Here is a 908,269-nt window from a genome sequence, read left to right as displayed (position 1 = left end):
ACCTTGGATTCGTTCAGTTCAAAAGTTTTCATGCGTGCTCCTTGAGCTCTTCTTCTAGATGGGAAACGGTGAACGGGCCGGCGCGGTAGAGCACCTCGTCCTCGTGCTGGCCGCCGAAGTGCGCGGCGCGGGAGAACAGGGTGCGCGTGGTGCACTCGGCACCCAGCCGGTCGAATGCCCGCTTGAACAGCGCCTGGGACGCCGCGTTGTCCGGAGAGATGGTGGTTTCCATGAAGCGCACGCCGTGCTCGCCAGCCACACGGGCGGTGAGTGCCAGCAGCATGCGCAGGGCCAGCCCCTGACCGCGCATCGAACTGTCGACGGCGACCTGCCAGACGAACAGTGTGTCCGGGCGGGAAGGGGGGCGGTAACCCGAGATGAAACCAACCAGTTCGCCTTGAGCGTTCTCTGCGGCGATGGCGGTGTCGGCAAAATCAGAGCACTGCAGCAGGTTGCAGTAAACCGAATTGGTATCGAGGGGCTGGCAGCGCGCCACCAGCTGATGCAGGTTGTAACCGTCGCCGTCGGTTGGGCGACGGAGCACTACGGTAGGGAAACTCAAAACAATGCCTTTGGGGTTGTTGATTGAATTCCTTATTAGGGTAGGCATATCCGCCAGGGTTTCTCAACCCGAACTTCCAATTATGCGAAGTGCAGAGTCGTACATATATCGCTGGATCGCCCGCGATAGCTGCGATTGCGGGGAGGATGTTTCAGTCTGTTTCTTTTCGACGCAGGGAAGTTGTTCGGCTAGTTACTGCTTAAGATGTGAGCGAACCCAAGAAGTCTGACGCCGATTAGTTGTGCAAGTTCGACGATGATCGGTGAGTAGGCTCTGCAAGCCTCATGACCGCTGGCTCTCAGCCTGTTTCAGGTGCGCGGGAAGGCCGTCTCGTGCCGGCGGCTGACGGTGCGTTCTGATAGGGAAGTGTAGCGGGGCGTATCGGGCGAAGAGCCTGCGTGCAGCTGCTGCAAATATGCATGGCAGGCGGCCAGTTATATTTAGCTGAAATGACGCGCATATGACGGTGGATGACGGCCGAGGCAGAGCTAGTTATTCATGCTAGTTGCCAAGGCCGTATTCGGCTATATCAGGAAGTCTCTCGATCCGCTCTATCGCGCGTAATACGCGGCCTGCGGGGAAGTTCGAATTAGTTGCCGGTTAGGTATGTCATTGCCACCAGCGATGCCCCTGGCGCTCGATGAATTGATGGGCCTGCTCGGGTCCATCTTCGCCGGCGGGGTAGGGCCGCGGTTTGCGGTAGTAGCTGCCCCAGCCGCGCAGGATCGGATCGACCCAATTCCAGGCTGCTTCCACCTCGTCGCGGCGCATGAACAGCGTCGAGTCGCCCTCGATCACGTCCAGCAGCAGCCGCTCGTAGGCCTCCCAGCGTCGCGTGCTGCTGAAGGCATGCGCCAGATTGAGGTCCAGCTCCACCGGCTCGAGTTGCATGCCCTTGCCGGGCGCCTTGGCCATCAACTGCAGGCTGATGCTTTCTTCGGGCTGCAGGCTGATCACCAGGCGATTCACCTCGCCCTTGCTGAACAGCAAATGCGGCACCTGCTTGAAGGTGATGATGATTTCCGAGCGCTTGCGCGCCATGCGTTTGCCGGTGCGCAGGTAGAACGGCACGCCGGCCCAGCGCCAGTTGTCGATCTCGGCCTTCACCGCGACGAAGGTTTCGGTGTCGCTGTCGTTGTCGATGTTGGGCTCGAAGTAGTAGGCCTGCACGTCGTGGCCGCCGATGCGACCGGCGCCGTATTGGCCGCGCACGGTCTTGTCCAGCACGTTGTTGCCGGTGATCGGCTTGAGCGCCTCGAGCACTTTCACCTTTTCGCCGCGGATGTGCTTGGCGTCGAAACGCACCGGCGCTTCCATCGCCACCAGGCAGAGCAGCTGCAAGAGGTGGTTCTGCAGCATGTCGCGCATCGCGCCGGCATTGTCGTAGTAGCCGCCACGGTTCTCCACGCCGAGGGTCTCGGCTACCGTGATCTGCACATGGTCGATGTGCCCGGCGCGCCAGATCGGCTCGAACAGCGCATTGGCGAAGCGCAAGGCCATGAGGTTCTGCACCGTCTCCTTGCCCAGGTAATGGTCGATCCGATAGATGCGTGATTCGGGAAACACCGCACCGATCGCTTCGTTGATCTCCAGCGCCGAATCCAGCGAGTGGCCGATGGGCTTCTCCAGCACGATGCGCGCATCGTCGCCGGCTAGGCCGGCGCTCTGGAGATTGACGGCGATTGGCTCGAACAGGTCCGGCGCGGTCGCCAGGTAATACACCCGGACCCGGCCTTCGGCCTGGCCGAGATACTGGGCGAGGCGCACGTAGTCGCCGCGCTGTGAGGCGTCCATGGCGAAATAATCGAGGCGCTGGGCAAAGGCTTGCCAGGTGTCGGGACTGAAGTCGGCGCGAGCGATCTGGGCGCGGCAGTGGCGTTCGGCCAGGGCCAGGTAGCCGTCGCGATCGAGCTTCTTGCGCGCCAAGGCGAGAATCCGCACATCGGCATGCAGGCGCCCGTCGCGGTGCAGGTGATAGAGCGCCGGAAGCAGCTTGTGCAGCGTCAGGTCACCGGTTCCGCCGAACACGAGCATGTCACAGGATATCGACATCGAATCTCTCCCAGGGGCAAAAAATGGGCGTCATGTCGAGGCTTGTAGTATAACTACCGCCCCACTACAACCCGCTGACGGCTGAGCGGCGCTGATTGCGCCAGGCAAAGCCGTCAAACGTGATCATAGCGAGTCCGGAACGTGAATCTGCTGCAGCACATCGCCCAATCCAGAAGCCTGCTACGGAAGTCTGAGCTGAAAGTGGCCGACCATGTCCTGCTCGATCCGGCCTCGGTGATGCACAGTTCCATGGCTGACCTGGCTCATGTGGTCGGGGTCAGCGAGCCGACCATCGTGCGTTTCTGTCGTGCCATCGGCTGTCTGGGCTTCCAGGATCTGAAGCTCAAATTGGCGCAAAGCCTGGCCGCGGGCGCCAGCTTCGGCCAGTTCGCCATCAGCGAGAACGATTCGGTCGCGGATTTCGCACTGAAAATCTTCGACACCACGCTGCACACCCTGATGGAAGTCCGCGAACGGCTCGATCCCGAGGCGCTGCAGCGCGCTATCGCTGCCATGGCCAAGGCCGAGCGCGTGGAGTTCTACGGTTTCGGCGCATCCGGCGCGGTGGCCACCGATGCCCAGCACAAATTCTTCCGTCTGCTGCTGTCAGCCGCGGCCTATTCCGATCCGCACATGCAGGCCATGTCTGCGGTGACACTCAAGCCCACCGACGTGGCGATCTGCATCTCGCAGTCCGGTCGCTCGAAGGATCTGCTGATCACCGCCAACGTGGTGCGTGAATCCGGCGCGACGCTGATCACCCTGTGCCCGAGCCAGACGCCGTTGGCCGAGCTGGCCACCATCAACCTGGCCATCGATGTGCAGGAAGACACCGAGATCTATACCCCGCTGACCTCGCGTATCGCCCATCTGGTGGTGATCGACGTGCTGGCGATGGGGGTCGCGATGGCGCGCGGGCCGAGCCTGGTCAACCACCTCAAGAGCGTGAAGCGCAGCTTGCGCAGCCTTCGCCTGTCGCCGCAGAAGATCAAGCCGCACGACGATTGAGGCGCCGTTGCGTCTTCACTGTTACGTAATCACGCTGACTTCAGGTTGTCATCCGCTGCGTCGATGCTGGTCTCTCCTTACCTGTTCTGGGAGATCGCCTCATGCTCCGGCACACCGACGACAGCAGCCAGCTCGACAGCAAGACCCGTCGCAAACAGCAGGATGAGCGCCGCATGCGCTTTCGCCGCGCCATCGAAAGCTATACCGAGCAGCGCCAACTTCACGCCGAACTGAACGACTACGCCGATGCGCTGGTGCTCAGCTCGTTGCAGGGCGTGTCGGCGAGCCGGCGAAGCGCTCCGTCAGCGCACTGATCTGCGCGCGCTCTTCACGGAGAAAGGTGAAAAACGCCTGAGCCACCGGGCTCAGGCGCTTGCCGCGCGGATGTACCACGCACCAGCTGCGATACAGCGGCAGCTCCTCGACGGGCAGTTCACGCAGCAGCCCGCTAGCCAGTTCCAGGTGCACCGCATGCCGCGGCAGCAGCGCCAGGCCGAGCCCGGCCACCACGCACTCGCGCAACGCATCCAGCGATGCGACCTGGATGGTCTGGGCGAAATGTGCACGTTTCTGCCGCAGGTAGTCTTCCCCCGCCCGCCGCGTGCCCGAACCCGGCTCGCGCACCAGCAGCGGGTAGCCGGTAAGGTCCTGCAGCGACAGGGTGGCGGCGTGGCACAAAGGATGGTCCGGTGGCGCTACGGCAATGATTGGGTTGTTCAGGAAAGGCATGAACTCCAGGTCCATGTCCGTGGGCACTTGAGACATGATCAGCAGGTCGTCACGGCTGACCGACAGGCGCTTGACCGCCTGGGCATGGTTGACCACCACCAGTTGCAGGCTGACCTCTGGGTGCAGGCGTTTGAATGCGGCGAAAAGGTGCGGCGTGACGTACTTGGCGCTGGACTCCACGGCCAGGTTGAGTTGGCCCTGCAGCGAGCCCTGGATATCCGACAATTGCATGTCGAGGCTGTCCAGCCTGCCGAAGATATCCGTGCTGGCGCGTTGCAGTGCTTCGGCGGCATCGGTGAGATAGAGCTTCTTGCCGACGTACTCGAACAACGGCTGCCCGACCAATTCTTCCAGTTGGCGAATCTGCAGACTCACGGCCGGTTGGGTCAGCGACATTTCTTCGGCGGCGCGGCTGTAGGAGTGCGTTTCGCATACGGCGCGAAAGACCTGAAGCTGGCGCAATGTCATGCGCATAAGCGATTTTCGCATCACGTTCTCCGAAATAGTCTGGAATGGCTGCGAGATTCGGTTCGCCAGGCAGGGTTGACCGTTCGGCCAGTTTTAGAGCCGTTTCCCGGCATGTATAAGTAATTACTTATCATCAATCAAACAATTATTCATTTTCAGTAATCACCCCTGCGGGCGTAGGGTGAAACGGCTCGTTGCGAATGCGAGTGATCATGACCCGCACGCGGGTCGCCTGCTCAACGATCCGAGGAAAGACAGCGTGATCAAGAAGCTGCTGATCGCCAACCGCGGGGAAATCGCGGTGCGCATTGTCCGCGCCTGTGCCGAAATGGATGTCCGCTCGGTGGCGGTTTTCTCCGAAGCCGACCGCCATGCGCTACACGTCAAGCGCGCCGACGAAGCGCATTTCATTGGTGAAGACCCGCTGGCCGGCTACCTGAACCCCCGCAAGCTGGTGAACCTGGCCGTGGAAACCGGCTGCGATGCGCTGCATCCAGGCTATGGCTTTCTCTCCGAGAATGCTGAACTGGCGGAAATCTGCGCCGAGCGTGGTATTCGCTTTGTCGGCCCCAGCGCCGAAGTCATCCGCCGCATGGGCGACAAAACCGAAGCGCGGCGCAGCATGATCAAGGCCGGCGTGCCGGTTACGCCAGGCACCGAAGGCAACGTCGCCGACCTGGCCGAAGCGTTGCGCGAAGCCGAGCGCATCGGCTATCCGGTGATGCTCAAGGCCACCTCCGGTGGTGGCGGGCGCGGCATTCGTCGCTGCAACTCGCAGGCTGAGCTGGAGTCGGCTTACCCGCGGGTGATTTCCGAGGCGACCAAGGCCTTCGGCAGCGCCGAAGTATTCCTGGAAAAATGCATCGTCGAGCCCAAGCATATCGAGGCGCAGATTCTCGCCGATTCCTTCGGCAACACCGTGCACCTGTTCGAGCGTGACTGCTCGATCCAGCGGCGCAACCAGAAGCTCATCGAGATCGCGCCGAGCCCGCAGCTGACCCCGGAACAGCGCGCCTATATCGGCGACCTCGCCGTGCGCGCCGCCAAGGCGGTGGGTTACGAGAACGCCGGCACCGTGGAGTTCCTGCTCGCCGATGGCGAGGTGTACTTCATGGAGATGAACACCCGGGTGCAGGTGGAACACACCATCACCGAGGAAATCACCGGCATCGATATCGTCCGTGAGCAGATCCGCATCGCCTCCGGTCAGCCGCTCTCGGTCAAGCAGGAAGACATCCAGTATCGCGGCTTCGCCCTGCAGTTCCGCATCAACGCCGAAGAGCCGCGCAACGACTTCCTGCCCTGCTTCGGCAAGATCACCCGCTATTACGCGCCCGGCGGCCCCGGCGTACGCACCGATACGGCGATCTACACCGGCTACACCATTCCGCCGTATTACGACTCCATGTGCCTGAAGCTGATCGTCTGGGCACTGACCTGGGAAGAGGCGCTGGCCCGCGGCTCGCGTGCGCTGGACGACATGCGCGTGCAGGGCGTGAAAACCACCGCCACCTATTACCAGCAGATTCTCGCCAGTCCGGATTTCCGCAGCGGTCAGTTCAATACCAGCTTCGTCGAAAATCACCCGGAGTTGCTGAACTACTCGATCAAACGCAAGCCGGGCGAGCTGGCCCTGGCCATCGCTGCCGCCATCGCCGCCCACGCAGGACTGTGAGGAACGAACCATGACTGCTCAGAAGAAAATCACCGTTACCGACACCATCCTGCGCGATGCCCACCAGTCACTCATTGCTACACGCATGCGCACCGAAGACATGCTGCCGATCTGCGAAAAGCTCGATCGCGTCGGCTACTGGTCGCTGGAAGTCTGGGGTGGCGCGACCTTCGACGCCTGCGTGCGCTTTTTGAAAGAAGACCCATGGGAGCGCCTGCGCCAGCTCAAGGCAGCGCTGCCCAACACGCGTCTGCAGATGCTGCTGCGCGGACAGAACCTGCTCGGTTACCGTCACTACGCCGATGACGTGGTCGAGGCCTTTTGTGCCAAGGCGGCGGACAGCGGCATCGACGTGTTCCGCATCTTCGATGCGATGAACGACGTGCGAAATCTGGAAACCGCCATCCGCGCGGTGAAGAAGACCGGCAAGCATGCCCAGGGCACCATCGCCTACACCACCAGCCCGGTTCACACCGTCGAGCTGTTCGTCGAGCAGGGCCGGGCGATGCGCGACATGGGCGTCGATTCCATCGCCATCAAGGATATGGCCGGCCTGCTGACGCCGTTCGCTACCGGCGATCTGGTCCGTGCACTGAAGGCCGAAATCGACCTGCCGGTGTTCATCCATTCCCATGACACCGCTGGTGTCGCCAGCATGTGCCAGCTCAAGGCCATCGAGAACGGTGCCGACCACATCGACACGGCGATTTCCTCCATGGCCTGGGGCACCAGCCATCCGGGCACCGAGTCGATGGTCGCCGCCCTGCGTGGCACGCCGTACGACACCGGCCTTGATCTGGAGCTGTTGCAGGAGATCGGCCTGTACTTCTATGCGGTGCGCAAGAAGTACCACCAGTTCGAAAGCGAATTCACCGGCGTCGATACCCGGGTACAGGTCAATCAGGTGCCGGGCGGGATGATTTCCAACCTGGCCAACCAGCTCAAGGAGCAGGGTGCGCTCAACCGTATGGATGAAGTGCTGGCCGAGATTCCGCGCGTACGCAAGGACCTCGGTTACCCGCCGCTGGTGACGCCGACCTCGCAGATCGTCGGCACCCAGGCGTTCTTCAACGTGCTCGCCGGCGAGCGTTACAAGACCATCACCAATGAAGTGAAGCTCTATTTGCAGGGCCGTTACGGCAAGGCGCCCGGCACCATCGACGCCAAGCTGCAACGCCAGGCCATCGGCGGTGAGGAAATCATCGACGTGCGTCCGGCAGACTTGATCAAGCCGGAACTGGACAAGCTGCGGCTGGAAATCGGTGCGCTGGCCAAGTCCGAAAAGGACGTGCTGACCTACGCCATGTTCCCCGACATCGGGCGCAAGTTCCTTGAGGAGCGTGAGGCTGGCACCCTGCAGCCCGAAGTATTGCTGCCGATTCCCGACGGCAGTGCCGTCAGCGCTGCGGGCGGGCAGGGCGTGCCGACCGAGTTCGTCATCGACGTTCACGGCGAGACCTACCGCGTGGACATCACCGGCGTCGGCGTCAAGGGTGAGGGCAAGCGACACTTCTTCCTCTCCATCGACGGCATGCCGGAGGAGGTGGTGTTCGAGCCGCTGAACAATTTCGTCGGCGGTAGCGGTGGCAGCCAGCGCAAACAGGCCAGCGGGCCGGGCGACGTCAGCACCAGCATGCCGGGCAATGTGGTCGATGTGCTGGTCAAGGAAGGCGACGTGGTCAAGGCCGGCCAGGCCGTGTTGATCAGCGAGGCGATGAAGATGGAGACCGAGATCCAGGCGCCCATGGGTGGAACGGTCAAAGCGGTTCACGTCGCCAAAGGTGACCGGGTGAACCCGGGCGATGTCTTGATAGAGATCGAGGCCTGAACGATGGGCAGTGTGGCGTCCTGGCACGCCACATTGGCGCCGCTGCAATGCGGGCCGGCTACGCTGCGCAAAGCGACGTTGGCTAGCCCGGCGGTGGCGCGCTGGTAGCATGTCCCCTTTGGAGCCCGCGTGGCTCCTTTTTTAGGCCCGTGTCCGCCAGGGAGTGGTTCACCTTCCATGCTGTGGAGAATGTAGATGGGTATCGACCCAGTAGTGCTGTTCTTCGTTTTCGGCCTGTTCGCCGGGTTGGTGAAGAGCGAGTTGAAGCTGCCACCGGCACTCTATGAAACGCTGTCCATCGTGCTCCTGCTGGCCATCGGGCTGCATGGCGGCGTGGAGCTGGCCGAGCAGGCCAGTGCCGCATTGCTGGGCCAGTCGCTGCTGGTGCTGGCGCTGGGTGTGTTGCTGCCGATCCTGGCGTTCGTCCTGCTGCGCGGCCTGCGCTTCGACCGGGTGAACGCGGCGGCCGTGGCGGCGCACTACGGTTCGGTGAGTGCCGGTACGTTCGCCGTAGTGGTGGCTTATCTGGCAGCGCGGGAAATCTTCTTCGAAAGCTACATGCCGCTGTTCGTGGCAATCCTTGAGGTCCCGGCGATTCTGGTGGGCATCCTGCTGGCCAAGGGCGTGTCGCGCGATACCGACTGGAAGGAGCTGGGCCGCGAGATATTCCTCGGCAAGAGCATCATGCTGCTGCTGGGTGGCCTGCTGATCGGTGCGATTGCCGGGAAGGAAGCGATCAAGCCGCTCGAACCCCTGTACACCAGCATGTTCAAACCGGTGCTGGCGTTCTTCCTGCTGGAGATGGGGCTGATCGCCTCCGGCCAGCTGGGCTCGCTCAAGCGCTACGGCGTCAAGCTTGCCGCCTTCGCCCTGATCATGCCGCTGATTGGTGCGCTGATCGGCGCTGCGCTGGCGCGCTTCATGGGTCTGTCGCTGGGCGGCACGGCGATGCTTGCCACGCTGGCGGCGAGTGCGTCCTATATCGCGGTGCCTGCGGCGATGCGTCTGGCAGTGCCGGAGGCCAATCCGTCACTGTCGCTGACCGCCTCGCTGGGCATTACCTTTCCGTTCAACATCCTGATCGGCATTCCGCTCTATCTGGCGCTGGCCGAGCGGCTGATCGCCTGGGGGTTCTGAGATGAACGCGCACAATCGAACATTGCTGACCGTGATCTGTGAGGCCGCACTGGAACACAAACTGGTCGCCGACCTGAAAACCCTGGGCGCGCCTGGCTGGACGCTGTCGGACGCCCGCGGCAGCGGCAGCCGCGGCGTACGCAGTGCCGGCTGGGACACCGACGGCAACATCCGGCTGGAGGTGATCTGCAGTCGCGAGGTCGCCGAGCGTATCGCCGAGCACCTGCAGGCCCGTTACTACGAGCATTTCGCGATGGTCTGCTACCTGGCCGAAGTCGAAGTGCTGCGGCCCGAGAAGTTTTAAGCCGATCAGATGGATTGCTCGGCTGCTCGGGCAGCGTCCTCGGTTCAACCGCCGCCCTGGCGCAGGTCAGGCCGGGCGGCTTGCGAGAAACCTAGCGATCGAGCCGATGCTGGCTACGCAACTGCTTGAGGTCACCCTGGGTGCAGGTGAGGGGCGCTGCGCCGGTCAGGTCGTAGCAGCGCTGACCGAAGCCCATGGGCCAGTAGATGATGCCGCCTGGTGGCCAGAAGATGGAGGCAACACGGAAGCGTGCACGTAGCTTGCCCTGCTGCAACAGTTCGCCGTTGTCGCTGCTCAGCTTGTAGGGGATGCCGCCAGCGGCTGTCCAAAAGAACGGACGGGTTTTGACAAACCCCTGTGAATATTGCTGGGGCCGCTCGTAGACGGCGACTTTGCTGTTCTCGGGCAGCTTGAAGTAGGTCGCGGTGGAGCAGCCGGTGGCTGCCAGCGCGAGCGCCAGCACACCTGCGGCACGTTTGATCATCATCGGTTCTTTCCTTGTGGTGACGCCCAGGACACAGGCCGTGCCCCGTAAAGCGGGCGGCACTATACCTGAGCCGATTGCGATGCCGAATATGGCGCCGCGCCGCAGGTGGGCGCTCGTCACACTTCCCGAAGCGCGTGGCGGTACTGAATTGCTGGATAAAGCGGCCGCGGTTGGCGTCGAACCAAGTGCCGTTAGCGACTTGCCCGAGTCTCGGACGACCGGCCCGCGCGGAACGGGTGGCGGGCTCTGTCGGGTCGACGAAGCACAGATCGGACACGCCTGGAAATCTGCGCCAGGCGCGACGTCGACTGTGATGGGTGTGGTCCGAATGGCGTCTAGTAGCCTACGGCGCGGCGCGCGAGAAATCTTCCATGGGAGTGGCATGCAAAACCTGTTGAGCGAAATCCTCGATGAGGTCCGTCCGTTGCTTGGGCGGGGCAAGGTTGCGGATTACATCCCCGCGCTGGCAGACGTGCCGGCCGATCAGCTGGGCATCGCGGTCTGCAGTGCTGATGGTGAGCTTTACCAAGCGGGTGACGCCACAACGCCGTTTTCGATCCAGAGCATGTCCAAGGTGTTCAGTCTGGTCCAGGCAATCCAGCATGGTGGCGAATCACTGTGGGAGCGACTCGGTCATGAGCCGTCCGGGCAACCGTTCAATTCGCTGGTACAGCTGGAGTTCGAACGCGGTCGGCCGCGCAATCCGTTCATCAACGCCGGTGCGTTGGTGATTTGCGATATCAACCAGTCGCGCTTCGCGGTACCGGCGCTGTCGATGCGCGATTTCGTTCGGCATCTGGCGGGCAATCCGCTGATCGTCTCCGACAGCCGGGTCGCAGAGTCGGAATATCAGCACCGGGCACGCAACGCAGCGATGGCCTATTTGATGCAGTCCTTCGGCAACTTCCACAACGATGTGGAGGCCGTGCTGCGCAGCTATTTTCATCACTGTGCGCTGCGCATGAATTGCGTCGACCTGGCCCGCGCCTTCGCTTTCCTTGCCCGTGATGGTGCCTGCCCGCAGAGCGGCGAGAGGGTGCTGGCGCCGCGTCAGGCCAAGCAGGTCAACGCCATCATGGCTACCAGCGGCCTGTACGACGAGGCCGGCAACTTTGCCTATCGGGTCGGTTTGCCCGGCAAGAGCGGCGTCGGTGGCGGCATCGTCGCGGTGGTGCCGGGACGCTTCACCGTTTGCGTGTGGTCGCCGGAACTGAATGCCGCCGGCAATTCGCTGATCGGCATGGCAGCCCTCGAGGCGCTGTCGCAGCGTATTGGTTGGTCCATCTTCTGACGCGTGTGCCAATGGCCACTCAACCTATTTTGGAGAGAATCGAACATGAGCGATGACAAGATGAGCGAAACCGCCCAGGAGGCGCTCGATCACATCGTTTCCGGCGTCAAGCGCTTCCGCGAAGAGGTATTCCCACAGCAGCGTGAGCTGTTCGAGAAGCTCGCCTACGAACAAAAACCCAGAGCCATGTTCATCACGTGTGCGGACTCGCGGATCATCCCCGAGCTGATAACCCAGAGCTCGCCCGGCGACCTGTTCGTCACCCGCAACGTCGGCAACGTGGTGCCGCCTTACGGGCAGATGAACGGTGGCGTCTCGACGGCCATCGAATTCGCGGTGATGGCGCTCGGTGTGCAGCACATCATCGTCTGCGGCCATTCCGACTGCGGTGCGATGAAGGCGGTGCTCAATCCGGCTCAGTTGGAGCGCATGCCGACGGTCAAAGGCTGGCTGCGCCATGCCGAAGTGGCGAAGATCGTCGTCGAGCAGAATTGTGGCTGCGCCGACCACAACACCCTGGGCATCCTTACCGAGGAGAACGTGGTGGCTCAGCTCGATCATCTGCGCACCCACCCGTCGGTGGCGGCGCGTCTGGCCAGCGGTCAGCTGTTCATTCACGGTTGGATCTACAACATCGGCACCAGCGAGATTCGCGCCTACGACGCGGAGAAAGGCCAGTTCCGCCTGGTCGGTGACGGCCCGTTGCCGATGGCCACGCCGCGGGCACGTTATCAGGTAGGGTAAGGAGCACACGCTACCGCTCCTGGCCCCTGAGCGTGCGGCGAGACGTACCGCTGGCCGGGCTGCGGCTCAGCGATTGCCGGCGAGCGTCTTGCTTCGGTTCTGGATCAGGTAGCAAAGGTCCGGCGTCTTGCTGCAGCCGGCGTAGCCCTCGGCAATCACCTCGTCGAGAGCCTTCTGCAACCGGCTGACTACCGCGTCCGGCGTCTCGGGGCTGAGCGCGAGATACATGGGCTCGCTGCGATAGCTCAACACCACCTGCAATTGGCTTTCGTCGACGCCCTGCTGCCGGGCGTAATAGCGCCATACGGGGTCGGCCACCGCCCAAAGGTCGATGCGCCCGGTCAGCAGTTTGCGCAGATTCTCCGCGTCGTTGAGGCTGTTGCTGGTGGTGATGCCTTGGCTTTCCAGAAACAGGCTTACGCTGCCATTGGTATGACCGCCGATCTGGTAGCCCTGAGCCTGTGCCAGGCTGTCGAATTTCAGACCCTTGCCGGCAGGCGCCAGCAGCACGCTGTCATGGTGGGCCAGCGGTCCAACCCATTTGAAGTGTCCGGCATTCTGCGGTGTTCGCGCCACCGAGAACAGGCCGTGGGCGGATTGCTGGCGGGTCTGTTCGTAGAGCCGGCTCCACGGGCCACGCAGGGTCAAGTTGTAGGCGATGCCGGCGCGGCGAAAGATGTCGCGCACCGTATCGGCGTCGATCCCCTGCACGTCGTCGCCACGGGCGAAGCTTTTGCTGTTGGGACCCATGTTGAAGGGTGGGAAGGTGTCGGTCTGCAGGGTGATGGCGTAGTTGACGGGCAGTTCGGCCTGGGCGGCGCATGCAGCGCTGATGAGCAGGGCGAACAGCGCCCCGGCAGTTCGAGATCTGGCCATGGCATCGGCTCCTTGACGCTTTTTTATTAGTTGTTGGCGTAAGCAAGGTTAGCGGTGCCGAGCGGCTACCGCCAGCCGGCAGCACCCGCGCTGCGGGACAGCGCGCATTCTGCTGGGGCAGTGGCCTTCAGTCGGCCATTTCGCCGCACAGGTCGCGGCAGAACCAGTGCTCGACCTGGGCTTGGTCGAGCCCGGCGGAGAGGAGGGCGAACAGCTTGCCCAGAGCGGCTTCTCGGGTCATGCCGCCGCCGGAGATCAAACCTGCATCGCGCAGGCCGCTGCCGGTGGCATAGATACCGAAATCGACATGACCGCCGGGGCATTGGCTGATCGCCGCCAGCACCACACCTTGCCCATGCGCGCTGCGCAACGCGTCGACGAAGTCGAGGTCGCCTGCCGGGCCGGTGCCGCTGCCGTAGCATTCGAGCAATAGCGCTTGGGCGCCGCTGGCTACCAGCGCCCGGATCTGCGCGGCGCCGACGCCGGGATACAGCGGCAGCACCACGACATGGGCCGGGTGTTGTGGCAGCAGAACGGGCGGGCGTTCGGACGTCGCTGCTGCCAGCCGCTGTCGAGGCGCTTCGGCAAACGCGTCGAAGGCATCGCTGCGCAGTTTGCTGACCCGCGCGCCATGTAGCAGCACGTCATTGAAGAACAGGCGCACGCCTTGCACCCGACCAGCCTGCAACGCGCGCAGGGCGCCGAACAGGTTGGGCCAGGCATCGCTGCCTTCGCTTCCTGCCGGCAGCATGGCGCCCGTGAGCAGCACCGGTTCAGGCAGGTCGAGGAGCAGGAATGACAGGGCAGCGGCGCTGTAGGCCAGGGTGTCGGTACCGTGTAGCAGCAGGACCGCATCGCAGCGACCCTGCGCTACGGCGTCGCGGATGGTTGTCGCCATCTGCAACCAATGCACGGGCTGCATGTCGGCGCTGTCCAGCAGCGGCTGCAGTTCCTGGAAAGACCATTCCGGCAGCGGGCCCGGCTCGCACGCTTGCTGTGCGCGCATGCGGGCTTCGAACCCGGATGCCGGCATCAGCCCGGCGGCGCTTTGTTGCATGCCGATGGTGCCGCCGGTGTAGAGCACCAGCAGGCGTTCGATTGGTGGGTTCACGCGCACTCCTCGCTCGGTCGGCGCAGGCCATCAGGAATCAGGCGGAAGGGGCCAGCCCCGCGGTGCGGAGCTTGGGGGCTGGCCTGTCGCGTCGCGGCGTTAGCGGCGCTCGGCGGTGCTTTGTGCGGCCGGCATGTTCGCCTGCCACACCGCTGGGTCGAGATCCAGGTCGGCGAAGTCCTTCGGATCGAGCACTGGCTGCTCGATGCCCGCGCGGATCTGGCGGTCATAGTCGCGCATCAGACGCAGGCCGACCTTGAACAGCAGGGTCACGGCGATGAGGTTGGCGATCGCCAGCAGGCCCATGGTCACGTCGGCGAAGGCGAACACGGTGCCCAGATCCTGCACCGAACCCCAGAGCACGAGGATCACCACCAGGATGCGGTAGATCACTACCGGCATGCGCTTCTCGGTAAAGAAGCCCAGCGCGTTTTCGCCCAGGTAGTAGTTGTAGATCAGCGTAGTGAACACGAACAGCAGCAGCGCGATGCTGACGAACACCCGGCCCCATTCGCCAACCACGGCAGCCACGGCGGTCTGGGTCAGCACCACGCCGGCCTGGTCCATGCCTGGCTCGTAGACGCCGGAGAGCAGGATGATCAGCGCTGTGCAGCTGCACAGGATGATGGTGTCGATGAACACCGACAGCGACTGCACAATGCCCTGCGCTACCGGGTGCTTCACTTCTGCAACTGCCGCGACGTTGGGCGCACTGCCCAGGCCCGCTTCGTTGGAGAACAGGCCGCGCTTGACGCCCATCAGGATCGCCGCGCCGATGCCGCCAGCGAACGCCTGCTCCAGGCCGAAGGCGCTACGGAAGATCAGGCCGAAGGTCTCCGGAATCGCGCTGAAGTTGCTGCCGATGACGAACAGCGCCATGGCCAGGTAGGAGAACGCCATGACCGGTACCAGCACGTCCGCCCACTTGGCGATGCGGCGAATGCCGCCGAAGATGATGCCGGCGATCACCAGGGTCAACGCGATGCCACTGGCAACGGTCGGCACGCCGAAGGTGTCGTGCAGCGAGCTGGCCACGGTGAACGACTGCACGGCGTTGAAGCCGAAGCCGAAGGTCATCAGCAGCAGGATCGAGACGACGATGCCGAGCCAGCGCTGGCCCAGGCCGTGCTGGATGTAGAAAGCCGGGCCGCCGCGGTAGGTGCCATCCGGTTCGCGACGCTTGTACAGCTGCGCCAGCGAGCATTCGAAGTAGCTGGTCGCCATGCCCACCAGTGCCACCACCCACATCCAGAAGATCGCGCCAGGGCCGCCGAGCATGATCGCCACGGAAACACCGGCGATGTTGCCTGCGCCGACCCGGCCGGCGACCGAGAGCATCAAGGCCTGGAAGGAGGAGAGCTGACCCGGTTGACGCTCGAAGGCGTGACCGAAAATCGTGAACATGTTGCCGAAATAGCGGAACTGGACGAAGCCGGAGCGGATGGTGAAGAGCAGACCGAGGCCGATCAGCATGACGATCAGCAGCTTGCTCCAAATGAGGTCGTTTAGAAGGTCGAGCATGGCAATGTTCACCTTGTTGTCGTTGTTAGAAGCATCCGGCGCGCGCCGCTGCGCCGTGCAAGCGGAGGATGTTTCAACAGTGCGGCGCGCAGGGCAATTTCGCGGCTGGCCGCGAAGTGGCGCGAGCTGATGCTAGAATGGCGCAACTCGCGCCAACTCCTTAGGCAGTCCTGTGACTTCCCACCTCGCCGAAAACCTCAAGTTGCTCTGCAGCCACTACCGCTCGATTGCTGAGGTGTGCCGCAAGCTGGCCATCAATCGGGCGCAGTTCAACAAGTACCTCGGGGCGCAGAGCCGGCCGACGCCGTTCAATCTCAAGCGCATCGGCGACTTCTTCGGCGTCGAGAGCTATGAGCTGGAGATGCCGCCCGAACAGTTCGCTCGGCTGGTCGGCGCCCGGCATCCGGAGGCCCAGGCGGTGCCGCGTACCGATCCGCTGCTCGCGCTGCTGCAACCGCTGCGCGAGCACGCCGCGAGCCTGTCGCGCTATTGCGGCTACTACTTCGAATACGCCAACTGCATGTCGGTGCCGGGCAGCATCCTGATGTCGCTGGTACACCTGCGCGAGGAGAACGGCCTGTACCTGTTCGAGCGCCAGGAGCGGCAGGAGCGCGCCAGTCCGACGCTTGGCGACGCCGAGGATTGGGTGCGCTGCCGTTACCTCGGCGCCGCCTTCTGCCTGCAGGATCGGTTGTTCCTGATCGATTATGAATCGCTGACGCTCAACGAGATGAGCCAGACCATCCTCATTCCCAGCTTCAAGAGCCGCATCACCCGCCTTAATGGCATGAAGACCGGCGTTTCCTCGGGCGACCGCCGCACGCCGGCGTGCACCTCGGTGGTCTGGGAATACCTGGGCCGCGAGATCAACCGGGTCAGTGCCTATCGCCAGGTGATGCTCTACAGCCCGGACGACCCGCGCATCGACCCTGAGATCCGCGAGCGCCTGGCGACGCCGCATGTGCAGAACGGGCTGTTCGGGATCGAGTGAGGCGCCATCGCGCGCAGCAGGAAAAACTGCGATCCGGCCGATGCAGTTGCGCTTGCTCAGAGCAGCTGGCGGTACTGGATAAAACCAGTGCGGTCGGCAATGCGGTCATAGAGCATGCGGCCCTGGTAGTTGGTTTCCTGAGTCAGCCAGTGCACGCGGCTGGCCCCGGCAGCACGCGCTTGGCGCTGAACGTGTTCGATCAGTGCGCGGCCGAAACCGCCGCCGCGTGCGCCTTCGGCTACGTAGAGGTCCTGCAGGTAGCAGTAGTCGCCTGCCGTCCAGCAACTGCGGTGAAAGATCCAGTGCACCAGGCCGACGGCGTTCTCGCCGTGCCAGGCGAGGGCGGCGTGCATCGGCTCGCTCGGGTCGAGAAAGCGTTGCCAGGTGAGGGTGCTGGTTTCTTCCGGTATCTGCGCCTCGTAGAAGAGCTGATAGCCGTGCCAGAGTGCGAGCCAGGCCGCGTGGTCGTCAGGGGTAACCGGGCGGATTTTGATCACGGGTGCCGTCCTCTTCAGTCGATGATCGTCATGTGTGCAGCGAGGGCCTGGTCGCTTGGCTCAGACGAAGCAGACAGGCCTCGGCGGATGCCCAGCTGATCAGCGGCGGAGCGGTTCTGCCCGAGCTTCCATTTACCTTCCAAGCGTCGAATCGGCAGAGCGAAGCCGACGATGGCGCGCAACATGGCGTTCAGGTAGTCGGGCGGAGCGTCACCCACCGCCCAGGGTTGCGGGCGCCCGGCTTCATGGCGGTCGCTGAGGCGGCTGACGATCTGCAGCAGCCGTTCGCGGTCGTCGATCAGTTGCACCGGGCCGCGGGCATGTACGGCGATGTAGTTCCAGGTCGGCACGACCTTGCCGTGCTCCGCCTTGGCGGCGTACCAGCTGGGGCTGATGTACGCGTCCGGACCACTGAATACCGCCAGTGCCTCGATTCCGCCCTGCAGGTCGTGCCAGTGCGGATTGGCCTTGGCGAAGTGTCCATAGAGCGTGCCGAATTCGCCTTCGCCGGGTTCCAGCAGCAGCGGCAGATGGCTGGCTTGCACGCCGTCCGCGCTTGCGCTGGTCAGCAGCGCAAAGGGTGTCGCTCGGATCTGGCGGTGCAGCTCGGCAAGGTCGTCCTGGCGGAATGAGGCAGGCAAGTACATGGCATATCTCCAGATGCAGTGCTGTCATGCTAGGCAGGATATTGGTCCGCTGTAAGATCCATTCTCTGCGATTTCGATGGAGCCAATGAACCATGCCCACCCCGCCGCCGCTACCCGTCGATCTGTCCGGTATTACTCTGGATCGCACTCAGGGCCTGGCGCGGCAGCTCTACCAGGCGCTACGTGAACGCATTCTCGATGGTCGTCTGGCTGGGCGTACTCGGCTGCCGGCCAGCCGCGATCTCGCGACATTGCTGGGGCTATCGCGCAATACCGTCACCCGTGCATTCGATCAGCTCTATGCCGAGGGGTACGTTGAAGGCCGTGTAGGCGATGGCACCTATGTGGTGGAGTTCGCCAGCCAGCGCCCGGTGACGCCGCCAATCTCCGGGCCTGCGCCCACCGATGCGCTGCTGCGCCTGCAGCGCCATCACCTGCCGCCACCGGTGAGCGGTGCGCCGAGAGCCTTTCGCATTGGCGTACCGGCCTTCGATCTGTTCCCCTTCGATACCTGGGCGCGGCTCACGGCGCGCTTCTGGCGCAAGCCGTCAGCGGCACGCCTGGGTTATGGCGACCCGGCTGGCGATCCTGCATTGCGCGAGCTGGTGGCGGCTTACCTACGTAGCAGCCGCGGGCTCAACTGCGATCCGTCTCAGGTGGTGATTACCTGTGGCGCCCAGGAAGGCATCAGCCTGTGCGCCCAGCTGCTGGTGCAGCCTGGCGATCGTGTGGCGGTGGAAAACCCCGGCTATCGTGCTGCCGGCCATGCGTTTGCTCTAGCTGGAGCCGAGCTGTGCGGTGTTGCGGTGGATAGTGCGGGGCTGGACACCGCCGCCCTGGCCCAGATCGAAGGCTGCCGCCTGGCTTACGTTACGCCTTCGCACCAGTATCCGACCGGTGTGACCCTGTCGCTGGCGCGGCGCCTGGAATTGCTCGCCTGGGCCGAGCGCAACGAGGGCTGGATCGTCGAGGATGACTACGACGGTGAGTACCGTTACAGCGGTACGCCGCTGACCCCTCTGGCGGCGCTGGATCGGCAGGGCCGGGTGCTCTACGTCGGGACCTTCTGCAAGATCGCTTTTCCCGCGCTGCGCCTCGGCTACCTGGTGTTGCCTGCCGGCCTGGCCGAGGCCTTCGCCCGTCGTCGTGCATTGGACATGCGCCACTCCGATATTGGCAGCCAGGCGGTGATGGCCGAGTTCATCGCCGCCGGGCATTTCCAGCGTCATGTCAGACGCATGCGCCAGGCCGCTCGAACTCGCCGCGACACCTTGTTGCAGCACTGGCCTGAGGCAATTCCCGGCTGCGCTGCGTTGCCGGCGGTGGAGGCCGGGCTGCACCTGTGCGTGCCTGTACTGAACCAGGGCCGCGAGAACGAACTGATCGCTGCGGCGCGAGCGGCCGGTGTGGAAATGAACGGACTAGGGGATTACTGGCTGGACGGTCAGGCACCACCGGACGCACCGGGCGGGCTGGTGCTGGGGTTCGCGGCGGTTCCGGAAGCGCAGATCGTCGCAGCACTGCAACGCCTGCGCAGCGCCTGGGGCCTGCCGCCGGCATAGCAGCAGGCCAGGAGCGAGTAACAGCGGTTGCTGAGCGGGCGGATATCCGCCCGCTCAGATGCCGTCACTCCTTGTTGCTGCTGTCATAGATCGCGCGATCAAGTTCCTGCTCGCTACGGCCGACCAGGGTGGTCGTCATCAGATCGCCGGCGACGTTGACCGTGGTGCGTGCCATGTCGAGGATGCGGTCGATCCCGGCGATCAGCGCCACGCCTTCCAGCGGCAGGCCGGCGGCGCTGAGCACCAGGCTGAGCATGATCAATCCGGCGCCGGGGATGCCGGCGGTGCCGATGGAGGCCAGCGTCGCGGTGAGGATGATCATCGCGTACTGCCCGGCGTTGAGGTCGATGCCGAAAGCCTGGGCGATAAACAGCGCCAGCACGCCCTGATAGATCGCCGTGCCGTCCATGTTGATGGTCGCGCCCACTGGCAACACGAAGCCGGCGACGCCTTCGGACACCCCGAGATTCTTGCGTGCGCATTCGATGGAAACCGGCAGCGTGCCGGAGCTGCTCGACGTGCTGAACGCCACCGCCAATGCCGGGGCGATGCCCTGGAAGAAACGCAGCGGGTTGAGTCGCGCCAACAGGCCGAGCAGGCCACCGTAGACCAGCAGCACGTGGGCGATGCTGGCCAGGTAGATCACGCCGATCACGCCGGCCAGCGGCAGCAGTACCTCGGCGCCATGGCTGCCAACCACGCCGGCGGTCAGGGCGAACACGCCGATCGGTGCAACGCGCATCACCAGGTCGGTGAGCTTGTAGAAGGTTTCGGCCAGCGCATCGAACAGGCGCACGGCCGGCGCGCCGCGCTCGCCGATCAGGTTGATGCTCACACCCAACGCGATGGCGAAGACGATGATCTGCAGGATGTTGCCTTCGGCAAACGCGGTGACCGGGTTGGCTGGCACCAGCCCGACCAGGATCGACACCAGCGATGGCGCCTGCTTGGCCTGTTCGCTGCCGCTGGCGACCATGTTCATGCCTTCGCCCGGCGTGAACAACGCGCCGAACAGCAGGCCGATGCTCACGGCGAATGCGGTGGTTACCAGGTATATGGCAATCGTCTTCAGGCTGATGCGGCCGAGCTTGGCGCTGTCCTGCATCGAGGTGATGCCGGCCACCAGTGAAACGAACACCAGCGGCACGATGAGCATCTTGATCGCATTGAGAAACAGCGTGCCGATCGGCGCCAGCAGTTGCGCGTCGGTACCGAACGCGATGCCGGTGGCTACACCAAGCGCCAGGCCGATGAGGATCTGCTGCCAGAGCGGCAGACGAACGAGCAGGCGCAGGGGGGCGGAGAGGGTCGTACTCTGAGTCATGGGTTTTCCTGTTGTTTTTATTGTGCGAACGAGCCGCCATGGCGGCCCGTACAGCAAGCGCCCCGGCTATGTGCCGGGCGCAGGGGTGATCAGACCGCCAGCGGTGCCAGGCGTGGCGCGATCATGTTTTCCGGGCGCAGGATCTCGGCGAGCATGGCGTCGTCGAGCAGCCGCTCCTCGCGCACCAGTTCCAGCACGCTGCGGCCGCCGAGCAGTGCCTCACGGGCCAGGCGGGTGCTGTTGTCGTAGCCGATATAGGGGTTCAGCGCGGTGATCAGGCCGATGGAGCTCTCCATCAGCTCGCGGCAACGCGCTTCGTTGGCGGTGATGCCTTCGATGCAGTGCTCACGCAGCATGTCCATGGCGCGCTGCAGCAGGCGGATCGAGTCGAACAGCTTGTAGGCGATCAGCGGCTCCATCACGTTGAGCTGCAGCTGGCCGCCCTCGGCTGCCATGGTCAGCGCGAGGTCGTTGCCGATCACTTCGAAGGCGACCTGGTTGACCGCTTCGGGAATCACCGGATTGACCTTGCCCGGCATGATCGAACTGCCCGGCTGGCGCGGCGGCAGGTTGATCTCGTTAAAGCCGGTGCGCGGGCCGCTGGAGAGCAGGCGCAGGTCGTTGCAGATCTTCGACAGTTTTACCGCCAGGCGCTTGAGCATGCCGGAGAACAGCACGAACGAGCCCATGTCCGAGGTCGCTTCGATCAAGTCGGCCGCCTGGCGCAGCGGCTGGCCGCTGATCTGGGCCAGGCGCTGCACGGCGATCGACTGGTAGCGTGGGTCGGCGTTGATGCCAGTGCCGATCGCGGTGCCGCCGAGGTTCACTTCCAGCAGCAGTTCCGGCGCGAAGCCGCGTAGATGGTGCAGATCCTCGCCAAGGGTAGTGGCGAAGGCGTGGAATTCCTGACCCAGGGTCATCGGTACGGCGTCCTGCAGCTGGGTACGGCCCATCTTCAGCACGTGGGCGAAGGCATGACCCTTGCCAGTCAGCGATTGGCAGAGGCTATCCAGGCTGGCCAGCAGGGTGTCGTGGCCGAGCAGCAGGCCGAGGCGAATGGCGGTGGGGTAGGCGTCGTTGGTGGACTGCGCCATGTTCACGTCGTTGTTCGGGTGCAGGTACTGGTATTCACCCTTGGCGTGACCCATCGACTCGAGACCGAGGTTGGCGATCACCTCATTGGCATTCATGTTGGTCGAAGTGCCGGCGCCGCCCTGAATCATGTCCACCACGAACTGCTCGTGGTACTCACCGCGGATCAACCGGGCGCAGCCCTGGCTGATCGCCACGTGCTTGGTCTCGGGCAGGTAGCCCAGCTCGCGGTTGGCGTCCGCCGCCGCCTGCTTGACCATCGCCAGGGCGACGATCAGTTTGGGGTAATGCGCCAGCGGCACGCCGGAGAGGCGGAAGTTGTGCAGCGCGCGCAGGGTCTGGATGCCGTAATAGGCTTCGGAAGGGACGGGAAGGGTGCCAAGCAGGTCTTTTTCGACTCGCGATGATGCAACTTCGGACATGATGGTAATGTGGCTTCGGTAGGCGCAGGCAGTGCTGCAGTGCGCATAAAATAAGGCCTGCGGGTGTTTTGCCGCCAATGCCGTTGCCGGCTGGCCTATGCCGAAACGGCATAATGCAGGTGTGACTTCGCGCCGGTCGGAATCGTATCGAGGGATGTTCAGGTGAATCTGGAAACCAAGTGGCTGGAAGACTTCATTGCGCTGGCAGCGACCCGCAGCTTCTCCCAGGCGGCACAACGTCGCTTCGTCACGCAGCCCGCGTTCAGCCGGCGGATACGCTCACTGGAGGAGGCGCTTGGTCTGCAGCTGATCAACCGTTCGCGCACGCCGATCGAGCTGACCGAGGCCGGTCAGCTGTTCCTTGTCAGTGCGCGCAACATGGTCGAGCAGCTCGGTGAGGTGGTGCGCCATCTGCATCATGTGGAAGGCCAGCAGGGCGAGGTGTTGCAGATTTCCGCGGCGCACTCGCTGGCGCTGGGCTTCTTCCCGGCGTGGATCGGCGGCCTGCGCAACGACGGGCTGAACATCGCCACCCGGCTGATCGCTACCAACGTCGGCGAGGCCGTGCATGTGCTGCGCGAAGGCGGCTGCGACCTGATCCTCGCCTACTACGACCCGGACGCCGCGCTGCAGCTCGACCCGGAGCTGTTCCCCTCGCTGCACCTGGGGCGCACTGAAATGCTGCCGATCTGCGCGGCGGGTGCCGATGGCGTTCCGCTGTACGACGTCGACAGCGGGCAGACCGTGCCGCTGCTGGCCTACAGCGCCGGCGCCTTTCTCGGGCGATCGGTGAACCTGCTGTTGCGCCAGCGCGCGTTGCGCTCGACCACCGTCTACGAGACGGCCATGGCCGACAGCCTGAAAAGCATGGCGCTGCAGGGGCTCGGCATCGCCTGGGTGCCACGCCTGAGCGTCGAGCCGGAACTGCAGCGCGGCGAGTTGGCGATCTGTGGCAGCGAGCAGTGGCGCGTACCGCTGGAAATTCGCCTATACCGCTGTTCGCTGATGCGCAAGGGGGCGGTGCGGCTGCTTTGGCGGAGGCTGGAGGGCCGCGCTGCTGTGTCGGATTGAGCAACGCCAAGGCAGCGGCTTGTTGTCCTAGCGCTTTGCGCGTTGGGCCGTTGTCGTGGCGGCGATGTTATGATCGTCGCCCAGCCGCGCCTATTGCTGACATTCGCCTTGCGCGGCCGCTGGAGCCCATTCGTGCCCACCCCAAAGCCAATCGGCCTGCGTCAATGGATATGGCGGGCCTTCGTTCGCAGCGCGCTGATTCCGCTAATGCTGGTGGAGACCGCGCTGATCGCGATCTATCTGCTGACCAATAACGCCATCCGTGACGCGCAGATCGATCATCTGCGCGAGACCGCCCTCAACGATCTGCAGGCCGCAGTCAGCCTCGAATCGCGTCTGGTCAGCGAGCAGCTCAGCCAGGTCGGCTCGCTCACGCAGCTGTACCGCAACCTCACTGCGCAGGCTCTGCACGACGGCAAGCCCGGACGACTGCCTCCCTTGGCCCTGAGTGCCGATGGCGTGCGCTATAGCCCTGACGACGATGGCGGGGCCGCGGTGTTCTACTCCGGCGCGACGCCGGCCGAGCAGCACGACCTGCAAAAGATCGCCAGGTTGCGCCAGTTGGAACCGCTGATGAAGGAGATCGAGGCGCGCAATCCGCTGGTTGCCAGCCTGTATTTCAACAGTTGGGACAGTTTCAACCATATCTATCCGTGGTTCTTCACCCTCGATCAGTACCCGGCGGACATGGATATCCCCCGGTACAACTTCTATTACCTGGCGGATGCCGAGCACAACCCGTCGCGTGGCGTGGTGTGGACCGATGTCTACCTCGACCCGGCTGGCCACGGCTGGATGATGTCGGCGACCGCTCCGGTGTATAGCGGCGATTTCCTCGAGGGGGTGGTCGGCATCGACATCACCGTCAGCGGCATCCTCGAGCAGATCGGCCAGTTGCAGGTGCCCTGGGGCGGCTACGCCATGCTGGTCAGCAGCGACCTGACGATCATGGCCCTCCCGGAGCCCGGCGAAGAGGATTTCGGCCTGGCCGAGCTGACCGATCACCCGTACCTGGACGCGATTCGCAGCGAGATGTTCAAGCCTGAAGACTTCCGGCTCGATCGCCGCCCCGAAACGGCCGACCTGGCCGCCGCCATTTCAGGTGCCAGCAGTGGCGTGCAGCAGGTGATGCTCGGCGGTCGTCCGCAACTGGTGGCCTGGACCACCGTGGCGCAGACCGGCTGGCATCTGCTGGCGGTGATCGACGAGGTTGCGGTTTTCCGCCAGACCAACGCCCTGGCCAGCCGCTATCAACAGATTGGCTATCTGCTGATCGCCGGGCTGGTGTTGTTCTACATCGGCTTCTTCGCCCTCATGTGGCTGCGCGCACGCCAGCTCAGCCAGGCGCTGCTGACGCCGATCGCCGGCATTTCGCGGATGCTCGGTGACATCGGCTTGGGGCGCTGGCGGCCTGAGCCGGTGCATGCGCAAATCCTCGAACTCGATGAGATGTCCCGTCATACCCAGGACATCGGCAGCCGCCTGGCTTATAGCGAGTCCGAACGTTGGGAGGCGCAGCGGCGCCTGGAGCTGGTGCTGGAAAGCGCCACCGAGAGCCTCTGGGAATACGACATGCCCAACCACACGTTGCGCATGCGCGGCAGCATGGTGACGCGCTTCGGCCTGCCCTCTGGGCAACTCAGCGACGCCGAGTTCCGCCGCCGAATCCATCCGGACGACTTGCCGCAGGCATTGGCCCAGCTCGAGCGGGTAGGCCTGGGCTTGCAGCAACGCTACGAGGCCAAGTACCGCTTCGCCGACACGCAGGGGCAGTATTGCTGGTTGCTCAGCCGTGGCCGTGTGCTCGAGCATGACCCGGATACCGGTGTGGCCAAGGTGCTGGCCGGCACGCACGTGGATATCGATGCGCTCAAACGGGTCGAGGAGGAGCTGCGCACGGCGACCGTGCAGGCGCAGGCCGCCAGCGAGGCGAAGGGGCGACTGCTCTCGGGCATCAGCCACGAACTGCGCACGCCGCTCAATGCAATCCTCGGCTTCGCCCAGTTGATGCGCATGGACTGTGACGACGAGAGCCAATCCGAGGCGGCGGAGTATCTGGATGAGATCCTGCTTGCCAGCCGCCATCTCAACCAGCTGCTGGGGGAGATCCTCGAGTGGTCGAGCTTGCAGAACGAGCCTGCGCAGCTCGAGCTGCAACCGGTCAATGTCTGTGGCCTGATGCGCGAATGCGCCGAACTGATCTCGCTCGATATCCAGCAGCGCGGGCTGCATCTGGAAGTGGTGCCGGTGGATGAGCATCTGCTGGTGCTCGCCGAGCCGCGGCGTTTGCGCCAGGTGCTGCTGAATCTGCTTTCCAACGCCATGAAGTACAACATCCCTGATGGCCATATCAGCCTGCGTGCCGAAACCAGCCCGGGGCACGTGCGCCTCCTGGTCGAGGACACCGGCCTGGGTATCGATCCTGCACAGCAGGCGCAGGTATTCGAGCCGTTCCAGAGGCTCGGTCGGGAAAACAGCATGATCCAGGGCACCGGTATCGGCCTGTCGCTGTGCCTGGAGTTCGCCCGCCTGATGAGCGGCCAGCTGGGCCTGCACAGCGAGCCGGGCGTGGGCAGCCGCTTCTGGATCGAACTGCCGCGGGTGGTGCCGGCGCAGCTGCAGTAGTGCCCGACCGCGCGGGGTACTGGGCGGTCACGCCTTGCGCTATACTGCGCGGCTTTCGCGCGAGCGGCCGATGCCGTTTGCCGACCATCCAGGCCACGCTCTTTTGCGTGGTTTGTTGTTATTGACGCGCCCGCGGGCGCCCGATGAGAGGCACGACGATGAGCGCACTGGTAGGCGTGATCATGGGCTCCAAGTCCGACTGGTCCACCCTGAGCCACACCGCCGACATGCTGGAGAAGCTGGGCATCCCCCACGAAGTGACGGTGGTTTCCGCCCACCGCACCCCGGACCTGCTCTTCCAGTACGCCGAACAGGCCGAAGCCCGCGGCCTGCGCGTGATCATCGCTGGCGCTGGCGGCGCTGCCCACCTGCCGGGCATGTGTGCCGCCAAGACGCACCTGCCGGTACTTGGCGTGCCGGTGCAGTCGTCGATGCTTTCCGGTGTCGATTCGCTGCTATCGATCGTGCAGATGCCGGCCGGCGTGCCGGTCGCCACGCTGGCCATCGGCAAAGCCGGCGCGATCAACGCCGCGCTGTTGTCGGCGAGCATCATCGGCCATGAATTCCCCGAGTATCACCAGGCGCTGAAGAAATTCCGCGATGAGCAGACCCAGAACGTCCTGGATTGCCCGGACCCGCGCGGCTGAGCCGTCTGTGTCGGCTGCCCTCGCCAGACGCGGCGGGGCCCGGCCGGCGGGTATAAACTTGCTTTCCTGCGCCGCGCGACGCGTGCGCTTGATCTGCCGCCTACTGAAGGGCCGTTGATATGAAAATTGGTGTGATCGGTGGCGGCCAGCTGGGCCGTATGCTGGCGTTGGCGGGTACCCCGCTGGGCATGAACTTCGCCTTCCTCGACCCGGCACCAGACGCCTGCTCCCAGGCACTGGGCGAGCACATCCGTGCCGACTACGACGACAAGGATCACCTGCGCCGGCTGGCCGACGAAGTGGACCTGGTGACTTTCGAGTTCGAGAGCGTGCCAGCCGAAACAGTGGCCTTCCTTTCGCAGTTCGTGCCGGTCTACCCGAGCGCCGAATCGCTGCGTATCGCCCGTGATCGCTGGTTCGAGAAATCAATGTTCAAGGACCTCGGCATTCCGACCCCGGAATTCGCCGATGTCCAATCGCAGGCCGATCTCGACGCCGCCGTGGCCAGCATCGGTCTGCCGGCCGTGCTCAAGACCCGCACCCTGGGCTACGACGGCAAGGGTCAGAAGCTGCTGCGCAAGCCTGCGGACGTCAGCAATGCCTTCGCCGAGCTGGGTAGCGTGCCTTGCATCCTAGAAGGCTTCGTGCCATTCACCGGTGAAGTTTCGCTGATCGCCGTACGTGGCCGTGACGGCGAAACCTGTTTCTATCCGCTGGTGCACAACAGCCACGAGAGCGGCATCCTGCGGCTGTCGGTGGCCAGCAGTAATCACCCGTTGCAGGCACTGGCCGAGGATTACGTCGGTCGCGTGCTCACGCATCTCGACTACGTCGGCGTGCTGGCTTTCGAGTTCTTCGAAGTCGATGGCGGCCTGAAGGCCAACGAGATCGCGCCGCGTGTGCACAACTCCGGGCACTGGACCATCGAAGGCGCCGAGTGCAGCCAGTTCGAGAACCACCTGCGCGCCGTCGCCGGCCTGCCGCTGGGTTCGACCGACAAGCTGGGTGAGAGCGCCATGCTCAACTTCATTGGCGAAGTGCCGCCGGTGGAAAAGGTGATCGCCATCCAAGACTGCCATTTGCACCACTATGGCAAGGCCTTCAAGGCCGGCCGCAAGGTGGGTCACGCGACCTTGCGCTGCCCGGATCGCGCCACGCTGGACCGGCAGATCACTGCTGTGGAAACACTGATTCCCCATTCCTGAAGCCCGGCCGTCCGGCGACGGCGAACGGTGGCAGAGCTCTCGGGTCGGATGGGTTACCTACCTTTCGGACCTGAGGAGATTCATCCATGGGCATCATCGGCACCATCATCATCGGCCTGATCGTCGGCCTCATCGCACGCTTCCTGAAACCCGGCGACGACAGCATGGGCTGGATCATGACCATCCTGCTGGGTATCGGCGGCTCGTTGCTGGCGACCTACGGTGGCCAGGCGCTCGGCCTCTACCAGGCGGGCGAAGGCGCGGGCTTTATCGGCGCCGTGGTCGGTGCGATCATCCTGCTGGTCATCTACGGCATGGTTACCAGCCGCAAGCATTGATCCGCCACGGGGCCGCGCCCTGCGGCCCCGTTCCCTTCTGATGTAGTTGCCTTATGCGCAAATCCCTTCTTTCGCTGCTTTGCTGTCTCGCATTCGCTTCCCACGCCCAGGCCGCTCCGTCGGAACTCGATTGGCTCGAGCTGATGCCGCCCGAGGATCGTCAGGCTCTGGAGGAAATGCCCGAGATCGACCACGCGACGCCTGAAGACCTGGGTTTCAGTGATCAGGGCGGGTTGAAGCAGGAGGCCGGTCTGCCGGCAGTGATGTACTCGGCCAAGACCGTCGCCGAACTGAACGGCCGCGAGATCCGTCTCGGCGGCTATCCGGTGCCGCTGGAAAGCGACGAACGCGGGCGCAGCACCGAGTTCTTCCTGGTGCCCTATCCGGGCGCCTGCATCCACGTGCCGCCACCGCCGCCGAACCAGATCGTGCTGGTGCGTTATCCGAAAGGCATCACCCTGGAGGATATCTACTCGCCGCTGTGGGTCGATGGCCGCCTGCAGATCGAGCCGGTCAGCAACGACCTGGCCGACGCCGCCTATGCGCTGGACGCGGCGGCAGTCGAACTGGTCGACGAAAACGACTTCTGAGCTGCACGCGATGACCCTGCCAACCGAGATACGCCAGGCATTACGGGAATGCGCCGCCGTGACGGAAGGCATCGACCTGGAGGTTTACCAGGCTTTTGGCCGCGATCCTCTGGAGCCGATCATCGGTCTTGGCGACGCCGACGCACCGATCTGCTTTTTCGGTCGTGACCCAGGCCGCGAGGAGGTTCGCCATGGCGAGCCCTTCATCGGCTCTGGCGGGCAGATCGTCCGGCGTGTGCTTTATCGGCACCTGCACGGTGAGCAGATGCCGGATTTCGAAGCCGGGCGGGCGCTGGGGCGGCGCTACTTCTGGATCAACACCGTGCCGTACAAGCCGGTCGGCAACAAGGCCTGGTCGATGGCGGTCAAGCGCCGTTTCCACCCGCTGATGCGTCAGCTGCTGGTGGATAGCTGGCGGGGCCGGCATATCGTCACGCTCGGCCGCGAGGCGTTTCTCTGGTTCGGCATCGACCAGCCGCGCGGGGAGCGCCAACGCCTGGAGGCCTTTTGGCAGCGCGAAGAGCGCTTCAGCGCCAGCTTCGATGTCGAGCTGCAGGACGCGCAAGGCCTCGGGCGGGCCTTCACCCTGCACCCGCTGCCGCATCCCTCGCCGTTGAACCAGACCTGGTTCAAGCGCTTTCCTGATCTGCTCGAAGCCCGGCTGCGCCAGCTGGATCGTTAATCGCTGACCTGATTGCTGTTCTGCCCGGCCTGCCACGCGGCGACATTGTTCAGCGTGGTGCCGGCGATGGCGGCCAGCGCCTCATCGGTGAGAAACGCCTGGTGCGCGGTGACGATGACATTGGGGAACGACAGCAGCCGGGCCAGCACGTCGTCCTGCAGCGGCAGCCCGGAGTGGTCCTCGAAGAACAGCCCGGCCTCTTCCTCGTAGACGTCCAGGCCCAGGTAGCCGAGCTGGCCACTCTTCAGCGCGCCGATCAGCGCCGGCGTGTCGATCAGCGCACCACGGCCGGTGTTGATCAGCATGGCCCGCGGCTTCATGGTTGCCAGGCTTTGCTGGTTGATCAGGTGGTGGGTCTGCGCGGTGAGTGGGCAGTGCAGGCTGACGATATCGCTGCTGGCGAGCAACTCATCGAGCGGAACGTAGCGCATGCCGAGGCGTTCCAGCTCCGGGTTCGGATAGGGGTCGTACAGCTGCACTTCGCAGCCGAAGCCGAGCATGATCCGCGCAAACACGGCGCCGATCTGCCCACTGCCGACCACGCCAACGCGCTTGCCGACCAGATCGAAGCCGGTCAGCCCCTGCAGCGAGAAATTGCCTTCGCGGGTGCGGTTGATGGCGCGCGGCAGGCGCCGGTTGAGCGCGAGAATCAGCGCTACGGTGTGTTCGGCCACCGCATGCGGCGAGTACGCCGGCACCCGCACTACAGGCAGACCGAGGCGTTTGGCACACGGCAGGTCGACGTGGTTGTAACCGGCCGAACGCAGGGCGATCAGGCGCGTGCCGCCAGCGGCGAGCCTCTCCAGCACCGGCGCTGACAGCACGTCATTGACGAACGGACAAACCACTTCGGCCCCAGCCGCCAGCGCGGCGGTATCCGGGTCGAGGCGGGCTTCGAGAAAGTGCAGCTCGAAGCCATGGGTCTGATTGGCGGTCTGGAAGCTGTCGCGATCGTAGGGCTTGCTGCTGAACAGGGTGATGCGCATCGGGAGGCCTCGCTGAGAAGGACGACTGCCGACAGGGTGCGGCAGTTGTCCATCGAGGCCAAGTGACTTCCGTCGCTCGGCGTTATTTCAGCGTGTAACGCGGCGCATCAGCCGGCCTGAAGTACCGACGCGGGCTTTATCGGCTGGCCCTTGGGCTGGAAATACAGTGTCGCGCCGCGCTGCACACCGACCAGGCTGGCGTGGTCGTTGCCGACTTCCGCCTCGATCGGCTCGGCCTGGCCGGCCACCCTTAGCGTGACCCGAGTCAGCGCACCGAGCGGGCGGATATCACGCACTTCGCCGGCCAGGTGCTCGGCGACCGCTTCGCGACTCAGGGAAATTTCGTGCGGGCGGAACAGCACACTGCGTTCATCGTCCAGCTGCAGACGATTGGCGTCGCCGAGGAAGTGATAGACGAACTCGCTGGCCGGGTTGGCGTAGACCTCCACCGGCGTGCCGATCTGCTCGATCACGCCCTTGTTCATCACCACGATGCGGTCGGCGACTTCCATCGCTTCTTCCTGGTCGTGGGTGACGAACACCGACGTCAGGTGGACGTCTTCATGCAAGCGGGCCAGCCAGCGACGCAGCTCCTTGCGCACCTTGGCGTCCAGCGCGCCGAAGGGCTCGTCGAGCAGCAGCACCTTGGGCTCCACCGCCAGCGCGCGGGCCAGGGCGATGCGCTGGCGCTGGCCGCCGGAGAGCTGTTCCGGGTAACGGTCGGCGAGCCAGTCGAGCTGCACCAGGCCGAGCAGCTCGTGCACCTTCTCGGCGATTACCGCGTCGCTCGGGCGCTGCTTCTTCGGCTTCATGCGCAGACCGAAGGCGACATTGTCGAATACGGTCATGTGGCGGAACAGCGCGTAGTGCTGGAAGACGAAGCCGACGTTGCGGTCGCGCACGTCACGGCTGGAGACGTCTTCACCATGGAACACGATGCTGCCGCTGTCCGGCGTTTCCAGGCCGGCAATGATCCGCAGCAGGCTGGTCTTGCCGCAGCCGGACGGGCCGAGCAGGGCGACCAGCTCGCCGCTCTGGATGTGCAGATTGATCGCGTTCAATGCCTGGAACTGGCCGAAGCGCTTGTTGATATTGCTGATTTCGATCGACATGGTCATTCCTCGGCATTGGCATGCAGGCGGGCGATACGCGACTCGCTCCACTGCTTGAGCAGCAAGATCACCAGCGCCAGGGCCAGCAGCAGGCTGGCCACGCTGAACGCGGCGACATGGTTGTATTCGTTGTAGAGAATCTCGACGTGCAGCGGCAGCGTGTTGGTCAGCCCGCGAATGTGGCCGGACACCACCGATACCGCGCCGAACTCACCCATTGCCCGCGCGGTACAGAGCACCACGCCGTAGATCAGGCCCCATTTGATGTTCGGCAGGGTGATGTGCCAGAACATCTGCCAACCGCTGGCGCCGAGAAGCCGCGCGGCTTCTTCTTCGGTGCTGCCCTGTTCCTGCATCAGCGGGATCAGCTCGCGGGCGACGAAGGGCACGGTGACGAACAGCGTTGCCAGCACAATGCCCGGCACGGCAAAGATGATCTGGATGTCGCGATCATTCAGCCATTCGCCGAAATAGCCCTGGGCGCCGAACAGCAACACGTAGATCAGACCGGCGATCACCGGCGAGACCGAAAACGGCAGGTCGATCAGCGTGACCAGCAGGCTCTTGCCGCGGAACTCGTACTTGCTCACGCACCAGGCGGCGGCGACGCCGAACACCACATTCAGCGGCACCGAGATGCCCACGGCGAGCAACGTCAGCTTGAGCGCGGCGAGGGCGTCGGGTTCGAAGATTGCGCTGAAGAAGGTGCCGAAGCCCTGCTTCAACGCCTCGCTGACGACGATCAGCAGCGGCAGCAACAGAAACAGCGCGAAGACCAGCCAGGCAGCGACGATCAATAGCCGACGGCCGAGCGCGTTGCCGCGGCGCGTGGCATTGGCGGTGGTGTTTGCGGTCACCGATAGGGAAGCGGAAGTCATGTCGGTGGCCTCTTCAAGAATGCGCAATGCGGCGCTGCAACAGGTTGATGAGCAGCAGCAGGACGAACGACACCACCAGCATCAGCACGCCGATTGCCGTAGCACCGGCGTAGTCGTACTGGTCCAGCTTGACCATGATCAGCAGCGGCAGGATCTCGGTCTTCATCGGCATGTTGCCGGCGATGAAGATCACCGAGCCGTATTCGCCGACGCCGCGGGCAAAGGCCAGGGCGAAGCCGGTGAGCCAGGCGGGAAGCAACGCCGGTAGCAGCACGTGACGAACCACCTGTAGCGGACGCGCGCCGAGGCAGGCTGCGGCTTCCTCGACTTCACGCGGGATGTCGGCCAGCACCGGCTGGATGGTGCGCACCACGAAGGGCAGGGTGACGAAGGTCAGCGCCAGGGTGATGCCCAGCGGGGTGTAGGCAATCTTGAAGCCCAGGTCGGTAGCGAACTGACCGATCGGCCCGTTCGGTGCGTACAGCGCGGTCAGCGCAATGCCGGCCACCGCGGTGGGCAGGGCGAAGGGCAGATCGATCATCGCCTCGATGATCTTGCGGCCAGGAAAGCGATAGCGCACCAGCACCCAGGCCAGCAGCGTGCCGATGATGCCGTTGAGTACCGCGGCGACGAAGGCGGTGCCGAAGCTGAGTTTCAGTGCCGCCAGTACACGCGGCGCACTGACGATGGCGATGAACTGCGCCCAGGAGAGTTCGGTGGTCTTGAGAAACAGCGCACCCAGGGGAATCAGCACCAACAGGCTGAGGTACACCAGGGTGTAGCCCAGCGTCAGCCCGAAGCCGGGTATGACGGAGGTAGATCGGGACATGGAAGTTGCCTTTTATTCGAGCGACTGGCGGAAGCGTCACGAGGGCGTGCAGGGTGGAAGTCGCCTTTTACATCCACCATCGCCCTCCGAGCGGGAGCGATGGTGGATCGATGAAGCGTGATCCACCCTACGTACGCGATGTTTCGGCTGAAGCGTCACGAGCGCAGCGTGTAGGGTGGAAGTCGCTTTTTACTTCCACCGGCGGCCCTCTCCGGTGGGCGATAGTGGATCGATGAAGCGCGATCCACCCTACGAAGCCACGGCTTACTGCGTCTGGTAGATCTGGTCGAAGATGCCGCCATCATTGAAGAATTTCGGCTGCGCGGTCTTCCAGCCGCCGAAATCCCCGTCGATGGTGACCAGCTTCAGCGCCGGGAACTGCTCCTTGAACTCGGCGGCCACGGCCTCGTTGCGCGGCCGGTAGAAGTTCTTCGCCGCGATGCGCTGCCCTTCCTCGCTGTACAGGTAGTTCAGGTAGGCCTCGGCGACCGCCCGCGTGCCCTTGCGCTCGACGTTCTTGTCGACCACCGCGACCGGCGGCTCGGCGAGGATCGACAGCGAGGGCGCGATGATCTCGAAGTTCTCGCCACCTTGTTCTTTCAGCGCCAGGAAGGCCTCGTTCTCCCAGGCCAGCAGCACGTCGCCGATACCGTTGTTGCCGAAGGTGACGGTCGAACCGCGGGCGCCGGTGTCCAGCACGGGCACGTTTTTGTACAGCGTCCCGACGAATTCCTGCGCCTGCCCCTCGGTGCCGTACTTCTGCTGCGCGTAGGCCCAGGCGGCAAGAAAGTTCCAGCGCGCACCGCCGGAGGTTTTCGGGTTCGGCGTGATCACCTCGACGTCCGGCTTGATCAGATCGTCCCAATCCACGATGCCCTTCGGGTTGCCCTTGCGCACCAGGAACACGATGGTCGAGGTGTAGGGCGTGCTGGCGTCCGGCAAACGGGTTTGCCAGTCCAAGGGAATCAGCTTGCCGAGGCGATGCAGTTCGTCGATATCCCCAGCCAGGGCCAGTGTCACCACATCGGCGCGCAGACCATCGATGACGGCACGGGCCTGCTTGCCGGAGCCGCCATGGGACTGCTGGACCTTGATTGGCTCGTGGCCCTGGGCCTGCCAGTGCTTGTTGAAGGCTTCGTTGAATTCCACGTAGAGCTCGCGTGTCGGGTCGTAGGACACGTTGAGCAGGGTATCGGCGGCCAGCGCGTGGCCACCGATCAGCGCGCTCGCCAGAGCGGCGAGAGCGAAACGGCGAATGGACATGGTGCAGCTCCTGAAAACAGATCGATTTGGTGTTGGCTATTACTGAATTCGGTGTCGGGGCTTTCAGTTCCGCATTCGCGGACGACAGCTGCAGTACCGGTGCGTGTTCATGCTTATGGCTCTTCTCATGTTCACGCCCTCCGGTGGTCCAGTCGGGCTGGTGAATCGGGTTATGAAGGGATCAGGTGTTCTTGTTTGTCGGCTGCAGACGGAATTTTTCCTTGCGCTCGATCTGCACCACCTGGCCGTTATGCACGGTGATCTCAACCGAGCCGAACTTGAGGCCGTGCAGGGCGTTGTGGATCTCGCGCAGGATGCTGGCTTCGTCCTGACCTTCGAGGTTGCGAACAGTCGCGGTCATTTTTCTCTCTCCGTGAAAGCCTTCGTGACGGCCACACAGCCGTAGCCAGTAAGGCGTGGGGCAGATACTAGGCGCACCTGAAATATTCTTAAAAATATTGTTTAAGAACATTTATAGATCATTTAGGAATAAAGCACCGAAGAGCTACACTGAGATCGCATATGCATAAATAGAATAATCAAATAATTTCTTATTCTTTTTAAGTGGGTCCGGCATCTGCCTAGACTGGCTGCCATGACTTGCAGGAGGCGCCGAACATGCGCAGCGAATCCATCCATTATCTGATCGTGCCGGGCTGGTATGGCTCGCCCGACGAGCACTGGCAGACCCATTGGCAACGCACGTTACCCAACAGCGCCCGGGTCGAGCAGCGCGACTGGATAGCGCCGCGACGGGAAGACTGGGTCGCCGAGCTGGAGCGCAGCGTTGCCGCCAGTACCGAGCCGGTCATCCTGGTGGCGCACAGCCTGGGCTGCATCACCGTTGCGCACTGGGCGGCGCACGCCCCGCTGGAGCTGCTGGACCGGGTTCGCGGTGCGCTGCTGGTTGCGCCCGCCGATGTCGAGCGCAGCGGCTGCCCGCAACCCCTGCGAAGTTTCGCGCCGATCTCACGCCAGCCATTGCCGTTCGCCAGCCAACTGGTCGGCTCGGATAACGACAACGCTTCCAGCGCCGCGCGAGCCGCCGCAATGGGCGGCGACTGGGGCAGCGAGACCACGATCCTGTCTGGCGCCGGGCATATCAATGTCACCTCGGGACATCATCGTTGGGAGCAGGGCTTCGCTTTTCTGTACCGCCTGCAAAACCGTATCGAGCAGCAGGCCCGTCGGAGCGCTTGAGCGCCGGCTGGCACCACTGGCAAACGCAGCAACTCACGCAAAGGAGAAGACAAGATGAGTATCCGCCTCGGCGATATCGCCCCCGATTTCGAACAGGACTCCAGCGAAGGCCGCATTCGTTTCCACGAATGGCTCGGCGATAGCTGGGGCGTACTGTTCTCCCATCCCGCCGACTTCACGCCGGTGTGCACCACCGAGCTCGGTTTCACCGCCAAGCTCAAGGACGAATTCGCCCAGCGCAACGTTAAAGCCATTGCCCTGTCGGTGGACCCGGTGGATTCCCACATCAAGTGGATCGACGACATCAACGAGACGCAGAACACCCGGGTCAACTTCCCGATCCTGGCTGATGCCGACCGAAAGGTCTCCGAGCTGTATGACCTGATCCACCCGAACGCCAACGACACGCTGACGGTTCGTTCGCTGTTCGTCATCGATCCAAACAAGAAGGTGCGTCTGACCATCACCTACCCGGCGAGCACCGGGCGCAATTTCCACGAGATCCTGCGGGTAATCGATTCGCTGCAGCTGACCGACAACCACAAGGTCGCCACCCCGGCCAACTGGCAGGACGGCGACGAGGTAGTGATCGTGCCTTCGCTCAAGGACGAGGAAGAAATCAAGCAGCGCTTCCCGAAAGGCTATCGCGCCGTGAAGCCGTACCTGCGACTGACCCCGCAGCCCAATCGCTGATCCAGAAGGACGCCAGTATGTTGGTCGTTTCTCTTGCTGGTAGCCCCAGCCAGCGCTCGCGTTCCGGCGTGCTGCTGGATGTTGCCGGGAGCTGGCTGCGCGAACGCGGCATTGAGGTCGTTAGCTACGGCATACGCGACTTCGATGCGGCCGATCTGCTACATGCGCGCTTCGACAGCCCGCTGGTGCTGCGTTTCATCGAACATGTCGAAGCGGCCGACGGCTTGCTGATCGCCACTCCGGTGTACAAGGCCTCGTTTTCCGGCGCACTGAAAACGCTGTTGGACTTGCTGCCTGAGCGCGCGCTGGCACACAAGGTCGTGTTGCCGCTGGCTTCCGGCGGCAGCGTGGCGCACATGCTGGCAGTGGACTACGCGCTCAAGCCGGTGCTGTCCGCACTCAAGGCGCAAGAATTGCTCCACGGTGTATATGCCGTCGACGCGCAGATCCGCTATGCCGAGGGTGAGTGCCCGGCCAGCCTGGCGCCCGAGCTGCAGGAGCGTCTGGACGAGTCACTGCAGCAACTGTACGCCGCGCTGGCCCGCCGGCCGCAGCCGCTCGATCCGAAGTTGTTGCAGGCCAGCCTGACCGACACGCGCTGGAGTATCTAGCCACGCTGCAGGTTTCAAACCGTAAGTAAGCAAAGCTGAACCCGGCGGCACCTTGCCGCTACCCGCCTTACTCGCCCGCCAACGGGCAAGCAGGTCGTAAATCCAAACTCAAGACTGTCAAGGAGAGTGCCATGCGCACCAATACCTTGCGTCGAGGACTGGTCGCCCTGTTTGCCGCGACCATTTCCTTCGGCGCGATTACCCAGACTCAGGCCAAACCGAAGCAGGAGAATGTCCTGCGCATCGGTTATCAGAAGTACGGCACGCTGGTGCTGCTCAAGGCGCGCGGTACGCTGGAAAAACAGCTGGCCGAGCAAGGCTTCGAGGTCCGCTGGACCGAGTTTCCGGGCGGCCCGCAACTGCTTGAAGGGCTCAATGTCGGCTCCATCGACTTCGGGGTGACCGGCGAGACGCCACCGGTATTCGCTCAGGCCGCCGGTGCCGATCTGCTCTACGTGGCACACGAGCCCCCAGCACCCTCCGGCGAAGCCATCCTGGTGCCGAAGGATTCGCCGATTCGTTCGCTGAGTGACCTCAAGGGCAAGAAGATCGCGCTGAACAAGGGCTCCAACGTGCACTACCTGCTGGTGCGCGCCCTGGAGTCGGCGAAGGTCAAATACAGTGATATCCAGCCGGTCTACCTGCCGCCAGCGGATGCTCGCGCAGCGTTCGAGCGCGGCAGTGTCGATGCCTGGGTGATCTGGGACCCGTTCCAGGCGGCCGCCGAGGCGCAATTGCAGGCGCGCACCTTGCGCGACGGCCAGGGACTGGTCAGTAACCACCAGTTCTATCTGGCGGCACGCCCATTTGCTGAGAACCATCCCAAAGTGGTCACCACGCTGATTGAGGAAATCCGCGATATCGGCCATTGGGTGGAAGCGAACCCTGACGAAGCCACCGCCCAGGTGGCGCCGTTGCTCGGTCTGTCCAGCGCGATTACCCGCAAGGCGGTGATCCGCCAGGGCTACGGCGCTAAGCCGATCAGTTCATCGGTTGTGCGTGCGCAGCAGCATATCGCCGACACCTTCACCGATCTCAGGCTCATTCCGAGAAAGCTCGTCATTCAGGACGTGATCTGGACACCGCCAAAGAGCATCGCGCAGCACGCGGAATAACCCCTATCCATACCCGGTTCGCTGCGGCGGGCCATGGCAACACGGAGCCATATTCATGAGCCTGAACATCTTCTGGTTTCTGCCCACTCACGGTGACGGCAAGTACCTCGGGACCGCCGAAGGCGCCCGCGCGGTCGATCACGGTTATCTCACCCAGATCGCCCAGGCCGCCGACCGCCTTGGCTACGGCGGCGTACTGATCCCGACCGGACGCTCTTGCGAGGATTCCTGGCTGGTGGCTGCATCGCTGATTCCGCTGACGCAACGCCTCAAGTTTCTCGTCGCCTTACGCCCGGGAATCATATCGCCGACCGTGGCGGCGCGGCAGGCGGCGACTCTGGACCGGCTCTCCAACGGCCGGGCGCTGTTCAACCTGGTCACCGGCGGCGACCCGGATGAGCTGGCCGGCGATGGGCTCAATCTCAGCCATGCCGAACGCTATGAAGCCTCGGTGGAATTCACCCGCATCTGGCGGCGCGTGCTGGAGGGTGAAACCGTCGACTACGAGGGCAAGCATCTGCAGGTGAAGGGCGCCAAGCTGCTCTATCCGCCGATCCAGCAACCGCGCCCGCCGCTGTACTTCGGTGGTTCGTCCGAGGCGGCCCATGAGTTGGCAGCTGAACAGGTAGACCTGTACCTAACCTGGGGTGAGCCGCTGGAGGCGGTGGCCGAAAAGATTGCCGACGTACGCGCCCGTGCCGCCCGGCATGGCCGCACGGTGCGCTTCGGCATCCGCCTGCATGTGATCGTGCGTGAAACCAACGAAGAAGCCTGGGCCGCTGCCGACCGGCTGATCAGCCATCTGGACGACGACACCGTAGCCAGGGCTCAGGCTTCGCTGGCGCGCTTCGACTCGGTGGGTCAGCAACGGATGGCCGCGTTGCATGGTGGACGGCGCGACCAGCTGGTCGTCGCGCCCAACCTCTGGGCCGGTGTCGGCCTGGTGCGTGGCGGTGCTGGAACCGCCCTGGTCGGTGACGGCCCGACGGTCGCTGCGCGAGTGAAGGAGTACGCCGACCTGGGCATCGATACCTTCATTTTCTCCGGCTATCCGCATCTGGAAGAGAGCTATCGCGTCGCCGAACTGCTGTTCCCGCACCTGGATCTCGCCGAGGCGCAACGGCCGGAAAGTCGAGGCTATGTCAGCCCGTTCGGCGAAATGATCTCAAGCGACATCCTGCCAAAGGCTGCCGCGGCAAGCTGACGTTCATGAGCACGGTGGGGGGGGATTTTGGTTCGCCTCTGCGGTGACCGATCCATTGGTGGGCTGAAGCCCACCCTACGAAGCGAAGGCCTCGCCTGCTGTCAGGGGCCACGGTGGAATATCGCTACTCGTTGGTGACACCGACTGAGCGCAAAACATTTACGTCATCGAAATTTGGAGTACGGAGCAAACCATGACCTTTAATTCTCTTGGGCAACGCCTGGCACCCTGGGCGTTGCCGGTCGCGCTTCTTGCGGCTTGGCAAGGCGCCGTGGTCTTCGGGTTGCTGTCCACGCGCATCTTGCCGGCGCCCAGTGCAGTACTCAGTGCTGGCTGGGAGCTGCTGCGCAGCGGCGAAATCTGGACACACCTGGCCATCAGTAGCTGGCGCGCCGGCGTCGGCTTTGCCATCGGCGGTGCCATCGGGCTGCTGCTTGGCTTCATCACCGGGCTATCGAAATGGGGCGAGCGCCTGCTCGACAGTTCGGTGCAGATGATCCGCAACATTCCGCACCTGGCGTTGATACCGCTGGTGATCCTCTGGTTTGGTATCGACGAGAGCGCAAAGATATTCCTCGTTGCCCTCGGCACGCTGTTTCCGATCTACCTGAACACCTATCACGGCATCCGCAACGTCGATCCGGCATTGGTGGAAATGGCTCGCAGCTATGGACTGTCCGGTTTCGCGCTGTTTCGCCAGGTAATCCTGCCCGGCGCGCTGCCATCGATCTTGGTTGGTGTGCGCTTCGCGCTGGGTTTTATGTGGTTGACGCTGATCGTTGCCGAAACCATCTCGGCCAGTGCCGGCATTGGCTACCTGGCGATGAATGCCCGTGAGTTCTTGCAGACTGACGTGGTGGTGCTGGCGATCCTGCTTTATGCAGTGTTGGGCAAGCTGGCCGACATCGCCGCACGAGGACTGGAACGCGCTTGGCTGCGCTGGCACCCGGCCTATCAGGCCAAGGCAGGTGTGCAATGACCGCACTGCGCAGCATTCATCGAGGCATTCCTTTGGCCATCGACGGCATTGGCAAAGCCTTCGGCCAGCGTGATGTCCTGCAAGGCATCGATCTGCAAATACCTGCTGGGCAGTTCGTCGCTGTGGTCGGGCGCAGTGGCTGCGGCAAGAGCACTCTTTTACGTCTGCTGGCCGGGCTGGATCAGCCAAGTCGCGGCGAGATCGTCTCTGCCGGTGTAGCTCTGGCAGACCACCGAGACGAAGTACGACTGATGTTCCAAGATGCGCGCCTGCTGCCCTGGAAGCGCGTGATCGAAAATGTCGGGCTGGGGCTCACCGGTAATTGGCTACCAAGAGCGGCCGCCGCGCTGGAAGCGGTCGGGCTGGCCGAACGTGCCAATGACTGGCCGGCGACCTTGTCTGGTGGGCAGAAGCAGCGCGTGGCGCTGGCTCGCGCGCTGATTCATCAACCTCGGCTGCTGTTGCTCGACGAACCGCTCGGCGCACTGGATGCACTGACACGCATCGAGATGCAACGGCTGATCGAGCGTCTGTGGCAGCAGCACGGCTTCACCGTAGTGCTGGTGACCCACGATGTCAGCGAGGCAGTGGCCGTCGCCGACCGGGTGATTCTCATCGAGGATGGCGCGATTGGCCTGGACCTCGATGTCGACCTGCCACGCCCGCGCGACCACGGTGCGGCTGTCCTCGCGACGCTCGAGGCCCAGGTGCTCAACCGTGTGCTTGCTCTGCCGGAGCTACCGCCCCAGGCGCAAAGCCTTTCGCCATTGCCAACCCAGTTGCGCTGGGCGCTCTGAACTCAAACCCGATCATTCAGCAGGAGCAAATCCATGACCATCAAAGCCATCAACGTACGCAACCAGTTCAGGGGCACGATTCGCGAAATCGTTCACGGCGATGTTCTATCCGAAATAGATGTACAAACTGCGGCCGGCATCGTCACCTCGGTCATCACGACGCGCTCGGTGAAGGAGCTTGAGCTCGGTGTTGGCAGCGAGGTGATCGCCTTCGTCAAATCAACCGAGGTGTCGATTGCCAAGCTCTAATTGACTGAACTGCTGCGGGGCAGGGGCATCGCGTCATCAGGCTGGATGCCGAACGGCAAAATGACGCGATGCGATTATCTTGGCAGTCCGGCTGTGATGGCCCCCTGCTACTGGCGCCTCAGCCCTCGCTGCGGCGAGGGTCGGCGCTGCGCGGATAGGTGCGCTCTTCCTGGATGCTGCCGTCCTTCTTGTGAACCTTCACCGACGCTGTCCTGCCCTCGAGAAATGCCGCCGTCACATGCAGCATTTCATCTTTGGTGGCAGCGCTTTTCGAGGCACGGGTCGCCCCTTGCTTGCGCAGTTCCCAGCCCGATTCAGTGGCACTGATGTGATAGTTGTTCATGTGCGTCTCCTCTGCTGTGGTGAGAATGTAGAGCGCAGGGGGGGGAGGCCGTTCGATGCGGCGCAAGCAGGGGGGGCGCTTTTTTTTGCCGCTAACGCGTTCTTTTCGATATCTGGCAGCAGTTAGCAGTGAGCTCGGTCCCGATTGTTGAAAACGATCCCATCAATGCGTGAACAAAGAGGATCGGGGGCTCGCAGGTGCGCTCCTGTTCCGGTGCGGCAGGGGCAACCGATGTTGGCTTTTATCGACTGCCGCGGCATTTTTCCCAATGCCCTTGGGCTATCAATCTACAGCGGAGTCATAACGGCTCGAGGAACCCTGCATTTACGGCCGCAACGCCTTCATCTTCCGAGTTGTTCAAGCGTGCCCGCAGATGCTCCAGAAAATAGCGTGTTGTCTGGGTAGTGCTGCGGTAGGAGGGCGTTAAGGCGTAGAGCGTTACGGGCATCGGCTGGTCTTCAGGGCACGCCACTATCAGCGCTCCGGATGCCAGTTCGTAGCGGCAGGCGTAGACCGGAAGGCATGCCAGGCCTAGGCCGGCCTTGGCTGCATCACGTAGCGTGCTCCAATGGTCCGCGCACATGGCCGGGTTGTTGATGGCTCTCTGACGCCCCTCAAAATGCCACGCATGGGGAGCCGCGGCGGAACCGGTAGTCAGCAGCACCTCATCCCGGAGGTTCTCGGTACTAGGTGGGGTTCCGAGGTGCTGCACAAGTACAGGGCTGCCTACGATGGCGTTTTGCAGATGCGCCATTGGCCTGGCCACGATGTCGCTGCTGTCCTGGGGGGCGCTCCCCAGGCTTAGAGACAGGTCAAGGCGTTGCGCTCGGAGCTCGACCTGCCCGTCGGCCAGCATCAGGGTGTAGTTGACCTGGGGTACTGGGCTTTGAAGTCGCGCAGGCACTCGCACAACCAATCGGAAAGTATCCCCGGGGCTGCCAGGCGAAGCGTGCCGCTTGGACTGCCCAGCGTCTTCTGTGCGCTGTGCGCGGCGGCTTCTGCAGCGGCCAGCATATCCAGCGCGTGGCGATAGACCTGCTCACCAACCGAGGTCAAGGAGAACGCCCGGCTCGACCTGTTTACCAGTTGGACGCCCAGCTCTTGTTCGAGCTGTGCCAGCCTTCGACTCAGGCTGGACTTTGCGGTGCCGGTTTTACTTGCAGCGGCAGAAAAACTACCTGCTTCGATTACGCAGGTGAACCAGTACAAGTCGCTCAGCATATGGGCCTGCAACATATTCGCACCGTAGATGGGAAGCTGGGTTGTCATTGCTGCAACGGTCGTACATGTCTCACCGTCTTGTCTTGCGCTATCTTACTTCCCCTTTTCGAGCGGTACGTTTGATTAAGCGGAAACTGGCTTTGCGTGAGCGGAGCTGGCGCCAGAACGCTTAGGGAATCTTCTGCACAGGGCTGTAGTGGAAATGACGCTTGATACGACCCTCCGTGACCGTACGCCGCATATCCTGGTCATCGATGATTCGCCGGACGAAATTCGTACGCTCCTGAATGCGCTCAGAGCAGAGCCGTGGCGGCTGACGATTGCTCATGATGCGCGTCAGGGGTACCAGCGAGCACTGGCTCTGCGGCCGGATCTCATCATGCTCGACGTTCGCATGCCGGACATGGATGGCTTCACGCTTTGTCGGTTGCTGCGCGAGGCATCAGCCACACGGCAGGTGCCGGTCATCTTTCTCACCTCGGCGGGTGCGCTCCAGGAGAGAGTGGAGGGGTTGAGTCTGGGGGGCGTGGATTACGTTCTCAAACCATTCGCGGCGGAGGAAGTGCTGGCACGGATTCGCATCCATCTGCAGCTGGCTTGGCGAGAGGAAAGCTCTGCATCGGTCGAGCAGGCTGTCCCGGCGCAGGATGCCGATCAGGTCGTTCTGCGAGCCGCCATGCGTTTCATTGCGCAGAATCTGGCCGAGCTGCCGTCGCTGGAGCAGATCGCCCGGCGGGTCGGTACGCACGACAAGCGCCTCTCGACCATCTTCCGTGAAAACCTGGGGCTTACCGTCTTCGCTTATGCGCGAGAGGCGCGTCTGCGTAAGGCTCAGGAATTGCTCGCCGACAGTATGCTCAGCATCCAGGACATCGCGGATCTTGTCGGCTTCCGCAGTGCCTGTAACTTCACCACGGCGTTTCGTGAGCGACAGGGCCTGACGCCCAGTCAGTACCGCCAGCAGGCTAAAGGCGACATCGACTGATGCCGCGGTATTTGTCGCGGCTGCTTGCGCTTCTGCTCTTGGCGGTCGTCGGCTTCACCCAGGCTGAGCCGATCTGCCAGGAGCTTGGTCAAGACGCTCTTAGTCAGGCTCAGCTGCTGGAAGATCCGGGCGGCAAATTGACAGCCGATCAGGTGCTCGCACTATCGGAGCGCGCGTTCCTTCCGGCCACTCGGCAGAATCTACCCCGTCATTACAGCGATTCAGCCTTCTGGCTGCGCTTTCAACTGCAGGGTAGCGCGCTGGAGTGCCAGCGCTGGCTGACTGTGGGTGATCCACGTCTGGCCGACGTTCAGGTTCATATCAGCCGAAGCGACGGCTGGGATGTCATGCGGGCGGGGAGTCGATACCCCGTCGAACAGTGGCCGGTCCGCGCTCGGCAGCCCACGTTTCCGCTCAGAATGGACTCTGCAGAGGACGCGACGGTTCTGGTGCGCGTCGCCAGTAGCTCGACGGTAATCATCGAGCCACGGTTATGGTCGGAACTTGGACTCATCGATCATCGGCAACATGGTTACCTCTTCGACGGTCTGACGCTTGGCATGACATTGCTGGTGGTGCCGTTCAGCTTCGTGGTCGGCTGGATCCTGCGCTCGCAGCTGTTGGCGGTTCATGCACTGTCAGTGCTGGGCTACGCCGCGCTGGTCAGCATGGTCAACGGCTACCTCGTCTATCTACCATCGCTGCTCCCATGGTCTTACGGACTCATGTGGCTGCTTGGCCTGGTGCAGTACTGCCTGTTCCTCGCCTACCTGCGCGTCTTGCTCGATGTGCGCCAGCTGCCCCAAGCCTGGGGCATGGCTTACACAGCTTTCATGCTGCTAATAGGCGGCTGCTATCTGTGGGTTCTGATAGACCATATTCAGGGACGGGCATTGATCGAGCATGTTCGTCAAGTGACCTATCTCCTGGTCCCTGCAACCCTGTTGGCAGGCTGGCGCCGCGGTTTCTCCTTCAGCTGGCTGGTCTATCTGGTCTGCGGGCTGCTCATGTTGCAAGGCCTGATCCGCCTACTGGCTGTCGCGCTGCTGCCCTGGCAGTCGGTGGATGACAGGCTAAGCGTACCCTCGACCCTGCCGGGTCTGTTTCTCCTGGCTTGCACGCTGGTGCTGGAGGTTGGCCGCAGCCGTGAGCGGGAGCGGCGCGCCCTGGTCGACCTGGACAACCAGCAGAAGGCCGAATACGAACGGCTCGAAAGCACGGTGGCGACCCGTACCGGGCAATTGCGTGAGTCGCTCAAGGCACGCAGCCTGCTGATGGCACGGATCAGCCATGATCTGCGCTCGCCATTGGTCAGTATCGTCAACTACGCACGGCTGATTCCATGTGAGTCGGCGCAGGACGTACCACGCAAGATCGAGCGCAATGCTCGTCAGCAGTTGGAAATGATCGATGAGTTGCTGGAGTTTTCCCGCACCGAACTCCACCAGCTCGAGATCATTCTGGCGCCAGGCTACCTGTATGGGTTCCTGCGGGAGATCGAGGAAGAGGCTGGTTTTCTCGCTGCGCAGCAGAGCAACTCGTTCGAATGCCGCCTGGACGCGCACTTGCCCGCTTTGGTGCAAGCCGACTTCCGGCGCCTGCGTCAGGTGTTGATCAACCTTTTGGCGAACGCTGCCAAATTCACTCGCGATGGGCAGGTGTGTCTCGATGTGCAATGCATCCGAGCAAGCGAGGAATTTGTGTGCCTACGCTTCAGCATCAGCGATACCGGTATTGGCATAGCGCCGGGCGAGCACAAGCAGATTTTGCAGCCGTTCAGCCGCGGGCATGGCGTTGAACGTTACACCGGTAGCGGGCTGGGCCTGTCGATCGTCAGCGAGCTTTTGCAGCAGATGGGCAGTTCTCTGTCGTCGGATGAGTCTCGCGTATGCGGAAGCTGTTTCAGCTTCGAGGTGGTGTTCGCGGTGGCTCGCGAGGAGGATCTCGATATGAGTTTCGGTGAATACGAGATCGCCAGAGTAGACGGCACAGGGCGGAGCATTCTGCTCGTAGATGATGTGGAGCAGAACCGAGAATGGCTCAGCGACTTGCTCGGCGGGTATGGCTTCGACGTGAGCGCCGTTGCCGATCCGCAGCAAGCGCTGCTGCATTTGCACTGTTCGGACTGTGATCTGCTCATCAGCGATCAGGCAATGCCGGGTTCGGATGGCTGGGCTTTGCTCGCCGCCGTACGAGGGCAGTGGCCATCTTTGCCGGTCGTGCTCTACTCTTCCGCGCCGCCACATCGGCCTCTGGATTACCCCGACCACCTGAGCTTCGACGCCGTGCTGCTCAAGCCATCGGACGCTTCCCAGATACTCGCGCTGATCGAACAGCTGACTTGCTCTCACATGGGTGAGGCGAATTACGGCCCATCGGCAGAGGTGTGATGTGTCGACCAAAAACACTCATAACCGATCTTCTCACCCGCTTTGCTGGTTGTTCGTGCTCTGGGCAGGATCTGCTGGTGCGGAACATCTCGATAAGCCCGATGGCGATGCCGTGCTGGTGCTGGACGAGGTCATGGTGAGCGCGCGGCACCGGGAGGAGTCTGCCCAGAAGGTGCCCATCGCGATCAGCGTGGTCAGCGGCGAGCAAATGGGCGAAGCCGGCCTCTTCCGTACGGAGGAGCTTCAGCAGCGAGTTCCAAGTCTCTTGGTGTCGGTGCCGAATTCCCGCTACACCAGTTATGGAATCCGCGGTTTGGGCTCCAGCTCTTTCAACGACGGGATCGATGGCAGCGTCGGAGTTTTTCTCGATGGTGTGTATCTCGGGCGGCAGGGGATGTCGCTCGCCGATCTGGTCGATATCGATAGAGTGGAGGTGCTGCGAGGGCCGCAGGGCACCCTGTACGGCAAAAACACCACGGCGGGAGCCATCAACATTACCAGCCGCGCGCCGACGTTCGAGGCGGAGGGCGCCGCCGAGGCCTCGCTAGGCGAGAACGGCCTGCGCCAGTATCGCGGGACCGTATCCGGTCCGCTCATCGACGGTGTGCTGGCAGGCCGCCTGACCGGTTACGACGTCAAGCGTGACGGCGTGATCGACAACCTCCATGGTGGCGCTGACCTGCGCGACCAGAATCGGCAGGGGTTGCGCGGGCAGTTGCTATGGGAACCCAACGAGGTATTCACAGCCCGTCTGATTGGCGATTACGCCTGGCAGGATGAGCAGGGCAACGTCTTCACCGCGAGTAACTACAGCCAATCGAGCCGCAAGCGAGCTGCTTTTGTTGGCCACCGCCAGCTGCCCATCGATCCTTATGCACGCCGCGTGCAACAGGACGAGCCGAACGCCATCAAGACACTGCAGACAGGCGTCACGCTGGAGCTCAATCGACTACTGGATAGCGGGGCCATGTTGACCAGCATCAGCAGCTACCGGGACTGGACCTACGATGCCGACCAGGACGGCGACGGGACGCCTCTCTCCATCGCCAAAAACGTCGCAGTGCAACTCAACCACCATCAGCTCAGCCAGGAGCTGCGGTTGGCCGACTCGCCGAACGAGCAGTTCGACTACGTAGTGGGGCTGTATTACTTGCGTCAGAAGCTGAACCGCGAGGTGGGTGTCCGTTTCGGCGAAGACGCCGCCGCCTACTTCCTCGGCGACCGGCCGGAAATTGATCTGCTTGGAATTACCCCGGCAATGATTCCCGCGTCGCTGCTCGAAGGGGCGCAGCAAGCGTTCGACGGAGAGCAGCGCACCGACAGTCGCGCGATATTTGGCCAGGTCACTTGGCACGCCACCGAGCGTCTATCGATAACACCAGGGCTGCGATACACCCGTGAACGCAAACAGGGCTGGCTGTCGCGCAGTGTTTCCGGTTTGGCGCCGCTTGGCCCCGACCTGGTTTCGCAAATCGGCGGCACCCTGCTGCGCGATACGACGCTGGGAGGCGAGTACTACCGGCGCGATACGATTGCCGAAAGCAATGTGTCGGGACAATTGGCCGTCGGTTATCAGTTGCGTGAAAACCTGTTTGGCTATGCCAGCTGGTCTCGTGGCTACAAGGCCGGTGGCATAAACCTCGACGTGGTGGGTCCGAATGTCGAGCCCACCTTCGATGCGGAGAGAGTGACCTCGTTCGAGATCGGTCTGAAGAGCGATTTTTTCAACCAACGCATGATGCTCGATATGGCGGTATACCAGGCTGAAGCGGAGGATTATCAGGCACTGACCAACCGGGCCCCGGTGAACGAATATGCCCCGCCGATCCGCGACAACCTGATCAACGTAGGCAAGGTTCGGTTGCGTGGGGTTGAGCTGAACGGACTGCTGCGAGCAAGCGAAAGGGTCGACCTTAGGCTGGGTATCGCTTGGAGCGATGCGCGCTATCGCGACTTCCGCAACGCACCATGCTCGCCGACCAGCGCGCAATGGTCCTGCGACTTGACGGGTAAACGCCTGTTCAATGCACCGGAATGGAGCGCTACGGCCGGCGTCGACTATCGCTATCCGCTGGAACAAGGGCTAGAGCTGTTCAGCGGCGTTGATTACAGCCTGCGCACTGGCTACTACGGCACGCTCGAGGGCGGTCCCGGCAGTTATCAGCCGACCTATGCGTTGGCCAACCTCCGGCTGGGCCTCCGCCGTAGTGATAGGCGCTGGGAGACCGAGTTGTGGGCTCGAAACATGTTTGACCGCGAGTACATTACTGCCGTGTACGCGCAACTTGGCGCCGGTGACTATGGCGTGTTGACTGGCGATCCAAGGAGTGTCGGCGTGACCCTTCGTACACGCTGGTAGTTTCCTGCCATTCGTCGGGACCATGCTCTGGCACGCCGCGCGGCCAGCCAGGCGCATCCGCTCCAGCAAAGGTCGGGTCGTTTGCGATTCCTCTCGGTAGGCCACATGGGGCGGGGCTCTGCGCAAGAGCGTCGTTGCACTCCAGCCTGTTACGGCTTTTCTCCAGCGCAGGACTACGCATCTTTTTGCAACCCTGGTTCCCGCCTGCCCGTCTTGTCGCTATTTCGTTACATCCGCACTCTGCCGCCCTTTCTTTGACGTCAGTAGGTCTGTCGTCCAGGCACGGATCGCCGCAGAAGGCATGTGCATGGGCAACGCTGCTGGTGACGCGGACCTGCTGACCAGCAGGTAGAGCGAGCCAGCAGGGTGCGACAGGCTTACTGCAACCGCAGGAGGCGTTGTGGTGCCAGGTAACGTTCGCAGGAAGCGCCTGTTACAGGTGTTGATGGGGAGCCTCTGGGCAGGTCTGAGTTTGCTGCCGCTGGCGGCGCATGCAGACCTGGGGGTGAGCAAGACGCGTGCTGCGGGGTTTGCCGATCCGAAGTTCATCGGTGATACCGACGGCTTTCTGATTCACCTCACCAACAGCTTCGCCAGCGGCGACATCACCAATGTCACGTTTACCGACACCATGCCGGCGGGCTTTCAGGTTGCCGGTAACGGTCTGGTATTCGCCGAGTGTCGCGACGGCACTGGCACCGTGACGGGCTCGCTGAGCAACGGCAACTTCCCCGGCACCATCAATGCCTCGCTGGGCGGCAACACCATCGCCCTCAGTGGCGGGGTGATCCCGCCCATGAACGGCGGATCCGAGGCAGGCTTCTGCGACATCGTCGTGCAGGTCACCAGCCTGAGCGGCAACGGCACCAACCTTATCCCCGCAGGTTCGGTTTCCGGCATGCATTTGGGAAATCCGGTAAGCAACGCCGATCCGGCGCAGCAGTCGCTAAACTTCAACAGCTTGCCGGCGCCGAGCATCAGCAAAAGCTTCTCGCCCAACAGCATCGTCAAGGACGATCAGCCGACCCGGCTGAGCATGACCATCACCAACAACTCATCGCAGCCGCTGCCGCTCAATGGTGCCGGCGATACTCCGCCGTTCGGCATCCGTGACCGCCTCGGCGACTTCGGCCTGCGGGTGGCGCCGACGCCGGGTGTGCAAATCAGCTGCGGTGCCATGCCGCCCAGCTTCGCGCCGGCGCCAGGCGATATCGAGATTCGCGCCGTGGGCGGAACCGTTCCCGCCAACAGCGGCTGTACCCTGAGCGTGCTGGTGGTGGCCGACGGCTCCGACAGCGCCTATTCGACCACGGTCAACAACCTCATCAGCCGCACCACCGATTTCGCCAACCAGCGCGGCCTGGTGCCGCCGGCAAACGCCACGGCCAACCTGACCGTCACCGCGCCCCTGCGCGTAGCCAAAGCGTTCATTCCCGGCACAGTCGCCAAGGGCCAGGAAGCGACGCTGCGCATCACCCTGACCAACGCCAGCCCGCTGAGCACCATGGTGCTGGGCACCTTCAGTGATGTCATCGACAACGGCGCCGGTCTGCTGACCATCACCTCTGCGCCTAGCGCCAACTGTACCGGCGGCTCCAGCCTTGCCGGTCTGGGCGGCGTCGGCAGCTCGACTTTGCAGATGACCGGCGGAACGCTGGCCCCCAATACCAATTGCGTGATCACCGTGCCCTATACCGCGGATCTGGCGGTGGCCGGTGTGCCGCAATCCTTTACCAACACCATCGCGACGGGTGACGTGAACGTCATCAGCCCGGCAGACGTGGTCAGCCAGGGGGTGAGCGCCTCGGTCAACGTGGTCGACCAGTTCCTGGTGGAGAAGACCAGTCGCCCGGCCATCGCTGCGCCCGGCAACCCGGTGCAGTTTGTCGTAACCACGCGCAACTATTCGACCAGCCCGCAGAGTGGCGTTTCGCTTACCGACAACCTGCCCAACGGCATGCTTCTGCTCGCTCAGCCAGCGCCCGCATTGATCGGTCCCGGTTGCAGCGCGCTGAGCGTTGGCGGCAGCGCCAGCACGCCGGTATTCACCTTCGACATGCCGGCCGGCAGCAATGGCGGCTCGGCGAACTGCAGCGTGACCTTCTGGGCCATGGTGCCGACCAGCGCGCCCGCCGGTGCGATCATCAACCAGATCCCGGCCGGTGGCGTCTGCACTCCCGGAAACATCTGCAACCACGTCTCCACCGACGCTTCGTTCAGCGTCAGCAGCAGCGTGCTGACGGTAGAGAAAAGCTTCGACGCCAGCTCCAAGCCCGAGGGAACGGCAGCGACCATGACCATTGAACTGGTCAACCTGTCCGCCCAGCCGCTCACCAGCGTCAGCCTTACCGACAGCCTGCCGCTGGGCAGCAACGGCACGCCGATGCTGGTGGCCTCGCCGAACAACGCGTCCAGCACCTGCGGCGGCACCATCACTGCGGTGCCCGGCAGCAATCAGGTGATCCTCAGCGGCGCCAGCGTACCGGCGCGTGCTGGCGGTGGTCTGGATGCTGCGGGACGCTGCCGTCTGCGAGTAAACGTTACCGGTGCTGCTGGCCAATACGACAACCGTGTGGCCGCCAGCGCCACCCAGACCTTCGCCGACAACAGCACCGACACGCTGACCAGTCCTGAGGTGGTGGCCACCATCAATTTCCTTTCGGCGCTGAGCGGCAGCAAGTCGTTCACCCCGAACCGCATCCAGCCCGGCGGCCGCTCGACCGTCACCCTGACCCTGAGCAACAGCCAGGCGGGCGTGCTGAACGGTGTAGCGATCAGCGACAACCTGCCGGCCGGCATGACTGTGGCCAGCCCGGCCAACGCCTATTCGACCTGCGCCGGCTCGCCGGTGATTGCCGCCGCGCCTGGCGCTGCGCTGGTCAGCCTGACTGGCGCGCAGCTTGCCGGCAACAGCAGCTGTGCGCTGCTGTTCGATGTCACCGCCACCGGCGGCGGTAACTGGGTCAACAGCATTGCGCCGGGCCAATTGACGGCCGCAGGCGGCGTGCAGAATGTCACCCCCTTCGGTGCGACCCTGCAGAACGGCAGCGGCGGTGCCGTTACGGTCGGCGTCAACCACGCCAGCGCCAGCGTGGCGGCACCAGGGGCGGTGACCCAGCTGACCCTGACGCTGTTCAACGGCGGTGGTCTGGACCTGACCAACCTCAGCCTGGGCAACTTCTTTACCGACACCGGCCTGGCGGGCGGCACCCTCACCGGTGAGCGCATCGCCAGCGTGCCCAATGCGGTGACCAACTGCAGTGGCGGAGTGGCCAGCGCCGCGCCGAATTCCAGCTCGTTCAGCCTGAGCGGAGTCAATCTAGCGGTCGGTGAGACCTGCTCGGTGACGGTCGACGTGACCATGGTCACCACCGGTACCGTGACCGATACCGTACCGGTCGGCGCGATCAGCACCGACCAAGGCGTCAGCAACACCTCGCCTGCATCGAGCAGCCTGCAGACCAGCACCGGCCTCGGCGTGACCAAGCAGTTCACCCCGGGTGTGGTGGCGCCAAACGAGCGCTCGCGCCTGCGCATCACCTTCTACAACCCGACCTCGCAGCCGATCAGCGATCTGACCCTGACCGACAGCTATCCGGCAGGCCTGGTCAGTGCCAGTCCGGCTAACGCCCTGACCACCTGCCAAGGCACTGTCAGCAGCGCTGCGGGCCAGGTCAGCATCAGCGGCGGCAACATCGCCGCCGGCAGCAGCAACGCGCCGGCCAGCTGCTATGTGGAAGTCGACGTGCTCTCGGCGACCCAGGGCGATTACCTCAACGTCATTCCGGCCGGCAGCATCAGCGCCACCACCGGTGGCAGCCCGATCAGCAACAACGAACCGACCAGCGACACCTTGCGCGTCAAGGCGCCGATCATCGTGCACAAGGCGATTGCCACCCGCACGCTGGATGTCGGCAATCCGGTCGGTTTCACCACCGGCACCGCCACTGGCAATGCCGGCACGGCCTATACCCTGAGCATCCGCCTGGACAACCCGAACAACGCGCCGCTCACAGGTCTTGGCTATCTCGACAGCCTGCCCAGCGGCCTGGTGGTGGCGCCGGTCCCGGCGATCGCCAACAGCTGTGGCGGCAGTGTCACTGCCACGCCGTCGGCGACCTCGGTGCGCCTGGCTGGCGGCACCCTGGCGGCCAACGGCAACTGCGTGGTCAGCGTGGCGGTGCTGAGCAATATTGCCGGCAGCTACACCAACACCATCCCCGCAGGCGGCGTGACCAGCTTTGAAGGCGTCAGCAATAGCGAACCGACCCGCGCCCGACTGGTGATCTCCAGCCCGCCGACGGTCAGCAAGCAGTTCGCTCCCGCAGTAATCGCGCAGAACGGCATCTCGCGGCTGACCATCTACATCAACAATCCGAATCCCGCCGCCATGACGCTGACCGCGGCGCTTACCGACAATCTGCCGGATGCGCCGGGCCAGGTCCGCGTCGCGGCGGTGCCGAACCTGGGCGGCAGCTGCCCGGCCGCCAACGTCACCGCCAACGCTGCGGCGACCTTCGTGCGCCTGGCTAGCGGCACCGCGGTGCCGGCAGGTGGCTGCACCATCGAAGTGGATGTCACCGCGAATACTGCCGGTGAGCACACCAACGTGATCCCGGCCGGCGCGCTGCGCACCGACCTGGGCGACAACCCGGAGCCGGCCTACGCGCCGCTGACGGTCAGCACCCAGGGTTACATCTCCGGGCGCGTGTACCTGGACAACAACCAGGACGGCGTCTTCCAACCCGGTTCCGACATGCCGCTGAGTGGGGTGCCTATCGAGCTGCGCAGTGGCACCAGCTGCGCCAGTGGCACGCCGGTCAGCGGCATCAACGGCCTGCTCAATCCGATCAACACCGACGCGGCGGGCAACTACCTGTTCGCCGGCCTGCCGGCGGGCACCTATTCGGTGTGCCAGGCCAGCCAGCCTGCAGGCACGCTCAACGCACCACCGGTAGCTGGCAGCATCACGCCGGCCAACGGCAGCAGCGGCACGCCGGGTTCCGCCGGCAATGCCAGCGAGACCAGCAGCCAGATCGAGGCCATCGTGCTCAATGGCGACGGCGCGGGTGGTGAAGTCAGCGGGTCGCAGCGCAACGACTTCCCCGAGGTGGCACCTGCCAGCCTCAGCGGCGCGGTGTTCATCGACCAGAACAACGACGGTATCCGCCAGGGCGCTGACCGCGGTCTGGCCGGCGTGGTGATCAACCTCAGCGGCACCGACTGGCAGAATCGCCCGGTCAACGCGACCACCACCACCGACGCCAGCGGCAACTACCGCTTCAGCGGCTTGCAGCCTGGTACGTATACGGTCACCGAGCCGACCCAGCCGGCGGGGACCGCCAACGGCCTGACCGTGGCCGGTAACAGCGCCGGTGCAGCGCCGGGTGTGACCGCGCCAGGCATCGTGCCCAGCGCGATCAGCGGCATCACGCTGGCCTCGGGCTATGCGTCGGAAGAAAACAACTTCGCCGAGATCGTCACAGGCCGCAGCATCTACGGGCGGATCTTCCATGACCGCGACACCAACGGCATCCCAGGTACCGGTGACAGCGGCCTGGGCGGCGAAACGGTGCTGCTCAGCGGCCAGGACATCAACGGCAACCCGGTCAATCTGAGCACCGTGACCGGGAGCGACGGCAGCTTCAGCTTCATCGGTCTGCCGCCTGGCATCTATGACCTGCTGCAGCCCAATCAACCCAGCGGGCTGCTCAACGGCTCGACCACTGCAGGCAGCGCCAGTGGCGTGGTCAGTGAAGGGCCTAGCCGCATCAGCAGCATCGACCTGACCAGCACCATGCTCTCGGTCGACAACTGGTTTGCCGAGGTCAGCATCCCCGGCCTGTCGGGCACGGTCTGGTTCGATACCAACCACGACCGCGTGCTCGACCCGGGCGAGACTCGTCTGGCCGGTTGGAACGTTGAACTGGTGCAGGGCGGCGCAATCGTCGCCACCACTCAGTCGGATGCCAACGGCGCCTACGCCTTCAGCAACCTGACACCGGGCAGCGGCTACGAAGTACGCTTCCGTCATCCGGAGACCGGCACGCTGTTCGGCCGGCCGGTACCCAACGAGCAGGGTCTGGCGCACACGCCGGGCACTGCCGGACCGGGCAACCCGGCGGGTGCCGACAACCGTGACGGCACCCTGAGCAACATCACCATCACCGCGGGCCGCAACGTCGTCGAGCAGAGCCTGCCGATCGATCCGGCTGGGGTGGTCTATGACGCCATCAGCCGGCAGCCAGTGCGCGGTGCCGTGGTCAGTATCAGCGGGCCGGCCGGCTTCACGGCGGCTCAGGTGCTGGGCGGTTCGTTGCAGCAGATCACTGCTGCCGACGGCCTGTATCAGTTCCTGCTGTTGTCCAGCGCGCCTGCCGGTACCTACACCCTGACGGTCACCGCTCCCAGCGGTTACCTGCAAGGGCCGTCGACGCTGATTCCGGCGTGCAGCAATACTCTGCAGGTCACGGCCATTCCTGATCCTGCGCTGGTGCAGACCAGCAACCAGGCGCCAGCGGAAGCGGTGACCCTGCACGACGCCGCCGCCTGCCCGGCCAGTTCCGCAGGGCTTGGCGCTAACAACGGCACCACTCAGTACTACTTCAGCTTCGTTCTTGGTGCAGGCTCGGCAGACGTGGTGAACAACCACATCCCGCTCGACCCTATCCTTGGCGGCGCCATCGTGATGACCAAGAACACCGCCAAGGTCAACGTGACCCGCGGCGAGCTGGTGCCTTATGTACTGACCGCGCGCAACACGCTGTCCACCACGCTGACGGGCATCGTCATCGAGGACCAGATGCCGCCGGGCTTCAAGTACATCAAGAAATCGGCTCAGATCGACGGCGTGCCGGTCGAGCCGCTGGTCGAGGGTCGGCGTCTGCGCTGGCCTGAACGCACCCTCAATGGCGGCCAGTCGGTAAGGATCAAGCTGCTGCTGGTGGTGGGCTCTGGCGTTGGCTTCAACGAATACATCAACCAGACCTGGGCGCTGAATCTGGCTGCCGCTGCGCGGGTGTCGAACGTCGCCACCGCCAGCGTGCGGGTAGTCGCCGATCCGACCTTCGACTGCTCGGACCTGATCGGCAAAGTCTTCGATGACAAGAACCGCAACGGCTACCAGGACGAAGGCGAGCCTGGTATCCCTGGCGTGCGCGTGGCCACGCCAAAGGGCTGGCTGGTGACGACGGATGAATACGGTCGCTATCACATCGCCTGTGCCGATGTGCCAAGCGAGCTGCGTGGCAGCAACTTCATCGTCAAGGTTGACGAGCGCAGCCTGCCAAGCGGCTATCGGATCATTACCGAGAACCCGCGCGTCGTTCGCATGACCCAGGGCCGCCTGGTCAAGGCCAACTTCGGTGCGAGCATCCATCGGGTGGTGCGTCTGGACCTGAGCAGCGATGCCTTTGGGACTGGCAACCAGCTGAACGCGCATTACCAATCACGCTTGGAAGAAGTCCTGAAGCTGCTCTATGCCGAGCCGTCGATTCTGCGCATCGCTTACCGCATGCCGGTGGACGGCAAGATCAGAGATGCCCGCGCCCGGGTTGCGTATGTGAAGGACTGGATAAAGGAGCATTGGGAGCCCCACGACTGCTGCTACGACCTGCAACTGGAGGAAGAAATCGTACCGGCGACTGACAGCGTGGAGGTGATCCGATGAGCATGCGTAATTTGATGGTTTGTGGCGTCGCCGCACTGGCGCTGAACCCGTTGGCCGTCGCTGTGACGCACGCCGCGGAGCAATGTGAAGTGGGCAAGGGTTGTGGTCTGCAAGGGCCACGCGGGGCGATGGAAGACGAGTCGCTGCTGCAGCGCCGTCCCTTTACCCCGGGTGGCTTGCCGGCATTGCCGGCCAATGCCGAACGTGAACTGCCGCGTGAGCGGCTGATTCTCTGGCAGCTCGACGGCGCCCTGGGCGTGCGCGAGCGGCTTGTCGAAATGGGTGATGAGCAGATCAGCTCGGTAATTCTTAAAGACGGGCTTCCGGTGGTGCGTTTCGCCTCGGGACGTTCGGCGGTGCCGATGCAGGATAGCGACGCGCTGGCCAAACTGGTCGAGCGCCTGGCCGGTAAGCGCAACCTGCGCCTGCGCCTGATCGGGCACACCGATCCGCAGCGCCTGTCGGCGCGTACCCAACCCATCTATGGCGACAACCAGGGCCTGGGTCTGGAGCGCGCCCGTGAAGTCGGTGAGATCTTCCGCCAGCGCCTGCATCTGGCGCCGGAACAGATCATGTTGGACAGCCGTGGGCCGAGCGAGCCACTGATGCAGGGCGACAGCGCCCAGGCATGGGCGCTCAATCGTCGGGTAGAAGTGGAAATCTGGTATGACGAGTCCGTTGTAAGCACGCCGGTAAAACCGCAGGACTGCGCGGCGGGAAGCATCGCTGGAGAGAGCGTGTCGCCGTTCCGTATCAGCGTCGATGGTCAGCCGCAGGGCGCCGATGGCGTTGCCGGCAGCGCTGACAACCAGCGCTGCGTCGACGTCGCGCTGGCCCAGGACCTGCTGCAGGTACGTTTCGACAACCTATCGGCGCAGCCGCGCCTGAACCTGGTCTCGGGGGCACGGGTAGCGCGCATCGGCGAGCCGCAGACCTTCAGCGGTTACAGCAACTACCTGCACTGGATCAAGCGCGCCGAAGTGCGCATTCTCGGCAAGCGTCGCCTGTTCGGCGAACCTCGCCTGCTGCAGACCATTGAACTCGACGAGCAGCTCAACGGCAGCTGGACGCCGCCGGCCGACACGCCCGAGCGTATCTACTACCAGCTGCGCGTGTATGACGAGCAAGGCCGCTTCGACGAGACCAGCGTGCAGCTGCTCAATGTTGCCCGTGGTGAACTACCGGCAGAGTCGCCGGAAGATGTCGCCGCCGACCTGCTCGCCGGCTACGGCGGCAATCGCCTACAGCGGCACAACATTCCGGTGGCGGGCGGTACCGTGACCATCAATGGCAAGCAGGTGAAGGACGACCAGCACGTGTTCGTCATGGGCCGGCCGGTGCCGGTCGATGGCAGCGGCACATTCGCCAGCGCGCAGATCATTCCGCGGGGCCTGCATACCGTGGAAGTGGCAGTGCTCGACGATGAGGGTAAGGGCCGCATCTATCGACGCGACCTGCGCCTGCCGCAAAACGACTGGTTTACCGTGGCCATCGCCGACTTCACCGTTGGCCAACAGAACACCAGCGGCCCGGCCCGCCTGGTTACCCAGGAAGATCGCTACTACGACGACAAACTCTACGCTGACGGCCGCCTGGCCTTCTACAGCAAGGGCAAGATCGACGACAAGTACACCGTCACCGCCAGCGTTGATACCGGTGAAGAACCGGCCGAGAGCCTCTTCAGCAACTTCAACGACAAAGATCCGCGCGAGTTCCTCAGGCGCATGAGCGACTCCGACAAGGGCTGGGCGACCTTCGGTGATGACTCGACCCTGGTCGAGGACGCACCAACGCGCGGCAAGTTCTACGCCAAGGTCGAGGACGAAAAGTCCCATGTCATGTGGGGTAACTTCCGTTCGCAGATCCGCGAGACCGAGCTGACCCAGATCGACCGCAGTCTCTATGGTGCCCAGGCACGCTACCGTGACGACGCGTTCACCGCGTTTGGCGAGCGCCGCCTGCAGGTCGAAGGCTTCGCCGCCGAGCCGGGCACCGCTTCGGCGCGCGAGGACTTCCGCGGTACCGGTGGTTCGCTCTATTACCTTCGCCATCAGGACATCAGCGAAGGCAGTGAGCGGGTGCGTATCGAGGTCCGCGACAAGGACTCGGGACTGGTACTGCACAGTCAGGACCTGGTCGCCGGTATCGACTACGAGATCAACTCGCTGCAGGGCCGGGTGATCCTCACCCAGCCACTGTCGGCCAGCGCTGATGGCAGCACGCTGATCCGATCCGGTGGCAGCCTGTCGGGCAACCCGGCCTATCTTGTCGTCGGCTATGAATACTCGCCGGGGCTGGAGCGCCTCGACGATCTCGCCTACGGCGGCCGCGCGGCCTATTGGGTCAACGACAAGGTGCGTGTTGGTGTTACCGGCAGCATGCAGGAGCAGACCGGTCGCCAGGACCAGACCCTGGGCGGCGGTGACTTGCTGCTGCGCCACAGCGACGGCACCTGGCTGAAGCTTGAGTCGGCGCAGAGCGAGGGCGACAGCCTCAATCAGCGTTTCTCTTTCGACGGTGGCTTCGGCTTCGGCGAGGAGATGGCTGGCACCGATAGCCGCGCCAGAGCCAATCGTATCGAGACGGCGTTTGACCTCAAGGACCTGGTTGAGGACTCCGAGGGTCGCGGCACCTTCTACTACGAGAGCCGCGACGCCGGCTTCTCCGCGCCGGGTCGCCTGTCGGAGCTTGCCAGCGATCAGGTCGGCGGCAGCTATACGGCTCCTCTGGGCGAAAACACCGAGGCCATCTTCAAGGCCGACCAGACCGAGGAAGACGGCGGTCGCTCGCGGCGCGCCGTGGAAGGCGGCATCGCCCATGACCTGAGCGACGCCTGGCGCCTGTCCGCCGGCCTGCGCAACGACCGGCAGACCTATGGCAGCGCCTACCGCAATCTCTACACCGGCACCTATGCCGGCTACGACAACGGTAACTACGACGAGGGAGAGCGCACCGACGCGCTGTTCCAGGCGCTCTATCACGCCGAGAAGGACTGGTCGGTGTATGGCTTCGGCCAAGGCACGGTCAATCGTGATGGCAGCCGTCAGGCCAACAATCGCCTGGGCGTCGGCGGTGACTATCGCCTCAATGAGCGCACCTCGCTGAACGGCGAGCTCTCTGGCGGCAACCTCGGCCTCGGCGCGAAGGCCGGAGTGGGCTACGACGCCTCCGACCGCACCAATGTCTACCTCAGCTACGAGCTGGACTCGGATCGCAGCGACGACGGCTTCGGCAGCCGCAGCGGGCTGGGAGGTGGCGGCCGAACTGGCCAGTTCGTATCTGGCGCCAGGTCGCGTTGGACCGACAGCACCAGCGTCTATGCCGAGCAACGTCTGCAGCATGGCGATCAGGCTGGCCTGATTCAGGGCTACGGCCTGGACTTCGCACCGGATGATCATTGGAGCTACGGTGTAACCGCGGAATTCGGCACCTTCAATGAGGAAACCGATTACGCGCTCAAGCGCCGCGCCATCGGTGGCAAGGTCGGCTACAGCAATAGCGAGCTGCGCTATGCCAGCCGCCTGGAATATCGCGAGGACAGCAGCGCGGTACAGGATTTGAGCGTGTGGCTGATGCGCAACAACATCAGTTACAAGGTCAACCCGGACTGGCGCTTCATCGGCAAGCTGGACTTCTCCGTGGGCGATTCCGACCGGGGCGACTACTTCGATGGCAACTTCGTTGAAGCCTCGCTCGGCTATGCCTACCGGCCTGTGCTCAACGACAAGCTCAACCTGCTAACCAAATATACCTACCTGGCAGACCTCCCTCCGCCGGATCAGGTATCTACGGCCACCGGTAGAAACGTCGACTACGCGCAGCGCAGCCATGTGTTCGCCGTTGACGGCATCTACGACTTGAGCGAGCGCTGGAGCGTCGGCGGCAAGTACGCCTATCGCTTGAGCGAGCTGCGCATGAGCCGCGACACCTCGGCTGACTGGTTCGACAGCCGCGGCCAGCTGATGGCAGCACGGGTGGACTGGCACGTAGTGAAGAAGTGGGACCTGATGGCCGAAGTCCGGCGCCGTGACGAGTTCGCGGCGAAGGACAGTCGCACTGGCATGCTGGTCGGTGCCTACCGGCACTTCGGTAACCACTTCAAGGCGGGGGTCGGCTACAACTTCAGCGACTTCAGCGATGACCTGACCGACATGTCCTTCCGCAGCCAGGGTTGGTTCTTCAACGCAATCGGAAAGTACTGAGCAACTGAAGTACACCAAGCCCGCGATGTTGCGGGCTTGGTATCCGAGCCAGTAAGTAACAGAAACGAAAAAGGCCCGCATTTCTGCGGGCCTTTCTGTGTATGGTGCCGGCACCAGGAGTCGAACCCGGGACCTACTGATTACAAGTCAGTTGCTCTACCAGCTGAGCTATACCGGCAATTTAGGGTCGCCATTATATCCATTGCGCGCGGCGAGTAAACCGTTTGGTTACGGTGACTTGCAGTTGCTTATTCAGGCGGCTTCACATTCTGCATGGGTGAGTCGCGCTCGGCGAGCAATAGCAGGTTGCGCGGGGTCAGTTCGCTGGGGCAGAAGGTGCCCAGGCGAACGTGGTAGCCCTGTTCTTGCAGCAGTAATGCACGGTCGAGCAACAGCCAGAGTTCCAGCGGTCGGCGGAACAGGCCGCGCAGCAGCTCCAGGTTGCGGACCTCGGCCAGGCGCTGCCAGCCAGTGCGTTCCAGTGTTGCCCAATCCTCGTTGCCCGGCTCAGGCAGTTGCTTGAGCGCGGCCAGGTCGCGGCAAAAGTCAGCGAAGTTCTTCTTCAACCAGGCGCTGGGCAGCGAGGGTGTCGGCAGGTAGTCGTCCTGCTGGCGCAGGCGCCGCTGCAGAACGTCGAAAGCTAGCCTCCAGGCCATGGACTGATCGCGGTTGCGCCGCTCGCGGGCGCCGGCGGTGACGGTTTCGCTCAGCGGCAGGCCGAGATCGTCGCGGCTGAGGGCTAGTGTCGACGCCTTCGCTGTCTGCGAGAGCGGGGTATAGCGCTCATCGGTGATGCGGTTGTAGCAGCAGGGCGCCACGGCGAGCTGACGGCATTGCTTGGTGATGGCCAGTTGCAGTAGTCGGATATGCAGATCGCCACAGGCATGTAGCGCGACTGGCGTATGGGCGGCTTGCAGCTGATCGGTAGCGCTGGCAGCCAACACGTCCTGGCAATGGTGAGTCGCCGCAATGCCCAGCCGCTGGCTGAGCTGCGTGCCCGCTTCGACCAGGGTTTCGTCCCATTCCAAACAAGTCAGGGCGGCTCCGTCGCGGGCCAGATGGCGTCCGAGGTGGCCTTTGCCGGCGCACCAATCCAACCAGTGGCTGGGCGTTTCGCGAAATTGCAGGCGTGCGCCGAATGCCTGAATTTGTAGCGACTTGCGCCCCGGTACATCGACGCTCTGCCGATGGTCGGCGGGGTGGCAATCGTTGGCGGGCAACTCGTCGATCTGGCTCAGCTGCCTGGCGATGGCAGCCAGTTGTGGGAAAGGGCCGGGGGCGGCGAGCGCAGCTGGCTGGTTATGTGCAGCTTCGGCATCGGCCAGCGAGCGAGCGCGGAGCCAGGCGGCGAGTTCGGGAAAGTCGACTTCCCAAGGCAGTGTCCGACAGACGAACGGGCGCGGCCGCCATAGCGACTGGTGCTCTGTGAGGAAACGGTCCAGCGCAAGGAAGCGCTCGTGGAGGGTAGGGGAAGCTGGCATCGACGGGCCGGGCGTGCAGGCGGGTGCCGATTGTAGCGGGATGAGGGCGCAGGAAGCGCAACGCCCGTCGAGACGGGCGTCGCGGGATCAGTTACTTGCCGTAGACCTGCTCCGGCAGCCAGGTGACGATGCCCGGCCACATGTAGGCCACTACCAGCATGCCGATCTGAATCGCGATGAAAGGCAGCACACCCTTGTACATCACGCTGGTCGGTACGCTGCGTGGCGTGACACCACGCAAGTAGAACAGCGAGAAACCGAACGGCGGGGTGAGGAACGACGTCTGCAGGTTGATGGCGAACATCACGCCGAGCCAGACCGGGTCCAGACCCATGGCCAGCAGGATCGGGCCGACGATAGGCACCACCACGAAGATGATCTCGATGAAGTCGAGGATGAAGCCCAGCAGGAAGATGACCAGCATCACCACCAGGAACGCGCCTAGCACGCCCCCAGGCAGCGAATGCAGAGCGTCTTCGATGAGCACTTCACCGCCAAAGCCGCGGAACACCAGCGAGAACAGCGATGCGCCAATGAGGATCAGGAACACCATCGAGGTGATCTCGGTGGTGCCGAACGCCACTTGCTTGAGCTGGGTGAAGTTCAGCTGTCCCTTGGCGATCGAGAGCAGCGTCGCGCCGAGCGCACCGATCGCGGCAGCCTCGGTGGGCGTGGCATACCCGGCCAGAATCGAGCCGAGCACGGCGGTGATCAGCAGCAGCGGCGGCAGCAGCGAGCCGATCAGCTTGCCCCACTCGATCGGTCCCAGTTCTTCCTGCGGCAGTGCGGGCAACTTCTTGGGTTGGAAGATCGCCACGGCGATCAGGTAGAGGATGTACATGCCGACCAGCAACAGACCCGGAATCAGCGCGCCGACGAACAGGTCACCGACCGAAACCGTTTTGGGCGAAAAGATGCCCATCTTCAGCTGTGCCTGCTGGAAGGCGCTGGACATCACGTCGCCGAGCAGAACCAGGATGATCGAAGGCGGGATGATCTGCCCGAGCGTGCCGGTGGCGGCGAGGGTGCCAGTGGCAATGGCCGGGTCGTAGCCGCGGCGTAGCATGGTCGGCAGTGCCAGCAGACCCATGGTGACCACGGTGGCGCCGACGATACCGGTACTGGCAGCGAGCAGCGCACCGACCACGCAGACCGAGATGGCCAGCCCGCCGCGCATGGTGCCGAACAGTCGCGACATCGATTCCAGCAAGTCTTCGGCAACGCGGGATTTCTCCAGCATCACGCCCATGAAGACGAACAGAGGTACCGCCAGCATCGTCTGGTTGTTCATGATGCCGAAGATGCGATTCGGCAGCGCGTGCAGGTAACCCACGTCGAAGGAGCCGGTGACCACGCCGATGCCGGCGAACAGCAGCGCCATGCCGCCAAGGGTGAAGGCGACCGGGTAACCCGACATCAGGGCGAAGCAGATGCTGATGAACAGCAGGATGGCCATGATCTCACCCATGCTTCACCTCCTGCTCTGCTTCAGGCAGGCGTCCGGTGATGCGATAGCCCGCCTTGATCAGGTCGGAAACCGCCTGCAGCGCGAGGCTGCCGACCAGCAGCAGGATGATGCTCTTCTGCAGGTAGACGAACTTCAGTCCGCCGGATTCATTCGAGCCCTCGAGCGTCGACCAGGAATTGCTGACGTAATCCCAGCTGTTCCAGCCGAGAAACAGGCACACGGGCAACAGGAACAGCAGGTGGCCCACGCCGTCGACTGTCGCCTGCCGGCGGCCGCTGAATTTCTGATAGAAGATGTCGACGCGGACATGACCGTTGCGCTGCAAGGTCCAGGCGGCTGCGCCCATGAACACCAGCGCATGGCCGTACATCACGGCTTCCTGCAGGGCGATTGCGCCAATGCCAAAACCGTAGCGCAGTATCACCACGATGGTAGTACCGATGACGAGAAACAGGGTGATCCAGGCACATAACTGGCCGAGGCGCATGTTGCACGCATCGATTAGGCCAGCCACGCGCAGCAGGGGCGAGGGGCTGTGGGACATTTGTAGTCCTTCTTAGTAGACGCAAGGTTGGCGGAAGCGGCGATTCTTGCAGCACTGGGGCTTCGCAGCAATCGGCCTACGACTTTTAGCTTATACGCTAGGCTTGAGGCGCCGGACGCTCTAATGTTAGTCGAGCCCGGAACGGCGTCTGTGTATCCGGCGCAGGTTTCGCCGCATGCGCCCTCAGTCAGCGTGGCGTTGGGCGTACACGGAACGAAAAGCGCGGCGGTCCGGCAAAGAGAGCGTGGTCTTGCCGTTGCGCAATAAGAACAAATAACAAGGAGTAACAACATGAAACGTCGTGACATTCTCACCGCCGCTGGCGTTGGCCTGGCGGCCACCGCTCTGGCTGGCTGCAATGACAAGAGCGACAAGCCGGTAGCTGGCGAAAGCAAGCAGGCCAGCGAACAGCAGACATTCAACTGGAAGATGGTCACCTCCTGGCCGAAGAACTTCCCAGGCGTTGGCGTAGGTGCCGAGCGCTTCGCCAATCTGGTCAACGAAATGAGCGGTGGCCGGCTGAAGATCAAGGTCTATGCCGCTGGCGAGCTGGTCCCGGCGCTCGAAGTATTCGACGCGGTATCGCGTGGCACCGCTGAAATGGGCCATGGCGCACCTTACTACTGGAAGGGCAAGGTGCCGGCTGCGCAGTTCTTCTGCGCTCTTCCGTTCGGCCCGAATGCCCAGGAAATGAACGCCTGGCTGCATCGTGGCGGCGGTATGCAGTTGTGGGAAGAGGTCTACAAGCCCTACGGCGTGCTGCCGATGGCCTGTGGCGCGACCGGCGTGCAGACCGCTGGCTGGTTCAACAAGGAAATTAACTCGGTTGACGACTTCAAGGGCCTGAAAATGCGTACGCCCGGCCTGGGCGGCGAAGTGCTGACCAAGATGGGCGGCACCGTGGTGAACATGCCGGCCGGTGAAATCTTCACTGCCCTGCAGACCGGCGCGATCGACGCCACCGAGTGGATCGGCCCATACAACGACCTGGCGCTGGGTCTGCACAAGGCCTCCAAGTACTACTACACGCCGGGCTGGCAGGAGCCGAACGTCACCTTCGAGCTGGACGTGAACCTGAAGGCCTGGGATACGCTTCCGGATGATCTGAAAGCCATCGTTCGTGCCGCCGCACGTGATGTAAACGGCGACATGCTCGACGATTACAACGCCAAGAACATGGAAGCGATGGAGCAGCTGCGCGAGCAGGGCGTGGAAGTACGCCGTCTGCCGGACGAAGTGCTGGCGCGCCTGAAGCAGGTAGCGGCTGAAGTGGTGGATGCCTCCGCCAAGGCCGATCCGGTCGCTTCCAAGGTGTGGGAGCAGCAGAGTGCCTATCTCAATCGGTTGTATGAATACGCCGAGCTGAACGAGAAGGACATCTACAACATCCGCGGCTGATTTCGGCCGGATGCAAAAACGCCACTCCGGCAACGGGGTGGCGTTTTTTTTTGCGTCAGCTGAACCGGTTATTGCGTCTGCCCAGGCGGATCAGCCTTCCAGTGTGGCATTCAGGCTGATGCGTGCGTTGAGCACTTTCGATACGGGGCAACCTTCCTTCGCCTGGTTGGCGATTTGCTGGAACTGCGCCTCGTCCGCGCCCGGGATCCGTGCCTTGAGGGTAAGGTCGATCGCGGTGATGCTGAACCCTTCACCATCCTTGTCGAGCGTGACCTCGGCGCGGGTGTCGATACGTTCTGCTGTAAGCCCGGCTTGGCCGAGCATCATGGACAGCGCCATGGAAAAGCAACCGGCATGAGCAGCACCGATCAGCTCTTCGGGATTGGTACCGGAAGCGTCCTCAAAGCGAGTGTTGAACCCGTAGGGATTGTCTTTCAACGCGCCGCTTTCGGTAGTGATTGTGCCTTTGCCGTCTTTCAGGCCGCCTTGCCAGACGGCGGAAGCGCTCTTCTTCATGAACTGTCCTCGCGTAGATGGTGAATGGTTCGGCACGCGCCGTTCAGCGAGACTGCTCGGCCGCCAGAATGGCGCTTGCCAGCTCCATGTCGGTTGCCTGCAGCTGCGGCTGATCGCTGCGCAATTGCTTGAGCATGGCTTCCAGGTACGGACCGCGGATTTCACCGTTGCTGGCGACGAAGCTGCCTGCCTCTTCGCGAGCGGGGATCACCAGCTTGTTGTCCTTGAAGGTCATGTAGGTCGAGGCGGTGGTCGCACCAGACGACAGGATGTCACGTACCAGACCGTCTGCCATGGTGCTGCCGATAGGGGCCAGGGACAGGGTAAACGCCACCAAAAGTGTCTTGCGCATGAGCGGAACCTCCGTGCTGTCGTACTTCTGTGAGTGCGATGCGCGGACGAGAGTTCCGGTTGCCGCTCAGCTTGTACTGTCGATGAGTTTGCGAATACGCGCAGCCAGGATGTCGATGCTGAATGGCTTGGCCAGGATGTCCATGCCCGGGCCGAGGAAGTCGTTACGCATCTCTTCATCTGGTACATAGCCGGTGATGAACAGGACTTTTAGCTCAGGTCGATGCTGCCGCGCGCCTTCCACCAGCTGCCGTCCGTTGATGCCGGGCAGGCCGAAATCGGTGACCAGCAGGTCGAGACGCTGTTCGCTGTGCAGGTAAGGCTGGGCGCTGCTGGCATCGCAGGCTTCCAGCACCTGATAGCCGAGTTCGTTCAGCACCTCGACCACGAGCATGCGCACCGCGGCTTCATCCTCCACGACCAGCACGATCTCGCCTTGCTGGGCGCTGGGTACGTCCGTCTGCTGCTCCGGCGCGCCCTGCACGTCGTTTTCGGTCTGGTTGCGCGGTAAGTAGAGGATCACCCGCGTGCCCTGTCCCAGCGTGCTGTCTATACGCACGTGGCCACCGGTCTGCTTGGCGAACCCATAAACCATCGACAACCCAAGGCCTGTGCCCTGGCCGATAGGCTTGGTGGTGAAGAACGGGTCGAATGCCTTGGCAATGGTCTGCGCCGACATGCCGGAACCATTGTCGGTAACACTGAGTGCTACGTAATCCCCGGGCTCCGGTGCGTCCGGCTGGTGTTCTTGGATGCGCACATTGCATGTGTGCACGCCGAGCCGTCCGCCATCGGGCATGGCGTCTCTGGCATTGATCACCAGGTTGAGCAGCGCGTTTTCCAGCTGATGGCCGTCGGTATAGGCGACCCAGGCATCGGTCTGTAGCTCGACTTCGAGCTGGATGTGCTCGCCCATGGTGCGGCGCAGCATATCCTCCATCGATACCACCAACAGGTTGACGTCGACAGGCTTGGGATCCAGTGATTGGCGACGCGCAAATGCCAGCAGGCGATGTGTCAGCGCGGCAGCTCGGTTGGCCGATGTGGTGGCCGCATCGATGTAGCGATCCAGATCACCCGTGGCGCCATTGGCGACGCGCCGCTGGATCAGATCGAGGGCGCCGAGCACGCCGGTCAGCATGTTGTTGAAGTCGTGCGCGAGGCCGCCGGTGAGTTGACCGATGGCTTCCATCTTCTGTGCGTGGCGCAAAGCATCCTCGGCCCGCTCGCGCTCCGCCATCTCGATGTGCAGCCGGCTATTGATCGCGGCCAGTTCGCGGGTACGCTCCGCTACGCGTCGCTCGAGGTTGTCATTGAGTTCGCGCAGGGCCTCTTCGGCGGCGACTTGGGCGGTAACGTCGGTATTAGTGCCGAACCAGTGGGTAACCTGGCCGAAATCGTCGCGAATCGGCAGGGCGCGCGAAAGAAACCAGCGGTATTTGCCGTCCTTGCCACGCAGCGGGAAGGTTTCCTCCCAGATCGAGCCAATGGCGAAGGCCCGCTTCATCGATGCGCTGACCCGTTCGTGATGATCGGGATGGTTCACTGCGCGCCAGCCCAGGGCCCGCATGGCCTCGCCGGTGGTGCCGGTGTAGTCGTACCAGCGCTTGTTGTACCAGTAGATGCGCCCGGCAGGATCGGCCATCCAGGCGAACTGGCTCATGTTGTCGGCTAGCGTGCGGAACTGTTCTTCGCTCTCGCGCAAGGCGCGTTCGGCGCGCATGCGTTCGTCAGCGGACCAGGCGCGGTCGGCGATTTCGCGGATGAAAGAAATGTCATCGTCGAACCAGTTGCGCGGTTGTTCTTCCAGCAGCATGAGTACAGCGGAGATGCGGCCCTGCTCGAACAGCGGCACGCAGACGATGCTGCGGATCTGGCTTTCGGCGAAATTCTCGGCGTGGCTCGCGGTGCGCGCGTCGTGCAGCACATCCTCGATCACCACCAGTTCGTTCTCTTGCAGGTCGTAGAAGAAATCACCGTAGTCGGCAAAATGCACCACTTCACTGCTGCTGTCGGAACTGCCATCACTCCAGTAGCGCTCGATGGTGGCGCTTTGGCTGGATATGTCGACGCTGGCGAACAGCACGCGTGAAATACCAATCGTACGACCGATCACGCTCACCGCCGCATGGGCGATGGTCTGGCTGTCGTGCTGCTCGCGCAACAGGTCACCCAGCTCGATCAGTGCCGTTTGCCGCTGTTCGGCCTGCTGGCGGTCCTTGATCTGCTCTTCGAGCATCTCGTTCATGCGCAGCATGCGCTCGGCCGCATTGCGTTCGGCGGTGATGTTGCGTGCGGTGCCTAGAATGCGCACCTCACCGCTGGGGTCGAGTAGTCGGCGGCCACGATTGGCCAGCCAGACGAACTCGCTGATGCGGGTATCGAAAATCCGGTAGTCGAGCTGGAACTCTCCATCACCATTGCCAGCCAGCGTGTCTCCCAGCGCTCTGATCAATCCGCTGCGGTCATCGGGATGCACTCGCGCGAGGATTTCATGCACGCCCAGGCCGGGCTGGTCTGGCGGTATCCCGGCCATGGCCTTGAGCTGGGTATCCCAGTGCAATGTGTGGTGGCTGTCGCGATATTCCCAGACGCCGATCGAGGCGATCTCGTTGGCCAGGCTGATGCGCTGTTCAGCTTCGCGCAGCGCCTTGTTCGCCTGCGTGCGCTGGGCCGCGCCGCGGATGCGTTCCAGTACTTCGCGGACGAGGCCGAGGTCGTCCACGCTCCAGGGCAGCATTTCGCTACGAACGTACAGGAGCGCGGCTGATTGTGCGCCGGACTCGACGCCCGGCAGTTCGGTCATTAGCAGCGTGGCGCTTGCCAGGCTTCGGCACAGCGAGTCGCTTTGCGGGCTGTACGCATCGAGCGGGACTACGTTCTCCTGCGCCAGGCGTTCGACGAGACCCGCGCCGCCCCCAGGCAGGTCATGACGACCGCCGCGACTTGGCGCACCCGGCGCCAGCCACTCCTGTTGCACAACCAGCGCACCGTCTTCCACGGTTGCCCAGGCGATACAGTCGCAGTGGGTCAGCCGCGCCAGGCGCTCGTCGAGCACGCAGCAGACGTCGACCTGATCGGTATCGGTCTGCAGGCAGTCGCTCAGCTCCAGCAGGAAGGCCTGCAGCGCCTGGTGCTGGGTACGCTCGCTGATGTCGCTGAATGTGCAGATGGCGCCATGCAGTTCGCCGTCTCGGTAGATCGGCGCTACACGGTATTCGACAGGCAGGCTGCTGCCGTCGACGCGGAAGAACAGCTCATGCTCGACATGCCGTGGTTCACCGGTAATGGCCGTGTGCTGGATCGGACATTCCTGTGCCGGGTATGGCGTACCGTCCGGGTGGCTATGGTGAATCACCTGGTGCAATTGGCGGCCTAGCACTTCCTCGCGGCTATTGAAGCCGAGCAGGTTGAGGAACGCGTCGTTGCACAGGGTGACCGCACCGTTGCGGTCGATGGAGTAGAAACCCTCGTTGGCCGAGTCCAGTAGCAAACGCGTGAATGCTTCGCTTTCCAGCCGCTGCATCTCCGAGCGACGACGGCTATCGATATCCTGCGCTACGCAGACCCAGCGTAGTAGTTGGCCGTCGGCGTCGTAGAGCGGAGCGCTGCTGGCCTGAAACCAGCGCGGACTGCCATCGACATCGCGCAATGGCAATTCGAGCTTGAACGGCAGTTTCTTCTGCAGTGCGGCCTGCCACTGTTCGGCAATGCGCGGACGATCGCTCGTGGCGACCGCTGCCAGCCAGCCTTCGCCCTGCGAATGCTGTTCGTCTAGACCGGTGAATTCGCACCAGTAACTGTTGCAAAACCTCAGGTTGCCATGGGCATCGCACTGCCAGATCACCTGCGGGCTGAGGTCGACCAGCGTGCGATAGTGCTCTTCCATTTCACGGGTGGCTGCCTGCTGCAGACGTGATTCGGTCAAGTCGCGCAGAATCTTGACGAAGCCTTGCGTCTGGCCATGATGGTCCAGTGGTGTGAGAACCCCGCTGGCCCAGAACTGTGTGCCATCCTTGCGTTGGTGCCAGCGCTCGTCGATTGCACTGCCATCTCTGAGCGCCGTGCGCATTTCCTGCGCTGGCGCCTGTTGCGCGCGATCCTCGTCGGTGAAGATGCAGTCTATTTGCTGGCCCAGCGCCTCTGCGGCGGACCACCCGAGGACCTGTTGCGCACCGCTGTTCCAGCTGGTTATTTGGCCCTGCAGGTCAGTGGCAAGAATGGCGTAATCCTTGGCGCTGTCGATGATCTGGCGGCTGCGCTCCTCTTCGGCACGCAACCGCTGCAACTCCAGTAGTGCCATTACCTGCCGCGCCATCGCCTGTAGATGCTCGTACTGGCGCGGCGTCAGCTCGCGAGGCTGATGGTCGCAGACGCACAGGGTGCCCAACGGCAATCCATCGTCGGTGCGCAATATGGCGGCGGCGTAGAAGCTGGCGGGTCGGCCGTCGGCAAGTCGCGGCATCTCCAACGGAGCAGCGAGGCGATCGGCGAGCTGGACGACCACCGGCCCGGCCTGGCGGATTGCCCAAGCGCAAAGCGAGCGATCGAGCGCAACGGGCTGGCTGTCCAGCGCTAATGCAGCTGTGCAGTGCTGGTATCGGTCATCGATGAAGTGAACCGCGGCCGCCGGGCAGGCGCAGAGGTCTGCGGCCATGCTGGCAAGCTCGTCGAGATCCGCGTCGCGCGGGGTGTCGAGCGCGGTGAAGCGAGCCAATGCGATCAGCCGTTCAGCTTCATTCCAAGTCGCTGTGGGAGCGCTGTTTTCGGCGTTCAAAATGTCCTGCTCGGCTATCCATGGCACTGAGTAATTCAGACGGTTTTATTAGTTAACCACTCAGGCGCCCAAGGCCAATGTCGAGTGGTGAGCAAAAGACTACGCTGAGGCCGTGAGGTTCAGGCGCCAGGCGACGAAACTCCCGACGAACGGGGGGTTGTGGAGTGGGCCGCGCAAGGCTCGGCGCCCGGTCTAGTGCGCCGCATTGAGCGCCTCGAGCAGTGCGGCGTCACGTCGGTAAATGTCCGGACGGTAGCGTGGCGCGCCGGTGTCATCGGTATCGGCCGTCCAGTAGGCCATCAGGATCGGCGTGTGATGGGCCAGGCGGTACTCATGAGTTTCACCCGTCTGCAAGAGCTTGGCGACGGTGTCGCGCTCTGCTTCGCCCACTAGCAGGTCCGCCAGTTGCAGCGCGCCCTCGACACGTACGCAGCCGGAGCTGACTGCACGTGCGGCGCGGCCGAACAGTGGCTTGCTCGGCGTGTCGTGCAGGTACACCGAGAACGGGTTGGCGAAGCGAATCGCCACCTGCCCGAGCGGGTTGGTCGGGCCGGCATCCTGTCGCAGCATGATGCCGCGCGGATTGTTCCAGTCCACGGCGTAGGGATCCAGGCTGTTGCCCTGGGCATCGAGCACGCGCATTTGGTGGCGTTCCAGATAGCCGCGATCCTGGCGAATCAGCGGTAGCTTGTCCTGCTGCAGGATGGTGGGTGGCACGGTCCATGTGGGATTGAGTGTCAGGCGAGTGATCTGCGACTTAAGCGGGGGAGTCTGGCGGGCCTCGCGGCCAACTTGGGTGCGTGTCTGCCAGAACGGGCAACTGTCGCGAAAATAGATCAGTCGCGCACCGGCGATATCCACCAGCAGCGATTGCGGCTCAAGATCGCGGCTGACCCAGCGCAGGCGCTCAAGATTGATGCGCAACTGGTCGAGGCGTTCAGCTGGGCTGACATTGAGCGCGGCCAAGGTTCCGCTACCGATGATGCCGTCGTCGTCGAGACCGTGCTGATGTTGGAAGCCTTTTACCGCCTCGACCAGCTCGTCGCCGTAGCGCAGGTCCATCAGCGGGGTGCTGCCGGTACCGGCAAGCAGCAATTCACGCAGCAGCGGGACCCGCGCATCGCTCATCCCAGGTCGCAGCGTCGGGCCGGCTGGAAGAGGCCGCCACGCAGGTGCAGGGGCCACGCGCAACGCGGCATAAGCGGCACGCAGGTCGCGATAGAGCGCATGAGCCGGCCGTGCATGATCGAACGCAGCAGGCAAGTCTGTAAGGCCTTGCACAGCTATCTGCAGCAGCCGCTGGGCATCATCAGGTTCCGGTGTGGCCGGGCTGCGCCATATGGGTTCGACGTCCGCCTGCCGCAGCCGACCGTGCGAAAGATGGTGCAGCGCTTCGAGATAGGCGTAACTGGCAAGGATGTCGCTGCATTCACGCTGCAGCGCAGTGGTCGAGGTTTGGTAAAGCTGCTCGCGGATGCGCTCTGGCTGATAGTGCGCGGGGTCCAGGCCATCATCGGCCAGTTGAGCCAACTGCTGTAAGAGGCTGTCCAGCATGGCGTAAGCGTTCCACACCGGCTGGTGATGAACAGCCCGGTAGAAGGCCGCAAGCCGTTGCAGGGCATCCGGGGCCAGGCGGTCAGGCATCGTCGGGCAACTCTGCGGCAGCGCGCTAAGCACTGTTTCGAGCGGCGTGGGTTGCGCAATCGGCAGTTCAGCCAGTGCTGAGGCGGGCACCAGGCAGAGCCAGACGGCAAGACGGAATGCACATTTTTTGAACAACGTTTCGCTCCAGAGCATTGCTGTGACTGCTAGACTGCGCGCCTGTAGGCCGCCGTTCTGGCATCTCTCGAGATGCTTTCGGGGGCCATAAAAACACATCCTGCCGAGCATTTGGCGTGCATTCGCCCCGCTCGGTTCAGTTGCGTCGCTGCGGTGATCGGCGGCGAGTATAAGGTGCCGGCCAAGGCAAAACGTCTTCAGACCGAGCCCGACGAGGTTGCTTGCTCATGATGTCCATGCTTCGAGGTGCCTGCCTGGCGGTAGGTTTTTTCGTCCTCGCCTCGCCTGCGCTGGCGGCCAACGCAACGTATCAACCCATGGTCGACAGCCTGGCCCGGCTGGCGCCGAAGCTTGATCGTCAGGTGCTGACCCACGCGGTCGCCGCCATGCAGTGCGCAGTGAATAACGGCGCTGGTGCGGCGCAGCGCCTTGCGGTGATCGACTTCTCGCTGCCCTCCAGCGAGCGCCGGCTGTGGATATTCGATCTGGAACAGGAGCAATTGCTGCTTGAGGATCTGGTCGCCCATGGCCAGAAGTCCGGCGACAACCACGCCACCCAGTTCTCCAATATGGTCGGCAGTCATCAGTCCAGCATCGGCCTGTTCCGTACTGCCGAAAGCTACAGCGGCAAGCACGGCTATTCGCTGCGCATGGATGGCTTGGAGCCAGGTATCAATGACCGCGCCCGCGAGCGGGCCATCGTCATCCATCCGGCTGACTATGTGAATCCATCCTGGATCGCCACACAGGGCCGGATCGGTCGCAGCCAGGGCTGCCCGGCGGTCCGGCCGGAGGTGGCGCGTATGGTGGTCGATAGCCTCAAGGGCGGCCAGTTCATGTTCTCCTGGTATCCCGATCAGCAATGGCTGCAGTCTTCTGCCTACCTCAACTGCAAGCCCAATCAAGTGGCGACCATTCTCGCGGCACGCTCGGGCGGCTGATTCAGCGCTCAGCCCGTCGCCAGGGCCGGCGTTATCCGCGCAAATGCGGGGCTGGCGCGGCGCGAGCTGGCATAGGGTGGATCACGCTTCATCGATCCACCGGACGGAGTTGTGGTGGGTGTAAAAATCGACATCCCTCGTACAAACGCGTCGAGCCTCCGACTATTTCTGCTCGCTCTGCGGCGTGACCCGCAGGACTTCTTCCACGGTGGTCAGGCCAGCGGCAATCTTTTGCGCGCCGGACAGGCGCAGGCTGCGCATGCCGTCCTTGAAGGCCTGGCGGCGCAGGGCGACGATGTCGGTGTCGGCGGTGATCAAGGGCTTGATCGCATCGTTGAGCAGCATGATCTCGTAAACCCCGGCCCGACCGCGGAAACCGGTGTCGCGACACTCCAGGCAGCCCACCGCCTGCTGCGCGGTGGTCGGTAGCGGGGCGTTCCAGGGCCGGGTCAGCGCCGTCCAGTCATCGGCATCCAGTTGCATTGGCGCCTTGCAGTGCGGACACAGCGTGCGCACCAGGCGCTGGGCCATGACACCCAGCAGCGTCGCCTTGAGCAGGTAATGCGGTACGCCGAGCTCCAGCAGGCGGGTGATGGCGCTGGGGGCGTCGTTGGTGTGCAGGGTGGAGAGCACAAGGTGACCGGTCAGCGCCGCCTGGATGGCCATCTCGGCGGTTTCCAGATCGCGGATCTCGCCGATCATGATGATGTCCGGGTCCTGGCGCATCAGTGCGCGCACGCCGCTGGCGAAGGTCAGCTCGATATTGTGTTGCACCTGCATCTGGTTAAAGGCGCCCTCGATCATCTCGATCGGGTCCTCGATGGTGCAGACGTTCACTTCCGGCGTCGCCAGCTGCTTGAGTGTGGTGTAAAGCGTGGTGGTCTTGCCCGAACCGGTCGGCCCGGTGACCAGGATGATGCCGTTGGGTTGGCTGGTCATGCTCTGCCAGCGACGCAGGTCGTCGGCGGAGAAGCCCAGCTGGTCGAAGCCTTTGAGCAGCACCTCGGGGTCGAAGATGCGCATCACCATCTTCTCGCCGAACGCGGTGGGCAGCGTCGACAGGCGCAGCTCGACTTCCCCGCCATCCGGCGTCTTGGTCTTGACGCGGCCATCCTGCGGTTTGCGCTTCTCGGCGACGTTCATCCGGCCGAGGGACTTTAGTCGGCTGACCACCGCCATCGTTACCTGCGGCGGGAACTGATAGACGTTGTGCAGCACGCCATCGATGCGAAAACGCACAGTGCCCTGCTCGCGCCGGGGTTCGATGTGGATATCGCTGGCGCGCTGCTGGAAGGCGTACTGGAACAGCCAGTCGACGATGTTGACGATGTGCGAGTCGTTGGCGTCCGGCTCCTGATCGCTGGCGCCGAGGTTGAGCAGTTGCTCGAAGTTGCCGACGCCGCTGATCTTCTGGTCGGTGCCGCTGGCGCCACTGACCGACTTGGCTAGGCGATAGAACTCGACGGTAAAGCGTTGGATGTCCGCCGGGTTGGCCACCACGCGCTTGATCGGGCGCTTCAGCACATGCGTCAGGTTGGCTTCCCAGCCGTGCACGAAGGGTTGGCCGCTGGCGATGGTGACGGCGCTGCTGTCCACCGCCACGGCGAGGATGCTGTGGCGCTGGGCGAAGGCGTAGGACATCAGCGGGGTGATCGCGGCCACGTCGATCTTCAACGGATCGATGCGCAGATACGGCTGGCCGGCCCGCTCAGCCAGCCAGACGGTCAGTGTTTCCAGGTCGAGCTTCTTGCCGGGGCGCTGCAGATCATCGAGCTGCTGTGCGGCGAGAAATTCCAACGGATGCTGCTGATTGGCCACCGCGCTGCGGCGTACCGTCAGGCATTGTTCGGCGCTGTCCTGAGCGACCCGCCCCTGAGCGACCAGCTCGCGCAACAGATCGTTGAGATCGAGAGGGCGGTCCTTTGGGGGCGAATTCAGCACGGACATGGGATTCCTTGAGTGCGGCAACGGAAAAGCCAAGCTTGCCGCCAAACCCCCGGCGCTGTCTGCCGCCGGGGTTCAACTTTGAGCAGCCTGCGCCGGCTTTCGAGCTTATTTCTCCAGCTGCTTCCAGGCCTTGAGTGTCCAGACCAGGTGCGCCTGCTGGACGCGTAGTTCCAGCGCCTGCTCGTCGATGGGCTGGCGGGCCAGTTCATACAACTTGGCCAGCTCGCCATATAGACGATCGACTTCCGGCAGGTCCAGCACGCTACGCGCAAGGTGCAACCACACCAGCAGCCGCTCCATGCGCGGGCTCTGCTCGGTGAGGTCCTCGGGTTGCTGCTGATAACGCGGCAACTGCAACGCCTTGGCCTCTTCTGTCAACAGATGCACCAGCCACTTGCCGAGCTCGGCGGCGCCCTGGCGATCGCCACGGGCGTTGCGGCCTTCGGTCCAGCTACGTCGCAGCAGCCACAGCGAAGCTTTCAGCGACAGCAGTCCCCAACGGGTCTGGCCGAGCTCCTCGGTGAATTGTGCTGGTGCGGCCTTGCGTACGGCTTCATCGTTCTGTCCTGCCTCGACACGTGGGCGCCAGTCCTGGATCAGTGCATCGAGCAGCTCGCGCAGGTCATGACTGCTGGCGCGCGGTGCGGCCTGGCCGAGGCTGCCAAGCAGGGCGCGCAGTTCGATCAGTTGCTGCAGCCACTCGCCGAGCAGTTTCCAGCGACCATTGAAACGGTACTGTTCGGCCAGTCGCTGGCTGTTGCCGAGCAACTGCCAGCCAAGCGCGACCACTGCGTCATCCAGCGGCATAACAACATCGAGTTCCGGCGCCGGCAGCTGCAGGTTGTAGCCATCGGCGTCGTGCAGGCGATAACCGCGCTCGGCCTTGCTGATATCGCACGGCATCAGCGGCAGGTCGGCGGCCAGCTCGGCAGCCAGTTCAAGCAGCGCTTCGGGATCGCCCTGGCGCAGTTCGAGCTCCAGCTCGCAGATTTCCTCGGACTGCTTGCCGGCCTTGACCTGGCCCAGATCCAGCGCGGCCTCGATGACCACTTTGGTCTTGCCGCGACCCCAGGCGATCTCAGCCTTTTCGCGGACAAAGTCGGTGGTGAAGATCGGTTTCAGGGTCTTCTTGTCCAGATCGGCGAGGCTGGCTGGCCAGCAGTCGTCACCCAGCTTCTTGGTATCCAGTTTGGGTTTGTCCAGATACCAATCCCATTCGTTGCGCTCGGACAGGCCTGCGACACTTTGTCCACGGCTCTTCAGGGTCTGGATGACCTGCTCGCCATCGCGGCGCAGGCGCAGGGCGACGCGGGCCTGGGCCAGCGCGCGCTCGACCGTGTCGTAATACTGGTTGAACAGCTCATGCCGCGACCAGCCGCTCTTGTTGCGCTTCTTCAGCAACGGATGTTCGCGCAGGGCGAGCAGGGTTTCGCGGCTGGCGCGTAGCTTGATTTCGGTTTCTTTCTGCATGATGCCGACTGGGTGCCTATGATGTGTTGGTGTTGCCGCCTGATGACACACGGTAGCAGGCGTGATGGCCTGTCCGTATACTTGCCGCCTCTTTCAAGCCGGGGCCTTACCCTATGCCAGTCAATCCTTTCGTCAGCTTGTTCGGACGTTCGCCAATCGGCCCGATGCAGCAGCATATGGCCAAGTCGCATGAATGTGCGGCGAACCTGGTACCGCTGTTTCAGGCGGTCATGTCCGAAGACTGGGAAAAGGTCGAGCAGATCCAGCAGCAGATGGCGCAGCTGGAAAACGAGGCCGACAAGCTGAAGAAGAGTGTCCGCCAGCACCTGCCGAAAAGCTTGTTCCTGCCGGTGCCACGCTCCGATCTGCTTGATCTGTTGAGTGTACAGGACAAGATCGCCAACCGTGCCAAGGACATCGCCGGCCTGATGCTGGGCCGCTGCATGACTATCCCCCAGCCGCTGCAACCGCAGATGCTGTCCTACGTGCAACGCACCGTCGACGCCAGCGCTCAGGCGCTCAAGGCGCTTAAAGAGCTGGATTCGCTGCTGGAAACCGGTTTCAGCGGCCGCGAAGCCACTCTCGTCGAAAAAATGGTCGAGGAGCTCGAGGAAATCGAGCGCGAGACCGACCGCATGCAGATCACGGTTCGCCGTGCTCTGTTCAATCTGGAAAAGGATTTGCCAGCAGTCGACGTGATCTTTCTCTACAAGATCATCGAATGGATCGGTGATGTAGCCGACCGCGCCGAGCGCGTCGGCAACCGTCTGGAACAATTGCTGGCGCGCTAAGGCGCCAGCGTCCTTTCTGGGTTCAACAGGTAATTCTTATGTCCTTTATCGCGGATTACGGCTTCGTACTCCTGGTGCTCGCCTGCATGTTCGGCTTTTTCATGGCCTGGGGCGTGGGCGCCAACGACGTGGCTAACGCCATGGGCACCTCGGTAGGCTCCCGCGCGCTGACCATCAAGCAGGCAATCGTCGTAGCAATGGTCTTCGAGTTTTGTGGTGCTTACCTGGCCGGTGGCCAGGTCACCGAAACGATCAAGAGCGGCATCGTCGATGCGTCCGCCATTCCGCCAGAGCTGATGGTGCTGGGCATGATGTCGGCACTGCTGGCGGCCGGGACCTGGCTGCTGATCGCCTCGATCAAGGGCTGGCCGGTATCGACCACGCACTCGATCGTCGGCGCGGTGATCGGCTTCGCCGCCGTGGGTATTTCCGTGGATGCGGTGCACTGGAGCGGTGTCGGCCCCATCGTCGCCAGCTGGGTGGTTTCGCCCATGCTGTCGGGCACCGTCGCCTTCGGCCTGTTCATCAGCGTGCAGCGCCTGATCATCGATACCGATGAGCCCTTCCAGAACGCCAAGCGCTTCGTCCCGCTGTACATGTTTCTCACCGGTTTCATGGTCGCGCTGATGACCCTGTCCAAGGGCCTCAAGCACATCGGGCTGGACCTCAGTGGCGGGCAGAGTTTCATGCTGGCAGTGGGCGTCGGTGCATTGGTGATGCTGATCGGTATCGCCTTGCTGACGCGGATCAAGGTCGACGTCGAGGCGGACAAGGCCTTCCATTTCTCCAGCGTGGAGAAGGTGTTCGCCGTACTGATGATTTTCACCGCCTGCTCCATGGCCTTCGCTCATGGCTCCAATGACGTGGCCAACGCGGTTGGCCCGCTGGCCGCTGTGGTTGGCGTACTGCAGTCCGAAGGCGCCGCCGTCATCGGCGCCAAGGCGGCAGTACCGGGTTGGGTGCTGCTGTTGGGCGCCGTCGGTATCGTCATCGGTCTGGCGACTTATGGCTACAAGGTGATCGCCACCATCGGCAAGCAGATCACCGAACTGACGCCGAGCCGCGGTTTCGCTGCCGAACTGGCCACCGCGACCACCGTAGTCGGCGCCTCGGCCATTGGCCTGCCGGTATCCACCACCCATACGCTGGTCGGTGCGGTGCTCGGCGTGGGTATCGCCCGTGGTATCGGTGCGTTGAATCTGGGCGTGGTCGGCAAGATCTTCATGTCCTGGCTGGTCACCCTGCCGGTGGGTGCGGGTCTGGCCATCGTGTTCTTCCTGATCCTGCGCGCCATCTTCACCTGATCCTTCACGTAGCCTGCGGTTGTCGAAACGCCCCGTCGATCTGACGGGGCGTTTTCGTTTGCGGGTCCCGCCGTGGCGTGTTTCATGCTTCACTGCAGGCTCGTTTCGATTGCATCACGGAGGTAAGCGGTGCCTATTCCCTCGTTCAAGGAGCAGTTCGCGCAGCTTCTCGCGGCACCTTCGGTCAGCTGTACGCAGCCCGGCTGGGACCAGAGCAACCGCCCGGTGATCGAACTGCTGGCCGCTTGGCTCGGTGAGCTCGGGTTCGCCTGCGAGACACCGGAAGTCGCTCCGGGAAAATTCAACCTGCTGGCCAGCTACGGCAGCGGTCCCGGCGGGCTGGTGCTGGCCGGCCACAGCGATACCGTGCCGTTCGACGCCGGTCTGTGGACGTCCGACCCGCTGAAGCTGCGCGAGGCCGACGGCCGCTGGTACGGGCTGGGCAGTTGCGATATGAAGGGTTTCTTCGCGCTGATCATTGAGGCGGTTCGGCCACTGCTGGAGCAGCCGTTTCGCCGGCCATTGCTGATTCTCGCCACCTGCGACGAGGAAAGCTCGATGTCCGGCGCTCGGGCCCTGGCCGAAGCCGGCCAGCCGCTTGGACGTGCGGCGGTGATCGGCGAGCCCACCGGCCTGCGCCCGGTGCGCCTGCACAAAGGCATCATGATGGAACGCATCGACATTCTTGGGCAGAGCGGCCACTCGTCGAACCCGGCATACGGCCATAGCGCCCTGGAAGCCATGCACGGTGTTATCGGCGAGATGATGACGCTGCGCCGGCAGTGGCAGACCGAGTACGACAACCCGCTGTTCGACGTGCCCAAGCCGACGCTCAACTTCGGCTGCATCCACGGCGGTGACAACCCCAACCGCATCTGCGGCCAGTGTGCGCTGGAGTTCGACCTGCGCCCGCTACCGGGCATGGACCCGCAGCAGCTGCGCGGGATCATCCGTCAGCGCCTGCAGCCGCTAGCCGAGCAGCATCAGGTGAAGATCGACTTGGCGCCGCTGTTCCCCGCGGTGCCAGCCTTCGAGCAGGCGGCGGAAAGCGAGCTGGTGCGTCTGGCCGAGCGTCTAACCGGCCACCGCGCCGAGGCGGTAGCGTTTGCCACCGAAGCACCTTATCTTCAGCAGCTTGGCTGTGAAACGCTGGTGCTGGGCCCCGGTGACATCGCCTGCGCACACCAGCCCGACGAGTACCTGCAACTCGACCGCATCGAACCGACCCTGCAGCTGCTGCGGCGAATGATCGAGCACTACTGCCTGCAACCGCAGACCGACCCGAACTGACCACCCTCAGACGAACAAGACCGCCACGAAGGCTTTTCCATGCACGACTACGTCACCTGGCTCCGCGATTCCTCGCCCTACATCAACTCGCACCGTGACCGCACGTTTGTCGTCATGCTGCCGGGCGATGGCCTGGAGCACGCCAACTTCGCCAATATCGTCCACGACCTGGTGCTGCTGCACAGCCTCGGTGTGCGCCTGGTGCTGGTGTTCGGTTCGCGTCCGCAGATCGAGGCGCGTCTGGCCTCCCGAGGTATCGAACCGCGATTCCACCGCGACCTGCGCGTCACCGATACGCCAACCATGGAGTGCGTGATCGACGCAGTCGGGCATATGCGCATCGCCCTTGAGGCGCGCCTGTCGATGGACATGGCGGCATCGCCCATGCAGGGCGCGCGACTGCGCGTTGCTGGTGGCAACTTCGTCACCGCGCGGCCAATCGGCGTGCTCGATGGCGTCGACCTGCACCACACCGGCGAGGTGCGCCGCATTGATCGCAAGGGCATTGGCCGGCTGCTGGACGAGCGCACCATCGTGCTGCTCTCGCCGCTGGGTTATTCGCCTACCGGTGAGATCTTCAACCTCGCCTGCGAAGACGTAGCGACCCGTGCGGCCATCGACCTGCAGGCCGACAAGCTGGTGCTCTACGGTGCCGAGCCGGGCTTGCTCGACGAAAGCGGCAAGCTGGTGCGCGAACTGCGACCGCAGCAGATTCCGGCCTATGTCGAGCGGCTCGGCAGCCAGTACCAGGCCGAGTTGCTGGACGCCGCTGCGCAGGCCTGCCGCGGCGGTGTGCGGCGCAGCCATGTGGTCAGCTATGCCGACGACGGCGCATTGCTCAACGAGCTGTTCACCCGCGATGGTGGCGGCACGTTGGTGACGCAGGAGCAGTTCGAGCAGTTGCGCGAGGCGACCATCGAGGATGTTGGCGGCCTCATCGATCTGATCACGCCACTGGAGGAGCAGGGCATTCTGGTACGGCGCTCGCGCGAAGTGCTGGAGCGGGAGGTCGAGCAGTTCAGCATCGTCGAGCGCGACGGTCTGATCATCGCCTGCGCGGCGCTTTATCCGATTGCCGATTCGGATGCCGGCGAGCTGGCCTGTCTGGCGGTCAATCCGGAATACCGCCACGGTGGTCGCGGCGACGAGTTGCTCGAACGCATTGAGGAACGCGCTCGCAAGCTGGGGCTGAAAAAGCTAATCGTGCTTACCACGCGCACCGCTCACTGGTTCCGCGAGCGTGGTTTCGAACCGATTGATGTGGACCGCCTGCCGGCCGCACGTGCCTCGCTGTACAACTTCCAGCGCAATTCGAAGATCTTCGAAAAATCACTCTGAGACGGCATCCTGGCGGGCGTTGCGCCCGCCAGTGTCCAGTCAGAGACTCAGGCTGCGCTGGTATTCGACGACGAAACTGTCGAAATCAAGCTCGTCCGCCGCTTCCATCGCAGCCTGTCGCTCCAGTGACTGCTGCGCTGCGGCTTCGAACTGTTCCAGCTCGGCGACACTAAGCGTCCGGCTGCGGAAGTAATCGGCATGGGCCTGGGTCTGGCGCATGGCGAATTGGCTGAAGCTCTCACCGCTACGGCGTAGCTCGTCGAGCACTCGCGCCGAGGGAGTTAGACTGCTGTCGGCCACCTTGGCGCGTTGCTCGGCAAGCGCCGCGACATGTCGAGTGTCGCCATGGCTGCGGTCGAGGAGCGTGGCGACTTGGGCGATCTGGTCAAGCAACTGCTCGGCCCAGGCAGTCAACTGGACGTTTTCGCCACAGCGTTGCAGTTCGAGCTCCGGCCGGCGACCTTCCTTGACCACCTTGAGGAAGTTGTCCGTGGCCGCGACACATTCGCTATCGGCCAGGCACGGGCTATCGCTCAGGGCACAGAACAGCAGGAAGGCATCGAGGAAGTGCGCTTCGCTGGCGTCGATGCCCAGCGGCAGGAACGGATTGATGTCCAGGCAGCGCACTTCAATGTACTGAATGCCGCGCGCGCGCAGCGCCTGCAACGGTCGTTCGCCGGTGGCGGTGACGCGTTTCGGGCGGATGTTGGAGTAGTACTCGTTTTCGATCTGCAGCACGTTGGTGTTGAGCTGCTGCCAGTGGCCGGCGGCGTCTTTGGTGCCCAGTGCCTCGTAGGGAGCGTAGGGCGTGGAGACGGCACGGAAGAGGCTCTCGGTATAGCTGTCCAGGTTGTCATAGCAAGGCGTCAGGCCGGCCTGGGCGTTGTTCTGGTAGCCCAGATCGCTCATGCGCAGGCTGGTGGCGTACGGCAGGTACAGCGTGTTGGCGTCGAGCTTGTCGAGCTGGTGTGGGCGGCCACGCAGGAAGCCGGCATCCAGCGCCGGTGAGGCGCCAAACAGATACATCAGCAGCCAGCTGTAACGGCGGAAATTGCGGATCACGGCGATATAGCGCGTCGAGCGGTAATCCTGCACCGCGCGGGTATCGCCGTCATCGGCCTGCAGCACCGGCCACAACGTCTCGGGCAATGAGAAGTTGTAGTGGATGCCGGCGATGCACTGCATGGTCTTGCCATAGCGCAGCGCCAGGCCTTGGCGGTAGACGTGCTTGAGCCGGCCGATGTTGGAGCTGCCGTATTCGGCGATTGGGATGTCCGCCTCGCTCGGTAGCGGGCAGGGCATCGACGGGCTCCAGAGGAACTCCTCGTCGAGCTTGGCATAGGAGAAGCGGTGGATCGCTTCGAGCTCGGCAAGGGTGTTGTTCGGGTCGCTGTCGGTGCCGGTGATGAATTCCAGCAGCGCCTCCGAATAGTCGGTGGTGATCTGCGGGTGAGTCAGCGCCGAACCCAGTGCAGCAGGGTGAGACGTCATCGCCAGCTGGCCGTGAGCGTCGACGCGCAGGCACTCGCGTTCGATCCCGTGCAGGCATTGGCTGAGCAGTGGCAGGTGGGTGGGCTCGGCCAGCAATGCCAGGCGGTGGGAGAGAAGTGCGCTCAACTTGTGGATTCCTTCACGCGACAGTCGGCCCAATATGGGGATGGAAAAGCCGCTTCACAAGAGGCGACGTTGCTTCGACCGCCGTCGACGCGTGGCGGCTCCGTGGGCGACTACAGGCAGGCGAATGTCGCCTGGGCCTTGGCGACCAGTTTTTCGCCCTGATGAACTTCGGCTTCGAGCACCTGGGTGCGCCGGCCGCCATGCACCACCCAGGCGCGGCAGCGCAGCTCGCCGTCGCTCACCGGGCGGATGTAGTTGACCTTGCACTCCAGCGTCACGCTATTCGGCGCGCCGTCGCCGAGGCTGTGGCTGGCCTGGCCCATGGCGGTGTCGATCAGCGAGAACAGCGCGCCACCGTGCAGCTTGCCGTGCAGGTTGCGCAATCCGTCGTGCATGGTCAGGCCGAGCACCGCCTCGCCATTGCCGACCTGGTGGATCTCCAGGCCGAGCAGGCGGCCGAAGGCGCTGGAGTTGCCCACCGCCTCGACTTCAGTACTCATGGCTCATTTCCTCAATTGCTTGGCATTGGCGAACAGCGCTGCCATGGCGGCATTGGCCGGTGCCGGCTTGTCTTCCTTGGCATGACGCTCGCTGCGCGGTGCGTTGCCGCGAGGCTGTCCGCCAGCCCCACGGGATTGCCCGCCACGCGGGCCATCGGTCTTGGCGCCGGGCGTGTCGCTCATGCGCATGGACAAGCCGACGCGCTGGCGCGGGATGTCCACTTCCATGACCTTGACCTTGACGATGTCACCGGCTTTGACCACTTCGTACGGATCCTTGACGAACTTCTCGGACAGCGCGCTGATGTGCACCAGGCCATCCTGATGCACGCCGATATCGACGAAGGCACCGAAGTTGGTCACGTTGGTCACCACGCCTTCGAGCACCATGCCCGGCTCCAGATCGCTGAGCTTCTCGACGCCATCCTGGAACTCGGCAGTCTTGAACTCGGGGCGCGGGTCGCGGCCAGGCTTTTCCAGTTCCTGGAGAATGTCGCTGACGGTGACCAGACCGAAGCTTTCATCAGTGAACTGCTTGGGGTCCAGGCGCTTGAGGAACGCCGAGTCGCCGATCAGCGAGCGGATATCGCGGCCGGTGTCCTGGGCGATGCGCTTGACCAGCGGATAGGTTTCCGGGTGCACCGCCGAGGCGTCCAGCGGGTTGTCGCCATTCATCACGCGGAGGAATCCGGCGGCCTGCTCGAAGGTCTTGTCGCCCAGACGCGGTACCTTTTTCAGCTCGCTGCGGGCTTTGAACGCACCGTTAGCGTCGCGGTAGGCGACGATGTTCTGCGCCAGGGTGGTGTTGAGGCCAGAGATACGCGCCAGCAGCGCCACGGAGGCGGTGTTGACGTCGACGCCGACGGCGTTCACGCAGTCTTCGACGACCGCGTCCAGCGAGCGTGCCAGCTTGAGCTGGGAAACATCGTGCTGGTACTGGCCAACGCCGATGGCTTTTGGTTCGATCTTCACCAGCTCGGCCAGCGGGTCCTGCAGGCGGCGCGCGATGGATACCGCGCCACGGATCGAGACATCCAGATCCGGAAATTCCTTCGCCGCCAGCTCAGAGGCTGAGTACACCGAGGCGCCGGCCTCGGAGACCATCACCTTGGTCAGCTTCAGGCCCGGCACTTGTTTGATCAGATCGGCCGCCAGCCTGTCGCTTTCGCGACTGGCGGTGCCGTTGCCGATAGCGATCAGGTCGACGCCGTGCTTGGCGCACAGCTTGGCCAGCACCGCCAGGGTGCCGTCCCAGTCGTTGCGCGGCGCGTGAGGGTAAACGGTAGCGGTATCCAGCAGCTTGCCGGTGGCATCGACCACCGCGACTTTGCAACCCGTACGCAGGCCCGGGTCGAGGCCGAGGGTGGCACGCGGTCCGGCCGGCGCGGATAACAGAAGATCGTGCATGTTGCGCGCAAAGACACCGATGGCGTCGTCCTCGGCCTTGTCGCGCAGCTCGCCGAGCAGGTCGGTTTCCAAGTGAGTGTAGAGCTTGACCTTCCAGGTCCAGCGCACCACCTCACCGAGCCACTTGTCCGCCGCGCGGCCACGGTTGGCGATGCCGAAGCGCTCGCCAATCATGCCCTCGCCTGGGTGCATGCTACCCGGCGTCTCATCCCCGACCTTGAGGCTTACGCTGAGGATGCCTTCGTTGCGTCCGCGGAAGATCGCCAGCGCGCGGTGCGACGGAGTGTTCTTCAGCACTTCGTCATGCTCGAAGTAGTCGCTGAACTTGGCGCCTTCATTCTCCTTGCCTGGCACCACGCGGGCACTGAGCGTGGCGTTGTGCTTGAGGAAGTCGCGCAGCTTGGCCAGCAGGTCGGCGTCTTCGGCGAAGCGCTCCATGAGGATGTACTTGGCGCCTTCGAGCAACGCTTTCACATCGGCAAAGCCCTTTTCGGCGTCGATGAAACGTTCGGCTTCCTGCTCAGGCGTGAGCTCCGGGTTGCCGAACAGCGCATCGGCCAGCTCGCCGAGACCTGCTTCCAGGGCAATTTGGCCCTTGGTGCGGCGCTTCTGTTTATAGGGCAGGTAAAGATCTTCGAGGCGGGTCTTGGTGTCGGCAAGGTCGATCTCGCGCTTGAGCTCGGGCGTCAGCTTGCCCTGTTCCTCGATGCTGGCGAGGATGGATGCACGGCGATCATCCAGCTCGCGCAGGTAGCGCAGGCGCTCTTCCAGGTTGCGCAGCTGGGTATCGTCGAGGCTGCCGGTGACTTCCTTGCGGTAGCGGGCGATGAAGGGCACGGTGGAGCCTTCGTCGAGCAGCGCCACGGCGGCGGCGACCTGTTGCGGGCGTACGCCCAGCTCGTTGGCGATACGGGAATTGATGCTGTCCATGTGTTGTCCTGCGGGCGGAATGACGGCCGGCCGGCCAGAAAAGCGGGCAAGTATAACTGCCGCTGCCCGGCTTCGGGCGTTCGTGACGGCAAACCCACCTGGCACGCTGGCCAGCCGTCGCGCCAGTAGGCGTGGCGCTTGTGTTTTAGCCGCCGTCCCGCCAACATCCAGTGTTCGAGTGGCACTGCGCCATCAGCTGCGGCTGCTTCCCATCCCGTCCGCCGTTCAAGAGTTGTAGTCATGTTTGGCCAGACGCGGCTTGTCCCTATCCGCTACGTCATCGCTTTGCTGGGTGCGCTGGGTCTTGCCCAGCTTGTCTGGGCGGTGGCCGACGACTGGGATTTCACGCGCATCCTGAGTCAGGCCGAGAAACGCTACGGCCCTCTCGGTGAAGGGCGTGAGCGTCTGTTGGCCTGGGAGGCGCTGTTGAACGAACAGGTGTCGGCTACGGAACATGAAAAGCTGCGTGCGGTGAACAACTTCTTCAATCACCAGCTGCGCTTCGAGGACGACCTCAAGCTCTGGCGGCAAACCGATTACTGGGCGACCCCCGTCGAAGCCTTGCGCATCGGTGGGGGTGATTGCGAAGACTATGCGATCGCCAAGTACGTGAGCCTGCGGCGTCTCGGTATCTCGGCCGATAAATTGCGTATCACCTACGTCAAGGCAGTCAGGCTCAACCAGGCGCACATGGTGCTGACCTATTACGAGCAGCCCGGTGCGATACCGCTGGTGCTGGACAATCTGGTCGGTGGCATCTTGCCGGCGACCCAGCGCAACGATCTGGTGCCGGTCTACGCATTCAATGGCGAAGGGCTGTGGCTGCCGGGGCGTAGCGGCGACAAGCAAGTGAGCGACAGCAAGAAGCTGTCGCGCTGGCAGGATTTGCTGAAAAAGATGCACGCGGAAGGTTTTCCGGCCGGGTCCGGATCGTAGGAGTTTCACATGTCCCTGTTCAAACAGCTGTTGCTAGCGATCTGCCTGTTTCTGCTCGCCGCGTTCACCGGCAGCTTCGTGGTCAGCCTGGAGAGTTCGCGCGATCAGTACGCCAACCAGCTGCGTTCCCATGCACAGGACGCGGCCACGGCGCTGGGTTTGTCCCTGACCGCCAATATCGACGATCCAGCAATGGTCGAGCTGGTGGTCAGCTCACTGTTCGATAGCGGTTATTACCAGTCGATCCGGGTGATCGAGCTGGAAACCGAGCAGGCCATGATCGAGCGGCAAGCCGAGCCGGATGCCGGCAGTGCGCCGCGGTGGTTCGTCAGCCTGATCAATCTGCAGCCGGAAGGCGGTGAGGCGATCGTCAGTCGCGGCTGGCAACAGGCCGCCCGCGTCGAGGTAGTCAGCCACCCGATGTTCGCCGTATCGCGCCTGTGGCAGAGCACCCTCGGCATGTTCGGTTGGCTGGTGCTCTGCGGCGTGGTCAGCGCGCTGCTAGGCGCAGCGTTGTTGCGGCGCCAGTTGCGCCCGCTCGACGATATGGTCGAGCAGTCCCAGGCAATCACTCGCCGTGAATTCCTTAGCGTGCCGCAGCTGCCGGAAACCCCGGAGCTGCGCCGCGTGGTGCTGGCCATGAACCTCATGGTGGAGAAGCTCAAGGCGCTGTTCGACGAAGAGGCGCGCCGCAGCGAGCGCTTGCGTGACGAGGCGTATCACGATGGCCTGACCGGCCTGAGCAACCGTCGACACTTCGACATGCAGCTGCAGGCTCGCTTGAGTGGCGAAGACCTGGCGGGTAGCGGTTACATGTTCCTGCTCAGGATCAATGATCTGACCGGCCTCAATCAGAGGCTCGGCGGCGCGCGTACGGATGAGCTGTTGCGTGCGGTCGCCGAACAATTGCGCCAGGTCACCGCTGATCGCTTCCTGATCGGACGCACACGCGGTGGTGAGTTCGCCATGCTCGCGGTGGGCCTTGATCTGCTCGAAGCCACACGTCTGGCCGAACAGGTAGAGCATGCATTGGCGTCGCTGCAGCAGACCGGACTTACCGATCTACTGCCGGTAGCTCACATCGGCCTGACGGCGTTTTCTCAGGAAAATTCGGCTGCATCACTCTATGGCTCGCTGGATCAGGCCCTCGCGCAGGCGGCCAGCCAGCAGCGTTCGGCCTGGGCATGCTACGAGCCTAGCGCAGTCGCAGCGGTCGCCGAGCAGCACCAGGATTGGTATCAGCTTCTCGATGGTGCACTTGAGAACGGCCTGCTGCAGTTGTATTTCCAGCCAGTGATGAGCGCCATGGAGCCGCAGCAGCAAATCCACAGCAAGGTGCTGGCGCGTCTGGTGGACAGCCAGGGCGAAGTGGCGCCGGCGGCGCGCTTCCTGCCGTGGCTAGAGCGCTTCGGCTGGACGGCGCGGCTGGACCTGGCCATGTTGCGCCAGACGCTGGCGGCCTTGGAAATTCATCACTCACCGTTGGCCATCAGCCTTTGCGGCGCCACGTTGAGCGATCCTTCCTCCAACGAGGAGGTGTTCGAATTGCTGGCACGGCATGGCGATGTGGCAGGTCTGCTGACGATCGAGCTGGACGAGTCTCAGCTACCGGACCAGGCAAGCCTCGAGCAGCTGGCACGGCGTCTGCGGCAGCTGGGTTTCGGGCTTGGCATTCAGCACTTTGGCGGCCGTTTCAGCATGATCGGCAACCTCGCGCGTCTTGGCCTCGGCTATCTCAAGGTTGATGGCAGCTATCTGCGCGGTGTCGATACCGAGGATGACAAACATCTTTTCATCCAGGCGATGCAGCGTGCCGCCCACAGCATCGACCTGCCGCTGATCGCTGAGCAGGTAGAAACGGAAGGGGAGTGGATGACCCTTCGCGCGTTGGGTTTCGAAGGTGGACAGGGCCGGTTGCTGGGCAATCCGGCGCCTTGGCAAACCGGCGAAAGCTGGTCAGATCAGGCCGGTGTCGTCATCGTCGACCAGTAAGCGTGTCGAGCCGAGCGCATTGCGCGCCCGGCTCCGCCCTGCCAGTTTGGCCTGGGCCGAATCCGGTAGGTCGGTAATACGCAGCACGCCCTTGTCGATCAGGGCGTGAATCAAATCCTCCAGTACCCGCACCATCTCCAGATCGCTCTGGCGCAGATGGGCAAGGCTGTCCTGGGCGGCGAGCCAGGCGCGAACCTCGCTGTCGTCGTCCGGTAGCTCACCGGTCATGTCGTCGAAGGGCACCGGCTCAATTTTGAGCAGACGCCCGTTTCCATCACGCTTGATATACGGCATGGGTTTATCCGATCGGAAGATGTGCGCCCTGCGCACCATTGGTGCGCAGGGCATGTCCTCAAGTGTGGTCGATCTTGATCAGGTCGTGCTGACCGACCAGCGCATTGATGATATCCGCCGAGGTCGAACCGTAGGACGAGAGGTTCACAGCGCTGCCGCTGTTTTCCAGCTTGATGGTCACGTCAGCGTTGCTGCCGCTGTCATTCAGGACTCCGGTGGTGCTGATCTGTAGCGTTGACGTGGCGGTGTCGATCCGCAGGTAATTGAGGATGTTGCCATCGTTCTCGCCCTGAAGCAGGTCGCGCAGATCGATCCGGTCACCTTCGCTCGCATTGAAGTCCTTGATGACATCGTTGCCAATGTCGCCTGCTTTCCAAACGAAGGTATCCGCGCCGGTTCCGCCGTAGAGGATGTCGTTGCCCTCTCCGCCGATGAGAATGTCGTTGCCACCCTGGCCGTACAGAATGTCATTACCCGCGCCGCCATTGAGAATATCGTTGCCGCCGCGAGTGTCGTCTGCGACGTTGAATTGCTCATGGTGGGCGCGAATGTAACCGTACAGATCCGCGTCGGTAGGCTCGACGCCATTCTTCATATCGAGGAACTTCTCAAGCGCCGCAACCCCCGAACCGTTGGGCAAGTTATCCGGCTTTATCAGATTGTTTTCAGCCCATGGCAGCTTATCGGTATTGATAACATCACCGAAGATGATGTCGTGACCCGCTCCGCCGTTCACTGTGTCATTGCCTATCGACACAAGGCTGTTACTGCTCGATCCGCCGTTCAAGGCAGCCTGTAGGTCGGCGGCGCTATTGACGATGTCGACGCTACCGACCGGAGCGGTGTAGCTGATGGGCACCGTCGCTGTGAGAGCAATATCATCGATAAGCGCCGTGGCGGTTGAACCGTTGGATGAGTTGTCCTTGACGGTATAAACAAGCCGGTAAGTACCGCTGCTTAGCGACGATGAAGTTATATTTCCCGTTGACGAACCAGTACTTACGCTCGTCCAACTGATCGCCCCATTTGCGTCGATTGCTTGTTTCTGCACTGCCCACGAGAAGGAATCGCGGCTGCTTTGCGAGCCGTTGCTCACCCAGTTCGTAGTAGCGACGCTAAAGCGAAGCGTTGCACCGTCTGCGGTAATAGCGAACTCGCTGCTTGTAGCTGTTGTTCCGGCGCTGGATCCGGTGACCCTTAGTGTTCCGCCCGTGATCGTGCCGCCGGTCCAATTATTGGAAGAGCCCAGCACGCCCGTATCACCGGAACTAAATGTGGCCAAGCTGGTGGTTTCTGTGGTGTTGCCGAAGCTCACTGCACCGGAGGCCAGCCCCGTTCCACTGGTGTTGTCGAAGAACTTCAGATAGGTTTGGTTGATGTCACTGCCGATCCCGATGGCATGAACCTGGCTTATCGCGCTTAACGGGGCGAAGCCTTCCAAGGAGTTTTCGAAAACGGTGGCAGTAGTCGAGCTGGCGGTTCTATTGGCACCGCTTGCATCGACGTAAGCGGTTGGGTCTCCATCCGTGAGAAAGTAAGTAAGGTTCTGGTAACCGACTGATGGCTGCCCTTGGAGCCATGTGGTTGCGCTATTGAATGCGGCTTCATAGTTGGTGTTGCCGCTTGCGTTCAAACCGTTGATTGCTGCGTGCAGCTGTGAAACCTCAGCAGCCGAATCGAAGTCACTAATCGCCAACACCTGAGTTGCGCCAGTAGCGAAGCTGATCAAGGTGATGTTTACCTTGCCGTCATGCTCGGCCAATTGACTAGTAAACGCACGCAGTGCCTCTTTCATCAGCGTCATTCGTGCCGTGGACATGCTTCCGGATACATCCACTAGCAACGCTACGTTGTAGTTCGTTGCTGGCTGGATGGTAGTCAACGTACCCCCAGTATCGCCCAGTAACACATCGTTGCCGTTGCCGCCGTTGATAATGTTGTCAGCGTTGCTGTTTCCGTCTGCGCCAATCTGGAGCGTGTTGGTTGGATGCACAGTAATTGGCAAGGTGAGCGCGGTGCTGGCCGCATCGCCATTGCTTTTCTCGGTAGCGGTCGCGTTGATTGTCAGCTCGAATTTGCCTGAATAGCCGGTTGGCGGGGTAACGGTCAATGTCCCGAGGTTCCACTGGCTGATATCGACCTTACTTACGTCACCGTTTGCCGTGAACGTGTGCGTGCCATCACTCAAACGCACCCCGGCCGGAATGTCCGAGACCTCGAGCGACAGGCTCTCTGACCCGTCGCGGTCGACCAGTTCGGCCGTCAGACGTGATAGGAGAATGGTGCTGCCCTGAGCGCCCTCGTTGTAGTCATAGGACTGGTAGTAGGCGCTGCCAGAGGCGTCGTAGGACAATTCCGATAGACGCAAGCCGTTGGCCAGCAGGTCAGTGGAGTTCTGGTAGAGCTCCACATTCGCTGTTGACAGATCCTCGACCGGGCCTCCATTGACCCGGAGATTGACGTCTAGATTGCCTGCCCCGGACTGGTTGTGCTGATAGATCGCCAGCGTGTAGTACCCGGAGCTTGCAGGCGTAAAGTTTCCGCTGAAGCTACCGCTGGACCCACCCCAAGTCGCGTTGGCGACATTGGTGCCGCCGATCACTACGGCGACGCTGTCATCACCCACACCGCTAAATGTGTAAGTTTTTCCAGCTTCTAGGTAGATCAGACCGGACAGCTTGTTCGCAACCCCGGCGGCCACGCTGCCTACGTTGGCATCGGTTAGTGTCGATGAACTAGCTGGGGATCCCGCTGCGTCGATAGTCGCTTTCAGCGTTGATGGATTGGCGCCACTGCCTGTGCCGCTCAAGCCAGAAAGTTGATTCCAGGTCTGTAGCAGTAACCCGGTTGGCTGAGGAGCGGAGGTTGGTGCTGTAGTTAGTACGGGGGCATCGGCAACAGCACCGATCGAAAGGATAGCGGTGGCGGTTGCAGTGCCGCCGTTACCGTCGCTGACCGTATATTCGAAGGATGCTGGGCCGCTGTAGTTTGCCGTTGGAGTGAATACTACGTTTCCGTTGGCCAGCTCGACGGTGCCGTTAACCGCATTCTGTACATTTACCAACGACAACGCATCGCCGTCCGGGTCGCCGTCGTTGCCTAGCAAATCTGCTGAGTCGAGGCTGAGCGGCGTGTCTTCGGCGGTCTGGAAGCTATCGTCTTGGGCGATAGGCGCGTCGTTGGTGCCGGTGATGGTGACGGTCACGGTGGCCGGCGTGCCATCAATGCTGGTGACCTCGAAGCTTTCCTGAACCTGCTGGCCGACATTCAGCTCATTGAAAGCGCTGCTGGCGACGAAGGTCCACTGACCATTGGCGGCCAGGGTGAAGGTGCCGTTGTCACGCACGATGGTTGCTGCAGTGAAGCTGTTGTCGGCGTTATCGACGTCGGTGCTGGTCAGCGTGCCGTTGAGGGTCAGCGGTGCGTTGGTTTCAGCGGCTGTTTGAGCGACATCACCGGCGATCACGGCGGCATCGTTGGTGCCGGTGATGGTGACGGTCACGGTGGCTGGCGTGCCATCGATGCTGGTGACGCTGAAGCTTTCCTGAACCTGCTGGCCGACATTCAGCTCATTGAAAGCGCTGCTGGCGACGAAGGTCCACTGACCATTGGCGGCCAGGGTGAAGGTGCCGTTGTCACGCACGATGGTTGCTGCGGTGAAGCTGTTGTCGGTGTTATCGACGTCGGTGCTGGTCAGCGTGCCGTTGAGGGTCAGCGGTGCGTTGGTTTCAGCAGCTGTTTGAGCGACATCACCGGCGATCACGGCGGCATCGTTGGTGCCGGTGATGGTGACGGTCACGGTGGCTGGCGTGCCATCGATGCTGGTGACCTCGAAGCTTTCCTGAACCTGCTGGCCGACATTCAGCTCATTGAAAGCGCTGCTGGCGACGAAGGTCCACTGACCGTCTGCGGCCAGGGTGAAGGTGCCGTTGTCACGCACGATGGTTGCTGCGGTGAAGCTGTTGTCGGTGTTATCGACGTCGGTGCTGGTCAGCGTGCCGTTGAGGGTCAGCGGTGCGTTGGTTTCAGCAGCTGTTTGAGCGACATCACCGGCGATCACGGCGGCATCGTTGGTGCCGGTGATGGTGACGGTCACGGTGGCCGGCGTGCCATCAATGCTGGTGACCTCGAAGCTTTCCTGAACCTGCTGGCCGACATTCAGCTCATTGAAAGCGCTGCTGGCGACGAAGGTCCACTGACCATTGGCGGCCAGGGTGAAGGTGCCGTTGTCACGCACGATGGTTGCTGCAGTGAAGCTGTTGTCGGCGTTATCGACGTCAGTGCTGGTCAACGTGCCGTTAAGGGTCAGCGGTGCATTGGTTTCAGCGGCTGTTTGAGCGACATCACCGGCGATCACGGCGGCATCGTTGGTGCCGGTGATGGTGACGGTCACGGTGGCCGGCGTGCCATCAATGCTGGTGACCTCGAAGCTTTCCTGAACCTGCTGGCCGACATTCAGCTCATTGAAAGCGCTGCTGGCGACGAAGGTCCACTGACCGTCTGCGGCCAGGGTGAAGGTGCCGTTGTCACGCACGATGGTTGCTGCGGTGAAGCTGTTGTCGGTGTTATCGACGTCGGTGCTGGTCAGCGTGCCGTTGAGGGTCAGCGGTGCGTTGGTTTCAGCAGCTGTTTGAGCGACATCACCGGCGATCACGGCAGCATCGTTGGTGCCGGTGATGGTGACGGTCAGGCTGCTGTTGCCGCTAGCCCCATGCTCATCCGTCACGCGATAAGGCACTGTAAGGGTTAGTGATTCGCCCTGGCCCAGAGACTGGTATGCCTGGTCGGCCGCGTCGAAGGTCCAGGCTCCGTTGCTGTTGAGGCTGAAGCCAGCGGGCAGAGAGTCTGTGGCAGCGAAGCTCAGAACCGCACCATTGTCCACGTCGTTAGCCGATAGCTGTCCGCTGAGCAAGTCGTCTTCGTCGATGCTGACGGTTCCGGGCTGAGCGATGGGGGCGTCGTTCGTACCCGTAATGGTCAGGGTCAGCGTGCTTTGGCCGACGGCACCGTGCTGGTCTGTCACCTCATAGGCAATGACCAATGTTTGTATCTCGCCAGCGGCCAGTGAGTCGTAGGCGCTGTCGGTAGCATCGAAGGTCCAGCGGCCATCACTGCCCAGCGTAAAGCCGGCCGGTGCGTCGCCGGGCAGGCCGAAACTCAGGGTTGCGCCTTGATCAACATCGCTGGCGAGCAGCTGGCCGCTTAGCGTGCCAAGTTGTATGAGGCTGGACAGATCAGCGTTGGTCGCACCGTTGGTGGTAAGCGTCCAGCCTGCGCTGGCTGGGATCACGTCCCCAACGCTCGCGTCTGCGGTTGCGTTCGTGGACAGGTTGCTCAGCGAAAGCGTCGAATTGACGCCGCTATCGTTCACGTCGGCAATGCCGATCACGAGCGTGTAGGTTCCTGGCACGTCGAACCGATGGCTGAAGCCTTGCACGCCAGAGTTGCCACGGTCGCCGACCGTGGCGACGTCGCTCAATACCTGCACGGGCTGGCCGTTGACCTGCACGAAGGCGAAGTCGTTATAGGGCAAGTAGTCCGAAGTAGCGAATTGCCAGTCAAAGCTTACCGTCTCGCCGGCGGCGCTGGTGATGACGGTCAGGGTTATTGCCGAGCCCTCGGTGGCTGCGCTCACTGCACCAACGGTGGTAGTTGCGCCTTCAATGGCGCTGGCCGAGGCTGGCTGAGCGATGGGCAGGTCATTGGTGCCGGTGATGACGAGGGTGAGGCTTTCGCTACTGCTTGCACCGGCTGCATCGGTGACCGTGAAGGGCACCTGCAGCGTTAGCGTTTGGCCTTGAGCGAGGTGCTGATAGGCCGCATCGCTGGTATCCAGCGCCCAGCTGCCATTCGCGGCAAGGGTGAAACCGGCAGGTGCAGCATCGTTCAGGCTGAAGCTCAGAGAGTCGCCTACGTCGACATCGGATGCGGAAAGCTGGCCGGTAACCAACCCCGTATCCTCGCTGGCTTCGGCCTGAGTGGCCTGGGCGACCGGTGCATCGTTCACCGCTGCGACGTTAACGGTCACTGTGGCGGTATTAGATGTGAAGGTGCCGTCCGTGACGGTGTAGCTGAAGTTGGCCGCGCCATTGAAGTTGGCATCGGGGGTGAAGGTGACGGTGCCATCGGTATTGAGTACTGCAGTTCCGCCACTGCCGCTGGTGACACTGGCGATGCTCAGGTTGGCGCTGTCCACGTCGCTATCATTGCCCAGCAGGTCGGCCGCCGAGTAGGTGATGACGGTGTCTTCGGTGGCAACTAGGCTGTCGTCCATGGCGACCGGCGCGTTGTCATTCAGGTTGGCTTCGATCAGCGTGATGGCGGCCACTGAGACATTGCCTGCGGCGTCGAGGGCTTCTATCGCGTAGCTGTGTTGGTTCGGCGCCTGCTCAAAATCATTGACCCCGGATTGAGCGCCCGCCTGGGTCAGCGTAATGCGTCCTTGCGTGTCGATCTGGAAATAGCCATCGGCACTGGTATCGCTACCGGTGGCGGCGAACCGGAAGGCGGTCACGCCAACAGTATCCTGGGCGCTAACGCTGCCGATCAGGGCTCCGCTAGGCTGGTTTTCGCTGTAAGTGAACTCTTGTCCGGTAGTAATTGATGGGGCTTCGATATCCACTGTGTACTGGTTGGATGTCTGTGCTGTCCCCACATTACCGGCGGCATCGGTGTGGCTGACGACCGCGCTGATCTGCGTGTTATCTGCCAACTCCCCAGTGCCCACGTTGATGCTAAAGCCAAGCTCTCCACTGGGTAGCTCAATGACCGCGCCCGAATAGCTGCTGCCGCCCAGCGTCAGTGTCACGGTGTCGCCTACCGCAACTTCGCCTGTGACTTTGCCCGTGACGGTCACGATGTCGCCGCCATGTTCACTGGCATTGAGGACGTTGTCTTCTGTGATCGGGTCGATCGTAATGGTCAGTACCGGGGCCTGCGTATCGAGCACGAAGCTGATAGTCGTGGCGCTCGATGTATTCCCGGCCGCGTCGGTCTGGCGCACGGAAACGGTGTTACTGCCTTCTGCCGGCGTAAAGGACGAGGTCCAGGTCTGCCCGCCATCGGTGCTGTATTCCACAGTAGCGCCGGTTTCGATGTCGCCGATGTTCAGCGTGCCGTTGTTGGTGATGCGGTCGGTCGGATTGGCACTGTCGAACTGCAGAGAAACCGTCGGAGCGTCCGGTGCGGTGGTATCGAGGAAGGTATTGACCGGCGCGCCGCTGTCTTCTTCGTTGGCAAGGGCTGCCGAGGACAGACCATCTGTGCTGAAGCCGATAGTGGCTTGTACTTGCTCACCGGTTTCATCCAGAACGATGGCGGTGTGACCGCCACCGGAGCCGCCGGCACCACCGCCCGCGCCAGGACCGGCAGCGGTTGCTTCAAGGTCGGTAGTCGGGTCGAAACCGTCGGCGATGGCTTGTTCCAGGTCCGAGATCGGCTCGGATTCACCTGCGCTGGCCAGCTCGCCAGCCTGCCAGGATGCCGACTCGCCTAAGCTCACCATTTCACCATTCGGTAGCTCCAGCGTAACGGCGCTGCCGGGTTCGGTCAGCACCTGCTCGCCGCTAAACAGCCGGTCACCTTCAAACAGAGCGCGACGGACTCCTTCCGCCGAGATGGCAAACGCTTGGCCGATAACGCTTTTCACGACGACGTAGTTAGAGCTCATGCTCTTTGCTCCGAATGGTAGATGTGGTCCGGTCTGGCGGCTGATAGGGTGCCGCTGACTGCACTGAAAGTATCTAGTGTTTTTTTGACGCTTGAAAAAAGTCGACGAGTGGAGGGTCAATCTATTGACCCTTGATAGTGTGATGTTAAACAATGCGCCCGCTGATGTCACTGTGATATCAGGCACGTATTTTTATTAAGGTGCAGACGCTTAGTCAGTAGTGGCATTACGTACCAATCCGGCCCGTTATGCGCTCTGCCACCGCCTTGGCCTTGCCACTCGCTCAACTCTTTCGGAATACGCCTCATGAAGCCTTTCGCCTTGGTGCTTCCCCTGTTCCTCGCTGTTTCGGCCGCCGCTCACGCGCAGTCCTTGCAAGAAGCGATGCGCAGCGCGCTCGACACTCACCCTGAAATCAGCGCAGGTGTTCACGCCCGTATGGCGGCCGAGGAGCAGCTGCGATCCGCTAAAGGTGGCTACCTGCCGCGCGTGGATGTGGTGGCCGGTTATGGTCGTGAGGGCACCGATAGCGTCAGCACTCGGCAGGGCGACGAGCACGGCTACCGGACGTTGAGCCGTGGCGAGGCGAGCCTGACCGCCCAACAGATGCTCTTCGACGGTTTCGCTACGTCCAGCGAAGTCAAGCGTCAGCGTTCTACGGTCAACGCGCGCGCCTATGAATTGATGGGCAGTGCGGAGCGCACTGCGCTGGAAGTGACCCAGGTATACCTGGACGTACTCCGTCGCGAGGCTCTGGTGCGTCTGGCAGAAGAAAACCTGCGCAGCCATGAGCGCATTTTCGACCAGATCAGCATGCGCAGCCGCCAGGGTGTTGGCCGTATGGCCGATCTCGATCAGGCAGAGGCCCGCCTGGCTCAGGCGCGCAACAATCTGATTACAGAACAGACCAATCTTGCCGATAGCCAGGTCAACTACTTCGCTCTGGTTGGCCAGATGCCCCGTGATCTGAGCAGGCCCTCGCTGGCCACGGTAGAGCTTTCGCCGAGCCTGGAGCAGGCTCGCGAGAAGATGCTGGTGGAAAATCCACAGCTGCGTTCGGCGCAGTCGGACGTCAACGCCGCTGAGGCGCAGATGCAGGCTGCGAAGTCCGATTTTTACCCGCGCTTCGCGCTTGAGCTGGCCAGTGGCGCGAACAACAACATTGATGGCGTACGTGGGCACGAGAACGAATGGCAGGCGATGGTGCGCATGCGCTACAACCTGTTCGCCGGTGGTAGCAACAGCGCCGATCTGCGCGCTCGCGCCAACCAGGTCGGGCAAGCCATGGACATCCGTAACAACGCCTTGCGCCTGCTCAGCGAGGAAATGGGGCTGGCGTGGAACGCGCTGAATAATGCCCGGCTGCAGCTGCCGATCGCGCAGGATTACGTAGACCGTAGCAGCCGCGTACGTGATTCCTATCAGCAGCAGTTCACCCTAGGTGAGCGCACCCTGTTGGATTTGCTGGACAGCGAGAACGAGTTGTTCACCGCTGCGCGCCGTCTCGAAGACGTGCGCTTTAGTGAGGCATTGAGTCACTACCGCATTCAGGCGGTCAGCGGTTCTTTGCTGCGCAACCAGGGGGTCGTGGCCCCCCTGGCCGCCGTGCCGATGGATGACGTGCGCGCTCAGGTCCAATTGCCCGGGATGAATTGAGAGGTCGGCCCGCAGGGGTCTTATGATTCAACCTCAGGATGCTGTAACACCCGAGCCGGCCTTGCGCCTCGACCCGCGTGCAAATCATGACGATCCACTGCTGGATGGCCTGCTGTCACTCTGCGCCTTCCATCAGAAGCCGGCCAGCCGGGCTACGCTCAGCGCCGGCTTGCCGCTCGCTGATCATCGACTGACGCCCGAGTTGCTGCCGCGTGCTGCGGCGCGGGCTGGTCTGCGTGGTCGCTGGCTGCGTCGTCAGCTGTCTCAGATTCCCGCCCTGGCATTGCCTGCTCTGCTGCTGTTGCGTGACGGTCGTTGCGCGCTGTTGCTGGGCTGGCAGCCTGACGGCCGGGCACGGGTCATGCCCAGCGAATCAGAAGGCGGAGAGCTGGATGTCACCCGTGAAATTATCGAGGAGGACTACACGGGGCAGGCTTTCTTCGCTCAGCCTCAGCACCGCTTCGATCTCGATCGCGGCGAGCTGATCCCGCGTACCACTCACTGGTTTCGCGACACGCTGAAGCGTTCGCGCTGGCTGTATGTCGATGCAATCGCGGCCAGTTTCGTGATCAGTCTCATTGGGCTGGTCACGCCGTTGTTCGTGATGAATGTCTACGACCGCGTAGTGCCGAACCAGGCTGAGGCCACGCTCTGGGTGCTGGCTATCGGCATCAGCGGCGCCTTCGTGTTCGATCTGCTGCTCAAGACCTTGCGCGGGCTGTGTCTGGACCTTGCCGGCAAAAAAACTGACCTGATCATCTCCGCCACGCTTTTTGAGCGAGTGGCGGGCATGCTGATGCGGCATCGCCCGGCACGCGTCGGTACCTTTGCCCAGCACATTCATGAATTTCAGTCGTTGCGTGAGTTTCTCGCTTCGCTGACGCTGGCAAGCCTGATTGATCTTCCGTTTACCTTACTGATCATCGGAGTCATTGCGCTGATCGGTGGGCATCTGGCGTGGGTTCCGCTGTTGGCGTTTCCCTTGGTGGCGGCCCTGAGCTTTGCTTTGCAACGGCCCCTGGCCGATACGCTGGAGCGCACCATGGCGCTCTCTGCCGAGCGCCAATCGAGCCTGATCGAGACGCTGGCCGGCCTGGATGCGGTGAAAACCAGCAATGCCGAGAGCGAGCGCCAACACCTCTGGGAGCAGACCATTGGCAGTCTCAGCCGGTTGGAGCTGCGGGCGCGCCTGCTGTCGAGCCTGGCGCTCAATTCGACCATGGCGCTGCAACAGTTCGCCGGCGTCGTGATGATCGTGCTCGGCGTGTATCAAATCATCGATGGCCAGCTGAGTATGGGCGGCCTGATCGCCTGCTACATGCTCAGCGGCCGAGCGCTGGCCCCGCTCGGGCAGGTCGCGGGTCTGCTTACGCGGTATCAGCAGGCCAAAGTTACCGTGCGTTCGGTGAACGACATGATGGCCCTGCCGCAGGAGCGCGCGAGCGGTGAACGGCCGCTCAAGCGTGAGAGCCTGCAGGGTGCGATCGAATTCCGTGGCGTGGATTTCAACTATCCGGAGCAACAGGATGCCGCGCTGCGGCAGGTCAATCTGGTCATTCGGCCCGGCGAAAAGATCGGCATCATCGGCCGCAGCGGCTCAGGCAAGAGCTCGTTGGCCAAGCTGATCGTCGGTCTGCACCAGCCTGATGCCGGCAGCCTGCTGATCGACGGTATCGATCTACGGCAGCTGGATGTCAGCGATGTGCGCAACAACATTGGCTACGTGGCGCAGGACATTCAGCTGTTCTCCGGCACCCTGCGCGACAATCTGCTGATGGGTGCGCGCTACGTCGAGGATGACCGTGTGCTGAAAGTGGCGGAGCTGGCAGGCGTGCATGAGTTTGCCCGTCTGCACTCCAAGGGCTACGAACTGCAGGTCGGTGAGCGTGGCCAGAACCTGTCCGGTGGTCAGCGGCAATGCGTGGCGCTGGCTCGTGCGTTGCTGCTCGACCCGCCGATTCTGTTGCTCGATGAGCCGACGAGTTCGCTGGACAACACCAGTGAAGAACGTTTGAAGCAGCAACTGGCAGCAGCCGCTGCCGACAAGACACTTCTATTGGTTACCCACCGGACCTCGATGCTGAGCCTGGTTGATCGGTTGGTGATCGTCGATCGCGGCCAGATCGTCGCTGATGGTCCAAAGGCGACCATTCTCGATGCATTGAAGAAGGGGCAGATCCGTGTCAGTTAAGCACCCGATCGCTCCAATCCAGGCCCGCAGTGGCCTTGGTTCGCTGTTCAGCTCCGGTAGCGAGCCGTTGCCGGAAGTACGCAAGGCGCTGATCGAGGACGCCCCCCGTCTGGTGCGCCTGACGATCTGGGTGCTGGTCGGTTTCGTCCTGTTCCTCGTGCTCTGGGCGCACTTCGCCATTGTTGACGAGGTCACGCGCGGCGAAGGCAAGGCAATCCCCTCGTCGCGTTTGCAGAAGATCCAGAACCTGGAAGGCGGGATCGTCGCCGAACTCTTCGTTCGCGAGGGTCAGATCGTCGAGGCCGGCGATCCGTTGTTGCGTCTGGACGATACGCGCTTCGCCTCCAACGTTGGCGAAACCGAAGCGGACCGCCTGGCGTTGTCGGTACGCGTGGAGCGCCTGTCGGCAGAGGTCGAGGGGCGTGATCTGATGATGTCCGAAAGCGTACTGCGCGATGCGGCCAACCTGGCGAACAGCGAGCGCGCACTGTTCGAAAGTCGGCGCGACCAGCTGCGTGACGAAATCGGCGGACTGGAAGAGCAGCTTGCCCAGCGTCGGCAGGAAGTGCGCGAGATGAGCTCCAAGCAGGAGCAGTTCCGTAGCAGCCTGGCCCTGTTGCGCAAGGAAATCCAGATGTCCGAGCCGCTCGTGGCCAGCGGGGCCATCTCGCCGGTGGAAGTGCTGCGGCTCAAGCGCGCTGAGGTCGAGAGCCGCGGCCAGCTCGATGCCACTACCCTGGCACTGCCCCGTGCCAGTGCGGCTATCAAGGAAATCGAAAGCAAGATCAGCGAGACTCGTGGGCGCTTTCGCAGCGACGCTCTGACTCAGCTCAACGAGGCGCGTACCGAGCTTTCCAAGCTGCAATCCACTGGCAAGGCGCTGGAAGATCGCGTGCGTCGTACCCTGGTCACCTCCCCGGTGCGCGGTGTGGTCAAGCAGATGCTGGTCAGCACCATCGGCGGAGTCATCCAGCCGGGGAGCGACATGGTGGAGATCGTTCCGCTGAACGATACGCTCCTGATAGAAGCGAAGGTACGTCCGCAGGACATCGCCTTCCTGCATCCGGGCCAGGAGGCCATGGTCAAGTTCAGCGCTTACGACTTCACCGTCTACGGTGGCTTGAAGGCCGAGTTGGAGTACATCAGCGCCGACAGCATCACGGATGAGGAGGGCAACAGTTTCTTCCTCATTCATCTGCGCACCGACAAGAGCCACTTGGGCACCGAAGAGAAACCGCTGCTGATCATCCCTGGCATGGTTGCGACGGTGGATATCATTACCGGCCACAAAAGCGTGCTGAGCTATCTGCTCAAACCGATCATCCGCGCGCGAGCAGAGGCACTTCGAGAACGCTAAGTGGGTGGCGCAGGAAAAATCTGCTAACAATGGCTTCAGTAGGGCCGATCAACACTGCGCAATAATGCGCCGTCGACCATCTGGGAGTTTCCATGAGCAGCACTGCGCAAGCCAACGAAGGCGAAAAGATCCTCATCGTCGATGACGATGCCCGTTTGCGGCGTCTGCTCGAGCGCTTTCTCGACGAGCAGGGTTACCGCGTCCGTACCGTGGAAAACACCGAGCAGATGGACCGCCTGCTCAGCCGCGAGCTGTTCCAGCTGGTGGTGCTCGACCTGATGATGCCGGGTGAGGATGGTTTGTCTGCGTGCCGCCGGCTGCGCGAGGGCAACAATCAGATTCCGATCATCATGCTCACCGCCAAGGGCGACGAGGCCAGCCGTATCCAGGGCCTGGAGCAGGGCGCCGATGACTACCTGGCCAAGCCCTTCAATCCCCGTGAATTGCTCGCGCGCATCCGTGCGGTGCTGCGTCGGCAGGCGCCGCAGGTACCTGGCGCGCCGGCCAGCGAAGACGAAACCGTTACCTTTGGCGAGTACGAATTGTCGCTGGCGACCCGTGAGCTGAAGAAGGGCAACGAGGTGCACATGCTCACCACCGGTGAGTTCGCTGTGCTCAAGGCGCTCGTACAGCACGCTCGTGAGCCGCTGACCCGCGACAAGCTGATGAACCTTGCCCGCGGCCGCGAGTGGGATGCGCTGGAGCGTTCCATCGACGTGCAGATTTCCCGCCTGCGCCGGCTGATCGAGCCGGACCCGTCCAAACCGCGCTATATCCAGACCGTCTGGGGTGTCGGCTACGTATTCGTGCCGGACGGCAACAAGTGAGTCGACCACGGCCGGTCTCAGGTCGCGAGCGCGTCCAGCTCGCGGCTTGTAGTCTGAGGCGTGCCGCCGCGTTTTCATGAAAACTCCGCTCTGGTTCCCGCAAAGTTTCTTCGCCCGCACCCTGTGGATGGTGCTGATCGTGGTGCTGTTCTCCAAGGTCCTGACGCTGGTCTACCTGATGACCAACGAGGACGTGCTGGTGGACCGCCAGTACAGCCATGGTGCGGCGCTGACGCTGCGTGCCTATTGGGCCGCCGATATCGAGGATCGTGATCGTATCGGCCGTGCCGCCGGCCTGCAGCTGGTGGCCGAGCAGAACGTTCCCCGTAGCGAATATCACTGGCCCTACACCGAAATCTTCCAGCGGCAGATGCGCGACGAGCTGGGCGACGACACCGAGGTGCGCGTGCGCATCCAGCCATCCACGGCGATCTGGGTGCGTGCACCGAACCTGGGGCCGGACTGGGTGCAGGTACCGCTGTATGCCTACCCGTTGCGCGGTCAACGCATCTGGAGCGTGCTCGGCTGGTTCCTCGGCATCGGCCTGCTGTCGACCGGCGCAGCCTGGATATTCGTCAGCCAGCTCAACCTGCCGCTCAAGCGGCTGGTCTTCGCCGCACGGCAGATCGGCAAGGGCCGGCGCGTGCGGCTGCCGATCAGCGATACGCCGAGCGAGATGACCGAGGTCTATCGGGCTTTCAACCAGATGGCCGAGGACGTCGAACAGGCCGGTCGCGAGCGCGAGCTGATGCTGGCCGGTGTGTCCCATGACCTGCGCACGCCGCTGACGCGCCTGCGCCTGTCGCTGGAACTGATGGCCAGCGACGACGAGCTGACCGAGGACATGATTCGCGACGTCGAGGACATGAATGCGATCCTCGACCAGTTCCTCGCCTTCGTCCGTGACGGCAGCGACGAGCCGGTGGAAACCACCGATCTCGGTGAGCTGATTCGCGAAGTGGTGGCGCCCTACAACCAGCAGCAGGAAACCGTGCGCCTGTGCGTCGAGCCGATGCCGCCATTCGCCCTGCGCCGGGTGTCGATCAAGCGGCTGCTGGTCAACCTCATCGAGAATGCGCTGCGCTATGCCGGCGGCGGGGTGGAAGTCGCGGCCTATGTATCGGGCGATCAGCACGCGCCCTATGTGGTGCTCAGCGTGCTCGATCGCGGGCCGGGCGTGGACCCGGCTGAGCTGGAAGGCATCTTCAATCCGTTCATTCGCGGCGATCGTGCCCGCGGTGGGCAGGGCGCCGGGCTGGGGTTGGCGATCGTCAAGCGCATCGCCTCGCAGCACGGCGGCATCGTCGAGCTGCGCAACCGCGAGGGCGGCGGTCTGGAGGCCAGGGTCAGTCTGCCGCTGGGCTTGCTGTTGCCGCGCGATGCGGTGCAGGGCAAGCCGGCGGAATAGCCGGCTCGCAGGGCTGGTCGGTCAGCCCTTGCCCTTGGTGCGGGTCAGGTGCGGCCCGCCGTTCTTTTCCAGGTACTGGATGATCAGCCCGGCAACATCCTTGCCGGTGGTCTCTTCGATACCGGCCAGGCCTGGCGAGGAGTTGACCTCCATCACCAGCGGGCCGTGATTGGAGCGCAGAATGTCGACGCCTGCTACGTTCAGGCCCATCACCTTGGCCGCGCGGATGGCGGTCATGCGCTCTTCCGGGGTGATCTTGATCAGGCTGGCAGAGCCACCGCGGTGCAGGTTGGAGCGGAACTCACCGGGCTTGGCCTGGCGCTTCATGGCTGCGATGACCTTGTCGCCAACAACGAAACAGCGGATGTCAGCGCCGCCGGCTTCCTTGATGTACTCCTGCACCATGATGTCCTGCTTGAGCCCCATGAAGGCCTCGATCACCGATTCAGCCGCTTTCTCGGTTTCGCAGAGCACCACGCCGATGCCCTGGGTGCCCTCCAGCACCTTGATCACCAATGGCGCGCCGTTGACCATCTGGATCAGGTCGGGGATGTCATCGGGCGAGTGGGCGAAACCGGTCACCGGCAGGCCGACGCCGCGGCGCGACAGCAGTTGCAGCGCGCGCAGCTTGTCGCGCGAGCGGGCGATCGCCACCGACTCGTTGAGCGGAAACACACCCTGCATCTCGAACTGGCGCAGCACCGCGCAGCCATAGAATGTCACCGAGGCGCCGATGCGCGGGATCACCGCATCGAAGCCTTCCAGCGGCTTGCCGCGGTAGTGGATCTGCGGCTTGTGGCTGGCAATGTTCATGTACGCGCGCAGCGTATCGATCACCACCACCTCATGGCCCCGTTGCTGACCGGCTTCGACCAGGCGTCGGGTGGAATACAGGCGCGGATTGCGCGACAGCACGGCGATTTTCATTGAGCACCGGAGGAAGTGAGGATCTGGGGTTTGTCCTGGATATAGGTTCGCGACGGATCGATCAGCCATTGCCCGTCGACCAGCGCCTTGGAGCCGAGCAGCAGTCGGTAGCGCATGGTCTTGCGGCAGGTGAGAGTGAACTCGACCGGCCACACGTGGCTACCGAGCGCCAGCAACGTGCGTACCACGTAACGCGTTTGCACCTGACCGTTGGAGCTCTTGATCAGCTTGCGGGTAACCAGTGGCGCTTCGCAGCGATGGCGGCGCTGCACCAGAGTGCCCAGGTGCGCGGTGAAGCGAACCCAGCGCTGGCCGTCGCGTTCGAATTCGCTGATCTCGGTGGCATGCAGCGCCGAGGTGCTGGCTCCGGTATCGACCTTCGCGCGCAGGCCCACCACGCCGAGATCCGGCAGGGCGATCCATTCACGCAGACCAATTACGGTGTGTGGGTCGAGTCTCTTCAATGGGGGCGTCCGAAGATTTTGCGGGCATTCTAGTCGGCGCGCATGACAACTGCATCCGTCTATAACACCCTAGAACGACATGTAGGAGCTAGAGCTGGACAATGGCTGAAAAAGACGACGACAAGGTGCGCCTGGACAAATGGTTATGGGCCGCGCGCTTCTTCAAGACCCGCGCGCTGGCCAAGGCGGCTATCGAGGGCGGCAAGGTGCACTGCCGCGGCGAGCGCTGCAAGCCCAGCAAGGAGCCCAAGGTAGGCGACGAGCTGGTGATCCGCATTGGTTTCGACGAGCGAAGGGTGCTCATTCGCGCGTTATCTGCAGTGCGCCGTGGTGCGCCCGAGGCGCAGACACTCTATGAAGAGACGCCGCAAAGCCTGGCCGCACGCGAGGAGGCGGCAGCGCAGCGCAAGGCGGGCGCGTTAGGCATGCAGACGGACGGGCGGCCGAGCAAGAAGCAGCGTCGGCAGATTCAATATCTGCGCGACTTCAAACCCGACTAGTCGCGCAATATCGCCATCTGTCGCAGTAACGGTAGTTTGCCTGCCAGCTGCATCGGCGGGCGGGCGATCCACTGCAGCAGTGTCGCGATATGCGCGGCGACCGGTGTGCAGTAACCCCAGCCGAGCGCCAGCGCTGCGATCAATAGGCCGCCGACGAAGTCGTCGCTGAACCAGTGCGCGCCGGCAACCAGGCGTGGCAAAATGAACAGCACGGTGACGCCCAGCACCACAGCGAGGCGCCCGCCACGGGCGAACAGCGCCATGAACAACCCCCAGATCAACAGCACCGAGGCGTGGTCGCCAGGGAAACTACGGCTGGAGCGATCTTTGACTTCGAATATCCGCTCGAGCAGTGGAAAGTGATCGCTCAGGTGATACGCGCCGACGATCTCCATCGACGGGCTTGCATGCTGCCAGCCGAAGTGGCCGGCCAGCTTGGTCACCATCACGCGGATCACCAGCAATACCAGCAACAAACCGATGAAGGTGAATAGCGCAGGGCGCAATTGGATCTGGGCGAACAGCCAATCGCGGCGAATCAGCAAGGTCAGCAGGAGCGCGCCGACCAGTATGTCGAATACCCGAATACTGCTCAGCGCCCACAACCAATCCCACCATTCGACGACGCCCAGTGAGCCGTTGAGCAGGTGAAACACTGCGTGGTCGGCGGCATCCCACAGCGCTCGGGTGGTCGGCCATAGCCAGCTGAGCAACAACAGGCCGGCGAACAGATTGCAGATAAGCAGTGGCAACGGACGCCAGCGGGCCTGGGGGGTGTGCATGGACATGGGCAATTTCGACCGCGGATTTGATGGCGCGCGATGGTAGTGGGCGCCATTGCCGCTGTCCTGGCCACATGCAAGTCGTTCAGTCGGGGTTCAGCTTTCCTTTACTTACCTTGCCCGTCCAGCCGTCGCCCTTGGTCCATGCGAGGCTTTGCGCCTAAAATCGGCGGATTCCTCTGCTGTTTCCTGCGAGCCCGGTATGTCCGACCAAACCCAGCGTTTTATCTTCGATGATTCCGATGTTCGCGGCGAAATCGCCACGCTTGATCAAAGCTTCCAGCATGTCCTGGCCAAGCATACCTACCCCGAGCCCGTCGCCCAGCTGCTCGGCGAGCTGCTGGCCGCCGCTGCTTTGCTGGTCGGCACGCTCAAGTTCGAAGGGCTGTTGATTCTCCAGGCGCGCTCCAGCGGCGCCGTGCCGTTGCTGATGGTCGAGTGTTCCAGCGCGCGTGATGTGCGCGGTATCGCCCGCTACCATGCCGAGCAGATCGAGGCGGGCGCATCCCTGGCCGAGCTGATGCCCGAGGGCATGCTGGCGATCACCGTCGACCCGGCAAATGGTCAGCGCTACCAGGGTATCGTTGGCCTGGATGGGGTCAATCTGGCCGAATGCCTGGCCAACTATTTCGCCGCGTCCGAACAGTTGCCGACGCGCTTCTGGCTGAACGCCGACAGCCGCCGTGCCTGTGGGCTGCTGTTGCAGCAGCTGCCGGCCGACCGCATCAAGGATGCCGACGAGCGCGACGCCAGCTGGCAGCATCTGCGTACCCTGGCCGATACCCTTACCGCGGAAGAGCTGCTCGGGCTGGATGGCGCGACCGTATTGCACCGCCTCTATCACGAAGAGCAACTGCGCCTGTTCGATGCCCTGCCGATCCGCTTTCGTTGCAGCTGCTCGCGTGAGCGTTCCGCTCGTGCGCTGATCAGTTTGGGCGAGCAGGACGCCCAGCAGCTGGTGGCCGAGCAGGGTGGCTCGGTGAGCATCGACTGTCAGTTCTGCAACGAGAAGTACACCTACGACGCAGCTGACATTTCCCAGCTGTTTGCTGGTGGCGGCAGCGATGCGCCGTCGGACACTCGCCATTGATGCGGCAAACATGGGTGCCCGCGCTCAGCCAAGCCGGCGCAGCGGCGAGCGCGGAAGGCATGGACCTGCTCGCAGGTAGTGAACTATTTGGCCATCACGGCCTCATACCCAGCGCGGCGCATTATCTGGCATAATCGCGCGCACTTTTTTCGATGTAGTTCGCTCTACCGCGAACTACAACAGCATGGAGGAATCGGCCCACAGGCCGACGGGGACACTCATGACGCAAGCCACCAACGCCGTGTATACCGACATCAGCACCGCTCAACTGATTGAAGAAGCCGTCAAGCGCGCTGAGGGCGAACTGTCCGCCAATGGCTCTCTGGTGGTTAAGACCGGGCACCGCACGGGTCGTTCTCCGGCTGACCGCTTCATCGTCGAAGAGCCAAGCACCCAGCACAAGATTGCGTGGGGCCCGATCAATCGTCCATTCCCGGCTGGCAACTTCGAAGCGCTGTGGAATCGCGTCGAAGCCTATATTGCCGAGCGCGACAGCTTTGTTTCTCACGTTCATGTCGGCGCCGACCCTGAGCACTACCTGCCGGTCAAGATGACCACCGAGACTGCCTGGCACAACCTGTTCGGCCGCTGCCTGTTCATCACCCCCGAGCAATTCAACCAGGCCAGCCTGAGCGAGTGGCGCATCCTCAACGCACCGTTCTTCCAGTGTGTACCCGAGCGTGACGGCACCAATTCCGATGGCTGCGTGATCATCAACTTCGCCGAGAAGAAAGTGCTTATCGCTGGCATGCAGTACGCCGGTGAAATGAAGAAAGCCATGTTCTCGGTGCAGAACTTCCTGCTGCCGGACGTCGACGTACTGCCAATGCACTGCGCGGCCAACATCGGCGAAGACGGCGATACAACCCTGTTCTTCGGTCTGTCCGGCACTGGCAAGACCACCCTGTCGGCCGACGAAAGCCGCTATCTGATCGGCGATGACGAACATGGCTGGGGCGTTGGTCGCGTGTTCAACATCGAGGGCGGCTGCTACGCCAAGTGCATCGACCTGTCCGAGAAGAACGAGCCGGTGATCTGGAAAGCCATCAAGTTTGGCGCTGTGCTGGAAAACGTCGTGCTCGACGAGCGCACCCGCCTGCCGGACTACGCCGATGCCAGCCTGACCCAGAACAGCCGCGCCGCCTATCCGTTGCAGCACGTCGAGAAGCGTTCCGAGAAGAACCTTGGCGGCGAGCCGAATGCGGTCATCTTCCTGACCTGTGACCTGACCGGCGTACTGCCGCCCGTGTCGATCCTCAATAACGAGCAGGCCGCCTACCACTTCCTGTCCGGTTACACCGCGCTGGTCGGTTCTACCGAAATGGGTTCGGGCAGCGGCATCAAATCGACCTTCTCCACCTGCTTCGGCGCGCCGTTTTTCCCGCGTCCGGCTGGCGAGTACGCTGAGCTGCTGATCAAGCGCATCAATGGCTTCGGCTCCAAGGTCTACCTGGTCAACACCGGCTGGACCGGCGGTGGCTACGGCGTTGGCAAACGCTTCAACATCCCGACTACCCGTGCGGTGATTGCTGCGATCCAGAGCGGTGCGTTGATTGGTGCCGAGACCGAGCACCTGCCGATCATCAACCTGGACGTGCCGAGGGCCGTCGCCGGGGTCGACACCCAGCTGCTGAACCCGCGCAACACCTGGACTGACAAGAGCGCCTACGACCAGTCCGCGAAGGAACTGGCAGCCAAGTTTGTCGAGAACTTCAAGAAGTTCGACGTCTCCGACGCCATCCGCAACGCCGGCCCACAGCTCTAAGCTGCGCGCCGCGTCATCGAAAAAGCCGCCTTCGGGCGGCTTTTTGTTGGTGCCGTGGTCGTTTGCATCGAGGTTGTCGATGGTTGTTATCGGTGACGCCACATGGATTCGCTCGGTCGGCGCCCTTAGCATGGCGCCACTGTTTTTTACGAGGAGCCGCCATGAATACAGAAGAAGCCATCCGCACCCGCCGCGCCGTCAAGGTCTATGACCCGAGCTTCCAGCTGAGTCGTGAAGAGAAGGACGAGCTGCTGCAGCTGGCATTGTTGGCGCCGTCCGCCTTCAACCTGCAACACGTGCGACTGGTCGAAGTCAGCGACCCGGCATTGCGCGCGCAGGTCCGCGAGGTGGGCTGGAACCAGGCGCAGATGACCGATGCCTCGATGCTGGTGGTGGTCTGCGCCCAGGTCGACAGCTGGGAAAAGAATGTCCGCCGTGTCTGGGACGGTGCGCCAAGCGAGGTGCAGGATTTCATGGCCGGCGCCATCGACGCCTACTACCGTGACAAGCCACAGGTCCAGCGCGACGAAACCATGCGCAGCTGCGGGCTTATGGCGCAAACGCTGATGCTTGCCGCGCGCGCCAAGGGCCTGGATTCCTGTCCCATGGATGGTTTCGACTTCGACGCGGTCGGCAAGCTGATCAACCTGCCGGACAACCATGTGATCGCCATGATGGTCGCGGTGGGCAAGCGTGCAGCCGAGCCAAAGCCGCGCATCGGCAAGCTGCCATTTGATGAAGTGGCCATCCGCGATCGCTTCTGACGCTCCGCTGAGCGCGACCCGCGCCGGCGTTGAGCCCGGCGCCTCAGTCGCGCTCGAGGCCGCTTCGTTTTAGCCTGGCTCTGCTAGTGCTCAGTTCTGATATTTGCAGGCTTCGGACAGCGTCCGGTAAGCCAGCTTGCGCTCGGCTCCGGTCGAATCGCGATAAGTCATCACCGCGTCGGTTACTTCGCAGTTCGGCGTCGGCTTGATCTTCAGCGAAAGGACCGCGGCGACATCCAGCTGGGTGCCGTAGCTATAGGGCTCGACGTTGGCATCATGGGCTTGGGCGAGAGAAGAAAACAGCAGGGCAGTGGCAATAAGGGTTGCACGCATGGCAGGGCATCCTGTTCTAGTTCATAGGTCCGTCCTGTTTGCGTGCCGGGTCACCTGACCCGGCGGCGCTTGTGTTTGTTCTCAGGAGCCCGGCTATCCTAGAGGTAGATAGCTGGCTAACAGTAATTGCCGATTCCAATCCCCCCGATTGACTGAAATGGCTGGCCGCTTCGCTTGTTGCCTGTCGTGCTCGTGCTTGCATCTCGATCTCGGCATTTCCGGATGGCCGGCCACACCTGCCGGCCGCTTTGCAGTACCGTCTCCCTCCTTTTGCTACCCTCCGGCCTCCAGTCAAAGGAGTGACTCAGCATGATCGAACAGACTCTTGCCCAGACGTTCGGCTACGACGGTTTCCGTCCTGGCCAGGAACAGGCCATTCGCGCCGTGGTGGCCGGCCGCTCGGCGGCGGCGATCTTCCCGACCGGCTCGGGCAAATCCCTGTGCTACCAACTGCCCGCGTTGCTATTGCCGCACCTGACGCTGGTGGTTTCGCCGCTGCTGGCGCTGATGCAGGATCAGCTGGCCTTTCTGCACCGCCATGGCATCGCCGCCGGCAGTATCGACTCGGCGCAGAGTCGTGAGCAGGCCAGCCAGACCATGGCGCGCGCCAAAGCCGGTGAGCTGAAAATCCTGATGATCTCGGTGGAGCGGCTGAAGAACGAGCGCTTCCGCAACTTCATCAGCCAGGTGCCAATCTCCCTGCTGGTGGTGGACGAGGCGCACTGTATTTCCGAATGGGGCCACAACTTCCGCCCGGACTACCTCAAGCTTCCCGACTATCAGCGCCAGTTCAATATTCCCCAAACGCTGCTGCTGACGGCCACGGCGACGCCGCCGGTGATCGCCGACATGCAGGCCAAGTTCGCCATCGACGCGGACGATGTGGTTACCACCGGCTTCTATCGGCCCAACCTCAACCTACTGGTCGAGCCGGTCGCCGGCTTCAGCAAGCAGCGCCGGCTGGTGGAATGGCTGGCAGACAAGACCGGCCAGCCCACCATCGTCTACGTCACCCAGCAGAAGACTGCCGAGCAGGTCGCCGAGCACCTGGAGCAGCGGGGATTCCCGGCCAGCGCCTATCACGCCGGGATGAACCATGAGCTGCGCGAGGCGATCCAGCGCCGTTTCATGGCCGGCGAGTTGAACTGCATCGTTGCCACCATCGCCTTCGGCATGGGCATCGACAAGTCGGATATTCGCAACGTGGTGCACTATGACCTGCCCAAGTCCGTGGAGAATTACAGCCAGGAAATCGGCCGCGCCGGACGTGATGGGCAGCCGTCCGATTGCCTGGTGTTGGCCAATCGCGACAGCCTCAACGTGCTGCAGAACTTCGTCTACGGCGACACGCCGGAACGTGAGGGCATCCGCTGCGTGCTCGACGAGGTTTTGCAGGCAGGCACAGGCGGGCAGTGGGAGCTGATGCTCAATCAGCTGTCCGACCAGAGCAACATCCGCCAGTTGCCGCTGAAGACACTGTTGGTGCAGCTCGAGCTGCGCGGCATCATTGCCCCGCGTTTCGCTTATTTCGCCGAATATCGCTTCAAGTACCTGCTCGAGCCCGAAACGCTGACCGCCAAGTTCGAAGGCGAGCGCCGCCAGTTCGTCGAAGCCATCGTGCACACCTCGGCGCGGGCACGAACCTGGTGCACCCTGGATTTCGACGCGCTCTATCAGCAACATGGCGCTGACCGCGCACGGGTGGTCAAGGCGCTGGAGTACTTCCAGGAAAAGGGTTGGATCGAACTGGAGAGCAAGCAGATGACGGAAGTCTATGCGTTGCTCGATGGGGGCTTTGATGCAGAGGCGCTGAGCACCGAGCTGCACGCCTACTTCAAGCAGCACGAAGGGAGCGAGATCACCCGCATCGACAACATGCTGGCGTTATTCGAGTCAGGCGAATGCCTCAGCCAGCGACTAGCCGTGTACTTCGGTGATCGCCAGGCGCCGGCGCAGTGCGGCCACTGCTCGGTCTGCCGGGGGCAGGTCGCGCAACTGCCTGAGCCGCCTGCGTTGGCGCCACTCACCGGGATCGACCTGGAGGCCCGTTGCGCCGACTTCAGCCAGCGCTACCGGCAACTCAAGGGCGACGCACCGAGCGGCGAATGCCTGACACGCTTTCTCTGCGGCATCAGCGTGCCGGTGTTCACCAAGCTCAAGGCGCGGCAGATCCCCGGTTTCGCTTCGCTGGAGGCCTATCCCTACGCCGCTATTCGCGAACGACTGGCAGGATAGCGCCTGGTTCATTCATCGATCCGCAGACCGTGTCAGCGTGCCGTCAGGCCAATCAGCATGTCGGCGACGCCCTTGGTCTGGCGCGATGTGCCGGCGGTGAGGTTGCTGGAGTTTTCCAGTGCATCGAGCAGTCCGGTCAGCGAACCGACGCCGGCCGATTGCGTCTCGATGTGTTGCGCCACTGCGCGAATCTCGCTGGCCAGCCGGTCGATATCGGTGCCGATCTCCTCGGCATTCTTGCCGGTGATCTCCGCCAGCTTGCGCACCTCGTCGGCGACCACCGCAAAGCCCCGGCCCATCTCGCCGGCGCGCGCGGCTTCGATTGCAGCGTTGAGCGCCAACAGATTGGTTTGCCCGGCGATCTGCTGGATGGTCTGCACTACAGATTGAATGCGCTGGCTCGACTGCGCGAGCTCACGCGCGCTGCCGACCACTTCGTCAGCCTGTTTGACCATCTGCTTGACCGAGCTGCCGGCCTGTTCGATTACCGCGCCCTGTTGGTTGATGTTCACGGTCAGGTCGTCCATGGAACCATGCAGTTCGGTGGCGCACTGGCTTACCTGGTCGGAAATGGACCGGCGCTGCTCGTCGGCCTGGGACAGGACCTGGCCCAGATCAGCCAGCCCGCGAAACACCGGGCGAATGTGCTCGTCCAGCCCGCCGACGTCCACGGCGCTGCTGTAGTCCTGGCGTTTGAACTGCTCGATCTGCTTGACCACCACCTGGCTAAGGCCGGTGAGCTTCTTGATCTGCCGGCGCAGGAAGAAGGCCTTGAACTCACCGTGGTAGGCGATGAAGTTGTCGGTGTACTCGTCGTGGAAATCGTCCTTGCCGTTGGTACGGAAGAAGAACACCGCGGTCAGTGTCTGGTTCAGGTTAAGCCCGAGGATCTCGCCGAAGGTCGAGTAACCGGCTACAGGCACGTCATCGAACACCGGGTCCATGCCGCCCAGGGCCTGTTCGTTATTCAACCGGCGCAGGATGCAGTCGTTGAGGATGCCCACCAGCGGCTTGCCGGGCTTGTTACGCATGAACTGCTGATAGTCGCGGCGGGTAGCCTCGGCCAGCGGTGTGCGCTTGACCATGATCAGCTCCTCTCCGGGCGCCACATCGCAGAACAGGTGTACGCGCTCGTTGGCGAAGTCGATCTGCGAGATCGAGCGGACGAACACTTCCTCGCCGACGCGGATGGCGAACGAATAGTCGGCGAGTCGTTGTTCGAGTTCCTGCGGTGCGCACTTGAGCGCTTCGCAGAGGGCCTGCACCATCGTGCGGATATTGCCGCGCGAGTCGACTACCTGGCTGATGTAACGGTCTTCCAGCGAGGCGCTAAGCACATTCAGGCTGAGCGGCGTCGGTTCGAAATTCTGGCTCTTGAAAACGCCGAAGCGCACATCCCGCGCGCACTTGAGGAAGACGATCAGCGCATGGTTCTGATAGCTGCGCTTGCCGTCGTGCAGCTGGGTCTTCTGGAAATCCAGCTTGCCGCCGGCCGAACCGCCGACGAACAGGCAGGGGAAGCGTCCGGATTCATACAGCGCCTCCATGAAGAACGACTCAGAAGCGGAAAGGCCATCGAAAAAGATGTTGGCCAGGGTGTCGCGGTAGTCGATCTTCATCGACACCTGTACACGTTTGATCGAGGAGGTGAGGCGCGCGATGCGTTCACCCATGGATAGCCGTTGGCCTTGCCCGCGAATGTCCTCGCACTCCAGCGGCACGCGGACGATCTCAGCGGCGGCGATGACGCTGGCATCGAACAACTGCAATACCACCCGATCCCACTGCGCTCCAGTGGCGCAATACAGTCGCTGGCCCTCGCTGGATAGCTCGCCTGCGGTGGTGCAGAGGCTGATCGTGGCTGCTGGAAAGCGCTGCGAAACCTGCCTGGCGACATCATCCAGATCGACATGCGGCGAGACGAATCCGGCGATGTAGGTCGGGTTGATGCGAAGCGTCGCCAGTTGCTGCGCTAGCTGCTGCGCTGAACAGAGCAGGCTTGCGGTGCCGCTGGACTGGGTGTGACCAGGCTTGAATCGGGAGAGCGAAATCATGGGCAGTACTCGCGCTTTGAGGGTACGAAGCGGGAAAACCGGCCGCTCCCGCACTAGCCGTCGCAGGCTGTTCATTGTTATCGGCGCCGAAGCTGCGGTCTGCAGGCCGTTCGGCGGCATGGCTTTCGCTCACCTTATCGGCTGATGAGTGAAAGATCGCCATGCCACCATGGTATTCATCCCAAAGTACTGAGGTGCGGAGCCCGGTTGATATGGCTCAACGGTCCCCGGCAGTGCTTGTGCATTTGTCGACCAGCGACCTGTTGCCGCGGCAAGCGCGGCCGATAGCCAGGATAAGCCGCCAAGGAGCGAAATCATGTCCCGCTTTTTCACCGATCTCGGATTCCGCTGGAAAATCACCCTGCCCATCGTGGCACTGGCCCTGTTGCTGGTGTTGATGGGTATATTCGGGATGCGCGGAATAGAGCGCGTCACAGATTCCAGTGCGGTCCTGGCTGAACGTCATCTACCCGCCATCGCCCTGTTACTCAATGCCGATCGTGACCTGTATCAGGCCTTCGTCGCGGAGCGCAGCCTGCTCGACAGCGATGCGGATGCCCATGTCCAGGCGCTCAAGGCAACTCACGCGGAGAACCTCAAGCAGGCCTACGATCGGGTGCAGAAGTACGCGGCCATGCAGCCGGGTGCCGAGGCGTTGGCGCTGGTTGAACAGTTCAAACGCGGCTTTGAGCAGTGGTCGGCGGTATCCCGCCGCGTCATCGAGCAGGTCGACATGAACCCTCAGGCTGCCAGCGCGCTGAGCTTCGGCGATGGTGAGGCTCGCTTCGACGCCATGCGCGACGCGATCGACAAGCTGGGCGAACTCGAGGAGGCCGCGGCCGAGACCGTAGGCAAGGAGGCCATTGCCGAAGGCGCAGCCACGGCTCGACAGCAGGGCACGGTATTGGCCATCGGCCTGCTGGGCTGCGTGCTGTTGATACTGGGTTTGCCGATGGTGGTGTTGCATCCGATGCGTCGTCTGCTCGACCGCCTGCAGCAAATTGCCGACGGCGACGGTGATCTGCGCGCTCGCCTGGAAGTGCGCTCGGCCGACGAGCTGGGCCAGCTCGGCAATGCCTTCAACCGTTTTCTCGACAGACTGCAACCGATGATTGCCGAAGTCGGTCGGGTTACCGCAGAGGTCGAGAGCGCTGCGCGGGGTATGGCCAGCATGGCCGAGACCAACGACCAGCTGATCAGCAGCGAGCACGCTGCGGTCGATCAGGTCACCACGGCGGCGACTGAAATGAGTGCTGCGGTGCATGAAGTCGCACTCAATGCACAGAATGCGTCGGACGCGGCTCGTGCTGCGGAATCCCAGTCGCGCCAGGGTGCTGCAGTGGTTAGTAGCACCATTCGATCGATCCGTCAGCTCGCCCAGGAGGTTGAAGGCGCTTCGCAGACCATCGCTGCGCTTGAAGAGGAAACTGCCAGCATCGGCGCGGTGCTGGAGGTAATTCGCGGTATTGCCGAGCAAACCAATCTGCTGGCGCTCAACGCCGCCATCGAAGCCGCCCGTGCAGGTGAGCAGGGGCGCGGCTTTGCCGTGGTGGCCGATGAGGTGCGGGCACTGGCCGCGCGCACTCAGGATTCGACCAAGGACATCCAGGCGCGCATCGAACGCCTGCAGAGCGGTGTCGGCAAGGCCGTGCATGCCATGCGGGCCGGCAGCGATAAAGCGCGGGACAGCGTCGAGCGGGCGGCGGGTGTCGATCAGGTGCTCGGGGAAACGTCCGTGTCGGTGCAGCGCATCAACGATATGGCCGCGCAGATCGCCACGGCATGTGAGGAACAGAGCAGCGTGACCGAGGAGATCGCTCGCAACATCACCGATATCCGTGATCTGTCCAACGAGGCGGCAACGTACTCATCACAGAGCATGCTTGCCAGCCAGCAGTTGTCCGGCCTGGCGAAGACACTGGCAGAGCTGGTTGGACGCTTTCGCACCTGAGCGCTGTTTTACAGAGCGCTCCACAACAGCCTGCCCAGACCACTGTCACGCGGGAGCAGGAGCAGGCTGAGAATGAACACCAGCAGCAGCCCGGCGGCATAACCGAGGCTGGTCAGGCCGCGCCGGCGCAGCGAGCGTGGCGTACGGGGCGCGACGGGTTTTGCATTGCGCGGCGGGCGACGAAAGTTCGGCATGCATGTCTCGGCTGTTGCGTTGAGCGTCGTACTGCGGCGGTTCTGGGCGCGGGGGGCAGTAAACGCGAAGTGCCGGCATATTGCCAGCATTTGTAGCCTGCTCCGACGAAAAGGCCGCTGACTGTCTGACTCTGATCCTGCTGAAACATCGCGAAAAGCTCCATTCGTCGGTACGGAAAATCGATGGCTTCGCTCGACCATACTCAGGAGTCGATGCCATTGCTCTCCGAAGGACCCGCCCATGCCGACGCGCCGCCAGCTTATTCAACGTTCCGCCATTGCCGCCGCGATTCTGGCGCTCGGGCCTCTGTTGCCGTCGCTGTTGCGAGCAGCTGAAGCGCTGCGCACGCGGCCAATTCCAGCGACGGGCGAAGCGCTTCCGGTGATCGGGCTCGGTACCTCGATCACGCACAACATGAGCCTGGACGACCCAAAAATGCAGCGCCTGCTCGAGGTGTTGCGCGTGCTGGTCGAGGGAGGCGCCTCGCTGATCGATACCGCGCCGAGCTATGGCAATGCTGAGCGTGTCGTCGGGGAACTGGCCAAGCGTCTTGGCCAGCGCGACAAGGTCTTCCTCGCAACTAAGGTTTCCTCCACCGGCCGTGAGCGGGGCATGGCTCAGATCGAGGCAAGTTTCCAGGCGCTGCAGACAGACACCATCGACCTGATCCAGGTGCACAACCTGCAGGACACCGCCACCCAGCTCGGCCTGCTGCGCGAACTCAAGCAGGACGGACGGGTGCGCTACATCGGCGTGACCCACTATCTGGAGTCTGCCCATGACCGGCTGCTGGAGACACTCAAGCAGGAGAAGGTCGATTTCGTGCAGTTCAACTACTCGGTCAGCGAGCGCAACGCGGAGAAGCAACTGCTGCCGTACTGCGCCGACAATGGCATCGCTACGCTGATCAACCGGCCGTTCACGCGCGGCAATCTGCTTTCGCGCGTCAAGGACAAGCCGCTGCCGGCTTGGGCCGCCGATATCGATGCCAGCTCCTGGGCGCAGCTGCTGCTCAAGTTCATCCTCGCCGAGCCGGCGGTGACGGCGGTCATCCCGGCGACCTCGAATCCGCGCTACATGGCGGACAATCTGCTCGCCGGGCAGGGTCGGCTGCCGGACGCGCGGCAGCGGCAAATGATCGTCGAGGCCTTCCGCTGATCGCTGCGGCACCTGTTCGCCATCTACCGGAGGCCGGATGTCCACTTCGCTAGCCACGCGCGGTGCAGCCCTGATCAATGCCCGTCCCGGCGAGCTGCGCGCGGCGCTTGGTGGGTTCGGGCTGTTCTTCTGCCTGTTTGCCGGCTACTTCATGCTGCGGCCGATTCGCGAGTCGATGGGCATTCAGGGCGGCGTCGAAAACCTGCAGTGGCTGTTCACCGCCACTTTTTTCGCCATGCTGGTGGCGGTGCCGCTGTTCGCCTGGCTCAACTCGCGCGTGGCGCGCATTCATTACATCGACTGGGTGTACGGCTTCTTCTGCGTCAACCTGCTGCTGTTCGCCGGATTGTTCTTCCTGTTGCAGGACAACATCTGGCTGGCGCGGGTGTTCTACGTGTGGATATCGGTCTACAACCTGTTCGTGGTGTCGGTGGCCTGGAGCTTGATGGCCGACGTGTTCGACGCCCCCCAGGCACGCCGGTTATTCGCCTTCATTGCTGCCGGTGCGAGCGTTGGCGGGCTGGTTGGCCCGGCGCTGAGTGCACTGCTGGTAGGTGTGCTCGGGCAGTTTGGCCTGATGCTGCTGGCGGCGCTGCTGCTGGCCGCTGCGGTGGCCATCAAGCACTACCTGATGGCCTGGCGCGAGGTTCGGGGCGCCGGTCGCCCCGGTGCCGAGCATGCCGAAAGCCCGAAGCGTCCGGTTGCTGGCAACCCATTCAGTGGCCTGACGCGAGTGCTGGGCTCGAGCTACCTGCTGGGCGTCGCGGTGTTCGTGCTGCTGCTGACCACGGCCAGCACCTTTCTCTACTTCGAGCAGGCACGGCTGGTCGCTGAGCTGTTCCCGGACCGCGCCGAGCAGGTGCGGGTTTTCGGCGCGATCGACTTCGTGGTGCAGGCCGGCGCGTTGCTGTCGCAACTGTTCATTACTGGACGGATTGCGCAGCGGCTTGGCGTGCGCGTGTTGCTCGCCGCTGTTCCGGCTCTGGTCTGCCTGGGCTTCATCGGGCTGGCACTGGCACCGACCTTTGCCGTACTGGCCGCCGTGATGATTGTCCGCCGCATCGGCGAGTACGCTTTCGTCCGCCCGGGTCGGGAAATGCTCTTCGCGCCGCTGGATGCCGAAAGCAAGTACAAGGCGAAGAACTTCATCGATACCGTGGTCTATCGAGGCGGTGATGCCATGAGCGGCTGGGCCAAGAGCCTGCTCGACAGCCTCGGCCATGGCGCCTGGCTGGTTGCCCTGGTCGGTGCCGTATGCGCGGCAGTGTGGGGTGCGGTGGGCTGGTTCCTCGGCGGGCGAGCGGACCTGGCCAGCAAGCGAGCCGACACGACTCGCCACGCGGCTTGATGGCACAATGCCGTCCCTTTTGTTTCCAGACAGGACGTCAACATGCGCGCCGCGCCGCTGCCCATACTTTTCGCCATGCTTTTCATGACCGGCTGCAGTATCAAGCAGACCGTCACTCCCGCCAATCTATCGGCTGAGCTCGCGCCCGAGATCTGCACGATACCGGCTGCCGGGCTCCGTGCGGGCTTCAATACTACCTATCAACAACTGCTTCGGGACAAGGGCTTCAAGACCCGACAGCTTGCTGCGGGCAGCAGCCCGACTCGTTGCCCGTTGAGTACGACCTATACCGGTACGTGGCGCTGGGACCTGCTGTTGTATATGAGCTACGCCGACATTCGTGTCTATGAGAATGGCCGCCAGGTCGGTCAGGCCGAGTATGACGCTCGATGGGGCGGCGGCCGACCAGACAAGTTCATCAGCGCCGAGGACAAGATCGCGGAACTGACCCATCAACTGTTTCCCAGCGGAGCCCAGAGCCTCGGTGTCGTCGCCGAGAAGTCCGCCGATGCGCCGCTGAGCAAAGATGCCTACCTTCAGCACCAACTCAAGCAGCTGATGAGCGAGAACCTTCCATACGATCAATACCAGCAGCGCTATCGTGCGCTGATGCAGGAATGAACGACTCATAGAAAATACATTCCTGGCGAACCAGCCAGCCGACTCGCCAAGATCGGCAACCGGACGAAGCAGCTGAACCTCGGAGCCGCGTATGCCTCGAACCCTAGTAGGTACGTCATCTATCAGGAGTAGTCGTATGCATGTTCAGGTCAATAGCAACCACATTCCCGGCAGTGTCGAGCTGCACGAGTGGGTCGGTACGACCGTTGAGGATCGGCTAGAGCGCTTCGATGATTTCATCACTCGAGTCGAGGTCCATATCAGCGACGAAAATGCGCAGAAGGCTGGCGCCGATGACAAGCGTTGCCAGATCGAGGCGCGACCCAAGGGGCATCAGGCGGTGTCGGTGACGCACAAGGCGGAGTCATTGCAGCTTGCGGTCGACGGTGCCGCGGACAAGATGCAGCACGCGCTGGAGCATCTGATGGGCAAGCTGGATACCCGCGTGCTGTCGAGCGGCGAGCTGAATGACCCGCTGCTCGACGAGCAGCCGCAGGCCGTCAAGGATGCAATGCTCGAAGAAGAATTCCTCGAAAAGCAGGACGAGCTGGACAAGTGACAGCCATCGCCCCGGCAGTTGTGCCGGGGCGATTCGTTCAAGATTTCCGCCGATATCCCCTCTAAGCCGCAGCGGATGCAAGCCCGCGAGGCCTGTTCGATCCCGACCTCGGTTGACACTCATGCAAATCATCCTCGTGCGGCACGGCAGACCCGACCATGGCGCGGCGCGCTGGAGCACCCCTAAAGGCATGAAGACCTGGGTCGAGCGCTATAACGTTGCCGAGGTTGTCGCCGCCGAGCGTCCGGACAGTCTGGTGCAGCTGGCCGGCTCCGTTGGCATCGTCGTCTGCAGCTCCCTGCAGCGTTGCATAGAGTCGCGGTCGCACTTGGAATGCGATTGCTGCGAGGTGCCCGATCCGGTGTTCGCAGAACCACATCTGCCCTATCCGAACTGGGGCCTGCCGCTCTTACCCTCACGGCTCTGGCGCCTGGCGTTTCGTTCGGCCTGGTTCCTTGGCTTCGCCAGCCATACCGAGGCTATTGGCCAGGCTAACGAGCGAGCCAGCGCCGCAGCAGATCGACTGATCCAGCTGGCCGAGGCCAACGACAGCGTATTGCTGATGGGTCACAAGATTATGAATGCGCTGATCGCCCGCCAGCTTCGTCAGCGTGGCTGGAGTGGCCCGGCGCTGCCGCTGCTTACCGGCTATTGGCAGCCGAGTCGTTACACCAAGGCATAAAGCCTGCCCCGGAATTCCTGTTTCGCAGCTGTTATCGATCACCTTTGGTCATCGTGAAACCGCTTTGCCTTGCCAGATGAAACGTTTCAGCTACCTTTGCGGAAGGTCATAACAACAAAGGGAACATCCATGACGCGCTTGCAGCTTCTCTTCAGCCTGGGCATCTGCCTGGCCACTCCGGCGATGGCCTGGGAGCAGGTCCTGATCGATCACGACAAACCTGCGAAAAACTGGCGTATCACCAGCGAAGAACTCGGTATCGATTCGGCGACGCCGTTCTCGGTTAGCGTGCGTACGTTGCACGGCGGGCGACAGGAGGGGGTCAGCCTGATCGAGATTGATAACGGCACGATGCGAATGACGGTGGTCCCCACACGCGGCATGAACGTGCTGGAGGCGGTGGCCGGGGACGTGCGCCTGGGGTGGGACTCGCCGGTCGATGAGGTGGTCAATCCGGCTTTCATTGAGCTAAACGGGCGTGGCGGCTTGGGTTGGCTCGAAGGTTTCAATGAGCTGGTCACCCGTTGTGGCTTCGAATGGGTCGGCCACCCTGGCGAGGACAACGGTGAACTGCTCACGCTGCATGGCCGTGCGGCGAACATTCCAGCCTCAAGAGTGGTGCTGCAGATCGATGAAAAGCCGCCGTACGCCATTCGCTTGCGCGGCGAACTGCAGGAGAAGGCATTCAAGAAACTGGACTTCGCGATTCTCACCGAGCTCAGCACCGAGCCGGGCCGCGCTGGTTTTTCACTGCACGACACGCTGACCAACCAAGGCGACTATGCCAAGGAATACCAGGCGCTGTATCACACCAATTTTGGTAAGCCGCTGTTGGAGGAGGGCGCGCAATTCGTTGCGCCGGTCAAGCAGGTATCGCCGTTCAACCCCCGCGCGGCGCAGGAGCTGAGTGACTGGCAGCGCTATCGCGGGCCGACCAAGGACTATGACGAGACGGTGTTCAACGTTGTGCCTTACGCGGACGAGCAAGGCGAGACCCTGACCATGCTGCACAACCGGGCTGGCAATCTTGGCGTCAGTGTCGGCTTCAATACCGGCGAGCTGCCGGTGTTCTCGCTATGGAAGAACACCGATACCGAGAAGCAGGGCTATGTGACAGGGCTTGAGCCGGGTACCAGCTATTCCTATAACCGTCGCTATCAACGGCCGCTTGGGTTGGTGCCGAAGGTCGAGCCGGGTGAACAAAAGCATTTTCGGGTGCGTTACGAATTGCTGGCCGATAGCGCTGCGGTGGACGGTGTGCGTAAACGGATCGAAGCGCTGCAGGCCGGGCGCGATACCGAGGTACGCAGCGAGCCCCTGGTCGACTTGGACAAGGACTGATATGGCTGCTCGCCGGTTGCTATGTGTCGTGGCGGCGTAAGCGGTGACCGGATTGATCCAGAGGCGCCGTTCCGGAGGCTCTACGGCGATATCTACAGGGATTTTGCGAGGTCATGCATGGGGCATGAAAGTTCCCAGATCTACGCCGGTATAGCGAAAGGCTTACAAGCGGCGGCGACGTTCGCCCCTTCTGCCAGCCGCTGCATGTAATTAATCTACACCCACTCTGAAGCGCAGGACGCGCTCAGGATCAGGATGATCGACCATCGCCAGGAAGGCACTCGAAAGGGAGTTCGGAAAGGTCAGAAAAAACCCGCTTCGGCGGGTTTTTGCTTTTCTGGCGAATCAGGTTTTGCTGCCGCACGCCTTGCCTCACGGTTGCGCCTCGCGGGTAGCAACAAATAATTACCGGTTATCAATTTTTTATTGAGCGGCAAACTTTCGTCGTTAAATATCATGGACGAAAAAAAGCCCCGCCGAAGCGGGGCTTTTTTGTATCAGGCGTCTTAGGAGACTTGAACCTGATCGGCCTGCATCCCTTTCTGGCCTTTAGTGGCCATGAAAGAGACCGCTTGGCCTTCGCTCAGGCTTTTGAAGCCTGTGCTTTCGATTGAACGATAATGAACGAAAAGATCTTCGCTACCGTCGGTCGGCGTAATAAAGCCGAAACCTTTTTCATCGTTGAACCATTTAACTGTGCCATTTTGACGAGTAGACATGAGTATCTCCCAGGTGTTTTAAGGCTACAGCACTGAAGCATTCAGCGCCGAGACTGAGAAGCGAGAATCAAAACGAACCGAGGAGATGAAAACTGAGAAACATCATGCCGGGTGTCGAAGTGTTAATTGCGAAGCAGTGGGGGCGAATATACGCACATTTAAATATATGTACAGCTTTCTTTATAATTATGAGTGCGAATTTAATTCGCAAATTAAATTTTCCAGGCCCAACTGGCTGTTAATCATCGATATTGTGTAAGCGAAGCGGCAGGGAATATATTTTTTAAATGTCGTTTCGCAATAGTTATCAGCCATTCGATTTTGGAGCATTCCCGCACGGCGCTCACGGAAACAGACTGTAGTGGCACCTGCACCCTTTGCACCTCGCTCGCATGGCGCAATGGCAAGGATTTATCTGGGGCAGACGGCAGCCGCGAAACCATGGGTTCGTTTCGGCTATAGCGAAAGGCTTACAAGGATCGCAGCTTTTGGCTCTTTAGCGTCTGCATCCATATGATTAATCTATGCCCATCTCTGAAGCGCAGGACGCGCTCAGGATCATGGATGATCGACCACAGCCAGGAAGGCAAGCCGAATGGATTCGGAATGGTCAGAAGAAACCCGCTTCGGCGGGTTTTTTGCTTTCTGCTGCCAGCGCTTTTTGCGTGGCTTGGCGTTACGGGCTAGCAAGGCTGGGTGTATCTATCCTTGCGCGCCGTCCAGCAGGCCGCGAATCTTGGTCAACAGGTCCGCGGCTTCGAACGGCTTGAGCACCAGGTCCATGCGCTCGTCGATGAACCCTTCGCGGCTGGAGGCATTTTCTGCATAACCGGTGATCAGGATCACCGGCAGCCCCGGTCTTGACTGTCGAGCCCATTGCGCAAGCTGCCGCCCCGAAAGGCGAGGCAGCCCGACGTCGGTGAGCAGCAGTTCGATCGACGTGTCGGCTTCCAGCAGCGCTTGGGCCGTTTCCACATCGCCGGCCTGGCTGCAGCGATAACCTGCATCGATCAGCGTTTCCGCGATGAGCATGCGGACGCTGGGCATGTCTTCCACGACCAGCACATGCTCGTGGCCTGCAAGGCGGATCGAGGCGTCGGGTGCTGCCGCCGCCGCCGCTATTGGCTCACCGCTGGCGGCCGGCAGCAGCAAGGTGACTTCGGTGCCGGCCCCGAGTGTGCTGCGGATGCTCGCATCGCCCCCTGACTGCAAGGCGAAGCCATAGATGCTCGACAGCCCCAGCCCGGTGCCGCGCCCCTGTGGCTTGGTGGTGAAGAAGGGGTCGAAGACCTTGTCCAGTACGCCAGGATCAATACCCGTCCCGTCATCGCTCACGCACAGACCGATATAGCGACCTGCCGCCAGCTCCGGCTTCTGGCTGCCATCAGATAGAAACGTACTGATTCGGATATGACCGCCATCAGGCAGCGCGTCACGGGCGTTGATCACCAGATTGAGCAGCGCGCTTTCGAACTGACTGATGTCTACGCGGGCCACGGCGGGCTCGTTGGTGAAGTCGAACGTCAGCGTGATGCGCTCGCCGATCGTGCGACGTAACAGATCTGCCAGCGAACGGATGCGCTCATTGATATTCAGCGCGCGGGCATCCAGTGGCTGTTTGCGGGCGAACGCGAGCAGGCGATTGGTCAGCGATGCTGCGCTGCGCGCCGAGCTGAGCGATGCATCGGCGAAGCGCAGCACGCTGTCGGCGCGGCCTTCGATGATGCGCTGCTTCATCAATTCGATGCCGGTAATGATGCCGGTAAGCAGGTTGTTGAAGTCGTGGGCGATACCGCCGGTGAGCTTGCCCAGGGCGTCCATCTTCTGCGCCTGCAAGAGCTGCTCTTCGGTGCGCGCTCGCTCGGCCACTTCGTGGGCGAGCTGGCTTGTGGTGTTTGCGATCTCCTGACGCTGGGCCCGCTCGCGGTGGCGTTGCTCGGTCACGTCCTCGACGAATACCAGGCCGAGGCCCGGCGTACGGTACGGGGAAATCTGCCATTCGGTTTCACGCGTTTCGCCATGGACCCGCATCTGCAATAGCGTGCGCCAGCGCTCACCGGCTTGCAGGCGTGTGCGCAATTCGGCAACCAGGGCCTCCTGGCCCGCGGCGAAAATGTCGGTCAGTAGTGTGGCAGGGCTGGCCGAGCCGATCAGAAGCTCGAAAGCGTGGTTGCATTCGTGCAGTTGCAGCTCCGCGTCGAGCACGGCGATGGGGGCGGCAACATGGATGAAGATTTCCCGGAAGCGCGCTTCACTGTCGCGCAAGGCATGTTCGGTATCACGTACCCGCAGCAAGGTGCGCAGGGTGGCCAACAGCACATCGGGATCGACCGGGTGGATCAGGTAGGCGTCGCCGCCCGCGTCGAGGCCGGTAATGATGTCATTGGTTTCGATAGACGCGGCGGAGACGTGGATAAGCGGCAGCAGGGCGGTGCCCGGGTCGGTACGCAACTGGCGGGCAATGTCGAAGCCGCTCATGTCCGGCAGGTTGACGTCGAGAATCAGTGCATCGGGCGCAGCACTGGCGACCAGCGCAAGTCCTTCGCCGCCGGTGCCTGCTTCCAATACCTGATAGCCATGACGTTCCAGCACCCGGCGCATGGCGTAGCGCGTCGTTGCGTTGTCGTCGACGATCAGCAAGCGGCTGTCACGACCCATCGGTACCCTCCGCCTGGATGGCAAACGGGATGATCACGTAGAACTCGGAGCCCTTTCCCGGTTCGCTTTCCAGCCCAACCCGACCGCCCAGCAATTCGGCAAAGCGTTTGCACAACGCAAGGCCCAGGCCGGTACCGCGCAGACGCTTCTGCAGCGGAGAGTCGACCTGGGCGAAATCCTCGAACAGGCGGTCGTGCAGCTCGGCAGCGATGCCGATGCCGGTGTCGCTGACGGCGAAACGGACCTGCTGTGGGTTTTCCATTCGCGCCGAAACACGAACCTCGCCCTGTGGGGTGAATTTCAGCGCATTGGAAATGAAGTTCCGCAGGATCTGCGCGAGCTTCTTGTCGTCGGTATAGAAGCGCGGAAGGCCTACCGGCTCCTCGAAGATGAGGTCAACGGGCGAGCCTTCGACGATTGGACGAAACATCCCGCGCAATGCCGAAAACAGGTCGAGCATGTCGAACCAGGCCGGTGAAATGCTGACGCGCCCCGCCTCGATCTTCGCCAGATCGAGCAGGTCGTCCACCATCTCGCTCAGCTCGCTGGCGGCAGAGCTGACGAAGCGCACCTGTTTGTGCTGCTCAGCGCTCAGTGGGCCGTCCAGCTCATCGCTGAGCAGGCGGGTGATGCTGAGTATCGAACCCAGTGGCGTGCGGAACTCGTGGCTCATGTACGACAGGAAGCGGCTTTTCAGTTCCGATGCCTGGCGCAGCTGTTCAGCCTGCGTATCCAGCTCCGCGTAGAGCGCCAGCACGCCCTGATTGGTCTCTTCGAGTTCGGAGCGCAGCGATTCGTTTTCACGACGCAACAGTTCGATCCGGCCTGCTTCGCCGGGCTCCGGGAGGGTAGGGTCAGCCACAGGTATCCTCCAGATTGAGCGCCAGTACGGTTACGTCGTCGCGGCCGCGACAGAAGTCACGCTGCAACAGCGCGGCGATAATCGCCGGATGACGGTGGACCAGGCCGGGGTAGTCGCGCAGGTTCCAGCGCGACTGCAGGCCGTCGCTATACAGTACCAGCAGCCGTGCATCGCCCCGCGGGTAATCGAAAACATGGGCCTTGCGAAAGCGCACGCCAACGATGCCGGGGTGCGAGGCCAGGCCGCGTGAGCCGTCGCTGCCGATCAGGCTGGCGCCGATATTGCCGATGCCGGCGAAGCTGAGTGCCTGGCGCTGACGGTCGAACTGGGCGACAGCCACAGCGCCGCCACGGCCGCCATTCATGGCCCGGTGCATATCGTCGAACAGAGCGGAAGGTGAAACGAACGGGTTCTCGCCGAATGCGGCGGAGCCGGCATGCGCCGCCTGCTGTGCAAGTTCGCCGTGACCGATGCCGTCGATCATCAGAACACTGCAGCGTTGCTCGTCGAGGGCCAGGTGCCAGTCGTCACCGCATGCGATTTCGCCTGGAAAAGGCTGCTGACTGACGCCGTAGCGCCACCGCGGTGGCTTTACCCCTCGCGGGAATAGCTGCGCGAGCACAACGGAGCCGCGGGCATCGGAGAAAGCATCGAACACCTGCGCCTGCCGCGCCAGGGCGCCAAGGCCAATGCCCTGGGTGCCGCTGCTGGAATAGCCGTCAGTCAGGCACTGGTTAAGATCAAAGCCAGGCCCGCGATCAACCGCGATGATCTCGACACCGGCACCATCTTGCCCCTGGACTGCACGCAGGTGCAGCTCACCGCTGCCGGCATGCTTGAGCACGTTGCTGGCCAACTCGGTAGCCAGCAGGGCAACCCGTCCGGCATCGGTTACGTCGAAGTTGTGTTGTTCGGCCAAGCGTTGGGCAACGCGGCGTGCATGACCGATCTGGCTGGCATCTTCGATCGGTAAAACCTGGGTGACGCTTCCCTGAACGTTCATGTCCACCGCGTGATGGTGATACGCGTCCCCATGCCAGGCGTGCTATCGAGCTCGAATTCGTCTACCAGGCGCTTGGCCCCGGTGAGGCCGAGCCCGAGTCCACTGCCGGAAGTCCAGCCGTCGGTCATCGCCAGTTTGATGTCGGCGATTCCCGGACCTTCGTCGCGGAAGGTCAGCCGCACGGCGATACGCGCGCCATCCTCGATGATCTGCCAGTCCATGTCGCCGCCGCCGCCATAGACGACGGTATTACGCGCCAGTTCGCTGACAGCGGTGACCAGTTTGGTCTGGTCGATCAGCCGCATGGCGCATTCCTGGGTCAGCTTGCGCACGGTCTGTCGTGCCAGTACTACATCCTGCTCGAGGCGCACCGGCTGGCTGCCGCTGCTGCGCACGATCATTGCGCGGCCACGCGGGCACGCAACAGCTGCATGCCGCGCTCGACGTTCAGCGCCGTGCTGACGCCTGGAAGCTCAAGACCTAGCTCGACCAGGGTGATTGCCACGGCGGGCTGCATGCCGACCACGACGGTTTCGGCGTCCATGATCCGCGACAGGCCGGAGATGGTGCCGATCATGCGGCCGATGAAGGAGTCGACCATGTCCAGCGCGGAGATATCGATCAGCACGGCCTTCGCCGAGGTTGCACTGATGCGCTCGGCCAGGTCGTCCTGCAGGGTCATTGCCAGTTGGTCGTGCATGTCGACCTGGATGGTGACGAGCAGAAACTCGCCCATCCGCAGAATGGGTATGCGATCCATTAGACGGCCTTGGTCACGGTGAGACCCGAACGGCGCAGGGCCAGGGCGAGGGCGTCGGCCAGGCTGGCCTTGGTGACGATGCCTTGCAGGTCGAGCCCCAAGTGCACGATGGTCTGTGCGATCTGCGGGCGTACGCCACTGATGATGCAGTCGGCACCCATCAGGCGGATCGCAGTAACGGTCTTGAGCAGGTGCTGGGCCACCAAGGTGTCGACTGTCGGCACGCCGGTGATATCGATGATGGCGATTTCCGAACCGGTATCGACGATGCGCTGCAGCAACGACTCCATCACCACCTGGGTACGCTGCGAGTCGAGGGTGCCGATCATCGGCAGGGCCAGTACGCCATCCCACAGTTTCACCACCGGCGTCGACAGCTCCAGCAATTCTTCCTGCTGGCGCTTGATCACTTCTTCGCGGGATCGCTGGAAGGCCCGGACGGTATGCAGGCCCAGATTGTCGATCAGGTCGGATACCGCCCACAGCTGTTCGGCGAACACGGCAGGCTCGTTGGCGTACTCGCTTTGCAACAGGCTCATCAGTGGGCGTTTGGCGGCGAAGATGAAGCCTGCCGTCTGCTGCGAGTCGAGACCGAGCACGGCGCGGCTACGCGACAACGTTTCCAGGTACAGGCGCATGCCATCCCAGGCCGAAGCGGTGATGTCGGCCGAGTTGCCGCCGCTAAGGCTGCCACTGAGCAGGCGAATGAAGTCAGTGGATTGCTGAGCGAGCTCCTCGGGCCTGACGTTGTGGTAGCCGCCGAGGCTTTGCAGGTCGCTTTTCCAGCTGTTGAGAAGTTCGGACTGATTCCGGGCAATGGCATCGATAGTGCGTTGCAGCAGGGCCGCCATAGAGTGTTCGCTCCTGAATTTGCTTGGATCGTCCATGTTCCCATGGCGAGGTATCAAGGATAGATGCCAGCCTGGCTGCGATGTTCCGCTAGCGCTGCTGAGATACGGAAGAGATCGTCTGGTTCCCTGCTCACCGAAGCGAGCGAAGCCCGATAGTAGCAAATGAATATCATCTGCGAGGCGCGGATTCGCGCCGCGTCAGGCGGGTGCCACTGCGTCGATCTGCGCGATCAGCCACTGCAACGCCGAGTCGTTCTGCCGCTGCGCGACGCTGACGATATCCAGCGCGAAGGTACCGAGATCGAACGGCAGATCGAAGGTTTGCAGGGGCAGCAAGGTGGCGAAGTAGCGCGCCAGCTGGGTCGGCAATACCGCAGCGAGGTCGCTGCTGGCGACGATATGGGCTGCCTGCAGGTAGTTTGGAGTGGTGTAGACAACCTCTCGTTCGCGGCCTTTGGCCTCTAGCCACTGGTCGACCATCCCGCGCGTCTGGCCACCATGTACCCACAGGTGGCGCAGACGCAGAAATGCCTCCAGGTCCAGGTCGCCTGCGAGTAACGGGTGGTCGCGGCGCACCGCGACCTGCAGCGTCTCGCTGGCCCAGCGCCGGACGTGGAAGCGCGACGGCACCTCCAGAAAACGGCCAAGCACGAGGTCGACCTCGCCGTTGTCCAAGGCTTCGACCGGCAATGTCGGCGTCAGGTGCTGGATCGCCAGCTGGATGCCCGGCGCGTGCTCCGCCAGCCGCCGCATCAACGCGGGCATGCAGATCAGTTCGACATAGTCGGTTACGGCGATGCGAAAACGCTGATGGCTGCGCGCCGGGTCGAAGGCCTCGCCGGCAATCAGGCTGTGCTCGATCTGCTGCAATGCATGGCGGATGGGCGCCTCGAGTGCAAGTGCCCGCGGGGTCGGCTGCATCGCGCGGCCGGCACGCACCAGCAGCGGGTCATCGAGCAGTTCGCGCAGGCGATTGAGCGCGTTGCTGACCGCCGGTTGGCTGAGCGACAGCCGCTCGGCGGCCCGCGAGACGTTGCGCTCGCGCAGCAAGGCGTCTAGCACGCGGAGCAGGTTGAGGTCGAAGTTGTAGGTATTCATTTGGTGAATTCGAAACATCACAAGACTAAATTTCAAAAATAGTAGCGTCTTCGTCTATGGTTGGTCTCCAGTTTTTCCAGCCTTGCAACGAGGACAGCTGCAATGAGCCAAACCCGCTTCGATATCCAGACCGCCGCCGTGATCGGCGCGGGCACCATGGGCCGCGGTATCGTCATGAGCCTGGCCAACGCCGGCGTGCAGGTGCGCTGGCTGGACAACAATCCCGAGATGCTCGAGCAGGCGCTGGGCGCGGTAGCCGATACCTATGCGCACAATGTCCGCCAGGGTCGCATCGACGAAACCCAGGCCGAGGCGCGCCGCGCCTGTATCAGCAAGGCCGCCGATTACCAGGCGCTGGCCGATGTCGATCTGGTGATCGAAGCGGTCTACGAGAACCTCGAGCTGAAGCAGAACATTTTCCGTGAGCTGGACCGCATCGTTAAACCCACCGGCATCCTCGCCAGCAACACCTCAGCGCTGGACATCGATGCGATCGCCGCTGTGACCGGGCGTCCGGAGCAGGTCGTCGGCCTGCACTTCTTCAGCCCGGCGCACATCATGAAACTGCTGGAGATCGTCCGCGGCGCGAAGACCTCGAAGGCCGTGCTCGACGCTTCTACCGAGCTGGGCAAGCGCATGGGCAAGGTCAGCGTGATCGCTGGCAACTGCCAGGGTTTCATCGGCAACCGCATGCTCGCCACCTACGTCCGCGAGGCGCGGATGATGCTGCTTGAAGGTGCCTATCCGCATCAGGTCGACGCCGCATTGCAGGGCTTCGGTTTCGCCATGGGCCCGTTCCGCATGTACGACGTGGTCGGCATCGACCTGGAGTGGCGCGCCCGCGAGCTGGCCGGCAAGGGTCAGGATGAACCCGAGGTGCAGATCGACAATCGCCTCTGCGAGCTGGGCCGCTTCGGGCAGAAATCGCGCATGGGCTACTACCGCTATGCCGAGGGCAGCCGCCAGGCCGAGCATGATCCGGAAGTGGATGCGCTGGTGCAGCGTGAGTCCGAGCGGCTCGGCTTTCAGCGTCGCGAGATCGGCAGTGAAGAAATCCTCGAGCGCTGCCTGCTGGCGCTGGTCAACGAGGGTGCGAAGATTCTCGAGGAAGGCATGGCCGAGTCCAGCGCCGATATCGACACCGTCTATCTCAATGGCTACGGCTTCCCGGCTGAAGTCGGCGGCCCGATGACCTGGGCTGATCGCCAGGGTCTGCCGGCCATCCGCGAGCGCTTGAACGCTTTGGCCGAGCGTCACGGTGAGCATTGGCAACCGGCCGAACTGATCGACAGCCTGGCCACGCTCGGCGGTCGTTTCGCCGACTACAAGAAGGAAGTCTGAGCATGGAATACAAGGCCCCGCTGCGCGATATGCGCTTCGTGCTGCACGAACTGTTCGATGCCACGGCCCATTGCGAGCTACTCGGTAACGGTCTGGATCACGAGCTGATCGACGGCGTGCTCGAAGAAGCCGCACGCTACACCGGCGGCGAGATCGCGCCGCTCAATCGCAACAGCGACGAAGAGGGCGTGACCCTCGAGAACGGCGAAGTGCGAACGCCGCATGGTTTCGTCGAGGCCTACAAGCAGTACGTCGAAAACGGTTGGGCGAGCATGACCGGGCCGACCGAGTACGGTGGCCAGGGCTTTCCGCAATTGGTCGCCTGCAATTTCCACGAAATGCTGATGGGTGCCTCGCTGTCGTTTCGCATCTACTCGGGGCTGACCGAAGGCGCGGTGCTGGCGCTGTACAAGCACGGCAGCGACGAACTGAAAAACGCCTATCTGGAAAAGCTGGTCAGCGGCAGCTGGAGCGGCACCATGTGCCTCACCGAACCGCAGGCCGGAACCGACCTCGCGCTGCTGCGTACCAAGGCCGAACCGCAGGCGGACGGCAGCTACCGGGTCAGCGGCAGCAAGATCTTCATCTCCGGCGGCGAGCACGACATGAGCGAGAACATCGTGCATCTGGTGCTGGCGCGCCTGCCGGATGCGCCGGCCGGGGTGAAAGGCATCAGCCTGCTGCTGGTGCCCAAGTTCATCGCCAACGCTGACGGTACGCCGGGTGAGCGCAACGCGCTGAGCTGTGGCGCCATTGAGCACAAGATGGGCATCAAGGGCGCGGCCACCTGCGTGATGAATTTCGATGGCGCCACCGGCTGGGTCATCGGCGAGCCCAACCAGGGCCTGGCCTGCATGTTCACCATGATGAATGACGCCCGCTTCCAGGTCGGTTTGCAGGGACTGGGCATCGCTGAGCAGGCCTATCAGGGCTCTCTGGCCTACGCCCGTGAGCGCCTGCAATCACGTGGCTTGGCCGGTGCGCAGCATCCCGACAAGGTCGCCGACCCGATCATCGTCCACCCGGACGTGCGCCGCATGCTGCTGACGCAGAAAACCCTGGTCGAAGGCAGCCGCATGCTGGCCGCTTACTGCGCCCGGCAGCTGGACCTCGAACACGGCCATCCCGAACCGAGCTACCGCAAGGCGGCGAGCAAGCGCGCGGCGTTGCTGATCCCCATCGTCAAAGCCTTCTTCACCGACATGGGCCAGGAGGTGGCGAGCCTCGGTGTGCAGGTCTATGGCGGTCATGGCTACATTCGCGAGTGGGGCATGGAGCAGCTGATGCGCGACAGCCGCATTACCCAACTCTACGAGGGCACCAACGGCATCCAGGCGCTGGATTACATCCGCCGCAAACTGCTTGGCGATGGTGGTGCGGAGCTATCAGCGTTGCAGGCGGAATTCAGCGAGGTCTGTGATCGGCAGATCGACCGGCCAGCGCTGCACGAGATGGCCAGCAAGGTGCAGGCGCGCATCGGCGAATGGCGTGAGCTGAGCGCTGAGATCATTGCCGCGACCGGGCGCGACCCGCAGGAGATCGGTGCGGCGTCGGTCGATTTCCTGCAGTACTCGGCCTATGTCTTGTTGGCCGGGCTCTGGCTGCAAGCGGCGGGCCGGGCGCAGGATGCGCTGGAGCAGGGCAGCGGTGAAGAGGCGTTCTACCAGGCCAAGCTGGCCAGTGCGGATTTCTACCTGCGCCGCGTACTGCCGCGTGCTAGTGCGCATCGTGAGGCGATCCAGGGCGGTGCGGACTGTCTGATGGCATTGCCGGAAGCGGATTTCGCGTTTTAGGTAGTGATAAATGAGCGAGCGGACCGCCTGCCGCTGACCCCAGCCCTCTCCTAAAGGGACAGGGCTGGGCGCCCGGCTTAGGGGGCGAGGGCGCGTTTGATTTTTTGACCGCCTTTGCCGAAGTGAATAAAAAACCATCAGGAGGCAGCATGCATCCGTTCAGCTTTGCCACAACCGCGCAATTGATCTGTGAGCCCGGCTCTTCCCGCCGGCTGGCCAGCCTCTGCAAGGAGCGTGGCGCGCGCTCCGTTCTGGTCGTGACTGATCCCGGCATTACCCGTTTCGGCCTGCTCAATGAGGTATTGCCGGGCTTCGAAACTGATGGGCTGCAGGTTGCCGTCTACGATCAGGTCGTCGCCGATCCGCCAGAGCACATCGTCACGGCTGCGGTGGAGCAGGCCAAATCGCTCAAAGCTGATCTCATCATCGGCTTCGGTGGCGGCAGCTCCATGGATGTCGCCAAGCTGGTTGCCCTGCTGGCGCACCCGGCCAACACTCAATCACTGCAAGACATCTACGGTGTCGGCAACGCCAAGGGCCAGCGTCTGCCGCTGATCCAGGTGCCGACCACCGCGGGCACCGGCTCCGAGGTCACGCAGATCGCCATCATCACCACGGGTGAAACCACCAAGATGGGCGTGGTCTCGCCGCTGCTGTTGCCGGACCTGGCGCTGCTGGATGCCGACCTCACCCTCGGCTTGCCGCCAGCGGTTACCGCCGCCACCGGTATCGACGCCATGGTGCATGCCATTGAGGCCTACACCAGCGCGCTGAAGAAGAACCCGATGTCCGACTTGCTGGCCCGCGAGGCGCTGCGCCTGCTGGCCGCCAACCTCGACGAGGCGGTGCACAACGGGCAAAACCGCGAGGCGCGCCAGGCCATGCTGCTCGGCGCCTGCCTGGCTGGGCAGGCGTTCGCCAATGCGCCGGTGGCAGCGGTGCATGCGCTGGCCTATCCGTTGGGTGGCAATTTCCACATTCCGCACGGGTTGTCGAACGCGCTGGTGCTGCCGCAGGTGCTGCGCTTTAACGTCAGCGCGGCGACCACTCATTACGGCGAGCTGGCGCCGATCATCCTGGGTGATCGGCTGCGCACGGACGATCCGTCGACTTATGCCGAGCAGCTGATCGAGGAGTTCGAGCAGATGAGCGCTCGTGTCGGCCTGCCCACCCGCCTGCGCGATGCCGGCGTGCCGGAAAACATGCTGCCGCAACTGGCGAAGGAGGCAATGCTCCAGCAGCGCCTGTTGGTCAACAACCCGCGCGAGGTCACCGAAGCCGATGCGCTGGCGATCTACCAGGCCGCCTATTGAGCGTCCTCTCCACCAACAATCTATGCACCGCGGAGAACTGTCATGCCTGAACAACCCAAACACCTGCGCAGCGATTACAAGCACTTCGAGCCGATCACCACGCGCTGGCATGACAACGACATCTACGGCCACGTAAACAACGTCGTTTACTACGGCTTCTTCGATACTGCGGTGAACAACTATCTGATCCATCAGGGCGGGCTGGATATTCAGGGCGGTGAGATCGTCGGCTTCGTCGTGAGTTCGGCCTGCGACTACTTCGCGTCGATCGCCTATCCGGACCTTATCGAGGTTGGCGTGCGCGTTGCGAAGCTGGGCAACTCCTCGGTGCAGTACGAGCTGGCGATATTTCGCGAGGGCGAGCAGGAAGCCTGCGCAGCGGGCAGGTTCGTACACGTATTTGTCGAGCGGGCGAGTAATCGACCGACGTCGATTCCGACGCGGCTACGCGGGGCGCTGGAGGTCTTGGCTTAGTTCGAAAATGCCTGGCGTGGCATAAAGGAATTGCCCGGAGCAGCGAAGGCCGGTTCCGGGCGATGGCAAATACAGGTGGGAGGCGGGCGCCTGCCCGCCGCTATCAATGATGCTTGTGTTTGTGCTTGTAGTGACCCTTGGCTTTGCCTGGATGGCCGTAGTAACGGCGATCATCCCGATAGCGACGGTCGCTGCGATCATCGTCGCCGTAGGCATTGCCAATCGCGCCGCCCGCACCGCCGCCAACGGCTGCGCCAATCAATCCGCCGGTACTGCCGCCGACGCGCTGCCCGATCACATTGCCGCCAGCCGCGCCGAGGCCGCCACCGATGGCAGCTTCCGTGCGGCTACGCTTGTCCGCGCCAACCATGCCGCCGGCTGCACCGCCGACACCTGCACCGATGGTTGCGCCGGTCGAGCCTCCCAGGTGCTCTCCAACCACCGAACCCAACGCGCCGCCGAGGGCACCGCCGACCGCGGCTTCGGTATTGCTGCCGGCGACGGCTGCACCGCTGAGCAGACTGATAGAAATGAGGAACATCGAGGCGTACTTCATGGTGTCATCCCGTATGAGGAACTGCGGCGTGATCCTCACGTGCCGCTTCGCTTCGGGCAAGAGCTTCCCGATGAAATGCGTGATGCGGTTCGCGTTTGCTAACTCTTTGATTTGGCGGCGGAACTACAGTCAGCTGGGGCTGTCGGTCCGCTTGTGGCCGAGCCAGGTTGGCATTCCGGAAAGTCGCCGAGCCCACAGAATACTTCAGTCCTGCAGTTCGCTCGGCGCTAGTGCCGCTGGGCTGTATACCCGCGGCTGGCTGTGATGCGGCAGGTGGATGAGGTTCAGGTTGTGCCGCTGTGCCCACTGCGCTGCAAGCCCGGTGGGCGCGGACAGGCTCACCAGGGTCGGAATGCCAGCCCGCTGAATCTTGTGCACCAATTCCAGGCTGCAGCGACTGGTGACGATAGCCAGGCCGCCATCAGCAACGCAGCCGCTGCGTGCCATGGCCCCGATCAGCTTGTCCAGCGCGTTATGCCTGCCGATATCCTCGCGGCCCAGGCGGATCTGGCCGCTGCTATCCATGAACAGCGCAGCGTGCACCGCACCGCAATCTCGCCCCAGCGGCTGAAATTCACCGATGCGTTCGCGTAGGCCCAGCAGCCAGTGCGACGGCGGCAACGGCGAGGTCGGCATCACTGGCATTTCCGGCAGTGCCTGCTCCAGCGCCTCGACACCGCAGAGCCCGCAGCTGCTGTTGCCGGGCAGCTGGCGACGCTGCTGTTTGAGGCGCCAGAACGTGCGGCTGGATATTTCGAGTTCGGCGCGTCGCGCATTGCCGCGGCCATGCAGGCGGATGTCGTAGATGTCGTTCAGGCTGTCGACGAAGCCGTTGGCCAGGCTGAAGCCGACGACGAAATCTTCCAGGTTGGCCGGGGAGATCATCATCACCGCCTGACTCATTCCGTTGTAGGCGATTGCCAGGGCGCACTCCTCGGCTAGGTCGACCGTGCACTGTTCGGCTTCATCGATGGGCTGGTAGCAGTAGCGCTGGCTGGCGCCGGAGGGTGGCTGAGCGGCACCGGCGAAGCCAGCGGTCAGGCGAGACGGGGCGTTCATCGGCGAATTCGATCCTGGAAAAACCTAACGATGCCGGTGCCCTGAATGGCAGGCGTTGGCGCAATCGACATGCGGTTGTGCGCGGCCGGCGGATAGAGCTATGACCCTTTCCGGCCGCGGACGATTCACCGTTTGTCGGTCTCGGCCAGCATATCGCGGACGCGCTTGGCGAGCGCATCCAGGTTGAATGGTTTGCTGATCATGTCCATGCCCGGTTCGAGGAAGTCCGAGCTGGCGGCCTGTTTGGCGTAGCCGGTCATGAACAGCACTGGCAGGCGGGGATGATGCTGGCGCGCAACGTCGGCTAGCTGTCGACCGTTCATGCCCGGCAGCCCGACATCGGTGACCAGCATGTCGATGGCGTCGGTGCTTTCGAGCAGGCGGATCGCTGCGTTGCCGTCCGCCGCCTCGAGCGCCTGGTAGCCAAGCATTTCCAGTACGTCGATCACCAGCAGGCGCACCGCTGGATCATCTTCGACCACCAGCACGGTCTCGCCCTGCTGGGCCCGTAACGGCCCATCGACTTCGCTGGTTGGTGCAGCTACGACTCCCTGGTCCACGAATACCGGCAGGTACAGGCTCACCTGCGTGCCACTGCCGGGTTCGCTGACGATCTGTATATGGCCACCGGCCTGGCGGGTAAAGCCGTACACCATGGAAAGGCCGAGACCGGTTCCTTGGCCGATCGGTTTGGTCGTGAAGAACGGCTCGAATACGCTGGCCAGGACCTTGGCGCTCATGCCGCAGCCACTGTCGGTCAGGCACAGGATGACGTAGCGCCCAGCAGCCAGATCGCCAACTTCGCCCTGTCTGTAGAGCTCGATATTGCGGGTTTCGAGCAGCAGGGTGCCGCCGTCGGCCATGGCATCGCGGGCATTGATGACCAGGTTGAGCAGGGCGCTCTCCAACTGGTTCTCATCGCTCGAAACGGGCCAGAGATCGCTCTGTAGCCGATTGCCGATCTGAATATGGTTGCCGAGGGTGCGGCTGAGCAGGTCATGCATCGACTCGATCAGGTGGTTCAGTTCGACACGCTTGAGGTTCAGCGGCTGACGTCGGGCGAAGGCGAGCAGACGGTGTGTCAACGCTGCGGCACGGTTGGCCGAGGTCACGGCGGCGTCAATGAAGCGCTGGGTCTCGCCATGACGGCCGGACTGGATGTAACGCTGGATCAGGTCCAGGCCGCCGATGATGCCAGTCAGCATGTTGTTGAAGTCGTGGGCGATGCCGCCGGTCAGCTGGCCCACCGCCTCCATCTTCTGCGCCTGACGCAATGCTTCCTGAGCCTGCTCGCGGCTGGCCATTTCCTTGAGCAGGCGCTCGTAGACTTCTGCCAGCGCCTGCGTGCGTTCCTGGATGCGGCTCTCCAGTGTTTCGTTGAGCTCACGCAGGGCCTGCTCAGCGCGCCAGCGTTCGGTAACGTCTAACGCCATGACGAAAAAGCCGAGTACGGCGCCGTTGCAGTCGCGACGGGGCAGATAATGCACCAGCATCCGCCGGGGTTCGCCGTCGCGGTGCGGGCTGTAGGCCTCGAATGTCACTTCCTGGCCCGCAAGAGCGGCCCGGATACTCGCCTGCCGTTCGGCATAGCCTCGTTCGCCGAGTACCTCGTGCGCGGTTTTGCCCAGCAGCCAGTCGGTCGAGTGACCGAACCATTCGGTGTAATAGCGATTGTTGAAGCGGAAGCGCTCCTCGGCGTCGATGTAGCCGATCAGCACCGGCAGCGCATCGGTGACCGTTTTGAGCTCGGCCTCGCTCTGACGCAGCGCGTCCTCACTGGCCTGCTGACCGGTAATGTTCATCACCGCGCCAGGGAAGCGCAGTGGTCGGCCCTGCTCGTCGCAGTGACAGCGGCCGCGGGCCAGCGCCCAGCGCGTGTCACCATCGTCGCTGCGCAGCCTGTAGCGTTCGTCGAGGGTACCGCGTTCGGCGATGCAGCGTTGCAGTGCGGCGCGCAGGCGCGGGGCATCATCGGCGTGAACGTGGTCGAAGAAGGCTTCGCAGCTCAGTCCATTCGGGCCGGATTGCTCGACCGGAAGAATACGCGAAAGCTCTACGCCGGCCGGGATCTCGTTGGCCTGGATGGCCCAGTCCCAGAACCCGACCAGGTCGCTGGCCTCGAGTGCCAGCTGCAGGCGTTGTTCGCTGGCCCGATGGACTTCGGCGCTGAGCTTGTAATGCAGGGCGGTTTGCGACAAGCGGGTCTCGGTGCGCACGCGCTCGCTGGTTTCGCTGAGGCACAGCAGCAGGCCACCAATGTGGTGCGGCTCGTCGCGGATCGGACTCAACGCCAGGTCGAACCAGGCTTCCACCAGTTCGCCCTGGCGCTCGATGGCCAGCTGCTGATTACGCAACACCCGCGGCTCGCCACGGCGGGCAGTGTCGCAGGCCGGGTCGAGCAACTCCCACGTTGCCCCCCAGCGGTGGCAGGCAGGCTGGCCGAGTTCGCCCGGGTGGCGATCACCGATCAGTGCGGCATGTGCGTCGTTGTAAAGCTGCAGGGCCTGATCACCCCAGAGAATGCACATCGGCAGAGGGGCTTCAAGAATGGTGTCCAGCAGCAGACGCAGCGCAGCCGGCCAGGTGTCGGGTGCGTCTAGCGCAGTCGCTCCCCAGTCGTACCGGCGGATACGCTCGCTCATCTCGCTGTGACTGTGGGGCCAAAGTTCGGCGCCTACTGCTGCCATGTTGCTTCCTATCGATCATCCGTGGCTGAACTACGAGCGTTAGGGCAGGTACTGCGCTCCGCTTCGCTGTTTCGATGTTGCCTGCCTGGGCTCGTCCTGAGCCGGCTCCTGCCGACGGCAACTGTTGCGTAGTGTAAAGCTTCCGGATGCCGGACGGCAGCGCCAACCGTCATGCTTGATTGCCGCGCAGGTCACTGATCAGGTCGAGGTAGTCGCCGACCGCGGCGAATTCCTCGGTGTCCTTCGGAGCGCGTCGGCTATCGGGCTCACGCACGGCGAGCAAATGGGCAATGCCGAAGGCCCGCGCGCTGCGAAGGATCGGCAGGCTGTCGTCGATGAACAGCGCCTTTGCCGGGTCGAATTGCAGTTCCTGACGCAGTGCGTACCAGAATTGCGGTTCTTCCTTGGGGTAACCATAGTCGTGGGAGCTGATCAGTCGATCGAACCAGGGGGCCAGCTCGATCTTTTCGAGCTTGAGCGACAGCGAGTCGCGGTGAGCATTGGTAATCAGCACCACACGTTTGCCGGCTTGGCGCAACGCCGCAAGGAACTCGTCGGCAGAGGGACGCAGCGCGATCAGTTCGGCGATCTCTCGCTTCATCTCGCGAATCGGCAGGTTCAGCTCGCGGGTCCAGTAATCCAGGCAATACCAGGTCAGCTTGCCGACGTGTTCGTTGAACAGCGGCGCGAGTTCCAGTTCGGCCATGGCGCGGCTGATGCCGTGCAATTCGGCGTAGCGTTGCGGTAGCAGCTCGAGCCAGAAGTGGTTGTCGAAGTGTAGGTCCAGCAGCGTGCCGTCCATGTCGAGCAGGACGGTATCGATGTCGGTCCAGGGCAGGTTGGCAGTCATTGGCGGGCTCGGGTCGACGGTAGATGAGGAGGAGGCTGCAGTCAGCTGGTCGCAAAGCACTCGCGGCCAGCGCAATAAGCCGGGTTATGATAGCCGCTCGCGTTTCCAGGAGTTTCCCATGCGCCAGAAACCCACTGTGCTAGCCCGTGAGATCGTCGCCAGCAGCCGGCTGTTCCGTGTCGAGGAGCTGCAGCTGCGCTTTTCCAATGGGGTCGAGCGCACCTACGAACGCCTGGTCGGCAAGGGCAGCGGCTATGGCGCAGTGATGATCGTAGCGCTTGCCGACGCGGAGAACGCGTTGTTGGTCGAAGAGTATTGCGGTGGCACCGACAGTTACGAGCTGTCCCTGCCCAAGGGGCTGATCGAGCCTGGCGAGGACGTGCTCGAGGCCGCCAATCGCGAACTCAAGGAGGAGGCTGGCTTCGGCGCGCGCCGTCTGGAGCTGCTTACCGAACTGTCATTGTCGCCGGGCTACATGAGCCAGAAGATCCAGGTCGTGCTGGCCCGAGATCTGTATCCCGAGCAGCTGCCTGGCGACGAGCCCGAGCCGATGCGCGTGGAGCAGGTGAGCCTGCATGAGCTGTCGAGCCTGATTCAGCACCCGCAATTCAGCGAGGGTCGCGCGCTGGCCGCGCTTTATCTGGCCAAGGATCTGTTGACTCAGCGTGGAGAGTTCGGCCGATGAGTCATCCCTACCTTCCCGCGGTGATCGATCTGGTGCGTCAAGCCGGTACGGCGATCCTGCCGCACTGGCGCAGCGAGCTGGTGGTGCAGACCAAGACCGATGAATCGCCGGTGACGGTTGCCGACATGGCGGCCCACCACGTATTGCTGGACGGGCTTAAAGCGTTAGATGCCAGCATTCCGGTGCTCTCGGAAGAGGATTGCGATTTATCACTTGCCGAGCGGGCCAGCTGGACCCGCTGGTGGCTGGTCGATCCGCTGGATGGCACCAAGGAGTTCATCGCTGGTAGCGAGGAGTTCACCGTCAACGTCGCGCTGATCGAAGAGGGCAAGGTGCTTTTCGGCGTGGTCGGCATCCCGGCATCCGGGCGCTGCTACTACGGTGGTGAGGACTTCGGCGCCTGGCGCAGCGAGGCGTCGGGTACCGCGCAGCCTTTGCGTGTGCGCCAGCACCCCGATGACACCTTCACCGTGGTCGCCAGCCGGCGCCACAGCAGCTCGGCACAGGAACAGTTGCTGAGCCGTCTGGGCGAGCGATTCGGCGATCTTGCATTGGTCAACGTGGGCAGCTCGCTGAAGCTGTGTCTGCTGGCCGAAGGCGCTGCGGATTGCTATCCCCGCCTGGCACCGACTTCGCAGTGGGATACCGCGGCGGCGCAAGGTGTTCTGGAGGGAGCCGGTGGTGAGGTGCTGGACATCAGCGGTGCTGCGCTGCGCTACGAGGCGCGCGAGACGTACTTGAATCCATCATTCCTGGCGCTGCCCAAAGGCGTCGAGTGGCGCGAATGGTTGATTGAGCTGGCCAGTCGCGGATGAGCCCGGCGGGGCTGCCCCGCATCGGGCCTTCCGCCCAGAACGATTCGCCGCAGCTGCGGCGGTGTGTCTTGTCTATTTGTGCAGTACGAATTGGCCGGTGAAGCGCACCGCATCACGACCGTCGGCTGCCAGGATGCGGCTCTTCAGCTCCAGACGTGAGCGTCCGCGGCGGCGATAGATGGATTCGAAGCGCTCCCAGGCCTCGGCACTCGGCGCCGAGCAGATGGCCATCGCATCGTCTACCACCGGCAGCGGATATTCGATCTGCCCCTCGTGAATAACGATATGGCCGTCTTCAATGCCCGCCTCGCGCAGCCGCAGGTGCAACCAGCCCCAGCCTGCCAGCACTGACGCGCAATACAGACTGCCGCCGAACATGCTGCTCTTGTGATTGATGTTCGGCTGCAGGGGTACCTGCAGGCGCAACTCGTGGTTTTCCCACTGCTCAACGCGCAGCCCTAGCGAGCGGGTCAGCGGGATGTCGTGGTGGAGGATGGCTTCCAGGTAGCGGCTATCGCGGCTCATGCCGGGTAGGTTCCTAAACGTTGCGAAGATACAAACAGACGCCAAGCATGACTCTTGAGTCACGGTTTGGCCAGTCCGTTCACAGTATCTGTCACGGCACGAAGATCAGGCTTGTTGCGCGCTTGCTGGCGCTGTTCCGCATCGGTGCTGGCGCGTCTCGCGGCGATGTCGGATGGTGCGTCGCTTCAGCCGGCGGCCTTGCTGCGATAAGCGCAATATCCAGGGCGCGGCCCGATGTGCGGGTGGTTGCGGCAGGTATCCGGACGCTTGGCATAGACCGTGCAGAGCCTGGTCTTGCGGTCCAGATAAAGGCAGTCGCCATTGGTCAGCCGCGTCAGCGTGAAGATCCCGTGCTTGTGATTGAAGTGCTCGACGATGCCCGCCTTGCTCAGGCGCTTGGCGACGTTCTTCGCCGGCTCGTCGCGCTCGAAGGCGTCGACCACTTCCAGGCGGATCAGGTCGTCGATGCGCACCTCCACTGGCAGGGTGCAGCACGTCGCGTGGCAGTCGCGGCACAGGCCGGCGCTGTAGCGCGCCCAGGTTTCCAGGCGTTCCGGGTCGGCGGAGGCAATCAGTCTTGTCTTCACGAGCAGTCTTCAGTGCGTTCGGGCGGGCGGATCATAGCGAGTCGCTCGCGGAATGCCAGTGCCTTGCGCGGCAGCGACCGGACGGGCGGTAGCGCAGATGTAAAGGAAACCTGCAAACCTTTTCAGGAACGTTGAACAGAGATGAACGGGCGCGGCTGCCGCGAGTCCTCTCTTGTGTGTCTTCGCTAATCGAGGTCTGTCCATGACGCAGGAAACAGCCATTGCCACCGCCGAAGAAGTTGCCGCTTTCCGTGAGCGGGTGTTGCGCAAGCTCACCTATTCGGTGGGCAAGGACCCGGAAAACGCCTCCGATTACGACTGGTTCCATGCGGTAGCCCTGGCCACCCGTGATAGCACCATCGACCGCTGGATGGATTGCACGCGCGAGGCCTATACCGGCGGACAGAAGCGGGTCTACTACCTCTCGCTGGAATTTCTCATCGGCCGACTTCTGGTCGACAGCCTGAGCAACCTGGGCTTGTTCGATGTTGCCCGCGAAGCGCTGGCCGGGCTCGATGTGGATATCGATCGCATTCGCCTGCTGGAGCCTGACGCGGCACTGGGTAACGGCGGCCTCGGGCGGCTCGCCGCCTGCTTCATGGAGAGCATGGCCACCCTTGGCGTGGTCTCGCATGGCTACGGCATTCGCTACGATCACGGCTTGTTCCGCCAGGCCATCGTCGACGGCTGGCAGCACGAGCAGACCGAAACCTGGCTGGATTTCGGCAACCCCTGGGAGTTCGAGCGCTCAGAGGTCAAGTACCTGATCGGCTTCGGTGGCAGCGTCACGGCGGAGACCAACGAAAAGGGTGAGACCCAGCATTTCTGGCACTGGGCCGAAGGCGTGCGGGCGATCGCCTACGACACCCCCATCGTCGGTTGGCGTGGTGCCGGCGTGAACACCCTGCGTCTTTGGCGTGCACGCCCCGAGGCGGATTTCCACCTGGCGCGCTTCAATGCTGGCGACCACATCGGTGCTGCGGCGGAAGAAGCGCGCGCCGAGAGCATTTCACGCGTGCTTTATCCGGCCGACAGTACCGAGGCCGGCCAGGAGCTGCGCCTGCGGCAGGAATACTTCTTTGTTGCTGCCTCTTTGCAGGACCTGCTGCGGCGCCATATCAAGCAGCGCGGTTCGCTGGACAGCCTGCCTGATTACACGGCGATCCAGCTCAACGACACCCATCCGGCCATTGCGGTGGCCGAGTTGATGCGGTTGCTGGTCGACGTGCACAGCTACGAATGGCAGCACGCCTGGCGGCTGACCACGGCGACGCTGTCGTACACCAACCACACGCTGTTGCCCGAGGCGCTGGAAACCTGGCCGGTGGGGCTGATGGAGCGTTTGCTGCCGCGCCACATGCAAATCATCTACCTGATCAATGCCCATCACCTCGACTGCCTGCGCGAACGCGGCATTTACGATGCCGAGCTGCTGCGCTCGGTATCGCTGATCGAGGAGGGCCACGGCAGACGGGTGCGCATGGGCAACCTGGCGTTCCTCGGTTCGCACAGCACCAATGGTGTTTCCGGGTTGCACACCCAGCTGATGCGTAAAACGGTGTTCACCGATCTGCACGGTCTGTATCCGCAGCGGATCAACAGCAAGACCAATGGCATCACCTTCCGCCGCTGGCTCTATCAGGCCAACCCGCAGCTCACCCAGCTACTGGTAGAGCATCTCGGCGAAGAGGTGCTCGACGAGCCGGAAACCCGCTTGCGCGAGCTGGAACCCTATGCCGATCAGGCGCAGTTCCGCCAGCGCTTCACCGAGCAGCGGCTGGCCAGCAAGCGCCACCTGGCCAACGTGATCCAGGATCGGCTGGGCATCAGCGTCGACCCGACGGCGCTGTTCGATGTGCACGTCAAACGCATCCACGAGTACAAGCGCCAGCTGCTCAATCTGCTGCACACCGTTGCGTTGTATCAGGCTATTCGCTCCGACCCGGGCGGCAACTGGGTACCGCGGGTGAAGATCTTCGCCGGTAAGGCAGCGGCGAGCTATCACCAGGCCAAGCTGATCATCAAACTGACCAATGACATCGCCAATACCATCAATGCCGACCCCACCGTGCGCGGCTTGCTCAAGGTGGTGTTCCTTCCCAACTACAACGTCAGCCTGGCCGAGGACATCATTCCGGCGGCCGATCTATCCGAGCAGATTTCCACCGCAGGGTTGGAAGCTTCCGGTACCAGCAACATGAAGTTCGCCCTCAACGGCGCGCTGACGATCGGCACCCTGGATGGCGCCAACGTTGAGATGAGTGAGCAGATTGGCCTGGATCATATGTTCATCTTCGGTCTTACCGCGCAGCAGGTGAACGCGAAGAAGCAGGCCAATGAATACAACGCCGAGGCGATCATCGGCGCCTCGCCACGACTCGCTGAAGTGCTTTCGGCAATTCGCGGTGGTGCGTTTTGCTCAGGCGATCCGGGCCGGTATGTCGGGCTGGTAGATGGCATCAGCTGGCACGACACCTTCATGGTCTGCGCCGATTTCGAGGCGTACTGGCAGGCGCAGCTGGACGTTGAGGAGTGCTGGCGCGACCCCGACCGCTGGTGGCGCTCTTCGGTGCTGAACACGGCCCGTACTGGCTGGTTCTCCTCGGACCGTACCATTCGCGAATACGCGCGCGAAATCTGGAAAGTGATGTGACAGCAAGCGCGCCGGGGGCAGGCCCCTGGCGTGCGGCCACACTGCAAGCATTGCCGCGGTACTGGCAATATGGCCGTCGCTTCGCTGAACTCTGCGGGGGGCGGGCCTGTCTGAGGGGAGTTAGTTTTCCTACGGCCTGCTAAACTGCGCGGGTTTATCCTTCCTCTGGAGTCATTTCCATGTCACGCGTAACCCTCAGTCGCTACCTCATCGAGCAGACTCGCAGCAATAACACCCCGGCTGATCTGCGTTTTCTCATCGAGGTCGTGGCACGAGCGTGCAAGGAAATCAGCCATGCGGTCTCCAAGGGCGCCCTCGGCGGCGTACTCGGCAGTGCCGACAGCGAGAACATCCAGGGCGAAGTGCAGAAGAAGCTCGACGTGCTGTCCAACGAAATTCTGCTGGAGGCCAACGAGTGGGGCGGCCACCTGGCCGGCATGGCCTCCGAGGAAATGGACAACGCCTACCAGATTCCCGGCAAATACCCGAAGGGTGCCTACCTGCTGGTTTTCGACCCACTGGACGGCTCCAGCAACATCGACGTCAACGTCTCGGTCGGCACCATCTTCTCGGTGCTGCGCTGCCCGGACGCAAGTTTCAGCCAGAACGACGCGCTCGGCGAGGAAGCCTTCCTGCAGCCAGGCTCCAAGCAGGTCGCTGCCGGTTACGCCATCTACGGCCCGCAGACCATGCTGATTCTGACCCTCGGTCATGGCGTGATGGGCTTCACCCTGGACCGCGAGCTGGGCAGCTTCGTGCTCACCCACGAGAACCTCAGCGTTCCGCAGACCACTGCCGAATTCGCCATCAACATGTCCAACCAGCGCCACTGGGAAGATCCGGTGCAGCGCTATGTCGGCGAGCTGCTGGCCGGCAAGGACGGCCCGCTGGGCAAGAACTACAACATGCGCTGGATCGCCTCCATGGTTGCCGATGTGCACCGCATCCTGACCCGTGGCGGAATGTTCATGTACCCGCGCGACAACCGTGATCCTTCGATGGCCGGCAAGCTGCGCCTGATGTACGAAGCCAATCCGATGGCGATGATCGTCGAGCAGGCCGGCGGCGCCGCTACCAACGGCACGCAGCGCATCCTGGAGATCCAGCCCGAGTCGCTGCACCAGCGAGTGCCGGTGTTCCTTGGCTCGAAGGAAGAAGTCGAACGCGTCACCGGTTACCACCAGGGCTGATCGATGCAAGCGCCCTGGCAGGAGTTGCTTGGTTGGTGGTTCGGCCAGGGCGCCAGTGCGACCGAGATCGCTGCCGAAAAGCAGCGACTCTGGTTCGGTTACCGTGCAGAGCAGGACGATGAGGCGCGCGAACGCTTCGGCGAGCTGGTCGAACAGGCGCTCAACGGTGAGCTTCAGGACTGGGCGGAGCTGCCCGAGGGTTGGCTGGCGCTGATACTGTTGCTCGATCAGCTACCACGCATGATCCATCGGCATACGCCACGAGCATATGCCGGCGACGAGCGCGCGCAACAGCTGGCTCGCGACGGCCTGGCGCACGGCGGCGACATGCTGCTGGCGCCGATTCAGCGGGTGTTCATCTACCTGGTGCTGGAGCACGCGGAAAACCTGGCGGTGCAGGACCTGGCCGTCGCGCACTTCAGTGCGCTGCGTGATATCGCCGATGAGCAGGAACAGCCTCTGTTCATCGACTTCCTCGACTATGCCGAACGCCATCGCGAGGTGATCTCGCGCTTTGGCCGCTTCCCGCATCGCAACGTGATTCTCGGTCGTGAATCCAGCGACACCGAGCAGTTATTTCTGGAACAGCCGGGCTCGTCCTTCTGAGTGCGGCTGCTATTCGGGCAACGCCCTGCGGCACCTTCCCGCTGGGCATTGAACCTTAGAACAAGCAAGGAGCTCGATATGCCATTGCGTACCCCATTGTTGATTGCCTGCGCCTTATTGCTGGCTGCCTGCAGCCCCGTCACCCAGGAGAACTTCGCCAAGCTCAAGCCCGGCATGGAGCGGGTGGAAGTCGAAAAGCTACTCGGCAAGCCCTCCGAATGCGCGGGTGCGCTGGGAATGTCCAGTTGTACCTGGGGTGAGAAGAACCGCTTCATCAGCGTCCAGTTCGCCGGAGACCAGGTAATGATGTTTTCCGGCAAGGGCCTGAAGTAGCCACTAAACGTAGCTCTGGAGAGTCCCATGCGTGCAAGTGTTGCCCTGCTGTGCCTGATGCTGTTGAGCGGATGCGTAGGTGGTGGCCGCGAGCAGCCTCCCGAAACGGTGGGCGAAGTGGATCTTCAGCGTTATCAGGGGACCTGGTACGAGCTGGCGCGCTTGCCGATGTTCTTTCAGCGCGACTGCGCACGCTCCGAAGCGCACTACCAGCTGCAGCCTGACGGCAGCGTGGCGGTGACTAACCGCTGCGAAACGGAAGACGGTGAATGGCAGGAAGCCAAAGGCAAAGCGGTGCCGCAGGAAGCCGGAAGTAGCGATCGGCTCTGGGTGCGTTTCGATAACTGGTTCAGCCGCCTCTTTCCCGATCTGACCAAGGGCCACTACTGGGTGCTATATCTGGATGAGGGCTATAGCACGGCGCTGGTCGGCAGCCCCGATCGCAAGTATCTCTGGCTGCTGGCGCGCGATACCGAAGTCGATCAGGCGACCCGCGCGCGGCTGCTTACCGAGGCCGAGCGGCGTGGTTACGACACCAGCGAACTGCTCTGGCGGCAGTGATCGTCCGGCCTGTCAGTTTCATTTTGGTCAGTCCCATTCCAGGCGTGCCAGCCGCCATTCGCCTTTGTCCTGGCGCCACTCAAGCTTGACCTGATAGTGCCCCGCCTGCTGCGGCAGCAGCGCCTCGGCGCCAGTCAGCGCCACCTGTGCCTCGGTATGACCGCGATCCGGATAGGTTGGGTCGACCCAGCTTCGCTGACTAAGGGCAATTACCCGGACATTGCGATGGCGCAGGAACATCAGTGTTGCGGTGCGTCTGGCCCACTCGCGATCAAATTGGCGTTGAGCCTGGAAGTCGGGATGTAAAAGCTCCATCAACTCCCTTGCCTGCTTGTTCTCCAGGCTCGCCTGCAAACGCTCCGCTGCTTGCTGCAATGCGGCTTCCGGGCTGTCTCGACCGCAACCGGCTAGCGCCAGCAGTATCGCCAGCGCCGCTATTTTCCATGCTGACATGCTCAACTCCGTTAACCTCGTTATGATGCCGCTAACGTCATGGGGGCCGGCCGGCCCGCCGCAGATCAGGAGTGTGCCATGCAGACCTTGTATCCGGAGATCAAACCCTACGCCCGGCATGAGCTGGCGGTGGAAAAACCGCACGTGCTCTACGTCGACGAGAGTGGATCGCCGGACGGACTGCCCGTGTTGTTCGTTCACGGCGGCCCTGGTGGTGGCTGTGATGCCATGAGCCGGCGTTTCTTCGATCCGAGCCTTTACCGCATCATCACGTTCGATCAGCGCGGCTGTGGCCGCTCGACACCGCATGCCAGCCTGGAGAACAACACCACGGCGCATCTGATCGCCGACATGCAGCGTATCCGTGAGCATCTGGGCATCGACAAATGGGTGCTGTTCGGCGGCTCCTGGGGCTCTACGCTGTCCCTAGCCTACGCCCAGGCTTATCCCGAACACGTGCACGCATTGATCCTGCGCGGGATCTTTCTCTGCCGCCCGCAAGACCTTGCCTGGTTCTACCAGGAAGGCGCCAGCCGACTCTTTCCCGACTACTGGCAGGACTTTCTCGCGCCGATTCCACCGGAAGAACGTGACGATCTGATGCAGGCCTTCTACCGGCGCCTCACCGGAACCGACCAGATCGCCCAGATGCATGCCGCCAAGGCCTGGTCCTGCTGGGAAGGGCGTACCGCGACGCTGCGGCCCAATAGTCACGTAGTCGAACGTTTTTCCGATACCCACCGGGCGCTATCGATGGCCCGCATCGAATGCCATTACTTCGTCAACCAGGCGTTTCTCGAGCCGGATCAGCTGTTGCGCGACATGCCGAAGATCGCCCATCTGCCGGGCATCATCGTGCATGGCCGTTATGATGCGATCTGTCCGCTGGACAACGCTTGGGCGCTGCATCAGGCGTGGCCGAACAGTGAGTTGCAGATCATCCGCGATGCTGGGCATTCCGCAGCTGAACAGGGCATTACCGATGCCCTGGTGCGTGCGGCCGGCGAGATTGCCCACCGCCTGCTGGATTTGCCGCCAGCGGATGCCGAATGAAGGGTTTGATCCAGCGCGTGCGTCAGGCACGCGTCGAGGTCGCGGGCGAGGTGGTCAGCGCCATCGATCAGGGGCTGCTGGTGCTCGTGGGTGTCGAGCGCGACGACGACCATGCGCGGGCTGACAAGCTGCTGCACAAGTTGCTCAATTACCGTGTCTTCAGCGACGACCAGAGCAAGATGAATCGCTCGCTGAAAGATATCGGCGGCGGTCTGTTACTGGTGTCGCAGTTCACCCTGGCGGCCGATACCCGCAGCGGCCTGCGGCCGAGTTTCTCGAGTGCGGCGCCGCCCGCGCAGGGCGAAGCGCTCTACGACTACCTGCTGAAACAGGCGCGAGAGCAGCACCACCAGGTCGCATGCGGGCGTTTTGGTGCCGACATGCAGGTGCATCTGATCAACGACGGTCCGGTGACCTTTCTTCTTGAGAGCTGAGTTGCACGTCAGTGGCGCACCGGCTCCAGGTCGTTATCGCGCAACCATGTGATCGCATATTCGCGCAGCTGCACGGTCTGGTAGCCCAGCCAGGCCTCCCTGACTTCGGGGAAGTCCTCCAGCTTGAAGTCGAATGTTCGCAGCGGCTTGCGGCCTTTGAGTGCATTGCTCAGCACAGCGTGGGCGATGGGGTCGTGCTGGGTGAACAGGAAGGCTTCACGCATGGTGATCGATTGCGCTAGTTCCAGCGGCTCGATGTGCAGATAGCGATCCTGCTGTACGTCGTATTTCTCCATGACGCCGGGGGCTGGCTCGCTTGGAAACACGGCACGGATCTCGCCGTTTTCCAGATCCAGGTAGTATTCGGCGCTGTCGCGTCCATCCAGAGCGTACTCAAGACGGTGCATGTCGATGGTCAATGGTCGCATGGCAAGAACGGCTCTTTATTGGATTAGGGCATATGTCGGGTTGCCGTGCGGTCGCACGGAAACATGAGCAGTCTTAGCCTCTGACTCCCTTGCACCGGGTGGGTGCGTTACGTTCATCGGGGCGCGACCGGCAGGCCGGCGAATGGACCGCAGTCGCTGCGTTGGCTGCGGGCCTCAGAACAGCCTGGCCAGCAGGGCGCTGACCGCGGTCTCGACGCGCAGGATGCGCTCGCCCAGCTGCACCGGCTGCAGGCCCGTGGCGGCGAGCTTGTCCACCTCGTACGGAATCCAGCCACCCTCCGGCCCGATCGCCAGGGTAACTGGCTCGGTGACCGCACGGGGGCAGTCGGGATAGGCACCTGGATGACCGACCAGCCCGAGGGTGCCAGTGGCGAGTTGCGGCAGGCGATCCTCGACGAAGGGCTTGAAGCGCTTCTCGATGACGACGTCTGGCAGCACGGTGTCGCGGGCCTGTTCCAGCCCCAGAATCAGCTGTTCACGGATGGCGGCAGGTTCGAGGAAGGGCGTCTGCCAGAAGCTCTTCTCCACCCGATAGCTGTTCAGCAGCACCAGCCGCGGCACGCCCATGGTCGCGACGGTCTGCAGCACGCGGCGCAGCATTTTCGGTCGTGGTAGCGCCAACAGCAGAGTCACTGGCAGCTTGGTGGGTGGCGGTTGGTCGAAGCTGACCTGCAATTCCGCCTCGCCGGCATCCAGGCGTAGCAGTCGGCCGTTGCCCATGTCGCCACCGACCAGGCCGACCCTGAGGCTTTCGCCGACCTCGGCGCGATGCACCTGTTGCAGGTGCGTCAGGCGGCGATCACGCAACAGGACGCGGTCGTCGGCGACAAAGTCCGCCCGTTCGAGCAGCAGCAGGTTCACGGGCGTGGGGCGCGGGGCTGATCACCGGTTTCCGGCGCTTCGTCCTCGGCATCGCCGCGGAAGTGCTGGTCGCGTTTCTTGACCAGGCTGCCGCAGATCACGCCGGCCTCGAACAGCAGCCACATTGGCACTGCCAGCAGCGCCTGGGAAAAGACGTCCGGCGGGGTCAGCACCATGCCGACGGCGAAGCAGCCGACGATCACGTATGGGCGGCTCTTGCGCAGGGTGGCGACATCGACAATGCCGACCCAGATCAGCAGGAACGTTGCCACCGGGATCTCGAACGCCACGCCGAAGGCGAAGAACAGCGTGAGTACGAAGTCCAGGTACTGGCCGATGTCGGTCATCATCGCCACGCCTTCCGGTGTGACGCTGGCGAAGAAGCCGAACATGATCGGGAACACCACGAAGTAGGCGAAGGCCATGCCGGCATAGAACAGGAAGATGCTCGATATCAGCAGCGGTACGGCGATGCGCTTTTCGTGCTTGTACAGGCCGGGCGCGATAAAGCCCCAGATCTGGTGCAGGATGACTGGCATCGACAGGAACAGCGCAACCATCAACGTCAGCTTGAACGGCGTCAGGAACGGCGAGGCCACGCCGGTGGCGATCATCGTCGCGCCTTCAGGCAGGTAGGCGCGTAGCGGTGCAGCGACCAGTGCGTAAATCTGCTGCGAGAAGTAGAACAGTCCGCCGAACAGCAGGGCGATGGCCACGACACAACGCAGCAGGCGTTTGCGCAGCTCGGTCAGATGCGCGACCAGCGGCATTTCCTGGTCGTCGATGGAAGGCTGGCTCATGGTTCGGGTGATCTGTCCGGGCGAGGAGTGGGGGCGGGTTCTGCGGCAGAGGCAGGCGGTTGCGCAGCCGGCGCTTCCGGGCTGCTCGTGTCGGGCGCGCTGCTGCCAGCGCTGGCGTCGGCGACCTCTGCTGCGTTGCCGGTAACTGGTGGCGGTGTGGCGGTGGTCGAGTGGCTGGACGCTGCCGGCGGCATGATGCTCTGCTTCATCTCTCGCTCGAGGTCGAGGATGCGCTCGTTATGCAGTTGCCGGCGGATCTCGTCCGCGCCGATCTCGCGCTCCACCTCGGCCTTGATATTGTTGAAGCTGCGTTTCAGCCTGCCGACCCACAAGCCGGCGGTCCGCACTGCGCCCGGCAAGCGTTCAGGGCCGAGCACCATCAGCGCCACCAGGCCGACCAGTAGCAGTTCGGTGAAACCGATATCGAACATCAGGACGTGCTCACATCAATAGAGAGAGCGGCCGCGCAGAACTGCACGGCCACATCGAACCGGGGACTAGTCTTTCTTGGTCGGTTCTTCGACCTTGCGCGCCTGCGCATCGATGGTGTGGTTCTGCTTGTCCTCGACGCCGGGCTTTTCCTCGTCGGTGCCCATGGACTTGCGGAAGCCCTTGATCGCATCACCGAGATCGGAGCCCAGGCCCTTGAGGCGCTTGGTGCCGAACAACATGACGACGATGAGCAGGATGATCAGGAGTTGCCAGATGCTAATGCCGCCAAAACCCATGGTGATATCTCCGATGTGAATCAGGTTTGCGGACGCGCGGCTTTTTCCGCGTGTCCGGAGAGGCCGAAGCGCCGATCCAGTTCATCCAGCACGGCCTGCGGGTGCTGGCCGAGGGCGGCGAGCATGACCATGCTGTGGAACCATAGATCAGCGGTTTCGTAGATCAGGTCGCTGGCGTCGCCACTTGTGGCTGCGTCCTTGGCGGCGAGGATGGTTTCCACCGATTCCTCACCGAGCTTCTCGAGAATCTTGTTCAGGCCCTTGTGGTACAGGCTGGCGACGTAGGAGCTGTCCGGCGCCGCACCCTTGCGGGCCTCCAGCACTTCGGCCAGGCGGGTAAGGGTGTCACTCATGCTTGTGCTCCGCATAGATGGCGTGCGGGTCCTTGAGAACCGGCTCGACGACTTTCCAGCTGCCATTCTCGAAGACACGGTAGAAGCAGCTTTCCCGGCCAGTATGGCAGGCGATGCCGCCGATCTGTTCGACCATCAGGATGATCACGTCGGCATCGCAGTCCAGGCGCAGCTCATGCAGCTTCTGCACATGGCCGGACTCCTCGCCCTTGCGCCACAGCTTGCCACGTGAACGTGACCAATAGATGGCGCGCCCTTCCTGCGTGGTCAGCGCCAGCGCTTCGCGATTCATCCAGGCCATCATCAGCACCCGACCGGTTTTGTGATCCTGGGCAATCGCCGGGACCATGCCGTCGGCATTCCAGTTGATTTCGTCCAGCCAGTTCATCAGGTTCTCCGCTCAATGGGCCAAGTGTGCCAGCCCGCACCAGCGATGGCTATCGGCGCACCACGATGAAGATACCGGCTACCAGCATGACCCAGGCCGGCCAGGCGGCGATTGCCGCAAGACTCTCGGCACTGGCCGCCAGCGTAGCGCCGCTGCCCAGCAGCACCGCGCCGACCAGGCGCAGCGGCCAACCTTGATGGCGCTCGCGCCACGGCGGTGGCGGGTTGTTCGCATGGGGGTGCGACATGCGCTCGAGCAGTTCGCGAGTCATGTGTGCCAGGTGCGGCAGTTGCTCGATCTGCGCGTGCACGTTCTTGATCAGCTGCTTGGGACTCATGCGCTCGCGCATCCAGCGCTCGAGATAGGGCTGGCCGGTGCTCCAGAGGTCGAGATCGGGGTACAGCTCGCGGCCGAGGCCTTCGATGTTGAGCAGGGTCTTCTGCAGCAGCACCAGTTGCGGTTGCACTTCCATGTTGAAGCGCCGTGCGACCTGGAACAGGCGAACCAGCAGCTGGCCGAAGGAAATGTCCTTCAGCGGTTTTTCGAAGATCGGTTCACAAACGGTACGGATCGCCGCCTCGAATTCATTGACCTTGGTTTCCGCCGGCACCCAGCCCGAATCGATGTGCAGCTGCGCGACCTTGCGGTAGTCGCGCTTGAAGAAGGCCATCAGGTTGCGCGCCAGGTAATCCTGGTCCTCGGGTGTCAGGCTGCCGACGATGCCGAAGTCGACCGCGATGTATTGCGGGCTCCAGGGCTGATGGGTGCTGACGAAGATGTTGCCGGGGTGCATGTCGGCATGGAAGAAGCTGTCGCGAAACACCTGGGTAAAGAAGATTTCCACGCCGCGCTCGGCCAGCTGACGCATGTCGGTATTCTGCCGCGCCAGCCCGGCCATGTCGGTCACGGGGACGCCATAGATGCGCTCCATCACCAGTACTTGCGGACGGCAGTAGTCCCAGTAGACCTGCGGCACGTAAAGCAGCGCCGAGCCTTCGAAGTTGCGCTTGAGCTGACTGGCGTTGGCGGCCTCGCGCAGCAGGTCGAGTTCGTCGTAGATGGTCTTGGCGTAATCGTCGACCACTTCCACCAGGTGCAACCGACGGGCATCGATGGAGATGCGCTCGGCGGTATTGGCGAGCATGAACAGCCATGCCAGGTCCTGGCCGATGATCGGCCGGAGATTCGGGCGGACCACCTTGACCACCACTTCCTCACCGGAGCGCAGCTTGGCCGCGTGCACCTGCGCCACCGAAGCGGAGGCCAGCGGCTTGCTGTCGAAGCGGGCGAAGATCTCGCCGACCGGTGCGCCCAGCTGGCGCTCTATCAGCGCCGTGGCGACGGCTGAATCGAAAGGCGGCACACGGTCCTGCAGCATCGCCAGCTCTTCGGCGATATCCGGTGGCAACAGGTCACGACGGGTGGAGAGGATCTGGCCGAACTTGATGAAGATCGGGCCCAGGCCCTCCATTGCCAGGCGCAGCCGTGCGCCTCGGGATAGCTCGCTATGGCGCCGCGGAATCCAGCGCCAGGGCAGCACATAGCTGGTCGCGCGCAGCCACCAGGGCATCGGCAGGTCGAGGATGATGTCATCGAGGCGGTAGCGGATCACCACCAGCAGGATGCGAAACAGGCGGCGTGCGGCGGCGAACAGCTTCATTCGGGGCGATCTGGATTCAGGTTGAGGGCGAGGCGCTCGATGCGGGCTTCGAGTCGGTCGAGCGTAAGTTTCATATCATCCAGCTCGTCGAAGCGGGCCTGGGCTTCGGCCTGACCGACCAGTGCGCGGGATTCTTCGCTGAGGTAGTCGGCCAGGTCCTGGCGCAGTGAGTCGGCACTTTCGCGTACCCATTCAACGGGATTGCGCAGACTGGAGCCGAGCAGTTGTGCGCCGACGGGGCCGAGCCAGCGGGAGACTTCGTACTCCCAGTCCAACTCCAGGTCCTGCAGCACTTCGGCCAGGTTCATCAGCAGGCCGCTGTCGCCGTCGATCTCGACCGCTGGGCCATGCAGCACGGCGGTCTTGTTGCGGCTCACGGCCAGGCGCAGCAGGCTGCTCGCTGGCGCGCGCAGTCGGCAGTCGGCATCCGCGCCCCAGTTGCTGGCCAGGCGCAGGCCCTCGTCGTCGGCGAGGATGAACAGGCGCCAGGCCGGCGCCGTGCAGTCGATCTCGATGATCCGGCCGCTCAGGCGTGCCAGCCGCGGCAGGGCCGTGGGGTCCAGGCGCAGGACGCGATTGATGCCACGCTCGGCACCGGCCAGCAGGGCAGCGCGCAGCATCAGGGCTTGATACCGCGGTGCAGGGCGACGATACCGCCGGTCATGTTGTGATAGCTGACGCGCTCGAAGCCGGCGGTTTCCATCATCCCCTTGAGCGTTTCCTGATCCGGATGCATGCGGATGGACTCGGCCAGGTAGCGATAGCTCTCGGCGTCGTTGGTGATCAGCTTGCCCATCATTGGTAACAGGCTGAACGAATAGGCGTCGTAGGCCTTGGAGAACAGCTGGTTGGTTGGCTTGGAGAACTCCAGCACCAGCAGGCGGCCGCCCGGCTTGAGCACGCGCAGCATGGAGGCGATGGCCTCTTCCTTGTGGGTGACGTTGCGCAGGCCAAAGGCAATGGTGACGACATCGAAGTGATTGTCCGGGAAGGGCAGCTTCTCGGCATCGGCCTGGACGAACTTGACGTTGCCGGCCACGCCCTTGTCCAGCAGCTTGTCGCGGCCGACCTTGAGCATCGATGCGTTGATATCGGCCAGTACCACCTCGCCGGTGGGGCCGACGATGCGCGAGAACTGGCGCGTCAAGTCACCGGTGCCGCCAGCGATATCCAGCACGCGATTACCATGGCGGGCGCCGGACAACTCGATGGTGAAGCGCTTCCACAGCCGATGCACGCCGCCGGACATCAGGTCGTTCATCAGGTCGTACTTGGCGGCCACGGAGTGGAACACCTCGGCCACCTTCTCCGCCTTCTGGCTTTCCGGCACGTTCTTGTAGCCGAAATGGGTGGTCGGTTCTGCGTCATGCGCTTTGCGAGGGTCGGTCATGTCACTTTCGCCGAGAAGAATGTGCCCGGCATTCTAAACCTAAATAGCCGGCTGATAAGCGTCGAGCTGGCGGCGGCCGGCAAAACGTCTAGCGGCGACATGTCGCAGGCAGCGAGCGGCAGGCTGCCAGGCAGAGAACTGCGGTGCACTGCCGTGCTGTTGCGGGCACGGCCAGGCGCCGCGTCCGCCGTTCGTCGTCGCTTTGCTATAGTGCGCGCCTTTTCGGGCGCAGCCAGGAGTCGTAATGGCCCAGATCATCGTCGAACGTTCCCACAATCTCGGCCGCGAAGCCGCTCGCGAGAAAGCCGACGAGCTGGCCGCGCGGCTGGCGCGCGAGTTCGGCGTAAGCTGCCGTTGGCAGGGCGATGTGCTGGCGGTCAAACGCAGCGGCGCGGACGGGCGGATCGAGGTATACGAGGACAGCGTCAAGGTCCTGCTCAACCTCGGCTTGCTGCTCTCGGCCATGGGCAGCAGCATTCAAAGTCAGATCGAACGGGCGCTGGACAAGGCGCTGGCCTGAGCCGGCCGCACTCTGTCATCAACGTATCGCCCGCACCAAAGTGGGGGCGGGGTAGGGTGGATGTCGCTTTTTACATCCACCGTGACTTTGCCCGGTGGGCCGCCACCCGGTGGATCGCCACCCGGTGGATCGGTGAAGCGTGATCCACCCTACGGTTTGCCTTTCAGAGCATCAGCTTGACGACCGATTCATTCGGGTCGCGCGACTTGCCGGCGTCCGCAAGTGCCGCAAGATAGTCGTCCCACAACGCCTGCTGATTCAGCGCCAGGCGCTCCAGATACTCCCAGGTGAACAGACCGCTGTCGTGACCGTCGCTGAAGGTCAGCTTCAGCGCGTACTGGCCGGCCGGTTCGATCTGGTCCAGGCCGACGTTCAGCTTGCCGGTCTGCAGCACCGGATTGCCGTGGCCTTGCACTTCGGCCGAGGGCGAGTGCACGCGTAGAAATTCAGCGCTGAGCACATAGCGCTCGTCGCCTGCGTATTCCAACTCGAGGGTCTTCGAAGCCTTGTGCAGCTTGATTGCGGTGGGGATGCGCATGCAACGCTCCGGGTAGGCTGGCCGCGGGAGCCCGAGGATACGGGGCCGCGGCCGCAACTGCGATTTAGAGGATGTAGCGCGACAGGTCTTCGTCCTGCGCCAGCTCGCCGAGGTGTTCGTTGACGTAGGCGGCATCGATGCGGATCGCTTCGCCATCCTGCTTGGCCGCGATATCACCGGCGCTGAAGGAAACCTCCTCCAGCAGGCGTTCGAGCAGCGTGTGCAGACGACGAGCGCCGATGTTCTCGGTCTTCTCGTTGACCTGCCAGGCGATTTCGGCGATGCGCTTGATGCCGTCTTCGAGGAATTCGATGTGCAGCCCCTCGGTTTTCAGCAGTTCGCGGTACTGCTCGGTAAGCGCGGCGTGCGGCTCGGTGAGGATGCGTTCGAAGTCATGCGGCGACAGCGGCTTGAGCTCCACGCGAATCGGCAGGCGACCCTGCAGCTCCGGTACCAGGTCGCTGGGTTTGGACAGGTGGAAGGCGCCGGACGCGATGAACAGGATGTGATCGGTCTTGACCATGCCGAGCTTGGTATTGACCGTGCTGCCTTCGATCAGCGGGAGCAGGTCGCGCTGCACGCCTTCGCGGGAGACGTCGGCGCCGCTGGTGTTGCCGCGCTTGGCGACCTTGTCGATCTCGTCGATAAAGACGATACCGTTCTGCTCCACCGCTTCCAGTGCACGGGCCTTGAGGTCTTCTTCGTTGACCAGGCGCGCGGCTTCTTCGTCGCGGATCAGCTTGAAGGCTTCCTTGATCTTCAGCTTGCGGCTCTTCTTCTTGCCTTTACCCATATTGGCGAAGAGGTTCTGCAGCTGATTGGTCATCTCCTCCATGCCGGGCGGGGCCATGATCTCCACGCCGGCCGGGCTCTCGGCCACTTCGATGTCGATCTCCTTGTCGTCCAGCTGGCCTTCGCGCAGGCGCTTGCGGAACAGCTGGCGGGTGTTGGAATCGCTCGCCTGCATTGGTTCTTCGGAGAAGCCCACCGGGCGTGCCGGCGGCAGCAGGGCGTCGAGAATACGTTCCTCGGCGGCGTCTTCGGCGCGGTGGCGCATCTTGTGCACCTCCTGCTCGCGCAGCATCTTCAGCGCGGCGTCGGCCAGGTCACGGATGATCGACTCGACGTCGCGCCCGACATAGCCGACCTCGGTGAACTTGGTCGCTTCGACCTTGAGGAAAGGCGCATTGGCCAGCTTGGCCAGGCGGCGGGCGATCTCGGTCTTGCCGACGCCGGTAGGGCCAATCATCAGGATGTTCTTCGGGGTGACTTCCTGGCGCAGTTCGGCCGGCAGCTGCATGCGCCGCCAGCGATTGCGCAGGGCGATGGCGACGGCACGCTTGGCGTCGTCCTGGCCGATGATATGGCGGTTGAGTTCGTGGACGATTTCGCGGGGCGTCATGGACATTGTTTCGTTACTCCGGAAGGCTGGACGGGGTACAAACAGGCAGCTTGAAAAACCTAGGCGAGGCAACGCAGCTGGTTTTCCATCGGCCTGTCAGATCGCGCTGTCCAGCTCCTCTATGGTCAGATTCTGGTTGGTGAACACGCAGATGCTGCCGGCGATGTTCAGCGCCGTCTCGGCGATTTCCTGGGCCGACATATCGGCGCCGGCCTTGAGCAGCAGGGCCTTGGCCGCGGCCTGGGCGAAGCCGCCGCCGGAGCCCATGGCGATCAGGTCGTCCTCGGGCTGCACCACATCGCCGTTACCGGTGATGATCAGCGACGCGTCCTTGTTGGCAACCGCCAGCATGGCTTCCAGGCGACTCAGCGAACGGTCGGTACGCCAGTCCTTGGCCAGCTCGACGGCGGCGCGGACCAGATGCCCCTGATGCTTCTCCAGCTGCCCTTCGAAGCGCTCGAAGAGGGTGAAGGCATCAGCGGTGGCGCCGGCGAAACCGGCCAGAACCTGGCCGTGATAGAGGCGGCGCACTTTCTTGGCATTGCCCTTCATGACGGTATTGCCCAGGGAAACCTGGCCGTCGCCGCCCATGACGACTTTGCCGTTGCGGCGTACTGAAACGATGGTGGTCAAAGGAAAATCTCCACACTGCGGGGCGATGAATGCCCGAATGCGGTTGATATGGGGGACCGCTGCCGGCTTTTCAACGGCTGTCGATAAGGTTCATCGACAGCCGTTCGGCAGCGGCCCCCCAATAGATGGTCGCTCAGGCCGGGCCTGGCTCCCCACTGCGTTTCGGGCGGCTGGGCTGGCGCGGCACATCGCCGGCTGCCGCGGCGGCAATCAGCTTGCGCAGCCTGATGGGGATGGATTTCGCCGCCGGAACCTTGCTGCGTTCGGCGTGGTGCCAGACCGGCAGTAGTGCATTGCACTCGGGGTAGTAGCCGGCGCAGCAGCCCTCGGGAATGTCATAGGGCGTCACTCGCAGCGGGCCGACCGCCCGGTGTACACCGTCGTCAACCACGGTGATTGCCTCGATCCGGTCACCTTCGGCCAGGCCCAGGCGGACGATGTCGTTGCGGTTCATAAAGATCACTGCGCGGGTGCCGTGAATGCCGCGGAAGCGGTCATCGTAGCCATAGACCGTGGTGTTGAACTGGTCATTGCTGCGCAGCGTCATCATCTGCAGCACGTCGTGCCGCTCGTGCCCACCTTCTTCGGTATCCGGGTCGGCGGACAACGACGGCGGGTTGATGAAGTTGGCCTTGCCCGACTCGGTATCCCAGCGCCGCTCACTGGTGCCGAGCGGGCGGTGGAAGCCGCCGGGCTCCATCATCCGTACATTGAAGTCGTGGAAGATCTCCGGGTAGCTCTCGGCAATGGCTTCGCGTATCAGGCTGTAATCCGCGACCCAGGCGTCCCAGTCGAGTCGCGGGTTGGCTGCCACGGTGACCTTGGCCAGACGCGCGATGATCGCCGGCTCCGACAGCAGCAGGTCGCCCGCCGGTTCAGCAGCGCCACGCCAGGCGCGGATGCAGCCGGTGCTGTCCTCCGTGGTGTGGCGCTGCTCGCCGCTGGCCTGGCGGTCAATCTCGGTGCGGCCCAGGCACGGTAGGATGTAAGACACCTCGCCCGTGACCAGGTGGTTGCGGTTGAGCTTGGTCGAGACCTGCACCGACAGCCGCAGCTTGCGCCAGGCCGGCTCCATCTGCAGCGTGTCGGGAATGGCGCGGACAAAGTTGCCGCCCAGGCCGATAAAGCCACGAATGCTGCCGTCGAGAATGCCTTCGCAGGCCTCGACGGTATTCACCCCGTCCTCGCTCGGCGGCTCGAAGCCGAACTGCCGGCGCAGGTTGTCCGCCGGCACCTTCGCGGCCTTTTCGGTGATGCCCACGGTACGCTGTCCCTGCACATTGGAGTGGCCGCGCACCGGCAGGATGCCCGCGCCTTCCTTGCCGATATTGCCGCGCAACAGCAGCAGATTGACCAGCATCTGGATGGTCTGCACGCCGTAGCGGTGCTGGGTCAGGCCCATGCCGTAAGGCGCGATCACCCGTTCACAGCTGGCGTAGACGGTCGCGGCAGCCTCGATAGCGGTGCGGCTCAAGCCCGAGCGGCGTTCCAGATGCGCCCAGCTGTAACTGCGGATGCGCTGTTCGAAAGCTTCGAAACCATGGGTGTGCTGCTCGATGAACGCCATGTCGAGAACGCGCTTGCGGCCTTCTGCAACGGCCTGATCGTCCATGGCGAACAACGCCTTGCACATCCCGGCGATGGCTGCCATGTCGCCGCCGATGGCCAGCTGGTGATACTGGGTGCTGACTATGGTGCTGTCCGGCGTGAGCATTTCCCGCGGCGACTGCGGATTGACGAAGCGTTCCAACCCTCGCTCGCGCAGCGGGTTGAAGGTGACGATCTGCGCGCCGCGCTCGCGGGCTTCCTGCAGCTGATGCAGCATTCGCGGGCTGGAGGTGCCGGTGTTCTGGCCAAAGAAGAACAGTCCGTCGGTGTGCTTGAAGTCATTCAGGGTGACGGTGGCGACGGGCACGCCAATGCTTTCCGGCAGTGCCACCGACGTGCTTTCGTGGCACATGTTGGAACTGTCCGGCAGGTTGTTGGTGCCGTACATCCGCGCCAGCACGGCATACATGTAGGCCGTTTCCAGCGCGGCGCGGCCGGACATGTAGAACACCACCTGGTTGGGGTCGGCCATGGCCTTGAGCTCGGCGCCGATCTCGGCGAAGGCTTCGTCCCAGCTGATCGGCTTGTAGTGATCGCTGGCCGCGTCATAGCGCAGCGGATGGGTCAGCCGGCCCTGTTGCTCAAGGTCGAAATCGCTCCAGTTGAGCAATTCGCTGACGCTGTGTTTGGCGAAAAACTCCGGTCCGCAGCGCAGCGACGTATTTTCCCAGGCCGTGGCCTTGGCGCCGTTCTCACAGAAGGACAGTGGCTTCGACGGATGCGGTTTGGCCCAGGCACAACTGACGCAGGCGAAGCCCTCGATGGGCTTGTTTTGCTTGAGCAGCAGCGCGATGCCGGCGGGTGAGACCCGCTCACGCAGAAGAATGTTGGCTACGGAATAGGCCGAACCCCAGCCGCCGGCTGGCGCGTGGTACGGCCTGAACTTGGTCTGGGACACGTCGTTTCTCCTGCTGCCGAGGGAGCTTGTCTGTTTACGACGGGGACCAAACCGGATTGTTCCGGGCGCTTTGTCACAAGGTTGTGCGGCTCACTCCATGGCGAAGCTGTGCTGGCGCCAGGCCTCATACACGGCGATAGCGACCGTGTTGGACAGGTTCAGACTGCGGCTATCGGGCCGCATCGGCAGGCGCAGGCGTTGCTCGTTGGGCAGGTCGTCGCGAATCTCCGGCGGCAGTCCACGGCTCTCCGGGCCGAACAGCAGTGCATCGCCGCGGCGATAGCGTACTTCGTGAAAGGGCTGCGAGCCTTTGGTGGTAAAGGCGAACAGTCGCGGGCCTTCGGGGTTCGCGGCGTCGATACCGATCCGCTCCAGGCAGCTGGGCAGGTCGGCGTGGCGCTCCAGCGTGGCGTACTCGTGGTAGTCGAGGCCGGCGCGGCGCAGGCGCTTGTCGTCCAGCTCGTAGCCGAGCGGCTCGATCAGATGCAGGTGACAGCCGGTATTGGCGCAGAGCCTGATAATGTTGCCGGTATTGGGCGGAATTTCCGGTTGGAACAGGATCACGTGAAACATGCGCAGCACCGAGGTTGAAGACCGGCGGCATTCTACCGGGGAGCAGGACCCGATGCCGCACATACGCAGACGGTTTTTCGGTTCGCTGGTGCTGATCGGGCTGCTGGTCGGACTGATGATCGGACGTCTAACCGCGCCGGGGCCGGTCCAGCTCGAAGCGGTGGAGGCGCAGCCGCAGGGACTTTCGTTGCAGTTCGATCGCGAGCCCGAGGTGTATGACGAGCACCTCGTGGGCGCCTTCGCGCTGCTGTTTCAGGCGCAGGGTACGGCGCAGTCAGGCCAGCTGCGAGTGGAAGGGATGCCGGTAGCCTGGCGCGTGCAGCAGACCGAGAAGGGCCTGCTTCTGCATCTGGTTGCGGCGCGGCCGCTGCAAGGGCAATGGCATGGTGAACGTCGCGACGGTGGCTGGCATATCCAGGTACAGGTGGCGGCGGCCAAGCGTCCGTGACCTGAACGGCGCGCTGCGCCGGAAACGACGAACCCCGCCAGCTGCGGGGTTCGTCGTTACTCTTTTTTGATTTCAGCCGTAGTCGTCAGCCGTCGTCGCCTTCGTCGTCGTCAGCGCCATCGACGCGCATGCCCAGCTCCTTGATCTTGCGCGTCAGCGTATTGCGACCCCAGCCGAGCAGCAGTGCGGCGTCGCGGCGGCGGCCGGCGGTGTGCTTGAGCGCGGTCTCGATCATGATGCGCTCGAAGGCCGGCACCGCCTCGTCGAGCAGGTTGCTCTGGCCGCGCGCCAAGGCTTGATCGGACCAGTTGCGCAGCGCCTGTTCCCAGTTGTGCGCCGGCTGTGCCTCGGCCTGCTGGTTGAGCAGCTCCGGCGGCAGGTCGCCGATGTGCACTTCGCGCCCGGAGGCCATCACGGTGATCCAGCGGCAGGTGTTCTCCAGCTGGCGCACGTTGCCCGGCCATGGCAGATGCTGCAGATATTCCTTGGTTTCCGGCTTGAGCACCTTGGTTTCCACCGAGAGCTCCTGCGCTGCGCTGGCGAGGAAGTGTTCGGCGAGCGCCGGAATGTCCTCGCGGCGATCGGACAGCCTGGGAATATGAATGCGGATGACGTTCAGGCGATGGAACAGGTCCTCGCGGAACTTGCCGGCCTGCACCAGGGTTTCCAGGTCCTGGTGCGTCGCGGCGATGATGCGCACATCGACCCGCACCGGTGTGTGGCCGCCGACCCGGTAGAACTCGCCATCGGCCAGCACGCGGAGCAGGCGCGTCTGCGTGTCAGCCGGCATGTCGCCGATCTCGTCGAGAAACAGGGTGCCGCCGTCGGCCTGTTCAAACCGTCCGCGACGCAGGTTGGCCGCGCCGGTAAAGGCGCCTTTTTCGTGGCCGAACAGCTCCGACTCCATCAGATCCTTGGGAATCGCCGCCATGTTCAGCGCGATGAACGGTGAAGCCGAACGCGGACTGTGGCGGTGCAGCGCATGGGCCACCAGCTCCTTGCCGGTGCCCGACTCACCGTTGATCAGTACGGTGATGTTGGAATGGCTGAGGCGGCCGATGGCGCGGAACACCTCCTGCATCGCCGGCGCTTCGCCGATGATTTCCGGCGTGTGGTGGCGGTTGGCCGGCTCCTGCTGGCTCTGCTGCTCCTGCGCATGCTGATTGGCGCGCTTGACCAGCGACACCGCGTCATCGACGTCGAACGGCTTGGGCAGATACTCGAAAGCACCACCCTGATAGGACGCCACCGCGCTGTCCAGGTCCGAGTGCGCAGTCATGATGATCACCGGCAGGCGCGGGTACTGCTCGCGGATCTGCGAGAGCATGTCCAGGCCGCTGAGACCGGGCATGCGAATGTCGGAGATGATCACATCCGGCTGCTGACGCGCGAGGCGGGCCAGTACGCCGTCGGCGCTGTCGAAGCTCTGCGTGGCCATGCCTTCCTGTTGCAGGGCTTTTTCCAGGACCCAGCGGATGGAGCGGTCGTCGTCGACGATCCAGACGTTTTCGCTTCGGCTCATGCTGATGTGGCTCCTTGTTCCAGCGGTAGGAAGATCGAGAAGACGGTATGGCCAGGGTGGCTCTCGCACTCGATCAGCCCCTGGTGCTGACTGATGATGTTCTGAGTGATGGCGAGGCCCAGCCCGGTTCCGTCCGGGCGACCGCTGACCATCGGGTAGAAGAGCGTGTTCTGCAGCTCGGCGGGAATGCCGGGGCCGTTGTCGATGATCTCGATGCGCGTCACCAGGCGATGACGGATATGGCCGATGGTGAACTGGCGCAGCGTGCGGGTGCGCAGGGTGAGGCGGCCGAGGCCGAGATCGTTCTGCCCGGCGAGCGCCTGCATGGCGTTGCGCATGATATTGAGCACGGCCTGGATCATCTGTTCACGGTCCATCAGGACCTCGGGAATGCTCGGGTCGTAGTCGCGCACCAAAATGATGCTGCCCTGGCATTCCGCTTCGATCAGGCTGGCGACGTGTTCGAGCACTTCATGGATGTTGGTCATCGCCAGCGACGGCAGCTTGTTCGAGCCGAGCATGCGGTCGACCAGATTGCGCAGGCGGTCGGCCTCTTCAATGATGACTTCGGTGTAGTCCTTCAGGTGCTCCTCGGGCAGCTCGCGGGCCAGCAGCTGCGCGGCGCCACGGATGCCACCCAGTGGATTCTTGATCTCGTGGGCCAGGCCGCGCACCAGCATCTTGGTGGTTTCCTGCTTGGACAGCTGCGCCTCTTCCTTGGTGATACGCAGCAGTCGGTCGCGCGGCAACACCTCCAGCAAGAGCATGGTTTCCTGGCGGGTCAGTACCGGGGTCACGGCGTAATCCACGGTCAGCGTCTGGCCGGTGGCCGAAGTCAAAGTCGCTTCGCGCTTGGTGAACGGGTGAGCTTCTTCAACCGCCTGGCGCAGTGCGGCCAGGGCTTCCGACGACTCGGTGAACAGTTCGCTGATGAACTGGCCGTGGCTGCGCTGGCCGCTGACGGCGAGCAGCATTTCGGCCGCCGGGTTCATGTATTCCAGGCGCAAGCGCGAATTGAGCAACAGCGTCGCGGTGGTCAGATTCTCGATCAGCAGGCGTTGCAGGGCTTCGTTGATCATGACTGGTCTGCGTCCGGAAGTTCTGGCAGGAAATGCAAGAACCAAACCAAGCGCGCCATTGCGGCGCGGATCGGCGTGATGCTGCAGCCCTACGGGCTGTCCGGTGACCCAATTTGGTGAACAGAGGCAGGTTCACTTGCTGGGTGCACCAAACAGGTGCATCCAGTGATCATAGAAAGGGCACGAAGGGAATGTCGCGTTTTTCTACTGGCTTGTCCTTGAGCGGGCATTCCGGCCGCACGCCGTAATCGGCTTTCTTGCACGGGTTGACCATGCGCCGCTGAGCCAGCGAGGTGCGAATCAGGTGGAAGGGCTGGTTCTCGGTGCGTTGCAGGACTCGTTCGTCTTCATCTACCACCGCGACCGCCAGTTGATGGGTGCCGCGATCGACGTTGCTCAGTTCGAAGGTCGTCTGCTCACCCGGTGCGCCGAACGGCTGCCCGTCGAGCAGCACCTGATAGGCGTGGCCCGGTTGCAATGCAGGCTCCGCCTGCACAGCCACGCTGACCGAGCCGGCATTGTTGCGGATCGCCGCATCGGCTGCAGGGACGAGGATGCGCAGCTGATAGCTGACAACCGCCGCCTTGGGCGTCACGGGCTGAGCGGCACGCTGAGCAGGCGCCGCTGGTGGGGGCATGCTGTTGGACGATTTCAGGCGTATCTCTTCGACCGTCTGGCCGGCCGGGCGATCGGTGAAGATCCGATTGCCGTCGGCGTCGGTATAGCTGTAGACGGCAGCGGATACGGGTACGGCGGCTGCCAGCAGGAGGGCAGCGAGCGCTTGTCGGAGCATGCTCAAGGCGCCGGCTTGGGCTTGGGTGGCGGCGGACGCAGCGCGGGGCTGGACGTATTCACCCGCTGCACGGTGAAAGGCACAGCCTCGCTGCGCTGGATCACTCGTTCACCGCTGAGCACCTCGACCTGCAGGCGATGGTCGCCGCGCTCGATGTTGTTCAGTTGCAGTGACGTCGCCTGGCTGGGCGCGGCTTGGGGGATGCCGTCGAGCAAAAAACGCAGGGTATGTCCTCGTTGCAGCGACGGTTCCAGTACGGCGCTGACGACGAAGGTGCCGTTGTTGGCGCGCAGGGCCTCGGCATCCGGAATGCCGCTCAGCATCAGGGACTGGTAGGGCGCTTGCTGCGCCTGTTGGCGGTCCGGCAGCGGCGGTGGCGGCTCGGGGGTGCGGATATTCACGGTGTTGGCCGGCGGCAGGTCTACGGTATCGGCCTGCACGCCTTCCGGCGGCTGATTGGTGAATACCGTATTGCCTTGCGCATCGGTGTATTTGTAGATCTCGGCGAAGGCCGGAAGGCTGAGGATCAATAGCAGGCTGAGCAGTGCGCTACGCATGGGAGACTCCGCGGAGTTGGACTGCCGAAGCCTTGCACTGCATCGGCGTGCAGGCAAGTCCGATCGGCGGGATTTGCGAGGCGTGACAAGCTGCGCGAATCAGTATCGGCTCGCAGAAACGAAGAAGGCCACCCGAGGGTGGCCTTCCTGTCACGTGAGCTGGATCAGACGCTGTAGTACAGGTCGTATTCCAGTGGGTGCACGAAGGTGCGCACCTTGATCTCTTCTTCCGCTTTCAGCTCGAGGTAGGCATCGATGAAGTCATCGGAGAACACGCCGCCCTTGGTCAGGAACGCACGGCCCTTGTCCAGCTCTTCCAGGGCTTCCTTCAGGCTGCCGCAAACCTGCGGGATCAGCTTGCCTTCTTCCGGCGGCAGATCGTACAGGTTCTTGTCAGCGGCATCGCCAGGGTGAATCTTGTTCTGGATGCCGTCCAGGCCAGCCATCAGCAGTGCGGCGAAGCACAGGTACGGGTTGGCAGCCGGGTCCGGGAAGCGCGCTTCGATACGACGGGCTTTCGGGCTGGAAACGTACGGAATGCGGATCGAGGCGGAGCGGTTGCGGGCCGAGTAGGCCAGCATGACCGGTGCTTCGAAGCCTGGAACCAGACGCTTGTAGGAGTTGGTAGCCGGGTTGGTGAAGCCGTTCAGTGCCTTGCCGTGCTTGATGATGCCGCCAATGAAGTACAGGGCGGTTTCGGACAGGCCGGCATAGCCTTCGCCAGCGAAGGTGTTCTTGCCATCTTTGGAGATGGACATGTGTACGTGCATACCTGAACCGTTGTCGCCATACAGCGGCTTCGGCATGAAGGTCGCGGTCTTGCCATAGGCGTCGGCCACGTTGTGTACGCAGTACTTCAGGGTTTGAACTTCGTCAGCCTTGTTGACCAGGGTGTTGAACTTCACACCGATTTCGTTCTGGCCGGCAGTAGCGACTTCGTGGTGGTGTACTTCGACGACCAAGCCCATATCTTCCATGGCGTTGCACATGGCCGTACGGATTTCGTGGTCGTGGTCGCACGGCGGAACCGGGAAGTAGCCACCCTTGACGGCCGGGCGGTGGCCCTTGTTGCCGCCTTCGACGTCCTGGTCGGTCATCCAGGAGCCCTGCTCGGAGTAGATCTTGAACATCGAGCCGGAGATGTCGGACTTGAACTTGACCTGGTCGAAGATGAAGAACTCAGGCTCCGGGCCAACGAATACGGTGTCGCCGATGCCGGTAGTCTTGAGGAACTCTTCGGCACGCTTGGCGATGGAGCGCGGGTCGCGGTCGTAGCCCTGCATGGTGCTCGGCTCGACGATGTCACAGACCAGGATCAGGGTCGGCTCTTCGGTGAACGGGTCCAGCACTGCGGTTTCGTCGACCGGCATCAGGATCATGTCGGAGGCTTCGATACCCTTCCAGCCATGGATGGACGAACCGTCGAACATCTTGCCGTGCTCGAAGAAGTCTTCATCCTGCGCATCACGAGCCGGAACGGTGACGTGGTGCTGCTTGCCTTTGGTATCGGTGAAGCGCAGATCAATCCACTTCACATCGTAATCTTTGATCAGTTGAAGCGACTTCGACATGGTGTTCTCCAAGTGGTGGAAGCGAGATAGTGAGCTTCCGAATCAGGGTGAAGCCGGGCGGCGATGTTCCGCCAAGGCGACCTGCCTCACAAGGGAGCAAATTGCATGCCAGTGCTCCGTATTGGTACCGCAGGCCTGCAGCGGTGGCGCCGCAGCGGTTGCGCGGGCTAAAGCGTAGCTCGCTCGTCAAAATGCTGCTCTGTATTGGTGCGAATGGTTGGTGCGCCGCATTATTTTGGTGCATTCCGCTGCATTTGAAGAAAGCGATTAAATGTTGAGCAGTTTCGGCTATACTCCGCGCCCCTCTTTTCCTGCCACGTCGGCCCCCGCGCTGTTTCCATGAAGCTGATCGTCAAGGTTTTCCCCGAAATCACCATCAAGAGTCCGCCGGTGCGCAAGGGCTTCATTCGTCAGTTGGCGAAGAATATCCGCACCGTGCTGCGCGAGCTCGATCCCGACCTGCGGGTCGAGGGCGTGTGGGACAACATCGAGGTGGAAACCGCGCTCGGCGAGCCGAAGCTGCTGCGCGAGATGATCGAGCGTCTGCGCTGCACACCCGGCATCGCCCACTGCCTGGAGGTACACGAGTACCCGCTGGGCGATCTCGACGATATCGTCGCCAAGTGCAAGGCGCACTACGCCGAACGCTTGCCGGGCAAGATCTTCGCCGTACGCTGCAAGCGTGCTGGCAAGCATCCGTTCAGTTCCATGGACGTCGAACGGCATGTCGGCAGTCAGCTGCGTCAGCAGTGCGGCGCCGCCGGTATCTCGCTGAAGGCACCGGAAGTCGAAGTGCGCATGGAGATCCGCGACCAGCGCCTGTTCGTCGTGCATCAGCAGCATGACGGCATCGGCGGCTACCCGCTGGGCGCGCTGGAGCAGACCCTGGTGCTGATGTCCGGTGGTTTCGATTCCACCGTCGCCGCGTACCAGATGATGCGTCGCGGGCTGATGACGCATTTCTGCTTCTTCAACCTCGGTGGCCGTGCCCATGAACTGGGCGTGATGGAAGTCGCTCATTACTTGTGGAAGAAATACGGCAGTTCGCACCGTGTGCTGTTCATCAGCGTGCCGTTCGAAGAGGTGGTCGGCGAGATTCTGCAGAACGTCGACAACAGCCAGATGGGCGTGGTCCTCAAGCGGATGATGCTGCGCGTCTCGACGCAGATCGCCGAGCGCCTGCATATCGATGCCCTGGTAACCGGCGAGGCCATCTCTCAGGTATCCAGCCAGACCCTGCCGAACCTCTCGGTAATCGACTCGGCCACCGACATGCTGGTGCTGCGCCCGCTGATCGCTAGCCACAAGCAGGACATCATCGACACCGCCTTCGAGATCGGCACGGCCGAGTTTGCCAAGAACATGCCCGAGTACTGCGGCGTGATCTCGGTGAACCCGACGACCAAGGCCAAGCGCTATCGCATCGAGCACGAAGAAAAGCAGTTCGACATGGCCATCCTCGAACGCGCGCTGGCCAATTCCCGCCAGGTCGCCATCGACCGCGTGATCGACGAGCTGGGCCAGGATTTGCAAGTGGAGGAGGTCGCCGAGCCGAGTGCCGGTCAGGTCATCCTCGACATTCGTCACCCCGATAGCACCGAGGACGAACCGCTCGAGCTGTCCGGCATCGAAGTACAGACGCTACCCTTCTACGCGCTGAACAACCGCTTCAAGGATCTGGATGAAAACCGCCAGTACCTGCTTTATTGCGACAAAGGTGTCATGAGCCGCCTGCATGCTCACCATCTGCTGAGCGAGGGGCATGTCAATGTACGCGTCTATCGTCCGGCCTGACTCATCGGTGAAACAGCCGGGGCTGCTTGGCGGCAGCATCCGCCACCGCCCTCCCGACCGGCACTGATCGCAAGGCCAGGCCGTTACAATGTCGGACAGGCTGAAGTCGTCCGGACTACTTCCAGCTTCCAGCCTCAGCTTGAAGCTATCTACAGAGAAAAGAATCAGTGATCGAGAATCTACGCAACATCGCCATCATCGCCCACGTCGACCATGGCAAGACCACCCTCGTCGACAAGCTCCTGCGCCTGTCCGGCACCCTGGACCGCAAGGAGCTGGAAAACGAGCGCGTGATGGACTCCAACGACCAGGAAAAGGAACGCGGCATCACCATCCTGGCCAAGAACACCGCGCTGAAGTGGGGCGACTACAGCATCAACATCGTCGACACCCCCGGCCACGCCGACTTCGGCGGTGAAGTCGAGCGCGTGATGAGCATGGTCGACTCCGTGCTGCTGGTGGTCGACGCCCAGGACGGCCCCATGCCGCAGACTCGCTTCGTGACCCAGAAGGCCTTCAAAGCCGGCCTGCGTCCGATCGTCGTGGTCAACAAGATCGACCGTCCGGGTGCGCGTCCTGACTGGGTTATCGACCAGATCTTCGACCTGTTCGACAACCTCGGCGCCACCGACGAGCAGCTGGACTTCCCGATCGTCTACGCCAGTGCCCTGAACGGCATCGCCGGCATGGACCACGAGAAGATGGACGACAACATGGATGCCCTGTTCCAGGCCATCGTCGACCACGTCCCGGCGCCGGTCGTCGACGCCAGCGGCCCGTTCCAGATGCAAATCTCGCAGCTGGACTACAACAGCTTCCTCGGCGTGATCGGCATCGGTCGTATCGCCCGCGGCACCATCAAGGCCAACACGCCGGTCACCGCCGTCGGCGCCGATGGCAAGAAGCGCAATGGTCGTATCCTCAAGATCATGGGCCACTCCGGCCTGCAGCGCGTTGAAGTGCAGGACGCCGAAGCCGGCGACATCGTCTGCGTATCCGGTATGGACGAGCTGTACATCTCCGACACCCTGTGCGACCAGAACAACGTCGAAGCGCTGCCGCCGCTGACCGTCGACCAGCCGACCGTGAGCATGACTTTCCAGGTCAATGACTCGCCGTTCGCCGGCCGTGAAGGCAAGTTCGTCACCAGCCGCAACATCAAGGATCGTCTGGAGAAAGAACTGCTGCACAACGTCGCTCTGCGCGTCGAGCCGGGCGACAGCCCTGAGAAATTCAAGGTTTCCGGTCGTGGCGAGCTGCACCTGTCGGTACTGATCGAAACCATGCGCCGTGAAGGCTTCGAGCTGGCCGTGGGCCGCCCGGAAGTGGTGATCATCGAGAACGAGGCCGGCGATAAGCAGGAACCGTACGAGAACGTCACCATCGACATCGAGGAGCAGCATCAGGGTCCGGTGATGGAGCAGATGGGCCTGCGTAAGGGCGATCTGAGCAACATGGTTCCGGATGGCAAGGGTCGTGTACGTCTGGAATACACCATCCCGGCGCGTGGCCTGATTGGCTTCCGCAACAACTTCCTGACCATGACTTCGGGTAGCGGCATCCTGACCTCGACCTTCAGCCACTACGGCCCGATCAAGGCCGGTGAAGTGACCAACCGCCAGAACGGCGTGCTGGTTTCTATGGCCACCGGTACCGCGCTGACCTACTCGCTGGAAACCCTGCAGGCGCGCGGCAAGCTGTTCCTCGGCCCAGGCGACGAGATTTACGAAGGCCAGCTGTGCGGCATCAACAGCCGTGACAACGACCTGGTGCTCAACCCCACCAAAGGCAAGAAGCTCGACAACATGCGCGCTTCCGGCAAGGACGAAGTCATCGCCCTGGTTCCGCCGATCAGGTTCACCCTCGAGCAGGCGCTGGAATTCATCGCCGACGACGAGCTGGTCGAAGTGACGCCGAAGTCGATCCGTCTGCGTAAGAAGTACCTCAACGAGAACGACCGCAAGCGCTTCGAGCGCAGCAAGGTCTAAAACCCGTTGCGAGACAACAGAAAGGCGCCTTCGGGCGCCTTTCTGCTTTCTTGGGATCTGCCTCGTTGCCTTTGCTTCTGCCTACGCGTCACGAACTGCAGCGACGGCTTTGGGCTCATCGGCTTTTGAAGTGGGGGCTGCCGCAGGACGTTGCATTCCAGCGCTTACAATCGGCCACTGCCACTGCCACTGCCACTGCCACTGCCACTGGCGACTGGCGACTGACTGCCGGCGTGGCGCCAGTTAGTGAAGCCTTGCACAGCTGTAACATCCTGCTGCTCTTCACCATCTACATCGAAAGTCATTTTCCTAAAAAGCTGTACAAAACACCTGGGAGGCTCGTTCTTGAGCCCGCTCTCTAGCTTCATTCAGCTCGCACATCCCGACATCTGGGGTTTTGCCAAGACCTGTTGGTCGTAAATACTTGTACAAGTAGTGTCATGGTGACACTATGTTGTACAGGTTTTGACTCGGCTGCACATGCCGCCCGGGTAATCAACGACTGGTCGCACTCACCGCCACGCAGTCTGGTTAGGGAGAAAGCTCGATGAACAAGCAGATGTCGGTATCCAGGCGCCTCGGCCTGGGGTTCTTCGTGATTCTGGCGTTGATGGTCGCAGTGGCGGTTGTCAGTGCGCTGAATGTCGATGTCATCGACCGCAGCATGAGTCAGATCAGCGCCCAGGCCGGCTTGAAGCAGCGTTATGCAATCAACTTCCGAGGCAGCGTGCACGACCGTGCGATCGCCGTCCGGGACGCTGTCAGCGCCGCCGAGCCCGCCTTCGCCCGAGCTCAAGTCGCGGAGATAGAGCGACTGGCACAGCTGTATGCCGAGTCTGCCGTGCCGATGAAAGCGATGCTCGCGCAGCCCTCTGCCGATGCCATCGAGCGGCAGCTGCTTGGACAGATCGAAACCATCGAGGCGAAAACCAACGCGTTGACGCGCCAGGTAGTCGAGCTGCGCTTCAACGAGGGCTCGGATCGCGCCTACGAATTTCTGCTGGAAAACGTCGCCGGGGCCTATTCTGAATGGCTGCGGCTGATCAACGCGTTCATCGATCATCAGGAGCTGAGCATCAGTGAAGACGTGGCGATCGTCCGCGATACCGCCAGCGGCTTTCTTGCATTGATCGTTGCGGTGACGGGGGTGGCGGTGCTGCTCGGCGTGGCGATTGCCGTGGTGATCATTCGCAAGCTGCGCTCGACTCTCGGAGCCGAGCCCGATGAGGTGGCGCGCGTGATCGGCAACCTTGCCAATGGCGATCTCGGTCAGCTAATCGTTACGCCATACCCCGATAGCGTCATGGGTGCGACTGCGAAGATGGCCAGTCGGCTGACCTCGATCATCGCCGAGGTGCGCACCGCAGCCGACGGCGTCGGCACTGCATCGAGCGAATTGTTGACCTCCTCGGCGAACAGCAACCAGCAGATCCAGCGCCAGTCGGCTGAGGCCGAGCAGGTCGCCACGGCGATCAACCAGATGGCAGCGACCGTAAGTGAGGTCGCCAGTTACGCAGCCAACGCCGCGACTGCGGCAAGAAGCGCAGACGAACAGGTCGAGACCGGCACCCGCATCGTCGGCGAGACGACCATTTCCATCCATAACCTGGCCAAAGTGCTGGAGGGCGCCACCGACACCGTCAATCAGGTCTCGGCGCAAAGCGCTGGCATCGAGAAGATCCTGCAGGTGATCAGCGCCATCGCTGAACAGACCAACCTGTTGGCACTCAATGCCGCCATCGAGGCGGCACGCGCTGGCGAACATGGCCGAGGCTTCGCCGTGGTGGCGGACGAGGTGCGCTCGCTGGCCAATCGCACGCAGCACTCATCCAGCGAGATCAGCGAGATGATCGCCTCGCTGCAGGCGGGTGCCGGCAGGGCGGTCGAGGTGATGCAGGCGAGCAAGCAACTGGCGCAGCAGACCGTGGAACAGACCCTGCAGGCCGAAAACGCCCTGACCAAGATTCGTCAGGAAGTAGGGGCGATCAACGAGATGAACGCGCAGATCGCCACCGCTTCCGAGGAGCAGAGCGCGGTGGCTGAAGAGGTGAACCAGAGCGTGACCCGCATCCACGACTCGACGGTTGCCAGTTCGGCGGCATCGAACCAGGTCGCAGCGTCCAGCCAGGACCTGACGACGCTGGCGCAGGAGCTGAATCGGCGGGTCAATTACTTCCGCGGCTGATATTGCTTCAGCCAAACGGGCAAGCTGCAAGCTCTCACGGCCCTGAGCGAACCGTAAGCGGCTTCTGGTGGGTCGCTGTGGTAGCCGCTTATGCGGCATAGGCACCGGCCCTCTATAGTAATGGGTGCCTATGCGATCTCGGATGCCGGCGGCTTTCCTCCCGATTTCAGGTCCTGACACTCGCAATAATGTTCGCCTTGGCGACTACGGCTAGGCCGATTGCGGCGAGGATGTTCTTGAGCATTGCAGGCGCTCCTTGGTGACGGATTGATGAGTTTCACTGATGCAACGGGTGCAGAAAATTGGCCAGCCGCTTCTTCATGATTTCGGCCTGGGTTGCCGGCCGGGTTGCCAGTTCGCTGTGCTGGCACTCGGGGCAGTTACAAAACCAGTCGCGGCCTTCCACAAGGCAATCGCTGAGCGGAAGAGTAGTGCGCTTCCAGCCACACGCGTGGCAGGTGAATGTACGGGGACATGGTGGCATTGGCATTGCGGGCTCCAGCATCGGGTTGCTGCAGACTGTGCCTCAAGCGCACGACAGAGTTTGTCGCCGCTGCTCAGAAGGATATTTGCAGATGAGTTTCATCGTTGTGCTCTGCTATGGCTCTGCCATCATTCCACGAAAAGGCAGTATGCAATTCCAGGCTTAAAACAGTTTCACCAACAGGAACGTGAAAACCCGCATTCTAATTTGCGCCTGCGTGTCCACCGCGCGTTGAGCTGGCTTGGCCGGGCCGAACGGGTGGAAGATATCGAGGGACATCATCTTTCTTTGGATCGCCTTCAGCGCCCCCTACGCCACTGAAATCGATGAGCAGCAGCGACTATCCGAACAGCAAACATTCAGTCTATCTGGAAAAGCTTTGCGCGCTGGACAAGGAAAGACGCCTCGATGCACTGGTTTGGCAGGAATTCTCCGGCAGCATCCGCATGCTGCTGAACAACCCCTACGTGTTCCAGACCTATGGGATCACCAGAGCGGTAAAATCGACGAGGCTGCTGGAAAAGCCGTTTCTCCGCAGGCAAGCGGGCTACTCAGCAAGCCTTGGCCAGCGGTGATATGCCGATATTGGTAGGCGTGCTATCCAACCGCCTCTATACGCTGCGCAACCAACTAATCCACGGCGGGGCCATCTGGGACGGTTCGGTCAATCGCCAGCAATTGCGCGACTGTGTGGGTTTGCTGGGCAAGCTGGTACCGGTGATCAACGAGCTGATGATAGATAATCCGGGTACGTTGTGGGGGGATGCTTGTTATCCGGTGGTGGGGTGAGGTGTAAGTTGAAGCGCCCGCAAAATCCCGGCTGCGAGCGCGCTAGCGAATTTATTCTAGCCTTCTGAATTCCGCATCAATAGCCTCCGCCTCGGTGCGCCATGCCTCGAAGCGCTGCTGCCGCTCAGCGCTTTCCTGTAGGTTGCCTTGCAGTTCTTGCTGTTGCTCCTTGAGCAGTAAATAGCTGGGAAAGAAATCTTGCTGGAAGCGTTCGGAGTTGATGAGATCGAGAAAATCGTGCCGTTGTTTCTCGAAATTCTCGACGATGTCCGTGACCGCTTTTTTAAAGGCTGCTTCGCGCTTGTACTGGTCCCAGCTATCCCAGGCCTCAATGGCTACGCCCAAAAACGCTAGCGCACCGTTGGCGCCCTTGGCTAATTTCACCGCGCCCCAGGGTTTGAACTTCAGGTACTTGCCAATATCCATACCCACCGTCTTTGCAGCAGCGGCGATGCCGTCGCGAGCGGCGATTACCGTGGTGTTATTGATCAGGTTGCCTTTAAGCACATGATTGATGCCCTGCTTTCCCAGCGCCTTGACGGTGGTGTTGAAGTGGTTGACCTCGCTATCGAAGCCAACTCGCATTTTTTCCACTTCGAACGTGATTGATTGGGTCTGGCGACTGAATTCGTTTTGCAGACGACTGGACACGATGATGCCTTCGGCACCAACTTCGCGCTCGAAGAAGTCACAGAAAGTATCCATGCTGCAGCCTTTGGCCTGCAGGATCAGGTCGGAAAAATAACGCATGGCGAACTCGCGCAGGCTGATGCGCGCATCTTCAATTTGTCGGCCTGTCGCACCCAGCTGGTTTGTCAGGCGGGCGTTGAGTTCACCGAGCTTGGCGACCTCTTGGGAGACCTTCTGATCGTTTTCGATAGCAACGGGCAGTTGTTTGTCGAGCACATCACGGATCACGCTGGTGCGCATCTCGTTCGCCAGGGCGGCACTCCCACCGTTCTGCTGGATCTTCTCGGTGGTGGCCATTTGCAGATTAGAGATATGCGATAGCGACTTGAACTGTTCGATGTGGTTCAGCCAGTGCTCCACGCCCAGATCGAATGGATTGGCAGCCACGGCCACGATGGACAGCTCGGCAACCTCCTGATCGTTCAATCCGACCAGCTCGCGCAGGCGACCCGTTACATTGTCACGTTTGACTTGCAAGTTAATTCGGTAGTCCTGATCGTCCTCCACATCAGCCACCTCATCGAAGCGGCTGAGTACGAAAACGGTACGAGGTAATAGATCAAGAGTGCGGAACAGCCAAGTCAGATCGTCCTTGTGGCTTTCCTTGATGGGGTTCGTCGAATTCATTACATAGAGCACCAAGTGAGCCTCGCTCACATATTTTTTGGTGGTTTCTTTGTATTTCTCGATGGCGTGGGTTTCGGCGTTCTTCTGCTCCTTGAAGCCGAACAGCCCTGGGGTGTCTATCAACACGATGTCGTTGCCAACTTCGTAAACCTTTACCTCGTTGGAAGACTCCTGGTGGCTGATCTTCATCGTCGATTTGTCCAGCTTCTCCATCCAGGCTGCGGCGATCGATGTTTTGCCTTCAGAAAAGCCGCCGATCAGGGCTACCTTGAGTTTTTCGCCAGATACGCTGGTGATGGCGTTCAATAACTTGCTATTTACAGCTGGATCGATGGGCACGCCTGCCTCTGCGCCCTGGCCGAGGAAGCGTTGCAGTTTGCCGAGCAGTCCCAGTGCGTGCTCCTGCTGGACCTTGAAGGTGCCGAGGGTATTTTCCATTACCTTTTTCCTGCGTTGTGGATTTGATGGGAGAGGGCTTGTAGCTGGTTGCCCGACTGGGCAAGTGCCTGCACTTGCGTGGCAGCCTGCTTGGCTGGGGCTTCGATGGCTTGTTCGATCTGGCTGATGATCTGCTGCATCTTGGGCAAAGCATCGTCTAGTCCATCACGGAGTGAATCGCGCAATTGTTCGGTGACGTTGCGCAAGTTTTCGTCTGTCGACTTGCGCTGTTGAGACTTTTTGTAATCCGTGCTGAAAGCGCCCCATAGAGCCTTAGCGAAAGAAACAAGTACGGTAAGAGCTGAAGCACCCACTAACCACAAGCTCGCGCCACCTGTGAAAGGAGCCATCGCCAAGCCGATAAGCCCGCCCACCAAACCTGCAACCTTTATTCCGTTGTCGATTTTTATCTTGAAGTCGAACTTATCGTTGAGCTTGGTATTGCCCAGTTTGCTGTAAATGGCCGTCAGTTCTTTTGCCTGGCTTTCGAAGCGTTTAATTATGTCTTCAGCGTCTTTCTGAAAACGCTCGACCTCTTTGCCTAGGACTTTTGGCAGCTGTCCGCTCAGATGGGTTTGTTCGGCGTCGATCTTGCTCCTGAGTGAATCCTTGAAGTAGTCGCTGCTGATATCGTCTTCGATAAGTGCATACACCTTGTTGCGCACATTACTGGCGAAGTTGTCGATCAAAGTTTCGCCTTCGGTCGCCATGCGCTGTTTCAGGGCCAGGAAGCTGCTGTTTAGCTGGCTCTTGGCGCTATCTCCGTCTTGGTCGAGCCGTTCCGATAGCTCGGCAAGTTTGCGCTGCTCGCCATTCAGTATTCGACTAGTCTGATCGAGTGCCTCCTTGGCCTTGTTGAAGTTGGCACGGGTTATCTTGGCCTTGGCATCCGTAAGCAATTTGCTCCCAAGCAGCTGCACGAAGCTCTGCAAACGGGACTTCTCCAGCAAATCCGGGGCGCTGAAGTCCGCTAGCATCTTGTCACGGCGCTTGGTGTGCTGTGAGTCCGGCGAAAAGTGGTCGGTCGAGGCCAGAAAGGCGGGCAGCGCGGTGAGTGGGAATACTTCCCGGTAGTGCGCGCCAAGCTGCTCGCGCATCTTCTCGTCCAATCCGGCCAGGCTGGCGTTCTCGTCGTTGGATGTGAGTGGGCGGTCGGTCAGCGAATGCTTGGGGTTGGTAATCTTCTTATTGAAGATCGTCCACACCTCGGTTTGCGAACCTAGGTGTTCCTTGATCTTCTCCAGCGTGCCTTTGCGCTGTTCCTCGCCCTCGCCAGTTTGGGGTGGTGCAGCCTGGTTGGTGACGTAGAACACCGCGTGGGCGGTCTGAACGGCGCGTTCTATCTCGCTGAGCACCAGCCCCTCCTTGCCCTCGATGCCTGGCACGTCCAGTAGGGTGAAAGGCTGGCCTGCCAATTCAAAGTTGTAGTGCTGGGTTTGTCGGGTGAAATCGGCCCGGCCATCGCCAATGATTTCACCATCGGCATGTTTCTGGAGATCTTCCAGCAATTGCGTTCGTTGCTTTTCAGCTTCTTGGAGCTGCTGGCTGAGAATGTGCTGGTTGTGTTCGGCCTCGGCCTGTTGTTCGATCAATAGCGCGCTGGCGTTGTCGCGCTGTGTGGCAATTTCTGTCAATTGTCGTTGCAGGCCAAATCGCTCTTGTTCGGCCTGTTGCTGTTCGGCGAGCAGGCTAGCGGCGGTGTTGTTGCGAGCTGTAACGGCCTCCGAGAGCATCACTGTGGCTTGGGCCAGCTCCATTTCTTCTGGCATTTTTCTGAAAAGGTTCAGTATTTTCTGCCAGAGGGAGGCGGTTTTTTTGCGCTCGGTAATCAGAGCCTGAAGCTTTGCGACGGTGCCGAGGGTGTCGTTGTGCGATTGTTCATGCTGACGAAGTGCGGCACTGAGCTGCTGCTTCTGCTTACTGAAGTGGATATCGGCCTGCTCGATGGCGGCCAGTGCTTCTCGCTGTGGTTGTTCGTAGCGTCGCAGTGTGGCGCTAAGTTGCTGCGCCAACTCGCTGAGGTGGGCATCGGCCTGTACTATGGTTTGTTGCAGTCGTTGCAGGTTCTCTTCGCTCAGGTCGTATTGGCTTTTCAGTTCGCGGAATTTCTGCTGGCTAGCGACTTTGCTGGGCTCCTGCAAAAGAATACGCAGGGTTTCAATGAGGGTAGATTTTCCCGCACCCGTCTCGCCATAGAAGGCAATGGTGAACCTTTCCCACTCGGCATTCTTTTCCAGTTCCGCAAGTTGCTTCTGCAGTTGCTCCTGGTACTGGGTTAAGAACGTATGAGCTTCCTTTTGCGCCTCGTTCAAGGTGTTATCATCCGATGCCGTGCTCAGAGTGTCGATAATGCGGGCAAGCTCGTCGTTGATTCGCTGGTAAATATCGTTTGGGGTGCTCAGTTCGAAAGTCATGCTGTGCTCGTTTGCGATCTGCCCGGAAGGCATGGTCTGAATAGCCGTGCCGCCATCGATTTCTGGGGCGTGCTCCGGCTGGCTGGGAGTGACTGTCTTGAAGCGTGTTTGAGCAAAGACTTCCGATAGGCGCTCCCAGTAATGGGTGTGGCCGAAGTTGCTCATCCTGAAATTCTCGAAATACTCGATCTCGTTACGTCCGATGCAGCTTTCATCCAGTTGCATCAGTAACGTCCAGTCATCCGTTGAGTAGGCGTTGATCAGCCGGCCTCTAATCTGGTCCCGCATACGTCGTGCTTCGTCCGGCCTGACCTCAATTGCGGCGGCTAACAGCAACACGTCGTTGACCTCCAGATGCTTCCTCTTGGTGAGGCTTTTCAGACAGTTGACAACTACGCGACCGCCGAGTGAATGACCGATCAGGTTGACGGTTTTGATCGCTGGGTAATGGCGGCGCAGATATTCGCTCAGTTGCTTTAGCAATACTGTGCCCATCTCCTCGGCCCGTAGGCGGATGCGCCAGAAGTGTGTCGCCCTGTCGCTGAAAATGAACGCGGGAGTAGCACTCCAATGCAGGCGAGACGAGGCGCTGATCATCTTGAGCGACCGCTTGTCGAAGTGGCAGTAATGGCTTGAATCCCAAAAGGCAAAAATATTGGCGTAGTGGCCTATAGATTCAGGAATCTTGGCTAGCAGGCTCTGTCGGTCTTCGAAGCTATGCCCTGCGCTGTAGCCGTGGATGAAGATATTGGCCTCTGTCGCACCTTGGCCGATGCCAGAGGACAAGGTCTGAAAGTTGAATGATCTGTACATCGGATGTCCTTATCCAAGGCTTATAGCCATCGCCTCACGATTACAACAATCAGGTGCACACATAGACCCGCACAAGCGAAGACGGCAACGATCTTGGCGGTGACAAAAAAGAAGCTCTGGAGGTCATGGAACAGGAAGCTAACAACCACACCCAGGCAGGCGATTAGTGCCGCTATCAGTAAGAGCCCAATATAAGGGCGCAATAGTTGCGATGCCGCGCCACGCTCGATAAGGCTGGAAAGGACTCCAAGCGCAATGAGAAAGACGACGATGCCAACGATAATACCCATGGGTTTCCTACTGATTTCGTGGTTCTGCTTGCTGCGGCCCAACAGCTCCCGGCAGGATCGCCCTGTCGGTTTTCAGTCCGCATACAGGGCCGTCAGCCTGGCTGTTTTTTCCCTGATGGTTTGCGCCCAGCTTTTCGGCTCATGCACCCGCACGTTTTCCGCCAAGCCAAACACCCACCACAGCGTTTCCTGATCATCGGGCACCTTTGCGCGCAGCCTTTGCCAGTCACTGCCGGCCAACGGCTCCAAGTTCTGCTCGTGACTCAGCGGAGTTTCTCTAAGCAGCCAGGCAATCTGCTGGGAAACATCAGCGACCAGTTCCACTTCTTCCACTGGTGAGGAAGAGTTGAAGCCGCCGAAGCGGATGTAATGGTCGAGATCGAGGGATTCGGTTTGTTGGGCTGCGGCATCCAGGCACTCGGCATTTTGGATGCGGTGCAGCGCGAACTGACGCAGATCGTCGTAGCCATTGACGTTGGCGATCAGGTAGCTGATGGAGTGGCGCGAGATCAGCCCGGCAGGATGGAGCAGCAGTTCCTTGCGCTTGGCCGTGCTGCGGCTCAGGTAGTCGACCTTGAGCTGCCTGCGTTCCAGCAGCGCGCTGGAAACTGCTTGCCAGACGCCGGTCTCGATATGAGCAGGCAGCAGGGCCTTTCCGTTGGGGTGCGCTCGTACACGACGAGCCCAGTGGGCGAGGTCGTTCTGATTTAGGTTGTCGAGGTAATTTCGGGCCCTTTTGAACTGCGGTCCCAGCAAGTCCAACATGCTCTGCGGCAGCAAGCTTTTCAGGTGGCTTTCGGCGAGATGGAGCGCTAGGGCTGTGGCAGGGTCCATGTCGCGAAGATCAAGCGGGGCGCCTTCCGCATGGCTCCATTCATTGCGCCCAGATATGTTCTGACTGATCAGAGAAAAGGGTATCGATAGCCGGTTCAGGTCTCGTTGTACGGTGCGCAGGTCGACCTTGAAGCCGCGCTCGTGGAGCTTGTCGCGCAACGTTTGTGAAGAGGTGTAACGAGGGTATTCGGGTATCAGACGGAGCAAGCTGAGTTGCCTGTGGAGCGTATCCTTCGCTTCTGCCATGTTACTGCCTTGTGAACTTGCTCGCGTCGGGACTCAGGCGCCAGACATCCGTGGTAAATGTACGTCGGAAAATGGCATTTGGCCATCTTTCCGTTAGCGATGGCACTGCCGTGACGGCCTGAATGATGGCAAAGCTAGGCGACAGAACTTGTCGTGAGAATGCTTCGATAGCGCTAAAGGCTGCGCATTCCGGGGTGTTTCGGCCACGTCGATTAGTTGAAAGCCCCGACGGGCGGGGCTTTATGGGAGCGGACGCTAGGCGGTCAGGTAAAGAAAAGCGGCACCACGACGCTTGAGATCAGCAGAATCAGGGCACCGCCCAGGCGCGAGGAGATCTGCGCGAATGGCATCAGCGACATGCGGCGCGCGGCAGACAGCACCGCGACGTCACCGGTACCGCCCATGTTGGCCATGCACAGCCCGGCGGTGATTGCCGATTCGATGGGGTAGAAGCCCACCAGTCGGCCAACCAGGCCTGCGCCAAACGCCGCGCCAGCCACGACGGCAAAGACGATCAGCACGTAAGTCAGCGAGATGGCATCGATCACCTGGCCCATGTCGGTGAAGGCTACGCCGATGCCGAACAGCAAGGCGAACGTCCAGTTGCGTGCAACGAAACGGAACCACTGCGCGGCGGCGTCGTTGATCGATTCCGGCACCAGGTTGCTCACCTTGAGCAGCGCCACCAGCACGATCATCAATGCATAAGGGTGCAGCGGCACGAACTTACCGAAGATCTGCCCGGCAACGAAGAAGCTCAGTGCTACAACCAGGCCGATACCCAAGGCCGGCAGAGTGATCGGGCCTTCCTTGTCGCTGACATCCACGCCCGGCATCATCTGGCCGTTGCCGGTCAGTGACGGGTAACGATTGCCCAGGCCGTTGAGCAGTCCGGCGATGATGATCGCGAAGACGTTACCCAGCGCCAGCGCCGGCACCAGAATCGAGATGTAGTAGCTGGCCGGCTGGCCGAGCAGCTGCTCGTAGATCTGGCTCATCGGCACTGCGCCGGCACCCATGCCGCCGCCCATGATGGGCATGGCGATGACCACAACTGCGTCCTGCGGCGAGAAGCCGAGCAGCGCGCCGACGGCCATCGCGAACAGCGCGGCGAACAGTACCGAGCACAACAGAGGCAACGCGTAGCGCGAGCCGACCTTGACCAGTACCTTGGCATCCATGCCGAGGATGCTGCCGGTGATCAGCGCGGCGATATAGAAGTCGAGAAAGCCACCGCCCTTCATGAAACTGGCGACATCATCAGTCACTGCGGCGGGCAACCAGCCGAAATAGACCATGGACGCGGCACCGAATAGCGCCATGATCGCGCCGCCGCCGAGGTAGGTCTTGATGATGGGCAGGCGGTCGCCGGCGAAACCGAGCAACTCGCCAAGCAGCATCATCACCAGCAGTGCGCCGATCATGCCGGTAGGCAGGGTGTCGGTGGCGATGGCGGCGGCCATGACAATCAGGGCGATGGCGAACAGCGGCAGTGGCAGATTGAAGATGCGCTGGGAAAGCAGCGGAACGTTCGGAGTGCCTTCAGGCACGGCAGGGCTCAGCGTGGTCCGATTCATTGTTGTACTCCTTCGAACGTGGCAGCCAGGCGGCGCACGTACGGGTGATGTTTGCGAATGCGCGGTCGGACAACCGTGCGCGGCTACCTTAAGCAGAGATGCTTCGCCGCCAATGTTTGGCGAAGTTAAAAAACCATTACGAAACTAAAAAAAGTGGAGCCGAGCTTGACCCCCGATCACAGGGCTGGCTCGATCCGGCCCTCTAGCGCGGCGCATTGAGCGTCCGCCACATGAACTGGAGTGATGGCTTTGCGCTTGCGCCTGAACACGCTGATCTCGCTGCTGGTCGCCGTCATGGTGGTGCTGGCGTTGGCGCTTGCCCTCTGGCTGTTCAACGTCCAGCTGCAGGACACCCTTGAAGAAGGGCAGGCCTCGCGGGTAACCAACCTGGCGCAGAGCGTTGCAGCGCGTGCCGATGTGCAGCTGGCCCTCACCGGTCCTGCCGATTTCAGTGCCGATAACCCGCTGCAGCGCGATATCGATGGCTTGCGTCAGCGTCTGGGTGTGGACTTCATCGTGGTGATGAACCCGCGCGCCCTGCGCCTGACGCATCCGGAGCCGGCCCTCGTCGGGCAGGCTTTTCGCGGCGATGACGAAGGCCGCGCACTGGCTGGTGAGACCTATGCCTCGCGTGCCGATGGCAGTCTGGGCAGCAGCATCCGCGGGTTTGCCTCGGTATTGAATGACGAAGGCGAGGTGGTCGGTGCCGTCTCGGTCGGGGTCACCCTGGCCTCGCTTGGCGAGCTATTGAAAGCGCATCAACGCGGCGTGCTCCTCGGCGTCTTGGCGCTGATGCTGATCACCGCCCTCGCTGCGCATCTGCTGGCGCGCTATATCAAGCGCGTACTGCTGGGGCTGGAGCCCTACGAGATCACTTGGCTGGTGGAAGAACGCCAGGCGATGCTGGCCTCGGTGCGCGAGGGCGTATTGGCGGTCGACGAGCAGGCGCGCATCACCCTGGTCAATCCGGCAGCGGAACGGTTGCTGGTCAGCACCGGGCTGGGCAAGCCACCGCTGGGCCGGCCGATTGCCGAATATCTGCCCACCAGCGGTTTACCCGAGGTATTGGCCAGCGCGACCGAGCAGCTGGATCGGGAGTTCAGCCTGAACGGCCGGGCAATCCTCGCCAATCGCGCGCCGATTCGTCATCAGGGCCGCGTGATCGGCGCCATCGCCACCTTCCGCGACAAGAGCGAGGTCAATGCGCTGGCCGAGCAGCTGACCGGCGTCAGCCGCTACGCCGAAGCACTGCGGGCGGCAACGCACGAATTCAAGAACAAGCTGCACGTGCTGCTCGGCCTGGCACAGATGGGCGACCTGGATGCCCTGCGAGCCTACCTGCGCGACCTCGCCGATCACCAGCTGGCGCCGGCGACGGTGCTGGTCGAGGGAATTGGCGAGCCGGTGCTGGCGGGTTTTCTGCTGGGCAAGCAGAGCGAGGCTCGGGAACGTGGCATCCTCTTTCAGGTGGACGTCGAACACCCGGTGCCAGCCGCGGCGCCGGAGCAGACTCACGGCCTGGTCACCATCCTTGGCAACCTGCTGGAAAACGCCTTCGAAGCGGTGGCCGAGCAGGACGAGCGACGGGTCAACCTGACGCTGAATTACGACGAAGCGCTGCTCTCGCTGCACGTGCAGGACAGCGGTGCCGGTATCGAGGCCGCCGTGCGCGAGCAGATCTTCGAGCGTGGCGTGTCGACCAAGGGCGAGCGGCGCGGCATAGGGCTGGCCGCTGTGCAGGAACAGGTCGAGGCCTGGGGTGGCAGTCTGGCGGTCTATTCCGAAGCGGGCCGCGGCAGCCTGTTCGAGGTCGAATTGCCCTATCGGACCGCCGCGGAGCAGGAGTCGTCATGAAAAACATCATGCGTGTACTGATCGTCGAGGACGATCCGATGGTCATGCGCCTGAACGTCGACTATCTGGCTCGTCTTGACGGTATCGAGCTGGTCGGCCAATGCGAAAGCGTGCCGGCTGCGCTCGAGACGCTGGAACGCGAGGCGGTGGACCTGCTGCTGCTCGATGTCTACCTGCGCAATCGCTCCGGGCTCGACGTGCTGCGCCACCTGCGCGCGCAAGACCGCAACACCGATGCGGTGCTGATCACCGCTGCGTCGGAGATCGAGACGGTACGTGCAGCCCAGCGTCTCGGTGCGCGTGATTATCTGGTCAAACCGTTCAGCTTCGAGCGCTTTCGCGATGCCATCGAGGCGTGTCGCCGCGCCCGTGAGTCGCTGGCTCGCCTGCCCGATCAGCTCGGTCAGGGCGATATCGATCGGCTGTTCAGTCAGCCTGCCACGGTCGATTTTCGCCGTCCGGGCGATCTGCCCAAGGGCCTGACGCCAGCGTCACTGGCACAGGTGGCGCAGGCGATCCTGGCGCTGGAAAACGATAGTTTCACCAGCGAAACCCTGCTGCCCGCGACCGGCATGTCGCGCGTCTCGGTGCGCAAATACCTCAAGCACCTGAACGACATGCAGCTATTGGAAGAATCCTTTCATTACGGGCAAATCGGCCGACCGTCGTTCCGCTATCGCTGCCTGGACCGCGCCGCTCTGCTGCGCCTGGCGCAAGGCTGAGACCTTGTCGGCCGGGCTCAAGCCTGTCATCAGGTACGGAAGCGCCCGACCAAACCGTGTAGCTCGCCGGAAAGCTCAGACAGCCGCTGCGAATCGGTTTGTGCCGATCCCGCCAGTTGCTCGACCAGCAACGCGTCTTCATGAATCTGTGTGATGTGCCGATTGATGTCTTCAGCTACGTGGTGCTGTTCTTCCGCCGCGGTTGCAATCTGTGCGTTCTGGTCGCGGATGTGATCCACCGAGCCACGGATGTGTTCGAAGCTGTCGCGTGCCTTCTGGATGCGCTCGACACTCGCCTTCGACATTTCCAGGCTGCTTTGCATTTGCTTGGTGACATCCTGTGTGCGCTTGGCAAGGCCGCCGAGCAGACCATCGATTTCGCCGGTTGAGTCCGCCGTGCGCTTGGCCAGCGCGCGGACTTCGTCGGCCACTACGGCGAAACCGCGGCCTTGTTCGCCGGCGCGAGCCGCCTCGATGGCGGCGTTCAGGGCCAGCAGGTTGGTCTGCTCGGCGATGGAGCGAATGGTGTCCAGGATGGTGTTGATGTTGCGGCTGTCCTGCTCGAGTTCCTGCATCGAGTGAGTCGAGCGCAGCAGGTTCTCGCTCAACAGAGAGACGCTACCGGTTGCTTCGTCGATCTGAAATTGACCGTCGTGCACCTGGCGCTGACCTGCATCAGCCGAGGTGGCTGCTGCGCTGCACGAGCGTGCGACTTCGTTGGCGGTAGCCACCATCTCATTGAATGCGGTCGACACCAGTTCGACTGCTCCGCGCTGGCGCTCTGCAGCATCATTCATGTCGGTGGCCACCCGTGTCGCACTGTCGGATGCGCCACTCAGCGCAGTGGACGCGCTACTGATGTGCTGCACCAGATCGCGGATGGCACCAAGGAACTGATTGAACCAGCGCGCAAGCATCGCTGTTTCATCTTTGCCTCGTACTTCCAGGCTGCGAGTGAGATCGCCTTCGCCCTGAGCGATGCCTTCCAGGCCGGCAGCCACGCTGCGGATCGGGCGTACGATCAGGCCGGCGAAAGCGGCGCCGATCATCGCGAATACGATTGCCAGCACGCCAGCAACGATAGCGATCTGCAGGGTCAGGCTGTTGGCGCGGGACATGACCTCGTCACGCTCGATAAGCCCGATGAACTGCCAGCCAAGCGCTTCGGATGACCATACGTTGGCCATGTAGGTGGTGCCGTTGATCTCCACCTCAAGCAGGCCTTTGGCATTGGCCAGTTCGGCATAGGCACCACCCAGTTCTGAAAGCGACTTGAAGTTGTGCTCAGGGTTGCTGGGGTCGGCCAGGACGTTGCCGCCTTTTTCGACCAGCATGAGGTAGCCGCTCTCGCCCAGTTTGATCTGCTTGACCAGATCGGTCAGCTGATTGAGTGACACGTCGAGACCAAACACACCGACGATCTGGCCTTGAGCGTTGGTGACGGTGTGGCCGCTATTGATCAGGACGACATCATCAACCGCCCAGTAATAGACGCTGCTCTGAACGATCTTTCCAGGTTGCGCCATCGCCTCTTTGTACCAGGGACGTACACGCGGATCGTAATTGCTCATCCGCGGGTCTTCCGGCCAGCCGGCGTAGGAGCCATCAGCGTGCCCAAGGGATAGATAAGCGGTCGAAGGATGGGTCTTGGCGAAATGGTCGAACAGTCTGAGTAGGGTGCGATTGCTCTCAGGCAAAGGCGTAGAGGCTGCATCCGCCGGGCCGAAGTTCTTCAGATCGCGGGCTTCGACGATCTCGGGCAGGGTCGCAAGGTAGGCAACGTTCTGCTCGATCCCCTCGAAAAACAGGTTCATGGCGTTTTCGACCTGTCGGATTTCGCGACTGCTGCTGTCGATGAACTGCCTCTGTGCATCGCTCCTCACGTTGAGGATGACGACGATCGCGACGGCTATGACCGGCACCGATGCGATGCTCAGAAATGCCCATGTCAATTTTTGCTTGATGTTCATGGACGCGACCCGCTTCAAGAGGCGACTAAGGCCAGGGCTTGAGACGCTGGCAATCCCACTGCGCTTGCAATGGATTACCTGGTTATCGACTCTCCATGTGGCAACTTGAGCAGGGCGGCCTGGGCGGAGGGTCCGTTCGTCGGCAGTAGCGCTTTGTGGTCAGGGCCTGGGATATTCGCCCTGCCGACGTGATAGCGAAGGCCCGTGGGGTTAGCTGCCCAAGGTGGCGACCTACGCTTCGGCGGGCTGCGTGTTGCTTCGAACCGCACCAATAATCTCGCCGAGCAGCCGATGCAGCGCGTCGCGGTGACCCTGGGCGCCGCTCGAGGGTTGCTGGGTGTGGGACGTCATCACCACGGTCATCTCGAGCCCGGGCACCACGTAGACCATCTGCCCGCCGTAACCCCAGCCGTAGCGCACCGGTTCGCCGCCCAGTTCGGTGATGAACCAGCCATAGCCATAGCCGTGACCGGTGTAGCGCGAGCGCGTGCGTGGTGTCCAGGAGGCTTCGATCCAGTCGGCCGAGAGTAAGCGCTCGCCGGATGCGCTAAGCCCGCCGCGACGGTAAAGCTCGCCGAATGCCAGCAGCGAGCGCGGCGTCATCGCCATCTCGTTGCCGCCCAGGTAGATGCCCTGCGGATCGCGCGTCCAGGCGCTGATGGCGAACCCCTCGAGTGGTGCCAGCCATTGCCGTGCCAGCTGCAGCGTGGACTCGCCGCTGCGCCGCGAGAGAATTGCCGAGAGCAGATGGCTGGAGCCGGTGGAGTAAATCATCGCCTCGCCGGGATCCGCCTCGAACGGTCGCGCCAGGGCCGCACGTACCCAGTTGCGGCTCGCCACCCAGGCGCCGTAGTTGCGCCCGGAGGTCGAGCCCAGTCCGGCCTGCATGCTGAGCAGGTTGCCCACCGTTACCTGCTGCAGGCGCGGGTCGGGGTTGGCAGGCAAGTCTGTTTTCAGTAGCTCAGCGATGGGCTGTTCGACGTCTTCGATAATGCCCTTGGCAATTGCGATCCCGACCAATGCGGAGATGATCAACTTGGATGCCGACTTGATGTTGGTCGGCGCGGTGGTGCGGTGGCCACGGTATCCGTGCTCGGCGATCACCTCCCCATGCTGGGCGATGATCAGGGTTTCCAGCGGCGCGAGTCGTTCAGCCTGGCCGAGCGCCGCCTGGAGTCTGACGTCGGCACTGGCCATTGGGCTGAGCAGTAGCAGCCACGTCGCGTAGAGCAGGTGGCGAACGCAAAGAGATGGGCGCTGCCGCGAGCGCTGGGGAGTCGAGGCCATAGTGATTCGACCCTGACGCCGCGGCACCGTGCCGTCGCCGTCGCAGCTGCCCGGGCTTCGCCGCGCGATGAGCTTACTGACGAATCCAGGTCTGGGTGCGGCCCAGCGCCTCGATGCCGATGTAGCCACGCACTTCCAGCTTGTCGCCGCCATCCAGCAGCTTCGCTTTGGCGCGGTAGGTCTTGCCCTTCGCCGGGTCGAGAATGGTGCCGTTGCTCCAGGCCTGCTCGCCGTCTGGTTTGAGGTCCCAGAGGATGGTCATGCCGGTGATGGGCTGGTCCTTGCGGTCCCCCTCGCATTCACTGCACAGCGGGTTGGCCCCGTGATCCGACTTGAGTATTTGCGCAACCTGGCCGCTCAGCGTGCCGTCACCGGCTTGCTGGATCTCGACGATGGACTTGGGTTTGCCGGTTTCGTCGTCAATGGTCTGCCAGCGGCCGGCAGGCGATTCGGCAGCCAGGGCCAGCGAAGACAGCGAAAGGGGCAGGGCCAGCAGCATGGCGTTGAACAGTGAGCGCATGTGTTCTCCGGTGATCAAAGAGGCAGCGCCGACTCTACCACCGGCAATTTCGCGATGCTGGCTCTGGGTGCCTGACCGGTTGGTTCTGCTCGCCAGCGCGGCTCGGTGAGCCAACGCGGCTTGCCGCGCTGCGGTACGAAATCGGCGCCACGGCCGTAACGGTCGATGCCATGTTCCAGGCCGGCTTGCAGCGGCCGGCGACATCGGCGCGGCGCACCACTCGTCGGTAATAGGCCTGCGGGAAACACGGCTTGGCTCCGGGGGTTGAAGTTTCAGGGCCGAACGCCGAAAAAGAGGGACTTGCCCGACGGCAAGGGGTGGCGTCGCCGATGCCGCGCTTTGATTCGCTGCCCGGTGCCATGCGCCGTTGGGGATTGCCTCATGAAAACGACGCCGGTTCGCCTTGTCAGGTTGCTGCCCGCCCTGGTGCTGTGCTGGGTATCGGGTGCGCTGGCGGGGCATACCATCACCGCCGTCACCGAGGAATTGCCGCCCTACAACATGACCGTCGATGGCAAGTTGACCGGCATGGGCACCGAGGTTGTGCAGGCCGTGCTCGAAGAGGCGGGCGAAGAGGCGCGCATCCAGTCGATGCCTTGGGCGCGGGCTTACGACATCGCGCTCAACAGCGAGAACGTGCTGATCTACTCCATCGCACGTACCCCCCAGCGCGAAGCGCTGTTCAAATGGATCGGCGTCATAGCGCCGACGCGCTGGTACCTGTTTTCCCTGCCGGGCACCCTGTTCGACCTGAAAAGCCTCGATGACGCCCGGCGTTACCAAATCGCCACGGTGAAAGCGGATGTCGGCGAGCAGTATCTGGTCGACAAGGGTTTCGTCATCGGACGCAACCTGCAATCGAGCAACAAATACGAGCACAACTACGAAAAGCTCAAGGCGGGCCGGGTGGACCTTTGGATATCCAACGAGCTCAACGCCCATTACCTGGTGCGGCAGGCCAGCGGGAATCCTGACGAAACCGCAGTGGCGCAACTGAACCTCGACGACCTCGGCGGTGCTGAAGGCTTGTGCATGGCCTTCAGCCGCAAGACTCCGGACGAGGTGGTCGAGCGCTTTCGTCTGGCCCTAGAGCGTGTGCGCGCCGACGGTCGCTACGATGCGATTGCTGCGAAATGGTTGAAATGAACGACGGCTCTTCGGCCCCGGCAGCTAGCGAGCCCGCACCGCGCCCGGTCGGTTCGCTCGGCCGCCGGCTGGTATTGGCCACCCTGGGCTTCTGCCTTTTGTTCACGCTGGCCACCGTGGGGCTGCGTACCTGGACGGCCTGGCAGGGCAATCTGGCCGAGATGAACGATGAACTGGCGCTGATCGATCAGGTGTTTCGCAGCACCCTGGCCAAGGCGATCTGGGAAATGGACAGCGATGCCCTGCAAACCCAGCTAGACAGCGTCGTGACGGCCGCGCCCATCGGGCGAGTCGAACTGCAGATCATCCGTGCCGGGCGCGAGCCGGAAATCATCCGGCGTGAGCGTCCCGAACAGCCGAGCGAACACCACGCGCCGCGGCTGAGGCATCTGCTGAGTTACGAGCCATACGCCGGCGTCAGTGAAACGGTCGGGGAGCTGACGCTGGAAGGCAACGAAGAGCTGCTCTGGGAGCGAATGCTGGCCGAAGTGGCCGATATCATCATTACGCAGGTTATCCAGTCGCTTTTGCTGGCCGGGTTGATCATGTGGATGTTCAACCGCACCGTCACCCTGCACGTGCGGCGCATCGCTCGGCATCTGACCCGCCTGACACCGGACAACCTCGATCACAGCCTGCGTCTCGATCGCTCGCCGAAGCGGCACGACGAACTCAGCATGCTCGAGGGCGGCGTCAATGGGCTGCAGGCAAAACTCTCGGCCTATCTCGAGCGGCAGCATCAGGACGAGGTGGCCCTGGCAGCGCATCGTGATCGGCTAGCCGAACTGGTAGAGGAGCGCACCGCCGAATTGCGTGCCGCCAACGTGCAGCTCGAAGAGCTCTCTCGTAGTGATCCGCTTACCGGCCTGGCCAACCGTCGCCAGTTCGACGAGATCAAGGAGGTCGAATTCCGCCGCGCCTTGCGGCAGGACCAGCCCTTGACGGTGCTGATGTGCGACGTCGACTTCTTCAAACGCTACAACGACCGCTATGGACACGCCCAGGGTGACCTGTGCCTGCGCATGGTCGCCGACACCCTGAAGTCAGTCTTCGCCCGTGCCGGTGAAGTGGTCGCGCGGCTCGGTGGCGAGGAGTTCGTCGTGCTGTTGCCTGGCGTCGATGCCGAAACGGCGTGGCGCGCGGCGGTGCGCTTGCAGCAGCGCCTGGCCGAGCGAGAACTGCTCCACGAGGACTCGGCCGTTTCGCCCTATCTGACGCTGAGCATCGGCCTGGCCGCACTCGAGCCGGACACCATGGACCAATTCGATCAACTGCTGCGCCGTGCGGACGAGGCCCTCTACCGGGCCAAGACCCATGGCCGCAATTGCATATCCGCCTGATTGCCTGAGGAACTGCATGATGCACTCGTTCGCCTGGATCGCCTTACTCATCGCATTCCTGGGTTTCACCGCGCAGGCCGAGCCGTTGCGGGTGGTGACCGAGGAAACTGCCTACAGTTATCTGCTCGAAGGCCAGGTGGCCGGCACCGCAAGCAGGGTGGTCGAGGCAACGTTGCAGCGCGCGGGCCTGAACGACTACCAGGTCAGCCTCTACCCCTGGGCACGGGCGTATGACATGGCGCTGCGTGAGCCCGGTGTGCTGATCTACCTGATCGCGCGCACGTCCGAACGCGAAGAACTGTTTCGCTGGGTGGGCGAGGTCATGCGAATCGAATACCACTTCTACAGGCTGCATGAGCGGGACGACATCGAAGTGCCCGATCTCGATGCGGCAAAGGCCTACCGGATCGGCGTGCTGCGCGAAGATGTACGCCACCAGTTCCTGCAAGCCAATGGGTTTACCAAAATCGTCGTGACCGCACACAACAGCGACAACTTCAAACGCCTGCTCAACGGTCAGGTCGATCTTTTGCCGATGCCCGAGCAGGACATGCTCACCCTTTGCAACGAAGCCGGCGTGGACCCTTCCCGCGTCGAGAAAGCCTTCAGCCCCCACACCTCCACACAGCTCTACATGGCCTACAGCCGCCAGACCGACGACGACATCGTGCTGCGCACCCAGGCCGCTTTCGAGCACCTGCATGCCGAAGGCGAAGTGGCGCGGATCATGGCCGGGCAGCCTTGACGGCAGGCGACGACAGCGTCGAGCCACTCCGCATGAAAAAGCCCCGCAGGCGTCAGCGCTGCGGGGCTTTTTTTCACTCTGCGCGAGCCGCCTCAGGCAGCGCCGCGCGGTGTCGGTGATGTAATCACTGCTGCATCATCGCGATCACGCGGTTGCGCAGTTCCGGGTCGGTCTGCACGGCTTCGTTGATGGCGTTGTACTCGTCGATGCTGATGTCTTTTTCCTCGATCACACCAAGCATCTTCTCGTTGGCTTGCTGCTGAAGCTCGCGGGCCTTGTCGGCGTCTTCGGTCTTTTGCAGCTTGCCGGTGAATTCCTCGCGGATCTCCATGATCTCGCCAAGTGATTCGGCGAAGTTCTCCAGTTTCTTTTCACTGAACTGCTGCGCCTGTGCGCCGGCTGCCGGCTGGGCAGTGGGTGCGGGGCTGGCTGATTGCGCCGATGCAAGGGGGGCGGCCAGGCCGAGGAACAGCGAGAAGATTCCGGCGAAGGCGAGACGAGCGTTGTGCTGGGTCATGTTCATTCCTGCTTCGGTTAAAGACGCATTCGTTGGTGCAGCAGCCGTGCCAGTTTTGCCTGATCATGCTAACTAATTGTTATTGAAGCATTTGTTCGTTTCGTCGGAGCAGGGTGGACCGATAAAAAACGTCTCTGTAGTGTGCCTATATGACACATGTATCAATCTGGCAACGCCCCTCCAGCCTGCGCGGCGCGCTCCTGCTCAAGGTCGTCGTGCCGCTAATGGCGATCATGTTCGGCTTCAGTTCGGTGGTGCTCTGGACCGTCGAGCGCAACAGCGAGCGGCGCCTGCAGGCCGAGGTCGAACTGGTGGCGCGGGCGGTACGTCTGCCGCTGAGTGCCAGTCTGGAGAAGAATCACGAGCGCACGCTGCAGCAGGTGCTGGAATCCGTGCTTGGCGTCGGTCGTGTGTATGGCGCCTATGTCTACGATCGCGACGGCAAGCTCGCAGCCTATGCCGGCGCGGTGGAGCCGGATCAGGACGAGTCGGCGATCCAGCAGCTCACCGCCGGTGGCGAGCTGACCGGCACCTATCAGCGCATCAATGGCCGCCCGGTTTATTCCTATTTCGTCCCGCTGGAAGAGAGCGGTGGGCAGATCAACGGCCTGCTGCAGGTCACCCGACGCTGGGGCGATTTCGAGCAGGACATTCGCCGTCTACGCCTGATCGCCGCGGGCCTGGGCGGCTTGCTGGCCGGGGTGGCGCTGGTGGTGATCCTGCTTGGCCACCGCTCTGCCGTGGGCAAGCATCTCCAGCAGCTGGCGCGCAGCATGGAGCGCGTCGCGGCCGGCGAGCGCGAGCATCGTGCACCGCGTAGCGGGCCGCAGGAAATCGTCGTGCTGTCCGGCGCGTTGAATCAGATGCTCGACAGCATCGCCGCCGCCGAACGGCAAGTGGCCGAGCAGCAGGCCCGCGAGGAGCAGCTGCAGGCACGCCTGCGCCAGAGTCAGCAACTGGCGGCGGTGGGGCGGTTGGCGGCCGGCGTGGCGCATGAGCTGGGCAGCCCGCTCAGCGTGATTGATGGCAAGGCGCAGCGGGTGTTGCGCGACGACGACCTGGCCGAAGCCCATCGCCGCGCGCTGTTGCAGATTCGCCAGCAAGTGGCGCGGCTGAGCGCCATTGTCCGTCAGCTGCTGGATTTCGGCCGCGCCGCCGGTTCGCCTCCGCGCAAGGTTCCCGCCGAGGTGCTGGTGCATTCGGCGGCTGCGGCGGTGGCTGACGAACTCGCCGCGCTGCAGGTTTGCCTGGAGCTGTTGGCGCCGGGGCAAACGCTTTATTGCCGTGTCGACCCGCCGCGTTTCGAGCAGGCGCTGACCAATCTGCTGCGCAATGCCGCCCAGGCCAGCCCGGGCGGGCTGGTGCGGCTGCGCTGGTGGCGCGACGGCGATGAGCTGATGTTGCAGGTTGAGGACGATGGCCCCGGCGTTGTCGAGGCGAATCGCGCGGCGCTGTTCGAGCCGTTTTTCACCACCAAGCCGGTGGGCGAGGGCAGTGGGCTGGGGCTGGCAGTGGCCCATGGCGTGGTGGGCGAGTGTGGTGGACGTATCGAGCTGGTCGACGGCAGCCTGCCGGGCGCGGCCTTCCGTATCGCACTGCCGTTGATTGACGAGGAGGTCGAGCATGACTGAGGTGACGCAGGAGCGAGTCCTGCTGGTCGAGGACGATGACAGCCTGCGGCAGTTGCTGGTCGAGGAGCTGGAAGACCGCGGCTTGCAGGTGCGAGCGTTGGCCAGCGCAGAGGAGGCGGTTGGCTCGCTGGAGAGCTGGGAGCCGGCGCTGGTGGTCAGCGACCTGCGCCTGCCCGGCGCCGATGGCATGGCGCTGCTGCGGCGGGTCAAGACCATGCAGGCGGCGCCGGCGTTTCTGGTGATCACCGCGTTCGGCAGCATCCAGCAGGCGGTGGCGGCGCTCAAGGAGGGCGCCGACGAGTTCCTTACCAAGCCGCTGGACCTCGAACATTTTGGCCTGGCGGTGGCCCGCGCGCTGGAGACGCGACGCCTGCGCGACGAGGTGCGGCGCTTCCAGCAGCTGCTCAGCGACGATCGCTTTCACGGCATGCTTGGCCGCAGCCGGGTGATGCGCGGGTTGTTCGATCAGATCCGCCAGCTCGCCCGTGCCGAAGGGCCGGTACTGGTGATCGGCGAGAGTGGCACCGGCAAGGAACTGGTCGCCCGTGCCGTACACGCGGAAAGTGAACGTGCGAACCGGCCGTTTCTGGCGATCAATTGCGCGGGGTTGCCGGCCGAGTTGCTCGAAAGCGAATTCTTTGGCCATGTCGCCGGCGCTTTCACCGGTGCCAACCGTGCGCACAAGGGGCTGTTCCAGCAGGCCGACGGTGGCACGCTGTTTCTCGACGAGATCGGCGAGATGCCGCTGCCGCTGCAGGCCAAACTCCTCCGTGTGCTACAGGAAGGCACGATCCGCCCGGTGGGTGCCGAGCGTGAGCTTACGGTGGATGTGCGCATCATCGCCGCCAGCAACCGCCCGCTGGAAACCGAGGCGGGGCGCGAAGCCTTTCGCGAAGACCTGTTCTTCCGCCTGGAGACCTTCATCCTGCAGGTGCCGCCGCTGCGTGATCGCGAGGAGGACCTCGAGCTGCTGGCTGCCGGTTTCGTCGCCCATTTCGCCGCGCGCAGCGGGCGTCCGGTTCGTGGCCTGGCACCGGCGGTGCTGGCGCAACTGCGGCGCTACCCGTTCCCCGGCAATGTGCGCGAGCTGCAGAATGCCATCGAACGCGCGGTGACCTTTTGTCACGGGCGCAGCATCGAGCTGGAACACCTGCCCACTCGCATCGCCGACTATCGCGATGACAACGCTCACAGCGCTGGCGCCGAGCTGCTCGCCCAGCTCAGCGACGGCCCGCTGCTGCCGACGCTCGAGGAGCTGGAGCAGCGCTATATCGAGCACGTACTGAAACTGGTGGATGGCAACAAGCGCCGCGCTGCGGCCTTGCTCGGCATCGGACGGCGCACGCTTTACCGGCGATTGGGTGAGCGCGAAGACGGTTGATCGGACTCGCCGTCCGACGCCCAAGAGCGCACACTGCCGGCCTTCATTCTTAGAGGAGCGAACATGCTCAACAACGACGTCCTGCGCAGCCTGCGCTACACCCTCAAGGTCAGCGATGCACAGATGGCCGAAATCGCCGCGCTGGGCGGCTGTACGGTAGACGAGGCGCAAGTTCGTGCCTGGCTCGCCCGCGAGGACGAGGACGGCTATCAGGAGTGCCCGGACGAAGCGATGGCGCGTTTTCTCGACGGGCTGATCTATTTCAAGCGCGGCAAGGACGAAAGCCGCCCGGCGCCGCCGCTGGAGCTGCCGGTCAGCAACAACCAGATCCTGAAAAAGCTGCGGGTAGCCTTCGAGCTGCGCGACGAAGACCTGCAGGCGATCCTGCATGCCGCCGATCTGCAGCTGTCGAAATCCGAACTCGGCGCGCTGTTCCGCAAGCCCGGCCACAGCAACTACCGCGCCTGCGGCGATCAGTTGCTGCGCAATTTCCTCAAGGGTCTTTCGCTGCGCCAGGGCTGAGCGGCAAGGGCGACCGTGCATCCTTCGCGCAGGTCGCCCGACTAGCGCCCGATCAGCGGCTGGCCAACCGGCTCGGGTGTTGCGGCGAGCGGGGGCCGCTGAGGATGCCGTTGGGTATGCCGGCGGTGAGCAAACGGCGGCTGGTGATGCCGGCGATCTCATGGCCGCGGTCGCTGAGCGTGTTGACGATCTGGTTGACGGCAGCGGTGATGAGCATGCCCACCAGGCCTCCGCTGTTCTGGTTCTGGTTTTCTGCCGTACTGGCCAGCGCCTTCCCTTCCCAGAGCAGTTCGCCGCTGCGCAGGTCGACGAGCTTGCCGTGAGCTTCCACCGCGACCTCGCTGGTCAGCACCTTGTAGCTGCTGCCGTAACGGGTGACTTCGATATACAGGGCTGCGTCCGCGCCGAAAATCTCGCGAAGCTTGGCCGGCGGGGCCATGTGCATCTCGTCGGCATTCATCAGGCCGTTCTGCTTGAAGGTCTCATCGACCACGGCTACCGGCAGCACGTAATAGCCGGCTTCGGCGAGCGGGTAGCTGACCTGCGAGAGAACGCTGTAGCTGGCTTTGATATCCGGCGAACGGTTGACCGGGGGCAGCACCAGAATCGATGCCGGATTGTTCCGCTCGAATGCACTGTAGTCGTAGGGAGTCGGTGTCGCGCAGCCGCCGAGCATGCTCAGGGCGGCAAGCACCAGCAGGGTTTTCAGACCGATGTTTGGCATCATGACCTCTTATTTCTCGAAGTTGCGCATCAGAAAGTCCATGTAGGGCGCGGACTCTGGGAACAGGGTTTTTTCGGTTTCGAACTGCTGGCGAACCTGATCGCCCTTGCCGACTTCGGCGTAAAGCATGCCGAGGTGGGCGTGAAAGCCCGGTGCGGGGGTCACATCCCGCGCGCGGGCCTGTTGCAGGCTGGCTTCCAGCGCGGCGATCTGTTCCTGCGGGCTCTTATCGTGCTTGAAGTGCTCATAGACCTGCTCTTCGTAGCCGGTCCAGTGGTAGAGGGTTTTCGGCTGGCTGGCGCAGCCAGTCAACGCGGCAAGCGACAGCAGGGCGACGGCGAGCGCGCCGGTTCTCAGATGGGTGTTCATGCTTACTCGTCCTTGAGGTTTATTGCACAGGGCGCCAAGCGCCGCTGTCGACGCCGGTCACCAGGTTGTTCACGGCTTCGCGGATGGCCAGGTCCAGGACCTTGCCATTGAGGGTCGAGTCATAGCTGGCGGTGCCGCCAAAGCCGATGACTTCACGGTTCGATAGGCTGTACTCGCCAGCGCCCTGAGCGGAATAAACCACCTCGGAGGTGCTGACATTGACGATGTTCAGGTTGACCTTGGCGTAGGCGATCTGCGATTTGCCGCGGCCCAGGATGCCGAACAGCTGATGGTCGCCGACTTCCTTGCGGCCGAATTCGGTAACGTCACCGGTGACCACGAAATCCGCACTGCGCAGGTTTGCGCGTTTGGCCGCGATGGCACTTTCCTGAGCGATTTCCGACATGTTGTCGCGGTCGAGGACGTTGAAGCGGTTCGACTGCTGCAAGTGAGTGATCAGAATGGTCTTGGCCTGGCCGCCGAGACGATCGACGCCATCGGAAAACAGGCCGCGCATGTAGCTCGAACGGTTGTCGAACTTGCCGACTGCGATGGGGCTGCGCTGGCCATGGTAGACACTCTGCGCCGAAGTCACCTTGGCGACCTCCAGCGTACGTGACTGCTCTGTAGCGCAGCCGCTAAACAGGATGCTCAGGCCAATCAATGGCGCGGCCATCAGGTGCTTCTTCATATCGGGTTCTCGTTCAATGGCGCCGCGCCACAGGTTTCTGCGCGCGGGCTTCTGGGGATGTGTTTGCTGTTGCTCCAGCAGTCGGCTGCAGGCGATACAGCCGGGTGCCGGCGGGGCGGGGTAGGTATGCGGACGTTTCCATGTCTGTCGAATCCTGTGGATGCTTGGCCCAGGATCGTGCCTGGCCCATTGCCCGGTCACGTTGCCGTTCCTTGCTGGCGTGCCGAGAGGGGGCGAGTCTACAAATCTGCTTGGCGATGTGCCAGCACTGGTGCCGCGACAAGGTGCGAGACGTCACAGTCATTCGTCGGAACGCTGCCGGCGGGCTTGCAAACGTTTGCCTGGATGCTCGCCTGAACGTTTGCCCCTCGGCGTCGGCCTAATCTCTGACTAATTCAGAGAGTAGGCCCATGACCTTTTCCATCGTTGCCCGCTGCCCGCGCACCGGCCAGTTCGGGGTGGCCGCTGCCACCGCCATGCCCGCCGTAGGGAAGTTGCTGACCCATGCGGCGGCCAACGTCGGGGCAGTGGCGACCCAGGCGCAGATCAACCCCTATCTGGGCATCGATGGGCTGCGTTTTCTGCGAGAGTTCAGCCCGGCTGCGGAGGTGCTCGAGCGGTTGCGGCGTACCGACCCATGCATGAGCCAGCGCCAGTGCGCGGTGGTCGATGCAAAGGGGCGTACGGCCTGCTGGACCGGCGAGCAGTGCCTGCCCTGGTCGGGATCGATTGCCGGTGAGCAGTTCTGCGTGCAGGGCAATCGACTCAAGGGCCGCGAGGTGCTGGAAGCGGCGTGCGAGGCTTTCCGGAGCAGCGAGCATCTGCCGCTGGTGGAGCGGCTGATGGAGGCGATCGCGGCCGGTGACGAGCTGGGCGGTGACCGCCACGGCGAGTCCTCGGCGACGGTCTACGTCGTCGACCGCGAGGAGTACCCGCTCTGGGACATCCGTGTCGACCACCATCTCGATCCGGTGGCCGAGCTGCGCCGCCTGCATGATGTGTTCGCGCGCGAGGTGGTGCCGGAGATCCTCGCCATGCCAACGCGGGCCAATCCTGCCGGTGCGTCCGAGGAGGACTCGATCTAGCGCGGGCTGCGTCTGCCTAGCAGGGCAGTGAAACCGCTCGCGGCGGCAGCTGCTCCAGGCGCAGCGTGCCCTGCGCACGGTTACGTACGGCCATCCAGTCTTCCAGCGCGGCGAGCGAGCGTGGCGGTGAAATCAGGTAGCCCTGGAACAGATCACAGCCGGCCTGCAGCAGCGCCGACTGCTTGTCCATGTTGTCCACTCCCTCGGCGTTCACCCGCTTGCCCTGCGCGTGGCAGAACGCAACGAGGGCGGTCAGGCTCTGTTGCATGTCCGGGCGTGTCAGTCGGGTGATGATGGCCATATCCAGCTTGATGGTGTCGGCCGGGTATTCGAGCAATTGCTGGATCGAGGTATAGCCGACCCCGAAGTCATCGATGGCGACGCGGAAGCCCGCATTACGGATCGCCTGGACCACATCCATGGTGCCCTTGCAGAGCTCGGCGGCATAGGTTTCGGTCAACTCGATCTCGATCCTGCCCGGCTCGATGCCATGGTGGGCGGCGCGCTCGACCAGATAACGGCAGATGCGGTCGTCGGTCAGTTGGGCCGAGGACACGTTGATCGCCAGAATCACCTGTTCGCCGAACAGTTGTGCAAGCTTCGGATACTCCGCCAGCGCATGATCGATGACCCAGCTGTCGATCTTCGGAAACAGCCCGGCACGTTCGGCGATCGGGATGAATTCGGCAGGCGAGACCATTCCCAGTGTCGGGGAGTGCCAGCGCAGCAGCACCTCGCAGCTGACCACGGTGCCTTCGCGATCCAGCGCTGGCATGTAGACCAGTCGTAGCTCGTCGTCACCGTCGAGTATGCGCAGGTGCTCCTCGATCAGGCGGATGCGCTCGTTGCGCTGTTCCAGCTCACCGGTAAAGGCCACGGCAGTGTTCTTGCCTACCGCCTTGGCCTGGTACATGGCGGTGTCGGCGCGCGTGAGCAGCTGAGTGATCGAGTCCGCATCGTCGGGATAGCGGGCGGTGCCAATGCTGATGCTGACGGGATAGAGCCGGTCTTCGAGGCGGAAGCCGCCGCGACACAGGCCAAGCAGACCGTCGCACAGCTCGCTGATGCCCTCGTCGGCATCGGTCATCAGCAGGATGGCGAATTCGTCACCGGACAGGCGTGCAAATGCGGCTTCCGTTTGCGGGTAGTCGGTCTGATGGCGTCTCAGCAGGCCCTGCACGCGCTGGGCGAAAATTCGCAGCAGGTTGTCGCCGGTGTCGTGGCCGTGCTGGTCGTTGACCAGCTTGAAGTTGTCGAGGTCGAGAAACAGCAAGGCCAGTCGCTTGCGCTGGTGTGCGCACTGTTCATACATGGCATTGGCCAGCAGGCCGAAGTGCGCACGGTTGCTGATCTGCGTCAGGCTGTCGGTCCAGGAAATGATCTGGATGCGTTCCAGCGCCTCGGTGTTGCGGTCGTGCAGGGTCTTCATGTTGACCGTCAAGCGGCCGATCTCGCCGCCGTCGGTGGGTTCATCAAGTGCCGCGCGCTTGCACAGCAGCAGGTCGGTGAGCTGGTTATCCAGCTCGCTGATGGGCGCGGTGATATAACGGCGGATCAGCCACAGCAGCAGGCCGATGGACACCAGGCAGATCAGCGAGCCACCGGCGACGAATGCCAGACCCAAAGTCTGCAAGCGTTTGGCGGTGTATTTCGGCGCTGGGGTCAGCCGTGCATGCAGTGATCGCGACAGTGAAAGCTCGGCCGATAGCCCCGATTCGGCCGGCATCGGCTGTACGTCGATCTCCACTGGTGCGCCGTATTCGCTTTCCAGGCTGCGCTTGAGCTTGATGAAGCGCTCCGGGCGTACCGCCAGCTGCACGGCGAAGGCCTCGCCGCGCTGGCTTGGCAGAGGGCGGCTGCTGGAGGCCGGCAGGATGAAATCGGTGTCGAGCAGCAGTGGCCCGCCTTCGGCCTGCTCGACATAGATCGTCTTGCTGGACGTTGGCGACAGCTTGGCGTCCCGCACGATTTGCTGCTGGGTCGCGTTCATGGAAGCGAATGGCGCCAGGCTGCTCTCGAAGTAGTAGGCCGGCTCGCCGTCCGGCTGGACGACGGCGAAGGAGACGAATGAAATCTCGGTGTTCGATAGCAGGCGAATGCTCTGCTGGATGCGCAAGCCCAGCGTGTCGTTGCGAAAGGCGGTATCGGATTCGCGCAGGAACAGCAGCAGCGCCTCGCTATCGATGAGCGAGTAAAGGACGCTGCGGTTGAAGGCTTCGTAGTCCAGGTACGCCGATTTCAGCGCCAGCAACTGCTGGTCCAGGCGTGCCTGCTCCAGCCCGAGCAGCGAGGCGCGCTGGGTCAGGTAGGCGGTGGTCGAGGCAACCAGCTGGATGATCAGAATGACCGGGAAGATCACCAGCAGCGCGCGTTTACCTAGCGTCATGGGCGTTGATCAGTGCGCTGATGATGCGTCGGCGTGTCTGCGTGGCTTCCATTGGCCGGTTCTCATAGACCTGGCTCCTGGTCAGCAGTTCTTCGGGCGGGTAGATGGTCGAGTCCTGGCGGACGTCTTCGGGCAGCAGTGCCCGGGCCGCGCCGTTCGGTGTTGCGACCCCCAGGTCGGCGGCGTTGAGCGCGGCGATATCCGGCTGGTTGAGAAAGTCCAGGAAGCGATAGGCCAACGCCTTGTTCTTGCTCGAGGTCGCCACGGACAGGCAATCGACCCACAGCAACGTGCCTTCCTCGGGTACCACGTAGCGCCAGGGCTCGCCATCGACCCCTTCGACCTGGTTCAGCACCTGCTGATCACCGCTGTAGGCCAGGGCCATGTCGGCCTTGTCGAGATAGCGCTGGCTGCGCAGCGAGGTAATCACGTACTCGTAGGTCAGTACCGCCTCGGACTGGGCCACGAGCAGCTCGAACGCGGCTTTTAGCTCGTCATTGTTCGAGGTGTTGATCGAGTGCTGCAGGAGGATCAAGGGGCTGGCGAGAATGTCCTCGTGGTCCTCCATCATGATGATATGTGGCTGGTCGGCTCTGACCGGCTTCAGCAGGTCGGCCCAGGAGCTAGGGGGGCTGTCGAGGCGGTCGCTGCGATAGGCAATGCCCAGCGTTCCCCAGAGGTACGGCACGCTGTGGGGGCCGCAGCTTTCGCGCCAGCGCTCCGATACGTGGCGCAGGCCCGGTAGCACGGCCTGGTCCAGCGGCTCCAGGAGTCCACGGGCGCCGAAGCGCGCTGAGCTGATCCGCTCGGTGAGCGCGATATCGATCTGGTGATCGGGTTTGGCGAGGATTTCGTCGCGTCTGTCGCCGCTATCGAAATAGATCTGTTTGATTTCGACGCCGGTTTTTGCCTGCCAACGTTCGATCACCGCTTCGCTGAGATACTCCTCCCAGGTCAGCAACGTCAGCGTCTGGGCTGCATGCAGGGAGGTAGACGGAAACAGCAGGCTGATCGCCATCAGAACGAAGCTGCGAATATGCGAAGGAGCCGACGGGTTTTTCTTGTTGGTCATAGTTATTCCATCCGCTTGGATCGTCTGCCGTGGCTACTCTGCGGCGGCTCTAACCGGCGCCAATCTATGGCCTTCAGGCCAGAGCTTTCGGGGCGTTACGCGTTAAAGAGGCTATCGGCACACAGTGATGGCACTTTAATGGCGCCAAGGGCGTGACGGCAACGCTTTTATGAGCCCGTCAGGGCGTTCCGATCAGCGGAGACGCCTTGGGCCTTGGTTCCGGCTATGTTGTTTGTCCGACCAACATCCGTTTCTTGAGCCAGACTCCAGCTATAGCGTCGAACCAAGGAGCCTGCCATGACCCTGACGATCCCTTTCCCTGATCGAGCGCAGGCAGGCGCGGCGCTTGCCGAGCGGCTGGCGCAGGAAGTCGACTGGACGGATGCACTGGTACTGGCGCTGCCCCGTGGCGGTGTTCCGGTGGCGTTCGAAGTGGCGCAGCGTCTGCGGCTGGCGCTGGACATACTGGTGGTGCGTAAGCTCGGCGTGCCAGGCAATCGCGAACTGGCCATGGGCGCTATTGCCAGCGGCGGCGTACGCGTGATGAACGAGGATATCTTGCAATACATTCAAATCTCCAAGGCCGAGATCGACGGCACCCTCGCCCAGGAAACCCACGAATTGCAGCGTCGCGAGTTGGCTTATCGAGGCGAGCGTCCGTGGCCGCTGATCGATGGGCGCAAGGTGATTCTGGTGGATGACGGGCTCGCCACTGGCGCGACCATGCGTGCTGCGGTGCAGGCCGTGCATCAGCTGGGGGCCGGGGCTGTTACCGTCGCGGTGCCAGTGGCGGCGCCGGATAGCATCGCGCAGCTGGAACGTCTGGCTGACCGCGTCGTCTGTCTGCATGTGCCTCACGACTTGTATGCCATTGGTCGCTGGTACGAGAATTTCGACCAGACGGCGGACCGGCAGGTGGTCGCGCTGTTGCAGCGCGCCTGGAGCGAAGGAGTACCGCCGGCATGAGCCTTGCGACGACAGATGTGCGTTTCACCCTTGGCAAGGCGCGTTTGCATGGCGAGCTGTACGTGCCGGTCGGCGCCACTGGCCTGGTGGTATTCGTTCACGGCAGCGGCAGCACTCGGCACAGCCCGCGCAACCAGAGCGTGGCGCGCTGTTTCAACGAGATGGGCCTGGCGACCTTGCTGTTCGATCTGCTCACCAGGCACGAGCAGCCCATCGATGAAATTACCCGTCAGGTGCGCTTCGACATCCCGTTGCTGAGTCAGCGGCTGAGCGGTGTGGTCGATCAGCTGAGTGCCGACGAACGCCTCCGCGATCTGCGTATCGGCCTGTTCGGCGGTAGCACTGGCGCGGCAGCGGCATTGACTACCGCGGCCTCGCGTCCGGCGGATATCGCCGCGGTGGTGTCGCGTGGCGGGCGAGTCGACCTCGCAGATCTCTCGCTGGCGCGGGTCAAGGCGGCGTCACTGCTGCTCGTCGGCAGCCGCGACCTGGAGGTGCTGGAACTCAACCGTGCGGCGGCTTCGCGTTTGCAGTGCGTGCACCAATTGGTGGTCGTGCCGGGCGCCAGCCACCTGTTCGAAGAACACGGCACGCTGGAAGAGGTTGCGCGACTGGCTGGCGACTGGTTCCTGCGTCACCTGGCCTAGTCGCGCGGTGGAGGCCGCGATACCGGGCGCGATACCTGTTTATGCCATGCAGCTTCTTATGCCATGCAGCCTCTGCCGCGCTGGCTAGCGTCGGCGCAGCAGGCTGAACACTGTCAGCGCGCCCAGCGCCAGGGCCGCGGTAGTGGCGACCGGGTGCTGTGAGGCGCGGGTGTACAGGCTGTGCTGCAGCACCATCCCCGGATAAGCGCCATGGGCATGCCCGGCGCCGCCCTGGCTGCTATCGGCTTCGTGCAGCTGGCCCTGGCGGTTATCGTCCGGCTGGCCGCTGATGATCGTCGGGGCGATGAAGCGGCGGCGCAGCCAGTCGGCCAGGCGCGGCACGTTCTGTTCGATACGGCTGAGCAGCTTGCCGTTGCCGATGTAGACGTCGCGCTGCGGGTGCTCGGCGGCGTGCAGAATGGCCTGCGCCACGACCTCCGGTGCATACACCGGCGGCGGGAAATTTGGCGCACTCTCCAGTTCGTTTTTCGAGTGATCCATGAACGGTGTATCGGTGGCCACTGGGCGCACCAGGGTCACCGAAACTGGGAGGCCATCGCGTTCCAGTTCCAGGCGCAGCACGTCGGTCAGCGCCTTCACGGCGTGCTTGCTGGCGCTGTAGCTGGCGTGGAACGGCAAGGCGACCACGGATTCCAGGCTGCCGAGATTGATGATCGAGCCGCCGCGTTCGCGCAGATGCGCCGCCGCGATACTAGAGCCGTAGAAGGTGCCCCAGAAGTTGGTCTGCATGACTCGCTGATGATCTTCATCGCTGACCTCGCTGAGCCGTCCCCAGACTGAGGCGCCGGCATTGTTGATCCAGGTGTCGAAGCCGCCGAAGCGCTCGATTATCTGGTCGGCGGCCTGCTGCAGCTGGTCGCGCTCACCGACATCGGCGGTCACGTGCATGACTCGCTCGCCGGCGCCGAGCTGTTGCTCGATCTCGCTCAGTGCCTCTTCGTTTCGTGATACCAGCGCCACACGGGCGCCGGCGGCGACCGCCATGCGCGCGGTGGCCAGGCCAATGCCGCTGGAGGCGCCGGTGATGACGATGACTTGTTCGTTCAGGGGTTTGAGGCGAAGTCTCATGGAGCCCTCCTTTCGCAACGCTGCAGTTGATATGGCGTATAGAAGAGGGCAGCGCCGAACCCGTTCACTCGATGTGACGGGCGGTCCCGGAGCGGTCTGTCAGGTGGCGGGCAAACGCGTGCAGCGCGGCTTCCCCGACCACATCGCTCGGCAGCAAGGGCAGCTCCAATAACGGCAGATCAGTGAGCGCCTCGCGCAGCGTGGCCAGGTGCAGTGCTTCCTGAGCGTGCCGCTCGGCGAGAAAGGCTCCGGCATCCGCGGGCGAGCGCTTGTTGACCACCAGTGCGCCGACCGGCGTGCCGGCGCGCTGCAGTTGCGCATGTAGCTCGATGGTTTCCAGCACTGGCAGACGTTCGGCGGCGAGAACGATGACGAAGGCGCACCGATCGGCGTCGCCGAGCACTTCGCGCAGACGATTGAAGCGTTCGCGGCGGCGGTCGAGGATGTTGCGAATGCGGTTGTCGCGGTCCTGCTCTTTGGCTTCCCCGCCGTGACCGAGGATGGATTCGCCGAAACCGCGATCATCCTGGCCAAGGTTTTTCAGCACCTGGGCAAAGCGCGACCCGCGCTCCTGGCGGCGCAGCAGGCCTTCGGTCCAGGCCGCCATCATTTCCGGCAGGGCCATCAGCCGTGCGGTATGCCCGGACGGCGCGGTGTCGAATATCAGCAGATCGTACTCGGCCAGGCCCTGATCAACCGTCTCGGCGATGCGTTCGAGCAGCGCAGCTTCGTGCATGCCCGGCGCATCGCGCGACAGCGCCATGTGTTTGTCGACCTCGCCGGCCAGGTGCGCTGGCATCAGCTTGCGCAAGGCGGCGCCGACCTCGTCGAGGTGCTGGCGCACCGTCAGCTCGGGGTCGAGTTCCATGCCGTCGAGTCCTGCTGCCAGCCGCACCTTCTGCGGACCGACCGGGCGATCCCATAGATGACCCAGGTTGTGCGCCGGATCAGTGGAAATCAGCAGTACCCGCCGGCCTGCCCGCGCCTGGGCCAGCGCAGTCGCAGCGGCAACGGTGGTCTTGCCGACACCGCCCTTGCCGCCGAAGAACAACACGCGGCGCTGTTCGGCCAGCGCTAGCAACATGGCGTCAGCAGCATCCGATGTGCTCCAGCGGCGAGCGCTCCATGCCCATGCGCCGGTGCCAATCGTGGAAACGTTCGTAGAGCGCTGGCATCAGCTCCAGGGTGTACCAGGCGGCCGGGTTGGGCACGCCCAGGGTTTCGGAGAACACCAGCAGCATGAACAGGTCGTCCTCGTCGCGCTGGGCGCGAGCGAAGGTCCGGCGATAGGGCGCAACGTAGAACTCGCGCAGCCCCGCCGAGACCTTGCCGAGGATGCTCAGCGGCTCGCTCACGGCTGCGTCTCGAAGGCCTGCTCGGCCGGGTCGCGACCTTTACGCATGGCGATTACCGCCTCCAGTGTCACCCACAGCGCGGCGATCAGGATGATCACGTCCATGCCCAGCAGCAGCCAGTTTTCGGCGCGGTAGAACTGGCCCATCTGCACCAGCAGCGCGTAGATCGACATCGCCAGCAGGAACACCAGTGGCACCAGCGTGTACAGCGGCGAGCGGCCGAGCTTGATCAGGATGACGGTGATCACCGCCAGGGTCAGGCCGGCCAGCAGCTGGTTGGTGGTGCCGAACAGCGGCCAGATGACCATGCCGCCGGTGCCGTCCGAGCCCGCGCCGAAAGCCAGCGCCATGCAAACGCCGACGGCGAGCAGTGTGCCGATCAGGGTGTTGACCTTCATTCCGGCCAGCTCGCCGGCTTCCTGGATGACGAAGCGTTGCAGGCGCAGGCCGGTGTCCATGGTGGTGCCGGCGAAGAGAATCGCCATCACCGCGAGGATGGTCCCGCCCAGCTCGGCCGGCAGGCCCAGGCCGTTGGCCAGCAGCGTACCGCCGCCCTGCACGAAGGCAGTGACACCGCCCGTGCCGAAGGCGGTGTACACCTGTTGCCAGTCGGTCAGGGTGGCGAAGCCGGCGGTGCAGCAGATGATCGCCGCCAGCGACAGCATGCCTTCGCCCATCGCACCGAAATAGCCGACGAAGCGGGCGTCGGTCTCCTTGTCCAGCTGCTTGGACGTGGTGCCGGAGGCGACCAGGCCGTGGAAGCCGGAGATCGCGCCACAGGCGATGGTGACGAACAGCAGCGGCACGATGCTCGGGGTGTCGGCTGGCAGTTCCTGGTTGAACGCCGGCGCCACCAGATCCGGCGCGCCGAACAGCACCGCCATGTAGAGCAGGCCGAGGCCGACGAACAGCTGCAAACCATTGATGTAATCGCGCGGCTGCAGCAGTACCCACACCGGTAGCAGCGAGGCGATGGCGGCGTAAACGAACAGCAGCAGGATCCACATCGACTTGGCCGACAGGCCCATGATCTCGTCTGGCAGCGCGACCGGGTACTGATTGCCCAGCAGGATCAGCGCGTAGAGCACGATTACCCCGCCGAGCGATGGCCACAGCAGTTTTACGTTGTAGCGGTAGATCATCTGGCCGATCACCAGTGCCACGATGATCGCGCCCCACACCGGAATCACTGACGTCGGTGTGGATACCAGCAGGTTGGAGATCACCGCGGCAAAGGCGCCGTTGACCATCAGCAGCACGAGGAAGATCACCACCAGGAACAGGCTGCGGCCGCGTGCACCGATCAGCCGGCCACTGAGCATGCCGACCGATTGGCCGCGGCTGCGGGCGCTGGCCCAGAGCGCGCCCAGATCGTGTACCCCGGCAAAGAAGATGGTGCCGAAGACGACCCAGGCGAAGGCTGGCCCCCAGCCCCAGATCACCGCGATGGCCGGGCCGACGATGGGCGCTGCGCCAGCCACGGAGGTGAAGTGGTGACCCCAGAGCACGAACTTGTTGGTGGGCACGTAATCCACGCCGTCGCGCATGGTGTGCGCCGGTGTGCGGTAGTTGGGATCGAGACGGTAGATCCGTTCGGCGATGAACTTGGAGTAGAAGACGTAACCCAGGCCCATGGCGCCCAGGCCTACCAGCAACAACGCAATTGCACTCATCTCGGTTTCCTCGGCGTGTCGCTCGCCGGAGCGCAGCCCTGTTTTGCCCTCATGGGGTGATTGTTATGACCGGGCGTCCACGCCGCGGCCTCAGGGAGGAAAGACCAGCAGGCGACGCGGACGTTCCGCCATCCTGACCGAGCGCATGTCGAGCCAAGCCGAGCGGCAATCTGCTGATACAAGGCATTTCGCCGCGGTTGGTGGACAGCGGCGAACTCTTGGCCTCGACTTGTTACAAAGACCGGTATGCCAAGGAGAACGAGATGACTCAGGCCGCATGGTGTCGCGGAGCTACCGACGCGCTTTTCTGGTCGCTGATCTATGCCGCGCTTTGGGCCGTATTCGCCGCTGGCCAAGGCTGGTTGCTGGGCGTGCCGACGGTTGCGCTGGCCGTCGCCCTGAGCCTGTCGCTTGGCTTGCGCCCGCTGGCCATGCGCCTGGGTGCGCTGCCGGCGTTCCTCGGTTTTTTTCTCAAGCACATGCTGCTCGGCGGCTGGGATGTCGCGCGACGTGCCCTGCAACCGCATTGCCCGCTGCAGCCGGCGTGGCATCCGTATCCACTCGCCAGCCAGTCGCCGCGGGTGCGTCTGCTGCTGTCGGCTTTGGTCGGCCTGCTGCCTGGCACGCTGGCTTCGCGCATCGAAGGGGATGAGATGCGCGTACACGTGCTGGATGAGCGGCTGCCCTGGCAGGCGACTGTCGCCGATCTCGAACGGCACCTGGAGCGTCTGCTCGGCACCGGGGCTTCGCGCTGATGGCACTGTTCTCGGCGCTGTTGTTGCTGACCCTGATCATCGGTCTGTGGCGCGTGCTGCGTGGGCCGGGCAGGGTTGATCGGCTGCTCGCCGTGCAGCTGTTCGGCACCACCGGTGCTGCACTGCTGCTGGTCATGGCGCAGTGGCAGGACGCGCCGGGCTTGCGCGATGCGGCGCTGGTATTGGCGCTGCTGGCGGCGATGATCAGCGCCGCCCTGGTCCAGCTGTTGCGGCGCAGTCGCCATGAATGAGCTGCTGAACATCTTCAGCTGGCTACTGCTGGCTGGCGGCCTGCTGTTCTTCGCCGCCGGCAGCATCGGCCTGCTGCGTTTTCCCGACACCCTCAGCCGCTTGCACGCGCTGACCAAGGCCGACACCCTCGGCCTCGGCCTGGTGGTCGCCGGGCTTTCGCTGCGCGCCGGCAGCCTGTTGGAAGTGGCACAGATGCTGTTGATCTGGCTGCTGGTACTGGCTTCCGGCGCCACCGCCTGCCAGCTGCTGGCACGGCAGTCCGAAGAGGAGGGCGGCGATGAGTGAGTGGCTGCTCGATGGCGTGCTCGGCCTGTTGCTGCTCGGCTTGGCTGGCGGTGCGCTGCACGTGCGCCAGCTGTATGCCGGCGTGCTGCTGTTCATTGCCTTCGGCCTGGTGTTGGCGCTGGTCTGGGCGCGGTTGGGGGCTGCCGACCTGGCACTGGCCGAGGCGGCCATCGGGGCCGGCCTGACCGGCGTGTTGCTGTTCGCCGCGCTGGCGCGGCAACCGCAGGCCGGCAGCGAACCGCGGCTTTCGCGGCGACGCCGACTGGCCGCGGTGCTGGTGGTGTTGCCGTTGCTGATGTTGCTGTTGCCGCAACTGGCTCCGCTGGCCGAGCTGCAACCGACGGTGCCGGCGCAGATCGACGCCGCTCTGGCGCAAAGCGGCGTCGAGCACCCGGTAACGGCGGTGCTGCTCAATTTCCGCGCCTGGGACACGCTGCTGGAACTGGCGGTGCTGCTGCTGGCGCTGCTCGGCGCCCGTCAGCTCGGGCCGTTGCAGCCACAGCTGAGCGAGCCCTGGCCGCTGTTGCGTGCCTGGGGCCGCACGCTGGCGCCGCTGCTGGTACTGGCCGGCGGCTATGTGCTCTGGCGTGGCGCCGCCTCACCGGGCGGCGCCTTTCAGGCCGGCGCATTGCTGGCAGCAGGCATCGTTCTGCTGCGCCTGGCGGGTGCGCTACCGGCCTTGCACTGGAGCTTCTGGCCGCTGCGCCTGCTGGTGCTGATCGGCCTGCTGCTGTTCCTCGGCGTGGCCGCTGCCTGTGCCTGGTTCGGTGATGGCTGGCTGCAGTATCCGGCCGGCTGGGCCAAGCCGCTGATCCTGCTCATCGAGGCGGCGGCCACGCTGTCCATCGCCGCCAGCCTGAGTCTGCTGGTGATTGGCGACGAAGCGGAGGCGCAATCATGAGTGCCACGCTGTTCTGGATCGGCATGGGGCTCGCCCTCTGGCTGCTCGGCCTGCACGGGCTGCTGACACTGCGGCATGCGCTGCGGCGCATCATTGCCATCAACCTGATGGGCAGCGGCGTGTTCCTGGTGATGATCGCCCTGGCGGCGCGCCACGACCCGAGCGATCCGCTGCTGGTGGCGCTGGTGGTCACCGGTCTGGTGGTGGCGGTGAGTGCGACCGCCCTGGCATTGCGCCTGAGCAGCGCACTGGCTTCATCGATGGAGCAAAAGCGATGAACGCCGCGCTGTTCAGTCTGCTTTTGCCCCTGGCCGGCGCCTTGCTGTTGATCCTGCTGCGCCCGGCGCGCAGCGGCCGCTGGGTGATCGCGCTGAGCCTGGGCGCGCTGGTGGCGGCGATCATGGCGCTGCAGGTGGTGCTCGACCATGGTGAGCGCAACCTGCTTATCGGAGGCTGGGAGACGGGGTTGGCGATCCGCTTCCGGCTGACGCCGCTGGCCGCGCTGTTGCTGGTGTTCACCGCCGGGCTGCACCTGCTGGTGGCGCTATACGCGGCGCGCATCCCTCATGCTGCCGGCAAGGAAGATTACTGGCCGCTGTCCTGCCTGCTGCATGCGGCCCTGGCTGCGTTGTGGCTGTCGGCGGACCTGTTCAACCTCTACGTCACGCTGGAGTTGCTCAGCCTGGTCGCGGTGGCGCTGGTGTCGCTGGCCGGACGCAAGGCCTGGAAGCCGGCGCTGAATTATCTGCTGCTGTCGTTGGCCGGCTCGCTGGCCTATCTGCTGGGCGTGGCTTTGATCTACGGACGCTATGGCGTGCTCGATCTGGCCATGCTGGCGCAACTGACCGAAGCCGATGGCGTGACCCATCTGGCGCTGCTGTTGATGACCCTCGGGTTGATGCTCAAGGCCGCGCTGTGGCCGCTGCACCTGTGGCTGCCGCCGGCCCACGCCGCCGCGCCGACTGCGGTCAGCGCGCTGCTTTCGGCGCTGGTGGTCAAGGGGCCGCTGTACATCCTCTGGCTGATCTGGAGCGAGATCGCGCCGGAGGCCTTCGGTCGCGATGCCGGCCTGCTGTTCGGCGCCGCCGGTGTACTGGCGCTGCTCGCTGGCGGCTGGTCGGCGCTGCGTGCGCCGCGGCTGAAGACGCTGGTGGCCTATTCCACCGTGGCTCAACTCGGTTACGCGCTGCTGGCGCTGGGGCTGCTGCTGCACCTGAATGAACCACGCCTGCACGCGGCCTTGTGGCTGTTCGTGCTGGCCCACGGGCTGGCCAAGGTCTCGATGTTTCTCGCAGCGGGTGAGCTGCAAAGCATTCTTGGCAGCAAGCGCGTGACCGGCATGCGCGGTGCCAGTCAGAACGTGCCGATCGCCCTGGCGGCATTCGCCGTGGCCGGTGGCAGCCTGGTCGGCCTGCCACCCAGCGGTGGTTTCCTGGCCAAGTGGCTGCTGTTGCAGCCGTTGTTCGAGCAGCCGCAGCACTGGCCCTGGGCCGTGGGCGTTCTGCTCGGCACGCTGATGTCTGCTGCCTATGTGTTCCGCGTCGTCGCGCACGGTTTCGACCGGGCGCGACCGAACCCGCCGAGCATTCATCCCGACCGCCTGGCGCAATGGCTGGCCCTGCTGCCGGCGCTGCTGGTCTGGGGCTTGGCGTTGATCAGCGAACCGCTGCTGCTCTGGCTGGGAGGGCTCGGACGATGAACTGGCACGGCCTTTTGCCGCTCGGCATCGTGCTCAGCTCGCTGCTGCCGGGCCTGGTGATCTTCGCCCTGCGCGAGGACCAGCAGCGTTTGCGCGTGACCCTCAACCTGCTCGGCGTGACGCTCAAGCTGGCCCTGGTCGGCAGCATGCTCTACGGCGTCAGCCAGGGCAGCGAGTACCGTTTCAGCGTGCCGCTGCTGCCAGGCGCGCCGTTGGTGCTGCAGGCCGATGCCCTGGCGCTGTTGTTCGTTGCGCTGTCGTCGCTGCTGTGGGCGCTGACGACGATTTACGCCATCGGCTATCTGGAAGACTCGCCGCTGCGCTCGCGCTTCTTCGGTTACTTCAGTCTGTGCGTCAGCGCCACGGTGGGCCTGGCGCTGGCGGGCAACCTGGTCAGCTTTCTGCTGTTCTACGAGCTGCTGACCCTGGCCACCTTTCCGCTGGTGGTGCATCGCGGCACGCCCGAGTCGTTGCGTGCCGGGCGTGTCTACCTGGCCTATACCGTGGGTGGTGGCACCCTGGTGCTGATGGGCGTGGCGCTGCTGCACAGCTTGGCTGGCACACCGGATTTCCAGGCGGCTGGCTATCTGCTGGAGCAGGTCGACGAGCATGACATCGCGCTGCGGGTAGCCTTCGCGCTGCTGATCCTCGGCCTAGGCGTGAAGGCCGCGCTGATTCCGTTACACGGCTGGCTGCCGCAGGCGATGGTCGCGCCGGCGCCGGTCAGTGCGTTGCTGCATGCGGTGGCGGTGGTCAAGGCCGGGGCATTCGGCATTGTGCGGGTAGTCTATGACGTGTTCGGCGCCGAAGCGCTGACGCGGCTGGATCTCACCAAGCCGCTGCTCTGGCTGGCAGCCGGAACCATACTCTACGGCTCGCTGCGCGCTCTGCAGCAACAGGAACTGAAGAAACGCCTGGCGTATTCGACGATCAGCCAGGTGTCCTACGTGACCCTGGGCGTTGCGTTGCTCGGGCCGATTGCCGCAGTGGGCGGGCTGGTGCACCTGGTCCATCAGGGCCTGATGAAGGTCACGCTGTTCTACTGTGCGGGTAATTTCGCCGAAACCCTGGGGATTCATCGCATCCGCGAAATGGATGGCGTCGGCCGGCGCATGCCGTGGACCATGACGGCATTCTCCATCGGTGCGCTGGGCATGATCGGTATTCCGCCGATCGCCGGCTTCATCAGCAAATGGACGCTCGGCCTTGGCGCGCTGGAAGTCGGCCAGGACTGGGTGTTGCTGGTGCTGCTCGGTTCGGCATTGCTCAATGCGGCCTATTTCCTGCCGTTGCTCTGGCGTGGCTGGTTTGCCGAGCCGGCCGACTGGCACGAGAATCGCTGGGCCGATGAGCGTTTCGAAACCCACTGGATGTTGCTGCTGCCGCCGGTGATCACCGCGCTGCTGTCGCTACTGGTCGGGCTGCTGGCGGCGACAGCGCTGAGCCCGCTGGGCTGGAGCCAGCTGATCGTCGAGCGGGAGTTCGCCATATGACTGCCTGGCTGTGGTTGCTGGTGCCCTTCGCACCGTTGCTTGGCGGCGCGCTGCTGCTGTGCCTGCGTGAGCGTTGTTTGCCATGGCTGTGGCTGGCGTGTGTGCCGGCCCTGCTCGCGGCGTTGCAACCACAGCCGGCACTGGAGCTGCCTTGGCTCTGGGAGGGCGTGCGCTGGGGCGCCGATGACACGCTGACCCGGGCCTGGCTGGGCTTTTCCGCCGTGCTCTGGGGCTGCGCAGCCGTCTTCGCCAACAGCAGCCTGGCCGGCGATTCGCGCCGGTTGCGCTTCTGGGCCTTCTGGCAACTGGCGCTGGCCGGCAACCTGCTGCTGATCATCGCCACCGACGCGTTGAGCTTCTATCTGGGTTTCAGTGCCATGAGCCTGTCGGCCTACGGGCTGATCGTGCACCGCGGCGGCCCGGGGCCTCGGCGAGCGGGGCGCTTGTATCTGCAGTTGGCGATCTGCGGCGAGATGCTGTTGCTCGCCGCTTTGCTGCTGCGCACCCATGCAGCTGGACAGGCATTCGATTTCGCCAGCTGGCAGGCGCAGCCGATCGACAATCTGACCCTGGCGCTGTTGCTGCTCGGTCTCGGTTTGAAGGCCGGCTTCTGGCCGCTGCACGTCTGGCTGCCACTGGCCCATCCCGAGGCGCCGGCACCGGCCAGCGCCGTGCTCTCCGGGGCGATGCTCAAGGCTGGCATCCTCGGCATCTGGCGATGCGTGCCCGAGGCCGATCCAACGCTGGCAGCCTGGAGCACGCCGCTGCTTGCCGCCGGGATATTCGGCGCGCTCTATGCGGCTGCGTTGGGGCTGTGTGCTGGCAAGTCGAAGGCGGTGCTGGCCTATTCTTCGGTGAGCCAGATGGGTTGGATGCTGATGATCCTGGCGTTGGCCTGGAGCCTGGAGGAGCCATCCGCCGCGCTGCTCGCGGTGCTACTGCTGTTCGGCGTGCATCACGGCCTGGCCAAGGGCGCGTTGTTCCTCGCGGCGGGAATGGTCCATGAAGGGCGCCTGCCGCGGCTGGCCTGGGTGCTTTTGCTACTGCCAGCGCTGGCAATCATGGGCGCGCCGCTTTTCAGCGGTGCGGCGGTGAAGTACCTGCTCAAGGGCGCCTGGCATGACAGCGCCTTCGCCGCCTGGGCACCCTGGCTGACGCTGGCCAGCTTCGCCACCGCGCTGCTGCTGTTGCGCGCCCTCTGGCTGATGTGGCGCGATCAGCAGCATGCCAGCGCGCGCCCGCCCGTTGGTCAATGGTTGCCGTGGGCGGCGCTCAGTCTGGCGTCGCTGCTGTTGCCCTGGCTCTGGCCTGCGCTGCGCGAGCCGCTGCTGGACGGCCTCTATCCGGGTGGCTTATGGGCAGCGCTCTGGCCGCTACTGGCTGCCTTGGCGCTGAGTGGCTGGGCGCTGCGCCGCGCCTGGCGAGTGCCGCCACGCCTGGCCCAGCTGCCCAATCCTGCGCTGTGGACATCGCTGTACCTTACCCGCCTGCTGCGCCAGCCGCCCCTGCCTGTACCGGCGGTTCACCTCGAGCGGAACCGCTGGCGCCGGCGTGAGCGACGCTGGAATCGGCAGTGGGAACGCGGCGCTCTGACGCTCAGTGCCTGGCTGCTGGTGGCGCTGCTCTGGCTCGGCTGGCTGTGGTAAAGCGCTGGCTCAGGGCAGGGCTTTTTCGGCGTAGGGTCGCGTATCCAACCCCAACTGGGCACGGAAGCTCTCCATGTCGAACATCGTGCAGATCTCCTGCACCTGTTGCGTTGGTGTGATGCTCCAGAAGGCCATGGCCGAAATGCTCAGTACCTTGTCGCTCGGGGGGTAGCCGAACGCGGTGTGTTCGATGCTGCCGATCAGCGTGCTCCAGGTGACCACGCGGTTGCCTTCGGCGATGCATTCCTCGACAACCACTTCCAGCTCCGGCATGGCGTGGCGAATCTGCCGAACCATGTCGAGAAACTCGCCGCTGTGGAGCGGCCGTCCGATGAACGAGCTTTTGTAGAGAAAATCCTTGCTGTGCAGGTGCTCGGCCAGCGCCAGGTGCCCGCGATTCCAGGTCAGGTCGATATGCTGGCGGACGAGTTTCTTGCGGTCATCCAGTGACATTGGTGCTCCGGTTCGATGCAGGGGTCGGTGAACTCTAGCAGCGCTTGGTCTGCTGCGAGCTACCGTTCGTTCAGTCGGCGCGCAGGCGGATCTGAAACGCCGCGCCGCCTAGCGCCGACTCGCCGAGGCTGAGCTCGCCGCCGTAGCTATCGAGGATGTCCTTGACCACCGCCAGGCCGATGCCCTGGCCAGGGTGCTGGCCGTCGAGACGTTCGCCGCGGCGGATGATCCGTGCGCGCTGGTCGATCGGCACGCCTGGGCCGTCGTCCTCGACGCCGAGCAGCAGGTCGCCTTCACTGTTGCGGGCACTGATGCGAACCTGCTGCAGGCAAAGGCGATAGGCGTTTTCCAGCAGGTTGCCGAGCAGTTCCATCAACGCACCCTGTTCCATCGGCACCAGACAGGGTTCGGCGAGCTGCATGTCGACCTGCACCTGCTTGTCGCGATAGACCTTGTCCAGCGTGCTGCAGAGGCTGACCAGCAGTGGCCGGAGTTCGACCCGGTGACGCACCAGGCCGCTTTTGCCCAGGCTGGCGCGTTGCAGCTGATAGCCGATCTGCTGGCTCATACGTTCGATCTGCGCCTGCATTACCTGAGCCTGCTCGCGGCTCTGTGCCTGCGCCGCGAGTGTCTCGCCGACACCCTGCAGCACGCTGAGCGGGGTTTTCAGGCTGTGCGCCAGATCGCCCAACGAATTGCGGTACTGCTCGCGCTGCCGCCGTTCGCTGTCCAGCAGGCGGTTCAGCGAGCGGGTCAGACGCAGCAGTTCACGCGGGTGGTCGTCGCTCAGCCGCTCGCGCTGTCCGATTTCGACCTGATCGAGCTCGGCGCTGACTCGCTTGAGCGTGCGAAAGCCCCAGGTCAGGCCGAGCCAGAGCAGCACCAGCAATACCAGCAGGCCAGTGCCCAGCCACAGGTACAGTTGGCGCCGAAACTCCTCGAACAGGCTCAGGTACTCGCTGGTCGGCTGCATGGTGACGAAGCTGAAGGCATTGTCGCGGCTGCCAGCCAGAAGCAGCTCGACGTCATAGGCGAAGTATTCCACCCCGTTGGCATCGCGCACGCGGAGGAATTCGGTGCTGCCACCCTCGTAACGCGGGCGATAGTCGATGCGCTCATCGGCGGCCGAGCGCGAGCGCCAGACCAGCTCGCCGCGGCGGTCGTAGATGAAGCCGAGCAGCTGCGCATCCGGCAGGTCGAATTCCTCGTCCGGCAGACGTTCGGGCATCTGCAATTGCCCGTCCTCGACCTGAGCGGCGGTAATCAGCGTGCTGGCATCGGCGGCCAGGCGTTGTTCGATGACTTTTTCGAAGGTCAGGCTGAAGGCGCCCTGCAAAGCAGGCAGCAGCGCCAGCATGAACAGCGCGGCAAGGCTCGCCGCGCCGAACATCAGGCGCAGGCGCAGCGACATGGCACCGGTCAGTCGATTGCGAACGCGCGCCTGCAGGCGGCGCCAGCGTCGACTCATCGGCAGCGCTCGGTAAACAGGTAGCCGAGGCCGCGCACGGTTTCGATGGGCTTCATTGCGCACTGGGCCTCGAGCTTGCGCCGCAAGCGGCCGACCAGCACTTCGATCACGTTCGGGTCGCGCTCCTCGTCGCCGCTATAGAGCTGTTCCATCAGCCGCTCCTTGGCCACCACCTGCTGCTGGTGGCGCATCAGGTATTCCAGGATGCGGTATTCATAGGCCGTGAGGGCCAGCGGCTCGCCATTGGCCGTGGCCTGCTTGCGATTGAGGTCGAGCACCAGCGGGCCGGCCTCGATGGTGGCCTGAGTGAAGCCGCTGGAGCGGCGCAGCAGCGCATTCAGGCGGGCTTCCAGTTCCTCGAACTGGAACGGCTTGACCACGTAGTCATCGGCACCGGAGGCCAGGCCTTCGACCTTGTCCTGCCAGTTGCCACGGGCGGTGAGGATGAGAATGGGGAAGACCTTGCCGCGGCTGCGAAGCTGGCGGATCAGGTCCAGCCCGCTGATACCCGGCAGGCCGAGATCGATGACGGCAAGGTCGTGATTGAATTCGTGGGTTTGATACAGCGCTTCTTCGGCGTTGGGCACGGCATCGACGATATGCCCGCTTTCACCGAGCCGCGTCTGCAAGTGGTGGCGCAGCAGCGCCTCGTCTTCCACCACCAGCACTTTCATTTTTCTGCTCCCTGGACAAACGGCCGGGCAATGCCCGGCCGTTGTTCAACGTTCTGTCAGCGTAACGCCATCAGAAGTGATAGTTCAGACCCAAATAGGCCTGCTTGCTGCTGTGCACGTCGATCGAGCCCAGCTTGCCGACGCCACGCTCGGACACTTCGGTACCGGCGTTGCTGCGCAGGTAGCGGTAGCCGGCTTCCACCGAGGTGTTGTCGCCGAGCTTCTGCAGGATACCGGCCTGCAGGCCGACCAGGTAGCCGATGTCGCTGTCACGGGTGTAGCCCTTGGACTCGTTTTCCAGCTTGGTCAGACCGGCGCTGGCACCGCCGAACAGGCGGGTGGTGTCGCCCAGCGGGACGAACATGTCGTAGCTGCCGATCAGGTTCTGCTGACGCAGCTTGAGGCTGCTGCCGTAGTCGTCGGAGACGTTTTCGTAGGTCATGTAGTAGCGAGCCTCGTCGGTCATCTGACCGGCGCGCACGCCCCACGTGCCACTGTTTTTGATGGTGTCGTCGAAGCGGTTCTTGCCGTCCATATTCTGCTTCAGCGAGCTGGAGCGATCAGTGTTGACGGTGCTTTTGCCCCAGGTGAAACCAGCAAAGTTCTCAGCGGCGTGAGCGCCGAAGCTGAAGGCGCCGAGGGTAGTGGCGAGGGCCAGAGTGCTAAGTTTTTTCATCGGTGACTCCTTTTCAGGCAGCGGGATACTGACGGCCCCTAGACTGAACGGTTGTCACTGAACCCTTCCTGAACCCCGCCTGAACCTGCGCTGAACGACTGGCCCGTACGGTGCCATTGGTCCGGCTTGGTGCTTTTAGGCTATTTGCTGCGGCTCGTTCTGTTCCTCATCGTCTCCATGCTCGGCGTTGGGGTAGCTGCGCAGGATCGGTGGTTGCTCGGCATCGTCTATCCACCAGTGCAGCTCGGCCTCGACACGGCTGTCTTCAGTGATGCCGAGCCGGTTGCTCAATGGGCATTGCTGCGTAGCGGTGGCCGTGAGCGTGCCGCCCTGGGTGGTCTGGGCATTGCCAGCCTTGCCGCTGGAGCGGACCTTGAGGCGGAAGCGGACCTGCTGGCCGCTGCCCTTGAAGCACAGGGCGAGGGACAGCCGATGGTCCTCGACAGGTTGCAATTCGAGGCTGGCGTGCACCGGAGCGTCAGCTGGCGCGGGGGTGGCTGCGAGCAGCCAGGCGGCGAGGGTCATGGTCAGCATCCGTTCTGTTTCCGTTAAGCCGGTCCGTGGCTGGAGGTGGCTGTGCTATTGCTGGACGATGGTGGCGCTGTTGCCGCTGCCGCTCTGGTGGATCGTCGCGGCACCTGGCAAACGGGTGATCGCCTCCATTGGGAAGCCCTGGCGGATGAACGCTTCGTTGGCGCTGCCCTGCTGGGTGATGGTGGCCTGATGGCCGAAATTGCCCTGTTCGATGCTCGCCAGATTGTCGTTGCCGCTCTGCATCACCGTGGCCTGGTTGGACATATAGCTCTGGGCAATATCGACGCTATTGCCACTGCCGGTCGACGAGCCGGAGATACGGCCACCGAAGCCATTCTGATCGACCGTCAGCCGGTTGCTGTCGCCGCTCTGGGTGAAGCCCAGTTCGTTGTGGTAATCGCTCTGCTGGATGTCCGCTACGTTGTAAGTGCCGGCCTGGGCAAGCGTCATGCGGTTGCCGTCGCCCTGGAAGATGTCGGCCATATTGCCCAGACCGTCCTGGGACACATTCATCCGCGAGCCTTCGTAATAGCCCTGCTGGTCGAAGGTCAGCACGTTGCCATCGCCGCGCTGCTCGACCTGTGCGGTGACGAAGGCGGTCTGGCTGCCAGTGATCTGGTTGCCATTGCCGATGCTGCTGGCGTTCAGCATGCTGGTGCGTCCGGTCTGTTCGATGGTGGCGACGTTGGCGTTACCGATCTGCTGCAGGTTGGCGACCTTGAAGTAGGCCTCGCCAATCTGAGTGATGCTGGCCTCGTTGAGATTACCGACCTGGCTGACGTCGATCGCGCTGGATTCGACGAGGCCGGTCTGTTGCAGTTCGGCCATGTTCTCCGCGCCGCGTTGCTCCAGTTCGATGCTGTTCTCGGCAAAGGCTTGAGTGGTGCCGAGAGCAAGCAGACTAGCCATCACTACGGGCTTGAACATGTGTTTCTCCTTGGTTCTTGGTGGTTAACGACCCTGCACGATGTTGATTTTCTGACCGACGCCGAATTGGGTGACGTCGCTGCGCAGGCCGTTGCCGGTTTGTTCGATGCGTGCGTCGTTATAGGCACCGTATTGGCTGATGCTGGCCTGGTTGTCGCTGCCGGTCTGGAGGATTTCGGCAAAGTTGCCCTGGCCGACCTGTTCGACGATTGCCAAAAGGTTGTCGCCGTGCTGAAGAATGAAAGCTTCCTGATCCGTGCCTTGCTGCAATATCTGCGCGTTCAGGGCTTGGCCGTTCTGGCGCAGTTCGGCCAGGTTGCCGTAACCCGTCTGTTGCAGGTAGGCCGCCTTTGAAGCGGACAGCTGGATCGACGGCTGAGAACCGGAAGCTGCCCCCGGAATGCCGCCTGGTGAAAGGTCGCCGTTATCCATCAGGTCGGCGGCGTGCAGTGGCGAGCCGGCAAACAGGGCAAAGACAAGCGTGAGGCGGGATAGGGCAGAGCGGGTCATTGGTATGTACCGGATGACAGTGGACGCGATTCTTGAACGTGGCGTGCGGCTTTGGGTATCCATCTAGCGGTGTAAAAAGAACAGTGATTTCCGGTTTCTAGGGATTAATGCCAGGCCGGTTGCACGCTTGCTGCGGCGTCCAATGGCGCATCCGGCAGTTCCGCGCTTGCGCGCGGACCGCGGGTTACATCCTCACACGCTGCAGGTCTTGTCCCAGTCGAGATGGCTACGCAGCAGGTAGGCCGCCTCGGCCCGGTTGGATGCGCCGATCTTGCGCAGCAGGTTGTGGATATGACTCTTGATCGTGTGGGGGCTCAGGCACAGCTGCTCGGCGATTTCCGCGTTCGACAGCCCCTTGCCGGCCAGGCTGAGGATCTCCCGCTCGCGTAGCGTCAGGCTGGATTTGGTTTCCGCGAGCTGGCGCATCCGCCGCCATTGGCCCAGCAGGCGCTCGGTCAGCACACGCGGCAGCCAGTCGCCGCCCTGAAGCAGTACCCGGATGCCTTCGAGCAGGTGCTCGCGGGTGGCGTGGCTGTAAAACACCCCGCGAATCACCGGGTGCTTTTCCACCAGCTGCTCGGCCTGCTCGGGGACGATGTTCACCAGCGCCACCGGCGTGTGTTCTTCCAGCTGATCGATCAGGCTGGAAATCTGCTCGGCCTCGGTGTGGCCAGCATCGACCAGAAACAGGTCGGCACCACGATGCTCTGCCGATTCCAGTCCGGCCAGCGAAACCTCGACTTGCGCCTGCTCGCCGAGAAAATGGCGAAAAAACAACCCAAGCAGTTCATTGCCGGTTAATAGCGTGACAGTTGGGGAGGAAGTATCCCGTGTAAGCTCCGCGTCCATGTTCGGTACCTAGTCAGTCGGGCGTGATTGATTAAAAAGTTACTAAACGACCAGCACCTTGCAGCGAAGTTCAGCCTAGCGATGGCTAACGGGCATTATCCGGCCAGCACGTGCGCAACTCTGCCAAGGGGCGAGCGAGCCGCTCGGAAGGACGCGCGTTTTTGCACCGGGCTGGCTGCTAAGGTAATCGAATGATCGCGACCAACTCTGCCGTCTCGCCCCGAGAACTCACTGCGCGTGCTCTGCTTACCGGGCTGCTGCTCGGTGCACTATTAGCGCCGTCCAACGTGTACTCCGGCCTCAAGATCGGCTGGTCGTTCAATATGTCGATCATTGCGCTGTTGATCGGCTTCGCCTTCTGGCAGAGCGTTTCCGTCGCGTTCGGCCGCCCGCGCTGGTCATTGCTGGAAAGCAACATCAACCAGACCACTGCCTCGTCCTGTGCCTCGATCATCTCCGGCGGGCTGGTGGCGCCGATTCCTGCCTATACGCTGCTCACTGGCCAGCAGCTGGACAGCCTGCCGCTGATGGCCTGGGTGTTTTCGGTGAGCTTTCTCGGCATCTGGGTCGCCTGGTACCTGCGTCCCTCGTTGATCGTCGAGTCAGGGCTGCGCTTTCCGGAAGGCATGGCGACCCTGGCGACCTTGCAGCAGATCTACAGCCATGGCGCTGAAGCCGGGCGACGGCTCTGGGTGCTGGGCAGCGCTGCGCTGCTGGCGGCCGCTGCCAAGCTGGTCGACACCTTCGTCTGGGCCTTGCCGCGCTGGGCGCCTTCGTTGCAGCTGGAGCGACTGACCTTCAGCTTCGAACCTTCGCTGTTGCTGCTCGGCTTCGGCGGCATCATCGGGCTGCGTGTCGGTTTGTCGCTATTGCTCGGTGCCGCGCTGGCCTGGGGTGTGCTCGCGCCCTGGCTGCTGGCCGAAGGCTTGGTGCGCTTGCCGGCCGGTGCGCAGGGGCCGCAGTTCGCCGCATTGATCGAGTGGCTGCTGTGGCCCGGCGTGAGCCTGATGGTCTGCGCCACGCTGACCTCGCTGGGCCTGCGCCTGCTGCGTTCGCGCTCGCCATCGGCGCGCCGCCGGCTAAGACTGCGGCGTCCGGATGGCTGGCCGGCGATGGGTTTCGTACTGGCGGTGATCATGGTGCTGGTGCTGCAGGTAAGCCTGTTCGGCATTGATCCCTGGCTGGCATTGTTGTCGATTCCATTGGCGCTGCTGCTGGCGATGGTTGCCGCGCGGGTGGTCGGTGCCACCGGGATTCCGCCAATCGGTGCCATCGGCCAGTTGTCGCAGTTGAGCTTCGGTGTGTTCGCGCCGGGCCAGGTGCCGGTGAACTTGATGAGCGCTAATACCGCCGGCGGTGCAGCGGGACAGTGCACGGATCTGCTCAACGACTTCAAGGTCGGCCACGCCATCGGCGCGGCGCCGGGGCGGCAGGCGGTGGCGCAGTGCTGCGGCATTCTGTTGGGCAGCGTGGTCGGTGTACTGGCCTATCAGCTGTTGATCCCCGACCCGCAGAGCATGCTGATCACGCCCGAGTGGCCGGCACCGGCAGTCGCGACCTGGAAGGCGGTCGCCGAAGCATTGACCGGTGGCCTCGGGGCGCTGGCACCTGATGTGCGTTGGGCGATGCTCGCTGGTGCGCTCAGTGGTGTGCTGCTCGGAACGCTCGAAGGGTTGCTGCCGGAACGTCGCCTGCGCTGGCTGCCGAGCTCCGCGGCGCTCGGGCTGGCGTTCATCATTCCGGCGTCGATCTCGCTGATGATGACTTTCGGTGCGGTGCTCGCCTGGGCCTTCGCGTCACGCTGGCGCAGCCTCGGCGAGCGGTTCGTGATCGTCGCGGCCGCCGGACTGGTCGCCGGTGAAAGCATGGCCGGCGTCGGCGCATCGCTCTGGCAACTGCTGCGCTGATTGGCGCAACGCCTGAATTAAAGCGCCGCGTGGCCTGTCGTAACCCTTGTACTCATGAGGGGGAGAGCCATGTCCATGCCAACGCCGCAGAACGATGCGAAGAAAGTCGCCAATCGCGCCATCGTGCAGGCGGCAGTGCTTGCCGCGGTGGTGCTGCTGAGCATCGTCGCCTGGCTGGCCTTCGATTTCCTGTTGCTGCTGTTCGCCTCGATCCTGTTTGGTGTGTTGATCCATGGTGTAAGCCAGTGGATCAGCGACCACACCTCCATGCCCTACAAGGCGGCCATGCCGCTGTTCTTCGTGGTGATGCTGCTCGCTCTTGGAGGCGGTGGCTGGTTGGTCGCGCCAAACATTGCCGAGCAGGCCGATGCCCTGTCCGATTCTCTACCACAGGCTGTCGAGCAGCTGCGCGAACGTGCCGAGCAGTTGCCTTGGGCCAATGAGTTGCTGCAACAGCGCGAACGCCTTGAGGACTCGTTGCCCGATGGCTCCAGTGCCTTCAGCGTGGTGACCAAGGTGATGGGGTCGGTGGTGGGGGCTCTGAGCAGCTTCGTTATCGCGTTTGCGATCGGTATCTGTCTGGCCATCAACCCGCAGGTCTATGTGAGCGGGCTGTTGAAGCTGATCCCGCTGGGCTACCGACCGCGTGCCGCCGAAGTGCTCGACGAATCCGGCGCAACGTTGCGCGCCTGGTTGCTGGCCAAATTGATGGAAATGCTGCTGATCGGCGTACTGACAACCCTCGGTCTGTGGTTGCTGGGTATCGAACTGGCGCTGGTGCTCGGGCTGATTGCCGGGCTGCTGTCGTTCATTCCCAATATCGGCCCGGTGCTGGCGGTGATCCCGGCCTTGCTGCTGGCGTCGCTGGAGGGTGGACGCACGGTGCTCTATGTCGCCGGCCTCTACCTGTTCGTCCAGGCACTGGAGAGCTATGTGTTCACGCCCTTGATGCAGCAGCGCATCGTTTCGATCCCGCCGGCGCTGACGATTGCCGTTCAGCTGCTGTTCGGGCTTCTCGCCGGCACGCTCGGGCTGCTGCTGGCGACGCCGCTGGCAGCGGTCGGCATGGTGCTGGTGCGCATGCTTTATGTAGAGGATCTGCTCGGTGATCGTTCCGACGCGACCGGCGGTGCGTCTTAGCAGCCGCTCTGGAATGGGCTTCGTAGGGCCTGTCACGTTTTGTAAAGGCTGCCGAGGAAACCCCTGCTGCGTCCTGCTGCCGGAATCTGTGAACCCCCTGAAAATATGCAGGAGAACATCATGACCATGCACAAGATTGCGGCATTTACCCTGGCCGGGCTGATTTCTGGCGCAGCGTTCGCAGCGGGCAATACCGGCACGGGCGCCGATACTGGCAACCGTGACTCGATGGGGCACAGCACCGAGCAGCCGGGGGCCATGGGTGGCACAGGCACGGGTACCGGAACCGGCACTGGCACCGGAATGGACGCGACTTCCGATACTGGCAAGATGCCGGATGAGACAAACCGCCCGGCGACCACTACCGGTAGCGATCGCGGCACTGGCGTCGATGCCGGTGGCGATGGCGCAACCGGTGAGCAGGGCACTACCGGCACCGGCGGCGAAGGCGGTGCGCGCGGCGCCTACTAATCGGCACGGCGACCAGCAACGGCCCGGCAGGCAGCGCTTGTCGGGCCGTTCTGCGTTTTTGCCGACAACCGCTCGGCTGCTCGTTGCACGGCAGCGGAAACCTTTGTCGGCACGCGCGTGCCGAAAGCGGACCAACCCTGATCGGAGGTGCACGATGAGCATGCTGCGCTTGAGCATTTTGCTGGCTTCGCTGGCTGGCGCCTCGGTCGCCATGGCAGACGGCACCGGGCCTACCCAACCGGACAAGCCCCGCCAGCATCCGCTGGACAATAGCGAGCCGCGCGGCGAGTCGGGCGAGCGGCCGCAGGATGGGGATCGGATCGAGGCACCGGTGCTGCAGCCGCGTCAGGCGCCGATCGAGACCGATGTGCCGCCAACGCCCGAACCGAGTGATGAGCAGCCGGGTGCTGATGTCGATGCGGCGGGTAACCGCGCATTGCGCAGCTAGCGGAAGGCGCTTGGTCGGGACAGCCGCGCCAACGAAAAAGGGAGGCCGAAGCCTCCCTTTTTCAGTACTGCCGGGTCAACGCATCAGAACAGCACGCGGCTGCGGATGGTGCCGTTGACGTGCTGCAGCTTCTCCAGCGCCAGGTCGGAGTATTCCTTGTCGACGTCGATCACCACATAGCCGACCTTGTCGTTGGTCTGCAGGAACTGGCCGCAGATGTTGATGCCGTTGTCGGCGAACACCTTGTTGATCTCGCTCATCACGCCCGGGATGTTGCGGTGGATGTGCAGCAGACGGTGCTTGCCCGGGTGCGATGGCAGCGCGACTTCCGGGAAGTTGACCGAGGACACCGAGGTGCCGTTGTCGCTGTACTTGACCAGCTTCTCGGCGACTTCCAGGCCGATGTTGGCCTGCGCTTCGGCAGTCGAGCCACCGATGTGCGGGGTCAGAATCACGCGATCCAGGCCACGCAGCGGGCTTTCGAATTCCTCGTCGTTGGACTTCGGCTCGACCGGGAACACGTCGATGGCAGCGCCAATCAGGTGCTCGTCCTTGATCGCCTCGGCCAGGTGGTCCAGCTCGACCACGGTACCGCGCGCGGCGTTGATCAGGATGGCGCCTTTCTTCATGGCGCGGATTTCTTTCTCGCCAATCATCCACTGGGTGGACGGCAGCTCAGGTACGTGCAGGGAAACGATGTCGCACATGCCGAGCAGCTCGTACAGCGAGCCGATCTGGTTGGCGTTGCCCAGCGGCAGCTTGGTCACTACGTCGTAGAAATAGACCTGCATGCCCAGCGCTTCGGCCAGCACGGAGAGCTGGGTGCCGATGGAGCCGTAGCCGATGATGCCGAGCTTCTTGCCGCGGATTTCGAACGAGTTGGCCGCCGACTTGATCCAGCCGCCGCGGTGGCAGGAGGCGTTCTTCTCCGGAATGCCGCGTAGCAGCAGAATGGCTTCGGCCAGCACCAATTCAGCCACCGAACGGGTGTTGGAGTAGGGCGCGTTGAACACCGCGATGCCGCGTTCGCGGGCAGCGTTCAGGTCGACCTGGTTGGTACCGATGCAGAAACAGCCGACGGCGATCAGCTTCTTGGCGGCCTCGAAGACTTCCTCGGTGAGCTGGGTGCGCGAGCGGATGCCGATGAAATGGGCGTCGGCGATCTTCTCCTTCAGCTCCTCGGTGGACAGCGCGCCCTTGAGGTACTCGATGTTGGTGTAGCCGGCCGCCTTGAGGGTGTCGACGGCGTTCTGGTGCACGCCTTCGAGAAGAAGAAACTTGATCTTGCTCTTGTCGAGAGAGGTCTGGCTCATCTGCATTAAAACCTTAAGGCCGAAGGATAGGACTGAAGTGTCCAGCGAAGGCTGGCCGACCCGTCATTAGCGGTGTCGGGAGTCTGCCGAGGCACGTGTCAAAGGGGTGCGTATGCTAGCATACGAGCCCCGCGAAACACCCCCACCCCTGTGCTGAAGCGTGCTCAGGGTGACCATGAATCGTATGAGAGTTCCCGTGATGACCGACCCCGCCCTGATCGATGAGCTGAAAACCCTGGTCGAGCCCGGCAAAGTGCTGACCGACGCCGATTCGCTGAATGCCTACGGCAAGGATTGGACCAAGCATTTCGCTCCGGCACCCTCGGCCATTGTCTTTCCCAAAAGCATCGAGCAGGTGCAGGCTATCGTGCGCTGGGCCAACGAGCGCAAGGTTGCGCTAGTGCCCTCGGGCGGTCGCACCGGGCTCTCCGCCGCCGCGGTGGCCGCCAATGGCGAGGTGGTGGTGTCGTTCGACTACATGAACCAGATTCTCCAATTCAACGAGATGGATCGCACCGCCGTCTGCCAGCCGGGCGTGGTCACCGCGCAGCTGCAGCAGTTCGCCGAGGACAAGGGTCTGTACTACCCGGTGGACTTCGCCTCGGCTGGCTCCAGCCAGATCGGCGGCAACATCGGCACCAACGCTGGCGGCATCAAGGTGATCCGCTACGGCATGACCCGCAACTGGGTGGCGGGCCTGAAGGTGGTGACCGGCAAGGGCGACCTGCTCGAGCTGAACAAGGACCTGATCAAGAACGCCACCGGCTATGACCTGCGCCAGCTGTTCATCGGCGCCGAAGGCACGCTGGGCTTCGTCGTCGAGGCGACCATGCGCCTGGAGAGGCAGCCGACCAACCTCACCGCGCTGGTGCTGGGTACACCGGATTTCGACTCGATCATGCCGGTGCTGCACGCCTTCCAGGACAAGCTGGATCTGACTGCCTTCGAGTTCTTCTCGGACAAGGCACTGGCCAAGGTCCTGGGCCGCGGTGACGTGCCGGCACCGTTCGAAACCGACTGCCCGTTCTATGCGCTGCTCGAATTCGAAGCGACTACCGATGAGCGCGCCGACCAGGCGCTGGCCACCTTCGAGCATTGCGTCGAACAGGGCTGGGTGCTCGATGGCGTCATGAGTCAGAGCGAGCAGCAGCTGCAGAATCTGTGGAAGCTGCGCGAGTACATCTCCGAGACCATCAGCCACTGGACGCCGTACAAGAACGACATCTCCGTCACCGTCGCCAAGGTGCCGGCGTTCCTCAAGGAAATCGACGCCATCGTCGGCGAGCACTACCCGGACTTCGAGATCGTCTGGTTCGGTCACATCGGTGACGGCAACCTGCACCTGAACATCCTCAAGCCCGATGCGATGGACAAGGACGAGTTCTTCGGCAAGTGCGCCACGGTCAACAAGTGGGTGTTCGAAACCGTGCAGAAGTACAACGGCTCGATCTCCGCCGAGCATGGCGTCGGCATGACCAAGCGCGACTACCTCGAATACAGCCGTTCGCCAGCGGAAATCGAGTACATGAAGGCAGTCAAAGCGGTGTTCGATCCCAACGGGATCATGAACCCCGGCAAGATTTTCGCGGCCTGACGGCCCACGGATTACCAGGAGTCTTCGATGAGTTACCAGCACCACTACACCGATGGCACGCCGATCCACTACCCGCTGGGCAAGGTGGTGTGCATCGGCCGTAACTATGCCGAGCACGCCAAGGAGCTGAACAACCCGGTGCCGACCGAGCCGCTGTTGTTCATCAAGGCCGGCAGCTGCAGCGTGCCGCTGGATGATGGCTTCAGCATCCCGGCCGATCGCGGCGCCGTACACTACGAAGCGGAAATCGCCGTGCTGATTGGCAAGCCGCTGTCGCGCAAGCCGAACGAGGAAGAGGTACGCGACGCGATCTCCGGCTTCGCTCCCGCGCTGGACCTGACCCTGCGCGACGTGCAGGCCAGGCTCAAGGAAAAGGGCCATCCTTGGGAAATCGCCAAGAGCTTCGACGGTGCCTGCGTGCTTGCGCCGTTCGTGCCGGGTGATGCGGTTGAGGATCTCGGCGACATCGGCATTCGCCTGTCAATCAACGGTGAAGTCCGCCAGGACGGCAACAGCAGCCAGATGCTCAATGCCATCCTGCCGCTGCTACAGCACATCGCCGGGCACTTCAGCCTGCAGCCGGGCGATGTGGTGCTGACCGGCACCCCGGCCGGCGTTGGCCCGCTCAATCAGGGCGACCAGTTGGTGCTGGAGCTGGTCGGTCTGTCGCGTTTCGAAAGCCGCGTGCTCTGACCTTGGCGCGGCGGGACAAGCCCGCCGCGTTTGCCGCTTTTTTGCAATCCGCTCTCGTGATGTAATCCGGCACCTTCCGCTGGAACACCTTCTTCATGCCCGTCCGTTATTCCCGTTGGCGCCTGATTGCCGCCGCCGTCCTGTTGCTGCTGTTCGTAGCCCTGCTCGTCACCGGGCGCCTGCTGCATTGGGACGATCAGCTGCGGCTTTATTGGGGCGAACGTTCGGTCAGCGCCGAACAGCGCACCGCCGGCATCTGGCTGCCGGATTACGAACTGGTCCTTGAAACGACGTTGGCCGGTCTGGAGAACGATGAAACCTCGGGGCTGACCTGGAACCCGCTGACCGGCACGCTGTTCACCGTGACCGGCAAGCATCCGCAACTGGTTGAGTTCACCCCCGCCGGCGTCGTTCTGCGGCGTGTCACGCTCACCGGCTTTTCCGATCCGGAAGCGGTGGAAGCGCTTGGCGACGGCCGCCTGGCAATCGTCGATGAGCGTCGTCATCTGGTTGCGGTGTTCTTCCTCGAGCCGGGCGTCGAGAGGCTCGATCTGGACGACCTGTCCAGTTACGACCTGGGCTTTTCCGATGCCGGCAACAAGGGCTTCGAGGGCCTGGCCTGGAACCCGCATACGCAACGCCTGCTGCTGGCCAAGGAACGCGATCCGCAGGGTCTTTTCGAGCTGCCATTTCCCGGTGAAGACGGCGCCGTTGGCACGCTCCAAGCGCTGCCCAACCAGCCCTTGCTGGTACGTGATCTGTCCTCGGTAACGATCGATCCACGCAGTGGTCATACGCTGCTGCTGTCGGACGAGTCGCGTTTGCTGGTGGAGCTGGACCTGCAGGGCCAGCCGCGCAGTTTCATCGCGCTGTTTGGCGGTTTGCACGGCCTGGTGCAGGGCATCGAGCAGGCCGAGGGCGTCGCGATGGATGGCGAGGGCAACATCTATGTGGTCGGTGAACCCAACCGTTTCTATGTCTTCAGCCGCAAGCGCTGAGGTTCGACGCGTCGTTAAGCTTGATGTAAGCCGAGCCGAGCACAATCGCGTTTTCCAATTAGAAGAAAGTGGGCGTTATGCGTGCGTTGAAATTCATCCTGGCGGCGCTGGTCGGCGTGGCGTTGCTGCTGGCAATTGCCGCCGGCGTTCATTACCGCCTGTTCGAGCGTGGCTGGTTCCATCTTAATCAGTGGCATCAGGGTGAACTGGGCAGGGACGCCTCGTTGTGGCTGCCCGATTACCAGGTGACGATTCAGGGCAAGGTGGTCAGCGGGGTAGATGACGATCTCTCGGCACTGACCTTCGATCCGGACCGCAACAGCCTGATCGCCGTCACCAATGGCAAGCCGCACTGGCTGGAGCTCAGTCTGGAAGGCGAGCTGCTGCGCGCGATCCCGTTGCTGGGTTTCGGTGACCCGGAGGCCATCGAATACATTTCAGAAGGCGTCTACGTGATCAGCGACGAGCGCCGACAGCGCCTGCTGCGCGTCGAGGTCAATGAGCAAACTACGGTCATCGACTCGGCGCAGGCCCAGCAGCTGTCGCTGGGCATCGACCTCAATGGCAACAAGGGCTTCGAAGGGCTGGCCTACGATACGGCAGGCAAGCGCCTGTTCGTTGCCAAGGAGCGCGACCCGGTGCGCATCTACGAAATCTCCGGATTTCCCTTCGCCGAGCCGACGCCGTCGGTGCATATCAATGAACACGATGCCCGCCTATTCGTGCGCGACCTCTCCAGCCTGCAGTTCGACGAGCAGACCGGGCATCTGCTGGCGCTGTCCGACGAGTCGCGGTTGGTGGTGGAACTGGATAACAAGGGGCAACCGCTGAGCAGCCTGTCGCTGAGTGCCGGCAGGCATGGATTGCACAGCAATGTGCCGCAGGCGGAAGGGATGGCGATGGGGCCGGACGGCACGCTCTATCTGGTCAGCGAGCCGAACCTCTTCTACGTATTCCGCAAGCAGGCCAGGTGATCGGGTACCGCTGCGACCACCCGGCTGGGTAGCCGCTCAGGCAACCGGTGCGGCACTTTCATCTTGCAGGGCGGCATTCGGAGCGTGACGGCGAACCGAATCGCAACCCTGTTCGGCGCTGTGCAGGCTGGCATACATCTGGCTCTGGCCGATGACCTGAGCGTTACTCGCTTTGAGCACGAAGTAGAACTTGCCGTTGCTGGATTCCTTGACCTCGAAGGCATGCTCGCGCACGGCATTCTTGCGTACCGAGTCGATGCCGTTGAGCGCTGAGGCGTGGGCCTTGTACTGCTCGCTGGACAGCACGACCTGGCCGTTGCTGGCCAGCAGATTGAAATGGAACTGACCATTGCTGGCGCGCTTCAACTGGAACTTGCCGGACATGGCAACACCTCCTGTGATGAGCTGCGCCGGATCGACACAGCTCATCACAGCGTAGTCGCCAACTGGGCGATGCGCCGTTGCGCTTCGCCCTGGCGTATCAGCGCTTGAGCGTCTGTACCCCGTCCGTTGTGCCGAGCAGCAGCAGGTCGGCCGGGCGCATGGCGAACAGGCCGTTGGTGACCACGCCAACGATATCGTTGATCTTGCCTTCCAGCTCCGGGGCGAAGCCGATCATCAGGTTGTGCACGTCGAGGATGACGTTGCCGTTGTCGGTCACCACGCCGTCACGGTAGACCGGATCGCCGCCGAGCTTGACCAGTTCGCGCGCGACATGACTGCGCGCCATCGGAATCACTTCCACCGGCAGCGGGAAGGCGCCCAGCTGTTCGACCAGCTTGCTGCCATCGGCAATGCAGATGAAGGTTTTGGCCACTGCGGCGACGATCTTCTCGCGGGTCAGCGCTGCGCCACCGCCCTTGATCAGCTCGAGGTGCTTGTTGGCTTCGTCGGCGCCGTCGACATAGAACTCCAGTTCGCTGACCGAGTTCAGGTCGTAGACCGGAATGCCATGTTGCTTCAGGCGCTCGGCGGTGGCTTCGGAGCTGGCCACGGCGCCATCGAAGAAGCCCTTGTGCTTGGCCAGCAGGTCGATGAAGAAGTTGGCAGTGGAGCCGGTGCCCACGCCGACGATGCTGCGATCGCTGAGGTGCGGGACGATGTGGTCGACGGCGGCCTGAGCGACGGCCTGCTTGAGCTGATCCTGGGTCATGGGGAAATCCGGGCGGGAAAGACGAGGCGCGGATTATAGCCTTCAGCCGGCGGCGGGTCTTGTGCGCTGCCGTCGCCGAGGGCGTCGCGGATTGCCGGTGGTCGCCGGGGGCGGTGCAGGGGTAGACTCGTCGTTCCCCCGCACTGCCCGCCAAGACAGCCAGAATGCTCGAACATTACGTCAAGAAGATCCTCACCTCCCGCGTCTACGACGTCGCCATCGAAACTCCGCTGCAGCCTGCTCGCCAGCTTTCCGAGCGCATTGGCAACCAGATTCTGCTCAAGCGCGAGGATCTGCAGCCGGTGTTCTCCTTCAAGGTTCGCGGTGCCTACAACAAGCTGGCGCAGCTCTCGCCCGAGGAACTGGCGTGCGGTGTGGTCACGGCATCGGCTGGCAATCATGCCCAGGGCGTTGCGCTGGCGGCCAAGCAGCTGGGCATCAAGGCGACCATCGTCATGCCGCGCACCACACCCGAATTGAAGGTGCAGGGCGTGCGCGCTCGCGGCGGCAAGGTTGTGCTGCACGGCGACGCTTTTCCCGAAGCGCTGGCCTATTCGCTGAAGCTGGTGGAAGAGAAGGGCTACGTCTATATCCATCCCTATGACGACCCCGATGTGATCGCCGGTCAGGGCACCGTGGCGATGGAGATCCTCCGTCAGCACCAGGGGCCGATCGACGCGATCTTCGTCCCGGTGGGCGGCGGCGGCCTGGCGGCCGGAATCGCCGCCTACGTGAAATACCTCTACCCGCAGACCAAGGTGATTGGCGTCGAGCCGGATGACTCCAACTGCCTGCAGGCCGCCATGGCCGCGGGCGAGCGCGTGGTGCTGCCGCAGGTCGGGCTGTTTGCCGACGGGGTGGCAGTGGCGCAGATCGGTCAGCACACCTTCGAGATCTGCCGGCACTATGTCGATGAGGTCATCACCGTCAGCACTGACGAGATCTGCGCGGCGATCAAGGACATCTACGACGACACCCGCTCGATCACCGAACCGGCCGGTGCGTTGTCCGTCGCGGGAATCAAGAAGTACGTCGAGCGCGAAGGCATCAGCGGCCAGGTGCTGGTCGGTATCGACTCGGGCGCCAACGTCAACTTCGACCGCTTGCGCCACGTCGCCGAGCGCGCCGAGCTGGGCGAGAAACGTGAGGCGATCATCGCCGTCACCATCCCTGAGCAGCCGGGCAGCTTCAAGGCCTTCTGCGAGGCGATCGGCAAACGCCAGATCACCGAATTCAACTATCGCTACAACACCGACCGCGAGGCGCACATCTTCGTCGGCGTGCAAACGCATCCGGAAAACGACCCGCGCGCCGCGCTGGTACAAGGGCTGCGCGACAAGGGCTTCCCGGTACTCGACCTGACCGACAACGAATTGGCCAAGCTGCACACGCGGCACATGGTCGGTGGCCATGCGGCCGGGGTCAGCAACGAGATGGTGCTGCGCTTCGAGTTTCCCGAGCGGCCCGGTGCGTTGTTCAACTTCCTCAACAAGCTTGGCGGGCGCTGGAACATCTCGATGTTCCACTACCGCAACCACGGCGCCGCCGATGGCCGGGTGGTCGTGGGCCTGCAGGTGCCGGCGGACGAGCGCCATCTGGTACCGGCGGCGCTGGACAATATCGGCTACCGCTACTGGGACGAAAGCGAGAATCCGGCCTACAAGCTGTTTCTCGGCTGAACAGACATAAAGGACTGCGAATGGAACATTATCTGAGCCTACGAATCGTGCATGGCGCCACTGCAGTGCTGTTGCTGCTGGGCGTAATCGTGCACCTGATCATGCTGTGGAAAGCCGGACGCGGCGGCGATGAGGCCGTGCTGCAACGCAAACTGCAGCGCACCCGGCGGCTGTCGCTGCCGCTGCTCGCCGTGATCGGTCTGTCGCTGCCGGTGACCGGTTGGTGGCTGACGCATCTGGCCGGCTGGCCGCTGGGCCAACTCTGGCTGCTGGCCAGTTCCGTACTGTTCCTCGTGCTGATTCCACTGGTGCTTCTGCTGGCTGGCCGTCTCAGTGCCTGGCAGGCGCCGGGCAATGCCACCGCTGCGCGTAATGCCGGTATCTACGCTGTACTGGTGCTGGTCGTACTGATCGCAATCACTGCCCTGATGGGCGCCAAGCCGGCCTGATGCGCGTCCTGCTAGCAGGCGCCAGCGGTTTTATCGGCCGCCACCTGCTGCGCAGCCTGCTTGCCGACGGCCACGAGGTCGTCGCCACTTCCCGTTCGGGTATCGGGCCACAGTTGCCCGGCGTTCGCTGGCTCGCGCTCGATCTGGAGCGCCTGGCCCTGGAGTCGGACAGCTTCGTCTGGCCTGCCGACATCGATCTGCTGATCAACGCCACCGGTCTGCTCGACAGCGATGCCGGGCGGCTGGCCAGGGCGCAAGACCTGGGCGCGCGGCGCCTGTTCGACCTGGCCGCTGCCGGCAATGCCCGCATCCTGCAATTTTCCGCGCTCGGAGCTGGCGAGCAAGCCGATGTGCCTTTCCTTGCCAGCAAGGCCGCTGCCGATGAGTACCTGCTCGGTCTCGGTGTCTCCGCCGTCGTCCTGCGTCCCTCGCTGGTCCTGGGGGCGGGAGGAGCCAGCAGCGCCTGGCTGATGCGGCTTTCGCCCTGGCCGCTGATTCCGTTGCTCGATACCCGTGCGCGGGCGCAGCCGCTGCATATCGATGACCTGGTCGCCGCGGTACTCGCATTGCTGCGCCGATGGCCGACCCATCCCACCGTGCTGCCGCTGGTGGGGCCGGAGGCGATGAGTGTGCCGCAGCTGCTCGACCTGCTGCGCCAGGCACAGGGCTGGAGTCCGGCACGCTACCTGGCGCTGCCGCGAATGCTGCTGCGACCCTTGGCTGGTCTGGGCGACCGCCTGGGTTGGCGCGCATTGAACAGGCAGACCGTGCAGCTGGCGGCACGCGACAATCTCGCGGCCGCCGAACCGCTTGCGGCCGCTTGTGGCTACCGCGCAGCGCCGTTGCATAGTCGACTCGACGGCTGGCCCCGGCGCGCCGACAGCGTGGCGGCGACGATGCGTACACTGATGCTGCTGGCGCTGACGATCATCTGGTTGGGAACGGCCGTGGTCTGTCTGGGTCCAGGTCGCGACTGGGGGCTGGAGATCATGGCGCAGCTGGGCGTGCACGGCGCCATGGCCTCGGCCTCGATCGTCGGCGGGGCGCTGCTCGATGCGCTGCTCGGGCTCGGCCTGCTGTGGCGCCGCTGGCGGCGCATAGCCCTGCTTGCGCAAATTGGTCTGATGCTCGGCTATATGGTCATCATCAGCCTGTGGTTACCGCACTACTGGTTCGACCCGTTCGCTGCGGTGGGCAAGAATCTGGTACTGCTGGTCGCCACGCTCTGGCTCTGGCTGACCGAACCCTCACTGGACAAAGGCGCGCGATGAGTCTGTACCTGCTGCTCAAGACACTGCATATCCTCTCGGCAACCATCCTGTTCGGCACCGGGCTGGGCTCGGCCTACTACAGCTGGCGTGCCTGGCGCAGCGGCCGGGTAGAGGTCATCGCGGTGACGTTCCGCCATCTGGTGTTCGCCGACTGGGCATTCACTGCCACCACCGCCGTACTCCAGCCGTTGACCGGCCTGGCTTTGGTGCATCTGGCCGGCTTCGAACTCAGCCAGCCCTGGCTGCTGTGGAGCATCGGCCTCTACGTGCTGGCGGGCGCCTGCTGGCTGCCAGTGGTGTGGCTGCAGATCCGCGTGCACAAGCTGGCCGAGCAGGCACTGCGCGACGGCACGCCACTGCCGCCGGAGACCTTCCGCTACATGCGTTGGTGGTTCGCCCTGGGCTGGCCGGCGTTCATCGCGTTCGTGGCGATCTTCTACCTGATGGTCAGCAAGGGCGCCTAGTCGGCGCCGCTGCCGAGTTGCCGCTTCAGCGCAGCGAGATGATCTGCCAGCCACGTTCCGTGGCGATCTGGCGCAGCACCGGATCGGGGTCCACTGCCACCGGATGGGTCACGCGTTGCAGCAGCGGCAGGTCGTTACGCGAATCGCTATAGAAGTAGCTGCCTTCGAGGGACTGCTCGGTTTCGGCGAGCCAGCGCTCTATGCGCTGGACCTTGCCTTCCTGGAAGCAGGGGATATCGGTCAGGCGGCCGGTATAGCGTCCATCGCGCATCTCGCATTCGGTCGCCAGCAGCGTATCGACGCCCAGGCGCGCGGCGATCGGCCCGGTGATGAAGCGGTTGGTGGCGGTGATGATCACCACCTTGTCACCGGCTTCCAGATGCTGGCGCAGCAGCCCCTCACCCTTGCTCAACACGATGGGTTCGATGTGCTCGCGCATGAATTCGTCATGCCATTCCTGCAGTTGCGACATTTCGCTGCGCCCGAGCAGTTCCTGGCAGAAATTCTGATAGGCATGCACGTCGAGCTTGCCGGCCAGGTAGTCCTGGTAAAAGGCATCATTGCGCGCCCTGTAGTGGGTCGCGTCGACGATGCCGCGCTGGCAGAGGTATTCGCCCCAGGCATGGTCGCTGTCTCCGGCCAGCAGAGTGTTGTCGAGATCGAATAGAGCCAGGCGCACGGTTGATTTCCTCAGGTTGGTCAGGACAGCGCCAAGCATAACGGCTAGGGCGGCCTTGGCGCAGCCTCCACGGCCTTTCGCCGCGCAGGCAGGCACGTGCCGAATGGCGGCTTGCCGCGCTTTCGGCTTATTGCGGTTTTGTGGAACAATGCCGCGACATGCGTCTGCGAGGTTGTATGCCGTGATCGATTCCGATGGTTTTCGCCCGAATGTCGGCATCATCCTGACCAACGATGTCGGTCAGGTGCTGTGGGCCAGGCGGATCAATCAGGACGCCTGGCAGTTCCCGCAAGGTGGGATCAATGCTCGTGAGACCCCGGAAGAGGCGCTTTTCCGCGAACTTAACGAAGAAGTCGGGTTGGAAGAGCAGGATGTGAAGATCCTCGCCTGCACTCGAGGCTGGTTGCGCTATCGTCTGCCGCAGCGTCTGGTGCGTACCCACAGCCAGCCGCTGTGCATCGGACAGAAACAGAAGTGGTTCCTGCTGCGCCTGACCAGCGCCGAAGAGCGTGTGCGCATGGACCTGACCGGCAAGCCGGAGTTCGACGGCTGGCGCTGGGTCAGCTATTGGTATCCGCTGGGGCAGGTGGTCACCTTCAAGCGCGAGGTCTATCGTCGCGCACTTAAAGAGCTCGCACCGCGTCTACCGGTGCGGGACTGAGATTCGGGGAGAAAGCCTCTGAGCATGCTCGGTACGCTGCGCAAGATTGTCCAGGAAGTGAATGCCGCCAGGGACCTCAAGGCGGCATTGGGCATCATCGTGCTGAGAGTCAGGGAGGCCATGGGTAGCCAGGTCTGCTCGGTCTATTTGCTCGATCCGGAGACCGAACGCTTCGTCCTGATGGCCACCGAAGGTCTCAACAAGCGCGCCATCGGCAAGGTCAGCATGGCGCCCAACGAAGGCCTGGTCGGCCTGGTCGGCACCCGCGAAGAGCCGCTCAACCTCGAACACGCCTCGGAACACCCACGCTACCGCTATTTCGCCGAAACCGGCGAGGAACGCTACGCCTCCTTTCTCGGTGCGCCGATCATTCACCATCGACGGGTGATGGGTGTACTGGTCATCCAGCAGAAGGAACGCCGTCAGTTCGACGAGGGCGAAGAAGCCTTCCTGGTGACCATGAGCGCCCAGCTCGCCGGGGTCATTGCCCATGCCGAGGCGACCGGCTCGATCCGCGGCCTCGGCCGGCAGGGAAAAGGCATTCAGGAAACCCGCTTCATCGGCATTCCCGGCGCGCCCGGGGCTGGTGTCGGGACCGCGCTGGTGGTGCTGCCGCCGGCCGATCTGGATGTAGTACCAGACAAGCATATCGACAATATCGACGCCGAGCTGACGCTGTTCGAGGCCGCGTTGGAAGCCGTGCGCGCGGACATGCGCAACCTCTCGGAAAAGCTCGCCACCCAGATGCGCAAGGAAGAGCGCGCGCTGTTCGATGTGTATCTGATGATGCTCGACGACTCGGCCCTGGGCGGTGAAGTGACCAAGGTGATCCGCACCGGGCAATGGGCGCAGGGCGCGCTGCGGCAAGTGGTCAGCGAGCACGTGCGGCGTTTCGAGATGATGGACGACGCCTACCTGCGTGAGCGTGCCTCGGATGTAAAGGATATCGGCCGGCGCCTGCTTGCCTATCTGCAGGAAGCTCGCCAGCAGACCCTGACCTACCCCGACAAGACCATCCTGGTGAGCGAGGAGCTGTCGCCGGCGATGCTCGGCGAAGTGCCCGAAGGCAAGCTGGTGGGCATGGTTTCGGTACTCGGTTCGAGCAACTCGCACGTCGCCATTCTCGCGCGCGCGATGGGCATTCCCACGGTGATGGGTGCGGTGGACCTGCCGTATTCCAAGGTCGACGGCATCGAGCTGATCGTCGACGGTTACCGCGGTGAGATCATCACCAACCCGGGCAAGGTGCTGCGCGAGCAGTACGAGGTGCTCGCTGAGCAGGAGCGCCAGCTCTCCGAGGGCCTTGATGTTCTGCGCGAACTGCCTTGCGAGACCATCGACGGCCATCGCATCCCACTGTGGGTGAATACCGGTCTGCTCGCCGACGTGGTGCGCGCGCAGGAGCGCGGTGCCGAGGGTGTTGGCCTGTATCGCACCGAAGTGCCGTTCATGATCAAGGAGCGCTTCCCCAGCGAGAAGGAGCAGATGGCGATCTACCGCGAGCAGCTGGAAGCTTTCCATCCGCTGCCGGTGACCATGCGCAGCCTCGATATCGGCGGCGACAAATGCCTGCCGTACTTCCCGATCAAGGAAGAGAATCCGTTCCTCGGCTGGCGCGGTATCCGCGTTACCCTCGACCACCCCGAGATATTCCTGCTGCAGACCCGCGCCATGCTCAAGGCCAGCGCCGGGTTGGATAACCTGCGCATTCTGCTGCCGATGATTTCCGGCATCGGCGAGCTGGAAGAGGCGCTGCACCTGATCCATCGCGCCTGGTGCGAAGTGCGCGACGAAGGTCTGGATGTGGTTATGCCTCCGGTGGGCGTGATGATCGAGGTGCCGGCGGCGGTATATCTCACCCGCGAGCTGGCACGCCAGGTCGACTTCATCTCGGTCGGCTCCAACGACCTGACCCAGTATCTGCTGGCGGTCGATCGCAACAACCCACGCGTCGCTGATCTCTACGATTATCTGCACCCCGCCGTGCTTGAAGCGCTGCAACGGGTGGTCAAGGAAGCGCACAGCGAAGGCAAACCGGTGAGTATCTGCGGCGAGATGGCGGGCGACCCGGCCGCGGCCGTGCTGTTGCTGGCGATGGGCTTCGACAGCCTGTCGATGAACGCCACCAACCTGCCCAAGGTGAAATGGCTGCTGCGCCAGATCAGCTTGGATACCGCCCAGCAGCTGCTCGCGCGGGTCATGCTTCTCGATAGCCCGCAGGTGATCCACAGTACGGTTCAGCTGACCTTGCGCAACCTGGGACTGGACAAGCTGATCAACCCGTCCGCCGCCGTCTGAGCACGTTCAGCCGCGCGGCGGATGGCGGTAGCGCACCTCGCCTGACGGCCCGTACGGACCAAAACTACGCTCCAGAACATCCAGCGCGCCGTCGGCATGGCGGATCAGCGCTGTGCTGGCGCGCGTGCCGTATTCGGGGCTGACGATGAAGATGCTCGACAACCGCCGCTCCCACTCCAGCGGAACGCCTGTCTGCGGTAGTTCATGCTCGGCGGCCGGCTGCGGGTCGGCGAGCAGGGCGAGCAGGCGCGAGGTGTCTGGCTGGTCGAGCGCGGCTGCCAGCGCGGCGCGGGCCTTCTTGAGCTTCGGCCACGGCGTGTCCAGGCCAGCGTTGGACAATCCATACACGCCAGCTTCAAGGGCGGTCGCCATGCCGCTATGCGAATTGAAATGCCACAGCGATTGATGATCGCCGACCAGCAGATTGAAACCGGCATAGTCGCCATGACGCTCGGCCACTTTGGCAATGTATTCCGGTGGCGGCAGTTCTGCGCGTAGAAAACGTTCCGGCAGCTCGCCGCGCGAACGCAGGGCGGTCGGCTGGCCCGGCGCTCGGATGTTGGTCAGCGCGGCGAAGCGTCCACCGGTGGTGATGCCCATCCAGGTGCCGCCGGCCTGCAGGTCGCGCCCGGCGATGACCCAGGGCGCGTCCTCCCAATGTCCCAGGGGCTGGCTGGGTCGAGCGTGGAATTCATCACGGTTGGCCGCGACCACCAGTGGCTGGGTGTGGTCCGGGCGCCAGGCGAAGACGATCAGGCACATGGAAATCTACTCTCTTGGCCAGACCCACAAGAGTACAGGCGTAGCACTTACCTGAGCCACCGCCGGGCGGGCTGTGCGTCTGCCGGTGCGCGTATCCGGGCGAGCCTCCCGCGCGGGTTTTCCGCTAACATGCCGCTTTGTTTCGCCGGGACGGGGCACATGGAGTTTCTGCTGTATCTGCTGCTGGGCGGCTTTGCCGGAGTGCTGGCCGGGCTGTTTGGTGTGGGTGGAGGGCTGATCATCGTGCCAGTGCTGGTATTCAGTTTCAGCGCCCAGGGGTTTTCCCAGGAGATTCTTACTCACCTGGCCGTCGGGACGTCGCTGGCCACGATTGTCTTCACCTCGGTCAATTCGATTCTCACCCACCACCGCAAGGGAGCGGTGCGCTGGCCGATGGTGCTGTGGATGACCTTCGGTATTCTGCTTGGCGCAGCCCTCGGCAGCCTGACCGCGGCGGCGATCCAGGGCCCGATGCTGCAGAAGATCATCGGTGTGTTTGCCCTGGCGATGGCGGTGCAGATGGGGTTCGATTTGCGACCCAAGGCCACCGGCCAAGCGCCTGGACGACCAGAGCTATCACTGGTTGGCGTGGTGATCGGCTGGGCATCGGCCATTTTCGGCATCGGCGGCGGATCGCTGTCGGTGCCCTATCTGACCTGGCGCAGCGTGCAGATGCAGCAGGCCGTGGCGACATCAGCGGCGTGCGGCCTGCCGATTGCCATCGCCGGGGCGTTGAGTTTCATGGTGGTTGGTTGGGATGAGCCGCAGCTGCCGGACTGGAGCCTGGGCTTCGTCTATCTGCCGGCCATGCTCGGTATCGCCGCGACAAGCATGTTTTCCGCCCGGCTGGGTGCAAAGCTGGCGCATCGCCTGTCGGCAAAGGTTCTGAAACGGCTGTTCGCTCTGCTGCTGCTGAGCGTCGGCATCAATTTTCTGGTTTGAGGAGTAACGGATGCTGCCCTATCCGCAGATCGATCCGGTGGCCATCGCCATCGGTCCCTTGCAGATTCACTGGTACGGCCTGATGTACCTGATCGGCATCGGCGGCGCCTGGTGGTTGGCCTCGCTGCGGGTGCAACGCTTCGCCCCCGAGTGGCCCAAGGACAAACTGTCCGATCTGGTGTTCTGGGTGGCCATGGGCGTGATCGTCGGCGGGCGCCTGGGTTACGTGCTGTTCTATGACCTGGCGGCCTACATCAATCAGCCGAGCCTGATCCTGCAGGTGTGGAAGGGCGGCATGTCGTTCCACGGCGGGCTGATCGGCGTGCTGCTGTGCAGCTGGATCTTCGCCCGGCGCAACGGCAAGAGCTTCTTCGAGCTGATGGATTTCATCGCGCCATTCGTGCCGATCGGCTTGGGTGCCGGGCGCATCGGCAATTTCATCAATGCCGAACTGTGGGGCAAGGCCACCGATGTGCCTTGGGCGATGGTTTTTCCGACCGATCCGCAGCAGCTGGCGCGGCACCCGTCGCAGCTCTATCAGTTCGCCCTGGAAGGTGTCGCGCTGTTCGTCATCCTCTGGCTCTATTCGCGCAAGCCACGGCCGACCATGGCGGTGTCCGGGCTGTTCGCGGTGTGCTACGGCATCTTCCGCTTCATCGTTGAGTTCGTCCGCGTACCGGATGCGCAGCTGGGGTATCTGGCGTTCGGCTGGCTGACCATGGGGCAGGTGCTTTGCGTGCCGATGGTGCTGCTCGGCGCGGGAATGATCGCCTGGGGTTATCGCCGCGACGCCAGTCGGGCTCCGGCCTGAGTCCGAAGGCCTGCCTGTCGCCGCAATGGCGACAAGTGGGCCCAGGGCTTTTACTATTCGCGCAGCCTTTTTTCACCGCGCTTCGGCGCCTGCTTCGAGCCAATCGATGAAACAGTATCTCGACCTGATGCGCCACGTGCGCGACCACGGCACCTTCAAGACCGACCGCACCGGCACCGGCACCTACAGCGTGTTCGGCCATCAGATGCGCTTCGACCTTGCCGACGGCTTCCCGCTGATCACCACCAAGAAGTGCCATCTCAAATCCATCATCCACGAGCTGCTGTGGTTCCTTCAGGGCGACACCAACATCAAGTACCTGAAGGAAAACGGCGTGCGCATCTGGGATGAGTGGGCCGACGAGAACGGCGAGCTGGGCCCGGTGTACGGCTATCAGTGGCGCTCCTGGCCAGCGCCGAATGGTGAATCCATCGACCAGATTTCGAACCTGCTGGCGATGATCAAGAAGAATCCGGACTCGCGTCGCCTGATCGTCTCGGCCTGGAACCCGGCTCTGGTCGAACAGATGGCATTGCCGCCGTGCCACGCGTTGTTCCAGTTCTACGTTGCCGACGGCAAGCTCAGCTGCCAGCTGTACCAGCGCTCGGCCGACATTTTCCTTGGTGTGCCTTTCAACATCGCCAGTTACGCGCTGCTGACGCTGATGGTGGCGCAGGTCTGCGATCTGCAACCGGGCGAGTTCATCTGGAGTGGCGGCGACTGCCATCTCTATGCCAACCACCTCGAACAGGCCGACCTGCAGCTGACGCGCGAGCCGCTGCCGTTGCCGACCATGAAGCTCAATCCCGAGGTGAAGGACCTGTTTGCCTTCCGCTTCGAGGACTTCGAACTGGTCGGTTACGAAGCGCATCCGCACATCAAGGCACCCGTTGCCGTCTGACTTTGGTCGGGTTTGCCGCTGCGCTTAACCTGGCCGTCACATTTGCCGTATAGACTCGACCGCTCAGGGTTTTCGAGGATCGAGTCATGCGCAGGGTCGTGTTCAATCAGAAGGGCGGTGTCGGCAAGTCGAGCATCGCCTGCAACCTGGCAGCGGTCAGTGCATCGCAGGGCTACCGCACGCTGCTGGTGGATCTGGACGCCCAGGCCAATTCCACGCACTACCTGACAGGGCTGACCGGCGACGCGATCCCCACCGGCATTGCCGACTTCTTCAAGCAGATCCTCGCTGGCGGCACGGCTGGCAAGAAGGCGCGCCCGCCAATCCTTGAAACGGCCTTCGATCACTTGCATCTGATCAGTGCCACGGCGGAGTTGGCCGACCTGCAGCCCAAGTTGGAGGCCAAGCACAAGATCAACAAGCTGCGCAAATTGCTCGACGGCCTTGCTGAAGACTACGACCGCATCTACCTCGACACCCCGCCAGCGTTGAATTTCTACACCGTTTCAGCGCTGATAGCGGCGGACCGCTGCCTGATCCCCTTCGACTGCGACAGTTTCTCCCGTCAGGCGCTGTACAGCCTGCTGGACGAGATCGAGGAGATGAAGGACGACCACAACGAGACGCTCGAGGTCGAGGGCATCGTGGTCAATCAGTTCCAGCCACGGGCTGCGCTGCCTCAGCAGATGATCGATGAATTGCTGAGCGAAGGGCTGCCAGTGCTGCCGGTCTACCTGATGAGCTCGGTGAAGATGCGCGAGTCGCACCAGGCCTGTACGCCGCTGGTCTACCTGGACCCGCGGCACAAGCTGAGCCAGCAGTTCGTCGAGCTGCATGATCTGCTCGAAGCGCACGGCTGAACCTGACCGGAGTTGCGCCTGGCAGCCTCAGTCGTCAGTGCGCCGCTCCAGCTTCTTGCCCAGTCTTGACGCATAGAATTCACCGATCATCCCGCGGCGGAACACCAGCACGCAGACCATGAAGATGATGCCGGTGACCAGCGTCACCGGTAACTCCGAGGTGGCGAAGTAGTTGCCCAGCGTGGTCACCAGCGCTGCGCCGAATACCGGCCCGACCAGCGTGCCGATACCGCCGAGCAGGGTCATCAGTACCACCTCGCCGGACATCTGCCAGCTGACGTCGGTCAGCGTGGCGAACTGGAACACCAGCGCCTTCAAACCGCCGGCCAGCCCCGCCAGGGCGGCGGACATGACGAAGGCGCCGAGTTTGTAGCGCGACACCGAATAGCCCAGCGAGATGGCGCGGTTCTCGTTCTCGCGAATCGAGCGCAGGATCATGCCGTACGGCGAGTGAATCACGCGCCAGATCAGCAGCATGCCGGCGAGGAACACCGAGAGTACGAAGAAGTACATGTACAGCGGTTCTTCCAGGTCGATGAAGCCGAACAGGTGGCCGCGCGGGATGTTCTGGATGCCATCTTCGCCATGGGTGAACGAGGCCTGCAGGCAGAAGAAAAAGAACATCTGCGACAGCGCCAAGGTGATCATCGTGGAATAGATGCCCTGCCGGCGGATCGCCAGAAAGCCGATGATCAGCCCGAGAAACGCCGCGCCGGCAACACCGACCAGAATGCCCAGCTCCGGCGGCAGCCCCCATTCCTTGACCGCATGGGCGGTGAAATAGGCGGCGCCGCCGAAGAACGCCGCATGGCCGAAGGAGAGAATGCCGGTGTAGCCGAGTAGCAGGTTGAAGGCGCAGGCGAAGAGAGCGAAGCACAGCACCTTCATCAGGAAAATCGGATAGAAGTAGAACGGCGCCAAGGCCAGCGCGAGCACACCGACGAGGATCAGCACGGTTTCCAGGCGCAGCAGCGGGCGTTTGGTGGTCGGCGTGACGTTTATCTGGCTGTTCATCAGGCGTCCCTCCCCATCAGCCCGGCCGGGCGCACCAGCAGCACGATCGCCATGATCACGAAGATCACGATGTTGGAGGCCTCCGGATAGAACACCTTGGTCAGCCCTTCGAGAATGCCCAGCATGTAGCCGGTGATTATGGCGCCGAGGATAGAGCCCATGCCACCAACCACCACCACGGCGAACACCACGATGATCAGGTTCGAGCCCATCAGCGGACTGACCTGGTAGATCGGCGCGGCGAGCATGCCGGCCAGGCCGGCCAGCGCCGCGCCCATGCCGTAGGTGAAGGTCAGCAGCAGCGGTACGTTGATGCCGAAGGTGCGCACCAGCGTCGGGTTTTCCGTGGCGGCACGCAGGTAGGCGCCGAGCTTGGTCTTTTCGATCAGCAGCCAGCTGGCGATGCAGATCACCAGCGAGGCCAGCACCACCCAGGCGCGGTATTTGGGCAGGAACATGAAGCCCAGGTTGTAGCCGCCGGCGAGCTCTTTCGGCACCGCGTAGGGCTGCCCGGAGGAGCCATAGAAGTAGCGGAACGCGCCTTCCAGGGCGAGCGCCAGGCCGAAGGTGAAGAGCAGGCTGTAGAGGTGGTCGAGGTTGTACAGCCGCGACAGCGCCAGGCGCTCGATCACCGCGCTGCACAGGCCGACGATGATTGGCGCAAGGATCAGCGCCGGCCAGTAGCCGATGCCGAGGGTGGCCAGCAGCAGGTAGCCGGCGAAGGCGCCGATCATGTACTGCGCGCCGTGGGCAAAGTTGATGATCTTCAGCATGCCGAAGATGATCGCCAGGCCCAGGCTGAGCATGGCGTAGAACGAGCCGTTGATCAGGCCGATCAGCAGCTGGCCGAGAAAGGCCTGGATCGGCACATCGAAAATCGTCGTCATCAGACCCCCAGGGCTTCGTTGAGCATGGTCATGCGGCCGGGCAGATCGCTGACGTCGAAGGTGTCGATGACCTTGCCGTGGTCGACCACATAGAAACGGTCGGCGACCTTGCTGGCGAAGCGAAAATTCTGCTCCACCAGCAGAATGGTCATGCCGCGTTGCTTGAGCGTCTGCAGGACCTCGCCGATGCGCTGGATGATCACCGGCGCCAGGCCTTCGGTGGGTTCGTCGAGCAGCAGCAGCTTGGCGCCCGTGCGCAGGATGCGCGCCATCGCCAGCATCTGCTGTTCACCACCGGAGAGCTTTGTGCCGGAACTCTTGCGCCGCTCTTCGAGGTTGGGGAACAACTGATAGATCTCCGCCAGGGTCATGCCGCCTTTGGCGACCACCGGTGGCAGGGTGAGGTTCTCCTCGACGGTGAGGGTGGAAAAGATGCCGCGTTCCTCCGGCACGTAGCCGATGCCGTGGCGGGCGGTGCGGTGCAGCGGTACGCGCAGCATGTCCTTGCCGTCGAAGCGGATGCTGCCGCTCCGCTTGCGGATGATGCCGACGATCGAACGCAGCGCAGTGGTCTTGCCCACACCGTTGCGGCCGAGCAGGGTTACCGTTTCGCCCTGGTGCACGTCGAGGTCGATGCCGTGCAGGGCATGGCTTTCGCCGTACCAGGCGTTGAGGTCGCGCACGCTGAGCAGTGGTTCAGTCATCGTCGGTCCCCATGTAGGCCACGCGTACGCGCTCGTCCTGGCTGACCGTGCGGTAGTCGCCGGAGGTCAGGATTTCGCCGCGCTGCAGCACCGTGACCTGATGGCAAAGGTCGGCGACGACCTTGAGGTTGTGCTCGACCATCAGCACTGCGCGTTGGGTGGCGACCTCGCGGATGATCTCGGCCACCACGTGCACGTCTTCGTGGCCCATGCCGGCCATGGGTTCGTCCAGCAGCAGCACCTTGGGCTCCAGCGCCAGGGTGGTGGCGATTTCCAGCACGCGCTTGCGCCCGTAGGAGAGATCGGCCGCCAACTCGTTGCGCTTGTCGGCCAAGCCGACCGACTCGATCAGCTGCATGGCGCGCTCGTTGAGCCGATTGAGCGAGCGCATCGGCAGCCAGAATTGCGTGGCCAGGCCGCCCGGGCGTTGCAGGGCGACGCGCACGTTGTCCAGTACCGACAGATGTGGGAACACCGCCGATATCTGGAACGAGCGCACCAGGCCCATGCGCGCCACCTTGGCCGGGTCGGTGCGGGTGATGTCATGGTCGAGCAGGCGGATGGTTCCGCTGGTGGGCTGTAGGAACTTGGTCAGCAGGTTGAACACCGTGGTCTTGCCCGCGCCGTTGGGGCCGATCAGGGCGTGCACCCGTGCGTGGCGCACGTCCAGATCGACATCGTTGACCGCGACGAAGCCGCCGAACTCCTTGCGCAGGCCACGCGCCGAGAGCATGACCGGTGTGTCCCCGTCGGCGCCCGGCCCGCTGCCGATGATGCCTTGGGCAGCCGCCATGCTCACTGTCCGACCAGATCGCAGCCGCTGTCGGCTGGCTTGATATAGGCCTCATCGCCCGGCACGGTGGCCAGCACCTTGTAGTAGTCCCAGGCGCGTTTGCTTTCCTCGGGCTTCTTCACTTCCATTAGGTAGACATCGCTGATCAGCCGGCCATTGGCGCCGACCTTGGCGTTGCGCGCGAAGACGTCGTCCACTGGCATCTCGTGCATCGCCTTGGCCACTGGCTCGGTGGCGTCGGTGCCGGCCTTCTCTATCGCCTTGAGGTACTGCATGACGCCGGAGTAGGTGCCGGCATGGACCATGTTCGGCATACGCCCGGTGCGCTTGAAGAAGCGCTCGCCGAACTCGCGGGACTGGTCGTCGCGATCCCAGTAGAAGCTTTCGGTCAGGGTCAATCCCTGGGCGGCGTCTAGCCCCAAGCCATGGACCTCGGCGAGGGTGAACAGCAAGGCGGCGAGGCGTTGCCCGCTGGCGACAATGCCGAACTCGGCGGCCTGCTTGATGCTGTTGGCGGTATCCAGGCCGGCATTGGCCAGGCCGATGACCTTGGCTCCAGAGGATTGCGCCTGCAGCAGGAATGATGAGTAATCGGTACTGGCCAGTGGATGACGCACCGCGCCCTTGACCTCGCCACCCTTGGATTTGACGAACTTGCCGGTCTGCTCCTCTAGTGAATAACCGAAGGCATAGTCGGCCGTGAGGAAATACCAGCTGTCGCCACCCTGGGACACCAGCGCGCCGCCAGTGCCGACCGCCAGCGCGTGAGTGTCATAGGCCCAATGGAAACCGTAGGGCGAGCACTGCTTGCCGGTCAGTTCGGTGGTGGCGGCACCGGTCACTAGGTTGATCTTTTTCTTGCTCTTGGAAATGCCCTGTACCGCCAGCGCCACCGAGGAGGTGGTCAGCTCCATGATCGCGTCGACCTGCTCGCGGTCATACCACTGCCGCGAGATGTTGGAGGCGATGTCCGGCTTGTTCTGGTGATCGGCGGTGACGATCTCGATGGGCGCGTCGAGTACCTTGCCGCCGAAGTCCTCTGCAGCCATCTTCGCTGCCTCGAACGACCACTTGCCGCCGAAGTCGGCGTACACGCCCGACTGGTCGTTGAGAATGCCGATCTTTACCTTGCCGTCGGAAATTTCCGCCGAGGCGGGGACGGCGACCACGGCCGTCAGGGTTGCCGCTGCGATTGCTGAAAGCTTCATGCGTATCTCCTTGCACGGTTTGCTCGGCATACGGGCTCGCCCCATGCGAAGCGGTCCGTATGGGCGGGTTAGGGGAAAGCTGGGCGGGTGGTCAGGCGCGTAATGCTGATTGCCGGCTGGCTGAGTCCAGCGGGCTGGCTTTGAGGTCCGTACGGCGAACGCAAGCGTGCGCGGGGCGCCACTTCGTCGTGGAACGTCAGAAATTCGGGTGCTGAAAAGCGGAACCAGAAACGAGTCGAAGCGATGCACATGGGCGTCTTCTTCTTATTGTTGTTCTGGCTCTAAACGTAGCAGGGCTTTTGCGGGGCGCAACCTGACGGTCACGCATCGAGTCTGGCGCGCGCCCTTGGATGGGCGCGCCAGGGGGCTAGCGGGCGATCAGAAGGTCGCAGGGCGGGTTGTCGAGAAATTGCCGTGCCAGGCTGCCGAGCAGCGCGCTGCTCATTTCGCCGCGGCTGTGGCTGCCCAGGGCCAGCAGTTGCGGTTGCAGGTCACGCAAGGCGGCCTCCATGCAGTTGCTGCGTTCGCCCTGATAGAGGCTGTAGCTAAGCAGTGCCCCGGTGTCCGGCAACTGTTGGCGGATGTCTTCGATCAACTGATCGAACAGTTCCTGCTGCAGCGCCAGGCCCTCATGATCGGGGCCATGTACCTCGGCCATTTCGTGTACATGCAGCGCATGCAGCTCGGCGCCATCACCGAGCAGTGCCCAGGCGTACTGCATGGCGCGGGTGGCGCAACGGGAGAAGTCCAGTGCGGCCATTGCACGTTGGTACGGGGCGTCCGGGGTGATCGCCAGCAGCATCGGCGCCGGGCTTTCCAGCATGATGCGTTCCAGCGTGGTTCCGGCGAAGCCCTGGCCCGACCGCTTGTGATGGCGGCCGAGGATCAGCAGGTCGGCCTCCAGGCCCGCAGCTTGCGTGAGGATCTCCTCCACCGGCTGGCCGCGGCGAATCCAGGGTTCGGACCCACTCAGCGCGTTCTGCTGCAAGCGTTGTTGCAGGAGTGTGCGTGCCTGCTGCTCGTCGCTCTCGGCGTCGCGCTCATCAAGCACGTAGAGCAGGCTGATGCGGGCGCCGGTCTCGCGCGCCAGCCGGGCGGCTCGCTGCAGGGCGAGATCGGCGTCCGGGCTGAGATCGTGGGCGACGAGAATGTGCTGAACCCGATTTTGCTGAAGCATGGGTGGCCTCGCGAAGCTGGCGAAAGCCGCAAGTATGCCGTGGCGTCAGGGTCATGTCCCGACCATGAGTCAACGTCACCGCTTTGATCGGGCGCAACAACTTTGCTGGCAATGACCTGTCGTGCTTTTGTCGATTCGATCCTGCCGCTATGCTTGCCGGCATTCGAGCAGGAGTTAAGGATGAGCAAGGTCAGTGTGCTGGTAGTGGATGACGCGCCCTTTATCCGGGATCTGGTAAAGAAGGCGCTCCGTAGTCACTTTCCGGGCATTCGCATCGAGGATGCGGTCAACGGGCGCAAGGCCCAACAGATGCTCAGCCGTGAGCGCTTCGACCTGATTCTCTGCGATTGGGAAATGCCGGAGATGTCGGGGCTGGAGCTGCTTAGCTGGTGTCGTACCCAGGATGCGCTGAAGACAACACCGTTCATCATGGTCACCAGTCGTGGCGACAAGGAGAACGTGGTGCAGGCCATTCAGGCCGGCGTTTCGGACTTCGTCGGCAAGCCGTTTACCAATGAGCAGCTCACCGGCAAGGTGCGCAAGGCTCTCGGCCGTGCCGGCAAGCTGGATGCCCTGGCCGCCAGCGCCCCGACCAGGACCCTGGCAACCGGCATGGCCAATGATTCGCTGGCTGCGCTCACCGGCGGAAAGGCCGAGGTTGTGCGACCCGCCGCGCCTGCCACGGAAAGCAAAGCCTCACCGCTGATTCAGCCCAGCGCCGCGCCTGCCAGCGCACCGGCGGGCGCTGCGTCCGGGCGAGGGCAGGGCCAGTTGCGCCTGGCCAATGGCAGCGTCGCCTGCATGATCAAGGCGTTGAGCCTCAAGGAGGCGTTGCTGGTGGTCAAGCGCGGCGAGCAGCTGCCGCAGGTGCTGGAAAGCGCCGTGCTCGATCTTGAGCAGGGCGAGGGCGGTGAGGTTGCCCGGCTCAACGGCTATCTGCACGCCGTTGCAGCTTTCGAACCCAAGCCGGACAGCGAGTGGCTGCAGCTTTCGTTCCGCTTCGTCGATCGCGACCCGCAGAAGATGGATTATCTGTCGCGCCTGATCGCCCGCGGCACGGCGCAGCGGCACTTCGTTCCAGGCGCCTGAGCAGCCCGGGGCAGGCGACCGTTCGGCGCCTGCCACCCTCTACAAGCTGAAGAGCATCACACGCCGACGGTCGGTGGCTCGCGCAGGCCAGTCGCCACTGCTAGTCTCTGCGCTCCAACACCATAATCACTAGAAATCTGCCGTTATGCTGGGGCGCATCCTTCTGTTGCTCGGACTGCCACTGCTGGCCTCGCCAGCGCTGGCCCTGACCATCTACAAATACACCGACGCCAATGGGGTCGTGACCTACAGCGACCAGGCAGCGCCTGGTTCGCAGGTGTTCGTCTTCCGTGATCGCATGGTGGAAAAGCTCGATACCCAGGTTCGCCTGGAAACCCGCAAGCATGAAGCGGGCGAGACACTGCTGGTGCGCAACGACCTGTTCGCGCCGGTGGATATCGAGCTGAAGCTGGATAACCTCGATAACGTCATCGGTGCGCCGGCCAAGCCGATTCGCTGGGTATTGCCGCCGCGCAGCCAGATTCGCCTGGCGACCCTGGCGCCGCGTGATGCCTCCAAACCGCTCAAGTACACGCCCAAGCTGCGCCATGCGCTGGGTGATCCGCGTCTGATTCCCAAGCCCTACAAATACCCGCTGCCCTGGCGCGGCGGTCCGTTCCGCCTGACCCAGGGCGCTAACGGCCAATACAGCCACTTCACGCCCAAGGGGCGTTACGCGGTGGATATCGCCATGCCGGAGGGCACGCCCATCGTCGCGGCGCGTGGTGGCATGGTGGTAAAGGTTGAGAACGAGCAAAGCGGGCGCGGCAACAACCCGGCCGGCAACTTCGTGCGCATCATGCATGACGACGGCACCATGGGCGTCTACCTGCATCTGATGAAAGGCTCGGTCGCGGTGCGTGAAGGTCAGTGGATCGAAACCGGTACGCGTATCGCGCGCTCCGGCAACACCGGCAACAGCACCGGCCCGCACCTGCACTTCGTGGTGCAGCGCAACGTCGGCCTTGCCATCGAGTCGATCCCTTTCGATTTCTCGCAGCCGGTCAACAGCCTGCCGAACTTCGCCGTTGGCGGTGAATAAGGCCAGTCATAATCAGAAGCCTGCTTCGCGCAGGAGCACGCTAAGGGCGTTGCGCAGGTAGCGCCCGGCCAGCGATTCCCTCTCTCCATGAATCACCAGTGTGCCCCGCCAGGATTGGCCGGCCAGCGCGCCGACAGGTGACTCCACCGCCAGCGTCACCCGATAGAGCCCATGCTCGGGAATCAATTGCCCGCGTCGTTCACGAACCAGCACATGGCCGCCGGTCTGTGCGGCCAGACGACCGTCATCGAGCACGCGGGTAGCGTCGATATCGACATGGCTGACCCTCAGCTGCAGTACCGTCCCATCGCCCCCATCGGTGACGAAACGCGCCGAGCTCCCCGGCTGGATGCGTTTGACCGCTTCCTCGTCGAGATAGGTTTCAACCCGGTAGCCCTCGTCACCAACCAGCAAGGCCAGGCGTTCTTTGTCGGCCAGCCATTGGCCGGGATGCAGGTCCGGGTCGAGATCGTAGAGGCGGCCGGTGAACGGTGCGCTCGGCTCGTAGCGAGCCAGCTCACGGTTCAGCCCTGCAAACTCGGCTTCGGCAGTCGCCAACTCCTCCTGAGCGCTCTGCAGGCGATTCCGTGAATCGCTACCGAAGCTGGCAGAAGCCGCCAACCAGCGCAGCCGCTCGAGTTGCGCCGCCGCTGTTTCACGTCGCGCAAGCAGGGTTGGTGAGACCATGCGGGCGATTGGCTCGCCTGCGGCGACGAGGCTGCCTTCTGCATGGGGCATCTCCGCCAGCTGAGCAGGGCCTGGCGCATGCACCGGCCATACTGCGACAGGGCTCAGCATGCCGCTGGCGCTGATCCGCCCAGGCCAAGGTACCAGCGCCAGGGCAAGCAGCAGTGTTAGCAGCAGGAAGGTCAGCAGGCTACGCCGGCGGCGGCGAATCGCCGGCCAGCGTTGCTGCCATGCACGTAACTCTTGGCGGATTGGCATCAGGATGAACCAGGCGATCTCGACCACGAACAGCAGGATGCCGATGGCCTTGACGGCAAAGTGATAGACCAGCACGGCGATGCCGAGAAACACCACCAGGCGGTAAGCCCAGGTGACCCAGGCGAAGACGATCAGCGCGCGCTCCTTGCCGGCAGCAAAACGTTCAGGGCGCTCCTCGCCCAGGTCGAACAGCCACTCACGCAATTTCCAGCGGGCCAGGGCGAAGCTGCGCTCGTGCAGGTTCGGCATGTCCAGCCAGTCCGAGAGGATGAAGTAGCCATCGAAGCGCATGAAGGGGCTGGCGTTGATCGCCAGTGTGGCGATCCAGCTGGTGGTCGCCAGCACGAAAGCGGCAGAGCGTAGCTCGCCATCTGGCAAAAGCCCCCAGGCCAGCGTCGCCCAGGCTGCCACGGCCAGTTCGGTGACGATGCCCGCCGCCGCGATGCGCAGGCGCTGCCAGCGGCTGGTAAGGCGCCAGGTCTCGTTGGTATCCGTATACGCCATCGGCCAGAGCACAAGAAAGGCCACACCCATGGTCGGCACCCGGCATCCGTAGCGCTTGGCGGTGAAGGCGTGCCCCAATTCGTGCAGCAGCTTGACCACGATCAGTGCCACGCCATAGGCAGCCAGGCCGCTCCAGGTGAAGGTATCCACCAGCGACGCGGCGAAGTGTTCCCAGTGTCGGGCGACCTGAGTCAGCCCAAGCAGCAGCGCTGCAAGCGTCAACAGAGCAAAGCTGCGGCTGCTGAAGCGAGCGGCCAGACCCTGCCAACGGCCGAGCCAGGCATCCGGACGAACCAGGGGCACACGGAAGAACAAGTAATGATGCAGCAACCATTTGAAGCGGCTGCCGCGAGCCTTGCTCAGGCGCTCGGCCTGCTGGCGAGCATTGCCGGGACGCGCCTGCAGCAGTTGGTTCTCGCCAAGAAAACGCGATACCTGTTCGATATCGTCAACCCCCAGGTGCAGAGTCGAATCCTGACTGACACTCTCGGCAATGGCCTCGGCGTCGGCGATCGACCAACGGCGCAGTACCTCGAACGTCAACCAGTCGATGCTGAAAAAGCGGTTGCGAGTTGGGTCGTGCAGCGTCCAGCTCGGCTGGCCGTCAGCCAGCTTCGGGCCGGGCAGCAGGGCGAGCTCCTCGCGTAGCAGGGGCCAGGAGGTCACGTTCACCAGCCGATCATCGCGCGCAGGCTTGCCAGTGGCCGGCGCAGCGCCCAATAACCGAGTGGCACCCAGCCGCCGCTGAAGCGTGCGGTGCCTTTGAGGCCGACGCGATGCTCGGTCGGCGCGTCCAGGCGCGCTCGCACCCGATAGGCGTAGCTGCCATCCGGTCGCTCCACGGCATCGTGGGCGAAGTAGCGCAGCGTCGCACTGGCGGGTGCCAGCGGGCTGGCGTTGAGGTGCAGGGCAACGCGACTGCCATCGGTCATTGGGATCGCATCGGCCAGCGGCACCCAGGCTTCGACCTCTACATCCTGCGGCGTGGCGATGCGCATGATGCGTTCGCCGATCGAGACCGGTCGTCCAATCCACTCGGACGGGTCGTCGAACAGGGCGATGCCGTCACGCGGTGCGAGCACTCGGGCGCGGCTCAGCTGGTCGGTGCCGAAGGCCAGTTCGGTGCGTTTCTCCTCGATGCGCCCGGTGAGCACGGCCAATTGTGCCTTGGCGCGCGGATCGGCAAGGGCCTGTTGGGCTGTCTGTCGGTACTCGGCTTCGGCGGTGGCCAACGCCTGACGCGCCACTTCGAGGCGGTTCTGAATCAGCGCTTCGTCAAAGCCGAACAGCGGTTGGCCTTGGCGGACGACTTCGTTGGGTTGCACATGGAAGGTATCGATCACGCCTTCGAGCGGTGCGCGGATGAGCGCAGGGCTGGCCGGTACCAGTTCACCGGGAGCCAACACCGTCAGCCGCACCGGAACCAATACGAGCAGGCACACGGCCAGCACCCAGTACCAGCGGCGACGCGAAGTTCTGCCGGCCTGTACCTTACGAGGCCGAATGCCCCAGCTTCGCCGTGGTGCCTGCTGTGCAAGCCACGCGTGATGCCAGATTCCGGCCCATTCGACGAGCAACGCGACCTCGCTGTCCCGCCAGGGCAGGTCGCGGGCAAACAGCACGCCGCCATCGTCGCCAAGCGGGATCCACAGCGCCTGGTCTGGCAGCCACTCGCTCCAGTCCTGCGCAAGTACCTCGGGCACGGCGTTGCGCGTAACTACCCGTGGCTCCGGTGTCTGCGTCAGCTGTCGGCAGAGTGCCTGGAGCCACAGCACATAGGGCACGTTGGCTTCGACCTGAACGATGCCTGAGAGCGCTCGCACGCTGCCGCTGAGCCAGAGCGCTGCCTGTCGGTAAGGCAACAGCGCATGGCTATCGTTGACCAGCAGGAACTGCAGCTCGGCCGGCGTCTCGGCTTGCCGAGCCTGACGGCCTAACTCAAGCAGGCCTGCAAGGGGAGACCGTTCCACGTTCAGCTTGCCTTGTTATCCGGCCGAGACTCACCTGGGCCGCGATCGGTCTGGGCAGGTTCGGCACGGCTCCCGGAAAGCGCCCGCTCCAACGCCTGGACCGGGCGCTGGGCCGCCGCCTGACGTAGCTGGTCGGACAACGTGGCTCGGCCGCTGGCATCGCTTGCCTTGCGATCACCCACGTTGAAGCGGAACAGCGAGCTGGCTTCGCGGCCCTGGCTGTCGCGCGCGACGATCTTGATGGTGATTTCGCCGCGGTAGTTGGCTGGTGCGCTGAGTTCGAACTTGCCGCTCTGCGGGTCGAAGCGCACCCAGCCCGGCAGTGGTTGGCCGTTGGCTTGCGTGGCGCTGAGCAGGATGCGTTCGTTCGGGTCGGTGTGCGCAAAGGCATCGTATGGCACCGAGAAACTGGTCTGCGTGCCTGCGTCTGCATACTGGTCCGCTACGCCGTGATACAGGCTCAGGCGCGGCTGGGGCGCTTCGATCACCACGATCTGGAAGCCGGCGCGCTGGGTATAGATGTCCGCGAACGTGGCTCGACCGTGAAGCACTAGGTCAAGATCGCGGCTCTGCACAGCAGCGATTAGCGGCGCCGCGACAGCGGCGGGGGCCGCCAGCGTGTTGCTTGGCGCAACGGTGGCATCGAACGGTGCCGGTGCGGCAGGTGGAGCGACTGGTTCTGGTGCTGCAGGGGGCGGAACGGGCAGCGCCGCAGCCGGCTGCGGCGGTGCGACAACCACTGGTGGCACAGGCTGCGGTTGCGGCTCTGGGAGAGGCTCCGGTTGTGGTTGTGGTTGCGGCACTGGAACGGGTTGCGGCTGTGGCTGTGGCTGTGGCACGACGGGCTCGTCCAGCCCTTGCACAGTGATAACTACAGTCGCGGTGCTGCCATCGATAGTTTCGACGGTAAAGGTCTCGACCTTGGTCTCGCCAGCGTTCAAGTACTGCACCGCGCTGTTGGGCACGCTGTAGGACCAGGTGCCGTTGGGTGCGATGGTCAGCGTGCCGAGGGCGCCATTGGATGGCGTCACGGTGCCCAGGAAGCTGGATTGTCCGGCATCCGGATCGGTGACGGTCAGCGCGCCAGCGGTGGTGAGGTTGCCCGCCGTGACGTTCAGGTCTTCGGTCACCACGCCGGTGTCGGTGCCGCCGATAACAGCGCCATCGTTGACGCCGTTGATGGTCACAGAGACGGTGTGCTGAGTGCCGTCGAGCGAGCGCACAACGAACGTCTCGACCTTGGTCTCGCCAGCCTTCAGGTACTGCACCGCGCTGTTCGGAACGCTGTAGGACCAGGTACCGTTGGGTGCGATGGTCAGCGTGCCGAGCGCGCCAGTGGAGGGGGTAACGGTGCCCAGAAAGCTGGATTGCCCGGCATCCGGGTCGGTGACGGTCAGGCTGCCACCGGTGGTGAGGTTGCCCGCCGTGACGTTCAGGTCTTCGGTCACCACGCCGGTGTCGGTGCCGCCGATAACAGCGGCATCGTTGACACCGTTGATGGTTACGGTGACGGTGTGTGCCGTGCCGTCGAGCGACCGCACAACGAACGTCTCGACCTTGGTCTCGCCGGCCTTCAGGAACTGCACTGCGCTGTTCGGAACGCTGTAGGACCAGGTGCCGTTGGGTGCGATGGTCAGCGTGCCGAGGGCGCCAGTGGATGGCGTCACGGTGCCCAGAAAGCTGGATTGCCCGGCATCCGGATCGGTGACGGTCAGCGAGCCACCGGTAGTCAGGTTGCCCGCTGCAATGTTCAGGTCCTCGGTCACCACGCCGGTATCGGTGCCGCCGATAACAGCGGCATCGTTGACACCGTTGATGGTCACAGAGACGGTGTGCTGAGTGCCGTCGAGCGAGCGCACAACGAACGTCTCGACCTTGGTCTCGTCTGCCTTCAGGTACTGCACCGCGCTGTTCGGAACGCTGTAAGACCAGGTGCCGTTGGGTGCGATGGTCAGCGTGCCGAGCGCGCCAGAGGAGGGGGTGACGGTGCCCTGGAAGTTGGCTTCGTCTGTGTCTACCTCTGTGATGCTCAGGGCGCCGCCGGTAACCAGTGCGCCTTGGTTATCAATGTTGACGTCCTCAGTCACCACGCCTGTGTCGATACCGCCGATAACGGCTGCGTCGTTCACCGCGGCTATGGTGATGGTAACGGTGGCGGTGTTAGAGACCAGATTGCCGTCAGTCACAGTGTAGGTGAATGTCGCGGTGCCGTTGAAGTTTGGATCGGGCGTGAAGAGCACGTCGCCGTCCGAGTTGAGTACGACATCGCCGCCAGTGCCGCGGCTGACGGATGCGATGGTCAGCGTGTCGTTGTCCGGGTCACTGTCGTTGCCAAGCAACTGCGCGGAACTGAAGGTGACGGGCGTGTCCTCGGTAGCGCTGAGGCTGTCATTGACGGCCAGCGGCGCCCGGTTATTGGGTGCGGCGATGTCGTTGTCGACGATGGTCGCGATGCCCGCAGCACCGCTCAGGTTGGTAACGGTGCCGGACACCGCTCCCGTGGACAGGGCGAACGTCTCGCTGGCCTCGACGAAGCTGTCGTCAATCGTAGCGATTCGCACGCGAACCGACAGCTCCCCAGCAGCGATGCTTACCGGCCCGTTCACGGCGACCCAGGTGCTGCCGTCAAAACGCTCCAGCTGCTCGGTTGGGCCGGTATCGATGCCGATGTTAGCTGTGCCGCTGGCCAGCACGGGGCTGAAGCTGATCGGCTGAGTGGAGCGCTTGTCGAGGCTGATCACGAACTCGGCATAGTCGCCTTCGCTGATCGATACGCTGCTTACGCTGAGCGTCGGCCGGTCGTCGTCCAGTGGGCCGGTGCTGTCTGGCGCCCCGCTGGTGTTGTCGGGCAGGTAGATGTCGCCTTCGCCCTCATCGTTGATGGTTCCGATACCGGTGCTGCTGTTGTCCTGGCTGACGTAGGCGGTCAGGGTGAAGGATTCGTTGCCTTCATGGATGTCGTCCTGGATGACGGCTACCCGCACCAGCAGCTTGTCGCCAGTTGGAATGATCACCGGGCTGTTGGCGATGTAAGCCACCCAGGCGCTGCCGTTGAAATACTCCACCATGTCGCCGATATCCGCGCCCGTACCTGACAGCGTGGCGCGCGCGTCGGTTGAGGGAAGGCTCGCGCTGCCCAGCCCCAGATGCACTGCCACACCGGCACTGCCGCTGACGGTGAACAGGGCGTAGGGCGAAGCCTCGTTGACGAACACGCTGTTGACCGCGACGGTGTCTGCGGCGCCCTCGATAGTGATGGTTAGCACGGCGATATCGGTTAGCCCGGTACCGGAGCTGTCGGTTACGGTGTAATTGAAGCGTTCGATCAGCGTCTGGCCGGGATTCAGTGCCTGCACGGTGGCGTTGGTGTTATTGACCGTGTAGGACCACGTGCCATCCGCTGCCAGCGTAAGCGAGCCGTACAGACCAGTCAGAGCCGAGCCCACCGTGCCGGCGGTGCCGCTCCCTTCAGCGCCGCCCACACGTACGGTGGTCACGCGCAGCTCGCTACGCGCGTCATCCACGTCGCTGACCGCATCCAGCACGTTGCCGCTGGGGTTGTAGCCGGCGGTGCCGTTGTTCACGCCGCCGGCCTCGATCGCTTGTGCGACCGTATCGGCGGCTACCGGCGCATCGTTGGCGCCACGGACGGTGATGGTCAGGGTGGCAGAGTCCTGCAGCTTGGTGCTGCCGGCCAGCAGGCCGTTCTCGACGGTATAAACGAAGGTATCGGTCAGGGTGGTGCTGGTGTCGCGCAAGGCCTGGACGGTCGGGTTGCTGTTATCGACGACATAGGTGTAGCTGCCATTGGCACTGAGCGTCAGCTTGCCGTAGAGCCCGAAGATCTCTGTGTTGCTACTCACCGCAGTGCTGGTGCTACTGCTCGAAGCGCGCGCCAGGACGACCGCATTGCTGCCGTTGGTGTCATTCGTCAGCAGGTTGCCGGAGGGGTCCACGCCGAGGGTGCCGTTAGCGATACCGCCGCGCTCGGTAGCCAATGCCGTGTCGGCCACTGCGTTTGGATCATTGGTGCCGGAGCCGAGTACGGTGATGTAAAGGCTGGCGCTACTGGTCGCGCCGCTGGCGTCGCGCATTGTGTACTGGAACCGCTCGACTGCCGACTGGCCTGCACTGAGGGCGGGGTTGTTGGCGATCGGCGTGTATGTGTAATTGCCGTCGGCATTGAGCAATAGGCTGCCGTACTGACCCACCAAGGTTGTGCCGGCGTTCTGGCTATTGCCGAAGGTCAGCGTCTGGTTGGTTATCGCGACTGACTGGCTGAGAACGACGGATACGATGTTTCCGCTGACGTTGTAGTTGATCGTAGTAACGGTTGGGGCTGTTACTAGTCCGGTGCCGTTCACCGTCATGCCTACGGCAATGGTTCCCTGAAAGGAGGCGATGCTCACCGTCGGGCCAGCGGAGGTGGTGCTGGAACTGATGGTGGCTTCCTTGTACGCCGCGGTACCCGCAGCGTTATTGGCGAAGCCCAGCACTTGGGACTGATTTTCCGCCAGCGTTGGCGTGGCGACCTTGCCGCTCAACGTGAAGGTTTTCGCCGTCGTATCAATGCTGGAGACCGTAATTTGCGCCCCGCTTGCGTCCCTCAGAGCAACGTTGTTGCTAAAGACGAAATAGCCCGCGCTGACGTTGCTGGGAAGGCTGGCGAAGGAAAGGATGGTCTGCGTAGCTGCGGTGCTGCCCACTGCCGAGCCGGAAATGTTCAGGTCGACAACTGCCTTTGTCTCCCCGTAGCGATCCATATCCGTATCGTTGCTCAGTACATTGCCGGTCGCGAGGCTGCCGCTTGTGTCTGATGCGCTGTATTGGCCCGACCCGGCTATCGACTCCTTCGCCGTGTTGTAGTCGTTATTGGCGACCGGCGCATCGTTGGCGCCCTGGATGGTCACGCTGAGGGTGGTGGTGGAGGTCGCGCCGGAGGTGTCGGTCATGCGGTAGGTGAAGGTGTCGACTAGCGTCTCGCTGGCAGTACGCAGGGCCTGGACCTGCGGATTGGTGTCGTTGACCACGTAGAGGTAGCTGCCATCGGCGCCAAGGGTCAGCGTACCGTAGATGCCGGTCACGACCGCGCCGTTGGCCGAGGTGGTTGCGGCGGTGACGCCCTGGCTGGCAGAAGTGGTGCCTGCCGCGGTTACACGTTTGCTGTCGCCGCCGGTGTCGTTACTCAGTACGTTGCCGGTGGCTGCGGTGCCTGCCGTGCCGTTCGCGATACCGCCCGCTTCGACCGCCGCGCCGCCGCTGCTGCCGGGCGTGCCATTTGCCACATCGGCGACGGCGGTTGGCGTCGGTACTGGGCCGACCAGGGTGTTGAGCGCGGCATCGACCCGGTCGGACGACGAGCCGACATTCTTCAGGTTTGCCGCCTGGTTCTTCCAGTCCAGGCTATTGAACCAAGCCTGATCGACCACCAGCAGGAAGCCGCGGTTGTCCGCGACGTTGCTGTCGCCGTCCATGTTGCCATCGGCCTGGGCCAAGGCTAGCGAAGTGAAGTCCGCATCGGTCCAGAAATAGAATCCGCGTACCACGCCGCCACTTTTGACCGGGCGGCTGATCCAGCCGTAGTAGGTGGTCGTACCAATGGTCACCGCGGTGGCTGAAACATCGTTGCCGCTGAAAAAACGACTGTTAGTGGCATCGTTGACGATGACCTGGCCGAGGTCCGTGAAAACGAAATCGTGGCTGTTGGATTCCTTGCCGGCGGGGGTGGTCCCCACGTTCACCTGATAGGCGTTGCTGAACGTCAGGGTGGCAAACTCGACGCTGATCGACTCGTCGTCGAACTGCAGAGTGGAGTGATCGTTGTCGCCAGCAAAACCTGGGGTTGCAGTATCGATGCCGCTGACCTTGGCGGCGAAGCGCTGCCCCTCGTCACCGGCGGTGTCGACGCCCTGATTCAACAAATGATCCAGGTGATGGCCGTATTCCTCGATCAACAGGCGCGAGACCTGTTGCGCGTCCAGCACGCCGAGCCAGTCCTGGTTGAGGAAAATGGTCGACTCGCCGCTCAGCCCTTCCGGTGCGTAGGCGGCAAGGGCTCCCTCGATTTGTGCGTTATCGAGCAGCGTCACGCCTATCTCCAGCGTTCCGTCGGCAATCGATGTGCGCAGGCGTGCTAGCTCCGCAGTCCACTGCTCGGTCGGGGTGGTCTGCCCGCCATTGAACAGCTCGAAGAGTTGCTCATCGCTGGCCTGGGCCAGGAACTGACGAATCTGTTCAGCGGCGCTAGCTGCTGCTTCATCAATGGCCGAGTGGCTGCTGTTGCTGCGGAACAGCGTTGGCTGGTCGGTCGCGGCAGGTTGGCGCTCGGCTGGATCTGAATGGGCCACCTCTACCTTGATCGAGACCTCGGCCGCTTCGGCGAAAGGTTCGGCGGCCGCTGCGCTAGCCGTGGCATCCACCGCGTCGCCTGCGCCCGCACCGTCGAAGACGAAGCGCTGTTCAAGCGCCAGGGGCCTAGGGCGACCGCGCACTAAGCGGGAAGGGGTAGATGCAGTACCGGTTTTATCGGCCATGTCGGACCTCGATGCGTAGCGGCTCAGGCGCAGGCCGTAGCCTGCGTATCAGAATCAGGGTTTGGGGGTGGGCGGCGTGACGCGCACGCGACCGCTCATGCCGGCGATCAGCTCGGGAAAGCGGCCATCGATGGCGGCGGCGACCTTTACCGATTGGCTCACCGGGTCGACACGGGCGCCTATGCGCTCGAAGCGCGCCGGATAGCGCTGACCGGTCTCGTCGATCTCGACATCGAAGGTCTGCCCGGTGCGCAGCCAGACCAGCCACGCCGAGGGCACCAGAAATTCGAGTTCCAGCACGCTGTCGTCGAGGATGTCCAGCAGCGGCTGGCCAGGCTGCACGAACTGCTGCTCGCGGACCTTTTGCTCGGCGATACGGCCGGTGAAGGGCGCGGCGATGCTGCATTTGCCGAGCACCGCCTGCTGTGCACCCACTTCGGCGACAGCCTTTTGCCGGCCGGCGCGGCCTAGATCCACTTCCAACTTGCCGACTGAGTTCAGCTCGGCCAGCCGCTGGTTGGCCTTGTCGGTGGCCTCAGCGGCGTTCAGTTCGGCGCGGGCCTTTTGCACCATGGCTTGCTGCACGCTGCAGTCGAAGCTCACCAGCGTCTGCCCGGCCTTGAATGCGCCACCCTCTGGTACCGACAGTTTGTTGACCTTGGCGCCGATCTCCGCTGCAAGGGTAGTGAATTGGCGCGGCAGTAACTGGGCTCGAATTTCCTGTCGCTCCAGCCCCGCTCGCGCCGGTGCCTGCTCAGGCACTTGCGCGTGAATAGCGCCCCCGCTCATTGCCAGCAGCAGGGCCAGCGCGAGGCGCTTCACTGTGTGCCGCCTTGGCCGGCGTTGCTCGCCAGCTTTTGCCAGGTGCGTTGGCCGTCGGTGAGGGTGCGGGTCAGCTGGGCCAGGGTCAGGTCGCTGACGCTGCCGATTTCTGGGTCCACGCCCAGGGTCGCCTGCAGGCGGGCTTCGGCAGTCTGTGCCTGCGCCAGTGCCTGGTAGCGGCGCAGCAGGCTGAGGATCGCAGTGGTCTGGTTGGCGACCTGGTCCAGCTTGCTCTGCACCTGGATGGCCTCGCGGTTGTCCATGTGCTCGGAAATACGTCGGTCGATTTCCCAGATGGCATCGGCGCGGGTGAACTGATGCTGGGCGTTGGCCAACTGCTGGCGTGCCAGGTGGACCTGGGCAAGCACCGCCATTTGCATGGACACCCGGCGCTGGTCGGCCAGTGCGACACCGGCATCGGCGAGCTTGAGCTGGCTCGGCCCCGTCAGCAGATTAAGCAGATTGAATGAGAGCTGTGCGCCAGCCTCGTTCCACTGGCGGTTAACCAAATAGCTGTCGGTGTCGTAATTCAGGCCGTAGCTGAAGTTCAGACTGGGGAACAGGCGTACCAGGGTCTTGCGCGTCTCTTCACGTGCGATGCGGGCGTTGTAGTGCGCCTCGCGCAGGTCGGCGTTGGCAGTCAGTGCAGTGTCTTCCATAACTGCGACCGGTACGTCGAGCGCCTGGCGGTCGAGCTGGAAGGGCGGTTCGGCGAGGCTGATCGGCTGGCCGAGTGGGGCGTTGATCAGCAGTGCGAGTTCGGTCTGTGCGGTGGACAGCTCCTGCTCGATGGCTTCGAGCAGGCGCAGGTTTTCCAGCACCTGGCGCTGGTAGCGCAGCGAATCGAGCGGGTTGCGCAACCGCTCGGCCTCGGCCTGGCGTGCATCGGCCAGCGCTCCCTCGGCCATCAGCGTGGCAGCACGGACCTCGGTCTGCAGCTTCTGCGCGCTGACGGCGCGCCAGAATGCGGTGCGCACGTCCTGCATCAGCAGGTGCATGGCTTTGCGGCGCTTTTCCCCGGCAACCAGTGCGCGGTCGGCCTGCTGACGGGCACCGTAGTAACCGACGCCCAGGTCGAGCATGTTCCAGCTCAGCGCCAGCGAACTGACGGTGTGATCGCGATCCTGGGAAATGAAGCGCGACTGCGACAGGGAGCCGTCCTCAGCGTTGCGGCTCTGGCTGATCTTGTCGTTGTTGCGCGAGCTGTAGCCCGCCTGGGCCAGCAGCTTGGGCAGCATGTCGTAGCGGGAAACGTCGTACTGCTGGAACGCTAGCGCCTCTTCGAACATGCGCGCCCGGCGGTCGAGGTTGTACTTCAGGGCGCGGGCCATGGCTTCGTCTAGCGTCAGCGTGCCGGCGATAGGCTCGACATCCTGCCTGGCCATCTCCTGATCGGCGCGGGTCTGATCGCTCAAGGCCTGCTCGGTGAGCGGTCGCGGCTCGAATTGAGCGCAGGCCGTCAGGGAAAGGGCAGCTAGCAGGGCCAGGACGATCTTAGTGCGGGGTAGTTGGGTCATCAGGAGCATCTACGAAACGGTTGGGGTACCGCGCCGCCCATGGCGAGGCGCGAAATCGATCAATCCCGGCATCCATTCCGGCAGCGCGCAGCTGCGGTTTCGCACAGGCACCGTGAATCCTCACAGCACTGTTGTGCTCCGTTCGCATCGAGTCCGCTGAGGCGAGTGGCAAAACGCCTGGCCTGACCTGGCCAGGTGTGTACGGCGGACGCAGGAAGCGCCAACCGCGTTGGTTTCTTGTCGTTATGAGAGTGTTAGCAAGTGACGTGCCTCACAGAAAAACTGTGAAACGGTTCCCGACGAACTGTATGGGGATTAATTCTTTTCGTCTACTTGGTAATTCTGGCGCCAGATCTGTAACTAGTTAATCACGCCCGATAATGCCGATGATCAGATCGGTACTAAGGAGCTAGATCTATAGGCATTTGGAAGTAGGCTGGTCGTCACGGAACGGACGGCCTGACGGAAGGCCGAGCGGGTCGGCAGTCTTAACTGCCGCAGGTTGAATGCAGAGCCGGTTAAAGAGGCGCCACCCCAATCTCAGGGTGGCGCTCGGCAGATCGAGTTCGGTCTGTTACAGCCCGCTGGACAGCGCCGTGGGTTTCGAGAGGCCTGCGTGGCCGCTCTGGCGCTGTTACAGCGAGCTGCGGTTGGGGCGGGTTAGAACGCCAGACCAACTTTCAGGCCGACCTGCTCCTGCTTGAGCTTGGTGTTCTCGGCAAGCTCGCTGCTGCTGTCGAGCTCGTAGCGGGTCTGGGTGTAGTAGAGGCTGGTGCTGATGGGCATGTTGTTGATGCCCTTGTTCCACAGCACGCTCAGCTCACCGTACGGGTTGACCTTGTCCTTGAGATCGACGGTGTCGCTTTCGCCGCCGACTTTCAACTTGCTGTCCGCTTCGATGGAGTAACGGGCGCCGACTTCCAGGCGCACGGTGTAGTCGGGGGTCAGGTAGTTGTAGCCGACACCGGCCTTGGCGAAGGGCGAGCGGGTGGTCAGCTTGACGTCTTCCTCGAATATCCCAACGCGCACGTCATCCTGCTCGATGCGGCCCCAGTCGTAGCCGCCGCCGACGATCAGGTCGACGTAGTTGTTGGTGCTCAGCGCTGCGCGCAGGCCCAGGTCGAGATCGGCGCGGGCAGACAGGTATTCTACATCGTCTTTTTCCCGATACTGACCTTCGATACCAGCCTGGTAGATGAAGCCTTCCTGGCCGGTCATCTTGTTGCCGAAGTTGTAGTACAGCCCGCCCTGGTTGAGGCGTTCCTTGTCGCTTTCGTCGTTCACGGTCAGTTTGTACTGATTGTGCGAGCCAATGACGCCGAAGTTTGAGATCGGGCCGGTGGCGGATTGGGCGAAAGCCTGAGAAGTCGCTGCCAGGCACAGGGCCAGTGTGGTTGTAGTAGTCAAACCATTGATGCGCATTCGGGTAGCTCCATCGTCATTCGATCAGAAATCGATGGCGGCTCGAGCGAGCCGCCTATGGCGTGGACGGGCAGTAGCTAAGAATAATTCGGCACATCGCGATGAGCGGTCGTAATTTCTTGTAAATCAAGACTTAGCGACCAGTATGTAAACGTAAATGTAATGATGGGCTGCCGGTTTCAAGCCACCGCTTAGCCCTGAAAACGAAGGACCTTTGCCAACACGATTTTCGGTCCGCGCATTTTCTTGATGACGATCTGCAGGCCGTCGACCTGAAGCACCTCGTCCTCGTCGGGTACACGCTTGAGGGTTTCGTAAACCAGTCCAGCCAACGTTTCCGCCTCGACATGGTCGAGGTCGATGCCTAAAAGACGTTCGAGTTTGAACAGCGGCGTGTCGCCGCGTACCAGCAGCTTGCCCGGTTGATAGGCGAGCACGCCGCGTTCGGTCTTGCGGTGCTCGTCCTGAATGTCGCCAACCAGCACTTCCAGTACGTCTTCCATAGTCAGGAAGCCAATCACCTTGTGGTCGCCTTCCTCGACCAGCACGAAATGCGCGCCACCCTGGCGGAACTGTTCCAACAGACTGGCCAACGGCATGTGCTTGGACACCCGTTCCAGCGGGCGCAGCAGCTCGCTCAGGCAGAATGCTTCGGCAAGGCGGTCGTTGCCGGCGAGCGCCAGCAGCAGATCCTTGATGTGCAACAGGCCGACGTACTCGCCCTTGGTGCTGTCGTAGACCGGGTAACGGCTGTACTTGTGACGGCAGATCACCTCGAGAATCTCGCTCAGCGGTGCGTCGTGTTCCAGCTGCAGCAGGTCCTCGCGGGAGTTGGCCCAGTCGACCACTTCCAGCTCGCTCATTTCCACCGCCGAGGCCAGTACCTGGATCTGCTGATTGCTCGGGTCGCGGGCGCGGTTGGAGTGCAGGATCAGCTTGAGCTCCTCGCGGCTGTAGTGATGGTCGTGGTGCATGCCTGGCTCGCCTTGGCCGGCGATGCGCAGAATGGCGTTGGCGCTGGCATTGAGCAGGTAGATGGCTGGGTACATCAGCCAGTAGAACAGGTACAGCGGCACTGCCGTCCACAGCGACAGCAGTTCCGGCTTGCGGATCGCCCAGGATTTCGGCGCCAGCTCGCCGATCACGATGTGCAGGTAGGAAATGATGAAGAACGCCGTGAAGAAGGCGATGCCATGCACCAGCGCAGGTGATTCGATGCCAATGCCAGCCAGCAACGGTTCGAGCAGGTGCGCGAATGCCGGCTCACCGACCCAACCCAGGCCCAGCGAGGCCAGGGTGATGCCGAGTTGGCAAGCGGAGAGGTAAGCATCGAGCTGATTGTGCACGGTACGCAGGATGTGTCCGCGCCAGCCATGCCGGCTGGCGATGGCTTCCACCTTGGTGGAGCGCAGCTTGACCATGGCGAACTCGGCGGCAACGAAAAAGCCGTTGAGCAGCACGAGGAACAGAGCGAAGAGAATCAGGCCGAAATCGGCGAAGTAAGAAGAGGCGGCGTAACTGGGGGAAGGGTCCATGAAGGGGTCGGGTAGCCAATGATCGCGACAGAATGGCGGCGGAGAGCCGGCTTTTCAAGCGATCAGCCGGGATATTTTCCGGCTGATCGGTACGTGCCGAATCAGCGGCCGGGTATCTGGCTATTCTGAAAATGGCAGGAGAAACGGCTGCCCTGACCGGGGGTGCTGCTGATGTCCAGGCGGCCCTGATGGCGCAGCAGTACATGCTTGACGATTGCCAGGCCGAGCCCTGTGCCACCGGTGCTGCTGGCGCGGCTGGAGTCGACCCGATAGAAGCGTTCGGTGAGTCGTGGCAGATGCTTCTGCTCGATGCCGATGCCGCTGTCCTCGACGCACAGGTGCGCACCGACCTCATCGCCCCACCAGCGCACATGCACGCTGCCGCCATCGGGCGTGTACTTCACCGCATTGAACACCAGGTTCGAGAAGGCGCTGCGCAGCTCCGTCTCGCTGCCTTTGAGCTGCAAGGCCGGGTCGGCATCGAGGCTGATCAGATGCCCGCGGCTGCCTGACAGGGCGCGCGCATCGCTGATGATCGACTGCAACAACGGCCCCACGGCGACCGGCTGGTTGTCGGTCGGCCGGCTGCTGGTTTCCAGGCGGGCCAGCAATAGCAGGTCGTTAAGCAGGTGCTGCATGCGCCCGGCCTGCTGGTTCATCTGCTGCAGAGCCCGGAGCCAGCGCGGGTTCACCCCCTCGGCATTCTCCAGCATGGTTTCCAGGTAGCCGGCGATCACGGTTAGTGGCGTGCGCAACTCGTGGGAGACGTTGGCGACGAAGTCTTTGCGCATCTGCTCCAACTGGTGCAGGCGAGTGACATCGCGCACCAGCAACAGGTGTTCGCTGTTGCCGTAGCGGGTTACGTTGAACTGCAGCCGAAGGCGATCATTCACCGGCGAGGCCAGCTCCAGCGGCTGTTCGTAGTTGCCGCTGTCGAAGTACTCCTTGAATGCGGGGTGGCGCACCAGGTTGCTGATCGGGTGGCCTGCGTCCTGCTGTTTCTTCAGCCCCAGCAGGCGATTGGCGGCGGGGTTCCACCATTCCAGATTGCCGTCGCTGTCGAGCATGATCACCGCGTCCTTTAGCGCTGCGGTGGACCCCTGGGCACGGTCGATGATGCCTTGCAGCTCGCCACGCAGGCGCAGGTCGCGGCGTTGCATCTGGTAGAGGTTATCGAAAACGTCGCCCCAGACGCCGGCGGAATCCGGCGGAGGCTCGTCGAGGTCGGCGCGGTGCAGCCAGCGCTGCAGGCGCAGCAGTTGGCGCACGGTCCAGATCAGATAGCCGGCCAGGCCGATCACCAGCACCCAGGCATATTCGCCGGTGATCAGCCCCAGCAGCAGGCAGCCGCCGAGCAGGATCAGCAGGCGACGAACGAGGGCTCCTTGCCAGTCCTGATTCAACCGATGCACTCCACAAACGTTGCGATGATGATCTGCTCGACGATGCCGGGACGCATGCTCACCCCGGCGTACTCAGCTTTTGCTGGAGAAACGATAACCGGTGCCGCGTACCGTCTGCACAAGGTTCTCATAGGCTTCGCCAAGGGCCTTGCGCAGCCGGCGGATATGCACATCCACGGTGCGCTCCTCGACGTACACGTTGCCGCCCCAGACCTGGTCGAGCAGTTGGCTGCGGGTGTAGGCGCGCTCCTGATGGGTCATGAAGAACTGCAGCAGGCGGTATTCGGTGGGGCCCATCTCGGCCGGCTTGCCGTCGATGGTGACGCGGTGGCTGACCGGGTCGAGTAGCAGGCCGCCGATCTCGATGGGCGACTCGCTGTCCACCGGGGTCGCGCGGCGCAGCACCGCCTTCAGGCGCGCCACCAGTTCTCGTGGCGAGAAAGGCTTGGTGATGTAGTCGTCAGCGCCGACTTCCAGGCCCTGGATCTTGTTGTCCTCTTCACCCTTGGCGGTGAGCATGATGATCGGCGTGTCGGCGGTCAGCTCGTCACGCTTCAGGCGACGGGCCAGCTCGATGCCCGAGGTGCCAGGCAGCATCCAGTCGAGCAGGATCAGGTCCGGCTTGCGGTCGATGATCAGCGCGTGAGCCTGCTGGGTGTTCTCTGCTTCGAGACAGTCATAGCCGGCCATTTCCAGGGCGACGACGATCATCTCCCGGATCGGCGCCTCGTCGTCGACGATCAATATGCTCTTGCCGTTCATGGTCCAGCCTCGGGTCTGTTCTTGTCGTCCGGCATTAGATAACGGAATTATTGCAGCCATGTGACAGGCAGACGGCAGCAAAGGCTCTAGCACGGCTCGCGGAGAATTAAGCCCGGGTTGCGTAATCCACAATGATGCCAACGAGGATCGCCAGTCCCGCCCAGTGATTGTGCAAAAACGCCTTGAAGCAGGCCTGCGGCTTGCGCGAAGCGGTCTTCCAGAATTCCCAGGCGAAGCAGCCGGCAGCGACGACCAATCCCAGGTGGAACCACTGGCCGAGCTCGAAGCGCGCACCGGCGAGCAGCAGGCAGAAAAGCGCTAGGCCTTGCAGGGTGACAATGATGACGCGGTCCGCTTCGCCGAACAGAATCGCGGTGGATTTGATGCCGATCTTCAGGTCGTCCTCGCGATCCGCCATGGCGTAATAGGTGTCGTAGGCCACCGTCCACAGCAGGTTGGCGATGAACAGCAGCCAGGCTTCCGGTGGCAGGCTGCCGGTTTCGGCGGTGAAGGCCATCGGCATGCCCCAGGAGAACGCCGCGCCGAGCACCACCTGCGGGTAGAAGGTGTAGCGCTTCATGAACGGGTAGCAGGCGGCCAGGGCCAGAGCGCCGAACGACAGGTAGACCGTCGTCGCGTTGGTCAGCAGCACCAGGCCGAAGCTCAGGCCCACCAGCACGGCGAACAGCGTCCAGGCCTCGCGCGAGCTGACCCGGCCAGCAGCCATCGGGCGTGCCTGGGTGCGCTGCACGTGTCCGTCGAAGTTGCGGTCGGCGAAGTCGTTGACCACACAGCCGGCGGCGCGCATCAGAATCACACCGGTGATGAAGATGAACAGGTTCTTCGCGCTGGGCACGCCCTCGGCGGCAATCCACAGCGCCCACAGGGTCGGCCAAAGCAGCAGGTAGGTGCCGATGGGCTTGTCCAGGCGCATCAGCTGGATGAAGTCCCAGGCGCGCGGGTGCAAGCGATTGCACGATTGCAGCAGTTTCAGATACATCAGCGGCTCTCCTTGGCGGAAGGGGACGTGCAGAGCGACGCGCTCAGGATGTGACGGCGGCGGCCTGCCACAGCTCGGGAAGGAACACCTCGGCAACCAGCACGCCTAGGCGATTCTGGCGGAAGCACGAGCGCCGCGCCCAGAGCCCGTCGACACGGCACGCATCCGGCAGCCAGTGCGACGGGTACTGGCAGGCCTCAAGCGTGCCGCGGGTAAAGGCCGGATTGCTGAACAGCAACTCGCCCAAAGAACGATCGCCCAGGCTTTGCAGGTCGAGGCCGGATTCCTCCAGCTGTGCTCGTGCAGCAACGCTGCGGGCGAACACCCACGGCCGGCCATGACCGCACAGATAGACCTCGCGCACCCAGCCTTCGCTCTGTTCGGGCACGTCGAGGGCCGCGCATTCATCGGCGCGCAACGGCAGCCAGGCTTGGTGCAACGGAATGACGCTGAAGGCGCCAGCGGCGAGTTCGGTCAGGCGGCGCGTTAGCGAGCCCTTGTCGACGTAGAGCCAGTCATGCAGAGCGGGATCGAGGGGGCAAGGCAGGCGGTCGGCACTCAGCCAGTCAAGAAGTTCGGACACGGCGCGTTCGGGCATAGCGGAAAGATCGGCGAGTCTAGCATGCGCCCCGGCCGCTGCAGGACGCAGGCGACAACGCGGCGCGTGCATGGCCTGTAGGGCTGCGCTGGAGGCGCTACAGGATGCTCAGGTCCAGCCTTCCAGGCGCATGGTGGCGCGCACCAGGCGCTGCTCTTCCTGCTCGATTTCCTTGAGGTTGTCGCGAATGCCGTGGATGTGGTCGCGCGCCGCACGCTGGGCCTGCTCGGGCAGGCGTTCGATCACCGCGTGATAGAGCCGCGAATGCTGGCGGTCGATCTGCCGCTTCTGTGCCGGGCGGTGGTAGAGGTTGTTCACCGAGGCGAACACGGTACTCAGCATCAGGTCGGTCAGCGACTGCAACGTGTGCACCAGTACCGGGTTGTGCGAGGCCTCGCAGATCGCCAGATGGAAGGCGTGATCGAGGCGGGCATGCTCGCGCGGATCGGCGCCCTGCTCGCTGGTGTGGGCCGCGAGCATCTCCTCGTAGCGCCGGCGCAGCAGGATGAAATCCGCGTCGGTGCCGCGCAAGGCCGCCAGCCGGGCCGATTCGCTTTCCAGCAGTGCACGTACCTCCAGCAGGTCATAGAGCGTGCGCGGCTGCGAGTTGAACAGGTGCATCAGTGGGCTGGCGTCATGGTTGCCGGACAGTTCGGCAACGAACGAGCCGCGACCCTGGGACGTCTCGATGATGCCGCGCCCGCGCAGCACCCGCAGACCTTCGCGCAAGGCCGAGCGCGAAATGCCCAGCTTCTCGCACAGGCGCCGCTCCGAGGGCAGGGCTTGGCCGACCTTCAATACCCCATCGACGATCAGGCGCTCGATGCGCTCGGCGACGACGTCGGCGACTTGACGGCGATCATTGTGGTTTTCGTTCTGCATGCCTCTCACTCTCCACTGGTAGGACCAGTTCGGCGGCAGTGTAGCCATAATGCTTGTGGATCAGTAGTAGCAAGGGCTGGACGGCCATCAGGTAGTGCTAATGCTGGCGTAACTACAAAAAACTGGTAGGACCAGTTGTCAGGGCTATGGACTGGCAGGGCTGTTCGACGTTAAAGATGCGTCATTCCACCGCAGCCGTCCGCTGCTGGCTGTGACCCAAAGAGAGCCGGAACCTGCCATGAACATTCTCTACGACGAACGCGTCGATGGTGCGTTGCCCAAGGTCGACAAGGCTGCCCTGCTGGCCGAGCTGCAGGCGCAGCTGCCCGACCTGGACATCCTCCACCGCAGCGAAGACCTCAAGCCCTACGAGTGCGACGGGCTCTCCGCCTATCGCACCACGCCGCTGCTGGTCGTGCTGCCCGAACGCGTCGAGCAGGTCGAGACGCTGCTCAAGCTCTGCAATCAGCGTGGCGTGCCGGTAGTTGCCCGCGGCGCCGGTACCGGCCTGTCCGGCGGCGCGCTGCCGCTGGAGCAGGGCATCCTGCTGGTGATGGCGCGTTTCAACAAGATTCTCGAAGTCGACCCGGCTGGGCGCTTTGCCCGTGTGCAGCCCGGCGTGCGCAATCTGGCGATTTCCCAGGCCGCGGCGCCCTATGAGCTGTATTACGCGCCAGACCCTTCGTCGCAGATCGCCTGCTCCATCGGCGGCAACGTCGCCGAGAACGCCGGCGGCGTGCACTGCCTGAAGTACGGCCTGACCGTGCACAACCTGCTCAAGGTGGACATCCTCACCGTCGAGGGCGAGCGCATGACCCTCGGCTCCGATGCACTGGATTCGCCGGGCTTCGACCTGATGGCGCTGTTCACCGGCTCCGAAGGCATGCTCGGCATCGTCACCGAGGTGACGGTCAAGCTGCTGCCCAAGCCGCAAGTCGCCAAGGTGCTGCTCGCCGCCTTCGACTCGGTGGAGAAAGCCGGTCGTGCGGTGGGCGACATCATCGCTGCCGGCATCATTCCCGGTGGCCTGGAAATGATGGACAACCTGTCCATCCGCGCTGCCGAAGACTTCATTCATGCCGGCTACCCTGTGGATGCCGAGGCGATCCTGCTCTGCGAGCTGGATGGTGTGGAAGCCGATGTCCATGACGACTGCGCTCGGGTCAGCGAAGTGCTGAAGCTGGCTGGCGCCACCGAAGTGCGCCTGGCCAAGGACGAAGCCGAGCGCGTGCGTTTCTGGGCCGGGCGCAAGAACGCCTTCCCGGCGGTCGGGCGCATCTCGCCGGACTACTACTGCATGGATGGCACCATCCCGCGCCGCGAGCTGCCGGGCGTGCTGAAAGGCATTGCCGACCTCTCCGAGCAGTTCGGCCTGCGCGTGGCCAACGTGTTCCATGCCGGCGACGGCAACATGCACCCGCTGATCCTCTTCGATGCCAACCAGCCCGGTGAGCTGGAACGCGCCGAAGACCTGGGCGGCAAGATCCTTGAGCTCTGCGTGAAGGTGGGCGGCAGCATCACCGGCGAACACGGCGTCGGCCGCGAGAAGATCAACCAGATGTGCTCGCAGTTCAATGCCGACGAGCTGACGCTGTTCCACGCGGTGAAAGCGGCATTCGACCCGAGCGGTCTGCTCAACCCGGGCAAGAACATCCCGACCCTGCATCGCTGCGCCGAATTCGGCCGCATGCACATCCACAACGGCCAGCTGCCTTTTCCCGAACTGGAGCGTTTCTGATGCCCGTAATCACCAACGACGCCAGCGCGCAGTTGCTGGACCAAGTCAACCAGGCGCTTGTCGCCAAGACGCCGCTGCGCATCCAGGGCAGCGGCAGCAAGAGCTTTCTCGGCCGGCAGGCCGAAGGTGTGTTGCTCGATACCCGCGAGCACCGCGGCATCGTCACCTACGACCCCACCGAATTGGTCGTTACCGTTCGCGCCGGCACGCCGCTGGCGGAGCTGGAAGCCGCGCTGGATGCGGCGGGGCAGATGCTTCCTTGCGAGCCGCCGCACTTCGCGGACGGCGCTACGGTCGGCGGCATGATTGCCGCCGGGCTGTCCGGGCCACGCCGCCCGTGGAGCGGTTCGGTGCGCGATTTCGTGCTCGGCTCGCGGGTCATCACCGGCCAGGGCAAGCACCTGCGCTTCGGTGGCGAAGTGATGAAGAACGTTGCCGGCTACGACCTCTCGCGCCTGATGGCCGGCAGTTTCGGTTGCCTCGGCGTGCTCACCGAAGTCTCGCTCAAGGTGCTGCCCAAGCCGCGCCTGTGCACCAGCCTGCGGCTGGAGATCGACCTCGACCGGGCGTTGCTCAAGCTCGCCGAATGGGGTCAGCAGCCTATCCCGATCAGCGCCGCCAGCCATGACGGCCAGGCGCTGCACTTGCGTCTGGAAGGTGGTGAAGGCTCGGTCGGGGCGGCGCGCGAGCGCATCGGTGGCGAGGACCTCGAAGCGGGCTACTGGAACGAGCTGCGCGAACAGCGTCAGGCGTTCTTCGCCGACCCGCGCCCGCTGTGGCGCCTGTCGCTGCCCAACAACACGCCGCCGCTGGCGCTGCCAGGCGATCAGCTGGTGGACTGGGCCGGTGCCCAGCGCTGGCTGAAGTCCGATGCCGGCGCGGTGACCATCCGTGGGATCGCCATCGAAGTCGGCGGCCATGCCACCTGTTTTACCGCTGGTGCCACGACGAATCCGTTCCAGCCGCTTTCCGTACCGCTGCTGCGCTATCACCGCCAGCTCAAGGCCGCGCTCGATCCGCAGGGGATCTTCAACCCCGGCCGCATGTATTCCGAGGTCTGACGACGTATGCAAACGAATTTGAGTGAGGCCGCAAAGAAGCTGCCGCGCGCCGAAGAAGCCGAAAGCATTCTGCGCTCGTGCGTGCATTGCGGTTTCTGCAATGCCACCTGCCCGACCTACCAGCTGCTGGGTGACGAGCTGGACGGGCCGCGCGGGCGCATCTACCTGATGAAGCAGATGTTCGAAGGCGGCGAGGTGACCGAGAGCACCCAGCTGCACCTGGACCGCTGCCTGACCTGCCGCAACTGCGAAACCACCTGCCCGTCGGGGGTGAAGTACCACAACCTGCTGGACATCGGCCGTGACTTCATCGAACAGCAGGTGCAGCGCCCGCTGGGCGAGCGCCTGATGCGTGGTGGCCTGCGCACGGTGATTCCGCGTCCGGCACTGTTCAAGGCTCTGCTGGGCACCGGCAATGCACTGAAGCCGCTGATGCCTGCCTCGCTCAGGGGCCATCTGCCACGCGAGGTCCGCCCGGCCAAGCCGCGCCCGCAAGTCATGCACAGCCGTCGCGTGCTGATGCTCGAAGGTTGCGTGCAGCCAAGTCTGTCGCCGAGCACCAATGCTGCCGCCGCGCGGGTGCTTGATCGCCTCGGTATCAGCGTCAGCCCGGCACGCGAGGCTGGCTGCTGCGGTGCGGTGGATTACCATCTCAATGCGCAGGATGCCGGACTGGATCGCGCGCGGCGCAACATCGATGCCTGGTGGCCGGCCATCGAGGCCGGTGCCGAAGCCATCGTGCAGACCGCCAGCGGCTGCGGTGCCTTCGTCAAGGAATATGCCCATCTGCTCAAGGATGACCCGGCCTACGCCGCCAAGGCCGCGCGCGTCAGTGAGCTGGCCAAGGATCTTGTCGAAGTGCTGCGCAGCGCCGAGCTGGAAAAACTGGACGTACGCACAGACAAGCGCATGGCCTTCCATTGTCCGTGCACACTGCAGCACGCACAGAAGCTCGGCGGCGCGGTCGAAGACGTGCTCGCCCGCCTGGGCTTCCAGCTCACCGCCGTGCCGGATGCGCATCTGTGCTGTGGCTCGGCGGGCAGTTACTCGATCACCCAGCCGGAAATTTCCATGCAGCTGCGCGACAACAAGCTCAACGCGTTGGAAAGCGGCAAGCCGGAAGTGATCGTCACCGCCAACATCGGCTGCCAGACGCACCTCGACGGTGCCGGCCGCACGCCGGTCAAGCACTGGATCGAAGTGGTCGAGGAATCGATGGGGTAGGCATAGCCCTGTAGGGTGGGCTTCAGCCCACCGTTCGCAGCCAAGCCTCGCGTGTGCTGGTGGGCTGAAACCCACCCTGCGGGACGGATAGAGCGCGCCGCGTCAGGGCATGAGCCCACGCAAACGCTCACCACACGAACAATTTGAATATATGAGAACAGGAAAATCGAGATGAAAAGCAAAGCCGTACTGAGCCAGACCGAAGTCGCCACCATCCTCGCTGCCGCCCGCGCCGAAGCGCAGGCCAACGGCTGGGCCGTGACCATCGTCGTCGCCGACGACGGTGGCCATCCGCTGGCGCTGGAGCGTCTGGACGGCTGCGCGCCGATCGCCTCCTACATCGCCACCGAAAAGGCCCGCAGCTCGGCCCTCGGCCGTCGTGAAACCAAGGGCTATGAAGACATGGTCAACGGCGGCCGCAGCGCCTTCCTCTCCGCGCCGGTGGTTTGCTCGCTGGAAGGCGGCGTGCCGGTAGTGGTCGATGGCCAGGTGATCGGCTCGGTCGGCGTCTCCGGCGTGACCGCCGCGCAGGACGCCCAGATCGCCAAGGCTGGCGTTGCCGCCCTGGCCAACTGAACAAGAAAGGAGAACGACTGATGACCGAGCGTGTAACCCTGGGCCGCCTGCAAGTGGCGGCCAATCTGCAGCGTTTCATCGAGGACGAAGTCCTGCCGGGCACCGGTATTGAAGCCGCGGCCTTCTGGCAGGGCCTGGACACCCTGGTCCACGACCTGGCGCCGAAGAACCGTGAACTGCTCGCCGAGCGTGATCGCCTGCAGGTCGAGCTGGATACCTGGCACAAAGCCAATCCCGGCCCGATCAAGGACATGGTCGCCTATCGCGCCTTCCTCGAATCCATCGGCTACCTGCTGCCGGTGCCGGGCGATGTGAAGATCGAAACCGCCAACGTCGACAGCGAAATCGCCACCCAGGCCGGCCCGCAGCTGGTGGTGCCGATCATGAACGCGCGCTACGCGCTGAACGCCGCCAACGCCCGCTGGGGCTCGCTGTATGACGCGCTCTACGGCACCGATGCCATCAGCGAAGAGGGTGGCGCGCAGAAGGGCCCGGGTTACAACGAAGTCCGTGGTGCCAAGGTCATCGCCTACGGACGCAACGTCCTCGACCAGGCCGCGCCGCTGGCCGAGGGCAGCCACGCCGACGCCACCGCCTACCGCGTACAGGATGGCCAGCTCAAGGTCACCCTGGAAAACGGCAGTGTCACCGGCCTGGCGCAGCCAGAGAAGTTCGTCGGTTTCCAGGGTGAAGCCGTCGAGCCGAAAGCCGTACTGCTGAAGAACAACGGCCTGCACATCGAAATCCAGATCGACCCGAACAGCCCGATCGGCCAGACCGATGCTGCCGGCGTGAAGGATCTGCTGGTCGAGTCCGCCGTTTCCACCATCCTCGACTGCGAAGATTCAGTCGCCGCGGTGGATGCCGACGACAAGGTGCTGGCCTACCGCAACTGGCTGGGCATCGCCCAGGGCAGCCTCAGCGAGGAAGTGGCCAAGGGCGGCTCGAGCTTCGTGCGCCGCCTGAACCCGGACCGCGAGTACAGCGCACCGAACGGCGGTGAGCTGAAGCTGCACGGGCGTTCGCTGCTGTTCATTCGCAACGTCGGTCACCTGATGACCAACCCGGCGATCCTGCTCGAAGACGGCCGCGAGATTCCCGAAGGCATCATGGATGGCGTGTTCACCAGCCTGATCGCCAAGCACGACCTCAAGCGCAAGGGCAACTCGCGTACCGGCAGCGTCTACATCGTCAAGCCGAAGATGCACGGGCCGAAGGAAGTCGCCTTCGCCGACGAGCTGTTCGGTCGCGTCGAGGACCTGATCGGCGTGCCGCGGTACACCTTGAAGATGGGCATCATGGACGAGGAGCGCCGTACCAGCGCCAACCTCAAGGCCTGCATCGCCGCGGCCAAGCACCGCGTGGCGTTCATCAACACGGGCTTTCTCGACCGTACCGGCGACGAGATGCACACCTGCATGGAAGCCGGCCCGGTTATGCGCAAGGGCGAGATGAAATCCACCCCGTGGATTCAGTCCTACGAGCGCAACAACGTGCTGGTCGGCCTGGCCTGTGGCCTGCGCGGCAAGGCGCAGATCGGCAAGGGCATGTGGGCCATGCCGGACCTGATGGCGGCCATGCTCGAGCAGAAGATCGGCCATCCGAAATCCGGCGCAAACACCGCCTGGGTTCCGTCGCCGACCGGCGCCACCCTGCATGCGTTGCACTATCACCAGGTGAACGTGCAGGCCGTGCAGAGCGAGCTGGAGAAGGTCGATCTGGCTGCCGAACGCGATCAACTGCTCAACGACCTGCTGACCATTCCGGTCGTAAGCGAGGACAAGTGGAGCGCCGAAGAGAAGCAGCAGGAGCTGGACAACAACTGCCAGGGCATCCTCGGTTACGTGGTGCGCTGGGTGGAGCAGGGCGTTGGTTGCTCCAAGGTGCCGGACATTCACAACGTCGGCCTGATGGAGGACCGCGCGACGCTGCGCATTTCCAGCCAGCACATTGCCAACTGGCTGCATCACGGCGTGGTCAGCCGCGAGCAGGTGCAGGAAACGCTTGAGCGCATGGCCAAGGTGGTCGATCAGCAAAATGCTGGCGATCCGCTCTATCGCGCCATGTCCAGCGACTACACTCAGTCGATCGCCTTCCAGGCAGCGTCGGATCTGGTGTTCAAGGGCCGTGAGCAGCCGGCGGGTTACACCGAGCCGCTGCTGCACGCGTGGCGCCAGCGTTACAAGGCAAATCAGGCCTGATAGGGGCGGAGTCCGCGTGTTGCCGGAGGTTCGGGGCGCACGCGGTGCAGGACAGCAGCCCCAGGGTGCCGATTTGGCGTCCGGGGCTTTCGAGCATGAGCGGCACGGTTTCGGCCGGGCCGTCGGGAAGCGCACCGCGTGGGGGCGTTTCGTGCGAAGCACCGGGCATGCCCGGACACATTAGAAGCGGTTCACAACAAAAAAACAGGGACCCAACAAATGAGTCAAACACTACTGTCCATCCTGGCCTTCGTGCCGCTGGTGCTGGCGGGTGTGCTGCTGATCGGCTTTCGCTGGCCGGCCAAGTACGCCATGCCGCTGGTTTTCGTCCTCACTGCGCTGATCGGCCTGCTGGCCTGGGACATGACCCTCAACCGGGTCATCGCGTCCACCTTGCAGGGCCTGATCCTCACCGCGGCGATCCTCTGGATCATCTTCGGTGCGATCCTGCTGCTCAACACGCTGAAACATTCCGGGGGGATCAGTTCGATTCGGCGTGGCTTCTCCAATGTCAGTCCTGACCGTCGCGTTCAGGTGCTGATCGTCGCCTGGCTGTTCGGCTGCTTCATCGAGGGTGCGTCTGGCTTCGGCACGCCAGCGGCGGTGGCGGCGCCGCTGATGGTGGCGCTGGGCTTCCCGGCGCTGGCGGCGGTGGTCATGGGGATGATGGTGCAGTCCACGCCGGTATCCTTCGGCGCGGTGGGTACGCCGATCCTGGTGGGCGTTGGTGCGGGTCTGGACAAGACCGGCATCAGCGAGCAGCTGGCTGCGGTGGGCAGTAACTGGGAGGTGTTCTTCCACCTGATCTTCTCGCGGGTGGCGATCATCCATGCGCTGTGCGGGATTCTCATGCCGCTGATCATGGTCAGCATCATGACCCGCTACTTCGGTCGCAACAAATCCTGGACCGAAGGTCTGGCGGTTGCGCCGTTCGCCGTGTTCACCGGTCTGGCCTTCGTCATCCCGTACGCTGCGGCCGGTGTGTTCCTCGGTCCGGAATTCCCGTCGATGATCGGTGCGCTGGTCGGTCTGGCCATCGTCGTACCGGCTGCCAAGGCTGGCTTCCTGCTGCCCAAGGACACCTGGGATTTCGCCCCGGCGAAGGAATGGCCGTCCGAATGGATGGGCAAGATCGAGATGAAGATCGAGGACGTGGCTGGCAAGACGCCGATCTCCGTACCGATGGCCTGGGCGCCTTACCTGGTGCTGGCCGGTCTGCTGGTCGCCTCGCGGGTATTCCCTGACTTCAAGGCGCTGCTGATGTCGCTCAGCTTCGGCTGGAAGGACATCCTCGGTGAGACAGGTGTCTCCGGTACGCTGGAGCCGCTGTACCTGCCTGGCGGGATTCTCTGCATCGTGGTGCTGATCACCTTCTTCCTGCATCGCATGAAGGCGCAGGAGCTGGGCGCGGCGATTTCCGAGTCGAGCAAGACTCTGCTCGGCGCGGGCTTCGTGCTGATCTTCACCATCCCGATGGTGCGGATTCTGATCAACTCCGGCGTGAATGGCTCCGATCTGGTGTCCATGCCGGTGGCGATGGCGCAGTTGGTAGCCAATAGCGTGGGCGGGGTCTATCCGTTCTTCGCACCTGCGGTCGGTGGGCTGGGTGCCTTCATCGCCGGCTCCAACACCGTGTCCAACCTCATGCTGTCGCAGTTCCAGTTCAACACCGCGGGCCTGCTGGGCCTGTCCGGTGCACTGATGGTGGCGCTGCAGTCGGTGGGTGCTGCGGCGGGCAACATGATCGCTATCCATAACGTGGTGGCGGCGTCGGCCACGGTCGGCCTGCTCGGTCGCGAAGGGATCACCCTGCGCAAGACGATGTTGCCGACCCTGTATTACCTCATCCTTGCCGGCACCATCGGCATGATCGGGTTTTACGTACTGGGTATCAGCGATCCGCTGGCGGGTACCGCAGGCTGAGCCTGACGGTATCGCGACGGGCGGCCTAGGCCGCCCGTTTTCATTTGTGGGTTTGGTGCGGCGCGCCGTTCTGGTATAGCGTGCGTCGCAATCGACAGAGCATCGAGGTTAGCGATGAAGAAATGGCAATGTGTGGTGTGCGGCTATATCTATGACGAAGCGCTGGGCGTGCCGGAAGAGGGCATCGCGCCTGGGACGGCTTGGGAAGACGTGCCGGAAGACTGGATGTGCCCGGACTGTGGCGTCGGCAAGCTCGACTTCGAAATGATCGCCATCGGCTGATTCCTTTCGCAACGCTTTTCTGGAGGACAAGATCGTGAGCGCACCCGTAGTCATCATCGGCACCGGCCTGGCCGGCTACAACCTGGCGCGGGAATTCCGCAAGCTGGACACCCAGACACCGCTTTTGCTGATCACCGCCGATGACGGGCGCTCCTATTCCAAGCCGCTGCTGTCCACCGGATTCGCCGCCAACAAGAACGCGGAGAACCTGGGCATGGCCACTGCCGGCGCCATGGCCGAGCAGCTGAATGCCGAGATTCGCACCCATACCCGCGTCACCCGTCTCGACCCGGCGAATCGGCGCGTGTGGATCGGCGACGAGCCGGTGCCCTACCGCGATCTGGTGCTGGCCTGGGGCGCGCAGACCATCCAGGTGCCGGTCGCAGGCGACGCCGCCGACGCGGTTTTTCCCATCAACGATCTGCATGATTACGGCCGCTTTCGCGCGGCGGTCGCCGGCAAGCCGCGAGTGCTGATTCTCGGCGCCGGGCTGATCGGCTGCGAGTTTGCCAACGACCTGCTGCTGGGCAGTCACGAAGTGGACTTGGTCGCGCCCAGCGAGCAGGTCATGCCCGGCCTGTTGCCGGCGGAAGCAGCCCTGGCGGTGAGAAACGGCCTGGAGGGCATCGGCGCACGTTTCCACCTCGGTTGCACGTTGCAGCGCCTTGAGCGCGGCGCCGACGGCTTGCACGCACAACTCTCCGACGGCAGCCGGCTGACATGCGATCTGGTGGTCAGCGCCGTCGGGCTGCGTCCGCGTACCGAACTGGCAGCCGGGGCGGGGCTTGATGTGGCGCGCGGCATCGTCGTTGATCGCTTGCTGCAGACCTCGGCGGCCAACATCTATGCCGTGGGTGATTGTGCTGAAGTGGAGGGGCTGAACCTGCTCTATGTGATGCCGTTGATGGCCGGGGCGCGGGCCCTCGCTAAAACCCTGTTTGGCAATCCTACCTTTGTCAGCTACGGCCCCATGCCGGTCACGGTGAAGACCCCGGCATGCCCGGTAGTGGTCTCGCTGCCTGCGGTTGGTAGTGCCGGCAGCTGGACCATAGAGGTCCAGGGTAATGACGTAAAAGCGCTCTATCACGGCGCTTCCGGTCAGCTGCTCGGCTACGCGCTGACCGGCGCGGCCGTGCAGGAGCGACTGGCACTGAACAAGCAGCTGCCTCCCGTGCTGGCGGAACTACCGCAAATTCTGTCGCTAAAGTCCCCCAGCTGAGCCCGCGAGGCGTCCGGAGGGACTGGCGCAGGTGCTAGCGCCGTGCCATTCTCCATGGGTCTGCCCCAGCCTAGAGCTGTTGCAGCGCCTTTAGCGCTGTTCTTGTGAACAGTACGGACACAACAACAAAAACGTCTCAGAGGCTCCCCATGCGTAAACCGGAACTCGCCGCAGCCATTGCCGAGAAGGCCGATCTGTCCAAGGACCAGGCCAATCGCGTACTTAACGCCGTGCTGGATGAAATCACCAATGCACTGAACCGCAAGGACAGTGTCACCCTGGTTGGTTTCGGCACCTTTGTTCAGCGCCACCGCGGTGCCCGCACCGGGAAAAACCCGCAAACCGGGCAGCCAGTGACCATCAAGGCCAGCAATACCGTTGCCTTCAAGCCCGGCAAGATGCTCAAAGACGCCGTCAACTGACGCTGCGCCAACCCGGAGCCAGCGTGCTCCGGGTCAACCTGACCGCCCAGTCCGCTCCGGACTCATTCGTACCCAGCCTTTCCCCCGCCGACCAAGCCACTACAATGCGGCCTTTTCTCGTACCCGTCGGGACATCATCATGAAATTCCGCTTTCTGCTTTGGATGCTGGGCCGCCTGATGGCCAAGGCCAGCCGCACCAATCCCGAGTTCCAGCAGCAGCTGGGTGACAAGGACCTGACCTTTCAGCTGCATACCCTGGACGGCAAGGTCGCCCGGCACTTCGTCGTGCAGAACCAGCGCGTCACCAGCAAGCGCGGCCCGGCGAGCGAACCGGCGTTCTCTCTTGGTTTCAAGGATGCCGCCTATGGTTTCGCCACCATGACCGCGAAGAACAAGCAGCTGGCATTCATGCAGGGAATTCAGAACAAGGACATCCAGATTCAGGGCAATCCGGCGCTGGTGATGTGGTTTCAAGGGCTGACGAAGTATCTGAAGCCGAAAAAGAAGAAGTAGTTTTCCGCAGCCTCCGTGGCTCGGTTCGCCCTATGGTGAGTTCCCACGCAGGCGCGTGGGAGCTCTCAGGTTTCTAGCAAATCCGCCCCCTCCCGCCAAACCCTCGCCTCATCCTTCAGCCAGTCCCGAAACGCCACCAGCCCCGCCGACTCCACCTTGCGCTCCGGAATCATCAGGTAATACGCCCGTGTCTCGCTGCGGTAGGCATGCGGGTGCGCCAGCACCAGCCGTCCTTCGGCAAGCTCCCGCTGGATCAGGAACGGTGGGATCAGCGCCACACCCATACTGTGCTCGGCGGCCTGCGCCAGCATGGAGAACAGTTCCAGTCGCGGCCCGGTCATGTCGCGGGCGACCTTAAGCCCCAGTGAATCGAACCACTGCCGCCAGGCATATGGCCGTGTGGTCTGCTGCAGCAGCGGCATTTCGGCTAGCGACTGAGCGCTGAGTGGTTGACCGTCACGCAACAGCGCCGGGCTGCAGACCGGCTGCAGATCCTCGGGCATCAGCGCATGGGCTTCGGTACCCGACCAATCGGCATCGCCGAAATAGATGGCGGCATCGAACTCGGTATCGGCGAAGAGGAACGGGCGGGTGCGGTTGGTGAGGTTCACCGTGATATCGGGATGCAGCGCCTGAAAATGCCGCAGGCGCGGCACCAGCCATTGGGTGCCGAAGGTCGGCACTACCGCCAGCTCCAGGCTCATCGCGCCCTGCTGGCCCATCACCGACAGCGTGTCGCGCTCCACCGCGTCCAGCTGCGCGGCGATGCGACGGGCGTAGGACTGGCCGGCGGCGGTCAGCTTCACGCCGCGCCGCGACCGGCGGAACAGCGCCAGGCCGAGAAATTCTTCCAGCCCGCCGATCTGCCGGCAGATGGCGCTCTGGGTCAGTGCCAGCTCGTCGGCCGCGCGGGTGAAGCTTTCGTGGCGGGCAGCGGCCTCGAAGGCGATCAGTGCAGCGGTGCTAGGGATCTTGCGGCGCATTATGCGAAGACCTCACTGGATAAGCCTGATGGCGTCGACAGAGCTTATCTCGGAGTGAGCAAAGCGCACAGTTCGGTGCGAATTCCTCGTTTGCGAGCCGTTGGCGCTGCGCCTAGGATCAATCCATCCACGTGCAGCCGCGCTGCAGACAAAACAAGAGGAGCCTCCATGGCCGGCAAAGCAAGCTTCAACTGGATCGACCCGCTGTTGCTGGATCAGCAACTGACCGAAGAAGAGCGCATGGTGCAGGGCAGCGCCGCGCAATTCGCCGCCGACAAGCTGGCACCGCGAGTGCTGGAAGCCTTCCGCCATGAGCAGACTGATCCGGCGATCTTTCGCGAGATGGGCGAAACAGGGCTGCTCGGCGCGACCATTCCCGAAGCCTACGGCGGCAGCGGGCTGAACTACGTGTGCTATGGGCTGATCGCCCGCGAGGTCGAGCGCATCGATTCGGGCTACCGCTCGATGATGAGCGTGCAGTCGTCGCTGGTGATGGTGCCGATCTACGAGTTCGGCAACGAGGCGACCCGGCAGAAGTACCTGCCCAAGCTCGCCAGCGGCGACTACATCGGCTGCTTCGGCCTGACCGAACCGAACCACGGCTCCGACCCGGGCAGCATGGTCACCCGGGCGAAGAAGGTCGATGGCGGCTATCGTCTGTCCGGCAGCAAGATGTGGATCACCAACAGCCCGATCGCCGATGTGTTCGTGGTCTGGGCCAAGGATGATGCCGGCGAGATCCGCGGCTTCGTGCTGGAAAAGGGTTGGGAAGGGCTATCCGCCCCGACGATCCACGGCAAGGTCGGCCTGCGCGCCTCGATCACCGGCGAGATCGTCATGGACAATGTGTTCTGCCCGGAAGAGAACGCCTTCCCTGATGTGCGTGGCCTGAAAGGTCCGTTCACCTGCCTGAACAGTGCCCGCTACGGCATCAGCTGGGGCGCGCTCGGCGCCGCCGAGTTCTGCTGGCACACCGCGCGCCAGTACACCCTGGACCGTCAACAGTTCGGCCGTCCGCTGGCGGCCAATCAGCTGATCCAGAAGAAGCTCGCCGACATGCAAACCGAGATCACCCTGGCCCTGCAGGGCTGCCTGCGCCTCGGTCGGATGAAGGACGAGGGCACCGCGGCGGTGGAGATCACCTCGATCATGAAGCGCAACAGCTGCGGCAAGGCGCTCGATGTGGCGCGCATGGCCCGTGACATGCTGGGCGGCAACGGCATCAGCGACGAGTTCGGTGTGGCCCGGCACCTGGTCAACCTGGAGGTAGTGAACACCTACGAGGGCACCCATGACGTGCACGCGCTGATTCTCGGCCGCGCGCAAACCGGCATCCAGGCGTTCTTCTGACGACGCCGTAGGGTGGATGACGCTCTTTTCATCCACCGTTGGCCACACACGGTGGATGGGTGAAGCGTCAGCTACGCGCCCCGATCCACCCTACATTCACTCGAGCTTCGAGGTTTCGTCCATGCCCGGCGCCCTGTCCCATGTCCGCGTTCTCGATCTGTCCCGCGTGCTCGCCGGGCCCTGGTGCGGGCAGATTCTCGGTGATCTCGGCGCCGAGGTGATCAAGGTCGAGCGCCCAGGCACGGGCGACGATACCCGCCATTGGGGGCCGCCCTATCTCAAGGATCAGAACAGCGAGAACACGTCGGAGGCGGCCTATTACCTGACTGCCAACCGCAACAAGCAGTCGCTGACCGTCGACTTCACCCGGCCCGAGGGCCAACTCATCATCCGCGAGCTGGTGGCGCAGTGCGATGTGCTGCTGGAGAACTTCAAGGTCGGCGGGCTGGCCGCCTACGGGCTGGATTACGAAAGCCTGAAGGCGATCAATCCGCGGCTAATCTATTGCTCGATCACCGGTTTCGGCCAGGACGGGCCTTATGCCACACGTGCCGGTTACGACTTCATGATCCAGGGCCTCGGCGGGCTGATGAGCCTGACCGGGCGCAGCGATGCGGAGGAGGGCGCCGGACCGGTCAAGGTTGGCGTGGCACTGACCGACATCCTCACCGGCTTGTACGCCACCGTAGGTGTGCTCGCTGCGCTGGCACATCGCGAGCGGACCGGCGAGGGCCAGCACGTCGACACGGCGCTGCTCGACGTGCAGGTCGCCTGCCTCGGCAACCAGGCGCTGAACTACCTCACCACCGGCGTGGCGCCGAAGCGCATGGGCAATGCCCATCCGAACATCGTGCCCTATCAGGATTTCCCCACCGCTGACGGCGACATCATTCTCACGGTCGGCAACGATGGTCAGTTCCGCAGGTTCTGCGAGGTGGCCGGCCATTCCGAGTGGGCGATCGATCCACGCTTTGCCAGCAACCGTGCGCGGGTCGCCCATCGCGCCGAACTGATACCGCTGATTCGCCAGGTCACGGTATTCCGTACGACAGCCGAATGGGTGAGCGCGCTGGAGCAGGCCGGTGTGCCTTGCGGGCCGATCAACGATCTGGCCCAGGTGTTCGCCGATCCACAGGTGCAGCATCGCGGCCTCAGGGTCGAGATGCCCCATCCGCTGGCTGGCAGCGTGCCGCAGGTGGCCAGCCCGCTGCGCATGTCTGCTTCACCCGTGGATTACCGCAACCCGCCGCCGCTGCTTGGCGAGCACAGCGAGGCGCTGTTGCAGCGCTTGCTGGGCATGAGCGATGAGCAGATCGCCGGTCTGCGCGAGGCGGGCGTCATCTAGCGACTAGGGGCGCTCAGAAACCTTCCAGCACGATCTTGCCCTTGGCCTTGCCGCTTTCCAGCAGGGCATGCGCGCGGCGCAGGTTGGCGGCGTTGATGGTGCCGAAGTGCTCGCCGAGGGTGGTGCGCAGCACGCCCTGATCGACCATTTCGCTGACCCGCTGCAGCAGGCGGTGCTGTTCGATCATGTCCGGCGTCTCGAACAGCGAGCGGGTGAACATCAGTTCCCAGTGCAGCGACAGGCTCTTGCGCTTGAGCTTCATCACGTCCAGCGGCTGGGCCGGATCGTCGATCAGCGCGAGGCGGCCCTGCGGCGTCAGCGCCTCGACCAGCTGATCGAAGTGCTGATCGGTCTGGGTCAGGCTGGCGACATGGCTGACGCTGGCGAAGCCGGCGCGTTGTAGTTCGGCATGCAGCGGCTGGCTGTGGTCGACGACGTGATGGGCGCCCAGCTCGCGCGCCCAGACCTGGGTCTCCGGGCGTGAGGCGGTGGCAATCACGGTGACCTCGGTGAGTTGGCGAGCCAGCTGCAGCATGATCGAACCGACCCCGCCGGCAGCGCCGACCACCAGCAGCTGCTGGCCGGCGCCCTGGCCTTCGACCAGCTGCAGGCGTTCGAACAGCAATTCCCAAGCGGTGATGGCGGTCAGCGGCAGCGCGGCGGCTTCTGCGAAGCTCAGGCTCTGTGGCTTGCGGCCGACAATGCGCTCGTCCACCACGTGCCGTTCGCTGTTGCCACCGGCACGTGCGATGGAGCCGGCGTAGAACACCTCGTCACCGACATTGAACAGGCTGACCTCGCTGCCTACGCCTACCACCACGCCGGCTACGTCCCAGCCCAGCACCTTCGGCTGGCCGGCTTCGGGCTGGGTATTGCGACGCACCTTGGTATCCACCGGATTCACCGATATCGCGCGCACCTCCACCAGCAGGTCTCGCGGACCGGGCACCGGCTCGGGCAATTCCACGTCCTGCAGGGCGCGGGGATCGTCGATGGCAAGGGAATCGAAATAGGCGACCGCTTTCATGCTGCTCTCCATAGGGTTCGGCTGAATGCGGCCATGCTCGTTTATTTGACCCGGCGGAAAAACGGGGCGATAAGCGAGGCTCTTTCAATGGAATATTGATAATGCCCCGTTTCGACGACCTATTGCTCTTCGTTCGGACCGCAGGCAGCGGCAGTCTGTCCGCTGCCGCGAGGGCACTGGATGTTTCCCCCGCGGTGGCTAGCGCTGCGCTCAAGCGCCTCGAAAGCTCGCTTGGCGCGCGGCTGTTCGTGCGCTCCACCCGCAGTCTGCGGCTCACCGCCGAGGGTGAGCTGTACCTCGGCCACGCCCGCGCCGCCCTGGCCAGCCTGAACGAGGGTGCGCAGTTGCTGGCGGGTGGTCGCGAGGCGATCAGCGGCGTGCTGCAGCTGTCGGCGCCGTCGGACTTCGGTCGCAACGTGCTGTTGCCCTGGCTCGACGAATTCCAGGCGCGCCATCAGCAATTGCAGCTGCGCCTGTTGCTGGGCGACGGCCTGACCGATCTGTTTCGCCAGCCGGTGGACATCGTCCTGCGCTATGGCAACCCGGAGGATTCCAGCCTGGTCGCGCTGCCGGTCGCTGCCAACAATCGCAGGGTGCTCTGCGCCGCTCCGGGTTATCTGCAACGGCACGGCGAGCCGCAGCGGCTGGAAGAACTGGCGGCGCATAACTGCCTGCGCTTCATGCTCGCCGGGCGGGTACATGATCGTTGGTGTTTTCAGCAAGGGCGGCGCGCGCTCACCGTGGAGGTCAGTGGCGATCGGGTCAGCGACGACGCCGACGTGGTACGGCGCTGGGCGCTGGCTGGTGCCGGGGTGGCGTACAAGTCCTGGCTGGACATTGCCGAGGACGTAGCAGCGGGCCGCCTACAGGTTCTCCTGCCTGATTGTCTCGGCGAGGCCGCGCCACTCAGCCTGCTTTGCCCCCATCGTGCGCAGCTGAGCAAACCGGTGCGGCTGCTGCACGAGCATCTGCAGGCGCGTTGCACGGACCTCTTGCTGCGGGCGCCCTGGCATTCCCTGTAGCCCGGTTGTGGCGGTGCAGCTGTGTGCTTTTGTTGCAGGCCTGAACTCTTATGGCGTTTGGCTATTCTTATCTGTGTACTGGTTAACAGAATGGACAAGCGCATCATGCTCACGCAGCGTTCTCGATACACCTGGCAACTGACGGCGGTCGTCTTCCTTTCCTGGCTGCTGGCCGGCTGCGGAGTCAACAACATCCCAACTTATGACGAACAGGTGAAATCCGCCTGGTCGCAGGTCGAGAACCAGTATCAGCGGCGTGCCGACCTGATTCCCAATCTGGTCGAGACGGTGAAGGGCTTCGCCCGCCAGGAGCAGGAAACCCTCACTGCGGTCATCGAGGCGCGCGCCAGGGCCACCTCGATCCAGATCGACGCCAATACCCTCGACGATCCGCAGAAGTTGCAGCAATTCCAACAGGCGCAGAACCAGCTGACCGGAGCGCTGAGCCGGCTGATGGCGGTTTCCGAACGCTATCCGGATCTGAAGTCCAACCAGAACTTTCTTGCCCTGCAGTCGCAGCTCGAAGGCACCGAGAATCGCATCGCGGTAGCGCGTCGCGACTTCATCGCCGCGGTCGAGCGCTACAACACCGAGATTCGGACCTTTCCCGGCCGCATCTGGCACAAGCTGATGTATAGCGATATGCCGATCCGCGAGAACTTCGAGGCCACGGCCGAGAACGCCGAGCAAGCGCCTCAAGTGCAGTTTCAATGACGTCCAGGTTCCCGCTACTGCTGATTCTGCTGCTCTGGGCCGGAAGTCTCGTCGCCCAGGAGGCCGAGCTACCGGCGCTGACCGGCCGTGTAGTCGACCGCGCCGAGCTGCTCGACACCCAGGCCGAGGCACGCCTGACCAGCATGCTGGCCGGCCATGAGCAGGCAACCGGCGAACAGGTTGTAGTGGTGACGGTGCCTGACCTCGGCGGGCGCAGCATCGAGGAGTTCGGCCTGGAGCTCGGGCGCAGCTGGGGTATTGGTCAGGAAGGCGAAGACAATGGCGCGCTACTGATCGTCGCCCGTGACGATCGCAAGATTCGCATCGAGGTCGGCTATGGGCTGGAAGGCCGGCTCACCGATGCGCAGTCCTCGGTGATCATCAACCGCATCATCGCGCCGGCGTTCCAGCGTGGTGACTTCACAGCCGGGATCACCGAGGGGGCGGAGGCGATTGTCACGGTGCTCGGCGGTGATCCGCTGCCGGCTGAATTGCGTCCGGCCATGCCGATGGGTCAGCAACAGCCCGGCGGGCTCGGTGTGCTTGGGTTCTTCCTGATGCTGGTGGCGATCTTCGTCATTGGTGGCGGGCGTGGTGGCCGCGGTGGTGGCCGGCGTGCGTTGCTACTGGGCGCCTTGCTCGGCGGCATGGGCCGGGGCGGCGGCTTCGGTGGCGGTGGTTTCGGCGGAGGAGGCTTCGGTGGGGGCGGTGGTGGCTTCGGCGGCGGTGGTGCCTCCGGCGGCTGGTAATTCAATGATGGATGAATGATGACCTTACTGAGCGAAAGCGAACTGCAACAGGTAGCCGAGGCGATCGAGCGAATCGAGCGCAACACCGATGCCGAACTGGTGACGGTGCTGGCTGCGCAGGCTGATGACTACCGCTACATTCCGCTGCTCTGGGCCAGCCTGATCGCGCTGCTGCTACCCGGCGCGCTGTTGTTCTTCAGCGGCTGGCTGGGCGCCTGGCAGCTGCTGCTGGTGCAGTGGGCGACCTTTATCGTGCTGGCCGTGCTGTTCCGCATACCGGCGCTGACCAGCCGCCTGATCCCGCGCTCCGTGCGCTGCTGGCGCGCTTGCAACCTGGCGCGGCGGCAGTTCATCGAACTGAATCTCCATCACACCGATGCCGACACCGGGGTGCTGATTTTTGTGTCGGAAGCCGAGCGTTACGTAGAAATTCTGGTGGATCGCGGCATATCCAACCGCATCGACAACGCGGCTTGGGAATCCATCGTTGCCTGCTTCACCGATCGCGTTAAGCAGGGGCAGGTGCTGGAAGGCTTTCTTGGCTGCATCGAGGCCAGCGGCGCGCTGCTGGCCCAGCATGTGCCGAAGACCCACGCGCGTAACGAGCTGCCCAATCGCCTGGTGCTGTTGCCCTGATCGTCGGCCGCTGCCGAACGATCAGGCGGCGCTTCAGGCCATGCCGGGGCCTTCCGGCTCGGTAGCGTCCTTCGGCTCGCCAGCGACCAGGTCGAATAGCGCTCCGGTGCTGTCATCGAAGCCTGAGGCGGCGACACGCTCCAGCCCAGTGGCAGGGCCGTGCAACGGCGAGACGGCGTGGGCGCGGTCAGCAGGCACCTGTGCGACAGCCGCCAGCACTTCTTCGCCTGCTACCGTCTCGCACTCGAGCAAGCGCTCGGTGATGTGATCGAGCGCCGGCTTGAGCCGCTGCAACAGCGCCAGGCAATCCTGATTGAGCTGCTGCAGCAGTTCGTCCGCGGCCGCCAATGCTTCGCGCGGATCGCTTTCCAGATGGGCGTCGCGCACGGCTTGCAGACTCAGCAGCGAGCCACGCGGGCCCATGCCGAGGGCTCCGACCATCGATAGCGCAATCTTCGAGGCTTCCTGCAGATCCTGCCCGGCGCCGGACGACACCTCGTGGAAATACAGCTGCTCGGCACCGCGCCCGGCCAACAGCATCTGGATGCGATTGCGCAGCTCGGAATACATGTGCAGGCGCTTGTCCTCCACCGGCGTAACCAGGGTCACGCCCAGCGCCTGACCACGTGGCAGGATCGTCACCTTCTCCACTCGGCCGACATTCAGCGCCGCGGCTACCAGTGCGTGGCCGGCCTCGTGCACGGCAATGCGCTTGCGGTCAGTCGGTGACATCGGCGTCATGCCGGACGGCTGCTCACCAATGCGGCAGGTTTCCACTGCATCGACGAAGTGCGCCATGTCGACCTGGCTGGCGCCCGCGCGGGCGGCCAGCAGGGCGGCATGGTTGACGATATAGGCGATGGCGGCCGGCGTGAGGCCGACGGTGTTGCGCGCCAGTTGCGGCAAATCCAGATCAGTTGCCGCAGCAATCTTGCCGGCATACAGGCGAAACAGCGCTTCGCGGTCGTCGAGGCCGGGCAGGCCGACGGCGATGGAGCGGTCGAAACGCCCTTCACGTACCAGCGCCGGGTCGAGTGAGTTGGGGAAGTTGGTCGCACCCAGCACCAGCACGCCGGCTGCGCCATCGAAGCCGTCCATCTCGGCGAGGAACTGGTTGATGATGCGGTTGCTTTCGGCGTCGCTGGAGCGCGTCTGCTCGGCGCGCTTGCCGATGCCGTCGATCTCGTCGATGAAGATGATGCACGGTGCCTGCTTGCGCGCGGTGCGGAACAGCGCCTTGACCTTCTGGATGCCGACGCCGAAATACATCGAGGAGAAGTCGCTGCCGGTGACCTGGATGAAGCTGGCGTTCGACTCGCTGGCCAGGGCCTTGGCCAGCTGGGTTTTGCCAGTGCCGGGCTCGCCAGTCAACAGCACGCCTTTGGGCGGGCGTGCGCCCAGGCGTGCGTAGGCGGCCGGGTCGCGCAGGTAGGCAGTGACGTCGCTGAGGGCCTGCTTGGCCTCCGCTGCGCCGACAACGTCGGCGAACGTCACACCGCTGCCCTTGCGCTGTATGTCGAAACTGCGGGTCTTCATGGCGAAGAAGATCGCCGCGCCAATCAGCAGCAGGGCGATTGGTGAATAGGGCAGCAGATAGGCATAGAAGGGTTTTTCCGCGTCGGTCTGGAACATCGCCAACGGAAACAGCTCGCCGCTGCTCTGGGCGTACTGCTCAAGCAGCAGCCCGGCGACGCGACCGGACTGGTCCGGCACCCAGTAGCGCAGGCCATCGTGCAGGCTGACATAGATCGCATCCTTACCCAGCGCGGCGCTGGCGATGCTCGCGCTACGCAGATCGCCCATCAGCACCGAGAGGTCACGGCGATTGACTTGCCAGGGCTCGGTTGACTCCTGCAGCGTCTCGAGCATGCTTGCCGCCGCGCCAGTGGCTGGCGTCGACGGGGCGGTCGGGCGCAACTGCCAATAGGCCACCGATATGGCGATCAGCAGGAGCAGGAAAACGGAGAGCACAAGGCCGCGGCGACCTTGTAACAGACGTGGTGTTTTCATTTCACATCCAATCGGGTAGGCCCGATGTTTCGACAAACCACCGCCAGGAGGCGGACCACAGTTGTTTTGCGGGAAACCCCGCGGCGCCAATTGCACGGCACGCCACAGTTCGGATGTGTTGGATGCGATTTATATGCCCGACTGTGTTCTCGGGTCGGCAGACCCGATAGCCGGCGAGAATACGGCAAGTGCCACCACGGGGGCGCCCGTGCGACGAACGGACGGCAGGTTTGCGACGAATGACAGTTTGCCCAGGGAACGAAACGACCTCGCCATAGCCGCGTCGATAGGTCGCGGCAGAAGCTGTCGCTTAAGTGACCCGCTGCAGAGATTGCCGCGCAAGGGCCTGTTACCGTTCGGCGCCGCGCGCTTGCCACGCGCCGCGGCGGGCGCAAGCGACAACTCTGCCAACAGCCGACCCGGGGATGATGCCGGGGCGGCTACAAAAATAACGTCCGATCGACCACGAGATTTTCAACATGCCAACCCCGAACAAGACCCTGCGCTCAGCTTTTCTGAGCGTGCTGATCGCTCTCCTGCCGCTTGCTTCAGCTAATGCCGCCGGGGAGACGTTCAATCTGCTCACGCAGAACTTCCCGCCGTTCAGCATGGCGAACGACGGCAAGAATTTCGCCAAGGAGGAGGCGATCAGTGGCATCGATGCCGAGGTGGTGGCCGCCCTGTTCAAGCGTGCCGGTATACCCTATACGCTGACCCTGCGTTTCCCCTGGAGCCGATTGCAGCAACTGGCCGAGAACACTCCCGGTTTCGGCGTATTTTCTCTAAGCCGTACGCCTGAGCGTGAACCCAAGTACAAGTGGGTCGGCCCGCTGAGCGAAATCCAGATCGTGTTGCTCAAGCGGCCAGACAGTCCGATTCAGGTTTCCACGCTGGATGACGCCAGGCAGTACCGGATCGGCTCGAAGGATGGCAGTGTCGGCAGCCAGTACCTGATCAGTCGCGGCATCGAGGTGCACAGCTCATTGATCGATACGCCGGCCAAGCTTAAAGCCGGCCAGTTCGATCTCTGGGCGACCACAAATCCCTCCGGTGAATACGAAGCGAAGCAGGCCGGTGTCGGCCCGCTGGCGGTTGCCCTGACCCTGAGCCGAGTCGACCTCTATCTGGCGCTGCACAAGGAAACACCCGACGAGATCGTCGAGAAGCTGCAGAGCACCCTCGACCAGATGAAGCAGGAAGGCGTACTGCATCAGATTGCCCGGCGCTACGTGAACTGAGATCGCCGGCCCCGCTGGGGCGCGGAGCGGCCTCGGCGTGGCTGGCCTCCGCGCCGCTCCGACGTGATCCTCGCGCTCGTTTCACCTGGTCGCGAGCTGAAGTGCTCGAGCATGGCGCTGGCCGCGCATCCAATGGGCGACGTTGAAGTGCCGGCTGGAGGGGACGCAGGCGCTTTCTGAGCGCTAGCGCGCGGGCTGCGAATGAGCCAGCGGTTCGGTCGCAGGCAGTGGCCTGTCTGCCAGCTGGCTGCGCGACTGGAAAACGAAACGGCAGGGAATTTTTTGCCGGTTTGGAATGCCTTAGTCCATTGGAGCCGAACGGCGTCGCTCCCATTGCATTCCTGACTCGAGAGTTTCGATGATCTGTCCTCACAACTACCTAATGCGCGCCTTCTGCGCGGCAGCCGCAGTCTGGATCTCGCCTGTGTCAGCCGAAGGTCTGCCTGAGCCTGTGGGGCATGTGGCTCGCGTGGAAGGCGCGGCCTATATCAGCAGCCGTGGCTATACCAACGCCGCCAAAGTCGGCCAGGCCATTGTCCCGGGTGTGGCATTGAGTACCGGCGCCGAAGGCGTGCTGGGCGTAATTCTTGGTGATGGCAGTGTGTTGTCGTTCGGTCCGCACAGCGAGCTGACCCTCGACGACTACCGCTTTGCCCCGGCATCGGATGAGCTTCGCCTGCGCGCGACGCTCAATCGGGGCACCCTGAACCTGATTGCGGGCGACATGGCCCGACTCGATCCGCGGGCGATCGCCGTCGACACGCCGGACGGCCGGGTTGGGGTGCGCGGCGGCCAGGTGCTGATGAAGGTGAAACCGTAATGCCGTTATCGCTGATGAAAACAATGGCGCTGCTGCTAATGGCGACACTGGCTGGCTGCGCGCAGCAGTCCTACGTGATGCTGGCTGACAACGGCGACGGGCGCGGTGGCGTGATGCTCGGGGAGGAGGGTGAGCGTCGATTGGACGCGCCTGGGCAGGGCATGGCAATCGGCGGTGCTGGACAGGCCTATGCCGTGTCCGGAACTCGGCGCAAGGCTGATTTCGCTCAGGCCTTGGCGGCCCAGCCGGCGCTGCCGGAGCGGTTCACCTTTCATCTGGCAGCATCCGGTCAGCTGGACAGCGCAGCCGAACAGTTGCTCGACAGCGTTCTGCTGGCGGCCCGACGTCGTGACTACCCGGTTGTAACGGTGATTGGCCATACCGATACCCTGGGCCATCGTGCGGCCAACGAGCAGGTTGGCCTGCGCCGCGCCCAAGGCGTTGCCGAGCTGCTGCGAGCCAGAGGGCTGGAGGCCATGGAGTTACGGGTGGAGTCCCACGGCGAGCGCAATCTGCTGGTGGCGACGCCGGATGCTACTGCCGAGCCGCGCAATCGGCGGGTCGAAATTCTGGTGCGTTGAGTTCGACGACGCGGCGACTGGCGCCGCGCCGACAGACGATCCGATCAGTCGATGACCAGAATTGCGTCCATTTCAACCTGTGCGCCCTTCGGCAGCGCGGAGACACCGATGGCGGCGCGTGCCGGGTACGGCTGCTGGCAGTAACGGCTCATCACTTCGTTGACGGTGGCGAAGTTGCCGAGGTCGGTGAGGAAGATGTTGAGTTTGACGATGTCCTTCAGCGAGCCACCAGCGGCTTCGGCCACAGCCTTGAGGTTCTCGAACACCTGCACCGCCTGCGCTTCGAAACCTTCCACCAGCTCCATGCTCTTGGGGTCCAGCGGGATCTGTCCGGACATGTAAACGGTGTTGCCGGCCTTGATGGCCTGGGAGTAGGTGCCAATGGCGGCCGGGGCCTTGTCGGTGTTGATCACGGTCTTGCTCATGGAGACTCCTCTGGGAATTGGGCGACGGGCGGCCAGCATAATGGCTAGCGGAGAGAGCGGCCAGCCGTGGCAATGTGCAGGTATTGTCGGCGCAGGCAAGCAGGCGCGGGATCAGGCCTTGACGCGGGTAATCCGTGTGACGCCCTTGATCGCGCGCAGCTTCTTGATCACCCGTGCCAGATGCACGCGATCATGCACGCTGACCACCAGTTGGACCACGCTGATGCGGCCATCGCGCTCGTCCATGCCGATCTTCTCGATGTTGCCATCGGCGGCATTGACGCTGCCAGCCAGCAGGGCGATCAGGCCGCGCTGGTGCTCCAGCTCGACACGCAGTTCGACGTTGAACTCGCCGGTGACATCCTTCGACCAGGACAGCTGGATGCACTTGTCCGGATTGTGGCGAACGTCGGCGATGTTCCGACAGGTGTCGAGGTGCACGACCATGCCCTTGCCAGCTGACAGGTGCCCGACGATAGGGTCGCCGGGAATTGGTGTGCAGCACTTGGCGTAGTTGAGCACCAGCCCCTCTGTGCCACGAATCGCCAACGGCCCCTCGAGTGTCGGGGCTTCCTCGTTGTCGCGCGATATCAGGCGGCGTGCGATCACATAGGCCATGCGGTTGCCCAGGCCGATGTCTTCCAGCAGATCCTCGACGTATTCCATGTGGTACTCGGCCAGTACCTGCTGGATGCGCTCGGGGCTGATTTTTTCAAGACTGGTTTCGAAGCCGCTGAGCACCTTGCTCAGCAGGCGCTCGCCGAGGTTGATCGACTCCGAGCGGCGCTGCAGCTTGAGTGCATGACGGATGTGCGTACGCGCCTTGCCGGTGACGACGAAATTCAGCCAGGCCGGGTTCGGCCGCGCCCCCGGTGCGGTGACGATCTCCACCGTCGAACCACTTTCCAGTGGTTGCGACAGCGGCGCCAGGCGACGGTTGACGCGACAGGCGATGCAGGTGTTGCCGACATCGGTGTGTACCGCATAGGCGAAGTCGACAGCAGTCGAGCCCTTGGGCATCTCCATGATGCGGCCCTTGGGGGTGAAGACGTAGACCTCGTCGGGGAACAGGTCGATCTTCACGCTTTCGATGAATTCCAGCGAGTTACCGGCGCGCTGCTGGAGTTCCAGCACGCCTTTCACCCATTGTCGGGCGCGCGCGTGGGTGCCCTTGGGCACTTCATCCTCGGGAGACTTGTACAGCCAGTGCGCGGCGATGCCGTTGTTGGCCATCTCTTCCATCTCACGGGTGCGGATCTGGATCTCGATGGGTACGCCGTGCATGCCGAACAGGGTGGTGTGCAGCGACTGGTAGCCGTTGGCCTTGGGGATCGCGATGTAGTCTTTGAAGCGCCCGGGCAGTGGCTTGTACAGGCTGTGCACCGCGCCGAGCACGCGATAGCAGGTATCTGCCTTGTCTACCACGATGCGGAAAGCGTAGACGTCCATGATCTCGTGGAACGCCTTACGCTTGCCGCGCATTTTCTTGTAGATGCTGTACAGGTGCTTCTCGCGACCCAGCACATCGCCTTCCAGCCCTTCGCGCTCGAGGCAATGGATCAGCGACTGCTCGATCTTCTCGACGATCTCGTTGCGATTACCACGGGCGCGACGTACGGCCGCGCGGATGCGTTCGGAGCGCATCGGGTGCATGGCCTTGAAACCGAGGTCCTCGAATTCCACGCGCATGGTGTGCATGCCCAGCCGGTTGGCGATGGGGGCGTAGATCTCGAGCGTTTCCTTGGCGATGCGGCGGCGTTTTTCGCCTGCCAGCACTTCCAGGGTGCGCATGTTGTGCAGACGGTCGGCGAGCTTGACCAGGATCACGCGAATATCGCGGGCCATGGCCATGGCCATCTTCTGGAAATTCTCGGCCTGCGCTTCAGCCTTGGTTTCGAAGTTCATCTGGGTCAGCTTGCTGACCCCGTCGACCAGTTCGGCCACGGTTTCGCCGAACTGCGCGACCAGTGCGTCCTTGGGAATGCCGGTGTCTTCGATGACGTCATGCAGCATCGCGGCCATCAGGCTCTGATGATCCATGTGCATGTCGGCGAGGATGTTGGCTACCGCGAGGGGATGGGTGACGTAGGCTTCACCGCTGCGCCGGCGTTGGCCGTCATGGGCCTGCTCGGCATAGAAATAGGCACGGCGGACCAGGTTGACCTGGTCGGGGCCGAGGTAGGTCGATAGGCGATCCGCAAGCGCGTCTATGGCTGGCAAGACAATGCTCCTTGCCAGCGGGCTTCGATGTTATCGGTTCGACTTCGACCTGGCATTTATTCAGATAGCCTCGTTCGGCTCTTCCTCATACTGGGTGAAGAGCGGCTCGTCGTCGACGATCTCGTCTTGTGCGATGACGTCGTAGTCGACAAGGCCGGAAGCGATTTCACGCAGGGCGACAACGGTCGGCTTGTCATTTTCCCATGCGACCTTGGGCTCTTTGCCACCGGTGGCCAGCTGGCGCGAGCGCTTGGTAGCGAGCATGACCAGCTCGAAGCGGTTATCGACGTTGTCCAGGCAATCTTCAACGGTAACGCGGGCCATGGTGTTCCTCATCAATAGCGGTGAGCGTGCCCGAATGGGCGAGCGGACGGAGTAGTTTAAAAAATCACCAGCCTTAAGGGAAGCGATGTTTCTGTCGGCCGGGTGTCGAGCGGCTTACGCAAGCAGCTCGCCGAGCAGGCGGGCATGCCGCAGTTGCTGGGTTGTCTGTATCAGCTGGTTGGCGCGGAAGATCGACTGCAGGTCGATCAGTGCATGGGCGAAGTCGTCGTTTATCACCAGGTAGTCGTATTCAACGTAGTGGCTCATTTCGCTGACCGCTTCGCGCATACGCTTTTCGATGATCTCGTCGCTGTCCTGGCCGCGGTTGTTCAAACGCTGGCGCAGGGCTTCTTGGGTTGGCGGAAGAATGAAGATCGACTTGGCCTGCGGCATCAGTCGGCGTACCTGCTGGCCGCCCTGCCAGTCGATTTCCAGTATCAGGTCGAAGCCTTCGGCGAGGGTGTCTTCCAGCCAGCGCTGCGAGGTGCCGTACAGGTTGCCGAACACTTCGGCATGCTCGAGGAATTCGTTGCGCTCCAGCCGTGCGAGAAAGTCCTCGCGGCTGACGAAGTGGTAGTTGACCCCGTCGACCTCGCCCGGACGCATCGCCCGCGTGGTGTGGGAAACCGAAACCCGCACCTGCGGTTGTGCATCGACCAGCGCCTTGACCAGGCTGGTCTTGCCGGCCCCGGAAGGCGCGGAAACGATATAGAGCGTACCGGTGGTGGCGGACATGACGGGTTCCTGGAAAGCGCTATGAATGCTGTGGGACAAAAATAGACCAGCCGCTGCGGCAGCTAGTGGTTATTCGAGGTTCTGCACCTGCTCGCGCATCTGCTCGATCAATACCTTCAGGTTGACCGCGGCCTGGGTGCTGCGCGGGTCGAAGGCTTTCGATCCAAGGGTGTTGGCCTCGCGGTTGAGCTCCTGCATGAGGAAATCGAGGCGGCGGCCGGCCGCGCCACCGGTATTCAGTACGCGTCGCACCTCGGTCACATGGGTGTTGAGGCGATCTAGCTCTTCGGCTACATCGCTCTTCTGCGCCAACAGCACCATTTCCTGCTCGAGTCGCTGCGGGTCGAGCTCGGCCTGCATTTCGGCGCAGCGATCGAGAACCTTCTGGCGCTGGGCTACCAGCATCTGCGGCACTTGCTCACGCAGTGTGGCAACTTCTTCGAGGATGCTGTCCAGGCGCTCGCTGAGTAGCTTGGCTAGCTCCTCGCCTTCGCGACGGCGGCCTTCCTTTAGCTGCTCGAGGGCGCTGTGGAATAGCTGCAGGGCGTTCTGGTTGAGCGCCTGTGGGTCGACCGCGTCGCCGACCAGTACGCCTGGCCAGCCGAGTACCTGCAACGGGTCAATCGGCGCGGGTTGGCTGATCAGTGCGGCGACGCTCTCGGCGGCTGCAATCAATTGGCTGGCGCGCTCGCGATCGACCTGCAGCGCAGTGCGGTTGTTTTCCTCGGCAAAGCGCAGGGTGCATTCGACCTTGCCGCGTGAGACGCCTTTGCGCAAAGCATCGCGAACCGCGCCTTCGAGGTCGCGGAAGGCTTCCGGCAGACGCAGGTGCGGCTCCAGATAGCGATGATTGACCGAGCGGATTTCCCAGCTGAGGGTGCCATGGGAGCCGGCCTGCTCGCTGCGGGCGAAGGCCGTCATGCTGTGGACCATTGGGATACCTCTCGAATGCGGGCTGCGAAAGGCGGAGGATTGTAAAGGAAAAAACGGTGCGCCACTGCAGTGATGGCCGGACGGCCGCGACCCTTTTCCCTGCCAATGGGCTCTATAATGCCGCTTACTTTATTTTCTAGCAGGACGTATTCATGAAGCGACCCAGTGGCCGTGCCGCCGATCAGCTGCGCTCGATCCGCATCACCCGCAACTACACCAAGCACGCCGAGGGTTCGGTGCTGGTGGAGTTCGGCGATACCAAGGTGATTTGCACGGTCAGCATCGAGTCCGGAGTCCCGCGTTTTCTCAAAGGCCAGGGGCAGGGCTGGTTGACCGCCGAGTACGGCATGCTGCCGCGCGCCACCGGCGAGCGAAACCAGCGAGAGGCTTCGCGGGGCAAGCAGGGCGGGCGCACTCTCGAGATTCAGCGCCTGATCGGCCGTTCACTGCGTGCCGCCCTCGATATGAGCAAGCTTGGGGAGAACACGCTGTTCATCGATTGCGATGTGATCCAGGCCGACGGTGGCACACGTACCGCATCGATCACTGGCGCGATGGTCGCGGTGATCGACGCGCTCAAGGTCCTGAAGAAGCGTGGCGGTCTGAAGTCGGGCGACCCGATCAAGCAAATGATCGCCGCTGTTTCGGTTGGTATTTATCAGGGCGAGCCGGTGCTCGATCTGGATTACCTGGAAGACTCTGCCGCCGAAACCGATCTGAACGTGGTAATGACGGACGCGGGTGGCTTCATTGAGGTGCAGGGCACCGCCGAAGGCGCACCCTTCCAGCCTGCGGAGCTCAACGCCATGCTGGCTCTGGCCCAGGATGGTGTGCGCCAGTTGTTCGAGCTGCAGCGTGCGGCGCTGGCTGACTGAGCGAGAGGTAAAGCGAAATGACCGATCAGGATCTCGTGCCGCTGCCTAGTCGCGAAGCGCGCCAGTGGGCAATGTTCTGCCACTATTCGTCGTTCTTCTGGTTTCTGGCGCCGATGATCGGCAACGTGATTGGTCCGCTGATCGTCTGGCAGCTGAAGAAGGACATGGATCCCTTCGTCGATCAGCAGGGCAAGGAGGCGCTGAATTTCCAGCTCACCTTCAGTATCGTGATGATGATCTGCGGCGTACTCGCCTGGATCCTCATTGGCTTTCCGCTGATGGTGCTGGTGAGCGTCGTGGCGTTGGTGCTGGTAGTCATCGCTGGCATTCGTGCCAACGAGGGCAAGCCCTACCGCTATCCGTTCTGCTGGCGGATCGTCAAATAGGGCGAGCTGCCAGCCTTCTTAGAGGCTCAGGGTCCAGTCATAGTCCACGATCAGCGGCGCATGCTGGGAGAAGCGCGGCTGGCGTGGCAGGCGCGCAGTGCGCACGAAGCGGCGCAGGCCGGATGTGAGGATCTGGTAGTCGAAGCGCCAGCCCAGGTTGAGCATCTCGGCTTGCTCGGTATCCGGCCACCAGCTGAACAGGTCGCCTTCGCGGTTTACCTCGCGCAGGGCATCGATGTAGCCCATGTTGCCGAATATCTCGTCCAGCCAGGCACGCTCCGGTGCCAGGAAGCCCGGGTCCTGCTGGCAGTCACGCCAGTTCTTCACATCCAGCTTCTGGTGCGCCACGTACAACGAGCCGCAGTAAATGTACTCGCGGCGCTTGCGGCGCTGCTTGTCCAGATAATGGGCGAAGTCGTCCATGAACTTGAGCTTGTGATTCAGATTGGTGTCGCTGCCATGGCCTGAAGGCACTAGCAGGCTGGCAATGCTGACCTTGTCGAAGTCCGCCTGCAGGTAGCGCCCGTAACGGTCAGCGGTTTCGAAGCCCAGCCCGGTAATGACTGCTTTCGGCTGCAGCCGGGAGTACAGCGCCACGCCTCCCTGCTCCGGAATTTCGGCATCGCAGGCATAGAGAAAATAACCGTCCAGCTGATAGGCCGGATCGTCGAGTTCCAAGGCAGAGGCGCGGGTATCCTGCAGGCAGATGACATCGGCATTCTGCGCTTGCAGCCAGCTGAGCAATCCCCGCTGTGCCGCCGCTTGAATGCCATTCACGTTGACACTGATGATCCGCATAAATGGCCCCTAAAAACACGTGCGTGTATGATAACCCAAGCTCTTCGCAATTAGCTAAAACAGTGGTTTTCCGGGAAATTTCTTCATGCAGGCGTACCAGCGCGAGTTCATCCGCTTCGCCATCGAGCGCGGCGTTCTGCGTTTCGGTGAGTTCACTCTCAAATCGGGCCGCACCAGCCCTTATTTCTTCAATGCCGGCCTGTTCAACAGTGGCAGCGCGTTGGCCCAGCTCGGACGTTTCTACGCTTCGGCAGTGATGCAGAGCGGCCTGGATTTCGATGTGATTTTTGGCCCGGCCTACAAGGGCATCCCGTTGGGCGCTGCCACGGCCATTGCGCTTGCCGAGCAGCATCAGCGCGACCTGCCGTGGTGCTTCAATCGCAAGGAAGCCAAGGATCACGGAGAGGGCGGCACGCTGGTTGGTGCGCCGCTGTCCGGTCGTGTGCTGATCGTTGATGACGTGATCACCGCTGGCACCGCCATCCGTGAGGTCATGCAGATCATCCGGGCGCAGAATGCCGAGGCGGCAGGTGTGCTCATCGCGCTAAATCGACAGGAAAGGGGCCAGGGCGAGCTTTCTGCGATTCAAGAAGTTGAACGTGATTATCGAATGCCGGTAATCAGTATTGTGTCCCTGGAGCAAGTGCTGGAATATCTCGCGGATGACGCTCAATTGAAACAGCACCTGCCCGCGGTACAGGCTTATCGCGAGCAGTACGGAATCTGACCCAGGGTAGGTAATGCGCAATGCGTAAATCGGTGGCCGCTCGCACGCTGCTCTTGCTCGGCGTCATATGTCCGGTACTGGCCTCGGCTGCCGAGTTGTATCGCTATGTCGACGACCGTGGCGTGGTCGTGCTCGATCGCCATGGTGTACCGCCGCAACATATATCCCGTGGTTACCAGGTGCTCAATGAGCAGGGGCGTGTGGTACGCGAGATACCGCCTGCGCCGACCGCTGAGGAGTTTGCCCGGATGCAGGCACAGAAGGCGCGCGATGCGTCAGATGCGCAACTGCTGAGGCTGTACGCCAGCGTTGAGGATGTCGAGCGCGCCGAAGCCCGCAAGCTGGCCGAGTTGAAGAGCTTGATCGGCTTGACTCAGGGCAATCTTCAGTCGATCCGTAACCAGCACGCGAACTTGCGCAAGCAGGCAGCCAACCATGAGCGGGCCGGGCGGAAGGTTCCGAGCAACTTGCTGGCGCAGATCGAAAACCTCGAAAAGGAAGAGCAGAGCTTGCTGCGCGATCTCAAGCGCTTCGAAAGCACGCGCGCAGATGCTGAAGTCAGTTTCGCCAATGACCGTCAGCGGATCGCCGAATTGCTCGGGCGGTCGCGCTGACGGCACAGGCAGCCTTAGGGCTGCCTTTCTTTGCATCACCTCGCCATTGATTGCGGCCAATCGCCATCGCTCTGCGCTAATGCATAGCTTGCTTGCTATCACATCGACCGCTCTATCTCAATAGTTTCAAGGTAGGGATGAGTTCAGCTGGGTCAGTCTGTACCGTTGCGCAAATTTTTCGGTATGGCTGACTAGCATGAATGATAGGGACCTACGCAGTTATCAGGAGCTTCACAGGCCGAAGGGAAATTTCGCGACTCGCTCTGAATACCTGGAACACGAACTGGAGATCATGGCGCCGACACGCTGGGGTATAAACCTGCCGTTTCGCGACTATCGCTTCGAGTACGAGGACTGGGTGCCGGCCATGGCGGCGACCATTGGCAAGATCGTCATGGTGGCGGCGATAGTTGCCGCGTTCGCAGGCCCGATGGGGCTGTCCAATGAGTTCGTGATCGAGAACGCGCGTTACGAGATGCTGATTGCCGCAGTGCTGTTCGTGGTGCTGTTTTCCGGCTTTCTCAATCCCACGGCCAACCTGGCCGGAACCCACGGCCCGCTGATTCCGTTGATCCCTCTGATCGTTGCGTCGGGCGGGCACCCTATGGCGCTGGGCATCATGGTCGGCGTGCTCGGCTTCACGCTGGGGGTATTCAAGGGCGGTAGTCTACTGGCGCGGCTGACCAGTGACGGCGTGTGCGGCGGCTTGCTGCTCTATCTGGGTTTCATTGGCATCACGTCGCAGATCAAGAAGCTGTTCGGTTGGGCCGAGAGCTTCGATATGGGCTACATCGCTTTCGTCGTGGTATTCGCCACCATCGTCATGTACGCCTACCTTGAGCATATCCGCATGCGCTGGCTGGCAATCCCGCTGGGTTCAGCTTTGGCGGCAGTGATTGCCTTCGCGTTGGGTGCTCCGTTCGAATTCACTACCGAGCCGGGCATACCCAACCTGAATCCGATGTATTGGTGGGGCGAGACCACTGGCTGGCAGATCGGCTTGCCTGACCTGCATCACTTCATCGCCGTCGCCCCCTTTGCCGTTCTGGCGGTGGCGATGTGGTCGCCTGACTTCCTCGGCCATCGGGTGTTCCAGCAGCTCAATTACCCGCCTAAGGCGAAGAAAGTGCTGATGAACATCGACGACACCATGTGTGTGGCCGCCGCACGGCAGATCGTCGGTACGTCTCTGGGTGGAGGCAATCTGGCTTCGTCCTGGGGCACCTTCATGGTGCCGGCCGCTATCGCCAAGCGCCCGATACCTGCGGGTGCGGTGCTCACCGGCCTGCTCTGCGTGGTCGCAGCGCTGTGGGGTTACCCAATGGATCTGGCGATCTGGCCGCCCGTGCTGAGTGTGGCGCTGATGGTCGGGGTGTTCCTGCCACTGCTGGAAGCCGGCATGCAGATGACCCGCGAAGGCAAGACCTCGCAGTCGGCCGCCATCGTGATCTTCTCCTCGGCGCTGGTTAATCCGGTGTTCGGCTGGTCGCTGACAGTGTTGCTCGACAACCTTGGGCTAATTGGTGACAAGGAACGCGGGCAATCGTTGAGCCACCTGCATCGCTGGGTAATCCCGACGATCGTATTCATCGTGCTCTGCGCGGTGATGCTGGGTATCGGTATGTTTCCCGGTATCCCGGCGATGCTGGAGTCGTTCCGCATCGATCTCTGATTGGCTGACGTCAGCATGAAAAAGGGGAGCCTAGGCTCCCCTTTTTCGTCTGCGTCGAGATCAACCCTGACTGTTGGTGATCAGTGTGCCGACCCCGACGTCAGTGAAAATCTCCAGCAGCACCGCGTTTGGCACGCGACCGTCGATGATGTGCGCGCTGTTGACGCCGCCCTGAACCGCTTCAAGAGCGCAGCGGATCTTCGGCAGCATGCCGCCGTAGATGGTGCCGTCGGCGATCAGTGCATCGACCTGTGCGGTAGACAGGCCGGTCAGCACGCTACCCTGCTTATCCATCAGGCCGGCAATGTTGGTCAGCAGCATCAGCTTTTCGGCTTTCAGCGCCTCGGCCACCTTGCCGGCGACCAGATCGGCGTTGATGTTGTAGGACTCGCCTTTCTCGCCGACGCCAATCGGTGCGATTACCGGGATGAAGTTGCCTTTGACCAACATCTCCAGCAGCTCCGCGTTTACCCCGGTGACTTCGCCGACATGGCCGATGTCGATGATTTCCGGTTTGGTCATCTCCGGCGTCTGACGGGTTGCCTTGAGCTTTTTCGCGCGGATCAGACCGGCGTCTTTGCCGGTCAGGCCGATGGCGCTGCCGCCATGCTGGTTGATCAGGCTGACGATGCTCTTGTTGACCTGGCCGCCGAGGACCATCTCCACCACGTCCATGGTCTGGCTGTCGGTGACACGCATGCCGTCGATGAAGTGGCTTTCGATGTTCAGGCGCTTGAGCAGATCACCGATCTGCGGACCGCCGCCGTGCACCACCACCGGGTTGATGCCCACTGCCTTCATCAGCACGATATCGCGCGCGAAGCCGGTCTTCAGCTCCTCGCTCTCCATCGCGTTGCCGCCGTACTTGATGACCAGCGTCTTGCCGACGAATCGGCGGATATAGGGCAACGCCTCGGACAGTACCTTGGCGAATTGGGTGGCAGCTTCACGGCTGAGGGTCATGCAGGGCTCCGCAGGATCAGAACGGCAGTTTGAGGTCGGGTGCAACGCTGAGCAGCTGTCCGCGGAAGACGTCCTGGATGCGGCTGAGCTCTTCCTCGCTGTCGGCTTCGAAGCGCAGCACCAGTACCGGCGTTGTGTTCGAAGCGCGAATCAGGCCCCAGCCTTTGGGATAGTCAACACGCACACCGTCGAGGGTGATCAGGTTTGCTTCGCCCCACTGAGCGTCGCGTTGCAGGGCGTCCATGATGGTGAATTTGCTTTCCTCTGTCACCGTGATGTTGATTTCCGGTGTCGAGATATCGCAGGGGAACGCAGCGAACACCTGCTCGGCGTCGCGCTTGTCCTGGCTGAGGATCTCCAGCAGGCGCGCGGCGCTGTAGATGCCGTCGTCGAAGCCGAACCAGCGTTCCTTGAAGAAGATGTGGCCGCTCATTTCGCCAGCCAGCAGTGCGCCAGATTCCTTCATTTTCTTCTTGATCAGCGAATGGCCGGTCTTCCACATCACCGGGCGACCACCGTAGCCGCTGATCAATGGGGTCAGGCGGCGCGTGCATTTGACGTCGAAGATGATGTCGGCGCCGGGATTGCGCGAGACGACATCCTTGGCAAAAAGCATCAGCAGGCGGTCTGCATAGATCATGGTGCCGGTATTGGTTACGACGCCGACGCGGTCGCCATCGCCATCGAACGCCAGGCCGAGATCGGCTTTCTCCGACTTCACCTTGGCGATCAGGTCGACTAGATTCTCTGGCTTGCCCGGATCTGGATGGTGGTTGGGGAAGTTGCCATCGACATCGCAGTACAGTGGGATCACGGTGCAGCCCAGTGCTTCGATCATGCGCGGGGCGATGACGCCGGCGACGCCGTTGCCGCAGTCGACCACCACCTTCATCGGCTTGGCCATGGCGATGTCGGTGCGAATCTGCTCGAAATAGCGCTCCAGAACGTCGACCTGCTCGACTTTGCCGACGCCGCTGGACAGGTCATTGGTCTCGATACGAGTGCGCAGGGTCTGGATCTGTTCGTTGGCCAGCGTGTCTCCGGCGATGACGATCTTGAAGCCGTTGTAATCGGGTGGGTTGTGGCTACCGGTAAGCATCACTCCGGACTTGCCGGCAAGAATGTTCGCTGCGTAATAGAGCACCGGAGTCGGCACCATGCCGATATCGCTGACATCGCAGCCACTGTCGAGCAGGCCTTGGATGAGGTGCTCGACCAGTTCGGGACCGGACAGGCGTCCATCACGGCCAACCGACACATTGGATTCACCTTTGGCGAGGCTCTCTGACCCGATGGCGCGGCCGACCCAATAGGCGGTTTCGGTGGTCAGGCTATCGCCGACAACGCCGCGGATGTCGTAGGCGCGGAAAATACTGGCGGGTAGATTCGGGGCTTTGGCGCTGCTCATTGCGGTTTCTCGCTCCTTGGTATCGAGGCCGAAAATGTCCTGGTCCTCGTCGAGAATATCGATGTCGAGAATATCGGTCTCCGGCAAGCGCGGATCGACGTACTCGGTAGGTTTGGCAGGCCGAACGGCTGGTGCCGCGGCGGGTGCCTGAGTCGGAGCCGGTCCAGCGGGGCGGACGGGCAGTCGGACCATGTTCCTGGCCAGTGCGTCGAGGACCGGCAGGCTCAGGGCCGGTACTTGGATGGTCTTGCCGGTGGAGAGTTCCTGCAGCAGGCTGCTGATCTGCATCACGTCTTGGCGCAGCCTGCGCTGCTGGCCGCCAAGTACCAATTGCAGGCCGATCAACATGCCGGCAAGGGCCAGCAGCGCAGCGCCTATGAGGAACATTGGCGCGAGTGCGGCCTGTTCCGCTTCGCTGCCGGGGGTGTAAACCAGCTTCCAGTTGGCGTTGCCGCTGACCAGGGGCGTCGCAGTAGCCGTGTCGCCTGGCGTGCCGCGTTGCAGCAGCAGTTGCTGTTCCGGGGTGCCGGGAAACTGCTGAGTCAGGCGTAGCTGTCCGGCCTCGGCGGGCAGTGTCGGAAGCGCTGCGAGTATGCGCTCAAGGTCGCTGACCAGCAGCAGCGTGCCGCGTATGGCCTGCTGCCCCTCTGCGCGCAGCGGCATGGCGCTGTATAGCAACCAGCGATTATCGACCTTGTAGGCTTCCGGTGCCGGTGATTGGCCGGCTTCGACGCGCTGCAGCAGATCGAGCGCGGCAAAATTCAACGGGCCTGGACGGTTGGTGTCCGGCACGGCCCTGCCGCGAATGTTGAGGTGCGCATCGACGACACCCGGTAGCTGCAGCAAACGCTCTTCGGCTTCGCGTTTGCGCTCGACGTCTCCGCGTAGCGCATCAGCCAACTGTTGCCGGTCCGCCATGGCCTGGGCGTCGGCACGCAGTTGCCTTAGTGCCTGCTGCAATGCGCCGGCCTGGCTCTGGCCCCAGGCCTGGGTGAGCTGCGTCTGTTGCTGCTGTTGCGCGTTCTGCAGGCCCAGCCAGAGTAGCGCGGCGGCGGCACCAAGCCCGATGAGGCCGCTTGCGAGGCCGCCCAATAACGGTTTGACGGTAAAGCCGGAGGGCTTTCTGCGGGTGCTGGCGGGGTTCAGTAAGCCTGAATCCTTGGCAGTGCGCTTGAAGAGTGCCATGAAGCTCCTCGAATCATCCTGAAAGTTGGGCGGGGCAAGGCGGCTTAGTGGCTGCCGGAGTGTCCGAAGCCACCGGCGCCGCGATCGCTGCTGTCGAAGCTGTCGACCAGTTCGAAGCGAGCCTGCACCACCGGCACCAGCATCAACTGCGCGATGCGTTCCCCGATGGCGATGGTGAAGGCGCTCTGGCCGCGGTTCCAGCAGGACACCATCAGCTCGCCCTGGTAGTCCGAGTCGATCAATCCGACCAGGTTGCCGAGCACGATGCCGTGCTTATGGCCCAGGCCCGAGCGCGGCAGGATCAGCGCCGCAAGCCCCGGGTCGCCGATATGGATAGCCAGCCCGGTCGGAATCAGCAGGGTCTGGCCAGGTTCGAGGACGGTGTCGTTCTGCAGCATCGCGCGCAGATCGAGGCCGGCCGAGCCCGGTGTGGTGTATTCGGGAAGCGGGAAGTCCTTGCCGAGGCGAGGGTCGAGGATCTTGGCTTGAAGTGCGTGCATGTCAGGACTCTTTGTAGCGGTCGGCAATAAAGGCCACCAGCGCGCGGGCAATGTGTCCCTTGCTGGCCTGGCCGAAGCGGGTTTCGTGTTGCTGGCGGTCGATCACGCTGACGGCGTTGTCTTCGCTGTTGAAGCCGATGCTGGGGTTGGCGACGTCATTGGCGACGATCAGGTCGAGATTCTTATCGCGTAGCTTGCGCGTGGCGTATTCCAGCAGATTCTCGGTCTCGGCGGCGAAACCGACGCAGAACGGGCGATCCGGGCGGCTCGCCAGGGTGGCGAGGATGTCCGGATTGCGGACCATCTGCAGCAGCAGGCCGTCACCGGTACTGGGGTCTTTCTTTAGCTTGTGTGGTGCCACCACTTCCGGGCGGTAGTCGGCAACGGCGGCCGCGGCGATGAGGATGTCGCAGGGCATCGCAGCCTCGCACGCGGCGAGCATGTCACGGGCGCTGACCACATCGATGCGCTGCACGCGGTCAGGCGTCGGCAGGAATACCGGGCCGGTGACCAGCGTCACCCTGGCGCCGGCCTCGGCGGCCGCCTCGGCCAGGGCGAAGCCCATCTTGCCCGAGCTGTGATTGGTGATGTAGCGCACCGGATCGATGTTTTCCTGAGTCGGCCCGGCGGTAATCAGCAGGTGCTTGCCGGTCAGCATGCCGGTAGCGAAGCAGTCCGCAGCGGCCTGGGCCAGTTCCTCGGCTTCGAGCATGCGGCCCATGCCGACATCGCCACAGGCCTGGCTGCCGGAACCGGGGCCGAACAGGCGGATACCACGTTCGAGCAGCAGGGCGCGGTTGGCCTGGGTGGCGGGGTCGGCCCACATCGCCTGGTTCATCGCCGGCGCCAGTGCGACGGGGGCGTTGGTCGCCAGCACCACGGTGGTCAGCAGGTCATTGGCGATGCCCTGGGCGAGACGGGCCATGAGATCGGCGGTGGCCGGAGCGATCAATACCAGGTCGGCCCAGCGCGCCAGTTCGATGTGCCCCATCGCCGCTTCGGCGGCGGGGTCGAGCAGATCCAGATGGACCGGGTGGCCGGATAGCGCCTGCAGAGTGAGGGGGGTTATGAACTCACGCCCGCCCTGGGTCATCACCACCCGGACTTCGGCGCCGTGGTCGCGCAATCGGCGGACCAGTTCAGCGCTCTTGTAGGCGGCGATGCCGCCGCCGACGCCCAGGACGATGCGTTTACGATACAGCCGCTGCATAGGCCTGCCTTGTTGACTTTGTAGGACTGTCCGGAGTGAGAACCAGGTCAGAAAACGCCCGATACCCCGGAAAAATGACGGGCTAAGATAGCACAGCGCCCACAGCGGAAAAGTGGGCTTGCTCTACAGGGAGAGGACATGAGCATACGTGACTGGCCAGCGGCGGAGCGGCCGCGGGAAAAGCTACTCGAACAGGGCGCAGCCGCGCTTTCCGACGCTGAATTGCTGGCGATATTCCTGCGCACCGGCGTCGCCGGAAAAAGCGCAGTGGACCTCGCCCGGCAACTGCTCGCCGAGTTCGGCAGCCTGCGGGCGCTGCTTGAGGCAGAACTCGATCAATTCAGCGCGCACCTGGGGCTGGGACCGGCGAAATTCGCCCAGTTGCAGGCGGTACTGGAAATGGCGCGCAGGCATCTGGCCGAGCGGCTGCGGCGAGACTCGGCGCTGGAGTCGCCGCAAGCGGTGCGCGACTACCTCAAGGCCCGGCTGCGCCATGAGCCGCACGAGCTGTTCGGCTGTTTGTTTCTCGATTCCAAACACCGCGTGCTGGCCTTTGAGGTGCTGTTCCACGGCACCATTGACGGCGCCAGCGTGTATCCGCGGCAGGTGGTCAAGCGTGCGCTGGCGCAGAACGCGGCAGCGGTCATCCTGACCCACAATCACCCATCCGGTGTGGCTGAACCCAGTCAGGCGGATCGTCAGCTGACTCAGCGCTTGACGGAGGCGCTGGCGCTGATCGACGTGCGGGTGCTTGACCACTTCATTGTTGGTGATGGCGAGCCGCTGTCGATGGCCGAATACGGCTGGATGTGATCGCCTAGGCGAGTAGCGGCACCAGCAGCAATGGGCCGAGTACCAGCAGCACGAAACGTCCGTTCCAGCCGAAGGCGATGCGCCACGGGGACAGTTCGGCGTGGCGCGCCAGCATCAGCGCCGATGGACCATAGGGCGAGAGCAACATGGCCAATGAGAAGCCGACCAGCAACGCCACCGCCGGCTGCATGATCGCTACGCCGTGTCCGGCTAGCTGCGCCAGCAGTGCGGCACACAGACTGAGCGAAATGATCGGTGCAACGCCGAGCAGGGCCAGAATGATGATCGTGAGCATGCCAGCGCTGCCGAGGCCGAACAGCGCCAGCGGCGTGTTGCTGAAGTGGCTAGCCAGCCGCTCGACCGGGATCAACACGGCGGTGAGGCCGCCGAGAAGTGCGGAGCAGGCGAAGATGAGGGTCTCGTTACGCATTCCGGCAAGGGTGTCGCGCACCTCGGTATAGACAGCGACCGGTGATCCACCCTGATACAGCAGCAGCCCGATCACCGCGAGCGGCACCAGCAGCATCGCCGCCTGGGTTGCCGACAGCCAGGTCAGGCTGGCCAGCAATGCAATCGCCAGAATGCCGAGCAGGCTGCCGTAGAGCACGCTGCGCAGCCCGTTCGCCGTGTCGGCTGGCTCCGCCGCTTGCACCGGCTCAGCGGTTTGCTGCAACTGTTGCAGGCGGCGGTTCTCCATTGGCCAACCAACCGCCAGCAGGATGGCTCCGCAAAACAGGCCGAACGGCAGCAGGGCGCTCCAGCTCAGTCCCGGCAGCTCTCGGGTGAGGATCGCCACCGCCACGCTGGTCGGTGCCAGCAAGGGCACCAGGGCGAAGCCGCGCAGGGCGGTGACCATTACGCCTCTGGCGCCTTCGCGGCGCTGTTTCGGGTTGTACGGCTGTCGATCCAGATAGCGTTCCAGTGAGCCACAGACCAGGTTGAGCATGCCGAAACTCAGCACCGAGCTGATCGCAAAGGTACTGAACAGATAGCTCGGATAGAGGCTGGCGCGGGGCAGGCGCAACAAAAGGCGATGCAGTTCGCCGAGCTGCGGCAGCCGCTTGACCGCACAATGCGCGAGGCTGAGCGCGCCGATGAATGCGCCGTAGTAGGCCGCGGCGGAGAGCATCCGCTGCGTCTGCTGCCAGTCGGATTCACTGAATAGCATCCAGTAGCCGAACAGGCTCAAGGTGACCAGTCCGAGCCGGCGCGGATAGGGCATCAGCGAGCGCCAATGCCAGGCGAAGAACAGCACCAGCAATGCTCCGCTGACCACGCTCAGCAACGGTAGGCGAGTAATCAGGGTGAGCAGCTCGCAGATGAGCGCCAGCGGCAGCAGGGCGAGCATCGTTCAGGGCAGCTCGTTGCGCAGCTTGCCGCGCTTGTAGACGCCCTCGCCGAACGCCAGCAACTGATCTTGATCGTCCAACAGGTCGCAAGTGGCCATGAATACCTTGTGGCCGGCAGAGCGGCAGATGGCGATCGCACGGATTCGACTGCCTGCCGCCGCCGGTGCACTGAAGTTGACGCTCATCGATAGCGTGGTCGCCACACGGCGCTGCTCCGGCTGAGCCACCCAGGTTCCGCAAAGGCCCATGGCCACGTCCAGCAGGGTAGACGTTACGCCACCGTGCAAGTTGCTGGCGTTGTTCAAGTGGCGTGGCAGCAACAGCAGTTCGACCACCACGCGTTCCGGGCCGTATTCCGTGAGGCGGCAGCCGAGGTCTTGGAAGAAGCCGGTCAAGGAGGCTTCCGTCTGTTGCAGCGTGGCGGCGGGGTAGGGCTGATCAGGCATAAGCAGGCGATTCGGCAGCTGACTTGCGCTGGAGATTGGCAGTCTTTACGCTCAGGGTCAATTCGGTGAAATGTTATTCCGCAGTGCGAAATTACGCTTGAGCTTGAGGAGGACTGCATGTTTAACCGTATCGGTATCGTCGGCGCCGGAGCCATGGGTCGCGGCATTGCGCAGTTGTTCGCCGGCGCCGGCAAGCAGGTGTGGTTGCACGATGCACGCAGCGAATCGATCAGCGAGGCGCTGCGCTTCAACCGTGAGTTGCTCGAGCGCGGTGTAGCCAAGGGGCGGCTGAGTGTCGCCGAGCTGGACGCCACACTTGCGCGCATGCAGGCGGCACCTGCGCTGGCCGATCTGTCCGGCTGCGATCTGGTGATCGAGGCGATCATCGAGAATCTCGAGGCCAAGCAGGCGCTGTTCGTCGAACTTGAGAAACTGCTCGCCGAACACGCGGTGCTGGCGACCAATACCTCATCGCTTTCGGTTACGCGTATCGCGGCTGCCTGCCAGCGCCCGGAGCGGGTGGCGGGTTTTCATTTCTTCAATCCGGTGCCACTGATGAAGCTGGTCGAGGTGGTGCGCGGTGAGCGCAGCGACCCGCAGGTCATCGAGGGTTTGGTTGGGCTGGCTGAAGAGTCCGGGCATTTTCCGGCGATCACGCCGGATACCCCCGGTTTTCTGGTCAATCACGCCGGTCGCGCTTACAGCACCGAGGCCCAGCGCATTCTCGCCGAGGGCATCGCCGATGCCGAGCAGATCGACCGCATCCTCCGCGACGGGCCGGGCTTTCGCATGGGGCCGTTCGAGCTGTTCGATCTCACCGGGCTGGATATTTCCCATGCGGTGATGGAGTCGGTGTACCAGCAGTTCTATCAGGATCCGCGCTACACGCCGTCGTACCAGGCGGCGCAGCGGGTCGCGGCCGGCCTGCTCGGGCGCAAGACGGGCCAGGGCTACTACCGCTACGAGAACGGTCAGCAGATCCGCACGCCCGAGCCGCAGTTGCCACCAGTATCCGTCGAGCGTCCGTTCTGGCTGGACAGTCAGGATGTTGATTTGCGTGGTCGGCTGGCAGAATTGTTGCGTGAAGCCGGTATGCAGCTGGAAACCGGCGAGAGGCCATCGGAGCGCGCCATATGCCTGATCACGCCGTTGGGGGAGGATGGCAGCAGCATGATCGCGCGGCTCGGCTTGCCGGCGGAACGCTGTATGGCCTTCGACCTGTTCTGTGATTTTCATCGGCGCCGCGTGCTGATGCGCCAGCCTGCACTTGATCCTCGCATCGAAACGCAGGCGCGACAGGCGCTGGCGAGCGATGGTGTGCCGGTCGAGGTTATCAATGACTCGCCCGGCTTCGTCAGCCAGCGGGTAGTGGCAAGTATTGTCAATCTGGGGTGCGAGATCGCCCAGAAGGGTATCGCTGATCCGCAGACGCTAGACCGCGCTGTTACCCTTGCACTGGGCTATCCGAAGGGGCCGCTGGGTTTTGCCGAGCACTACGGCGCGGCGCGAATCCTTGCCATTCTACAGGCCATGCAGGGCTGCTACGGCGGCGAGGCGCGTTATCGTCCGAGCCCTTGGCTGCGCCGACGGGTGCAACTCTCGCTGCCGCTAACCGCGCCTGACCGACCGTTCGACGTATAGCGCCCGATGACGACCGGAGGCTACTCCGCACGCCTTCAGTTTGTTCGAGCGCGGCCGTTAAGCCTGTAGTGAGCCTCCGATGACGGCATGTTGCTACTAAGGCACTACTGTTCTTTATCGGAGGGTATGGGTACAACGTCGGATCGAACCGACAAGAACAAGAGGCCGTTCATGAGCCCTGCCAACCGCCCCAAGGCCGTCGCGTCCCATGCCGCGCTGATCATCGGTGTCTTGCTTGTGCATTACTGGCTGGTGCCGCCCCTGCTGGTGACCGGCGCGTTGCTGCTAGCGGCAGCGCTGTTGCCCTGGTTTACCGCCTGGTCTGCAGCAGACCGCAGCGCCTCGAGTGCCGACGATGCGCCGCAGGCGTTCGCCGAACTCACCAAAAACCTCTCGCGCAATACCTGTCACAACGCCCTGTCCGCCGCGCAAGTGGCCTACAGTGCCGAGCAGCTGGCGAGCCGCCTGCAGTCGCAGCTCAAAGCGGTGAGCGAGATCGCCAATGGCGCGCAGGCCATTGCCGCGACCGAGCAGGATAGCGCCGAGCGTGCCCGCCACACCCTGGATGCCGCGCAAGCGGTACGCCAGCGCAGCGACGCTGGGCAGGCCGAGCTGCAGCGCGCCATTGAGCGCATGCAGCAGCTCAGCGCCCAGACCCACGCCAGCCGCGAGCTGATCGATGGACTATCGGCCCGCACGGAAGAGATCCGCCGCATTACTGACGTGATCCAGTCGATTGCCAGCCAAACCAACCTGCTGGCGCTGAATGCGGCCATCGAGGCTGCACGCGCCGGCGAGGCAGGTCGCGGCTTTGCCGTGGTCGCCGACGAAGTTCGCAGTCTGGCGGCGCGAACCTCCAGCGCAACCGAGGAAGTCGGCCGCATGGTTGGCGACATCCGTCAGCAGAGCGAGGCGGTGGTCAGCTATATCCAGCGCCAGGCCAGCGAGCTGGATGCTGCCGCCGAGCAGATCGCCGTCACTGGTGAGCAGCTCAGCGGCATTGCCGGTCTGGCCGGCAGCGTTGAAAGTCAGGTGGAGCAGATCACCACCGGCACCGCCGACAACCATCAGCGCCTGACCGGTCAGTTCGTCGCGCTCGATCAACTGCGCGCCGATGCGCTGGACAGCGAAAAGCAGACCCGGCAGCTCGAACAGGCTGCCGAACGTCTTGTTGCGCAAGCCGAGAGCGCCAGCGAGCAGTTGGCCGAGGTTCAGCTCGACGATTATCACCAGGCCATCTTTGACCTGGCTCGTCAGGGCGCGGCGGCCATTGCGGCTCGATTCGAGGCGGATATCCAGGCTGGACGTGTCAGCCTCGATGATTTGTTCGATCGCAACTACCGCGCGCAGCCCAATACCGATCCGGTGAAGTATCAGACCCGTTTCGATCGCTATGCCGATGACGTGCTGCCGACGATTCAGGAGCCGCTGTTGCAGAAGCATTCGGCGCTGGTCTACGCCATCGCCACAACGCCCGAAGGCTATGTCCCGACGCATAACCGCGCATTCAGTCAGCCGCCGGTAGGTAATCCGGAAATCGACCGGGTCAAGAGCCGTAGCAAGCGCCTGTTCAACGATCGCACGGGTGGCCGCTGTGGCAGCCATCAACGTCGGGTATTGCTGCAAACCTACAGCCGCGATACGGGTGAGCTGATGCATGACCTGTCGGTACCGATCATGGTCAATGGTCGTCATTGGGGTGGGCTGCGGCTGGGCTATCGCCCCGAGGAATAGCGCAGCCAACCTTGATGTTGGCGCGATAGCCTTGTCTGCTGGCGAGGGCGACGGCGCACTGACCGGCTAAGCTTGGCGGATGCGATTACCGGAGATGTCGCCAATGAAAACCCTCACCGATTACCTGGCGCAATATGCCGCCTACCATCGCGATCCGCGTAACCTGCTTACCCATTTCATCGGCATTCCGCTAATCGTGCTGGCGGTGGCCGTATTGCTCTCGCGGCCAGGGCTCGACTGGGCCGGTATATGGCTCAGCCCGGCCGCACTGGTCTCGCTCGTGGCGGCGGTGTTCTATCTGCGCCTCGATCTGCGGTATGGCCTGCTGATGAGCGCCGTTCTGTTGCTTTGCATCTGGCTGGGCGCACGCTTCGCCAGCGCGACGACAGCGTTGTGGTTGGGTGCCGGGCTGGGATTGTTCGTGCTCGGCTGGGTCATCCAGTTCGTCGGGCACTACTTCGAGGGACGCAAGCCGGCCTTCGTCGACGACCTAACCGGGCTGATTATCGGGCCGCTATTCGTCGCTGCTGAACTCGGCTTCATGCTCGGTTTGCGCGAGCCGTTGCGCCTCGCTATCGAGGCGCGTGTCGGGCCGGTGCGCCTGCGCGATTCAGCCGCCCACGGCTGACGTCGTTCAGGGTTTGGCCGCCATCCACTGGTCGCTGAGGCCGCGAGCGTGGCGGTCGACCATGATCGGCGCGAAGGGGCGGCCTGACGCGGTGGAGAAGTTGTTGCTGCCGCTGTTCATGTCTTCCAGCGCCACCTTGAGGAAATCCCAGCGGGTCTTGAGTTTGGCCAGCGCCGGATCGCGTTTGCCGTCCAGCCCGGCTAACTGTGCATCGATGGCTGGCACCAGATGACGCTCGTCCTGACCAAGGTAGGTATCCGGCTGTTCCCGGGCGATCTCGAACGAGCCGATGTAAGCGCGGCTGAGGTATTGAACGGCCAGATACTCCACTTTTGCCGGCAGTTCCGCCTGGGCGTCAACGCCCTGCTGCGCGCGAACGGCAGTGAGAAAGTCGCGTAACGCCTTGCTCATCTGTAGCGGCCAGCCCCAAGGCATGTCGTCTTCCTTGTAGCCAAAGCTCGCGCCTTCGCGCAGGCGTGTCTGCAACTCCAGGTGGCTTTCGCGAAGCGCGCTGGTGGGATTGGCGACCCTGAGCAAGGCCGCATTCAGCGCGCGGATGTCTTCTTCCAGGCGCAGCAGATGGGCTTTCTGAAAACCTTCGCCACGGTAGAGCAGCAGGCTGCTGGTGGCGCGGTTGGCGTGGATCTGCATGCTCTGCAGAGGCGGGGCGGATTCAGGTTCAGCGGCCTCGTTGAAACTGGGCAGCATGACGAGAATGAGCAATAGCCAGAAGCGAGTTAAACGGTCCATTGTCGTGCTCCTTTTTATTTTTATAGAAGCTATGCGTGCATGGCAGCAGCGCTCCTGAGCCTAACGGACCGCTGGCCAAGTGGTATCACCCCAAAGAATGATTTATGTCGGATTGAATGCAAAGAGGCGCCATACGTGCCGTATTCAGTGGCGAACGCTAGAGCATCTTCTCCAGGCCGATGATTTCGGCAAACCAGGCATTGAAGCGTCGCCAGAGCCCGCCCGGCTCCTTTTCGATCACACTCAAGCGACCGCCATCCTCGGCAATCCATATCAGCTGCTTGCGCCCGTCGCGCTCCTCCAGACGCACTTCGTAGCTGAGCGCGGGCGACATGCCTTCCAGCGTGAGCCGGTGAACCTCACGGGCAAGCTCCTGGCTTTCCACCAGGACGCCTACCTCGCTGTTCCACAGCACCGAGCGGGGGTCGAGATTCAGCGAGCCGATAAATACTTTTTCCTGGTCGAATACCGCCGCCTTGCTGTGCAGGCTCGATTCCGACTCGCCGAGAAAGCTATAGGACGGCTCCTGTTCCGGTTGCCGGCGCAGTTCGAACAGGCGCACGCCAAGGTCCAGCATTGCCTTGCGATAGGGCGCGTAGCCGCCATGCACCGCCGGTACGTCGGTGGCCTCCAGTGAATTGGTGAGAATGCGCACAGTGACCCCGGCGCCGGTGCGGTCAGCCAGATACTCCACACCGCTGTCGGTTGGCACGAAGTAAGCGGATACCAGGGTCAGCTCGCGACTCACCGTTTGCATGGTCGGTGCGAGCTGGGTAGTCAGCAGCAATGACGTGGCTGGTATGCCTTCGGCGAGCAGCTTTTCCGGGGCATCCCACATGGCCTCGCCGGGCGCCCAGATAAGCTCGTCCAACCATTGCTGCAACTGCGGCTGCTGCTTGTACTGCATCAGCCGCTGGTACTGCTCACTGTTGTCTTGCCGCGCCTGCTGCAGATAATCATGCAGCTGCTGTCGCGCCTTGTTCAGGCGGCTGGGCTTCGGCTGCCACCAGAGAAAACGCCGGATGGGCACGCTCAGCTGGTTGTTCCAGTACTGGTCGAAACTCTCCGCCAGTTGCTCGGCGACCGGGCCGGCACCGAGCAGATCGATATCGGTGAAGTTGAAGGCCTGATCGGCATCGAAATATTCGTCGCCGAGGTTGCGCCCGCCGACGATAGCCAGGCTGCCGTCGACCAGCATCAGCTTGTTGTGCATGCGCCGGTGCTGCAGTGACAGGTGCAGCAGTCGCCCCATAGTGCGGGTAACCGCATTGCTGCGCCCGAGGTGCAGGGGGTTGAATACGCGGATCTGGATGTTGGGATGAGCGGCCAGCGTGCCGATGCGGTAGTCCTGCCCATCGCTGGTGGTGTCGTCCAGCAGCAGGCGCACACGAACGCCTCGGTCGGCAGCCTGTAGCAGTTCGTCGATCAACGCTCGGGTGGTCATGCCGTCGTGCACGATGTAGTACTGCACGTCCAGGCTGAGCTGCGCCGCGCGAATCATCTCGGTGCGGGCGGCGAAAGCCTCGGTGCTCTCGGCTAGCAGACGAAAGCCCGAATAGCCTTGAGGTTGCTGCTCAGCGAGCTGCTGTATACGTCGGCCGAGCGGCGACGCATCCGGCGCCACCGAATAGGACTCGCTGGGTGCGGGATGGCTGGCACAGCCGCTTAGTAGCAAAACCAGCAGAACCGTCAGGTAAGCGCGCAAGTATTCTCCGATATGCGTCCATTCATCGAAGCTTGGACGCTGCGCTTGGTCGGAAAATTCAGAAACGGTCTTTCAACCGATACCAGAGCATACCCATCGCCAGCAGCGGCGAGCGCAGCGCCCGGCCGCCGGGGAAGGTCGGGTGTGGCACTTTGGCGAATAGCTCGAAGCCGTGGCTCGCCTGCGCCGCGATGGCCTCGGCCAGCAGGCGTCCGGCCAGGTGTGTGGCATTCAGCCCATGGCCGGAATAGGCCTGGGCATAGAACACGTTGGGATGCTCCGCCAGCCGACCGATCTGCGGCAGGCGGTTGGCACCGATGCCAATCATGCCGCCCCATTGGTAATCGATGCCGATGCCGATCAGCTGCGGGAAGACTTCGAGCATCTTCGGCTGCATGTAGGCCGCGATATCTTTCGGATCACGGCCGGAGTAGTGGCAGGCACCGCCGAACAGCAGGCGGCCATCGGCAGACAGGCGGAAATAGTCGAGCGCCACCCGTTGATCGCAGACCGCCATGTTCTGCGGCAACAGTTCACGCTGCAGCGGTTCCGGCAGTCGCTCGGTGGCGATGATGTAACTGCCGGCCGGCAGCACCTTGCCCGCCAGTTTCGGCTGCAGGCCATTGAGGTAGGCATTGCAGGCCAGCACCAGATTATCCGCGCGCACCACGCCCTGGGCGGTGTGCACCGTTACCTGCGGGCCGTACTCGATGCGCTCGACTGCCGACTGCTCGAACAGACGCACGCCTAGCGATTGCGCCGCCGCAGCTTCGCCGAGCGCCAGATTCAGCGGGTGCAGGTGCCCCGAGCCCATATCCAGCAGACCGCCGAGATAGCGTTTCGAACCGACCACCGTGGCCAGGTTGGGACGCGACACACGCTGCAGTGGATGTGGATAGCCCAGGCGCAGCAGGTCGGAATATTCCTCGTCGAAACCTTTCAGGTGCCGCGGCTTGGTTGCGAGGTCGCAATAACCCCAGGTCAAATCACAGTCGATGGCGTAGCGCTCGATGCGCTGGCGGACGATATCCACCGCTTCGAAGCCCATACGCTTGAGTTCGTCGACACCTTCCTCGCCGAGAATATTGGTGAACTGCTCGACGTCATGGCCGACGCCGCGGATCAGCTGACCGCCGTTGCGTCCGCTGGCGCCCCAGCCGATGCGGTGCGCTTCCAGGAGTACGACGCTGAGGCCGCGTTCGGCCAGTTCGATGGCGGTATTGAGGCCGGAGAAGCCCCCACCAACGACGCAAACGTCGGCCCGCTGCTCGCCCTGCAACGGTTCGAAGGCCAGCTCGCGATTGACGCTAGCGGAATAGTAGGAGGGTGCATGTACGCCGCCGTTCGGCGCGGATCGGCTTTGATTCATCAAGGAGTCATGAAAGGTCTGCATGCTTCTAGGTTAGACCGGAGCGGGGGTGCGGGGCAAAGGTTGGTCGGACTGACGGTGGCTTCGGGGCATCGCCGAGATGCTGCCGGCTCGGGCCGCAGATGCTCTAGTCCGGGACGGGCAGGTCGAGGGATTCCTTGATTTCTTCCATCACGATATAGCTCTTCGATTCGCGTACATGCGGCAGCTTGAGCAGGATGTCGCCGAGCAGTTTGCGGTAGGAAGCCATCTCCGAAATACGTGCCTTGACCAGGTAATCGAAGTCGCCGGACACCAGGTGGCACTCGAGCACATGCGGCAACTTGAGCACGGCGCGGCGGAACTCCTCGAAGATGTCGCCGGACTTGTACGCCAGACTGATTTCGACGAAGACCAGCAGGCCCGCCTTGAGATGCTGCGGATTCAGCCGCGCCGAGTAGCCCATGATGATGCCCTCGCGCTCCAGGCGTCGGACGCGCTCGGTACAAGGGGTGGTCGACAGACCGACGCGCTCGCCCAATTCGGTGAAGGGCAAGCGCCCTTCGGCTTGCAGAATTCGCAGGATATGGCGGTCGATCTTGTCCAGCTCGCGACGGGTCTGATGCCGGGTTCTCAAGGGGAATGCCCTCCAAAATAAGCGCAGCTGGCGTGAATAAAGGCCAAAGATAGCTTTTTATATGGTGAATAACACTGCTTGCGCCTTTTTATACTCCGCTTCAATAGTGATCCGGAAAAGTCCGTTCGAGCGGGCGGGAGGCTGCAATGCGTGTACTGGTATTGGGTAGCGGCGTGGTCGGCACTGCCAGCGCCTACTATCTGGCGCGAGCCGGTTTCGAAGTCGTGGTGGTTGATCGGCAACCGGCCGTGGCGATGGAAACCAGTTTTGCCAATGCCGGCCAGGTATCGCCTGGCTACGCATCGCCCTGGGCTGCGCCCGGCGTCCCGCTCAAGGCCATGAAGTGGTTGTTGCAGCGTCACGCACCGTTGGCAATCAAGCTCACTGGTGACGTCGACCAGTACCTGTGGATGGCGCAGATGCTGCGCAACTGTACGGCGGCACGTTATGCGGTGAACAAGGAGCGCATGGTGCGCCTATCCGAATACAGCCGCGATTGCCTCGACGAATTGCGCGCCGAAACCGGTCTTGCCTATGAGGGACGCCAGCTGGGCACCACCCAACTGTTCCGTACCCAGGCGCAGCTTGATGCTGCCGCCAAGGATATCGCCGTGCTGGAGCGTTCCGGCGTGCCCTACGAGTTCCTCGATCGCGCCGGCATCGCCCGGGTCGAACCGGCCCTGGGGAAAGTCGCACACAAACTGAGCGGCGCCTTGCGTCTGCCCAACGACCAGACTGGCGACTGCCAGATGTTCACCTCGCGCCTGGCCGAGATGGCCGTGGCATTGGGGGTCGAGTTCCGCTTCGAACAGAATATCCAGCGCCTCGAGCATGCCGGCGACCGGCTCGCCGGAGTGTGGATCGACGGCAAACTGGAGACTGCCGACCGCTACGTGTTGGCGCTAGGCAGCTACAGCCCGCAGATGCTCAAGCCCTTGGGAATTCGTGCCCCGGTATATCCGCTCAAGGGCTATTCGCTGACCGTGCCGATCAGCGATCCGGCGATGGCGCCGCAGTCGACCGTGCTTGATGAAACCTACAAGGTTGCCATCACCCGCTTCGACCAGCGCATCCGCGTCGGCGGTATGGCGGAAATCGCCGGTCATGATCTGTCACTCAACCCGCGCCGCCGGGAAACGCTGGAAATGGTGGTGAGCGACCTCTATCCGCAGGGCGGCGATCCGGCCGACGCGGTATTCTGGACCGGCCTGCGCCCGGCCACACCCGACGGCACGCCGATCATAGGTGCGACCCCCTACCGCAACCTGTTCCTCAATACCGGCCACGGCACGCTTGGCTGGACCATGGCTTGCGGTTCCGGCCGTGTGCTGGCCGATCTGCTTGCGTCCAAGCGACCGCAGATCAGCACCGAGGGGCTGGATATCTTCCGTTACGGCAAGCACAAGGAGACCCATAAACATGCCCATCCGGCGGCTGCACACTGAAACCCGTTACAGCGAGGCGGTGGTCCACAACGGCGCGGTTTATCTGTCCGGGCAACTGGCGGACGATCTGAGCGGCGATATCCGCGAGCAGACCCGCGAAACGCTAGCGAGCATCGAGCGCTTGCTGGACGAGGCGGGCACCAGCAAGGCGCGTCTGCTTTCGGCGACCATCCACCTCAAGGACATCTCCGCCGATTACGCCGGCATGAACGAGGTGTGGGATGCATGGGTCGCACCTGGAACGGCGCCGGCACGGACCACCGTTCAGGCACTGATGTATTCGCCGGATGTACGGGTGGAAGTCACCGTCATCGCCGCTATGCCGGACCTTGCCGGCCCGGTGCTCTAAGTGCCCAACTGAGCGCCACACGCTCCGGGCGACGAGTCGTCCGGAGGTGTGTTGTAAATTCTGAACGCCATTGCCATGATAGCGCCCTCTTCGCATCGCTCTTGAAAGGGGGCTCCCGTATTGGACGTTGGCGTTCGACTGCAAACCATCCGCAAGCTCAAGGGTCTGTCCCAGCGTGAACTCGCCAAGCGTGCCGGCGTAACCAATAGCACCATTTCCATGATCGAGAAGAACAGTGTCAGCCCGTCTATCAGCTCGCTGAAGAAGGTGCTGAGCGGTATCCCCATGTCACTGGTGGAGTTCTTTTCCCCCGACTTCGACCAGGACAGCGATACCCAGGTGGTCTACAAGGCCAGCGAGCTGATCGATATATCCGACGGTGCGGTGAGCATGAAGCTGGTGGGCAAGGCGCATCCTGGACGCGCCATTGCCTTTCTGGCTGAAACCTATCCGCCTGGCTCCGATACCGGAACCGACATGCTCTCCCATCAGGGCGAGGAGGCCGGCATGCTCGTCGAGGGTCGCCTGGAGCTGACTGTGAACGGTCAGGTTTACGTGCTGGAAAGCGGTGACAGCTACTACTTCGAAAGCAGTAAGCCGCATCGTTTTCGCAACCCCTTCGACGCGCCGGCCAAGTTGATCAGCGCAACGACGCCGGCGAACTTCTAGCTATAACGGGTCTGGGCTATTCCGAACGTTGCGATGCGACAAAGCGTCGCTGGGAATAGCCGGGCCTTTCGTATTGTTTCGGCTGGCATGGCTTGCCGTTATACTGACCGCCGCTCGCGATACCGTGGCCGCGAGCGTGTCTAGCCACAATGAGGGTGTAAGGTGAACCTGATTAAGAAGATCCTGGTAGCACAGACTGCCGTATTGGCCCTGTGGGCAATGAGCGCTCAGGCTGCGACCGACGAAGCAATCGCCGAGCGCCTCAAGCCGGTGGGTGAAGTATGTATTCAAGGTGAAGAGTGCGCAGCCGCTGGTGCCGGCGCTGCCGCAGCCGCCGGTGGTGCCGCTCGCAGCGGTTCTGACGTGTATGGCAAGTTCTGTACTGCCTGCCACGGCTCCGGTCTGCTGAATGCACCGAAAACCGGCGACAGCGCTGCCTGGTCTGCACGTGCTGATGCTGCCGGTGGTTTGGACGGCCTGCTCAAGCACGCCATCAGCGGTATCAACGCCATGCCGCCGAAAGGCACTTGTGGCGATTGCTCCGATGACGAGCTGAAAGCTGCCATCGAGCATATGTCCGGCCTCTGATCGAGCGTCGAGCATCACGCGCAAAGCCGCCTCCGGGCGGCTTTGTCGTTTCTGCGGGGAGCAAACCGTGAGCACTCCCAGTCAGAACTGGAACGGCCCAAGTCGATTCCAGCGATGTCAAAAGGAGGTCCGCATGCCTAGTACCGCGCCGCAACCTGAACAGCTGCATCTGACCAGCGACGGGCGCACGCCCAATAGTTCGCATCCGGTGCTGATCTATCGTCAGTTGCCGTTGGCGGGGCCGAGCGCGGCTGAAGCCTTCGAGCGGCTGTTCGACAGCCATCTGTGGCCATCTGCCTGGCGCGGCAGCGTTTATGACTACCACCACTATCACTCCACCGCGCATGAGGTGCTCGGCGTAGCAAGCGGCTCCGCGCGTGTCATGCTGGGCGGCGAGAACGGTCAGGAGGTCGAGCTGAACGCGGGCGATGCGGTGGTGCTGCCGGCCGGGACCGGGCACTGTGCGCTGCAGGCAAGTGAAGACTTTCAGGTGGTGGCCGGTTATCCGGTCGATCAGCAGTACGACATGCAGCGGCCGGACCCGGCCACCCACGATGCGGCGCGTGAGCGTATCGCTCAGGTCGGCGTGCCCATCAGCGATCCGCTGGCAGGCACGCAGGGTGCGCTGGTGACGTTGTGGCGCGCGGGCGCAGCGCCAGTCAGTCGATGAATTGCACTTCGCCATCAGCCAGCGAGGCGACCCGGGCCAGCGATTCGACACGGTAACCGGCTTCTTCCAGTTCCTGGCGACCAGCCTGAAAGGCTTTTTCGATCACGATGCCGAGCCCGGCGATGCTCGCCCCGGCCTGGTTGATGATCGAGATCAGGCCCTTGGCGGCTTTGCCGTTGGCGAGGAAGTCATCGATGATCAGTACGCGGTCGTTCGAAGACAGGTGCTGAGTGGAAACCGCGATGGTGCTTTCCACCTGCTTGGTGAATGAGTACACCGTGGCGGTTAGCAAATTGTCCTGCAGGGTCAACGACTGGTGCTTGCGCGCGAAGATCACCGGCACGCCGAGCTCCAGCCCTGCCATGACGGCTGGCGCGATTCCGGAAGCCTCGATGGTGACGATCTTGGTGACGCCATCATTGCGGAACAGGCGGGCGAATTCCTGCCCGACCGCCTGCATCAGCACGGGGTCGATCTGGTGGTTGAGGAACGCGTCGACCTTCAATACCCGGTCGGAAAGCACGATGCCCTGACTGCGAATCTTATCTTTCAGCTGTTCCAAGAACGCTACCTCAAGCGTGGGCGGCCGCGTGACGCCTGACGCTCGGCGCCATCGCGCTTGTGCCGTCACCGCGTTTCGCAGCCTGGAAAAGCCGCGCATTCTCGCTCAATTCGCGGTGCCGATCCAAGGCCGGCGTTCAGCCAAGCGGTTCTATCGACAGGCGGCGAAAGCGTACGGCCTCGCCATGATGTTGCAGAACGATATGCCCGGCCGGCGACTGGGCGAAATTCGGCAGCTCGGCGAACTTGCTGGTCTCAATCTGCATGCGCAAGCTCGGGTCATCCAGGCGGTACCCCAGCACCATGCGGTTATCCAGCCAGTGCTCGACGACGCCGTCGCGTACGACCAGTGCAGCCTCCATGAAACTGCCCGGCTCGATCTGCGTTGCTTGCTCTGTCGCCAGCAGGCCGTACAGCGAGCCATTGCGGGTGGTCGGCTGTTTGCCGTCGGGATGAACCTCATCATCGAGCAGCTGCATTTCCGGCCCGCTGTGCCAGCTCAGTTCAGCCGCTTCGTCGACCCGGTAGAGCACGCCGGAATTGCCACCCACCGGCAGCGCATATTCGAAGCGCAGGATGAAGTCGCCATATTGCTCGCGAGACGCCAGGTCGACTCTCGGGGCGCCGATGATGGCGCACATCTGTTCGTCGTCACGGTACCAACTGCGGTCGGGAAATTCGTCGCCGTGCCAGGCACGCCATTGCGTTGCGTCGAGCATCATCGTGCAGCCCTCATCCGAACAATTGCTGCTTGCGCCGCAGCCAGCGGTAGCCATACGGGCCAAGATGTATTTTCAGCGGTGAACCTTCCGGCTGGTCGTAATCGCAGTCGGCGAGTACATCGACCATTTCCTGCAAGTCATCCGCCGTGATTTCGACCGTTGTTTCCTTGTCTGCGAGGTTGACCAGCATCAGCACCGTCGAGCCGTTGTCGTGGCGAATGGCAAAGACCGCAGGGTCGTCCACCTCGACCGTCGTGCGCTTGCCGATCCCGATTTCGCGCAGGCCGATGCGGGTGCGGATCATGTTGCCGGTGCGGGACATCAACGAGTCGCTGCGCAGGGTCTGGGCAAATACGTTGAGCTTGTCGTAGGCGTATGGGCCTTCATCGATCAGCGGCGCTGCCAGTTCGCCTTTTGTGCAGGAGAAGCCGGCATTGGGCTCGTTCGACCACTGCATCGGTGTGCGCACAGCGAGTCGCTCAGGGCGCTCGAGGTCGTCGCCCATACCGATTTCCTCGCCGTAGCGAATGATCGGCGTGCCGGGCAGCGAGAACAGCAGGGCGTGGGTGGCGGCGATTCGCCGCTCATCGCCGTCGAGCATCGGCGCGAGCCGCCGGCGAATGCCGCGGTTGTAGGCGCGCATGTTCTCTTCAGGGGCAAAGGTGTCCATCACCTCGTTGCGCTCATCCTCCTCTAGTCGGTCCAGGCTCAGCTCGTCATGGTTGCGAATCCACAGCGCATATTGCGAGTGGCTGGGCGGCAGCGGCTGGCTGTTCAGGGCGCGAACCAGCGGCTCGGCCTGTTGTCGCGCCAGGGCGAGGAACAGGTGGTTGTTGGTCCAGAAATCCAGCAGCAGGGTGACCCGGTCGGCTTCGTCGCCGAAGTATTCGACGTACTTGTCCGGATCGGTGTCGATCTCGCCGAGCAGCACGGTTTCCGGCCGGCGCATGGTGACGAAGTCGCGCATGTGTTCGAGCAGCCAATAGCCTTTTTCCAGCTCACCGCCACCGGCCTGACGCACCATGTGTACCGCGGCGTCGATGCGAAAGCCGGAAACCCCCAGGCGCAGCCAGAACGACATGATGCGCTCGATCTCGTGGATGACCCGCGGGTTGGTCAGGTCCAGATCCGGCTCATGCTTGTAGAACAGGTGGCGGTAGTACTGGCCGGCTTCCTCGTCCCAGGTCCAGATGCTGTCCTCGACCGTGGGGAAGATCGGCTCCATGAAGTCGTCCGGCTCGTCGGCCCAGATGAAGTAGTCGCGATAGGGCGAGTTGCGGTCGCGGCGGGCCTCCTGGAACCACTTGTGCTCGCTGGAGGTGTGCTGCACCAGCAATTCGACGATCACATGCAGGCCCAGCTCCTCGGCCTTTTCCAGCAATGCGACCATATCGGCCAAGTCGCCGAAGCGTTCGGCTACCTGCAAATGATCGGTGACGTCGTAGCCGGCGTCGTCGAAGGGTGACTGATAGAACGGCATGATCCATACCGCTGTACAGCCAAGCCCGCGAATGTAGTCGAGCCGCTCGGTGATGCCGCGCAAGTCGCCGCAGCCATCACCGTTGCTGTCACGAAACAGCGAGGGGTCTATCTGATAGATCACCGCGTTGCGATACCAGAGTGGGCGCATGCTCAGGTCTCCGTTGGGCGCAGCACGACGGCCTGCCCTGGGTTAAGTGTGCCGCTGTAGGGTTCGCTTTCATTTACGCCGTCGCTGGCGACTTCCACCTGCCAGTTGCCGGTATGCGGAAAGGCGTGGGGTTGATCGGCGAAGTTGATGCAGACCAGTCGCTGGTCGTCGCCGAAATGCCGGCGATAGGCGAGCACTTCGGGGTGTGAAGGGATTTCTTCGAAATCGCCGTGATGCAGTGCCGAGCTGGCCTTGCGTGCCGCGAGCAAGCGCTGGTAGAGCGCGAACATCGAGTTCACCTCGCCCGTCTGGCGTTCGGCTGCCAGTTCGTCAGCCTCGGGTGGAAAGGGTAGCCAGGGCGTCGCGCCGTCCCAGCCATGGGGCGGTTGGGCCTGCCAGGGAATAGGAGCGCGACAACCATCGCGACCGCCGGGATCGGTTCGGGTCTCGGCAGTGATCACTGCGTCCTCCAGCCCCAGCTCCTCGCCCTGGTAGATGAAGGGCGTGCCGCGCAAGGTCAGCAGCAACACCGCGGCGGCGCGGGCGGCTCGCTCGGAGCCTTGGTAGCGGCTGCGCTGGCGCACGTTGTCGTGATTGGAAAGCACCCAGGTCGGCCAGGCACCGGCTGGCTGCAGCCAGTGCTCGACCTCGCGGATGCAGGTGCGAAACAGCACCGGGTCCCAAGGGGCGTCGAGCGGGTTGAAGTTGAAGGCCAGGTGCAGCTCGTCGCCGGCGCCGTAGTACTGCAGCACGCGCTCGGTGGAGCGGATGTTCACCTCGCCGACCAGCATGCGGTCGCCCGGGTAGCTGTCGACCAGTTTGCGCAGCCCGCGCAGCACTTCATGGCTGTAGGGTTGATCGTTGAAATCGGAGAGCGGCTGACCGGCCTGGCAGCGCGGATCGTCGGCGAAACTCGGGTCCTTGCCGGTGCAGTGGATGACGTCGATGCGAAAGCCGTCGACGCCACGGTCAAGCCAGAAGCGCAGCACGTCATGCATCGCCTCGACGACCTCGGGGTTGCGCCAGTTGAGGTCCGGCTGCTTGGCCAGAAACAGGTGCAGGTAGTACTGCTGGGTGTGCTCGTCCCAGGTCCAGGCGCTACCTGCGCCCAGCGCGGCGCGCCAGTTGTTCGGCTGGTCGCGCCAGATGTACCAGTCGCGCTTGGGGTTGTCCCGCGAGCTGCGTGACTCGACGAACCAGGGGTGCTCGTCGGAGGTGTGGTTGGGCACGAAATCCAGCAGGACGCGGATGTTGCGGGCATGAGCCTCGGCGATCAGCCGGTCGATATCGGCCAGCGAACCGAACAGCGGGTCGATATCGCAGTAGTCGCTGATGTCGTAGCCTGCATCGGCCATGGGTGAGCGAAAGATCGGCGACAGCCACAGCGCATCGACGCCCAATTGCTGCAGATGATCGAGGTGGCGCAGCACGCCGTTGAGGTCGCCGATGCCGTCGCCGTTGCTGTCGGCAAAGGATCGCGGGTAGATCTGATAAACGGTCGCGCCTTTCCACCACGGTGTTCGGGTTGTCTCGTTCATTGTCGCGCACCCCCTGATTTGTCTCAGGTTGCGGTCGGTTGTGCGCCGCCGCCTTGTCAGGTGTACGACTGGCCAGCGCCACTTGGGTTCGCCAGTTAATTGATCCTGGTCGTTCGGCGATGAACGCAAGGGTGGATACTCCGCCTAAGCTAACGACAGGCTTTCAACCCCTCCGAGGAGATTTGCATGCTACGTATTGCCATCAATGGGTATGGACGTATCGGTCGCGCCGTCGTACGAGCGCTGTTCGAACGTGGATTGCAGGACCGGGTACAGGTGGTCGCGATCAACGATCTCAGCGACCACAAAACCCTTGTGCATCTGACACGTTTCGATTCGACCTTCGGTCGTTTTCCCGAGCCGGTAGAGTTGCAGGGCGAATCAATGGTGGTGCGTGGCCAGGCGATCCGGCTGCTGGCCGAGCGCGATGCGACCAAGCTGCCGTGGAAGGAGCTGAACGTCGATGTGGTGCTGGAATGCACCGGCAAGTTCAAGAAACGCGCGCTGATCGAGCAACATCTGCAGGCGGGTGCAGGTCGGGTATTTGCCTCCCATCCGTTGGACGGCGGCGACCTGACCGTGGTCTACGGCGTGAACCACCAACTGCTGGGCGATCAGCGCGTCGTCTCCAACGCATCCTGCACTACCAATTGCCTGGCACCGTTGGCCAAGGTGCTGCACGAAGCGGTCGGCATTCGTCAGGGACTGCTCAATACCGTGCATTCCTACACCAATGACCAGAACCTGTTGGACAAGGCACACAGCGATCTCTATCGAGCCCGCGCCGCGGCGTTGTCGATGATTCCGTCCACCACCGGTGCGGCCAAGGCCATCGGCCTGGTATTACCGGAACTGGCTGGCCGCCTGGATGGACTGTCCGTGCGCGTGCCGACCCCGAATGTCTCGCTGGTCGACCTGACCTTTATCGCCGAGAACGCGCCGGAGAGCGTCGAGGCGATCAATCAGATTCTGCGTGAAGGTGCGTTGAAGATGCCGGCGGGCGTCATGGAGTGCAACGAAGAGGCGCTGGTGTCTTGCGACTTCAATGGCTATCCGGCGTCCTGCGTGGCCGACCTCAGCCAGACTCGCGTGCAGGGCGAGCTGGTCAAGGTGATGGCCTGGTACGACAACGAGTGGGGCTTCTCCAACCGCATGCTCGACGTGTTGCTGCACTGGGACGGCGCCAAGTCGGCCTGATGCGCGAAACCGACAGACCGGGCGCGGGGCAGGGGCTCTGGCAGCTGAGCCTTGCGCAGTTCCGCCACGCCGTGGCGGAGCGTGCGTTGCCCGGCTGCGGGGCGGTTACCGCAGTCACGGCTGACTTGGCCGTGGCGCTGATCGTCAAGGCGCTGCGGGTCAGCGCGGCGCATGGCGATGCCTCCTGTAACGCGCTGCTGGCCGCCGCCCGCTCGCTGCTGGGTCGTCCTGGCGCCTTTGCCGAAGACGACGTGGCGGTCTTCTCCGAATATCTGAAGGAAGACGAGGGTCGAGCGCCCGAATTGTCGCGGCAGGCATGCGCGGTGCCGCTGGCGACGGCGCATGCCTGCGTCGAGGCGCTGGGCATCGCCGAGCGCGCCTTGCCGATGGTCGAGGCGTCGCTGCGCTGTGATGTCGAGGCGGCGGTGTTGTTGCTGAGCGCCTGCGTTGACGCCGTGCTGCTCAATGTCGAGGCTGATATGGACGAGCTGGATGCCCAGGCGCGGGCCGATGTGCAGTCCGCTTGTGAACGCCTTCGCCAGCAATCGACTCAGCTTCGCGATCGTCTGAACGCACGCTGATCCTGTTTCCCAATAAGCACATCCCTGACCCCGAGACGAAAGGTTTCGTTTCGGGTTGACGGCGGCTGCCTGCTCTACCTACTCTCCAGTGCATAGTGAGACGTTGAGTCTCAAAATAAGAAGCTGCCATCTCGCCAAGCGGTCCATTTTCGGAGAGTGCCCATGAGTCATCGCATCGTTCTGCCGCGCCTGATGGAAGTCGGCGCCGGCGCCAGCCAGCAACTCGCCCGCGTGCTGAAGGAGCTGGGCTGCAATCGCCCGCTGATCGTCACCGACCGCATGATGGTCGAGCTGGGCTATGTCGCGCGTATCGCCGGTCAGCTGGAAGAGGCCGGCATCGCCAGCCAGTGCTTCGCCGATACCCTGCCCGAACCGACTGCTGCTTCGATTCGAGCGGGTGTGGAAATGGTCCGTCAGGGCGACTTCGACTCCATCGTCGCGCTCGGCGGCGGCAGCCCGATCGATTCGGCCAAGGCCATCGGCATCCTCGGCAAGTTCGGCGGCGAGATGCGCGACTACCGCTTCCCGCGTGACGTCAGCGAAGCCGGCCTGCCGTTGATTGCCATCCCCACCACGGCTGGCACCGGCTCGGAGGCGACGCGCTTCACCATCATCACCGACGAGACCAGCGACGAGAAAATGCTCTGTGCCGGCCTCGGCTTCATGCCCATCGCTGCGCTGATCGACTACGAGCTGACCCTCTCGCTGCCGCCGCGGGTCACCGCCGACACCGGCATCGATGCGCTGACCCACGCCATCGAGGCCTATGTCAGCCGCAAGGCCAGCCTCTACAGCGATGCGCAGGCGCTGGAAGCCATGCGCCTGCTGGCGCCGAACCTGCGCGCGGCCTTCAATGAGCCGGGCAATCGTGCCGCCCGCGAGGCGATGATGCTTGGCGCGACCTTGGCCGGGATCGCCTTCTCCAACGCCTCGGTGGCGCTGGTGCACGGCATGAGCCGGCCGATCGGCGCCTTCTTCCATGTGCCGCACGGGCTGTCCAACGCCATGCTGTTGCCGGCGATCACCGCCTTCTCGATTCCCGCCGCGCCCGAGCGCTATGCCGATTGCGCGCGGGCCATGGGCGTTGCCGCGCAGACCGACCGTGTCGAGGTGGCCAACGGCAAACTGCTCGCCGAACTGCGCGCGATCAATCAGGAACTCAAAGTGCCGAGCCCGGAACAGTTCGGCATCAGCCGTGAACGCTTCTTCGAGCTGCGCGAGACCATGGCGCGTCAGGCGCTGGCCTCCGGCTCGCCGGGCAACAACCCGCGCGTACCCACCGAAGCGGAAATCATCGACCTCTACGAAACCGTCTGGAACCAGGAGTGAAGCCATGCAGACCCTCGGCAATCTGATCAATAACGAGGCCGTCGCTGGCCGCTCCGAGCGCCACGCTACCGTCTACAACCCGGCCACCGGCGAGCCGCGCGTTTACGTCTCGCTGTCTTCAGCGGATGAAACCCGCGAGGCCATCGCCGCTGCCCAGGCCGCCTTCGAAGGCTGGTCGAAGACGCCACCGCTGGTGCGGGCGCGGGTGATGTTCCGCTTCAAGGAATTGCTCGAACGTCGCCGCGACGATGTTGCCCGGCTGATCACCAGCGAGCACGGCAAGGTCTTCTCCGATGCCCAGGGCGAAGTCACCCGTGGGCTGGAAGTGGTGGAGTTCGCCTGCGGAATCCCGCACCTGCTCAAGGGCGAGTTCTCCTCCAATGTCGGTCGCGACATCGACTCCAACTCGCTGATGCAGCCGCTCGGCGTCTGCGTCGGCATCACCCCGTTCAACTTCCCCGCCATGGTGCCGCTGTGGATGCTGCCAGTGGCCATCGCCTGCGGTAACACCTTCGTCCTCAAGCCCTCGGAAAAGGACCCCAGTGCGACCATGCTGCTCGGCGAGCTGCTAGCCGAGGCCGGGCTGCCAGCCGGCGTGCTGAACATCGTCAACGGCGACAAGGAAGCGGTGGACGTGCTGCTCACCGACGAGCGCGTGCAGTCAGTGAGTTTCGTCGGCTCGACGCCCATCGCCGAATACATCTATGCCACCGCCTCGGCCCACGGCAAGCGTTGCCAGGCCCTGGGCGGGGCGAAAAATCACATGGTGGTGATGCCCGACGCCGATCCGCAGCAGGTGGTCAGCTCGCTGATCGGCGCCGCTTATGGCTCGGCCGGCGAGCGCTGCATGGCGATTTCGGTGGCGGTGTGCGTCGGTGACGAGGTGGCGGACAAGCTGGTCGGCATGCTGCAAGGCGAGATCGGCCAGATGCGCACCGGCCCAGGCCTGGGCGTCGAGCCCGAGCCGCACATGGGCCCACTGGTGACCCGCGAGCACCAGCAGAAGGTCAGCGGTTACATCGATCTCGGTGTGGAAGAGGGCGCGACGCTGGTCTGCGACGGTCGCGGCATCAAGGTCGAGGGCTACGAGAACGGCTTCTATGTCGGGCCGACGCTGTTCGACCGGGTTACGCCAGCCATGCGCATCTACCAGGAAGAAATCTTCGGCCCGGTGCTCGCCGTGGTGCGGGTGAAGAGCTTCGACGAGGCGCTGAAGCTGGTCAACGACCACGAATACGGCAACGGCACCTCGATCTTCACCCGCGACGGCGACACCGCGCGGCAGTTCGAGGAGAACGTCAGGGTCGGCATGGTCGGCGTAAACGTGCCGATCCCGGTGCCGATGGCCTTCCACTGCTTCGGCGGCTGGAAGCGCTCGGTGTTCGGCCCGCTGAACATGCACGGCCCGGACGGGGTGCGCTTCTTCACCCGGATGAAGACCGTGACCCGCCGCTGGCCGACCGGTATCCGCGCCGGTGCCGAGTTCGCCATGCCGACCATGAAGTAGCGTCGGACGGCGCTCCGCTCGCTTCGGCGGCTGTGCGTATTGGTGGGCTGAAACCCACCCTACCGGACCCTGACGGCTCGACGTAGGGTGGGCCGGGCGGCGTTCCGCTTTAGCCCACCAGTTACACTTACGGCCTCCGGCAACCCGCTCTCATCCATCAACGACAAGGCAGACGATGCGCAGCACTCCCCGCGAGAAAGGATCTTCCATCACCCGCGTGCTGGAAATCATCGAGGCTGTCGCGGCGGCGAAGGAGCCGCTGAGTCCGACCGCGCTGGCCGAGCGACTGGATATCCCCAAGGCCAGCGCGCACCGGCTGGTGCAGACGCTGGAGAAGGAAGGTTTTCTGCAATTCGGTCTGCGTGGCGGCCTGCTGCCGGGCGAACGCCTGCATGCCGCGGCGTTGAACATCCTGCGCAGCAGCCGGCACAAGGCCCTGCGCCAGGCGATTCTGCGCCAGCTCTCCGAAGTCGTCGGCGAAACCTGCGGACTGGCGATCCCGGACGGGCTGGACATGCTCTATTTCGACCGCGTACAGACCAACTGGCCGCTGCAGATCAATCTGCCCATCGGCAGTCATACGCCACTCTGGTGCACCGCCAGCGGCAAGCTCTACCTCGCCTCGCTGCCGCCGGAACAGCTTGAGCGGGTGCTGCCGCGCCTGCCGCTGCAGCGCATGGCGCGCAACACCATTACTGACCTTAGCGCGCTGCGCGACGACCTCGCGCGCGTGCGTGAAGAGCAGCTGGGCACTGATTCCGAAGAATTCATCGACGGCATGGTCGCCTGTGCCGTGCCGGTGCGCGATGCAGACGGCGAGTTGCTGGCTTGCCTGTTCAGCCATGCGCCAGTGATTCGCTACTCGATGGCGCAGCTGCTGGAGTTCGTACCGCATCTGCGCGCCGCCGCGAGCGAGCTGGAAGCGGTACTCGGCAGCGCGGCGGCGCTGGACGAGTCGCGCTGAGTCAGATCACGTAGAACAGAATCGCGATGAAGTGCAGCAGGCTGCCGACCATCACGAAGATGTGCCAGATGCCGTGCCAATGGCGGAAGCGGTCATCGAAGACAAAGAACACGATGCCCACCGTGTAGCAGATGCCGCCGGCCAGTAGCCAGACGAAGCCGGCACTGCCGAGTGCCGCCAGCAGTGGCTTGACCGCCACCAGCACGATCCAGCCCATCACCGCGTAGATCACCAGTGACAGCACCCGCGCTTCCGAGCGTGGCTTGATCTCCTGCAGCATGCCGATCACCGCCAGGCCCCAGACGATGCCGAACAGCGTCCAGCCCCAGGGCCCGGCCAGAGTGACCAGGCAGAACGGCGTGTAGCTGCCGGCGATCAGCAGGTAGATCGACAGGTGATCGAGTTTGCGCATGACCAGCTTCGCCCGCCCGCGCAGGCTGTGGTACAGGGTCGAGATGCTGTAGAGCAGGATCAGGCTGAGGCCGTAGATCGCGACACTGACGATCTTCGCCAGCTCGCCATCCAGCGCAGCGAGCACCAGCAGCCAGATGGCACCCAGACAGGCCAATATCGCACCGACCAGGTGCGTCCAGGCATTGAAGCGTTCGCCGTGATACATCGAATCCCTCCAGAAACCGCGACCGGCAAAGCATGCCCCGGTTGGGTTACGGGATACAAACAGATCTGTGGAAGGTGGTTGGCGTTCAGGCGCAGGGCGATGCCAGGCTTGTGGTTTTCGACGGTTCTTCAACCTGTCGCCGCGAGGATGCGTCTCCGCCAGAAGAGCGGCACGCACCCGCGCTCGCTCTTGTAAACGGACCTCGGGTGAGGCCTTTGATCTGCGTCGGTCCGCAGCCGGCTATCGCGGTAAAGGCACGGCCGTCATGGGGAGCGGTATGTGCGAACCGCTTCCGTGGGAGGCCCGACCTTGGGCATCAGCTCCGTAGCTTCGCCGTCGCGGCTTTTCTCAACGCTTCAACATCGCCCGCATCGCCGCCAGCGCGTCGTTGCCGCGCGCGGCTTTCACTTCAACCGGTGCGTCTTCCTGGCCTTCCCAGACCAGGTCCTCGGGCGGAAGCTCGTTGAGGAAGCGGCTCGGTGTGCAGTCAATCACCTCGCCGTACTGCTTGCGCTTGGCGGCAAAGGTCAGCGCCAGGTTGCGTTTGGCACGGGTGATGCCGACGTAGGCCAGGCGGCGCTCTTCCTCGATGGTGTCGGCCTCGATGCTGGACCGGTGCGGCAGTATCTCCTCCTCGAAGCCGATGATGTACACCGAGGGGAATTCCAGGCCCTTGGAGGCATGCATGGTCATCATCTGCACGCCATCGGCGCCTTCTTCCTCTTCCTGTTGACGCTCGAGCATGTCGCGCAGTACCAGCTTGCCAATGGCATCCTCGATGGTCATGTCGCCATCTTCATCTTTTTCCAGTGTGCTTTTCAGCGCATCGACGAGAAACCAGACGTTGCCCATGCGCGCGTCGGCGACCTTGTCACTCGAGGCGTTCTGGCGCAGCCAGTTTTCATAGTCGATGTCCATCACCATGCTGCGGATGGCGGCGATCGGGTCGTTCTGCGCGCACTGCTGGCGCACGTTGTCCATCCAGCGCTTGAAGCGCGACAGACGCTCGGTGTATCGGTTATCCAAATGCGTGCCGAGGCCGATTTCGTCAGCGGCGGCGTACATCGAAATGCCGCGCTCGCTGGCGTAGTTGCCGAGCTTTTCCAGGGTGGTGGAGCCGATTTCACGGCGCGGCACGTTGATTACCCGCAGGAAGGCGTTGTCGTCGTCCGGGTTGACCAGCAGGCGGAAGTAACTCATCAGGTCCTTCACTTCCTGGCGGGCGAAGAAGCTGGTGCCGCCCGAGAGGCGATAGGGAATCTGGTGGTGCTGCAGCTTCAGCTCCATCAGCTTGGCCTGGTAGTTGCCGCGATAGAGGATGGCGAAGTCGCTGTAGGGGCGCTGGGTGCGCAGGTGCTCGGTGAGGATCTCCAGCGCCACGCGCTCGCATTCGGCGTCTTCGTTGCGCGTACGGATCACGCGGATCTCGTCGCCATGGCCCATTTCCGACCACAGCTGCTTCTCGAACACGTGCGGGTTGTTGGCAATCAGCACGTTGGCGCATTTGAGGATACGGCTGGTGGAGCGGTAGTTCTGCTCCAGCATCACCACCTTCAGCGAGGGGTAATCCTCTTTCAGCAGCATCAGGTTTTCCGGGCGCGCGCCGCGCCAGGCGTAGATCGACTGGTCGTCATCGCCAACCACGGTGAACTGGTTGCGCATGCCCACCAGCAGCTTCACCAGCAGGTACTGGCTGGCGTTGGTGTCCTGGTATTCGTCGACCAGCAGGTAGCGGATGCGGTTCTGCCACTTCTCCAAGATGTCGGCGTGCTCCTGGAAGAGTTTCACCGGTAGCAGGATCAGGTCGTTGAAGTCCACCGCGTTGTACGCCTTGAGCGTGCGCTGGTAGTGCAGGTAGACGATGGCCGCGGTCTGCTCCTTGGGGTTGCGCGCGTTGGCCAGAGCCTCGTCGGGCAGGATCAGGTCGTTCTTCCAGCTGTCGATGTAGTTCTTGATCTCATCCGCACCGTCGTCGCCGGAATACTCCTTCTGCATGATGTCGGTGAGCAGCGCCTTGATGTCACCGTCGTCGAAGATCGAGAAGCCGGGCTTGTAGCCCAGGCGCGCGTATTCCTTGCGGATGATGTTCATGCCCAGGTTGTGGAACGTGGACACGGTCAGGCCGCGTGCCTCGCTGCCCTTGAGCAGGCTGCCGACACGCTCCTTCATCTCGCGCGCGGCCTTGTTGGTGAAGGTCATGGCGACGATGTGACGGGCCTGGGTGCCGCAGTTCTGCACCAGGTGGGCGATCTTGCGGGTAATCACGCTGGTCTTGCCGGAACCGGCGCCGGCGAGCACCAGCATGGGGCCGCCGACGTAGTTCACGGCTTCCTGCTGCCGAGGATTGAGTCGGGACATGTCGTTCAGGTCATTCGAAGCGGGGGCGGGAGTTTAACAGGCTGATGCACCGATGCTGGCCCGTTACATGCTCAATAAAATGCCGATCGTCGTGCTTGGGGCTTGGCTGAACGAAATAATGGATTAGTCTTGTCGGCGCTGCAGGGAGCACAGGCTGGTTGCACAGGGATCGCGCGGGAATAACAGGCGCTTGGCGCCTTCAAACCAATCGAGTCCGGAGGCCGCTTGCCAGCGCCTGTCCAAACCATGCCGCTGTTGCTGGTGGCGCATCGGCCCGACTGGGCCGAGCGGCTGCACGCCTGCCTGCAGCGCTCGCGCAGCCAGGAACGCCTGATCGTCGCGCCTGATTGGGATGCGCTCAGCGAACAGCTCGAGTCGCCCTGCCTGCTGTTGGCCACGCCGCAATGTCAGCCGCCCGCCGGGCGCTTCCCCTGGCCCCTGATTCTGCTGCTCGATGATGAACCGGCGCTGCTGCCGGACGGTGCGGTCGACTGGCTGGTGGCGGATCAACTGAGTCCCGAGGTATTGCGCCGCTGTTTGCGCTACGTGCGTGAGCGCTGCAACCTGCAAGGTACATTGCAGAGACTCGCCGAGCAGGACCCGCACACCGGTATCGTCAACCGTCAGGGCTTCCAGGCGCTGCTGCGCGATGCCCTGGCCGAGCACCAGGAACAGGGCCTGGTGCTGGGGTATCTGGATCTGGATAACTTTCGCCACGTCAACGATGCACTCGGCCACCAGGCGGGGGATCGGCTGATCCTGCAGGTGGTTGCGCGGCTGAAGGCGCAGCTGGAGGTCGGTGACATGCTGGCGCGGCTGGGTGGCGACGAGTTCGCCCTGCTGCTCGATACCCGCGACGAACCCGAGCGCGCCGAGGCGGTTGCCGATCGCATTGTCGAAGCCCTGGCAGAGCCCTATTGGGTGGAAGGCGAGAGCCTGATGCTCGGTTGCAGCATCGGGCTGGCGCGCGCTGGCGAGGGTATCAAGGCCGATCCGCTGCTCTGGCATGCGCAGATCGCCATGCGCCAGGCCAAGGCGAGCCAGGGCTGTACCTGGTGTTTCTATGACGAACAGGTCAGTCGCAGCGCACGCAGTCTCGCCGATCAGGAAGGCGAACTGCGCCGCGCCCTGCGTCGCGGTGAGCTGGAGCTGCACTACCAACCGCGCCTGTGTCTGGAAAGTGGCCGCATCGTCGGGCTGGAGGCACTGGTGCGCTGGTTACACCCCGAAAGGGGGCTGCTGGCGCCGGACGCCTTCATTCCCATGGCCGAGGAGAGCGGGCTGATCGTGCCGCTCGGCTACTGGGTAATCGCCCGGGCGCTGCGTGACCTGCAAAGCCTGCATGATTCCGGTACAGATTCACTGCACATGGCGATCAACCTGTCGTTTCGCCAGTTTCAGGACAGCCAGCTGCTGCCGACCCTCAACCGGCTGATCGACGAGCGCGGCATCGATCCGCATTGGCTGGAATTCGAACTTACCGAAACCGCGGTGATGCGCCGTAGCGAACAGGTACAAACCGCCATGCACGCGCTGGGCGAGCTGGGTGTGCGCTTCTCGCTGGACGATTTCGGCACCGGTTTTTCGTCGTTCGTGCACCTGTCCAGCCTGCCGATCACACTACTGAAGATCGACAAGAGCTTCGTCGCCGGCATGCTCGTGCGACCAGAGAAACTGCAGCTGGTGCAGGCAATGGTCGGTCTGGCACACAACCTCGACCTCGAGGTGGTCGCCGAGGGCGTCGAGACCGCTGAACAGCTCGAGCTGCTGCGTCAGTTCGGCGCGCAACAGGTGCAGGGCTATCTGGTCAGCCAGCCGCTGCCATTGGCCGAGCTGCTGAGTTTCATGAGCGCCGAGCGGCTGGCCGCGGGTGTCGCGCAGTGATCGGAGCGTCCTGGCCATGCCAGGACGCTGACCCGATTCAGCGGACCATGTGCAGGAAGTGCATGTGTTTTTCGTACTGGCCGAGGATGTCGCTGATGACGTCTTCGCGGCTCCAGCCCATCACGTCGTAATCCTGACCGCCTTCCTTCAGATGCACCTCGGCGCGGAAGTACTTGCGCTCCTCGCGCTCGTCATCCTCGTTGCTGGCGACGAAGCTGGGCATCGCGTAGGCGCGTGGGCGGACCTCGTAGATGAAATCCGGCTCGCCATCATGGGTAATCTCGAAGCGCAGGCGACGATCCTCGCCTTCGCTGATTTCAACCACGTAGCCCTGCTTGCGCATTTCTTCGGCGATGTCGTCGTAGGCCGGGCGCACCACTTCGGTGATGAAGCGCACCACATGGGCGCGCCGCGGGAACAGCATCAGCGTGCGTAGCCGACGCTGCCAGCCACCCGCGCTGCGTGGCGCGCTGGGTGAGGTGCTCAACGCTTGGTAGCGCAGGCCCTGCTTGGTGGCATCCAGGCGCAGCGCCTTGAGCAGGCCCCACATCGAACAGAGCAGCGCAATGGTGAAGGGCAGGGCGCTGGCGATGGTGGCGGTCTGCAATGCGGTCAGACCGTCGGCGAGCAGCAACGCGATGGCCACGCCGCCCATGGAGGCCGCCCAGAAGATCCGTTGCCAGACCGGCGTACCCTGCTGCCCGCCGGAGGCGAGCATGTCCACCACCAGTGCGCCGGAATCCGCCGAGGTGACGAAGAACACCACCACCATGATGATGGCGATCAGCGAGATGAAGCCTGAGAAAGGGAAGTGCTCGAAAAAGGCGAACAGCGCCAGCGAGCTGTCGCGCTCGATGGCTTCGCCGAGGCTGGTCACGTGCTCCCAGAGGATCATGTGAATCGCGGTGTCGCCGAACACGGTCATCCACAGCAGCGTGAAGGCGGTCGGCACCAGCAGCACGCCGGTGACGAACTCGCGAATCGTCCGGCCGCGCGAGATGCGCGCGATGAACAGGCCAACGAAGGGCGACCAGGCCAGCCACCAGCCCCAGTAGAACAGCGTCCAGCCGCCGATCCAGTCGTTCGGCTCGTAGGCGTAGAGGTTGAAGGTCTTGTCGACGATATCCGACAGGTAGCTGCCGGTGTTCTGCACGAAGGTCTGCAGGATGAACACCGTCGGCCCGGTGATCAGCACCAGCAGCAGCAACAGCGCCGCCAGCGTCAGGTTCAGCTCGGACAGGCGGCGCACGCCTTTGTCCAAGCCGGTGACCACGGAAATCGTGGCCAGCAGTGTGGTCGCGATGATCAGCCCGATCTGCACAGGTACCGAGATCGGCAGGCCGTAGAGGTGGTTCAGTCCGGTGTTGATCTGGGTGACGCCCAGGCCCAGCGACGTGGCGACCCCGAGTACCGTGCCGATGATGGCGAAGATATCCACGGCGTGACCGATCGGTCCGTAGATGCGCTCGCCGATCAGCGGGTAGAGCGCCGAGCGCAGCGTCAGCGGCAGGCCGTGGCGATAGGCGAAGTAGGCCAGGATCATCGCCACGATGGCATAGATCGACCAGGCATGCAGGCCCCAGTGGAAGAAGGTGATCTTCATCGCCTCGCGCGCCGCCAGCGTGGTGCCGCCTTCACCGGTGGGGGGCGCGAGGAAGTGCATCACCGGCTCGGCGACGCCGAAGAACATCAGGCCGATGCCCATGCCGGCGGAGAACAGCATGGCGAACCAGGTCAGCGCGCTGTAGTCCGGTTCGCTGTGATCCGGGCCGAGCTTGATATCGCCGTAACGGCTGAACGCCAGTAGCACCACCATCAACAGGATGAGTGCGACGGCGAGAATGTACAGCCAGCTGACGTTGGCGATGATCCACGCTTGGGTATCGCCGAACAGTGTTTGCGCGTGGCGCTGAAAGGCGACGCTGTAAATCACCAGCGCCAGGATGATCAGTGCCGAGCCGTAGAAGACCGGCGCGTTTAGGTGGGAAGACGAGGGCTGTTTTGCCTCCATGCTGCGCTCCTTCGGGTTGTGTCTGGGGAGTGGCCGCCTGTGGCGAAAGCCAGCCAACTTAACACAGTCCGCTAAAAGCGGCGGTTATCCGCGGCCGCTTGGTGCTAGCCGAAGCCTGCGCCAGAGCGGCTCAGGCCTGGTTGCCGGGCCGGTATTGCAGCGCTTCGGCGAGGTGCTGGCGACTGATGCTCGCGGCCTGCTCCAGGTCAGCAAGGGTGCGTGCGACCTTGAGCAAACGGTGCGCTGCGCGCAGCGACAGCGCCAGCCGCTCGCAGGCGCGTTCCAGCCAGGCCTGGTCCTCGGCCGTCAGCTGACAATGGCTGCGCAGACCGGCGAGGTCGAGGAATGCATTGGCGCAGCCTTGGCGGGCCAGTTGCAGCTGCCTGGCCTGGGCCACCTGCGCGGCCAGCACGGCGCTGCTCTGCCCGGTTTGCGGTGGCGCATTGAGCGCCGTGGCTTCGCGCGCCACGGTCAGGTGCAGGTCGATGCGGTCCAGCAGCGGGCCGGAGAGCTTGTTGCGATAGCGCTGGATCTGGTCTGGCGTGCAGCGGCAGCGGCCGTTGGGGTCACCGAGATAGCCGCACGGGCAGGGGTTCATCGCCGCCACCAGCTGGAAGCGCGCCGGAAAGCGCACCTTGTCGCGAGCCCGGGCGATGACGATATGACCCGACTCCATGGGCTCGCGCAGGACTTCGAGTACCTTGCGATCGAACTCCGGCAGCTCGTCGAGAAACAGCACGCCCTGGTGCGCCAGAGTGATCTCGCCTGGCTGCGGGCGGCTGCCACCACCGACCAGTGCCGGCCCCGATGCGCTGTGATGGGGCTGCCGAAAGGGCCGCTGCGGCCAATGTTCGAGAGGACTGTGGCTGGCCACCGAGTGGATGGCGGCGACTTCCAGCGCCTCCTGTTCGTCCAGCGGCGGCAAGAGACCTGGCAGGCGACTGGCCAGCAGCGTTTTGCCGGTCCCTGGTGGGCCCGAAAAAAGCAGGTTGTGCGCCCCGGCCGCGGCGATCAGCAGCCCGCGTTTGGCGGCCTGCTGGCCTTGCACTTCAGCCAGGTCGGGGTAGGGCTGGATCTGTCGCAGCAGGCCCTGGGCCACATAGGGTTGCAGCGGCGTGACGCCGTTGAAGTGCGCGGCGACCTCAAGCAAATGCTCGGCGGCATAGACCGTTAGTCCAGACGCGAGGCTGGCTTCCTCGGCGTTGGCTCGTGGCACCAGCAACGCACGGCCGGCAGCACGAGCGGCAAGAGCGGCCGGCAACGTGCCCTGGATCGGGCGCAACGCGCCGGACAGCGCCAGTTCGCCCAGGCATTCCAGCTTGTCCAGACGCTCGGCGGGCAGTTGGCCGCTGGCGGCGAGAATGCCCAGAGCGATGGCCAGGTCGAAACGGCCGCCATCCTTGGGCAGATCGGCCGGTGCGAGATTGAGCGTGATACGGCGGGGCGGAAAGTCGAAGCCGGAGGTGAGGATGGCGCTGCGTACGCGGTCCTTGCTCTCCTTCACTGCGGTTTCCGGCAGGCCGACCAGCGCCAGAGCCGGCAGACCGTTGGCCAGGTGGGCTTCAACGGTCACCGATGGCGCTTCGACGCCGATCTGAGCGCGGCTATGAACTATGGCCAGGGACATTCGATCACTCCTTGATCGTGTCGCGGCCCGGTCTGTCAGGACACGGGCGGCGTTAGTTTTTCTTCCATTTCGGCGACCTTGGCTTCGAGCGCTTCGAGGCGGGCGCGGGTGCGTGCGAGCACCACCATCTGGCTATCGAACTCATCGCGGCTGACTACGTCGAGCTTGTTCAGCGCGCCCTGCACCACGCCCTTGAGTTGGGCTTCGAATTCACCACGTGGCAGCGGCGTCTCGCCGTTGAACAGGCGCGAGGCCTGGGAGCCGATGGCATCAAGAAAAGCTTTTGGCGGCAACATGAAAAACACCTGTCATTGAACGGGGCGCAGTGTAGCACGCGACTTTTTTCGTCTATCTCACGACGCGTGCACAAAAAATGAGCAGCACGCAGTGCACGGTCGCACCAATAAGGTGCGTCGCCTGCCCTGAACCGCCCGTCGGACTGCCGTTCCACAGGTGAAACCCGCACAACCATGGGGTTCGCACAAAGCTGGCATCGAAACTGCTTTGTCCTCAGCGACGCATGCACCAACCGGTTGCGGTGCATCGGTGATTCGCGACGCTTTGTCGGAGAGATTGGTGGTGTCGGACAGCTGCTCGGCAACAGCCGGAGCGTTACAAGAGCCAGACACTGAGCTTAGACTTGAACCGGGTTCGTACTTCTGGGGCAAGTCCACCTAAACGGGAGAAGTTTTCATGAAACTAGTCACTGCCATCATCAAGCCGTTCAAGCTGGACGACGTGCGCGAGTCGCTGTCGGAAATTGGCGTTCAGGGCATCACCGTCACCGAAGTCAAAGGCTTCGGCCGTCAGAAGGGCCACACCGAGCTGTATCGCGGTGCCGAATATGTCGTCGACTTCCTGCCGAAGGTAAAGATCGATGTAGCCATCGCTGACGATCAGCTCGATCGCGTCATCGAGGCCATCACCAAGGCGGCCAACACCGGCAAGATCGGTGACGGCAAGATCTTCGTGGTCAACCTGGAACAGGCCATCCGCATCCGTACCGGCGAAACCGATACCGACGCGATTTAAGCAGCACCTCCGAACCCCCACGCCCCAGGAGTAAAACCATGACTCTGCGAAAATTCGCAGGGCTAGGAGCCCTTTTGTCTCTGATAAGTCCAGGCCTGGCCCTGGCGCAGGAGGCAACGCTGGATTCAGGCGACACGGCATGGATGCTGACGGCCACTGCGCTGGTGCTGTTCATGACCATCCCTGGGCTGGCGCTGTTCTACGGCGGCATGGTCCGCTCGAAGAACATTCTCTCGGTGATGATGCAGTGCTTTGCCGTCACCGGCCTGATGAGCATCCTCTGGATGGTCTACGGCTACAGCCTCGCTTTCGATACCACCGGGATGGAAGCGGGCGTCACCAACTTCAATTCCTTCGTTGGCGGTCTGGACCGCGCGTTTCTTAGCGGCCTGACGCCGGACAGTCTGGTCGGCGCCTTCCCGGAAAGTGTCTTCATCACGTTTCAGATGACCTTCGCCATCATCACCCCGGCGCTCATCGTCGGCGCCTTCGCCGAACGCATGAAGTTTTCCGCGATGCTGGTGTTCATGGGCGTCTGGTTCACGCTGGTCTATGCACCGATCGCGCACATGGTCTGGGGCGGCGATGGCGGCCTGATGTGGGACTGGGGCGTTCTCGACTTCGCCGGTGGCACCGTGGTGCACATCAATGCCGGTGTCGCCGGTCTGGTGGCCTGCCTGGTGCTGGGCAAGCGCAAGGGTTATCCGACCACACCGATGGCACCGCACAACCTGGGCCTGACCCTGATCGGTGCGGCCATGCTCTGGGTCGGCTGGTTCGGCTTCAACGCAGGCTCGGCTGTCGCCGCCAACGGCACCGCTGGCATGGCCATGCTGGTTACCCAGATTGCCACCGCGGCGGCTGCGCTGGGCTGGATGTTCGCCGAGTGGATCGGCCACGGCAAACCCAGCGCGCTGGGCATCGCCTCCGGTGTAGTGGCCGGTCTGGTTGCCATTACGCCGGCGGCCGGCACTGTCGGTCCGATGGGTGCGCTGGTCATTGGTCTGGTTTCCGGAGTGGTCTGCTTCTTCTGCGCCACCAGCCTGAAACGCAAGCTCGGCTACGACGATTCGCTGGATGCCTTCGGCGTGCACGGCATTGGCGGCATCGTCGGTGCGCTGCTCACCGGCGTCTTCGCCGCACCGATGCTGGGCGGTTTCGGCGAGGTGGAGAACATCGGCCTGCAGCTGTGGATTCAGTTCAAGGGCGTGCTCTTTACCGTGGTGTACACCGCAATCGTCACCTACCTGATCCTCAAGGCGATCGATCTGGTGATGGGCCTGCGGGTCAACGAGGAGCAGGAAACCATCGGTCTGGACCTCAGCCTGCATAACGAACGCGGCTACAACCTGTAACCCATTTCAGCGCAGACCCCGGAGCCAACCCGGGGCCAACCCAAAAGCGGCGCAGATCACCGGAGCGGCATGCGGTGGCCTGCGGACCGAATAGCGCACACAGCGCGACAGCAAGAGGTGACACATGGATAGCACTGCATTGATACCCGTCCAGTACGGACTCGATACCTTCTACTTCGTGATCTGCGGAGCGCTGGTGATGTGGATGGCGGCAGGTTTCGCCATGCTCGAAGCCGGGCTGGTGCGGGCGAAGAACACTGCCGAGATCCTCACCAAGAACATCGTGCTCTACGCGCTGGCGTCGGTCATGTATCTGCTGGTCGGCTACTACATCATGTACTCCAGCCCGGAAGGCGGCATCTTCCCGAGCCTGGGTTTCCTGATCGGTGACGAGCATGCGGTCGACCTGGTCGCTGCCGGTGGCGAGGACGCGCCTTACTATTCCGCCCGCGCCGACTTCTTCTTCCAGATCGTCTTCGCTGCGACCTGCATGTCGGTGGTTTCCGGTGCCGTGGCCGAGCGCATGAAGCTGTGGGCCTTTATCGCCTTCGCGGTGGTCATGACTGGCTTCATCTACCCGGTTCAGGGCTTCTGGAAGTGGGGCGGTGGCTTCCTCGACGCGGCTGGTTTCCTCGACTTCGCAGGCTCCGGCATTGTGCATATGGCCGGTGCGGCTGCCGCTCTGGCTGGTGTCCTGCTGCTTGGTCCGCGTAAGGGCAAGTACGGTGCGAACGGTCAAATCAACGCCATTCCCGGTGCCAACATGCCGCTGGCGACCCTGGGTGCCTTCATCCTGTGGATGGGCTGGTTCGGCTTCAATGGTGGCTCGCAGCTGAAGATGAGCACTATCGAAGACGCCAACGCCGTCGCTCAGGTGTTCGTCAACACCAACATGGGCGCCGCTGGCGGCCTGATCGCGGCGCTGATCACCGCGCGTCTATTGTTCGGCAAGTCCGACCTGACCATGGTGCTCAACGGCGCGCTGGCTGGCCTGGTGGCGATCACCGCCGAGCCCCTGACGCCGAGTGCCCTGCAGGCGACGCTGATCGGTGGCGTCGGCGGTGTGCTGGTGGTGTTCAGTATCCTTGGCCTGGACAAGCTCAAGCTCGATGACCCGGTCGGTGCGATCTCCGTGCACGGTGTCGCCGGCATGTGGGGCCTGCTGGCCGTGCCGCTGACCAATGCCGATGCCACTTTCGGTGCCCAGCTGCTGGGCCTGGTATCGATCTTCCTTTGGGTCTTCATCGCCAGCCTGATCGTCTGGAGCATCATCAAGGCAGTGATGGGCCTGCGTGTCAGCGAGGAAGAAGAATACGAAGGCGTGGATGTGGTCGAGTGCGGTCTGGAAGCCTATCCGGAGTTCACTCGCCAGTAACGATTCGCTGCTATATGACAAGGGCGCCTTTGGGCGCCCTTTGTTTTTTTTTGCGCCACGCTAGAATGCGCGCGACCAGCCGTTGAACATGAGCCTTCCGAACATGTGGCAACAGACCCTGATCACCTTGCGCGCGCGTTCACGCGGCTTTCATCTGGTCACCGATGAGCTGCTCGACGCATTGCCGGAACTGCAGCAATGCCGGGTCGGTCTGTTACACCTGTGGCTGCGGCATACCTCGGCGTCGCTGACGATCAACGAGAATGCCGATGCAGCGGTTCGACGAGATTTCGAGCGCTTCTTCAATCGCCTGGTGCCGCAGGATGAGGGAGGCTACGAGCATGACTACGAAGGGCCGGACGATCTGCCGGCGCATTTCAAGGCCAGTTTGCTCGGTTGTCAGTTGAGCCTTCCTGTCAGCGAGGGCCGTCTGGCCCTTGGCACCTGGCAGGGCATCTATCTCGGGGAACACCGCGACCAGGGTGGAGCGCGGCAGGTAGTGGCAACGCTGCACGGGACGGCAAGTTGAATTTTTTTTGGCGGTGTCGGTATTTCCGCAGCGCTGGGCTATAACTTACTCCGCTTTGGCATGGCCATGAGGTTGAACATGAGTGACGAAGAACTAGAACAAGACGATCTGGACGTTAGCGACGAGGAGGAAGGGGAAGAGCTGAACGCGGCCGACGAGGGCGACGACAGTCTCGATGATGAAGGGACCGATAGCGAGCGCGCTACGCCGGTCAAGAAAACCAAGGCGAAGGCGGTAGAGCCGGACGAGCTGCCGAGTCTGGAAGCCAAGCAGAAAGAGCGCGATGCGCTGGCGCGGGCCATGGAAGAATTCCTGGCGCGTGGCGGTCAGGTGCAGGAAGTCGAACCCAATGTGGTCGCCGACCCGCCGAAGAAGCCGGACAGCAAGTACGGCAGCCGCCCTATCTGAGCACGAAACGAATTGCGATAAGCCCGCCTCCAAAGCGGGCTTTTTCGCGTCTGGCGTGAGGGTTCTCGCTTAGTCGCCGCGCCAGGCGAGCAGCCGCTTGGGTAGTTCGGCCAGGCTGTGGATCTCGGCGTCGGGATGGTAATCGTGCGTCCAGATGACATGCTTGGGGTTGAACCAGATCGCCCGCAGGCCGGCTTGTTGCGCGCCGGCGATGTCGTCCAGCGCGTGATCGCCGATATGCACGGCCTGCTCCGGACGTGTGTCGCCCAGGCGCAGGGCCTGCTGGAACGGATGCGGGTCAGGCTTGCCAATGCCCAGCTCCTCGGCGCATAGGGTGAACTGGAAATAGTCGGCCAGGCCCAGGCGGCGCACGTCGGCATTGCCGTTGGTGATCACACCGAGGGTGTAGTGATTGGCGAGAAACTCCAGGGTCGGCTGCACATCCGGGAATATCTGGACCTGGTGGCGCGCGTCGAGAAAAACCTCAAAGGCCTGCTCGGCCAGTTCGCCCGCTTCGTCGCTGGGGTAGCCGGCATCGTGCAGCGCATGCTGCAGAATGCGCCGACGCAGTTCGCTGATACGGTGGCGCAGCGCCGGTTCCTGTTCGACCAGCATGCGCCGGATCGCGCCCAGCGCCTCGACGGGAAATTCGCCCAGGCGAGGTGCGTGGATGCCCAACCAGTCGCGTAGCGCGGTCTCGGCGCTTTGGATGGCTGGCGTGGTTTCCCAGAAGGTATCGTCCAGGTCGAACGTGATCAGGCGAATGCTCATGTGTCGGTGCCCTGCTTGCGCTTGGCGCGCGGATGCGCCTGATCGTAGACCTTGGCCAGGTGCTGAAAATCCAGATGGGTATAGATTTGCGTGGTGCCGATGTCGGCGTGGCCTAGCAGCTCCTGCACCGAGCGCAGGTCTTGAGACGATTCCAGCATGTGACTGGCAAAGCTGTGGCGCAGCATGTGTGGATGCAGATGCTGGCCGAGTTCCCGGACGCCCGCTTCCCGTACGCGCATCTGCACCGCACGGGCGCCGAGGCGCCGGCCCTGCTGACCGATGAAGACCGCACCGTCGGCCGGATTGGTCAGCGCCCGCAGCGGCAGCCACGCCCGCAGCGCCTCGCGTGCCTTGCGCCCGACCGGCAGCTCGCGCACCTTATTGCCCTTGCCGAGCACCCGGACGAGGCCGGCGGGCAGGTCGAGCTGATCAAGGTTCAGGCCGACCAGCTCCGACAGGCGCAAGCCGGACGAGTAGAAAAGTTCGAGCATGGCCTGATCGCGCAGCGCAATGAAATCATCCTCGACGCCGCCATCGAGCAGCTGCATGGCGCGGTCGGTATCCAGCAGCTTCGGTAGTCGACGTTCACCTTTCGGTGCAGACAGGCCGGCGGCTGGATCGTGCTGGCAGAGCCCTTCCTGATTGAGATAGCGATACAGGCCGCGTACCGATGACAGCAGGCGCGCCAGGCTACGGCTGGATTGGCCCTGGCGATGCAGTTCACCGACCAGTTGGCGCAGATGCCGGCCTTGCAGCTCGCGCCAGTCGGCGATGTGCTCGCGCTCACAATAGGCCAGCAGTTTGTTCAGGTCGCGGCGGTAGCCATCCAGCGAGTGGCCGGACAGCTGCCGCGCACTGCGCAGGTATTCGAAGTAGGCGTCGAGAGCAGTTGCAAGCATCAAGCTTCGAGCTCCAAGTGAAAGCCTTTGGTCTTGCCGCGCGGCCTTGTTCCTGCTGCGCGAAGCTTGCGGCGTATCGCTACGTCTAGCGTACCGAGCGCAGCGGGGTGCCGAAGCGCGGCAACACGCGGGTCAGCACTTCGGCGATATAGCCGAGGAATAGCGTGCCCAGCGAACTCTTGTAGTGTTGCGGGTCTGGGCTGCCAATGGCCAGCACACCGAGCTGATTGTTCAGGCTGACCACAGCGGCGGAACCGACGCTGCCGCTGTCTTCTGCGCCAAATAGAAAGCTCAGCTCATGCGGGCGGAGCACGCCGCAGATGGTCTTGCCACCTTCGAGCAACCCGCCGATGCTCTGCTGCGCTTCGCCAGTGCTGACGCAGCGGCCGACCGGCAGCGTGGCGTCGCTGAACAGGATCAGGCTGACATAAGGGACCTGAAACTCATGGCGAAGGCTATCTTCGACCGCGCTGACCACTTCTTCCAGGCTGCCGGCGTCGAGCAAGTCGAGCACCAGTCGGCGAGTCTTGTCGAACAGGCGGTCGTTGTCGCGCGCCACATCCATCAGCTGCGACAGACGATGCCGCATCTCGATGTTGCGTTCGCGCAGCAACTTGACCTGGCGCTCCACTAGCGACACCGCAGCGCCCGGCTGATGGGGGATGCGCAGCTCCGGGATCAGCTCGTCGTGATCGACGAAGAATTCCGGATGGGCGCGCAGGTAGGCAGCGACGGCTTCGGCGTCGGGTAGCGGCATGCTGCCCTGGGTCTGGTCGGTCATAGGCGAACCTGTCCTTCAAATACGCGAACGGCGGGGCCGGTCATCATAACCGGCTGTCCGGGACCTGCCCATTCGATGGACAGACGGCCACCAGGCAGGTCGATTTGTACTGGCGAATCCATCCAGCCCTGGCGAATGGCGGCTACCGCGGCAGCGCAGGCCCCGGTTCCGCAGGCCTGGGTTTCGCCGGCGCCGCGTTCCCATACGCGCAGACGCGCATGGTGGCGGTCGACGACCTGCAGGAAGCCGACGTTGACTCGTTGTGGAAAGCGCGGGTGATGTTCAATCTGCGGTCCCAGCTCATGCACCGGCGCCTGTTCGACACTGTCGACACGCAGCACCGCATGCGGGTTACCCATCGACACGGCGGCCAGCTCGACGCGCTGTCCATCGACCTCGAGTGGGTAACTCAGGCCTTCCTGCTCGGCCTGGAACGGGATATCGGCCGGTACCAGTCGGGGCTGGCCCATGTCGACGCGGATCTGGCCGTCGGGGCGGATGTCCAGCTCGATCATGCCGCCCTTGGTTTCGACCTTGATCTTGCGTTTGACGGTCAGGCGCTTGTCGACCACGAAGCGGGCGAAGCAGCGCGCGCCGTTACCGCATTGCTCCACTTCCGAACCGTCGGAATTGAAGATGCGGTAGCGAAAATCCACGTCCGGGTTCTGTGGTGGTTCGACGATCAGCAGTTGGTCGAAGCCGATGCCGGTGTGGCGGTCGCCCCACTGCTTGGCGTGCTTAGGCTGGATGTGTGCGTGCTGGCTGACCAGGTCGACGACCATGAAGTCGTTGCCCAGACCGTGCATCTTGGTAAAGCGCAGAAGCATGATCTTGGCCTCAAGTGGGCAGCAGGCTTTCGCCGGCGTATAGCTCCTGAACGCTCTCGCGACGGCGCACTTCAAACGCCTGGTCACCGTCCACCAGCACCTCGGCGGCGCGGCCGCGGGTGTTGTAGTTGGAGCTCATGACGAAGCCGTAGGCGCCAGCCGAACACACTGCCAGCAGATCGCCTTCGGCCAGGGTCAGCTCACGATCCTTGGCGAGGAAATCACCGGTTTCGCAGATCGGACCGACGATGTCGTAACGACGTGTATCGCCTTCGTGCGGTTGCACCGCGATGACATTCATCCAGGCCTGATACAGGGCTGGACGGATCAGGTCGTTCATCGCTGCATCGACGATGGCGAAATCCTTGTGCGCGGTGTGCTTGAGGTATTCCACGCGGGTCAGCAATACGCCGGCATTCGCGACGATGGAACGGCCCGGTTCGAACACCAGCGCCAGCCCGCGGCCTTCGATACGCTGACGTACGGCCTGGATGTAGTCACCGGCCAGCGGTGGCTGCTCGTCGCGGTAACGCACGCCGAGGCCGCCGCCCAGATCCAGGTGACGGATCTGGATGCCGCGTTCCGCCAAGCGATCGACCAACGCCAGCAGGCGGTCGAGGGCATCGAGGAAGGGCGGCAAGCTGGTCAGCTGCGAACCGATGTGGCAATCGACGCCGACCACTTCCAGGTTCGGCAGCTCGGCTGCACGGGCATAGGCCGTCTCGGCGTTGTCGATATCGATGCCGAACTTGTTCTCTTTCAGGCCTGTGGAAATGTACGGGTGGGTGCCGGCATCGACGTCTGGATTGACCCGTAGCGACACCGGCGCCTTTGTGCCGAGCTCGGCGGCGACCTGCTGCAGGCGCTCCAGCTCATCGGTGGATTCCACGTTGAAGCAGTGCACGCCGACTTCCAGCGCACGGCGCATGTCGTCGCGGGTCTTGCCAACGCCGGAGAAGACGATACGGTCCGGCTGCCCACCGGCGGCCAGCACGCGCTCCAGCTCACCGCGCGAAACGATATCGAAGCCCGCACCTAGGCGCGCCAGCACATTCAGCACGCCTAGGTTGGAATTGGCTTTGACGGCAAAACAGACCAGATGTGGCATGCCATCCAGCGCATCGGCATAGGCCCGATACTGGGCTTCGATGTGCGCGCGGGAATAGACATAGGTCGGGGTGCCGAAGCGTTGCGCAAGTGCGGGCAGTGCCACGCCTTCCGCGAAGAGTTGACCGTCGCGGTACGAGAAGGCCTCCATGAACAGCCTCCTTTAGAGTTCGAAACGATCTTTGGAACGTTCTTTGACGGCTTGCTCGTCATCCGGTAGGTACAACGGACCTTTCTGGCCGCAACCGCTGAGCGCGGCGGCGAAGACGGCGAGAGCAATGAAGGGAAGCAGGAGACGCTTCATGGGGACTGGAATCCTTGAAAAATCTAATCGCCGGAGTATACCCAGCACCCAGCGGATTGCCTATGCGAGCAGCACGTCACACGGCGGCCATGCTGGCCGGCGGCTCGCTTGATTCGACCGCCCCCTGCTAAGCTCGCCGCCATCGCGTGCGGCAGGGTCGCGCGCAGGACAATTCGAGGAAGTGTTGCATGAGCCTGAGTGAAGCCCGTTATCACGATCTGATCGATGCTGTGCAGGAGAGTGTCGAGGACGTATTCGATGACACCAGCATGGACATCGACCTGGAAAATTCCGCTGGTGTGCTGACTGTGCGTTTCGCCAACGGTAGCCAGCTGATCCTGAGCCGTCAGCCTGCGCTGCGTCAGTTGTGGGTCGCGGCTCGCTCCGGCGGCTTTCATTTCGACTACGACGAGGGCAGCCAGCTGTGGCTGTGCGATGCCAGCGGCGAACGCCTCGGTGAACTGCTGACGCGGGTGACGCTGGAGCAGGGTGGCGAAGCCATGGAGTTCGAGGATATCTGACTCATAGCACCTGCAGGCCTTGTAATCCGAGGCCTGCAGGCAGGGGTCTTGCTTATTCGGGCTGCTGTGATAGTGTCTTTCGCAGGTCAACAAAACCCCGCCTTCGGGCGGGGTTTTGCTTTTTTCGTCTTTTAACTTTTCGCAGGAGCTTGCCAGAACCCATGACCAGTGCACCGCCGATCATCCTTACCCAACTCGATCTGCAGCGCCTTGAGCGGCTGCTCGACAGCCTTGACGACTACGGTCCGGCTGCCGAAGCGCTCGAGCAGGAACTGTCGCGGGCGCAGATCGTGGAACGCAGCGAGATGCCTGCGGGCGTCGTGACCATGAACTCGCGGGTGCATTGCCTCGATGAGGGAACTGGCAAGGAATATCACCTGACGCTGGTCTACCCGCACGATGCCGGCAAGGAAGGCACCGTATCGGTCCTGGCGCCGGTCGGCACCGCGCTGCTGGGCATGAGCGTCGGCCAGCACATCGACTGGCCAACCCCGGCCGGCAAGATCATCAAGCTGACCCTGCTCGCCATCGAGTATCAGCCTGAAGCGGCTGGCGATCCGTTCTGACCCTAAGCGCCTGCTCCCTCCGTTGCCCGGCAGCCCAGCTGCCGGGAACAGTGCTCGCCAGCATCTTTCCTGGCGATGAATCCAACGCATCGTAATCGCTGGCAGACAGCTGCTGCCGTTCTTGAGCCCTGCCCGATGACGGCCGAGCCGAGCGTTTCCATCTGGTTTATAAGGCGTCGAGAAAGCTGCGTAAGGCGCTTAGCTCATCGCTGCTGAGATTCAGTGCCTTGAAGCGCGGCGACGTCTGCGGAAAGAGCGGGTCGTCCCGCTGTGCGGCGGTTGGTTTTGGCCTGGGCATGCCTACGTTGTAGAAATTGAGCACGCCCATCAGATCAGGGAACAGGCCGTTGTGTAGCCATGGCCCGGTCTTGCTTACCAGGCGCAGCGACGGGGTACGGAACCGACCCACATCCTCTACCTTGCCGGTCACCTCATAGCGCCCCAGATCTTCGTACTTGCGACCGTAATAGGTCATGCCGGCGTTATGGAACTGGTCATCGCTCAATGTAGCGCCGTGATGACAGTTCATGCAGCGTGCCTTGGTGCGGAACAGATGCAGGCCGTGCAGTTGGCGGTCGTCCAGCGCATCGTGCTGACCACGCAGGAAGCGCTCAAAGCGCGTGTTGCGGGCGAAGCGCACCAGCGTGCGCTGATAGTTGGCCAGCGCCTGACGTAGCATGTCGGCCTGGATGGTCGTTTCGCCGAATACTGCGGCGAAGCGATCGCGATAGGTTGAGTCGGCGTTCAGGCGCATCAGCAGCTCCTCGATGCTGAAGGCCATCTCCAGCGAGTCGACCACCGGCATCAGCGCCTGTCCTTCCAGACCCTGCGCCCGGCCATCCCAGAAGGGGTGCTGGGTGAAGCCGCTCATCACCACGCTCGGCGAGTTGCGCCGTCCCGCCTGGCGGTCGTGGCCGAACGAAACCTTGCGGCCGTCGGCGAAGGCGAGATCGGGCTCGTGACAGGATGCGCAGGCAATCTGTCCGGAGCGCGACAGTTTCGGATCGAAGAACAGCTGTTCGCCGAGTGCGGCGCGGGCTTCGCTAAAGGGTTGCCCGTGGGGCGAGGGCGCGCGGTCGGGCAGCGGCCCCAGTTCCTGCCAGGCGACATCGCCGTCCACCTGGGGCGCCGGCCATTGCGCCGACGGCCGGCTGTAGGTTTCCCGCAGGCAGGCGTAATCCGGTTTCCCGCCCGGCTCTTGCGTCAATGTGCAGGCTGCCGGTGTTGTCGATGCCAGCAGCAGGAACAGGCCAAGCGCATGCAACTCCACCATGCGCGCCATCAGAAGCGGTAGCCGACTTCGACCATGAACTGCCGGCCGATCTCGTAGGTCGGCACGCCGCTGCTGGTCACCGAGCTGACCACCACTTCGTCCAGCAGATTGCTGACATCCAGGTTGACGAAGATCGCCTGGCTGCCGCCTGTTGGCTGTTCCCAGGCCAGGCGCGTGTCCCAGACCAGAGCAGCGGCGAAGGCCTGTTCTGCCCAGATATCGATTGGCGCGCCGTTGTGCAGCGTGTTCTGGCCCGTATCGGCGATGCGACGATAGCCATCCCGGTAACGGAGGAAATTGCTCCAGCTGAGGTTCAGCTGCGGAATGTCGGTGATGGTGGTCAGGCGTACCGTCCAGGGGCGATTGAAGTTGTCCGCCGGACGCTCGGAGTAGCGCATGATTGCGCCGTCGTACTGGATCAGCGGATCTTCCAGTAGTGCCTCGCTGACTGCGGTCGAGTAGTCCTCATGCGAGCTCGTCACGTCGGTCCAGTCGACCGCGAGTTCGGCATGGGTGCGCGTCCCGAGCAGTTCGAGATCGTGCAGCGGGGCGATACTCAGCGTGTAGACGTCGGTTTCGCTACTGCCCAGGTTCGCGTAGGTGTAATAGCTGGTGCTCAGCTCGTTCGGGTTGCTGGTGGGCTGATCGAGATATCGGCCCTGGGTGCGGATGATCTGGTCGCGACCCTTGCGGTTGACGTACTTGAAGGCGAAACGTGTGTCCCACCATATCTGCTCCAGTCCGAGGGTCAGCTCGTCATCGTAAGGAATGTCCAGCTGGCTGAATTTGCTGGCATTGGCTGTGCGGATCGGTGCGGACCACTCCTTGCTGCCGTTGGCGCGGGTCTGGGTGGTTTGCAGTGCGGCGCGTCCGTCATATAGGCGGTAAGCGCCCATGCTGCGACCGTAGTAGCGGTTGGCTCCGGCAATGATGCGGGTACGGCCGTTGCCGAACACGTCCAATTCCATGGCGAAGCGCGGAGCGAGGGTTTTCTGCTCCATGTAGTCGTCGCCATCCAGGCGTAGGCCGGGTCGCAGCGTCAGCCTGCCGACCTTCATTTCGTCCTGTAGAAACAGAGCCCAGGCGCGGGTATCGAACTCGATCTTGCCGGCTTCATAGGTGTTCAGACGGGTGAAGGCCTGGGCGGGCGAAGAGAAGTTCGGCGTATAGCCCATCGAACACCAGTCGCTCTCGATGCAGCTGCTGGTGGCGCGCAGCAGCGAGCCGTACTGGAACTGTTCGAGCCGCTTGTAGTAGGTGTTCTGTTGCGATAGCTCCAGGCCGCTCTGCATGCGGTGGTCTAGGCCCAGCAGACGAAACGCTGTCCAGTCCGCGTTCAGCTTGTAGCCGTGGGTGGTCTGCTGCTGTTCGATATCGCCGTAGCTCCCCTCGGCGCTGAGCCGGGTGGTGGGGGTGCTGGAGCTCCAGTTGGTGGTTTCCGACCAGTACCAGCCCTTGTAATAGTCCTTCTCGCTATCTCGCGAGTTCTCCAGGCGATTCCAGAGCAAGGTATTGCTGACCTTGGCCAACGTACCTTCCCAGTCGATGCGCCAGTTGAGCATGTCGCCGCCGGATTGGATGCGCGTCGATGAGTCTCGCGCGTTGACGATGAAGTACTCATTGACCTGCGGCGCGTGCGTCAGACTCAGGTTCATTTCCAGAGCGTCGTTCACTTGCCAGCTGGCCTTGACGAAGTAGTTGTCGATCTGGCGTTTTTGCTCTTTGTCCATGCCCTCTTCAGGGGTGCTGTAGTTGCCGTTGTAGCCTTTGAGCGGGATGGTCGAGGTTTTCCGCGAGAAGTTCGCCAGCAAGCCGAAGTTGTCGGTCAAATGGCCTTCCAATGTGCCGCGGGTAATCAGCTTGTCGAATTCCGGTTGGTTTGCCGCGCTCGATGAATTCTGAAAGTCCTCCTCCTGGGTTTCGTCGATGTGATATTCGGTCCATTCCGACCGCGCCATCTGTAGCGAAACTTTGCCCTGCAGTTCCTTGCGCGGTTTGCGCGTGATGGCCTCGACCACACCGCCATTGAAACCGCCAAAAGCGGCTGGCACGTTACTGTCGAGGATACGAATCTCTTCTAGAAGGTCAGTGTCCAGGGCCATGCCCTGACTGCGGCCGGGCACATCGGTCATGCTCACCGGGTTATCGGCTACCGGATCGATGTCGTTGTTCATGCTGATGCCATCGACCAGATAGAGGTTCTGCCAGTACTTCGCGCCGTTGATGCTGATATCGGCCGGGTCGATCTCACCTGGGGTCTTGCTGCTCAACTGGCTGTCATCGAACTGCACATTCGGATGTGTTCGCAGCAGGCTGGTGATGTCGCCATTGCCCGCAGGTAGCGCCTCGATGGTGCGCCGGTCGATTACCGTATCGCCCTGTTTGCGCTGCTGCTCGGCCAGTACGACGACGTCGTCGAATTGCATGGGGCGCTCGGAGGGTGCTGCGCGAGAGGGTTCCGGTTCGAGATTGAGTGCGCCGTTGGGGCTGAGGTGCCAGATCAGTCCTGTGCCGCCAAGTAAACGTTGCAGGGCCAGCTCCAGAGTGAGCGTGCCCTGTACCGCCCCAGAGTATTTGTCGCTTAGCAGCCGGCTGTCGGCGCTGACTTGCATGTTGGCCTGCTGGCCGAAGTCGATCAGCGCTGCGGACAATGGTTGAGAAGGAATATCGTAGTGCCGCGCCTGCTGTTGTAAGGCTGGCGTTGTGTCCGCCGCGGCGGGTCCATGGGCTAGCAGCCCGGCCAGCACGGCGGCGCCAAACAGGCTTTGGAAAACAGGTTGATGGTGGTGGGCTGGGGCGCGCGGACTCACTGATCGTTCCTTCTTCTTGATTCTGCAAATGCAAATACTTATCGGTTGCATGCAGTTAGACGAACGGCGCTGACGAATTTTCAGAAAATAAATCGTGTGCTCAGCGATCAATGACCAAAACGAAGGGTGACCAGCGCTGTACACGACCACCATGTGGCTGGACCAAGGCTTCGAGAGCGGCTTGGGGATCGTTCAGGTTGTACAACCCGGTAACGCGCTCAGCGGCGAGGCTATCGTCCCTGAGCAGAATCCAGCCCTGATGGTACGAGCGGAGCTGGTCCACCACCTCGCTGATCGGCTGGTCTGCTGCGATCAGCTGGCCGTGGCGCCAGGCTGCAACATGTGTCGGGGCTATGGCCGTGCGTCTGCGCAAGCCCGCATCAGTGTTCAGCCGCAGGCGTTGGCCTTGCTTGAGCACGGTGGCGCGCTGCGGGTTCTCGACCCGAACCGAACCGTGTGCAACCGCCACGTCTAGCGTGGTGCCATCAAGGGCGACCGTAAATGCGGTGCCGGTAACTTCAACGTTGCTGTCAGCGGCATGCACGATGAAAGGGCGCGCTGGGTCAGTCGTGACGTCGAGGAATATTTCGCCTTCGAGAAGATCCAGTTGCCGATGCGTCGCGTTGAAGTGTGGCCGAATGGAGCTGCCGCCCTTCAGCCAGATGCGGCTGCCGTCCTCCAGCACCAGCTTGCGCAGTCCACCGTGAGGGTTATCAATGGCGCCCTGGGGCGTTGGCAGCAATACCATCAGCAGCGCAAGGCAGGCTGCCACAGCCGTTGTGAATACGGCAGATCGACGTCTACGACTGCCCGGCCAGCGGTTCCGGCTGGAGGATGGCAGCTGGCCGCTGAGATGCCAGACGCGCGCGGCCCGCTGCCAGGCTCGGGCGTTGGCAGGTGACGCGCGCTTCCATGCCTCGCAGGCCGCACGCAATTCTGGGTCATCGGGTGATTCCTGCAGCCAAAGCAGCCACTCCATGGCTGAGTTCCAATGAGGGTCCTGGCGAGGTGTATTGCTCATCGCGACTTCCGCTGAGGTTCGGTCGCTTTCGTGGGCGGCGTGATCGGTCGATTGCGCTTCAGCATGACTCGTCGTCCAGTGCCGCTGCGCAGTGACTGAGGGCAGTACGCACGAGTTGGTGGGCCAGGCCGACGGAAATACCCAGGTGAGCAGCGATCTGCTGCAACGTATAACCGCCCAGGCGGTGCATTTCGAATGCCACGCGGGTTCGCTCCGGCAATCGCGCCAGCGCCTCGGCGATCCGGCGCAGTTCGTCCTGCTGACAAAGATGCTGTTCCGGCGACGGTGTACTGGCCGGCAGCCCCGCGAACAGCTGTTCGGCGTCTTCTTCGCGTCGCTGATTGCCGGCGCGTCGCGCGATGTCCAATGCCAGATTGCGCACGATGCGATAAAGGTAGGCCAGCGGCTGGGTGAGGTGGTTTTGTTGGGTCTGGCTGAATCTGAGCCAGGCCTCCTGCACGACTTCCTCTGCTTCGGCTCGGCAGCCAGTGATGGGAGCCGCGTAATCAACGAGGGCGTTGCGATGGTTGACGAACAGATCGGTTCTGCTGCCTTGCTCGTTCACGTTGGATGCTCGGATTGGGGCGATGCGCCGGTGGCGGGGCGATCCTAGCGTGAAGGCAAAATGGTATCAACTAATAATCGTTATCATTACGATTCTATTGCGGCATTCAGCGCGGCTTCCAGGCGTGACTTGTAACGCAGGTATTGCACCGTCTGGCTGCGGCCACCGCCGTGCAGGCCGGTGAGATCGAGATCGGTTATATAGCAGGGATAACGTTGGTTCTCGCGTCGGCGCGAGATGATGGTGCGCGCCGCGGCGGCAAAGAGTTCGGCGCCGTACTCCAGGCCGGAAAACTCCTGCTGATTGCAGTAGAGCGTGACCTGCGAGCGCCCACCTTCGGCGGCTTCCACAATCGCCTGCACATCATAGAACGGATCATTGATCTCGCCCTGCGGCGGCGGGCGGCGTTCGAGCTGCGCTGGTTGCGCGCCATGGCCGGAGTGAATGCGATAGAACAGGATCGTCGTGTCGACCAGTTCCGGCACCTGACCAGCCTGCTGCGCGTTGCGCCGAAACAGCATCGATTCGAGGAAACGCATCAGTGGGCGCAGCAATGTGCGTTCGTCGTGATAGCGAAATTGCTGGTGCCATAGCGCGTTGCACTCATCGAGTACGCTGAGTTCGGCGGTTTCGCCTGCGACGCGATAGAACACCTGCAAGCAGCCCGGGCGCCCCTGCGCAAGCATCAGCGCCAGGTCATCACCCTCCAGCGCCGCACGATCAAGTCGCAGCGGACTAAAATCATGATGGGCTTCGCCTAGGTGCTCAAGCAGTGCTGGGCGGTCGGTCAGGTTGGTCAGGCGCAGGTCGTTCGCGCTGCGCTGGAACATGTGGAAATGCTGGCGGATCTGTAGCAGGTAGCGCCCCCGGGGCGCGTCGGAAACGCTTTGCTGCGCCTCCTCGAAGATCTGCTCGACTCGCCGGGCAACGGGCAGCCCGCGATTGCGCGCAAAGCAGAACACCTGCAGCAGCGGTACTGACGCAGTGGGTTCGAGACTGTCCAGGAAGTCGCGCAGGCACAGGGCGAGCGCCTTCGGTCCTTCGAAACGGGTCACCAGCATCTCGTTCCAGCTGTTCAACGTGACCTGATCCACGCTCAAAACCAGGTTCTCCGGCGCTATGGTCATCAGGCTTGAGTGCTCTCCGTTCGCGAGCCCCGCAATATCCCGGGTGGGGTCCATTCCCACATTGACCAACAGCAGGATGCGGCTTGGCCTGCTTGCTGCCAGCAGCGCCTCTTCATCGACCTGACTCAGGGGCATCGGCAGGGAGCGGCGCAGATCGCTGAAAATTGCGAACAGCTCCGCTTCGCTGAGGCCGCTATCACCAGGGAACAGCGACAGATGGGTGCCGCCGTCCACGATGCCGTTGCGATGACACCAGGCGAGCAGTGCGACCAGTTCGCGGGAGCGTTTCAGTGGGGCGAAATTAGGCAGTTCCTGCGCCGTGAGCTGGCCTTGGTAGAGCGACCAGCGCACGTTACCCGCAGCGTCGTAGTCATGGACCAGGGTCAGGCTGTCTTCGGCCATATCTGGCGAGATGCCGAGATTGACCACTTCCACTTTGCCGGCCTTGCGTTCGATGGCGGCATACAGGCGGCGGCCGAGTACACCGAGATCGCGGCTGGTGAGCGGGCTGGTCGCCTGCAGGCGACGGGTGAAATCGCTTAGGAAGCGATAACCGTAAGTCAGTTCGTTTACCAGTGCGCGGCGCTCCTGGCTGACCTGGCGCACCTTCCAGTGGCTACGGTTATCAAGTAACGCCAACTGCCGCTCGTCCCAGTGCCAGCCGCGGGTCAGGTTTTCGAGCAATGTGCGTTGCCAGCTCTTGTTGCGATTGATCGGGGGTCGGCTAAGCGGGCGATTGACCTTCAAATACAGGCAGCGCCTGGCCAGCTCCAGGCGCTCTGGATCGCCGCGATCACTCAGATAGCGCTCGATGGCTTGGTAGGCCGCGATATAAGGGTCAAGTTCGTTGAGCTCGATTCGGCCCTGATAGATGGCCTGTTTGAAATCCAGCGCCAGACAGCGCAACTGTGGATATCGACTGGCATAGACCTCCACCAGCAGTAATTTGAACAGGGACTTGTACGGCGCGCTGATGGCCTTGTAGAGCTGCCATAGCCCGGCACCGACGAACTCTCCCGGTGGCACTTCACCGAGGTGGCCCAGGTCGAGCACATCGTCTCCGCGCACGAAGCGTTTGGCCAGCAGCGTTGCCACGTACTCGTCGTAGCGGTGCTCCTCGTAGTCGGGCACCAGCCACCACAGCGGCGTGCGTCCGCCGAGCCACAGGGCGGTGCGGTAGAACTCGTCCAGCAGCAGGTAATGCTGAGTGGTGCCGCAGTCATCGGAGGTCAGTTGCGCGTCGCGTTGGCCCTGAGTGAAGCGCTGCGGGTCGACCAGGAAGAAGTGTGCTTCGCTGCCCTGGCTCTCGGCCCAGGCTTGTAGCTGCTCACATTTACGGCGCAGTTCCGCGGTCTGTCGAGCGTCCAGTTCCGGCGCATGGCAAACCCAGACGTCCAGATCGCTGTGTTCGTCCTGTGCCACGGTGCCCAGGCTGCCCATCAGAAACAGGCCGAGGATCGGCTGCGGTGATTTCCCGCGCACCGGTTTATAGGCGAACGAGCGGGTCAGGCGTTGTGCTTCGGCCAGCAGCTCGGCATCCGGTTCGAAATTGGCGAGCCCGGCAGGCGTGGTTGCCGAAACATAGCCTGGCAGGATCGGATGATTGACGTGGAACAGCAAAGGCAGAAGCCGGAGAACCTGCTGCTGTCGCGTGGACATGGCCTGCAGCGTGCGCTCCAGGCGTGCGCTGTTAACCGCGAGAAAACGCGCGCGCAGCGTGGCCAGCACCTTGCGATCAATGCCTTCTTCGAGAATCGGATGGATATGCTGGGAGTGGATCATGCTGGTTCGTGCAGGCGAAGCTGACACCTGTACATCGGCCGATTGACGCAGGGCTTGAGGCTGGTGGTGCGCTTGTCGATTGAACAGGCAAGTTGCCGAGGGCCGGTTTCATCCGTACCCCGGGCAAGCACAGCGCAACGGCATTGATACGTCAGGCCGTGGCGGTTTCCGACAGGATGGTGAGCAGCGTTTGCGCTTGTTCGGCCGCATCACGACCGAGGCTGGTGAGATAACCGCCATCGGCCTGGGTGATCAGACCCTTGGCGTGCAGGCGTGAAAAGGCAGCGATAGTCGAAGGACTGGCATCGTGATGCACCTTCAGCCCTTCCTGCAGGTTTTCCAGATTGAACTGGCGAAGTACGTCCAGTTCGGCGACCAACTCAGGGGTGTACGACATGCTCGCTCCTCGGATGGTGGGCTCATGCCCTGTTTGCTGAGTGTAGATGCTGTCAGTGGCCCTGCCTTGATCCAAGTCTTATTCGGCGGCTTCAGGCAGCTCCGGCAGCTTGCGCAGCATGCCCTCGTAGCGGGCGGCGTCGAACGGCCGGTCTTCGGCCAGCATGCTGTGGATTTCGTGCGCCAGGACCAACGCCATCATTTGCAGGCATTCATCACGCTCGTAGCCGACCAGGGTGAGCTTGTTCAGCGTCGCCTGAACGGCGGCTGGCTCGCCAGCTTCGAGCTGGTTCTCGATCGCCTGGATCAGGGTGGATTCGGCAAAGGCTTCGTTTTCTTCGTTTTCTTCGTTTTCTTCGTTGCTGGGGTTGTCTTGCGCCATGGCGGGGTTCTCGTCGAGCGGTGCCGGATTTTCCTCGTCCAGCTGGCAGAGCGTGCAGCTGCCGTCATCCGGTCGGTTGGTTTCGACGTAGCGTACCCGCCGATGGGCGTTCTGGCGATCCGCCTCGACGCGAAAACGGGGGCGGTCAGAATCGGGCATGGGGTTCTCCGTACGGATGGTTCCAGCTAAGCACTTGCGAGCATCCGAGGCAATGCGCGGCGTCAGTCCATGAAGCTCAGTGCCAGGCACAGCAGGCCGAATGCGCTCCAGACCAGGGAAAAGATGATCGGCGTGCGCAGCGAGAACAGCAGGGTGCGCTTGTAGCGATGGCCGCCGACCGGGCTGTTGCCCTCGCCGAACAGCGCCGACTCGTTGTTTGGCAGCATCCCCACGCGGCCTTCGAGCTGCAGCAGTTCGGCCTGCTTCTGGTGCCAGCGTTCGATGACTTCGAAATTGGCCTTGATGCCGGGCATGGCGTGGAGCGAGGTAATAAGCCCCAGCACCGAGAGGATCGCCGGTACTACGAGGCGGAACAGGTCGCCCCATTCGGGGTTGCTGTTGGCCATCGAGGAGGCGAAGGCGATCATCAGAAACGACTGCGACGACAAGTAGGCGCTGGTGCGTTCGGCCAGTAGTGACGATTCGAAGTGAATTTCAGAGCGGTAGAACATCAGTCGCTCCTTGGGCGAGTCGAAGAGCTCGGCGCCCTGGGTGTCCTGGTTCAGCAGCAGGGTGCGCAGGTCAGTCATGCAGGCCTCGATGAGTGCGAGAGGCGCGGCTGCAATTCGCCGCCGGCTGCATGTAGGTCAAGCGTAATGCCCGAGAGTTCCGGTTGATGACTTAGCGGTCGGCGCTGCCGCGGGCGCTGTCCGGGTGCACATCACGACAACGCCAGAGCAGCAGTGCCAACGCCAGAAAGGCCAATGACCAGCAGCCTGCGGCGAGTAGCAGCCAGCCTGGTCGTCGATCCAGCAACGTCGGCAGCACGCGCGCCAGCGCAGCCAGGCTGATCAGCAGCGCCATGGCTTGAATCCGGCTTTGCTCCGCGGGATCGCGAAAACGGTAGATCAATCGCGTGCGCGCCATCACCGCGAAGGTCAGGCTGCCCAGTGCGCCGACGCTCAGCGCATGCAGCGTCGCACTGAGCGGCAATCGCGGCAGCACTGTGGCCAGACCGAAAAGTAGCAGCCCGAGCGCGAGCCAGGCATAGCCGAGCAGCAGGATCAGCAGGTCCGGGCGAGCGCAGCGCCACGGCTGCCAGCGCAGTAGGCGGATGGTCGTGAGCGCGCCGGCGCTGATCAGTACGGCAGCGGTCAGTTGCTGGGCGAGCGGCCAGGGCAGCAGATTCAACAGCAGTGCGAGCCCGAGCAGGATCAGCACTGCACCCTCGATATGCGGTTGGACTCGGGCGTCCAGTCGCCAGCCCTGGCTCTGCGCATAGCCGGCGATCGCCGGCGCGATGATTCGTCCGCCCATGAAGAACATCAAGGTGGCAAGCAGCAGCAGGGTTTGCAGTAGGGCGAGACGATCGATTTCGGCGCCGAAGCCGCTGCTGGCGATCGCGCTGAGCAGCCCGAGCCCAGCAACCGCCGGCGCGACCGTCTGGTTGCGCCACTTCTTTGCCGCGCCGAAAAAGCGTGGCAATACTTTCCAGGCTAGGGCGCCGGCAAAGGCGGCGGCGCTCGCCAGCGCCAGCCAGGAACCCGGCCAAAGCAGAAAACTCACGCGCGCCAATGCCCAGCAGCCAAGCAATATCAGGGTAAAACACAGTGGCTGCGGGCCGAGCAGATAGCCGGCGACCACCGCCAGGGCGAAGCCGAACAGCATTTCATGGGCGTGACCGGAGGATGTCGCCAGTCCGGGCAGGGCGGGGACCAGTCCAAGCAGAGTGAGGACCGACCAGGGCAGCAGGAACGCCGCATACAACGTCGCCGCTGGGAAGAGCCAGGCGTTGGCAAAGGGCAGGCGAGGTTTGCGCGGCTGCATCGCTTCTCCGGAATCTGAGGCAGACGTGCTTGAACGGTTGATCAACCTGCTGCGAAATCTTGCAGCGCGTCGCCGGTAAGACGGTAGCTGATCCACTCGTTCTGGGGCTTGGCGCCGATGGAGTCGTAGAAGTCGATGGCCGGCTGATTCCAGTCCAGCACCGACCATTCGAAGCGACCGCAATCGCGCGCCACTGCCAGTTTGGCCAGATGGCGCAGCAGCGCCTTGCCAGCGCCTACGCCGCGCTGCTGCGGAGTGACATACAGGTCTTCCAGATACAGGCCGTGCTTGCCGAGCCAGGTCGAGTAGTTGAAGAAGTACACCGCATAGCCGATGGGCTCGCCGTCCAGCTCGCAGATCAAACCATGGGCGGTGCCGTCCTCGGCGAACAGGCTGTTCTCGATGCCAGCGACATCGGTCTTTACCTCATGCTCGGCCTTCTCGTAGATGGCCAGATCGGTGATGAAGCGTAGGATCAGTGCGGCGTCTGCGCGTACTGCCGGGCGAATGTTCAGGGACATTGCGGCAAGCCCTCAAGAAGGTTTAACGGGACGGCAGGTCTGCCAGAAAGGCATCGACGGCCTGCCGTGAATCCAGGCGCAGGTATCGGCAGGATGGCGGTGCGTTACGCATTTCCTCGGAATAACGCTGCCGGTACACCGGGTGGCGCGTCCATGACCAGGCCAGGATGGATTGGCGCGGATTCAGCTTGAATAAATTGCGCCAGCGTTCGCGGTTGCCATTCCACAATTCCTCCCGGCAGGCCAGGCGCCGCAGGGTGCGCCAGATGACTTGGCGCATCACCTTGTGGCGTGGCAGATCCAGCCAGATCACCATGTCCGAACGTTCTCGTATCAGCGGGCGCACGGCCGAGTAGTTGCCTTCTGCGACCCAGCTGTCGCCCTGCAGCGCGTCACGGGTTGCCTGCTGAAATTGCTCGGTGGGCAGCGGCTGCCAGTCTGGCTGATGAAACAGCGAATCCAGCTCGATATGGCGATAACCGAGCTGCTGCGCCAGACGGCGCGACAGCATGGTCTTGCCGGCACCCGAACAGCCAACCACCGAAATGCATCGGCCGGGTACGATCATCGCGAAGCGAGCAATGCCTGGCCACGCTTGACCGCAGCGCGCACCTGATTCGGTGCGGTGCCGCCGATATGATCACGGGCGTTCACCGAGCCTTCCAGCGTTAGCACGGCGAACACGTCATCGCTGATCTGATCGCTGAACTGGCGCAGCTCGTCCAGGCTCATCTCGGCCAGGTCCTTGCCGGTCTGTAAGCCGTATTTCACCGCATGGCCGACGATTTCGTGGCAGTCGCGGAACGGCAGGCCCTTGCGTACCAGATAGTCGGCCAGGTCCGTCGCGGTGGAGAAGCCACGCAGCGCCGCTTCGCGCATGATCTCGCGCTTGGGTTTGATCGCGGGAACCATGTCGGCGAATGCGCGCAGGCTGTCACGCAGGGTGTCGGCGGCGTCGAACAACGGCTCCTTGTCTTCCTGATTGTCCTTGTTGTAGGCCAGCGGCTGGCCCTTCATCAGCACGAGCAAGCCAGCGAGCGCGCCAAATACGCGGCCGGTTTTGCCACGCACCAGCTCCGGTACGTCCGGGTTCTTCTTTTGCGGCATGATCGAGGAGCCGGTGCAGAAGCGGTCGGGCAGGTCGATGAACTGGAACTGCGCACTGGTCCAGAGCACCAGCTCTTCGGAGAAACGAGACAGGTGCATCATTGCCACGGACGCGGCGGCGCAGAATTCGATGGCGAAGTCACGGTCGGAGACGCCGTCCAGTGAGTTGCCGGAGATCGCCTCGAAACCTAGCAGTTCGCAGGTGATCTCGCGTTGTATCGGATAGGTGGTACCCGCCAGTGCAGCCGAGCCCAGCGGCATGCGGTTGGTGCGCTTGCGGCAATCGACCAGGCGCTCATGATCGCGTGAAAGCATTTCGAACCAGGCCATAAGGTGGTGGCCGAAGGTTACCGGCTGCGCGGTCTGCAGGTGGGTGAAACCGGGCATGATGGTGTCCGCTTCAGCTTCTGTGAGGCCCAGCAAACCCTCCTGCAGGCGGGTGATTTCGTTGAGGATCAAATCGATTTCGTCGCGCAGCCATAGGCGAATATCGGTAGCGACTTGGTCATTGCGCGAGCGGCCTGTGTGCAGCTTTTTACCGGTCACGCCGATGCGATCGGTCAGGCGTGCTTCGATGTTCATGTGCACGTCTTCCAGGTCGACGCGCCAGTCGAAAGTCCCAGCTTCGATTTCGCGCTGAATGTCCTTCAGGTTGGCGACGATCTCGTCACGTTCGGCATCGGTCAGCACACCGGCTTTGGCCAGCATCGTCGCGTGGGCGATGGAGCCCATGATGTCGTGGCGGTACAGGCGCTTGTCGAACTCGACGGAGGCGGTGAATCGGGCGACGAAGGCGTCGACGGGCTCGCTGAAGCGGCCGCCCCAGGACTGGTTGGTCTTGTCGGTGCTCATGTATGCGCTCGCTGAAATCCGAAGGCTGAGGAAAGGCGGCGATGATAACAGGGGATGGCGCAGCTGTCGGGTACGTCGCGCCTTGCGCCGAAGGGTGCGCTGGCTGGCAATTCCGGATTATTCCCCCTGGCTGATCGGCACCCGACTTGCCGTTGTCCGGGCGTGCAAGGAAACTGCCGGGCAGGTAAATCCACAGGCTGAAGCGCGTGAAACCCACTGCCGTATCCGATGACTTTTTCGTCCCCGAACTGTGCCAGCCCGAGGCCTTGCTTGGCTTGGTGCTGCTCGCCGAGCTACTGGTGTTCGTGCTGGTGCTGGCCGAGCCGATGCAGCCCAGCTTCAACTGGATGCGTCTGGCGCTGACCTCGCTTTTCGTGCAGTGGATCGTGCTGCTCTCGGCCGGCACCATGTGCTTGTTGAGGCCCTTGTTGGCGCGGCTGCGCGCCGCGTTTGCCGGGCTGATCTGTTGTGCGCTGGTGGTCGGATTGACCCTGGCCTGCACAGCGGTGGCCGATATCTACCAGCTCGGTGGCCCGCTCTCACGCGACGGAGAGGTCAATCTCTACCTGCGACATGCGTTGATCAGCCTGATCATGTCGGGGTTGCTGCTACGCTATTTCTATCTGCAGAGCCAATGGCGCCGTCAGGAGCAGGCTGAACTGCGGGCTCGGATCGAGTCGCTGCAAGCGCGTATCCGACCGCATTTTCTGTTCAACAGCCTCAACAGCATTGCCGCGCTGGTGGCGAGCGATCCGGTGAAGGCCGAACAGGCCGTGCTGGATTTGTCCGATCTTTTTCGGGCGAGCCTGGCGCGTCCCGGCACGTTGGTGGCCTGGCGCGACGAGTTGGAGCTGTCGCGTCGTTACCTGTCGATCGAACAGTACCGGCTGGGCGATCGTCTACAGATGGACTGGCAGGTCGACGGCGTACCGGACGATCTGCCGATTCCGCAGCTCACGCTGCAGCCGCTGCTGGAAAATGCGCTGGTCTATGGCATTCAGCCACGTATCGAGGGAGGAGTCGTCAGCGTAACCGCCGATTATGTCGGCGGCGTGTTTCAGTTGGTGGTCAGCAACCCGTTCGACGAAGCCGCTCAAACGCAGGCTTCTCGCGGAACGCGCCAGGGCTTGCAGAACATCGACGCACGATTAGCGGCACTTTTCGGTCCGCTAGCGAGTCTCAGCGTGGAGCGCCGTGAAGGCCGCCATTACACATGTCTACGCTATCCATGTGCGAGACAAACGCAGGAAGCCAGATCTATATGAATGTCCTGATTGTCGATGACGAACCTCTAGCCCGCGAGCGCCTCAGCCGACTGGTAGGTGATCTCGACGGCTATCGTGTCCTCGAGCCTGCTGCCAGCAATGGCGAAGAAGCGCTGACGCTGATCGAGGAAATGCGCCCCGATGTCGTGCTGCTGGATATCCGCATGCCCGGGCTCGATGGCCTGCAGGTTGCCGCCAAACTTTGCGAGACGGATGCGCCGCCAGCGGTGATTTTCTGTACTGCCCATGATGAATTTGCCTTGGAGGCGTTCCAGGTCAGCGCGGTTGGCTACCTGGTCAAACCGGTGCGCCCGGAACACCTCTCCGAGGCCTTGAAGAAGGCCGAGCGGCCCAACCGTGTGCAGCTCGCTGCCTTGACTCGGCCGGCGGCGGTATCCGGTGCCGGACCGCGCAGTCATATCAGTGCGCGTACCCGCAAGGGCATTGAGCTGATTCCGTTGGATCACGTGATCTATTTCATTGCCGACCACAAGTACGTCACCCTCCGCCACGTTGGGGGTGAGGTGCTGCTGGACGAGCCGCTGAAGTCACTGGAAGACGAGTTCGGCGAGCGCTTTGTGCGCATCCACCGCAATGCGCTGGTGTTCCGTGATCGGATCGAGCGCCTGCAGCGCACGCCGCTCGGGCACTTCCAGCTGTTCCTCAAGGGGCTCGAAGGTGAAGCATTGACCGTGAGCCGGCGCCATGTGGCCGGTGTGCGCAAGCTGATGCAGCACCTCTGAAGCAACGCTGCCCGCCGCGTTGGCGCTTGCCGGCCATCGTGGCTGGCCAGCCCATTGCTGCGGATTTGGCTGGCTGTCGTACCCGCCCTTTACTTGATTCCGGCCAACCCAGGCTGGTTGTCCGGCCTGTTATCATCGCCGGCAATTCACTGTTCTGGAATTGTCCATGTCTCGCGAAATTCGCATCGCCACCCGCAAGAGTGCCCTGGCCCTGTGGCAGGCCGAATACGTCAAGGCGCGTCTGGAGGCGTCGCACCCAGGGCTGAAGGTCAGCCTGGTGCCGATGGTCAGTCGCGGCGACAAGTTGCTCGACGCCCCTTTGGCGAAAATCGGTGGCAAGGGGTTGTTCGTCAAGGAGCTGGAAACGGCGCTGATGGAGAACGAAGCGGACATCGCCGTGCACTCCATGAAGGACGTGCCGATGGAGTTCCCCGAAGGGCTCGGGCTGTACTGCATCTGCGAACGTGAAGACCCGCGCGACGCTTTCGTCTCCAATCACTTCGACAGTCTCGATGCGCTGCCGCCCGGCAGTGTGGTCGGCACTTCGTCGTTGCGCCGTCAGGCCCAACTGCTGGCGCGTCGCCCGGACCTGAAAATCCAGTTTCTGCGAGGCAACGTAAACACGCGGCTGGCCAAGCTTGATGCTGGCGAATATGACGCCATCATTCTCGCCGCCGCCGGGTTGATTCGTCTTGGCTTCGGTGAGCGCATCCGCTCCAGCATCAGTGTTGACGAGAGTCTGCCTGCTGGCGGTCAGGGTGCGGTCGGCATCGAGTGCCGTACCACCGACAGCGAACTGCATGCGCTGCTGGAATGCCTGAACCACGCGCCGACCGCGATCCGTGTCGTTGCTGAGCGCGCCTTGAACAAGCGCCTCAACGGTGGTTGCCAGGTGCCGATCGCCTGTTACGCCGTGCTCGAAGGAGAGCAGCTATGGCTGCGCGGGTTGGTCGGGCAGCCGGACGGTACGTTACTGCTGCGCGCCGAAGGCCGTGCGCCAGCCGCCGACGCCGAAGCATTGGGTGTGCAGGTTGCCGAAGAGTTGCTGGACCAGGGCGCCGAGCAGATTCTCCAGGCAGTTTACGGCGAGGCTGGCCACGAGTGACTGGCTGGCGTCTGCTGGTGACCCGGCCTGCCGAGGAATGCGGCGCGGTCGCAGCGTCATTGGCCGAAGCTGGGGTCCACAGTGCAAGTCTGCCGCTGCTGGCGATCGAGCCCTTGCCGGAAACCCCCGAGCAGCGCGCGACGATTCTTGAGCTGGATCGCTATTGCGCGGTCATCGTGGTCAGCAAGCCCGCCGCGAGACTGGGCGTTGAGCTGCTCGATAAATACTGGCCGCAACCTCCGCTCGGCCCGGCCTGGTTCAGTGTTGGCGCCGCAACCGGCGCGATCCTGGAGAGCTACAGGCTGGATGTCAGCTGGCCGCAGCGCGGCGATGACAGTGAGGCATTGCTGGGGTTGCCGCGACTCGATGAGGCGCTGGCCAGGCCCGATCCTAAGGTGCTGATCCTGCGTGGGGAGGGTGGCCGGGAGCTGCTCGCCGAGACATTGCGCGCGCGCGGCGTGCAGGTCGATATTCTCGAGCTGTACCGTCGCGAGCTTCTGGATTACCCAGCCGGAGCACTTTGCGCGGCGGTCCGCTCGGAACGGCTCAACGGCCTGGTGGTCAGCAGTGGGCAGGGTTTGCTGTCGCTGCGTGAGCTGGCGGCTGATACCTGGCCCGAACTGCTTGAGCTACCCTTGTTCGTACCCAGTCCGCGAGTGGCGGAGATGGCTCGACAGTTGGGCGCCAAACGAATTGTGGATTGCCGCGGCGCAGGCGTCGCGGCATTGCTGGCGGCCTTGCGGGATACCGCGGTGGCTGCCTCCTGAAGCAAAGGATGGAAACGTGAGCGAAGCAGATTCCAAGAAAGACCCGCTGCAACCCCCCGCCAGCGAGCCGACTCCAACCGTCGAGCCTGCAAAGCCCACCAAGCCTGCACCATCATCCAAGCCTGCCAGCGCCAATGGTGGTGGCCATGGCGGTGGCAAGCCCCTGGCCGCACTGGCGCTGCTGGTTGGCCTGGGTGGCGTAGCGCTCGGTGGCTATGGCCTCTGGCAGCTGCAGCAGCTTGGCGCCAGCGAAGATCGCCAGCTCGAAGCGTTGCAGAGTACCGGCGAGCAAACTCGCCAACTGGCCGAGCGTGAACGCGAGCTGTCGGCGCGACTGGGGCGTCTGGAACAGTTGCCTTCGGCCAATGAGCTGGAAGAGCGGCGTCGACTGTTGGCTACGTTGCAGAGCGATCAGCAGCGCCTTTCCGGGCGCGTCGAGCAGGTGCTGGGAGCCAGTCGCGAAGAATGGCGCCTGGCCGAAGCCGAGCACCTGCTGCGCATGGCCATGTTGCAACTGTCGGCCATGCAAGATGTGAACAGCGCGGAGATGCTCGTCCACGAAGCCGACCTGATTCTGCAAAAGCAGGATGACCCGGGTGCCTACGGCACGCGGCAGAAGCTGCTGGAAGGGCTCGAAGCGCTGCGCAGCCTGCCGGAGCTCGACCGCACCGGGCTGTTCCTGCAACTCGGCGCGCTGCGCGGGCAGACCGGTCAGCTCAGCGCGCTTGCGCCGGAGTTCATCAACGGCGAGGCGCTGCCGGAGAGCGCGCAGGACAGCCGCTGGCAGCGCTGGCTTAACGAACTGACGCGCTACGTGCGGGTGGACTTCGATGCCAGTGGCGACGTCAAGCCGCTGCTCGCCGGGCAGACACTCGGGCAGGTGCGTCTGGCCTTGTCGCTGGCTATCGAGCAGGCGCAATGGGCAGTGCTCAACGGCAATGCAAAGGTTTATCGGCAGTCGCTGGAGCAGGCGAGCACAGTGCTCAAAGATCACTTCGGTGAAGACAATGGCCAGGCCCGCGGCCTGCGAGAGCGTCTCGAAAAGCTATCCCAGCGCGAAGTTGAGGTGACCCTGCCTGATCTCGCACCGGCGTTGCAGGCGCTGCAGGCTTACGTGCAGAAGCGCGAACGCCGCGATGAGGACCAAACGCCCGAATCTTCGCCTCAGTCCGAGACGGAGAACGAGGCGCAGGAGGCTCAGCGCACATGAAACGCCTGGCGTTGGTATTCATCCTTCTGCTTGCGATTGCAGGCTTTCTCGGTTGGGCGGTCAGTCAGAGCGCCGGCTATGTGCTGATCACCTATGACCAGTTCCGTTACGAATCAAGCTTCTGGATCTTTCTCGCGCTGGTGGCCTGTCTTTGGCTGCTAGCGATGGCCATGCACTGGCTGCTGGGGCTGCTGCAGACGTCCGGGGCGCTGGTCAATCCGTGGTCGCGGCGGCACCGTGCACGGCGGGTCGAAAATGCATCGCGTCGGGGGCTTCGTGAGCTCGCCGAAGGGCAGTGGGGCCCGGCGTTGAGTCATCTGCAGTTGGCGGCAGAAAAGGATCGCCAGCCGCTGGTGCATTATCTGGGGGCGGCGCGCGCGGCTAACGAACTGGGTGAGTACGCTCAGAGCGATGAGTTGCTGCACAAAGCGCGCGAGCGCGAGCCCGAGGCAGCGCTGGCGATCGGCCTGACGCAGGCGCAGCTGCAGATTGCCCGCGGCCAGTATGTCGAAGCGCGTGCCTCGCTCAGCGAGTTGCAGAGCGAGCATCCGCGACATCCCTACGTGTTGACGCTGCTGCAGCAACTCTATGTGCAGCTCGAGGACTGGGCCGCGTTGTGCCGCTTGCTGCCAGAGCTGCGCAAGCATCGTGTACTGTCGCCGGCGCGCCTGAGCGAACTTGAAGTGCTGGCCTGGACGGCGGCGGTCGAGCAGGCCGGTCAGCCGTCCGAATTGGCCACCGAGGCGGGCATCGAGAGGCTGAACCAGCGTTGGCAGACGGTCCCCAGCGCGCTGCGCAGCGAGCCACTGGTGGTGCGTGCGTATGCCGATGGGTTGTCTCGACTGGGCGCGCAGCCCAAGGCGGAGGAAGTCTTGTATGCAGCGATCAAACGCCAGTTCGATGATCGTCTGGTTGAACGCTACGGACGTGTCCATGGCCGCGATGCGGCGCGTCAGCTTGCGCACGCCGAGGGCTGGCTCAAGGATCATCCGCAGAACCCGGTACTGCTGCTGGCGCTGGGTCGGCTGAGCTTGCGTAACGAGCTATGGGGCAAGGCGCGCGATTATCTCGAGGCGAGCCTGCGTTTCGATCATCGTCCGGAAACCTGCGCCGAGCTTGCTCGCCTGTTGGCCCAGCTGGGCGATACTGAAAACAGCAACCGTCTGTTTCAGCAAGGCGTCGGTCTGCTCGATCGCAATCTTCCCGCTACCTTGTGATCGGCTAGACAGGTCCGCCAGATGGCGGGCCTGACGCGCCGGTGCGGCTTTCTCGCCGCTTGTAAGGCTGTCGGCGTTTCCACTACCGTAGCGAACTTTTCCAGCTAGTGGAGCCATCATGCGCCTGGCCAGCCCTCGTTCCCTGTTCGTCGTTGCCTTCGCGGGTAGCGCCCTGCTGATCGCCATTGCGCTCTACATGGAGCACGTGATGGGCCTCGTGCCCTGTCCTCTGTGTATCGTCCAGCGTATCTGCGTCATCGGTTTCGGCTTGATCTGCCTGGCGGCGGCGGTTCACGGGCCGGCGAAGACAGGTCGTCGCGTCTATTCAGGCTTCGCCCTGTTGTTCGTGCTGGCCGGTGCCGCCACGGCGATTCGCCAGATATGGCTGCAGAGCGTGCCGGCTGATCAGCTGCCGAGCTGCCTGCCAAGCCTGGAGTACATGATGGAGGCGCTGCCGTTCCAGGAGATTGCGCGCCTGGTGCTACACGGTACCGCCGAGTGCGCCGAAGTGAGCTGGACGATGCTCGGCATGAGCATTCCCGAGTGGAGCCTGCTGGGCTTTATCGGCATGGCCGGCGTCTGCCTGTGGCAATTGCTGCGCCGCGATTGACGGCTTCTTTTAGCTTTTCGCGTCGAACTCCCGTTGCGTTTGTACGGTCTTCTCATGGACGTGCAGCGCCGTCGGCGCTGCTGCACACCCGCAAGATTCGTCGGCTTTTTGCTTGATGCATCGGGCGGCGCGGCATAGTCTGCTCGTGCGGTGACGGATTCCTGCCATTCGCTGCCGCCACTCACCCAAGGCCGATACCGAAAGACAAAAAACCGTCTCGGAATGGCGTACAAGCATCATCGATTAGGGAAGTGAGGTCATCATGCTCGAGAGCTGTCGGAATGCCCAGGAACGCTGGGGTGGTGTACATCTGCTGATCGACCGTTGGCTGCACGAGCGCCACGCACTGATCAACGCGTACGATGGGCTGCATGCCGAGCGCGACGATGCCGCCGCTCGCCAGGGCCTGCAGCAGTTTTGTGAATACCTGGTCGACTATGTCTCGGCTGGCCACTTTGAAATCTACGAACAGTTGCTCGCCGAGGCTGAAGCCTTCGGCGATGCGCGAGCCATCGAGCTTGCCAAGCAAATCTATCCGCGTATCGAAACCATCACTCAGGTCGCGCTGGGCTTCAATGATCGCTGCGACAAGGGCGACTGCCTGGGCAGCCCGGGCCTGGCCGATGAGCTGAAGAAGCTTGGCCAGCTGCTGCATGAGCGTTTCGAGTTGGAAGACTGCCTGATCGAAGTGCTGCATACCGCGCACAAGCAAGCCGCTACGCCGGCCTGAGCATCGAGCCAAGCGCTGACAGGTGCGGCGCTTTCTGGCCTCTGGCGGCCACCTTGCAGGCCGTCTAGTATGGCTGCATCGTTCCTGCCAGGAGGCACCTTCATGCCCGCGAAGAAAAAGTCGGTCACTACGCCGCTGCATCTGCTGCAACAGCTTTCGCACAGTCTCGTCGAGCATTTGGACATGGCTTGTAGTCAGGCAATCAAGGATGCCGAAAGCGTCCTCGCCAAGCTGCAGAAGCAGCGTGGCAAAGCACAGGAAAAACTGACCAAGGCCCGCGCCAAGCTCGACGAAGCGGGTAATGCTGGCAAGGCCAAGGCGCAGACCAAAGCGCGCACACGGCTCACCGAACTCGAAGATTCCCTCGCACTCTTGCAGAACCGCCAGAGCGAAACGCTGACCTATCTTGCCGAGCTCAAGCGCGATGCTGAGCAGAGCCTGAAACTGGCACAAGGCATCCGGCAGGTTGCCGATGCTGTGGACAAGCAGCTACTGAGCCGTCAGCAATCGACCTCCGCGACCCCCACAGCTGCAGCGCCTCGGCAGGCCCCGCGCAAGCCGGCCAGCAAGACTGCTCCGGCTGCGGCGAAGGTCACTGCTACATCCGCCAGAACTCAAGCCACCAAAGCACCGGCAAAGCCGGCGGCTAAAGCTCCAGCCAAAACGCCAGCGAAGACATCGGGCAGTCCTGCTGCTTCCAAGCCTGCGACGACACGCCCGGCCACAGGCAAGGCGCCAGCGCGTACTCGGCCATCTGCGAGCAAGCCGGCTGCCGCTCCGCAGCCTGCCGGGAATGCAGCGCCCGCCGCCCAAACATCGGCTAAGCCTGCCGCCACCAAGCCCGCCGCGAAAAAGCCAACCTCGCGCAAGCCAGCCGCCAGCAGCGCTCAAAAGCCGTCCAGCTCCAGCTGAATCCGATACGCCGCACCGCGCAGGGTCTCCAGCCCTGCGCGGCAATGGCAGGACGGCGCTAGGGCGTTCAGCCAGGCGTTGGATTCGGAAGACTCAACCCATGCACCGCTCGTTGCCTGTAGCCGCGCCAGCAGGCGGCGCTCGGCTTGCAATTCCAGTGTCTTCAGCGTCTCGCGCAATTCGCGCAGAGCATCATCGTTCTGGGCCAGCGGGCGCCATGCCTGGCGCAGTGCTCGCAACGGCTCGATTACATCCTGCTGCCAGGGCGCGGCAATTTCCCTCAGTGCGTGCAGCCGATCTTCGTTGCAGGCCACCCTTCGTGCCTCCAGCCACGCAGCGCAAAGCAGCACGCAGACGTCTGCGCCCTGGCTTTGCAGTTCCAGGCAGGCGCTCTCGACACCGGGTTGTGCGTAGCAACGCAGAGCGAAATTCCAGAGGTTCAGGTCAGGCATTAGCGGTGCGCCTTTTTTTGCGGGTAGCCCAGCTGGCTTTCCGGGCGAACTGATAAACTCGCCGGCATTATGATCCGACTTCAGAATCTCACTCTACAGCGTGGCCCCCAGCGTTTGCTGGAAGGCGCCGAGCTGACCCTGCACCCCGGCCAGAAGGCCGGCCTGATCGGCGCCAATGGCGCCGGCAAATCTACCCTCTTCGCATTGCTGCGCGGTGAAATGGTGCCCGATGGCGGCGATTGCCAGTTGCCGCCGGACTGGCGCATCGCGCACATGCGCCAGGAGATCGATACGCTCGACCGCCTGGCGGTGGATTACGTCCTTGATGGCGACGTCGAGCTGCGCCGCATCCAGCGCGAGCTTGTTGCCGCCGAGCAGGCACACGACGGCAATGCCCTGGCGCGCCTGCACACCGAGCTGGACAACGTCGACGGATACAGCGCCGACGCGCGCGCACGCAAGCTGCTCGCCGGGCTGGGTTTTGCCAACGAGCAGATGACGCTGCCGGTCAGCAGCTTCTCCGGCGGCTGGCGCATGCGTCTCAACCTCGCGCAGGCCCTTATGTGTCCGTCCGATCTATTGCTGCTGGACGAGCCGACCAACCACCTCGATCTCGATGCGATTCTCTGGCTGGAGGATTGGCTCAAGGGTTATCCCGGCACGTTGCTGCTGATTTCCCATGACCGCGACTTCCTTGATGCGGTGGTCGATCACGTCATCCACCTCGAACAGCGCAAGCTGACGCTATACCGTGGCGGCTACTCGGCATTCGAGCGCACCCGTGCCGAGCGCCTTGCGCAGCAACAGCAGGCCTTCGAGAAGCAGCAGGCGCAGCGCGCGCACATGGAAAACTACATCCGCCGCTTCAAGGCCCAGGCAACCAAGGCACGCCAGGCCCAGAGTCGGATCAAGGCGCTGGAACGCCTTGAGGAACTGGCGCCGGCGCATGTGGATTCACCTTTCGATTTCTGCTTTCGCGAAGCGGACAAGGTTTCCAGTCCGTTGCTGGATCTCGCCGAAGGGCGCCTCGGTTACGGCGAAAAGGTCGTGCTGGAGAAGGTCAAACTGCAGCTGGTGCCGGGTGCGCGTATCGGCCTGCTGGGACCGAACGGGGCGGGCAAATCGACGCTGATCAAGACACTCGCAGCTGAACTCGCTCCGCTGGGCGGCCGCTTGCAGCGTGGCGAGAATCTGGCTGTAGGCTACTTCGCTCAGCATCAGCTGGATTCGCTCGATCCCAAGGCCAGCCCCTTGCTGCACCTGCAGCGCATTGCGCCTGCTGAGCGTGAGCAGACGTTGCGTGATTTTCTCGGTGGCTTCGACTTTCGTGGCCCGCGCTGCGATGAACCGGTGTTGAATTTCTCCGGTGGCGAGAAGGCGCGCCTGGCGTTGGCGCTGATCGCCTGGGGTAAGCCGAATCTGTTGCTGCTCGATGAGCCGACCAACCACCTCGATCTGGAAATGCGCCTTGCGCTGACCTTGGCCCTGCAAGATTTCGAAGGCGCAGTGCTAGTGGTTTCCCACGACCGGCACCTGCTCAAGAGCACCACCGACGAGTTTCTGCTGGTGGCTGACGGCCAGGTGCAGAATTTCGACGGCGATCTGGAGGACTACGCGCGCTGGTTGGTGGACTACCGTGCGCGCCAGCAACCGGTTGCCAATGGCGAACCCGCGGCGGACAAAACCGACAAGCGCGCCCAGCGCCAGGCGGCGGCGGCCCTGCGTCAGCAGCTGGCCCCGCATAAGCGCCAAGCGGACAAGTTGGAGAAGGATCTGGCGACGGTGCATGAAAAGCTGGCCACGCTCGAGACGCAGTTGGGCGACGGTGCGCTTTATGAATCTGCTCGCAAAGACGAGTTGCGTGAGCTGCTGGCCAAACAGGCTGAGCTGAAGGTTCGCGAAGGCGAGCTGGAGGAAGCCTGGTTGGAGGCGCTGGAAATGCTGGAGAGCCTGCAGGCACAACTGGAGGCCAGCGCATGAGCGAACCCTGGCTGAGCTTGGTCGAAGAGTGGCGGTTGCAGTGGATGCTGGGCCTGCAGGTGTTACTGATCCTGCTGGTGGCCTATGTGCTGCAACGGGTGGTCGCCCGCGGCCTGACTCGGCTGTCGTCGCGCTATCCATTGCCGCCGGAGTTGCTGATCCCGGTTCGCGGCGGCATCCGCTGGTTCATCATCGGTGGCGCGCTGATCATGGTGCTGGAGCGCTTCGGCGTTTCTGCCACGGTGCTATGGACAGCCATTTCCGGGTTCGTGGCCGTGGCGGCGGTCGCCTTCTTCGCGATCTGGAGTGTGCTCTCCAATCTGCTCTGCGCGGTGCTGATTCTGACGGTCGGGCCGTTTCGTCTGGGCGACGTGGTGGAAATCGTCGAGGCATTCGACAAGCCGATCGTCAAAGGCCGGGTAATCGACATCAATCTGGTCTACACCACTCTGGAAGAGGTGGCCGAAGCCGGCACCGGCGCCATCGTACAGGTGCCCAACAGCCTGTTTTTCCAGAAGGCCGTGCGCCGCTGGCGTGGCGCCGAAGTTCAGCTCTACAACCGTAACGCCAACGAGTAACAACCTTCATGGAATGGCTCAGCAACCCTGAAATCTGGGTCGCTTTTCTGACCCTGACCGCCCTGGAAATCGTCCTCGGCATCGACAACATCATTTTCATCTCGATTCTGGTCGGCCGACTGCCAAAGGAACAGCAGCCCAAGGCGCGCTTCTTTGGTTTGGCGCTGGCTATGGGCACGCGAATCCTGCTGCTGCTGTCCATTGCCTGGGTGATGCGCCTGACCAACGACCTGTTCACGGTTCTGGGCGAAGGTGTCTCCGGGCGTGACCTGATCCTGTTCTTCGGCGGCCTGTTCCTGCTGTTCAAGAGCACCCTGGAAATCTGGCACAGCGTCGAGGGTGAGGAAGAGCAGGGCACTGCGGGCGGCGGCGCGGTGAAGGCCGGTTTCATGGGCATCATTCTGCAGATCGCGGTGATCGACATCATTTTCTCGCTCGACTCGGTTATCACGGCGGTCGGCCTGGTGCAAAACGTCCCGGTGATGGTTGCGGCGATCGTCATTGCGGTATTGGTGATGATGCTGGCAGCCGGCACCATCAGCGACTTCATCGACAAGCACCCGACGCTGAAGATTCTCGCGCTGTCGTTCCTGATCGTCGTCGGTACGCTGCTTATCGCCGAGGCCTTCGACGTGCATGTACCGAAGGGCTACGTCTATTTCGCCATGGCGTTCTCGCTGGGCGTCGAGGCGCTGAACATTCGCATGCGCAAGGCCATGAAGCGCAAGCTCAAGGCACCGGTGAAGCTGGGTAAGGGCTTGCCGGACTGAATCGAAGCGCCGGGCGACCGGCGCAACCGCTGAACGGAGGGGACACACATGTCACTGGAAACCTGGCTCGCTTTCTTCGTCGCCTGTTGGGTGATCAGCCTGTCGCCGGGCGCCGGTGCCATCGCATCGATGTCCTGCGGGTTGCAGTACGGATTCTGGCGCGGCTATTGGAATGCTATCGGTCTGCAGCTGGCGTTGGTGCTGCAGATCGCTGTGGTCGCCGCGGGCGTCGGCGCCGTGCTGGCCACCTCGGAACTGGCGTTCGGTCTCATCAAGTGGTTCGGTGTCGGCTATCTGTTGTGGCTGGCCTGGAAGCAGTGGCAGGCGCAACCGCAGGCTCTGGATGATTCCGCCGCGCCGCGGCCCATCGGCAGGCCGCTGAGCCTGGTGCTGCGCGGGTTCGTGGTCAATGCCAGCAACCCCAAGGCAATCGTCTTCATCCTAGCGGTCCTGCCGCAGTTCCTCGACCCGCAGCGGCCGTTGCTGCTGCAGTACAGCGAGATGGCCGCAACCATGGTGGTGGTCGATCTGATCGTCATGGCTGGCTACACCGGGCTGGCGGCGAAAGTGCTGCGGTTGTTGCGCACGCCGCGTCAGCAGCGGCTGATCAATCGCAGTTTTGCCGCGGCATTTGCCGGTGCGGCGGCGCTGCTGGCAACGGTACGGCGAGCGGTCGTATGAGCGAGGCAAACTCCATGCGCATGTGGATCGATGCCGATGCCTGCCCGCGCGCGGCGAAGGATCAGGTGATCAAGTTCGCCCTCAAGCGCAAACTCGAGGTGCTGCTGGTCGCCGGGCAGAGCCAGGTCAAACCAGCCTTCGCTTGCGTGCGACTGATCGTGGTGCCGAGCGGTCCGGATGCGGCCGACGACTACCTGGTCGAGCATGCCGAGCCCGGCGATCTAGTGATCTGCAGTGACGTGCCGCTGGCCGATCGGCTGGTGAAAAAGGGTGTCGCGGCGCTGGACCCACGCGGTCGCGAGTTCGACGAGCGCAACATGGGCGAGCGGCTTGCAGTGCGCAATCTGTTCACCGATTTGCGCGAGCAGGGCCAGGTGGGGGGTGGTCAGGCAGCGTACAGTGAGCGTGATCGCCAGGCTTTCGCCAATGCCCTGGATCGCCTGCTCACGCGGTTGTCTCGGCCGCAGTGAGCGCCGTTCGAGCAGCGAGCCATTCACGCAATGCTGACAGCGGAAGCGGGCGGCTGTAGTAATAGCCTTGGATAAAGTCGCAGTCGTTTTCGCGCAGGTACGTCAGCTGCACCTCTTCCTCCACGCCTTCGGCCACCACCTTCAGGCCGAGCTTGTGCGCCATCGCGATTATGGCCGCAGTGATGGCGCGGTCATTGGCCTGCTCGGCGATCTCCTGAACGAAAGCACGGTCGATCTTGAGCGTATCCACCGGCAGCTTGCGCAGGTATGCCAGCGAGGAATAGCCGCTGCCGAAGTCATCGATGGATACCTTCACCCCGAGCTCGCGCACCGCGTCTAACGTGCGGACCGCCGCGCCCAGACTGTTCATGAGGGCGTTCTCGGTGACTTCCACTGTCAGTCGCGCAGGGTCGAGGCCGGTGCGCTCGAGAATGTGGGCGACCACCTCCGCCATATGTGGGTTGGATAGATTGAGTGCCGAGCAGTTGACCGCTACGCGCAGATCGTGGCCCTCGGCAAGCAAGGTGACCAGATCGGCGCAGGCGCGGCGCGCTACCCATGCATCGAGCTCAGCGACGAAACCGTGCTGTTCGGCCAGGCCGACGAAACGCTCCGGGCTGATAAAGCCTTGCTGTGGATGCTGCCAGCGCACCAACGCTTCGAGGCTTACCGGTTCACCACTGCGGCCGTCGACGATTGGCTGATAGTTCACACTTAGCAGGTTTTCGTTCAGCGCTCGGCGCAAGTCCTGTTCCAGCGATAGGTCCTCCTGAGCACGCAGTTCCAGCGCGGGGTTGAAGCGCAAGCTGCGGTTGCGCCCACTGGCTTTGCATTGGCCGACTGCCAGGCCAGCGTGGCGGAACAATGCATCGAAGTTCAGCCCGTCTTCGGGATACTGGCTGATGCCGATACTGGCGGTCAGGCGCAGCTGGGTGTCGCCGAGCGTGAAGGGAGGGCGCAGCTGGTCGAGGATCTGATTGGCCAGCGCCTGGGCATGCTCCCACTGGCCGAGGGTCAAGACGCAGAACTCATCACCGGAAAAACGCGCCAGCATGTCGTGCTGGCCGAGTACTGCACGAATTCTATGGGCGGCCTGCTGCAGCGCCAGGTCACCGCTGCGGTGGCCCAGGCTATCGTTGATGCGCTTGAAGTTGTCCAGGTCTACCACGAGCACCGCAAGGGCTTGGCGTTCCTCGCGCGCGGCCAGTACTTGGGTGACCATCTCGGTGAAGGCGCGGCCGTTGAACAGGTTGGTCAGCGGGTCGTAATGGGTCATCGCGTTGAGCTGATGCTCAGCCTGGTCGAGCGCCTGGCGCTGCTCGTTGAAGCGCTGCTCCGCCCAGCTTGCGGCGATGCCGGTGACGATTACCAGCAGGGCCACCAGGCCAATCGCCGAGGCGAGGGCGCCGTGCCCGGCGTGACTGCCGAAGGGCGCGGCATGTTCGAGCATGTCAGCCGGGACCGCCAGAGTCAGTGCATGCATGCCGGTGTAGTGCATGGAAACAATCGCGGCGCCCATCACCAGGCTGCAGAGCAGTTGCTGCCAGCGTTGATGGCGGCTCTGGCTGGCGCGAAAGTGAAAGCCCAGCACCAGGGCAGCTATTGACGCGCCGATGGCAATGAGCACCGAGACCCCAAAGGCCAGCGGCGCATAGTAAAGCGTGGCCAGCGAACGCATCGCTGCCATGCCGGTGTAGTGCATCGCCGCAATGCCGATGCCAGCTGCAGTTCCGGCCAGGGCGTATTGCAGTACGCTGAGGCGGTCGCGGCCGAGCAAGCGCATCACCACATACGAGACGGCAACCGCGATCAGCAGTGAGAGAGCCGTAACGCCGTGGTCGTAGCTGATATCCAGCGGTGCGCTGAATGCCAGCATGCCGATGAAGTGCATCGACCAGATCCCGCCGCCTAGTGCCAACGCACCGACCCAGCGCCACAGCTCACGGCTGCGCGAGCTGCTACTGCGGCTAACCCGTTTGGCCAGTGCCAGGGCGGTGAAGGCCGCAGCGCTGGCGACCAGATAGGAGAGCACGACCAGTAGCGGATCGTGGCTATGGCCAAGCAGGGCAACCTGGTCGGCAGGGAGTTCGGAAAACAGGAGTCTGGACACGCGGCGGCACTCGATGAATCGGGCGTCCTGCCTCCTTGATATGATGGCTCATGGCCATATCGGCAGAGTGTACGAGAGGTCGCTCGGGCCGCCAATCTCCTATCGGCAGATCAGCCGCAAAGATAAGTGCCGGTGCCTACGGCAATGAGGGTACCCAGTTCGTTGTGCAGCTCCGAGCGCACCACCGCGACTTTGTTGCCCGAGCGCAGCAGCATCGCGCTGGCGCTGAAGCGGGTGCCGCGGCCCGGTCGTAAATAATCGATGCGCAGGTCGATGGTGCCCAGCCGGGATAGTCGTGCGGCGCGCTCCTGGGTTGTCAGATGGCGATGCTTGTCGAAGGCGCCGAGCATCGCCATCGCCCCACCCGCCACGTCCAGCAGCGAGGCGATGACGCCGCCATGCAGAATGCCGTGGACGAAGTTGCCTACCAGCTCCGGCTTCATGGGCAGGTGCATGACGACCTGTGTCGTTGAGACTTCGTCGAGCTCGATACCCAAAGCCTGATTGAACGGGATGCGCTCGAACATCTGGCGTACCGCCTGAGCCTGTTCGGCGAGCAATGCATCGTCTTGATTCATAGTCGGCGTTCCTGTGTATGAGCGATCAAGCTGCACCAGGTTGTTCGCGCTGAACAGGGTGGCGGCACGAGCAGCCGCGGCTTTGGCGACTTTCGCGCAAAAAAAAATCCCGGGCGGACCCGGGATGTTTACGGCGTTGGGATCAATCCTCGGTGGTCATCTCCAGTACTCGATCGACCATCTTGTAGATGCCCGATGCGGCTTCGCTGATGGACTGCGCCAGCATGTATGCCGGAGTAGTGACCAGTCGGTGCTTGTCGTCCACGACGATATCGCTGACTTCGCACGCCTGGTGTTCGGCGCCCATCTGACTGACCGCCTTGGCCGCGTCTGCGTCGTCGCTACCCAGGGTGCACACCACGCCAGCGCCGAAAATCTGCGCCGCCATGGTCGGTGCGATACACATCATGCCGATCGGCTTGCGCGCTTCGGCGAAGGCCTGGGCCAGTGCGATTACTTCTGGTAACGCCTTGCTGGCGACGCCTTCGGTGGCAAAGGTCGACAGGTTCTTCGCAGCGCCAAAGCCGCCGGGAATGATCAGCGCATCGAAGTCCTCGGCGCGGGCTTCGCGCAGATCCTTGATCTCGCCGCGGGCCAGGCGTGCCGACTCGGTCAGCACGTTGCGCGACTCTGGCATCTCGTCGCCGGTCAGGTGATTGATCACGTGCATCTGCGGAGTATTAGGTGCGAAGCACTGCACCTTGACGCCGCGCTGGTCCAGGCGCAGCAGGGTGATGACGCTCTCGTAGATCTCCGAGCCGTCGTAGACGCCACAGCCGGAAAGGATCACGGCGACTTTCTTATTCATGGTGGTACTCCTGGTCAAGTTCAGCGGCCCTGCGGAGGGCACGGCGATGCGTTCGATGCTAATACCTGGGACGGTTCCAGGTAAGCCCCACATCTTTCTTCGATTCTTCCGAGCCGCCGGTGTTCATTGCCGCGGGTCTGGCACGGTGGTTTGCGCTTGATCAAAGCACTGGCAGTTGCGGGCATGGCTGGCGACAATGGGTACGGTTTCGGAGGCCGGCGGTATGGCGTTGTCATCATTTCGTCATGCTTCGGGCCTATAAACGTCATATTCGCCCGCTCTGCGGGCCAGGAGTCCGTCGTGAGTTTCGTTCCTGCCAGCCGGTTGTTCCCTGCTACTCGTCTGCGTCGCAACCGTCGCGATGATTTTTCCCGCCGCCTGGTGCGCGAAAACGTGCTGACGGTCGATGACCTGATCCTGCCGGTGTTCGTGCTCGATGGCGAGAACCGCCGCGAACCAGTGCCGTCGATGCCGGGAGTGGAACGCCTGTCCATCGACCTGCTGCTCGAGGAAGCCGAGGAATTGGTGGCGCTGGGTATTCTGGCGCTGGCGCTGTTCCCGGTGACGCCGCTGGAGAAGAAGTCTCTCGACGCTGCCGAGGCCTGGAATCCCGACGGCATCGCCCAGCGCGCCACCCGTGCCCTGCGTGCACGTTTCCCGGAGCTGGGAATCATTACCGACGTTGCGCTCGATCCGTTCACCACCCACGGTCAGGACGGCATCCTTGACGATAACGGCTACGTGCAGAACGACGTCACGGTCGATGCGCTGGTCCGCCAGGCGCTGTCCCACGCCGAGGCCGGTGCCCAGGTGGTCGCGCCGTCAGACATGATGGACGGTCGTATCCAGGCGATCCGCGAGGCGCTGGAAGTGGCCGAGCATCACAACGTGCGCATCATGGCCTACTCGGCCAAGTACGCCAGTGCCTACTACGGCCCCTTCCGCGACGCGGTCGGTTCGGCTGCCAACCTCGGCAAGAGCAACAAGAACACCTATCAGATGGACCCGGCCAACGGGGACGAAGCTCTGCACGAAGTGGCTGCCGACCTCGCCGAAGGCGCGGACATGGTGATGGTCAAGCCCGGCTTGCCTTATCTGGATATCGTCTGGCGAGTCAAGGATGCCTTCAAGGCGCCGACCTTCGTCTATCAGGTCAGCGGCGAGTACGCCATGCACATGGCTGCCATCCAGAACGGCTGGCTGAGCGAGGCCGTCATCCTTGAGTCTTTGGTCGGCTTCAAGCGTGCCGGGGCCGATGGCATCCTGACTTACTTCGCCAAACAGGCGGCACAACAATTAAAACGGGGCCAGTGAGCCCTTTCGAGGCAAAGCGATGATCAACCAGGGACTCAGCGAAAAGGAACTGCAGGACGCCGTTGTCAGCGAGGTGCTGGAGCCGGTCGAGCCTGAAGCGGTAGCGGTGCCCCCCGCGCCGCCGGAAGTTGTCGAGGAAGCGCCTGCCGCGCCAGTAGCCAATCTGGATGACAGCGTGCTGTACATCCATCGCGAGCTTTCCCAGCTGCAGTTCAACATCCGCGTGCTGGAACAGGCGCTGGATGAGTCCTATCCGTTGCTGGAGCGGCTGAAGTTTCTGCTGATCTTTTCCAGCAACCTGGACGAGTTCTTCGAGATCCGCGTCGCCGGGCTGAAGAAGCGCGTCACCTTCGCCCGCGAGCAGGCCGGCGCCGATGGCCTGCAGCCGCATCAAGCGCTGGCGCGCATTTCGGAGCTGGTGCACGAGCAGGTCGATCGGCAGTACGCGATTCTCAACGACGTGCTGTTGCCGGCATTGGCCGAGCATCAGATTCGCTTCATCCGCCGCCGCCACTGGACGACCAAGCTCAAGACCTGGGTGCGGCGCTATTTTCGTGATGAGATCGCGCCGATCGTCACGCCGATCGGCCTGGACCCGACACATCCGTTCCCGTTGTTGGTAAACAAGAGCCTGAACTTCATCGTCGAGCTGGAGGGCGTCGATGCCTTCGGCCGAGACTCCGGTCTGGCGATTATCCCGGCGCCACGTCTGCTGCCGCGGGTCATTCGCGTGCCGGAGTCGGTAGGCGGCCCGGGTGACAACTTCGTGTTCCTCTCCTCGATGATCCACGCCCATGCCGACGATCTGTTCCATGGCATGCGGGTCAAGGGCTGCTACCAGTTCCGTCTCACGCGTAATGCCGACCTCTCGGTGGACACTGAGGACGTCGAGGATCTGGCGCGCGCGCTGCGCGGCGAACTGATCTCCCGCCGTTACGGCGATGCCGTGCGCCTGGAGGTTGCCGACACCTGCCCGCAGCACCTGGCCGACTTCCTGCTCAAGCAGTTCAGCCTGAGCGAGGGCGAGATGTATCGGGTCAACGGTCCGGTCAACCTGACCCGGCTGTTCAGCATCACCGGTCTGGACAGTCACCCGGAGCTTCAATACAGCCCGTTCACGCCGTCGATTCCCAAACTTCTGCAGAACAGCGACAAGATATTCAGCGTGATCAGCAAGCAGGACATCCTCCTGCTGCACCCCTTCGAGTCCTTCACGCCGGTGGTCGATCTGCTGCGTGAAGCGGCCAAGGATCCCTGCGTGTTGGCAATCAAACAGACCCTATACCGCTCGGGGGCCAATTCCGAGATTGTCGATGCGCTGGTCGATGCGGCGCGCAGCGGCAAGGAAGTCACCGCGGTGATCGAGTTGCGCGCGCGCTTCGACGAGGAGTCCAACCTGCAGCTCGCCAGCCGCCTGCAACAAGCCGGTGCGGTAGTGATCTATGGCGTGGTCGGCTACAAGACCCACGCCAAGATGATGCTGATCCTGCGTCGCGAGAACGGCGAGCTGTGCCGTTACGCCCACCTGGGTACCGGCAACTACCACGCGGCGAACGCCCGGCTGTACACCGACTACAGCCTGCTGACCTCCGACGATGCGCTGTGCGAAGACGTCTCCAAACTGTTCAGCCAGCTGATTGGCATGGGCAAGACCATGCGCATGAAGAAGCTGCTGCACGCGCCCTTCACGCTGAAGAAGACGCTGCTCGACCTGATAGCCCAGGAAACCCAGCATGCGGCCGAGGGCCGGCCGGCGCACATCATCCTGAAGATCAATGCACTGACTGATCCGAAGATGATCAAGGCGCTATACAAGGCCAGCCAGACCGGCGTGCGCGTCGATCTCATCGTGCGCGGCATGTGCTGCCTGCGCCCAGGCATCGCCGGGGTCTCGCACAACATCCATGTGCGCTCGATCATCGGGCGCTTCCTCGAGCACAGCCGCGTGTTCTACTTCCAGAACGATGGCGACGAGAAGCTCTACCTGTCGAGTGCCGACTGGATGGAGCGCAACCTCGATCGTCGGGTGGAAACCTGCTTCCCGGTGGAAGGCAAGAAGCTGGTAATGCGGGTGAAGAAAGAGCTGGAAGGCTTCCTCAGCGACAACACCCAGAGCTGGATCCTGCAGCCTGACGGCAGCTACCTGCGCAACAGTCCCACCGGCAATCAGAACGCGCGCAATGTGCAGAGCACGTTATTGGAGCGTCTCACCGGTCCGCAGGTCGTTGCACGCTGAGGCATCGGCCTGGGTCGGCCGAGGTTACGCTTGAGCTGAATCGCTTCGGCGTTGCTCGGGGGATCAGGACAGGCTGGCGTCAGCCTGTCCTATTGGCTGACTGAACCTGTCCCTACTTCATCCGCAGTTCGTAGCCAACCCGTGCGAGCCAGGCAGCTTCGGCTTCGAAGTCGGCGTGGGTCAGCGGATTGGCACCCAGCCAGCCCGCCGGGAAGATCAGCTCGAGACTGCGCTCGGCGGCTTTCAGCTTTACCTCGGACACCGCATTGGCGCCGCGGATGTGATGAAACAGGATCGCAAAGCGCAGCAGGATGCACAGCCGAACCAGTGCATCCGCGTCGGCGCCGGTCTCACCGAACTTTTCCTGTGGGATATTTCGACGGTGGCCACGTACCAGCAGCGCCAGCATCAGCTGATCCTGGCGGGAGAAGCCCGGCAGATCAGAGTGCTCGATCAGGTAGGCGCCGTGCTTGTGGTAGTGGTAATGCGCGATATCCAGGCCCACTTCATGCACCCTCGCCGCCCACGCGAGCAATTCACGGTGCCAGTCCTGGTCCAGATTCCACGCCTCGGCAACTTGGTCGAACGCCTCCAGCGCTCGGGCTTCGACCCGTGCGGCCTGCTCCATGTCGACGTGGTAGCGCTCCATCAGGAAGCTCAGCGAGCGGTCGCGGATATCTTCGTCGTGGTGACGGCCGAGCAGGTCGTAGAGCACGCCTTCGCGCAGAGCGCCTTCGGAGTGGGTCATGCTGCTGAGCTCGAGTGCATCGAAAATCGCTTCGAGAATCGCTAGGCCGGCCGGGAACACACCGCGACGATCCGGCTTAATGCCATCGATGTCGATCTTTTCCGCGTCGCCGAGCTTGAACAGCTTGCGCTTGAGCCAGCCAAGCCCTTCGAGATTGACTTCGCCATTGCCGAAACCGCCACTCTTGATCGCCAGCCCCACGGCGCGGATGGTGCCGGAAGCGCCGATCGATTCCTGCCAGCCGAGCCGGCGCAGGCCGTGCTCGATTCCCATCAGCTCGACCCGCGCCGCGGTGTAGGCTTGGGCGTAGCGTGCCGGGGTAATCTTGCCGTCGCGGAAGAAGCGCTGGGTGTAGCTCACGCAGCCCATCTGCAGGCTTTCGCGCAGCTGCGATTCGAAGCCTTCGCCAATGATGAACTCGGTGCTGCCGCCGCCGATGTCGGCCACCAAGCGGCGGCCATGGTTACCGGGCATGGTGTGCGATACGCCGAGATAGATCAGGCGCGCTTCTTCACGGCCGGAGATAACCTCGACCTGATGATTGATGATCTCCTCGGCGCGACGAATGAAGGCGGCACGATTGCGCGCTTCGCGCAGGGCGTTGGTGCCGACGATGCGCACGGCGCCCTGGGGCAGATGATTGACCAGCTGGGCGAAGCGCCTTAGGCAGTCCAGCCCTCGCTGCATGGCGGCTTCGTCGAGCAGGCGATTCTCGTCGATGCCGGCGGCCAGCTGGACCTTTTCGCCGAGCCGCTCGAGGATGCGCATTTCGCCATTGGCGGTGCGGGCTAGCACCATATGAAAGCTGTTCGAGCCCAGATCCAGGGCGGCGATCATGGGAAAGGTCTCAGCGGTGTTCTGGCGCATTGGGCAGTCTCGATGCAAAACCCCGACATCCTGACATGATCATCCCCATCCGCCAACGCAGTCGTCGCCGCACCACTCTGTCAGGAGCGGGCACTCGTCGCCTGCTGGCGGCTCTGCGGCTTTCGGTCCGCTCATAGTAGGGCTATGATGGCGACCTTTCCGTTCCGACCCTGGAGAAAATCCATGAGCGAATACATCAACAATGTCAGCGACAGCAGTTTCGAGCAGGACGTCCTCCAGGCCGACGGTCCCGTACTGGTCGACTACTGGGCTGAGTGGTGTGGCCCCTGCAAGATGATCGCGCCGGTACTCGACGAGATTGCCAAGGACTACGAAGGCCGTCTGAAGGTTTGCAAACTCAACATCGATGAAAACCAGGAAACCCCGCCCAAGTACGGCGTGCGTGGCATCCCGACGCTGATGCTGTTCAAGAACGGCAACGTCGAAGCCACCAAGGTCGGCGCGCTGTCCAAGTCGCAACTGGCGGCATTCCTCGACAGCAACATCTGAGTTCACTGCCATTCTTTCCAAAGCCCCCGCAGATGCGGGGGCTTTTTTTATCGGCAGGGTGGACGCTTCGTCTGCACGGTGCTAAATTCGGCCTCGCGACGCATTCTTCCGTCGCCCTCTGCACGCCGTCGCCGACGCACTTCAGCCTCATAAAGCACAACGAACCTGTTCGTCTCTTGCTGCGCGGCTTCTCAAGCTAATCGCTTTCTACATCCTTCCTGACTCTTTCTATGAATCTGACTGAACTCAAGCAAAAGCCCATCACCGAACTGCTGGAAATGGCCGAACAGATGGGCATCGACAACATGGCCCGTTCGCGCAAGCAGGACGTGATTTTCTCTCTGCTCAAGAAGCACGCTAAAAGCGGCGAGGAAATCTCCGGTGATGGCGTGCTGGAGATCCTCCAGGACGGCTTCGGCTTCCTGCGCTCCGCGGATTCCTCTTATCTGGCCGGCCCGGACGACATCTACGTCTCGCCCAGCCAGATTCGCCGCTTCAACCTGCGCACCGGTGACACCATCATCGGCAAGATCCGCCCTCCCAAGGAAGGCGAGCGCTACTTCGCCCTGCTCAAGGTCGACTCGATCAACTACGATCGGCCGGAGAACGCGAAGAACAAGATTCTCTTCGAGAACCTGACGCCGCTGTTCGCCAACCAGCGCCTGAAGATGGAAGCCGGTAATGGCTCCACCGAAGACCTCACTGGCCGTGTGATTGACCTTTGCGCGCCGATCGGCAAGGGCCAGCGTGGTCTGATCGTCGCTCCGCCGAAAGCGGGCAAGACGATCATGCTGCAGAACATTGCCAGCAACATCACCCGCAACAATCCCGAGTGCCACCTGATCGTCCTGCTGATCGACGAGCGCCCGGAAGAAGTGACCGAGATGCAGCGCACCGTGCGCGGCGAAGTCGTTGCTTCCACCTTCGACGAGCCGCCGACCCGCCACGTGCAGGTCGCCGAGATGGTGATCGAGAAGGCCAAGCGCCTGGTCGAGCACAAGAAGGACGTGGTCATCCTGCTGGACTCCATCACCCGTTTGGCCCGTGCCTACAACACCGTGATCCCGAGCTCCGGCAAGGTGCTCACCGGTGGTGTCGATGCTCACGCACTCGAGAAGCCGAAACGTTTCTTCGGTGCTGCGCGGAACATCGAAGAGGGCGGTAGCCTGACCATCATCGCCACTGCGCTGGTGGAAACCGGCTCGAAGATGGACGAAGTGATCTACGAGGAATTCAAGGGCACCGGTAACCTGGAGCTTCAGCTCGATCGTCGCATCGCCGAGAAGCGCGTCTTCCCGGCCATCAACATCAACCGCTCGGGTACGCGTCGCGAAGAATTGCTGACCAGCGAGGAAGAGCTGCAGCGCATCTGGATTCTGCGCAAGCTGTTGCATCCGATGGATGAAAGCGCCGCAATCGAGTTCCTGCTCGACAAGCTCAAGGACACCAAGACCAACGACGAATTCTTCATGTCCATGAAGCGCAAGTAAGCAATCGTCGTTACCAACAAGGCCGGGGAAACCCGGCCTTCGTCTGTCTGCAGGTTTTCGGAACTCCGACGCTGGGGCTAAACTTTGCACCCCGACCCTGCCGGCCCCATGCGAGGCTCAAGCATGCAGTATCGCGATCTGCGCGACTTTATCAGCGGCCTGGAAAAACGTGGTGAGCTCAAACGCGTCACCACTGCCGTCTCTCCCGTTCTGGAAATGACCGAGATATGCGACCGCACCCTGCGCAAGCAGGGCCCGGCGCTGCTGTTCGAGAACCCGACTGGTTTCGATATGCCGGTGCTCGGCAACCTGTTCGGCACGCCGCAACGGGTGGCCCTGGGCATGGGCGCCGAGGATGTCTCCGAGCTGCGCGAGATCGGCAAGCTGCTGGCCTTCCTCAAGGAGCCGGAGCCGCCCAAGGGGTTGAAGGACGCCTGGAGCAAGCTGCCGATCTATAGAAAGGTCATAAGCATGGCGCCCAAGGTGCTCAAGGATGCGCCCTGTCATGAGGTGGTCATCGAAGGCGACGATGTCGACCTGGCGAAGATTCCGGTGCAGCACTGCTGGCCGGGTGACGCCGCGCCGCTGATCACCTGGGGCCTGACCATCACCAAGGGGCCGAACAAGGAGCGGCAGAACCTCGGCATCTACCGCCAGCAGGTGATCGGCCGCAACAAGGTGATCATGCGCTGGCTCAGCCATCGCGGCGGCGCGCTGGATTTTCGCGAATGGTGCGAGAAGTACCCGGATAGGCCCTATCCGGTAGCGGTGGCGCTGGGCGCCGACCCGGCGACGATTCTCGGTGCGGTCACGCCGGTACCCGATAGCCTCTCCGAATACGCCTTCGCCGGCCTGCTGCGTGGCTCGCGTACCGAGCTGGTCAAGGCGATCGGCTCCGACCTGCAAGTGCCGGCGTATGCCGAGATCGTTCTCGAAGGGCACATCTACCCAGGCGAAATGGCCGACGAAGGTCCTTACGGCGACCACACCGGCTACTACAACGAGATCGACCGTTTCCCGGTGTTCACCGTCGAGCGCATCACGCAGCGCAAGAATCCGATCTACCACAGCACCTATACCGGCCGTCCGCCAGATGAGCCGGCGATTCTCGGCGTGGCGCTGAACGAAGTGTTCGTGCCGATCCTGCAGAAGCAGTTCCCAGAGATCGTTGACTTCTACCTGCCGCCGGAAGGCTGTTCCTACCGCATGGCGGTGGTGACCATAAAGAAGCAGTATCCCGGTCATGCCAAGCGGGTCATGTTGGGTGTGTGGAGCTTCCTGCGTCAGTTCATGTACACCAAGTTCGTCATCGTCACGGACGACGACATCAATGCCCGTGACTGGAACGATGTGATTTGGGCCGTCACCACGCGCATGGATCCCAAACGCGACACGGTGATGATCGACAATACGCCGATCGACTACCTGGATTTCGCCTCGCCAATCTCGGGGCTGGGCTCGAAGATGGGCCTGGATGCCACCCACAAGTGGTCGGGCGAAACCAGCCGCGAATGGGGGCGGGCCATCGTCCAGGACCCGGCGGTGAAGCAGCGGGTCGATGAACTCTGGTCGCAGCTGGGTATCGACTGACATAACCGAAGAGGCGGGCCCGAGCCCGCCCTAAGCCTTGGCGGGTCATCCCGTTCACTGATAAGACGTGCACATGAAAGTTACCTTGCAGCCATCCGGCGCCATGCTCGACGTGCGGCCCGGCGAACGATTTCTCGATGCCGCCAGGCGTCTGGGTTACGAATGCCCGCAAAGCTGTCGCAACGGCAATTGCCATATCTGCGCCTCGCTGCTGGTTGAGGGAAGGGCGCGGCAGAACGGTGAAGTGCGTGATCACGGCGAGCTGCTGGCCTGCCTTGCCGAGCCGCTGGAAGACTGCGTGCTGCTCTGGGATGGCGTGCTGGCGCCCGGCGAGCTGCCGGTGCGCGAGCTGAGTTGTCAGCTGAGCGGCTACGAAGACGTTGGTGGCGATGTGGTGCGTGTACGCCTACGCCTGCCTGCCGGTCGACAGCCGCGCTATCACGCCGGCCAGTACCTGCTGCTGCAGCGGGAGGATGGCGAGTGGTCGGCGTTTTCCCTTGCCTCGGCGCCTGGCAGTGGTCGGGAGCTTGAACTGCATGTGTTGGCTCGCGAGGAATCTGCCATCGAGCTCCTGGCCTTCCTGCAGCGACAGGGCTTTGCGCGAATTCAGCTGCCGTTTGGCGATACGCATCTGGCCGAGCTGCCGGACGGGCCGCTGGTGCTGATCGCTGCCGGCACCGGCATGGCGCAGATGCACAGCCTGATCGAATATTGCCGCGCCACCGGTTTCGCGCATCCGGTGCACCTGTATTGGGGCGTGCGGCGGCCTGAGGACTTCTACCAACTGCCGCATTGGGATGAATGGCAGGGCATGAGCAATCTGCACCTGCATCGCGTGGTCAGTGACGTCTGTGGCTGGGAAGGGCGCTGCGGCATGCTGCATGAAGCGATCCGTGAGGATTTCACTGATCTAAAATCGCTGCATATCTATGCCAGCGGCTCCCCTTCGATGGTCTACGGCACGCTCGATGCGCTGGTGGAGGCTGGGATGGATCCGCATCAGATGCGCGCAGACGTGTTTGCCTACGCGCCGCGGGAAGCCTGAAACGGGTTCGCTGCTTGAGATAAAAAACGCCGGGTCGAAGCCCGGCGTTTCTCGTTCAGCGCGTTTGCCGCTGTTGCAGTAGCAGGTTCTTGTAGCCACTGGCGGCGAGCGTCTTCTGCGCGGCGTTCAGTTGCTCGCGAGTGCCGAACGGCCCGACCAGTACGCGATACCAGGGCTCGTCACGCACCTTGACGCTTTCCACGCGCACGTCCTGACCGAGCAGGATGATCTGAGCGCGCACGCGATCGGCCTCCGCCTGTTGACGGAAGGAACCCGCCTGCAGGAAGAACTGGGTCACCGGCGCCTTGGCCACTGTGGGCGGTGGTGGCGGTACTTGGCCATTGAGTGCGGCCTGGGCGCGAGCTTCATCGATCTTCGCCGCTTCCTCCGGTGTTACCGGCTTGGCGGGCGGCTCTGGCTGCTTGGCTTCCGGTGGCAGGATCACTTCGGATTCGGGCAGCAGCGTATAGAAGTCGTACTTCGGGCGTGGCGGCTGTTCTGAGGTCGGCGTTCGCTTGGGCTGCTCCTTTATCGCAGTCTTGGGCGCTTCCTTGGCTCGCTTGACCTCTTCGCCGCCCGGCTCGAGGCTCATCAAAAACATGATGAAGCCGCCGATTACCAGGCCGCAGACCAGCCAGATCCAGCCTGGCACGGCCTGCTTGGCGGGTGCCTGGTAGCGGCTGGCGCCCCGTTTGGGCGCGGCTTTCTTCCTTGCAGCCACTTACATGCGCTCCAGAGTTTCCAGGCCGAGAAGTTCCAGGCCCTGCTTGAGGGTCTTGCCGGTCAGGGCGGCCAGGCGCAGACGGCTCTGCTTCTGTTCTTCCTGCTCGGCGCTGAGAATCGGGCAGTGCTCATAGAAGCTGGAGAACAGCCCGGCCAGATCGTACAGGTAAGCGCACAGCAGGTGCGGTTCGCCTTTTTCTCCGACGATGTTGAGCACTTCGCCGAACTGCGCGAGTTTGGCGGCCAGGGCGAGTTCCTGCTCTGCCTCGAGACGGATGTGCCCCGTGGTCTCGTCGACGCCTTTGCCCAGCTTGCGGAAAACGCTGGCCACGCGGGTGTAGGCATAAAGAAGGTAGGGCGCGGTGTTGCCTTCGAAGCTGAGCATCAGTTCGAAGTTAAAGCGGTAATCGCTGGTGCGGTGTTTGGACAGGTCGGCGTACTTGACCGCGCTGATGCCCACCGCCCGTGCAATCTGGCGCAGTTCAGCTTCGTCGAGGTCCGGGTTCTTGCCTTTTACCAGGGCGTAAGCTCGCTGCTCGGCTTCGTCGAGCAGATCGATCAGCTTCACCGTGCCGCCGTCGCGGGTCTTGAACGGGCGGCCATCGGCGCCGTTCATGGTGCCGAAGCCCATGTGTTCCAGCTGCATGCTTTCATGAACGAAGCCGGCGCGACGTGCCACTTCGAAGGCCATCTGGAAGTGCAACGCCTGGCGCTGGTCGACGAAATACAGCGCGCGATCGGCATGCAGCACCTGGCTGCGGTAACGCATGGCGGCCAGGTCGGTAGTGGCATAGAGATAGCCGCCACCGGCCTTCTGCACGATCACCGGCAGCGGGTTACCCTCGGCATTCTTGAATTCGTCGAGGAAGACGCACTGCGCGCCGTTGTCCTCGGTGAGCAGGCCCTTCTCGCGCAGGGCGTCGACGATGCCCGCCAGCTCAGCGTTATAGGCGCTTTCGCCCTTCACGTCGGCCGGGGTCAGCTTGACGTTGAGGCGGTCGTAGAGCTTCTGGCAATGCGACAGCGAGATGTCGTTGAAGCGGGTCCAGAGGCTCAGGCACTGTGCGTCGCCAGCCTGCAGCTTGACCACCAGCTCGCGAGCGCGGTCGGCGAATGCGGCGGACTCATCGAAGCGCTGTTTCGCGGCGCGATAGAACTGCTCCAGGTCGGACAGCTCGCTTTCCGCGGCGGCTGGCTTCTCTTCGAGGTAAGCGAGCAGCATGCCGAACTGGGTACCCCAGTCGCCGACGTGGTTCTGGCGGACCACCTCATCGCCGAGAAACTCCAATACCCGGCCCACCGCATCACCGATGATGGTCGAGCGCAAGTGGCCGACGTGCATCTCCTTGGCCAGGTTCGGCGACGACAGGTCGATCACCACGCGTTGCGTAGCGCTTGCCTTGCGCACTGCCAGCTGAGGGTCGGCCAGTGCCGTTTCGAGGCGCTCGGCCAGTGCATCGCTGTTCTGGAAGAAATTAAGAAAGCCCGGTCCGGCGATCTCCACCTTGCTGACCTGCGCATCCTGCGGCAGTGCGGCGATCAGCTTCTCGGCCAGCTCGCGCGGCTTCAGCCCGGCCGGCTTGGCCAACATCAGGGCGATGTTGCTGGCGAAATCACCGTGACTTTTGTCCTTGGTGTTCTCCACCTGGATTGCAGGAGTCAGTCCATCGGGCAGTACGCCTTCGCTGGTCAGACGAACAAGGGCTTGCTGGATCAGGTGGCGAATGCTGTCTTTCATGGTCGGCTCGGTCCGCAAGAGTGCGCGAAAACCCGGCATTATCGGGGTGCGATGGGTGTCGCTTCAAGGTGCGTCGTGCCCAGGCCGGGAAAAGTAGGCATATATGGCAGGCGATCAGAACAGATCGATCGGGTCGACATCCAGGCTCCAGCGCACGGCGCGGCCGCCGGGCAGCTGCTCGAGCATGGGCACCCAGTCGCCCATCAGTCGGTGCAGAGTCGCCCTGGCGTTGCTCTGTAGCAGAAATTGAGCTCGATAGCGTCCGGCGCGCCGCTCCATCGGTGCGGGTATAGGGCCGAGCAATTCGATACCGTTGAGTTGCAGTTGTTCGAGCAGCTGTTCGGCAAGACTGCATGCATCATCGAGGAAGGCTTCGGCCTGGCCGGGTTTCTGTGCTTCGGCGCGCAACAGCGCCAGGTGGCTAAAAGGCGGCAGTCCCGCCGCGCGGCGTTCGGACAGCGCCTGCTCGGCGAAGGCGAAGTAGCCTTGCTCGGTCAGCTGCACCAGCAGCGGGTGGTCGGCAAGATGCGTCTGGATGATCACCTTGCCCGGCTCTTCTGCGCGTCCGGCCCGCCCGGCGACCTGGACGATGAGCTGGGCCATGCGTTCGCTGGCGCGAAAATCGGCGGAAAACAGCCCGCCGTCCGCATCCAGAATTGCCACCAGCGTGACGCGGGGGAAATGGTGGCCCTTGGCAAGCATCTGAGTGCCGACCAGCAGGCAGGGCTCGCCGCGGTTGATGGTGCCGATCATCTGCTCCATCGCACCCTTGCGCGCGGTGCTGTCGCGGTCGATGCGCAGCACCGGGTAATCGGGAAAGAGGATACCCAGGCGCTCCTCGGCGCGTTCGGTCCCGGCGCCTACTGGGCGTAGGTCGACCTTGCCGCAATCCGGGCAGTTGCGTGGCGGGCGCTCGACATGGCCGCAATGGTGGCAGCGCAGTTCGTTGTGGCGCTGATGCAGCGTCATCCGCGCGTCGCAACGCGGGCATTGGCTGAGCCAGCCGCAGTCGTGGCAGAGCAGGGTAGGAGCGAAGCCACGCCGGTTGAGGTAGACCAGCACCTGCTGGCCGGCACCGAGCGTCTGGCCGATAGCTTGCTGCAGCGGGCCGGAAATGCCGGCATCTAGCGGGCGGCTCTTCACATCCAGGCGCAGAAATCGCGGCGACTGGGCGTTGCCGGCGCGCTCGGTGAGTTTGAGCAGTGCATAACGACCGCTATGGGCGTTGTGCAGGCTCTCCAGTGACGGCGTGGCGGAGCCGAGCACAATTGGTAGGTTTTCCTGGCGTGCGCGCAGCAGGGCCAGGTCGCGGGCGTGATAGCGCAGGCCTTCCTGCTGCTTATAGGAGGCGTCGTGCTCCTCGTCGATGATGATCAGCCCCGGGTTCTTCATTGGCGTGAACAGCGCCGAGCGGGTGCCGATGATGATGTCCGCTTCGCCGTCGCGGGCAGCGAGCCAGGCATCGAGTCGATCACGATCATTGACATTGGAGTGCAGCAGGGCTATCCGGGCGTTGAAGCGCTGTTCGAAGCGGGCGAGCGTCTGCGGTCCCAGGTTGATCTCCGGGATCAGCACCAGGGCCTGCTTGCCGGCCTCAAGTACTCGATGGATCAGCTGCAGATAGACTTCTGTCTTGCCGCTGCCGGTTACGCCGGCCAGAAGGAACGCCTGAAAGCCATCGAGGCCGGCATTGACTGCCTCGAATGCTGCGCGTTGCTGCGCATTGAGTGTCAGCTCGGCCTGTAGTAGCCAGCTCCCGCTGTGCTCGCGCGACGGTCGGCTGCGACGGGTTTCGATACGCACCAAGCCCTTTTCCAGCAGCAGGTCGAGGCTGTCCTTGTTCAACTGCAGTTTGCTGAGCAGCGCATGCGGCAGGCCGTGAGCATGCTGGGCGATGGCTTTCAACGCGTCGCGCTGCCTGGGTGCGCGAGCCAATCGCGGGTCGTCGGGACTGGCGCCTTCAACCATGCGCCAGTAACGTTCCTGACGCGCTTCGGCGGGCTCACCCTGACGCAACAGTACCGGCAAGGCCCAGCTGAGGGTGTCACCAAGGCTGTGCTGGTAGTACTGCGCGGTCCACAGGCAGAGTTTGAACAGTGGAGTGGGTAGCGGGGGTTTTAGATCCAGCAGCTCAAGCACCGGTTTGAGCTTTTCTACCGGCACTTCGCTCGTTTCGGCCAGCTCCACCAGGATGCCAATCACTTCGCGCCTGCCGAACGGTACGCGCAGCCGCACGCCCGGCTGTAAAGCAGTACGGGCGATGCCGGACGGCGGCAGGTAGTCGAATAAGCGGCGCAGAGGCGAGGGCAGCGCCAGGCGGAGGATGCAGGAAGGCAAGCGGTGTTCCTTGGCAATGAGCGCAGATGGTAAACGATCGTACCGTTTGGCGCCGATGGTAAGCACATCTTCGGCGGGTCGGTGCGCCCGTCGCCTGCGCTTGCATCACCCTAGCGCTCTGGTATGATTCGCGCCCTACTTCGTGCGGTACTCGACATAGGGTCGGGTGGCGGCACACAATCCTAGAGGATTCACCATGAAAGCCGATATCCATCCTAATTACGTCGAAATCGAAGCCACCTGCAGCTGCGGTAACGTCATCAAGACCCGCTCCACGCTGGCCAAGAACCTGAGCCTCGACGTGTGCTCCGAGTGCCACCCGTTCTACACCGGCAAGCAGAAAGTGCTGGATACCGGCGGCCGTATCGATCGCTTCAAGCAGCGTTTCGGTGTGTTTGGCGCCAAGTAAGCTGGCGTATCGGGAATCCGATGGGGTTTTCCGAGCACATGAAGAAGGCGTCCCTGGTGGGCGCCTTTTTCGTTTCCGTCTTCTGGCACGTTCAGGCGCTGGCGTTCTGTCCATCGCCGGGGCGCCTGCCATCGTTTGAAGTGGCGCGGGTGGTCGACGGCGACACGCTGCGGCTGGTCGATGGTCGCAGCGTGCGGCTGATCGGAATCAATACGCCGGAGCTGGGCCGTGACGGGCGCAGGGCAGAGCCATACGCTCTGGCGGCACAGCGACGGCTGCAGGCTTTGGTGCAGGGCAGTGAAGGGCGTATAGGACTGGTCATTGGCCGGGAGCGTCGTGATCGCTACGGGCGAACCCTTGCGCATGCCTATGATGTCCAGGGCCGAAACCTTGAGGCAACGCTGCTTGCCGAAGGCCTCGGCTTCATGGTTGCGATCGCACCGAACACCGCATTGGTGGCCTGTCACCAGCGAGCTGAACAGCAGGGTCGCCAGGAGCGCCTTGGCGTCTGGCGCAAGCTGACGCCTCGCTCGCCGCAGTCGCTCAGGCAGGGCGGTTTCAGTCTGATCGATGCCAAGGTCGAGCGGGTCGAGCGCAATCGCGGCGGTTATTGGCTGGAGATGGAAGGCCCATTGGTGCTGCACATACCGCCACAGGCGTTCGAGGCCTTCGATCTTCGAGCACTGGATGCCCTCGTCGGACAGCGACTCGAGCCGAGGGGCTGGTTGGTTGATCGTCGCGGGCGGGCAGGAAAGAACGAGGCTCGCTGGATGCTGCGCGTTACCCATCCGGCCATGCTGGGGCTGTCTCGCTAAGTGTTTTCTTCTTCGCTGGCCGGGCGCGCATCTACCCGGAAAGTCGTACTGGCTCGGGCTTGACAGCTAGCTGGGCAACCTGGCTTGTGACTGCGCTTGTTCTTGGCGTATGCTCGACCGCCTGTCTGTCCCAGTAAAATAAGCGGAAATGCCACATGACTGACCTGAAAACTGCCGCGCTCGAATACCATGCCCAACCCCGTCCGGGAAAACTGAGCGTCGAGCTGACCAAGCCCACCGCTACCGCTCGTGACCTATCTCTGGCGTACAGTCCAGGTGTCGCCGAGCCTGTTCGTGAGATCGCTCGCGATGCAGAGCTGGCTTACCGTTACACCGGTAAAGGCAATCTGGTGGCGGTTATCTCGGATGGCACCGCTATTCTTGGCCTGGGTAACCTTGGTCCCCTGGCATCCAAGCCGGTGATGGAGGGCAAGGGCGTACTGTTCAAGCGATTCGCTGGCGTCGACGTATTCGATATCGAAGTTGATGCCGAAAGCCCTCAGGCTTTCATCGATACCGTCAAGCGTATCTCCATCACCTTCGGTGGCATCAACCTTGAGGACATCAAGGCACCAGAGTGCTTCGAAATCGAGCGCGCCCTGATCGAGCAGTGCGACATTCCGGTTTTCCATGATGATCAGCACGGCACCGCCATCGTCACCGCGGCGGGCATGCTCAACGCATTGGAAATCGCTGGCAAGACGCTTGAGCAGGCCAAGATCGTCTGTCTCGGTGCTGGTGCGGCTGCGACCTCGTGCATGAAGCTGCTGGTCAGCATGGGCGCGAAGATCGAAAACATCTTCATGATCGACCGCAAGGGCGTGATCCATGCCGGCCGTGACGATCTGAATCAGTACAAAGCTGTGTTTGCCCATGAAACCGACAAGCGCACCCTGGATGATGCGCTCGAAGGTGCCGACGTTTTTGTTGGCCTGTCAGGCGCCAATCTGCTGAGTGCCGAAGGTCTCAAGCGCATGGCGGCCAATCCGGTTGTCTTCGCCTGTTCCAATCCGGATCCGGAAATCAGTCCGGAGCTTGCACATGCAACGCGCTCCGATGTCATTATGGCCACCGGTCGTTCTGACTACCCGAATCAGGTCAACAACGTGCTCGGCTTTCCGTTTATCTTCCGTGGTGCACTGGACGTTCGTGCCAAGCGCATCAATGAGGAAATGAAAATCGCCGCCGCCATTGCGCTGCGTGAACTCGCCAAGCTGCCTGTGCCGGCAGAAGTGGCTGCCGCTTATGGAGTGGATAGTCTGGAGTTCGGGCGCGAGTACATCATCCCGAAACCCATGGATCCGCGCCTGATCACGCTGGTATCTGACGCCGTCGCCAAGGCAGCGATCGAGAGTGGTGTGGCGACGCTGCCTTACCCGTCGCACTACCCGCTGCAGTCGGTACACGACGTATTCAACGGCTGACCGTCGATGAATAAAAGAAACCCCGCTTAGGCGGGGTTTTTTTATGGGTCGACTAATCGGGTTAGCGATCAGAACAAGTCGAGCGGTGCTGCCTCATCGGCGGGCAGTGGGCTACCGGGAGCCTGATAGCCGGAATCGAACTCGCCCATCGGAGGTGGCGAATCTTCGCTTTTGAACACCTCGAAATAGGCGTCGGGCGTGCTGGGCGTGGCCGCTCGACCACTGACTGGGTCAATCCGCAGTTTGAGTAGCCCGTCCGGCTCTGCCGGAGGGTGCTCGGGCATATCCTTGAGTACCGCACTCATGTAGCTCATCCAGATCGGCAGAGCGACCGTGCCGCCGTACTCATTGCGGCCAAGGCTTTGCGGCTGATCGAAGCCGGCCCAAACAGTGGTGACGATGTCGGCGTTATACCCGGAGAACCAGCTGTCTATGGAATCGTTGGTGGTACCGGTCTTACCGGCAATGTCATTTCGACCCATCGCCAGGGCACGACGGCCCGTGCCGCGTTTGATGACGTCCTGCAGCATGCTGGTCATGATGTAGGCAGTGCGCTCATCCAGCACTTGCTCGGCAAACCGCGGCTCGGTATCTGTCGATTCGTCTGTGATGGGTGCGCGGTTTTCTGGCGCGGCATAGGCGTCGGCGTCGGCGTCGGCGTCTGCATGCTGGATATCGCCTTCTGGGACCCGTGCAGGGTTGGCCTCAAAGACCAGATTGCCCTCCCGATCTTCGATCCGTTGAATGAGATACGGCTCGATCTTGTAGCCGCCGTTAGCAAAGGTCGTCCAGCCAGTGGCAATTTCCATCGGCGTCAGCGTCGCCGTACCCAGCGCAAGCGAAAGGTTGCGTGGTAGGTCCTGCGGATTGAAGCCGAAGCGGCTGATGTAGTCGACCGTATGGTCAATGCCCATTGTCTGTAGCAGGCGGATCGAAACCAGGTTCCTCGATTTGTACAGTGCCTCCCTCATGCGGATCGGGCCGAGAAAGGTGTTGTTGTCATTCTTGGGGCGCCAGATGCGATCCATACCCTGCTCGACGAAGACGATGGGGGAATCGTTGACCAGGCTCGCGGCGGTGTAGCCCGCGTCCAGTGCCGCACTATAGATGAAGGGCTTGAAGCTCGAGCCGGGCTGGCGCTTGGCCTGGATGGCGCGGTTGTAGTTGCTCTGGCCAAAGGAGAAGCCGCCCGCCAGTGCTTCGATCGATCCATCTTGAGGATTCAGGGAAACCAAGGCTGCCTGTGCAAGCGGTACTTGGCTGAATAGAGCGGCCTCGTCCTGCCAACGAATGCGCACCACATCGCCAACCTTCACCACGTCTGCCGGGCGTTGTGGTCTGGGTCCCATGCTATTGATGCCGAGGAACGGGCGGGCCCACTTCATGCTCTCCCAGCTGACCGGCTGCTCTTTGCCGTCCCTGGTGAGCACAACAATGCCGCTGTTCTCGATTTGCGTCACTGCGGCCGGCTGGAGACCGGACAGTCCCCTGTATTTGGCCAGTTCCTGCACCCAGTTATCACGAGGCAGATCGGCAAGGCGGCCCTCAGGTCCACGATAACCATGGCGCTGGTCGTATTCGATAAGCCCGCTATTGAGCGCGTTGTTTGCCGCCATCTGCCGCTCGCTCGAAACAGTAGTCTGTACCCTGAATCCATCAGTGTAAGCGGCGCTACCGAAGCGCCCGACCATCTCTGCGCGGGCCATTTCGGCAATGTATGACGCATCAAGCTCGGGCGCAGCTCCGTGGTATCGCGCAGTCTCAGGTTCAGCCAGCGCCTGCCGATAACTAGATTCATCCAGCGTGCCCAGTCTGTACATGCGCCCCAGGATCCAATCGCGCCGCTCTTTACTGCGGCTCGGGTTGACCACGGGGTTGAATGCGGAGGGGGCCTTGGGGAGTCCGGCGATCATCGCCAGCTGCGCAACGCTCAGTTCAGAAATGGATTTGCCGTAATAGACCTGGGACGCCGCCTCGATACCGTAGGCTCGGTTACCGAGGTAAATTTTGTTGACGTATAGCTCGAGAATTTCGTTTTTGCTGAGCTCGCGCTCGATTTGCAGTGCCAGCAGGATTTCGTTGATTTTGCGCGAGAAGCTTCGTTCGCTGGTAAGGAAGTAATTCTTCGCCACCTGCATGGTGATGGTGCTGCCGCCGGTCTGAATCTGTCCGCTTTTCAATAATTGCGTGGCAGCGCGCATCAGGCCGGTTATGTCGACGCCATAATGATTGGCGAAATTGTCATCCTCTGCAGCCAGCAACGCATGGATGAATTCCTCGGGAATGTCATCGAACCGAATTGGCGAGCGGCGCATTTCGCCGAACTCTGCGATCAGCTTGTCATCAGCGCTGTAGACCCTTAGAGGAATCTGAAGCTGTATGCTGCGAAGAGCGTCGACCGAGGGAAGGTTGGGGCTTAGGTAGAGGAATGCACCGCTGATGCTGAGCAGCAGCGTGCAAAAAACTGCGAAGCACGACCAGAGAAGAAATTTCAAAAAACGCATCGGGGTTCTTGGAATCCAGGATTTTTGGGGGGAGGAGTGGCGGCGATGCTGAAAAGGAAAACCGTTCACATTATATGCGTTTTTTTTGCCGGGTAGCCATTTGCGCTTCTGTCAAGGCTGTTATCTAATGTGGTTAAACATAATTAATCCGTAAGTAGCGGATAAGATAGGAAATCGGTCGTGCTAGGGCTCTTCACTAAGAAAGCGAACACGCTGCTTGGGATCGATATCAGTTCGACCTCAGTCAAGCTCCTCGAATTAAGTCGATCAGGTAATCGGTACCGTGTCGAGGCGTATGCCGTTGAGCCGCTTCCGCCGAACGCTGTGGTCGAAAAGAACATCGCCGAGCTTGAGGGCGTTGGTCAGGCTTTGCAGCGCGTAGTAGCCAAGGCTAAGACAGGGTGTAAGTCTGCCGTAGTCGCTGTTTCGGGATCTGCGGTCATTACCAAGATGATCGAGATGGATGCCGGGCTGTCCGATGAGGAGCTCGAGAATCAGTTGAAGATCGAGGCAGACCAGTACATCCCTTACCCGCTCGAAGAGGTTGCAATCGACTTTGAGGTTCAGGGCCCAGCACCTCGTGCCCCAGGCCGTGTTGAAGTCCTGCTTGCAGCGTGTCGCAAAGAGAACGTCGAAATTCGCGAGGCGGCCTTGGCGCTGGCTGGGCTCACCGCCAAAGTGGTTGACGTTGAAGCCTATGCGCTTGAGCGATCTTACGGCCTGCTGGCCTCTCAGTTGGGAGCCGGGCACGGCGAGCTCACCGTGGCGGTTGTGGATATCGGTGCGACGATGACAACCCTTAGCGTGTTGCACAACGGCCGTACGATCTATACGCGGGAGCAGCTGTTCGGTGGTCGTCAACTGACGGAAGAAATACAGAGGCGCTACGGGCTATCCCAAGAGGAAGCCGGCCTCGCCAAGAAGCAAGGTGGTCTCCCAGACGACTATGACAGTGAGGTCTTGGTTCCGTTCAAGGAGGCTGTTGTTCAGCAGGTCTCTCGCTCGCTGCAGTTCTTCTTCGCCGCTGGGCAATTCCATGATGTCGACTGCATTCTGCTCGCAGGCGGGACGGCGTCGATTTCCGGTCTGGATCACATGATCCAGCAGAAGATCGGTACGCAGACTCTAGTGGCGAATCCGTTTGCCGATATGGCTTTGAGTAGCAAGGTCAACGCGGGAGCGCTGGCCAGTGATGCGCCGGCATTGATGATTGCCTGTGGCTTGGCGCTGAGGAGCTTCGACTGATGGCGCAAATCAACTTACTTCCGTGGCGTGAACAGCTACGGGAAGAGCGAAAGCAGCGTTTTCTCGTCTCTCTCGTCGGCGTGCTTGTTGTCGCGGCAGGCCTGGTATTCCTTGGTGATCGCTACTTTCAAGGAGCGATTGAGCAACAGAATGCTCGTAATGAGTTCATCAAAAAAGAGATCGCTGTCCTTGATGCGCGCATCAAAGAAATTAAGGAGCTTAGAGAGCGTAGGCAGCAGCTGCTGGAGCGGATGAAAATCATCCAGGATCTCCAGGGCAATCGACCGATCATCGGTCGTGTGTTCGATCAGCTCGTCAGAACGCTGCCAGATGGGGTGTATTTCACCTCGCTTAAAATGAACGGAAAGAACATAGCGATCGTCGGGGCTGCCGAGTCCAACAACCGCGTTTCAAACCTCATGCGAAATCTCGATGGCTCCGACTGGCTCCAGTCGCCCAATTTGAATGAGGTCAAGGCTGTCACCGCCGGCGCTGTAGATCAAGAGAACGTGTTCCAGTTGACGGTTCAGCAGACGCAGCCAGTCGTAGCTACGCAAGGAGCAAAGCCATGAGCCTGGCTGATTCGTTGGATAGTCTCCGTAAGGTCGATTTTGCGGATCTTGATCTGAATAACCTGGGCTCCTGGCCCGGTCCAGTGAAATTTATAGCAGGTGCTGTTCTGCTCGCCGTGGTGCTCGGCTTGGGTTATTACTTTCATTTGCAAGACATGCAGATTCACTTGGAGCAGCAGCGAGCTCAAGAAGAGTCTCTGAAACAGCAGTTTTCCACCAAGGCGTTCCAGGCTGCTAATCTCGAGGCTTATAAAGATCAGATGGCTGAAATGGAAACATCTTTTGGCGCATTGCTTCGTCAATTGCCAAGCGATACGGAAGTACCTGGGCTTCTAGAAGATATAACCCGTACGGGTTTGGGTAGTGGTTTGGAGTTCGAAGAGATTAAGCTTCAGCCGGAAGTTGTGCAGCAGTTTTATATTGAATTGCCAATAAATATTAAGGTTGTAGGCGGGTATCACGACTTGGCTACCTTCGTCAGCGGTGTTTCGAGTCTGCCTCGAATTGTCACTTTGCATGACTTCGAAATAAAGCCGGAGAAAAATGAGGCTGCATCGAAGCTGCGAATGAGCATCGTAGCTAAGACTTATCGCTACAACGACAAGGGGCTGCAGAAATGACCGGATGGCGAATGGTTATGCTGGGCTTGAGTGTGGCGGCCCTGTCGGGCTGTGGCGGCACCACTGACTTCAATGACCTTCAGCGATATATGGAAGAAGTGCGAGCGAAGCCGAAAGGGGCTATCGAGCCTTTGCCCGCCTTTATTCCATATGAGGCCTTTACTTATAGTGCCGCTGCATTGCGTCATCCATTCCAGCCGCCAGTGAAGCTCGATCTGGCAAAGCGCCAGAAGGGGTCGAAAGACATTCAGCCTGACGAGTCGCGGGTGAAGCAGTTTCTTGAAGGTTTCAATATCGAGAATTTCACCATGGTCGGTACGCTGACCAATGGCGCGGGCCGTTATGCACTAATCAAAGGCGGCGATGGGGTTCATCGAGTCAAGATCGGTGATTATTTGGGGCGTAACCACGGCTCCATCGTCGAAATCAGTGAGGCCGGAATAGAGGTGGTGGAAATCGTTCCTGATGGGGAGGGTGGGTGGCTTGAGCGCCCGCGCAGTCTGACTTTGAAAGAGCGCGGCTAGCGCGGGGCAAAAAGCATGGAAAACCTTTACCGGTCTGCACAACGGAAGCAATTTATGAATACTACTCTTTCACGTCTAGGCGTTGCTCTGCTGGCAGCGTTCATCTCGCCCGCACTGTTGGCGGCCAAGCTTAATACTCTTGATGTTGCTGCGCTGCCTGGCGATCGTGTCGAGCTGAAACTCGCTTTTGACGAACCTGTTGCGTCGCCGCGTGGATACACGCTGGACCAGCCCGCACGCATCGCGGTTGATCTTCCTGGTGTCTCGAACAATCTTGGGACTAAGAATCGTGAGCTTGGAATTGGCAATGCGCGAAGCGTAACCGTTGTCGAGGCTCAAGGGCGCACACGGCTCATAATCAATTTGACCTCGCTTGTGCCTTACTCGACGCGGGTAGATGGCAATAATCTCTTTGTGGTGTTGGGCGAGAGTGCTGGAGTTGGTAGTTCTGCTGCGGTTTCTGCAGCGACTGCAGTTTCATCAGTTCCTTCCGCGCCTGTTAAATCTTCACTGGCTAGTAAGGCTATCGAAAATATCGACTTTCGTCGTGGTGATGACGGTGCTGGAAATATAGTTATCAGCCTGTCCGATCCGTCGATAAGCCCCACCATTGAAGAGCAGGGTGGCAAGATTCGCGTCACATTCGACAAAACGCAGTTGCCCGAGTCGCTGCGCGTTCGTCTAGATGTTCAGGATTTCGCTACACCGGTACGGTTTGTCGACTCCACAGCGCAGGCAGGTAAGGCCAGCATCGCGATCGAGCCGGTAGGGCGTTATGATTACTTGGCCTATCAGACAGACGACAAGCTGACAATCAGCGTCAAGCCTTTAACCGAGGATGAGGCTGACAAGCGCAAGGCTGACCGTTTCGCCTATTCGGGCGAAAAACTCTCGCTTAACTTCCAGGATATTGATGTTCGTTCCGTGCTGCAGTTGATAGCTGACTTCACTGATCTGAACTTAGTAGCCAGTGATACGGTTAGCGGCAACATCACACTGCGGCTACAGAACGTGCCGTGGGACCAAGCTTTGGATCTGGTGCTGAAGACCAAGGGGCTTGATAAGCGGCAGGTAGGCAATGTGCTCTTAGTCGCTCCTGCAGACGAGATCGCCGCTCGTGAGCGCCAAGAACTGGAATCGCAGCGACAGATTGCCGAACTCGCCCCGCTGCGTCGGGAAGTGGTGCAGGTAAATTATGCCAAGGCCGCCGACATTGCCCGGTTGTTTCAATCTGTTACCAATAACGCCGCTTCAGCAGAGGATCGGGGATCCATCGCGGTAGATGATCGTACGAACAATATTATCGCCTATCAGACGCAGGATCGGCTTGACGAGCTTCGCCGTATCGTTGCGCAGCTTGATATTCCCGTTAGACAGGTGATGATCGAGGCGCGGATCGTAGAAGCCAACGTCGACTACGACAAAAGCCTGGGCGTTCGTTGGGGAGGAAACTTGTGGGCTGGCGATAAATGGAACGCCTGGGGTAAAAATGGGCAGCTAGGTGTGGCTGATGATCCCGATGCAAGCGGCAGTCCCGGAGACGATGGGTATCGGCCGTCTCGCCAAGTCGGGCGCTTTCCAGGTATACCTGAGGTGCCTATGAATAGCCCCTTCGTTGATATGGGGGCGATTGGGGCTAATTCAGGTATAGGGTTAGGGTTCATTACTAACAATGCTATTTTGGATCTTCAGCTCTCTGCAATGGAGAAAACTGGCAACGGTGAAGTAGTGTCGCAACCAAAAGTTGTGACAGCTGACAAGGAAACCGCGAAAATTTTGAAAGGTTCAGAGGTCCCGTATCAAGAAGCTAGCTCGAGTGGAGCTACTAGTACCTCTTTCAAGGAGGCAGCTCTTTCGCTGGAGGTCACACCACAGATCACGCCAGACAACCGCATCATCATGGAGGTTAAGGTAACTAAGGATGAGCCTGACTTTTCTCAGGCGGCGAGCACTGGCGGTGTGCCTGCCATCCGAAAAAACGAAGTGAACGCCAAGGTTCTAGTTACTGATGGTGAAACCATCGTCATTGGTGGTGTGTTCTCCAATACACAAAGCAAGTCGGTGGACAAGGTGCCGTTCCTTGGTGATCTACCATTCGTTGGTCGGCTTTTCCGCCGTGATCTGGTGCAAGATCGAAAGTCTGAGCTGCTTGTATTCATCACTCCTCGGATCATGAATAATCAGGCGATACAGGTCAGTCGCTGAGATAGATGCACAATTTCATCCTTGTAGGCCCGATGGGTGCTGGAAAAAGCACCATCGGGCGTTTGCTTGCCAAAGAGCTGCGTCTGCCGTTCAAGGACTCCGACAAGGAGATCGAGCAGCGGACCGGGGCCAGCATCCCCCTGATTTTTGATGTCGAGGGGGAGGCAGGCTTTCGCGAGCGTGAACGCGTGGCGATCGCGGAGCTTTGTCAGCTGGAAGGTGTGGTGCTCGCCACTGGCGGCGGCGCGGTGTTGCAAGACGATAATCGGCGAGCGCTTCGTGAAGGTGGGCGAGTCATCTATCTCTGTACGTCGGTCGACCAGCAACTCGAGCGTACTTCTCGTGATCGCAATCGGCCGCTATTACAGACTAACGATCCTCGCAGTGTTCTGACTGCGCTTATGTCCGTTCGCGATCCTTTGTATCGCTCAATCGCAGACATCATCATCGAGACCGACGAGCGCCCACCGAGACTGGTGGTCATGGAAATTCTCGATCGGCTTGCCTCGCTGCCTCCCCGTGAAAGCCAGGATGAATCTGCGCTATCCTAGGCCCCTTTATTGTTGGGGGCCCCATGCAGACTCTTCAGGTCGATCTCGGCGAGCGTAGCTATCCCATCCATATTGGCGAGCGGTTGATCGATCGCGCCGAGCTTCTTTCTGATCGAATTCGTGGTCGGCAGGTAGCCATTGTCACCAATGAGACCGTTGCGCCGCTGTATCTGGATCGACTGACCCAGACACTTTCCGGCTACGCTGTTACTCCTGTGGTTCTCCCTGATGGTGAGGGTCACAAGAACTGGCAGACCCTACAGCTCATCTTCGACGCACTGCTTCGTGCCAGGCATGACCGTAACACTACGGTAATCGCGCTGGGTGGCGGTGTTATTGGCGACATGGCAGGTTTTGCAGCGGCCAGTTACCAGCGCGGCATCGATTTCATTCAGATGCCTACCACATTGTTGTCGCAAGTCGACTCTTCGGTGGGCGGCAAGACTGGGATCAACCACCCGCTCGGCAAGAATATGATCGGTGCGTTTTATCAGCCGCGTGCGGTGATTATTGACACAACGACCCTGGCAACCCTGCCGCCGCGCGAGTTATCGGCGGGTCTTGCTGAAGTCATTAAATACGGGCTGATCTGCGACGAGCCGTTCCTTGGATGGCTCGAAGCCAATATCGATAAGATCCGGGCGCTTGATTCCATGGCGCTGACCGAGGCAATCCATCGCTCCTGTGCTGCAAAGGCGAAGGTTGTGAACGCCGACGAGCGCGAGTCCGGGGTGCGGGCAATTCTCAACCTGGGTCACACTTTTGGTCACGCGATCGAGACGCATATGGGCTATGGCGTGTGGCTGCATGGTGAGGCTGTCGCAGCGGGAACTGTAATGGCGTTGGAGATGTCATGTCAGCTTGGCTGGATAGCTCAGGCGGAGCGTGACCGCGCTATTCGATTGCTGCAGCGCGCGGCACTGCCAGTCACTCCTCCCGCGCAAATGCAGCCGCAAGATTTCCTTGAGCACATGGCCGTCGACAAGAAGGTTCTGGACGGCCGGTTGCGTCTGGTCCTGCTGCGCCAAATCGGCGAGGCGGTTGTAACCGGTGACTTTCCGCGCGACGTATTAGAGAGCACTTTGGGCGCCAATTACGGTGCAATGACGGAACATTTGGGAGCATAAGAAGATTTCCATGACCAGTTTGTCTGCGGACGACGCGTTTCTGAATCACTATGGCTTCAGCCATGATCCTTTCGCTGCTCGCGTTCCGGGCTTCAAATTTTTCCCTGCGCAGCGCAAGCCGGTGCTGGGGCAGCTTCACCATCTGGCTCGGTACAGCCAATTGCTGCTGCTGGTCACCGGGCCGGAAGGTAGTGGTAAGACGCTACTGCGTCAGGCGCTCGTGGCCAGTAGCAACAAACAGTCTGTACAAAGCGTGGTGATTACGCCGCAGGGCACAACGGATGCCAGTGCGTTGCTCGCGCAGATCGCTCAGGCGTTGAATAGCCCGGCTGCTGATTTCGACGGCATCATGTTGCAAGTGACCCAACTCGCCCTGACCGGCCAGGAAGTCTACCTATTGGTGGATGATGCCGAGTGCCTAACCGGGGCCGCGGTTGAAACCCTGTTGCGGCTGGCTGCCGGCAGTCCCGAGGCGCGTCCGCATGTATTTCTATTTGGCGAGCCTTCACTTGCCGGGCGGCTTGAGGCCCTGAGCGAGGGCGAAGAGCGCTATCACACCATTGCACTTCAGCCATACGAGGAAGACGAAACGCGGGAATATCTTGCGCTGCGCCTCGAGGGTGCAGGCAGCGGTATTGAGTGCTTGAATGAAGAGCAGATAGTCCGCATCCACGAGCAGTCCGGAGGCTGGCCTGGTTCGATCAATCAAGTGGCGCGTGACGAGTTGCTTGCTGCTATACAAAGTCGCCGTGGTCGTCGCAAGAAGGGTGGGATGGCGTTGCCGCTGCCCAAAAAGCATCTGCTGGCGGCCGCGGCAGTCATTGCAGTTGTCGCGGTTGGCTTTCTGGCACTGCGTGGCGGCGACAGTGAGCAGCCTCCAATTGCTCCGGCAGTCACGAATCTGCCCCTCGATGGCTCGCCAGCTGATGGTTCCGCCGGGCAAGACCGGCAGACAGCAATCGAGTTCGATGGTGAAGAGCGTCCGTTGTCGCTGCCTTTGGGCGGAGATGCGCAGCCAGTGATCCGTGAGCCGCTTGCGGCTGTGGCCGGAAATGAGGAGGAAGAAGCTTCCCGCCCGGATTCGACTGCCCCAACGATGTCAGCTCCAGCTCCAGCTCCAGCTCCAGCTCCAGCTCCAGCTCCAGTCGAGCGCGCCCAGCCGGCTCCTACGGCGCCAGTCGCTACCCCAGCCCCAGCCCCAGCGCCCGTAGCGCCTCCGGTGCGGCCGAATGTCGCTGAGCGCGCCCCTGCGCCTGCAGCGGCCCCGGCCAGCTCGGGTCACGGCGCTTGGTATGCGAGTCAGCCGGGAAGCAATTATCTGGTTCAAATCCTAGGTACGCGCGTCGAGAAGAATGCCCAGGCGCTCGTTCAACAGCACGGTGGTAGCTATCGCTATTTTGCCAAGCAACATGAAGGCAAGCCGCTCTATGTCGTCACTTACGGCAATTTTGCTAACCGTGCAGCGGCAGTGGCGGCGGTCAAGTCATTGCCCGCTTCGCTGCAGGCTGGGAAGCCCTGGGTGCGAAGCATGACCAGCGTACAGCAGGAAATGACGCCGTCACGATGAAAAATGCCCCAAAAAAGTGCGCAGCGCACCTTTTTGGGGCTTGCAAAAATAAATTGTGCCGATCTAGCGGGCTTTGTAAACTGCTCCCCCTTTTGCCCACGTGAATGACGGGGTGATTTTCTACCCGTCAATAAGGGGTTGATTTACAACGCATTTAGCTGGTGGAGTGCCTATGAGAGCAGGTCTGTTTCGTCCTGAAGAGTTCAAGGATAACTGCGGCTTCGGCCTGATTGCCCATATGCAGGGCGAGGCGAGCCATCACCTGCTAAAGACTGCCATTCAGTCCCTGACCTGCATGACTCACCGCGGCGGCATCAACGCCGATGGCAAAACGGGTGATGGCTGCGGTCTGCTGATGCAGAAGCCGGACGCCTTCCTGCGTGCCAAGGCGTTGGAGCATTTCGGCGCCGAACTGCCGGTGCAGTACGCCGTTGGGATGATTTTTCTGAATCCGGATGCCAGCAAGGCGGATCAAGCCCGTGCTCGTCTGAGCGAAGAAATCGTTGCGCAAGGCCTGACCCTGATCGGCTGGCGCGAAGTACCAATCGATACCAGCGTGCTGGGCCAGTTGGCCCTCGAGCGTCTGCCGCGAATCGAGCAGGTGTTCGTCTCCGGCGACGGACTGGACGAGCGCGAGTTCGGTATCAAACTGTTCTTTGCGCGGCGTCGGGCCGAGGTCGCGCTTGCTGACGACAGCGCCTTCTATGTCTGCAGTCTCTCCGACAAGGACATCATCTACAAAGGCCTGATGATGCCCGCCGACTTGGCGCAGTTCTATCCCGACCTGGGTGACGAGCGTCTTGAGACGGCTATCTGCGTGTTCCACCAGCGTTTCTCCACCAATACCATGCCGCAATGGCGCCTGGCTCAGCCGTTCCGCTTTCTCGCGCATAACGGTGAGATCAACACCATCACCGGCAACCGCAATTGGGCACAGGCGCGTCGCCTGAAATTCGCCAATGAGCTGCTGCCTGATCTGGAAAGCCTGTCGCCGCTGATCAACCGCACCGGCTCCGACTCATCGAGCATGGACAACATGCTTGAGCTGTTGGTCACCGGCGGAATGGATCTGTTCCGCGGGCTGCGCATGATCATTCCGCCGGCCTGGCAGAACGTCGAAACCATGGACCCCGATCTACGGGCGTTCTACGAATTCAACTCCATGCACATGGAACCCTGGGACGGCCCCGCCGGCGTGGTGCTGACCGACGGTCGACATGCGGTCTGCCTGCTCGATCGCAACGGCCTGCGTCCTGCCCGTTGGGTGACCACCAAGAACGGCTACATCACACTCGCCTCCGAAGTTGGCGTGTGGGATTACAAACCCGAGGACGTCCTGGCCAAGGGTCGTGTCGGCCCGGGGCAGATCCTTGCCGTCGATACGCACACCGGCACGGTGCTGCACACCGACGATATCGACAACCGCCTGAAGGCACAGCAGCCCTACAAGAAGTGGCTGCGTCAGAACGCGCTGCGCATCCAGTCGACGTTGGACGACAACGATCATGGCTCGGCCTTCTATGATGCCGACCAGCTCAAGCAGTACATGAAGATGTACCAGGTCACCTTCGAGGAGCGCGATCAGGTACTGCGACCATTGGCCGAGCAAGGCCAGGAAGCGGTCGGCTCGATGGGCGACGACACGCCCATGGCTGTGCTATCGCGTCGCGTACGTTCGCCGTACGATTATTTCCGTCAGCAGTTCGCGCAGGTCACCAACCCGCCGATCGATCCGCTGCGTGAAGCCATCGTCATGTCGCTGGAAACCTGCCTGGGTGCCGAGCGCAATGTCTTCGAGGAAACCGCGGAGCACGCCAACCGCGCCATCCTGACAACTCCGGTGATCTCGCCGGCGAAGTGGCGCTCGATCATGAACCTGGAGCGCCCGGGTTTCGAGCGTCTGGTCATCGACCTTAACTACGACGAAACCATCGGTCTTGAGGCGGCGATTCGCAACATCGCCGACCAGGCTGAGGAAGGTGTGCGGGGCGGCAAGGTCCTGCTGGTTCTCAGCGACCGTCACATCGCTCCAGGCAAGCTGCCAGTGCATGCTTCCCTGGCGGTGGGTGCGGTGCACCATCGCTTGGTCGAGACCGGCCTGCGCTGCAGCTGCAACATTCTGGTGGAAACCGCTACTGCCCGCGATCCGCATCACTTCGCGGTGCTGATCGGCTTCGGCGCTACAGCGGTTTACCCGTTCCTTGCCTTTGAGGTGCTGGGCGATCTGATCCGCACCGGCGAAGTGCTGGGCGACCTTTACGAAGTGTTCAAGCACTATCGCAAGGGTATCTCCAAGGGACTGATGAAGATCATCTCCAAGATGGGCATCTCGACCATCGCGTCCTACCGTGGCGCGCAACTGTTCGAGGCCGTTGGCCTGTCCGATGAAATCGTCGAGCTCAGCTTCCGGGGCGTTGCCAGCCGCATCAAGGGCGCCCGTTTCGAGGACCTCGAGGCCGAGCAGAAGGCGCTCGCTGCCGAAGCCTGGAGCAGCCGCAAGCCGATCCAGCAGGGTGGTCTGCTGAAGTTCGTCTATGGCGGTGAGTACCACGCCTACAACCCGGACGTGGTCAGCGCGTTGCAGATAGCCGTGCAGAGCGGCGACTACAGCCGTTTCAAGGAGTACACCGCGCTGGTCGACCAGCGTCCGGTGGCGATGCTGCGCGACCTGCTCAAGGTCAAGGTGGCCGAGCAGCCGCTGGCCCTGGAAGAAGTCGAGCCGCTGGAGGCGATCCTCAAGCGCTTTGACTCGGCGGGTATCTCGTTGGGCGCGCTGTCGCCGGAAGCTCACGAAGCCATCGCTGCGGCGATGAACCGCATCGGCGCTCGCTCGAACTCCGGTGAGGGCGGTGAAGACCCCGCCCGATACGGCACCGAGCGTAGCTCGAAGATCAAGCAGGTCGCGACTGGCCGTTTCGGTGTAACGCCTGAATACCTGGTCAACGCCGAAGTGCTGCAGATCAAGGTGGCGCAGGGCGCCAAGCCTGGAGAGGGCGGCCAGTTGCCCGGCGGCAAGGTCAACGGTCTGATCGCGCGGCTGCGTTACGCGGTACCGGGCGTTACGCTGATCTCCCCGCCGCCGCACCACGATATCTATTCCATCGAGGATCTGGCACAGCTGATCTTCGACCTCAAGCAGGTCAACCCGCGGGCGCTGGTTTCGGTCAAGCTGGTAGCCGAGCCGGGTGTCGGCACCATCGCCGCCGGCGTGGCCAAGGCCTATGCCGACCTGATCACCATCTCCGGTTACGACGGCGGCACCGGCGCTTCGCCGCTGACGTCGATCCGCTATGCCGGCTCGCCGTGGGAGCTCGGTCTGGCCGAAACCCACCAGACCCTGCGTGGCAACGACCTGCGTGGCAAGGTCCGCGTACAGACCGATGGTGGCCTGAAGACTGGCCTCGACGTGATCAAGGCGGCGATCCTCGGCGCCGAAAGCTTCGGCTTCGGCACCGCGCCGATGATCGCGCTGGGCTGCAAATACCTGCGTATCTGCCACCTGAACAACTGCGCCACCGGTGTTGCCACGCAGAACGAGCAGCTGCGCAAGGATCACTTCATCGGCACCGTCGATATGGTGGTCAACTTCTTCCAGTTCGTTGCCGAAGAAACTCGTGAGTGGCTGGCCAAGCTGGGCGTACGCAGCCTGGGCGAGCTGATCGGCCGTACCGATCTGCTCGAAGTGCTGCCGGGTGAAACAGCCAAGCAGAACAATCTGGATCTGACGCCGCTGCTCGGCAGCAGCCATATCCCGGCCGACAAGCCGCAGTTCTGCCTGGTCGAGAAAAACCCGCCGTTCGACCAGGGATTGCTGGCCGAAGAGATGGTCAAGCTGGCCAAAGGTGCCATCGATACCAAGAGCGGTGGCGAGTTCGAACTGGAAATCTGTAACTGTGACCGCTCCATCGGTGCCCGTGTGTCCGGCGAAATTGCTCGCCAGCATGGCAACCAGGGCATGACCGGGTCGCCGATCACCTTCCGCTTCAAGGGTACTGCTGGGCAGAGCTTCGGTGTCTGGAACGCCGGCGGCCTCAACCTGTATCTCGAAGGCGACGCCAACGATTACGTCGGTAAAGGTATGACTGGTGGCAAGCTGGTGGTTACGCCGCCACAGAGCGCCAGCTATCGTTCGCAGGATTCGGCGATCATCGGCAACACCTGTCTGTATGGTGCCACGGGCGGCAAACTGTTCGCCGCTGGTACGGCAGGCGAGCGTTTTGCGGTACGCAACTCTGGCGCCCATGCGGTCGTCGAGGGCACCGGTGACCATTGCTGCGAATACATGACTGGCGGCTTCGTCTGCGTGCTGGGCAAGACCGGGCATAACTTCGGCTCGGGCATGACCGGTGGTTTCGCCTACGTGCTGGATATGGACAACAGTTTTGTCGACCGCGTGAACAACGAACTGGTCAACTTGCAGCGCATCACCGGCGAGGCGATGGAAGCCTATCGCAGCCACCTGCAAGATGTGCTGCGTGAATACGTTGCTGAAACCGCGAGTGAGTGGGGGGCTGAACTGCTGGAAAATCTCGACGACTACTTGCGTCGTTTCTGGCTGGTCAAGCCCAAGGCGGCCAACCTGGCCTCGCTGCTGTCGAGCACCCGGGCCAACCCGCAATAACAAGAAGCCGCTTCAGGCGGCGGCCCAGCTTCGGCGGGGCCGCCGCTTACCCTGATTGTCTTGCTGCCGTATGTATTGCCTACGGCTGCTGTTGAGAGGTTTTGAAATGACTGAACGTCTGAATAACGACTTCCAGTTCATCGAGGTCGGGCGCAAGGATCCGAAGAAGAAGTTGCTGCGCCAGCGCAAGAAGGAGTTCGTCGAGATCTATGAACCCTTCAAGCCCCAGCAGGCTTGCGAGCAGGCCCATCGCTGCCTGGGATGCGGCAACCCGTACTGCGAATGGAAGTGCCCGGTTCATAACTACATCCCCAACTGGCTGAAGCTGGTCTCCGAGGGCAACATCCTCGCCGCCGCCGAGCTGGCGCATCAGACCAACACCCTGCCGGAAGTCTGCGGGCGCGTATGTCCGCAGGATCGTCTCTGCGAGGGTGCCTGCACCCTTAACGATGGCTTCGGCGCAGTGACCATCGGCTCGGTGGAGAAGTACATCGCCGATACCGCCTTTGCCATGGGCTGGCGGCCGGATATGTCGAAGGTCAAGCCGACCGGCAAGAAGGTTGCGATCATCGGTGCCGGCCCTGCAGGTCTGGGCTGTGCCGATATCCTCGTGCGCAACGGTGTGACCCCGGTGGTGTTCGACAAGAACCCCGAGATCGGCGGCCTGCTGACCTTCGGTATCCCCGAATTCAAGCTGGAAAAGACCGTACTCAGCCGTCGTCGCGAAATCTTCGGCGGCATGGGCATCGAGTTCCGCCTCAATACCGAGGTGGGCAAGGACATCACCATCGACCAGCTGCTGGCCGACTACGATGCCGTGTTCATGGGCATGGGCACCTATACCTACATGAAGGGCGGCTTCCCCGGTGAGGACCTGCCAGGCGTGTACGACGCACTGGATTTCCTCATTGCCAACGTCAACCGCAACCTCGGCTTCGAGAAGGCTGCTGAAGACTTCATCGACATGAAGGGCAAGAAGGTCGTGGTGCTCGGCGGCGGTGATACCGCGATGGACTGCAACCGCACCTCCATCCGCCAGGGCGCCAAGAGCGTGACCTGCGCCTACCGCCGCGATGCGGCGAACATGCCGGGCTCGCGCCGTGAAGTGAAGAATGCCAAGGAAGAGGGCGTAAAGTTCCTCTTCAACCGCCAGCCCATCGCCATCGTCGGCGAAGGCAAGGTGGAAGGCGTGAAGGTGGTCGAAACCCGTCTCGGCGCGCCAGATGCACGCGGTCGCCGCAGCCCTGAGCCGATTCCGGGATCCGAGCAGGTGCTGCCGGCGGATGCCGTGGTCATTGCCTTCGGTTTCCGGCCGAGCCCGGCGCCGTGGTTCGAAGTCCAGGGCATCCAGATCGACAACCAGGGCCGTGTGGTTGCGCCCGAGGTGGGCCAGTTCAAGCACCAGACCAGCAACCCAAAGATCTTCGCTGGCGGCGACATGGTCCGCGGCTCCGACCTGGTGGTGACGGCGATCTTCGAAGGGCGCCAGGCTGCCGAAGGCATCATGGATTATCTCGGCGTCTGATCTGACATTGCCGGGTGTCGACAGGCTCCCGGAGTGGCCTGATTTGAATCAAGCCCATCGCTAAATGGCACGGCGCTCGCCGTGCCTTTTTTTTTCCGCTTTGCGACAATGCACGGCACTTTTCGCTGGAACCCTGCCCATGACCGCCTTGAAGAACGACCGCTTCCTTCGTGCCCTGCTCAAGCAGCCTGTCGACGTCACCCCTGTATGGATGATGCGTCAGGCCGGCCGCTATCTGCCCGAGTACCGAGCCAGCCGCGCCAAGGCAGGTGACTTCATGAGCCTGTGCATGAACCCTGAGCTGGCCTGCGAAGTGACCTTGCAGCCACTGGAGCGTTATCCGCTGGATGCTGCGATCCTGTTCTCCGACATCCTCACTGTGCCGGACGCCATGGGGTTGGGCCTGTATTTCGAAACCGGCGAGGGCCCGCGTTTCAAGAAAGTCGTCAGCACCCTTGCGGACATCGAGGCGCTGCCGATTCCTGATCCGGAAAAGGACCTGGGCTATGTGATGGATGCGGTGCGCACCATTCGCCGCGAACTCAATGGCCGCGTACCGCTGATCGGTTTCTCCGGCAGCCCCTGGACGCTGGCGACCTATATGGTCGAGGGCGGCTCGTCGAAGGACTTCCGCAAGTCCAAGGCGATGCTCTACGAGAACCCGCAAGCGATGCACGCGCTGCTGGACAAGCTGGCTCAATCGGTGACCAGCTACCTCAATGGGCAGATTCTCGCTGGTGCTCAGGCGGTGCAGATTTTCGATTCCTGGGGTGGCAGCCTGTCGGCGGCGGCCTATCAGGAGTTCTCTCTGGCCTATATGCGCAAGATCGTCGATGGCCTGATTCGCGAGCATGACGGCCGTCGTGTGCCGGTCATCATGTTCACCAAGGGCGGCGGCCTCTGGCTGGAGTCGATGGCCGAGGTTGGCGTCGAAGCGCTGGGGCTCGACTGGACCTGCGACATCGGCGAAGCCCGTCGTCGTGTTGGCAATAAGGTTGCGCTGCAGGGCAACATGGACCCGAGCGTGCTCTACGCCAAACCCGATGCCATCCGTGCCGAGGTGGCGCGCATCCTGGCCAGCTTCGGCCACGGCAATGGCCACGTGTTCAACCTCGGTCATGGCATCACGCCGGAAGTCGATCCGGCCCATGCCGGCGCGTTCATCGAGTCGGTGCACGAACTGTCGGGCCAGTATCACGTCTGATCCGTCTGAGTTCGATCAAGACGCCCCGCCATTGCGGGGCGTTTTGCTTTGCGCGATCAGTGCGCGGTGCGCAGCTCCGGCAGCGGCTGCAGGCGCGCCAGGTGCAGCGCTACCGCGAAGGAAACCAGCAGCAGCGAAGCGATGAACAGGCCGACGCCGTCCCAACCGGCCGCATGCCAGAAAATCCCACCCAGGGTGCCCGCGACACTCGACCCCAGGTAGTAGCTGAACAGATAAAGCGACGATGCCTGGCCGCGTGCATGCCTGGCGCGACGGCCGATCCAGCTGCTGGCGACCGAATGTGCGCCGAAGAAGCCAAAAGTGAACAGCAACATGCCCAGCAGCACCATCGGCAGATGATCGAACAGGGTCAGGCTGATCCCGGCGAGCATCAGCAGGATCACGATCCAGAACACCTTGCGCCGCCCGAACCTGTCGGCCAGTGCGCCCACCTGCGCCGAGCTGTAGATGCCTGACAGATAAACCACCGCCAGCAGTCCGACCATCGTCTGGCTCAATTGAAAAGGCGGCGCGAGCAGGCGATAGCCTATGTAGTTGAAGAGGGTCACGAAGCTGCCCATCAGTAGAAAACCCTGCAGGAACAGCCAGGGCAGGCCGGCATCGCGAAAATGCATGCCGTAGCCCTGCAACAGCCCGCGCGGGCGAAGCGGTCGCGGGGAGAAGTGCCGTGATTCGGGCAGAAACCGCCAGAGCAGCAGTGCCGCCAGCAGCGCCAGTGCGCCCATCAGGCCGAGTACGGCGTGCCAGCTCAGGTAATCGACCAGCACGCCGCTCAGCAGCCTACCGCTCATGCCGCCGATAGCGTTGCCGCCGATGTAAAGCCCCATCGCCAGGCCAAGATGCTGCGGATGGATTTCCTCGCTGAGGTAGGTCATCGCCACGGCGGCCAACCCGCTCAGGGCGAGGCCTGTCAGTGCGCGCATCAGCAAGACTCCATGCCAGCTGGGCGCGAGTGCGCTGCCAAAGGTGAACAGAGCGGCTGCGAGCAAGGAGGCGACCATCACCGGCTTGCGGCCAATAGCGTCGGAAACTGGCCCGGTTATCAGCAGGCCGACTGCCAGCGTGATGGTCGACAGCGAAAGGATCAGGCTACTTTCTGCCGCGTTGATGCCGAACACCTGAGACAGCATCGGCATCATTGGTTGCACGCAATAGAGCAGGGCGAAGGTAGCGAAACCTGCGGCAAACAGGGCCAATGCCGTGCGGGTAAACCGCGGTGTACCTTTCTCGGTGTGAATAGACGCGGTGGCGTCTTTTTTCTCTGCCGGCGCGCTTGTGGCGCACTGCGTAGTGTTCACGTTCTGAGCCTCTGGACGATTCGTCTTTTTCAGACCAAGAGCTGCCCGTACGCCTGCGCTCTTGAAATCAAAGTGCAGGCATGGACGCTTTTTGGTTGGGTTTATGGGGCGAATGATAGGAAGCTTTATTTGAGCTATCCAATATATTATTCGACCCTATTGATATGTTTTACGAATCGTTCGGAGGGCTCTTGGAGCTGCGCCATCTACGCTATTTCGTCGCCGTGGCCGAAGAGCTGCACTTCGGTCGCGCTGCCGAGTTGCTGCGCATCTCGCAACCACCGTTGAGCCAGCAGATCCAGGCGCTGGAGCAGGAGCTGGGGGTGCGCTTGTTCGATCGCACCAACCGGCGGGTGTCTCTGACCGACGCGGGACGGCTGTTTCTCGAAGAGACGCGGCGCACCCTCGCCCAGGTGGACAAGTCGGTCGATGTGGTGCGGCGTGCCGAGCAGGGGGAAACCGGCGAGCTGCAGGTAGGCTTCACCTCGTCAGCACCGTTCACCTCGATTCTGCCGCGAGCGATCCTCGCGTTCCGTCAGGCGTTTCCGGCTGTGCACCTCGCCCTGCAGGAAATGACCAGTAAACAGGTCATCGATGCGGTGCAGGACGAAACGCTGCAGGTCGGCATGATCCGTCCCTTTGCCTTGCCGCCAGGGTTGCAGACCGTGGAGCTGTTCAGCGAGCCGTTGGTGGCGCTGATGCATGCTGGGCATCCGCTTGCGGAGGCGGGGGAGGAAGGGTTGGCACTAGCGGAGCTGGCCGAGGAGCCGTTCGTGTTCTTTCCGCGCAGTTACGGTACCGGGCTCTACGACCAGCTGCTCAACCTGGCACGGCAGGCCGGGTTCAGTCCGCGGATTGCGCAGGAGGCGAACGAGGCGCTGACCATCATCGGGCTGGTTGCTGCAGGGCTGGGCGTTTCGGTGCTGCCGGCATCCTTTCGCCGTATTCGCATTGACGGGGTGAGGTTCCGCACGTTGTCGGACAAGGACGCCACCACGGCCGTTTGGCTGGTCAAGCGGCGTCAGGAACAGTCGCCGCTGGCTAAGGCCTTCATGGATCTGGTCACCCGCGAAGCGCTGAGCCAGCGCTAGCGCGCCGTTAGGCCGGCGACCCTGTCAGGGCTGCTTGTAGTGACCGGGCGTATCGCCCTTTTCGTGCTTGTGCACCCGCGTGACGCGGATGTCGGTGATACCCATCACTTCGGCCTGCTCCAGCAGCTGAGCCTCGTCGGCATCGGCCTTTGGCATCACCAAGCTGTTCTCGGCGTCTGCATTGTGTAGCTGGATGAGATGGCGCGCGGCTTCGCCCTGAGACAGGCTGTCGACATCGGCGTCGTAGGTCTCGGCACGCGGATCGTTCTGGTAGATGTAGTTGATTTCGTAGGTATGCGAAGACTTGCCGAACATGAGGGGCTCCTGTCGAAGGGTCACTGATACTCAGTGGACTCAACGGCGCCGCCAATCGTTCCGGCACGCTATCGCCGAGCGATTGAAGGGCGGCTGCCTACTTCAGCGCATCCGCCCGTGGTGCTTACTTGACGTTGGCCAGATCGCCCTTGATCGCGACGCCAGCCATGATTGCACCGGCATGGCATTCGTATTTCTGGTTGTCCTTGTACTCGACATGTTTGTAGTTGCTGGCGATGTTGACGACGGCATTGGCACCTGCGGCCTTGGCCGATTGCTGCATGGCGATCAGCGCCGATTGCAGAGCCCAGCTGCAAGCGCCTTCATCCGTCTTGTTGAAGGCGTTGGTCTTCTTGCTGGTGGAAACGCCGCTGCGCACGACCTTGGCGTTTGCAGGGGTTTTGCCTGCCAGATAGAACTTCACGCTGCCATCCAGTCGGCCGGCCTGGGTTGCTTCGGCGACGACGGCATCGAATGGCAGGTAGTGGGTGGTGTCACGGGCCTGGCTGATAGTGGGCAGGGCCATAATCAACAGTGCTGTGCCGATCCATGCGGTTTTTTTCATCTTTTTTTTCCTTGCGGTCGGTGGTGAGACTCAGGCCCAGCGGCGGAAGATCAATGACGTGTTGATCCCGCCAAAGGCGAAATTGTTGTTCATGACGTATTCGTGCTGCATGACGCGCGGAGCGCCTTGCAGATAGTCGAGTTCGCCGCAGCGTGGATCGACGGTGTCCAGGTTTAACGTGTGGATGTAGCGGTCGCGGTTGAGCATTTCGATGCTGAACCAAGACTCCAGCGCACCGCATGCACCCAGCGTATGGCCGAGGTAGGACTTCTGCGAGCTGATCGGCATGCTGCTGCCGAACAGCGCCTGGGTGGCGTGTGTTTCGGCGATGTCGCCCTGTTCGGTGGCCGTACCGTGACCATTGACGTAGCCGATGGCCGCAGTCGCAAGACCGGCGTCTTCCAAGGCCAGCTCCATGGCCCGGCGCATGGTCAGCTGCTCGGGTTTAGTGGCGTGCTGGCCGTCGGCATTGCTGCCGAAGCCGACCAGCTCGGCATGGATCTTCGCGCCGCGCGCCAGTGCATGCTGCAGCTCCTCGAGCACCAGGATGCCGGCACCTTCGCCGATCACCAGGCCATCGCGGTCGCTATCGTAGGGGCGCGGCGAAGTATGCGGCGCGTCGTTCTTCAGGCTGGTGGCGTAGAGCGCGTCGAACACCATCGCCTCCGTAGCGCACAGCTCCTCGGCGCCGCCGGCGAGCATCAGCGGCAAGCGGCCGAACTTGATCGCCTCGTAGGCGTAGCCGATGCCCTGGCTGCCACTGGTACAGGCGCTGGACGTGGGGATTACCCGGCCGGTAAGGCCGAAGAAGATGCTGATGTTGGCCGCAGTGGTGTGCGGCATCATGCGGATATAGGAGTTGGCATTGAGCCCATCGGCCACCGAGTTCAGCAGCATGTTGCCGAACGCCTTGATCTCCTCGGTGCTACCGGTGGAAGAGCCGCAGGCGACGCCCATGCGACCGTCGCGGATCAACGGGTCGTCCAGCAGGCCGGCGTCTGCCAGCGCGCGCTCTGCGGCCAGTACCGACAGTCGCGAAACTCGGCCCATGCTGCGCAGCTGCTTGCGCGTCCAGTGCGCCGGCACGGCGAAATCGTCTACGGGACCCGCCAGGCGGGTGTTCAGCTCGGTAAAGCGATCCCACTCATGCATACGGCGAATGCCGCTGCGGTTGGCGCTGAAATTCGCTTCGATGCTTGCCCAGTCGCTGCCCAGAGAGGTGATGCCGGCCATGCCGGTAACGACCACACGCCTGCCACTCATCAACACAGCCCCCCGTTGACGGCGATGACCTGCCGGGTGATATACGCCGCCTCGGCGGACATCAGGAAATTCACTGCGCCAGCGACCTCTTCCGGGGTGCCCATGCGTTGCGCCGGAACCATCTTCAGCATTTCCTCGATGGGGAGCTCGGCATCAAGCATTTCGGTGTCGATAAGGCCAGGCGCGACGCAATTGACGGTAATTCTGCGCTTGCCCAGTTCAACCGCGAGAGCCTTGGCCGCACCCATGACGCCCGCTTTGGATGCACTGTAGTTGACCTGGCCACGGTTGCCGATCAGACCGGATACCGAGGTGATGCAGACGATGCGTCCCGGCTGGCGCCGGCGGATCATCGGCATGGTCACGGGCTGCAGCACGTTGTAGAAACCGTCCAGGTTGGTGCGCAGCACCTGATCCCAGTCGTCGTCGGTCAGCGCCGGGAAGGCTCCATCACGGGTCAGGCCCGCATTGCAGACTACGCCGTAGTAGGCACCATGGGCTTCGACATCGGCTTCCAGCTCACGGCGGCAGGCGACACGGTCGGCGATGTCAAATTGCAGGATGCGCGCAGCGCGTCCCATCGCCTGGACCTCGACCTGGACCGTTTCGGCCTGGTCGCGTCGGGAGCGGCAGTGCAGCACGATGTCATAGCCGGCCTGGGCCAAGCGCAGCGCGATGGCGCGACCGATGCCGCGACTGGAGCCGGTGACGAGGACGGTTTCACTCATGGGGCAGACTCTTGTAGGTAACTCGCCACTTCGGGCGGGCGGAATACGTTCAGGCGCGCTTCGGCATGAATGCCGGGCCCGTCGAGATGGCATTCGAAAACGCCCATGCCATTGTCGTCCTGTAGCGAACGAGTGGCGCGAACGCGCAATTGGGCGCCGACCGGAAAGGACTCGACATTGCATTGGTAGTTGCGGGTGCCCAGCAGGAAACCCAGCTCCACCGCTTGACCGGCCTGGCGCGCATGGCAGCCGGCGAAGGCAGCGACGCTCTGCGCCATGATTTCCACGCCGGTCCAGGCCGGCAGGTTGCCGTCGGCGGCGCTGAGCAGGCCGTCGGCACGCACCTGCAATACGGTTTCGACACTGTCGTCATCGAACCGCTCGACGCCATCGAGCAGGATCATGTCGCCGGCATGCGGCAGTAGCTCGGCGATAGGCCAGTCGATCATGGCGCGTCTCCCAGAATCAGGCTGATGTTGTTGCCGCCGAAGGCGAAGGAATTGCTCATCATCCGTCGCGAACCTGACGTGTTCATTCGTGTACCTGGCGCCACCAATTGCAGCGCTGGTAACGACGAGTCGGATTGGCCATCCCAACGATGGGGCGGCAGCCGCTGTTCGGTATTGAGCTGCGATAGCGACAACCAGCAGAACGCCGCCTCCAGCGCGCCTGCCGCGCCGAGGGTGTGCCCGGTCAGCGGCTTGCTCGACGAGCAGGCTACGCCGTGGGGGAACAGCGCGGCGACGGCATTGCTTTCCATGGCGTCGTTGTGTGGCGTAGCGGTGCCGTGCAGGTTCAGATAGCCGATCTGTTCCGCTGTGCAATCGGCGTTGGCCAGTGCCTGACGCATCGCGCTCAATGCACCGCGGCCGCCTGGGTCAGGCGCTGAGATATGGTGGGCATCGGAACTGGCGCCGCCGCCGAGCAGGGCGATGCTGACTTCAGCGCCGGCTTCTCGTGTCATCAGGAACAGCACCGCCGCCTCACCGATGTTGATGCCGTTGCGGTTGCGCGAGAACGGATTGCACAGCGTCTCGCTGGTGGCTTCCAGCGAGCTGAAGCCTTGCAGCGTGAGATCGCTCAGACTGTCGACGCCACCGCACAGCACCGCATCGCAGAGGCCGGCGTCGAGCAGGCGCTTGGCGCTGAGCATCGCACGGGCGCTGGAGGTGCAGGCCGTGGAGATCGAATAGCAGGGGCCGGCCAGTTGCAGCCATTCGCCGAGAAAGCTCGCCGGCGCCGCCAGCTCCTGGTGTGCGTAGTGGTAACCGGTTGGAAATTCACCGTCGCGCAACAGCCCGGCGATTCCCCGCGAAGCTTCCTGGATACCGGTTGTGCTGGTGCCCACGACCACCCCGATGCGGCTGTGGCCGTAACGGCTGATCGCCTGGCGGATAGCCGTTTCGATCTCCAACGCCGCGGCCAGCAATAGCTGGTTATTTCGTGTGGCGTGGCGCGGGTCATCGTTGGGCAAGCTTGGCAGCGCTGAGCGGACGGCGCCCACCGGCAACTGTCGGCCAACGACCGGCTGCGGGTAGGGCCGCATGCCCGAGGTATCGCCGGCGAACAGGTGCGTGGCTGCCTCGGCCTTGCCGCTGCCCAGGGCGCAGATCACGCCGAGGGCGTTGAGGTAGGCGGTCATCGATCGCGGCTTCCGGTGGCAGCGGGCAGGGGGGCGACACCATAGGTCAGGCCCGGCGCCACGTCGAGTTCGAAGATCAGCGGTGCTTGATAGCGTACCTGCCAGCGCAGCGTCTCGCCCTGGCGTAGCTGTCGCTCGCTCGCACTGGTTTGCCAGCCTTGTCCGTCATACAGCGCCTGCAGCTGACGGGTTTCGGTCAGGGCGAACAGCAGGGCCGCGAACAGCTCGCGTGCCTCGGGGTTCGGGCGCAGCAGCCCTTCGGCGTGCCAGCGGCCGTCGCGCAGCTGTTGCCGCGCGAGTGGAATGCCCAGCGGATCGAGCAGTGACCAGCGCAGGGCCGGCCCTTCACGCTGGATCACCAGCAGCCAGTCCGCCGGCTCGTTGCCGCGCCGCTGGACGTGCAGTTGCAGCGGCACATCCAGCGCGGGCGTCTGGGTCGGCAAGGGCGCGCGCGCCGCACAACCGGCGACCAGCACGACGGCCAGCCAGGCCAGCAGTCGCTTCATGCCCGTCGACTCATGCATCTGCCGCGCAGAGTTCGGCCAGTACGCGCAGACGGCGTTTGGGTTCGGCGACATAGGGGTTCTTTTGGTCCCAGGCATAGCCGGCGAGGATCGAGCTGATCATCCGGCGGATTTCCGGCTGGGCGTGTTCGTAATAGATCACGTCCTGGAAGCTGCAATCGTACCAACCCTCCACATAGGTCCGGAAGGTATCGACGCCGCGCTTGAGCGGTACGGCGAACTCGGTTTCCCAGTCCACCGTTTCTCCGCTCAACTGGCGGTGCAATACGGCTGCGGCCATGTGCGCCGAGCGCATGGCGATGGTCACGCCGGAGGAGAACACCGGGTCGAGAAACTCCGCGGCGTTACCGAGCAGTGCGAACCCTGGGCCGTGCAGGCTTTTGACATTGGCCGAGTAGCCGCCGATCAGGCGTGCCGGCGTGTCCCATTCGGCATTCTTGAGGATGCGCTTCAGGTTTGGTGCTTCCTGAACGAACTCGCGCAGGCAGGCGTCCAGATTCACCGGGCGGCCCTCATAGCGCTCGGCGCTGGCGACCACGCCCAGCGAACAGCGGCCGTTGCTGAACGGGATGGTCCAGTACCAGACGTCGCGCAGCTCGGGGTGGGTGGTGATGAGGATCTTTTCGCGGTCGAAGCGCGGATCGTCGATGCGATCTTCGATGTGGGTGAAGATCGCCCGGCGTACCGGAAAGCCGGAGGGCGCCTCCAGATCCAGCAACTGCGGCAGCACCCGGCCATAACCGCTGGCATCGAGCACGAAGGCGGCTTCGACGCGATACTCACTGCCGTCGGCGCGGCGGATTTGCAGCCAGGGCCGCTCGCCGCTGAAGTCGGCAGCAGTGACTTCTTCCTCGTAGCGGATCTCCACACCCTGCAGTTCGGCCTGGTCAGCCAATAGCTTGTCGAAGTCGCCGCGCTGGACCTGATAAGTGCTGCCGTGGCCTTCGGTGAATTTGTCGCGGAAGTCGAACTCGGTATAGCGCTCGCCCCAGCCAAAGGCTGCGCCGTGCTTGGTCTGGAAGCCCGCGGCACGCACCGCTTCAAGCATCCCGGCTTCCTCGATGAAATCCAGGCAATGCGAAAGCAGGCTCTCGCCGATGGAGAAGCGCGGAAAGCGTTGCCGCTCGACGATCAATACGTCATGGCCCTTGCGCTTGAGCAGCGCGCCGGCAATGGCGCCGGACGGCCCGGCGCCGATGATCACGACTTCACGGTGTTGCAACTCAAGCGGCGCCATGGGGGCTCCCTGCATGTGGTGGTGGGTCTTGCTCGATGGTGGCCCAGGGGGCCAGGAAAAAACTGAACGCCAGCCCGAGGCTGACCGTGAGGCCGAAATTACTCACCGCCGGTGTGCTGGAAATCGCCAGCAGACCGAACGACAGCCACGTCGTGGCCGCCGCCAGCAGCGTGCCGACCAGGCTGACCGCCGCACCGCCGACCCGCTCGCGCATCAGGATCGCGTAATCGACGCCGATTGCGGTGACCAGCAGCAGGCCAAAAAGGCCGAACAGGGTCAGCGGCTGACCGAGCCAGCCCAAACTGGCCAGGCTGGCCAGCGCGGCGAGCAACGGCACCGCGATGCAGCGCAAGGCACCACCAGCGCCGAATGGTAGGCAAAGCAGGGCGAAGATCAGCAGGCTGGCAATTACCTTCAGCTCGGCTGCCTGCAGCTTTGTTTCGGCAAACAGCTGATTGAGCTGCGCTGGCCGATCAACCAGTGTCGTACCTGGAACAGTCTCGGCGATCGCCAGCAGTGGTGCGCTGTCACGCAGGCCTTGCAGGCTGATCAGCCCGGCTACGCCATCGCCCGTCTGGCCGAGCCATAGTGCCCGCCAGGCTTCACCCAACGGCCCGGCAAGCGCCGCCTCGATGGTCACCGGCGACTGGGCCTGCAGGTGCTCGATCTCCGTCTGCAGCTGTTCGGGCGCAACGCCCAGCGCTTCAAGCGGCTGGCGCGCGTTGAGCAATTGCGGCAGGGCCGCACGCAAGCGCGCTTGTTCGAACGTCGGCGCGACCAGCTGACTCAGGGCGAGATGGCCACCTAACCGCTGCTCGCTTTGCAGCGCGTCCAGCTCTCGGCTCAGCTCGGCCTGGCGTTGGAGCAGCTGGTCGGCACCTGTGGCACGAACGAGGAAGTACTGGCTGGTGGGCTGAAATCCGGTAATCGAACCGATGCGTTCGGCTTGCCGTTGCAGCTCCGGCGCGTTGCTCACCCATTGGCGCAGATCGTCCTTGAACGACAGCTGCAGCACGCCGCCGACGCAGAACAGGCCGAGCCCGGCGAGCAGCCAGGGCGTAGCGATGCGCGCCAACAGCGCCTGGCGCAGCTGCAGCCAGTGCCGCGCCCAGCCGAGAGGCTGTGGCCAGGGTGTCAGGCGGCCATTGAAAAAAACGGGCAACAGGCAGGTGGTGCAAAGAAAGGCGCCGAGCAATCCGGCAGCGGAGAACACCGCCACCTGGGTTAGTGCCGGAAACGGGGTGAAGGCCAGGGCGAGGTAGCCGATCAGGTTGGTCGCGAGTGCCAAGGCCAGCCCCGGAAGGATCAGCCGCAACGCACGCCGGCCATGCCAGGGTTGCAGCGTCCAGCTCTTGGAAAGGTAGTGCAGCGGGAAGTCCAGGCTGACGCCGATCAGGCTGGCGCCGAGTACCAGAGTCAGTACGTGCATCTGTCCGAACAGCGCCACGCACGCCGCTGCACCGGCCAACGCACCGACGGCCACCGGCAGCGCCGCCAGCAGGATGCGCGGGGTGCGAAACAGCCAGAGCAACAACAGCAAAGTGGCGCCCAGCGACAGGCTGCCGATCAGGCTGGCTTCCTGGCGCGCCTGCTGCTGGCCGTGGGCAGCATGCAGCAGACCACCGGCCGCGAGCATTTCGCCCGCGCCGGATTCGACGTTGTCACGCACCGCTGCGACGAGCGCAGCCACCTGCTGCGGCAACTGTTCGTCGAAGGCGTCGCCATGGGTGCGGGCGTGAACCACGGCCCAGCGCTGGCCGGCATACTCGGCAACCAGGCTGCCGTCCGTGTCTGCCCGCACGTTGCCCGCCTGCGGCAAGCGCTGCAGCGCAAGGCCGGCGATGCCGAACCAGTCCTGCTCGATCGGCAGCGGACTGGTGGCAAATGGGTCATAGAGCCGCTCGACGCGATGCAGGATGAATTGCTCGGGGTGCTCGATCAGCTGCTCGCGATCCGCGCTGGCGAGCAATGCCAGTGACTGCTGCTGCAGCTGTCGACTTACCGCAGGAAGGTCGCTTTTCAGGCTGCTGCGAATCTGCTCGAACAAGCCGCTTTCCAGCAAATCGGTGGCGGCGGCCACGGCCAGGCGTCGTGCCTGCTGTTCATCGGCATGCCGGACCAACAGCATCAGGTCGCGGTTGAGCGGCTCCTGCATGCGTTCGGCGGCCAGTTGCTCAAGGGTGTCATGGCTGCCGCTGGGCAGCAGTTGCAGCAGATTGGCGCTCAGTGGCGGGCCATTGCGCCATTGCCAGGCGCTCAGTGCCAGCAGGCCAATCAGCGCGAGAGCGAAGAGAATCGCCGGCCAGCGCCGGGAAGGCAGCTGATCAGTTGGCAAGATCGCGCTGCTCGCTGGTGTTGAGGTGGTCGTCGATCTGGCTGTCGAGCAGGCGCAGCACGGTGCGATCGCCTTGAGCTTCGCGCAACTCGACCTGTGCAACGGTGCCGCCGCCCTCGATCTCGATGGCCTCGAAAACCTGTTTGAGCAGCGCGCCACGCGGGACCAGCTGCAGACGCCAGGCGCTCGGCTCGCCGCTGAGAGTAAGCTCGAAGTCGCGCTGCAGGGCCTGCGTATCGCCGCTCAGTACGGCGAGGAATAGCTGGTTCTGCCGGGCCGAACTGCCCTTCGGGTCGATCGCCAGCCAACCGTGCTCGCTGCGCCGCGCGATGCCTTTCACGGTGATGCGGTAGTCCTGGCGGATCGGCTGCTGCAGCAGCCAGAGCAGACCATGGTTGCGGGCGAGGACGAAATGGCCCTGGCTGGTCAGCGGTTGTGGCAGTGCTCGCAGGTGCTTTTCCTGAATGAAGTCGCCACGCACCACGGCAGGCTGGCTCAGCTGCTGGGCAAGCTGTGGCAGGTCGAACGCCTGTGCCGGTGCCGTTACGCTGATCAGCAGCAGGCTGGCGGCGGTCAGCAGTTTCTTCAGCACTATGGCGATCGGCCTCATGCCAGCGCCCGTTCAACCGCGTCGACGAAGACCCGCGGCGAGGCCAGCAGCATTTCGCGGCTGGCGATTTCCACGGCTACCTGCACCGTGCTGCCACGGGTCATGCGTTCGCCGGTTTCGGCGTCGCGGATCAGGTAGTTGATCTTCAGACGGTTCTCCCACTCCACCAGATCGGCACGCACGATGATGCGCTGATTGAAGCGGGCGCCGCGCATGTAGCGCAGCTGCACGTCGATGATCGGCCAGGCATAGCCGGCGTCGCGCATCTGCTGGTAGTTGTGGCCGATGCGTTCGAGCAGCGCGCAGCGGGCAACTTCGAAGTACTTGACGTAGTGGCCGTGCCAGACCACATCCATGGAGTCGACATCGAAGAATGGCACGAGGATCTCAACCTCGGCCTGCAGTACACCGTCCTTACGCATAAAGGCTCCACTGCCGGTTGCGGATCTGCGCGATACACAGGCGCAGCTCGCCTTCCAGTGCGCGGTCTTCGATCAGTGGCGGGAAGTCCTCGGCCAGCGTGGCGTGCATGGCTGCCAGCGGCGCGGGAAGCTCATGTGCATCGCTCTGACGCTGGCGCAGCCAGACGCCCTGCTGGGCCGCGAGCAGTGTGGCCGCAGCGACTTGCTCGGTCAGCTCCAGGCTGCGCAGGGCGTCGCGGGCGGCGATTGTGCCCATGCTCACCTTGTCCTGGTTGTGGCACTCGGTGGAGCGAGAAAACACGCTGGCCGGCATGCTGTTCTTCAGCGCTTCGGCGGTCCAGGCGCTGGTACCGATCTGCACCGCCTTGAAGCCGTGGTTGATCATCGCGGTGGCCGCCGGCGCACCGGAAAGGTTGCTCGGCAGGCCATGGTTGTAGCGGCTATCGACCAGTAGGGCGAGCTGGCGGTCGAGCAGGTCGGCGACGTTGGCCACCAGATTCTTCAGGCTGTCCATGGCGAAGGCGATATGCCCCCCATAGAAGTGTCCGCCGTGCAGTACGCGCTCGTTGTCGGCATCGATGATCGGGTTGTCGTTGGCGCTGTTGAGCTCGGTTTCGATGAACTGGCGCAGGAGGCCCAGGCTGTCGGCCAGCACGCCGAGCACATGCGGCGCGCAGCGAATCGAGTAGCGATCCTGCAGGCGGTGAAGGGGCGCCGCCGGTGCGTCGATGGCCAGGTCCTGGCGAATCCAGGCGGCGACCTGGCTCTGCCCCGGATGGGGTTTGGCGGCGAACAGACGCTCGTCGAAATGCTCCGGGTTGCCTTGCAGTGCCACGACATTGAGCGCGGTGATACGGGTCGCCAGCTGCAGCAGGTAATCGGCACGGGCATAGGCCAGGCAGGCCAGACCGGTCATCACCGCGGTGCCGTTCATCAACGCAAGGGCTTCCTTGGGCCGCAGCGTCAGCGGCGTCCAACCCAGCTGGCGGTGCACGTCGGCAGAGCTGCGGCGTTCGCCGCCAAACAGCACCTCCCGCTCGCCCGCCAAGGCTGCAGCCACGTAAGACAGGGGGGTCAGGTCGCCGCTGGCGCCAACCGAGCCTTCCTCGGGAATCAGTGGCAGGACGTCGTGTTCGAGCAACGCCTGCATGCGCTCGAGCAGCTCGATGCGTACCCCGGACATGCCGTGGGTCAGAGAACGCAGACGCGCGGCGAGTACGGCGCGGGTGGCTTCGGCGTCCAGCAGCTTGCCAAGGCCGCAGCCATGAAAGGTGAACAGGTGCTGCGGCAGTGCTTCGACCTGATGCAGCGGCACCGCCACCACGCAGGAGTCACCATAACCTGTGGTGACGCCATAGATCACGCCTTCGCGATCCAGCAGCGTGTCGAGGAACTGTGCACCGCGGGCGATGCGGCTGCGGAACGCTTCGTCTGCTTGCAGCCCGACCGGCGCACGGCGCTGTGCCACGGCCAGCACATCTTCGATGCGCAGATGATTTTCGCCAAAGATCACGGGCTCAGTCACGACGTCGGTCCTGTGTGTTCCAGAAGGGGTAGAAGTTGAACCACTGTAGCGGTGCCTCCAGGCAGCGCGCTGCGAGGCGATCGGCGTAGCGCTGCACCGCCTGCTTGATCACTGCGTCGCGCTCGGCGCGGCGCCAGTGGATGCGTTCGGCGAAGGGCTCCAGATGCACATGGAAGCGGCCTTCATGTTTGAGGCAGAACAGTAGGTTAACCGGGCATTCGAGCAGGCCGGCAAGCAGCCAGGGGCCCTGGGGGAACGCTGCGGGCCGGCCGAGGAAGTCGACCTCAGCGATGCGTCCGCCATGCAGCGGCACCCGATCGCCGGCGATCGCCAGCCACTCGCCGCGCTCCAGGCGCTGGGACAGCTGCAACATGGTCGCCGGATTCAGCTCGCTGACCTGGATCAGGCGCAGGTTATCGGCGCCGGATTGGTCGAGCAGCCGGTTGAACTGTTCGGCATGGCGGGTATGCACCAATACGTTCATCTGCACTTCGCCGCCCATCTCCGCCAGCGCCCTGCAGATCTCAAGGTTGCCCAGGTGCGAGCCGACCAGCAGCTGGCCGCGTGTACCGGCGAAGCTGGCGTGCAGATTCGCCGGGTCGTGGATCACCAGGCGCTCACGGCCAACGCGCCCGCTCCAGACATCCAGCTTGTCCAGCAGCGCTTCGGCGAAACTCATGAACTGGCGATAGACCGAACGGGTGCTTCGCTGCAGTTCAGTGCGACCGCTCCAGCGCGCGAGGTTGCCCTGGTATTGGCGCGCGCTGTCACGGGCGCTGCGACCAAACAGGTAGAAATACAGCACGATCAGATACAGCAGCGGTGCCATGGCTCGCCGGCCGAGCACGCGCACCGCCCAGGCGGTCAGGCGCATCAGCGCAAAGCTGCCGCGCTCGCGTTGCGCGGCCCAATGCGAGGGCATCGGTGCCTCGCTCATCGCTGCAGTCGCTGGGCAAGCAGCTTCGGCGCACGCAGCAACATGCCGAAGAACAGCCGCGCATGCATGGCGGAAATCAGCGTGTTGTCCAGCCAAAGGCGGAAGTGCGAGATGCCGTCCTGCGGGTAATGCACCCGTGTTGGCAGCCAGACCATCGGCTGCTGCTGCCAGTGCAGGCGCACCAGAATCTCGGTGTCGAAATCCATGCGCCGGCCCAGGCGCACGCTGTCGATCAGCGCCAGCGTGGGCGCCAACGGGTAGACACGAAAGCCGCACATCGAGTCGCGGATCGACAGCGACAGCGTGTTGATCCACACCCAGACATGGGTCAGGTAGCGCGCGTACAGGCGGCCCTTGGGCACGCTGGCGTCATAGTGCGGATAGCCACAGATCAGCGCATCCGGTGCCTGGCTGGCGCGGTCGAGAAACAGTTCGACGCCGGAGAGATCATGCTGGCCGTCGGCGTCGACCTGCAGCGCATGGCTGAAACCCAGCCGCTGCGCTTCGTGCAGCCCGCTAATTACCGCGCCGCCCTTGCCCTGGTTGCGCGGGTGGCGGAGCAGGAAAACCTCGGCTTGCTCGGCCAGCGCGTCGATGACTGCCGCAGCGGCAGGGCAGGAGCCGTCATCCACCAGCACGCAGGGCAGATCCGCGGCGCGTAGCGTGGCGACTACGGCGGGCAGGCTGCGCTCATGGTTGTACACCGGGATCACCGCGCAGGGCTTGAACCAGTCTTCCTCCGGCTGCGCGAGAGGGGTAACCACCGCGGTTGCAGTCGCCGCAACCGCCATGGGTGGCAACTCGTTCAAGGTGGTCATGGTTGTGCTCCGAGCAGGATGCGTCCGGACGAACAGGGTTTGCCGTCGTTGTGGTAGGTGAAATACAGCTTGCCGCGCTCGTGATCGAATCGCAGGCTCAGCTGCAGCCGGTCGCCGGGACGGGCGAGCTGTTGGAATTTCAACACTTCCATGCCGCCGAAACGTGGCGGCAAGTCGCCGATCAGGTCGCGTGCCAAGTTCATTGCCCACTCGATCTGGACGACGCCGGGCAGCACCGGTGTGCGCGGAAAATGGCCGCTGAAGTGGGCCAGATCCAATGGCACTGCCAGTTCGATCTGCCAGTGATCGTCATGCCTGTGCAGTTGCAGACGTTCTGGTTGCCGGGGGCGCGGTGCCTGCAGCAGCGTGTCCAGTTCGGCCTGAGGCAGTTTGCCCTGAGCATTGCCCGGCAGTTCCCGCACCAGCCGCCAGCGCCGCGGTAGTGCCAGCGCCTCGCAGTGGGCGATCAGGTGTTTGCGCAGCGCCTGAGTAACGGCACGCCGCCCCTGATTGCGCAGCGCGAAAATCCCGGCATCGCTCAGCGCCACAAGCGCACCGAGGTACGCCCGGTTCTCCTGAATCACGCCAAGGCGCGCCTCACCGACCCAGGGATGCTCGGCCAGTGCGCATTCGAGCATCGGCAGCGAGATACGCTTTTCCTCCAGCTTGACGATGCGATCCAGCCTCCCGCGCAGCGCGAAACGGCCGTCCGGTTCCATTTGCACCGCATCGGCGGTCTGCTCCACATGGCCGCGCGGCAGCCATGGCGAAGCCACCTGCAGTGCGCCCTGAACGTCCTGAGCCAGCTTGACGCCCGGCAGCGGCTGCCACAGTTGGCCGCCCTGGCGCCAGGCGATGCCGCCGGTTTCCGAACTGCCGTAGATCTCGGTAGGCCACTGGCCAAGGCGCTGTTGCAGAAGCTCCGCGGCTTCGGTTGGCAATGGGCCGCCCGAGGAGAACACCCGGCGCACCTGGCGCAATGCCGGCCAGTCGAGGTTGTCACCCATGCGCTTGAGCAGCGCCGGGCTCGCGACCCAGCAGAACGCTGGCTGGGCGCGACTGGCCAGTTGCATGTCCTCGGCGAAGGGCAAAGCCCGGCGCAGCAGCGGGCGGCCGGCGCACAGCGGCCAGAGCACCCGAAACAGCAATCCGTAGATGTGCTGCGTGGCGACGCTACCGATTACGGCGGCATCGCCAAGATCGGCGGCCCACAGCGTCTCCAGCGCCTCAACTTCACTGGCAAGCTGGTGCAGGCGTTTGTCGATCAGCTTGGGCTCGCCACTGGATCCGGAGGTGCAGAGCGTCAGGCCGAGTAGCTCGGGATCGAGCTCAACAGCGGCAAGCGGGGTTGCCAGCAGATCCGCCAGGTGCAGGTCATCCGCCTGGTCGGTCAGCCAAAGCTCCGCCAGCGGGCTGAGCCGTGCGCGGCTGGCCGGCTGCAGGTCGGCAGGCAACAACACGCGCACACCTGCACGCCAGGCGCCGAGCAGGGCCACAGCCAGCTGCGCGGCATCTTCCAGATGCACCGCGAGGGTTCGCACACCGCGCTGTTGCAGGCCGCCGGCCAATCGGAGCGCGTCGTGCTGCAGCTGGTCGAGCGATAGCACCGGGTCGCCTGTTACCGGGCGCGTCTCGCTGCTGGCGAGGAGTTCGCACATCGCAATCCAGCTCACTGGCGACTCCTGACGCGTTGACGAATCAGCCATTCGCCAGCGAACAGCAGGCCCATCAGGCCGTAGGCGATCAGGCCGTTGTACAGCGCCCACCAGGTCAGCGGTGCCCACAGCGTCAGCGCTGCGGCCATCGAGCCGTTGAAGATGAAGAAGCCCACCCAGACCTTGGTCACCTGCCGCGTATAGCGCACGCCGGAGGGCGGCAGGTCCGGTTCCTGCAGCCGCGCCAGGCGCTCGATAACCGGCATGCCGCTGAACAGGCTGGTGGCGAACAACACGAGCATGGCGGCATTGATCAGCACCGGGTACCAGCGCAGCAGGATGGCGTTGTCGAGCAGCGCCAGCAGCAGGCAGAACAGCAGTGCGACGCCGGCAGTCCAGCGGCTTGCGGAGCGTCCGCTGCTCAGTAAGCGCGCGCACCAGAGCGCCCCGAGCAGCGCGGCGAAAACGCGCGGCGAGAGGTGCTCGATGCCGAAATAGACGGCAAAGGGGTACGCCAACCCGGCAAGGAGCAGTGCGAAGCCCGCCATCCGGGCCATGCTGGCCGGGATGATGGAGGAACGTATGAGCATCAGGGAGTCCGGAAAATACCGTGGGTACGCTGCAGCGCTTGTTAGGCCGTCTCGGTGTTGGTCAGGCGATAGACCGCCTCGACGACATCGCCCACGGTACGCACGGCCTTGAACTCTTCGGCGGCGATTTTCTTGCCGGTCTGGCGCTTGATGTGATCGATCAGGTCAACGGCGTCGATGCTGTCGATCTCCAGGTCCTGATACAGATTGGCTTCGAGGGTAATGCGCTCGGGCTCGAGTTCGAACAGTTCGACCAGGGCATCACGCAGGGTCTGGAAAATCTCGTTACGGCTGTTCACGGGAGATGCTCCTCAGGCGGTGGCGCGGTTGGCGCTGACGAAGGCCGCCAGGCTGTCGACGTTAGCGAAGTGCTTGCGAGTGTCCTTGGCGTCGGCGTCGATCTTGATGCCGAAGCGCTTCTGGATTGCCAGGCCAAGTTCCAGCGCGTCCACCGAGTCCAGGCCAAGGCCTTCGCCGAACAGCGGTTGGTCAGCAATGATGTCATCCGGGCCGAGGTCTTCCAGACCCAGGGCGTCGATGATCAGTTGCTTGATTTCAAGCTTGAGTTGGCTCATCGAATGCGAGTTCCTTTATGAAGTGTCGGTGCAGATGGTCGTTGAGTCGTCGCGAGGCGATCGGTGCTGCGCCTTGGGCGGCGAACACCTGTGGGTCGATGTCGTCACCGACACGCAGGCGGAAATGGAAGCGTCGCGATGGAATGCGATACCAGGGTTCGGCTTTGGTCAGCGTGGTTGGCGTCACGCTGATCACCACGGGCGTCACCAAGCGTGCGCCGCGCAAGGCAATGGCTGCTGCGCCGCGATGAAACTGCGGAGACTGTCCGGGAGTGGTGCGAGTCCCCTCGGGAAAGATGATCAGCGTCTGGCCCTGCTGCAGGGCTTCGGCTGCTTCGTCGAGCATATCGGCACTGCCGTTATTGCTGATGTACTGCGCCGCGCGGATCGGGCCACGAGTGAAGGGGTTGTCCCAAAGGCTCTGCTTGACGATGCAATTGGCGTCGCGAATCAGCGCGATCAGCACGACGACGTCGATGAGCGATGGGTGATTGGCGATGATCAATTGCCCCGGGCGACCGAGCCGTTCGGCGCCCTCTACCTCATAGGTCAGCACACCGCTGCGGTACATGAACTGCACAAACAACCAGAACAGCCGGCTTACCGTCTGGCGAGCTCGGCGACGGTGCGTGGCGGCATCGCCCGGCAGCAGTGAAAGCAGCGGGAAGATAATCAGGCGCAGGCAAAGGCCGCCGATGCCAAACAAGGCGAAGGAAAGCCCGGTGGCAATGAGTCGCCACAGCCACGGCGCATTGGGGCGCTTCAGCGAGTCCGCTGCCAGTTCCATTTGCGCGTCTTCCAGTGATGCGTGAATTGGGGATGGCCGCCTAGCAAGGCCCTGATCAATTGCAGAGCATGGACTTGCGGCAGCTGCGCTGCAGTTTCATCGGCGGGCTGCAATTGCAGTTGCCAACTGTCACCGGCGGTCAATCGCAGCGCCAGTGCATAGGGGATGCTGGCGTCGTCGATCCAGGGACGATAGGCCTCGGGGGGCGTTTCTTCTGCTATCACCAGCAGCACGGCTGGCGCGCCTTCGTTCAGCAGCAAGGTTGCCTCGAGCATGGCGTGCTCCAGCCCGTCGCCCTCTGCCGCAAGAGCCGTCATCTCGCTGCAGTCGCCCTGGAAGATCGACCAGAGCCCGACGATGGCGTTGTGCACGGACAGGCTGAACTGAGTCGGCGACAGCGGCTGCTCGTTCGCCAGGTCGCTGAGCAAGGCGAAATTGCGCGTGGTTTCGCCATGGCGCGAGGCGTATACCAGCGGCATCGGAGGCTGACCTTCGGCCAGTGGATGGGCGACGGCAAATACCATCCGCGCCAGCCGGCTCAAGCGGCGGCGCTGCATCGCTGGCAGAAAGGATGCATCTGGCTGCGCCTGCGGATCGTCCTCCCAATCACCGGACTGCGCCCAGCGCAACCAATCGGCCTGGCAGGTACGGCCCGGAGCCCAGGCCTGCCATTGGTCGATGTCGAAGCGTATTGCGCTCATGCTCGCGCGGCTCTCGTGGCGAGGCCGGCGCGCAGACGTCCGTGTATTGCTTGCATTGGAAGTGCCGCTCGAAAAGTGCGTGCATTATCCAAGTGCCATGAACGCTAGGCAAACATTGCGATACATATCCTGATGGGAGGTCGCAATACTTGTGGAACTCGCCGCTTTATCAAATGTCCGGCAGGCGTTATCGAACTCCCTGCTGCGCCAACCATGCCATCAGCTGAGGCAGCGGCATGGCGCCGCTCTGCCGCGAAACTTCGTGGCCGTTGCGGAACAGTATCAGGCTGGGAATCGAGCGGATGCCGAGTTGCGTCGACAGCTGTGCATTGGCTTCGCTGTCGAGCTTGGCCAGGCGGCAGCGGCCTTGGAGCTGGATGGCTGCCTGGGCGAAGGTCGGGGCGAAGCTGCGGCAGGGGCCGCACCAGCTGGCCCACACATCCACCAGTAGCGGCAGGTCGCCCTTGATCTGGTTGGCGAACTGGCTCTGTTGCAGGTCGAATGGCGCATTCGTCAGTGTCTCGGCCTTGCAGCGGCCGCAACGCGGCGCGTCTTGCAGGCGGTCGGCGGGGATGCGGTTGAGGCTGGCGCAATGCGCGCAGGGGACGATCAGCGATTCGGTCATAACGAGGTTCCACAGCGGTATGCCGATAATGTGGAGCCTCGCCGCGGGATATCAAGCCGCGGCGTGCTGCTTTGTGGTCTTAGCCTTTCGACGCGCTAAGCGCCTGGGCCAGATCGGCGAGGATATCGTCGATGTGCTCGATGCCGATGGACAGCCGGATCAGATCCTGGGAAACACCCGCCCGAGCCAGTTCGTCGGCATTCAGCTGACGGTGCGTGGTACTGGCCGGGTGACAGGCCAACGACTTGGCGTCGCCGATATTGACCAGCCGCACCACCAGCTCGAGCGCATCGATGAACCGCGCGCCGGCTTCGATGCCACCTTCGATGCCGAAGCAGAGGATCGACGCCGGGGTGCCGCCCATGTAGCGACGCGCCAACTCATGCTCAGGGTGATCCGGCAGCCCGGCGTACTTCACCCAAGCCACTTGCGGATGCGCCTGTAGGAATTCGGCAACCTTCAAGGCGTTCTCGCAGTGGCGCTCCATGCGCAGCGCCAGGGTTTCCAGCCCCTGCAGGATGAGGAACGAGTTGAACGGCGAGATTGCCGCGCCCATGTTGCGCAGCGGCACCACGCGGCAGCGTCCGATGAAGGCAGCGGGGCCGAATGCCTCGGTGTACGTAACGCCGTGATAGGACACATCGGGCGTGTTGAGCAGCGCGAAGCGCTCCTTGTGCTGCGCCCAGGGAAACTTGCCGGAATCGACCACGATGCCGCCGATGCTGGTGCCGTGACCGCCCATGTACTTGGTCAGCGAGTGCACGACGATATCCGCGCCATGCTCGAACGGCCGGCAGAGCATCGGCGTGGCGACGGTGTTGTCGACGATCAGCGGCACGCCATGGCGGTGCGCGGCTTCGGCCAGCGCGGCGAGATCAATGATGTTGCCGGCAGGGTTGCCGATGGATTCGCAGAACACCGCCTTGGTGCGCTCGTCGATCAGCGACTCCAGCGCGGCGATGTCATCGTGGGCGGCGAAGCGCACCTCGATGCCCTGGCGCGGCAGGGTGTGGGCGAACAGGTTGTAGGTGCCGCCGTACAGCTTGGCCACCGAGACGATGTTGTCACCGACTTCAGCGATGGTCTGGATGGCGTAGGTGATCGCCGCCATGCCCGATGCAACGGCCAATGCCGCCACGCCACCTTCCAATGCCGCGACGCGCTGCTCGAGCACGTCGGTGGTGGGGTTCATGATGCGCGTATAGATGTTGCCCGGTACCTTCAGGTCGAACAGGTCCGCACCGTGCTGGGTGTCGTCGAAGGCGTAGGAGGTGGTCTGGTAGATCGGCACCGCCACCGCTCGGGTGGTGGGGTCAGGGCTGTAGCCGGCATGGATGGCCAGGGTTTCCAGTTTCATGACTCGCTCCTTTTTCTTGTTGGTCGGGCAAAGGCCGCAGAGCATGAAACTGAATGGCAAACCGGTCAATGACCCAGGGCAAGCCTGATCGTCAAAGCGGCGTAAGCGGCCAGAACAGCGGGATCACCAGCGTGCCGACCATCCACAGCAGCAGGTTCAGCGGGATGCCGATCTTGAGAAAGTCGGTGAAGCGATAGCCGCCGGCGTTATAGACAAAGGTGTTGGTCTGATAGCCGATCGGCGTGGCGAAGCTGGCGCTGGCGGCGAACATCACCGCGACCACGAACGCACGGGGGTCGACACCCATGTGCTGGGCCAGGCCGATGGCGATCGGGGTGATGAGCACCGCCACAGCGTTGTTCGACAGCATCTCGGTGAGCAAGGACGTCAGCAGGTAGATAAAGGAAAGCATGAACAGCGGCCCGGCCCAGGGCGTCAGCGTGGTCACGTTCTGCACGATCAGCTGCACCAGGCCCACCTTGTCCATGGCGATGCTGATCGCCAGCATGCCGAAGATGAGACTGAGGATCTTCCAGTCCACCGCTTTATAGGCATCCTCAACATCCAGGCAGCGGGTCGCCAGCACGGATGCCGCGCCGATGATCGCCAGGCCCTCGATGGGCATCACGCCGAAGGCCGCCAGCGTCATGACTGCCAGCGTGGCGATGATTGCGATCGGTGCTTTGTCGCGGCGGAAGGCGCGCTCCTGCACGGCATTGAGGCTGATCAGCTCACCGTTATCGGCGAAACGCTTGATCTGCGCCGGCGTACCTTCGACCAGCATCACGTCGCCGAACTGCAGCTGGAAATCGTCGAAGTTGCCCTGGATGTTCTCGTCCTGGCGATGCACCGCCAGCACGCTGATGCCATAGCGCGCAGAAAGGTCGAGATCGCGCATCGGGCGGTGGCTGTAGCGCGAGCCGCGGCCGACGATGGCCTCGGCGAGAATTACGTCCTCACTGCTGATGGTTTCGAAGGCGTCGCCACGGTTGAAGGTCAGGTGGCCACTTTCGCGCAGCTCCACCACGTCCTTTACCTGGCCGTGAATCATCAGCAGGTCGCCGGCGTTCAGGGTGAAGTCATGCTCCGGGCGGCTGAACACCTGGGCTTCACGGCTAACCTGCAGTACCTGCAGGCCGCTGCCGCCGTTGAGGTTGGCCTCGGCAATGGTCTTGCCGATCACCGGCGAGTTCGACGGCACGCGCAGCTCGGTCATGAAATTGCGATCCAGGCGCGGGCCGAGCAACTTGGACAGCGTGTCGCGTTCCGGCAGCAGATGCTTGCCGATGGTCAGCAGATAGGCCATCCCGGCGGCGGCCATGATCAGGCCTGCCCCAGTGATTTCGAACATGCCGAACGGCGCCAGGCCTGCTTTGCGCGCCACGCCGTCGACAAGAATGTTGGTCGAGGTGCCGATCATCGTCAGCGTGCCGCCAAGAATGGTCGCGTACGACAGCGGAATCAGCAGCTTGGAGGGCGTGGTGCCGGCGCGCTTGGCCAGCGAAATCGCCACAGGGGTAAGGATCGCCACCACCGGTGTGTTGTTCAGGCAGGCGGAGATTACCAATGCAGTGATCGTCAGGCCGAACAGTACCCGCGTAGGGCTGGTGCCCACCAGATTGCCGAGCCAATTGCCCAGCGCATCGATGCAGCCGGTACGTTCCAGTGCCGCGGAAATGATGAACATGCAGGCGATGGTGACCGGGGCCGAGTTGGACAGCACACCGAGCACCTCGCCGGGCGTCAGCAGCTGCGTCGCCAGCAGCACCGCCACAGCAATCGCCACGACGATATCCGGGCTCCAGCTCTCCCTTACGAACGCCACCAACACCCAGATCAGCAAGGCGCAGACGAACAACAGCGGCAGCGATTCTGGAAGCATGGACGTCCTTAAGGGTGGCGAGTAGTCGGGTCGAAACAACGACCCCGCGGCGCACGATAGAGACGTCAGCTTAGAGAGTCCAGAAACCTTTCCTGATGTTTATATGCGATTTGGTTATTACCAATAGTGGCCACGTGGCGCAGGCGCAGAGGCTTCATTGGGTAGCGTCACGGCCCCAGCACCGCGCGGCTTTGATGGTGGCGGACCCACACGGACTTAACCACCTGGCGCGAGCGTAGAGAACTATCAGCAGGTGCTGGAAACCTACCGCAAACGCAGTCGTAGCGCCGCTTCGTGGAGTTGAGCAAGCCAAAGACCTTTGATTTCTTGGCTGGTCAGGTATACGTTACATTTCATAAAAATTGTCGCGTATACAGAACATGGACTACTCCCTCATCACACTGCGCCTTGGCGAGCAGCTTCGGCAGCGCCGTCTCAATCGCGGGCTGACTCAAGCCGCGCTCGCTTCCCTGGCCGGCATCACCCGGCAAAAGGTTATCGCCATCGAGAAGGGCGACCTCTCGGTGGGGATGATTGCCTATGCGCGAGTGCTGGCAGCCCTCGACGCTGAGCTCAATGTGGTGCCGGCAGCCATGCCCACGCTGGACGAAATCCACGGAGTATTCGACTGATGACAGCCGTGCTGCAGGTTGCAACGCCAGAGGGTGACAGCGGGAAGATTCTTACCAGCGCCGGAGACTATCTGTTCCGCTACCGCGAGGACGCAGAAGCAAAGGCCGCCATCAGCTTGCTCATGCCGGTGCGCCTGGACGAATTCCGCCATCGGGAGCTGCACCCCATTTTCCAGATGAACCTGCCGGAAGGGTACGTCCTGGAGCAGCTGCGCAACCGCCTGGCCAAGGTGGCGAACGTTGACCCGATGTTGCTGTTGGCGCTGTCTGGTAGCAGTTCGCCTATCGGGCGGGTGGCGGTCAGCTCGCCTGAGGTCGATGCGCTGTTGCGCAGGCAGCAGTTCCCCGGAGAAAAACTCGAAGAAATCCTCGCCTGGGACGGTGCAGAAGATATTTTCGCCGGCCTGGTGGATCGCTACATCCTGCGTGCCGGCATATCGGGCGTGCAGCCGAAGGTGCTGGTGCCAGAGCATCCGGATTCAGCGCCACAGCGCTTCACCTCGAAAACCTCTGACCTGATCATCAAGAGCGGCCGCGATGAGTTCCCGGGGCTGGCGATCAACGAGTTCCTTTGCATGTCTGTGGCCAAGGAGGCGGGCATTGCAGTGCCGGAGTTCTACCTCTCCGCCAATGCCAAGCTGTTCGTAATGCGCCGCTTCGACAGGGATAAGCAGCTCAACCCCATCGGTTTCGAGGATATGGCGGCATTGATGGGGCTGGCTGCGGAGCAAAAGTACAGCAAGAGCTATTCGGCCATCGCCAAGGCCGTCCGCCTGTTCTGCCCGCCCGAACAGGTGCAGAGCTCATTGGCGCAGCTATTTGCCATGGTGGCCCTGAGCTGCATCGTCGGTAATGGCGACGCCCATCTGAAGAACTTTGGGCTGCTGTATTCCGACCCGACCCAGCGCGATGCGCGACTCGCCCCGGCCTACGATATCGTCAACACCACGGCCTATATTCCAGAGGACGTATTGGCGCTGGACCTTGTGGGCAACAAGTCGCTGTTCGCCTCGCGCCAAGGGCTGCTGGACTTCGCGCGGGTCTGCGATGTGGCGCAGCCGGAAGAAGTGATCCGCAAGCAGTTGCAAGCACTGGAGCGGGTGCTAGCTCGCTCAACTGAGCTGGGCGAGCAGGCACCGCATGTGGTCGCGGCAATCAGGCATTGTGCTGAGCCATTTATGCAGACGTTTGGCTAGCCCGCTTGGGGCGACTCCAGAGAGTGCCGCCGGATACGAAAAAGCCGCGCAGTGCGCGGCTTTAAAGGTGGTGGGCCCACACGGACTCGAACCGTGGACCAAAGGATTATGAGTTGCCTGGAAACACTGCAAAGCCCGTGAAATCGGGCGTAGCTTAGCGCAGGTACAGTGAGCTGAAGGCAGCGCCGTAGAGCGGTTCGAGCGAAATTAAGCGAAAGCTGTAAAAGCTGGGCACTGTACCGCCAGTGGACTGTTTTTTGTACCGCGAAACGGTCAGGTGTTGATTAGGGAGCCGTTACCAACGCTGGGGTACATTACTTGCCCGCTCACACAAGCGTGGCAAGCAGGCATCGATATAGTTGCGGTAATGTGCTGATCTGTGGCTCGTGCGCGCTCAGGATTGAGATTGCGGTGGGTGGGCAGCAGGGAAAGACCAGGTTTAATTTCCTAAGCCATGGTCTGCCCCATTGCCTTCACAGGCTGATGTCAGAGCTTCGAGCAGGAATACTGCTTCTTAATATGCGAATGCATACGTGTGCCTTTTGAGCCCGAATCCATGAGCCCTGTATATTCATATTCAGGAACGCCTGAATATTGATATACAGCCCCGTTGTTGTACTCTACTTCAAGAGTTTGGCTGTCAACGTCATAGCCAATTGAACAGACATTGCTTGATGTGACTGCGGTACGTTCCATTAGGCTTTTCCTTTGGTTTTGTTCAATAGTAGGGTTTACGGAATAGATCACCCTGCGTTTGGGTCCTGTTTACGCCAAGCTTCAATTAATGGCTTGTAATTCTCGTCAAGAACAGGCTCAGTCCAGCCGCCACTTCTTATACGATTTCCATTATTGTCCTTTGGTACTACGACTGCTGGATCGTCACTTTCAGGGCGCCTACCTTCAGGAGGTCGATCAATAATAGCTCTGATTGGCATATTGACGGCCTCGCCGACGATTAACGCTTCGCCGGTCCGGAGAATAGGTAGCATTGAAAAAAGGCCCTTTAAGTTGTCAGATGCGCAAGACGTAACTTGGGAGCGGTCTGAGTCGTTAGTCAGGCGGAGAGCAATAACAGTTCCGCATTGTGAGAGGATGGTTGTATCTATTTCAGATGGGCGCTGGCTAACCAGCATCAATCCAACTCCGTACTTTCTACCCTCTTTTGCGATGCGTTTTGCTGCTGTTGAAGCTCGGTTTCTTGCTTGTGGGCCTAAATATACGTGCGCCTCTTCAAGAACGACTAAGAGTGGCCGGCTCCTCCCGCCCTCTTTCTTCATTCGGCCCCAGAAGATTGAGTCATACAGTATTCGCAGAACAGCACCAACCAAATCGTCTACCACAGCGGTGGGAATGCCTGATAAATCAAATACTGAGATAGGTTTGTCCGCACCGATCCATTCTTCGAGCAGCGCGTCAAGATCCGCGACGGTCGTACCGTTTTTATCTGGCGCCCACTGGCCTGGGCGAAATAGAAACTGCATCCGAGGATCGCGAAGTTTGCTTTCGAAGCTATCGAGATGCGCGCGGGGTAAATCGCTATATAGCCCAGAATAAACTTTGTCAGGGTCATCTTTTACATCTTTTAATGGCCTGAAACGAGGTCGAGAAAGTAGATCGCCATTTCCCACTTGCTTAATTGGTGGCGTGCCGTCCTCTAAATATGCTCGTGTAGCCTCAGTCTGGTTCTGATTTTTACTAACGGAGTGGCTAGCGCAATGAAGCGAGTATAGGTCATGCCAAAGTTGGTACGCCGAGAATGGCAGAGGTGTATCAACTGTGATTGTGAGGTCGGGTAAGCCATGCGCAAGACCTCCGGCCTTAGCCGCGCGCTTGCTGGCTAGCAACTTTTCTTGCAATAAGGTCAACGGAGTACCGGTGACAGAGCCCATCGACAGAGAGATAAACTCTTCGGCTGTAAGTGCCCAAAACGGAACATGTAACTCCCGTTCTCCCGCATTTATGTCAGCGCCTACTCGAAATACACGAGCCTGATCACCAAACGCCTTTGCGTACTCCCCATGAAGATCGAACAACACCACGCGGGCAGACTGAAAGCGTGATCGATCGGAAACAGCGCCCAATATATTTGCTACTGCGTTTGACTTTCCTGAGCCTGTACTTCCGACAATGGCCGAATGGCGGGTAACTAGGCGGTTCATATCCAGGTATGCACGAATAGAGTCGGCGCTGGTAACGCGCCCCACTGCTACATAGCCATCGTCGTCCTCCGGCGCATAAACTGTTTTTAAATCGGACTCAGTGACTACATGTACTGAGTCTCCAATCGATGGGTATTGGGCGATACCGCGCTCAAATTTAGTCCCTCTTCGTCCTTGTCCCACGAGCTCTACCCTAAGCCAGCGATTGCCAAATTGAGGCGCAAGCTCAGGCGGGCCTGGCGCGGCACCGGCCCCAACTTGCGATATGACGCCATATAAGTCTACATAGCCAGATGGAATGCGAACAAAACCGCCAACTTGGCCAACTCGATACGCCTCACCATTTACGAATAGAAGCCCTCCCGGTGTGCTATCAGAAAGTTTCACGCTAATACTGGAACCATTGACGTCCTCAACACTTCCCAGTCGAGATGGATCAGAATTAAAGGGCGTGTTGCGCATCATGATTGCTTCCACCGCACAGTTGCTCAAGAAATAGACCGAAGTAGTGAAAGTCACCTAGGCGGCTTCGGGGCTGGAGTACTATAGGCTCGTCCTCGCCTACTTGTTCCTCTGTTAGCCACGGCTTGTGCTCATTTCCTCCAGTTGTCCCAGGACGGTATAGACCTACGCGGGTTCCCACTACTGCGCCGTCCCAGGCAAGGACCGTAAGGTTGCTTTGCTTTACGGCATATTCAACAGCTCTTGAGTGGTTATTGAGACCCGAATACATAAGGGCAAAGCATTGAGCGTTGCGATTGCCTCGCAAACCATCCAGTAGAACTTCATTCAAGTGCTCATCAAGGAAGGAGTAGCCACAGACTATTAATCTTGGAGCATCTTTCCCGTGGAAGAATGCTCGTAATCTGTCGAGCATTGCGAGGTATGGCATACGGCGGCTTTGGTCATACTTGAGGTGTGATGGGAATATCATGACCTTGCCTGCTTCAGCTTCCCGTGTGACGCGAACGACGCGCGTAACTTTCGCGCCGTTTACTATTTCTTCGCTTTTTTCCCAATTGATTGAGCCGTGTAGCTTCCACAGTCTCGTCCACCTTGACGGTATTACATCGTGCTCAATTGATGACAAGTCAAACCAGGGTTTATGCGATCCTACGAAGCCGTCGAAATGGGGAAGCGGATGTTGTTCAAATGCTTGTTCAAAAAGCACGTCGTAATTAGGTGTAAATATCTCAACGGGTGAGTCCCGGTGCACTCCGCCAATCCAGGACGCGAAGCGGTTGTAGGCGTTTCTGTATTCGGGCAATGGCTTACGAACTTCCACAGCGATCAGAAAGCAGATTTTTTCATCCAGTTCGCTGAGCTCCGTCTTCGTCATCCCCAACACTGCGGCAGTCCCTCGGCGATTGGCCAGAGTGCGTAGTTCCGTCAAAACATCTTCGACAGTCGGATCTTTTTCTGTATCCGATTTGCACTCAGCCCACAATGCATCCCAGTTCGCTTTGTATTTCGACTTCGCGACGGCGGCCTCGTCGATAGCTTGGAGGCCGGCAGCGATTCGCTTAGTCAGCTCCAGGACTGCCGGGATCAGGACGATACTTTTATTACCAGCTGCATCGTAGACGCCTAAGGGGCACCCAGCGCCAACAAAGCAGCCGATACGCTGCTTATCGTCTTGAAGTACCTGTCGTAGGTTTCGGGCCTGCTGTGCTGCGTCATGGATGGCAGGAAGGGCAGGGGGCGCAAATGCGCCGCCAGTTGTCGCCGCAGTTTGCGAAGGATTTGTGCTCGAAGTATTGGTCACAGCTTCAGTTCCCTTGGGCTTTATTATCTGGATACAACACACGATCAACTCTCGATGGTCGTGGTGAAATGCAATGCATATCTCAAGTCGCTGTTTCCGGGCTCCGGGCCTATATTTATTCAAGCCCCATTGGTGGGGCATCCACGATTTCCAACCCTACGCTGCGGCCTTTCATAGGCTCTGCATCGTCCGACACTTAGGAAATGCCGAGCACCCCCAAAACTTCGCCCCCGCTTTAGCTCCTGATTTCACTGTACGAATCAGTAACGCGCTGCCGCATTTAGGGCACTGCCGCTCGGCTGTTGGGTCACTACGACGTTTAACGTTTTGCACATGCTCGCGGTGGGTGGCGAGGGTTGGCGCGCGGCGGCCGGTTAGCAAGGCTCGCAGCATCGCGTCGACTTCAGCCTCGCTGAATACCGGCTGCTGGAATGACTTGATATCGCGGATAAAGCCGATGCCCTGGGTCACGTTGGGCGGCACTTCGGTTTTGAAGGTGCTGCCGCCGACAAAGGTGATTACCGAGTGCAAGTGCTCGGGGTCTACGCCGAGGGTGGCTTCCAGGGCTTTGAGGTGCTTGTAATTCTGCCGCAGCGGGTTCTGGAATTTGAACGTGCGTTTGTAGAGCTTCTGCGTCCACTGCGCCTGCTTCTCGCTGCCGAAGATCCAGCCACTCATGTTCTTCGTTTCCAGCACGAAGATGCCGTAGGGCGAGAGGAATACGTGGTCGATCTGCGTGGTGCCGTCTGGCGTATTCAGCGTGACGTTGTGCAGGCGGCGGTAGGTCCGCTTATCCAGTTGCCAACGGGCAAACAGCCGCACCAGGAGTTCACCAATATGACCCTTGGCCCAAGGCGACTTGAACAGGCCTATCAGCAGGAACAGCGGGATAAACCAACCCAGCGTGCCCCACACTTGCGCGATGATCGGGGTGAAGTCCATTTCTCTGCCTCGATTGATTCAGCAACTTGCCGGATCTTACCGAAAGCGAGTGTAGTTGAACGAACCTTTATTTCTGTTGATCTAGAGCCATTTCGATGCGCTGCCATTAAGGCTCGAATTCGTCATTTATCGCTCCTGCAGACCCTACACAGCGTAGCTAGTGAACCAATCCGGCACTTGGATTTTGCGTTGGGTATTGTTCATCCGCAGTAGGCAGCCGGAGCCAACCTTGCACCTTGTCATTTCCGAGATACCAGCGGCCGTCACGGTGGGCTAGGGCCAGACTTTCCCTGGAACGGCCAAAAGGCCCTGGGTTTTGTTGAGCTATCTCCAGTGCGTCGCTGCCGACGCTGGCAATGATCGCGACGTGCCCGTAGCGGTTGAGCAGTGAGGGGGCGAACACCAGTAAATCGTCTGCCTGCGGCGGCATGGTGCTGCCGTTGGTGAACTGCAACATGCCGCGCTTGGCATTCATGCTGCCATCACCGACGCGACGATCAAAGAAGTCTTTGGCATGCCCGTAGGTATCGGGCATGCGGTGGCCGTGGCGTTCGAAGTAGTAGCGTTTGACGAACTCAACGCATTGAAAGCGAAGCCCGAGGTTGTATCCGTCCTGAGTCAGGTTACGGCCTTGCACCGTATTGACCCCACCGTTGTAGTAAATGGCTACGCCGTTTAGCTCATCGAGTTGCTCGCCGATGGAATGCCGGGGATTGGGATCTATTCGGGTAACGGCGGCATAAACCGCCAGCGCGGCCAGCGGCAGTAGCGCACCGGCAATGAGCCAGGTGCGTAGGCGTTTTCTCATATCAAAACTCGCTGCCGCGGAGTTGGCGCGGCACTGTGGCAGTCAGTGTGCTTTACGCTCGAACTCGTCTATTTCGGCGAAGGCTTTACGGTGCTCGGCTTGCGAGGCGTAATCGCCAATGATTTCCTTGACGGCCTTCCCGGTGAGGTTCTCACCACTTTGAGCATCGCGAGAAAAGGTGACTGCAAAACGTCTACCGGCTAGATCCAAGTAGAGGTAGTAATAGTCTTCAGGCTTGTTCGGCTCGGCAAATGCGCTGTAGGCGTAGCGGATGCGATGGCCAAGCTCTGGAGGGTTAAGAACGAATGCCTCGGTATCTACGCTTTCGAGATCGCTGGCATCGAATGCCTCGGCTGCGGCATACGGGAGTTCGCTTAGCTGCTCGCGGGTAAACGGCTTGGGCTGGCTACGCAGCATGGTGACATTACTGGCGCCTCCATCGGCTTCAATGTTTCGCGTTTTGTACATACCGCGAGTAAACCACTGGCTCGCATCGAACATATCTTCGATTTCAAAGCCGCCGTAGTACATCATCATTTTCTTAGGCATCTCGCCCTCCTTGGCGTTTAGATTAGGCGCAGCGGCCAGGCTGACGGCAATAGCGGCGCACCCTAGTAGCTTTCTGATCCTGGGTTTCATTGCGGCTTGAACTCCAGCATCCTAGCCGGCACGCCAGTCGGCGAATCTACAGTCCAGGCGGGGCGAACGGGGTAGAACCCATGCGGTGAAAGTTCGCATGCGCACATGTTTAGTTTTGGCCGCGTCCGATTGTCGGGCGTGCATATCGGCCCGAGGCCTCAGATGTTGATTTCGCGTCCGCGAATTACCGACGCATGATGCCCATAGTCGTAGCGGGAATAGGTCAGGTTACTTCAGGTCGGACGGACTCCCTGCGTGTGACTACTATGCGACAGCATCAATGCTGCATAGCGAGCCTGTTCGGCTCACTGTCTAGTCAGGCCCAACCTGAGGCCTCATTGTTGAAACCTCCGCTATGGCATCACTTCGAGTTTATAAAGTCGTTCCACATCTTGCCCCGCGCATTGGGTGCCGAAGGTGTTCCCGTATACCAGTACGTCATAGGAACCGGTTTTAGTCGGTGTCCCTTGGATGAGGCCATGCTTTTTCCTTGTTTCATGGCTCAACGCCAAGCCTTCAGGCAGGGGGTGGGCTGGAGCCACTAGCAGTTTGCTAATAGGGGTGCTTGCGTCGACCACATCAACCCGAACGCTATATGGCGTCCCTACTTCGGCGATCGGAAGCTCCGTAGGCATTAATTTTGGTTCTGGTCTGGTAGCGCAGCCGGCAAGGACACTGCCAAACATCACAGCTTCACAGCCGGACAACATCATCACCAATCCGCCAATGGCGAATGACCTAAATCTCATGTGCATTTCCTTCTGCGTTATGGAATTCGGGTGAATACCTGGCCACCAAAAATCTTGTCGAGCAACTGGTCTAGCCGATAGCCACGGGTTACCAGATGCCCAACCATTCCCCAAGAGAAAAAGTTGGAGTGGGTAATTGTTTCTTCCAGCGATGTGGCGGGTGTGATGACGCCATTTGATGTTTCGGGAGTACCCTCCCACAAAATCCAGTGGTTCTTCCCGACCCCCGCCCCACCATCAACCATGGCCGCATTTACGAGCGACACAACGTGATGTGCGGTGGCTACAAAACCAAGCAGTTCGAGTAAGCGATCCAGGTTTACGCTGCCAAGCTGGATGTTGTTGAATACAACTGATGCGCCAGCTTTCACGAACCACGATTCAATCGCGCCAGGAAAGGTGATCCCTGCGGCCTGATCGTCCGGCGAGTCGTAGTTCAATAACCCGTTCTCGCTATCTCGCAGACTTGCCAGGGAGATCCAATCTATTGGGGGTATACGGTCGCCCGGTGCCTTGTTGCTAAAGTTCTTAGGGTTGCAGCAGGCATAACTGGGCTTGATGTGTAGGTGGCCAATTGTCGTTTCTCCCGTTTCCCACAAATCGATGATGGATTGCGCGTATAGGTCTGGCCTATCCATCAACAGTGCATAGAAGAAGACAGCAGGGCCACATAACGATGTTCGGTCTTGATCCGGGTAGACCGGAAGGCGCATCTGGCTATTGGTCTGTCTGCCGTGCGCGCGTGCGACTCGTAGCCGAAGCTGATCAAGGATTTGCTGCTTTTCGAATGGGTCTCCCGGACCTCCCTTGGGGTAGCCGCGATCATTAAACACGCGCCCTTTGGGCACTGAGTATTCGAAGTCGTCCAGGATCTTCTCGGCCGCAGCGATTCGATCTATCGCCGGCGTAGATGGGGCCAGCGGTGCGGCTGGCTGTGCGGGTTGTGCCGTGAGAGCCGTAGCCGATGGTTGCCTGTCTGGTGTCTTAACAGTAGCCGCTGCGGCTGCGGCCGCTGCCAGCGCTAGTGAGGTTGGCGCGGTGAAGGGTGCGGCTACTGGGGAGTCCCCAATGATCACGCTAGCTGATCCGCCGATGATCACGCTCCCATGGCCACCCGTGCTCCCAAGTGTCGCGGCGGGCAGGCCGTTGATCAATACAGTGCTTGCGACAGCCCCGACTATTGGGCTTCCGCAGGCTGACGTATCGCTCATCCGTGCAGCCGGCAGGTTATCGAAGAAGACGTTCGGTGAGCCTGCTGCGATGGGGTTTGTGCCATGGCCCGGCACTGGGCAAGAGGTGGGGTCAGTTTGGCGAGCCGCCGGTTTTCCGCTCATGGTGTTGCTCCCTGTTTACGTACGCGGATCCTACGCGTGTCGTCCGGCCAGCTTTTGTCGCCTTCGCTAAATTGTGGCGATGGTCACCGTCTGCTGTTAGGTATCTTGCGTCGGGTGAGGACCTTATCTGGTAGGAGGCTTGGGACTGCTTCTGCTTTTTAAAAGGCGTTTTCAACTTTAAAAGCACCCTGAGTTCGTCATCCGGTGCATCTCCAGCCTGACTGTGCTGTGCTCGTGGGTTGATTAAGGTGTGAGCAGTACTCCTCTGTATCTCCTCCGTCAGCGCTCACGCGATAACGTGTGCTGCGCCAACCGCCAGGCAGTCGCGCCAGGCAGCCCTTTTCCAGGAGCCCGCTTAAATGACGGGTAGCAGTGGCTTTGGAAACCCTGGCCGCGGTCTGGTATTGAGCGGCGCTGATACCGTCCTCAAAGCCTCGTTCGCCGCCATCCAGCAGGCGATTGAGCATTTTGATTTGTTCGGTGGAGAGGGGCTGGCCGCGGTGCTTCTGCCAGAAGCGAGCTTTGGCCAGCACTCTGTCGATACGGGCAAGGGCTTGCTCCAGACTCTTCGGTATCACCACCAATGGCATCGGGCATGCCGAGCAAGCGCCCCTGAGCGCAGGCGCGCAGCAGCGGGGCGTGTGCATCGGCCTGTCAACTGAAGTGCGGCCAACTGGGCTGCTGCCAGATCCAGCGTGGGTCATTCGGGGGCTGCTCGTCTGTGAGCCGATTAGTGAGGTTATTCGGCTCATATAGTGAGCCGAATAACCCGCCTACTCGGCTCGCTGTCGAACTGCAGGATTGAACTAGGGAGTGCGGGCCACTTTTCCATCGTGCACAAAAAAGCCGCGCAGTGCGCGGCTTTGGATTTGGTGGGCCCACACGGACTCGAACCGTGGACCAAAGGATTATGAGTCCTCTGCTCTAACCAACTGAGCTATAGGCCCCAAAAGCCGGCGGATTATACCGGCGGTGTCCTGGTGCGCCAACCTGCTTGGTGAAATTGAGTAGCCGTCGTAGCCACTATCTGCGTCAGGTTGCCATTCGGGGGCGTCTCGCTTTCGAAAAAATCTGTTTGATCTGAGCTGGATACGAGCCAGGCACCAACGCCGATGTGTTGGGGTTGAGCAGGAGCGCGCTTGGTCCCCAATGCCGCGAGAAGGAGGGACTGTCAAAAGTGAGCCTTACGGCAATGCTATCTACCTGAGACCGGTCACGGTCACATTAGTGGCCTACATCGAACTTCCTCGATGCGCTATGCATGGCATAACCGTTGTTAAGTAACTTTGCTTCAGCAGCGGTCTACTAGCAGGAGAGGCTTGTCATCCGTGGTGATGCTTGCCGTGATCCAGGACTGGAAGGCGAGGTAGACGGTGGTCGCAGTGTGGAAGGCTGGTAGTGCGCCTCGCCCATTTGGTGGGCAATGGGTAGCAAGCGAAAGCAGGATCGGGTCGCTAATTGTTTTCTGGTATGCCTGGCTCGGCGCGACCGCAGTTGCGCCTAGGTGGAGTGCTGCCCTGCTTGCTTCTAATACTGTGCTGAATCCGTTGTTGGCGGTAACTGCGGTAAAGCGCTTGTGATGGAAGATTGCCCGTCTGTTACCGCGCAACACGAGAAGACCATCCAGTATTCCCTGATCATCGCGACGCTGCATGACGATGGCGACCTGGCGCTGTGCCTGGCGAGCTTGGTCGGCCAGGTGGATGCACCGATGTTCGAAGTGATCGTCGTCGATCAGAACGGCGATGACCGTTTGCTTGAGGTCGTCGACCAGTTCTCTGGGCAACTGCTCATCACCCATGAGCGTGTCTCGTTTCGAGGCGCAAGCCGCGCGCGCAATTTGGGTGGCAGGCTGGCTCGAGGTATCTGGCTAGGCTTTCCTGATGACGATTGCAGGTTGCTGCCCAATGCGCTGAGCGAAGTAAGTCGCGTCGCGCGCGATCCACAGGTTCAGGTGATTACTGGCCAAACCATTGATGAGGCAGGGGCCCCGAATGTGCTGCGTTGGAAGCAGGCACCGACTGTGTTTTGCCGGCGCACGATGTTTGGTTGCCTGACCGAGGCGACGCTGTTTGTTCGTCGAGACTTGTTCATCCTGACCGGAGGGTTCGACGAACGATTTGGCCCCGGTGCGCCTTATCCCGCGGCGGAGGGCATCGATCTGATGCATCGCATGTTCGAACATATCGGCTCCGGTAAGGCTTGTTACGACCCGCAAATCAAGATGCGTCATCCGAGCAAGATTCCGCCATGGAACCGCTGGGCCGTCAGTCGTTTCCACTCCTATGCAATCGGCGACGGTGCGTTGATCGCCAAGAACCCTAAACCTCACATTCTCAACTGGGGTTTGCGAGCTTTGGTTTCGGCTCTTTTGCAGGTTTTTTCGTTCAAGGGCTGGAAGAGCGCAGCGTTCGCCGCGCGGATTGTCGGCCTGTTCAAAGGCTTCGTTACCTACCATCTCGCATCCTGGCGCAAATGATATGCGCGGTCTGAAGTACATATCCTGGGGCGATACCACCGGCTACGCAGTCGCTGCGAAAGCCTATGTTCGAGCGTTGGTCGACGCAGGCGTCGTCCTGACTTGGACGCCCATGATGCCGGGCGCTGCTCAATACGAGGCGGTGACCAGCAGCGTCTGGCCCTGCGCCAAGCTGGCCTCGGTCTGCAACAAATCGATTGAGTACGATCGGGTACTCATCCATACAGTGCCGGAGTATTACCCACCTATCATCGAGCGGGAGCGGGGCAAGAACCGGCTCATCTTCGGTTATACGGTATGGGAGCTGGAGCGCCTGCCGGAACACTGGCCGGCCATCCTCAATCGGCTGGACGGAGTGATCGTCCCCTGCAGGTGGAATGTCGAGGTGTTCCGCCGTTCCGGGGTGACGGTGCCGATCCACGTGGTCGCGCATCTTTCTCAGTTCGATGATATTCCTCTGGCTGGCGAGGCAGCCCACGCGGCGTTGCGCGCTCGTTTTCCCCGTTCGCTGAATCTTGACGGGCGCCAGGTGTTTTACAACATCGGGTTCTGGTCGCATCGCAAGGCGCCTTACCTTGCGCTGGAAGCCTATTGGCAGGCGTTCGATGTGGATGATCCGGTGCTGATGATCCTCAAGACCAGCCGCCAGGACATCACGCGCTGGCATCGGCATTGGCGCAACGGGTTCCGCTTGAGCCATCCTTCGCCAGCCACGACGGTCGCCGAAATGGCCCGGCGTTTCCCTCGTGCGGCCACGGTCGCACTCATCGAGGACGAGTCGTTGGATGACGCGCAAATGCTCGCCCTGCATGAATTGGGTGATTGCTTCATCTCGCTCGCACGCGCGGAAGGGTGGGGCCTGGGCGCATTCGAAGCTGCACGCCTTGGCAAGCCGGTGGTAATGACCGCCTATGGCGGCCAGCAGGATTTTCTAAACCCTGCGTTCAGCTATCCCGTTGATTACACGCTTGTGCCGGTGCATGAACCTACCTGGGCCGCTAGCTACAAGCCGAGCGATCAATGGGCCGAACCCTTGGTGGCACAGGCTGCCGCGCACCTGCGTACGATCCATGCTGACCCGCAAAGCGCGCAAACACGTGCGCGCCACCAAGCGGAGCGTATCGCCCACGACTTCTCCAAGGGCGCAGTGACCGATGCGTTGGTCGAGGTGCTTGCATGACATCGGCACCGACCATTCCCAACGTGTTTCATTTCGTCTTTGGCCTGCGGGAGCAAAGCGAACCGTTTCACTTGATGTATTACTTGTGCCTGGCGTCCTGCATTGAGGTGAACCGGCCTGACGAGGTGCATTTTCATTACCACCATGAACCCCATGGCGAATGGTGGGAGCGGATCAAACCGAAACTGCGGCTGCGCAGGATAGATCCGGAAGGTTTCGTCGCGGCATACCGCTACGACGATCCGCAGATCGCTGCGTTTCGCTATGCGCATCTGGCAGATTTTGCTCGGCTGCGCATCCTGCTAGAAGAGGGAGGCATCTATGCAGATATCGATACGCTCTTCCTGCGACCGTTCCCCTCATCCTGGCATTCGCGTCAGTTCATTCTCGGCGAAGAGAAGGCGCCCGCAGCGGCGGCGGATGGCCGCTCGCTGTGCAACGCCTGGATCGCCTCCGCTCGTGGTGCAGCGTTCTGCCGTCGCTGGTTGGATGGCATGGAGGAAGCCTTCGATGGCAGTTGGAGCAACCATTCGACGCTCCTTCCATATCAGCTGAGCAAGGCCTTTCCAGATCTGGTGGATATCCAGCCGCCCAGTGCGTTCTATGCCCTCGACTGGACCCCGCGCGGGATCGACGATCTCCTGCTGCGCGACGTAGTGCTGCCGGACCGGGCCTACAGTCTGCATCTGTGGAATCATCTATGGTTCGCCGAAAAACGGCTGGACTTCAGCCATTTCCACGCGGGGCTGCTTACGGTTGATTACGTGGCGTTTGCCAACAGCACCTATGCCCGCCACGCCCGTCGCTTCCTGCCAGAGGATGTCGCGGTCAGTCGCGCGGCCTATTGCCGACAATACGCAATGTCGATGCTGCGCCATCCGCGGCACGCGGTGCGCGCGCTGCTGGATGGCCGATGAGTGCGCTGAGCAAGGGCAGCAACAGCGAGTGGAAACTTCGGCAGCTCGTCGGCGCCCTGTCACGCTTCCTGTCACCGCGGCATAAACGTCAGCTCCTGCTCGTGTCGCTTTGCGCCTGCGGTTTGTCGCTGCTCGAGATGCTGGTCGCCGCGAGTATCATTCCTTATGTGAGCTGCCTCAACGATAGGTGCCCGGTGGTGGTGGAGACGGTCATCGCCCGCATGGGGTGGTCGACAATACCGGCACTGAGTTTCGGTTTGTTCTTACTGATCCTGGCCAAGCTGGCCTCGCAGATATTGCTCAACTGGATTGGCGCTCGTTTCAACCAGCAGGTTCAGCACGATACGGTCAATCGCCTGCTCGATGGTTACCTGCATCTGGATTGGCTGGGGTTTCGCAGCGAGAGCCGCACTCACTACTTTCGCCGCTGCGCGACCACTGCTGTAGATGCCGCCTACGTAAGCCATCTGTGCGTGGTGATGATTTCTTCCGCGTTGATGTTGCTGTTTCTAAGTGGCCTGATGCTGTGGCAGTACCCACTGGTTTCGATTCTCCTGGCCGTTCTCTTCCTGATCCTGAATGCCTTGACCCAGGGCTTGCTGGGGCATGCCCAGAAGCAGGCGGCGCATAACCGGGAGAGTGCGTTGCAACGCTGGAACGTTGGCATGGCAGAGGCCTTCGCGTCGTTTAGGGAGGTCCGCGTTTACCGGCTGGAGAGGTTCTTTCTCCAGCACATCAACCGTGCGCTGGATGACATGGCTGGCGCCAATGTGAAACTGAATTTCTATCCTGCCTTGCCTCGGCTGGTATTGGATTTCGTCGTACTCAGCATTTTGTTGCTGACGGTATCTGTATGGATGCTGCTGCAGTTGCCCTTGGCCGATCTGCTGCCGCAGCTGATCTTCTATGCCGTGGTGGCCCGGGCTATGTTGCCGGCGATGATGAACCTGCTCAGCACGCGAACCGGGCTGTACGGCGCCGGGTACAACATCGAGCTGGTGCTGAATGAGCTTGAGCGGACGACAGCGGGGCGCACAGAGCAGGTGGGGGTTGTCTCGCACCCAGCCGATACGTCCTGCTTTAGCCTGGATTGCGTGACCTTTCGCCATGCGCCGCACCTGCCGCCGGTGCTGGTTGATGCAAGCCTGAACATTGCTCATCCGTCCTGGTTGGCCATTGTTGGACCGTCTGGGAGCGGCAAGAGCACCCTGATGGAGCTGCTCTGTGGCATCCATACACCGCAAGCCGGAGCGGTACGTCACGCCTGGTCCCTTGCTCGGCCACCGGGCATCGCTTACCTGCCTCAGCATGTCGCTCTGCTAGATGGCAGCGTCATGCAGAACGTCGTGTTCGGCTTCGACGCTGGCGACATTGCCCGTGTCGACGCTGCGCTGACGCTGGCCTGCCTGAGCGAGGTGGTCGGCCGATTGCCGGGCGGGCGCGATGCGCAGGTTGGCGCGGACGGAGCGCGGCTCTCCGGCGGCGAGCGGCAGCGGCTGGCATTGGCTCGAGCGCTTTACCGGGAACCTGATCTGCTGTTGCTGGACGAAGCCACATCAGGGATCGACGAGACAAGCGAAACCCGTTTGCTGTCCAGCCTGCGTCGCGAACGTCCGGGCATGAGCGTTGTGTACATCACCCATCGCAGCGGCAATCTGCGCTTCGCTGACCAGGTGCTGCGCCTGCGGGACGGCACATTGGGGGAGGTCGTGACGCCATCGCCATGAACGAGAAGCCCGTCGCCATTTTTATTTCGCCCGTTCTGCCACTGCCAGGCGGCTCTGGACGTGCACTGCGCGCCTGGGACTGGTTGCAGGCGCTCGCTCGCGAATATCGGGTCCATCTGATCGTGCCGGGTGCAGACGCCGATTGGCCGCCGATTCCTCTCGACTACCCTGCCGAGCGAATCTGGCCGCTGCGGTCAGCCACGGCACCCACGAGGGGGGTATATCGATTGGTGGGGCTTTGGCTGCCGTTTCTTGCCCGTTATTCCCGGCGCCTTGTGACGGACTGGCAGCAACCGACCTCAGTGACGGCGTTGGACTTCTTGGTATCCCACCTGGCCGAGGAACCGGTTCGGCGCATCGTCGTCTTCAGACTTTACCTGCACGAAATTGGCGAGGTTCTATCTCGGCGTTTTCCCGCTGCAGCCATCGATCTCGATCTGGACGACCTTGAATCAAGCACCCGCCTGAGCGTTGCTGGTGCGGCCTGGCGAATCGGACATTATCGTGAGTCGGTCTGCGGTCTCTCCGTTGCGCTGCAATACCGAGTGGTCGAACGCACCCTCAAACACCGCTACCGGACTCTTTACCTGGCGGCAGAAGAGGACTGCCGCCGCATGAGCAACACCGCGACAGCGACCGTCGAATGCCGGGCCAACCGCATTGCCGTGTCGGACGTGCATCCACCAGTGCCTGCGGGGGGTGAACTCGGCCTGTTGTTCGTCGGCACCCTGAATTATCCCCCTAACGCAGAGGCGGCACGTGTACTGGTGCAGGAGCTAGTGCCCGAACTGGCTGCAAGATTGGAACGGCCATGGCGGCTGCGCATCGTAGGCCGGCATGCGTCTCCCGTTCTCACGCGGTTGCTGCAGACCACGCCCCATGTGGAATTTTTGCCCGATGTGCAGGATCTCGCGGCCTGCTATGCCGCGACTCACGTCGTGCTAGTCCCTTTGCGATCCGGCGGCGGTACCAAGTTCAAGACATTGGAAGGGCTTGCGCACCGTCGTCCAGTGGTATCCAGCCGCCATGGCGTGCGAGGACTGAAGTTAACGTCGGGTGAGCACTTCCTGCTGGCCGAAACAGCAGATGAATTTGCCTCGGCGGTCCTGCATCTGGGCAGCCACCCTGAGGCCGCCGAACGCATTGCCGCAGCAGGCTGGGCGCGTTGCTGGGAGCAGTACCGCACCCCATGAAAACGCTGTTTATCCTATCTATTGCGTCGGGCTACGGCGGCGCGGAGCGCAGTGTCGAGATCATCGCTCGACACGTTCCGGCCGATATCTATGTCCGGATTTTTGTAGCGAATTCAATTCATCTGGAACAGCTCACTCGGCCGGGCACCTTGCCCAGCAACGTAACAGTGATCCGAGTACCAGGGGGGGAGACACGCACGGACAGACGGCTAAGCGCACTGCGTCTGGTTGCGGAGTGTCTGCGCTACCGCCCGCACGCATTGCTGCTCAATACCCAGGCATCCGCATTGATCGCGGCTATGGCTGCCAGGTTCGTGACCTCTCTGGGTGCCCGCTGCCACCTCTACGTGCGCGACTTTCTGTGGGAAGACATCGACTTCATCTTCAAACGCTTGCACGGCGTGCGTGTTCTGGTGCCGGATGCCGTGGTGGCTGAGCGGCTGGGCTACCTCAGCCCCTTCCACCTGCAGCCGTTCGGGGCATCGCCCTGGACCGTCGTGCCGGACATGGTAGAGATGGAGGATGGAAACGTTTCGTACGGGGGACCGATCCTACACCTCGCCACCGTGAACCCCTGGAAGGGACATGTAGAGCTGGCAGTTGCGCTGCAGTACCTGCATGCACAGCGCCGACCAGTCTCGTTGATCTCCTGCGGTATGAGAACGGATCCAGCGCTATGGGAGCGGCTGATGAAGCTGGTTGACCGGGTCGGCCTCAGTGGCAGCTATAGATTTGTCGATTATGTGCCCGATCCTTCGCCGCTCCTGCGGACCTGCTGCGCAGTAGTGGTGGCATCGGTACCGCACTCCGGTGGCCCTGAGGCCTTCGGTAGGGCCGTGATCGAGGCTTGGGCGCATCGAAAGCCCGTGGTCGCGTATGCCGCTGGTGCGCCGGCGCGGCTGATCACTCATGAAGTAGACGGGTTGCTGGTGCCTCCAGGCGACACTCGCGCGCTGGCCGAGGCCCTAGCGCGCATCGTTACCTCTCCGCATTTGTGTCGTCGTCTTGGTGAGGCAGGCCATGCCAGGGCGGCGCAAACCTACGAAGCGCGTCTGGTTACGCTGCTTTTGCTGGATCGCCTTGTTGGGGGTGACTGCCCATGACGCCAACGAGATGGGTGCTGCACGACTATCTGCAGGTCAGCGGAGGAGCGGAGCGTCTGGTCATCTCTCTGGCGAACGGTCTGGACGGATTCTCTTTAGGCGTTTCCGGGATATATCCAGGGTTTCTCGAGACGGGCGAGCGGTCGATCATGCAGCCGTGGGTTATCGGCAGTCCGGCGCTGCGAGTGTTGCCCCGCATTCCGCGCGCGTTGGCCGCGTTTGGATGGGGTCATTCGTGGCTGGGCAACGCCGAGTGCGTGATATACAGCGGACTGTATGCTCCGCTAGCAGTGCTGGGACAACCGCATGGAAGGCGGATCTACTACTGTCATACTCCGCCGCGCTTCGCGTTCGACTTGATGGAGACCTATCTTCAACGAGCTCCCGCTTCGTTGCGGCAGTGCCTGCGTCTGGCGATCTCGCGTTATCGCTCGGCCTACCTCACGGCCATCCGTGCCATGGACGATGTGTTAGTCAATTCAGCGCATGTTCGGGAGCGTCTGTTTCTGCAAACGGGCATCGATGCCCGAGTCGTCTATCCACCAATCGACACCCAACATTTCCGTTATCTCGGGCAAGGTGACTATTACATCTCGCTCGGACGGCTCGAGCCCAACAAGCGCATAGACCGCATCGTCCAGGCGTTCCTGAACATGCCAGACAAGCACTTGGTAGTGGCATCTGGCGGCTCACAGCTGGGGGCCCTGAAAGCGCTCGCAGGCGATGCTCGCAATATCCGCTTCGTGGGTTGGCTGGGTGAGGCCGAGCTGGCGCACTGGGTGGGCCATGCCATCGCTGCTCTATACGTGCCCAAAGACGAGGATTTCGGCATGTCAGCCGTCGAGGCTATGGCGGCAGGCAAGCCGATCGTTGCGGTGAATGAGGGTGGCCTGCGGGAAAGCGTCATTCATGGCGCCACCGGTTTGCTCCTCGATTCCGATCCCTCGCCGGAAGCCATCGCCGATGCTGTAAAGCACTTGTCCGGCAGCGTGGCGCTCGCAATGCGCCCGGCTTGTGAGCATCGCGCGAACGACTTTTCGTTGAGTCGCTTTATCTCAACCTTCGACGCCATTGTCCGGTAGGTGCCTCAGTATGCGTGTACTGCATTTCTACAAAACCGCCCTACCGGACAGCATGGGGGGTATCGAGCAGGTCATCGATCAAATCGCCAGGGGGACGGCCAAGCTGGGGGTGACTACCGATGTTTTGTCATTGTCCCGAAACCCAAGCGAGCAACCGGTCGATATGAACGGCTACCGATTGCACCGTGCGAGGTTGGATTTCGAGGTCGCATCGACCGGATTCTCGGCTCCCGTTCTCCCGATCTTCCGCAGGTTGGCAGGCCAGGTCGACCTCATTCACTACCACTTCCCTTGGCCGTTCATGGATCTGGTGCATTTCATGGCGCGGACGCGCAAGCCGACCCTGGTGACCTACCATTCGGACATCATCCGTCAGAAGCACCTGCTCAAACTGTACCGCCCTCTCGAAAGGCGCTTTCTTGCGGACATGCACCATATCGTCGCGACCTCGCCCAACTATGTGGCGACCAGTGACGTTCTGGGCAGGTATCGAAGTAAGGTCAGCATCATTCCGATTGGCCTTGAAAAGGCGAATTATCCGCAGCCGTGTATGGAGCGATTACGTTTGTGGCGAAGTCGTTTCGGGCCGAAGTTCTTTTTGTTCGTAGGGGTCATTCGTTATTACAAGGGGTTGCACATCCTGCTGGAGGCGGCGCAGGAAACAGGCTTTCCTATCGCCATCGTAGGCGCTGGGCCCATTGAGCTTGAGCTAAAAGCGCAAGCGACTCGGCTGGGGCTCACGAACATTCATTTTCTTGGTTACTTGCCCGACGAAGACAAGGTCGCCTTGCTGCAGCTGAGCTATGCCATTGTGTTCCCGTCGCACCTGCGGTCGGAGGCTTTTGGCATTTCGCTGCTTGAGGGGGCCATGTATGGCAAGCCGATGATTTCCAGCGAGATTGGCACGGGAACAACCTTTATCAATGTCGATCGAGAAACGGGGTTGGTAGTGCCGCCAGACGATGCAAAGGCGCTGCGCGTAGCTATGCAGCAGCTTTGGGGAGATGAGGCGGAGGCGGCTCGGATGGGGAAGCGTGCGGAGCAGCGATACTGGCAGCTATTCACTGCGCAGCTGATGGCCGAGCGATACATGACGCTGTATCGCAATTTAACGCGCGATTCTCGAGGATAAAGCGCTAGCAAAAGAAACCCCCGGCATGCCGGGGGTTCTGGTCTTACTCGTCGAGGAAGGAGCGCAGATGCTCGCTTCTCGTCGGGTGGCGCAGCTTGCGCAGCGCCTTGGCTTCGATCTGGCGGATCCGCTCGCGGGTGACATCGAACTGTTTGCCGACTTCCTCGAGGGTGTGGTCGGTGTTCATGTCGATGCCGAAGCGCATGCGCAGTACCTTGGCTTCACGAGCGGTGAGGCCGGAGAGTACTTCGCGAGTCGCTTCCTTGAGGCTTTCCACGGTGGCTACGTCGATCGGCGATTGCATGGCCGAGTCTTCGATGAAGTCGCCCAGGTGCGAGTCTTCGTCGTCACCGATTGGCGTTTCCATGGAGATCGGTTCTTTGGCGATCTTCAGTACCTTGCGGATCTTGTCCTCGGGCATTTCCATGCGCTCGCCAAGCTCTTCAGGCGTGGGTTCGCGACCCATTTCCTGCAGCATCTGACGGGAGATGCGGTTGAGCTTGTTGATCGTCTCGATCATGTGCACCGGGATACGGATGGTCCGCGCCTGGTCAGCAATGGAGCGAGTGATCGCCTGGCGAATCCACCAGGTGGCGTAGGTCGAGAACTTGTAACCGCGGCGGTATTCGAACTTGTCCACTGCCTTCATCAGGCCGATGTTGCCTTCCTGAATCAGATCGAGGAATTGCAGGCCGCGGTTGGTGTACTTCTTCGCGATGGAGATGACCAGGCGCAGGTTGGCCTCGACCATTTCTTTCTTCGCCCGGCGGGCCTTGGCCTCACCGATGGACATGCGACGATTGATGTCCTTGATGTCAGCAATTGCCAGGTTGCATTCCTGCTGCAGCTCGATCAGCTTCTGCTGGCAGCGTTGGATGTCTTCCTTGCGATTGCCGATAGCTTCGGCGTACTTGCCTTTGCCGCCAGCTAGCTGGTCAGCCCAGTCGAGGTTGATCTCGTTGCTCGGGAACTGACGCAGGAAGTCGGCACGCGGCATGCGGGCATCACGCACGCACAGCTGCATGATGGCGCGTTCCTGAATACGGATCTGGTTCAGGGCGTTGCGTACACGTTCGACCAGCGCATCGTACTGCTTGGGTACGAGCTTGATCGGCATGAACAGGATGGCGAGGGCTTCGAGCTCCTCGATGGCCTGTTGGCTGGCGCGACCATGCTTCTTGAGCGCCTTGTTGGCCTTTTCCAGTTGTTCTGCAACCGCGCCGAAACGCAGGCGTGCAACTTCTGGATCCGGACCGCCGTCGCCTTCTTCCTCTTCACTATCGGAGTCGTCTTCTTCCTCGTCGTCCTTGTCGTCGGTCGCCGTTTTCGCGGCGGCCTTCGGGGCTTCGGGTTCGACTTCCTGAGGGCCGGCAGCGCCGTCGTCGTCAGGATCGATATAACCACTGAGGATGTCGGACAGCCGGCCACCCTCGGTCGTTACACGCTGGTAATCGGCGAGGATGCTGTCGACGGTGCCGGGGAAGTGAGCGATAGCGCTCATCACCTCGCGAATGCCTTCCTCTATGCGTTTGGCGATTTCGATCTCGCCTTCGCGGGTCAGCAGTTCAACGGTACCCATTTCACGCATGTACATGCGCACAGGGTCGGTGGTGCGACCGATGTCGGTTTCGACCGCAGCGAGTGCGGCCGCGGCCTCCTCGGCAGCGGCTTCATCGGTATCGGCTTCGGCCAACAACAGGGCATCGGCATCCGGGGCAACCTCGAATACATTAATGCCCATGTCGTTGATCATGCGAATGATGTCTTCCACCTGTTCCGGATCGGAAATATCCTCCGGTAGGTGGTCGTTGACCTCGGCGTAAGTCAGGTAACCCTGCTCACGGCCACGCTGGATCAACTCTTTGAGGCGGGACTGCTGTTGCGCTTTTCCGGACATATAACCCTATCCACTGAAGGTTCTGGCGGGCTGAAAACAAGCTGAGCATTATAGCCGAGCAAGGACCTCAGGCGCCAGTTGAGGTCGGTGTAGCGGGTATTGCGTTACGGCTCAATAGGTTACGCAGTTGGTCTTTTTCCTCTGCGCTGAGTTCACCCAGGCGAGCCTTGCGCAGCAAGCTTTCGAGTCGGCGTTCCCGCTGTCGGGCGACAAGACTATTAATGGTGTCGAAAAACTGCTGTTCAAGGTTATCGGCAGAGATCAGCCATTCTTTCTCCGCAAGTGCACGTAAAAGTCGCCCTTGGTCGGTTCCATGCCAGCGGGCGATCAGCTGCAGGCTACGCAGCTTCGGATTCTTTTGTAGCGTGCCGAGCAGTGCGACAAGCAATTGCGCGTATGTATCGTCTTCCGCAGCGAAATGACTGACATCTTCGACTTTCTGTGCCAGCTCGGGATGATGCAGCAGCGTGCGCAAGGTGGTCAGAGTCGGTGGCTCGACTGTGGCTGGTATGCGAGGTCCGCGAGGTTTGAAGTCTGGTCGCTGCCCGGATTTTTTCCAGTCTTTCTTCCATTCTTTCTTGCCGCTGCGCTGTTGTTTCGCGGCTTCGGGGGGCTCGAAGTAATCCGTTTCGGCGTAGTGTGCGCCGGTTTCGTAGTACACCGAGTCGTCGTATTCAGACGTATTGCTGCCGGGGCTCGGCGCAGGTGCAGTGGCCATGTGCTGCAGGGCTTCCCCGTTCAGGCCGGTGATTTCGGCGAGGCGCTGGCGCATCAATGCGCGCAGATTGGTGCCGGGGATCTTTTCGATGAGCGGCGCTGCGAGCGTAGCAAGATGGGCTTTGCCTTCCAGCGAGCGCGGATCGGCTTCATCGCTCAGCTGCTGAAAGAAGTAATCGGCCAGCGGCTGCGAATGCTGCTGAATGCGTGCACGAAACGCATCGGTGCCCTCGGCGCGGACAAGTGTGTCCGGGTCTTCGCCGTCCGGTAGGAACAGGAAGCGTGCGCGACGACCATCCTGCAAGTTCGGCAGGGTAGCTTCCAGTGCCCGCCAGGCGGCCTTGCGTCCGGCGGCGTCGCCGTCGAAGCAGAACAGCACGCTTGGCACGATGCGGAACAGTCGCTTGAGGTGTTCTTCGCTGGTTGCAGTGCCAAGGGTGGCGACGGCATTGCGCAAGCCTTGCTGGGCTAGGGCGATGACATCCATGTAGCCCTCGACCACCATGATCTCGTCGAGGTCGCGGTTGGCCTGGCGGGCTTCATAGAGGCCGTAGAGCTCTTGGCCTTTGTGGAATACCGGGGTTTCTGGCGAGTTCAGATACTTGGGCTTGTCGTCGCCCAGAACGCGGCCGCCGAAGGCGATCACCCTGCCGCGGCTGTCGCGGATGGGGAACATCACACGGTCGCGGAAGCGGTCGTAGCGCTTGCCGTTTTCGGCATTCTCGATCAGTAGACCGGCGTCGATCAGGGCTTTCTGCTGCAGCGCATCGCCGCCGAGATGCTTCATCAGGTTGTCCCAGCCGGGCGGGGCGAAGCCCAGGCTGAAATCACGGGCGATCACGCCGGACAGGCCGCGACCCTTGAGGTAGTCCACGGCCGATTTGCGGGTCGGGTGGCTCTTCAGGGCCTGGCGGTAGTAGTCGGTGGCCGCGGCGAGCAATGGATAGAGCGGCGAGTCGACCGGCTGACGTGGCTTGTGCTTGCGCCCGCTGTCCTCGTAGGTGACTTCCATGCCGGCGCGCTTCGCCAGTTCCTCGACCGCCTGGGGGAAATCCAGCTGGTCGTGGTCCATGACGAAGCCGAGCGCGTTGCCGCCAGCGCCGCAGCCAAAGCAGTAGTAGAACTGCTTGTCCGGGCTGACGCTAAAGGATGGCGTCTTTTCCTTGTGAAAGGGGCAGAGGGCGCTGTAGTTCTTGCCGGCCTTTTTCAGCTGGATGCGCGAACCCACCACTTCGACAATGTCGGAGCGGTTGAGCAAATCATCAATGAAGGATTGCGGGATCAGGCCGGCCATAGGTGTGTCAGATTATGCTCGCATTGCATGAGCCGGAAATGAAAAAACTCCGGCCATTCGCCGGCTGGCGAAGCGGAGTATGCATGCAATGCAAAGCCCGGCCTTAGCCGGGCTTGATGCGGCGTCAGCTGTACTGGATTAGTACAGGCGAACGCTGCGGCGCTGCTCGCGCTGCACTTTCTTGGCGTGACGCTTGACTGCAGCAGCAGCCTTGCGCTTGCGCTCGGAAGTCGGCTTCTCGTAGAACTCACGCGAGCGGACTTCTGCAAGAACGCCTGCTTTTTCGCAGGAACGCTTGAAGCGACGCAGAGCTACGTCGAATGGTTCGTTCTCTTTGACTTTAACGTTGGGCATCCAGGACGTACCTTCACTTGTTTACCGGTTACAACGCGCTTCGGCAAATATCGCGAGCACGCTGGTTTTAAGGGTTGCGGATGTTAACGCCTTGCCGCTTGGAATGCAAAGCCCCCTGAGCGAAAAGCGCTGGTCGGTCGCTGGCCCCGGCGATTAATATGCGCGGCTTCATTCGCTTCTTAGAAAGGGTCGTGCCCATGCTGGTGCTAGGGCTGGAAACTTCATGTGATGAGACCGGTGTCGCGTTGTATGACAGCGAGCAGGGCTTGCTGGCCGACGCGCTATTCAGCCAGATCGACCTGCATCGCGTCTATGGCGGTGTGGTGCCGGAGCTGGCCTCGCGCGATCACGTGAAACGTATGCTGCCGCTGATTCGCCAGGTGCTGGAGGAGGCTGGGCGCGAGGCTGGCCAGGTCGACGCAGTGGCGTATACGGCCGGTCCTGGACTGGTCGGCGCGCTGCTGGTTGGCGCCTCTTGCGCCCAGGCGCTGGCGTTGGCCTGGGGCGTGCCAGCCGTCGGTGTGCATCATATGGAAGGCCATTTGTTGGCGCCGATGCTCGAAGCACAACCGCCGGCATTTCCGTTCGTCGCTTTGTTGGTATCGGGCGGACATACGCAATTGGTCCGCGTGGATGGTATCGGCCAGTACGAGCTACTCGGCGAGTCGGTGGACGACGCCGCCGGTGAAGCTTTCGACAAAACCGCGAAACTCATGGGATTGCGTTATCCCGGTGGGCCGGAGATTGCCCTCCTAGCCGAGCGGGGCACACCGGGTCGCTTCGTTTTCCCGCGGCCGATGACCGATCGGCCCGGCCTGGATTTCAGCTTTAGTGGCCTGAAGACCTTCACCCTCAATACCTGGCAGCAATGCCGCGCCGCTGGTGATGAATCCGAGCAGACCCGCTGCGATATCGCGCTGGCCTTCCAGCAGGCGGTGGTCGAAACCCTGACCATCAAGTGTCGCCGAGCGCTCAAGCAGACGGGCCTGAAGTCGCTGGTCATCGCCGGCGGCGTGAGCGCCAATCAGTCGCTGCGTCAGTCTTTGGAGAAAATGCTCGGCGAGCTCAATGGCCAGGTGTTCTATGCGCGTCCACGTTTCTGCACCGACAATGGCGCGATGATCGCCTACGCTGGCTGTCAACGCCTGCTTGCCGGTCAGCACGATGGACCGGCGATCACTGTGCAGCCACGCTGGTCAATGGAAACGCTGCCGGCGATCTGATGAGCGCTGGTGCGGTCAGAAGTGTCGTTCTCGCCCGGCGAACAGGTCGCGCACGTTGCTGCGATGCCGCCAGACGATCAGTGTAGCCAGCAGGTTCATCGGTAATAGGGAGTCGGGTTGCTGCCAGGCCAGCAGTGGCAGGCAAAGCGGCAGGGCGATGAGGGCGGCCAGCGAGCTGGTGCGGGTCAGGCGGAACACCACCAGCCAGGCGACGACGGCCAGCAGCGCGGCCGGTGGGTAGAGCGCGAGCAGGGTGCCGGCGGCCGTAGCCACGCCCTTGCCGCCACGGAAACGAAAGTACAGCGGGTAGAGATGGCCGCACACCGCGGCCAGCCCAATCCAGGCCTGTTGTTGGATCGACATATCCAGCGAGGCGGCCAGCAGTACGGGCAGCAAGCCTTTGAGCAGATCGCCGAATAGCGTGCAGATCGCCAGTCGCTTGCCTGCCAGACGAAGCATATTGGTAGCCCCGGGATTGCCGGAGCCGCCGGCACGCGGGTCGGGCATTCCGGCCAGGCGGCTGAGCAGTATGGCAAATGACAGCGAGCCGATCAGGTACGCGAGCAATGTCAGCAGCCAGAACATGGAATCCATCCGGGGCAGGGAGTCCCTTGAGTCTAACGGCGCGTTTCGAGCTTGTCGTGCCGTAGGAGAACGTTGCGTGGACACAGTCTTCATAGAAGGCCTGGAAGTGGATACGGTAATCGGCGCCTATGACTGGGAGCGGGGCATTCGACAGTGCCTGCATCTGGATCTGACGCTGGGCTGGGACATCCGACCGGCCGCCGAGCATGACGAGTTGGACAAGGCGCTGGATTACGCCCAGGTTGCCGCGAATATCGAGCGCTTTGCTGGCGAAGCGCGCTTCGAGCTGGTCGAGACCTTTGCCGAGCGTTTGGCACAGGCCCTGATGAGCGAGTTCGGTATTGTCTGGCTGCGCTTGCGTGTGACCAAGCCCGGCGTCAATGCGCGGGCCCGAGCGTTGGGTGTGGAGATCGAACGCGGATGTCGCTGACCCCTGTCATGCTCGGCCTGGGCAGCAATGTGCAGCGCGAACTGCGCTTGCATGCGGGGCTCGAGGCACTGGTCGATTTGCTACAGGACATGCGCTGCTCGCCGGTATTCGAGAGCTTGGCGGTGGGCTACAAGGGCGACAATTTCTACAATCTGGTGGTCGCCGGCTACACCGACCTGCCGCTTACTGAATTGGACCGCCGGCTCAAGTTCATCGAGGCCGATAACGGTCGTTATGCTCCCGACCGCAAAGGGCTGCCATTGGATATCGACGTGCTGCTGTATGACGGTCTGGTCGGTAATTTCCATGGTTTGCTATTGCCGCGCGCCGAAATTCTGCAGAACGCCTTCGTGCTCTGGCCGCTGGCGTTACTGGCGCCCGCCCTGCTGCATCCGGCTGTTGGAAAGAACTTCGCCGAACTATGGGAGCAATCATCCATAGACCAGCAGCTCTGGCCGGTGCGGTTTCAGTGGCGCGGTATCGAACTCACTCCGCCGGAGCTGATTCGCAGCCATCCCCCGCGCTCCGTCTGAGCCCGCGGCTTACCCCACATTCTGCTGGCAGTAGGCGTGCAAGGCCTCGAGCCGAGCAGCACCGAGCGCCTTGCCTAGTTCGGCGCCCTTGAAACCTTGGTCCAGCAGCGGCTTGACCGCCACGGCGCGTGCTGCACTGGCGGCTCCACGCAAAAAGTCGGCTGGCGGAAACGGCTGATCGGGTTTGGCTGCTTGGGCGTGCATTTCGCAGGCAGCAACGAATTGCTCGAAGCGCTCGGGGCGGCGATAGATATCAAAGTGCTGCAGCATGTCGAGCAGTGTATCGGCCGGCAGCGTCCAGGCAGCGCAAGCATCCTGGTGATATCGACCAAGCAGCATCGCCAGTTCCTGGCAGTCCCTCGGCGCCTTGCAGCGTTGGTTGAGCGCATCGATGGCGGCCAAGTGTGCCTGCTGGTCGACCTCCGGCGTTGCGCAACCGAGCAGCAAGCACGCCCAGCGTATCGGCAACGGTTGCCCATGCGCTGCGCACTGGCGCAGGGTGCCGAGCAGGTGTTCACCGTGGGCGTTCCCTGTGATGAACGCTGCGGCCAGTTCCGGGAATAACTCGGCCAGCGCGCCGCAATCACGCAGTACCTGAATAAAAACATCTGGCCGCGGCTCCATCAGCGCACGCGAAATCTCTTTCCAGCTGCGCTCCGCCGTCAGTGCCGACAGCTCGCCGGAGCGCGCCAGCTGGCACATCAGTTCAAGCGTCTCATCGGCGATACGAAAACCGAGTTCGGCGTAGCGTGCGGCGAAGCGCGCGACGCGCAGCACACGCAGCGGGTCTTCGGCGAATGCGGGGGAGACGTGGCGAAGCAGCCGCGCCTGCAGATCGTGTTGGCCGCCGTAGGGGTCGATCAATTGGCCATCGTCGTCTTCAGCGATGGCGTTGATGGTGAGGTCGCGCCGCTGCAGATCTTCTTCGAGCGTGACGTCGGGGCTGGCATGGAAGGTGAACCCTCCATAGCCGCGGCCGCTTTTGCGTTCGGTACGCGCCAGCGCGTATTCCTCGCCGGTCTGCGGGTGCAGGAATACCGGAAAGTCCGCACCGACCGGGCGAAACCCGCGGGCCTGCATTTCTTCCGGCGTGGCGCCGACCACCAGCCAGTCCACCTCGCTGACCGGGCGGCCTAATAAGCGGTCGCGCACCGCGCCGCCGACTTTAAAAACCTGCATATATCCACCTCCGTTGGCGCGGAGGATAAAGGATATCTACGCGGAGGCCACGCGCGATGATGGCGAGGCAGGGGCGCGGAGCATGCCCGCGGCCCGAGGTCAGGCGAAGTTCATGCCGGGAAAACGCCCGTCGGCTTCCGACTCGCCGCTCGTGCGCGGCGGCATGTGGTGGGTGTTGACCAGCTTGTCGTCCTGCATCGACTGCAAGTGCACGTCGAAGCCCCAGAGTCGGTGCAGGTGCTTGAGCACCTCCTCGGTGGATGCGCCCAGCGGCTTGCGGTCGTGCTGCGTATGGCGCAGGGTCAGCGAGCGATCACCACGCCGGTCGACGTTCCATACCTGCACATTGGGCTCGCGGTTGCCGAGGTTGTATTGCGCGGCGAGCAGTTCGCGAATGGTGTGGTAGCCGCTTTCGTCGTGGATCGCCGGGACCAGCAATTCGTCCTTGCGGTCGTCATCGAGAATGCTGAACAGCTTGAGGTCGCGGATCACCTTGGGTGAGAGGAACTGCAGGATGAAGCTCTCGTCCTTGAAGTTGTTCATGGCGAATTTGACGGTGGTCAGCCAGTCGCTGCCGGCGATCTCCGGGAACCAGCGTTTGTCCTCCTCGGTGGGATGCTCGCAAATCCGGCGGATGTCCTGGTACATGGCGAACCCCAGCGTGTAGGGGTTGATACCGCTGTAGTAGGGGCTGTCGAAGCCCGGCTGGTAGATCACGCTGGTATGCGACTGCAGGAACTCCATCATGAAGCCGTCGGTGACCAGGCCCTCGTCATACAGGTCGTTGAGCAGGGTGTAGTGCCAGAACGTCGCCCAGCCTTCGTTCATCACCTGAGTCTGGCGCTGCGGATAGAAGTACTGCGCGATCTTGCGCACGATGCGCACCACTTCGCGCTGCCAGGGCTCAAGCAGCGGCGCATGCTTCTCGATGAAGTAGAGGATGTTTTCCTGCGGCTCTGCCGGGAAACGCTGGCTGTCTGCCTGACCATCGCCCTTGTCCGTACCCTTGGGAATAGTGCGCCAGAGATCGTTGATCTGCCGCTGCAGGTGCTCCTCGCGATCCTTCTGGCGGCGGCGCTCTTCTTCCGCGGAGATGGGGTAGGGGCGCTTGTAGCGGTCGACGCCGTAGTTCATCAAGGCATGGCAGGAATCGAGCAGGTCTTCCACCGCGTCGATGCCGTGGCGCTCTTCGCACTGCATGATGTACTGCTTGGCGAATACCAGGTAGTCGATGATCGAACTGGCGTCGGTCCAGGTGCGGAACAGGTAGTTACCCTTGAAGAAACTGTTGTGCCCGTAGCTTGCATGAGCGATTACCAGTGCCTGCATGCACATGGTGTTTTCTTCCATCAGGTAGGCGATGCAAGGGTCGGAGTTGATCACGATCTCGTAGGCCAGGCCCATCTGGCCGCGCTTGTAGTGCTTCTCGGTGTGCAGGAACTGCTTTCCGTAGGACCAATGGTGGTAACCCAGCGGCATACCGACCGAGGCATAGGCATCCATCATCTGCTCGGCGGTGATCACCTCGATCTGGTTCGGGTAGGTGTCCAGTGCATAGCGTTCGGCGATCCGACCGATCTCACGGTCGTATTGCCGAACCAGGTCGAAGGTCCATTCCGAGCCGGTGGAAATGGGCTGTCGTTTCATGCTGCACACCTCAACTGGTCATGCGCCGCTGGAAGAGTTCGCGGAACACCGGGTAAATGTCCGCGGCGCTCACCAGTTGCTGTTGGGCGAACGCATCGGAAAAGGCTTCGGCGACCTGGTTGTACTCGTACCAGAGCGCCTGATGCTCGCGCGGGGTGATTTCCACGTAGGTGAAGTACTGCACGAACGGCATGATCTGGTTGATCAGGATGTCGCGGCATAGTGGCGAGTCGTCATTCCAGTTGTCACCGTCGGAAGCCTGCGCAGCGTAGATGTTCCACTCGTTGGCCGGGTAACGCTCAGCCATGATCTCCTGCATCATCTTCAGCGCACTGGAAACGATGGTGCCGCCGGTCTCCCGCGAGTAGAAGAACTCTTCCTCGTCGACTTCCTTAGCGCTGGTGTGGTGACGGATGAACACCACGTCGATCTTGTCGTAATTCCGCTTGAGGAACAGGTACAGCAGGATAAAGAAGCGCTTGGCGATGTCCTTGGTGGCCTGGGTCATGGAGCCGGAAACGTCCATCAGGCAGAACATCACCGCCTTCGAGCTGGGGTTGGGATGCTTGACCAGCAGGTTGTACTTGAGGTCGAAGGTATCGAGAAACGGTACGCGCTTGATCCGCGCGGTGAGCCGCCCGATTTCCTCTTCGGTAGCCTTGATGTCGCCGAAGTTGTTCGGCTCCTCCAGGCGCAGACGCTCCAGCTCCGCCTTCAATGCCCGCAGCTGGGCACGGCTGCTGCCAGACAGCGCGATGCGCCGAGCATGGGCCGAGCGCAGCGTGCGGACGATATTGATGCGTGACGGGTTGCCTTCGTTGCTGATGCCGGCGCGCACTGTTTTGAAGGTGTCGGTGCCGGTCAGGTGACGCTTGACCAGGTTGGGCAGCTCCAGATCCTCGAACATGAAATCGAGGAATTCTTCCTGGGTGATCTGAAAGACGAAGTCGTCCATGCCGTCGCCGCTGTTGCTGGCCTGACCGGCGCCCTGGCCACCGCCGCCACCCTGCGGCCTTGGGATACGTTCGCCAGCGACGAACTCCTTGTTGCCGGGGTGCACGATGGTCTGCCGGCCGCCGCGGCCGTGGTGAAGCACCGGCTCGTCGATGTCGCGGCCGGGGATGCTGATCTGCTCGCCATGCTCCATGTCGGTGATGGAGCGCCGACCGACGGCTTCCTCCACGGCTTTCTTGATATGTCCGCGGTACCGCTGCAGGAAGCGCTGGCGGTTCACCGTGCTCTTGTTCTTGCCATTCAGGCGACGATCGATCACGTAGCTCATAGGCCCTCCGGGCTAGGCTGAAACCATAGCCTGAAGCTGGAAGCGTGCCGCAATCCTCCAGCTTCAGGCGTCCAGCCGCTTACTGCGATTTACGCACCCGCAGATACCATTCGGACAGGAGGCGAACCTGCTTCTCGGTGTAGCCACGCTCGACCATGCGCACGACGAAGTCGCTGTGCTTCTTCTGGTCTTCCTTGCTCGCCTTGGCGTTGAAGCTGATGACTGGCAGCAGGTCCTCGGTGTTGGAGAACATTTTCTTCTCGATCACCACGCGCAGCTTCTCGTAGGACAGCCACGACGGATTCTTGCCGTTGTTGTTAGCCCGGGCGCGCAGCACGAAGTTGACGATCTCGTTGCGAAAATCCTTCGGATTGCTGATGCCGGCCGGCTTCTCGATTTTCTCCAGCTCTTCGTTGAGTGCCACACGATTGAGGATCTCGCCGGTTTCCGGATCGCGGTATTCCTGATCCTGAATCCAGAAGTCGGCGTACAGCACGTAGCGGTCGAAGATGTTTTGCCCGTACTCGCTGTAGGACTCAAGGTAGGCGGTCTGGATCTCTTTGCCGATGAACTCGATATAGCGCGGCGCCAGGTACTCCTTGATGAAGCGCAGGTAACGCTCGCGAACCTCCGCCGGGAACTGCTCCTGCTCGATCTGCTGTTCCAGTACGTAGAGCAGGTGTACCGGGTTGGCGGCGATCTCGTGGGGGTCGAAGTTGAACACCTTGGACAGGATCTTGAAGGCGAAGCGGGTGGAGAGGCCGTTCATGCCCTCGTCGACACCGGCGGTGTCGCGGTATTCCTGGATCGACTTGGCCTTGGGATCGGTGTCCTTCAGGTTTTCGCCGTCATACACGCGCATCTTCGAATAGATATTGGAGTTTTCCGGCTCCTTCAGGCGCGACAGCACGGAGAACTGCGCGAGCATCTTCAGCGTATCTGGCGCGCAATGGGCGTGGGCCAACGAGCTGTTGGTCAGCAGCTTGTCGTAGATCTTGATCTCGTCCCTGACGCGCAGGCAGTAGGGCACCTTGACGATGTAGATACGGTCGATGAAGGCTTCGTTGTTCTTGTTGTTGCGGAAGGTATGCCACTCCGATTCGTTGGAGTGCGCCAGCAGGATGCCGCTGTAAGGAATCGCGCCGAGGCCTTCGGTACTGTTGTAGTTGCCTTCCTGGGTTGCAGTCAGCAGCGGATGGAGCACTTTGATCGGCGCCTTGAACATCTCGACGAATTCCATCAGGCCCTGATTCGCCCGGCACAGCGCGCCCGAATAGCTGTAGGCGTCCGCGTCGTTCTGCGGAAATTCTTCCAGTTTGCGGATATCGACCTTGCCCACCAGCGAGGAGATGTCCTGGTTGTTCTCGTCGCCTGGTTCGGTTTTGGCGACGGCGATCTGGTTGAGGATTGACGGGTACAGCTTGACCACGCGGAACTTGGAAATGTCGCCGCCGAATTCCTGCAGGCGCTTTGTGGCCCACGGCGACATGATCGAACTCAGGTAGCGGCGCGGAATGCCATAGTCCTCTTCGAGGATCTGCGCATCTTCAATCGGGTTGAACAGCCCCAGGGGCGATTCGAACACCGGCGAGCCCTTGATGGCGTAGAACGGCACGTGCTCCATCAACTGCTTGAGCTTTTCGGCGAGGGAAGACTTGCCGCCACCGACCGGACCGAGGAGGTAGAGGATCTGCTTCTTCTCTTCCAGACCCTGCGCGGCATGGCGGAAGTAGGAAACAATCTGGTCGATGCATTCCTCCATGCCATGGAAATCCTCGAAGGCCGGATAACGGCGGATCACCTTGTTGGAGAAGATGCGCGACAGCCGGGAGTCCACCGACGTATCGACCAGTTCGGGTTCGCCGATCGCCATCAGCAATCGCTCGGCGGCGCTGGCATAGGTTCCGGGGTCCGCCTTGCACAAATCGAGGTATTCCTGGAGCGAATACTCTTCCTGGCGGGTCGCTTCGAAACGTTGTTGGAAGTGGCTGAAAATGCTCATGACTTCACCTCGATCGATGCACGAATAGGCGCGTCATCAGGCACTCTGGGCCCGGCCGAAGTGGCGGCCAGTGGAGTTCCCCCGAACACCTAATGGTCGAAACCCTGAATTCCGTCAGCCGTTTTCCGGCTTCGTTTATTTGGATGGCCTGAACTGAAGGATAGTTCGGATTCGGCAATATCAAGGGGAGGGCGGGACATTCGGCGCTGCCGTTCGGCTGTCGGCAGCGCCTAGCCCGCGGATGACGGGGCATTGGCGGGAAATAAATTTTTACGCTTGTTCGTCGCGCTCGACGTCGCTGGGATAGGTGTGCCGCCAAAGTTCGAAGCCGCCGTCGAGGCTGTAGACATCCGAGAACCCCTGATTGACCAGATACGCCGCTGCGCTCTGGCTGGAGTGTCCGTGGTAGCAGGTGACGATCAAGGGCTGGTCGAGATCGGCTGCGGCAATGAAGTCCGGCAGCGAGTGGTTATCCAGATGCAGCGATCCGCTGACGTGGCCGTTGGCATAGCTCTCGGCGTCGCGAATATCCACAACCACTGCGCCAGCACTGCGCATGGTCTGGGCCTGTTCCGGTGGGATGCGTTTGAAGTCGGTCATGCGGGTTTCCTAGCATTCGCAGCGATGCATCTCGCCGCTGTCGAGGTTCATTAGCGTCATGGCATTGCCCCAGACACAGCCTGTGTCGAGCGCGAAAACGTTCGGTTCATCGCACTGGCCTTCCAGAGCGGCCCAGTGACCGAAGATCAGCTTGACGTTGCGGGTCTTGCGATTGGCGTGGCTGAACCAGGGCGCATACCCGGCAGGCGCGCTGTCGGCACCTTCCTTCGCTTCCAGATCGAGTGTGCCGTCAGCCTTGCAGAAGCGCATGCGGGTGAAGTAGTTGGTGATCAGGCGCAGCCGCGGTACACCGTGCAGCTCCTTGTTCCATTTCGCCGGTTGATTGCCGTACATGCCATCGAGAAACGGCAGCAGCAGCGCATCGTCCTGCAGCGCCTGTTCCACTTCCACGGCGCGCTTGAGCGCTTTTTCCAGCGACCATTGCGGTGGAATACCCGCATGAACCATGGCGGTGTGCCGCGCCGCGTCATAGTGGATGAGCTTTTGCCGGCGCAACCAGTCGATCAGATCCGCCCGGTCCGGTGCGTCGAGAATCGACTGCAAGGTGTCGGATTTGCGCATGCGTTCGATATTGTGGGCGGTCGCGAGCAGATGCAGGTCGTGATTGCCCAGTACCGTGATCGCGGACGACTCGAGATCGCGCACGAAGCGTAGCGCCTCCAGCGACTGCGGGCCGCGATTGACCAAGTCGCCCGCCAGCCATAGGCAGTCGCGCGACGGACTGAAGTCGACGCGTTCCAGCAGACAGGTCAACGGTTCGAGGCAACCTTGCAGGTCGCCGACGGCATAGGTCGTCAATGCAATGCTCCGGGTACGGCCAGGCGGAACGGTGCAATGAGCGCATCGAAGCTGTGGCCGTCCTCGGCCAACATTTCGTAGCTGCCCTGCATGCTGCCGACACAGGTCGCCAGCAGTGTCCCGCTGGTATAGACGTGGTGCTCGCCTGGTGCGATCAGCGGCTGCTCGCCAATGACGCCAGCCCCGCGCACTTCCTGCACTTGGCCGTCGCCGTCGGTGATGATCCAGTGCCGCGAAAGCAGCTGCGCTGCCACCTCGCCTTTATTTTCGATAGTTACGGTGTAGGCAAAGGCATAGCGGTTTTGTTCCGGCTCTGATTGCGCAGCCAGATAGCGAGGCGTGACGCTGACGTCGATGCGGTAGTGGTTATCGTCGGACATGAGTCTGCTCGCTGGTAAAGGCAGGGTAGGAAAATCCCTAGCTGCGTTCTGTCAGTTGATCGGAAAGGCGAACGAAGGCCGCCAGGTCCAGCTGCTCGGGGCGCAGGCTGCCATCCACGTCCGCGGCTGCGATGGCTTCGGCGTCTAGCAGTCCCTTGAGCGTGTTGCGCAACGTCTTGCGCCGCTGATTGAACGCCTCGCGTACGACTCGCTCGAGTTGGCGATGATCGCGTGCGGGATGGGGCAGCGTCTCGTGTGGTACCAGACGGACGATGGCCGAATCGACTTTTGGCGCCGGGTTGAACGCGCCCGGCCCGACGTTGAACAGGTGCTCCACGCGACAGTGGTACTGCACCATGATCGACAGCCGTCCCCAGTCACCACCACCAGGCTCGGCCGCAAGGCGCTCTACCACTTCCTTCTGCAGCATGAAGTGCATGTCGCGGATGAGGTGTGCATGGGCGAGCAGGTGGAAGATCAGCGGTGTGGAGATGTTGTACGGCAGGTTGCCGACGATGCGCAGGCTGTTCTGCTGCTCGCTGAGGCGGCTGAAATCGAACTTCAGTGCATCGCCCTGGTGCAAAGTGAAACTGTCCCGCTCGGCAAACTTGCTCTGCAGGATGGGAATCAGATCCAGGTCGAGCTCGACGACATCCAGATGCGCGCCGCTGTCGAGTAATCCTTCCGTTAGTGCGCCCTGGCCCGGCCCGATTTCGACGAGCCGCTCGCCTGGTTTGGCATGAATCGCCCGCAGGATTCGGTGAATGACGCCAGCGTCGTGCAGGAAGTTCTGGCCAAAGCGCTTGCGCGCACGGTGTTGATAATCGGACATCGGGGCTCCAGGGAGCAGCTTGAAGCCTGAAGCTCGAAGCTGAAAAGCGGATAAGGCGCATATTTTAGCAGGCGAGTGCGGCAAGAAGATCGGCCGGGCCGTATCTGACCGGCCGGATGGTGGTTAGCTGCGCTCGCCGACCATCTGATAGGCAGTTTCCAGTGCTACCTGCAGGCTGCCGGTGTCGATCTTGCCGCTGCCGGCCAGGTCCAGTGCGGTACCGTGGTCGACCGAGGTGCGCACGATCGGCAGGCCGAGCGTGACGTTGACGGCTGCGCCAAAGCCCTTGTACTTGAGCACCGGCAGGCCCTGGTCGTGATACATCGCTAGTACGGCGTCGCAATGCTCGAGGTGCTTTGGTGTGAACAGTGTATCGGCTGGCAGCGGACCGATCAGGTCGATGCCTTCTTCGCGGAGCCTGGCTAGCGTCGGCTCGATTATTTCGATCTCCTCGCGGCCCAGGTGTCCACCTTCGCCGGCATGCGGGTTAAGTCCACAGACCAGAATGCGCGGTTGGGCGATACCGAACTTGCTGACCAGATCGTTGTGCAGGATCCGCGTAACCCGTTCGAGCCGCTCGGGCGTAATCGCCGCCGCGACGTCCTTGAGCGGCAGATGTGTGGTCACCAGCGCCACCCTCAGGCCTTGCGTTGCAAGCATCATCACCACTTGCTCGGTGTGGGTCAGGTCGGCGAGGAATTCGGTGTGGCCCGAGAAGGGAATGCCGGCTTCATTGATCACGCCCTTGTGCACGGGGGCGGTAATCATGCCGGCGAAACTGCCGTCCAGGCAGCCGCGGCCGGCGCGGGTCAGTGTTGCCAGCACGTAGCGGCCATTGCGCGAATCGAGCTGGCCCGCCGTCACGGGCGCATCGAGCGGGGTATCCCAGACGTAAAGGCTATTGGCGGGTGCTGGCTCGCTGGGCCAGCTATGCGGGCCAACATCCCGCAGCTCGATGGTCAGCCCCAGCTGCGCGGCACGCTCGGTCAGCAACGAGCGGCTGGCGATGGCTATCAGGGCCTGAGGCTGGGCCTTGCGCGCCAGTAGCAAGCAAAGATCCGGGCCGATGCCGGCCGGTTCGCCAGGCGTGAGAACGAAGGGGCGGGGAGCGGTCATCAGTCTTTTCTCAGCATGGTGTATGGCGGTCCCCCGCCTGAAATGAAAACGGGGCGGCGACCCTTCGGCCAACACCCCGTATTCCTGTCTAGCTTGATAGCTGCTACCTGAAGCTTAGAGCTTGATCTCGACGTAGGCTTCGTCGCGGATCTGGCGCAGCCAGGCCTGCAGTTCCTCATCGTACTTGCGGTTGCGCAGCAGGGTCAGTGCCTGTTGCTCGCGGAATTGCTCGCTTGCATCGGTGGCGCGGCGGCCGAGCACTTCGAGGATGTGCCAGCCGTACGGCGACTTGAACACCTGGGAGAGTTCGCCGCTCGCTGTGTTCGCCATGACTTCGCGGAATTCAGGAACCAGCGAGGCCGGGTCGATCCAGTTCAAATCGCCGCCATTGAGCGCTGAGCCAGGATCTTCGGAGAAGCTCTTCGCCAGCTGGGCGAAGTCTTCGCCAGCATTGATGCGGTCGCGCAGGCGCTGCACCAGCAGGCGCGCTTCCTCTTCACTGCGGATCGCGCTGGGCTTGATCAGGATATGCCGGACATGCACTTCGTCACGCACCTGCGTCTCGCCACCACGCTTGTCCAGCAGCTTGAGCATGATGAAGCCCGGCGGTGTGCGGACCGGCTCGGTTACCTCGCCGACCGACAGTTCGCGTACTGCGGTATCGAACGGAGGTGGCAGCTGAGCGGCCTTGCGCCAGCCCATGTCGCCGCCTTCCAACGCGTTCTCGCTTCCGGAGCGAGACACGGCAAGACGGGCAAAGTCCGCGCCCTGCTGCAGTTGTTGATAGGTGTCCATCGCCGTACGTTCGGCGGCCTGGATGGTCGCCGAATCCGCCGCTTCCGGGACGGCGATGAGGATATTGCCCAGGTGATACTCCTCGGACAGTTGCAGCTTGCCGAGGTCGGAGGCCAGGAAGTTCTGCACCTCCTGGTTGGACACCTGGATTCGCTCGGCCACACGACGCTGGCGTACACGGCTGATAACCATCTCGCGGCGAATCTGCTCGCGGGCGCTCTCAAGGCTCAGGCCATCACGCGACAACGCTTCGCGGAACTGCTCCAGCGACATGTTGTTGCGCTGGGCAATGGTGCCCATGGCCTGATTGAGCTCCTCGTCCGCGATGCGAATACCGGAACGATCGCCGATCTGCAGCTGCAGGTTTTCGGTGATCAGACGCTCCAGCACCTGCTGTTGCAGCACGTCCATCGGAGGCGCATCGGCGCCACGTTTCTCGATGGTCTGCTGGACTTCACGAATCCGCTGCTGCAGCTGGCTCTGCATGATGACGTCGTTATCGACGATCGCCACCACGCGATTCAGTGGTTGAACCTGGGCCAGTGCCGCAGGCGCGAGGGTCGCACCGCTCAGCAGCAGAGCGCCGAGCGCGAGCGGGCGCAGTACTTCAGAAAGCTTGATCTTCACGTTCACGGTAGCCTTGAATGCCTTCGTCGAGGAAAGTTTCGGTCCCATTGCCGACTACGCCGCCGAGCCCTTTGAGCACGATCTGCAGGAAGATCCCGCGGTCCGGCTCGTCGTTGCGGTCAGGGTTGAGGCTGGTCTCGTCGTAGTCGACCCAGTAGCGATTGATCAGGCGCAATTTCCAGCAGCAACTGTCGTACTCGAAGCCACCGAAGGCCTCCAGCGTGCGGCTGCGGCTGTAGTCATGCTGCCAGCGGGCAATGACGCTCCACTGCGGGACGACCGGCCAGATGACGGAGAAGTCATGCTGGTTGATCTTGTAGTAGTCCTTGATGTATTCCGGCGAGTCTGGCGTGCCGTAATCGCCACCGTAGGTCCACTCGCCGCTCGCCTGGTCGAAACGCATGGTGTCGTTGCGATAGCGATAGCCGAGGTTGATGATCTTGCCTGGGTTTTCTTCCGGCTGGTAATGCCACATAGCGCTGCCAGAGCGAGTGCTGTGGCTGTCCGGATCCCAGTTGAAGGTCGAGGTGAAGCGCCAGTCGCGGTTGTAGCGGTACATGTACTCCAGCGCGTACGGCGATACATCGGAGGTGGCGTTGGAGCGGGTGCGGTAATCAATACCACGCAGCTGCACCTTGCGATCCTCGAAATAGAACGCCTGGCCGATGCTGAAGCGCTGGCGCTCGAAACCGTTGGGCTCGACCCAGCGGCTGGTGACGCCGAGCGAAACCTGATTGGCGTCGCCGATGCGATCCTTGCCGGAGAAACGGTTTTCGCGCCACAGCGAGGAATAGCTGAAGCTGCTTTCGCCTGTATCAAAGATTGGGATGTCGTCCTGATCTTCTTCCGGAACGTAGAGGTAGAACAGGCGCGGCTCGAGCGTCTGGCGATAGTCCTTGCCGAACCACTGAGTGTCACGATCGAAGTACAGGCCACTGTCGACGCTGAAGATAGGGACGCTGCGGTTCTGGCTGCTATCGAAAGACTCATAATCAGCCAGGGTATTTTGGCCACGCCCATCCAGATCGAGGTCGTACTGGGTGTACGCATATTTCAACGATGGATTGACGAAACCCCATGACCAGTTCATCGGGAGGCTTACGCCGGGCTCGAGATGGAGACGCTCGCCTTCGGCGCGTGTCAGGCCCTGGAGGCGATCGTCGTACCACTGTTCTGGATTGCCATCCTCGTTGATGAAGTTTCCACTGCGCAGGCTGCGCTGGAAGCTGACGAACTCGGTCTTGTAGGCGAAGTTCAGGCCGCCCGGCTGGAAGGGCAGGCGTCCGTCCAGGGTCAGCTGTGGCAAGCGTTCGTACGGCGAGATATCGGCGACGGTAGCGCGCTCATAGGCGTGCATGTTCAGGCGCGCGGTGTAGGTGTCGCCGCGGTAAGTAAGCGTGCCGCGCTGATCGAGGTGATCAGGTTGGCTAATGTCCAGATTGGTACTCAGGTCCTGGAAATAATACGGGTCGCTGATATCGGTGTAATCCACCTCGGCGAGCCAGCGCGAGTCCAGCCCGGTACGGTTCTGCCAGCTGTACATCCAGCGCTGGTCTTCGTACTCGGATTGCAGCTTGCGATCGTCGTTGCTGTCATCCAGGTAGGCCGCGCCAAATTGACCTTCGCTGCTGCGCGTCAGGTAGCGGAACTCGCCTTCCATCAGCAGGCCACGCTCGGTCATCAAATGCGGATACAGCGTGGCGTCGAAGTTTGGCGCCAGGTTGAAATAGTAGGGCGTTTGCACCGAGATGCCGTTGTCGCTAGACGAACCGATGCTCGGTGCGAGGAAGCCCGACTGGCGGCGGTCATCGATGGGGAAGTGAATATAAGGTGTGTAGAACACCGGAATATCCTTGACCCGCAGCGTGACGTTGGTCGCCGAGCCGAAGCCGGTGGCCGGGTTCAGCGTGACGTTGTTACCGCGAAGGTGCCAGGTGTTCTCGCCCGGCTCGCAGCTGGTGTAGGTGCCATCTTTAAGACGGATGATCGCGGTTTCTTCGCGCTTGGCGTACTGCGCGCTGCCGCGGACCTTGCCGGAGTGCACGACGTACTCGGCGTTTTCCACCTTGGCTTCACCGCTGTCGAGGAATATCTCGGCGCGGTCACCGACCAGCAGTGCATCGCGGTCGCGGAAGCGGACGTTGCCGGTCAGCTCGCCACGATTTTCCAGCTGGTGCAGGCTGGCTTCGTCTGCCTCGACCTGGATGCTGCCCTGTCGCAGGACCACCTCACCGGCAAGGGTGGCGACTTCCTGCTCTTGCTCGTAGCGGGTCGCTTTGGCCGACACATAGGTCGGCGCTTCGCTCATCGGCGTGGTGTCGAACTTGCCCGGACGATCCGGCTCGACATAGGCGCCTGCACAGTAAGGGCCGGTTTCGGCGAGCTGGGCTGGGGTCAGCTGTTCACGCGGTACCCAGTCGAGGTGGCTGAAGTCGGCGCTGCGCGAGGCGAGCGCGCGGCCCTTGCTTTCGGTGACCAGCTTGGTGGTAGCGGTCGGCGCCTGCGCGGTTGTCGACTTGCTGCTGCTCGGCGTGCTCGCAACGCTGCCGCTCTGCGCTGGGCGCGGCGGGAGTGTCTGGCTCGGCGCGTTGGAGGCGCAATTCCAGCCACCGGACGCATCGGGTTGGCAGGCAAACTGTTCGGCTGCGAAGACAAAAGGTACAGCTACCGGTTGCAATGCAAGCAGACCGCCAGTAACCAGTAGAGGGAATTTTTTACGAAACGCGGGGTATTTGACTGCCATCTTGTTTTTTGGTCCGTGCTTGCGGCGAGCCATCGGCCGGCTGGGCCGCACGCCTCTCGATGGGCTGAGAAAGATGCAGGATAATAAAGCATGACCCGCCTATCGGCTAGCGCCGTGGAGACCCCTGGATGCCGCATCAAGATCAACGTCTGCTGGACCTGAACGTCTGGCTGGACCAGCAACTACCTGAAGTCTTCGCCCGTTGCGGCTGGGGCGAAGTGCCGGCTGCACAGCTCACCGCGGCTAGCAGCGACGCGAGTTTTCGCCGTTACTTCCGTTGGCAGGGCGGCGAGCGCAGCCTGATCGTGATGGACGCGCCGCCGCCTCAGGAAGATTGCCGTCCGTTCGTCAAGGTCGCGCAGATGCTGGATGAAGCTGGCGTGCATGTACCGCAGGTGCTGGCGGCCGACCTCGAACGAGGCTTTCTGCTGCTCACCGACCTGGGCCGCCAGACCTATCTGGATGTGATCGATCAGACTAACGCCAACGAGCTGTTCGATGATGCCATTGAGGCGCTGCTGAAATTCCAGCTGCAGCCGGTCTCCCAGCCGGTGCCGGCCTATGATGAAGCGTTGCTGCGTCGCGAACTGCAGCTTTTTCCCGAATGGTATGTGCAGCGACACCTAGGCCATGCCTTCACCGAAGCGCAGCAGGCTGCCTGGGAGCGCATCTGCCAATTGTTGATCGACTCGGCACTGGCGCAGCCGCGGGTGCTGGTGCACCGCGACTACATGCCGCGCAACCTGATGATCAGCGAACCCAATCCCGGCGTGCTGGATTTCCAGGATGCGGTGCTCGGCCCGGTCAGCTATGACATCACCTCGCTGTTCAAGGATGCCTTCCTCAGCTGGCCCGAGGCACAGGTGCAGCAGTGGCTGGAAGGCTACTGGCGCAAGGCGCGTGCCGCTGGCGTGACGCTTCCCGATTCGCTTGATGAGTTCCTGCGTGCCAGTGACCTGATGGGACTGCAGCGGCACCTGAAGGTAATCGGCATCTTCGCGCGGATCTGCCACCGCGACGGCAAACCACGTTATCTGGCCGACGTACCGCGCTTCTTCGCGTATATCGAGGCCGTGCTGGCACGCAGGCCAGAGCTGGCCGAACTGCAACAGCTACTCAGTGAGCTACCGCAGGCGCCGCAAGCATGAAAGCGATGATCCTGGCCGCTGGCAAGGGCGAGCGGCTGCGCCCACTGACCTTGCATACGCCCAAACCACTGGTTCGCGCCGCTGGCGTGCCGCTGATCGAGTACCACGTTCGCGCTCTGGCGGCTGCCGGGTTCGACGAGCTGGTCATCAATCACGCCTGGCTCGGCCAGCAGATCGAGGACTATCTAGGCGATGGCAGCCGTTTCGGCGTGACGATCCGCTATTCGGCGGAAGGCGAGCCGCTGGAAACCGGTGGCGGTATCCACCGGGCGTTGGGGTTGCTCGGCGATGAGCCTTTTCTGGTAGTCAACGGTGATATATGGACCGACTACGATTTCGCCCAGCTGCGACGGCCGATACACGGGCTTGCCCATCTGGTGCTGGTAAATAATCCGCCACATCACCCTGCTGGTGATTTCAGTCTGGCTGACGCGACCGTTACAGAGCCATGCGGCGATGGCGCAGCGTTGACCTACAGCGGTATTTCCGTGCTGCATCCGGTGCTGTTCGAAGGCTGCCAGCCGGGTGCGTTCAAGCTGGCGCCGTTGCTGCGACGCGCCATGGCTGATGGGCAGGTGAGTGGCGAGTGCCATGCCGGAGCCTGGGTGGACGTGGGAACTCACGAGCGCCTGGCTGAAGTCGAGCGACTATTGGAGGCGCGACACTGACATGTTCTGGCCCATCACGCTGTTGGGGTTGCTGATCGGCTGGTTGCTGGCCAGCATTCCGGGTGCTCTGCTCGGCGGCCTGCTGGGGCAGGTGCTGGACCGTCGTCTGGGGCTCGACTCCTGGGCCAGTCTGCGTAGGAGCATGGCCGGCAAGCCAGTGCTGCAAGGCAACGAATTACTGTTCTTTTTGCTTGGCCGGCTGGCCAAGAGTGGCGGGCGCGTGAGCCCGGCGCATATCCAGGCCGCGCGCGACGAGATGCGCCGCCAGGGGCTCGATGCAGGGGCGCAGCAGCTAGCCATTGCTGCGTTCAACCGCGGCAAGGCTAGCGGTGATGGCCTACGCGATACCTTGCAGCGACTGCGTGGCCAGCGCGAAGAGAGTCGCCGTTTGATTCAGGCCTGCTGGCGCATGGCGCGTGCGCAGGGAAGCATGGGCGCGCGTGAGCACGAACTGGTGCTGCTCTGGGGCAAGTGGCTGGGCTGGAGTGCGGTGGAGATCGCTGCGCTTGATCAGGGGGCGACACGGCGCAAGGAGGCACCCGCCAGCCGCGGCGGCGCCTATGAGCAAGCCTTGCAGTTATTGGGCGTACGCCAGGACACCGATCCGCAGTTGATCAAGCGCGCCTACCGGCGCTTGCTGAGCAAACACCATCCGGACAAGCAGGCGGGCGCAGGTGCGAATGCGGTCCAGGTGCGCGAGGCCACAGAGCGCACCCGCGAACTGCAAAGCGCCTATGCACTGATACGCGAGCGACGCGGTTTTCGTTGATCTGCTTTCAGCGACGCGCAGGTTTGCGGTCCAGCCAACCACGCACGCGGCGCACCAGACGCTCTTGTTCGGTGTGGCGATCGCCCGTCAGGTCTGCTAGCGCGACCTGCCGGTAATCCGCGTGCCCGGCACGGCGCGCCGCGTTGCGCCGTTGCAGTGCCTGCTCTACCTCAGCTGGCCGCGTGCCGGTATAGAAATCACCTACCCCGACCGACCGCGCCGCGAGGTAGGTCTCCAGTGCCTGTTCTGGCTGCGACGGAGTGCGCGGGTCGATCACCGCCAGTTGGCCGACATCCTTCGGCTGAAGCTGCACCAGGTACTGGCTTGCCCAGTAGGCGCCCGTGCCATGGCCGATCAGGACGATCATCGGCGCCTGCAACGTACGGGCGTGCTCGATGGCAGCGTCGATGCGCGCCTGCATCCGTTCGGCGTGGCTCGCTTGCGCTGTGTCCTGCTCCGCTTGCGCTGGCTCGTCGCTGTCTACTGCAGCTGTCTGCTCGGGCAGATAGCCAGCGCTCTCGGGTTCGACAGGCTGGTCGGCGTCGGTGCTGGCTGGGGCCGCTTGGGTATCGGGCGTTTCGGCTGCTGCTGGCGCCGCGGGAGCACGCGGGCCTGGACTCAGGGTTGGATCAACGGGCGACAAGCTGAGGGTGTGCCAGCCATGTTCGGCAAGGCCGCGCCGCAGCGGTCCGATCGCTCGGGGCCAATCGGCAGTTTCGCCTTCACTCGGCACGATGACGAGCACGCCGCGGGCCTCGGCGACATTGGCTGGCTGCCAGAGTGCAAGGAACTTGTCGTCGTCGCCTAGCTGCAGCTGTGCTGCCGCTTCGAGCTGCCGTTGCAGCCCTGCGGCCAGCGCCTCGCTTCGTGTCTGCGGCGCCGGGCGCTGCGCTGCCGGCTCATCTGCTGGTGGCGCCTGAGGCGCTTCAGTCTCCTGTGCGGCCGCGATATCCGACGCGGCTCCGCCAAGTATGGCGCTGAGCAGAAGCACGAAAGCGGGCACGCGACGCATGGGTTGTCTCCGGTAATCGAGCCGGCGCCACGCTGGCGCCGGCAGGGGTTATGCATTACAACAGCGTGTCGGCACGCCCATCAATTGCGTGAATATATGCTCGCCCTATCCCTGCGTTTCCTTCTTCTACTTACCCTGACGCTGCCGTTTGCTGCCGGCGCCGTGATGCTGGACGACGATAGCCGCGTCTGGCTGGAGCAGCATCCGGAGTGGCGCGTCGGGGTGGTGATGGGAGCACCCTATGCCGAGTATGACCAGCGCCAGCGGCGCCTGTCAGGCTTTCACGTGCAGTTGATGGAGCATCTCGCTACTGACCTTGGCGTGCGTCTGCAATGGCGGCGATTCAGTGACGAGGCTGCGCTGGAGAAAGCCGCCCGCGACGGCCTGATCGATGTCGCGCCCGGCCTGCGCCAGACGCCGGCCGGCTTGCGGCTGTGGCGCTACAGCGACCCTTTCCTGCGCATTCCGCGGCTGCTCGTCGGTGATCGTGGCGGCCCGCGCGCCATCGATCTCGAGTATCTGCACCCGAGCGAACTGGTCTCTGCCGTTGGGCCGGGACCAGTCACCGAATTTCTTGCCGGTAACTATCCCAACATCACCGTGCTGACCGCGACCAGCCAGGCCGATGCGCTGCGTCAGGTGCTGGAGGCAAAAGCCAGCTACGCGGTAATCGATGAGCCGGTGTTCGGACGCCTGTCGCAGCAGGTGGAATATGACTCCCTGGCCGTGGTCGGTGATCTGGGTAATCCGCAGCTGCTGCGTATTGCTTCGCGGCGCGACAGCCCCGAACTCGCCGCGGTGCTCGATGCGGCGGTCCGGCAATTCCCCGCGCGGGAATTCAGCCAGCTGCAAGATCAGTGGCTCAAACCGCGCAGCATCGATCTCGGACGCGAGGTCAGCTACTGGCGCAGCCTCAGCCTATTGCTCGGCGTGTTGCTGCTGGCCTGCCTGCTGATGCTCGCCTGGCAGCGTCATCAGCATGGGCTGTTGGAGAGCCGCCTGAAAATTGCCCGACGCGACATCGAACTGCGTGAGGCCGCCGAAGAAGCGCAGCGTTTGACGCAGTTCTGCCTCGATCACAGTACCGTCGGCATCCTCTGGCTCAACTGGGACAGCCGCGTGCGTTACGCCAACCAGGCCGCCGAGGTGCTGCTCGGGCATTCCTCCGGCGGACTGCTGGATCACCCGCTGGAGAGATTCGACCCGGCGCTGGGCATGGATGCCTGGCTCGCGCGTTGGCGTGCCGCGCGTACTGGCGAAGACGATCGCCAGGTGCATGAATGCGAATGGCTGCGCGCCGACGGCCAGCGCTTTCCGGCGGCGGTCACTTACAGCTTTCTGCGCTTCGGCAGCCGTGAATATCTGGTGGTGTTTCTTGCCGACATCACCGAGCGCCGTCGCGCCAGCGCCCAGTTGCAGGAAAGCGAGGCGCGTCTCAAGGCAATGGCCGGCAACGTGCCCGGGCTGGTGTTCCGCCTGGAGCGTGACGGGCCGCAGGAACCGGTGCGAGTGGCCTATATCAGCGAAGCCAGTCAGCGCCTGGTGGGCTATTCCGCCGAGCGCCTGCTACAGCCCGGACTGGGCATTCGCAGCCTGGTGCACGCCGATGACGAGGCCGGCTACTGGGCGAGTCAGCAATTGGCGTTGGAAAAAAGCCAGGACTGGCGCTGGCAGGGGCGAATCCTCAATCGCGACGGTGAGGTGCGCTGGGCCGACATCCGTGCGTCCGTGCGTGGTCAGGCCGATGGCCGCCAGGTGTGGGACGGGATCGTCTGGGACATCACCGACAACAAGCGCATCGAGCTGGAACTGGATGCATCGCGCGCGCAGCTGCGTGAGCTGGCTGCGCACCTGGAGACGGTGCGCGAGGAAGAGAAGGCGCATATAGCCCGTGAGGTGCACGACGAGCTGGGCCAGGTACTGACCGTGCTCAAGCTGGAAACCTCGATGTGCGAGCTGGGCTTCGCCGATCTCGATCCAGCCCTGGCACAGCGGCTGGAAAGCATGAAACGGCTGATCGCCCAGCTGTTTCAGCGTGTGCGCGATGTCGCTACCGCGCTGCGCCCGCCGATTCTTGATGCTGGCATCGCCTCGGCCGTGGAATGGCAGGCGCGGCGCTTCGAGGAGCGCAGCGGCGTGGCTTGTCTGGTCGAAGTGCCGGAATGCCCGCCGCTGCTGGGTAACGCCAAGGCCATCGGCCTGTTCCGCATTCTTCAGGAGTCGCTGACCAACGTGATGCGTCACGCCCAGGCGCAGACGGTCAGCGTGCAGTTACTGCTCGAAGGCAACATGCTCTGTCTGCGCGTCAGCGACGATGGCTGCGGTTTCCCGGTCGCCGCGCGCGGCGCCGGCAGCTCGTTCGGCTTGGTCGGCATGCGCGAGCGGGTGCAGATGCTCGGCGGGCAACTGATAATCGACAGCCAGCCCGGCGAGGGCACCACCATCACGGCGCGGGTTCCACTGGACCCGGTGCCGCTTCCATCAGCCGCAAGCACTGGAGCACTGCCGTCATGATCAGGGTCATGGTCGCCGAAGATCACACCATCGTCCGCGAGGGCATCAAGCAGCTGATCGGCATGGCGCGCGACATGGAGGTCGTCGGCGAGGCTGCCAATGGCCAGCAGTTGCTCGATCAGCTGCGGCAGATCAGTTGCGACGTGGTGCTGCTGGATATCTCCATGCCTGGGGTCAACGGCCTCGAGGCGATTCCACGGATCCGCGCGTTGAACCAGCCGCCGGCGGTGCTCGTGCTGTCGATGCACGACGAGGCGCAGATGGCCGCGCGGGCGCTGAAGATCGGCGCGGCGGGTTACGCGACCAAGGACAGCGAGCCGGCGCTGCTGCTGACTGCGCTGCGCAAGGTCGCCGGTGGCGGGCGCTACATCGACCCGGCGCTGGCCGATCGCATGGTCTTCGAGGTCGGTCTCACCGATTCGCGGCCGCCGCACGCGTTGCTTTCCGAGCGTGAGTATTCGGTGTTCGAGCGGCTGGTGCAGGGCGATTCGGTGAATGACATCGCTGGCAAGCTGGCCCTGAGCAGCAAGACCATCAGCACCCACAAGGCGCGACTGATGCAGAAGCTGGCGGCGCACTCGGTGGCCGATCTGGTGCGCTACGCCATGGAACACAAGCTGGTCTGACCGACACCTGCCGACCCAGCGTGTAGGGCGTTCCCTACACGCGACTCTCCCTCACGCCTAGGCCAATCGCTCCGCTGTACCGATTTCTCCGCTGTCGTTGCGCTTCTACGCTGTAGCCACGGTTCAACGGTTACGCAGGTGCAGCAGCATGGTCGAGTCAACGGCGAACGATATCCTGGTGAGCTTCCGCGGCATTCAGAAGAGCTATGACGGCGAGTCGCTGATCGTCAGAGATCTGAATCTGGACATCCGCCGCGGTGAATTCCTCACCCTGCTTGGGCCGTCCGGCTCGGGTAAAACCACCAGCCTGATGATGCTGGCCGGCTTCGAAACGCCGACGGCAGGGGAAATCCTGCTCGACGGTCGGGCTATCAACAATGTGCCGCCACACAAGCGCGACATGGGCATGGTGTTCCAGAACTACGCGCTGTTCCCGCATATGACCGTGTCGGAGAACCTGGCGTTTCCGCTTAGCGTGCGTGGTATGGCCAAGCCCGACATCAAGGATCGAGTCAAGCGCGCGCTGGCGATGGTGCAGCTGGAGGGCTTCCGCAATCGCTATCCGGCGCAGCTTTCCGGCGGCCAGCAGCAACGTGTGGCGCTGGCCCGGGCGCTGGTGTTCGAGCCACAGTTGGTGCTGATGGACGAACCCCTGGGCGCGCTGGACAAACAGCTGCGCGAGCAGATGCAGATGGAGATCAAGCATCTGCACGAACGCCTCGGCGTCACCGTGGTGTACGTGACCCACGATCAGGGCGAAGCGCTGACCATGTCTGATCGCGTGGCGGTATTCCATCAGGGCCAGATCCAGCAGATCGAAGATCCGCGCACGCTCTACGAAAAGCCGGTGAACACCTTCGTCGCCAATTTCCTCGGCGAAAACAACCGCCTGCCGGCGCATCTGCTCGACCGGCGTGGCGATAGCTGCACGGTCAAGCTTGGCCGCGGCGAAACCGTCGAGGCGCTGGCCGTCAACGTCGGGGCGACGGGGGCGCCGGTCAGCCTGTCGATCCGCCCGGAGCGGGTGCTGCTCAACGGTGCCAGTGCCAACTGCCCGAACCGCTTCACCGGGCGCGTTGCTGAGTTCATCTATCTCGGCGACCACATCCGTATCCGTCTCGAGGTATGCGGGGTCAGCGATTTCTTCGTCAAGCAGCCAATTGCCGAGTTCGACAGCGCCCTGCGCGTCGGTGACGTGGTGCCGATCGGCTGGCATGTCGAGCACGTCCGTGCGCTGGACCCGCTGCAGGCGGCTTGAGCGAAACCGACAAGAAACCCAAACAACTGCATCAAGGAGCGACTGGTATGAGCAACTACCTGAAACTGTCCGCGCTGGCGCTCGGACTCGTCTGTGCCGGGCAAGTCGCTGCTGAAAACCTCACTGCGGTGAGCTTCGGCGGCGCCAACAAGCAGGCCCAGGTCAAGGCCTTCTATCAGCCTTGGGAAGCGGCGGGGCACGGCCGGATCATCGCTGGCGAGTACAACGGCGAAATGGCCAAGGTCAAGGCGATGGTCGACACCAACAGCGTGTCGTGGAACCTGGTGGAAGTGGAGTCACCGGAGCTGTCCCGCGGTTGCGACGAGGGGCTGTTCGAGGAACTCGACCCGGCCATCGTCGGCAATCCGGGCGATTTCGTCGAGGGCGCGATACAGCCCTGCGGTGTTGGCTTCTTTGTCTGGTCGACGGTACTGGCTTACAACGCCGACAAACTCAAGAGCGCGCCGTCCAGTTGGTCCGACTTCTGGGATACCGAGAAATTTCCCGGCAAGCGCGGCCTGCGCAAGGGCGCCAAGTACACCCTCGAATTCGCACTAATGGCCGACGGTGTGCCGGTCAAGGACGTCTACAAGGTGCTGGCCACCAAGGATGGACAGAACCGCGCCTTCAGAAAGCTCGATCAGCTCAAGCCGAACATCCAGTGGTGGGAAGCCGGCGCGCAGCCGCCGCAGTTTCTCGCCTCCGGCGACGTGGTGATGAGCAGCGCCTACAACGGCCGCATCGCCGCCGTGCAGAACGAGAGCAACCTGCAGATCGTCTGGAGTGGCGGCATCTATGACTTCGATTCCTGGGCCATTCCCAAGGGCGCAAAGAGCCAGGAGCAGGCGCGCAAATTCATCGCCTTCACGGTCGAGCCGCAGCAGCAGAAGCTCTATGCCGAGAACATCGCCTACGGTCCGGCGAACACCCAGGCCGTGCCGCTGCTGGATGAAAAGCGCCTGACGCAAATGCCCACCGCACCGGAAAACATCGCCGACCAGGTCGCGATGGATGTGACCTTCTGGGCGGACTATGGCGAGCAGCTCGAACAGCGCTTCAACGCCTGGGCAGCACGCTGACCTGAGCGCCCCGCCGCATTGGCGGGGCCGGTCCCAGCTATCGGAACGAATCGCGGAGTCTTCATGGCCACAGCAATATCCCTGCCGGCGAACGAGATCGCCGAGCCCAATCTGAAACAGCGACTGGCACGGGCCGAACGGGTAAACAAGCTCAAGTCGCAGGCGCTGATCCTGCCGCTGCTGCTGTTCGTGCTGCTGACCTTTCTGGTGCCCATTGCCTCGCTGCTCTGGCGCAGCGTCGAGAATCCCGAGGTGGTGAACACGCTGCCACGCACGCTGGCGGCGCTTGCCGAATGGGATGGTCGCGGGCTGCCAGCGGAGCCGGCCTATCAGGCACTGGCCGAGGATCTGTATCAGGCCCGCCGTGAACAGAGCCTGGGCGATCTGTCCAAGCGGTTGAACATGGAGCTGGCGGGCTATCGCAGCCTGCTGACCAAGACTGCGCGGGCGATGCCGTTTCGCGAGACACCAGCCTCTTATCAGGAGGCGCTGGAAGCCCTCGACGAGCGCTGGGGCGATCCGGCGTTCTGGCAGGTGATCCAGCGCAACGACAATGCGGTGACCGGCTACTACCTGCTGGCGGCGCTCGATCACCGCATCGACGAGCTGGGCGAGTTGGCCAAGGTCTCGCCGGACCAGGCGGTGTATCTGGATATCTTCGCCCGTACTTTCTGGATGGGCCTGGTGATCACCGCGATCTGCCTGCTGCTGGCCTACCCGCTGGCCTATCTGTTGGCCAACCTGCCGGCGCGGCAGAGCAACCTGCTGATGATCCTGGTGCTGCTGCCATTCTGGACCTCGATCTTGGTGCGCGTGGCGGCGTGGATCGTGCTGCTGCAGTCCGGCGGGCTCATTAATGGTGCGTTGCTGAAGATGGGCCTGATCGACGAGCCGTTGCAGCTGGTGTTCAACCGCACCGGCGTCTACATCGCCATGGTGCACATCCTGCTGCCGTTCATGATCCTGCCGATCTACAGCGTGATGAAGAACATCTCGCCGAGCTACATGCGCGCCGCGGTGTCGCTGGGCTGTCACCCGTTCGCCAGCTTCTGGCGGGTGTACTTTCCGCAGACGCTGGCCGGTGTCGGTGCGGGCTGCCTGTTGGTGTTCATCATCTCCATCGGCTACTACATCACCCCGGCGCTGCTCGGCAGCCCGAACGACCAGATGGTCAGCTACTTCGTCGCTTTCTACACCAACACCACCATCAACTGGGGCATGGCCACGGCGCTGGGCGGTCTGCTGCTGCTCGCCACCATGTTGCTGTACGTCATCTACAGCTGGCTGGTCGGTGCCAGTCGCCTGCGGCTGGGTTGAGATGACGCACGTCGCGGCGCGGCCGCCTTTTCAGAGTCTTCATGCCGGGCAGGAGAACCTTTCATGCTGAGCCCCTATATGTCGCCCGTCGAACGGGCCTGGTACTACGCGCTGCGCATCCTCTGCGCGCTGGTGCTGCTGTTTCTGATCGTGCCGGTGCTGGTCATCGTGCCGCTGTCGTTCAATTCCGGCTCGTTCCTCGTCTATCCCTTGCAGGGCTTTTCCATGCGTTGGTACGAGGCGCTGTTCAGCTCGGCCGACTGGATGCGCTCGCTGAAGAACAGCATGCTCATCGCGCCCGCCGCGACGGTTCTCGCTGTGGTGCTCGGCACCCTGGCGGCGGTCGGCCTGACCCGTGCGGAATTTCGCGGCAAGGCGCTGCTGATGACCATACTGATCTCGCCGATGGTGGTGCCGGTGGTGATCATCGGTGTCGCCAGCTACCTGTTCTTCGCGCCGCTGGGCATGGGCAACAGCTACCTGTCGCTGATCTTGGTGCATGCAGTGCTCGGCGTGCCCTTCGTGATCATCACGGTTTCGGCGACGCTGCAGGGCTTCAACTACAACCTGGTCCGTGCTGCGGCCAGTCTCGGCGCATCACCGCTGACGGCATTCTTCCGCGTGACCCTGCCGCTGATCGCGCCGGGGGTGATTTCCGGCGCGCTGTTCGCCTTCGCCACCTCGTTCGATGAGGTGGTGGTGACGCTGTTCCTCGCCGGCCCGGAGCAGATAACCCTGCCAAGGCAGATGTTCAGCGGTATACGGGAAAACCTCAGCCCGACCATCGCCGCCGCGGCGACTCTGCTGATCGGCTTCTCCATCGCCCTGCTGCTGACTCTGGAGTGGCTGCGTGGCCGCGCCGAGAAGCTGCGCACCCAACAACCTGCCTGACGGAATACGCACATGACTCTGCAACTTGGGCAACCCGATCTGTTGCGCCAAACCGCCTATATCAACGGTGAATGGTGCGAGGCCGACAGTGGCGCGCGCACCGAGATCTTCAATCCGGCCACGGGCGAGCTGATCGGCGCCGTGCCGAACATGGGCCACGGCGAAACCCGTCGGGCCATCGAAGCCGGGCAGGCAGCCCAGCCGGCTTGGCGCGCCTTGACCGCCAAGGAGCGCGCCGCACGGCTGCGCCGTTGGTACGAACTGATGCTGGAGAACCAGGAAGACCTGGCGCGGATCATGACCGCCGAGCAGGGCAAGCCGCTGGCCGAGGCGCGGGGTGAGGTGGCCTACGCCGCATCCTTCCTCGAGTGGTTCGCCGAGGAGGGCAAGCGCCTGTACGGCGACGTGATTCCCGCCCACGCCGGCGACAAGCGCATCCTGGTGCAGAAGGAGCCGGTCGGCGTAACCGCCGCAATTACGCCGTGGAATTTTCCCAGCGCCATGATCACCCGCAAGGCCGGGCCGGCGCTGGCGGCCGGTTGTGCCATGGTGCTCAAGCCGGCGCCGCAGACACCGTTCTCGGCACTGGCGCTGGCCGCGCTGGCCGAGCGTGCGGGCATTCCGGCGGGACTGTTCAGCGTGATCACCGCCGATGCCGCCACGTCCCGTGAAGTGGGCGCCGAGCTCTGCGAAAACCCCATCGTGCGCAAGCTGTCCTTCACCGGCTCGACCGCGGTGGGCATCAAGCTGATGCAGCAGTGCGCGCCGACGCTGAAGAAGCTCTCGCTGGAGCTGGGCGGCAATGCACCCTTTATCGTCTTCGACGACGCCGATCTGGATGCGGCGGTGGAAGGCGCGATGATCTCCAAGTACCGCAACGCCGGTCAGACCTGCGTCTGTGCCAACCGTATCTATGTGCAGGACGGCGTCTACGACGCCTTCGTCGACAAGCTTTCCGCTGCGGTGGCGCGGCTGAAGGTTGGCAACGGTGCGGAGGACGGCGTCACGACTGGTCCGCTGATCGATGCCGCGGCCGTAGCCAAGGTCCGGCGCCATCTGCAGGACGCCCTCGACAAGGGCGCCACCCTGCTGGCCGGCGGCAAACCGCATGCACTGGGCGGCAACTTCTTCGAGCCGACGCTGGTGGGCGGCGTCACCGCCGAAATGACCGTGGCGCGCGAGGAAATCTTCGGCCCGCTGGCGCCGCTGTTCCGCTTCCATGACGAAGCCGAGGTGATCCGCCAGGCCAATGACACCGAGTTCGGCCTCGCCGCCTATTTCTACGCGCGCGACCTGAGCCAGGTGTTCCGTGTCGCCGAGGCGCTGGAGTACGGCATGGTCGGCATCAACACCGGAGTGATCTCCACCGAGGTGGCGCCGTTCGGCGGCATGAAGGCTTCCGGCCTCGGCCGCGAAGGCTCGAAGTACGGACTGGATGAGTATGTGGAGATCAAATACCTGTGCCTGGGCGGCATCTGACCAAACGACCCAAAACAGGCGTGCAAAATAATGCACGGAGTTTTACTGTAATCCGAACGCTCTGGATGGCGCGGCAGTCGATCATCGTATGCTGCCGCGCCCGCTTCCTGGCGTTCTTTCCGACCCGTGCCGACGATGAGCGGCTACCGAGGAGCTTATGAGCAAGACCAACGAATCCCTGATGCAACGCCGTGTCGCCGCCGTCCCCCGTGGTGTCGGCCAGATCCACCCGATCTTTGCCGACCATGCCAAGAACAGCAGCGTGGTCGACGTCGAAGGCCGCGAGTTCATCGATTTCGCCGGTGGCATCGCCGTGCTGAATACTGGCCACCTGCACCCGAAGATCATCAAGGCAGTGGAAGACCAACTGCACAAGCTCACGCATACCTGCTTCCAGGTGCTGGCCTACGAGCCCTATGTCGAGCTGTGCGAGAAGATCAACGCGCGGGTGCCGGGTGATTTCGCCAAGAAGACCCTGCTGGTCACAACCGGCTCCGAGGCGGTGGAAAACGCGGTGAAGATTGCCCGCGCCGCCACCGGGCGTGCCGGCGTGATCGCCTTCACCGGCGCCTACCATGGCCGCACCATGATGACCCTCGGGCTGACCGGCAAGGTGGCGCCGTACTCGGCCGGCATGGGCCTGATGCCCGGCGGTATCTTCCGTGCGCTGTACCCCTGCGCGATTCATGGCGTCAGCGTCGATGACTCGATCGCCAGCATCGAGCGCATCTTCAAGAACGACGCCGAGCCACGCGACATCGCGGCGATCATCATCGAGCCGGTGCAGGGCGAGGGCGGCTTCAATGTTGCGCCGAAAGACTTCATGGCCCGCCTGCGTGCACTCTGCGACGAGCACGGCATTCTGCTGATCGCCGATGAAGTGCAGACCGGCGCCGGGCGTACCGGCACCTTCTTCGCCATGGAGCAGATGGGTGTGGTCGCCGACCTGACCACCTTCGCCAAGTCGGTTGGCGGTGGTTTCCCGATCGCCGGTGTCTGCGGCAAGGCCGAGATAATGGATGCCATCGCCCCCGGCGGGCTGGGCGGCACCTATGCAGGCAATCCGCTGTCCTGCGCAGCGGCGCTGGCGGTCTTGGATATCTTCGAGGAAGAGCAGCTGCTCGACCGCTGCAAGGCGGTAGCCGAGAAACTCACCACCGGCCTCAAGGCCATTCAGGCCAAGCACAAGGAAATCGGCGAAGTGCGCGGACTCGGCGCGATGATTGCGATCGAGCTATTCGAAGACGGTGATCATGCGCGACCGGCTGCCGCCCTTACCTCGCAGATCGTTGCCCGTGCACGGGACAAGGGGTTGATCCTCCTATCCTGCGGCACCTACTACAACGTGCTGCGGGTGTTGGTGCCGCTGACTGCCGAAGACGAACTGCTCGACCGTGGTCTGGCCATCATCGGCGAGTGCTTCGATGAGCTGACCTGATCCGACCTGGCGGCTCGCCGGCATCCGCAATGGATGTCAGGCGAGCCGCAACCCTGACCCCTCGGGTACAATGCGCGGCATTCCGCCGTGCTACCCGAGGTCGTCATGCAGCCGTTCGCTATCGCCCCTTCCATTCTTTCCGCCAATTTCGCCCGCCTGGGCGAGGAAGTGGACAACGTGCTGGCCGCCGGCGCCGACATCGTCCATTTCGATGTGATGGACAACCACTACGTCCCCAATCTGACCATCGGCCCGATGGTCTGCTCAGCGCTGCGCAAGCATGGCGTGACCGCGCCCATCGACGTACACCTGATGGTCAAGCCGGTGGATCGCATGATCGGCGATTTCCTCGAAGCCGGTGCCAGCTACATCACCTTTCACCCGGAAGCCTCCGAGCACATCGATCGCTCGCTGCAGCTGATCAAGGACGGCGGCGCCAAGGCCGGTCTGGTGTTCAACCCGGCCACGCCGCTGGACGTGCTCAAGTACGTCATGGACAAGGTCGACATGGTCCTGCTGATGAGCGTCAACCCGGGTTTCGGCGGACAGAAATTCATCCCTAACACGTTGGACAAGCTGCGCGAAGCGCGTGCGCTGATCGACGCCAGCGGTCGCGAGATTCGCCTGGAGATCGACGGCGGTGTGAATCCGAAGAACATCCGCGAAATCGCTGCGGCGGGCGCCGATACTTTCGTTGCCGGCTCGGCGATCTTCAACCAGCCGGATTACAAAGTCGTGATCGATCAGATGCGCGCCGAGCTGGCGCTGGCGCGTCCATGACCCGCCTGGAGCAACTGTTCGACGGGAAATTGCCACGGCTGGTGATGTTCGACCTGGACGGCACCTTGATGGATTCGGTGCCGGACCTGGCCGCGGCGGTGGACAAGATGTTGATGCTGCTCGGCCGCGAGCCTGCCGGCATTGCCCGGGTGCGAGACTGGGTTGGCAACGGCTCGCGCGTGCTGGTGCGCCGCGCATTGGCCGGTCAGCTGAACCATGACGGTGTGGCCGACGAACTGGTCGACGAGGCGCTGGCGCTGTTCATGCAAGCGTACGCCGGTGGCCACGAGCTGACCACGGTCTATCCGGGCGTCGGTGAATGCCTGAACTGGCTGCGCGAACGCGAGGTGAAGCTGGCGATCGTCACCAACAAACCGGCGCAGTTCATCGAGCCGCTGCTGGAAGAGAAGGGCTTGGCTGGGTATTTCGATTGGCTGGTCGGCGGCGATACCTTGCCGCAGCAGAAGCCAGATCCGGCCGCGCTGTTCTGGGTGATGGACGCGGCGGGCGTTGCGCCCGGCGAATCGCTGTTCGTGGGTGACTCGCGCAACGACGTGCGGGCTGCGAAGGCCGCCGCGGTCCCTTGTGTCGCGCTCACCTATGGCTACAACCACGGCGACCCCATCGCGGATGAGCAGCCAGCGCTGGTGCTCGATGACCTGCGCGAGCTGGTTGCTTCGGCTCCGGGGCTGCGCTAGTGTGGCCGGACTCTTTTTGACCCACCGAAGAGATCAGCTCGTGGTGCTCTCCCGCAGACAATGGATGAAAGTCATCAAGGCCCTGGCCCGTTGGCGCTGGCGCGCCTGACTTTCCCTGCCGGCCAGGCCGGCGCGTTTGCCGTTGTTCGTTCGAACCCTCCTCAGACCACGAGGCTGACATGACCCGCGAAGAATTTCTGCGTTTGGCCGCCGAAGGCCATAACCGCATTCCCCTGTCGTTCGAGACCCTCGCCGACTTCGACACCCCGTTGTCGCTATACCTGAAACTGGCCGATGCGCCGAATTCCTACCTGCTCGAGTCCGTCCAAGGCGGCGAGAAGTGGGGGCGCTATTCGATCATCGGTCTGCCGTGCCGCACTGTAATGCGCGTCCAGGATCACCGCATCAGCATAACCACCGATGGCGTCGAGACCGAAACCTGTGAGGTCGAAGATCCGCTGGCGTTCGTCGAGTCCTTCCAGCAGCGCTACCGCGTCGCACCGGTGGACGGCCTGCCGCGCTTCAATGGCGGCCTGGTGGGCTACTTTGGCTACGACAGCGTGCGTTATGTCGAGCACAAACTCGGTAACTGCCCCAATCCCGATCCACTGGGCACGCCGGATATCCTGCTGATGGTTTCCGACGCCGTGGTGGTGTTCGACAACCTCGCCGGCAAGCTGCACTGCATCGTGCTGGTCGACCCGTCGCAGCCGGAAGCCTACGAGGCAGGTCAGGCTCGCCTACAAGCGTTACGGGCGAAGCTGCGTCAGTCGATCACGCCGCGCCTGGGCCTGGATTTCGAAAAGAGCAACGGTGCCGAGCCGACCTTCCGTTCCAGCTTCAGCCGCGAGGATTACGAGCAGGCGGTCAACCGCATCAAGGACTACATCCTCGCCGGCGACTGCATGCAAGTGGTGATTTCCCAGCGCATGTCGATCCCGTTCAAGGCTGCGCCGATCGATCTCTACCGCGCGCTGCGTTGCTTCAACCCGACGCCCTACATGTACTTCTTCAATTTCGGCGACTTCCATGTGGTGGGGTCGTCGCCGGAGGTGCTGGTGCGGGTCGAGGAAGGTCTGGTCACGGTTCGTCCGATCGCCGGCACCCGTCCGCGCGGTGCCAATGAAGAAGCTGATCTGGCACTGGAGCAAGATCTGCTCAGTGATGACAAGGAGTTAGCCGAACACCTGATGCTGATCGACCTGGGCCGCAACGACGTTGGCCGTGTCGCCGAGACCGGCACGGTGCGCCTCACCGAGAAGATGGTTATCGAACGCTACTCCAACGTCATGCACATCGTTTCCAACGTCACCGGCCAGCTCAAGGCGACATTGACGGCGATGGATGCGCTGCGCGCGATCCTGCCGGCCGGCACGCTCTCAGGTGCACCGAAGATTCGCGCCATGGAAATCATCGACGAACTCGAGCCGGTCAAGCGTGGTGTGTATGGCGGCGCCGTCGGCTATTTGGCCTGGAACGGCAACATGGACACCGCGATCGCCATTCGCACCGCGGTGATCAAGGACGGCGAGTTGCACGTGCAGGCCGGCGCCGGCATCGTCGCCGATTCGCAGCCGGCGCTCGAGTGGGAAGAGACGCTGAACAAGCGCCGCGCCATGTTCCGCGCGGTGGCCCTGGCCGAACGCGACCAGCAGGAGAACTGATCATGCTGTTGATGCTGGATAACTACGATTCTTTTACCTACAACGTCGTGCAATACCTGGGCGAACTCGGTGCAGACGTAAAGGTGGTGCGCAACGACGAGCTGAGCGTGGCCGAGATCGAGGCGCTGAGCCCCGAGCGCATCGTCGTCTCGCCGGGGCCGTGCACGCCGAACGAGGCGGGTGTGTCGCTGGAACTGATTCTTCATTTCGCCGGCAAGTTGCCGATTCTCGGCGTTTGCCTCGGCCACCAGGGCATCGGCCAGGCCTTCGGTGGCGATGTGGTGCGCGCCCGCCAGGCCATGCACGGCAAGACCAGTCCGGTGTTTCACCATGACCAAGGTGTGTTTGCCGGGCTCAACAATCCGCTGACCGTGACCCGTTACCACTCGCTGGTGGTCAAGCGCGAGATGTTGCCCGAGTGCCTTGAGATCACGGCGTGGACCCAGCTGGACGATGGCTCGGTCGACGAGATCATGGGCTTGCGACACAAGACGCTGAACATCGAGGGCGTGCAGTTCCACCCCGAATCGATCCTCACCGAGCAGGGTCATGAGCTGTTCGCCAACTTTCTGAAGCAGACCGGAGGCGTGCGCTGATGGATATCAAGGAAGCCCTCAATCGCATCGTCGGTCAGCTCGATCTGACTACCGAAGAAATGCAGGCGGTGATGCGCCAGATCATGACCGGCCAGTGCACCGATGCGCAGATTGGTGCGTTCCTCATGGGCATGCGCATGAAGAGCGAAACCATCGACGAGATCGTTGGCGCCGTGCAGGTGATGCGCGAGCTGGCCGCCCCGGTGCGCTTCGACACCGACAAACTGGTCGACACCTGTGGCACCGGTGGCGACGGGATGAATATCTTCAACGTGTCCACCGCGGCCTCCTTTGTCGTTGCGGCGGCCGGCGGCAAGGTTGCCAAGCACGGTAATCGCGCCGTGTCGGGCAAGAGCGGCAGCGCCGATCTGCTCGAGGCGGCCGGAGTCTTTCTCGACCTGACGCCCGATCAGGTGGCACGCAGCGTCGATACCGTGGGTGTCGGTTTCATGTTCGCCCCGGCCCATCATGGCGCCATGAAGCATGCAGCCGGGCCGCGCCGTGAACTCGGCCTGCGCACACTGTTCAACATCCTGGGCCCCATGGCCAACCCGGCGGGCGTCCGTCATCAGGTGGTCGGAGTGTTCAGCAAGGCGTTGTGCCGGCCGATGGCCGAGGTGCTGTCGCGCCTGGGTAGCAAACATGTGCTGGTGGTACATGCACAGGACGGGCTGGATGAAATCAGCCTGGCTGCGCCGACGCATGTCGCCGAGCTGAAGGATGGCCAAATCAGTGAGTACAGCATTCAGCCGGAGGACTTCGGCATCAAGAGCCAGAGTTTGATTGGCCTGAACGTAGAAGATGCCCAGGGCTCGCTGGCCTTGATCCGCGATGCGCTGGGACGCAGGCAGAGCGAGAACGGCCAGAAAGCCGCCGACATGATCGTACTCAACGCCGGCGCTGCGCTCTATGCAGCCGACCTGGCAAGCAGCCTTAAGCAGGGCGTAGAAATGGCCCACGACGCGCTCAGCACCGGGTTGGCGCGCGACAAGCTGGAGGAGCTGGTTTCCTTCACCGCAGTATTCAGGCAGGAGAACCAGAAATGAGCGTGCCGACCGTGCTGGAGAAGATCATCGCACGCAAGTTCGAGGAGGTTGCCCAGCGCAGCCGCGAGCTAGGACTAAGCGAACTCGAGCAGCGCGCGGCGCTGGCCGATCCTGTGCGCGGCTTCGCTGCGGCGCTGGAGCGACGCGTGCGCAGCAAGGAGCCGGCAGTCATCGCCGAGGTAAAGAAGGCTTCGCCGAGTAAGGGCGTCATCCGCGATCCGTTCCTGCCCGCTGAGATTGCTGCCAGCTACGAGGCTGGCGGCGCTGCCTGTCTGTCGGTACTGACTGACATCGATTTCTTTCAGGGCGCCGATGAGTACCTGCAACAGGCGCGCGCGGCCTGCTCGCTGCCGGTGATCCGCAAGGATTTCATGATCGACCCCTATCAGGTGATCGAGGCGCGAGCGCTGGGGGCCGACTGCATCCTGCTGATCGTCGCGGCACTGGATGACGCACGTATGCACGAGCTGGCGGCGGTAGCCAAGGAGCAGGGGCTGGATGTGCTGGTCGAGGTGCATGACGCAGCCGAACTGGAGCGCGCGTTGCGCCTGGAAACGCCTCTGGTGGGAATCAACAACCGCAACCTGCATACGTTCGAGGTCAACCTGGAAACCACGCTGGATCTGCTGCCGCGGATGCCGAAGGATCGCTTGGTGGTGACCGAGAGCGGGATCTTCAATCGGGCCGATGTCGAGCTAATGGAGATCAACCAGGTCTATGCGTTCCTGGTGGGCGAGGCGTTCATGCGCGCCGAGCAGCCAGGCGTCGAGCTACAGCGTCTTTTTTACCCCGATCGCACGCGCGGCCGCGTTGTTGCTATCGCTGCCGATCCGGAGTGACCGCCCGCCCGCCTGCGCTAGGCAGGCTGCGGGCTGAATGCGATCAGCGAGTACCGAACACGACCATGGTCTTGCCTTTCACGAAGACGAGGCCCTGAGCTTCCAAGCTCTTGAGAACTCTGCCGACCATCTCACGCGAGCAGCCGACGATACGGCCGATTTCCTGACGCGTGATCTTGATCTGCATGCCATCTGGATGGGTCATTGCGTCGGGTTGCTTGCACAGATCCAGCAATGTGCGAGCGACTCGACCGGTAACATCGAGGAACGCCAGATCGCCGACTTTGCGGGTGGTGTTGCGTAGGCGCTCGGCCATCTGGCTGCCTAGTGCGTACAGAATGTCCGGATCCTGCTGGGTCAGCTCGCGAAATTTCGCATAGCTAAGCTCAGCCACTTCGCACTCAGTCTTGGCGCGAACCCAGGCACTGCGTTCCTTTTCTGTTCCTTCCTTCTCGAAGAGCCCCATTTCTCCGAAGAAGTCGCCCGCGTTCAAATAGGCAATGATCATTTCACGGCCATCGTCATCCTCGATAAGGATAGTGACGGAGCCTTTGACGATGAAGAAAAGCGACTCGCAGCGGTCGCCAGCGTAAATGATCGTGCTCTTGGCCGTGTATCGCCGTCTATGACAGTGCGCGAGCAACTTGTCGATATTCTTTATCTTGGGCGTGAGGGTGATAGCTACCATGCTGTGGGTCCCGGATAAGTATTCAATAAAGACTCATTATTATTATATGTGGCTGTCATTCAGCTTTCGTCAGCTTAACAGAGCAGGGTGGGCTGGTTGCAAAGGTGCGACAGCCGAAACGTGCGGGTCAACGCACCTTTAGTCGAGTACATGCTCGCCGAGCAATTAAACGGCCATGTTAAGCTATCGACCTTGTTTGTATTGGAGTTGGCGATGAAAGCGCGCATTCAATGGGTCGACGGAGCCATGTTCTTAGGTGAGTCTGGTAGTGGGCATGTCGTCGTGATGGACGGCCCGCCCGAGAACGGTGGCCGGAACCTCGGCGTGCGACCCATGGAAATGCTTCTGCTTGGTCTGGGCGGCTGCAGCAATTTCGATGTCGTAAGCATCTTGAAAAAATCGCGCCAAGCGGTAGAGAGTTGTGAAGCTTTTGTCGAGGCCGAACGCGCTTCCGAGGACCCAAAGGTATTCACCAAGATCCACCTGCGTTTCGTGGTCAAAGGCCGTGGACTGAAGGATGCACAGGTCAAGCGGGCGGTCGAGCTCTCAGCGGAGAAATACTGCTCGGCCTCCATCATGCTCGGTCGAGCCGGTGTCGACATCACTCACGCTTACGAAATCGTCGAGCTCGGCTGATAACGCCAGCCACACCGTGCGGACTCGCTCGTCTGGATGAGCGGCCAGCCTCTGGTTACACAATGCGTGCCCCGATTTAGCCGAGTCCGTTCTATTCAACGCGAAAGCCAGATCGGCGGTGTGAAGAGGTGTCATGCGCTTAGGCGTCTGAAGGGCATGCTCAATCACGCGCATGGCCGCACAAGAGAGCTTCCAATGGTGAAAAGCAAACTCAAGCTCCACGGGTTCAATAACCTGACCAAGACCTTGAGCTTCAATATCTATGACATTTGCTATGCCGAGACGCCTGAAGACCAGCACGCATATGTGCAATACATCAATGAAGAGTACGACGCCGAGCGGCTGACCCAGATCCTTACCGACGTCGTTGATATTATTGGCGCCAATATCCTGAACATAGCCCGCCAGGATTACGAGCCTCAGGGCGCCAGCGTGACGATTCTGATTTCCGAGCAGCCGGTGACGCCCACCGAAAGCCAGATTGAGGAATCGCCGGGGCCATTGCCTGAAACAATTCTTGGGCACCTCGATAAAAGCCACATCACAGTGCACACCTATCCGGAAATCCATCCGGTGGACGGCATCGCTACATTCCGCGTTGATATAGACGTGTCGACTTGCGGCGTGATTTCCCCGTTGAAGGCGCTCAACTACCTGATCCACCAGTTCGATTCGGATATCGTCACTGTGGATTATCGCGTGCGTGGCTTCACGCGTGATGTCGAGGGCAGAAAGCACTTCATCGATCACGAGATCAATTCGATCCAGAACTATCTATCTGAAGACACTCGTTCGGCCTACCAGATGACCGATGTGAACGTGTATCAGGAGAATCTGTTCCACACAAAAATGCTGCTCAAGGACTTCGAGCTTGCGAACTACCTATTCGGCGACGCGACGAGCAATTTGTCGGCGGAACAGCGCAAGCAGGTCGAGAAGCTGCTGCGTCACGAGATGCTGGAGATCTTCTATGCGCGCAACATGCCGCGCCATGCCTAGCCGTATCAGCATCTTTGCGATGACGAAAAAGGGCGCCGAGGCGCCCTTTTCTCGTTGCGGTCGATCAGATGCGATACGTCGCTTTGGTCATGACTTTCGATATTAGGCTCATGCCGAATTTGACCGGTGCGGGGAAGCGCAGTCCGCCAGCGGCGATGGCAGCGGTTGAATGTTGCGCCTCGTCCTCGCGCATCTGCTCAAGAATGGCGCGAGATTTTTCATCCTCTGCCGGTAATTGGCCCAGATGTTCGTCCAAGTGCTTGCAGACCTGATCCTCTGTGGCGGCGACAAAACCAAGACTGATGCGATCACTGATCAGGCCGGCAGAAGCACCGATACCGAAGGACAGCCCATAGAACAACGGATTGAGCACGCTGGTATGGCTGCCAAGCTGGCGGATGCGCTGTTCGCACCAGGCCAGATGATCGATCTCCTCATCCGCCGCATGCTCCATCGCTTGGCGAATCTGCGGTAGGCGCGCCGTCAGAGCCTGCCCCTGATAAAGCCCTTGGGCACAGACTTCTCCGGTGTGGTTGATCCGCATCAGGCCTGCTACGTGGCGCGTTTCGCTCTCGCTCAACTCGGTTTCGCTCTTCAGTATCCCTGGCGATGGACGAGCTGGCTGGCCACTGAAGGGGAGTAATGTCCTAAGTGCCGCATCCGCCTGCATCAGCAAACGATCAGCTGGCGAATAATGGCGTTGGCTGGTCATGTGTCCTCCGGAGAATATGAGACCGTAGCAAGTCGGTGAGACGTCAGGGCGAAACGCGCCGCTGCCAAGCCGGTAGCCAATGCATCTGGCGTTGACCAATTATGTGCATGTGAATAGACCAGCTGCCCGCCAAGGTCGTTGCAGCTCATCACCACACGCACGCTGCTGACGCCTCGCCCTTCGGCACAAACGTTGTGCGGTAAACAGCATATGTCCGGCCAGCACCTGTCGTTCTCCCTCTCTCAAGCCGTGCAACGATGCGATATGTTTCTTCGCAATGGCCGAAAGTGCACACCGGCGCCTGCGCGATAACTTGTGGAAAAGCGATAATCTGATCGCCTACGTAAAGCTTGCGTGCGGCAACTTCTCCGCCCACGATCTTGCAGAACCAGCAGTCCTTCACGTCTGCTTCAGGCGATAGCCTGTCGCACATTGTATCAGGGCAGTTCCGAGCCGGTGAGGCCGTACAGGGAGGTAAAGTGAAGAACGATATACATGATCTGGGATTGGTGCTGGATTCGCGGGTCAAGCTGGTGGTGCTTGAATCATGGGACGAACGAAGAGTCCTCGAGACGGTGACAGGCCTTGCCGTGCGGCAGGGCTTGGGCATCTATGTGTGGTCTGCAAGCGAGGGGCTGCATCATTTGTCCTTTGAGGGGGATCTGCACGGCGGTGAGGAGAGTTGTGCGCCCGAGACGGCGCTGAAACTGGTCAAGCATGACCCGCGCCCAAACCTCTATGTTTTCTGCGACCTGCATCCGTATCTCGACGAGCCTAGACTGGTGCGGTTGCTCAAGGACATCGCAATGAGCGAAGCCCCATCGGCACCAACCCTGGTGCTGGTATCCCATGCGCTCAAATTGCCGCCTGAAGTCCAGCGCTACGCAGCACGTTTCAGTCTGTCATTACCTGCTGAAGAGGAGCTGCTCGCCATCGTGCGTGAGGAAGCTGCCCGATGGAGTGAGCGTAATCGCGGCGCACGCGTGCGCACCGACAATCGAACACTGCAGCAAGTGGTGAAAAACCTGCGCGGCCTCAGTCATGCCGAGGTACGGGCGCTGGCGCGCAATGTCATTTGCGATGATGGTGCCATTACCCAGGAGGATCTGCCCGAGCTCAATCGTGCCAAATTCCAGATGCTAGATCTCGACGGCGTACTGGGTTTCGAATACGAGACCGCGCGCTTCGCCGAAGTGGGTGGATTGCTCAATTTCAAGCGCTGGCTAGCAGAGCGGCAGGGTGCGTTTCTGAGTGGACAGGGCGACGATCTGCCACGAGGTGTGATGCTGGTAGGTGTTCAGGGTGGAGGTAAAAGCCTCGCCGCCAAGGCAGTAGCCGGGTTGTGGGGCTTGCCTTTGCTGCGCCTCGATTTTGCCTGCCTATACAACAAATATTTCGGCGAAACCGAGCGCAATCTGCGCGAGGCCTTGATGTTGGCCGAACAGATGGCGCCTTGCGTGTTGTGGATGGACGAGATTGAAAAGGGCCTGGCAACCGGTGAGATGGACGGCGGCGTCAGCCAGCGCGTGCTCGGCACATTGCTGACCTGGATGGCCGAGCGCGCAGCGCCTGTTTTCATGGTGGCTACCGCGAACACGGTTGATCGGCTCCCGCCGGAGCTTTTGCGCAAGGGGCGCTTTGACGAGCTGTTTTTCGTTGACCTGCCCGATGGGGCGACGCGCGCGGAGATCTTTCGTATCCATCTTGCGCGACGCGAGCTGCAGCCAGGTGACCTGAACCTGACGTCACTGGCCGAGGCCAGCGACGGGTTTTCCGGTGCGGAGATCGAGCAGGTTGTGGTGAGTGCTGTGTATGCCGCACAGGCTCAGCAGCGGCAAGTGGACCAGCTCATGCTAGTTGATAGCATTCGTGCAACCTCGCCGCTGTCTATTGTCATGGCTGAGCGCCTGGACGCGCTGCGTGCATGGGCTCTCGGACGGACCGTGCAAGCCGATTGACCGGCTTCGATAAAGTCAGAAGCCTGCTCCGTGGCGCATATCAACCAGTGCCGGGACGGTTAAAGCCGCTACCAAGCCGGAGATGATCAGCAACAGCCATAGCGTAGCGAGTACCTTCACCGGCCGGCTGTTGGGTGGCGGCGGCGAACCGTAGCGGTTGACCTCGCGACTGCCGGGCATCAACAGCATGACGAAGGGGAACAGGCTGCCCAGGATCGGCACCAGGTTCAGCAGTATCAGCCAGCCGGACCAGCCGAAGTCGTGCAGACGCTGGACGCCTATTTGGACGCTAACCACCAGCATCCCGATACCGATCAGGCCCATGCAGACCAGTCCGAATGTGCTGGAAATCATCATGATGAGCGCGGCGATCGCGAACAATCCCGTCGCTGAGAGCATGATGACCAACGACCATGCCAGGTAGCGCAACCGGCCGATGCGTCCGCTAACGGAAAACGGCTTGAGGTCGCCGTGCTGCGGCATTGCTTCGCTGACGTTCGCTGCCGGCGGCGCATAAGGAGACATCGTTGCGGTTTTGGTTTGAGTTGTCGTGCGCTCAGCAAGTAGCGCCTTACGAGCCAAGTACTTCTCGATGATGATGCCGCACGCGCTGCATTCGCTGGACTGGCGTTGCACGTGCCCACACTTAGGACAGCTCATCGAATCCGCGGCGGGATCGTCTATTTGCGTGCTCATCCGCTCTTCGTCGGTTTGCACCAGGCTCAATACCGGAGCAGCGCGCTCGTGCTCTTTGTGTGCCTTGGCCCCCGCACGACGTAGTGCGCCAAGGTACTTGTCGGCCTCCTCGCCGCTGAGCTTGCTTTTGATGACTGCAGCCTGGCCGTTAAACAGGCGCTCGACTTTGCTCGCGTCTGTTTTGAACAGCATTGCCAAGTTTGACTTGACCGTCTCGAGTGGCACGTCGGGCATCAGTTCGCCGCTGAAGACGATTTTGAAATGAGCTTCTTGCATGTGGCGTCCGTGTCACAAATGGATGATGGGAGCAGATTAGAAGGCTCGCCTGGCACAAACAATAGTGGCGAGCTAGGACTCAGAGGGAGGTAACACTATGGCTACGAAGTACCCAAGTAAATCGGCAAGTTCAGAACGGTTTGACGACTACGAGAATGACGATGGCCAGCAGGAAAAGCACCGGAACCTCATTGAACCAGCGATAGAACACGTGACCACGCATATTTTCGTCCCGAGCGAAGCGCTTCAATTGTGCGCCGCAGACGTGGTGATAGCCCACCAGCGCAATCACTAGCGCCAGCTTCGCGTGAAGCCATCCGCCTGTGCTGAAGAGCCCGGGGTTGATAACGACCATCCATATTCCTAAAGCCAGTGTGGCGATCATCGATGGAAGCATGATGCCGCGGTAAAGCTTGCGCTCCATGATCTTGAAACGCTCTCGACTAGGCTGGTCCTCACTCATGGCGTGGTAGACAAATAGGCGGGGGAGATAGAACAGACCGGCAAACCAGCAAACGATGGCGATGATGTGCAGTGCTTTAAGCCAGAGATAGAGCATCGGTTGAATCCTTTGAAAATGAATGCGTCGATAGTAGTGGCTGAGGTTGCTGCCGTCATCCCAGCGGTTGGCCCGAGGCCAAAGCAGCTTTATCATCGCGCTTCTACGTTTTTCAGTTGAGGGCAGGTCATGATCAAGGTCGGTATTGTTGGCGGCACAGGCTATACGGGCGTCGAATTGCTGCGCCTGCTCGCTCAGCATCCGCTGGCTGAAGTGGCGGTTATCACCTCGCGCTCGGAAGATGGCGTGAAAGTCACCGACATGTATCCGAACCTGCGCGGTCACTACGATAATTTGGCATTCAGCGTCCCGGATGTGGCAACGCTGGGCGGTTGCGATGTGGTGTTTTTCGCTACGCCCCATGGTGTTGCTCATGCATTGGCAGGAGAACTGTTGGCAGCCGGAACTCGGGTTATCGACCTGTCCGCCGATTTCCGTCTGCAGGATGCCGAAGAGTGGGCAAAATGGTACGGCCAAGCCCATGGCGCTCCCGAACTGCTGCCTCAGGCCGTTTATGGACTGCCGGAAGTCAATCGCGAGCAGATCAAAAAGGCTCGCCTCATCGCAGTTCCCGGTTGCTACCCGACCGCTGCACAGCTGGGCTTTCTGCCGTTGCTCGAGAACGGCCTGGCAGACGCTTCACGCTTGATCGCCGACTGTAAGTCCGGCGTGAGCGGTGCCGGGCGCGCGGCGAAGATCGGTTCGCTGTACACCGAGGCAGGTGAAAGCATGATGGCCTACTCGGTGAAGGGCCATCGCCATTTGCCTGAGATCAGCCAGGGGCTGCGCCGTGCTGCCCAAGGTGATATCGGGCTGACTTTCGTTCCGCACCTGGCACCCATGATCCGAGGTATTCACGCGACCCTTTACGCCACAGTTAGCGACACCTCGGTAGATTTGCAACGCCTGTATGAACAACGCTATGCCAACGAGCCCTTCGTCGACGTGATGCCAGCAGGTAGTCATCCGGAAACGCGCAGCGTTCGTGGCGCCAACGTATGCCGTATCGCAGTGCATCGGCCGCAAGGTGGTGAGCTGGTCGTCGTGTTGTCTGTAATCGATAACCTGGTGAAAGGCGCATCAGGCCAGGCGATCCAGAACATGAATATTCTGTTCGACCTGGACGAGACGCAAGGGCTTGGCAACGTAGCGCTGTTGCCCTAATGACGGCTTCTGCTACACACTGCGGCCCGTCGAATAGTTGACCGGTTTTGTCAGGAAAGCCGATAATGCACCGTCAATGCAGTAGGGCGTTTCACGCCAGGAGAACCTAATGAGTGTCGAATCCTTCACGCCCACCGCCATCCAGTTCAGTCAGGGGGCTGCGAGCAAGGTGAAGAGCTTGGTCGATGAGGAGGGCAATCCGCGCTTGAAGTTGCGTGTCTTCGTCACAGGTGGCGGCTGCTCGGGTTTTCAGTACGGGTTCACCTTCGACGAGGATGTGGCCGACGACGATACGATCATCGAGCGAGAGGGGGTGAGTCTTGTGGTCGACCCTATGAGCTATCAATACCTTGCCGGCGCTGAAGTCGATTATCAGGAAGGCCTGGAGGGCTCTCGTTTTGTGATCAAGAACCCAAACGCCACCACCACTTGTGGGTGCGGTCAGTCATTTTCAATTTGACGGTTTTTGCCCCGAAAAAAAACGCCGTGCAATGCACGGCGTTTTTGTTTCAGCGCATCAAGCCGGATAGATAGCGCCGAGGATTCGCGCACCACGCGCGCCGGTCACCGCCGGGCGGTTCGCTGGTATGCGCTCCAGGCAGCAGTGGGCGAGCCAAGCAAACGCCATTGCCTCCACCCAGTCCGGCGGTACTCCCTCTTTATCCGTGGCTTTTACGTCACTCTCGGGGAGTAGAGCCTGCAGCCGCTGCATCAATACAGCGTTGTGCGCACCACCTCCGCATACAAGCACGTCCAGTGCTTCCGGTTGGATGGCAGTGAGCGACTCGGTAATGCTTCTGGCGGTCAGTTCGAGCAGCGTGGCCTGGACATCCTCTGGCGCCATGGGGCGTACCGCTAGATGTTTATCGAGCCAGACAAGATTGAAAAGCTCTCGACCGGTGCTCTTAGGCCCGCGGTCTTTGAAGAAGTCTTCGTCGAGCAGCGCTGTGAGCAGATCATCATTCACGCTACCGCTGGCGGCCCAGTCGCCGTTGCGGTCGAACGCAAGGTCCTTGTGGCGCTGAATCCAGGCGTCCATCAGTACATTGCCGGGCCCGCAGTCAAAGCCACGAGTCGGCATTTCGGGCGATAGGATGCTGAGGTTGCTGAATCCACCGATATTTAATACTGCGCGGATTCGCTGTGGACAGCCGAACACTGCCTCGTGGAAGGCAGGCACAAGCGGCGCGCCTTGGCCGCCAGCAGCGACGTCGCGCCTGCGAAAATCGCTGACGACACTGATCCCGGTAAGCTCAGCCAAGAGAGCCGGGTTACCGATCTGAATGGTAAAGCCAAGATGGGGTTCATGGCGTACGGTTTGCCCGTGGCTGCCGATGGCGCGTACTGCTTGCGGGGAAAGCTGTTGCTCAGCGAGTAACTGATTAATCGTGTCTGCGGCCAACCTGGCCCAGCGCTGCTCGGCAATAGCAGCGCGTGCTAACTCATCCTCACCGGTTGAACAGAGCGCCAACAGTTCCTGGCGCAGGGTGGCCGGCATTTCCTGAAATCGTGTGGCTATCAGTCGAGTGTCGCTGTCCTGCTCTATGAGCGCGACGTCCAGGCCGTCGAGACTGGTACCAGACATCACACCCAGATAAAGAGCCATGCCTAGCGTTGATTCAGGGCCAACATGGTGGCCTTCTCGTCGTCCATCCGCGCCATCAGTGGTTGGCTCAGTTGCATGAAACGCTGCTTCTCGTTCTGAGCAATCGGATCGGCCATCGGCAACTTGAGGCCCAGCGGGTCGACATGAACGCCGTCGACCTGGAATTCATAGTGCAGGTGAGGGCCGGTGGAAAGGCCGGTCGTGCCGATATAGCCGATGATCTGGCCCTGTTTTACCGTCGACCCGTTACGTACGCCTTTGGCGAAACCCTGCATATGCGCGTAGAGCGTGCGGTAGCGTTGGCCATGCTGAATGACAACCGTGTTGCCATAGCCGCCTTTGCGCCCCGCAAGGAGCACCTTGCCGTCGCCAGCACTCTTGATCGGGGTTCCGTGGGGGGCTGCGTAGTCAACGCCCTTGTGCGCGCGGATTTTGTTCAGAATCGGGTGTTTGCGACCATTGGAGAACCGAGAGCTGATTCTGGCGAAGTCCACCGGCGTTCGAATGAAGGCCTTGCGCATACTGGTGCCGTCAGCGTTGTAATAGCTGGTGGCGCCATCCTTACTGGTGTAGCGAACAGCAGAGTAGGTCTTACCCCGGTTGGTAAAGCGTGCAGCAAGAATATTGCCCGTACCGACACGTTCACCCTCAACCGTCTTCTCTTCGTATATCACTTCGAAGCTGTCGCCCTTGCGGATGTCGAGAGCGAAGTCGATGTCGTAACCAAATACGTTCGCGAGGTCCATCGTCAGGTTATGACTAAGACCGGCGCGCTTTGCCGCGAGGAACAGGCTGCTGTCGATCTCACCATGAGCATAAACCGTGTCGACTTCAGGTTTGATTTGCTCTTTCTTGAAAGCGTAGCCATCGGCGGTTTTCTCCAGCGCCAACGTCTCCAGGCTGTTGAGTTTGCTTCGTAGGCTCGCTAGATCGCCCTGTTCGGTCAGCTGGAACTCAAGACTCTGGCCAATCTTCAAGCGGGAAAATTGCTTGGCTTCCTTGCTGCTCGACAACACCGCATGCATAACCGACGGCGATAGGCCAACTTTGGCGAATACTGTTGACAGCGTATCCCCATTGGCAACGACGATTGACTTTTCCAGAGGGGATGTTTCAGCCAGTGCTATTTGAGCGGGCTCGCCTTCATGCAGCTCCTCTCGATTGGCTTTGGAGGACATCTGCAACGGAGTAGACGAGGCAAACGGGGACTCTGCCAAGCTAGGCTCGTCGCTGCCCGGCTCGCTGATGATCAACCCTGAGGACGTCTCGAGCTTCAGATCAATAAAGGTCTTCTTGGCCTCGACCTCGCGTGATGGAAAAACGAGCAGCGCCAGGCTCAGCAGCGCAGCTACACCACTGGCAGCCAACAGATGGCTCTTGGGGTAGTTCGGAGCTTTTGATTTGGAAGGCATCATTGGGCTTCTGGCATATTTTTGCACGGGAAATAACTGACTAAAATATAAGCAAAGGCTGTTTGAGGCAACCCTTGCGACAGGTGAACTGCTGGCCGGTACCCGGTCTGTAGCTTGTAATCGGCCTACGATCTTGTAAGGTTGTCGCCCTTTATTAATGGTGCGGGGGCTTGCTATGACGTCGGTCGAAGATCAACTGTCGGTGATCAAACGGGGCGCTGATGAGGTGCTCGTGGAGTCGGAGCTGATCTCCAAGCTGGAGCGGGGCGAGCCCTTGCGTGTTAAGGCTGGATTCGACCCTACCGCACCGGACCTCCATCTCGGGCACACCGTGCTTATCAACAAGATGCGCCAGCTGCAGGATTTGGGGCATCAGGTGATCTTCCTTATAGGAGATTTCACCGGAATGATTGGTGACCCAAGTGGCAAAAGCGCCACAAGGCCTCCGTTGACCAGGGATCAGGTACTAGAGAACGCTGAAACCTATAAGGCTCAGGTTTTTAAGATCCTAGATCCAGAGAAGACCGAGGTGGCGTTCAACTCTACCTGGATGGACAGGCTGACGCCGGCCGACTTCATTCGTCTGGCTTCCCAATATACGGTTGCTCGGATGCTCGAGCGTGACGATTTCAGCAAGCGATACTCCACCAACCAGCCGATCGCCATCCATGAGTTCCTGTATCCGCTCGTTCAGGGGTATGACTCGGTCGCGCTAAAAGCCGACATTGAGCTGGGTGGCACCGATCAGAAGTTTAATCTGCTAATGGGGCGTGAGCTTCAGCGAGCGTATGGTCAGGCATCTCAGTGCGTAGTGACCATGCCCCTGCTCGAGGGGCTGGATGGCGTTAAGAAGATGTCCAAGTCGCTCGGGAATTACGTTGGCATTCAAGAGTTGCCGGGGGTCATGTATAGCAAGCTGGTTTCGATTCCTGATGCGCTCATGTGGAGATATTTCGATTTGCTTAGCTTTCGCACACAGGGCGAGATCGAGGAGTTTCGGGCGGACGTTGCGCGCGGAGCCAACCCACGAGATATCAAGATCAAACTGGCAGAAGAGATTGTGGCGCGGTTCCATGGTGACGAGGCGGCAGCGGCAGCGCATCGTTCGGCAGGTAATCGAATGAGGGAGGGTGAGCTGCCTGAAGATATTCCGGACGTCGAGTTGGTCTCCGATCAAGATATGCCTATCTCATCTGTGCTTAACAAAGCTGCACTTGTTAAGAACGCTGCGATGGCGCGCGACTTACTCGGCTCTGGTGGGGTCCGCGTTGACGGGCAGGTTGTGGATCGTGGGTTTGTGTTCAAGCTTGGTGTTACTCATGTTTGCCAAGCAGGAAAGAAGTCATTCGCGCGCATTTCGCTGAGGGCGGAACAAAACTGAAATAAACGGTTGACGTTATTTTTCAGGCTCCTATAATGCGCACCTTCTCCGGCGCAGTCCTTAAGCAAAACCTCTTGTAAATCAAAAGGTTAGCGAAATAAAAGGGTTGCACGGATGGCGAATTCGAGTAGAATGCGCCGGGCTGACAGGGTGGTGGGTGAGTCCTGTTGGTGGCTTCGATCAGATTGATCGGAAGCGGTTGAAAGAGGTGGTTGACAGCGGTTTTGAACGCTGTATGATTCGCCTCCCGCTGACGAGAGATGAGAGTTGATCGAAGGCGCAAGCGGTTGAGAAGAAAGAAAAAGTTCTTCAAAAACAGCTTGACAGGTAACAAGGCTGCTGTAGAATGCGCGGCCTCGGTTGAGACGAAAGACTTGATCGAAACGCTCTTTAACAACTGAATCAAGCAATTCGTGTGGGTGCTTGTGAATGTAAGACTGATGGTCAGCTAGATTATCAGCATCACAAAGCAACACTCGAGTATTCGAGAGTTACTCTTTACTTGTAAAGAGATTTGCGATTGCTGAGCCAAGTTTAGGGTTTTCTCAAAACCCAAGCAGTATTGAACTGAAGAGTTTGATCATGGCTCAGATTGAACGCTGGCGGCAGGCCTAACACATGCAAGTCGAGCGGATGAAGAGAGCTTGCTCTCTGATTCAGCGGCGGACGGGTGAGTAATGCCTAGGAATCTGCCTGATAGTGGGGGACAACGTTTCGAAAGGAACGCTAATACCGCATACGTCCTACGGGAGAAAGCAGGGGACCTTCGGGCCTTGCGCTATCAGATGAGCCTAGGTCGGATTAGCTAGTTGGTGAGGTAAAGGCTCACCAAGGCTACGATCCGTAACTGGTCTGAGAGGATGATCAGTCACACTGGAACTGAGACACGGTCCAGACTCCTACGGGAGGCAGCAGTGGGGAATATTGGACAATGGGCGAAAGCCTGATCCAGCCATGCCGCGTGTGTGAAGAAGGTCTTCGGATTGTAAAGCACTTTAAGTTGGGAGGAAGGGCAGTAAGCTAATACCTTGCTGTTTTGACGTTACCGACAGAATAAGCACCGGCTAACTTCGTGCCAGCAGCCGCGGTAATACGAAGGGTGCAAGCGTTAATCGGAATTACTGGGCGTAAAGCGCGCGTAGGTGGTTTGTTAAGTTGAATGTGAAAGCCCCGGGCTCAACCTGGGAACTGCATCCAAAACTGGCAAGCTAGAGTATGGCAGAGGGTGGTGGAATTTCCTGTGTAGCGGTGAAATGCGTAGATATAGGAAGGAACACCAGTGGCGAAGGCGACCACCTGGGCTAATACTGACACTGAGGTGCGAAAGCGTGGGGAGCAAACAGGATTAGATACCCTGGTAGTCCACGCCGTAAACGATGTCGACTAGCCGTTGGGATCCTTGAGATCTTAGTGGCGCAGCTAACGCATTAAGTCGACCGCCTGGGGAGTACGGCCGCAAGGTTAAAACTCAAATGAATTGACGGGGGCCCGCACAAGCGGTGGAGCATGTGGTTTAATTCGAAGCAACGCGAAGAACCTTACCAGGCCTTGACATGCAGAGAACTTTCCAGAGATGGATTGGTGCCTTCGGGAACTCTGACACAGGTGCTGCATGGCTGTCGTCAGCTCGTGTCGTGAGATGTTGGGTTAAGTCCCGTAACGAGCGCAACCCTTGTCCTTAGTTACCAGCACGTAATGGTGGGCACTCTAAGGAGACTGCCGGTGACAAACCGGAGGAAGGTGGGGATGACGTCAAGTCATCATGGCCCTTACGGCCTGGGCTACACACGTGCTACAATGGTCGGTACAAAGGGTTGCCAAGCCGCGAGGTGGAGCTAATCCCATAAAACCGATCGTAGTCCGGATCGCAGTCTGCAACTCGACTGCGTGAAGTCGGAATCGCTAGTAATCGTGAATCAGAATGTCACGGTGAATACGTTCCCGGGCCTTGTACACACCGCCCGTCACACCATGGGAGTGGGTTGCTCCAGAAGTAGCTAGTCTAACCTTCGGGGGGACGGTTACCACGGAGTGATTCATGACTGGGGTGAAGTCGTAACAAGGTAGCCGTAGGGGAACCTGCGGCTGGATCACCTCCTTAATCGAAGACTTCAGCTTCTTCATAAGCTCCCACACGAATTGCTTGATTCACTAGCGAAAAGCGATTGGGTTTCGACCCGAGAGAGACGATTGGGTCTGTAGCTCAGTTGGTTAGAGCGCACCCCTGATAAGGGTGAGGTCGGCAGTTCGAATCTGCCCAGACCCACCAATTGTCATGGGATGTGGCCGATCTGTAGATGGGGCCATAGCTCAGCTGGGAGAGCGCCTGCTTTGCACGCAGGAGGTCAGGAGTTCGATCCTCCTTGGCTCCACCATTAACTCGATAATCGCTGAAAGCTCAGAAATGAGTGCTGCTTGGGCATCTGATGGATGTTTGAGGGTATTGATTTCTGGTCTTTGCGCCAGAACTGTTCTTTAAAAATTTGGGTATGTGATAGAAGTAGATTTGGGTAGTTACTTTCACTGGTAATTATTCAAGTCAAGGTAAAATTTGCGAGTTGCTCTTTATGGGCAGAATGCGGATTTTCGGCGAATGTCGTCTTCACGTTATTAGACAGTAACCAGATTGCTTGGGGTTATATGGTCAAGTGAAGAAGCGCATACGGTGGATGCCTTGGCAGTCAGAGGCGATGAAAGACGTGGTAGCCTGCGAAAAGCTTCGGGGAGTCGGCAAACAGACTTTGATCCGGAGATGTCTGAATGGGGGAACCCAGCCATCATAAGATGGTTATCACACACTGAATACATAGGTGTGTGAGGCGAACCAGGGGAACTGAAACATCTAAGTACCCTGAGGAAAAGAAATCAACCGAGATTCCCTTAGTAGTGGCGAGCGAACGGGGATTAGCCCTTAAGCTTCTTTGATTTTAGCGGAACGCTCTGGAAAGTGCGGCCATAGTGGGTGATAGCCCTGTACGCGAAAAGGTCTTAGAAGTGAAATCGAGTAGGACGGAGCACGAGAAACTTTGTCTGAATATGGGGGGACCATCCTCCAAGGCTAAATACTACTGACTGACCGATAGTGAACTAGTACCGTGAGGGAAAGGCGAAAAGAACCCCGGAGAGGGGAGTGAAATAGATCCTGAAACCGTATGCGTACAAGCAGTGGGAGCCTACTTTGTTAGGTGACTGCGTACCTTTTGTATAATGGGTCAGCGACTTATTTTCAGTGGCGAGCTTAACCGAATAGGGGAGGCGTAGCGAAAGCGAGTCTTAATAGGGCGTTTAGTCGCTGGGAATAGACCCGAAACCGGGCGATCTATCCATGGGCAGGTTGAAGGTTGGGTAACACTAACTGGAGGACCGAACCGACTACCGTTGAAAAGTTAGCGGATGACCTGTGGATCGGAGTGAAAGGCTAATCAAGCTCGGAGATAGCTGGTTCTCCTCGAAAGCTATTTAGGTAGCGCCTCGTGTATCACTGCTGGGGGTAGAGCACTGTTTCGGCTAGGGGGTCATCCCGACTTACCAAACCGATGCAAACTCCGAATACCAGCAAGTGTCAGCACGGGAGACACACGGCGGGTGCTAACGTCCGTCGTGAAAAGGGAAACAACCCAGACCGTCAGCTAAGGTCCCAAAATCCTGGTTAAGTGGGAAACGATGTGGGAAGGCTTAGACAGCTAGGAGGTTGGCTTAGAAGCAGCCACCCTTTAAAGAAAGCGTAATAGCTCACTAGTCGAGTCGGCCTGCGCGGAAGATGTAACGGGGCTCAAACCAGGTACCGAAGCTACGGGTTCAACGTAAGTTGAGCGGTAGAGGAGCGTTCTGTAAGCCTGTGAAGGTCAGTTGAGAAGCTGGCTGGAGGTATCAGAAGTGCGAATGCTGACATGAGTAACGACAATGCGAGTGAAAAACTCGCACGCCGAAAGACCAAGGGTTCCTGCGCAACGTTAATCGACGCAGGGTGAGTCGGTCCCTAAGGCGAGGCTGAAGAGCGTAGTCGATGGGAAACGGGTTAATATTCCCGTACTTCTAGTTACTGCGATGGGGGGACGGAGAAGGCTAGGCCAGCAAGGCGTTGGTTGTCCTTGTTTAAGGTGGTAGGCAGAGATCTTAGGTAAATCCGGGATCTTAATGCCGAGAGCTGATGACGAGCTTTCTTTTAGAAAGCGAAGTGGTTGATGCCATGCTTCCAGGAAAAGCCTCTAAGCTTCAGGTAACTAGGAACCGTACCCCAAACCGACACAGGTGGTTGGGTAGAGAATACCAAGGCGCTTGAGAGAACTCGGGTGAAGGAACTAGGCAAAATGGCACCGTAACTTCGGGAGAAGGTGCGCCGGTGAGGGTGAAGTATTTACTACGTAAGCCCATGCCGGTCGAAGATACCAGGCCGCTGCGACTGTTTATTAAAAACACAGCACTCTGCAAACACGAAAGTGGACGTATAGGGTGTGACGCCTGCCCGGTGCCGGAAGGTTAATTGATGGGGTTAGCGCAAGCGAAGCTCTTGATCGAAGCCCCGGTAAACGGCGGCCGTAACTATAACGGTCCTAAGGTAGCGAAATTCCTTGTCGGGTAAGTTCCGACCTGCACGAATGGCGTAACGATGGCGGCGCTGTCTCCACCCGAGACTCAGTGAAATTGAAATCGCTGTGAAGATGCAGTGTATCCGCGGCTAGACGGAAAGACCCCGTGAACCTTTACTATAGCTTTGCACTGGACTTTGAATTTGCTTGTGTAGGATAGGTGGGAGGCTTTGAAGCGTGGACGCCAGTTCGCGTGGAGCCAACCTTGAAATACCACCCTGGCAACTTTGAGGTTCTAACTCTGGTCCGTTATCCGGATCGAGGACAGTGTATGGTGGGTAGTTTGACTGGGGCGGTCTCCTCCTAAAGAGTAACGGAGGAGTACGAAGGTGCGCTCAGACCGGTCGGAAATCGGTCGTAGAGTATAAAGGCAAAAGCGCGCTTGACTGCGAGACAGACACGTCGAGCAGGTACGAAAGTAGGTCTTAGTGATCCGGTGGTTCTGTATGGAAGGGCCATCGCTCAACGGATAAAAGGTACTCCGGGGATAACAGGCTGATACCGCCCAAGAGTTCATATCGACGGCGGTGTTTGGCACCTCGATGTCGGCTCATCACATCCTGGGGCTGAAGCCGGTCCCAAGGGTATGGCTGTTCGCCATTTAAAGTGGTACGCGAGCTGGGTTTAGAACGTCGTGAGACAGTTCGGTCCCTATCTGCCGTGGACGTTTGAGATTTGAGAGGGGCTGCTCCTAGTACGAGAGGACCGGAGTGGACGAACCTCTGGTGTTCCGGTTGTCACGCCAGTGGCATTGCCGGGTAGCTACGTTCGGAAGAGATAACCGCTGAAAGCATCTAAGCGGGAAACTTGCCTCAAGATGAGATCTCACTGGAGCCTTGAGCTCCCTGAAGGGCCGTCGAAGACTACGACGTTGATAGGTTGGGTGTGTAAGCGCTGTGAGGCGTTGAGCTAACCAATACTAATTGCCCGTGAGGCTTGACCATATAACACCCAAACAATTTGGCTGTTAGACGGAAAGTCGACAGAAAAGCCGAAAATCAGCATGAACACGCATTACCTGATCACATACCCAATTGGCTGTAGCGGCTAAACCCCGAGACAGCAACTGAATTGCTTGACGACCATAGAGCGTTGGAACCACCTGATCCCATCCCGAACTCAGTAGTGAAACGACGCATCGCCGATGGTAGTGTGGGGTCTCCCCATGTGAGAGTAGGTCATCGTCAAGCTCCTTTCCCAAACCCCCGATCCGCGAAAGCGGGTCGGGGGTTTGCTTTTGCCCAAAAGAAAGCTGCGATAGGCACGTACTGTCGCTGTCGTTATATTCTGGCCTCGTCATTGGGGGTGGCATGAATAAGCTATTGAGGTTGCTTCAAGATGGGCACTTTCATTCCGGCCAGGAGTTGGGGGAGGCCCTTGGCGTGAGCCGAAGTGCGGTCTGGAAGCACGTGCAGCGTATTCAAGCCGACGCTTCGGTGACCGTCTATAGAGTTCCTGGGCGTGGATACCGCCTGGCTGAGTCTCTATCCTTGCTCGATGAAGAGGAGCTTGCGCCGAAACTTAGCCGCTTCGGGTGGGCGTTGCACCTTTATGATTCTATTGATTCGACAAACGCCGAAGCCTTGCGTCTTTTACAGCTAGAACATGTTCCGTTTCTGGTACTTGCGGAGACCCAAACCTCGGGGAGGGGTAGGCGGGGGCGGCGTTGGGTGAGCCCGTTCGGGCATAACCTGTACTTCAGTCTAGCAATTAGAGTGCAGGGGGGGGCGGGGCGGCTCGCGGGCTTGAGTCTGGTGGTCGGGCTGGCTGTCATGCAGGCACTACATTCGGTTGGCATTCCGCAGGCAGGCTTGAAATGGCCAAATGACGTCTACATTGATGGCCGCAAGGTCGCTGGAATCTTACTGGAGCTGACCGGCGATCCTGCTGACGTATGCCACGTGATCATTGGGGTAGGCGTCAACGTAAATATGGTTGAGGCTGCGGGTATAGATCAGCTCTGGACATCAATTAAAGAACACGTCGGCATGATTGATCGGAACCAGTTGATGCTGACGTTAGCTGACAAGCTGAGAGGTTGCCTTGAGCGGCATGCTGACTTTGGATTTCCTGCGCTGAAACTAGAGTGGGAGTCCAATCATATATGGCAGGGCCGTAGCTGCACGCTAAGCACTGGAACGCAGGACTATTCTGGTGTGGTTTTGGGCGTCGACAACGAAGGTGGGTTGAGACTCATGATCGATGGGTGCGAACGTTCGTTCAGCGGTGGAGAGCTAAGCTTGAGGCTGGATCAATGATTCTTGAGCTGGATTGCGGAAACAGTTTTATCAAATGGCGCGTATTGGACATGGGGGCAGACGTGGTCGTCGCTCATGGTGCGTCTGCGTCCGCTGTGGCTCTGCTTGAGGAGTTTTCATGTCCCGTTGGGGTAAATGTCTCGCGCGCGCGGCTAGTCAGTGTGCGCGGAGATCGCGAAACAGATGAGATATGCATATGCCTTTCCGAGGCGCTAGGCATTGAGGTAGAGCGCGCTTCGCCTGCAGTCCAGCTTGGTGGGGTGATAAATGGATATGTTGACCATGGGCGACTAGGGATGGATCGTTGGCTCGCCATGGTCGGCGCATTTCAGTTCAGGCGCAGTGCAATGATGGTAATCGACCTAGGGACTGCGGTCACCGTCGATCTAGTGGATCCTCAGGGCATGCACCTGGGTGGTTATATATGCCCAGGTGTCTCTTTGCTACGGCATCAGCTGCATACTCATACGCGTCGTATCAGCTATTCACTGCCGGAAGGGGATGCTTCCCAATGCGCGACTGCGCCAGGCCGTACTACTGCTGAAGCGGTGGAGCGGGGTTGTATTTTGATGTTGCACGGATTCCTAAGCTCGCAGATTTTGCAAGCGGAGGCGTATCTGGGTGCGAGCTTCGATATATATGCCACTGGCGGAGATGCAGCGTTCATTAGCGATATCCCCCGGATAAAGTGCATACCTGATCTGGTATTTCGGGGCTTAGCGATCGCTTGCCCCTAGAATTACATATAAGGCCGAAGTGCGTATGCGTTGGTTGTTTCTTCTTTTGGTACTGTTAAATGTCCTATTTTGGGCGCAGCACCTTTACCAGTCGCCAGTACGCGTCAAGGAGGTCGCGCCCCTTGATGCTTACAGCCGATCCGAGCCGAACATTACTTTGCTCAGTGAGTCGTCGCGCGTGCGAATGGCGGGGAAGGGCACGCGATCGGAGCCCTTCGAGAGCAGCGGCTGTCTTTTTTTGGGCGGCTTTGACGACCAGCTGCTTGCGCAGGCCTTGGAGCAGCGCCTTCTGAGCCTGGATATTCAGTCTGATATTCAGCAGCTGGACGTGGCAGTGGGCGTAGATTATTGGGTTTATCTACCGCCGCTTGCCTCCAGGCAAGCCTCCTTGCGGCAGTTGAGGGAGTTGCAAAGCCGCAATATTGATAGCTACATCATTACGGTTGGGGATCTGGCGAACGGCATTTCGCTAGGCATATTTTCCCGTAAAGATTCGGCCGAGGGAGTGGTCACCCGTTTGCGCGGAGTGGATTATTCAGCCTTGGTAAGAGAGCTGCCTAGAACGCACAATAAATATTGGGTACAGGTAGCCGCTGCTAGCCGGCCTCTGCTCGACGACGGCGTCTTGGAGGTTATTAAGAAGGACATGCCAGCCCTTCAGCATCGCCAAATGGCTTGTGTGGCCGTTGCATCTTCGGAGTAGTTTGCATAGAATAGCGCCCGCTTCGTCGTGGGGCTTTAAACACTCACCGGCGAATCGGCTGTCAGTGTAGCTAACCTCAAGATTTTAATGAGAAAAAGCTTGACAGTAGGGTGGCAAGTGATGAAAATGCCGCCTCACTTTGGAGGGGTTCCCGAGCGGCCAAAGGGATCAGACTGTAAATCTGACGTCATAGACTTCGAAGGTTCGAATCCTTCTCCCTCCACCAGATTCAAGCGTAAGCTTCGGCGTTCGCGGGTATAGTTTAGTGGTAGAACCTCAGCCTTCCAAGCTGATGATGCGGGTTCGATTCCCGCTACCCGCTCCAGCTTCGATGGTTACGGAATATGCTTCGCTCATGTAGCTCAGTTGGTAGAGCACACCCTTGGTAAGGGTGAGGTCAGCGGTTCGAATCCGCTCATGAGCTCCAAACTCCAAAGGCAGATATGTAAATATCTGCCTTTGTTTTAATGGTGGCGTGACTAGCTCAATTCAACGATGGGAGACGGTCTCGATGGCTAAAGAAAAATTCGAACGTAACAAACCGCACGTCAACGTCGGCACCATTGGTCACGTCGACCATGGCAAGACCACTCTGACGGCTGCTCTGACTCGCGTGTGCTCCGAGGTATTCGGTTCCGCTCGTGTCGACTTCGACAAGATCGATAGCGCCCCGGAAGAGAAGGCTCGCGGTATTACCATCAACACCGCTCACGTAGAGTACGACTCCAACATTCGTCACTACGCGCACGTTGATTGCCCGGGTCACGCTGACTATGTGAAAAACATGATCACCGGTGCTGCCCAGATGGACGGCGCGATCCTGGTTTGCTCGGCTGCTGACGGCCCCATGCCGCAGACTCGCGAGCACATCCTGCTGTCCCGTCAGGTAGGTGTTCCGTACATTGTCGTGTTCCTGAACAAGGCCGACATGGTTGACGACGCTGAGCTGCTCGAGCTGGTGGAAATGGAAGTGCGTGATCTGCTCAGCACCTACGATTTCCCGGGCGACGACACTCCGATCATCATTGGCTCTGCGCTGATGGCTCTGAACGGTCAAGACGACAACGAGATGGGCACCACTGCCGTCAAGAAGCTGGTCGAGACTCTGGATACTTACATCCCTGAGCCGGTTCGTGCTATCGACAAGCCGTTCCTGATGCCGATCGAAGACGTGTTCTCCATCTCCGGCCGCGGTACTGTTGTGACCGGTCGTGTAGAGCGCGGCATCGTCAAGATCCAGGAAGAAATCGAGATCGTTGGCCTGCGTGACACCACCAAGACCACCTGTACCGGTGTGGAGATGTTCCGCAAGCTGCTCGACGAAGGTCGTGCTGGTGAGAACTGTGGCGTCCTGCTGCGCGGCACCAAGCGTGACGACGTCGAGCGCGGCCAGGTTCTGGCCAAGCCGGGCACCATCAAGCCGCACACCAAGTTCGAAGCTGAAGTTTACGTGTTGTCCAAGGAAGAAGGCGGTCGTCACACTCCGTTCTTCAAGGGCTATCGTCCGCAGTTCTACTTCCGTACCACTGACGTGACCGGTTCGTGCGAACTGCCGGAAGGCGTTGAGATGGTAATGCCGGGCGACAACGTGAAAATGGTTGTCACCCTGATCAAGCCGATCGCCATGGAAGACGGCCTGCGCTTCGCAATTCGCGAAGGTGGTCGTACCGTTGGTGCCGGCGTGGTTGCCAAGATCGTCGAATAACGATTGATCTGTTTGAAGCAGGTCGGCATAATAGTCGGCCTGACTCTTTCTAGGCCAGTAGCTCAATTGGCAGAGCGGCGGTCTCCAAAACCGCAGGTTGGGGGTTCGATTCCCTCCTGGCCTGCCATTTTCAATAACGAAATTGGCAGTCTTTACAAGGTTCTAGCAGATGAATATCAAAGCTGAAGCCAATGACGCGCGCTTCGATCTGGTGAAGTGGCTTGTTGTGGCTGCTTTGGTGGTTGTTGCCGTTGTCGGCAATCAATACTACTCCGCTGAGCCGATTCTCTATCGTGTCCTTGCGGTCCTGGCAATTGGTGTTATTGCTGCGTTTGTTGCGCTGCGGACCTCCAAGGGTCGTTCCTTCGCTGTGTTGCTGAAAGAAGCGCGCGGTGAGATTCGCAAGGTCGTTTGGCCGACCCGTCAGGAAACCACTCAAACAACGTTGATCGTGGTTGTTGTGGTGCTTGTGATGGCGCTTCTGTTGTGGGGGCTTGATTCCCTGCTCGGTTGGTTGGTCTCCATGGTTGTTGGTTAAGGGTGTCTCGTGGCTAAGCGTTGGTATGTTGTGCATGCTTACTCGGGTTACGAGAAGCACGTCATGCGCTCTTTGGTTGAGCGCATCAAGCTTGCCGGAATGGAAGATCAGTTCGGTGAGATTCTTGTTCCGACTGAAGAAGTCGTCGAGATGCGTAACGGGCAGAAGCGCAAAAGCGAGCGCAAATTCTTTCCTGGCTACGTTCTTGTTCAGATGGAAATGGGTGAGGGTACCTGGCACCTCGTAAAGGATACTCCTCGCGTGATGGGCTTCATTGGTGGTACGGCGGACAAGCCGGCGCCCATTACGGACAAAGAGGCAGAAGCTATCCTGCGTCGCGTTGCTGACGGAACCGATAAGCCCAAGCCTAAAACGCTCTTCGAGCCGGGTGAAGTGGTGCGGGTGGCGGATGGTCCGTTCGCAGACTTCAATGGCGTGGTCGAAGAAGTGAACTACGAGAAAAGTCGTATCCAGGTGGCTGTCCTGATCTTTGGTCGCTCTACCCCGGTAGAGCTGGAGTTCAGTCAGGTCGAAAAGGTTTAACTGGACGAAGTATCCCGCCCCGCAGCTTCAGGCTGCGGGGTTTTGTCGTCACTGGGATAAATCATCAATGGGGAGCCGTAAGGCGTTATAACCCGTAACGGAGTATCTATGGCTAAGAAGATTCAAGCTTACATCAAGCTTCAGGTAAAGGCCGGTCAGGCTAACCCGTCGCCGCCCGTTGGTCCTGCGCTGGGTCAGCACGGCGTCAATATCATGGAGTTCTGCAAGGCGTTCAATGCCCGGACCCAGGGCCAGGAGCCCGGTCTGCCGACTCCAGTGATCATCACTGTCTACAGCGATCGCAGCTTTACTTTTGAAACCAAGAGTACTCCCGCTGCAGTTCTGCTGAAAAAAGCTGCTGGTATTGCCAGTGGCTCCGCTCGTCCCAACACCCAAAAGGTCGGCACCGTTACACGTGCGCAGTTGGAAGAGATCGCCAAAACCAAGCAGGCTGATCTGACTGCTGCCGAAATGGAAGCTGCCGTTCGAACCATCGCAGGTTCGGCTCGCAGCATGGGCCTGAACGTGGAGGGTGTGTAATGGCTAAGTTGACCAAGCGCCAGAAGGCTATTGCCGAGAAAATCGAAGCTGGTAAGCAGTACTCGTTCGAAGATGCAGCGAAGTTGTTGGCTGAAGTCTCTGCGGTGAAGTTTACCGAGTCCTTCGACATCGCGATCAACCTCGGTGTGGATCCGCGTAAATCCGATCAGGTCGTGCGCGGTGCTACTGTTCTGCCGAACGGCACTGGCAAGAGTGTTCGTGTCGCCGTGTTCACTCAGGGCCCGGGCGCTGAAGCCGCTCTGGCTGCTGGTGCAGATCGCGTTGGCATGGATGAGCTGGCTGCCGAAATGAAAGGTGGTGATCTGAACTACGACGTAGTGATCGCTTCGCCAGACGCCATGCGTGTGGTTGGCCAGCTGGGTCAGATCCTCGGTCCGCGCGGCCTGATGCCGAACCCGAAGGTCGGTACCGTTACGCCGGACGTCGCTACCGCTGTCAAGAACGCTAAGGCCGGTCAGGTGCGTTTCCGTACGGATAAGAACGGCATCATCCATACCTCCGTGGGTAAGGTTGGTTTCGAGGCGGGTCAGCTGAAGCAGAACGTTGAGGCGTTGCTCTCGGACCTCAAGCGTCTGAAGCCGTCGACTTCAAAAGGTATTTACGTCAAGCGCGTTACCCTGAGTACCACCATGGGTCCGGGACTGGTCATCGATCAGGCTTCCCTGGAAGCGTAAGACTAAGGCGCCCTGTTGACAGGGCGCTGCGAAATTGGGGTCCCTGCCTGGCGGGGGCTATCCAAGACCGTAGGCGGCGCAAGCCTTAAACCAAAAGCCTACGCAGAGGTGCTCCCGATTCGTACCGAATCAGACACCAACACCCGTCCGGTTTCGATCGGATGAAACGGTAACATCCAGGAGTGTATCCCGTGGCAATCAAACTCGAAGACAAGAAGGCCATCGTCGCTGAAGTCAACGAGGCTGCCAAAGCTGCCCTGTCCGCTGTCGTGGCTGATGCCCGTGGCGTGACCGTGGGGGCCATGACCGGACTCCGTAAAGAGGCCCGCGCAGCTGGCGTATACGTACGTGTTGTACGTAACACCTTGCTGCGCCGCGCAGTTGATGGCACTCAGTTCGAAGTGCTCAACGACGTGTTCAAAGGCCCGACCCTAATTGCGTTCTCCAACGAACATCCGGGCGCTGCTGCTCGTATCTTCAAGGAATTCTCCAAGGGTCAGGACAAGTTCGAGATCAAGGCCGCTGCGTTCGAGGGTCAGTTCCTCGCAGCCAATCAGATCGACGTGCTGGCAACTCTGCCGACCTACGACGAAGCCATTTCTCAGCTGATGAGCGTCATCCAAGGCGCTACCAGCAAGCTGGCTCGTACACTGGCGGCCGTTCGCGACCAGAAAGAAGCTGCCGCCGCATAAGCGTTTGGCTACTTTCGCAATCACTTTTTGAATTAGATGGCCGAAGGCTGTCACCTAAATACAGGAACTAGAGTCATGGCTCTGACCAACGAAGATATCATCAACGCCGTTTCCGAAATGTCCGTGATGCAGGTTGTTGAACTGATCAAGGCAATGGAAGAGAAGTTTGGTGTTACCGCTGCTGCTGCAACCGTTGCTGCTGCCGGCCCGGCTGCCGCTGCTGTCGAAGAGCAAACTGAGTTCACCATCGTCCTGACTGAAACCGGCGACAAGAAGGTCAACGTCATCAAGGCTGTTCGCGAACTGACCGGTCTGGGCCTGAAAGAAGCCAAGGCTGTCGTTGACGGTGCCCCGGGCGTGGTCAAGGAAGGCGTTTCGAAAGAAGAAGCCGAAGCTGCCAAGAAAGCTCTGGAAGAAGCAGGCGCCAAAGTCGAGCTCAAGTAAGCGACGACTTTGCGTCTACAGCCCGAGCGACTCGCGAAAGGCTGATGGCTGGTGGCTCTTGCCACCGGCCTTTTTCCGTTATAGCTGCTTGGTGTTCGCCTGGTAGCGATGATGGAAATGCCGTCCTTAGGGGCGGTGCGAATCAAGGGATTCGCAAGATTTTCTGGCTGCTCCCGTCGGGAGAGCCAAACAAGCAGGTGACCAAGCTGGGGAACGCTGATGGCTTACTCATATACTGAGAAAAAACGAATCCGCAAGGACTTTAGCAAGTTACCGCACGTGATGGACGTGCCGTATCTTTTGGCCATCCAGCTGGATTCGTACCGCGAATTCCTGCAGGCGGGAGCGACCAAAGATCAGTTCCGCGACATTGGCTTGCATGCAGCCTTCAAATCCGTTTTCCCGATCATTAGCTATTCCGGCAATGCAGCGCTGGAGTACGTCGGCTACCGTCTGGGTGAGCCGGCTTTCGATGTCAAGGAATGTGTCCTGCGCGGTGTGACATTTGCAGTCCCGCTGCGGGTTAAAGTGCGCCTGATCATTTTCGACAAAGAATCGTCGAACAAGGCCATCAAGGACATCAAAGAGCAAGAAGTTTACATGGGGGAAATCCCCCTGATGACCGAGAACGGTACCTTTATCATTAACGGTACCGAGCGTGTCATCGTGTCTCAGTTGCACCGCTCGCCGGGCGTGTTCTTTGACCACGACCGCGGCAAGACTCACAGCTCCGGAAAGCTGTTGTACTCGGCTCGCATCATTCCTTATCGCGGCTCCTGGCTCGACTTCGAGTTCGACCCGAAGGATGCGGTCTTCGTGCGTATTGATCGTCGCCGCAAGCTGCCGGCGTCAGTGCTGCTGCGTGCGCTGAGCTATAGCACTGAAGAGATCCTTGATGCTTTCTACGACACCAATGTCTTCCATGTGAAGGGCGAGAACCTTTCGTTGGAGCTGGTGCCGCAGCGTTTGCGTGGTGAAATCGCCAGCTTCGATATCAAGGATGAGAACGGCAAGGTCATCGTCGAGCAAGGTCGTCGTATCACTGCTCGTCACATCAATCAGCTCGACAAGTCTGGCATCAAAGAACTCGAGATGCCGATGGACTACCTGGTCGGTCGCACCGTTGCCAAGGCGATCGTGCATCCCGCCACCGGTGAAATCATCGCTGAGTGCAACACCGAGCTGACCGTCGACGTCATGGCGAAGATCGTCAAGGCTCAGGTCGTTCGTATCGAAACCCTGTACACCAACGACATCGATTGCGGTCCTTTCATTTCCGATACGTTGAAGATCGACTCCACCACCAATCAGCTAGAAGCGCTGGTGGAAATCTATCGGATGATGCGCCCAGGCGAGCCGCCAACCAAGGATGCTGCCGAGACGCTGTTCAACAACCTGTTCTTCGCGTCGGAGCGTTACGACCTGTCCGCGGTCGGCCGAATGAAGTTCAACCGTCGTATCGGTCGTACCGAGATCGAAGGTTCGGGCGTGCTGAGCCGCGAAGACATCGTTGCAGTCCTCAAGACCCTGGTCGACATCCGTAACGGCAAAGGCATCGTCGACGATATCGATCACCTGGGTAACCGTCGTGTCCGTTGTGTCGGCGAGATGGCTGAGAACCAGTTCCGTGTCGGCCTGGTGCGCGTTGAGCGTGCGGTCAAGGAACGTCTGTCTATGGCCGAAAGCGAAGGCCTGATGCCGCAGGACCTGATCAACGCCAAGCCGGTTGCGGCGGCGGTGAAGGAGTTCTTTGGTTCCAGCCAGCTATCGCAGTTCATGGACCAGAACAACCCGCTGTCCGAGATCACCCACAAGCGCCGTGTTTCTGCACTCGGCCCGGGCGGTCTGACTCGTGAGCGCGCTGGCTTCGAAGTACGCGACGTACACCCGACCCATTACGGCCGTGTGTGCCCGATCGAAACGCCAGAAGGCCCGAACATCGGTCTGATCAACTCACTGGCGGCCTATGCCCGGACCAATCAGTACGGCTTCCTGGAAAGCCCGTACCGTGTTGTCAAGGAAGGCGAGGTTACCGACGAGATCGTGTTCCTGTCGGCGATCGAAGAAGCTGACCATGTAATCGCCCAGGCTAGCGCCAAGCTGGACGGTCGCAAGCTGGTCGACGAACTCGTTGCCGTGCGTCACCTGAACGAATTCACCGTCAAGGCGCCCGAAGATGTGACGCTGATGGACGTGTCGCCGAAGCAGGTCGTTTCCGTCGCTGCCTCGCTGATTCCGTTCCTCGAGCATGACGACGCCAACCGCGCCCTGATGGGTTCGAACATGCAGCGTCAGGCCGTGCCGACTCTGCGTTCGGATAAGCCGCTGGTCGGTACCGGTATGGAGCGTAACGTGGCGCGCGACTCCGGCGTCTGCGTGGTTGCTCGTCGTGGCGGTGTTATCGATTCGGTCGACGCCAGTCGTGTGGTCGTACGTGTTCATAATGCTGAGGTCGAAACCGGCGAGGCTGGTGTCGACATCTACAACCTGACCAAATACACCCGTTCCAACCAGAACACCTGCATCAACCAGCGTCCGTTGGTTCGCAAGGGTGACGTGGTAGAGCGCGGCGATATCATGGCCGATGGTCCTTCCACCGATATGGGTGAGCTGGCGCTTGGGCAGAACATGCGCGTCGCGTTCATGCCTTGGAACGGCTACAACTTCGAAGACTCCATCCTCCTCTCGGAGCGTGTGGTTCAGGAAGACCGATTCACGACTATCCATATCCAAGAGCTGACCTGCGTGTCGCGTGACACCAAACTCGGCCCAGAGGAAATCACCGCGGACATTCCGAACGTGGGTGAGGCTGCGCTGAACAAGCTGGACGAGGCAGGCATTGTCTACGTCGGAGCCGAAGTCGGCCCAGGCGATATCCTGGTTGGCAAGGTGACGCCGAAAGGTGAAACCCAGCTGACGCCGGAAGAGAAGCTGCTGCGCGCGATCTTCGGTGAGAAGGCGTCCGATGTTAAGGACACCTCCCTGCGTGTGCCGACCGGCACCAAGGGCACTGTTATCGATGTGCAGGTATTCATCCGTGACGGCGTCGAGCGTGACACCCGTGCGTTGGCCATCGAAAAGATGCAACTCGACGAGATCCGCAAGGACCTCAACGAAGAATTCCGCATTGTCGAAGGCGCCACCTTCGAGCGCCTGCGCTCGGCTCTGGTGGGTGCGACTGCCGAGGGTGGTGCTGGCCTGAAGAAAGGCGCGGTGATCACCGACGAAACTCTCGACGGGCTGGAGCATGGGCAGTGGTTCAAGCTGCGCATGGCAGAAGATGCCCTGAACGAGCAGTTGGAAAAGGCCCAGGCCTACATCTCCGACCGCCGGCAGCTGCTTGATGACAAGTTTGAAGATAAGAAGCGCAAGCTGCAGCAGGGCGATGACCTGGCACCTGGCGTACTGAAGATCGTCAAGGTCTACCTGGCTATCAAGCGTCGTATCCAGCCGGGCGACAAGATGGCCGGTCGTCACGGTAACAAGGGTGTCGTCTCGGTGATCATGCCGGTAGAAGACATGCCGCATGATGCCAACGGTACTCCGGTAGATATCGTGCTCAACCCGCTCGGTGTACCGTCGCGTATGAACGTCGGTCAGATCCTCGAGACTCACCTGGGCCTCGCGGCCAAGGGCCTGGGCGAGAAGATCAACCTGATGCTCGAAGAGCAGCGCAAGGTCGCCGATCTGCGTAAATTCCTGCACGAGATCTACAACGAGATCGGCGGTCGTCAGGAAAGCCTAGATGACCTGAACGACCAAGAAGTGCTGGACCTGGCGAATAACCTGCGCAAAGGCGTTCCGATGGCTACTCCGGTATTCGACGGAGCCAAGGAGCGCGAGATCAAGGCCATGCTCAAGCTGGCCGACCTGCCGGAAAGCGGTCAGATGCAGTTGTTCGATGGGCGCACCGGTAACAAGTTCGAGCGCACCACGACCGTCGGCTACATGTACATGCTCAAGCTGAACCACTTGGTCGACGACAAGATGCACGCGCGTTCCACCGGTTCCTACAGCCTGGTTACCCAGCAGCCGCTGGGTGGTAAGGCGCAGTTCGGTGGTCAGCGCTTCGGTGAGATGGAGGTCTGGGCACTGGAAGCCTACGGCGCCGCCTACACCCTGCAGGAAATGCTCACGGTCAAGTCGGATGACGTGAACGGGCGGACCAAGATGTACAAAAACATCGTGGACGGCGATCACCGTATGGAGGCCGGCATGCCGGAGTCCTTCAACGTGTTGATCAAAGAGATCCGCTCGCTCGGTATCGATATCGATCTGGAAACCGAATAACCACGCACCGCCTACGCGGCAACCGGCACTAGCCGGTTGCCGCAGGTCCGTGAGGAGGAAAGGCCTTGAAAGACTTGCTGAATCTGCTGAAAAACCAGGGTCAAATCGAAGAGTTCGATGCCATCAAGATTGCCCTGGCTTCGCCCGAGATGATCCGTTCCTGGTCCTTCGGTGAAGTAAAGAAGCCGGAAACCATCAATTACCGTACGTTCAAGCCAGAACGCGACGGCCTGTTCTGCGCCAAGATCTTTGGCCCGGTCAAGGATTACGAGTGCCTGTGCGGTAAGTACAAGCGGCTCAAGCATCGTGGCGTGATCTGCGAGAAGTGTGGTGTAGAAGTCGCGCTGGCCAAGGTGCGTCGCGAGCGCATGGCGCACATCGAACTGGCTTCGCCGGTCGCTCACATCTGGTTCCTGAAGTCGCTGCCGTCCCGTATCGGCCTGCTGTTGGACATGACCCTGCGCGATATCGAGCGCGTGCTCTATTTCGAGAGCTACGTAGTTATCGATCCAGGCATGACTACCCTGGAGAAGGGACAGCTGCTGAACGACGAGCAGTACTTCGAGGCGCTGGAAGAGTTCGGTGACGACTTCGACGCGCGTATGGGCGCCGAAGCGGTGCGCGAGCTGCTGATCCAGATCGACCTGGAGCACGAGATCGGTCGCCTGCGCGAAGAAATCCCGCAGACCAACTCGGAAACCAAGATCAAGAAGCTCTCCAAGCGACTTAAGCTGATGGAGGCCTTCTTTGGCTCGGGCAACCTGCCGGAGTGGATGATCCTGACCGTTCTGCCGGTGCTGCCGCCGGATTTGCGCCCGCTGGTTCCGCTTGATGGCGGTCGTTTCGCAACCTCGGATCTCAATGATCTGTATCGCCGCGTGATCAACCGCAACAACCGCCTGAAGCGTCTGCTCGACCTGTCGGCGCCGGACATCATCGTGCGCAACGAAAAGCGCATGCTGCAGGAAGCTGTCGATGCGCTGCTGGATAACGGCCGTCGCGGTCGTGCCATCACCGGCTCCAACAAGCGCCCGCTGAAGTCCTTGGCCGATATGATCAAGGGTAAGCAGGGTCGTTTCCGTCAGAACCTGCTCGGTAAGCGCGTGGACTACTCCGGTCGTTCCGTAATCACCGTCGGCCCGACCCTGCGTCTGCATCAGTGCGGTCTGCCGAAGAAGATGGCTCTGGAACTGTTCAAGCCGTTTATTTTCGGCAAGCTGGAAATGCGCGGCATGGCCACCACCATCAAGGCGGCCAAGAAAATGGTCGAGCGCGAGCTGCCCGAAGTCTGGGACGTTCTCGCCGAAGTCATCCGCGAACATCCGGTTCTGCTCAACCGCGCTCCGACCCTGCACCGTCTCGGTATCCAGGCGTTCGAGCCGGTTCTGATCGAAGGCAAGGCAATCCAGCTGCACCCGCTGGTTTGTGCTGCGTACAACGCCGACTTCGACGGTGACCAGATGGCCGTTCACGTGCCGCTGACGCTGGAAGCCCAGCTGGAAGCGCGCGCGCTGATGATGTCGACCAACAACATCCTGTCGCCTGCCAACGGCGAGCCGATCATCGTTCCTTCGCAGGACGTGGTGTTGGGTCTGTACTACATGACCCGTGAGGCCATCAACGCCAAGGGTGAAGGACGCGTGTTTGCCGACCTTCAGGAAGTCGACCGTGTCTTCCGCGCCGGTGAAGCATCGCTTCACGCCCGGGTGAAGGTGCGCATCAACGAAGTGATCAAGGATCGCGACGGCAGCATCACGAAGAACACTCGCATCGTCGACACCACCATCGGCCGCGCGCTGCTGTTCCAGATCGTGCCGGCCGGCCTGGCGTTCGATGTCGTCAATCAGCCGATGAAAAAGAAGGCGATCTCCAAGCTGATCAACCTGTGCTACCGCACCGTTGGCTTGAAGGACACTGTCATCTTCGCTGACCAGCTGATGTACACCGGCTTCGCTTACTCGACCATTTCCGGTGTCTCGATCGGCGTGAACGACTTCGTCATTCCGGATGAGAAGGCGCGCATCATCGATGCGGCTACCGAGGAAGTTAAAGAGATCGAGAGCCAGTACGCGTCGGGCCTGGTAACTCAGGGCGAGAAGTACAACAAGGTGATCGACCTTTGGTCCAAGGCCAACGACGAAGTTTCCAAGGCGATGATGGCCAACCTCTCCAAGGAGAAGGTCATTGATCGTGATGGTAAGGAAGCCGAGCAGGATTCGTTCAACTCGATGTACATGATGGCTGACTCGGGCGCGCGGGGTTCTGCTGCGCAGATTCGTCAGCTGGCCGGTATGCGTGGCCTGATGGCCAAGCCGGATGGTTCCATCATTGAAACGCCGATCACTGCGAACTTCCGTGAAGGTCTGAACGTACTCCAGTACTTCATCTCCACTCACGGTGCTCGTAAAGGTCTGGCGGATACCGCATTGAAAACCGCTAACTCCGGTTACCTGACCCGTCGTTTGGTCGATGTCGCGCAGGATCTGGTGGTTACCGAAGTCGATTGCGGTACCGAGCAGGGCCTGTTCATGACGCCGCACATCGAGGGCGGTGACGTCGTCGAGCCGCTGGGTGAGCGTGTACTTGGTCGCGTGATCGCGCGTGATGTACTCAAGCCGGGCACCGATGATGTGTTGGTGCCGGCCGGTACGCTGGTCGACGAGCAGTGGGTCGACTTCATCGAGCTGAACAGCATTGACGAAGTAGTCGTGCGCTCGCCGATTTCCTGCGAAACCCGTTACGGTATCTGCGCCAAGTGCTACGGCCGCGATCTGGCACGTGGTCATCAGGTGAACATTGGTGAGGCTGTGGGCGTTATCGCTGCTCAGTCCATCGGTGAACCGGGTACCCAGCTGACCATGCGTACGTTCCACATCGGTGGTGCGGCTAGTCGTACTTCGGCCGTAGACAACGTTATGGTAAAGAACGGCGGTACCATCCGCCTGCATAACCTGAAGCACGTAGAGCGTGCCGATGGCGCGCTGGTCGCGGTTTCCCGTTCGGGCGAGCTGGCGGTTGCCGATGACTTCGGTCGTGAGCGCGAGCGCTACAAGCTGCCGTACGGTGCGGTGATTTCCGTCAAGGAAGGCGACAAAGTCGACGCCGGTGCTGTGGTTGCCAAGTGGGATCCGCACACTCACCCGATCGTCACCGAGATGAAGGGTGTCGTGACCTTCGTCGGCATGGAAGAGAACATCACCATCAAGCGTCAGACCGATGAATTGACCGGCCTGACCAATATTGAAGTGATGGATCCGAAAGACCGTCCGGCATCGGGTAAAGACATTCGTCCGGCGATCAAGATGGTAGATCTCAATGGCAAGGAACTGCTGTTGCCGGGTACCGACGTACCGGCCCAGTACTTCCTGCCGGCCAACGCGCTGGTGGGCGTGGCCGACGGTGCTGAAATCAACGTGGGCGACGTCATTGCACGTATCCCGCAAGAAACCTCGAAGACTCGCGACATTACCGGTGGTCTGCCGCGCGTAGCCGACCTGTTTGAGGCGCGTCGTCCGAAAGAGCCTTCGATCCTGGCTGAGATCAGCGGTACGATTTCTTTCGGCAAGGAAACCAAAGGCAAACGCCGACTGGTCATCACGCCGACCGATGGTAGCGATCCGTACGAAGAGCTGATTCCGAAGTGGCGCCACCTGAACGTCTTCGAAGGCGAACAGGTGAACAAGGGTGAAGTAATCTCCGACGGTCCGAGCAACCCGCATGACATTCTGCGTCTGTTGGGTGTCAGCGCACTGGCCAAGTACATCGTCAACGAGATTCAGGACGTGTACCGCCTGCAGGGCGTGAAGATCAACGACAAGCACATCGAGACGATTCTTCGCCAGATGCTGCGCAAGGTGGAAATTAGCGAATCGGGTGATTCCAGCTTCATCAAGGGCGACCAGATGGAGTTGACGCAAGTTCTGGAAGAGAACGAGCGTTTGAGCGACGACGACAAGTTCGTCTCCAAGTACGTCCGCGTTCTGCTGGGTATCACCAAGGCATCGCTGTCGACCGAGTCGTTCATTTCGGCGGCGTCGTTCCAGGAGACCACGCGCGTTCTGACCGAGGCGGCCGTCACCGGCAAGCGCGACTATCTGCGCGGCCTCAAGGAGAACGTGGTCGTGGGTCGTCTGATCCCGGCCGGTACTGGTCTGCAATATCACAGCGAGCGCAAGCGCAGGCGTGAAGCAGACAAGCCCGTTCGTGTGAGCGCCGATGAGGTCGAAGCGGCTCTGACCGAGGCGCTGAACTCCAGCGGTAACTAAGTGCTGAGCCTTGGCTGTGAGCCAGGGCTTGCCTTGACGGTGGGCGAGAAGCTCTTTAGACTCTCGTACCCCTAATTTGGCGGGGCTTCGTGCCCTGCCATTTTTCGTTTGTGTCGAAAGACAACAGTGGAGCTTGTAGATGGCAACTATCAACCAGCTGGTACGTCAGCCGCGTAAGCGGGTCGTCGAAAAAAGCGACGTCCCTGCGCTGCAAAACTGCCCGCAACGCCGTGGCGTGTGCACCCGCGTGTACACCACCACGCCGAAGAAACCGAACTCTGCACTGCGTAAAGTGTGCCGTGTTCGCCTGACCAATGGCTATGAAGTCGCTTCGTATATCGGCGGTGAAGGCCACAACCTGCAAGAGCACAGCGTAGTGCTCATCCGTGGCGGTCGTGTAAAAGACCTTCCGGGTGTGCGTTACCACACCGTGCGCGGTTCGCTGGATACCTCCGGCGTTAAAGACCGTAAGCAGGGTCGTTCCAAGTACGGCGCCAAGCGTCCGAAGTAAGCAGCATTTCTATTTATTTGAGTCGATAAGAGTAAGGTCGGACGTAACCTCCGCGTTACCGTTCCGGGCTAACCTGAAGACCGTTTGAGGGCTTATCAATGCCAAGACGTCGTGTAGCAGCCAAGCGTGAGATCCTTGACGATCCGAAATACGGAAGTCTGATCCTGGCCAAGTTCATGAACCACGTAATGGAGAGCGGCAAAAAAGCCGTTGCCGAGCGTATCGTTTATGGTGCGTTGGACAAGGTGAAGGAGCGCAAGAATAGCGACCCCCTGGAAATCTTCGAAAAAGCACTCGATGCCATCGCTCCGCTGGTCGAAGTTAAATCCCGCCGTGTAGGCGGTGCTACCTACCAGGTTCCGGTCGAAGTTCGTCCTTCCCGTCGTAATGCTCTGGCCATGCGTTGGCTGGTTGATGCAGCGCGTAAGCGCGGCGAGAAATCCATGGCGCTGCGCCTTGCTGGCGAGCTGATGGATGCTTTTGAAGGTAAAGGCGCTGCAGTCAAGAAGCGCGAAGATGTGCATCGTATGGCTGAAGCCAACAAGGCCTTTTCGCACTACCGCTTCTAAATCAAGCGCACTTTTTACGAGGACCTTATTGTGGCCCGTACTACCCCTATCAACCGCTACCGTAACATTGGTATCTGTGCCCACGTCGACGCGGGCAAGACCACCACGACGGAGCGGATTCTGTTCTACACCGGCCTCAGCCATAAGATGGGTGAAGTGCACGACGGCGCGGCGACTACCGACTGGATGGTTCAGGAGCAGGAGCGTGGTATTACCATTACCTCCGCTGCTGTAACTACCTTCTGGCAGGGTTCGCGCGGTCAGTACGACAACTATCGCGTCAACGTTATCGATACTCCCGGTCACGTTGACTTCACCATTGAGGTGGAGCGCTCGCTCCGCGTTCTCGATGGTGCTGTGGTTGTATTTTGTGGGACTTCCGGCGTTGAGCCGCAGTCCGAAACCGTATGGCGTCAGGCCAACAAGTACGGCGTTCCACGTATCGTCTACGTGAACAAGATGGACCGTCAGGGTGCCAACTTCCTGCGCGTAGTCGCTCAGATCAAGCAGCGCCTGGGTCACACTCCTGTTCCGGTCCAGCTTGCAATCGGTGCCGAAGAGAACTTCGAAGGTCAGATCGATCTGATCAAGATGAAGGCTATCTACTGGAACGATGAAGACAAGGGCACCAGCTACCGCGAGGAAGAAATTCCGGCAGAGCTGATGGATCTGGCTGAAGAATATCGCTCGAACATGATCGAGGCTGCGGCCGAGGCCAATGAAGAGCTGATGAACAAGTATCTCGAGGGCGGTGAGCTCACCGTTGAAGAGATCAAGGCCGGTCTGCGTCAGCGCACCATCGCCTGTGAAATCGTTCCTGCGGTCTGCGGTTCGTCGTTCAAGAACAAGGGTGTACCTCTGGTTCTCGATGCCGTTATCGACTTCCTGCCCGCGCCGACCGAGATCCCGCCAATCCAGGGTGTCAACCCGGACAACGAGGAGCAGGTCGATGAGCGTCACGCGACTGATGAAGAGCCTTTCTCTGCGTTGGCATTCAAAATCGCTACCGACCCGTTCGTCGGTACTCTGACCTTCGCTCGCGTCTACTCGGGTGTTCTGTCTTCCGGCGACTCGGTGATGAACTCGGTCAAGGGTAAGAAGGAACGCGTAGGTCGGATGGTGCAGATGCACGCCAACCAGCGTGAAGAAATCAAGGAATGCCGCGCTGGTGATATCGCTGCACTGATCGGTATGAAGGACGTCACTACCGGTGACACTCTCTGCTCGATCGACAAGCCGATCATTCTCGAGCGTATGGATTTCCCGGAGCCGGTAATTTCGGTGGCTGTAGAGCCGAAGACCAAGGCCGACCAGGAGAAGATGGGTATTGCGCTGGGTAAACTGGCTCAGGAAGACCCATCGTTCCGTGTTCAGACCGACGAAGAAACCGGTCAGACCATTATCTCGGGTATGGGCGAGCTGCACCTCGATATCCTTGTCGACCGCATGCGTCGCGAGTTCAATGTCGAGGCGAACATTGGTAAGCCTCAGGTTTCGTATCGCGAAACCATCACCAAAGACAAGGTCGAGATCGAAGGTAAGTTCGTTCGTCAGTCTGGTGGTCGTGGTCAGTTCGGTCATTGCTGGATTCGTTTCTCCACTCCGGATGTGGACGAAAAGGGCAATATCACCGAAGGTCTGGTGTTCACCAATGAAGTGGTAGGTGGTGTGGTTCCGAAGGAATACATCCCCGCGATCCAGAAAGGTATCGAAGAGCAGATGAAGAACGGCGTTGTTGCCGGCTATCCGCTGATCGGCCTGAAGGCGACCGTGTTCGATGGTTCCTACCATGACGTCGACTCCAACGAGATGGCGTTCAAGGTCGCAGCTTCGATGGCTACCAAGCAGCTGGCCAGCAAGGGCGGCGGCAAGGTACTTGAGCCGATCATGAAGGTTGAAGTAGTGACCCCGGAAGATTACATGGGCGATGTGATGGGTGACCTGAACCGTCGTCGCGGTCTGATCCAGGGTATGGAAGACTCGGTCTCCGGCAAGGTTATCCGTGCTGAGGTTCCGCTCGGAGAGATGTTCGGTTATGCAACCGACGTTCGTTCCATGTCTCAGGGTCGCGCGAGCTACTCCATGGAATTCTCCAAATACGCTGAGGCTCCGGCGAATATCGTCGAGACACTCGTTAAAAAACAAGGTTGATTCAGCCCTTTAAGTAAGAGGTTTACTGTCGTGGCTAAGGAAAAATTCGAACGTAACAAACCGCACGTCAACGTCGGCACCATTGGTCACGTCGACCATGGCAAGACCACTCTGACGGCTGCTCTGACTCGCGTGTGCTCCGAGGTATTCGGTTCCGCTCGTGTCGACTTCGACAAGATCGATAGCGCCCCGGAAGAGAAGGCTCGCGGTATTACCATCAACACCGCTCACGTAGAGTACGACTCCAACATTCGTCACTACGCGCACGTTGATTGCCCGGGTCACGCTGACTATGTGAAAAACATGATCACCGGTGCTGCCCAGATGGACGGCGCGATCCTGGTTTGCTCGGCTGCTGACGGCCCCATGCCGCAGACTCGCGAGCACATCCTGCTGTCCCGTCAGGTAGGTGTTCCGTACATTGTCGTGTTCCTGAACAAGGCCGACATGGTTGACGACGCCGAGCTGCTCGAGCTGGTGGAAATGGAAGTGCGTGATTTGCTCAGCACCTACGATTTCCCGGGCGACGACACTCCGATCATCATTGGCTCTGCGCTGATGGCTCTGAACGGTCAAGACGACAACGAGATGGGCACCACTGCCGTCAAGAAGCTGGTCGAGACTCTGGATACTTACATCCCTGAGCCGGTTCGTGCTATCGACAAGCCGTTCCTGATGCCGATCGAAGACGTGTTCTCCATCTCCGGCCGCGGTACTGTTGTGACCGGTCGTGTAGAGCGCGGCATCGTCAAGATCCAGGAAGAGATCGAGATCGTTGGTCTGCGCGACACCACCAAGACCACCTGTACCGGTGTGGAGATGTTCCGCAAGCTGCTCGACGAAGGTCGTGCTGGTGAGAACTGTGGCGTCCTGCTGCGCGGCACCAAGCGTGACGACGTAGAGCGTGGTCAGGTTCTGGCCAAGCCGGGCACCATCAAGCCACACACCAAGTTCGAAGCTGAAGTGTACGTGTTGTCCAAGGAAGAAGGTGGTCGTCACACTCCGTTCTTCAAGGGCTATCGTCCGCAGTTCTACTTCCGTACCACTGACGTGACCGGTTCGTGCGAACTGCCGGAAGGCGTTGAGATGGTAATGCCGGGCGACAACGTGAAAATGGTTGTTACCCTGATCAAGCCGATCGCCATGGAAGACGGCCTGCGCTTCGCAATTCGCGAAGGTGGTCGTACCGTTGGTGCCGGCGTGGTTGCCAAGATCGTCGAGTAATATTTGTCGATGATGAAAAAGGCCCCTTCGGGGGCCTTTTTCTATTGTTGATCATTTATTGACACCCTCTGGGCGCGTCCGTACAATTGCGCCTCCTTTTACCGGGGGTATTGCGCCTGGTAGGGTGGCTACTTGGAGTCTGAGGTCAAAATGCAAAACCAACAAATCCGTATTCGGTTGAAGGCTTTTGACCATCGCCTGATCGATCAATCAACCCAGGAAATCGTGGAAACCGCGAAACGTACTGGTGCTCAGGTGCGTGGTCCGATTCCGCTGCCAACCCGCAAAGAGCGGTTCACTGTGCTGGTTTCTCCGCACGTCAACAAAGACGCGCGCGATCAGTATGAAATTCGAACCCATAAGCGTGTGCTGGATATTGTCCAGCCGACCGACAAGACTGTCGATGCGCTGATGAAGCTCGATCTTGCGGCTGGTGTGGAAGTGCAGATCAGCCTCGGCTAAAACCTGAGAGTTTTAGTCGTGTAACGCTCTGAAATGGGCGGCCATAGCGGGTGAGAGCCCCGTACACTCAAGAGGTTTCAAAATGACTATTGGTGTAGTCGGTCGCAAATGCGGTATGACCCGCGTTTTCACCGAGGATGGTGTCTCTATTCCGGTTACGGTCATCGAGATCGAACCGAATCGCGTCACTCAGTTCAAGAATGAAGAGAGCGATGGCTATCGTGCAGTGCAGGTCACTGTCGGCGAGCGTCGCGCGTCCCGTGTTACCAAGGCTCAGGCCGGTCACTTCGCGAAGGCGAATGTTGCTGCAGGTCGTGGCGTCTGGGAATTCCGCCTTGATGGCGAGGAGTTCCAAGTTGGTGACCAGATCAATGCCGAGATTTTCCAAGCTGGACAAATGGTGGATGTCACCGGTCAGTCCAAGGGTAAAGGCTTTGCCGGTACCATCAAGCGCTGGAACTTCCGTGGTCAGGACAATACCCACGGTAACTCCGTATCCCACCGCGTCCCGGGCTCTATCGGTCAGTGCCAGACTCCAGGTCGTGTATTCAAGGGCAAGAAGATGTCCGGGCACATGGGCGCCGAGCGCGTAACCGTGCAGTCTCTGGAAATCGTGCGTGTCGATGCTGAGCGGAACCTGCTTTTGGTGAAGGGCGCAGTGCCCGGCGCCACTGGTGGTGACGTGCTCGTGCGTCCGGCCGCCAAGGCTCGCGGTTAAGGGGGAGTTCACATGCAATTGAATGTAAATGGCGCACAGGCCATCGAAGTCTCCGATCGCACCTTTGGTGGCGATTACAACGAGACGCTGGTGCACCAGGCAGTTGTCGCCTACATGGCTGGCGGTCGTCAGGGTAGCAAGCAGCAGAAAACCCGTTCCGATGTGTCCGGTGGTGGCAAGCGTCCGTGGCGCCAGAAGGGCACCGGTCGTGCTCGTGCTGGTACCACTCGTGGTCCGATCTGGCGTGGCGGTGGCGTGACTTTCGCTGCTCGTCCGCAAAACCATGAGCAGAAGCTGAACAAGAAGATGTATCGCGCTGCGCTGCGTTCCATTCTTGCTGAGCTGGTCCGCTCCGAGCGTCTTGTTGTCGTAGAAGATTTCGCCGTCGATGCCCCGAAAACCAAGGTGCTTGCTAACAAGCTCAATGGTATGGGTCTGAGCGATGTGCTGATCGTTTCCGATGCTGTCGATCAGAACCTGTACCTGGCTGCACGCAACCTGCCGCATGTAGATGTGCGTGACGTCCAGGGTTCCGATCCGGTCAGCCTGATCGCCTATGACAAGGTGTTGATCACTGTGTCGGCTGTGAAGAAATTCGAGGAGCTGCTGGGATGAACCAGGAACGCGTATTTAAAGTCCTGCTTGGTCCGCACGTCTCTGAGAAGGCTACCGTGCTGGCTGACAGCAAGAAGCAATTTGTTTTCAAGGTTGCTACTGACGCAACCAAGCTGGAAATCAAGAAGGCTGTTGAGAGCCTGTTCGACGTGAAGGTCGCTGCCGTCAACACCCTGAATGTTCAGGGTAAGACCAAGCGTACCGCTCGCGGTCTGGGCAAGCGCAACGACTGGAAGAAGGCGTATATCGCTCTTCAGCCAGGCCAGGATCTCGATTTCTCCGGCAGTGCTGAGTAAGGAAGGGGTGCATCATGGCAATTGTTAAATGCAAACCGACTTCCGCGGGCCGCCGTTTTGTGGTCAAGGTGGTCAATCAGGAGCTGCACAAAGGCGCTCCTTACGCACCGCTGCTCGAGAAGAAGTCGAAGACTGGCGGCCGTAACAACAACGGTCGTATCACCACTCGCCACATCGGTGGTGGTCACAAGCAGCACTATCGTCTGGTCGATTTTCGCCGCAACAAGGATGGCATCCCAGCCATCGTCGAGCGTATCGAATATGACCCGAACCGTACTGCACACATCGCTCTGCTGAAGTATGCCGATGGTGAGCGTCGCTACATCATCGCGCCGAAGGGTGTAAGTGCTGGCGATCAGCTTGTCTCGGGTATCAATGCCCCGATCAAAGCTGGTAATAGTCTGCCGCTGCGCAATATCCCGCTGGGTTCTACCGTCCACGGTGTTGAGCTCAAGCCGGGCAAGGGTGCTCAGATCGCTCGCTCCGCTGGTGCCTCGGCTCAGTTGGTTGCTCGCGAGGGTTCCTATGTGACGCTGCGTCTGCGCTCCGGCGAGATGCGCAAAGTGTTGGCTGAGTGCCGTGCGACGCTGGGCGAAGTCTCGAATTCCGAGCACAGCCTGCGTTCGTTGGGTAAGGCCGGCGCCAAGCGCTGGAAGGGCATTCGTCCTACCGTTCGTGGTGTCGCGATGAACCCGGTCGATCACCCACACGGTGGTGGTGAAGGTCGTACCTCCGGTGGTCGTCATCCGGTGTCGCCATGGGGCTTCCCGACTAAGGGCGCGAAGACCCGCACTAACAAGCGCACCGATAACATGATCGTCCGTCGTCGCAAGTAACTAGAGGGATACGACAGTGCCGCGTTCTCTGAAAAAAGGTCCTTTTATCGATCTTCACCTATTGAAGAAGGTCGAAGTGGCATTGGAAAAGAATGATCGCAAGCCGGTGAAAACCTGGTCGCGTCGTTCGATGATCCTGCCGCAAATGGTCGGTCTGACCATCGCTGTACATAACGGTCGCCAGCATGTTCCGGTCCTCGTGTCCGAAGACATGGTCGGCCATAAACTCGGCGAGTTCGCTGCTACCCGCACCTATCGCGGGCACGTAGCGGACAAGAAAGGCAAGCGCTAAGGGGTAAGGAAAGATGGAAGTAGCCGCTAAGTTGTCGGGCGCTCGCATCTCCGCCCAGAAAGCCCGCCTGGTCGCCGACCAGATCCGCGGGAAGAAGGTGGGCGAAGCGCTCAACCTCCTGGCTTTCAGTAGCAAGAAAGCCGCCGAGATCATGAAAAAAGTGCTGGAGTCGGCCGTTGCCAACGCCGAGCACAACGAAGGCGCTGATGTGGATGACCTCAAAGTCTCCACAGTCTTCGTCAACGAGGGGCGTTCGCTTAAGCGCATCATGCCGCGTGCCAAAGGCCGCGCTGATCGCATCGTCAAGCGGTCTTGCCATATCACTGTCAAGGTTGCGGACAAGTAACGGAGTCGATCAGATGGGTCAGAAAGTACATCCCACTGGCATTCGCCTGGGAATCGTCAAGGAGCACACCTCCGTCTGGTACGCAGACGGCCGTACGTATGCAGACTATCTGCTTGCAGATCTGAACGTGCGTGAGTACCTCCAAGACAAACTAAAAAGCGCGTCCGTAAGCCGTATCGATATCCATCGCCCGGCACAAACCGCACGCATCACCATCCACACCGCTCGTCCCGGCATCGTGATCGGCAAGAAAGGTGAGGATGTTGAAAAGCTGCGTCAGGACCTGACCAAGCAAATGGGTGTGCCTGTGCACATCAACATCGAAGAGATCCGCAAGCCGGAGCTCGACGCCATGCTGGTTGCACAGAGCGTAGCTCAGCAGCTGGAGCGTCGCGTAATGTTCCGTCGCGCCATGAAGCGCGCCGTGCAGAACGCCATGCGTATTGGTGCCAAGGGCATCAAGATCCAGGTCAGTGGTCGTCTAGGTGGGGCTGAAATCGCCCGTACCGAGTGGTATCGCGAAGGTCGTGTGCCTCTGCACACCCTGCGTGCCGATATCGATTACAACACTTACGAAGCGCACACCACTTACGGTGTGATCGGCGTGAAGGTGTGGATCTTCAAAGGCGAAGTGATTGGTGGTCGCCATGAAGAGCTCAAGCCTCAAGCGCCCGCTCCTCGTAAAAAAGCTGCTAAGTAAGGGGTACGCCAAATGTTGCAACCCAAGCGTACAAAATTCCGCAAGCAGATGACCGGCCACAACCGTGGTCTGGCTCAGCGCGGTAGCAAGGTCAGCTTCGGCGAGTTCGCGTTGAAGTCTGTTTCCCGTGGTCGTCTGACCGCGCGCCAGATCGAGGCTGCACGTCGTGCGCTGACTCGTCACGTTAAGCGTGGCGGCAAGATCTGGATCCGCGTGTTCCCCGACAAGCCTGTTACCAAAAAGCCCCTCGAAGTTCGTATGGGTAAAGGTAAGGGTAGCGTCGAGTACTGGGTAGCCCAGATTCAGCCGGGCAAGGTGCTCTACGAGATCGAGGGTGTTTCCGAAGAGCTGGCGCGTGAGGCTTTCGCCCTGGCTGCTGCAAAGCTGCCGCTCGCCACCTCCTTTGTTAAGCGGACGGTGATGTGATGAAAGCGAATGAACTTCGTGAAAAATCCGTTGAGCAGCTGAACGAGCAACTGCTCGAGCTGCTGCGGGACCAGTTCAATCTGCGCATGCAGAAGGCGACTGGCCAGTTGGGGCAGTCTCACCTGCTCTCGCAAGTCAAGCGCGACATCGCTCGCGTCAAGACTGTGCTCAACCAGCAGGCAGGTAAGTGATCATGGCTGAAGCTCAGAAAACCGTCCGTACGCTGACCGGTCGCGTCGTCAGCGACAAGATGGACAAGACCATCACCGTTCTGATCGAGCGTCGCGTTAAGCACCCGATCTACGGTAAATACGTGAAGCGTTCGACCAAGCTGCACGCCCACGACGAAACCAACCAGTGCCGTATCGGCGACAAGGTCACCATCCGCGAGACTCGTCCGCTGGCAAAGACTAAGTCCTGGATGCTGGTTGATGTCGTTGAACGCGCCGTCGAAGTCTAAGGGCTAGGGGTCGGAGAAATTATATGATTCAGACTCAATCCATGCTCGATGTGGCTGATAACAGTGGCGCTCGTCGCGTCATGTGTATCAAGGTGCTCGGCGGTTCCCACCGCCGTTACGCCGGCATCGGCGACATTATCAAGGTAACCGTCAAGGAAGCGATTCCTCGTGGCAAGGTCAAGAAGGGCCAGGTGATGACCGCAGTTGTGGTTCGCACCCGTCACGGCGTTCGTCGTCCCGATGGTTCAATCATTCGCTTCGATGGCAATGCTGCTGTTCTGCTGAACAACAAGCAGGAGCCTATCGGCACCCGTATCTTTGGGCCGGTGACGCGTGAACTTCGTACCGAGAAGTTCATGAAAATCGTCTCGCTCGCCCCTGAAGTGCTGTAAGGAGTAGCCGCATGCAAAAGATTCGTCGCAACGACGAGATCATCGTCATCGCCGGCAAAGACAAGGGCAAGCGCGGTAAGGTGCTCAAGGTTCTCGCTGACGACCGTTTGGTCGTTGGTGGGATCAACCTGGTAAAGCGCCATACCAAGCCGAACCCGATGTCCGGCGTTCAGGGCGGTATCGTCGAGAAGGAGGCGCCTTTGCACGTCTCTAACGTCGCCATTTTCAACGGTGAGACCAACAAGGCAGACCGCGTTGGCTTCAAGGTTGAAGAGGGCAAGAAAATTCGTGTCTTCAAGTCGACCCAGAAGCCGGTTGACGCTTGAGACTGCTAGGTAGATAACCATGGCACGACTAAAAGAAGTTTATCGGAAGGAAATCGCGCCCAAGCTGAAGGAAGAACTTCAGCTCGGCAACGTGATGGAGGTTCCGCGCATTACCAAGATCACCCTTAACATGGGTATCGGCGAAGCGATCGGTGACAAGAAAATCATCGACAACGCAGTTGCCGATCTTGAGAAGATTACCGGCCAGAAGGTCGTAGTGACCCACGCTCGCAAGTCCATCGCAGGCTTTAAGGTTCGCGAAGGCTGGCCGATCGGCGTCAAGGTGACTTTGCGCAGTGATCGTATGTACGAGTTCCTGGATCGCCTGCTTTCTATCTCCCTGCCGCGCGTGCGTGACTTCCGCGGCCTGAATGCCAAGTCCTTCGATGGGCGCGGCAACTACAGCATGGGCGTGAAAGAGCAGATCATCTTCCCGGAGATCGACTACGACAAGATTGATGCCCTTCGTGGTCTGGACATCACTCTGACTACCACTGCTCGGACGGATGATGAAGGACGCGCTCTGCTGCGTGCTTTCAACTTCCCGTTCCGTAACTGATTGGAGTAGGCACATGGCTAAGCAAAGCATGAAGAACCGTGAGCTGAAGCGTCAGCAGACGGTTGCCAAGTTCGCCCAGAAGCGTGCTGCACTGAAGGCCATCATCGCTAGCCCGGAGTCCACTCCGGAGGCGCGTTGGGAAGCTCAGGTAGCTCTGCAGAAGCAGCCTCGCGACGCAAGCGCTGCGCGCCTGCGTAACCGCTGCCGTCTGACCGGGCGTCCGCATGGCGTTTATCGCAAGTTCGGCCTTTCGCGCAACATGCTGCGGCAGGCTGCAATGCGTGGTGACGTGCCAGGTCTGGTCAAGGCCAGCTGGTAATGAAATAGACAGGGCCTTCGGTCCTGTTTGTTTTTGATCAAGCCCCTCATGGGGCTTGATTCGTTTCAGAAGTGTCTCTAGAATGTCCGGCTCGCCCGAGCCTCGCACTGTAGTGCTCGCTCATTCGGTAGGCGACACGAGCCCTTGCGGGCTTATTTTTTTGTATTAGGAGCTAAGCGCCCATGAGTATGCAGGACCCGTTAGCGGACATGCTAACTCGTATCCGTAATGCCCAGATGGCCGAAAAGTCCGTCGTAAGCATGCCGTCTTCCACGTTGAAGGTGGCTGTAGCCAACGTTCTTCAAGGTGAAGGCTATATCGCAGGATACAACGTCAGCAGCGACGCCAAGCCGCAGCTGTCTATCGAGCTGAAGTACTTCGAGGGCCGTCCGGTCATCGAGGAGCTTAAGCGCGTAAGCCGTCCTGGCCTTCGCCAGTACAAATCCGTTGATCAGTTGCCGAAAGTACGCGGCGGTCTGGGTGTTTCGATTGTCTCCACCAACAAAGGTGTGATGACTGATCGGGCCGCTCGCGCTGCTGGCGTTGGCGGCGAAGTGCTCTGCACAGTGTTCTAAGGGGGGATAAGCATGTCTCGCGTTGCTAAGAACCCCGTCAAGCTGCCCGCTGGTGTTGAATTCAACATTTCCGGCCAACAGCTTTCGGTAAAGGGTGCCAAGGGTACTCTGGAACTGAATGTGCACTCGTCTGTGGAAGTAGTCCATGAGGCTGGTGAATTGCGTTTTGCTGCTCGCAATGGCGATCAGCAGACTCGCGCCATGGCCGGTACTACCCGTGCACTGGTCAACAATATGGTGATCGGCGTCAGCCAAGGCTTCGAGCGTAAGCTCCAGCTGGTTGGTGTTGGTTACAAGGCGCAAGCCAAAGGTCAAGTGCTGTCCCTGGCTCTCGGTTTCTCGCATCCGGTGGATTATGAACTGCCGCAAGGCGTTACCGCTGAGACCCCCAGCCAGACCGATATCCTGATCAAGGGTGTCGACAAGCAACTGGTCGGTCAGGTGGCTGCTGAAATCCGCGACTTCCGTCGTCCTGAGCCTTACAAGGGTAAAGGTGTGCGGTACTCGGATGAAGTAGTCCGTCGCAAAGAAGCTAAGAAGAAGTAGGGCATAGCAAATGAGCGTAAAGAAAGAAACTCGTCTGCGTCGCGCTCGCAAGGCACGCCTGAAGATGCGCGAGCTGGAAACCGTACGCCTTTGCGTGTACCGCTCTTCCCAGCACATCTACGCCCAGGTCCTTTCGGCCGACGGCGGCAAGGTCCTGGCCAGCGCCTCGACTCTGGACAAAGAACTGCGTGATGCTGCCACCGGCAATGTCGACGCTGCCAAGAAAGTCGGTCAGCTGGTCGCTGAGCGTGCGAAAGCCGCAGGTGTCACTCAGGTGGCGTTCGACCGTTCTGGCTTCAAGTACCACGGTCGTGTGAAGGCACTGGCTGATGCTGCTCGTGAAGGCGGGCTGGAGTTCTAAGTTATGGCAAATAACGAGCAAAAGCGCGACGAAGGCTACATCGAGAAATTGGTTCAAGTTAACCGCGTCGCAAAAACCGTAAAAGGTGGTCGTATCTTCACCTTCACCGCGCTGACTGTAGTGGGTGATGGCAAAGGTCGCGTAGGTTTCGGTCGCGGTAAGTCCCGTGAAGTACCGGCTGCGATTCAGAAGGCCATGGAGGCGGCTCGCCGCAACATGATCCAGGTTGATCTGAACGGCACTACGCTGCAGTACGCTACCAAAGCCGCCCATGGCGCTTCGAAGATCTACATGCAGCCTGCTTCTGAAGGTACTGGTGTGATCGCTGGTGGTGCTATGCGTGCCATTCTGGAAGTGGCTGGCGTGCAGAACGTCCTGGCTAAGTGCTACGGCTCTACCAACCCGGTGAACGTGGTTCATGCCACCTTCAAGGGATTGAAGGCGATGCAGTCGCCTGAGTCGATTGCTGCCAAGCGCGGCAAGAGCGTCGAGGAGATTTCCTGATCATGGCTAATACCGTAAAGGTCACGCTGATCAAGAGTGTCAGCGGTCGTATCCCTAATCACAAGCTGTGCGTCAAGGGTCTGGGCCTGCGTCGCATTGGTCACACCGTCGAAGTTCAGGATACTCCTGAAAATCGCGGCATGATCAACAAGGCTTATTACATGCTCCGTGTGGAGGGCTAAGCCATGCAACTGAACGATTTGCGTTCTGCGCCGGGTGCCCGTCGCGAAAAGCTGCGTCCGGGTCGTGGTATCGGTAGCGGCCTGGGCAAGACCGGTGGCCGTGGTCACAAAGGTCAGACTTCCCGTTCCGGTGGCAAGATTGCCCCTGGTTTCGAGGGCGGTCAGCAGCCTCTGCATCGTCGTCTGCCGAAGTTCGGCTTCGTTTCGCTGAAAGCCATGGATCGCGCAGAAGTGCGTACCTCCGAGCTGGCCAAGGTGGAAGGTGATGTTGTCACCGTGCAGAGCTTGAAAGATGCCAACATCATCAACCAGAACGTTCAGCGTGTGAAAGTCATGCTGTCGGGCGAGGTTGGTCGTGCGGTCACTCTCAAGGGTATCGCAGCCACCAAAGGTGCGCGTGCGGCTATCGAAGCAGCTGGCGGCAAGTTCGAGGAATAAATGGCTAAGCAAGGTGCTCTCTCCGCGCTGAGTAATGGTGGTCTGTCCGAACTCTGGGCTCGTCTGCGCTTTCTGTTCATGGCGATCATCGTCTACCGGATTGGCGCGCACATCCCCGTTCCCGGGATCAATCCCGATCGGTTGGCCGAGCTGTTTCGTCAGAACGAGGGGACCATCCTTAGCTTGTTCAACATGTTTTCTGGCGGTGCGCTGGAGCGTATGAGCATTTTTGCACTGGGGATCATGCCGTACATTTCGGCGTCGATCATCATGCAGCTCATGACCGCTGTCAGCCCACAGCTGGAGCAGTTGAAGAAAGAAGGTGAGGCCGGACGGCGCAAGATCAGCCAGTACACGCGTTACGGTACGCTGGTCCTAGCGATCGTTCAGGCTGTCGGGATGTCGGTCGGTCTGGCGGGGCAAGGTGTCGCGTTCAGTAATGATTTCGGCTTCTACTTCGTGGCCATCACTACCTTCGTTTCCGGTGCGATGTTCATGATGTGGCTGGGCGAGCAGATCACCGAGCGGGGTGTCGGTAATGGCATTTCGATGCTGATCTTCGCGGGTATTGTCGCCGGCTTGCCGGGCGCGCTAGGCCAGTCGTTCGAGTCGGCTCGTCAAGGCGACATCAATATCATCGCTCTGCTGGCTGTCGGACTGTTGGCTGTTGCAATCATTGGCTTTGTGGTCTTCATCGAGCGTGGGCAGCGTCGCATTGCGGTGCACTACGCTAAGCGTCAGCAGGGTCGTAAGGTCTTCGCTGCGCAGACCAGTCACTTGCCGTTGAAGGTGAATATGGCGGGCGTGATCCCGGCTATTTTTGCCAGCAGCATTTTGCTATTCCCTGCCTCTCTGGGGCAGTGGTTTGGTCAGTCCGAGAACATGGGGTGGTTGGCTGATATTTCCCAGGCGATCGCTCCGGGGCAACCGTTGAATATCCTGCTGTTCAGTGCTGGGATCATTTTCTTCTGCTTCTTCTATACGGCATTGATGTTCAATCCGAAGGATGTTGCAGAGAACCTGAAGAAATCCGGTGCGTTTATTCCCGGGATTCGTCCTGGAGAGCAGTCGGCTCGCTACATCGATGGTGTGCTGACACGTTTGACCATGTTCGGCGCCCTGTACATGACGGCTGTCTGCCTGCTGCCACAGTTTCTTGTGGTTGCGGCCAATGTGCCGTTCTACCTTGGTGGGACCTCGTTGCTGATCGTTGTTGTGGTTGTCATGGACTTTATGTCCCAGGTGCAATCACACCTCATGTCGCACCAGTACGATTCCCTGATGAAGAAAGCCAACCTGAAGGGCTACGGCAGCGGAATGCTCCGCTGAGGTGGTTCGTAAGGTTCTAGGAGTTGGTGATGAAAGTTCGTGCATCGGTTAAAAAGCTGTGCCGTAACTGCAAGATCATCCGTCGCGACGGTGTCGTGCGCGTGATCTGCAGCGCAGAACCGCGTCACAAGCAGCGCCAAGGCTGATTGTGTAAGGCGTATAACCCGGCAGCTAGTGCGCTGCCGGGTTGAATATTTGTTATTACAGCGTTAATATCTCGCGCCCTTTTCTTGGCTTCCGGGGCGTAGGTAGCTGTCAATTGGAGTTTCACTGAATGGCCCGTATTGCAGGCGTAAACATTCCGGATAACAAGCACACTGTTATCTCGCTGACCTACATCTTCGGTGTTGGTCGCACCCGTGCGCAGGAAATCTGCGCCGCTACCGGTGTGAATCCGGCAGCAAAGATCAAGGATCTTTCCGACGAGCAGGTCGAACTGCTGCGTGGCGAAGTTGGCAAGTTCATCGTTGAAGGCGACCTTCGTCGCGAAGTCAACATGAAAATCAAGCGCTTGATGGACCTGGGTTGCTATCGCGGCCTGCGTCATCGTCGTGGTCTGCCGGTGCGCGGTCAGCGTACCAAGACCAACGCTCGTACCCGTAAGGGCCCGCGCAAGCCGATCCGCAAGTAATCGCGTTAGCGAATCGACAGGAATTTAGTCATGGCAAAACCTGCTGCTCGTCCTCGTAAAAAAGTCAAAAAGACAGTGGTTGATGGGATCGCCCACATCCACGCGTCTTTCAACAATACTATCGTGACCATCACCGATCGTCAGGGCAATGCGTTGTCTTGGGCTACCTCCGGTGGTTCCGGTTTCCGCGGCTCGCGTAAGAGCACTCCGTTCGCTGCCCAGATCGCTGCAGAGCGCGCTGGTCAAGCTGCTTTGGAGTACGGCCTGAAGAACCTCGACGTCAACGTCAAGGGTCCGGGTCCGGGTCGTGAGTCCGCCGTGCGTGCTTTGAACGCATGTGGTTATAAAATCGCCAGCATCACCGACGTGACGCCTATCCCGCATAACGGGTGCCGTCCGCCGAAGAAGCGCCGCGTGTAATCAGGAGACAGTGAAGAATGGCTCGTTATATTGGTCCCAAGTGCAAACTGTCTCGTCGTGAAGGCACCGATCTCTTCCTGAAGAGTGGTGCGCGCGCGCTAGAATCTAAGTGCAATATCGAAACGCCCCCAGGTGTTCACGGTCAGCGCCGCGGGCGTCTGTCCGACTACGGCACCCAGCTGCGTGAAAAGCAAAAGGTACGCCGTATCTACGGTGTGCTGGAGCGTCAGTTCAGCGGTTACTACAAGGAAGCCGCTAGCCGTAAGGGCGCTACTGGCGAGAACCTGCTGCAGCTGCTCGAGTGCCGCCTAGACAACGTCGTGTACCGTATGGGCTTCGGCTCGACGCGTGCCGAGTCGCGTCAGTTGGTCTCGCACAAGTCGATCAGCGTCAACGGTCAGACCGTGAACGTCCCGTCGTACCAGGTCAAGGCCGGTGACGTGGTGGAAGTTCGCGAGAAGTGCCGTAACCAGCTGCGTATCGCCCAGGCCCTCGAGCTGTGCGCTCAGCGCGGCCGCGTTGAATGGGTCGAAGTAGATGCCGACAAAAAATCTGGTGTTTTCAAGAATGTTCCGGCTCGCAGTGATCTGTCCGCCGACATTAACGAAAACCTGATTGTCGAGCTCTACTCCAAGTAAGGGCTAGAAAATAGGTGTATCCATGCAGAGTTCGGTAAATGAGTTCCTGACCCCCCGCCATATTGATGTGCAGGTGGTCAGTCCGACCCGTGCCAAGATCACTCTCGAGCCCCTCGAGCGTGGTTTTGGCCACACCCTTGGCAACGCGCTGCGTCGTATTCTGTTGTCCTCCATGCCCGGCTGCGCTGTGGTCGAGGCTGAGATCGACGGTGTGCTCCACGAGTACAGCGCCATCGAGGGCGTGCAGGAAGATGTCATCGAAATCCTGCTAAACCTCAAAGGTATCGCCATCAAGCTGCACGGCCGTGATGAAGTGACCTTGAGCCTGGTGAAGAAGGGCGCGGGCGCTGTTACCGCTGCCGATATCCAGCTGGATCACGATGTCGAAATCGTCAATGGCGATCACCTGATCGCCAACCTGGCGGCCAACGGCTCGATCAACATGAAGCTCAAGGTCGCTCGCGGCCGTGGTTACGAGCCTGCTGATGCGCGTCAGAGCGATGAAGACGAAAGCCGTAGCATCGGTCGTCTGCAGCTCGACGCTACCTTCAGTCCGGTTCGTCGCGTGGCTTACGTGGTCGAGAATGCTCGTGTCGAGCAGCGCACCAACCTGGACAAACTGGTCATTGACCTGGAAACCAACGGCACCCTGGATCCCGAAGAGGCGATCCGTCGTGCAGCGACCATCCTGCAACAGCAGCTGGCTGCGTTCGTCGACCTTAAGGGCGACAGCGAGCCGGTAGTTATCGAGCAGGAAGACGAGATCGATCCGATCCTGTTGCGTCCGGTTGATGACCTGGAGCTGACCGTACGTTCGGCCAACTGCCTGAAAGCGGAAAACATCTATTACATCGGTGACCTGATTCAGCGCACCGAAGTAGAGCTGTTGAAAACGCCGAATCTGGGCAAGAAATCCCTGACTGAAATCAAGGATGTTCTGGCTTCGCGTGGTTTGTCCCTGGGTATGCGTCTGGATAACTGGCCGCCGGCAAGTCTCAAGAAGGACGATAAGGCCACTGCCTGATCGCCCCCAGTAACCGAACTGAACGTTTGGTAAGGAATTTCAATCATGCGTCATCGTAAAAGTGGCCGTCACCTGAGCCGCACCAGCGCCCACCGCAAGGCCATGTTTCAGAACATGGCGGTGTCGCTGTTCGAGCACGAACTGATCAAGACCACCCTGCCCAAGGCGAAAGAGCTGCGTCGTGTCGCTGAGCCTCTGATCACCCTGGCCAAGGAAGACAGCGTCGCCAACCGTCGTCTGGCTTTCGACCGTACCCGTTCGAAAGCTATCGTCGGCAAACTGTTCAACGATTTGGGCAAGCGCTACGCCACCCGTCAGGGCGGTTATCTGCGCATCCTCAAGTGCGGTTTCCGTGCTGGGGATAACGCTCCTATGGCCTACGTCGAGCTGGTGGACCGTCCGGTCACTGGTGAGGTTGAGGCTGCAGCCGAGTAAAATTGGCTGCCGAAAAAAAGAACCGGGCTTAGCCCGGTTTTTTTTGTTTGACTGATTTGCCCAGTCTATTGGCTTTGTTCATTTAATAAATTAGCTCTTTTGTCCTGCCTCGTTAGAATCTCACCAAGCCGAGCTTTTCTACGGAATGTTCAAGGAGAATCATCATGAGCCAGGGCAATACCCTTACTACCGCTAGCGGCGCTCCGATCGCCGACAACCAGAATTCTCGCTCCGCTGGTGCTCGCGGGCCGTTGTTGCTGGATGACTTCCATCTGGTTGAAAAGCTTGCACACTTCAACCGCGAAGTCATTCCAGAGCGCCGCGTACATGCAAAAGGCTCAGGTGCTTACGGCACCCTGACAATCACCGCTGACATCACTCGATATACCCTGGCTAAGCCTTTTCAGACTGTCGGCAAGCAAACGCCCTTGTTTCTGCGGTTCTCCACTGTCGGAGGCGAGCGTGGCTCGGCGGATACCGAGCGTGATCCACGCGGTTTTGCGGTTAAGTTTTACACTGAAGAAGGCAACTGGGATGTGGTGGGCAACAACACCCCGGTGTTCTTCATTCGTGATCCTCTGAAGTTTCCTGACTTCATTCATACGCAGAAACGTGACCCTCGAAGCAACCTGAAAAGCCCGCAAATGATGTGGGACTTCTGGTCCCATTCGCCCGAGGCGTTGCACCAGGTCACCATCCTGTTTTCCGATCGTGGCATCCCTGACGGCTACCGCTTCATGCACGGGTTCGGTAGTCACACGTTCAGTATGCTCAACGCTGCTGGCGAGCGGCACTGGGTGAAGTTTCACTTCAAGAGCATGCAAGGGATCAAGAACTTGCAGCCGGGCGACGCGGCTCGCTTGGCTGGCACGGATCCGGACTACGCCCAGCGCGATCTTTTTCAGGCAATCGAGCAGGGCGAGTTCCCTCGGTGGAAGCTTTGCATTCAGGTGATGACCGAAGGGGAGGCGGCCACCCGCGCCGAAAACCCCTTCGACGTTACCAAGGTATGGTCACAGAAGGACTATCCGTTGATTGAAGTGGGTGTCGTCGAGCTCAATCGTAACCCGCAGAACTATTTTGCAGAGGTCGAGCAGGCTACATTCGCTCCGAGTAATGTTGTGCCGGGCGTCGGCCTGTCACCGGATCGTATGCTTCAGGGGCGGGTGTTTGCCTACGCTGATGCTCAGCGTTACCGGGTCGGTACCAATCACCAGCAGCTCCCGGTTAACGCACCGCGCTGCCCTGCCAGCAACTACCAGCGCGACGGTGCCATGCGTTTCGACGGCAATGGTGGCTCTGCGCCGAACTATGAGCCGAACAGTCACGCCGATGCACCGAAGCAGGTGCCGCGTTATGCAGAACCGGCTCTCGCGCTTTCCGGCGGCGCGGACCGTTATGATCATCGCGTCGACGGCGATTATTTTAGCCAGGCCGGGGCGCTGTTCAGGTTGATGACGGGCGAGCAGCAGCAGTTGCTGATCAACAACATCGTTGGTGCGATGAAGGGCGTATCGCGTGATGTGCAGTTGCGTCAGTTGGGGTACTTCTTCCAGGCCGACGCGGATTACGGTGCGGGTATCGCCCTGGGGCTAGGCGTCCATCCGAGCGAAGTCGCATAACCTGAGTTGGGAAGGAAAGTAAAAGAAGCCGGGCCTCGTAAGAGGCCCGGCTTTTGCGTTTTGCTTCAGTGCCGGTCGCGCTCGAGCAACGGCTTGAGGAAATGGCCCGTATGCGACTGGGTCATGTCTGCCACCTCTTCTGGAGTACCGCAGGCGATTATCTGGCCACCTTTCGAGCCGCCTTCCGGACCGAGATCGACCAGCCAGTCGGCGGTCTTGATCACGTCAAGGTTGTGCTCGATTACCACGACGGTGTTGCCGTGATCGCGCAGACGATGCAGTACGTCGAGCAGTTGCTGGATATCGGCGAAATGCAGGCCGGTGGTGGGTTCGTCGAGGATGTACAGGGTCTTGCCGGTGTCGCGCTTGGATAGCTCGCGGGACAACTTGACGCGCTGCGCCTCACCGCCGGAGAGGGTTGTCGCACTTTGCCCCAGCTTGATATAGGACAGCCCTACATCTATCAGCGTCTGCAGTTTGCGTGCAACGGCGGGAACCGGATCGAAGAATTCGCGGGCTTCTTCGATGGTCATATCGAGCACTTCGGTGATGCTCTTGCCCTTGTATTTCACCTCCAGCGTCTCGCGGTTGTAGCGCTTGCCCTTGCACACGTCGCAGGGCACGTAGATATCCGGCAGGAAGTGCATCTCCACCTTGATCACACCGTCGCCCTGGCAGGCTTCGCAGCGTCCACCCTTGACGTTGAAAGAGAAGCGGCCCGGACCGTAGCCGCGTGAGCGCGCTTCCGGAACGCCGGCAAACAGCTCGCGAATCGGCGTGAACAGACCGGTATAGGTCGCCGGGTTGGAGCGCGGGGTGCGGCCGATCGGGCTCTGATCGATATCCACCACCTTGTCCAGATGCTGCAGGCCATCGAAGCTGTCGTGCGGCGCTACTTCCAGCGTGGTCGCGCCATTGAGCGCAGTAGCTGTGATCGGGAACAGCGTGTTGTTGATCAGGGTCGACTTGCCCGAGCCCGACACGCCGGTGATGCAGGTAAGCAGGCCGACCGGGATTTCCAGGTCGACGTTGCGCAGGTTGTTACCACGCGCGCCCTTCAGTTTGAGCAGCTGCTTTGGATCACGACGAGTACGCTCGGGCCGGTAGTTGATCTTCACCCGTCCAGAAAGGTACTTGCCGGTCAGCGAATCCGGGTGCGCCATCACCTCGTCCGGCGTGCCCTCAGCGACGATGCGGCCGCCATGTATGCCGGCGCCGGGGCCGATGTCTACCACGTAGTCGGCGAGACGAATCGCATCTTCGTCATGCTCGACGACGATTACGGTATTGCCGATGTCGCGCAGATGACGAAGTGTGCCCAGCAGCCGCTCGTTGTCGCGCTGATGCAGGCCGATCGACGGTTCGTCGAGGATGTACATCACCCCGACAAGCCCGGCACCAATCTGGCTGGCCAGGCGGATACGCTGGGCTTCACCGCCGGAGAGCGTATCTGCGCTGCGGTCCAGAGTCAGATAATCGAGGCCGACATTGACCAGGAACTGCAGGCGTTCACTGATCTCCTTGAGAATCTTGTCGGCGATCTCGCCGCGCCGTCCGCTGAGCGAGAGGCTGCCGAAGTAGTCGGTGGCATCGCCGATGGGCATGGCTGTAACCGCAGGCAAAGTCTTGTCGCCGACCCATACGTGGCGGGCCTCCCGGCGCAGCCGTGTGCCGCGACAGTCCGGGCAGGGCTGGGTGCTGAGGTACTTGGCCAGCTCTTCGCGAACCGAGTTGGACTCGGTTTCGCGGTAGCGCCGTTCCAGGTTGGGAATGATGCCCTCGAACGGGTGCGAGCGCTTGACGATATCCCCGCGATCGTTGAGATAACGGAATTCAACGTTTTCGCGACCGCTGCCGCGCAGGATGAATTTCTGTTGGTCGGCTGCCAGCGAGTCGAACGGCTCGTCCAGGCTGAAGTCGTAGTGCGAGGCCAGTGAGCCGAGCATCTGGAAGTAGTAGACGTTGCGTCGATCCCAGCCGCGTATGGCGCCTTCGGCAAGGGTCAGCTCGCCATTGACCAGGCGTTTGGCATCGAAGAACTGCTTCACACCGAGGCCGTCGCAGGTCGGGCAGGCGCCGGCCGGGTTGTTGAAGGAGAACAGCTTCGGCTCCAGCTCGCTGATCGAGTGGCCGCAGATCGGGCAAGCGAAGCGCGCAGAGAAGATCATCTCTTCGCTGTCGTCATCCTCTTCCATGGAAGCGACCAGGGCGATGCCATCGGCCAGCTTCAGCGCGGTCTCGAAAGACTCGGCCAGGCGTTGCTGCAAGTCGCCGCGAACCTTGAAGCGGTCGACCACCACATCGATGGAATGCTTCTTCTGTTTGTCCAGCTTAGGTAGTTCGTCGAGCTCGTGCAGGCGCCCGTTGATGCGGGCGCGCACGAAACCCTGGGCGCGCAGTTCGTCAAACACGGCCAGATGCTCGCCCTTGCGCTCGCGAATGACCGGCGCCAGCAGCATGAGTTTGCGGCCCTCGGGCAACGCCAGCACCTGATCGACCATCTGGCTGACGGTCTGTGCTTCCAGCGGTGCGTCATGATCCGGGCAGCGCGGCGTGCCGACGCGTGCGTAAAGCAGGCGCAGGTAATCGTAGATCTCGGTAATGGTGCCTACGGTGGAGCGCGGGTTGTGCGAGGTCGATTTCTGCTCGATGGAGATCGCCGGGGATAGCCCCTCGATGGTGTCTACGTCGGGCTTTTCCATCATCGAGAGGAATTGCCGCGCGTACGCCGAGAGCGACTCGACGTAACGGCGCTGGCCTTCGGCGTAAAGAGTGTCGAAAGCCAGCGAAGACTTGCCGGAACCGGACAGGCCGGTAATAACGATCAGCTTGTCGCGCGGCAGGGTGAGGTCGATGTTCTTCAGGTTGTGGGTGCGAGCCCCACGAATCAGAATCTTGTCCAAAACAGCCTCGCGTGGCGGGCGGAAACCCGAAAGTATACGGCCGGGGAGATAGTCGCGGCAAAACCGTGCGCCTGTGCCGAACAGGGTTGGGCTGCTAGAATCGCCGCCGGTTCATACAAGCGAGACCCTCCATGCAGGACCCCTACAGCGAGCGCATGAGCGCCAGCGAGACACGCGCAGCCTCCGGGCTGGCATTGGTGTTCGCTTTTCGCATGCTCGGCATGTTCATGGTTTTGCCCGTGCTGGCCACCTACGGCATGGATCTGGAAGGCGCTACGCCGACCCTGATCGGCCTTGCGATAGGTGCCTATGGTTTGACCCAGGCGCTGCTGCAAATTCCCTTCGGTATTCTCTCCGATCGCATCGGGCGCTTGCCGATCATCTATTTCGGCTTGTTGATCTTCGCCGCCGGCGCCGCGCTGGCGGCGATGTCTGACAGCATCTGGGGCGTCATCGCGGGGCGCATTCTGCAAGGAGCCGGAGCGATTTCAGCGGCTGTGATGGCACTTCTTTCAGACTTGACCCGCGAACAGCATCGGACCAAGGCGATGGCGCTGATCGGGGTGAGCATCGGGTTTTCCTTTGCTGTAGCGATGATTGTCGGGCCGTTGCTGACCCGTGCCTTCGGCTTGTCCGGGCTGTTCTGGGTGACCGCTGGGATGGCAATGCTCGGTGGCGTCATCGTCGCAGTGCTACCAAAGGCCGAGGCCCATGTGCGTCATCGAGAGTCCGCGGTCGCCAAGCAGGCGCTCGGGTTGACCCTGCGCCATCCCGATCTACTGCGTCTGGATTTCAGCATCCTGGCGCTGCACGCCATTCTGATGGCCAGTTTCGTCGCGCTGCCGCTGGCGCTGGTGGAGCAGGGCGCGCTGCCCAAAGAAGAGCACTGGTGGGTTTATCTCACGGCCTTGCTAGTCGGCTTCTTCGGCATGATCCCTTTCATTATTTATGGTGAGAAGAAGCGGCAGATGCGTCGCGTGCTGTTGGGGGCGGTCACCGCGTTGCTGCTTTGCGAGCTGTTTTTCTGGTGGTTCGGTAACGGGCTGTGGATGCTGGTTGTCGGCATGGTGGGCTTCTTCATCGCGTTCAATCTGCTGGAAGCTTCCTTGCCATCGCTGATCAGCAAGGTTGCGCCTGCTGGCGGCAAGGGCACCGCAATGGGCGTCTATTCCACGAGTCAGTTCCTTGGTGCCGGTCTGGGTGGCGTGCTGGGCGGCATGCTCTATCAGCAGGGTGGGTTAGCGTTGGTGTTCGGCGGCTGCGCTGCACTCTGCGCGCTGTGGTTCGTGGTCGCTTTCAGCATGCGCGAGCCGCCCTATGTGACCAGTCTGCGCCTGCCTCTCTCCAGCGGTGCGCTCGCTAATGCCAGGCTTGGCGATGACCTGCTGCAGGTTGCCGGAGTCAGCGATGTCCTGATCGTTATCGACGAGGCGGCGGCCTACATCAAGGTCGATACGCAATTGCTGGACCGTGAAACGCTGGATCGTCTTGTCGCTTAAGGTTGTGCGCTTGTAATCCAGATGGGTCGCGCAAAGCCGGCGCAACTTGAATGTGCGTCGGTTGGTTGTAAGGGGTGGCTGAGGTAAGATTCGCGGTCATCGGGTTTGTTGGTAGCAGGAGCGCCATCGGCGAGCCCATTTAATCTCATTGTTCCAAGAGGAGTTACCCATGGCCAGAGGGGTGAATAAAGTCATCTTGATCGGCAATGTCGGCGGCGACCCGGAAACCCGCTACATGCCCAATGGCAATGCGGTGACCAACATCACGCTGGCAACCACCGACAGCTGGAAGGATAAGCAGACCGGCCAGCTACAGGAACGCACCGAGTGGCACCGTGTCGTGCTGTTCGGTAAGGTCGCCGAGATCGCCGGCGAATACCTGCGCAAGGGTTCGCAGTGCTACATCGAAGGCCGTCTGCAGACCCGCGAGTGGGAGAAGGACGGCGTCAAGCGCTACACCACCGAGATCGTGGTCGACATGAACGGCAGCATGCAGCTGCTCGGCGGTCGTGGCGGCAGTGCCGACGAAGCACCGCGTCAAGCTCGTCCGCAGCGCGAGCCGCAACAGGCGCCGCGTCAGCAGGCACAGCCGCAGTCGCAGCAGCCCGCTGCACGGCAGCAGCCGGCACCGGACTACGACAGCTTCGACGACGACATCCCCTTCTAGAGTTTTTTGAATGCGAATGCGCCTGATGCTGTTGGGCGGCGGCAATGCCCTGGGCCAGGCGCTCATCCGCCTCGGCGCTGAGGAAGACATCGGTTTTCTCGCGCCGCGCCCGCCTGCCCAGGGCTGGGACGCCGCCAGTCTTACCCAGTTGCTCGACGACAACCGTCCGGATGTCGTGGTCAATCTTGCCTACTATTACGACTGGTTTCAGAGCGGGCAGCCCAATGAGACTGCGCTTGCTGCTCAGGAGCGCGCGGTCGATCGCCTCGCCGAACTCTGCCAGCATCACGATTTCGTGCTATTGCAGCCGTCGAGCTACCGCGTGTTCGACGGTGCCCGTACCACGGCGTACAGCGAGAAGGACGAAGTCGCGCCGTTGGACACGCGGGGCAAGGCGCTCTGGCGTATCGAGCAGAGCGTGCGCTCGTTATGTCCACGCCACGTACTGCTGCGTTTTGGCTGGTTGCTTGATGACAGTCGCGACGGTGTATTGGGGCGTGTACTGCAGCGGCTGGAGCAGAGCGATCCGATACTGCTGGCGGATGACCGGCGCGGCAATCCGACGCCAGTGGACGATGCCGCTCGGGTGATCCTGGCGGTGTTGAAGCAGCTCGACTGCCAGGCACCGCTGTGGGGCACCTATCACTACGGCGGGCATGAAGCTTCCACGCCTTTGCTGGTCGGGCAAGCGCTGCTCGGTGAGGCTGGTAGGTACCGCGACGTAACGAAAGCGAACCTGACAGCCGTGGCTCATGCCGATTGTTCAGATGCTGCTGCCGAGCCGCAGCACGGTGTGCTCGCATGCAAAAAGATTTTCACCACATTCGGCATCAAGCCGCGCGCCTGGCGCACGGGGCTGCCGAGCCTGCTGGAGCGCTATTACCGTCATGGCTGATGCCCCAATTCTGGTCACCGGCGGTGCCGGGTTCATTGGATCGAATCTGGTCGATGCGCTGCTGGCGCGCGGCTACGCCGTTCGTGTGCTCGACAACCTTTCGACCGGCAAGCGCGAGAACCTGCCGCAGAGCACGGACGTTGAGCTGATCGTCGGTGATGTGGCTGATGCTGAGTGCGTCCGCCTTGCGATGCAGGGCTGTAGAGCTGTTGTGCATCTGGCCGCCGTGGCGTCGGTGCAGGCGTCGGTGGACGATCCGTTCGGTACGCACCAGAGCAACCTGATCGGCACCCTCAATCTGTGCGAGGCAATGCGCGAGGCGGGCGTGAAGCGCGTGCTGTTCGCTTCGAGCGCTGCCGTCTATGGCAACAATGGCGAAGGCCAGTCTATCGACGAAGACACGCCGAAGGCGCCGCTGACGCCTTATGCCGCGGACAAGCTGGCCAGCGAGCATTACCTGGATTTCTATCGCCGCCAGCATGGTCTGGAACCGGTGGTCTTCCGTTTCTTCAATATCTTCGGGCCGCGACAGGATCCCTCGTCACCATATTCCGGTGTGATCAGCATCTTTACCGAGCGCGCGCAGAAGGGCTTGTCAATCGCGGTGTTCGGCGATGGTGAGCAGACGCGAGACTTCGTCTATGTTGGCGACTTGGTCGACGTGCTGGTGCAGGCGCTGGAGTCGCCCGGGGTGCTGGAAGGGGCGGTGAATGTTGGGCTTAATCAGGCGACGTCGCTGAATCAGCTGCTTGAGGCGATCGGCGATGTGCTGGGTGGTTTGCCCGAGGTGAACTATCAGGCTCCGCGTTCGGGGGATATTCGTCATTCGCGAGCGAACAATGCGCGGCTGCTACAGCGCTATCGCCTGCCGGAGCCGCCGACCAGCATGCGGGAAGGGTTGGCGAAGTTGTTGGGCTTGTAAGAGGCGAACGCTAAAAGCACAAAAGGCGCCTTAGGCGCCTTTTGTCTGTCTGCGATTCGGCTAGGCCGGTTTCGTCAGAACTTGTAGCCGAGACCGACCATGTAGACGAACGGGTCTACGTCTACGTCGACTTTGACTTTGCCGAGCGCCGCATGGTTGGAGGTCGCTTCGGTGTCGATGTCGATATAGCGAACCTGGGCGTTCAGCATGATGTTGTCGGTGAGCATGTAGTCCATGCCGACTTGAGCAGCCAGGCCCCAGGAGTTTTTCAAATCCAAGCCATTGAAGCCGTTGCTCTCGGCTTGGCTGCTTAGCTTGTCATCGAAGAACCAGGTGTAGTTAACGCCTGCTCCGACATAAGGCTGGAATGCAGAAGTCTTGTCGAGCGGGTAGTAGATAACGCTCAGGGTCGGCGGAAGGTGCTTGATGGTCCCGAATTTGCCATCGAGCGGTGCTCCCAGCCCTTTAACACCAACGTCGTGGCTGAACGGAGTCGCAGCCAGCAGCTCGATGCCTACCTTGTCGGTCACCATGTAGGCGAAGTTCAGACCAAGCTGAGTGTTGCTGTCGAGAGTAGCCTTTGTGCCCCCGATTGGGCCGGTCACCGCTGTAGAAATACTGCTGCTATCTTCACGCGGATCAACGGTAATAGCACCGGCGCGAACGATGATGTCCCCGGCCTCGAAAGCCTGGGCGAAGGGGGCGGCCAGCGCCAGGGCCAGCGCGGAAACGGTGAACAGGGTCTTGCGCATGATGATGCTCCGTTTGGTGTAATGCGATTGGGGGCCATGGTAGGGATTGAGCGCGGGGGCTTTTTGATCCAGCTCAATGAAAAACGCCTCGCTGCATGCGACATAGCGGCAGGGTTGCTTTGCGTCAATTCTCAGATGATAATGTTTCTCTTTTGAGTTAACGCCCGTCTGCAAGGATCCTTCAATGCCTTCCTTCATCCCCCGCCTGTTGGCGGTTGCCGTGCTGCCGTGCTGTCTGCAGCTTTACGCGGGGTCGCTGTCTGCGGCTCCGCTGGACGCTGCGCTGGGTGAGAGCGAGCGTCTGTCTGCCGAAGCCAAGGCTTCGCAAGCGCGGATCGATCAGCTCGACGACGCCACTCGCGAGATGCTCAACGAGTACCGCAGTGCTCTGCAGCAGACCGAGGCGCTGAAGGCATACAACAAGCAGCTTCAGGAACTCACCGCGGCGCAGCGCAAGGAGTTGGTCGGATTTCAGCGCCAGCTGGACAGCATCGAGCGTACCCAGGAAGCGGTGACGCCGCAGATGAGTCGTATGGTCGAGGTGCTGGGCGAGTTCATTGCCGCCGACGTGCCGTTCCTGCCCGATGAGCGCGCGGACCGTCTTGCCGGTCTGCAGGACTTGCTGGCGCGGGCCGATGTCAGCCTGGCTGAAAAGTATCGCCGCATCCTTGAGGCCTATCAGATCGAAAGCGACTATGGCCGCACGCTGGAGGCCTGGCGTGGTGAGCTGCCTGGTGATGGCGACTCGCGCAGCGTGGAATTCCTGCGGCTGGGTCGGGTAATGCTCTATTACCAGACCCTCGATGCTCATGAGAGCGGCTGGTGGAACCCGCAGACGCGCAGCTGGGAAGTGCTCGAGGGCAGCGCCCGCCGTCCGCTGACGCAGGCTATTGCCATTGCCCGCCAGCAGCAGGCGCCCGCCTATCTGCAACTGCCCGTGAAGACCCTGGCCGAGGAGGCCGCGCAATGAGTCGTCTGTTTTCCCTCTTCCTTATAGCGCTATTGCCACTCTCGGCTCATTCGGCAGAACCGCTAAGTCCTGATCAGCTGCTCGAACGCATTCGCAGCGACCGAGCAGCGGAAGTCAGCGCGATGCAGTCCCGTGAGCAGGCTTTCGTCCGCGACCGTGGTGAGCAACAGCAGCTTCTTTCGCGCGCACGTGCAGCCCTGGCTGAACAAAAAGCCGAGGCCGAACGACTGAAAGCCGATTTCGACCGCCAGGAAGCCGAGCTGGCCGAGCAGGAGAAACTCCTGGCTCAGCGGGTTGGCCACCTGGGCGAATTGTTCGGTGTGGTCCGTCAAAGTGCCGGTGACATCGCGGGTCAGTGGCAGGACAGCATGCTCAATGCTCAATATCCCGAACGCGTGAAGCAGCTGCGTAGCCTGGCGGAAAGCCGCACCCTGCCGTCCGCCGACGATCTGGACGCGTTCTGGATGACGCTGCTGGAAGACCTCGCCGCCAGTGGCCGAGTGGAACGGGTGCAGCTTCCAGTGGTGGGTGCCGATGGTGCCCGTAACGAGCAGCCTGTGCTGCGCGTTGGCAGCTTTTCTGCCTTTACCGACAATGCTTTCCTGCGCTACGACGCCGATGCCCGCGAGCTGCTGGTGCCGACACGCCAGCCATCCGGCAAGGGCCTGATCGACGACTACCTGAAAAGCTCCGACGCGCTCGCCACCCTGCCGGTGGACCCGAGCCGCGGCACCTTGATCGCGCAATTGCAGCGCCAGCCCGACCTCTGGGATCGCGTCAAGCAAGGCGGCCTGGTCGGTGGCGTGATTCTGGTGCTCGGCGCGATCGGTCTGCTGCTGGCGATCTGGCGCATGGTTTACCTCGGTGGCGTCGGCCGTAAGGTCAGTAGCCAGATGCGTGAACTCAACCAGCCGCGCGACGACAATCCGCTCGGGCGCATCATCGGCGTGCTGGGGCCTAAGCCTCAACTGTCGGACCTGGAGACGCTGGAGCTCAAGCTGGACGAAGCGATTCTTCAGGAAACACCGCCGCTGGAGCGTGGTCAGCCGCTGCTCAAGCTGCTTGCCGCCGTGGCGCCGCTGCTCGGTCTACTGGGTACCGTGACCGGCATGATCATCACCTTCCAAGCGATTACCCAAAGTGGTGGTGGCGACTCGCGCCTGATGGCCGATGGCATCTCGCAGGCGCTGGTGACCACGGTGCTGGGCCTGGTCGTGGCGATTCCGCTGCTCTTTCTGCACAGCCTGCTGGCCAGTCGCAGCAAGGGGCTGATTCAGCTGCTGGAACAACAGAGTGCCGGGCTGATTGCGCTGCACCTATCGGGGGCTCCACGCCGTGACTGATCTGCGTGCCCACTGGCTAGGTCTGGTAGACAGCGGTCATGCGCTGCTCGACTTCATGACTGCGGGCGGGGTGGTGATGTGGGCGCTGGCGGGCCTTTGCGTGCTGTATTGGACGCTGGTTTTCGAACGTCTCTGGTTCATGCGGCGGGTCTTCCCGCATTGGGTGGAGTCACGCCGGCAGGCCTGGGCGCAGATGGCCGACGAGCCTGGTAGCTGGCAGCGGGCGGTGCGTTCGGCCTGGCTGGCGCAAGCGCAGCAGCAGTTGTCCGGGCCGCTACGGCTAAGCAAGACCCTGGTTGCGATGTATCCGCTGCTCGGGCTACTCGGCACGGTCAGCGGCATGATCGCGGTATTCGACGTGCTGGCGCTGAGTGGCTCCGGCAACCCACGCGGTATGGCCGCGGGTGTCTGGCAGGCGACCCTGCCAACCATGGCCGGCATGGTGCTGGCTATCACAGGATTGTTCAGTCTGGCGCGCCTTGAGCGTATCGCGCGCCAGTCTCTCGACCGGCTGGCTGACCAGCTGCGTCATGACTGAGGATTAGCGGGATGCGTATGCGTCGTCATCATTACCAGCAGGAAGAGGACACCGGCATCGACCTTACGCCGATGCTCGACGTGGTCTTCATCATGCTGATCTTCTTCATCGTCACCAGCTCTTTCATAAAGGAGTCCGGTGTCGAGGTCCATCGTCCACAGGCGGACACCGCCAGTGCTCAGGACAAGGGCAATATTCTTATCGCCGTCACCGCCGACGGCCAGGTCTGGATCGACAAACAGACTGTGGACGTGCGCAGCGTGCGGGCGCATGTCGAGCGGTTGCGCGTGGATCAGCCGGAAGGCGCGGTGGTTGTGCAGGCTGACCAGGATGCGCGCACTGGGCTCGTGGTGCAGGTAATGGATCAGGCGCGACTGGCTGGCGTGCAGGACGTCGCGCTGGCTGCCAGCACGGGGTCGCGCTGATGCAGCCGCGGCTGGTTCGTTTCAGTCTGGCCTTCGTCGCCGCGTGCGTGGTGGCGCTGTTGCTCTTCGTCCTGATGCTGAGCATGGTCAACCCGCCGCGCAGCAAGATCGAGGAAGACCCGCTGGCGATCGCCAACTTCGTGCGCATGGATGGGCGCAACGAAGACAGTGCTGCGCGTTCACGTCAGCAAGCACCACAGCCGCCACAACCCAAGACGCCGCAACCACCGACACCGCCAACGCCGAACATGGCTACGCCGGACGCCAATCTGCCGAAACTCGATCTCGATCTGCCAAGCATCAATGCCGGCATCTCGGTCGCTACGGCACCGGCACCGAGCTTGTCCGGCCTGACGGCTGCGCCGAGTGCGCCTGCGGCGGCTCCGGCCCCGGCGAGTGCCGCGGTGGAGGCCGCCGGGAATCCAGGGGGGCCGGAGCAGGAAGTGATGCCGCTCAATGATGTGCGCCCGGAGTATCCCTATCGCGCGCGTCAACAGGGCATTGAGGGGCATATCAAATTGGCTTTCACCATCAACCCGCAGGGGCGGGTGGAGAACATACGCGTGCTGGAGGCCTCGCCGCGTAACATCTTTGACCGCGAGGCTCGGCGTGCCGCGGCCCGCTGGCGTTTTGCGCCACGCACTGAGGGTGGTGCGGCGGTATCCCGTGAAGCCGTGAAAACCCTGCACTTCCGTCTGCAAGGAGAACGCTGAGATGCTTCGTCTGCTGCTCGTGCTATCGCTTTTTCTCACTGTTTCCGTTCAGGCCGCTCAGGCAATCGATCCGGCGGTATTCATGGCGCTCGAGCGAGCGCAAACCGCGCAGAGCAAAGGCGATTACGCTGCAGCGCGCAAGGCGCTCGACGGCGTGAGCGCCAAGGCCGGTAGCGGTGAAGAGGCTTTGCTCTGGCGCAGTCGTGGGTATCTCGCCTGGGCGGAGGGCAACAATCGCCAGGCCCTTGAATGGCTGGACAAGGCGGTCGCCAGCGGCAAGCTGGATGAAGAGCTGCTTGCCGGCGAGCGCCTCAATCTGGCGCGACTGAATCTCGTCGAGGGTCGTTACGCCAAGGTGGTCAGCCTGCTCGGCTCGGCCAGCCAGAGCAACGAGGAAGTGCTGCAGATGCTGGTGCAGGCGTACCAGGGCCTCGGCCAGCATGCCAAAGCGCTGCCATTGGCCGATCGCTACGTGCAGGCCAATCCGAAAGCGGGCGATACCTGGCTGCAGTTTCTAGTTGCCGGCAATGCCGAACTGAAACGCTATGAGGCGGCCGAGCGCTGGCAGCAGAAATTGCTGCTGCGTCACCCTGATCAGGGCAAGGCTTGGCGCCAGTTGGCCGGTCTGCAGCAGATGGCCGGTGCGGAAGACCGTGCGCTGGCAACGCTGCGCACGGCGCACGCAAAGGGTTTGCGCTTCAGTGAAGCGGAGCTGGACAACTTGGTTGCTCTCGCCAGTGCCGCCGGCCAGCCATGGCAAGGCGCCAAGTTGCTTGAGGGGATGATCGTGTCGCGCTTGTTACCCAGCAACGCCGCGCGCCAGGAACGCATGGGCATGCTCTGGTGGCAGGCACGCGAGCGTACCGAAGCATCGAAAATATACCGGCAGCTGGCGAGCCAGACGGGCAGCGCCAAGTTCTGGATGAATGTCGCACAGCTCGAGCTGGAGCAGGCCCGCTGGCAGGCCGGGCTTGAGGCGCTGAAGCAGGCCGAGCGGGCTGGCGCCGAGCGCCGGCGGGTGCGCGAATGGCGCGAGTGGGCCGAAGGTGAACTCAGCTTCGAGCGCGAGAAGCAGATAGCCAGCGCCCACTGAGGCCTGGCTAGGGCGGGTTAGGCGTTCATGCGGCTGTCGTGGCGAGACGCTACCAGCCACAGCCCGGCGCGCATCGCACTGCTGCGACTGCTCGCTTTGGTTCTGGCTGATTCACTGGTGAGTCGTCATTGCAGCTCGTAGGGATAGATCTTCTGAGCCTGCATGCGGTAACCCGCTTCGGCCAGCTCGCTGCTGGCGTGTTCGACACTCAGCGGCCCCTCGATCCAGAACGGCTCGTATAGCGCGTCCATTCGTACGCCCAGTTCGCTGGTGGCATGCACGATCTGGTTGGATGGCGGTGGCGGCACGTGGATGCAGGCGCCGAAATAAGGCACTAGCAGAAACTCGATCACGCGGCCTTCATCGGTCATGTCCAGCGGAACGATATAGCCCGGTAACTTGACCATCTTTCCATCCAGCGCTTCGACGACAGGCGCGGCCGGCGATTGCTGCGAGGCAGCCGGTCCGGCTTCGGCAGCGAGCGCATCGGCCAGCTGCGACATGTCATGAATGGCCAGTGGCGGCGGCGGTGGCGGCGCTCCTTCCGGGATCAGCTCCGCCCATTGCAGCTCGCGGACGTTATCGGCATACACCGGGAGCGTGCAGGCCAGCAGCAGAGCAATCAACAGGCGCGACATCGGGTTCCTCACAGTCGAATCGACAGGCCATCGGCGAGCGATTGGCGATAGGCCCGCCAGGCGGGCACGCTGCCCATCAGCAGTGCCGCCAGCAGGATAGCGCCGAGCAGGCTCCACTCATAGGCGCTTGGCCAAGCAAGCGGCAGATACAATCCATAAAGGCTCTGCAGCGGCGACTGGGCCACGGCAATGCCCAGGTAAAGCAGGCCCAGGCCGCACAGCGTACCGGCCAGGGCCAGGCCGAAGGCCTCGATGATCAGTAGCGCGGCGATATGCCAGGGGCGGGCGCCCACCGAGCGCAGTATTGCCATCTCGCGGCGTCGTTCGTTGAGGCTGGTCAGGATCGCCGTCAGCATGCCGATCAGGCCGGTCAGTACAACGAACAGTGAAACCACGAACAGTGCCTTCTCGGCCGTGCCCATCAGGCTCCACAGCTCCTGCAGTGCGACACCGGGCAGAATGGCCAGCAGCGGCTCGCCGCGGTACTGGTTGATCTCCCGTTGCAGGGTGAACGTGGCGATCTTGCTGTTGAGCCCGAGTAGAAATGCGGTGATCTGCTGCGGCTGCAGGTCGAGCTCGCGCGCCTGGTCAGCATCGATACGCGCCGCACCGCGGGCCGGCATGCCGTTCTGCCAATCGACATGCAGCGCCTCCATACCCGCAAGGCTGATATGCAGGGTGCGGTCGACCGGCGTACCGGTGCGCTGCAGCACGCCCACCACGCGGAAGGGTTTGTCATCGTGCTGAACCAGGCTGACACGCGCTACGCCGTGGGCGAGGACGATGCTGTCATCCAGCTGGTAGCCCAGCGCGCTGGCCACCTCGGCACCAAGCACCACTTCGAACGGATCGCTCTCGAAGGCACGGCCTTCGGCCAGCTGAAGCGGCTGTTTGCGGCCATAACGGTAGTGCTCGAAGTAGGTGGTGTTGGTGCCCATCACCCGGTAACCACGATGGGAATCGCCCAGGGAAATCGGAATTGCCCAGTCGACCCGCGGATGCTCGGCGAAATGCTGATAGCTGTCCCAGCGGATGTTGTTGGTCGCATTGCCGATGCGAAACACCGAGTACAGCAGCAGGTTGACCGAACCGGAGCGGGCGCCGACTACCAGGTCGGTGCCGCTGATGGTGCTGGCGAAGCTCGCACGGGTCTCGTTGCGCACCCGTTCAACGGCAAGCAGCAGGCACACCGACAGCGCGATGGCGAATACCGTCAGCAGGGCAGTGAAGCGGCGATTGTTAAGGCTCGCCAGGGCCAGGCGCAGGAGATACACCGGTCAGCACTCCGTTGCGTGTGTGGCGCGATTGAGTTCGGCCAGCGACAGGCTGCGGTCGAATAGCGGCGCCAGGCTCTGGTCGTGGCTGACGAACAGCAGGCTCGCCCCGGCGGCGCGGCACTCGGAGAACAGCAGCTGCAGGAAGGCCTCGCGGCTGTCCGCATCCAGTGCCGAGGTCGGCTCATCGGCAATGACCAATTCCGGTTGACCGATCAATGCGCGGGCGGCTGCAACGCGCTGCTGCTGGCCGATGGAGAGCGCATCGGCGCGACGCTCGAACAGCTCGGACGCCAGGCCCAGATGCTGCAACAGGCTCGCTGCCGCTGCATCGGTGCTGCCGTGCCGTTTGCGCGCACGCTCGGCACGCAGCCGTGAAAAGTGGCATGGCAGGCTGACGTTCTCGCGTACCGAAAGAAAAGGCAGCAGGTTGAACTGCTGGAAGATGTAGCCGGTGTGATCGACACGGAAGCGATCACGCGCACCAGCCGAGAGGCAGCCGAGGTCGTGGTCGAGCAGACGGATGCTGCCGCGCCCGGCCTTCTGTACGCCGCCGATCAGCCCCAGTAGCGTGGTCTTGCCACTGCCCGAGGGGCCTTTGAGAAAGAGGCTTTCGCCGCGCTCGAGGCGAAACGTGGGAATGTCCAGCAGCTCGGCCTGGCGAGGCCAGGCGAAGCCGAGACTGTCGATTGCAAGTAGAGGAGCAGTCATCTAGGTCCAGTGTGTTTCAGAAGGGCAGCTGCGAGCGTGCCGGAGTCAGTTCTACGCCCTGCTGACCGTTCGGGCCGATCAGTTGTACCTGAATCTTTTCCGTGCCGGGGAAGCTTTCAAACAGCCCTTTCAGATTCAGTGCGCGCAGTGCCTCTGGGTTGCTGCAGTCGAACTGGTAGTGCGCTTCGATATCACTGTGCCCACCATCTTCGTGATCGTGATCGTGATCGTGATCGTGATCGTGGTCGTCCCCGCGCTTGTAGCCTGCGTGGGCTGAACCGAGCAGCTCGCCTTCGAAGTGCTGTTCGCTCACGGCGCATCCCGCTGCGGACGGCAGGCCGAACAATGCTTGCGGTTGTTCCAGTTTTGAGCGGGCGCTGGCGATTTTCGCCTCATCCGCTGCGCTGGCCGGGGCGTGTTCGAAACCGAGCAGATTCATCGCCGGGCTGATCAGTTCCAGTTCCAGCCGCTTGCCATCCAGTGCCGCATTCAGGCGCGCGGCGCCATGCTCATGCGCACCCAGGGTGGAGGCGTCCTCGTGGTCGTGATGGTGGTGTTCTTCGCGCGCGTGGCTGTAAGTCAAAGGCAGCAGAAGCATAGGCACGGCAAGCAGTAGGTGGCGCATGGTCAGCTCCATCGAAAGGGGTGTTACCTTATAACAACTTTGCCGCGCGGCTGGCCAGCCCGTTTCCGTCATGTGAGCATGGCGCATCACTTGGGAGGCGCAGCATGATTCGAATTCGCGGACGTATAGGGGATTGGCCGGTCGATCTCGAGATCGAGCTTGAAGAGCGTGACTGGTCGCAGCTGGCCCGTGGCTTTGCCGATGCCGGCGAGGTGAGCAGTAGCGTTCCTGCGCGTACGGCGCCTGCAACTGATGCGCATTGGCACAGCGCTCGCGAGCGATTGCGCGGCGCTGGCAAGCTGGACGGTCCGGAGCTGCTCGCCGAGCTGGAAGCGCTGACCGGAAACGCACCATTGGCCAAGCGGCTGCTGGTGCGTCTGCGGCATTGCGAGGAGGTGAAAGTCGAGCATGGTGCCGACTCGCCCTGTTACCACTGGATTGGCGAGCCGTCCTGAACGGCTCGCCTGCTGTTGCGAACGATCAGTAGATGGCCTGATAGAGCTTGCGGCGGTACAGCGTCACCAGCGGATGCTCGTTGCCGAGCAGGTCGAAGACCTGTAGCAGTGTCTTGTGCGGTTGCCCGTCGGCATAACCACGGTTACGCACGAACAGCTTGAGCAAACCGTCGAGCGCCGCCTCGTATTGCTGGCGAGCCAGCTGCTGGACAGCCAGCTGGTAAGCCGCTTCGTCATCTTCGCCGTTCTGTGCCAGGCGACTCTTCAATGTAGCCACTTCCGGCAGCTCGTTGGCCAGGCGCAGAAAGGTCAGCTGGGCGCGCGCACCGGCCAGTGCTTGCTTATGCTCGTCGCCTTTCACCGCATTGAGCACCGTTTCCGCCTCGCCCAGTTCACCGCGTTCGGCCAGGCAGCGGGCGTACAGAATCAGACCGGCGCCGTTTTCGTTGTCTTCGCTAAGCAGTTGCTGCAACTGCGCTTCGGCATCGGCGAAACGACCTTCGGCGAACAGCGCCTGAGCGTTTTCAAGAAGGCTGCCTTGTGGTGCCTCCGGAGCTTGAACATGCGGCTCGAGCATGGCGCGAACGGCTGATTCCGGCTGCGCGCCGGCAAAGCCGTCCACCGGCTGACCGTCCTTGAACAGCACCACGGTCGGCAGGCTGCGAATGCCGAAACGAGCGACGACTTCCTGCTCGATATCACAGTTGACCTTGGCCAGTAGCAGCTCGCCCTGAAACTCCTCGGCGATCTTCGCCAGCATTGGCATCAGCGCCTTGCATGGCGCGCACCATTCGGCCCAGAAGTCGACCAGTACCGGCTTGTGAAACGAGTTCTCGAGCACCAGCTGTTCGAAGCTGGCGGTAGTGACATCGAAGATATAAGGCGTCTGGCTCATCGGAATTCTCGTGGGCACGAATGTCAGGAAAGGCGTGCATGGTATGTGGGGGCGCCTGCCGCTGGAAGCAAGGGCTCGCACGACCGTGGCCATCGCGCCCGTCGGGTGGCATGGCTCCTTGCCGGCTCATCATGGCGTAACCCTTTTCCTAGACCGATGCGGCGTTTGCAGTCGCGCGTCATAAGGAGCGTCACATGTCGGTTCTCTCCGACTTCCGGGAGCGCTACCTCGTGCGCTTCTGGTCGCCGCTGCCCGCGCTTGTCGCGCTGGGTGTCGCTTCCGCTGACTACCTCGCCATAACCGGCACCTTCTAGGGGTTGCTGCCGACCTTCGCCGGCCTGGCCATGGCAATGTTGCTGGTGCACCTGAATACACGTCGTTTCCAACCGAAAAGGAGCCCTGCCCGTGAGCCAGGCCAAACCGAATCTCTCGCTTGATCTGCGTGGCGAGCATTGCCCGTACAACGCCATCGCCACGCTGGAAACCATGCAGCCGGGGCAGTTGCTCGAGGTGGTGACCGATTGCTCGCAGTGGGCGCATGGCATCCCCGAAGATGCCAAGGCCAAGGGCTACAACTGCCTGGCGGTGGAACAGCACGGCGCGCTGTTTCGTTTTCTGATCAAAGTGCCGCGTTGAGCGATGGCGCCGAGGCTGCCCTGAACGGTCGCTACGGCGCTGATAGAGACCAGCTTCCCAGTTCATCGTAGCGCACACCATCCGCGACATTGCTCGAGCGGTAGAGCACGAAGCGGTCGACTTGCCAGGCGAAGCCCGGCGCCAGTTTCTGCGGTCGGCTCCGGGCCTGGCGGCTCAGCGTCAGGTGCGGCAGGAAGGGTCGACAGTCGAGCACCACGCCAAGCGCCGCCAAGCGTTCGCTCAGCGCTGCGACCAGCCGCAACAGTTCGGGAGGTGTCGTGCCGGGCTGCAGGCAGATGAAGCCCTTGCCGATGGTGGTGAGCCGGTCGAGGGTCAGGCTGAAGGCCTCGGCTTGCACCGTCGCAGCCATTTGCAGCAGGGCATCGAGGTGATGCGTCGGCTGTGCGCCGAGAAAGGCCAGGGTCAGGTGCAGGTTGTCGCGCGCAACCGCCCGGCCGTCGAAGTCCTGGCTATCACGCCACGCGCAAATGGCCGCTGCCTGCTCGGGCGGGCAGGGTAGGGCAAAGAACAGGCGCAGGGTGTCGTCGATCATGGCGGGTCTCCGGCCGCAGCGGCGCAGATATGTGGAAAACGCTTCGCGGTTTTTCACCTACCTCGGGCTCTTCAGCTCCTCGCTGCGTGATAGAGGCTCACACGCCTGAACTCTGCAGGCTCTGCCAGATCCGGCCAGGTGCAGGCATCAAGCACATCCAGGCGCCGGTACAGCGGGTGGGCGAAATCGCGCACTCGCGAATCGGCCACTAGCGCTTCGCGTCCGCGACTGAGGAAGTGGTCCAGCAGCGGCAGGTTGGCGCGGTCGTAGAGCACATCCGCGACGATGATCAGGTCGTAGTGATCCGCTTCGCCGAAGAAGTCCTGCGAATAGCGTAGCTCGACATCGTTCAGGGCGGCATTGGCCTGGCAGGCGGCAAGCGCCAGCGGGTCGAGGTCGCAGGCCACCACTTCGGCTGCGCCCGCCTTGGCAGCGGCGATGGCCGCGACGCCCGAGCCGGCACCGAAATCCAGCACGCGCTTGCCACGTACCCACTCCGGCCGCTCGGCCAGCCAGCGGGCCAGCACCAGGCCGCTGGCCCAGCAGAAGCTCCAGTACGGCGGGTCTTCGAGAATCCGCCGGGTTTCTTCGGGGCTGAACGCGCGGTCCATATTGGCGGCGTCGATCAGCCATAACTTTAAATCGGTGCCCGGCAGCGGTTCGGCGACCAGGTATGCGTCGCCCAACAATTCATTCAGCGCCACCTGTAATACTGCGGGTGCCGTCACGGCGCTGGGACTAGCTGCAGCGGGCCGAGAGCCTGGCTGGCTGGGCTGGAGATGGTTCGTGGTGGGAGGCGCATGATCAGCTGGCCGGCCCGCGTGACCCGGCCGCGCAGCTCGACACGCTGACCGGTGGGGAAGGCGTCGGGGTTGAACTGCAGGATGAAGGGCAGTTGGCTGTCGCGGCCCTTGAGCTGCACGTTGCTGAGCAGGCGATCCGGCTGGTCGCGACGATCGACCTCCAGCAGGGCCAGTTCCACATCGCTGCCAGCCGGTGCACCAATCAGGCTTCCGCTCAGCTCGTTGAGCAACTTGGAGTGGGGCGCGCTGCTCAGTTCGACAGGTGCCTGTGGCGGTTCGCTGGGCTGGCTGCTGCAGCCCCCAAGAAGGGCCAGCAAGGCGGGTAGAACGAGAAGACGTGGTGGCACGGAAAGGCTCCTGAGCGACGGGTGCGGGCTTGTATAGCAGCAAAGCCGTCGCCTTGTCTTGCCGGTCGGATGCGCTACCATGGCCGTCCCGACGTACGACCGATTTCAGCCCCATGCATTGTCCCTTCTGTGCCGCCAACGATACCAAGGTCATCGATTCCCGCCTGGTTGCCGAAGGCGATCAGGTGCGCCGTCGCCGCGAGTGCCTGGCCTGTGGCGAGCGTTTCACCACCTTCGAAACCGCCGAGCTGGTGATGCCCCGACTGATCAAGTCCGATGGCAGCCGCCAGCCATTCGACGAGCAGAAACTACGCGCCGGTATGCAGCGCGCGCTGGAAAAACGGCCGGTCAGCGTCGAGCGCCTTGAAGCGGCCATCGCGCATATCAAGCATCAGTTGCGCGCCACTGGCGAGCGCGAGATCAAGTCGCGCGTGCTCGGCGAGCTGGTGATGGCCGAGTTGCAGAAGCTCGATGAGGTCGCCTATATCCGCTTTGCCTCCGTCTACCGCCGCTTTCAGGACCTCAACGAGTTCCGCGAGGAAATCGAGCGACTGTCCCGCGAGCCCGCGAAGCCCGAATGACTACCGATCACGCCTGGATGGCCCATGCGCTGCAGCTGGCGCGTAAGGGGCTGTATTCGACTCATCCGAACCCACGGGTCGGTTGCGTCATTGTCGCGGGCGGTGAGCTGGTCGGCGAAGGCTGGCATGCGCGCGCCGGCGAGCCGCATGCTGAGGTCCACGCGTTGCGCCAAGCGGGTGAGCGTGCGCGCGGCGGCACCGCCTACGTCACCCTCGAACCTTGTAGCCACCATGGGCGCACGCCGCCCTGTGCCGAAGCGCTGGTCAAGGCCGGTGTCGGGCGGGTGGTCGCGGCCATGCAAGACCCCAACCCGCAGGTCGCTGGGCGTGGCCTGCAATTGCTGCGCTGCGCCGGCATCGAAGTCGCCAGCGGTGTGCTGGAAGCCGAGGCGCGCGAGCTCAATTGCGGCTTTATCAAACGCATGGAAAGCGGCCTGCCATTCGTTCGCGCCAAGCTGGCGATGAGCCTGGATGGGCGCACTGCGATGGCCAGCGGCGAAAGCCAGTGGATTACCGGCCCGGCGGCCCGTGCCGAGGTGCAGCGCCTGCGTGCCCGTTCCAGCGTAGTGCTGACCGGCGCCGATACCGTAATGATGGATGCCGCGCGGCTGACCGTGCGCGGCGCCGAGCTGGGGCTGGATGCGGAAACCACGGCGCTGGCGCTGCAGCGCCCGCCGCTGCGGGTGCTGGTTGATGGCCGCCTGCGCGTGCCGCTGGAGGCGCCATTCTTTCAGGCTGGTCCGGCACTGGTCGCTACGGCTGTGGCGGGCTGCGAGGATGGCTATCGTGCTGCGGGCCATGAGGTGCTGGTGCTGGGCCAGGAGCGGGTCGATCTGGCTGCGCTGTTGAATGAGCTGGCCGCGCGCGGCGCTAACGAAGTGCTGGTCGAAGCCGGGCCGCGGCTGGTCGGTGCCTTCGCCAGTCTCGGTCTGATCGACGAGTATCAGCTGTTCATGGCGGCCAAGTTCCTCGGCTCCTCGGCGCGGCCGTTGCTTGAGCTGCCGTTGGAGCGCATGAGCGAGGCGCGCGAGCTGAAGATCGTCGACATCCGGGCGGTGGGCAACGACTGGAAGATCGTGGCGCGCCCGGCGAACTGATAGACAGCGTGTCAGGCGATAGCCTGGGTCTTGCATTCCCATAGCTGCTATCGGGCGATAACGGGCTGCCCCGCGTCGCTATTTGTGTTAAAAACGCTGCCGGGCCGCAAGCGGCCCAACGTTCTCAGGGCGGGGTGCGATTCCCCACCGGCGGTAATGGCTTCGGCCTAGCCCGCGAGCGCTTGCTTAGGCAAGGTCAGCAGACCCGGTGTGATTCCGGGGCCGACGGTATAGTCCGGATGAGAGAGAGCGGGATATCCCGATGGGCGCCGTTCGTGCGTCCGTCATGCATCCCTATCGATCTGTAGCGCCCTGTTTTTCTAAAACAGGAGTTCGTCGTATGCAGCGTTTCACCAGCCTTCCACGGGAGGCCACATGTTCACTGGAATAATCGAAGCCATCGGTACCATCCGTGCGCTCACGCCCAAGGGCGGCGACGTACGCGTGCTGGTCGAAACCGGCAAGCTGGATCTGGGCGACGTCAAGCTGGGCGACAGCATTGCGGTCAACGGCGTCTGCCTGACTGCAGTGGAGCTGCCGGGTAACGGCTTCTGGGCCGATGTCAGTCGCGAAACCCTGGCACGTACCGCCTTTATCGATCTCAAGGCCGGTAGCCGGGTCAATCTGGAAAAGGCTTTGACGCCCACCAGCCGCCTCGGCGGGCACCTGGTCAGCGGTCATGTCGACGGTGTCGGCGAGGTCGTGGCCCGGGAAGATAATGCCCGCGCCGTGCAGTTCCGTATCCGTGCACCGCGCGAGCTGGCCAAATATATCGCGCTCAAAGGCTCGATCACCGTTGATGGCACCAGCCTCACGGTCAATGCAGTCAACGGCGCCGAATTCGAGTTGACCATCGTGCCGCACACCCTCGGCGAAACCATCATGGCCGACTACCGCACTGGGCGGCAGGTGAACCTGGAGGTCGACCTGCTGGCGCGTTACCTGGAGCGCCTGATGATGGGCGACAAGGCCGCCGACCCCAAGGCCTCGGGGCTTACCGAAGGTTTTCTCGCCGAGCACGGCTACCTGAAGAATTGAGGAGACGCCCCATGGCGCTCAATACCGCTGAAGAACTGATCGAAGACATCCGCGCCGGCAAGATGGTCATCCTCATGGATGACGAGGACCGCGAGAACGAGGGCGACATCATTGTCGCTTCCGAATGTGTGACCGCCGAGCACATCAACTTCATGGCGCGCTTCGCCCGCGGCCTGATCTGCATGCCGATGACTCGCGAGCGCTGCGAGCTGCTCAAACTACCGCTGATGGCGCCGCGCAATGGCTCGGGCTTTGGCACCAAGTTCACCGTCTCCATCGAGGCGGCTGAAGGCGTGACCACCGGCATCTCTGCCGCAGACCGTGCGCGGACCGTGCAGGCCGCCGTGGCCCGTGGTGCGAAAGCCGAAGACATTGTCAGCCCCGGCCACATCTTCCCGCTGATGGCGCAACCAGGTGGCGTATTGGCGCGTGCCGGTCATACCGAGGCCGCCTGCGATCTGGCGCGCATGGCCGGTTTCGAGGCCAGCGGCGTGATCTGCGAGATCATGAACGACGACGGCACCATGGCGCGTCGCCCGGAGTTGGAGCTGTTCGCCGAACAGCACGGGCTGAAGATCGGCACCATCGCCGACCTGATCCACTACCGCATGATCCACGAGCGCACCGTCGAACGAGTTTCTGAGCAGCCGCTGGAAACCGAGCTGGGCCAGTTCAACCTGGTTACCTATCGCGACGGAGTCGAGGACACCGTGCACATGGCGCTGACCCGCGGCGAAATCTCCCCGGAAGAGCCGACCCTGGTGCGCGTGCACAACATGGAGCCGCTGCGTGATTTGCTATTGGTCACCGTGCCGGGCCGCTGGAGCCTGCGCGCCGCAATGAGCGAGGTGGCCAAGGCCGGCAAGGGCGTGGTGCTGCTGCTCGGCAACCCGCTCACCGGCCCGCAATTGCTGGCGCAGCTGACCCGCCAGCAACCGCCGACACCGGCCACCTACAGCACCGTCGGCGCCGGTTCGCAGATCCTGCGTGACCTGGGCGTGCGCAAGATGCGCCTGATGAGTGCGCCGATGAAGTTCAACGCGATATCCGGCTTTGATCTGGAAGTTGTAGAATACCTCCCGGCCGAATAATCAGAGGCGCCGCGCAGTCCGCGGCGCCTTCGTTCTTTAAAGAGATGAGAAAACACCCATGCCCCTGAAGACCATCGAAGGAACCTTCATCGCCCCGCAGGGCAAATACGCCCTGGTCGTTGGCCGCTTCAACAGCTTCGTCGTCGAAAGCCTGGTCAGCGGCGCGGTCGACGCGCTGGTTCGCCATGGCGTCAGCGAGAACGACATCACCATCATCCGTGCACCGGGTGCCTTCGAGATTCCGCTGGTCGCGCAGAAAGTCGCACAGCAGGGTGAATACGACGCCATCGTCGCCCTGGGCGCGGTCATTCGTGGCGGTACACCGCATTTCGAATACGTCGCCGGTGAATGCACCAAGGGCCTGGCCCAGGTTTCCATGGAGTTCGGCGTGCCGGTCGCCTTCGGCGTGCTGACTGTCGATTCCATCGAGCAGGCCATCGAGCGTTCCGGCACCAAGGCCGGCAACAAGGGCGCCGAAGCCGCACTCTCCGCGCTGGAAATGGTGAGCCTGCTGTCGCAGTTGGAGGCGAAGTGAGCCTGAATCACGACGATAGTCAGGACGCCCCGCAGCCCAAGGCGAAGGGCAAGATCGCCACGCGCCGGGTTGCGCGCAGCCTGGCGATGCAGGCGTTGTATCAGTGGCATATGGCCGGCCAGAGCCTCAACGAAATCGAGGCGCAGTTCCGCGTCGACAACGATTTCTCCGGCGTGGACGGCAGCTACTTCCATGAGCTGTTGACCGGTGTTGCGCGCAGCAAGAGCGAAGTCGACGGTGCCATCGCGCCGAACCTCGACCGTCCGCTGGACGAGCTCGATCCGGTTGAACTGGCGATCCTGCGATTGTCCACCTACGAGCTGATGCAGCGCATCGATGTGCCCTATCGTGTGGTCATCAACGAAGGCATCGAGCTGGCCAAGGTTTACGGCGCTACCGACGGGCACAAGTTCGTCAACGGCGTGTTGGACAAGCTGGCCCCCTCGCTGCGCAGCGCCGAAGTGCGCAACCACAAGCGCTGAGGGCTGCTCGCCTTGCTGGGTGAGTTCGAGCTGATCCGTCATTACTTTGCTGCCGCCGCTTGTGCCAGGGCTGGCGGCGAAGTCGTTCTCGGCATCGGCGACGATTGTGCCCTGCTGCAGATTCCGGCCGGCGAGCAACTCGCCGTGTCCACCGACACCCTGGTTGCTGGGGTGCATTTTTCCGATCCCTGCAATCCCTTCCTGCTCGGCCGGCGAGCGCTAGCCGTGGCTGCCAGTGATCTCGCCGCCATGGGTGCCGCGCCCATCGGTTTCACCCTTGCGTTGACCCTGCCTGCCGGTGACCCACTCTGGCTGGCGGAACTCGCCCGTGGTCTGGATTCGATGGCGCTTGATTGCAGCCTGCGTTTGATTGGTGGCGACACCACCCGTGGTCCACTGAGCCTGACTGTGACGGTGTTCGGCCGGGTCCCGGCCGGGCAGGCGCTGCTTAGATCCGGCGCGCAGGTCGGCGATCTGCTCTGCGTGGGCGGTGTGCTCGGTGAGGCGGCCGGGGCGTTGCCGCTGGTGCTTGGCCAGGCCGCAGCCGACCCAGACATCGCCGAACACCTGCTGGCGCGCTACTGGTCGCCACAACCACAGCTGGCCTTGGGCGAGGCGCTGCGAGACAAAGCCACCGCAGCGCTGGATATCTCCGACGGGCTGCTGGCCGATTGCGGGCATATCGCCAAGGCTTCGGCTGTTGCGCTGCAGATCGAGCGTGATCGCCTGCCGCTGTCCGAACCTTTGCGGCGTTTCGCCGGTGAGGCCGAAGCGTTGCGCTGCGCGCTGGCCGGCGGTGATGACTACCTGTTGGCCTTCACGCTGCCGCCCGCTGAACTGCCTGCACTGCTCGAGGCCGGTTGGCCGCTCCATGTCATTGGCCGGGTAGAGGCGGGGCAGGGTGTGCAACTGCTCGATGCGGCGGGCAACGAAGTGGCCGTGTCCGAACGCGGTTACAACCATTTCAATGGGTAAGCGCTGCCGCGGGCCTGCAGCCGCTTGCCACCGATCCGATAAGGAACGCTGTTTTGACTGACTCCTCACCGGTCGCGGCCAAGCCGCAAAGCCTGGTCTGGTCCAATCCCTGGCACAACCTGGCGTTCGGCTTCGGTTCGGGGCTCATGCCCAAGGCCCCGGGCACCTGGGGTTCGCTGGTGGCGCTGCCGTTCGTGCCACTGTGGCAGCTGCTGCCGGGCTGGGGTTATCTGCTGATGCTCGGCGTGACCATGCTGTTCGGTGTCTGGCTGTGCGGCAAGGTAGCCCGCGAGCTCGGCGTGCACGACCACGAAGGCATCGTCTGGGATGAGTTCGTCGGTATCTGGATTACCTTCTGGCTAGTGCCGGAAGGCTGGTACTGGATACTGCTCGGTTTCGTCATCTTCCGCGTGATGGACATCGCCAAACCCTGGCCGATCAGCTGGGTCGATCGCCACATCCATGGCGGCATCGGGATCATGCTCGATGACATCCTCGCCGGTATCGCCGCCTGGGCCGTCATGCAGGGGCTGGTGGCGCTGTTGGTTTGATTGTGCGTCCGGTCGCTGCAGCGGGCCGGCTGTTGATGGATGATCGGCCGTCTGGCCTGGACGGCCTGGTTTCGAGGAAAGAGCCATGCGTAGCATCCACGTTCTGTGTGCCAGCCTGTTGCTGCTGCCTGCTCTGGCGCAAGCAGCGCCCATGGTGCAGGTGGTCGGGCTGTTTCCGGGTGCCGCGGTGGTCAATGTCGACGGCCAACGCAAGCTGGTCAAGGTCGGCCAGACCGGCCCAGGCGGCGTGCAGGTGGTCAGTGCCGATGCCAGCGGTGCGGTGCTGCGCGTCGATGGCGTTGAGCGTCACTACAACCTGAGCCGCGAATACAGCGGGGCCTACGCCACGCCAAGCAAGACCCAGCTGAGCGTGGCCAAGGGCGCCGGCGGCCATTACTGGATCGCCGGTACGATCAATGGCCAGCCGATCCAGTTTCTCGTCGATACCGGTGCTACCTCGGTCGCGATCAACGAACATCAGGCGCGCCGACTGGGCATCGACTATCGGGTCGACGGCCGGCCGATGGTGGTGAGCACTGCCAGCGGTACCGCTAAGGCCTGGCGCGTGCATCTCAGCAGCGTCAAGGTCGGTGCGATCGAGGTGATCGGTGTGGAGGCGGTGGTTGTCGAAGGTGGCTCGCCCACCGAGGCGCTGCTTGGCATGAGCTTCCTCGGCCGCGTCAGCTGGCGCGAGGAGCAGGGCGTGCTGGTGCTGGAATCGAAGACGTCCTGACGACCGGCCGCTAAGCTCGCAGGGCGGCACGATTGGCGCTTTTACCGGCGAAACTCTCCAGCCTGATTCGCCTTTTGTTGGTGTTACAATGTCCGCTTTTCCGCCTCTGGGATTTCCGCCCGTGTCTGTCGTGTTCGTCGCCGCTTCCCAACTGCCGACGCCGTTCGGCGTGTTCACCATGCATGGTTTTCTCGACCAGGACACTGGCAAGGAGCATGTCGCGCTGACGCTCGGCGACGTGGCTGACGGCGAGCCGGTGCTGGGCCGCCTGCATTCCGAATGCCTGACCGGTGATGCCCTGTTCAGCCTGCGCTGTGACTGCGGCTTTCAGCTGGAAGCGGCACTGCGCGCGATTTCCGACGAGGGCCGCGGCGTGCTGCTTTATCTGCGTCAGGAAGGTCGTGGCATCGGCCTGCTGAACAAGATCCGCGCTTATGAACTGCAAGACGCCGGCGCCGATACCGTCGAGGCCAACGAGCGCCTCGGCTTCGCGCCTGACATGCGCGACTACGGCATCTGCCTGCCGATGCTCGAACATCTGGGCATTGCCGAAATCAAGTTGATGACCAACAACCCGCGCAAGGTCAAAGCGCTGCAGGGCTTCGGCATTCGCGTTGCCGAGCGCAAGCCGCTGCAGATCGCACACAATCCGCATAACCGCAAATACCTCGCGACCAAGGCTGGCAAGCTCGGCCACATGCTCGGCGAGATTCACCAGGGCGAAGCCGAGCAGTCGTGACGCGAGCCGCCGCCCGCCGCCAGCTCGCGCGCGATGGCTGGCTGCATACGCTGCTGATGGTGCTGCCGGTGCTTATCCTTGGGCGCGCATCGGTCGTGTTGGCCGACTGGGGCTTGCCGCTTTTCGCCGCAGGCCTGGTCTCGCTGTTCTTCAGCCTGCGGGCCTTCACCCGATTCAAGCATGCACTGATTGCCACCGAGCAGGCGCTGAACAGCCCTGCAGAGGCCGACGCCTGGAGCCATCTGCGCCGCGTTCGCCGTCGCGGCCTGCTGGTCGCCTCGCTACCGGCCTGGTTTGCCGCCGCCGGCGCGCTGCTGGGCATGGAGCCGGTTGCTCGCCTGTTGCTGGTATTCGGCAGCCTGGTCTTGCTGGTGCTCTACCGCATTCCGCGACACCTGCACTGATGCGACGTCTGCTGCTAGCCGCGCTGGTTTCTCTGGCGACGCTACCTGCGCTGGCCGCCGAACGTGTTGTGAGCCTGGCGCCATCGCTCAGCGAAATCATGCTCGAACTCGACGCCGCCGACCGGCTGGTCGGTGTGCTGGACGGCGGTGAGCGGCCCACTGCGCTGCAGTCCGTACCGTCTGTGGGGCGCTATGGGCAGGTGGAAATGGAAACCCTTCTCAGCTTGCAACCTGATCTGGTGCTGCTCTGGCCGGACAGCGTTCCGCGCAGCCAGCGCGAGCAGCTGCAACAATTCGGCATCCCCGTCTTGGTTGTCGAGCAAACCCATCTTGAAGGCCTGGCCGAGCAGTTCGTCGTGGTCGGCAATGCGGTGGGTCGCGCCGAACAAGGCGAACGCCTGGCCGAACAGTTTCGTGCAGGCCTCGCCGAGCTACGCATGAGCTATGCCCGCGAGCGTTCGCTACGGGTGTTCTATCAGGTCTGGAACCAGCCGCTGTATACCCTCGGCGGACAGCAGATCATCAGCGAAGCCATTGAAGTCTGTGGCGGCCGGAACGTCTTTGCCGACCTGACCCTGGCAGCGCCGCAGGTCAGCATCGAGGCTGTGCTCGCCCGCGACCCGGAGGTGATCCTCGCTGGCAGCGGCGCGCAGTTGGATGAATGGAAGGCCTGGCCACAGCTCAGTGCCGTGCGCAGCGGTCGGCTGCTTGAAGTGCCCGACAAGGGACTGGAGCGGCCGAGCTTCCAGATGCTGGGTGCGATCGGGAAGCTCTGCGAGGTGATGGCGGCGGCGCCCTGAGCGAGCGCGCCGTTGCACGCGATTAGAGCGAGGGCGTCCAGGTGACGGCGAATAGCGCGGTGCGGCCTTCGGTGTTGTATCCGTAGCGGCCGTTGGCGGTGCTGTAGGTGGTTTCCGCATAGTCCTTGTCGAACAGGTTGTTCAGCTTCAGGTCCAGCTTCACCTCCGAGTTGGTCTGCCAACTGCCACGTAAGCCAAGCAGGCCGTAGCCGCCCAGCTCGATGGTATTGTCGGCGTCGTCATAGCGGCCGCTGACGGCTCTCCAGCTAGCGCCCACCGAAAACTCGCCCAGCCGCCGGTCCAGATCCAGGCTTAGCGTGCGCTTGGCGCGACGGGCGAGTGTATGACCGCTATCGCGATCGCGTGGGTCCATCAGGCCGGCCGCGAGGCTAGCCTGCCAACCGAACACGTCCTGCCGGAGGGTGGCCTCCAGGCCGTTGATCCGTGCGGTCTGGACATTCTGAGGGATCCAGGAGGCGTCCGAGACGATGGCGTCCTGAATGTCAGTGCGGTACAGCGACAATTCCAGCGACCCGCTGTCGCTATAGCGATTGCGCCATTGGAACTCATAGCTCTTGGATTTTTCGGGCGTAAGGTCCGGGTTTCCGAACCTAGAGTCGTACAGTTCGTTAAATGTCGGGGCGCGGAAGCCCTCGCTGTAGGACACGACCACGTCGTTGCGGGTATCCAGCGGTACGGTTAGCGCCGCGTTCCAAGTGTTCTCGCTTCCGTACTGTTCGTTCTTGTCGTGGCGCAGGCCAATCTCTGTAGAGAACGCATTGCTGGTATAGCGGTGCTGGATGAAGGCTGCCTGGTTCCAGCGTGAATCCTGGGCAAAGTCGCTCGAACTGTGCAGTTGGTCCTCATGCCAATCGGCACCGAGCAACAACTGATGAGCCGGATCGAGCTGAAGCGTGTTTACCCAGCTGGCTGAGTCACGATAGGTCGAGTAGCTGTGAAACACATAGTCAGGAGCCAGTGGGCTGTCGTTTCCAGTGTCCCGCTTGTCCTCGCTGTGCCCGACCTCGACGCGACTGTTCCAGACATCATTGAGTTCGGCGTCAACGAACCCGGAGATGCTGCTCAGCTGGAAATCCACGGTCGGCTGAAAGCCCTCGAAGGTGTCGTCGAACTCAATTTCGCCTCGCTGATCCAGTGCGCTGATACCCGCCTCGAACCGATCATTAAAGCGGTGCGCAAGATTCAGGCTAAGCGAACGATTGCGGTAAGCGTCGTCATCGCCATTGGCGCCGAAGCTATCGCGCGTAGCGTCGATACCTTGGGTTTCATCCAGCGCGGCCCCCAGGTTAAAGCGAGTCTGGCCATTCCCACCGGAGAGGTTCAGGCTGCGTTCGAATGTGCCGTTGCTTCCCACGCCGAAGCGGACCGCAGGCGCAAGCCCCTGACCGCTGCCTTGGCGAGTGAAGATCTGTACCACCCCGCCGATGGCATCCGAGCCATACAGCGCAGACCGCGGGCCGCGCACGACTTCGATCCGTTCGATCTGATCGGGGCTGAGAAATTCGAGGCTGCTGGTGCCGCTGGAGGTTGCTGCGATGCGCTGACCATCGACCAGAACCAGGGTCTGGGTACTGGAGGTACCGCGAAGAAACAGGCCGGTTTGGCTGCCTGCTCCGCCTGTGCGGGTAATGCTTGCGCCCGGCACACGTTCTAGCAGCTCGACGACGCTGCGGACCTGCAGCCGCTCGATATCTTCGCGGTTGAAAACGGTGGTAGCCGCCGGGGTCTGGCTGCGTCGCTGTGGTTCGCGGTTTGCGCTGACCACCGTGTCGGAGAGCTTAAGCGCTTCTTCTCGCGACAGATCGGCCGCATATGCGTGAACGCCAGGCAGCAGCGCCACGGCCAGGGCAAGTCGGGACAGTTTCATTCTTGGAATTCCTCAAAAGATCGCAGACTTTTGAGGAGGGCAGGAACAAGCGCGGGAATGACGGGCAGCAGCGCTTGACGGTGCTGCCCTCCGCAACACCAGTCGAATCCGTCAGGCCGGTCTCCGGGCTTTCGACGCGCATCACGCTCACCTTCCCATGTCGAAACACAGTGGCTTTCGAGCGGACGGCGATCCCTGAGGATCGCGGTCGATTACCGTTGCGGGGGCAGCGCCGGCCTTGCTCATCGAGCGCACCGGCTTCCCGTTTAATGCGGACCTTGCGGTCGTGCACACCTGGGCGGATAAGAAAACGCGCGAACCTTACGGCGGGTGGTGGGCAAACACAAGCGGACGAATGGCCGCAAGGGCCGCCAGCGCCTGTGGTTTCCGAGCAAAGCCGCGTTCCAAGGCTGCTCGCAGGTTGCTTGAAAAACATCCAGCCGCGATGGTGTTGCGCGCAGCAGAATGTTCAGCGATCTGCGCTGACTTGCTTGACGGCCGCGTTGGGCTCGAAGCGACCGAGCCCGTTGCCGATCACCGCCGAACGACGGCGTCGAAAGCGCCGGTCCTTATGACGGCCCTCCAACAATCTGCAGATCACTCTGCCCATTACCCTGCCGGCGCACGCGAATCTGCACCGGGATGCGCTCGTGCATTTCCGCCACGTGGGAAATCACCGCCACCTTGCGGCCCTGGGCCTGCAGTGAATCCAGCGCGTCCATGGCGATCTGCAGCGACTCGGGGTCTAGGCTGCCGAAGCCTTCGTCGATGAACAGCGACTCGATCTTCAGCTTGCTCGAAGCCATCGACGCCAGGCCGAGCGCCAAGGCCAGCGAGACGAGGAAGGTCTCGCCGCCGGACAGCGAATGCACCGAGCGCAGCTCGTCACCCATCTCGGTATCCAACACCAGCAACCCCAGCGGGCTGCCGCCGCGCTTGAGGCGGTAGCGGCGCGCCAGTTGGCGCAATTGCACATTGGCATGCTGCGCCAGCAGGTCGAGGTTGTAGGCCTGGGCGATTTTGCGGAAGGCTCCGCCGTCGCTCGAGCCGATCAGCGCGGCGATGCGCCCCCAGCGCTGGTGCTCGGCCCGTGCGGCGTCGATCTGGGCGAGCAGCGCCTGGCTCTGGCTGCGGCGTTTGTCATCGTCGATCAGCCTGGCACGGGTTTCCGCGCAGCGCTGATCGGCATGCTCGCACCGCTGCAGTTGCTCGGCATGGCGCTGTTGCAGCTGTTCGGCATCCGGCGCTTCGGCCTGCTGCTGTTTATGTAGCGTCAGGCGATTGAGGCAACCGTCGAGACGCTCGCGACAGCGGGTCAGGTTTTCACTGTTCTGCTGCAAGCGCTGGCGCGCCTCGGTAATCAGCTGGTCATCCATGTGCAGCAGCTGGGCGAGGGTGGCATCGTCCAGCTCCTGATGGCTGGCGCGCCAAGCCGCCAGCTCGGTGTGCAGGGCATCGCGTTCCTGTTCCAGTTCAGCGTGGCGCTGCTGGCAGTTCTGCTGGTCGCCGTGCAGACGGGTCAGGTTGAGCTTGCTGTCGTTGAGCTGCTGATCGATCTCGGCCATGGCCTGGCGGGCAGCCTGGATCGCTGCGTCCAGTTGCTCTTGCCAGGCACTGGCGCTGGCTTGTTCGCCAAGGCTGGTACGCAACGCCTGTTGGCAGGCCAGCAGCAGCTTCTCGCGCTCGGTCAGCCGCGCGCCGCAGCTTGCCTGTTTCTCCTGGCGATGGCGCTGTTGCAACTGTTCGTCGCTGCGGCGCTGCTCGCACTGGCGCAGCTCCTCGGCCAGTTCGGTCTGCTCCTGCAGTTGCTGCAGCCGCGTGGCGATGCTGGCGTCCAGCTGCATAAAGCTTTGCGCTGGGTTTTGGCGCCAGCGCTGCAGGTGCTCGGCGGGCAGCAGTTCGGCGAAGGCCTGCAGTTCCTCGTCGAGCTGTTGGCTGTCGCGGGCGAGGGCATCGCGCTGGCGGGCGAGTTGCTGAGTCGCCTCGACACAGGCTTCGCGTGCGGCCTGCCAGGCCTGCTGCAGGGTTTCGCTGCGCTGTTGCAGGGCGAGCAGTTGCTGCTGACGCTGACTGGCGCTGGCGATCTGGTCCTTGAGATTGGTCAGCTGCGCTTCCAGCCATTGCGAACGCTCGGTTTCCGGCTGCTCAAGCAATTGTGCGTGGGCGGGCAGGGCGAGCAGGCGCGGCGCCAGGGCCTGCAACTGCACCTCGACTTCGCCCTGGCGTTGTTGCGTCTGGCGCAACTGCGTGCTGAGCGCGACATGCCGATCACGCAGCTCCTGCAGACGCTGATCCTGCTCCTGCAGCGCCTGGCGCGCGCGCTCGGCCTCGCTGTCATCGTGCTGGTTGATGCCTGCGACCAGCGCATCGGTCTGATGCCAGGGGTGCTCGTCGCTGCCGCAGACCGGACAGGGCTCCCCCGAAACCAGCGACGCGCGCAGGGCTTCGACATTCGCGCTACGCGACAGGCGCTGGCGTTCGAGCAGGGCGAGGATGACCTTCAGCGCTTGGTCGGCAGCATCGCGTTCGCTGCGGACCTGTTTGCCCAGCGGCACCAGGCTGTCCAGTTCGGCCTGCTGGCGGCTGTGGGCCTCGGCCAATTCGCGCTGGCTGGCGGTGAGCGTGAGCTGCTGCGACCAGAGCTGTTGCAGCGCGTCGGTCTCGCGCTCGGCCTGGCGCCATTCGTCGAGCTGGCGATGCAGCTGGGCCAACTGTTCGGCTAGCCCGAGTTCGCTGTCGCGCTCGCGTTGCAGGCTATCCAGCGCCTCACGCGCCAGGTTTTGCTGGGTTTCGGCGGCCTTGGCCTGCGCTTCCAGCGCCGGGAGTTCGCCCTGACCTTGCTGCAGGCGTGCTGCCAGCTGGACAGCCTGTTGCAAGCGCCGACTGTAGCCGCCCCAGGCTGCACAGAGCGGTTGCAGCGCCGCGCTCGTTTTCAGTTGCTGGGTCAGCGTGGTGAGCCGCTCGGCGGCGCGCTGTTGCTGTTCGTTGAGCAGTTTGAGCGTTTTCTCGCCGGTGTGGGCGTCGGCGTCGGCTTGAGCGCTTTCGGCGCGGATCGAGGCGAGGTCAGCGTTCAGGTGGGTGAGGCGTTCCTCTTCTCGGCGTGCCTGGGCCAGCCTGGGTTCAGCTGTCTGGCGCGCCTGTTCGGCCGCACGCAAATTGCTGCCGGCTGCTTCGCACTGGCTCTGCAATGTGTCGAGACGTTGCTGCAGGCTTTTCTCCTCGTGCTGCAGACGAGTCAGGCTGTCGGTGGCCTTACCCAGCAGTGGCTCGAGTTCCTGCTGGCGCAGGAATCGGTGGCGCTGCGGCGCGAGCAGTTCGAACAGGTCGAGGATACGGCGGGCCTCGTTCAGGCTCGCGCGCTCGTCCTCGGCGTCCTGCAGTTGCTGGCGGGCGGCTTCGTGCTCGCCTTCCAAGCGCTGCAGCTCACTGAGCCATTGCTGCTGGGCTTCGAGCACTTTGAGTTGTTGTTGCAGCTTCCTCAGTTCATCGAGCTGGGCTTGATGCTCGCGTTTCAGTACTTCGCGCTGCTCTGGCTCCATGGGCTGCAGACCGCCGGCCTGCTGTTCCAGACGGGTGAGGCTTTCCTTTGCCTGCTTAGCGGCCTCGAAGGCGGCCTGACCGAGTCGGCTGTAGAGGCCGGTGTCGGTGAGTTTTTCCAGCAGCGTGCCGCGCTCGTTGTCGTCGGCCTTGAGGAAGGCGGAAAACTCGCTTTGTGCCAGCAGCACGGCGCGGGTGAATTGCGCCAGGGTCAGGCCCAGGCGGGCTTCGAGCAGTTCCTTGAACTCGCGCTTCTTGCCGCTGGCCAGCAGCGTGCCGCTGTCCAGATCGGTGAGGCTCTGGCTGCTGGCCTGCAGGCGGCCGTCGACCTTTTCGCGGGCGCGTTTGACCTCCCAGCGGGCGCGGTAGCGGTGACCGTCGACGCCGACGAAGTCCACCTCGGCATAACCGCTGCCGCAGCCGCGGCGCAGCAGGTTGCGCTCGTCGCCGCCGCCGATCTCTGCTTCGACGTCGGGGACCTTGTTCAGCGGAGAAACGCTGTCCAGTCGGGGAGTGCTGCCGAACAGTGCCAGGCACAGGGCGTCGAGAATGGTGCTCTTGCCGGCACCGGTGGGTCCGGTAATGGCGAACAGGCCGGCGCTGGCCAGGGGTTCGGCGGTGAAGTCGATGATTTGCTCGCCGGCCAACGAGGCCAGGTTCTTCAGGCGAATGGCGAGGATTTTCATCGGTCATCCTCCTCATGGGCGAACTCGACCCGTTGCAGCAAGGTGGCGAAATCCTCCAGCGCCTGGTCGTCCGCCGGGTTGCCGTACTCGACTTCCCAGGCGCGGGCGAACAGTTCCTGCGGGGTGATCTGATCGAGGCCCAGCAGCATCTCTGACTCTGTTTCGCCGCGCTTGCCGGCGTATTCGCTGGCGATGCGTACCAGTCGGCAGGCCTTGCCGGTTATGGCGGTTTCGATGCGCTGGCGCAGGTCTGGCAGCGGTTCGTCGAGCAGCACGCGTACCTCCAGCCAGGGCAGATGGTCGTCGAACAGGCCGGTTGGCGACAGCGCCTCCAGCGTGGCGATCACCTCGGCCAGCGGCGCGCGGCCGATACGGATCATCTCGACCGCGCGCGGCACCGGCAGGCTGTCGACCTGCACCAGCGCCTCGCCATCGAGTTCGACCAGCAGCACCTGGTGCGGGTAGTTCACCTCGGCAAAGGACAGCGGCAGGGGGGAGCCGCTGTAGCGGATGCGCGTCTGCCCGGCGACCTGCTGCGGCTTGTGCAGATGGCCCAAGGCGACATAGGCGACGGACTCGGGGAACAGGCTGGCCGGCAGCGCCTCGGCATTGCCGATGACGATGTTGCGCTCGGACTCCTCCGACACCGCGCCACCGGCCATATGCGCGTGACTCATGGCGACCAGCGCCTGGCCGGGCTGGCGTGCGGTTTCGGCGGCAGTGATCAGCCGCTCGTGGACCTGACGGATGCCGGTCATGTAGTCGTCGCCCAGCTCCATCCCGGTGACTTCGGCCGGTCGCAGGAAGGGCAGGGTGAGGCACCAGGCCGCGGTGTTGCCAGCGGCGTCTTGCAGCGGCACCAGCAGCCGCCCGTGGTCCAGCTGGCCTTCGGCAATCCAGCTGATGCGGCCGACGGCGTGGGCGTTGAGGCGCTTCATCAGCGGCGCCGGCAGTTCGATGCGCCCGCCGGAATCGTGGTTGCCGGCGATCATGACGATGTCCAGCTGCGGGAGTTTTTCGTGGGCGCGGACGATGAAGTCGTAGAGGCGCTCCTGGGCCTTGAGTGGCGGGTTGACCGTGTCGAACACGTCGCCAGCGATGAGCAGGGCGTCGGCCTGATGGCCAACCAGCTGGTCGAGCAGCCAGGCGAGGAATTGCGCGTGTTCGTAGTCGCGGTCCTGGCCGTGGAGGGTCTGGCCGAGGTGCCAGTCGGAGGTGTGGATCAGGCGCATGGGCTCAGGCTCTTTGTTTGCGGGTGCCGCGGCAAACCGCTGGCGTAGGATGTCTGCGGTTGTTTGAGTCGGATGTAAGGCTTGTGGGAGCAGTCTTGACCGCGGAACTGGTTGGTTTTCGAGTTTGCAGGTGGCTGCCGCCTGTCGTGCCGGTATGACGCGCTGGTTTCGCCCTGCTGGGCGAGTTCCTTTTGGCAGTCGCCGGATGGCCGGCCCCGCCCAAAGGAACCAAAAAGTCTTGCCCCTGCATCCGGGTCTCGCGGCGCTCGACTTCCCTCATTCCATCCACGTTCCACGGGCCGGCGTACAAGGGCCATCCATGGTCCTTTATCGCGGGGACGCCCAGTCCTCTCGCGGCATCCATGCCGCTCGCTCCCCTCCATGCGGATTTCATTCGGCCTCCTGAACGGGGCATTCGGCGTCGCTTGGCAGATTTTTGACTGTTAAACGAGCGAAGCGGCCTCCCGCTATTTATAAACTTACAGACGACTCGGTCTCGAATCCCCTTCAGGAGGCCGAGCGTAGGCGCTGCGCAGGGGGACGAGAGGCATGGATGCCGAGCGAGGAGCGATGGGCCAGGGATGGCCCTTCGCGACGACCCCCGGAGCAGCGCCGGAGCGAGGGAAGTTTTGCGAAGCAAAACCCGTATGTAGGGGTGGCCTTCTTTTTGGTTACTTTTTCTTGGCCAGACAAGAAAAAGTGACGCGCCGTGCAAGGCGCAACCTGCTGGTCGGGTCGAGGAAAGCGCGGCGTCGTACGCATAGGTCTGCGCCGGCAACAGTTCGTGAGCAAGCTCGTTGCTACAAATGGTCAAGCCATGCGAGGCGCAATCTGCAGGTCGGGCCGAGGAAAGCGCGGCGTCGTATGCACAGGTTTGTGCCTGCACCTGATCGCGAGCAAGCTCGCTCCTACAAGTGATCACGTGACGCCTAACCCTCACGAGTACAACCACCCCTTCAACGCCTGCAGATTCCCCACCTGCAACTGCTGCGCCGCCGCATTCGCCTGCACGGTATTCGGGTCGATGCCGAAGCGTTGCAACACGTATTGCACCAGCGCGCCACGGCTTTCCACCGGCAGCTGGCCGTCGACCATGCCGAAGTCCACCTCGATGATTGCCTTTTGCGCCGGGCTCAGGCGCGCGTCCGGCTCGATCAGCACAGTCACCGGCGTGTTCCACGCCTCGTCCTGCTCGCGGGTGTGTTCGCTTGCGTCCATCAGATCCGGCTCGCCGCGGAAGCGGCTGAGGACGAAGTCGCGGTACTCGCGGTTCTTCTCGCAGTAGGCGCGCACGTGCCAGCGCATGCCGGTGAACACCAGGGTGTGCGGCGCCATCACGCGGATCTCGACGTCAGGGTTGGCAAGCGACACGTACTCGCTTTCCAGGCGCAGGCCCTCGCGGCAGGCCTGCAGGATCGGCCGCAGCACCTCCGGGCGGATGCTGCGGTCCGGTACCTGCAGCACTTCAGTGTGCGCATAGGCCAGCGCCAGGCCTTCGATATGTGGGGCGCGGACACGGTTCTGGTCGAGCAGGTGCAGGTAGGCGCTGGCGCTGCCGTCGATGAACAGTGGCTGAAAACCCTTTGTCGGTTTGTAGCCCTTCAGGTGACGGTCATATGTCAGGTTTTTGGGCGCATGTTCGTTCAGGTAGGTGTTGATGTCCTTCGATGCCTGCTGACGGCTGATGCCGAAGCTCTGCATCAGGTGGCCCGTGGTCAGGCGGCCTTCCCACCAGGCGATGGTCTCGATCAGGCGGTAGCGCAGCGCCAGGTCCCAGCGAATCTGACTGATCGATTGCTTGCGTTTCATCGTCGCTGCACCTGTGCCGAAGATTTACATAGCTATGTCGAGCAGGTCGACGTGTCGCGCAACGCTACATATATTCGGGGTATGTTTCAACTCGATCCGGTGGATGAGGAGACGCGACATGAGCTTGCTGATCAATGCCTTGGTGATGTCCTGCGTAGCGTTCGCTGCGATGCTTTTTCTGGCGTGGCTGGCCTATGCCGACGCCGAGCGCAAATGATGACGGCGGTTACATTTTGGTGAAGATCATCGGATTCCCGATGGACGGCATGAATCTCCGAGCGCAGAACACGGTCTTTGTCTCAGGCTCATTGCTAGAGATGCTCATGAAGACTCTATCCCGCTACTTGGCCGAAACCTTCACTTCGCAGTACCGCACGCGCGTCGAGCCGCAAGCGGACGGTCGTCTGCTGGTACACGTCGGCTACCCGATCAATGGCACCCACGCCACGCGCATCATGGCCGGGCATCAGGTGCAGAACACGCTACTGGTCGAAACCATTCTCGAAGACATGCGCAACGAACTGGCCCGCCCGCAGTAATCGCCTCAGCGAGTCGCGGGTAGCGCGACGCGTACACGCAACCCCCCTAACGGACTTTCCTCCAGGCTCCACGTTCCTCGCCAGGCCGCCAGGATGTCGCTGACGATCCCCAGGCCCAGGCCGTGACCCTCCGCCGACTCGTCTAGCCGCACGCCGCGGTCGATGACCTTTGCCCGCTGCTGTGCCGGAATGCCTGGACCGTCATCGTCCACCAGCAGGACGAAGCCGCTGCTGTCGCGTTCGATGGTCAGTTCGACGCGGCTGCTCGCCCACTTGCAGGCGTTATCCAGCAGATTGCCGAGCAGCTCGAGCATGTCCTCGCGATCACGAGGCAGGCGACAGCCGTTAGGAGCGTGCCAGCGCAAGTCGAGTCCGCTGCGGTGGATCATCGCCAGCGTTTCGAACAGTGCTGGCAGTTCGGCATCGCAATCGAAATGAGCGCCCGGCAATACGTCGACCGATAGCCGTGCGCGGCCCAGTTCGCGGCTGACACGCTGCTGGATCTGGCTCAGCTGCTCGACCAGGCTGGCCTGCAGCTCAGGATGGGCGGCCAGTTCTTCGCGCTGTACCAGACTGCCGAGCACCGCCAGCGGCGTCTTCAGCGCATGGCCGAGATTGCCCAGCGCGTGCCGCGAGCGCTGTAAGGTTTCTTCGGTATGGGTCAGCAGATGGTTGATCTGCTTCACCAGCGGTTGCAGCTCGCTTGGTGCTCGCTGATCCAGTTGCTGGCGCTGGCCCTGCTGCAGCTGGGCAATCTGCTGGCGCGCACGTTCCAGCGGGCGCAGTGCCAGACCCATGGCGTAACGCTGCAAAAGCAGTAGTGCGAGCAGGGCGAAGCCGACCAGTCCAAGGCCGCTAAGTCGCACACGGGCGAAGCTGTCGAGAACCGGCGTGTAGTCCTGCGCCACGCTGATGATGATTGGCTGCCCGTCACGGCGGTATTCGGCGCGGTAGCCCAGCAATCGCTGGCCCTGCGGGCCGTCAAGCAGGTCGTCCGCCAGCCCGGCATGTTCCGGCCATTGCGGCGTGGCGTCCCATAGCGAGCGTGAGCGCCAGGTTCGCCCGGGCAGGTCGATCTTGAAGTAGTGGCCGGAAAAAGGCCGCTGATAGCGCGGGTTGAGACGCTGGAGGTCCAGCTGGTTGCCGTTCGGTCCCTTGACCAGGGCGATCAGCAGGCCTTCGGTTTCCTCGCGCAGGTCGGTTTCCAGGCTACGCCTTAGCCCCGATTCGAACAGCCACAAACTGGTCTGCACCAGCACCAGCGCGACCAACAGCAGGGTGGCGATCAGCGCCAGGCTGAGGCTGCGCTGAATGGATTTCACGGCTGGCCGCCGAAGCGATAGCCCTGCCCGCGGCGCGTTTCGATCAGCTCGCGACCGAGCTTGCCGCGCAGGCGATTGATATGCACCTCGATGACATTGGAGTCGCGTTCGGTTTCGCCGTCGTAGAGGTGTTCGGTCAGTTGCGTTTTAGAGAGCAGCTGGCCCGGATGCAGCATGAAGTAGCGCAGCAGACGGAATTCACCCGCGGTGAGTTCGATGTCCTGGCCATCCTTGCAGCAGCATTGGCGCGACTCGTCCAGCTCCAGGCCGCCGGCTTGCAGCAGTGGCTGGTTGGCCAGGCCGTGGGCACGGCGCAACAGTGCCTGGATGCGCAGCAGCAACTCTTCAGGGTGGAATGGTTTGGTCAGGTAGTCATCGGCGCCGGCTTTGAGACCGTCGATGCGTTCGGCCCAGGAGCCGCGTGCGGTGAGGATCAACACCGGCGTGGTAAGACCGCCGGCGCGCCAGGCACGCAAGACCTCAAGCCCCGGTTTGCCAGGCAAGCCAAGGTCGAGAATGATCAGATCGTAGGGCTCGCTAGCGCCCTGGTATTCGGCGTCGCGGCCATCGGTGAGCCAGTCGATCGCATAGCCGTTGCGGCTGAGGCTGGCGACCAGTTCGTCGGCCAGCGGAACGTTGTCTTCGACCAGTAGCAGGCGCATCAGTCTTCTTCATCCTTGATCAGGCGCCCGTCGCGGGCATCGAATTCCAGCTCGCGGGCGACGCCCTGGGTGGTCAGTAATTCGATTTCATAGACGTAGATGTCGTCTTCCTCTTCCAGTTCCGCCTCCAGCAGACGTGCCCCGGGATAACGCTCCATCGCGCGCTGTATAAGTGTTTCCAGCGGCAGGATCAGGCCCTCACGACGTAGCCGCAGGGCTTCGTCCTGATCCAGGTCGCGGCTCGCCGCCGGGGTGGCAGCGAGCAGCAGTGCAAGTGGAAGCGCTACGAGAAATGGGGCACGCATGGATGGCCTCAGTCGTCCTGATGGTCCTTCAGCACTTCGCCGGTCTTGGCGTCGAGTTCGAGATCCCATTGCACACCTTTGTCGTCGCGCAATTCAAGCTGGTAGACGTAACGGCCGTACTCTTCTTCCAACTCGGATTCTTCGATGGTGGCGCCGGGGTGCTTGGCCAAGGCCGCTTCGTTGAGCTTTTCGAACGACTGGATGGTTCCGGCGTCACGCAAGCGCAGCGCTTCGTCGGGGCCGATGTCCTTGGCCAGCGCCAGGTTGGCACCGAGGGCGAGGGTGGCGGCGGTTAACAGCGTAGTCAGTGTTTTCATCGTTTTGATTCCTGTGGTTGGTTTCGACGATTCACAGGTTACGAGGGCTGGCTTAAACGAAACTGAATGCCGGCTTGAGGCCGCGAATGCACCATTCGAGCGAGGGCGAACAACGCCATGACGACTACGCTTGCAGCAGCCATCACAACCGATCGATCGGGGTGTGTCGTCATGAAAACCGTGTTTCTCGCACTACTGGCAGTGGTCTGGCTGAGCGGTCCGGCGGCTGCCGAGGACCTGCTCAAGCCGTCCACCACGCCACCGCCCGTGGATGATGTCTCGGCGGGAAATGCTCTGGAGGCCGAGCCTGCCTACGCGGCCGAAGGGGTGATCCGCGCGATCGACGTGCAGCAGGGCAGCGTGACCATCGCACACGGCCCGGTGCCTGAACTGAAGTGGCCCGCCATGATCATGCTGTTCAAGGCGGGCGCCGCGCAGCTCGCTGGGCTGGCGGTTGGCGACGCGGTGGAGTTTCGCTTCACCGACGGTGAAATGGACCCGCAGATCGTCTTCATTCGACGACGGTAGACAGGGATAGGTACGGGCGACTGGTTGAACTTAGCGCCTGCCGTTGCGCTCGTATTTTAGGCAGGGGCTATCCGTATGGCCCATCTGGTTCCGTTCGAAGAAGGAAAAACGACATGTATAACAAGACACTGACCGCCGCGTTCGCCGTTGCCATTCTGAGCTCTGGCGCTGCCTTTGCCGCCGACAAGCCCGGTGCCGACTGGATCACCCTCGAGCAAGCCGTAGAGAAGGCCAAGGCCGCCGGCTACACCGAGCTGCACGGCATCGAAGCCGACGGCAACGGCTGGGAAGGCGAGGGCATGAAGCAGGACGGCAAGAAATACGAGTTCAAGATCGATGGCCGCACCGGTGAAGTGACCAAGGACAAGGAAGACTGAGTAGGCATACACGCCAGACGTCTTCGCTGAGCGCACGTATCGCCTGCCTGCGCTCAGCTGTCCCGACACTCCCGCAATGGGAGGCAGTTAGCGACAGAGCGGGTATCATCCACCTCCCTCGTCGCGCCGCGTAGCTGCATTCATGTCCGCTTCCAATTCCCGCCCTAGTACCTTGCATCTTCCTCAAGGCGATTGGCTGACGGTGCTCGACTGCCTGTGCGAGCATTTTCCGGCGATCAATCGCGACACCTGGCTCGATCGTATGGCCCGCGGCCGGGTGCTGGATGCCGACATGCAGCCGATCGACGCCCGCCAGCCGTTTCGCGTCGGCATGCGCATTCATTACTTCCGCGAAGTACCGAACGAGACGCCGGTGCCGTTCGAGGAGCGCATCCTCCACGTCGACGAGCATCTGGTGGTGGCGGACAAGCCGCACTTTCTCTCGGTGATGCCGGCTGGCGAATACGTCAATGAAACCCTGCTGGCGCGGCTCTGCAAACGGCTGGGCAATGCCGACCTGGTGCCGATCCATCGCATCGACCGCCTCACTGCGGGGCTGGTGCTGTTCTCCGCCAACCGGGACAGCCGCGGTGCCTATCAAGCGCTGTTTCGCGAACGAGAGATCATCAAGCGCTACGAGGCGATCTGCCCGGCGCTGCCGCACCTGCAATTTCCATTACGCCGCCGCCTGTGCATGGTGCCGGGCGAGCCGTTCTTCCTGATGCGTGAAGGCGAGGGCGAAGCGAACAGTGAGACGCTGATCGAGGTGCTCGAACGGCGCGGCGACCTTTGGCGCTATGGCCTCTCGCCGATCAGCGGCAAAAAGCATCAGCTGCGCCTGCACATGGCCACGCTGGGCGCCGGCATCTGCAACGATCCGTTCTATCCCGACCTTCTCGAGCGCAGCGAACGGGATGCCGACGACTATGCGCGGCCGCTCAAGCTGCTGGCGCGCGGCTTGCGCTTTCGCGATCCGCTGAGCGGGGCGCTGCGCGAGTTCGAGAGCACCCTGCAGCTGGAGTGGTAATCGCGGACGCACCTTCGAGGCACTGGTGAGTCTCAGATCGTAGACAGGCCACTCGCTGGTGCAACCATGCCCGAAGGTCCATCCATCGTCATCCTGCGTGAAGAAGTCGCGGCATTTGCTGGGCGCACAATCGAACGTGCCGAGGGTAGCGCCAAGGTCGATAAGGCCCGGCTGGTTGGCCAGGTGGTGCGCGGTTTTCACAGCTGGGGCAAGCATTTCCTGATCGAACTGGAGGATGTCTCCGTTCGCATCCACCTACTGCTGTTCGGCAGTTACCGCATCAACGAGCGCAAGGACGCCACCGCTCGGCTGAGCCTGGGCTTCGCCAACGGCGAGCTGAACTTCTACGCCTGTTCGGTGCAGTACATCGAGGGGCCACTGGCTGAGGCATACGACTGGACTGCTGATGTGATGGGCGATGCCTGGCACCCGCGGACGACGCTCAAGCGCTTGCGCGAAAGGCCGCGACTGTTGGCCTGCGACGCGCTACTCGACCAGACGCTGTTCGCAGGCTCCGGCAACATCATCAAAAACGAGGTGCTCTACCGTATCCGCGTGCATCCGCTGTCGCTGATCGGCGACCTGCCTGCACCCAAGCTGCGCGAGCTGGTGCGTGAAGCGCGTACCTACAGCTTCGAGTTTCTCGAATGGAAGCGGGCCGGCGTGCTCAAGGCGCACTGGCTGGCGCACGGCAAAACCACCTGTGTGCGCTGCCGAATCCCGCTGGTCAAGGTGAAGGAACTCGGGCGCAGCCGGCGCCGGGCATTCTTCTGCGAACGCTGCCAAAAGCGCTATGGCGATACCACGCAAATCGCGACCGATAACCCGAGCGAGGTTGATGAGGCGTAGCGGCGGACATGAGTGGCAGCGCTCGCTTGCGTAGGGTGGGCTCCAGCCCACCGGGGAAACCGGCTGTGTATTGGCAAGGTGGCTTCACAGCCCACCTACGGGGCTGCCTGAAGCGCCTGGTACAAGTTCGAGCTCGATGAGCCTGGCGTGGTGGACGATGCAGTCGCGGTGGACGAGGAGTCCGCGTGACGCGAATACAGACAGCCGCGCGGTGGAGTACGGTCGATTCGCCAATGGCAAGCGCGTTCAGCGCGCCGTCCAGCCGCCGTCCATGTTCCACGCTGCACCACGTACCTGGTCGCCGGCCTCGCTGCAGAGGAACAGCGCCATGGCTCCCAGCTGCGCGGGGGTAACGAAATCCAGCGAGGGTTGTTTCTCTGCCAGGAGTTCGTGGCGGGCACGTTGCTCGTCGCCATTTTCTCGCGCGCGCTCGTCGATCTGCTGCTGCACCAGCGGGGTCAGCACCCAACCGGGGCAGATCGCGTTGCAGGTGATCGGCGTGGTGGCGGTTTCCAGCGCCACCACCTTGGTCAGCCCGATCAACCCGTGCTTGGCGGCGACATAGGCGGCCTTCTGCTCCGAGCCGACCAGCCCATGCACTGAAGCGATATTGATGATTCGCCCCCAGCCGCGCTGACGCATGCCGGGCAGGGCCAGGCGCGTGGTGTGAAATGCCGAGGACAGGTTGATGGCGATGATGGCGTCCCAGCGTTCGACCGGGAATTCCTCTACCGGCGCCACATGCTGGATGCCGGCATTGTTGACCAGGATGTCGACCCCGCCGAAGTCGCGCTCGGCATAGGCGAACAGCTCTGCAATCTGCCCCGGATCGGACACGTCCGCGCCGTGGTGCCCGACCTTGTGCCCGTGCCTGCCGACGTCCGCCAACGCTGCCGAGCTGTCACCGAAGCCGTTGAGGATCAGGTCGGCGCCGGCTTCGGCCAGCTTCAGTGCGATTCCGAGGCCGATGCCGCTGGTGGAGCCGGTGACCAGTGCGGTCTTGCCTGTGAGGTTCATGGTTTCTCCCGCTTGGCGGCGCCCGCACGGGGCGGCGCCTTTGCTTTTCTTGTTGTCGGAAGGCAATCGCTGAAGCCGCGCCGCTCGCCGATAACGGCGAGCGGCCGCCGCGATCAGACGATGCCGGTAGCGTAGTACACGCCGATCACGAAGAAGGCCGCGGCCGTGGCGATCAGGGTGATGGCGAAGATGTCCTTGTATGACTCGCGATGGGTCAGCCCGGTGACCGCCAGCAGGGTGATCACCGCGCCGTTATGCGGCAGGGTGTCGAGCCCGCCGGAGGCCATCGAGGCGACCCGGTGCAGCACTTCCAGCGGAATCTGCGCGGCATTCGCCGCAGCGACGAAGCTGTCGGCCATCGCCGCCAGGGCGATGCTCATGCCGCCGGAGGCCGAGCCGGTGATGCCGGCCAACAGGTTGACGGTGATGGCTTCGTTGATCAGCGGGTTGGGGATTGCCGAGAGCGCATCGGCGACCACGATGAAGCCCGGCAGGGAAGCGATCACCGCGCCGAAGCCGAATTCCGAGGCGGTGTTCATCGCCGCCAGCAGCGAGCCGCCGACTGCCGTGCGACTGCCTTCGGCGAGCTTGCCGCGCAGAGTGCTGAAGCTGGTCGCGAGCACCAGAGCAATGCCCAGCAGCAGCGCCGCTTCCACCGCCCAGATGGCGGTGAGCTTGCCCACTTCGGTGACCAGCGGGGCGCTCATACCCGGCAGCTGCAGGCTGTGGCTGGCACCGTAGAACTCGGGAATCCAGCGGGTGAACAGCAGGTTGGCGACCAACACCAGAATCAGCGGCGACAGCGCCAGCCAGGGGTTGGGCAGGGCGATATCGGCCGGGGTTTCCGGCTCGTTGCGCAGGTTCGTGCCGTAGCCTTCGCCGGCGGCCATGGCTTTGCCGAGCTGCCACTTGAGATAGAGCATGCCCAGGCTAAACACGAAAATCGTACCGATCAGGCCGAGCCAGGGTGCGGCCCAGGTGGTGGTGTTGAAGAAGGTGGTGGGGATGATGTTCTGGATCTGCGGCGTGCCGGGAATGGCGGTCATGGTGAAGGTGAACGCGCCGAGGGCGATGGTCGCCGGGATCAGCCGCTTGGGCATGTTGCTCTGGCGGAACATCTCGGCGGCGAACGGGTAAACGGCAAACACCACGACGAACAGCGACACGCCGCCGTAGGTCAGCAGCGCGCAGACCAGCACGATCACCAGCATTGCCTGACTGGTGCCGAGCAGGCGGATCGCCGCGGCGACGATGGAGCGCGAGAAGCCGGACATTTCGATCAGCTTGCCGAACACCGCACCGAGCAGAAACACCGGGAAGTACAGCTTGATGAAGCCGACCATCTTCTCCATGAAGATGCCGGTGAACGCCGGTGCCACAGCGGACGGATCGGTGAGCAGCACCGCCCCCATGGCGGCGATGGGGGCGAACAAAATGACGCTGTACCCGCGGTAGGCGGCGAGCATCAGCAGGGCCAATGCAGCAAGGGCGATGACGACGCTCATCGGGACGATCTCCTGGCCCCGCGCGGCACGACCGAACGCTGCCGAGGGCGTTCGGGGGCTCGCTGCTGCACGGCAGGCGCATTGTTTTTCTTGTTTCGGCTACGGACAGTGCCGCACGCTGATTTAGCGAGTTCCGTGCCAGATACGCAACTCGCTGAATCAAAAGGAATTTGTTACAGGGGTCCAGGATTGTGGATGGCGTTATGTCTTGATGGCTGGACAGTGGCGTCCAGCATTCCGGACAGCGTGGCTGTCCGGAATGCAGCGGCGCATCAGGTCAGGAAGTACAGCCCGCCAGCGATCACCACGCCGGAGAACACCAGGCTGAGCAGGCAATAGCCCATGATGTCCCGCGCGCCGAGCCCGGCGATGCCCAGTAGTGGCAGCGCCCAGAACGGTTGGATCATGTTGGTCCAGGCATCGCCCCAGGCGATGGCCATTGCAGTCACCTCCGGCGCCACGCCCAAAGCCGCGCCGGCCGGAAGCATGATCGGTCCCTGCACCGCCCATTGCCCGCCGCCGGAGGGCACGAACACGTTGACCAGCCCGGCGCTGAGAAAGGCCAGCACCGGAAAGCTGTCGGCCGAGGACCAGGCGATGAAAGTGTCGGTGACCTGCCGGCCAAGGGACACGCCAGCGGCATTGGCGCCGACCATCATGCCCATGATTCCGGCGTAGAAGGGGAACTGCACGACGATGCCTGCGATGCCGCGAATGCTCTCCTCGATGGCGCGCATGTAGCGCTCCGGCGTGCCGTGCATCAGCAGTCCGGCGAAGAGGAAGATCGAGATCACGATGTTCAGGCTCAGCGCCAGGCCGTTGTTGCTGAAGTGCTGGTAGAAGAACAACACCGCCAGCGCGACCATGATCAGGCCGAGGATGCGGCTGTCGTCCAGCCGCTGGGTGGCGGTTTCCCGCGGGATGTCGCTCGGTTGCGGTTCTTGCAGCAATACCGGGTCGACCACCTTCGGCGTCTTCGGCTGCATGGCCCAGTTCAGCAGCGGCAGGCCGACCACCAGCACGGCGATGATGATCAGGTTGTAGGAGGCGAACAGCGTCTGGCCTACGCCGATGGCTTCGCTCAGCACGCCGCCGCTCATCTTTTCAAGATCGGCGCCACCGCTGGCCAGCGACAGCGGAATCGAGCCGGAGAAGCCGCCGTGCCAGATCAGAAAGCCGGAGTAGGCCGATGCGACCAGCAGCGGATAGTCGACGCCGCGCACCTGCCGCGCCAGCGCGCGGGCGAACACTGCGCCGATAAAGGGTCGGTTGATGCTTCGCCGCGAGCCGCGTTGCTGCGCCAAATGTCGCCAGGCAAGGCGCGGGACGCAAGCAATGGTATGCCCTTGCTAAGTCCCGCAACGCCGCATGGCGACATTTGGCGCGCAACCCGAAGGGACGGGGCCGGTTTGACGCAGGACGGCGTTTCTCGTCGCTCGTTTGGAATGACCAAACTTCGCTCCTCGTGCCTTGCCCTGCGCCAAACCGACCGCCGTCGCGGCCGCGGCGAAGCATCAACCGACCCTGCGACCAAAGCCCCAGTTGATCCAGGAACCGGCCAGCGCCACCAGCGTCACGAGAATGATCGCCTGCCCGGGCGACTGCGGGATGCGCGCCATGCGGTCGAGCAGGCGATTGATCGCCGGCGCCCGTGCCAGGGCATGGCCGGTGACAAGGATCAGCGACATCTGCATGGTGAAGGCCAGCAGGTTCCAGAAGCCGTTGCCCCAGTGCTGCGCCATCGCCGGCAGGCCCTGACCGGTGCTGAGCATGGCCGCTATCAGCACGATCAACGTGAGCAGGATGGCGAAGACGAAGGGCGAGGGCAGGAAGCGTTGCACCAGATAGACGCTGGCGGCGGTTATTCTGTTGAGCACGATGGGGTTCTCCCTTGTTGTCGTTATGTGCGCCGCGCGGGTGCGGTGCTTCGCTTATGAGTGCGTCCGGGGCCGGCTGTTCCCGTTGTGCGCGGTTTCTGGAGGTTGGTTGATGCGTGTTGCGCTTTTGCTGTTGCTGGTGGCTGTCGCCATGCCTGCCCAGGCGGACGAGCCGCTACCGCTGCGCCTGGGTGGACATGAGCTGCAGGCCGAATATGCGAAGACTGTCGCACAGCGCGAGCGCGGCCTGATGGGCCGCACCGAACTGGCTGAAGACAGCGGCATGCTGTTCCGCTTCGACGAAGTGCGCCGGCATTGCCTGTGGATGAAGGACACACCGCTGCCGTTGTCGGCGGCGTTTTTCGATGAGCAAGGGGTGGTCGTCGATGTGCTCGATCTGGAGCCGTTCAATACCGAGATTCGTTGCTCGAAGCGGCCGGCGCGTTATGCGCTAGAGATGGATCAGGGCTGGTTTGAGACGCGGGGGATCGGCCGGGGCGCGCGGCTGGAAGGGATGCCGGAGGAGTAGGGGCGACTCCCCTACACGAGTGATAAAACCGCCAACCGAGCGCGGCAATGGCCTGTGCGTGGTCCGTTGGAACGCGTGGAAAAGGCCGTGGCCGTTTTCCACCCTACGTTTGGATTCCCTTATGGCGGTTGCTGCGACCGTAGGGTGGATAACGGCTCCGCCTTATCCACCGCCTGCCGCGAGTCCGGTCTGAAGGCTCAATCCAGCGGCAACTCCGTGGTCCGCTTCACTTCGCTCATGGCGATATGCGAGTGCGCCTCCTGCACATGCGGCCGCTGCAGGAGCTGGTCGCGCAGGAAGCGTTCGTAGCTGTCGATGTCTCGTGCCACCACCTTGAGCAGGTAGTCGGACTCGCCGGCCATGGTGTGGCATTCCAGCACTTCGGGGTAACCCACCACCGCCCGTTCGAATTCGTCGAGGTTGCTGCGCCCGTGCGCCGAAAGCTTGATGTTGACGAACACCGTCATGTTCAGCCCGAGCTTCTTTGGATTCAGCAGCGCCACCTTGCGCTCGATCAGCCCTTCTTCCTGCATGCGGTGGATGCGCCGCCAGCAGGGCGATTGCGACAGCTCGACCTTCTCGGCGATCTCCGCGGCGGAGAGATCGGCGTTGTGTTGCAGCAGCAGGAGGATCTTGCGATCAATGCTGCTAAGGGGGGAAGTCTGCATGGTTGTGCCTATTTTCTTGTTGTTAGCGAATGGGTCATGCACAGAAGCGCTGTTCTACCGCAAAAGTAGAAAGAAAATCTCTCTTCGTCACGGCCAGACTGTTAATCGACACGCGACGGTGGGGTGATCCCCTGCCGATTGCCGGCATGAAGAGACAACCGTGCGGTTTCTTCATGACTGCGTCAGGCGGGTAGCGAACAACGCCACCCTGACTCCGATAACAACAAATTAGGAGCGCCCCATGTCTCTGGCCGAGATCCGTCTGGACGACAAGTACCGGCTTGCAACCGGTCATCTGTACCTCACCGGCACCCAGGCGCTGACCCGCTTGCCGATGCTGCAGCATCAGCGTGATCAGGCCCTTGGTTTGAATACCGGCGGCTTCATCTCCGGCTATCGCGGTTCGCCATTGGGCGGGCTGGATAAGAGCCTCTGGGAAGCCCGCGACTACCTCAAGCAACACGCCATCCACTTCCAGCCGGGCGTCAACGAAGAGTTGGCCGCCACCGCAGTGTGGGGCAGCCAGCAAACCAACCTGTTTCCCGGCGCCAAGTACGATGGCGTATTCGCCATGTGGTACGGCAAGGGGCCGGGCGTCGACCGTGCCGGCGACGTGTTCAAGCATGCGAATGCGGCGGGTGTGTCGCCCAAGGGCGGCGTGCTGTTGCTAGCGGGTGACGACCATGGCTGCAAATCCTCGACGCTGCCGCATCAGAGCGAGCATGCCTTCATCGCCGCTTCGATCCCGGTACTCAACCCGGCCAACGTCCAGGAAATCCTCGACTACGGCATCATCGGCTGGGAGCTGTCGCGTTACTCCGGCTGCTGGGTGGCGCTGAAAACCATCGCCGAGAATGTCGATTCCTCCGCGGTGGTGGAAGTCGATCCGCTGCGCATGCAGACGCGCATCCCGGAAGACTTCGAGCTGCCCGAAGATGGCGTGCACATCCGTTGGCCGGACCCGCCGCTGGCGCAGGAAAAACGCCTCAACCTGTACAAGATCTACGCTGCGCGCGCCTTCGCTCGGGCCAACAACCTGAACCAGGTGATGCTCGATTCGCCGAACCCGCGCCTCGGCATCATCACCACCGGCAAGAGCTACCTGGACGTGCGCCAGGCGCTGGACGACCTCGGGCTGGACGAAGCCCTATGCGCCTCGGTCGGTCTGCGAGTGCTCAAGGTCGGCATGAGCTGGCCGCTGGAGCCGGTCTCGGTGCACGAGTTCGCCCAGGGGCTGGACGAGATTCTGGTGGTCGAGGAGAAGCGCAGCATCATCGAGGACCAGCTCACCGGGCAGCTCTACAACTGGCCGGTCAGCAAGCGTCCGCGGGTGGTCGGCGAGTTCGACGAGCAGGGCAATTCGCTGCTGCCGAACCTCTCCGAACTAACCCCAGCGATGATCGCCCGGGTGATCGCCAAGCGCCTCGCGCCGATCTATACCAGCGACAGCATCCAGGCGCGTCTGGCGTTTCTTGCTGCCAAGGAAAAGGCCCTGGCCGCGCGCAGCTACGACACCGTGCGCACCCCGCACTACTGCTCCGGTTGCCCGCACAACAGCTCGACCAAGGTGCCCGAGGGCAGTCGCGCCTCGGCCGGTATCGGCTGTCACTACATGGTGCAGTGGATGGACCGGCGCACCGAGACCTTCACCCAGATGGGCGGCGAGGGCGTCAACTGGATTGGCCAGGCGCCGTTCACTGACACCCCGCACATGTTCCAGAATCTGGGTGACGGCACCTATTTCCACTCCGGCAGCCTGGCTGTTCGCGCCGCCGTCGCAGCAGGTGTCAACGTCACTTACAAGATTCTCTACAACGATGCCGTGGCCATGACTGGCGGCCAGCCCATCGACGGCGAGTTGCGCGTCGATCAGCTCAGCCGGCAGATCTTCCACGAGGGCGTCAAGCGCATCGCCTTGGTCAGCGACGAGCCGGACAAGTACCCGACCCGCGATACCTTTGCGCCGATCACCAGCTTCCACCACCGCCGCGAACTGGATGCGGTGCAGCGCGAGCTGCGCGAGTTCAAGGGTGTCTCGGTAATCATCTACGACCAGACCTGCGCCACCGAGAAGCGCCGTCGGCGCAAGCGCGGCAAGATGGAAGACCCGGCCAAGCGCGCCTTCATCAACCCGGCGGTGTGCGAGGGTTGCGGCGACTGCGGCGAGAAGTCCAACTGTCTCGCCGTGCTGCCGCTGGAAACCGAACTGGGGCGCAAGCGGGAGATCGACCAGAACGCCTGCAACAAGGACTTCTCCTGCGTGGAGGGCTTCTGCCCGAGTTTCGTCACCGTGCATGGCGGCGGGCTGCGCAAGCCGGAAGCGGTGGCTGGCGGTATCGACGCGGCGACATTGCCCGAGCCGCAGCACCCAACGTTGGATCGCCCATGGAACGTGCTGATTCCGGGTGTCGGCGGCAGTGGCGTGACCACCCTTGGCGCGCTGCTCGGCATGGCCGCGCACCTGGAAGGCAAGGGCTGCACGGTGCTCGACCAGGCCGGGCTGGCGCAGAAGTTCGGCCCGGTGACCACCCACGTACGCATCGCCGCCAAGCAGAGCGACATCTACGCCGTGCGCATTGCCGCCGGCGAAGCCGACCTGCTGCTCGGCTGCGACCTGATTGTCGCGGCGGGCGATGAATCGCTGACCCGCCTCAACGAGCAGATCAGCAATGCCGTGGTGAACAGCCACGAGTCCGCCACCGCCGAGTTCACTCGCAACCCGGACGCCCAGGTGCCCGGCGCGGCCATGCGCCAGGCGATCAGCGCGGCGGTCGGCGCCGAGAAGACCCACTTCGTCGATGCCACTCGCCTGGCCACGCGGCTGCTCGGCGACAGCATCGCCACCAACCTGTTCCTGCTCGGCTTCGCCTATCAGCAGGGGCTGCTGCCGATCTCCGCCGAGGCCATCGAAAAAGCGATCACGCTGAATGGCGTCTCCGCCAATCTGAACCTGCAGGCCTTCCGCTGGGGCCGCCGCGCGGTGCTCGAGCGCGAGGCGGTGGAACAGCTGGCGCGGCCGGTCGAAGCAGCCGAGCCCAGCCTGGCCGGACCGATCTGCAAAACCCTGGAAGAGATCGTCGACTGGCGCGTGGACTTCCTCACCCGCTACCAGAGTGCCGGGCTGGCGCGCCGCTATCGCCAGCTGGTCGAGCGGGTGCGTGAGGCCGATAGCGCGGACGATCTGGCGCTGTCCAAGGCCGTCGCCCGCTACTACTTCAAGCTTCTTGCCTACAAGGACGAGTACGAGGTGGCGCGGCTCTATAGCGAGCCGGAATTCCGTCAGCAGCTCGAGGCGCAGTTCGAGGGCGACTACCGGCTGCAGTTCCACCTCGCTCCGGCCTGGCTGGCCAAGCGTGACCCCGTCACTGGCGAGCCGCGCAAGCGCGAGCTGGGGCCGTGGGTGCTGAACCTGTTTGGCGTGCTGGCCAAGTTCCGCTTCCTGCGCGGCACGCCGCTCGATCCGTTCGGCTATGGCCACGACCGCCGTGTCGAGCGCGAGCTGATTACCGAGTACGAGAAGGGCGTGGACGAGCTGCTGGCCCAGCTCAAGCCGACCAACTACCGCACCGCCGTGGCCATCGCCGCGCTACCGGAACAGATCCGTGGCTATGGCCCGGTGAAGGAGCGCTCTATCGCCAAGGCCCGCCAGCAGGAGAAGTTGCTGCGCGAGCAGTTGGCCAAAGGCGACGAGGTGCAGAGCGTGCGGCTGTTTCAGCCGGCGGCGTGATGATGCGTCCGCTGCTGGATTGGCCTCTGGCAGGCCTGCGACCTGCAGTCGCCGCGAGGTCGCGCCTCCCACAGGGTTCGGTGTGCACCGGCCGCTTTTGTGGGAGGCCCGCCCTCGGGGCGATGCTTTTCAGCCAGAACCGTTTTCAGACGGGCCCGACAGCGCGGCCCCGAACCCAATAACAAAGAACGAGGTAACCCAAATGTCCGTCTTCGCTCACCCCGACTTCGACCGCCACGAACAGGTGGTTTTCTGCCATGACCAGGCGTCGGGTCTGAAAGCCATCATCGCCATCCACGACACACGCCTCGGCCCGGCGCTGGGTGGCTGCCGGATGTTCCCCTACGCCAATGACGATGATGCCTTGCGTGATGTGCTGCGGCTGTCGCGCGGAATGACGCTGAAATCCTCGCTGGCCGGGCTCAAGCTTGGCGGCGGCAAGGCCGTGATCATCGGCGACCCGCATACCGGCAAGAGCCAGGCGCTGCTGCATGCGATGGGCGATTTCGTCGACAGCCTCGGCGGGCGTTACGTCACTGCGGCCGACTCCGGCACCGGCGACGCCGAGATGCAGGCGTTCGCCCAGCGCACCCGCCATGTGGTGGGCGCCACCCCGCGCACCACGCTGGACGGCAGCATCGCCAGCGGCGACCCGTCACCGTCCACCGCCTACGGCGTTTTCGTCGGCCTCAAGGAAGCGGTGCGCCAGCGCCTCGGTCGCGATGACCTGGCCGGGTTGAAGGTGGCGATCCAGGGTGTCGGCCATGTCGGCCTGGGCCTGGCGCGACACCTCAAGGCGGCCGGTGCCGAGCTGTGGGTGGCGGACATCTTCGACGCCAACGTCAAGCAGGCGATGGATGAACTGGGTGCCAACGTGGTCCGCCCGCAGGACATCTACGGCCTGGACGCGGACGTTTTCGCGCCCTGCGCCATGGGCGGCATCCTCAACGAGCAGACCCTGGAAGTGCTGCGTGCGCCGGTGATCGCCGGGGCGGCGAACAACCAGCTGGCAACCGCCGAGATCGGCATCGAATTGCAGCGGCGCAACCAGCTCTACGCGCCGGACTATGCGATCAACTCCGGCGGCATCATCGACGTCTACTACCAGCGCGCCGGCGGCAGCGCCGCGCAGATCGACGCCCATGTGAACGCCATCGGCGACACCCTGGGCGAGATCTTCACCCGCTCCGCCGCCAGCGGCGAGCCGACCTCGGTGATTGCCGATCGGCTGGCGCTGGAACGCTTGAACGCCGGTGGCGTAGCGCATGCCGAGGCATTCAAGCGCCAAGCCTCATGAGTGATAACGGCCGGCTGCCTGAGCGTGCCGGCCTTCACTGAGCAGGGCGGCGGGCTCTGATCGCCAATGCCGCGCCCGCTCCGTTCGTTCGCTTCATCCCTGACAAAAACAACAAGCAGGAATCCGCAATGACCGATAAAAGCAGCCTCGCGGCCGGCGCCATCGCTGGCGCCCGCGCACGTATCCAAGACAACGCCAGCCGAGGCCTGTGGTCCTCTCGCTGGGTGTTCTTCCTCGCCGCCACCGGCTCGGCGGTAGGCCTGGGCAATATCTGGAAATTCCCCTACGTGACCGGGCAGAACGGCGGCGGCGCCTTCGTTCTGGTCTACCTGGCCTGCATCCTCTTGATCGGCATCCCGTTGCTGATGACCGAAGTGATGATTGGCCGCCGCGGTCGGGCGAATCCCGATGGTGCCGTAGCCCGGCTGGCCCGTGAAGCTGGCGCCAGTTCGCGCTGGCGCGTGGTTGGCTGGCTCGGTGGGCTGACCGGCTTTCTGATCCTGAGTTTCTATCTGGTGGTGGCTGGCTGGGCCCTGGCCTATGTGCCGGCGACCTTCAGCGGCGGCTTCACCGGGGTCAGTGGCGAGGCCAGTGGCGAGCTGTTCGGTGCGCTGCTGGCGGACCCGGTGCGCCTGGTGGTCTGCGCCACGCTGGTGCTGGCGGCGACCATGCTGATCGTCGGCTTCGGTGTGCGCGGCGGGCTGGAGCGTTCGCTGCGTTTTCTGATGCCTGGGCTGTTCGTGCTGATGCTGGTGCTGGTCGGTTATGCGGCAGTGGAAGGTGAATTTGCCCAGGCGCTGCGGTTTCTCTTCGTTCCGGATTTCTCGGTGTTGACCGCGCAAAGCGTGCTGGTCGCCCTCGGCCATGCGTTCTTCACCCTGAGCCTGGGCTGCGGCGCGATGATGGTTTATGGCTCCTATCTGCCGGAAGGCGCCTCCATCGCCAAGACCTCGATTCTGGTCGCGCTGGCCGATACCGCGGTGGCGCTGCTGGCCGGCCTGGCGATCTTCCCGCTGGTGTTCGCCAACGGCCTGGAGCCGGGAGCAGGGCCGGGACTGATCTTTGTCACGTTGCCGATAGCTTTCGGCCAGATGCCGGTGGGGCAAATCGTCGGTGGGCTGTTCTTCGTCATGCTGGTGATCGCCGCGCTGACCTCAGCCATCTCGCTCTCCGAGCCGAGCATCGCCTGGCTTACCGAACGCTTCCGTATCAGCCGGACCAAGGCCGTGCTGGGCAGCGGTCTGGCGCTCTGGCTGCTGAGCCTGGGCAGTGTGTTCTCGTTCAATCACTGGGCCGACTACCAGCTGTTCGGCAAGACCTTCTTCGACACCCTCGACTACCTCACCACCAACTGGCTGATGCCGCTGGGCGGGCTGGGCACGGTGCTGTTCACCGGCTGGGTGCTGCAGCGCCACGTCGTCAGCGAGGCAATCGGCATTCGTAACGCCGGGCTGTTCCAGGCCTGGTGGAATCTGCTGCGTTACGGCACGCCAGTGGCCATCGTGCTGGTGTTCCTCAACCTGATCGGGTTGATCTAGCGCGATCACGGTTGTCTGTGCAGAACGCATTGGTGGGCTGAAGCCCACCCTACAAGAATGCTGCGGGCTTCTAACGAAGTCCTTTTGGTGGGCTCAGGTCCATCCCATCGGAAGGGCCGACGCAGGCCTTCGTGGGGTGGGCTTCAGCCCACCTTTTTTTTGCGCGACGCCATGCACGAGATGACATGTGCGGCAGGTTGTCGCACCGCTCTGTCAGCTTTTCGTTACGCCTGGCAAGCCGCCGAGCCAGGCGTTTGGTCGAAAACGGCGCTGTAAGGAAAACCTGACAGCGTGGATGGCGCCAGCCGCTTTCCGTACCCACAAACAGCATTGTTCGCCGCTCCGGCCTGGGGTGTGATGGGGCCAGCCAAGCCGTGCAGCGGCAGTCCTCACAACAATAATCAGGAGGCGATATGAACGCCGTGAACAAGATCGAACAGCACAATCCCATCGGTACCGACGGCTTCGAGTTCGTCGAATTCACCGCGCCGAATGCCGAAGGCATAGAGCAGCTGCGCATGCTGTTCACCCAGATGGGCTTTACCGAAACCGCCAAGCACCGCTCCAAGGAGGTCTGGCTGTTCCAGCAGCACGATATCAACATCGTGCTCAACGGCAGCCCCACCGGGCATGTGCGCGCCTTCGGCGAGAAGCACGGCCCCAGCGCCTGCGCCATGGCCTTCCGGGTGAAGAATGCCGCTCAGGCCGCCGCCTACGTCGAATCCCAGGGCGCCAAGCTGGTCGGCAGCCACGCCAACTTCGGCGAGCTGAACATCCCCTGCGTCGAAGGCATCGGCGGCTCGCTGCTGTATCTCGTCGATCGCTACGGCGACAAGAGCATCTACGACGTCGACTTCGAGTACATCGAAGGCCGTACGCCGAACGACAACGCCGTCGGCCTGATGTGCATCGACCACCTGACCCACAACGTCATGCGCGGGCAGATGGATGTCTGGTCCGGCTTCTACGAGCGCATTGCCAACTTCCGCGAGATTCGCTACTTCGACATCGAAGGCAAGCTGACCGGCCTGTTTTCCCGTGCCATGACCGCGCCCTGCGGCAAGATCCGCATCCCGATCAACGAGTCGGCTGACGACAAGTCGCAGATCGAGGAATTCATCCGCGAGTACCACGGCGAAGGCATCCAGCACATCGCGCTGAGCACCGACGACATTTACGAGACCGTCCGCCGCCTGCGTGCCAACGGCGTGGACTTCATGACCACACCGGGCACCTATTACGAGAAGGTCGATACGCGCGTTGCCGGGCACGGCGAGCCAACCGATGTGCTGCGCGAGCTGAACCTGCTGATCGATGGAGCGCCGGGGGATGATGGCATCCTCCTGCAGATCTTCACCAACACGGTGATCGGCCCGATCTTCTTCGAGATCATCCAGCGCAAGGGCAACCAGGGCTTCGGCGAAGGCAACTTCAAGGCGCTGTTCGAATCCATCGAGGAAGACCAGGTGCGCCGCGGCGTGATCAAGGCGGACGAGTAAGTTCGGAGCGTAGGGTGGAAGACTGCGGAGCATCTTCCACGCGTCTGTGTCGGGCCGACCAAAGCGTGGATGTGCTTCGCGACATCCACCCTACGCATCGGCGCCCACTGCGCCGCCATTGAGATCACGCGGTATCACGAGGAGAGGCACATGAGCCGCAAATGGATCAGTTTCCCCATCCGCGAGGGTGAGAGTTCGCGTCAGGCGCACTGCGATTTTCCGCAGGGCACCTACGAGCGCGAAATGGGCCGCGAAGGCTTCTTCGGCCCGGCTTCGCACTTGCATCACAAGCATCCGCCGACCGGCTGGATCGACTGGGAAGGGCCGCTGCGCCCGCACGCCTTCAATTTCAACCATATCCCCAGCGAAGGCGACTGCCCGCTGCAGGCGCCGCTGGCGCTGCACAACGCCGACGTCAAGCTGCGCCTGTGGAAGACCAACGGCGCCATGCGTCATCTGGTGCGCAACGGCGACGGTGACGAGCTGCTGTTCATCCACGAGGGCGCCGGGCATCTGTACTGCGACTTCGGCCACCTGGAGTTCCGCGACGGCGACTACCTGATGATCCCGCGCGGCACCGCCTGGCGCATCGAGGCGACAGAGCCGGTGTTCATGCTGCTGATCGAGAACACCGACGGCGCCTACCAGCTGCCGGAAAAAGGCCTGGTCGGCCCGCATGCCATCTTCGACGCCGCGGTGCTCGACCATCCGCGGCTGGACGACGCCTTTCGCGCGCAGCAGGACGAGAACCCCTGGCAGATCCGCATCAAGCGGCGAGACCAGATCACCACCGTGACCTACCCTTACAACCCGCTAGACGTGGTCGGCTGGCACGGCGACAACACCGTGGTGCGGCTCAACTGGCGCGACATCCGCCCGCTGATGAGCCATCGCTACCACTTGCCGCCATCCGCTCACACCACCTTCGTCGCCAACGGTTTCGTGGTCTGCACCTTCACGCCGCGGCCGGTGGAATCCGATCCGGGTGCGCTGAAGGTGCCGTTCTTCCACAATAACGATGACTACGACGAAGTGCTGTTCTACCACCGCGGCAACTTCTTCAGCCGCGACAACATCGAGCAGGGCATGGTGACCTTCCACCCCTGTGGCTTCCCCCACGGGCCGCATCCGAAGGCGCTGAAAAAGGCCAGTACCGACCCGGCGACCTTTGCCGACGAGGTGGCGGTGATGATCGACACCCGCCGCGCGCTGGAAGTCGGCGAGGCCGCCGCAGCCGTCGATGTCCCCGAATACGTCAACTCCTGGCGTGCGCCGGGCAAGGAATCCTGATGAAACTCGCAACCCTCAACCAGGGCCGCGACGGCGTGCTCGTCGTGGTCTCCCGTGATCTCGCCCAGGCGGTGAAAGTGCCGCAGATCGCCGCCACGCTGCAGGCCGCGCTGGATGACTGGAACTACTGCAAGCCGAAGCTGGAGGCCATCTATCAGCGCCTCAATGACGGGCTGGAGGAGGGCGCCTTCGCCTTCGAGCAGAGCGCCTGCCACAGCCCGCTGCCGCGCGCCTATCACTGGGCCGACGGCAGCGCCTACGTCAATCACGTCGAGCTGGTGCGCAAGGCCCGTGGCGCGGAGATGCCGGAATCTTTCTGGCACGACCCGTTGATGTACCAGGGCGGCGCCGATGCCTTTATCCCGCCGCAGGCACCGATCCGCCTGGCCGACGAGGCCTGGGGTATCGATCTGGAAGGCGAGCTGGCGGTGATCACCAGCGATGTGCCGATGGGTGCAACGCCGGCCGAGGCGGCGTCGCACATCCAGCTGCTGATGCTGGTCAACGACGTTTCGCTGCGCAACCTGATTCCCGGCGAGCTGGCCAAGGGCTTCGGCTTCTACCAGAGCAAGCCGTCGTCGAGCTTTTCGCCGGTGGCGGTGACGCCGGACGAACTGGGCGAAACCTGGCGCGACGGCAAGGTGCATCGGCCGCTGGTCTCGCACATCAATGGCGAGCTGTTCGGCCAGCCGGATGCCGGCACCGACATGACCTTCAACTTCCCGACCCTGGTGGCCCATGCCGCCCGCACGCGTCCGCTGGGCGCCGGCACCATCATCGGTTCGGGCACCGTGTCGAACTACGACCGCAGTGCCGGTTCGTCCTGTCTGGCCGAGAAGCGCATGATCGAGGTCATCGAGCACGGCGAGGCGAAGACGCCGTTCCTCAAGTTCGGCGACCGAGTGCGCATCGAGATGTTCGACGCCGCCGGGCAGAGCATCTTTGGTGCCATCGATCAGCAGGTCGAGCGCTATGAGCACTGAGCTGACGCTCTACGGCTACTGGCGCTCCAGCGCTGCCTACCGGGTGCGCATCGCTCTGAATCTCAAGGGCCTGGCCTATCGCCAGGTGCCGGTGCATCTGGTCAAGGATGGCGGCCAGCAACGTGCGGCCGATTACCGCACGCTCAATCCGCAGCAGCTGGTGCCGCTGCTGGTGGATGACGCCAATGGCGGCGCGCGCATCAGCCAGTCGCTGGCAATTCTGGAATACCTCGAAGAAGTGTTCCCGGTGCCCGCACTGCTGCCGGCCGATCCGGTAGAGCGCGCCCAGGTGCGCTCGCTGGCCATGCACATCGCCTGTGAGATCCATCCGCTGAACAACCTGCGTGTGCTGCAGTACCTCACCGCGGAACTGGGCGTCGATGACGAGGCGAAGAATGCCTGGTACCGACACTGGGTCAGCCAAGGCCTGGCGGCCGTGGAGCAGGGTCTGGAAACCTTTGGTGACAAGCTTTCCCTGAACGATCGGCCAGGTTATCTGGAGGCATGCCTGGTGCCGCAGGTATACAATGCGCGCCGTTTTGCCTGTGACCTCGCGGCGTATCCACGCATTCTCGAGATCGTTGCACGCTGCGAGACGCTTCCGGCCTTCCAGCAGGCCGTGCCGGAGGTGCAGCCCGACGCTCAATGACGCAACCGATTCGCCTTGCACGCTGCCGCGCCCTGCGCGGTGGTCCCGATCCCGTCACAGATAACAACAAACAGGTGACGTATGACTCGTGAAAAACCGAAGAACCTCTGGCTGTCGCGCTGGGGCTTCATCCTCGCGGCAACTGGCTCGGCCGTAGGGCTGGGCAACATCTGGAAATTCCCCTACATCACCGGCGAATTCGGCGGTGGTGCCTTCGTATTGATGTACCTGCTGTGCATCCTGGCAATCGGCGTGCCGGTGATGATGTGCGAGATCGCCCTCGGCCGCCGCGGCCGTGGCAGCCCCATCGACGCTGTCGGCCGGGTCGTTCGCGAGAACAATGGCAACCCGCTGTGGAAGGGCGTCGGCGTGATGTCCATGACGGCCGGCTTTTTGATCCTCTGCTTCTATGTGGTCGTGGCCGGCTGGGCGTTCGCCTACACGGTGAAGATGCTCGATGGGTCTTTGGCCGCCACCAGCGTGGAGGCGCTTGGTGGTGTGTTCGAGGCGCACAACGCCAACCCCTGGCAGCTCGGTGGTTGGAGCTTGCTAGTGGCATTGTTGACGCTGTGGATCGTCGCCAAGGGCGTGCAGAAGGGCATCGAGAATGCGGTGCGCTGGATGATGCCGGGTCTGGCCGTGATGCTGCTGATCCTGGTCGGCTACGCCTACACCAGCGGCGGCTTCGATCAGGGCTTCGCCTTCCTGTTCAGCTTCGACACCTCGAAGATCACCGGTGAAGCGTTACTGGCCGCCCTTGGTCATGCGTTCTTCACGCTGAGCCTGGCGGCTGGCGCGATCCTTACCTATGGCTCGTATATCCCGGACGACCAGTCCATCGCCCGCACCACGTTCATGGTTGCGCTCGCCGACACTTGCGTCGCGCTGATGGCCGGGCTGGCGATCTTCCCGATCATCTTTGCCAACGGCATGGACCCGACCGCCGGCCCAGGTTTGATCTTCATGAGCCTGCCGCTGGCCTTCCAGCAAATGCCGTTCGGCACCGCGTTCGGCGTGCTGTTTTTCGCCATGGTGTCCATTGCCGCATTGACCTCGGCGATCTCGATGATCGAAGCCACCGTCGCCTACCTCAACGAGAAGTACGGTATTTCGCGCCTTAAAGCGGCGATGGTTTCGGGCTCTGTGCTGCTGGTGATCAGCATGCTGGCGATGCTCTCGTTCAACGTGCTGTCCGGCTGGACGCCGATGGGTAAGAACTTCTTCGACTGGCTGGATTACCTGACTTCGCGCTGGATGATGCCGCTGGGCGGGATACTTACTGTGCTGCTGGCTGGCTACGCGCTGCGCAGCGACATCATGCGCGACGAGCTGAACCTGCCGCCGCTGGGCTACGCGCTGTGGCTGTTCATGGTGCGTTACGTGTGCCCGGTGCTGATCCTGATGGTGTTCCTGCACGCCCTCGGCTGGTTGGGTTTCGACCCGCTGCAGCGTTGGTACTGGATCGCCGGTGCCATCGGAGCGCTCACCGTGATCGGGGAGCTGCTGCGGCCACGGGTGGTGCCGGCGCTGGCCGGACGTTGATTGGATGAGCGTGGCGCCCGTAAGCGGCGCCACGCTTGTCTCTGGTCGGAAAGACGATCCCCCGCTTGATCGTCGTCATCTGCGCGTAAAGTTCTGCTGGACGTGGCCGACAATTTAGGGTGACAGCCAGGGAGGCGCACGGAACAGGGATGCTCGCTTGCCCGAACCGATCCGGACACGCTGCCATGCCCAACAGTCTCAAGTTCAGCCACAAGATTCTTCTGGCCGCATCGCTGATCGTGATCGCGACCTTCTCGTTGTTCACCCTGTTCAACGATTATCTGCAGCGCAACGCCATTCGCGACAATCTCGACAGCTACCTCGATGAGATGGGCGACGTCACCGCGCACAACATCCAGAACTGGTTGTCCGGCCGTATCCTGCTGGTGGAAAGCGCCGCGCAGAGCATCGGCAGCGACGACGCCGATGCGCGCGTAGCCGAGCTGCTCGAGCAGAAGGCGCTGGCTTCGACCTTCATGTTCAGTTACCTCGGTGGGCAGGATGGCAGCTTCCTCATGCGGCCTGCCGAAGAGATGCCCGCCGACTACGATCCGCGCGCGCGTCCTTGGTACAAGGACGCGATAGCCGCCAGCGGTTCGACGCTGACCGAACCCTATGTGGATGCGGCGAGCGGCGCGCTGGTCATATCCATCGCCACCCCGGTGCAGCAGAACGGTCGGAACATTGGCGTCGTCGGCGGCGATCTGGGGCTCAAGGTACTGGTTGAGATCATCAACGCACTGGACTTCAACGGCATGGGCCATGCCTTCCTGGTCAGCGGCGATGGCAAGATCCTGGTCCACCCGGACAGCAACAAGGTGATGAAGTCGCTCAGCGAGCTGTTCCCTGGGCACACCCCTTCGCTGGATGCCAACTACACCGAAGTCGATCTGGACGGGCAGACCCGCATTCTCAGTTTCAGCCGTGTGCAGGGCCTGCCCTCGGTGACCTGGTACGTGGGCATTTCCCTGGACAAGGCCGCCGCCTACAAGGCGCTGGACAGTTTCCGTACCTCCGCGGTCGTCGCTGCGTTGATCGCGGTGGTGGTAATTCTGCTGCTGCTCGGCATGCTGATGCGCGTGCTGATGCGCCCCCTTACCGATATGGGCCGTGCCATGGCCAACATCGCTGAAGGCGAGGGCGATCTGACTCGTCGCCTTGCTGTGCAGTCGAAAGACGAGTTCGGCGAACTGGCCTCGGCCTTCAACCGCTTCGTCGAGCGTATCCATACCTCCATTCGCGAAGTGTCTTCCGCCACTCAGCAGGTCAATGAGGTCGCCGCGCGGGTGCTGGCAGCGTCCAACTCCTCAATGACCAACTCCGACGAGCAGGCCAGCCGCACCAACAGTGTCGCCGCGGCAATCAACGAACTCGGCGCCGCCGCGCAGGAGATTGCGCGCAACGCAGCAGATGCCTCGCAGCAGGCCAGCGGTGCACGGCATCAGGCCGAAGACGGTCGCCAGGTGGTCGAGCAGAACATCGCCGCGATGCGTGATCTTTCGGCGAAGATCAGTGCGTCCTGTGCGCAGATCGAAGCGCTCAACGCCAAGACGGTGGACATCGGCCAGATTCTCGAAGTGATCAAGGGCATCTCCGAGCAGACCAACCTGCTGGCGCTGAATGCCGCCATCGAAGCGGCGCGGGCTGGCGAAGCGGGCCGCGGTTTCGCCGTGGTCGCCGATGAGGTGCGCAACCTGGCGCACCGCACGCAGAGTTCGGCACAGGAAATCCAGCAGATGATCGAGCAGCTGCAAGTCGGCGCCGGCGCCTCGGTGCAGACCATGACCGAAAGCCAGCGACAGAGCGAATCCAGCGTGTCCATCGCCGACCGCGCCGGCGAGCGCCTTGGCGAGGTGACCCAGCGCATCGGCGAGATCGACGGCATGAACCAGTCGGTGGCCGCCGCCACCGAGGAGCAGACCGCGGTGATCGAGTCGCTGAACATGGACATCACCGAGATCAACACGCTGAACCAGCAGGGTGTGGAAAACCTGCAATCGACGCTGCAGGCCTGCGGTGACCTGGACCAGCAGGCACGCCGCCTCAAGCAGCTGGTGGACAGCTTCCGTATCTGATCGGTATCAGGCTTTGCAAAGGGCGCTTCGGCGCCCTTTTTCATGGATGCGAGTTGGCAACTGAGCAATGTGCCTGTGATGGCAGTCTGAACTGTTCACGTCGCGCAACCCCAAGGAGGCTCCATGAAAATTCTCATCGTGCTCACGTCCCACGACCAGCTGGGTGACACCGGCAAACAGACCGGCTTCTGGCTGGAGGAATTTGCCGCGCCGTATTACGTCTTCATGGATGCCGGTGCGCAGGTAGTGCTGGCCTCACCCGAGGGTGGCGAACCGCCGCTCGACCCGAAAAGCGACGAGCCCGACGCCCAGACCGAGGCCACCGAACGCTTCAATGGCGATGGCGAAGCGCAGACGCTACTGGCCAATACTTACCGGCTGGATCAGGTCTCGGTCGAGGATTTCGATGCGGTGTTCTACCCGGGCGGCCACGGGCCGATGTGGGATCTGGTGGACAACCCGACCTCCATCGCGCTGATCGAATCGTTCGTCCGGGCCGACAAGCCTGTGGCTGCTGTGTGCCACGCGCCGGCGGCATTGACCGAAGTGCGCGGCAAGGATGGAGAGTATCTGCTCAAGGGCAAGCGCGTTACCGGCTTCACCAACGGCGAGGAGGCGGCTGTGGAGCTTACCGACGTAGTGCCGTTCCTGCTCGAAGACCGTTTGCGCGAGCGTGGCGGCCAGTACAGCAAGGGTGCGGACTGGGCGCCTTATGCGCAGGTCGACGGCCTGTTGGTGACCGGGCAGAACCCGGCCTCATCGGAAGCGGCGGCGCAGGAGCTGCTCAAGCTGCTGCGCTGACCGCGGCGCTCATTGTGGCCAGGTAAGCTGTTCCGCCTGGCCGCAGGCTTCGAACAGCGGCCGGCTGAACAGATAGCCCTGCATCAGATGAATGCCCAGATCGAAGAGGGCGCTGCATTCGCCGGCGGTTTCGACACCCTCGCCAATCACCTGAATACCCAGTTCTTCGCACATGCCCACCGTCGCCCTGACGATGGCCTGGCGGGTGCGGCTCTGGTCGATGCCGCGGATCAGGTCCATGTCCAGCTTGATGATGTCCGGCTGGAAGTCGGCCAGCAGGTTGAGGCCGGCGAAGCCCGCACCGAAGTCGTCGATGGCGGTGAGAAAGCCGATGCGCTGGTACTCGCGGAACACCTCGGTCAACCACTTGCCATCGCTGATGCGCTCGCCTTCGACGGTCTCGAAGATGATCCGGTCGACGGGAAAGTCATGCGCGCGGGCGGCTTCCAGCGTCGAGCGGATGCACAGCTCGGGGCGGTAGATCGCGTTGGGCATGAAATTGATCGACAGCTTGCTCTGCATGCCCAGTTTGGATGCCGTCTTGATTGCCTTGACCCGTCCGGCTTGGTCGAAGCGAAAGCGATTGTCCTCATTGACTTGCGACAGCACGGTGAGTGCCGGCTCGCCGCCTTGGCCGCGCACGAGGGCTTCGTGAGCGAAAATCTCACGGTTGCGCAGGTCGATGATCGGTTGAAAGGCGTAGCTGAAGCCAAAGCCCAGACGCTCGCCGCTGGCGCAGCTTGGGCAGGCGCCGTGTTCGCTGGCGCCGTGGCAGGCGTAGCTTTCTGGAGCAGGGTTGTCGCTGGTGTTACGTGAACTCATGGGCGCACTCGATTGGGGCCGGGCTGACAACAGGTTAGCGGCCGGGCGGCCAATGGCTGTAGCCCGCTTGTCTGGCCGACTCGAACGGCGCTGCGTGCGGGTAGCGTCAGCCATCCTTGACGGCATCAGGCGGCATGGGGCCGGAGGCGAGCTCCTCGATCAGGCTGCGCGCGGCGAAATCCGCTGCGTCGGTAAACGGGTTCAATACGCGGGCGACGCCGGCAGCACCCAGCGCCTCGCCATGCTGGTCATCGCGTACCACGCCGGCAATCTTGCCGTTGAAGCCGGCATGCTTGAGCGCATGGAGGAAGGCGCGGTTGGCCTCCCACTGCGGGAAGCTGGTGACCACCCATTCGGCATGCTGCAGCGGCAGCGATTCGAGAAAGCTGGGGTCCTCGCCGTCGCCGAAGCGCACCGGCAGCCTGCTGCGCCGCAGGTTGCGCACGGCTTCCGGGTCGAAATCCACACCGAGCACCGGCATCCGCGCCGCCGCCAATTGCTGTAGCAGTCGCGAACCGTAGCGGCCAAGGCCGAAGACGATGATGCGTGGATGACCCTGCGGCCTGCCCTGGGCCTCGACTTCCAGTTCGCGGTAGGGACGCTTGCGCTCGAACAGTCCAAGCCAGGGTTCCAGTCTCTCGTACAGCGGTTGCGAGAACAGGATCATGTAGGTTGAGAGCATGATGGTCGCCAGGCCGACCAGCGTGGTCAGCCCCAGCGCCTCTGGCCCGACATGGCCGAGGGTGATGCCCATGGCGACGAAGACAATCGAGAACTCGCTGATCTGCGCCACCGTCAGCCCGGCGAGAAAACCGGTGCGCTTGCGATAGCCCATGTAGCCCATGATCGCCATCACGATCAGCGGGTTGCCGATCAGTACGAACAAGGCCAAGACGACGGCCGGCAGGATCTCGTCGCCGAGCGTGGAGAAATCCAGCTTGCCGCCCAGATCGATGAAGAAGAACAGCAGCATGAAGTCGCGGATGCCGGTCAGCCGTGCGTTCATCGCCTCGCGATAGGCCGTCGAGGCCAGCGAGAAACCGGCGACGAAGGCCCCGGCTTCCTTGCTGAAGCCACTGTAATCGCCCAGCGCCGCCAGCCCTGTGCCCCAGGCGATGGCGAAGATCAGCAACAGCTCCTGAGAGCGCGCCATGCGACTGACCAGGGTCGGCAGCACGTAGCGCATCAGCACGTACATCAGAATGGCGGCGCCAGCCAGACGCAACAACAGCGAGCCGGAGACCTCGGCCCAGCCAGCATCGCCGGCGCCGCGCAGGGCGCTCATGGTCATCATCGCCAGCACCACGGCCAGGTCCTGGACGATCAGAAAGCCGACCGCTATGCGCCCGTGCAGCGAATCCAGCTCGTGTTTGTCCGAGAGCAGCTTGACGATGATGATGGTGCTGGAAAAGGTCAGCGCCACGGCGATGTAGATCGCCTCCATCGCGCTCTTGCCCATCAGCAGGGTCAGTGCGAAGCCGAAGATGATGGTGAAGGCCAGCTGTCCGAGCCCTGTGGCCAGTGCCACCGGGCCGATGTTGCGGATGTGGGCGAGGTCGAGTTTGAGCCCGACCACGAACAGCAGCACGGCGACGCCGACTTCGGCCAGCAGATGGATCTGGTCGGCGGCATTTACCGGGCCGAACAGCGCCGGGCCAAGCAGGATGCCCACCACGATGTAGGAAATCAGCAACGGCTGGCGCAGGCTCACGGCAATCGCTCCGATCACCGCCGAGATGATCAGCAACAGGGCGAACTCGGCAAAGGGGCCGTGGGCGAGCAGCGCTTCCATCGATGTCTCCGTGAAGGTGAATGTTTGACGCCGCAGGCGCCGCGCCTATCCTGCGGCAGCGCCTGGCCTGCCGCCAGCATTGCACCGTGTGAAACTGTGACAGCGCACAGGCAGCTGACGTGCCTGCGTCGGCCGGCGAGCCGATATGGCTGGGCTGCTGCTAGAATCCGCCCTTTTTCATCCCGCCGAAACGGCGCTGCGAGCCTGCCATGACCTTCGCCTCTCTGGGCCTGATCGATCCGCTGCTGCGGACCCTGGAAACCCTCGACTACCGCAAGCCGACGCCGGTCCAGGCTGAAGCGATTCCCGCCGTGCTCAAGGGCCGCGATCTGATGGCGGCGGCGCAGACCGGCACCGGCAAGACCGCAGGTTTCGCCCTGCCGTTGCTGCAACGCCTGACCATGCACGGCGCCCAGGTGGCGAGCAATTCGGTGCGCGCGCTGGTGCTGGTGCCGACCCGCGAGCTGGCTGAGCAGGTCCACGAGAGCTTTCGCGTCTATGGGCAGAACCTGCCGCTGCGTACCTACGCGGTGTACGGCGGGGTCAGCATCAATCCGCAGATGATGGCGCTGCGCAAGGGCATCGACGTGTTGGTGGCTACCCCTGGCCGTTTGCTCGATCTCTACCGGCAGAACGCGGTGGGCTTCAACCAGCTGCAGGCGCTGGTGCTCGATGAGGCCGACCGCATGCTTGATCTGGGCTTTGCCGAGGAGCTGGACGCGCTGTTCTCTGCCCTGCCGAAAAAGCGCCAGACCCTGCTGTTCTCCGCGACCTTCTCCGAGCCGATCCGGCAGATGGCCCGCGAGCTGCTGCGCGATCCGCTGTCGGTCGAGGTCAGCCCGCGCAACGCCGCGGCGAAGACGGTCAAGCAATGGCTGGTGCCGGTGGACAAGAAGCGCAAGTCCGAGCTGTTCCTGCATCTGCTGGCAGAGAAGCGCTGGGGCCAGGTCCTGGTTTTCGTCAAGACGCGCAAGGGCGTCGATCAGCTGGTGGATGAGCTACAGGCCGCAGGAATTTCCAGCGACGCGATTCACGGCGACAAGCCCCAGGCCTCGCGTCTGCGGGCGCTGGAGCGCTTCAAGGCAGGCGAGGTGCAGGTGCTGGTGGCAACCGATGTCGCCGCGCGCGGGCTGGACATCCATGACTTGCCGCAGGTGGTCAACTTCGACCTGCCGATCGTCGCCGAGGATTACGTGCACCGCATCGGCCGTACCGGCCGCGCCGGTGCTACGGGCGAGGCGGTGTCGCTGGTCAGTGCCGATGAGGTCGATCAGCTCGCGGCCATCGAAACCCTGATCAATCAGGTGCTGCCGCGCCACGACGAGCTTGGCTTCGTGCCCGACCACCGTGTGCCGACCACGACGCTTGGCGGACATATCATCAAGAAGCCGAAGAAACCGAAAAAGCCCAAGGAGGGCGGCGGCAAGGGCAAGATCCACCTCGGCAACTGGTTCGACGAGAGCGAAAAGCCCAACGCCAAGCCCATCCGCAAGGTGCCGAGCCTGGGTGGCGGCAAGCCGGCCAAGAAGCGCTGAACCCGTCTCCGACTAGCAGCGTAGGGTGGAAACGGCAGCGCCTTTTTCACCCTTGCTCTGTCAGAGACTCGAAAGCGCCGACACCACCAGCAACAGTGCCATGGCGTAGTTGAACATGCGCATCTTCGCCGCCGAGCGCAGCACTCGCGTCGCCCCCGCGCCAAGCAGCGCCCAGGCCATCAGGCAAGGCAGGGCGATCAGAAAGAACAACAGCGCGTGGATGGCGTAGCGGCCAGCATCCGCGTTGGTGCCGCTGAACACACCAACCACTGCCAGCGCCATCATCCATACCTTCGGATTGACCAGCTGCAAACCGGCAGCGCCCAGCGCCCCGAGGCGGCGGATGGCTGCGGCGGCCTCGACAGGGTCGGCCGGGCTACGGGCAATCTGCCAGGCCAGATAGAGCAGCCACGCCAGCCCCAGCCACGCCATGATCTGCTGCAGCCGCGGATGACTCAGCAGCCATTCACCGGCACCCAGGCCCACCAGCAGCACAATCATTGCCGCCGCCGCGCAGGCGCCAAAAATGATCGGTACGGCCGCTGCCAGGCCGAAGCGCGAACTGTTACTCAGCACCAGTATGTTGGTCGGTCCCGGGGTGATCGAGGCGACGAAGGCGAACAGCATGAAGGGCAAGAACTGGGTCATGACAGCTGCCTTGTGGATGCGGTCTGGAGCGTAGGTCGCGTGGGTATCTGGGTGACGTCAGGCATGGCGGTCAGCTCCATTCGGTGGCGGATGACCGAATGCTCGCCCTTATGCCTTCAGCGGTCTGGAAGATTCGAGCAGCGCTTGCGGTAGCGTGCGGGCGTAAGTCCGTAGGCACGGCGGAACCAGCGCCCCATGTGGCTCTGATCGGCAAAACCAAGCGTCATCGCCACCAGTGCCGGCGGTTGCCCTGCGGCAAGCAGCAGCCGAGCCTTGGCCAGGCGCAGCTGAACCAGATAGGCATGCGGGGCCAGACCGAAGGCGGCCTTGAATGCCCGTGAAAGGCGAAAGCGATCGACCCCCGTTGCTCGCGCCAGATCGTCCAGCCCCAGATCCTGATCCATATGCGCGTGCAGGTAGTCGCGCGCTCGCAGCGCCACCGCCGGCAGGCGCGGGTCGGCGGCCAGGCGTGGTCGCCAGGAAAGGTGCCGCGCCAGCTTGCCCAGCAATGCATCCAGCGCCGACTGGCGGACGATGCGCAGGTCATGGCTTTGCAGTGCCTGGAAAGCATCGGCGATCACCGCTACCAATGCCGGCTCGCTTGCCAGCGTCTTGGCAAAAGCTGGCTGGCACTGATTGGGCGCATCCTCGAACAATGCGCGTAACTCGCGCTCGACCCAGTACGGATCGAGGTACAGCATCGAATAGGTGAAGCCGCCCTGCGTTGGCGCATGGCCGTCATGAAGCTCGCCGGGTTCGAGCAGAAAGACCTGCCCCGGCGTGCTGCTGTGCAAGGCCTGGCGACAATGAAACTGCTGCACGCCCTGTTCGGTGATGCCGATCAGGTAGCTGTCGTGGAAGTGCGGGTCGTAGGCATGCCCTTCGAAATGCGCACGGATCGTCTCGATGCCGGTTTCGGCATCCCTGTTCAGGTCGATCCAGTCATTGCTGCCCATGGCGGCTCCGGTTACGCAGGGTGTGCCGTGTTCATCTCAGTATTGTCCGTTGGGTCGTAGGCGTCTGGAACATTCGTGCAGCGTTCCAGCCATCGGCCTGGCAAGGACGCGGCTCGACGGGCGGTCTAGAGCGACGCGCGATGATTGATCTGGGTCTAGGCTTGATCCGGTCTGCCCGATGCAGACTCGAACGTCCCAATCAAGGAGCAAGCCCATGACCCAAACCATGAAAGCTGCGGTGGTTCACGCCTTCGGTGAGCCGCTGCGCCTCGAGGAAGTCAAGGTGCCGATGCCCGGCCCAGGACAGATATTGGTGAAGATTGCCGCCTCAGGCGTCTGCCACACCGACCTCCACGCCGCCGAAGGCGACTGGCCGGTCAAGCCAGCCCTGCCGTTCATTCCCGGTCACGAAGGTGTAGGCCACGTGGCCGCCGTCGGCGCTGGCGTCTCGCGCGTCAAGGAGGGCGATCGTGTCGGTGTGCCCTGGCTGTATACCGCCTGCGGTTGCTGCGAGCATTGCCTGACCGGCTGGGAAACCCTCTGCGAGGGTCAGCAGAACACCGGTTACTCGGTGAACGGTGGTTACGCCGAGTATGTGCTGGCGGACCCGAACTACGTGGGCATCCTGCCGAAGAACGTCGAGTTCGACGAGATAGCGCCGATCCTCTGTGCCGGGGTCACCGTCTACAAAGGCCTTAAAGTCACTGGCGCCCGACCCGGGCAATGGGTGGTGATCTCCGGTATCGGTGGTCTCGGTCACGTCGCCGTGCAGTACGCCAAAGCCATGGGGCTGCATGTGGTGGCGGTGGATGTGGATGATGCCAAGCTCGAACTGGCCAAGCGCCTGGGCGCCAACCTGACCATCAATGCACGCACGGAAAACCCGGTGGAAGTGGTGCAGCGCGATATCGGCGGCGCTCATGGTGTGCTGGTCACCGCGGTGTCCAACAGCGCCTTCGGTCAGGCGATCGGCATGGCGCGCCGGCGCGGCACTGTCGCCCTGGTTGGTTTGCCGCCGGGAGATTTCCCGACGCCGATCTTTGATGTGGTGCTCAAGGCGATCAGCATTACCGGCTCCATCGTCGGCACCCGTGCCGATCTGCAGGAGGCGCTCGACTTCGCTGGCGAGGGGCTGGTCAAGTCGACCATCCATACCGACAGTCTCGACAATATCAATCAGATCCTTGATGACATGCGTGCCGGGCGTATCGAGGGACGAGTCGTGATGAAAATGTAGCAACCACACTGAGCGGCCGGCCGACCCGGCCGCTCAGGTTCCTCGCTCAATTCTGAGCCGTTGTCGGCCTGTCGGCTTTTAACCTGCGCAGCATCCCCTCGGCGGCGGCCTTGCCACTGGCGAAGCAGGCGGTCAGCAGGTAGCCGCCAGTCGGTGCTTCCCAGTCGAGCATCTCGCCTGCGCAGAACACGCCGGGTAGCTGGCGCAGCATGAGGTTGGCATCCAGCGCTTCGAACGGCACGCCGCCCGCGCTGCTGATGGCTTCGTCCAGTGGGCGCGGGCGGACGAGGTGGATCGGCAGCGCCTTGATCGCCGCGGCCAGGGCCTGCGGCTGCTGAAAGCTTGCGGCATCGGTCAGCTCGCGCAATAGCGCTGCCTTTACGCCGTCGAGCTTCAGCTGGCGATGCAGGTGCTTGGCCATCGACTGCGAGCCCCGCGGTCTGGCCAGTGCGTCAGCGATCTGCGCTTGGCTGCGATCCGGTAGCAGATCGAGCAGTACGCTGGCAGCACCATCGCGATTGATCGTCTCGCGGATCGATGCCGAGAGGGCATAGACCAGGCTGCCCTCGATTCCCGTGGCGGTGAGGACGAATTCGCCCTTGCGCGGAGTCTCTCCGGGCAGGGCCAGGCTGACCGTCTTCAGCGGTGCGCCGGAGAACTTTTCTGTCAGGTGGGTGCTCCAGCCTGCTACTTCGAACCCGCAGTTGGCCGGCTGCAGCGGTGCGATGCTAATCCCGCGAGCCTGCAGCAGCGGAACCCAGGCGCCATCCGAGCCCAGTCGCGCCCAGCTGCCGCCACCAAGGGCGAGCAGGGTGGCATCCGCCGCGACCAGGCTTTCGCCTTCCGGGCCGGCAATACGCAGTTGGCCGTGCTCATCCCAGCCCAGCCAGCGATGGCGGGTATGCAGATGCACGCCGCTTTCGCGCAGGCGCTTGAGCCAGGCACGCAGCAACGGCGCGGCCTTCATGTCGCTGGGGAAGACGCGTCCGGAGCTGCCGACGAAGGTGTCGATACCCAGCCCGTGGATCCATTCGCGCAGTGCGCCTGGTGTGAAGGCATCCAGCAGCGGGCGCAGCACTTCGGTGCGTTTGCCATAGCGGCCAACGAAAGTGGGGTAGTCCTCGGCGTGGGTAATGTTCATGCCGCCGACCCCAGCGAGGAGGAACTTGCGGCCTACCGAGGGCATGGCGTCGTACAGGTCGACGGCAATCCCCGCCTGGCTCAGCACTTCGGCGGCCATCAGCCCGGCCGGGCCGCCGCCGATGATGGCGACACGATGAGGGGGAACGGGCGGGGTCATAACAGCAGCCTGGCGAACATCACGGGGCGGGCATTGTAGCCGCTGGCGGATGCTCAGCCGAGCCCGTGACGCTCCCAGGCCGCGGCGGCACTGACATGCAAGGTGGCGTGGCGGCGGGCGAGCAGGGCGCGGTCCTTGTCGTAGCCGCCGCCGATCAGCCCGACCACCGGGATGTCACGGCCCAGGCAGTGATCGAGCACAGCGCTGTCGCGTGCTGCGAGTCCTGCATCGGTGAGTGACAGCAGGCCAAGGGCGTCGTCGCGATGCACGTCGACACCGGCGTCATAGAGCACCAGGTCAGGCTGATAGATGGGCAGCAGGTAGTTCAGGGTGTCGTGGACCACCTTGAGGTAGGCCTCGTCGCCCATGCCGGGTGGCAGCGGGATATCCCAGTCGCTGTGGGCCTTGCGGGCGGGAAAGTTCTTCTCGCAGTGCAGCGAGACGGTGATGGCATCGGATACGTTTTCCAGGATGCGCGCGCTGCCGTCGCCCTGATGCACATCGCAATCGAAGATCAGCACACGGCCGACGCGTCCGCTCTCCAGCAGATAGAGCGCAATCACCGCCAGGTCGTTGAAGATGCAGAAGCCCGATGCGTGGTCGCGATGGGCATGGTGGGTGCCGCCTGCCAAGTGGCAGGCCAGGCCATGCTGCAGCGCCTGTTCCGCCGCTAGCAATGAGCCGCCTACCGCGCGTACGGTGCGCTGCGCCAGCTCCGGGCTCCAGGGCAGGCCCAGGCGGCGCAGCTCGTCGCGACCCATCTCGCCGCTGCAGTAGCGCGCGACGTAGTCACGGTCATGCGCCAGGGCGAGAATGTCGTGGCTGCACAATTCGGGGCGCAATAAGGCGGCGTCTGTGGTCAAACCCAGGGCGACCAGATGGTCGCGCAGCAGACGAAACTTCTCCATGGGGAAGCGATGGCCCGGCGGAAGCGGCGGGCTGTAATCATCGTGGAAAACCAGGGGAAGCGACATGAACCACGCGTGTTCGATGGATGTGCGCCGCAGTATGCAGGCTGGCCGTCGGAGCGCTCAAGGGAGCAGGGATTGGCCGAACGAATCGCACTTGAAACATCACGGCTACGGTTGCGTAGCTGGCACGACGAGGATCTGGGCCCTCTGGCGCGGCTTTGTGCCGATCCGGAAGTGATGCGTTACAACCCGTCGCTGCTGTCGCGTGACGAGAGTGCAGCATTACTGGTGCGCAGTCGTCTGCATATTGTTCGACATGGCTTCGGCCTGTGGGCACTGGAGCGCAAGGATAGCGAGGCCTTCATTGGGTATTGCGGCCTGGCCTGGTGCGCTTTGCCTTTGCCGACGCCGGCGGTCGAACTGCTCTGGGCGGTGGCCTGCGATCAATGGGGGCAGGGCCTGGTCCACGAGGCGGCGCACGCCGTCCTGCAATATGCATTTGGTGAACTGGAGCTACCGGAAGTGGTGGCTTGTGCGGCGCAGATCAACGAGCCGGCCAGGCAGCTGATGGAAGGGCTCGGCATGTGCGCAGAGCCGGCCACCTCATTCGGCCATCCGGAGCTGACGCCCGAGCATCCGCTGCACCCTCAGGTGCTATGCCGGCTGCAGCGAGACGATTGGCGACAATAAGCACTGTTGCTGGAGCGTTGACGGCGAAATCCGTAACATGGCGCGCCTGCATGCCCCCTATCAAGGAAGCCGAAATGACTCAGATACTCGACGGCCTGGTCAACTTGCTGACCCTGGAACGCATCGAGGAGAACCTCTTCCGCGGCGCCAGTCAGGACCTCGGCTTTCCCCAGCTGTTCGGCGGCCAGGTGCTTGGCCAGGTGATCTCTGCCGCGAGCCAGACGGTGACGCCGGAGCGCCACGTACACTCGCTGCACGGCTATTTCCTGCGCCCGGGCGACTCACACCAGCCGGTGGTGTATGACGTCGATCGCGTGCGCGATGGCGGCAGCTTCACGACGCGCAGAGTCAGCGCGATCCAGAAGGGGCAGACCATCTTTACCGGCATCGCTTCGTTCCAGGCCGAGGAGAGCGGCTACGAGCATCAGCTGCCCATGCCGGACGTGGTCGGGCCGGACGAACTGCCCAACGAATGGGAGCTGCTGCACAAGCTGTCGCCGATGGTGCCGGAGCGGGTGATGGAGAAGCTGCGCCGGCCCAAGCCCATCGAGATCCGCCCGGTCACGCTGGTCGATCCGGCCAATCCGCAGCCCATCGAGCCGGTCCGCCATTTGTGGTTCCGCGCCGACGGTTCGTTGCCCGACAGCCCGGCGCTGCATAAATATCTGCTGGCCTATGCATCGGACTTCAGTTTCATCGGCACCGCGCTGCAGCCACACGGGGTCAGCTCGTGGAGCAAGTTCATACAGCTGGCCAGCCTCGATCACGCCATCTGGTTCCACCGCGAGGTGAAGCTGGACGACTGGCTGCTGTATTCCATCGACAGCCCATGGGCCGGTAATGCGCGCGGTTTCGCCCGCGGCAGCATCTTCAACCGTCAGGGCCAGCTGGTCGCCTCGGTGGCGCAGGAAGGGCTGATCCGCGTGCGCGAGGACTGGATGTGAAGATCGTCGACGTCCGTCACTGGGTGTTCGACATGGACGGCACCCTGACCATCGCTGTGCATGATTTCGCCGCCATTCGCCGCGCGCTGGAGATCCCCGAGGAAGACGACATCCTGCATCACCTGGCGGCGCTGCCGGCTGACGAGGCCGCGGCCAAGCGCGCCTGGTTGCTCGAACACGAACGCGAGCTGGCCTATGCCGCGCGCCCGGCCGAAGGCGCGCGCGAGCTGTTGCATGCCCTGCGCGAGCGCGGCTGCAGGCTCGGCGTGCTCACCCGCAATGCGCATGAGCTGGCCAAGGTGACCCTGGACGCGGTTGGCATGGGCGACTGTTTTCTATCCGAGGACATTCTCGGCCGCGACGAAGCGCCGCCGAAACCGCACCCAGGTGGATTGCTGCATTTGGCCGAGCGTTGGGATGTCGCGCCGGCGGTGATGCTGATGGTCGGCGACTACCGCTTCGATCTTGAGTGCGCCAGAGCCGCCGGCGCGCGCGGCGTACTGGTCAACACGCCGCACAATGAGTGGCCGGAGCTGACCGACCTGTATGCGCGCAATTGTCGAGTGCTGCACGAGCTGCTGGCTTGAGGCCGGTTCGATAGTGAGAGGCGGCCAAGGCCACTCACACCGTTAACCGTACAAGCCTGCAAATAGGGTGGGCTTTAGCCCACCGATGCTACTGATCTCCGACGCACTGCCCCGGACGCTACTGCGCTAAAGCCGTGCCGCCTTGAAGGTGTCGCAGCGAGCGGGATCGCCGTGCTCGAAGCCGTCGCGGAACCAGCGTACCCGTTGCGCCGAGGTGCCATGGGCGAAGGCGTCCGGCACCACGCGGCCCTGGCTGCGTTTCTGCAGGTTGTCGTCACCGATGGCGTTGGCGGCGTTCAGCGCCTCTTCCAGGTCACCTTCTTCCAGCCAGTCATGCCGCTGCTGCGCATGGTATGCCCAGACACCGGCGAAGCAGTCGGCTTGCAGTTCCTGGCGGACCAACAGACCGTTATCGCCTTCCATCTTCGCGCCACGCTGGCGGGCGCTCTGCATCTGCTGCGAAACACCAAGCAGGGTCTGCACGTGATGGCCGACTTCATGGGCAATTACATAGGCCTGGGCGAAGTCACCGGTGGCAGAGAAGCGTCGGGCCATTTCATCGAAGAACTGCAGATCAAGGTAGACCTGCTGGTCGCCCGGGCAATAGAACGGTCCCACCGCCGAACTGGCGAAGCCGCACGCCGAATTCACCCCGCCGCGAAACAGCACCAGGGTCGGATCGCGGTACTGCGCGCCATGCTGCTCGAAAAGGGCGCGCCAGGTGTCTTCGGTATCGCCGAGCACTGCGCGGACGAACTCGACCTGAGGGTCGTCCCCGGAGGGTCGCTGGCTTGTCTGGGAGACGCTGGAGCCGCCCTGGTTGGCCAGCTGACCGAGAATCTGCAGCGGGTCCTGGCCGGAGAGCAGGCCGACTACCACGACGATGGCGATGCCACCCAGGCCCAAGCCGCCGCCTAGACGCATGCCGCTGCGGCCCCTGGCGTCCACCACGTTGTCGCTGCGTCGGGCGCGATTCCAGCGCATGAGTTGACCCTCTGAACGGTTGGCGGGTTTGGGTTGCTTAGCAGCGAAGCGGCGCCTGCCTCCAGTTGAGACCCGCGCAGTGCGAAAACGCTGCAGCAAAGCGCAGAGTTTTGCTCAGCGAATGGAGGGTCAGTCGCCTGGGTATTCGGAGAGCACGCGTTCCTTGCCATCCTTGCTGACGCCGATGACCTTGAACGCATCCTTGCGCTCACCCAGTTCCATGCCAGGCGAGCCGAGCGGCATGCCGGGAACGGCGGCGCCGATCAGATCGGGTTGCGCGCGCAGCTTGAGGATATCGGACGCCGGCACATGGCCTTCGACGAACTTGCCATCGACCACGCCGGTGTGACAGGAACCGAGTCGATGGGGAATCCGGTGCTCCATCTTCACCGAGGTCATGTCGTTGACGACGTGATCACGCACGGCGAAACCGTTGTCTTCCAGATGCTCGATCCATGCCCTGCAACAACCACAATTGGCATCGCGATAGACGTCGATGGCGATGGGGTCGGCGGCCAGGGCTAAGCCGGTGAGCAGGGAAGGCAGCAGCAGGAAGCGGCGCATGGGATTCTCCATCGGGCGAGAGCCCCAGAATACGCCGGCTCGCGGCCCCGCCCAAGGTGTGGTCTGCGTGCAATTGCCACCGCTGACTTCGCTTTCGGACGTCCGGTCATGTGCTGCAGCGCAGAACGAACCGGCCACGCGACAGTCCTATGCCAACCGGAGTAGCGAGTCGCACATCAGGAGAGTTTTCGATGCGTTTTGCCCGTTTCGTTCTGCTTGTGCAGGCGCTGGTAATGGCCTGCCTGAGCCTGGCCTACTGGTTGCGTCCCTACGAGATGGCCAATCTGAACGGCATGCTGCTGATGGAGGGCGCGTCGGTCAGTCATATGCGCGTCTACTACGGTGGCTTACAGCTGGGATTGGCGTTGTTCCTGATCTGGGCCGCGCGTGCGCCGGAGCGCGCCCGATCCGCGCTGGTGTTGCTCATGCTGACCATGACGGCGCTGGTGCTCGGTCGCCTGGTTTCGCTTTGGCTGGACGGCGGCGAGCTGGTCGGCTTCGATCTGGCTTCGCTGATCTACCGCGTGCTGGCCGCATTGCTCGCCGTGGCCGCTTGGCGCTACATCCGGGAACGCCCGGAGCCTGAACCGGAGCGCATCGAGCCGGCCACTCGCAGGCTGGTCAGTGAGCCACCGAAGCCCTTCAAACTCGGTGACGGACCGCCACCGGTCGAGCCGGCTCCGGCCGATGTCGCCACGCAGCCGTTTCGTCGCGGCGAACCAGGTGCGTAGGCCGGTCAGGCCGCCGCTTCGAGGTAGGCTGAAAGGCTGTTCTGGTCGAGGATCTCGATCCGCCGGCGTTGCACGGCGATCAGCCCTGCGTCGGTCAGGCGATGGAGGATGCGCGACAGGGTTTCCGGTTGGATGCCAAGTTGCGAGGCGATCAGGCGTTTGGGCAGATCAAGGTCGATTACACCGCTGCGCGCCGCGTGCAATTCCTGAAACAGATAGCGCACGACGCGCTGGCAGACATTCGACGAGGTAAGGTTGTCGATCTGGTGCAGGCGCTGGTTGAGTCGTGCGCTCAGGCTGCTGAGCAACTGCATGCATAGTTGTGGTTGGGTCTCGAGCAGGCGCAGGTAATGGCTGTTCTGTACGTTGAGCACCAGGCTTTCCTTGAGCGTAGTGGCGCTCAACGGATGCTCGGGCAGTTTGTTGAACAGCATCGCTTCGGCGAATGCCTCGCCGGGGCGGACCACCTCGATGACCTTCTCCTGCCCGTCGCAGGTGACTCGGTGCAACTTGACCTGGCCACTGATCAGAACGTGAAAGTGCTCGGCCGCATCGCCCTGATGGAACAGCGTGCAGCCGGCCGGCAGGCGCTTGACCGTGGTATGCGTAGCGATGCTTTGCAGCGCCGTTTCGGCGAGCCCGCTGAACAGATGATGACGGCGCAACGTATTGAGTACTGTAGAGCCTGTCAGCATGGCCATCCCCTTCCTTTTGATGAGGGCATGCTAGGTCGCGCGGCGCGACCAAGCCATACCTCTTTCTGGGCAGGGTAGGTAGTGGCTCAGCGACCGCTGCCAGCTAGGCGCTCGTAGTCCAGTGTCAGCTGCTCGATCTTGCGTAGCAGCGAATCACTGGTGGTGACGATCACCGTCGGTACGAAGCGTGCGTCATCCGCGAGGCTGAAACCGGCACGGGCGAAACGCCACTGCGCGCCGATCTGGTCGAGCTGGCGGTTGATCTGCTCGGTGTTCTGCGGCGCCTCGTTCAGCTCTTCCAGCCCGCGCTCGAACTCGGCCACCGCTGCGTCGAAATCACCACGCAGACGCTGCTCTGGCAGCTTCCAACTCATGGCCAGGTAGAGCATGGCGATGCGCTGACTGAGCATGCGCTGCCGGCCGCTGCGGTTGACCAGGCGCGCCGCCTGGTTGCCGCTATGGCGCTCGATTTCCTGCACCAGGGCTTCGCTCTGGCCAAGAAAGCGCTCCGCCAGGCGCAGCAGCTCGGCGGACTGTTCTCGATCCGGGCGGGTGAGCGCGAGCTGGCGATACTGATGCCAGGTCTGCGTGGCCTCCTGCAGCGCCTTGCGCACGCTGTCATTGGGCGCGTAGTCATCCAGCAGTTGAGCGTTTTCCTCGACGTTGGAAATGCTGCTGTCGAGCTGGCCGGCAGCAAGATCGACTCGGGTATCGGTACCGATCATCAGGTAGTTCTTGGCTATCCGCTGACTGAGCATGCGTTGCATGCCGGCACGGTTGATTGCCTCGGCATCGCTGATGGCGGCCTGGCAGGGCAGGCTGGCGGCCAGTAGGCCGAGCACCAGGGAGGTGGGTAACAGAATCTTGAACATGGGCGCTCCTTACGTCTGGCGGGCGCGATGCTGACCGTTTGGTCAGGTCGGTGAGGACGTAACGATAGAGCGCTGTACAGCGATAACATTGATGATCGTCAAGGGGGCGCCAACGCGTGTTCGACGTGAGTAGCTGCGCACAGAAAGAGCGCGGCCGAGGCCGCGCTGCCGTCAGCCCTTTGCTTCGTTCTCCAGCACCCAGACTGCCGCCTCGACGCGCGAACGCAGGCCGAGCTTATGCAGCAGGTTCTTCACGTGAACCTTGACGGTGCCTTCGGTGATGCCGAGCTTGCGCGCGATCATCTTGTTGCTCTGGCCTTTGGCGATCAGGCGCAGCACTTCCTTTTCGCGCTTGGTCAGGCTGGAGAACTGCACCTGTCCGGTAGGCTTGGGACGCACCCGGATCGCTTCGGCAAGCACCTGTGTCAGCTCGGGGCTGAGCGCCATGCGGCCGGTGGCGGCGAGGCGGATCTGTTCGATCAGCTGTTCGGCGTCCATATCCTTCAGCAGGTAGCCGTCGGCACCGTTGCGCAGGGCTTCGAGGACGTGGCTCTGCTCATCGGAGACGGTGAACATGATGATGCGTGCGTCTATATCCACGTCGCGCATGCGGCGGGTGGTTTCCAGGCCATCGATCCCCGGCATGTTCAGATCCATCAGGATCAGGTCGGGCTCGATCTGCTGCGCCAGGCGGATCGCGTCTTCGCCGTTGCCGGCCTCGCCGACCATCTCCAGATCATCTTCCAGTTCAAGCAGATCACGCAGACCCCGACGCATCATGGGATGGTCGTCGACCAGCAGGATTCGTGTGGTTGTCCCTTCATTCATGCGTGACAGGCTCCTGTGTAAGCGGAATATGGCGATAGGCGGGCGGGAATCGCAGGTGTACCGAGGTGCCGCCACCAGCACGCGGGCCGATGCTGATGGTGCCGTTCAGGCTGCTGGCGCGCTCCTGCAGGATGATCAGGCCGTAGTGGCCGGCGCGCTGTTCTTCGGGCCGGATGCCGATGCCATCGTCCTCGATCCTGACGTGGATGGTACCGGTATCGTCCTGGGTCAGGCCCAGCCAGCAGCGGTCAGCCCCGGCGTGCTTGACCACGTTGCTCAGCGCCTCGCGGAGAATCTGCAGGCAGTGCACTTCTTCGTTGGGCGTGAGCGGACAGTGGTCGAGGCGGTAGTCGTTCTCGATCTGCAGACCCGAGTTTGCGCCGAACTCCTCGACGGTCGCCTGCAGCGCGGGTCTGAGCCCTGGCTCGTTGACCTTGATGCGGAACGTGGTCAGTAGCTCGCGTAGCTGTCGGTAGGCCGCATTCAATCCCTGATCGATCTGCTGCACGCTGTCGTCCAGTTGCGCCTGGCTGCTCTCCTTCTGCATCAGGCGTTTGAGGCGCGCCAGCTGCAGCTTCTGCGCGGACAGTGCCTGTGCCAGTGAGTCGTGCAGCTCGCGGGCGATCACCGCACGCTCTTCCATCAGCGCCAGGCGCGCCTGCTTCTGCCCCAGTTGTGCCAGGCTCAGTGACGCGGCGAAGAGGTCAGCCAGGGTCGTCAGCAGCAGCGTCTGCCAGGAAGCCAGCGGCTCGCCGGCCGGGTGTGCGACGCGCAGCGAACCGAGGTCATCCTGGCCGGAGCGCAGCTCGAAGGTCATGAGTTCTTCGCCGCTGGGCAGCCGCCCGGTCTTGTTGACTGGACAGGCGCCACACTGCGGCAGCTTGCAGTAGTCCGGCGGTTGCAGATCGTGGGAGGTCATCGCCGTATGGCTGCCGGCCTCGGCAGAATGGTTCAGGCATAGCGAGATCGGCCCGGTGCCGAGGATCTGCTGCATCTTGGCCAGTAGCGAGCCCATCATCTGCGACGGATCGTCCGGCTGGCTGTAGAGCATCCGCGCGCTGTTGAACAGCAGCTGCAGGGTGGCGTTACTTCGGGTCAGGGCGGCGGTTTTCTCGTCGACCTTCTGCTCCATTTCCGCATAGAGCCCGGCCAGCTCCTGGCCCATCTGGTTGAGCGTGCGAGCCAGCAGGCTCAGCTCGGTATCGCCGGGAATCTGAACCTTGCCGCTGAAGTCGCCCTTGCCGATGTCGCGCGCCATCTTGGTCAGGCTGCGCAGCGGTGAGGCCAGGTTGTTGTGCAAGCCGTAGATCAGCACGAAGGCGATCAACACGATAACGAACAGGGTCCCGGCCTGCAGCGCGCGAATGACACCGAGCTTGCCTTCCGAAGCTTCCTGCAGGCTGCGCACGAACGCGTCCAGCTCGCTGACGAACTCAGGTGCCTCCTGACGATAGTCATCCAGTTGCGCGGGTTGTGAATCGAGCAAGGGGCGCATGCGTTCCTGCCAGTGTTGCAACACGCCGGCATGCAACCCCGGCAGCGGGGTATTTCCGTGCCGGTGCAGTGCAGAACGCAGCGAGGACGAGCGCAACGTGCGTTCGAGCGTCTCGATGCGTTCGTGGAGCAATTCCTGAGTTCCGTGTTCGGCAGTGAATGCCAGCCGATAGGCTTGCATTCGCAGGCTCCCGGCCTGGTTGATCGCTTCGGCGTCGCCTTCCAGGGCGTCGGCCAGATACAGGCTGGCAAGCATGCTGACCAGCGAAAACCCGATGATCACCACGAAGGCCACCAAGGTGTTGAACACGATCGAGTGGCGGGTGGAGAGCTGGTCGCTTTCGGACAGGGGCATGGTCGAATCGTCGGTTTTGGCGGTGCCTCATTCTGCGCTTTGTGGCACCGGCTGGCCATGGCGGGGGATGTACTCCCAATGCATTTACATCCATTTCATACGCGGCCGGCGCTGCGTTTGTTGCCAGTTAACCTATTGATATATAAAGAAATTACCTGGCGTACGGGTGATACCTCGTTGGTGGTAGAAAAGCGTTGTCAAGCAAAATGCCACTAGTCGTGTATTGACCTGAGTCAACTTCGGATCGATCCCGCGCCCTTAGCGTGCGAGCCATTCCTGATCCCGCTGCGTTTGCAAGCAGGGTCCTGGCGCCAAGAGGATCGACCATGAGCAATATCGAAAAGTGGGATGTGGAGGACCAGAAATTCTGGGACACCACCGGCAAGCGGATCGCCAATCGCAATCTCTGGATCTCCATCCCGAGCCTGCTGATGGGTTTTGCCATCTGGCTTATGTGGGGCATCGTCACGGTGCAGATGCTCAACCTGGGTTTTCCCTTCGCGCCCGCTGAGCTGTTCACCCTGACCGCGATTGCCGGCCTCACCGGCGCAACGTTGCGCATCCCGGCGTCGTTCATGATCCGCATCGCCGGCGGACGCAACACCATCTTCCTGACCACCGCGCTGTTGATGATTCCCGCCGTCGGCGCGGGCATCGCGCTGCAGAGCCAGGACACGCCGCTGTGGGTCTTCCAGCTGCTGGCCTTCCTCTCTGGCATCGGTGGCGGCAACTTCGCCTGCTCGATGAGCAACATCAGCACCTTCTTCCCTAAGAGTCAGCAAGGCCTGGCCCTGGGGCTGAATGCGGGGTTGGGTAACTTCGGCGTTACCACCATGCAGATTCTGATTCCGTTGGTGATGACCGCCGGCGTGTTCGGGGTCTTGGCTGGTGCGCCGATGGAACTGCTCAAGGACAGCGGCACGCTGATCGGCAAGATCCCCGCCGGTACCGACACCTGGATTCAGAATGCCGGTTGGGTATGGCTGTTGTTCCTGATTCCGCTGGCCTTCGCCGGCTGGAAGGGCATGAACAACTTGCTGGTGATTTCGCCGACGCCGGGTTACCCGCTGAACGCTTTCGGCAAGATTATTGGCCTCTACGCCGTGGCCTTCGCTGCCGCTGCTGTAGGTCTGTACCTCTACCTGCCGGCACCTGTAGGACTTGGCGTGCTGAACATGTGGGGAGTGATGCTGCTCACCATCGGCCTGACCCTCGGCATGCTGCGCATGCTGCCAGGCAGCATCAGCCCGAACATCAAGCGTCAGTTCGCGATCTTCCGCGACAAGCACACCTGGTCGATGAGCATCCTTTACATTCTGACGTTCGGCTCCTTCATCGGCTTCTCGATGGCGCTGCCGCTGTCGATCACCGTGATCTTCGGCTTCATGAACGAAGTGGCCGCTGACGGCACCGTCACCCGCGTCGTCAACCCGAATGCGCCTAGCGCCCTGACTTACGCCTGGATCGGCCCGTTCATCGGCGCCCTGATTCGTCCCCTGGGCGGCTGGATTTCCGACAAGGTCGGCGGCTCCATCGTCACTCAGATCGTCTCGGTAGTGATGGTGATCGCCTCGGTCGCGGCCGGCTATGTCATGCAGCAAGCCTACGGCTCGGCCCAACCTGAAGAGTTTTTCTTCCTCTTCCTGGTGCTGTTCCTGGTGCTGTTCGCTGCCAGCGGCATCGGCAACGGTTCCACCTTCCGCACCATCGGCGTGATCTACGACCGCGAGAAGGCCGGCCCGGTACTCGGCTGGACCTCCGCTGTCGCTGCTTACGGCTCCTTCGTCGCCCCGATCGTGATTGGCGAGCAGGTCAAGGCCGGTACTCCCGAAGTGGCCATGTACGGTTTCGCGGTCTTCTGCGCGCTGTGCCTGATTCTCAACTGGTGGTTCTACCTGCGCCCCAACGCCTACGTGAAGAACCCCTGAGTCCGGAGAGCCGCGATGAAAATCATGATCGCTTACGACAACTCGCGTAACGCCAGGAAAGCCCTGGACGCCACCCTCGACATGTTCGGCCCGCTCAAGCCGCTGGTCATGTTGGTCGGGGTAGTGGAAGAAACCCGCGACACCAGTGATTCGGCCGTCGAGCTCTACGAGCGCGAGCGGCGCGAATTCCAGGGTTTCCTGCAGGAGGCCGCTGCCAAGGTCAGCGCCTTCGGCCTGGACGCCGACGTCATCCTCGCCGAGGGCGACGCCCGCAAGATGATTCTCAAGGCAGCCGAGCACAAGAAGCCCGACCTGCTGGTCATCGCGCGGCATTCCAACGAACCGGACGGCGGCTTCATTTCCCGCTCGCTGAATCTGCTGGTCGACGAGCTCGACTACATGACGTTCGGCAGCGTGAGCGCTTTCCTGGCCCGCCGGGCGCCTTGCCCGGTCCTGATCCAAGCCTGCCCCTGAGTGAGGAGCTCAAAATGAGAGTTTCTACGCTGTTCGAATGGAAGCGCCCCGAAGTCAGAGCCCTGCATCTGACCTGGATCGCCTTTTACATCTGCTTCTTCGTCTGGTTCGGCATGGCGCCGCTGGCCTCGAGCATGCTGAAAAGCGTGAACTGGCTGACGCCTGAAGACCTCAAGCTGTTCGCCATCGCCAACGTGGCGCTGACCATCCCGGCGCGCATCCTGGTCGGCATGGCGCTCGACCACTACGGCCCGCGCCGGGTCTTCTCGGTACTGCTGGTGGTGATGGCCGCGCCCGCGCTGTTCTTCGCCTTCGGTGACAGCCGCACCCAGCTGCTGGTGTCGCGCCTGATCCTCAGCTCCATTGGTGCCAGCTTCGTGGTTGGCATTCACATGACCGCCATGTGGTTCAAGCCCAAGGACATCGGTTTCGCCGAGGGCTTCTACGCTGGCTGGGGCAACTTCGGTTCCGCTGCCGCCGCCATGAGCCTGCCGGCCATCGCCATCCATGCCTTCGGTGGTCCGGAAGGCTGGCGCTGGGCGATTGCCAGCTCGGCGATCATCATGGCCGTCTACGGTGTGTACTACTGGTTCGCACTCACCGACGGCCCGGTCGGCACCATCCACCGCAAGCCGCACAAGGCCAGCGCGCTGGAAGTCAGCACCTGGGCCGACATGATCAAGCTGATCATCTGGACCATCCCGATGGTCGGCGTGCTCGGCATTCTGGTCTGGCGTATCGAGGGTCTGGGCTATCTGGGCTCCACCGGCGCGATGATCTGCTACGCGGCGATCGTTGTGGTCGTTGTGTTCCAGGTGGTGCAGATCCTGCGGGTCAACGTGCCGATCCTGAAGAAAGGCGTGCCGGAAGATGACAAGTACCCCTTCAACACCGTCGCTGCACTGAACTCGACCTACTTCGCCAACTTCGGTGCGGAGCTGGCGGTGGTGTCGATGCTGCCGATGTTCTTCGAGCAGACCTGGGGCCTGACCCCAACCACCGCGGGCATCATCGCGGCCTCGTTCGCCTTCGTGAACCTGGTGGCTCGGCCAATGGGCGGCCTGGTTTCCGACCGCTTCGGCAATCGCCGCTTCGTGATGCTGGCCTACATGCTCGGCATCTCGGTCGGCTTCCTGCTGATGGGGCTGATGAACTCCAAGTGGCCGCTGATCGTCGCCGTGGCGATCACCGTGCTCTGCTCGGTGTTCGTCCAGGGCGCCGAGGGCGCGACCTTCGGCATCATCCCCTCGATCAAGCGCCGCGTTACCGGGCAGATCTCCGGCATGGCCGGGGCCTACGGCAACGTTGGTGCCGTCTGCTACCTGACCCTGTTCACCTTCGTGACCCCCTCGCAGTTCTTCATGGTGATTGCCGCCGGTGCGCTCGTCAGCTTCGGGCTCTGCCTGCTCTGGCTGAAGGAGCCCGAGGGGGCGTTCTCCGACGAGTACTACGTATCCAGCGTCGACCGGGAGCTGGAGGCCCGCCAGAAGATCGCGTCCTGACGTTGCACCGAATGAATGCGCCAGCCAACTCGGCTGGCGCAAGCCGAGATTGATAAGCCGACCGGTCGGGCCAGTGGTTCGCAACCGGAGTGAGGAGAGAAACCAATGAGCCACTTGCTCGATCAATTGCGCTTCTTCAACAGGAAGCAAGGCGAGTTCGCCGATGGTCATGGCGAAACCCGCATCGAATCCCGCGACTGGGAGAACGTCTACCGCTCGCGCTGGCAGTACGACAAGATCGTGCGCTCCACCCACGGGGTGAACTGCACCGGATCGTGCTCCTGGAAGATCTACGTGAAGAACGGCCTGATTACCTGGGAAACCCAGCAGACCGACTACCCGCGTACCCGCAACGACCTGCCCAACCATGAGCCGCGCGGCTGCCCGCGCGGTGCCAGCTACAGCTGGTACATCTACAGCGCCAACCGCCTGAAGTACCCCAAGGTGCGCAAGCCGCTGCTAAAACTGTGGCGTGACGCGCGGCGCACCATGACCCCGGTGGACGCCTGGGCCAGCATCGTCGAGGACAAGGCCAAGGCCGATTCCTACAAGAGCAAGCGCGGCATGGGCGGCTTCATCCGCTCCAGCTGGGAAGAAGTCAACGAGATCATCGCCGCCGCCAACGTCTACACCGTCAAGCAGTACGGCCCGGACCGCGTGGTCGGCTTCTCGCCGATCCCGGCCATGTCGATGGTTTCCTACGCTGCCGGTAGCCGCTACCTGTCGCTGATCGGTGGCGTCTGCCTGTCGTTCTACGACTGGTACTGCGACCTGCCGCCGGCCTCTCCACAAGTGTGGGGCGAGCAGACCGACGTGCCGGAATCGGCCGACTGGTACAACTCCAACTACATCATCGCCTGGGGCTCCAACGTTCCGCAGACGCGTACCCCGGACGCGCACTTCTTCACCGAAGTCCGCTACAAGGGCACCAAGACCGTCGCCATCACCCCGGACTACGCCGAAGTCGCCAAACTTACCGACCTCTGGCTCAACCCCAAGCAGGGCACCGACGCCGCGCTGGCCCAGGCCTTCGCCCACGTCATCTTCAAGGAATTCCACCTCGAGAAGCCGAGCGAGTACTTCCGCGACTACGCCAAGCGCTACACCGACCTGCCGGTGCTGGTGCGCCTGAACGAGAAGGACGGCAGCTACATCGCCGACCGCTTCCTGCGCGCTTCCGATCTGGCTGACAACCTCGGCCAGGAAAACAACCCCGAGTGGAAAACCATTGCCGTCGACGGCAGCACCGGCGAGCTGGTCTCGCCGCTGGGCTCGATCGGCTACCGCTGGGGCGAGAAGGGCAAGTGGAACATCGAAGCCCGCGAAGGCCGTGACGGCCGTGACGTCGATCTGAGCCTGACCCAGATCGAAGGTGGTGAGACAGCCGAGGTTGCCTTCCCGTATTTCGGCGGCATCCTCCACGAGCATTTCCAGCACGCCGAAGGCGAGAGCATCCAGCTGCGCCGCGTACCGGTACGCAGCATCACCCTGGCCGACGGCACCACCACCAAAGTCGCCACCGTGTTCGACCTGATGGCCGCCAACCTCGGTATCGACCGTGGGCTGGGCGGCGCCAACGTCGCTTCCAGCTACGACGACGCCAGCGTGCCCGGCACTCCGGCCTGGCAGGAAGTCATCACCGGCGTGTCCCGCGAGAAGGCGATCCAGATCGCCCGTGAATTCGCCGACAACGCCGACAAGACCCATGGCCGTTCCATGATCATCGTCGGTGCGGCGATGAACCACTGGTACCACATGGACATGAACTACCGCGGCCTGATCAACATGCTGATGTTGTGCGGTTGCGTCGGTCAGACCGGTGGCGGCTGGGCCCACTATGTCGGCCAGGAAAAACTGCGTCCGCAGTGCGGTTGGCTGCCGCTGGCTTTCGGTCTCGACTGGAGCCGTCCGCCGCGCCAGATGAACGGCACCAGCTTCTTCTACAACCACAGTTCGCAGTGGCGCCACGAGAAGATGAGCATTCATGAAGTGCTCTCGCCGCTGGCTGACAAGTCGCAGTTCCCCGAGCACATGCTCGACTACAACATCCGCGCCGAACGTGCCGGCTGGCTGCCGAGCGCGCCGCAGCTCAATCGCAACCCGCTGCAGGTCTGCCGCGATGCCGAAGCCGCCGGCATGTCGCCGGTTGACTACGTCACCCAGTCGCTCAAGGACGGTTCGCTGAAGTTCGCCTGCGAGCAGCCGGACAATCCGGATAACTTCCCGCGCAACATGTTCATCTGGCGCTCCAACTTGCTGGGCAGCTCGGGCAAGGGCCACGAGTACATGCTCAAGTACCTGCTGGGCACCAAGAACGGCGTGATGAACGAGGACCTCGGCAAGCGCGACGGCTTTAAGCCGCTCGAGGCCGAATGGCAGGACGACGGCGCCATCGGCAAGCTCGACCTGGTCACCACCCTCGACTTCCGCATGTCCTCGACCTGCGTGTACTCCGACATCGTCCTGCCGACCGCGACCTGGTACGAGAAGGACGACATGAACACCTCGGACATGCACCCCTTCATCCACCCCCTGTCCGCAGCCATCGACCCGGCCTGGGAATCGCGCTCCGACTGGGAAATCTACAAGGGCATCGCCAAGGCCTTTTCGAAGATGGCTGAAGGTCATCTGGGTGTGGAAAAGGATCTGGTCACCGTGCCGCTGCTCCACGACAGCCCCGGCGAACTGGCGCAGCCGTTTGGCGGCACCGACTGGAAAACCGCAGGCACAGATCCGCAACCGGGCAAGAACTGCCCGAACATGACGGTGGTCGAGCGTGACTATCCGGCCACCTACAAGAAATTCAGCTCCCTCGGCCCGTTGCTCGACAAGCTCGGCAATGGTGGCAAGGGCATCAACTGGAACACCCAGGATGAAGTCGATTTCCTTGGCGAGCTGAACTACAAGGTACGTGACGAAGGCGTCAGCAAGGGGCGTCCGCAGATCGAGTCGGCCATCGATGCCTGCGAGGTGATTCTCAGCCTGGCCCCGGAAACCAATGGCCACGTGGCGCTCAAGGCTTGGGCGGCGTTGTCCGAGTTCACCGGCCGCGACCACAGCCACCTGGCGCTGCCCAAGGAGCACGAGGCGATCCGCTTCCGTGACATCCAGGCCCAGCCGCGCAAGATCATCTCCAGCCCGACCTGGTCAGGCCTGGAAGACGAGCATGTGTCGTACAACGCCGGCTACACCAACGTCCACGAGTTCATCCCATGGCGCACCATCACCGGTCGTCAGCAGTTCTTCCAGGACCATCCTTGGATGCAGGCCTTCGGTGAGCAGATGATGAGCTACCGGCCGCCGATCAACACCCGCACCATCGATTACGTGAAGGGCAAGAAGAGCAACGGCAATACCGAGATCGTTCTGAACTGGATCACGCCGCACCAGAAGTGGGGCATCCACAGCACCTACTCGGACAACCTGATCATGCTCACCCTGAGCCGCGGCGGCCCGATTGTGTGGATGTCCGAAGTCGACGCCAAGAAGGCCGGCATCGAGGACAACGACTGGATCGAGTGCTTCAACGCCAACGGCGCCCTGACTGCCCGCGCGGTGGTCAGCCAGCGTGTGATGGAAGGCATGGTGATGATGTACCACGCCCAGGAACGCATCGTGAACGTGCCCGGCAGCGAGACCACCAAGACCCGCGGCGGCCACCACAACTCGGTGACCCGCGTGGTGCTCAAGCCCACCCACATGATCGGCGGCTACGCCCAGCAGGCGTATGGCTTCAACTACTACGGCACCGTGGGTTGCAACCGCGACGAGTTCGTCGTGGTACGCAAGATGGCCAAGGTCGACTGGCTCGACGGCCCGAACGGCAACGATCTGCCGCAACCCCTGCCGCAAGACATCTGAGGAATAGGCCATGAAGATTCGTTCACAAGTGGGCATGGTCCTGAACCTGGACAAGTGCATCGGCTGCCACACCTGCTCGATCACCTGCAAGAACGTCTGGACCAGTCGTGAAGGCATGGAATACGCCTGGTTCAACAACGTCGAGAGCAAGCCTGGCATCGGCTACCCGAAAGAGTGGGAGAACCAGGACAAGTGGAAGGGCGGCTGGGTGCGCAACGGCGACGGCACTATCAACCCGCGTATCGGTGGCAAGTTCCGCGTGTTGGCGAACATCTTCGCCAACCCGGACCTGCCGACCATCGACGACTACTACGAGCCGTTCGATTTCGACTATCAGAACCTGCACACCGCGCCGATCTCCAATCACCAGCCGGTTGCACGGCCGCGTTCGCTGATTTCCGGTCAACGCATGGAGAAGATCGAGTGGGGCCCGAACTGGGAAGAAATTCTCGGTACCGAGTTCGCCAAGCGTCGTAAGGACAAGAACTTCGACAACATCCAGGCGGACATCTACGGGCAGTACGAAAACACGTTCATGATGTACCTGCCGCGCCTGTGCGAGCACTGCCTGAACCCGACCTGCGCTGCCGCCTGCCCGAGCGGTGCGATCTACAAGCGCGAGGAGGACGGCATCGTTCTCATCGACCAGGAAAAGTGCCGCGGCTGGCGCATGTGCATCAGCGGCTGCCCGTACAAGAAGATCTACTTCAACTGGAAAAGCGGCAAATCCGAGAAGTGCATCTTCTGCTTCCCGCGCATCGAGGCCGGTATGCCGACCGTCTGCGCCGAGACCTGCGTGGGCCGCATCCGCTACCTCGGCGTGCTGCTGTACGACGCCGACCGCATCCATGAAGTGGCCAGCACCGTCAACGAGCAGGACCTGTACGCCAAGCAGCTGGAGATCTTCCTCGATCCGTTCGATCCGAAGGTCATCGAGCAGGCGCTCAACGACGGCGTACCGATGTCGGTGATCGAAGCCGCGCAGAAGTCGCCGGTGTACAAGATGGCGGTGGACTGGAAGCTGGCGCTGCCGCTGCACCCGGAATACCGCACGCTGCCGATGGTGTGGTACGTGCCGCCGCTGTCGCCGATCCAGAACGCTGCCAGCGCCGGTCACGTCAGCATGGACGGCGTACTGCCGGACGTCGACAGCCTGCGCATCCCGCTGCGTTACCTGGCCAACCTGCTCACCGCAGGTGACGAGGAGCCGGTCAAGCTGGCGCTCAAGCGCATGCTCGCCATGCGTGCCTACAAGCGCGCCGAGCAGGTCGATGGCGTGCAGGACCTCAAGGTGCTGGAGAGCGTTGGTCTGTCGGTGGCCCAGGTGGAGGACATGTACCGCTACCTGGCCATCGCCAACTACGAAGATCGCTACGTGATCCCGACCGCCCACCGCGAAGAGGCGATGAGCGACGCCTTCGCCGAGCGTTCCGGTTGTGGCTTCAGCTTCGGCAGCGGCTGCTCGGGCGCTTCGGACACCAACATGTTCGGTGCCAAGAAGGCCAATCGCCGCGACGTCATCAAAACTGTCCAGCTGTGGGAGGACTGAGCCATGCGCATCCTTAAAGTGATATCCCTGCTGCTGGACTACCCCGACCAGCACCTGCGCGACGGCCATGCCGAACTGGCCCAGGCCATCGGCGCGGCTCGCGAGATCAGCCCGGAGCAGCGCGCCGCGCTGCGCCGCCTGCTCGACGAGCTGACCGAGGACGACCTGATGGACGTGCAGGAGCGCTACAACGACCTGTTCGACCGCGGCCGTTCACTGTCGCTGCTCCTGTTCGAACACGTGCATGGCGAGTCCCGCGACCGCGGCCAGGCCATGGTCGACCTGATGGCTCAGTACACCGAGGCCGGTTTCGACATCGGTGTACGCGAGCTGCCGGACTACATCCCGCTGTACCTCGAGTACCTCGCCACCCGCGATGACCTCGAGGCCCGCGAGGGTCTGGCCGACGTCTCGCACCTGCTGGCTCTGCTGGCAGCGCGTCTACAAGAGCGTGAAAGCCCGCATGCCGCGTGCTTCCGTGCGCTGCTGCAGATCGCTGGCGAGCCGGTGCAGGAAACCCTGGCCGGCCTGCAGGAGCAGGTCGCCGCCGAGGAACGCGACGATTCGCTGGAAGCGCTGGACAAGATCTGGGAGGAGGAGCAGGTCAATTTCCTCCAGGCCGAGCAGCAGGATCGCTGCCCATCCATGGCGAGCGGGCCGGGCAAGGCTCGCGAGGAAAGCCCGGTGCCGCTGCACTGGACCGATTTCAAGCATGACGGGCAGGCCGCCGCGCTCGCCCAGGAGGTGCGCAATGTCTAACTACAATTTCCTGCTGTTCGGGGTCTATCCCTACATTGCGCTGGCCATCTGCCTGATCGGCAGCTGGGCGCGCTTCGACCTGTCGCAGTACAGCTGGAAGGCCGGCTCCAGCCAGATGCTGTCGAACAACCGCATGCGTCTGGCGAGCAACCTGTTCCACGTTGGCATCCTCTTTATCCTGGCCGGTCACTTCGTCGGTCTGCTGATGCCCGAGGCGCTGTACCACTCGTTCATCACCAGCGGCCAGAAGCAGATCGTGGCGATGGTTTCCGGTGGCTTCTTCGGCATCCTCTGCCTGATCGGTCTGGTGATGCTGATTCACCGTCGCCTGACCGACGCTCGTGTGCGGGCCACGTCCAACACCAGTGACATCATGATCCTGTTCGTGCTGTTGGCGCAGCTGGTGCTGGGTCTGCTGACCATCGTCGCCTCCACCGGCCATCTGGACGGTTCGGTGATGGTGTTGCTGGGCACCTGGGCACAGAGCCTGGTCACCCTGCAGCCGGTCAAGGCTGCAGTCGCCATCGAGTCGGTCAGCGTCATCTACAAGCTGCACGTGTTCCTCGGCGTGACCCTGTTCGTGCTGTTCCCCTTCACCCGTCTGGTGCACATCGTCAGCGCACCGGTGTGGTACCTGGGTCGGCGTTACCAGATCGTCCGGCAGAAGGGCGTCAAGCCAAGCGTGCCGCGCCCTCAGCGTCCGCGCACCTACGAAGCCCCGGCACACGAAACCGCCGTGCCGACCGCTGTGCCTGCCACGGCAAAGAGCAAGACCCCGGTATGACCCTCGCCGGCTGACGCCTCGTGCGTCAGCCGTCCTGGCCGATCGGATCGAAGGTTCAAGCGTCTTATCGAGGTAATCATCATGGGTTGTGGATGCGGTGGTAGCACAGGTGGAAGCGGCGGCTGCGGTGGCGGCGCGCGTCCGGAAATCGATATCCCGGCTGATGCCCCTCTGTTCGAGGAGCTGCCGCACGAGGAAGACAACGAGCCGGCTGCCGAGCAGACATCCGGTGAGCCGCTGCTGATCGCCAGCAGCGAGCAGGAATGGCCACGGGTGCGGGTCAATGGTGTGGCTATTGCCTCCCAGGCCATCGCCCAGGAATTGCAGTACCACCCCGCGGAAAGCCGCGAAGAGGCCGTCTACCTGGCGACCCAGGCGCTGGTGCTGCGCGAGCTGCTGCAACAGCGCATCGGCGAACTGGGCCTCGTGGTGCGTGCCGAGGCCGGCGAAAGCGAGGAAGAGGCGGCCACCCGCACGCTGATCGAGCAGGAAGTACCGCTGCCGCTGGCCGATGAGGCTGCCTGTCGGCAGTACTACAGCGGCAATCAGCAGCGCTTTTTCAGCGCGCCGTTGCTGGCCGCGCGGCACATTCTGCTGGCATGTCCGGCGGATGACGCCGAAGAGCGCAGCCTGGCTCGCGAGCAGGGACTGGCGCTGATTGCACAGCTGCAGGCCGCGCCGCAATGCTTCGCCGAACTGGCTCTGCAGCATTCGGCCTGCCCCTCGAAAGAGCAGGGCGGTGCGCTGGGGCAGATCAGCAAGGGCCAGACGGTGCCGGAGTTCGAACGCCAGCTGTTCCGTCTGCCGGTAGGCCTGTGCCAGCAACCGCTGGAAAGCCGCTACGGCTATCACTTGGTGTTCGTCGATCAGCGCATCGAAGGCGAGCAGCTGCCCTACGAGGTGGTGGCCGGCTCGATTCGCGCCGAGCTCAACCAGCGTGTCTGGCAGATCGGCGTCAGCCAGTACCTGCAGAATCTGGTGGGTGCGGCGAACATCGAAGGCATCCTTATGCAGGGCGCGGAAACGCCGCTGATGCAATAACGGCGGCTTGGCTCTACGTCGGGTGGATGACGCTTCACCCATCCACCGGGCAGGGCCATGGTGGATGAAAAAAGTGTCATCCACCCTACGAAGCTTCAGAGGTGTTATCGATGACTCAACTACGCGATGCCCACAACCGCCAGATCGACTACCTGCGCATGTCGGTGACCGACCGCTGCGACTTCCGCTGCGTCTACTGCATGGCCGAGGACATGACCTTCCTGCCGCGCCAGCAGGTGCTCGGTCTGGAGGAGTTGGAGCGCATCGCGCGCATTTTCGTCGGCCTCGGGGTGAAGAAGATTCGCCTCACCGGCGGCGAGCCGCTGGTACGCCAGGGCATCGTCGGTCTCTGCGAGCGCATTGCCGCATTGCCGGGCCTGCGCGAACTGGTGATGACCACCAACGGCTCGCAGCTGGTCAAGCTTGCCGCACCGCTGGCGCGGGCCGGGGTCAAGCGGCTGAACATCAGCCTCGATAGCCTGGACGCCGACAAGTTTCACGCCATCACCCGCACCGGTCAGCTGCAACAGGTGCTCGACGGCATCGACGCGGCACGGGACGCCGGCTTCGAGCGGATCAAGCTCAACGCCGTGGTGATGAAAGGTCGCAATGCCGAGGAAGTTGCCGACCTGGTGGATTTCGCCATTGCCGGCGGGCTGGACCTGGGCTTCATCGAGGAAATGCCGTTGGGCGACGTCGGTCGTTCGCGCGGTGAGAGCTTCTGCTCCAGCGACGAAGTACGTGCGCTGATCGCCGAACGCCATGCATTGATCGATTCCGCCGAGCAGAGCGGCGGGCCGGCGCGCTACGTGCGCCTGGCGGACCATCCGCAGACGCGCATCGGTTTTATCTCGCCGCATTCCCACAACTTTTGCGCTACCTGCAACCGCGTGCGGCTGACGGTCGAAGGGCGCCTGCTGCTGTGCCTGGGCCACGAGAACTCCATCGACCTGCGCGCGCTGCTGCGTCGCCACCCAACCAGCGACCAGCCGGTGATCGACGCCATCCACGCTGCGCTGCAGCGCAAACCGCTGCGCCATGAATTCTCCAGCAGCGGCGAGGTCCAGGTATTGCGCTTCATGAATGCCAGTGGCGGTTGAGGCGGGCGCCGGCACGGGCTACGAGTCGACCGCTTAATTCGCTACCATCGACCGGCATTGCCGGTTTGACCCACATGCCCAGCTGCCGCAGCCGGGCCTTGTCGCAGAACCAGGGCTTGCAATCGCCTGCAGCGTTGTCAGACCTCACGGCACCCGCGCCGCGCGGACATACCTCCAATGGGGAATGGGTTCGCGCACGGCACCGGTGCAGCCTGCGCACACATCTTCAAGGGAGTTTCGAGCCATGGCTCACCTGTCCAACAGCGAATTCCAGCCCCTGAGCATTGCGGTGCTCACGGTGAGCGACACCCGCAACATCGATTCCGATACTTCCGGCCAGGCGCTGATCGACGGCCTGCAGAGCGTGGGCCATAGCCTGGCCGAGCGGGCCATCGTCAAGGACGACATCTGGCAGATCCGCGCCCGTGTCTGCAGCTGGATCGCCAGCGAGAACGTGCAGGTGGTGCTGATCACCGGCGGCACCGGTTTCACCGCCCGCGACAACACTCCACAGGCGGTACAGCCGCTGCTGGACAAAGACGTCGACGGCTTCGGTGAACTGTTCCGCTACGTTTCGCTGGGCGAAATCGGCACCTCCACCGTGCAGTCGCGCGCGCTGGCCGGCATGAGCAACGGCACCCTGGTCTGCTGCCTGCCGGGCTCGACCAACGCCTGCCGCACCGCCTGGAACAAGATCCTCGTCGAGCAGCTGGACAGCCGCACCAAGCCCTGCAACTTCGTGCCGCACCTCAAAGCGTCCGGGGTCGATTATTGCGGGCCGCGCTCATGAGCGCCTGTGGCTGCGATACCGGCGGGCTGAAGCCGGTCGACGAGGCCATCGCCGAACTGCTGGCGCGGGTGCCGGCGCCGCCCGCGGTGGAAGAGGTCGCGCTGCGCGATGCCCTCGGCCGCGTGCTCGCCGAGCCGCTGGATGCGAGCTTTCCGGTGCCGCCCTGGGACAACAGCGCGATGGACGGCTACGCCCTGCGCGCGGCCGATCTGCCGGCCGAGGGCGGCGCACTGCCGCTGGCCGGACGCATCGCCGCAGGTGATGACGCCAGTCAGCAGCTGCCGGCCGGGCATGCGGTGCGCATCTTCACCGGCGCGCCGTTGCCGCCGGGCGCAGATGCCGTGGTCGCCCAGGAAAACTGCCGCGTCGAAGGCGATCGCATCTGGCTGCCGGCGGTAAAGGTCGGTGACAACGTACGTTGCCTGGGCGAGGAAACCGCCGCAGGCGAGCGTCTGATTGACGCCGGCAAGCGTCTGCGCCCGCAGGAACTCGGCCTGCTGGCGACCTTCGGCGTGGCGCGGGTGAAGGTCTACCGGCGTCTGCGCGTGGCGCTGCTGTCCAGCGGCAACGAGCTACGCGAGCCAGGCGAGCCGCTGGGCGCCGGGCAGATCTACAACTCCAACCGTTACAGCCTGCTCGGCGTGCTGCAGAGCCTCGGCTGCGAGGTGCACGACTATCCGATTCTGATCGACGACCTCGGCGCCAGCCGCGACGCGCTGGCCGATGCAGCGAGCCGCTTCGACCTGATCATCACCTCGGGTGGTGTTTCGGTGGGTGAAGAGGATCATCTCAAGCAGGCGATCCGCGAATTGGGCGAGCTGCACCTGTGGCGTCTGGCAATTCAGCCGGGCAAACCCCTTGCCTTCGGCGAGATCAACGGCACGCCCTGGATCGGCCTGCCCGGCAACCCGGCGGCGGCACTGGTCACCTCGCTGGTGGTGGCGCGGCCGTTCCTGCTGCGCGCCCAAGGCTGCACGCAGGTCGAGGTCACGCCGCTGCGCCTGCCTGCCGGTTTCGCCTGGCGCAAGGCCAATGTCCGCCAGCAGTTCCTGCGCGCGCGCCTCGAAGCGGTCGATGGCCGTCTCGAGGTGCGTCTGTTCCCACGCCAGGGTTCGGCCATGCTGACCTCCGCGACCTGGGCCGACGGTCTGGCCATCGTCGAATGCCAGCGCACCCTCGCCGAAGGCGAGCTGGTGCAATACCTGCCGTTCAGCGAACTGCTCGGCTGAGACACGAAAACGCCCGGTCGATGATCAGTCGACCGGGCGTTTTCGCGTCTGCGCTTCAGGCCTGACGGTGGCGCGGCAGCATGCGCTGCAGGGTGCCGTCGCGGCGCACGTATTCGTGGAACAGTGCGGCCACCGCATGCAGGCCGATCAGCCAATAACCAGCCACCGCCAGCGTTTCATGCAGCTCCTTGAACTGGCCGGCGAGATCCTTGTTTGCGCCGATCAGCGTCGGCAGCTCGAAGCCGAAGAAGGGAATCGGCTTGTCCGCGGCGCTCAGCGTCAGCCAGCCGAGCAGTGGCAGGCCGATCATCAGGCCGTACAGCGCCAGGTGCATCAGCTTGGCCAGCGCCCGTTCCCAGCCAGCGCCGGCGACTGCCTTCGGCGCCGGGTGCAGCCAGCGCGCCAGCAGACGCAGCCAGACCAGCGCGAAAACGCTCAGGCCGAGCATGAAGTGCCAGTGCTTGAGCAGCTCGCGCGGCTCGCTGCCCTTGGGGAAATTGCCCTTGAGTTCGATGGTCGCGTAAACCGCCGCGATCAACAGCAGCATCAACCAATGCAAGGCGATGCTCAGGCGTCCATAGCGTAACAACGGGTTGGATGCGGTCATTTCACTTACTCCTTGTATGGAAATGTCGGCAGTCTAGGACGCCAAGCTTAAGCGAACCTTAGCGGCAAGCCGCTGCGCCTGCGGCAGGCTGTCGCGTTAATTTGGGACTTCCTCCATCCTGTGGCCAGCGCTAGGCGCCATCGGCTTCGCAGAGATTCACGTTTCGTTCACGGTGGTTTGACGAAACGCCGACGCTGCAATGCGCAAACTGACCATCGAGACCCGCTGCCTGCGCTTGTGGTGGCGGCCGTTGTTCACTTCGCTAGGTGCTCTATGTCCTATTGCTCGCTGTCTTTGCGTCGCGCGGCCTGCCGACGCGTCGAGTCGTTTCGCCGCCGTCGCGCCTTGTTGGCGGTGATGCTTGCCGCATTTGCCATGAGCGGTTGCCAGAGAGCACCGGGGCAACTGCTGGACGATGACTATCCGCCGGAATACGCCGAGGGCTTTCGGGCAGGTTGTGGCAGTGGCCGACAGGCTGGCGGTGCACTGGTGCAGTTCCGCAAGGACGTGCCGCGCTATATGGCGCAACCGCTGTACGCCGAAGGCTGGGACGATGGCTATCGCCAGTGCCAGGCGATGCAGCAGGCCAGCAGCGGGCTTGCGACATGGCAGGGCAGTGCGCTGGAGCGCCAGCGCGACCGCGACTGGCGCCATCATGTCGATCAGGCCAAGGCGCAAGCCTTTCGTCGTTGACCGCCTGCTGCCGAATATCCACAAGAAACGGCGCACGGCCACTGGTCCGTGCGCCGCTGTCGAATGGTGCTAGCGTGCCGGCTCGGGCGTCGCCGGCACCGACTGCAGCACAACGGCCGGTCGATACAGCACAAGCCGATAGCAGGCCAGGCAGATCGTCCAGTCGAACAGCAGCGTCCACAGATTGTGCGAGACGAAATGCGCTCCCTGCATCACCCGGCCCAGCGACATCACCGCGCCCAAGCCCAGCGCCACGGCCAGCGCATACCGCGCAGCACGCGGCCGCCGATCACGTAGCACGAAGAACAGCGCCAGTAATGAAAAGCCTGCCGAGGCATGCCCGCCCGGCCAGCAGCGCCCGGGTTTTAGCGTTGGCGCACGCTCGGCCAGCAGTGGCGTGAAGGTTTCGCTGCCGCCAAAATCGGTAAGGCTCCACGGGCAGTGGACGCCGGTAAGCGTCTTCAGTGGCGTGACGATGGCGGTCGACAGGCCCAGCGCAAGCACCAGATAGCCCAGCGAACGTCGCCAGGGCGCCAGCCGTGTCGGCAGCAGGCTGAGCAGGAAGCCGCCAATGGCGAGCAGGCCAATGACGATAACCAGTTGCTTGACCCGATCATGCAGAAAGTCTTCGAGTAGCCAGCTGTGGCGCCCGACAAAGCCGATTCCCGGCTCGTAGAACTGCCGCGACAGGGCGAAGTCGAGGTTGCTCGGGTCGCCAAACAGCAGCGCTGCCATCAGCAGGGCGGGCAGGCCGAAGCCGAGGGTGAAGTTGAACGGTCGACTGCGGGAAATCTGATTCGGCGGGTTCATCGTTGCATGCTCCAGAGGCGCCGCGAACGGCGCCGGCAGGTTCAGCGCTGGCTGAGTTGGGTGGCGCTTGAGGACGGACTCTTCCAGCTCAGCAGGGCGTGGCCGTAGTCGTAGCTGGCGCCCTGGTAATAGGCGATATCGCGCCGCACCAGCGGGTCATCGATGCCAGCGCTGGCTTCGCGGCTGGCCTGCAGCGCGTCATCGTGACGGCGGATGCCGCGACGGGGGCTGAGAATCGCCAGGTCCTTGCCGTCGAACAGGCCGAGGTGCTGGTAGTTGCCGATCAGTGCGCGCCCAGGCTGGACGTCGTCGCGCAGCAGGTTGCGGCCGAAGAAGGTCGAGACATAGTCCAGGTTGAGCAGACCTAGCAGGGTCGGGGCAATGTCGATCTGGCTGGCCACCAGGTTCATCTCGCGCGGCTCGATCAGGTTCGGGGCGTAGATGAACAGCGGGATGTGATAGTTGGCCACCGGCAGGTCCTGCGAGCCGGCGCTGCCAGCGGTGTGGTCGGCGACGATGACAAACAGCGTATTGGCGAACCACGGCTTGCTCCGCGCGTTATGCAGGAACTCGCCAATGGTGGCATCGGTGTATTTCACCGCGCCCTCGCGACCTTTGCCGGAAGGAATGTCGATACGCCCGTCCGGGTAGGTGTAGGGGCGATGATTGGATGTGGTCATCAATTGCAGGAGGAACGGCTTGCCGACGGCGTAGTCCGCATCTGCCTCGCGGATCGCCAGATGATAGAGGTCCTCGTCAGCCATGCCCCAGGCGTTCTTGAAGTGCATGTCCGCCTCGTCGACGCTGCTCTGGTCGACCACCCGGTAGCCGTTGCCGCTGAAGAAGGCACTCATGTTGTCGAAGTAGCCGCGCCCGCCATAGAGAAACACGCTGTCGTAGCCTTGCGCACGTAACTGCTGGCCGAGGCTGGCGAAGCCGCTCTCGCGGTCGACGCGCTTGACGATCGAGCGGCCGGGCGTCGGCGGTACGGACAGGGTGATGGCTTCCAGGCCCCGGTCGGTACGAGTGCCGGTGGCGTAGAAGTTATTGAAGAACAGGCTCTGCTGGCGCAGCTGATCGAGGTTGGGGGTCAGCCCGCGGGTGTCGCCGAAGCTGCCCAGGTATTTGGCGCTGAGGCTTTCCACGGTGATCAGCACGACGTTGAGGTTGCGCTGCCGGCCGGGGTTGTCGATTACCCGGCGAATGTCCTGCGGGTCCTGGCCGATAAAGCGTGCGTTGGGTTCAGCGACTTCCGCGCGCAGGCCTTCGGCAGCATCGCGCTCGGGCAGCGTGGCGTAGAACTGTTCGTAGTCCAGCTCGTTGTTGCGAAAAGCGGCGAAGAACTGGAACGGACCGTTGCTCGCCAGTTCGCGTTGATAGGCGTTGCCGCCGTTGCCGCGCGGGAAGTCCTGGCCAACGATCAGCGCGCTTGCTGTCGCAACGACCAGCAGGCCGGCCAGCACCGTGGCGCGGCCTCGCCAGGGCAGACTCGGCGCGCCCAGCGCACGCCTGATCGGCCCCTGTAGCACCGCGGTGGCCAGCAACGTGACCAGCACCAGCAGTGCCAGCAGCGAATAGACGGGATATGACTCAAGGATGTTGTTCAGCACCTCGTCGGAATAGACCAGGTAGTCGACCGCGATGAAATTGAAGCGCACGCCGAACTCGTCCCAGAACAGCCATTCGGCGAGCCCGGTGAACAGCATGGCGTAGAGACTCAGGGCCAGCAGCAGGGTGAGCCCGCGCTGATGCCAGCGATTCGCCCAGAGCCGCTGCGGACACAGCATGAGGTAGCAGCCGAGGGGCAATGTGGCGAAGGCCAGGAAAGTCAGGTCGTAAATCGTACCGATGCCAAACACACGTAATAGCCCGCCCGGGCTGGCAGCTGCATCCTGCCAGTGGGCAAACAGCAAGGCGCCGCGGGTGATCAGAAAAACGCCGAACCAGAGGCCGGCAAGCAGCGACAGATAACGAAGTTGAGCATGGCGAAGGAGTGTCATCGTATGATCCGCGGGTGGGTTTGAACGCGCTGAAGTCTGCGCACCCACCTGTGAGCCCTTCGTAAAGAAGGCGTGAAAATTCCGTCATTTGCCCTGCTAGCGAACCGATATGCGCATCCTCGTCATCGAAGACAATCGCGACATCCTGGCCAATGTGCTGGATTACCTCGAACTCAAGGGCTACGTGGTGGATTGCGCCCAAGATGGCCTCAGCGGCCTGCATCTGGCCGCCACCGAGCGTTACGACCTGATCGTGCTGGACATCATGCTGCCTGGGATCGACGGACTGCAGGTGTGCAAGCGGCTGCGTGAGGATGCCGGGCGCGACACCCCGATCATCATGCTCACCGCTCGCGATGCGCTTGATGACCGGCTGCAGGGGCTTGGCGCAGGCGCCGACGACTACTTGGTCAAGCCGTTCGCGCTGTCCGAGCTGGTGGCACGTATCGAGGCCGTGCTGCGGCGCAGTCAGGGTTCGCGCAAGAACAAGCTGCAGGTCGGTGACCTGCAATATGACCTCGACACCCTGCAGGCCAGTCGCGCCGGGCAGCCGCTGCGGTTGAACCCCATCGGCCACAAGCTGCTGGCGATCCTCATGCAGAGGAGCCCGGCGGTGGTACGCCGCGAGCAATTGGAGGAGGCGCTATGGGGCAACGACGTTCCCGATAGCGACAGCTTGCGCAGCCATATCCACCAGCTGCGTCAGGTGCTCGACAAGCCCTTCGCGACCGCGCTGCTGCACACCGTGCATGGCGTCGGTTTTCGCCTCGCGGAGAGCGAACATGCTGGCTAAGCAACCGTTCGCCCGGCGCATCGTCATTGCCTTCACGCTGATGACGCTGGTGGTCAGCGGTACGTTTTCGCTCGGTATCGTCGCGGTCGTGCATTTCATCGAGGAGCACCTGGTGACCCAGGAGCTGGGGCGCGAACTGGATAGCGTGTTCAATGACGTCATGGTGCACGGGGATGCGCCGCGGCTCGACGCCGCGACCCGCTTCTTTGCCTCGAACCTGCCCGGCTATCCGATACCCGAGGCCTTTCGGGGACTCGCCGATGGGTTCACCGAGGTGGTCCGCAACGACGATGCCTACTACGTCTATCAGCGTGAAGTGGACGGTGCCAAATACCTGCTGGTGGAGGAGCAGCATGAATTCGAGGCACGTGAGGAAGCCTTGTTCATGGTGGTACTGGCCGGATTCCTGCTGAGCATCGTCGGCGCCTGGGCACTTGGCTGGCTGATGGCCAAGAAAGTCATGGCACCGGTGTCCCGGCTGGCGCAGCAGGTTCGCCATCGTGATCAATTGCACCCGGCGGCGCCGCCACTGGCGTTGCAGTACCCGGATGACGAAGTTGGCCACCTGGCGGCGGCCTTCGACAGCACGCTAGGCCAGCTGCGCCAGAGCCTGGATCGCGAGCGGCTGTTCACCAGCGACGTCAGCCATGAGCTGCGTACCCCGCTGATGGTCATTCTCGGTGCCTGCGAACTGCTCGGTCAGACCGAGCTACCGGAAAAATCGCGCACGCAGGCACAACGCATCGAGCGTGCCGCCCAGGAAATGCACGAGCTGGTGCAGACGTTCCTGATGCTGGCGCGGGCGCGACCGGAACAGACCGCCTTTGCCGGCACCGCCAGCCTGCGCAGCGTGGCGCAGGAGCAGGCCGAGCGCTGGGCGCCGCTGTTTCGTGAGAAAGGGCTGGCGTTCAGCGTGGTCAACGAAGGCGATCACGGCGGCGAGTACAACCTCACGCTGCTCGGCTCGGTGATGTCCAACCTGTTGCGCAATGCCCTGCATTACACCGACAGCGGCTCGGTGCGGCTGGTCCTCGAACGCGACGGTTTTTGTGTCGAAGATACCGGCATGGGCATCCCGGTAGAGCAGCAGGAGCGCATGTTCCAGTCATTCGTACGGGGTGCCGAGAGCCGCGGCGAAGGGCTGGGGCTCGGGCTGTCGCTGGTCAAGCGTATCTGCGCGCATCAGGGATGGGCAGTGGGCGTAACCCCTCGCGCACCGCAGGGCAGTTGCTTCCAGGTGCGCCTGAGCGGGGATGGCATTTGACGTTTTTTTCACATTGTTTTGACAGGGCCTTGATGCGCGTCCCGCTAGCGTGATGTCTCGTTAGCCATTTGGAATGCCTGCCATGACGTCATCGAGTCCTGTCGAACTGGAGTTCTCGCGCAAGTACGACCGCCAGCACGCTTACGAATATTTGCATAAACACCAGGATGGGCTGGCCCGGCGCCTCTCGCACTGGCGTGACGAGCAGATGGCTCGTCGCGCGCTGAAGACTGCCGGCGATCCCGATCTGGTCCTTGATCTGCCCTGTGGTGCCGGACGTTTCTGGCCGCTGCTGGCCGAACACCCGAGCCGGATGATCTTTGCCGCGGACAACTCCGCTGACATGCTGGCAATCGCCGAGGCGGCGCAGCCGCTGGATGTAGTCAAACGGGTGGAAACCTTCCAGACCTCGGCCTTCGCCATCGACATGGGCGACAACGCGGTGGACAGCATCTTCTGCATGCGTCTGCTGCACCACGTCGCCGATCCGGCGCACCGCCTGGCGATGCTGCGTGAGTTCCATCGCGTCAGCCGCGACACGCTGATCGTCTCCCTCTGGGTTGATGGCAACTACAAGGCCTGGAAGCGCAAACGCCTGGAGCGCCGCCGGCCGGCCAAGGACAACCAGAACCGCTTCGTCGTCGCCCGCCCGGTCATCGAGGCCGAGTTCGCCGAGGCCGGCTTCGACATTCTCGACCGCAATGACTTCCTCCCGGGCTACGCCATGTGGCGCGTGTACGTGCTGCGCAAGAGGGGTTGAGGATGAGCCAATCACTTGTATTACCAGCCCACGAGGCGTCCACCAGCACGTTCCAGCGCTGGTGGGATACCCAGGGTGAGTGGGTCGAAGAGCCCAACCAGCGGCGAGATGGGGAAAGCGGCGTGCAACGCATACGGTTGCATGGTACGCATCCGCCGCTGTTGTATTGCAAACGCCAGACCGGCCATTTGTACCGCACGCTGTTGCATCCGTTCGGCCGACCTACTGCACTGCGCGAGCGTCACGCGCTCCAGGCGATCGGCGAACTTGGCGTACGGGTGCCGGAACTGGTTTACTGCGGCACCCGACAGCAGGCCGGTCAGTGGCAGGCGCTGCTGGTGACCGCGGAGCTGAAAGGCTTCGTCAGCCTTGAGGATTGGTACGGCGAAGGCATGGCCGAGTACTACGGCCGTGCAGTCCAGGAACGTATGCTCGACGCCGTGGGCATCACCCTTGGGCGCATCCACCAGGCGCGTTGGCAGCATGGCTGCTGCTACCCCAAGCACATCTTCCTCAGCGTTCATGGCGAAGGCGATACGGCCTGGGTCGAGGTCGCGCTGCTCGACCTGGAAAAAAGTCGCCGCCGGCTGCGTCGCAGCGCTGCGGCACGGCACGACCTGCGACAGCTCAAGCGCCATGGGCAAGCGATGTCCGAGCAGGACTGGCAGCGGCTGATGGCCGCTCATTATCGATTCAATGAGGTGCGTTGCGATGTCATCTGAGCCGACCGGGATAGTGACCGATAGCGCTGCCCTCAAGGGCCGTAGCGGTCTGGCGCGTATCTGGCATGCCTGCGGCTACTCGCTGGCTGGCCTGCGGGCTGCTTATGCGGGCGAAGCGGCCTTCCGCCAGCTGGTGTGGCTGAGCCTCTTGCTGATTCCGCTGGCGTTGCTGCTCGATGTCAGCCGTGTCGAGCGTGCCGTGCTGGTCGCCGTGGTGTTTGTCGCGTTGATCGTCGAGCTGCTCAATTCGGCTATCGAGGCGACGGTCGACCGTATTTCGTTCGAGCTGCATCCGCTATCCAAACAGGCCAAGGACATGGGCAGCGCCGCGCAATTGCTGGCGCTTTGCCTGATCGGTCTGGTCTGGGCGGTAATCCTGATCCCCTGAAGGGACCTACCTATGCCCTTGTTTCTGCGACGCCACGGTCGAGAGCGCCCGCTGCCCGGCTCCTCCGTTCTGGCTGCACACCTACGTTTCACTGTCGCCGCTGTGCTGGCCCTGCTGGCGATGTTTGCCCTGCTGCGGCTGGGCCTGTTGTTGTTCAATCAGGAGTTGATCGGCTCGGCGTCGAGCGCCGATCTGCTCGAGGCATTCGTCAATGGCGCCCGGTTCGACCTGCGCGCGATAGTCTTCATCATGCTGCCGCTGCTGCTGGCGGCGCTCAGCCTGCGCTTGATGGCGGCGCGGCGGGCGTTCAGCTACTGGCTGGGCAGCTGTGCCAGTCTGGCGATCCTGGTCGGGCTGGTGGAGCTGAACTTCTACCGCGAGTTTCATCAGCGACTCAACAGCCTGGTCTTCCAGTATCTGCAAGAAGACCCGACCACCGTGATGAGCATGCTCTGGCACGGTTTTCCGGTGTTGCAGCTGCTCGCAGCCTGGGGCGTGCTGAGTCTGCTGATGTTCGTCCTGTTCGTGCGACTGGAGCGGCTGACCCGGACCGCCATCGCCACGTCGCAAGGCACCGGCCACCGCGCGACCGCCGGTTGGGCGAGCCGGGCGACGGTACTGCTCCTGCTGGTGCTGGTTTCCGTGGTCGCTGCGCGCGGCACCCTGCGCCAGGGGCCGCCCCTTCGTTGGGGCGATGCCTTTACGACCGACTCGATGTTTGCCAACCAGCTCGGCCTGAACGGCTCGCTGACACTCTATGACGCAGCCAAGAACCGGCTTTCGAGCCATCGTGAAAACGTCTGGAAGGCTACCCAGACGGATGATCAGGCGCGCGCGATCACCCGCAAGCTGTTGCTGACCGGCAAGGACCAGCTGGTCGATGCCGATCTGGCTGCGGTGCGGCGGGATTACAGAACTTCGGCCGACGGCACGCTGCCGGTGCGTAACGTGGTGGTGATCCTCATGGAAAGCTTCGCCGGGCGTTACGTCGGTGCGCTGGGCAGCAGTGACGGCATCACGCCGTATTTCGATAGCCTGGCCAGGGACGGCTTGCTGTTCAGCCGGTTTTTCGCCAATGGCACCCATACCCATCAGGGCATGTTTGCCAGCATGGCCTGCTTTCCCAACCTGCCGGGCTTCGAATACCTGATGCAGTCGCCCGAGGGCGGGCACCGTTTCTCCGGCCTGCCGCAGCTGCTCGGCAAGCGCGCGTTCAATGACCTGTATGTCTATAACGGCGACTTCGCCTGGGACAACCAGGCCGGGTTCTTCGGCAACCAGGGCATGACCCGCTTCGTTGGGCGCAACGACTATGTCGACCCGGTGGTGGCCGATCCGACCTGGGGCGTCTCCGATCAGGACATGTTCGATCGGGCTGTGGTCGAGCTGAACCAGCTGAACAGCGGCGAGCCGTTCTACGCACTGCTGCAGACCCTGTCCAACCACACCCCTTATGCACTGCCCGAACAGCTACCGGTGGAGCCGGTGCAGGGCCATGGCTCAATGGATCAACACCTCACTGCCATGCGTTACTCCGACTGGGCGCTGGGCCAGTTCTTCGAAAAGGCACGTAAGCAGCCCTGGTACGACGAGACGCTTTTCGTCGTGCTCGGCGACCACGGCTTCGGTGCGCGCGAACAGCTGACCGAGATGGATCTGTTCCGCTTCCACGTACCGATGCTGCTAATTGCGCCGGGCATCACCGAGAAGTTCGGCAGCCGCCGCGACGTGGCCGGCACCCAGGTAGACATGGTGCCGACCATTCTCGGCCGCCTGGGTGGCACCGTACGTCACCAATGCTGGGGCCGTGACCTGCTGGCGCTCGATGCAGGTGATCCGGGCTTCGGCATCATCAAACCCTCGGGCAGTGACCAGACGGTGGCGATGATCCGTGGCGACAAGATTCTTGTGCAGCCCAAGGGCCTCAAGCCGAAACTCTACAGCTATCGCCTCGGGGCACAGCCACAGGCCGAACGCATCGAGATCGGTACAGTCGAGTCCGACATGCGCAGCCAGCTCGAAGCCTATCTGCAAACCGCCACCGACAGCCTGCTGTCTGACACCGGTGGCGATCGTGAGCGCGACAGCGTGCCGGTGACCGTCGCGGCCGACCCGGCCAAGGTGCCACCGCGTCGGCAGGTCAAGGCCAGTGAGGGTTAGCGGCCTGTAGCAGCTTGTCGCGCTGCGCAACGATATCGCGATCGAAGGCCTGCAGCTGCGACGAGTCGTTGGCGTGGATCGCCTCCAGATCAGCTCGTCGGCAATTCTGTAACCCGTCGGCGTTTACGGTGATGAACGCTGGTAGGGCGCTGACGGTTACCTGCGAACCAGCAGCACCCCGGATTCCATGTGGTGGGTGTAGGGAAACTGGTCGAACAGCGCGCAGCGCTCGATGCGGTGGGTGTCGGCCAGCTGGGCGATGTTCTGCGCGAGGGTTTCCGGGTTGCAGGAAATGTAGAGGATGCGCTCGAAGCGGCGGGTCAGCTCGCAGGTGTCCGGGTCCATGCCGGCACGCGGCGGGTCGACGAAGACGCTGCCGAAGTCGTAGCGCTTCAGGTCGATGTCGGCCAGGCGGCGGAACGGCCGTACCTCGTTCAGCGCCTGGGTCAGTTCCTCGGCGGAGAGGCGCACCAGCGCGATGTTGTCGATGCCGTTGTCGGCGATATTGGCGAGCGCGGCGTTGACCGAGGTCTTGCTGATCTCGGTGGCCAGCACGCGGCGCACGCGAGTAGCCAGTGGCAGGGTGAAGTTGCCGTTGCCGCAGTAGAGTTCGAGCAGGTCGTCGTCGCGCTCACCGAGCGCTTCGAAGGCCCAGTTCAGCATCTTCTGGCAGACCTCGCCGTTGGGCTGGGTGAAGGCGCCTTCCGGCTGGCGATAGCGGAAGGTTCGCCCGGCTACGACCAGCGCTTCTTCAACGTAATCGCGACCGATGACGATGCGCTTGCCCTTGGAGCGGCCGACGATGCTCACACCCAGTCGGGCGGCAAGCTGCTCGGCTTCGGCCTGCCAGGCCTCGTCCAGTGGCCGGTGGTAGGCGAGGGTAATCAGCGCGTCGCCGGCCAGGGTGGTAAGAAATTCCACCTGGAACAGCTTGAAGCTCATGACTTCCGACGCCTGCCAGGCGGCCTTCAACTGCGGCATCAGCTCGTTGATGCGGCGGCTGGCGATGGGGAAGTCGTCGATCAGGATCGCCTTGTGCTTGTCGCCTTGCTCGAACATCGCGTAGTGGCGCTGGCCTTCTTCGCGCCACAGGCGAAATTCGGTACGCAGGCGGTAGTGCTCACGGGGCGAGTCGAAGACTTCCGGCGCCGGTGCATCGAACGGCGCCAGCAGTTCCACCAGCCGCGCGGTTTTCTCGGCAAGTTGGGCGTCGTATTGGGCGGGGTCGATCTTGGGCAGCGGCATGGCAGGGGCTTCGTGCAGAGGTTTGAGGAGCTTTACGGCGCCGGCCGCTCCCACAGCAATTCGCTCCGTGGGGCGGCCTTGCCGCGAATTAACGCATGTGGCGGACCGGTATTTGTAGGGTGGATCGGGGCGCAGCTGACGCTTCATCCATCCACCGTTGCCGCACGGAAGGTGGATGAGAAAAGCACCATCCCACCCTGCGTTGCGATCAGCCGGCGAACCAGCCCAGCTTGACCACGAACAGCGCCGAGAGTATCCACATCGCCGGGCTCAGCTCGCGCCAGCGGCCGGCGAGCAGCTTGATCGCAGTCCAGGCGATGAAGCCGAAGGCGATGCCGTTGGCGATGGAGAAGGTCAGCGGCATGGCCAGCGCGGCAACCACCACCGGCGCTGCAACGGTGAGGTCGTCCCAGTCGATGTTGGCCAGGCTGCTCATCATCAGTACGGCAACGAACAGCAGTGCGGGTGCAGTGGCATAGGCCGGTACGGCACCGGCCAGCGGGGCGAAGAACAGGCTGAGCAGAAACAGCAGGGCGACCACGCAGGCGGTCAGACCGGTGCGGCCACCAGCGGCGGTGCCTGCGGCGGACTCGATGTAGCTGGTGGTGGTCGAGGTGCCCAGTGCGGCGCCGGCCATGGTTGCGGTGCTGTCAGCCAGCAGGGCGCGGCCCAGGCGCGGCATCCTGCCGTCCTTGTCCAGCAGGTTGGCCTTCTGCGCCACGCCGATCAGGGTGCCGGAGGTGTCGAACAGGTCGACGAAGAGAAAGGCGAAGATCACGCTGATCAGGCCGATATCCAGCGCGCCCATGATGTCCAGCTGCATGAAGGTCGGCACCAGCGATGGCGGCATCGAGACCACGCCGTTGAGCTGCGACAGGCCGAGCAGAATCGACAGGCCTGTGACCACCAGAATGCCGATCATCACCGCTCCGGTGACCTGGCGGTACGCCAGCGCGGCGATCAGGAAGAAGCCCAGGCAGGCCAGCAGCGGGCCGCCGGCGCTCAGATCACCGAGGCCAACCAGGGTGGCCGGGTTGTCGACGACGATGCCGGCATTCTTCAGCGCGATGATCGCCAGGAACAGGCCGATGCCCGCGGCAATACCGGCGCGCAAGGCCAACGGAATGCTGTGGATGATCCACTCGCGGATCTTGAAAATCGACAGCAGGAAGAAGATCGCACCCGAGAGGAAAACCGCGCCCAGCGCGGTCTGCCAGGTGTAGCCCATGGTCAGCACCACGGTGTAGGTGAAGAAGGCGTTCAGGCCCATGCCGGGTGCCAGCGCGATGGGGTAGTTGGCGACCAGGCCCATGATCGCCGAGCCGATGGCCGCGGCCAGGCAGGTGGCAACGAACACCGCGCCGTGATCCATGCCGGTTTCGGCGAGGATGCTCGGGTTGACGAAGAGGATGTAGGCCATCGTCAGGAAGGTGGTGATACCGGCCAGGACCTCGGTGCGCAGCGTGGTGTTGTGCGCCTTGAGTTGAAATAGCTTTTCCAGCATGGTCGATCCTCTATGTGCCGGTCAGTGTGAGGGCTGTCGCCTCTGGCGGGCGATTCGCGTGTCATCGCAAAAGCCGCGCATCTTACACTGGGCGGCAGCACGGTTGAATTTCCATTGAGCAGGTGAACGCCATGAGCAAACGAGTCCTTATTCCGATTGCCGACGGTTCCGAAGACCTGGAGGCCGTCACCCTGATTGACGTGCTGCGGCGAGCCGAGTTCGAAGTGCTCGTGGCCAGTGCCGAAGAGCGGCGCATGCTGACTTGCGCACGCGGCACGCGGATCACCGCCGATGCGATGCTGCTCGACGTGTTGGCGCAGGATTTCGACCTGATCGTATTGCCCGGTGGCATGCCTGGCGCGAAGACCCTCGGCGAGCTGGAGCCATTGGCCGAGCGCGTACGCCAGCAGGCCCGCGCCGGACTCGACTACGCGGCAATCTGCGCCGCGCCGGCGGTGGCGCTGCACCCTTACGGTGTGCTCAAAGGCCGTCAGGTCACCTGCTATCCGGGCATGAGCGACAACCTCACCGGCACGCATTTCCTCGACCAGCCGGTGGTGGTGGACGGCAACTGCATCACCAGCCAGGGCCCGGCAACCGCTTTGGAATTCGCCCTGACCCTGGTGGAACGTCTCGCCGGCCGCGGCAAGCGCCGCGAAGTAGCCGACGCCATGCTGGTGCCGGCAACGACGAACTAACTTCGCCTCGAATCGGTCACTCCTTGCATTGCCGGGAGTCCTGGCAGCAATGGGCTGAATCCGAGGAGAACGATGGACAGTGTCGATCTGGCGGTACTGCGCCGCGCCCGCGACTGGTTGCGTGACGGTCACCCCGTGGTGCTCTACACCGTGCTGGAAACCTGGGGCAGCGCACCACGTCCGGTGGGTTCGCTGCTGGCGTTGCGCGGTGATGGTCGGGTGGAAGGCTCGGTGTCCGGCGGCTGCGTCGAGGACGATCTGCTCACCCGGGTCATGGCCGACCAGCCACCGCAGGCTTGCCAGCTGATCACCTACGGCGTGAGCAAGGAAGAATCTGCGCGTTTCGGTCTGCCTTGCGGCGGTACGCTGCGGCTGCTCCAGGAACCGTTGCGCGATGGCGGCTGGATCGATGAGCTGCTGCGCCGTTGCGCCGCCCATGAACGCCTGCTGCGCTGCGTGGATATCGCCAGCGGCAATGTCAGCCTGCGAGCCGCCGGCCGCGACGCTGCGTTGCAGTTCGATGGCCACACCCTACGTGCACCGTTCGGGCCTGCGTGGCGTTTGCTGATGATCGGCGCCGGCCAGCTGTCGCGCTATGTTGCCGACCTGGCTCACGGCCTCGGCTTCGAAGTGCTGATCTGCGACCCCCGCGAAGGTTATGCCCACGACTGGGATGCGGCGACGGTGCGCTTCGTCTCCGGCATGCCGGATGATGCCGTGCTGGCCATCGAACCGGATGCCCACACCGCCATCGTCGCGCTGACCCACGATCCACGTCTGGACGACATGGCGCTGCTCACGGCGCTGCAGTCCGAGGCCTTTTACGTCGGTGCGCTGGGCTCGCGGGCCAACAGTGAAAAACGCAAGGCGCGCCTGCTTTCGCTTGGGCTTGGCGAGCGCCAGGTGCAGCGGTTGCACGGCCCCATCGGCCTGCCGATCGGTAGTCGTACGCCGGCGGAAATCGCGCTGTCGCTGATGGCCGAGGTGGTGGCACTGAAGAACGGCGCCCAGATTAGCCAGGCGCTGCCGGCACAGCGCTGTGCCTGAAGCGGGCGTCTGCGCCATCGTTCTGGCTGCGGGGCAGGGCAGCCGCTATCGCACTGCCGGAGGAGCGGACAAGCTGCTGGCTGCCAGCTTGGCCGAGGCGCATTCGCCGCCGGTGCTCGCCGCCACGCTGGCAAACCTTCACGGTGTCGCCGAGCGATTGGTAGTGGTGACGAATGCAGACAATCTTCCTTTGCGCGATTGGCTGAGCGTCAATGCTGATGGCTGCGAGGTGCTGGCGGTCGAAACCCGCGGTCTTGGGCACAGCCTCGCCCAGGCCATTGCCTACGCACCGGCAGCGCGCGGCTGGCTGGTTGCGCTGGGCGATATGCCCTATGTGCAGCCCCGAACCCTGCGCGAGATCGCGGCGGCGATCCACGGAGACAGCCTCGTCGTACCGACCTATCACGGCCACGCCGGCCATCCGCGCGGCATCGGCAGCGCCTATCGCGAAGCGCTGCTGCAACTCGACGGTGATCGCGGCGCCCAAGCGCTGTTCGCCGCACATCCGCTGCTGGAATTGAGTGTGGATGATCCCGGCGTACTGCAGGACATCGACCTCCCGAATGATCGCCGATCAGCCTGATGCTCAATGCATCCCGCCTGCCGCAGTTCTGTAGAAGCCAGCCCGTTGGCGAACGGGGGGCGGTGTCTTATTGGACGTGGGACGGTTCGGGCGCCATCGCCAGCAAGCTCGCTCCTACGTGTGCGGATCGTCTAGACGGCGTTGCGAACTGCCGTCGGCAAACGGCCGCCCGCCTTGGCCGCTGAACGTTTTCCGCGCCGCGCCAGTCGTACCCCAAGACGCACGGACAGCGCATACCAACGCCCAAACCGTGAGGCTGCCATGAGCGAAAATTCTTCAGCTGCAGGCCAAACCTGCACCATCAGCCTCGAGCTTAACGGCGAACGCCTTGAGCTTCAGGTGCAACCCTGGACCACCTTGCTCGACCTGCTGCGCGACCAGCTCAGCCTGACCGGCACCAAGAAAGGCTGCGACCACGGCCAGTGCGGTGCCTGTACGGTGCTGCTCGACGGCCGGCGCATCAATAGCTGCCTGACCCTGGCGGTGATGCACGACGGCGCGAGCCTGACCACCATCGAAGGCCTGGCCAGCGATGCGACGCTGCATCCGCTGCAGGCGGCCTTCGTCAAGCACGACGCCTTCCAGTGCGGCTATTGCACGCCGGGGCAGATCTGCTCGGCGGCCGGGCTTGCCAGTGAGAACCGCGCCAGCAGCCGCGACGAAATCCGCGAACACATGAGCGGCAACCTGTGCCGTTGCGGTGCCTATCCGAACATCCTTGCCGCCATCGAAGACGCACTGCCGACGCTGCGCGGCCAGGAGGGTACGCAATGACGCCGTTCAGCTATCAGCGCCCCGAACGCATAGACCAGGCCATCGCCCTGCACGGGCCGCAGAGCCGCTACATCGCCGGCGGCACCAACCTGCTCGACCTGATGAAAGAGAATGTGCTGCAACCCGGCCAGCTCATCGACATCAACGGCCTGCCGCTGCGCGAGATCGAGCAGACCGCCGAGGGCGGCCTGCGCATCGGTGCGCTGGTGAGCAACGCCGACCTGGCCTGGCACCCGCAGATCGAACAGCGCTATCCGCTGCTAAGCAAGGCGATCCTGGCCGGCGCTTCGCCGCAGCTGCGCAACATGGCCAGCACCGGCGGCAATCTGCTGCAGCGCACCCGCTGCTACTACTTCTATGACACCGCGACGCCTTGTAACAAACGCGAGCCGGGCTCCGGCTGTGGCGCGCGGGACGGGCGCAATCGCATTCACGCCATCCTCGGTGCCAGCGAGGCGTGCGTCGCCGTACATCCCTCGGACATGTGCGTTGCCCTGGCGGCGCTGGATGCACGGGTGCACGTGCAAGGCCCGCACGGCCAGCGGCGCATTGATCTGGTGGATTTCCATCGCCTGCCCGGCGACCAGCCGCAGCTGGACAACGTGCTGGCCGACGGCGAACTGATCACCGCCATCGAATTGCCGGTAGAAGGGTTCGCCAGCCACTGCGCCTACCTCAAGGTACGTGACCGCGCCTCCTATGCCTTCGCCCTGGTGTCCGTCGCCGCGGCGCTGGAAATGGACGGCGACGTCATCCGTCGCGCGCGCATCGCCCTCGGCGGCGTCGCGCATAAACCCTGGCGCCTGGAAGAGGCTGAAGATCTGCTCAGCGGCAAGCGTGCCGAACCAGGCAGCTTTGCCGCTGCGGCGGACCGGCTGCTGCAAGGTGCGCAACCGCTGGCGGACAACGCCTTCAAGATCGACCTGGCACGTCGCGCCATTGTGCGTGCACTCACCGAAGCCGCGGGAGGAACCGTCCGATGAACAGCGCCAACTCACCACTGGGCAAACCGCTGGACCGCGTCGACGGCCCGCTCAAGCTCACCGGCCAGGCGTGCTATGCCGCCGAGGCCGAAGTACCCGGCCGGCTCTACGGCGCGGTGGTATCGAGCAGCATTGCCCGCGGCCGGGTCAGTCGCATCGATGCCGCCGCCGCCGAAGCGCTGCCCGGCGTACATCTGGTACTGACCCACCAGAACCGTCCGCCGGTGGCCAGCTACGACGAGCCCTATGAGGACGACGATGCCGCCGACGGTTCGCCGTTCCGCCCGCTGTACAACGACCGCGTGCTCTACAACTTCCAACCGCTGGCATTGGTGGTCGCCGAGACCCAGGCGTTGGCGCGGCACGCGGCGAGCCTGGTGCGTATCGAGTACGAAGTCGAGCCGCATCAAACCGACCTGCAGGCGGTGCGCGAGCAGGCCCACGAAGCACCGGCCGAACTGCCCGAGCCTCGCGGTGATTTCGACGCGGCATTCGCGGCGGCCGCGCACTGCATCGATTGCGAATACAGCACGCCGGTCGAACATCACAACCCGATGGAGCCGCATGCTTCCATCGTCCAGTACCAGCCGGGCGGTGAGCTGCTGGTGCATGACAAGACCCAGGGCGTGCAGAACTGCCAGCGCTATCTGGAACAGGTCTTCGGTATGGAGGGCAAGATCCGCGTGCTCGCGCCCTTCGTCGGCGGTGCTTTTGGCTCCGGCCTGCGGCCGCAATATCAGCTGCCGCTGGCGGTGATGGCCGCACTCAAGCTCAAGGCATCGGTGCGCGTCGAACTGACCCGGCAGCAGATGTTCACCTTTGGCTATCGCCCGCGAACCTTTCAGCAGCTGAAGCTGGCGGCAGATGGCGAAGGGCGGCTGCAGGCAATCGAGCACAAAGCCATCGGCCAGACCTCGCGCTTCGAGGACTTCACCGAGCACGAGGTGGAGTGGTCGGGAATGCTCTACGCCTGCGACAACGTGCGTCTCGGCTATCGTCTGGCACCGCTGGACGTCTATACCCCTTTGGACATGCGTGCGCCGGGCGCGGCCATCGGCGTCTATGCGCTGGAATGCGCGATGGACGAGCTGGCCCATGCAGTCGGCATCGATCCGCTGGAGCTGCGCCTGCGCAACTACAGCGAGATCAACGGCAACCAGGGCAAGCGCTACTCCAGCAAGGAACTGCGCGCCTGCTACCAGCAGGGCGCCGAACGCTTCGGCTGGTCGCGGCGCCCGGCTCAGCCACGCAGCCTGCGCGACGGCCATCAGCTGATCGGCATGGGCATGGCCACCGGCGTCTGGGAAGCGATGCAGATGCCGGCCAGTGCGCGCGCCTGCATTGATGCCGACGGCCGGCTGCTGGTGACCAGCGCCACCGCCGATATCGGCACCGGCACCTACACCGCGATGACGCAGATCGCCGCCGATGCCATGGGGCTGTCGATGAGCGACGTGGAGTTTCGCCTCGGCGATTCCAGCCTGCCGCAGGCACCGCTGGAAGGCGGCTCTGCAACGGTATCGTCAGTCGGTAGCGCGGTGCAGCGGGCCTGCGCGGGGCTGCGGCAGAAGCTGCTGGACGCCGTGCAGCAGTCGCCGGCCTCGGCGTTTACCGGGGCGAATCTGGATACGGTGGAGTTCGCCGATGGCCAGCTGCGGCTGAAGTCTGGCGAGCATGCCGTGGCGCTGCGCGACATCGTTCAGGTCAGCGGTGCGCTGGAAGCCGAGGCCAGCGTCAAGCCGGATGAAAAACGCGACGCCTGGGCGACAGGAACCCATTCGGCGGTGTTCGTCGAGGTGCGGGTCGACGAGGAGCTGGGCACCATCAAGGTCAGCCGGGCGGTCAGCGCCGTCGCCGCGGGGCGCATCGTCAACCCGAAGACCGCCGGCAACCAGATCGTCGGCGGCGTGGTCTGGGGCATCGGCCAGGCGCTGCACGAGGAGACGCTGATCGACCATACGTTGGGTCGCTACATGAACCACAACCTCGCCGAGTACCACATCCCGGTGAATGCCGACATTCCCGAGATCGACGTGATCTTCGTCGAGGAGCACGACGAGGTAGTCAATGACCTGGGCTCGAAGGGGGTAGGGGAGATCGGCATCGTTGGGGTGGCAGCAGCGGTGGCCAATGCGATCTACAACGCGACGGGCAAGCGGGTGAGAGACCTGCCGATTACTCTGGATAAATTGCTGTAACCGTCGACGCGTAGGGTGGGCTGAGGCTCACTGGTGAGGCTGCGGCAGATTGAGCGGTGGATCGTGCCCGCGCTGTTGCGTGGGAACCCTCAGGGCGGCAGCGGACCGGTAGGGTGGGCTTCAGCCCACCAGTGCCGCGAATGACTGCTTGGGGTGGCCAGGCGGATAGCGAGTTGCCTGTTGGCGTGGTTTCGCCCTGCTGGGCGAGTCACTTTTTCTTGTGTGGCCAAGAAAAAGTGACCAAAAAGAAGGCCACCCCGGCATCCAGCCCTTCGCTACGTGAAGTATTCCCTCACTCCATCGCCATTCCAGGGGGCCGCTGAGAAGGGCCATCCCTGCCGACGGCGGCCCCGACCCATCGCAGCTCTCGCGGCATACATGTCGCTCACCCCCTCCCCAGCGGTACCTGGCTGATCTGCGTTTGCTGAAGGAAGCCTTAGGCGTCAAGGTTTATGACTATTGCTTGATGACAAACGATGTTCACTTGCTGCTGCCTCCGGGGCGTCAATAGCAGGGCTTGGTCAGTTGATGAAAGCGTTAGTCGCACGAGCCACTCGGTAGCGAAAGGTTCGTGGCGCCGTGTTGCAGGCGGAGCTATCCCTGATCCGTGAGCGTTTTGCGGCGCGGCCAACTGTCGGGCAATAGCCGCTTCGTAGACGAAGTGCAGCGGATTGCTGGGCTTCGAATTGAGCGAAGAGGGCAAGGTCGGCCGCGGGCCGCAATTGATAAGTAAATCTGCCCCCTTATTACTCTGTCCCGTTTTTACAATTACCCGCAGAGCAATCAGCAACTGATCGCACTGCGCGGTCCGTAATGACTACAACCCTTACGACGACGGAGCATGTATTGGATAGCCAAGAACGCTGGTCCGCAGAGAGAGACGTCGCGCAAGTGCAGCGCTTTAACAAGAAGCTCGCCTGGGCGCCACGGTTTCGGATTCGCAATCGGGTGACGCCCCGTTTGATCCAGGGCCTGCTGCGGCTCGGCCAGATGGTCGGTGCAGACCAGCTTCGCAAGCATGGGCTCGAGGCCGAAAGGCGGCTAGTGGGCGTAGCAGGTGCTTCGGTGCCCGTGCGAATTATCAGGCCCAAAGGAAAGCCACAGGGCGTGGTGCTGGACATCCACGGGGGCGGGTGGGTGATTGGCAATCCAGAGATGAACGATAAGTTCAACATCGCCATGGTCAATGCCTGCAACGTGGCGGTCGTCTCGGTGGATTATCGGCTGGCGGTGTCGACTCCGGTTGAAGGGGTCATGGATGACTGCCTGGCTGCCGCGCGCTGGCTGCTGGGTGACAGCTGCGAAGAGTTTGCCGGCGTGCCGGTGATCGTCGTGGGTGAATCGGCAGGCGGGCATCTCGCCTGCGCAACCTTGCTCTCGCTGAAACGCTGGCCAGCGCTGCTGCAACGCGTGGTCGGTACGGTGCTGTATTACGGCGTCTACGACCTGACGGGCACCGCGAGTGTTCGCGCAGCGCCTCCCGAGACGCTGGTGCTGGATGGCCCGGGGATGGTCGAAGCCTTGCGCATGCTGACGCCGGGTCTGAGCGATGACGAGCGTCGGCAGCCGCCGTTGTCCCCGCTTTACGGCGATCTCACCGGCATGCCGCCGGCGCTCATGTTTGCCGGTGAGCTGGACCCGCTCAGGGACGACACCCTGAAAATGGCTGAGCGCTGGAACCACACCGCGCCTGTCGAGGTGCATCTGTTGCCGCATTGCCCGCACGGGTTCATTCATTTTCCCACCCGCACGGCGGCCAGCGTGCTTGCCTACAGCCGCCAGTGGATATCGAGCCGGCTTGGCGATGCGTCTGATTGAGGCGAAGCCGTCACCCGGTTTAGGGCACTGTCCTTGGACCCGGCGCTGCTTTGAGGCTTGCGGACAAGACCGCTCCCACAGCTCGAGGACCGGCACTAGCAGTGTGAGTGCAGCGATCGCCGTCGAGTCATCCCCAGGATGGATGCTGAGTACTATCCCTTTGATGCGTGGGGTATTCTTGCGGCCCTGCCGTCTTTTGAACACGGCGGACTGCAAAGAGAGACCTCAGATGACCGAATCCAGCCTGCACGACTGGCTTGTCGCGCACGCCGAATCGTTGGACTCCAGTGACAAAGATGCCGAGGCGCTGCTCCCGCGGCTGGCCAGTGATGGCTTGATCGGCCTTGGCGTACCGACCGCAATGGGCGGGCAGGGCGGCGATCTGGGTGATGCGCTGTGTGCTATCGCGGCGTTGGCGGAGCGTTCACTGACATCCGCCTTCATGGGCTGGAGCCAACGCGCCTTTATCGAACTGCTGCTACAAACCCCCAATACCGGCCTGCGCGAGCGCCTGTTGCCTGAGCTTCTGGCTGGACGACTGGCCGGTGCGCCGGGGCTTTCCAACGCGATGAAGTTCGTCTCCGGCCTGGAGTCGCTGCAGGTACGCGGCAAGGTTGAAGCCGATGGCCGTTGGTGCCTGGACGGGGTACTGCCGTGGGTAAGCAACCTGCGCGGTGGTGGTTTTGTCGCCGCCTGCGCGATGGCCAATACGGCCGGTGGCCCACCGCAGATCTGGGTGCTGCCGCATGACGTCGAGGGCCTGTCACGCTCGGCGGACTTTGCATTGCTTGGCATGCAGGCCAGTCACACTGCGCGGCTGGAGCTCGATGGCGTGCGCCTGGACCCGGCATGGCGCCTGCACGACACGGCGCCAGCCTATCTGCCTGGCGTGCGCCCCAACTTCCTGGGTTTACAGTGCGCCCTGGCGCTGGGCCTGGCGCAGCGCTGCCTGCAGGAGGCCGAGGCCAACATGGGCGGCGCCGAGGCAGTGCTGGGTGAGCCGCTGGCGGCCACCGGTGCGGAACTGGCCGAGCGCCGTACGTTGCTGCTGGCTGGCCTGCGTGATGGTCGCTTCCGCGAGGCCCCGGCAACTCTCTGCGAATTGCGCATCCGGCTGGTCGAACTGGCCCAGCAGGCCCTGCAACTGGAACTGCAGGCCAGCGGCGGGCGCGCTTTTCTCAGCGAATACAACACCTCCTTCGCAAGGCGCTGGCGCGAGGCTGCGTTTCTACCGGTAATCACACCCAGCCTGGTGCAGCTCAAGGGCGAACTGGGCCGAAAACGGATGGCCTGCCAATGACCTCCTCTGCTCAATCAGGCGTGCTTCAGGCACGCGATCTGTCCCTCGGTTATCCCACCCCCAACGGCTGGCACGCGTTGCTCGAAGGCTTCTCTCTGGACCTGGCGCGCGGCGAGATCGTCACCATTCTTGGCCCCAGCGGTGTTGGCAAATCCAGCTTGTTGCGCGTGCTCGCCGGCCTGCAGGCGCCTGCCAGCGGCACGGTGAGCGTGCACGGCGAAACCCTGACCCGACCGCATCCGCGTCTGGCCGTCGCCTTTCAGGACCCCAGCCTGCTGCCCTGGCTGAGCCTGGAGAAGAACGTCGCCTTTGGCCTGGATTTCGCCCGCCAACCGCGCATCGACCGGGACAGGCTGCGAAGCCGCGTCGATCAGGCCATCGAGTCCGTGGGGCTGCCCCATGCCCGTGAGCGTTACCCGGCGGCGCTGTCCGGGGGCATGGCGCAGCGCACTGCGCTGGCTCGCTGCCTGGCCCGCGAGCCCGAGGTGTTGCTGCTCGATGAACCCTTTGGCGCGCTGGATGAAGTGACCCGTGCCGACATGCAGCGCTTGCTGCTGCGTCTGGTCGGCGAGTGGGACACCGCCGCGCTGCTGATCACCCACGACATCGACGAAGCGCTGCTGTTGTCCAACCGCATCCTGCTCCTGGGCGGCCGCCCCGGGCGGGTGATCGGGCAATGGCAGTTGGACCTGCCGCAACCACGCGAAGAGCTCGTCGAGGAGCTTGGCGCGCTGCGCATTGAAATCCTCAAGACCCTGCGGCAGGCCAGCCGCGAACCGATTACCGCCTGATACCGGAGCACCCCCCCATGGAACTGGACAACCTGATCCCCAGCCGTCGCGAATTTCTCAAACTGGGCGCGCTGTTCAGCCTCGCTGGCGCCGCGCCGCTGCTGGCGCTGCAAAAAGCCCGTGCGGCTGTGGACCCAGATGCCCCGGTGCGCATCGGCTACCTGCCGATCACCGATGCCACGCCGCTGCTGGTGGCCCACGCCAAGGGCATGTTCGAGGCCGAGGGCCTGAGGTCCGAGAAGCCCGTGCTGCTGCGCAGCTGGTCGCAATTGATCGAGGCCTTTCTCTCCGGACAGATCAACGTAGTTCACCTCCTGTCGCCGATGACCGTCTGGGCCCGCTATGGCAGCCAGGCGCCGGCTAAGGTGGTGGCCTGGAACCACGTCGGCGGCTCTGGCATCACCGTGTCGCCGGACATCCTCGAACCCAAGCAGCTAGCGGGCAAGCACGTCGCCATACCGTTCTGGTATTCGATCCACAACGTGATGCTGCAATACCTGCTGCGCGAAAACGGCCTGACCCCCGTGAGCCTGGGCGCGACCGGTAAGCCGGCTGCCAATGAAGTCAATCTGGTGGTCATGGCACCGGCCGACATGATCCCGGCGCTGGCCTCCAAGCGCATCTCCGGCTTTACCGCCGCCGAACCCTTCAATGCCCAGGGCGAGGCGCTGAAAGTTGGACGGGTGCTGCGCTTTACCGGCGACATGTGGCGCGACCACGCCTGCTGCGTGGTGTACATGCACGAGCGGGACCTGGCCGAGCGCCCCGAGTGGTCGCAAAAGGTGGTGGACGCCATGGTCAAGGCGCAGCTCTGGAGCCAGAACAACCGCGAAGAGACCGCTCGCATTCTTTCCAAGGACGGCGAGCAGAAGTACATGCCGTTCCCCGAGCCGGTGCTGCGCCGCGTGCTGGCGCCCGAGGCTGACGACTGGGCACGCTACGCACAGGACGGTTCGGCACAGCACCTGACCGAGTGGAACGAAAAACGCATCGACTTCCAGCCATATCCCTATCCGAGTTACACAGAAGAGTTGGTCAAGCTGCTGCAGAACACCCTGATCGAAGGCAAGAACGACTTCCTGCCGCGGCTCGATCCGCAGTTCGTCGCGCAGGATCTGGTCGATGACCGCTTCGTCAAAGCGGCGCTGGAAAAGGTTGGTGGCCTGACAGCCTTCGGCTTTCCAGAAAGCTACACCCGCAGCGAAGTGATCAGAGCCTGATGAACAAGCATCTCGTCACCTGGAGCTTTGGCCTGGCCGGGCTTGCCGCGCTGCTGGGCCTCTGGGCACTGGCCGCCTGGCGGGTCGCCGATGACCCGCTGCTCGGCCAGTTCGCACCTTGGCCGACCTTGCAGACACTGCTGGAACTACTCGCCAGCAGCGACCTGTGGCAACACGTGCTGCTGAGCCTCAAGCGGGTCTTCGTCGGGCTGGGCCTGGCGCTGCTGGCCGGCGTGCCCACCGGGCTTCTGGTGGGCAGCTTTCAGCGCATCGAGCTGGCGACCACGCCGGCCTTTCAGTTCCTGCGGATGATCTCGCCGCTGTCGTGGATGCCGCTGGCTGTAATGCTGCTGGGGGTGGGCGATGCGCCGATCTACTTCCTGCTGGCCTTTGCCGCGGTGTGGCCGATCATGCTCAACACCGCCGCCGGGGTCAAAGCGCTCGACCCGCGCTGGCTGCAGCTGACCCGCAGCCTGTCGGCCACGCGGTTGGAGACGCTTCGCCACGTGATCATTCCCGGTGTGCTCGGTCATGTGCTCACCGGCGTGCGCCTGTCGATCGGCATCCTCTGGATCGTGCTGGTGCCCTGCGAGATGCTCGGCGTCAGTGCAGGGCTGGGCTATTTCATCCTCGACACCCGCGATCGCCTGGCCTATTCGGAGCTGATGGCAGTGGTTCTGCTGATCGGCGTGCTGGGCTTCTTCCTCGACGCCGGCGCGCGGATGCTTTACCGCCGGGTGGTGCACTGCTGATAAAGCACGCACGCGACACTCGAGCTGAGCCGCTGGAACAGCCTGCGGCGCGCCTATCGCATCCAGTCGCTCCGCCCAGGTCAGGGCGTCTGCGTTTGTGCGGGGCTGGATGCGGTTAGGCCGGCGCGTCCCTTGTTTTTGTTTTTCTGAAGACCGTCAAATCTTCAGAACACGCCTCAGCAAGAACCGCCTCACTGGAACCACCGCTCGCTCCTGCGCCAGCACGCACACCACGATGCACAACCCCAGATATAGCGGATAGAACGCCGGCGTCAGTGCCAGCTCCCCCGCCCGCGCCACACAATCGGCCCAATCATCGAAACACCCCGACGACACCACCCCGATCAGCTTCTCCGAGCGCGAGAAGAGAATGAACACCGGCACATGCAATACGAACAACGGCAGCGACGCCGCACCCAGTCGCTGCGACCAGCCGACCACCGCGGCATTCTTTGGCGTGGCAATCAGCGCGCAGAGCCAGATCAGCGCCAATTGCGCCGGCAGCAGCAAACCGTTGTGCAGCAGGAAGTACCAGTAGCGCTCGCCCTTGAGCAGCCATACCGTCGCGAGAAAGCTGGTCAGCACGAATGCCGCGAGCGCCAGGCGAGCGCTAATACCCAGCTGGCCACCCGCGTTTCGCCATTCACGGAACAGCCCGCAGAGCAGGATGCCGGCAAGAAACTCCGGCAAGCGCAGCAGCGGCATGCGGTGGAGCATGCCGGTGATCGGGATGCCGTAGGCCTCTTGCTGGATCGCCCACAGCGGCGGCAGCAGATAGACCACGCCGACTGCGACGAGCCACCAACCCTTATGCCGCAGGCGCATCAGGCGAGGCGCCAGCAGCGGGAAGCACAGGTAGAAGAAGAACAGCGTGGATATCGACCACAGCGGCGGGTTGAACGTCAGGTAGAGCGGGTTCCAGGCCTGCAGCATGAACAGCTGCAGCACGAAGTTCAGCGCCAGCTCGCGGTTGTTCATGAAGTGTTCAAGGGCGTCGCGCGCTTCCCCGGCAAGCTCCTCGTTGGTGTCGTAGACCACGTAGCGCAGGCTTGCCTTGGCGTCGTCCGGCGGGATGCCAAGCTTGGCAATGATTGCCAGCACGATGGCCGTCAGCAGTAGGGAGAACAGGTGCAGCGGATAGAGATTGGCCAGGCGCTTGCCGAGAAAGTGCCGGGCTGGCTCGCGCAGTTCCCCTTGTCGGCAGTAGACGTGCGCCAGCAGGAAGCCGGAGAGGATGAAGAAACTGCTGGTGGCGAAGAAACCGACGCCGGCCAGGTCCGCCAGCCAGGAGGGCTCGTCTTCCACATAGGCATGTACGGTGTGGAACAGCACTACGTAGATGGCCAGCAGAAAGCGCAGCCACTCCAGCCCGATGAAATGTTCCTTGTGCGGCACTGCTCACTCCTATGTCGTTGGCTGCGCCGGAGCGGCGCCTAAGCATGGGACTCGTATCCGCTCCAGCCGTTGCGCTGCACCGGTGATCGGGATGTGGTGCACGGCTGGGCGCCGCGGCGGTCGGAACGGGTATCTGCAATGCACGACCACAAGCCGGAGGACCATGCACTCGCTATCGCGATTATCCGCCGCTGCCACACGTCTGCTGCTGGCTGCACTGATGTGCGGCGGCACTGCCCAGACTGCCGTCGCGCAGGAGGCCTTCGAGTGGAGCGGTCCCTTCCTGGCGCGTCTGGCGCACGTGGACAGGCAGACGCCAGGACAGCTCGGCGTTTACGTCAAGGACATGGAAACCGGCATTTCGGTCTCCTATCACGGCGAGGAACCCTGGTACCTGGCTTCGACCGTCAAGGTACCGGTTGCCATCGCGGTGATGCGCCAGACTGAGCAGGGTGAGCTGACGCTGGATAGTCCGGTGGCACTGCTCGCGTCCGACTACGTCGATGGCGCAGGCCCGACCAACAGCCATGCGCCGGGCAAGGCCCTGAGCGTGCGCTTTCTGATGGATCAGATGCTGATCCACAGCGACAACACCGCCAGTGACATGCTGATACGCCTGGTCGGCATCGAACAGGTCAACGCCATCGCCCAGGAGCTTGCGCCCGAAGGGCTTGGGCCGATCACCTCGCTGGCGGATGTGCGGCGGTTGATCTACGGGGAGTTGCACCCGGCCGCGCGCCAGCTCTCCGGCAAGGATTTTCTCGCCCTCAGGCAGCAGCCGAACGACGCCGGCCGCCTGGCGTTGCTGCCACGCCTGCTGGGTGTCGAACGCCGTGCTCTGCAGCCCATCAGTCTCGGCGAAGCCTACGAGCGCTACTACGCCACGCCGTTCAACTCCGGCACGCTGAAGGCTTATGGCGATCTGCTCTCGGCGCTGGATGCCGGCATCGCCTTGAAGCCGGAAAGTACCGAATACCTGCTGAGCGTCATGCGCCGGGTGCAGACCGGCAAACAGCGGATCAAGGCAGGCCTGCCGCCTGGCACCGGCTTTGCGCACAAGACTGGTACCCAGCGGGCGCGCATCTGCGATGCCGGGCTGGTCGACCAGCCGGGCTCAGACAGCGCCACATCCACACGCCTGATCATCGTGGCCTGCGTCCGCGGGGTGGCCTCCGCCTCCCAGGCGGAGCGGGCGTTGCGCGGTACCGGCGAGGCAGTCACCGCAGCGGGGTTGATTCGACGATGAACAGGCTGATCGCGTTATGCGCACTATTGCCACCGCTTGTAGGTTTGACGGCCTGCACCGAGGAAGCCGAAGCGACCTGGAAGGACGGACTGGAGCAGGAGCTGCGGCGCATCGACGAGGCAGCGCCGGGCAAGCTCGGCGTCTACATCAAGCATCTGGGCGAGGATGCCGAGCTGCGTTACGACGCCGAGCGGTTCTGGTACCTCGGCTCGGCGGTGAAAGTGCCAATCGCGATCGCCGTGCTGCAAGGTGTCGATGATGGCGACATCAGCCTCGACCAGCGGCTGACGCTGGAGGCCGAGGACAAGGTGGATGGCTCCGGCGACCTGGTCTGGCAGGACGTGGGCGTCGACTATGCAGTGCGTGATCTGCTCAACGAGATGCTGATCGAAAGCGACAACACCGCGGCCAACATGCTGATCCGTCTGGTCGGAGAAGACGAACTCAATGCGCGCACTGGCAAGAGCATGGGCGGCGATTTCGAAGCCATCACCACCTTCACCCAGGTGCGCCGCGATGTATACGGCGAGGTGCACCCGGACGCAGCCCGGCTGGACAACATGCAGCTGGTGGAGCTGGCCTCCGCACCGTTCAGCAAACCACGCTACGAGGCGCTGGCAAGGGTACTGAACCTGCAGGCGGACGAGTTGAAGGCGGCGAGCATGGAAGAGGCCTACGCGCGCTACTACGCACGCAACCTCAACTCCAGCAGCCTGGTGGCCTATGGCGCGATGCTGGAAAAGCTGGTGCGTGGCGACCTCTTGTCGGCGCAAAGCCGTGAGCTGCTGTATGGCGACATGAAGCTCGACTCCTACGATAACTACCGCCTCGAAGCCGGGTTGCCCGAGGATGTGCCCTTCATCCAGAAGACCGGCACCCAGCTCGAGCGCGCCTGCCATGTTGGCGTCATCGAACCGCAGGACGAAAGCCGCGCCATCGTCGTCGTGGCCTGCGCCGAAGCGCTCGATGAAGGCAAGGAGGCCGGGCGCCTGTTCGAGCAGGTCGGGCAGGCGATCAGCAAGGCGTTGTTGCGTCAGGATCGGCCGAACTAGGTAGTGGGTCGCTCGGCAACATTATCCTTGCGATCATTCGCTCGCTGACTACCGACGACGGGCGAGCGCATCGGTCATTCGCCGACGTCGTCCACAGCCAGCAGGCCTCGTTCGGCGAACACTGTTTTGACGGTGTACATGCCATTGAGCGCGGCCGGGAAGCCCGCGTAAACGGCCATCTGGATGACCACTTCGACGATCTGCTCCGGACGGCAACCGACGTTCAGCGCGCCGTGGACGTGCACGGCCAGTTGCGGTTGGCAGTGCCCGAGTGCCGTAAGCGCCGCGACGGTCGCCAACTCACGTTGAGGGAGGTCCAGGCCGGGGCGCTGGTAGATGTCGCCGAACGGGAACTCGATAACGTAGCGGGCCAGATCCGGGGCAATGGCGTGCAGGCTGTCGATGACCTTGCGGCCGGCCTCGCCGTCGATCTCGTCGAGCTTGGCCAGGCCTTCGGTATAGCGAGCTGATGCGGACATGAAACGTTCCTCTTGATAGGTCAGAGGAAAGCCTGCGGCTTGGAGTGAACTCCAGGTCAAGCGGAAGTTTGCCGCCGATACAGCGCGATCTTCGCCTGCAATGCGTCGAGATGTTCATGGTCGCGCAGCAGACGTGCCTGCAACGTGGCGGCATGGGTTTCGAGCAGCGCCTGACGTGCTGCAAGAGTTGCGTCGCCACACTCGCGCAGATCGGCGTAGCGGATGATGTCGTCCAGCGCCATGCCGGTGTCTTTCAGGCGCAAGATGAAGGCGATCCATTCCAGATCCCGCGGGCCGTAGACGCGATAGCCGCTGGCATCGCGACTGACATGACGCAACAGGCCGATCTTTTCGTAATAGCGCAGCGTGTCGGCAGACAGGCCGGTGTGCGCGGCGAACTGCCGGATGCTCAGCCGAACCGACGCTTCGCTCATGCTTTGATCGAACGCAGGATGACGAACTTCGGCGTGGCAGCGACCTGCTCGGCGTTACCGAACAGGCGCTTGAGCTTGAGGTGATAACCCAGATGACGATTGCCGACGATCCACAGCTCGCCGCCCTTGCCCAGCGCCGCCTTGGCCTGGGTGAACATGCGCCAGGCGAGGAAGTCGCCGACCACTTGCTGTTGGTGAAACGGCGGATTGCACAGAACCAGATCCAGCGAGGCCAGCGGCTGTTCGGCCAGGCCGTCGTCGGCGCGAATTTCGACCGGGCGCTGGCCGTGGATCGCCTGCCAGTTCTCCCGTGCCGACTGCACCGCCATATAGCTCTCATCCACCAGCGTCAGTTCTGCCTGCGGATTGCCTAGCGCGTAGACGATGCCGAGTACGCCATTACCGCAGCCGAGATCAGCCACGCGCAGCGCCCCGAGTGCCTTGGGCAGGTGCGGCAGGAAGGCGCGGGTGCCGATGTCGAGGCCTTCGCGGCAGAACAGGTTGGCGTGGTTGAGCAGCTCCAGCTTTGGTTGATCCAGCTGATAGCGGGTCGGGTACGGCGACGCCGGGGCTGACTTCTCGCTCGGGGTGGCGCTGAGCAGTCGTGCCTTCTTCACCGCCAGCGATGCCTGCACCGGGCCAATGTACTGCTCCAGCAGGTCGCCGGCAGCGCGCGGCAGATGCTTGATCATCGCCGCAGCGATCACCTGCGCGCCGGGCGCCAGCTGGCCATGCAGGCGGATCAGCTGTTCTTCCAGCAGGGCGAGGGTCTTCGGTACGCGGATCAGCACCAGATCGAACGGCCCCTGGGCTGTCTCGCTGGCTGGTACGAAGCGCACGCGGTCCGCCGGCAGCTCGTTGCGTGCCAGGTTCTTCTGCAACGCCAGGTGGGCGAGATGCGAGTCGCCACTGCTGGTGACCGAGACGTGCCCGGCCAGCGAGCAGGCGAGGGCGCCGAAGCTGTCGTTGAGAATCAGCACCCGCGCGGCGGCCGGCAAACCCTGTTCATGCAGCGTGGCGAGCAGGTATTCGTCGGCGGCGTCGAAGGCCTGCAATGGCTCGTTGGGCTGCTCCGGCTGGCGGATCAGATCGAGGCTGGCATAGGGGGTATCGAGAATAGGCATGAGAACTGGCGGTGTTTATCTGCGTCGGAAAGGAGTATCAACAATTCACGGGCGCTGCGAGCGGCAGGTCCGGCAGATGCTCGGAGGGAGCGAAGTATGACCGCCAGCGGAGAGAAGTTCACCCGCCAGCGCCTGCTCAAGGTGCAGACGCTGACGCCCAACCTGTTCACCCTGCGTACCAGCCGTGATCCCGGCTTTCGTTTCAACGCCGGACAGTTCGCCCGTCTCGGCGTACGCAAGCCCAGCGGCTGCATTGTCTGGCGCGCCTATTCGATGGTCTCGGCACCGCACGACGAGTTTCTCGATTTCTTTTCCATCGTTGTGCCGGATGGCGAATTCACCAGCGAGCTGAGCCGGCTCTCGGTCGGCGACGAGCTGCTGGTGGACAAACAGGCCTTCGGCTTTCTCACCCTCGATCGCTTTCCCGATGGTCGCGACCTCTGGCTGCTGGCGACAGGCACCGGCATCGCGCCGTTCCTCTCGATCCTGCAGGACTTCGACGCCTGGCAGCGCTTCGAACGGATCATCCTGGTCTACAGCGTGCGTGAGGCACGCGAGTTGGCCTATCAACAGCTGGTCGCCGAACTGCCGCAGCGCGACTACCTGGAAGGCCTTGGTGCCAAGCTGCTCTACCTGCCGGTGGTAACGCGCGAGGAGATCCCGGGCGCGTTGCATGGTCGCATCACCACGTTGATCGAAAACGGTGAGCTGGAGCGCGCTGCCGATCTTCAACTGACGCCGGAACACTCGCGAATCATGCTTTGCGGCAACCCGCAGATGATCGAAGACACCCGAATGGTGTTGAAGGCGCGCGACCTGAACCTGGCGTTGACGCGCCGGCCCGGCCAGGTGGCGGTGGAGAACTATTGGTAGGTGTACGCTGCAATTTCGGTTTCGGTGGGCTGAAGCCTATCCTACGAGTCCGGGTTCCGAGACCTGAACCTGGCGCCGGCTGGCAACACCGGGCGGGGACGAGAGCGAACGGGCTGCAATGTGTAGGGTGAGCTTTAGCCCACCGTTGCCGGGTGGGAGTTCCCCGGTGGGCTGAAGCCCATCCTACGAGCTCAAGTGCCGAAACCTGAACCTGGCGCCGGCTGGCACCACAGGGCGGGGGACGAGAGCGAACGGGCTGCCAGGTGTAGGGTGGGCTTTAGCCCACCTTTGCCGGGTCGAAATCCCCTGCTGGGCTGAAGCCCATCCTACGGCTGTACGGCAGACACTCTGAACAAAAAGCCCCCGCCGGACGATCCGGCGGGGGCTTTCGTACACCTGGCTCAGCTGAGTTTGCCGTTGGGCGGCGTCTTACACGACGCCTTGGGCCAGCATGGCGTCGGCGACCTTGACGAAGCCGGCGATGTTGGCGCCCTTGACGTAGTTGATCCGGCCATTCTCTTCGCCATGGGCGACGCAGGCATGGTGGATCGATTGCATGATGCTGTGCAGCTTGGTATCGACCTCACCGGCGGTCCAGTGCAGGCGCATGGCGTTCTGGCTCATCTCCAGGCCGCTACAGGCGACACCGCCGGCGTTGGATGCCTTGCCCGGTGCGTAGAGAATGCCGGCCTCGAGGAACAGGTCCACAGCCTCCAGCGTCGACGGCATGTTGGCGCCTTCGGCCACGCAGACACAGCCATTCTTCAGCAGCGTGCGGGCATCTTCGCCGTCCAACTCGTTCTGCGTGGCACACGGCAGAGCGATATCGCACGCCAGGCCCCACGGACGCTGATCGGCCAGGAACGTGACGCCGAAATGCGCGCCCATCTCTTCGAGGCGGCCGCGGCGAATGTTCTTCAGGTCCATCAGGTAGTCCCATTGCTCGCCGGTAAGGCCGTCCGGGAAGTGCAGGGTGCCGCCCGAATCTGACAGCGAGACGACTCGGCCGCCCAGCTCCATGACCTTCTGTGCCGCATATTGCGCCACGTTGCCGGAGCCGGAGATCGAGACGCGCTTGCCCTCGAAGCTGCTGTGAGTGTTCTTGAGCATTTCTTCTGCGAAGTACACGCAGCCGTAACCGGTGGCTTCCGGACGAATCAGGCTGCCGCCATAGGCCAGGCCCTTACCGGTCAGTACCGAGGTGAACTGGTTGGACAGGCGCTTGTACTGGCCGAACAGGTAGCCGATCTCACGACCGCCAACACCGATGTCACCGGCCGGCACGTCGAGGTCTGCGCCGATGTGGCGGTACAGCTCGGTCATGAACGACTGGCAGAAGCGCATGACTTCGTTGTCGCTCTTGCCCTTCGGGTTGAAGTCCGAGCCGCCCTTGCCGCCGCCCATAGGCAGCGAGGTGAGGGAGTTCTTGAAGACCTGCTCGAAGGCGAGGAACTTGAGGACGCCGATATTCACCGAGGGGTGGAAGCGCAGGCCGCCCTTGTACGGGCCGATGGCGCTGTTCATCTGGATGCGGAAGCCACGGTTGACCTGAACACGGCCCTGATCGTCGACCCATGGCACGCGGAAGATGATCGAGCGTTCCGGCTCTACCATGCGTTCGATGATGCCGGCCTGCATGTAATGCGGGTGGGCTTCCAGGAAAGGCCAGAGGCTGCGCACCACTTCTTCCACTGCTTGGTGGAATTCGGGTTGGTGGGGGTCGCGTTGCTTCAGTCGGGCGAGAAAGGCATCAACGGTTTCGATCATCAGTAGGCCCTCGGCAGCTGCGCGTTGGCAGTCATTAATAATTTTTGGCCGGCGACTGTAGCAAACCTGATTTGCACCGCGGAAGTGCGACTTGGTCGCGAGTGCCTTTTGCTGGTGCGTTTCGGCTGAGGTAGGGCGGCCTATCTGGCGGCTCTAAACTGAGCGATAGGAAGGTAGGATGGCTGTGCGGGTGGTCCGGCAGGTTCTCTTTGCGCTGAAATGACGCATGGCGCGCCTTATTTTTGTGCAGGAAAGACGCTGTTCAGGAACTACTCGGCCAGTTCGCATCGATTGCGACCGCTGCGCTTGGCACGTAGCAAGGCGACGTCAGCTCGGTTGATGGTGCTCGAGTATGTTTCGTCGGCGCGAAGCTCGGCGATGCCCATGCTGGCGGTCACGCCGAGCAAGTCATCGTTCACTCGTACGACTAGCGCTGCAATGCTGTCGCCAAGTCGGCGCATGACTGTTTTTGCCATTTCCGCACTGCTTTCCGGCATCACTATGAGGAATTCTTCACCGCCCCAGCGGCCACAGAGATCGTGCTCGCGTATTTCGGACTCCATCACCCGCACCACTTCTATCAACACGCGATCACCGACGTCATGGCCGTATTCGTCGTTGATAACCTTGAAACGGTCGATATCCAGCATGACTATCACCAGCGGTCGCGCATAGCGTTTGGCACGTTCGCTTTCCTCCCGCAGGCGCTCGGTCAGCAACCGGCGGTTGGCGATGCCGGTGAGTGAGTCCAAGGTCGATGCCTCGCGCAGGGAAGCGTTCAGATCTTGCATCATCATCTGGTAGCGGTCGGAGATGCGCGCGACTTTTTCCAGCTGCCGCAGCTGTTTGTCGAAACGCGCGGACAGGCTTTGCTCACGCTCGCGAGCGATGCTCTGGTAGCCGTCCGACACACGAGCGATGCGCTCGATTCGCCCGAGCAGGTCGTGGTGAGCCCCCCACAGTTGGCTCAAGGCCTCCTTAAGCGGATGGCCTTCGAACTGCGGATCGGCGAGGAGACTGGCTACCTCTTGCTCTAACGGCGATGGCCCACGCATATCGACCTTCTGTCAGTCGTGACTGAGTATGGAAAAGGGAAAGTTGCAGTCTTCCTTGAACTCTTCAGCCAGTTCTACCACGCGCTCGTTGCGTATGTCGTAGTACCAGTTGACTGCCACCTGACGGCCGTCCTGGAAGGCAGCTTCGAGCAGGTCGAAGATGTCCATCATCGCCTTGATGCTGCTGGTGTTCAGATACAGCAGGCGCAGCTCCAGGTTGAGCGGGTGTGTGGCCTCGCCGAGAAAACCTTCAATCCACTCATAGACCTGATGGAACAGCTCGTAGGAATTTTCGGGATAGGAGTCGCCCTGCATCGAGACGATGCCATTTTTCCAGTCGGACTGGATGGCGGGAGTGGACTGGCTGCCGGGGATTGAAAAATCGTTCATGGGAATGCTCTTGAGGTTCAGATGACGGCGCTCAGGCTGATGAAGGAAAGCTCATCGGAGACCGGCTGCAACGAGGCCTTGAGCGGCTCGCTGGATTTACGGGCGATATCGATCAGCCCGAGTCCGGCGCCGGTGGCCACATGTTCGTCGCGAGGCTTGCGTAGCTGTTCCTTGTACAGGGCCTTCAGCCCGGCCTTGTCCTTTCGGGCCAGTTCGGCGACGGCGGTGAGCAGCAGCTGGCCGTCCGCGGTTTCGATCAGGTTACCGGCCGAGACGACATACCGACCCTGATCGTCGCGGGACACTACGACCGTGGCTCCGGCCTGCTGATCGGACCAGTTCTTTATGCGGGTGTAGTGACGGATGTTCTGCGTCATCTCGATGTACACCGCGAAAACATCCATGGCCGAGGACGGATGCGCCTGATCCTCGCTCATGTAGTTGCGCAGCGCATTGCCGATTTCTTCGATCAGGCTGCGAGAGATTGGGCCGTTGAAGCACAGCATGATTTGTTGCTGGTTGTAGCATTCGCGCATCGCGAACATATCAATGGGGGCCATGGCCAACTCCCTGACTCAATCGAAACGGAAACATAACATCGTGATGTCATCGCGCTGCGGGAATTCACCCTGGTAGCGCGCTAACGCGAGGCTGAACGCTTCGCCCTGGTCAGCCAGAGGAAGCCGGGCGTGCTCGCGGATCATGCTGGCAAAGCGGCTGTTGCCGAAACCGTAGCCTTCGTCCCCGCCGGCTTGGTCGAGGAAGCCATCGGTGGTCATGTAGAAGGTACGTCCCGGCTGCAGCTCGACACTGGTGTTGCGGTATTCGCCAATCCGTTTATCGCCGATGGCGCGCCGCGCTGCCTTGATCTCGTGCACCTCTTCGCCATCGCAGTAGTAAAGCGCGATCTTGGCCCCGGAATAATGCACCTTGCGCTGGCGCAGATCGACATAGGCGAGGCCGATATCCATGTTGGTCGCCAGAGCATGGGAATCCCGCTCTTCACGAAGCATGCTACGCACGATCGAGTCCGTGCGCGACAGCGCCGCGGCCGGGTCTTCCACGCCGGTTGCGCCGAGGGCCTGGTCAATCGCTGCGTGGGCCAGCATGGTCATCAACGCGCCCGGTACGCCATGACCTGCGCAGTCGACCACGCCGAACAGGCAGCCATGCTCGTCGGCGCGATAGACGTAGAAATCGCCACCTACGACGTCCCGCGGTCGCCAAAGTACCGCATGCCGATCGCCCAGGGCGCTGACCAGCTGGCGGTTCGGCAGGATCGAGCGCTGAATGAGGCTCGCATAGTCGATCGAGTCGTCGATCTTCTTGTGGGCCGCGGCCATTTCCAGATTGGCCTGCTCCAGGTCGCGTGTACGCTCGCGCACGCGGTTTTCCAGTTCGTTGGTATGGCTGCGGACTTGCTGCGCCATGGCGCCGAAGGCGGCGCTGAGCTCGCCTATTTCGTCCTGGCGATGCAAGGGCAGCGGGGCGTCGTACTGCCCTGCGGCCAAGGCTTGGGCGCTGCGGCGCAGCTGACGCAGCGGTTTGAGCACGCGTTTCTCGACCAGCCAGGCGCCGCCACCGATCAGCAGCAGGAACAGCACCAGAAACAGGCCGATGGCTGGCAGTAGCGGACGTACCTCGACGACCTGGGCTGTGCCCAGATCCACGGAGCTTGCGACGAACCACTGCAGTTCGGGGATCCAGCTCAGCGCCAGCAGCCGGGGCGCACCGTCCAGAGTCACCCGCAGCGTGGCCACGGTACCTGGGTTCTCGCGGCTCTCGGCCATGGCCCGACGTACCGCCGAAGCCGCGCTGAGGTCGTCTAGCAGGCCGAGGATGCTGGTCGACAGAGAGCGTCCGCGAGCGGTTTCTGCGTTCAGGGTGACCAGGTTCTGATTAGGATGCACAAGGATGGAGCCGTAGGCGTCGAGCACCATCGACTCGACACCGACCTTGTTGGCCTCGATGAAGTCGTCGAGGAACGCTTGCAGGCTGATGCCGGAGCCGACCAGGCCAAGGCGGCGGTCGCCGTCGCGCACCTGTACGTTGAACCAGACTTTGAGTTCGCCAGTGACCACGGAGCGGTCGACGTTAATGGCGTAGGGGGTTCTGCTTTGTAGCGTCTGGAAAAACCACTCGTCACGCGAGTTGTCCGCGCTCATAACATAGCGAGGGACGTCGGAGGGTGTCTGGCCCGGCCCGTTGGAGTAGTAGCTGTTGCTCTGCGCCGAGGCGGCGAAGTAGGCGTGATCGCCGAATGCTTGTTGATAGCCGGCCGCTTCCTTGAAGAAAGTGGCGCGCTTGGTCGGGCTCTGCTCGTCATCCAGCCAGGCCAATGTCAGCTGCGAGGCGGCAAGCCGCTGGGCAAGCGCCAGTTCGCGCGAAACCGGGGCGAACAGGCGCTCGCGGTTAAGCTGCACCACATTGCGGGCATAGGCTTCGCCGAAGCGGCTTTGTACGCCGAGCAGTGCTTCACGACCAATGAAACCGGCAAAGACGAAAGCGAGAAGGCAGCTGAACAACAGGGCCAGCAGTGATTTGCCGCGCAGTCCAAGTGCCGCCATGCGATTCGTCCTTTGTCGGTCGCGAAGTCCGGCACAAGTGCCGAGCCGGCCGGACCAGATCAGTGATTATTATTGAGTCGCGGCATTGTGCCACTATTTGTAGGTGCTTTCTCTAGATACGCGAACGGAGCCCTCAGGGCTCCGTTCTTATTGCATGCCGCTTACTGTGCCAGCTTCTTGTACCTGACTCGGTGTGGCTGGGAGGCGGCGTCGCCGAGGCGCTTCTTACGATCGGCTTCGTACTCGGTGTAGTTGCCTTCGAAGAACACCACGCCGTCGTCCTCGTAGGACAGGATGTGCGTGGCGACGCGGTCGAGGAACCAGCGGTCGTGGGAAATCACGATGGCTGAGCCGGGGAAGTCCAGCAGTGCCTCTTCCAGCGAGCGGAGGGTTTCCACGTCGAGGTCGTTGGACGGTTCGTCGAGCAACAGCGTGTTGGCGCCCTGCTTGAGCGTGAGCGCCAGGTGCAGGCGTCCCCGTTCACCACCGGAAAGGTCCTTGACGAACTTCTGCTGGTCGGCGCCCTTGAAGTTGAAGCGCCCGACGTAACCGCGCGACGGCACCTCGTAGTTGCCGATCTTGATCTGGTCCAGTCCATCGGACACTGCTTCCCAGACCGTCTTGCCACCATCCAGATCGTCACGGCTCTGATCCACGCACGCCAGCTGCACGGTGTCGCCGATTTCGATGCTGCCGGAATCCGGGGTTTCCTTGCCCATCAGCATGCGGAACAGCGTCGACTTACCTGCACCGTTACCACCGATCACACCGACGATGGCGCCCTTGGGCACACTGAATGACAGATCTTCGACCAGTACGCGGTCGCCGTAGCCCTTGGTGACGTTATTGAAATCGATGACCTTGTCGCCCAGGCGCGGCCCGGCCGGGATGTAGATCTCGTTGGTCTCGGCGCGCTTCTGGAATTCCTGCGACTGCATTTCCTCGAAGCGCTGCAAGCGAGCCTTGGACTTGGACTGGCGGGCTTTTGCGCCTTTGCGCACCCATTCCAGTTCTTCCTTCATGGCCTTTTCATGGGCCGACTGCTGCTTGGATTCCTGCGCCAGGCGGGACGATTTCGCCTCCAGCCAGCCGGAATAGTTGCCTTCGTACGGGATGCCCGCGCCGCGGTCGAGTTCGAGAATCCAGCCGGCTACATTGTCGAGGAAGTAACGGTCGTGGGTAATCGCTACCACGGTGCCTGGGAAGTCGTGGAGGAAACGCTCCAGCCAGGCGACGGAATCGGCGTCCAGGTGGTTGGTCGGCTCGTCGAGCAGCAACATGTCCGGGGCGGACAGCAGCAGCCGGCACAGGGCCACGCGGCGCTTTTCACCACCGGAAAGGTGCTCGACCTTGGCGTCCCAGGCCGGCAGGCGCAGAGCGTCGGCAGCGACTTCCAGCTGGCGCTCCAGGTTGTGGCCGTCGGAAGCTTGCAGAATGGCCTCGAGCTTGGCCTGTTCGGCAGCCAGCGCATCGAAGTCGGCATCGGGCTCGGCATAAGCGGCGTAGACGGCATCCAGACGTGCCTGGGCGTCCTTGATCACGCCAACCGCTTCCTCGACGATCTCGCGGACGGTCTTTTCCGGGTCGAGCTGCGGCTCCTGCGGCAGGTAGCCGACATTGATGCCGGGCATTGCGCGGGCTTCACCGTCGAATTCAGTGTCGACGCCGGCCATGATGCGCAGCAGGGTGGATTTACCGGCGCCGTTCAGGCCGAGGACACCGATCTTGGCGCCTGGGAAGAACGACAGCGAGATGTTCTTGAGAATCTCACGCTTCGGCGGAACGACCTTGCTCAGCCGGTGCATGGTATAGACGTATTGAGCCATGGAAACGAATGCCCGTGACAGTGGTGAATGATGCCAGACCCTGGCTATGAAGGCCGAAAAACGGGTGGCATGGAAAGGGCGCAAAGCTACCCGAATGCACCGGTCAGGGCAAACCGGGGCCGAGTTCAGCGGCCGCTGCGTAAGCGCTCGCTGTTCATCTTGTGCATGACTATCGCTCATACCCGGGTTCCGGCGGATGAGGTAGAATCCGCGCCTCTTTATTACCGCCAGCTGATTCTCAGAGGACTGCCATGTTCAGCCGTGATTTGACCCTCGCCCGTTTCGACGCCGATCTGTTTGCTGCCATGGAGCAGGAAGCCAAGCGTCAGGAAGACCACATCGAGCTGATCGCCTCGGAGAACTACACCAGCCCGGCGGTGATGGAAGCCCAGGGTTCGGTATTGACCAACAAGTACGCCGAAGGCTATCCGGGCAAGCGCTACTACGGCGGTTGCGAGTACGTCGATGTGGTCGAGCAGCTGGCCATCGACCGTGCCAAGGAACTGTTCGGCGCCGACTATGCCAACGTCCAGCCGCACGCCGGTTCGCAGGCGAACAGCGCCGTTTACCTCGCCCTGCTGCAGGCCGGTGACACCATTCTCGGCATGAGCCTGGCCCACGGCGGTCACCTGACCCACGGCGCCAGCGTTTCCTCCTCCGGCAAGCTGTACAACGCCGTGCAGTACGGCATCAACGACCAAGGTCTGATCGACTATGACGAAGTCGAGCGCCTGGCCGTCGAGCACAAGCCGAAGATGATCGTCGCCGGTTTCTCTGCCTACTCGCAGAAGCTGGATTTCCCGCGTTTCCGTGAAATCGCCGACAAGGTCGGTGCCTACCTGTTCGTCGACATGGCCCACGTGGCCGGTCTGGTCGCCGCTGGCGTCTACCCGAACCCGGTTCCGTTTGCTGACGTGGTCACCACTACCACGCACAAGACCCTCCGCGGCCCGCGCGGCGGCCTGATCCTGGCGCGTGCCAACGCCGAGATCGAGAAGAAGCTGAACTCCGCGGTGTTCCCCGGTGCCCAGGGCGGCCCGCTGGAACATGTCATCGCCGCCAAGGCAGTGTGCTTCAAGGAAGCGCTGCAGCCCGAGTTCAAGACCTACCAGCAACAGGTCGTGAAGAATGCCCAAGCCATGGCGGACGTGTTCATCCAGCGCGGCTTCGACGTGGTGTCCGGTGGCACCCAGAACCACCTGTTCCTGCTCAGCCTGATCAAGCAGGACATCACCGGTAAGGACGCCGATGCGGCGCTGGGCAACGCCCACATCACTGTGAACAAGAACAGCGTGCCGAACGATCCGCGTTCCCCGTTCGTGACCTCTGGTCTGCGTATCGGTACTCCGGCCGTCACCACCCGTGGCTTCGGCGAGACCGAGTGCCGTGACCTGGCTGGCTGGATCTGCGACATTCTCGACAACATGGGCGACGAGTCGGTAATCGAAGCGGTCCGCGCCAAGGTCGAAGCGGTCTGCGCCAAGTTCCCGGTATACGGCAACTAACCGATCGAAAGCTGCATCGGAAAGCCCGCGAAAGCGGGCTTTTTGCTATCTGCCGCAGACATGCCGACGGCTTGATTCAGGTCGCCGCGGCAAAGGCTCTACGCGGTAGACTGCCGCCATCTGCCCCGTCTGGAGTTCGATGCATGTTCAAGCGCGCCACTGGAGTGATTCTGCCGCCGCCAGTCATTTACCTACTGTTTCTTGCGGCGGCCTGGTTGCTCGAATCGATAATGTCGATCGCGCTTCCGCACGGCATCTGGACGGATTACTTCGGCTGGGGGCTGATCGACGCGGGAATCCTGCTGATGCTCTGGGCCGGATTGCTCATGCTCTGGCGCAAGACCACGGTCAATCCTTACGGCAAGCCCGCCCGGCTGCTGGAAGAGGGGCCGTTTCGCTTCTCGCGCAACCCGATCTACCTGGCCGACAGCCTGATCTACTGCGGTATCGCGCTGCTGTGGGGCAGTTTGTGGCCGTGGCTGTTGTTGCCTGGGCTGATCTACAGCATGCAGCGTGGCGTGATTGTGCACGAGGAACGCCTGCTTACCCAGCTGTTCGGTACTGACTACCGGGCCTACTGTGGACGTGTCCGGCGCTGGTTGTGACGGCCAGGTGGGGTGTTGTTGTCCTATAGTGAACCCAGACTTCGCGGAGTGATTTCGATGAGTGAAAACCCAAGTGACCGCCGACGCTTCCAGCGCATCGAGTTCGACGCTGCGACCGAGCTGGTTCAGGGCGACCGCCGCTGGCCGGTTGAACTGCATGACCTGTCGCTGAAAGGCCTGCTGGTTCGCCGCCCGGAAGGCTGGGATGCCGACGCGGGGCAGCCGTTCGAGGCGCGTGTGCGGCTTGCCGACGATGCCGAGGTGCGCATGGAAGTGGCGATGACCCACGAAGAGGGCGATCTGATCGGTTTCGTCTGCCAGCACATCGATCTTGATTCGATCGCCCATCTGCGCCGTCTGGTCGAACTCAATCTGGGCGATGAAGCCCTGCTCGAACGTGAGTTGGCGGCATTGGGCGGCGAGTAGCGATCACTCGAACAGCGCGTCGAGCGCCTGTTCCAGACGCGTCACAGCAATGATCTGCAGGCCGGCAGGTGCCTCCTTCGGCGCATTGCCCTTGGGCACGATGGCGCGCTTGAAGCCGTGCTTGGCGGCTTCTTTCAGGCGTTCTTGACCACTCGGCACCGGGCGGATCTCGCCGGACAGGCCCACCTCACCGAAGACCAGCAGATCGGTATCCAGCGGGCGATTGCGCAAGCTGGAGATCACTGCAGCCATCAGCGCCAGGTCCGCCGCGGTTTCGAGCACTTTTACGCCGCCGACGACATTGATGAACACGTCCTGATCGTAGGTTGGGATGCTGCCGTGGCGATGCAGTACGGCCAGCAGCATGGCCAGGCGGTTCTGATCCAGACCCAGGGTGACGCGCCGCGGGTTGGCCAGGTGACTGGTGTCGACCAGTGCTTGCACTTCCACCAGCATCGGCCGGGTGCCTTCCCAGGTGGCCATGACCACGCTGCCGGGCACCGCTTCCTGCGCGCGGGTGAGGAAGATCGCCGAGGGGTTGGTCACCTCCTTCAGGCCCTTGTCGGTCATGCCGAATACACCCAGCTCGTTGATCGCACCAAATCGATTCTTCACCGCGCGCAGCAGGCGCAGGCGGCCATCCGACTCACCTTCGAAATAGAGCACCGTATCGACCATGTGCTCGAGCACCCGTGGGCCGGCCAGGGCGCCTTCCTTGGTCACATGACCGACCAAGAAGATCGCCGTACCGCTCTGCTTGGCGAAGCGCACCAGCAGCGCCGCGCTTTCACGCACCTGGGCGACACCGCCCGGCGCTGACTGTAACTGTTCGGTGAAAATCGTCTGGATCGAGTCGATCACCATGACCTTGGGCTTTTCCAGCCGCGCGGTGGCGATGATCGATTCGATGCAGGTCTCGGTCATCACCTTGAGCTTGTCCTGCGGAAGGTCCAGGCGGCGCGCGCGCATGGCCACCTGCTGCTGGGATTCTTCTCCGGTGACGTAGAGCGCGGGGTAGTGCTGGGCGATGGCGCAGAGGGTCTGTAGCAAGATGGTGGACTTGCCGATGCCTGGGTCGCCGCCGATCAGTACCACCGAGCCGTCCACCAACCCGCCGCCAAGTACGCGGTCCAACTCGCCGGAAGCGGTGGAGAAACGCGGTACTTCCTCGACGCTGACTTCGGCCAGCGTGCGAATGTTGGCCTGCTCGCCCGCCCAGCCGGCCCGCCCGGACGGCGGCGCAGCGCCCTCGATGATGGTTTCCACCAGGGTGTTCCAGGCGCTGCAGTCACCGCATTGACCGGCCCATTTCGGGAAGGTCGAACCGCATTCGGTGCAGCCATACATGCGCTTGGCCTTCGCCATTGGAAACTCCGGGTCTGATAGGTGGTGCCGCATGATAGCGGCTGACTTGATTGCCATCAGCCACAAGCGGCGAGGCAACGGCCAGACTGTAAACAAATCGAACAGGAGTGAGCGCCATGCGGCATCTGTTGTTTCTGCATCTGCTGGGTGCCAGTGTCTGGGTTGGCGGCCATCTGGTGCTTTTGTTTGGCGTACTGCCAAAGGCGTTGCGTCAGCGCGATCCACAACCGGTACGCCAGTTCGAGCAACTCTACGAGCGCATCGGGATTCCTGCGTTGCTGGTGCAGATCGTCAGTGGGCTCTGGCTGGCGAGCCTCTGGCTGCCATACACCCAATGGTTTGATTCCTCACCTTTGGCTCACCTGGTGCAGGCGAAGCTGGTGCTGCTCGGCGCGACCGCGCTGCTCGGTGCTCATGCACGGCTGGCGCTGATCCCACGGCTCGATGCGCAGCGCTTGCCGCAACTGGGGCTGCATATCGTGCTGATCACCCTGACCGCCGTTGCATTTGTCTGGGTCGGCTCGGGCTTCCGCTTCGGCGGGTTGTTCTAGGCAGCCAGACAGCAAGAAGCCCGCGCATGGCGGGCTTCTTTTCGCTCGTAGGCGCTGTCAGCCGCAGCAACCGCCGCAGCAGCTACCGGAAGCGCGCTTGAGGTCGCGCGCGATATCGTCCTTCATGGTCACGCGTTCCTGCTTGAGGGCATTGAGCGCGCTGTCATCGAGGGTTTCGACACCGTCTTCGACGCGGCAGATGCGCTTGTCGAGCGCTTCGTATTCTTCAGCCTTGCGGGCAAATCCCGGATCTTCCTGACGCAGCTTCTGTAGCTGCTCGCGTTTCTCTGGGAAGTCCTTGATCAATGGGTGATGTTCGACGTGCATGGGGACCGCTCCGGTTTGTCAGGAAGGCCCGTACCTTAGTCTCGATCTACCAGGATCCGGTTGACGGCGATCAAGCGAACCTCATTCGCATTGGCCGGTCGATGAAAGGCGTTCCGCCTTGGCCTGCACCGCCAAGGCCGCCTATGCTCTACCCCGGCATTTGCCAGCAGTCCGCGGCTAAGTCGCGGCCCCGCCAGTCACCGACAAAGGAAGCGATGCGTATGAGTCTGATCAATGAGTTCAAGACGTTTGCCGTGCGCGGCAACGTGGTCGACATGGCTGTGGGGATTGTTATCGGTGCCGCGTTCGGCAAGATCGTCTCGTCGTTCGTCGACGGCGTGATCATGCCCCCGCTGGGGCTGCTCATCGGTGGAGTGGATTTCTCCGATCTGGCGGTCGTGCTGAAGGAGGCGGCAGGGGATGCGCCGGCGGTGCTGCTGCGGTACGGGTCGTTCATTCAGACCGTGGTGGACTTCCTGATCATTGCCTTTGCCATTTTCATGGCGATCAAGGCGATCAATCATCTCAAGCGCAAGGAGGCTGAAGCGCCATCCGCTCCGCCTGCGCCGTCCAAGGAAGAGTTGTTGCTGACGGAGATTCGTGACTTGCTCAGGGAGCAGAAGGGCAGCTGAGAAGGCTTTGTAGAAGCTGGAATGCGACCCGGCGGCAAGCGCCGGGTCGCCAGACGATCACTCTGGCTTCGGAGTGCTCGCAGTGCTGGCGGGCAGCACGGGATAAGCCACTTGGGGCTGGTCGCCGGTCACGCTATGCAGGAACGCGGTAATGGCGCTGACTTCGTCCTCTTTGAGCTGACGGCCCAGTTGGCTGTCGCCCATGATCGCAACCGCTTGCTCAAGCTCCCAAACCTCGCCGCTGTGGAAGTAAGGCGGGGTCAGCGCGACGTTACGCAACGGCGCAGCGCGGAAGACGTATTCGTCGCTCGCCGTGTTGGTCACGGTGAAGCGGCCCTTGTCGCCCGCCGGTAGTACTTCCGCGCCCGGCTTCTTGACGACGCCGAAGGGGAAGTAGCCCTGGCCACCCAGGTTCACGCCGTTGTGACAGGAAGAGCAGCCAGCGTCCATGAACAGCGCCAGGCCTTGTTTCTGCTTGTCGTTCAGCGCCTTGTCCTCACCCTTGAGGAAGCGGTCAAACGGCGAGTTGGGAGTTGTCAGGCTGACTTCGAAGGCTTCAAGCGCATAGGCCATGTTGTCGAAGCTGACCGGCTCCTTGTCCTTGGGGAAGGCCTTTTTGAACTCGGCGGCGTACTCCGGAATGCTGTTGAGCGTGGCGACAACGCGCTCGGGCGTGCTGTTCATTTCCACGCTGGCCTGAACCGGACCCTTGGCCTGCTCTTGCAGGTCTTTGGCGCGGCCATCCCAGAACTGGGCGGCATTGAACACCGCGTTCAGCACGGTGGGCGAGTTGCGTGGGCCCTTCTGCCAGCCGTGACCAATGGAGGTTGGCACGTTGTCGCTGCCGCCAATGCTCAGGTTATGGCAGGTGTTGCAGCTGATGACGTGGCTGCTGGACAGGCGTGGGTCGAACCACAACTTATGGCCAAGCATTGCCTGGTCTTCGCTGACTTTTTCGCCACGGACTTCAGTGACCTTGTCTGGAATGGGCTTGAAGATGGCGTTGGCGCGCTCACGCAGCTCATCGGCGTTCGCTGCGCCGCTAAAAATTAGGCTGCTAAGCAATAGGGGAATAGAGGGGCGCATCACGGAAGCTCCTTATTGTGTTGGCTGGCTTTAGGAGGCGCCTTTTCGTCAAGCGACCGCTTGACCTGTATCAAGAGCGCTAGGCCTAACTGGCTCGATCAAATGTATCTGATTGTGTCGTGCCGGATGGCGGCGGGATTCTCCGGTCCTGCCAGACTGGCAATAGAGGGTCGAGAACTGTTGTCGACGCTGGGTGCCAGCCTTGCGGCGCGGCCGAGGCAGCGCCAGAATGGCGGCATCAATCGTGGCCATAGGCGCCACTCCAGCAAGGATTCCCGATGCCTGAACCTGTCGCTGCCGGCTTGCGCCTGGCACCCGATGCGCTGACCCGTCCCTTCGAGCCCAGCCAATTCAATTTCAATACCACTGCCGAACTCGAGCCGTTTCTCGGCGTGCTCGGGCAGGAGCGTGCGGTCGAGGCGTTGCAGTTCGGCGTGGCGATGCCGCGCCCCGGCTACAACGTCTATGTGATGGGTGAGCCGGGCACCGGACGTTTCTCCTTCGTGCGGCGCTACCTCAGGGCCGAAGGCAAGCGGCTGGCTACGCCGTCGGACTGGGTTTACGTGAACAACTTCGACGAGCCTCGCGAGCCGCGGGTACTGGAGCTGCCAAACGGTGGTGCAGCGGCCTTCATCGTCGACATCAATCAACTGATCGACAACCTGCTGGCCACCTTCCCGGCGGTATTCGAGCATCCAAGCTTCCAGCAGAAGAAGAGCGCCATCGACCGCAACTTCAACCAGCGCTACGACAAGGCGCTGGATGTGATCGAGAAGCTGGCGCTGGAAAAGGAGATCGCCCTTTACCGCGACAGCAGCAATATCGCCTTCACGCCGATGAAGGAAGGCAAGGCGCTGGACGAAACGGAGTTTGCTCAGCTGCCCGAGGCCGAGCGCGAGCGTTATCACGAAGACATTTCTGCGTTGGAAGTGCGCCTGAACGAAGAGTTGGCCAGCCTGCCGCAATGGAAACGCGAGTCGACCAACCAGCTGCGCCAGCTGAACGACGAAACCATCAGCCAGGCATTGCAGCCGCTGCTCGCACCTCTGTCGGAAAAGTATGCCGAGAACGCCGGCATCGAAGCCTATCTGCAGGCGGTGCAGGTCAATCTGCTGAAGACCGTGGTCGAGCAGCTGGTGGATGAGAATCGACCGGAAGCGCAGAACCGCGTGCTGCTCGAAGAGCAGTACAGCCCGAGCCTGGTGGTTGGCCATCCGGTCGATGGCGGCGCACCGGTAGTGTTCGAGCCGCACCCGACTTACGACAACCTGTTCGGCCGCATCGAATACAACACCGATCAGGGCGCGCTCTATACCAGCTACCGGCAGTTGCGGCCCGGCGCGTTGCACCGTGCCAATGGCGGCTTCCTGATGTTGGAGGCAGAGAAGCTGCTCAGTGAACCCTTCGTCTGGGAAGCGCTCAAGCGTGCCCTGCAGTCTCGCAAGCTGAAAATGGAGTCACCGCTGGCCGAACTCGGCCGCCTGGCTACCGTGACGCTGACACCGCAGGTCATTCCGCTGCATGTGAAAGTCATCATCATCGGCTCGCGCCAGCTCTATTACACGCTGCAGGACCTGGATCCGGATTTCCAGGAGATGTTCCGTGTGCTGGTCGACTTCGACGAGGACATCCCGCTGGCCGAGGACAGCCTCGAGCAGTTCGCTCAACTGATGAAGACCCGTACCTCGGAAGAAGGCATGGCGCCGCTCACGGCCGCCGCTGTCGCACGCCTGGCGACCTACAGCGCGCGCCTTGCCGAACACCAGGGGCGTTTGTCGGCACGCATCGGCGATCTGTTCCAGTTGGTCAGCGAGGCTGATTTCATGCGCCAGCTGGCCAAGGATGAGGTCACTGATGTCGGCCATATCGAGCGTGCACTCAAGGCCAAGGCCACTCGTACGGGTCGTGTTTCGGCGCGGATTCTTGAAGACATTCTGGCCGGTGTGATTCTGATCGACAGCGAAGGTGCTGCCATCGGCAAGTGCAACGGGCTGACGGTGCTGGAGGTAGGTGATTCGGCCTTCGGTATGCCGGCGCGAATTTCCGCGACTGTTTACCCCGGCGGTTCGGGCATTGTCGATATCGAGCGCGAGGTCAATCTCGGCCAGCCGATCCACTCCAAAGGGGTGATGATCCTCACCGGTTATCTGGGCAGCCGCTACGCGCAAGAGTTTCCGCTCGAGATCTCGGCCAGCATTGCGCTTGAGCAGTCCTACGGCTACGTCGATGGCGACAGTGCTTCGCTCGGCGAATGTTGTGCGCTGATCTCCGGGCTTTCGCGCACGCCGCTCAAGCAGTGTTTCGCCATCACCGGCTCGATCAACCAGTTTGGTGAGGTGCAGGCGGTCGGAGGAGTGAACGAGAAGATCGAGGGCTTCTTCCGCCTCTGTGAAGCGCGCGGATTGACCGGCGAACAAGGCGTGATCATCCCGTTTGCCAACGTGACCACGCTGATGCTCGATGAGCGCGTGCTCGACGCCGTGCGCCAGCAGCGATTCCACGTCTATGCTGTAAAGCAGGTGGACGAGGCGCTGTCGCTGCTGGTGGGAGAGGATGTCGGCGCCGCCAACGACCAAGGGCATTTCCCCAAGGGCAGCGTCAACGCCCGGGTGGTCGAGCGGCTGCGTGATATCGCCGAAATCGAGATGGAAGAGGAAACAAAGAGCGACTCGGCAGTAACAGAAACTGCTGCATCCGAATCCGGCGGGGGCAATTAGCACTCGCCATTGTGCGGTTTTTGAACGGAACGATAGCGCGCGCGGCGGGTCTGCAGTGGAGGAGGGCATCCACCCTCCATCCACAGGATTATCCACAGCTTCAGGGGATAAACAGGCTCTCGCGCTACGTCCGCACAGGATGTTCCCGCGTCAGCCCGACGCGAGGACTGCCGTCATGCCACACAACCTTTGCCTGAACCGCCAGTGCCTAGGCCTGGTCACCCGAATCGAATGCGTGATACGCCCTCTTGCCGGCGGCAACGGACTGTGGACGTTGCTTTGTGCGGCCGGTCTGGCGGACGGACAACCCACTGCGATCAAGGTCCAGGGCCCATTCCGCGGGCCTGCCATGGCTGAGTCGGTGCTCGCTGCGATCGCCGACAATCTGATGGGGCAGGGGTATTGCGAGTCGGATGACCCCTCCATCTGGCAGCTGCACATGCAGGCCGAACTGCGCCGAGTGAACGCCAATCAAGCTCGATTTCTGGCTGGCTGGGAGTCGCGGCCCTAGGCCATCCGCTGCGCCGGCTGCTCGGTAATGAGCCGCTAGCTCCTAGGCTTTGCCGGTGCCGGCCAGTTTCTTATCCACACGTGCAAAGCCAGTCTCCTGCCCGCCTTGGTGAGCCCGATGTGGCTGCGTATACTCGCGCCCTCGTCATTTCCCGCTGTGAGATCCTATGGAGCGCATCCTCGAAAATGCCATGTACGCCGCGCGCTGGCTGCTGGCTCCCATCTACTTCGGTCTGGCGTTCGCTCTGCTGGCATTGGCGATCAAGTTCTTCCAGGAAATCTTCCATATCCTGCCGACGATTCTTGCTATCAGCGAAGCGGATCTTGTGCTGACGCTGCTGTCGCTGATTGATATGGCGCTAGTTGGCGGTCTGCTGGTGATGGTGATGATTTCCGGCTACGAGAACTTCGTTTCGCAGCTGGATGTGGCTGAAGGCAAGGAGAAACTCGACTGGCTCGGCAAGATGGACTCCAGCTCCCTGAAGTTGAAGGTCGCCGCGTCGATCGTGGCGATTTCCTCGATTCATCTGCTGCGCATGTTCATGGACGTCCAGCAGATCAATAGCGACAAGCTCATGTGGTACGTGATCATCCACCTGACGTTCGTGGTTTCCGCATTCGCCATGGGTTACATGGACAAGCTCACCAAGCATTGACCACAGCGCGCCACCTGCGCTGTTGGGCATGCAGGCGAGTTGCCTTGTGTTGTGCGATAAAAAGCTGTACAGGATCTTTGTTTTGTTAAATATTCTGTAGCGGTTTTTCACGGGGATTCGCCATGAACCTTCATGACCTTGCGGCTCATGCCGCCGCCGGGCGTATCGACGGCCTCGAGCTGATTTCGCTCGAAGGCGGCATCTATCTTCTCGATATCTATCTGCAGGGCCAGCGCCATAGCCTGATCGACGAGCGTGGCGCCGTCTGGCATCTGCGCTCGGTGGAGCATGCCCGTGACCTGCTGCGGGCTGTGTCCGAGCTGCCTTTGCACCTTGTGCAGCAATCGGCCTACGACGAAATGTGCGGCCTGGCCGAGGGTGTCCGCGAGCCGCTACGTGTGCCGATCAGCATGCGATCGCAGTGGTGAGGCCTTTCCAGTGCTGCGTCCGGTGCTCCCGCAATGAAGTCGCCGGGTGATGAGTATTGCAATCTGGCGCGCATGGCTGAAAGCAAGCAGCGGGCGTTGTGGCAGCGCGGCGAGGCACTGTTGGCGCAGCTGGATGCCGGGAATCCGTTGTGAAAAAGAAAGCCGAGCTGCCGTTCAAGCATTGTGTTGCATGTCGCCTGCCATTTGCCTGGCGAAAGAAGTGGGCGCGTTGCTGGGAGGAGGTGCGTTACTGCTCGGAGCGCTGTCGGCGCAGCCGGAGTGTGTAGGTGTGCGAGCTACTGGCAGCGTCGTCAGTGGTGTGTTTGCGCGGGCCGGTGACTGCTCCGGCCCGATACAGCTGTGCTAGTCTGCCCGACCTTTTTTCCTTTCGGAGCCCGGTATGACCGACCTCAACCTGTCCACTGACGAAACCCGTGTGAGCTATGGCATCGGCCGTCAGTTGGGGGACCAGCTGCGTGACAATCCTCCGCCGGGCGTCAGTCTTGATGCAGTGATCGCCGGCATTCGTGATGCCTTCGCCGGCGTAGCCAGCCAGGTCAGCCCGGAAGCGCTGAACGCCAGTTTCGCGGTGATTCGCGAGCGCATGCAGGCCGAGGCGCAGCACAAAGCCGAAGCGGCCGCTGCCGAAGGTCGCGCCTTCCTCGTCGAGAACGCCAAGCGTGAAGGCGTGGTCGTGCTGGAGTCGGGGCTGCAGTACGAAGTGCTGACCACCGGCGATGGCGCCAAGCCGTCCCGCGAGGACAACGTACGTACGCATTACCATGGCACGCTGATCGATGGCAGTGTGTTTGACAGCTCCTACCAGCGTGGCCAGCCTGCCGAGTTTCCGGTTGGTGGCGTGATCGCCGGCTGGACCGAAGCACTGCAGCTGATGAATGCCGGCAGCAAGTGGCGCTTGTATGTACCCAGCGAGCTGGCCTACGGCGCGCAGGGTGTCGGCGGCATCCCACCGCACAGCACGCTGGTGTTCGACGTCGAGTTGCTGGACGTTCTCTGACCGGCTATTGCGGCAGCAGGCTGCGCCGCGCGCGGTGAATGAGCCTGACTGCTGCGCATCCCGCGCTATCACCAGGCAGCTTACGCATTCGTAGGCTGCCTGGCTGGCTAAGGCCGCAACGCGCGGGCATAACTGAAAAGAAACAGGTTGCGGACCTGTTCCTTCAGTATGCAGGGCTCACTCGTACTCAGCTCCTGAAGATCGAGATCGCCCTGTTCGCGCAACTCCTCCAGTGCATCCCCTTCAAGTGAAACGCATACGGCACCGGTGTTGCGGTCGAGTATGCGCAGGTACGGTTGCGGGCGATCCAGCCAGGCGTCTATCAGATAAGTCATGCGGCACCTCCAATTAATTCTCTTAATGAGAATAATTGTTATTCGCAAATATGCAAGCGCAATATGCCCTGCGCACGTACGAATGGCCTGAGGTGTTAGAAGGTGACGGCTGCGCACGCGGCGCAGCGTCGTCGTGCGGGGGTCAGTGCGTGCGTGCTACCGCGAAGTGGCAGAGCTCGACCAGTGCATCGCGGTACTGGTTGGCGGGGATGACTTCCAGGCAGGCGATGGCGCGTTCGGCATAGTCGCGCGCGAGTCTGGCGGTGTAGTCCAGTGCACCTGACGCCTCAACGGCGGCACGGATGCTTTCCAGATCTTCCAAGCCGCCTTTCTGAATGGCCTTGCGTACCAGGGCAGCCTGTTCGGCGGTACCTTCGCGCATGGTGTAGATCAGCGGAAGGGTGGGTTTACCTTCGGCAAGATCGTCGCCGACGTTCTTGCCGAGGGTTTCGGCGTCGCCCTGATAATCGAGCAGGTCGTCGACCAGCTGGAAGGCGATGCCGAGATGGTCGCCGAAGGTCCGCAGCGCTTCACGCTGCTCCTCGCTGGCTCCGGCCAGGGTGGCTGCGCTGTGAGTCGAGGCTTCGAACAGCATGGCGGTCTTGCCGCGGATGACCTCCATGTAGATCTCTTCGGTGGTGCTGGCGTCGCGAACTTTCGACAATTGCAGCACTTCGCCTTCGGCGATGACGCGCGTCGCCTGCGAGATGATGCGCATCACCGCCATGGAATCCAGCTCCACCATCATTTCGAACGAGCGCGCATATAGAAAGTCGCCAACCAGCACGCTTGGGGCGTTGCCCCATAGGGCATTGGCGGTGGAGCGGCCGCGGCGCATTCCGGACATGTCGACCACGTCGTCATGCAGCAGCGTGGAGGTGTGCAGGAATTCGATGATTGCGGCGAGCAGGCGCAGTTGATCGCCCTGATGGCCGAGCGCACTGCCGCTGAGCAGTACCAGCAACGGGCGCAGGCGCTTGCCGCCGGCCGACGTGATGTAATCCCCGATCTTTTCCACCAGAGGAACGCGCGAAGTCAGTTGCTTGCGGATGATGCCGTCGACAGCGGCAAAATCGTCCGCCACAACTTGATAGAAAGGCTGGGGTTGCATCGGGGACTCCTCGCAGATTGCGCGGCATGCTAGGGGGCAGGTCTGGCACTGTCAAGGCAACGCCAGTTGGCTATTGCGTGGGGTCTATCGCATGCGTACAATCGCGGACCCTGAACTTCCCCCTGGGCATTTCCCTGCCTTACGCAATTGCACGGGCGTCACCTTCCGGCCCCATGCAGCCATGCCAGCCACTAACCATTATTTCAAAGCGCTGGGTGAGCAGGATCAACGGAGATACACAGATGTACGCAGTTATCGTAACCGGCGGCAAGCAATACAAGGTCGCCGAAGGCGAATACCTCAAGATTGAAAAACTCGAAGTTGCCACTGGCGAAGCTGTCACTTTCGACCGCGTTCTGCTGATCGGCAACGGCGAAGATGTAAAAATCGGCGCTCCGGTGGTTGATGGTGCCAAGGTTACCGCTGAAGTGATCGCCCAAGGCCGTCACGACAAGGTCACCATCATCAAATTCCGCCGTCGTAAGCACCACATGAAGCGTCAGGGCCACCGTCAGTGGTTCACTGAGGTCAAAATCACCGGTATTCAGGGCTAATTGGGCCTGAATCCCCTTATAGGAGTATTGAACTCATGGCACACAAAAAAGCTGGCGGTTCTACCCGCAACGGTCGCGACTCAGAAGCCAAACGCCTTGGCGTGAAGATGTACGGCGGCCAGGCTATCAAGGCCGGTAACATCATCGTGCGTCAGCGCGGCACCCAGTTCCACCCCGGTTTCGGTGTTGGCATGGGCAAGGATCACACCCTGTTCGCGAAAGTCGAAGGCGTGATCAAATTCGAAGTGAAGGGCGCTTTTGGCCGTCGCTACGTGAGCGTCGTCGCAGCCTAACTGCGTCGTTGCTGGAAAAGCCCTGTCATGCGACGGGGCTTTTTTGTTTCTGTATCCTGTGAGGCTCTTGCAAAGAACTGCTCGGTGCTCATTCAGTTTTCGCTGGGTTTTTTGCAAGACCCTTACGTTTCTTGTTTCTTAAGCCCGTCCTGCGACGGGAGGCGTTCTCATGAAATTCGTCGATGAAGTATCGATTTTTGTAAAGGCCGGCGACGGCGGCAACGGCATGATGAGCTTTCGTAGAGAGAAGTTCATCGAAAAGGGTGGCCCGAACGGCGGTGATGGCGGTGATGGCGGCTCCATTTATCTGGTGGCTGACGAGAACCTCAATACGCTGGTCGACTACCGCTATACCCGTCGCTTCAATGCACCCAATGGCGAGAAGGGCGGCAGCACTGAGTGTACCGGTGCCAAGGGGGAGGATCTGATCCTGCCGGTGCCGGTCGGTACCACGGTGATCGATGCCGCCACCCAGGATGTGATTGGCGACCTGACCAAGGCGGGGCAGCGTTTGCTCGTCGCTCAGGGTGGCTGGCACGGGTTGGGTAATACGCGCTTCAAGTCCAGCACCAATCGGGCGCCGCGGCAGACCACGCCGGGCAAGCCGGGCGATGCGCGCGATCTGAAGCTGGAGCTGAAGGTGCTGGCTGACGTCGGTCTGCTGGGTATGCCCAATGCTGGCAAGAGCACGTTTATCCGGTCGGTGTCGGCTGCCAAGCCGAAAGTGGCCGATTATCCGTTCACCACACTGATTCCCAATCTTGGCGTCGTCAGTGTCGGCCGCTACAAAAGCTTTGTCGTGGCTGACATTCCGGGGCTGATCGAGGGGGCTTCGGACGGTGCGGGTCTGGGTATTCGCTTTCTCAAGCATCTGGCGCGCACGCGCCTGCTATTGCATCTGGTGGACATGGCGCCGCTGGATGAGAGCGACCCGGCCGATGCCGCCGAGATCATCCTCAGTGAGCTGGAAAAATTCAGCCCGGCACTGGCTCAGCGTGATCGCTGGCTGGTGTTGAACAAGGCCGACCAGTTGCTTGAGGAAGACCGCGAAGAGCGCGTTCGGCAGGTGGTGGAGCGCCTCGACTGGGAGGGTCCGGTATTCGTCATCTCCGCGCTGGAGAGTGAGGGTACCGAAGCGCTGAGTCAGGCTGTCATGCGTTATCTGGACGAGCGCGCCGTGCGTATTGCCGAAGAGCCAGCCTATGCCGAGGCATTGGCCGAGCTCGATCAGCAGATCGAAGATGAGGCGCGTGCTCGGTTGCAGGAGCTCGACGATCAGCGCGCGCTGCGTCGTGCTGGCGTCAAGGCGGCCGATGAGGTCGAGGATGACGACTTCGACGACGATGATGATGACGAAGGCGGCGCCGAGATCATCTACGTACGCTGAGTCAAGCACCAGGCCGCTGGCGGCCTGGTAAGCGAGTGGTGGCTGGCTCGTGCGCAGCCCGATCTGGAAATGTTTTGGCCGTATAGAAGGCGGGAACGATGCGGGACAAGGTGAGCGGTGCGCGGCGCTGGGTGATCAAGATCGGAAGTGCGCTGTTGACCGCCGATGGTCGCGGGCTCGATCAAGCGGCGATGGCGGTCTGGGTCGATCAGATGGTCGCCCTGCGCGAGGCGGGCGTCGAGTTGGTGCTGGTGTCCTCTGGGGCGGTTGCTGCAGGTATGAGTCGTCTGGGTTGGACCTCCCGGCCCAAGGCGGTACATGAGTTGCAGGCGGCTGCCGCTGTTGGGCAGATGGGCCTGATTCGCGCGTGGGAGTCGAGCTTTGCCCGCTGCGATCAGCAGACGGCGCAGATTCTGGTCACTCATGACGATTTGTCGGATCGCAAGCGCTACCTCAATGCGCGCAGCACGCTGCGTACGCTCATCGATCTCGGTGTGGTGCCGGTCATCAATGAGAACGACACCGTTGTCACCGACGAGATTCGCTTTGGTGACAACGACACGCTTGGCGCGCTGGTCGCCAACCTTGTAGAGGCCGATCTGCTGGTCATTCTGACCGACCGCGACGGCATGTTCGATGCCGATCCTCGCTTCAATCCTGAAGCCAATCTCATCAGCGAGGCGCGTGCTGACGATCCTGCGCTGGATGCAGTGGCTGGCAGCACGGGTGGGGCGCTGGGGCGCGGTGGTATGCAGACCAAGTTGCGCGCGGCACGCCTGGCGGCACGTTCCGGCGCGCATACGGTGATTGTCGGTGGTCGCATCGAGCGGGTGCTGGCGCGGCTCAAGGCAGGTGAGCGCCTGGGTACGCTATTGGCGCCGGAATGCAGCCGGCATGCGGCGCGCAAGCAGTGGCTGGCCGGCCATCTGCAGACGCGGGGCACGCTGACGCTGGATGATGGTGCCGTGCATGCCTTGCGCCAAGGCAATCGCAGCCTGCTGCCTGTTGGTGTTCGTGCAGTGCAGGGCGCGTTCCGTCGCGGTGAAATGGTGATCTGTGTCGGGCCTCAGGGTTCGGAGGTCGCTCGTGGTCTGGTGAACTACAGCGCAGCCGAGGCGCAGCGCATACTCGGGCGGCCGTCAGACGAGATCGAAAAGCTGCTCGGTTACGTCGACGAGCCGGAACTCATCCATCGCGACAATATGATTCTTGTCTGAGGTGAAGATGCGTCTGATTGCTCTCGCGTTGGCTCTTGGACTGGCTGCTCCTGCGCTGGCATCGGCTGAGACCATCGGAGAGGTGGATACGGTCTTCAAATGGCTCGGGCCGAATCACAAGATTGTCGTCGAGGCGTTCGATGATCCCTTGGTCGATGGCGTGACCTGTTATCTGTCGCGCGCCAAGACAGGCGGTATCAAGGGTGGGCTGGGGCTCGCCGAGGATCGTGCGGAAGCGTCCATCGCTTGTCGCCAGGTCGGCCCCATTCGCGTCAACGGTAAGCTCAAGGATGGAGATGTGGTCTTCAAGGAGCGCACATCGCTGGTATTCAAGACCATGCAGGTGGTGCGCTTCTTCGATGAGTCGCGCAATACGCTGGTCTATCTGGTCTACAGCGATCGCATCATCGAGGGTAGTCCGCAGAATGCGGTGACGGCTATTCCGATTCTGCCCTGGCCTGTCGCGCCGTAATCCGGACTTTTTTGCTCGTCATCGTGGTGGCGGGTAGAAGCGGAGCATAAAAAAACCGGCCTAGGCCGGTTTTTTTCAAGAACCTGCAGTTAGGCTGCAGCAGCTTCGCCGAGGGCCTTGATGTGGCCGTTCAGGCGGCTCTTGTGACGAGCGGCTTTGTTCTTGTGGATGATGCCTTTGTCGGCCATGCGGTCAATGACCGGCACAGCTGCAGTGTAGGCTGTGCGAGCCTTGTCCAGGTCTTTGGCGTCGATGGCCTTGACCACATTCTTGATGTAGGTACGAACCATGGAGCGCAAGCTGGCATTGTGGCTGCGACGCTTCTCAGCCTGAATTGCGCGTTTTTTGGCGGAAGGGCTGTTGGCCACCGTCGAACTCCTCGAAAACTGGGGGGATTGCAAGCAAATAAGGCCGCGAATCATGCCGACGCGAAGGGCGCTTGTCAAGCCCAGTCGAATGGCTTGAGAAGCTGGTCGGACAGAAGGGCTGCGGCTAAACTCGCCGCCTCGTTTCGTGTCGTAACTGGCCATCGATCCGGCCGGCGCTGAGCGCTCGGTCGATCAATCTCGCTGCAATTCTAGGAAGACAAATGTCCGAAAAAACCGGCAAGGGCGGATTGTTGCGTTCCAGCGCCGTGGTCAGTGTCATGACCCTGCTGTCACGCGTGCTGGGCATGGTACGCGATATGGTCGTCGCCAGCTACTTCGGTTCAGGGGCTGCCGCCGACGCCTTCTTCATCGCGTTCAAGATCCCCAACTTCCTGCGTCGGCTGTTTGCCGAGGGCGCCTTCGCGCAGGCCTTCGTGCCGGTGCTTTCGGAATATCGCGCCAAGCGTACGCTGGCTGACGTCAAGCAATTGGTCGATCGTACTGCTGGGATGCTCGGGCTGATTCTTGCTGGGCTGACGGCGTTGGGTGTGCTGTTCGCGCCTTATGTAGTGATGGTTTTCGCGCCGGGCTTCCATGACGATCCGGCCAAGATGCAGCTGGCCGGCGAGTTGCTGCGCATCACCTTTCCCTACCTGATGCTGATCTCGCTAACGGCATTCACCTCCGGTGTGCTCAATAGTTACGGGTATTTCGCCGTGCCGGGCTTCACCCCGGTGCTGCTCAATGTCTGCATGATCGCCTCGGCGGTGTTTCTCACGCCCTATTTCGATCAGCCAATCATGGCGCTGGCTTGGGGTGTGTTCGTCGCGGGCTTCGCCCAGCTGGCGTTTCAGCTCCCATACGTTGCCAAGCTGGGCTTGCTGCCCAGGCCGCGGGTCAAGCGCGGCGATGAAGGTGTGCGGCGCATCATGTTGCTGATGGTGCCGGCGCTGTTTGGTGTGTCGGTCAGTCAGATCAATCTGCTGCTCGATACGGTCCTGGCGTCCTTTCTGCAGACCGGCAGTGTGTCCTGGCTGTACTACGCCGATCGGTTGTCCGAGCTGCCTTTGGGTGCGTTCGGCATCGCCATCGGTACGGTGATTCTGCCGAGCCTGTCGCGCCAGCATGCCGGTGACGATCCGAAGGCGTTCTCCGCGACCGTCGATTGGGCGTTGCGCATGGTGTTGCTGGTCGGCGTTCCCGCGGCGCTGGCGTTGGGCATTCTCGCCGAGCCGATGATTGCCAGCCTGTTCTATTACGGCGCCATGAGCGAGGAGGCGGTGGTGCAGTCGGCCAGGGCGCTGCAGGCCTATTCGCTGGGAGTGCTGGCGTTCATGTTGATCAAGGTGCTGGCGCCGGGGTTCTTTGCTCGTCAGGATCTGAAGACCCCGGTGCGCGTCGCGGTCATCTGCATGGTCGCGAACATGGTGATGAATCTGATCCTGATCTGGCCGCTCCAGCATGTCGGGCTGGCGCTTGCGACGTCGTTGTCTTCGATGCTCAACGCCGTACTCCTGTTCTGGGGGCTGTACAAGGTTGGCGTTTATCGCCCTGCGCCTGGGTGGTGGCCGTTCGGGCTGCGTCTAGCGGCCGCCTGTGCTGCGATGGTGGCGGTGGTCTGGTGGCTCAATGTGCCTGCGCAGGAATGGTTCGCCTGGGGTTGGCAGCAGCGTGCGCTGAAGCTGGGAATTCTCGTGTGCGCTGGGCTGGCGGCGTTTGCCGCTGGGCTATTGCTGACGGGGTTGCGACCGCGGCATTTACGGCATTGATCGGCAGTTCGCCGCCTCTGCAAAACTGTCCGGGACGCTCGGCACGTGCGTATAATCGGCCACTTTTCAAGCAAGAAGTGCGGTATGCAGCTGGTTCGAGGTCTTCACAATCTGCGACCCCGGCATCGGGGTTGCGTCGCCACCATCGGCAATTTCGACGGCGTCCACCGGGGGCATCAGGCTATCCTGGCGCGACTGCGTGAGCGTGCGGCCGAGCTGGGGCTGCCTGGCTGCGTGGTGATCTTCGAGCCGCAACCGCGCGAATTCTTTTCGCCAGACAAGGCGCCGGCGCGTCTCACCCGGTTACGTGAAAAGTTGCAGCTGCTGAGCGAGCAGGGCGTTGATCTAGTGCTGTGCCTGGCGTTCAATCGCCGCTTGCGTGAGCTGAGCGCCTCCGAGTTCGTTCACGCCACGCTGGTGGAAGGGTTGGGTGTGCAGCATCTGGAAGTGGGCGACGACTTCCGCTTCGGCTGCGACCGTGCCGGCGATTTCGACTTCCTGCTCAAGGCTGGCGCGACGGAAGGCTTTAGCGTCGAGGCCGCCACCACGATCGAGGTGCATGGCGAGCGAGTCAGCAGTACGCGGCTGCGGCAGGTCCTGGCGGCGGGCGATCTGGACTGCGCCGAGGCGCTGCTCGGCAGACCGTTCGGTATTACCGGACGGGTCATGCATGGTCAGAAACTGGGCCGCCAGCTCGGTGCGCCGACCGCCAACGTGCAGCTCAAGCGTCGTAACACGCCCCTTAGCGGCGTGTTCATGGTCAGCCTCGAGCTGGACGGCCAGCCGCTCGCCGGGGTAGCCAACATCGGCATGCGGCCCACGGTCGAAAGCGATGGCAAGCCACATCTGGAAGTGCATCTGCTCGATTATCAGGGCGACCTGTATGGGCGTCTGGTGCAGGTTACCTTCCATCGCAAGCTGCGCGACGAGCAGCGCTTTGCCTCGCTGGAGGCGCTCAAAACGGCGATCGATGCGGATATCGCCGCTGCCCGCGATTACTGGCGGGCTTCACCCCTTATGACGAGTCAGGACTGAAATGACCGATTACAAAGCGACCCTCAATCTGCCGTCCACGGCATTTCCGATGAAGGCCGGTCTGCCACAGCGCGAGCCGGAGATTCTGCAGCGCTGGAACAGCATTGACCTGTACCGGAAACTGCGGCAGATCGGCGAAGGTCGCCCGAAGTTCGTCCTGCACGATGGCCCGCCGTACGCCAACGGCAACATTCACATCGGCCACGCGGTGAACAAGGTGATCAAGGACATGATCGTCCGTTCACGCACCCTGAGCGGGTTTGACGCGCCCTATGTGCCGGGTTGGGACTGCCATGGTCTGCCGATCGAGCACAAGGTTGAGACTACCTTCGGCAAGAATCAGCCGGCCGACCTGACCCGCGAGCGCTGCCGAGCCTACGCGGCCGAGCAGATCGAGGGACAGAAGGCCGACTTCATCCGACTCGGCGTGTTGGGTGATTGGGATAATCCCTACAAGACCATGGATTTCGCCAACGAAGCCGGCGAGATCCGTGCTCTGGCGAAACTGGTTGAAGGCGGCTTCGTCTTCAAGGGCCTGAAACCGGTTAACTGGTGCTTCGACTGCGGGTCGGCGCTGGCCGAGGCTGAGGTCGAGTATCAGGACAAGAAGTCCGATGCCATCGATGTCGCCTTCGCGGTCGAGGATGCCGACAAACTGGCCGCGGCCTTCGGTCTGGGCAGCCTGGCCAAGCCCGCCAGCATCGTCATCTGGACCACCACACCCTGGACCATTCCGGCCAACCAGGCGCTCAACGTGCACCCTGAGTTCGTTTACGCGCTGGTCGATACCGGTGAGCGCCTGCTGGTGCTGGCCGAGGAGTTGGTGGAGTCCTGTCTGCAGCGCTACGGCCTGCAGGGTGAGATCATCGCGCGCTGCGAGGGCAAGGCGCTGGAGCTGATCCGCTTCCGTCACCCGCTCTACGAGCGCTTCGCTCCTGTGTATCTGGCCGAGTACGTGGAAACCGGCGCCGGTACCGGCATCGTTCACTCCGCACCCGCGTATGGCGAAGACGACTTTCGGTCCTGCAAGCACTACGGCATGGAGAACGACGACATCCTCGGCCCGGTGCAGAGCAATGGCGTCTACGTATCGGACCTGCCGTTCTTCGGCGGCCAGTTCATCTGGAAGGCCAATCCGGCGATCGTCGAGAAGCTCGCCGAAGTCGGCGCACTGCTCAAGCACGAGTCGATCCAGCACAGCTACATGCACTGCTGGCGGCACAAGACCCCGCTGATCTACCGCGCTACTGCGCAGTGGTTCGTCGGCATGGACAAGGTCGCCCACGACGGCAGCTCGCTGCGCCGCCGTGCGCTGGATGCCATCGAGCAGACCGAATTCGTCCCCGCGTGGGGCCAGGCGCGCCTGCACGGCATGATCGCCGGACGTCCTGACTGGTGCATCTCGCGTCAGCGCACCTGGGGTGTACCGATACCGTTCTTCTTGCACAAGGAAAGCGGCGAACTGCACCCGCGCACCGTTGAACTGATGGAGGCGGTAGCGCTGCGCGTCGAACAGGGCGGCATCGAGGCCTGGTCGAAGCTGGATGCAGCCGAACTGCTTGGTGAAGAAGCCGCACAGTACGAAAAGATTACCGACACCCTGGATGTGTGGTTCGACTCCGGAACCACCCACTGGCATGTGATGCGTGGTTCGCACCCGATGGGTCACGAAAGTGGCCCTCGGGCCGATCTTTACCTGGAAGGCTCCGACCAGCATCGCGGCTGGTTCCATTCATCGCTGCTGACCGGTGCGGCCATCGACGGCCATGCGCCTTACAAGGGCTTGCTTACCCATGGTTTCACCGTGGACGAGAACGGCCGGAAGATGTCCAAGTCGCTCGGCAACGTCATTGCCCCGCAGGAGATCACCGACAGCATGGGCGCCGACATCTTGCGCCTGTGGGTATCGGCCACCGACTATTCCGGCGAGATGGCTGTATCCAAGCAGATTCTGCAGCGCAGTGCCGATGCCTACCGGCGTATCCGCAACACCGCACGCTTCTTGCTCTCGAACCTCGACGGCTTCGATCCAACGCAGCACATGGTGCCCAATGATCAGCTGATCGCGCTGGACCGCTGGGCGATTGATCGCGCTTTGCTGCTGCAGCAGGAGATCGAGGAGGCGTACACCACCTATCGCTTCTGGAATGTCTATCAGAAGGTGCATAACTTCTGCGTGCAGGAATTGGGCGGCTTCTACCTCGATATCATCAAAGATCGTCAGTACACCACCGGCGCCGATAGCCTGCCGCGACGCTCCTGCCAGACCGCGCTGTATCACATCGCCGAAGCGCTGGTGCGCTGGATCGCGCCGATCCTGGCATTCACCGCCGAGGAGATCTGGCAGTACCTGCCGGGCGAGCGTAACGAGTCGGTGATGCTCAACACCTGGTACACGGGCTTGACCGAGCTGCCACAGGACGCCGAGCTGGATCGCGCTTTCTGGGAGAAGGTCATGGCAGTCAAGACCGCGGTGAACAAGGAGTTGGAAAATCAGCGTGCGGCCAAGACCATTGGCGGCAACCTGCAGGCGGAAGTCACGCTGTATGCCGAGGATGCGCTGGTCGCGGAACTGGCCAAGCTGGGCAACGAGCTGCGCTTCGTGCTGATTACCTCTGCCGTCGATATCGCACCGTTGGCCCAGGCGCCTGCCGAGGCCGTGGAGAGCGAACTGGCGGGTCTGAAGCTGGTGGTCAAAAAGACCGGGCACAGCAAGTGCGGCCGCTGCTGGCACCACCTGCCGGATGTTGGAACTCATGCCGAGCATCCAGAGATTTGCGGCCGCTGCATTGAGAACATCGAAGGCGCTGGTGAGGTTCGCCACTATGCGTGACTCTGTGGTTGCTGCCGTAAGGTGGGCTTTAGCCCGCCATTACGATGTGGCCTTTCGTTTCGGTAGGGAAAAGACCACCTTGCCGCGCGGTGTTCTAGCGGAGGCAGCGGCATGAGTGCGCGTTTCGGCAGGCTTGCTTGGCTATGGCTCAGCGTGCTGGTGCTGGTCCTCGATCAGGCCACCAAGCATTACTTCGAGGCCAACTTCAGTCTGTACCAGAAGGTCGACGTGATTCCGGGCTATTTCGCCTGGACGCTCGCCTATAACACCGGTGCGGCGTTCAGCTTCCTCGCCGATCATGGTGGCTGGCAGCGCTGGCTGTTTGCGGTGATCGCGATTGGCGTAAGTGCTGTGCTGGTGGTGTGGCTCAAGCGTCTGAAGCCGAGCGAAACCTGGCTGGCAGTCGCGCTCGCTCTGGTTCTGGGCGGCGCGATTGGCAATCTTTATGACCGCGTGGTGCTTGGCCATGTGGTCGATTTCATTCTGGTGCATTGGCAGAACCGCTGGTACTTCCCAGCGTTCAATATTGCCGATAGCGCCATCACTGTGGGCGCCGTGATGCTGGCGCTGGACATGTTCAAGGGCAATAAGACCGGAGAATCCGCATGACTGAACAGCGCATTGGGCCGGACAAGGAAGTCACCCTGCATTTCGCGCTTGGCCTGGAAACGGGCGAGCTGGTCGACAGCACGTTCGACAAAAAGCCCGCCACCTTCAATGTTGGCGATGGCAACTTGCTGCCGGGCTTCGAGCAGCAACTCTACGGGCTCAAGGCAGGAGACAAGCGCACCCTGCAGATTGCTCCGGAGCTAGGCTTCGGTCAGGTCAACCCGCAGAACGTCCAGGTGATGCCGCGCAGTCAGTTCGCCGGTATGGAGCTTTCCGAAGGGCTGATGGTCAGTTTTCAGGACGCTGCGCGTACTGAGTTGCCTGGCGTAGTGAAGGCTTTCGACGACAATCAGGTCACGGTCGATTTCAATCACCCGCTGGCCGGTAAGACCCTGACGTTCGAAGTTGAGATCATCGACGTCAAGCCAGTCTAGTTATGAGGTAGGTCAGCCGACTGCGCTGGCCTACCTCTTCCGCCCTCAGGGCTGGATCGCGTTACACTCCCTCGTCTTCAAGCTTCCGCGTGCCGAGACCTCATCTATGCAAATCAAACTCGCCAATCCTCGCGGCTTCTGCGCGGGTGTAGATCGCGCCATCGAAATCGTCAACCGCGCCCTGGAAGTTTTCGGTCCGCCGATCTATGTGCGGCATGAAGTGGTGCACAACAAGTTCGTGGTGGAAGACCTGCGGGCGCGCGGTGCGATCTTTGTCGAGGAACTGGATCAGGTGCCGGACGATGTTATCGTCATTTTCAGTGCCCACGGCGTTTCCCAGGCAGTTCGGCATGAGGCAGAGAAGCGCGGCTTGAAAGTCTTCGATGCCACCTGTCCGCTTGTGACCAAGGTGCATCTAGAAGTCGCCAAGTACAGCCGTGACGGACGGGAGTGCATCCTCATTGGCCACCACGGGCACCCCGAGGTCGAGGGCACCATGGGGCAGTACGATTCGCGTAACGGCGGTTCGATCTACCTAGTCGAGGACGAGGAAGACGTCGCCCAGTTGCAGGTGCGCAATCCCGAGGCGCTAGCCTTCGTCACCCAGACCACGCTGTCGATGGATGACACTAGCCGCGTCATCGACGCGCTGCGCAGCAAGTTTCCAAGCATCGGTGGTCCGCGAAAGGATGACATCTGCTACGCCACACAGAATCGGCAGGATGCGGTCAAGCAGCTCGCTGACGAGTGCGACGTGGTGCTCGTTGTCGGCAGCCCCAACAGTTCCAACTCCAACCGCCTGCGCGAACTCGCGGAGCGGATGAGCACGCCTGCTTATCTGATAGACGGTGCCGAAGACCTCAAGCAGGAGTGGTTCGCTGAACACGCCCGCGTCGGTATCACCGCGGGCGCTTCAGCCCCTGAAGTGCTGGTGCGCGGCGTGATTGAGCAACTGCGGGAATGGGGTGCTACGGGGTTGGACGAATTGGAAGGGCGGCCGGAGAACGTAACGTTCTCCATGCCGAAGGAGTTAAGGGTGAGGCAGGTATAAGTGAATAAGCAGAAACCAGCCACGTACCCGGTTTCTGCTTGTGCAGTCTTATTTCCAGCATTGCTCCACTGATTTGGCATCCGAACCGGTGGCGCTGCGGCCCTTGATACCAATTGCGTTCAGCGTAAGGTTGCCGCAAGCCGGATCGCTGAAGGGCAGGACCGGTGTTGCGGTCAGAGAATAGCCGCCGTCATTGGCTACGCTGGAGACCGCTACGTGGTAATAGCTTTGTTCCGAGCGGATGCGAGCAGTTGCTCCCGAGCCTGTGATCTTCGATGAATCGCTAACCAACTGTCCGATGTTGTTGTTGGTTGTCACGTAAGCGCTGTTCTGCGCATAGAAACGCTCCTGCCGCGCAGCCATTTCCTGCAGCAGCGCCATGCCTTCGGCGCGCTTGCTGCGATTCAGATATTCCGTGTAGTTCGGGTATGCGATGGCGGCCAAGATGCCCAAGATTGCCACCACGATCATCAACTCGATCAGGGTGAACCCGCGCTGTTCAAACTTGTTCATTGATATTTCTCCGGAACGATATGCCAGCTCTGGCGACCGCTGCTGTTGGGGTCGTCGCCAACGGTTGCGGGATCGGCTGCACCGTCACTGCCAAAGACCTGATTGCCGGGAGCCAGAGTAAAGCCACCAAGGGCAGGGAAGCGCATGCCGGACACGACGTCTTCACCAAACTTGTCGAGATTGTCCACGATGCGGTCTGCGTTCAGGTCGAGTACGTTGAAGCGGGTGCGTCCGCCACTGAAGGCGTCGATCGCGTATAGCCAGGTGTCGGCGCCTGCCTGGCAGGGGTCCTGGTTAGGAGTCAGGCTACTGAAAAACAGGATGGAGCCGCTGGCGGTCATATTATTGATGATCATCTCGCCCTCCAGTTTATTCGCGACCGCCATATCCAGCGCCCAGCCCCATTGATTGACATTCTCATCATTTCTGGTATCCAAAGGCGGCTGGCCATCAGCAGGAGCCTTGTACCACTGAGGCAGTCCGGCGCTGAGCAGGCGGACATCGCGAGTAGCTGTAATGGCTTTTGCTGCGTCCTTGAACGCTGCGCTCTTCTCCTCCTTGCTGAACGATTGCAGAAATAAGTTACTCCGCTTCTCTGCGCGTCGCGTCGCGGTAGAGGTAGTCTGCCGTTTGGTATGGCGATCCCAGATGCCATAGAGCGTCATAGCGCGGCTGGTATTGACGTTGGCGTCGCTATGTTCGAAGTACTTTCCCGTACCTACCAAAACCAGATACCCCAGGCCGCCTGGGTGGCGAACCAGCGATGGCTGAATGGTAATGGGCTGTCGCTTGCCATCTGTATCGCTGGCAACGAATAGAGGCTTTTCACCATAGGCCAGTTTGAAGTCGTTCTTGGTGGTGCTGGCAACTTGGTCATTGGTGCGGGCAAAGGGGTCGCCGGTTGTTGGCGTATCTGAACTGCCAGATGCCTTTACCAGATCAAACCGCCAGAGGTTGCCTTGCAGGTCGCCGGCATAGGCGTAGTCCACTAGGCCGTCGCCATTGTTGTCAGCGCCCCGTACGCTGGAAAGTCCGTTGGGGAGCGTGATGTCGTTTTCAGTCACCTCGGGTACGGTGATCTTTTTGATCAATTTCCCCGTCTTTATGTTGATGATTAGAAGTGCTGCTCTGTCCTGTGTGCTGTCATAACCATTAGCCTGCAACACTGCCCACTCGCCGGTATGCAAACGCACGATTTCCGGCTGTGCGAATGTGTAGCCAAGGTCCTCATCGGTAGTCGAATCAAACTCCCAGAGGAGTTTTATATTTTCCGGATCGGTAACGTCGAGCGCGAACAAAGCCTTGCCGCCTGCGCGCAGGGTACCTATCAGAACGGTGCGCCAGCCCTCATCGTCGCCCAAATAGACGTCGCGGACGATCGGCGTGCCATCGACAAAATAATGATGCTCGCCGCCGCTGTAGTTCTTGCCGGTGAGGCGATAGAGGTTTTTGATCACTTCGGTGGGAATAAAGGCGAACTCTTCCACTCCGGTAGCGGCATTGAAGCCGTGCAGCATGCCGTCGTTGCTACCCACATAGATCATTTCTTTGCGTTTTCCGGAAACTACCGCGTTCGTCTCTGAGTCGGTAACAAGCTTCCGGTTATCCTCGCGGAACTCCGTATAATTTTTGTAGCTTTCTCCTCTGTCTGGCTTTTCGATGGCATCAGCTAGGTACGCCATGTAAGCGGGCGTGCCCACCACCACCGGACTGGAGTTGATAATATCGCCGATTACTGTGCTGCTATTGCGTCGGCGGAAGCTTGTTTCGTTGTCCCCTTCGATGCTGCGATTGCCGCGGATGTAGTCCACTCGTTCCGAGCCGCGGTTATCCTTGGCGCCTACCAGGCTTTCGGGGTTGATATTGAGCAGTCCTTGCAGATCACCGAGATTGCTCCAGTTGAAAGCTTTTAGTTTACTGCTTGTTGTTTCGGCGCCAGCCATCATAATTTTACGGTTGTTGGGGCTACTGGTTGTGCTGGTCCAGAGCTTTTTCGTCTGGCCGGCAGCCAGCGTGGTCTTGCTTAGCTCCCCGCTCCAGTCTTCGCTGGAGAACTGAGTCGCATAGACGTTGCTTTGCAATGAACCGCTGGCATTATCGGTAACGAAGGACGCCGATACAGCGGGGCGGGCGGCAGTTGTAGTGCGCTCGGCAATGCGGTTGAGGATATCCTTGAATGCCTTGACCATGTCATCTGGACTGTCGACGCTGAAGAACTCTCCGCGGGAGTTGATCGCGGCATGCCAGAGGTCGTAAACATTATTGGCATTGCTTGCGGACGCAGCTGGCCACTTTGCTGTGCCGGCTGCGAGGCTGGTATAGCCTGAGCCGCCAAAGGTATCGCCCGTCCAAGGGATGCCCGCCGCATTCAATGAATTGCTCAAGCCCAAGCCCATGGTGTAGTTGACCATGTGCTGCCAGGTGGCAGGATTGTTGCGGGGGTCCCAGAACTGTTTCTCTAGGTCAGTATTTTTGGTGTGGATATAGGGTTTCAGGTCGTTCGCCAGCGAGCTGCGCAGATCGGTAGCCCAGTAGTGCATGGCGATGTCGGCCAGCGTCCCTGTCGTGGTTTTCGCATCGTTGCCGAACGGTGCTTTCTTGCCATCGTAATTGTACTGCGTGTCTCCGGTCGCTCCCGGTGTAAAGGTGGCGCCGTCATGCCTGGTGATGCCGCTGGGAAACGAGCTGTCGTTCCACATGCCATCTGTCATCAGTACATGGAAGCTTGGGCGGCAAGCATGTTGCGGATTGGTAACAGTTGTCCCCCGACCTCCGTTACTGGTCATTGGGTTAGGGGTATGCGCCCAAGGGGTAGCCTCGGTGTAGAACTCGCCGGCCCGCTTTGTTGCGGCCAGAAGGGGAGTGCTACTGTTGAACTTCACGCCTGCCAGCCAGTTGAGGAAATTGGCTTTGTGGCGAGGGCTGAACTCCCTGAAAAAGTTCGTACCGCAACCGCTGGAGTTCAGGTTGTTACATACATCCAGTGTTTGCCAGGTAAGCCGGGCAGAAGAGGCTAGTTCATTGAACGCCAGGTTGGCAGCGCTGACGGTGGCCAGGGCGCGAGTTCGATAAAATGAATACCAGATGGCGAAGTTCTCTCGCTCGTCAGCTCCTCCTGGACCGGAGTTGGCTGATACGAAGACCGGGCGATGACACGCGTCGTTGTTTTTGTCGGCGTTGCAGCCGGCAAGAGATGGATCGTAAGTATAATAGTAGGCAGGTACGGCAGTCTGAGTTCGGTTTCTGGTTATTCTGTAAGAGTTGCCGCTGTTGCGTGTGCAAGTAATGCCCGATGTGCTTGGGGTAATCGTGCAGTTGTTGTTGCTGTTTCTGGTGAAGGTGTGAGTTGTGCCTAGTATCTCTCGCGTGACTGGGGTTCCGACTGTTAGGTCTAAATTCTCAAAGCCGCCAAAATCATTGATAGGGTTTTCCGAAAGATTGTAAATCGTCCCCGTTGGAGCCGCATAGCTGATTGATGAAGTGTAGTCATAGGTTACCGCTCCGTCGGTACTGAAATTCCAAGATACGCGATAACTGTTGCTCAGGTTGATAGAGCCATAAGACGTCTGAAAACCGTTGTGATAGGCCGTTGTAAAGCTGGTGCTGTAACCAGTGGAAGGCGTTGAGCCGTCGCTGTTCAGTTTGATGGGCAGGCGATACTTGACGTTGGGGTTGTAGTACATCGGATTGGTGCTGGCCGACATGCCTCTGCGTTTGTTACGCAGGTTGCTAGTGCTGCCTTCTCGACCTGAATCATCAGGCGCAAAAGCCCAGCGCATACTACCGGAATCATCCAGCGTAAAAACAAGATTGGGCGCCACCGTCTCGCTCAGTATCAGAGGCTTCTGGCTAATATTCAATGCTGCTGCACTGGCGCTCAGGGTTCCAGAGAAGTAGAGAAAGAAGCCCAGCGTGCTCAACAGGCTTTTTGTTAAAAAAAGGGGCGAAGCGTTCATGATTGTTCCCTATATAACTTGGCGAGCGAAGTTATTCTTCGTGCTCTATCCTTCCCTTGGAATTCAGGGCGACGGTTGAGCGAACTGCACTGTTCAGATTGTTGTTATTGGCGATGCCGTTGATTTCATAGCGAAACACGCCTATGCCGAGCAGCATATTTCCATACTCGGGGTTTTCCGATTGACCTAGCAGTTCACCGCCAGGAGCGGTTTGCGCATACCAAGTAGCGTTACCGGGAAGCTCGGTATCATCGTCGGGTGAATAGACTTGAGTGTTATCCGTATTTATTGCGTACTTGGCTTCTCCATGAAGCAGGCATAGCTTTCCGGGGTCGATGCCCTGGCAGTCGCTTGTTGGCTCATGGGGGCCATGCAAAAGGGTGCGACGCTCCCCATCCCTGACGCTGGCCTCGGCCACGTTGAGCAGTTGCTTTTGCTCAATCAGGTTGCCGGTGATGCGTGATTCAAGGCTGACCTCGCGCATGTTGGCGATGGCCAGAACCGTGATGATCAGTAGAAAGATCAGCGCTATCAGCAGGCTGACGCCGCGTTGTTGGTGTTGATTGAGTCGGTGGTTTTTGCGGCTCATGGCATCAGATTCCTCATGCTGGTGCTGCTGGAAAGCATGGTGTAGAGGCGTTTGTCCTCGGGATCGTCACCGAACCAAAATTTGTAGGCCGCACTGCCGGGGGTCTTGGCAACTTCGGTTGGGCTTGCCGTCAGAATGGAGAACTGCACGGCGCGGATAATGTCGTCAGCGCCCGGCTCGGGGTCGTATTTGCTGATGCGCTTCTCTTCATTGTTATTTACGCCATAAACGAAGCTCAGCTCTTCGATGTCGCTGGCAATGGGCTGACCGTTGCAGGTGAGATTCCCGTCGGCGAGGTCGAATATTTCCGTCACCGGCTCAGAGGAAACATAAGGGGCGGGAATATTGTCGATATTGTCGCCGGCACAATCACGAGCATCCGGGAAAGCTGGTTGATAGCGGATGCAGAACGATGTGGCGCTCAGCCGCTTGACCACCTGTCCGGCGCCCATCTGTCCGCATGCGCCGATACTGTCGTCGGGAAAGGCTGTCTCCATGGCTTCATCAGGTGCGCGACGGTAGCCTGTCTTGGCGAGCGTCTGCTCCAGCAAAAGGATGGAGAAGCGAGCGTTGTCGATATTTTGTCCCTGACTTTGCTGAAACAGCGTGTTCTCGCGGTTGTCGAGGTAGACCTGCGTTATGCCGAGAATTAGGAAGCTGCTTATAAGCAAAGCGACCATCAGCTCAATGATCGAAAGGCCATGTTGCTTGTGCATGGTCAGAGTTCTCCGCGCAGGCGCAGGGTGCAGATGAAGGGGTCGGTGCCATTGCCGCAACGCTCGCCGTTGGAGCGCCAGGCGATTTGGACCTCGATGGTCGAGCCGTCGTCAGCTACGCAGGCTCCGGCTTGCACTGATCGGCATGCGTAGAAGTTGTTGCGTACGGCTATCGGCTCAGTTCCGTCGCCATTGGCGCCAGGCATGAGCATCCGCGCCTTTTCGCTCCAGCACGCAAGCTGTTCGGCAACGTCGGATACTTCCACTGCTTCTCCTGAACACTCTCCGTCGGTTTGGAGTTTTTCGATCAGGTAGTCATCACGCCCGCCTGGATTGGCACGCATTGTTTCCAGCAGTTCGGTGGCAAGCATGATGGCGTTGTTGCGGGCTACCGAATCCGAAGTGAATTGAATGCCTCGGCCCTGCATGGCAACCAGGGCGAGCATGCCGATGGTTAGAAGCACCAACGTGACCAGTACTTCGATCAGGCTGAACCCTCGGTTGTTGATACGCTTGTTCATGGTTCACAGTCCTGCAGGTCATTACCGTTTTCATCCTTGCCACGACGTATCAGGCGGGTATTGCCGCTGGGTTGTACGGTAATCAGGTGGGCGAAGGCCGGGTTGTCGTCACGGCAGACAACGAAGCGAGCAGCTTCGGCTGAGCCGTTGGCGTTGAAGGTGAGAGTGATAGGTGATGACAGGCTACTGGCAACACTGGCGTGATCTGGATTGAGAGCCTCCTGGCGCAGCACCGTGTCGTCCAACGCGTTGGCCACGATCCAGTCATTGGCACTGTTGCTCAGGCTAATAGAGGTGCGACGTACCACGGCCTGTGAGCGAGCGAACTGAAGCAGGCTGTTTAGCGTCTGCGCTTGTGCTTCGATCTGATTGTTTGCGACCAAACGGGAGAGATTTGGTATTGCAATACCGACTGCGATGGCCAGAAGCGCAAGTACGATCATTAGCTCGATGAGTGTGAATCCATGCATGTCTCTGCGGCGTGACATGTTGCGCTCCGTTTGTATTCTTGAGCGGATAATGATTCGGCTTGGGTGTTTTGTCCGTTATGCCGGGATGGCCGGTGCGTTTGTCGAGATGACCGGCTGTCGGCGCGATTATCAGGCTTGCGAGAGGGCTTCGGCGTGATCGGGGCCATGCTTTGACGTCTTGCCGCTGTTTGTTAGGGCTTGCACAGCGAGGCCTTACTCGCGTCGTCTGCCGCGGTGCCCTGTCTCAGTCGGCCCTGGCGGCTAAGAATCAATTGCCAGGCGATGCGCTGTTTGTAGCACTGGTAGAAGCGGCCATTGCTCCATGGGCTGGTTCCGTTTTCGTAGAACCGTATTCGCTGATCGCCGAAGCCAATCCAGCGGAGTTCGTCGGCGGCGGGCAACTGAGTAACAGCGAGTATCCGTCCTGTCGGTTCAGTCCGGGTCAACCAGCCGTTGCGCCAGTCACTAGTACAGTTAGTCTTATCACTGGTGCCACAAACAACAACCATCTGCCGGTCAAGGACTGCTTTGGTGCGGGCCTTCTGGATCGCATCCTGCACTTGATTGAGTAAGGCTTGTTGCTTGCTGCGAGCAATAAGGTCGGCCATCGCCGGCACGGCTATGGAGAAGATAAGGGTGAGGATCGACAATGTGACGATCAACTCTACAAGCGTGAAGCCTTGATTTCGGTTCGCCATAGTGCGGTTCCTTTGCACGTATGATGCTCAGCCGTCCTGGCTGCTGTTTGTGTACTGGCGTTTGCGAGATACACAGACGCTCTTTTAAAGCAGCCTGCCCGTCAGTCCAAGCGAGGACGGGCAGAAATGTGAACCAGATGGTTGGAGAGGCGTGTGAATCAAGAAGTGATCGTTGTCGGCGGCGGGGTCATCGGGCTGCTGTCGGCCTATCGTCTGGCAGCAGCCGGCAAGTCGGTGTTATTGCTCGAATCCGGCAGCACTGGCAGCGAGGCCTCTTGGGCGGGTGGCGGGATCGTGTCGCCGTTGTATCCGTGGCGCTATAGCCCAGCCGTCACCGCGCTGGCGCACTGGTCGCAGGATTTCTATCCGCAGTTCGGTGAGCGGTTGCTGGAGGAAACGGGCGTTGACCCGGAGGTTCATGTAACTGGCCTTTATTGGCTGGATTTGCACGACGAGGCAGAGGCGTTGAGTTGGGCTGAGCGCTATGGCCGGCCACTGACGTCGGTATCGATGGGCGCGGTGCGCCAGGCCGTGCCTTCGTTGGGTGATGGCTACGAGCGTGCCGTTTACATGGAAGGTGTCGCCAACATCCGTAATCCCCGTCTGCTCCGAGCCCTGCGCGAAGCGCTGCGGCAGCTGCCTAACGTAACTGTTATCGAGCAGTGCCCAGTCGAAGGCTTCCTGCGTGATGGAGCGCGTGTAGTGGGCGTGCGGACGGGGCAGGGCGAGATGCGGGCGGATCAGGTGGTTGTGGCTGCAGGCGCCTGGAGCGCGAAGCTGCTGGCGACGCTGGGGCTGGAGATTCCGGTCAAGCCGATGAAGGGGCAGATGATCCTCTTCAAGTGCGCCGAGGATTTCCTGCCGAGTATGGTGCTGGCCAAGCGGCGTTATGCGATTCCGCGGCGCGACGGCCATATCCTGGTCGGCAGCACCCTGGAAGATGTCGGCTTCGACAAGACGCCCACGGAGGATGCGCTGGAAAGCCTCAGGGCGACGGCGATCGAATTGCTACCGGCGCTGGCTGACGCGCAAGTGGTCAAGCACTGGGCCGGATTGCGTCCGGGCTCGCCGGATGGTGTGCCTTATATAGGACAAGTCAACGGCTTCGACGGGCTTTGGTTGAACTGTGGACACTTCCGTAACGGGTTGGTGCTCGCGCCGGCGTCCTGCCAGCTGTTGGTCGACCTGATGCTTGGGCAGGAGCCGATCGTAGATCCGACGCCCTATGCACCGACTGGGCGGATAAGTGGTCAGACGGGCTGATCGCCATTCGCCGCCCCGATTTCGCGGGTGGGCCCGGGTTTCGTTAGCCGTTAGCGGACTCAGCTCTGCTAGCCGACTCGCATTGCTGGTAAATTAGCCGGCACTTCGGCTCTGCCAGGCAGAGCCCGATTCGCGAGTGAGGTTTGCGTGGCGAAAAAAACCACTTCTCTAGCCGGCCTGAGCGGGTTGGTCTATTCCACCGATGCCGGTCGGCATTGCCCTGAATGCGGTCAGCCGCAGGATAGTTGCGTCTGCAAGCAGAACCTTTTGCCTGAAGGCGATGGCATTGCGCGCGTACGCCGCGAGAGCAAGGGTAGGGGCGGCAAGACGGTGACGACCGTGAGCGGTGTGCCACTGGCCGAGAACGAGCTCAAGGAGCTGGCCAGTGCGTTGAAACGTCGCTGCGGCACGGGTGGTGCGCTGAAGGAAGGCGTCATCGAGATCCAGGGTGATCACGTCCAGCTACTGATCGACGAGCTGACCAAGCGTGGCTTCAAGGCCAAGAAGTCTGGCGGCTGAGCGCTGCTGTGATACCTCTCATCAATTTTCACCATTTTCTGCATATCGGCTGTCGAAGCCGCATAGCCTTCGCCGGGAGCCTCTGCTCGCTGCGAAACAGTCAATTTCTTCCGGGAGGCCTCGATGCCTGTACGACGTACACGTAAAGACGACGGTAGCCAGTGGACCGCTGCCGATAGCCGCAGCATTTACGGCATTCGCCACTGGGGCGCAGGGTATTTCGCGATCAGCGACGAGGGCAATGTCGAGGTCCGCCCGCAAGGGCCGAGCGGCGAGCCGATCGAGTTCAACGGACTGATCGAGCAATTGCGCGAGGCGGGGCTTTCGCTGCCGCTGCTGGTGCGCTTCCCAGGGATTCTGCAGGACCGCGTGCGGCGCCTGACGGGCGCCTTCGATGCCAACATCGAGCGCATGGAGTACGCCGGTAAGTACACCGCGCTGTACCCGATCAAAGTCAATCAGCAGGAAGCGGTGGTGGAAAACATCATCGCCACGCAGAACGTTTCCATCGGCCTGGAAGCAGGGTCCAAGCCCGAACTGATGGCCGTGCTGGCGCTCGCCCCTAAGGGCGGCACCATCGTCTGTAACGGCTACAAGGATCGCGAGTTCATCCGCCTGGCGTTGATGGGGCAGAAGCTCGGGCACAAGGTGTTCATCGTCATCGAGAAGGAGTCCGAGGTCGGGCTGGTGATCGAGGAGGCCAACGAGCTCAAGCTGACGCCGCAGGTAGGGCTGCGCGTTCGCCTGTCGTCCCTGGCGTCCTCCAAATGGGCCGATACCGGCGGTGAGCGTTCGAAGTTCGGTTTGTCCGCGGCGCAGTTGCTTTCGGTGATCGAGCGCTTTCGTGCGGCCGAAATGGATCAAGGCATCCGCCTGCTGCACTTTCACATGGGCTCGCAGATTGCCAATCTGGCCGACTACCGTCAGGGCTTCCGTGAGGCGATCCGTTACTACGCCGAGCTGCGCGCGTTGAACCTGCCGGTGGATTACATCGACGTTGGCGGCGGTCTGGGCGTGGATTACGACGGTACCCACTCGCGTAACGCCAGCTCGATCAATTACGACATCGACGAGTACGCCGGTACCGTGGTCGGCATGCTCAAGGAGTTCTGCGAGGCGCAGGGATTGCCTCATCCGAACATCTTCTCCGAGAGCGGCCGGGCGATGACCGCGCATCACGCAGTGCTGGTCATGCAGGTCACCGACGTTGAGCGACACAACGACGAGCTGCCAGTGATCGACAACTACGACGAGCTTCCAGAGATCGTTCAGTCGCTGGCCGATCTGCTCGGGCCGACAGACCCGGAAATGGTCACCGAGACTTACTGGCGCGCTACCCACTATATGAGCGAGTCCAGTGCGCAGTATGCGTCCGGCAAGCTGACGCTGGCGCAGAAAGCGCTGGCCGAGCAGAGCTACTACGCGATCTGCCGTCGCCTGTACAACCAGCTCAAGGCCCGCCAGCGCTCACATCGTGCGGTGCTCGACGAGCTCAATGACAAGCTGGCGGACAAGTACATCTGCAATTTCTCGGTTTTCCAGAGCCTGCCGGACACCTGGGCGATCGACCAGATCCTGCCGATCGTGCCGCTGCAGCGGCTAAGCGAAGAGCCGGTGCGGCGCGCTGTGCTGCAGGACCTGACCTGCGACTCGGATGGCAAGATCAAGCACTACGTCGACGAGCAGAGCATCGAGAGCAGCATGCCGGTGCATGAGGTCGCGCCTGGCGAAGAGTATTTCCTCGGCGTGTTCCTGGTGGGCGCCTATCAGGAGATTCTCGGCGACATGCACAACCTGTTCGGCGATACCGACTCGGTGAACGTCTATCAGCGCGAGGATGGCAGCTATTACCACGCCGGCATCGAGACCCACGACACCATCGAGGACATGCTGCGCTACGTGCACCTTTCGCCCGAGGAGCTAATGACCTATTACCGCGACAAGGTCGCCAGCGCCAAGCTGAGTGCCAAGGAACGCACCCAGTACATCGATGCCTTGCGTCTGGGGCTGACGCGTTCTTCCTACCTCACGCCTTGATGAAGCTGGTCACGGTATCAGCCGGTTATGACGCCGATACCGCGTGCCATCAGCGCCGCTAGCAACGGGATCATCAGGAGCAGTAACAGCTCCAGGCGGATGGTCAGCCTGACCCATCGCGCAGTGCTGCTCGATACGTCAGGCGTCTGTCCTGCAGACAATGCCGGGCGCCAGCGCAGGAAGGTCAGGGTGGGGTAGATCGATAGGATCGCGACCACCACGAATAGCCCGACCTTGGCGTGGAACAGGCTGTTCTGCAGGTAATAGTCCAGCCCTTTGCCATAGAAGATTGCCCGCGCGGCGCCGCTGACCAGTACAGCCGCCGCAGTGATGCCGAAGGCGATGTCGATGCGAAACAGGCTGCGCGCGCGCTCCAGCGTCATCGGCTGACGGAACAGCTGGTGTTCCAGCAGTAACAAGGCAAAGAGCAGGAATATCGCCAGAAAATGCAGATAGGCAGCGATGGCATAGGCCATGTTCAGCGTCCTTCGATGGGGTGTGCGGTGGTCTGCCCGTCCATGGTAAACCAGGCTCCGCGGTGCTGCAGGCGCTGAGCGAGCACGCCCAGGCAGATACCGCGCATCAGCATGAAGCTCAGAAAGGCCAGCCACAAGCCGTGATTGCCAAGGCCCTGCAGCAGCCAGCCCAACGGCAACGTCAGGCCTACGGCCAACAGCATGCTGTTGCGCATTTCCCGCGCACGGGTGGCGCCAATGAACAGCCCGTCGAGCAGATAACTCCATACCGCAATCAGCGGCAGCGCCGCCAGATAGGGCAGGTAGATCAGAGCGGTCTGGCGTACCTCGGGAATGTCTGTTTGCAGTTGGATGAATAGATGGCCGGCAAGCAGGAAGAACAGGCCAAAGACAACGCTGGCCAGCAGTGACCAACCGCCCGCCACGACCATCACGCGCTGCAGCGTCTTGCGATCGCCTGCACCTATGGCATGCCCACTTAGCGCCTCTACCGCGTGTGCAAGCCCATCGAGCGCATGAGCGGTCAGCAGCAGGCCATTGAGTAGAAGAGCATTGGCAGCAACGGTTGCATCGCCCAGTCGCGCGCCCTGCACCGTAACCATAAAGAACACCAGTTGCAGCGCCAGTGAGCGCAGGAAGATGTCGCGGTTGACGGCCATCAGTGGCCGCCAGCTTATCCAGCGGCGCAGCGCTGCAACATCGAGACGACCAGGGTAGCGGAGCAGCGCCTTGCGGGTGAGGGCCAGGCCAAGCAGTGCGCCGCTCCATTCGGCGATCACCGAGGCGCGGGCTGCACCAGCCACCCCCCAGTCGAGGCCGAGCACGAACCACAAGTCGAGCGCCACATTGATCAGATTGGTCGTCAGTAGAATGGCCAACGGTGCGCGCGCATTCTGCGTGCCGAGAAACCAGCCGATCAGTGCGTAGCTGGCCAGTGCGGCTGGTAGGCCGAACAGACGCGTATGGAAATAGTCGCGGGTCAGCTCATCCAGTTCCGCCGAGGGCTGCATGAATTGGAGGGCGATGCCCTTCAGTGGGACGCCTATTACCCCTAGCAATAGCGCGAAGCCCAGTGCCAGCAGCAGCCCCTGCAGAAGGATCTGGCGCAGCGCGCCGCCGTCATTGCGGCCGGCCGCCTGGGCGGCGAAGCCCGTCGTGCCCATGCGTAGAAAGCCCATCACCCAGACCAGCAACGTATACAGGCTGCCTCCAACTGCCACGGCGCCTAATTGATGCGCGTGTGGCAGATGGCCGATCACGCTGCTGTCCACCAATGCGACCAGTGGAACGGATAGATTGGAGAGGATCATCGGCGCCGCCAGCGCCCACACTTTGTTGTGGGTGGGGATATGGCGCCAGGCGACAAGCAAGCTGGGCATTACGGGCCTCCGGGACGGCCCGGCACTATACGTGGCGATCAGTGAAAGAGGAAAAGCCCGGGCTTGGGCGCGCGGGGCCGTATGTAAACACGTGCAGTAACGTCCAGAGCAAGTCAGTGAATCAGCCAGCTCAGCAGCCACAGCCCGAGGAACAGCCAGATCAGCCCACCGATGATCGAGCCGCGGAAGAACGAGCGGACCGCAGCAACCAGCAGCAACAGGCCAATAGCCAGTGCCACCAGGCTGATCAGCGAGCGGTCCATTCCCAGGGTGCGCGACAGCCCTTCGAGGAAGTTATGTCCGGCTCGGGCAAACAGGCCGAAGAAATCGCCCAGCGCCTCGACGATGAAGCGTATGACCGAGCCCAGCGCCTGTCCCAGCCATTCGAAGAATCCTTCTACCCGCATGTATCACTCTCCTGACATTCGATTGCGGCGCGCGAACGCAGCCTTGGGCATTGGGCTATCGAGCAGGCCCGAGAGTTCCAAACGGTAGCTGCACCGCTGGAACCAGCGGTGCAGGGGGCGGTCGGATTGTCGCTGCGTCCCCATCGACAGCAATGTGTCTCGCGTCATTCAACTGCAACAAGCCCCGGGCAGCCTGCCTGACATTCGCCTAACGAGAAACCAAAGATGCTAGCCCTTGCCAGATCGCACCTGGGACGAATAGCGGCGCTGCGCCCCGCCTGGGTGTATGCCAGTCTTTTTTTCGGCTTGCTCTATGTCGCTACAGCCTTTCATCTCGATGAGCGTCTTTTCTACACATTGAAAACCACCTGGCATGAAAGCACCTGGGAGCGGCGTAGCCTGTGGCTGCCGGAGTACCGGGTGAAAATTGATGCATTGCCGGTAACGTCGGTTAAGGACAACCTTTCCGGGCTGACCTACGACGAGCGCCGCGACCATCTATGGGCCGTGGTCAACAATCCGGAAGAGTTGCTGGCGTTGGGGCGTGATGGGAGCTTCATTGCACGCTATCCGCTGCAGGGCTTCGAAGATGTCGAGGGTGTGACATACCTGGGCGAGGACCTGCTGGTGCTGACCGAAGAGCGCAAGCAATCGCTGGTGGTCGTGCAGGTTCCCCGCGTCGCCGGGCCGCTGCGGCGCGCGGAGGCGCGGTCGATCACCCTGGCGTTGGCCGATGCGGAAAATGCCGGTTTCGAGGGCGTCGGTTATGACCGGGCCGGTGACCGCTTATTCGTGGTCAAGGAGCATTCACCGCGCAAGCTCTATGAGATTCAGGGCATCAGGCGCAGCCTTGCGGGTGATATGGACATCAAGATCATCGATCGTGAGGCCTGGATCGAGAAGCTGGACATGGCCAGCGATCTGTCATCGGTGCATTTCGATGAGCAGACCGGCCATCTGATGCTGCTCAGCGACGAAGCGAAGATGATGCTCGAGCTTGATGCCAAGGGTGAACTGGTCAGCTTTCGCTCGCTATGGAGCGGTTTTGCCGGGCTCGAGCGCAGCGTGCCGCAGCCTGAAGGGATGACTTTCGATGCGCAGGGCAATCTCTACCTGGTCAGCGAGCCCAATCTGTTCTACGCCTTCGAGCAAGAGTGACTGCGCTGGAGATTGCCTGTTAGCCGCGCTGGATAAGCCAGACACCAGCGAAGACCAGTAGCAGGCCGGAAACCTTGCCGAGGCTGATGCTCGACTGGCGGAAGCCAGCCCAGCCGAAGTGGTCTAGAAGTAACGCGACGAACAGTTGGCCGGCGAGCAATAGCGCCATGAACAGCAGCGCCCCCGTGCGCGGCGCAGCGAAGGCGGCGGTGGCGATGAAGAAGGCACCGAGTAAACCGCCGGACCAATGCCACCAGCTCAAGCTTTTCAGCGTTTGCAGCGCTGGCACATCACGCTGAACCAGCACGATGAGCAACAACGCCAGTGTCCCCACGGCGAACGAGAGCAACGCCGCGCCCATTACATTGCCCAGGTGACGTGCTACCTGACCGTTAATTCCGGCTTGCAGCGGCAGCAGCGCGCCGGCAATGAAGGGCAGGGTAAGTAACCACCAGGCAACGGCAGGCATGTCGAGTCTCCAGGGTCAGGGGCGCGACATTATGGTGCGCAAGGGGGAGCCCCGCCAGCATTGTGGGTTGCCCCGGCAGCGAATCGCTCAGCGCGGCGGGTACTGCGACAGCACCCGCGTTACCAGCTCACGGATGCTGCCGGCGCGTTCGTCGGGCGTTCCCGGGCGGCTGCGCAGCACCTGCTCGGCACTGCCGCGCCAGACCAGCTTGCCGTCGCCTGCGTCGTACAGGTCGATCTGCAACGTACCGACTTGATAGTCGATGGTACGAGTGTCGGTGAACATCGGCCCGCCCCAGTAGCCGTACCATGGGTTGCCCCAGGCGCCAGAGGTGGTGGTGTACTGCTGGGTACGCTGGTCGATGATGTACCAGGCCTGAACCTGAACGTCGCTTGCTGCACCCGTCGCGGCCGGGCGCAGGCCGCGCTGGTCGAGTTCTCCGGATACCGCCTCGCGGACGCGCTGCTCGGTCAGATCGCTCTTGATGCGCGGATCGTCCGGGCGGTACTGCAGGGCCGGCTCTTTCCAGCTCCAGGCGCGATAGACGGAAAAGTCCCGCGCAGGATCGAAATCGCGCTGCACGTGTGGGCCTTGGCAGGCTGCCAGAGCGAGGAGAAGGGGAATCAGCAACAAGCGGCGGAACATGATTGTTCTCCCGGAATGGAATCTGCTCAGTTTAGGCCCGGCGTGTTCGTTTGGCCCGTATCCGCTTGCCGCATTCAGCGCGGTGGATAATCGGCCAAGGCGCGCTCGACAGCCTCGCGCACGGCATCTTGCTGCTTGGCCCGGCTGCCGCTGACGCGCGCTTCGGCGCGATTGCTCCAGACGGCCTGGCCAGAGGCGCCATCGAACATCTCGATGCGCACCGAGACCACCTCTTCCTCGTAACTGCGCACGATAGGCACACTGGTGCCGACGCCATAACCGGAGCCGTAGCCGCCGCCATAACGGCCCACGCCCACCTGTGGGCCATAGTTGTCATAGGTTTGCCGTACCCGCGTTTCCTTGCTGGCGCCGGCTGAAATCAACACGTCTGCCTTTCTGTTACCTGATCCTCCCGGTGCTGGTCGCAAGCCGCGCTGATCGAGCGCGCCGGCGACCATCTCCTGCAGTTCTTCACCACTGACCGAAGCGGTGCCGGCGGGTGGCGTGCGCCAGCCCCAGCTCTGGTAGCTGGAGAAGTCACGTGGGGCGGCCGGGTAGATCGGCGATTGAATTTGCTCAATCGGCGGTGCCGGTGGGATCGGCGCCGAATCCTCGGTGTACGGATTCTTGCTCTGGCAAGCCACCAGACTCAGGCAGAGCAGGGGCAGAAAAGCGCGGATCAACATGGATTCCTCCCGGCCGGCATTAGCAGGGCCGACACAACCAGTGCAGGTAACGCCCGAGGCCGGCGAATGCGGGATGGCGGCGGTAGGCCAGTTCCATCTCGATCAGGTCGGCAGGCTCGGTACGGGCCTGGAAATCGGCAGGCATGTAGTCATGGAATACACGCACGCCACTGGTTGCTTCGACCCGCCAGTGCGGCGCGAGTTGCGCGGCCAGCTCACGCGGGTCGAGCGGCTGCTGCGGTGTCAGGCTCTGACGCTCGCCGGCGTAGCTCTGGCTGCGCAGTTTCTTGAAATGACCCTTGAGCAGGTTGCGGTAGATCAGCGCGTCGCGGTTGTAGAACGCCAGCGACAGCCAGCCATCGTTCGCAACCAGGCGATGCAGCACCGGCAGGATTGCCTGGGGCTCGGCCAGCCATTCCAGTACGGCATGGCAGATAACCAGGTCGAAACGGCCTTCCATCTGGTTTTCAACGTCCTGCCAGGGGGCCCGGATAAAGGTGGCGCTCTGGCCGGCGTCAGCGAATCGCTGTCTGGCACCTTCAAGCATGGGTTCGGCGGGTTCAGCCAGGGTTACCTCATGACCTTGCTGCGCCAGCCAGAGGCTCATATGGCCGAGACCAGCGCCGATATCCAGTACCCGCAGCGGGCGTTGCGGCAGAACCTCGGCGAGATCGGCCTGCAGTACCGCGAGGCGGATCGCGCCTTTTGCTCCGCCGTAGATCTTCTCGGCGAAGCGTGTCGCCAGCTCATCGAAATGGCGATCGCTCATCGGGCAAACCGCCGCTCGTTGTCGGCCAGCTTGGCCAGCAGCGCCTGTTCCATGTCGATGCCAAGCTCGCTGCACAGCAGCAGCAGGTACATGAGGATGTCGCCGACTTCCTGGCCGGCATGCTCAAGCTTGTCGGCCGATAGTTGACGCGACTCGTCTTCCGTCTGCCACTGGAAAATTTCCACCAGCTCGGCCATTTCCACGCTGGCGGCCATGGCGAGGTTCTTCGGGCTGTGAAAGCGCTGCCAGTCGTTCTGGTCGCGGATCGCATGCAGGCGTTGGGTGATCTGTTCGATGTTCATCTAAGGGCGGGACGGGCTCGTTGGGGCGACAAGCTTCCGCCAGCGCGCCAGCGCCCGCAAGAGGCGGATCAGAGACGCCGCACTTTCAGCTCACGTTCGATGGCGATCACGCCGGGACGGTAATCGCCCTGCTCGATGGCGCGGATGGCCTGCTCCAGGGTTCGCTCGGCAATTTGCTCATGCTGCTGGGAGATCGCATTGACCCGTATCGGCAGAAAATCCAGCAGCTGCGCGTCACCAAAAGTAGCCAGCCGCAGCTGCGCTGGCCAGAGCAGATCGCGTTCGCGCAGCGCATCGAAAACGCCTTCGAGCAACACGTAGGCGGTGGTAATCAGCGCATCGGGCAGCGGACCGCGGTCGAGCAGGGCGAGCATCTGTTCCCGGCCACAGGCACGGCTGAACTGTTCGGCCTGCAGCACGCTGACCTGCCCCCGATGCTGCGCGAGGGCCTGACGGAAACCCTCTTCGCGTTGCTGGCTGATGCGCAAGGCCGGCCGCGCACTGATCAGGGCGATGCTCGCTTCGGCGGGTGCGTCCAGTGAGCGGGTCAGTTGCGCCGCCGCTTCGCGGTCATCGCTGACCACCGAACAGAAGTGCTCGGCGTCCAGCGCCCGGTCGAGGGCGATTACCGGCGTGCCTGCCGCCTGCACCTTGCGATAGCTCTGGTCGTCAGCTGGTAGGCAGCTGGCGACGATCAGCGCATCGCAGCGGCGCGAGCGCAGCACCTGAATGACCTGACGCTCGGTGTCCGGCTCGTCGTCGGTCCCGGCGATCAGCAATTGATAGCCGCGCAAACGGGCGCGCTGTTCCAGCAGTTTGGCCAGACGGGCGTAGCTGGGGTTTTCCAAGTCCGGGACGATGAAGCCAAGGGTGCGCGACTGCCCGCGGCGTAGGCCCGCGGCTTGCTGATCGAGCTGGAAACCCTGCTGTTCGGCAACCGCCATCACCCGCTCGACGGTGGCCTGGCTGATGCGCCGTTGCGCAGCCTTGCCGTTGAGCACGTAGCTGGCAGTGGTTACCGAAACGTTGGCGAGGCGGGCGATGTCGGTCAGTTTCAACTAAAGATCCTTGGTCTGTTCCGGTCTGCTGTGACTACGGAGCCTGTTTTTTCGAAGGGACAAACGGATGCCTGAGACGGGTGGTTTGAACTCGGGCTTCTAGAATTACCCAATATTGCGTAATGTGCCAATCCTTGGTGAAACGTTTCAGCAGCCTGCCGGTCATAAGCGCCAGCCCAGGATTCGGGCAACGCCGGTGTGCTGCCGCGTATACGCACCCGGCATAAAAACAATCGTGAGCCCCGCGAGGAGTTACCCATGCTTGAGTTGAATGCACAGCACATCCACATGCAGCAGACCGCGCCGGACAAGCCTGCCGCGTTGGCTCTGCTAAGCGAGGTGCTGGTAGCCGACGGGCTGGTAGCGCCCGGTTACCTCGACGGGTTGCGCGCGCGTGAGGCGCAGGGCTCCACATTTCTCGGGCAGGGCATCGCCATCCCGCATGGCACGCCGGAAACGCGCGATCAGGTGTTCACCACCGGCGTGCGCTTGTTGCATTTCCCCGCTGGGGTGGACTGGGGCAACGGCCAGCTGGTCTACCTTGCTATCGGCATCGCGGCGCGCTCAGACGAGCATTTACGATTGCTGCAACTGCTGACCCGCGCACTGGGCGAGGGCGATCTGAGCGAGGCGCTGCAGAAGGCCGAAACCCCTGAAGCAATCATCGACCTGCTGCAGGGCGCGCCACAGGCGCTGGCGCTGGATGGCGAACTGGTGTCGCTGGGCGTCGCTGCCGATGATTTCGACGAGCTGGCCTGGCAGGGCGTGAAATTGCTCAAGCGCGCCCAGTGCGTGGAGCCCGGCTTCAACGCCAGCCTGCCGCTCGGCCAGGCGCTGCCGCTGGGCGATGGGCTTTGGTGGCTCAGCAGCGAGCAGTCGGTGCAGCGTCCCGGATTGGCGTTCGTCACACCCGCGTCGAATCTTGAACACCAGGGCCAGCCCCTCAATGGTCTTTTCGTGCTCGCCAGCCTGGGCGAAGCGCATCGGGCGATGCTTGAGCGCTTGTGCAATCTACTCATAGAGGGGCGCGGGCAGGAGCTCAGCCAGGCGACCTCCAGCCGCACGGTGCTCGAAGCGCTGGGCGGGGAAGTGCCTGCCGACTGGCCAAGCGCACAGGTGCCGCTGGCGAACGCCCATGGGTTGCATGCGCGCCCGGCCAAGACCCTCACCGAGATCGCTCAGGCCTTCGATGGCGACATTCGCGTGCGTCTGGCCGGCAGCGAGAGCGCCGGTGTATCGGCTAAAAGTCTCAGCAAGCTGCTGGCCATGGGCGCGCATCGTGGGCAGATATTGGAATTCATGGCCGAGCCGTCGATTGCCGAGGACGCGCTGCCAGCGTTGGTGCGCGCGGTAGAAGAAGGGCTGGGTGAAGAAGTTGAGCCGCTACCTGCAGCGGGCGAGGTGAGCGAGCCGTCGATTTCTGCGGCCGGGCCTGCTGAATCGGCAATCGAGCAGGCCGCCTTGCGCGCCGGAGAGCGGCTCAACGGGATCGCCGCGTCCCCCGGTATCGCCATCGGCCCGGTGCTGGTACGCAAGCCGCAGGTGATCGACTATCCCAAGCGCGGCGAGTCGCCTGCGGCAGAGCTGCAACGGCTGGACGCCGCGCTGGACAAAGTGCATGGCGAAATCGGCGTGCTGATCGGCGAAAGCCAGGTCGCCAGTATCCGCGACATTTTCACTACCCATCAGGCCATGCTGCGCGACCCGGCGCTGCGTGAGGAAGTGCAGGTGCGGTTGCAGAAAGGCCTCAGCGGCGAGGCCGCTTGGGTCGAGGAAATTGAACACGCGGCGCAGCAGCAGGAGGCCCTGCATGACAAGTTGCTGGCCGAACGAGCCGCCGACCTGCGTGACGTCGGTCGCCACGTGCTGGCCTGCCTGACCGGTGTCGAAGCCGAACAGGCGCCGGATGAGCCCTACATTCTGGTGATGGACGAAGTGGCGCCTTCGGATGTCGCCACACTCAACGCCCAGCGCGTCGCAGGCATTCTGACCGCCGGCGGCGGTGCCACTTCGCACAGCGCCATCATCGCCCGCGCGCTGGGTATTCCGGCCATCGTTGGCGCCGGTCCCGGCGTGCTCGGGTTGGCTCGCAACACCTTGCTGCTGCTCGATGGCGAGCGCGGCGAACTGCTGGTCTCGCCGACCGATGCGCAACTGGAGCAGGCCCGCGACGAGCGCACGACCCGCGAGGAGCGCAAGCGTCTGGCGGATGAGCGCCGCCTGGAACCGGCGATTACTCGCGACGGACATCCGGTGGAAATTGCCGCCAACATCGGCGCCGCGGGCGAAACGCCGGAAGCAGTGGCGATGGGCGCCGAGGGCATCGGCCTGCTGCGTACCGAACTGGTGTTCATGAACCATTCCCAGGCGCCGGACCAGGCGACTCAGGAAGCTGAATACCGCCGTGTGCTGGAAGCCCTCGAAGGCCGACCGCTGGTGGTGCGCACGCTGGATGTCGGCGGGGACAAGCCCCTGCCGTACTGGCCAATGCCAGCCGAGGAAAACCCGTTTCTTGGCGTGCGCGGCATACGCCTGAGTTTGCAACGTCCGGACATCCTCGAAACCCAGCTGCGCGCCTTGCTCGCCTCGTCGGACGGCCGCCCGCTGCGAATCATGTTCCCCATGGTCGGCAATATCGACGAGTGGCGCACCGCCAAGGCCATGGTCGACGGCTTGCGCGTGGAGCTGCCGGTGGCTGATCTGCAGGTCGGCATCATGATCGAGATCCCGTCCGCCGCCCTGATCGCGCCAGTGCTGGCGCAGGAGGTCGACTTCTTCAGCATCGGCACCAATGACCTGACGCAATACACCCTGGCCATCGACCGCGGCCACCCGACGCTTTCTGGCCAGGCCGACGGGCTGCATCCAGCGGTGCTGCGCTTGATCGGCATGACGGTCGAAGCCGCACACGCGCATGGAAAATGGGTGGGCGTCTGCGGCGAGCTGGCTGCCGATACGCTGGCGGTGCCGATGCTGGTGGGTCTGGGTGTGGACGAACTGAGCGTTTCGGCGCGCAGCATCGCGCTGGTGAAGGCGCGCGTCCGCGAGCTGGACTTCGCCGCTTGCCAACAACTGGCTCAGCAAGCCTTGATGCTGCCCGGCGCCCATGAAGTCCGCGCCTTCGTCGGGGAGCACTGCTGATGGCCCGCGTTCTGACCGTCACGCTCAACCCGGCCCTGGACCTGACCGTGCAGCTGCCCGCGCTGCGCCTGGGCGAAGTCAATCGCAGCGAAAGTCTGCAGGTGCATGCCGCCGGAAAGGGGCTCAACGTCGCGCAGGTGCTGGCCGATCTCGGCCATCAGCTGACCGTCAGCGGCTTTCTTGGTGAGGGTAATCCGCAAGCTTTTGAGCGACTGTTCGCCGCGCGTGGGTTGGCCGACCAATTCGTCCGTGTGCCGGGCGATACCCGCAGCAACATCAAGCTCGCCGAAGCGGACGGGCAAGTCACCGACATCAATGGCCTGGGGCTGATGGTGAGCGAGGCGCACTGCAAGGAGCTGCTGACGCGGCTGGAGCATCTGGCTCCGGCCCATGATCTCGTAGTGGTCGCCGGCAGTTTGCCGCGTGGTATCGACAGCCAGTGGTTCGTGCAGCTCTTGCAGATGCTCAAGAGGCTCGGCGTGCGGGTGGCGCTGGATACCAGCGGCGGCGCATTGCGTGACGGGCTGGCGACCAAGCCCTGGCTGATCAAGCCCAACGAGGAAGAGCTGGGGGAAGCGCGCGGCACCGATCTTTCCCAGTCCTCAGCGCTGACAGCCGAGGCACGACGACTACAAGCCGAAGGCATCGAACACGTGGTGGTTTCGCAGGGCGCCAATGGCGTCAGCTGGTTCTCGCCGAGCGCGGCGCTGCACGCCAATCCACCCAAGGTTCAGGTCGTCAGCACTGTTGGTGCTGGCGACTCATTGCTGGCCGGCATGCTCCACGGTCTGCTGGAAGGCTGGCCGGCCGAGCGCACGCTCACACACGCCACCGCAATCGCCGCGCAGGCGGTTGGGCAGGTCGGCTTTGGCATCACCGACACGGATGGACTTGCAGTGCTGGAGGCCGCAGTCAGCCTTCAGCCGCTGAGCCAATAACTCGAATAAGAGGTGAAGGAATGAATCTTCTCATCGTCACGGCCTGCCCAAACGGAATGGTCACTAGCGTCCTCACGTCGCGCTTGCTCGAAGCGGCTGCTCATCGGTTGGGCTGGTCGACCGCCGTGGAAGTCCACGATCCGAAGGCCATCGGCTCGCCGTTGACGCCGGCGCAGATCGCCAATGCCGATCTGGTTGTCGTGGTGAAAACCGGGCCGCTGTCATTGCAGCGTTTCATCGGCAAGCGCGTCGCGCAGTCAACGCCCTCCGAGGCGCTGCTCGACCCGGAAGCCTTCCTGCGTAGCTCGGCCGACACGGCGAACGAGCTGCAGCAGGACGACGAAGTGGACGCGGCGCATAGCGGTGGCAAGCCCAAGCTGGTCGCCATCACCGCCTGCCCGACCGGCGTGGCGCACACCTTCATGGCGGCCGAAGCCCTACAGCAGGCAGCGATCCGCAAGGGGTACGACCTGCAGGTGGAAACCCGCGGTTCGGTGGGCGCGCGCAACGTGCTGGAAGCGGAGGCGATCGCGGCGGCCGATGTGGTGCTGCTTGCGGCCGACATCGAGGTGGATGTCGCCCGCTTTGCCGGCAAACGCGTGTTTCGCTGCGGCACGGGCGTGGCCCTCAAACAACCCGACGCGACCCTTGATCGAGCCCTGGAAGAAGGCGCGGTGATCAGCGGAGGCGCCGCGGCCAGCACTGGCGGCGGCGAGCAGAAGGGCGAGAAGACCGGTGTCTACAAACATCTGCTGACCGGCGTTTCCTACATGCTGCCGATGGTGGTGGCCGGCGGTTTGCTGATTGCGTTGTCGTTTGTCTTTGGCATCGAGGCGTTCAAGGAGGAGGGCACGCTGGCCGCCGCGCTGATGAAAATCGGCGGCGAAACGGCCTTTCAGCTGATGGTGCCGCTGCTGGCCGGTTACATCGCCTATTCCATTGCGGATCGCCCGGGGCTTGCGCCTGGCATGATCGGTGGTCTGCTGGCCGGCACGCTCGGCGCTGGCTTTATCGGCGGGATCATCGCCGGTTTTGTCGCCGGTTATGCGGCCAAGGCGGTCAGTCGCTGGATTCCCTTGCCGGCGAGCATCGAATCGCTCAAGCCGATCCTGATCATTCCGCTGTTGGCGAGCCTGGTTACCGGTCTGGTGATGATCTACGTGGTCGGCACGCCGGTGGCGAAGATGCTCGCGGGGCTCACCGAATTCCTCGACACCATGGGGACGTCCAATGCCATTCTGCTCGGGTTGCTGCTCGGCACCATGATGTGCGTCGACCTTGGCGGGCCGGTGAACAAGGCCGCTTATGCCTTCTCCGTCGGCCTGCTCGCGTCGCAGAGCTACGCGCCGATGGCCGCAACCATGGCGGCCGGCATGGTGCCGCCAATCGGCATGGGCATCGCCACATTGATCGCCCGGCGCAAATTTGCCCAGACCGAGCGCGAAGCCGGCAAGGCCGCGCTGGTGCTGGGCTGCTGCTTCATCTCCGAGGGTGCGATTCCCTTCGCCGCGAAAGATCCGCTGCGGGTGATCCCGGCCAGCATCGCTGGTGGTGCGCTGACCGGCGCGCTGTCCATGGCCTTCGGTGCGAAATTGCTGGCGCCCCACGGCGGGCTGTTCGTGTTGCTGATCCCCAACGCGATCAATCACGCGCTGTTGTATCTGCTGGCGATCCTCGCCGGCAGCCTGGTGACGGGGGTGATCTACGCAGTGATCAAGCGGCCCGAGACACAGCCACTCAGTGTTGGGGCGACGGCGTAACCGGTGAGCCGAAACGGCTGAACTAAAGCCCTATCCATCGTATCCACTGAAAGCTGGCGAGACTTGTATCAGGAAGTTTCGCCGGCTTTTTTCAGTTTTTGTACGAACCGGCTGGAGAGTGTTGCATGAGTATTGATTACGGGCCGCGGCCCATGCGAATTACCCTGACGGCCACGGTGGTGCTGCTGCTGGGGGCGCTGATGGCGATCGGCGGTGGCTACCTCGCGACATTGGGTGGTTCCTGGTATTACCTGCTGGCTGGCGTTGGCCTGCTGGTCGTGGCCGGGCTGCTGTTCGCTCGGCACCGCGCTGCGATCTGGCTCTATGCGGTGCTGCTGCTGGCAACGTTGGTTTGGACGCTGTACGAAGTCAGCTTCGACTGGTGGCAGCTGGCGCCGCGTATCGATCTCTGGTGCATCCTCGGGCTCTGGCTGATCCTGCCTTTCGTCAATCGCTACGTTGGTGATCGGCTGGTCTGGCGTGATGGCGCCAGTGGGCTACTCGGGCTTGGGCTGCTGGCGGGTGCCGTTATCGCGGGCTATTCGCTGACCCAGGATTACCACTCGATCAAGGGTGAATTCAGCGATGCGCAGATGCAGGGAATCAATCCTGAAGGGCAGGCCGGCCGGGTTGCCAGCGAATGGAGAGCCTATGGCGGCTCCGACCGCGGTGATCGCTACTCGACGGCTGATCTGATCACGCCGGAAAACGTAGGCAAGCTGAAGAAAGCCTGGGAATTCCACACGGGCGACCTCTCCGGTGAGGGCGATCCCGGCGAGATAACCTATCAGGTGACTCCTCTCAAGATCGGCGACAACCTGTTCATCTGCACCCCGCACAGCATCGCCATTGCGCTGGATGCCGATACCGGTGAAGAGCGCTGGCGCTTCGATCCGAGCATCAACCGCGATGCCGAGTATTACCAGCATATGACCTGCCGCGGCTTGGCGTTCCATGACGCCACGGCCTATGGTCCCGCAGCGACGGCGCCATCCGAGCAGCCCGTTGCGCGCTGCGAGCGTCGGCTGTTTCTGCCGACCAATGACGGCACCCTGGTCGCGCTGGATGTCGAGGACGGCAAGCCCTGCGAGGAGTTCGGTGATGCCGGCGTGGTGGATCTCAAGGCCGGTTTGGGCGAGGGCGCTCTAGGTGTCTACTTGCCGACATCACCGCCCGTGGTTACCCAGAAGCTGGTCATCGTAGGCGGTTCGATCACCGATAACGGCGCGGTGGATTCACCCGGCGGCGTAATCCGCGCCTACGACGTGCGCAACGGCGAGCTGGTGTGGAATTTCGATCCAGGCAATCCGGACGCAACTGAGCCGTTATCGCCCGGCGACACCTACGTGCGCAGCACGCCGAACTCCTGGACCATCGCCACGGCGGATGAATCGCTTGGCCTGGTTTACATCCCCACGGGCAACCAGACGCCGGATCAGTGGGCGCAGCCGCGCACGCCTGAGTCGGAACGCTTCACCGATACCCTGTTGGCGCTTGATCTGGCCACCGGCAAGGTGCGCTGGGAATTTCAGACCGTGCACCACGATCTCTGGGACCGTGACCTGCCCTCGCAACCGACGCTGGTCGATATCGACGGGCCGCAGGGCAAGGTGCCGGCGATCATCCAGCCCACAAAGCGCGGCGACCTCTATGTGCTCGACCGCCGTACCGGCGAGCCGATCGTGCCGGTGCAAGAGGTGCCTGTGCCGCAAGGCACGGATTACGGCGAATTCACGGCGCCCACCCAGCCCGTATCCGCAGTCAGCTATGCACCGGAAGAGCCGCTGCGTGAGCGGGACATGTGGGGTGGCACACCGCTGGATCAGATGATGTGCCGCATCCACTTCCGCAAACTGCGCTATGACGGTGACTTCACACCACCGTCCGAAGGCGGTTCGCTGATCTATCCGGGCAATGTCGGCACGTTCAACTGGCCGTCGGTGGCGGTCGATCCGAGCCGTCAGCTGTTGTTCGGTGCGCCGAACTACCTGGCGTTTGTCTCGACCATGGTCAACCGCGACGATGTCGATCCGGATGAACGCTCCGGTGGCGGCGAGACCGGCTTGCAGCCGAATCTCGGGGCGCCATATATGGTGCGGCTGGAACCGTTCATGTCTGTTCTCGGCCTGCCGTGCCAGACGCCGCCATGGGGCTTCGTCACCGCGCTGGACCTGCGCACCATGAAGAAGGTCTGGATGCACAAGAACGGGACCAGCCGTGACAGCGCGCCGCTTGGCCTCCCATTCCCGGTGGGCACGCCAGCGCTGGGTGGTCCAATCGTCACCGCTGGCGGCGTCGCCTTCATGAGCGGCACCCTGGACTACTACTTGCGTGCTTATGACCTGCAAAGCGGCAAGGAGCTATGGAAAGGTCGCTTGCCTGCGGGTGGCCAGGCCACGCCGATGACCTACGTGTCGGAAAAAACCGGCAAACAGTACGTGGTGCAGATGGCCGGCGGGCATGGATCGTTCGGCACCAAGCTGGGTGACTCGGTAATGGCGTGGACGCTGGAGGACGAGGCGAAATAAATCGATCGTGCGTCGATCCTGATCATTCAGCCCTTCTCCTTTGGCAAGGGAGGGGCTGGATAGGCTCCGCTTACTAGTTACCCACATTTGTACTGCTGCTACCTGAGGCTTGCAGCCACTCAGCAGGCTCGCCCGTTGTAGTTGCGATTCTCGCTAGGCTCCACGCATTGCTGTTCCGTGCGCTGTTCGAGACGTGGAGATTTGTCCCGCAGGCTAGATGTCAAGCTGTTTAAAAATTTCACGGCCTGTGCCTGGTCGTCGAAGCGCCGCGCACCATTCAACGAGCCGGTATAGCTACCGTTGCTGGCGGCATAACATTCTTGATTGTTGGGGCAGCTCAGGCCAACCACCCAGTAAGGGCTGTTGATCAGCACGCCTGCCTGAGCAGAGGAAGTGGTAAGTGCAAAGACGAGCAAAAAGCGTTTCATGGTGTAACTCCGAGCCTTGATATCGCAAACATAACCTATCGACGAAGCGCTGGGTGTGGGCAGTATCTCGATCATTGATCACGCCTGCTCTTAGCGATGCCTCGCGTTCGCCGGATGCAATCGCAGGCGGCAATGATGGTCGTCCAGTCCGGGGCTATGTGTCGTCATCTTGGGCGTCTTGGCTGTACGGAACGTGGGGGATCGCCAGCATTACAACCAAACCGCATCCCTCGACGGATAATCGCCAATCCGCTCAACCAACCCGGCCCGCAGCGGGTTGGCAACGATGTACCGCGCTGCCTCGATCATGTCTTCATCCTGGCGCAGTGCACGATCATGAAAGCCTCGCTGCCAGACCCGCGCACCCGATTCGCCTGTAATGCGGTTGATGGCTATCCCACTGCGGGACTTGAGGCGCTGGATTACCCTTCGGCAATGGCAGTGCGCAATTCGATAAGCCAGTGCACATGGTCTGGCATGACGACCCAGGCCAATGATTTCGACGTGTTGCTCGCCATGAAGGTGGCGCATTTCCCTCATTAGCACACGGGCCAGTAGCGGGTCGGTGAAGACGGGTTTGCGTCGCTCCATAACCGCAGTCAACAGGTAACCTGACCCGGTTCGGAATGCCGCCCACGACGCAACGCATGGTCGCGGTGATGAATTGGCCCCGCACCTCCACCTCCCTGTGGATCAGTTAGAACGTTGAGGTAGCTCAGATCGCTCTTGCCTGCACATGCATGCACAGGCAAATGGCTAAGGCTTGCCGGCCCTTAATGATGCTCGCGCGTTGCCCTGAATTTCACATCCGGCCAGCGCTCTTCCATCAGGCTCAGGTTCACCCGTGTCGGCGCCAAGTAGGTCAGATGGCCGCCGCCGTCGATGGCGAGGTTTTCGTAGGCCTTGTTCTTGAAGTCTTCGAGCTTCTTCTTGTCATCGCACTCGATCCAGCGCGCCGACCAGACGTTGATCGCCTCGTAGGCGCACTCAACCTTGTATTCCTCTTTCAGGCGACTGGCGACGACGTCGAACTGCAGCACGCCGACGGCGCCGAGAATGATGTCGTTGTTGCGCTCGGGGAAGAACACTTGGGTCGCGCCTTCCTCGGCCAGTTCCTGCAGACCCTGGCGCAGCTGCTTGGACTTCAGCGGGTCCTTCAGGCGCACGCGGCGGAACAGTTCCGGCGCGAAGTGCGGGATACCGGTGAAGCCGAGGTTCTCGCCCTCGGTGAACGTATCGCCGATCTGGATGGTGCCGTGGTTGTGCAGACCGATGATGTCGCCGGCGTAAGCTTCCTCAAGCATCTCGCGCTCGCTGGAGAAGAAGGTCAGGGCGTCGGCGATGCGGACATCCTTGCCGATACGCGCATGGCGCAGCTTCATGCCTTTCTCATATTTGCCCGAGCAGATGCGCATGAAGGCGATGCGGTCGCGGTGCTTGGGGTCCATGTTCGCCTGGATCTTGAACACGAAGCCGGTGAATTTTTCCTCGACCGGCTCGACCACCCGCTCGTTGGCTGCGCGTGCCAGCGGACGCGGAGCCCAGTCGACGACGGCGTCGAGCACATGATCCACACCGAAGTTGCCCAGTGCGGTACCAAAGAACACGGGGGTCAGCTGCCCGTTGAGGAATTCGTCCTGGTCGAACTCATGGCAGGCGCCCTGGACCAGTTCCAGCTGCTCGACGAAGCGCTCGTACTCATCGCCGATGTGCTGGCGTGCTTCGTCGGAATCCAGATTCTGGATGATCTTGACGTCGGTGCGCTCGTGTCCGTGGCCCGGCGTGTAGACGATGATGTAATCGTCGGCCAGGTGGTACACGCCTTTGAAGTCGCGATAACAGCCGATCGGCCAGGTGATAGGCGCGGCCTTGATCTTCAGCACCGCCTCGATTTCGTCGAGCAGTTCGATAGGGTCGCGAATGTCTCGGTCGAGCTTGTTGATAAAGCTGACGATGGGCGTGTCGCGCAAGCGGCAGACGTCCATCAGAGCGATGGTGCGTGGTTCGACGCCCTTACCGCCGTCGAGCACCATCAGCGCCGAATCCACCGCGGTCAGGGTGCGGTAGGTGTCTTCCGAGAAGTCTTCGTGGCCGGGGGTGTCGAGCAGGTTGATCATGTGCTCGCGGTAGGGGAACTGCATTACCGAGGTGGTAATGGAAATGCCGCGCTGCTTCTCCATCTCCATCCAGTCGGAGGTGGCGTGGCGGTCGGATTTGCGTGATTTCACCGTGCCGGCAACGGCAATCGCCTTGCCCATCAGCAGCAGCTTTTCAGTGATAGTGGTCTTACCCGCATCGGGGTGCGAGATGATGGCGAAGGTACGGCGCTTCGCGACTTCGGCGGCCTGAGTGGTCATCGGAATTAAGGAACCCGTCGACGAGTAGTCGGTCTGTCAAAAAAGGCGGCGATTATAGCGGCAAATAGATTTCGCTGCGGCCCGCACGGCAGCGCAAAGGCCGATTTGTGCAGTTTCCATGACGTTCTGTTTTGAATCGCCAACAACTCGAAACGGATGCCGCTTCGGGACGTTTTTTTGATTGATCTATGCCCCCCTTGGTCCTAAAGTTCGCGCCCGAACGTCCATGCTGGCAACGATCCATCCGGCTCAAGTACTGACGACGAGAGATCCACCGTGATACTCGGCGACATGCCTTGGGAAGTAGGCGAACCAAAGTGGGGAAACTGATCAGGCGTTCTTGTTAGGTCTGTCCGCTTCGTAGTGAAGCCGGGCAGACACTTGTCCCCAATCCGACTTTACGTTTCCCGATTTGGAGCCATGCATGTCGATCAAGATCGAAGATTACTATTCCCGTTCCACCTTCCAGAAGATGAAGGCCTTCGCTGACCAGCAGGAAACCCCGTTCGTGGTCATCGATACTCAGACCATCGACAAGGCTTACGACGATTTGCGCGCCGGTTTCGAATTCGCCAAGGTCTACTACGCGGTGAAGGCCAACCCGGCGGTCGAGATCATCGATCTGCTGCGCGACAAGGGCTCGAGCTTCGACATTGCTTCGATCTATGAGCTGGACAAGGTCATGTCCCGCGGTGTCGGCCCGGAGCGCATCAGCTACGGCAACACCATCAAGAAAGCCAAGGACATCCGCTACTTCTACGAGAAGGGCGTGCGCATGTTCGCCACTGACTCGGAAGCCGACCTGCGCAACATCGCCAAGGCCGCGCCGGGTTCGAAAGTCTACGTGCGCATCCTGACCGAAGGTTCGACCACCGCCGATTGGCCTTTGTCGCGCAAGTTCGGCTGCCAGACCGACATGGCCATGGATCTGCTGATCCTTGCCCGTCAGTTGAAACTCGAGCCCTACGGCATCTCCTTCCATGTTGGTTCGCAGCAGCGCGACATTTCCGTATGGGACGCCGCGATTGCCAAGGTCAAGGTGATCTTCGAGCGCCTGAAAGAAGAAGACGGCATCGAGCTGAAGATGATCAACATGGGTGGCGGCTTCCCGGCCAACTACATCACCCGCACCAACAGCCTCGAAACCTATGCTGAAGAAATCATCCGGTTCCTCAAGGAAGACTTCGGTGATGAGCTGCCGGAAATCATTCTCGAGCCGGGCCGTTCGCTGATTGCCAACGCCGGCATTCTCGTCAGTGAAGTGGTGCTGGTTGCACGTAAGTCGCGTACCGCCGTCGAGCGCTGGGTCTACACCGATGTGGGCATGTTCTCCGGCCTGATCGAAACCATGGGCGAGGCGATCAAGTTCCCGATCTGGACCGAGAAGAAAGGCGAGATGGAAGAAGTGGTCATCGCCGGGCCGACCTGCGACAGCGCCGACATCATGTATGAGAACTACAAGTACGGCCTGCCGCTGAACCTGGCCATTGGTGATCGTATGTACTGGCTCTCCACTGGTGCTTACACCACCAGCTATAGCGCGGTTGAGTTCAACGGCTTCCCGCCGCTGAAAGCCTTCTACATCTAAGCCGTAGACGCCGATCGAACGCCCCGCCAGTCGGGGCGTTTTCGTTTCTGGCTTTCGGCGATCAGGCTTGCGCGCTGCGCAGTTCCTCACGCCGTCGATCATAGGCGTCGACGATGTCGGCGATCTCGGGTAGCCCGGCGGCCCGCAGGCTGACGAAGGCTGTATCGAGGAACTTGAGATGTCCGAGCTCCAGGGCATGACTCAGCCAGAGCCGCGCGGCATCCCATTGCTGCTGAGCGAGTAGAACGGCGGCATGGCTGAATTGGCCGCGAAAGTCACCGGCCTCGGCGGAGCGTTGATACCAGTGGTGCGCCTTTGCGACATCGCGCGGTACACCGCGGCCTTCCTCCAGGCAGCGTCCGGTCAGGTTCATCGATTTTGCATGGCCGAGTTCGGCTGCCTGGTGATAAAGGTTGTAGGCCGCCGTTTCGTCCTGCGCGACGCCGCGGCTAGTCGCCAGCAGATTGGCCAGGTTGTACATGCCCCAGTCCAGGCCCATTTCTGTTGCGCGTTGGTAGAACCAACAGGCGCGTGCGGAATTCGCCGGGGTCCCCCAGCCGTGTTCGTGACAGCGCCCCGCCATGTTGCAGGCCATGGCGTGGCCACGCTTGGCGGCGATGCTGAACCAGATCAGGGCCAGCGCGGGATCTGCCGCTATACCGCGGCCGTCGAGCAGTATCTGTCCGAGCATCGCTTGCGCTTCGACTTCACCGGCCGCGGCTGCGGTCAGAACCAGTCGTGCGGCGCGGTGTGGCTCTGCGGCGAGGTCGCTGAGCCGTCCGCTATCCAGCGTTTCTTCGCGACGCAGAAAATGCACCATCAGACCTCGACCCAGCGACGCAGCAGGTTGTGATAAGTGCCGGTCAGTTGCACCAGAGATGGATGCTCCGGCACATCGGCTGTCAGCTGCTGGATGGCTTGGTCCATCTCGTAAAGCAGGGTGCGCTGGGCGTCCTCGCGCACCAGGCTTTGAATCCAGAAGAACGACGCCAGCCGCGCGCCGCGTGTAACCGGCTCGACCTTGTGCAGGCTGGTGCTGGGATAGAGCACCATGTCCCCGGCGGCGAACTTCACCCGCTGCGTGCCGTAGGTGTCGTGGATGATCAGCTCACCGCCGTCGTATTCGTCCGGATCGCTGAAGAACAGCGTCGCGGACAAATCGGTACGCACACGCTCGGCGCTGTTGCGTACCTGCCGCACGGCATTGTCGATGTGATAACCAAACTCGCCGCCTGCCGTGTAGCAGTTGAACAGAGGTGGAAAGACCTTGCTCGGCAGCGCCGCCGACATGAATTGTGGGTGCTGCCAGAGACGCTGCAGCATGGCTTCGGCTATTTCGCGAGCCAGAGAGTCATCCTCGGCCAGCTGCAGGTTGTGTTTGGCCTTGGCCGACTGATAGCCGGCAGTGACGCGGCCGTCCTGCCAATCGGCCTGTTCCATCGCGGTGCGGATACGGTCGGTTTCTTCTCGGGAAAACACATTGGCAATGCGTAGGAGCATGGATCACCAGCAGAGGGAGGAGTTGGCAATGATATTAGTTTGCATTTAGGTGTTTCAGAATGCGACAGAATGTATCAGAATGCGGCGCGCTAATAATAGCAATTCGCAGTTGCATCTACTCCCAAGGATCTGCATTTCATGTCGCGTCAGTCTCTAGAACTGGCCCAGCCACCTCGCGTGTTGGCTTCGGCTATCGGTGTTGCCCTTACCGCTTTTTCCGCTCCATCCATGGCCCAGGTCGTCCCCGCCCCGTCATCGCCCATCGAAGCGCCGGTAGCACTCGATGAAGTGACGGTGATCGGCGAGCAGGAGCAGACCTACAAGGCCGATACATCTGCCTCGAAGAAATACACGGCACCGCTGCGCGAGACACCGAAGTCGGTCACGGTTATCACCGATCAGGTGATCCGCGACACCGGTTCGCTCACGCTGGTCGATGCGTTGCGCACCACCTCCGGCATCACCTTCGGCGCGGGCGAGGGCGGCAACCCGGCGGGTGATCGGCCGATCATTCGCGGCTTCAACGCCGAGAGCGACACGTTCATCGATGGCTTGCGCGACGTGGGCTCGCAGACCCGCGAGATCTTCAACGTCGAAAGCATCGAGGTGAGCAAGGGGCCGGGCTCCGCTTATACCGGTGCTGGCTCCACCGGCGGCAGCCTCAATCTGATCAGCAAGACCGCCAAGCAGCGCGATTTCGGTGACGCTAGCGTGACCCTCGGCTCGGACCAGACACGCCGCTACACCCTGGACGTCAACCGCATGCTGGGTGACAACGTCGCCGGCCGCCTGAACCTGATGAAACACGAGGCCAACGTTGCCGGCCGCGATGGCGTGGACGTCAGCCGCTGGGGTGTGGCGCCGACGATCACCTTCGGCTTCGATACGCCGACCCGGGCGACGCTGTCCTACTACCACCTGGAAACGGACGACATGCCCGATTACGGCATTCCGCTGACGGTGGCCACGCCGGCCAATCCACGTCGCGAGCCGGTCAAGGTTGATCGCGACAACTTCTACGGTCTGAAGAGTCGCGATTTCCGTGAAAGCACCACGGATGCCGGCACCATTCGGCTCGAGCATGACCTGAACGAAAACCTGACCCTTTCCAACACCGCGCGTATCGCCCGCACCACACTGGATTACATCGTCACCAATCCGGACGACTCGCGTGGCAACGTGCCCAACGGCCTGGTTTCGCGTTCTGCCAAGAGCCGCAACTCCGATACCCAAAGCTGGGTCAACCAGACCGATCTGACGGCGCGATTCGACACCGGCGGCATCGAGCACACACTGGTGACGGGTGTGGAGATTAGCGATGTTGCCGTGCACAACCGGCCCTACGTGGTCACGCCTGGCGCGGGCGGCAACAGCTGCGGCGCTGCGCAGCTGGCTTCCGGCGACTGCACCAGTCTGTACAACCCGAGCCCCAAGGACGCCTGGACAGGTAGCATCGCGCGCAGCACCGCGACGACCGATACCGACACCGAAACACGAGCGGCGTATGTCTTCGATACGCTGAAGTTCAACGAGCAGTGGTCGCTGAACATGGGCCTGCGCTATGACGACTACGAAACGGTGCAGAAGGCCGTCTCCACCGCCGGTGTGGTGACCCGCCCGGAGAACAAGAGCCACTTCTGGAACTATCAGTTGGGCCTGGTCTTCAATCCGCTGCCCAACGGCAGTATCTACGCGGCCTGGTCGACCTCCAGCAACCCGTCCGGTGAGACCGGTGGCGAAGGTATCGACGCGCTCAGCGTGGGCAATCAGGTTCTCGATCCGGAGCGCAACCGTAACTACGAGATCGGCACCAAGTGGGACTTTCTGGACGAGCGTCTCGGCCTGACCGCTGCACTGTTCCGCACCGAGAAAACCAATGCGCGTGTGACCAACGCTAGCGGTTTCCAGGAGAGCATCGGCGAAACCCAAGTGGATGGTCTGGAGCTGGGTGCGACCGGTCAGATCACCCGTAACTGGCAGGTGTTCGCCAGCTATACGTACTTGGACGCCGAGCTGGTCAAGTCCGGTGCTGCCAATATCGGCACCCGCAACGCGCCAATCTATGTGGAAGGGTTGTATGACGGTAACGAGGTGCCCAGCACGCCGAAGCACAGCTTCAGCTTCTGGAATACCTACAACCTCACCCAGGACCTGACCATTGGCGGCGGTGCGACCTACGTCGACTCTCGCTTCGGTGACACTGCGAACAACATCGAGGTACCGGAGTACTGGCGCTACGATGCGATGGCTGCGTACCGAGTCAGCAAGAACCTAGACCTGCAACTGAACGTGCAGAACCTGACCGACAAGCGCTATTTCGATCAGGTTTACGGCAGCCACTATGCCCACGTCGCGGCAGGCCGTACCGCCTTGCTGAGTACCAACTTCCACTTCTGATCCCGCTGCGAAAAAGACAAAGGCCGCTCTTCGAAGCGGCCTTTGTCGTTATGGCGGATATCAGTACAGGTCGCGGCGATAGCGCCCCTGTTCGCTCAGTTGCTCCAGTCGCGCTTGGCCGAGCAGACCAAGCAGAATCTGCTGCACGTCCTGGCCCATTCCCTCGAGGCTGCCACATACGTAGATCGCCGCGCCCTGCTCGAGCCAGTGCCGCAGTTCGTCGGCAGCATCCCTTAAGGCATGCTGCACGTAGCGTTTTGCGGGTTGATCGCGCGAGAAGGCCAGGTCCAGCCGTTGCAGATGCCCGCTGTTGAGCCATTGGTTCAGTTCATCGCCGAAGAAACAATCGTGTGCCTCGTTGCGCTCCCCGAACAGCAGCCAGTTCCGCGAGCCCTGATCTCTGGCACGTTCGCGCAGGTGTGCGCGCAGTCCGCCGATGCCCGTGCCGTTACCGATCAGGATGAGCGGCGTTTCGGCAGCCGGGCCGTGGAAGCCGGAGTTGCTACGGATACGCATGTCAATCTCATCGCCAATGGCAGCATGGCGGCACAGCCAGCCTGAACCGAGTCCTAGCGCGCCGTCTGGATGGCGAGCTTCGCGCACTACCAGCTGCAGCGAACCATCGGCAAGTACCGAGGCAATGGAGTATTCGCGGTGGGGAAGCAAGGGCAGAGCCAGCAACGCCGTGGCGTCCAGGCCGTTCAGTTCTGCGACCTCGGGAATCCGTCGCCTGGACATCTGTACCGCCAGGCTCTGACCTTCGATCAGGGTTTGTGGATCGAGGCCAAGGCCTGCCAGCAGCGCTTCCGTGCGGGCCAGGTCGTGCCGCGGACCGACTTCCACGGTATCGCCGGCGCGCCAGCTCTGCGGACCATCCATAGGCACGAGCGTCAGCAGCTGCACCGGCGCGCCGGCACTGCCAGGGTTGAGGCAGCGGCGCCCGGTGAGTTGCCAGCGTTGATAGGGTGCCGGCAGCCAGTCGCTGAAGTCGCCGTTGCCGCTCAGATGAGCCAGCTGGTGTTGCCAGTGGCGCAGCACGCCGTGGTCGGCTCGGTCTGCTTCCAGGCGATCGAACAGCGCAATGGCGCCGAATTGGCGCAGGCGCTCATCGAGACGCTGGCCAAATGCACAGAAATGGCGGTACTGGCGGTCACCGAAAGCCAGCACGGCGTACTCCAGATCGTGTAATGCGGGGCTTATCGCGGCCAATCGCCGTTCGAAGCGTGCGCCATTGTCCGGCGCTTCACCTTCGCCGTAGGTGCTAACGACGAACAGCAGGCGTTGGGCGGGCAGTCGGTCCGGCTCCAGCGCATTCAGCGGCAGTAACTGTACGGTCAGCCCCCCTTCGCGAAGCTGCTCGGCGCTGCGCTCGGCATAGAGTTGGGCTTGCCCGCCCTGACTGGCATAGGTCACCACCAGGGCGGAGGCCGCGTGGGCAGGGGTCACTTTGCGGCGCAGCTGCTTACGGCAGCAGTACAGCGACATGGCTATGTAGACCATGACGACCACGGCCGCGCTGAGCTCCCGCGGCGGTTGCCACCACAGCAGCAGCGCAGCGATCACGATGCAGCCGATCAGCGGCGTTACGCGCCGAATGGATTGAAAAGGCGAGGGCAAGGCGCGGACTCGGTGGCGGCAAATGAGGTATTTGGCGCTGCCTGAGCGTCAGTGACGACCCAGGCAGCGTGCGGGCCTCAGGGTGCCAGCACTTCCAGGGTGGCGCTGTAGCTGGCGCGGCGCTCGGTGGCCGGCTTGCTTACGCCCTTGTCGGTTTTTAGCTCGGCCTCGAGCCAGTACATGCCAGCGTTCGGCCAGGTGATGCTGACCTTGCCCTGGGCATCGGTTTTGGCGTTGATTTCACCCAGTTCGTCGCGATAGCGGTTGCCGCCCGGGATTATGCTGATCTCGATATCCGCAGCCGGCTTGCCGTCGAGCAGGAACATGAACTCGGCTGCTTCGCCAGCAAACAGGTCGTTGGGGTGAGTGACAGGCTTGAGCTCCAGACCTACGCCGGTCGGCGCGAGGACTTCGGTGGTGGGCGCGCCGGAAGTCACGAACACTTCCATGCGGCTGTTGTTCTGGCTGACCTTGAGGCCTTCCGCCTTGGCCGGGACGTCCTTGGCAAAGCTCTCGGCCGAGCCCATCCAGCGGCGCGTTTCGCCCTTTTCCTTCCAGCTGGCAAACAGCCCGCTGCTGGCAACTGTCAATTTGTACGTTCCCTTCTGGCTCAGCTGCACGTCGAAGGTGCTGCGGTAGCGGCCGACAGCGCCGTTCTGCGCGGATACCTTCGAGCCGTCCGGCGCGATGATCTGCAACTCCGGTGTCGGGCGGCGCATCCCCGGCGGGCCACCCGCAGATGCCTGAGCCTCTTCGCCGATGCCTTTGAGGCGCATCGGAAAGTGCTCGAAGTAGAACAGGTCGTTGGAGACGGCGGCGTCGACGGTAACCCAAGGCTCTTCGCCGGAGAGCACCGTGGCAGAAGGCAGCATCCAGGCGCGGTGGGCCTGAGCCGATAGGGGCAGGCAGACGGCGAGGGCCAGGGCGGTCCATTTGATGACGGGTTTCATGGCGTGCTTCCTGTTCATGGGGTCAGGGTGAGGGTGATTGCGCCCAGTTCACTCTGGCCCTGGGCTTTATGATTGGCGCTCTGCTGGGGTGGCCAGCTGAACGGAACGCGCAGCAACTCGCGGCCACCGACTTCGCGGGCCGCTTCGACCACCAGGCGGTATTCGCCAGCTTCCAGTGCCTTCAGGGGTGCCTGCTGATCCGAGAACTTCAGCGAGTGGCTGCCTACAGCGCGGGTGGCGCCGCTGACGCCATCGACCGGCATTTCGAGGCTGCGGCCGCTACGGCGCCACCACTGGCGCAGGTCCTTGAGCCATTTCTCACCTTCTTTGTCCTTGAGCTTGGTGTCGTACCACACCGCCAGGTTGGCAACATGGCTCTGATCCGGGCGCTCCAGCCAGATGGCGACGTAGGGGCGGTGGTACTCGGCGACATCCAGGCGGGGAATCTCCACGTCCAGCTGCAGGTCCGCCGCGTATAGCGGGGCGCTCAGTAGGGCGAGGGGCAACAACAGGCGTTTACGCATGAGCAGTCCTTAATGAATGAAAAGCAGCGCCAGCAACAGCGGGATCACCAGCCCCAGGCCCACCAGCGGCCAGGTAGTGGGACGATTGCTGGCGTGACGATGCAGAAGCAGCAGACCGGTGAGGCTGAACACCACACAGGCAACGGCAAAGAAGTCGATGAACCAGCTCCAGGCTTCGCCGGTATGGCGGCCTTTATGCAGGTCGTTGAAATAGGCGATCCAGCCGCGATCGGTCGACTCGTATTCCAGCTCGCCGCTTTCCAGGCTCAGGCTCAGCCAGGCGTCGCCGCCCGGGCGGGGCAGGGCGACATAGAGTTCGCCATCGCTCCACTCGGCGTCACGACCGGTCAGGCGTAGGTCCAGGGCCTGTTCCAGCCACACCTGCAGCTCAGCGGGCAAGCCGTCCTCTGGGGCATCGGCCTGCAAGCGGCTGAGCAACGACTCGGGCAACTGTTCGCCGCGGGTTTCGACCAGCGGTTTGCTTTCGATCTGCCCAGCATGGTTGAGCGTGATGCCGGTTACCGAGAACAACAGCATGCCGACCAGGCACAGGGCAGAGCTGATCCAGTGCCATTGGCGCAGAGTGCCGAGCCAGAAATGCATGGTGGTCCTTGTGGTGCCGTGGGGTGGGCGAATTCTAGGGCGACTGGCTGCGTTGATGCTAAACATTTACAAACAGCATACATTCGCGTTTTGGCTGCCGGGGCTGTGCCTGAAACAACGAAGCCGGGTTAGACCCGGCTCGTCGACCTTCTGGGCGGTCAGAAGGTGAAGTTGGCGGATAGCCACAGACGACGGCCTTCTTCCATTACCCCGGTAGTGCCGGCAGTTGAGTGGGAGAAGTCGGTGCCATAGGCTGTGCCGTTCGCCACGCCGCCACCGACGCCACTTGGGTTGGGGGAGGAGTAGGTCGTGTAAGCCTTGCCGTCGACGAAATCCTTGTCCAGCAAGTTGTAGATAGCCGCGTTGAAGGTCAGGTTTTCCGAAGCCCGGAAGGACCCGCCTAGATGGAACAGCGTGTACGCCTTGGTGTTCTTGCCCAACGTGTCGTAGATGGACTGGTTGGTGGAGTAGGTACCGTTGGCGTTGGCAAGATTCTCGTACGAGGAAGTGAAGCGTGAGCGCTCGCCGCGGTATTCGCTCTTCAACCAGAGATTCAGACGGTCGGTGGTCTGCCAGTTCAGCTTGGCATTGGCGAGGTGCTCCGGCGTGTTTGTCAGGCGTTCGCCTTTGTTGTCACCACTCTTCTGCTCGCTGTCCGTATAGGTGTAGTTGGCGCTCAACGTCCAGGCTGGGGCGAACGTCCAGCTTGCGGCTAGTTCCAGGCCTTGGGTGATGGCCTCGTCGATGTTTATCTGTTGCGCATAACTGCCGTTGGGAATTCCCGGGCGTCCGGTGATCTGGATGGGGTCGCCGCTGGCGATTTTGTCCTTGAACTTGTTGTGGAACAGCGTGGCATTGGCGTTGAAACCAGCCAGGTTGTCGAAGTACACGCCGAACTCGGTGCTCGTCGTGGTTTCCGGCTCGAGATCAGAGTTGCCGATGGTGATGACCTGCCCCTGACGTGTGGCGCCATTCACGCCGGAGTGAAGGTCGTTCAGGTCCGGCGTGCGGTAGCCACGGCTCACGCCGCCCTTCATGGTCCAGGTGTCGGACGTGTTCCAGACGAGGTAAGCGCGTGGGCTGACGTGACCGCCAAAGGCTTCGTGATCGTCATAGCGGGCACCCAGTGTCAGCGCCAGATCTTCACGCAGGCGCCACTCGTCTTCGGCGAAGACTGCCCATGTTTTCTGCTCGAACGTGGCCTGAGCGATGCCGTCATCCATCTCGGCTTTCCACCACTGGCCACCAACCGTGGCGATGTGCGACTCACCCACAGGGGCGACCAGTTTGGTGTCCAGCACCAGATTGGTCGTCTCCAATTCGCGGGGCGCACCGCCAATGGCACCTGGCACCGCGGTCGCGCTGCCGATGGTGCCGGGAATGGTGCGGCCAATGGTTTCGGTCGTGTTGTGCATCAGGCTGGATTCCAGCGTGCCAAAACCCAGGCGGCCGGTATGGGTGAGTGCGATCTGCTCACGTTCGAAACGAAGCTCGTCGTCGTAACCATTTGCCCGGGTGGCCGCACTGGCGGTGCACTCCTGATTCTGGCCATCCAGGCTGCCGAGCTGACATTCGTCGTTGTTGTAGATCTGGCGACCACGTTCCACGTCCAGCCCGAAATCGTGATCCTCGTGCGGTGTCAGCGTCAGGCGTGCACCCATGTTGTGCGTGCGGCCCTCGACGGGGGATGGACCGCGCTTGCTCACTTCGATGCCGTTGCCATAGGTCAGATCCGACTCCTGGCGGTCAAATAGGCTGCCGCGCAGCTGCAGGCCCAGCAAGCCATCGACCAGCGGGCCACTAGCGTAGATGCTGGTGTTGCGGGTATCGCCGAAGTCGCGATCTTCCTGATAGGTGTAATCCTGCGTCAGCGATCCGGACCATTCCTTGGCCACCTTGCGGGTAATGATGTTGACCACGCCGCCCATGGCGTCGGAGCCATAAAGCGTCGACATCGGGCCGCGGATGACTTCGATGCGCTCGATGGCGGACAGCGGCGGCATGAAGCTGGTGGACGTTTCGTTGAAGCCGTTGGGCGTGACGTTGCCGGCCGCGTTCTGGCGGCGACCGTCGATCAGGATCAGGGTGTACTGGCTCGGCATGCCCCGGATGCTAATATTCAATCCACCGGTCTTGCCTGTGCCCTGGCCGATGTCGATACCTTCCACGTCCCCCAGAGCCTGGGCCAGATTGTTGTAACGCTTCTGCTGCAGCTCTTCACGGCTGATAACGCTGATGCTCGCTGGCGCCTCGGTTATCTTCTGTTCGAAACCTGAAGCGCTCACTACCGTGTCACTGAGCGTGACAGGTGAATTCTGAGCGAAGGCCGCAAAACTGCAGCCAATCATGGCGCAGGACAGGGCGGTACGTGCGAAGGGAATAGACATGCGGGCTCCTTGTGGCCGTCTCGTTGGCGCCCGCATGATAATCATTCGTAAACGAGAATTTACGATTTACTGCACTGCGTTCTCATATGGCCCGCCAGATCGGGCGGCAGCCCTTGTATGGCGCGGGCTGACCATTTGTAAGAAGATATTTACAAGCAGTCCAAATGGTCCGTTTCGTTCACGGCATCTGCACTTCGATGACGCCATCAGCGCTGATCGTGACCTGGCGAGTGCCGGCCTCAATCTCGGGGATGGGTGCCGATTCCATCATGTCCATCTTCATCGCACTGCTACGCATGACCGGCTGGAATCCCCCGCCGTTGAGGTTGAGACTCACCAGTTTGTATCCATTGCCACCGAGCGCTTCTGTTGCCAGCTGGGCGCGCGCCTGGAACGCGGCGACGGCATCCTTGAGCAGCGCGTCCTCGTTCTGCTTGCGGATCGGGTCGGAGACGCTGAAGTGCATGCCGCCCATCTTCAGGCTCTTCATCAGTTCGGCAGTCAGCTTGGACAGGCTGGCAAAATCGCCACTTTCCAGACGCACCTCGGCGCGCTCTCGCCAGCCGGTAATCTGCTGGCCCTTGTCGTCGTAGATCGGATAGCTGTTGCGGCTGCCCTGGCTGACGATCACTTCCTTGCTCTGGCGGGCTGTCTGCAGGGCCTGATTCAACGTGCGGGTGGTCTGTGCTGCAAGCTCGGCCGGATCGCTGTGCTGTGCCTCGCTGTAGAGCGTGACATGCATCCGGTCATGGGCCACTTCGCTGCTGACCTCGGCGCGCAGGGCGACCTGGTTGTAACGAGAATCCTCGGCAAGAGCGGGCAGCGTGGCGAAGCTCGCAACGGCTGCCAGCAGGGCAGCGCTGCGGAAGAAGGTTTGATGCATGATGGATCCTTAGCAATGGCACCGGGACGGTGCAATAGCACAAGACTCTACCTCCGCTGGGGAATGTATGCAGCTGCCAGTGCGTCGAGTTGCCGCATTTCAGCGTGTCGGCAGATGGCTTGGTTATACTCCGCCGACTTGTTGGAGACCCCATGTACGCATCCGTCCCGCTGCTGTCGGCCAGCCGGCAGAATCTTCGGCTTCTGACTCTTATACGCATTGTGGTGCTGGCTGCGCAGTCCGGCGCCGTAGGTGTGGCCTACGCGACCCAGATGCTGACGCTGCCATGGCTTGCGCTGGGCATCACCCTGGCCGTCTCGGCGGTGCTCTGTCTGGGCACGGCGCTACGTTTGCGCGGTCCCTGGCCGGTCACCGAGCTTGAGTACGCCGTGCATCTGGGCTGCGACCTGATGGTCCATAGCGCGCTGCTGTACTACTCCGGCGGCTCGACCAACCCCTTCGTGTCCTACTATCTGGTGCCGCTGACCATCGCTGCGGCAACCCTGCCTTGGCTGTATTCCATCGTGCTGTCCGGCCTGGCGCTGCTGGGCTATACGCTGATGCTGGTGTGGTACGACCCGCTCACCCTTCCACCTTTCGAGCGAGCCACCCTGCAGGTGTATGGCATGTGGCTGAGTTTTGCGCTGGCGGCCGCGCTGATCACCTTCTTTGTCGCGCGCATGGCCGAGCAGTTGCGCCGCCAGGAGCAGCAGCAGGCCCAGCGTCGCGAAGAAAGCATGCGCGATCAGCAATTGCTGGCGGTTGCGACCCAGGCAGCCGGTGCGGCCCATGAGCTTGGCACGCCGCTGGCTACGATGAGCGTGTTGCTCAAGGAATTGCGCCAGGAATACAAGGATCCGCAACTGAGTGAGGATCTCGGCCTGCTGCAGTCGCAGGTTCAGCTCTGCAAGGAGAGCCTGCGACAGCTGGTCCGGGCGGCCGAGGCTGACCGCCGCCAGGCAGTGGTCGAGCAGACGGCTCGCGAATGGGCTGACTCGGTCTTGCAGCGCTGGCACCTGATGCGTCCGGAGGCGACCTATCGTTTCCACTGCGTGGGGCTAGGCAGCGCGCCGCGTCTGATGCCGCCAGCCGACCTCAGTCAGTCGCTGCTTAATCTGCTGAACAACGCGACTGACGCCAGCCCCGAGGATCTGGAAATACGCCTGGACTGGGATGCGCAGTGGATCAGGCTGACCATCCGCGACCACGGCGCTGGCGTGCCGCTGGCCATTGCCGAGCAGATCGGCAGACCGTTCATCACGACCAAGGGCAAGGGGTTTGGCCTTGGTCTGTTTCTCAGCCAGGCCAGCGTCACCCGCGCTGGCGGCACAGTGAAGCTCTACAATCACGAAGAAGGTGGCACACTGACCGAACTGCGTCTGCCGCATGGCTCGGTACGCGCGTGACCCTGATCGTGACCAATGCGAGGAATGCACAGATGACCGACGAGTTGCAGCAAGAGGGTGAAGAACAACCTCACCTGCTGTTGGTGGATGACGATCCGACGTTCACCCGGGTGATGGCTCGCGCCATGAGCCGCCGTGGCCTGCAGGTCAGCATCGCTGGCTCGGCCGAAGAGGGGCTGGCCCTGGCCAAGCAGGATATTCCCGACTATGCGGTGCTGGACCTGAAAATGGAGGGCGATTCGGGGCTGGTGCTGTTACCCAAGCTGCTCGAGCTGGACCCGGAAATGCGGGTGCTGATCCTGACCGGCTATTCCAGCATCGCGACAGCGGTGGAGGCGATCAAGCGCGGTGCGTGCAACTACCTGTGCAAGCCTGCCGACGCCGATGATGTGTTGGCAGCACTGCTATCCCAGCACGCCGACCTCGACAGCCTGGTGCCGGAAAACCCCATGTCGGTCGACCGCCTGCAGTGGGAGCATATCCAGCGGGTCCTCGGCGAGCATGATGGCAACATCTCCGCCACGGCTAGAGCGCTGGGCATGCACCGTCGGACATTGCAGCGCAAGCTGCAGAAACGTCCGGTTCGACGCTAACCCGCAGGCAGCTTCGCGAGGGCCGGACGTCGCCAGCGACACGGCCGTTGAGCCCTCGGGTAGCTCATGCTTTATGCTTGCACCTCTCGTAGTTGCAGGCTTTCTCCATGCTTCCCCTCGTACTCCAGACCCTGAGCGTCACTGCTCCGGTGTTTGCCATGCTATTTCTCGGCGTCGCGCTCATGCGCCTGCGCTGGATCGACTCGGCGTTCGTCCATACTGCCTCGTCGCTGGTGTTCAAGGGCACCATGCCGACGCTACTGTTCATCTCGATCATCAAGGCCGATCTGAGTGCCGCGCTGCAGCCTGCACTGCTGCTCTATTTCGTTCTCGCCACGATAGCCACCTTTGCTTTGGCATGGGTCTGGGCTCTATGGCGCTGCCCGGCGCCCGACCGCGGTGTGTACGTTCAGGGTGCATTTCGTGGCAACAACGGAATCGTCGGTTTGGCGCTGGCCAGCAGTCTTTATGGCGATTACGGCCTTTCGCTCGGTGGCGTGCTCGCGGGCGTGGTGATCCTGGTCTACAACAGCCTGTCCGCAGTGGTCCTGGCTATCTATAGCCCCGACGGGCGCGTCGGTCCGAAGGACATTCTGCTGAGCATTCTGCGCAACCCCTTGATTATCGGTGTGGTGGCGGCTGTGCCGTTCGCCTATTGGCAAGTCGCCTTGCCCGGCTGGCTGATGACGTCGGGTCAGTACTTCGCGCAGATGACCTTGCCGCTGGCGCTCATATGTATAGGCGCCACGCTTTCTCTGGATGCATTGCGCAAGAGCAGTGGCAGCGCGCTCAGTTCGAGCCTGATGAAAATGGTCTGGTTGCCCGCGTTCGCAACGCTGGGTGCCTGGATCTGCGGCTTTCGCGATGCGGAGCTGGGCATCCTGTTTCTTTATTTCGCCAGCCCGACGGCGGCAGCGAGCTTCGTCATGGCGCGCGCCGTGAACTCCAACCACCAACTGGCCGCGACCATCATCGTTATCACGACGCTGATGGCGGCAGTGAGCATAAATGCCGGGCTGTTCCTGTTGGGCTGGCTGGAGTGGATCTAGTCAGCAAGCGTCAACGATCTCGAAGCCGTTCGTCGCCAACGCGCTTATTCGGTTTAAGAATCGCAGCGCGATGGTCGTAATCGGTCATCAGGCCTCAGAAAAAAAAGTGCGTTTCCGTCAAATTGCCCTGGACGTTCAACGGCTTGCCTATCGAGGCGGCCGCTCTATGTTCTAGGGAATCATTCATGGCATTTTTCACACCTACGAACCGATCGCTGACGCGTGGCGATATCCGTGTGGTGAACCCGCGCCGACTCGCGCTGACCGCTCTGGCGGTGGTGCTGACAGTGAGCCTGGGTAGCTTCGCTGGCGGAATCTGGGTCGCCAGTGATCGGCTTGTTCAGGCTGAGATCACCTTGCAGGACGAGGCTGGCGAAGATGAAGGCCGCTTCGCCATTGCTCGTGTAGGCGAGGTGGTTGGGCGCTTGAAGTCCCTCGAATCCGATCTGCTCGCGCTGCAGCAGATGCTGGATCAGCAACAGGTTCTGCACGGTCAGTTGTCCGCTCTGGATCCAGCGCTGCTGCCAGTGCTCGCGCCTGATCGTCCTGCGCGTGCAGGGCAGGGCGGTGCGCTATTGCCGCCTCGAAGCTGCTCTGGCGAGCTGTCGGCAGATAGCGATCATGCGACGCTTGCTGATCTGCGGCGCAGCGATACCTCGGCGCGCTGCATGCGCGTGATGCTCGATAGCCTGATGCAGCGAGTGGCCGAGCGTAATGCAGCGCTCATGGCCATCCCATCGAAACGGCCGGTAGGCGACGCTCGTCTGGGCTCCTCGTTTGGCAATCGTATCGATCCGTTCCGTAAGACCTTGGCGTTCCATTCGGGAATTGATTTCGCCTTGAAGACCGGTTCCGATGTCATGGCCGCGGCGGGTGGTCGGGTGCGTTTCGCGGGATACCGCGGCGCCTACGGCAAGCTGGTGGAAATCGATCATGGCAATCGCCTGATTACGCGCTACGCGCACCTGTCGCGACTGGATGTGCGTCAAGGCGACGTGGTCACGCCAGCGCAGCGCATCGGCGCTGTCGGTTCCACCGGGCGCTCTACCGGCCCCCATCTGCATTTCGAAGTGCTGCACAAAGGTCGCTTCGTCGACCCGCAGCGTTTCCTGGCACTTGGCGATCTGGAGCGCGTCAGCGATGGCCTGGCTGAGGACTAAACGCCCCACTACCCGCGAACTGCTGCGCGCGGAACACCGTCCGCATGCTGCTCGAAGCTTACGCACGGGACGCTGGATCATTTTCGGTCTGCTCTGCGTGATCGGCGCGTTGCTTTATCTGCGCGGCCAGGAGCAGGCCGTACATACGCAGCGGATCGCGGCACTGGATCGGGAGACTCAGGCGTTGAGGGTTCAGTTGGAGCAGAGCCGACTGCAGCGTCAGGAGACTCAGGCCACCGAAGAGCAGTTGCTCAGACGTATCGCCACGCTATCGGCGCAGGTCGAGCGCTTGCAGACCGATCTGGCTTTCTTTCGTCAGCAGAAGAAAGCCCGTTAACTTTCTGGAGTAGATGATGTTCAAGAAGAAGTCCGAATCCCGCGTCACCATTGACCAGTTTTCCAGCCTGATTTCCGGAAACCTGGCATTGGTCGGGGATGTGGCGTTCGAAGAAGGGCTGAAGGTCAGCGGCGAGGTGCGCGGCAATGTCCGCCACAAGCCCGGTACGCACAGCCTGCTGGCGCTCAGTGCAGAGGGCAGGATCGAAGGAAACGTCAGTAGCTACGATGCGCTGATCGACGGCACCATCGTCGGCGACCTGGTGGTCGAACACCTGCTCGAGCTGCACTCCAATGCACGTGTGCGCGGCAATATCCGTTATCGCCAGCTGAGCATGGAAAACGGCGCGGTGGTCGATGGCATGCTCAGCCGCATGGGTGACGAAGAAGAGAGCGCGCAGGTGCTCGAACTGCCGCGCCCGCAGGCTCGCGAAGGTTGAGTCGAGGGCGGGCTCGTCAGGCAGTCCCGCCCGGAGGTATCAGTGGCGCTGGGCTTTCCAGGCGCGGGCGGTGATGACCAGCAAGGTAACCACTGTCAGCGGCAGCGCGTAGCCGAGCATGGCGTCGCCGAAGGTTTCAGCGAGCGGACGGCCCGTGCTGGCCAGGATCAGATATAGGGTGTATGCCGCGTAATAGGCGACGAACAGCGCGCCTTCCCAACGGTTGATGCTGTAACCGGTGAAGAAGATCGGCAGACAGGCGACCGCGACCGCAATCATCACTGGGAAGTCGAAGGCCAGTGCGTTGGGCGATACGCTGATTGCTTGCGGCGACACCAGCGAGGCCAGGCCGAGTACGCAAAGCAGGTTGAACAGGTTGCTGCCGACGATGTTGCCGACTGCGATATCGCGCTCACCGCGGAAGGCTGCGAGGATCGAGGTGGCCAGCTCCGGCAGCGAGGTGCCGATGGCGATCACTGTCAAGCCGATAACCAGCTCCGACAGGCCGAGCGCGCGGGCCAGGGCGACGGCGCCCTCGACGAGGAAGTTTGAGCCCACGACTAGCAGCACCAGGCCTGCGATCACCAACCCGGCATTGATCAGCCCTGCGTTGGGCTTGGCCTGCTCGTTCAGGCCGAACTCCTTGGCAAACTCGTCATCCGCGTCGGCTGCTTTTTTCTCACGCCGACTGCTGATGACCAAGAACAGGGTGTAGACCACTACCGCAGTGAACAGCAGGGCGCCATCGAGACGGCTGAGTTCGCCATCCCAGGCCAGGCCGAAGGTGACCAGGCTGGCGCCGATCATGATCGGTACGTCGAGGCGAATCAGCTGACGCGATACCACCAGCGGTGCGACCAGCGCGGTCATGCCAAGAATCAGCAGGACGTTGGCGATGTTACTGCCCAGCACGTTACCGATGGCGATGTCGCCGCTGCCGTTGAATGCTGCCTGGACGCTGACCGCGGTTTCCGGGGCGCTGGTGCCGAAGGCGACCACGGTAAGGCCGATGACCAAAGGCGAGATGCCGAACTGGGCGGCAAGCTTCGCTGCGCCGCGCACCAGCACCTCCGCACCGGCAACGAGCAGCACCAGGCCGGCAATAAGGTAGACGAAAGTCATCAGGGTCACGATGTGGAGCTCCGCAAAAAAGATCTGAAAGGGTGGGGAATCAGCGCTGGCGCTGCCAGGCGCGCAGGAAGATCACCAAAAGCGTGACGGCCGTCAAGGGGAAGGCGAACCAGAGCATCGCATCGCGCAGCAACTCGATGGCGCCAAGGCCCGTGGCGAACATCACCAGGTAGAGCGTGTAGGCCAGGTAGTAGGCGAAGAACAGCAGCCCTTCCCAGCGGCGAATGCAGTAGCCGGAAAAGAAAATTGGCAGGCAAGCGACGAATACGGCCAGCATCACCGGAAAGTCGAACGACTGCGCGTTGGGTGAAATGGATAGGCCATCTGCGGAGACTGCGGCACCTGCGCCCAGCACTAGCAGCAGATTGAAGATGCAGCTGCCCACCACATTGCCGACGGCGATGTCGCGCTCGCCTTTGATAACAGCCAGTACAGACGTCGCCAGCTCCGGCATCGAGGTGCCGATCGCCACCACCGTCAGGCCGATGACCAGCTCCGATAAACCCAGTGTGCGAGCCAGACCCACGGCCCCTTCGATCAGCAGGTTAGAGCCGCCGACCAGCAGGCCAAGGCCAAGCACGATCAATAGCAGCTGAAGCACCCAGGCATACGGCTTTTCGGCATCGGTAGGGCCGAATTCCGCGGCGAACTCATCGACCGCTGTGACCGGCTTTTCTCGTCTGCTGGCGACCACCAGAAACAGTGTGTAACCGACCAGAGCTACGAGCAGAAGCGTACCGTCCAAGCGGCTGATGCTCCCATTCCACGCCAGGCCATAGCAGAGCAGACCGGCGCCTATCATCACCGGGACGTCCAGGCGAATTAGTTGCCGGGACACGACCAGCGGGGCGATCAGCGCGGAGAGGCCGAGAATCAACAGGATATTGGCGATGTTGCTGCCAATGACGTTGCCCACGGCGATATCCCCGCTTCCGCTCAGCGAGGCCTGCACACTGACCGCCGTTTCCGGTGCGCTGGTGCCAAAGGCGACCACTGTCAGGCCGATGATCAGCGGCGGAATACCGAAGCGGCTGGCCAGCTTGGCTGCCCCGCGGACCAGCGACTCGGCACCCACCACGAGCAGCACCAGCCCGCCGAGCAGATAGCCGAAGGTCACCATAGACATGCGAGCGCTCCTTTCAAAACAGGTTCAGCGCTGCCAGCTGGCGTCGGGATCAAGGGTTTTTCATTCATGAACGGTTTCGATACGTACGCGGGCCACGCCACTTTGCAACATATCCAGTTGCGTTGCGGCTGCGCGGGAGAGGTCGATGATGCGGCCACGGCGGAACGGCCCGCGGTCATTGATGCGTACCACCACTTGCTTACCGTTCTGTTCGTTGGTGACACGTACTCTGGTGCCGAACGGAAGGCTACGATGCGCCGCTACCAGGGCGTTCTGATCGTGGGTTTCGCCATTAGCGGTGAGCTGGCCGTGATGCATCCGCGCGTAATACGAGGCCTTGCCGCTCTGGCTGAAGCGATCCTCAGTGGCTGGCGGCGCCTTGGTTGGTTGCGTTGATTGGCGATCGGCGCAACCGCCGGCCAGCAGGGCCAGAAGCAGCATGGCAGTGAGGCGTGTCAGTCGCATGGCGCAATCCTTCCGTTGGGTCGATCGCTGAGTCGGCGATGGCCCGCGGCAGGTGTAGCGACGTTCGTGCAGTGCCGGGAGCATGGGGTGGTGATGTCCGCGATTGCAGCGAGTGCAATCGCGGGACGGCTATCGCTCAGCTTAGCCTTCGAGCTTTTCCTTCAGCAGTTGGTTCACCTGGCCCGGGTTCGCCTTGCCTTTGGATGCTTTCATTGCCTGGCCGACGAAGAAGCCGAACATCTTGCCGCGCTTGGCCTCGTCGCTGGCACGGTACTGTTCGACCTGCTCGGCGTTGGCCGCTAGCACCTCGTCCAGCATTGCCTCGATAGCACCAGAGTCGGTGACTTGCTTGAGGCCCTTCTTCTCGATGATTTCATCGGCCGAACCTTCGCCTGCCGCCATGGCTTCGAAGACCATTTTGGCGATCTTGCCGCTGATCGTATTGTCCTTGATGCGCTGAATCATGCCGCCGAGCTGCTCGGCCGAGACCGGCGACTGCTCGATTTCCAGGTTGTCCTTGTTGAGCAAGCTTGAAAGCTCGCCCATGACCCAGTTGGCTGACAGCTTGGCGTCGCCACAGACGGAGTTGACCGCCTCGAAGTAGTCGGCCAGTTCGCGGCTGGCAGCCAATACGTCGGCATCATAGGTCGACAGGCCGAACTCGCGTTCGAAGCGCGCACGCTTCTCTACAGGCAGCTCCGGCAGGTTGGCGCGGATGTCGTCGAGGAAACTTTGCTCGATCACTACCGGCAGCAGGTCGGGGCAGGGGAAGTAGCGATAGTCGTTGGCTTCTTCCTTGCTGCGCATTGAGCGCGTTTCGTCCTTGCTCGGGTCGTACAGGCGGGTTTCCTGGACTACCTTGCCGCCGTCTTCGATCAGCTCGATCTGCCGCTGCACTTCGTGATTGATCGCCTTCTCGATGAAGCGGAAGGAGTTGACGTTCTTGATCTCGGCGCGGGTGCCGAACTCGGTCTGGCCCTTGGGCCGCACCGAAACGTTGCAGTCGCAGCGCAACGAGCCTTCGGCCATGTTGCCGTCGCAAATATCGAGGTAGCGCACCAGTGCGTGAATGGCCTTCACATAGGCAACGGCTTCCTTGGCCGAGCGGATATCCGGCTCGGAGACGATCTCCAGTAGCGGCGTGCCGGCGCGGTTCAGGTCAATGCCGCTCATGCCGTGGAAGTCTTCGTGCAGGCTCTTGCCGGCGTCCTCTTCCAGGTGTGCGCGGGTAATGCCGATACGCCGGGTGCTGCCGTCTTCCAAGGTGATATCGAGGAAGCCCTTGCCGACGATGGGATGATCCATTTGGCTGGTCTGGTAGCCCTTCGGAAGGTCCGGGTAGAAGTAATTCTTGCGCGCAAAGACGTTCTTTTCGGCGATCTCCGCATCAATCGCCAGGCCGAACTTGCAGGCCATCCGCACGGCTTCGGCGTTGAGCACCGGCAGGGTGCCTGGCATGCCGAGGTCGACCAGGCTGGCCTGGGTGTTGGGTTCGGCGCCGAACGTGGTGGCGCTGCCGGAAAAGATCTTCGACTGGGTTGCGAGCTGTGCGTGAATCTCCAGCCCGATCACGGTTTCCCATTGCATCTTCAATCTCCTCAGAATCCGGCCGGGGCGCGCATGTGCCAATCGGTGACTTGTTGATACTGGTGCGCCACGTTGAGCAGGCGCGCTTCCTGGAAGTACGGGGCGAGCAGCTGCACACCCACCGGCAAGCCATCGATGAAGCCGGCCGGCATCGACAGGCCCGGGATACCAGCCAGGTTGGCGGTGATGGTGTAGATGTCTTCGAGGTAGGCGGACACCGGATCGGCGTTCTTCTCGCTCAACTTCCAGGCCAGGTTCGGCGTGGTCGGGCCGAGAATCACGTCGACTTGCTCGAAGGCATCGACGAAGTCCTGCTTGATCAGCCGACGGATCTTCTGCGCCTTGAGGTAGTAGGCATCGTAGTAACCGGCCGACAGCGCGTAGGTGCCGACCATGATGCGTCGTTTGACCTCGTCGCCGAAGCCTTCGGCGCGCGAGCGCTTGTAGAGGTCGGTGAGGTCGGCCGGGTTTTCGCAGCGATAGCCGAAGCGCACGCCATCGAAGCGCGAGAGGTTGGAAGAGGCCTCGGCCGGCGCGATTACATAATAGGAAGGAATCGCATGCTGCATGTTCGGCAGGCTGATTTCCTTGACCGTGGCGCCGAGCTTCTTCAGTTCCTCGACGGATGCCATGACGGCGTCAGCGATCTTCGGATCTAGGCCAGCGCCGAAATACTCCTTCGGCAGACCGATGCGCAGCCCGGCGAGCGGCTGGCTCAATGCAGCGAGGTAGTCGTCCAGCGGCTGATCGACGCTGGTGGAGTCCTTGGCATCGAAGCCGGCCATGGCCGACAGCAGCAGCGCGCAGTCTTCGGCTGTGCGTGCCATGGGCCCGCCTTGGTCGAGGCTCGATGCGTAGGCCACCATGCCCCAGCGCGACACGCGGCCGTAGGTGGGTTTGAGGCCGGTGAGATTGGTCAACGCGGCTGGCTGACGGATCGAGCCGCCGGTGTCGGTGCCGGTTGCGGCTGGCAGCAGGCGGGCTGCAATGGCCGCGGCGGAACCGCCCGAGGAGCCGCCCGGGACACGGGTCAGATCCCAAGGGTTCTTCACTGGGCCGTAATAGCTCGATTCGTTGGCTGAGCCCATGGCGAATTCGTCCATGTTCAGCTTGCCGAGCGTGACCGTGCCGGCGGCTGCGAGCCTTTCCACAACGGTGGCGTCGTACGGGGCTTTGAAGTTGTCGAGAATCTTTGAGCCGCAGCTGGTGCGGATGCCGCGGGTGCAGAACAAATCCTTGTGACCGATCGGCGCACCGAGCAGTGCACCGTTTTCACCGGCGGCGCGGCGCGCATCGGCAGCCTTGGCTTGTTCGATGGCGAGCGCGTCGGTAACACTGATGAAGGCGTTGAGCTGCGGGTCGAGCTGCTCGATGCGAGCCAGCATCGTGCGGGTCAGTTCCTCGGCCGAGAAGCGCTTCTCGGCAAGGTTGCGGGCGATCTCGGCAAGCGTCAGGTTGTGCATATCGGTGTCCTTCATCACTCGATCACTCGCGGAACCAGATAGAGACCATCTTCCACGGCGGGCGCGATGGCCTGATAGGCGTCGCGCTGATTGGTTTCGGTAACCGCATCGGTACGCAGCCGCTGGGTCGTTTCCAGCGGGTGGGCCAACGGTTCGATACCGGTGGTGTCGACCGCCTGCATGCGATCGATCAGGCCAAGAATGTTGTTGAGGGTCTCGGTGGTGCGGGGCAGGTCGGCGTCAGACAGGCCCAGACGGGCCAGGTGAGCGATCTTTTCTACCTCGGTGCGTTCAAGCGCCATCGGGTATCTCCAGCGGAAAGCGAATCGGGGGCTGCACCTTCCGTCGACTGGACGGGGCGCATGGCGGCACGGGACGAGCCGCCGCAATGGGCTTTCGGGCCCGGAAAAGCCGCCAATCTTACATGCCCGGAGCGGTTATCGGTAGCGTGGGCGCGGCACCTGGCCTTAGGATGAGGCTCGGCCACCAACTTGCGATCTAGCGCGCAATGGCTCACGTCTGGCGCTATGCGGGCGGACTCTCACCTTGCCCTAACTTCCCACCATTGTTAGAGTTTGCGGCACTTTTTTCCCCACGCGTTTGCCCCAGGGCCCTTTTCCCATGTTCAAGAAACTGCGTGGCATGTTTTCCAGTGATCTGTCGATCGACCTGGGCACTGCCAATACCCTTATTTATGTGCGCGATCGCGGCATCGTTCTCGATGAGCCTTCCGTGGTCGCCATCCGTACCCACGGCAACCAGAAAAGCGTTGTCGCCGTAGGCACCGAAGCCAAGCGCATGCTGGGCCGCACCCCAGGCAACATCAACGCGATTCGTCCGATGAAGGACGGCGTAATCGCCGACTTCAGCGTCTGCGAAAAGATGCTGCAGTACTTCATCAACAAGGTGCATGAGAACAGCTTCCTGCAGCCGAGCCCGCGCGTTCTGATCTGCGTGCCTTGCAAATCGACCCAGGTCGAGCGCCGTGCCATCCGTGAATCGGCACTGGGTGCCGGTGCCCGCGAAGTGTTCCTGATCGAGGAGCCAATGGCTGCGGCGATCGGTGCCGGCCTGCCGGTCGACGAAGCGCGTGGCTCGATGGTCGTGGACATCGGTGGCGGCACCACCGAGATCGCGCTGATCTCCCTCAATGGGGTGGTTTACGCTGAATCCGTGCGGGTCGGCGGTGATCGTTTCGACGAGTCCATCGTGACCTACGTGCGCCGCAACTATGGCAGTCTGATCGGCGAATCCACCGCGGAGCGCATCAAGCAAGAAATCGGCACTGCATTCCCAGGTGGCGAAGTCCGCGAAGTGGACGTTCGTGGTCGCAACCTTGCCGAAGGCGTGCCGCGCGCGTTCACCTTGAACTCCAACGAAGTGCTCGAAGCCCTGCAGGAGTCGCTGGCAACCATCGTTCAGGCAGTCAAGAGTGCGCTGGAGCAATCTCCGCCAGAACTCGCTTCCGACATCGCTGAGCGCGGTCTGGTGCTCACTGGTGGTGGCGCTCTGCTGCGTGATCTCGACAAGCTGCTGGCGCAGGAAACCGGTCTGCCGGTAATCGTCGCCGAAGAGCCGCTGACCTGTGTGGCCCGTGGTGGCGGTCGTGCCCTGGAGATGATGGACCGTCACGCTATGGATCTGCTGTCCACTGAGTGAGCCTGCGCTGCTGTGCTCATGACAAGCCGAAAGATCCGGTCGCGCCGGCTTTCGGCTTGTCGCGTTTAGTCTCAAGCTTTTACTCGTGAGGTAGTTGCAATCAAGCCGCTATTTGCCAAAGGACCTTTGCTCGGTGTGCGCCTGCTGGTGTTCGTCGTGCTTTGTGTCGTGCTGATGGTGGTGGATGCGCGCTTCGAGGCGTTGAAGACGGTGCGCAGTCAGATGGGACTGGTGCTGACGCCGTTCTACTGGGTCGCCGACATGCCGGTGCGAATCTGGCGAGGCACGACCGAGCAGATCGCCAGCAGCAATAGCCTGATGGCGGAGAACGAGAAGCTCAAAGCCGAGGCATTGCTGATGCAGCGACGCCTGCAGAAACTGGCGATGCTCACCGAGCAGAACGTACGGCTGCGTGAGTTGCTCAATTCGGCGGCGCTGGTGGACGACAAGGTCATCGTTGCCGAACTGATCGGTCTCGACCCGAACCCGTTCACCCATCGCATTCTGATCGACAAGGGCGAGAAGGATGGGGTGTTCATGGGGCAGCCGGTACTCGATGCCAGCGGCCTGATGGGGCAGGTGGTCGAGGTGCTGCCTTACGCTGCACGCGTGCTGCTGTTGACCGATGTCACTCACAGCATTCCGGTTCAGGTCAATCGCAATGGCCTGCGCGCCATCGCGGTAGGGACCGGCAACCCAGACTATCTGGAGTTGCGCCATGTAGCCGAAACCGCAGACGTCAAAGCTGGGGATCTGCTAGTCAGTTCCGGGCTTGGTCAGCGCTTCCCAAGCGGTTATCCGGTGGCGCAGGTGACCGAGGTGGTGCATGGGTCCGGTCAACCGTTCGCCATCGTGCGGGCGGTGCCGACCGCGATGCTCAATCGCAGTCGCTATTTGATGCTCGTCTTCAGCGACTCGCGGACACCCGAAGAGCGTGCGGCGGCGGCGGCAGAAGCGCAGGCTGATGCCGACCAGAAAGCGGCTGCCGAAGGCGAAGAGGCGTCAGCTGCGCCGGTTGACGCTGGATCTGGCGGCGCCCAGCCAGCTGCCGAACCCCTGGCGGCGCCCGCAGCGGAGGTGAGTCAATGATCAGCGGGCGTCCAAACAATGGGTGGGTCATCTGGTTCAGCCTGACGGTTGCCCTGCTGCTCAGTGTCGCGCCGATGCCGGGCAGTGCAGAGCTTGCCCGGCCGTTGTGGCTGGGCTTGGTCATTGCGTTCTGGTCGCTGGCGCTTCCCCATCGAGGAGGCTTGGGCGCTGCGTTTTGCTTCGGGCTGGCTCAGGATGTGCTTGCCGGCACGCTGTTCGGTCAGAGCGCCTTGCCGCTGATTCTGATTGCCTTTCTGGTGTTGAGTCTTCAACAGCGCCTGCGCATGTTCCCGCTCTGGCAGCAGAGTATGGTGTTGCTGGTAGTACTCGGTCTGGCTCAGCTGGTTCAGCTGTGGCTCAACACACTGACCGGCAATCGCCCGCCGACTTTGCTGTTCCTGGTGCCGGTGCCCATTAGTGCGCTGCTGTGGCCCTGGATATTCGTGGCATTGCAGGGTATGCGTCAGCGGTTCGCTGTCTACTGACGACCCGCCTGCATCGGCGCTTGCGTCCGATGTATCGAACCAGAAAGTATGATTTTTAGTGTGGGTTTGTGTCGCCCGGCACGGCTTTCGCCTTGATGCACCACGGCAATTCTGAAATCATGTCGCCAGCATGGCCTTCAGCCATTAGCGGTTTCTGCTTCATAAAAACGATAAGCACAACAGCACGGGCGATGAGTATGGAATCTGGCGTTTCGATTTTTTCCAGGCCGCAAGGTTCTCGTGGTGCTCGTGTCGTGCTTGCGGCTAGTGCGGTAGGGGCACTGCTGCTGACTTCGGTCCTGAGTAGTGGCTATTCCCAAGCCGATAGCGCGCCGCAGTCGCCGCAATTAGCCAAGCTGTCGGTTCCCGACACGCATACCGCAACAGCTCCCGCGCCCGCCGAAGCCCTCGCTGGTTCTCCCCGTGCCGAGCAACTGGCGGTCAAGATAGCCGAGCTCGATGCCATCCTTCTCGAACGACAGAAGCTGGAAGATGCGCTGCGCACCGAAAAAAGCGAGCTGGCGGCCGTGCAATTGCAGCTGGCAAACACCAAAAAGCTGATCCGTATGGAAGTCGACGACTTTCTCGGGCAGAGCGCAGAACGCAAGCGGCTCGACGACCTGCTGGATGACCACAAGCGCAGCGCCGATGGGGCGGCAGCGATCAGCGAGCGCGTCGATGCGCTGGAGAAGGAGCTGGGCAGCCAGCACCTGAAATTCTCGCTCGCGGCGCGTGACGTCGAGCGTCTCAAATCTCAACTGGCGGCCGAGATTCGCGAGCGCAACAGCAAGAATATCCAGGCGATTGCGCGCAAGCTGGACAAGACGATTCGTTTCGAGCAGTCGGTATCGTTCCGCTGCTCGGCGAGCAAGAGCTTGGCGGCCTGCCTGGCCGAGCACCGTAACGACGGTCAAATCGCGCAATCGGTACTGGATAACTACCAGCGCGTCCTAGCTGAGGACGTTCGCGAGCAGGTGAGTGATCTTGCGCTGGATACCGATTGGTACCGCTACCGCACCCGCACGGAATTCGCACAGGCGAGCATGAGCCTGGACGGCACCGTCAACGCGCAATTGAATGTCGAAGCAACGATCACGGCGAAGAAGATGATGCCATGCGCAATTCTCGACCTGCCTTACGAGCAATGCGATAGCAAGACCTACTCGTTGATCGTACGCAGCAACAAGTACGACGATCAGGTTCGCATCAACGACCAGGTGCACGGTGCGACACCGGTTTCGCTGGTACTCGACAGTGGCGTCTACGACATTCAGATCACCTCCGGCGGCATTACCCAGAAGCGAACCCTGTCGCTCAAAGGCGATCAGGTAGTCAACTTCAAGTTCTGATCCTCTCACCGGCGTATCCCTTACGCCGGGTTCGCGCCTTCCTCGACGTGGCCGGATATGCGACGCTGTCGCTTATTTATCGTTGAGGATCTGCCATGGGCGCTCTGTATCTTGCCTCGGCATCACCCCGCCGCCGCGAACTGCTCGCACAAATAGGTGTTCCGTTTTGCCTGATCAGCGTTTCGGTGGATGAAACACCGTCGCCGACCGAATCCCCCGAGGCTTATGTCGAGCGTGTTGCTCGAGATAAAGCGCTTGCCGGGTTGGCCAGTCTGGGTGATCAGGACGGGTGCGTGCTGGGCGCCGATACCAGTGTGGTGCTCGATCAACACATTCTCGGCAAGCCTGCCGACCGCACCGATGGTCTCTCCATGCTGGCGGCGCTGTCCGGACGTACGCATCGAGTCATGACGGCGGTGGCGTTGGCCAGTCACACAACATGCGAAGTTCGCGTGGTCACCAGCGAGGTGACCTTTCGCACCATTGAGCAAGCGGAGGCCGAGCGTTACTGGGCCAGTGGCGAGCCAGTGGACAAGGCGGGTGGCTACGCCATCCAGGGCTGGGGCGCGGTCTTCGTTAGCCAAGTGCACGGCAGCTATTCCGCGGTGGTCGGCCTGCCGCTGTGTGAAACGGCCCAGCTTATCGACGCGTTCGGCCTCCCACGTTGGACCAAAGGCTCAAGCTAGAGCCTGTGGCTTCGGCACGCATGCCGGTTAGAATCGACCCCAGGCATCAGCTAGCGCTGCACATCAAGCCACCGCCGAGAACAAGAATGAGCGAAGAGATCCTGATGAACATCACCCCCATGGAGTCGCGGGTGGCGGTGGTGGAAAACGGCGTCCTGCAGGAGGTGCACGTCGAGCGCACTCAGCGCCGGGGCATCGTTGGCAATATCTACAAGGGCAAGGTGGTACGCGTGCTGCCGGGCATGCAGGCGGCGTTCGTCGACATCGGCCTGGACCGTGCCGCGTTCATCCACGCCTCGGAAATTTCCGCCCGTGAAGGCAACGCTGTCGAGCCGATCAACGCGCTGGTGCACGAAGGGCAAGGTCTTGTGGTGCAGGTCACCAAGGATCCCATTGGTACCAAGGGCGCACGCCTGACCACCCAGTTATCGATTCCATCGCGCTACCTTGTGTACATGCCTCGCACCAGCCATGTCGGCATTTCCCTGCGCATCGAGGACGAAGCCGAGCGCGAGCGGCTCAAGCAGGTGGTTGCCGAGTGCGTGGCGGCCGAGGGAATTCAGGAGGCCGGTGGCTTCATCCTCCGTACCGCCGCCGAGGGCGCAGGCAGCGACGAAATCCTCATGGATATCCGTTATCTGCGTCGTTTATGGGAGCAGATCGCCAGTCAGATAAAGACCGTCGGAGCGCCCACGGTGATCTATGAAGACCTTTCGTTGGCCATGCGCACCTTGCGCGATCTGGTCAATCCTCGGATCGAGAAGATCCGTATCGATTCGCGGGAGAACTTCCAGAAGGTCACTCAGTTCGTCGGCGAGCTGATGCCGGAGCTGGGCGACCGTCTCGAACACTACCCGGGCGAGCGGCCCATCTTCGATCTATACGGTGTCGAGGACGAGATCCAGAAGGCACTTGAACGCAAGGTCATGCTCAAATCCGGCGGCTATCTGATCATCGATCCAGCCGAGGCGATGACCACCATCGACGTCAACACGGGTGCCTTCGTCGGCCATCGCACGCTGGAAGAAACCATCTTCAAGACCAATCTTGAGTCGGCCACGGCGATCGCCCGCCAGCTCAGGCTGCGCAATCTGGGCGGCATCATCATCATCGACTTCATCGACATGGAGGACGAAGAGCACCGCCGGCAGGTCCTGCGCACGCTGGAGAAGCAGCTCGAGCGCGACCACGCCAAGACCAATATCATCGGCATTACCGAACTCGGCCTGGTGCAGATGACGCGCAAGCGCACGCGCGAAAGCCTCGAGCAGGTGCTCTGCGAACCGTGCATGTGCTGCCAGGGGCGCGGCAAGTTGAAGACCCCTGAAACCGTCTGTTACGAGATTTTCCGGGAAATCCTGCGCGAGGCTCGGGCCTACCAGGCAGAAGGGTATCGGGTACTGGCTAACCAGAAGGTGATCGATCGTCTGCTGGACGAAGAGTCAGGCAGCGTGGCCGATCTCGAGTCGTTCATCGGCCGCTCGATCAAGTTTCAGGTCGAAAGCATGTACTCCCAGGAACAGTACGACGTGGTGTTGCTCTGAACAGAGGTAGACCAGGCCGTCCGGGCCGGGATGGTCGGAGCGCATCCGTATGAGCCGCCTCGCCGTTTTTCTCGTGACCCTGTCGCGCCAGCTGTGCTGGATAGCCGCGTTCGGGCTCATTCTGGTTGCGCTGTACGTCAGCCTCGGCCGGCAGCTGGTTCCCCTGGTTGCCGAGTACCGCAGCGAGGTGCAGGAAAAGGCGCAGGCGGCGCTGAACATGCCGGTAGCCTTGGGCAGGCTGGAAGGCCGTTGGGAGGGCTTCGCGCCCAAGCTGGTTGCACATGATGTACTGGTTGGCGAGGGCGACGGTGCCATGCGCCTGGACCGTGTCGCTATCGTCCCGGACCTCGCTGCCAGCCTTTGGGCGCGAGCATTTCGCCTCGGAACGCTGGAATTCGGCGGTGTGCATCTGTCCGTAGCCGAAGATGCCGAGGGCAAGTGGCGAGTGGATGGTTTGCCGGAGCGCCCTGAGCAGCCGCCCCCCGATCCGCAGAGGATTATCGAGGCTTTGCAGCAAGTGCGACGGCTCGCGGTTCTCGACAGCCAGATCACCCTCGAGCCCTTCGGTGAGTCGCCTCTGACCCTGAGCTATACCGATTTGGGCCTGCACGTTGACGGCGAGCGGCTGAGGCTCGATGCCCGCAGCGTTCTGCCGGACGGCCAGCCCCTGGCCTTGCGTGTGCAGGCGCGTGTACAGGCGCAGCGGTGGCAACAGGCCGAAGCGCAGCTCTATCTGAGCCTGCCGCAAAGCGATTGGGCCGCGTGGCTGCCTCGGCGCCTGACCGCGGACTGGCATCTGCAGTCGGCGCACGTGGGCGGCGAGCTTTGGGCGCGCTGGAGCAAGCAACAGCTGGACCGTGCCGTGCTGCGCTTGAATGCGCCGCAGCTGAGCGCGTCGTTTGTCGATCGCCCATCTGTGCAGCTTGAGGACCTGGCCGTCGAGGCTTACGTCGATCACACCGAAAAGGGCTATCGGTTGCTGCTCGACCGACTGGCCTTCGATCTTCAAGGCGAGCGTTGGGGCGACGCGCGGATTCTTCTGCAGCAGAACCAGGGCGAGCAGCACTGGCGGCTGCAAGCCGACCGGCTGGGCATTGCGCCGATCGCCGCGCTTGTCGGCGCTCTGGCACCGCTACCACCGGCCGCCACCGAGACGCTCGCGACGCTGCAGCCCAGCGGAACGCTGCGCAATCTTCGCCTCGACTACCGCCCTGACACGGATTCACCACAGCGACTGCGATTCGCCGCCAATCTGGATCGGGTCAACTTCGCGGCGCAGAACTGGATTCCGGCGGTTGGCAACGCAAGCGGTAGCATCCAGGGCGATCTGGCCAGTGGTGAGCTGCGCCTGGACAGCGATGACTTCAGCCTTCATCTCGCGCCCTTGTATCCCGAGCCTTGGCACTATCGGCACGGTGCCGGTCGCCTGACCTGGACGCTGGACGAACAGGCCTTCACCTTGGCCGCACCCTATCTGCGCGTCGACGGCGAAGAAGGCAAGATCGCCGGGGACTTTCTCATTCGTCTGATGCGCGACCCGGCGGCCGAAGACTATATGGATCTGCGCGTCGGGCTCAGCGAGGGCGATGCCCGCTATACCGAAAAGTATCTGCCGACCCGCTCACCGGCCTTGAGCCCTGCGCTGGTTGGCTGGCTCAAGGACGCCATACGTAGCGGTACCGTCGAGCAGGGGTATTTCCAGTATCAGGGGGCGTTGAGCAAGAACGCTTCCGACAGTGCGCGCAGTCTGAGCCTGTATTTCAAGGTGCGTGACGCAGAGCTGGCCTTCCAGCCTGGCTGGCCCGTGTTGCAGCAGGGGCGTGGTGAGGTGCTGATCGAGGATAGCGGCGTGCGGGTGCGGCTCGCCGAAGGCCGAATTCTCGACAGCCGCGTGTATGACGCGACCGCCGATATCCCCCACGCCGGCAGTGGAAAAGTGCCGCGGTTAACGGTCAAGGGAAAGGTGGCCAGCAGTCTGCACGATGCGTTGAAGCTGCTGCAGGAGGCGCCAATCGGCACCGGAGAAATCTTCGCGGGTTGGCAGGGACAAGGGCAGCTCGACGGCGCCCTCGATTTGCAGATTCCGTTGGGAAAGGGCACGCCTCGGGTCATCGTCGATTTTTCCAGCCGCGACGCAGCGTTGCAGATCGCCGAGCCGGCGCTCGGTTTCGAGCAACTTCGCGGCGACTTCCGTTACGACACTGCGCGGGGACTTAGCGCAGAGGATATTCAGGCTCGCTTGTTCGGCCGTCCGGTAAAGGGCAAGGCCGTGGCGACAGGGTCAGCGGGCAAACCTGCTTCGCGTGTCGAGGCGCGTGGCGACGTGGGCCTCAAGCGCCTGCTCGAATGGCTCAACGTCGAGCAGCCATTGCCAGCCAGCGGCGAGCTCCCTTATCAGCTGCGGCTGGATCTGGCAGGCGAGAGCAGTCAGCTGCAGATTGATTCTTCTCTGCAGGGACTTCGTATCGAACTGCCGGCGCCGTTCGGCAAAACTGCCAGCGAACGGCGTGATACCTCGCTGCGCATGTCTCTCCAGGGCGCGGAGCGGCGCTATGGTGTGCAGTACGGCACGCTCGCCGCAGTCGCGTTCGCTGCACCGCCCGGTGCCTGGGCGCAGGGGCGTGGAGAGCTGCGGTTGGGGGGCGGTGCGGCCAATCTGCCGGTGCGCGCCGGGCTGTATGTGAAAGGCCGTCTGGCTGAGCTCGATTTGAAAGCCTGGCAGGCCGTGCTCGAACAGCATGGCAAGGGCGATCCTCAGGAGACGACTGGCTCACTGCTGCGTCAGGTGCAGGTCGATATTGATCGTTTCGACGGGTTCGGCACCCGTATCGACAACCTCGGCATTGACCTGCAGCGCTTGAGCAATGCCTGGGCGCTGGGCTTACGCAGTTCGATGATCAGTGGTTCGATCCGCCTTCCGGACGCTGAGAGCGGTGTCATCGTCGCCAATCTGCAACACCTGCGCCTGCCGGCCGCGACGGCGACCGGCGAAGCGGCTGGAGCACGTCCCGATCCACTGGCTGACGTGAATCCGCAAAGCCTGCCTGCAATGGATATTTCCATTGAGCGGGTTGCCATAGGCGACGACGCCCTCGGCGCCTGGGCGCTGAAGCTGCGCCCGGTCAGCGGTGGGGTCGAGTTTCGTGATATCGCCCTTGACCTGAAGGGGCTGAAGGTCGGCGGCACCGGCGGCTGGAATGGTACGCAGACCTGGTACAAAGGCCGTCTCGAAGGCCGCAACCTGGCTGATGTGCTGCTGGCCTGGGGCTTTGCGCCATCGGTCACCAGTGACAGTTTTCGCCTGGACGCGGACGGGCAATGGCCGGGCTCGCCGGCCGGGTTCGCCATGGCGCGCTATTCCGGCAGCATGCAGCCGCGGCTGCGCAAGGGCCAGTTCGTCGAGATCGATGGCAGCGCGCAGGCGCTGCGAGTGTTCGGCGTGCTGAATTTCAACTCGATAGGACGCCGTCTGCGCCTGGACTTCTCCGATCTGTTCAGCAAAGGCCTCAGCTATGACCGTTTGGACGGCAACCTGCAGGCCAGCGCCGGTGTGTTCACCACGCGCGAGCCGATCACCGTCAGTGGCCCGTCGAGCAACCTGGAGCTGGACGGCAAGTTGGACATGGCCCGCGACGAGATCGACGCCAAGTTGTTGGTTACCTTGCCGATCAGCAATAACCTGCCTCTGGCTGCGCTGATTGTCGGTGCGCCGGCGATTGGTGGCGCATTGTTCGTGGCGGACAAGCTATTGGGTGACCGCGTTGCGCGTTTCGCCAGCGTGCAGTACGACGTCAAGGGGCCGTGGCAGTCGCCCAAGATCAGCTTCGACAAACCATTCGAGAAGCCCAACTGATCCATAGTCCTGGGCTTCGTCTTTCAGCATCGGGGTAGTCATGTCCTTAGCCGTGATCCAGATGGCCAGCCAGGCTGACATCGCGCTCAATCTGACCCTTGCTCGCCAGTTGCTGGAACAGGCAGCAAATGCCGGCGCCCGCCTGGCGGTATTGCCGGAGAACTTCGCGGCGATGGGCCACAAAGCCCCTGCGCAACTCGGGCTTGCTGAAGCGATGGGCGATGGACCGATCCTGCCCTGGTTGAAACAAGCTGCCCGTGACCTCAGATTGTGGATAGTCGCCGGGACGTTGCCGTTGCCCCCCGATGATTGCCCGCACGCCAAGCCCAACGCCTGCTCGCTGTTGTTCGATGACAACGGGCATCGGGTGGCTCGTTACGACAAGCTGCATTTGTTCGATGCGGAGGTGGCCGACAGCCGCGGCCACTATCGTGAGTCCGATGACTACGCGCCCGGTGAGCGTTTGGTTGTGGTCGATACGCCGGTTGGCCGACTAGGCATGAGCGTGTGTTATGACTTGCGTTTCGCCGAGCTGTTTACGGCGTTGCGTGCGGCCGGCGCCGAGCTGATCAGCGTGCCGTCGGCATTTACCACGGTGACAGGCGAGGCGCACTGGGCGAGTCTGATTCGCGCCCGCGCCATCGAGACTCAATGCTATATCCTGGCCGCGGCACAGGGTGGCGAGCACCCTGGCGGTCGCTTCACCCATGGTCATTCGTCTATCGTTGACCCATGGGGCCGACTGTTGCGCGAACAGGCGACTGGTCCGGTTGCCCTCGTGAGCGAGCGAGACGCGGGCGAACAGGCCGCTATTCGCCAGCGCATGCCGGTGCAGCGCCACCGCCGATTTTCCGTACCGTGCCTGGTCACGGACCGTTTGGAGTGAATATGAGTGAACTGCTGTTACCCGTCACAGAGCGCCTGCTGACCCCTGGCGGCCTGGGTATCGATGATCTGCCCGGCCTGCTCGGCGAGCTTGCCGGTCCCGGCGTGGATGCCGCGGACCTGTATTTTCAGGACCAGGTCTCCGAGTCCTGGGTACTTGAGGATGGCATCGTCAAGGAGGGCGGCTTCCACCTGGAACAGGGCGTCGGTGTGCGCGCGGTGTCTGGCGAGAAGACCGGCTTCGCCTACAGCAATGCCATCACGGCCGATGCGTTGCGTCAGGCAGCCCAGGCGGCGCGCTCGATCGCCCGTAGCGGGCAACAGGGCCAGGTCAAGGTCCTGTCCAAGGCTGTGTTCGCTCCGCTGTACAGCCAGGACAACCCGCTCGACGGGCTGAGCCGTGCCGAGAAGGTCGAGTTGCTCAAGCGCATCGACGTCGCGACTCGTGCCCTTGATCCGCGCATCAAGCAGGTCACCGTGAGCCTGGCGGGCGTCTGGGAGCACATTCTGGTGGCGGGCATGGACGGCGGCATGGCGACCGATATCCGGCCGCTGGTGCGTTTCAATGTCAGCGTGATCGTCGAGCAGAACGGCCGTCGTGAGCGTGGCGGGCAGGGCGGCGGTGGTCGCACCGGCTATCAGTACTTCCTGACCGAGGACCGCGCCATGGGCTATGCCCGCGAGGCGTTGCGCCAGGCATTGGTCAATCTCGAGGCGGTGCCGGCGCCAGCGGGCTCGTTGCCGGTGGTGCTCGGCCCAGGCTGGTCTGGCGTACTGCTGCATGAGGCAGTGGGTCACGGTCTGGAAGGTGATTTCAACCGCAAGGGCAGTTCGGCCTATAGCGGCCGGATCGGTGAGCAGGTCGCCTCCAGTCTCTGCACCATCGTCGACGACGGCACCCTGGCCGACCGTCGTGGATCGCTCAGCGTGGATGACGAAGGCACGCCGACCCAGTGCACCACGCTGATCGAGAACGGCATCCTCAAGGGCTACATCCAGGACAAGCTCAACGCGCGCCTGATGGGCGTAGCGCCAACCGGCAACGGCCGCCGCGAATCCTATGCGCACCTGCCGATGCCGCGCATGACCAATACCTACATGCTGGCCGGTGAGAGTGATCCGCAGGAAATCATCCGCTCGGTGAAGAAGGGCATTTATTGCGCCAGCCTCGGCGGGGGCCAAGTCGATATCACCAGCGGCAAGTTCGTCTTCTCCACCAGCGAGGCGTATCTGATCGAGGACGGCAAGATCACCGCGCCGGTGAAGGGTGCGACCCTGATCGGCAACGGTCCGGAGGTGATGAACCGGGTGTCGATGGTCGGTAACGACCTGGCTCTGGACAGCGGCGTTGGCACCTGCGGCAAGGATGGACAGTCGGTGCCGGTGGGCGTCGGCCAGCCGACGCTGAAGATCGACGAGATCACGGTAGGTGGAACGGGCGCTTGAGGTTACCGCCGCCGGCGAGCTGCAAACACGTGTCCGTTACGGTCCCGGCTTGCAGCCTGCCCCTCTCTACCGTTAGCGCAGGCCGCGCTTGGTTTCGTCCAGGTCGCGGATGTACTTGAAGATTTTCCGACTGGCCGCCGGCGGCTTGTTGCGTGCCGCTTCGTGCTGGGCATGACGGATCAGCCCACGCAAATGCTGGCGATCGGTTTCGGGATATTCGGCAACGAAGGCTTCCAGGGTGGCGTCGTCGCCGCCAATCATACGGTCGCGCCAGCGCTCCAGCGCATGGAAACGTTCGTTGTACTGGCGAGTCGAGGCGTCGAGTTGATCGACCAGCGCCAGGATGGCATCGACATCCTGATCACGCATCAGCTTGCCGATGTACTGGATGTGCCGTTTGCGAGCGATGTGCGCCGTGTGTTTTGGTGCGTCGGCCAGCGCCTTCTGCAGAGCGTCGCTCAACGGCAGTCGGGCAATCAGGTCTGGCTTGAGGGTGGTCAGGCGCTCGCCGAGCTCCTGCAGGGCAAGCAGTTCGCGTTTGACCTGGGATTTGCTTTTCTCGTCGAAATCTTCGGCGTCAGAGTGTTCAGACATGGGGATGGTCCACTAGGAAATGCCGCCATGATAACAGCAGCCCTGGCAGCAGGCTTCAGAGGAGCGGCGCCAGGTTGCAACTTGATTCGATTGCGGTCGTTTGGGAGTGCTTATGAGTGAAGTAGAAGGCATCGGCCCGCACGTGCTGCCCGAGTTGCGCGAGAAGGTTGAGCGCATCATCGAGGAAGCGCGTCGGCAAGGCGCCAGCGCCAGCGAGGTTTCGGTCTCGATGGAGCAGGGGTTGTCCACCACTGTGCGTCAGGGCGAGGTTGAGACCGTCGAGTTCAATCGCGACCAGGGCTTCGGCATCACGCTTTATGTCGGGCAGAGCAAGGGTTCTGCCAGCACCACCGGCAGTGGCGATGCGGCTATTCGGGAAACTGTGGCTGCCGCATTGGCCATTGCCAAGCATGCCTCCGAAGACGAGTTTGCGGGTCTGGCCGACGCGACGCTGATGGCGCGCGAGTTGCCCGACCTGGATCTCTATCATCCCTGGAGCATCACTCCTGAACAGGCCATTGAGCAGGCCTTGAAATGTGAAAGCTCAGCATTTGCGGCCGACCAGCGTATTCGCAATGCAGATGGCACCAGCCTCAATACCCATCAGGGCTGCCGTGCGTATGGCAACAGCAACGGTTTCATCGGGGGCTATTGCAGCAGCCGTCATAGCTTGAGTTGCGTGATGATTGCCGAAAGCGAAGGGCAGATGCAGCGCGACTACTTCTACGACGTCAATCGCATCGGCGAGGCGCTGCTGGACCCGCAAACGATCGGTCGGCGCGCCGCCGAGCGCGCCGTGCGGCGCCTGGGTGCGCGGCCGGTACCGACCTGCGAAGTGCCGGTGCTGTTCGCTCCGGAGCTGGCGACTGGTCTGTTCGGTCATTTCATTGCGGCAATATCCGGAGGCAACCTGTATCGCAAGGCCTCCTATCTCGAAGATGCGCTGGGGCAGACGCTGTTTCCCGAATGGTTGAGCCTCGATGAGCGTCCGCACATTCCGCGCGCGCTCGGCAGCGCCAGTTACGATGGCGATGGCTTGGCAACCTATGCCAAGCCGTTCGTAGAGAACGGCCGCCTGCTGTCCTATGTGCTATCGACTTACTCTGGGCGCAAGCTGGGCATGCCGAGTACGGCCAACGCCGGAGGCGTGCATAACCTGTTCGTCAGTCACGGTGATGAGGATCAGGCGGCGCTCATTCGTCGCATGGGGCGTGGCCTATTGGTGACCGAGCTGATGGGACAGGGCCTGAACCTGGTCACCGGGGACTATTCGCGTGGTGCCGGTGGCTACTGGGTTGAAAACGGCGAAATCCAGTTCCCGGTACAGGAGGTCACCATTGCCGGCAACCTGCGCGACATGTTCCGTCAGATCGTTGCGGTGGGTTGTGATGTGGAAACGCGCAGCAATGTACGCACAGGCTCGGTGCTGATCGAACGGATGATGGTCGCCGGTAAGTGAGGCGAGTGCGCTGGCGCGGCCGGAAACGGTTCGCGCTGCCTCGCACAACGTTTCACTCGCCCTCTTCGAAATAGTCGTCGATCAGTGCGGCCAGCGCAATCAGGGCTTCGTCTTCCTGCTCACCTTCGGTATGCAGGTGCACGGAGGTGCCTTTGCTTGCCGCAAGCATCATGACGGCCATGATGCTTTTTCCGTCCACCAGCGTGTCGGGACACCGGCCAACGCGGATCCTGCAGGGGAAGCGGTTGGCTACGGCTACGAACTTGGCTGCAGCGCGAGCATGCAGACCGAGCTTATTGATGATGGTTACTTCGCGGGCGGGCATGAGTACAGGTATTCCTAAGCGAGGTCCCGATGACGGACCTGCAGGTTTTTCAGCGGCTCTCTGAGGGCCTTGCCCAGCCGTTCGGCCAGATAGACCGAACGGTGATGCCCGCCGGTGCAGCCAATGGCGATGGTGACGTATGCCCGGTTGCTGGCGGCAAACCGCGGCAGCCATTTGCTCAGATAGGCGTGGATGTCCTGGAACATTTCCTCCACATCGGCTTGAGCGGCGAGATAGTCGACTACAGGTTGGTCGAGGCCTGAAAAGTCCCGTAGCTCTGCTTTCCAGTACGGATTGGGCAGGCAGCGCACGTCGAATACCAGGTCGGCATCGACGGGCATGCCTCGCTTGAATCCAAATGACTCGATCAGAAACGCCGTGCCTGGCTCCGGTTTGTTGAGCAGGCGCAGCTTGAGCACGTCACGCAGCTGGTAGAGATTCAGATGCGTGGTATCAATCTTCAGATCGGCATGATCGATGATCGCTGCCAGCAGCAACTCTTCGTCGTGGATCGCCTCGGCCAACGAGCGGGTTTCGTTGGTCAGTGGGTGACGCCGGCGGGTTTCCGAGAAGCGCTTGAGCAGGGTTTCATCATCGGCGTCGAGATAGAGCACATCGCACAGGATGTGCCGGGCGCGGACTTCTTCGAGCAGTTCCGGAAAGCGCTTGAGCTGGCTGGGCAGGTTGCGCGCATCGATCGATACGGCGACCTGCGGGTGCAGCAGCTCGGTATGCAGCAGAGCGCGCTCGGCGAGTTCTGGCAGCAGCCCGGCAGGCAGATTGTCGATGCAGTAGAAGCCGTTGTCCTCAAGCACGTTCAGCGCGGTGCTTTTGCCCGAGCCTGAGCGCCCACTTACGATGATCAGCCGCATCGATTGCCCACTTCGTCAGGCCCCGCTCTGCACGTCGACTACGACCTGATAGAGGCTTTGGTTGGTTGGCGCCTCGCGCAGCCTTTGGCGTACATCTTCTCGGTCGAGCATGCTGGCGATCTGGCGCAACAGTTCAAGGTGCTCGTCCGTAGCGGCTTGAGGAACTAGCAGAACGAACAGCAAATCCACCGGTGCGCCGTCAATGGCGTCGAAGTCCACAGGTGTTTCCAGGCGCAGCACGGCACTCAGCGGAGCGCTGCAACCGACCATGCGGCAATGTGGAATGGCGATTCCATTGCCAAAGCCGGTGGAGCCGAGCTTTTCCCGGGCAATCAGGCTTTCGAACACGGTCTGGGAGTCGAGATCGATGAGGTCTTGGGCGATCACCTTGGCGATCTGTTCCAGGACGCGTTTTTTGCTACCGCCCGGGACGTCCACAAGGGAACGTCCGGGGGTGAGGATGTTTTCGAGTCGGATCATATTGGAGTCAGCGGGTGACAGCGCCCTGTGTGTGGTCTAGCTGCTTCTCCTTGTGCTTGATCAACTGGCGATCAAGCTTGTCGACCAGAAGGTCGACCGCAGCGTACATGTCTTCATGATCGGCAATGGCCACCACTTCGCGGCCGGCGACGTGCAGAGTTGCTTCGGCTTTCTGCTTGAGCTTCTCGACCTGCAGAATCACCTGAACACTGATGATGCGGTCGAAGTGGCGAGCAAGCCGGTCGAACTTCTCCTCGATGTAGTCACGCAGGGCGTCTGTTACTTCCAGATGAACACCGCTGATGTTGACTTGCATACTGCTATCTCCTTTGCCTTGTGCGAAGAGCAGGTTGGTAGGCCTGCCGCCGGGGCAGTTCGACCAGGGGCCGATCACAGCAAACGCTTGCGCTCGCTGGACGGTGCGATACCGAGTGACTCGCGGTACTTCGCAACTGTGCGGCGGGCCACCTGGATGCCCTGCGCCTCCAGTAAACCAGCGATCTTGCTGTCGCTCAACGGCTTTTTCTGGTTTTCCGCGGCGACCAGCTTCTTGATGATCGCGCGGATCGCGGTGGACGAACATTCGCCGCCTTCAGCCGTACTGACGTGGCTGGAGAAGAAATATTTGAGTTCGTAGATGCCCCGCGGCGTGTGCATGTATTTCTGCGTGGTTACGCGAGAAATTGTCGATTCGTGCATCCCCACCGCTTCGGCAATATCGTGCAGGACCAGCGGCTTCATTGCCTCGTCACCATGTTCCAGGAAAGCGCGCTGATGCTCGACGATCTGGGTGGCGACCTTCATCAGGGTTTCGTTGCGGCTGAGCAGACTTTTGATGAACCAGCGCGCCTCCTGCAACTGATTGCGCATGAAGGTGTTGTCTGCGCTGGAGTCGGCGCGTTTAACGAAACCGGCGTACTGCGCATTGACCCGCAGGCGCGGCATGGCTTCCTGGTTCAGTTCGACCAGCCAGCGATCGTTGTGCTTGCGCACGATCACGTCGGGGACCACGTATTCTGGTTCGCTCGCCTCGATCTGCGAGCCCGGGCGAGGATTCAGACTCTGGATCAGCTCGATGACCTGGCGCAGCTCGTCTTCCTTGAGCTTCATGCGGCGCATCAGCAGGTTGTAGTCGCGGCCGCCAAGGATATCCAGGTATTCGCCGACCAAGCGCTGGGCCTCGCACAGCCATGGCGTTCGGTCGGGTAACTGGCGCAGTTGCAGGAGCAGGCATTCACGCAGGTCGCGGGCACCGATGCCGGCCGGCTCGAACTGCTGGATGCGCCGCAAGACGACCTCAACCTCGTCGAGTTCGACTTCCAGCTCCGGGTCGAACGAGTCGACGATCTCCTGCAGGGTCTCCTCGAGATAGCCCTGGTCGTTGATGCAGTCGATCAGCGTGGTAGCGATCAATCGATCGGTGTCGCTCATTGGCGCAAGGTTGAGTTGCCACAGGAGGTGGCTCTGCAGGCTGATGCCGCTCGATGTACGGCTGGTGAAGTCCCACTCGTCGTCATCGTTGCTGGGCAGGCTGCTGGCGCTGGTCTGGTAGATGTCTTCCCAGGCCGTGTCGACCGGAAGCTCGCTAGGAATGCGCTCACCCCAGTCGCCGTCTTCCGCGCTCTCACCGCTGTGCGAGGGCTCCTCGTAGGTGCTTTCCTGGCTGCTGCTCTTCTCGATGCCGGTTTCGCCCGGCCGGTCAACGGCCTCGGCCATGGGATCGGAGCTGTCGAAGTCGTCGCCGTCTTCTTCACGCTCAAGCATGGGATTGGAATCCAGCGCCTCCTGGATCTCCTGCTGCAGATCGAGGGTGGATAACTGGAGGAGCCGTATGGCCTGTTGCAGCTGCGGTGTCATCGTCAGCTGCTGGCCCATCTTCAGGACTAGCGATGGTTTCATGGCAGAGGACTTCGAACCTTGTATGCCGGCGCAACCGCGCCCATTCCGACATGCCGCGCCCAGGGCGCCAGCGAAAGCAAATTATATGCCTGCCGACGAAGCCTTTGCCTAGAGCCGATTTGCCGAGCTGAGCAAAAAAACCGCCTCAGAGGCGGAATTCGTGGCCCAGATAGACTTCCTTGACCAGCTGGTTGCTGAGGATCGTCTGTGCATCGCCTTCGGCGATCAGTTGTCCGTCATTGACGATATAGGCGGTTTCGCAAATATCCAGCGTTTCACGGACATTGTGATCAGTGATCAGCACGCCGATGCCCTTGGCCTTGAGATGGTGAATGATCTGTTTGATATCGCCGACCGAGATCGGGTCAACCCCGGCGAAGGGTTCATCGAGCAGGATGAACTTCGGCGCTGTGGCCAGCGCGCGGGCGATTTCCACTCGGCGACGCTCACCACCGGACAGGCTCATGCCGAGGCTGTCGCGGATATGGTTGATGTGAAATTCCTGCAGCAGGCCTTCCAGCGCCTGTTGGCGGCCGCTGCGATCCAAGTCCTTGCGTGTCTCGAGAATGGCCATGATGTTGTCGGCAACCGAGAGTTTGCGAAAGATCGACGCTTCCTGCGGCAGGTAACCGATGCCGGCGCGCGCGCGGCCGTGCATCGGCAGGTGGGTGACGTCGTTCTGATCGATCAGCACGCGTCCCTGATCGGCGTTTACCAGCCCGACGATCATGTAGAAGCAGGTGGTCTTGCCGGCACCGTTCGGGCCGAGCAGGCCGACGATCTGCCCGCTCTCGATGGACAGGCTGACATCGCGCACGACCTGACGGCTTTTGTAGCTCTTGGCCAGATGCTGGGCTTTGAGGACGGCCATTACTGCGGCTGCTCCGCGGCCTGGTCGCGTTTGCGCGGCTGGATGACCATGTCGACGCGTGGTCGCGGCGTGGTGACGTCTGCGTTGCTGGCGCGGCCGGCATTTACGATCTGGCGGCGGGTGTCATAGACAATCTTCTCGCCTTCGAAGGTGTTGCCCTCCTGAACGACCTTGGCCTGGTCGATCAGCACGATTCGCTCGTTGGCAGCGAAGTACTGGATGGTCAGGCCATAAGCCTTGACGATTTCCTTGTCTGCCGCTGGTTTCTGCTCGTAATAGGCAGGCTTGCCGATAGAGGTGAAGACCTCGACGTCGCCGTTGTTATTCTGAGTGATGGTTACCGTGTCGCCGGTAATCTTCATCGTGCCCTGGGTTATGACCACGTCGCCGCGATATACCGCAACGCCCTGTCGATCATCGAGTTCGGCGGAGTCGGCCTGTACGCGGATTGGCTGTTCACGATCCTCGGGAAGCGCCCAAGCGCTGGCGCCGAGCCAGAATGCGCTCAAACCGAGCAGGAGGGGGAGAGTCTTAACGCAGCTCATGCTGGCCTCTTACGTTGGACAGCAGGAGCATCCTGCCGTCATCCATGTACGCTTTCATGCCGGTTGCGGTGGTCACACCATTGGCGGCCACGATTCTAACGGCTTGGTTGGTCTCGGCATAATCCTTATCCGGCCATACCGTCAGGCGGCTGGTGGTAAGAATTGTCGGCCGGCCCTTGGTGTCCGTGCGCTCGACCCGGACCTTGTCGATCAGCAGGACCTCGTCGCCCTCGGCCGATACTTCGCCGCGCTCGCTGCGCACGTGCCAAGGCAACTCGGTACCGCGATAAGACATCAGGTCGGGCTTGGTCAGCAGGCTGATATCGCTGGCCTTGATGTGCTCGAGCTTGTCGGCCGTCAGTTCGTAGTTGCGCTTACCGTCCGGCTGGTACTGCACCGTGCGTGAGTTGATCACGTAGAAATCGACATCAGGCGTCTCGGCAGCGGCAGCGGGAGGCTGCTGCATGAAACTTTCCGGGCGAATATTCCAGTAGCCGATAGCCACCAGCAGGGCGGCGATCAGGGTCAGCAGGGCAGCAAGGCGCAGTTTGCGGAGCATCCGGACCTCTACAAGTAGGCGTTTTGCGCAGCGGCCAGGGTGCCCTGGGCGCGCATGATCAGTTCGCAGAACTCGCGTGCCGCACCTTCGCCGCCGCGCGCCTGCGTTACGCCGTGTGAATGTTCACGGACGAACGAGTCGGCACTGGCGACCGCCATGCCGAGGCCGACACGGCGTATCACCGGCAGATCCGGCAGGTCGTCGCCGAGATAAGCCACCTCAGAGTAGCTCAGGCCAAGCTCGGCCAGCAGTTCGTCGAGCACGACCAGCTTGTCCTCGCGGCCCTGGTACAGGTGCTGGATACCCAGGTTCTGCGCGCGACGCTCCACTACCGGCGTCTTGCGTCCGCTGATAATCGCAGTGCGCACGCCGGAGTTGATCAGCATCTTGATGCCGTGACCGTCCAGCGTGTTGAAGGTTTTGAACTCGCTACCGTCGGTAAGGAAGTACAGGCGACCGTCGGTCAGGACGCCATCCACATCGAAGATTGCCAGGCGGATGTCGCGGGCGCGTTGCAGTAGATGCTCGTGCATTACATCACCCCCGCGCGCAGCAGGTCGTGCATGTTCAGGGCGCCGACCGGTAGCTCGCTTTCGTCGATAACGACCAGGGAGCTGATCTTGTGGTCTTCCATGATCTTCAGCGCCTCGGCCGCAAGCATTTCCGCATTGGCGGTCTTGCCGTGAACGGTCATCACCTCGTCGATGCTGGTTTGGCGCACATCCACGCCTTTATCTAGGGCGCGGCGCAGGTCGCCGTCGGTGAAGATTCCGGCCAGTCGTCCGTCCGTTTCGACGATCACGGTCATGCCCAGGCCTTTCTGGGTCATTTCCAGCAAGGCGTCGCGCAGCGAGGTGCCACGAAGCACTCGGGGCAGGCGTTCGCCTGTGTGCATCACGTGCTCGACCTTGAGCAGCAGGCGCCGGCCCAGTGCTCCACCCGGATGGGAGAAAGCAAAATCTTCGGCGGTGAACCCGCGCGCTTCCAGCAGCGCGATGGCCAGCGCATCACCCAGTACCAGGCTGGCGGTGGTGGAGGAGGTCGGCGCGAGATTCAGCGGGCAGGCTTCGATGCTGACGCTGGCATCCAGGTTTACCGCGGCAGCTTGGGCCAGGACCGAGTCGCGATTGCCGGTCATGCTGATCAGCGTGATGCCGAGTCGCTTGATCAGCGGCAGCAGGGTAACGATCTCGCTGGTGGTGCCGGAGTTGGATAGCGCCAGCACGACGTCGTCTTGGGTAATCATGCCCATGTCGCCATGGCTGGCCTCGGCTGGATGCACGAAAAACGCAGCGGTTCCGGTGCTGGCCAGGGTCGCGGCGATCTTGCGACTGATATGGCCGGACTTGCCCATGCCGACGACGACGACCCGGCCTTTGCAGGCAAGAATGAGCTCGCAGGCCTTTACGAAAGAGGCATCGATACGTGCATTCAGCTGCTCAACCGCCTCAATCTCGAGACGAATGGTGCGTTGTGCGGTTTCGATCAATTGGCTGCTCTGGCTCATAACTGGCAAGGTCGTCCGATTAAAAGGCGGGGATTATAGCGAGAAAGCGGGTTGTGCTGATGGAAATCTCGGTGGCCCGTGGCAGGTAGCCGATTTGGTCAGTATTAGCTGAACCGAGCCTGAACGGCATGTCGCTAGTCATCTGCTGAAACGCTCATCTGTTGGGCGGCTTTAGGCGCGGTGCTATAGTGCGCCGCCGAAAACGGTCAGGACAGAAAGTATCCCGGCGTCATCGGGAATCGTCTGTTTCGCAGACTGATGCAAGGAGACCAGATGAGCGCCAACAACGGCTTCGCCGTCGAGCTGAAGGGAGTGTCCTTCATGCGGGGCGAGCGCAGTATTTTCGATAATGTCGATATCGCCATCCCGCGAGGGAAAGTCACGGCCATCATGGGGCCGTCCGGGTGTGGCAAGACGACACTGCTCCGGCTGATTGCCGCCCAGCTGATGCCTTCGCGAGGCGAGGTCTGGGTGGCCGGCAACAATTTGCCGAGCCTGTCGCGCAGCGAATTGTTCGATATGCGCAAGCAGATGGGCGTGCTGTTTCAAAGCGGTGCGCTGTTCACCGACCTGGACGTATTCGAAAACGTAGCGTTTCCGCTGCGGGTGCATACCAAGCTGCCCGACGAAATGGTTCGCGACATCGTGCTGATGAAGCTCGAGGCGGTGGGCCTGCGCGGCGCGATAGAGTTGATGCCCGACGAGCTCTCTGGTGGCATGAAGCGGCGCGTCGCGCTGGCGCGGGCGATTGCCCTGGATCCGCAGATTCTGATGTATGACGAGCCCTTCGCCGGGCAGGACCCGATTGCCATGGGCGTGCTGGTGCGGCTGATCCGCTTGCTCAACGATGCCTTGGGTATTACCAGTATCGTGGTCTCCCATGACTTGGCCGAGACCGCCTCCATTGCTGACTACATCTATGTAGTGGGCGACGCTGAGGTGCTTGGTCAAGGTACGCCTGCGGAACTGATGGAATCGACCAATCCACGCATTCGTCAGTTCATGAAAGGTTCTGCGGACGGGCCGGTGCCGTTCCACTTTCCTGCGCCGACCTACGCTGATGACCTACTGGGAGGCCCCGATGCGTAAGCGTTCCTTATTGGATCGGATCGCCCTGCTGGGGCGGGCCGGCCTGGATGTGCTCGCGGCGCTTGGGCGCTCGACGATTTTCCTGGTGCATGTCCTGTTTGGCCGAAGTGGCCTGCGCAACGGCTTTTCGTTGCTGGTCAAGCAGCTGTATTCGGTTGGCGTGCTCTCGCTGGCGATCGTCGTGGTGTCCGGTATCTTCATCGGGATGGTTCTGGCGCTGCAGGGCTACAGCATTCTCAGCAGTTACGGCTCGGAGCAGGCCGTCGGGCAGATGGTTGCCTTGACCCTGTTGCGTGAACTCGGGCCGGTGGTCACCGCATTGCTGTTCGCTGGTCGTGCCGGCTCGGCGTTGGCAGCCGAGATCGGCAACATGAAGTCCACCGAGCAGCTCTCGAGTCTGGAGATGATTGGCGTCGATCCGCTCAAGTACATCATCGCGCCGCGCCTGTGGGCCGGCTTCATTTCGCTGCCGCTGTTGACGTTGATCTTCAATGTTGTCGGTATCTGGGGTGGCGCGATGGTCGCAGTGGACTGGCTTGGGGTCTACGAAGGTTCGTTCTGGGCCAACATGCAGAACAGCGTCAACTTCCACTCTGATGTGCTCAATGGCGTCATCAAGAGTCTAGTGTTCGCGTTAGTGGTCACCTGGATTGCGGTTTTCCAAGGGTATGACTGTGAGCCGACCTCTGAAGGTATCAGCCGTGCCACCACCCGTACCGTGGTGTACGCCTCGCTGGCCGTGCTCGGCCTCGATTTCATTTTGACCGCGTTGATGTTTGGAGATTTCTGATGCGTATCCGCACACTGGAGATTGGTGTCGGCTTGTTCCTGCTTGCCGGCCTGTTGGCCTTGTTGCTGCTGTCGCTGCGCGTTAGCGGGCTGAGCGTAGGCAACACCGATACTTACAAGCTGTATGCCTATTTCGACAATATTGCCGGTTTGACTGTCCGATCCAAGGTGACCATGGCTGGCGTAACCATCGGTAAGGTCACTGCGATCGATCTGGATCGCGACAGCTATACCGGTCGAGTGACGCTGGAGATCCAGGAGGATGTGAAGATTCTGCCAGCTGACTCCACTGCCTCGATTCTGACTGCTGGCCTGCTCGGGGAGAAATACATCGGCGTCAGCGTAGGTGGTGACGACGAGCTGTTGAAGGATGGTGACACCATTCAGGATACCCAGTCCTCACTGGTGCTCGAGGATCTGATCGGCAAGTTCCTGCTCAACTCGGTAAACAGAGACTGAAGGAGATGTTCATGATGACTGCCCTGCGTCGCGGCTTGCTGATTTTGCTGGTCGCGTTCCCGCTGTTTTCCCACGCTGCGCCAACCGCGCATCAGGTGATCCAGCAGACCACTGACGAGTTGCTGGCCGACCTGAAGGCCAACAAAGAGCGATACCGCAACGATCCGGCCGCTTTCTATGAGTCGCTCAATGGAATTCTCGGGCCTGTGGTAGATGCCGAAGGCATTTCGCGCAGCATCATGACGGTGAAGTACTCACGCAACGCCACGCCTGAGCAAGTGACGCGCTTTCAGGAAAACTTCAAGCGCAGTCTGATGCAGTTCTATGGCAACGCTCTGCTGGAATACAACAATCAGCAGATTCGCGTGCTGCCGCCGAGCGGCAAGCAGGATGCCAAACGCACAAGCGTCGGCATGGAAGTGGTAGGGCGCCAAGGCGAGATCTATCCGGTGTCCTACACCATGGTCAACGAAGGCGAGTGGCGCGTGCGCAACGTGATCATTAATGGCATCAACATCGGCAAGCTGTTCCGCGATCAGTTCGCCGACTCCATGCAGCGCAACGGCGGCGATCTGGACAAGACCATCGACGGTTGGGCTGAAGTGGTGGCGCGTGCCAAGGACACTGATGCCGGGCAGCAGGCTGTCGGCGATGAGTGAGGCGCGAATCGAGCGCGCTGGCGAAGGCCAGCTGCGCCTGTTCGGAGTGCTCGACTACCAGAGTGGGCCGGCTGTGCGTGAGGCTGGCCGAGCGCTGATTGCTTCCAGTGGCACGCCGGTCACGCTCGATTGCTCCGCGGTCGAGCGCTCCAGTAGCGTTGGGCTTTCACTGCTTCTGGGGTTCATGCGTGACGCCAAGGCTGCCGGCGTTGATCTGCGAATCAATGCTTTGCCGGACGACATGGAAAAGATTGCCAGGGTGTCCGGTTTGCTGGATATCCTGCCACTGGAAGCAACTCGGGACTCAAAGGGATAGGTGTATGAAGCTGCGCTGGGCGGAAGGACTGCGCGATAGCGTGCATGAGCTGGCCGAATCGCTGGGGAATCTGCTGGTTGAGAGTTTCCATTACCTGGCGCTGTTCGCCATAGGCGCGGTGACGGCCTGGGCAGCGGTCATCGCGTTTCTCGGTATGGTCGAGAAGGGTCATATCACGGTTGATGACATCTTGTTGCTGTTCATCTACCTCGAGCTGGGGGCGATGGTTGGGATCTATTTCAAGACCAATCACATGCCGGTGCGCTTCCTGATCTACGTAGCCATCACCGCGTTGACGCGCCTGCTGATTTCCGACGTATCCCATCATCATCGGCCAGATATGGGTGTGGTCTATATTTCAGGTGCGATCTTGCTTCTGGCGTTAGCGATTCTGGTAGTGCGCTTTGCATCGTCCCGTTTCCCCGCAGTGCAAAGCGAAAGTGGCCGGTCGCGCCACCCGCACAGTCGTGATCAAGGCGCCGAGACGCTTGATTGAGACATCTCCGTCGGTTCGGCGAGGTTCGGGGTTCGCAGCCTCCGGGCTTTTTTGTATGATGGCCGGCCCGTGCGCGTCTTGCGCCGATCGAGGTTGAACATGCAGGCCCTAGAAGTGAAGAATTTTCTGGAACAACGAATTCCAGGAGCCCAGGTAGAAGTGGAAGGCGAAGGCTGCAACTTTCAGCTCAACGTAATCAGCGATGAGCTGGCCGCTCTGAGCCCGGTCAAGCGTCAGCAGCAGATCTATGCGCATCTGAATCCCTGGATCGCCGACGGCAGTATCCATGCCGTTACCATGAAGTTCTTCAGTCGCACCGACTGGGCCGGGCGCGCCTGATCGCGCCCTTCAGCGCAACCAATCATTTCAGGCAGAGCGCGTCCCATTGACTGCGCCGCCTTCTTCGACAGTGCTTCCAGCCTGCGGCTTACGGGATTATCCATGGACAAACTGATCATTACCGGCGGCATTCGCCTCGATGGCGAAATTCGCATTTCCGGTGCGAAGAACTCCGCTCTGCCGATCCTGGCTGCCACGTTGCTGGCCGATACCCCCGTCACGGTGTGCAACCTGCCGCACCTGCACGACATCACCACGATGATCGAGCTGTTCGGCCGCATGGGTGTACAGCCGATCATCGATGAGAAGCTCAGCGTTGAGGTCGACGCCAGCAGCATCAAGACGTTGGTCGCGCCATATGAGCTGGTAAAGACCATGCGCGCTTCGATCCTGGTGCTCGGGCCGATGGTGGCGCGTTTCGGTGAAGCCGAAGTTGCCCTGCCCGGCGGCTGCGCGATTGGTTCGCGTCCGGTCGATCTGCACATTCGTGGCCTCGAAGCCATGGGTGCACAGATTGACGTCGAAGGCGGCTACATCAAGGCCAAGGCGCCCGCTGGCGGTCTGCGTGGCGCGCACTTCTTCTTCGATACCATCAGCGTGACCGGTACCGAAAACATCATGATGGCCGCCGCGCTGGCCAATGGTCGCAGTGTGCTGGAAAACGCCGCCCGCGAACCTGAGGTGGTCGATCTGGCCAACTTCCTCAACTCCATGGGCGCCAAGGTTTCCGGTGCCGGCACCGACACCATCGTCATCGACGGGGTCAAGCGCCTCGGTGGTGGTCGCTACAACGTCATGCCTGATCGTATCGAAACCGGCACTTATCTCGTCGCGGCCGCAGCCACCGGTGGCCGTGTCCGCTTGAAGGACACCGACGCGACGCTGCTCGAGGCCGTGCTGCACAAGCTGGTCGAGGCTGGCGCGCATATCGATACCGGCAGCGACTGGATAGAGCTGGACATGAAAGGCAAGCGGCCCAAGGCCGTCAATGTGCGCACTGCGCCGTACCCTGCATTTCCGACGGACATGCAGGCGCAGTTCATTGCCCTCAACGCCATTGCAGAAGGCACTGGCACGGTGATCGAGACCGTCTTCGAAAACCGTTTCATGCACGTCTACGAAATGAACCGCATGGGTTCGCAGATCCTGGTCGAAGGCAATACGGCGGTCGTCACCGGCGTTGAGCGCCTCAAAGGTGCGCCCGTCATGGCAACTGATCTGCGCGCATCAGCGAGCCTGGTCATTGCCGGCCTGGTCGCCGAGGGCGATACGCTGATCGACCGCATCTACCACATCGATCGTGGCTACGAGTGCATCGAAGAAAAGCTGCAGCTGCTCGGCGCCAAGATTCGCCGCGTCCCGGGCTAGGTTCGCAGATGGATGACTAGCGGACCCACGGTTGACGTGGGTTCACTCCAGGTTCAAAGGAAACGTGCTCCATGCTCACCATTGCCCTGTCCAAAGGACGCATCCTCGATGACACACTGCCGTTACTTGCCGCGGCCGGTATCGTGCCCACCGAGAACCCGGACAAGAGTCGCAAGCTGATCATCCCGACCACCCAGGATGACGTGCGTCTGCTGATCGTCCGCGCTACAGACGTGCCTACCTATGTCGAGCACGGGGCGGCCGATCTCGGCGTCGCCGGCAAGGACGTGTTGATGGAGTACGGTGGGCAGGGGCTCTACGAGCCGCTGGATCTGCGTATCGCCAACTGCAAGCTGATGACCGCCGGCAAGATCGGTGCGCCAGAGCCCAAGGGCCGTCTGCGCGTGGCGACCAAGTTCGTCAACGTCGCCAAGCGCTACTACGCCGAACAGGGGCGTCAGGTCGATATCATCAAGCTGTATGGCTCCATGGAGCTGGCGCCACTGGTGGGTCTGGCGGACAAGATCATCGACGTGGTCGACACCGGCAACACGCTGCGCGCCAATGGCCTGGAACCTCAGGAGCTGATCGCACACATCAGTTCGCGCCTGGTAGTGAACAAGGCGTCGATGAAGATGCAGCACGCGCGTATCCAGGCGCTGATCGACACCCTCCACGCAGCAGTCCAGCAACATCAGCATTGATGTATCTCGCGGTCCCCACCGCGCCTGCCTATTCGTGCCATAGCTGAAATTCTCAGGTGCCTGCACGGTGGGCTTGATATTCTTGCGGCGCCTGAGAACGTGTCCAAAGTCTGCTGCTCGTCGGCCCTGCTGCGTTAAAGCAGGCTCGGAATGCTCATTTACAGCTCGCGAGCTGCGCTTCCGGCCTGTTTCTCCGTGCATTGCTTTAGCTCGCGAGACTTTGTGCTCCTGATTTTTCGTAGTGCAGTTCCGATGCCTAGCCAACCATGAGGCCCGCTATGACCGCTCCCTCCGCCATTCGCCGACTCAACGCTGCCGATGCCGACTTCGCTCGCCATCTGGATCATCTGTTGAGCTGGGAAAGCGTTTCCGACGATGGCGTGAATGAGCGGGTGCTGGAGATCATCAAGGCGGTGCGCGAGCGTGGTGATGCCGCGCTGGTCGAGTTCACACAGCGCTTCGACGGGCTGCAGGTTGCGTCGATGGCCGATTTGATCCTGCCACGCGCTCGCCTTGAGCAGGCGCTCGAACGCATCACTGCCGAGCAGCGCGAGGCGCTGGAAATCGCGGCCGAGCGGGTGCGCAGTTACCACGAGCGGCAGAAGCAGGACTCCTGGACCTATACCGAGGCCGACGGCACCGTGCTTGGCCAGAAAGTCACCCCGCTGGATCGCGCCGGTCTCTATGTGCCAGGCGGCAAAGCGTCGTATCCCTCTTCAGTGCTGATGAACGCTATTCCGGCCAAGGTCGCCGGTGTGCCTGAAGTCGTCATGGTCGTGCCCACCCCACGGGGGGAGCTCAACGAGCTGGTCCTTGCTGCGGCCTGCATCGCTGGCGTCGACCGGGTATTTACCATCGGCGGAGCGCAGGCCGTTGCTGCTCTGGCGTATGGCACCGAGAGCGTTCCGCCAGTGGACAAGATCGTTGGTCCAGGGAACATCTACGTGGCGACGGCCAAGCGTCACGTATTCGGCAAAGTCGGCATCGATATGATTGCCGGACCATCGGAAATCCTGGTGGTCTGCGACGGTCAGACTGACCCCGACTGGATTGCGATGGACCTGTTTTCCCAGGCCGAGCATGACGAGGACGCCCAGTCGATTCTGGTCAGCCCGGACGCAGAATTTCTCGATCGCGTCGCCGAGAGCATCGCCCGCTTGCTGCCGACCCTCGAGCGCGCCGACATTGCTCGCACCTCCATCGAGGGGCGTGGCGCGCTGATCCAGGTTGCCGATATGCAGCAGGCCATTGACGTGGCCAACCGCATCGCGCCTGAGCACCTGGAGTTGTCGGTCGCCGAGCCGGAGCATTGGTTGCCGCAGATTCGCCACGCTGGCGCCATCTTCATGGGGCGCTACACCGCCGAGGCGCTGGGTGATTACTGCGCGGGCCCGAATCATGTTCTGCCGACTTCGGGAACTGCGCGCTTCTCCTCGCCGCTGGGCGTATACGACTTTCAGAAACGTTCGTCGATCATCAACTGTTCGGCTGAGGGTGCTTCGACGCTGGGCAAGGTGGCCTCGGTGCTGGCGCGCGGCGAATCGCTGACCGCCCACGCCCGTAGCGCCGAGTACCGCATCAAGAGTTAACGATGGGCACTCAGGATTGGACATGTGTAGTGTTGTCCGCCTTCGCCAACCGCTAAGGCGTCCTAATCCATCGCCTCACGACAAACCGATCACTTTTCGAGGAGAGAAGGGCAGATGAGCAAATTCTGGAGCCCTTTCGTCAAGGACCTGGTGCCTTACGTACCGGGTGAGCAACCGAAGCTGAGCAAGCTGGTCAAGCTCAATACCAACGAGAACCCCTACGGCCCATCGCCACGTGCAATCGCCGCGATGAAGGCAGAGCTCAACGACAATCTGCGACTGTATCCCGACCCTAACGGCGAGCGGCTAAAGCAGGCGGCAGCTGATTACTATGGTGTGCAGCCCGCTCAGGTGTTCGTCGGCAACGGCTCGGATGAAGTGCTCGCTCACGCCTTTCATGGCTTGTTCCAGCATGGCGGCCCGCTGCTGTTTCCGGATATCAGCTACAGCTTTTACCCGGTGTACTGCGGGTTGTACGGCATCGCCTACGAAACCGTCGCGCTGAATGAACAGTTCCAGATCGATGTGGCCGACTACGCGCGGCCCAATGGCGGCATCATCTTCCCCAACCCGAACGCACCGACCGGCTGCCTGCTTGCGCTTGAGGCGATCGAGCGGCTGCTCGAGGCGAACACGGAATCGGTGGTGTTGGTCGACGAGGCCTATGTGGATTTCGGTGGCGAGTCCGCCATCGCGCTGGTCGATCGTTATCCGAATCTGCTGGTGACGCAGACGCTGTCCAAGTCGCGTTCGCTGGCCGGGCTTCGCGTAGGGCTGGCGGTCGGTCATCCAGATCTGATCGAGGCTCTGGAGCGGATCAAGAACAGCTTCAACTCCTTCCCGCTGGATCGCATTGCCATTGCCGGTGCCGCCGCGGCGTTCGAGGATCGCGCGTATTTCCAGCAGACCTGTCAGAAGGTCATCGACAGTCGCGAGGCTTTAGCGGCCGCAATGCAAGGGCTGGGTTTCGAGGTGCTGCCGTCTGCGGCCAACTTCATTTTCACCCGTCACCCGCAGCGTGATGCAGCGACTATCGCAGCTAGCTTGCGCGAGCAGGGCGTGATCGTCCGCCATTTCAAACTGCCGCGTATCGAGCAGTTTCTGCGTATCACCATCGGTACACCGGAACAAAATCAGGCGCTGTTGGACGCGCTCGGCTAACGCCGGGTCTGGCGGTCGCCGGCAGGTTCAGGTCTGCCGGCGCGGGCATACTCCTGGCCTGGGATTGATACTGATACGCGCGCTATTTCGGCGCGGCGCTCACCGGCGGCCGCATGCCGACTTCGGCGGTCAGTGTAAGCGGCTTGCCGTTGCGCAGGATATCAATGTCAATCTTCTCGCCCGGGCGGGCGCGCGCGACCTGGTTCATGGAGCTGCGCCCATCGGCCGACTGCACCCCGTCAATGCTCAGGATCAGGTCGCCAGGCTGAAGGCCGGCACGGGCGGCGGGACCGTCGCGATACACGCCAGCCACGACAATCCCAGGGCGGCCTTCCTGGCCGAAGGATTCGGCCAATTCCTGGGTCAGCGATTGCACTTCGACACCCAGCCAGCCACGGATTACCTGGCCATGCTCGATGATTGATTTCATTACCTCGAGTGCGAGCTTCACCGGGATCGCGAAACCGATGCCCTGCGAACCGCCGGACTCGGAAATGATGGCCGTGTTGATGCCGATCAGATTGCCGCCGGCGTCCACGAGCGCCCCTCCCGAATTGCCGCGGTTGATTGCTGCATCGGTCTGGATGAAGTCTTCATAGGTATTCAGGCCCAGCTGGTTACGGCCGGTGGCACTGATGATCCCCATCGTGACCGTCTGCCCGACGCCGAATGGGTTGCCGATAGCCAGCGTGACGTCGCCGACGCGTATGCGATCGGAATGGCCGAGGGTAATGGCCGGCAGGTCGGCGAGGTCGATCTTCAGCACAGCAAGGTCGGTTTCAGGGTCGCTGCCGATCACCCGCGCCAGCGTTTCCCGCCCATCCTTTAGCGCTACCACGATCTGTTCGGCATTCGCGGTTACGTGGTTGTTGGTCAGCAGGTAGCCTTCAGAACTCATGATGACCGCCGAGCCGAGGCTCGACTCCATCCGTCGCTGCCTCGGCAGGTTATCGCTGAAGAAGCGCTGAAATAGCGGGTCTTTGGACAGCGGCGCCTGCTGCTCAGCCTTCTCGATGACCTTGGTGGTATAGAGGTTGGCAACTGCCGGCGCTGCCCCGGATACCGCGTTGGCGTAGGAGTACGGACCTTGTTGCGGTGCGCCGGTAACCAGCGGCGCCTGTTGCAGGCCAATGTCCTGCTCCTTTATGCCAACCATCTGCGGGTATCGCTGGATGATCAGCAGTGCTACGAGCAAACCGACCAGCAATGGCCAGCCGAGAAAACGCAGGGCATTGAACATCGCACAGGAGTCCGGACAGAGTTGCGGGCGCGGGAAGCGACCCTTAAGGTGGCGGCATTATACGAAGCTGCAACCGAAATGCAGCTTCATGCGTGCATGATTTGCCGCGGCGCTTCGACGAGGGTCAATCGAGCCGTTGCACCACAGGAGGATTCCCATGACCGTTGCGCTCGCCACTCTGGTTCAGGAGGCAGACCGCTATCTGGATGCCGCCAGGTTTGCCGACTACTGCCCTAACGGCTTGCAGGTCGAAGGCCGTTCACAGGTAGCGCGGATCGTCAGCGGCGTAACGGCCAGCCAGGCGTTGCTGGACGCGGCGGTCGAGGCCAAGGCCGACGTGGTACTGGTGCACCATGGTTATTTCTGGAAAAACGAAGACGCGCGCGTCGTCGGCATGAAACAGCGGCGCCTGAAAACACTGTTGATCAACGAGATCAGCCTACTGGCCTATCATCTTCCGCTCGATACGCATCCCGAGGTGGGTAATAACGTGCGCTTGGGTGCGCTGCTCGGTCTGCGCGCGGAGGGGCCTTTGGAGCCCAATAATCCCCGGTCGGTGGGTTTGGTAGGTTCCCTGGAGAAATCCCTGAGCCCGGCCGAATTCATGCAGCGCATACATGATGTGCTTGGACGCGAGCCGCTGATGGTTGAGGGGCATGGGCCTATTCGGCGCGTGGCCTGGTGCACCGGTGGCGCTCAAGGTTATATCGACCAGGCTGTAGCGGCGGGCGTAGACGCCTACATCACAGGGGAAATCTCCGAGCCGACGGCACACATCGCACGCGAGAATGGCCTGAGCTTCTTCGCCGCAGGTCATCATGCCACCGAGCGCTACGGCGTCCAGGCGCTGGGTGAATACCTTGCTAGCCAGTTCGGCATCGAGCACCAGTTCATCGATTGCCCCAACCCGGCCTGAGCGTCTTTCTTGAGGCCTTGCGCGCCGCCGATCGCCAGGCTAGGCGCCATTTAGGGGTTCCTGCTGCTCGATATAAATCTATAGCTTTTAGGTCTAACCGGCGGCCTGATTAGAATGGAAGGCCGTGTTAGAGTTGCGCCCATTCAACGGCCCGCTGGCCGTCCACCTGCCAAATCGTGAGTAGCCATGGTCGACAAACTGACGCATCTGAAACAGCTGGAGGCGGAAAGCATCCACATCATCCGTGAGGTCGCTGCTGAGTTCGGCAATCCTGTGATGCTTTATTCCATCGGCAAAGATTCGGCCGTAATGCTGCACCTGGCGCGCAAGGCCTTCTTCCCCGGCAAGCTGCCGTTCCCGGTGTTGCACGTCGACACCCGCTGGAAGTTTCAGGAGATGTACAGCTTCCGAACCAAGATGGTCGAGGAGATGGGCCTTGAGCTGATCACCCACATCAACCCCGATGGCGTGGCGCAGGACATGAATCCCTTCACCTACGGTAGTGCCAAGCACACCGACGTGATGAAAACTGAAGGGCTCAAGCAGGCACTCGACAAGTACGGCTTCGATGCAGCCTTCGGTGGTGCCCGCCGTGACGAGGAGAAGTCCCGCGCCAAGGAGCGTGTCTACTCCTTCCGTGACAGCAAGCATCGCTGGGACCCGAAGAATCAGCGCCCCGAGCTCTGGAACCTCTACAACGGCAAGGTCAAGAAGGGCGAGTCGATCCGGGTCTTCCCCCTGTCGAACTGGACCGAACTGGATATCTGGCAGTACATCTACCTTGAGCAGATTCCGATCGTACCGCTGTATTTCGCTGCCGAGCGGGAAGTCATCGAGAAGAACGGCACGCTGATCATGATCGACGATGAGCGAATCCTCGAGCACCTTTCCGACGAGGAAAAGTCTCGCATCGAGAAACGCATGGTCCGCTTCCGTACCCTCGGCTGCTACCCGCTGACCGGTGCCGTCGAATCAACGGCGACCAGCCTGCCGGAGATCATTCAGGAGATGCTCCTGACCCGCACTTCCGAGCGTCAGGGACGCGTCATCGACCATGACGCCACCGGCTCGATGGAAGAAAAGAAACGCCAGGGTTACTTCTAAGGAAACGCATCATGAGTCACCAATCCGAACTGATCAGCGAGGATATCCTCGCCTACCTGGCGCAACACGAGCGCAAGGAACTCCTGCGTTTCCTTACCTGCGGCAACGTCGATGACGGCAAGAGCACGCTGATCGGCCGTCTGCTGCACGATTCGAAGATGATCTACGAGGATCATCTCGAGGCGATCACTCGCGACTCCAAGAAAGTCGGCACCACAGGTGAGGATGTCGACCTCGCACTGCTGGTCGATGGCTTGCAGGCCGAACGCGAGCAGGGCATCACCATCGATGTGGCCTACCGCTATTTCTCGACGGCCAAGCGCAAGTTCATCATTGCTGATACGCCTGGCCATGAGCAGTACACGCGCAATATGGCGACCGGCGCATCGACCTGCGACTTGGCGATCATCCTGGTCGATGCCCGTTACGGCGTGCAGACCCAGACCAAGCGCCACAGCTTCATCACCTCGCTGCTGGGCATAAAACACATCGTCGTCGCCATCAACAAGATGGACCTGATGGGCTTCGATCAGGAAGTCTTCGAGCGCATCCGCGCCGACTACCTCGCGTTCGCTGATCGCATCGAGCTGAAACCGTCGTCACTGCATTTCGTACCGATGTCCGCCCTCAAGGGTGACAACGTGGTCAATCGCTGCGAGCGCGCGCCCTGGTATGAAGGGCAATCGCTGATGGAGATCCTCGAGAGCGTCGAGATCGCTGGCGACCGCAACTTCGACGACCTGCGCTTCCCGGTACAGTACGTCAACCGCCCGAACCTCAACTTCCGTGGCTTCGCCGGCACCCTAGCCAGCGGCATCGTACGCAAGGGCGACGAGATAGCCGTATTGCCGTCCGGGAAAATCAGCCGCGTGAAGTCCATCGTCACATACGATGGCGAGCTGGAGCAGGCGACCCCTGGCGAAGCTGTCACCCTGACGCTGGAAGACGAGATCGACGTATCGCGCGGCGACATGCTGGTGCACGCCGACAGCCGTCCGCGTATTGCTGACAGCTTCGATGCGATGCTCGTCTGGATGGGCGAAGAGCCGATGCTGCCGGGCAAAAAGTACGATATCAAGCGCGCTACCAGCTACGTGCCGGGTTCCATTGCCAGCATCGCCCATAAAATTGATGTGAACACGCTGGAAGAAGGGGCTGCGAGCAGTCTGCAGCTCAATGAGATCGGCAAGGTGAAGGTCAGCCTGGACGCGCCAATCGCGCTTGATGGCTATGCGCAGAACCGCACCACGGGCGCGTTCATCGTCATTGATCGCCTAACCAATGGCACTGTTGGTGCGGGCATGATCATCGCCGAGCCGGTTCCCCAGGGTTCGGGTGGTCATCACGGCCCACTGGCGCATGTGTCTACAGAAGAGCGCGCGACGCGCTTCGGCCAGCAACCTGCCACCGTGCTGTTCACCGGACTTTCCGGAGCCGGCAAGAGCACCTTGGCCTATGCGGTGGAGCGCAAGTTGTTCGACATGGGCCGCGCAGTTTACGTGCTCGATGGTCAGAACCTGCGCCACGACCTCAACAAAGGCCTACCGCAGGACCGCGCCGGCCGTACCGAAAACTGGCGCCGCGCCGCTCATGTGGCACGGCAGTTCAACGAAGCGGGCCTGATCACCTTGGCCGCGTTTGTGGCCCCGGATGCTGAAGGCCGCGAGCAGGCCAAGGCGTTGATCGGCAATGATCGCTTGCTCACCGTCTACGTCCAGGCATCCCCGCAGGCCTGCCGTCAGCGCGATCCGCAGGGGCTGTATGCGGCCGGTGAGGATAATATTCCCGGTGAGTCCTTCCCTTACGATGTGCCGCTGAGTGCTGATCTGATGGTCGATAGCGAAACGTCGTCGCTGGACGATGGCGTGAAGATGGTTATGGAGCTGCTGCGTGAGCGTGGCCTGATATAAGTCGACGTGGCCAAAGAAAAAGCCCCGCGGATGCGGGGCTTTTTCGTTACTGGTTGACCGGTTGAGCGGGCGTTCTCGGCGTGCTCATTTCACTTCTTCTAGAATCCGGAAGAATACGGTTTCCAGCGAGACGGCAGGCTGCACGGCGAGCAGGTGTCCGCCCGTGCTGCTCAGCTGGGCGATGGCTTCTGGCAGTTTGGATTGTTCCATCTCACATTCAAACTCTCCAGGACGCAGCGCCGAGCAGGATGGCGAGAGGGGCTGGTCGGCCTGATATCTAATGATGAAATGGCTGGCACGCTCTGCGGCCAGCTCTCGAGGGGAGCGAACTGTCAGTAGCTGACCCTTGTTGATAAAGCCGAAACGGTCGGCGATACGCTCGACGTCGTGCAGAACGTGCGATGTAAAGAAAATGGCCCCGCCTTGCTTCTTGTATTCGTTGAGAATGTCCACCACATCCTTGCGACCCACCGGGTCGAGGCCCGAGAGTGGTTCGTCCAGAATCAGCAGTTTCGGCTCGACAGCCATTGCCTGGGCTAACGCAACCCGTTGCGCGTTGCCCTTGGACAGTTCACGCATGCGGCGCTTGCCGTTGCCGTCCACGGAAAAACGCTCAAGCCACCGCAGGCACCAGGCGTCCGCGTCGCTGCGCTTGATGCCATACATCGACAGGCCCATGCGCAGGATTTCCAGGGGCGTGAACTGGTCATACAGCGCAGGCGCTTCGGGCACGTAAGCCAGGTCTTGGCGCGCTTCGGCGCGATGCGCGTCCGTGCCGTAAATGGTCACACGACCCTGATAGTCGTTGATGATGTCCAACATGATCTTAATCGTGGTGGACTTGCCTGCCCCATTGGGGCCGACGAAGCCGAACACCTCGCCCTCGCTCAGGCTGAAGCTCACATCGCGTACAGCCTGGACCTCTTTGCCTTTAGCCTTGAAGGTGTGGCTCACACCCTGAAACTCAACGGCAGCGCTCAAGGTTGTTCCTCCAATCCGGCAATCTTCAATTTCTTCAGTTCGATGCGCCCATTGCGTAGCTCATACCCGAGGCGCATCGGGTCGGAGGGCAGCTCGGCGATGATGCCCTGACCGATCAGTTGCTGCAGGTCAGCCAGCGGGCCTTGATCGGCCTCATAGCGACGCTGGGCCTCGCGTAGAGAGATCAAGCCCTGCAAGCGGATGACTCGCTTGTCCAGCATGTCGCGCAATTTCGGATCGATAGCGCTGTCGCGCTGCTGGGTCAGGTAGTTGAGCGCCAGGCGCTCGTCGGCGAACTGTTCGGCGCGCAGCATTACCGCCAGTTTCTGCATGGCGGCGGCATTGTGGGTCGAGCGATGTGCGCCAATCTCTAGGACCCGCGCAGCTTCCTCGTTGTCGCGCTGGAAAAACGACAGGTTGATGCCATAGAAGAAGGGCGGAAACTCGTCCCAGAAGCGGCAATCAACGGCGGCGCGCAGTACCTCGTTGCCTTGCTCCACCGCACCGCCCCAGGTCAGCAGGCCGTTGGCGAGATAATAATTGTCTTCATGGCATGGGTTGAGACGGGCAACTTCACGCTGGGCGCGGACCAGGTAGCCCGTATCCACACCGCGATCATCCATTCCAGTGGCGGACAGCCGCATGGTTTCAAGATCGGCGGCCAAGAAGCGGTCGCCACCGTGCAGCACAACCAGCAGTGGTGCGGGTATTACTACCCGATCGGCGGACAACTGTGGTGTTAGCAGCACCGGCTGCTGGGCGCGCCAGGCAGCGATGACAGCGAACAGGGCGAACGCCACAATGCCAAGAAGTAGCGAAGTACGTTCGCGCATATCAGGCGAAACGCTTGCGGTTGAGCGCCCACACCGCCAAGGCCAGCAGGCCGACCATATAGGTCAGGCTGGACAACACCAGCCAGGGCCAGTCGGCGGGCAACAACTCCAACTTGCCGTAGAGGGCGACCATGCGCACATCCAGCGCACCCAAGTCAGGCAGTAGATAGCTCAGCAAACTGACGCCGGAGCGATAACTCTCGGCATCGCCCACCACAGCTGTATTGCGGGTCAGCAGTTCGACGATGGCGCCGAAGGATCGTGCCACCAGCATAAAGCCGAAGGTGCCGATCAGGACGAAACTGGGTGTGGAAGCGACCACCGCGAGCAGGGTGGCGACGGCAGTGAGTACCAGCAGATCGAGGCCGATAAAACCGATGGTAACGAGGTAATGGTGACCCAGCGCAACGGGGGTGGCTTGCGCGTAGCCCTGGCTAATCAACCAGACCAGCAGCGCTAGCGCGCCGGCAAGCAATAGCAACAGCCCGAGCGTCAGGGTCGAAATGGCGGCAAAGCGCCCGAGCAACAGGCCATGCCGTGGGTGCGGGTAGGAAAGGGTATTGAGAAAATAACGCCGGTCGAACTCACGTGACAGCAGCTCCTGGGTCATTAATACCAGTACCAGCGGCAGCAATAGGCGAATCACCGACAGACCGATATCCAGTGCCACGGTGGCGGATTGGCGACCGCTGAATTGGGCGGAGAGTAGTGCGGCGATGGTCAGTACCAGCAAAGAGCTGACAACCAGCCAGCCAAATCGAGCGCGGAAGGCAAGTCGGAAGCCGGTTGATATATTTGATAAAGACAGCATGGAAGGTTATCTAGCTATAGCGGTTAAACGTGAGTGTTGGAATTGTAATACGTAGAGAAGTGCGTGTACCACAAGATGCGCAATGTGCGACAGGGTTATAGGGCGACAGACGTTGTTATGCGATTTCACCGTAGCCACAACCAAAGGCGCGCCGGATCTAGGTCAGGTGCATATGTCGATCACGGTTTGCCTCTACACCATTGTCGACGCCAAAAAAACTCTGAAAATAAAAAAACCGCAATAATGGCAGAGTTTTGTGTAGTCAGCTGGGTGATATGTAACCGCGCGGGTTTCACTCGCCCTAAAGGCTGCAGAGCTAGCGATGGATAATTAAACTGATCGCGCGACTTTTGCTGTATTGCATGGCTGAAAAAGTGGGCGGTTTTTCAGATTTTAGCTAACGTAGCATATGTACTGTAAGGGCTGCGATCGCATTGCGAGCATCAGCTGCTGCTGTAGCATCTGAGCTTTGAGCGCGATATTCATTAAATTGCGGTAATGCAACTGCAGTTAAAATCGCCACAATTGCCACTGTTATCATTAATTCGATTAGCGTGAAGCCGTAATCGCTTTTCATGGCATTAATAAGGTTTTGGGCTGTAGAGCCACTGCGAAGTCTCGTGAGAGAATTCGCAGTGGTATCGAGGTTACTGCGGAAGAGCTGCGGTAACAGATGTATCTTCGCAGAATGCGGTTAGGCTCGTGGCGCCGATGCTTCCACCTGTAGTAGAGCCCACAAATGCTTTACCTTTATTATCGACGTTAAAGGTGTTATCTGGCCCGGTGCCTTGGCAGCTAGCATCGTTATAGATTGGGTCGCCGTCATCATTGGAGCCTGTTACAACGCAGCGCTCTGGTCCGACCTTGCGACTACCAGCAAAATGGCAAGTGGCTACGGTAATCGAGTTGTTGTTCTTGGTGCAGTTGTAAGCGCCGTGAACGTTATTTGACAGGGTAAGTACTACATTTTCCGCCAGAAGCTCACACTGAGCGTTACCAATGGCTCCGCCAGACGTAACTACGGTCGGGGCGGCAAATGCATTGCCAGCAAAAAGACCGGAGGCAATAACAAAACCAGCAAAAATCTTCTTCATTTCGTTATTCCTTATCAGAGCTGTGCGGCAGACATAACGGTAAGGGTGTTTTTCGCGTCCGCGTTGGCTACGGTATCGTTCGACTTAGAGCGGTACTCATTGAACTGCGGAATCGCGATGGCAGCCAGAATGCCAATGATCGCAACCACGATCATCAGCTCAATCAGGGTAAAACCTTTTTGCTTCTTGATGGACTTCATTGAAAAGCTCCTTGTTGGTGAGGTCGTTGGACCTGGCATGGTATGAGCACCTTCTATGCCAGTCTGAGATTGGCTTGCGCTCGTACTGCCGGGGCTGTGAGCTGGCTCACCTTTCTCTCGTTCCGCTGTAGCTCTCTTAAAAATGCGCAAGCCGCATGGTGCTTGGGTTGCGTGAGGTTTTAAATTGAGTGCGCCAATGCAGCTGTTTATTTCGACAGAGCCATCAATCTGTCATGGCATCACATAAGGCCAGATAGCCCGTTGCGTCCTCAAGTGACAAAAAATGCCACCTGCTGTGTGCGAGTTTGGCACGTCAATGGAACTGAGATATAAGGCAGCGGTCTTTCACGCCTCCACAGGCTCCCCCAATGAACGAAAACGCACCCCTCGGCGGCTTGGCCCGCCAACTGGTTCTGGCAGGTCAGCTCGACGAAAAGATTGCTCAGCAGGCTCAGCAACAGGCACTACGAAACCAGGTGCCGTTGGTTACATGGCTGGTTCAGAACAAATTGGTCAAGGGGAGGGTGCTGGGTGATCTCGCCGCTGAGCAGTTCGGCGTTCCGTTCTTCGATCTGGCGGCGCTGGATAAGGAGACGCAGCCGAAAGATCTGGTGAGTGAAAAGCTGGTGCGTCAGCACCGCGCATTGCCGTTACAGAGGCGTGGCAACAAGCTCTATGTGGCGGTTTCTGACCCTACCAATCACCAAGCGATAAGCGACATCCAATTCAATACTGGACTGTCGGTTGAGGCCGTGCTGGTCGAGGACGACAAGCTTGGCGAAGCCATCGAGAAGTTTTTCGAGTCGGCGACTACTGCACTAGACGGGCTGGGTGATTCCGACCTGGATGGTCTGGATATCGAGATCACCGGGGAGACGAGGGACGACGATACGCCGCACAACGAGGCTGACGATGCGCCGGTCGTGCGCTTCGTCAATAAGATGTTGCTTGATGCCATCAAGGGCGGTTCGTCCGACCTGCACTTCGAACCCTATGAAAAGACCTATCGGGTGCGTTTTCGTACCGATGGCATGTTGCACGAGGTTGCGCGCCCGCCGGTGCAGTTGGTCAGTCGGATATCCGCGCGTTTGAAGGTCATGGCCAGCCTCGATATCGCTGAGCGGCGCAAGCCGCAGGACGGCCGGATCAAGATGAAGGTGTCCAAGACAAAATCGATCGATTTCCGCGTTAACACCCTGCCTACGCTATGGGGTGAAAAGATCGTCATGCGTATTCTGGATTCTGCCAGCGCCAAAATGGGTATTGACGCCTTGGGCTATGAGGAAGAGCAGAAAGAACTCTATCTGACGGCCCTCAAGCAGCCACAGGGCATGATTCTTGTTACCGGGCCGACGGGTTCCGGCAAGACTGTATCGCTGTATACCGGCCTCAATATTCTCAATACGGTCGATGTAAACATCTCAACGGCCGAAGATCCGGTTGAGATCAATTTGGAAGGCATCAACCAAGTCAACGTAAACCCAAAGCAGGGCATGGACTTCGCCCAAGCTCTGCGCGCTTTCCTGCGGCAGGACCCTGACATCATCATGGTTGGGGAAATTCGGGACTTGGAAACCGCTGAAATCGCCATCAAGGCCGCCCAGACTGGTCATATGGTGATGTCCACGCTGCATACCAATAGTGCGGCGGAGACGTTGACCCGCCTTCGTAATATGGGTGTGCCGGCGTTCAATATCGCAACCTCAGTGAACCTAATTATCGCTCAGCGGCTGGCTCGAAAATTATGTCCATCCTGCAAGACAGAGGTGGAGGTGCCACGGGACGTGTTGCTAAAAGAGGGATTTCCCGAGAAAAGAATCGGTACCTTCAAGATTTTTGGTCCGGTGGGGTGTGATAGCTGCAAGGGTGGTTACAAGGGCCGTGTCGGTATTTATGAAGTGGTTAAAATCACGCCGGCGCTGCAGCGGCTTATCATGGAGGAAGGCAATTCCATCGACATCGCCGTGCAGGCGCGCAGAGATGGGTTCAATGACCTGCGCACTTCGGGTCTGGTTAAAGCCATGAATGGTGTTACCAGCCTGGAAGAAGTCAACCGCGTGACCAAGGATTAACCATGGCGGAAAAAGCGTTGAAAACCAGTGTGTTCGCCTGGGAAGGCACCGATCGGAAAGGTGGCAAGGTCAAGGGGGAGCTGACAGGTCAGAGCCCGGCACTGATCAAGGCACAGCTTCGCAAGCAAGGTATAAATCCGCTCAAGGTTCGTAAGAAAGCCGTTTCGATATTCGGTGCGGGCAAGAAGATCAAGCCGATGGACATTGCCCTGTTCACCCGTCAGATGGCGACGATGATGAAGGCAGGCGTGCCGCTGCTGCAGTCGTTCGACATCATCGGTGAGGGCTTTGACAATCCCAACATGCGCAAGCTCGTTGATGAGATCAAACAGGAAGTCGCGGCTGGTAACAGCTTTGCGGGCTCGCTGCGCAAGAAGCCTCAGTACTTCGATGATCTGTACTGCAATTTGGTCGAGTCAGGTGAGCAATCTGGTGCCCTCGAAACGCTGTTGGATCGAGTGGCCACTTATAAGGAAAAGACCGAGGCGCTCAAGGCGAAAATTAAAAAAGCTATGACTTACCCTATCGCGGTCATTGTGGTGGCGATCATTGTTTCTGCGATTCTGCTGATAAAGGTCGTTCCTCAATTTGAAAGCGTGTTTCAAGGGTTTGGTGCTGAGTTGCCAGCGTTCACCAAGATGGTTGTCGGGCTGTCTCGGTGGTTGCAAGAGTGGTGGTATTTAGTGGCTGCAGCGCTCTTCGCAGCTGCATTTGTTTTCAAACACAGCTACAAGCGGTCGGAGAAGTTTCGTGATGCGCTTGACCGTATCCTGCTTAAAACGCCCATTGTGGGCGATATTCTTTATAAGTCTGTAGTTGCGCGTTACGCGCGTACATTGTCTACGACATTTGCTGCAGGTGTTCCGCTGGTGGATGCGCTGGATTCCGTCGCAGGAGCGACTGGCAATGTGGTGTTTCGCAATGCAGTGGCGAAAATCCGCAACGACGTATCCTCCGGTGTGCAGTTGAACTTCTCCATGCGTACGACCGGAATTTTCCCGTCTATGGCTATCCAGATGACAGCCATTGGTGAGGAGTCCGGCGCTTTGGATGAAATGCTGGACAAGCTAGCAAGCTTCTACGAGGCTGAGGTCGATAATATGGTAGACAACCTCACCACGTTGATGGAGCCGCTCATTATGGCTGTGCTAGGTGTGTTGGTTGGTGGCTTGATCATCGCTATGTACCTGCCGATCTTCCAGTTGGGTAGTGTGGTTGGATAATTGATGATCCTCGAACTTTTGGCCAGCCATGTGCTGGCCTTTGTTTTGTCTGCTGCTCTACTGGGCTTATTGGTCGGCAGCTTTCTCAATGTCGTGATTTACCGTCTGCCGATCATGATGCAGCGCGATTGGCGCATGCAGGCGCGGGAGTATTTGGAGTATCCGCCGGAGCCCGTCGGTGACAAGTTTAATTTGCTATTGCCAAATTCACGCTGTCCGCACTGCAGTCATGAGATTCGTTCTTGGGAAAATATCCCGCTAGTCAGTTGGTTGGCCCTGCGTGGAAAGTGCTCTGCCTGCCGGGCACCGATTAGCTGTCGTTATCCACTCGTGGAGTTGGCTTGCGGGGTGTTGTCCGGCTATGTTGCCTGGCATTTCGGCTTCTCCTGGCAGGCCGGTGCAATGCTGTTGCTCACGTGGGGCCTGTTGGCGATGAGCATGATTGATGTCGATCACCAGCTGTTGCCTGACGCGCTGGTGCTGCCACTACTGTGGCTCGGTCTTATCCTCAATAATTTCGGTTTATTCGTGCCGCTGGAAAGTGCGCTCTGGGGCGCTGTCGCGGGGTACCTGAGTCTCTGGTCGGTTTACTGGCTGTTCAAGTTGGTCACCGGCAAGGAGGGCATGGGCTATGGCGACTTCAAGCTGCTGGCAATGCTCGGGGCGTGGGGTGGGTGGCAGGTGCTGCCGCTGACCATCCTTCTATCATCGGTAGTCGGTGCAGTGCTTGGTAGCATCCTCCTGCGGATGCAGAGAGCAGAAAGCAATACGCCGATTCCATTTGGCCCTTATCTGGCTATCGCGGGCTGGATTGCATTGTTGTGGGGTGACTGGATTACCGAGAGCTATCTGCAACTGGCGCGCTTCTAATTGGTCACGACTGGTTAAGTTTCTCCGCGACCGGCTCGTGAAGGGCTTTGCAAGACCACCGTTATTCCTCGTGTGTTCCGTAGGCTTGCGCTTCGCTCGCTGAGTGGTTACTACTGCGCGTCCTATTTCTTACCTGGAGTGTGGCTGACGGATGAAGCCCTGGATTCTTGGTTTGACGGGCGGTATTGGTAGCGGCAAGACCGCTGTGGCGGATCAATTCGCCAGCTTGGGCGTGCATGTGGTCGATGCCGATCAGGCGGCGCGCTGGGTAGTCGAGCCCGGACGGCCGGCATTGAAGCAGATCGTTGCGCGCTTTGGTGAGGGTGTCCTGCTGCAGAGCGGTGAGCTGGACCGCGCGGGGCTTCGTCAGCGGGTATTCGCCGATCCGGCCGAGCGGCGGTGGCTCGAGGGGCTCCTGCATCCCCTGATTCGCGCCGAGGTCGCTCGGCATCTCGCGCTAGCTGAATCGCCTTACGCCATCATGGTGTCGCCGCTGCTTATCGAGTCCGGGCAGTATCGCCAGGTCGGTCGGGTGTTGGTCGTGGACGTGCCAGAGCTGCTCCAAGTCGCACGTACGACGGCTCGTGATCAGGCCAGCGAGGAGCAGGTACGTGCCATTATCGAGGCTCAGGTTCGGCGCGAAGAACGCTTGAAGCATGCCGATGATGTACTTGTGAACGATCGTGATCGGGCTTGGCTCGGGTCTGAGGTCGAGCGCCTGCACCGTTTTTATCTGACATTGCGAGGAGGCCAGGAATGACCGCAACAGTTGAATGTCCTACCTGCGGGGCGCCAGTAGAGTGGGGGGCGCAAAGTCCGAATCGGCCATTTTGTTCCGAGCGCTGCAAGCTGATTGATCTTGGGGCATGGGCTGCAGAGGCGCACGCCATCCCAGGTAACGAGCTGGAGGATGACTTGTTTTCGGGTGACATGCCTCCGCGCGAGCACTAGAGCATTTTCGGGTCGGAGCACCTGCTTTTCCGCGCTTCCAGCGTTACCTCTCACTTCTCTTCCTTCCATGGCGCTTGCAAGTAGCGGCTCTGGTTGAAACTCTCCATCCAGTCCGGATAGAAGACCACCAGTGCCGTAACCGCCGTGCCGTTGATAAAGGCTTCGGGGAACATCACCAGCCAGATGTAACCAGCGAAGTCGTCCAGCCACGGTGGCATTGGGAAGCGGCCATCGAACAGCAGAACGCCTAGCGATGCCAGAATGCATGCGAGTGCTGCGAGCGCCGCCGGGAAGAATCCGGCAAAGAAGATGAACACGAATAGGTTGCGTGGTTGGGCGCGTTCCACCAGTCGGGCACAAATGACCGTAACCATGACAGGGATCAGCACCAGCAGAACGCCGTTCATGCCGAGAGCGGCGAGCTGTTGATGGCCGGTCAGCGTCAAGCCGAGCTGTGCGACAAGGGCAGCGATGACCGCCAGCGGCCAGTCCAGCAGCAGCGTAACCGCAGTCAGCCCGATAAAGTGAAAGGAGAGGCCGGAGTCGAAGTCTCGACGTACAAGCCAGAGCAGAAAGATGGACAGCATTGCGCCGAAGAGTAGGTGCTGCCGGCGCGTATCACTGAACAGTTCGACCCACGGTGCTCGCCATGCAGCCCAGAGCAGGGCGGCTGCGTAGATAACCCAGCCAGTAAGGAGCGTAGCGGGGGCAAGCAGATGTGCGGCGATCATCCTGACGGATCCTTTGCGTTTATGTTTGTGTGTCGTTCTTTGCTGGCTCTGATCGGCGCGCTAGTCAGGGAGCCGGGTTTGGGTGTTCCGTGTGAATCGCCTCGATCTCCGCCATAATTTCGTTCGATAGCTTTAGTTCGGCGCTGTCAATGTTGGACTCAAGCTGCTCCAGTGTCGTGGCGCCGATGACATTGCTTGTGACGAAGGGTTGCGCTGTTACATAGGCGAGCGCCATTTGTGCCGGATTCAGGCCATGATCGCGAGCGAGTGTGACGTACCGAGAGCAGGCTGCTTTCGCCTGAGGATTGTTATAGCGCGCGAAGCGTTGAAAAAGCGTGAGGCGGGCGTTGGCTGGGCGAGCGCCGCCCTCGTACTTGCCGCTGAGCATGCCGAACGCCAGTGGCGAGTATGCGAGCAGGCCGCATTGTTCGCGGATACTGATTTCGCCCAGGCCCACCTCGAAGCTGCGATTAAGCAGGTTGTAGGGGTTCTGAATTGATACGGCGCGCGGCCAGCCGCGAGTCTCGGCCAGCTGCAGGTATTTCATCAGGCCCCAGGGCGTTTCATTGGATAGGCCGATGTGGCGAATCCTGCCGGCTCTGACTTCGTCGTCGAGCGCTGCCAGCGTTTCTTCAAGAGGGGTGAAGTCGTCCTCTTGGTATCTGTAGCCCAATTGCCCGAAGAAGTTCGTGCTGCGCTCAGGCCAATGCAATTGGTAAAGGTCGATCCAGTCGGTTTGCAGTCGGCGGAGACTGTCATCCAGTGCGGCGCGGATCTGTACGCGGTTGAATTTGGGGTGTCCGTCGCGGATGTGAGTGATTCCGTTGCCAGGCCCGGCAATCTTCGTAGCAAGTATCCAGTCAGCTCGACTGCCACGCGTCTTGAAATAGTTGCCGATATATTGCTCGGTGGTTGCGTAGGTTTCAGGGCGCGGCGGTACTGGATACATCTCGGCCGTATCGATGAAGTTGATGCCTGCGGCTTTCGCTCGGTCAATCTGCGCAAAGGCTTCTGCTTGGTCGTTCTGTTCGCCCCAGGTCATTGTGCCCAGGCAAAGCGAACTCACTTTCAGATTGGTGCGGCCTAGCGGACGAAGCTCCATCAGATACCTCATGCAGAAAAAATGGGATGTAGAAAAAGCTTAACGAAGAGAACAAGGTTCTGCTCATGAGAGTGGCTGGGCCCATTGAAGTGCCCGGGCGCGCCAGTCCGAGGACCTGCTTCCCGTTTCCTCGCTGCGGACTACCCATTCGAGCCGTTGAAGCGAACGGCTGGCTGCTTGAGTATGGTAACTAGTAAATGTTGGTTGCTATTTTTCTGCCAATCAGGATAATTCCGCAGCCTGTCGCCAGGGATGCCTAGCCTGTCGACGCAAGTCAAAGGTAGGGGATGCCAAGCCTGCCGAATCATTGCCGTAGCGGACGCGCTGACCCGAGCCCCCGATAGCGTCTGTTTCCGGCTGCCCTGGCCTTGCCAGGGCGAGCACCATTCAGTAAGATTCGCCGTCTTATTTTCAGGGCGGCCCCTGAGGCTATAACGAATGAAGACATTTACTGCTAAACCGGAAACCGTCAAGCGCGACTGGTTCGTCGTCGACGCTGCCGGCCAGACCCTGGGTCGTCTGGCAACCGAAATCGCTAGCCGCCTGCGTGGCAAGCACAAGCCGGAATACACCCCTCACGTAGATACCGGCGATTACATCGTTGTGATCAATGCTGAGCAAGTGCGTGTTACCGGTGCCAAGACCACTGACAAGATGTATTACTCTCACTCCGGTTTCCCGGGTGGCATCAAGTCGATCAACTTCGAAAAGTTGATTGCCAAGGCGCCCGAGCGTGTGATCGAGACCGCGGTCAAAGGCATGCTGCCGAAGAACCCGCTGGGTCGCGACATGTATCGTAAGCTGAAGGTTTATAAGGGTGCCAGCCATCCTCATACCGCTCAGCAGCCCCAAGAACTGAAGATTTAACGGAATAGTTCATTATGTCGGCGACTCAAAATTACGGCACTGGCCGTCGCAAGACTGCAACCGCGCGCGTTTTCCTGCGCCCGGGCACTGGCAAGATTTCCATCAACAACCGTGAGCTGGATAACTTCTTCGGTCGCGAAACCGCTCGTATGGTTGTTCGTCAGCCGCTCGAGTTGACCGAAACTGTCGAGAAGTTCGACATCTACGTTACCGTTTTGGGTGGTGGTGTCAGCGGTCAGGCTGGTGCGATCCGTCACGGTATCACTCGCGCTCTGATTTCGTATGACGAGACCCTGCGCAGCCCGCTGCGCAAGGCTGGCTTCGTCACTCGCGATGCTCGTGAAGTTGAACGTAAGAAGGTCGGTCTGCGCAAAGCGCGCAAGCGTCCGCAGTACTCCAAGCGCTAATTCGCGCTTCCAAAGAAAACGCCCAGTTTCGTTCGGAGCTGGGCGTTTTTTTTATGCTGTGATTTGCTCTGGTGCGACAGTGTGTCGCGTGCTGCAGGGCCTGGTCTGGCTAGGCGTTAGCTGGTTTGTGACAGGCTATTACCTTGTCAGAAGAAGGTCTTTTCTTTACCATTTGGCGAATTTTTCGCGGCCCAATTTTACGTAGTACATGCCTGCTTTAGGGCAGGCCATAAGAAGCTGATGGGAGACGACTGAATGAGCAATGACGGCGTGAATGCAGGCCGGCGTCGCTTCCTTGTGGCCGCCACTTCGGTGGTGGGCGCTGCAGGAGCGGTGGGTGCCGCGGTCCCGTTCGTGGGATCGTGGTTCCCTAGTGCCAAGGCCAAGGCTGCCGGTGCGCCGGTAAGGGTAAATATCAGCAAGATCGAACCGGGGCAGCAGATGGTCGCCGAATGGCGCGGTCAGCCGGTATTTATCGTGCGTCGGACTGAGGAGATTCTCGGTAATCTGGAAAAGACTGCCGGGCAGGTAGCTGATCCGGAATCCAAAGACTCAGAACAGCCTGCTTATGTCGATCCGAGGAACCGGGCTATCAAAGCGGAGCTTCTGGTTGTGGTTGGTTTGTGTACCCATTTGGGTTGCGCGCCATCGTTCCGTCCTGAGGTGGCTGCGGCCGATCTTGGCGCTGATTGGCTCGGTGGTTATTTCTGTCCTTGCCATGGCTCAAAATACGATATGGCCGGTCGCGTCTATAAATCGCAGCCAGCTCCCTTGAACCTGCCGGTGCCCCCGCACTCGTACGAGACCGATAATGTAATCATCATCGGTGTGGACCAGGAGAACGCCTGATGAGCAAGTTCATGGAATGGGTTGACGCCCGCTTCCCCGCCACCAAGATGTGGGAAGACCATCTCTCGAAGTACTACGCCCCCAAGAACTTCAACGTCTTGTATTTCTTCGGCTCGCTGGCGCTGCTGGTTCTGGTTAACCAGATCCTGACCGGTGTATGGCTGACCATGAGCTACGAGCCGTCCGCAGAAGGTGCATTCGCCTCCGTCGAATACATCATGCGTGACGTCGAATATGGCTGGATTTTGCGCTACCTGCACTCCACTGGTGCCTCGGCATTCTTCGTGGTGGTCTATCTGCACATGTTCCGCGGCATCCTCTACGGTTCCTACCAAAAGCCGCGTGAGCTGGTGTGGATCTTCGGCATGATGATCTACCTGGCGCTGATGGCCGAAGCCTTCATGGGCTACCTGCTGCCATGGGGCCAGATGTCGTACTGGGGCGCACAGGTGATCATTTCGCTGTTCGGTGCCATCCCGGTTATCGGTGCTGACCTGACCCAGTGGATCCGTGGTGACTACCTGATCTCCGGCATCACCCTGAACCGCTTCTTCGCCCTGCATGTCGTTGCCCTGCCGATAGTCATCCTCGGTCTGGTCGTGCTGCACATCCTTGCGCTGCACGAGGTTGGCTCGAACAACCCGCTGGGCGTGGACATCAAGAAGTCCAAGGACGAAAACGGCGTGCCGCTGGACGGTATCCCGTTCCATCCGTACTACACCGTGAAGGACATCGTCGGTGTCGTGGTATTCCTGTTCGTCTTCTGCGCCGTGGTGTTTTTCTTCCCGGAGATGGGCGGCTACTTCCTCGAAAAGCCGAACTTCGAAGTGGCGAATGCGTTTAAGACGCCTGAGCATATTGCGCCGGTCTGGTACTTCACGCCGTTCTACGCGATTCTGCGCGCAGTGCCCGACAAGCTGCTCGGCGTGATCGCCATGGGTGCTGCCATCGCCGTGCTGTTCGTACTGCCCTGGCTGGACCGTAGCCCGGTCAAGTCCATGAAGTACAAAGGTTGGATGAGCAAGCTTGCGCTGCTGCTGTTCTGCATCTCGTTCGTCATCCTGGGCGTCCTGGGCGTGCTGGCTCCGACTCCGGGACGCACTCTGCTGTCGCAGGTCTGTACGGCAATCTACTTTGGATACTTCATCCTGATGCCGTTCTACACCAAGCTCGAGAAGACCAAAGTGGTACCGGAAAGGGTGGGTGGCTGATGAAAAAGCAATTTGCTGCATTGATTCTTGCAATTCTGCCGGTCTTCACCTTCGCGGCCGGTCCGGCGGTTCACTTGGACAAGGTTGATATCGACCTCACCGACAAGGCCGCCATGCAGGATGGTCTGAAGACGTTTGCCAACTATTGCATGGGCTGCCATAGCGCGCAGTATCAGCGCTATGAGCGAGTAGCTACCGATCTGGGTATTTCCGAAGAAGTGATGATGGATAACGTCGTCTTCGCCGATGCCAAGTTTGGTGACCACATGAAGATCGGTATGAAGGCTGATGATGCCAAGGTTTGGTTCGGTGCTGCTCCGCCGGATCTGACGCTGGTTGCGCGCGTGCGCGGCAATGATTGGCTGTATTCATACATGCGTAGCTTCTACGTTGACCCGGCTCGCCCGTATGGCTTCAACAACACCGTTTTCCCTAACGTCGGTATGCCACATGTGTTGGCTCCGCTTCAGGGGCGTCTGGTCGTTGGTTGCAAGCAGGTTCAGGTGGTTGAGAACGGTCGCAAGCAGTTCGATCCTCTGACAGGCACTCCGATCACTCAGGAAGCTTGTGATCAGATGGTTGTTGAGCCTGGTACCGGTTCGCTCTCCGAGTCTGAATATGATGAGAAGATCAAGAATCTCGTGACCTTCCTGGCCTACTCAGCCAATCCGGTCAAGCTTGAGAGCCAGCGCATCGGTACCTATGTGCTGCTGTTCCTCGCTGTGTTCTTTGTGTTCGCCTACCTGCTCAAGCGTGAGTACTGGAAAGACGTTCACTAAGTACTTCGTACGATATGGCTGTACCCTGCGCGCGCCCAATGGGCGCGCGTATTTTTTCTGCATCAGATAAAAGAGTGAGGAAGGACCTATGGCTGCAACCAATCGGTTGGGCTGCTACTCCGATCCCGCCGACCACTACTCCCACCGTGTTCGTCTCGTGCTCGCAGAGAAAGGCGTTAGCGTTGACATCCTCGATGTCGAGGGAGGGCAGTGTCCGGTCAAGTTGGCCGAAGTTAACCCGTATGGCAGTGTGCCGACGCTTGTCGATCGCGATTTGGCGCTCTACGAGCCGGGGGTGATTCTCGAGTATCTGGAAGAGCGTTATCCGCATCCTCCGTTGTTGCCGGTATATCCGGTTGCACGGGCGAATACACGTCTGTTGATTCATCGCATTCAGCGCGATTGGTGCTCGCTGGTGGACCGTATTCTCGATCAGCGTACTGCTGAGGCTCAGCGTGTGCAGGCGCGTAAGGAGCTTCGTGAAAGCCTCACCGGCGTGTCGCCGATATTCACCGAGAAGTCGTACTTCATGAGCGACGAGATCAGTCTCGTCGACTGTTGCCTGTTGCCTATCCTCTGGCGTTTGCCCAGACTTGGGATCGAGTTGCCTCGAGCGGCCAAGCCGCTGCTCGAATACATGGAGCGCAATTTCGCTCGCGAGGCCTTCCAGGCCAGTCTTTCCGCCGTCGAGCGCAACATGCGCTGAGAGAGGATGTCTTCATGAATTCAAGTCGCCCGTATCTGGTTAGAGCGCTCTACGAGTGGATTGTGGATAACGATTGCACGCCGCATCTGCTGGTCAACGTCGATTATCCTGGGGTACAGGTTCCAGTCGGCGTCGCCAGTGACGGCCAGATAGTGTTGAACGTTGCGCCTAGTGCGGTTCGCCATCTGCACATGGATAACGAAGCGATCAGCTTCGAGGGCCGTTTTGGCGGAATTTCGCACTCGCTGAACGTGCCGTCTGCGGCAGTGATGGCGATTTATGCCAGAGAAAATGGCCAGGGCATGGTGTTCGAGATCGAGCCGACCCCGCCGGCGGACGAGTCGCCGACCAATAACGGTGGTTCCGACGATGAGGGGCCGCGACCGGGCGGCCGTCCTAGCCTGAAGGTAGTGAAGTAGGCGGTGACGCCCGGGCATTGGTTGCTGCCCGGACGCCGGCAGGCCTTCAGTCGATGTACTCGAACAGCTTGACGATCCTTTGCACGCCGCCAACACCCTGAACCAGGTTGGTCGCGCGGTTGCCTTCCTGGCGAGTAACCAGCCCCAGCAGGTAGACAATCCCGTTTTCCGTGATCACCTTGATTCGCGAGCCGGGCACGCTGTTATCAGCAAGCATCTGGCTCTTGATCTTGGTGGTCAGCCAGGAGTCGTTGCTGCGTGCCAGTGCAGACGAAGGTGGCAGAATCTGCAATTCGTTGTGAACGCGCTTGACCCGCTGTACGCCGCTCGCAGCGCGCTCTGCCGTTTCCTTCAGTTCCGTGCGCGGCGTCTGTCCGGCCAGGAGCACTACCCCGTTATAGCTGGCGACGACCACGTGCGAGCCCTGGTCGAGGTCGGGATGCGCCTTGGCGATATTGACTGCCGCCTTGGTCTCGATCAGTGAGTCATCAATCTTGCTGCCAATGGTGCGCGTGCCGCGATTGTCGGCAATGGGGTCGTCACGGGTTGCGGTCAGCACGGAACTGCAGCCGCTGACGGCGATGCACAGCCCTAGGGTGAAAGCCAGGCGGAACGCGTTCATTCCTCACTCCCGAAAAGTTGGTTGTCGATCAGGTCGCACAAGCAGTGAATAGACAGCAGGTGGACTTCCTGGATGCGGGCGGTGACTTTGGCAGGCACTCGGATCTCGACATCTTCTGGCAGTAGCAGAGAAGCCATTCCGCCACCGTCCCGGCCGGTTAGCGCGACTACTACCATCTCGCGATCATGAGCTGCCTGGATGGCCTGGATTACGTTGGCGGAGTTGCCGCTGGTAGAGATTGCCAGTAGCACGTCACCGGGTTGGCCGAGGGCGCGAATCTGTTTGGAAAATACTTCGTTGTAGCTGTAGTCGTTGGCGATCGAGGTGATCGTCGAGCTATCAGTCGTCAATGCAATGGCGGGCAGGCTCGGGCGCTCGCGCTCGAAGCGATTGAGTAGCTCGGAGGAAAAGTGCTGCGCATCGCCAGCGGAGCCGCCGTTGCCGCAGGTGAGGATCTTGCCTTCACTCAGTAGTGCGTTGACCATCACCTGGCCGGCCTGCTCGATACTTGGCGCTAGCACTTCCATGGCATGTTGCTTGGTTTCAATGCTGGCCTGGAACAGCTGGCGGATTCGGGTTTGCATGTCCATCGGTGATTGACCTTCAAGGTGGCAGGCGCGTCCGATGCTGATCGGACGATGCGCTTACGGTTCGCTAGGGCTGAGTCGCATGGTGCAGCATTCGCTGCCGCATGATCATTCAGCTGTCAAATGCATTGCGGATCCAGTTCAGGTCCTCGTTTTTTCCGGCTGCGGCGATTGCGACGACGTCGAAGCGACAAGGGCTGCGTGCCCAACGGCTTTCCTTCTGCAGAAAGAGTTGGGCGGTCTTGATCAGCTTGTGCTGCTTGCGCATGTCGACGCTTTCGAGGGCGCCGCCCCAGGCGGCGTGGCGCCTGTAGCGGACCTCGACGAATACTACTGTATCGCCATCGAGCATGACCAGATCAAGCTCGCCGCTGCGACAGGACCAGTTGCGCTCGAGCAGACGAAGCCCGTTGCTGCTGAGGTGTCGCAACGCGAGGTCTTCGGCAGAGCGTCCGCTGCTCTGGCTATCGCTCATTACCGCATGTCTTCCAGGCGTTCGATCGCACCATCACGAAACTGGGCCCATGGAAGCTGGCGTTCGATGCGCTGCTGGGGGTTCAGGCTAAGAGTCCCGGAAAGCCCATCCAGCTGAGTGTTTGGAAGTGCCAACAGTTGATTTAGGCGCGGAGCCAAGAGATAGGCGTCAGCTCCCATTGCATACAGGCGGCCAAGGCTCCCGCCGGCTTGTGGCCATTTCTGTTCGACTTCCTGGCGCAGGGGTATCTGATCGTCCAGCAGCCAGGGTGTCTCTGCGAAGCGTATGCCTTCGAGGTCCAGATATTGGGTGCGGTCGTGGCTGGCTGAGTGCAGGTGGGAGGTGCCATACACCGGAAGATCCCCTGCGTATTGGAAGATCAGGGTAGGTCTGACCTGCTGGGCCTGTTGAGGGGTTGCGGCGAGGAAGAGGAAATCGACGTCCTGGCGGCGAGTCGGTTGGCTGGCGGCGGAGGCGTCGGTAATGCTGCTGACCCGACCGGAACGCCTTTCGCTGCTGCGGAGTTGCAGTAAGTCGGCGATCTGATTAGCCAGTTGCACGGGCTCGGCCAGCGGCTCTGCTGCCACCAGCGTTCCGCCGGCCTCCTGCCAGCTCTGGCGGAAGGCGTCGAGAATCCTGCCTCCCCAGTCGCCCTGAGGCGCTAGCGCGATTGCGCGGCGATGGCCGTCCGCCCAGGCGCGACGGGCGACTTCACGGGCTTCGTCTTCTGCGGCGAGACCGAACTGAAAAAGCTGTGGCGGTGTGTGTTGTCCGGCGTCGCTGTAGTTAAGTGCCAGCGTGGTGATGGGTAGCTGGTCGCGCTCGGCAAGCTGGCGAACCAGCTCCTTTTCCAGTGGGCCGACCACCAGTTGTACGCCGGCCGCCTGGGCTTGGCGGTAAAAATCGTCGATGGAGCTCATGCGGCTGCTGTCATAAAGCTCGATCCGCAGTGCTTGACCGGTTTGCTGAGCATGCAGATGGGCGGCCAGAAAGCCATCACGCAGAGCGCGTGCGACGCCCGCCAATTGGCCTTCCATGGGGAGTAGGAGGGCAACATGATTAAGTGGTTGATCGGCCAGCTCACGAAGCTTTTGCAGTGGCTCAGGTAGTTGTCGTGCAGCAGGGTGCTGGGGATTCTGCGCTATCCAGTCGTCGATCGCTCGCTGCTGCTGAGCGACCGTGCCAGCGCGCTTCAGTGACAGTGCAAGCGCTTGCCAGCCGGCAAGGTCTGCGTCCGCTGGGCTCTGCAGCTGTTTTTCAGGTAGGGCAGAGATTAGCTTCCAGATACTCTCATGGTTTTCTCGCGCTTGCTCGCCGCTCAGTAAGGGCGCCGTAAACACCCGTTCGCGTGCAGCAGCGAGCAGTTTGCTGGTCGCTTCCAGTGCTTCAGCGCGGGCCAGTTGGCTGCGGATCTGCTGCTCCACGGGTAGCTCGCCCAGGCGCTCGAACGCTGGGTGCTGGAGTGCTTGCACGGCTCGTTCGGGCTCGCCGTCAGCAAGCGCAATTTCGGCCTGTAATGTCAGTGCGAAGATCTGCTGCGCAGGTTTCAGTGCATCTATCTGGACCTGCTCAAGAATGCTGCGGGCTTGCGCGTGATTGCCCTGTTGGACGCTTTGGCCCGCTGCGGCCAGGCGCAATTGCGTGGCCTGTTCGGGGTCGCTCTGGTCGGCCTTCTGCAGCAGTTGCTGGGTAGAGGCTTGCGGAGTACGAGGCAGTTCACCAAGCGAAGACGAGGGCGAGCTGGCGCAAGCCGTGAGCATGGCGGCGATGCAGAGGAGAAGGAGGGGGCGTAAGCAGGCCATTGATTAATCGTTCCTGAAAGCACTGGCGAGTGTTGGCGGGATTGTACCCAAGCGCTGAACTGGCCGCGATGTTACGGCGGCGAATCGGGCTACAATGCGCATTTCCGTGACAGAGGTAAGCCCTTGTGACTGCCAGCAATGGTGCGAATTCCGGAGTAGGTACGCTTTATGTTGTCGCTACGCCAATCGGCAATCTTGAGGACATCAGCGCCCGAGCGCTGCGCGTACTCAAAGAGGTGTCGCTGATTGCTGCGGAGGACACCCGGCATTCGTCCCGTTTGCTTGCGCACTTCGGCATTCAGACGCCTCTGGCGGCCTGTCATGAGCACAACGAGCGTGAAGAGGGAGGGCGGTTTCTCGGTCGGTTGCAGGCGGGCGAGAGTGTTGCGCTGATTTCCGATGCCGGTACGCCCTTGATCTCTGATCCGGGCTATCACCTTGTGCGTCAGGCGCGTGCTGCGGGTATTGCCGTTGTGCCGGTACCGGGGGCTTGTGCGCTGATCGCTGCGTTATCGGCGGCTGGCCTGCCGTCGGACCGGTTCATTTTCGAAGGCTTCCTGCCTGCAAAAGCAGCTGCTCGTCGCGCGCGTCTCGAGATACTGAAAGAAGAGCCGCGTACGCTGATCTTCTACGAGGCCCCGCATCGCATACTCGAATCGCTCGGCGATCTCGAGGATGTGTTGGGCAGCGGCCGGATCGCAGTGCTGGGGCGCGAGCTGACCAAGGCATTCGAAACGCTAAAAGGACTGCCTTTGGGTGAACTGCGTTCGTGGGTTGAGGCTGACAGCAATCAGCAGCGGGGCGAGTGCGTAGTGCTAGTCGAGGGCTGGCATGCGCCGCAGGATGAAAGCGCGGTGAACACGGAATCGCTTCGGGTGCTCGATCTTTTGCTTGCCGAAATGCCGCTCAAGCGAGCGGCGGCCTTAGCGGCGGAGATCACCGGTGTACGCAAGAATCTGCTCTATCAGGCGGCGCTGGAGCGGAAATAGGCGTCGGCAGGGCCTGCATCTGCAGGCGGCGCGCTTGCAGCCGGCGCCTCGCGACGATACTCTGGCGCCTGGAGAGTCGATCGGACAGTCGCTGTCTCTTTTTGTTCCGGCAAGAAGGGAGGGAGGAAAGTCCGGGCTCCATAGGGCGAAGTGCCAGGTAACGCCTGGGAGGCGCGAGCCTACGGAAAGTGCCACAGAAAATAACCGCCTAAGCGCTTCGGCGCCGGTAAGGGTGAAAAGGTGCGGTAAGAGCGCACCGCACGGCTGGCAACAGTCCGTGGCTAGGTAAACCCCACTTGGAGCAAGACCAAATAGGGATCCATTGGCGTGGCCCGCGCTGGATCCGGGTAGGTTGCTAGAGGCAGTCAGTGATGGCTGTCGTAGAGGAATGGCTGTCCTCGACAGAACCCGGCTTACAGATCGACTCTCCTTCTTTTACTTCCTCCGTAACTCGCGTTTTTAATTCCGAAAGATTCTTGCTCTTAACAAAGTACTTTAACTTTGTTGAGTAAGTGCGCGTTCGTATTGAGAAGCGCTGTCCCTACCCTCCGCTGTTCTGCTCCGATCTTCCCTCAGCACCGCTAAATTACCGCTCCGTAAGGCTTTTTCCCCTCCGGCTCGCCTTGACGGTGGGGCGGCTGCGTTTCTATAGTGCGCACAAGTGGTAGGAAGTGGCACAAAGTGGGTAAATATGGGCATGGATAGCTAATTTAGGGGAAGCGCAGCCGTGTTTCGCGGAGCTAACGCCATCAGTCTCGACGCCAAAGGCCGGCTAGCCATGCCCAGCCGGTATCGCGACGAGCTGAATTCCCGTGGCGATGGCCAGCTGATCATCACAATCGATGCCGTGGACCGCTGTCTGTGCATTTACCCCTTGCCCGAATGGGAGCTGATTGAGACGAAGCTTCGCGAGCTGCCCTCTCTTCGTGAAGAGGCCCGCCGCCTGCAGCGTCTATTGATCGGTAATGCGGTTGATCTGGAGATGGATGGCAGCGGCCGTGTTGTTGTGCCGCCGCGTCTTCGTGAATACGCCCGACTAGACAAGCGCGCGATGCTTGTGGGGCAACTGAACAAGTTTCAACTGTGGAACGAGGACGACTGGAACGCGATTTCTGACGCGGACCTGGCGGCCATCAAGCAACCCGGCGGCCTGCCGGACGAACTACGTGACCTAATCCTGTGAACCAGATCAGCAGCCTGCGACATATTACCGTGTTGCTCGACGAAGCCGTCGCGGCGCTAGCAGTGCGCGCCGACGGTCGCTACCTGGATGGGACCTTTGGTCGAGGCGGTCACAGCCGGCTGCTATTGCAGCAGCTCGGCCCTGATGGTCAGTTGCTAGGCTTTGACAAGGACCCGTTAGCCATCGCTACGGGGCAAGCACTGGCGGCCGAGGACGGCCGCTTTGTCGTTGTGCAGAGAAGTTTTGCCGAGCTGGGTGAAGAAGTTGCGCAACGCGGCTGGACCGGTACCGTCAGCGGTGTATTGCTGGATCTGGGTGTTTCCTCGCCGCAGCTTGATGATCCCGAGCGTGGGTTCAGTTTTCTCAATGATGGCCCGCTGGACATGCGCATGGACCCCAGTCGAGGCGTCAGCGCTGCCGAGTGGATTGCCCGTGCTGAAGCGGACGAAATTGCGCGCGTATTCAAGGATTACGGCGAAGAACGTTTTGCCAAGCGCATGGCGCGAGCCGTGGTACAGCGGCGCGCTGATGCCCCGTTCGAGCGAACGGCTGATCTGGCCAAAGTGCTGACCGAGGCGAATCCTGCCTGGGAGAAGGGCAAGAACCCGGCGACTCGCGCGTTTCAGGGGCTGCGCATCTATATCAACAACGAGCTTGGCGATCTTGAGTCCGGTCTCGATGCCGCGTTGGAGGCTCTGGAAGTGGGTGGCCGGCTGGTCGTAATCAGCTTCCATTCGCTGGAAGATCGTATCGTCAAACAATTCATGCGTCGCCATGCCAAGGGCGAGGCGGACAAACTGCCGCGCGACCTGCCGATTATTCCGAAGGCTTTCGAGCCGCGGCTGAAGCTGCTTGGCAAACCACAATACGCTTCCGATGCCGAGGTCAAGGCCAATCCGCGCTCGCGCAGCGCCGTGATGCGCGTGGCGGAGAAGCTACGGTGAGCCGCATGCTGCGATCCATGCCCAGCGGCAGCCTGCTGATGCTCGTGCTGTTCGTTGGCGTTCTGCTGTCGGCGATTGCGGTCGCTTACTGCGCGCACTGGAATCGGCAACTGCTCAACGAGCTCTACGGAGAGCTCAGTGTTCGTGACAAAGCTCAGGCTGAATGGGGCCGCCTGATCCTCGAGCAGAGCACCTGGACGGCGCACAGTCGTATCGAGACGCTGGCGACCGACCAGCTGCGCATGCACATCCCCGCGGCGGCAGACGTCAGGCTGGTGAAGCCATGATGAATCTGCAGGGCGCTCTTTACCCTTGGCGTTTTCGTATCGTACTGGCGCTGCTGGCGTTGCTCGTCGGCGCCATCGCCTGGCGCATCGTCGATCTCCAAGTGATGGATCAGGGCTTCCTCAAGGGGCAGGGCGATGCTCGCAGCGTTCGTCATATCCCAATTCCGGCGCACCGAGGACTGATTACCGATCGCAACGGTGAACCGCTCGCTGTAAGCACCCCGGTCACCACCCTCTGGGGGAACCCGAAGGAGTTGCAGGCTGCGCGTGCGCGTTGGCCGGAGCTGGCCAAGGCGCTGAGCCAAGATGCCGCTACCTTGAGCGAACGCCTGCAGTCACAGGCGGCCCGGGAGTTCATCTATCTGGTACGCGGCCTCACTCCAGAGCAGGGGCAGGATGTCCTTGATCTGAAGATTCCAGGGGTCTATGCCCAGGAAGAATTCCGTCGCTTCTATCCGGCGGGTGAAGTGGCTGCCCACGTGGTGGGCTTCACCGACATTGATGATCGTGGCCGTGAAGGTATGGAACTCGCCTATGACGAGTGGCTTGCCGGTGTGCCGGGCAAACGCCAGGTGCTCAAGGACCGCCGTGGACGTCTGATCAAGGACGTACAGGTGACGAAGAACGCCAAAGCCGGCAAGGCCATGGCGTTGTCGATTGATCTTCGACTGCAGTACCTCGCCCACAGTGAGCTGCGCAACGTGGTGCACGAGTACGGCGCCAAGGCTGCCAGCCTGGTGATGGTCGACGTCAAGACCGGCGAGATTCTCGCCATGGCCAATCAGCCCACCTACAACCCGAACAATCGCCGCAATCTGCAACCGGCTGCGATGCGCAATCGCGCCATGATCGATGTCTTCGAGCCTGGCTCGACGGTCAAACCATTCAGCATTGCCGCAGCGTTAGGCACTGGCAAGTACAAGCCTGATTCGGTCGTCAACACGCTGCCAGGATGGATGCGCATCGGTCGCTACACCATCCGTGACGTCTCGCGTGGCGGCATGCTCTCGTTGACCGGCATTCTGATGAAGTCGAGCAACGTGGGGATCAGCAAGATTGCCCTGGATATCGGCGCCGAGCCGGTTTATGCCGTGATGCAGCAGGCCGGCTTCGGCCAGGACACTGGGCTCGGCTTCCCGGGCGAGCGAGTCGGCAACCTGCCCAATCATCGTAAGTGGCGGGATGCGGAGACCGCATCGCTGGCCTACGGCTATGGCTTGTCGGTAACAGCCGTTCAGCTGGCTCATGCCTATGCAGTGCTGGGCAATCAGGGCTCGAACGTTCCGCTTTCCCTGCTGCGCCTGGATCGGCCACAAGATGGTGTGCAGGTCATCGACAAGCAAATTTCGGGCATCGTCCTGCAGATGTTGCGTGCGGTCGTCGAAGAGGAAGGCGGTGGTGGTGCCAGGGCCAAGGTGCCGGGCTATCACGTCGGCGGCAAGAGCGGTACCGCGAAGAAGATCTCCGGTACTGGCGGCTATACCAAGGACGCCTATCGCTCGTTCTTTGCCGGCGTTGCACCGCTTTCCAACCCGCGAATCGCTGCAGTGATCGTCGTGGATGAGCCAAGCAAGGGCCAGTACTACGGTGGTCTGGTCGCCGCGCCGGTCTTCGGCAAGGTGATGGCGCGGGCGCTGCGCCTGATGAACGTCGCCCCGGACAATCTGCCTCCGCCTGCCGACCTGCAGACTGCCGAAGCGGCGAAAGGCAAGGGAGGGCGCATCTAATGCCTATGCCGTTGAGTCACCTGCTGCCCCAAGCTGGCCGCGATGTGTTGATTCGCGAGCTGACGCTCGACAGCCGCAAGGTCCGCGGCGGCGACCTGTTCCTCGCGGTGCCGGGTTTGCAATTCGACGGTCGAGATCACGTTCAGGATGCGATTGCGCGTGGTGCTGCTGCGGTTGCATTTGAAGCGGAAGGGCTAGACCAGCCGTTGACCGGCAACGCAGTCATGGTGCCGGTACATCATCTGGCCAGTCAGCTGTCGACAATCGCTGGGCGTTTTTATGGCGAGCCGAGTCGCAATCTTCGCCTGGCTGGCGTCACCGGAACCAACGGCAAGACCAGCGTCAGTCAATTGATCGCTCAGGCACTCGATCGGCTCGGTGAGCCCTGCGGCATCATCGGTACGCTGGGCACCGGCTTTCATGGTCAGCTTAAGCTGGGTCGGCATACAACGCCGGACGCCATCGGAGTACAGGCGACGCTGGCCAACCTGAAACAGGAAGGCGCCCGCGCGGTCGCGATGGAAGTTTCCTCGCATGGGCTGGATCAGGGGCGCGTCGCGGCGCTGGATTTCGATGTCGCTGTTTTCACCAACCTGTCGCGCGACCATCTCGATTATCACGGCACCATGGAGGCCTACGGCGCCGCCAAGGCGCGCCTGTTCGACGTGCCCGGCTTGAGCTGCCGCGTCATCAATCTTGACGATGGCTTCGGTCGCGCGCTGGCCGGCGAAGATCGCGAGTCACGGCTGATCACCTACAGCCTGGAAGACCCGTCGGCCTACCTCTACTGTGCCGAGGCGCGGCTCGATGACGATGGCATTCATGCACGCCTGATCACGCCGCAGGGCGAGCGCTCTATGCGCAGCCCGTTGCTGGGGCGCTTTAATGTGAGCAACGTTCTGGCTGCAGTTGGCGCTCTGCTCGGCATGGATTATCCGTTGGATGAAGTCCTCGCAGTGCTGCCAGAGCTCGAGGGCCCTGCCGGTCGTATGCAGCGTCTGGGTGGCGGAGATCTTCCGCTGGTTGTCGTGGACTATGCCCACACGCCCGATGCTCTGGAAAAAGTACTTACCGCGCTGCGCCCCCACGCGACCGGCAGACTGCTCTGCCTGTTCGGTTGCGGCGGCGACCGTGATACCGGCAAGCGCCCCTTGATGGCCGCGGTTGCAGAGCGTCTGGCCGACGGAATAGTGGTTACCGACGACAATCCGCGTAACGAAGCGCCAGAGCGCATTGTTGCGGATATCCGTTCAGGTTTCGCCAATCCTGCGGCGGTGACCTTCACCCACGGTCGAGCCCGGGCGATTGCCAGCCTGATCGCGGCTGCGCGCATCGAAGACGTGGTGGTTCTCGCGGGTAAAGGTCACGAGGACTATCAGGAAATTCGCGGCGAGCGCCTGCCGTTCTCTGATATCGAGGAAGCCGTTACCGCACTGTCCATCTGGGAGAAGCCCAATGCTTGAAGCAACGCGCCTGAGCGAGCTGCAACAACCATTGTCCGGTCGTTTGGTCGGGGCGGATGCCAGCTTTGCAGCGGTCAGTACCGATAGCCGCGCTATCGAACCGGGTCAGCTATTCATCGCGCTGACCGGGCCTCGCTTCGACGGGCACGCCTATCTGGCGGACGTTGCCGCGAAAGGTGCTGTCGCGGCGCTCGTCGAGCGCGAGGTCGAGTCTTCACCGCTGCCTCAACTGGTGGTTGCCGATACCCGCGCGGCACTGGGACGCATGGGCGCGAGCAATCGCGACGCCTTTACCGGGCCGGTTGCCGCCATCACCGGCTCCAGCGGAAAGACCAGCGTGAAGGAAATGCTCGCCAGCATTTTGCGTAGTGCATACGGGCAGAACGCCGTGCTGGCGACTCGCGGTAATCTCAATAACGACCTGGGCGCACCACTGACGCTGCTCGAGTTGAGCACTGAGCACCGCGCCGCGGTCATCGAACTCGGCGCCTCGCGGCCAGGCGACATTGCCTACACCGTGAAGCTGGTACGCCCGGATGTCAGTCTGATCACCAACGCAGGGACCGCCCATGTCGGCGAGTTCGGCGGCCCGCACAAGATCGTCGAAGCCAAAGGCGAGATTCTCGACGGTTTGACTGAAAGCGGTATCGCCGTGCTGAACCGCGATGACAAGGCCTATCCAATCTGGGCCGAGCGTGTCGCCGGCAAACGCATCGTCTCCTTCGGGCTGGCCAATCCGCTTGCCGATTTCTCAGCCGGCTCGATCGCCTACGATCAGCGCGGTTGCCCGAGCTTCGTACTGACTGGCCCGTTGGGCAACCTCCGTGTCCAGCTCAATCTGCTGGGCCGCCATAACGTAGCCAATGCTCTGGCAGCCGCCGCGGCGGCCTATGCGCTGGGTGTCGACGCCAATGCCGTTGTCGCCGGGCTGCAGCAACTGCAACCGGTCAAGGGTCGCGCCGTGGCGCAAATGCTGGCCAATGGCGTGCGCCTGATCGACGACAGCTACAACGCCAATCCGGCGTCGATCTGCGCCGCGATCGACGTACTGGCAAGCTTCGCCGGTCGCACCATCCTTGCATTGGGTGACATGGGCGAGCTGGGCGAATGGGCCGAGCAGGGCCATCGCGAGGTTGGCGCATACGCGGCTGGCAAGGTCGACACCCTCTATGCGGTAGGCCCGCTGATGGCCCATGCGGTACAGGCGTTTGGTCCGGGGGCGCGGCATTTTGCCGACCAGGCCAGCCTCATCGATAGCCTGCGTGCCGAACAGGGCAGCGGCACCACCATTCTGATCAAGGGCTCACGTAGCGCGGCGATGGACAAAGTCGTCGATGCGCTCGCTGGGCCATCCATGGAGAAACACTGATGCTGCTGCTGCTCGCCGAGTATCTGCAACAGTTCCACAAGGGCTTCGCGGTCTTTCAGTACCTGTCGCTGCGTGGAATTCTCGGCGTCCTCACCGCCCTCGTGCTGTCGCTGTGGATGGGCCCTTGGCTGATCCGCACGTTGCAGCTACGCCAGATCGGGCAATCGGTACGTACCGATGGCCCGCAGTCGCATTTGTCGAAATCCGGCACTCCGACCATGGGGGGGGCGCTGATCCTCAGCGCCATCGGTATCAGCACCTTGCTCTGGGCAGACCTGGCCAACCGTTATGTCTGGGTTGTGCTGGCGGTGACGCTGCTGTTCGGCGCGGTTGGCTGGGTCGATGACTACCGCAAGGTGATCGAGAAAAACTCCCGGGGCCTGCCGAGCCGCTGGAAGTACTTCTGGCAGTCCGTCTTTGGTCTTGGCGCAGCAATCTTCCTTTATATGACTGCGCAAACGCCGGTCGAAACTACGCTGATTCTACCGCTGCTGAAGAACATCGAGATCCCGCTGGGGATCGGCTTCGTGGTGCTGACCTATTTCGTCATCGTCGGATCGAGCAATGCGGTCAACCTCACCGACGGGCTCGATGGTCTGGCGATCATGCCGACCGTGATGGTCGGTGGCGGCCTGGGCATCTTCTGCTACCTGTCCGGCAACGTTAACTTCGCCGAATACCTGTTGATCCCTTATATCCCCGGTGCGGGTGAACTGATCGTCTTCTGTGGTGCACTGATCGGCGCGGGTCTCGGTTTTCTCTGGTTCAACACCTATCCAGCCCAAGTGTTCATGGGCGATGTCGGCGCGCTGGCGCTGGGCGCCGCGCTGGGCACCATTGCCGTGATCGTTCGCCAGGAAGTGGTGCTGTTCATCATGGGCGGTGTGTTCGTGATGGAAACCCTGTCGGTGATGATCCAGGTCGCCAGCTTCAAGCTGACCGGCAAGCGCGTGTTCCGCATGGCGCCGATCCATCACCATTTCGAACTCAAAGGCTGGCCCGAACCTCGGGTAATCGTGCGCTTCTGGATCATTACCGTGATTCTGGTGCTCGTTGGCCTTGCCACCCTGAAATTGAGGTAATCGAGAGTGCTCATCGCTTCCGACCAGTTCCGCATCGTTGTCGGCCTCGGCAAGAGCGGCATGTCCCTGGTACGCCACCTGGCGCGCCGAGGGCTGCCGTTTGCCGTTGCCGATACCCGTGCGAACCCGCCGGAACTGGCCACGCTCAAGACCGAGTATCCGAACGTGCAGGTACGTTGCGGAGAACTGGACATCGAGTTTCTCTGCACTGCTAGTGAACTGCTGGTGAGCCCGGGGCTGGCGGTCAGTACTCCCGCCCTGCAGCAAGCCGCCGCCCGCGGAGTCAAGCTATCAGGCGATATCGAACTGTTCGCCCGCGAAGCCAAGGCGCCGATCATCGCGATCACCGGTTCCAATGCCAAGAGCACCGTAACCACGCTGGTTGGCGAGATGGCCGCGGCGGCTGGGCGCAAGGTGGCGGTCGGCGGCAACCTGGGTACACCGGCGCTCGATCTGCTCGCCGACGATGTCGAGCTTTATGTGTTGGAGCTTTCCAGCTTTCAGCTGGAAATCACCGAACAGCTCAACGCCGAGGTGGCGACCTGCCTGAACATCAGTGAAGACCACATGGACCGCTACAGCGGGCTGCCGGCCTATCACCAGGCCAAGCATCGGATCTTCCGCGGTGCGCGACAGGTCGTGATCAATTGCGACGACCGCCTCAGCCGGCCATTGGTGGGTGACGACGTACCGACCTGGACCTTTGGCCTGGGCAAGCCGGACTTCAAGGGTTTCGGCCTGTTCGAAGAGAAGGGCGATAAATACCTGGCCTTCCAATTCGACGCGCTGATGCCGGTTCGGGAGCTGAAGATGCGCGGCGCGCACAACCACTCCAACGCGCTGGCGGCGCTGGCGCTGGGACATGCGGTCGGCCTGCCGTTCGAGCGAATGCTCGAGACACTGCGCCAATTCGCCGGTTTGCCGCATCGCTGCCAATGGGTCGGGCAACGCGGTGATGTCGCCTACTACGATGATTCCAAGGCGACCAATGTCGGCGCTGCGCTGGCCGCGATCGAAGGTCTGGGCGCCGATATCGAAGGCAAACTGGTGCTGATTGCCGGTGGCGACGGCAAGGGTGCTGACTTCTCCGGACTGCGCGCGCCAATCGCGCGTTACTGCCGAGCCGTTGTGCTGCTCGGTCGTGATGCGCAGCGTCTGGCCGAAGCCCTGGCCGGGGCAACCATATTGGTGCATGTCGCCAGCCTGGAGGAGGCCGTTCAGCGCGCCGCCGAATGCGCTGAGGCAGGCGATGCGGTGTTGCTCTCGCCAGCCTGTGCCAGTCTGGACATGTTCAAGAATTTCGAAGAGCGCGGCCGCCTGTTTGCCGCTGCGGTGGAGGCGCTCGACTGATGCTCGCCTTCCTGCGCAATGCACCTTCACCCCTGTTCGGCCGCCGCGGTCTGGATCTGGACTTCCCCATGCTCGCCGGCTGCCTGGCATTGCTCGGCCTCGGCCTGGTGATGATTACTTCGGCGTCCTCGGAAGTGGCTGCGGTCAACGCAGGCAACCCGCTGTACCACATGAGCCGCCACCTCATATACGTGTTGCTGGGCCTCGGCGCCGGTGCCGCGATGCTGCTGGTACCGTTGTCCGCCTGGCAGCGCCTGGACTGGATGCTGCTGCTGGCGGCATTCGGGCTACTGATTCTGGTATTGCTGCCAGGGATCGGTCGTGAGGTGAACGGCTCGATGCGCTGGATTGGTTTCGGTGCGTTCAACGTTCAACCATCCGAGCTGGCCAAGGTATTCGTGGTGATCTACCTGGCCGGCTATCTGGTGCGCCGCCAGGAAGAAGTCCGCGAGAGCATGTGGGGCTTTGCCAAACCGTTCCTGGTGTTGCTGCCTATGGCTTTCCTCCTGCTGCTGGAGCCGGACTTCGGTGCCACGGTAGTCATGATGGGCGCCGCGGTTGCGATGCTGTTTCTCGGCGGCGTCGGGATGATCCGCTTCAGTCTGCTGGTAATTGCGGCGGTCGGTGCCGTGGTGGTGCTGGTACAGACTCAGGAATATCGTCTGCAGCGCCTGATCACCTTCACAGACCCCTGGGCAGACCAGTACGGCGCCGGCTATCAGCTGACCCAGGCTCTGATTGCCTTTGGGCGTGGCGAGTGGCTCGGTGTCGGCCTGGGCAACAGCGTACAGAAGCAGTTCTATCTGCCCGAAGCGCATACGGACTTCGTTTTTTCGGTGCTGGCAGAAGAGCTGGGCATGGTCGGCGCGCTGGCGACCATCGCGCTGTTCGCTTTCGTTGGCATTCGTGCTCTGTATATCGGTCTCTGGGCAGAAAAGGCCCGGCAGTTCTTCGCCGCTTACGTTGCCTGGGGCTTGGCAGCCCTCTGGCTGGGTCAGTTCCTGATCAACGTCGGGGTTAATGTCGGTCTACTGCCGACCAAGGGCCTGACGCTGCCTTTCCTGAGTTATGGCGGCAGTTCGCTGGTCGTGACCTGCGCGAGCATGGCTCTGCTGCTGCGCATCGAGTGGGAAAGCCGCACTGTGCTGGGAAGCGAGGACACCGATTTCGTCGAGGCCGACTTCGCCGAGCCACCGGCCAAGGAGGCTGCTCATGGCCGGTAACGTTCTGATCATGGCGGGCGGCACCGGTGGTCACGTCTTCCCCGCGCTGGCCTGCGCTCGTGAGTTCCAAGCACGCGGCTACGCCGTGCATTGGCTCGGCACGCCGCGTGGCATCGAGAACGAGTTGGTGCCGGCGGCGGGTCTGCCGCTGCACCTGATTCAGATCAGCGGGTTGCGCGGCAAGAACCTCGCATCGCTGATCAAGGCGCCGCTGCAGTTGATTCGCTCGCTGTTCCAGGCGCGCCGCATCGTCCGCGAGCTGCGGCCGGTCTGTGTGTTGGGTATGGGTGGTTATGTCACCGGGCCTGGCGGGCTGGCTGCCAAGCTGGCAGGTGTGCCGTTGGTGATTCACGAGCAGAATGCTGTGGCCGGCACTGCCAACCGCAGCCTGGTGCCGCTTTCAAGCCGTGTCTGCGAGGCTTTCCCGGATACCTTCAAGGCCAGCGCCAAGCGTCGCACCACGGGCAACCCGGTGCGTGAAGAGCTGTTTCTGGAAACCCCTCGCGACAGCCTGATCGGCCGCCGGCCGCGACTGTTGGTGCTGGGTGGCAGCCTGGGCGCCGAACCGTTGAACAAGCTGTTGCCTGCTGCCTTGGCGCAGCTACCGCTGGAACTGCGTCCGGAAGTGTTCCATCAGGCTGGCAAGCAGCACGCAGAACTGACTACGGGGCGCTACGCAGAAGTTGCAGTCGAGGCCGAGGTCGCACCTTTCATCAAGGATATGGCACGTGCCTACGCCTGGGCCGATCTGGTCATCTGCCGCGCCGGCGCGCTCACTGTGTGCGAGCTGGCCGCTGCAGGCCTGCCGTCGTTCCTGGTGCCGCTGCCTCATGCGATCGACGATCACCAGACACGCAATGCCGAATATCTGGCGAAGGAGGGCGCTGCCGTCCTTCTGCCGCAAGCCAAGACTGATGCGGCCGCGCTTGCCGCTCAGCTGACCGAGGTAATGATGCAGCCGGAAAAACTCAAGGCCATGGGCGCCACCGCGCGCCGCCTGGCTCGGCCCGACGCCACCCGCAGTGTGGTCGAAATCTGCCTGGAGGTGGCCCATGGCTAAGTCTCCCGCCGCGGTGAAAGCGGAAGTACGCCGCATGCGCCGCATTCGTCGCATCCACTTCGTCGGTATCGGCGGGGTTGGCATGTGCGGCATTGCCGAGGTGCTGCTCAACTTGGGTTACGAGGTTTCGGGATCGGATCTCAAAGAGTCCGCCAGTACCGACCGCCTGCAGAGTTTCGGCGCGCAGATTTTCATCGGCCATCAGGCCGGTAACGTTGCGGGCGCCGATGTGCTGGTAGTCTCCAGCGCTGTGAATTCGGCCAACCCGGAAGTCGCCCTGGCGCTCGAGCAGCGTATCCCGGTTGTGCCGCGTGCGGAGATGCTCGCCGAGCTGATGCGCTATCGCCACGGCATTGCCGTCGCCGGCACTCACGGCAAGACCACCACCACCAGCCTGCTGGCGTCGGTGTTTGCCGCCGGAGGGCTCGATCCCACCTTCGTCATCGGTGGTCGCCTGACTGCGGCGGGCACCAACGCCCAGCTGGGCAGCAGCCGCTATCTGATCGCCGAGGCGGACGAGAGCGATGCCAGCTTCCTCCACCTGCAGCCGATGGTGGCGGTGGTGACCAATATCGACGCCGATCATATGAGCACCTATGGCGGCGATTTCGGCAAGCTGAAGAAAACCTTCGTCGAGTTCCTGCATAACCTGCCGTTCTATGGCCTGGCTGTGCTCTGCGTCGACGATCCGTTCGTGCGCGAGATCATTCCGCAGATTGGCCGGCCGACCACCACCTACGGTTTCAGCGAAGACGCTGACGTGCGCGCCATCAACATCCGCCAGGAAGGCATGCGCACCTATTTCACAGTACTGCGCGATGGCTGCGAACCGCTGGACGTGTCGGTGAACATGCCTGGCAACCACAATGTGCTCAACGCCTTGGCCACCATCGCGATCGCGACCGATGAAGGCATCGACGACGAGGCCATCGTTCGCGGGCTCGCCGAATTCGCTGGCGTCGGTCGTCGCTTCCAGGTGTACGGCGATCTGCCGGTCGAGAATGGCAGCGTGATGTTGGTCGATGACTATGGCCACCATCCGCGTGAAGTTGCCGCCGTGATCAAGGCAGTGCGTGGCGGTTGGCCGGAGCGGCGCCTGGTGATGGTCTATCAGCCGCACCGCTACAGCCGCACCCGCGACCTCTACGACGATTTCGTGCAGGTTCTGGGCGAATCCAATGTCCTGCTGCTGATGGAAGTCTACCCGGCAGGTGAGGAGCCCATTCCCGGCGCGGATAGCCGCCAGCTGTGTCATAGCATCCGCCAACGCGGGCAGTTGGACCCGATCTATGTCGAGCGTGGCGTCGACCTGGCGCCGTTGGTCAAGCCGTTGCTGCGCGCTGGTGACATTCTGCTTTGCCAGGGGGCCGGCGATATCGGCGGGCTGGCACCTCAACTGTTGAGAAGCCCGCTGTTCGGCGGCGATGGTTCCACGAGGAAATCGCAATGACTGCCCTGCATTCGACGCGCGACCCGAAGACGTTCGGTCGGGTTGCCGTGCTCTTCGGCGGCAAGAGTGCCGAACGCGAAGTGTCCCTGAAGTCCGGCGCCGCAGTGCTCGCTGCTTTGCAGGAAGGGGGCGTCGATGCCTTCGGCATTGATGCCGCCGATGACCTGTTGCAGCGCCTGAGCAGCGAGCGGATCGATCGTGCCTTTATCGTCCTGCACGGTCGTGGCGGCGAAGACGGCAGCATGCAGGGCCTGCTGGAATGCGCCGGCATTCCCTACACCGGCAGTGGCATCCTGGCCTCGGCCCTGGCCATGGACAAGCTGCGTACCAAGCAGGTGTGGCAGAGCCTTGGCCTGCCGACGCCGCAACATGCGGTGCTGGCTAGCGAGGACGATTGCAAAGCCGCGGCCGATACGTTGGGTTTTCCGCTGATCGTCAAGCCGGCGCATGAGGGTTCGAGCATCGGCATGGCCAAGGTCGCGGATCTCGCCGCGCTGATCGACGCTTGGCGCGCAGCGAGCGCCTACGATTCGCAAGTGCTGGTCGAGCAGTGGATCCAGGGCCCTGAATTCACTGTGGCCGTATTGCATGGGCAGGTGTTGCCGCCGATCGGCCTGGGCACACCGCACAGCTTCTACGACTACGACGCCAAGTACCTGGCCTCCGATACCCAGTACCGAATCCCCTGTGGTCTCGATGCTGGTCGGGAGGAGGAACTCAAGGTGCTGTCGGCTCGCGCCTGCGAAGCGGTTGGCATTCGTGGTTGGGCTCGGGTCGACGTGATGCAGGATGCCGGTGGCGATTTCTGGCTGCTGGAAGTGAACACCGTGCCCGGCATGACCGATCACAGCCTGGTACCGATGGCGGCGCGCGCTACCGGTCTGGATTTCCAGCAGTTGGTCCTGAGCATTCTCGATGACAGCCTCGAGGCGGGGAACTAACCATGATTGCGACGCTGCGCCACTCGCAACCCGGTAGCGGCCGTGCTTCGCGCAAGCCCGCGCAGCGGGGCGCGAGCCGCCTGGTGCAACCGCAGCCGCTGTCACAGCGCCTGCCGAAGCCGAATTTCGCCGGGCTGAAGCGTTTCGTCTGGCCGGTACTGCTGGTCGGGCTGGTGGTCGGGCTCTACGAGCTGGGTGAGCGGCTGTTGCCTTACGCCGACCGGCCGATCGCGAAGGTCAGCGTGCAGGGCGAACTGGGCTATGTAAGCCGCGAGGCGGTCCAGCAGCGTATCGCGCCTTTCGTCGAGCAGAGTTTCTTCAAGGTTGATCTGAACGCGATGCGTCACCAACTCGAACAGATGCCCTGGATCGCACATGTCGAAGTTCGTCGCGTCTGGCCGGACCAGGTAATGGTGCGTCTGGATGAGCAATTGCCGATTGCCCGTTGGGGGGGCGAAGCATTGCTTAACAATAAAGGACAGGCTTTCTCGCCGGATGACCTGAGCCGATATGAACACTTGCCACATTTATATGGTCCGAAGCGGGCCCAACAGCGTGTCATGCAGCAATACCAGATGCTCAGCCAGATGCTGCGCCCGCTGGGATTCTCCATTTCCCGTCTCGAACTGCGTGAACGTGGGAGCTGGTTCCTGACCACCAATCAGGGCATCGAGTTACTGCTGGGGCGGGACCAGGTTGTAGAAAAAATGCGTCGCTTCACTGCCATCTATCAAAAGGCGCTGGAGCAGGAAAGCGAAAAGATCGCACGGATCGATCTGCGCTATGCGAACGGCCTGGCCGTTGCCTGGCATGAGCCGATCCCGACTGCGACGGATACGACCGTCGCTGCGAAGAATTGAGGAATGAAACACATGTCGAGCGTGCAAAGCGGCAAGATGATCGTCGGCCTGGACATTGGCACCTCCAAGGTGGTGGCGCTGGTCGGTGAAGTGACCGCCGACGGCGAACTGGAAATCGTGGGAATCGGTACCCATCCTTCCCGCGGTTTGAAGAAGGGCGTGGTGGTCAATATCGAATCCACCGTGCAGTCGATCCAGCGCGCGATCGAAGAAGCCCAGCTGATGGCTGGCTGCCGCATCCATTCGGCCTTCGTTGGTCTGGCCGGTAACCATATTCGCAGCCTGAATTCCCATGGCATCGTCGCGATTCGCGACCGCGAGGTCAGTACCGCCGATCTGGAGCGCGTCCTCGATGCAGCCCAGGCCGTGGCGATCCCGGCTGATCAGCGCGTACTGCACACGCTGCCGCAGGATTATGTGATCGACAACCAGGAAGGCGTGCGTGAGCCCCTGGGCATGTCCGGTGTGCGCCTGGAGGCCAAGGTCCATGTGGTCACCTGTGCGGTGAATGCTGCGCAGAACGTCGAGAAGTGCGTGCGTCGCTGCGGTCTCGAGGTGGACGACATTATCCTCGAGCAACTGGCTTCGGCGCATGCCGTGCTGACTGATGATGAGAAAGAACTGGGTGTCTGCCTTGTAGACATCGGCGGTGGCACCACTGATATCTGCATCTTCACCGAAGGCGCGATTCGTCATACGGCGGTCATTCCGATCGCGGGCGACCAGGTCACCAATGACATTGCCATGGCACTGCGCACGCCGACTCAGTATGCCGAAGAGATCAAGATTCGCTATGCTTGCGCGTTGGCCAAGCTGGCAGGCGCAGGCGAGACCATCAAGGTCCCTAGTGTCGGCGATCGTCCGCCGCGCGAGCTCTCTCGCCAGGCTTTGGCAGAGGTTGTCGAGCCGCGTTACGACGAGCTGTTCACCCTGATCCAGGCCGAACTGCGGCGCAGCGGTTACGAGGATCTGGTCCCGGCCGGGATCGTTCTCACTGGCGGTACAGCGAAGATGGAAGGAGCCATCGACCTGGCCGAGGAAATCTTTCACATGCCGGTGCGCCTTGGCGTGCCGCACAGCGTCAAGGGACTGAGCGACGTAGTACGCAACCCAATCTATTCGACGGGCGTGGGCCTGCTGCTGTACGGACTGCACAAGCAGACCGACGGCCTTCCCGTGCCTGGTATCGGCAATTTCGCCGAGGAATCAAAGACGTCTGTTCTGGACCGGCTCAAGGGCTGGATTCAGGGCAATTTTTAAGCAGTGCGCTGTAAAACCAAAACTAGAAAGCTGGAAGGAGAGAGGGAAATGTTCGAACTCGTAGATCATACCCCGCAAAGTGCAGTCATCAAGGTCATCGGTGTCGGTGGCGGTGGCGGCAATGCCGTGAACCATATGGTTCGCAACAACGTCGAAGGCGTCGAATTCATTTGCGCCAATACCGACGCCCAGGCGCTCAAGAAGGTTGAAGCGCGCACCGTGCTGCAGCTCGGCTCCGCCATCACCAAGGGTCTGGGCGCTGGTACCAACCCGGACATCGGCCGTCAGGCCGCGATGGAAGACCGTGAGCGCATTGCCGAAGTGCTGGAAGGCGCAGACATGGTGTTCATCACCACCGGCATGGGTGGTGGCACCGGTACCGGCGCTGCGCCGATCATTGCTTCGGTAGCCAAGGAAATGGGCATCCTTACCGTCGCTGTGGTCACCCGTCCGTTCCCCTTCGAGGGCCGTCGCCGCATGCAGGTAGCCGATGAAGGCATCCGCGCGCTTTCCGATTGCGTCGATTCCTTGATCACTATACCCAACGAGAAACTGCTGACCATTCTCGGCAAAGACGCCAGCCTGCTGGCCGCCTTCGCCAAGGCCGATGACGTGCTGGCCGGAGCCGTTCGCGGTATCTCCGACATCATGCAGCGTCCGGGCCTGATGAACGTCGACTTCGCCGACGTCAAGACCGTCATGGGCGAGATGGGTATGGCGATGATGGGTACTGGCTGCGCAACTGGCCCGAACCGGGCTCGCGAGGCTACTGAAGCGGCCATTCGCAACCCGCTGCTGGAAGACGTCAACCTGCAGGGCGCCCGCGGCATCCTGGTGAACATCACTGCCGGTCTGGACCTGTCGCTGGGCGAGTACGCCGCAGTAGGCGAGATCATCGAAGCCTTCGCGTCCGATGAGGCCACCGTAAAGGTTGGTGCAGTCATCGATCCGGATATGACCGACGAGCTGCACGTTACCGTCGTCGCGACCGGTCTCGGTCCGCGCAACGAGAAACCGGTCAAGGTCGTCGACAACACCGTGCATGCCACTGTTGCCGCTTCTGCTGCTCCGGCCCCGCGCCAGCATGAGCACGCCGCAGTCAACTACCGTGACCTGGAGCGCCCGACCGTGATGCGTAATCAGGCGCATGCAGCTGCCACTGCAGCCAAGCTGAACCCGCAGGAGGATCTGGATTATCTGGATATCCCTGCGTTCCTGCGTCGTCAGGCCGATTGATTGAATTTATCAGGAGTATTGTTGTGATTGGTGTTCAGCAAACTGGGCTTCTGCTATTATCGCCCTCACTTGTTGAAAACAATTCGCAACTAGCGCTATAGCGAAGCAAAAGGCCATGATCAGACAACGCACACTAAAGAACATCATTCGCGCCACTGGCGTCGGCTTGCATTCGGGAGAGAAGGTTTATCTCACCCTGAAACCGGCACCGGTGGATACTGGAATCGTGTTCTGTCGTACCGACCTCAATCCGCCTGTGGAGATCCCAGCGCGGGCTGAGAACGTTGGCGAAACCACCATGTCCACGACGCTGGTCAATGGTGACGTCAAGGTCGACACAGTGGAACATTTGCTATCGGCAATGGCCGGCTTGGGGATCGACAATGCCTACGTCGAGCTCTCTGCGTCGGAAGTGCCGATCATGGACGGTAGCGCTGGGCCTTTCGTATTCCTGATTCAATCCGCCGGCCTGCAGGAGCAGGACGCCCACAAGAAGTTCATCCGCATCAAGCGTGAAGTGTCTGTCGAGGAGGGTGACAAGCGCGCTACCTTCCTGCCATTCGACGGCTTCAAGGTGAGTTTCGAGATCGATTTCGACCATCCGGTTTTCAAGGGCCGCACCCAGACTGCCAGTGTGGATTTCTCGAGCACTTCTTTCGTCAAAGAAGTCAGCCGTGCACGCACCTTCGGGTTCATGCGCGACATCGAGTTCCTCCGCTCGCACAATCTGGCGCTCGGCGGCAGTGTTGAAAACGCCATTGTGGTGGACGAAACCAGCGTGCTCAACGAAGACGGTCTGCGTTACGAGGACGAATTCGTGAAGCACAAGATTCTCGATGCCATTGGTGATCTTTACTTGTTGGGAACCAGCCTGATCGGCGAATTCCGCGGCTATAAATCCGGCCACGCGTTGAACAACCGCTTGCTACGCACCCTGATGGAACAGAAGGATGCGTGGGAACTGGTGACCTTCGATGACCCGCAGACCGCACCGATCTCCTACATGCGTCCGGTGGCAGCCGGCTAAGCTGTACCTCTCTTCCTAAATTTAAGGCCACCTTCGGGTGGCCTTTTTTTATTTGCTTTTCAACCAAGTCGACGCGCCGACATGTGGCCGTCAAGCCCCACGCTGGCGCGCAGACTGGGCTGCCTAGTTCATGCCGTCCAGCAAGCCTGCCAGATCGTCGGCGTGCTCTTCTTCCTGGGCTAGGATGTCCTCGAAGATGCGCCGCGTAGTGGGGTCCTTGTCGCCAATGTACTGGACGATCTCCCGGTAGCTGTCGATCGCGATGCGCTCGGCGACCAGATTCTCAAAGACCATGTCACGCAGGCCATTCCCTTCGGCGTACTGCGCGTGAGCGCGTTCAGTGAGGTTGTCAGGGTTGAAATCGGGTGCGCCACCGAGCTGCACGATGCGTTCGGCGAGCCGATCGGCGTGCTCCTGTTCTTCGTTGGCGTGCTCAAGGAACTCGTCGGCGGCAGCGCTCGACTTCAATCCTGTGGCCATGTAGTAGTGGCGCTTGTAGCGCAGATAACAAACCAGTTCGGTTGCCAGCGCTTCGTTCAACAGATTGATCACGACTTCTCGATCAGCCGAATAGCTCTCGGTGACGGCGCCGTTCTCGACATGTTGGCGAGCCCGCTCGCGCAGACTTTGCTTATCACTCAGTTGTACGTAACTCATCGCCATCTCCTGGTCTAGGTTCACCGCAGTTGCGGTGCTTCACGGTTCGCCAATTGAGATCGGGATGCTGGCGAAAAGTTTAGCCGGCCACCTCGGTCGGTGGTGGGCGCTCGGGTTCGGACTGGCCGGGGCCGGGCTCGTCAATGGGCACGGGCTCGGCTGGATCTTCGCGTTTGGGATTGCCTTCGGGGGGAGGGGGTTGCTGGTTCGTCATCGGTATCAAACCTCAGCTCAGAGCCCGTAGCAGTTCGTCTTTGCGCATCTTCGAGCGGCCGCGAATGTCTCGTTCGCGGGCCTTGTCCATCAGCTCATCGCGGGTCATGTCGGCTAGGGCTGTGCTGGAGGACTTCGAACTGCTTGCCGATCCGCTGTTCGGCGATTTGCCCTTGCGGGCATCGGCGGCGCGGTGGGCTGAATCCTTGCGTTCGGCGCGCTTGGTGGTTTCGCTCTTGTTCTTGCCTGATCCACCCTTACGCTCGCCACCACCGGATTGCTTGTTGACGGTGGCCCAGGCGCGGGCTTCGGCCTCCTTCTCGGATACGCCACGCTCCTCGTAGCTTTCCTCGATGTGCTCGGCCTTGCGTTGCTGCTTGTCGGTGTACTTGCTCTTGTCTCCACGAGGCATGGCGGTCTCCTTGTAGCGGGCGCGGGGCTTGAAAGCCGGCCGTGCTTGTGTGCTTGTCTTCAGCGGCGCAGATTGCGCTGGTTCTCTTCGAGCTGCTTGCAGGTCAGGAAACCTTGCCCGTCCACTCGTCCGGCTCCATCGAAGCTGACGTAGTACGGCTGCTGCTTGCCGTCATGATTGAGGATGTAATCGTGGCAAAGCCCCGGCACTACGGCACGTGCGCTGGTCCTGGAGGGCTCGCCGCCGATGGCCAGCACCCTTGCCTGGGGCATGCCGTTCTCTACGTCGCGAACCAAAGGCTCGTCACGGAACGTGAACCGGTCCACCGGGTTCTGCACGTTTCCGGAACAGCCAACCAGCAATAACGCGGGAACCAGGGCGTAGACGGTGCGATTGAGCATCAGAAGTCCCTCCTAACAGGTAGACATACCTTTATGGCCACACGGTGGTCGGCAAGGTTCAATCCAGACGAGGCGGCCAGTTCAACGGTCTATCGGGCTGATGCGCCAGATGATATTGCCAACGTCGTCTGCGACCAGGAGCGCGCCGGTCTGGTCCGCCGCCACGCCGACAGGCCTACCCATTGCCTCGCCCGCGTCGTTGACGAAGCCGGTCAGTACATCTTCCGGCTGGCCGTCCGGCATACCCTCGCGGAACGGGATGAAAACCACCTTGTAACCACTGCGAGGTCTCCGGTTCCAAGACCCATGCTGACCGACGAACGCGCCGTTGTTGTAGCGCGGCGGCAACAGCTTGCCTTCATAAAAAGCGAGGCCGAGCGAGGCGGTGTGCGCGCCTAGGGCGTAGTCCGGCACGATGGCTCGCTTGACGAGGTCAGGGCGCTGAGGTTTAACGCGCTTATCGACGTGCTGGCCGAAGTAACTGTAGGGCCAGCCATAGAACCCGCCGTCCCTGACCGAGGTCATGTAGTCGGGCACCAGATCACTGCCGATCTCATCGCGTTCGTTCACCGTGGTCCACAGCGCACCGCTTTTCGGCTGCCAGGCAAGGCCGTTGGGGTTGCGCAAGCCTGATGCGAACAGGCGTATGGTTTTACGCTGCGGGTCGACTTCGAGGATGGCTGCACGATGCTCTTCGGCCTGCATGCCATTCTCGGCCACATTGCTGTTTGAGCCACTGGTGACGTACAGCAGCGAGCCGTCCCGGCTGGCGATAACGTTCTTGGTCCAGTGATGGTTGATCGGCCCGGCAGGCAAATCCACCACCTTCTCGCCAGTCGCAATAATGCGGGTGTCGCCTTGCTCGTACGGGAAGCGAAGGAGCGCATCGGTATTGGCTACGTAGAAGTCATTGCCAACCAGCGCCATGCCGAACGGTGAGTTGAGGTTTTCCAGAAAGACGCTCCGCTGCTCCGGCACACCATCGCCGTTAGCATCACGCAGCAAGGTGATGCGGTTGGCGCTAGGGCCGCCGGAGCCGGCACGGGCCATGATCTTCTTGGCGATCCAGCCGCGCAGGCCCTGGCTCTGCTCCTTTGCCGGCGCATCGCTTTCGGCTACCAGCACGTCCCCGTTGGGCAATACATGAATCCAGCGTGGGTGGTCCAGGCCACTGGCGAATGCATCCACGCGCAGGCCAGGCGCTGCCTGCGGTTTGCCACCTGGCGGCCAGCCCTTGGCCGGGGCGATGTGCACTGTTGGCAGGAGCGTCTTGTTCGGCTCCGGCAGCGCCGGCGCTGGACCGTAGCCTGATCCCACCGGGAGCTTCGCAGTTTCGCTGCAGCCTGCAATAACAAGCAGGCCGAAACCGAAGCAGAGGGCGACTCGAGCGTTGCGCATGTATTTATCCCCTGGTTGATTAGCCGCCTGCTACGTAGAGCGACCCGTTTGGCGGCGCTTACGAGCGGCGCGCAGAGCCGTATGGCGCTCCAGGCGCGGCATTAGCACGAAAATAGCCAGTGCTAGCAGGGTGCTCAGCACCGCGGTGGCTTCATGGCCGAGGCCGACGGCCACACCGATTGCCGCGGTAAGCCAGATGCCGGCTGCGGTGGTAAGGCCTTTGACGTCTTCCGCGGAGTTGCCCTTGAGGATAGTGCCTGCGCCAAGAAAGCCGATGCCGGTTACCAGGCCTTGTATCACCCGAGAAATTTCCTCGGCGCTCATCCCTGCCTGTACCGGCACCAGTACGAACAATGCGGCCCCAAGAGCCACCAGCATATGGGTGCGCAACCCTGCGGCCTTGCGTTTTCGTTCGCGCTCGTAACCGAGCAAACCGCCCAGAACTGATGCGATCAGCAACCGGCTGCTGACCCGTGTCGCATCCTCCAGATCAGTGATGTCGGAAAACTCAGAGGCGACAGTGCTGGAAATGATCGCCCACCATTCCATGTTCTTCTCCAGGCTGGTTCGGTTCTGATATGGAGTCGTGGGGGCGGCCCGGGTTCGCTAGTCGGTAACGCGGAAACGCAGCATGCCGATCATCTGTCCCGCCTCGGTGACGACGCGTACGCGCCAGCGCCCAGCAGGGTCTTGCGGAAAGTTGCGCTTGTGAGTCCAAGCACGGTAGCCGGCTTCGCGGCCACCGCTGATGTCGAGGGCGATGCGATCAACGCGCCGGCCGTTATGCGTCCACTCGTGGTAAATGCGTTCCTTCAGCCCGCGTGGTGCGTTGATCGCGGTATAGGCGTACAGACCGTTGGCCTGTAGCTCGGCGCTGCTTATCTCACGCAGCCCCTTGCCGGGTTTACGTTGTCGGTCATCAAGGCTCATGGTCACGGCGACATCGGTGAGCCAGAGGGTCGCAGGCGGCACCCAGGTTCGTCCCAGCCAGCCTGCCGCCCCGAGGGCGACAGCCAGAAGCACGATGCCAGGCACGGTGCGCCAGCTCCAGCGAGGGAATAATCCGCTGAGGCTCGGCAGCGCGAGCACCACCGCCACCACCAAGGCCAACTGGTAGCTCTGCGGGGTGGAGAGGTGAAAGATGATCGGCAGCGCAGTCAGCAGCACGGCGAACAGCGTCAGCGCGTGAAAACCCAGGTACACCCAGCGTCGCGGCGCCAGCCATCGGTAGTACAGCGGATCGATCAGCGACACGAGCGCCGCCATGCCGAGCAGCCCGGTGAATGCGGCCTGGCCGCTATTCCAAGTGGTGGTAATGGCGAAGAACGGAATGATGAAGAACAGGCTTTCCTGGTGCACCATCTGCGTCGCATAGCGCAGCAGCGGCGGCGGAACCTGCCAGCCGAACCAGCGCTGCAGATTGCGCCGCAGACTGGATTCGAGCACCAGCCAGAGCCAGCTGATCAGCATCACCAGGGCGACCACCTTGGCCAGGCCGGCATGGCGTTCCACCAGAACGAAGCTAGCCACCCCGGAAACGAACCCGAACAGCGCAACCGTGCCGGGATAGCGGCGGATCAGGCGGCTAGCCAGATCGATCAGGCGCGACAACAGGATTTTGAGAGGCATGCAGGTTCAGGTCCGAGTACTTCGTCATGCCGCGAGTATCGAGCATGCTCAGGCGGGTGCAAGTGAGCGCGAGGGGTGCAAGAACATGCGCGGCGGATTCACGCTTCAAACTGACCTATAGCATACGGCGGTTCGACCAAGCTGCTTAGTGCGCCTGAGGAACCTGCTGCGCCACCTCGGTTTGTTGTGGCATAGCCGAGGAGTGATGACTGGTAATCAACCACTGCTTGGCCTCATCAATCCATTTGTAGGTGAAGGTATAGCGCGCCGGTACGGTCGCTCCGTCAGCGAAGTGGAAACTGTAAAGTCCCGTATCGAGTGCACTGTTGCAGTCGATCATGATCATTCGCGAGACGATTTCACCTTTCGGTTTCAACGCCAGAAAGTGTTCGAAATAGTCCAGCTTGGCTTCCGGCGTTTGCCTGGGCGTATTGGACACCGTCGGCAGCAGGATCGAAACAGGCGCATAGTTTTCCACGACCCTTTGCGGTTCGCCCGATTGCACATCGGCATTCCAGCGATCGAACAGAGCAGCGACTTGCCCATCATCTATGGCCTGGCAGGCTTGGTTTTGTGCAAATGCCGCGAACGGGGCGAGGGAAAGTAGCAGGGGGAGGGCGTATTTCATGCTGTCACTCATAGCCGGTGGTCGTTTTGCGGACGGGCTCCGCAGCGGTGCTGCACATCGTGAATACGGCATGCCCGCTTGTGACCGTCCGGTCCCGCGGTCATTCCCGCCAACGGTCGATCAAGCGCGAAGAGCGGATTCGATCGCTTCGCGAACATCTGCATAAGAACGGGCCGTCTCCGGTGCCAGGCGAACGTGCGGCAGTCCAATCGTTTCGCACAGGCGATCCATGAATTCCTGCTCGGTATCTGGATCATCCAGATTGATGACGCAAACGGGGGTCAGATCTTCCCTCGCACATAGAACGAAATCAAACCGTGCCGCAGCGATACGGTTGTGCGCTTGGTACCAGTATGCCCGTCTGGGAACGGCAGTGATTTCCACCACCTCGGCGACGCTTACCTTCGGCAAGATTACGTATTGTTCCCCGGCCGTGCGTTGCAGCATCTCCAGCAGTTCGCGCTCTGCGGGCGAGAACAACGGGGCCTTGAGGCTGTACGGATACTGCAGTGCCGGATGGTTGAGCTGACGGTTCTTGACGAAAAAAACCAGTACGAAACAAACGAATGCCACCAGCGTGAGGGCGAGCCAGCTCATGAGCAGCTACCCCGGCGCAATGGCACTTCGCGAAGCCTTTCCATTTGACGCATGCGCGAACTCCCGGAATAAACCTATTCGTGTGAGTTCATGGCGGTTGATTGGTTCGCGCGCTTATCCACCAAAACTGTGCGCCGATCTGTGGATAACCTTGTATCGGTGGCTGCGAGCGCCGTAGCACTAATGCTGTGGGCTTCTGGTTAAAATTTGTCCGTTTCGCTTGGGAGTCGAAAATGTCCGGACTTTTGCACTGAGCGGGGCTTCATAGGAGAAGCGGCAATAGTTATCCACGATGGCTGTGGATTCTCATGTAGATAACGTGGGGGCGCAAGGCTGCAGGCTGGATGGCGCGTCGCCTGCAGCGACCCGGGTGGTTTTTGATCAGTGTCGGCCAGGGCCTGTTGGGCCTTATTGCGGTGCCGCTTTATCCCAGCGGCTGTGGGCGGGCGGCTGCCAAGCATCGAGTAACTGAATGAGCGCCTGTGGCTGGTCGCTTCGCTGCAGCATCTGGCGATGCTGGGGCCGCACGAAACCTTCCTCGACCAAGTGATCGAGGAAATGGCTGAGCTTGCTGTAGAAGTGATTGATATCCAGCAGCCCTAACGGCTTGGGGTGATAGCCGAGCTGACCCCAGGTCCAGATCTCGAACAGCTCCTCAAGCGTACCCAGCCCGCCGGGCAGGGCGATGAACGCGTCGGCCAGCTCTGCCATCCGCGCTTTGCGCGCATGCATTCCATCGACCACCTCAAGGCGAGTGAGGCCCGTATGGCCGACTTCGGCATCCTTAAGGCTCTGAGGAATGATGCCAATGACTTCGCCGCCGGCTGCAAGGGTGGCGTCTGCCACGACGCCCATCAGGCCGACGGCTCCGCCGCCGTAGACAAGCCGAACACCATTCTCAGCCAGCGTCCGGCCCAACGTGACAGCCGCTTGTGTGTATATCGGGTTGTTACCGGCGCTGGCGCCGCAAAAGACGCATATCGAGCTGAGGGGCATCGTCCACTCCATCTGTAAATGGGATGGCAGCGTAGCGCCGCGGTGGCGTATGACCAAGCGTCATCTGAGTTCGTCGGGGCTACTACCGCTTGAACCCAATGCGTAGTTAGCAAACAGAACCTTAAACATCTCCAGGTTGTGCATGGTTGCGCTCCTTTAGGCCGGTGCTCATCAAGTTAGCGGTCTGCGTGCCCGTTCGCCCGTAGCTTTTTTGCATCCCGTCGATAGCGTTCTATGTGGCTTGCCTTTATCCCCGTTTGCTGTGCACGTTCCTGTGGATAACCTCTTCATGCCTCGCTACGCGCGCCGGCAGTTCTAGCTGTGCGCGCTTTGTATGAAAAATGATCAACGACTCTTCCGCATCCTAATCTGTTGTTTTTAGGGTTTTTAATCCGCGGCAAAGCGTCCCACTTTCGTTATAGGTACGCGATAAATGTTGTCCACTTTAGCTGTGGAGCGTCTTGTGGATAACGTGGGGAAGCGAGGCGCTAGACGTAGTGCGGTGTGGCTTGCAGCGTTCCGGTTGAAAAATGATCAGCATGCTCAGCTTCGATCATGGGAAGGCATGAGCCCGGTATTTCGTTCGCCCAACCGCCACTGCAGGAATACGTTTGAGGGGATAAGCGACGCTGTGTCTCGTATGAGGCTCAGCGTGGCGAAGCGACATTCAGTCCTCAGGGCTGACCAGGCCCGTGCGCAGGGCATAGAGCACCAGCGATGGCACGTCGCGCAATTTGAGTCGGTCCATGATCTGCGCCCGGTGCGTGTCGACTGTTTTGACGCTCAAGCTCAGGCCGTTGGCTATGTCGCGGGTCGAGCAGCCCCGTGCGATCAGCCGCAGGATCTCTATCTGGCGCGGCGTCAGGCTGGGTGCGCTCGGCTGTTCGCGCTGGCCACCGTCGATAACTGCAGATTGAATCACCGTCTGGGCGATACCTGGGCTCAGGTAGGACTCGTTGCGTGACAGCGCCCCGAGTGCAAGCTCAAGCTCCTGTGCCGCCGCATCTTTGAGCAAGTAGCCACTCGCCCCCAGGCGCAACGCTTGCAGGACATAGTCTGCGGTTGTATGCATCGACAGGATCAGGATTTGCACCTTGGGAAATTCTGCGCGCCACTGGCGAAGGGCATCCAGGCCACTCATCTGTTTCATGCTGATATCCAGTAGCAGGATGTCTGGCTGCACCTGCGTGAGGATCTCGTGGACCTCGCTACCATCCGCGCCTTCGGCGACCACCTGATAACCGGGTTGGTCCTGTACCAGTGCGCGTAGGCCGGCTCTGACCAGCCCGTGATCGTCGATCAGTGCGACCCGTTTCATGTTGATTCTCCGTTGGGTGGGGCCTCGTCCGATATTGGCAGGCTTGCCGTCACTTGTGTGCCGACGCCGCTGAGGCTCGCTATGTTCAATTCTCCGCCGAGCGCTGCGGCACGCTCCTGCATGCTTGTCAGGCCCAGGCTTTGCGCGCGCGCGCATGCTGTCTTGATGTCGAAACCCTTGCCATCGTCGATTACCTCGACGCGCAATGCTTCCGGCGTTCGGCAGATCAGTACCCGCACGCTGCAATCGCCGGCATGTCGCGCAACGTTGTTTACCGCCTCCTGAACGATACGGAAGGCAACCAGGCTGACATTGGCAGGAAGAGCGACCGTTTCGCCATCGACCTTTAGCGTCCAGCGGGTTTGCGCGGCCTCGAGAAAGCGCGACAGATGCCAATGCACGGCGGCTGCCAGCCCCAGTGTCTCGAGTTGCAGCGGATGCAGGGCCAGGGACAGGCTGCGCACTTTGGTCAGTGTTTCGTCCGCCGCCTCAGTCAGTTGGTCGATCAGCCTGGCCAATGCCGGCTCATGCTCTAGTTTGCCAGCCACGCGCTGCAGATGAAGCTTCATACCGGTGAGCTGTTGCCCGATGTCGTCATGCAGGTCACGCGCGAGCTGACGGCGCTGGTTTTCCTGAACCGCCATCAAGCGCTGCGACAGGTGCTGCAGTCGCTGGTTGGCCTGTTCCAGCTCCAAGCGCATCCGCTCAGGTTCGCTGATGTCGCGTATCAGCAGAAGCACGTCCTGGTGACCGTCATTTTCCAGCGGAATTTCCGTCACCTCGGCTTGGAAAGAGGTCCCATCCAGGCGCACTAACCGGATATGGCGAAAACGGGCGGCTTCGATCAGGCCGCGCTGCAACTTGCTCAGTCGGTCGGCTTCGCGGGCGCGCTGGGCCGGATCAATGCAATGTTCCAGCTGCAACTCCCCTGATTGCGCTGCACCGGCAGGGTTGAACAACCCACAGGCTGCGGCATTGCTGTAATGCACGCGCCCGTCACGAACGATAACCAGCCCTTCCGGCAGGCTGGCGACCATGCTTTGGTAGACCTTTTGCTGGCGCTCGTGCGCTTCGTCGAGCACCGAGGCTGGAGGGAGAGGTTGGTCGAATGGCCTGGCCTTAACTGTTACCGCTTCTGCATTCGCAGGGTCTCGCTCGCTCAGGCGCCGAAGAAAGGCACCCGCCACCAGCCACAGAATGCCTGTCGAGAGCGCCAGTAAAATCGTCAGCTGCCAACCAGGGGCGTCCGCTAACAACTCGCGGGCTGCCCACCAGCTGACTACAACACTCAACAAGTGAAGCGCGGCGAGTCCCCAAGGCAGCCACCGCAGCAGGCGGCGGGAAATACGCTGGCGTTGTACTCGATCGGTAACACGCACTGTCATCAAAAACACGTTTCCTGATGGCTGTCTTTGGGCTCCTGCTGCTGGCCGCGGCCTGTTATCTCTTCACACAAGGGCCCTATTCAGCCTAGTCCGTGCAGTCGCAGCGGCAACGTAGAAATTGGTCCGCGGGTCGGGGCCGGCAGCCGCGAGGAAACCTTTAGCCTTAGGACACCCTAGAGCGGCCTAAGGTTTTGCCTGATATCGCAGGTTGAGCGGTGACCCTATCGTGCGGTCACTCGACTCTCCTCCGTGAGGCACCCACTGTGTTCGCCTACCCTGTACTTTGGATTGGAATCGCCACCGGGCTCGCGGGTCTGGCGCTGGGCTCGCCCTGGATCGCCGGCGCGGGCAGCGCCGCCTGCATTGCGGCCGCCGTGTTCCTGAAGCCACAAGCATTGCGTGGGCAGGCCAACCTGGCACCTGTGGTTGAACAACCTGTCGCCGCCCCGGCCGTGGAGCCGTTGCTCAACGCCGTGCTGCCTACCTGGGAAAAGAACCTGGGGCAGGTGCGCAACATCCAGCAAAACAGCGTGCGTCAGTTATTCGAACACTTCGCCGGTCTGTCGGCTCGACTCGGCCAGACGCTGAGCCAGTCCGACAGCGTGATCGGTGGTGATGGCATGGCGAGCAGCTTGCGCCAGGCCCAGAGCCGCCTCAACGAAGTGACCTCGGCGTTCCATGCCGCCAGCGGCCGCAAGGCCGAGCTGCTGGGCACCATCTCGGACCTCAATAGCTTCGCCAGTGAACTCCAGGCGATGGCCAAGCATGTGCAGGACATCGCCAGCCAGACCAACCTGCTCGCCCTCAACGCGGCCATCGAGGCTGCTCGTGCAGGCGACTACGGTCGTGGTTTCTCGGTGGTCGCCGACGAGGTGCGCAAGCTGTCGACGCTATCGGCCGAGACCGGCCAGCGGATGGGTAGCAAGGTCAGTGAGATCAACCAGGCGATCCGTGCCACCGTCACCGCCGCCGACGAACTGACCGCGAGCGAGCGCGACAACCTCAGCTACCTCGACAGTGTCGCTGGCGACGTCATGCAGGGGCTGGGGCAGAGCCTCAACGAACTGTCGGCCACCTCGCTACAGCTGCAGCAGGAAACCCGCGCCACCCAGGCGACCGTCGAGGAGATCGTCGTCAGCCTGCAGTTCCAGGATCGCACCGACCAGATGATCGACCACCTGCAGCACGACATGCAGCGCCTGGATCAGGCGGTGCGTGCCGGTGACGACCGCATGAGCGACCCGCAGCGCTGGCTGCGTGAACTGCACCAACACTTCACCACCGACGAGGAGCGCCACGGCAAAACCCGTAGCAAGAGCTCCGGCGACGACGTGACCTTTTTCTGATTCAACCAGGAGCTTCACATGGCCAAGACCATTCTCATCGTCGACGACTCGCTCTCCATGCGTCAGCTGGTGAAGATGACCCTCACCGGCGCGGGCCATCAGGTCATCGAGGCCGTCGATGGCAAGGACGCCCTGAGCAAACTCAACGGGCAGAAGATCAACCTGATCATCAGCGACGTGAACATGCCGAACCTGGACGGCATCGGCCTGGTCAAGGCGGTCAAGGCCAACGCGGCCTACCGCTTCACCCCGATCGTCATGCTCACCACTGAAAGCGAGCAGGGCAAGAAGGCCGAGGGCCAGGCCGCCGGCGCCAAGGCCTGGATCGTCAAGCCGTTCCAGCCGCAGCAGCTGCTCACCGCCGTCGACAAGCTGGTCGGCTGACATGCTCGAACTCACCTACGACCGCAGCGTCGAGCCGGCCCGGCTTCGCCTGACTGGCAGCCTGACCATCTACGAGGTCGGCGAGGCGCATGCGACCTTGTTGGCCATGCTGGCGAAGCTGGAAGCGCGCCCCTGTCTGCTCGATCTCGAAGCGCTGGAAGAACTCGACACCGCCGGCGCACAGCTGTTGCTCGCGACCCAGCGTCATTTCGAGGCGGCCGGTGGCAGCCTGAAGGTGCATGGGCCTGCCGCGTCGGTGGTCGAGGTGATCGAGCTGTTGCGCCTGGAAACGCTGTACCCCGACGTCCTACTGGCCCATCGCTGAAAGGAAACCGTGATGCTTGATGGCGAACAATGGAGCCAGCTATTGCTGAGCTTTGTCGAGGAGGCTCGCGATCTGGCCAAGCAGGCCGAAGAGTACCTGCTGCTGCTTGATCAGAACCCCACCGACGAAGAGGCGATCAATGGGCTGTTCCGGGCGATGCATACGCTCAAGGGCTCGGCCGGGCTGTTTTCGCTCGACCCTCTGGTGAGTTTTACCCATCACCTGGAAAGCCTGCTGATGGCAGTGCGTGACGGTGAGCAGAGCCTGTCTCCGGTATTGATTTCGCTGATGCTGCGCTGCCTGGATGAAATCAGCGCGATGATCGAGCTGATTGATACCGACAAGGGCGAGCTCGTCGTGGATGGCAGTCGTCAGCAGCCGCTGCTGGCCGAGCTCGCCGCGTGCACCGACGCTTCGCCCCAGGCACCGCAGATCCCGGTCGTCATGCTGGCCGAAGAGGGCTGTAGCAGCCGCGGCCGACTGGAGCGCTGCGCCACCTGCGACGCCGACGGCGCTTGGCACATTTCGCTGCGATTTCATAATGATCTGCTGCGAAACGGCTTCGAACCCAGTTCGTTCGTTCGCTATCTAAGCCGCCTGGGCGACATCCTGAATTTGCAAACGGTCAGCGAGTCGCTGCCGTCCCTGGCCGACCTGCAACCGGAAACCTGCTACCTGGGCTTGGAGATCGCGCTGTGCACGCCGGCTGGCAAGGCCGAGATCGAAGAGGTCTTCGAATTCATCGAGGATTTCTGCACGCTGCGCATCCTGCCGCCTGCCAGCGCCCTCGAAGACTACCTGCAACTGATCCGCGAACTGCCGGAAACCGACGCGCAGATCGGTCGAATCCTGGTTGCCAGTGGCCTGCTGACCGAGCGTGAGCTCGAAGAAGGCCTGACCTTGCAGGCTGCCGAGACGGCCATGGTCAAGCCACCGCTGGGTGCGGTGCTGGTGAACGAAGGCCTGGTTGCGCCACAGGTGGTCAACGCCGCGTTGGCCAAGCAACAGGTCGCTCGCGAAAAACGCAGCCAGGAGAACAGCCAGATTCGCGTGGCCGCCAACAAACTGGACGAACTGATCAATCTGGTCGGTGAACTCGTCATCAGTGCGGCAGGTGCGCAACTGCGCGCCCGTGCGCATGGAGATGCCAGCTGCGTTGAGAGCACGCAAACGGTCAACCAGCACGTCGAGCTGATCCGCGAGGCCGCGCTGAAACTGCGCATGATCGAGATCGGTGACACCTTCAACCGCTTCCAGCGTGTGGTTCGCGATGTCAGCCAGCAGCTGAGCAAGGAAATCCGTCTGGAGATCCGTGGCGCTGACACCGAACTGGATAAGGCGGTGATCGACAAACTGGCCGACCCCCTGACCCACCTGGTGCGCAACGCGATCGACCATGGCATCGAATCGGCCGAGGGCCGGATCGCCGCTGGCAAATCCGTCGAGGGTCATCTGCGCCTGGACGCTTATCACGAGTCGGGGATGATCGTGATCGAAGTCGCCGATGACGGCCGCGGCCTCAACACCGCGCGCATCCGCGAAAAGGCAATTACCCGCGGCCTGATAGACGCGCAGGCGAATCTGCCCGATCAGGATATCCAGGCGCTGATCTTCGCCGCCGGATTTTCCACCGCTGAAAGCGTATCGGACTTGTCCGGCCGTGGCGTGGGCCTGGACGTGGTGCGCAGTGCTATCGATGCGCTGCGCGGCACCATCGAGATCGATTCCCGCGAGGGGCTGGGCTGCACCTTCCGTATCCGCCTGCCGCTGACCCTGGCGATCATTGACGGCTTCCTCGTCAGCCTCGGCGATGACTATTTCGTGATTCCGCTGGACATGGTTACCGAATGCCTGGAAATGGACGACGAGCAGCTGAGCGCAGGTGCCTATGGCTACCTCAACCTGCGCGGCAAGCCACTGCCCTGTCTGTCGCTGGCGGCCCATTTCAACCTGCCGGCCAGCCAGGGCAAGCGCCGCAACATCATCGTCGTCAGTCAGGGGCGGCAACAGGCCGGCCTGATCGTTGATCACCTGCACGGCGAACTGCAAACCGTTATCAAGCCACTCGGCCCTCTGTTCCAGCACCTGCAGGGCGTCGGCGGCTCCACCATCCTAGGGACCGGGCAAGTTGCCCTGATCCTGGATATTCCCAGCCTGTTCCGTTACCTGCAAAACCACGTCGACGCGAATCCTGCTGCCCAGCGCATCAGCCAATCCCGCCAGGACCTCGCAGGCCAGTAAGGAGAAACAACCATGACACTGTTCGGTAATTTCAAGATAGGGGTCCGCCTGCTCGCCGGCTTCCTGGTGGTAGTCGCGCTCACGGTCACCGTAGGCCTGCTGGGCATTCGCAACCTCGCGCACGTCAACGAACTGTCCGAGCAGATGTATTCGCGCGACATGACTGCGCTCAATAACATCCAGTCCGCCAACGTCCAGCTTATCTATGTAGGTCGTGGACTCCGCTCGAGTCTACTGGCGACGAGTCTGGAAGAGCGGGATACGGCCATCAGGCTGACCCGTGACGCAATCAAGAAAATGTACGAGTACATCGAGCTGACCCGCCCCAGTTTCGTGACGCCCGAAGGCAAGGCGCACTTCGCGTCGCTCAGCGAGCCGATGACGGCCTATGTCCAGATGGTCGACCAAGTGCTGAAGCTGCGCGAGGCCTCGAATGAGGTGCGGCCTTCCGACGAGCTGACAGTGATGCTGCCCCAGCTGCGCGAAACCGGTAACAAGGCGGACGATTTGCTGACCGCGCTGGTCGAGCGCAAGGTCGTGCAGGCTAAAGCAGCCAATGACGAGATCACCGGGATCTATCTCGGCTCGCGGACGCAGATGATCGTATTGGTCATCATCGCGGCGGTTTTCGGCTTCGGTATTGGCATCCTGGTCACCCGCAGCATCACCCGGCCGCTCAACCGCGCCGTGTCGGTGGCCGATGCGCTCGCCGCTGGCGACCTGGGCATTCAGGTTGAGGTGAACAGCAAAGACGAAACCGGTCAGCTGCTCAATGCCATGAAGAACATGACCGAGCGTCTGCGCAGCGTGATGGGTGATGTGCGCAGCGCAGCCGATTCGCTGTCCTCGGCCTCCGAGGAAGTCAGCGCGACTTCGCAGTCACTGAGTCAGGCCGCCAGTGAACAGGCGGCGGGCGTCGAGCAGACGACTGCCTCGGTGGAACAGATGTCCGCATCCATCGCGCAGAACACCGAAAGCGCCAAGATCACCGACAGCATTGCCGGCAAGGCAGCTAGCGACGCCGTTTCCGGTGGTCGTGCGGTGCGTGACGTGGTCGTGGCCATGAAGCAGATCGCCGACAAGATAGGCATCATCGACGACATCGCTTACCAGACCAACTTGCTGGCGCTCAATGCGGCCATCGAGGCGGCGCGCGCAGGCGACCATGGCAAAGGCTTCGCGGTTGTCGCCGCAGAGGTGCGCAAGCTGGCCGAGCGCAGCCAGGTGGCCGCACAGGAAATCGGTGGCGTGGCCGGTAGTAGCGTGCAACTGGCCGAACAGGCCGGTCGCCTGCTGGACGAGATCGTGCCGAACATCCAGAAGACCTCGGACCTGGTGCAGGAAATCACCGCGGCCTCGCTGGAGCAAAGCACCGGTGCCGGCCAGATCAACATTGCCATGGGCCAGATGAACCAGATCACCCAGCAGAACGCGTCGGCATCCGAAGAGCTGGCGGCGACCTCCGAGGAAATGAACGCACAGGCCTCGCAACTGCTTGAGCTGATCAGCTTCTTCCGTCTCGATGCTCGTGATGGCGCCGCGCAGGGCTTCAACCGTCAGCCGCTGGCGCCCAGTGCCAAGCCGAACGGCAACCGCTCGGTACGCAGCGCGCGCAAGCCGACCGCCATGGCTGACGACGGTCAGTTCGTCAGCTTCACCTAAGGGGATCGAAGATGAACCTTCCACAGGTAAGCGGTGCCGGCACCGCGCCGGCTGACATCCAGCACCTGTCGTTCCGGGTTCGCCAGGCACGCTATGCGCTGCCGATCGAGCTGGTGCGGGAGATCATCGAGTACGGGCAGATCACCGGCGTGCCGATGATGCCGGCGTGCATCCACGGGGTAATCAACCTGCGCGGCAATGTGGTACCGGTGCTCGACCTGGCCGCACGCTTCGGCATGGAGCGCACGGTGCCGAGCAAGCGGACCTGCATCGTGATCATCGAGCTTGACCTGAACGAGGTGCTGCAACGCATCGGCCTGGTGGTCGATGCGGTCGATGCCGTGCTGGACATCCAGGCCGCCGACGTCGAGCCTGCGCCAGCATTCGGCGCAGGAATCCGCACGGAATTCATCGCCGGAATGGCGCGCGACGAGCGCGGCTTCACCATCATCCTGGATGTGCGCAAGGTGTTGTCGTTGGACGACATCCTGCAGATCAGTCAGGCGATGGCGCAGGCGAGCTGACGATGTCCGCGTCGAGCCTGCCGGTGCTGGGCGATCAGGAGTTCCGCTTCGTGCAGCAACTGATGGCCGATGCATCCGGCATCCATCTGAGCGACAGCAAGCGGCCGCTGGTCGCCGGTCGCCTGATGCGCCGGTTGCGGACCCTGAACCTGAGCAGCTACCGCGATTATCTGTTGCTGCTCAAGGACCCGCTGAACAAGGCCGAGCAGCGCATGGTCATCGATCTGCTGACCACCAACGAAACCTATTTCTTCCGCGAGCCGCAGCATTTCCAGTTTCTGGCCCGCCGGCTCGATGGCCGGCGTGAGCCGCTGCGCATCTGGAGCGCCGCGTGCTCCTCGGGCGAGGAGCCCTACACCCTCGCTATGGTGCTCGCCGAACACGGTCCGGCCGACTGGTCGATCCTGGGCAGCGATCTCAGTCGAATAGTCTTGGAAAAGGCCGAGGCTGCAATCTATCCGCTGGACGAATCGAGCAATTTCCCGCCCGGCTGGCTCAAGCGCCACTGTCTGCGTGGTATCGGCGATCACGAGGGCTCCTTTCGCCTGAGCCAGAGCTTGCGTCAGCGGGTGCGCTTTCGCGAACTCAACCTGATGCGGCCGTTGCCCGAGGACACCGGCAGCTTCGACATGATCTTCCTGCGCAATGTGCTGATCTACTTCAATGCCGAGGACAAGCGCGCCATCGTCGCGCGCCTGCTCGAGCGCCTGCGCGCCGGCGGCCTGCTGTTCATCGGCCATGCGGAAAGCCTGCATGGTTTCGGGCTGCCGCTGCGCAGCGTGGCTTCTTCAGTGTTCGAGCGCCTATGACTGCGCAGCGTTTTCTCATGCCCGGCGAGTACCTGTTCGACCAGCATCCGGGGCCGGTGGCCACGCTGCTTGGCTCGTGCGTGGCCGTCACGCTGTGGCATCCACGGCGGCGTCTGCTCGCCGTGAGCCATTTCGTCGTGCCCGGCACTACCTTCGACCAGGACGACACGCGCACCGGTGAAGGCGTATTCGAGCGGCTGCAGCAGGATATGCTCCGACACCGCACGGCGCCCGAGGAATACCGCAAGGGACTCTACGGCGGCGGAACCTGCCTGCAACCGGGCCGGCCCAACAGCCTGCAGATCGGGCTGAAGAACATCGCCTTCGCCCGCGAGCAGTTCGCTCGGCTCGGTTGGCGCGTCGATGACCAACAACTCGGCGGCATGGGCTATCGACGTCTGACCCTCGACGGCCGCGATGGGCGCCTGGCCTGCCAATTATTTACAGCAGGCGATCTGCTCGAGGGCATCGCATGATCAAAGTATTTATCGTCGATGACTCGGCGCTGGTGCGTCAGGTGCTCTCGGCATGCCTGGAAAGCCATCCGAATATCGAGGTGATCGGGCAGGCCGCCGATCCGCTGTTCGCGCTGGAAAAGATGCAGCGCAACTGGCCCGATGTGCTGGTGCTCGACGTCGAGATGCCGCGCATGGACGGCATTACCTTTCTGCGCAAACTGATGGCCGAGCGGCCGACACCGACGATCATCTGCTCGACGCTGACCGAGGCGGGCGCTGCCATCACGCTCGAAGCGTTCGCGGCCGGCGCCGTGGGCGTTTTCACCAAGGCACGGCTCGGCCTGAAGGACAGCCTGCTGCAGCTCTCCAGCGACTTGATCAAGCAGATTCAGCAGGCGGCCGCGGCCCGCCCGCGTGCCGCCGGGCCGCGCGCCGCGACGGTCTCGGCGCCGCAACGCCAGGCAGAGCCGGCCAGCAACGCGCTGACTACCACCGACCGGGTTGTGGCCCTGGGCACGTCGACCGGCGGTACCCAGGCGCTGGAACTGGTGCTCAAACAGCTGCGCGTCGACTCGCCGGGTATCGTCATCGTCCAGCACATGCCGGAAAAATTCACCGCCGCCTTCGCTCAGCGTCTCGATAGCCTGTGTCAGATCGAAGTGCGCGAAGCGCGTCATCTCGATCGCGTACGCTCCGGGCTGGCGCTGGTAGCGCCGGGCGGCAAGCACATGCAGCTCAAGCGCAGTGGCGCGCAATATTTCGTCGAGGTACTCGACGGCCCGCCGGTCAACCGACACAAGCCGTCAGTGGACGTGCTGTTCCGCTCCGTCGCCCGCCACGCCGGGCACAACGCTCTGGGCGTGATCATGACCGGGATGGGCGACGACGGCGCGCGCGGCCTGCTGGCGATGCGCGAGGCCGGCGCCCGCACGGTCGCCCAGGACGAAGCCAGCTGCGTGGTGTTCGGCATGCCCAAGGAAGCCCTGCAGATGGGCGCGGCGCAGTGCACCGAGTCGCTGGAGAACCTGCCGCGGCTGATCACCGACTACGCCCGCGCGGCGCTGGGCTGAGCAGGCAGCGAAATACGAAGGAAGCTCGTCGTCTCACCTCAGCTGATAGCGGTTTTGCTGGAAGTCGGGTCATTAGCCTAAGCTCGGGCCCACTCTGCGCAGACTGGGGCCGCCAAGGTGAAAATCGTTCTGAAGATACTGCTTGCCGCCATCGTTTTGCTGGTGATTGCCGTCGCGGTGGGGATGACGCTGAGCTGGGCCCCGCCGCGGCCGGTCGAGAGTCTTACCGAACGATGGGCACCGGAGCCGTCCCGGTTCATCGAGATTGCCGGGATGCGGGTGCATATACGCGACGAAGGTCGGCGTGATGATCCGGCTCCACTGGTACTGCTGCACGGCACCTCGGCGAGCCTGCACACCTGGGAGGGCGTGGTCGATCAGCTGAAGCCGCAGCGCCGGGTGATCAGCCTGGATCTGCCAGGGTTCGGCCTGACCGGTCCTTTTCCGGACGGCAACTACCGTATGGATCACTATGTCGAGTTCCTGTCGACACTGCTCGACCGGCTAGAGGTCGAGCGAGCGGTGCTGCTCGGAAACAGCTTTGGCGGTCAGCTCGCCTGGGAAATGGCGTTGGATCAGCCTCAGCGCGTGGCGCAACTGGTGCTGATCGACGCGGCGGGCTACCCGCGCCAGTCAACCTCGGTACCTATTGGTTTCAAGCTTGCCGGCATTCCTGGCTTGGCGCCAATCATGGCCAACATACTCCCGCGCCGGCTGGTCGAGTCCAGCACCCGCAGCGTTTATGGTGATCCAGGCAAGGTGACGCCGGAGCTGGTCGATCGCTACTACGAACTGACCTTGCGCGAAGGCAACCGTGAGGCGCTGCGCGAACGGTTCAAACAGGTGCCGGCAGTTGACAACAGCAAGCGGATCGCTTCGGTTAAAACGCCGACATTGATCATCTGGGGCGGGCGTGACGGCTTGATTCCGCCGCTCAATGCGCGCCGTTTCAAAGACGATATTGCCGGCAGCCAATTGGTGATCTTCGACGACCTCGGCCATGTGCCGCAGGAGGAGGACCCGCTGCAAGTCGCCGAGGCCGTCCGGGACTTCCTGGCGCAGCCATGATGCTGCTACATCATCCTGCAGCCTTATGCCCGGGCATTCATTCGCGGCCGTTTGATTGTGGGCGGCTGGGGCCTCGCCGACACTCGCCACAGACTATGCGACGCATCCAACAATAATCCGCTGGAGGAATTTCCATGAGTGAAGCCATCCGCTTCGAAGACAAGGTAGTGATCGTGACCGGGGCCGGCGGTGGTCTCGGTCGGGCCCATGCCCTGTTGTTCGCCCGTCATGGTGCGAAACTCGTAGTCAACGATCTGGGCGGCACAACGCAAGGCGAGGGCGCCAACAGTTCGGCAGCCGATCGGGTGGTCGAAGAGATCCGTCAGGCAGGCGGCACGGCCATCGCCAGTCATGATTCGGTTACCTACGGCGACCGGATCGTGCAGCAGGCGCTGGACACCTATGGTCGTGTCGATGTGGTGGTCAACAATGCCGGCATCCTGCGCGACAAGACTTTCCACAAGATGGACGACGCCGACTGGGATCTGGTCTATCGCGTTCACGTCGAGGGCGCGTACAAGGTCACCCGTGCCGCCTGGCCGCACATGCGTGAGCAGAACTATGGGCGAGTGATCTTCACCGCTTCGACTTCCGGCATCTATGGCAATTTCGGCCAGTCCAATTACGGCATGGCCAAGCTGGGCCTGTACGGCCTGACCCGCACGCTGGCGCTGGAGGGCCGGAAGAACAACATCCTGGTCAACGCCATCGCACCGACCGGCGGCACGCGGATGACCGAAGGGCTTATTCCGCCGCAGGTGTTCGAGCAGCTCAAGCCTGAGCTGGTCAGCCCGCTGGTGGTGTTTCTCGCCAGCGAGCAGTGCCAGGAAACCTCCGGGCTGTTCGAAGTCGGCGGCGGCTGGATGGGCAAAGTGCGCTGGGAGCGCAGCCTGGGTGCGGGTTTCGACCCAAAGGCCGGATTCGACGCGGAAGATGTCGCGGCCAGCTGGCAGCAGATCTGCAATTTCGAAAACGCAGCGCACCCGGCCGACAACATGGAAGCGCTGAAGGAAATGATGGCCAACCTGCAAAAGCACGCCGGCTGATCGCTAAACGCCCGGGTGGCGCTACCGTACCGCCCGGTAGCGCGCTCAGGCAGGTGCCGGGTCTGGCGCCGTGCGCAACAGGCGCAGTGCTTTTTCACGGGCCTGCTCCAGATTCCGCACGTACAGAAGATGGCCCTGCAGTCGATGGATGCCCGCGCGGCGCAGCTTCAGGCGGACCTGAGCGTTGCTGCCGCTGAGAATCAGTGTGACGCCCAGCCGGCGGTAATCCACCAGCACGTTTTCCAGCGACGCCAGCGCGGTCATATCCAGCATCGGCACCGCGCTGATATCGACGATCACCACCTTGACCTCCGGATTGAAGCGCCGTAGTGCGCCCAGCGCCTTTTCCGCCGCACCGAAGAACAGCGGCCCGCGGATCGCATAAGTCGCGACGTGTTCAGGCATGTCCTGCAAGATTTTCCGCTGCGCTCGAGACAACGGCGTGGTATCGGTCAGCTCGCTCATGCGCTTGATGAACAGCCCTGCCGCCAGTAATAGCCCGACGCCCACCGCCAGGACCATGTCGAACAGCACGGTGAGAATCAGGCAGGTCAGCAGTACCAACACATCGCTCCGCGGTGCGATGCGCAGCACATGCATCACGTGTGGGGCCTCGCTCATGTTCCAGGCCACCATGACCAGCAGCGCGGCGAGCGCCGCCATTGGCAGATAGCTGAACAGCGGCGCCAACCAGAGAATCGCCACTAGCACCACGCCCGCGTGAATGATGGAGGCTAGCGGCGAGAAGGCACCAGCCCGGACATTGGTCGCGCTACGGGCGATCGCCGCGGTCGCGGTGATGCCACCAAACAGCGGCGCGACCAGGTTGCCCAGGCCCTGGCCGATCAGCTCTGCATTCGGTTCGTGATTACTGCCGGTCATCCCGTCGGCAACGACTGCGCACAGCAGCGACTCGATGGCGCCGAGCATGGCAATGGCAAACGCCGGCGCGAGTAGCTGGCGGAACAGCTCGTAGCTCAATTGCAATGGCTGGCCGTCCGGACCAGGCAGCAACCATGGCCAGGCGAAGTCCGGAAGGAACGGCGGGATACCCGGATGGGTGACGCCATCCACTGTGTAACTGAAGCGCTCGCCGAGCGTCGCCACGGACAATCCAGACGATTCGAGCAGCAAACCGGCCAGTGCACCGACAGTCAGTGCCACCAGGTGCCCCGGTACCTTCGGTACCCAGCGCGGCCAGATGATCAGTACCGCCAGGCAGATCGCCGCCACCGCGGCGTCGCCAAGGTGTGCGCCCGGTAAGGAGCGCAGCAGGAGGCCGACCTGCTCGACATAGTGCTGCGGCTGTTCGGCCAGGGTCAGGCCGAACAGGTCCTTGATCTGCAGGGTAGCAATGACGATGCCTATGCCTGCGGTAAAACCGAGGGTGACGGGATAAGGAATAAAGGCGATCAGGCGCCCGGCGCGAAGCAGGCCGAGCGTTATCAGAATGAGGCCGGCGAGCATGGTGCACAGCAATAAGCCGCCAAGGCCGAACTGCTGAGTAATCGGCAGCAGGATCACCACGAACGCCGCCGTTGGCCCTGAGACGTTGAAGCGCGAACCTCCCGTCAGCGCGATCAGAGGTGCGGCCACCAGTACAGTGTAAAGGCCGTGTTGCGGCGCCACGCCGACGGCGATCGCCAGGGCCATGGCCAGCGGGATGGCGATGATGCCGACCGTCAATCCTGCACTGATGTCGCCACGCAGCGCGCGGACCCCATATCCCAGGCGCAGGGCCTGGTGCCATGCGGCAAACAGAGGGGGAAACTTCATGCCCGGAACGCTCCTTGTACGCGAAGGCGCCATTATAGGCGCGCAGCACATCTTGTTATTTATGCCGAACAATCGCCCGGTATGCCGGCCTGGCGATGTACGACCTTGGTCGCAAGCCGCCCTGGCGCGTTGAGTGAGCCGCCTGCGAGGAGTAAACTGCCGCCCCCGTGATACCCCGTGGACCGGAGGCGGCAATGCGTAAAGACAAGAAGCAGGTGATTGGCGACGAGATCGCAGATGAGTCGATCAAGCTGTTTCTTCAGCCTGAGCCGGCTGACGATACCCCACCTTCGCTGCACAAGCTGATCAAGGCTTACCGCGGCCTTCGTATCGATGATTTCGAGCGGTTTCTCGGCTTTTTCGTGGCTGCCGGCTACGACATCGATGCCCGAGACAGCCAGGGGCTGAGCTTTATCGACCTGGTTGCCGACCAGCGCCAGGCTCAGCCGTACATCGAGCTGATCGAGGCCATGCGCGGCTGAACCGAGGGTTGCCGTTTCGTATCGAATACAGCGGGCACCTCGCCGTCGCGCCAGACTGCGCGGTGGCGGTTGGTTCTGAAACATGATTCGCAAACGTTTTCCTCGCAGCATCTACCGTCGAGCACTGGGCCAGGCCCGCTCCGGATGGATCGCGGCGAGAGGAAGGAGGCCAAAAGCCGATCTTCCGACAGCTGGCAGGCCGCCCCTGGCGGACTGTTCTCGGGCACATGCTCCCGAGCAGCGGTACAGGCACATGCTCCGTTCCTGATCGTCTGGCTGGTGGGTTTTACGGGGCCGCGTACTGCGGTCACGACAGTTTAATGCTGTGATTCTGGAGAACGCGTTGATGACGCAACACGATAGCGAAGCAGTGGATATGGTGCTGGTGGGAGCCGGCATCATGAGTGCGACCCTCGCGGTACTGCTCAAAGAGCTCGATCCCGATATCAAGCTGGAAATCGTCGAGCTGCAGGAATCCGGGGCCATCGAAAGTTCCAATCCATGGAACAACGCGGGTACCGGTCACGCGGGTCTTTGCGAGCTGAACTACACCCCGGACAGCAAAGACGGCGCGATCGATATCAAGAAGGCCGTGCTGATCAATACCCAGTACGAGGTTTCCAAGCAGTTCTGGGCCTATCTTGCCGATCGCGAAGGCTTCGGTTCTCCCCGTGATTTCATCAATGCCGTACCGCACCTGAGCTTCGTGCGCGGCAGCAAGAACATCGATTACCTCAAGCGCCGCTTCGACGCGCTGAAAACTCATCACGCCTTCGCCGATATGGAATACAGCGAGGATCGTGCGACGCTGACCGAGTGGATGCCATTGATGATGCCGGGGCGTGCGGCCGACGAGCCGATCGCCGCGACCCGCGCCATGAACGGCACCGACGTCAACTTCGGCGCGGTGACCAGCCAGCTGCTCGGCTATCTGGCCCGTAGCGGCGGCGTCAAGGTGTCCTACAACCAGAAGGTCACCGGTCTTGATCGTACTGCCAGCGGTTGGACTGTCGATATCAAGAACACCCGTAACGGCGATTCGCGCCAGGTGCAGGCCGGTTTTGTCTTCCTCGGCGCTGGTGGCGCGGCGCTGCCGCTGCTGCAAATGTCCGGCGTCGAAGAAGGCAAGGGCTTCGGCGGTTTCCCGGTAAGCGGCCAGTGGCTGCGCTGCGACAACCAGGAAGTCGTCAAGCAACATCAGGCCAAGGTTTACAGCCTGGCGGCGGTCGGCGCGCCACCAATGTCGGTGCCGCACCTGGATACACGTGTCGTCGATGGCAAGAAATCCCTGCTGTTCGGGCCATACGCCGGCTTCACCACCAAGTTCCTCAAGCGCGGTTCGTTCATGGACCTGCCGTTGTCGATTCGTCCTGGCAACATCGGCCCGATGCTGGCAGTCGCACGCGACAACATGGATCTGACCCGCTACCTGATCAAGGAAGTGCGGCAGTCCATGGAAGATCGCCTGGAGACGCTGCGCGGCTTCTATCCCGAGGCCAAGGCCGAGGACTGGCGTCTGGAGATTGCTGGCCAGCGTGTACAGATCATCAAGAAGGACCCGAAGAAGGGCGGCATTCTGCAGTTCGGCACCGAGCTGGTTGCAGCGAAGGACGGCACTATTGCGGCGCTGCTCGGCGCTTCACCGGGCGCCTCGGTAACGGTCTCGATCATGCTTGACCTGCTCGAGCGCTGCTTTCCAGAGAAGTACCGTTCCCAGGCCTGGTCGAGCAAGTTGGAGGAGATATTCCCGGCGCGCGAATCCACGCTGCAGAGCGATGCGGCGGCCTACCGCGAGATCAGCGAAATGGCCGACAAGCGCCTGGGTCTAGAGTACTGAGCCAAACGGTCAGTCTCAGGTTGAACGAGAAAGCCCCGTCCGAATGGATGGGGCTTTTTTGTGCGCGCACGGTTGCGGCTCGTTGCGCTCAGGCTGCGCGCAAACAGTCAGCCGGTAGTTCACGGCCGATCCAGCCCAGGCGAGCCTCATGTATTTCGACCCACTCTGCGCCGGTGGGCCTGTGGACGCTGCTTAGCAGCATCCGGCAGCGGCCCTGCTCGTCGAGCAGCGCGAAATGGCGGGGCGTGCGGCGGCGCAGCAGTGAAAGGATCTGGCGCATGGTTCTCACTCATGGCGAAGGGGCTCGACCTTTATCGCAGATGCTTGTGACAGGCCTATGAACTGAACGGGGCGCCATTGCCGCCGGTCAGAAGCTCATCACTGTCGGCGCTTCGTGCCGCTGGGTATACTGCGCGGCACTCGTCGTCCCTAACCTGGAGAAAAACAGCATGCTGCAACGCCTGTTGTTCGGTCTTGTCACCGTTCTTGGAATGAGTCTCGTAGGCTGTGCCCATAGCCCTCAGCAGCTCGATCCGAATCCCAAACTCAACGGCACCATCAATCCTGTCGGTCAGGGCCAGCCCGTGGTCGTGCGTGTGGTCGATGCGCGCCCCTCGCCAACCCTGGGCACCCGCGGTGGCCTGTATCCGGAAACCAGCGCGGTGATCGTACCGAGTGCCAAGGTCATACCCAAACTGCAAGCTCAGGCGGAAGCCGCCGTGCGCCTGCTCGGCTTTACCCCGTCGCCCAATGCGTACAACGCCCCACAGCTGACGCTCACTCTGGCGGAGCTGAAATATCAGTCGCCAAAAGAGGGGCTTTATGTGACCGAGGCCAATATCGGCGCGACGCTGAAGATCGAAGTACAGAACGCCGGCAAGCGCTACGACGGCCGCTACGGTGCGTCGCTTAATCAGCGTTTTGGTATGGCGCCGAACGAGCAGACCAACACCAAGCTGGTCACCGATGTTCTGAGTGACGCGCTGACCCGCGTTTTCCGCGACGACAACATCGGTCGTTTGCTGGCGCAGTAACGCGCAAGCCGCACCGGGATTGCCGTTCCGAAAACCCTGCCAAGGCTCAGCCTGGCAGGGTTTTTTCATTTTTCATGGCGCGGAAATGAAGACGCCCCGCGTTTAGCGGGGCGTCGATGCAGCCAGTCGAATATCAGCGAACGCCGGAGTTGCGCAGTGCTGCCGGGGTGTACTGGTTGGAGTTGGCCTTGTAGTTGTAGGTGTAGGGGTTTTTCTCTTCGTTCTTCATACCCATGACCAGATAGCGGCCGGAGATGAGGTCATAGAGGGTTTCCATCGAGTACAGCGGAACCTGTTCGTTATAGAAGTGCAGGGCGTGCGCTTCGGCTACGCGCCACAGCTGATTGCGACCGTCGTAGTGATCGATGACTGCCGCCTGCCAGGTGTCTTCGTCGATGAAGAAGTGGCGCTTGGCGTAGATGTGGCGCTCGCCCGGCTTCAGGGTCGCTTCCACTTCCCATACGCGGTGCAGTTCGTAGCGGGTCAGGTCCTGGTTGATGTGTCCGGCCTTGACGATATCGGCGTACTTAAGCTCCGGCGAATCCAGGCGGTAGGAGTTGTAGGGGATGTACAGCTCCTTCTTGCCGATCAGCTTCCAGTCATAGCGGTCTGGCGCGCCGTTGAACATGTCCAGGTTGTCGGCGGTGCGCAGACCGTCGGCAGCAGTGCCGGGGCCGTCATAGGCCACCTGCGGCGCGCGGCGAACGCGGCGCTGGCCAGCGTTGTAGATCCACGCCATGCGCGGCTCCTTCACCTGGTCCAGCGTCTCGTGTACCAACAGCACGTTGCCGGCCAGGCGGGACGGTTCGGTCACCTGTTGCTTGAAGTAGAACAGGACGTTGCCGTGCTTCTCGGGTTTGTAATCGGTCAGGCTGTCGGTATAGACCACCTCGTCGACGAACTTGACCAGGCTGAAGCTGCCGTTCACCTGTGGCGTGGCCTGGGCGATCACGCGGCGCGCTGAACCGCCCCGATAACGGGTGATGTGGTTCCAGACGACCTCCATGCCGTCCTTCGGAATCGGGAAGGCGATGGCTTTATCGAAGTTCTCCAGGCCGTTGCCGCCGCGAACCATGTTGGTCTGTGTGGCGTTGCGCGCTGCGGCGTCATACACATGCTGCGGCATGGCCGCGCTGCGCCGTGTCTCGTAGACAGGCAGGCGGTAGCTGTCCGGATAACGCTTGAACATGGCGATCTGGCCAGGCGTCAGGTTGCCTTTGTACTGCTCGAAGTTCTGCGCGGTGATGGTGAACTTCGGCTTGTCGCTGGGATAGGGATCGCCGACGAACCCGTCGGGAGAGACCGCGGCGGCGTCCTGCGCCAGCCCGCCGGTCCAGGCGGAAATAGTGCCTGCTGCGTTGCCGGCTTTCTCCGCGCCGACCGGCGTTAGCTCGTTGCCCAGACGCGCTGCTTCCGATTCGGGAACCGCCGCCATGATATTGCTGGCTAGCAGTGAAAGCGTGAGCGCTCCGGTTGTGAACATTGTTATTTTCATTATCTCGTCCTGTCGTTCTGAATAGCTGATTCCCCGTGGCGCCCGATAACAACTGACACCGAGTGATACGGCATAGCGAGATGTGCCGGCAGTGCCTCTTACGAAGGCATTTATCGCTGGCCAAGAGTTTTGGCTGCAGCAGTGCCAAGGTGTTTGGCTGCCGTCCCCGCACACGCTCTAGTACGCCGTTTCGAGGTATGTCGAGGGTGCGGGTGAGCCTGGCCATAGTCAAGGCCGAGCGGTGAACACTGCGTCATAAGTTGGGCTGATTATGGTGCTCAAAGCGCTGGCGCTTTATCGGGACGCCCGGACTTTGCGTGTACATAGGGATAAACTGCGCGGCTGCTCAGCGGCTCGCAAAGGTGGAGAGTGGGATGGTGTTACATGCGCAGTTGGGGATCGTGATTGCCCCTGCATATTTGCTTAACGGGCTGGCACTTATCTGCGCGCTTTGCGGCGGTTGGTTGCTGGTGGCTACCCAGTGGCGGGAGACGCGTTCTGTGCGGCAGGCAGTGATCGCTCAAGCCGCTGGTGCTTCGCGTGATACAGCCGCGGGCGATGGCGCGACGCAGCGCGTCAATCGGGTGTTCTATCGATTCGGCTGGGCAGGTGTTCTGCTTGGCCTGAGCCTGTCGGTGGCTTCGCGCCTGATTTGAGCCGATCCCTGAATGGATAGGGGCAGGGCCCGCTGCACGACGTGCTGTGGGCCTTCACCTTCAGGGTTCGAGCCCTGCGTTCAGGCGGTACTGGTTACGTACCGGAGTGGCGTACTGCTGAATCAGATAGGGCTGCTGCACGCTCGGACAGGCGGCCAGGCGCTTGCTCCACTCCGCTTCAGCGCGCTCCACTTCCTCACGGCTGAATAGCTCGGCGGCGCTGGGCACCTGGATTTCCGGGTCCCGGTCATCCCACAAGCGATAGGCGAGGTAGTGCACCGGAAACAGCCGGTAGCTGCCGAGAATCTGGCTGTCCACCGTCACTGCCATCTGCTTCGCATCCTCGGGGACGCTCTCCATCGGCGTGCAGAAGGCGATATGCACACGCCCCTTGTAGCCGGTGATGCCCAACGCAATGCTGGCGTCGTCCTCACCCGGGGCCTTGCTGTAGGTCCCGGTGGTGGCGCGAATGTACAGCTCGCGCGCCTTGGCCTGATCGCATGGATCGTATTCGTAGCTGATCGCGACCGGCACTGGTCGCAACGCCGCGAGCGTTTCGGCGAAGGCCTCGTCCTTGCGGCTCATGTGCAGCATCTTGAGGATCGCCGAATCGGTGCGGTCGTCACCGTCCTTGGCGCGGCCCTCGGCCTGCGCAATCCATACCGACTCGCCATCGTTGCGGATCGAGTGGTTGATGTAGGCCGACAGCACTTGATAAGCAGCCAGCTTCTCGCGCCGCCCGGTGACGGAGCGGCGCACGATAAAGCTTTTGTTCAGGCGCATCAGATCGCTGACGAATGGGCGCTGCAGCAGGTTATCGCCGATGGCGATGCGCGGAGTCCGAATGCCGGCTTGGTACACCGCGTAGTTGACGAATGCCGGGTCCATGACGATGTCGCGGTGATTGGCCAGAAACAGGTAGGCCCGGCCCTGTTGCAGGCGCTCCAGTCCGGAAAACGTCACGCCGTCGGTGGCGCGCTCGATGGTGCGGTCGACGTACGCCTCGATCTTGTGTTGCAGCGCGTCAACCGTGTGGATACTGGCGAACTGGCGACGCAGCCGGCGCGAGATGACGGGTTTGATCAGCCAGCCCAGGCTGTCGGCCAGGCGCGGGAAGCGGAAGTGCGCCAGAATGTCGAGAAACTCGCGATCAGCGAACAGGCGCGCCATGACCGTCGGTACTTCGGCGTCGGCGTAAGGTCGGATGGCTTCGAATTCGTCCATCATGCTCTCTGTAAAGGAAACGAAGAACGGGCCGGAGCGTGAGCTGCACGACAATTTCGCGGAACGGACCGGAGCCGGCTGGCTCATACTCATCGAGTAAACGGTTGATTCGGCTGATCGCCTGTGAAGCCTGCATGCGGCCCAGGATGCCCGGTTACAGGCACGCCGAGTCGGTGTTTTTGATAAAGGTCTGAAACAACGACCTTTAAAGACGGCGATTATAGCGGCAAGTCACGTGGAGGTTTGATGCTCGAAACACAGGTCTTCAATTGCCCTTACTGCGGCGAGCCGGTTGAGGCTGTGCTCGATCTCAGCGCAGGGGATCAGCAGTACATCGAGGACTGCACGGTGTGTTGCCGGCCGGTGGTATTCGACCTGCGCACGGACGGGGAGCAGTGGCAGCTGGACACCCTCAGGGAGGATGAATGATGCGGCGTATATACGAACCGCGCGACCTGCTTGAGGCCGAGATGCTCAACGGCATGTTGATCGCCGAGGGCATAGAGGCATTCCTCGCCGGTAGCCACCTGATTGGCGCAATGGGTGAGCTGCCGGCGGCGGGGTTGCTCGGGCTCATGGTGCCGGACGAGGATGCAGAGCGGGCGCGTCAGCTGATCGCTGCGTACAATGGCGCCGAGCCGCTGCCGGGCGATGAACCGGAGAGTTACCCCGGCGAACTGATCTGTTGACGAGTCTTTTTTATGTGCGGTCGCTACGCCCTTTTTCGTTGGAGCCAGGACTTCGCGGCCTTGCCCGGTTTTCCCTCTGACCAGCAGCCGCACTGGAGCCTCGCCCCTGGCACGTCGGTGCTGTTGTTGCGCCAGCTCGATGCGCAGTTGCAGCTCGATCGGGTGCGCTGGGGGCTGACGCCGGCCTGGATGACCGATCTGACTCGGACGCCGGCCCAGGCACGTGCCGAAACCATTACCGAGCAGCCCATGTTTCGCGACGCTTTTCGTCTGCGTCGTGGCCTGCTTCCGGCCAACGGCTTTTATGAATGGCGCGGCACGGCGCGTAAGCGCCCGTACTGGATGACCAGCGAAGGCTCGCTGATGTACCTGGCCGCGCTCTGGGAAGCCTATCCGGTGCAGGGCCATACATACCTGAGCGCTGCGGTGGTAACGCTTTCGGCTGCCGCGCTGCGTCGGCCGTTGATGCTCGATGAGGCCGGCCAGGCCGCCTGGCTCGACCCCGAGACGCCACTCGAAACACTGCAGGCGCTGATGGCTCAGCCCCAGCCAGCGTTGCGCGAACGTCCATTGGCGACGCTGGTGAACGATCCGCGTCTCGACGGGCCGGAGTGCCTGACTCCGGCCTGATCGAGCAAATCGACAGAGCGCCCTGGGCCATTAAACCCTGAACTGGTTGATCAGCCGGCGCTGCTGTTCCGCCAGGCGCGTCAGTCCGGCACTGGCCTGGCTGGCTTCGTCGGCACCGCTGGCGACCTGTTGGGCGACCTGGCCGATATTGGTGACGTTGCGGTTGATGTCTTCGGCGACCGCGCTCTGCTCCTCCGCGGCACTGGCGATCTGATTGTTCATATCGGTGATCAGCGAGACGGCCTGGGTGATCGCCTGCAGAGCTTCGGCGGCAGCATCGGCCTGTTCGACACTGCGTCGCGTACGGTTCTGGCTTTGTTCCATCACCTGTACGACGTCACGCGTGCCGCCTTGCAATTGCTGGATCATCTGCTGGATCTCGCCGGTTGCCTGCTGTGTCTTCTGCGCCAGATTGCGTACTTCGTCGGCCACTACTGCGAAACCGCGGCCTTGCTCGCCGGCCCGGGCCGCCTCGATTGCGGCATTCAGGGCGAGCAGGTTGGTTTGCTCGGCGATGCTGCGGATGGTGACCAGAATGGCGCCGATATTTTCGCTGTCCCGCGCGAGCGTCTGCACCACTTCCACGGCCCGGCCGATCTCTCCGGCCAGTTCGGTGATGGTCGAGCCAGTGTCCTGGACGATATGCCGGCCTTGATCGGCCGCGCGATCGGCATTGTTGGCAGCTTCGGCCGCCTGGGTCGCGTTGCGCGCTACGTCCTGGGCTGTTGCGGTCATCTCATGCACGGCAGTGGCGACCAGTTCGATCTCCGCCAGCTGCGTCTGCACACCCTTGTCGGTCCGGATGGCAATGTCGGCGGTGTGTTCGGATGCGTCGCTGACTTTCTGCACCGAGCTGACCACCTCGCTGATCATGCCCTGCAGGCGTGCCAGGAAGGCGTTGAAACCAGCAGCGATCTGGCCAAGCTCGTTGCGGCTGTCGATATTCAGCCGCTGGGTGAGATCGCCTTCGCCCTGACTGATGTTGTCCAGCATGACCACCATGTCGCGTAGCGGCCGGGTGATGCGGCGGCTGATCAGCCAGATAGCGAGCAGGCCGGCGAAGGCAATGAGCATGCCGATGAAGAGCATGGTGGCGATGTTGCTGCGGCTTTCGTCGGTGAGCGCAACCATCAACTGGTCCAGCTCCTTCATCACCTCTGCGGTTGGCAATTCGAGCATCAACACCCAGCGCGCGTCGGTGCCCGGGAATGAAAATGGCAGGAACAGCGCAACGCGCCCGCGAGCATGATCGATTCGGTAGTGGCTCTGGCCGGCCGGCAGCTGCTTGATCAGTGCTTGTTCTTCGGCGTCGAGAAGCTGTGCTGCAGGTTTGCCGAGCAGGTTCCGGTCGCGACTGTAGGCAGCAAGGCGGCCGTTGTTGGAGATCAGCGCGATCTGCCCGACGCCGCCGTAAAGCTGGCTATTGGCGGAGGTCAGCAATTGCTGCATGAAGTCGACGCTGATGTCTGCACCGACGATGCCGTGAAACTTGCCATCAATGATGATCGGCGCGTTGAACGAGGACAGCAGCTGGCTCTGGCCATTCATCTCGTACGGCGCGGGATCGCCGACGCAGGGCTTGAGCTGCTCGCGCGGGCACAGGTAGTACTCGCCGGCACGCACTCCGGTTTCCAGCAGAGTGGTGTCCTCAATGTCGGTGAGCTTTTCGACTAGCAATTTGCCGTCAGCGTCGCGGTATATCCAGCTGGCGAAGCGGCCATTGACCATGCCCGGCTCGTCGCCTCGATACATGAGGTCGTTGGCATCCACGCCGTTGGGTTCCCAGGCGATGTAAGTGCTGGTTAGATTGGGGTTCTCGACCAGCGTTTGGCGCGCCAGATTGATCAGTTCTTCGCGCCGCAGGTTAGCCATCGGCATACCCTCGTCGTCGGTCAGACCGGTGAGGGTATGCACCCGGGCGAGCCCTGTGGCGATCTGCAAAGGTGCCTGCAATTGTGCCTGGATACGGCTGACCTGAGCCTGAGCCAGCGCAGTCACGCGTTGTTCGACCATGCCGTCGATCAGCGTGCGGGTGCGCTCCTCGACCAGCTCCTGGCTGCGCATGCCGGATACCATCGCGTACAGCAGAAGCGCCGCGATCACGGCTAACGTGCAGGCACCGGCCAATGCCGCGAAGGCGGTCTGAATGGATCGGAACATGGGCAGTACTCCAGTTGCGTAGCGGATAAGTAGGCTATCGGCCGAATTTGCGACAACTGCAGCGGAGCCGCTGGTTGCCTGCCAGGTGGGGCCGCTCTAGGATACGGCGCAGGTTTTCTGGAGAGACTCGATGTTCAAGCCGCATAGATTGTCCATGTTGATCGCTGCCGCCGTGCTGGCGGGCTGTCAGGCTGTCAATACCACCAGCGGCGGTGCCGTGGGTGTCGAACGCAAGCAGTACATGTTCAGCATGCTGTCGACCGACCAGGTCAACCAGATGTATGCGCAGTCCTATCAGGAAACGCTCAGCAAGGCTGCGAGCCAGGGCGTGCTGAAGAAAGACACCGCGACCGCCAAGCGGATCAACGGCATAGCCCAGCGGCTGATCGCCAAGGTGCCGGTGTTCCGTCCGGATGCGGCGCAATGGGCCTGGGAAGTTAACGTCATCGACAGCCCCGAGCTCAACGCCAACTGCGGCCCGGGCGGCAAGATCATTTTCTACACCGGGCTGATCGAGAAGCTGAAGCTGACCGACGACGAAATCGCGGCGGTGATGGGCCATGAGATTGCGCACGCGCTACGCGAGCACGGGCGCGAGGCGATGTCCAAGGCTTATGGCGTGCAGATGGCCACACAGCTGGGTTCGGCCATGGGCGTAGGCACAGGCGGCCTGCAAATGGCGAATATGGGCGTCGAATATCTGATGACCCTGCCCAACAGCCGTGGCAATGAGAACGAGGCGGATCTGATCGGCCTGGAACTGGCGGCACGCGCCGGTTACAACCCGAATGCTGCAATTACGCTGTGGGAAAAGATGGGCGGCGCAGGTGGCTCGGCGCCGCCAGAGTTCATGAGCACGCACCCGTCGTCCACGACCCGCACTGCGGCGCTCAAGGCGAATATTCCGAAAGTGATGCCGCTGTACGAGCAGGCCCGAAGCGGCCGCTGAGCAATGCCGTGTCGCCGTCCGCTCAGGCCGGCGACAGCAGCGTTGAAAGAGGTGTTTCGATACCCAGTTGCTGATGCACGCCCTCGAGGTCGATGAGCGTATGGATTTCCTCGATGTCCCCGGCGGGGCTGAGGGTCCAGACACTCACCACGGCAATCGCGAGAATCTTGTCGGTAATCGAGTAGCCGAATAACGGTGTGGCCAGCGTGCCCATCACGGTGCTTGAGGTGACTACTTTGTGTCCCTCGCAGATGCACTCATCCACCACCACTTCCAGATCCGGCATGGCCGCACGCACGTTACGCACGAGTTCGGCGAAGCCTGCGCTGTTCAGCGGCTGGCCAATGAGTGAGCCTTTGTAGGCGAAGTATTTGCTCTGCATCTGTTCGGAGAGGGCCAGCCGGCCCTTGTTCCAGCTCAGATCGATATGGTTGCAGACTCGTTTCTTGCGTCCATCCGCTGACATGCAGCCTATTCTCCTCGGGGCGCTGATGGTGCGCTGCGGTAGCGCACTCTATCAGCTCCCCGAATACGCAGATTTGCGCTGCGTATCAGCCTGAGACAATAGTGCTCATGGTCAGCGCCTGATAACCGGCGTAAAGCGCCAGGATCGCGAAGCCGGCTGCTGCGACACGCCGGATCAGCGTCAACGGCAGCCGATCGGCCGCGAAATGGCTGGCCAGGACGACCGGTACGTTGGCGAGCAGCATGCCGACCGTGGTGCCGAGGATGACCAGCACGAAGTCCGGATACTGCGCAGCGAGCATCACAGTGGCGACCTGGGTCTTGTCACCCATTTCGGCAATGAAGAAGGCGACGGTGGTGGCAACGAAGGGTCCATACCCGCGACCCAGCTTGGCATCGTCGTCATCCAGTTTGTCCGGCACCAGTGTCCACAGCGCGACCGCGGCGAAACTCGCGGCCAGCACCCAGCTCAGTACCACCGGCGAGACCATGCTCGAGACCCAGCTGCCAAGCGCGCCGGCAGCGGCATGGTTGGCCAGGGTTGCGACGACGATACCCCAGATGATCGGCCACGGCCGGCGATAGCGCGCCGCCAGCAGCAGTGCGAGCAGCTGCGTCTTATCGCCAATTTCCGCGAGAGCAACGATCAGGGTAGGGACGAAAAACGATTCCAAGCGGCATTCCTTTAGGGCGGGTCGACAGATTCACCATGACATGCGCAGCCTGCCCGCCCGGGTCAGGTGTACATGTCATGGGTCTTGTCAAACCTGGCCTGGCGTATCGTTACGCGCTGGCCGGTCGCATGCGCCATGGTCTGCGGACCAAGTATGTTGACGCATGCCGGACGAGCAGGGCGCTCGTCGGAGACTACTCCCCCAAGGACGGCGGCGAGTTTGCCGCAACCGGCCGGCTGGTGCAACCGCCGGTCGCACGCCTCAAGGACGCACGGCGCGGTAGATACGAAATCCGTTGCGCTCGACGATGCTCTGGCAGGCGCCGAGGTGTTGCTCGATCAGAGGCGGATAGCGGAGAAACGCGTTGGCTACCAAACGTAGCTCGCCACCGCTCAGCAGGTGTTCGGCGGCTCGCTCGATTAGCGTCTCGCTTGCCTGGTAGTGGGTGTGCACGCCTTGGTGGAATGGTGGGTTGCTGACAATTGCCGCCAACTGGCGTGGTGCGGCGTCGATGCCATCGCCAGCAATCACTTCGCCTTCGAGCCCATTGGCGGCAAGCGTCCGGCGACTGCTTTCGACGGCAAAGGCGTCGACGTCCAGCAGCACCAGCTCGCTTTGCGGGTAACGGCGCTTGAGCGTGGCACCGAGAATGCCAGCGCCGCAGCCGAAATCGAGTACGCGGCCACCGGGTAGATTATCGAGGTGCTCGAGTAGCAGCGAGCTGCCGACGTCCAGTCGACCATGGCTGAATACGCCTGGCAGGCTGATCACCTGCAGCGGTCCGTCTTCCAGCTCCAGCGTGAAATGGTGAGCCAGTGCATCGAGCTCCGGCGCGGCCGGCGCCTTTTCAATCTCGACCTGCCACAGCTGGCAGTGGCGGGCGCTGTCGAGTTTGCGGGCTCGGCCGAGGCTGCTCAGTTGTTTCGCGGCACGCTCGACGCCTGCACGTTTTTCCCCGACCAGATACAGCGGGCGGCCTTCGAGACGCGCAGCCAGCGCCTGCAGTAGGTAGTCGGTCAGTTCGCGGGATTTCGGCAGGAACAGCACGGCGGCGTCGAAATCGCCGCGCGGCGGGGCGACGCCGAAGCTGCAGCGCCCGCTGAAGCGCTTATCCAGCAGTTGTTGATCGCCGGCATGCCAGCTCCAGCCGACGGCGCCCTGTAGCTGGCCCAGCAGGTCGTCAGCAGGCAGCCCGGCCAGCAGCAGCCGGCCTTGAAACAGCTCGGCGTGACGCAGCAGTACTTCGCTTCGAGGGTCCATGAGCGTCTCCCTGAAAAAGTCGGCGAGCTTAGGGCCCTGGACCTCTGCTCGCAAGCTCAGGGCAGCGGCATGGCTGCCCTGAGTCGCTTCGCTCAGTTGACCTGGCGCAGCGGGGCGCCGGCAAAGAAGGCCGTGGCATTCTCGGCCAGCTGGACAACGATGCGCTGACGCGCTTCGCGGCTGCCCCAGGCGCTGTGCGGGGTGATGATCAGCCGCGGCAGATCAGGCGCCAGCAGGGGGTTATCGTCCCGTGGCGGCTCGCTGGTCAGCACGTCAGTGGCAGCACCACCCAGGTGACCGCGGCGCAGGGCATCGGCCAATGCCTGTTCGTCGACCAGACCGCCCCGCGCGGCGTTGATCAGAAAGGCGGTTGGTTTCATCAGCTGCAGCTCGCGCTCGCCAATGAGGTTGCGCGTCTGCTCCGTCAGTGGGCAATGCAGCGTGAGCGCGTCCACCTGTGGCAGCAGGTCGTCCAGGTCCAGACGCTCCGGGCGCTTCGGCCGGCCCGGCAGATTGCCGACCAGCACGCGCATGCCGAATGCTTCCGCCAGCCTGGCTACGGCGCTGCCGAGTTCGCCGTGGCCGAGCAGGCCGAGGGTCTTGCCCTCCAGCTCGACGATGGGAAAGTCCAGCAGGCAGAACTGTCCGCTTTCCTGCCAGCGCCCACGGGCGACGGCGGCCTGGTAATCGGGTAATCGCGTAGCCAGCGCCAGCAGCAGCATCAATGTGTGCTGGGCGACGGTGGGTGTGCCGTAGGCCTGGCAGTTGCTGACCACGATGCCTCGCTCGCGAGCGGCCTGCAGGTCGATGTTGTTGACACCGGTGGCCGAGACCAGGATGAGCTTCAGCTCGGGGCAGGCGGCCAGGGTTTCGGCCGTGAGGGAGACCTTGTTGACGATTGCGACCTTGGCGCCCTGCAAGCGCTCGACGATCTGGTCGGTTGTGCTTTGCTCATGGCAGACGAGTTCGCTGAAAGCGTTCCGCAATGGGTCGAGGTCGAGATCGCCTTGTTCGAGGGGAGAGAGGTCGAGAAAAACGGCGCGATTGGGCATCAACTGTACCTTTTCGAAGAAGCTGGAGCTGGCCGACAATGTGGCCCGGCGTAATGAGGAGAGCGGATTGTGTATTGGATGGAATTTATGACCGTGGCGCTGGTGCATCTACTCGCAGTGGCGAGCCCCGGACCGGATTTTGCGGTGGTGGTGCGCGAAAGCGTGACCCAAGGCCGACGTGTCGGAAGCTGGACTGCCTTGGGTGTCGGCTGCGGGATATTCGTCCATGTCGCCTATTCCCTGCTCGGCATTGGCCTGATCGTCTCGCAGTCGATTGTGCTGTTCAACCTATTCAAGTGGCTGGCGGCCGGCTATCTGCTCTATCTCGGCTGGCGGGCGCTGCGAGCGCGGCCCATGAGCCTAGATGTGACGGGTGAGGAGAATGCGCGTGCGCAACGTTCGGCGTGGCAGGCGTTTGTTGTCGGTTTCGTCACCAATGGCCTGAATCCCAAGGCCACGCTGTTCTTCCTTTCGCTATTCACCGTCGTGATCAGCCCCGATACACCGCTGCTGGTGCAGGCCGGCTACGGCGTCTATCTCGCCGGCGCCACCGCGCTGTGGTTCCTGCTGGTGGCTTGGTTGTTCAGCCGAGGCCGCGTGCGCGCTGGCTTTGCGCGGATGGGCCATTGGTTTGATCGGTTGACCGGCGCGGTGCTGATCGGCCTCGGTGTGCGTCTGGCGGTGAGCGAGATCGGTTAAAGCCTGTAACGAGCCACGGGGGAAAATAATCCTTTGGACTGATTTTGCATGGAGTCGGACGCTCTAGAGTGCAGCTTACAACTCCAACAAGAACAGGATGGCCCCATGCTGCAGACCCGTGTGATCAAGCCCGCGGCAAACGCCTATCAGTATCCTCTGCTGATCAAGCGCCTGCTGTTGTCCGGTGTGCGCTACGAGCGCAATCGCGAAATCGTCTACCGCGACCAGCTGCGTTACGACTACCGCACCCTCAACCAGCGTGTGGCCCGGTTGGCCAACGTGCTGATCGATGCTGGCGTCAAGGCGGGCGATACCGTGGCGGTGATGGATTGGGACAGCCATCGCTATCTCGAATGCATGTTCGCCATTCCGATGATTGGCGCTGTGGTGCACACCATTAACGTGCGGCTCTCGCCGGATCAGATCCTCTACACGATGAACCACGCCGACGACCGCTTTGTGCTGGTCAATAGCGAGTTCGTGCCGCTGTACCAGGCGATCGCCGGCCAGCTGACCACTGTGCAGAAGACGCTGCTGCTCACCGATGGCGCCGAACACGATGTCGGCCTGCCAGATTGCATTGGGGAATACGAAAGCCTGCTGGCCGCGGCCGCCCCGAGCTATGACTTTCCCGATTTCGACGAGGACTCGGTCGCCACGACGTTCTACACCACCGGTACGACCGGCAACCCCAAGGGCGTGTACTTCACCCATCGCCAGCTGGTGCTGCACACCCTGGCGGCGGCCGTCACCGTCGGTTGCCGGGAAAATCCGCAGCTGATGGGCTCGGGCGACGTCTATATGCCGATTACGCCAATGTTCCATGTGCACGCCTGGGGCCTGCCTTACGTCGCCACCATGCTCGGGCTCAAGCAGGTTTATCCAGGGCGTTACGATCCTGAGTACCTGATCGATCTGTGGCGGCGTGAGCAGGTGACGTTTTCCCATTGCGTGCCGACCATCGTGCAGATGCTGCTCAACGCCAAGGCGGCGCAAGGTACGGATTTCAATGGCTGGAAGATCACCATCGGCGGCAGTGCTCTGACCCGCGGACTGTACGATCAGGCCAAGGCCTCCGGCATGAACCTGATCGCCGCTTATGGCATGTCTGAGACTTGCCCGCTGATCTCCGGTGCCCACATCAACGACGAGTTGCTGGAGGCCGACGAGGACACCCGCAGCACATTCCATCTCAAGGCCGGCGTCCCGGTGGTACTGGTAGATGCGGCCATCCAGGCCGCTGATGGCAGCTTTCTCCCGGCAGACGGTACGTCACAGGGCGAACTGGTATTGCGTGCGCCCTGGCTGACCCAGGGCTATTACAACGAGCCGGAGAAAAGCGAAGAGCTGTGGGCCGGCGGTTGGCTGCACACAGGCGACGTCGCGGTGATCGACGAGATGGCCAATATCGAGATCCGCGACCGCATCAAAGACGTTATCAAGACCGGTGGTGAATGGTTGTCGTCGTTGACCCTCGAAGGATTGATCAGCCGTCACGAGGCGGTGCGCGACGTAGCGGTTGTCGGTGTGCCGGACGAGCGCTGGGGCGAGCGGCCGTTAGCCCTGGTGGTGCTGGCCGAGGGTTGCGAGCTGAACGCCGACCAGCTACGGACCTTCCTCGAGCCGGCGGTGGCGGAAGGGCATCTCAACAAATGGGCGATCCCGCAGCAGATCGCCGTGGTTTCGGAAATCCCCAAGACCAGCGTTGGCAAGCTGGACAAGAAGCGCATCCGTAGCGAGATCGCCCGTTGGCAGGACGAAGGCGATACCCAGCAGACCTCGACCAGCTGAGCGGCTCTCACTGCTCCAGCGCTCGGCGGGCCGTAGGTGGCTCCGCCGGGTGTCCAGTGTTTGCCGCTGGCCCGAGCAGTTCCAGCTCGCGCTGGGCGTAAATCCGGACCACATCGGATCAGCCATAGGTCATCAGCCAATGTCACAATCGGCAACCGCTGCGCGTTGGCGCAGCAAGACACTGCCGAAACAGAGGACCTCATGGCCGTCATTCCCTCGCTGCTGATCCGCGAAACCTTTCCCGTCGGGCCTTTGCAGTGCAACTGTACGATCATTGGCGACCCCGTGAGCAAGAAGGCCATCGTGGTCGATCCGGGCGGTGATCCTGAACTGATCATGGCGCGACTGGATGCCAAAGGCCTGAAAGTGGTCAGCATCATCCATACCCATGCGCATCTGGATCACTTCTTGGCCTCTGGGGCGATGAAGGAGAAGACTGGCGCCACGCTCCATCTGCACAAGGCCGATCAGTTCCTCTGGGACAACCTTGAAATGCAGTGCCGCATGTTTGGCGTGCCTTACGCGCCGGTCCCCGCCCCGGATCAATGGCTCGCCGATGATGAAGAGCTCGCTTGTGGCTGCGGTGTGGCGTTGCACACACCGGGGCATACTCCCGGCTCGATGAGCTTCTGGTTCGCCGATGCCAAACTGCTGATCGCCGGCGATACCTTGTTCCGTCGCGGAATCGGGCGCACGGATCTGTGGGGCGGCGACTACGCCAGCATCGAGCGTTCCATCAAGCAGCGGCTCTATTCACTCGACGAAGATGCCACCGTGGTCACTGGCCATGGCCCGGACACCCGGCTGGGTGACGAAATGCGTGATAATCCGTTCGTGCGCGCCTGATTTGCCGCGCCGTTGGACGGGATCTGTTGCACCGTTCCTACCCTGCGTGGTGGTCGATGGTAATCTTGCGCCGCATTCAGGGCTGCGCTCGCAAGGGCTAGGGTCTGCCCTGGTAACTGACGAGAAAAGGAAGTAACTATGAAAATGCTGAACATGACCGCTCTGGCTGCGGGCGTCGCCCTGCTGGTCGGTTGCACCACCAATCCGTATACCGGCGAGCAGCAGGCTGGTAAAGCGGGTGTTTATGGCGGTATTGGTGCCGTCAGTGGGGCGGTCATCGGCGCTGCAACGTCGAGCAAGAAGGATCGCACCAAGGGCGCGTTGATCGGTGCTGCGGTTGGCGGTGCTGCTGGCGGCGGCTATGGCTATTACGTCGACACTCAGGAAGCCAAGCTGCGCCAGACCCTGCAAGGCACTGGCGTTCAGGTGCAGCGCAACGGTGACAACCTGACGCTGATCATGCCCGGCAATATCACCTTTGCCAGCAACTCGGCAGATATCTCCAGCAGCTTCTACCCGACGCTGAATTCCCTGGTGCAGGTGTTCAAGGAGTTCAACAAGAACGGCGTGGATATCGTTGGCCATACCGATAGCACCGGATCGCTGCAGCTGAACCAGGATCTGTCCAACCGTCGCGCGCAGAGCGTGGCCTCTTACCTGGCTTCCAACGGCGTAGCTCCTGCCCGGATTTCCTCGTACGGCGCGGGCCCTAGCCAACCGATCGCCAGCAACGACACCACGTCTGGCCGCGCGCAAAACCGTCGCGTCGAGATCAATCTGCGTCCGTTGTAATCGCGAAAATAGGTTGCAGGGCTGCAATGGCCCTGCAACTGTCGAAATACCGACGTCATTAATTCGTTTCTGCTGCCTCCCATGGAACCTCTCTGCACTATTCGAATCTGAATTCGATAGCACGCCAGTAGTGGCACAGAGGAGGTCGAATGGATGATCGTCCCGCTCTCCATTCCCGCAGGTCCTGGTTGCCATTATTGGTCGCGCTGGCCCTTATGGCGGGGCTTGGTGGATGGATTGGCTGGCAATGGCACGTCCAGGAGCAGCGCAGTAAGGTCGAGCAGGAGCAGCGCTTTACCTTCGCCGTCGATGATATCGAACACACCCTTCGAGAGCGGATGCGTGCCTATGAAATGGTGCTGCGTGGGCTTGCCGGCGTCGTCGCGGGTAGCGACGAGGTCAAGGTAGACGATTGGGCGCGAGCCGCTGACCAGTTGCAGCTGCAAGACTTCTATCCAGGCATCCAGGCCGTTGCGCTAGCACGCCATGCGACTCCCGAAACCCTGACCGGCATGATCAACCAGATTCGCAGTGCGGGGCGCGAACGCTTTCGCATGTACCCGCTGGGGGAGCGGGAAGAGTACGTTGTGACCGACTACATACACCCGACTGATTGGCGAAATCGGCGGGTGCTCGGTTTTGACCTGTTCAGCGAGGAAACCCGCCGTGAGGCAATCATCAGTGCGCGTGACAGCGGTAATCCAGTGCTCACCGGTCCACTGCGACTCAAGCAGGAGACCGAGCAAAACGTTCAGGTCGGCGTACTGCTGTTCTTTCCTTTCTATGCTGCGGCAGCCCCGGTAACCACCGAGGAAGAGCGCCAGCGCGCCTTCGTCGGAACGCTGCACGGTGCCTTTCGCCTGACCGACCTGATGGAAGGCATCCTCGGTTCTCGAAGTCGGATGCTACAGCTGCAGCTCTTCGACGCTGCCAGTCCGGACTCGCCGTTGTTGGCTGGGCGTGCGCCGGTCAGCGTCGACGCCAAGTTTCAGCGCATACGCAATATCTACATGTACGGTCGCAGCTGGCAGCTCCAGGTCGCGAGCACGCCGGAATACGAGGCCGTTCTGCGTGACAATAACCGAGCATTCAGCCTCGCGGCTGCGCTTACCGCTGCGGCTTTATTCTCCCTGTTGATAGGCGGCTATCTCTACCTGCGTGAGCGCGCACTACGTAATAGCCAGGCACTCAGCCTGCAGCTACAGGAGCGAGAGGCGCGCTTTCGCCAGTTGATCGAGCAGCTGCCTGTGGCGACCGTGCTATGCAATTCCGGCGGGCGCATCGAGCTGGCCAACCAGAGTGCCGGACAGCTGTTGGGCAGCAGCCCGGATATGCTGGCCGGAGAACGGGTGAGCCGCTACGTGCCGGGGGTGCTCGGTGAACAAGTCCTCAGGCAGCTGCGCGAGACCAGCCAGCTCGAATTGCAGGCTCAGCGAGAGGACGGCCGGCCGACACCGGTGGCGGTCAGCCTGACCAGTTTCAGCCACGACGATACGCTGTACTACGTGCTGAACCTGCTCGACTTGCAGGCGCGCAAGCGCGACGAGGAACGCTTTCGAAATGTCGTCGAGGCGTCGCCCAACGCATTCGTTCTGGTGGATTTCAACGGTGACATCGTGATCGTCAACCGCCAGACCGAGCTGCTGTTCGGCTACAGCCGACAGGAGCTGCTCGGACAACCGGTTGAGATATTGCTGCCCGAGGCGCTGCGTGAAGCCCATCGCGGCCTGCGTCAGGGTTACGCCGAGCATCCCGAGCCGCGACGTATGGGCAGCAATCGAGAACTGTTTGGCCGGCACCGCGATGGCAGCGCGCTGCCGGTGGAGATCGGCCTGTCGCCCTTGCGTAGTGGCGACGAGCACCTGGTGCAGGCAGTGATCATTGATATCAGCCATCGCAAGGCCGCGGAGCGGCGTTTGCGCGAGCAGGCCGATCAGCTCGCCGTCGCCAATCGCTACAAGTCGGAATTTCTCGCCAACATGTCTCATGAGCTACGCACCCCGCTCAACAGCATTCTGATTCTCAGTGATCAGCTGCGGCAGAACGGAGCGGGCAACCTCAACGACAAGCAGGTTCGGCACGCCGACATCATTCATCGCGCAGGCCATGAATTGCTGGAGCTGATCAACGACGTGCTGGATCTGGCCAAGATCGAGTCTGGCCGTATGCAGCTCAAGCTGGAACCGTTGAATCTGCGCGAGCTTCTGACAGAGCTGGATGCCTCGCTCAGGCCGATGGCCGAGAAGAATGGGTTGGCGTTGACGATCAATGTCGAGGTGAACGTGCCGCTGGTGCTCAGCTCGGATCGGGCGCGTCTGCAACAGATTCTCAGCAACTTACTCACCAATGCGCTGAAGTTCACTGAGAAAGGACAGGTTGAGCTGATCGTGAGTTATCCGCCCGTCGAGGAAGGGGCCGGCCAGACGCTGCAGCTGCAGGTGCGCGACAGCGGTATTGGCATCGCCAAGGATCAGCACGAACGGATATTCCAGGCCTTCCAGCAGATCGATGGTTCTATCAGTCGGCACTACGGTGGGACTGGGCTGGGGCTGGCGATCACCCGTCAATTGGTGGAGGTGCTGGGCGGTCAGGTGAGCGTGGATAGCGAATTGGGGCAGGGTGCGACGTTTACCGTTGTGTTGCCGGTTGCAACGGTATCGGGCGAGCCAGCGCAGTCGCTGCTGCCGCCGCAGCCGCATCGAAGAGGTCGCGGGCCGGGCCTGCTGATCATCGAGGACGATGCGGACTTCGCCTCGGTGGTGGCCGAGGTCGGAGAGAGTCATGGCTTCACCAGCCTGATCTGCAGTACCGGCGAGCAGGGGCTCGAGGCGTTGCGGCGTGAGCATTTTGCCGCCGTGATCCTGGATATTCTGCTGCCGGATATCAGCGGCTGGCAGCTGCATCGTGAGTTGCGTGGCGACGAACGCCACCAGGGTATGCCGGTGCTGATCATTTCTTGTGTGCCACAACCGCATGACTGGCACGACGACGGTTCGCGTTATCTGGTCAAGCCGGTGGCGCAGGCCGAGTTGGAGCGCATCTTCATCGAGCTGGCACGCCATGACCACAACCCGCTGCGTCTACTGCTGGTGGAAACGGATCCGCGGCGACGCGTGCTGATCCGAGATTACTTCGAGCGGCTCGGCTATAGCGTCACGCTTGCCGCGACGGGCGAGGCCGCCAGCCTGGCCTATGCGGAGCAGCCGTTTCCGGTACTGGTGATCGACCACGAACTGCAGGATGGCAGCGGGCTCGATTTGCTCGATGCCCTTGAACGATTGCGATCGCTACGCGGCGTTACGGTGCTGCTGAACAGCCGAGAGCCGCTGACCGAGGCCGAACTGCAACGGCTACGCCGGTATTCGGCTGTGGCCCTTTCCAAGGAGGAAGATGTGGAACGCATGGGAACCTTGCTGCGGCCCGGACCTGCCGGGACGTCGCCGAGTCCGGCTGCTTCGTTGCAGCTGGCCAAGCCTGGCCAGCGAGTGCTGCTGGTCGATGAGGACGTACGGCTGATCTACACGCTTACCGCCCAACTCGACGAGTTGGGCCTGCAGGTCGTTCCGACCACCAATGCCGACGAGGCCATCGAGCGTTTCGAGGAGGATGCCTTCGATCTGGTACTGCTGGACATGAACCAGCTGGGGGCGGATGGTCCTGATTTGGCTCAGCGGCTTAAGCAGGGGCATGACTGCCAGGTGCCAATCATTGCGTTAGTGGTTGCGGCCGATGGCGAGGTGCGGGAACGCTGCGTCGCTGCAGGCGCGGACGATGTATTGGCCAAACCGGTGGAAGCGGCGGCGTTGCTGGCGCTGTTAAAGCACTGGCTGGGCCTCGGCACGGGTGCGGCTGATGCGCAAGAGGAGTGAGTGGCTAGTGCGTGGTGAACATTGCGGTGATGAAGTAATGATCAATCGGTTCGCGTGGTGTGTGCCTGCACCGGGAGGCGCCGATTGCCGGCAGCTGGGCAATGATTGGCTTGGAGATCGGCGATGACGCAAACGCAGCTCAAGGCCAAGCCGCGTAGCCGTACGCTGCTGGTGGTGGATGATCGCGAAGCCAATCTGGTGGCGATGGAGGCGTTGCTGGGTGACGGCGACTGGCAGGTGCATACGGTCAACTCAGGCGAAGCCGCGCTCAAGGCGCTGCTGGAGCTGGACGTGGAACTCGTGCTGCTGGACGTTCAGATGCCCGGCATGGATGGTTTCGAGGTTGCACGGTTGATGCGCGGCAGCCCGCATACGCGCTATACGCCGATTATCTTCGTTTCGGCGATCGCCCATACCCGCGATTCGGTGCTGCGAGGCTACGCCACTGGGGCGGTGGACTTTATCCTCAAGCCGTTCGACCCTCAGGTGCTTAAGCACAAGATCAATACTTTGCTCGCCCATGAGCACAATCGCCGCGACCTGCAATTGCTCACCCAGCAATTGGACAGCGCTCGTGCGTTCAACGCCTCGGTGCTAAGCAATGCGGCCGAGGGCATTCTGGTGGTCGCCGAGGATGGCTACATCAGCTTCGCCAATCCGGCGATCGCCGGCATGTTGCATACCCGGGTCGAGGACCTGCAGGGCACGCCGCTGCTGTCGCATCTCGCCGCGCCGGACATGCCGGCCAATTGGCACGAGTCGGACTTCTATCGCTACTGGCGCAGCGGCTCGACCTATCGCCTGCACGAGGCGCAGCTGCATACCGCCACCGGCACGCCGTTGCCGGTGGCATTGTCCAGTTCGCCGTTGCCTCGCCAGCAGCGCTCCATGGTGGTGATCGCTCTGGACATGTCGGTGGTGCGCAACCTGCACGTGCAACTGGAGACACAGGCGGTCACCGACTCGCTGACCGGCCTGCTGAACCGCCGTGGTTTCCATCAGGCGCTGGAATCGTCGCTGGCGCGTGTCGATCGCAACGGCAAGCGCATGGCGATCCTCTATATCGACCTGGACGGTTTCAAACGCATCAACGATTCCCTCGGGCACGATGCGGGTGATGAGATTCTGTGTAAGGTCGCGCGCCTGCTGGAAACCTGCATGCGCCCCTACGACATCATTGCGCGCATGGGCGGTGACGAATTCACGGCACTGCTCGATTCTCTGGACCACCCCGAAGACGCGGCGCGGGTGGCGGAGAAGCTGATCGAGCTGATATCGGTACGGCACAAGATCGACGGTACCGAAGTGACACTCGGTGCGAGTATCGGCATCGCGCATTTTCCCGACTGTGGCGTCAGTGTCGATCAGCTGCTGCGCTCGGCGGACATGGCCATGTATGAGGCCAAGCGGGCGGGGCGGCGTCAGTATCGCTTCTTCTCCAGCGACATGAACGAGCGGGCACATGCACGGCTGATGATGGAGGAGAACCTGCGCAGCGCCACTGATCGCAATGATTTCGAGCTGCTCTATCAGCCGCAGATCATGCTTGCGACCGGCAGGCTCAGGGGGTTCGAGGGGTTGCTGCGCTGGCCGCAGGGCGAGGCCGGTGAGAACCAGCCTAATAACTTCATCCCATTGCTGGAGGAAACCCGGCTGATCGAGCGGGTTGGCGACTGGGTCCTGCGCGAAGGAATGAACCAGTATTGCCAATGGCTGCCTTCATTCGGCAGCGACCTGATTCTCAGCCTGAACGTCAGCCCCGTGCAGTTCAGCCGCGCCGGCCTGTTCGATTCGCTCCGTCGATTGCTCGATGAATATCAGATCAACCCGGCGCAGCTGGAGCTGGAAGTCACCGAGGGTACGCTGATGCAGGACCTTGAGCAGAGCTGCGAAAAGCTTCGTCAGCTGCGCAAGCTCGGCGTGCGAGTGGCCATCGATGACTTCGGCACAGGCTACTCATCGCTGGCCTATCTGCGGCATTTCGAGCTGGATACGCTGAAGATCGACCGATTGTTCATCGCCAACATGATGGATTACCCGCGTGATGCAGCGGTCGTCAGCACCATCATCGATCTGGGTCGCAACCTCAATCTGGAGGTGGTAGCCGAAGGGGTGGAAACCTCGGCTCAGCGCGATTGGCTGGTGCAGAACGGCTGCGATGTCATGCAGGGGTTCCTTGTCTCGCCAGCGGTAACCGCCGAGCAGGCCCGCGCGTTTCCTACTCAGATCACCTGGGATTCGCTCTGAGCGCTCATCGCTCAAGGCTGCACTGGGAATTCCCGGTGCAGCTGGGCTAACTGCCCATCCTTCTCGGTCCACAGCCCGTTGACCCATTGCTGGAAGGCCAGCCGGTACGGCTCGTCCTGATCGTAATTTCTGCCAAGAAATTCGCTGGGAATCGGCTGCGCCTCGATTCGCACCACTACCCGATGAATATTACCGGCCAGCAGGTCCCAGAAGCTGGGGCGGCCGTTGGGGTAGTGGATGGTGACATTGACCAGCGCCGTCAGTTGTTCGCCCATGGCATCAATGACGAAGGCGATGCCGCCAGCCCTCGGCTTGAGCAGGTAGCGGTAGGGTGACGCCTGTTCGGTGTGCTTGTCCTCGGTGAAGCGCGTGCCCTCGAGGAAGTTGAATACCGACACCGGGTTGGTCCGGTAACGCTCGCAAGCCTTGCGCGTAGTCGCCAGGTCTTCGCCGCGCTTCTCGGGGTACTTGGCCAGGTACTCCTTGCTGAAGCGTTTCATGAACGGAAACTCCAGCGCCCACCAGCACAGGCCGATCACCGGGACCCATATCAGCTCCTGCTTGAGGAAGAACTTGAGGAACGGCATCCGCCGGTTGAGCTGGTATTGCAGCACGAGGATGTCGGCCCAGCTCTGGTGATTGCTGGTGACCAGATACGAATGATGCATGTCGACCTGCTCGAGCCCCTGCACATCCCATTCAATCGGGTGAACCAGATCCATCCAGAAACTGTTGACCGCGATCCAAGACTCGGCAAGCCAATGCATGCCGAAGCGCAATCTGCGCTGTATGGCCGGAATGGGAAGCAGCAGCTTGAGTAGGGACAGGGCGAACAGCGGCCAGCACCAGAACAGGGTGTTGAGCGCCAAAAACAAGCCGGCAAAAGTGCCGCGCAGTGGGGCGGGGAGGAAGCTCAGCATGAATTTCTCGACGATACGGCTAATTCGAGGCGCCAAGAGTAGCGATTGCGCGCCGAACTGCAACCATCGGCAGAGGGAAGAGCGTGACGCCGCCGGCCAGAAGGCCTGGCGGCGTCATGCAGATCAGGCCGTTAGGCCTTCTGGTTGGCGGCCTGCAGTGCGGTCAGCGCGATGGTGAAGACGATATCGTCAACCAGGGCACCGCGGGACAGGTCGTTGACCGGTTTGGCCAGGCCTTGCAGCATCGGGCCGACGCTGAGGCAGTTGGCATTGCGCTGCACCGCCTTGTAGGTCGTGTTGCCTGTATTCAGGTCGGGGAAGATGAACACGGTGGCTTGCCCGGCGACCTTGCTGTTTGGTGCCTTCTGCTTGCCGACGCTGAGCACAGAGGCGGCGTCGTACTGCAGCGGACCGTCGATCGGCAGCTCAGGCGCGCGGCCTTGGGCGATGCGGGTGGCTTCGGCGACTTTTTCCACTTCCGCACCGCTGCCGGAGCTGCCGGTGGAGTAGCTGATCATTGCCACGCGCGGATTGACGCCCAGGGCCACGGCGGATTCGGCGCTTTGCAGTGCGATCTCGGCGAGCTCGGTCGCATTCGGGTTGGGGTTCACGGCACAGTCGCCATAAACCAGTACCTGGTCCGGCAACAACATGAAGAACACCGACGACACCAGGCTGTAGCCCGGCGCGGTCTTGATCAACTGCAGAGCCGGGCGGATGGTATTGGCTGTGGTGTGCACCGCGCCTGATACCAGGCCGTCCACTTCGTCCAACGCGAGCATCATGGTGCCCAGCACGACCGTATCCTTCAGCTGTTCACGGGCATCGTCCGGCGTCAGTCCCTTGGCCTTGCGCATCTCGCACATCGGCTCGACGTAGCGATTGGCGATGCTGTCCGGATCGAGGATCTCCAGGCTGGCCGGCAGGATGATGCCCTGCTCGCGAGCGATCTGCTGCACTTCTTCCGGCTTGGCCAGTAGCACGCAGCGAGCAATGCCTCGCTCCTGGCAGATTGCGGCGGCGCGGATGGTGCGCGGCTCGTTGCCTTCCGGCAGCACGATACGCTTGTCGGCATTCTGGGCACGCTTGACCAACTGGTAGCGGAACGCTGCTGGCGACATGCGCAATTCCCCGCGCGGCACGCTGTAACGCGAGTGCAGGAACTCGGGATGCAGGTGCTTGGCGATGAAGTCGGTAACCCGCGTGGCACGCTCGATGTCGTCCGCCGGGGTTTCCTTGTTCAGGCCGAACAGGTTGTTCGCCGTGTCGTAGGAGTTGGTCTCCACGGTCATAACCGGCAAGCCGCCATCCAGCGCGGCCTTGCACAGCTCGAGAATACGAGGGTCCGGTGCGAAGTCACTGCACAGCAGCAGGCCGGCGAGCTTCTCGCCATTCAGTGAGGCCAGGCTAGCCGCAAGGATGATGTCGTCGCGGTCGCCCGGAGTCACCACAAGAACGCCAGATTGCAGCAGTTGCACCGTGTTCGGAACGGCGCGCGCGCACAGCACGATCTTGTTGACGCGGCGCTGGTCGGCTTCGCCGGCGTTCAGCACCTGCGCGCCCAGTAGTTCGGCGATATCACGGGTGCGCAGTGCGTTGAGTTCTTCGGAGAACGGAATCGCGCCGAGCAGCTGAAATTCAGGGCTGCCAAGCAGTGGCAGGTGCTGCTTCAGGCTGTCGAGGAAAGCCGGCAGGCCTTCGTCGGTCTTGACCTTGTTGAGGATGACGCCGAGTACCTTGGGGTCCTTGGCGCCACCGTAGAGCTGCGCCTGGATCTCGATACGTTCGGCCAGGCGCTTGAGGCTGTCGCTGCCCTGAGCGCCAATGAGGATGACTTCAGCGTCCAGGCTCTTGGCCAGCTGGGTATTGATGCGCTGGGTGTAATTGGATTCCCGGGTGGGCACCATGCCTTCGACGACGACCACGTCCTTGCCGACCGCGACCTGCTGGTAGTGACTGATTACGTCTTCGAGCAGCAGATCGATCTCGCCATCGGCGAGCTGGCGTTCCACCTGTTCCAGCGGCAGGGGCTCAGGCGAAGTGAGGTTCAGGGTGCGCTCGACCAGAATGCAGGAGCGCTCTCGGCCTTGATCAACGGGGAAAGGTTGGGCGATCGGCTTGAAGAAGCCGACCTTCAGCCCGGCGTTTTCCAGCGCACGGATCAGGCCGAGGCTGATGGAATTGAGGCCGCCGCCGAAACCGGTAGGGGCGAGGAAGATTGTATGCATGGCATCTCCTTGATGGCAGGGTGCTCGGGGAACGGTGCTGGGCGCCGGCTAGGCTAGGGCACTTGTGCCGGGGCGGGAACTGCCTGATTGCCGCGGCGCTCATGCGCAAAGACCCGACTGCCAGAGGCTGTCGGGTCTTGGGATCGCTGCGTGCTGCCGGTGTCAGGCGTCCAGCAGGGCCAGCGTGTCGAGGGCGATCTGACGCTCCTCGTTGGTTGGCACCACCATGACACGTGGGCTGCCTTCGCTTTGAATCTCGCCCGCGACACCACGGGTGCAACGTGCGTTGGCTTCAGCGTCGAGCTTGAAGCCGAACAGCTTGAGATGGTCCAGGGTCCGCTCACGTACGGCTGAGGAGTTCTCACCAATACCACCGGTGAATACCAGGCCGTCCAGCTGCGGCAAGGCGCAGGCCATGGCTGACAGCGACTTGGCCAGGCGGTAGCAGAACACCTCGAAAGCCAGCACGGCGCCCGGATGACCAGCCTGGCGGGCTTCGGCCAGGGTGCGCATGTCGTTGGACAGACCAGACAGGCCCTTCAAGCCGCTTTCCTTGTTGAGCATGTTGTCGATCTTGGGCAGGTCCCAGCCCAGCGTCTTGTTCAGGAAGTTGTGCAGGCTCGGATCGACGTCACCGCTGCGGGTACCCATCACCAGGCCTTCGAGGGGCGTCAGGCCCATGCTGGTGTCGCGGCTTTCGCCATTGACTACCGCGCAGGTGGAACAGCCATTACCCAGGTGCGCGACCAGCCAGCTGCTGCTTTCAGGCGCAACGCCAGCCAGTTCGGCAGCGCGGTTGCTGACGTAGCGGTGGCTGGTGCCGTGGAAACCGTAGCGACGTACGCCGTGCTCTTTATAGAGCACTTCCGGTAGGGCGTAGCGGTAGGCATGTTCGGGCATGCTCTGGTGGAAGGCGGTATCGAACACACCCACCTGCGGCAGCTCCGGGAACAGGTTGATCGCAGCATGGATGCCGCTCAGGTTCGCCGGGTTGTGCAGCGGTGCCAGCTGAATGTTGGCTTCGATGCCGGCCAGGGTTTCGTCATTGAGCAGCGAAGATGCGAAGAATTTTTCTCCGCCATGGACTACACGGTGGCCGATGCCGTCCAGATGGCCGCCAGCGGCTTCTTCCACGCGAGGCAGTATCTGGGCCAGAGCAGCCTGATGATCGGCGTCGGGCACCCTGACGCTTTCTTTGCCAGCGGCGCTCTCGAAGTGGATGACGGCTTCCGGACTGCCGATGCATTCAGCCAGGCCTTGGAGCGGGAAGGTCGCTTGCGCTTCGTTGACCAGAGCGAACTTGATCGACGAGCTGCCACAGTTAATCACCAGGATGTTACGAGCCGACATCGGTGCTCCTTGGTTCTCTAATGTTATTGAAATGGGTGCCAAAGATACTTTTCGGCGATTCTTGCACATCAGCTGCGAAAGCGATGCCATCCAAAGGTTGTAGTCACATATTCGTTGGCACTACACAGCAAACAAGCGCGACGAACGGCACGGGGCCGTTCATCCAAGGCTGGTTCGCATTCGGCGCGGGGGATGGTTAAACTTCCATATCCATTCTCTCAAGCGAAGGTTCTGCCCATGCTGATTGCCGCTAACAAGGCTGTCTCCATCGACTACACACTCACCAACGACGCCGGTGAGGTGATCGACAGCTCGGCCGGCGGCGCGCCGCTGGTCTACCTGCACGGTGCAGGTAACATCATCCCGGGCCTGGAAAAGGCTCTCGAGGGCAAGCAGGGCGGCGATCAGCTCCAGGTTGCCATCGAGCCTCAGGACGCTTACGGCGAATACAGCCCCGAGCTGGTTGCTACCCTCAATCGCGCCATGTTCGAAGGCGTCGACGAGCTGGAAGTAGGCATGCAGTTCCATGCCTCCGGTCCTGACGGCGGCATGCAGATCGTTACCATCCGCGACGTGGAAGGTGATGACGTGATCGTCGATGGCAACCATCCGCTGGCCGGCCAGCGTCTGAACTTCGACGTCAAGGTCGTAGACGTGCGTGAAGCCAGCGAAGAAGAAGTGGCCCACGGTCACGTTCATGGCGAAGGTGGCCACCACCACTGATCCGGATCGCCGTTTAGGCGTCCGCACGCACAGCGGCAGGAACGGCTGCTGTGCCGATCGAAAGAAGAGCGCTCCGGTCGTCTGCCGGGGCGTTTTTTTCGTTAGGAGAGATGACATGAGCGCATTCCACCAATTGGTGTTGCCAGGCCTGGGCGGTGAAGAATTGCCGCTGGCGCAGCTCGGCGATCAGATCACGCTGGTGGTCAATGTCGCCTCGCAGTGCGGGCTGACGCCGCAATACGCCGGCCTCGAGCGGCTGCAGCAGCAGTACGGTGCCCGCGGGTTCAGCGTGCTGGGCATACCGTGCAACCAGTTCGCTGCGCAGGAGCCGGGCAGTGACGAGGAGATCCGCTCGTTCTGCACCCTCAACTACGGCGTCAGCTTTCCGCTGAGTGGCAAGCTCGAGGTGAACGGTCCTCAGCGGCATCCGCTGTATCGGTTGCTCGCAGGCGAGGGCGCTGATTTTCCGGGCGACATCACCTGGAACTTCGAGAAATTTCTGGTCGGCAAGGATGGCCGCGTGCTGGCTCGGTTTTCGCCGCGCACCGCACCTGATGACGCCGCCCTGATTCAGGCGATCGAAAGCGCTCTGGCCTGACCTGCAAGACCGCGACCGCAGATGCGGTCGTATCTTTTCTCTCCGCGTTAGCGTTCTCTCATCGTCGCCGTGGTTGCCACTGAATAAGCGGGATGGATGATGCTGTGCCGGCGAGACGACCGGTCATATCCTCAGCGCATGACCAATCCTGCACGCAACGACAAGCGCGACCTGATCCTCTCCCGAGGCGCTCAGGTAATGACCCGCCGTGGCTATCACGGCACCGGTGTACAGGAGATCGTCCATGCGGCCGGTATCCCGAAGGGTTCGTTCTATCACTACTTCAGCAGCAAAGAAGATTTTGCCCTGCAAGCGCTGGATTACATCTACGCCCCCCGACTGGAGCGCTACCAGGCCGCACTGAGCGAATGTGCAATCGGCCCGCGGCAGCGTGTGCTCGACTACTACGCCGATCTCGTTGCGCACTTCGCCCGCAAGGATAAGCCCGAATACCACTGCTTCATCGGCAGCCTGAGTTTCGAGATGGCCGAGCTGTGCCCACCCATTGCGCATCGGCTCAGCGAGATACTGGCGCAATCCGTCGAGTTGCTTGCTGCCTGCCTGGAGCAGGCGCGCAGCGTTGGCGAGATCGCCTCGTGCTGCGATTGTCCGACGCTGGCGGAATTCATAAGCGACGCCTGGGAAGGTGCTCTGCTGCGCATGAAAGTAAGCGGCGGCGTTGCCCCGCTGCAGGTGTTTTACCAGCAGCTCGAGCGCTTATTGGCGCCGGCTACAGAAAATCCGCCGGGGCGTGAGCACCCGGTTACCTTGATCAATGCCACAGGAGTCGATTCATGACCGCCAGCGTACAAGCCTTGTTCCAGCCCTTCGAACTGGGCGCCCTCCGTTTGCCGACCCGTGTGGTCATGGCGCCCATGACCCGTTCGTTCTCGCCCAACGGCGTGCCCACCGCCGATGTGGTTGAGTACTACCGCCGTCGCGCGGCCTCCGGGGTCGGCTTGATCATCACCGAAGGCACCACTGTCGGCCACGTGGCAGCCAACGGTTATCCCCACGTGCCGCGCTTCTACGGTGAAGATGCGCTGGCTGGCTGGAAGGCTGTGGTTGAAGCGGTGCATACCGCCGGCGGCAAGATCGTTCCGCAGCTGTGGCACGTCGGCAATGTACGCCGCAAGGGCACCGAGCCGGAGCCGGACGTAGTCGGCTACGGCCCAATGGAGAAGCAGAAGGACGGGCAGGTCGTTGTGCACGGCATGACCAAGCAGGACATCGACGATGTGGTTCAGGCCTTTGCTCAGGCCGCACGCGATGCCCAGGCGATCGGCATGGACGGTGTAGAGATTCATGGTGCCCACGGCTACCTGGTCGACCAGTTCTTCTGGGAAGGCAGCAACCAGCGCACCGACGAGTACGGCGGTAGCCTCGCCAACCGCTCGCGCTTCGCCGTCGAATTGATCCGGGCCGTGCGCGCGGCGGTGGGACCTGAGTTCCCGATCATCTTCCGTTTCTCGCAGTGGAAGCAGCAGGACTACACCGCGCGCCTGGTGCAGTCGGCCGAAGAGCTTGGTGAGTTCCTGGCGCCGTTGGCGGAAGCCGGAGTGGACATCTTTCACTGCTCGACACGCCGCTTCTGGGAGCCTGAGTTCGAAGGCTCGGACCTCAACCTCGCCGGCTGGACCCGTCAGCTAACAGGCAAGCCGACCATAACCGTCGGCAGCGTCGGCCTGGACGGTGAATTCCTGCAGTTCATGGTCAAGACCGACAAGGTGGCGCAACCGGCCAATATCGAAGGCTTGCTGGAGCGTTTGAACAAGCAGGAGTTCGACCTGGTGGCCGTAGGCCGCGCGCTGATCTGCGATCCGGATTGGGCGGTTAAGGTCAGGGAAGGGCGGATGCAGGACATTCTGCCCTTTAGTCGCGAGGCGTTGAAGACACTGGCGTAGTGGCGTTGGGCAGCAGAGAGCGTTCCTGATTTCCCAGTCCTGATTCTCATCGTTGCCCACGTTTTGCCAGCTGGCTGCGTTGATGCCGAGCTGGCTGCCGTAAAGGGCCATTCATGCCTTTACGAACTCTCACCGCCCCCTGCGGCTCGCCCTTGCGTAACG

Annotated in this window: 840 protein-coding genes, 8 tRNA genes, 3 rRNA genes, 1 other RNA gene, 9 pseudogenes and 3 riboswitches (1 of these 864 cut by a window edge); of the genes and pseudogenes, 485 read left to right on the top strand and 376 right to left on the bottom strand. The window is 62.1% G+C overall.

Translation table 11 applies throughout. The features are described from left to right. The 3 genes from ectB to zwf all read right to left on the bottom strand — a co-directional run. On the bottom strand, positions 1 to 32 hold the start of the coding sequence (ectB, locus tag SM130_RS20845) for a diaminobutyrate--2-oxoglutarate transaminase (RefSeq protein ID WP_102826652.1). It extends 1,246 nt beyond the left edge of the window; only the first 32 of its 1,278 coding nucleotides appear in the window; the start codon lies at positions 30 to 32; its stop codon lies beyond the left edge, outside the window. Continuing rightward, a complete protein-coding gene (ectA, locus tag SM130_RS20840) occupies positions 29 to 544 on the bottom strand; it encodes a diaminobutyrate acetyltransferase (protein WP_181019299.1) in 516 nt (171 codons plus the stop codon). The genes ectB and ectA overlap by 4 nt, the downstream gene beginning before the upstream one ends. A gap of 627 nt (positions 545 to 1,171) precedes the next feature. Further along, positions 1,172 to 2,614, bottom strand: a complete 1,443-nt coding sequence (zwf, locus tag SM130_RS20835; protein ID WP_102826654.1) for a glucose-6-phosphate dehydrogenase — start codon at positions 2,612 to 2,614, stop codon at positions 1,172 to 1,174. 141 nt (positions 2,615 to 2,755) lie between these two features. On the opposite strand from zwf, the gene hexR reads away from it, so the two are divergent. Both hexR and SM130_RS20825 read left to right on the top strand, forming a co-directional pair. After that, positions 2,756 to 3,622, top strand: coding sequence for a transcriptional regulator HexR (gene hexR / locus SM130_RS20830; protein WP_102826655.1), 867 nt, complete (start codon positions 2,756 to 2,758; stop codon positions 3,620 to 3,622). A 101-nt stretch (positions 3,623 to 3,723) separates the two neighbouring features. Beyond that, positions 3,724 to 3,936, top strand: coding sequence for a PA3496 family putative envelope integrity protein (locus tag SM130_RS20825; protein WP_102826656.1), 213 nt, complete (start codon positions 3,724 to 3,726; stop codon positions 3,934 to 3,936). On the opposite strand, the gene SM130_RS20820 is transcribed toward SM130_RS20825, so the two are convergent. Continuing rightward, positions 3,881 to 4,840 carry a LysR family transcriptional regulator gene (locus SM130_RS20820; protein ID WP_102826657.1) on the bottom strand — a complete coding sequence of 320 codons (960 nt, stop codon included), beginning with the start codon at positions 4,838 to 4,840 and terminating at the stop codon, positions 3,881 to 3,883. The genes SM130_RS20825 and SM130_RS20820 overlap by 56 nt on opposite strands. A gap of 238 nt (positions 4,841 to 5,078) precedes the next feature. Between SM130_RS20820 and SM130_RS20815 the strand changes: the two genes are divergently transcribed. The 4 genes from SM130_RS20815 to SM130_RS20800 all read left to right on the top strand — a co-directional run bounded on the left by SM130_RS20815 (position 5,079) and on the right by SM130_RS20800 (position 9,763). Then, complete coding sequence (locus tag SM130_RS20815) at positions 5,079 to 6,494, top strand: acetyl-CoA carboxylase biotin carboxylase subunit (protein WP_102826658.1); 1,416 nt, start codon at positions 5,079 to 5,081, stop codon at positions 6,492 to 6,494. A gap of 10 nt (positions 6,495 to 6,504) precedes the next feature. Further along, positions 6,505 to 8,322: a sodium-extruding oxaloacetate decarboxylase subunit alpha gene (gene oadA / locus SM130_RS20810; RefSeq protein ID WP_102826659.1), complete on the top strand. Its 1,818-nt coding sequence runs from the start codon at positions 6,505 to 6,507 to the stop codon at positions 8,320 to 8,322. A gap of 195 nt (positions 8,323 to 8,517) precedes the next feature. Next, positions 8,518 to 9,459, top strand: a complete 942-nt coding sequence (locus SM130_RS20805; RefSeq protein WP_102826660.1) for a sodium-dependent bicarbonate transport family permease — start codon at positions 8,518 to 8,520, stop codon at positions 9,457 to 9,459. Between the two features lies 1 nt (position 9,460). Continuing rightward, positions 9,461 to 9,763, top strand: a complete 303-nt coding sequence (locus tag SM130_RS20800; RefSeq protein WP_102826661.1) for a P-II family nitrogen regulator — start codon at positions 9,461 to 9,463, stop codon at positions 9,761 to 9,763. 91 nt (positions 9,764 to 9,854) lie between these two features. Here the strand turns inward: SM130_RS20800 and SM130_RS20795 are convergent, their stop codons facing one another. After that, positions 9,855 to 10,250: a hypothetical protein gene (locus SM130_RS20795; protein ID WP_102826662.1), complete on the bottom strand. Its 396-nt coding sequence runs from the start codon at positions 10,248 to 10,250 to the stop codon at positions 9,855 to 9,857. Between the two features lie 382 nt (positions 10,251 to 10,632). On the opposite strand from SM130_RS20795, the gene glsB reads away from it, so the two are divergent. Next, positions 10,633 to 11,541 carry a glutaminase B gene (gene glsB / locus SM130_RS20790; RefSeq protein ID WP_102826663.1) on the top strand — a complete coding sequence of 303 codons (909 nt, stop codon included), beginning with the start codon at positions 10,633 to 10,635 and terminating at the stop codon, positions 11,539 to 11,541. Positions 11,542 to 11,586: 45 nt separating this feature from the next. Further along, positions 11,587 to 12,285: a carbonic anhydrase gene (locus tag SM130_RS20785; RefSeq protein ID WP_102826664.1), complete on the top strand. Its 699-nt coding sequence runs from the start codon at positions 11,587 to 11,589 to the stop codon at positions 12,283 to 12,285. Between the two features lie 66 nt (positions 12,286 to 12,351). Here SM130_RS20785 and SM130_RS20780 read toward each other — a convergent pair whose 3' ends face one another. The 3 genes from SM130_RS20780 to SM130_RS20770 all read right to left on the bottom strand — a co-directional run bounded on the left by SM130_RS20780 (position 12,352) and on the right by SM130_RS20770 (position 15,793). Then, positions 12,352 to 13,161, bottom strand: a complete 810-nt coding sequence (locus SM130_RS20780) for a substrate-binding periplasmic protein (RefSeq protein ID WP_102826665.1) — start codon at positions 13,159 to 13,161, stop codon at positions 12,352 to 12,354. Positions 13,162 to 13,288: 127 nt separating this feature from the next. Further along, on the bottom strand, positions 13,289 to 14,272 hold the full coding sequence (locus SM130_RS20775; protein WP_102826666.1) for an asparaginase: 984 nt from the start codon (positions 14,270 to 14,272) through the stop codon (positions 13,289 to 13,291). A 99-nt stretch (positions 14,273 to 14,371) separates the two neighbouring features. After that, a complete protein-coding gene (locus SM130_RS20770; RefSeq protein WP_102826667.1) occupies positions 14,372 to 15,793 on the bottom strand; it encodes an alanine/glycine:cation symporter family protein in 1,422 nt (473 codons plus the stop codon). A 172-nt stretch (positions 15,794 to 15,965) separates the two neighbouring features. Between SM130_RS20770 and SM130_RS20765 the strand changes: the two genes are divergently transcribed. Further along, entirely contained in the window at positions 15,966 to 16,784 is an 819-nt protein-coding gene (locus tag SM130_RS20765; protein WP_102826668.1) for a Cro/Cl family transcriptional regulator, read from the top strand. A gap of 56 nt (positions 16,785 to 16,840) precedes the next feature. Here SM130_RS20765 and SM130_RS20760 read toward each other — a convergent pair whose 3' ends face one another. Next, on the bottom strand, positions 16,841 to 17,281 hold the full coding sequence (locus SM130_RS20760) for a GNAT family N-acetyltransferase (protein ID WP_102826669.1): 441 nt from the start codon (positions 17,279 to 17,281) through the stop codon (positions 16,841 to 16,843). 14 nt (positions 17,282 to 17,295) lie between these two features. Next, positions 17,296 to 17,928, bottom strand: a complete 633-nt coding sequence (locus tag SM130_RS20755; protein ID WP_102826670.1) for an FMN-binding negative transcriptional regulator — start codon at positions 17,926 to 17,928, stop codon at positions 17,296 to 17,298. Positions 17,929 to 18,020: 92 nt separating this feature from the next. Between SM130_RS20755 and SM130_RS20750 the strand changes: the two genes are divergently transcribed. Next, positions 18,021 to 19,490 carry a PLP-dependent aminotransferase family protein gene (locus SM130_RS20750; protein ID WP_102826671.1) on the top strand — a complete coding sequence of 490 codons (1,470 nt, stop codon included), beginning with the start codon at positions 18,021 to 18,023 and terminating at the stop codon, positions 19,488 to 19,490. A gap of 64 nt (positions 19,491 to 19,554) precedes the next feature. Here SM130_RS20750 and SM130_RS20745 read toward each other — a convergent pair whose 3' ends face one another. Together SM130_RS20745 and SM130_RS20740 are read right to left on the bottom strand one after the other, a co-directional pair. Then, positions 19,555 to 20,814 carry a dicarboxylate/amino acid:cation symporter gene (locus SM130_RS20745; protein ID WP_102826672.1) on the bottom strand — a complete coding sequence of 420 codons (1,260 nt, stop codon included), beginning with the start codon at positions 20,812 to 20,814 and terminating at the stop codon, positions 19,555 to 19,557. Between the two features lie 89 nt (positions 20,815 to 20,903). Beyond that, positions 20,904 to 22,328 carry an aspartate ammonia-lyase gene (locus SM130_RS20740; protein ID WP_102826673.1) on the bottom strand — a complete coding sequence of 475 codons (1,425 nt, stop codon included), beginning with the start codon at positions 22,326 to 22,328 and terminating at the stop codon, positions 20,904 to 20,906. 162 nt (positions 22,329 to 22,490) lie between these two features. Between SM130_RS20740 and SM130_RS20735 the strand changes: the two genes are divergently transcribed. The 7 genes from SM130_RS20735 (at position 22,491) to SM130_RS20705 (ending at position 29,486) form a co-directional block, all read left to right on the top strand. Continuing rightward, positions 22,491 to 23,399: a LysR substrate-binding domain-containing protein gene (locus SM130_RS20735; protein WP_102826674.1), complete on the top strand. Its 909-nt coding sequence runs from the start codon at positions 22,491 to 22,493 to the stop codon at positions 23,397 to 23,399. A gap of 132 nt (positions 23,400 to 23,531) precedes the next feature. Next, positions 23,532 to 26,024, top strand: a complete 2,493-nt coding sequence (locus tag SM130_RS20730) for an ATP-binding protein (protein WP_102826724.1) — start codon at positions 23,532 to 23,534, stop codon at positions 26,022 to 26,024. A 158-nt stretch (positions 26,025 to 26,182) separates the two neighbouring features. Then, the gene (gene purE, locus SM130_RS20725) at positions 26,183 to 26,671 is read left to right on the top strand and encodes a 5-(carboxyamino)imidazole ribonucleotide mutase (protein WP_181019296.1); all 489 of its coding nucleotides are present in this window, start codon (positions 26,183 to 26,185) and stop codon (positions 26,669 to 26,671) included. 119 nt (positions 26,672 to 26,790) lie between these two features. Then, positions 26,791 to 27,876 carry a 5-(carboxyamino)imidazole ribonucleotide synthase gene (locus SM130_RS20720; RefSeq protein ID WP_102826676.1) on the top strand — a complete coding sequence of 362 codons (1,086 nt, stop codon included), beginning with the start codon at positions 26,791 to 26,793 and terminating at the stop codon, positions 27,874 to 27,876. Between the two features lie 86 nt (positions 27,877 to 27,962). Next, a complete protein-coding gene (locus SM130_RS20715) occupies positions 27,963 to 28,214 on the top strand; it encodes a GlsB/YeaQ/YmgE family stress response membrane protein (RefSeq protein ID WP_003297756.1) in 252 nt (83 codons plus the stop codon). A gap of 53 nt (positions 28,215 to 28,267) precedes the next feature. Next, on the top strand, positions 28,268 to 28,804 hold the full coding sequence (locus tag SM130_RS20710) for a DUF3299 domain-containing protein (protein WP_102826677.1): 537 nt from the start codon (positions 28,268 to 28,270) through the stop codon (positions 28,802 to 28,804). Between the two features lie 10 nt (positions 28,805 to 28,814). After that, complete coding sequence (locus SM130_RS20705) at positions 28,815 to 29,486, top strand: uracil-DNA glycosylase family protein (RefSeq protein WP_102826678.1); 672 nt, start codon at positions 28,815 to 28,817, stop codon at positions 29,484 to 29,486. On the opposite strand, the gene SM130_RS20700 is transcribed toward SM130_RS20705, so the two are convergent. The 6 genes from SM130_RS20700 to oscA all read right to left on the bottom strand — a co-directional run bounded on the left by SM130_RS20700 (position 29,483) and on the right by oscA (position 34,915). Continuing rightward, complete coding sequence (locus SM130_RS20700; protein WP_102826679.1) at positions 29,483 to 30,472, bottom strand: 2-hydroxyacid dehydrogenase; 990 nt, start codon at positions 30,470 to 30,472, stop codon at positions 29,483 to 29,485. The genes SM130_RS20705 and SM130_RS20700 overlap by 4 nt on opposite strands. A 107-nt stretch (positions 30,473 to 30,579) precedes the next feature. After that, entirely contained in the window at positions 30,580 to 31,584 is a 1,005-nt protein-coding gene (locus SM130_RS20695; protein ID WP_102826680.1) for a sulfate/molybdate ABC transporter ATP-binding protein, read from the bottom strand. A 2-nt stretch (positions 31,585 to 31,586) separates the two neighbouring features. Then, positions 31,587 to 32,462, bottom strand: coding sequence for a sulfate ABC transporter permease subunit CysW (cysW, locus tag SM130_RS20690; RefSeq protein ID WP_102826681.1), 876 nt, complete (start codon positions 32,460 to 32,462; stop codon positions 31,587 to 31,589). Between the two features lie 13 nt (positions 32,463 to 32,475). Then, positions 32,476 to 33,291: a sulfate ABC transporter permease subunit CysT gene (gene cysT / locus SM130_RS20685; RefSeq protein WP_102826682.1), complete on the bottom strand. Its 816-nt coding sequence runs from the start codon at positions 33,289 to 33,291 to the stop codon at positions 32,476 to 32,478. Positions 33,292 to 33,555: 264 nt separating this feature from the next. Next, a complete protein-coding gene (locus SM130_RS20680; protein ID WP_102826683.1) occupies positions 33,556 to 34,554 on the bottom strand; it encodes a sulfate ABC transporter substrate-binding protein in 999 nt (332 codons plus the stop codon). A 181-nt stretch (positions 34,555 to 34,735) separates the two neighbouring features. Then, entirely contained in the window at positions 34,736 to 34,915 is a 180-nt protein-coding gene (gene oscA, locus SM130_RS20675) for a sulfur starvation response protein OscA (RefSeq protein ID WP_102826684.1), read from the bottom strand. A 257-nt stretch (positions 34,916 to 35,172) separates the two neighbouring features. On the opposite strand from oscA, the gene SM130_RS20670 reads away from it, so the two are divergent. From SM130_RS20670 to SM130_RS20635, 8 genes are all read left to right on the top strand, one after another. Beyond that, positions 35,173 to 35,754 carry an alpha/beta hydrolase gene (locus SM130_RS20670; RefSeq protein WP_102826685.1) on the top strand — a complete coding sequence of 194 codons (582 nt, stop codon included), beginning with the start codon at positions 35,173 to 35,175 and terminating at the stop codon, positions 35,752 to 35,754. A gap of 54 nt (positions 35,755 to 35,808) precedes the next feature. After that, complete coding sequence (locus SM130_RS20665) at positions 35,809 to 36,447, top strand: peroxiredoxin (protein ID WP_102826686.1); 639 nt, start codon at positions 35,809 to 35,811, stop codon at positions 36,445 to 36,447. Positions 36,448 to 36,464: 17 nt separating this feature from the next. Continuing rightward, positions 36,465 to 37,058 (top strand): NADPH-dependent FMN reductase, encoded by a 594-nt coding sequence (gene ssuE, locus SM130_RS20660; protein WP_102826687.1) that lies wholly within the window; start codon positions 36,465 to 36,467, stop codon positions 37,056 to 37,058. A 131-nt stretch (positions 37,059 to 37,189) separates the two neighbouring features. Further along, positions 37,190 to 38,173, top strand: a complete 984-nt coding sequence (locus SM130_RS20655; RefSeq protein WP_102826688.1) for a sulfonate ABC transporter substrate-binding protein — start codon at positions 37,190 to 37,192, stop codon at positions 38,171 to 38,173. Between the two features lie 55 nt (positions 38,174 to 38,228). Next, positions 38,229 to 39,377, top strand: coding sequence for an FMNH2-dependent alkanesulfonate monooxygenase (ssuD, locus tag SM130_RS20650; RefSeq protein WP_102826689.1), 1,149 nt, complete (start codon positions 38,229 to 38,231; stop codon positions 39,375 to 39,377). A 193-nt stretch (positions 39,378 to 39,570) separates the two neighbouring features. Beyond that, positions 39,571 to 40,356, top strand: coding sequence for an aliphatic sulfonate ABC transporter permease SsuC (ssuC, locus tag SM130_RS20645; RefSeq protein WP_102826690.1), 786 nt, complete (start codon positions 39,571 to 39,573; stop codon positions 40,354 to 40,356). Beyond that, positions 40,353 to 41,153, top strand: coding sequence for an aliphatic sulfonates ABC transporter ATP-binding protein (ssuB, locus tag SM130_RS20640; RefSeq protein ID WP_102826691.1), 801 nt, complete (start codon positions 40,353 to 40,355; stop codon positions 41,151 to 41,153). Before ssuC ends, ssuB begins: the two co-directional genes overlap by 4 nt. Before the next feature lie 33 nt (positions 41,154 to 41,186). Next, entirely contained in the window at positions 41,187 to 41,402 is a 216-nt protein-coding gene (locus SM130_RS20635; RefSeq protein ID WP_102826692.1) for a TOBE domain-containing protein, read from the top strand. 118 nt (positions 41,403 to 41,520) lie between these two features. Here SM130_RS20635 and SM130_RS20630 read toward each other — a convergent pair whose 3' ends face one another. From SM130_RS20630 to SM130_RS20615, 4 genes are all read right to left on the bottom strand, one after another. Next, positions 41,521 to 41,745 (bottom strand): DUF2188 domain-containing protein, encoded by a 225-nt coding sequence (locus SM130_RS20630; protein WP_102826693.1) that lies wholly within the window; start codon positions 41,743 to 41,745, stop codon positions 41,521 to 41,523. A gap of 298 nt (positions 41,746 to 42,043) precedes the next feature. Next, the gene (locus tag SM130_RS20625; RefSeq protein ID WP_181019297.1) at positions 42,044 to 42,649 is read right to left on the bottom strand and encodes a LysR substrate-binding domain-containing protein; all 606 of its coding nucleotides are present in this window, start codon (positions 42,647 to 42,649) and stop codon (positions 42,044 to 42,046) included. Then, positions 42,601 to 43,014, bottom strand: coding sequence for a LysR family transcriptional regulator (locus SM130_RS20620; protein WP_102826695.1), 414 nt, complete (start codon positions 43,012 to 43,014; stop codon positions 42,601 to 42,603). The genes SM130_RS20625 and SM130_RS20620 overlap by 49 nt, the downstream gene beginning before the upstream one ends. Before the next feature lie 121 nt (positions 43,015 to 43,135). Beyond that, the gene (locus SM130_RS20615; RefSeq protein ID WP_256044967.1) at positions 43,136 to 43,294 is read right to left on the bottom strand and encodes a hypothetical protein; all 159 of its coding nucleotides are present in this window, start codon (positions 43,292 to 43,294) and stop codon (positions 43,136 to 43,138) included. Between SM130_RS20615 and SM130_RS20610 the strand changes: the two genes are divergently transcribed. The 5 genes from SM130_RS20610 to SM130_RS20590 all read left to right on the top strand — a co-directional run bounded on the left by SM130_RS20610 (position 43,238) and on the right by SM130_RS20590 (position 60,571). Further along, entirely contained in the window at positions 43,238 to 43,951 is a 714-nt protein-coding gene (locus SM130_RS20610; protein WP_256044966.1) for a response regulator transcription factor, read from the top strand. The genes SM130_RS20615 and SM130_RS20610 overlap by 57 nt on opposite strands. Further along, positions 43,951 to 46,341 carry a hybrid sensor histidine kinase/response regulator gene (locus tag SM130_RS20605; RefSeq protein WP_102826697.1) on the top strand — a complete coding sequence of 797 codons (2,391 nt, stop codon included), beginning with the start codon at positions 43,951 to 43,953 and terminating at the stop codon, positions 46,339 to 46,341. Before SM130_RS20610 ends, SM130_RS20605 begins: the two co-directional genes overlap by 1 nt. Next, positions 46,307 to 48,700 (top strand): TonB-dependent receptor, encoded by a 2,394-nt coding sequence (locus SM130_RS20600; protein WP_342369067.1) that lies wholly within the window; start codon positions 46,307 to 46,309, stop codon positions 48,698 to 48,700. The genes SM130_RS20605 and SM130_RS20600 overlap by 35 nt, the downstream gene beginning before the upstream one ends. 403 nt (positions 48,701 to 49,103) lie before the next feature. Next, the gene (locus SM130_RS20595) at positions 49,104 to 56,369 is read left to right on the top strand and encodes an SdrD B-like domain-containing protein (RefSeq protein WP_146029759.1); all 7,266 of its coding nucleotides are present in this window, start codon (positions 49,104 to 49,106) and stop codon (positions 56,367 to 56,369) included. Continuing rightward, complete coding sequence (locus tag SM130_RS20590) at positions 56,366 to 60,571, top strand: OmpA family protein (protein WP_102826699.1); 4,206 nt, start codon at positions 56,366 to 56,368, stop codon at positions 60,569 to 60,571. The genes SM130_RS20595 and SM130_RS20590 overlap by 4 nt, the downstream gene beginning before the upstream one ends. A 102-nt stretch (positions 60,572 to 60,673) precedes the next feature. On the opposite strand, the gene SM130_RS20585 is transcribed toward SM130_RS20590, so the two are convergent. The 4 genes from SM130_RS20585 to SM130_RS20570 all read right to left on the bottom strand — a co-directional run bounded on the left by SM130_RS20585 (position 60,674) and on the right by SM130_RS20570 (position 64,064). Continuing rightward, positions 60,674 to 60,749 (bottom strand) — tRNA-Thr (locus tag SM130_RS20585). Between the two features lie 70 nt (positions 60,750 to 60,819). Further along, positions 60,820 to 62,052, bottom strand: coding sequence for a methyltransferase (locus tag SM130_RS20580; RefSeq protein WP_102826700.1), 1,233 nt, complete (start codon positions 62,050 to 62,052; stop codon positions 60,820 to 60,822). A 91-nt stretch (positions 62,053 to 62,143) separates the two neighbouring features. Beyond that, positions 62,144 to 63,520: a TRAP transporter large permease gene (locus SM130_RS20575; RefSeq protein ID WP_102826701.1), complete on the bottom strand. Its 1,377-nt coding sequence runs from the start codon at positions 63,518 to 63,520 to the stop codon at positions 62,144 to 62,146. Beyond that, positions 63,513 to 64,064: a TRAP transporter small permease subunit gene (locus tag SM130_RS20570; protein WP_102826702.1), complete on the bottom strand. Its 552-nt coding sequence runs from the start codon at positions 64,062 to 64,064 to the stop codon at positions 63,513 to 63,515. Before SM130_RS20570 ends, SM130_RS20575 begins: the two co-directional genes overlap by 8 nt. A 291-nt stretch (positions 64,065 to 64,355) precedes the next feature. On the opposite strand from SM130_RS20570, the gene SM130_RS20565 reads away from it, so the two are divergent. Continuing rightward, positions 64,356 to 65,462 (top strand): TRAP transporter substrate-binding protein, encoded by a 1,107-nt coding sequence (locus tag SM130_RS20565; protein ID WP_102826703.1) that lies wholly within the window; start codon positions 64,356 to 64,358, stop codon positions 65,460 to 65,462. A gap of 90 nt (positions 65,463 to 65,552) precedes the next feature. On the opposite strand, the gene SM130_RS20560 is transcribed toward SM130_RS20565, so the two are convergent. The 4 genes from SM130_RS20560 to SM130_RS20545 form a co-directional block, all read right to left on the bottom strand. Then, entirely contained in the window at positions 65,553 to 65,978 is a 426-nt protein-coding gene (locus SM130_RS20560; RefSeq protein ID WP_102826704.1) for an OsmC family protein, read from the bottom strand. A gap of 43 nt (positions 65,979 to 66,021) precedes the next feature. After that, positions 66,022 to 66,330: a DUF2388 domain-containing protein gene (locus SM130_RS20555; RefSeq protein ID WP_102826705.1), complete on the bottom strand. Its 309-nt coding sequence runs from the start codon at positions 66,328 to 66,330 to the stop codon at positions 66,022 to 66,024. Between the two features lie 66 nt (positions 66,331 to 66,396). Next, positions 66,397 to 71,106: a hybrid sensor histidine kinase/response regulator gene (locus SM130_RS20550; protein ID WP_102826706.1), complete on the bottom strand. Its 4,710-nt coding sequence runs from the start codon at positions 71,104 to 71,106 to the stop codon at positions 66,397 to 66,399. A gap of 192 nt (positions 71,107 to 71,298) precedes the next feature. Beyond that, complete coding sequence (locus SM130_RS20545; protein WP_256044963.1) at positions 71,299 to 72,885, bottom strand: L,D-transpeptidase family protein; 1,587 nt, start codon at positions 72,883 to 72,885, stop codon at positions 71,299 to 71,301. A 227-nt stretch (positions 72,886 to 73,112) separates the two neighbouring features. Here SM130_RS20545 and SM130_RS20540 point away from each other — a divergent pair, with 227 nt between their 5' ends. Continuing rightward, on the top strand, positions 73,113 to 73,826 hold the full coding sequence (locus SM130_RS20540) for a murein L,D-transpeptidase catalytic domain family protein (protein ID WP_102826708.1): 714 nt from the start codon (positions 73,113 to 73,115) through the stop codon (positions 73,824 to 73,826). Positions 73,827 to 73,988: 162 nt separating this feature from the next. Here SM130_RS20540 and SM130_RS20535 read toward each other — a convergent pair whose 3' ends face one another. Further along, positions 73,989 to 75,773, bottom strand: a complete 1,785-nt coding sequence (locus tag SM130_RS20535) for a GspE/PulE family protein (protein WP_102826709.1) — start codon at positions 75,771 to 75,773, stop codon at positions 73,989 to 73,991. 105 nt (positions 75,774 to 75,878) lie between these two features. After that, a complete protein-coding gene (locus tag SM130_RS20530) occupies positions 75,879 to 77,243 on the bottom strand; it encodes an inorganic triphosphatase (protein WP_102826710.1) in 1,365 nt (454 codons plus the stop codon). A 113-nt stretch (positions 77,244 to 77,356) separates the two neighbouring features. On the opposite strand from SM130_RS20530, the gene SM130_RS20525 reads away from it, so the two are divergent. The 4 genes from SM130_RS20525 to argA all read left to right on the top strand — a co-directional run bounded on the left by SM130_RS20525 (position 77,357) and on the right by argA (position 81,966). Continuing rightward, positions 77,357 to 78,034, top strand: coding sequence for a TIGR00153 family protein (locus tag SM130_RS20525; protein ID WP_102826711.1), 678 nt, complete (start codon positions 77,357 to 77,359; stop codon positions 78,032 to 78,034). 38 nt (positions 78,035 to 78,072) lie between these two features. Then, positions 78,073 to 79,338 (top strand): inorganic phosphate transporter, encoded by a 1,266-nt coding sequence (locus SM130_RS20520; RefSeq protein WP_102826712.1) that lies wholly within the window; start codon positions 78,073 to 78,075, stop codon positions 79,336 to 79,338. Positions 79,339 to 79,467: 129 nt separating this feature from the next. Continuing rightward, positions 79,468 to 80,628, top strand: a complete 1,161-nt coding sequence (argE, locus tag SM130_RS20515; RefSeq protein ID WP_102826713.1) for an acetylornithine deacetylase — start codon at positions 79,468 to 79,470, stop codon at positions 80,626 to 80,628. Between the two features lie 39 nt (positions 80,629 to 80,667). Further along, on the top strand, positions 80,668 to 81,966 hold the full coding sequence (gene argA / locus SM130_RS20510; protein ID WP_102826714.1) for an amino-acid N-acetyltransferase: 1,299 nt from the start codon (positions 80,668 to 80,670) through the stop codon (positions 81,964 to 81,966). Between the two features lie 39 nt (positions 81,967 to 82,005). On the opposite strand, the gene gshA is transcribed toward argA, so the two are convergent. The 3 genes from gshA to SM130_RS20495 form a co-directional block, all read right to left on the bottom strand. Next, positions 82,006 to 83,583 (bottom strand): glutamate--cysteine ligase, encoded by a 1,578-nt coding sequence (gene gshA / locus SM130_RS20505; RefSeq protein WP_102826715.1) that lies wholly within the window; start codon positions 83,581 to 83,583, stop codon positions 82,006 to 82,008. Between the two features lie 110 nt (positions 83,584 to 83,693). After that, positions 83,694 to 84,083 carry a PaaI family thioesterase gene (locus tag SM130_RS20500; RefSeq protein WP_102826716.1) on the bottom strand — a complete coding sequence of 130 codons (390 nt, stop codon included), beginning with the start codon at positions 84,081 to 84,083 and terminating at the stop codon, positions 83,694 to 83,696. A gap of 3 nt (positions 84,084 to 84,086) precedes the next feature. Continuing rightward, on the bottom strand, positions 84,087 to 86,420 hold the full coding sequence (locus tag SM130_RS20495; RefSeq protein WP_102826717.1) for a Tex family protein: 2,334 nt from the start codon (positions 86,418 to 86,420) through the stop codon (positions 84,087 to 84,089). A 240-nt stretch (positions 86,421 to 86,660) separates the two neighbouring features. Between SM130_RS20495 and lapG the strand changes: the two genes are divergently transcribed. Both lapG and lapD read left to right on the top strand, forming a co-directional pair. Further along, positions 86,661 to 87,356 carry a cysteine protease LapG gene (lapG, locus tag SM130_RS20490; protein WP_102826718.1) on the top strand — a complete coding sequence of 232 codons (696 nt, stop codon included), beginning with the start codon at positions 86,661 to 86,663 and terminating at the stop codon, positions 87,354 to 87,356. Positions 87,357 to 87,365: 9 nt separating this feature from the next. Next, positions 87,366 to 89,348 carry a cyclic di-GMP receptor LapD gene (lapD, locus tag SM130_RS20485; RefSeq protein ID WP_102826719.1) on the top strand — a complete coding sequence of 661 codons (1,983 nt, stop codon included), beginning with the start codon at positions 87,366 to 87,368 and terminating at the stop codon, positions 89,346 to 89,348. On the opposite strand, the gene SM130_RS20480 is transcribed toward lapD, so the two are convergent. Both SM130_RS20480 and SM130_RS20475 read right to left on the bottom strand, forming a co-directional pair. Beyond that, positions 89,313 to 89,642 carry a tryptophan synthase subunit beta gene (locus SM130_RS20480; RefSeq protein ID WP_102826720.1) on the bottom strand — a complete coding sequence of 110 codons (330 nt, stop codon included), beginning with the start codon at positions 89,640 to 89,642 and terminating at the stop codon, positions 89,313 to 89,315. The two genes, lapD and SM130_RS20480, sit on opposite strands and share 36 nt — an antisense overlap. A gap of 58 nt (positions 89,643 to 89,700) precedes the next feature. After that, positions 89,701 to 97,497 carry a retention module-containing protein gene (locus tag SM130_RS20475; RefSeq protein WP_342369066.1) on the bottom strand — a complete coding sequence of 2,599 codons (7,797 nt, stop codon included), beginning with the start codon at positions 97,495 to 97,497 and terminating at the stop codon, positions 89,701 to 89,703. Between the two features lie 120 nt (positions 97,498 to 97,617). Here SM130_RS20475 and SM130_RS20470 point away from each other — a divergent pair, with 120 nt between their 5' ends. From SM130_RS20470 to SM130_RS20450, 5 genes are all read left to right on the top strand, one after another. Next, positions 97,618 to 98,967 carry a TolC family outer membrane protein gene (locus tag SM130_RS20470; protein WP_102826495.1) on the top strand — a complete coding sequence of 450 codons (1,350 nt, stop codon included), beginning with the start codon at positions 97,618 to 97,620 and terminating at the stop codon, positions 98,965 to 98,967. A 22-nt stretch (positions 98,968 to 98,989) separates the two neighbouring features. After that, positions 98,990 to 101,158, top strand: a complete 2,169-nt coding sequence (locus SM130_RS20465) for a type I secretion system permease/ATPase (protein WP_102826494.1) — start codon at positions 98,990 to 98,992, stop codon at positions 101,156 to 101,158. Positions 101,159 to 101,165: 7 nt separating this feature from the next. Then, positions 101,166 to 102,515, top strand: a complete 1,350-nt coding sequence (locus tag SM130_RS20460) for an HlyD family type I secretion periplasmic adaptor subunit (RefSeq protein ID WP_256044939.1) — start codon at positions 101,166 to 101,168, stop codon at positions 102,513 to 102,515. A 92-nt stretch (positions 102,516 to 102,607) separates the two neighbouring features. Beyond that, a complete protein-coding gene (gene ompR / locus SM130_RS20455; protein WP_015278646.1) occupies positions 102,608 to 103,342 on the top strand; it encodes a two-component system response regulator OmpR in 735 nt (244 codons plus the stop codon). 76 nt (positions 103,343 to 103,418) lie between these two features. Further along, on the top strand, positions 103,419 to 104,750 hold the full coding sequence (locus SM130_RS20450) for an ATP-binding protein (RefSeq protein WP_102826493.1): 1,332 nt from the start codon (positions 103,419 to 103,421) through the stop codon (positions 104,748 to 104,750). 21 nt (positions 104,751 to 104,771) lie between these two features. On the opposite strand, the gene rimK is transcribed toward SM130_RS20450, so the two are convergent. Together rimK and SM130_RS20440 are read right to left on the bottom strand one after the other, a co-directional pair. Further along, positions 104,772 to 105,677 carry a 30S ribosomal protein S6--L-glutamate ligase gene (gene rimK / locus SM130_RS20445; RefSeq protein ID WP_003281074.1) on the bottom strand — a complete coding sequence of 302 codons (906 nt, stop codon included), beginning with the start codon at positions 105,675 to 105,677 and terminating at the stop codon, positions 104,772 to 104,774. Further along, positions 105,674 to 106,141 carry an ATP-dependent zinc protease family protein gene (locus tag SM130_RS20440; protein WP_102826492.1) on the bottom strand — a complete coding sequence of 156 codons (468 nt, stop codon included), beginning with the start codon at positions 106,139 to 106,141 and terminating at the stop codon, positions 105,674 to 105,676. Before SM130_RS20440 ends, rimK begins: the two co-directional genes overlap by 4 nt. A gap of 101 nt (positions 106,142 to 106,242) precedes the next feature. On the opposite strand from SM130_RS20440, the gene SM130_RS20435 reads away from it, so the two are divergent. Beyond that, positions 106,243 to 106,641, top strand: a complete 399-nt coding sequence (locus SM130_RS20435; protein WP_102826491.1) for an RNA-binding S4 domain-containing protein — start codon at positions 106,243 to 106,245, stop codon at positions 106,639 to 106,641. Here SM130_RS20435 and SM130_RS20430 read toward each other — a convergent pair. After that, positions 106,638 to 107,429, bottom strand: a complete 792-nt coding sequence (locus SM130_RS20430; RefSeq protein ID WP_102826490.1) for a phosphatase PAP2 family protein — start codon at positions 107,427 to 107,429, stop codon at positions 106,638 to 106,640. The genes SM130_RS20435 and SM130_RS20430 overlap by 4 nt on opposite strands. 196 nt (positions 107,430 to 107,625) lie before the next feature. Between SM130_RS20430 and hslO the strand changes: the two genes are divergently transcribed. The 3 genes from hslO (at position 107,626) to SM130_RS20415 (ending at position 111,042) form a co-directional block, all read left to right on the top strand. Next, the gene (gene hslO / locus SM130_RS20425) at positions 107,626 to 108,513 is read left to right on the top strand and encodes an Hsp33 family molecular chaperone HslO (RefSeq protein ID WP_102826489.1); all 888 of its coding nucleotides are present in this window, start codon (positions 107,626 to 107,628) and stop codon (positions 108,511 to 108,513) included. A gap of 220 nt (positions 108,514 to 108,733) precedes the next feature. After that, positions 108,734 to 110,278, top strand: a complete 1,545-nt coding sequence (locus SM130_RS20420; RefSeq protein ID WP_102826488.1) for a phosphoenolpyruvate carboxykinase — start codon at positions 108,734 to 108,736, stop codon at positions 110,276 to 110,278. A gap of 161 nt (positions 110,279 to 110,439) precedes the next feature. Further along, the gene (locus SM130_RS20415) at positions 110,440 to 111,042 is read left to right on the top strand and encodes a nitroreductase family protein (RefSeq protein WP_102826487.1); all 603 of its coding nucleotides are present in this window, start codon (positions 110,440 to 110,442) and stop codon (positions 111,040 to 111,042) included. 90 nt (positions 111,043 to 111,132) lie between these two features. On the opposite strand, the gene SM130_RS20410 is transcribed toward SM130_RS20415, so the two are convergent. Further along, positions 111,133 to 111,375 (bottom strand): DUF2790 domain-containing protein, encoded by a 243-nt coding sequence (locus SM130_RS20410; protein ID WP_102826486.1) that lies wholly within the window; start codon positions 111,373 to 111,375, stop codon positions 111,133 to 111,135. 309 nt (positions 111,376 to 111,684) lie between these two features. On the opposite strand from SM130_RS20410, the gene SM130_RS20405 reads away from it, so the two are divergent. Next, complete coding sequence (locus SM130_RS20405; RefSeq protein WP_102826485.1) at positions 111,685 to 113,610, top strand: RecQ family ATP-dependent DNA helicase; 1,926 nt, start codon at positions 111,685 to 111,687, stop codon at positions 113,608 to 113,610. A gap of 32 nt (positions 113,611 to 113,642) precedes the next feature. Here the strand turns inward: SM130_RS20405 and SM130_RS20400 are convergent, their stop codons facing one another. Continuing rightward, positions 113,643 to 115,664 carry a methyl-accepting chemotaxis protein gene (locus SM130_RS20400; protein WP_102826517.1) on the bottom strand — a complete coding sequence of 674 codons (2,022 nt, stop codon included), beginning with the start codon at positions 115,662 to 115,664 and terminating at the stop codon, positions 113,643 to 113,645. A 316-nt stretch (positions 115,665 to 115,980) separates the two neighbouring features. On the opposite strand from SM130_RS20400, the gene SM130_RS20395 reads away from it, so the two are divergent. Then, positions 115,981 to 117,615: a methyl-accepting chemotaxis protein gene (locus tag SM130_RS20395; RefSeq protein ID WP_102826484.1), complete on the top strand. Its 1,635-nt coding sequence runs from the start codon at positions 115,981 to 115,983 to the stop codon at positions 117,613 to 117,615. An 8-nt stretch (positions 117,616 to 117,623) separates the two neighbouring features. Here the strand turns inward: SM130_RS20395 and SM130_RS20390 are convergent, their stop codons facing one another. Then, positions 117,624 to 117,809 (bottom strand): hypothetical protein, encoded by a 186-nt coding sequence (locus tag SM130_RS20390; protein WP_102826483.1) that lies wholly within the window; start codon positions 117,807 to 117,809, stop codon positions 117,624 to 117,626. Between the two features lie 241 nt (positions 117,810 to 118,050). Here SM130_RS20390 and SM130_RS20385 point away from each other — a divergent pair, with 241 nt between their 5' ends. From SM130_RS20385 to SM130_RS20360, 6 genes are all read left to right on the top strand, one after another. Beyond that, positions 118,051 to 118,968, top strand: coding sequence for an aldo/keto reductase (locus SM130_RS20385; RefSeq protein WP_102826482.1), 918 nt, complete (start codon positions 118,051 to 118,053; stop codon positions 118,966 to 118,968). A 37-nt stretch (positions 118,969 to 119,005) separates the two neighbouring features. Beyond that, entirely contained in the window at positions 119,006 to 120,316 is a 1,311-nt protein-coding gene (locus SM130_RS20380) for an NTP/NDP exchange transporter (RefSeq protein ID WP_102826481.1), read from the top strand. 42 nt (positions 120,317 to 120,358) lie between these two features. Next, the gene (locus SM130_RS20375; RefSeq protein WP_102826480.1) at positions 120,359 to 120,937 is read left to right on the top strand and encodes an Sbal_3080 family lipoprotein; all 579 of its coding nucleotides are present in this window, start codon (positions 120,359 to 120,361) and stop codon (positions 120,935 to 120,937) included. A 136-nt stretch (positions 120,938 to 121,073) separates the two neighbouring features. Further along, a complete protein-coding gene (locus SM130_RS20370) occupies positions 121,074 to 121,496 on the top strand; it encodes an HPF/RaiA family ribosome-associated protein (RefSeq protein ID WP_102826479.1) in 423 nt (140 codons plus the stop codon). Positions 121,497 to 121,617: 121 nt separating this feature from the next. Then, positions 121,618 to 122,178: a phosphoglycerate mutase family protein gene (locus SM130_RS20365; RefSeq protein WP_102826478.1), complete on the top strand. Its 561-nt coding sequence runs from the start codon at positions 121,618 to 121,620 to the stop codon at positions 122,176 to 122,178. Between the two features lie 129 nt (positions 122,179 to 122,307). Beyond that, positions 122,308 to 123,519: an aldose 1-epimerase family protein gene (locus SM130_RS20360; RefSeq protein WP_102826477.1), complete on the top strand. Its 1,212-nt coding sequence runs from the start codon at positions 122,308 to 122,310 to the stop codon at positions 123,517 to 123,519. Between the two features lie 506 nt (positions 123,520 to 124,025). Here the strand turns inward: SM130_RS20360 and SM130_RS20355 are convergent. From SM130_RS20355 to SM130_RS20320, 8 genes are all read right to left on the bottom strand, one after another. Continuing rightward, the gene (locus SM130_RS20355) at positions 124,026 to 124,238 is read right to left on the bottom strand and encodes a cold-shock protein (RefSeq protein ID WP_014821949.1); all 213 of its coding nucleotides are present in this window, start codon (positions 124,236 to 124,238) and stop codon (positions 124,026 to 124,028) included. Positions 124,239 to 124,940: 702 nt separating this feature from the next. Next, on the bottom strand, positions 124,941 to 126,896 hold the full coding sequence (locus SM130_RS20350) for a response regulator (RefSeq protein WP_102826476.1): 1,956 nt from the start codon (positions 126,894 to 126,896) through the stop codon (positions 124,941 to 124,943). Next, positions 126,886 to 127,758: a sensor histidine kinase gene (locus tag SM130_RS20345; RefSeq protein WP_102826475.1), complete on the bottom strand. Its 873-nt coding sequence runs from the start codon at positions 127,756 to 127,758 to the stop codon at positions 126,886 to 126,888. The genes SM130_RS20350 and SM130_RS20345 overlap by 11 nt, the downstream gene beginning before the upstream one ends. Next, complete coding sequence (locus tag SM130_RS20340) at positions 127,751 to 128,761, bottom strand: ATP-binding protein (RefSeq protein WP_102826474.1); 1,011 nt, start codon at positions 128,759 to 128,761, stop codon at positions 127,751 to 127,753. Before SM130_RS20340 ends, SM130_RS20345 begins: the two co-directional genes overlap by 8 nt. Further along, entirely contained in the window at positions 128,758 to 129,162 is a 405-nt protein-coding gene (locus tag SM130_RS20335) for an ATP-binding protein (protein ID WP_102826473.1), read from the bottom strand. The genes SM130_RS20340 and SM130_RS20335 overlap by 4 nt, the downstream gene beginning before the upstream one ends. Next, complete coding sequence (locus SM130_RS20330) at positions 129,159 to 129,521, bottom strand: STAS domain-containing protein (RefSeq protein ID WP_041015300.1); 363 nt, start codon at positions 129,519 to 129,521, stop codon at positions 129,159 to 129,161. The genes SM130_RS20335 and SM130_RS20330 overlap by 4 nt, the downstream gene beginning before the upstream one ends. Next, the gene (locus SM130_RS20325) at positions 129,521 to 130,372 is read right to left on the bottom strand and encodes an STAS domain-containing protein (protein WP_102826472.1); all 852 of its coding nucleotides are present in this window, start codon (positions 130,370 to 130,372) and stop codon (positions 129,521 to 129,523) included. The genes SM130_RS20330 and SM130_RS20325 overlap by 1 nt, the downstream gene beginning before the upstream one ends. A 198-nt stretch (positions 130,373 to 130,570) precedes the next feature. Next, on the bottom strand, positions 130,571 to 131,470 hold the full coding sequence (locus SM130_RS20320; protein ID WP_102826471.1) for a LysR substrate-binding domain-containing protein: 900 nt from the start codon (positions 131,468 to 131,470) through the stop codon (positions 130,571 to 130,573). A 102-nt stretch (positions 131,471 to 131,572) separates the two neighbouring features. On the opposite strand from SM130_RS20320, the gene SM130_RS20315 reads away from it, so the two are divergent. From SM130_RS20315 to SM130_RS20300, 4 genes are all read left to right on the top strand, one after another. Continuing rightward, positions 131,573 to 132,811, top strand: coding sequence for a 3-hydroxyacyl-CoA dehydrogenase (locus SM130_RS20315; protein WP_102826470.1), 1,239 nt, complete (start codon positions 131,573 to 131,575; stop codon positions 132,809 to 132,811). Positions 132,812 to 132,813: 2 nt separating this feature from the next. After that, positions 132,814 to 134,604: an acyl-CoA dehydrogenase C-terminal domain-containing protein gene (locus SM130_RS20310; RefSeq protein WP_102826469.1), complete on the top strand. Its 1,791-nt coding sequence runs from the start codon at positions 132,814 to 132,816 to the stop codon at positions 134,602 to 134,604. A gap of 149 nt (positions 134,605 to 134,753) precedes the next feature. Next, complete coding sequence (locus tag SM130_RS20305; protein WP_102826468.1) at positions 134,754 to 135,917, top strand: iron-containing alcohol dehydrogenase; 1,164 nt, start codon at positions 134,754 to 134,756, stop codon at positions 135,915 to 135,917. A 42-nt stretch (positions 135,918 to 135,959) separates the two neighbouring features. Then, on the top strand, positions 135,960 to 136,391 hold the full coding sequence (locus SM130_RS20300; protein ID WP_102826467.1) for an acyl-CoA thioesterase: 432 nt from the start codon (positions 135,960 to 135,962) through the stop codon (positions 136,389 to 136,391). 103 nt (positions 136,392 to 136,494) lie between these two features. Here the strand turns inward: SM130_RS20300 and SM130_RS20295 are convergent, their stop codons facing one another. The 4 genes from SM130_RS20295 to yrfG all read right to left on the bottom strand — a co-directional run bounded on the left by SM130_RS20295 (position 136,495) and on the right by yrfG (position 141,543). Beyond that, on the bottom strand, positions 136,495 to 136,947 hold the full coding sequence (locus tag SM130_RS20295; protein WP_102826466.1) for a YMGG-like glycine zipper-containing protein: 453 nt from the start codon (positions 136,945 to 136,947) through the stop codon (positions 136,495 to 136,497). Between the two features lie 204 nt (positions 136,948 to 137,151). After that, positions 137,152 to 138,006 carry a formate dehydrogenase accessory sulfurtransferase FdhD gene (fdhD, locus tag SM130_RS20290; RefSeq protein WP_102826465.1) on the bottom strand — a complete coding sequence of 285 codons (855 nt, stop codon included), beginning with the start codon at positions 138,004 to 138,006 and terminating at the stop codon, positions 137,152 to 137,154. 125 nt (positions 138,007 to 138,131) lie between these two features. After that, positions 138,132 to 140,693: a PAS domain-containing protein gene (locus SM130_RS20285; protein ID WP_102826464.1), complete on the bottom strand. Its 2,562-nt coding sequence runs from the start codon at positions 140,691 to 140,693 to the stop codon at positions 138,132 to 138,134. A gap of 169 nt (positions 140,694 to 140,862) precedes the next feature. Continuing rightward, positions 140,863 to 141,543 carry a GMP/IMP nucleotidase gene (gene yrfG / locus SM130_RS20280; RefSeq protein WP_102826463.1) on the bottom strand — a complete coding sequence of 227 codons (681 nt, stop codon included), beginning with the start codon at positions 141,541 to 141,543 and terminating at the stop codon, positions 140,863 to 140,865. Between the two features lie 118 nt (positions 141,544 to 141,661). On the opposite strand from yrfG, the gene nudE reads away from it, so the two are divergent. After that, positions 141,662 to 142,228 (top strand): ADP compounds hydrolase NudE, encoded by a 567-nt coding sequence (gene nudE, locus SM130_RS20275; RefSeq protein WP_102826462.1) that lies wholly within the window; start codon positions 141,662 to 141,664, stop codon positions 142,226 to 142,228. Then, positions 142,225 to 143,043: a 3'(2'),5'-bisphosphate nucleotidase CysQ gene (gene cysQ / locus SM130_RS20270; RefSeq protein WP_102826461.1), complete on the top strand. Its 819-nt coding sequence runs from the start codon at positions 142,225 to 142,227 to the stop codon at positions 143,041 to 143,043. Before nudE ends, cysQ begins: the two co-directional genes overlap by 4 nt. Positions 143,044 to 143,115: 72 nt before the next feature. On the opposite strand, the gene SM130_RS20265 is transcribed toward cysQ, so the two are convergent. Beyond that, on the bottom strand, positions 143,116 to 143,568 hold the full coding sequence (locus tag SM130_RS20265) for a thioesterase domain-containing protein (protein ID WP_102826460.1): 453 nt from the start codon (positions 143,566 to 143,568) through the stop codon (positions 143,116 to 143,118). 185 nt (positions 143,569 to 143,753) lie between these two features. Continuing rightward, on the bottom strand, positions 143,754 to 144,155 hold the full coding sequence (locus SM130_RS20260; RefSeq protein WP_102826459.1) for a YkgJ family cysteine cluster protein: 402 nt from the start codon (positions 144,153 to 144,155) through the stop codon (positions 143,754 to 143,756). A gap of 202 nt (positions 144,156 to 144,357) precedes the next feature. Between SM130_RS20260 and SM130_RS20255 the strand changes: the two genes are divergently transcribed. The 5 genes from SM130_RS20255 to SM130_RS20235 all read left to right on the top strand — a co-directional run bounded on the left by SM130_RS20255 (position 144,358) and on the right by SM130_RS20235 (position 149,498). Next, positions 144,358 to 146,808, top strand: coding sequence for a glycogen/starch/alpha-glucan phosphorylase (locus tag SM130_RS20255; RefSeq protein ID WP_102826458.1), 2,451 nt, complete (start codon positions 144,358 to 144,360; stop codon positions 146,806 to 146,808). A gap of 179 nt (positions 146,809 to 146,987) precedes the next feature. Then, entirely contained in the window at positions 146,988 to 147,998 is a 1,011-nt protein-coding gene (locus SM130_RS20250; protein ID WP_102826457.1) for a class 1 fructose-bisphosphatase, read from the top strand. Between the two features lie 3 nt (positions 147,999 to 148,001). Beyond that, positions 148,002 to 148,604 carry a DUF924 family protein gene (locus SM130_RS20245; protein WP_102826456.1) on the top strand — a complete coding sequence of 201 codons (603 nt, stop codon included), beginning with the start codon at positions 148,002 to 148,004 and terminating at the stop codon, positions 148,602 to 148,604. Between the two features lie 78 nt (positions 148,605 to 148,682). Beyond that, positions 148,683 to 148,937 carry an outer membrane protein assembly factor BamE domain-containing protein gene (gene bamE / locus SM130_RS20240; protein ID WP_102826455.1) on the top strand — a complete coding sequence of 85 codons (255 nt, stop codon included), beginning with the start codon at positions 148,683 to 148,685 and terminating at the stop codon, positions 148,935 to 148,937. 27 nt (positions 148,938 to 148,964) lie between these two features. Next, positions 148,965 to 149,498: a lipocalin family protein gene (locus SM130_RS20235; RefSeq protein WP_102826454.1), complete on the top strand. Its 534-nt coding sequence runs from the start codon at positions 148,965 to 148,967 to the stop codon at positions 149,496 to 149,498. Between the two features lie 27 nt (positions 149,499 to 149,525). Here SM130_RS20235 and SM130_RS20230 read toward each other — a convergent pair whose 3' ends face one another. Next, positions 149,526 to 149,951 carry a hypothetical protein gene (locus SM130_RS20230; RefSeq protein WP_102826453.1) on the bottom strand — a complete coding sequence of 142 codons (426 nt, stop codon included), beginning with the start codon at positions 149,949 to 149,951 and terminating at the stop codon, positions 149,526 to 149,528. A gap of 78 nt (positions 149,952 to 150,029) precedes the next feature. On the opposite strand from SM130_RS20230, the gene pip reads away from it, so the two are divergent. Further along, a complete protein-coding gene (pip, locus tag SM130_RS20225) occupies positions 150,030 to 151,004 on the top strand; it encodes a prolyl aminopeptidase (RefSeq protein WP_102826452.1) in 975 nt (324 codons plus the stop codon). After that, complete coding sequence (dtd, locus tag SM130_RS20220; protein WP_102826451.1) at positions 151,001 to 151,438, top strand: D-aminoacyl-tRNA deacylase; 438 nt, start codon at positions 151,001 to 151,003, stop codon at positions 151,436 to 151,438. The genes pip and dtd overlap by 4 nt, the downstream gene beginning before the upstream one ends. Before the next feature lie 8 nt (positions 151,439 to 151,446). Here the strand turns inward: dtd and SM130_RS20215 are convergent, their stop codons facing one another. The 10 genes from SM130_RS20215 to ubiE all read right to left on the bottom strand — a co-directional run bounded on the left by SM130_RS20215 (position 151,447) and on the right by ubiE (position 158,067). Continuing rightward, entirely contained in the window at positions 151,447 to 151,866 is a 420-nt protein-coding gene (locus tag SM130_RS20215) for a UPF0158 family protein (RefSeq protein ID WP_102826450.1), read from the bottom strand. 174 nt (positions 151,867 to 152,040) lie between these two features. Further along, entirely contained in the window at positions 152,041 to 152,748 is a 708-nt protein-coding gene (locus SM130_RS20210; RefSeq protein WP_102826449.1) for a 16S rRNA (uracil(1498)-N(3))-methyltransferase, read from the bottom strand. After that, positions 152,745 to 153,548 (bottom strand): twin-arginine translocase subunit TatC, encoded by an 804-nt coding sequence (gene tatC, locus SM130_RS20205; RefSeq protein ID WP_102826448.1) that lies wholly within the window; start codon positions 153,546 to 153,548, stop codon positions 152,745 to 152,747. The genes SM130_RS20210 and tatC overlap by 4 nt, the downstream gene beginning before the upstream one ends. Beyond that, on the bottom strand, positions 153,545 to 153,979 hold the full coding sequence (tatB, locus tag SM130_RS20200; RefSeq protein WP_102826447.1) for a Sec-independent protein translocase protein TatB: 435 nt from the start codon (positions 153,977 to 153,979) through the stop codon (positions 153,545 to 153,547). Before tatB ends, tatC begins: the two co-directional genes overlap by 4 nt. Positions 153,980 to 154,045: 66 nt before the next feature. After that, on the bottom strand, positions 154,046 to 154,276 hold the full coding sequence (gene tatA / locus SM130_RS20195; RefSeq protein WP_102826446.1) for a twin-arginine translocase TatA/TatE family subunit: 231 nt from the start codon (positions 154,274 to 154,276) through the stop codon (positions 154,046 to 154,048). A gap of 20 nt (positions 154,277 to 154,296) precedes the next feature. After that, complete coding sequence (locus SM130_RS20190; RefSeq protein WP_102826445.1) at positions 154,297 to 154,629, bottom strand: phosphoribosyl-ATP diphosphatase; 333 nt, start codon at positions 154,627 to 154,629, stop codon at positions 154,297 to 154,299. Then, the gene (gene hisI / locus SM130_RS20185) at positions 154,622 to 155,020 is read right to left on the bottom strand and encodes a phosphoribosyl-AMP cyclohydrolase (RefSeq protein ID WP_102826444.1); all 399 of its coding nucleotides are present in this window, start codon (positions 155,018 to 155,020) and stop codon (positions 154,622 to 154,624) included. The genes SM130_RS20190 and hisI overlap by 8 nt, the downstream gene beginning before the upstream one ends. A 46-nt stretch (positions 155,021 to 155,066) precedes the next feature. After that, the gene (gene ubiB / locus SM130_RS20180; RefSeq protein ID WP_102826443.1) at positions 155,067 to 156,677 is read right to left on the bottom strand and encodes a ubiquinone biosynthesis regulatory protein kinase UbiB; all 1,611 of its coding nucleotides are present in this window, start codon (positions 156,675 to 156,677) and stop codon (positions 155,067 to 155,069) included. Then, complete coding sequence (locus SM130_RS20175) at positions 156,674 to 157,297, bottom strand: ubiquinone biosynthesis accessory factor UbiJ (RefSeq protein WP_102826442.1); 624 nt, start codon at positions 157,295 to 157,297, stop codon at positions 156,674 to 156,676. Before SM130_RS20175 ends, ubiB begins: the two co-directional genes overlap by 4 nt. Continuing rightward, on the bottom strand, positions 157,297 to 158,067 hold the full coding sequence (gene ubiE, locus SM130_RS20170; RefSeq protein ID WP_102826441.1) for a bifunctional demethylmenaquinone methyltransferase/2-methoxy-6-polyprenyl-1,4-benzoquinol methylase UbiE: 771 nt from the start codon (positions 158,065 to 158,067) through the stop codon (positions 157,297 to 157,299). Before ubiE ends, SM130_RS20175 begins: the two co-directional genes overlap by 1 nt. A gap of 244 nt (positions 158,068 to 158,311) precedes the next feature. On the opposite strand from ubiE, the gene SM130_RS20165 reads away from it, so the two are divergent. Continuing rightward, positions 158,312 to 158,587, top strand: coding sequence for a polyhydroxyalkanoic acid system family protein (locus SM130_RS20165; protein WP_102826440.1), 276 nt, complete (start codon positions 158,312 to 158,314; stop codon positions 158,585 to 158,587). 163 nt (positions 158,588 to 158,750) lie between these two features. Here the strand turns inward: SM130_RS20165 and SM130_RS20160 are convergent, their stop codons facing one another. The 5 genes from SM130_RS20160 to SM130_RS20140 form a co-directional block, all read right to left on the bottom strand. Next, positions 158,751 to 159,125, bottom strand: a complete 375-nt coding sequence (locus SM130_RS20160) for a gamma-butyrobetaine hydroxylase-like domain-containing protein (protein WP_102826439.1) — start codon at positions 159,123 to 159,125, stop codon at positions 158,751 to 158,753. A 64-nt stretch (positions 159,126 to 159,189) separates the two neighbouring features. After that, the gene (hslU, locus tag SM130_RS20155; RefSeq protein WP_102826438.1) at positions 159,190 to 160,533 is read right to left on the bottom strand and encodes an ATP-dependent protease ATPase subunit HslU; all 1,344 of its coding nucleotides are present in this window, start codon (positions 160,531 to 160,533) and stop codon (positions 159,190 to 159,192) included. Positions 160,534 to 160,623: 90 nt separating this feature from the next. Next, positions 160,624 to 161,160, bottom strand: a complete 537-nt coding sequence (gene hslV / locus SM130_RS20150; RefSeq protein ID WP_014821912.1) for an ATP-dependent protease subunit HslV — start codon at positions 161,158 to 161,160, stop codon at positions 160,624 to 160,626. Between the two features lie 133 nt (positions 161,161 to 161,293). After that, on the bottom strand, positions 161,294 to 163,666 hold the full coding sequence (locus tag SM130_RS20145) for an FdhF/YdeP family oxidoreductase (RefSeq protein ID WP_102826437.1): 2,373 nt from the start codon (positions 163,664 to 163,666) through the stop codon (positions 161,294 to 161,296). 90 nt (positions 163,667 to 163,756) lie between these two features. Beyond that, positions 163,757 to 164,239: a tRNA (cytidine(34)-2'-O)-methyltransferase gene (locus SM130_RS20140; RefSeq protein WP_102826436.1), complete on the bottom strand. Its 483-nt coding sequence runs from the start codon at positions 164,237 to 164,239 to the stop codon at positions 163,757 to 163,759. Between SM130_RS20140 and SM130_RS20135 the strand changes: the two genes are divergently transcribed. Beyond that, a complete protein-coding gene (locus tag SM130_RS20135; RefSeq protein WP_102826435.1) occupies positions 164,238 to 164,687 on the top strand; it encodes a hypothetical protein in 450 nt (149 codons plus the stop codon). The two genes, SM130_RS20140 and SM130_RS20135, sit on opposite strands and share 2 nt — an antisense overlap. An 85-nt stretch (positions 164,688 to 164,772) precedes the next feature. On the opposite strand, the gene ntrC is transcribed toward SM130_RS20135, so the two are convergent. The 5 genes from ntrC to glnA all read right to left on the bottom strand — a co-directional run bounded on the left by ntrC (position 164,773) and on the right by glnA (position 170,209). Then, positions 164,773 to 166,209 carry a nitrogen regulation protein NR(I) gene (ntrC, locus tag SM130_RS20130; RefSeq protein ID WP_102826434.1) on the bottom strand — a complete coding sequence of 479 codons (1,437 nt, stop codon included), beginning with the start codon at positions 166,207 to 166,209 and terminating at the stop codon, positions 164,773 to 164,775. After that, positions 166,206 to 167,288 (bottom strand): nitrogen regulation protein NR(II), encoded by a 1,083-nt coding sequence (gene glnL, locus SM130_RS20125; RefSeq protein ID WP_102826433.1) that lies wholly within the window; start codon positions 167,286 to 167,288, stop codon positions 166,206 to 166,208. The genes ntrC and glnL overlap by 4 nt, the downstream gene beginning before the upstream one ends. A 169-nt stretch (positions 167,289 to 167,457) precedes the next feature. Next, positions 167,458 to 168,087: a DUF4124 domain-containing protein gene (locus tag SM130_RS20120; protein WP_102826432.1), complete on the bottom strand. Its 630-nt coding sequence runs from the start codon at positions 168,085 to 168,087 to the stop codon at positions 167,458 to 167,460. After that, positions 168,084 to 168,638, bottom strand: coding sequence for a DUF4124 domain-containing protein (locus tag SM130_RS20115; protein ID WP_102826431.1), 555 nt, complete (start codon positions 168,636 to 168,638; stop codon positions 168,084 to 168,086). The genes SM130_RS20120 and SM130_RS20115 overlap by 4 nt, the downstream gene beginning before the upstream one ends. Positions 168,639 to 168,802: 164 nt before the next feature. After that, on the bottom strand, positions 168,803 to 170,209 hold the full coding sequence (gene glnA / locus SM130_RS20110; protein ID WP_102826430.1) for a glutamate--ammonia ligase: 1,407 nt from the start codon (positions 170,207 to 170,209) through the stop codon (positions 168,803 to 168,805). 339 nt (positions 170,210 to 170,548) lie between these two features. On the opposite strand from glnA, the gene thiI reads away from it, so the two are divergent. After that, the gene (thiI, locus tag SM130_RS20105; RefSeq protein WP_102826429.1) at positions 170,549 to 172,003 is read left to right on the top strand and encodes a tRNA uracil 4-sulfurtransferase ThiI; all 1,455 of its coding nucleotides are present in this window, start codon (positions 170,549 to 170,551) and stop codon (positions 172,001 to 172,003) included. 167 nt (positions 172,004 to 172,170) lie between these two features. After that, a complete protein-coding gene (gene typA / locus SM130_RS20100; protein WP_102826428.1) occupies positions 172,171 to 173,991 on the top strand; it encodes a translational GTPase TypA in 1,821 nt (606 codons plus the stop codon). A 164-nt stretch (positions 173,992 to 174,155) separates the two neighbouring features. Here typA and SM130_RS20095 read toward each other — a convergent pair whose 3' ends face one another. Continuing rightward, positions 174,156 to 174,296: a hypothetical protein gene (locus SM130_RS20095; protein WP_342369064.1), complete on the bottom strand. Its 141-nt coding sequence runs from the start codon at positions 174,294 to 174,296 to the stop codon at positions 174,156 to 174,158. A 242-nt stretch (positions 174,297 to 174,538) separates the two neighbouring features. Between SM130_RS20095 and SM130_RS20090 the strand changes: the two genes are divergently transcribed. Both SM130_RS20090 and SM130_RS20085 read left to right on the top strand, forming a co-directional pair. Then, positions 174,539 to 176,176, top strand: coding sequence for a methyl-accepting chemotaxis protein (locus SM130_RS20090; RefSeq protein ID WP_102826427.1), 1,638 nt, complete (start codon positions 174,539 to 174,541; stop codon positions 176,174 to 176,176). A gap of 637 nt (positions 176,177 to 176,813) precedes the next feature. Then, positions 176,814 to 177,449: pseudogene (locus SM130_RS20085) on the top strand (hypothetical protein). Positions 177,450 to 177,500: 51 nt separating this feature from the next. Here SM130_RS20085 and SM130_RS20080 read toward each other — a convergent pair. From SM130_RS20080 to SM130_RS20060, 5 genes are all read right to left on the bottom strand, one after another. After that, complete coding sequence (locus SM130_RS20080) at positions 177,501 to 179,204, bottom strand: LeoA/HP0731 family dynamin-like GTPase (protein ID WP_102826425.1); 1,704 nt, start codon at positions 179,202 to 179,204, stop codon at positions 177,501 to 177,503. Next, complete coding sequence (locus SM130_RS20075; protein ID WP_102826424.1) at positions 179,204 to 182,431, bottom strand: DUF726 domain-containing protein; 3,228 nt, start codon at positions 182,429 to 182,431, stop codon at positions 179,204 to 179,206. Before SM130_RS20075 ends, SM130_RS20080 begins: the two co-directional genes overlap by 1 nt. A 20-nt stretch (positions 182,432 to 182,451) precedes the next feature. Further along, positions 182,452 to 182,721, bottom strand: a complete 270-nt coding sequence (locus tag SM130_RS20070) for a hypothetical protein (RefSeq protein WP_102826423.1) — start codon at positions 182,719 to 182,721, stop codon at positions 182,452 to 182,454. Between the two features lie 72 nt (positions 182,722 to 182,793). Beyond that, positions 182,794 to 183,801: a helix-turn-helix transcriptional regulator gene (locus SM130_RS20065; protein WP_102826422.1), complete on the bottom strand. Its 1,008-nt coding sequence runs from the start codon at positions 183,799 to 183,801 to the stop codon at positions 182,794 to 182,796. A gap of 263 nt (positions 183,802 to 184,064) precedes the next feature. After that, a complete protein-coding gene (locus SM130_RS20060) occupies positions 184,065 to 185,378 on the bottom strand; it encodes a 2-hydroxycarboxylate transporter family protein (RefSeq protein ID WP_102826421.1) in 1,314 nt (437 codons plus the stop codon). Positions 185,379 to 185,627: 249 nt separating this feature from the next. Between SM130_RS20060 and dcuS the strand changes: the two genes are divergently transcribed. Both dcuS and SM130_RS20050 read left to right on the top strand, forming a co-directional pair. After that, complete coding sequence (dcuS, locus tag SM130_RS20055) at positions 185,628 to 187,232, top strand: DcuS/MalK family sensor histidine kinase (protein WP_102826516.1); 1,605 nt, start codon at positions 185,628 to 185,630, stop codon at positions 187,230 to 187,232. Beyond that, on the top strand, positions 187,229 to 187,954 hold the full coding sequence (locus SM130_RS20050) for a response regulator (RefSeq protein WP_102826420.1): 726 nt from the start codon (positions 187,229 to 187,231) through the stop codon (positions 187,952 to 187,954). The genes dcuS and SM130_RS20050 overlap by 4 nt, the downstream gene beginning before the upstream one ends. A 29-nt stretch (positions 187,955 to 187,983) precedes the next feature. On the opposite strand, the gene SM130_RS20045 is transcribed toward SM130_RS20050, so the two are convergent. From SM130_RS20045 to SM130_RS20035, 3 genes are all read right to left on the bottom strand, one after another. Further along, positions 187,984 to 189,924 carry a methyl-accepting chemotaxis protein gene (locus tag SM130_RS20045; RefSeq protein ID WP_102826419.1) on the bottom strand — a complete coding sequence of 647 codons (1,941 nt, stop codon included), beginning with the start codon at positions 189,922 to 189,924 and terminating at the stop codon, positions 187,984 to 187,986. 231 nt (positions 189,925 to 190,155) lie between these two features. Continuing rightward, positions 190,156 to 191,211: a serine hydrolase domain-containing protein gene (locus SM130_RS20040; RefSeq protein WP_219725301.1), complete on the bottom strand. Its 1,056-nt coding sequence runs from the start codon at positions 191,209 to 191,211 to the stop codon at positions 190,156 to 190,158. A 73-nt stretch (positions 191,212 to 191,284) separates the two neighbouring features. Beyond that, a complete protein-coding gene (locus SM130_RS20035) occupies positions 191,285 to 191,731 on the bottom strand; it encodes a DUF2147 domain-containing protein (protein ID WP_102826417.1) in 447 nt (148 codons plus the stop codon). Between the two features lie 381 nt (positions 191,732 to 192,112). On the opposite strand from SM130_RS20035, the gene SM130_RS20030 reads away from it, so the two are divergent. From SM130_RS20030 to SM130_RS20020, 3 genes are read left to right on the top strand one after another with little or no spacing between them, the layout of a single operon-like run. Continuing rightward, positions 192,113 to 192,877 (top strand): substrate-binding periplasmic protein, encoded by a 765-nt coding sequence (locus tag SM130_RS20030; RefSeq protein WP_102826415.1) that lies wholly within the window; start codon positions 192,113 to 192,115, stop codon positions 192,875 to 192,877. After that, positions 192,874 to 194,217: a GGDEF domain-containing protein gene (locus SM130_RS20025; protein ID WP_102826414.1), complete on the top strand. Its 1,344-nt coding sequence runs from the start codon at positions 192,874 to 192,876 to the stop codon at positions 194,215 to 194,217. The genes SM130_RS20030 and SM130_RS20025 overlap by 4 nt, the downstream gene beginning before the upstream one ends. A gap of 16 nt (positions 194,218 to 194,233) precedes the next feature. After that, positions 194,234 to 194,962: a substrate-binding periplasmic protein gene (locus tag SM130_RS20020; RefSeq protein ID WP_102826413.1), complete on the top strand. Its 729-nt coding sequence runs from the start codon at positions 194,234 to 194,236 to the stop codon at positions 194,960 to 194,962. Between the two features lie 124 nt (positions 194,963 to 195,086). On the opposite strand, the gene SM130_RS20015 is transcribed toward SM130_RS20020, so the two are convergent. Further along, the gene (locus SM130_RS20015; RefSeq protein WP_102826412.1) at positions 195,087 to 195,479 is read right to left on the bottom strand and encodes a DUF4168 domain-containing protein; all 393 of its coding nucleotides are present in this window, start codon (positions 195,477 to 195,479) and stop codon (positions 195,087 to 195,089) included. A 149-nt stretch (positions 195,480 to 195,628) separates the two neighbouring features. On the opposite strand from SM130_RS20015, the gene SM130_RS20010 reads away from it, so the two are divergent. From SM130_RS20010 to SM130_RS20000, 3 genes are all read left to right on the top strand, one after another. After that, positions 195,629 to 197,110, top strand: coding sequence for an ATP-binding protein (locus SM130_RS20010; protein WP_102826411.1), 1,482 nt, complete (start codon positions 195,629 to 195,631; stop codon positions 197,108 to 197,110). Next, on the top strand, positions 197,103 to 198,491 hold the full coding sequence (locus SM130_RS20005) for a sigma-54-dependent transcriptional regulator (protein WP_102826410.1): 1,389 nt from the start codon (positions 197,103 to 197,105) through the stop codon (positions 198,489 to 198,491). Before SM130_RS20010 ends, SM130_RS20005 begins: the two co-directional genes overlap by 8 nt. Positions 198,492 to 198,554: 63 nt before the next feature. Continuing rightward, entirely contained in the window at positions 198,555 to 199,013 is a 459-nt protein-coding gene (locus SM130_RS20000) for a DUF1456 family protein (protein WP_102826409.1), read from the top strand. A 52-nt stretch (positions 199,014 to 199,065) separates the two neighbouring features. On the opposite strand, the gene SM130_RS19995 is transcribed toward SM130_RS20000, so the two are convergent. Genes SM130_RS19995 through SM130_RS19985 form a run of 3 tightly spaced genes read right to left on the bottom strand, consistent with a single transcriptional unit; the run spans position 199,066 to position 200,797 of the window. Then, entirely contained in the window at positions 199,066 to 199,740 is a 675-nt protein-coding gene (locus SM130_RS19995) for a DUF799 domain-containing protein (RefSeq protein WP_102826408.1), read from the bottom strand. Positions 199,741 to 199,746: 6 nt separating this feature from the next. Then, positions 199,747 to 200,106, bottom strand: coding sequence for a DUF4810 domain-containing protein (locus tag SM130_RS19990; protein ID WP_102826407.1), 360 nt, complete (start codon positions 200,104 to 200,106; stop codon positions 199,747 to 199,749). Between the two features lie 19 nt (positions 200,107 to 200,125). After that, the gene (locus SM130_RS19985; protein ID WP_102826406.1) at positions 200,126 to 200,797 is read right to left on the bottom strand and encodes a CsgG/HfaB family protein; all 672 of its coding nucleotides are present in this window, start codon (positions 200,795 to 200,797) and stop codon (positions 200,126 to 200,128) included. Between the two features lie 410 nt (positions 200,798 to 201,207). Between SM130_RS19985 and SM130_RS19980 the strand changes: the two genes are divergently transcribed. Continuing rightward, entirely contained in the window at positions 201,208 to 201,882 is a 675-nt protein-coding gene (locus SM130_RS19980; protein WP_102826405.1) for a DUF1028 domain-containing protein, read from the top strand. A 16-nt stretch (positions 201,883 to 201,898) separates the two neighbouring features. Here the strand turns inward: SM130_RS19980 and SM130_RS19975 are convergent, their stop codons facing one another. Together SM130_RS19975 and SM130_RS19970 are read right to left on the bottom strand one after the other, a co-directional pair. After that, the gene (locus SM130_RS19975; RefSeq protein ID WP_102826404.1) at positions 201,899 to 204,268 is read right to left on the bottom strand and encodes a putative bifunctional diguanylate cyclase/phosphodiesterase; all 2,370 of its coding nucleotides are present in this window, start codon (positions 204,266 to 204,268) and stop codon (positions 201,899 to 201,901) included. Then, on the bottom strand, positions 204,255 to 205,340 hold the full coding sequence (locus tag SM130_RS19970; RefSeq protein ID WP_102826403.1) for a polyamine ABC transporter substrate-binding protein: 1,086 nt from the start codon (positions 205,338 to 205,340) through the stop codon (positions 204,255 to 204,257). The genes SM130_RS19975 and SM130_RS19970 overlap by 14 nt, the downstream gene beginning before the upstream one ends. Positions 205,341 to 205,637: 297 nt before the next feature. Here SM130_RS19970 and SM130_RS19965 point away from each other — a divergent pair, with 297 nt between their 5' ends. Together SM130_RS19965 and SM130_RS19960 are read left to right on the top strand one after the other, a co-directional pair. Continuing rightward, positions 205,638 to 206,306 carry a phosphoribosyltransferase gene (locus tag SM130_RS19965; RefSeq protein WP_102826402.1) on the top strand — a complete coding sequence of 223 codons (669 nt, stop codon included), beginning with the start codon at positions 205,638 to 205,640 and terminating at the stop codon, positions 206,304 to 206,306. After that, on the top strand, positions 206,303 to 206,953 hold the full coding sequence (locus tag SM130_RS19960) for a dienelactone hydrolase family protein (RefSeq protein ID WP_102826401.1): 651 nt from the start codon (positions 206,303 to 206,305) through the stop codon (positions 206,951 to 206,953). The genes SM130_RS19965 and SM130_RS19960 overlap by 4 nt, the downstream gene beginning before the upstream one ends. An 84-nt stretch (positions 206,954 to 207,037) precedes the next feature. On the opposite strand, the gene SM130_RS19955 is transcribed toward SM130_RS19960, so the two are convergent. The 4 genes from SM130_RS19955 to SM130_RS19940 all read right to left on the bottom strand — a co-directional run bounded on the left by SM130_RS19955 (position 207,038) and on the right by SM130_RS19940 (position 211,070). Further along, positions 207,038 to 208,042 carry an SDR family oxidoreductase gene (locus SM130_RS19955; RefSeq protein ID WP_102826400.1) on the bottom strand — a complete coding sequence of 335 codons (1,005 nt, stop codon included), beginning with the start codon at positions 208,040 to 208,042 and terminating at the stop codon, positions 207,038 to 207,040. A gap of 64 nt (positions 208,043 to 208,106) precedes the next feature. Continuing rightward, positions 208,107 to 209,126, bottom strand: coding sequence for an ArsA family ATPase (locus tag SM130_RS19950; RefSeq protein WP_102826399.1), 1,020 nt, complete (start codon positions 209,124 to 209,126; stop codon positions 208,107 to 208,109). A 4-nt stretch (positions 209,127 to 209,130) separates the two neighbouring features. Further along, entirely contained in the window at positions 209,131 to 209,397 is a 267-nt protein-coding gene (locus SM130_RS19945) for a cory-CC-star protein (RefSeq protein WP_102826398.1), read from the bottom strand. Beyond that, the gene (locus tag SM130_RS19940) at positions 209,394 to 211,070 is read right to left on the bottom strand and encodes a carbon starvation CstA family protein (protein WP_102826397.1); all 1,677 of its coding nucleotides are present in this window, start codon (positions 211,068 to 211,070) and stop codon (positions 209,394 to 209,396) included. The genes SM130_RS19945 and SM130_RS19940 overlap by 4 nt, the downstream gene beginning before the upstream one ends. 263 nt (positions 211,071 to 211,333) lie before the next feature. On the opposite strand from SM130_RS19940, the gene SM130_RS19935 reads away from it, so the two are divergent. The 8 genes from SM130_RS19935 to SM130_RS19900 are packed head-to-tail and all read left to right on the top strand — an operon-like array spanning position 211,334 to position 218,101. Beyond that, a complete protein-coding gene (locus tag SM130_RS19935) occupies positions 211,334 to 211,825 on the top strand; it encodes a Na+/H+ antiporter subunit E (RefSeq protein ID WP_102826396.1) in 492 nt (163 codons plus the stop codon). Then, positions 211,825 to 212,076 carry a monovalent cation/H+ antiporter complex subunit F gene (locus SM130_RS19930; protein WP_102826395.1) on the top strand — a complete coding sequence of 84 codons (252 nt, stop codon included), beginning with the start codon at positions 211,825 to 211,827 and terminating at the stop codon, positions 212,074 to 212,076. The genes SM130_RS19935 and SM130_RS19930 overlap by 1 nt, the downstream gene beginning before the upstream one ends. Then, a complete protein-coding gene (locus SM130_RS19925) occupies positions 212,069 to 212,362 on the top strand; it encodes a cation:proton antiporter (RefSeq protein ID WP_102826394.1) in 294 nt (97 codons plus the stop codon). Before SM130_RS19930 ends, SM130_RS19925 begins: the two co-directional genes overlap by 8 nt. Beyond that, complete coding sequence (locus SM130_RS19920; protein WP_102826393.1) at positions 212,355 to 213,263, top strand: Na(+)/H(+) antiporter subunit B; 909 nt, start codon at positions 212,355 to 212,357, stop codon at positions 213,261 to 213,263. The genes SM130_RS19925 and SM130_RS19920 overlap by 8 nt, the downstream gene beginning before the upstream one ends. Next, positions 213,260 to 213,541 (top strand): NADH-quinone oxidoreductase subunit K, encoded by a 282-nt coding sequence (locus tag SM130_RS19915; protein WP_102826392.1) that lies wholly within the window; start codon positions 213,260 to 213,262, stop codon positions 213,539 to 213,541. Before SM130_RS19920 ends, SM130_RS19915 begins: the two co-directional genes overlap by 4 nt. Continuing rightward, complete coding sequence (locus tag SM130_RS19910) at positions 213,538 to 214,962, top strand: complex I subunit 5 family protein (protein ID WP_102826391.1); 1,425 nt, start codon at positions 213,538 to 213,540, stop codon at positions 214,960 to 214,962. Before SM130_RS19915 ends, SM130_RS19910 begins: the two co-directional genes overlap by 4 nt. Then, the gene (locus SM130_RS19905) at positions 214,959 to 216,455 is read left to right on the top strand and encodes a complex I subunit 5 family protein (RefSeq protein ID WP_102826390.1); all 1,497 of its coding nucleotides are present in this window, start codon (positions 214,959 to 214,961) and stop codon (positions 216,453 to 216,455) included. The genes SM130_RS19910 and SM130_RS19905 overlap by 4 nt, the downstream gene beginning before the upstream one ends. Then, on the top strand, positions 216,452 to 218,101 hold the full coding sequence (locus tag SM130_RS19900; RefSeq protein WP_102826389.1) for a complex I subunit 5 family protein: 1,650 nt from the start codon (positions 216,452 to 216,454) through the stop codon (positions 218,099 to 218,101). Before SM130_RS19905 ends, SM130_RS19900 begins: the two co-directional genes overlap by 4 nt. Positions 218,102 to 218,110: 9 nt before the next feature. Here the strand turns inward: SM130_RS19900 and SM130_RS19895 are convergent, their stop codons facing one another. The 8 genes from SM130_RS19895 to SM130_RS19860 all read right to left on the bottom strand — a co-directional run bounded on the left by SM130_RS19895 (position 218,111) and on the right by SM130_RS19860 (position 224,120). Next, on the bottom strand, positions 218,111 to 218,554 hold the full coding sequence (locus tag SM130_RS19895; protein WP_102826388.1) for a ketosteroid isomerase-related protein: 444 nt from the start codon (positions 218,552 to 218,554) through the stop codon (positions 218,111 to 218,113). Between the two features lie 70 nt (positions 218,555 to 218,624). Further along, entirely contained in the window at positions 218,625 to 220,022 is a 1,398-nt protein-coding gene (locus SM130_RS19890) for an ATP-binding protein (RefSeq protein ID WP_102826387.1), read from the bottom strand. Continuing rightward, complete coding sequence (locus tag SM130_RS19885) at positions 220,019 to 220,696, bottom strand: response regulator (RefSeq protein ID WP_102826386.1); 678 nt, start codon at positions 220,694 to 220,696, stop codon at positions 220,019 to 220,021. The genes SM130_RS19890 and SM130_RS19885 overlap by 4 nt, the downstream gene beginning before the upstream one ends. A 70-nt stretch (positions 220,697 to 220,766) precedes the next feature. Further along, complete coding sequence (locus tag SM130_RS19880) at positions 220,767 to 221,372, bottom strand: outer membrane beta-barrel protein (protein WP_102826385.1); 606 nt, start codon at positions 221,370 to 221,372, stop codon at positions 220,767 to 220,769. A gap of 135 nt (positions 221,373 to 221,507) precedes the next feature. Beyond that, positions 221,508 to 221,906: a hypothetical protein gene (locus tag SM130_RS19875; RefSeq protein WP_102826384.1), complete on the bottom strand. Its 399-nt coding sequence runs from the start codon at positions 221,904 to 221,906 to the stop codon at positions 221,508 to 221,510. A gap of 45 nt (positions 221,907 to 221,951) precedes the next feature. Continuing rightward, entirely contained in the window at positions 221,952 to 222,833 is an 882-nt protein-coding gene (locus SM130_RS19870; protein WP_102826383.1) for a hypothetical protein, read from the bottom strand. A gap of 24 nt (positions 222,834 to 222,857) precedes the next feature. Next, positions 222,858 to 223,343: a curli production assembly protein CsgB gene (locus SM130_RS19865; RefSeq protein WP_102826382.1), complete on the bottom strand. Its 486-nt coding sequence runs from the start codon at positions 223,341 to 223,343 to the stop codon at positions 222,858 to 222,860. Positions 223,344 to 223,535: 192 nt separating this feature from the next. Further along, entirely contained in the window at positions 223,536 to 224,120 is a 585-nt protein-coding gene (locus SM130_RS19860; protein WP_102826381.1) for a helix-turn-helix transcriptional regulator, read from the bottom strand. Positions 224,121 to 224,383: 263 nt separating this feature from the next. On the opposite strand from SM130_RS19860, the gene SM130_RS19855 reads away from it, so the two are divergent. From SM130_RS19855 to SM130_RS19840, 4 genes are all read left to right on the top strand, one after another. Next, a complete protein-coding gene (locus tag SM130_RS19855; RefSeq protein ID WP_102826380.1) occupies positions 224,384 to 226,099 on the top strand; it encodes an OPT/YSL family transporter in 1,716 nt (571 codons plus the stop codon). 69 nt (positions 226,100 to 226,168) lie between these two features. Continuing rightward, entirely contained in the window at positions 226,169 to 227,239 is a 1,071-nt protein-coding gene (locus tag SM130_RS19850; protein ID WP_102826379.1) for an AI-2E family transporter, read from the top strand. A 120-nt stretch (positions 227,240 to 227,359) separates the two neighbouring features. After that, a complete protein-coding gene (locus SM130_RS19845) occupies positions 227,360 to 227,710 on the top strand; it encodes a hypothetical protein (RefSeq protein ID WP_102826378.1) in 351 nt (116 codons plus the stop codon). Positions 227,711 to 227,864: 154 nt separating this feature from the next. Further along, positions 227,865 to 228,158: a hypothetical protein gene (locus SM130_RS19840; RefSeq protein WP_102826377.1), complete on the top strand. Its 294-nt coding sequence runs from the start codon at positions 227,865 to 227,867 to the stop codon at positions 228,156 to 228,158. 83 nt (positions 228,159 to 228,241) lie between these two features. Here SM130_RS19840 and serA read toward each other — a convergent pair whose 3' ends face one another. Continuing rightward, positions 228,242 to 229,471 carry a phosphoglycerate dehydrogenase gene (gene serA / locus SM130_RS19835; protein WP_102826515.1) on the bottom strand — a complete coding sequence of 410 codons (1,230 nt, stop codon included), beginning with the start codon at positions 229,469 to 229,471 and terminating at the stop codon, positions 228,242 to 228,244. A gap of 199 nt (positions 229,472 to 229,670) precedes the next feature. Between serA and SM130_RS19830 the strand changes: the two genes are divergently transcribed. The 4 genes from SM130_RS19830 (at position 229,671) to SM130_RS19815 (ending at position 233,730) form a co-directional block, all read left to right on the top strand. Beyond that, positions 229,671 to 231,065, top strand: a complete 1,395-nt coding sequence (locus SM130_RS19830; RefSeq protein ID WP_102826376.1) for an FAD-binding oxidoreductase — start codon at positions 229,671 to 229,673, stop codon at positions 231,063 to 231,065. A gap of 27 nt (positions 231,066 to 231,092) precedes the next feature. Next, positions 231,093 to 231,758 carry a fumarylacetoacetate hydrolase family protein gene (locus SM130_RS19825; protein WP_102826375.1) on the top strand — a complete coding sequence of 222 codons (666 nt, stop codon included), beginning with the start codon at positions 231,093 to 231,095 and terminating at the stop codon, positions 231,756 to 231,758. 95 nt (positions 231,759 to 231,853) lie between these two features. Then, on the top strand, positions 231,854 to 232,756 hold the full coding sequence (locus SM130_RS19820) for an SdiA-regulated domain-containing protein (RefSeq protein WP_102826374.1): 903 nt from the start codon (positions 231,854 to 231,856) through the stop codon (positions 232,754 to 232,756). A 77-nt stretch (positions 232,757 to 232,833) separates the two neighbouring features. Continuing rightward, positions 232,834 to 233,730, top strand: coding sequence for an SdiA-regulated domain-containing protein (locus SM130_RS19815; protein ID WP_102826373.1), 897 nt, complete (start codon positions 232,834 to 232,836; stop codon positions 233,728 to 233,730). Positions 233,731 to 233,766: 36 nt separating this feature from the next. On the opposite strand, the gene SM130_RS19810 is transcribed toward SM130_RS19815, so the two are convergent. Together SM130_RS19810 and rpiA are read right to left on the bottom strand one after the other, a co-directional pair. Beyond that, positions 233,767 to 234,114: a YegP family protein gene (locus SM130_RS19810; protein WP_102826372.1), complete on the bottom strand. Its 348-nt coding sequence runs from the start codon at positions 234,112 to 234,114 to the stop codon at positions 233,767 to 233,769. A 97-nt stretch (positions 234,115 to 234,211) separates the two neighbouring features. After that, positions 234,212 to 234,883 carry a ribose-5-phosphate isomerase RpiA gene (rpiA, locus tag SM130_RS19805; protein WP_102826371.1) on the bottom strand — a complete coding sequence of 224 codons (672 nt, stop codon included), beginning with the start codon at positions 234,881 to 234,883 and terminating at the stop codon, positions 234,212 to 234,214. A 164-nt stretch (positions 234,884 to 235,047) separates the two neighbouring features. Between rpiA and ilvA the strand changes: the two genes are divergently transcribed. From ilvA to SM130_RS19785, 4 genes are read left to right on the top strand one after another with little or no spacing between them, the layout of a single operon-like run. Continuing rightward, positions 235,048 to 236,562, top strand: a complete 1,515-nt coding sequence (ilvA, locus tag SM130_RS19800; protein ID WP_256044934.1) for a threonine ammonia-lyase, biosynthetic — start codon at positions 235,048 to 235,050, stop codon at positions 236,560 to 236,562. 20 nt (positions 236,563 to 236,582) lie between these two features. Continuing rightward, positions 236,583 to 237,011, top strand: coding sequence for a DUF2269 family protein (locus SM130_RS19795; RefSeq protein WP_102826369.1), 429 nt, complete (start codon positions 236,583 to 236,585; stop codon positions 237,009 to 237,011). Further along, positions 237,011 to 238,282 carry an SDR family oxidoreductase gene (locus tag SM130_RS19790; protein WP_102826368.1) on the top strand — a complete coding sequence of 424 codons (1,272 nt, stop codon included), beginning with the start codon at positions 237,011 to 237,013 and terminating at the stop codon, positions 238,280 to 238,282. Before SM130_RS19795 ends, SM130_RS19790 begins: the two co-directional genes overlap by 1 nt. Then, positions 238,279 to 238,746, top strand: coding sequence for a DUF2269 family protein (locus SM130_RS19785; RefSeq protein ID WP_102826367.1), 468 nt, complete (start codon positions 238,279 to 238,281; stop codon positions 238,744 to 238,746). Before SM130_RS19790 ends, SM130_RS19785 begins: the two co-directional genes overlap by 4 nt. A 25-nt stretch (positions 238,747 to 238,771) precedes the next feature. Here the strand turns inward: SM130_RS19785 and SM130_RS19780 are convergent, their stop codons facing one another. Beyond that, positions 238,772 to 239,425, bottom strand: a complete 654-nt coding sequence (locus tag SM130_RS19780) for an HAD family hydrolase (RefSeq protein WP_102826514.1) — start codon at positions 239,423 to 239,425, stop codon at positions 238,772 to 238,774. A 181-nt stretch (positions 239,426 to 239,606) separates the two neighbouring features. On the opposite strand from SM130_RS19780, the gene SM130_RS19775 reads away from it, so the two are divergent. Beyond that, positions 239,607 to 240,086 carry an RNA pyrophosphohydrolase gene (locus SM130_RS19775; protein WP_015278517.1) on the top strand — a complete coding sequence of 160 codons (480 nt, stop codon included), beginning with the start codon at positions 239,607 to 239,609 and terminating at the stop codon, positions 240,084 to 240,086. A gap of 24 nt (positions 240,087 to 240,110) precedes the next feature. Then, positions 240,111 to 242,384, top strand: a complete 2,274-nt coding sequence (gene ptsP, locus SM130_RS19770) for a phosphoenolpyruvate--protein phosphotransferase (RefSeq protein WP_102826366.1) — start codon at positions 240,111 to 240,113, stop codon at positions 242,382 to 242,384. 6 nt (positions 242,385 to 242,390) lie between these two features. Here the strand turns inward: ptsP (SM130_RS19770) and SM130_RS19765 are convergent, their stop codons facing one another. Beyond that, on the bottom strand, positions 242,391 to 243,146 hold the full coding sequence (locus SM130_RS19765) for an NRDE family protein (protein WP_102826365.1): 756 nt from the start codon (positions 243,144 to 243,146) through the stop codon (positions 242,391 to 242,393). 159 nt (positions 243,147 to 243,305) lie between these two features. On the opposite strand from SM130_RS19765, the gene SM130_RS19760 reads away from it, so the two are divergent. The 4 genes from SM130_RS19760 (at position 243,306) to SM130_RS19745 (ending at position 246,660) form a co-directional block, all read left to right on the top strand. Continuing rightward, the gene (locus SM130_RS19760; RefSeq protein ID WP_102826364.1) at positions 243,306 to 244,088 is read left to right on the top strand and encodes a sulfite exporter TauE/SafE family protein; all 783 of its coding nucleotides are present in this window, start codon (positions 243,306 to 243,308) and stop codon (positions 244,086 to 244,088) included. Between the two features lie 10 nt (positions 244,089 to 244,098). After that, the gene (gene lgt / locus SM130_RS19755) at positions 244,099 to 244,899 is read left to right on the top strand and encodes a prolipoprotein diacylglyceryl transferase (RefSeq protein ID WP_102826363.1); all 801 of its coding nucleotides are present in this window, start codon (positions 244,099 to 244,101) and stop codon (positions 244,897 to 244,899) included. A 106-nt stretch (positions 244,900 to 245,005) separates the two neighbouring features. After that, positions 245,006 to 245,800 carry a thymidylate synthase gene (locus tag SM130_RS19750; RefSeq protein WP_102826362.1) on the top strand — a complete coding sequence of 265 codons (795 nt, stop codon included), beginning with the start codon at positions 245,006 to 245,008 and terminating at the stop codon, positions 245,798 to 245,800. 86 nt (positions 245,801 to 245,886) lie between these two features. Beyond that, positions 245,887 to 246,660 carry a ParA family protein gene (locus SM130_RS19745; protein ID WP_102826361.1) on the top strand — a complete coding sequence of 258 codons (774 nt, stop codon included), beginning with the start codon at positions 245,887 to 245,889 and terminating at the stop codon, positions 246,658 to 246,660. A gap of 27 nt (positions 246,661 to 246,687) precedes the next feature. Here SM130_RS19745 and SM130_RS19740 read toward each other — a convergent pair whose 3' ends face one another. From SM130_RS19740 to SM130_RS19715, 6 genes are all read right to left on the bottom strand, one after another. Continuing rightward, a complete protein-coding gene (locus SM130_RS19740) occupies positions 246,688 to 247,674 on the bottom strand; it encodes a branched-chain amino acid ABC transporter permease (protein ID WP_102826360.1) in 987 nt (328 codons plus the stop codon). After that, positions 247,674 to 248,561 (bottom strand): branched-chain amino acid ABC transporter permease, encoded by an 888-nt coding sequence (locus SM130_RS19735; protein WP_013981555.1) that lies wholly within the window; start codon positions 248,559 to 248,561, stop codon positions 247,674 to 247,676. The genes SM130_RS19740 and SM130_RS19735 overlap by 1 nt, the downstream gene beginning before the upstream one ends. Continuing rightward, the gene (locus SM130_RS19730) at positions 248,561 to 249,265 is read right to left on the bottom strand and encodes an ABC transporter ATP-binding protein (RefSeq protein WP_102826359.1); all 705 of its coding nucleotides are present in this window, start codon (positions 249,263 to 249,265) and stop codon (positions 248,561 to 248,563) included. Before SM130_RS19730 ends, SM130_RS19735 begins: the two co-directional genes overlap by 1 nt. Next, positions 249,258 to 250,058, bottom strand: a complete 801-nt coding sequence (locus SM130_RS19725; protein WP_102826358.1) for an ABC transporter ATP-binding protein — start codon at positions 250,056 to 250,058, stop codon at positions 249,258 to 249,260. Before SM130_RS19725 ends, SM130_RS19730 begins: the two co-directional genes overlap by 8 nt. 2 nt (positions 250,059 to 250,060) lie before the next feature. Next, entirely contained in the window at positions 250,061 to 251,266 is a 1,206-nt protein-coding gene (locus tag SM130_RS19720) for an ABC transporter substrate-binding protein (protein WP_102826357.1), read from the bottom strand. Positions 251,267 to 251,633: 367 nt separating this feature from the next. Beyond that, positions 251,634 to 252,443 carry a universal stress protein gene (locus SM130_RS19715; RefSeq protein WP_102826356.1) on the bottom strand — a complete coding sequence of 270 codons (810 nt, stop codon included), beginning with the start codon at positions 252,441 to 252,443 and terminating at the stop codon, positions 251,634 to 251,636. Positions 252,444 to 252,623: 180 nt separating this feature from the next. On the opposite strand from SM130_RS19715, the gene SM130_RS19710 reads away from it, so the two are divergent. Both SM130_RS19710 and SM130_RS19705 read left to right on the top strand, forming a co-directional pair. After that, positions 252,624 to 253,532: a response regulator gene (locus SM130_RS19710; RefSeq protein ID WP_102826355.1), complete on the top strand. Its 909-nt coding sequence runs from the start codon at positions 252,624 to 252,626 to the stop codon at positions 253,530 to 253,532. 145 nt (positions 253,533 to 253,677) lie between these two features. Next, positions 253,678 to 254,574: a peptidoglycan DD-metalloendopeptidase family protein gene (locus tag SM130_RS19705; protein ID WP_102826354.1), complete on the top strand. Its 897-nt coding sequence runs from the start codon at positions 253,678 to 253,680 to the stop codon at positions 254,572 to 254,574. A gap of 12 nt (positions 254,575 to 254,586) precedes the next feature. Here the strand turns inward: SM130_RS19705 and SM130_RS19700 are convergent, their stop codons facing one another. The 12 genes from SM130_RS19700 to glcC all read right to left on the bottom strand — a co-directional run bounded on the left by SM130_RS19700 (position 254,587) and on the right by glcC (position 274,467). Then, positions 254,587 to 256,689: a site-2 protease family protein gene (locus SM130_RS19700; RefSeq protein WP_181019293.1), complete on the bottom strand. Its 2,103-nt coding sequence runs from the start codon at positions 256,687 to 256,689 to the stop codon at positions 254,587 to 254,589. Positions 256,690 to 256,691: 2 nt separating this feature from the next. After that, a complete protein-coding gene (locus tag SM130_RS19695) occupies positions 256,692 to 257,993 on the bottom strand; it encodes an efflux RND transporter periplasmic adaptor subunit (protein ID WP_102826353.1) in 1,302 nt (433 codons plus the stop codon). A gap of 2 nt (positions 257,994 to 257,995) precedes the next feature. Beyond that, positions 257,996 to 264,526 carry a VCBS domain-containing protein gene (locus SM130_RS19690; protein ID WP_102826352.1) on the bottom strand — a complete coding sequence of 2,177 codons (6,531 nt, stop codon included), beginning with the start codon at positions 264,524 to 264,526 and terminating at the stop codon, positions 257,996 to 257,998. 54 nt (positions 264,527 to 264,580) lie between these two features. After that, complete coding sequence (locus SM130_RS19685) at positions 264,581 to 265,348, bottom strand: efflux RND transporter periplasmic adaptor subunit (protein ID WP_102826351.1); 768 nt, start codon at positions 265,346 to 265,348, stop codon at positions 264,581 to 264,583. After that, positions 265,345 to 266,865 carry a TolC family protein gene (locus SM130_RS19680; RefSeq protein WP_102826350.1) on the bottom strand — a complete coding sequence of 507 codons (1,521 nt, stop codon included), beginning with the start codon at positions 266,863 to 266,865 and terminating at the stop codon, positions 265,345 to 265,347. The genes SM130_RS19685 and SM130_RS19680 overlap by 4 nt, the downstream gene beginning before the upstream one ends. Before the next feature lie 660 nt (positions 266,866 to 267,525). After that, a complete protein-coding gene (locus SM130_RS19675) occupies positions 267,526 to 268,287 on the bottom strand; it encodes an outer membrane beta-barrel protein (protein ID WP_102826349.1) in 762 nt (253 codons plus the stop codon). A 191-nt stretch (positions 268,288 to 268,478) separates the two neighbouring features. Beyond that, positions 268,479 to 269,822: a hemolysin family protein gene (locus tag SM130_RS19670; RefSeq protein WP_102826348.1), complete on the bottom strand. Its 1,344-nt coding sequence runs from the start codon at positions 269,820 to 269,822 to the stop codon at positions 268,479 to 268,481. 101 nt (positions 269,823 to 269,923) lie between these two features. Continuing rightward, positions 269,924 to 271,225: a phosphate regulon sensor histidine kinase PhoR gene (gene phoR, locus SM130_RS19665; protein WP_102826347.1), complete on the bottom strand. Its 1,302-nt coding sequence runs from the start codon at positions 271,223 to 271,225 to the stop codon at positions 269,924 to 269,926. A 72-nt stretch (positions 271,226 to 271,297) separates the two neighbouring features. Further along, entirely contained in the window at positions 271,298 to 271,987 is a 690-nt protein-coding gene (phoB, locus tag SM130_RS19660; RefSeq protein ID WP_003283304.1) for a phosphate regulon transcriptional regulator PhoB, read from the bottom strand. Between the two features lie 106 nt (positions 271,988 to 272,093). After that, complete coding sequence (gene ubiA, locus SM130_RS19655; RefSeq protein WP_102826346.1) at positions 272,094 to 272,987, bottom strand: 4-hydroxybenzoate octaprenyltransferase; 894 nt, start codon at positions 272,985 to 272,987, stop codon at positions 272,094 to 272,096. A gap of 43 nt (positions 272,988 to 273,030) precedes the next feature. Next, complete coding sequence (locus tag SM130_RS19650; protein ID WP_102826345.1) at positions 273,031 to 273,585, bottom strand: chorismate--pyruvate lyase family protein; 555 nt, start codon at positions 273,583 to 273,585, stop codon at positions 273,031 to 273,033. Between the two features lie 108 nt (positions 273,586 to 273,693). After that, positions 273,694 to 274,467 carry a transcriptional regulator GlcC gene (gene glcC, locus SM130_RS19645; RefSeq protein WP_102826344.1) on the bottom strand — a complete coding sequence of 258 codons (774 nt, stop codon included), beginning with the start codon at positions 274,465 to 274,467 and terminating at the stop codon, positions 273,694 to 273,696. A gap of 238 nt (positions 274,468 to 274,705) precedes the next feature. Here glcC and glcD point away from each other — a divergent pair, with 238 nt between their 5' ends. The 10 genes from glcD (at position 274,706) to SM130_RS19595 (ending at position 285,627) form a co-directional block, all read left to right on the top strand. Further along, positions 274,706 to 276,205: a glycolate oxidase subunit GlcD gene (glcD, locus tag SM130_RS19640; RefSeq protein WP_102826343.1), complete on the top strand. Its 1,500-nt coding sequence runs from the start codon at positions 274,706 to 274,708 to the stop codon at positions 276,203 to 276,205. Then, complete coding sequence (gene glcE / locus SM130_RS19635) at positions 276,205 to 277,266, top strand: glycolate oxidase subunit GlcE (protein ID WP_102826342.1); 1,062 nt, start codon at positions 276,205 to 276,207, stop codon at positions 277,264 to 277,266. The genes glcD and glcE overlap by 1 nt, the downstream gene beginning before the upstream one ends. Positions 277,267 to 277,272: 6 nt before the next feature. Further along, complete coding sequence (gene glcF / locus SM130_RS19630; RefSeq protein WP_102826341.1) at positions 277,273 to 278,490, top strand: glycolate oxidase subunit GlcF; 1,218 nt, start codon at positions 277,273 to 277,275, stop codon at positions 278,488 to 278,490. Positions 278,491 to 278,661: 171 nt separating this feature from the next. Then, positions 278,662 to 279,066: a heme-binding protein gene (locus SM130_RS19625; RefSeq protein ID WP_015278494.1), complete on the top strand. Its 405-nt coding sequence runs from the start codon at positions 278,662 to 278,664 to the stop codon at positions 279,064 to 279,066. 20 nt (positions 279,067 to 279,086) lie between these two features. Beyond that, positions 279,087 to 281,267 (top strand): malate synthase G, encoded by a 2,181-nt coding sequence (locus tag SM130_RS19620; protein WP_102826340.1) that lies wholly within the window; start codon positions 279,087 to 279,089, stop codon positions 281,265 to 281,267. Between the two features lie 219 nt (positions 281,268 to 281,486). Then, a complete protein-coding gene (locus SM130_RS19615; RefSeq protein WP_102826339.1) occupies positions 281,487 to 283,190 on the top strand; it encodes an L-lactate permease in 1,704 nt (567 codons plus the stop codon). A 114-nt stretch (positions 283,191 to 283,304) separates the two neighbouring features. Then, positions 283,305 to 283,472 (top strand): rubredoxin, encoded by a 168-nt coding sequence (locus SM130_RS19610; protein WP_102826338.1) that lies wholly within the window; start codon positions 283,305 to 283,307, stop codon positions 283,470 to 283,472. Positions 283,473 to 283,506: 34 nt separating this feature from the next. After that, positions 283,507 to 284,691, top strand: coding sequence for an FAD-dependent oxidoreductase (locus tag SM130_RS19605; protein ID WP_102826337.1), 1,185 nt, complete (start codon positions 283,507 to 283,509; stop codon positions 284,689 to 284,691). Positions 284,692 to 284,840: 149 nt separating this feature from the next. After that, positions 284,841 to 285,113 carry an HU family DNA-binding protein gene (locus SM130_RS19600; RefSeq protein ID WP_003283322.1) on the top strand — a complete coding sequence of 91 codons (273 nt, stop codon included), beginning with the start codon at positions 284,841 to 284,843 and terminating at the stop codon, positions 285,111 to 285,113. A gap of 139 nt (positions 285,114 to 285,252) precedes the next feature. Further along, entirely contained in the window at positions 285,253 to 285,627 is a 375-nt protein-coding gene (locus tag SM130_RS19595; RefSeq protein WP_102826336.1) for a helicase, read from the top strand. 65 nt (positions 285,628 to 285,692) lie between these two features. Here the strand turns inward: SM130_RS19595 and SM130_RS19590 are convergent, their stop codons facing one another. Continuing rightward, on the bottom strand, positions 285,693 to 286,610 hold the full coding sequence (locus SM130_RS19590) for a LysR family transcriptional regulator (RefSeq protein ID WP_102826335.1): 918 nt from the start codon (positions 286,608 to 286,610) through the stop codon (positions 285,693 to 285,695). A 168-nt stretch (positions 286,611 to 286,778) separates the two neighbouring features. Here SM130_RS19590 and SM130_RS19585 point away from each other — a divergent pair, with 168 nt between their 5' ends. Together SM130_RS19585 and SM130_RS19580 are read left to right on the top strand one after the other, a co-directional pair. Continuing rightward, a complete protein-coding gene (locus SM130_RS19585; protein ID WP_102826334.1) occupies positions 286,779 to 287,960 on the top strand; it encodes an acyl-CoA dehydrogenase in 1,182 nt (393 codons plus the stop codon). A gap of 121 nt (positions 287,961 to 288,081) precedes the next feature. Further along, a complete protein-coding gene (locus SM130_RS19580; protein WP_102826333.1) occupies positions 288,082 to 289,305 on the top strand; it encodes a CaiB/BaiF CoA transferase family protein in 1,224 nt (407 codons plus the stop codon). Positions 289,306 to 289,318: 13 nt separating this feature from the next. Here SM130_RS19580 and SM130_RS19575 read toward each other — a convergent pair whose 3' ends face one another. Further along, positions 289,319 to 290,332, bottom strand: a complete 1,014-nt coding sequence (locus SM130_RS19575; protein ID WP_102826332.1) for a zinc-binding alcohol dehydrogenase family protein — start codon at positions 290,330 to 290,332, stop codon at positions 289,319 to 289,321. A 101-nt stretch (positions 290,333 to 290,433) separates the two neighbouring features. On the opposite strand from SM130_RS19575, the gene SM130_RS19570 reads away from it, so the two are divergent. The 4 genes from SM130_RS19570 to SM130_RS19555 all read left to right on the top strand — a co-directional run bounded on the left by SM130_RS19570 (position 290,434) and on the right by SM130_RS19555 (position 293,453). After that, on the top strand, positions 290,434 to 291,354 hold the full coding sequence (locus tag SM130_RS19570; protein WP_102826331.1) for a LysR family transcriptional regulator: 921 nt from the start codon (positions 290,434 to 290,436) through the stop codon (positions 291,352 to 291,354). Between the two features lie 90 nt (positions 291,355 to 291,444). Beyond that, positions 291,445 to 292,068, top strand: coding sequence for a LemA family protein (locus SM130_RS19565; protein ID WP_181019291.1), 624 nt, complete (start codon positions 291,445 to 291,447; stop codon positions 292,066 to 292,068). Then, positions 292,065 to 292,817 (top strand): TPM domain-containing protein, encoded by a 753-nt coding sequence (locus SM130_RS19560; protein WP_102826330.1) that lies wholly within the window; start codon positions 292,065 to 292,067, stop codon positions 292,815 to 292,817. The genes SM130_RS19565 and SM130_RS19560 overlap by 4 nt, the downstream gene beginning before the upstream one ends. Positions 292,818 to 292,835: 18 nt before the next feature. Further along, a complete protein-coding gene (locus tag SM130_RS19555) occupies positions 292,836 to 293,453 on the top strand; it encodes a TPM domain-containing protein (protein ID WP_102826511.1) in 618 nt (205 codons plus the stop codon). Between the two features lie 33 nt (positions 293,454 to 293,486). On the opposite strand, the gene SM130_RS19550 is transcribed toward SM130_RS19555, so the two are convergent. Beyond that, on the bottom strand, positions 293,487 to 295,463 hold the full coding sequence (locus tag SM130_RS19550; protein ID WP_102826329.1) for an AAA family ATPase: 1,977 nt from the start codon (positions 295,461 to 295,463) through the stop codon (positions 293,487 to 293,489). A 479-nt stretch (positions 295,464 to 295,942) separates the two neighbouring features. Here SM130_RS19550 and SM130_RS19545 point away from each other — a divergent pair, with 479 nt between their 5' ends. The 3 genes from SM130_RS19545 to SM130_RS19535 all read left to right on the top strand — a co-directional run bounded on the left by SM130_RS19545 (position 295,943) and on the right by SM130_RS19535 (position 298,102). After that, positions 295,943 to 296,701, top strand: a complete 759-nt coding sequence (locus SM130_RS19545) for a substrate-binding periplasmic protein (RefSeq protein ID WP_102826328.1) — start codon at positions 295,943 to 295,945, stop codon at positions 296,699 to 296,701. A gap of 358 nt (positions 296,702 to 297,059) precedes the next feature. Beyond that, a complete protein-coding gene (locus tag SM130_RS19540; RefSeq protein WP_102826327.1) occupies positions 297,060 to 297,521 on the top strand; it encodes a FecR domain-containing protein in 462 nt (153 codons plus the stop codon). Then, a complete protein-coding gene (locus tag SM130_RS19535) occupies positions 297,521 to 298,102 on the top strand; it encodes an OmpA family protein (RefSeq protein WP_256044936.1) in 582 nt (193 codons plus the stop codon). The genes SM130_RS19540 and SM130_RS19535 overlap by 1 nt, the downstream gene beginning before the upstream one ends. A 44-nt stretch (positions 298,103 to 298,146) precedes the next feature. Here SM130_RS19535 and SM130_RS19530 read toward each other — a convergent pair whose 3' ends face one another. From SM130_RS19530 to SM130_RS19510, 5 genes are all read right to left on the bottom strand, one after another. After that, positions 298,147 to 298,527: a RidA family protein gene (locus SM130_RS19530; RefSeq protein WP_102826326.1), complete on the bottom strand. Its 381-nt coding sequence runs from the start codon at positions 298,525 to 298,527 to the stop codon at positions 298,147 to 298,149. 111 nt (positions 298,528 to 298,638) lie between these two features. Continuing rightward, the gene (spoT, locus tag SM130_RS19525; RefSeq protein WP_102826325.1) at positions 298,639 to 300,747 is read right to left on the bottom strand and encodes a bifunctional GTP diphosphokinase/guanosine-3',5'-bis pyrophosphate 3'-pyrophosphohydrolase; all 2,109 of its coding nucleotides are present in this window, start codon (positions 300,745 to 300,747) and stop codon (positions 298,639 to 298,641) included. Positions 300,748 to 300,807: 60 nt separating this feature from the next. Further along, a complete protein-coding gene (gene rpoZ, locus SM130_RS19520; protein ID WP_003283345.1) occupies positions 300,808 to 301,071 on the bottom strand; it encodes a DNA-directed RNA polymerase subunit omega in 264 nt (87 codons plus the stop codon). 114 nt (positions 301,072 to 301,185) lie between these two features. After that, positions 301,186 to 301,806, bottom strand: coding sequence for a guanylate kinase (gene gmk / locus SM130_RS19515; protein ID WP_102826324.1), 621 nt, complete (start codon positions 301,804 to 301,806; stop codon positions 301,186 to 301,188). 69 nt (positions 301,807 to 301,875) lie between these two features. After that, positions 301,876 to 302,739 carry a YicC/YloC family endoribonuclease gene (locus SM130_RS19510; RefSeq protein WP_102826323.1) on the bottom strand — a complete coding sequence of 288 codons (864 nt, stop codon included), beginning with the start codon at positions 302,737 to 302,739 and terminating at the stop codon, positions 301,876 to 301,878. Positions 302,740 to 302,891: 152 nt separating this feature from the next. On the opposite strand from SM130_RS19510, the gene rph reads away from it, so the two are divergent. Together rph and SM130_RS19500 are read left to right on the top strand one after the other, a co-directional pair. Then, complete coding sequence (gene rph / locus SM130_RS19505; protein WP_102826322.1) at positions 302,892 to 303,614, top strand: ribonuclease PH; 723 nt, start codon at positions 302,892 to 302,894, stop codon at positions 303,612 to 303,614. Positions 303,615 to 303,631: 17 nt separating this feature from the next. Continuing rightward, a complete protein-coding gene (locus SM130_RS19500) occupies positions 303,632 to 304,000 on the top strand; it encodes a DUF4870 domain-containing protein (RefSeq protein WP_102826321.1) in 369 nt (122 codons plus the stop codon). An 18-nt stretch (positions 304,001 to 304,018) separates the two neighbouring features. Here the strand turns inward: SM130_RS19500 and SM130_RS19495 are convergent, their stop codons facing one another. Then, the gene (locus tag SM130_RS19495; RefSeq protein ID WP_102826320.1) at positions 304,019 to 304,798 is read right to left on the bottom strand and encodes an exodeoxyribonuclease III; all 780 of its coding nucleotides are present in this window, start codon (positions 304,796 to 304,798) and stop codon (positions 304,019 to 304,021) included. A gap of 85 nt (positions 304,799 to 304,883) precedes the next feature. Between SM130_RS19495 and pyrE the strand changes: the two genes are divergently transcribed. The 3 genes from pyrE to SM130_RS19480 all read left to right on the top strand — a co-directional run bounded on the left by pyrE (position 304,884) and on the right by SM130_RS19480 (position 307,811). Next, positions 304,884 to 305,525, top strand: a complete 642-nt coding sequence (pyrE, locus tag SM130_RS19490) for an orotate phosphoribosyltransferase (RefSeq protein WP_102826319.1) — start codon at positions 304,884 to 304,886, stop codon at positions 305,523 to 305,525. 20 nt (positions 305,526 to 305,545) lie between these two features. Further along, the gene (locus SM130_RS19485) at positions 305,546 to 306,139 is read left to right on the top strand and encodes a DUF4124 domain-containing protein (protein WP_181019290.1); all 594 of its coding nucleotides are present in this window, start codon (positions 305,546 to 305,548) and stop codon (positions 306,137 to 306,139) included. Positions 306,140 to 306,335: 196 nt separating this feature from the next. Next, complete coding sequence (locus tag SM130_RS19480; protein ID WP_102826318.1) at positions 306,336 to 307,811, top strand: DUF3360 family protein; 1,476 nt, start codon at positions 306,336 to 306,338, stop codon at positions 307,809 to 307,811. 60 nt (positions 307,812 to 307,871) lie between these two features. Here SM130_RS19480 and argB read toward each other — a convergent pair whose 3' ends face one another. From argB to coaBC, 4 genes are read right to left on the bottom strand one after another with little or no spacing between them, the layout of a single operon-like run. Then, positions 307,872 to 308,774 (bottom strand): acetylglutamate kinase, encoded by a 903-nt coding sequence (argB, locus tag SM130_RS19475; RefSeq protein ID WP_102826317.1) that lies wholly within the window; start codon positions 308,772 to 308,774, stop codon positions 307,872 to 307,874. Positions 308,775 to 308,790: 16 nt separating this feature from the next. Next, positions 308,791 to 311,367: a phosphomannomutase/phosphoglucomutase gene (locus tag SM130_RS19470; protein ID WP_102826316.1), complete on the bottom strand. Its 2,577-nt coding sequence runs from the start codon at positions 311,365 to 311,367 to the stop codon at positions 308,791 to 308,793. 44 nt (positions 311,368 to 311,411) lie between these two features. Further along, positions 311,412 to 311,867 carry a dUTP diphosphatase gene (gene dut / locus SM130_RS19465; protein WP_102826315.1) on the bottom strand — a complete coding sequence of 152 codons (456 nt, stop codon included), beginning with the start codon at positions 311,865 to 311,867 and terminating at the stop codon, positions 311,412 to 311,414. 1 nt (position 311,868) lies between these two features. Then, positions 311,869 to 313,077, bottom strand: coding sequence for a bifunctional phosphopantothenoylcysteine decarboxylase/phosphopantothenate--cysteine ligase CoaBC (gene coaBC, locus SM130_RS19460; protein WP_102826314.1), 1,209 nt, complete (start codon positions 313,075 to 313,077; stop codon positions 311,869 to 311,871). A 138-nt stretch (positions 313,078 to 313,215) separates the two neighbouring features. Between coaBC and radC the strand changes: the two genes are divergently transcribed. Beyond that, positions 313,216 to 313,890 carry a RadC family protein gene (radC, locus tag SM130_RS19455; protein ID WP_102826313.1) on the top strand — a complete coding sequence of 225 codons (675 nt, stop codon included), beginning with the start codon at positions 313,216 to 313,218 and terminating at the stop codon, positions 313,888 to 313,890. A 4-nt stretch (positions 313,891 to 313,894) separates the two neighbouring features. Here radC and SM130_RS19450 read toward each other — a convergent pair whose 3' ends face one another. Together SM130_RS19450 and SM130_RS19445 are read right to left on the bottom strand one after the other, a co-directional pair. Continuing rightward, positions 313,895 to 315,238 carry a hypothetical protein gene (locus tag SM130_RS19450; protein ID WP_102826312.1) on the bottom strand — a complete coding sequence of 448 codons (1,344 nt, stop codon included), beginning with the start codon at positions 315,236 to 315,238 and terminating at the stop codon, positions 313,895 to 313,897. A 3-nt stretch (positions 315,239 to 315,241) separates the two neighbouring features. Continuing rightward, positions 315,242 to 315,685: a PaaI family thioesterase gene (locus tag SM130_RS19445; protein WP_102826311.1), complete on the bottom strand. Its 444-nt coding sequence runs from the start codon at positions 315,683 to 315,685 to the stop codon at positions 315,242 to 315,244. 117 nt (positions 315,686 to 315,802) lie between these two features. Between SM130_RS19445 and SM130_RS19440 the strand changes: the two genes are divergently transcribed. The 3 genes from SM130_RS19440 to SM130_RS19430 all read left to right on the top strand — a co-directional run bounded on the left by SM130_RS19440 (position 315,803) and on the right by SM130_RS19430 (position 319,688). Continuing rightward, a complete protein-coding gene (locus SM130_RS19440; protein ID WP_102826310.1) occupies positions 315,803 to 317,326 on the top strand; it encodes a 3-hydroxyacyl-CoA dehydrogenase in 1,524 nt (507 codons plus the stop codon). 171 nt (positions 317,327 to 317,497) lie between these two features. Next, positions 317,498 to 319,060: a methyl-accepting chemotaxis protein gene (locus tag SM130_RS19435; protein ID WP_102826309.1), complete on the top strand. Its 1,563-nt coding sequence runs from the start codon at positions 317,498 to 317,500 to the stop codon at positions 319,058 to 319,060. 103 nt (positions 319,061 to 319,163) lie between these two features. Continuing rightward, a complete protein-coding gene (locus tag SM130_RS19430) occupies positions 319,164 to 319,688 on the top strand; it encodes a DUF962 domain-containing protein (RefSeq protein ID WP_102826308.1) in 525 nt (174 codons plus the stop codon). Positions 319,689 to 319,694: 6 nt separating this feature from the next. Here SM130_RS19430 and SM130_RS19425 read toward each other — a convergent pair whose 3' ends face one another. From SM130_RS19425 to SM130_RS19410, 4 genes are all read right to left on the bottom strand, one after another. Then, positions 319,695 to 320,438, bottom strand: a complete 744-nt coding sequence (locus SM130_RS19425) for a hypothetical protein (protein WP_102826307.1) — start codon at positions 320,436 to 320,438, stop codon at positions 319,695 to 319,697. Positions 320,439 to 320,595: 157 nt separating this feature from the next. Continuing rightward, complete coding sequence (locus SM130_RS19420) at positions 320,596 to 322,143, bottom strand: phospholipase D family protein (protein ID WP_102826306.1); 1,548 nt, start codon at positions 322,141 to 322,143, stop codon at positions 320,596 to 320,598. 58 nt (positions 322,144 to 322,201) lie between these two features. Beyond that, the gene (locus tag SM130_RS19415; protein WP_102826508.1) at positions 322,202 to 323,512 is read right to left on the bottom strand and encodes an NAD(P)/FAD-dependent oxidoreductase; all 1,311 of its coding nucleotides are present in this window, start codon (positions 323,510 to 323,512) and stop codon (positions 322,202 to 322,204) included. Positions 323,513 to 323,639: 127 nt separating this feature from the next. Continuing rightward, the gene (locus tag SM130_RS19410; protein ID WP_003295466.1) at positions 323,640 to 324,128 is read right to left on the bottom strand and encodes an Lrp/AsnC ligand binding domain-containing protein; all 489 of its coding nucleotides are present in this window, start codon (positions 324,126 to 324,128) and stop codon (positions 323,640 to 323,642) included. 146 nt (positions 324,129 to 324,274) lie between these two features. Here SM130_RS19410 and dadA point away from each other — a divergent pair, with 146 nt between their 5' ends. The 5 genes from dadA (at position 324,275) to SM130_RS19385 (ending at position 327,849) form a co-directional block, all read left to right on the top strand. After that, entirely contained in the window at positions 324,275 to 325,573 is a 1,299-nt protein-coding gene (dadA, locus tag SM130_RS19405) for a D-amino acid dehydrogenase (protein ID WP_102826305.1), read from the top strand. Beyond that, positions 325,548 to 325,922 carry a RidA family protein gene (locus SM130_RS19400; protein WP_102826304.1) on the top strand — a complete coding sequence of 125 codons (375 nt, stop codon included), beginning with the start codon at positions 325,548 to 325,550 and terminating at the stop codon, positions 325,920 to 325,922. The genes dadA and SM130_RS19400 overlap by 26 nt, the downstream gene beginning before the upstream one ends. A gap of 120 nt (positions 325,923 to 326,042) precedes the next feature. Continuing rightward, the gene (locus tag SM130_RS19395) at positions 326,043 to 326,591 is read left to right on the top strand and encodes a cupin domain-containing protein (RefSeq protein WP_102826303.1); all 549 of its coding nucleotides are present in this window, start codon (positions 326,043 to 326,045) and stop codon (positions 326,589 to 326,591) included. A gap of 162 nt (positions 326,592 to 326,753) precedes the next feature. Then, positions 326,754 to 327,179, top strand: coding sequence for a c-type cytochrome (locus SM130_RS19390; RefSeq protein WP_102826302.1), 426 nt, complete (start codon positions 326,754 to 326,756; stop codon positions 327,177 to 327,179). Positions 327,180 to 327,312: 133 nt separating this feature from the next. Next, positions 327,313 to 327,849, top strand: a complete 537-nt coding sequence (locus SM130_RS19385) for a cupin domain-containing protein (protein WP_102826301.1) — start codon at positions 327,313 to 327,315, stop codon at positions 327,847 to 327,849. Here SM130_RS19385 and SM130_RS19380 read toward each other — a convergent pair. The 4 genes from SM130_RS19380 to SM130_RS19365 form a co-directional block, all read right to left on the bottom strand. Continuing rightward, positions 327,839 to 328,411: a xanthine phosphoribosyltransferase gene (locus tag SM130_RS19380; RefSeq protein WP_102826300.1), complete on the bottom strand. Its 573-nt coding sequence runs from the start codon at positions 328,409 to 328,411 to the stop codon at positions 327,839 to 327,841. The genes SM130_RS19385 and SM130_RS19380 overlap by 11 nt on opposite strands. Positions 328,412 to 328,547: 136 nt before the next feature. Then, the gene (locus tag SM130_RS19375) at positions 328,548 to 329,132 is read right to left on the bottom strand and encodes a 3-keto-disaccharide hydrolase (protein ID WP_102826299.1); all 585 of its coding nucleotides are present in this window, start codon (positions 329,130 to 329,132) and stop codon (positions 328,548 to 328,550) included. 10 nt (positions 329,133 to 329,142) lie between these two features. Continuing rightward, positions 329,143 to 330,762, bottom strand: coding sequence for an alpha-amylase family protein (locus SM130_RS19370; RefSeq protein WP_102826298.1), 1,620 nt, complete (start codon positions 330,760 to 330,762; stop codon positions 329,143 to 329,145). 2 nt (positions 330,763 to 330,764) lie between these two features. Beyond that, on the bottom strand, positions 330,765 to 332,300 hold the full coding sequence (locus SM130_RS19365; protein WP_102826297.1) for an alpha-amylase family glycosyl hydrolase: 1,536 nt from the start codon (positions 332,298 to 332,300) through the stop codon (positions 330,765 to 330,767). Positions 332,301 to 332,486: 186 nt separating this feature from the next. Between SM130_RS19365 and gap the strand changes: the two genes are divergently transcribed. From gap to SM130_RS19340, 5 genes are all read left to right on the top strand, one after another. Next, entirely contained in the window at positions 332,487 to 333,497 is a 1,011-nt protein-coding gene (gap, locus tag SM130_RS19360) for a type I glyceraldehyde-3-phosphate dehydrogenase (RefSeq protein ID WP_102826296.1), read from the top strand. Continuing rightward, entirely contained in the window at positions 333,497 to 334,078 is a 582-nt protein-coding gene (locus SM130_RS19355; RefSeq protein WP_102826295.1) for a cyclodeaminase/cyclohydrolase family protein, read from the top strand. The genes gap and SM130_RS19355 overlap by 1 nt, the downstream gene beginning before the upstream one ends. A gap of 162 nt (positions 334,079 to 334,240) precedes the next feature. Beyond that, positions 334,241 to 335,407, top strand: coding sequence for an iron-containing alcohol dehydrogenase (locus tag SM130_RS19350; RefSeq protein ID WP_102826294.1), 1,167 nt, complete (start codon positions 334,241 to 334,243; stop codon positions 335,405 to 335,407). A gap of 4 nt (positions 335,408 to 335,411) precedes the next feature. Then, on the top strand, positions 335,412 to 336,914 hold the full coding sequence (locus SM130_RS19345) for a CoA-acylating methylmalonate-semialdehyde dehydrogenase (protein WP_102826293.1): 1,503 nt from the start codon (positions 335,412 to 335,414) through the stop codon (positions 336,912 to 336,914). 175 nt (positions 336,915 to 337,089) lie between these two features. Beyond that, complete coding sequence (locus SM130_RS19340; RefSeq protein WP_102826292.1) at positions 337,090 to 337,878, top strand: IclR family transcriptional regulator; 789 nt, start codon at positions 337,090 to 337,092, stop codon at positions 337,876 to 337,878. A gap of 1 nt (position 337,879) precedes the next feature. Here the strand turns inward: SM130_RS19340 and trhA are convergent, their stop codons facing one another. Next, the gene (trhA, locus tag SM130_RS19335; protein ID WP_102826291.1) at positions 337,880 to 338,497 is read right to left on the bottom strand and encodes a PAQR family membrane homeostasis protein TrhA; all 618 of its coding nucleotides are present in this window, start codon (positions 338,495 to 338,497) and stop codon (positions 337,880 to 337,882) included. 348 nt (positions 338,498 to 338,845) lie between these two features. Beyond that, the gene (gene rep / locus SM130_RS19330) at positions 338,846 to 340,855 is read right to left on the bottom strand and encodes a DNA helicase Rep (RefSeq protein WP_102826290.1); all 2,010 of its coding nucleotides are present in this window, start codon (positions 340,853 to 340,855) and stop codon (positions 338,846 to 338,848) included. A gap of 246 nt (positions 340,856 to 341,101) precedes the next feature. Between rep and SM130_RS19325 the strand changes: the two genes are divergently transcribed. Further along, complete coding sequence (locus tag SM130_RS19325) at positions 341,102 to 342,739, top strand: putative bifunctional diguanylate cyclase/phosphodiesterase (protein WP_102826289.1); 1,638 nt, start codon at positions 341,102 to 341,104, stop codon at positions 342,737 to 342,739. Between the two features lie 37 nt (positions 342,740 to 342,776). Here the strand turns inward: SM130_RS19325 and betT are convergent, their stop codons facing one another. The 3 genes from betT to SM130_RS19310 form a co-directional block, all read right to left on the bottom strand. After that, positions 342,777 to 344,750: a choline BCCT transporter BetT gene (gene betT, locus SM130_RS19320; RefSeq protein WP_102826288.1), complete on the bottom strand. Its 1,974-nt coding sequence runs from the start codon at positions 344,748 to 344,750 to the stop codon at positions 342,777 to 342,779. Positions 344,751 to 344,880: 130 nt separating this feature from the next. Continuing rightward, on the bottom strand, positions 344,881 to 346,377 hold the full coding sequence (locus tag SM130_RS19315) for a YifB family Mg chelatase-like AAA ATPase (RefSeq protein ID WP_102826287.1): 1,497 nt from the start codon (positions 346,375 to 346,377) through the stop codon (positions 344,881 to 344,883). Between the two features lie 35 nt (positions 346,378 to 346,412). Then, complete coding sequence (locus tag SM130_RS19310) at positions 346,413 to 346,673, bottom strand: accessory factor UbiK family protein (RefSeq protein ID WP_102826286.1); 261 nt, start codon at positions 346,671 to 346,673, stop codon at positions 346,413 to 346,415. A 397-nt stretch (positions 346,674 to 347,070) separates the two neighbouring features. On the opposite strand from SM130_RS19310, the gene glnK reads away from it, so the two are divergent. The 5 genes from glnK (at position 347,071) to sutA (ending at position 351,076) form a co-directional block, all read left to right on the top strand. Continuing rightward, positions 347,071 to 347,409 carry a P-II family nitrogen regulator gene (glnK, locus tag SM130_RS19305; RefSeq protein WP_003096476.1) on the top strand — a complete coding sequence of 113 codons (339 nt, stop codon included), beginning with the start codon at positions 347,071 to 347,073 and terminating at the stop codon, positions 347,407 to 347,409. Between the two features lie 38 nt (positions 347,410 to 347,447). Next, positions 347,448 to 348,764, top strand: coding sequence for an ammonium transporter (locus SM130_RS19300; RefSeq protein ID WP_102826285.1), 1,317 nt, complete (start codon positions 347,448 to 347,450; stop codon positions 348,762 to 348,764). Between the two features lie 124 nt (positions 348,765 to 348,888). Further along, on the top strand, positions 348,889 to 350,139 hold the full coding sequence (locus SM130_RS19295) for an ammonium transporter (RefSeq protein ID WP_102826284.1): 1,251 nt from the start codon (positions 348,889 to 348,891) through the stop codon (positions 350,137 to 350,139). Between the two features lie 103 nt (positions 350,140 to 350,242). After that, positions 350,243 to 350,668 carry a secondary thiamine-phosphate synthase enzyme YjbQ gene (locus SM130_RS19290; protein ID WP_102826283.1) on the top strand — a complete coding sequence of 142 codons (426 nt, stop codon included), beginning with the start codon at positions 350,243 to 350,245 and terminating at the stop codon, positions 350,666 to 350,668. Positions 350,669 to 350,746: 78 nt separating this feature from the next. Then, complete coding sequence (gene sutA, locus SM130_RS19285) at positions 350,747 to 351,076, top strand: transcriptional regulator SutA (protein WP_102826282.1); 330 nt, start codon at positions 350,747 to 350,749, stop codon at positions 351,074 to 351,076. A gap of 69 nt (positions 351,077 to 351,145) precedes the next feature. Here the strand turns inward: sutA and SM130_RS19280 are convergent, their stop codons facing one another. The 6 genes from SM130_RS19280 to lptM all read right to left on the bottom strand — a co-directional run bounded on the left by SM130_RS19280 (position 351,146) and on the right by lptM (position 355,765). Next, positions 351,146 to 351,847 carry an HAD family hydrolase gene (locus tag SM130_RS19280; protein ID WP_102826281.1) on the bottom strand — a complete coding sequence of 234 codons (702 nt, stop codon included), beginning with the start codon at positions 351,845 to 351,847 and terminating at the stop codon, positions 351,146 to 351,148. Beyond that, positions 351,844 to 352,746 (bottom strand): tyrosine recombinase XerC, encoded by a 903-nt coding sequence (gene xerC, locus SM130_RS19275; protein WP_102826280.1) that lies wholly within the window; start codon positions 352,744 to 352,746, stop codon positions 351,844 to 351,846. The genes SM130_RS19280 and xerC overlap by 4 nt, the downstream gene beginning before the upstream one ends. Before the next feature lie 85 nt (positions 352,747 to 352,831). Then, positions 352,832 to 353,527 carry a DUF484 family protein gene (locus SM130_RS19270; protein ID WP_102826279.1) on the bottom strand — a complete coding sequence of 232 codons (696 nt, stop codon included), beginning with the start codon at positions 353,525 to 353,527 and terminating at the stop codon, positions 352,832 to 352,834. Then, the gene (dapF, locus tag SM130_RS19265; protein ID WP_102826278.1) at positions 353,524 to 354,354 is read right to left on the bottom strand and encodes a diaminopimelate epimerase; all 831 of its coding nucleotides are present in this window, start codon (positions 354,352 to 354,354) and stop codon (positions 353,524 to 353,526) included. The genes SM130_RS19270 and dapF overlap by 4 nt, the downstream gene beginning before the upstream one ends. Positions 354,355 to 354,364: 10 nt before the next feature. Next, positions 354,365 to 355,612: a diaminopimelate decarboxylase gene (lysA, locus tag SM130_RS19260; protein WP_102826277.1), complete on the bottom strand. Its 1,248-nt coding sequence runs from the start codon at positions 355,610 to 355,612 to the stop codon at positions 354,365 to 354,367. Positions 355,613 to 355,624: 12 nt separating this feature from the next. Then, positions 355,625 to 355,765: an LPS translocon maturation chaperone LptM gene (lptM, locus tag SM130_RS19255; RefSeq protein ID WP_102826276.1), complete on the bottom strand. Its 141-nt coding sequence runs from the start codon at positions 355,763 to 355,765 to the stop codon at positions 355,625 to 355,627. Between the two features lie 188 nt (positions 355,766 to 355,953). Between lptM and cyaY the strand changes: the two genes are divergently transcribed. After that, entirely contained in the window at positions 355,954 to 356,286 is a 333-nt protein-coding gene (gene cyaY, locus SM130_RS19250) for an iron donor protein CyaY (RefSeq protein ID WP_102826275.1), read from the top strand. A 161-nt stretch (positions 356,287 to 356,447) separates the two neighbouring features. Continuing rightward, positions 356,448 to 356,852 (top strand): nucleoside diphosphate kinase regulator, encoded by a 405-nt coding sequence (gene rnk, locus SM130_RS19245; protein ID WP_015278422.1) that lies wholly within the window; start codon positions 356,448 to 356,450, stop codon positions 356,850 to 356,852. Positions 356,853 to 357,018: 166 nt separating this feature from the next. On the opposite strand, the gene SM130_RS19240 is transcribed toward rnk, so the two are convergent. The 12 genes from SM130_RS19240 to argH form a co-directional block, all read right to left on the bottom strand. After that, positions 357,019 to 358,134, bottom strand: a complete 1,116-nt coding sequence (locus SM130_RS19240) for a cytochrome-c peroxidase (RefSeq protein WP_342369059.1) — start codon at positions 358,132 to 358,134, stop codon at positions 357,019 to 357,021. Continuing rightward, positions 358,134 to 360,935, bottom strand: coding sequence for a TonB-dependent receptor (locus SM130_RS19235; protein WP_181019289.1), 2,802 nt, complete (start codon positions 360,933 to 360,935; stop codon positions 358,134 to 358,136). Before SM130_RS19235 ends, SM130_RS19240 begins: the two co-directional genes overlap by 1 nt. Positions 360,936 to 361,035: 100 nt before the next feature. Continuing rightward, positions 361,036 to 361,956, bottom strand: coding sequence for a FecR family protein (locus SM130_RS19230; RefSeq protein ID WP_102826274.1), 921 nt, complete (start codon positions 361,954 to 361,956; stop codon positions 361,036 to 361,038). A 58-nt stretch (positions 361,957 to 362,014) separates the two neighbouring features. Continuing rightward, positions 362,015 to 362,521 carry a sigma-70 family RNA polymerase sigma factor gene (locus tag SM130_RS19225; RefSeq protein WP_102826273.1) on the bottom strand — a complete coding sequence of 169 codons (507 nt, stop codon included), beginning with the start codon at positions 362,519 to 362,521 and terminating at the stop codon, positions 362,015 to 362,017. An 86-nt stretch (positions 362,522 to 362,607) separates the two neighbouring features. Next, entirely contained in the window at positions 362,608 to 365,430 is a 2,823-nt protein-coding gene (locus tag SM130_RS19220; RefSeq protein ID WP_102826272.1) for a class I adenylate cyclase, read from the bottom strand. Positions 365,431 to 365,581: 151 nt separating this feature from the next. Beyond that, positions 365,582 to 365,827 (bottom strand): TIGR02647 family protein, encoded by a 246-nt coding sequence (locus SM130_RS19215; RefSeq protein WP_015278419.1) that lies wholly within the window; start codon positions 365,825 to 365,827, stop codon positions 365,582 to 365,584. Between the two features lie 78 nt (positions 365,828 to 365,905). Continuing rightward, positions 365,906 to 366,367, bottom strand: a complete 462-nt coding sequence (locus tag SM130_RS19210; RefSeq protein WP_102826271.1) for a hypothetical protein — start codon at positions 366,365 to 366,367, stop codon at positions 365,906 to 365,908. A gap of 62 nt (positions 366,368 to 366,429) precedes the next feature. Continuing rightward, the gene (locus SM130_RS19205) at positions 366,430 to 366,957 is read right to left on the bottom strand and encodes a hypothetical protein (protein WP_102826270.1); all 528 of its coding nucleotides are present in this window, start codon (positions 366,955 to 366,957) and stop codon (positions 366,430 to 366,432) included. A gap of 91 nt (positions 366,958 to 367,048) precedes the next feature. Continuing rightward, positions 367,049 to 368,194 (bottom strand): NnrS family protein, encoded by a 1,146-nt coding sequence (locus tag SM130_RS19200; RefSeq protein WP_102826269.1) that lies wholly within the window; start codon positions 368,192 to 368,194, stop codon positions 367,049 to 367,051. A 41-nt stretch (positions 368,195 to 368,235) separates the two neighbouring features. Beyond that, on the bottom strand, positions 368,236 to 368,715 hold the full coding sequence (locus tag SM130_RS19195) for a GNAT family N-acetyltransferase (protein WP_102826268.1): 480 nt from the start codon (positions 368,713 to 368,715) through the stop codon (positions 368,236 to 368,238). A gap of 22 nt (positions 368,716 to 368,737) precedes the next feature. Next, positions 368,738 to 369,226 (bottom strand): adenylate kinase, encoded by a 489-nt coding sequence (locus SM130_RS19190; protein WP_336442540.1) that lies wholly within the window; start codon positions 369,224 to 369,226, stop codon positions 368,738 to 368,740. A gap of 53 nt (positions 369,227 to 369,279) precedes the next feature. Next, positions 369,280 to 370,674 (bottom strand): argininosuccinate lyase, encoded by a 1,395-nt coding sequence (argH, locus tag SM130_RS19185; RefSeq protein WP_102826266.1) that lies wholly within the window; start codon positions 370,672 to 370,674, stop codon positions 369,280 to 369,282. Positions 370,675 to 370,880: 206 nt separating this feature from the next. Here argH and SM130_RS19180 point away from each other — a divergent pair, with 206 nt between their 5' ends. The 9 genes from SM130_RS19180 to SM130_RS19140 all read left to right on the top strand — a co-directional run bounded on the left by SM130_RS19180 (position 370,881) and on the right by SM130_RS19140 (position 379,233). Further along, on the top strand, positions 370,881 to 371,939 hold the full coding sequence (locus tag SM130_RS19180; RefSeq protein ID WP_102826265.1) for a sensor histidine kinase: 1,059 nt from the start codon (positions 370,881 to 370,883) through the stop codon (positions 371,937 to 371,939). Beyond that, on the top strand, positions 371,936 to 372,682 hold the full coding sequence (locus SM130_RS19175; protein ID WP_102826264.1) for a LytR/AlgR family response regulator transcription factor: 747 nt from the start codon (positions 371,936 to 371,938) through the stop codon (positions 372,680 to 372,682). The genes SM130_RS19180 and SM130_RS19175 overlap by 4 nt, the downstream gene beginning before the upstream one ends. 166 nt (positions 372,683 to 372,848) lie before the next feature. Beyond that, positions 372,849 to 373,787, top strand: coding sequence for a hydroxymethylbilane synthase (gene hemC / locus SM130_RS19170; RefSeq protein ID WP_102826263.1), 939 nt, complete (start codon positions 372,849 to 372,851; stop codon positions 373,785 to 373,787). Next, entirely contained in the window at positions 373,784 to 374,554 is a 771-nt protein-coding gene (locus tag SM130_RS19165; protein ID WP_102826262.1) for a uroporphyrinogen-III synthase, read from the top strand. The genes hemC and SM130_RS19165 overlap by 4 nt, the downstream gene beginning before the upstream one ends. 16 nt (positions 374,555 to 374,570) lie before the next feature. Further along, on the top strand, positions 374,571 to 375,764 hold the full coding sequence (locus SM130_RS19160) for a uroporphyrinogen-III C-methyltransferase (RefSeq protein ID WP_102826261.1): 1,194 nt from the start codon (positions 374,571 to 374,573) through the stop codon (positions 375,762 to 375,764). Beyond that, on the top strand, positions 375,761 to 376,981 hold the full coding sequence (locus SM130_RS19155) for a heme biosynthesis HemY N-terminal domain-containing protein (protein WP_102826260.1): 1,221 nt from the start codon (positions 375,761 to 375,763) through the stop codon (positions 376,979 to 376,981). Before SM130_RS19160 ends, SM130_RS19155 begins: the two co-directional genes overlap by 4 nt. 118 nt (positions 376,982 to 377,099) lie before the next feature. Beyond that, positions 377,100 to 377,591, top strand: coding sequence for a disulfide bond formation protein B (locus SM130_RS19150; RefSeq protein WP_102826259.1), 492 nt, complete (start codon positions 377,100 to 377,102; stop codon positions 377,589 to 377,591). Between the two features lie 262 nt (positions 377,592 to 377,853). After that, the gene (gene rsd, locus SM130_RS19145; protein ID WP_102826258.1) at positions 377,854 to 378,321 is read left to right on the top strand and encodes a sigma D regulator; all 468 of its coding nucleotides are present in this window, start codon (positions 377,854 to 377,856) and stop codon (positions 378,319 to 378,321) included. Between the two features lie 102 nt (positions 378,322 to 378,423). After that, positions 378,424 to 379,233 carry an AlgP family protein gene (locus SM130_RS19140; RefSeq protein WP_102826257.1) on the top strand — a complete coding sequence of 270 codons (810 nt, stop codon included), beginning with the start codon at positions 378,424 to 378,426 and terminating at the stop codon, positions 379,231 to 379,233. On the opposite strand, the gene SM130_RS19135 is transcribed toward SM130_RS19140, so the two are convergent. Continuing rightward, positions 379,209 to 379,685 carry a TIGR02444 family protein gene (locus SM130_RS19135; RefSeq protein WP_102826256.1) on the bottom strand — a complete coding sequence of 159 codons (477 nt, stop codon included), beginning with the start codon at positions 379,683 to 379,685 and terminating at the stop codon, positions 379,209 to 379,211. The genes SM130_RS19140 and SM130_RS19135 overlap by 25 nt on opposite strands. 69 nt (positions 379,686 to 379,754) lie before the next feature. Between SM130_RS19135 and SM130_RS19130 the strand changes: the two genes are divergently transcribed. Genes SM130_RS19130 through SM130_RS19110 form a run of 5 tightly spaced genes read left to right on the top strand, consistent with a single transcriptional unit; the run spans position 379,755 to position 384,164 of the window. Beyond that, entirely contained in the window at positions 379,755 to 381,665 is a 1,911-nt protein-coding gene (locus tag SM130_RS19130; protein ID WP_102826255.1) for an ATP-binding cassette domain-containing protein, read from the top strand. Beyond that, positions 381,662 to 382,243 carry a mechanosensitive ion channel domain-containing protein gene (locus SM130_RS19125; protein WP_102826254.1) on the top strand — a complete coding sequence of 194 codons (582 nt, stop codon included), beginning with the start codon at positions 381,662 to 381,664 and terminating at the stop codon, positions 382,241 to 382,243. The genes SM130_RS19130 and SM130_RS19125 overlap by 4 nt, the downstream gene beginning before the upstream one ends. A gap of 8 nt (positions 382,244 to 382,251) precedes the next feature. Next, positions 382,252 to 383,013 carry a TerC family protein gene (locus SM130_RS19120; RefSeq protein WP_102826253.1) on the top strand — a complete coding sequence of 254 codons (762 nt, stop codon included), beginning with the start codon at positions 382,252 to 382,254 and terminating at the stop codon, positions 383,011 to 383,013. A 48-nt stretch (positions 383,014 to 383,061) separates the two neighbouring features. Further along, positions 383,062 to 383,694, top strand: coding sequence for a LysE family transporter (locus tag SM130_RS19115; RefSeq protein WP_102826252.1), 633 nt, complete (start codon positions 383,062 to 383,064; stop codon positions 383,692 to 383,694). A gap of 14 nt (positions 383,695 to 383,708) precedes the next feature. After that, positions 383,709 to 384,164 (top strand): YaiI/YqxD family protein, encoded by a 456-nt coding sequence (locus tag SM130_RS19110; RefSeq protein WP_102826505.1) that lies wholly within the window; start codon positions 383,709 to 383,711, stop codon positions 384,162 to 384,164. Here SM130_RS19110 and SM130_RS19105 read toward each other — a convergent pair. The 3 genes from SM130_RS19105 to elbB form a co-directional block, all read right to left on the bottom strand. After that, a complete protein-coding gene (locus tag SM130_RS19105) occupies positions 384,139 to 386,274 on the bottom strand; it encodes a putative bifunctional diguanylate cyclase/phosphodiesterase (RefSeq protein WP_102826251.1) in 2,136 nt (711 codons plus the stop codon). The two genes, SM130_RS19110 and SM130_RS19105, sit on opposite strands and share 26 nt — an antisense overlap. Before the next feature lie 110 nt (positions 386,275 to 386,384). After that, positions 386,385 to 386,852, bottom strand: coding sequence for a thioesterase family protein (locus SM130_RS19100; protein ID WP_102826250.1), 468 nt, complete (start codon positions 386,850 to 386,852; stop codon positions 386,385 to 386,387). A 142-nt stretch (positions 386,853 to 386,994) separates the two neighbouring features. Continuing rightward, positions 386,995 to 387,660 (bottom strand): isoprenoid biosynthesis glyoxalase ElbB, encoded by a 666-nt coding sequence (gene elbB, locus SM130_RS19095; RefSeq protein ID WP_102826249.1) that lies wholly within the window; start codon positions 387,658 to 387,660, stop codon positions 386,995 to 386,997. A 300-nt stretch (positions 387,661 to 387,960) separates the two neighbouring features. On the opposite strand from elbB, the gene hemB reads away from it, so the two are divergent. Beyond that, complete coding sequence (gene hemB / locus SM130_RS19090; protein WP_102826248.1) at positions 387,961 to 388,974, top strand: porphobilinogen synthase; 1,014 nt, start codon at positions 387,961 to 387,963, stop codon at positions 388,972 to 388,974. Positions 388,975 to 388,993: 19 nt separating this feature from the next. Then, the gene (ppk1, locus tag SM130_RS19085) at positions 388,994 to 391,210 is read left to right on the top strand and encodes a polyphosphate kinase 1 (RefSeq protein WP_102826247.1); all 2,217 of its coding nucleotides are present in this window, start codon (positions 388,994 to 388,996) and stop codon (positions 391,208 to 391,210) included. Positions 391,211 to 391,322: 112 nt separating this feature from the next. On the opposite strand, the gene ppx is transcribed toward ppk1, so the two are convergent. Next, positions 391,323 to 392,825 carry an exopolyphosphatase gene (gene ppx, locus SM130_RS19080; protein WP_102826246.1) on the bottom strand — a complete coding sequence of 501 codons (1,503 nt, stop codon included), beginning with the start codon at positions 392,823 to 392,825 and terminating at the stop codon, positions 391,323 to 391,325. Between the two features lie 183 nt (positions 392,826 to 393,008). On the opposite strand from ppx, the gene trxA (SM130_RS19075) reads away from it, so the two are divergent. From trxA (SM130_RS19075) to SM130_RS19060, 4 genes are all read left to right on the top strand, one after another. Further along, positions 393,009 to 393,335, top strand: a complete 327-nt coding sequence (gene trxA, locus SM130_RS19075; protein WP_003283463.1) for a thioredoxin TrxA — start codon at positions 393,009 to 393,011, stop codon at positions 393,333 to 393,335. Positions 393,336 to 393,565: 230 nt separating this feature from the next. Further along, the gene (gene rho, locus SM130_RS19070) at positions 393,566 to 394,825 is read left to right on the top strand and encodes a transcription termination factor Rho (protein WP_058063663.1); all 1,260 of its coding nucleotides are present in this window, start codon (positions 393,566 to 393,568) and stop codon (positions 394,823 to 394,825) included. Positions 394,826 to 394,948: 123 nt separating this feature from the next. Continuing rightward, on the top strand, positions 394,949 to 396,415 hold the full coding sequence (gene ubiD / locus SM130_RS19065; protein WP_102826245.1) for a 4-hydroxy-3-polyprenylbenzoate decarboxylase: 1,467 nt from the start codon (positions 394,949 to 394,951) through the stop codon (positions 396,413 to 396,415). 73 nt (positions 396,416 to 396,488) lie between these two features. Further along, positions 396,489 to 397,460, top strand: a complete 972-nt coding sequence (locus tag SM130_RS19060) for a CDP-6-deoxy-delta-3,4-glucoseen reductase (RefSeq protein ID WP_102826244.1) — start codon at positions 396,489 to 396,491, stop codon at positions 397,458 to 397,460. A gap of 55 nt (positions 397,461 to 397,515) precedes the next feature. On the opposite strand, the gene SM130_RS19055 is transcribed toward SM130_RS19060, so the two are convergent. The 3 genes from SM130_RS19055 to SM130_RS19045 all read right to left on the bottom strand — a co-directional run bounded on the left by SM130_RS19055 (position 397,516) and on the right by SM130_RS19045 (position 402,258). Further along, positions 397,516 to 398,181 (bottom strand): SPOR domain-containing protein, encoded by a 666-nt coding sequence (locus SM130_RS19055; RefSeq protein ID WP_102826243.1) that lies wholly within the window; start codon positions 398,179 to 398,181, stop codon positions 397,516 to 397,518. Continuing rightward, entirely contained in the window at positions 398,182 to 399,921 is a 1,740-nt protein-coding gene (argS, locus tag SM130_RS19050) for an arginine--tRNA ligase (protein WP_102826242.1), read from the bottom strand. A 114-nt stretch (positions 399,922 to 400,035) separates the two neighbouring features. After that, positions 400,036 to 402,258: a primosomal protein N' gene (locus SM130_RS19045; protein WP_102826241.1), complete on the bottom strand. Its 2,223-nt coding sequence runs from the start codon at positions 402,256 to 402,258 to the stop codon at positions 400,036 to 400,038. A 196-nt stretch (positions 402,259 to 402,454) separates the two neighbouring features. Between SM130_RS19045 and rpmE the strand changes: the two genes are divergently transcribed. The 3 genes from rpmE to SM130_RS19030 all read left to right on the top strand — a co-directional run bounded on the left by rpmE (position 402,455) and on the right by SM130_RS19030 (position 404,906). Next, positions 402,455 to 402,667, top strand: coding sequence for a 50S ribosomal protein L31 (gene rpmE / locus SM130_RS19040; protein ID WP_003295571.1), 213 nt, complete (start codon positions 402,455 to 402,457; stop codon positions 402,665 to 402,667). A gap of 20 nt (positions 402,668 to 402,687) precedes the next feature. Next, on the top strand, positions 402,688 to 403,482 hold the full coding sequence (locus tag SM130_RS19035; RefSeq protein ID WP_102826240.1) for a thermonuclease family protein: 795 nt from the start codon (positions 402,688 to 402,690) through the stop codon (positions 403,480 to 403,482). 155 nt (positions 403,483 to 403,637) lie between these two features. Beyond that, positions 403,638 to 404,906, top strand: a complete 1,269-nt coding sequence (locus SM130_RS19030) for a malic enzyme-like NAD(P)-binding protein (RefSeq protein WP_102826239.1) — start codon at positions 403,638 to 403,640, stop codon at positions 404,904 to 404,906. A 68-nt stretch (positions 404,907 to 404,974) separates the two neighbouring features. Here the strand turns inward: SM130_RS19030 and SM130_RS19025 are convergent, their stop codons facing one another. Next, complete coding sequence (locus SM130_RS19025) at positions 404,975 to 407,410, bottom strand: penicillin-binding protein 1A (protein WP_102826238.1); 2,436 nt, start codon at positions 407,408 to 407,410, stop codon at positions 404,975 to 404,977. 180 nt (positions 407,411 to 407,590) lie between these two features. On the opposite strand from SM130_RS19025, the gene SM130_RS19020 reads away from it, so the two are divergent. The 11 genes from SM130_RS19020 (at position 407,591) to hemE (ending at position 423,171) form a co-directional block, all read left to right on the top strand. Next, the gene (locus tag SM130_RS19020) at positions 407,591 to 408,655 is read left to right on the top strand and encodes a pilus assembly protein PilM (RefSeq protein ID WP_102826237.1); all 1,065 of its coding nucleotides are present in this window, start codon (positions 407,591 to 407,593) and stop codon (positions 408,653 to 408,655) included. Further along, entirely contained in the window at positions 408,655 to 409,227 is a 573-nt protein-coding gene (gene pilN, locus SM130_RS19015) for a type 4a pilus biogenesis protein PilN (protein WP_102826236.1), read from the top strand. The genes SM130_RS19020 and pilN overlap by 1 nt, the downstream gene beginning before the upstream one ends. Next, positions 409,224 to 409,847: a type 4a pilus biogenesis protein PilO gene (gene pilO / locus SM130_RS19010; protein WP_102826235.1), complete on the top strand. Its 624-nt coding sequence runs from the start codon at positions 409,224 to 409,226 to the stop codon at positions 409,845 to 409,847. Before pilN ends, pilO begins: the two co-directional genes overlap by 4 nt. After that, on the top strand, positions 409,844 to 410,371 hold the full coding sequence (gene pilP / locus SM130_RS19005) for a type 4a pilus biogenesis lipoprotein PilP (protein ID WP_102826234.1): 528 nt from the start codon (positions 409,844 to 409,846) through the stop codon (positions 410,369 to 410,371). Before pilO ends, pilP begins: the two co-directional genes overlap by 4 nt. 54 nt (positions 410,372 to 410,425) lie before the next feature. Beyond that, on the top strand, positions 410,426 to 412,576 hold the full coding sequence (gene pilQ, locus SM130_RS19000) for a type IV pilus secretin PilQ (protein WP_102826233.1): 2,151 nt from the start codon (positions 410,426 to 410,428) through the stop codon (positions 412,574 to 412,576). A gap of 5 nt (positions 412,577 to 412,581) precedes the next feature. Next, entirely contained in the window at positions 412,582 to 413,127 is a 546-nt protein-coding gene (gene aroK, locus SM130_RS18995; RefSeq protein WP_102826232.1) for a shikimate kinase AroK, read from the top strand. 23 nt (positions 413,128 to 413,150) lie between these two features. Continuing rightward, on the top strand, positions 413,151 to 414,254 hold the full coding sequence (gene aroB, locus SM130_RS18990; RefSeq protein WP_102826231.1) for a 3-dehydroquinate synthase: 1,104 nt from the start codon (positions 413,151 to 413,153) through the stop codon (positions 414,252 to 414,254). Positions 414,255 to 414,264: 10 nt separating this feature from the next. Beyond that, a complete protein-coding gene (locus SM130_RS18985; protein ID WP_102826230.1) occupies positions 414,265 to 415,821 on the top strand; it encodes an AAA family ATPase in 1,557 nt (518 codons plus the stop codon). A 172-nt stretch (positions 415,822 to 415,993) separates the two neighbouring features. Beyond that, positions 415,994 to 420,442: a glutamate synthase large subunit gene (gene gltB / locus SM130_RS18980; protein WP_102826229.1), complete on the top strand. Its 4,449-nt coding sequence runs from the start codon at positions 415,994 to 415,996 to the stop codon at positions 420,440 to 420,442. A 106-nt stretch (positions 420,443 to 420,548) separates the two neighbouring features. After that, positions 420,549 to 421,967, top strand: coding sequence for an FAD-dependent oxidoreductase (locus SM130_RS18975; RefSeq protein ID WP_102826228.1), 1,419 nt, complete (start codon positions 420,549 to 420,551; stop codon positions 421,965 to 421,967). A gap of 139 nt (positions 421,968 to 422,106) precedes the next feature. Next, entirely contained in the window at positions 422,107 to 423,171 is a 1,065-nt protein-coding gene (gene hemE / locus SM130_RS18970) for a uroporphyrinogen decarboxylase (RefSeq protein WP_102826227.1), read from the top strand. Positions 423,172 to 423,227: 56 nt separating this feature from the next. Here the strand turns inward: hemE and SM130_RS18965 are convergent, their stop codons facing one another. Next, a complete protein-coding gene (locus tag SM130_RS18965) occupies positions 423,228 to 424,430 on the bottom strand; it encodes an MFS transporter (RefSeq protein ID WP_256044940.1) in 1,203 nt (400 codons plus the stop codon). A gap of 251 nt (positions 424,431 to 424,681) precedes the next feature. Here SM130_RS18965 and SM130_RS18960 point away from each other — a divergent pair, with 251 nt between their 5' ends. Beyond that, a complete protein-coding gene (locus tag SM130_RS18960) occupies positions 424,682 to 425,581 on the top strand; it encodes a LysR family transcriptional regulator (RefSeq protein WP_102826504.1) in 900 nt (299 codons plus the stop codon). 24 nt (positions 425,582 to 425,605) lie between these two features. On the opposite strand, the gene SM130_RS18955 is transcribed toward SM130_RS18960, so the two are convergent. From SM130_RS18955 to SM130_RS18845, 23 genes are all read right to left on the bottom strand, one after another. Continuing rightward, entirely contained in the window at positions 425,606 to 425,896 is a 291-nt protein-coding gene (locus tag SM130_RS18955; protein ID WP_102826225.1) for a hypothetical protein, read from the bottom strand. A gap of 124 nt (positions 425,897 to 426,020) precedes the next feature. Next, positions 426,021 to 426,461: an excinuclease gene (locus SM130_RS18950; RefSeq protein ID WP_102826224.1), complete on the bottom strand. Its 441-nt coding sequence runs from the start codon at positions 426,459 to 426,461 to the stop codon at positions 426,021 to 426,023. A 30-nt stretch (positions 426,462 to 426,491) separates the two neighbouring features. Then, a complete protein-coding gene (locus tag SM130_RS18945; RefSeq protein ID WP_102826223.1) occupies positions 426,492 to 427,724 on the bottom strand; it encodes a beta-ketoacyl-ACP synthase in 1,233 nt (410 codons plus the stop codon). Continuing rightward, positions 427,724 to 428,452, bottom strand: a complete 729-nt coding sequence (gene fabG / locus SM130_RS18940; protein ID WP_102826222.1) for a 3-oxoacyl-ACP reductase FabG — start codon at positions 428,450 to 428,452, stop codon at positions 427,724 to 427,726. Before fabG ends, SM130_RS18945 begins: the two co-directional genes overlap by 1 nt. Further along, the gene (locus SM130_RS18935; protein ID WP_102826221.1) at positions 428,449 to 428,901 is read right to left on the bottom strand and encodes a hotdog family protein; all 453 of its coding nucleotides are present in this window, start codon (positions 428,899 to 428,901) and stop codon (positions 428,449 to 428,451) included. Before SM130_RS18935 ends, fabG begins: the two co-directional genes overlap by 4 nt. Further along, positions 428,898 to 430,094 carry a beta-ketoacyl-[acyl-carrier-protein] synthase family protein gene (locus SM130_RS18930; protein ID WP_102826220.1) on the bottom strand — a complete coding sequence of 399 codons (1,197 nt, stop codon included), beginning with the start codon at positions 430,092 to 430,094 and terminating at the stop codon, positions 428,898 to 428,900. The genes SM130_RS18935 and SM130_RS18930 overlap by 4 nt, the downstream gene beginning before the upstream one ends. After that, positions 430,091 to 430,600: a DUF3261 domain-containing protein gene (locus tag SM130_RS18925; RefSeq protein ID WP_102826219.1), complete on the bottom strand. Its 510-nt coding sequence runs from the start codon at positions 430,598 to 430,600 to the stop codon at positions 430,091 to 430,093. Before SM130_RS18925 ends, SM130_RS18930 begins: the two co-directional genes overlap by 4 nt. A gap of 10 nt (positions 430,601 to 430,610) precedes the next feature. Beyond that, complete coding sequence (locus tag SM130_RS18920; protein ID WP_102826218.1) at positions 430,611 to 431,855, bottom strand: NAD(P)/FAD-dependent oxidoreductase; 1,245 nt, start codon at positions 431,853 to 431,855, stop codon at positions 430,611 to 430,613. Then, positions 431,842 to 434,175 carry an MMPL family transporter gene (locus tag SM130_RS18915; protein WP_181019292.1) on the bottom strand — a complete coding sequence of 778 codons (2,334 nt, stop codon included), beginning with the start codon at positions 434,173 to 434,175 and terminating at the stop codon, positions 431,842 to 431,844. The genes SM130_RS18920 and SM130_RS18915 overlap by 14 nt, the downstream gene beginning before the upstream one ends. A gap of 4 nt (positions 434,176 to 434,179) precedes the next feature. After that, positions 434,180 to 434,800, bottom strand: coding sequence for an outer membrane lipoprotein carrier protein LolA (locus tag SM130_RS18910; protein WP_102826216.1), 621 nt, complete (start codon positions 434,798 to 434,800; stop codon positions 434,180 to 434,182). Then, positions 434,797 to 435,222 carry an acyl-CoA thioesterase gene (locus SM130_RS18905; protein WP_102826215.1) on the bottom strand — a complete coding sequence of 142 codons (426 nt, stop codon included), beginning with the start codon at positions 435,220 to 435,222 and terminating at the stop codon, positions 434,797 to 434,799. The genes SM130_RS18910 and SM130_RS18905 overlap by 4 nt, the downstream gene beginning before the upstream one ends. After that, a complete protein-coding gene (locus SM130_RS18900; protein ID WP_102826214.1) occupies positions 435,215 to 436,747 on the bottom strand; it encodes an HAL/PAL/TAL family ammonia-lyase in 1,533 nt (510 codons plus the stop codon). Before SM130_RS18900 ends, SM130_RS18905 begins: the two co-directional genes overlap by 8 nt. Then, entirely contained in the window at positions 436,740 to 437,684 is a 945-nt protein-coding gene (locus tag SM130_RS18895; protein WP_102826213.1) for a glycosyl transferase, read from the bottom strand. Before SM130_RS18895 ends, SM130_RS18900 begins: the two co-directional genes overlap by 8 nt. Beyond that, positions 437,681 to 438,502, bottom strand: a complete 822-nt coding sequence (locus SM130_RS18890; protein WP_102826212.1) for a glycosyltransferase family 2 protein — start codon at positions 438,500 to 438,502, stop codon at positions 437,681 to 437,683. Before SM130_RS18890 ends, SM130_RS18895 begins: the two co-directional genes overlap by 4 nt. Next, positions 438,499 to 440,175, bottom strand: coding sequence for an acyl-CoA synthetase family protein (locus SM130_RS18885; protein WP_102826211.1), 1,677 nt, complete (start codon positions 440,173 to 440,175; stop codon positions 438,499 to 438,501). The genes SM130_RS18890 and SM130_RS18885 overlap by 4 nt, the downstream gene beginning before the upstream one ends. Continuing rightward, positions 440,172 to 440,714, bottom strand: a complete 543-nt coding sequence (locus SM130_RS18880) for a hypothetical protein (RefSeq protein WP_102826503.1) — start codon at positions 440,712 to 440,714, stop codon at positions 440,172 to 440,174. Before SM130_RS18880 ends, SM130_RS18885 begins: the two co-directional genes overlap by 4 nt. Before the next feature lie 74 nt (positions 440,715 to 440,788). Beyond that, the gene (locus tag SM130_RS18875) at positions 440,789 to 441,046 is read right to left on the bottom strand and encodes an acyl carrier protein (RefSeq protein WP_023446006.1); all 258 of its coding nucleotides are present in this window, start codon (positions 441,044 to 441,046) and stop codon (positions 440,789 to 440,791) included. Between the two features lie 12 nt (positions 441,047 to 441,058). Further along, entirely contained in the window at positions 441,059 to 441,322 is a 264-nt protein-coding gene (locus SM130_RS18870) for a phosphopantetheine-binding protein (RefSeq protein ID WP_102826210.1), read from the bottom strand. Then, the gene (locus SM130_RS18865; protein ID WP_102826209.1) at positions 441,303 to 442,109 is read right to left on the bottom strand and encodes a lysophospholipid acyltransferase family protein; all 807 of its coding nucleotides are present in this window, start codon (positions 442,107 to 442,109) and stop codon (positions 441,303 to 441,305) included. Before SM130_RS18865 ends, SM130_RS18870 begins: the two co-directional genes overlap by 20 nt. Next, entirely contained in the window at positions 442,085 to 442,810 is a 726-nt protein-coding gene (locus tag SM130_RS18860) for a beta-ketoacyl synthase chain length factor (RefSeq protein WP_102826208.1), read from the bottom strand. Before SM130_RS18860 ends, SM130_RS18865 begins: the two co-directional genes overlap by 25 nt. Before the next feature lie 187 nt (positions 442,811 to 442,997). Continuing rightward, positions 442,998 to 443,435 (bottom strand): thioredoxin TrxC, encoded by a 438-nt coding sequence (trxC, locus tag SM130_RS18855; protein WP_102826207.1) that lies wholly within the window; start codon positions 443,433 to 443,435, stop codon positions 442,998 to 443,000. A gap of 79 nt (positions 443,436 to 443,514) precedes the next feature. Then, entirely contained in the window at positions 443,515 to 444,792 is a 1,278-nt protein-coding gene (locus tag SM130_RS18850; RefSeq protein WP_102826206.1) for a bifunctional O-acetylhomoserine aminocarboxypropyltransferase/cysteine synthase, read from the bottom strand. Between the two features lie 91 nt (positions 444,793 to 444,883). Continuing rightward, positions 444,884 to 446,674, bottom strand: a complete 1,791-nt coding sequence (locus tag SM130_RS18845) for an SLC13 family permease (protein WP_102826205.1) — start codon at positions 446,672 to 446,674, stop codon at positions 444,884 to 444,886. A gap of 380 nt (positions 446,675 to 447,054) precedes the next feature. Here SM130_RS18845 and SM130_RS18840 point away from each other — a divergent pair, with 380 nt between their 5' ends. Both SM130_RS18840 and SM130_RS18835 read left to right on the top strand, forming a co-directional pair. After that, positions 447,055 to 447,306 (top strand): helix-turn-helix transcriptional regulator, encoded by a 252-nt coding sequence (locus SM130_RS18840; RefSeq protein ID WP_102820714.1) that lies wholly within the window; start codon positions 447,055 to 447,057, stop codon positions 447,304 to 447,306. After that, the gene (locus SM130_RS18835) at positions 447,306 to 448,502 is read left to right on the top strand and encodes a type II toxin-antitoxin system HipA family toxin (RefSeq protein ID WP_102826204.1); all 1,197 of its coding nucleotides are present in this window, start codon (positions 447,306 to 447,308) and stop codon (positions 448,500 to 448,502) included. Before SM130_RS18840 ends, SM130_RS18835 begins: the two co-directional genes overlap by 1 nt. A gap of 486 nt (positions 448,503 to 448,988) precedes the next feature. On the opposite strand, the gene SM130_RS18830 is transcribed toward SM130_RS18835, so the two are convergent. From SM130_RS18830 to SM130_RS18790, 10 genes and pseudogenes are all read right to left on the bottom strand, one after another. Beyond that, positions 448,989 to 449,198, bottom strand: coding sequence for a KTSC domain-containing protein (locus SM130_RS18830; protein WP_102826203.1), 210 nt, complete (start codon positions 449,196 to 449,198; stop codon positions 448,989 to 448,991). A gap of 47 nt (positions 449,199 to 449,245) precedes the next feature. After that, positions 449,246 to 451,126 (bottom strand): ATP-binding protein, encoded by a 1,881-nt coding sequence (locus SM130_RS18825; RefSeq protein ID WP_256044937.1) that lies wholly within the window; start codon positions 451,124 to 451,126, stop codon positions 449,246 to 449,248. Then, the gene (locus SM130_RS18820) at positions 451,104 to 452,426 is read right to left on the bottom strand and encodes an SIR2 family protein (protein WP_256044938.1); all 1,323 of its coding nucleotides are present in this window, start codon (positions 452,424 to 452,426) and stop codon (positions 451,104 to 451,106) included. Before SM130_RS18820 ends, SM130_RS18825 begins: the two co-directional genes overlap by 23 nt. 171 nt (positions 452,427 to 452,597) lie before the next feature. Next, positions 452,598 to 453,368 carry a nuclease-related domain-containing protein gene (locus SM130_RS18815; protein WP_102826202.1) on the bottom strand — a complete coding sequence of 257 codons (771 nt, stop codon included), beginning with the start codon at positions 453,366 to 453,368 and terminating at the stop codon, positions 452,598 to 452,600. 157 nt (positions 453,369 to 453,525) lie between these two features. After that, on the bottom strand, positions 453,526 to 454,176 hold the full coding sequence (locus SM130_RS18810) for a CHAP domain-containing protein (protein WP_102826201.1): 651 nt from the start codon (positions 454,174 to 454,176) through the stop codon (positions 453,526 to 453,528). Positions 454,177 to 454,218: 42 nt separating this feature from the next. Beyond that, positions 454,219 to 454,725, bottom strand: coding sequence for a hypothetical protein (locus SM130_RS18805; protein ID WP_102826200.1), 507 nt, complete (start codon positions 454,723 to 454,725; stop codon positions 454,219 to 454,221). 443 nt (positions 454,726 to 455,168) lie between these two features. Continuing rightward, on the bottom strand, positions 455,169 to 455,450 hold the full coding sequence (locus SM130_RS22355) for a putative Ig domain-containing protein (RefSeq protein ID WP_423835169.1): 282 nt from the start codon (positions 455,448 to 455,450) through the stop codon (positions 455,169 to 455,171). A 1,151-nt stretch (positions 455,451 to 456,601) separates the two neighbouring features. Beyond that, positions 456,602 to 456,898, bottom strand: a pseudogene (locus SM130_RS18800) (PAAR domain-containing protein); the annotation flags it as partial. Positions 456,899 to 457,182: 284 nt separating this feature from the next. Next, a pseudogene (locus tag SM130_RS18795) lies at positions 457,183 to 457,467 on the bottom strand (DUF4172 domain-containing protein); the annotation flags it as partial. Between the two features lie 301 nt (positions 457,468 to 457,768). Beyond that, a tRNA-Ile gene (locus SM130_RS18790) sits at positions 457,769 to 457,845 on the bottom strand. Positions 457,846 to 458,477: 632 nt separating this feature from the next. Between SM130_RS18790 and SM130_RS18785 the strand changes: the two genes are divergently transcribed. The 8 genes from SM130_RS18785 to SM130_RS18750 are packed head-to-tail and all read left to right on the top strand — an operon-like array spanning position 458,478 to position 467,711. After that, positions 458,478 to 459,377 carry a glycosyltransferase family 2 protein gene (locus SM130_RS18785; protein WP_102826198.1) on the top strand — a complete coding sequence of 300 codons (900 nt, stop codon included), beginning with the start codon at positions 458,478 to 458,480 and terminating at the stop codon, positions 459,375 to 459,377. Position 459,378: 1 nt separating this feature from the next. Beyond that, positions 459,379 to 460,557 (top strand): glycosyltransferase, encoded by a 1,179-nt coding sequence (locus SM130_RS18780; protein ID WP_102826197.1) that lies wholly within the window; start codon positions 459,379 to 459,381, stop codon positions 460,555 to 460,557. Beyond that, complete coding sequence (locus tag SM130_RS18775; protein WP_102826196.1) at positions 460,554 to 461,474, top strand: glycosyltransferase; 921 nt, start codon at positions 460,554 to 460,556, stop codon at positions 461,472 to 461,474. The genes SM130_RS18780 and SM130_RS18775 overlap by 4 nt, the downstream gene beginning before the upstream one ends. Next, positions 461,471 to 463,201 carry an ATP-binding cassette domain-containing protein gene (locus tag SM130_RS18770; RefSeq protein WP_102826195.1) on the top strand — a complete coding sequence of 577 codons (1,731 nt, stop codon included), beginning with the start codon at positions 461,471 to 461,473 and terminating at the stop codon, positions 463,199 to 463,201. Before SM130_RS18775 ends, SM130_RS18770 begins: the two co-directional genes overlap by 4 nt. Beyond that, entirely contained in the window at positions 463,198 to 464,394 is a 1,197-nt protein-coding gene (locus SM130_RS18765) for a glycosyltransferase family 4 protein (RefSeq protein ID WP_102826194.1), read from the top strand. The genes SM130_RS18770 and SM130_RS18765 overlap by 4 nt, the downstream gene beginning before the upstream one ends. After that, positions 464,391 to 465,497 (top strand): glycosyltransferase family 4 protein, encoded by a 1,107-nt coding sequence (locus SM130_RS18760; protein ID WP_102826193.1) that lies wholly within the window; start codon positions 464,391 to 464,393, stop codon positions 465,495 to 465,497. The genes SM130_RS18765 and SM130_RS18760 overlap by 4 nt, the downstream gene beginning before the upstream one ends. Then, positions 465,494 to 466,579 (top strand): glycosyltransferase, encoded by a 1,086-nt coding sequence (locus SM130_RS18755; RefSeq protein ID WP_102826192.1) that lies wholly within the window; start codon positions 465,494 to 465,496, stop codon positions 466,577 to 466,579. The genes SM130_RS18760 and SM130_RS18755 overlap by 4 nt, the downstream gene beginning before the upstream one ends. Before the next feature lie 10 nt (positions 466,580 to 466,589). Then, positions 466,590 to 467,711, top strand: a complete 1,122-nt coding sequence (locus tag SM130_RS18750; RefSeq protein ID WP_102826191.1) for a glycosyltransferase family 4 protein — start codon at positions 466,590 to 466,592, stop codon at positions 467,709 to 467,711. A 43-nt stretch (positions 467,712 to 467,754) separates the two neighbouring features. Here the strand turns inward: SM130_RS18750 and rpoD are convergent, their stop codons facing one another. The 3 genes from rpoD to rpsU form a co-directional block, all read right to left on the bottom strand. Further along, a complete protein-coding gene (gene rpoD / locus SM130_RS18745) occupies positions 467,755 to 469,608 on the bottom strand; it encodes an RNA polymerase sigma factor RpoD (protein ID WP_102826190.1) in 1,854 nt (617 codons plus the stop codon). Between the two features lie 67 nt (positions 469,609 to 469,675). Next, positions 469,676 to 471,619, bottom strand: coding sequence for a DNA primase (dnaG, locus tag SM130_RS18740; protein ID WP_102826189.1), 1,944 nt, complete (start codon positions 471,617 to 471,619; stop codon positions 469,676 to 469,678). Between the two features lie 138 nt (positions 471,620 to 471,757). After that, positions 471,758 to 471,973 (bottom strand): 30S ribosomal protein S21, encoded by a 216-nt coding sequence (gene rpsU / locus SM130_RS18735; protein WP_102826188.1) that lies wholly within the window; start codon positions 471,971 to 471,973, stop codon positions 471,758 to 471,760. 197 nt (positions 471,974 to 472,170) lie between these two features. Here rpsU and tsaD point away from each other — a divergent pair, with 197 nt between their 5' ends. Further along, a complete protein-coding gene (gene tsaD, locus SM130_RS18730) occupies positions 472,171 to 473,196 on the top strand; it encodes a tRNA (adenosine(37)-N6)-threonylcarbamoyltransferase complex transferase subunit TsaD (protein ID WP_102826499.1) in 1,026 nt (341 codons plus the stop codon). Positions 473,197 to 473,211: 15 nt separating this feature from the next. Here the strand turns inward: tsaD and plsY are convergent, their stop codons facing one another. Next, positions 473,212 to 473,781 (bottom strand): glycerol-3-phosphate 1-O-acyltransferase PlsY, encoded by a 570-nt coding sequence (gene plsY / locus SM130_RS18725; RefSeq protein WP_102826187.1) that lies wholly within the window; start codon positions 473,779 to 473,781, stop codon positions 473,212 to 473,214. A gap of 76 nt (positions 473,782 to 473,857) precedes the next feature. Here plsY and folB point away from each other — a divergent pair, with 76 nt between their 5' ends. After that, on the top strand, positions 473,858 to 474,211 hold the full coding sequence (gene folB / locus SM130_RS18720) for a dihydroneopterin aldolase (RefSeq protein ID WP_102826186.1): 354 nt from the start codon (positions 473,858 to 473,860) through the stop codon (positions 474,209 to 474,211). Then, positions 474,202 to 474,744 (top strand): 2-amino-4-hydroxy-6-hydroxymethyldihydropteridine diphosphokinase, encoded by a 543-nt coding sequence (gene folK / locus SM130_RS18715; protein ID WP_102826185.1) that lies wholly within the window; start codon positions 474,202 to 474,204, stop codon positions 474,742 to 474,744. The genes folB and folK overlap by 10 nt, the downstream gene beginning before the upstream one ends. Before the next feature lie 9 nt (positions 474,745 to 474,753). Here folK and SM130_RS18710 read toward each other — a convergent pair whose 3' ends face one another. The 11 genes from SM130_RS18710 to SM130_RS18660 all read right to left on the bottom strand — a co-directional run bounded on the left by SM130_RS18710 (position 474,754) and on the right by SM130_RS18660 (position 488,766). Further along, positions 474,754 to 475,923: a multifunctional CCA addition/repair protein gene (locus tag SM130_RS18710; protein ID WP_102826184.1), complete on the bottom strand. Its 1,170-nt coding sequence runs from the start codon at positions 475,921 to 475,923 to the stop codon at positions 474,754 to 474,756. A 99-nt stretch (positions 475,924 to 476,022) separates the two neighbouring features. Beyond that, complete coding sequence (locus SM130_RS18705; protein ID WP_102826183.1) at positions 476,023 to 477,570, bottom strand: SpoVR family protein; 1,548 nt, start codon at positions 477,568 to 477,570, stop codon at positions 476,023 to 476,025. 10 nt (positions 477,571 to 477,580) lie between these two features. After that, on the bottom strand, positions 477,581 to 478,852 hold the full coding sequence (locus SM130_RS18700) for a YeaH/YhbH family protein (RefSeq protein ID WP_102826182.1): 1,272 nt from the start codon (positions 478,850 to 478,852) through the stop codon (positions 477,581 to 477,583). A gap of 79 nt (positions 478,853 to 478,931) precedes the next feature. Further along, on the bottom strand, positions 478,932 to 480,854 hold the full coding sequence (locus SM130_RS18695; protein ID WP_102826181.1) for a PrkA family serine protein kinase: 1,923 nt from the start codon (positions 480,852 to 480,854) through the stop codon (positions 478,932 to 478,934). Positions 480,855 to 481,124: 270 nt separating this feature from the next. Further along, the gene (glpE, locus tag SM130_RS18690) at positions 481,125 to 481,454 is read right to left on the bottom strand and encodes a thiosulfate sulfurtransferase GlpE (RefSeq protein WP_102826180.1); all 330 of its coding nucleotides are present in this window, start codon (positions 481,452 to 481,454) and stop codon (positions 481,125 to 481,127) included. Positions 481,455 to 481,463: 9 nt separating this feature from the next. Next, the gene (locus SM130_RS18685; protein ID WP_102826179.1) at positions 481,464 to 482,273 is read right to left on the bottom strand and encodes a symmetrical bis(5'-nucleosyl)-tetraphosphatase; all 810 of its coding nucleotides are present in this window, start codon (positions 482,271 to 482,273) and stop codon (positions 481,464 to 481,466) included. After that, positions 482,270 to 482,653 (bottom strand): Co2+/Mg2+ efflux protein ApaG, encoded by a 384-nt coding sequence (apaG, locus tag SM130_RS18680; RefSeq protein WP_102826178.1) that lies wholly within the window; start codon positions 482,651 to 482,653, stop codon positions 482,270 to 482,272. The genes SM130_RS18685 and apaG overlap by 4 nt, the downstream gene beginning before the upstream one ends. Positions 482,654 to 482,690: 37 nt before the next feature. After that, complete coding sequence (gene rsmA, locus SM130_RS18675; protein ID WP_102826177.1) at positions 482,691 to 483,485, bottom strand: 16S rRNA (adenine(1518)-N(6)/adenine(1519)-N(6))-dimethyltransferase RsmA; 795 nt, start codon at positions 483,483 to 483,485, stop codon at positions 482,691 to 482,693. 123 nt (positions 483,486 to 483,608) lie between these two features. Further along, entirely contained in the window at positions 483,609 to 484,601 is a 993-nt protein-coding gene (gene pdxA / locus SM130_RS18670) for a 4-hydroxythreonine-4-phosphate dehydrogenase PdxA (protein ID WP_102826176.1), read from the bottom strand. 114 nt (positions 484,602 to 484,715) lie between these two features. Further along, positions 484,716 to 486,023, bottom strand: a complete 1,308-nt coding sequence (locus SM130_RS18665) for a peptidylprolyl isomerase (protein ID WP_102826175.1) — start codon at positions 486,021 to 486,023, stop codon at positions 484,716 to 484,718. Further along, positions 486,004 to 488,766 carry an LPS-assembly protein LptD gene (locus SM130_RS18660; RefSeq protein WP_102826498.1) on the bottom strand — a complete coding sequence of 921 codons (2,763 nt, stop codon included), beginning with the start codon at positions 488,764 to 488,766 and terminating at the stop codon, positions 486,004 to 486,006. Before SM130_RS18660 ends, SM130_RS18665 begins: the two co-directional genes overlap by 20 nt. 128 nt (positions 488,767 to 488,894) lie before the next feature. Here SM130_RS18660 and SM130_RS18655 point away from each other — a divergent pair, with 128 nt between their 5' ends. From SM130_RS18655 to SM130_RS18645, 3 genes are read left to right on the top strand one after another with little or no spacing between them, the layout of a single operon-like run. Continuing rightward, a complete protein-coding gene (locus tag SM130_RS18655; RefSeq protein ID WP_102826174.1) occupies positions 488,895 to 489,914 on the top strand; it encodes an aminoglycoside phosphotransferase family protein in 1,020 nt (339 codons plus the stop codon). Continuing rightward, on the top strand, positions 489,911 to 490,582 hold the full coding sequence (murU, locus tag SM130_RS18650; protein WP_102826173.1) for an N-acetylmuramate alpha-1-phosphate uridylyltransferase MurU: 672 nt from the start codon (positions 489,911 to 489,913) through the stop codon (positions 490,580 to 490,582). The genes SM130_RS18655 and murU overlap by 4 nt, the downstream gene beginning before the upstream one ends. A 1-nt stretch (position 490,583) precedes the next feature. Continuing rightward, entirely contained in the window at positions 490,584 to 491,351 is a 768-nt protein-coding gene (locus SM130_RS18645; RefSeq protein WP_102826172.1) for a TerB family tellurite resistance protein, read from the top strand. A 7-nt stretch (positions 491,352 to 491,358) separates the two neighbouring features. Here the strand turns inward: SM130_RS18645 and SM130_RS18640 are convergent, their stop codons facing one another. Next, positions 491,359 to 492,363 carry an alpha/beta hydrolase family protein gene (locus SM130_RS18640; RefSeq protein WP_102826171.1) on the bottom strand — a complete coding sequence of 335 codons (1,005 nt, stop codon included), beginning with the start codon at positions 492,361 to 492,363 and terminating at the stop codon, positions 491,359 to 491,361. Between the two features lie 96 nt (positions 492,364 to 492,459). Here SM130_RS18640 and SM130_RS18635 point away from each other — a divergent pair, with 96 nt between their 5' ends. The 14 genes and pseudogenes from SM130_RS18635 to trpC all read left to right on the top strand — a co-directional run bounded on the left by SM130_RS18635 (position 492,460) and on the right by trpC (position 508,588). Then, on the top strand, positions 492,460 to 494,877 hold the full coding sequence (locus tag SM130_RS18635; RefSeq protein WP_102826170.1) for a PAS domain-containing sensor histidine kinase: 2,418 nt from the start codon (positions 492,460 to 492,462) through the stop codon (positions 494,875 to 494,877). Continuing rightward, positions 494,874 to 495,503 carry a response regulator gene (locus SM130_RS18630; protein ID WP_102826169.1) on the top strand — a complete coding sequence of 210 codons (630 nt, stop codon included), beginning with the start codon at positions 494,874 to 494,876 and terminating at the stop codon, positions 495,501 to 495,503. Before SM130_RS18635 ends, SM130_RS18630 begins: the two co-directional genes overlap by 4 nt. 148 nt (positions 495,504 to 495,651) lie before the next feature. Continuing rightward, positions 495,652 to 496,761, top strand: coding sequence for an ABC transporter ATP-binding protein (locus SM130_RS18625; RefSeq protein WP_102826168.1), 1,110 nt, complete (start codon positions 495,652 to 495,654; stop codon positions 496,759 to 496,761). A gap of 47 nt (positions 496,762 to 496,808) precedes the next feature. Next, positions 496,809 to 497,840: an ABC transporter substrate-binding protein gene (locus SM130_RS18620; protein ID WP_102826167.1), complete on the top strand. Its 1,032-nt coding sequence runs from the start codon at positions 496,809 to 496,811 to the stop codon at positions 497,838 to 497,840. 63 nt (positions 497,841 to 497,903) lie between these two features. Further along, positions 497,904 to 499,157 carry an ABC transporter permease gene (locus SM130_RS18615; protein ID WP_102826166.1) on the top strand — a complete coding sequence of 418 codons (1,254 nt, stop codon included), beginning with the start codon at positions 497,904 to 497,906 and terminating at the stop codon, positions 499,155 to 499,157. Between the two features lie 63 nt (positions 499,158 to 499,220). Further along, on the top strand, positions 499,221 to 500,048 hold the full coding sequence (locus tag SM130_RS18610; protein WP_102826165.1) for an ABC transporter permease: 828 nt from the start codon (positions 499,221 to 499,223) through the stop codon (positions 500,046 to 500,048). 12 nt (positions 500,049 to 500,060) lie between these two features. Then, positions 500,061 to 501,527, top strand: coding sequence for an NADP-dependent succinate-semialdehyde dehydrogenase (gabD, locus tag SM130_RS18605; RefSeq protein ID WP_102826164.1), 1,467 nt, complete (start codon positions 500,061 to 500,063; stop codon positions 501,525 to 501,527). 157 nt (positions 501,528 to 501,684) lie between these two features. Beyond that, positions 501,685 to 502,965, top strand: a complete 1,281-nt coding sequence (gabT, locus tag SM130_RS18600; protein ID WP_102826163.1) for a 4-aminobutyrate--2-oxoglutarate transaminase — start codon at positions 501,685 to 501,687, stop codon at positions 502,963 to 502,965. 105 nt (positions 502,966 to 503,070) lie between these two features. Continuing rightward, on the top strand, positions 503,071 to 503,745 hold the full coding sequence (rpe, locus tag SM130_RS18595) for a ribulose-phosphate 3-epimerase (protein WP_102826162.1): 675 nt from the start codon (positions 503,071 to 503,073) through the stop codon (positions 503,743 to 503,745). Next, positions 503,742 to 504,552: pseudogene (locus SM130_RS18590) on the top strand (phosphoglycolate phosphatase). Before rpe ends, SM130_RS18590 begins: the two are co-directional and overlap by 4 nt. A 70-nt stretch (positions 504,553 to 504,622) precedes the next feature. Beyond that, positions 504,623 to 506,107, top strand: a complete 1,485-nt coding sequence (gene trpE, locus SM130_RS18585; protein WP_102826160.1) for an anthranilate synthase component I — start codon at positions 504,623 to 504,625, stop codon at positions 506,105 to 506,107. Positions 506,108 to 506,109: 2 nt separating this feature from the next. Continuing rightward, positions 506,110 to 506,703, top strand: coding sequence for an aminodeoxychorismate/anthranilate synthase component II (locus SM130_RS18580; protein ID WP_102826159.1), 594 nt, complete (start codon positions 506,110 to 506,112; stop codon positions 506,701 to 506,703). Beyond that, positions 506,703 to 507,749: an anthranilate phosphoribosyltransferase gene (gene trpD, locus SM130_RS18575; RefSeq protein ID WP_102826158.1), complete on the top strand. Its 1,047-nt coding sequence runs from the start codon at positions 506,703 to 506,705 to the stop codon at positions 507,747 to 507,749. The genes SM130_RS18580 and trpD overlap by 1 nt, the downstream gene beginning before the upstream one ends. Beyond that, the gene (trpC, locus tag SM130_RS18570) at positions 507,746 to 508,588 is read left to right on the top strand and encodes an indole-3-glycerol phosphate synthase TrpC (RefSeq protein WP_102826157.1); all 843 of its coding nucleotides are present in this window, start codon (positions 507,746 to 507,748) and stop codon (positions 508,586 to 508,588) included. Before trpD ends, trpC begins: the two co-directional genes overlap by 4 nt. Before the next feature lie 43 nt (positions 508,589 to 508,631). Here trpC and crp read toward each other — a convergent pair whose 3' ends face one another. Then, on the bottom strand, positions 508,632 to 509,276 hold the full coding sequence (crp, locus tag SM130_RS18565; protein WP_058063705.1) for a cAMP-activated global transcriptional regulator CRP: 645 nt from the start codon (positions 509,274 to 509,276) through the stop codon (positions 508,632 to 508,634). 213 nt (positions 509,277 to 509,489) lie between these two features. Between crp and SM130_RS18560 the strand changes: the two genes are divergently transcribed. Both SM130_RS18560 and speD read left to right on the top strand, forming a co-directional pair. Further along, positions 509,490 to 509,912 carry an OsmC family protein gene (locus tag SM130_RS18560; protein ID WP_102826156.1) on the top strand — a complete coding sequence of 141 codons (423 nt, stop codon included), beginning with the start codon at positions 509,490 to 509,492 and terminating at the stop codon, positions 509,910 to 509,912. A gap of 198 nt (positions 509,913 to 510,110) precedes the next feature. After that, the gene (gene speD, locus SM130_RS18555) at positions 510,111 to 510,911 is read left to right on the top strand and encodes an adenosylmethionine decarboxylase (RefSeq protein ID WP_102826497.1); all 801 of its coding nucleotides are present in this window, start codon (positions 510,111 to 510,113) and stop codon (positions 510,909 to 510,911) included. Between the two features lie 64 nt (positions 510,912 to 510,975). Here speD and coq7 read toward each other — a convergent pair whose 3' ends face one another. Both coq7 and SM130_RS18545 read right to left on the bottom strand, forming a co-directional pair. Further along, positions 510,976 to 511,623, bottom strand: coding sequence for a 2-polyprenyl-3-methyl-6-methoxy-1,4-benzoquinone monooxygenase (gene coq7 / locus SM130_RS18550; protein ID WP_102826155.1), 648 nt, complete (start codon positions 511,621 to 511,623; stop codon positions 510,976 to 510,978). A 43-nt stretch (positions 511,624 to 511,666) separates the two neighbouring features. Then, a pseudogene (locus SM130_RS18545) lies at positions 511,667 to 512,056 on the bottom strand (HIT domain-containing protein). Positions 512,057 to 512,102: 46 nt separating this feature from the next. Between SM130_RS18545 and SM130_RS18540 the strand changes: the two are divergent. Then, the gene (locus SM130_RS18540; RefSeq protein ID WP_102826154.1) at positions 512,103 to 513,581 is read left to right on the top strand and encodes an AAA family ATPase; all 1,479 of its coding nucleotides are present in this window, start codon (positions 512,103 to 512,105) and stop codon (positions 513,579 to 513,581) included. A 15-nt stretch (positions 513,582 to 513,596) separates the two neighbouring features. Here SM130_RS18540 and SM130_RS18535 read toward each other — a convergent pair whose 3' ends face one another. After that, a complete protein-coding gene (locus tag SM130_RS18535; protein ID WP_102826153.1) occupies positions 513,597 to 514,553 on the bottom strand; it encodes a DUF805 domain-containing protein in 957 nt (318 codons plus the stop codon). Positions 514,554 to 514,683: 130 nt separating this feature from the next. Then, entirely contained in the window at positions 514,684 to 515,112 is a 429-nt protein-coding gene (hemJ, locus tag SM130_RS18530) for a protoporphyrinogen oxidase HemJ (protein ID WP_102826152.1), read from the bottom strand. A 129-nt stretch (positions 515,113 to 515,241) separates the two neighbouring features. Between hemJ and argC the strand changes: the two genes are divergently transcribed. Then, on the top strand, positions 515,242 to 516,276 hold the full coding sequence (gene argC / locus SM130_RS18525) for an N-acetyl-gamma-glutamyl-phosphate reductase (RefSeq protein ID WP_102826151.1): 1,035 nt from the start codon (positions 515,242 to 515,244) through the stop codon (positions 516,274 to 516,276). Between the two features lie 109 nt (positions 516,277 to 516,385). After that, on the top strand, positions 516,386 to 516,736 hold the full coding sequence (erpA, locus tag SM130_RS18520; protein WP_003285497.1) for an iron-sulfur cluster insertion protein ErpA: 351 nt from the start codon (positions 516,386 to 516,388) through the stop codon (positions 516,734 to 516,736). Between the two features lie 57 nt (positions 516,737 to 516,793). On the opposite strand, the gene SM130_RS18515 is transcribed toward erpA, so the two are convergent. Together SM130_RS18515 and SM130_RS18510 are read right to left on the bottom strand one after the other, a co-directional pair. Next, on the bottom strand, positions 516,794 to 517,882 hold the full coding sequence (locus SM130_RS18515) for an anhydro-N-acetylmuramic acid kinase (RefSeq protein ID WP_102826150.1): 1,089 nt from the start codon (positions 517,880 to 517,882) through the stop codon (positions 516,794 to 516,796). A gap of 2 nt (positions 517,883 to 517,884) precedes the next feature. Further along, entirely contained in the window at positions 517,885 to 519,297 is a 1,413-nt protein-coding gene (locus tag SM130_RS18510) for a peptidoglycan DD-metalloendopeptidase family protein (protein WP_102826149.1), read from the bottom strand. 172 nt (positions 519,298 to 519,469) lie between these two features. Here SM130_RS18510 and tyrS point away from each other — a divergent pair, with 172 nt between their 5' ends. The 55 genes from tyrS (at position 519,470) to SM130_RS18235 (ending at position 562,581) form a co-directional block, all read left to right on the top strand. Then, on the top strand, positions 519,470 to 520,675 hold the full coding sequence (tyrS, locus tag SM130_RS18505; protein ID WP_102826496.1) for a tyrosine--tRNA ligase: 1,206 nt from the start codon (positions 519,470 to 519,472) through the stop codon (positions 520,673 to 520,675). Between the two features lie 564 nt (positions 520,676 to 521,239). After that, positions 521,240 to 522,776 (top strand): 16S ribosomal RNA (locus SM130_RS18500). 91 nt (positions 522,777 to 522,867) lie between these two features. Next, positions 522,868 to 522,944 (top strand) — tRNA-Ile (locus SM130_RS18495). A 30-nt stretch (positions 522,945 to 522,974) separates the two neighbouring features. Next, positions 522,975 to 523,050, top strand: a tRNA-Ala gene (locus SM130_RS18490). Positions 523,051 to 523,317: 267 nt separating this feature from the next. Then, positions 523,318 to 526,208 (top strand): 23S ribosomal RNA (locus SM130_RS18485). A 130-nt stretch (positions 526,209 to 526,338) separates the two neighbouring features. Then, positions 526,339 to 526,454, top strand: a 5S ribosomal RNA gene (gene rrf / locus SM130_RS18480). Together the 16S, 23S and 5S rRNA genes with 2 tRNA genes alongside form the textbook arrangement of a ribosomal RNA operon. A gap of 120 nt (positions 526,455 to 526,574) precedes the next feature. Next, positions 526,575 to 527,522 carry a bifunctional biotin--[acetyl-CoA-carboxylase] ligase/biotin operon repressor BirA gene (gene birA / locus SM130_RS18475; protein WP_102824646.1) on the top strand — a complete coding sequence of 316 codons (948 nt, stop codon included), beginning with the start codon at positions 526,575 to 526,577 and terminating at the stop codon, positions 527,520 to 527,522. Next, positions 527,519 to 528,259, top strand: a complete 741-nt coding sequence (locus tag SM130_RS18470; RefSeq protein WP_102824647.1) for a type III pantothenate kinase — start codon at positions 527,519 to 527,521, stop codon at positions 528,257 to 528,259. The genes birA and SM130_RS18470 overlap by 4 nt, the downstream gene beginning before the upstream one ends. 25 nt (positions 528,260 to 528,284) lie before the next feature. Further along, positions 528,285 to 528,962, top strand: coding sequence for an SPOR domain-containing protein (locus SM130_RS18465; protein WP_102824648.1), 678 nt, complete (start codon positions 528,285 to 528,287; stop codon positions 528,960 to 528,962). Between the two features lie 141 nt (positions 528,963 to 529,103). Then, positions 529,104 to 529,188, top strand: a tRNA-Tyr gene (locus tag SM130_RS18460). Positions 529,189 to 529,213: 25 nt separating this feature from the next. Continuing rightward, a tRNA-Gly gene (locus SM130_RS18455) sits at positions 529,214 to 529,287 on the top strand. Positions 529,288 to 529,313: 26 nt separating this feature from the next. Further along, positions 529,314 to 529,389 (top strand) — tRNA-Thr (locus SM130_RS18450). A gap of 84 nt (positions 529,390 to 529,473) precedes the next feature. Continuing rightward, positions 529,474 to 530,667 (top strand): elongation factor Tu, encoded by a 1,194-nt coding sequence (gene tuf, locus SM130_RS18445; RefSeq protein WP_015278291.1) that lies wholly within the window; start codon positions 529,474 to 529,476, stop codon positions 530,665 to 530,667. 51 nt (positions 530,668 to 530,718) lie between these two features. Next, positions 530,719 to 530,794, top strand: a tRNA-Trp gene (locus tag SM130_RS18440). A 42-nt stretch (positions 530,795 to 530,836) separates the two neighbouring features. Next, positions 530,837 to 531,205 (top strand): preprotein translocase subunit SecE, encoded by a 369-nt coding sequence (gene secE, locus SM130_RS18435; RefSeq protein ID WP_102824649.1) that lies wholly within the window; start codon positions 530,837 to 530,839, stop codon positions 531,203 to 531,205. Positions 531,206 to 531,214: 9 nt separating this feature from the next. Then, positions 531,215 to 531,748 carry a transcription termination/antitermination protein NusG gene (gene nusG, locus SM130_RS18430; protein ID WP_102824650.1) on the top strand — a complete coding sequence of 178 codons (534 nt, stop codon included), beginning with the start codon at positions 531,215 to 531,217 and terminating at the stop codon, positions 531,746 to 531,748. Between the two features lie 108 nt (positions 531,749 to 531,856). Next, positions 531,857 to 532,288: a 50S ribosomal protein L11 gene (gene rplK, locus SM130_RS18425; RefSeq protein WP_102824651.1), complete on the top strand. Its 432-nt coding sequence runs from the start codon at positions 531,857 to 531,859 to the stop codon at positions 532,286 to 532,288. After that, entirely contained in the window at positions 532,288 to 532,983 is a 696-nt protein-coding gene (gene rplA / locus SM130_RS18420) for a 50S ribosomal protein L1 (protein WP_038663390.1), read from the top strand. Before rplK ends, rplA begins: the two co-directional genes overlap by 1 nt. A gap of 191 nt (positions 532,984 to 533,174) precedes the next feature. Beyond that, positions 533,175 to 533,675 carry a 50S ribosomal protein L10 gene (gene rplJ, locus SM130_RS18415; protein WP_102824652.1) on the top strand — a complete coding sequence of 167 codons (501 nt, stop codon included), beginning with the start codon at positions 533,175 to 533,177 and terminating at the stop codon, positions 533,673 to 533,675. A 75-nt stretch (positions 533,676 to 533,750) separates the two neighbouring features. Continuing rightward, on the top strand, positions 533,751 to 534,119 hold the full coding sequence (rplL, locus tag SM130_RS18410; protein ID WP_102824653.1) for a 50S ribosomal protein L7/L12: 369 nt from the start codon (positions 533,751 to 533,753) through the stop codon (positions 534,117 to 534,119). A 219-nt stretch (positions 534,120 to 534,338) separates the two neighbouring features. Further along, entirely contained in the window at positions 534,339 to 538,409 is a 4,071-nt protein-coding gene (gene rpoB, locus SM130_RS18405; protein WP_102824654.1) for a DNA-directed RNA polymerase subunit beta, read from the top strand. A gap of 65 nt (positions 538,410 to 538,474) precedes the next feature. Next, the gene (gene rpoC, locus SM130_RS18400) at positions 538,475 to 542,674 is read left to right on the top strand and encodes a DNA-directed RNA polymerase subunit beta' (protein WP_102824655.1); all 4,200 of its coding nucleotides are present in this window, start codon (positions 538,475 to 538,477) and stop codon (positions 542,672 to 542,674) included. Between the two features lie 139 nt (positions 542,675 to 542,813). After that, positions 542,814 to 543,185, top strand: coding sequence for a 30S ribosomal protein S12 (gene rpsL, locus SM130_RS18395; protein WP_003280832.1), 372 nt, complete (start codon positions 542,814 to 542,816; stop codon positions 543,183 to 543,185). A gap of 98 nt (positions 543,186 to 543,283) precedes the next feature. Beyond that, positions 543,284 to 543,754 carry a 30S ribosomal protein S7 gene (gene rpsG / locus SM130_RS18390; protein WP_003280834.1) on the top strand — a complete coding sequence of 157 codons (471 nt, stop codon included), beginning with the start codon at positions 543,284 to 543,286 and terminating at the stop codon, positions 543,752 to 543,754. Between the two features lie 30 nt (positions 543,755 to 543,784). Beyond that, on the top strand, positions 543,785 to 545,905 hold the full coding sequence (gene fusA, locus SM130_RS18385; protein ID WP_102824656.1) for an elongation factor G: 2,121 nt from the start codon (positions 543,785 to 543,787) through the stop codon (positions 545,903 to 545,905). Positions 545,906 to 545,935: 30 nt separating this feature from the next. Next, entirely contained in the window at positions 545,936 to 547,129 is a 1,194-nt protein-coding gene (tuf, locus tag SM130_RS18380) for an elongation factor Tu (protein WP_015278291.1), read from the top strand. A gap of 150 nt (positions 547,130 to 547,279) precedes the next feature. Then, positions 547,280 to 547,591 carry a 30S ribosomal protein S10 gene (rpsJ, locus tag SM130_RS18375; protein WP_003186070.1) on the top strand — a complete coding sequence of 104 codons (312 nt, stop codon included), beginning with the start codon at positions 547,280 to 547,282 and terminating at the stop codon, positions 547,589 to 547,591. Between the two features lie 82 nt (positions 547,592 to 547,673). Beyond that, complete coding sequence (gene rplC / locus SM130_RS18370; protein ID WP_003304073.1) at positions 547,674 to 548,309, top strand: 50S ribosomal protein L3; 636 nt, start codon at positions 547,674 to 547,676, stop codon at positions 548,307 to 548,309. Positions 548,310 to 548,321: 12 nt separating this feature from the next. After that, on the top strand, positions 548,322 to 548,924 hold the full coding sequence (gene rplD, locus SM130_RS18365) for a 50S ribosomal protein L4 (RefSeq protein ID WP_102824657.1): 603 nt from the start codon (positions 548,322 to 548,324) through the stop codon (positions 548,922 to 548,924). Next, positions 548,921 to 549,220: a 50S ribosomal protein L23 gene (gene rplW, locus SM130_RS18360; protein WP_003281842.1), complete on the top strand. Its 300-nt coding sequence runs from the start codon at positions 548,921 to 548,923 to the stop codon at positions 549,218 to 549,220. The genes rplD and rplW overlap by 4 nt, the downstream gene beginning before the upstream one ends. 14 nt (positions 549,221 to 549,234) lie before the next feature. After that, positions 549,235 to 550,056: a 50S ribosomal protein L2 gene (gene rplB / locus SM130_RS18355; protein ID WP_003281841.1), complete on the top strand. Its 822-nt coding sequence runs from the start codon at positions 549,235 to 549,237 to the stop codon at positions 550,054 to 550,056. Positions 550,057 to 550,072: 16 nt separating this feature from the next. Continuing rightward, complete coding sequence (gene rpsS, locus SM130_RS18350; RefSeq protein WP_102824658.1) at positions 550,073 to 550,348, top strand: 30S ribosomal protein S19; 276 nt, start codon at positions 550,073 to 550,075, stop codon at positions 550,346 to 550,348. 13 nt (positions 550,349 to 550,361) lie between these two features. Beyond that, positions 550,362 to 550,694 (top strand): 50S ribosomal protein L22, encoded by a 333-nt coding sequence (gene rplV / locus SM130_RS18345; RefSeq protein ID WP_003103908.1) that lies wholly within the window; start codon positions 550,362 to 550,364, stop codon positions 550,692 to 550,694. Between the two features lie 13 nt (positions 550,695 to 550,707). After that, positions 550,708 to 551,394, top strand: coding sequence for a 30S ribosomal protein S3 (rpsC, locus tag SM130_RS18340; RefSeq protein WP_003289210.1), 687 nt, complete (start codon positions 550,708 to 550,710; stop codon positions 551,392 to 551,394). A 12-nt stretch (positions 551,395 to 551,406) separates the two neighbouring features. Next, complete coding sequence (gene rplP / locus SM130_RS18335) at positions 551,407 to 551,820, top strand: 50S ribosomal protein L16 (protein ID WP_003281836.1); 414 nt, start codon at positions 551,407 to 551,409, stop codon at positions 551,818 to 551,820. After that, complete coding sequence (gene rpmC / locus SM130_RS18330; protein WP_003281834.1) at positions 551,820 to 552,011, top strand: 50S ribosomal protein L29; 192 nt, start codon at positions 551,820 to 551,822, stop codon at positions 552,009 to 552,011. The genes rplP and rpmC overlap by 1 nt, the downstream gene beginning before the upstream one ends. A 2-nt stretch (positions 552,012 to 552,013) precedes the next feature. Continuing rightward, a complete protein-coding gene (gene rpsQ / locus SM130_RS18325; protein WP_003293030.1) occupies positions 552,014 to 552,280 on the top strand; it encodes a 30S ribosomal protein S17 in 267 nt (88 codons plus the stop codon). A gap of 23 nt (positions 552,281 to 552,303) precedes the next feature. Continuing rightward, positions 552,304 to 552,672, top strand: coding sequence for a 50S ribosomal protein L14 (gene rplN, locus SM130_RS18320; RefSeq protein WP_003281831.1), 369 nt, complete (start codon positions 552,304 to 552,306; stop codon positions 552,670 to 552,672). 11 nt (positions 552,673 to 552,683) lie between these two features. Next, the gene (rplX, locus tag SM130_RS18315) at positions 552,684 to 552,998 is read left to right on the top strand and encodes a 50S ribosomal protein L24 (protein WP_003304067.1); all 315 of its coding nucleotides are present in this window, start codon (positions 552,684 to 552,686) and stop codon (positions 552,996 to 552,998) included. A gap of 19 nt (positions 552,999 to 553,017) precedes the next feature. Next, positions 553,018 to 553,557, top strand: coding sequence for a 50S ribosomal protein L5 (rplE, locus tag SM130_RS18310; protein ID WP_102824659.1), 540 nt, complete (start codon positions 553,018 to 553,020; stop codon positions 553,555 to 553,557). Positions 553,558 to 553,570: 13 nt separating this feature from the next. Continuing rightward, a complete protein-coding gene (gene rpsN, locus SM130_RS18305; RefSeq protein ID WP_003281826.1) occupies positions 553,571 to 553,876 on the top strand; it encodes a 30S ribosomal protein S14 in 306 nt (101 codons plus the stop codon). 182 nt (positions 553,877 to 554,058) lie between these two features. Then, complete coding sequence (gene rpsH / locus SM130_RS18300) at positions 554,059 to 554,451, top strand: 30S ribosomal protein S8 (RefSeq protein WP_003281824.1); 393 nt, start codon at positions 554,059 to 554,061, stop codon at positions 554,449 to 554,451. 12 nt (positions 554,452 to 554,463) lie between these two features. After that, positions 554,464 to 554,997 (top strand): 50S ribosomal protein L6, encoded by a 534-nt coding sequence (gene rplF, locus SM130_RS18295; protein WP_102824660.1) that lies wholly within the window; start codon positions 554,464 to 554,466, stop codon positions 554,995 to 554,997. Between the two features lie 10 nt (positions 554,998 to 555,007). Then, complete coding sequence (rplR, locus tag SM130_RS18290) at positions 555,008 to 555,358, top strand: 50S ribosomal protein L18 (RefSeq protein ID WP_003281822.1); 351 nt, start codon at positions 555,008 to 555,010, stop codon at positions 555,356 to 555,358. A gap of 3 nt (positions 555,359 to 555,361) precedes the next feature. Further along, positions 555,362 to 555,862: a 30S ribosomal protein S5 gene (rpsE, locus tag SM130_RS18285; protein WP_003281819.1), complete on the top strand. Its 501-nt coding sequence runs from the start codon at positions 555,362 to 555,364 to the stop codon at positions 555,860 to 555,862. A gap of 2 nt (positions 555,863 to 555,864) precedes the next feature. Then, the gene (gene rpmD, locus SM130_RS18280) at positions 555,865 to 556,044 is read left to right on the top strand and encodes a 50S ribosomal protein L30 (RefSeq protein ID WP_003281818.1); all 180 of its coding nucleotides are present in this window, start codon (positions 555,865 to 555,867) and stop codon (positions 556,042 to 556,044) included. Positions 556,045 to 556,047: 3 nt separating this feature from the next. After that, on the top strand, positions 556,048 to 556,482 hold the full coding sequence (gene rplO / locus SM130_RS18275) for a 50S ribosomal protein L15 (protein WP_038663361.1): 435 nt from the start codon (positions 556,048 to 556,050) through the stop codon (positions 556,480 to 556,482). Continuing rightward, a complete protein-coding gene (gene secY, locus SM130_RS18270) occupies positions 556,483 to 557,811 on the top strand; it encodes a preprotein translocase subunit SecY (protein WP_011911997.1) in 1,329 nt (442 codons plus the stop codon). Between the two features lie 29 nt (positions 557,812 to 557,840). Further along, a complete protein-coding gene (gene rpmJ, locus SM130_RS18265; RefSeq protein ID WP_003281814.1) occupies positions 557,841 to 557,957 on the top strand; it encodes a 50S ribosomal protein L36 in 117 nt (38 codons plus the stop codon). A 128-nt stretch (positions 557,958 to 558,085) separates the two neighbouring features. Continuing rightward, complete coding sequence (rpsM, locus tag SM130_RS18260; protein ID WP_102824661.1) at positions 558,086 to 558,442, top strand: 30S ribosomal protein S13; 357 nt, start codon at positions 558,086 to 558,088, stop codon at positions 558,440 to 558,442. Between the two features lie 30 nt (positions 558,443 to 558,472). After that, positions 558,473 to 558,862 (top strand): 30S ribosomal protein S11, encoded by a 390-nt coding sequence (gene rpsK, locus SM130_RS18255; RefSeq protein ID WP_003281811.1) that lies wholly within the window; start codon positions 558,473 to 558,475, stop codon positions 558,860 to 558,862. A gap of 17 nt (positions 558,863 to 558,879) precedes the next feature. Beyond that, positions 558,880 to 559,500, top strand: a complete 621-nt coding sequence (gene rpsD / locus SM130_RS18250; protein ID WP_102824662.1) for a 30S ribosomal protein S4 — start codon at positions 558,880 to 558,882, stop codon at positions 559,498 to 559,500. A gap of 22 nt (positions 559,501 to 559,522) precedes the next feature. After that, on the top strand, positions 559,523 to 560,524 hold the full coding sequence (locus SM130_RS18245; protein ID WP_102824663.1) for a DNA-directed RNA polymerase subunit alpha: 1,002 nt from the start codon (positions 559,523 to 559,525) through the stop codon (positions 560,522 to 560,524). Between the two features lie 45 nt (positions 560,525 to 560,569). Next, positions 560,570 to 560,959 carry a 50S ribosomal protein L17 gene (gene rplQ / locus SM130_RS18240; RefSeq protein ID WP_102824664.1) on the top strand — a complete coding sequence of 130 codons (390 nt, stop codon included), beginning with the start codon at positions 560,570 to 560,572 and terminating at the stop codon, positions 560,957 to 560,959. Between the two features lie 164 nt (positions 560,960 to 561,123). After that, positions 561,124 to 562,581, top strand: coding sequence for a catalase (locus tag SM130_RS18235; protein ID WP_102824665.1), 1,458 nt, complete (start codon positions 561,124 to 561,126; stop codon positions 562,579 to 562,581). Positions 562,582 to 562,646: 65 nt separating this feature from the next. On the opposite strand, the gene uvrA is transcribed toward SM130_RS18235, so the two are convergent. After that, positions 562,647 to 565,484, bottom strand: a complete 2,838-nt coding sequence (gene uvrA / locus SM130_RS18230) for an excinuclease ABC subunit UvrA (protein ID WP_102824666.1) — start codon at positions 565,482 to 565,484, stop codon at positions 562,647 to 562,649. 131 nt (positions 565,485 to 565,615) lie between these two features. Here uvrA and SM130_RS18225 point away from each other — a divergent pair, with 131 nt between their 5' ends. The 4 genes from SM130_RS18225 (at position 565,616) to SM130_RS18210 (ending at position 569,467) form a co-directional block, all read left to right on the top strand. After that, entirely contained in the window at positions 565,616 to 566,983 is a 1,368-nt protein-coding gene (locus SM130_RS18225; RefSeq protein WP_102824667.1) for an MFS transporter, read from the top strand. A 169-nt stretch (positions 566,984 to 567,152) separates the two neighbouring features. Beyond that, on the top strand, positions 567,153 to 567,650 hold the full coding sequence (locus SM130_RS18220; RefSeq protein ID WP_102824668.1) for a single-stranded DNA-binding protein: 498 nt from the start codon (positions 567,153 to 567,155) through the stop codon (positions 567,648 to 567,650). A gap of 10 nt (positions 567,651 to 567,660) precedes the next feature. Next, positions 567,661 to 568,545 carry a sugar nucleotide-binding protein gene (locus SM130_RS18215; protein ID WP_102824669.1) on the top strand — a complete coding sequence of 295 codons (885 nt, stop codon included), beginning with the start codon at positions 567,661 to 567,663 and terminating at the stop codon, positions 568,543 to 568,545. Continuing rightward, positions 568,538 to 569,467: an NAD-dependent epimerase/dehydratase family protein gene (locus tag SM130_RS18210; protein ID WP_102824670.1), complete on the top strand. Its 930-nt coding sequence runs from the start codon at positions 568,538 to 568,540 to the stop codon at positions 569,465 to 569,467. The genes SM130_RS18215 and SM130_RS18210 overlap by 8 nt, the downstream gene beginning before the upstream one ends. 74 nt (positions 569,468 to 569,541) lie before the next feature. On the opposite strand, the gene SM130_RS18205 is transcribed toward SM130_RS18210, so the two are convergent. Then, positions 569,542 to 570,219: an OmpW/AlkL family protein gene (locus tag SM130_RS18205; protein ID WP_102824671.1), complete on the bottom strand. Its 678-nt coding sequence runs from the start codon at positions 570,217 to 570,219 to the stop codon at positions 569,542 to 569,544. A gap of 184 nt (positions 570,220 to 570,403) precedes the next feature. Between SM130_RS18205 and SM130_RS18200 the strand changes: the two genes are divergently transcribed. From SM130_RS18200 to SM130_RS18175, 6 genes are read left to right on the top strand one after another with little or no spacing between them, the layout of a single operon-like run. After that, positions 570,404 to 571,189, top strand: a complete 786-nt coding sequence (locus SM130_RS18200; protein ID WP_102824672.1) for a DUF3450 domain-containing protein — start codon at positions 570,404 to 570,406, stop codon at positions 571,187 to 571,189. Beyond that, complete coding sequence (locus SM130_RS18195) at positions 571,186 to 572,532, top strand: MotA/TolQ/ExbB proton channel family protein (protein ID WP_102824673.1); 1,347 nt, start codon at positions 571,186 to 571,188, stop codon at positions 572,530 to 572,532. The genes SM130_RS18200 and SM130_RS18195 overlap by 4 nt, the downstream gene beginning before the upstream one ends. After that, the gene (locus SM130_RS18190; RefSeq protein WP_102825403.1) at positions 572,525 to 573,070 is read left to right on the top strand and encodes a MotA/TolQ/ExbB proton channel family protein; all 546 of its coding nucleotides are present in this window, start codon (positions 572,525 to 572,527) and stop codon (positions 573,068 to 573,070) included. Before SM130_RS18195 ends, SM130_RS18190 begins: the two co-directional genes overlap by 8 nt. A gap of 11 nt (positions 573,071 to 573,081) precedes the next feature. Beyond that, on the top strand, positions 573,082 to 573,495 hold the full coding sequence (locus SM130_RS18185; protein ID WP_102824674.1) for an ExbD/TolR family protein: 414 nt from the start codon (positions 573,082 to 573,084) through the stop codon (positions 573,493 to 573,495). Next, positions 573,495 to 574,208, top strand: a complete 714-nt coding sequence (locus SM130_RS18180; RefSeq protein WP_102824675.1) for an energy transducer TonB — start codon at positions 573,495 to 573,497, stop codon at positions 574,206 to 574,208. Before SM130_RS18185 ends, SM130_RS18180 begins: the two co-directional genes overlap by 1 nt. 1 nt (position 574,209) lies before the next feature. Beyond that, the gene (locus SM130_RS18175) at positions 574,210 to 575,301 is read left to right on the top strand and encodes a tetratricopeptide repeat protein (protein WP_102824676.1); all 1,092 of its coding nucleotides are present in this window, start codon (positions 574,210 to 574,212) and stop codon (positions 575,299 to 575,301) included. A gap of 125 nt (positions 575,302 to 575,426) precedes the next feature. Here the strand turns inward: SM130_RS18175 and SM130_RS18170 are convergent, their stop codons facing one another. Genes SM130_RS18170 through SM130_RS18155 form a run of 4 tightly spaced genes read right to left on the bottom strand, consistent with a single transcriptional unit; the run spans position 575,427 to position 578,561 of the window. Beyond that, a complete protein-coding gene (locus SM130_RS18170) occupies positions 575,427 to 575,939 on the bottom strand; it encodes a DUF3299 domain-containing protein (RefSeq protein ID WP_102824677.1) in 513 nt (170 codons plus the stop codon). A gap of 8 nt (positions 575,940 to 575,947) precedes the next feature. After that, complete coding sequence (locus SM130_RS18165) at positions 575,948 to 577,213, bottom strand: ABC transporter permease (RefSeq protein ID WP_102824678.1); 1,266 nt, start codon at positions 577,211 to 577,213, stop codon at positions 575,948 to 575,950. 3 nt (positions 577,214 to 577,216) lie between these two features. Next, on the bottom strand, positions 577,217 to 577,924 hold the full coding sequence (locus SM130_RS18160; RefSeq protein ID WP_102824679.1) for an ABC transporter ATP-binding protein: 708 nt from the start codon (positions 577,922 to 577,924) through the stop codon (positions 577,217 to 577,219). A 16-nt stretch (positions 577,925 to 577,940) separates the two neighbouring features. Beyond that, positions 577,941 to 578,561: a DUF2796 domain-containing protein gene (locus SM130_RS18155; RefSeq protein WP_102824680.1), complete on the bottom strand. Its 621-nt coding sequence runs from the start codon at positions 578,559 to 578,561 to the stop codon at positions 577,941 to 577,943. A gap of 92 nt (positions 578,562 to 578,653) precedes the next feature. Between SM130_RS18155 and SM130_RS18150 the strand changes: the two genes are divergently transcribed. Continuing rightward, entirely contained in the window at positions 578,654 to 579,004 is a 351-nt protein-coding gene (locus SM130_RS18150; RefSeq protein ID WP_102824681.1) for a hypothetical protein, read from the top strand. Between the two features lie 25 nt (positions 579,005 to 579,029). Here the strand turns inward: SM130_RS18150 and trxA (SM130_RS18145) are convergent, their stop codons facing one another. Beyond that, entirely contained in the window at positions 579,030 to 579,899 is an 870-nt protein-coding gene (gene trxA, locus SM130_RS18145) for a thioredoxin (RefSeq protein ID WP_102824682.1), read from the bottom strand. Positions 579,900 to 580,093: 194 nt separating this feature from the next. Between trxA (SM130_RS18145) and SM130_RS18140 the strand changes: the two are divergent. Both SM130_RS18140 and yedF read left to right on the top strand, forming a co-directional pair. After that, a pseudogene (locus SM130_RS18140) lies at positions 580,094 to 580,210 on the top strand (hypothetical protein); the annotation flags it as partial. A 94-nt stretch (positions 580,211 to 580,304) separates the two neighbouring features. Beyond that, complete coding sequence (gene yedF / locus SM130_RS18135) at positions 580,305 to 580,535, top strand: sulfurtransferase-like selenium metabolism protein YedF (RefSeq protein WP_102824683.1); 231 nt, start codon at positions 580,305 to 580,307, stop codon at positions 580,533 to 580,535. Between the two features lie 31 nt (positions 580,536 to 580,566). Here yedF and thpR read toward each other — a convergent pair whose 3' ends face one another. The 3 genes from thpR to SM130_RS18120 form a co-directional block, all read right to left on the bottom strand. After that, entirely contained in the window at positions 580,567 to 581,088 is a 522-nt protein-coding gene (thpR, locus tag SM130_RS18130; protein ID WP_102824684.1) for an RNA 2',3'-cyclic phosphodiesterase, read from the bottom strand. Positions 581,089 to 581,159: 71 nt separating this feature from the next. Then, the gene (locus tag SM130_RS18125; protein WP_102824685.1) at positions 581,160 to 581,816 is read right to left on the bottom strand and encodes a class I SAM-dependent methyltransferase; all 657 of its coding nucleotides are present in this window, start codon (positions 581,814 to 581,816) and stop codon (positions 581,160 to 581,162) included. Next, on the bottom strand, positions 581,813 to 582,238 hold the full coding sequence (locus SM130_RS18120) for a YbaY family lipoprotein (protein WP_102824686.1): 426 nt from the start codon (positions 582,236 to 582,238) through the stop codon (positions 581,813 to 581,815). Before SM130_RS18120 ends, SM130_RS18125 begins: the two co-directional genes overlap by 4 nt. 113 nt (positions 582,239 to 582,351) lie before the next feature. Here SM130_RS18120 and nrdR point away from each other — a divergent pair, with 113 nt between their 5' ends. From nrdR to SM130_RS18060, 12 genes are all read left to right on the top strand, one after another. Next, the gene (gene nrdR / locus SM130_RS18115) at positions 582,352 to 582,819 is read left to right on the top strand and encodes a transcriptional regulator NrdR (protein WP_003281766.1); all 468 of its coding nucleotides are present in this window, start codon (positions 582,352 to 582,354) and stop codon (positions 582,817 to 582,819) included. After that, positions 582,816 to 583,916: a bifunctional diaminohydroxyphosphoribosylaminopyrimidine deaminase/5-amino-6-(5-phosphoribosylamino)uracil reductase RibD gene (gene ribD, locus SM130_RS18110; RefSeq protein WP_102824687.1), complete on the top strand. Its 1,101-nt coding sequence runs from the start codon at positions 582,816 to 582,818 to the stop codon at positions 583,914 to 583,916. The genes nrdR and ribD overlap by 4 nt, the downstream gene beginning before the upstream one ends. A gap of 116 nt (positions 583,917 to 584,032) precedes the next feature. Then, positions 584,033 to 584,171, top strand: a riboswitch (FMN riboswitch). A 120-nt stretch (positions 584,172 to 584,291) separates the two neighbouring features. After that, positions 584,292 to 584,954 carry a riboflavin synthase gene (locus SM130_RS18105; RefSeq protein WP_102824688.1) on the top strand — a complete coding sequence of 221 codons (663 nt, stop codon included), beginning with the start codon at positions 584,292 to 584,294 and terminating at the stop codon, positions 584,952 to 584,954. A gap of 11 nt (positions 584,955 to 584,965) precedes the next feature. Next, the gene (gene ribBA / locus SM130_RS18100) at positions 584,966 to 586,045 is read left to right on the top strand and encodes a bifunctional 3,4-dihydroxy-2-butanone-4-phosphate synthase/GTP cyclohydrolase II (protein ID WP_102824689.1); all 1,080 of its coding nucleotides are present in this window, start codon (positions 584,966 to 584,968) and stop codon (positions 586,043 to 586,045) included. A gap of 58 nt (positions 586,046 to 586,103) precedes the next feature. Continuing rightward, a complete protein-coding gene (gene ribH / locus SM130_RS18095) occupies positions 586,104 to 586,580 on the top strand; it encodes a 6,7-dimethyl-8-ribityllumazine synthase (protein ID WP_003289143.1) in 477 nt (158 codons plus the stop codon). Then, positions 586,577 to 587,062, top strand: coding sequence for a transcription antitermination factor NusB (gene nusB / locus SM130_RS18090; protein WP_102824690.1), 486 nt, complete (start codon positions 586,577 to 586,579; stop codon positions 587,060 to 587,062). Before ribH ends, nusB begins: the two co-directional genes overlap by 4 nt. A 12-nt stretch (positions 587,063 to 587,074) precedes the next feature. Beyond that, complete coding sequence (gene thiL / locus SM130_RS18085; RefSeq protein WP_102824691.1) at positions 587,075 to 588,037, top strand: thiamine-phosphate kinase; 963 nt, start codon at positions 587,075 to 587,077, stop codon at positions 588,035 to 588,037. A 53-nt stretch (positions 588,038 to 588,090) separates the two neighbouring features. Then, a complete protein-coding gene (locus tag SM130_RS18080; RefSeq protein ID WP_102824692.1) occupies positions 588,091 to 588,588 on the top strand; it encodes a phosphatidylglycerophosphatase A family protein in 498 nt (165 codons plus the stop codon). Positions 588,589 to 588,673: 85 nt separating this feature from the next. After that, on the top strand, positions 588,674 to 589,321 hold the full coding sequence (locus SM130_RS18075) for a retropepsin-like aspartic protease family protein (RefSeq protein WP_102824693.1): 648 nt from the start codon (positions 588,674 to 588,676) through the stop codon (positions 589,319 to 589,321). A gap of 121 nt (positions 589,322 to 589,442) precedes the next feature. Then, complete coding sequence (gene ribA, locus SM130_RS18070) at positions 589,443 to 590,060, top strand: GTP cyclohydrolase II (RefSeq protein WP_102824694.1); 618 nt, start codon at positions 589,443 to 589,445, stop codon at positions 590,058 to 590,060. Next, positions 590,057 to 590,464, top strand: a complete 408-nt coding sequence (locus SM130_RS18065; RefSeq protein WP_102824695.1) for a hypothetical protein — start codon at positions 590,057 to 590,059, stop codon at positions 590,462 to 590,464. Before ribA ends, SM130_RS18065 begins: the two co-directional genes overlap by 4 nt. Continuing rightward, positions 590,464 to 591,264 carry a cobalamin-binding protein gene (locus SM130_RS18060; protein WP_102824696.1) on the top strand — a complete coding sequence of 267 codons (801 nt, stop codon included), beginning with the start codon at positions 590,464 to 590,466 and terminating at the stop codon, positions 591,262 to 591,264. Before SM130_RS18065 ends, SM130_RS18060 begins: the two co-directional genes overlap by 1 nt. Before the next feature lie 22 nt (positions 591,265 to 591,286). Here SM130_RS18060 and SM130_RS18055 read toward each other — a convergent pair whose 3' ends face one another. The 4 genes from SM130_RS18055 to SM130_RS18040 all read right to left on the bottom strand — a co-directional run bounded on the left by SM130_RS18055 (position 591,287) and on the right by SM130_RS18040 (position 600,416). After that, positions 591,287 to 593,152, bottom strand: a complete 1,866-nt coding sequence (locus tag SM130_RS18055) for a TonB-dependent receptor domain-containing protein (RefSeq protein ID WP_102824697.1) — start codon at positions 593,150 to 593,152, stop codon at positions 591,287 to 591,289. Positions 593,153 to 593,249: 97 nt separating this feature from the next. After that, positions 593,250 to 593,466: riboswitch (cobalamin riboswitch) on the bottom strand. A 255-nt stretch (positions 593,467 to 593,721) separates the two neighbouring features. Beyond that, positions 593,722 to 597,375, bottom strand: a complete 3,654-nt coding sequence (locus SM130_RS18050; RefSeq protein ID WP_102824698.1) for an AAA family ATPase — start codon at positions 597,373 to 597,375, stop codon at positions 593,722 to 593,724. Beyond that, complete coding sequence (locus tag SM130_RS18045) at positions 597,372 to 598,607, bottom strand: exonuclease SbcCD subunit D C-terminal domain-containing protein (protein ID WP_102824699.1); 1,236 nt, start codon at positions 598,605 to 598,607, stop codon at positions 597,372 to 597,374. The genes SM130_RS18050 and SM130_RS18045 overlap by 4 nt, the downstream gene beginning before the upstream one ends. Positions 598,608 to 599,543: 936 nt before the next feature. Further along, positions 599,544 to 600,416 (bottom strand): WYL domain-containing protein, encoded by an 873-nt coding sequence (locus SM130_RS18040; protein WP_102824701.1) that lies wholly within the window; start codon positions 600,414 to 600,416, stop codon positions 599,544 to 599,546. Positions 600,417 to 600,739: 323 nt separating this feature from the next. On the opposite strand from SM130_RS18040, the gene SM130_RS18035 reads away from it, so the two are divergent. Continuing rightward, positions 600,740 to 600,955 carry a hypothetical protein gene (locus SM130_RS18035; RefSeq protein WP_003281738.1) on the top strand — a complete coding sequence of 72 codons (216 nt, stop codon included), beginning with the start codon at positions 600,740 to 600,742 and terminating at the stop codon, positions 600,953 to 600,955. A 5-nt stretch (positions 600,956 to 600,960) separates the two neighbouring features. On the opposite strand, the gene SM130_RS18030 is transcribed toward SM130_RS18035, so the two are convergent. Genes SM130_RS18030 through SM130_RS18015 form a run of 4 tightly spaced genes read right to left on the bottom strand, consistent with a single transcriptional unit; the run spans position 600,961 to position 603,561 of the window. Beyond that, a complete protein-coding gene (locus SM130_RS18030) occupies positions 600,961 to 602,277 on the bottom strand; it encodes a sensor histidine kinase (protein WP_102824702.1) in 1,317 nt (438 codons plus the stop codon). Next, the gene (locus tag SM130_RS18025; RefSeq protein WP_102824703.1) at positions 602,274 to 602,939 is read right to left on the bottom strand and encodes a response regulator transcription factor; all 666 of its coding nucleotides are present in this window, start codon (positions 602,937 to 602,939) and stop codon (positions 602,274 to 602,276) included. The genes SM130_RS18030 and SM130_RS18025 overlap by 4 nt, the downstream gene beginning before the upstream one ends. Continuing rightward, complete coding sequence (locus SM130_RS18020) at positions 602,939 to 603,244, bottom strand: PepSY domain-containing protein (protein WP_102824704.1); 306 nt, start codon at positions 603,242 to 603,244, stop codon at positions 602,939 to 602,941. Before SM130_RS18020 ends, SM130_RS18025 begins: the two co-directional genes overlap by 1 nt. Positions 603,245 to 603,252: 8 nt before the next feature. Continuing rightward, entirely contained in the window at positions 603,253 to 603,561 is a 309-nt protein-coding gene (locus SM130_RS18015; RefSeq protein ID WP_058075207.1) for a PepSY domain-containing protein, read from the bottom strand. Between the two features lie 171 nt (positions 603,562 to 603,732). Here SM130_RS18015 and SM130_RS18010 point away from each other — a divergent pair, with 171 nt between their 5' ends. The 4 genes from SM130_RS18010 (at position 603,733) to SM130_RS17995 (ending at position 606,342) form a co-directional block, all read left to right on the top strand. Next, on the top strand, positions 603,733 to 604,089 hold the full coding sequence (locus tag SM130_RS18010) for a copper-binding protein (RefSeq protein WP_102824705.1): 357 nt from the start codon (positions 603,733 to 603,735) through the stop codon (positions 604,087 to 604,089). A 113-nt stretch (positions 604,090 to 604,202) separates the two neighbouring features. Then, positions 604,203 to 604,466: a PepSY domain-containing protein gene (locus tag SM130_RS18005; RefSeq protein WP_003281728.1), complete on the top strand. Its 264-nt coding sequence runs from the start codon at positions 604,203 to 604,205 to the stop codon at positions 604,464 to 604,466. A 142-nt stretch (positions 604,467 to 604,608) separates the two neighbouring features. Then, on the top strand, positions 604,609 to 605,493 hold the full coding sequence (locus tag SM130_RS18000; RefSeq protein WP_102824706.1) for a pseudouridine synthase: 885 nt from the start codon (positions 604,609 to 604,611) through the stop codon (positions 605,491 to 605,493). A gap of 66 nt (positions 605,494 to 605,559) precedes the next feature. Next, the gene (locus tag SM130_RS17995; protein WP_102824707.1) at positions 605,560 to 606,342 is read left to right on the top strand and encodes a DNA-formamidopyrimidine glycosylase family protein; all 783 of its coding nucleotides are present in this window, start codon (positions 605,560 to 605,562) and stop codon (positions 606,340 to 606,342) included. Between the two features lie 246 nt (positions 606,343 to 606,588). Here SM130_RS17995 and SM130_RS17990 read toward each other — a convergent pair whose 3' ends face one another. The 4 genes and pseudogenes from SM130_RS17990 to SM130_RS17975 form a co-directional block, all read right to left on the bottom strand. Beyond that, on the bottom strand, positions 606,589 to 607,359 hold the full coding sequence (locus tag SM130_RS17990) for a 3-hydroxybutyrate dehydrogenase (protein ID WP_102824708.1): 771 nt from the start codon (positions 607,357 to 607,359) through the stop codon (positions 606,589 to 606,591). A 113-nt stretch (positions 607,360 to 607,472) separates the two neighbouring features. Continuing rightward, the gene (locus SM130_RS17985; protein ID WP_102824709.1) at positions 607,473 to 608,864 is read right to left on the bottom strand and encodes a GntP family permease; all 1,392 of its coding nucleotides are present in this window, start codon (positions 608,862 to 608,864) and stop codon (positions 607,473 to 607,475) included. Positions 608,865 to 609,136: 272 nt separating this feature from the next. Continuing rightward, a pseudogene (locus SM130_RS17980) lies at positions 609,137 to 610,127 on the bottom strand (short-chain fatty acid transporter); the annotation flags it as partial. A 266-nt stretch (positions 610,128 to 610,393) separates the two neighbouring features. Then, a pseudogene (locus SM130_RS17975) lies at positions 610,394 to 610,741 on the bottom strand (TIGR00366 family protein); the annotation flags it as partial. A 112-nt stretch (positions 610,742 to 610,853) separates the two neighbouring features. On the opposite strand from SM130_RS17975, the gene SM130_RS17970 reads away from it, so the two are divergent. Continuing rightward, entirely contained in the window at positions 610,854 to 611,270 is a 417-nt protein-coding gene (locus SM130_RS17970; protein WP_102824710.1) for a DUF192 domain-containing protein, read from the top strand. Positions 611,271 to 611,467: 197 nt separating this feature from the next. Here the strand turns inward: SM130_RS17970 and SM130_RS17965 are convergent, their stop codons facing one another. After that, positions 611,468 to 611,938, bottom strand: coding sequence for an Lrp/AsnC family transcriptional regulator (locus tag SM130_RS17965; RefSeq protein ID WP_003281718.1), 471 nt, complete (start codon positions 611,936 to 611,938; stop codon positions 611,468 to 611,470). A 241-nt stretch (positions 611,939 to 612,179) separates the two neighbouring features. Between SM130_RS17965 and SM130_RS17960 the strand changes: the two genes are divergently transcribed. From SM130_RS17960 to SM130_RS17915, 10 genes are all read left to right on the top strand, one after another. Beyond that, a complete protein-coding gene (locus tag SM130_RS17960; protein WP_102824711.1) occupies positions 612,180 to 615,665 on the top strand; it encodes an indolepyruvate ferredoxin oxidoreductase family protein in 3,486 nt (1,161 codons plus the stop codon). A 202-nt stretch (positions 615,666 to 615,867) separates the two neighbouring features. Next, positions 615,868 to 616,962 (top strand): Glu/Leu/Phe/Val dehydrogenase dimerization domain-containing protein, encoded by a 1,095-nt coding sequence (locus SM130_RS17955; protein ID WP_102824712.1) that lies wholly within the window; start codon positions 615,868 to 615,870, stop codon positions 616,960 to 616,962. 128 nt (positions 616,963 to 617,090) lie between these two features. Beyond that, complete coding sequence (locus tag SM130_RS17950; RefSeq protein ID WP_102824713.1) at positions 617,091 to 618,500, top strand: sodium-dependent transporter; 1,410 nt, start codon at positions 617,091 to 617,093, stop codon at positions 618,498 to 618,500. 413 nt (positions 618,501 to 618,913) lie between these two features. Further along, a complete protein-coding gene (gene hppD, locus SM130_RS17945) occupies positions 618,914 to 619,999 on the top strand; it encodes a 4-hydroxyphenylpyruvate dioxygenase (protein ID WP_102824714.1) in 1,086 nt (361 codons plus the stop codon). 150 nt (positions 620,000 to 620,149) lie between these two features. Beyond that, positions 620,150 to 621,289, top strand: a complete 1,140-nt coding sequence (locus tag SM130_RS17940; protein WP_061337324.1) for a homogentisate 1,2-dioxygenase — start codon at positions 620,150 to 620,152, stop codon at positions 621,287 to 621,289. Beyond that, the gene (locus SM130_RS17935; RefSeq protein ID WP_102824715.1) at positions 621,289 to 622,272 is read left to right on the top strand and encodes a fumarylacetoacetate hydrolase family protein; all 984 of its coding nucleotides are present in this window, start codon (positions 621,289 to 621,291) and stop codon (positions 622,270 to 622,272) included. The genes SM130_RS17940 and SM130_RS17935 overlap by 1 nt, the downstream gene beginning before the upstream one ends. Then, positions 622,262 to 622,921, top strand: a complete 660-nt coding sequence (gene maiA / locus SM130_RS17930; protein WP_102824716.1) for a maleylacetoacetate isomerase — start codon at positions 622,262 to 622,264, stop codon at positions 622,919 to 622,921. The genes SM130_RS17935 and maiA overlap by 11 nt, the downstream gene beginning before the upstream one ends. An 81-nt stretch (positions 622,922 to 623,002) precedes the next feature. Then, the gene (locus SM130_RS17925; protein ID WP_102824717.1) at positions 623,003 to 624,463 is read left to right on the top strand and encodes a sodium-dependent transporter; all 1,461 of its coding nucleotides are present in this window, start codon (positions 623,003 to 623,005) and stop codon (positions 624,461 to 624,463) included. Between the two features lie 185 nt (positions 624,464 to 624,648). Continuing rightward, positions 624,649 to 626,538, top strand: coding sequence for a methyl-accepting chemotaxis protein (locus SM130_RS17920; RefSeq protein ID WP_102824718.1), 1,890 nt, complete (start codon positions 624,649 to 624,651; stop codon positions 626,536 to 626,538). A 123-nt stretch (positions 626,539 to 626,661) separates the two neighbouring features. After that, positions 626,662 to 627,339, top strand: coding sequence for a type 1 glutamine amidotransferase domain-containing protein (locus tag SM130_RS17915; RefSeq protein WP_102824719.1), 678 nt, complete (start codon positions 626,662 to 626,664; stop codon positions 627,337 to 627,339). A gap of 9 nt (positions 627,340 to 627,348) precedes the next feature. Here SM130_RS17915 and SM130_RS17910 read toward each other — a convergent pair whose 3' ends face one another. Further along, positions 627,349 to 628,161 carry an EAL domain-containing protein gene (locus SM130_RS17910; protein WP_102824720.1) on the bottom strand — a complete coding sequence of 271 codons (813 nt, stop codon included), beginning with the start codon at positions 628,159 to 628,161 and terminating at the stop codon, positions 627,349 to 627,351. Positions 628,162 to 628,267: 106 nt separating this feature from the next. After that, the gene (locus SM130_RS17905) at positions 628,268 to 629,953 is read right to left on the bottom strand and encodes a cation:proton antiporter (protein ID WP_102824721.1); all 1,686 of its coding nucleotides are present in this window, start codon (positions 629,951 to 629,953) and stop codon (positions 628,268 to 628,270) included. 209 nt (positions 629,954 to 630,162) lie between these two features. On the opposite strand from SM130_RS17905, the gene SM130_RS17900 reads away from it, so the two are divergent. Continuing rightward, positions 630,163 to 631,488, top strand: coding sequence for a DEAD/DEAH box helicase (locus tag SM130_RS17900; RefSeq protein ID WP_102824722.1), 1,326 nt, complete (start codon positions 630,163 to 630,165; stop codon positions 631,486 to 631,488). A gap of 60 nt (positions 631,489 to 631,548) precedes the next feature. On the opposite strand, the gene SM130_RS17895 is transcribed toward SM130_RS17900, so the two are convergent. Next, entirely contained in the window at positions 631,549 to 632,136 is a 588-nt protein-coding gene (locus tag SM130_RS17895; RefSeq protein ID WP_102824723.1) for a LysE family translocator, read from the bottom strand. Positions 632,137 to 632,252: 116 nt separating this feature from the next. Beyond that, the gene (locus SM130_RS17890) at positions 632,253 to 633,092 is read right to left on the bottom strand and encodes an AraC family transcriptional regulator (protein WP_102824724.1); all 840 of its coding nucleotides are present in this window, start codon (positions 633,090 to 633,092) and stop codon (positions 632,253 to 632,255) included. Between the two features lie 214 nt (positions 633,093 to 633,306). Here SM130_RS17890 and adhP point away from each other — a divergent pair, with 214 nt between their 5' ends. Next, entirely contained in the window at positions 633,307 to 634,329 is a 1,023-nt protein-coding gene (gene adhP / locus SM130_RS17885; protein WP_102824725.1) for an alcohol dehydrogenase AdhP, read from the top strand. 46 nt (positions 634,330 to 634,375) lie between these two features. On the opposite strand, the gene SM130_RS17880 is transcribed toward adhP, so the two are convergent. Then, positions 634,376 to 635,629, bottom strand: a complete 1,254-nt coding sequence (locus tag SM130_RS17880) for a TIGR03862 family flavoprotein (RefSeq protein WP_102824726.1) — start codon at positions 635,627 to 635,629, stop codon at positions 634,376 to 634,378. Positions 635,630 to 635,682: 53 nt separating this feature from the next. Continuing rightward, positions 635,683 to 636,603: a histone deacetylase family protein gene (locus tag SM130_RS17875; RefSeq protein WP_102824727.1), complete on the bottom strand. Its 921-nt coding sequence runs from the start codon at positions 636,601 to 636,603 to the stop codon at positions 635,683 to 635,685. Positions 636,604 to 636,675: 72 nt separating this feature from the next. On the opposite strand from SM130_RS17875, the gene SM130_RS17870 reads away from it, so the two are divergent. From SM130_RS17870 to SM130_RS17860, 3 genes are all read left to right on the top strand, one after another. Continuing rightward, on the top strand, positions 636,676 to 637,230 hold the full coding sequence (locus SM130_RS17870) for a GNAT family N-acetyltransferase (protein ID WP_102824728.1): 555 nt from the start codon (positions 636,676 to 636,678) through the stop codon (positions 637,228 to 637,230). 74 nt (positions 637,231 to 637,304) lie between these two features. Beyond that, positions 637,305 to 638,174, top strand: a complete 870-nt coding sequence (tesB, locus tag SM130_RS17865; protein WP_102824729.1) for an acyl-CoA thioesterase II — start codon at positions 637,305 to 637,307, stop codon at positions 638,172 to 638,174. Further along, the gene (locus SM130_RS17860; RefSeq protein ID WP_102824730.1) at positions 638,171 to 638,761 is read left to right on the top strand and encodes an HAD family hydrolase; all 591 of its coding nucleotides are present in this window, start codon (positions 638,171 to 638,173) and stop codon (positions 638,759 to 638,761) included. Before tesB ends, SM130_RS17860 begins: the two co-directional genes overlap by 4 nt. Positions 638,762 to 638,887: 126 nt before the next feature. On the opposite strand, the gene ypfJ is transcribed toward SM130_RS17860, so the two are convergent. Together ypfJ and SM130_RS17850 are read right to left on the bottom strand one after the other, a co-directional pair. Beyond that, entirely contained in the window at positions 638,888 to 639,745 is an 858-nt protein-coding gene (ypfJ, locus tag SM130_RS17855; protein WP_102824731.1) for a KPN_02809 family neutral zinc metallopeptidase, read from the bottom strand. A gap of 129 nt (positions 639,746 to 639,874) precedes the next feature. Further along, the gene (locus SM130_RS17850; RefSeq protein WP_102824732.1) at positions 639,875 to 640,309 is read right to left on the bottom strand and encodes a DUF411 domain-containing protein; all 435 of its coding nucleotides are present in this window, start codon (positions 640,307 to 640,309) and stop codon (positions 639,875 to 639,877) included. A gap of 191 nt (positions 640,310 to 640,500) precedes the next feature. Here SM130_RS17850 and SM130_RS17845 point away from each other — a divergent pair, with 191 nt between their 5' ends. Beyond that, on the top strand, positions 640,501 to 641,040 hold the full coding sequence (locus SM130_RS17845) for a DUF4345 domain-containing protein (RefSeq protein WP_102824733.1): 540 nt from the start codon (positions 640,501 to 640,503) through the stop codon (positions 641,038 to 641,040). A gap of 5 nt (positions 641,041 to 641,045) precedes the next feature. Here SM130_RS17845 and SM130_RS17840 read toward each other — a convergent pair whose 3' ends face one another. The 4 genes from SM130_RS17840 to SM130_RS17825 form a co-directional block, all read right to left on the bottom strand. Beyond that, positions 641,046 to 641,741 carry a Crp/Fnr family transcriptional regulator gene (locus SM130_RS17840; protein WP_102824734.1) on the bottom strand — a complete coding sequence of 232 codons (696 nt, stop codon included), beginning with the start codon at positions 641,739 to 641,741 and terminating at the stop codon, positions 641,046 to 641,048. A gap of 80 nt (positions 641,742 to 641,821) precedes the next feature. Beyond that, entirely contained in the window at positions 641,822 to 642,607 is a 786-nt protein-coding gene (locus tag SM130_RS17835; protein WP_102824735.1) for a type IV pili methyl-accepting chemotaxis transducer N-terminal domain-containing protein, read from the bottom strand. A gap of 171 nt (positions 642,608 to 642,778) precedes the next feature. After that, on the bottom strand, positions 642,779 to 643,387 hold the full coding sequence (gene narL, locus SM130_RS17830) for a two-component system response regulator NarL (protein WP_256044928.1): 609 nt from the start codon (positions 643,385 to 643,387) through the stop codon (positions 642,779 to 642,781). Positions 643,388 to 643,427: 40 nt separating this feature from the next. After that, positions 643,428 to 645,284 (bottom strand): type IV pili methyl-accepting chemotaxis transducer N-terminal domain-containing protein, encoded by a 1,857-nt coding sequence (locus SM130_RS17825; RefSeq protein ID WP_256044920.1) that lies wholly within the window; start codon positions 645,282 to 645,284, stop codon positions 643,428 to 643,430. A gap of 326 nt (positions 645,285 to 645,610) precedes the next feature. Here SM130_RS17825 and SM130_RS17820 point away from each other — a divergent pair, with 326 nt between their 5' ends. The 11 genes from SM130_RS17820 to glp all read left to right on the top strand — a co-directional run bounded on the left by SM130_RS17820 (position 645,611) and on the right by glp (position 660,301). Next, positions 645,611 to 647,212, top strand: coding sequence for a NarK/NasA family nitrate transporter (locus SM130_RS17820; RefSeq protein ID WP_102824737.1), 1,602 nt, complete (start codon positions 645,611 to 645,613; stop codon positions 647,210 to 647,212). Positions 647,213 to 647,227: 15 nt separating this feature from the next. Beyond that, on the top strand, positions 647,228 to 647,686 hold the full coding sequence (locus tag SM130_RS17815) for a universal stress protein (protein ID WP_102824738.1): 459 nt from the start codon (positions 647,228 to 647,230) through the stop codon (positions 647,684 to 647,686). Positions 647,687 to 647,700: 14 nt separating this feature from the next. Next, the gene (locus tag SM130_RS17810) at positions 647,701 to 649,188 is read left to right on the top strand and encodes an MFS transporter (RefSeq protein ID WP_102824739.1); all 1,488 of its coding nucleotides are present in this window, start codon (positions 647,701 to 647,703) and stop codon (positions 649,186 to 649,188) included. Positions 649,189 to 649,293: 105 nt separating this feature from the next. Then, complete coding sequence (locus SM130_RS17805; RefSeq protein ID WP_102824740.1) at positions 649,294 to 653,049, top strand: nitrate reductase subunit alpha; 3,756 nt, start codon at positions 649,294 to 649,296, stop codon at positions 653,047 to 653,049. Positions 653,050 to 653,059: 10 nt separating this feature from the next. Continuing rightward, a complete protein-coding gene (gene narH, locus SM130_RS17800; protein WP_102824741.1) occupies positions 653,060 to 654,598 on the top strand; it encodes a nitrate reductase subunit beta in 1,539 nt (512 codons plus the stop codon). 3 nt (positions 654,599 to 654,601) lie between these two features. Next, positions 654,602 to 655,357, top strand: a complete 756-nt coding sequence (gene narJ / locus SM130_RS17795; protein ID WP_102824742.1) for a nitrate reductase molybdenum cofactor assembly chaperone — start codon at positions 654,602 to 654,604, stop codon at positions 655,355 to 655,357. Further along, positions 655,350 to 656,141 (top strand): respiratory nitrate reductase subunit gamma, encoded by a 792-nt coding sequence (narI, locus tag SM130_RS17790; RefSeq protein WP_102824743.1) that lies wholly within the window; start codon positions 655,350 to 655,352, stop codon positions 656,139 to 656,141. The genes narJ and narI overlap by 8 nt, the downstream gene beginning before the upstream one ends. Positions 656,142 to 656,222: 81 nt before the next feature. Beyond that, entirely contained in the window at positions 656,223 to 657,182 is a 960-nt protein-coding gene (locus SM130_RS17785) for a peptidylprolyl isomerase (RefSeq protein WP_102824744.1), read from the top strand. A 110-nt stretch (positions 657,183 to 657,292) separates the two neighbouring features. Beyond that, positions 657,293 to 658,282, top strand: coding sequence for a GTP 3',8-cyclase MoaA (moaA, locus tag SM130_RS17780; protein ID WP_102824745.1), 990 nt, complete (start codon positions 657,293 to 657,295; stop codon positions 658,280 to 658,282). Positions 658,283 to 658,526: 244 nt separating this feature from the next. Then, positions 658,527 to 659,072 (top strand): molybdenum cofactor biosynthesis protein B, encoded by a 546-nt coding sequence (moaB, locus tag SM130_RS17775; protein ID WP_102824746.1) that lies wholly within the window; start codon positions 658,527 to 658,529, stop codon positions 659,070 to 659,072. After that, positions 659,069 to 660,301 (top strand): molybdopterin molybdotransferase MoeA, encoded by a 1,233-nt coding sequence (glp, locus tag SM130_RS17770; protein ID WP_102824747.1) that lies wholly within the window; start codon positions 659,069 to 659,071, stop codon positions 660,299 to 660,301. Before moaB ends, glp begins: the two co-directional genes overlap by 4 nt. 55 nt (positions 660,302 to 660,356) lie before the next feature. Here the strand turns inward: glp and SM130_RS17765 are convergent, their stop codons facing one another. After that, on the bottom strand, positions 660,357 to 660,908 hold the full coding sequence (locus SM130_RS17765) for a cytochrome b (protein WP_102824748.1): 552 nt from the start codon (positions 660,906 to 660,908) through the stop codon (positions 660,357 to 660,359). Between the two features lie 273 nt (positions 660,909 to 661,181). On the opposite strand from SM130_RS17765, the gene SM130_RS17760 reads away from it, so the two are divergent. Continuing rightward, positions 661,182 to 661,601 carry a hypothetical protein gene (locus SM130_RS17760; RefSeq protein ID WP_256044921.1) on the top strand — a complete coding sequence of 140 codons (420 nt, stop codon included), beginning with the start codon at positions 661,182 to 661,184 and terminating at the stop codon, positions 661,599 to 661,601. 69 nt (positions 661,602 to 661,670) lie between these two features. Here the strand turns inward: SM130_RS17760 and SM130_RS17755 are convergent, their stop codons facing one another. Both SM130_RS17755 and SM130_RS17750 read right to left on the bottom strand, forming a co-directional pair. Next, on the bottom strand, positions 661,671 to 662,411 hold the full coding sequence (locus tag SM130_RS17755) for a phosphatase PAP2 family protein (RefSeq protein WP_102824749.1): 741 nt from the start codon (positions 662,409 to 662,411) through the stop codon (positions 661,671 to 661,673). A 41-nt stretch (positions 662,412 to 662,452) separates the two neighbouring features. Beyond that, entirely contained in the window at positions 662,453 to 664,411 is a 1,959-nt protein-coding gene (locus SM130_RS17750; RefSeq protein WP_102824750.1) for an LTA synthase family protein, read from the bottom strand. A gap of 109 nt (positions 664,412 to 664,520) precedes the next feature. On the opposite strand from SM130_RS17750, the gene SM130_RS17745 reads away from it, so the two are divergent. The 6 genes from SM130_RS17745 (at position 664,521) to SM130_RS17720 (ending at position 670,498) form a co-directional block, all read left to right on the top strand. Next, positions 664,521 to 665,204 (top strand): response regulator transcription factor, encoded by a 684-nt coding sequence (locus tag SM130_RS17745; RefSeq protein ID WP_102824751.1) that lies wholly within the window; start codon positions 664,521 to 664,523, stop codon positions 665,202 to 665,204. After that, positions 665,194 to 666,468: a sensor histidine kinase gene (locus SM130_RS17740; protein WP_102824752.1), complete on the top strand. Its 1,275-nt coding sequence runs from the start codon at positions 665,194 to 665,196 to the stop codon at positions 666,466 to 666,468. Before SM130_RS17745 ends, SM130_RS17740 begins: the two co-directional genes overlap by 11 nt. A gap of 82 nt (positions 666,469 to 666,550) precedes the next feature. Beyond that, the gene (locus tag SM130_RS17735) at positions 666,551 to 667,228 is read left to right on the top strand and encodes a class I SAM-dependent methyltransferase (RefSeq protein ID WP_102824753.1); all 678 of its coding nucleotides are present in this window, start codon (positions 666,551 to 666,553) and stop codon (positions 667,226 to 667,228) included. A gap of 2 nt (positions 667,229 to 667,230) precedes the next feature. Next, on the top strand, positions 667,231 to 667,950 hold the full coding sequence (locus tag SM130_RS17730; RefSeq protein ID WP_102824754.1) for a lipopolysaccharide kinase InaA family protein: 720 nt from the start codon (positions 667,231 to 667,233) through the stop codon (positions 667,948 to 667,950). Continuing rightward, entirely contained in the window at positions 667,940 to 668,338 is a 399-nt protein-coding gene (locus tag SM130_RS17725) for a diacylglycerol kinase (protein WP_102824755.1), read from the top strand. Before SM130_RS17730 ends, SM130_RS17725 begins: the two co-directional genes overlap by 11 nt. A gap of 12 nt (positions 668,339 to 668,350) precedes the next feature. Beyond that, on the top strand, positions 668,351 to 670,498 hold the full coding sequence (locus SM130_RS17720) for an LTA synthase family protein (protein ID WP_102824756.1): 2,148 nt from the start codon (positions 668,351 to 668,353) through the stop codon (positions 670,496 to 670,498). A 156-nt stretch (positions 670,499 to 670,654) separates the two neighbouring features. Here SM130_RS17720 and trmA read toward each other — a convergent pair whose 3' ends face one another. Together trmA and SM130_RS17710 are read right to left on the bottom strand one after the other, a co-directional pair. Beyond that, positions 670,655 to 671,743 carry a tRNA (uridine(54)-C5)-methyltransferase TrmA gene (gene trmA, locus SM130_RS17715; RefSeq protein WP_102824757.1) on the bottom strand — a complete coding sequence of 363 codons (1,089 nt, stop codon included), beginning with the start codon at positions 671,741 to 671,743 and terminating at the stop codon, positions 670,655 to 670,657. A gap of 208 nt (positions 671,744 to 671,951) precedes the next feature. Further along, entirely contained in the window at positions 671,952 to 673,247 is a 1,296-nt protein-coding gene (locus tag SM130_RS17710; RefSeq protein ID WP_102824758.1) for an NCS2 family permease, read from the bottom strand. Between the two features lie 131 nt (positions 673,248 to 673,378). On the opposite strand from SM130_RS17710, the gene SM130_RS17705 reads away from it, so the two are divergent. From SM130_RS17705 to SM130_RS17655, 12 genes and pseudogenes are all read left to right on the top strand, one after another. Further along, complete coding sequence (locus tag SM130_RS17705; protein ID WP_102824759.1) at positions 673,379 to 673,945, top strand: DJ-1 family glyoxalase III; 567 nt, start codon at positions 673,379 to 673,381, stop codon at positions 673,943 to 673,945. Positions 673,946 to 674,017: 72 nt separating this feature from the next. Beyond that, the gene (locus SM130_RS17700) at positions 674,018 to 674,992 is read left to right on the top strand and encodes an XdhC family protein (protein WP_102824760.1); all 975 of its coding nucleotides are present in this window, start codon (positions 674,018 to 674,020) and stop codon (positions 674,990 to 674,992) included. Next, positions 674,985 to 675,575: a nucleotidyltransferase family protein gene (locus tag SM130_RS17695; RefSeq protein ID WP_102824761.1), complete on the top strand. Its 591-nt coding sequence runs from the start codon at positions 674,985 to 674,987 to the stop codon at positions 675,573 to 675,575. Before SM130_RS17700 ends, SM130_RS17695 begins: the two co-directional genes overlap by 8 nt. Before the next feature lie 261 nt (positions 675,576 to 675,836). Continuing rightward, a complete protein-coding gene (locus SM130_RS17690; protein WP_102824762.1) occupies positions 675,837 to 676,349 on the top strand; it encodes a (2Fe-2S)-binding protein in 513 nt (170 codons plus the stop codon). Further along, positions 676,346 to 677,332: an FAD binding domain-containing protein gene (locus tag SM130_RS17685; RefSeq protein WP_102824763.1), complete on the top strand. Its 987-nt coding sequence runs from the start codon at positions 676,346 to 676,348 to the stop codon at positions 677,330 to 677,332. The genes SM130_RS17690 and SM130_RS17685 overlap by 4 nt, the downstream gene beginning before the upstream one ends. After that, the gene (locus SM130_RS17680; RefSeq protein ID WP_102824764.1) at positions 677,329 to 679,530 is read left to right on the top strand and encodes a xanthine dehydrogenase family protein molybdopterin-binding subunit; all 2,202 of its coding nucleotides are present in this window, start codon (positions 677,329 to 677,331) and stop codon (positions 679,528 to 679,530) included. Before SM130_RS17685 ends, SM130_RS17680 begins: the two co-directional genes overlap by 4 nt. A 397-nt stretch (positions 679,531 to 679,927) precedes the next feature. Then, a pseudogene (locus tag SM130_RS22350) lies at positions 679,928 to 680,263 on the top strand (transposase); the annotation flags it as partial. Positions 680,264 to 680,343: 80 nt separating this feature from the next. Next, positions 680,344 to 681,348 (top strand): alpha/beta hydrolase, encoded by a 1,005-nt coding sequence (locus tag SM130_RS17675; protein WP_102824765.1) that lies wholly within the window; start codon positions 680,344 to 680,346, stop codon positions 681,346 to 681,348. A gap of 229 nt (positions 681,349 to 681,577) precedes the next feature. After that, positions 681,578 to 682,648, top strand: a complete 1,071-nt coding sequence (locus tag SM130_RS17670) for an acyl-CoA dehydrogenase family protein (RefSeq protein WP_102824766.1) — start codon at positions 681,578 to 681,580, stop codon at positions 682,646 to 682,648. Then, positions 682,645 to 683,439, top strand: a complete 795-nt coding sequence (locus tag SM130_RS17665; RefSeq protein WP_102824767.1) for an ABC transporter ATP-binding protein — start codon at positions 682,645 to 682,647, stop codon at positions 683,437 to 683,439. The genes SM130_RS17670 and SM130_RS17665 overlap by 4 nt, the downstream gene beginning before the upstream one ends. Before the next feature lie 17 nt (positions 683,440 to 683,456). Further along, positions 683,457 to 684,659 (top strand): ABC transporter substrate-binding protein, encoded by a 1,203-nt coding sequence (locus SM130_RS17660; protein ID WP_102824768.1) that lies wholly within the window; start codon positions 683,457 to 683,459, stop codon positions 684,657 to 684,659. Continuing rightward, positions 684,659 to 685,411, top strand: coding sequence for an ABC transporter permease (locus SM130_RS17655; RefSeq protein WP_102824769.1), 753 nt, complete (start codon positions 684,659 to 684,661; stop codon positions 685,409 to 685,411). The genes SM130_RS17660 and SM130_RS17655 overlap by 1 nt, the downstream gene beginning before the upstream one ends. A gap of 156 nt (positions 685,412 to 685,567) precedes the next feature. Here SM130_RS17655 and SM130_RS17650 read toward each other — a convergent pair whose 3' ends face one another. Next, entirely contained in the window at positions 685,568 to 686,806 is a 1,239-nt protein-coding gene (locus tag SM130_RS17650; protein ID WP_102824770.1) for an acyltransferase family protein, read from the bottom strand. Positions 686,807 to 686,969: 163 nt separating this feature from the next. Between SM130_RS17650 and SM130_RS17645 the strand changes: the two genes are divergently transcribed. Both SM130_RS17645 and SM130_RS17640 read left to right on the top strand, forming a co-directional pair. Beyond that, the gene (locus SM130_RS17645; protein ID WP_102824771.1) at positions 686,970 to 688,052 is read left to right on the top strand and encodes a serine hydrolase; all 1,083 of its coding nucleotides are present in this window, start codon (positions 686,970 to 686,972) and stop codon (positions 688,050 to 688,052) included. Then, the gene (locus SM130_RS17640; protein ID WP_181019249.1) at positions 688,049 to 689,104 is read left to right on the top strand and encodes a serine hydrolase; all 1,056 of its coding nucleotides are present in this window, start codon (positions 688,049 to 688,051) and stop codon (positions 689,102 to 689,104) included. Before SM130_RS17645 ends, SM130_RS17640 begins: the two co-directional genes overlap by 4 nt. A gap of 74 nt (positions 689,105 to 689,178) precedes the next feature. On the opposite strand, the gene SM130_RS17635 is transcribed toward SM130_RS17640, so the two are convergent. Genes SM130_RS17635 through SM130_RS17625 form a run of 3 tightly spaced genes read right to left on the bottom strand, consistent with a single transcriptional unit; the run spans position 689,179 to position 691,141 of the window. Further along, positions 689,179 to 689,583, bottom strand: coding sequence for a carboxymuconolactone decarboxylase family protein (locus SM130_RS17635; protein WP_102824772.1), 405 nt, complete (start codon positions 689,581 to 689,583; stop codon positions 689,179 to 689,181). Positions 689,584 to 689,639: 56 nt separating this feature from the next. Next, complete coding sequence (locus SM130_RS17630) at positions 689,640 to 690,017, bottom strand: MerR family transcriptional regulator (RefSeq protein WP_102824773.1); 378 nt, start codon at positions 690,015 to 690,017, stop codon at positions 689,640 to 689,642. Next, positions 690,014 to 691,141 carry a methyltransferase gene (locus SM130_RS17625; protein WP_102824774.1) on the bottom strand — a complete coding sequence of 376 codons (1,128 nt, stop codon included), beginning with the start codon at positions 691,139 to 691,141 and terminating at the stop codon, positions 690,014 to 690,016. Before SM130_RS17625 ends, SM130_RS17630 begins: the two co-directional genes overlap by 4 nt. 96 nt (positions 691,142 to 691,237) lie before the next feature. On the opposite strand from SM130_RS17625, the gene SM130_RS17620 reads away from it, so the two are divergent. Next, complete coding sequence (locus tag SM130_RS17620) at positions 691,238 to 692,014, top strand: ferredoxin--NADP reductase (protein ID WP_102824775.1); 777 nt, start codon at positions 691,238 to 691,240, stop codon at positions 692,012 to 692,014. A gap of 429 nt (positions 692,015 to 692,443) precedes the next feature. Here the strand turns inward: SM130_RS17620 and gdhA are convergent, their stop codons facing one another. From gdhA to ettA, 6 genes are all read right to left on the bottom strand, one after another. Further along, positions 692,444 to 693,781 (bottom strand): NADP-specific glutamate dehydrogenase, encoded by a 1,338-nt coding sequence (gene gdhA / locus SM130_RS17615; protein ID WP_102824776.1) that lies wholly within the window; start codon positions 693,779 to 693,781, stop codon positions 692,444 to 692,446. A 269-nt stretch (positions 693,782 to 694,050) separates the two neighbouring features. After that, positions 694,051 to 694,836: a biofilm regulation diguanylate cyclase SiaD gene (gene siaD, locus SM130_RS17610; RefSeq protein ID WP_102824777.1), complete on the bottom strand. Its 786-nt coding sequence runs from the start codon at positions 694,834 to 694,836 to the stop codon at positions 694,051 to 694,053. A 12-nt stretch (positions 694,837 to 694,848) separates the two neighbouring features. Then, the gene (siaC, locus tag SM130_RS17605; RefSeq protein WP_102824778.1) at positions 694,849 to 695,226 is read right to left on the bottom strand and encodes a biofilm regulation phosphoprotein SiaC; all 378 of its coding nucleotides are present in this window, start codon (positions 695,224 to 695,226) and stop codon (positions 694,849 to 694,851) included. A gap of 17 nt (positions 695,227 to 695,243) precedes the next feature. Continuing rightward, positions 695,244 to 695,786, bottom strand: coding sequence for a biofilm regulation protein kinase SiaB (gene siaB, locus SM130_RS17600; RefSeq protein WP_102824779.1), 543 nt, complete (start codon positions 695,784 to 695,786; stop codon positions 695,244 to 695,246). 15 nt (positions 695,787 to 695,801) lie between these two features. Beyond that, positions 695,802 to 697,793 (bottom strand): biofilm regulation protein phosphatase SiaA, encoded by a 1,992-nt coding sequence (siaA, locus tag SM130_RS17595; RefSeq protein WP_102824780.1) that lies wholly within the window; start codon positions 697,791 to 697,793, stop codon positions 695,802 to 695,804. 161 nt (positions 697,794 to 697,954) lie between these two features. Further along, positions 697,955 to 699,619: an energy-dependent translational throttle protein EttA gene (ettA, locus tag SM130_RS17590; RefSeq protein WP_102824781.1), complete on the bottom strand. Its 1,665-nt coding sequence runs from the start codon at positions 699,617 to 699,619 to the stop codon at positions 697,955 to 697,957. A gap of 251 nt (positions 699,620 to 699,870) precedes the next feature. On the opposite strand from ettA, the gene glyA reads away from it, so the two are divergent. The 3 genes from glyA to SM130_RS17575 all read left to right on the top strand — a co-directional run bounded on the left by glyA (position 699,871) and on the right by SM130_RS17575 (position 702,155). After that, the gene (gene glyA / locus SM130_RS17585) at positions 699,871 to 701,124 is read left to right on the top strand and encodes a serine hydroxymethyltransferase (protein ID WP_102824782.1); all 1,254 of its coding nucleotides are present in this window, start codon (positions 699,871 to 699,873) and stop codon (positions 701,122 to 701,124) included. Positions 701,125 to 701,267: 143 nt separating this feature from the next. Further along, a complete protein-coding gene (locus SM130_RS17580; RefSeq protein ID WP_102824783.1) occupies positions 701,268 to 701,729 on the top strand; it encodes a methyltransferase family protein in 462 nt (153 codons plus the stop codon). Positions 701,730 to 701,786: 57 nt separating this feature from the next. Further along, positions 701,787 to 702,155 (top strand): PilZ domain-containing protein, encoded by a 369-nt coding sequence (locus SM130_RS17575; protein WP_102824784.1) that lies wholly within the window; start codon positions 701,787 to 701,789, stop codon positions 702,153 to 702,155. A gap of 3 nt (positions 702,156 to 702,158) precedes the next feature. On the opposite strand, the gene radA is transcribed toward SM130_RS17575, so the two are convergent. Continuing rightward, positions 702,159 to 703,520, bottom strand: coding sequence for a DNA repair protein RadA (gene radA, locus SM130_RS17570; RefSeq protein ID WP_102824785.1), 1,362 nt, complete (start codon positions 703,518 to 703,520; stop codon positions 702,159 to 702,161). A gap of 116 nt (positions 703,521 to 703,636) precedes the next feature. Between radA and SM130_RS17565 the strand changes: the two genes are divergently transcribed. Next, the gene (locus SM130_RS17565) at positions 703,637 to 704,071 is read left to right on the top strand and encodes a CopD family protein (protein WP_102824786.1); all 435 of its coding nucleotides are present in this window, start codon (positions 703,637 to 703,639) and stop codon (positions 704,069 to 704,071) included. Positions 704,072 to 704,128: 57 nt separating this feature from the next. Here SM130_RS17565 and SM130_RS17560 read toward each other — a convergent pair whose 3' ends face one another. Next, positions 704,129 to 704,398: a YdcH family protein gene (locus SM130_RS17560; protein ID WP_102824787.1), complete on the bottom strand. Its 270-nt coding sequence runs from the start codon at positions 704,396 to 704,398 to the stop codon at positions 704,129 to 704,131. Positions 704,399 to 704,619: 221 nt separating this feature from the next. Between SM130_RS17560 and mscL the strand changes: the two genes are divergently transcribed. Continuing rightward, positions 704,620 to 705,030: a large-conductance mechanosensitive channel protein MscL gene (mscL, locus tag SM130_RS17555; protein WP_102824788.1), complete on the top strand. Its 411-nt coding sequence runs from the start codon at positions 704,620 to 704,622 to the stop codon at positions 705,028 to 705,030. A gap of 57 nt (positions 705,031 to 705,087) precedes the next feature. Here the strand turns inward: mscL and SM130_RS17550 are convergent, their stop codons facing one another. Continuing rightward, on the bottom strand, positions 705,088 to 706,116 hold the full coding sequence (locus tag SM130_RS17550; protein ID WP_102824789.1) for a cytochrome-c peroxidase: 1,029 nt from the start codon (positions 706,114 to 706,116) through the stop codon (positions 705,088 to 705,090). Positions 706,117 to 706,394: 278 nt separating this feature from the next. Here SM130_RS17550 and SM130_RS17545 point away from each other — a divergent pair, with 278 nt between their 5' ends. From SM130_RS17545 to SM130_RS17520, 6 genes are all read left to right on the top strand, one after another. Then, positions 706,395 to 708,833: a Lon protease family protein gene (locus SM130_RS17545; protein WP_102824790.1), complete on the top strand. Its 2,439-nt coding sequence runs from the start codon at positions 706,395 to 706,397 to the stop codon at positions 708,831 to 708,833. Positions 708,834 to 709,008: 175 nt separating this feature from the next. Beyond that, positions 709,009 to 709,344, top strand: a complete 336-nt coding sequence (locus SM130_RS17540; RefSeq protein ID WP_102824791.1) for a hypothetical protein — start codon at positions 709,009 to 709,011, stop codon at positions 709,342 to 709,344. A gap of 166 nt (positions 709,345 to 709,510) precedes the next feature. Then, positions 709,511 to 709,999 (top strand): TIGR00645 family protein, encoded by a 489-nt coding sequence (locus tag SM130_RS17535; protein ID WP_102824792.1) that lies wholly within the window; start codon positions 709,511 to 709,513, stop codon positions 709,997 to 709,999. 122 nt (positions 710,000 to 710,121) lie between these two features. Further along, positions 710,122 to 710,427: a DUF6482 family protein gene (locus SM130_RS17530; RefSeq protein WP_102824793.1), complete on the top strand. Its 306-nt coding sequence runs from the start codon at positions 710,122 to 710,124 to the stop codon at positions 710,425 to 710,427. 149 nt (positions 710,428 to 710,576) lie between these two features. After that, a complete protein-coding gene (locus SM130_RS17525) occupies positions 710,577 to 710,714 on the top strand; it encodes a DUF2256 domain-containing protein (RefSeq protein WP_102824794.1) in 138 nt (45 codons plus the stop codon). 113 nt (positions 710,715 to 710,827) lie between these two features. Beyond that, a complete protein-coding gene (locus tag SM130_RS17520) occupies positions 710,828 to 711,445 on the top strand; it encodes an FKBP-type peptidyl-prolyl cis-trans isomerase (protein WP_102824795.1) in 618 nt (205 codons plus the stop codon). Between the two features lie 107 nt (positions 711,446 to 711,552). On the opposite strand, the gene SM130_RS17515 is transcribed toward SM130_RS17520, so the two are convergent. Together SM130_RS17515 and SM130_RS17510 are read right to left on the bottom strand one after the other, a co-directional pair. Beyond that, positions 711,553 to 711,780, bottom strand: a complete 228-nt coding sequence (locus SM130_RS17515) for a hypothetical protein (RefSeq protein WP_102824796.1) — start codon at positions 711,778 to 711,780, stop codon at positions 711,553 to 711,555. A gap of 142 nt (positions 711,781 to 711,922) precedes the next feature. Then, on the bottom strand, positions 711,923 to 712,891 hold the full coding sequence (locus SM130_RS17510) for a polyprenyl synthetase family protein (protein WP_102824797.1): 969 nt from the start codon (positions 712,889 to 712,891) through the stop codon (positions 711,923 to 711,925). 242 nt (positions 712,892 to 713,133) lie between these two features. Between SM130_RS17510 and rplU the strand changes: the two genes are divergently transcribed. From rplU to SM130_RS17485, 5 genes are all read left to right on the top strand, one after another. Further along, a complete protein-coding gene (gene rplU / locus SM130_RS17505) occupies positions 713,134 to 713,445 on the top strand; it encodes a 50S ribosomal protein L21 (RefSeq protein WP_003281576.1) in 312 nt (103 codons plus the stop codon). A 35-nt stretch (positions 713,446 to 713,480) separates the two neighbouring features. Continuing rightward, positions 713,481 to 713,738 carry a 50S ribosomal protein L27 gene (gene rpmA / locus SM130_RS17500; protein ID WP_102824798.1) on the top strand — a complete coding sequence of 86 codons (258 nt, stop codon included), beginning with the start codon at positions 713,481 to 713,483 and terminating at the stop codon, positions 713,736 to 713,738. A gap of 169 nt (positions 713,739 to 713,907) precedes the next feature. After that, positions 713,908 to 715,125, top strand: coding sequence for an Obg family GTPase CgtA (gene cgtA / locus SM130_RS17495; protein ID WP_102824799.1), 1,218 nt, complete (start codon positions 713,908 to 713,910; stop codon positions 715,123 to 715,125). 98 nt (positions 715,126 to 715,223) lie between these two features. Next, complete coding sequence (proB, locus tag SM130_RS17490) at positions 715,224 to 716,342, top strand: glutamate 5-kinase (protein ID WP_102824800.1); 1,119 nt, start codon at positions 715,224 to 715,226, stop codon at positions 716,340 to 716,342. A 7-nt stretch (positions 716,343 to 716,349) separates the two neighbouring features. Continuing rightward, the gene (locus SM130_RS17485; RefSeq protein WP_102824801.1) at positions 716,350 to 716,814 is read left to right on the top strand and encodes a CreA family protein; all 465 of its coding nucleotides are present in this window, start codon (positions 716,350 to 716,352) and stop codon (positions 716,812 to 716,814) included. Between the two features lie 89 nt (positions 716,815 to 716,903). On the opposite strand, the gene rpsT is transcribed toward SM130_RS17485, so the two are convergent. After that, positions 716,904 to 717,182 (bottom strand): 30S ribosomal protein S20, encoded by a 279-nt coding sequence (gene rpsT / locus SM130_RS17480; protein WP_003281567.1) that lies wholly within the window; start codon positions 717,180 to 717,182, stop codon positions 716,904 to 716,906. Positions 717,183 to 717,403: 221 nt separating this feature from the next. Here rpsT and murJ point away from each other — a divergent pair, with 221 nt between their 5' ends. The 6 genes from murJ (at position 717,404) to ispH (ending at position 724,913) form a co-directional block, all read left to right on the top strand. Continuing rightward, positions 717,404 to 718,951 (top strand): murein biosynthesis integral membrane protein MurJ, encoded by a 1,548-nt coding sequence (murJ, locus tag SM130_RS17475; protein ID WP_102824802.1) that lies wholly within the window; start codon positions 717,404 to 717,406, stop codon positions 718,949 to 718,951. Between the two features lie 84 nt (positions 718,952 to 719,035). Then, the gene (gene ribF, locus SM130_RS17470; protein ID WP_102824803.1) at positions 719,036 to 719,986 is read left to right on the top strand and encodes a bifunctional riboflavin kinase/FAD synthetase; all 951 of its coding nucleotides are present in this window, start codon (positions 719,036 to 719,038) and stop codon (positions 719,984 to 719,986) included. A gap of 1 nt (position 719,987) precedes the next feature. Then, the gene (gene ileS, locus SM130_RS17465) at positions 719,988 to 722,819 is read left to right on the top strand and encodes an isoleucine--tRNA ligase (RefSeq protein ID WP_102824804.1); all 2,832 of its coding nucleotides are present in this window, start codon (positions 719,988 to 719,990) and stop codon (positions 722,817 to 722,819) included. A 111-nt stretch (positions 722,820 to 722,930) separates the two neighbouring features. After that, entirely contained in the window at positions 722,931 to 723,428 is a 498-nt protein-coding gene (lspA, locus tag SM130_RS17460; protein ID WP_102824805.1) for a signal peptidase II, read from the top strand. After that, entirely contained in the window at positions 723,425 to 723,862 is a 438-nt protein-coding gene (locus SM130_RS17455; RefSeq protein ID WP_102824806.1) for an FKBP-type peptidyl-prolyl cis-trans isomerase, read from the top strand. Before lspA ends, SM130_RS17455 begins: the two co-directional genes overlap by 4 nt. A 106-nt stretch (positions 723,863 to 723,968) precedes the next feature. Beyond that, positions 723,969 to 724,913 (top strand): 4-hydroxy-3-methylbut-2-enyl diphosphate reductase, encoded by a 945-nt coding sequence (gene ispH / locus SM130_RS17450; protein WP_102824807.1) that lies wholly within the window; start codon positions 723,969 to 723,971, stop codon positions 724,911 to 724,913. A 48-nt stretch (positions 724,914 to 724,961) separates the two neighbouring features. Here ispH and SM130_RS17445 read toward each other — a convergent pair whose 3' ends face one another. From SM130_RS17445 to SM130_RS17415, 7 genes are all read right to left on the bottom strand, one after another. Next, positions 724,962 to 725,426: a type IV pilin protein gene (locus tag SM130_RS17445; RefSeq protein ID WP_102824808.1), complete on the bottom strand. Its 465-nt coding sequence runs from the start codon at positions 725,424 to 725,426 to the stop codon at positions 724,962 to 724,964. Then, positions 725,423 to 729,382: a pilus assembly protein gene (locus SM130_RS17440; RefSeq protein ID WP_256044923.1), complete on the bottom strand. Its 3,960-nt coding sequence runs from the start codon at positions 729,380 to 729,382 to the stop codon at positions 725,423 to 725,425. The genes SM130_RS17445 and SM130_RS17440 overlap by 4 nt, the downstream gene beginning before the upstream one ends. 31 nt (positions 729,383 to 729,413) lie before the next feature. Then, the gene (locus SM130_RS17435) at positions 729,414 to 729,971 is read right to left on the bottom strand and encodes a pilus assembly PilX family protein (protein WP_102824809.1); all 558 of its coding nucleotides are present in this window, start codon (positions 729,969 to 729,971) and stop codon (positions 729,414 to 729,416) included. Further along, positions 729,968 to 730,687: a prepilin-type N-terminal cleavage/methylation domain-containing protein gene (locus tag SM130_RS17430; protein ID WP_102824810.1), complete on the bottom strand. Its 720-nt coding sequence runs from the start codon at positions 730,685 to 730,687 to the stop codon at positions 729,968 to 729,970. The genes SM130_RS17435 and SM130_RS17430 overlap by 4 nt, the downstream gene beginning before the upstream one ends. Before the next feature lie 2 nt (positions 730,688 to 730,689). Beyond that, positions 730,690 to 731,208, bottom strand: coding sequence for a type IV pilus modification protein PilV (pilV, locus tag SM130_RS17425; RefSeq protein ID WP_102824811.1), 519 nt, complete (start codon positions 731,206 to 731,208; stop codon positions 730,690 to 730,692). Further along, positions 731,205 to 731,696 carry a GspH/FimT family pseudopilin gene (locus SM130_RS17420; protein ID WP_102824812.1) on the bottom strand — a complete coding sequence of 164 codons (492 nt, stop codon included), beginning with the start codon at positions 731,694 to 731,696 and terminating at the stop codon, positions 731,205 to 731,207. The genes pilV and SM130_RS17420 overlap by 4 nt, the downstream gene beginning before the upstream one ends. 173 nt (positions 731,697 to 731,869) lie before the next feature. Beyond that, a complete protein-coding gene (locus SM130_RS17415; protein ID WP_102824813.1) occupies positions 731,870 to 732,376 on the bottom strand; it encodes a GspH/FimT family pseudopilin in 507 nt (168 codons plus the stop codon). Positions 732,377 to 732,529: 153 nt separating this feature from the next. Here SM130_RS17415 and thiO point away from each other — a divergent pair, with 153 nt between their 5' ends. From thiO to speA, 3 genes are all read left to right on the top strand, one after another. Further along, positions 732,530 to 733,639 (top strand): glycine oxidase ThiO, encoded by a 1,110-nt coding sequence (thiO, locus tag SM130_RS17410; protein ID WP_102824814.1) that lies wholly within the window; start codon positions 732,530 to 732,532, stop codon positions 733,637 to 733,639. A gap of 147 nt (positions 733,640 to 733,786) precedes the next feature. Continuing rightward, complete coding sequence (locus SM130_RS17405; RefSeq protein ID WP_102824815.1) at positions 733,787 to 734,158, top strand: translation initiation factor Sui1; 372 nt, start codon at positions 733,787 to 733,789, stop codon at positions 734,156 to 734,158. 123 nt (positions 734,159 to 734,281) lie between these two features. Continuing rightward, positions 734,282 to 736,195, top strand: coding sequence for an arginine decarboxylase (gene speA, locus SM130_RS17400; RefSeq protein WP_102824816.1), 1,914 nt, complete (start codon positions 734,282 to 734,284; stop codon positions 736,193 to 736,195). A 17-nt stretch (positions 736,196 to 736,212) separates the two neighbouring features. On the opposite strand, the gene SM130_RS17395 is transcribed toward speA, so the two are convergent. The 3 genes from SM130_RS17395 to SM130_RS17385 all read right to left on the bottom strand — a co-directional run bounded on the left by SM130_RS17395 (position 736,213) and on the right by SM130_RS17385 (position 738,457). Beyond that, entirely contained in the window at positions 736,213 to 736,671 is a 459-nt protein-coding gene (locus tag SM130_RS17395; protein ID WP_102824817.1) for a DUF2214 family protein, read from the bottom strand. A 2-nt stretch (positions 736,672 to 736,673) separates the two neighbouring features. Continuing rightward, positions 736,674 to 738,050: an MATE family efflux transporter gene (locus SM130_RS17390; protein WP_102824818.1), complete on the bottom strand. Its 1,377-nt coding sequence runs from the start codon at positions 738,048 to 738,050 to the stop codon at positions 736,674 to 736,676. 113 nt (positions 738,051 to 738,163) lie between these two features. Further along, positions 738,164 to 738,457, bottom strand: a complete 294-nt coding sequence (locus SM130_RS17385) for a hypothetical protein (RefSeq protein WP_003281534.1) — start codon at positions 738,455 to 738,457, stop codon at positions 738,164 to 738,166. Positions 738,458 to 738,682: 225 nt separating this feature from the next. On the opposite strand from SM130_RS17385, the gene SM130_RS17380 reads away from it, so the two are divergent. Next, a complete protein-coding gene (locus tag SM130_RS17380; RefSeq protein ID WP_102824819.1) occupies positions 738,683 to 739,615 on the top strand; it encodes an SdiA-regulated domain-containing protein in 933 nt (310 codons plus the stop codon). A 19-nt stretch (positions 739,616 to 739,634) separates the two neighbouring features. Here SM130_RS17380 and SM130_RS17375 read toward each other — a convergent pair whose 3' ends face one another. From SM130_RS17375 to cra, 6 genes are all read right to left on the bottom strand, one after another. Continuing rightward, positions 739,635 to 740,084 carry a DMT family transporter gene (locus SM130_RS17375; RefSeq protein WP_102824820.1) on the bottom strand — a complete coding sequence of 150 codons (450 nt, stop codon included), beginning with the start codon at positions 740,082 to 740,084 and terminating at the stop codon, positions 739,635 to 739,637. An 87-nt stretch (positions 740,085 to 740,171) separates the two neighbouring features. Then, entirely contained in the window at positions 740,172 to 740,729 is a 558-nt protein-coding gene (locus SM130_RS17370) for a DUF4136 domain-containing protein (RefSeq protein ID WP_102824821.1), read from the bottom strand. Between the two features lie 74 nt (positions 740,730 to 740,803). Further along, a complete protein-coding gene (locus SM130_RS17365) occupies positions 740,804 to 741,415 on the bottom strand; it encodes a DUF4136 domain-containing protein (protein WP_102824822.1) in 612 nt (203 codons plus the stop codon). Positions 741,416 to 741,434: 19 nt separating this feature from the next. Beyond that, positions 741,435 to 742,184 (bottom strand): methyltransferase, encoded by a 750-nt coding sequence (locus tag SM130_RS17360; protein WP_102824823.1) that lies wholly within the window; start codon positions 742,182 to 742,184, stop codon positions 741,435 to 741,437. Continuing rightward, positions 742,181 to 742,486 carry a nucleotide pyrophosphohydrolase gene (locus tag SM130_RS17355; protein ID WP_102824824.1) on the bottom strand — a complete coding sequence of 102 codons (306 nt, stop codon included), beginning with the start codon at positions 742,484 to 742,486 and terminating at the stop codon, positions 742,181 to 742,183. The genes SM130_RS17360 and SM130_RS17355 overlap by 4 nt, the downstream gene beginning before the upstream one ends. Before the next feature lie 68 nt (positions 742,487 to 742,554). Further along, on the bottom strand, positions 742,555 to 743,544 hold the full coding sequence (cra, locus tag SM130_RS17350; protein WP_102824825.1) for a catabolite repressor/activator: 990 nt from the start codon (positions 743,542 to 743,544) through the stop codon (positions 742,555 to 742,557). A gap of 258 nt (positions 743,545 to 743,802) precedes the next feature. Between cra and ptsP (SM130_RS17345) the strand changes: the two genes are divergently transcribed. The 4 genes from ptsP (SM130_RS17345) (at position 743,803) to SM130_RS17330 (ending at position 751,911) form a co-directional block, all read left to right on the top strand. Next, a complete protein-coding gene (gene ptsP, locus SM130_RS17345; RefSeq protein WP_102824826.1) occupies positions 743,803 to 746,685 on the top strand; it encodes a phosphoenolpyruvate--protein phosphotransferase in 2,883 nt (960 codons plus the stop codon). Next, entirely contained in the window at positions 746,685 to 747,623 is a 939-nt protein-coding gene (gene pfkB / locus SM130_RS17340) for a 1-phosphofructokinase (protein WP_102824827.1), read from the top strand. Before ptsP (SM130_RS17345) ends, pfkB begins: the two co-directional genes overlap by 1 nt. A gap of 20 nt (positions 747,624 to 747,643) precedes the next feature. Continuing rightward, complete coding sequence (locus SM130_RS17335; RefSeq protein ID WP_102824828.1) at positions 747,644 to 749,383, top strand: PTS fructose-like transporter subunit IIB; 1,740 nt, start codon at positions 747,644 to 747,646, stop codon at positions 749,381 to 749,383. Between the two features lie 125 nt (positions 749,384 to 749,508). After that, a complete protein-coding gene (locus tag SM130_RS17330; protein ID WP_102824829.1) occupies positions 749,509 to 751,911 on the top strand; it encodes a membrane-bound PQQ-dependent dehydrogenase, glucose/quinate/shikimate family in 2,403 nt (800 codons plus the stop codon). Positions 751,912 to 752,030: 119 nt separating this feature from the next. On the opposite strand, the gene SM130_RS17325 is transcribed toward SM130_RS17330, so the two are convergent. From SM130_RS17325 to SM130_RS17315, 3 genes are all read right to left on the bottom strand, one after another. After that, on the bottom strand, positions 752,031 to 752,414 hold the full coding sequence (locus tag SM130_RS17325) for a hypothetical protein (RefSeq protein ID WP_256044925.1): 384 nt from the start codon (positions 752,412 to 752,414) through the stop codon (positions 752,031 to 752,033). Between the two features lie 135 nt (positions 752,415 to 752,549). Beyond that, positions 752,550 to 752,930 carry a transposase gene (locus SM130_RS22345; RefSeq protein WP_423835161.1) on the bottom strand — a complete coding sequence of 127 codons (381 nt, stop codon included), beginning with the start codon at positions 752,928 to 752,930 and terminating at the stop codon, positions 752,550 to 752,552. Between the two features lie 182 nt (positions 752,931 to 753,112). Then, the gene (locus SM130_RS17315) at positions 753,113 to 754,696 is read right to left on the bottom strand and encodes a peptide chain release factor 3 (RefSeq protein WP_102824831.1); all 1,584 of its coding nucleotides are present in this window, start codon (positions 754,694 to 754,696) and stop codon (positions 753,113 to 753,115) included. Between the two features lie 424 nt (positions 754,697 to 755,120). On the opposite strand from SM130_RS17315, the gene SM130_RS17310 reads away from it, so the two are divergent. Further along, entirely contained in the window at positions 755,121 to 756,284 is a 1,164-nt protein-coding gene (locus SM130_RS17310; protein WP_102824832.1) for a type III PLP-dependent enzyme, read from the top strand. 61 nt (positions 756,285 to 756,345) lie between these two features. On the opposite strand, the gene SM130_RS17305 is transcribed toward SM130_RS17310, so the two are convergent. Together SM130_RS17305 and SM130_RS17300 are read right to left on the bottom strand one after the other, a co-directional pair. After that, positions 756,346 to 757,104 (bottom strand): tetratricopeptide repeat protein, encoded by a 759-nt coding sequence (locus SM130_RS17305; RefSeq protein ID WP_102824833.1) that lies wholly within the window; start codon positions 757,102 to 757,104, stop codon positions 756,346 to 756,348. Next, positions 757,104 to 757,784 (bottom strand): Fe2+-dependent dioxygenase, encoded by a 681-nt coding sequence (locus SM130_RS17300; protein WP_102824834.1) that lies wholly within the window; start codon positions 757,782 to 757,784, stop codon positions 757,104 to 757,106. The genes SM130_RS17305 and SM130_RS17300 overlap by 1 nt, the downstream gene beginning before the upstream one ends. A gap of 138 nt (positions 757,785 to 757,922) precedes the next feature. Between SM130_RS17300 and SM130_RS17295 the strand changes: the two genes are divergently transcribed. Further along, positions 757,923 to 760,181 (top strand): TonB-dependent receptor, encoded by a 2,259-nt coding sequence (locus tag SM130_RS17295; RefSeq protein ID WP_102824835.1) that lies wholly within the window; start codon positions 757,923 to 757,925, stop codon positions 760,179 to 760,181. A gap of 60 nt (positions 760,182 to 760,241) precedes the next feature. Here the strand turns inward: SM130_RS17295 and SM130_RS17290 are convergent, their stop codons facing one another. From SM130_RS17290 to SM130_RS17265, 6 genes are all read right to left on the bottom strand, one after another. Then, complete coding sequence (locus SM130_RS17290) at positions 760,242 to 761,798, bottom strand: sulfite reductase subunit alpha (protein ID WP_102824836.1); 1,557 nt, start codon at positions 761,796 to 761,798, stop codon at positions 760,242 to 760,244. Between the two features lie 77 nt (positions 761,799 to 761,875). After that, positions 761,876 to 762,748: a DUF4198 domain-containing protein gene (locus SM130_RS17285; protein ID WP_102824837.1), complete on the bottom strand. Its 873-nt coding sequence runs from the start codon at positions 762,746 to 762,748 to the stop codon at positions 761,876 to 761,878. A gap of 14 nt (positions 762,749 to 762,762) precedes the next feature. After that, on the bottom strand, positions 762,763 to 763,272 hold the full coding sequence (locus SM130_RS17280) for a DUF2271 domain-containing protein (RefSeq protein ID WP_102824838.1): 510 nt from the start codon (positions 763,270 to 763,272) through the stop codon (positions 762,763 to 762,765). A 9-nt stretch (positions 763,273 to 763,281) separates the two neighbouring features. Then, entirely contained in the window at positions 763,282 to 763,875 is a 594-nt protein-coding gene (locus tag SM130_RS17275) for a PepSY-associated TM helix domain-containing protein (RefSeq protein WP_102824839.1), read from the bottom strand. Positions 763,876 to 764,033: 158 nt separating this feature from the next. After that, positions 764,034 to 766,262, bottom strand: a complete 2,229-nt coding sequence (locus tag SM130_RS17270; RefSeq protein ID WP_102824840.1) for a TonB-dependent receptor domain-containing protein — start codon at positions 766,260 to 766,262, stop codon at positions 764,034 to 764,036. Positions 766,263 to 766,440: 178 nt separating this feature from the next. Further along, positions 766,441 to 767,145 (bottom strand): SIMPL domain-containing protein, encoded by a 705-nt coding sequence (locus SM130_RS17265; RefSeq protein ID WP_102824841.1) that lies wholly within the window; start codon positions 767,143 to 767,145, stop codon positions 766,441 to 766,443. A gap of 152 nt (positions 767,146 to 767,297) precedes the next feature. Here SM130_RS17265 and SM130_RS17260 point away from each other — a divergent pair, with 152 nt between their 5' ends. The 6 genes from SM130_RS17260 (at position 767,298) to SM130_RS17235 (ending at position 772,129) form a co-directional block, all read left to right on the top strand. Next, positions 767,298 to 768,551 (top strand): ATP-binding protein, encoded by a 1,254-nt coding sequence (locus tag SM130_RS17260; protein ID WP_102824842.1) that lies wholly within the window; start codon positions 767,298 to 767,300, stop codon positions 768,549 to 768,551. A gap of 32 nt (positions 768,552 to 768,583) precedes the next feature. After that, the gene (locus SM130_RS17255) at positions 768,584 to 769,144 is read left to right on the top strand and encodes a response regulator transcription factor (protein ID WP_102824843.1); all 561 of its coding nucleotides are present in this window, start codon (positions 768,584 to 768,586) and stop codon (positions 769,142 to 769,144) included. A 107-nt stretch (positions 769,145 to 769,251) separates the two neighbouring features. Then, positions 769,252 to 770,193, top strand: a complete 942-nt coding sequence (locus SM130_RS17250; RefSeq protein WP_102824844.1) for an AEC family transporter — start codon at positions 769,252 to 769,254, stop codon at positions 770,191 to 770,193. Between the two features lie 185 nt (positions 770,194 to 770,378). Beyond that, positions 770,379 to 771,353: a M23 family metallopeptidase gene (locus tag SM130_RS17245; RefSeq protein ID WP_102824845.1), complete on the top strand. Its 975-nt coding sequence runs from the start codon at positions 770,379 to 770,381 to the stop codon at positions 771,351 to 771,353. After that, positions 771,334 to 771,690, top strand: a complete 357-nt coding sequence (locus SM130_RS17240) for a hypothetical protein (RefSeq protein ID WP_102824846.1) — start codon at positions 771,334 to 771,336, stop codon at positions 771,688 to 771,690. The genes SM130_RS17245 and SM130_RS17240 overlap by 20 nt, the downstream gene beginning before the upstream one ends. 13 nt (positions 771,691 to 771,703) lie before the next feature. After that, the gene (locus SM130_RS17235; protein ID WP_102824847.1) at positions 771,704 to 772,129 is read left to right on the top strand and encodes a bactofilin family protein; all 426 of its coding nucleotides are present in this window, start codon (positions 771,704 to 771,706) and stop codon (positions 772,127 to 772,129) included. A gap of 39 nt (positions 772,130 to 772,168) precedes the next feature. On the opposite strand, the gene SM130_RS17230 is transcribed toward SM130_RS17235, so the two are convergent. The 6 genes from SM130_RS17230 to gatC all read right to left on the bottom strand — a co-directional run bounded on the left by SM130_RS17230 (position 772,169) and on the right by gatC (position 778,203). Continuing rightward, complete coding sequence (locus SM130_RS17230) at positions 772,169 to 773,260, bottom strand: calcium/sodium antiporter (protein ID WP_102824848.1); 1,092 nt, start codon at positions 773,258 to 773,260, stop codon at positions 772,169 to 772,171. Between the two features lie 40 nt (positions 773,261 to 773,300). Continuing rightward, a complete protein-coding gene (locus tag SM130_RS17225) occupies positions 773,301 to 774,386 on the bottom strand; it encodes a calcium/sodium antiporter (RefSeq protein ID WP_102824849.1) in 1,086 nt (361 codons plus the stop codon). Between the two features lie 60 nt (positions 774,387 to 774,446). Beyond that, entirely contained in the window at positions 774,447 to 774,851 is a 405-nt protein-coding gene (locus SM130_RS17220) for a septal ring lytic transglycosylase RlpA family protein (RefSeq protein ID WP_102824850.1), read from the bottom strand. Between the two features lie 141 nt (positions 774,852 to 774,992). Beyond that, complete coding sequence (gatB, locus tag SM130_RS17215; RefSeq protein ID WP_102824851.1) at positions 774,993 to 776,438, bottom strand: Asp-tRNA(Asn)/Glu-tRNA(Gln) amidotransferase subunit GatB; 1,446 nt, start codon at positions 776,436 to 776,438, stop codon at positions 774,993 to 774,995. 11 nt (positions 776,439 to 776,449) lie between these two features. Further along, complete coding sequence (gatA, locus tag SM130_RS17210) at positions 776,450 to 777,901, bottom strand: Asp-tRNA(Asn)/Glu-tRNA(Gln) amidotransferase subunit GatA (protein WP_102825408.1); 1,452 nt, start codon at positions 777,899 to 777,901, stop codon at positions 776,450 to 776,452. Between the two features lie 14 nt (positions 777,902 to 777,915). Beyond that, positions 777,916 to 778,203, bottom strand: a complete 288-nt coding sequence (gatC, locus tag SM130_RS17205) for an Asp-tRNA(Asn)/Glu-tRNA(Gln) amidotransferase subunit GatC (protein WP_102824852.1) — start codon at positions 778,201 to 778,203, stop codon at positions 777,916 to 777,918. 319 nt (positions 778,204 to 778,522) lie between these two features. On the opposite strand from gatC, the gene mreB reads away from it, so the two are divergent. From mreB to tldD, 9 genes are all read left to right on the top strand, one after another. Further along, positions 778,523 to 779,560, top strand: a complete 1,038-nt coding sequence (mreB, locus tag SM130_RS17200) for a rod shape-determining protein MreB (protein WP_102824853.1) — start codon at positions 778,523 to 778,525, stop codon at positions 779,558 to 779,560. Between the two features lie 126 nt (positions 779,561 to 779,686). Next, the gene (gene mreC, locus SM130_RS17195) at positions 779,687 to 780,649 is read left to right on the top strand and encodes a rod shape-determining protein MreC (RefSeq protein WP_219725295.1); all 963 of its coding nucleotides are present in this window, start codon (positions 779,687 to 779,689) and stop codon (positions 780,647 to 780,649) included. After that, entirely contained in the window at positions 780,646 to 781,134 is a 489-nt protein-coding gene (mreD, locus tag SM130_RS17190; protein WP_102824855.1) for a rod shape-determining protein MreD, read from the top strand. The genes mreC and mreD overlap by 4 nt, the downstream gene beginning before the upstream one ends. Before the next feature lie 197 nt (positions 781,135 to 781,331). After that, positions 781,332 to 782,483 (top strand): PEGA domain-containing protein, encoded by a 1,152-nt coding sequence (locus SM130_RS17185; protein ID WP_102824856.1) that lies wholly within the window; start codon positions 781,332 to 781,334, stop codon positions 782,481 to 782,483. 95 nt (positions 782,484 to 782,578) lie between these two features. Continuing rightward, entirely contained in the window at positions 782,579 to 783,169 is a 591-nt protein-coding gene (locus SM130_RS17180) for a Maf family protein (RefSeq protein WP_102824857.1), read from the top strand. An 86-nt stretch (positions 783,170 to 783,255) separates the two neighbouring features. Further along, positions 783,256 to 784,713 (top strand): ribonuclease G, encoded by a 1,458-nt coding sequence (gene rng, locus SM130_RS17175; protein ID WP_102824858.1) that lies wholly within the window; start codon positions 783,256 to 783,258, stop codon positions 784,711 to 784,713. A 49-nt stretch (positions 784,714 to 784,762) separates the two neighbouring features. Beyond that, the gene (locus SM130_RS17170; protein WP_102824859.1) at positions 784,763 to 788,566 is read left to right on the top strand and encodes a YhdP family protein; all 3,804 of its coding nucleotides are present in this window, start codon (positions 784,763 to 784,765) and stop codon (positions 788,564 to 788,566) included. Positions 788,567 to 788,606: 40 nt separating this feature from the next. Continuing rightward, a complete protein-coding gene (locus SM130_RS17165; RefSeq protein ID WP_102824860.1) occupies positions 788,607 to 789,452 on the top strand; it encodes a carbon-nitrogen hydrolase family protein in 846 nt (281 codons plus the stop codon). Between the two features lie 2 nt (positions 789,453 to 789,454). Next, positions 789,455 to 790,897: a metalloprotease TldD gene (gene tldD / locus SM130_RS17160; protein WP_102824861.1), complete on the top strand. Its 1,443-nt coding sequence runs from the start codon at positions 789,455 to 789,457 to the stop codon at positions 790,895 to 790,897. Positions 790,898 to 790,969: 72 nt separating this feature from the next. Here the strand turns inward: tldD and yjgA are convergent, their stop codons facing one another. Continuing rightward, positions 790,970 to 791,491 carry a ribosome biogenesis factor YjgA gene (gene yjgA, locus SM130_RS17155; protein ID WP_102824862.1) on the bottom strand — a complete coding sequence of 174 codons (522 nt, stop codon included), beginning with the start codon at positions 791,489 to 791,491 and terminating at the stop codon, positions 790,970 to 790,972. A gap of 112 nt (positions 791,492 to 791,603) precedes the next feature. Here yjgA and pmbA point away from each other — a divergent pair, with 112 nt between their 5' ends. Then, positions 791,604 to 792,950: a metalloprotease PmbA gene (gene pmbA, locus SM130_RS17150; RefSeq protein WP_102824863.1), complete on the top strand. Its 1,347-nt coding sequence runs from the start codon at positions 791,604 to 791,606 to the stop codon at positions 792,948 to 792,950. Between the two features lie 52 nt (positions 792,951 to 793,002). Here the strand turns inward: pmbA and SM130_RS17145 are convergent, their stop codons facing one another. The 10 genes from SM130_RS17145 to SM130_RS17100 form a co-directional block, all read right to left on the bottom strand. Further along, on the bottom strand, positions 793,003 to 793,275 hold the full coding sequence (locus tag SM130_RS17145; RefSeq protein ID WP_102824864.1) for an HPr family phosphocarrier protein: 273 nt from the start codon (positions 793,273 to 793,275) through the stop codon (positions 793,003 to 793,005). 14 nt (positions 793,276 to 793,289) lie between these two features. Beyond that, positions 793,290 to 794,147 (bottom strand): RNase adapter RapZ, encoded by an 858-nt coding sequence (rapZ, locus tag SM130_RS17140; protein ID WP_102824865.1) that lies wholly within the window; start codon positions 794,145 to 794,147, stop codon positions 793,290 to 793,292. A gap of 15 nt (positions 794,148 to 794,162) precedes the next feature. Beyond that, positions 794,163 to 794,627 carry a PTS IIA-like nitrogen regulatory protein PtsN gene (gene ptsN, locus SM130_RS17135; protein WP_102824866.1) on the bottom strand — a complete coding sequence of 155 codons (465 nt, stop codon included), beginning with the start codon at positions 794,625 to 794,627 and terminating at the stop codon, positions 794,163 to 794,165. A 7-nt stretch (positions 794,628 to 794,634) separates the two neighbouring features. Beyond that, positions 794,635 to 794,943 (bottom strand): ribosome hibernation-promoting factor, HPF/YfiA family, encoded by a 309-nt coding sequence (hpf, locus tag SM130_RS17130; RefSeq protein WP_003302844.1) that lies wholly within the window; start codon positions 794,941 to 794,943, stop codon positions 794,635 to 794,637. Positions 794,944 to 795,017: 74 nt separating this feature from the next. Continuing rightward, positions 795,018 to 796,526: an RNA polymerase factor sigma-54 gene (locus SM130_RS17125; RefSeq protein ID WP_102824867.1), complete on the bottom strand. Its 1,509-nt coding sequence runs from the start codon at positions 796,524 to 796,526 to the stop codon at positions 795,018 to 795,020. Positions 796,527 to 796,671: 145 nt separating this feature from the next. After that, positions 796,672 to 797,397, bottom strand: coding sequence for an LPS export ABC transporter ATP-binding protein (gene lptB / locus SM130_RS17120; RefSeq protein ID WP_015278034.1), 726 nt, complete (start codon positions 797,395 to 797,397; stop codon positions 796,672 to 796,674). Beyond that, entirely contained in the window at positions 797,397 to 797,942 is a 546-nt protein-coding gene (gene lptA, locus SM130_RS17115; RefSeq protein WP_102824868.1) for a lipopolysaccharide transport periplasmic protein LptA, read from the bottom strand. The genes lptB and lptA overlap by 1 nt, the downstream gene beginning before the upstream one ends. After that, on the bottom strand, positions 797,929 to 798,501 hold the full coding sequence (gene lptC / locus SM130_RS17110; RefSeq protein ID WP_102824869.1) for an LPS export ABC transporter periplasmic protein LptC: 573 nt from the start codon (positions 798,499 to 798,501) through the stop codon (positions 797,929 to 797,931). Before lptC ends, lptA begins: the two co-directional genes overlap by 14 nt. Positions 798,502 to 798,509: 8 nt before the next feature. Next, entirely contained in the window at positions 798,510 to 799,034 is a 525-nt protein-coding gene (locus tag SM130_RS17105) for a KdsC family phosphatase (RefSeq protein ID WP_015278031.1), read from the bottom strand. Continuing rightward, positions 799,034 to 800,008 carry a KpsF/GutQ family sugar-phosphate isomerase gene (locus SM130_RS17100; RefSeq protein ID WP_102824870.1) on the bottom strand — a complete coding sequence of 325 codons (975 nt, stop codon included), beginning with the start codon at positions 800,006 to 800,008 and terminating at the stop codon, positions 799,034 to 799,036. Before SM130_RS17100 ends, SM130_RS17105 begins: the two co-directional genes overlap by 1 nt. A gap of 273 nt (positions 800,009 to 800,281) precedes the next feature. Between SM130_RS17100 and SM130_RS17095 the strand changes: the two genes are divergently transcribed. The 11 genes from SM130_RS17095 to hisC all read left to right on the top strand — a co-directional run bounded on the left by SM130_RS17095 (position 800,282) and on the right by hisC (position 808,977). Beyond that, a complete protein-coding gene (locus tag SM130_RS17095; protein WP_102824871.1) occupies positions 800,282 to 801,097 on the top strand; it encodes an ATP-binding cassette domain-containing protein in 816 nt (271 codons plus the stop codon). Next, positions 801,090 to 801,887 carry a lipid asymmetry maintenance ABC transporter permease subunit MlaE gene (gene mlaE, locus SM130_RS17090; protein ID WP_102824872.1) on the top strand — a complete coding sequence of 266 codons (798 nt, stop codon included), beginning with the start codon at positions 801,090 to 801,092 and terminating at the stop codon, positions 801,885 to 801,887. The genes SM130_RS17095 and mlaE overlap by 8 nt, the downstream gene beginning before the upstream one ends. Continuing rightward, on the top strand, positions 801,887 to 802,345 hold the full coding sequence (gene mlaD, locus SM130_RS17085) for an outer membrane lipid asymmetry maintenance protein MlaD (RefSeq protein ID WP_102824873.1): 459 nt from the start codon (positions 801,887 to 801,889) through the stop codon (positions 802,343 to 802,345). The genes mlaE and mlaD overlap by 1 nt, the downstream gene beginning before the upstream one ends. 11 nt (positions 802,346 to 802,356) lie before the next feature. Next, the gene (locus SM130_RS17080) at positions 802,357 to 803,004 is read left to right on the top strand and encodes an MlaC/ttg2D family ABC transporter substrate-binding protein (RefSeq protein WP_102824874.1); all 648 of its coding nucleotides are present in this window, start codon (positions 802,357 to 802,359) and stop codon (positions 803,002 to 803,004) included. Continuing rightward, the gene (locus SM130_RS17075; RefSeq protein ID WP_102824875.1) at positions 802,997 to 803,320 is read left to right on the top strand and encodes an STAS domain-containing protein; all 324 of its coding nucleotides are present in this window, start codon (positions 802,997 to 802,999) and stop codon (positions 803,318 to 803,320) included. The genes SM130_RS17080 and SM130_RS17075 overlap by 8 nt, the downstream gene beginning before the upstream one ends. Positions 803,321 to 803,324: 4 nt before the next feature. Then, entirely contained in the window at positions 803,325 to 803,816 is a 492-nt protein-coding gene (locus SM130_RS17070; RefSeq protein WP_102824876.1) for a phosphate-starvation-inducible protein PsiE, read from the top strand. A gap of 99 nt (positions 803,817 to 803,915) precedes the next feature. Continuing rightward, on the top strand, positions 803,916 to 804,155 hold the full coding sequence (locus SM130_RS17065) for a BolA family protein (protein WP_102824877.1): 240 nt from the start codon (positions 803,916 to 803,918) through the stop codon (positions 804,153 to 804,155). Positions 804,156 to 804,257: 102 nt separating this feature from the next. Then, on the top strand, positions 804,258 to 805,523 hold the full coding sequence (gene murA / locus SM130_RS17060; protein WP_102824878.1) for a UDP-N-acetylglucosamine 1-carboxyvinyltransferase: 1,266 nt from the start codon (positions 804,258 to 804,260) through the stop codon (positions 805,521 to 805,523). A 71-nt stretch (positions 805,524 to 805,594) separates the two neighbouring features. After that, positions 805,595 to 806,227 carry an ATP phosphoribosyltransferase gene (hisG, locus tag SM130_RS17055; RefSeq protein ID WP_102824879.1) on the top strand — a complete coding sequence of 211 codons (633 nt, stop codon included), beginning with the start codon at positions 805,595 to 805,597 and terminating at the stop codon, positions 806,225 to 806,227. A gap of 278 nt (positions 806,228 to 806,505) precedes the next feature. Then, a complete protein-coding gene (hisD, locus tag SM130_RS17050) occupies positions 806,506 to 807,816 on the top strand; it encodes a histidinol dehydrogenase (RefSeq protein WP_102824880.1) in 1,311 nt (436 codons plus the stop codon). A 114-nt stretch (positions 807,817 to 807,930) separates the two neighbouring features. Then, on the top strand, positions 807,931 to 808,977 hold the full coding sequence (hisC, locus tag SM130_RS17045) for a histidinol-phosphate transaminase (protein ID WP_102824881.1): 1,047 nt from the start codon (positions 807,931 to 807,933) through the stop codon (positions 808,975 to 808,977). Between the two features lie 82 nt (positions 808,978 to 809,059). Here the strand turns inward: hisC and algW are convergent, their stop codons facing one another. After that, positions 809,060 to 810,217: a Do family serine endopeptidase AlgW gene (gene algW, locus SM130_RS17040; RefSeq protein WP_102824882.1), complete on the bottom strand. Its 1,158-nt coding sequence runs from the start codon at positions 810,215 to 810,217 to the stop codon at positions 809,060 to 809,062. A 157-nt stretch (positions 810,218 to 810,374) separates the two neighbouring features. Between algW and SM130_RS17035 the strand changes: the two genes are divergently transcribed. The 3 genes from SM130_RS17035 to cysN all read left to right on the top strand — a co-directional run bounded on the left by SM130_RS17035 (position 810,375) and on the right by cysN (position 814,147). Next, a complete protein-coding gene (locus SM130_RS17035) occupies positions 810,375 to 811,133 on the top strand; it encodes a Nif3-like dinuclear metal center hexameric protein (RefSeq protein ID WP_102824883.1) in 759 nt (252 codons plus the stop codon). 186 nt (positions 811,134 to 811,319) lie between these two features. Next, complete coding sequence (cysD, locus tag SM130_RS17030; protein WP_102824884.1) at positions 811,320 to 812,237, top strand: sulfate adenylyltransferase subunit CysD; 918 nt, start codon at positions 811,320 to 811,322, stop codon at positions 812,235 to 812,237. An 11-nt stretch (positions 812,238 to 812,248) separates the two neighbouring features. Beyond that, positions 812,249 to 814,147: a sulfate adenylyltransferase subunit CysN gene (gene cysN / locus SM130_RS17025; protein WP_102824885.1), complete on the top strand. Its 1,899-nt coding sequence runs from the start codon at positions 812,249 to 812,251 to the stop codon at positions 814,145 to 814,147. 84 nt (positions 814,148 to 814,231) lie between these two features. On the opposite strand, the gene SM130_RS17020 is transcribed toward cysN, so the two are convergent. The 6 genes from SM130_RS17020 to SM130_RS16995 all read right to left on the bottom strand — a co-directional run bounded on the left by SM130_RS17020 (position 814,232) and on the right by SM130_RS16995 (position 818,066). Further along, positions 814,232 to 815,128 carry an ABC transporter ATP-binding protein gene (locus SM130_RS17020; protein ID WP_102824886.1) on the bottom strand — a complete coding sequence of 299 codons (897 nt, stop codon included), beginning with the start codon at positions 815,126 to 815,128 and terminating at the stop codon, positions 814,232 to 814,234. Continuing rightward, complete coding sequence (locus SM130_RS17015; RefSeq protein WP_181019250.1) at positions 815,125 to 815,961, bottom strand: hypothetical protein; 837 nt, start codon at positions 815,959 to 815,961, stop codon at positions 815,125 to 815,127. The genes SM130_RS17020 and SM130_RS17015 overlap by 4 nt, the downstream gene beginning before the upstream one ends. Before the next feature lies 1 nt (position 815,962). Beyond that, complete coding sequence (locus tag SM130_RS17010; protein ID WP_219725296.1) at positions 815,963 to 816,772, bottom strand: hypothetical protein; 810 nt, start codon at positions 816,770 to 816,772, stop codon at positions 815,963 to 815,965. Positions 816,773 to 817,169: 397 nt separating this feature from the next. Then, positions 817,170 to 817,349 carry a pilin gene (locus SM130_RS17005; RefSeq protein ID WP_102824887.1) on the bottom strand — a complete coding sequence of 60 codons (180 nt, stop codon included), beginning with the start codon at positions 817,347 to 817,349 and terminating at the stop codon, positions 817,170 to 817,172. 70 nt (positions 817,350 to 817,419) lie between these two features. Then, positions 817,420 to 817,866, bottom strand: a complete 447-nt coding sequence (locus SM130_RS17000; RefSeq protein WP_146029737.1) for a hypothetical protein — start codon at positions 817,864 to 817,866, stop codon at positions 817,420 to 817,422. A gap of 14 nt (positions 817,867 to 817,880) precedes the next feature. Next, complete coding sequence (locus tag SM130_RS16995; protein ID WP_102824888.1) at positions 817,881 to 818,066, bottom strand: type IV pilin protein; 186 nt, start codon at positions 818,064 to 818,066, stop codon at positions 817,881 to 817,883. Between the two features lie 368 nt (positions 818,067 to 818,434). On the opposite strand from SM130_RS16995, the gene pilB reads away from it, so the two are divergent. The 5 genes from pilB to yacG all read left to right on the top strand — a co-directional run bounded on the left by pilB (position 818,435) and on the right by yacG (position 823,182). Next, the gene (gene pilB, locus SM130_RS16990; RefSeq protein WP_102824889.1) at positions 818,435 to 820,138 is read left to right on the top strand and encodes a type IV-A pilus assembly ATPase PilB; all 1,704 of its coding nucleotides are present in this window, start codon (positions 818,435 to 818,437) and stop codon (positions 820,136 to 820,138) included. Positions 820,139 to 820,140: 2 nt separating this feature from the next. Continuing rightward, the gene (locus tag SM130_RS16985) at positions 820,141 to 821,361 is read left to right on the top strand and encodes a type II secretion system F family protein (protein WP_102824890.1); all 1,221 of its coding nucleotides are present in this window, start codon (positions 820,141 to 820,143) and stop codon (positions 821,359 to 821,361) included. A 3-nt stretch (positions 821,362 to 821,364) separates the two neighbouring features. Continuing rightward, positions 821,365 to 822,231, top strand: a complete 867-nt coding sequence (locus SM130_RS16980; RefSeq protein ID WP_423835159.1) for a prepilin peptidase — start codon at positions 821,365 to 821,367, stop codon at positions 822,229 to 822,231. Between the two features lie 151 nt (positions 822,232 to 822,382). Further along, positions 822,383 to 822,991 (top strand): dephospho-CoA kinase, encoded by a 609-nt coding sequence (gene coaE, locus SM130_RS16975; protein WP_102824892.1) that lies wholly within the window; start codon positions 822,383 to 822,385, stop codon positions 822,989 to 822,991. Further along, complete coding sequence (gene yacG, locus SM130_RS16970; RefSeq protein WP_102824893.1) at positions 822,988 to 823,182, top strand: DNA gyrase inhibitor YacG; 195 nt, start codon at positions 822,988 to 822,990, stop codon at positions 823,180 to 823,182. Before coaE ends, yacG begins: the two co-directional genes overlap by 4 nt. 50 nt (positions 823,183 to 823,232) lie before the next feature. Here yacG and SM130_RS16965 read toward each other — a convergent pair whose 3' ends face one another. Then, the gene (locus SM130_RS16965; protein WP_102824894.1) at positions 823,233 to 823,913 is read right to left on the bottom strand and encodes an energy-coupling factor ABC transporter permease; all 681 of its coding nucleotides are present in this window, start codon (positions 823,911 to 823,913) and stop codon (positions 823,233 to 823,235) included. 64 nt (positions 823,914 to 823,977) lie between these two features. Continuing rightward, positions 823,978 to 825,015: an NADP(H)-dependent aldo-keto reductase gene (locus SM130_RS16960; protein ID WP_102824895.1), complete on the bottom strand. Its 1,038-nt coding sequence runs from the start codon at positions 825,013 to 825,015 to the stop codon at positions 823,978 to 823,980. 438 nt (positions 825,016 to 825,453) lie between these two features. On the opposite strand from SM130_RS16960, the gene rplM reads away from it, so the two are divergent. From rplM to SM130_RS16925, 7 genes are all read left to right on the top strand, one after another. Then, positions 825,454 to 825,882 carry a 50S ribosomal protein L13 gene (rplM, locus tag SM130_RS16955; protein ID WP_003281188.1) on the top strand — a complete coding sequence of 143 codons (429 nt, stop codon included), beginning with the start codon at positions 825,454 to 825,456 and terminating at the stop codon, positions 825,880 to 825,882. Between the two features lie 14 nt (positions 825,883 to 825,896). Further along, positions 825,897 to 826,289 (top strand): 30S ribosomal protein S9, encoded by a 393-nt coding sequence (gene rpsI, locus SM130_RS16950; RefSeq protein WP_003302797.1) that lies wholly within the window; start codon positions 825,897 to 825,899, stop codon positions 826,287 to 826,289. 255 nt (positions 826,290 to 826,544) lie between these two features. After that, positions 826,545 to 827,138, top strand: coding sequence for a ubiquinol-cytochrome c reductase iron-sulfur subunit (gene petA / locus SM130_RS16945; protein ID WP_102824896.1), 594 nt, complete (start codon positions 826,545 to 826,547; stop codon positions 827,136 to 827,138). Beyond that, on the top strand, positions 827,138 to 828,349 hold the full coding sequence (locus SM130_RS16940; RefSeq protein WP_102824897.1) for a cytochrome b: 1,212 nt from the start codon (positions 827,138 to 827,140) through the stop codon (positions 828,347 to 828,349). The genes petA and SM130_RS16940 overlap by 1 nt, the downstream gene beginning before the upstream one ends. Next, positions 828,349 to 829,128 carry a cytochrome c1 gene (locus tag SM130_RS16935; RefSeq protein WP_102824898.1) on the top strand — a complete coding sequence of 260 codons (780 nt, stop codon included), beginning with the start codon at positions 828,349 to 828,351 and terminating at the stop codon, positions 829,126 to 829,128. Before SM130_RS16940 ends, SM130_RS16935 begins: the two co-directional genes overlap by 1 nt. 88 nt (positions 829,129 to 829,216) lie before the next feature. Continuing rightward, the gene (locus SM130_RS16930) at positions 829,217 to 829,834 is read left to right on the top strand and encodes a glutathione S-transferase N-terminal domain-containing protein (protein WP_102824899.1); all 618 of its coding nucleotides are present in this window, start codon (positions 829,217 to 829,219) and stop codon (positions 829,832 to 829,834) included. A 14-nt stretch (positions 829,835 to 829,848) separates the two neighbouring features. Beyond that, the gene (locus SM130_RS16925) at positions 829,849 to 830,253 is read left to right on the top strand and encodes a ClpXP protease specificity-enhancing factor (RefSeq protein WP_102824900.1); all 405 of its coding nucleotides are present in this window, start codon (positions 829,849 to 829,851) and stop codon (positions 830,251 to 830,253) included. Between the two features lie 46 nt (positions 830,254 to 830,299). On the opposite strand, the gene SM130_RS16920 is transcribed toward SM130_RS16925, so the two are convergent. From SM130_RS16920 to SM130_RS16905, 4 genes are all read right to left on the bottom strand, one after another. Continuing rightward, a complete protein-coding gene (locus SM130_RS16920; RefSeq protein WP_102824901.1) occupies positions 830,300 to 830,875 on the bottom strand; it encodes a BON domain-containing protein in 576 nt (191 codons plus the stop codon). Continuing rightward, positions 830,872 to 831,465, bottom strand: coding sequence for a phosphoheptose isomerase (locus tag SM130_RS16915; protein ID WP_102824902.1), 594 nt, complete (start codon positions 831,463 to 831,465; stop codon positions 830,872 to 830,874). Before SM130_RS16915 ends, SM130_RS16920 begins: the two co-directional genes overlap by 4 nt. Before the next feature lie 109 nt (positions 831,466 to 831,574). Further along, positions 831,575 to 831,937 carry a YraN family protein gene (locus tag SM130_RS16910; RefSeq protein WP_102824903.1) on the bottom strand — a complete coding sequence of 121 codons (363 nt, stop codon included), beginning with the start codon at positions 831,935 to 831,937 and terminating at the stop codon, positions 831,575 to 831,577. After that, entirely contained in the window at positions 831,937 to 833,739 is a 1,803-nt protein-coding gene (locus SM130_RS16905; RefSeq protein WP_102824904.1) for a penicillin-binding protein activator, read from the bottom strand. Before SM130_RS16905 ends, SM130_RS16910 begins: the two co-directional genes overlap by 1 nt. Positions 833,740 to 833,864: 125 nt before the next feature. On the opposite strand from SM130_RS16905, the gene rsmI reads away from it, so the two are divergent. The 18 genes from rsmI to lpxC all read left to right on the top strand — a co-directional run bounded on the left by rsmI (position 833,865) and on the right by lpxC (position 853,190). Continuing rightward, positions 833,865 to 834,728, top strand: a complete 864-nt coding sequence (rsmI, locus tag SM130_RS16900) for a 16S rRNA (cytidine(1402)-2'-O)-methyltransferase (protein WP_102824905.1) — start codon at positions 833,865 to 833,867, stop codon at positions 834,726 to 834,728. Positions 834,729 to 834,800: 72 nt separating this feature from the next. Then, an RNA gene (rnpB, locus tag SM130_RS16895) (RNase P RNA component class A) lies at positions 834,801 to 835,160 on the top strand. Positions 835,161 to 835,455: 295 nt separating this feature from the next. After that, positions 835,456 to 835,911, top strand: a complete 456-nt coding sequence (gene mraZ, locus SM130_RS16890) for a division/cell wall cluster transcriptional repressor MraZ (protein ID WP_102824906.1) — start codon at positions 835,456 to 835,458, stop codon at positions 835,909 to 835,911. Further along, positions 835,908 to 836,855, top strand: a complete 948-nt coding sequence (gene rsmH, locus SM130_RS16885) for a 16S rRNA (cytosine(1402)-N(4))-methyltransferase RsmH (RefSeq protein WP_102824907.1) — start codon at positions 835,908 to 835,910, stop codon at positions 836,853 to 836,855. The genes mraZ and rsmH overlap by 4 nt, the downstream gene beginning before the upstream one ends. A 5-nt stretch (positions 836,856 to 836,860) precedes the next feature. Further along, on the top strand, positions 836,861 to 837,142 hold the full coding sequence (gene ftsL / locus SM130_RS16880; protein WP_272890452.1) for a cell division protein FtsL: 282 nt from the start codon (positions 836,861 to 836,863) through the stop codon (positions 837,140 to 837,142). Next, positions 837,142 to 838,869, top strand: a complete 1,728-nt coding sequence (locus SM130_RS16875; RefSeq protein ID WP_102824909.1) for a peptidoglycan D,D-transpeptidase FtsI family protein — start codon at positions 837,142 to 837,144, stop codon at positions 838,867 to 838,869. Before ftsL ends, SM130_RS16875 begins: the two co-directional genes overlap by 1 nt. Next, positions 838,869 to 840,332, top strand: coding sequence for a UDP-N-acetylmuramoyl-L-alanyl-D-glutamate--2,6-diaminopimelate ligase (locus SM130_RS16870; protein WP_102824910.1), 1,464 nt, complete (start codon positions 838,869 to 838,871; stop codon positions 840,330 to 840,332). Before SM130_RS16875 ends, SM130_RS16870 begins: the two co-directional genes overlap by 1 nt. Next, complete coding sequence (locus tag SM130_RS16865) at positions 840,325 to 841,701, top strand: UDP-N-acetylmuramoyl-tripeptide--D-alanyl-D-alanine ligase (RefSeq protein WP_102824911.1); 1,377 nt, start codon at positions 840,325 to 840,327, stop codon at positions 841,699 to 841,701. Before SM130_RS16870 ends, SM130_RS16865 begins: the two co-directional genes overlap by 8 nt. Beyond that, the gene (gene mraY, locus SM130_RS16860; protein WP_102824912.1) at positions 841,701 to 842,783 is read left to right on the top strand and encodes a phospho-N-acetylmuramoyl-pentapeptide-transferase; all 1,083 of its coding nucleotides are present in this window, start codon (positions 841,701 to 841,703) and stop codon (positions 842,781 to 842,783) included. The genes SM130_RS16865 and mraY overlap by 1 nt, the downstream gene beginning before the upstream one ends. Positions 842,784 to 842,789: 6 nt before the next feature. Then, positions 842,790 to 844,133, top strand: a complete 1,344-nt coding sequence (murD, locus tag SM130_RS16855) for a UDP-N-acetylmuramoyl-L-alanine--D-glutamate ligase (RefSeq protein ID WP_102824913.1) — start codon at positions 842,790 to 842,792, stop codon at positions 844,131 to 844,133. Then, positions 844,133 to 845,356 carry a putative lipid II flippase FtsW gene (gene ftsW / locus SM130_RS16850; protein WP_102824914.1) on the top strand — a complete coding sequence of 408 codons (1,224 nt, stop codon included), beginning with the start codon at positions 844,133 to 844,135 and terminating at the stop codon, positions 845,354 to 845,356. Before murD ends, ftsW begins: the two co-directional genes overlap by 1 nt. Further along, entirely contained in the window at positions 845,346 to 846,416 is a 1,071-nt protein-coding gene (gene murG / locus SM130_RS16845) for an undecaprenyldiphospho-muramoylpentapeptide beta-N-acetylglucosaminyltransferase (protein ID WP_102824915.1), read from the top strand. The genes ftsW and murG overlap by 11 nt, the downstream gene beginning before the upstream one ends. Beyond that, a complete protein-coding gene (murC, locus tag SM130_RS16840) occupies positions 846,409 to 847,866 on the top strand; it encodes a UDP-N-acetylmuramate--L-alanine ligase (RefSeq protein WP_102824916.1) in 1,458 nt (485 codons plus the stop codon). Before murG ends, murC begins: the two co-directional genes overlap by 8 nt. Further along, complete coding sequence (locus SM130_RS16835) at positions 847,863 to 848,807, top strand: D-alanine--D-alanine ligase (protein ID WP_102824917.1); 945 nt, start codon at positions 847,863 to 847,865, stop codon at positions 848,805 to 848,807. Before murC ends, SM130_RS16835 begins: the two co-directional genes overlap by 4 nt. Before the next feature lie 2 nt (positions 848,808 to 848,809). After that, a complete protein-coding gene (locus tag SM130_RS16830) occupies positions 848,810 to 849,667 on the top strand; it encodes a cell division protein FtsQ/DivIB (RefSeq protein WP_102824918.1) in 858 nt (285 codons plus the stop codon). A 12-nt stretch (positions 849,668 to 849,679) separates the two neighbouring features. Further along, positions 849,680 to 850,927, top strand: coding sequence for a cell division protein FtsA (gene ftsA / locus SM130_RS16825; protein ID WP_102824919.1), 1,248 nt, complete (start codon positions 849,680 to 849,682; stop codon positions 850,925 to 850,927). A gap of 48 nt (positions 850,928 to 850,975) precedes the next feature. Continuing rightward, positions 850,976 to 852,163 carry a cell division protein FtsZ gene (ftsZ, locus tag SM130_RS16820; protein WP_102824920.1) on the top strand — a complete coding sequence of 396 codons (1,188 nt, stop codon included), beginning with the start codon at positions 850,976 to 850,978 and terminating at the stop codon, positions 852,161 to 852,163. Between the two features lie 115 nt (positions 852,164 to 852,278). Next, positions 852,279 to 853,190 (top strand): UDP-3-O-acyl-N-acetylglucosamine deacetylase, encoded by a 912-nt coding sequence (gene lpxC / locus SM130_RS16815; RefSeq protein WP_102824921.1) that lies wholly within the window; start codon positions 852,279 to 852,281, stop codon positions 853,188 to 853,190. Positions 853,191 to 853,313: 123 nt separating this feature from the next. On the opposite strand, the gene SM130_RS16810 is transcribed toward lpxC, so the two are convergent. The 11 genes from SM130_RS16810 to SM130_RS16760 all read right to left on the bottom strand — a co-directional run bounded on the left by SM130_RS16810 (position 853,314) and on the right by SM130_RS16760 (position 862,521). Continuing rightward, positions 853,314 to 853,847, bottom strand: coding sequence for a ferritin-like domain-containing protein (locus tag SM130_RS16810; protein ID WP_102824922.1), 534 nt, complete (start codon positions 853,845 to 853,847; stop codon positions 853,314 to 853,316). Between the two features lie 226 nt (positions 853,848 to 854,073). Continuing rightward, a complete protein-coding gene (locus SM130_RS16805) occupies positions 854,074 to 854,472 on the bottom strand; it encodes a Rho termination factor N-terminal domain-containing protein (protein WP_102824923.1) in 399 nt (132 codons plus the stop codon). Between the two features lie 59 nt (positions 854,473 to 854,531). Then, the gene (gene osmE / locus SM130_RS16800) at positions 854,532 to 854,873 is read right to left on the bottom strand and encodes an osmotically-inducible lipoprotein OsmE (RefSeq protein WP_102824924.1); all 342 of its coding nucleotides are present in this window, start codon (positions 854,871 to 854,873) and stop codon (positions 854,532 to 854,534) included. Positions 854,874 to 854,954: 81 nt separating this feature from the next. Next, a complete protein-coding gene (locus SM130_RS16795; RefSeq protein ID WP_102824925.1) occupies positions 854,955 to 856,271 on the bottom strand; it encodes a PQQ-dependent sugar dehydrogenase in 1,317 nt (438 codons plus the stop codon). A gap of 30 nt (positions 856,272 to 856,301) precedes the next feature. Further along, complete coding sequence (locus SM130_RS16790; RefSeq protein ID WP_102824926.1) at positions 856,302 to 856,820, bottom strand: MgtC/SapB family protein; 519 nt, start codon at positions 856,818 to 856,820, stop codon at positions 856,302 to 856,304. 57 nt (positions 856,821 to 856,877) lie between these two features. Next, entirely contained in the window at positions 856,878 to 857,900 is a 1,023-nt protein-coding gene (locus tag SM130_RS16785; RefSeq protein ID WP_102824927.1) for a DUF5924 family protein, read from the bottom strand. A gap of 145 nt (positions 857,901 to 858,045) precedes the next feature. After that, positions 858,046 to 858,528: a protein kinase gene (locus SM130_RS16780; protein WP_102824928.1), complete on the bottom strand. Its 483-nt coding sequence runs from the start codon at positions 858,526 to 858,528 to the stop codon at positions 858,046 to 858,048. 120 nt (positions 858,529 to 858,648) lie between these two features. Then, positions 858,649 to 859,125 (bottom strand): DUF2726 domain-containing protein, encoded by a 477-nt coding sequence (locus tag SM130_RS16775; RefSeq protein WP_102824929.1) that lies wholly within the window; start codon positions 859,123 to 859,125, stop codon positions 858,649 to 858,651. 408 nt (positions 859,126 to 859,533) lie between these two features. After that, a complete protein-coding gene (locus SM130_RS16770; protein ID WP_102824930.1) occupies positions 859,534 to 860,121 on the bottom strand; it encodes a TIGR00730 family Rossman fold protein in 588 nt (195 codons plus the stop codon). Positions 860,122 to 860,788: 667 nt separating this feature from the next. After that, positions 860,789 to 861,439, bottom strand: coding sequence for a response regulator (locus SM130_RS16765; RefSeq protein ID WP_102824931.1), 651 nt, complete (start codon positions 861,437 to 861,439; stop codon positions 860,789 to 860,791). After that, a complete protein-coding gene (locus SM130_RS16760) occupies positions 861,436 to 862,521 on the bottom strand; it encodes a histidine kinase (RefSeq protein ID WP_181019251.1) in 1,086 nt (361 codons plus the stop codon). Before SM130_RS16760 ends, SM130_RS16765 begins: the two co-directional genes overlap by 4 nt. Positions 862,522 to 863,444: 923 nt before the next feature. Between SM130_RS16760 and SM130_RS16755 the strand changes: the two genes are divergently transcribed. From SM130_RS16755 to SM130_RS16705, 11 genes are all read left to right on the top strand, one after another. Beyond that, positions 863,445 to 864,170, top strand: coding sequence for a methyl-accepting chemotaxis protein (locus SM130_RS16755; RefSeq protein WP_146029742.1), 726 nt, complete (start codon positions 863,445 to 863,447; stop codon positions 864,168 to 864,170). 18 nt (positions 864,171 to 864,188) lie between these two features. Further along, positions 864,189 to 864,554: a response regulator gene (locus SM130_RS16750; RefSeq protein WP_102824934.1), complete on the top strand. Its 366-nt coding sequence runs from the start codon at positions 864,189 to 864,191 to the stop codon at positions 864,552 to 864,554. A 1-nt stretch (position 864,555) separates the two neighbouring features. Next, positions 864,556 to 864,879 carry an STAS domain-containing protein gene (locus SM130_RS16745; protein WP_102824935.1) on the top strand — a complete coding sequence of 108 codons (324 nt, stop codon included), beginning with the start codon at positions 864,556 to 864,558 and terminating at the stop codon, positions 864,877 to 864,879. 12 nt (positions 864,880 to 864,891) lie between these two features. Next, positions 864,892 to 867,120: a chemotaxis protein CheA gene (locus SM130_RS16740; RefSeq protein WP_102824936.1), complete on the top strand. Its 2,229-nt coding sequence runs from the start codon at positions 864,892 to 864,894 to the stop codon at positions 867,118 to 867,120. Positions 867,121 to 867,132: 12 nt separating this feature from the next. Next, on the top strand, positions 867,133 to 868,782 hold the full coding sequence (locus SM130_RS16735; RefSeq protein ID WP_102824937.1) for a methyl-accepting chemotaxis protein: 1,650 nt from the start codon (positions 867,133 to 867,135) through the stop codon (positions 868,780 to 868,782). Between the two features lie 11 nt (positions 868,783 to 868,793). Next, positions 868,794 to 869,306: a chemotaxis protein CheW gene (locus tag SM130_RS16730; protein ID WP_102824938.1), complete on the top strand. Its 513-nt coding sequence runs from the start codon at positions 868,794 to 868,796 to the stop codon at positions 869,304 to 869,306. 2 nt (positions 869,307 to 869,308) lie between these two features. Continuing rightward, positions 869,309 to 870,115, top strand: coding sequence for a CheR family methyltransferase (locus tag SM130_RS16725; protein ID WP_102824939.1), 807 nt, complete (start codon positions 869,309 to 869,311; stop codon positions 870,113 to 870,115). Further along, positions 870,112 to 870,591, top strand: coding sequence for a chemotaxis protein CheD (locus SM130_RS16720; protein WP_102824940.1), 480 nt, complete (start codon positions 870,112 to 870,114; stop codon positions 870,589 to 870,591). Before SM130_RS16725 ends, SM130_RS16720 begins: the two co-directional genes overlap by 4 nt. Then, a complete protein-coding gene (locus tag SM130_RS16715) occupies positions 870,588 to 871,643 on the top strand; it encodes a protein-glutamate methylesterase/protein-glutamine glutaminase (RefSeq protein ID WP_102824941.1) in 1,056 nt (351 codons plus the stop codon). Before SM130_RS16720 ends, SM130_RS16715 begins: the two co-directional genes overlap by 4 nt. 117 nt (positions 871,644 to 871,760) lie before the next feature. Continuing rightward, complete coding sequence (locus tag SM130_RS16710) at positions 871,761 to 872,711, top strand: alpha/beta fold hydrolase (protein WP_102824942.1); 951 nt, start codon at positions 871,761 to 871,763, stop codon at positions 872,709 to 872,711. 134 nt (positions 872,712 to 872,845) lie between these two features. Then, positions 872,846 to 873,757, top strand: coding sequence for an SDR family oxidoreductase (locus tag SM130_RS16705; RefSeq protein WP_102824943.1), 912 nt, complete (start codon positions 872,846 to 872,848; stop codon positions 873,755 to 873,757). A 45-nt stretch (positions 873,758 to 873,802) separates the two neighbouring features. Here the strand turns inward: SM130_RS16705 and dauA are convergent, their stop codons facing one another. After that, positions 873,803 to 875,533: a C4-dicarboxylic acid transporter DauA gene (gene dauA / locus SM130_RS16700; protein ID WP_102824944.1), complete on the bottom strand. Its 1,731-nt coding sequence runs from the start codon at positions 875,531 to 875,533 to the stop codon at positions 873,803 to 873,805. 194 nt (positions 875,534 to 875,727) lie between these two features. Between dauA and SM130_RS16695 the strand changes: the two genes are divergently transcribed. Together SM130_RS16695 and mqo are read left to right on the top strand one after the other, a co-directional pair. Then, positions 875,728 to 876,015 carry a PA4642 family protein gene (locus SM130_RS16695; RefSeq protein WP_102824945.1) on the top strand — a complete coding sequence of 96 codons (288 nt, stop codon included), beginning with the start codon at positions 875,728 to 875,730 and terminating at the stop codon, positions 876,013 to 876,015. A gap of 325 nt (positions 876,016 to 876,340) precedes the next feature. Then, positions 876,341 to 877,852, top strand: a complete 1,512-nt coding sequence (gene mqo / locus SM130_RS16690; protein ID WP_102824946.1) for a malate dehydrogenase (quinone) — start codon at positions 876,341 to 876,343, stop codon at positions 877,850 to 877,852. Positions 877,853 to 877,940: 88 nt separating this feature from the next. Here the strand turns inward: mqo and SM130_RS16685 are convergent, their stop codons facing one another. Beyond that, positions 877,941 to 878,132 (bottom strand): hypothetical protein, encoded by a 192-nt coding sequence (locus SM130_RS16685; protein WP_102824947.1) that lies wholly within the window; start codon positions 878,130 to 878,132, stop codon positions 877,941 to 877,943. A gap of 169 nt (positions 878,133 to 878,301) precedes the next feature. On the opposite strand from SM130_RS16685, the gene SM130_RS16680 reads away from it, so the two are divergent. Continuing rightward, on the top strand, positions 878,302 to 878,886 hold the full coding sequence (locus tag SM130_RS16680) for a YajG family lipoprotein (RefSeq protein ID WP_102824948.1): 585 nt from the start codon (positions 878,302 to 878,304) through the stop codon (positions 878,884 to 878,886). A 133-nt stretch (positions 878,887 to 879,019) separates the two neighbouring features. Here SM130_RS16680 and SM130_RS16675 read toward each other — a convergent pair whose 3' ends face one another. Then, positions 879,020 to 880,369 carry a DUF1329 domain-containing protein gene (locus SM130_RS16675; RefSeq protein ID WP_102824949.1) on the bottom strand — a complete coding sequence of 450 codons (1,350 nt, stop codon included), beginning with the start codon at positions 880,367 to 880,369 and terminating at the stop codon, positions 879,020 to 879,022. 386 nt (positions 880,370 to 880,755) lie between these two features. On the opposite strand from SM130_RS16675, the gene SM130_RS16670 reads away from it, so the two are divergent. Further along, on the top strand, positions 880,756 to 881,037 hold the full coding sequence (locus tag SM130_RS16670; protein ID WP_102824950.1) for a hypothetical protein: 282 nt from the start codon (positions 880,756 to 880,758) through the stop codon (positions 881,035 to 881,037). 60 nt (positions 881,038 to 881,097) lie between these two features. Here the strand turns inward: SM130_RS16670 and SM130_RS16665 are convergent, their stop codons facing one another. Next, positions 881,098 to 882,264: a 1-acyl-sn-glycerol-3-phosphate acyltransferase gene (locus SM130_RS16665; protein WP_102824951.1), complete on the bottom strand. Its 1,167-nt coding sequence runs from the start codon at positions 882,262 to 882,264 to the stop codon at positions 881,098 to 881,100. Positions 882,265 to 882,507: 243 nt separating this feature from the next. Here SM130_RS16665 and SM130_RS16660 point away from each other — a divergent pair, with 243 nt between their 5' ends. Genes SM130_RS16660 through SM130_RS16650 form a run of 3 tightly spaced genes read left to right on the top strand, consistent with a single transcriptional unit; the run spans position 882,508 to position 883,580 of the window. Continuing rightward, a complete protein-coding gene (locus SM130_RS16660) occupies positions 882,508 to 882,690 on the top strand; it encodes a CPXCG motif-containing cysteine-rich protein (RefSeq protein WP_102824952.1) in 183 nt (60 codons plus the stop codon). Continuing rightward, positions 882,690 to 882,950 carry a DUF2007 domain-containing protein gene (locus SM130_RS16655; RefSeq protein ID WP_102825411.1) on the top strand — a complete coding sequence of 87 codons (261 nt, stop codon included), beginning with the start codon at positions 882,690 to 882,692 and terminating at the stop codon, positions 882,948 to 882,950. The genes SM130_RS16660 and SM130_RS16655 overlap by 1 nt, the downstream gene beginning before the upstream one ends. Positions 882,951 to 882,962: 12 nt before the next feature. Continuing rightward, a complete protein-coding gene (locus tag SM130_RS16650; RefSeq protein WP_102824953.1) occupies positions 882,963 to 883,580 on the top strand; it encodes an SOS response-associated peptidase in 618 nt (205 codons plus the stop codon). Positions 883,581 to 883,610: 30 nt separating this feature from the next. Here the strand turns inward: SM130_RS16650 and SM130_RS16645 are convergent, their stop codons facing one another. After that, positions 883,611 to 885,740 carry a methyl-accepting chemotaxis protein gene (locus SM130_RS16645; protein WP_102824954.1) on the bottom strand — a complete coding sequence of 710 codons (2,130 nt, stop codon included), beginning with the start codon at positions 885,738 to 885,740 and terminating at the stop codon, positions 883,611 to 883,613. A 130-nt stretch (positions 885,741 to 885,870) separates the two neighbouring features. Between SM130_RS16645 and SM130_RS16640 the strand changes: the two genes are divergently transcribed. Further along, positions 885,871 to 886,689, top strand: a complete 819-nt coding sequence (locus tag SM130_RS16640; protein ID WP_102824955.1) for a M48 family metallopeptidase — start codon at positions 885,871 to 885,873, stop codon at positions 886,687 to 886,689. Positions 886,690 to 886,711: 22 nt separating this feature from the next. On the opposite strand, the gene SM130_RS16635 is transcribed toward SM130_RS16640, so the two are convergent. From SM130_RS16635 to SM130_RS16620, 4 genes are all read right to left on the bottom strand, one after another. Further along, a complete protein-coding gene (locus SM130_RS16635; protein WP_102824956.1) occupies positions 886,712 to 887,155 on the bottom strand; it encodes an ester cyclase in 444 nt (147 codons plus the stop codon). An 85-nt stretch (positions 887,156 to 887,240) separates the two neighbouring features. After that, on the bottom strand, positions 887,241 to 887,828 hold the full coding sequence (locus SM130_RS16630) for a TMEM165/GDT1 family protein (protein ID WP_102824957.1): 588 nt from the start codon (positions 887,826 to 887,828) through the stop codon (positions 887,241 to 887,243). A gap of 90 nt (positions 887,829 to 887,918) precedes the next feature. Further along, positions 887,919 to 888,035: riboswitch (yybP-ykoY riboswitch) on the bottom strand. 54 nt (positions 888,036 to 888,089) lie between these two features. Further along, positions 888,090 to 889,088, bottom strand: a complete 999-nt coding sequence (locus tag SM130_RS16625) for a class I SAM-dependent methyltransferase (RefSeq protein WP_102824958.1) — start codon at positions 889,086 to 889,088, stop codon at positions 888,090 to 888,092. Positions 889,089 to 889,180: 92 nt separating this feature from the next. Further along, the gene (locus tag SM130_RS16620; protein WP_102825412.1) at positions 889,181 to 890,140 is read right to left on the bottom strand and encodes a 2-hydroxyacid dehydrogenase; all 960 of its coding nucleotides are present in this window, start codon (positions 890,138 to 890,140) and stop codon (positions 889,181 to 889,183) included. Positions 890,141 to 890,209: 69 nt separating this feature from the next. Between SM130_RS16620 and SM130_RS16615 the strand changes: the two genes are divergently transcribed. The 6 genes from SM130_RS16615 to SM130_RS16590 all read left to right on the top strand — a co-directional run bounded on the left by SM130_RS16615 (position 890,210) and on the right by SM130_RS16590 (position 900,384). Continuing rightward, complete coding sequence (locus SM130_RS16615) at positions 890,210 to 890,839, top strand: LysE family translocator (protein ID WP_102824959.1); 630 nt, start codon at positions 890,210 to 890,212, stop codon at positions 890,837 to 890,839. 105 nt (positions 890,840 to 890,944) lie between these two features. Next, entirely contained in the window at positions 890,945 to 892,630 is a 1,686-nt protein-coding gene (locus tag SM130_RS16610) for a fatty acid--CoA ligase (RefSeq protein ID WP_102824960.1), read from the top strand. Between the two features lie 201 nt (positions 892,631 to 892,831). After that, positions 892,832 to 893,476, top strand: coding sequence for an MBL fold metallo-hydrolase (locus tag SM130_RS16605; RefSeq protein WP_102824961.1), 645 nt, complete (start codon positions 892,832 to 892,834; stop codon positions 893,474 to 893,476). A gap of 138 nt (positions 893,477 to 893,614) precedes the next feature. Then, positions 893,615 to 894,268 carry an OmpA family protein gene (locus tag SM130_RS16600; protein ID WP_102824962.1) on the top strand — a complete coding sequence of 218 codons (654 nt, stop codon included), beginning with the start codon at positions 893,615 to 893,617 and terminating at the stop codon, positions 894,266 to 894,268. Between the two features lie 149 nt (positions 894,269 to 894,417). Continuing rightward, entirely contained in the window at positions 894,418 to 898,137 is a 3,720-nt protein-coding gene (locus SM130_RS16595; RefSeq protein WP_102824963.1) for a CHASE domain-containing protein, read from the top strand. Between the two features lie 123 nt (positions 898,138 to 898,260). Next, the gene (locus SM130_RS16590; RefSeq protein WP_102824964.1) at positions 898,261 to 900,384 is read left to right on the top strand and encodes a two-component system response regulator; all 2,124 of its coding nucleotides are present in this window, start codon (positions 898,261 to 898,263) and stop codon (positions 900,382 to 900,384) included. Between the two features lie 11 nt (positions 900,385 to 900,395). Here the strand turns inward: SM130_RS16590 and SM130_RS16585 are convergent, their stop codons facing one another. The 3 genes from SM130_RS16585 to SM130_RS16575 form a co-directional block, all read right to left on the bottom strand. Continuing rightward, a complete protein-coding gene (locus SM130_RS16585) occupies positions 900,396 to 901,304 on the bottom strand; it encodes an acyltransferase (protein WP_102824965.1) in 909 nt (302 codons plus the stop codon). A 131-nt stretch (positions 901,305 to 901,435) separates the two neighbouring features. Further along, positions 901,436 to 903,532, bottom strand: a complete 2,097-nt coding sequence (pta, locus tag SM130_RS16580; RefSeq protein ID WP_102824966.1) for a phosphate acetyltransferase — start codon at positions 903,530 to 903,532, stop codon at positions 901,436 to 901,438. 162 nt (positions 903,533 to 903,694) lie between these two features. Beyond that, on the bottom strand, positions 903,695 to 904,882 hold the full coding sequence (locus SM130_RS16575; RefSeq protein ID WP_102824967.1) for an acetate kinase: 1,188 nt from the start codon (positions 904,880 to 904,882) through the stop codon (positions 903,695 to 903,697). A 237-nt stretch (positions 904,883 to 905,119) separates the two neighbouring features. On the opposite strand from SM130_RS16575, the gene SM130_RS16570 reads away from it, so the two are divergent. The 4 genes from SM130_RS16570 to SM130_RS16555 all read left to right on the top strand — a co-directional run bounded on the left by SM130_RS16570 (position 905,120) and on the right by SM130_RS16555 (position 908,107). After that, positions 905,120 to 905,605 carry an FKBP-type peptidyl-prolyl cis-trans isomerase gene (locus tag SM130_RS16570; protein ID WP_102824968.1) on the top strand — a complete coding sequence of 162 codons (486 nt, stop codon included), beginning with the start codon at positions 905,120 to 905,122 and terminating at the stop codon, positions 905,603 to 905,605. Between the two features lie 115 nt (positions 905,606 to 905,720). Then, the gene (locus SM130_RS16565; protein WP_102824969.1) at positions 905,721 to 906,203 is read left to right on the top strand and encodes a glutathione peroxidase; all 483 of its coding nucleotides are present in this window, start codon (positions 905,721 to 905,723) and stop codon (positions 906,201 to 906,203) included. Positions 906,204 to 906,341: 138 nt separating this feature from the next. Next, positions 906,342 to 907,001 (top strand): TetR/AcrR family transcriptional regulator, encoded by a 660-nt coding sequence (locus SM130_RS16560; protein ID WP_102824970.1) that lies wholly within the window; start codon positions 906,342 to 906,344, stop codon positions 906,999 to 907,001. Then, positions 906,998 to 908,107 (top strand): NADH:flavin oxidoreductase, encoded by a 1,110-nt coding sequence (locus SM130_RS16555; RefSeq protein WP_102824971.1) that lies wholly within the window; start codon positions 906,998 to 907,000, stop codon positions 908,105 to 908,107. Before SM130_RS16560 ends, SM130_RS16555 begins: the two co-directional genes overlap by 4 nt. The last annotated feature ends 162 nt before the right edge of the window (positions 908,108 to 908,269 follow it).

It is taken from the genome of Stutzerimonas stutzeri (genome assembly GCF_038561965.1).
Taxonomy (GTDB): Bacteria; Pseudomonadota; Gammaproteobacteria; order Pseudomonadales; family Pseudomonadaceae; genus Stutzerimonas; species Stutzerimonas stutzeri_AA.
Note: the sequence above shows the minus strand (reverse complement) of the source record. Positions and strands in the feature narration are given on the sequence as shown.

Bases quoted from the DNA above. Each gene is read 5' to 3' on its own strand.
- lapG (WP_102826718.1), top strand. From the start codon at position 86,661: ATGTTTGGCCAGACGCGGCTTGTCCCTATCCGCTACGTCATCGCTTTG.
- SM130_RS17655 (WP_102824769.1), top strand. From the start codon at position 684,659: ATGAACAAGCATCTCGTCACCTGGAGCTTTGGCCTGGCCGGGCTTGCC.
- gatB (WP_102824851.1), bottom strand. From the start codon at position 776,438: ATGCAATGGGAAACCGTGATCGGGCTGGAGATTCACGCACAGCTCGCA.
- SM130_RS19570 (WP_102826331.1), top strand. From the start codon at position 290,434: ATGCCCCGTTTCGACGACCTATTGCTCTTCGTTCGGACCGCAGGCAGC.
- SM130_RS19470 (WP_102826316.1), bottom strand. From the start codon at position 311,367: ATGGCACTCTTCAAGCGCACTGCCAAGGATTCAGGCTTACTGAACCCC.
- SM130_RS16565 (WP_102824969.1), top strand. From the start codon at position 905,721: ATGAGCGCATTCCACCAATTGGTGTTGCCAGGCCTGGGCGGTGAAGAA.
- narJ (WP_102824742.1), top strand. From the start codon at position 654,602: ATGCGCATCCTTAAAGTGATATCCCTGCTGCTGGACTACCCCGACCAG.
- mlaD (WP_102824873.1), top strand. From the start codon at position 801,887: ATGCGTATCCGCACACTGGAGATTGGTGTCGGCTTGTTCCTGCTTGCC.
- rplP (WP_003281836.1), top strand. From the start codon at position 551,407: ATGTTGCAACCCAAGCGTACAAAATTCCGCAAGCAGATGACCGGCCAC.
- SM130_RS17330 (WP_102824829.1), top strand. From the start codon at position 749,509: ATGAGTATTGATTACGGGCCGCGGCCCATGCGAATTACCCTGACGGCC.
- hisD (WP_102824880.1), top strand. From the start codon at position 806,506: ATGACCGCTCCCTCCGCCATTCGCCGACTCAACGCTGCCGATGCCGAC.
- SM130_RS17665 (WP_102824767.1), top strand. From the start codon at position 682,645: ATGACCTCCTCTGCTCAATCAGGCGTGCTTCAGGCACGCGATCTGTCC.
- SM130_RS19140 (WP_102826257.1), top strand. From the start codon at position 378,424: ATGCCCGCGAAGAAAAAGTCGGTCACTACGCCGCTGCATCTGCTGCAA.
- SM130_RS17630 (WP_102824773.1), bottom strand. From the start codon at position 690,017: ATGAGCGAAGCGTCGGTTCGGCTGAGCATCCGGCAGTTCGCCGCGCAC.
- SM130_RS19205 (WP_102826270.1), bottom strand. From the start codon at position 366,957: ATGACTGACCTGCGCACCCTGCTGCTGAACCAGGACACCCAGGGCGCC.
- SM130_RS20390 (WP_102826483.1), bottom strand. From the start codon at position 117,809: ATGCCGAACTTTCGTCGCCCGCCGCGCAATGCAAAACCCGTCGCGCCC.
- SM130_RS19375 (WP_102826299.1), bottom strand. From the start codon at position 329,132: ATGATGCTCGACGCAACGCAATGGCGTGCCTGGCACGGCGACGAATTT.
- SM130_RS19690 (WP_102826352.1), bottom strand. From the start codon at position 264,526: ATGGCCGATAAAACCGGTACTGCATCTACCCCTTCCCGCTTAGTGCGC.
- SM130_RS17550 (WP_102824789.1), bottom strand. From the start codon at position 706,116: ATGCGCCCCTCTATTCCCCTATTGCTTAGCAGCCTAATTTTTAGCGGC.
- SM130_RS17355 (WP_102824824.1), bottom strand. From the start codon at position 742,486: ATGAACATCGAACAGATCACCCAACGCCTGCATGCGATCCGCGACCAG.
- SM130_RS19280 (WP_102826281.1), bottom strand. From the start codon at position 351,847: ATGAGCATTCGCCTGATCACGTTCGACCTGGACGATACCTTCTGGGAA.
- cysD (WP_102824884.1), top strand. From the start codon at position 811,320: ATGGTCGACAAACTGACGCATCTGAAACAGCTGGAGGCGGAAAGCATC.
- SM130_RS19910 (WP_102826391.1), top strand. From the start codon at position 213,538: ATGAACGCCGCGCTGTTCAGTCTGCTTTTGCCCCTGGCCGGCGCCTTG.
- SM130_RS17225 (WP_102824849.1), bottom strand. From the start codon at position 774,386: ATGTCTATGGTGACCTTCGGCTATCTGCTCGGCGGGCTGGTGCTGCTC.
- SM130_RS17250 (WP_102824844.1), top strand. From the start codon at position 769,252: ATGCTTCCCCTCGTACTCCAGACCCTGAGCGTCACTGCTCCGGTGTTT.
- mreD (WP_102824855.1), top strand. From the start codon at position 780,646: ATGATCAGCGGGCGTCCAAACAATGGGTGGGTCATCTGGTTCAGCCTG.
- SM130_RS18810 (WP_102826201.1), bottom strand. From the start codon at position 454,176: ATGAGAAAACGCCTACGCACCTGGCTCATTGCCGGTGCGCTACTGCCG.
- SM130_RS19110 (WP_102826505.1), top strand. From the start codon at position 383,709: ATGCGCATGTGGATCGATGCCGATGCCTGCCCGCGCGCGGCGAAGGAT.
- oadA (WP_102826659.1), top strand. From the start codon at position 6,505: ATGACTGCTCAGAAGAAAATCACCGTTACCGACACCATCCTGCGCGAT.
- SM130_RS19750 (WP_102826362.1), top strand. From the start codon at position 245,006: ATGAAACAGTATCTCGACCTGATGCGCCACGTGCGCGACCACGGCACC.
- SM130_RS17145 (WP_102824864.1), bottom strand. From the start codon at position 793,275: ATGCCCGCCCGCGAAGTAACCATCATCAATAAGCTCGGTCTGCATGCT.
- ubiB (WP_102826443.1), bottom strand. From the start codon at position 156,677: ATGAAGCTGTTCGCCGCCGCACGCCGCCTGTTTCGCATCCTGCTGGTG.
- SM130_RS18205 (WP_102824671.1), bottom strand. From the start codon at position 570,219: ATGCGCAAGACCCTGTTCACCGTTTCCGCGCTGGCCCTGGCGCTGGCC.
- SM130_RS16680 (WP_102824948.1), top strand. From the start codon at position 878,302: ATGCTGCAACGCCTGTTGTTCGGTCTTGTCACCGTTCTTGGAATGAGT.
- SM130_RS18010 (WP_102824705.1), top strand. From the start codon at position 603,733: ATGAAAACCGTGTTTCTCGCACTACTGGCAGTGGTCTGGCTGAGCGGT.
- SM130_RS19840 (WP_102826377.1), top strand. From the start codon at position 227,865: ATGAGCATGCTGCGCTTGAGCATTTTGCTGGCTTCGCTGGCTGGCGCC.
- SM130_RS20115 (WP_102826431.1), bottom strand. From the start codon at position 168,638: ATGCGTAGCGCACTGCTCAGCCTGCTATTGATCCTCAGCCTTCCGGCC.
- SM130_RS19030 (WP_102826239.1), top strand. From the start codon at position 403,638: ATGACTGACCTGAAAACTGCCGCGCTCGAATACCATGCCCAACCCCGT.
- pilV (WP_102824811.1), bottom strand. From the start codon at position 731,208: ATGAACAAGCGTATCAACAACCGAGGGTTCAGCCTGATCGAAGTACTG.
- cysQ (WP_102826461.1), top strand. From the start codon at position 142,225: ATGAGTCATCCCTACCTTCCCGCGGTGATCGATCTGGTGCGTCAAGCC.
- SM130_RS20380 (WP_102826481.1), top strand. From the start codon at position 119,006: ATGTCCACTTCGCTAGCCACGCGCGGTGCAGCCCTGATCAATGCCCGT.
- SM130_RS20015 (WP_102826412.1), bottom strand. From the start codon at position 195,479: ATGACCCAGCACAACGCTCGTCTCGCCTTCGCCGGAATCTTCTCGCTG.
- SM130_RS19955 (WP_102826400.1), bottom strand. From the start codon at position 208,042: ATGAGACTTCGCCTCAAACCCCTGAACGAACAAGTCATCGTCATCACC.
- rpsL (WP_003280832.1), top strand. From the start codon at position 542,814: ATGGCAACTATCAACCAGCTGGTACGTCAGCCGCGTAAGCGGGTCGTC.
- thpR (WP_102824684.1), bottom strand. From the start codon at position 581,088: ATGATCGACGACACCCTGCGCCTGTTCTTTGCCCTACCCTGCCCGCCC.
- SM130_RS18935 (WP_102826221.1), bottom strand. From the start codon at position 428,901: ATGATCGACTGGCCTATCGCCGAGCTACTGCCGCATGCCGGCGACATG.
- SM130_RS18890 (WP_102826212.1), bottom strand. From the start codon at position 438,502: ATGACCACCTTGAACGAGTTGCCACCCATGGCGGTTGCGGCGACTGCA.
- SM130_RS19730 (WP_102826359.1), bottom strand. From the start codon at position 249,265: ATGACTGAACCACTGCTCAGCGTGCGCGACCTCAACGCCTGGTACGGC.
- SM130_RS17510 (WP_102824797.1), bottom strand. From the start codon at position 712,891: ATGCAACCCCAGCCTTTCTATCAAGTTGTGGCGGACGATTTTGCCGCT.
- SM130_RS20395 (WP_102826484.1), top strand. From the start codon at position 115,981: ATGTCCCGCTTTTTCACCGATCTCGGATTCCGCTGGAAAATCACCCTG.
- SM130_RS18515 (WP_102826150.1), bottom strand. From the start codon at position 517,882: ATGGCTCTTTATCTGGGTGTGATGTCTGGTACCAGTCTCGACGGCCTG.
- SM130_RS20605 (WP_102826697.1), top strand. From the start codon at position 43,951: ATGCCGCGGTATTTGTCGCGGCTGCTTGCGCTTCTGCTCTTGGCGGTC.
- SM130_RS16985 (WP_102824890.1), top strand. From the start codon at position 820,141: ATGGCGGAAAAAGCGTTGAAAACCAGTGTGTTCGCCTGGGAAGGCACC.
- thiI (WP_102826429.1), top strand. From the start codon at position 170,549: ATGAAGCTGATCGTCAAGGTTTTCCCCGAAATCACCATCAAGAGTCCG.
- SM130_RS17430 (WP_102824810.1), bottom strand. From the start codon at position 730,687: ATGCACAAGCAACATGGCCTTTCGATCATTGAGCTGATGGTCGCTTTG.
- siaA (WP_102824780.1), bottom strand. From the start codon at position 697,793: ATGGCGGCACTTGGACTGCGCGGCAAATCACTGCTGGCCCTGTTGTTC.
- lpxC (WP_102824921.1), top strand. From the start codon at position 852,279: ATGATCAGACAACGCACACTAAAGAACATCATTCGCGCCACTGGCGTC.
- ubiE (WP_102826441.1), bottom strand. From the start codon at position 158,067: ATGACCGACCCTCGCAAAGCGCATGACGCAGAACCGACCACCCATTTC.
- SM130_RS19590 (WP_102826335.1), bottom strand. From the start codon at position 286,610: ATGCGCCGCAAGATCCCTAGCACCGCTGCACTGATCGCCTTCGAGGCC.
- SM130_RS17840 (WP_102824734.1), bottom strand. From the start codon at position 641,741: ATGGCCATGCTGACAGGCTCTACAGTACTCAATACGTTGCGCCGTCAT.
- SM130_RS17805 (WP_102824740.1), top strand. From the start codon at position 649,294: ATGAGCCACTTGCTCGATCAATTGCGCTTCTTCAACAGGAAGCAAGGC.
- aroB (WP_102826231.1), top strand. From the start codon at position 413,151: ATGCAGACTCTTCAGGTCGATCTCGGCGAGCGTAGCTATCCCATCCAT.
- apaG (WP_102826178.1), bottom strand. From the start codon at position 482,653: ATGTCCGACGATAACCACTACCGCATCGACGTCAGCGTCACGCCTCGC.
- SM130_RS19935 (WP_102826396.1), top strand. From the start codon at position 211,334: ATGACTCAGGCCGCATGGTGTCGCGGAGCTACCGACGCGCTTTTCTGG.
- SM130_RS17080 (WP_102824874.1), top strand. From the start codon at position 802,357: ATGATGACTGCCCTGCGTCGCGGCTTGCTGATTTTGCTGGTCGCGTTC.
- SM130_RS19765 (WP_102826365.1), bottom strand. From the start codon at position 243,146: ATGTGCCTGATCGTCTTCGCCTGGCGCCCGGACCACACCCAGCCACTG.
- SM130_RS19740 (WP_102826360.1), bottom strand. From the start codon at position 247,674: ATGAACAGCCAGATAAACGTCACGCCGACCACCAAACGCCCGCTGCTG.
- lgt (WP_102826363.1), top strand. From the start codon at position 244,099: ATGCTGCCCTATCCGCAGATCGATCCGGTGGCCATCGCCATCGGTCCC.
- SM130_RS17455 (WP_102824806.1), top strand. From the start codon at position 723,425: ATGACTGAACAGCGCATTGGGCCGGACAAGGAAGTCACCCTGCATTTC.
- SM130_RS17365 (WP_102824822.1), bottom strand. From the start codon at position 741,415: ATGTTGATCCGCGCTTTTCTGCCCCTGCTCTGCCTGAGTCTGGTGGCT.
- pilO (WP_102826235.1), top strand. From the start codon at position 409,224: ATGAGCCTGGCTGATTCGTTGGATAGTCTCCGTAAGGTCGATTTTGCG.
- yacG (WP_102824893.1), top strand. From the start codon at position 822,988: ATGACCGCAACAGTTGAATGTCCTACCTGCGGGGCGCCAGTAGAGTGG.
- SM130_RS19720 (WP_102826357.1), bottom strand. From the start codon at position 251,266: ATGAAGCTTTCAGCAATCGCAGCGGCAACCCTGACGGCCGTGGTCGCC.
- SM130_RS16735 (WP_102824937.1), top strand. From the start codon at position 867,133: ATGACACTGTTCGGTAATTTCAAGATAGGGGTCCGCCTGCTCGCCGGC.
- dauA (WP_102824944.1), bottom strand. From the start codon at position 875,533: ATGAAGTTTCCCCCTCTGTTTGCCGCATGGCACCAGGCCCTGCGCCTG.
- SM130_RS20190 (WP_102826445.1), bottom strand. From the start codon at position 154,629: ATGAGTGACACCCTTACCCGCCTGGCCGAAGTGCTGGAGGCCCGCAAG.
- murA (WP_102824878.1), top strand. From the start codon at position 804,258: ATGGACAAACTGATCATTACCGGCGGCATTCGCCTCGATGGCGAAATT.
- SM130_RS18985 (WP_102826230.1), top strand. From the start codon at position 414,265: ATGACCAGTTTGTCTGCGGACGACGCGTTTCTGAATCACTATGGCTTC.
- SM130_RS17880 (WP_102824726.1), bottom strand. From the start codon at position 635,629: ATGACCCCGCCCGTTCCCCCTCATCGTGTCGCCATCATCGGCGGCGGC.
- glcF (WP_102826341.1), top strand. From the start codon at position 277,273: ATGCAAACGAATTTGAGTGAGGCCGCAAAGAAGCTGCCGCGCGCCGAA.
- SM130_RS17765 (WP_102824748.1), bottom strand. From the start codon at position 660,908: ATGACCGCATCCAACCCGTTGTTACGCTATGGACGCCTGAGCATCGCC.
- pta (WP_102824966.1), bottom strand. From the start codon at position 903,532: ATGCATACAATCTTCCTCGCCCCTACCGGTTTCGGCGGCGGCCTCAAT.
- SM130_RS20800 (WP_102826661.1), top strand. From the start codon at position 9,461: ATGAACGCGCACAATCGAACATTGCTGACCGTGATCTGTGAGGCCGCA.
- glsB (WP_102826663.1), top strand. From the start codon at position 10,633: ATGCAAAACCTGTTGAGCGAAATCCTCGATGAGGTCCGTCCGTTGCTT.
- SM130_RS17635 (WP_102824772.1), bottom strand. From the start codon at position 689,583: ATGTCCGCATCAGCTCGCTATACCGAAGGCCTGGCCAAGCTCGACGAG.
- SM130_RS16625 (WP_102824958.1), bottom strand. From the start codon at position 889,088: ATGGACCCTCGAAGCGAAGTACTGCTGCGTCACGCCGAGCTGTTTCAA.
- fdhD (WP_102826465.1), bottom strand. From the start codon at position 138,006: ATGAACGCCCCGTCTCGCCTGACCGCTGGCTTCGCCGGTGCCGCTCAG.
- SM130_RS18785 (WP_102826198.1), top strand. From the start codon at position 458,478: ATGGAAGATTGCCCGTCTGTTACCGCGCAACACGAGAAGACCATCCAG.
- tatB (WP_102826447.1), bottom strand. From the start codon at position 153,979: ATGTTCGATATCGGTTTCACCGAACTGCTACTGGTCGGCCTGGTGGCG.
- SM130_RS20695 (WP_102826680.1), bottom strand. From the start codon at position 31,584: ATGTCGATCGAAATCAGCAATATCAACAAGCGCTTCGGCCAGTTCCAG.
- rplX (WP_003304067.1), top strand. From the start codon at position 552,684: ATGCAAAAGATTCGTCGCAACGACGAGATCATCGTCATCGCCGGCAAA.
- birA (WP_102824646.1), top strand. From the start codon at position 526,575: ATGAATAAGCTATTGAGGTTGCTTCAAGATGGGCACTTTCATTCCGGC.
- ribD (WP_102824687.1), top strand. From the start codon at position 582,816: ATGACTACCGATCACGCCTGGATGGCCCATGCGCTGCAGCTGGCGCGT.
- yjgA (WP_102824862.1), bottom strand. From the start codon at position 791,491: ATGTCTGAACACTCTGACGCCGAAGATTTCGACGAGAAAAGCAAATCC.
- SM130_RS17010 (WP_219725296.1), bottom strand. From the start codon at position 816,772: ATGCTGTCTTTATCAAATATATCAACCGGCTTCCGACTTGCCTTCCGC.
- ilvA (WP_256044934.1), top strand. From the start codon at position 235,048: ATGCTCGAACATTACGTCAAGAAGATCCTCACCTCCCGCGTCTACGAC.
- SM130_RS19825 (WP_102826375.1), top strand. From the start codon at position 231,093: ATGAGTTACCAGCACCACTACACCGATGGCACGCCGATCCACTACCCG.
- SM130_RS20665 (WP_102826686.1), top strand. From the start codon at position 35,809: ATGAGTATCCGCCTCGGCGATATCGCCCCCGATTTCGAACAGGACTCC.
- gatC (WP_102824852.1), bottom strand. From the start codon at position 778,203: ATGGCGCTTGAACGCACCGAGGTAGAAAAGATCGCTCACCTGGCCCGT.
- SM130_RS16560 (WP_102824970.1), top strand. From the start codon at position 906,342: ATGACCAATCCTGCACGCAACGACAAGCGCGACCTGATCCTCTCCCGA.
- SM130_RS17700 (WP_102824760.1), top strand. From the start codon at position 674,018: ATGGACAGTGTCGATCTGGCGGTACTGCGCCGCGCCCGCGACTGGTTG.
- glpE (WP_102826180.1), bottom strand. From the start codon at position 481,454: ATGACCGACTTCAAACGCATCCCACCGGAACAGGCCCAGACCATGCGC.
- SM130_RS16935 (WP_102824898.1), top strand. From the start codon at position 828,349: ATGAAAAAGCAATTTGCTGCATTGATTCTTGCAATTCTGCCGGTCTTC.
- SM130_RS17165 (WP_102824860.1), top strand. From the start codon at position 788,607: ATGTCCTTAGCCGTGATCCAGATGGCCAGCCAGGCTGACATCGCGCTC.
- serA (WP_102826515.1), bottom strand. From the start codon at position 229,471: ATGAGCCAGACCTCTCTCGACAAGAGCAAGATCAAGTTTCTTCTTCTC.
- SM130_RS20465 (WP_102826494.1), top strand. From the start codon at position 98,990: ATGATTCAACCTCAGGATGCTGTAACACCCGAGCCGGCCTTGCGCCTC.
- SM130_RS20385 (WP_102826482.1), top strand. From the start codon at position 118,051: ATGCCGACGCGCCGCCAGCTTATTCAACGTTCCGCCATTGCCGCCGCG.
- oscA (WP_102826684.1), bottom strand. From the start codon at position 34,915: ATGACCGCGACTGTTCGCAACCTCGAAGGTCAGGACGAAGCCAGCATC.
- SM130_RS20530 (WP_102826710.1), bottom strand. From the start codon at position 77,243: ATGCAGAAAGAAACCGAAATCAAGCTACGCGCCAGCCGCGAAACCCTG.
- SM130_RS17735 (WP_102824753.1), top strand. From the start codon at position 666,551: ATGACGTCATCGAGTCCTGTCGAACTGGAGTTCTCGCGCAAGTACGAC.
- SM130_RS17940 (WP_061337324.1), top strand. From the start codon at position 620,150: ATGAGCCGCAAATGGATCAGTTTCCCCATCCGCGAGGGTGAGAGTTCG.
- SM130_RS20805 (WP_102826660.1), top strand. From the start codon at position 8,518: ATGGGTATCGACCCAGTAGTGCTGTTCTTCGTTTTCGGCCTGTTCGCC.
- SM130_RS17445 (WP_102824808.1), bottom strand. From the start codon at position 725,426: ATGAACAAGTTTGAACAGCGCGGGTTCACCCTGATCGAGTTGATGATC.
- SM130_RS20450 (WP_102826493.1), top strand. From the start codon at position 103,419: ATGAAAACTCCGCTCTGGTTCCCGCAAAGTTTCTTCGCCCGCACCCTG.
- SM130_RS20165 (WP_102826440.1), top strand. From the start codon at position 158,312: ATGGCCCAGATCATCGTCGAACGTTCCCACAATCTCGGCCGCGAAGCC.
- SM130_RS17265 (WP_102824841.1), bottom strand. From the start codon at position 767,145: ATGCATCAAACCTTCTTCCGCAGCGCTGCCCTGCTGGCAGCCGTTGCG.
- murU (WP_102826173.1), top strand. From the start codon at position 489,911: ATGAAAGCGATGATCCTGGCCGCTGGCAAGGGCGAGCGGCTGCGCCCA.
- SM130_RS16635 (WP_102824956.1), bottom strand. From the start codon at position 887,155: ATGTCAGCGGATGGACGCAAGAAACGAGTCTGCAACCATATCGATCTG.
- SM130_RS17180 (WP_102824857.1), top strand. From the start codon at position 782,579: ATGGGCGCTCTGTATCTTGCCTCGGCATCACCCCGCCGCCGCGAACTG.
- SM130_RS18210 (WP_102824670.1), top strand. From the start codon at position 568,538: ATGGCTGATGCCCCAATTCTGGTCACCGGCGGTGCCGGGTTCATTGGA.
- SM130_RS18840 (WP_102820714.1), top strand. From the start codon at position 447,055: ATGGACTACTCCCTCATCACACTGCGCCTTGGCGAGCAGCTTCGGCAG.
- siaC (WP_102824778.1), bottom strand. From the start codon at position 695,226: ATGAACGATTTTTCAATCCCCGGCAGCCAGTCCACTCCCGCCATCCAG.
- SM130_RS19025 (WP_102826238.1), bottom strand. From the start codon at position 407,410: ATGCGTTTTTTGAAATTTCTTCTCTGGTCGTGCTTCGCAGTTTTTTGC.
- SM130_RS20000 (WP_102826409.1), top strand. From the start codon at position 198,555: ATGCTCAACAACGACGTCCTGCGCAGCCTGCGCTACACCCTCAAGGTC.
- SM130_RS18645 (WP_102826172.1), top strand. From the start codon at position 490,584: ATGTTCTGGCCCATCACGCTGTTGGGGTTGCTGATCGGCTGGTTGCTG.
- SM130_RS16910 (WP_102824903.1), bottom strand. From the start codon at position 831,937: ATGAGCGATAGCCAGAGCAGCGGACGCTCTGCCGAAGACCTCGCGTTG.
- SM130_RS20525 (WP_102826711.1), top strand. From the start codon at position 77,357: ATGCCAGTCAATCCTTTCGTCAGCTTGTTCGGACGTTCGCCAATCGGC.
- dtd (WP_102826451.1), top strand. From the start codon at position 151,001: ATGAAGGGTTTGATCCAGCGCGTGCGTCAGGCACGCGTCGAGGTCGCG.
- SM130_RS19985 (WP_102826406.1), bottom strand. From the start codon at position 200,797: ATGAAGAAGCACCTGATGGCCGCGCCATTGATTGGCCTGAGCATCCTG.
- SM130_RS18865 (WP_102826209.1), bottom strand. From the start codon at position 442,109: ATGGAACTGGCAGCGGACTCGCTGAAGCGCCCCAATGCGCCGTGGCTG.
- ompR (WP_015278646.1), top strand. From the start codon at position 102,608: ATGAGCAGCACTGCGCAAGCCAACGAAGGCGAAAAGATCCTCATCGTC.
- SM130_RS17005 (WP_102824887.1), bottom strand. From the start codon at position 817,349: ATGAAAAGCGATTACGGCTTCACGCTAATCGAATTAATGATAACAGTG.
- SM130_RS19785 (WP_102826367.1), top strand. From the start codon at position 238,279: ATGAGTCTGTACCTGCTGCTCAAGACACTGCATATCCTCTCGGCAACC.
- SM130_RS17235 (WP_102824847.1), top strand. From the start codon at position 771,704: ATGATGTTCAAGAAGAAGTCCGAATCCCGCGTCACCATTGACCAGTTT.
- rplR (WP_003281822.1), top strand. From the start codon at position 555,008: ATGAGCGTAAAGAAAGAAACTCGTCTGCGTCGCGCTCGCAAGGCACGC.
- SM130_RS20590 (WP_102826699.1), top strand. From the start codon at position 56,366: ATGAGCATGCGTAATTTGATGGTTTGTGGCGTCGCCGCACTGGCGCTG.
- ptsN (WP_102824866.1), bottom strand. From the start codon at position 794,627: ATGATCCGACTCGAAAACATCCTCACCCCCGGACGTTCCCTTGTGGAC.
- rpsQ (WP_003293030.1), top strand. From the start codon at position 552,014: ATGGCTGAAGCTCAGAAAACCGTCCGTACGCTGACCGGTCGCGTCGTC.
- SM130_RS16805 (WP_102824923.1), bottom strand. From the start codon at position 854,472: ATGCCTCGTGGAGACAAGAGCAAGTACACCGACAAGCAGCAACGCAAG.
- rpsM (WP_102824661.1), top strand. From the start codon at position 558,086: ATGGCCCGTATTGCAGGCGTAAACATTCCGGATAACAAGCACACTGTT.
- rplV (WP_003103908.1), top strand. From the start codon at position 550,362: ATGGAAGTAGCCGCTAAGTTGTCGGGCGCTCGCATCTCCGCCCAGAAA.
- SM130_RS19970 (WP_102826403.1), bottom strand. From the start codon at position 205,340: ATGACCAACAAGAAAAACCCGTCGGCTCCTTCGCATATTCGCAGCTTC.
- SM130_RS18510 (WP_102826149.1), bottom strand. From the start codon at position 519,297: ATGATGCCTTCCAAATCAAAAGCTCCGAACTACCCCAAGAGCCATCTG.
- SM130_RS19295 (WP_102826284.1), top strand. From the start codon at position 348,889: ATGGATAGCACTGCATTGATACCCGTCCAGTACGGACTCGATACCTTC.
- pilN (WP_102826236.1), top strand. From the start codon at position 408,655: ATGGCGCAAATCAACTTACTTCCGTGGCGTGAACAGCTACGGGAAGAG.
- SM130_RS17965 (WP_003281718.1), bottom strand. From the start codon at position 611,938: ATGCAGACTTCCCCCCTTAGCAGCATTGATCGCAAGATCCTCCTGCTG.
- dnaG (WP_102826189.1), bottom strand. From the start codon at position 471,619: ATGGCCGGCCTGATCCCGCAATCCTTCATTGATGATTTGCTCAACCGC.
- SM130_RS19100 (WP_102826250.1), bottom strand. From the start codon at position 386,852: ATGAATCAAGACGATGCATTGCTCGCCGAACAGGCTCAGGCGGTACGC.
- SM130_RS19495 (WP_102826320.1), bottom strand. From the start codon at position 304,798: ATGCGGATCATCAGTGTCAACGTGAATGGCATTCAAGCGGCGGCACAG.
- SM130_RS19415 (WP_102826508.1), bottom strand. From the start codon at position 323,512: ATGAATCAAAGCCGATCCGCGCCGAACGGCGGCGTACATGCACCCTCC.
- murJ (WP_102824802.1), top strand. From the start codon at position 717,404: ATGTCCGAAAAAACCGGCAAGGGCGGATTGTTGCGTTCCAGCGCCGTG.
- SM130_RS17685 (WP_102824763.1), top strand. From the start codon at position 676,346: ATGACGCCGTTCAGCTATCAGCGCCCCGAACGCATAGACCAGGCCATC.
- SM130_RS16670 (WP_102824950.1), top strand. From the start codon at position 880,756: ATGGTGTTACATGCGCAGTTGGGGATCGTGATTGCCCCTGCATATTTG.
- SM130_RS18225 (WP_102824667.1), top strand. From the start codon at position 565,616: ATGCAGGACCCCTACAGCGAGCGCATGAGCGCCAGCGAGACACGCGCA.
- SM130_RS20780 (WP_102826665.1), bottom strand. From the start codon at position 13,161: ATGGCCAGATCTCGAACTGCCGGGGCGCTGTTCGCCCTGCTCATCAGC.
- hemE (WP_102826227.1), top strand. From the start codon at position 422,107: ATGACCGCCTTGAAGAACGACCGCTTCCTTCGTGCCCTGCTCAAGCAG.
- SM130_RS20635 (WP_102826692.1), top strand. From the start codon at position 41,187: ATGACCATCAAAGCCATCAACGTACGCAACCAGTTCAGGGGCACGATT.
- SM130_RS16870 (WP_102824910.1), top strand. From the start codon at position 838,869: ATGCCTATGCCGTTGAGTCACCTGCTGCCCCAAGCTGGCCGCGATGTG.
- SM130_RS16940 (WP_102824897.1), top strand. From the start codon at position 827,138: ATGAGCAAGTTCATGGAATGGGTTGACGCCCGCTTCCCCGCCACCAAG.
- SM130_RS18780 (WP_102826197.1), top strand. From the start codon at position 459,379: ATGCGCGGTCTGAAGTACATATCCTGGGGCGATACCACCGGCTACGCA.
- plsY (WP_102826187.1), bottom strand. From the start codon at position 473,781: ATGTTCTGGCTGCTGACATTGCTCGCGTACCTGATCGGCTCGCTGTCA.
- SM130_RS17565 (WP_102824786.1), top strand. From the start codon at position 703,637: ATGCGGCATCTGTTGTTTCTGCATCTGCTGGGTGCCAGTGTCTGGGTT.
- ppx (WP_102826246.1), bottom strand. From the start codon at position 392,825: ATGCGCCAGAACACCGCTGAGACCTTTCCCATGATCGCCGCCCTGGAT.
- SM130_RS20740 (WP_102826673.1), bottom strand. From the start codon at position 22,328: ATGTCCGAAGTTGCATCATCGCGAGTCGAAAAAGACCTGCTTGGCACC.
- SM130_RS18625 (WP_102826168.1), top strand. From the start codon at position 495,652: ATGGTCGAGTCAACGGCGAACGATATCCTGGTGAGCTTCCGCGGCATT.
- SM130_RS18825 (WP_256044937.1), bottom strand. From the start codon at position 451,126: ATGATGCGCAACACGCCCTTTAATTCTGATCCATCTCGACTGGGAAGT.
- SM130_RS18700 (WP_102826182.1), bottom strand. From the start codon at position 478,852: ATGAGCTACGTGATCGATCGTCGCCTGAATGGCAAGAACAAGAGCACG.
- mscL (WP_102824788.1), top strand. From the start codon at position 704,620: ATGAGTCTGATCAATGAGTTCAAGACGTTTGCCGTGCGCGGCAACGTG.
- SM130_RS19220 (WP_102826272.1), bottom strand. From the start codon at position 365,430: ATGATCCACTCCCAGCATATCCATCCGATTCTCGAAGAAGGCATTGAT.
- SM130_RS17820 (WP_102824737.1), top strand. From the start codon at position 645,611: ATGAGCAATATCGAAAAGTGGGATGTGGAGGACCAGAAATTCTGGGAC.
- ssuC (WP_102826690.1), top strand. From the start codon at position 39,571: ATGACCTTTAATTCTCTTGGGCAACGCCTGGCACCCTGGGCGTTGCCG.
- rpsD (WP_102824662.1), top strand. From the start codon at position 558,880: ATGGCTCGTTATATTGGTCCCAAGTGCAAACTGTCTCGTCGTGAAGGC.
- SM130_RS19480 (WP_102826318.1), top strand. From the start codon at position 306,336: ATGAATGATAGGGACCTACGCAGTTATCAGGAGCTTCACAGGCCGAAG.
- SM130_RS17690 (WP_102824762.1), top strand. From the start codon at position 675,837: ATGAGCGAAAATTCTTCAGCTGCAGGCCAAACCTGCACCATCAGCCTC.
- coaBC (WP_102826314.1), bottom strand. From the start codon at position 313,077: ATGCAGCGGCTGTATCGTAAACGCATCGTCCTGGGCGTCGGCGGCGGC.
- SM130_RS19705 (WP_102826354.1), top strand. From the start codon at position 253,678: ATGCTGGGGCGCATCCTTCTGTTGCTCGGACTGCCACTGCTGGCCTCG.
- rpsU (WP_102826188.1), bottom strand. From the start codon at position 471,973: ATGCCCAACGTTAAAGTCAAAGAGAACGAACCATTCGACGTAGCTCTG.
- SM130_RS17440 (WP_256044923.1), bottom strand. From the start codon at position 729,382: ATGAACGCTTCGCCCCTTTTTTTAACAAAAAGCCTGTTGAGCACGCTG.
- SM130_RS18770 (WP_102826195.1), top strand. From the start codon at position 461,471: ATGAGTGCGCTGAGCAAGGGCAGCAACAGCGAGTGGAAACTTCGGCAG.
- SM130_RS19975 (WP_102826404.1), bottom strand. From the start codon at position 204,268: ATGACGCTAGGTAAACGCGCGCTGCTGGTGATCTTCCCGGTCATTCTG.
- SM130_RS18180 (WP_102824675.1), top strand. From the start codon at position 573,495: ATGCAGCCGCGGCTGGTTCGTTTCAGTCTGGCCTTCGTCGCCGCGTGC.
- SM130_RS20520 (WP_102826712.1), top strand. From the start codon at position 78,073: ATGTCCTTTATCGCGGATTACGGCTTCGTACTCCTGGTGCTCGCCTGC.
- SM130_RS16650 (WP_102824953.1), top strand. From the start codon at position 882,963: ATGTGCGGTCGCTACGCCCTTTTTCGTTGGAGCCAGGACTTCGCGGCC.
- SM130_RS20820 (WP_102826657.1), bottom strand. From the start codon at position 4,840: ATGCGAAAATCGCTTATGCGCATGACATTGCGCCAGCTTCAGGTCTTT.
- SM130_RS17575 (WP_102824784.1), top strand. From the start codon at position 701,787: ATGAGTGAAAACCCAAGTGACCGCCGACGCTTCCAGCGCATCGAGTTC.
- SM130_RS20575 (WP_102826701.1), bottom strand. From the start codon at position 63,520: ATGGGTGAGATCATGGCCATCCTGCTGTTCATCAGCATCTGCTTCGCC.
- SM130_RS18705 (WP_102826183.1), bottom strand. From the start codon at position 477,570: ATGAAACGACAGCCCATTTCCACCGGCTCGGAATGGACCTTCGACCTG.
- SM130_RS18930 (WP_102826220.1), bottom strand. From the start codon at position 430,094: ATGACCGCCTACCTCAACGCCCTCGGCGTGATCTGCGCCCTGGGCAGC.
- SM130_RS18465 (WP_102824648.1), top strand. From the start codon at position 528,285: ATGCGTTGGTTGTTTCTTCTTTTGGTACTGTTAAATGTCCTATTTTGG.
- SM130_RS19175 (WP_102826264.1), top strand. From the start codon at position 371,936: ATGAATGTCCTGATTGTCGATGACGAACCTCTAGCCCGCGAGCGCCTC.
- SM130_RS19035 (WP_102826240.1), top strand. From the start codon at position 402,688: ATGGGGTTTTCCGAGCACATGAAGAAGGCGTCCCTGGTGGGCGCCTTT.
- rpsN (WP_003281826.1), top strand. From the start codon at position 553,571: ATGGCTAAGCAAAGCATGAAGAACCGTGAGCTGAAGCGTCAGCAGACG.
- SM130_RS20160 (WP_102826439.1), bottom strand. From the start codon at position 159,125: ATGCGCATCCCCACCGCAATCAAGCTGCACAAGGCTTCGAAGACCCTC.
- dut (WP_102826315.1), bottom strand. From the start codon at position 311,867: ATGCACGCACTTCAAGCCAAGATCCTCGACCCTCGCCTCGGCAAGGAC.
- crp (WP_058063705.1), bottom strand. From the start codon at position 509,276: ATGGTAGCTATCACCCTCACGCCCAAGATAAAGAATATCGACAAGTTG.
- SM130_RS20235 (WP_102826454.1), top strand. From the start codon at position 148,965: ATGCGTGCAAGTGTTGCCCTGCTGTGCCTGATGCTGTTGAGCGGATGC.
- SM130_RS20580 (WP_102826700.1), bottom strand. From the start codon at position 62,052: ATGCCAGCTTCCCCTACCCTCCACGAGCGCTTCCTTGCGCTGGACCGT.
- SM130_RS17305 (WP_102824833.1), bottom strand. From the start codon at position 757,104: ATGGTGCATTTTCTGCGTCGCGAAGAAACGCTGGATAGCGGACGGCTC.
- SM130_RS17740 (WP_102824752.1), top strand. From the start codon at position 665,194: ATGCTGGCTAAGCAACCGTTCGCCCGGCGCATCGTCATTGCCTTCACG.
- SM130_RS18245 (WP_102824663.1), top strand. From the start codon at position 559,523: ATGCAGAGTTCGGTAAATGAGTTCCTGACCCCCCGCCATATTGATGTG.
- SM130_RS19350 (WP_102826294.1), top strand. From the start codon at position 334,241: ATGAGTCATCGCATCGTTCTGCCGCGCCTGATGGAAGTCGGCGCCGGC.
- SM130_RS17270 (WP_102824840.1), bottom strand. From the start codon at position 766,262: ATGTCTATTCCCTTCGCACGTACCGCCCTGTCCTGCGCCATGATTGGC.
- trhA (WP_102826291.1), bottom strand. From the start codon at position 338,497: ATGTATCACGGCGAACGCTTCAATGCCTGGACGCACCTGGTCGGTGCG.
- cysT (WP_102826682.1), bottom strand. From the start codon at position 33,291: ATGTCCCGATCTACCTCCGTCATACCCGGCTTCGGGCTGACGCTGGGC.
- SM130_RS17875 (WP_102824727.1), bottom strand. From the start codon at position 636,603: ATGTCGCTTCCCCTGGTTTTCCACGATGATTACAGCCCGCCGCTTCCG.
- SM130_RS19510 (WP_102826323.1), bottom strand. From the start codon at position 302,739: ATGGTCCACAGCATGACGGCCTTCGCCCGCAGCGAGCAGGCCGGCTCC.
- SM130_RS22355 (WP_423835169.1), bottom strand. From the start codon at position 455,450: ATGCCTACGGAGCTTCCGATCGCCGAAGTAGGGACGCCATATAGCGTT.
- SM130_RS19830 (WP_102826376.1), top strand. From the start codon at position 229,671: ATGACCGACCCCGCCCTGATCGATGAGCTGAAAACCCTGGTCGAGCCC.
- SM130_RS16575 (WP_102824967.1), bottom strand. From the start codon at position 904,882: ATGTCGGCTCGTAACATCCTGGTGATTAACTGTGGCAGCTCGTCGATC.
- argS (WP_102826242.1), bottom strand. From the start codon at position 399,921: ATGAAAGACAGCATTCGCCACCTGATCCAGCAAGCCCTTGTTCGTCTG.
- glnL (WP_102826433.1), bottom strand. From the start codon at position 167,288: ATGATCAACGAAGCCCTGCAACGCCTGCTGATCGAGAATCTGACCACC.
- SM130_RS19865 (WP_102826382.1), bottom strand. From the start codon at position 223,343: ATGACCCGCTCTGCCCTATCCCGCCTCACGCTTGTCTTTGCCCTGTTT.
- ribBA (WP_102824689.1), top strand. From the start codon at position 584,966: ATGGCGCTCAATACCGCTGAAGAACTGATCGAAGACATCCGCGCCGGC.
- moaB (WP_102824746.1), top strand. From the start codon at position 658,527: ATGGCTCACCTGTCCAACAGCGAATTCCAGCCCCTGAGCATTGCGGTG.
- ribF (WP_102824803.1), top strand. From the start codon at position 719,036: ATGCAGCTGGTTCGAGGTCTTCACAATCTGCGACCCCGGCATCGGGGT.
- SM130_RS20430 (WP_102826490.1), bottom strand. From the start codon at position 107,429: ATGTCCATGCACACCCCCCAGGCCCGCTGGCGTCCGTTGCCACTGCTT.
- SM130_RS19610 (WP_102826338.1), top strand. From the start codon at position 283,305: ATGAAGAAATGGCAATGTGTGGTGTGCGGCTATATCTATGACGAAGCG.
- hisC (WP_102824881.1), top strand. From the start codon at position 807,931: ATGAGCAAATTCTGGAGCCCTTTCGTCAAGGACCTGGTGCCTTACGTA.
- SM130_RS19940 (WP_102826397.1), bottom strand. From the start codon at position 211,070: ATGAGTGCAATTGCGTTGTTGCTGGTAGGCCTGGGCGCCATGGGCCTG.
- SM130_RS20045 (WP_102826419.1), bottom strand. From the start codon at position 189,924: ATGAACATCAAGCAAAAATTGACATGGGCATTTCTGAGCATCGCATCG.
- rng (WP_102824858.1), top strand. From the start codon at position 783,256: ATGAGCGAAGAGATCCTGATGAACATCACCCCCATGGAGTCGCGGGTG.
- SM130_RS19905 (WP_102826390.1), top strand. From the start codon at position 214,959: ATGAACTGGCACGGCCTTTTGCCGCTCGGCATCGTGCTCAGCTCGCTG.
- rimK (WP_003281074.1), bottom strand. From the start codon at position 105,677: ATGAAAATCGCCGTGCTGTCGCGCAATCCGCGCCTGTATTCCACCCGA.
- rep (WP_102826290.1), bottom strand. From the start codon at position 340,855: ATGTCCCGACTCAATCCTCGGCAGCAGGAAGCCGTGAACTACGTCGGC.
- SM130_RS18765 (WP_102826194.1), top strand. From the start codon at position 463,198: ATGAACGAGAAGCCCGTCGCCATTTTTATTTCGCCCGTTCTGCCACTG.
- SM130_RS17905 (WP_102824721.1), bottom strand. From the start codon at position 629,953: ATGGAAGCGCTGCTCGCCCACGGCCCCTTTGCCGAGTTCGCCCTGTTG.
- SM130_RS20340 (WP_102826474.1), bottom strand. From the start codon at position 128,761: ATGAACGTTCAGGGAAGCGTCACCCAGGTTTTACCGATCGAAGATGCC.
- SM130_RS17095 (WP_102824871.1), top strand. From the start codon at position 800,282: ATGAGCGCCAACAACGGCTTCGCCGTCGAGCTGAAGGGAGTGTCCTTC.
- SM130_RS16610 (WP_102824960.1), top strand. From the start codon at position 890,945: ATGCTGCAGACCCGTGTGATCAAGCCCGCGGCAAACGCCTATCAGTAT.
- SM130_RS19575 (WP_102826332.1), bottom strand. From the start codon at position 290,332: ATGAAAGCGGTCGCCTATTTCGATTCCCTTGCCATCGACGATCCCCGC.
- SM130_RS17315 (WP_102824831.1), bottom strand. From the start codon at position 754,696: ATGACCACTCAGGCCGCCGAAGTCGCGAAGCGCCGTACCTTCGCCATC.
- coaE (WP_102824892.1), top strand. From the start codon at position 822,383: ATGAAGCCCTGGATTCTTGGTTTGACGGGCGGTATTGGTAGCGGCAAG.
- SM130_RS19550 (WP_102826329.1), bottom strand. From the start codon at position 295,463: ATGAAAACACCACGTCTGTTACAAGGTCGCCGCGGCCTTGTGCTCTCC.
- SM130_RS20360 (WP_102826477.1), top strand. From the start codon at position 122,308: ATGACGCGCTTGCAGCTTCTCTTCAGCCTGGGCATCTGCCTGGCCACT.
- SM130_RS19820 (WP_102826374.1), top strand. From the start codon at position 231,854: ATGCCCGTCCGTTATTCCCGTTGGCGCCTGATTGCCGCCGCCGTCCTG.
- SM130_RS20435 (WP_102826491.1), top strand. From the start codon at position 106,243: ATGGCTGAAAAAGACGACGACAAGGTGCGCCTGGACAAATGGTTATGG.
- SM130_RS18660 (WP_102826498.1), bottom strand. From the start codon at position 488,766: ATGGCAGTCAAATACCCCGCGTTTCGTAAAAAATTCCCTCTACTGGTT.
- SM130_RS19855 (WP_102826380.1), top strand. From the start codon at position 224,384: ATGATCGCGACCAACTCTGCCGTCTCGCCCCGAGAACTCACTGCGCGT.
- SM130_RS20470 (WP_102826495.1), top strand. From the start codon at position 97,618: ATGAAGCCTTTCGCCTTGGTGCTTCCCCTGTTCCTCGCTGTTTCGGCC.
- SM130_RS17075 (WP_102824875.1), top strand. From the start codon at position 802,997: ATGAGTGAGGCGCGAATCGAGCGCGCTGGCGAAGGCCAGCTGCGCCTG.
- SM130_RS17680 (WP_102824764.1), top strand. From the start codon at position 677,329: ATGAACAGCGCCAACTCACCACTGGGCAAACCGCTGGACCGCGTCGAC.
- SM130_RS20535 (WP_102826709.1), bottom strand. From the start codon at position 75,773: ATGTCCGTGCTGAATTCGCCCCCAAAGGACCGCCCTCTCGATCTCAAC.
- narI (WP_102824743.1), top strand. From the start codon at position 655,350: ATGTCTAACTACAATTTCCTGCTGTTCGGGGTCTATCCCTACATTGCG.
- ntrC (WP_102826434.1), bottom strand. From the start codon at position 166,209: ATGAGCCGAAGCGAAAACGTCTGGATCGTCGACGACGACCGCTCCATC.
- SM130_RS18220 (WP_102824668.1), top strand. From the start codon at position 567,153: ATGGCCAGAGGGGTGAATAAAGTCATCTTGATCGGCAATGTCGGCGGC.
- SM130_RS17380 (WP_102824819.1), top strand. From the start codon at position 738,683: ATGCTAGCCCTTGCCAGATCGCACCTGGGACGAATAGCGGCGCTGCGC.
- SM130_RS19195 (WP_102826268.1), bottom strand. From the start codon at position 368,715: ATGTCCCTGAACATTCGCCCGGCAGTACGCGCAGACGCCGCACTGATC.
- aroK (WP_102826232.1), top strand. From the start codon at position 412,582: ATGCACAATTTCATCCTTGTAGGCCCGATGGGTGCTGGAAAAAGCACC.
- SM130_RS16930 (WP_102824899.1), top strand. From the start codon at position 829,217: ATGGCTGCAACCAATCGGTTGGGCTGCTACTCCGATCCCGCCGACCAC.
- yrfG (WP_102826463.1), bottom strand. From the start codon at position 141,543: ATGACTGCCAACCTGCCCTGGACCGACATCGATACCGTCCTGCTCGAC.
- SM130_RS19900 (WP_102826389.1), top strand. From the start codon at position 216,452: ATGACTGCCTGGCTGTGGTTGCTGGTGCCCTTCGCACCGTTGCTTGGC.
- SM130_RS19675 (WP_102826349.1), bottom strand. From the start codon at position 268,287: ATGCGCATCAATGGTTTGACTACTACAACCACACTGGCCCTGTGCCTG.
- SM130_RS17415 (WP_102824813.1), bottom strand. From the start codon at position 732,376: ATGGCGAACCGAAATCAAGGCTTCACGCTTGTAGAGTTGATCGTCACA.
- SM130_RS16765 (WP_102824931.1), bottom strand. From the start codon at position 861,439: ATGAAACGGGTCGCACTGATCGACGATCACGGGCTGGTCAGAGCCGGC.
- SM130_RS17260 (WP_102824842.1), top strand. From the start codon at position 767,298: ATGTACGCATCCGTCCCGCTGCTGTCGGCCAGCCGGCAGAATCTTCGG.
- ssuD (WP_102826689.1), top strand. From the start codon at position 38,229: ATGAGCCTGAACATCTTCTGGTTTCTGCCCACTCACGGTGACGGCAAG.
- SM130_RS19530 (WP_102826326.1), bottom strand. From the start codon at position 298,527: ATGAGCAAGACCGTGATCAACACCGACAAGGCCCCGGCCGCCATTGGC.
- SM130_RS20745 (WP_102826672.1), bottom strand. From the start codon at position 20,814: ATGACTCAGAGTACGACCCTCTCCGCCCCCCTGCGCCTGCTCGTTCGT.
- SM130_RS20010 (WP_102826411.1), top strand. From the start codon at position 195,629: ATGACACATGTATCAATCTGGCAACGCCCCTCCAGCCTGCGCGGCGCG.
- SM130_RS22345 (WP_423835161.1), bottom strand. From the start codon at position 752,930: ATGGAGCGACGCAAACCCGTCTTCACCGACCCGCTACTGGCCCGTGTG.
- ubiD (WP_102826245.1), top strand. From the start codon at position 394,949: ATGCAGTATCGCGATCTGCGCGACTTTATCAGCGGCCTGGAAAAACGT.
- SM130_RS19950 (WP_102826399.1), bottom strand. From the start codon at position 209,126: ATGTTGCTAGCGCTGGCCGAACAGCGCCGCGTGTTGTTCTTCGGCGGC.
- rpiA (WP_102826371.1), bottom strand. From the start codon at position 234,883: ATGACCCAGGATCAGCTCAAGCAGGCCGTCGCTCAGGCCGCCGTCGAC.
- SM130_RS18815 (WP_102826202.1), bottom strand. From the start codon at position 453,368: ATGGACTTCACCCCGATCATCGCGCAAGTGTGGGGCACGCTGGGTTGG.
- SM130_RS19930 (WP_102826395.1), top strand. From the start codon at position 211,825: ATGGCACTGTTCTCGGCGCTGTTGTTGCTGACCCTGATCATCGGTCTG.
- SM130_RS19190 (WP_336442540.1), bottom strand. From the start codon at position 369,226: ATGCTGTCGCGCCGTCTGGCGCAGCAGCTCGGTTATCGCCATATCGAG.
- SM130_RS18640 (WP_102826171.1), bottom strand. From the start codon at position 492,363: ATGCGTCGCGTGCCCGCTTTCGTGCTTCTGCTCAGCGCCATACTTGGC.
- SM130_RS19760 (WP_102826364.1), top strand. From the start codon at position 243,306: ATGGAGTTTCTGCTGTATCTGCTGCTGGGCGGCTTTGCCGGAGTGCTG.
- trmA (WP_102824757.1), bottom strand. From the start codon at position 671,743: ATGCCGCTGCCCAAGATCGACCCCGCCCAATACGACGCCCAACTTGCC.
- SM130_RS18955 (WP_102826225.1), bottom strand. From the start codon at position 425,896: ATGTTCGGCAAGTCTTCGCATACCTACGAAATCAACTACATCTACCAG.
- rho (WP_058063663.1), top strand. From the start codon at position 393,566: ATGAATCTGACTGAACTCAAGCAAAAGCCCATCACCGAACTGCTGGAA.
- SM130_RS16830 (WP_102824918.1), top strand. From the start codon at position 848,810: ATGATTGCGACGCTGCGCCACTCGCAACCCGGTAGCGGCCGTGCTTCG.
- SM130_RS20670 (WP_102826685.1), top strand. From the start codon at position 35,173: ATGCGCAGCGAATCCATCCATTATCTGATCGTGCCGGGCTGGTATGGC.
- SM130_RS16905 (WP_102824904.1), bottom strand. From the start codon at position 833,739: ATGGCCTGCTTACGCCCCCTCCTTCTCCTCTGCATCGCCGCCATGCTC.
- phoB (WP_003283304.1), bottom strand. From the start codon at position 271,987: ATGAACGGCAAGAGCATATTGATCGTCGACGACGAGGCGCCGATCCGG.
- SM130_RS20005 (WP_102826410.1), top strand. From the start codon at position 197,103: ATGACTGAGGTGACGCAGGAGCGAGTCCTGCTGGTCGAGGACGATGAC.
- speA (WP_102824816.1), top strand. From the start codon at position 734,282: ATGCCTGTACGACGTACACGTAAAGACGACGGTAGCCAGTGGACCGCT.
- tyrS (WP_102826496.1), top strand. From the start codon at position 519,470: ATGACGTCGGTCGAAGATCAACTGTCGGTGATCAAACGGGGCGCTGAT.
- SM130_RS16605 (WP_102824961.1), top strand. From the start codon at position 892,832: ATGGCCGTCATTCCCTCGCTGCTGATCCGCGAAACCTTTCCCGTCGGG.
- SM130_RS19340 (WP_102826292.1), top strand. From the start codon at position 337,090: ATGCGCAGCACTCCCCGCGAGAAAGGATCTTCCATCACCCGCGTGCTG.
- SM130_RS20245 (WP_102826456.1), top strand. From the start codon at position 148,002: ATGCAAGCGCCCTGGCAGGAGTTGCTTGGTTGGTGGTTCGGCCAGGGC.
- SM130_RS19450 (WP_102826312.1), bottom strand. From the start codon at position 315,238: ATGCTCGCCCTGCTGCCGCTGGCGCTCATCTGCGAGCTGCTCACCCTG.
- dadA (WP_102826305.1), top strand. From the start codon at position 324,275: ATGCGTGTACTGGTATTGGGTAGCGGCGTGGTCGGCACTGCCAGCGCC.
- SM130_RS19585 (WP_102826334.1), top strand. From the start codon at position 286,779: ATGGCCGGCAAAGCAAGCTTCAACTGGATCGACCCGCTGTTGCTGGAT.
- SM130_RS19290 (WP_102826283.1), top strand. From the start codon at position 350,243: ATGTGGCAACAGACCCTGATCACCTTGCGCGCGCGTTCACGCGGCTTT.
- SM130_RS17890 (WP_102824724.1), bottom strand. From the start codon at position 633,092: ATGGGCAGCAATGACTGGATCGACCTGAACAGGGATGCCGAAACCGGC.
- SM130_RS19120 (WP_102826253.1), top strand. From the start codon at position 382,252: ATGGAATGGCTCAGCAACCCTGAAATCTGGGTCGCTTTTCTGACCCTG.
- SM130_RS20020 (WP_102826413.1), top strand. From the start codon at position 194,234: ATGATGCACTCGTTCGCCTGGATCGCCTTACTCATCGCATTCCTGGGT.
- trxA (WP_003283463.1), top strand. From the start codon at position 393,009: ATGAGCGAATACATCAACAATGTCAGCGACAGCAGTTTCGAGCAGGAC.
- pilQ (WP_102826233.1), top strand. From the start codon at position 410,426: ATGAATACTACTCTTTCACGTCTAGGCGTTGCTCTGCTGGCAGCGTTC.
- SM130_RS19595 (WP_102826336.1), top strand. From the start codon at position 285,253: ATGAAATTCCGCTTTCTGCTTTGGATGCTGGGCCGCCTGATGGCCAAG.
- SM130_RS18040 (WP_102824701.1), bottom strand. From the start codon at position 600,416: ATGAAACGCAAGCAATCGATCAGTCAGATTCGCTGGGACCTGGCGCTG.
- trxC (WP_102826207.1), bottom strand. From the start codon at position 443,435: ATGACCGAATCGCTGATCGTCCCCTGCGCGCATTGCGCCAGCCTCAAC.
- SM130_RS18920 (WP_102826218.1), bottom strand. From the start codon at position 431,855: ATGGCGCCGCTTGAGTTGCAACACCGTGAAGTCGTGATCATCGGCGCC.
- rpoD (WP_102826190.1), bottom strand. From the start codon at position 469,608: ATGTCCGGAAAAGCGCAACAGCAGTCCCGCCTCAAAGAGTTGATCCAG.
- SM130_RS20710 (WP_102826677.1), top strand. From the start codon at position 28,268: ATGCGCAAATCCCTTCTTTCGCTGCTTTGCTGTCTCGCATTCGCTTCC.
- SM130_RS17760 (WP_256044921.1), top strand. From the start codon at position 661,182: ATGTCCTATTGCTCGCTGTCTTTGCGTCGCGCGGCCTGCCGACGCGTC.
- SM130_RS20680 (WP_102826683.1), bottom strand. From the start codon at position 34,554: ATGTCCATTCGCCGTTTCGCTCTCGCCGCTCTGGCGAGCGCGCTGATC.
- SM130_RS20770 (WP_102826667.1), bottom strand. From the start codon at position 15,793: ATGCTCGACCTTCTAAACGACCTCATTTGGAGCAAGCTGCTGATCGTC.
- lptA (WP_102824868.1), bottom strand. From the start codon at position 797,942: ATGAGCTGCGTTAAGACTCTCCCCCTCCTGCTCGGTTTGAGCGCATTC.
- SM130_RS20500 (WP_102826716.1), bottom strand. From the start codon at position 84,083: ATGAGTACTGAAGTCGAGGCGGTGGGCAACTCCAGCGCCTTCGGCCGC.
- SM130_RS17545 (WP_102824790.1), top strand. From the start codon at position 706,395: ATGCCTGAACCTGTCGCTGCCGGCTTGCGCCTGGCACCCGATGCGCTG.
- SM130_RS18175 (WP_102824676.1), top strand. From the start codon at position 574,210: ATGCTTCGTCTGCTGCTCGTGCTATCGCTTTTTCTCACTGTTTCCGTT.
- SM130_RS16790 (WP_102824926.1), bottom strand. From the start codon at position 856,820: ATGGAATGGTGGGCGATCATTTCCAGCACTGTCGCCTCTGAGTTTTCC.
- SM130_RS20415 (WP_102826487.1), top strand. From the start codon at position 110,440: ATGAATACAGAAGAAGCCATCCGCACCCGCCGCGCCGTCAAGGTCTAT.
- hppD (WP_102824714.1), top strand. From the start codon at position 618,914: ATGAACGCCGTGAACAAGATCGAACAGCACAATCCCATCGGTACCGAC.
- SM130_RS19890 (WP_102826387.1), bottom strand. From the start codon at position 220,022: ATGAGTCGACGCTGGCGCCGCCTGCAGGCGCGCGTTCGCAATCGACTG.
- SM130_RS20315 (WP_102826470.1), top strand. From the start codon at position 131,573: ATGAGCCAAACCCGCTTCGATATCCAGACCGCCGCCGTGATCGGCGCG.
- SM130_RS18975 (WP_102826228.1), top strand. From the start codon at position 420,549: ATGACTGAACGTCTGAATAACGACTTCCAGTTCATCGAGGTCGGGCGC.
- SM130_RS17300 (WP_102824834.1), bottom strand. From the start codon at position 757,784: ATGCTCCTACGCATTGCCAATGTGTTTTCCCGAGAAGAAACCGACCGT.
- SM130_RS19370 (WP_102826298.1), bottom strand. From the start codon at position 330,762: ATGCGCCCACTCTGGTATCGCAACGCGGTGATCTATCAGATAGACCCC.
- SM130_RS16865 (WP_102824911.1), top strand. From the start codon at position 840,325: ATGCTTGAAGCAACGCGCCTGAGCGAGCTGCAACAACCATTGTCCGGT.
- SM130_RS20560 (WP_102826704.1), bottom strand. From the start codon at position 65,978: ATGAAGAAGAGCGCTTCCGCCGTCTGGCAAGGCGGCCTGAAAGACGGC.
- SM130_RS17950 (WP_102824713.1), top strand. From the start codon at position 617,091: ATGACCGATAAAAGCAGCCTCGCGGCCGGCGCCATCGCTGGCGCCCGC.
- SM130_RS17035 (WP_102824883.1), top strand. From the start codon at position 810,375: ATGACCGTTGCGCTCGCCACTCTGGTTCAGGAGGCAGACCGCTATCTG.
- SM130_RS16785 (WP_102824927.1), bottom strand. From the start codon at position 857,900: ATGCCTCTCAAAATCCTGTTGTCGCGCCTGATCGATCTGGCTAGCCGC.
- ettA (WP_102824781.1), bottom strand. From the start codon at position 699,619: ATGGCTCAATACGTCTATACCATGCACCGGCTGAGCAAGGTCGTTCCG.
- SM130_RS18615 (WP_102826166.1), top strand. From the start codon at position 497,904: ATGGCCACAGCAATATCCCTGCCGGCGAACGAGATCGCCGAGCCCAAT.
- SM130_RS17285 (WP_102824837.1), bottom strand. From the start codon at position 762,748: ATGAAACCCGTCATCAAATGGACCGCCCTGGCCCTCGCCGTCTGCCTG.
- ftsA (WP_102824919.1), top strand. From the start codon at position 849,680: ATGTCGAGCGTGCAAAGCGGCAAGATGATCGTCGGCCTGGACATTGGC.
- petA (WP_102824896.1), top strand. From the start codon at position 826,545: ATGAGCAATGACGGCGTGAATGCAGGCCGGCGTCGCTTCCTTGTGGCC.
- SM130_RS16555 (WP_102824971.1), top strand. From the start codon at position 906,998: ATGACCGCCAGCGTACAAGCCTTGTTCCAGCCCTTCGAACTGGGCGCC.
- ispH (WP_102824807.1), top strand. From the start codon at position 723,969: ATGCAAATCAAACTCGCCAATCCTCGCGGCTTCTGCGCGGGTGTAGAT.
- SM130_RS17070 (WP_102824876.1), top strand. From the start codon at position 803,325: ATGAAGCTGCGCTGGGCGGAAGGACTGCGCGATAGCGTGCATGAGCTG.
- SM130_RS20310 (WP_102826469.1), top strand. From the start codon at position 132,814: ATGGAATACAAGGCCCCGCTGCGCGATATGCGCTTCGTGCTGCACGAA.
- narL (WP_256044928.1), bottom strand. From the start codon at position 643,387: ATGATGCGTCGGGGTCTGCGTGATCTGCTTGAACTGGAAGATGATCTG.
- SM130_RS19400 (WP_102826304.1), top strand. From the start codon at position 325,548: ATGCCCATCCGGCGGCTGCACACTGAAACCCGTTACAGCGAGGCGGTG.
- SM130_RS19155 (WP_102826260.1), top strand. From the start codon at position 375,761: ATGAAACGCCTGGCGTTGGTATTCATCCTTCTGCTTGCGATTGCAGGC.
- SM130_RS20375 (WP_102826480.1), top strand. From the start codon at position 120,359: ATGCGCGCCGCGCCGCTGCCCATACTTTTCGCCATGCTTTTCATGACC.
- mlaE (WP_102824872.1), top strand. From the start codon at position 801,090: ATGCGTAAGCGTTCCTTATTGGATCGGATCGCCCTGCTGGGGCGGGCC.
- SM130_RS16835 (WP_102824917.1), top strand. From the start codon at position 847,863: ATGACTGCCCTGCATTCGACGCGCGACCCGAAGACGTTCGGTCGGGTT.
- SM130_RS20615 (WP_256044967.1), bottom strand. From the start codon at position 43,294: ATGAGCAATCGTCAGCCGCCACGGCTCTGCTCTGAGCGCATTCAGGAG.
- glcD (WP_102826343.1), top strand. From the start codon at position 274,706: ATGAACATTCTCTACGACGAACGCGTCGATGGTGCGTTGCCCAAGGTC.
- SM130_RS20075 (WP_102826424.1), bottom strand. From the start codon at position 182,431: ATGTACAGATCATTCAACTTTCAGACCTTGTCCTCTGGCATCGGCCAA.
- SM130_RS18635 (WP_102826170.1), top strand. From the start codon at position 492,460: ATGCTCGCCCTATCCCTGCGTTTCCTTCTTCTACTTACCCTGACGCTG.
- SM130_RS16640 (WP_102824955.1), top strand. From the start codon at position 885,871: ATGTTCAAGCCGCATAGATTGTCCATGTTGATCGCTGCCGCCGTGCTG.
- SM130_RS19870 (WP_102826383.1), bottom strand. From the start codon at position 222,833: ATGTTCAAGCCCGTAGTGATGGCTAGTCTGCTTGCTCTCGGCACCACT.
- SM130_RS18755 (WP_102826192.1), top strand. From the start codon at position 465,494: ATGACGCCAACGAGATGGGTGCTGCACGACTATCTGCAGGTCAGCGGA.
- SM130_RS19430 (WP_102826308.1), top strand. From the start codon at position 319,164: ATGAAAACCCTCACCGATTACCTGGCGCAATATGCCGCCTACCATCGC.
- SM130_RS17275 (WP_102824839.1), bottom strand. From the start codon at position 763,875: ATGCATTTCTGGCTCGGCACTCTGCGCCAATGGCACTGGATCAGCTCT.
- SM130_RS17065 (WP_102824877.1), top strand. From the start codon at position 803,916: ATGCAGGCCCTAGAAGTGAAGAATTTTCTGGAACAACGAATTCCAGGA.
- SM130_RS17325 (WP_256044925.1), bottom strand. From the start codon at position 752,414: ATGATCGAGATACTGCCCACACCCAGCGCTTCGTCGATAGGTTATGTT.
- SM130_RS17835 (WP_102824735.1), bottom strand. From the start codon at position 642,607: ATGTTCAAGATTCTGTTACCCACCTCCCTGGTGCTCGGCCTACTGGCC.
- SM130_RS20295 (WP_102826466.1), bottom strand. From the start codon at position 136,947: ATGAAGTACGCCTCGATGTTCCTCATTTCTATCAGTCTGCTCAGCGGT.
- SM130_RS20035 (WP_102826417.1), bottom strand. From the start codon at position 191,731: ATGCGCTCACTGTTCAACGCCATGCTGCTGGCCCTGCCCCTTTCGCTG.
- SM130_RS19425 (WP_102826307.1), bottom strand. From the start codon at position 320,438: ATGGACCGTTTAACTCGCTTCTGGCTATTGCTCATTCTCGTCATGCTG.
- secY (WP_011911997.1), top strand. From the start codon at position 556,483: ATGGCTAAGCAAGGTGCTCTCTCCGCGCTGAGTAATGGTGGTCTGTCC.
- secE (WP_102824649.1), top strand. From the start codon at position 530,837: ATGAATATCAAAGCTGAAGCCAATGACGCGCGCTTCGATCTGGTGAAG.
- rplU (WP_003281576.1), top strand. From the start codon at position 713,134: ATGTACGCAGTTATCGTAACCGGCGGCAAGCAATACAAGGTCGCCGAA.
- SM130_RS18925 (WP_102826219.1), bottom strand. From the start codon at position 430,600: ATGAAGCGACTGCTGGCCTGGCTGGCCGTCGTGCTGGTCGCCGGTTGT.
- pyrE (WP_102826319.1), top strand. From the start codon at position 304,884: ATGCAGGCGTACCAGCGCGAGTTCATCCGCTTCGCCATCGAGCGCGGC.
- hpf (WP_003302844.1), bottom strand. From the start codon at position 794,943: ATGCAAGTCAACATCAGCGGTGTTCATCTGGAAGTAACAGACGCCCTG.
- ssuB (WP_102826691.1), top strand. From the start codon at position 40,353: ATGACCGCACTGCGCAGCATTCATCGAGGCATTCCTTTGGCCATCGAC.
- SM130_RS17730 (WP_102824754.1), top strand. From the start codon at position 667,231: ATGAGCCAATCACTTGTATTACCAGCCCACGAGGCGTCCACCAGCACG.
- SM130_RS17370 (WP_102824821.1), bottom strand. From the start codon at position 740,729: ATGTTCCGCCGCTTGTTGCTGATTCCCCTTCTCCTCGCTCTGGCAGCC.
- SM130_RS16705 (WP_102824943.1), top strand. From the start codon at position 872,846: ATGAGTGAAGCCATCCGCTTCGAAGACAAGGTAGTGATCGTGACCGGG.
- rpsG (WP_003280834.1), top strand. From the start codon at position 543,284: ATGCCAAGACGTCGTGTAGCAGCCAAGCGTGAGATCCTTGACGATCCG.
- SM130_RS19895 (WP_102826388.1), bottom strand. From the start codon at position 218,554: ATGTCACTGGATGACCGCAAGAAACTCGTCCGCCAGCATATCGACCTG.
- hisG (WP_102824879.1), top strand. From the start codon at position 805,595: ATGCTCACCATTGCCCTGTCCAAAGGACGCATCCTCGATGACACACTG.
- gabT (WP_102826163.1), top strand. From the start codon at position 501,685: ATGAGCAAGACCAACGAATCCCTGATGCAACGCCGTGTCGCCGCCGTC.
- SM130_RS18025 (WP_102824703.1), bottom strand. From the start codon at position 602,939: ATGCGCCTGCTACTGGTCGAAGACAACGTTCCGCTGGCCGACGAACTG.
- SM130_RS17580 (WP_102824783.1), top strand. From the start codon at position 701,268: ATGTTCAAGCGCGCCACTGGAGTGATTCTGCCGCCGCCAGTCATTTAC.
- SM130_RS18215 (WP_102824669.1), top strand. From the start codon at position 567,661: ATGCGAATGCGCCTGATGCTGTTGGGCGGCGGCAATGCCCTGGGCCAG.
- SM130_RS16740 (WP_102824936.1), top strand. From the start codon at position 864,892: ATGCTTGATGGCGAACAATGGAGCCAGCTATTGCTGAGCTTTGTCGAG.
- SM130_RS17895 (WP_102824723.1), bottom strand. From the start codon at position 632,136: ATGACCCAGTTCTTGCCCTTCATGCTGTTCGCCTTCGTCGCCTCGATC.
- SM130_RS17435 (WP_102824809.1), bottom strand. From the start codon at position 729,971: ATGAGCCGCAAAAACCACCGACTCAATCAACACCAACAACGCGGCGTC.
- SM130_RS18805 (WP_102826200.1), bottom strand. From the start codon at position 454,725: ATGCCTAAGAAAATGATGATGTACTACGGCGGCTTTGAAATCGAAGAT.
- tldD (WP_102824861.1), top strand. From the start codon at position 789,455: ATGAGTGAACTGCTGTTACCCGTCACAGAGCGCCTGCTGACCCCTGGC.
- SM130_RS18075 (WP_102824693.1), top strand. From the start codon at position 588,674: ATGCGTAGCATCCACGTTCTGTGTGCCAGCCTGTTGCTGCTGCCTGCT.
- rpmE (WP_003295571.1), top strand. From the start codon at position 402,455: ATGAAAGCCGATATCCATCCTAATTACGTCGAAATCGAAGCCACCTGC.
- SM130_RS20715 (WP_003297756.1), top strand. From the start codon at position 27,963: ATGGGCATCATCGGCACCATCATCATCGGCCTGATCGTCGGCCTCATC.
- SM130_RS18845 (WP_102826205.1), bottom strand. From the start codon at position 446,674: ATGCTTCCAGAATCGCTGCCGCTGTTGTTCGTCTGCGCCTTGCTGATC.
- lptB (WP_015278034.1), bottom strand. From the start codon at position 797,397: ATGGCCGTCCTCAAAGCCCAGCATCTGGCCAAGAGCTACAAAAGCCGT.
- SM130_RS16925 (WP_102824900.1), top strand. From the start codon at position 829,849: ATGAATTCAAGTCGCCCGTATCTGGTTAGAGCGCTCTACGAGTGGATT.
- siaD (WP_102824777.1), bottom strand. From the start codon at position 694,836: ATGCGTGGGCCATCGCCGTTAGAGCAAGAGGTAGCCAGTCTCCTCGCC.
- SM130_RS17985 (WP_102824709.1), bottom strand. From the start codon at position 608,864: ATGAGCGTCGTCATCGCCCTTGCTGCATTGGCCCTGCTGATGCTCGCC.
- folK (WP_102826185.1), top strand. From the start codon at position 474,202: ATGTCGCTGACCCCTGTCATGCTCGGCCTGGGCAGCAATGTGCAGCGC.
- rplE (WP_102824659.1), top strand. From the start codon at position 553,018: ATGGCACGACTAAAAGAAGTTTATCGGAAGGAAATCGCGCCCAAGCTG.
- SM130_RS17515 (WP_102824796.1), bottom strand. From the start codon at position 711,780: ATGACTTATCTGATAGACGCCTGGCTGGATCGCCCGCAACCGTACCTG.
- tatC (WP_102826448.1), bottom strand. From the start codon at position 153,548: ATGAGCCAGCCTTCCATCGACGACCAGGAAATGCCGCTGGTCGCGCAT.
- cysW (WP_102826681.1), bottom strand. From the start codon at position 32,462: ATGACTTCCGCTTCCCTATCGGTGACCGCAAACACCACCGCCAATGCC.
- SM130_RS17245 (WP_102824845.1), top strand. From the start codon at position 770,379: ATGGCATTTTTCACACCTACGAACCGATCGCTGACGCGTGGCGATATC.
- SM130_RS17720 (WP_102824756.1), top strand. From the start codon at position 668,351: ATGCCCTTGTTTCTGCGACGCCACGGTCGAGAGCGCCCGCTGCCCGGC.
- pdxA (WP_102826176.1), bottom strand. From the start codon at position 484,601: ATGACCGCTCCCCGCCCCTTCGTTCTCACGCCTGGCGAACCGGCCGGC.
- SM130_RS17850 (WP_102824732.1), bottom strand. From the start codon at position 640,309: ATGCGCCGCTTCCTGCTGCTGCCTTCCCTGCTCACCGGCTTAGCCCTG.
- trpD (WP_102826158.1), top strand. From the start codon at position 506,703: ATGGATATCAAGGAAGCCCTCAATCGCATCGTCGGTCAGCTCGATCTG.
- pip (WP_102826452.1), top strand. From the start codon at position 150,030: ATGCAGACCTTGTATCCGGAGATCAAACCCTACGCCCGGCATGAGCTG.
- SM130_RS20480 (WP_102826720.1), bottom strand. From the start codon at position 89,642: ATGCCGTATATCAAGCGTGATGGAAACGGGCGTCTGCTCAAAATTGAG.
- SM130_RS17620 (WP_102824775.1), top strand. From the start codon at position 691,238: ATGACCGCCAGCGGAGAGAAGTTCACCCGCCAGCGCCTGCTCAAGGTG.
- trpC (WP_102826157.1), top strand. From the start codon at position 507,746: ATGAGCGTGCCGACCGTGCTGGAGAAGATCATCGCACGCAAGTTCGAG.
- fabG (WP_102826222.1), bottom strand. From the start codon at position 428,452: ATGAGTGAAACCGTCCTCGTCACCGGCTCCAGTCGCGGCATCGGTCGC.
- SM130_RS18050 (WP_102824698.1), bottom strand. From the start codon at position 597,375: ATGAAAATCCTCGCCATTCGCCTGAAGAACCTGGCCTCGTTGGCCGGC.
- SM130_RS20320 (WP_102826471.1), bottom strand. From the start codon at position 131,470: ATGAATACCTACAACTTCGACCTCAACCTGCTCCGCGTGCTAGACGCC.
- SM130_RS20030 (WP_102826415.1), top strand. From the start codon at position 192,113: ATGAAAACGACGCCGGTTCGCCTTGTCAGGTTGCTGCCCGCCCTGGTG.
- SM130_RS20495 (WP_102826717.1), bottom strand. From the start codon at position 86,420: ATGGACAGCATCAATTCCCGTATCGCCAACGAGCTGGGCGTACGCCCG.
- SM130_RS19960 (WP_102826401.1), top strand. From the start codon at position 206,303: ATGAGCCTTGCGACGACAGATGTGCGTTTCACCCTTGGCAAGGCGCGT.
- erpA (WP_003285497.1), top strand. From the start codon at position 516,386: ATGAGTGTCGAATCCTTCACGCCCACCGCCATCCAGTTCAGTCAGGGG.
- SM130_RS19300 (WP_102826285.1), top strand. From the start codon at position 347,448: ATGACTCTGCGAAAATTCGCAGGGCTAGGAGCCCTTTTGTCTCTGATA.
- SM130_RS19325 (WP_102826289.1), top strand. From the start codon at position 341,102: ATGCCGCTGTTGCTGGTGGCGCATCGGCCCGACTGGGCCGAGCGGCTG.
- SM130_RS17100 (WP_102824870.1), bottom strand. From the start codon at position 800,008: ATGAGCCAGAGCAGCCAATTGATCGAAACCGCACAACGCACCATTCGT.
- SM130_RS19440 (WP_102826310.1), top strand. From the start codon at position 315,803: ATGTTTAACCGTATCGGTATCGTCGGCGCCGGAGCCATGGGTCGCGGC.
- cysN (WP_102824885.1), top strand. From the start codon at position 812,249: ATGAGTCACCAATCCGAACTGATCAGCGAGGATATCCTCGCCTACCTG.
- SM130_RS17170 (WP_102824859.1), top strand. From the start codon at position 784,763: ATGAGCCGCCTCGCCGTTTTTCTCGTGACCCTGTCGCGCCAGCTGTGC.
- SM130_RS18200 (WP_102824672.1), top strand. From the start codon at position 570,404: ATGCCTTCCTTCATCCCCCGCCTGTTGGCGGTTGCCGTGCTGCCGTGC.
- gatA (WP_102825408.1), bottom strand. From the start codon at position 777,901: ATGCACAACCTGACGCTTGCCGAGATCGCCCGCAACCTTGCCGAGAAG.
- rpsI (WP_003302797.1), top strand. From the start codon at position 825,897: ATGTCGGCGACTCAAAATTACGGCACTGGCCGTCGCAAGACTGCAACC.
- SM130_RS16675 (WP_102824949.1), bottom strand. From the start codon at position 880,369: ATGTTCACAACCGGAGCGCTCACGCTTTCACTGCTAGCCAGCAATATC.
- rapZ (WP_102824865.1), bottom strand. From the start codon at position 794,147: ATGCGGCTGATCATCGTAAGTGGGCGCTCAGGCTCGGGCAAAAGCACC.
- SM130_RS19500 (WP_102826321.1), top strand. From the start codon at position 303,632: ATGACCGATCAGGATCTCGTGCCGCTGCCTAGTCGCGAAGCGCGCCAG.
- SM130_RS20215 (WP_102826450.1), bottom strand. From the start codon at position 151,866: ATGCGACCATTGACCATCGACATGCACCGTCTTGAGTACGCTCTGGAT.
- SM130_RS17395 (WP_102824817.1), bottom strand. From the start codon at position 736,671: ATGGCCTATGCCATCGCTGCCTATCTGCATTTTCTGGCGATATTCCTG.
- SM130_RS18775 (WP_102826196.1), top strand. From the start codon at position 460,554: ATGACATCGGCACCGACCATTCCCAACGTGTTTCATTTCGTCTTTGGC.
- SM130_RS20410 (WP_102826486.1), bottom strand. From the start codon at position 111,375: ATGCGTGCAACCCTTATTGCCACTGCCCTGCTGTTTTCTTCTCTCGCC.
- SM130_RS16960 (WP_102824895.1), bottom strand. From the start codon at position 825,015: ATGGAGCTTCGTCCGCTAGGCCGCACCAATCTGAAAGTGAGTTCGCTT.
- SM130_RS20250 (WP_102826457.1), top strand. From the start codon at position 146,988: ATGTCACGCGTAACCCTCAGTCGCTACCTCATCGAGCAGACTCGCAGC.
- SM130_RS17645 (WP_102824771.1), top strand. From the start codon at position 686,970: ATGCACTCGCTATCGCGATTATCCGCCGCTGCCACACGTCTGCTGCTG.
- rpmJ (WP_003281814.1), top strand. From the start codon at position 557,841: ATGAAAGTTCGTGCATCGGTTAAAAAGCTGTGCCGTAACTGCAAGATC.
- rnk (WP_015278422.1), top strand. From the start codon at position 356,448: ATGACCAGTGCACCGCCGATCATCCTTACCCAACTCGATCTGCAGCGC.
- SM130_RS19060 (WP_102826244.1), top strand. From the start codon at position 396,489: ATGAAAGTTACCTTGCAGCCATCCGGCGCCATGCTCGACGTGCGGCCC.
- ftsW (WP_102824914.1), top strand. From the start codon at position 844,133: ATGCTCGCCTTCCTGCGCAATGCACCTTCACCCCTGTTCGGCCGCCGC.
- rpmD (WP_003281818.1), top strand. From the start codon at position 555,865: ATGGCTAATACCGTAAAGGTCACGCTGATCAAGAGTGTCAGCGGTCGT.
- ypfJ (WP_102824731.1), bottom strand. From the start codon at position 639,745: ATGCGCTGGAATCGCGCCCGACGCAGCGACAACGTGGTGGACGCCAGG.
- SM130_RS18880 (WP_102826503.1), bottom strand. From the start codon at position 440,714: ATGGCCCGGATGGCGGGCTTCGCACTGCTCCTTGCCGGGTTGGCGTAC.
- SM130_RS17815 (WP_102824738.1), top strand. From the start codon at position 647,228: ATGAAAATCATGATCGCTTACGACAACTCGCGTAACGCCAGGAAAGCC.
- argC (WP_102826151.1), top strand. From the start codon at position 515,242: ATGATCAAGGTCGGTATTGTTGGCGGCACAGGCTATACGGGCGTCGAA.
- SM130_RS19345 (WP_102826293.1), top strand. From the start codon at position 335,412: ATGCAGACCCTCGGCAATCTGATCAATAACGAGGCCGTCGCTGGCCGC.
- ileS (WP_102824804.1), top strand. From the start codon at position 719,988: ATGACCGATTACAAAGCGACCCTCAATCTGCCGTCCACGGCATTTCCG.
- SM130_RS16775 (WP_102824929.1), bottom strand. From the start codon at position 859,125: ATGAGCTGGCTCGCCCTCACGCTGGTGGCATTCGTTTGTTTCGTACTG.
- SM130_RS20825 (WP_102826656.1), top strand. From the start codon at position 3,724: ATGCTCCGGCACACCGACGACAGCAGCCAGCTCGACAGCAAGACCCGT.
- pfkB (WP_102824827.1), top strand. From the start codon at position 746,685: ATGGCCCGCGTTCTGACCGTCACGCTCAACCCGGCCCTGGACCTGACC.
- SM130_RS18580 (WP_102826159.1), top strand. From the start codon at position 506,110: ATGCTGTTGATGCTGGATAACTACGATTCTTTTACCTACAACGTCGTG.
- SM130_RS18000 (WP_102824706.1), top strand. From the start codon at position 604,609: ATGTCCGCTTCCAATTCCCGCCCTAGTACCTTGCATCTTCCTCAAGGC.
- SM130_RS17705 (WP_102824759.1), top strand. From the start codon at position 673,379: ATGAGCAAACGAGTCCTTATTCCGATTGCCGACGGTTCCGAAGACCTG.
- SM130_RS20420 (WP_102826488.1), top strand. From the start codon at position 108,734: ATGACGCAAGCCACCAACGCCGTGTATACCGACATCAGCACCGCTCAA.
- SM130_RS16645 (WP_102824954.1), bottom strand. From the start codon at position 885,740: ATGTTCCGATCCATTCAGACCGCCTTCGCGGCATTGGCCGGTGCCTGC.
- SM130_RS16570 (WP_102824968.1), top strand. From the start codon at position 905,120: ATGCTGATTGCCGCTAACAAGGCTGTCTCCATCGACTACACACTCACC.
- SM130_RS20370 (WP_102826479.1), top strand. From the start codon at position 121,074: ATGCATGTTCAGGTCAATAGCAACCACATTCCCGGCAGTGTCGAGCTG.
- trxA (WP_102824682.1), bottom strand. From the start codon at position 579,899: ATGAGCCAGACGCCTTATATCTTCGATGTCACTACCGCCAGCTTCGAA.
- SM130_RS20025 (WP_102826414.1), top strand. From the start codon at position 192,874: ATGAACGACGGCTCTTCGGCCCCGGCAGCTAGCGAGCCCGCACCGCGC.
- SM130_RS20065 (WP_102826422.1), bottom strand. From the start codon at position 183,801: ATGGCAGAAGCGAAGGATACGCTCCACAGGCAACTCAGCTTGCTCCGT.
- SM130_RS17420 (WP_102824812.1), bottom strand. From the start codon at position 731,696: ATGTCACGCCGCAGAGACATGCATGGATTCACACTCATCGAGCTAATG.
- SM130_RS20565 (WP_102826703.1), top strand. From the start codon at position 64,356: ATGAAACGTCGTGACATTCTCACCGCCGCTGGCGTTGGCCTGGCGGCC.
- SM130_RS18170 (WP_102824677.1), bottom strand. From the start codon at position 575,939: ATGTCGCGCCTGTTGATTGCTCTGCTGCTGGCCTGCACGCTCCCGGTG.
- SM130_RS19810 (WP_102826372.1), bottom strand. From the start codon at position 234,114: ATGTCCGGCAAGTTCCAGTTGAAGCGCGCCAGCAATGGTCAGTTCCAT.
- SM130_RS19915 (WP_102826392.1), top strand. From the start codon at position 213,260: ATGAGTGCCACGCTGTTCTGGATCGGCATGGGGCTCGCCCTCTGGCTG.
- SM130_RS17375 (WP_102824820.1), bottom strand. From the start codon at position 740,084: ATGCCTGCCGTTGCCTGGTGGTTACTTACCCTGCCCTTCATTGCCGGC.
- SM130_RS19580 (WP_102826333.1), top strand. From the start codon at position 288,082: ATGCCCGGCGCCCTGTCCCATGTCCGCGTTCTCGATCTGTCCCGCGTG.
- SM130_RS16750 (WP_102824934.1), top strand. From the start codon at position 864,189: ATGGCCAAGACCATTCTCATCGTCGACGACTCGCTCTCCATGCGTCAG.
- SM130_RS18610 (WP_102826165.1), top strand. From the start codon at position 499,221: ATGCTGAGCCCCTATATGTCGCCCGTCGAACGGGCCTGGTACTACGCG.
- SM130_RS20750 (WP_102826671.1), top strand. From the start codon at position 18,021: ATGCCCACCCCGCCGCCGCTACCCGTCGATCTGTCCGGTATTACTCTG.
- dapF (WP_102826278.1), bottom strand. From the start codon at position 354,354: ATGCTTCTGCGCTTTACCAAGATGCACGGTCTGGGCAACGACTTCATG.
- SM130_RS20255 (WP_102826458.1), top strand. From the start codon at position 144,358: ATGACGCAGGAAACAGCCATTGCCACCGCCGAAGAAGTTGCCGCTTTC.
- SM130_RS19270 (WP_102826279.1), bottom strand. From the start codon at position 353,527: ATGACCGACCAGACCCAGGGCAGCATGCCGCTACCCGACGCCGAAGCC.
- SM130_RS19435 (WP_102826309.1), top strand. From the start codon at position 317,498: ATGAGCCCTGCCAACCGCCCCAAGGCCGTCGCGTCCCATGCCGCGCTG.
- SM130_RS17955 (WP_102824712.1), top strand. From the start codon at position 615,868: ATGTCCGTCTTCGCTCACCCCGACTTCGACCGCCACGAACAGGTGGTT.
- SM130_RS18560 (WP_102826156.1), top strand. From the start codon at position 509,490: ATGAAAGCGCGCATTCAATGGGTCGACGGAGCCATGTTCTTAGGTGAG.
- SM130_RS16695 (WP_102824945.1), top strand. From the start codon at position 875,728: ATGCGTAAAGACAAGAAGCAGGTGATTGGCGACGAGATCGCAGATGAG.
- SM130_RS18850 (WP_102826206.1), bottom strand. From the start codon at position 444,792: ATGAAACTGGAAACCCTGGCCATCCATGCCGGCTACAGCCCTGACCCC.
- nrdR (WP_003281766.1), top strand. From the start codon at position 582,352: ATGCATTGTCCCTTCTGTGCCGCCAACGATACCAAGGTCATCGATTCC.
- coq7 (WP_102826155.1), bottom strand. From the start codon at position 511,623: ATGACCAGCCAACGCCATTATTCGCCAGCTGATCGTTTGCTGATGCAG.
- rplC (WP_003304073.1), top strand. From the start codon at position 547,674: ATGACTATTGGTGTAGTCGGTCGCAAATGCGGTATGACCCGCGTTTTC.
- SM130_RS20405 (WP_102826485.1), top strand. From the start codon at position 111,685: ATGATCGAACAGACTCTTGCCCAGACGTTCGGCTACGACGGTTTCCGT.
- SM130_RS18750 (WP_102826191.1), top strand. From the start codon at position 466,590: ATGCGTGTACTGCATTTCTACAAAACCGCCCTACCGGACAGCATGGGG.
- SM130_RS19565 (WP_181019291.1), top strand. From the start codon at position 291,445: ATGGACAAGCGCATCATGCTCACGCAGCGTTCTCGATACACCTGGCAA.
- rpsE (WP_003281819.1), top strand. From the start codon at position 555,362: ATGGCAAATAACGAGCAAAAGCGCGACGAAGGCTACATCGAGAAATTG.
- hslO (WP_102826489.1), top strand. From the start codon at position 107,626: ATGTCCGACCAAACCCAGCGTTTTATCTTCGATGATTCCGATGTTCGC.
- SM130_RS17960 (WP_102824711.1), top strand. From the start codon at position 612,180: ATGTCTCTGGCCGAGATCCGTCTGGACGACAAGTACCGGCTTGCAACC.
- radA (WP_102824785.1), bottom strand. From the start codon at position 703,520: ATGGCGAAGGCCAAGCGCATGTATGGCTGCACCGAATGCGGTTCGACC.
- glcC (WP_102826344.1), bottom strand. From the start codon at position 274,467: ATGCAGAACGAAAACCACAATGATCGCCGTCAAGTCGCCGACGTCGTC.
- SM130_RS18005 (WP_003281728.1), top strand. From the start codon at position 604,203: ATGTATAACAAGACACTGACCGCCGCGTTCGCCGTTGCCATTCTGAGC.
- SM130_RS17970 (WP_102824710.1), top strand. From the start codon at position 610,854: ATGCGTGTTGCGCTTTTGCTGTTGCTGGTGGCTGTCGCCATGCCTGCC.
- SM130_RS17520 (WP_102824795.1), top strand. From the start codon at position 710,828: ATGACCGACCTCAACCTGTCCACTGACGAAACCCGTGTGAGCTATGGC.
- SM130_RS20335 (WP_102826473.1), bottom strand. From the start codon at position 129,162: ATGATCGTGCGCAGCAGCGGCAGCCAGCCGGTGCGCCTCGAGCAGGAT.
- proB (WP_102824800.1), top strand. From the start codon at position 715,224: ATGCGGGACAAGGTGAGCGGTGCGCGGCGCTGGGTGATCAAGATCGGA.
- SM130_RS16795 (WP_102824925.1), bottom strand. From the start codon at position 856,271: ATGCGCAACGCTCGAGTCGCCCTCTGCTTCGGTTTCGGCCTGCTTGTT.
- SM130_RS18235 (WP_102824665.1), top strand. From the start codon at position 561,124: ATGAGCCAGGGCAATACCCTTACTACCGCTAGCGGCGCTCCGATCGCC.
- glnK (WP_003096476.1), top strand. From the start codon at position 347,071: ATGAAACTAGTCACTGCCATCATCAAGCCGTTCAAGCTGGACGACGTG.
- lysA (WP_102826277.1), bottom strand. From the start codon at position 355,612: ATGGAGGCCTTCTCGTACCGCGACGGTCAACTCTTCGCGGAAGGCGTG.
- SM130_RS19670 (WP_102826348.1), bottom strand. From the start codon at position 269,822: ATGGACCCTTCCCCCAGTTACGCCGCCTCTTCTTACTTCGCCGATTTC.
- ppk1 (WP_102826247.1), top strand. From the start codon at position 388,994: ATGATCAACCAGGGACTCAGCGAAAAGGAACTGCAGGACGCCGTTGTC.
- adhP (WP_102824725.1), top strand. From the start codon at position 633,307: ATGACCCAAACCATGAAAGCTGCGGTGGTTCACGCCTTCGGTGAGCCG.
- SM130_RS18535 (WP_102826153.1), bottom strand. From the start codon at position 514,553: ATGCAAGAAGCTCATTTCAAAATCGTCTTCAGCGGCGAACTGATGCCC.
- SM130_RS17755 (WP_102824749.1), bottom strand. From the start codon at position 662,411: ATGAACCCGCCGAATCAGATTTCCCGCAGTCGACCGTTCAACTTCACC.
- SM130_RS17485 (WP_102824801.1), top strand. From the start codon at position 716,350: ATGCGTCTGATTGCTCTCGCGTTGGCTCTTGGACTGGCTGCTCCTGCG.
- glcE (WP_102826342.1), top strand. From the start codon at position 276,205: ATGCCCGTAATCACCAACGACGCCAGCGCGCAGTTGCTGGACCAAGTC.
- rpoB (WP_102824654.1), top strand. From the start codon at position 534,339: ATGGCTTACTCATATACTGAGAAAAAACGAATCCGCAAGGACTTTAGC.
- SM130_RS19795 (WP_102826369.1), top strand. From the start codon at position 236,583: ATGGAACATTATCTGAGCCTACGAATCGTGCATGGCGCCACTGCAGTG.
- SM130_RS19995 (WP_102826408.1), bottom strand. From the start codon at position 199,740: ATGATGCCAAACATCGGTCTGAAAACCCTGCTGGTGCTTGCCGCCCTG.
- SM130_RS20400 (WP_102826517.1), bottom strand. From the start codon at position 115,664: ATGATTTCGCTCTCCCGATTCAAGCCTGGTCACACCCAGTCCAGCGGC.
- SM130_RS19125 (WP_102826254.1), top strand. From the start codon at position 381,662: ATGAGCGAACCCTGGCTGAGCTTGGTCGAAGAGTGGCGGTTGCAGTGG.
- tsaD (WP_102826499.1), top strand. From the start codon at position 472,171: ATGCTGGTGCTAGGGCTGGAAACTTCATGTGATGAGACCGGTGTCGCG.
- ptsP (WP_102824826.1), top strand. From the start codon at position 743,803: ATGCTTGAGTTGAATGCACAGCACATCCACATGCAGCAGACCGCGCCG.
- SM130_RS16995 (WP_102824888.1), bottom strand. From the start codon at position 818,066: ATGAAGTCCATCAAGAAGCAAAAAGGTTTTACCCTGATTGAGCTGATG.
- SM130_RS16590 (WP_102824964.1), top strand. From the start codon at position 898,261: ATGACGCAAACGCAGCTCAAGGCCAAGCCGCGTAGCCGTACGCTGCTG.
- SM130_RS19715 (WP_102826356.1), bottom strand. From the start codon at position 252,443: ATGCTTCAGCAAAATCGGGTTCAGCACATTCTCGTCGCCCACGATCTC.
- SM130_RS19880 (WP_102826385.1), bottom strand. From the start codon at position 221,372: ATGAAAAAACTTAGCACTCTGGCCCTCGCCACTACCCTCGGCGCCTTC.
- SM130_RS20350 (WP_102826476.1), bottom strand. From the start codon at position 126,896: ATGGGTCGTGACAGCCGCTTGCTGATCGTCGACGACAACGCAACGACG.
- SM130_RS19135 (WP_102826256.1), bottom strand. From the start codon at position 379,685: ATGCCTGACCTGAACCTCTGGAATTTCGCTCTGCGTTGCTACGCACAA.
- SM130_RS17910 (WP_102824720.1), bottom strand. From the start codon at position 628,161: ATGAGTTCACGTAACACCAGCGACAACCCTGCTCCAGAAAGCTACGCC.
- SM130_RS19150 (WP_102826259.1), top strand. From the start codon at position 377,100: ATGCGCCTGGCCAGCCCTCGTTCCCTGTTCGTCGTTGCCTTCGCGGGT.
- ftsL (WP_272890452.1), top strand. From the start codon at position 836,861: ATGCTGCGATCCATGCCCAGCGGCAGCCTGCTGATGCTCGTGCTGTTC.
- SM130_RS17535 (WP_102824792.1), top strand. From the start codon at position 709,511: ATGGAGCGCATCCTCGAAAATGCCATGTACGCCGCGCGCTGGCTGCTG.
- lptM (WP_102826276.1), bottom strand. From the start codon at position 355,765: ATGAAGCGTCTCCTGCTTCCCTTCATTGCTCTCGCCGTCTTCGCCGCC.
- SM130_RS19545 (WP_102826328.1), top strand. From the start codon at position 295,943: ATGCCAACCCCGAACAAGACCCTGCGCTCAGCTTTTCTGAGCGTGCTG.
- SM130_RS18160 (WP_102824679.1), bottom strand. From the start codon at position 577,924: ATGACTGCTCCTCTACTTGCAATCGACAGTCTCGGCTTCGCCTGGCCT.
- rplM (WP_003281188.1), top strand. From the start codon at position 825,454: ATGAAGACATTTACTGCTAAACCGGAAACCGTCAAGCGCGACTGGTTC.
- SM130_RS18060 (WP_102824696.1), top strand. From the start codon at position 590,464: ATGCGACGTCTGCTGCTAGCCGCGCTGGTTTCTCTGGCGACGCTACCT.
- rpmC (WP_003281834.1), top strand. From the start codon at position 551,820: ATGAAAGCGAATGAACTTCGTGAAAAATCCGTTGAGCAGCTGAACGAG.
- rplQ (WP_102824664.1), top strand. From the start codon at position 560,570: ATGCGTCATCGTAAAAGTGGCCGTCACCTGAGCCGCACCAGCGCCCAC.
- glnA (WP_102826430.1), bottom strand. From the start codon at position 170,209: ATGTCGAAGTCGCTTCAACTGATCAAAGATTACGATGTGAAGTGGATT.
- rplD (WP_102824657.1), top strand. From the start codon at position 548,322: ATGCAATTGAATGTAAATGGCGCACAGGCCATCGAAGTCTCCGATCGC.
- lspA (WP_102824805.1), top strand. From the start codon at position 722,931: ATGAGTGCGCGTTTCGGCAGGCTTGCTTGGCTATGGCTCAGCGTGCTG.
- SM130_RS17845 (WP_102824733.1), top strand. From the start codon at position 640,501: ATGCGTTTTGCCCGTTTCGTTCTGCTTGTGCAGGCGCTGGTAATGGCC.
- SM130_RS20080 (WP_102826425.1), bottom strand. From the start codon at position 179,204: ATGGAAAATACCCTCGGCACCTTCAAGGTCCAGCAGGAGCACGCACTG.
- SM130_RS18760 (WP_102826193.1), top strand. From the start codon at position 464,391: ATGAAAACGCTGTTTATCCTATCTATTGCGTCGGGCTACGGCGGCGCG.
- algW (WP_102824882.1), bottom strand. From the start codon at position 810,217: ATGTTCAATGCCCTGCGTTTTCTCGGCTGGCCATTGCTGGTCGGTTTG.
- murG (WP_102824915.1), top strand. From the start codon at position 845,346: ATGGCCGGTAACGTTCTGATCATGGCGGGCGGCACCGGTGGTCACGTC.
- SM130_RS17825 (WP_256044920.1), bottom strand. From the start codon at position 645,284: ATGCCCCTGTCCGAAAGCGACCAGCTCTCCACCCGCCACTCGATCGTG.
- SM130_RS18195 (WP_102824673.1), top strand. From the start codon at position 571,186: ATGAGTCGTCTGTTTTCCCTCTTCCTTATAGCGCTATTGCCACTCTCG.
- SM130_RS19650 (WP_102826345.1), bottom strand. From the start codon at position 273,585: ATGCCCGAACGCGCCGTGTCCGAACTTCTTGACTGGCTGAGTGCCGAC.
- argH (WP_102826266.1), bottom strand. From the start codon at position 370,674: ATGAGCACCGACAAGACCAACCAGTCCTGGGGCGGCCGCTTCAGCGAG.
- tesB (WP_102824729.1), top strand. From the start codon at position 637,305: ATGACTCAGATACTCGACGGCCTGGTCAACTTGCTGACCCTGGAACGC.
- SM130_RS16685 (WP_102824947.1), bottom strand. From the start codon at position 878,132: ATGCGCCAGATCCTTTCACTGCTGCGCCGCCGCACGCCCCGCCATTTC.
- SM130_RS17015 (WP_181019250.1), bottom strand. From the start codon at position 815,961: ATGCGCGAACGTACTTCGCTACTTCTTGGCATTGTGGCGTTCGCCCTG.
- SM130_RS20540 (WP_102826708.1), top strand. From the start codon at position 73,113: ATGATGTCCATGCTTCGAGGTGCCTGCCTGGCGGTAGGTTTTTTCGTC.
- SM130_RS16660 (WP_102824952.1), top strand. From the start codon at position 882,508: ATGCTCGAAACACAGGTCTTCAATTGCCCTTACTGCGGCGAGCCGGTT.
- SM130_RS18470 (WP_102824647.1), top strand. From the start codon at position 527,519: ATGATTCTTGAGCTGGATTGCGGAAACAGTTTTATCAAATGGCGCGTA.
- pilP (WP_102826234.1), top strand. From the start codon at position 409,844: ATGACCGGATGGCGAATGGTTATGCTGGGCTTGAGTGTGGCGGCCCTG.
- ubiA (WP_102826346.1), bottom strand. From the start codon at position 272,987: ATGTATCTGAAACTGCTGCAATCGTGCAATCGCTTGCACCCGCGCGCC.
- ptsP (WP_102826366.1), top strand. From the start codon at position 240,111: ATGCTCGGTACGCTGCGCAAGATTGTCCAGGAAGTGAATGCCGCCAGG.
- SM130_RS20705 (WP_102826678.1), top strand. From the start codon at position 28,815: ATGACCCTGCCAACCGAGATACGCCAGGCATTACGGGAATGCGCCGCC.
- SM130_RS16875 (WP_102824909.1), top strand. From the start codon at position 837,142: ATGAATCTGCAGGGCGCTCTTTACCCTTGGCGTTTTCGTATCGTACTG.
- SM130_RS18950 (WP_102826224.1), bottom strand. From the start codon at position 426,461: ATGAAAAAAACCGCATGGATCGGCACAGCACTGTTGATTATGGCCCTG.
- maiA (WP_102824716.1), top strand. From the start codon at position 622,262: ATGAGCACTGAGCTGACGCTCTACGGCTACTGGCGCTCCAGCGCTGCC.
- mreB (WP_102824853.1), top strand. From the start codon at position 778,523: ATGTTCAAGAAACTGCGTGGCATGTTTTCCAGTGATCTGTCGATCGAC.
- SM130_RS17990 (WP_102824708.1), bottom strand. From the start codon at position 607,359: ATGAACCTCACAGGCAAGACCGCACTGGTCACCGGCTCCACCAGCGGC.
- rpsK (WP_003281811.1), top strand. From the start codon at position 558,473: ATGGCAAAACCTGCTGCTCGTCCTCGTAAAAAAGTCAAAAAGACAGTG.
- osmE (WP_102824924.1), bottom strand. From the start codon at position 854,873: ATGCTCAATCGCACCGTCTACGCCCTGGTTCCCGCGTTATTGCTGGTT.
- gap (WP_102826296.1), top strand. From the start codon at position 332,487: ATGCTACGTATTGCCATCAATGGGTATGGACGTATCGGTCGCGCCGTC.
- ftsZ (WP_102824920.1), top strand. From the start codon at position 850,976: ATGTTCGAACTCGTAGATCATACCCCGCAAAGTGCAGTCATCAAGGTC.
- SM130_RS17360 (WP_102824823.1), bottom strand. From the start codon at position 742,184: ATGAGCGATCGCCATTTCGATGAGCTGGCGACACGCTTCGCCGAGAAG.
- SM130_RS17280 (WP_102824838.1), bottom strand. From the start codon at position 763,272: ATGCGTAAACGCCTGTTGTTGCCCCTCGCCCTACTGAGCGCCCCGCTA.
- SM130_RS16980 (WP_423835159.1), top strand. From the start codon at position 821,365: ATGATCCTCGAACTTTTGGCCAGCCATGTGCTGGCCTTTGTTTTGTCT.
- rpsH (WP_003281824.1), top strand. From the start codon at position 554,059: ATGAGTATGCAGGACCCGTTAGCGGACATGCTAACTCGTATCCGTAAT.
- ribH (WP_003289143.1), top strand. From the start codon at position 586,104: ATGCCCCTGAAGACCATCGAAGGAACCTTCATCGCCCCGCAGGGCAAA.
- SM130_RS17295 (WP_102824835.1), top strand. From the start codon at position 757,923: ATGTCGCGTCAGTCTCTAGAACTGGCCCAGCCACCTCGCGTGTTGGCT.
- gmk (WP_102826324.1), bottom strand. From the start codon at position 301,806: ATGTCCGCCACCACCGGTACGCTCTATATCGTTTCCGCGCCTTCCGGG.
- SM130_RS18695 (WP_102826181.1), bottom strand. From the start codon at position 480,854: ATGAGCATTTTCAGCCACTTCCAACAACGTTTCGAAGCGACCCGCCAG.
- SM130_RS19130 (WP_102826255.1), top strand. From the start codon at position 379,755: ATGATCCGACTTCAGAATCTCACTCTACAGCGTGGCCCCCAGCGTTTG.
- SM130_RS18910 (WP_102826216.1), bottom strand. From the start codon at position 434,800: ATGAGGCCGATCGCCATAGTGCTGAAGAAACTGCTGACCGCCGCCAGC.
- SM130_RS19200 (WP_102826269.1), bottom strand. From the start codon at position 368,194: ATGCAGCCGCGCAAACCTCGCCTGCCCTTTGCCAACGCCTGGCTCTTC.
- SM130_RS16965 (WP_102824894.1), bottom strand. From the start codon at position 823,913: ATGATCGCCGCACATCTGCTTGCCCCCGCTACGCTCCTTACTGGCTGG.
- cyaY (WP_102826275.1), top strand. From the start codon at position 355,954: ATGAGCCTGAGTGAAGCCCGTTATCACGATCTGATCGATGCTGTGCAG.
- SM130_RS16720 (WP_102824940.1), top strand. From the start codon at position 870,112: ATGACTGCGCAGCGTTTTCTCATGCCCGGCGAGTACCTGTTCGACCAG.
- SM130_RS18710 (WP_102826184.1), bottom strand. From the start codon at position 475,923: ATGCAGGTTTTTAAAGTCGGCGGCGCGGTGCGCGACCGCTTATTAGGC.
- glp (WP_102824747.1), top strand. From the start codon at position 659,069: ATGAGCGCCTGTGGCTGCGATACCGGCGGGCTGAAGCCGGTCGACGAG.
- SM130_RS19445 (WP_102826311.1), bottom strand. From the start codon at position 315,685: ATGCCTGATCAGCCCTACCCCGCCGCCACGCTGCAACAGACGGAAGCC.
- SM130_RS16595 (WP_102824963.1), top strand. From the start codon at position 894,418: ATGGATGATCGTCCCGCTCTCCATTCCCGCAGGTCCTGGTTGCCATTA.
- SM130_RS17675 (WP_102824765.1), top strand. From the start codon at position 680,344: ATGACTACAACCCTTACGACGACGGAGCATGTATTGGATAGCCAAGAA.
- SM130_RS19815 (WP_102826373.1), top strand. From the start codon at position 232,834: ATGCGTGCGTTGAAATTCATCCTGGCGGCGCTGGTCGGCGTGGCGTTG.
- bamE (WP_102826455.1), top strand. From the start codon at position 148,683: ATGCCATTGCGTACCCCATTGTTGATTGCCTGCGCCTTATTGCTGGCT.
- hemJ (WP_102826152.1), bottom strand. From the start codon at position 515,112: ATGCTCTATCTCTGGCTTAAAGCACTGCACATCATCGCCATCGTTTGC.
- rplB (WP_003281841.1), top strand. From the start codon at position 549,235: ATGGCAATTGTTAAATGCAAACCGACTTCCGCGGGCCGCCGTTTTGTG.
- SM130_RS18655 (WP_102826174.1), top strand. From the start codon at position 488,895: ATGCCGCATCAAGATCAACGTCTGCTGGACCTGAACGTCTGGCTGGAC.
- SM130_RS19555 (WP_102826511.1), top strand. From the start codon at position 292,836: ATGACCTTACTGAGCGAAAGCGAACTGCAACAGGTAGCCGAGGCGATC.
- SM130_RS18835 (WP_102826204.1), top strand. From the start codon at position 447,306: ATGACAGCCGTGCTGCAGGTTGCAACGCCAGAGGGTGACAGCGGGAAG.
- SM130_RS17750 (WP_102824750.1), bottom strand. From the start codon at position 664,411: ATGACACTCCTTCGCCATGCTCAACTTCGTTATCTGTCGCTGCTTGCC.
- SM130_RS19230 (WP_102826274.1), bottom strand. From the start codon at position 361,956: ATGAGCAATACACCTCGCCAGGACCCTCATTGGAACTCAGCCATGGAG.
- gltB (WP_102826229.1), top strand. From the start codon at position 415,994: ATGAGAGCAGGTCTGTTTCGTCCTGAAGAGTTCAAGGATAACTGCGGC.
- rpmA (WP_102824798.1), top strand. From the start codon at position 713,481: ATGGCACACAAAAAAGCTGGCGGTTCTACCCGCAACGGTCGCGACTCA.
- rplN (WP_003281831.1), top strand. From the start codon at position 552,304: ATGATTCAGACTCAATCCATGCTCGATGTGGCTGATAACAGTGGCGCT.
- moaA (WP_102824745.1), top strand. From the start codon at position 657,293: ATGACTCAACTACGCGATGCCCACAACCGCCAGATCGACTACCTGCGC.
- SM130_RS20060 (WP_102826421.1), bottom strand. From the start codon at position 185,378: ATGAATCGGACCACGCTGAGCCCTGCCGTGCCTGAAGGCACTCCGAAC.
- trpE (WP_102826160.1), top strand. From the start codon at position 504,623: ATGACCCGCGAAGAATTTCTGCGTTTGGCCGCCGAAGGCCATAACCGC.
- lapD (WP_102826719.1), top strand. From the start codon at position 87,366: ATGTCCCTGTTCAAACAGCTGTTGCTAGCGATCTGCCTGTTTCTGCTC.
- SM130_RS20355 (WP_014821949.1), bottom strand. From the start codon at position 124,238: ATGTCTACTCGTCAAAATGGCACAGTTAAATGGTTCAACGATGAAAAA.
- SM130_RS18020 (WP_102824704.1), bottom strand. From the start codon at position 603,244: ATGCGTGCCCCATTTCTCGTAGCGCTTCCACTTGCACTGCTGCTCGCT.
- SM130_RS20785 (WP_102826664.1), top strand. From the start codon at position 11,587: ATGAGCGATGACAAGATGAGCGAAACCGCCCAGGAGGCGCTCGATCAC.
- SM130_RS16915 (WP_102824902.1), bottom strand. From the start codon at position 831,465: ATGGACATGCAAACCCGAATCCGCCAGCTGTTCCAGGCCAGCATTGAA.
- SM130_RS20040 (WP_219725301.1), bottom strand. From the start codon at position 191,211: ATGGCCTCGACTCCCCAGCGCTCGCGGCAGCGCCCATCTCTTTGCGTT.
- SM130_RS18945 (WP_102826223.1), bottom strand. From the start codon at position 427,724: ATGAGTGGCAGGCGTGTGGTCGTTACCGGCATGGCCGGCATCACCTCT.
- SM130_RS18185 (WP_102824674.1), top strand. From the start codon at position 573,082: ATGCGTATGCGTCGTCATCATTACCAGCAGGAAGAGGACACCGGCATC.
- SM130_RS18620 (WP_102826167.1), top strand. From the start codon at position 496,809: ATGAGCAACTACCTGAAACTGTCCGCGCTGGCGCTCGGACTCGTCTGT.
- SM130_RS19735 (WP_013981555.1), bottom strand. From the start codon at position 248,561: ATGACGACGATTTTCGATGTGCCGATCCAGGCCTTTCTCGGCCAGCTG.
- nudE (WP_102826462.1), top strand. From the start codon at position 141,662: ATGCGCCAGAAACCCACTGTGCTAGCCCGTGAGATCGTCGCCAGCAGC.
- SM130_RS17935 (WP_102824715.1), top strand. From the start codon at position 621,289: ATGAAACTCGCAACCCTCAACCAGGGCCGCGACGGCGTGCTCGTCGTG.
- SM130_RS17625 (WP_102824774.1), bottom strand. From the start codon at position 691,141: ATGCCTATTCTCGATACCCCCTATGCCAGCCTCGATCTGATCCGCCAG.
- SM130_RS16600 (WP_102824962.1), top strand. From the start codon at position 893,615: ATGAAAATGCTGAACATGACCGCTCTGGCTGCGGGCGTCGCCCTGCTG.
- rplW (WP_003281842.1), top strand. From the start codon at position 548,921: ATGAACCAGGAACGCGTATTTAAAGTCCTGCTTGGTCCGCACGTCTCT.
- SM130_RS19965 (WP_102826402.1), top strand. From the start codon at position 205,638: ATGACCCTGACGATCCCTTTCCCTGATCGAGCGCAGGCAGGCGCGGCG.
- SM130_RS20720 (WP_102826676.1), top strand. From the start codon at position 26,791: ATGAAAATTGGTGTGATCGGTGGCGGCCAGCTGGGCCGTATGCTGGCG.
- gabD (WP_102826164.1), top strand. From the start codon at position 500,061: ATGACTCTGCAACTTGGGCAACCCGATCTGTTGCGCCAAACCGCCTAT.
- rplL (WP_102824653.1), top strand. From the start codon at position 533,751: ATGGCTCTGACCAACGAAGATATCATCAACGCCGTTTCCGAAATGTCC.
- SM130_RS19745 (WP_102826361.1), top strand. From the start codon at position 245,887: ATGCGCAGGGTCGTGTTCAATCAGAAGGGCGGTGTCGGCAAGTCGAGC.
- SM130_RS17710 (WP_102824758.1), bottom strand. From the start codon at position 673,247: ATGCTGGAAAAGCTATTTCAACTCAAGGCGCACAACACCACGCTGCGC.
- mraY (WP_102824912.1), top strand. From the start codon at position 841,701: ATGCTGCTGCTGCTCGCCGAGTATCTGCAACAGTTCCACAAGGGCTTC.
- SM130_RS17255 (WP_102824843.1), top strand. From the start codon at position 768,584: ATGACCGACGAGTTGCAGCAAGAGGGTGAAGAACAACCTCACCTGCTG.
- SM130_RS18905 (WP_102826215.1), bottom strand. From the start codon at position 435,222: ATGCGTAAGGACGGTGTACTGCAGGCCGAGGTTGAGATCCTCGTGCCA.
- radC (WP_102826313.1), top strand. From the start codon at position 313,216: ATGAGCATACGTGACTGGCCAGCGGCGGAGCGGCCGCGGGAAAAGCTA.
- murC (WP_102824916.1), top strand. From the start codon at position 846,409: ATGGCTAAGTCTCCCGCCGCGGTGAAAGCGGAAGTACGCCGCATGCGC.
- SM130_RS19315 (WP_102826287.1), bottom strand. From the start codon at position 346,377: ATGTCCCTGGCCATAGTTCATAGCCGCGCTCAGATCGGCGTCGAAGCG.
- SM130_RS19845 (WP_102826378.1), top strand. From the start codon at position 227,360: ATGACCATGCACAAGATTGCGGCATTTACCCTGGCCGGGCTGATTTCT.
- SM130_RS18155 (WP_102824680.1), bottom strand. From the start codon at position 578,561: ATGGAGCTGACCATGCGCCACCTACTGCTTGCCGTGCCTATGCTTCTG.
- SM130_RS19385 (WP_102826301.1), top strand. From the start codon at position 327,313: ATGCCTAGTACCGCGCCGCAACCTGAACAGCTGCATCTGACCAGCGAC.
- xerC (WP_102826280.1), bottom strand. From the start codon at position 352,746: ATGCTTGCAACTGCTCTCGACGCCTACTTCGAATACCTGCGCAGTGCG.
- SM130_RS17915 (WP_102824719.1), top strand. From the start codon at position 626,662: ATGAAAATTCTCATCGTGCTCACGTCCCACGACCAGCTGGGTGACACC.
- SM130_RS20570 (WP_102826702.1), bottom strand. From the start codon at position 64,064: ATGTCCCACAGCCCCTCGCCCCTGCTGCGCGTGGCTGGCCTAATCGAT.
- SM130_RS17530 (WP_102824793.1), top strand. From the start codon at position 710,122: ATGAACCTTCATGACCTTGCGGCTCATGCCGCCGCCGGGCGTATCGAC.
- SM130_RS19535 (WP_256044936.1), top strand. From the start codon at position 297,521: ATGCCGTTATCGCTGATGAAAACAATGGCGCTGCTGCTAATGGCGACA.
- SM130_RS19560 (WP_102826330.1), top strand. From the start codon at position 292,065: ATGACGTCCAGGTTCCCGCTACTGCTGATTCTGCTGCTCTGGGCCGGA.
- SM130_RS17670 (WP_102824766.1), top strand. From the start codon at position 681,578: ATGACCGAATCCAGCCTGCACGACTGGCTTGTCGCGCACGCCGAATCG.
- SM130_RS18895 (WP_102826213.1), bottom strand. From the start codon at position 437,684: ATGAGCGAGGCACCGATGCCCTCGCATTGGGCCGCGCAACGCGAGCGC.
- SM130_RS19540 (WP_102826327.1), top strand. From the start codon at position 297,060: ATGATCTGTCCTCACAACTACCTAATGCGCGCCTTCTGCGCGGCAGCC.
- SM130_RS18830 (WP_102826203.1), bottom strand. From the start codon at position 449,198: ATGGAACGTACCGCAGTCACATCAAGCAATGTCTGTTCAATTGGCTAT.
- SM130_RS17640 (WP_181019249.1), top strand. From the start codon at position 688,049: ATGAACAGGCTGATCGCGTTATGCGCACTATTGCCACCGCTTGTAGGT.
- SM130_RS19885 (WP_102826386.1), bottom strand. From the start codon at position 220,696: ATGAAAGTGCTGGTGGTGGAAGACGAGGCGCTGCTGCGCCACCACTTG.
- SM130_RS18015 (WP_058075207.1), bottom strand. From the start codon at position 603,561: ATGAAAACACTGACTACGCTGTTAACCGCCGCCACCCTCGCCCTCGGT.
- rplF (WP_102824660.1), top strand. From the start codon at position 554,464: ATGTCTCGCGTTGCTAAGAACCCCGTCAAGCTGCCCGCTGGTGTTGAA.
- rsmA (WP_102826177.1), bottom strand. From the start codon at position 483,485: ATGTCCGATTATCAACACCGTGCGCGCAAGCGCTTTGGCCAGAACTTC.
- SM130_RS20655 (WP_102826688.1), top strand. From the start codon at position 37,190: ATGCGCACCAATACCTTGCGTCGAGGACTGGTCGCCCTGTTTGCCGCG.
- lptC (WP_102824869.1), bottom strand. From the start codon at position 798,501: ATGCTCCGCAAACTGCGCCTTGCTGCCCTGCTGACCCTGATCGCCGCC.
- SM130_RS17660 (WP_102824768.1), top strand. From the start codon at position 683,457: ATGGAACTGGACAACCTGATCCCCAGCCGTCGCGAATTTCTCAAACTG.
- SM130_RS18035 (WP_003281738.1), top strand. From the start codon at position 600,740: ATGAAGACTCTATCCCGCTACTTGGCCGAAACCTTCACTTCGCAGTAC.
- SM130_RS16620 (WP_102825412.1), bottom strand. From the start codon at position 890,140: ATGCCCAATCGCGCCGTTTTTCTCGACCTCTCTCCCCTCGAACAAGGC.
- SM130_RS18630 (WP_102826169.1), top strand. From the start codon at position 494,874: ATGATCAGGGTCATGGTCGCCGAAGATCACACCATCGTCCGCGAGGGC.
- SM130_RS16730 (WP_102824938.1), top strand. From the start codon at position 868,794: ATGAACCTTCCACAGGTAAGCGGTGCCGGCACCGCGCCGGCTGACATC.
- SM130_RS16810 (WP_102824922.1), bottom strand. From the start codon at position 853,847: ATGAGTTACGTACAACTGAGTGATAAGCAAAGTCTGCGCGAGCGGGCT.
- SM130_RS20700 (WP_102826679.1), bottom strand. From the start codon at position 30,472: ATGCGCATCACCCTGTTCAGCAGCAAGCCCTACGATCGCGACAGCTTC.
- SM130_RS17540 (WP_102824791.1), top strand. From the start codon at position 709,009: ATGCCACACAACCTTTGCCTGAACCGCCAGTGCCTAGGCCTGGTCACC.
- SM130_RS19365 (WP_102826297.1), bottom strand. From the start codon at position 332,300: ATGAACGAGACAACCCGAACACCGTGGTGGAAAGGCGCGACCGTTTAT.
- SM130_RS17105 (WP_015278031.1), bottom strand. From the start codon at position 799,034: ATGCACGAGCATCTACTGCAACGCGCCCGCGACATCCGCCTGGCAATC.
- SM130_RS20330 (WP_041015300.1), bottom strand. From the start codon at position 129,521: ATGGATCGCATACCCATTCTGCGGATGGGCGAGTTTCTGCTCGTCACC.
- SM130_RS20795 (WP_102826662.1), bottom strand. From the start codon at position 10,250: ATGATGATCAAACGTGCCGCAGGTGTGCTGGCGCTCGCGCTGGCAGCC.
- SM130_RS17390 (WP_102824818.1), bottom strand. From the start codon at position 738,050: ATGCCCAGCTTGCTTGTCGCCTGGCGCCATATCCCCACCCACAACAAA.
- SM130_RS17220 (WP_102824850.1), bottom strand. From the start codon at position 774,851: ATGCGACTGACACGCCTCACTGCCATGCTGCTTCTGGCCCTGCTGGCC.
- SM130_RS17920 (WP_102824718.1), top strand. From the start codon at position 624,649: ATGCCCAACAGTCTCAAGTTCAGCCACAAGATTCTTCTGGCCGCATCG.
- SM130_RS19210 (WP_102826271.1), bottom strand. From the start codon at position 366,367: ATGCCCGATTCTGACCGCCCCCGTTTTCGCGTCGAGGCGGATCGCCAG.
- SM130_RS18055 (WP_102824697.1), bottom strand. From the start codon at position 593,152: ATGAAACTGTCCCGACTTGCCCTGGCCGTGGCGCTGCTGCCTGGCGTT.
- rpsJ (WP_003186070.1), top strand. From the start codon at position 547,280: ATGCAAAACCAACAAATCCGTATTCGGTTGAAGGCTTTTGACCATCGC.
- argA (WP_102826714.1), top strand. From the start codon at position 80,668: ATGCACGACTACGTCACCTGGCTCCGCGATTCCTCGCCCTACATCAAC.
- SM130_RS20300 (WP_102826467.1), top strand. From the start codon at position 135,960: ATGCCTGAACAACCCAAACACCTGCGCAGCGATTACAAGCACTTCGAG.
- siaB (WP_102824779.1), bottom strand. From the start codon at position 695,786: ATGGCCCCCATTGATATGTTCGCGATGCGCGAATGCTACAACCAGCAA.
- SM130_RS16920 (WP_102824901.1), bottom strand. From the start codon at position 830,875: ATGAACGCGTTCCGCCTGGCTTTCACCCTAGGGCTGTGCATCGCCGTC.
- SM130_RS19920 (WP_102826393.1), top strand. From the start codon at position 212,355: ATGAGTGAGTGGCTGCTCGATGGCGTGCTCGGCCTGTTGCTGCTCGGC.
- SM130_RS17385 (WP_003281534.1), bottom strand. From the start codon at position 738,457: ATGCGGGTAGAAGGATTCTTCGAATGGCTGGGACAGGCGCTGGGCTCG.
- SM130_RS16780 (WP_102824928.1), bottom strand. From the start codon at position 858,528: ATGAAATACGCCCTCCCCCTGCTACTTTCCCTCGCCCCGTTCGCGGCA.
- rplA (WP_038663390.1), top strand. From the start codon at position 532,288: ATGGCTAAGTTGACCAAGCGCCAGAAGGCTATTGCCGAGAAAATCGAA.
- SM130_RS20265 (WP_102826460.1), bottom strand. From the start codon at position 143,568: ATGAGCCGCGATAGCCGCTACCTGGAAGCCATCCTCCACCACGACATC.
- SM130_RS20305 (WP_102826468.1), top strand. From the start codon at position 134,754: ATGCATCCGTTCAGCTTTGCCACAACCGCGCAATTGATCTGTGAGCCC.
- SM130_RS17725 (WP_102824755.1), top strand. From the start codon at position 667,940: ATGTCATCTGAGCCGACCGGGATAGTGACCGATAGCGCTGCCCTCAAG.
- sutA (WP_102826282.1), top strand. From the start codon at position 350,747: ATGAGTGACGAAGAACTAGAACAAGACGATCTGGACGTTAGCGACGAG.
- SM130_RS17310 (WP_102824832.1), top strand. From the start codon at position 755,121: ATGTCGATCAAGATCGAAGATTACTATTCCCGTTCCACCTTCCAGAAG.
- SM130_RS20555 (WP_102826705.1), bottom strand. From the start codon at position 66,330: ATGCGCAAGACACTTTTGGTGGCGTTTACCCTGTCCCTGGCCCCTATC.
- gdhA (WP_102824776.1), bottom strand. From the start codon at position 693,781: ATGATCGAAACCGTTGATGCCTTTCTCGCCCGACTGAAGCAACGCGAC.
- elbB (WP_102826249.1), bottom strand. From the start codon at position 387,660: ATGAATAAGAAAGTCGCCGTGATCCTTTCCGGCTGTGGCGTCTACGAC.
- SM130_RS19875 (WP_102826384.1), bottom strand. From the start codon at position 221,906: ATGCTGACCATGACCCTCGCCGCCTGGCTGCTCGCAGCCACCCCCGCG.
- SM130_RS20325 (WP_102826472.1), bottom strand. From the start codon at position 130,372: ATGGCGGCCCTGCTGCAACGCACTATCGATGCCATTGCCCGGAATCAG.
- SM130_RS16725 (WP_102824939.1), top strand. From the start codon at position 869,309: ATGTCCGCGTCGAGCCTGCCGGTGCTGGGCGATCAGGAGTTCCGCTTC.
- SM130_RS16755 (WP_146029742.1), top strand. From the start codon at position 863,445: ATGGCGAGCAGCTTGCGCCAGGCCCAGAGCCGCCTCAACGAAGTGACC.
- purE (WP_181019296.1), top strand. From the start codon at position 26,183: ATGAGCGCACTGGTAGGCGTGATCATGGGCTCCAAGTCCGACTGGTCC.
- SM130_RS19310 (WP_102826286.1), bottom strand. From the start codon at position 346,673: ATGTTGCCGCCAAAAGCTTTTCTTGATGCCATCGGCTCCCAGGCCTCG.
- SM130_RS19725 (WP_102826358.1), bottom strand. From the start codon at position 250,058: ATGGCGGCTGCCCAAGGCATCATCGGCAGCGGGCCGGGCGCCGACGGG.
- SM130_RS19850 (WP_102826379.1), top strand. From the start codon at position 226,169: ATGTCCATGCCAACGCCGCAGAACGATGCGAAGAAAGTCGCCAATCGC.
- SM130_RS16665 (WP_102824951.1), bottom strand. From the start codon at position 882,264: ATGATGGACGAATTCGAAGCCATCCGACCTTACGCCGACGCCGAAGTA.
- SM130_RS20365 (WP_102826478.1), top strand. From the start codon at position 121,618: ATGCAAATCATCCTCGTGCGGCACGGCAGACCCGACCATGGCGCGGCG.
- SM130_RS16715 (WP_102824941.1), top strand. From the start codon at position 870,588: ATGATCAAAGTATTTATCGTCGATGACTCGGCGCTGGTGCGTCAGGTG.
- tatA (WP_102826446.1), bottom strand. From the start codon at position 154,276: ATGGGTTTTGGCGGCATTAGCATCTGGCAACTCCTGATCATCCTGCTC.
- SM130_RS18105 (WP_102824688.1), top strand. From the start codon at position 584,292: ATGTTCACTGGAATAATCGAAGCCATCGGTACCATCCGTGCGCTCACG.
- SM130_RS19485 (WP_181019290.1), top strand. From the start codon at position 305,546: ATGCGTAAATCGGTGGCCGCTCGCACGCTGCTCTTGCTCGGCGTCATA.
- SM130_RS17185 (WP_102824856.1), top strand. From the start codon at position 781,332: ATGGAATCTGGCGTTTCGATTTTTTCCAGGCCGCAAGGTTCTCGTGGT.
- SM130_RS17900 (WP_102824722.1), top strand. From the start codon at position 630,163: ATGACCTTCGCCTCTCTGGGCCTGATCGATCCGCTGCTGCGGACCCTG.
- tuf (WP_015278291.1), top strand. From the start codon at position 529,474: ATGGCTAAAGAAAAATTCGAACGTAACAAACCGCACGTCAACGTCGGC.
- SM130_RS19240 (WP_342369059.1), bottom strand. From the start codon at position 358,134: ATGGCGCGCATGGTGGAGTTGCATGCGCTTGGCCTGTTCCTGCTGCTG.
- SM130_RS20285 (WP_102826464.1), bottom strand. From the start codon at position 140,693: ATGGCAGCAGTAGGCGCCGAACTTTGGCCCCACAGTCACAGCGAGATG.
- SM130_RS20050 (WP_102826420.1), top strand. From the start codon at position 187,229: ATGAAAAACATCATGCGTGTACTGATCGTCGAGGACGATCCGATGGTC.
- SM130_RS19615 (WP_102826339.1), top strand. From the start codon at position 281,487: ATGAGTCAAACACTACTGTCCATCCTGGCCTTCGTGCCGCTGGTGCTG.
- glyA (WP_102824782.1), top strand. From the start codon at position 699,871: ATGTTCAGCCGTGATTTGACCCTCGCCCGTTTCGACGCCGATCTGTTT.
- SM130_RS18870 (WP_102826210.1), bottom strand. From the start codon at position 441,322: ATGAGCCAACTCAAGCTTGAAATCAAGCAACTGATCATCGACGCCCTG.
- SM130_RS17560 (WP_102824787.1), bottom strand. From the start codon at position 704,398: ATGCACGTCGAACATCACCCATTGATCAAGGACTTCCCAGAGAAACGC.
- SM130_RS17240 (WP_102824846.1), top strand. From the start codon at position 771,334: ATGGCCTGGCTGAGGACTAAACGCCCCACTACCCGCGAACTGCTGCGC.
- SM130_RS17925 (WP_102824717.1), top strand. From the start codon at position 623,003: ATGACTCGTGAAAAACCGAAGAACCTCTGGCTGTCGCGCTGGGGCTTC.
- SM130_RS19710 (WP_102826355.1), top strand. From the start codon at position 252,624: ATGAGCAAGGTCAGTGTGCTGGTAGTGGATGACGCGCCCTTTATCCGG.
- SM130_RS19355 (WP_102826295.1), top strand. From the start codon at position 333,497: ATGCGCGAAACCGACAGACCGGGCGCGGGGCAGGGGCTCTGGCAGCTG.
- SM130_RS19790 (WP_102826368.1), top strand. From the start codon at position 237,011: ATGCGCGTCCTGCTAGCAGGCGCCAGCGGTTTTATCGGCCGCCACCTG.
- SM130_RS17335 (WP_102824828.1), top strand. From the start codon at position 747,644: ATGAATCTTCTCATCGTCACGGCCTGCCCAAACGGAATGGTCACTAGC.
- SM130_RS20230 (WP_102826453.1), bottom strand. From the start codon at position 149,951: ATGTCAGCATGGAAAATAGCGGCGCTGGCGATACTGCTGGCGCTAGCC.
- SM130_RS16745 (WP_102824935.1), top strand. From the start codon at position 864,556: ATGCTCGAACTCACCTACGACCGCAGCGTCGAGCCGGCCCGGCTTCGC.
- SM130_RS19680 (WP_102826350.1), bottom strand. From the start codon at position 266,865: ATGACCCAACTACCCCGCACTAAGATCGTCCTGGCCCTGCTAGCTGCC.
- rplK (WP_102824651.1), top strand. From the start codon at position 531,857: ATGGCTAAGAAGATTCAAGCTTACATCAAGCTTCAGGTAAAGGCCGGT.
- rplO (WP_038663361.1), top strand. From the start codon at position 556,048: ATGCAACTGAACGATTTGCGTTCTGCGCCGGGTGCCCGTCGCGAAAAG.
- narH (WP_102824741.1), top strand. From the start codon at position 653,060: ATGAAGATTCGTTCACAAGTGGGCATGGTCCTGAACCTGGACAAGTGC.
- rpsC (WP_003289210.1), top strand. From the start codon at position 550,708: ATGGGTCAGAAAGTACATCCCACTGGCATTCGCCTGGGAATCGTCAAG.
- SM130_RS19620 (WP_102826340.1), top strand. From the start codon at position 279,087: ATGACCGAGCGTGTAACCCTGGGCCGCCTGCAAGTGGCGGCCAATCTG.
- SM130_RS17785 (WP_102824744.1), top strand. From the start codon at position 656,223: ATGGGTTGTGGATGCGGTGGTAGCACAGGTGGAAGCGGCGGCTGCGGT.
- rpoZ (WP_003283345.1), bottom strand. From the start codon at position 301,071: ATGGCCCGCGTTACCGTTGAAGATTGCCTGGACAACGTCGATAACCGC.
- SM130_RS20755 (WP_102826670.1), bottom strand. From the start codon at position 17,928: ATGTACTTGCCTGCCTCATTCCGCCAGGACGACCTTGCCGAGCTGCAC.
- pmbA (WP_102824863.1), top strand. From the start codon at position 791,604: ATGAGTGAAGTAGAAGGCATCGGCCCGCACGTGCTGCCCGAGTTGCGC.
- rph (WP_102826322.1), top strand. From the start codon at position 302,892: ATGAAGCGACCCAGTGGCCGTGCCGCCGATCAGCTGCGCTCGATCCGC.
- SM130_RS18045 (WP_102824699.1), bottom strand. From the start codon at position 598,607: ATGCGCCTGATCCACACCTCCGACTGGCACCTCGGCCAGACCCTCCAC.
- SM130_RS20620 (WP_102826695.1), bottom strand. From the start codon at position 43,014: ATGACAACCCAGCTTCCCATCTACGGTGCGAATATGTTGCAGGCCCAT.
- SM130_RS20090 (WP_102826427.1), top strand. From the start codon at position 174,539: ATGAACAAGCAGATGTCGGTATCCAGGCGCCTCGGCCTGGGGTTCTTC.
- SM130_RS20095 (WP_342369064.1), bottom strand. From the start codon at position 174,296: ATGACTTTCGATGTAGATGGTGAAGAGCAGCAGGATGTTACAGCTGTG.
- cgtA (WP_102824799.1), top strand. From the start codon at position 713,908: ATGAAATTCGTCGATGAAGTATCGATTTTTGTAAAGGCCGGCGACGGC.
- SM130_RS17125 (WP_102824867.1), bottom strand. From the start codon at position 796,526: ATGAAACCATCGCTAGTCCTGAAGATGGGCCAGCAGCTGACGATGACA.
- SM130_RS16770 (WP_102824930.1), bottom strand. From the start codon at position 860,121: ATGCCCCTCAGCTCGATATGCGTCTTTTGCGGCGCCAGCGCCGGTAAC.
- SM130_RS16585 (WP_102824965.1), bottom strand. From the start codon at position 901,304: ATGCTGAGCTTCCTCCCCGCCCCACTGCGCGGCACTTTTGCCGGCTTG.
- hemC (WP_102826263.1), top strand. From the start codon at position 372,849: ATGTCTCGCGAAATTCGCATCGCCACCCGCAAGAGTGCCCTGGCCCTG.
- argB (WP_102826317.1), bottom strand. From the start codon at position 308,774: ATGACCCTCAGCCGTGAAGCTGCCACCCAATTCGCCAAGGTACTGTCC.
- SM130_RS20070 (WP_102826423.1), bottom strand. From the start codon at position 182,721: ATGGGTATTATCGTTGGCATCGTCGTCTTTCTCATTGCGCTTGGAGTC.
- SM130_RS18150 (WP_102824681.1), top strand. From the start codon at position 578,654: ATGATTCGAATTCGCGGACGTATAGGGGATTGGCCGGTCGATCTCGAG.
- SM130_RS19990 (WP_102826407.1), bottom strand. From the start codon at position 200,106: ATGAACACCCATCTGAGAACCGGCGCGCTCGCCGTCGCCCTGCTGTCG.
- SM130_RS19600 (WP_003283322.1), top strand. From the start codon at position 284,841: ATGCGTAAACCGGAACTCGCCGCAGCCATTGCCGAGAAGGCCGATCTG.
- SM130_RS20175 (WP_102826442.1), bottom strand. From the start codon at position 157,297: ATGCTGCGCGCTGCCCTGCTGGCCGGTGCCGAGCGTGGCATCAATCGC.
- SM130_RS19625 (WP_015278494.1), top strand. From the start codon at position 278,662: ATGAAAAGCAAAGCCGTACTGAGCCAGACCGAAGTCGCCACCATCCTC.
- pilB (WP_102824889.1), top strand. From the start codon at position 818,435: ATGAACGAAAACGCACCCCTCGGCGGCTTGGCCCGCCAACTGGTTCTG.
- SM130_RS20135 (WP_102826435.1), top strand. From the start codon at position 164,238: ATGCGCAGCACCGAGGTTGAAGACCGGCGGCATTCTACCGGGGAGCAG.
- SM130_RS20630 (WP_102826693.1), bottom strand. From the start codon at position 41,745: ATGAACAACTATCACATCAGTGCCACTGAATCGGGCTGGGAACTGCGC.
- betT (WP_102826288.1), bottom strand. From the start codon at position 344,750: ATGGAGGCAAAACAGCCCTCGTCTTCCCACCTAAACGCGCCGGTCTTC.
- SM130_RS19215 (WP_015278419.1), bottom strand. From the start codon at position 365,827: ATGTCGTACACCCCTGAGTTGGTCGCCGAACTGGACGTACTTCGCCAG.
- SM130_RS20140 (WP_102826436.1), bottom strand. From the start codon at position 164,239: ATGTTTCACGTGATCCTGTTCCAACCGGAAATTCCGCCCAATACCGGC.
- rsd (WP_102826258.1), top strand. From the start codon at position 377,854: ATGCTCGAGAGCTGTCGGAATGCCCAGGAACGCTGGGGTGGTGTACAT.
- SM130_RS19925 (WP_102826394.1), top strand. From the start codon at position 212,069: ATGAATGAGCTGCTGAACATCTTCAGCTGGCTACTGCTGGCTGGCGGC.
- zwf (WP_102826654.1), bottom strand. From the start codon at position 2,614: ATGTCGATATCCTGTGACATGCTCGTGTTCGGCGGAACCGGTGACCTG.
- SM130_RS19115 (WP_102826252.1), top strand. From the start codon at position 383,062: ATGTCACTGGAAACCTGGCTCGCTTTCTTCGTCGCCTGTTGGGTGATC.
- SM130_RS17810 (WP_102824739.1), top strand. From the start codon at position 647,701: ATGAGAGTTTCTACGCTGTTCGAATGGAAGCGCCCCGAAGTCAGAGCC.
- rpe (WP_102826162.1), top strand. From the start codon at position 503,071: ATGCAGCCGTTCGCTATCGCCCCTTCCATTCTTTCCGCCAATTTCGCC.
- SM130_RS17000 (WP_146029737.1), bottom strand. From the start codon at position 817,866: ATGAAGAAGATTTTTGCTGGTTTTGTTATTGCCTCCGGTCTTTTTGCT.
- SM130_RS16655 (WP_102825411.1), top strand. From the start codon at position 882,690: ATGCGGCGTATATACGAACCGCGCGACCTGCTTGAGGCCGAGATGCTC.
- SM130_RS18860 (WP_102826208.1), bottom strand. From the start codon at position 442,810: ATGAGCGCAATACGCTTCGACATCGACCAATGGCAGGCCTGGGCTCCG.
- hslU (WP_102826438.1), bottom strand. From the start codon at position 160,533: ATGTCCATGACGCCCCGCGAAATCGTCCACGAACTCAACCGCCATATC.
- ssuE (WP_102826687.1), top strand. From the start codon at position 36,465: ATGTTGGTCGTTTCTCTTGCTGGTAGCCCCAGCCAGCGCTCGCGTTCC.
- SM130_RS17745 (WP_102824751.1), top strand. From the start codon at position 664,521: ATGCGCATCCTCGTCATCGAAGACAATCGCGACATCCTGGCCAATGTG.
- SM130_RS19980 (WP_102826405.1), top strand. From the start codon at position 201,208: ATGACCTTTTCCATCGTTGCCCGCTGCCCGCGCACCGGCCAGTTCGGG.
- SM130_RS17995 (WP_102824707.1), top strand. From the start codon at position 605,560: ATGCCCGAAGGTCCATCCATCGTCATCCTGCGTGAAGAAGTCGCGGCA.